This window comes from Methanoregula sp., assembly GCA_026625165.1.
In the GTDB taxonomy this organism is placed as follows: domain Archaea; phylum Halobacteriota; class Methanomicrobia; order Methanomicrobiales; family Methanospirillaceae; genus MVRE01.
The window spans coordinates 171,163-1,093,908 of record CP112999.1; the positions used below are offsets into that span (position 1 = coordinate 171,163).

943 protein-coding genes, 17 tRNA genes, 2 other RNA genes, 6 pseudogenes and 1 CRISPR repeat array (2 of these 969 cut by a window edge) are annotated in these 922,746 nt (G+C 52.3%); of the genes and pseudogenes, 485 read left to right on the forward strand and 483 right to left on the reverse strand.

Features of this window, described 5'->3' with window-relative positions:
- The 3 genes in view from OS112_00915 to OS112_00925 are tightly spaced (each overlapping or abutting the next) and all read right to left on the reverse strand, a layout consistent with a single transcriptional unit that may run on beyond the window.
- On the reverse strand, positions 1-1,030 hold the 5' portion of the coding sequence (locus tag OS112_00915; GenBank protein WAC05218.1) for a thiolase domain-containing protein. Its footprint begins 137 nt before the window's first position; only the first 1,030 of its 1,167 coding nucleotides appear in the window; it begins with the start codon at positions 1,028-1,030; its stop codon lies off the left edge, out of view.
- Complete coding sequence (locus tag OS112_00920) at positions 1,027-2,079, reverse strand: hydroxymethylglutaryl-CoA synthase (GenBank protein WAC05219.1); 1,053 nt, start codon at positions 2,077-2,079, stop codon at positions 1,027-1,029. Before OS112_00920 ends, OS112_00915 begins: the two co-directional genes overlap by 4 nt.
- On the reverse strand, positions 2,073-2,783 hold the full coding sequence (locus tag OS112_00925) for a helix-turn-helix domain-containing protein (GenBank protein ID WAC05220.1): 711 nt from the start codon (positions 2,781-2,783) through the stop codon (positions 2,073-2,075). Before OS112_00925 ends, OS112_00920 begins: the two co-directional genes overlap by 7 nt.
- 124 nt (positions 2,784-2,907) lie before the next feature.
- On the opposite strand from OS112_00925, the gene OS112_00930 reads away from it, so the two are divergent.
- Both OS112_00930 and ribB read left to right on the forward strand, forming a co-directional pair.
- Positions 2,908-3,573: a DUF120 domain-containing protein gene (locus tag OS112_00930; GenBank protein ID WAC05221.1), complete on the forward strand. Its 666-nt coding sequence runs from the start codon at positions 2,908-2,910 to the stop codon at positions 3,571-3,573.
- Entirely contained in the window at positions 3,570-4,244 is a 675-nt protein-coding gene (gene ribB / locus OS112_00935; protein ID WAC05222.1) for a 3,4-dihydroxy-2-butanone-4-phosphate synthase, read from the forward strand. Before OS112_00930 ends, ribB begins: the two co-directional genes overlap by 4 nt.
- 9 nt (positions 4,245-4,253) lie before the next feature.
- Here the strand turns inward: ribB and OS112_00940 are convergent, their stop codons facing one another.
- The 3 genes from OS112_00940 to OS112_00950 form a co-directional block, all read right to left on the reverse strand.
- Positions 4,254-4,415, reverse strand: a complete 162-nt coding sequence (locus tag OS112_00940) for a hypothetical protein (protein WAC05223.1) — start codon at positions 4,413-4,415, stop codon at positions 4,254-4,256.
- A gap of 74 nt (positions 4,416-4,489) precedes the next feature.
- Entirely contained in the window at positions 4,490-5,092 is a 603-nt protein-coding gene (locus OS112_00945; GenBank protein ID WAC05224.1) for a nucleic acid-binding protein, read from the reverse strand.
- Entirely contained in the window at positions 5,089-6,336 is a 1,248-nt protein-coding gene (locus tag OS112_00950) for a nucleotide-binding protein (GenBank protein ID WAC05225.1), read from the reverse strand. The genes OS112_00945 and OS112_00950 overlap by 4 nt, the downstream gene beginning before the upstream one ends.
- A gap of 135 nt (positions 6,337-6,471) precedes the next feature.
- On the opposite strand from OS112_00950, the gene OS112_00955 reads away from it, so the two are divergent.
- Positions 6,472-6,663, forward strand: a complete 192-nt coding sequence (locus OS112_00955; protein WAC05226.1) for a DUF1858 domain-containing protein — start codon at positions 6,472-6,474, stop codon at positions 6,661-6,663.
- A 111-nt stretch (positions 6,664-6,774) separates the two neighbouring features.
- Here the strand turns inward: OS112_00955 and OS112_00960 are convergent, their stop codons facing one another.
- From OS112_00960 to OS112_00980, 5 genes are all read right to left on the reverse strand, one after another.
- Positions 6,775-7,662: an adenosylcobinamide amidohydrolase gene (locus OS112_00960; protein WAC05227.1), complete on the reverse strand. Its 888-nt coding sequence runs from the start codon at positions 7,660-7,662 to the stop codon at positions 6,775-6,777.
- 26 nt (positions 7,663-7,688) lie between these two features.
- Entirely contained in the window at positions 7,689-8,051 is a 363-nt protein-coding gene (locus OS112_00965) for an oxidoreductase (GenBank protein ID WAC05228.1), read from the reverse strand.
- A gap of 198 nt (positions 8,052-8,249) precedes the next feature.
- Positions 8,250-8,894, reverse strand: coding sequence for an orotidine-5'-phosphate decarboxylase (gene pyrF, locus OS112_00970; protein WAC05229.1), 645 nt, complete (start codon positions 8,892-8,894; stop codon positions 8,250-8,252).
- Positions 8,887-9,825 carry a deoxyhypusine synthase gene (locus tag OS112_00975; GenBank protein WAC05230.1) on the reverse strand — a complete coding sequence of 313 codons (939 nt, stop codon included), beginning with the start codon at positions 9,823-9,825 and terminating at the stop codon, positions 8,887-8,889. The genes pyrF and OS112_00975 overlap by 8 nt, the downstream gene beginning before the upstream one ends.
- 53 nt (positions 9,826-9,878) lie before the next feature.
- Positions 9,879-11,099 (reverse strand): tRNA(Ile)(2)-agmatinylcytidine synthase, encoded by a 1,221-nt coding sequence (locus tag OS112_00980; protein ID WAC05231.1) that lies wholly within the window; start codon positions 11,097-11,099, stop codon positions 9,879-9,881.
- 44 nt (positions 11,100-11,143) lie between these two features.
- Between OS112_00980 and OS112_00985 the strand changes: the two genes are divergently transcribed.
- Both OS112_00985 and OS112_00990 read left to right on the forward strand, forming a co-directional pair.
- Positions 11,144-12,088, forward strand: coding sequence for a transcriptional regulator (locus tag OS112_00985; protein ID WAC05232.1), 945 nt, complete (start codon positions 11,144-11,146; stop codon positions 12,086-12,088).
- 81 nt (positions 12,089-12,169) lie between these two features.
- Positions 12,170-13,102 (forward strand): hypothetical protein, encoded by a 933-nt coding sequence (locus OS112_00990; protein WAC05233.1) that lies wholly within the window; start codon positions 12,170-12,172, stop codon positions 13,100-13,102.
- Here OS112_00990 and OS112_00995 read toward each other — a convergent pair.
- The gene (locus tag OS112_00995; GenBank protein WAC05234.1) at positions 13,099-14,001 is read right to left on the reverse strand and encodes a site-specific DNA-methyltransferase; all 903 of its coding nucleotides are present in this window, start codon (positions 13,999-14,001) and stop codon (positions 13,099-13,101) included. The genes OS112_00990 and OS112_00995 overlap by 4 nt on opposite strands.
- A gap of 293 nt (positions 14,002-14,294) precedes the next feature.
- Here OS112_00995 and OS112_01000 point away from each other — a divergent pair, with 293 nt between their 5' ends.
- Positions 14,295-15,188 carry a DDE-type integrase/transposase/recombinase gene (locus OS112_01000; GenBank protein WAC06182.1) on the forward strand — a complete coding sequence of 298 codons (894 nt, stop codon included), beginning with the start codon at positions 14,295-14,297 and terminating at the stop codon, positions 15,186-15,188.
- Between the two features lie 297 nt (positions 15,189-15,485).
- Here the strand turns inward: OS112_01000 and OS112_01005 are convergent, their stop codons facing one another.
- Complete coding sequence (locus tag OS112_01005; GenBank protein WAC05235.1) at positions 15,486-16,145, reverse strand: hypothetical protein; 660 nt, start codon at positions 16,143-16,145, stop codon at positions 15,486-15,488.
- 19 nt (positions 16,146-16,164) lie between these two features.
- Positions 16,165-16,512, reverse strand: a complete 348-nt coding sequence (locus OS112_01010; protein WAC05236.1) for a hypothetical protein — start codon at positions 16,510-16,512, stop codon at positions 16,165-16,167.
- Positions 16,513-16,624: 112 nt separating this feature from the next.
- Between OS112_01010 and thsA (OS112_01015) the strand changes: the two genes are divergently transcribed.
- Entirely contained in the window at positions 16,625-18,283 is a 1,659-nt protein-coding gene (gene thsA, locus OS112_01015; GenBank protein ID WAC05237.1) for a thermosome subunit alpha, read from the forward strand.
- A gap of 89 nt (positions 18,284-18,372) precedes the next feature.
- On the opposite strand, the gene OS112_01020 is transcribed toward thsA (OS112_01015), so the two are convergent.
- On the reverse strand, positions 18,373-19,032 hold the full coding sequence (locus OS112_01020) for a hypothetical protein (GenBank protein ID WAC05238.1): 660 nt from the start codon (positions 19,030-19,032) through the stop codon (positions 18,373-18,375).
- A 218-nt stretch (positions 19,033-19,250) separates the two neighbouring features.
- On the opposite strand from OS112_01020, the gene OS112_01025 reads away from it, so the two are divergent.
- On the forward strand, positions 19,251-19,613 hold the full coding sequence (locus tag OS112_01025) for a hypothetical protein (protein ID WAC05239.1): 363 nt from the start codon (positions 19,251-19,253) through the stop codon (positions 19,611-19,613).
- A gap of 107 nt (positions 19,614-19,720) precedes the next feature.
- On the opposite strand, the gene OS112_01030 is transcribed toward OS112_01025, so the two are convergent.
- From OS112_01030 to OS112_01045, 4 genes are read right to left on the reverse strand one after another with little or no spacing between them, the layout of a single operon-like run.
- Positions 19,721-19,975: a 4Fe-4S binding protein gene (locus OS112_01030; GenBank protein ID WAC05240.1), complete on the reverse strand. Its 255-nt coding sequence runs from the start codon at positions 19,973-19,975 to the stop codon at positions 19,721-19,723.
- Positions 19,972-20,499: a 2-oxoacid:acceptor oxidoreductase family protein gene (locus OS112_01035; protein WAC05241.1), complete on the reverse strand. Its 528-nt coding sequence runs from the start codon at positions 20,497-20,499 to the stop codon at positions 19,972-19,974. Before OS112_01035 ends, OS112_01030 begins: the two co-directional genes overlap by 4 nt.
- Entirely contained in the window at positions 20,492-21,604 is a 1,113-nt protein-coding gene (gene porA, locus OS112_01040; protein WAC05242.1) for a pyruvate ferredoxin oxidoreductase, read from the reverse strand. The genes OS112_01035 and porA (OS112_01040) overlap by 8 nt, the downstream gene beginning before the upstream one ends.
- Positions 21,598-22,479: a thiamine pyrophosphate-dependent enzyme gene (locus OS112_01045; GenBank protein ID WAC06183.1), complete on the reverse strand. Its 882-nt coding sequence runs from the start codon at positions 22,477-22,479 to the stop codon at positions 21,598-21,600. Before OS112_01045 ends, porA (OS112_01040) begins: the two co-directional genes overlap by 7 nt.
- Before the next feature lie 468 nt (positions 22,480-22,947).
- Between OS112_01045 and OS112_01050 the strand changes: the two genes are divergently transcribed.
- Together OS112_01050 and OS112_01055 are read left to right on the forward strand one after the other, a co-directional pair.
- Positions 22,948-23,433: a potassium transporter TrkA gene (locus OS112_01050; protein ID WAC05243.1), complete on the forward strand. Its 486-nt coding sequence runs from the start codon at positions 22,948-22,950 to the stop codon at positions 23,431-23,433.
- On the forward strand, positions 23,433-24,563 hold the full coding sequence (locus OS112_01055; GenBank protein ID WAC05244.1) for a cation:proton antiporter: 1,131 nt from the start codon (positions 23,433-23,435) through the stop codon (positions 24,561-24,563). The genes OS112_01050 and OS112_01055 overlap by 1 nt, the downstream gene beginning before the upstream one ends.
- Before the next feature lie 52 nt (positions 24,564-24,615).
- Here OS112_01055 and OS112_01060 read toward each other — a convergent pair whose 3' ends face one another.
- The 5 genes from OS112_01060 to OS112_01080 all read right to left on the reverse strand — a co-directional run bounded on the left by OS112_01060 (position 24,616) and on the right by OS112_01080 (position 27,510).
- Positions 24,616-25,257, reverse strand: coding sequence for a DUF2284 domain-containing protein (locus tag OS112_01060; GenBank protein WAC05245.1), 642 nt, complete (start codon positions 25,255-25,257; stop codon positions 24,616-24,618).
- Between the two features lie 190 nt (positions 25,258-25,447).
- Positions 25,448-25,870: an FAD synthase gene (locus OS112_01065; GenBank protein WAC05246.1), complete on the reverse strand. Its 423-nt coding sequence runs from the start codon at positions 25,868-25,870 to the stop codon at positions 25,448-25,450.
- On the reverse strand, positions 25,867-26,238 hold the full coding sequence (locus OS112_01070; protein ID WAC05247.1) for a Mov34/MPN/PAD-1 family protein: 372 nt from the start codon (positions 26,236-26,238) through the stop codon (positions 25,867-25,869). The genes OS112_01065 and OS112_01070 overlap by 4 nt, the downstream gene beginning before the upstream one ends.
- A gap of 59 nt (positions 26,239-26,297) precedes the next feature.
- Complete coding sequence (gene budA, locus OS112_01075; GenBank protein WAC05248.1) at positions 26,298-27,107, reverse strand: acetolactate decarboxylase; 810 nt, start codon at positions 27,105-27,107, stop codon at positions 26,298-26,300.
- A 16-nt stretch (positions 27,108-27,123) separates the two neighbouring features.
- Positions 27,124-27,510, reverse strand: coding sequence for a peptidyl-prolyl cis-trans isomerase (locus tag OS112_01080; GenBank protein WAC05249.1), 387 nt, complete (start codon positions 27,508-27,510; stop codon positions 27,124-27,126).
- A 50-nt stretch (positions 27,511-27,560) separates the two neighbouring features.
- Here OS112_01080 and OS112_01085 point away from each other — a divergent pair, with 50 nt between their 5' ends.
- Positions 27,561-28,571 (forward strand): thioredoxin domain-containing protein, encoded by a 1,011-nt coding sequence (locus OS112_01085; GenBank protein WAC05250.1) that lies wholly within the window; start codon positions 27,561-27,563, stop codon positions 28,569-28,571.
- A gap of 300 nt (positions 28,572-28,871) precedes the next feature.
- Here OS112_01085 and OS112_01090 read toward each other — a convergent pair whose 3' ends face one another.
- Positions 28,872-29,420 (reverse strand): hypothetical protein, encoded by a 549-nt coding sequence (locus OS112_01090; protein ID WAC05251.1) that lies wholly within the window; start codon positions 29,418-29,420, stop codon positions 28,872-28,874.
- Positions 29,421-29,639: 219 nt separating this feature from the next.
- On the opposite strand from OS112_01090, the gene OS112_01095 reads away from it, so the two are divergent.
- Entirely contained in the window at positions 29,640-29,969 is a 330-nt protein-coding gene (locus OS112_01095; GenBank protein WAC05252.1) for a hypothetical protein, read from the forward strand.
- 143 nt (positions 29,970-30,112) lie between these two features.
- The gene (locus OS112_01100) at positions 30,113-34,465 is read left to right on the forward strand and encodes a PKD domain-containing protein (protein ID WAC05253.1); all 4,353 of its coding nucleotides are present in this window, start codon (positions 30,113-30,115) and stop codon (positions 34,463-34,465) included.
- Between the two features lie 217 nt (positions 34,466-34,682).
- Here the strand turns inward: OS112_01100 and OS112_01105 are convergent, their stop codons facing one another.
- Together OS112_01105 and OS112_01110 are read right to left on the reverse strand one after the other, a co-directional pair.
- Entirely contained in the window at positions 34,683-35,186 is a 504-nt protein-coding gene (locus OS112_01105; GenBank protein ID WAC05254.1) for a hypothetical protein, read from the reverse strand.
- 480 nt (positions 35,187-35,666) lie between these two features.
- Positions 35,667-37,079: a dihydropteroate synthase-like protein gene (locus OS112_01110; protein ID WAC05255.1), complete on the reverse strand. Its 1,413-nt coding sequence runs from the start codon at positions 37,077-37,079 to the stop codon at positions 35,667-35,669.
- Between the two features lie 41 nt (positions 37,080-37,120).
- On the opposite strand from OS112_01110, the gene OS112_01115 reads away from it, so the two are divergent.
- Genes OS112_01115 through OS112_01135 form a run of 5 tightly spaced genes read left to right on the forward strand, consistent with a single transcriptional unit; the run spans position 37,121 to position 41,800 of the window.
- Entirely contained in the window at positions 37,121-37,798 is a 678-nt protein-coding gene (locus OS112_01115) for a PHP domain-containing protein (GenBank protein WAC05256.1), read from the forward strand.
- Entirely contained in the window at positions 37,795-38,613 is an 819-nt protein-coding gene (gene truA / locus OS112_01120; GenBank protein WAC05257.1) for a tRNA pseudouridine(38-40) synthase TruA, read from the forward strand. Before OS112_01115 ends, truA begins: the two co-directional genes overlap by 4 nt.
- Positions 38,600-39,556 carry an ATP-binding cassette domain-containing protein gene (locus OS112_01125; GenBank protein WAC06184.1) on the forward strand — a complete coding sequence of 319 codons (957 nt, stop codon included), beginning with the start codon at positions 38,600-38,602 and terminating at the stop codon, positions 39,554-39,556. Before truA ends, OS112_01125 begins: the two co-directional genes overlap by 14 nt.
- Entirely contained in the window at positions 39,553-40,278 is a 726-nt protein-coding gene (locus OS112_01130; GenBank protein ID WAC05258.1) for an ABC transporter permease, read from the forward strand. Before OS112_01125 ends, OS112_01130 begins: the two co-directional genes overlap by 4 nt.
- Before the next feature lie 49 nt (positions 40,279-40,327).
- A complete protein-coding gene (locus OS112_01135) occupies positions 40,328-41,800 on the forward strand; it encodes an RNB domain-containing ribonuclease (GenBank protein WAC05259.1) in 1,473 nt (490 codons plus the stop codon).
- Between the two features lie 58 nt (positions 41,801-41,858).
- Here OS112_01135 and OS112_01140 read toward each other — a convergent pair whose 3' ends face one another.
- The 4 genes from OS112_01140 to OS112_01155 all read right to left on the reverse strand — a co-directional run bounded on the left by OS112_01140 (position 41,859) and on the right by OS112_01155 (position 45,670).
- Positions 41,859-42,620, reverse strand: coding sequence for an ABC transporter permease (locus OS112_01140; GenBank protein ID WAC05260.1), 762 nt, complete (start codon positions 42,618-42,620; stop codon positions 41,859-41,861).
- Positions 42,613-43,569 (reverse strand): ATP-binding cassette domain-containing protein, encoded by a 957-nt coding sequence (locus OS112_01145; GenBank protein WAC05261.1) that lies wholly within the window; start codon positions 43,567-43,569, stop codon positions 42,613-42,615. Before OS112_01145 ends, OS112_01140 begins: the two co-directional genes overlap by 8 nt.
- Before the next feature lie 144 nt (positions 43,570-43,713).
- Entirely contained in the window at positions 43,714-44,358 is a 645-nt protein-coding gene (locus OS112_01150; protein WAC05262.1) for a DUF5591 domain-containing protein, read from the reverse strand.
- A gap of 433 nt (positions 44,359-44,791) precedes the next feature.
- Positions 44,792-45,670, reverse strand: coding sequence for a hypothetical protein (locus OS112_01155; GenBank protein ID WAC05263.1), 879 nt, complete (start codon positions 45,668-45,670; stop codon positions 44,792-44,794).
- A gap of 151 nt (positions 45,671-45,821) precedes the next feature.
- On the opposite strand from OS112_01155, the gene OS112_01160 reads away from it, so the two are divergent.
- Positions 45,822-47,315 carry a hypothetical protein gene (locus OS112_01160; GenBank protein ID WAC05264.1) on the forward strand — a complete coding sequence of 498 codons (1,494 nt, stop codon included), beginning with the start codon at positions 45,822-45,824 and terminating at the stop codon, positions 47,313-47,315.
- Positions 47,316-47,337: 22 nt separating this feature from the next.
- On the opposite strand, the gene OS112_01165 is transcribed toward OS112_01160, so the two are convergent.
- A complete protein-coding gene (locus OS112_01165; GenBank protein WAC05265.1) occupies positions 47,338-49,233 on the reverse strand; it encodes a propionyl-CoA synthetase in 1,896 nt (631 codons plus the stop codon).
- On the reverse strand, positions 49,226-49,507 hold the full coding sequence (locus OS112_01170) for a hypothetical protein (GenBank protein ID WAC05266.1): 282 nt from the start codon (positions 49,505-49,507) through the stop codon (positions 49,226-49,228). The genes OS112_01165 and OS112_01170 overlap by 8 nt, the downstream gene beginning before the upstream one ends.
- A gap of 35 nt (positions 49,508-49,542) precedes the next feature.
- On the opposite strand from OS112_01170, the gene OS112_01175 reads away from it, so the two are divergent.
- The 4 genes from OS112_01175 (at position 49,543) to OS112_01190 (ending at position 53,065) form a co-directional block, all read left to right on the forward strand.
- Positions 49,543-50,916, forward strand: a complete 1,374-nt coding sequence (locus tag OS112_01175; GenBank protein WAC05267.1) for a PAS domain S-box protein — start codon at positions 49,543-49,545, stop codon at positions 50,914-50,916.
- A gap of 4 nt (positions 50,917-50,920) precedes the next feature.
- Positions 50,921-51,472 (forward strand): hypothetical protein, encoded by a 552-nt coding sequence (locus OS112_01180; protein WAC05268.1) that lies wholly within the window; start codon positions 50,921-50,923, stop codon positions 51,470-51,472.
- Between the two features lie 219 nt (positions 51,473-51,691).
- A complete protein-coding gene (locus tag OS112_01185; GenBank protein ID WAC05269.1) occupies positions 51,692-52,234 on the forward strand; it encodes a hypothetical protein in 543 nt (180 codons plus the stop codon).
- A 165-nt stretch (positions 52,235-52,399) separates the two neighbouring features.
- Complete coding sequence (locus OS112_01190; GenBank protein WAC05270.1) at positions 52,400-53,065, forward strand: hypothetical protein; 666 nt, start codon at positions 52,400-52,402, stop codon at positions 53,063-53,065.
- 20 nt (positions 53,066-53,085) lie between these two features.
- On the opposite strand, the gene OS112_01195 is transcribed toward OS112_01190, so the two are convergent.
- Positions 53,086-54,300, reverse strand: a complete 1,215-nt coding sequence (locus OS112_01195; GenBank protein ID WAC05271.1) for an NADP-dependent malic enzyme — start codon at positions 54,298-54,300, stop codon at positions 53,086-53,088.
- 181 nt (positions 54,301-54,481) lie between these two features.
- Between OS112_01195 and OS112_01200 the strand changes: the two genes are divergently transcribed.
- Positions 54,482-55,114: a DUF2115 domain-containing protein gene (locus OS112_01200; GenBank protein WAC05272.1), complete on the forward strand. Its 633-nt coding sequence runs from the start codon at positions 54,482-54,484 to the stop codon at positions 55,112-55,114.
- 25 nt (positions 55,115-55,139) lie between these two features.
- Here OS112_01200 and OS112_01205 read toward each other — a convergent pair whose 3' ends face one another.
- The 10 genes from OS112_01205 to OS112_01250 all read right to left on the reverse strand — a co-directional run bounded on the left by OS112_01205 (position 55,140) and on the right by OS112_01250 (position 61,449).
- On the reverse strand, positions 55,140-55,562 hold the full coding sequence (locus OS112_01205; GenBank protein ID WAC05273.1) for an arsenate reductase ArsC: 423 nt from the start codon (positions 55,560-55,562) through the stop codon (positions 55,140-55,142).
- Between the two features lie 85 nt (positions 55,563-55,647).
- Entirely contained in the window at positions 55,648-56,829 is a 1,182-nt protein-coding gene (gene arsB, locus OS112_01210) for an ACR3 family arsenite efflux transporter (GenBank protein WAC05274.1), read from the reverse strand.
- Between the two features lie 47 nt (positions 56,830-56,876).
- Complete coding sequence (locus OS112_01215; protein ID WAC05275.1) at positions 56,877-57,311, reverse strand: C-GCAxxG-C-C family protein; 435 nt, start codon at positions 57,309-57,311, stop codon at positions 56,877-56,879.
- A gap of 96 nt (positions 57,312-57,407) precedes the next feature.
- Complete coding sequence (gene hgcB / locus OS112_01220; GenBank protein WAC05276.1) at positions 57,408-57,857, reverse strand: mercury methylation ferredoxin HgcB; 450 nt, start codon at positions 57,855-57,857, stop codon at positions 57,408-57,410.
- Positions 57,857-58,837, reverse strand: a complete 981-nt coding sequence (gene hgcA, locus OS112_01225) for a mercury methylation corrinoid protein HgcA (GenBank protein ID WAC05277.1) — start codon at positions 58,835-58,837, stop codon at positions 57,857-57,859. Before hgcA ends, hgcB begins: the two co-directional genes overlap by 1 nt.
- 156 nt (positions 58,838-58,993) lie before the next feature.
- The gene (locus OS112_01230; GenBank protein ID WAC05278.1) at positions 58,994-60,085 is read right to left on the reverse strand and encodes a permease; all 1,092 of its coding nucleotides are present in this window, start codon (positions 60,083-60,085) and stop codon (positions 58,994-58,996) included.
- Positions 60,086-60,433, reverse strand: coding sequence for a putative zinc-binding protein (locus OS112_01235; GenBank protein WAC05279.1), 348 nt, complete (start codon positions 60,431-60,433; stop codon positions 60,086-60,088).
- 22 nt (positions 60,434-60,455) lie between these two features.
- A complete protein-coding gene (locus tag OS112_01240; protein WAC05280.1) occupies positions 60,456-60,914 on the reverse strand; it encodes a putative zinc-binding protein in 459 nt (152 codons plus the stop codon).
- Between the two features lies 1 nt (position 60,915).
- Positions 60,916-61,155, reverse strand: a complete 240-nt coding sequence (locus OS112_01245) for a thioredoxin family protein (protein WAC05281.1) — start codon at positions 61,153-61,155, stop codon at positions 60,916-60,918.
- A gap of 30 nt (positions 61,156-61,185) precedes the next feature.
- Positions 61,186-61,449: a hypothetical protein gene (locus OS112_01250; protein WAC05282.1), complete on the reverse strand. Its 264-nt coding sequence runs from the start codon at positions 61,447-61,449 to the stop codon at positions 61,186-61,188.
- A gap of 110 nt (positions 61,450-61,559) precedes the next feature.
- Between OS112_01250 and OS112_01255 the strand changes: the two genes are divergently transcribed.
- Genes OS112_01255 through OS112_01265 form a run of 3 tightly spaced genes read left to right on the forward strand, consistent with a single transcriptional unit; the run spans position 61,560 to position 63,621 of the window.
- Positions 61,560-61,961, forward strand: coding sequence for a metalloregulator ArsR/SmtB family transcription factor (locus OS112_01255; GenBank protein WAC05283.1), 402 nt, complete (start codon positions 61,560-61,562; stop codon positions 61,959-61,961).
- Positions 61,958-62,875 carry an ATP-binding cassette domain-containing protein gene (locus OS112_01260; GenBank protein WAC05284.1) on the forward strand — a complete coding sequence of 306 codons (918 nt, stop codon included), beginning with the start codon at positions 61,958-61,960 and terminating at the stop codon, positions 62,873-62,875. Before OS112_01255 ends, OS112_01260 begins: the two co-directional genes overlap by 4 nt.
- Complete coding sequence (locus OS112_01265; protein WAC05285.1) at positions 62,872-63,621, forward strand: ABC transporter permease; 750 nt, start codon at positions 62,872-62,874, stop codon at positions 63,619-63,621. Before OS112_01260 ends, OS112_01265 begins: the two co-directional genes overlap by 4 nt.
- Positions 63,622-63,729: 108 nt before the next feature.
- On the opposite strand, the gene OS112_01270 is transcribed toward OS112_01265, so the two are convergent.
- The 8 genes from OS112_01270 to trpE form a co-directional block, all read right to left on the reverse strand.
- Complete coding sequence (locus OS112_01270; protein ID WAC05286.1) at positions 63,730-64,230, reverse strand: DUF333 domain-containing protein; 501 nt, start codon at positions 64,228-64,230, stop codon at positions 63,730-63,732.
- Positions 64,231-64,573: 343 nt separating this feature from the next.
- Complete coding sequence (trpA, locus tag OS112_01275) at positions 64,574-65,362, reverse strand: tryptophan synthase subunit alpha (protein WAC05287.1); 789 nt, start codon at positions 65,360-65,362, stop codon at positions 64,574-64,576.
- Positions 65,359-66,534: a tryptophan synthase subunit beta gene (trpB, locus tag OS112_01280; GenBank protein ID WAC05288.1), complete on the reverse strand. Its 1,176-nt coding sequence runs from the start codon at positions 66,532-66,534 to the stop codon at positions 65,359-65,361. The genes trpA and trpB overlap by 4 nt, the downstream gene beginning before the upstream one ends.
- 2 nt (positions 66,535-66,536) lie before the next feature.
- Positions 66,537-67,112: a phosphoribosylanthranilate isomerase gene (locus OS112_01285; GenBank protein ID WAC05289.1), complete on the reverse strand. Its 576-nt coding sequence runs from the start codon at positions 67,110-67,112 to the stop codon at positions 66,537-66,539.
- Positions 67,103-67,858, reverse strand: coding sequence for an indole-3-glycerol phosphate synthase TrpC (locus OS112_01290; protein ID WAC05290.1), 756 nt, complete (start codon positions 67,856-67,858; stop codon positions 67,103-67,105). Before OS112_01290 ends, OS112_01285 begins: the two co-directional genes overlap by 10 nt.
- A complete protein-coding gene (gene trpD, locus OS112_01295; GenBank protein ID WAC05291.1) occupies positions 67,855-68,886 on the reverse strand; it encodes an anthranilate phosphoribosyltransferase in 1,032 nt (343 codons plus the stop codon). The genes OS112_01290 and trpD overlap by 4 nt, the downstream gene beginning before the upstream one ends.
- A gap of 2 nt (positions 68,887-68,888) precedes the next feature.
- On the reverse strand, positions 68,889-69,467 hold the full coding sequence (locus tag OS112_01300; GenBank protein WAC05292.1) for an aminodeoxychorismate/anthranilate synthase component II: 579 nt from the start codon (positions 69,465-69,467) through the stop codon (positions 68,889-68,891).
- The gene (trpE, locus tag OS112_01305) at positions 69,464-70,981 is read right to left on the reverse strand and encodes an anthranilate synthase component I (protein ID WAC05293.1); all 1,518 of its coding nucleotides are present in this window, start codon (positions 70,979-70,981) and stop codon (positions 69,464-69,466) included. The genes OS112_01300 and trpE overlap by 4 nt, the downstream gene beginning before the upstream one ends.
- Positions 70,982-71,505: 524 nt before the next feature.
- On the opposite strand from trpE, the gene OS112_01310 reads away from it, so the two are divergent.
- The 3 genes from OS112_01310 (at position 71,506) to OS112_01320 (ending at position 74,703) form a co-directional block, all read left to right on the forward strand.
- Complete coding sequence (locus OS112_01310; GenBank protein ID WAC05294.1) at positions 71,506-73,245, forward strand: PAS domain S-box protein; 1,740 nt, start codon at positions 71,506-71,508, stop codon at positions 73,243-73,245.
- Between the two features lie 325 nt (positions 73,246-73,570).
- On the forward strand, positions 73,571-73,969 hold the full coding sequence (locus OS112_01315) for a hypothetical protein (protein ID WAC05295.1): 399 nt from the start codon (positions 73,571-73,573) through the stop codon (positions 73,967-73,969).
- A complete protein-coding gene (locus OS112_01320) occupies positions 73,966-74,703 on the forward strand; it encodes a hypothetical protein (protein WAC05296.1) in 738 nt (245 codons plus the stop codon). The genes OS112_01315 and OS112_01320 overlap by 4 nt, the downstream gene beginning before the upstream one ends.
- 94 nt (positions 74,704-74,797) lie before the next feature.
- On the opposite strand, the gene OS112_01325 is transcribed toward OS112_01320, so the two are convergent.
- Positions 74,798-75,172, reverse strand: coding sequence for a hypothetical protein (locus tag OS112_01325; protein ID WAC05297.1), 375 nt, complete (start codon positions 75,170-75,172; stop codon positions 74,798-74,800).
- Between the two features lie 91 nt (positions 75,173-75,263).
- On the opposite strand from OS112_01325, the gene OS112_01330 reads away from it, so the two are divergent.
- The gene (locus OS112_01330; protein ID WAC05298.1) at positions 75,264-75,869 is read left to right on the forward strand and encodes a hypothetical protein; all 606 of its coding nucleotides are present in this window, start codon (positions 75,264-75,266) and stop codon (positions 75,867-75,869) included.
- 49 nt (positions 75,870-75,918) lie between these two features.
- Positions 75,919-76,893: a site-specific DNA-methyltransferase gene (locus OS112_01335; protein WAC05299.1), complete on the forward strand. Its 975-nt coding sequence runs from the start codon at positions 75,919-75,921 to the stop codon at positions 76,891-76,893.
- 44 nt (positions 76,894-76,937) lie between these two features.
- Here OS112_01335 and OS112_01340 read toward each other — a convergent pair whose 3' ends face one another.
- Together OS112_01340 and OS112_01345 are read right to left on the reverse strand one after the other, a co-directional pair.
- The gene (locus OS112_01340) at positions 76,938-77,105 is read right to left on the reverse strand and encodes a DNA-directed RNA polymerase (GenBank protein WAC05300.1); all 168 of its coding nucleotides are present in this window, start codon (positions 77,103-77,105) and stop codon (positions 76,938-76,940) included.
- An 87-nt stretch (positions 77,106-77,192) separates the two neighbouring features.
- A complete protein-coding gene (locus OS112_01345; protein WAC05301.1) occupies positions 77,193-78,314 on the reverse strand; it encodes a TIGR04084 family radical SAM/SPASM domain-containing protein in 1,122 nt (373 codons plus the stop codon).
- A 182-nt stretch (positions 78,315-78,496) separates the two neighbouring features.
- Between OS112_01345 and OS112_01350 the strand changes: the two genes are divergently transcribed.
- The 3 genes from OS112_01350 (at position 78,497) to OS112_01360 (ending at position 81,337) form a co-directional block, all read left to right on the forward strand.
- Positions 78,497-79,252 (forward strand): hypothetical protein, encoded by a 756-nt coding sequence (locus OS112_01350; GenBank protein WAC05302.1) that lies wholly within the window; start codon positions 78,497-78,499, stop codon positions 79,250-79,252.
- 130 nt (positions 79,253-79,382) lie between these two features.
- Positions 79,383-80,744 carry a coenzyme F390 synthetase gene (ftsA, locus tag OS112_01355; protein ID WAC05303.1) on the forward strand — a complete coding sequence of 454 codons (1,362 nt, stop codon included), beginning with the start codon at positions 79,383-79,385 and terminating at the stop codon, positions 80,742-80,744.
- 377 nt (positions 80,745-81,121) lie between these two features.
- Positions 81,122-81,337 carry a hypothetical protein gene (locus OS112_01360; protein WAC05304.1) on the forward strand — a complete coding sequence of 72 codons (216 nt, stop codon included), beginning with the start codon at positions 81,122-81,124 and terminating at the stop codon, positions 81,335-81,337.
- Between the two features lie 168 nt (positions 81,338-81,505).
- Here OS112_01360 and OS112_01365 read toward each other — a convergent pair whose 3' ends face one another.
- The 6 genes from OS112_01365 to OS112_01390 all read right to left on the reverse strand — a co-directional run bounded on the left by OS112_01365 (position 81,506) and on the right by OS112_01390 (position 91,794).
- Positions 81,506-82,381: an MBL fold metallo-hydrolase gene (locus OS112_01365; GenBank protein WAC05305.1), complete on the reverse strand. Its 876-nt coding sequence runs from the start codon at positions 82,379-82,381 to the stop codon at positions 81,506-81,508.
- A gap of 190 nt (positions 82,382-82,571) precedes the next feature.
- Positions 82,572-84,368 carry an ABC transporter ATP-binding protein gene (locus OS112_01370; GenBank protein ID WAC05306.1) on the reverse strand — a complete coding sequence of 599 codons (1,797 nt, stop codon included), beginning with the start codon at positions 84,366-84,368 and terminating at the stop codon, positions 82,572-82,574.
- On the reverse strand, positions 84,365-86,134 hold the full coding sequence (locus OS112_01375) for an ABC transporter ATP-binding protein (protein ID WAC05307.1): 1,770 nt from the start codon (positions 86,132-86,134) through the stop codon (positions 84,365-84,367). Before OS112_01375 ends, OS112_01370 begins: the two co-directional genes overlap by 4 nt.
- Before the next feature lie 177 nt (positions 86,135-86,311).
- Positions 86,312-89,137, reverse strand: coding sequence for a PAS domain S-box protein (locus tag OS112_01380; protein ID WAC05308.1), 2,826 nt, complete (start codon positions 89,135-89,137; stop codon positions 86,312-86,314).
- A gap of 101 nt (positions 89,138-89,238) precedes the next feature.
- Entirely contained in the window at positions 89,239-91,059 is a 1,821-nt protein-coding gene (locus OS112_01385) for a PAS domain S-box protein (protein WAC05309.1), read from the reverse strand.
- Positions 91,060-91,449: 390 nt separating this feature from the next.
- The gene (locus tag OS112_01390) at positions 91,450-91,794 is read right to left on the reverse strand and encodes a hypothetical protein (protein WAC05310.1); all 345 of its coding nucleotides are present in this window, start codon (positions 91,792-91,794) and stop codon (positions 91,450-91,452) included.
- Positions 91,795-92,166: 372 nt separating this feature from the next.
- Here OS112_01390 and OS112_01395 point away from each other — a divergent pair, with 372 nt between their 5' ends.
- Together OS112_01395 and OS112_01400 are read left to right on the forward strand one after the other, a co-directional pair.
- The gene (locus tag OS112_01395; GenBank protein ID WAC05311.1) at positions 92,167-93,939 is read left to right on the forward strand and encodes a PEGA domain-containing protein; all 1,773 of its coding nucleotides are present in this window, start codon (positions 92,167-92,169) and stop codon (positions 93,937-93,939) included.
- A gap of 94 nt (positions 93,940-94,033) precedes the next feature.
- Positions 94,034-94,666, forward strand: a complete 633-nt coding sequence (locus OS112_01400; protein ID WAC05312.1) for a class I SAM-dependent methyltransferase — start codon at positions 94,034-94,036, stop codon at positions 94,664-94,666.
- Between the two features lie 19 nt (positions 94,667-94,685).
- Here the strand turns inward: OS112_01400 and OS112_01405 are convergent, their stop codons facing one another.
- Complete coding sequence (locus tag OS112_01405; GenBank protein WAC05313.1) at positions 94,686-95,297, reverse strand: hypothetical protein; 612 nt, start codon at positions 95,295-95,297, stop codon at positions 94,686-94,688.
- Between the two features lie 109 nt (positions 95,298-95,406).
- On the opposite strand from OS112_01405, the gene OS112_01410 reads away from it, so the two are divergent.
- From OS112_01410 to OS112_01440, 7 genes are all read left to right on the forward strand, one after another.
- Positions 95,407-95,772, forward strand: a complete 366-nt coding sequence (locus tag OS112_01410) for a hypothetical protein (protein WAC05314.1) — start codon at positions 95,407-95,409, stop codon at positions 95,770-95,772.
- 17 nt (positions 95,773-95,789) lie between these two features.
- Positions 95,790-96,272, forward strand: coding sequence for a flavodoxin family protein (locus OS112_01415; protein WAC05315.1), 483 nt, complete (start codon positions 95,790-95,792; stop codon positions 96,270-96,272).
- A gap of 141 nt (positions 96,273-96,413) precedes the next feature.
- Positions 96,414-97,211 (forward strand): EFR1 family ferrodoxin, encoded by a 798-nt coding sequence (locus OS112_01420; GenBank protein ID WAC05316.1) that lies wholly within the window; start codon positions 96,414-96,416, stop codon positions 97,209-97,211.
- Between the two features lie 109 nt (positions 97,212-97,320).
- Complete coding sequence (locus OS112_01425) at positions 97,321-97,899, forward strand: class I SAM-dependent methyltransferase (protein ID WAC05317.1); 579 nt, start codon at positions 97,321-97,323, stop codon at positions 97,897-97,899.
- A gap of 721 nt (positions 97,900-98,620) precedes the next feature.
- The gene (locus OS112_01430) at positions 98,621-98,995 is read left to right on the forward strand and encodes a hypothetical protein (GenBank protein ID WAC05318.1); all 375 of its coding nucleotides are present in this window, start codon (positions 98,621-98,623) and stop codon (positions 98,993-98,995) included.
- Positions 98,995-99,222, forward strand: coding sequence for a hypothetical protein (locus OS112_01435; protein ID WAC05319.1), 228 nt, complete (start codon positions 98,995-98,997; stop codon positions 99,220-99,222). Before OS112_01430 ends, OS112_01435 begins: the two co-directional genes overlap by 1 nt.
- Positions 99,219-99,629, forward strand: coding sequence for a hypothetical protein (locus OS112_01440; GenBank protein ID WAC05320.1), 411 nt, complete (start codon positions 99,219-99,221; stop codon positions 99,627-99,629). The genes OS112_01435 and OS112_01440 overlap by 4 nt, the downstream gene beginning before the upstream one ends.
- A 581-nt stretch (positions 99,630-100,210) precedes the next feature.
- On the opposite strand, the gene OS112_01445 is transcribed toward OS112_01440, so the two are convergent.
- The 4 genes from OS112_01445 to OS112_01460 form a co-directional block, all read right to left on the reverse strand.
- Positions 100,211-100,621: a PIN domain-containing protein gene (locus tag OS112_01445; GenBank protein WAC05321.1), complete on the reverse strand. Its 411-nt coding sequence runs from the start codon at positions 100,619-100,621 to the stop codon at positions 100,211-100,213.
- A 46-nt stretch (positions 100,622-100,667) separates the two neighbouring features.
- On the reverse strand, positions 100,668-100,928 hold the full coding sequence (locus OS112_01450; GenBank protein ID WAC05322.1) for a hypothetical protein: 261 nt from the start codon (positions 100,926-100,928) through the stop codon (positions 100,668-100,670).
- A gap of 156 nt (positions 100,929-101,084) precedes the next feature.
- Complete coding sequence (locus OS112_01455; GenBank protein ID WAC05323.1) at positions 101,085-101,486, reverse strand: shikimate kinase; 402 nt, start codon at positions 101,484-101,486, stop codon at positions 101,085-101,087.
- A gap of 135 nt (positions 101,487-101,621) precedes the next feature.
- Positions 101,622-102,017: a hypothetical protein gene (locus tag OS112_01460; protein ID WAC05324.1), complete on the reverse strand. Its 396-nt coding sequence runs from the start codon at positions 102,015-102,017 to the stop codon at positions 101,622-101,624.
- 36 nt (positions 102,018-102,053) lie between these two features.
- Here OS112_01460 and OS112_01465 point away from each other — a divergent pair, with 36 nt between their 5' ends.
- Positions 102,054-102,194, forward strand: a complete 141-nt coding sequence (locus OS112_01465) for a hypothetical protein (protein ID WAC05325.1) — start codon at positions 102,054-102,056, stop codon at positions 102,192-102,194.
- A 193-nt stretch (positions 102,195-102,387) separates the two neighbouring features.
- On the opposite strand, the gene OS112_01470 is transcribed toward OS112_01465, so the two are convergent.
- Genes OS112_01470 through OS112_01480 form a run of 3 tightly spaced genes read right to left on the reverse strand, consistent with a single transcriptional unit; the run spans position 102,388 to position 104,366 of the window.
- On the reverse strand, positions 102,388-102,828 hold the full coding sequence (locus tag OS112_01470; protein WAC05326.1) for a hypothetical protein: 441 nt from the start codon (positions 102,826-102,828) through the stop codon (positions 102,388-102,390).
- Positions 102,829-102,837: 9 nt separating this feature from the next.
- Positions 102,838-103,227, reverse strand: coding sequence for an HIT family protein (locus tag OS112_01475; GenBank protein WAC05327.1), 390 nt, complete (start codon positions 103,225-103,227; stop codon positions 102,838-102,840).
- Complete coding sequence (locus OS112_01480; protein WAC05328.1) at positions 103,215-104,366, reverse strand: hypothetical protein; 1,152 nt, start codon at positions 104,364-104,366, stop codon at positions 103,215-103,217. The genes OS112_01475 and OS112_01480 overlap by 13 nt, the downstream gene beginning before the upstream one ends.
- 131 nt (positions 104,367-104,497) lie before the next feature.
- On the opposite strand from OS112_01480, the gene OS112_01485 reads away from it, so the two are divergent.
- From OS112_01485 to OS112_01510, 6 genes are read left to right on the forward strand one after another with little or no spacing between them, the layout of a single operon-like run.
- Complete coding sequence (locus tag OS112_01485; GenBank protein WAC05329.1) at positions 104,498-106,993, forward strand: DrmE family protein; 2,496 nt, start codon at positions 104,498-104,500, stop codon at positions 106,991-106,993.
- 7 nt (positions 106,994-107,000) lie between these two features.
- The gene (locus OS112_01490; protein ID WAC05330.1) at positions 107,001-110,429 is read left to right on the forward strand and encodes a helicase-related protein; all 3,429 of its coding nucleotides are present in this window, start codon (positions 107,001-107,003) and stop codon (positions 110,427-110,429) included.
- Entirely contained in the window at positions 110,429-112,258 is a 1,830-nt protein-coding gene (locus OS112_01495; GenBank protein ID WAC05331.1) for a hypothetical protein, read from the forward strand. The genes OS112_01490 and OS112_01495 overlap by 1 nt, the downstream gene beginning before the upstream one ends.
- Positions 112,258-113,142 (forward strand): phospholipase D-like domain-containing protein, encoded by an 885-nt coding sequence (locus OS112_01500; protein WAC05332.1) that lies wholly within the window; start codon positions 112,258-112,260, stop codon positions 113,140-113,142. Before OS112_01495 ends, OS112_01500 begins: the two co-directional genes overlap by 1 nt.
- Before the next feature lie 20 nt (positions 113,143-113,162).
- On the forward strand, positions 113,163-114,317 hold the full coding sequence (locus OS112_01505) for a DNA cytosine methyltransferase (GenBank protein ID WAC05333.1): 1,155 nt from the start codon (positions 113,163-113,165) through the stop codon (positions 114,315-114,317).
- A gap of 10 nt (positions 114,318-114,327) precedes the next feature.
- A complete protein-coding gene (locus tag OS112_01510; protein ID WAC05334.1) occupies positions 114,328-114,735 on the forward strand; it encodes a very short patch repair endonuclease in 408 nt (135 codons plus the stop codon).
- Between the two features lie 13 nt (positions 114,736-114,748).
- On the opposite strand, the gene OS112_01515 is transcribed toward OS112_01510, so the two are convergent.
- Positions 114,749-116,041: a restriction endonuclease gene (locus tag OS112_01515; protein ID WAC05335.1), complete on the reverse strand. Its 1,293-nt coding sequence runs from the start codon at positions 116,039-116,041 to the stop codon at positions 114,749-114,751.
- Positions 116,042-116,390: 349 nt separating this feature from the next.
- On the opposite strand from OS112_01515, the gene OS112_01520 reads away from it, so the two are divergent.
- The 4 genes from OS112_01520 (at position 116,391) to OS112_01535 (ending at position 118,940) form a co-directional block, all read left to right on the forward strand.
- Entirely contained in the window at positions 116,391-116,918 is a 528-nt protein-coding gene (locus OS112_01520; protein ID WAC05336.1) for a hypothetical protein, read from the forward strand.
- Positions 116,919-117,397: 479 nt separating this feature from the next.
- Positions 117,398-117,901: a hypothetical protein gene (locus tag OS112_01525; GenBank protein ID WAC05337.1), complete on the forward strand. Its 504-nt coding sequence runs from the start codon at positions 117,398-117,400 to the stop codon at positions 117,899-117,901.
- Between the two features lie 339 nt (positions 117,902-118,240).
- Positions 118,241-118,393: a hypothetical protein gene (locus OS112_01530; GenBank protein ID WAC05338.1), complete on the forward strand. Its 153-nt coding sequence runs from the start codon at positions 118,241-118,243 to the stop codon at positions 118,391-118,393.
- A complete protein-coding gene (locus tag OS112_01535; GenBank protein WAC05339.1) occupies positions 118,386-118,940 on the forward strand; it encodes a hypothetical protein in 555 nt (184 codons plus the stop codon). The genes OS112_01530 and OS112_01535 overlap by 8 nt, the downstream gene beginning before the upstream one ends.
- Positions 118,941-119,153: 213 nt before the next feature.
- Here the strand turns inward: OS112_01535 and OS112_01540 are convergent, their stop codons facing one another.
- Positions 119,154-119,369 carry a hypothetical protein gene (locus OS112_01540; GenBank protein ID WAC05340.1) on the reverse strand — a complete coding sequence of 72 codons (216 nt, stop codon included), beginning with the start codon at positions 119,367-119,369 and terminating at the stop codon, positions 119,154-119,156.
- Positions 119,353-119,619: a PIN domain-containing protein gene (locus tag OS112_01545; protein WAC05341.1), complete on the reverse strand. Its 267-nt coding sequence runs from the start codon at positions 119,617-119,619 to the stop codon at positions 119,353-119,355. The genes OS112_01540 and OS112_01545 overlap by 17 nt, the downstream gene beginning before the upstream one ends.
- Before the next feature lie 281 nt (positions 119,620-119,900).
- On the opposite strand from OS112_01545, the gene OS112_01550 reads away from it, so the two are divergent.
- The 5 genes from OS112_01550 (at position 119,901) to OS112_01570 (ending at position 121,399) form a co-directional block, all read left to right on the forward strand.
- Positions 119,901-120,146: a hypothetical protein gene (locus OS112_01550; protein ID WAC05342.1), complete on the forward strand. Its 246-nt coding sequence runs from the start codon at positions 119,901-119,903 to the stop codon at positions 120,144-120,146.
- A gap of 39 nt (positions 120,147-120,185) precedes the next feature.
- Positions 120,186-120,431: a hypothetical protein gene (locus OS112_01555; GenBank protein ID WAC05343.1), complete on the forward strand. Its 246-nt coding sequence runs from the start codon at positions 120,186-120,188 to the stop codon at positions 120,429-120,431.
- Positions 120,432-120,515: 84 nt separating this feature from the next.
- The gene (locus tag OS112_01560) at positions 120,516-120,707 is read left to right on the forward strand and encodes a hypothetical protein (GenBank protein WAC05344.1); all 192 of its coding nucleotides are present in this window, start codon (positions 120,516-120,518) and stop codon (positions 120,705-120,707) included.
- A gap of 217 nt (positions 120,708-120,924) precedes the next feature.
- Positions 120,925-121,125 carry a hypothetical protein gene (locus tag OS112_01565; GenBank protein ID WAC05345.1) on the forward strand — a complete coding sequence of 67 codons (201 nt, stop codon included), beginning with the start codon at positions 120,925-120,927 and terminating at the stop codon, positions 121,123-121,125.
- A 1-nt stretch (position 121,126) separates the two neighbouring features.
- Positions 121,127-121,399, forward strand: a complete 273-nt coding sequence (locus OS112_01570) for a type II toxin-antitoxin system RelE/ParE family toxin (protein ID WAC05346.1) — start codon at positions 121,127-121,129, stop codon at positions 121,397-121,399.
- 215 nt (positions 121,400-121,614) lie between these two features.
- Here OS112_01570 and OS112_01575 read toward each other — a convergent pair whose 3' ends face one another.
- The 8 genes from OS112_01575 to OS112_01610 form a co-directional block, all read right to left on the reverse strand.
- Positions 121,615-121,941 (reverse strand): type II toxin-antitoxin system PemK/MazF family toxin, encoded by a 327-nt coding sequence (locus OS112_01575; GenBank protein ID WAC05347.1) that lies wholly within the window; start codon positions 121,939-121,941, stop codon positions 121,615-121,617.
- Positions 121,942-121,944: 3 nt separating this feature from the next.
- Positions 121,945-122,475, reverse strand: coding sequence for a hypothetical protein (locus OS112_01580; protein ID WAC05348.1), 531 nt, complete (start codon positions 122,473-122,475; stop codon positions 121,945-121,947).
- Positions 122,476-122,477: 2 nt separating this feature from the next.
- Positions 122,478-122,804, reverse strand: coding sequence for a transcriptional regulator (locus OS112_01585; protein WAC05349.1), 327 nt, complete (start codon positions 122,802-122,804; stop codon positions 122,478-122,480).
- Between the two features lie 251 nt (positions 122,805-123,055).
- Positions 123,056-123,448, reverse strand: coding sequence for a type II toxin-antitoxin system VapC family toxin (locus OS112_01590; GenBank protein WAC05350.1), 393 nt, complete (start codon positions 123,446-123,448; stop codon positions 123,056-123,058).
- The gene (locus OS112_01595) at positions 123,448-123,675 is read right to left on the reverse strand and encodes an antitoxin (protein WAC05351.1); all 228 of its coding nucleotides are present in this window, start codon (positions 123,673-123,675) and stop codon (positions 123,448-123,450) included. Before OS112_01595 ends, OS112_01590 begins: the two co-directional genes overlap by 1 nt.
- Before the next feature lie 261 nt (positions 123,676-123,936).
- Positions 123,937-124,806: a universal stress protein gene (locus tag OS112_01600; protein ID WAC05352.1), complete on the reverse strand. Its 870-nt coding sequence runs from the start codon at positions 124,804-124,806 to the stop codon at positions 123,937-123,939.
- A gap of 264 nt (positions 124,807-125,070) precedes the next feature.
- Complete coding sequence (locus tag OS112_01605; GenBank protein ID WAC05353.1) at positions 125,071-125,295, reverse strand: hypothetical protein; 225 nt, start codon at positions 125,293-125,295, stop codon at positions 125,071-125,073.
- An 82-nt stretch (positions 125,296-125,377) separates the two neighbouring features.
- Positions 125,378-126,862 (reverse strand): M20/M25/M40 family metallo-hydrolase, encoded by a 1,485-nt coding sequence (locus tag OS112_01610; protein ID WAC05354.1) that lies wholly within the window; start codon positions 126,860-126,862, stop codon positions 125,378-125,380.
- 405 nt (positions 126,863-127,267) lie between these two features.
- Between OS112_01610 and kdpA the strand changes: the two genes are divergently transcribed.
- The 3 genes from kdpA to OS112_01625 are packed head-to-tail and all read left to right on the forward strand — an operon-like array spanning position 127,268 to position 133,732.
- Positions 127,268-129,652, forward strand: coding sequence for a potassium-transporting ATPase subunit KdpA (gene kdpA, locus OS112_01615; GenBank protein WAC05355.1), 2,385 nt, complete (start codon positions 127,268-127,270; stop codon positions 129,650-129,652).
- Complete coding sequence (kdpB, locus tag OS112_01620; protein ID WAC05356.1) at positions 129,645-131,750, forward strand: potassium-transporting ATPase subunit KdpB; 2,106 nt, start codon at positions 129,645-129,647, stop codon at positions 131,748-131,750. Before kdpA ends, kdpB begins: the two co-directional genes overlap by 8 nt.
- Positions 131,751-131,755: 5 nt before the next feature.
- A complete protein-coding gene (locus OS112_01625) occupies positions 131,756-133,732 on the forward strand; it encodes a sensor histidine kinase KdpD (GenBank protein WAC05357.1) in 1,977 nt (658 codons plus the stop codon).
- A 133-nt stretch (positions 133,733-133,865) separates the two neighbouring features.
- Here the strand turns inward: OS112_01625 and OS112_01630 are convergent, their stop codons facing one another.
- The gene (locus OS112_01630; protein ID WAC05358.1) at positions 133,866-135,059 is read right to left on the reverse strand and encodes a radical SAM protein; all 1,194 of its coding nucleotides are present in this window, start codon (positions 135,057-135,059) and stop codon (positions 133,866-133,868) included.
- Between the two features lie 35 nt (positions 135,060-135,094).
- Positions 135,095-135,682: a TetR/AcrR family transcriptional regulator gene (locus tag OS112_01635; protein ID WAC05359.1), complete on the reverse strand. Its 588-nt coding sequence runs from the start codon at positions 135,680-135,682 to the stop codon at positions 135,095-135,097.
- 110 nt (positions 135,683-135,792) lie between these two features.
- On the opposite strand from OS112_01635, the gene OS112_01640 reads away from it, so the two are divergent.
- From OS112_01640 to OS112_01650, 3 genes are read left to right on the forward strand one after another with little or no spacing between them, the layout of a single operon-like run.
- Positions 135,793-137,097, forward strand: a complete 1,305-nt coding sequence (locus OS112_01640) for an S-layer protein (protein WAC05360.1) — start codon at positions 135,793-135,795, stop codon at positions 137,095-137,097.
- Positions 137,079-138,299: an ABC transporter permease gene (locus tag OS112_01645; protein ID WAC05361.1), complete on the forward strand. Its 1,221-nt coding sequence runs from the start codon at positions 137,079-137,081 to the stop codon at positions 138,297-138,299. The genes OS112_01640 and OS112_01645 overlap by 19 nt, the downstream gene beginning before the upstream one ends.
- A 1-nt stretch (position 138,300) precedes the next feature.
- Positions 138,301-138,996: an ABC transporter ATP-binding protein gene (locus OS112_01650; protein ID WAC05362.1), complete on the forward strand. Its 696-nt coding sequence runs from the start codon at positions 138,301-138,303 to the stop codon at positions 138,994-138,996.
- A gap of 128 nt (positions 138,997-139,124) precedes the next feature.
- Here OS112_01650 and thsA (OS112_01655) read toward each other — a convergent pair whose 3' ends face one another.
- Both thsA (OS112_01655) and OS112_01660 read right to left on the reverse strand, forming a co-directional pair.
- Complete coding sequence (gene thsA / locus OS112_01655; protein ID WAC05363.1) at positions 139,125-140,741, reverse strand: thermosome subunit alpha; 1,617 nt, start codon at positions 140,739-140,741, stop codon at positions 139,125-139,127.
- 255 nt (positions 140,742-140,996) lie between these two features.
- Positions 140,997-142,478, reverse strand: a complete 1,482-nt coding sequence (locus OS112_01660) for a DASS family sodium-coupled anion symporter (GenBank protein WAC05364.1) — start codon at positions 142,476-142,478, stop codon at positions 140,997-140,999.
- 202 nt (positions 142,479-142,680) lie between these two features.
- Here OS112_01660 and OS112_01665 point away from each other — a divergent pair, with 202 nt between their 5' ends.
- The 5 genes from OS112_01665 (at position 142,681) to OS112_01685 (ending at position 147,982) form a co-directional block, all read left to right on the forward strand.
- Positions 142,681-144,186: an MFS transporter gene (locus OS112_01665; protein ID WAC05365.1), complete on the forward strand. Its 1,506-nt coding sequence runs from the start codon at positions 142,681-142,683 to the stop codon at positions 144,184-144,186.
- A 202-nt stretch (positions 144,187-144,388) separates the two neighbouring features.
- Positions 144,389-144,961 carry a hypothetical protein gene (locus tag OS112_01670; protein WAC05366.1) on the forward strand — a complete coding sequence of 191 codons (573 nt, stop codon included), beginning with the start codon at positions 144,389-144,391 and terminating at the stop codon, positions 144,959-144,961.
- A gap of 864 nt (positions 144,962-145,825) precedes the next feature.
- Entirely contained in the window at positions 145,826-146,311 is a 486-nt protein-coding gene (locus tag OS112_01675) for a PaaI family thioesterase (protein WAC05367.1), read from the forward strand.
- Positions 146,312-146,596: 285 nt separating this feature from the next.
- A complete protein-coding gene (locus OS112_01680; protein WAC05368.1) occupies positions 146,597-146,797 on the forward strand; it encodes a hypothetical protein in 201 nt (66 codons plus the stop codon).
- Between the two features lie 189 nt (positions 146,798-146,986).
- Complete coding sequence (locus OS112_01685; protein WAC05369.1) at positions 146,987-147,982, forward strand: PEGA domain-containing protein; 996 nt, start codon at positions 146,987-146,989, stop codon at positions 147,980-147,982.
- Positions 147,983-148,120: 138 nt separating this feature from the next.
- Here the strand turns inward: OS112_01685 and OS112_01690 are convergent, their stop codons facing one another.
- The 5 genes from OS112_01690 to htpX all read right to left on the reverse strand — a co-directional run bounded on the left by OS112_01690 (position 148,121) and on the right by htpX (position 153,613).
- Entirely contained in the window at positions 148,121-150,676 is a 2,556-nt protein-coding gene (locus tag OS112_01690) for a calcium-translocating P-type ATPase, PMCA-type (protein WAC05370.1), read from the reverse strand.
- Positions 150,677-150,980: 304 nt separating this feature from the next.
- Complete coding sequence (locus tag OS112_01695) at positions 150,981-152,246, reverse strand: hypothetical protein (GenBank protein ID WAC05371.1); 1,266 nt, start codon at positions 152,244-152,246, stop codon at positions 150,981-150,983.
- A gap of 171 nt (positions 152,247-152,417) precedes the next feature.
- A tRNA-Val gene (locus OS112_01700) sits at positions 152,418-152,491 on the reverse strand.
- 4 nt (positions 152,492-152,495) lie between these two features.
- Positions 152,496-152,566 (reverse strand) — tRNA-Gly (locus OS112_01705).
- Between the two features lie 159 nt (positions 152,567-152,725).
- On the reverse strand, positions 152,726-153,613 hold the full coding sequence (gene htpX / locus OS112_01710) for a zinc metalloprotease HtpX (protein WAC05372.1): 888 nt from the start codon (positions 153,611-153,613) through the stop codon (positions 152,726-152,728).
- A 206-nt stretch (positions 153,614-153,819) separates the two neighbouring features.
- On the opposite strand from htpX, the gene OS112_01715 reads away from it, so the two are divergent.
- Positions 153,820-154,470 carry a DUF1917 domain-containing protein gene (locus OS112_01715; GenBank protein ID WAC05373.1) on the forward strand — a complete coding sequence of 217 codons (651 nt, stop codon included), beginning with the start codon at positions 153,820-153,822 and terminating at the stop codon, positions 154,468-154,470.
- Between the two features lie 33 nt (positions 154,471-154,503).
- Here the strand turns inward: OS112_01715 and OS112_01720 are convergent, their stop codons facing one another.
- Positions 154,504-155,526, reverse strand: a complete 1,023-nt coding sequence (locus OS112_01720; protein WAC05374.1) for a hypothetical protein — start codon at positions 155,524-155,526, stop codon at positions 154,504-154,506.
- Positions 155,527-155,672: 146 nt separating this feature from the next.
- Between OS112_01720 and OS112_01725 the strand changes: the two genes are divergently transcribed.
- Positions 155,673-156,182 (forward strand): hypothetical protein, encoded by a 510-nt coding sequence (locus OS112_01725; GenBank protein ID WAC05375.1) that lies wholly within the window; start codon positions 155,673-155,675, stop codon positions 156,180-156,182.
- 105 nt (positions 156,183-156,287) lie between these two features.
- On the opposite strand, the gene OS112_01730 is transcribed toward OS112_01725, so the two are convergent.
- The 10 genes from OS112_01730 to OS112_01775 form a co-directional block, all read right to left on the reverse strand.
- Positions 156,288-156,434: a 50S ribosomal protein L40e gene (locus tag OS112_01730; protein ID WAC05376.1), complete on the reverse strand. Its 147-nt coding sequence runs from the start codon at positions 156,432-156,434 to the stop codon at positions 156,288-156,290.
- Positions 156,435-156,503: 69 nt separating this feature from the next.
- Positions 156,504-157,046, reverse strand: a complete 543-nt coding sequence (gene rdgB, locus OS112_01735) for an RdgB/HAM1 family non-canonical purine NTP pyrophosphatase (protein WAC05377.1) — start codon at positions 157,044-157,046, stop codon at positions 156,504-156,506.
- Entirely contained in the window at positions 157,043-158,611 is a 1,569-nt protein-coding gene (locus OS112_01740) for a bifunctional N(6)-L-threonylcarbamoyladenine synthase/serine/threonine protein kinase (protein WAC05378.1), read from the reverse strand. Before OS112_01740 ends, rdgB begins: the two co-directional genes overlap by 4 nt.
- Positions 158,612-158,621: 10 nt before the next feature.
- On the reverse strand, positions 158,622-158,804 hold the full coding sequence (locus tag OS112_01745; GenBank protein WAC05379.1) for a 30S ribosomal protein S27ae: 183 nt from the start codon (positions 158,802-158,804) through the stop codon (positions 158,622-158,624).
- A 2-nt stretch (positions 158,805-158,806) separates the two neighbouring features.
- A complete protein-coding gene (locus OS112_01750) occupies positions 158,807-159,106 on the reverse strand; it encodes a 30S ribosomal protein S24e (protein ID WAC05380.1) in 300 nt (99 codons plus the stop codon).
- A 126-nt stretch (positions 159,107-159,232) separates the two neighbouring features.
- Positions 159,233-159,727 (reverse strand): GTP-dependent dephospho-CoA kinase family protein, encoded by a 495-nt coding sequence (locus OS112_01755; GenBank protein WAC05381.1) that lies wholly within the window; start codon positions 159,725-159,727, stop codon positions 159,233-159,235.
- On the reverse strand, positions 159,727-159,933 hold the full coding sequence (locus OS112_01760; GenBank protein WAC05382.1) for a DNA-directed RNA polymerase, subunit E'': 207 nt from the start codon (positions 159,931-159,933) through the stop codon (positions 159,727-159,729). Before OS112_01760 ends, OS112_01755 begins: the two co-directional genes overlap by 1 nt.
- Before the next feature lie 4 nt (positions 159,934-159,937).
- Positions 159,938-160,564, reverse strand: a complete 627-nt coding sequence (locus tag OS112_01765; protein WAC05383.1) for a DNA-directed RNA polymerase — start codon at positions 160,562-160,564, stop codon at positions 159,938-159,940.
- Between the two features lie 9 nt (positions 160,565-160,573).
- On the reverse strand, positions 160,574-160,957 hold the full coding sequence (locus OS112_01770) for a nucleotide-binding protein (protein ID WAC05384.1): 384 nt from the start codon (positions 160,955-160,957) through the stop codon (positions 160,574-160,576).
- A complete protein-coding gene (locus tag OS112_01775) occupies positions 160,954-162,189 on the reverse strand; it encodes a translation initiation factor IF-2 subunit gamma (protein WAC05385.1) in 1,236 nt (411 codons plus the stop codon). Before OS112_01775 ends, OS112_01770 begins: the two co-directional genes overlap by 4 nt.
- A 220-nt stretch (positions 162,190-162,409) precedes the next feature.
- Here OS112_01775 and nikR (OS112_01780) point away from each other — a divergent pair, with 220 nt between their 5' ends.
- Positions 162,410-162,832: a nickel-responsive transcriptional regulator NikR gene (gene nikR / locus OS112_01780; GenBank protein ID WAC05386.1), complete on the forward strand. Its 423-nt coding sequence runs from the start codon at positions 162,410-162,412 to the stop codon at positions 162,830-162,832.
- Here nikR (OS112_01780) and OS112_01785 read toward each other — a convergent pair.
- The 14 genes from OS112_01785 to OS112_01850 form a co-directional block, all read right to left on the reverse strand.
- Positions 162,829-163,122 carry a DUF2098 domain-containing protein gene (locus OS112_01785; protein WAC05387.1) on the reverse strand — a complete coding sequence of 98 codons (294 nt, stop codon included), beginning with the start codon at positions 163,120-163,122 and terminating at the stop codon, positions 162,829-162,831. The two genes, nikR (OS112_01780) and OS112_01785, sit on opposite strands and share 4 nt — an antisense overlap.
- A gap of 58 nt (positions 163,123-163,180) precedes the next feature.
- Positions 163,181-164,203 (reverse strand): histone deacetylase, encoded by a 1,023-nt coding sequence (locus OS112_01790; protein WAC05388.1) that lies wholly within the window; start codon positions 164,201-164,203, stop codon positions 163,181-163,183.
- 109 nt (positions 164,204-164,312) lie between these two features.
- A complete protein-coding gene (locus OS112_01795; GenBank protein ID WAC05389.1) occupies positions 164,313-166,916 on the reverse strand; it encodes an oligosaccharyl transferase, archaeosortase A system-associated in 2,604 nt (867 codons plus the stop codon).
- A gap of 162 nt (positions 166,917-167,078) precedes the next feature.
- Positions 167,079-168,212, reverse strand: coding sequence for a glycosyltransferase (locus OS112_01800; protein WAC05390.1), 1,134 nt, complete (start codon positions 168,210-168,212; stop codon positions 167,079-167,081).
- Positions 168,213-168,275: 63 nt separating this feature from the next.
- Positions 168,276-168,872, reverse strand: a complete 597-nt coding sequence (locus OS112_01805; GenBank protein WAC05391.1) for an acyltransferase — start codon at positions 168,870-168,872, stop codon at positions 168,276-168,278.
- Complete coding sequence (gene glmS / locus OS112_01810; protein WAC05392.1) at positions 168,869-170,608, reverse strand: glutamine--fructose-6-phosphate transaminase (isomerizing); 1,740 nt, start codon at positions 170,606-170,608, stop codon at positions 168,869-168,871. The genes OS112_01805 and glmS overlap by 4 nt, the downstream gene beginning before the upstream one ends.
- 1 nt (position 170,609) lies before the next feature.
- The gene (locus tag OS112_01815; protein WAC05393.1) at positions 170,610-171,764 is read right to left on the reverse strand and encodes a sugar phosphate nucleotidyltransferase; all 1,155 of its coding nucleotides are present in this window, start codon (positions 171,762-171,764) and stop codon (positions 170,610-170,612) included.
- Between the two features lie 7 nt (positions 171,765-171,771).
- A complete protein-coding gene (locus tag OS112_01820; protein WAC05394.1) occupies positions 171,772-172,971 on the reverse strand; it encodes a sugar phosphate nucleotidyltransferase in 1,200 nt (399 codons plus the stop codon).
- 23 nt (positions 172,972-172,994) lie between these two features.
- Complete coding sequence (locus OS112_01825) at positions 172,995-174,245, reverse strand: phosphopentomutase/phosphoglucosamine mutase (protein WAC05395.1); 1,251 nt, start codon at positions 174,243-174,245, stop codon at positions 172,995-172,997.
- A 54-nt stretch (positions 174,246-174,299) separates the two neighbouring features.
- The gene (locus OS112_01830) at positions 174,300-174,905 is read right to left on the reverse strand and encodes a hypothetical protein (GenBank protein WAC05396.1); all 606 of its coding nucleotides are present in this window, start codon (positions 174,903-174,905) and stop codon (positions 174,300-174,302) included.
- Between the two features lie 2 nt (positions 174,906-174,907).
- Positions 174,908-175,516, reverse strand: a complete 609-nt coding sequence (locus tag OS112_01835; protein WAC05397.1) for a cyclase family protein — start codon at positions 175,514-175,516, stop codon at positions 174,908-174,910.
- 7 nt (positions 175,517-175,523) lie between these two features.
- Complete coding sequence (locus OS112_01840) at positions 175,524-176,174, reverse strand: protein-L-isoaspartate(D-aspartate) O-methyltransferase (protein ID WAC05398.1); 651 nt, start codon at positions 176,172-176,174, stop codon at positions 175,524-175,526.
- 11 nt (positions 176,175-176,185) lie between these two features.
- A complete protein-coding gene (locus OS112_01845) occupies positions 176,186-177,301 on the reverse strand; it encodes a SufD family Fe-S cluster assembly protein (GenBank protein WAC05399.1) in 1,116 nt (371 codons plus the stop codon).
- On the reverse strand, positions 177,286-178,017 hold the full coding sequence (locus OS112_01850) for an ABC transporter ATP-binding protein (protein ID WAC05400.1): 732 nt from the start codon (positions 178,015-178,017) through the stop codon (positions 177,286-177,288). The genes OS112_01845 and OS112_01850 overlap by 16 nt, the downstream gene beginning before the upstream one ends.
- Positions 178,018-178,155: 138 nt before the next feature.
- Between OS112_01850 and OS112_01855 the strand changes: the two genes are divergently transcribed.
- On the forward strand, positions 178,156-179,079 hold the full coding sequence (locus tag OS112_01855) for a site-specific DNA-methyltransferase (protein WAC05401.1): 924 nt from the start codon (positions 178,156-178,158) through the stop codon (positions 179,077-179,079).
- Positions 179,080-179,094: 15 nt separating this feature from the next.
- Here the strand turns inward: OS112_01855 and OS112_01860 are convergent, their stop codons facing one another.
- The gene (locus OS112_01860; protein WAC05402.1) at positions 179,095-180,117 is read right to left on the reverse strand and encodes a hypothetical protein; all 1,023 of its coding nucleotides are present in this window, start codon (positions 180,115-180,117) and stop codon (positions 179,095-179,097) included.
- A 41-nt stretch (positions 180,118-180,158) separates the two neighbouring features.
- Positions 180,159-180,938, reverse strand: coding sequence for a TIGR01458 family HAD-type hydrolase (locus tag OS112_01865; GenBank protein WAC05403.1), 780 nt, complete (start codon positions 180,936-180,938; stop codon positions 180,159-180,161).
- Positions 180,939-181,052: 114 nt separating this feature from the next.
- Here OS112_01865 and OS112_01870 point away from each other — a divergent pair, with 114 nt between their 5' ends.
- On the forward strand, positions 181,053-182,162 hold the full coding sequence (locus OS112_01870; GenBank protein ID WAC05404.1) for a ribonuclease H-like domain-containing protein: 1,110 nt from the start codon (positions 181,053-181,055) through the stop codon (positions 182,160-182,162).
- Positions 182,146-184,461, forward strand: a complete 2,316-nt coding sequence (locus tag OS112_01875) for a DEAD/DEAH box helicase (GenBank protein WAC05405.1) — start codon at positions 182,146-182,148, stop codon at positions 184,459-184,461. Before OS112_01870 ends, OS112_01875 begins: the two co-directional genes overlap by 17 nt.
- 13 nt (positions 184,462-184,474) lie before the next feature.
- Here OS112_01875 and OS112_01880 read toward each other — a convergent pair whose 3' ends face one another.
- From OS112_01880 to OS112_01930, 11 genes are all read right to left on the reverse strand, one after another.
- Positions 184,475-184,717: a helix-turn-helix transcriptional regulator gene (locus tag OS112_01880; protein ID WAC05406.1), complete on the reverse strand. Its 243-nt coding sequence runs from the start codon at positions 184,715-184,717 to the stop codon at positions 184,475-184,477.
- Between the two features lie 28 nt (positions 184,718-184,745).
- Complete coding sequence (locus OS112_01885) at positions 184,746-185,090, reverse strand: hypothetical protein (protein ID WAC05407.1); 345 nt, start codon at positions 185,088-185,090, stop codon at positions 184,746-184,748.
- A 159-nt stretch (positions 185,091-185,249) separates the two neighbouring features.
- Positions 185,250-186,902, reverse strand: coding sequence for an O-phosphoserine--tRNA ligase (sepS, locus tag OS112_01890; GenBank protein ID WAC05408.1), 1,653 nt, complete (start codon positions 186,900-186,902; stop codon positions 185,250-185,252).
- On the reverse strand, positions 186,899-187,798 hold the full coding sequence (twy1, locus tag OS112_01895; protein ID WAC05409.1) for a 4-demethylwyosine synthase TYW1: 900 nt from the start codon (positions 187,796-187,798) through the stop codon (positions 186,899-186,901). The genes sepS and twy1 overlap by 4 nt, the downstream gene beginning before the upstream one ends.
- Positions 187,779-189,464, reverse strand: a complete 1,686-nt coding sequence (gene argS, locus OS112_01900) for an arginine--tRNA ligase (protein ID WAC05410.1) — start codon at positions 189,462-189,464, stop codon at positions 187,779-187,781. Before argS ends, twy1 begins: the two co-directional genes overlap by 20 nt.
- Positions 189,464-190,735, reverse strand: a complete 1,272-nt coding sequence (gene prf1, locus OS112_01905) for a peptide chain release factor aRF-1 (GenBank protein ID WAC05411.1) — start codon at positions 190,733-190,735, stop codon at positions 189,464-189,466. The genes argS and prf1 overlap by 1 nt, the downstream gene beginning before the upstream one ends.
- Positions 190,736-190,772: 37 nt before the next feature.
- Complete coding sequence (locus OS112_01910) at positions 190,773-191,645, reverse strand: alpha/beta hydrolase (GenBank protein ID WAC05412.1); 873 nt, start codon at positions 191,643-191,645, stop codon at positions 190,773-190,775.
- Between the two features lie 2 nt (positions 191,646-191,647).
- A complete protein-coding gene (locus OS112_01915; protein ID WAC05413.1) occupies positions 191,648-192,145 on the reverse strand; it encodes an NUDIX hydrolase in 498 nt (165 codons plus the stop codon).
- Entirely contained in the window at positions 192,146-192,811 is a 666-nt protein-coding gene (gene queC, locus OS112_01920) for a 7-cyano-7-deazaguanine synthase QueC (GenBank protein WAC06185.1), read from the reverse strand.
- Positions 192,811-193,419: a radical SAM protein gene (locus tag OS112_01925; GenBank protein WAC05414.1), complete on the reverse strand. Its 609-nt coding sequence runs from the start codon at positions 193,417-193,419 to the stop codon at positions 192,811-192,813. The genes queC and OS112_01925 overlap by 1 nt, the downstream gene beginning before the upstream one ends.
- Entirely contained in the window at positions 193,416-193,820 is a 405-nt protein-coding gene (locus tag OS112_01930; protein ID WAC05415.1) for a 6-carboxytetrahydropterin synthase, read from the reverse strand. Before OS112_01930 ends, OS112_01925 begins: the two co-directional genes overlap by 4 nt.
- Before the next feature lie 164 nt (positions 193,821-193,984).
- Between OS112_01930 and OS112_01935 the strand changes: the two genes are divergently transcribed.
- The 4 genes from OS112_01935 to OS112_01950 all read left to right on the forward strand — a co-directional run bounded on the left by OS112_01935 (position 193,985) and on the right by OS112_01950 (position 197,841).
- The gene (locus tag OS112_01935; protein ID WAC05416.1) at positions 193,985-194,413 is read left to right on the forward strand and encodes a 30S ribosomal protein S12; all 429 of its coding nucleotides are present in this window, start codon (positions 193,985-193,987) and stop codon (positions 194,411-194,413) included.
- Between the two features lie 5 nt (positions 194,414-194,418).
- A complete protein-coding gene (locus tag OS112_01940) occupies positions 194,419-195,009 on the forward strand; it encodes a 30S ribosomal protein S7 (protein ID WAC05417.1) in 591 nt (196 codons plus the stop codon).
- 27 nt (positions 195,010-195,036) lie between these two features.
- Complete coding sequence (locus OS112_01945; GenBank protein ID WAC05418.1) at positions 195,037-197,232, forward strand: elongation factor EF-2; 2,196 nt, start codon at positions 195,037-195,039, stop codon at positions 197,230-197,232.
- A 96-nt stretch (positions 197,233-197,328) separates the two neighbouring features.
- Positions 197,329-197,841 carry a GTP-binding protein gene (locus OS112_01950; protein WAC05419.1) on the forward strand — a complete coding sequence of 171 codons (513 nt, stop codon included), beginning with the start codon at positions 197,329-197,331 and terminating at the stop codon, positions 197,839-197,841.
- Positions 197,842-198,034: 193 nt separating this feature from the next.
- On the opposite strand, the gene OS112_01955 is transcribed toward OS112_01950, so the two are convergent.
- Both OS112_01955 and OS112_01960 read right to left on the reverse strand, forming a co-directional pair.
- On the reverse strand, positions 198,035-198,283 hold the full coding sequence (locus OS112_01955) for a hypothetical protein (protein ID WAC05420.1): 249 nt from the start codon (positions 198,281-198,283) through the stop codon (positions 198,035-198,037).
- An 86-nt stretch (positions 198,284-198,369) separates the two neighbouring features.
- Positions 198,370-198,843 carry a peptidylprolyl isomerase gene (locus tag OS112_01960; GenBank protein WAC06186.1) on the reverse strand — a complete coding sequence of 158 codons (474 nt, stop codon included), beginning with the start codon at positions 198,841-198,843 and terminating at the stop codon, positions 198,370-198,372.
- Between the two features lie 245 nt (positions 198,844-199,088).
- Here OS112_01960 and OS112_01965 point away from each other — a divergent pair, with 245 nt between their 5' ends.
- The 3 genes from OS112_01965 to OS112_01975 all read left to right on the forward strand — a co-directional run bounded on the left by OS112_01965 (position 199,089) and on the right by OS112_01975 (position 201,027).
- Positions 199,089-199,838: a tetratricopeptide repeat protein gene (locus OS112_01965; protein WAC05421.1), complete on the forward strand. Its 750-nt coding sequence runs from the start codon at positions 199,089-199,091 to the stop codon at positions 199,836-199,838.
- A 159-nt stretch (positions 199,839-199,997) separates the two neighbouring features.
- On the forward strand, positions 199,998-200,483 hold the full coding sequence (locus OS112_01970; protein ID WAC05422.1) for a tryptophan-rich sensory protein: 486 nt from the start codon (positions 199,998-200,000) through the stop codon (positions 200,481-200,483).
- Between the two features lie 31 nt (positions 200,484-200,514).
- Positions 200,515-201,027, forward strand: a complete 513-nt coding sequence (locus OS112_01975) for a DUF6125 family protein (protein WAC05423.1) — start codon at positions 200,515-200,517, stop codon at positions 201,025-201,027.
- A 318-nt stretch (positions 201,028-201,345) separates the two neighbouring features.
- Here the strand turns inward: OS112_01975 and OS112_01980 are convergent, their stop codons facing one another.
- Positions 201,346-201,543 (reverse strand): hypothetical protein, encoded by a 198-nt coding sequence (locus OS112_01980; protein WAC05424.1) that lies wholly within the window; start codon positions 201,541-201,543, stop codon positions 201,346-201,348.
- Between the two features lie 138 nt (positions 201,544-201,681).
- Between OS112_01980 and OS112_01985 the strand changes: the two genes are divergently transcribed.
- Positions 201,682-202,167, forward strand: a complete 486-nt coding sequence (locus OS112_01985; GenBank protein WAC05425.1) for a cytidine deaminase — start codon at positions 201,682-201,684, stop codon at positions 202,165-202,167.
- Positions 202,168-202,227: 60 nt separating this feature from the next.
- Here the strand turns inward: OS112_01985 and OS112_01990 are convergent, their stop codons facing one another.
- Positions 202,228-202,728 (reverse strand): hypothetical protein, encoded by a 501-nt coding sequence (locus tag OS112_01990; GenBank protein ID WAC05426.1) that lies wholly within the window; start codon positions 202,726-202,728, stop codon positions 202,228-202,230.
- A gap of 108 nt (positions 202,729-202,836) precedes the next feature.
- Here OS112_01990 and OS112_01995 point away from each other — a divergent pair, with 108 nt between their 5' ends.
- On the forward strand, positions 202,837-203,124 hold the full coding sequence (locus OS112_01995; GenBank protein ID WAC05427.1) for a hypothetical protein: 288 nt from the start codon (positions 202,837-202,839) through the stop codon (positions 203,122-203,124).
- 39 nt (positions 203,125-203,163) lie between these two features.
- Here the strand turns inward: OS112_01995 and OS112_02000 are convergent, their stop codons facing one another.
- Positions 203,164-204,219 carry a hypothetical protein gene (locus tag OS112_02000; protein WAC05428.1) on the reverse strand — a complete coding sequence of 352 codons (1,056 nt, stop codon included), beginning with the start codon at positions 204,217-204,219 and terminating at the stop codon, positions 203,164-203,166.
- Between the two features lie 430 nt (positions 204,220-204,649).
- Between OS112_02000 and OS112_02005 the strand changes: the two genes are divergently transcribed.
- Complete coding sequence (locus tag OS112_02005; protein WAC05429.1) at positions 204,650-205,066, forward strand: hypothetical protein; 417 nt, start codon at positions 204,650-204,652, stop codon at positions 205,064-205,066.
- Positions 205,067-205,179: 113 nt separating this feature from the next.
- Here the strand turns inward: OS112_02005 and OS112_02010 are convergent, their stop codons facing one another.
- Positions 205,180-205,683 carry a DUF6125 family protein gene (locus OS112_02010; GenBank protein ID WAC05430.1) on the reverse strand — a complete coding sequence of 168 codons (504 nt, stop codon included), beginning with the start codon at positions 205,681-205,683 and terminating at the stop codon, positions 205,180-205,182.
- A gap of 105 nt (positions 205,684-205,788) precedes the next feature.
- On the opposite strand from OS112_02010, the gene OS112_02015 reads away from it, so the two are divergent.
- Both OS112_02015 and OS112_02020 read left to right on the forward strand, forming a co-directional pair.
- Positions 205,789-206,067, forward strand: a complete 279-nt coding sequence (locus tag OS112_02015) for a hypothetical protein (GenBank protein WAC05431.1) — start codon at positions 205,789-205,791, stop codon at positions 206,065-206,067.
- Between the two features lie 81 nt (positions 206,068-206,148).
- Complete coding sequence (locus tag OS112_02020; protein ID WAC06187.1) at positions 206,149-206,640, forward strand: DUF2124 domain-containing protein; 492 nt, start codon at positions 206,149-206,151, stop codon at positions 206,638-206,640.
- 557 nt (positions 206,641-207,197) lie between these two features.
- Here the strand turns inward: OS112_02020 and frhB are convergent.
- From frhB to mptA, 5 genes are all read right to left on the reverse strand, one after another.
- Positions 207,198-208,124, reverse strand: a complete 927-nt coding sequence (gene frhB, locus OS112_02025) for a coenzyme F420 hydrogenase subunit beta (protein WAC05432.1) — start codon at positions 208,122-208,124, stop codon at positions 207,198-207,200.
- 10 nt (positions 208,125-208,134) lie between these two features.
- Complete coding sequence (gene frhG / locus OS112_02030; protein WAC06188.1) at positions 208,135-208,896, reverse strand: coenzyme F420 hydrogenase subunit gamma; 762 nt, start codon at positions 208,894-208,896, stop codon at positions 208,135-208,137.
- Between the two features lie 43 nt (positions 208,897-208,939).
- Positions 208,940-209,479, reverse strand: coding sequence for a coenzyme F420-reducing hydrogenase, FrhD protein (gene frhD / locus OS112_02035; protein WAC05433.1), 540 nt, complete (start codon positions 209,477-209,479; stop codon positions 208,940-208,942).
- A 10-nt stretch (positions 209,480-209,489) separates the two neighbouring features.
- Complete coding sequence (gene frhA / locus OS112_02040) at positions 209,490-210,857, reverse strand: coenzyme F420 hydrogenase subunit alpha (GenBank protein ID WAC05434.1); 1,368 nt, start codon at positions 210,855-210,857, stop codon at positions 209,490-209,492.
- A gap of 311 nt (positions 210,858-211,168) precedes the next feature.
- A complete protein-coding gene (gene mptA, locus OS112_02045; GenBank protein ID WAC05435.1) occupies positions 211,169-212,188 on the reverse strand; it encodes a GTP cyclohydrolase MptA in 1,020 nt (339 codons plus the stop codon).
- A gap of 99 nt (positions 212,189-212,287) precedes the next feature.
- Between mptA and ilvC the strand changes: the two are divergent.
- The 3 genes and pseudogenes from ilvC (at position 212,288) to OS112_02060 (ending at position 214,524) form a co-directional block, all read left to right on the forward strand.
- Positions 212,288-213,271: pseudogene (gene ilvC / locus OS112_02050) on the forward strand (ketol-acid reductoisomerase).
- Between the two features lie 176 nt (positions 213,272-213,447).
- Entirely contained in the window at positions 213,448-213,933 is a 486-nt protein-coding gene (locus OS112_02055; protein ID WAC05436.1) for an NAD(P)H-dependent oxidoreductase, read from the forward strand.
- A 108-nt stretch (positions 213,934-214,041) separates the two neighbouring features.
- Positions 214,042-214,524, forward strand: a complete 483-nt coding sequence (locus OS112_02060; GenBank protein ID WAC05437.1) for an ArsR family transcriptional regulator — start codon at positions 214,042-214,044, stop codon at positions 214,522-214,524.
- 194 nt (positions 214,525-214,718) lie between these two features.
- Here the strand turns inward: OS112_02060 and OS112_02065 are convergent, their stop codons facing one another.
- Positions 214,719-215,597, reverse strand: coding sequence for a phosphoribosylformylglycinamidine synthase subunit PurQ (locus tag OS112_02065; protein WAC05438.1), 879 nt, complete (start codon positions 215,595-215,597; stop codon positions 214,719-214,721).
- Between the two features lie 2 nt (positions 215,598-215,599).
- The gene (locus OS112_02070) at positions 215,600-218,542 is read right to left on the reverse strand and encodes an AIR synthase-related protein (GenBank protein WAC05439.1); all 2,943 of its coding nucleotides are present in this window, start codon (positions 218,540-218,542) and stop codon (positions 215,600-215,602) included.
- A gap of 156 nt (positions 218,543-218,698) precedes the next feature.
- Here OS112_02070 and OS112_02075 point away from each other — a divergent pair, with 156 nt between their 5' ends.
- Positions 218,699-219,313 carry a translation initiation factor IF-2 subunit beta gene (locus tag OS112_02075; GenBank protein WAC05440.1) on the forward strand — a complete coding sequence of 205 codons (615 nt, stop codon included), beginning with the start codon at positions 218,699-218,701 and terminating at the stop codon, positions 219,311-219,313.
- Between the two features lie 108 nt (positions 219,314-219,421).
- Here the strand turns inward: OS112_02075 and OS112_02080 are convergent, their stop codons facing one another.
- From OS112_02080 to OS112_02100, 5 genes are all read right to left on the reverse strand, one after another.
- Complete coding sequence (locus OS112_02080) at positions 219,422-219,688, reverse strand: DNA-directed RNA polymerase subunit L (protein ID WAC05441.1); 267 nt, start codon at positions 219,686-219,688, stop codon at positions 219,422-219,424.
- Positions 219,689-219,785: 97 nt separating this feature from the next.
- A complete protein-coding gene (locus OS112_02085) occupies positions 219,786-220,505 on the reverse strand; it encodes an MBL fold metallo-hydrolase (protein ID WAC05442.1) in 720 nt (239 codons plus the stop codon).
- Between the two features lie 2 nt (positions 220,506-220,507).
- Positions 220,508-221,782 (reverse strand): ATP-binding protein, encoded by a 1,275-nt coding sequence (locus tag OS112_02090; protein WAC05443.1) that lies wholly within the window; start codon positions 221,780-221,782, stop codon positions 220,508-220,510.
- Positions 221,783-221,826: 44 nt separating this feature from the next.
- Positions 221,827-222,702: a type II methionyl aminopeptidase gene (gene map / locus OS112_02095; GenBank protein ID WAC06189.1), complete on the reverse strand. Its 876-nt coding sequence runs from the start codon at positions 222,700-222,702 to the stop codon at positions 221,827-221,829.
- Positions 222,702-223,871, reverse strand: a complete 1,170-nt coding sequence (locus OS112_02100) for a Xaa-Pro peptidase family protein (protein WAC05444.1) — start codon at positions 223,869-223,871, stop codon at positions 222,702-222,704. The genes map and OS112_02100 overlap by 1 nt, the downstream gene beginning before the upstream one ends.
- A gap of 18 nt (positions 223,872-223,889) precedes the next feature.
- Between OS112_02100 and OS112_02105 the strand changes: the two genes are divergently transcribed.
- From OS112_02105 to OS112_02135, 7 genes are all read left to right on the forward strand, one after another.
- Positions 223,890-224,147, forward strand: coding sequence for a hypothetical protein (locus tag OS112_02105; GenBank protein ID WAC05445.1), 258 nt, complete (start codon positions 223,890-223,892; stop codon positions 224,145-224,147).
- 19 nt (positions 224,148-224,166) lie between these two features.
- Positions 224,167-224,478 (forward strand): hypothetical protein, encoded by a 312-nt coding sequence (locus OS112_02110; GenBank protein WAC05446.1) that lies wholly within the window; start codon positions 224,167-224,169, stop codon positions 224,476-224,478.
- 144 nt (positions 224,479-224,622) lie between these two features.
- A tRNA-Asn gene (locus OS112_02115) sits at positions 224,623-224,695 on the forward strand.
- Between the two features lie 4 nt (positions 224,696-224,699).
- Positions 224,700-224,774, forward strand: a tRNA-Ile gene (locus OS112_02120).
- Positions 224,775-224,836: 62 nt separating this feature from the next.
- Complete coding sequence (locus tag OS112_02125) at positions 224,837-225,865, forward strand: hypothetical protein (protein WAC05447.1); 1,029 nt, start codon at positions 224,837-224,839, stop codon at positions 225,863-225,865.
- Between the two features lie 95 nt (positions 225,866-225,960).
- An RNA gene (gene ffs, locus OS112_02130) (signal recognition particle sRNA) lies at positions 225,961-226,271 on the forward strand.
- Between the two features lie 11 nt (positions 226,272-226,282).
- Positions 226,283-227,248 carry a malate dehydrogenase gene (locus OS112_02135; protein ID WAC05448.1) on the forward strand — a complete coding sequence of 322 codons (966 nt, stop codon included), beginning with the start codon at positions 226,283-226,285 and terminating at the stop codon, positions 227,246-227,248.
- Positions 227,249-227,308: 60 nt separating this feature from the next.
- On the opposite strand, the gene OS112_02140 is transcribed toward OS112_02135, so the two are convergent.
- Together OS112_02140 and OS112_02145 are read right to left on the reverse strand one after the other, a co-directional pair.
- Positions 227,309-227,566: an elongation factor 1-beta gene (locus tag OS112_02140; protein WAC05449.1), complete on the reverse strand. Its 258-nt coding sequence runs from the start codon at positions 227,564-227,566 to the stop codon at positions 227,309-227,311.
- Positions 227,567-227,570: 4 nt separating this feature from the next.
- Positions 227,571-227,732, reverse strand: a complete 162-nt coding sequence (locus OS112_02145) for a zinc finger domain-containing protein (protein ID WAC05450.1) — start codon at positions 227,730-227,732, stop codon at positions 227,571-227,573.
- A gap of 140 nt (positions 227,733-227,872) precedes the next feature.
- Between OS112_02145 and OS112_02150 the strand changes: the two genes are divergently transcribed.
- A complete protein-coding gene (locus tag OS112_02150) occupies positions 227,873-229,537 on the forward strand; it encodes a phospholipase D-like domain-containing protein (protein WAC05451.1) in 1,665 nt (554 codons plus the stop codon).
- Positions 229,538-229,581: 44 nt separating this feature from the next.
- On the opposite strand, the gene OS112_02155 is transcribed toward OS112_02150, so the two are convergent.
- Together OS112_02155 and OS112_02160 are read right to left on the reverse strand one after the other, a co-directional pair.
- Complete coding sequence (locus OS112_02155; GenBank protein ID WAC05452.1) at positions 229,582-229,899, reverse strand: helix-turn-helix domain-containing protein; 318 nt, start codon at positions 229,897-229,899, stop codon at positions 229,582-229,584.
- Positions 229,896-230,141, reverse strand: coding sequence for a winged helix-turn-helix transcriptional regulator (locus OS112_02160; protein WAC05453.1), 246 nt, complete (start codon positions 230,139-230,141; stop codon positions 229,896-229,898). Before OS112_02160 ends, OS112_02155 begins: the two co-directional genes overlap by 4 nt.
- Before the next feature lie 71 nt (positions 230,142-230,212).
- On the opposite strand from OS112_02160, the gene OS112_02165 reads away from it, so the two are divergent.
- Both OS112_02165 and OS112_02170 read left to right on the forward strand, forming a co-directional pair.
- Complete coding sequence (locus tag OS112_02165) at positions 230,213-230,587, forward strand: hypothetical protein (GenBank protein WAC05454.1); 375 nt, start codon at positions 230,213-230,215, stop codon at positions 230,585-230,587.
- A gap of 99 nt (positions 230,588-230,686) precedes the next feature.
- A complete protein-coding gene (locus OS112_02170) occupies positions 230,687-231,253 on the forward strand; it encodes a hypothetical protein (protein WAC05455.1) in 567 nt (188 codons plus the stop codon).
- Here OS112_02170 and OS112_02175 read toward each other — a convergent pair.
- The 4 genes from OS112_02175 to OS112_02190 all read right to left on the reverse strand — a co-directional run bounded on the left by OS112_02175 (position 231,250) and on the right by OS112_02190 (position 234,815).
- On the reverse strand, positions 231,250-231,822 hold the full coding sequence (locus OS112_02175) for a HEAT repeat domain-containing protein (protein WAC05456.1): 573 nt from the start codon (positions 231,820-231,822) through the stop codon (positions 231,250-231,252). The two genes, OS112_02170 and OS112_02175, sit on opposite strands and share 4 nt — an antisense overlap.
- 104 nt (positions 231,823-231,926) lie before the next feature.
- Positions 231,927-232,766, reverse strand: a complete 840-nt coding sequence (gene nadC / locus OS112_02180; protein WAC05457.1) for a carboxylating nicotinate-nucleotide diphosphorylase — start codon at positions 232,764-232,766, stop codon at positions 231,927-231,929.
- Positions 232,767-232,819: 53 nt separating this feature from the next.
- Positions 232,820-233,578, reverse strand: coding sequence for an aspartate dehydrogenase (gene nadX, locus OS112_02185; GenBank protein ID WAC05458.1), 759 nt, complete (start codon positions 233,576-233,578; stop codon positions 232,820-232,822).
- Positions 233,579-233,717: 139 nt separating this feature from the next.
- Complete coding sequence (locus OS112_02190) at positions 233,718-234,815, reverse strand: acyltransferase family protein (protein ID WAC05459.1); 1,098 nt, start codon at positions 234,813-234,815, stop codon at positions 233,718-233,720.
- Between the two features lie 197 nt (positions 234,816-235,012).
- Between OS112_02190 and OS112_02195 the strand changes: the two genes are divergently transcribed.
- Positions 235,013-236,260, forward strand: a complete 1,248-nt coding sequence (locus OS112_02195; protein ID WAC05460.1) for a tRNA (N(6)-L-threonylcarbamoyladenosine(37)-C(2))-methylthiotransferase — start codon at positions 235,013-235,015, stop codon at positions 236,258-236,260.
- A 184-nt stretch (positions 236,261-236,444) separates the two neighbouring features.
- The gene (locus OS112_02200) at positions 236,445-236,975 is read left to right on the forward strand and encodes a hypothetical protein (GenBank protein ID WAC05461.1); all 531 of its coding nucleotides are present in this window, start codon (positions 236,445-236,447) and stop codon (positions 236,973-236,975) included.
- A gap of 22 nt (positions 236,976-236,997) precedes the next feature.
- Here the strand turns inward: OS112_02200 and OS112_02205 are convergent, their stop codons facing one another.
- Both OS112_02205 and OS112_02210 read right to left on the reverse strand, forming a co-directional pair.
- The gene (locus OS112_02205; protein WAC05462.1) at positions 236,998-237,471 is read right to left on the reverse strand and encodes a hypothetical protein; all 474 of its coding nucleotides are present in this window, start codon (positions 237,469-237,471) and stop codon (positions 236,998-237,000) included.
- Positions 237,472-237,543: 72 nt separating this feature from the next.
- Positions 237,544-237,617, reverse strand: a tRNA-Ile gene (locus tag OS112_02210).
- Positions 237,618-237,751: 134 nt separating this feature from the next.
- Between OS112_02210 and iorA the strand changes: the two genes are divergently transcribed.
- The 3 genes from iorA (at position 237,752) to OS112_02225 (ending at position 241,690) form a co-directional block, all read left to right on the forward strand.
- Positions 237,752-239,521 carry an indolepyruvate ferredoxin oxidoreductase subunit alpha gene (iorA, locus tag OS112_02215; GenBank protein ID WAC05463.1) on the forward strand — a complete coding sequence of 590 codons (1,770 nt, stop codon included), beginning with the start codon at positions 237,752-237,754 and terminating at the stop codon, positions 239,519-239,521.
- Positions 239,518-240,102 carry an indolepyruvate oxidoreductase subunit beta gene (locus OS112_02220; protein WAC05464.1) on the forward strand — a complete coding sequence of 195 codons (585 nt, stop codon included), beginning with the start codon at positions 239,518-239,520 and terminating at the stop codon, positions 240,100-240,102. The genes iorA and OS112_02220 overlap by 4 nt, the downstream gene beginning before the upstream one ends.
- Positions 240,103-240,649: 547 nt before the next feature.
- Positions 240,650-241,690 (forward strand): acyltransferase family protein, encoded by a 1,041-nt coding sequence (locus OS112_02225; protein WAC05465.1) that lies wholly within the window; start codon positions 240,650-240,652, stop codon positions 241,688-241,690.
- 130 nt (positions 241,691-241,820) lie between these two features.
- Here OS112_02225 and OS112_02230 read toward each other — a convergent pair.
- The 3 genes from OS112_02230 to OS112_02240 all read right to left on the reverse strand — a co-directional run bounded on the left by OS112_02230 (position 241,821) and on the right by OS112_02240 (position 243,585).
- Positions 241,821-241,904 (reverse strand) — tRNA-Ser (locus OS112_02230).
- Positions 241,905-241,963: 59 nt separating this feature from the next.
- Positions 241,964-242,899: an RNA-guided pseudouridylation complex pseudouridine synthase subunit Cbf5 gene (locus OS112_02235; GenBank protein WAC05466.1), complete on the reverse strand. Its 936-nt coding sequence runs from the start codon at positions 242,897-242,899 to the stop codon at positions 241,964-241,966.
- Positions 242,899-243,585, reverse strand: a complete 687-nt coding sequence (locus tag OS112_02240) for a uroporphyrinogen-III synthase (GenBank protein WAC05467.1) — start codon at positions 243,583-243,585, stop codon at positions 242,899-242,901. Before OS112_02240 ends, OS112_02235 begins: the two co-directional genes overlap by 1 nt.
- Positions 243,586-243,665: 80 nt before the next feature.
- Between OS112_02240 and OS112_02245 the strand changes: the two genes are divergently transcribed.
- The 4 genes from OS112_02245 to OS112_02260 are packed head-to-tail and all read left to right on the forward strand — an operon-like array spanning position 243,666 to position 247,117.
- The gene (locus OS112_02245) at positions 243,666-244,880 is read left to right on the forward strand and encodes a tripartite tricarboxylate transporter permease (GenBank protein WAC05468.1); all 1,215 of its coding nucleotides are present in this window, start codon (positions 243,666-243,668) and stop codon (positions 244,878-244,880) included.
- Between the two features lie 45 nt (positions 244,881-244,925).
- Positions 244,926-245,783 (forward strand): RNA-processing protein, encoded by an 858-nt coding sequence (locus OS112_02250; GenBank protein ID WAC06124.1) that lies wholly within the window; start codon positions 244,926-244,928, stop codon positions 245,781-245,783.
- Positions 245,780-246,382, forward strand: a complete 603-nt coding sequence (locus tag OS112_02255; protein ID WAC05469.1) for a fibrillarin-like rRNA/tRNA 2'-O-methyltransferase — start codon at positions 245,780-245,782, stop codon at positions 246,380-246,382. Before OS112_02250 ends, OS112_02255 begins: the two co-directional genes overlap by 4 nt.
- A 15-nt stretch (positions 246,383-246,397) precedes the next feature.
- The gene (locus OS112_02260; protein ID WAC05470.1) at positions 246,398-247,117 is read left to right on the forward strand and encodes a DUF1614 domain-containing protein; all 720 of its coding nucleotides are present in this window, start codon (positions 246,398-246,400) and stop codon (positions 247,115-247,117) included.
- 41 nt (positions 247,118-247,158) lie between these two features.
- Here OS112_02260 and OS112_02265 read toward each other — a convergent pair.
- From OS112_02265 to OS112_02275, 3 genes are all read right to left on the reverse strand, one after another.
- A tRNA-Gln gene (locus OS112_02265) sits at positions 247,159-247,231 on the reverse strand.
- Positions 247,232-247,288: 57 nt separating this feature from the next.
- Complete coding sequence (locus OS112_02270) at positions 247,289-248,056, reverse strand: thymidylate synthase (GenBank protein ID WAC05471.1); 768 nt, start codon at positions 248,054-248,056, stop codon at positions 247,289-247,291.
- A gap of 6 nt (positions 248,057-248,062) precedes the next feature.
- Positions 248,063-248,272 carry a hypothetical protein gene (locus OS112_02275; protein ID WAC05472.1) on the reverse strand — a complete coding sequence of 70 codons (210 nt, stop codon included), beginning with the start codon at positions 248,270-248,272 and terminating at the stop codon, positions 248,063-248,065.
- A 1,227-nt stretch (positions 248,273-249,499) separates the two neighbouring features.
- Between OS112_02275 and OS112_02280 the strand changes: the two genes are divergently transcribed.
- The 4 genes from OS112_02280 to OS112_02295 all read left to right on the forward strand — a co-directional run bounded on the left by OS112_02280 (position 249,500) and on the right by OS112_02295 (position 258,958).
- Positions 249,500-252,730, forward strand: a complete 3,231-nt coding sequence (locus tag OS112_02280; protein ID WAC05473.1) for a DUF3821 domain-containing protein — start codon at positions 249,500-249,502, stop codon at positions 252,728-252,730.
- Between the two features lie 183 nt (positions 252,731-252,913).
- Positions 252,914-254,443, forward strand: coding sequence for an AMP phosphorylase (locus OS112_02285; GenBank protein ID WAC05474.1), 1,530 nt, complete (start codon positions 252,914-252,916; stop codon positions 254,441-254,443).
- Positions 254,444-254,483: 40 nt separating this feature from the next.
- Positions 254,484-255,872, forward strand: a complete 1,389-nt coding sequence (locus OS112_02290; protein ID WAC05475.1) for a PEGA domain-containing protein — start codon at positions 254,484-254,486, stop codon at positions 255,870-255,872.
- Between the two features lie 188 nt (positions 255,873-256,060).
- Positions 256,061-258,958: a VWA domain-containing protein gene (locus tag OS112_02295; GenBank protein WAC05476.1), complete on the forward strand. Its 2,898-nt coding sequence runs from the start codon at positions 256,061-256,063 to the stop codon at positions 258,956-258,958.
- A 16-nt stretch (positions 258,959-258,974) separates the two neighbouring features.
- Here the strand turns inward: OS112_02295 and OS112_02300 are convergent.
- A tRNA-Arg gene (locus OS112_02300) sits at positions 258,975-259,046 on the reverse strand.
- A gap of 55 nt (positions 259,047-259,101) precedes the next feature.
- Here OS112_02300 and OS112_02305 point away from each other — a divergent pair.
- Together OS112_02305 and OS112_02310 are read left to right on the forward strand one after the other, a co-directional pair.
- Positions 259,102-259,545 carry a dCTP deaminase gene (locus tag OS112_02305; GenBank protein WAC05477.1) on the forward strand — a complete coding sequence of 148 codons (444 nt, stop codon included), beginning with the start codon at positions 259,102-259,104 and terminating at the stop codon, positions 259,543-259,545.
- Entirely contained in the window at positions 259,542-260,492 is a 951-nt protein-coding gene (locus OS112_02310; protein ID WAC05478.1) for an NrpR regulatory domain-containing protein, read from the forward strand. Before OS112_02305 ends, OS112_02310 begins: the two co-directional genes overlap by 4 nt.
- Here the strand turns inward: OS112_02310 and OS112_02315 are convergent, their stop codons facing one another.
- The gene (locus OS112_02315; GenBank protein WAC05479.1) at positions 260,493-262,682 is read right to left on the reverse strand and encodes a tubulin/FtsZ family protein; all 2,190 of its coding nucleotides are present in this window, start codon (positions 262,680-262,682) and stop codon (positions 260,493-260,495) included.
- Positions 262,683-263,063: 381 nt separating this feature from the next.
- On the opposite strand from OS112_02315, the gene OS112_02320 reads away from it, so the two are divergent.
- Together OS112_02320 and OS112_02325 are read left to right on the forward strand one after the other, a co-directional pair.
- Positions 263,064-264,050, forward strand: coding sequence for a 5,10-methylenetetrahydromethanopterin reductase (locus tag OS112_02320; GenBank protein WAC05480.1), 987 nt, complete (start codon positions 263,064-263,066; stop codon positions 264,048-264,050).
- A gap of 150 nt (positions 264,051-264,200) precedes the next feature.
- Positions 264,201-265,127: a galactose-1-phosphate uridylyltransferase gene (locus OS112_02325; GenBank protein WAC05481.1), complete on the forward strand. Its 927-nt coding sequence runs from the start codon at positions 264,201-264,203 to the stop codon at positions 265,125-265,127.
- 20 nt (positions 265,128-265,147) lie between these two features.
- Here the strand turns inward: OS112_02325 and OS112_02330 are convergent, their stop codons facing one another.
- Positions 265,148-265,987, reverse strand: a complete 840-nt coding sequence (locus OS112_02330; protein ID WAC05482.1) for a F420-dependent methylenetetrahydromethanopterin dehydrogenase — start codon at positions 265,985-265,987, stop codon at positions 265,148-265,150.
- Between the two features lie 206 nt (positions 265,988-266,193).
- On the opposite strand from OS112_02330, the gene OS112_02335 reads away from it, so the two are divergent.
- The 30 genes from OS112_02335 (at position 266,194) to OS112_02480 (ending at position 283,382) form a co-directional block, all read left to right on the forward strand.
- Complete coding sequence (locus OS112_02335; protein WAC05483.1) at positions 266,194-266,598, forward strand: Tfx family DNA-binding protein; 405 nt, start codon at positions 266,194-266,196, stop codon at positions 266,596-266,598.
- Positions 266,599-267,278: 680 nt separating this feature from the next.
- Positions 267,279-268,292 (forward strand): 50S ribosomal protein L3, encoded by a 1,014-nt coding sequence (locus tag OS112_02340; GenBank protein ID WAC05484.1) that lies wholly within the window; start codon positions 267,279-267,281, stop codon positions 268,290-268,292.
- Between the two features lie 4 nt (positions 268,293-268,296).
- Positions 268,297-269,043 carry a 50S ribosomal protein L4 gene (rpl4p, locus tag OS112_02345; GenBank protein ID WAC05485.1) on the forward strand — a complete coding sequence of 249 codons (747 nt, stop codon included), beginning with the start codon at positions 268,297-268,299 and terminating at the stop codon, positions 269,041-269,043.
- Positions 269,044-269,292 (forward strand): 50S ribosomal protein L23, encoded by a 249-nt coding sequence (locus OS112_02350; GenBank protein ID WAC05486.1) that lies wholly within the window; start codon positions 269,044-269,046, stop codon positions 269,290-269,292.
- Between the two features lie 9 nt (positions 269,293-269,301).
- Positions 269,302-270,018: a 50S ribosomal protein L2 gene (locus OS112_02355; GenBank protein ID WAC05487.1), complete on the forward strand. Its 717-nt coding sequence runs from the start codon at positions 269,302-269,304 to the stop codon at positions 270,016-270,018.
- Between the two features lie 5 nt (positions 270,019-270,023).
- The gene (locus OS112_02360; protein ID WAC05488.1) at positions 270,024-270,443 is read left to right on the forward strand and encodes a 30S ribosomal protein S19; all 420 of its coding nucleotides are present in this window, start codon (positions 270,024-270,026) and stop codon (positions 270,441-270,443) included.
- 5 nt (positions 270,444-270,448) lie between these two features.
- Positions 270,449-270,913 carry a 50S ribosomal protein L22 gene (locus OS112_02365; protein WAC05489.1) on the forward strand — a complete coding sequence of 155 codons (465 nt, stop codon included), beginning with the start codon at positions 270,449-270,451 and terminating at the stop codon, positions 270,911-270,913.
- Entirely contained in the window at positions 270,913-271,611 is a 699-nt protein-coding gene (locus OS112_02370) for a 30S ribosomal protein S3 (protein WAC05490.1), read from the forward strand. Before OS112_02365 ends, OS112_02370 begins: the two co-directional genes overlap by 1 nt.
- Entirely contained in the window at positions 271,611-271,814 is a 204-nt protein-coding gene (rpmC, locus tag OS112_02375) for a 50S ribosomal protein L29 (protein ID WAC05491.1), read from the forward strand. Before OS112_02370 ends, rpmC begins: the two co-directional genes overlap by 1 nt.
- On the forward strand, positions 271,811-272,152 hold the full coding sequence (locus OS112_02380; protein ID WAC05492.1) for a ribonuclease P protein subunit: 342 nt from the start codon (positions 271,811-271,813) through the stop codon (positions 272,150-272,152). The genes rpmC and OS112_02380 overlap by 4 nt, the downstream gene beginning before the upstream one ends.
- Entirely contained in the window at positions 272,094-272,420 is a 327-nt protein-coding gene (locus OS112_02385) for a 30S ribosomal protein S17 (GenBank protein ID WAC05493.1), read from the forward strand. Before OS112_02380 ends, OS112_02385 begins: the two co-directional genes overlap by 59 nt.
- Positions 272,417-272,815 carry a 50S ribosomal protein L14 gene (locus tag OS112_02390; GenBank protein ID WAC05494.1) on the forward strand — a complete coding sequence of 133 codons (399 nt, stop codon included), beginning with the start codon at positions 272,417-272,419 and terminating at the stop codon, positions 272,813-272,815. Before OS112_02385 ends, OS112_02390 begins: the two co-directional genes overlap by 4 nt.
- A gap of 10 nt (positions 272,816-272,825) precedes the next feature.
- Positions 272,826-273,191 carry a 50S ribosomal protein L24 gene (gene rplX, locus OS112_02395; protein WAC05495.1) on the forward strand — a complete coding sequence of 122 codons (366 nt, stop codon included), beginning with the start codon at positions 272,826-272,828 and terminating at the stop codon, positions 273,189-273,191.
- On the forward strand, positions 273,192-273,917 hold the full coding sequence (locus OS112_02400) for a 30S ribosomal protein S4e (protein WAC05496.1): 726 nt from the start codon (positions 273,192-273,194) through the stop codon (positions 273,915-273,917).
- Positions 273,918-273,922: 5 nt separating this feature from the next.
- Positions 273,923-274,420: a 50S ribosomal protein L5 gene (locus tag OS112_02405; protein ID WAC06125.1), complete on the forward strand. Its 498-nt coding sequence runs from the start codon at positions 273,923-273,925 to the stop codon at positions 274,418-274,420.
- Positions 274,420-274,575, forward strand: coding sequence for a 30S ribosomal protein S14 (locus OS112_02410; GenBank protein WAC05497.1), 156 nt, complete (start codon positions 274,420-274,422; stop codon positions 274,573-274,575). The genes OS112_02405 and OS112_02410 overlap by 1 nt, the downstream gene beginning before the upstream one ends.
- Positions 274,576-274,587: 12 nt before the next feature.
- Positions 274,588-274,980 carry a 30S ribosomal protein S8 gene (locus OS112_02415; GenBank protein WAC05498.1) on the forward strand — a complete coding sequence of 131 codons (393 nt, stop codon included), beginning with the start codon at positions 274,588-274,590 and terminating at the stop codon, positions 274,978-274,980.
- Between the two features lie 9 nt (positions 274,981-274,989).
- Positions 274,990-275,514, forward strand: a complete 525-nt coding sequence (locus tag OS112_02420) for a 50S ribosomal protein L6 (GenBank protein ID WAC05499.1) — start codon at positions 274,990-274,992, stop codon at positions 275,512-275,514.
- A gap of 5 nt (positions 275,515-275,519) precedes the next feature.
- Positions 275,520-276,281: a 50S ribosomal protein L32e gene (locus OS112_02425; protein WAC05500.1), complete on the forward strand. Its 762-nt coding sequence runs from the start codon at positions 275,520-275,522 to the stop codon at positions 276,279-276,281.
- Positions 276,274-276,726, forward strand: coding sequence for a 50S ribosomal protein L19e (locus OS112_02430; protein WAC05501.1), 453 nt, complete (start codon positions 276,274-276,276; stop codon positions 276,724-276,726). The genes OS112_02425 and OS112_02430 overlap by 8 nt, the downstream gene beginning before the upstream one ends.
- A 1-nt stretch (position 276,727) precedes the next feature.
- Complete coding sequence (locus OS112_02435) at positions 276,728-277,252, forward strand: 50S ribosomal protein L18 (protein WAC05502.1); 525 nt, start codon at positions 276,728-276,730, stop codon at positions 277,250-277,252.
- The gene (locus OS112_02440) at positions 277,253-277,870 is read left to right on the forward strand and encodes a 30S ribosomal protein S5 (GenBank protein WAC05503.1); all 618 of its coding nucleotides are present in this window, start codon (positions 277,253-277,255) and stop codon (positions 277,868-277,870) included. It abuts the gene before it with no gap.
- Entirely contained in the window at positions 277,870-278,331 is a 462-nt protein-coding gene (locus tag OS112_02445) for a 50S ribosomal protein L30 (GenBank protein ID WAC05504.1), read from the forward strand. Before OS112_02440 ends, OS112_02445 begins: the two co-directional genes overlap by 1 nt.
- A 4-nt stretch (positions 278,332-278,335) precedes the next feature.
- Positions 278,336-278,764: an uL15 family ribosomal protein gene (locus tag OS112_02450; GenBank protein ID WAC05505.1), complete on the forward strand. Its 429-nt coding sequence runs from the start codon at positions 278,336-278,338 to the stop codon at positions 278,762-278,764.
- Positions 278,765-278,786: 22 nt separating this feature from the next.
- Entirely contained in the window at positions 278,787-280,220 is a 1,434-nt protein-coding gene (gene secY / locus OS112_02455) for a preprotein translocase subunit SecY (protein ID WAC05506.1), read from the forward strand.
- 16 nt (positions 280,221-280,236) lie between these two features.
- Complete coding sequence (locus OS112_02460; protein ID WAC05507.1) at positions 280,237-280,809, forward strand: adenylate kinase; 573 nt, start codon at positions 280,237-280,239, stop codon at positions 280,807-280,809.
- A gap of 4 nt (positions 280,810-280,813) precedes the next feature.
- The gene (locus tag OS112_02465) at positions 280,814-281,425 is read left to right on the forward strand and encodes an EMC3/TMCO1 family protein (protein ID WAC05508.1); all 612 of its coding nucleotides are present in this window, start codon (positions 280,814-280,816) and stop codon (positions 281,423-281,425) included.
- Positions 281,425-281,970, forward strand: a complete 546-nt coding sequence (locus tag OS112_02470) for an AAA family ATPase (GenBank protein ID WAC05509.1) — start codon at positions 281,425-281,427, stop codon at positions 281,968-281,970. The genes OS112_02465 and OS112_02470 overlap by 1 nt, the downstream gene beginning before the upstream one ends.
- A gap of 95 nt (positions 281,971-282,065) precedes the next feature.
- Positions 282,066-282,488 (forward strand): GNAT family N-acetyltransferase, encoded by a 423-nt coding sequence (locus tag OS112_02475; protein ID WAC05510.1) that lies wholly within the window; start codon positions 282,066-282,068, stop codon positions 282,486-282,488.
- On the forward strand, positions 282,489-283,382 hold the full coding sequence (locus OS112_02480) for a phosphatidylglycerol lysyltransferase domain-containing protein (GenBank protein WAC05511.1): 894 nt from the start codon (positions 282,489-282,491) through the stop codon (positions 283,380-283,382).
- Between the two features lie 153 nt (positions 283,383-283,535).
- Here OS112_02480 and OS112_02485 read toward each other — a convergent pair whose 3' ends face one another.
- The 4 genes from OS112_02485 to OS112_02500 all read right to left on the reverse strand — a co-directional run bounded on the left by OS112_02485 (position 283,536) and on the right by OS112_02500 (position 286,467).
- On the reverse strand, positions 283,536-284,126 hold the full coding sequence (locus OS112_02485; GenBank protein ID WAC05512.1) for a MarC family protein: 591 nt from the start codon (positions 284,124-284,126) through the stop codon (positions 283,536-283,538).
- A gap of 99 nt (positions 284,127-284,225) precedes the next feature.
- Positions 284,226-285,401: an APC family permease gene (locus OS112_02490; GenBank protein WAC05513.1), complete on the reverse strand. Its 1,176-nt coding sequence runs from the start codon at positions 285,399-285,401 to the stop codon at positions 284,226-284,228.
- A gap of 25 nt (positions 285,402-285,426) precedes the next feature.
- Entirely contained in the window at positions 285,427-285,660 is a 234-nt protein-coding gene (locus tag OS112_02495) for a hypothetical protein (GenBank protein ID WAC05514.1), read from the reverse strand.
- 123 nt (positions 285,661-285,783) lie between these two features.
- Positions 285,784-286,467: a molybdopterin-dependent oxidoreductase gene (locus tag OS112_02500; protein WAC05515.1), complete on the reverse strand. Its 684-nt coding sequence runs from the start codon at positions 286,465-286,467 to the stop codon at positions 285,784-285,786.
- 176 nt (positions 286,468-286,643) lie between these two features.
- Between OS112_02500 and OS112_02505 the strand changes: the two are divergent.
- From OS112_02505 to OS112_02520, 4 genes and pseudogenes are all read left to right on the forward strand, one after another.
- Positions 286,644-286,925: pseudogene (locus OS112_02505) on the forward strand (rubredoxin).
- Between the two features lie 24 nt (positions 286,926-286,949).
- A complete protein-coding gene (locus tag OS112_02510; GenBank protein WAC06126.1) occupies positions 286,950-287,177 on the forward strand; it encodes a rubredoxin in 228 nt (75 codons plus the stop codon).
- Between the two features lie 216 nt (positions 287,178-287,393).
- Positions 287,394-288,089, forward strand: a complete 696-nt coding sequence (locus OS112_02515; protein WAC05516.1) for a hypothetical protein — start codon at positions 287,394-287,396, stop codon at positions 288,087-288,089.
- Positions 288,090-288,156: 67 nt separating this feature from the next.
- Complete coding sequence (locus tag OS112_02520; GenBank protein ID WAC05517.1) at positions 288,157-288,789, forward strand: tetratricopeptide repeat protein; 633 nt, start codon at positions 288,157-288,159, stop codon at positions 288,787-288,789.
- Between the two features lie 95 nt (positions 288,790-288,884).
- Here the strand turns inward: OS112_02520 and mtrH are convergent, their stop codons facing one another.
- The 24 genes and pseudogenes from mtrH to OS112_02640 all read right to left on the reverse strand — a co-directional run bounded on the left by mtrH (position 288,885) and on the right by OS112_02640 (position 306,170).
- Complete coding sequence (gene mtrH / locus OS112_02525) at positions 288,885-289,922, reverse strand: tetrahydromethanopterin S-methyltransferase subunit H (GenBank protein WAC05518.1); 1,038 nt, start codon at positions 289,920-289,922, stop codon at positions 288,885-288,887.
- Between the two features lie 17 nt (positions 289,923-289,939).
- Positions 289,940-290,674, reverse strand: a complete 735-nt coding sequence (gene mtrA, locus OS112_02530; GenBank protein ID WAC05519.1) for a tetrahydromethanopterin S-methyltransferase subunit A — start codon at positions 290,672-290,674, stop codon at positions 289,940-289,942.
- A gap of 10 nt (positions 290,675-290,684) precedes the next feature.
- A complete protein-coding gene (locus OS112_02535) occupies positions 290,685-290,885 on the reverse strand; it encodes a tetrahydromethanopterin S-methyltransferase subunit F (protein WAC05520.1) in 201 nt (66 codons plus the stop codon).
- Between the two features lie 5 nt (positions 290,886-290,890).
- Positions 290,891-291,610, reverse strand: a complete 720-nt coding sequence (mtrA, locus tag OS112_02540; protein ID WAC05521.1) for a tetrahydromethanopterin S-methyltransferase subunit A — start codon at positions 291,608-291,610, stop codon at positions 290,891-290,893.
- A 1-nt stretch (position 291,611) separates the two neighbouring features.
- Complete coding sequence (gene mtrB, locus OS112_02545; protein ID WAC05522.1) at positions 291,612-291,905, reverse strand: tetrahydromethanopterin S-methyltransferase subunit B; 294 nt, start codon at positions 291,903-291,905, stop codon at positions 291,612-291,614.
- A 1-nt stretch (position 291,906) separates the two neighbouring features.
- Entirely contained in the window at positions 291,907-292,755 is an 849-nt protein-coding gene (mtrC, locus tag OS112_02550) for a tetrahydromethanopterin S-methyltransferase subunit C (protein WAC05523.1), read from the reverse strand.
- Between the two features lie 9 nt (positions 292,756-292,764).
- Positions 292,765-293,598 (reverse strand): tetrahydromethanopterin S-methyltransferase subunit D, encoded by an 834-nt coding sequence (mtrD, locus tag OS112_02555; GenBank protein ID WAC05524.1) that lies wholly within the window; start codon positions 293,596-293,598, stop codon positions 292,765-292,767.
- Positions 293,595-294,497 (reverse strand): tetrahydromethanopterin S-methyltransferase subunit E, encoded by a 903-nt coding sequence (gene mtrE, locus OS112_02560; protein WAC05525.1) that lies wholly within the window; start codon positions 294,495-294,497, stop codon positions 293,595-293,597. Before mtrE ends, mtrD begins: the two co-directional genes overlap by 4 nt.
- 352 nt (positions 294,498-294,849) lie before the next feature.
- Positions 294,850-295,173 carry a hypothetical protein gene (locus OS112_02565; protein WAC05526.1) on the reverse strand — a complete coding sequence of 108 codons (324 nt, stop codon included), beginning with the start codon at positions 295,171-295,173 and terminating at the stop codon, positions 294,850-294,852.
- Positions 295,174-295,274: 101 nt separating this feature from the next.
- Positions 295,275-296,429, reverse strand: coding sequence for a TIGR04083 family peptide-modifying radical SAM enzyme (locus OS112_02570; protein ID WAC05527.1), 1,155 nt, complete (start codon positions 296,427-296,429; stop codon positions 295,275-295,277).
- Between the two features lie 152 nt (positions 296,430-296,581).
- Positions 296,582-296,919 (reverse strand): annotated as a pseudogene (locus OS112_02575) (cupin domain-containing protein).
- A 74-nt stretch (positions 296,920-296,993) separates the two neighbouring features.
- Complete coding sequence (atwA, locus tag OS112_02580) at positions 296,994-298,595, reverse strand: methyl coenzyme M reductase system, component A2 (protein WAC05528.1); 1,602 nt, start codon at positions 298,593-298,595, stop codon at positions 296,994-296,996.
- Between the two features lie 348 nt (positions 298,596-298,943).
- Complete coding sequence (locus OS112_02585) at positions 298,944-299,660, reverse strand: DUF169 domain-containing protein (GenBank protein WAC05529.1); 717 nt, start codon at positions 299,658-299,660, stop codon at positions 298,944-298,946.
- A 171-nt stretch (positions 299,661-299,831) separates the two neighbouring features.
- A complete protein-coding gene (locus OS112_02590; GenBank protein WAC05530.1) occupies positions 299,832-300,200 on the reverse strand; it encodes a DUF134 domain-containing protein in 369 nt (122 codons plus the stop codon).
- Positions 300,201-300,250: 50 nt separating this feature from the next.
- A complete protein-coding gene (locus tag OS112_02595) occupies positions 300,251-300,574 on the reverse strand; it encodes a hypothetical protein (protein WAC05531.1) in 324 nt (107 codons plus the stop codon).
- Positions 300,575-300,729: 155 nt separating this feature from the next.
- Positions 300,730-300,996 (reverse strand): hypothetical protein, encoded by a 267-nt coding sequence (locus tag OS112_02600; GenBank protein ID WAC05532.1) that lies wholly within the window; start codon positions 300,994-300,996, stop codon positions 300,730-300,732.
- Positions 300,997-301,020: 24 nt separating this feature from the next.
- Complete coding sequence (locus tag OS112_02605) at positions 301,021-301,863, reverse strand: Mrp/NBP35 family ATP-binding protein (protein WAC05533.1); 843 nt, start codon at positions 301,861-301,863, stop codon at positions 301,021-301,023.
- A gap of 132 nt (positions 301,864-301,995) precedes the next feature.
- On the reverse strand, positions 301,996-302,352 hold the full coding sequence (locus tag OS112_02610; protein WAC05534.1) for a NifB/NifX family molybdenum-iron cluster-binding protein: 357 nt from the start codon (positions 302,350-302,352) through the stop codon (positions 301,996-301,998).
- 28 nt (positions 302,353-302,380) lie between these two features.
- Positions 302,381-302,635 (reverse strand): DUF5320 domain-containing protein, encoded by a 255-nt coding sequence (locus OS112_02615; protein ID WAC05535.1) that lies wholly within the window; start codon positions 302,633-302,635, stop codon positions 302,381-302,383.
- A 241-nt stretch (positions 302,636-302,876) separates the two neighbouring features.
- Complete coding sequence (locus OS112_02620; protein ID WAC05536.1) at positions 302,877-303,191, reverse strand: J domain-containing protein; 315 nt, start codon at positions 303,189-303,191, stop codon at positions 302,877-302,879.
- Positions 303,192-303,283: 92 nt separating this feature from the next.
- Positions 303,284-303,898, reverse strand: a complete 615-nt coding sequence (locus tag OS112_02625) for a methyltransferase domain-containing protein (GenBank protein WAC05537.1) — start codon at positions 303,896-303,898, stop codon at positions 303,284-303,286.
- Between the two features lie 35 nt (positions 303,899-303,933).
- Positions 303,934-304,611 carry a class I SAM-dependent methyltransferase gene (locus OS112_02630; protein ID WAC05538.1) on the reverse strand — a complete coding sequence of 226 codons (678 nt, stop codon included), beginning with the start codon at positions 304,609-304,611 and terminating at the stop codon, positions 303,934-303,936.
- Positions 304,612-304,740: 129 nt separating this feature from the next.
- Positions 304,741-305,187, reverse strand: coding sequence for a CGGC domain-containing protein (locus tag OS112_02635; protein ID WAC05539.1), 447 nt, complete (start codon positions 305,185-305,187; stop codon positions 304,741-304,743).
- A complete protein-coding gene (locus tag OS112_02640; GenBank protein WAC05540.1) occupies positions 305,172-306,170 on the reverse strand; it encodes an IS5 family transposase in 999 nt (332 codons plus the stop codon). The genes OS112_02635 and OS112_02640 overlap by 16 nt, the downstream gene beginning before the upstream one ends.
- Positions 306,171-306,475: 305 nt before the next feature.
- Here OS112_02640 and OS112_02645 point away from each other — a divergent pair, with 305 nt between their 5' ends.
- The 3 genes from OS112_02645 to OS112_02655 are packed head-to-tail and all read left to right on the forward strand — an operon-like array spanning position 306,476 to position 308,878.
- Positions 306,476-306,709 carry a FeoA family protein gene (locus OS112_02645; protein WAC05541.1) on the forward strand — a complete coding sequence of 78 codons (234 nt, stop codon included), beginning with the start codon at positions 306,476-306,478 and terminating at the stop codon, positions 306,707-306,709.
- The gene (locus OS112_02650) at positions 306,706-308,421 is read left to right on the forward strand and encodes a ferrous iron transporter B (GenBank protein WAC05542.1); all 1,716 of its coding nucleotides are present in this window, start codon (positions 306,706-306,708) and stop codon (positions 308,419-308,421) included. Before OS112_02645 ends, OS112_02650 begins: the two co-directional genes overlap by 4 nt.
- A gap of 10 nt (positions 308,422-308,431) precedes the next feature.
- Complete coding sequence (locus tag OS112_02655; protein WAC05543.1) at positions 308,432-308,878, forward strand: metal-dependent transcriptional regulator; 447 nt, start codon at positions 308,432-308,434, stop codon at positions 308,876-308,878.
- Positions 308,879-308,983: 105 nt separating this feature from the next.
- On the opposite strand, the gene OS112_02660 is transcribed toward OS112_02655, so the two are convergent.
- The 5 genes from OS112_02660 to OS112_02680 all read right to left on the reverse strand — a co-directional run bounded on the left by OS112_02660 (position 308,984) and on the right by OS112_02680 (position 312,568).
- Complete coding sequence (locus OS112_02660) at positions 308,984-309,946, reverse strand: radical SAM protein (protein ID WAC05544.1); 963 nt, start codon at positions 309,944-309,946, stop codon at positions 308,984-308,986.
- A 90-nt stretch (positions 309,947-310,036) separates the two neighbouring features.
- On the reverse strand, positions 310,037-310,456 hold the full coding sequence (locus OS112_02665) for a DUF134 domain-containing protein (GenBank protein WAC05545.1): 420 nt from the start codon (positions 310,454-310,456) through the stop codon (positions 310,037-310,039).
- On the reverse strand, positions 310,434-311,321 hold the full coding sequence (locus tag OS112_02670; protein WAC05546.1) for an ATP-binding protein: 888 nt from the start codon (positions 311,319-311,321) through the stop codon (positions 310,434-310,436). Before OS112_02670 ends, OS112_02665 begins: the two co-directional genes overlap by 23 nt.
- Positions 311,321-312,172, reverse strand: coding sequence for an ATP-binding protein (locus tag OS112_02675; protein WAC05547.1), 852 nt, complete (start codon positions 312,170-312,172; stop codon positions 311,321-311,323). The genes OS112_02670 and OS112_02675 overlap by 1 nt, the downstream gene beginning before the upstream one ends.
- A gap of 60 nt (positions 312,173-312,232) precedes the next feature.
- Positions 312,233-312,568, reverse strand: coding sequence for a NifB/NifX family molybdenum-iron cluster-binding protein (locus tag OS112_02680; protein ID WAC05548.1), 336 nt, complete (start codon positions 312,566-312,568; stop codon positions 312,233-312,235).
- 160 nt (positions 312,569-312,728) lie between these two features.
- Here OS112_02680 and OS112_02685 point away from each other — a divergent pair, with 160 nt between their 5' ends.
- Positions 312,729-313,583 carry an MBL fold metallo-hydrolase gene (locus tag OS112_02685; GenBank protein ID WAC05549.1) on the forward strand — a complete coding sequence of 285 codons (855 nt, stop codon included), beginning with the start codon at positions 312,729-312,731 and terminating at the stop codon, positions 313,581-313,583.
- A gap of 271 nt (positions 313,584-313,854) precedes the next feature.
- Here the strand turns inward: OS112_02685 and mcrA are convergent, their stop codons facing one another.
- From mcrA to OS112_02760, 15 genes are all read right to left on the reverse strand, one after another.
- Positions 313,855-315,543, reverse strand: coding sequence for a coenzyme-B sulfoethylthiotransferase subunit alpha (mcrA, locus tag OS112_02690; protein ID WAC05550.1), 1,689 nt, complete (start codon positions 315,541-315,543; stop codon positions 313,855-313,857).
- A 2-nt stretch (positions 315,544-315,545) separates the two neighbouring features.
- Positions 315,546-316,313 (reverse strand): coenzyme-B sulfoethylthiotransferase subunit gamma, encoded by a 768-nt coding sequence (mcrG, locus tag OS112_02695; GenBank protein WAC05551.1) that lies wholly within the window; start codon positions 316,311-316,313, stop codon positions 315,546-315,548.
- A gap of 6 nt (positions 316,314-316,319) precedes the next feature.
- The gene (gene mcrC / locus OS112_02700; protein WAC05552.1) at positions 316,320-316,955 is read right to left on the reverse strand and encodes a methyl-coenzyme M reductase I operon protein C; all 636 of its coding nucleotides are present in this window, start codon (positions 316,953-316,955) and stop codon (positions 316,320-316,322) included.
- 2 nt (positions 316,956-316,957) lie between these two features.
- On the reverse strand, positions 316,958-317,428 hold the full coding sequence (gene mcrD / locus OS112_02705) for a methyl-coenzyme M reductase operon protein D (GenBank protein ID WAC05553.1): 471 nt from the start codon (positions 317,426-317,428) through the stop codon (positions 316,958-316,960).
- Between the two features lie 16 nt (positions 317,429-317,444).
- Positions 317,445-318,758 (reverse strand): coenzyme-B sulfoethylthiotransferase subunit beta, encoded by a 1,314-nt coding sequence (gene mcrB / locus OS112_02710; protein WAC05554.1) that lies wholly within the window; start codon positions 318,756-318,758, stop codon positions 317,445-317,447.
- Between the two features lie 467 nt (positions 318,759-319,225).
- On the reverse strand, positions 319,226-320,026 hold the full coding sequence (locus OS112_02715; protein WAC05555.1) for a formylmethanofuran dehydrogenase subunit C: 801 nt from the start codon (positions 320,024-320,026) through the stop codon (positions 319,226-319,228).
- Positions 320,027-320,042: 16 nt separating this feature from the next.
- A complete protein-coding gene (locus OS112_02720) occupies positions 320,043-321,749 on the reverse strand; it encodes a formylmethanofuran dehydrogenase subunit A (GenBank protein WAC05556.1) in 1,707 nt (568 codons plus the stop codon).
- 2 nt (positions 321,750-321,751) lie between these two features.
- Positions 321,752-323,068 carry a formylmethanofuran dehydrogenase subunit B gene (locus tag OS112_02725; protein WAC05557.1) on the reverse strand — a complete coding sequence of 439 codons (1,317 nt, stop codon included), beginning with the start codon at positions 323,066-323,068 and terminating at the stop codon, positions 321,752-321,754.
- A gap of 1 nt (position 323,069) precedes the next feature.
- Positions 323,070-323,468: a molybdopterin dinucleotide-binding protein gene (locus OS112_02730; GenBank protein WAC05558.1), complete on the reverse strand. Its 399-nt coding sequence runs from the start codon at positions 323,466-323,468 to the stop codon at positions 323,070-323,072.
- Positions 323,469-323,482: 14 nt separating this feature from the next.
- Entirely contained in the window at positions 323,483-323,908 is a 426-nt protein-coding gene (locus OS112_02735) for a hydrogenase iron-sulfur subunit (GenBank protein WAC05559.1), read from the reverse strand.
- A complete protein-coding gene (locus OS112_02740; protein ID WAC05560.1) occupies positions 323,908-326,046 on the reverse strand; it encodes a CoB--CoM heterodisulfide reductase iron-sulfur subunit A family protein in 2,139 nt (712 codons plus the stop codon). Before OS112_02740 ends, OS112_02735 begins: the two co-directional genes overlap by 1 nt.
- A gap of 10 nt (positions 326,047-326,056) precedes the next feature.
- Positions 326,057-326,974: a CoB--CoM heterodisulfide reductase subunit B gene (gene hdrB, locus OS112_02745; protein WAC05561.1), complete on the reverse strand. Its 918-nt coding sequence runs from the start codon at positions 326,972-326,974 to the stop codon at positions 326,057-326,059.
- 6 nt (positions 326,975-326,980) lie between these two features.
- Positions 326,981-327,562: a CoB--CoM heterodisulfide reductase subunit C gene (gene hdrC, locus OS112_02750; GenBank protein ID WAC05562.1), complete on the reverse strand. Its 582-nt coding sequence runs from the start codon at positions 327,560-327,562 to the stop codon at positions 326,981-326,983.
- 5 nt (positions 327,563-327,567) lie between these two features.
- Positions 327,568-328,743: a 4Fe-4S binding protein gene (locus OS112_02755; GenBank protein WAC05563.1), complete on the reverse strand. Its 1,176-nt coding sequence runs from the start codon at positions 328,741-328,743 to the stop codon at positions 327,568-327,570.
- Positions 328,744-328,766: 23 nt separating this feature from the next.
- Positions 328,767-329,033 carry a 4Fe-4S binding protein gene (locus tag OS112_02760; protein WAC05564.1) on the reverse strand — a complete coding sequence of 89 codons (267 nt, stop codon included), beginning with the start codon at positions 329,031-329,033 and terminating at the stop codon, positions 328,767-328,769.
- A gap of 269 nt (positions 329,034-329,302) precedes the next feature.
- Between OS112_02760 and fhcD the strand changes: the two genes are divergently transcribed.
- From fhcD to OS112_02810, 10 genes are all read left to right on the forward strand, one after another.
- A complete protein-coding gene (gene fhcD / locus OS112_02765; GenBank protein WAC05565.1) occupies positions 329,303-330,187 on the forward strand; it encodes a formylmethanofuran--tetrahydromethanopterin N-formyltransferase in 885 nt (294 codons plus the stop codon).
- Between the two features lie 324 nt (positions 330,188-330,511).
- Positions 330,512-330,673 carry a hypothetical protein gene (locus OS112_02770; GenBank protein ID WAC05566.1) on the forward strand — a complete coding sequence of 54 codons (162 nt, stop codon included), beginning with the start codon at positions 330,512-330,514 and terminating at the stop codon, positions 330,671-330,673.
- On the forward strand, positions 330,657-331,553 hold the full coding sequence (locus OS112_02775) for a DUF1743 domain-containing protein (GenBank protein WAC05567.1): 897 nt from the start codon (positions 330,657-330,659) through the stop codon (positions 331,551-331,553). The genes OS112_02770 and OS112_02775 overlap by 17 nt, the downstream gene beginning before the upstream one ends.
- Positions 331,535-332,503, forward strand: a complete 969-nt coding sequence (locus OS112_02780) for a radical SAM protein (GenBank protein WAC05568.1) — start codon at positions 331,535-331,537, stop codon at positions 332,501-332,503. Before OS112_02775 ends, OS112_02780 begins: the two co-directional genes overlap by 19 nt.
- On the forward strand, positions 332,500-333,774 hold the full coding sequence (locus OS112_02785) for a thiamine pyrophosphate-dependent enzyme (GenBank protein WAC05569.1): 1,275 nt from the start codon (positions 332,500-332,502) through the stop codon (positions 333,772-333,774). The genes OS112_02780 and OS112_02785 overlap by 4 nt, the downstream gene beginning before the upstream one ends.
- Positions 333,755-334,885: a homocitrate synthase family protein gene (locus OS112_02790; GenBank protein WAC05570.1), complete on the forward strand. Its 1,131-nt coding sequence runs from the start codon at positions 333,755-333,757 to the stop codon at positions 334,883-334,885. The genes OS112_02785 and OS112_02790 overlap by 20 nt, the downstream gene beginning before the upstream one ends.
- The gene (locus tag OS112_02795; GenBank protein WAC05571.1) at positions 334,886-336,097 is read left to right on the forward strand and encodes an aconitase/3-isopropylmalate dehydratase large subunit family protein; all 1,212 of its coding nucleotides are present in this window, start codon (positions 334,886-334,888) and stop codon (positions 336,095-336,097) included.
- Positions 336,097-336,567, forward strand: coding sequence for a 3-isopropylmalate dehydratase (locus OS112_02800; GenBank protein ID WAC05572.1), 471 nt, complete (start codon positions 336,097-336,099; stop codon positions 336,565-336,567). Before OS112_02795 ends, OS112_02800 begins: the two co-directional genes overlap by 1 nt.
- Positions 336,564-337,382 carry a hypothetical protein gene (locus OS112_02805; GenBank protein WAC05573.1) on the forward strand — a complete coding sequence of 273 codons (819 nt, stop codon included), beginning with the start codon at positions 336,564-336,566 and terminating at the stop codon, positions 337,380-337,382. Before OS112_02800 ends, OS112_02805 begins: the two co-directional genes overlap by 4 nt.
- Positions 337,360-338,331 carry an isocitrate/isopropylmalate dehydrogenase family protein gene (locus OS112_02810; protein WAC05574.1) on the forward strand — a complete coding sequence of 324 codons (972 nt, stop codon included), beginning with the start codon at positions 337,360-337,362 and terminating at the stop codon, positions 338,329-338,331. Before OS112_02805 ends, OS112_02810 begins: the two co-directional genes overlap by 23 nt.
- Positions 338,332-338,379: 48 nt before the next feature.
- On the opposite strand, the gene OS112_02815 is transcribed toward OS112_02810, so the two are convergent.
- On the reverse strand, positions 338,380-339,255 hold the full coding sequence (locus tag OS112_02815) for a UbiA family prenyltransferase (protein WAC05575.1): 876 nt from the start codon (positions 339,253-339,255) through the stop codon (positions 338,380-338,382).
- Positions 339,256-339,393: 138 nt separating this feature from the next.
- On the opposite strand from OS112_02815, the gene OS112_02820 reads away from it, so the two are divergent.
- The 4 genes from OS112_02820 to thiE all read left to right on the forward strand — a co-directional run bounded on the left by OS112_02820 (position 339,394) and on the right by thiE (position 342,303).
- Complete coding sequence (locus tag OS112_02820) at positions 339,394-340,482, forward strand: glycosyltransferase (GenBank protein ID WAC05576.1); 1,089 nt, start codon at positions 339,394-339,396, stop codon at positions 340,480-340,482.
- Between the two features lie 56 nt (positions 340,483-340,538).
- A complete protein-coding gene (locus tag OS112_02825; GenBank protein WAC05577.1) occupies positions 340,539-340,757 on the forward strand; it encodes a hypothetical protein in 219 nt (72 codons plus the stop codon).
- A gap of 77 nt (positions 340,758-340,834) precedes the next feature.
- Entirely contained in the window at positions 340,835-341,659 is an 825-nt protein-coding gene (gene thiM, locus OS112_02830; protein WAC05578.1) for a hydroxyethylthiazole kinase, read from the forward strand.
- Positions 341,656-342,303: a thiamine phosphate synthase gene (gene thiE, locus OS112_02835; protein WAC05579.1), complete on the forward strand. Its 648-nt coding sequence runs from the start codon at positions 341,656-341,658 to the stop codon at positions 342,301-342,303. The genes thiM and thiE overlap by 4 nt, the downstream gene beginning before the upstream one ends.
- A 356-nt stretch (positions 342,304-342,659) precedes the next feature.
- On the opposite strand, the gene OS112_02840 is transcribed toward thiE, so the two are convergent.
- On the reverse strand, positions 342,660-342,929 hold the full coding sequence (locus OS112_02840) for a hypothetical protein (GenBank protein ID WAC05580.1): 270 nt from the start codon (positions 342,927-342,929) through the stop codon (positions 342,660-342,662).
- Complete coding sequence (locus OS112_02845) at positions 342,883-343,272, reverse strand: hypothetical protein (protein WAC05581.1); 390 nt, start codon at positions 343,270-343,272, stop codon at positions 342,883-342,885. Before OS112_02845 ends, OS112_02840 begins: the two co-directional genes overlap by 47 nt.
- Positions 343,273-343,458: 186 nt before the next feature.
- On the opposite strand from OS112_02845, the gene OS112_02850 reads away from it, so the two are divergent.
- The 5 genes from OS112_02850 to OS112_02870 all read left to right on the forward strand — a co-directional run bounded on the left by OS112_02850 (position 343,459) and on the right by OS112_02870 (position 346,415).
- Positions 343,459-344,259, forward strand: coding sequence for a hypothetical protein (locus tag OS112_02850; protein ID WAC05582.1), 801 nt, complete (start codon positions 343,459-343,461; stop codon positions 344,257-344,259).
- A 67-nt stretch (positions 344,260-344,326) separates the two neighbouring features.
- Positions 344,327-344,896 (forward strand): DUF308 domain-containing protein, encoded by a 570-nt coding sequence (locus tag OS112_02855; GenBank protein ID WAC05583.1) that lies wholly within the window; start codon positions 344,327-344,329, stop codon positions 344,894-344,896.
- Between the two features lie 103 nt (positions 344,897-344,999).
- A complete protein-coding gene (locus OS112_02860; protein WAC05584.1) occupies positions 345,000-345,284 on the forward strand; it encodes a hypothetical protein in 285 nt (94 codons plus the stop codon).
- A gap of 80 nt (positions 345,285-345,364) precedes the next feature.
- Positions 345,365-345,973, forward strand: coding sequence for a YbhB/YbcL family Raf kinase inhibitor-like protein (locus OS112_02865; protein ID WAC05585.1), 609 nt, complete (start codon positions 345,365-345,367; stop codon positions 345,971-345,973).
- Positions 345,974-346,004: 31 nt separating this feature from the next.
- On the forward strand, positions 346,005-346,415 hold the full coding sequence (locus tag OS112_02870) for an ATP-dependent DNA ligase (protein WAC05586.1): 411 nt from the start codon (positions 346,005-346,007) through the stop codon (positions 346,413-346,415).
- 15 nt (positions 346,416-346,430) lie between these two features.
- On the opposite strand, the gene OS112_02875 is transcribed toward OS112_02870, so the two are convergent.
- Entirely contained in the window at positions 346,431-347,237 is an 807-nt protein-coding gene (locus OS112_02875) for a hypothetical protein (GenBank protein ID WAC05587.1), read from the reverse strand.
- Positions 347,238-347,416: 179 nt separating this feature from the next.
- Between OS112_02875 and OS112_02880 the strand changes: the two genes are divergently transcribed.
- The 9 genes from OS112_02880 to pheT all read left to right on the forward strand — a co-directional run bounded on the left by OS112_02880 (position 347,417) and on the right by pheT (position 359,435).
- A complete protein-coding gene (locus OS112_02880; protein ID WAC05588.1) occupies positions 347,417-347,827 on the forward strand; it encodes a hypothetical protein in 411 nt (136 codons plus the stop codon).
- Positions 347,828-348,081: 254 nt separating this feature from the next.
- A complete protein-coding gene (locus tag OS112_02885) occupies positions 348,082-348,270 on the forward strand; it encodes a hypothetical protein (protein ID WAC05589.1) in 189 nt (62 codons plus the stop codon).
- A gap of 275 nt (positions 348,271-348,545) precedes the next feature.
- Positions 348,546-349,436: a hypothetical protein gene (locus OS112_02890; GenBank protein WAC05590.1), complete on the forward strand. Its 891-nt coding sequence runs from the start codon at positions 348,546-348,548 to the stop codon at positions 349,434-349,436.
- Positions 349,437-349,625: 189 nt separating this feature from the next.
- Entirely contained in the window at positions 349,626-350,465 is an 840-nt protein-coding gene (locus OS112_02895; GenBank protein WAC05591.1) for a deoxyribonuclease IV, read from the forward strand.
- 219 nt (positions 350,466-350,684) lie between these two features.
- The gene (locus OS112_02900; protein WAC05592.1) at positions 350,685-353,993 is read left to right on the forward strand and encodes a PAS domain S-box protein; all 3,309 of its coding nucleotides are present in this window, start codon (positions 350,685-350,687) and stop codon (positions 353,991-353,993) included.
- Positions 353,994-354,079: 86 nt separating this feature from the next.
- Positions 354,080-355,087: a tRNA-intron lyase gene (gene endA, locus OS112_02905; GenBank protein WAC05593.1), complete on the forward strand. Its 1,008-nt coding sequence runs from the start codon at positions 354,080-354,082 to the stop codon at positions 355,085-355,087.
- Positions 355,088-355,096: 9 nt separating this feature from the next.
- Positions 355,097-356,350, forward strand: coding sequence for a tryptophan--tRNA ligase (locus OS112_02910; GenBank protein WAC05594.1), 1,254 nt, complete (start codon positions 355,097-355,099; stop codon positions 356,348-356,350).
- A gap of 5 nt (positions 356,351-356,355) precedes the next feature.
- The gene (locus OS112_02915; GenBank protein WAC05595.1) at positions 356,356-357,795 is read left to right on the forward strand and encodes a phenylalanine--tRNA ligase subunit alpha; all 1,440 of its coding nucleotides are present in this window, start codon (positions 356,356-356,358) and stop codon (positions 357,793-357,795) included.
- Positions 357,795-359,435 carry a phenylalanine--tRNA ligase subunit beta gene (gene pheT / locus OS112_02920; GenBank protein ID WAC05596.1) on the forward strand — a complete coding sequence of 547 codons (1,641 nt, stop codon included), beginning with the start codon at positions 357,795-357,797 and terminating at the stop codon, positions 359,433-359,435. The genes OS112_02915 and pheT overlap by 1 nt, the downstream gene beginning before the upstream one ends.
- Here pheT and hisF read toward each other — a convergent pair.
- Positions 359,392-360,198 (reverse strand): imidazole glycerol phosphate synthase subunit HisF, encoded by an 807-nt coding sequence (gene hisF, locus OS112_02925; protein WAC05597.1) that lies wholly within the window; start codon positions 360,196-360,198, stop codon positions 359,392-359,394. The genes pheT and hisF overlap by 44 nt on opposite strands.
- A gap of 143 nt (positions 360,199-360,341) precedes the next feature.
- On the opposite strand from hisF, the gene OS112_02930 reads away from it, so the two are divergent.
- Positions 360,342-361,568, forward strand: a complete 1,227-nt coding sequence (locus OS112_02930; protein WAC05598.1) for an adenosylhomocysteinase — start codon at positions 360,342-360,344, stop codon at positions 361,566-361,568.
- 109 nt (positions 361,569-361,677) lie between these two features.
- Here the strand turns inward: OS112_02930 and OS112_02935 are convergent, their stop codons facing one another.
- Positions 361,678-362,526: a DNA glycosylase gene (locus tag OS112_02935; protein WAC05599.1), complete on the reverse strand. Its 849-nt coding sequence runs from the start codon at positions 362,524-362,526 to the stop codon at positions 361,678-361,680.
- A 153-nt stretch (positions 362,527-362,679) separates the two neighbouring features.
- Here OS112_02935 and OS112_02940 point away from each other — a divergent pair, with 153 nt between their 5' ends.
- The 3 genes from OS112_02940 to OS112_02950 are packed head-to-tail and all read left to right on the forward strand — an operon-like array spanning position 362,680 to position 364,297.
- Positions 362,680-363,009: a hypothetical protein gene (locus OS112_02940; GenBank protein ID WAC05600.1), complete on the forward strand. Its 330-nt coding sequence runs from the start codon at positions 362,680-362,682 to the stop codon at positions 363,007-363,009.
- A gap of 38 nt (positions 363,010-363,047) precedes the next feature.
- Positions 363,048-363,506 (forward strand): hypothetical protein, encoded by a 459-nt coding sequence (locus OS112_02945; protein ID WAC05601.1) that lies wholly within the window; start codon positions 363,048-363,050, stop codon positions 363,504-363,506.
- A 53-nt stretch (positions 363,507-363,559) separates the two neighbouring features.
- Positions 363,560-364,297 (forward strand): PhzF family phenazine biosynthesis protein, encoded by a 738-nt coding sequence (locus tag OS112_02950; protein ID WAC05602.1) that lies wholly within the window; start codon positions 363,560-363,562, stop codon positions 364,295-364,297.
- A 79-nt stretch (positions 364,298-364,376) separates the two neighbouring features.
- Here the strand turns inward: OS112_02950 and nifB are convergent, their stop codons facing one another.
- Positions 364,377-365,270 carry a nitrogenase cofactor biosynthesis protein NifB gene (gene nifB / locus OS112_02955; protein ID WAC05603.1) on the reverse strand — a complete coding sequence of 298 codons (894 nt, stop codon included), beginning with the start codon at positions 365,268-365,270 and terminating at the stop codon, positions 364,377-364,379.
- Positions 365,271-365,337: 67 nt separating this feature from the next.
- Here nifB and OS112_02960 point away from each other — a divergent pair, with 67 nt between their 5' ends.
- Positions 365,338-367,116: an aldehyde ferredoxin oxidoreductase family protein gene (locus OS112_02960; GenBank protein WAC05604.1), complete on the forward strand. Its 1,779-nt coding sequence runs from the start codon at positions 365,338-365,340 to the stop codon at positions 367,114-367,116.
- A gap of 197 nt (positions 367,117-367,313) precedes the next feature.
- The gene (locus OS112_02965; protein WAC05605.1) at positions 367,314-367,883 is read left to right on the forward strand and encodes an FKBP-type peptidyl-prolyl cis-trans isomerase; all 570 of its coding nucleotides are present in this window, start codon (positions 367,314-367,316) and stop codon (positions 367,881-367,883) included.
- 29 nt (positions 367,884-367,912) lie between these two features.
- On the opposite strand, the gene OS112_02970 is transcribed toward OS112_02965, so the two are convergent.
- The 6 genes from OS112_02970 to OS112_02995 all read right to left on the reverse strand — a co-directional run bounded on the left by OS112_02970 (position 367,913) and on the right by OS112_02995 (position 371,888).
- A tRNA-Val gene (locus OS112_02970) sits at positions 367,913-367,984 on the reverse strand.
- Between the two features lie 132 nt (positions 367,985-368,116).
- Entirely contained in the window at positions 368,117-369,013 is an 897-nt protein-coding gene (gene porB / locus OS112_02975; GenBank protein ID WAC05606.1) for a pyruvate synthase subunit PorB, read from the reverse strand.
- 2 nt (positions 369,014-369,015) lie between these two features.
- Positions 369,016-370,170 (reverse strand): pyruvate synthase subunit PorA, encoded by a 1,155-nt coding sequence (gene porA, locus OS112_02980; protein WAC05607.1) that lies wholly within the window; start codon positions 370,168-370,170, stop codon positions 369,016-369,018.
- Positions 370,171-370,431 (reverse strand): 4Fe-4S binding protein, encoded by a 261-nt coding sequence (locus tag OS112_02985; protein WAC05608.1) that lies wholly within the window; start codon positions 370,429-370,431, stop codon positions 370,171-370,173.
- Positions 370,432-370,974 (reverse strand): pyruvate ferredoxin oxidoreductase subunit gamma, encoded by a 543-nt coding sequence (locus OS112_02990; GenBank protein WAC05609.1) that lies wholly within the window; start codon positions 370,972-370,974, stop codon positions 370,432-370,434.
- Between the two features lie 41 nt (positions 370,975-371,015).
- On the reverse strand, positions 371,016-371,888 hold the full coding sequence (locus OS112_02995) for a methanogenesis marker 12 protein (protein WAC05610.1): 873 nt from the start codon (positions 371,886-371,888) through the stop codon (positions 371,016-371,018).
- Between the two features lie 39 nt (positions 371,889-371,927).
- Here OS112_02995 and OS112_03000 point away from each other — a divergent pair, with 39 nt between their 5' ends.
- The 4 genes from OS112_03000 to mch all read left to right on the forward strand — a co-directional run bounded on the left by OS112_03000 (position 371,928) and on the right by mch (position 376,472).
- Positions 371,928-372,863: an NAD-dependent epimerase/dehydratase family protein gene (locus OS112_03000; GenBank protein WAC06127.1), complete on the forward strand. Its 936-nt coding sequence runs from the start codon at positions 371,928-371,930 to the stop codon at positions 372,861-372,863.
- 12 nt (positions 372,864-372,875) lie between these two features.
- Positions 372,876-374,027 (forward strand): cofactor-independent phosphoglycerate mutase, encoded by a 1,152-nt coding sequence (locus OS112_03005; GenBank protein ID WAC05611.1) that lies wholly within the window; start codon positions 372,876-372,878, stop codon positions 374,025-374,027.
- A 308-nt stretch (positions 374,028-374,335) separates the two neighbouring features.
- The gene (locus OS112_03010) at positions 374,336-375,460 is read left to right on the forward strand and encodes an ORC1-type DNA replication protein (protein ID WAC05612.1); all 1,125 of its coding nucleotides are present in this window, start codon (positions 374,336-374,338) and stop codon (positions 375,458-375,460) included.
- A gap of 67 nt (positions 375,461-375,527) precedes the next feature.
- The gene (mch, locus tag OS112_03015; GenBank protein WAC05613.1) at positions 375,528-376,472 is read left to right on the forward strand and encodes a methenyltetrahydromethanopterin cyclohydrolase; all 945 of its coding nucleotides are present in this window, start codon (positions 375,528-375,530) and stop codon (positions 376,470-376,472) included.
- Between the two features lie 156 nt (positions 376,473-376,628).
- Here the strand turns inward: mch and OS112_03020 are convergent, their stop codons facing one another.
- The 12 genes from OS112_03020 to OS112_03075 all read right to left on the reverse strand — a co-directional run bounded on the left by OS112_03020 (position 376,629) and on the right by OS112_03075 (position 385,919).
- Positions 376,629-377,249 (reverse strand): DUF5803 family protein, encoded by a 621-nt coding sequence (locus OS112_03020; protein ID WAC05614.1) that lies wholly within the window; start codon positions 377,247-377,249, stop codon positions 376,629-376,631.
- Positions 377,186-378,391, reverse strand: coding sequence for a threonine synthase (thrC, locus tag OS112_03025; GenBank protein WAC05615.1), 1,206 nt, complete (start codon positions 378,389-378,391; stop codon positions 377,186-377,188). Before thrC ends, OS112_03020 begins: the two co-directional genes overlap by 64 nt.
- Before the next feature lie 37 nt (positions 378,392-378,428).
- A complete protein-coding gene (locus tag OS112_03030; protein ID WAC05616.1) occupies positions 378,429-379,220 on the reverse strand; it encodes a carbon-nitrogen hydrolase family protein in 792 nt (263 codons plus the stop codon).
- A gap of 61 nt (positions 379,221-379,281) precedes the next feature.
- On the reverse strand, positions 379,282-379,515 hold the full coding sequence (locus tag OS112_03035; GenBank protein ID WAC05617.1) for a hypothetical protein: 234 nt from the start codon (positions 379,513-379,515) through the stop codon (positions 379,282-379,284).
- Between the two features lie 115 nt (positions 379,516-379,630).
- On the reverse strand, positions 379,631-380,083 hold the full coding sequence (ndk, locus tag OS112_03040) for a nucleoside-diphosphate kinase (GenBank protein WAC05618.1): 453 nt from the start codon (positions 380,081-380,083) through the stop codon (positions 379,631-379,633).
- Between the two features lie 6 nt (positions 380,084-380,089).
- The gene (locus OS112_03045) at positions 380,090-380,281 is read right to left on the reverse strand and encodes a 50S ribosomal protein L24e (GenBank protein WAC05619.1); all 192 of its coding nucleotides are present in this window, start codon (positions 380,279-380,281) and stop codon (positions 380,090-380,092) included.
- Between the two features lie 5 nt (positions 380,282-380,286).
- Positions 380,287-380,496, reverse strand: coding sequence for a 30S ribosomal protein S28e (locus OS112_03050; protein WAC05620.1), 210 nt, complete (start codon positions 380,494-380,496; stop codon positions 380,287-380,289).
- A gap of 8 nt (positions 380,497-380,504) precedes the next feature.
- Positions 380,505-380,873: a 50S ribosomal protein L7Ae gene (gene rpl7ae, locus OS112_03055; protein ID WAC05621.1), complete on the reverse strand. Its 369-nt coding sequence runs from the start codon at positions 380,871-380,873 to the stop codon at positions 380,505-380,507.
- A 159-nt stretch (positions 380,874-381,032) separates the two neighbouring features.
- Positions 381,033-383,051, reverse strand: coding sequence for a DUF2298 domain-containing protein (locus OS112_03060; GenBank protein ID WAC05622.1), 2,019 nt, complete (start codon positions 383,049-383,051; stop codon positions 381,033-381,035).
- Positions 383,023-383,994, reverse strand: a complete 972-nt coding sequence (locus OS112_03065; protein ID WAC05623.1) for a lysylphosphatidylglycerol synthase transmembrane domain-containing protein — start codon at positions 383,992-383,994, stop codon at positions 383,023-383,025. The genes OS112_03060 and OS112_03065 overlap by 29 nt, the downstream gene beginning before the upstream one ends.
- Entirely contained in the window at positions 383,978-384,694 is a 717-nt protein-coding gene (locus OS112_03070) for a glycosyltransferase (GenBank protein ID WAC05624.1), read from the reverse strand. Before OS112_03070 ends, OS112_03065 begins: the two co-directional genes overlap by 17 nt.
- Positions 384,687-385,919 carry an NAD(P)/FAD-dependent oxidoreductase gene (locus OS112_03075; protein ID WAC05625.1) on the reverse strand — a complete coding sequence of 411 codons (1,233 nt, stop codon included), beginning with the start codon at positions 385,917-385,919 and terminating at the stop codon, positions 384,687-384,689. The genes OS112_03070 and OS112_03075 overlap by 8 nt, the downstream gene beginning before the upstream one ends.
- Positions 385,920-386,105: 186 nt before the next feature.
- Here OS112_03075 and OS112_03080 point away from each other — a divergent pair, with 186 nt between their 5' ends.
- Both OS112_03080 and OS112_03085 read left to right on the forward strand, forming a co-directional pair.
- The gene (locus tag OS112_03080; GenBank protein ID WAC05626.1) at positions 386,106-387,281 is read left to right on the forward strand and encodes a tubulin/FtsZ family protein; all 1,176 of its coding nucleotides are present in this window, start codon (positions 386,106-386,108) and stop codon (positions 387,279-387,281) included.
- 8 nt (positions 387,282-387,289) lie between these two features.
- The gene (locus OS112_03085) at positions 387,290-388,432 is read left to right on the forward strand and encodes a hypothetical protein (GenBank protein ID WAC05627.1); all 1,143 of its coding nucleotides are present in this window, start codon (positions 387,290-387,292) and stop codon (positions 388,430-388,432) included.
- Positions 388,433-388,983: 551 nt separating this feature from the next.
- Here OS112_03085 and OS112_03090 read toward each other — a convergent pair.
- The 3 genes from OS112_03090 to tuf are packed head-to-tail and all read right to left on the reverse strand — an operon-like array spanning position 388,984 to position 392,233.
- Positions 388,984-390,618: a TIGR03663 family protein gene (locus OS112_03090; protein WAC05628.1), complete on the reverse strand. Its 1,635-nt coding sequence runs from the start codon at positions 390,616-390,618 to the stop codon at positions 388,984-388,986.
- 9 nt (positions 390,619-390,627) lie between these two features.
- Positions 390,628-390,936, reverse strand: a complete 309-nt coding sequence (gene rpsJ / locus OS112_03095) for a 30S ribosomal protein S10 (protein WAC05629.1) — start codon at positions 390,934-390,936, stop codon at positions 390,628-390,630.
- 19 nt (positions 390,937-390,955) lie between these two features.
- Positions 390,956-392,233: a translation elongation factor EF-1 subunit alpha gene (gene tuf / locus OS112_03100; GenBank protein WAC05630.1), complete on the reverse strand. Its 1,278-nt coding sequence runs from the start codon at positions 392,231-392,233 to the stop codon at positions 390,956-390,958.
- 171 nt (positions 392,234-392,404) lie between these two features.
- Here tuf and OS112_03105 point away from each other — a divergent pair, with 171 nt between their 5' ends.
- Positions 392,405-392,701 carry a hypothetical protein gene (locus tag OS112_03105; protein ID WAC05631.1) on the forward strand — a complete coding sequence of 99 codons (297 nt, stop codon included), beginning with the start codon at positions 392,405-392,407 and terminating at the stop codon, positions 392,699-392,701.
- Positions 392,702-392,703: 2 nt separating this feature from the next.
- Here the strand turns inward: OS112_03105 and OS112_03110 are convergent, their stop codons facing one another.
- Genes OS112_03110 through OS112_03120 form a run of 3 tightly spaced genes read right to left on the reverse strand, consistent with a single transcriptional unit; the run spans position 392,704 to position 394,769 of the window.
- Positions 392,704-393,573: a 4Fe-4S binding protein gene (locus tag OS112_03110; protein ID WAC05632.1), complete on the reverse strand. Its 870-nt coding sequence runs from the start codon at positions 393,571-393,573 to the stop codon at positions 392,704-392,706.
- Between the two features lie 54 nt (positions 393,574-393,627).
- Entirely contained in the window at positions 393,628-394,338 is a 711-nt protein-coding gene (gene cobS / locus OS112_03115) for an adenosylcobinamide-GDP ribazoletransferase (protein WAC05633.1), read from the reverse strand.
- Positions 394,335-394,769: a phosphatidylglycerophosphatase A gene (locus OS112_03120; GenBank protein ID WAC05634.1), complete on the reverse strand. Its 435-nt coding sequence runs from the start codon at positions 394,767-394,769 to the stop codon at positions 394,335-394,337. Before OS112_03120 ends, cobS begins: the two co-directional genes overlap by 4 nt.
- A gap of 102 nt (positions 394,770-394,871) precedes the next feature.
- On the opposite strand from OS112_03120, the gene OS112_03125 reads away from it, so the two are divergent.
- The 7 genes and pseudogenes from OS112_03125 to OS112_03155 all read left to right on the forward strand — a co-directional run bounded on the left by OS112_03125 (position 394,872) and on the right by OS112_03155 (position 399,886).
- The gene (locus tag OS112_03125) at positions 394,872-395,882 is read left to right on the forward strand and encodes a TIGR00303 family protein (protein WAC05635.1); all 1,011 of its coding nucleotides are present in this window, start codon (positions 394,872-394,874) and stop codon (positions 395,880-395,882) included.
- 37 nt (positions 395,883-395,919) lie between these two features.
- Positions 395,920-396,483: a GMP synthase subunit A gene (locus OS112_03130; GenBank protein WAC05636.1), complete on the forward strand. Its 564-nt coding sequence runs from the start codon at positions 395,920-395,922 to the stop codon at positions 396,481-396,483.
- Positions 396,484-396,503: 20 nt separating this feature from the next.
- A pseudogene (locus tag OS112_03135) lies at positions 396,504-396,824 on the forward strand (YkgJ family cysteine cluster protein).
- A 51-nt stretch (positions 396,825-396,875) separates the two neighbouring features.
- Positions 396,876-397,046 (forward strand): hypothetical protein, encoded by a 171-nt coding sequence (locus OS112_03140; GenBank protein WAC06190.1) that lies wholly within the window; start codon positions 396,876-396,878, stop codon positions 397,044-397,046.
- Positions 397,039-398,247 carry a TraB/GumN family protein gene (locus OS112_03145; GenBank protein WAC05637.1) on the forward strand — a complete coding sequence of 403 codons (1,209 nt, stop codon included), beginning with the start codon at positions 397,039-397,041 and terminating at the stop codon, positions 398,245-398,247. Before OS112_03140 ends, OS112_03145 begins: the two co-directional genes overlap by 8 nt.
- 115 nt (positions 398,248-398,362) lie before the next feature.
- The gene (locus OS112_03150; protein WAC05638.1) at positions 398,363-399,319 is read left to right on the forward strand and encodes a DUF3821 domain-containing protein; all 957 of its coding nucleotides are present in this window, start codon (positions 398,363-398,365) and stop codon (positions 399,317-399,319) included.
- Between the two features lie 54 nt (positions 399,320-399,373).
- The gene (locus OS112_03155; GenBank protein WAC05639.1) at positions 399,374-399,886 is read left to right on the forward strand and encodes a nitroreductase family protein; all 513 of its coding nucleotides are present in this window, start codon (positions 399,374-399,376) and stop codon (positions 399,884-399,886) included.
- Positions 399,887-400,014: 128 nt separating this feature from the next.
- Here OS112_03155 and OS112_03160 read toward each other — a convergent pair whose 3' ends face one another.
- Both OS112_03160 and OS112_03165 read right to left on the reverse strand, forming a co-directional pair.
- On the reverse strand, positions 400,015-401,214 hold the full coding sequence (locus OS112_03160) for a LamG domain-containing protein (GenBank protein WAC05640.1): 1,200 nt from the start codon (positions 401,212-401,214) through the stop codon (positions 400,015-400,017).
- A gap of 216 nt (positions 401,215-401,430) precedes the next feature.
- Positions 401,431-402,354: a DUF475 domain-containing protein gene (locus tag OS112_03165; GenBank protein WAC05641.1), complete on the reverse strand. Its 924-nt coding sequence runs from the start codon at positions 402,352-402,354 to the stop codon at positions 401,431-401,433.
- A 182-nt stretch (positions 402,355-402,536) separates the two neighbouring features.
- Here OS112_03165 and OS112_03170 point away from each other — a divergent pair, with 182 nt between their 5' ends.
- Positions 402,537-403,823, forward strand: coding sequence for a bifunctional hexulose-6-phosphate synthase/ribonuclease regulator (locus tag OS112_03170; GenBank protein WAC05642.1), 1,287 nt, complete (start codon positions 402,537-402,539; stop codon positions 403,821-403,823).
- 10 nt (positions 403,824-403,833) lie between these two features.
- Here OS112_03170 and OS112_03175 read toward each other — a convergent pair whose 3' ends face one another.
- From OS112_03175 to OS112_03185, 3 genes are read right to left on the reverse strand one after another with little or no spacing between them, the layout of a single operon-like run.
- Positions 403,834-404,268 (reverse strand): ACT domain-containing protein, encoded by a 435-nt coding sequence (locus OS112_03175; GenBank protein WAC05643.1) that lies wholly within the window; start codon positions 404,266-404,268, stop codon positions 403,834-403,836.
- A complete protein-coding gene (locus tag OS112_03180) occupies positions 404,268-405,569 on the reverse strand; it encodes a phenylacetate--CoA ligase (protein WAC05644.1) in 1,302 nt (433 codons plus the stop codon). Before OS112_03180 ends, OS112_03175 begins: the two co-directional genes overlap by 1 nt.
- Positions 405,566-406,858: a phenylacetate--CoA ligase gene (locus OS112_03185; protein ID WAC05645.1), complete on the reverse strand. Its 1,293-nt coding sequence runs from the start codon at positions 406,856-406,858 to the stop codon at positions 405,566-405,568. The genes OS112_03180 and OS112_03185 overlap by 4 nt, the downstream gene beginning before the upstream one ends.
- 536 nt (positions 406,859-407,394) lie before the next feature.
- Here OS112_03185 and cas1 point away from each other — a divergent pair.
- Positions 407,395-408,330 (forward strand): CRISPR-associated endonuclease Cas1, encoded by a 936-nt coding sequence (gene cas1, locus OS112_03190; protein WAC05646.1) that lies wholly within the window; start codon positions 407,395-407,397, stop codon positions 408,328-408,330.
- Here the strand turns inward: cas1 and OS112_03195 are convergent.
- The 5 genes from OS112_03195 to OS112_03215 all read right to left on the reverse strand — a co-directional run bounded on the left by OS112_03195 (position 408,314) and on the right by OS112_03215 (position 415,080).
- The gene (locus OS112_03195) at positions 408,314-408,607 is read right to left on the reverse strand and encodes an acylphosphatase (protein ID WAC05647.1); all 294 of its coding nucleotides are present in this window, start codon (positions 408,605-408,607) and stop codon (positions 408,314-408,316) included. The two genes, cas1 and OS112_03195, sit on opposite strands and share 17 nt — an antisense overlap.
- Entirely contained in the window at positions 408,604-412,167 is a 3,564-nt protein-coding gene (locus OS112_03200) for a hypothetical protein (protein ID WAC05648.1), read from the reverse strand. The genes OS112_03195 and OS112_03200 overlap by 4 nt, the downstream gene beginning before the upstream one ends.
- Before the next feature lie 246 nt (positions 412,168-412,413).
- Complete coding sequence (glmM, locus tag OS112_03205) at positions 412,414-413,781, reverse strand: phosphoglucosamine mutase (protein WAC05649.1); 1,368 nt, start codon at positions 413,779-413,781, stop codon at positions 412,414-412,416.
- A 1-nt stretch (position 413,782) separates the two neighbouring features.
- Positions 413,783-414,229, reverse strand: a complete 447-nt coding sequence (gene mobB, locus OS112_03210) for a molybdopterin-guanine dinucleotide biosynthesis protein B (GenBank protein ID WAC05650.1) — start codon at positions 414,227-414,229, stop codon at positions 413,783-413,785.
- Positions 414,226-415,080 carry a DUF5806 family protein gene (locus OS112_03215; GenBank protein WAC05651.1) on the reverse strand — a complete coding sequence of 285 codons (855 nt, stop codon included), beginning with the start codon at positions 415,078-415,080 and terminating at the stop codon, positions 414,226-414,228. The genes mobB and OS112_03215 overlap by 4 nt, the downstream gene beginning before the upstream one ends.
- 2,314 nt (positions 415,081-417,394) lie before the next feature.
- Here OS112_03215 and OS112_03220 point away from each other — a divergent pair.
- The 23 genes from OS112_03220 (at position 417,395) to OS112_03330 (ending at position 428,184) form a co-directional block, all read left to right on the forward strand.
- Complete coding sequence (locus OS112_03220; protein ID WAC05652.1) at positions 417,395-417,931, forward strand: hypothetical protein; 537 nt, start codon at positions 417,395-417,397, stop codon at positions 417,929-417,931.
- On the forward strand, positions 417,931-418,086 hold the full coding sequence (locus tag OS112_03225; GenBank protein ID WAC05653.1) for a hypothetical protein: 156 nt from the start codon (positions 417,931-417,933) through the stop codon (positions 418,084-418,086). Before OS112_03220 ends, OS112_03225 begins: the two co-directional genes overlap by 1 nt.
- Before the next feature lies 1 nt (position 418,087).
- The gene (locus tag OS112_03230) at positions 418,088-418,219 is read left to right on the forward strand and encodes a hypothetical protein (GenBank protein ID WAC05654.1); all 132 of its coding nucleotides are present in this window, start codon (positions 418,088-418,090) and stop codon (positions 418,217-418,219) included.
- 165 nt (positions 418,220-418,384) lie between these two features.
- Positions 418,385-418,612, forward strand: a complete 228-nt coding sequence (locus OS112_03235; protein WAC05655.1) for a hypothetical protein — start codon at positions 418,385-418,387, stop codon at positions 418,610-418,612.
- A 306-nt stretch (positions 418,613-418,918) separates the two neighbouring features.
- The gene (locus OS112_03240; GenBank protein ID WAC05656.1) at positions 418,919-419,332 is read left to right on the forward strand and encodes a hypothetical protein; all 414 of its coding nucleotides are present in this window, start codon (positions 418,919-418,921) and stop codon (positions 419,330-419,332) included.
- Positions 419,333-419,516: 184 nt separating this feature from the next.
- Positions 419,517-420,077: a hypothetical protein gene (locus OS112_03245; protein ID WAC05657.1), complete on the forward strand. Its 561-nt coding sequence runs from the start codon at positions 419,517-419,519 to the stop codon at positions 420,075-420,077.
- The gene (locus OS112_03250) at positions 420,046-420,483 is read left to right on the forward strand and encodes a hypothetical protein (GenBank protein ID WAC05658.1); all 438 of its coding nucleotides are present in this window, start codon (positions 420,046-420,048) and stop codon (positions 420,481-420,483) included. The genes OS112_03245 and OS112_03250 overlap by 32 nt, the downstream gene beginning before the upstream one ends.
- 88 nt (positions 420,484-420,571) lie before the next feature.
- A complete protein-coding gene (locus tag OS112_03255; protein ID WAC05659.1) occupies positions 420,572-421,123 on the forward strand; it encodes a hypothetical protein in 552 nt (183 codons plus the stop codon).
- A gap of 91 nt (positions 421,124-421,214) precedes the next feature.
- A complete protein-coding gene (locus OS112_03260) occupies positions 421,215-421,445 on the forward strand; it encodes a hypothetical protein (GenBank protein ID WAC05660.1) in 231 nt (76 codons plus the stop codon).
- Between the two features lie 13 nt (positions 421,446-421,458).
- Complete coding sequence (locus tag OS112_03265) at positions 421,459-421,809, forward strand: hypothetical protein (protein ID WAC05661.1); 351 nt, start codon at positions 421,459-421,461, stop codon at positions 421,807-421,809.
- A gap of 15 nt (positions 421,810-421,824) precedes the next feature.
- A complete protein-coding gene (locus tag OS112_03270) occupies positions 421,825-422,142 on the forward strand; it encodes a hypothetical protein (GenBank protein ID WAC05662.1) in 318 nt (105 codons plus the stop codon).
- Positions 422,143-422,145: 3 nt separating this feature from the next.
- Positions 422,146-422,589, forward strand: a complete 444-nt coding sequence (locus tag OS112_03275; protein ID WAC05663.1) for a hypothetical protein — start codon at positions 422,146-422,148, stop codon at positions 422,587-422,589.
- A gap of 120 nt (positions 422,590-422,709) precedes the next feature.
- Complete coding sequence (locus tag OS112_03280) at positions 422,710-423,201, forward strand: hypothetical protein (GenBank protein WAC05664.1); 492 nt, start codon at positions 422,710-422,712, stop codon at positions 423,199-423,201.
- Positions 423,176-423,727, forward strand: coding sequence for a hypothetical protein (locus OS112_03285; GenBank protein WAC05665.1), 552 nt, complete (start codon positions 423,176-423,178; stop codon positions 423,725-423,727). The genes OS112_03280 and OS112_03285 overlap by 26 nt, the downstream gene beginning before the upstream one ends.
- Entirely contained in the window at positions 423,724-424,188 is a 465-nt protein-coding gene (locus OS112_03290) for a hypothetical protein (protein ID WAC05666.1), read from the forward strand. The genes OS112_03285 and OS112_03290 overlap by 4 nt, the downstream gene beginning before the upstream one ends.
- Positions 424,188-424,340, forward strand: coding sequence for a hypothetical protein (locus OS112_03295; protein ID WAC05667.1), 153 nt, complete (start codon positions 424,188-424,190; stop codon positions 424,338-424,340). Before OS112_03290 ends, OS112_03295 begins: the two co-directional genes overlap by 1 nt.
- Positions 424,337-424,642 (forward strand): hypothetical protein, encoded by a 306-nt coding sequence (locus OS112_03300; protein WAC05668.1) that lies wholly within the window; start codon positions 424,337-424,339, stop codon positions 424,640-424,642. Before OS112_03295 ends, OS112_03300 begins: the two co-directional genes overlap by 4 nt.
- A complete protein-coding gene (locus tag OS112_03305; GenBank protein ID WAC05669.1) occupies positions 424,639-424,842 on the forward strand; it encodes a hypothetical protein in 204 nt (67 codons plus the stop codon). Before OS112_03300 ends, OS112_03305 begins: the two co-directional genes overlap by 4 nt.
- Before the next feature lie 252 nt (positions 424,843-425,094).
- Positions 425,095-425,328 carry a hypothetical protein gene (locus OS112_03310; GenBank protein WAC05670.1) on the forward strand — a complete coding sequence of 78 codons (234 nt, stop codon included), beginning with the start codon at positions 425,095-425,097 and terminating at the stop codon, positions 425,326-425,328.
- Positions 425,309-425,635 (forward strand): YkgJ family cysteine cluster protein, encoded by a 327-nt coding sequence (locus OS112_03315; protein WAC05671.1) that lies wholly within the window; start codon positions 425,309-425,311, stop codon positions 425,633-425,635. Before OS112_03310 ends, OS112_03315 begins: the two co-directional genes overlap by 20 nt.
- A 510-nt stretch (positions 425,636-426,145) precedes the next feature.
- Complete coding sequence (locus OS112_03320) at positions 426,146-427,075, forward strand: tyrosine-type recombinase/integrase (GenBank protein WAC05672.1); 930 nt, start codon at positions 426,146-426,148, stop codon at positions 427,073-427,075.
- Positions 427,076-427,239: 164 nt separating this feature from the next.
- Positions 427,240-427,312 (forward strand) — tRNA-Gln (locus OS112_03325).
- A gap of 50 nt (positions 427,313-427,362) precedes the next feature.
- The gene (locus tag OS112_03330) at positions 427,363-428,184 is read left to right on the forward strand and encodes a potassium channel family protein (protein ID WAC05673.1); all 822 of its coding nucleotides are present in this window, start codon (positions 427,363-427,365) and stop codon (positions 428,182-428,184) included.
- A gap of 144 nt (positions 428,185-428,328) precedes the next feature.
- Here the strand turns inward: OS112_03330 and OS112_03335 are convergent, their stop codons facing one another.
- From OS112_03335 to OS112_03405, 15 genes are all read right to left on the reverse strand, one after another.
- The gene (locus OS112_03335; GenBank protein WAC05674.1) at positions 428,329-428,508 is read right to left on the reverse strand and encodes a hypothetical protein; all 180 of its coding nucleotides are present in this window, start codon (positions 428,506-428,508) and stop codon (positions 428,329-428,331) included.
- 331 nt (positions 428,509-428,839) lie between these two features.
- Positions 428,840-430,105: a GntP family permease gene (locus OS112_03340; protein WAC05675.1), complete on the reverse strand. Its 1,266-nt coding sequence runs from the start codon at positions 430,103-430,105 to the stop codon at positions 428,840-428,842.
- A complete protein-coding gene (locus OS112_03345) occupies positions 430,090-430,887 on the reverse strand; it encodes a transposase (GenBank protein ID WAC05676.1) in 798 nt (265 codons plus the stop codon). The genes OS112_03340 and OS112_03345 overlap by 16 nt, the downstream gene beginning before the upstream one ends.
- A gap of 155 nt (positions 430,888-431,042) precedes the next feature.
- Positions 431,043-432,800, reverse strand: coding sequence for a DUF2070 family protein (locus OS112_03350; protein WAC05677.1), 1,758 nt, complete (start codon positions 432,798-432,800; stop codon positions 431,043-431,045).
- On the reverse strand, positions 432,800-433,456 hold the full coding sequence (locus OS112_03355; protein WAC05678.1) for a diphthine--ammonia ligase: 657 nt from the start codon (positions 433,454-433,456) through the stop codon (positions 432,800-432,802). The genes OS112_03350 and OS112_03355 overlap by 1 nt, the downstream gene beginning before the upstream one ends.
- Complete coding sequence (locus tag OS112_03360) at positions 433,453-434,355, reverse strand: carbohydrate kinase family protein (protein WAC05679.1); 903 nt, start codon at positions 434,353-434,355, stop codon at positions 433,453-433,455. The genes OS112_03355 and OS112_03360 overlap by 4 nt, the downstream gene beginning before the upstream one ends.
- Positions 434,352-434,690 carry a DUF555 domain-containing protein gene (locus tag OS112_03365; protein ID WAC05680.1) on the reverse strand — a complete coding sequence of 113 codons (339 nt, stop codon included), beginning with the start codon at positions 434,688-434,690 and terminating at the stop codon, positions 434,352-434,354. The genes OS112_03360 and OS112_03365 overlap by 4 nt, the downstream gene beginning before the upstream one ends.
- An 18-nt stretch (positions 434,691-434,708) precedes the next feature.
- The gene (locus OS112_03370; protein WAC05681.1) at positions 434,709-435,236 is read right to left on the reverse strand and encodes a nitroreductase family protein; all 528 of its coding nucleotides are present in this window, start codon (positions 435,234-435,236) and stop codon (positions 434,709-434,711) included.
- Positions 435,223-435,588 carry a hypothetical protein gene (locus tag OS112_03375; protein ID WAC05682.1) on the reverse strand — a complete coding sequence of 122 codons (366 nt, stop codon included), beginning with the start codon at positions 435,586-435,588 and terminating at the stop codon, positions 435,223-435,225. The genes OS112_03370 and OS112_03375 overlap by 14 nt, the downstream gene beginning before the upstream one ends.
- Before the next feature lie 139 nt (positions 435,589-435,727).
- The gene (locus tag OS112_03380) at positions 435,728-436,063 is read right to left on the reverse strand and encodes a DUF5350 domain-containing protein (GenBank protein ID WAC05683.1); all 336 of its coding nucleotides are present in this window, start codon (positions 436,061-436,063) and stop codon (positions 435,728-435,730) included.
- A 204-nt stretch (positions 436,064-436,267) separates the two neighbouring features.
- The gene (locus OS112_03385; GenBank protein WAC05684.1) at positions 436,268-437,956 is read right to left on the reverse strand and encodes an AMP-binding protein; all 1,689 of its coding nucleotides are present in this window, start codon (positions 437,954-437,956) and stop codon (positions 436,268-436,270) included.
- Positions 437,957-438,128: 172 nt separating this feature from the next.
- Entirely contained in the window at positions 438,129-439,985 is a 1,857-nt protein-coding gene (gene gatE, locus OS112_03390; protein WAC05685.1) for a Glu-tRNA(Gln) amidotransferase subunit GatE, read from the reverse strand.
- Positions 439,975-441,213 (reverse strand): Glu-tRNA(Gln) amidotransferase subunit GatD, encoded by a 1,239-nt coding sequence (gatD, locus tag OS112_03395; protein ID WAC06128.1) that lies wholly within the window; start codon positions 441,211-441,213, stop codon positions 439,975-439,977. The genes gatE and gatD overlap by 11 nt, the downstream gene beginning before the upstream one ends.
- On the reverse strand, positions 441,210-442,691 hold the full coding sequence (gene argH / locus OS112_03400) for an argininosuccinate lyase (protein ID WAC05686.1): 1,482 nt from the start codon (positions 442,689-442,691) through the stop codon (positions 441,210-441,212). Before argH ends, gatD begins: the two co-directional genes overlap by 4 nt.
- A 48-nt stretch (positions 442,692-442,739) precedes the next feature.
- Positions 442,740-443,273: a helix-turn-helix domain-containing protein gene (locus OS112_03405; protein WAC05687.1), complete on the reverse strand. Its 534-nt coding sequence runs from the start codon at positions 443,271-443,273 to the stop codon at positions 442,740-442,742.
- A 201-nt stretch (positions 443,274-443,474) separates the two neighbouring features.
- Here OS112_03405 and OS112_03410 point away from each other — a divergent pair, with 201 nt between their 5' ends.
- The 20 genes and pseudogenes from OS112_03410 (at position 443,475) to OS112_03505 (ending at position 462,081) form a co-directional block, all read left to right on the forward strand.
- Entirely contained in the window at positions 443,475-444,461 is a 987-nt protein-coding gene (locus OS112_03410; protein ID WAC05688.1) for an ABC transporter substrate-binding protein, read from the forward strand.
- 115 nt (positions 444,462-444,576) lie between these two features.
- Complete coding sequence (locus OS112_03415; protein WAC05689.1) at positions 444,577-445,371, forward strand: ABC transporter permease; 795 nt, start codon at positions 444,577-444,579, stop codon at positions 445,369-445,371.
- A 2-nt stretch (positions 445,372-445,373) separates the two neighbouring features.
- On the forward strand, positions 445,374-446,138 hold the full coding sequence (locus tag OS112_03420) for an ABC transporter ATP-binding protein (protein WAC05690.1): 765 nt from the start codon (positions 445,374-445,376) through the stop codon (positions 446,136-446,138).
- A gap of 118 nt (positions 446,139-446,256) precedes the next feature.
- Positions 446,257-446,766: pseudogene (locus tag OS112_03425) on the forward strand (50S ribosomal protein L16).
- A 390-nt stretch (positions 446,767-447,156) separates the two neighbouring features.
- On the forward strand, positions 447,157-448,647 hold the full coding sequence (locus OS112_03430) for an MFS transporter (GenBank protein ID WAC05691.1): 1,491 nt from the start codon (positions 447,157-447,159) through the stop codon (positions 448,645-448,647).
- Positions 448,648-448,694: 47 nt separating this feature from the next.
- Entirely contained in the window at positions 448,695-449,534 is an 840-nt protein-coding gene (locus OS112_03435; protein WAC05692.1) for a fumarate hydratase, read from the forward strand.
- A complete protein-coding gene (locus OS112_03440; GenBank protein ID WAC05693.1) occupies positions 449,531-450,088 on the forward strand; it encodes a FumA C-terminus/TtdB family hydratase beta subunit in 558 nt (185 codons plus the stop codon). The genes OS112_03435 and OS112_03440 overlap by 4 nt, the downstream gene beginning before the upstream one ends.
- 73 nt (positions 450,089-450,161) lie before the next feature.
- Entirely contained in the window at positions 450,162-450,434 is a 273-nt protein-coding gene (locus OS112_03445) for a 4Fe-4S binding protein (protein ID WAC05694.1), read from the forward strand.
- Positions 450,431-451,531, forward strand: coding sequence for a 2-oxoacid:acceptor oxidoreductase subunit alpha (locus OS112_03450; protein WAC05695.1), 1,101 nt, complete (start codon positions 450,431-450,433; stop codon positions 451,529-451,531). The genes OS112_03445 and OS112_03450 overlap by 4 nt, the downstream gene beginning before the upstream one ends.
- Positions 451,528-452,316 (forward strand): thiamine pyrophosphate-dependent enzyme, encoded by a 789-nt coding sequence (locus OS112_03455; protein WAC05696.1) that lies wholly within the window; start codon positions 451,528-451,530, stop codon positions 452,314-452,316. The genes OS112_03450 and OS112_03455 overlap by 4 nt, the downstream gene beginning before the upstream one ends.
- A complete protein-coding gene (locus OS112_03460; protein ID WAC05697.1) occupies positions 452,313-452,867 on the forward strand; it encodes a 2-oxoacid:ferredoxin oxidoreductase subunit gamma in 555 nt (184 codons plus the stop codon). Before OS112_03455 ends, OS112_03460 begins: the two co-directional genes overlap by 4 nt.
- Positions 452,864-453,949 (forward strand): succinate-CoA ligase subunit beta, encoded by a 1,086-nt coding sequence (gene sucC / locus OS112_03465; protein WAC05698.1) that lies wholly within the window; start codon positions 452,864-452,866, stop codon positions 453,947-453,949. Before OS112_03460 ends, sucC begins: the two co-directional genes overlap by 4 nt.
- A complete protein-coding gene (gene sucD, locus OS112_03470; protein WAC05699.1) occupies positions 453,946-454,824 on the forward strand; it encodes a succinate--CoA ligase subunit alpha in 879 nt (292 codons plus the stop codon). The genes sucC and sucD overlap by 4 nt, the downstream gene beginning before the upstream one ends.
- Positions 454,825-454,928: 104 nt before the next feature.
- A complete protein-coding gene (locus OS112_03475) occupies positions 454,929-456,209 on the forward strand; it encodes a hypothetical protein (protein ID WAC05700.1) in 1,281 nt (426 codons plus the stop codon).
- 124 nt (positions 456,210-456,333) lie between these two features.
- Complete coding sequence (locus tag OS112_03480; protein ID WAC05701.1) at positions 456,334-457,686, forward strand: zinc-ribbon domain-containing protein; 1,353 nt, start codon at positions 456,334-456,336, stop codon at positions 457,684-457,686.
- A gap of 121 nt (positions 457,687-457,807) precedes the next feature.
- The gene (locus OS112_03485) at positions 457,808-459,010 is read left to right on the forward strand and encodes a methionine adenosyltransferase (GenBank protein WAC05702.1); all 1,203 of its coding nucleotides are present in this window, start codon (positions 457,808-457,810) and stop codon (positions 459,008-459,010) included.
- A 64-nt stretch (positions 459,011-459,074) separates the two neighbouring features.
- Positions 459,075-459,935 carry an ATP phosphoribosyltransferase gene (gene hisG, locus OS112_03490; protein ID WAC06129.1) on the forward strand — a complete coding sequence of 287 codons (861 nt, stop codon included), beginning with the start codon at positions 459,075-459,077 and terminating at the stop codon, positions 459,933-459,935.
- Between the two features lie 5 nt (positions 459,936-459,940).
- The gene (gene hisA / locus OS112_03495; protein ID WAC05703.1) at positions 459,941-460,651 is read left to right on the forward strand and encodes a 1-(5-phosphoribosyl)-5-[(5-phosphoribosylamino)methylideneamino]imidazole-4-carboxamide isomerase; all 711 of its coding nucleotides are present in this window, start codon (positions 459,941-459,943) and stop codon (positions 460,649-460,651) included.
- A complete protein-coding gene (gene hisB, locus OS112_03500; GenBank protein WAC05704.1) occupies positions 460,648-461,226 on the forward strand; it encodes an imidazoleglycerol-phosphate dehydratase HisB in 579 nt (192 codons plus the stop codon). The genes hisA and hisB overlap by 4 nt, the downstream gene beginning before the upstream one ends.
- A 225-nt stretch (positions 461,227-461,451) precedes the next feature.
- On the forward strand, positions 461,452-462,081 hold the full coding sequence (locus OS112_03505; GenBank protein ID WAC05705.1) for a GNAT family N-acetyltransferase: 630 nt from the start codon (positions 461,452-461,454) through the stop codon (positions 462,079-462,081).
- 77 nt (positions 462,082-462,158) lie between these two features.
- On the opposite strand, the gene OS112_03510 is transcribed toward OS112_03505, so the two are convergent.
- The 3 genes from OS112_03510 to OS112_03520 all read right to left on the reverse strand — a co-directional run bounded on the left by OS112_03510 (position 462,159) and on the right by OS112_03520 (position 464,327).
- Positions 462,159-462,362: a histone family protein gene (locus tag OS112_03510; GenBank protein ID WAC05706.1), complete on the reverse strand. Its 204-nt coding sequence runs from the start codon at positions 462,360-462,362 to the stop codon at positions 462,159-462,161.
- Positions 462,363-462,558: 196 nt separating this feature from the next.
- Positions 462,559-463,326 carry a methanogenesis marker protein Mmp4/MtxX gene (mtxX, locus tag OS112_03515; GenBank protein ID WAC05707.1) on the reverse strand — a complete coding sequence of 256 codons (768 nt, stop codon included), beginning with the start codon at positions 463,324-463,326 and terminating at the stop codon, positions 462,559-462,561.
- Complete coding sequence (locus OS112_03520) at positions 463,311-464,327, reverse strand: methanogenesis marker 2 protein (GenBank protein WAC05708.1); 1,017 nt, start codon at positions 464,325-464,327, stop codon at positions 463,311-463,313. Before OS112_03520 ends, mtxX begins: the two co-directional genes overlap by 16 nt.
- Positions 464,328-464,421: 94 nt before the next feature.
- Here OS112_03520 and OS112_03525 point away from each other — a divergent pair, with 94 nt between their 5' ends.
- On the forward strand, positions 464,422-465,798 hold the full coding sequence (locus OS112_03525; protein WAC05709.1) for a replication factor C large subunit: 1,377 nt from the start codon (positions 464,422-464,424) through the stop codon (positions 465,796-465,798).
- On the opposite strand, the gene OS112_03530 is transcribed toward OS112_03525, so the two are convergent.
- On the reverse strand, positions 465,795-466,202 hold the full coding sequence (locus tag OS112_03530; protein WAC05710.1) for a UPF0146 family protein: 408 nt from the start codon (positions 466,200-466,202) through the stop codon (positions 465,795-465,797). The genes OS112_03525 and OS112_03530 overlap by 4 nt on opposite strands.
- Positions 466,203-466,220: 18 nt before the next feature.
- Between OS112_03530 and OS112_03535 the strand changes: the two genes are divergently transcribed.
- Entirely contained in the window at positions 466,221-466,766 is a 546-nt protein-coding gene (locus tag OS112_03535) for an archaemetzincin family Zn-dependent metalloprotease (GenBank protein ID WAC05711.1), read from the forward strand.
- A 100-nt stretch (positions 466,767-466,866) separates the two neighbouring features.
- Here OS112_03535 and OS112_03540 read toward each other — a convergent pair whose 3' ends face one another.
- On the reverse strand, positions 466,867-467,844 hold the full coding sequence (locus OS112_03540) for a HEAT repeat domain-containing protein (GenBank protein WAC05712.1): 978 nt from the start codon (positions 467,842-467,844) through the stop codon (positions 466,867-466,869).
- Positions 467,841-468,833, reverse strand: coding sequence for a HEAT repeat domain-containing protein (locus OS112_03545; protein ID WAC05713.1), 993 nt, complete (start codon positions 468,831-468,833; stop codon positions 467,841-467,843). Before OS112_03545 ends, OS112_03540 begins: the two co-directional genes overlap by 4 nt.
- Positions 468,834-468,991: 158 nt before the next feature.
- Here OS112_03545 and OS112_03550 point away from each other — a divergent pair, with 158 nt between their 5' ends.
- Positions 468,992-469,975: a histone deacetylase gene (locus tag OS112_03550; protein ID WAC05714.1), complete on the forward strand. Its 984-nt coding sequence runs from the start codon at positions 468,992-468,994 to the stop codon at positions 469,973-469,975.
- 653 nt (positions 469,976-470,628) lie between these two features.
- On the opposite strand, the gene OS112_03555 is transcribed toward OS112_03550, so the two are convergent.
- On the reverse strand, positions 470,629-471,141 hold the full coding sequence (locus OS112_03555) for an RDD family protein (protein ID WAC05715.1): 513 nt from the start codon (positions 471,139-471,141) through the stop codon (positions 470,629-470,631).
- Positions 471,142-471,498: 357 nt separating this feature from the next.
- Here OS112_03555 and OS112_03560 point away from each other — a divergent pair, with 357 nt between their 5' ends.
- The gene (locus OS112_03560) at positions 471,499-472,398 is read left to right on the forward strand and encodes a hypothetical protein (GenBank protein ID WAC05716.1); all 900 of its coding nucleotides are present in this window, start codon (positions 471,499-471,501) and stop codon (positions 472,396-472,398) included.
- Between the two features lie 208 nt (positions 472,399-472,606).
- A complete protein-coding gene (locus OS112_03565; GenBank protein ID WAC05717.1) occupies positions 472,607-472,978 on the forward strand; it encodes a hypothetical protein in 372 nt (123 codons plus the stop codon).
- Here OS112_03565 and OS112_03570 read toward each other — a convergent pair.
- Positions 472,975-473,163 carry a tautomerase family protein gene (locus tag OS112_03570; protein ID WAC05718.1) on the reverse strand — a complete coding sequence of 63 codons (189 nt, stop codon included), beginning with the start codon at positions 473,161-473,163 and terminating at the stop codon, positions 472,975-472,977. The two genes, OS112_03565 and OS112_03570, sit on opposite strands and share 4 nt — an antisense overlap.
- Before the next feature lie 220 nt (positions 473,164-473,383).
- The gene (locus OS112_03575; GenBank protein WAC05719.1) at positions 473,384-474,997 is read right to left on the reverse strand and encodes a putative manganese-dependent inorganic diphosphatase; all 1,614 of its coding nucleotides are present in this window, start codon (positions 474,995-474,997) and stop codon (positions 473,384-473,386) included.
- Positions 474,998-475,315: 318 nt separating this feature from the next.
- Between OS112_03575 and uvrA the strand changes: the two genes are divergently transcribed.
- From uvrA to OS112_03590, 3 genes are all read left to right on the forward strand, one after another.
- Positions 475,316-478,123: an excinuclease ABC subunit UvrA gene (uvrA, locus tag OS112_03580; GenBank protein WAC06130.1), complete on the forward strand. Its 2,808-nt coding sequence runs from the start codon at positions 475,316-475,318 to the stop codon at positions 478,121-478,123.
- On the forward strand, positions 478,120-479,694 hold the full coding sequence (gene uvrC / locus OS112_03585; protein WAC05720.1) for an excinuclease ABC subunit UvrC: 1,575 nt from the start codon (positions 478,120-478,122) through the stop codon (positions 479,692-479,694). Before uvrA ends, uvrC begins: the two co-directional genes overlap by 4 nt.
- A 295-nt stretch (positions 479,695-479,989) precedes the next feature.
- Entirely contained in the window at positions 479,990-480,460 is a 471-nt protein-coding gene (locus tag OS112_03590; protein ID WAC05721.1) for a hypothetical protein, read from the forward strand.
- Positions 480,461-481,400: 940 nt separating this feature from the next.
- On the opposite strand, the gene OS112_03595 is transcribed toward OS112_03590, so the two are convergent.
- The gene (locus OS112_03595) at positions 481,401-481,559 is read right to left on the reverse strand and encodes a type II toxin-antitoxin system HicB family antitoxin (GenBank protein WAC05722.1); all 159 of its coding nucleotides are present in this window, start codon (positions 481,557-481,559) and stop codon (positions 481,401-481,403) included.
- Between the two features lie 262 nt (positions 481,560-481,821).
- Between OS112_03595 and OS112_03600 the strand changes: the two genes are divergently transcribed.
- The 11 genes from OS112_03600 to OS112_03650 all read left to right on the forward strand — a co-directional run bounded on the left by OS112_03600 (position 481,822) and on the right by OS112_03650 (position 496,206).
- On the forward strand, positions 481,822-482,013 hold the full coding sequence (locus OS112_03600) for a hypothetical protein (protein WAC05723.1): 192 nt from the start codon (positions 481,822-481,824) through the stop codon (positions 482,011-482,013).
- Complete coding sequence (locus OS112_03605; protein WAC05724.1) at positions 482,003-482,263, forward strand: type II toxin-antitoxin system RelE/ParE family toxin; 261 nt, start codon at positions 482,003-482,005, stop codon at positions 482,261-482,263. Before OS112_03600 ends, OS112_03605 begins: the two co-directional genes overlap by 11 nt.
- A gap of 256 nt (positions 482,264-482,519) precedes the next feature.
- On the forward strand, positions 482,520-484,700 hold the full coding sequence (gene cas3 / locus OS112_03610; GenBank protein ID WAC05725.1) for a CRISPR-associated helicase Cas3': 2,181 nt from the start codon (positions 482,520-482,522) through the stop codon (positions 484,698-484,700).
- A 6-nt stretch (positions 484,701-484,706) separates the two neighbouring features.
- On the forward strand, positions 484,707-485,372 hold the full coding sequence (gene cas5c, locus OS112_03615; GenBank protein ID WAC05726.1) for a type I-C CRISPR-associated protein Cas5c: 666 nt from the start codon (positions 484,707-484,709) through the stop codon (positions 485,370-485,372).
- Positions 485,369-487,258: a type I-C CRISPR-associated protein Cas8c/Csd1 gene (cas8c, locus tag OS112_03620; GenBank protein ID WAC05727.1), complete on the forward strand. Its 1,890-nt coding sequence runs from the start codon at positions 485,369-485,371 to the stop codon at positions 487,256-487,258. Before cas5c ends, cas8c begins: the two co-directional genes overlap by 4 nt.
- Positions 487,255-488,106 carry a type I-C CRISPR-associated protein Cas7/Csd2 gene (gene cas7c / locus OS112_03625; protein ID WAC05728.1) on the forward strand — a complete coding sequence of 284 codons (852 nt, stop codon included), beginning with the start codon at positions 487,255-487,257 and terminating at the stop codon, positions 488,104-488,106. Before cas8c ends, cas7c begins: the two co-directional genes overlap by 4 nt.
- The gene (gene cas4, locus OS112_03630; protein WAC05729.1) at positions 488,103-488,789 is read left to right on the forward strand and encodes a CRISPR-associated protein Cas4; all 687 of its coding nucleotides are present in this window, start codon (positions 488,103-488,105) and stop codon (positions 488,787-488,789) included. The genes cas7c and cas4 overlap by 4 nt, the downstream gene beginning before the upstream one ends.
- Before the next feature lie 54 nt (positions 488,790-488,843).
- Positions 488,844-489,875 carry a type I-C CRISPR-associated endonuclease Cas1c gene (gene cas1c / locus OS112_03635; protein WAC05730.1) on the forward strand — a complete coding sequence of 344 codons (1,032 nt, stop codon included), beginning with the start codon at positions 488,844-488,846 and terminating at the stop codon, positions 489,873-489,875.
- A gap of 10 nt (positions 489,876-489,885) precedes the next feature.
- On the forward strand, positions 489,886-490,176 hold the full coding sequence (gene cas2, locus OS112_03640; GenBank protein WAC05731.1) for a CRISPR-associated endonuclease Cas2: 291 nt from the start codon (positions 489,886-489,888) through the stop codon (positions 490,174-490,176).
- Between the two features lie 230 nt (positions 490,177-490,406).
- Positions 490,407-495,613: direct repeats of the CRISPR family, unit length 32 nt; unit sequence GTCGCACCCCGTGCGGGTGCGTGGATTGAAAT.
- A gap of 150 nt (positions 495,614-495,763) precedes the next feature.
- Positions 495,764-495,997 carry a type II toxin-antitoxin system HicB family antitoxin gene (locus OS112_03645; protein WAC05732.1) on the forward strand — a complete coding sequence of 78 codons (234 nt, stop codon included), beginning with the start codon at positions 495,764-495,766 and terminating at the stop codon, positions 495,995-495,997.
- The gene (locus OS112_03650; protein ID WAC05733.1) at positions 495,994-496,206 is read left to right on the forward strand and encodes a type II toxin-antitoxin system HicA family toxin; all 213 of its coding nucleotides are present in this window, start codon (positions 495,994-495,996) and stop codon (positions 496,204-496,206) included. Before OS112_03645 ends, OS112_03650 begins: the two co-directional genes overlap by 4 nt.
- A 33-nt stretch (positions 496,207-496,239) precedes the next feature.
- Here the strand turns inward: OS112_03650 and OS112_03655 are convergent, their stop codons facing one another.
- From OS112_03655 to OS112_03670, 4 genes and pseudogenes are all read right to left on the reverse strand, one after another.
- On the reverse strand, positions 496,240-496,710 hold the full coding sequence (locus OS112_03655; GenBank protein WAC05734.1) for a hypothetical protein: 471 nt from the start codon (positions 496,708-496,710) through the stop codon (positions 496,240-496,242).
- Positions 496,707-496,925 (reverse strand): hypothetical protein, encoded by a 219-nt coding sequence (locus tag OS112_03660; GenBank protein ID WAC05735.1) that lies wholly within the window; start codon positions 496,923-496,925, stop codon positions 496,707-496,709. Before OS112_03660 ends, OS112_03655 begins: the two co-directional genes overlap by 4 nt.
- A gap of 66 nt (positions 496,926-496,991) precedes the next feature.
- Positions 496,992-497,141, reverse strand: coding sequence for a hypothetical protein (locus tag OS112_03665; protein ID WAC05736.1), 150 nt, complete (start codon positions 497,139-497,141; stop codon positions 496,992-496,994).
- 108 nt (positions 497,142-497,249) lie between these two features.
- Positions 497,250-497,414: pseudogene (locus OS112_03670) on the reverse strand (YkgJ family cysteine cluster protein).
- 257 nt (positions 497,415-497,671) lie between these two features.
- On the opposite strand from OS112_03670, the gene OS112_03675 reads away from it, so the two are divergent.
- Positions 497,672-498,154 carry a GyrI-like domain-containing protein gene (locus OS112_03675; protein ID WAC05737.1) on the forward strand — a complete coding sequence of 161 codons (483 nt, stop codon included), beginning with the start codon at positions 497,672-497,674 and terminating at the stop codon, positions 498,152-498,154.
- A gap of 168 nt (positions 498,155-498,322) precedes the next feature.
- On the opposite strand, the gene OS112_03680 is transcribed toward OS112_03675, so the two are convergent.
- Both OS112_03680 and OS112_03685 read right to left on the reverse strand, forming a co-directional pair.
- Positions 498,323-498,736: a tellurite resistance TerB family protein gene (locus tag OS112_03680; protein WAC05738.1), complete on the reverse strand. Its 414-nt coding sequence runs from the start codon at positions 498,734-498,736 to the stop codon at positions 498,323-498,325.
- 117 nt (positions 498,737-498,853) lie between these two features.
- Entirely contained in the window at positions 498,854-499,582 is a 729-nt protein-coding gene (locus OS112_03685; GenBank protein ID WAC05739.1) for a hypothetical protein, read from the reverse strand.
- Positions 499,583-499,707: 125 nt separating this feature from the next.
- On the opposite strand from OS112_03685, the gene rbcL reads away from it, so the two are divergent.
- The 5 genes from rbcL to uvrB all read left to right on the forward strand — a co-directional run bounded on the left by rbcL (position 499,708) and on the right by uvrB (position 505,453).
- A complete protein-coding gene (gene rbcL, locus OS112_03690) occupies positions 499,708-501,000 on the forward strand; it encodes a type III ribulose-bisphosphate carboxylase (GenBank protein ID WAC05740.1) in 1,293 nt (430 codons plus the stop codon).
- 15 nt (positions 501,001-501,015) lie between these two features.
- Positions 501,016-501,453, forward strand: coding sequence for a GNAT family N-acetyltransferase (locus tag OS112_03695; protein ID WAC05741.1), 438 nt, complete (start codon positions 501,016-501,018; stop codon positions 501,451-501,453).
- Between the two features lie 80 nt (positions 501,454-501,533).
- On the forward strand, positions 501,534-501,950 hold the full coding sequence (locus OS112_03700; GenBank protein WAC05742.1) for a hypothetical protein: 417 nt from the start codon (positions 501,534-501,536) through the stop codon (positions 501,948-501,950).
- 178 nt (positions 501,951-502,128) lie between these two features.
- Positions 502,129-503,385 (forward strand): hypothetical protein, encoded by a 1,257-nt coding sequence (locus OS112_03705; GenBank protein ID WAC05743.1) that lies wholly within the window; start codon positions 502,129-502,131, stop codon positions 503,383-503,385.
- Between the two features lie 127 nt (positions 503,386-503,512).
- Positions 503,513-505,453, forward strand: a complete 1,941-nt coding sequence (gene uvrB / locus OS112_03710; GenBank protein ID WAC05744.1) for an excinuclease ABC subunit UvrB — start codon at positions 503,513-503,515, stop codon at positions 505,451-505,453.
- A 35-nt stretch (positions 505,454-505,488) separates the two neighbouring features.
- Here the strand turns inward: uvrB and OS112_03715 are convergent, their stop codons facing one another.
- From OS112_03715 to OS112_03730, 4 genes are all read right to left on the reverse strand, one after another.
- On the reverse strand, positions 505,489-506,490 hold the full coding sequence (locus tag OS112_03715; GenBank protein ID WAC05745.1) for a PAS domain S-box protein: 1,002 nt from the start codon (positions 506,488-506,490) through the stop codon (positions 505,489-505,491).
- Positions 506,491-506,636: 146 nt separating this feature from the next.
- Positions 506,637-507,194 (reverse strand): YeeE/YedE thiosulfate transporter family protein, encoded by a 558-nt coding sequence (locus OS112_03720; GenBank protein ID WAC05746.1) that lies wholly within the window; start codon positions 507,192-507,194, stop codon positions 506,637-506,639.
- 16 nt (positions 507,195-507,210) lie between these two features.
- Entirely contained in the window at positions 507,211-507,735 is a 525-nt protein-coding gene (locus tag OS112_03725) for a YeeE/YedE thiosulfate transporter family protein (GenBank protein WAC05747.1), read from the reverse strand.
- 167 nt (positions 507,736-507,902) lie between these two features.
- Entirely contained in the window at positions 507,903-508,769 is an 867-nt protein-coding gene (locus OS112_03730; GenBank protein WAC05748.1) for a nitroreductase family protein, read from the reverse strand.
- A gap of 381 nt (positions 508,770-509,150) precedes the next feature.
- On the opposite strand from OS112_03730, the gene OS112_03735 reads away from it, so the two are divergent.
- The gene (locus OS112_03735; protein WAC05749.1) at positions 509,151-510,401 is read left to right on the forward strand and encodes a hypothetical protein; all 1,251 of its coding nucleotides are present in this window, start codon (positions 509,151-509,153) and stop codon (positions 510,399-510,401) included.
- A 13-nt stretch (positions 510,402-510,414) separates the two neighbouring features.
- Here OS112_03735 and OS112_03740 read toward each other — a convergent pair whose 3' ends face one another.
- The 7 genes from OS112_03740 to OS112_03770 form a co-directional block, all read right to left on the reverse strand.
- Positions 510,415-511,353, reverse strand: a complete 939-nt coding sequence (locus tag OS112_03740) for a transcriptional regulator (protein WAC05750.1) — start codon at positions 511,351-511,353, stop codon at positions 510,415-510,417.
- A 239-nt stretch (positions 511,354-511,592) separates the two neighbouring features.
- Positions 511,593-512,474 (reverse strand): HAMP domain-containing sensor histidine kinase, encoded by an 882-nt coding sequence (locus tag OS112_03745; GenBank protein WAC05751.1) that lies wholly within the window; start codon positions 512,472-512,474, stop codon positions 511,593-511,595.
- Positions 512,475-512,479: 5 nt separating this feature from the next.
- Positions 512,480-513,478, reverse strand: a complete 999-nt coding sequence (locus OS112_03750) for a DUF5667 domain-containing protein (GenBank protein WAC05752.1) — start codon at positions 513,476-513,478, stop codon at positions 512,480-512,482.
- A gap of 275 nt (positions 513,479-513,753) precedes the next feature.
- Positions 513,754-514,683, reverse strand: a complete 930-nt coding sequence (locus tag OS112_03755) for a MarR family transcriptional regulator (protein WAC05753.1) — start codon at positions 514,681-514,683, stop codon at positions 513,754-513,756.
- Positions 514,684-514,761: 78 nt separating this feature from the next.
- Positions 514,762-515,748, reverse strand: a complete 987-nt coding sequence (locus OS112_03760) for a DUF5667 domain-containing protein (protein WAC05754.1) — start codon at positions 515,746-515,748, stop codon at positions 514,762-514,764.
- Positions 515,749-515,988: 240 nt separating this feature from the next.
- Complete coding sequence (locus tag OS112_03765) at positions 515,989-518,427, reverse strand: DNA-directed DNA polymerase (protein WAC06131.1); 2,439 nt, start codon at positions 518,425-518,427, stop codon at positions 515,989-515,991.
- A gap of 37 nt (positions 518,428-518,464) precedes the next feature.
- Positions 518,465-519,331: a lactate dehydrogenase gene (locus OS112_03770; protein ID WAC05755.1), complete on the reverse strand. Its 867-nt coding sequence runs from the start codon at positions 519,329-519,331 to the stop codon at positions 518,465-518,467.
- 51 nt (positions 519,332-519,382) lie between these two features.
- Here OS112_03770 and OS112_03775 point away from each other — a divergent pair, with 51 nt between their 5' ends.
- From OS112_03775 to OS112_03810, 8 genes are all read left to right on the forward strand, one after another.
- Positions 519,383-520,273, forward strand: coding sequence for a dihydroorotate dehydrogenase (locus OS112_03775; protein ID WAC05756.1), 891 nt, complete (start codon positions 519,383-519,385; stop codon positions 520,271-520,273).
- Positions 520,266-521,042 carry a dihydroorotate dehydrogenase electron transfer subunit gene (locus tag OS112_03780; GenBank protein WAC05757.1) on the forward strand — a complete coding sequence of 259 codons (777 nt, stop codon included), beginning with the start codon at positions 520,266-520,268 and terminating at the stop codon, positions 521,040-521,042. The genes OS112_03775 and OS112_03780 overlap by 8 nt, the downstream gene beginning before the upstream one ends.
- Before the next feature lie 377 nt (positions 521,043-521,419).
- On the forward strand, positions 521,420-521,659 hold the full coding sequence (locus tag OS112_03785; GenBank protein ID WAC05758.1) for a hypothetical protein: 240 nt from the start codon (positions 521,420-521,422) through the stop codon (positions 521,657-521,659).
- A gap of 193 nt (positions 521,660-521,852) precedes the next feature.
- Positions 521,853-522,251 carry a hypothetical protein gene (locus tag OS112_03790; protein WAC05759.1) on the forward strand — a complete coding sequence of 133 codons (399 nt, stop codon included), beginning with the start codon at positions 521,853-521,855 and terminating at the stop codon, positions 522,249-522,251.
- Positions 522,248-522,478: a hypothetical protein gene (locus OS112_03795; protein ID WAC05760.1), complete on the forward strand. Its 231-nt coding sequence runs from the start codon at positions 522,248-522,250 to the stop codon at positions 522,476-522,478. The genes OS112_03790 and OS112_03795 overlap by 4 nt, the downstream gene beginning before the upstream one ends.
- The gene (locus OS112_03800; protein ID WAC05761.1) at positions 522,475-523,065 is read left to right on the forward strand and encodes a hypothetical protein; all 591 of its coding nucleotides are present in this window, start codon (positions 522,475-522,477) and stop codon (positions 523,063-523,065) included. The genes OS112_03795 and OS112_03800 overlap by 4 nt, the downstream gene beginning before the upstream one ends.
- Before the next feature lie 721 nt (positions 523,066-523,786).
- Positions 523,787-524,245, forward strand: a complete 459-nt coding sequence (locus tag OS112_03805) for a hypothetical protein (GenBank protein ID WAC05762.1) — start codon at positions 523,787-523,789, stop codon at positions 524,243-524,245.
- Positions 524,242-524,514, forward strand: a complete 273-nt coding sequence (locus OS112_03810) for a hypothetical protein (GenBank protein ID WAC06191.1) — start codon at positions 524,242-524,244, stop codon at positions 524,512-524,514. The genes OS112_03805 and OS112_03810 overlap by 4 nt, the downstream gene beginning before the upstream one ends.
- 350 nt (positions 524,515-524,864) lie before the next feature.
- Here OS112_03810 and OS112_03815 read toward each other — a convergent pair whose 3' ends face one another.
- The 11 genes from OS112_03815 to OS112_03865 form a co-directional block, all read right to left on the reverse strand.
- The gene (locus tag OS112_03815; protein ID WAC05763.1) at positions 524,865-525,077 is read right to left on the reverse strand and encodes a type II toxin-antitoxin system HicB family antitoxin; all 213 of its coding nucleotides are present in this window, start codon (positions 525,075-525,077) and stop codon (positions 524,865-524,867) included.
- Between the two features lie 63 nt (positions 525,078-525,140).
- Positions 525,141-525,329 (reverse strand): type II toxin-antitoxin system HicA family toxin, encoded by a 189-nt coding sequence (locus OS112_03820; protein ID WAC06132.1) that lies wholly within the window; start codon positions 525,327-525,329, stop codon positions 525,141-525,143.
- 170 nt (positions 525,330-525,499) lie between these two features.
- On the reverse strand, positions 525,500-527,335 hold the full coding sequence (locus OS112_03825; protein WAC05764.1) for a threonine--tRNA ligase: 1,836 nt from the start codon (positions 527,333-527,335) through the stop codon (positions 525,500-525,502).
- A 122-nt stretch (positions 527,336-527,457) separates the two neighbouring features.
- The gene (gene dcd, locus OS112_03830) at positions 527,458-528,030 is read right to left on the reverse strand and encodes a dCTP deaminase (protein WAC05765.1); all 573 of its coding nucleotides are present in this window, start codon (positions 528,028-528,030) and stop codon (positions 527,458-527,460) included.
- Between the two features lie 6 nt (positions 528,031-528,036).
- Positions 528,037-528,795: an RNA methyltransferase gene (locus tag OS112_03835; GenBank protein WAC05766.1), complete on the reverse strand. Its 759-nt coding sequence runs from the start codon at positions 528,793-528,795 to the stop codon at positions 528,037-528,039.
- A 7-nt stretch (positions 528,796-528,802) separates the two neighbouring features.
- Positions 528,803-529,489, reverse strand: coding sequence for a phosphoglycerol geranylgeranyltransferase (locus OS112_03840; protein WAC05767.1), 687 nt, complete (start codon positions 529,487-529,489; stop codon positions 528,803-528,805).
- 183 nt (positions 529,490-529,672) lie between these two features.
- Positions 529,673-532,504 (reverse strand): DNA topoisomerase I, encoded by a 2,832-nt coding sequence (locus OS112_03845; protein WAC05768.1) that lies wholly within the window; start codon positions 532,502-532,504, stop codon positions 529,673-529,675.
- A 5-nt stretch (positions 532,505-532,509) separates the two neighbouring features.
- Positions 532,510-533,964, reverse strand: coding sequence for an Asp-tRNA(Asn)/Glu-tRNA(Gln) amidotransferase subunit GatB (gatB, locus tag OS112_03850; protein WAC05769.1), 1,455 nt, complete (start codon positions 533,962-533,964; stop codon positions 532,510-532,512).
- Complete coding sequence (gene gatA / locus OS112_03855; protein ID WAC05770.1) at positions 533,961-535,265, reverse strand: Asp-tRNA(Asn)/Glu-tRNA(Gln) amidotransferase subunit GatA; 1,305 nt, start codon at positions 535,263-535,265, stop codon at positions 533,961-533,963. Before gatA ends, gatB begins: the two co-directional genes overlap by 4 nt.
- The gene (gene gatC / locus OS112_03860; protein WAC05771.1) at positions 535,265-535,534 is read right to left on the reverse strand and encodes an Asp-tRNA(Asn)/Glu-tRNA(Gln) amidotransferase subunit GatC; all 270 of its coding nucleotides are present in this window, start codon (positions 535,532-535,534) and stop codon (positions 535,265-535,267) included. The genes gatA and gatC overlap by 1 nt, the downstream gene beginning before the upstream one ends.
- Positions 535,524-536,528 carry an asparagine synthase C-terminal domain-containing protein gene (locus OS112_03865; GenBank protein WAC05772.1) on the reverse strand — a complete coding sequence of 335 codons (1,005 nt, stop codon included), beginning with the start codon at positions 536,526-536,528 and terminating at the stop codon, positions 535,524-535,526. Before OS112_03865 ends, gatC begins: the two co-directional genes overlap by 11 nt.
- 149 nt (positions 536,529-536,677) lie before the next feature.
- Here OS112_03865 and wecB point away from each other — a divergent pair, with 149 nt between their 5' ends.
- The 3 genes from wecB to OS112_03880 all read left to right on the forward strand — a co-directional run bounded on the left by wecB (position 536,678) and on the right by OS112_03880 (position 539,220).
- Positions 536,678-537,778, forward strand: a complete 1,101-nt coding sequence (wecB, locus tag OS112_03870) for a UDP-N-acetylglucosamine 2-epimerase (non-hydrolyzing) (GenBank protein WAC05773.1) — start codon at positions 536,678-536,680, stop codon at positions 537,776-537,778.
- Positions 537,779-537,987: 209 nt separating this feature from the next.
- A tRNA-Leu gene (locus tag OS112_03875) sits at positions 537,988-538,072 on the forward strand.
- Between the two features lie 962 nt (positions 538,073-539,034).
- The gene (locus tag OS112_03880; GenBank protein WAC05774.1) at positions 539,035-539,220 is read left to right on the forward strand and encodes a hypothetical protein; all 186 of its coding nucleotides are present in this window, start codon (positions 539,035-539,037) and stop codon (positions 539,218-539,220) included.
- 459 nt (positions 539,221-539,679) lie between these two features.
- Here the strand turns inward: OS112_03880 and nikR (OS112_03885) are convergent, their stop codons facing one another.
- From nikR (OS112_03885) to cobN, 5 genes are all read right to left on the reverse strand, one after another.
- Positions 539,680-540,102: a nickel-responsive transcriptional regulator NikR gene (gene nikR / locus OS112_03885; protein WAC05775.1), complete on the reverse strand. Its 423-nt coding sequence runs from the start codon at positions 540,100-540,102 to the stop codon at positions 539,680-539,682.
- Between the two features lie 126 nt (positions 540,103-540,228).
- Entirely contained in the window at positions 540,229-541,329 is a 1,101-nt protein-coding gene (locus OS112_03890) for an ABC transporter substrate-binding protein (protein WAC05776.1), read from the reverse strand.
- Positions 541,326-542,051 (reverse strand): ABC transporter permease, encoded by a 726-nt coding sequence (locus OS112_03895; GenBank protein ID WAC05777.1) that lies wholly within the window; start codon positions 542,049-542,051, stop codon positions 541,326-541,328. Before OS112_03895 ends, OS112_03890 begins: the two co-directional genes overlap by 4 nt.
- Complete coding sequence (locus OS112_03900; protein WAC05778.1) at positions 542,048-543,004, reverse strand: ATP-binding cassette domain-containing protein; 957 nt, start codon at positions 543,002-543,004, stop codon at positions 542,048-542,050. The genes OS112_03895 and OS112_03900 overlap by 4 nt, the downstream gene beginning before the upstream one ends.
- 31 nt (positions 543,005-543,035) lie before the next feature.
- Entirely contained in the window at positions 543,036-546,851 is a 3,816-nt protein-coding gene (cobN, locus tag OS112_03905; GenBank protein ID WAC05779.1) for a cobaltochelatase subunit CobN, read from the reverse strand.
- A gap of 292 nt (positions 546,852-547,143) precedes the next feature.
- Here cobN and OS112_03910 point away from each other — a divergent pair, with 292 nt between their 5' ends.
- From OS112_03910 to OS112_03955, 10 genes are all read left to right on the forward strand, one after another.
- Complete coding sequence (locus OS112_03910; protein ID WAC05780.1) at positions 547,144-549,093, forward strand: putative cobaltochelatase; 1,950 nt, start codon at positions 547,144-547,146, stop codon at positions 549,091-549,093.
- An 82-nt stretch (positions 549,094-549,175) separates the two neighbouring features.
- Complete coding sequence (locus OS112_03915; protein WAC05781.1) at positions 549,176-550,348, forward strand: iron ABC transporter permease; 1,173 nt, start codon at positions 549,176-549,178, stop codon at positions 550,346-550,348.
- Positions 550,349-550,360: 12 nt separating this feature from the next.
- Complete coding sequence (locus OS112_03920) at positions 550,361-551,137, forward strand: ABC transporter ATP-binding protein (protein ID WAC05782.1); 777 nt, start codon at positions 550,361-550,363, stop codon at positions 551,135-551,137.
- A 340-nt stretch (positions 551,138-551,477) separates the two neighbouring features.
- Positions 551,478-551,735, forward strand: a complete 258-nt coding sequence (locus OS112_03925) for a hypothetical protein (protein WAC05783.1) — start codon at positions 551,478-551,480, stop codon at positions 551,733-551,735.
- 43 nt (positions 551,736-551,778) lie between these two features.
- Positions 551,779-552,387, forward strand: coding sequence for a type IV pilin N-terminal domain-containing protein (locus OS112_03930; GenBank protein WAC05784.1), 609 nt, complete (start codon positions 551,779-551,781; stop codon positions 552,385-552,387).
- Positions 552,384-552,983: a type IV pilin N-terminal domain-containing protein gene (locus OS112_03935; GenBank protein ID WAC05785.1), complete on the forward strand. Its 600-nt coding sequence runs from the start codon at positions 552,384-552,386 to the stop codon at positions 552,981-552,983. The genes OS112_03930 and OS112_03935 overlap by 4 nt, the downstream gene beginning before the upstream one ends.
- Before the next feature lie 77 nt (positions 552,984-553,060).
- A complete protein-coding gene (locus OS112_03940; GenBank protein WAC05786.1) occupies positions 553,061-554,011 on the forward strand; it encodes an iron ABC transporter permease in 951 nt (316 codons plus the stop codon).
- The gene (locus OS112_03945; GenBank protein ID WAC05787.1) at positions 554,008-555,300 is read left to right on the forward strand and encodes an ABC transporter ATP-binding protein; all 1,293 of its coding nucleotides are present in this window, start codon (positions 554,008-554,010) and stop codon (positions 555,298-555,300) included. Before OS112_03940 ends, OS112_03945 begins: the two co-directional genes overlap by 4 nt.
- Entirely contained in the window at positions 555,297-555,488 is a 192-nt protein-coding gene (locus OS112_03950) for a hypothetical protein (protein ID WAC05788.1), read from the forward strand. The genes OS112_03945 and OS112_03950 overlap by 4 nt, the downstream gene beginning before the upstream one ends.
- The gene (locus OS112_03955; protein WAC05789.1) at positions 555,489-556,514 is read left to right on the forward strand and encodes a cobalamin-binding protein; all 1,026 of its coding nucleotides are present in this window, start codon (positions 555,489-555,491) and stop codon (positions 556,512-556,514) included.
- Positions 556,515-556,666: 152 nt separating this feature from the next.
- On the opposite strand, the gene nikR (OS112_03960) is transcribed toward OS112_03955, so the two are convergent.
- The 5 genes from nikR (OS112_03960) to OS112_03980 all read right to left on the reverse strand — a co-directional run bounded on the left by nikR (OS112_03960) (position 556,667) and on the right by OS112_03980 (position 562,272).
- Positions 556,667-557,089, reverse strand: coding sequence for a nickel-responsive transcriptional regulator NikR (nikR, locus tag OS112_03960; GenBank protein WAC05790.1), 423 nt, complete (start codon positions 557,087-557,089; stop codon positions 556,667-556,669).
- Between the two features lie 121 nt (positions 557,090-557,210).
- The gene (locus tag OS112_03965) at positions 557,211-558,176 is read right to left on the reverse strand and encodes a hypothetical protein (GenBank protein WAC05791.1); all 966 of its coding nucleotides are present in this window, start codon (positions 558,174-558,176) and stop codon (positions 557,211-557,213) included.
- Positions 558,173-558,616: a type IV pilin N-terminal domain-containing protein gene (locus tag OS112_03970; protein ID WAC05792.1), complete on the reverse strand. Its 444-nt coding sequence runs from the start codon at positions 558,614-558,616 to the stop codon at positions 558,173-558,175. The genes OS112_03965 and OS112_03970 overlap by 4 nt, the downstream gene beginning before the upstream one ends.
- 12 nt (positions 558,617-558,628) lie before the next feature.
- Complete coding sequence (locus tag OS112_03975; protein WAC06133.1) at positions 558,629-560,473, reverse strand: type II secretion system F family protein; 1,845 nt, start codon at positions 560,471-560,473, stop codon at positions 558,629-558,631.
- Between the two features lie 11 nt (positions 560,474-560,484).
- A complete protein-coding gene (locus tag OS112_03980; protein WAC05793.1) occupies positions 560,485-562,272 on the reverse strand; it encodes a type II/IV secretion system ATPase subunit in 1,788 nt (595 codons plus the stop codon).
- A 240-nt stretch (positions 562,273-562,512) separates the two neighbouring features.
- Here OS112_03980 and OS112_03985 point away from each other — a divergent pair, with 240 nt between their 5' ends.
- From OS112_03985 to OS112_03995, 3 genes are all read left to right on the forward strand, one after another.
- Positions 562,513-563,208, forward strand: coding sequence for a type IV pilin N-terminal domain-containing protein (locus tag OS112_03985; GenBank protein ID WAC05794.1), 696 nt, complete (start codon positions 562,513-562,515; stop codon positions 563,206-563,208).
- A gap of 2 nt (positions 563,209-563,210) precedes the next feature.
- Entirely contained in the window at positions 563,211-563,765 is a 555-nt protein-coding gene (locus tag OS112_03990) for a type IV pilin N-terminal domain-containing protein (GenBank protein WAC06134.1), read from the forward strand.
- Between the two features lie 266 nt (positions 563,766-564,031).
- The gene (locus OS112_03995) at positions 564,032-564,751 is read left to right on the forward strand and encodes a hypothetical protein (GenBank protein ID WAC05795.1); all 720 of its coding nucleotides are present in this window, start codon (positions 564,032-564,034) and stop codon (positions 564,749-564,751) included.
- 568 nt (positions 564,752-565,319) lie between these two features.
- Here the strand turns inward: OS112_03995 and OS112_04000 are convergent.
- Positions 565,320-566,726, reverse strand: a complete 1,407-nt coding sequence (locus tag OS112_04000) for a helix-turn-helix domain-containing protein (GenBank protein WAC05796.1) — start codon at positions 566,724-566,726, stop codon at positions 565,320-565,322.
- 129 nt (positions 566,727-566,855) lie between these two features.
- On the opposite strand from OS112_04000, the gene OS112_04005 reads away from it, so the two are divergent.
- Positions 566,856-566,999, forward strand: a complete 144-nt coding sequence (locus OS112_04005) for a hypothetical protein (protein WAC05797.1) — start codon at positions 566,856-566,858, stop codon at positions 566,997-566,999.
- 15 nt (positions 567,000-567,014) lie between these two features.
- Here the strand turns inward: OS112_04005 and OS112_04010 are convergent, their stop codons facing one another.
- From OS112_04010 to OS112_04025, 4 genes are all read right to left on the reverse strand, one after another.
- Positions 567,015-569,312, reverse strand: a complete 2,298-nt coding sequence (locus OS112_04010) for a PAS domain S-box protein (protein ID WAC05798.1) — start codon at positions 569,310-569,312, stop codon at positions 567,015-567,017.
- 565 nt (positions 569,313-569,877) lie between these two features.
- Positions 569,878-571,614: an ATP-binding protein gene (locus tag OS112_04015; GenBank protein ID WAC05799.1), complete on the reverse strand. Its 1,737-nt coding sequence runs from the start codon at positions 571,612-571,614 to the stop codon at positions 569,878-569,880.
- 221 nt (positions 571,615-571,835) lie between these two features.
- Complete coding sequence (locus OS112_04020; GenBank protein ID WAC05800.1) at positions 571,836-572,288, reverse strand: DUF5814 domain-containing protein; 453 nt, start codon at positions 572,286-572,288, stop codon at positions 571,836-571,838.
- Positions 572,285-572,920, reverse strand: a complete 636-nt coding sequence (locus OS112_04025) for a DUF2150 family protein (GenBank protein ID WAC05801.1) — start codon at positions 572,918-572,920, stop codon at positions 572,285-572,287. Before OS112_04025 ends, OS112_04020 begins: the two co-directional genes overlap by 4 nt.
- A 171-nt stretch (positions 572,921-573,091) precedes the next feature.
- Between OS112_04025 and thiI the strand changes: the two genes are divergently transcribed.
- The gene (thiI, locus tag OS112_04030) at positions 573,092-574,264 is read left to right on the forward strand and encodes a tRNA 4-thiouridine(8) synthase ThiI (GenBank protein WAC05802.1); all 1,173 of its coding nucleotides are present in this window, start codon (positions 573,092-573,094) and stop codon (positions 574,262-574,264) included.
- A gap of 73 nt (positions 574,265-574,337) precedes the next feature.
- On the forward strand, positions 574,338-575,279 hold the full coding sequence (locus OS112_04035; GenBank protein WAC05803.1) for a radical SAM protein: 942 nt from the start codon (positions 574,338-574,340) through the stop codon (positions 575,277-575,279).
- 80 nt (positions 575,280-575,359) lie between these two features.
- Here OS112_04035 and OS112_04040 read toward each other — a convergent pair whose 3' ends face one another.
- The 5 genes from OS112_04040 to OS112_04060 all read right to left on the reverse strand — a co-directional run bounded on the left by OS112_04040 (position 575,360) and on the right by OS112_04060 (position 581,903).
- Complete coding sequence (locus OS112_04040; GenBank protein ID WAC05804.1) at positions 575,360-577,576, reverse strand: PAS domain S-box protein; 2,217 nt, start codon at positions 577,574-577,576, stop codon at positions 575,360-575,362.
- Between the two features lie 308 nt (positions 577,577-577,884).
- Entirely contained in the window at positions 577,885-579,363 is a 1,479-nt protein-coding gene (gene pap, locus OS112_04045; protein WAC05805.1) for a polyphosphate:AMP phosphotransferase, read from the reverse strand.
- A 142-nt stretch (positions 579,364-579,505) separates the two neighbouring features.
- Entirely contained in the window at positions 579,506-580,684 is a 1,179-nt protein-coding gene (pscS, locus tag OS112_04050) for an O-phospho-L-seryl-tRNA:Cys-tRNA synthase (protein ID WAC05806.1), read from the reverse strand.
- Positions 580,681-580,875: a hypothetical protein gene (locus tag OS112_04055; GenBank protein ID WAC05807.1), complete on the reverse strand. Its 195-nt coding sequence runs from the start codon at positions 580,873-580,875 to the stop codon at positions 580,681-580,683. The genes pscS and OS112_04055 overlap by 4 nt, the downstream gene beginning before the upstream one ends.
- A gap of 215 nt (positions 580,876-581,090) precedes the next feature.
- The gene (locus OS112_04060) at positions 581,091-581,903 is read right to left on the reverse strand and encodes a hypothetical protein (protein WAC05808.1); all 813 of its coding nucleotides are present in this window, start codon (positions 581,901-581,903) and stop codon (positions 581,091-581,093) included.
- 244 nt (positions 581,904-582,147) lie between these two features.
- Here OS112_04060 and OS112_04065 point away from each other — a divergent pair, with 244 nt between their 5' ends.
- The gene (locus OS112_04065; protein WAC05809.1) at positions 582,148-583,590 is read left to right on the forward strand and encodes a saccharopine dehydrogenase NADP-binding domain-containing protein; all 1,443 of its coding nucleotides are present in this window, start codon (positions 582,148-582,150) and stop codon (positions 583,588-583,590) included.
- A 12-nt stretch (positions 583,591-583,602) separates the two neighbouring features.
- Positions 583,603-584,817 (forward strand): type III PLP-dependent enzyme, encoded by a 1,215-nt coding sequence (locus tag OS112_04070; GenBank protein ID WAC05810.1) that lies wholly within the window; start codon positions 583,603-583,605, stop codon positions 584,815-584,817.
- Positions 584,818-584,902: 85 nt separating this feature from the next.
- On the opposite strand, the gene OS112_04075 is transcribed toward OS112_04070, so the two are convergent.
- Positions 584,903-585,037: a hypothetical protein gene (locus OS112_04075; protein WAC05811.1), complete on the reverse strand. Its 135-nt coding sequence runs from the start codon at positions 585,035-585,037 to the stop codon at positions 584,903-584,905.
- Positions 585,038-585,160: 123 nt separating this feature from the next.
- Between OS112_04075 and OS112_04080 the strand changes: the two genes are divergently transcribed.
- Positions 585,161-587,719 carry a cation-translocating P-type ATPase gene (locus tag OS112_04080; GenBank protein ID WAC05812.1) on the forward strand — a complete coding sequence of 853 codons (2,559 nt, stop codon included), beginning with the start codon at positions 585,161-585,163 and terminating at the stop codon, positions 587,717-587,719.
- 140 nt (positions 587,720-587,859) lie between these two features.
- Here OS112_04080 and OS112_04085 read toward each other — a convergent pair whose 3' ends face one another.
- The 4 genes from OS112_04085 to OS112_04100 all read right to left on the reverse strand — a co-directional run bounded on the left by OS112_04085 (position 587,860) and on the right by OS112_04100 (position 591,544).
- Positions 587,860-588,261, reverse strand: coding sequence for a YkgJ family cysteine cluster protein (locus OS112_04085; protein WAC05813.1), 402 nt, complete (start codon positions 588,259-588,261; stop codon positions 587,860-587,862).
- Between the two features lie 102 nt (positions 588,262-588,363).
- On the reverse strand, positions 588,364-589,857 hold the full coding sequence (locus tag OS112_04090) for an MFS transporter (protein ID WAC05814.1): 1,494 nt from the start codon (positions 589,855-589,857) through the stop codon (positions 588,364-588,366).
- Positions 589,858-590,113: 256 nt separating this feature from the next.
- A complete protein-coding gene (locus OS112_04095) occupies positions 590,114-590,452 on the reverse strand; it encodes a hypothetical protein (protein WAC05815.1) in 339 nt (112 codons plus the stop codon).
- 120 nt (positions 590,453-590,572) lie between these two features.
- Positions 590,573-591,544, reverse strand: a complete 972-nt coding sequence (locus OS112_04100; GenBank protein WAC05816.1) for a HAMP domain-containing sensor histidine kinase — start codon at positions 591,542-591,544, stop codon at positions 590,573-590,575.
- Between the two features lie 65 nt (positions 591,545-591,609).
- Here OS112_04100 and OS112_04105 point away from each other — a divergent pair, with 65 nt between their 5' ends.
- Positions 591,610-592,221, forward strand: coding sequence for a hypothetical protein (locus OS112_04105; GenBank protein WAC05817.1), 612 nt, complete (start codon positions 591,610-591,612; stop codon positions 592,219-592,221).
- 64 nt (positions 592,222-592,285) lie between these two features.
- On the opposite strand, the gene OS112_04110 is transcribed toward OS112_04105, so the two are convergent.
- From OS112_04110 to OS112_04120, 3 genes are all read right to left on the reverse strand, one after another.
- Entirely contained in the window at positions 592,286-593,053 is a 768-nt protein-coding gene (locus OS112_04110; GenBank protein WAC05818.1) for a sulfite exporter TauE/SafE family protein, read from the reverse strand.
- Between the two features lie 29 nt (positions 593,054-593,082).
- Complete coding sequence (locus OS112_04115; GenBank protein WAC05819.1) at positions 593,083-593,646, reverse strand: cysteine hydrolase; 564 nt, start codon at positions 593,644-593,646, stop codon at positions 593,083-593,085.
- Between the two features lie 183 nt (positions 593,647-593,829).
- Entirely contained in the window at positions 593,830-595,002 is a 1,173-nt protein-coding gene (locus OS112_04120; GenBank protein ID WAC05820.1) for a hypothetical protein, read from the reverse strand.
- A gap of 120 nt (positions 595,003-595,122) precedes the next feature.
- Between OS112_04120 and OS112_04125 the strand changes: the two genes are divergently transcribed.
- Entirely contained in the window at positions 595,123-596,181 is a 1,059-nt protein-coding gene (locus OS112_04125; GenBank protein WAC05821.1) for a hypothetical protein, read from the forward strand.
- A 526-nt stretch (positions 596,182-596,707) separates the two neighbouring features.
- On the opposite strand, the gene OS112_04130 is transcribed toward OS112_04125, so the two are convergent.
- Both OS112_04130 and OS112_04135 read right to left on the reverse strand, forming a co-directional pair.
- Positions 596,708-601,768 (reverse strand): PAS domain S-box protein, encoded by a 5,061-nt coding sequence (locus OS112_04130; protein WAC05822.1) that lies wholly within the window; start codon positions 601,766-601,768, stop codon positions 596,708-596,710.
- 36 nt (positions 601,769-601,804) lie between these two features.
- Positions 601,805-603,295: a PAS domain S-box protein gene (locus tag OS112_04135; GenBank protein WAC05823.1), complete on the reverse strand. Its 1,491-nt coding sequence runs from the start codon at positions 603,293-603,295 to the stop codon at positions 601,805-601,807.
- 151 nt (positions 603,296-603,446) lie between these two features.
- On the opposite strand from OS112_04135, the gene OS112_04140 reads away from it, so the two are divergent.
- Both OS112_04140 and OS112_04145 read left to right on the forward strand, forming a co-directional pair.
- Entirely contained in the window at positions 603,447-604,154 is a 708-nt protein-coding gene (locus tag OS112_04140; protein WAC05824.1) for a DUF432 domain-containing protein, read from the forward strand.
- Entirely contained in the window at positions 604,151-605,038 is an 888-nt protein-coding gene (locus OS112_04145; GenBank protein ID WAC05825.1) for a mechanosensitive ion channel family protein, read from the forward strand. Before OS112_04140 ends, OS112_04145 begins: the two co-directional genes overlap by 4 nt.
- Positions 605,039-605,092: 54 nt before the next feature.
- Here the strand turns inward: OS112_04145 and OS112_04150 are convergent, their stop codons facing one another.
- Positions 605,093-605,326 (reverse strand): hypothetical protein, encoded by a 234-nt coding sequence (locus tag OS112_04150; GenBank protein ID WAC05826.1) that lies wholly within the window; start codon positions 605,324-605,326, stop codon positions 605,093-605,095.
- A gap of 101 nt (positions 605,327-605,427) precedes the next feature.
- Between OS112_04150 and OS112_04155 the strand changes: the two genes are divergently transcribed.
- From OS112_04155 to OS112_04165, 3 genes are all read left to right on the forward strand, one after another.
- Positions 605,428-606,186, forward strand: coding sequence for an acyltransferase (locus OS112_04155; GenBank protein ID WAC05827.1), 759 nt, complete (start codon positions 605,428-605,430; stop codon positions 606,184-606,186).
- A gap of 221 nt (positions 606,187-606,407) precedes the next feature.
- Positions 606,408-608,570: a response regulator gene (locus OS112_04160; GenBank protein WAC05828.1), complete on the forward strand. Its 2,163-nt coding sequence runs from the start codon at positions 606,408-606,410 to the stop codon at positions 608,568-608,570.
- A gap of 190 nt (positions 608,571-608,760) precedes the next feature.
- Positions 608,761-609,159, forward strand: a complete 399-nt coding sequence (locus tag OS112_04165; protein ID WAC05829.1) for a hypothetical protein — start codon at positions 608,761-608,763, stop codon at positions 609,157-609,159.
- A gap of 37 nt (positions 609,160-609,196) precedes the next feature.
- On the opposite strand, the gene msrA is transcribed toward OS112_04165, so the two are convergent.
- Positions 609,197-609,733: a peptide-methionine (S)-S-oxide reductase MsrA gene (gene msrA / locus OS112_04170; protein ID WAC05830.1), complete on the reverse strand. Its 537-nt coding sequence runs from the start codon at positions 609,731-609,733 to the stop codon at positions 609,197-609,199.
- Positions 609,734-609,861: 128 nt separating this feature from the next.
- Between msrA and pth2 the strand changes: the two genes are divergently transcribed.
- Positions 609,862-610,224, forward strand: coding sequence for a peptidyl-tRNA hydrolase Pth2 (pth2, locus tag OS112_04175; GenBank protein ID WAC05831.1), 363 nt, complete (start codon positions 609,862-609,864; stop codon positions 610,222-610,224).
- Entirely contained in the window at positions 610,221-611,492 is a 1,272-nt protein-coding gene (gene truD / locus OS112_04180; protein WAC05832.1) for a tRNA pseudouridine(13) synthase TruD, read from the forward strand. The genes pth2 and truD overlap by 4 nt, the downstream gene beginning before the upstream one ends.
- Here the strand turns inward: truD and sppA are convergent.
- Positions 611,489-612,286 (reverse strand): signal peptide peptidase SppA, encoded by a 798-nt coding sequence (gene sppA / locus OS112_04185; protein WAC05833.1) that lies wholly within the window; start codon positions 612,284-612,286, stop codon positions 611,489-611,491. The genes truD and sppA overlap by 4 nt on opposite strands.
- Before the next feature lie 3 nt (positions 612,287-612,289).
- Positions 612,290-612,976, reverse strand: coding sequence for a dihydrofolate reductase family protein (locus OS112_04190; GenBank protein ID WAC05834.1), 687 nt, complete (start codon positions 612,974-612,976; stop codon positions 612,290-612,292).
- Positions 612,977-613,116: 140 nt separating this feature from the next.
- Between OS112_04190 and OS112_04195 the strand changes: the two genes are divergently transcribed.
- Positions 613,117-613,749 (forward strand): CDP-alcohol phosphatidyltransferase family protein, encoded by a 633-nt coding sequence (locus tag OS112_04195; GenBank protein ID WAC05835.1) that lies wholly within the window; start codon positions 613,117-613,119, stop codon positions 613,747-613,749.
- Here the strand turns inward: OS112_04195 and artA are convergent.
- Positions 613,721-614,530 carry an archaeosortase A gene (artA, locus tag OS112_04200; protein ID WAC05836.1) on the reverse strand — a complete coding sequence of 270 codons (810 nt, stop codon included), beginning with the start codon at positions 614,528-614,530 and terminating at the stop codon, positions 613,721-613,723. The two genes, OS112_04195 and artA, sit on opposite strands and share 29 nt — an antisense overlap.
- Before the next feature lie 138 nt (positions 614,531-614,668).
- On the opposite strand from artA, the gene OS112_04205 reads away from it, so the two are divergent.
- Positions 614,669-614,983 carry a transcription factor S gene (locus OS112_04205; GenBank protein ID WAC05837.1) on the forward strand — a complete coding sequence of 105 codons (315 nt, stop codon included), beginning with the start codon at positions 614,669-614,671 and terminating at the stop codon, positions 614,981-614,983.
- 83 nt (positions 614,984-615,066) lie between these two features.
- Here the strand turns inward: OS112_04205 and OS112_04210 are convergent, their stop codons facing one another.
- Positions 615,067-615,249: a hypothetical protein gene (locus tag OS112_04210; GenBank protein WAC05838.1), complete on the reverse strand. Its 183-nt coding sequence runs from the start codon at positions 615,247-615,249 to the stop codon at positions 615,067-615,069.
- Between the two features lie 90 nt (positions 615,250-615,339).
- On the opposite strand from OS112_04210, the gene OS112_04215 reads away from it, so the two are divergent.
- The 4 genes from OS112_04215 to OS112_04230 all read left to right on the forward strand — a co-directional run bounded on the left by OS112_04215 (position 615,340) and on the right by OS112_04230 (position 617,199).
- The gene (locus OS112_04215; GenBank protein ID WAC05839.1) at positions 615,340-615,492 is read left to right on the forward strand and encodes a hypothetical protein; all 153 of its coding nucleotides are present in this window, start codon (positions 615,340-615,342) and stop codon (positions 615,490-615,492) included.
- Positions 615,493-615,567: 75 nt separating this feature from the next.
- Positions 615,568-615,711, forward strand: coding sequence for a hypothetical protein (locus OS112_04220; protein WAC05840.1), 144 nt, complete (start codon positions 615,568-615,570; stop codon positions 615,709-615,711).
- A gap of 367 nt (positions 615,712-616,078) precedes the next feature.
- Positions 616,079-616,639 carry a TATA-box-binding protein gene (locus OS112_04225; GenBank protein WAC05841.1) on the forward strand — a complete coding sequence of 187 codons (561 nt, stop codon included), beginning with the start codon at positions 616,079-616,081 and terminating at the stop codon, positions 616,637-616,639.
- A 185-nt stretch (positions 616,640-616,824) separates the two neighbouring features.
- Positions 616,825-617,199 carry an ArsR family transcriptional regulator gene (locus OS112_04230; GenBank protein ID WAC05842.1) on the forward strand — a complete coding sequence of 125 codons (375 nt, stop codon included), beginning with the start codon at positions 616,825-616,827 and terminating at the stop codon, positions 617,197-617,199.
- On the opposite strand, the gene rpiA is transcribed toward OS112_04230, so the two are convergent.
- On the reverse strand, positions 617,192-617,890 hold the full coding sequence (gene rpiA / locus OS112_04235; GenBank protein ID WAC05843.1) for a ribose-5-phosphate isomerase RpiA: 699 nt from the start codon (positions 617,888-617,890) through the stop codon (positions 617,192-617,194). The genes OS112_04230 and rpiA overlap by 8 nt on opposite strands.
- A gap of 195 nt (positions 617,891-618,085) precedes the next feature.
- On the opposite strand from rpiA, the gene OS112_04240 reads away from it, so the two are divergent.
- The gene (locus OS112_04240; GenBank protein ID WAC05844.1) at positions 618,086-618,496 is read left to right on the forward strand and encodes a rhodanese-like domain-containing protein; all 411 of its coding nucleotides are present in this window, start codon (positions 618,086-618,088) and stop codon (positions 618,494-618,496) included.
- A gap of 16 nt (positions 618,497-618,512) precedes the next feature.
- Here OS112_04240 and surE read toward each other — a convergent pair whose 3' ends face one another.
- The gene (gene surE, locus OS112_04245; protein ID WAC05845.1) at positions 618,513-619,301 is read right to left on the reverse strand and encodes a 5'/3'-nucleotidase SurE; all 789 of its coding nucleotides are present in this window, start codon (positions 619,299-619,301) and stop codon (positions 618,513-618,515) included.
- An 80-nt stretch (positions 619,302-619,381) separates the two neighbouring features.
- On the opposite strand from surE, the gene OS112_04250 reads away from it, so the two are divergent.
- The gene (locus OS112_04250; GenBank protein WAC05846.1) at positions 619,382-620,269 is read left to right on the forward strand and encodes an ATP-grasp domain-containing protein; all 888 of its coding nucleotides are present in this window, start codon (positions 619,382-619,384) and stop codon (positions 620,267-620,269) included.
- Entirely contained in the window at positions 620,266-621,228 is a 963-nt protein-coding gene (locus tag OS112_04255; protein WAC05847.1) for a H4MPT-linked C1 transfer pathway protein, read from the forward strand. Before OS112_04250 ends, OS112_04255 begins: the two co-directional genes overlap by 4 nt.
- A gap of 132 nt (positions 621,229-621,360) precedes the next feature.
- Here OS112_04255 and OS112_04260 read toward each other — a convergent pair whose 3' ends face one another.
- Entirely contained in the window at positions 621,361-621,981 is a 621-nt protein-coding gene (locus OS112_04260; protein WAC05848.1) for a hypothetical protein, read from the reverse strand.
- A gap of 188 nt (positions 621,982-622,169) precedes the next feature.
- Between OS112_04260 and fdhF the strand changes: the two genes are divergently transcribed.
- From fdhF to OS112_04305, 9 genes are all read left to right on the forward strand, one after another.
- On the forward strand, positions 622,170-624,230 hold the full coding sequence (fdhF, locus tag OS112_04265) for a formate dehydrogenase subunit alpha (protein ID WAC05849.1): 2,061 nt from the start codon (positions 622,170-622,172) through the stop codon (positions 624,228-624,230).
- A gap of 2 nt (positions 624,231-624,232) precedes the next feature.
- On the forward strand, positions 624,233-625,486 hold the full coding sequence (locus OS112_04270) for a Coenzyme F420 hydrogenase/dehydrogenase, beta subunit C-terminal domain (protein WAC05850.1): 1,254 nt from the start codon (positions 624,233-624,235) through the stop codon (positions 625,484-625,486).
- A 341-nt stretch (positions 625,487-625,827) separates the two neighbouring features.
- The gene (locus OS112_04275) at positions 625,828-626,721 is read left to right on the forward strand and encodes a formate/nitrite transporter family protein (GenBank protein ID WAC05851.1); all 894 of its coding nucleotides are present in this window, start codon (positions 625,828-625,830) and stop codon (positions 626,719-626,721) included.
- A gap of 23 nt (positions 626,722-626,744) precedes the next feature.
- Positions 626,745-627,248 carry a nucleotide-binding protein gene (locus OS112_04280; GenBank protein ID WAC05852.1) on the forward strand — a complete coding sequence of 168 codons (504 nt, stop codon included), beginning with the start codon at positions 626,745-626,747 and terminating at the stop codon, positions 627,246-627,248.
- Between the two features lie 44 nt (positions 627,249-627,292).
- Positions 627,293-628,129, forward strand: a complete 837-nt coding sequence (locus OS112_04285) for a hypothetical protein (GenBank protein ID WAC05853.1) — start codon at positions 627,293-627,295, stop codon at positions 628,127-628,129.
- Positions 628,130-628,321: 192 nt separating this feature from the next.
- Complete coding sequence (locus OS112_04290) at positions 628,322-629,686, forward strand: hypothetical protein (GenBank protein ID WAC05854.1); 1,365 nt, start codon at positions 628,322-628,324, stop codon at positions 629,684-629,686.
- Between the two features lie 35 nt (positions 629,687-629,721).
- Entirely contained in the window at positions 629,722-632,871 is a 3,150-nt protein-coding gene (locus OS112_04295; protein WAC05855.1) for a PD-(D/E)XK nuclease family protein, read from the forward strand.
- Between the two features lie 2 nt (positions 632,872-632,873).
- Positions 632,874-636,215, forward strand: coding sequence for a UvrD-helicase domain-containing protein (locus OS112_04300; GenBank protein ID WAC05856.1), 3,342 nt, complete (start codon positions 632,874-632,876; stop codon positions 636,213-636,215).
- A 310-nt stretch (positions 636,216-636,525) separates the two neighbouring features.
- Positions 636,526-637,887, forward strand: a complete 1,362-nt coding sequence (locus OS112_04305; protein WAC05857.1) for a DUF2130 domain-containing protein — start codon at positions 636,526-636,528, stop codon at positions 637,885-637,887.
- Between the two features lie 1,154 nt (positions 637,888-639,041).
- On the opposite strand, the gene OS112_04310 is transcribed toward OS112_04305, so the two are convergent.
- The 3 genes from OS112_04310 to OS112_04320 form a co-directional block, all read right to left on the reverse strand.
- Complete coding sequence (locus OS112_04310) at positions 639,042-639,905, reverse strand: PD-(D/E)XK nuclease family protein (GenBank protein ID WAC05858.1); 864 nt, start codon at positions 639,903-639,905, stop codon at positions 639,042-639,044.
- A gap of 276 nt (positions 639,906-640,181) precedes the next feature.
- Positions 640,182-640,670: a hypothetical protein gene (locus OS112_04315; protein WAC05859.1), complete on the reverse strand. Its 489-nt coding sequence runs from the start codon at positions 640,668-640,670 to the stop codon at positions 640,182-640,184.
- Positions 640,671-640,713: 43 nt separating this feature from the next.
- Positions 640,714-641,784 (reverse strand): PDDEXK nuclease domain-containing protein, encoded by a 1,071-nt coding sequence (locus tag OS112_04320; protein WAC05860.1) that lies wholly within the window; start codon positions 641,782-641,784, stop codon positions 640,714-640,716.
- Positions 641,785-641,935: 151 nt separating this feature from the next.
- On the opposite strand from OS112_04320, the gene OS112_04325 reads away from it, so the two are divergent.
- Positions 641,936-642,100, forward strand: coding sequence for a hypothetical protein (locus OS112_04325; protein WAC05861.1), 165 nt, complete (start codon positions 641,936-641,938; stop codon positions 642,098-642,100).
- 96 nt (positions 642,101-642,196) lie between these two features.
- Here OS112_04325 and OS112_04330 read toward each other — a convergent pair whose 3' ends face one another.
- The 4 genes from OS112_04330 to OS112_04345 form a co-directional block, all read right to left on the reverse strand.
- Positions 642,197-642,538: a PIN domain-containing protein gene (locus OS112_04330; GenBank protein ID WAC05862.1), complete on the reverse strand. Its 342-nt coding sequence runs from the start codon at positions 642,536-642,538 to the stop codon at positions 642,197-642,199.
- Positions 642,539-642,551: 13 nt separating this feature from the next.
- On the reverse strand, positions 642,552-642,878 hold the full coding sequence (locus tag OS112_04335; protein ID WAC05863.1) for a hypothetical protein: 327 nt from the start codon (positions 642,876-642,878) through the stop codon (positions 642,552-642,554).
- Positions 642,879-643,124: 246 nt separating this feature from the next.
- Positions 643,125-644,351, reverse strand: coding sequence for a M23 family metallopeptidase (locus tag OS112_04340; protein WAC05864.1), 1,227 nt, complete (start codon positions 644,349-644,351; stop codon positions 643,125-643,127).
- Between the two features lie 122 nt (positions 644,352-644,473).
- Positions 644,474-645,622, reverse strand: a complete 1,149-nt coding sequence (locus tag OS112_04345; protein ID WAC05865.1) for an acyltransferase family protein — start codon at positions 645,620-645,622, stop codon at positions 644,474-644,476.
- A gap of 325 nt (positions 645,623-645,947) precedes the next feature.
- Here OS112_04345 and OS112_04350 point away from each other — a divergent pair, with 325 nt between their 5' ends.
- Together OS112_04350 and OS112_04355 are read left to right on the forward strand one after the other, a co-directional pair.
- Positions 645,948-648,206 (forward strand): cation:dicarboxylase symporter family transporter, encoded by a 2,259-nt coding sequence (locus OS112_04350; protein ID WAC05866.1) that lies wholly within the window; start codon positions 645,948-645,950, stop codon positions 648,204-648,206.
- Positions 648,207-648,470: 264 nt separating this feature from the next.
- Entirely contained in the window at positions 648,471-648,695 is a 225-nt protein-coding gene (locus tag OS112_04355) for a type II toxin-antitoxin system HicB family antitoxin (protein WAC05867.1), read from the forward strand.
- A gap of 344 nt (positions 648,696-649,039) precedes the next feature.
- Here OS112_04355 and OS112_04360 read toward each other — a convergent pair whose 3' ends face one another.
- The 5 genes from OS112_04360 to OS112_04380 form a co-directional block, all read right to left on the reverse strand.
- On the reverse strand, positions 649,040-649,456 hold the full coding sequence (locus OS112_04360; protein WAC05868.1) for a hypothetical protein: 417 nt from the start codon (positions 649,454-649,456) through the stop codon (positions 649,040-649,042).
- Complete coding sequence (locus OS112_04365) at positions 649,453-649,710, reverse strand: hypothetical protein (protein WAC05869.1); 258 nt, start codon at positions 649,708-649,710, stop codon at positions 649,453-649,455. The genes OS112_04360 and OS112_04365 overlap by 4 nt, the downstream gene beginning before the upstream one ends.
- 99 nt (positions 649,711-649,809) lie before the next feature.
- On the reverse strand, positions 649,810-649,998 hold the full coding sequence (locus tag OS112_04370; protein WAC05870.1) for a hypothetical protein: 189 nt from the start codon (positions 649,996-649,998) through the stop codon (positions 649,810-649,812).
- Between the two features lie 263 nt (positions 649,999-650,261).
- A complete protein-coding gene (locus tag OS112_04375) occupies positions 650,262-651,611 on the reverse strand; it encodes a tetratricopeptide repeat protein (protein WAC05871.1) in 1,350 nt (449 codons plus the stop codon).
- Between the two features lie 118 nt (positions 651,612-651,729).
- The gene (locus OS112_04380; GenBank protein ID WAC05872.1) at positions 651,730-652,146 is read right to left on the reverse strand and encodes a hypothetical protein; all 417 of its coding nucleotides are present in this window, start codon (positions 652,144-652,146) and stop codon (positions 651,730-651,732) included.
- 278 nt (positions 652,147-652,424) lie between these two features.
- Between OS112_04380 and OS112_04385 the strand changes: the two genes are divergently transcribed.
- Positions 652,425-653,333: a PIN domain-containing protein gene (locus OS112_04385; protein ID WAC05873.1), complete on the forward strand. Its 909-nt coding sequence runs from the start codon at positions 652,425-652,427 to the stop codon at positions 653,331-653,333.
- Between the two features lie 40 nt (positions 653,334-653,373).
- Here the strand turns inward: OS112_04385 and OS112_04390 are convergent, their stop codons facing one another.
- Positions 653,374-654,831, reverse strand: coding sequence for a hypothetical protein (locus OS112_04390; GenBank protein WAC05874.1), 1,458 nt, complete (start codon positions 654,829-654,831; stop codon positions 653,374-653,376).
- Between the two features lie 835 nt (positions 654,832-655,666).
- Positions 655,667-655,912, reverse strand: a complete 246-nt coding sequence (locus tag OS112_04395) for a DUF2769 domain-containing protein (GenBank protein ID WAC05875.1) — start codon at positions 655,910-655,912, stop codon at positions 655,667-655,669.
- Positions 655,913-656,137: 225 nt separating this feature from the next.
- Between OS112_04395 and OS112_04400 the strand changes: the two genes are divergently transcribed.
- Positions 656,138-657,265: an LON peptidase substrate-binding domain-containing protein gene (locus tag OS112_04400; GenBank protein WAC05876.1), complete on the forward strand. Its 1,128-nt coding sequence runs from the start codon at positions 656,138-656,140 to the stop codon at positions 657,263-657,265.
- A 125-nt stretch (positions 657,266-657,390) separates the two neighbouring features.
- On the opposite strand, the gene OS112_04405 is transcribed toward OS112_04400, so the two are convergent.
- The 6 genes from OS112_04405 to OS112_04430 form a co-directional block, all read right to left on the reverse strand.
- Entirely contained in the window at positions 657,391-659,874 is a 2,484-nt protein-coding gene (locus OS112_04405; protein ID WAC05877.1) for a PAS domain S-box protein, read from the reverse strand.
- Between the two features lie 141 nt (positions 659,875-660,015).
- The gene (locus OS112_04410) at positions 660,016-660,168 is read right to left on the reverse strand and encodes a hypothetical protein (GenBank protein ID WAC05878.1); all 153 of its coding nucleotides are present in this window, start codon (positions 660,166-660,168) and stop codon (positions 660,016-660,018) included.
- A 443-nt stretch (positions 660,169-660,611) separates the two neighbouring features.
- Positions 660,612-660,992: a HEAT repeat domain-containing protein gene (locus OS112_04415; GenBank protein WAC05879.1), complete on the reverse strand. Its 381-nt coding sequence runs from the start codon at positions 660,990-660,992 to the stop codon at positions 660,612-660,614.
- A 707-nt stretch (positions 660,993-661,699) separates the two neighbouring features.
- Complete coding sequence (locus OS112_04420; protein WAC05880.1) at positions 661,700-662,839, reverse strand: PAS domain S-box protein; 1,140 nt, start codon at positions 662,837-662,839, stop codon at positions 661,700-661,702.
- 15 nt (positions 662,840-662,854) lie between these two features.
- Positions 662,855-665,425 (reverse strand): PAS domain S-box protein, encoded by a 2,571-nt coding sequence (locus tag OS112_04425; protein ID WAC05881.1) that lies wholly within the window; start codon positions 665,423-665,425, stop codon positions 662,855-662,857.
- A 450-nt stretch (positions 665,426-665,875) separates the two neighbouring features.
- Positions 665,876-666,967: a Fic family protein gene (locus OS112_04430; GenBank protein ID WAC05882.1), complete on the reverse strand. Its 1,092-nt coding sequence runs from the start codon at positions 666,965-666,967 to the stop codon at positions 665,876-665,878.
- Positions 666,968-667,126: 159 nt separating this feature from the next.
- Between OS112_04430 and OS112_04435 the strand changes: the two genes are divergently transcribed.
- The 4 genes from OS112_04435 (at position 667,127) to OS112_04450 (ending at position 668,962) form a co-directional block, all read left to right on the forward strand.
- Positions 667,127-667,321 (forward strand): type II toxin-antitoxin system Phd/YefM family antitoxin, encoded by a 195-nt coding sequence (locus OS112_04435; GenBank protein WAC05883.1) that lies wholly within the window; start codon positions 667,127-667,129, stop codon positions 667,319-667,321.
- A gap of 78 nt (positions 667,322-667,399) precedes the next feature.
- Positions 667,400-667,654: a type II toxin-antitoxin system RelE/ParE family toxin gene (locus OS112_04440; protein WAC06135.1), complete on the forward strand. Its 255-nt coding sequence runs from the start codon at positions 667,400-667,402 to the stop codon at positions 667,652-667,654.
- Between the two features lie 67 nt (positions 667,655-667,721).
- Entirely contained in the window at positions 667,722-667,934 is a 213-nt protein-coding gene (locus tag OS112_04445) for a hypothetical protein (GenBank protein ID WAC05884.1), read from the forward strand.
- Between the two features lie 167 nt (positions 667,935-668,101).
- Complete coding sequence (locus OS112_04450) at positions 668,102-668,962, forward strand: class I SAM-dependent methyltransferase (protein ID WAC05885.1); 861 nt, start codon at positions 668,102-668,104, stop codon at positions 668,960-668,962.
- A 216-nt stretch (positions 668,963-669,178) separates the two neighbouring features.
- Here the strand turns inward: OS112_04450 and OS112_04455 are convergent, their stop codons facing one another.
- The 3 genes from OS112_04455 to OS112_04465 all read right to left on the reverse strand — a co-directional run bounded on the left by OS112_04455 (position 669,179) and on the right by OS112_04465 (position 670,104).
- Positions 669,179-669,598 carry a PIN domain-containing protein gene (locus OS112_04455; protein ID WAC05886.1) on the reverse strand — a complete coding sequence of 140 codons (420 nt, stop codon included), beginning with the start codon at positions 669,596-669,598 and terminating at the stop codon, positions 669,179-669,181.
- Entirely contained in the window at positions 669,549-669,833 is a 285-nt protein-coding gene (locus tag OS112_04460; protein WAC05887.1) for a hypothetical protein, read from the reverse strand. Before OS112_04460 ends, OS112_04455 begins: the two co-directional genes overlap by 50 nt.
- A gap of 91 nt (positions 669,834-669,924) precedes the next feature.
- Positions 669,925-670,104 (reverse strand): hypothetical protein, encoded by a 180-nt coding sequence (locus OS112_04465; GenBank protein ID WAC05888.1) that lies wholly within the window; start codon positions 670,102-670,104, stop codon positions 669,925-669,927.
- A gap of 29 nt (positions 670,105-670,133) precedes the next feature.
- Here OS112_04465 and OS112_04470 point away from each other — a divergent pair, with 29 nt between their 5' ends.
- Positions 670,134-671,183, forward strand: a complete 1,050-nt coding sequence (locus tag OS112_04470; protein WAC05889.1) for a phospholipase D-like domain-containing protein — start codon at positions 670,134-670,136, stop codon at positions 671,181-671,183.
- Here the strand turns inward: OS112_04470 and OS112_04475 are convergent.
- Both OS112_04475 and OS112_04480 read right to left on the reverse strand, forming a co-directional pair.
- A complete protein-coding gene (locus OS112_04475) occupies positions 671,104-671,652 on the reverse strand; it encodes an HNH endonuclease (protein WAC05890.1) in 549 nt (182 codons plus the stop codon). The two genes, OS112_04470 and OS112_04475, sit on opposite strands and share 80 nt — an antisense overlap.
- Complete coding sequence (locus OS112_04480; GenBank protein ID WAC05891.1) at positions 671,649-671,882, reverse strand: DUF2769 domain-containing protein; 234 nt, start codon at positions 671,880-671,882, stop codon at positions 671,649-671,651. The genes OS112_04475 and OS112_04480 overlap by 4 nt, the downstream gene beginning before the upstream one ends.
- A gap of 250 nt (positions 671,883-672,132) precedes the next feature.
- On the opposite strand from OS112_04480, the gene OS112_04485 reads away from it, so the two are divergent.
- From OS112_04485 to OS112_04500, 4 genes are read left to right on the forward strand one after another with little or no spacing between them, the layout of a single operon-like run.
- Positions 672,133-672,801 carry an alpha/beta hydrolase gene (locus OS112_04485; protein WAC05892.1) on the forward strand — a complete coding sequence of 223 codons (669 nt, stop codon included), beginning with the start codon at positions 672,133-672,135 and terminating at the stop codon, positions 672,799-672,801.
- A gap of 29 nt (positions 672,802-672,830) precedes the next feature.
- On the forward strand, positions 672,831-673,520 hold the full coding sequence (locus tag OS112_04490; GenBank protein WAC05893.1) for an NAD(P)/FAD-dependent oxidoreductase: 690 nt from the start codon (positions 672,831-672,833) through the stop codon (positions 673,518-673,520).
- Between the two features lie 2 nt (positions 673,521-673,522).
- A complete protein-coding gene (locus OS112_04495; GenBank protein WAC05894.1) occupies positions 673,523-673,861 on the forward strand; it encodes a cupin domain-containing protein in 339 nt (112 codons plus the stop codon).
- A 55-nt stretch (positions 673,862-673,916) separates the two neighbouring features.
- Complete coding sequence (locus tag OS112_04500) at positions 673,917-674,591, forward strand: DUF2115 domain-containing protein (GenBank protein ID WAC05895.1); 675 nt, start codon at positions 673,917-673,919, stop codon at positions 674,589-674,591.
- A 504-nt stretch (positions 674,592-675,095) separates the two neighbouring features.
- Here the strand turns inward: OS112_04500 and OS112_04505 are convergent.
- The 6 genes from OS112_04505 to OS112_04530 all read right to left on the reverse strand — a co-directional run bounded on the left by OS112_04505 (position 675,096) and on the right by OS112_04530 (position 680,025).
- Entirely contained in the window at positions 675,096-676,214 is a 1,119-nt protein-coding gene (locus OS112_04505; protein ID WAC05896.1) for a restriction endonuclease, read from the reverse strand.
- A 153-nt stretch (positions 676,215-676,367) separates the two neighbouring features.
- On the reverse strand, positions 676,368-677,282 hold the full coding sequence (locus tag OS112_04510) for a hypothetical protein (GenBank protein ID WAC05897.1): 915 nt from the start codon (positions 677,280-677,282) through the stop codon (positions 676,368-676,370).
- Positions 677,283-677,461: 179 nt separating this feature from the next.
- Positions 677,462-677,896 (reverse strand): hypothetical protein, encoded by a 435-nt coding sequence (locus OS112_04515; protein ID WAC05898.1) that lies wholly within the window; start codon positions 677,894-677,896, stop codon positions 677,462-677,464.
- A gap of 53 nt (positions 677,897-677,949) precedes the next feature.
- On the reverse strand, positions 677,950-678,450 hold the full coding sequence (locus tag OS112_04520; GenBank protein ID WAC05899.1) for a hypothetical protein: 501 nt from the start codon (positions 678,448-678,450) through the stop codon (positions 677,950-677,952).
- A gap of 174 nt (positions 678,451-678,624) precedes the next feature.
- Complete coding sequence (locus OS112_04525; protein ID WAC05900.1) at positions 678,625-679,239, reverse strand: hypothetical protein; 615 nt, start codon at positions 679,237-679,239, stop codon at positions 678,625-678,627.
- Positions 679,240-679,464: 225 nt separating this feature from the next.
- Positions 679,465-680,025, reverse strand: coding sequence for a flavin reductase family protein (locus OS112_04530; GenBank protein ID WAC05901.1), 561 nt, complete (start codon positions 680,023-680,025; stop codon positions 679,465-679,467).
- A 175-nt stretch (positions 680,026-680,200) separates the two neighbouring features.
- Here OS112_04530 and OS112_04535 point away from each other — a divergent pair, with 175 nt between their 5' ends.
- Entirely contained in the window at positions 680,201-681,034 is an 834-nt protein-coding gene (locus OS112_04535; GenBank protein ID WAC05902.1) for a hypothetical protein, read from the forward strand.
- 423 nt (positions 681,035-681,457) lie between these two features.
- Here OS112_04535 and OS112_04540 read toward each other — a convergent pair whose 3' ends face one another.
- The 7 genes from OS112_04540 to OS112_04570 all read right to left on the reverse strand — a co-directional run bounded on the left by OS112_04540 (position 681,458) and on the right by OS112_04570 (position 688,670).
- Complete coding sequence (locus tag OS112_04540) at positions 681,458-681,703, reverse strand: DUF2769 domain-containing protein (protein WAC05903.1); 246 nt, start codon at positions 681,701-681,703, stop codon at positions 681,458-681,460.
- 126 nt (positions 681,704-681,829) lie between these two features.
- Positions 681,830-683,248, reverse strand: coding sequence for an MFS transporter (locus tag OS112_04545; protein WAC05904.1), 1,419 nt, complete (start codon positions 683,246-683,248; stop codon positions 681,830-681,832).
- A 187-nt stretch (positions 683,249-683,435) separates the two neighbouring features.
- Positions 683,436-685,079, reverse strand: a complete 1,644-nt coding sequence (locus OS112_04550) for an adenosylcobalamin-dependent ribonucleoside-diphosphate reductase (GenBank protein WAC05905.1) — start codon at positions 685,077-685,079, stop codon at positions 683,436-683,438.
- Positions 685,080-685,391: 312 nt separating this feature from the next.
- Positions 685,392-685,808 (reverse strand): hypothetical protein, encoded by a 417-nt coding sequence (locus tag OS112_04555; protein WAC05906.1) that lies wholly within the window; start codon positions 685,806-685,808, stop codon positions 685,392-685,394.
- A gap of 94 nt (positions 685,809-685,902) precedes the next feature.
- Positions 685,903-686,697, reverse strand: a complete 795-nt coding sequence (locus OS112_04560) for an energy-coupling factor transporter transmembrane component T (protein WAC05907.1) — start codon at positions 686,695-686,697, stop codon at positions 685,903-685,905.
- The gene (locus OS112_04565) at positions 686,698-688,146 is read right to left on the reverse strand and encodes an energy-coupling factor transporter ATPase (protein ID WAC05908.1); all 1,449 of its coding nucleotides are present in this window, start codon (positions 688,144-688,146) and stop codon (positions 686,698-686,700) included.
- A complete protein-coding gene (locus OS112_04570) occupies positions 688,143-688,670 on the reverse strand; it encodes a hypothetical protein (protein ID WAC05909.1) in 528 nt (175 codons plus the stop codon). The genes OS112_04565 and OS112_04570 overlap by 4 nt, the downstream gene beginning before the upstream one ends.
- Before the next feature lie 417 nt (positions 688,671-689,087).
- On the opposite strand from OS112_04570, the gene OS112_04575 reads away from it, so the two are divergent.
- Both OS112_04575 and OS112_04580 read left to right on the forward strand, forming a co-directional pair.
- Positions 689,088-690,617, forward strand: coding sequence for an AMP-binding protein (locus OS112_04575; protein WAC05910.1), 1,530 nt, complete (start codon positions 689,088-689,090; stop codon positions 690,615-690,617).
- A gap of 19 nt (positions 690,618-690,636) precedes the next feature.
- The gene (locus tag OS112_04580; protein WAC05911.1) at positions 690,637-691,263 is read left to right on the forward strand and encodes a small multi-drug export protein; all 627 of its coding nucleotides are present in this window, start codon (positions 690,637-690,639) and stop codon (positions 691,261-691,263) included.
- Between the two features lie 620 nt (positions 691,264-691,883).
- Here the strand turns inward: OS112_04580 and OS112_04585 are convergent.
- The 3 genes from OS112_04585 to OS112_04595 all read right to left on the reverse strand — a co-directional run bounded on the left by OS112_04585 (position 691,884) and on the right by OS112_04595 (position 694,647).
- Entirely contained in the window at positions 691,884-692,762 is an 879-nt protein-coding gene (locus OS112_04585; protein ID WAC05912.1) for a universal stress protein, read from the reverse strand.
- Positions 692,763-694,069: 1,307 nt separating this feature from the next.
- A complete protein-coding gene (locus tag OS112_04590; GenBank protein ID WAC05913.1) occupies positions 694,070-694,279 on the reverse strand; it encodes a hypothetical protein in 210 nt (69 codons plus the stop codon).
- An 86-nt stretch (positions 694,280-694,365) separates the two neighbouring features.
- Positions 694,366-694,647: a hypothetical protein gene (locus tag OS112_04595; GenBank protein WAC05914.1), complete on the reverse strand. Its 282-nt coding sequence runs from the start codon at positions 694,645-694,647 to the stop codon at positions 694,366-694,368.
- A 189-nt stretch (positions 694,648-694,836) separates the two neighbouring features.
- On the opposite strand from OS112_04595, the gene eif1A reads away from it, so the two are divergent.
- Both eif1A and OS112_04605 read left to right on the forward strand, forming a co-directional pair.
- On the forward strand, positions 694,837-695,175 hold the full coding sequence (gene eif1A / locus OS112_04600) for a translation initiation factor eIF-1A (protein ID WAC05915.1): 339 nt from the start codon (positions 694,837-694,839) through the stop codon (positions 695,173-695,175).
- 35 nt (positions 695,176-695,210) lie between these two features.
- On the forward strand, positions 695,211-695,510 hold the full coding sequence (locus OS112_04605; GenBank protein WAC05916.1) for a hypothetical protein: 300 nt from the start codon (positions 695,211-695,213) through the stop codon (positions 695,508-695,510).
- Positions 695,511-695,692: 182 nt separating this feature from the next.
- On the opposite strand, the gene OS112_04610 is transcribed toward OS112_04605, so the two are convergent.
- Positions 695,693-696,187: a hypothetical protein gene (locus tag OS112_04610; protein WAC05917.1), complete on the reverse strand. Its 495-nt coding sequence runs from the start codon at positions 696,185-696,187 to the stop codon at positions 695,693-695,695.
- On the opposite strand from OS112_04610, the gene OS112_04615 reads away from it, so the two are divergent.
- Positions 696,186-696,473 (forward strand): hypothetical protein, encoded by a 288-nt coding sequence (locus OS112_04615; GenBank protein WAC05918.1) that lies wholly within the window; start codon positions 696,186-696,188, stop codon positions 696,471-696,473. The genes OS112_04610 and OS112_04615 overlap by 2 nt on opposite strands.
- A 350-nt stretch (positions 696,474-696,823) precedes the next feature.
- Here OS112_04615 and OS112_04620 read toward each other — a convergent pair whose 3' ends face one another.
- Positions 696,824-697,936: a hypothetical protein gene (locus OS112_04620; protein WAC05919.1), complete on the reverse strand. Its 1,113-nt coding sequence runs from the start codon at positions 697,934-697,936 to the stop codon at positions 696,824-696,826.
- Positions 697,937-698,692: 756 nt separating this feature from the next.
- On the opposite strand from OS112_04620, the gene OS112_04625 reads away from it, so the two are divergent.
- Both OS112_04625 and OS112_04630 read left to right on the forward strand, forming a co-directional pair.
- Entirely contained in the window at positions 698,693-699,238 is a 546-nt protein-coding gene (locus OS112_04625) for a DUF308 domain-containing protein (GenBank protein WAC05920.1), read from the forward strand.
- Between the two features lie 99 nt (positions 699,239-699,337).
- The gene (locus tag OS112_04630) at positions 699,338-700,483 is read left to right on the forward strand and encodes a geranylgeranyl reductase family protein (protein WAC05921.1); all 1,146 of its coding nucleotides are present in this window, start codon (positions 699,338-699,340) and stop codon (positions 700,481-700,483) included.
- Positions 700,484-700,528: 45 nt separating this feature from the next.
- Here OS112_04630 and OS112_04635 read toward each other — a convergent pair whose 3' ends face one another.
- From OS112_04635 to OS112_04650, 4 genes are all read right to left on the reverse strand, one after another.
- Entirely contained in the window at positions 700,529-701,179 is a 651-nt protein-coding gene (locus tag OS112_04635; protein ID WAC05922.1) for an energy-coupling factor ABC transporter permease, read from the reverse strand.
- A 133-nt stretch (positions 701,180-701,312) separates the two neighbouring features.
- Positions 701,313-702,191: an ATP-binding cassette domain-containing protein gene (locus tag OS112_04640; GenBank protein ID WAC05923.1), complete on the reverse strand. Its 879-nt coding sequence runs from the start codon at positions 702,189-702,191 to the stop codon at positions 701,313-701,315.
- A 4-nt stretch (positions 702,192-702,195) separates the two neighbouring features.
- The gene (locus tag OS112_04645) at positions 702,196-703,011 is read right to left on the reverse strand and encodes a cobalt ABC transporter permease (GenBank protein ID WAC05924.1); all 816 of its coding nucleotides are present in this window, start codon (positions 703,009-703,011) and stop codon (positions 702,196-702,198) included.
- Between the two features lie 9 nt (positions 703,012-703,020).
- Complete coding sequence (locus tag OS112_04650) at positions 703,021-703,497, reverse strand: metal-dependent transcriptional regulator (protein ID WAC05925.1); 477 nt, start codon at positions 703,495-703,497, stop codon at positions 703,021-703,023.
- Between the two features lie 281 nt (positions 703,498-703,778).
- On the opposite strand from OS112_04650, the gene OS112_04655 reads away from it, so the two are divergent.
- From OS112_04655 to OS112_04700, 10 genes are all read left to right on the forward strand, one after another.
- The gene (locus tag OS112_04655; GenBank protein WAC05926.1) at positions 703,779-704,822 is read left to right on the forward strand and encodes a carboxypeptidase-like regulatory domain-containing protein; all 1,044 of its coding nucleotides are present in this window, start codon (positions 703,779-703,781) and stop codon (positions 704,820-704,822) included.
- Positions 704,819-706,117, forward strand: coding sequence for a response regulator (locus OS112_04660; protein ID WAC05927.1), 1,299 nt, complete (start codon positions 704,819-704,821; stop codon positions 706,115-706,117). Before OS112_04655 ends, OS112_04660 begins: the two co-directional genes overlap by 4 nt.
- Positions 706,118-706,287: 170 nt before the next feature.
- The gene (gene cbiM, locus OS112_04665) at positions 706,288-706,944 is read left to right on the forward strand and encodes a cobalt transporter CbiM (GenBank protein WAC05928.1); all 657 of its coding nucleotides are present in this window, start codon (positions 706,288-706,290) and stop codon (positions 706,942-706,944) included.
- A complete protein-coding gene (locus OS112_04670; protein ID WAC05929.1) occupies positions 706,944-707,300 on the forward strand; it encodes a PDGLE domain-containing protein in 357 nt (118 codons plus the stop codon). The genes cbiM and OS112_04670 overlap by 1 nt, the downstream gene beginning before the upstream one ends.
- Positions 707,301-707,334: 34 nt before the next feature.
- The gene (locus OS112_04675; GenBank protein WAC05930.1) at positions 707,335-708,168 is read left to right on the forward strand and encodes an ATP-binding cassette domain-containing protein; all 834 of its coding nucleotides are present in this window, start codon (positions 707,335-707,337) and stop codon (positions 708,166-708,168) included.
- Positions 708,165-708,992: a cobalt ECF transporter T component CbiQ gene (gene cbiQ / locus OS112_04680; GenBank protein ID WAC05931.1), complete on the forward strand. Its 828-nt coding sequence runs from the start codon at positions 708,165-708,167 to the stop codon at positions 708,990-708,992. The genes OS112_04675 and cbiQ (OS112_04680) overlap by 4 nt, the downstream gene beginning before the upstream one ends.
- Positions 708,993-709,030: 38 nt before the next feature.
- Positions 709,031-709,339 carry a hypothetical protein gene (locus OS112_04685; GenBank protein WAC05932.1) on the forward strand — a complete coding sequence of 103 codons (309 nt, stop codon included), beginning with the start codon at positions 709,031-709,033 and terminating at the stop codon, positions 709,337-709,339.
- Between the two features lie 228 nt (positions 709,340-709,567).
- Positions 709,568-711,643 (forward strand): DNA topoisomerase subunit B, encoded by a 2,076-nt coding sequence (locus OS112_04690; protein ID WAC05933.1) that lies wholly within the window; start codon positions 709,568-709,570, stop codon positions 711,641-711,643.
- Positions 711,633-714,143: a DNA gyrase subunit A gene (gene gyrA / locus OS112_04695; GenBank protein ID WAC05934.1), complete on the forward strand. Its 2,511-nt coding sequence runs from the start codon at positions 711,633-711,635 to the stop codon at positions 714,141-714,143. Before OS112_04690 ends, gyrA begins: the two co-directional genes overlap by 11 nt.
- 186 nt (positions 714,144-714,329) lie before the next feature.
- Positions 714,330-714,743, forward strand: a complete 414-nt coding sequence (locus tag OS112_04700) for a secondary thiamine-phosphate synthase enzyme YjbQ (GenBank protein WAC05935.1) — start codon at positions 714,330-714,332, stop codon at positions 714,741-714,743.
- A 45-nt stretch (positions 714,744-714,788) separates the two neighbouring features.
- Here OS112_04700 and OS112_04705 read toward each other — a convergent pair whose 3' ends face one another.
- From OS112_04705 to OS112_04730, 6 genes are all read right to left on the reverse strand, one after another.
- The gene (locus OS112_04705; protein WAC05936.1) at positions 714,789-716,792 is read right to left on the reverse strand and encodes a type B DNA-directed DNA polymerase; all 2,004 of its coding nucleotides are present in this window, start codon (positions 716,790-716,792) and stop codon (positions 714,789-714,791) included.
- On the reverse strand, positions 716,779-717,054 hold the full coding sequence (locus tag OS112_04710; GenBank protein WAC05937.1) for a hypothetical protein: 276 nt from the start codon (positions 717,052-717,054) through the stop codon (positions 716,779-716,781). Before OS112_04710 ends, OS112_04705 begins: the two co-directional genes overlap by 14 nt.
- Positions 717,051-717,575, reverse strand: a complete 525-nt coding sequence (locus tag OS112_04715) for a hypothetical protein (protein ID WAC05938.1) — start codon at positions 717,573-717,575, stop codon at positions 717,051-717,053. Before OS112_04715 ends, OS112_04710 begins: the two co-directional genes overlap by 4 nt.
- Positions 717,576-717,790: 215 nt before the next feature.
- Positions 717,791-718,957: a HAMP domain-containing sensor histidine kinase gene (locus tag OS112_04720; GenBank protein ID WAC05939.1), complete on the reverse strand. Its 1,167-nt coding sequence runs from the start codon at positions 718,955-718,957 to the stop codon at positions 717,791-717,793.
- Positions 718,958-719,252: 295 nt separating this feature from the next.
- Positions 719,253-719,381, reverse strand: a complete 129-nt coding sequence (locus tag OS112_04725; GenBank protein ID WAC05940.1) for a hypothetical protein — start codon at positions 719,379-719,381, stop codon at positions 719,253-719,255.
- 50 nt (positions 719,382-719,431) lie between these two features.
- Entirely contained in the window at positions 719,432-719,986 is a 555-nt protein-coding gene (locus OS112_04730; GenBank protein WAC05941.1) for a DUF2148 domain-containing protein, read from the reverse strand.
- A 125-nt stretch (positions 719,987-720,111) separates the two neighbouring features.
- Here OS112_04730 and OS112_04735 point away from each other — a divergent pair, with 125 nt between their 5' ends.
- Positions 720,112-721,350: an aldo/keto reductase gene (locus tag OS112_04735; GenBank protein WAC06136.1), complete on the forward strand. Its 1,239-nt coding sequence runs from the start codon at positions 720,112-720,114 to the stop codon at positions 721,348-721,350.
- A gap of 219 nt (positions 721,351-721,569) precedes the next feature.
- Here the strand turns inward: OS112_04735 and OS112_04740 are convergent, their stop codons facing one another.
- Positions 721,570-721,791 carry a hypothetical protein gene (locus OS112_04740; protein ID WAC05942.1) on the reverse strand — a complete coding sequence of 74 codons (222 nt, stop codon included), beginning with the start codon at positions 721,789-721,791 and terminating at the stop codon, positions 721,570-721,572.
- A 348-nt stretch (positions 721,792-722,139) separates the two neighbouring features.
- Complete coding sequence (locus tag OS112_04745) at positions 722,140-722,334, reverse strand: hypothetical protein (protein ID WAC05943.1); 195 nt, start codon at positions 722,332-722,334, stop codon at positions 722,140-722,142.
- A 322-nt stretch (positions 722,335-722,656) separates the two neighbouring features.
- Here OS112_04745 and OS112_04750 point away from each other — a divergent pair, with 322 nt between their 5' ends.
- Positions 722,657-723,103 (forward strand): HEAT repeat domain-containing protein, encoded by a 447-nt coding sequence (locus OS112_04750; GenBank protein ID WAC05944.1) that lies wholly within the window; start codon positions 722,657-722,659, stop codon positions 723,101-723,103.
- Between the two features lie 298 nt (positions 723,104-723,401).
- Here the strand turns inward: OS112_04750 and OS112_04755 are convergent, their stop codons facing one another.
- From OS112_04755 to OS112_04770, 4 genes are read right to left on the reverse strand one after another with little or no spacing between them, the layout of a single operon-like run.
- The gene (locus OS112_04755; GenBank protein ID WAC05945.1) at positions 723,402-724,493 is read right to left on the reverse strand and encodes an ABC transporter permease; all 1,092 of its coding nucleotides are present in this window, start codon (positions 724,491-724,493) and stop codon (positions 723,402-723,404) included.
- The gene (locus OS112_04760; protein ID WAC05946.1) at positions 724,490-725,572 is read right to left on the reverse strand and encodes an ATP-binding cassette domain-containing protein; all 1,083 of its coding nucleotides are present in this window, start codon (positions 725,570-725,572) and stop codon (positions 724,490-724,492) included. Before OS112_04760 ends, OS112_04755 begins: the two co-directional genes overlap by 4 nt.
- 11 nt (positions 725,573-725,583) lie before the next feature.
- Positions 725,584-726,039: a MarR family transcriptional regulator gene (locus tag OS112_04765; protein ID WAC05947.1), complete on the reverse strand. Its 456-nt coding sequence runs from the start codon at positions 726,037-726,039 to the stop codon at positions 725,584-725,586.
- A gap of 28 nt (positions 726,040-726,067) precedes the next feature.
- A complete protein-coding gene (locus OS112_04770) occupies positions 726,068-726,316 on the reverse strand; it encodes a hypothetical protein (GenBank protein WAC05948.1) in 249 nt (82 codons plus the stop codon).
- On the opposite strand from OS112_04770, the gene OS112_04775 reads away from it, so the two are divergent.
- Positions 726,301-727,203, forward strand: a complete 903-nt coding sequence (locus OS112_04775) for an alpha/beta hydrolase (protein ID WAC05949.1) — start codon at positions 726,301-726,303, stop codon at positions 727,201-727,203. The two genes, OS112_04770 and OS112_04775, sit on opposite strands and share 16 nt — an antisense overlap.
- A 116-nt stretch (positions 727,204-727,319) precedes the next feature.
- Positions 727,320-728,186: a mechanosensitive ion channel gene (locus OS112_04780; GenBank protein ID WAC05950.1), complete on the forward strand. Its 867-nt coding sequence runs from the start codon at positions 727,320-727,322 to the stop codon at positions 728,184-728,186.
- A gap of 50 nt (positions 728,187-728,236) precedes the next feature.
- On the opposite strand, the gene OS112_04785 is transcribed toward OS112_04780, so the two are convergent.
- Positions 728,237-728,605, reverse strand: a complete 369-nt coding sequence (locus OS112_04785; GenBank protein WAC05951.1) for a response regulator — start codon at positions 728,603-728,605, stop codon at positions 728,237-728,239.
- 229 nt (positions 728,606-728,834) lie between these two features.
- Positions 728,835-729,098 carry a UPF0147 family protein gene (locus OS112_04790; GenBank protein ID WAC05952.1) on the reverse strand — a complete coding sequence of 88 codons (264 nt, stop codon included), beginning with the start codon at positions 729,096-729,098 and terminating at the stop codon, positions 728,835-728,837.
- Positions 729,099-729,176: 78 nt separating this feature from the next.
- On the opposite strand from OS112_04790, the gene OS112_04795 reads away from it, so the two are divergent.
- A complete protein-coding gene (locus OS112_04795; protein ID WAC05953.1) occupies positions 729,177-729,572 on the forward strand; it encodes a hypothetical protein in 396 nt (131 codons plus the stop codon).
- Here OS112_04795 and OS112_04800 read toward each other — a convergent pair.
- Entirely contained in the window at positions 729,563-731,800 is a 2,238-nt protein-coding gene (locus OS112_04800) for a DEAD/DEAH box helicase (protein ID WAC05954.1), read from the reverse strand. The two genes, OS112_04795 and OS112_04800, sit on opposite strands and share 10 nt — an antisense overlap.
- A gap of 3 nt (positions 731,801-731,803) precedes the next feature.
- Positions 731,804-733,519 (reverse strand): glycine--tRNA ligase, encoded by a 1,716-nt coding sequence (glyS, locus tag OS112_04805; protein ID WAC05955.1) that lies wholly within the window; start codon positions 733,517-733,519, stop codon positions 731,804-731,806.
- A 288-nt stretch (positions 733,520-733,807) separates the two neighbouring features.
- On the opposite strand from glyS, the gene OS112_04810 reads away from it, so the two are divergent.
- Positions 733,808-734,416 carry a response regulator receiver protein gene (locus tag OS112_04810; GenBank protein WAC05956.1) on the forward strand — a complete coding sequence of 203 codons (609 nt, stop codon included), beginning with the start codon at positions 733,808-733,810 and terminating at the stop codon, positions 734,414-734,416.
- Positions 734,417-734,853: 437 nt separating this feature from the next.
- Positions 734,854-735,519 carry a metal-dependent hydrolase gene (locus tag OS112_04815; GenBank protein WAC05957.1) on the forward strand — a complete coding sequence of 222 codons (666 nt, stop codon included), beginning with the start codon at positions 734,854-734,856 and terminating at the stop codon, positions 735,517-735,519.
- A gap of 383 nt (positions 735,520-735,902) precedes the next feature.
- On the opposite strand, the gene OS112_04820 is transcribed toward OS112_04815, so the two are convergent.
- Complete coding sequence (locus OS112_04820) at positions 735,903-736,376, reverse strand: hypothetical protein (GenBank protein ID WAC05958.1); 474 nt, start codon at positions 736,374-736,376, stop codon at positions 735,903-735,905.
- Between the two features lie 115 nt (positions 736,377-736,491).
- Here OS112_04820 and OS112_04825 point away from each other — a divergent pair, with 115 nt between their 5' ends.
- Both OS112_04825 and OS112_04830 read left to right on the forward strand, forming a co-directional pair.
- Complete coding sequence (locus OS112_04825; GenBank protein WAC05959.1) at positions 736,492-737,283, forward strand: class III extradiol ring-cleavage dioxygenase; 792 nt, start codon at positions 736,492-736,494, stop codon at positions 737,281-737,283.
- A complete protein-coding gene (locus OS112_04830) occupies positions 737,270-737,545 on the forward strand; it encodes a hypothetical protein (protein ID WAC05960.1) in 276 nt (91 codons plus the stop codon). The genes OS112_04825 and OS112_04830 overlap by 14 nt, the downstream gene beginning before the upstream one ends.
- Before the next feature lie 232 nt (positions 737,546-737,777).
- Here the strand turns inward: OS112_04830 and OS112_04835 are convergent, their stop codons facing one another.
- Together OS112_04835 and OS112_04840 are read right to left on the reverse strand one after the other, a co-directional pair.
- Positions 737,778-737,942, reverse strand: a complete 165-nt coding sequence (locus tag OS112_04835) for a hypothetical protein (protein WAC05961.1) — start codon at positions 737,940-737,942, stop codon at positions 737,778-737,780.
- A gap of 121 nt (positions 737,943-738,063) precedes the next feature.
- On the reverse strand, positions 738,064-738,858 hold the full coding sequence (locus tag OS112_04840) for a hypothetical protein (protein WAC05962.1): 795 nt from the start codon (positions 738,856-738,858) through the stop codon (positions 738,064-738,066).
- A gap of 200 nt (positions 738,859-739,058) precedes the next feature.
- Between OS112_04840 and OS112_04845 the strand changes: the two genes are divergently transcribed.
- Positions 739,059-739,379, forward strand: a complete 321-nt coding sequence (locus OS112_04845) for a hypothetical protein (protein ID WAC05963.1) — start codon at positions 739,059-739,061, stop codon at positions 739,377-739,379.
- Between the two features lie 17 nt (positions 739,380-739,396).
- On the opposite strand, the gene OS112_04850 is transcribed toward OS112_04845, so the two are convergent.
- A complete protein-coding gene (locus OS112_04850) occupies positions 739,397-739,894 on the reverse strand; it encodes a hypothetical protein (protein WAC05964.1) in 498 nt (165 codons plus the stop codon).
- A gap of 249 nt (positions 739,895-740,143) precedes the next feature.
- On the opposite strand from OS112_04850, the gene OS112_04855 reads away from it, so the two are divergent.
- The 5 genes from OS112_04855 to OS112_04875 all read left to right on the forward strand — a co-directional run bounded on the left by OS112_04855 (position 740,144) and on the right by OS112_04875 (position 744,707).
- Positions 740,144-741,097 (forward strand): IS5 family transposase, encoded by a 954-nt coding sequence (locus OS112_04855; protein WAC05965.1) that lies wholly within the window; start codon positions 740,144-740,146, stop codon positions 741,095-741,097.
- A 49-nt stretch (positions 741,098-741,146) separates the two neighbouring features.
- Positions 741,147-741,638 (forward strand): amino acid-binding protein, encoded by a 492-nt coding sequence (locus tag OS112_04860; protein WAC06137.1) that lies wholly within the window; start codon positions 741,147-741,149, stop codon positions 741,636-741,638.
- Positions 741,635-742,621, forward strand: a complete 987-nt coding sequence (locus tag OS112_04865) for a homoserine dehydrogenase (GenBank protein WAC05966.1) — start codon at positions 741,635-741,637, stop codon at positions 742,619-742,621. Before OS112_04860 ends, OS112_04865 begins: the two co-directional genes overlap by 4 nt.
- On the forward strand, positions 742,605-743,717 hold the full coding sequence (locus OS112_04870) for a sugar-specific transcriptional regulator TrmB (GenBank protein ID WAC06138.1): 1,113 nt from the start codon (positions 742,605-742,607) through the stop codon (positions 743,715-743,717). The genes OS112_04865 and OS112_04870 overlap by 17 nt, the downstream gene beginning before the upstream one ends.
- Before the next feature lie 402 nt (positions 743,718-744,119).
- Entirely contained in the window at positions 744,120-744,707 is a 588-nt protein-coding gene (locus tag OS112_04875) for a DUF5698 domain-containing protein (GenBank protein WAC05967.1), read from the forward strand.
- 188 nt (positions 744,708-744,895) lie between these two features.
- On the opposite strand, the gene OS112_04880 is transcribed toward OS112_04875, so the two are convergent.
- Positions 744,896-745,567 (reverse strand): type 1 glutamine amidotransferase, encoded by a 672-nt coding sequence (locus tag OS112_04880; protein WAC05968.1) that lies wholly within the window; start codon positions 745,565-745,567, stop codon positions 744,896-744,898.
- Positions 745,568-745,788: 221 nt separating this feature from the next.
- On the opposite strand from OS112_04880, the gene OS112_04885 reads away from it, so the two are divergent.
- Both OS112_04885 and OS112_04890 read left to right on the forward strand, forming a co-directional pair.
- Positions 745,789-746,499: a 4Fe-4S binding protein gene (locus tag OS112_04885; GenBank protein WAC05969.1), complete on the forward strand. Its 711-nt coding sequence runs from the start codon at positions 745,789-745,791 to the stop codon at positions 746,497-746,499.
- A complete protein-coding gene (locus OS112_04890; protein ID WAC05970.1) occupies positions 746,496-746,831 on the forward strand; it encodes a cupin domain-containing protein in 336 nt (111 codons plus the stop codon). The genes OS112_04885 and OS112_04890 overlap by 4 nt, the downstream gene beginning before the upstream one ends.
- Positions 746,832-746,955: 124 nt before the next feature.
- Here OS112_04890 and OS112_04895 read toward each other — a convergent pair whose 3' ends face one another.
- The 4 genes from OS112_04895 to OS112_04910 all read right to left on the reverse strand — a co-directional run bounded on the left by OS112_04895 (position 746,956) and on the right by OS112_04910 (position 749,386).
- Positions 746,956-747,678: a tetratricopeptide repeat protein gene (locus OS112_04895; GenBank protein WAC05971.1), complete on the reverse strand. Its 723-nt coding sequence runs from the start codon at positions 747,676-747,678 to the stop codon at positions 746,956-746,958.
- Positions 747,679-747,788: 110 nt separating this feature from the next.
- Positions 747,789-747,873: transfer RNA gene (locus OS112_04900), tRNA-Leu, on the reverse strand.
- A 330-nt stretch (positions 747,874-748,203) separates the two neighbouring features.
- The gene (locus OS112_04905; protein WAC05972.1) at positions 748,204-748,389 is read right to left on the reverse strand and encodes a hypothetical protein; all 186 of its coding nucleotides are present in this window, start codon (positions 748,387-748,389) and stop codon (positions 748,204-748,206) included.
- A complete protein-coding gene (locus OS112_04910; protein ID WAC05973.1) occupies positions 748,352-749,386 on the reverse strand; it encodes an AI-2E family transporter in 1,035 nt (344 codons plus the stop codon). The genes OS112_04905 and OS112_04910 overlap by 38 nt, the downstream gene beginning before the upstream one ends.
- A gap of 121 nt (positions 749,387-749,507) precedes the next feature.
- On the opposite strand from OS112_04910, the gene OS112_04915 reads away from it, so the two are divergent.
- The 19 genes from OS112_04915 to OS112_05005 all read left to right on the forward strand — a co-directional run bounded on the left by OS112_04915 (position 749,508) and on the right by OS112_05005 (position 762,099).
- The gene (locus tag OS112_04915; protein WAC05974.1) at positions 749,508-750,980 is read left to right on the forward strand and encodes a TrkH family potassium uptake protein; all 1,473 of its coding nucleotides are present in this window, start codon (positions 749,508-749,510) and stop codon (positions 750,978-750,980) included.
- A 224-nt stretch (positions 750,981-751,204) separates the two neighbouring features.
- Positions 751,205-751,711, forward strand: coding sequence for a hypothetical protein (locus OS112_04920; GenBank protein WAC05975.1), 507 nt, complete (start codon positions 751,205-751,207; stop codon positions 751,709-751,711).
- Positions 751,708-751,953: a DUF2109 domain-containing protein gene (locus OS112_04925; protein WAC05976.1), complete on the forward strand. Its 246-nt coding sequence runs from the start codon at positions 751,708-751,710 to the stop codon at positions 751,951-751,953. The genes OS112_04920 and OS112_04925 overlap by 4 nt, the downstream gene beginning before the upstream one ends.
- Positions 751,946-752,176: a DUF2108 domain-containing protein gene (locus OS112_04930; protein WAC05977.1), complete on the forward strand. Its 231-nt coding sequence runs from the start codon at positions 751,946-751,948 to the stop codon at positions 752,174-752,176. Before OS112_04925 ends, OS112_04930 begins: the two co-directional genes overlap by 8 nt.
- Positions 752,173-752,433 (forward strand): DUF2107 family protein, encoded by a 261-nt coding sequence (locus tag OS112_04935; GenBank protein WAC05978.1) that lies wholly within the window; start codon positions 752,173-752,175, stop codon positions 752,431-752,433. Before OS112_04930 ends, OS112_04935 begins: the two co-directional genes overlap by 4 nt.
- A complete protein-coding gene (locus OS112_04940) occupies positions 752,430-752,876 on the forward strand; it encodes a DUF2106 family protein (GenBank protein ID WAC05979.1) in 447 nt (148 codons plus the stop codon). Before OS112_04935 ends, OS112_04940 begins: the two co-directional genes overlap by 4 nt.
- Complete coding sequence (locus OS112_04945; GenBank protein WAC06139.1) at positions 752,876-753,481, forward strand: DUF2105 family protein; 606 nt, start codon at positions 752,876-752,878, stop codon at positions 753,479-753,481. The genes OS112_04940 and OS112_04945 overlap by 1 nt, the downstream gene beginning before the upstream one ends.
- Entirely contained in the window at positions 753,474-754,130 is a 657-nt protein-coding gene (locus OS112_04950; protein WAC05980.1) for a hypothetical protein, read from the forward strand. Before OS112_04945 ends, OS112_04950 begins: the two co-directional genes overlap by 8 nt.
- Positions 754,127-754,339 (forward strand): hypothetical protein, encoded by a 213-nt coding sequence (locus OS112_04955; protein WAC05981.1) that lies wholly within the window; start codon positions 754,127-754,129, stop codon positions 754,337-754,339. Before OS112_04950 ends, OS112_04955 begins: the two co-directional genes overlap by 4 nt.
- Position 754,340: 1 nt before the next feature.
- Positions 754,341-755,189, forward strand: a complete 849-nt coding sequence (locus tag OS112_04960) for an NADH-quinone oxidoreductase subunit H (protein WAC05982.1) — start codon at positions 754,341-754,343, stop codon at positions 755,187-755,189.
- On the forward strand, positions 755,186-755,428 hold the full coding sequence (locus tag OS112_04965; protein WAC05983.1) for a hypothetical protein: 243 nt from the start codon (positions 755,186-755,188) through the stop codon (positions 755,426-755,428). Before OS112_04960 ends, OS112_04965 begins: the two co-directional genes overlap by 4 nt.
- Positions 755,425-755,811, forward strand: a complete 387-nt coding sequence (locus OS112_04970; protein ID WAC05984.1) for a DUF1959 family protein — start codon at positions 755,425-755,427, stop codon at positions 755,809-755,811. The genes OS112_04965 and OS112_04970 overlap by 4 nt, the downstream gene beginning before the upstream one ends.
- Entirely contained in the window at positions 755,808-756,263 is a 456-nt protein-coding gene (locus OS112_04975) for a hypothetical protein (protein WAC05985.1), read from the forward strand. The genes OS112_04970 and OS112_04975 overlap by 4 nt, the downstream gene beginning before the upstream one ends.
- Positions 756,260-757,345, forward strand: coding sequence for a nickel-dependent hydrogenase large subunit (locus OS112_04980; protein WAC05986.1), 1,086 nt, complete (start codon positions 756,260-756,262; stop codon positions 757,343-757,345). The genes OS112_04975 and OS112_04980 overlap by 4 nt, the downstream gene beginning before the upstream one ends.
- Position 757,346: 1 nt before the next feature.
- Complete coding sequence (locus OS112_04985) at positions 757,347-757,982, forward strand: 4Fe-4S binding protein (protein WAC05987.1); 636 nt, start codon at positions 757,347-757,349, stop codon at positions 757,980-757,982.
- A complete protein-coding gene (locus OS112_04990; GenBank protein WAC05988.1) occupies positions 757,979-758,368 on the forward strand; it encodes a molybdopterin dinucleotide-binding protein in 390 nt (129 codons plus the stop codon). Before OS112_04985 ends, OS112_04990 begins: the two co-directional genes overlap by 4 nt.
- Complete coding sequence (locus OS112_04995; protein ID WAC05989.1) at positions 758,358-759,647, forward strand: formylmethanofuran dehydrogenase subunit B; 1,290 nt, start codon at positions 758,358-758,360, stop codon at positions 759,645-759,647. Before OS112_04990 ends, OS112_04995 begins: the two co-directional genes overlap by 11 nt.
- Entirely contained in the window at positions 759,644-761,344 is a 1,701-nt protein-coding gene (locus OS112_05000; protein ID WAC05990.1) for a formylmethanofuran dehydrogenase subunit A, read from the forward strand. Before OS112_04995 ends, OS112_05000 begins: the two co-directional genes overlap by 4 nt.
- Positions 761,341-762,099, forward strand: coding sequence for a formylmethanofuran dehydrogenase subunit C (locus OS112_05005; protein ID WAC05991.1), 759 nt, complete (start codon positions 761,341-761,343; stop codon positions 762,097-762,099). The genes OS112_05000 and OS112_05005 overlap by 4 nt, the downstream gene beginning before the upstream one ends.
- Before the next feature lie 8 nt (positions 762,100-762,107).
- On the opposite strand, the gene OS112_05010 is transcribed toward OS112_05005, so the two are convergent.
- On the reverse strand, positions 762,108-762,443 hold the full coding sequence (locus tag OS112_05010) for a hypothetical protein (protein ID WAC05992.1): 336 nt from the start codon (positions 762,441-762,443) through the stop codon (positions 762,108-762,110).
- A 203-nt stretch (positions 762,444-762,646) separates the two neighbouring features.
- Between OS112_05010 and OS112_05015 the strand changes: the two genes are divergently transcribed.
- On the forward strand, positions 762,647-763,351 hold the full coding sequence (locus OS112_05015) for a hypothetical protein (GenBank protein ID WAC05993.1): 705 nt from the start codon (positions 762,647-762,649) through the stop codon (positions 763,349-763,351).
- A 492-nt stretch (positions 763,352-763,843) separates the two neighbouring features.
- On the opposite strand, the gene OS112_05020 is transcribed toward OS112_05015, so the two are convergent.
- The 6 genes from OS112_05020 to OS112_05045 form a co-directional block, all read right to left on the reverse strand.
- Positions 763,844-764,269 (reverse strand): hypothetical protein, encoded by a 426-nt coding sequence (locus tag OS112_05020; protein ID WAC05994.1) that lies wholly within the window; start codon positions 764,267-764,269, stop codon positions 763,844-763,846.
- On the reverse strand, positions 764,266-764,511 hold the full coding sequence (locus tag OS112_05025; GenBank protein WAC05995.1) for a hypothetical protein: 246 nt from the start codon (positions 764,509-764,511) through the stop codon (positions 764,266-764,268). Before OS112_05025 ends, OS112_05020 begins: the two co-directional genes overlap by 4 nt.
- Complete coding sequence (locus OS112_05030; GenBank protein WAC05996.1) at positions 764,508-764,990, reverse strand: hypothetical protein; 483 nt, start codon at positions 764,988-764,990, stop codon at positions 764,508-764,510. The genes OS112_05025 and OS112_05030 overlap by 4 nt, the downstream gene beginning before the upstream one ends.
- 208 nt (positions 764,991-765,198) lie before the next feature.
- Entirely contained in the window at positions 765,199-765,447 is a 249-nt protein-coding gene (locus OS112_05035) for a hypothetical protein (protein ID WAC05997.1), read from the reverse strand.
- Between the two features lie 372 nt (positions 765,448-765,819).
- Positions 765,820-766,515 (reverse strand): TIGR00266 family protein, encoded by a 696-nt coding sequence (locus OS112_05040; GenBank protein ID WAC05998.1) that lies wholly within the window; start codon positions 766,513-766,515, stop codon positions 765,820-765,822.
- A gap of 152 nt (positions 766,516-766,667) precedes the next feature.
- Positions 766,668-767,915 carry an NAD(P)/FAD-dependent oxidoreductase gene (locus tag OS112_05045; GenBank protein ID WAC05999.1) on the reverse strand — a complete coding sequence of 416 codons (1,248 nt, stop codon included), beginning with the start codon at positions 767,913-767,915 and terminating at the stop codon, positions 766,668-766,670.
- Positions 767,916-768,033: 118 nt separating this feature from the next.
- Here OS112_05045 and OS112_05050 point away from each other — a divergent pair, with 118 nt between their 5' ends.
- The gene (locus tag OS112_05050) at positions 768,034-768,183 is read left to right on the forward strand and encodes a DNA helicase PriA (GenBank protein WAC06000.1); all 150 of its coding nucleotides are present in this window, start codon (positions 768,034-768,036) and stop codon (positions 768,181-768,183) included.
- Between the two features lie 27 nt (positions 768,184-768,210).
- On the opposite strand, the gene OS112_05055 is transcribed toward OS112_05050, so the two are convergent.
- Positions 768,211-768,477, reverse strand: a complete 267-nt coding sequence (locus OS112_05055; protein ID WAC06001.1) for a DUF1922 domain-containing protein — start codon at positions 768,475-768,477, stop codon at positions 768,211-768,213.
- A gap of 150 nt (positions 768,478-768,627) precedes the next feature.
- On the opposite strand from OS112_05055, the gene OS112_05060 reads away from it, so the two are divergent.
- Positions 768,628-769,380, forward strand: coding sequence for a coenzyme F420-0:L-glutamate ligase (locus OS112_05060; GenBank protein ID WAC06002.1), 753 nt, complete (start codon positions 768,628-768,630; stop codon positions 769,378-769,380).
- Here OS112_05060 and OS112_05065 read toward each other — a convergent pair.
- Positions 769,374-769,532, reverse strand: a complete 159-nt coding sequence (locus OS112_05065; protein ID WAC06003.1) for a preprotein translocase subunit Sec61beta — start codon at positions 769,530-769,532, stop codon at positions 769,374-769,376. The two genes, OS112_05060 and OS112_05065, sit on opposite strands and share 7 nt — an antisense overlap.
- Before the next feature lie 42 nt (positions 769,533-769,574).
- Between OS112_05065 and OS112_05070 the strand changes: the two genes are divergently transcribed.
- From OS112_05070 to OS112_05100, 7 genes are all read left to right on the forward strand, one after another.
- The gene (locus OS112_05070) at positions 769,575-770,618 is read left to right on the forward strand and encodes an amidohydrolase family protein (protein ID WAC06004.1); all 1,044 of its coding nucleotides are present in this window, start codon (positions 769,575-769,577) and stop codon (positions 770,616-770,618) included.
- 38 nt (positions 770,619-770,656) lie between these two features.
- Complete coding sequence (locus tag OS112_05075) at positions 770,657-771,085, forward strand: universal stress protein (protein ID WAC06005.1); 429 nt, start codon at positions 770,657-770,659, stop codon at positions 771,083-771,085.
- 23 nt (positions 771,086-771,108) lie between these two features.
- Positions 771,109-771,936 (forward strand): CBS domain-containing protein, encoded by an 828-nt coding sequence (locus tag OS112_05080; protein ID WAC06006.1) that lies wholly within the window; start codon positions 771,109-771,111, stop codon positions 771,934-771,936.
- Positions 771,937-772,022: 86 nt separating this feature from the next.
- A complete protein-coding gene (gene psmB / locus OS112_05085) occupies positions 772,023-772,664 on the forward strand; it encodes an archaeal proteasome endopeptidase complex subunit beta (GenBank protein ID WAC06007.1) in 642 nt (213 codons plus the stop codon).
- A gap of 22 nt (positions 772,665-772,686) precedes the next feature.
- Positions 772,687-774,606 carry a beta-CASP ribonuclease aCPSF1 gene (locus tag OS112_05090; GenBank protein WAC06008.1) on the forward strand — a complete coding sequence of 640 codons (1,920 nt, stop codon included), beginning with the start codon at positions 772,687-772,689 and terminating at the stop codon, positions 774,604-774,606.
- 1 nt (position 774,607) lies between these two features.
- Entirely contained in the window at positions 774,608-775,732 is a 1,125-nt protein-coding gene (locus OS112_05095; protein ID WAC06009.1) for an MFS transporter, read from the forward strand.
- A gap of 30 nt (positions 775,733-775,762) precedes the next feature.
- Positions 775,763-776,752 (forward strand): tetratricopeptide repeat protein, encoded by a 990-nt coding sequence (locus tag OS112_05100; GenBank protein ID WAC06010.1) that lies wholly within the window; start codon positions 775,763-775,765, stop codon positions 776,750-776,752.
- A 207-nt stretch (positions 776,753-776,959) separates the two neighbouring features.
- On the opposite strand, the gene OS112_05105 is transcribed toward OS112_05100, so the two are convergent.
- The 4 genes from OS112_05105 to OS112_05120 all read right to left on the reverse strand — a co-directional run bounded on the left by OS112_05105 (position 776,960) and on the right by OS112_05120 (position 780,189).
- Positions 776,960-778,132 (reverse strand): M20/M25/M40 family metallo-hydrolase, encoded by a 1,173-nt coding sequence (locus OS112_05105; GenBank protein WAC06011.1) that lies wholly within the window; start codon positions 778,130-778,132, stop codon positions 776,960-776,962.
- A gap of 15 nt (positions 778,133-778,147) precedes the next feature.
- The gene (locus OS112_05110) at positions 778,148-778,660 is read right to left on the reverse strand and encodes a hypothetical protein (protein ID WAC06012.1); all 513 of its coding nucleotides are present in this window, start codon (positions 778,658-778,660) and stop codon (positions 778,148-778,150) included.
- A gap of 64 nt (positions 778,661-778,724) precedes the next feature.
- Positions 778,725-779,603 carry a GTP 3',8-cyclase MoaA gene (gene moaA, locus OS112_05115; GenBank protein WAC06013.1) on the reverse strand — a complete coding sequence of 293 codons (879 nt, stop codon included), beginning with the start codon at positions 779,601-779,603 and terminating at the stop codon, positions 778,725-778,727.
- 4 nt (positions 779,604-779,607) lie between these two features.
- Positions 779,608-780,189, reverse strand: a complete 582-nt coding sequence (locus OS112_05120; protein WAC06014.1) for an RlmE family RNA methyltransferase — start codon at positions 780,187-780,189, stop codon at positions 779,608-779,610.
- A 96-nt stretch (positions 780,190-780,285) separates the two neighbouring features.
- Between OS112_05120 and OS112_05125 the strand changes: the two genes are divergently transcribed.
- The 3 genes from OS112_05125 to OS112_05135 all read left to right on the forward strand — a co-directional run bounded on the left by OS112_05125 (position 780,286) and on the right by OS112_05135 (position 783,495).
- A complete protein-coding gene (locus OS112_05125) occupies positions 780,286-781,029 on the forward strand; it encodes a DNA polymerase sliding clamp (protein WAC06015.1) in 744 nt (247 codons plus the stop codon).
- The gene (gene priL, locus OS112_05130; protein WAC06016.1) at positions 781,029-782,120 is read left to right on the forward strand and encodes a DNA primase regulatory subunit PriL; all 1,092 of its coding nucleotides are present in this window, start codon (positions 781,029-781,031) and stop codon (positions 782,118-782,120) included. The genes OS112_05125 and priL overlap by 1 nt, the downstream gene beginning before the upstream one ends.
- Positions 782,121-782,199: 79 nt before the next feature.
- Complete coding sequence (locus tag OS112_05135) at positions 782,200-783,495, forward strand: site-specific integrase (protein ID WAC06017.1); 1,296 nt, start codon at positions 782,200-782,202, stop codon at positions 783,493-783,495.
- A 5-nt stretch (positions 783,496-783,500) separates the two neighbouring features.
- Here the strand turns inward: OS112_05135 and OS112_05140 are convergent, their stop codons facing one another.
- The gene (locus tag OS112_05140) at positions 783,501-784,043 is read right to left on the reverse strand and encodes a hypothetical protein (protein ID WAC06018.1); all 543 of its coding nucleotides are present in this window, start codon (positions 784,041-784,043) and stop codon (positions 783,501-783,503) included.
- A gap of 548 nt (positions 784,044-784,591) precedes the next feature.
- On the opposite strand from OS112_05140, the gene OS112_05145 reads away from it, so the two are divergent.
- The 9 genes from OS112_05145 (at position 784,592) to OS112_05185 (ending at position 796,890) form a co-directional block, all read left to right on the forward strand.
- Positions 784,592-784,726, forward strand: a complete 135-nt coding sequence (locus tag OS112_05145) for a hypothetical protein (protein ID WAC06019.1) — start codon at positions 784,592-784,594, stop codon at positions 784,724-784,726.
- Positions 784,727-785,394: 668 nt separating this feature from the next.
- Positions 785,395-785,532, forward strand: coding sequence for a hypothetical protein (locus OS112_05150; GenBank protein WAC06020.1), 138 nt, complete (start codon positions 785,395-785,397; stop codon positions 785,530-785,532).
- 253 nt (positions 785,533-785,785) lie between these two features.
- Entirely contained in the window at positions 785,786-786,310 is a 525-nt protein-coding gene (locus OS112_05155) for a hypothetical protein (GenBank protein WAC06021.1), read from the forward strand.
- A 157-nt stretch (positions 786,311-786,467) separates the two neighbouring features.
- Positions 786,468-788,336 carry a DUF5906 domain-containing protein gene (locus tag OS112_05160; GenBank protein WAC06022.1) on the forward strand — a complete coding sequence of 623 codons (1,869 nt, stop codon included), beginning with the start codon at positions 786,468-786,470 and terminating at the stop codon, positions 788,334-788,336.
- Between the two features lie 151 nt (positions 788,337-788,487).
- Entirely contained in the window at positions 788,488-788,655 is a 168-nt protein-coding gene (locus OS112_05165) for a hypothetical protein (protein ID WAC06023.1), read from the forward strand.
- Positions 788,656-788,914: 259 nt separating this feature from the next.
- Complete coding sequence (locus OS112_05170) at positions 788,915-789,211, forward strand: hypothetical protein (GenBank protein ID WAC06024.1); 297 nt, start codon at positions 788,915-788,917, stop codon at positions 789,209-789,211.
- Between the two features lie 190 nt (positions 789,212-789,401).
- Positions 789,402-790,523, forward strand: a complete 1,122-nt coding sequence (locus tag OS112_05175; protein ID WAC06025.1) for a hypothetical protein — start codon at positions 789,402-789,404, stop codon at positions 790,521-790,523.
- Between the two features lie 66 nt (positions 790,524-790,589).
- Positions 790,590-795,218, forward strand: a complete 4,629-nt coding sequence (locus OS112_05180) for a hypothetical protein (protein ID WAC06026.1) — start codon at positions 790,590-790,592, stop codon at positions 795,216-795,218.
- A 1,243-nt stretch (positions 795,219-796,461) separates the two neighbouring features.
- Complete coding sequence (locus tag OS112_05185; GenBank protein WAC06027.1) at positions 796,462-796,890, forward strand: hypothetical protein; 429 nt, start codon at positions 796,462-796,464, stop codon at positions 796,888-796,890.
- A gap of 226 nt (positions 796,891-797,116) precedes the next feature.
- On the opposite strand, the gene OS112_05190 is transcribed toward OS112_05185, so the two are convergent.
- On the reverse strand, positions 797,117-797,293 hold the full coding sequence (locus OS112_05190) for a hypothetical protein (protein ID WAC06028.1): 177 nt from the start codon (positions 797,291-797,293) through the stop codon (positions 797,117-797,119).
- 506 nt (positions 797,294-797,799) lie between these two features.
- On the opposite strand from OS112_05190, the gene OS112_05195 reads away from it, so the two are divergent.
- The 8 genes from OS112_05195 (at position 797,800) to OS112_05230 (ending at position 802,515) form a co-directional block, all read left to right on the forward strand.
- Positions 797,800-798,345 carry a phosphomethylpyrimidine kinase gene (locus tag OS112_05195; protein ID WAC06029.1) on the forward strand — a complete coding sequence of 182 codons (546 nt, stop codon included), beginning with the start codon at positions 797,800-797,802 and terminating at the stop codon, positions 798,343-798,345.
- 21 nt (positions 798,346-798,366) lie between these two features.
- Positions 798,367-798,558 (forward strand): 30S ribosomal protein S17e, encoded by a 192-nt coding sequence (locus tag OS112_05200; GenBank protein WAC06030.1) that lies wholly within the window; start codon positions 798,367-798,369, stop codon positions 798,556-798,558.
- Positions 798,559-798,565: 7 nt separating this feature from the next.
- Complete coding sequence (dapA, locus tag OS112_05205; protein WAC06031.1) at positions 798,566-799,531, forward strand: 4-hydroxy-tetrahydrodipicolinate synthase; 966 nt, start codon at positions 798,566-798,568, stop codon at positions 799,529-799,531.
- A 3-nt stretch (positions 799,532-799,534) separates the two neighbouring features.
- On the forward strand, positions 799,535-800,302 hold the full coding sequence (gene dapB, locus OS112_05210; protein ID WAC06032.1) for a 4-hydroxy-tetrahydrodipicolinate reductase: 768 nt from the start codon (positions 799,535-799,537) through the stop codon (positions 800,300-800,302).
- A gap of 80 nt (positions 800,303-800,382) precedes the next feature.
- Complete coding sequence (locus tag OS112_05215) at positions 800,383-800,556, forward strand: 4Fe-4S binding protein (GenBank protein ID WAC06033.1); 174 nt, start codon at positions 800,383-800,385, stop codon at positions 800,554-800,556.
- A 58-nt stretch (positions 800,557-800,614) separates the two neighbouring features.
- Complete coding sequence (gene asd / locus OS112_05220; GenBank protein ID WAC06034.1) at positions 800,615-801,631, forward strand: aspartate-semialdehyde dehydrogenase; 1,017 nt, start codon at positions 800,615-800,617, stop codon at positions 801,629-801,631.
- A gap of 24 nt (positions 801,632-801,655) precedes the next feature.
- Positions 801,656-801,934, forward strand: coding sequence for a DNA-binding protein Alba (gene albA, locus OS112_05225; protein WAC06035.1), 279 nt, complete (start codon positions 801,656-801,658; stop codon positions 801,932-801,934).
- Between the two features lie 98 nt (positions 801,935-802,032).
- On the forward strand, positions 802,033-802,515 hold the full coding sequence (locus OS112_05230; protein ID WAC06036.1) for a hypothetical protein: 483 nt from the start codon (positions 802,033-802,035) through the stop codon (positions 802,513-802,515).
- 226 nt (positions 802,516-802,741) lie between these two features.
- On the opposite strand, the gene OS112_05235 is transcribed toward OS112_05230, so the two are convergent.
- The 4 genes from OS112_05235 to OS112_05250 all read right to left on the reverse strand — a co-directional run bounded on the left by OS112_05235 (position 802,742) and on the right by OS112_05250 (position 806,712).
- Positions 802,742-803,875 (reverse strand): DUF373 family protein, encoded by a 1,134-nt coding sequence (locus OS112_05235; protein WAC06037.1) that lies wholly within the window; start codon positions 803,873-803,875, stop codon positions 802,742-802,744.
- A gap of 57 nt (positions 803,876-803,932) precedes the next feature.
- Positions 803,933-804,793, reverse strand: a complete 861-nt coding sequence (locus OS112_05240) for a phosphoserine phosphatase (GenBank protein WAC06038.1) — start codon at positions 804,791-804,793, stop codon at positions 803,933-803,935.
- 565 nt (positions 804,794-805,358) lie between these two features.
- Positions 805,359-806,522 carry a cell division protein FtsZ gene (ftsZ, locus tag OS112_05245; protein WAC06039.1) on the reverse strand — a complete coding sequence of 388 codons (1,164 nt, stop codon included), beginning with the start codon at positions 806,520-806,522 and terminating at the stop codon, positions 805,359-805,361.
- A 10-nt stretch (positions 806,523-806,532) separates the two neighbouring features.
- The gene (locus OS112_05250; protein ID WAC06040.1) at positions 806,533-806,712 is read right to left on the reverse strand and encodes a ribbon-helix-helix protein, CopG family; all 180 of its coding nucleotides are present in this window, start codon (positions 806,710-806,712) and stop codon (positions 806,533-806,535) included.
- A 197-nt stretch (positions 806,713-806,909) separates the two neighbouring features.
- On the opposite strand from OS112_05250, the gene OS112_05255 reads away from it, so the two are divergent.
- From OS112_05255 to OS112_05265, 3 genes are all read left to right on the forward strand, one after another.
- Positions 806,910-807,908: a histidinol-phosphate transaminase gene (locus tag OS112_05255; protein WAC06041.1), complete on the forward strand. Its 999-nt coding sequence runs from the start codon at positions 806,910-806,912 to the stop codon at positions 807,906-807,908.
- Positions 807,896-808,513, forward strand: coding sequence for an NTP transferase domain-containing protein (locus OS112_05260; GenBank protein WAC06042.1), 618 nt, complete (start codon positions 807,896-807,898; stop codon positions 808,511-808,513). Before OS112_05255 ends, OS112_05260 begins: the two co-directional genes overlap by 13 nt.
- A gap of 117 nt (positions 808,514-808,630) precedes the next feature.
- A complete protein-coding gene (locus OS112_05265) occupies positions 808,631-809,866 on the forward strand; it encodes a TIGR00300 family protein (GenBank protein ID WAC06043.1) in 1,236 nt (411 codons plus the stop codon).
- Between the two features lie 4 nt (positions 809,867-809,870).
- On the opposite strand, the gene OS112_05270 is transcribed toward OS112_05265, so the two are convergent.
- Positions 809,871-810,860, reverse strand: a complete 990-nt coding sequence (locus OS112_05270) for an archaeosine biosynthesis radical SAM protein RaSEA (protein ID WAC06044.1) — start codon at positions 810,858-810,860, stop codon at positions 809,871-809,873.
- Between the two features lie 28 nt (positions 810,861-810,888).
- Here OS112_05270 and OS112_05275 point away from each other — a divergent pair, with 28 nt between their 5' ends.
- From OS112_05275 to hypE, 5 genes are all read left to right on the forward strand, one after another.
- The gene (locus tag OS112_05275; GenBank protein ID WAC06045.1) at positions 810,889-811,989 is read left to right on the forward strand and encodes a hypothetical protein; all 1,101 of its coding nucleotides are present in this window, start codon (positions 810,889-810,891) and stop codon (positions 811,987-811,989) included.
- Positions 811,990-812,088: 99 nt separating this feature from the next.
- Positions 812,089-812,173 (forward strand) — tRNA-Ser (locus tag OS112_05280).
- A gap of 168 nt (positions 812,174-812,341) precedes the next feature.
- A complete protein-coding gene (gene hypC, locus OS112_05285) occupies positions 812,342-812,566 on the forward strand; it encodes a HypC/HybG/HupF family hydrogenase formation chaperone (protein ID WAC06046.1) in 225 nt (74 codons plus the stop codon).
- A complete protein-coding gene (locus tag OS112_05290; GenBank protein WAC06047.1) occupies positions 812,566-812,907 on the forward strand; it encodes a hydrogenase maturation nickel metallochaperone HypA in 342 nt (113 codons plus the stop codon). The genes hypC and OS112_05290 overlap by 1 nt, the downstream gene beginning before the upstream one ends.
- Positions 812,904-813,899, forward strand: a complete 996-nt coding sequence (gene hypE / locus OS112_05295; protein WAC06048.1) for a hydrogenase expression/formation protein HypE — start codon at positions 812,904-812,906, stop codon at positions 813,897-813,899. The genes OS112_05290 and hypE overlap by 4 nt, the downstream gene beginning before the upstream one ends.
- A 26-nt stretch (positions 813,900-813,925) precedes the next feature.
- On the opposite strand, the gene OS112_05300 is transcribed toward hypE, so the two are convergent.
- From OS112_05300 to OS112_05315, 4 genes are read right to left on the reverse strand one after another with little or no spacing between them, the layout of a single operon-like run.
- On the reverse strand, positions 813,926-814,480 hold the full coding sequence (locus OS112_05300) for a DUF447 family protein (protein ID WAC06049.1): 555 nt from the start codon (positions 814,478-814,480) through the stop codon (positions 813,926-813,928).
- On the reverse strand, positions 814,468-815,274 hold the full coding sequence (locus tag OS112_05305) for a triphosphoribosyl-dephospho-CoA synthase (GenBank protein WAC06140.1): 807 nt from the start codon (positions 815,272-815,274) through the stop codon (positions 814,468-814,470). Before OS112_05305 ends, OS112_05300 begins: the two co-directional genes overlap by 13 nt.
- Positions 815,261-816,400, reverse strand: coding sequence for a methanogenesis marker 9 domain-containing protein (locus OS112_05310; GenBank protein ID WAC06050.1), 1,140 nt, complete (start codon positions 816,398-816,400; stop codon positions 815,261-815,263). The genes OS112_05305 and OS112_05310 overlap by 14 nt, the downstream gene beginning before the upstream one ends.
- A gap of 52 nt (positions 816,401-816,452) precedes the next feature.
- Positions 816,453-816,905, reverse strand: coding sequence for a Holliday junction resolvase (locus OS112_05315; GenBank protein WAC06051.1), 453 nt, complete (start codon positions 816,903-816,905; stop codon positions 816,453-816,455).
- 77 nt (positions 816,906-816,982) lie between these two features.
- Between OS112_05315 and cfbA the strand changes: the two genes are divergently transcribed.
- Genes cfbA through cfbB form a run of 4 tightly spaced genes read left to right on the forward strand, consistent with a single transcriptional unit; the run spans position 816,983 to position 821,048 of the window.
- Positions 816,983-817,384, forward strand: coding sequence for a sirohydrochlorin nickelochelatase (gene cfbA / locus OS112_05320; protein WAC06052.1), 402 nt, complete (start codon positions 816,983-816,985; stop codon positions 817,382-817,384).
- A gap of 8 nt (positions 817,385-817,392) precedes the next feature.
- The gene (gene cfbE, locus OS112_05325; GenBank protein WAC06053.1) at positions 817,393-818,607 is read left to right on the forward strand and encodes a coenzyme F430 synthase; all 1,215 of its coding nucleotides are present in this window, start codon (positions 817,393-817,395) and stop codon (positions 818,605-818,607) included.
- Between the two features lie 3 nt (positions 818,608-818,610).
- Entirely contained in the window at positions 818,611-819,675 is a 1,065-nt protein-coding gene (cfbD, locus tag OS112_05330; GenBank protein WAC06054.1) for a Ni-sirohydrochlorin a,c-diamide reductive cyclase catalytic subunit, read from the forward strand.
- Entirely contained in the window at positions 819,672-821,048 is a 1,377-nt protein-coding gene (cfbB, locus tag OS112_05335; GenBank protein WAC06055.1) for a Ni-sirohydrochlorin a,c-diamide synthase, read from the forward strand. The genes cfbD and cfbB overlap by 4 nt, the downstream gene beginning before the upstream one ends.
- A 106-nt stretch (positions 821,049-821,154) precedes the next feature.
- Here cfbB and OS112_05340 read toward each other — a convergent pair whose 3' ends face one another.
- From OS112_05340 to OS112_05350, 3 genes are all read right to left on the reverse strand, one after another.
- The gene (locus tag OS112_05340) at positions 821,155-821,370 is read right to left on the reverse strand and encodes a hypothetical protein (GenBank protein WAC06056.1); all 216 of its coding nucleotides are present in this window, start codon (positions 821,368-821,370) and stop codon (positions 821,155-821,157) included.
- Positions 821,363-821,605 carry a hypothetical protein gene (locus tag OS112_05345; protein WAC06057.1) on the reverse strand — a complete coding sequence of 81 codons (243 nt, stop codon included), beginning with the start codon at positions 821,603-821,605 and terminating at the stop codon, positions 821,363-821,365. Before OS112_05345 ends, OS112_05340 begins: the two co-directional genes overlap by 8 nt.
- Before the next feature lie 67 nt (positions 821,606-821,672).
- Positions 821,673-822,290, reverse strand: a complete 618-nt coding sequence (locus OS112_05350; GenBank protein ID WAC06058.1) for a PAS domain-containing protein — start codon at positions 822,288-822,290, stop codon at positions 821,673-821,675.
- Between the two features lie 323 nt (positions 822,291-822,613).
- Here OS112_05350 and ilvE point away from each other — a divergent pair, with 323 nt between their 5' ends.
- The 4 genes from ilvE to OS112_05370 all read left to right on the forward strand — a co-directional run bounded on the left by ilvE (position 822,614) and on the right by OS112_05370 (position 825,237).
- Positions 822,614-823,486 carry a branched-chain-amino-acid transaminase gene (gene ilvE, locus OS112_05355; GenBank protein ID WAC06059.1) on the forward strand — a complete coding sequence of 291 codons (873 nt, stop codon included), beginning with the start codon at positions 822,614-822,616 and terminating at the stop codon, positions 823,484-823,486.
- Between the two features lie 58 nt (positions 823,487-823,544).
- A tRNA-Glu gene (locus OS112_05360) sits at positions 823,545-823,619 on the forward strand.
- A gap of 260 nt (positions 823,620-823,879) precedes the next feature.
- On the forward strand, positions 823,880-824,434 hold the full coding sequence (locus tag OS112_05365; GenBank protein WAC06060.1) for a class I SAM-dependent methyltransferase: 555 nt from the start codon (positions 823,880-823,882) through the stop codon (positions 824,432-824,434).
- Between the two features lie 146 nt (positions 824,435-824,580).
- Complete coding sequence (locus OS112_05370; protein ID WAC06061.1) at positions 824,581-825,237, forward strand: VTT domain-containing protein; 657 nt, start codon at positions 824,581-824,583, stop codon at positions 825,235-825,237.
- 51 nt (positions 825,238-825,288) lie between these two features.
- Here the strand turns inward: OS112_05370 and OS112_05375 are convergent, their stop codons facing one another.
- The 10 genes from OS112_05375 to OS112_05420 all read right to left on the reverse strand — a co-directional run bounded on the left by OS112_05375 (position 825,289) and on the right by OS112_05420 (position 838,373).
- Entirely contained in the window at positions 825,289-826,374 is a 1,086-nt protein-coding gene (locus tag OS112_05375) for a GHMP kinase (GenBank protein ID WAC06062.1), read from the reverse strand.
- Between the two features lie 88 nt (positions 826,375-826,462).
- Complete coding sequence (locus OS112_05380) at positions 826,463-826,906, reverse strand: PaaI family thioesterase (protein WAC06063.1); 444 nt, start codon at positions 826,904-826,906, stop codon at positions 826,463-826,465.
- 67 nt (positions 826,907-826,973) lie between these two features.
- Positions 826,974-827,672 (reverse strand): glycosyltransferase, encoded by a 699-nt coding sequence (locus OS112_05385; protein WAC06064.1) that lies wholly within the window; start codon positions 827,670-827,672, stop codon positions 826,974-826,976.
- Positions 827,673-827,734: 62 nt separating this feature from the next.
- Entirely contained in the window at positions 827,735-829,051 is a 1,317-nt protein-coding gene (locus OS112_05390; GenBank protein ID WAC06065.1) for an FAD-dependent oxidoreductase, read from the reverse strand.
- Positions 829,052-829,126: 75 nt separating this feature from the next.
- Entirely contained in the window at positions 829,127-830,632 is a 1,506-nt protein-coding gene (locus OS112_05395) for a sodium:solute symporter family protein (GenBank protein WAC06066.1), read from the reverse strand.
- A gap of 287 nt (positions 830,633-830,919) precedes the next feature.
- Positions 830,920-832,518, reverse strand: a complete 1,599-nt coding sequence (locus OS112_05400; protein ID WAC06067.1) for a PEP-utilizing enzyme — start codon at positions 832,516-832,518, stop codon at positions 830,920-830,922.
- 8 nt (positions 832,519-832,526) lie between these two features.
- Positions 832,527-834,470, reverse strand: a complete 1,944-nt coding sequence (locus tag OS112_05405) for a hypothetical protein (protein WAC06068.1) — start codon at positions 834,468-834,470, stop codon at positions 832,527-832,529.
- A 239-nt stretch (positions 834,471-834,709) separates the two neighbouring features.
- Positions 834,710-835,213: an acetolactate synthase small subunit gene (ilvN, locus tag OS112_05410; GenBank protein WAC06069.1), complete on the reverse strand. Its 504-nt coding sequence runs from the start codon at positions 835,211-835,213 to the stop codon at positions 834,710-834,712.
- Entirely contained in the window at positions 835,210-836,886 is a 1,677-nt protein-coding gene (gene ilvB, locus OS112_05415) for a biosynthetic-type acetolactate synthase large subunit (protein ID WAC06070.1), read from the reverse strand. Before ilvB ends, ilvN begins: the two co-directional genes overlap by 4 nt.
- Positions 836,883-838,373 (reverse strand): 2-isopropylmalate synthase, encoded by a 1,491-nt coding sequence (locus OS112_05420; GenBank protein WAC06071.1) that lies wholly within the window; start codon positions 838,371-838,373, stop codon positions 836,883-836,885. Before OS112_05420 ends, ilvB begins: the two co-directional genes overlap by 4 nt.
- 283 nt (positions 838,374-838,656) lie before the next feature.
- Here OS112_05420 and OS112_05425 point away from each other — a divergent pair, with 283 nt between their 5' ends.
- From OS112_05425 to OS112_05440, 4 genes are all read left to right on the forward strand, one after another.
- Positions 838,657-839,967: a GNAT family N-acetyltransferase gene (locus OS112_05425; protein WAC06072.1), complete on the forward strand. Its 1,311-nt coding sequence runs from the start codon at positions 838,657-838,659 to the stop codon at positions 839,965-839,967.
- Positions 839,968-840,082: 115 nt separating this feature from the next.
- Complete coding sequence (gene ppk1, locus OS112_05430; GenBank protein ID WAC06073.1) at positions 840,083-842,188, forward strand: polyphosphate kinase 1; 2,106 nt, start codon at positions 840,083-840,085, stop codon at positions 842,186-842,188.
- Positions 842,175-843,779 (forward strand): CHAD domain-containing protein, encoded by a 1,605-nt coding sequence (locus OS112_05435; protein ID WAC06074.1) that lies wholly within the window; start codon positions 842,175-842,177, stop codon positions 843,777-843,779. Before ppk1 ends, OS112_05435 begins: the two co-directional genes overlap by 14 nt.
- Positions 843,776-845,284, forward strand: a complete 1,509-nt coding sequence (locus OS112_05440) for a Ppx/GppA phosphatase family protein (protein WAC06075.1) — start codon at positions 843,776-843,778, stop codon at positions 845,282-845,284. Before OS112_05435 ends, OS112_05440 begins: the two co-directional genes overlap by 4 nt.
- A 186-nt stretch (positions 845,285-845,470) precedes the next feature.
- On the opposite strand, the gene OS112_05445 is transcribed toward OS112_05440, so the two are convergent.
- From OS112_05445 to OS112_05480, 8 genes are all read right to left on the reverse strand, one after another.
- The gene (locus tag OS112_05445) at positions 845,471-846,262 is read right to left on the reverse strand and encodes a zinc ribbon domain-containing protein (protein ID WAC06076.1); all 792 of its coding nucleotides are present in this window, start codon (positions 846,260-846,262) and stop codon (positions 845,471-845,473) included.
- A gap of 283 nt (positions 846,263-846,545) precedes the next feature.
- Positions 846,546-847,940: an NAD(P)(+) transhydrogenase (Re/Si-specific) subunit beta gene (locus OS112_05450; GenBank protein WAC06077.1), complete on the reverse strand. Its 1,395-nt coding sequence runs from the start codon at positions 847,938-847,940 to the stop codon at positions 846,546-846,548.
- Position 847,941: 1 nt separating this feature from the next.
- Positions 847,942-848,253, reverse strand: a complete 312-nt coding sequence (locus OS112_05455; GenBank protein WAC06078.1) for an NAD(P) transhydrogenase subunit alpha — start codon at positions 848,251-848,253, stop codon at positions 847,942-847,944.
- Positions 848,250-849,392 carry a Re/Si-specific NAD(P)(+) transhydrogenase subunit alpha gene (locus OS112_05460; protein WAC06079.1) on the reverse strand — a complete coding sequence of 381 codons (1,143 nt, stop codon included), beginning with the start codon at positions 849,390-849,392 and terminating at the stop codon, positions 848,250-848,252. The genes OS112_05455 and OS112_05460 overlap by 4 nt, the downstream gene beginning before the upstream one ends.
- A 72-nt stretch (positions 849,393-849,464) precedes the next feature.
- Positions 849,465-849,608: a hypothetical protein gene (locus tag OS112_05465; protein ID WAC06080.1), complete on the reverse strand. Its 144-nt coding sequence runs from the start codon at positions 849,606-849,608 to the stop codon at positions 849,465-849,467.
- Positions 849,609-849,632: 24 nt separating this feature from the next.
- A complete protein-coding gene (gene arcS, locus OS112_05470; GenBank protein WAC06081.1) occupies positions 849,633-851,285 on the reverse strand; it encodes an archaeosine synthase subunit alpha in 1,653 nt (550 codons plus the stop codon).
- Positions 851,282-852,727, reverse strand: a complete 1,446-nt coding sequence (tgtA, locus tag OS112_05475) for a tRNA guanosine(15) transglycosylase TgtA (GenBank protein ID WAC06082.1) — start codon at positions 852,725-852,727, stop codon at positions 851,282-851,284. Before tgtA ends, arcS begins: the two co-directional genes overlap by 4 nt.
- Positions 852,728-852,843: 116 nt before the next feature.
- Complete coding sequence (locus OS112_05480; GenBank protein ID WAC06083.1) at positions 852,844-853,413, reverse strand: TIGR00296 family protein; 570 nt, start codon at positions 853,411-853,413, stop codon at positions 852,844-852,846.
- 122 nt (positions 853,414-853,535) lie between these two features.
- Between OS112_05480 and rnpB the strand changes: the two genes are divergently transcribed.
- From rnpB to OS112_05555, 15 genes are all read left to right on the forward strand, one after another.
- An RNA gene (gene rnpB / locus OS112_05485) (RNase P RNA component) lies at positions 853,536-853,880 on the forward strand.
- A gap of 95 nt (positions 853,881-853,975) precedes the next feature.
- On the forward strand, positions 853,976-854,644 hold the full coding sequence (locus tag OS112_05490) for an SOS response-associated peptidase (GenBank protein WAC06084.1): 669 nt from the start codon (positions 853,976-853,978) through the stop codon (positions 854,642-854,644).
- 461 nt (positions 854,645-855,105) lie between these two features.
- Complete coding sequence (locus OS112_05495) at positions 855,106-855,612, forward strand: hypothetical protein (GenBank protein WAC06085.1); 507 nt, start codon at positions 855,106-855,108, stop codon at positions 855,610-855,612.
- A gap of 57 nt (positions 855,613-855,669) precedes the next feature.
- Positions 855,670-856,053: a hypothetical protein gene (locus tag OS112_05500; protein ID WAC06086.1), complete on the forward strand. Its 384-nt coding sequence runs from the start codon at positions 855,670-855,672 to the stop codon at positions 856,051-856,053.
- 3 nt (positions 856,054-856,056) lie between these two features.
- A complete protein-coding gene (locus OS112_05505) occupies positions 856,057-856,374 on the forward strand; it encodes a hypothetical protein (protein WAC06087.1) in 318 nt (105 codons plus the stop codon).
- Positions 856,371-856,592 (forward strand): hypothetical protein, encoded by a 222-nt coding sequence (locus OS112_05510; GenBank protein ID WAC06088.1) that lies wholly within the window; start codon positions 856,371-856,373, stop codon positions 856,590-856,592. The genes OS112_05505 and OS112_05510 overlap by 4 nt, the downstream gene beginning before the upstream one ends.
- A 1-nt stretch (position 856,593) precedes the next feature.
- Positions 856,594-856,950, forward strand: coding sequence for a hypothetical protein (locus tag OS112_05515; GenBank protein ID WAC06089.1), 357 nt, complete (start codon positions 856,594-856,596; stop codon positions 856,948-856,950).
- A 46-nt stretch (positions 856,951-856,996) separates the two neighbouring features.
- On the forward strand, positions 856,997-857,209 hold the full coding sequence (locus tag OS112_05520; GenBank protein WAC06090.1) for a hypothetical protein: 213 nt from the start codon (positions 856,997-856,999) through the stop codon (positions 857,207-857,209).
- Between the two features lie 276 nt (positions 857,210-857,485).
- Positions 857,486-858,616 carry a hypothetical protein gene (locus OS112_05525; protein ID WAC06091.1) on the forward strand — a complete coding sequence of 377 codons (1,131 nt, stop codon included), beginning with the start codon at positions 857,486-857,488 and terminating at the stop codon, positions 858,614-858,616.
- Between the two features lie 345 nt (positions 858,617-858,961).
- Entirely contained in the window at positions 858,962-861,466 is a 2,505-nt protein-coding gene (locus OS112_05530) for an MEDS domain-containing protein (GenBank protein WAC06092.1), read from the forward strand.
- 10 nt (positions 861,467-861,476) lie between these two features.
- Positions 861,477-864,677, forward strand: a complete 3,201-nt coding sequence (locus tag OS112_05535) for a PAS domain S-box protein (GenBank protein WAC06093.1) — start codon at positions 861,477-861,479, stop codon at positions 864,675-864,677.
- A gap of 56 nt (positions 864,678-864,733) precedes the next feature.
- On the forward strand, positions 864,734-865,189 hold the full coding sequence (locus tag OS112_05540; protein WAC06094.1) for a response regulator: 456 nt from the start codon (positions 864,734-864,736) through the stop codon (positions 865,187-865,189).
- A 74-nt stretch (positions 865,190-865,263) separates the two neighbouring features.
- A complete protein-coding gene (locus OS112_05545) occupies positions 865,264-867,840 on the forward strand; it encodes a PAS domain S-box protein (protein ID WAC06095.1) in 2,577 nt (858 codons plus the stop codon).
- Between the two features lie 84 nt (positions 867,841-867,924).
- On the forward strand, positions 867,925-868,962 hold the full coding sequence (locus tag OS112_05550) for a hypothetical protein (GenBank protein WAC06096.1): 1,038 nt from the start codon (positions 867,925-867,927) through the stop codon (positions 868,960-868,962).
- Positions 868,963-868,999: 37 nt separating this feature from the next.
- Positions 869,000-869,392, forward strand: a complete 393-nt coding sequence (locus tag OS112_05555) for a thioredoxin family protein (protein WAC06097.1) — start codon at positions 869,000-869,002, stop codon at positions 869,390-869,392.
- Between the two features lie 15 nt (positions 869,393-869,407).
- Here OS112_05555 and OS112_05560 read toward each other — a convergent pair whose 3' ends face one another.
- Positions 869,408-870,619, reverse strand: coding sequence for an NADP-dependent malic enzyme (locus OS112_05560; protein WAC06098.1), 1,212 nt, complete (start codon positions 870,617-870,619; stop codon positions 869,408-869,410).
- A 215-nt stretch (positions 870,620-870,834) separates the two neighbouring features.
- Between OS112_05560 and OS112_05565 the strand changes: the two genes are divergently transcribed.
- Positions 870,835-871,899 carry an AI-2E family transporter gene (locus OS112_05565; GenBank protein WAC06099.1) on the forward strand — a complete coding sequence of 355 codons (1,065 nt, stop codon included), beginning with the start codon at positions 870,835-870,837 and terminating at the stop codon, positions 871,897-871,899.
- 52 nt (positions 871,900-871,951) lie between these two features.
- On the opposite strand, the gene OS112_05570 is transcribed toward OS112_05565, so the two are convergent.
- Positions 871,952-872,023 (reverse strand) — tRNA-Arg (locus OS112_05570).
- 285 nt (positions 872,024-872,308) lie between these two features.
- Positions 872,309-873,436 (reverse strand): response regulator, encoded by a 1,128-nt coding sequence (locus OS112_05575; protein ID WAC06100.1) that lies wholly within the window; start codon positions 873,434-873,436, stop codon positions 872,309-872,311.
- Positions 873,437-873,747: 311 nt separating this feature from the next.
- On the opposite strand from OS112_05575, the gene OS112_05580 reads away from it, so the two are divergent.
- A complete protein-coding gene (locus OS112_05580) occupies positions 873,748-874,617 on the forward strand; it encodes a flavodoxin family protein (GenBank protein ID WAC06101.1) in 870 nt (289 codons plus the stop codon).
- A gap of 40 nt (positions 874,618-874,657) precedes the next feature.
- Here the strand turns inward: OS112_05580 and hypD are convergent, their stop codons facing one another.
- Complete coding sequence (gene hypD, locus OS112_05585; GenBank protein ID WAC06102.1) at positions 874,658-875,683, reverse strand: hydrogenase formation protein HypD; 1,026 nt, start codon at positions 875,681-875,683, stop codon at positions 874,658-874,660.
- 52 nt (positions 875,684-875,735) lie between these two features.
- On the opposite strand from hypD, the gene OS112_05590 reads away from it, so the two are divergent.
- The 5 genes from OS112_05590 (at position 875,736) to OS112_05610 (ending at position 891,608) form a co-directional block, all read left to right on the forward strand.
- Positions 875,736-876,761, forward strand: a complete 1,026-nt coding sequence (locus OS112_05590) for a mechanosensitive ion channel (protein WAC06103.1) — start codon at positions 875,736-875,738, stop codon at positions 876,759-876,761.
- 223 nt (positions 876,762-876,984) lie between these two features.
- Positions 876,985-877,695: a sugar phosphate isomerase/epimerase gene (locus tag OS112_05595; protein ID WAC06104.1), complete on the forward strand. Its 711-nt coding sequence runs from the start codon at positions 876,985-876,987 to the stop codon at positions 877,693-877,695.
- Between the two features lie 116 nt (positions 877,696-877,811).
- Positions 877,812-877,885 (forward strand) — tRNA-Thr (locus OS112_05600).
- Between the two features lie 161 nt (positions 877,886-878,046).
- Positions 878,047-878,211, forward strand: a complete 165-nt coding sequence (locus OS112_05605; GenBank protein ID WAC06105.1) for a hypothetical protein — start codon at positions 878,047-878,049, stop codon at positions 878,209-878,211.
- 341 nt (positions 878,212-878,552) lie between these two features.
- Positions 878,553-891,608: a tetratricopeptide repeat protein gene (locus OS112_05610; GenBank protein ID WAC06106.1), complete on the forward strand. Its 13,056-nt coding sequence runs from the start codon at positions 878,553-878,555 to the stop codon at positions 891,606-891,608.
- Between the two features lie 42 nt (positions 891,609-891,650).
- On the opposite strand, the gene OS112_05615 is transcribed toward OS112_05610, so the two are convergent.
- The 5 genes from OS112_05615 to OS112_05635 all read right to left on the reverse strand — a co-directional run bounded on the left by OS112_05615 (position 891,651) and on the right by OS112_05635 (position 896,906).
- Positions 891,651-892,340 (reverse strand): tetratricopeptide repeat protein, encoded by a 690-nt coding sequence (locus OS112_05615; protein ID WAC06107.1) that lies wholly within the window; start codon positions 892,338-892,340, stop codon positions 891,651-891,653.
- Positions 892,341-892,394: 54 nt separating this feature from the next.
- Complete coding sequence (locus OS112_05620) at positions 892,395-893,363, reverse strand: DNA methyltransferase (GenBank protein WAC06141.1); 969 nt, start codon at positions 893,361-893,363, stop codon at positions 892,395-892,397.
- Positions 893,364-893,436: 73 nt separating this feature from the next.
- Positions 893,437-894,561, reverse strand: coding sequence for a molecular chaperone DnaJ (dnaJ, locus tag OS112_05625; protein ID WAC06108.1), 1,125 nt, complete (start codon positions 894,559-894,561; stop codon positions 893,437-893,439).
- Positions 894,562-894,566: 5 nt separating this feature from the next.
- On the reverse strand, positions 894,567-896,414 hold the full coding sequence (gene dnaK, locus OS112_05630; GenBank protein ID WAC06109.1) for a molecular chaperone DnaK: 1,848 nt from the start codon (positions 896,412-896,414) through the stop codon (positions 894,567-894,569).
- Between the two features lie 3 nt (positions 896,415-896,417).
- Positions 896,418-896,906 (reverse strand): nucleotide exchange factor GrpE, encoded by a 489-nt coding sequence (locus tag OS112_05635; GenBank protein ID WAC06142.1) that lies wholly within the window; start codon positions 896,904-896,906, stop codon positions 896,418-896,420.
- Between the two features lie 362 nt (positions 896,907-897,268).
- Between OS112_05635 and purH the strand changes: the two genes are divergently transcribed.
- From purH to OS112_05650, 3 genes are all read left to right on the forward strand, one after another.
- Positions 897,269-898,753: a bifunctional phosphoribosylaminoimidazolecarboxamide formyltransferase/IMP cyclohydrolase gene (gene purH, locus OS112_05640; protein ID WAC06110.1), complete on the forward strand. Its 1,485-nt coding sequence runs from the start codon at positions 897,269-897,271 to the stop codon at positions 898,751-898,753.
- Positions 898,754-898,885: 132 nt separating this feature from the next.
- Complete coding sequence (locus OS112_05645; GenBank protein WAC06111.1) at positions 898,886-899,542, forward strand: DUF4013 domain-containing protein; 657 nt, start codon at positions 898,886-898,888, stop codon at positions 899,540-899,542.
- A gap of 78 nt (positions 899,543-899,620) precedes the next feature.
- A complete protein-coding gene (locus OS112_05650; GenBank protein WAC06143.1) occupies positions 899,621-900,382 on the forward strand; it encodes a DUF4013 domain-containing protein in 762 nt (253 codons plus the stop codon).
- 67 nt (positions 900,383-900,449) lie between these two features.
- Here the strand turns inward: OS112_05650 and ilvD are convergent, their stop codons facing one another.
- From ilvD to OS112_05685, 7 genes are all read right to left on the reverse strand, one after another.
- Positions 900,450-902,093, reverse strand: a complete 1,644-nt coding sequence (ilvD, locus tag OS112_05655; protein ID WAC06112.1) for a dihydroxy-acid dehydratase — start codon at positions 902,091-902,093, stop codon at positions 900,450-900,452.
- Positions 902,094-902,248: 155 nt separating this feature from the next.
- Positions 902,249-903,577 (reverse strand): cobyrinate a,c-diamide synthase, encoded by a 1,329-nt coding sequence (locus OS112_05660; protein WAC06113.1) that lies wholly within the window; start codon positions 903,575-903,577, stop codon positions 902,249-902,251.
- A gap of 10 nt (positions 903,578-903,587) precedes the next feature.
- On the reverse strand, positions 903,588-904,790 hold the full coding sequence (locus tag OS112_05665) for an ATP-binding cassette domain-containing protein (protein ID WAC06114.1): 1,203 nt from the start codon (positions 904,788-904,790) through the stop codon (positions 903,588-903,590).
- Positions 904,791-904,800: 10 nt separating this feature from the next.
- Positions 904,801-905,589, reverse strand: a complete 789-nt coding sequence (gene cbiQ, locus OS112_05670; protein WAC06115.1) for a cobalt ECF transporter T component CbiQ — start codon at positions 905,587-905,589, stop codon at positions 904,801-904,803.
- A gap of 25 nt (positions 905,590-905,614) precedes the next feature.
- Entirely contained in the window at positions 905,615-905,920 is a 306-nt protein-coding gene (locus OS112_05675) for an energy-coupling factor ABC transporter substrate-binding protein (protein ID WAC06116.1), read from the reverse strand.
- Positions 905,917-906,609, reverse strand: a complete 693-nt coding sequence (locus tag OS112_05680) for an energy-coupling factor ABC transporter permease (GenBank protein ID WAC06117.1) — start codon at positions 906,607-906,609, stop codon at positions 905,917-905,919. Before OS112_05680 ends, OS112_05675 begins: the two co-directional genes overlap by 4 nt.
- Positions 906,610-906,811: 202 nt before the next feature.
- Positions 906,812-908,107, reverse strand: a complete 1,296-nt coding sequence (locus tag OS112_05685) for an S-layer protein (protein ID WAC06118.1) — start codon at positions 908,105-908,107, stop codon at positions 906,812-906,814.
- Positions 908,108-908,334: 227 nt separating this feature from the next.
- Between OS112_05685 and OS112_05690 the strand changes: the two genes are divergently transcribed.
- On the forward strand, positions 908,335-909,081 hold the full coding sequence (locus OS112_05690) for a hypothetical protein (GenBank protein ID WAC06119.1): 747 nt from the start codon (positions 908,335-908,337) through the stop codon (positions 909,079-909,081).
- Positions 909,082-909,499: 418 nt separating this feature from the next.
- Here the strand turns inward: OS112_05690 and OS112_05695 are convergent, their stop codons facing one another.
- Positions 909,500-911,545: a PAS domain S-box protein gene (locus OS112_05695; protein WAC06120.1), complete on the reverse strand. Its 2,046-nt coding sequence runs from the start codon at positions 911,543-911,545 to the stop codon at positions 909,500-909,502.
- 380 nt (positions 911,546-911,925) lie between these two features.
- Between OS112_05695 and OS112_05700 the strand changes: the two genes are divergently transcribed.
- The gene (locus tag OS112_05700) at positions 911,926-912,714 is read left to right on the forward strand and encodes a response regulator (GenBank protein WAC06121.1); all 789 of its coding nucleotides are present in this window, start codon (positions 911,926-911,928) and stop codon (positions 912,712-912,714) included.
- 21 nt (positions 912,715-912,735) lie between these two features.
- On the opposite strand, the gene OS112_05705 is transcribed toward OS112_05700, so the two are convergent.
- Positions 912,736-914,574, reverse strand: a complete 1,839-nt coding sequence (locus OS112_05705) for a PAS domain S-box protein (GenBank protein WAC06122.1) — start codon at positions 914,572-914,574, stop codon at positions 912,736-912,738.
- A 327-nt stretch (positions 914,575-914,901) separates the two neighbouring features.
- Here OS112_05705 and OS112_05710 point away from each other — a divergent pair, with 327 nt between their 5' ends.
- Positions 914,902-915,486, forward strand: a complete 585-nt coding sequence (locus OS112_05710; protein ID WAC06123.1) for a response regulator — start codon at positions 914,902-914,904, stop codon at positions 915,484-915,486.
- Between the two features lie 1,239 nt (positions 915,487-916,725).
- Here the strand turns inward: OS112_05710 and OS112_05715 are convergent.
- Positions 916,726-917,550: a hypothetical protein gene (locus OS112_05715; protein ID WAC03975.1), complete on the reverse strand. Its 825-nt coding sequence runs from the start codon at positions 917,548-917,550 to the stop codon at positions 916,726-916,728.
- A 555-nt stretch (positions 917,551-918,105) separates the two neighbouring features.
- Between OS112_05715 and OS112_05720 the strand changes: the two genes are divergently transcribed.
- Complete coding sequence (locus OS112_05720) at positions 918,106-918,642, forward strand: hypothetical protein (protein WAC03976.1); 537 nt, start codon at positions 918,106-918,108, stop codon at positions 918,640-918,642.
- Between the two features lie 108 nt (positions 918,643-918,750).
- Here the strand turns inward: OS112_05720 and OS112_05725 are convergent.
- Positions 918,751-918,822: transfer RNA gene (locus tag OS112_05725), tRNA-Gly, on the reverse strand.
- Between the two features lie 248 nt (positions 918,823-919,070).
- Here OS112_05725 and OS112_05730 point away from each other — a divergent pair.
- Positions 919,071-919,697 carry a bifunctional precorrin-2 dehydrogenase/sirohydrochlorin ferrochelatase gene (locus OS112_05730; GenBank protein ID WAC03977.1) on the forward strand — a complete coding sequence of 209 codons (627 nt, stop codon included), beginning with the start codon at positions 919,071-919,073 and terminating at the stop codon, positions 919,695-919,697.
- On the forward strand, positions 919,690-920,982 hold the full coding sequence (gene hemA / locus OS112_05735; protein WAC03978.1) for a glutamyl-tRNA reductase: 1,293 nt from the start codon (positions 919,690-919,692) through the stop codon (positions 920,980-920,982). Before OS112_05730 ends, hemA begins: the two co-directional genes overlap by 8 nt.
- Before the next feature lie 56 nt (positions 920,983-921,038).
- Here the strand turns inward: hemA and OS112_05740 are convergent, their stop codons facing one another.
- Complete coding sequence (locus tag OS112_05740) at positions 921,039-921,344, reverse strand: DUF2769 domain-containing protein (protein ID WAC03979.1); 306 nt, start codon at positions 921,342-921,344, stop codon at positions 921,039-921,041.
- 58 nt (positions 921,345-921,402) lie between these two features.
- Here OS112_05740 and OS112_05745 point away from each other — a divergent pair, with 58 nt between their 5' ends.
- Together OS112_05745 and hemB are read left to right on the forward strand one after the other, a co-directional pair.
- A complete protein-coding gene (locus tag OS112_05745; GenBank protein WAC03980.1) occupies positions 921,403-922,140 on the forward strand; it encodes a flavodoxin family protein in 738 nt (245 codons plus the stop codon).
- A gap of 67 nt (positions 922,141-922,207) precedes the next feature.
- A protein-coding gene (hemB, locus tag OS112_05750) for a porphobilinogen synthase (protein WAC06144.1) crosses the window boundary here: on the forward strand, positions 922,208-922,746 show its 5' portion. Its footprint extends 445 nt past the window's final position; only the first 539 of its 984 coding nucleotides appear in the window; it begins with the start codon at positions 922,208-922,210; its stop codon lies off the right edge, out of view.

Genomic DNA, 922,746 nt, shown 5'->3' on the forward strand with positions numbered 1-922,746 from the left:
TGATGCCCGTCGCACCGACCGGATGCCCGCAGGCTTTGAGCCCCCCGCTTGTGTTCACCGGGATCTTCCCGTCGAGTGCTGTTTGGCCATCTGCGGTGAATTTACCTGCCTCCCCTTTCCTGCAGAACCCGAGGTCTTCGATCGCGCAGATCTCAGCGATAGAGAAGCAGTCGTGCACCTCGACAAGGTCTATATCCTTATGCGAGAGCTTCGCCATCTTAAACGCCCGCTGACCTGCGGAAATACTCGCGTCCAGCGTGGAGATATCGCGCCGGTCATGAAGTGTGATCGTATCGCTTGCCTGTGCGCTTGCAAGCACTTTGATCGGGGCGTCAGTAAATTCACGGGCACGTTCGAGTGGTGCGACTATCACGGCGGCAGCTCCGTCTGTTATCGGGGAACAGTCAAACAGGCGCAGCGGTTCAGCAACCATCGTGGATTTCAGGACGGTATCGATCGTGATCTCCTGCTGGAACTGGGCAATCGGATTGCGCGCCCCGTTGTAATGGTTCTTTACCGCAACCATTGCAAGCTGTTCGCGGGTGAGCGGGTATCGGTGCATATAATCGGTCGCGATCATCGCGTAGAGCCCTGGAAAAGTTGCGCCTACAAACCCCTCCCACTCCCGGTCTGCTGCTCCGGTGAGCGTATCGGTGCTGGCACCGGGCTCAACATCGGTCATCTTCTCGACACCTGCGGCTACAACGATGTCTTCCATTCCGCTTGCAACTGCGATTACTGCCTGGCGAAATGCGAGACCTCCCGAAGCGCAGGCAGCCTCGACTCTCGTTGATGGTATATGGTGCGTGGCCAGCCCGGCATAGTCAGCGATAAGCGCACCGATATGCTCCTGCTCGATAAACCTGCCCGCGCTCATGTTACCCACATACATCGCGTCGATCTTTTCACCCGAAAGCTGCGCATCCTCGAGCGCAAGCGCTCCTGCCTCTACAAAAAGGTCGCGGAAGGAACTGCTCCATTTCTCACCAAATGTCGTGCACCCGGCTCCGATTACGGCAACGTCTCTCATGACTGCATCACGATCTTCCCCTTGTGTCTAGCGTACTGGGCGTAATCCAGGTATATAGGATTTTTAAGCAGCGCTTCAACTGAAGGAGCGGCATTCCGGTTGAACGCCTCCCCCTCAATCGCATCAGTCACCTCGATGTCAAATGCATCGCTTCCCGCCCCGGAACCAAACGAGCAGACAAAAATCCTGTCACCGGACTTTACGACATCTAGCGTTGCCGCAAGCCCGATGGGGGACGCTCCCGAATAGGTATTCCCGAGCCGTGACACTACAAGCCCCGGCCTGATCTGTTCAGGTAAAAAACCAAGAACCCTGGCCACCTTCTGGGGGAATTTTGCGTTGGGCTGGTGAAACACCGCATAATCGTAGTCCTTTGCATTTTTATTGAGGTTTTCAAAAAGAAGGCGGGTCGCCCCTTCGACATGTCTGAAATAACCGGGGTCTCCTGTAAACCTCCCTCCATGGCGGGGATAATCCTGCCCTTCACGTCTCCAGAAGTCCGGGGTGTCGGTAGTGTACGAACATGTATGGTTGAGAACTGCGATCGGGTCGTCCATGCCGATAATGAATGCGGCCCCTCCTGCCGCAGCGGTGTATTCCAGCGCATCGCTTGGTGCCCCCTGTGCAACATCGGAACCGATTGCAAGACCATATGTGATCATTTTGCTTGCAGCAAGGCCCATGCAGGTCTGGATGCCTGCAGTCCCTGCCTTGCAAGCAAACTCATAGTCAGCGGCGGTCATATGAGGTGTCGCGCCGATCGCTTCGCCAACCGTACATGCGGTTGGTTTGACTGCGTAGGGATGGGATTCGCTACCCACATATACCGCACCTATCTCTTCCGGATCTATAGCCCGGCGCGCAAGCGCGTTTCGGGCCGCTTCCACGGCAATAGTCGCCGTGTCTTCATCCATATCCGGGACCGACTTTTCAAAAACCCCGAGCCCGCCCGAGATGTCCGAGGCATTTGCGCCCCAGACTCTCGCGATCTCTTCTACCTTGATCCGGTATCTCGGTATATACACACCGTAGGTTATGATGCCTACCATTCTTTATCCCTCAATGTACTCACAATTTTGTCGATTTCCATGCCCGTGCACATGACGGTGATACGGTCACGTTCTGCCATCTTCTCCACGATCGGGTGGACATCAGGGGCATCGATACCCTGGAGGATCACGCACCGGGGCTTGAACGGCGTGACGCGGATTGCCACCATCGGAGACTTACCAGTCGAAACATTGGTAAAGACAAGCGCCCGCTCAGTGCTCCACCCGTAAATGCGGTTGAACTCGTTACTTGAGAACTGGAGGATCGCGTTTAAGCTGTTGATAACGGTGTATCCATGAATCATCTGGTCAGCTGATCCACAGAGCAGGGTGCATCCTATCGCTTCGGCAAACTGCCTGAGCTGTACCGGTAAAGCATACTCATGCATGTCATAGATGACGTCGTCATCAACGCCGGCATACAGCATAGAGGAAAACTGTTCGATATGTCTCCCACCGGATTCTTCATCGGTATCAAGGATTGCATCGACGATCTTGCCGACAATAGCCGTGCCGGGGCTTTTCCTCCTGCCGCTCTCATAATCGCTGATGACAGAGGGGGAGACTCCAAGGCGTTCCGACAGGATGCCCGGAGCGATCTCAAAACTTACGCGCCATTTTTTCAGCGCCTGCCCCGGTGAGTCCGACAGCGTGATCTCCCCTGCCATCTTTTCGGCGAGCTGGCTTCGCATACCGGATTTCATGCTGTATAACAACGATGCATCTGATTAAATAATTAACGAAATCATCTTCGACAGTGAACGAATCACGACGAGAGGCTGTCCGAAGAGCAACTCATAAATAATAAGCATCCCAATTTTGATAGGCATGCTGGAAGCAGGGGATCTCTCTTATTTAAAGGCCATCGCGTTGATGGGCGGTTGCAGGATGCAGGTCTTTGTATCATCCCAGACAATTGCGGATACACTGCATACCAGCCCCCAGACAGCTTCGCGCAGGCTCAAAGCTCTCGAAACACAAGGACTGATCAGCCGTACGATGAGCCCGGAGGGGCAACACATCATTCTCACGAGGCAGGGCGAGGAGGAACTGCGCAGGGAGTATCTGGATTACTGCAGGATATTTTCCGAGGGGAATGGAGCGTATACTCTTATAGGGAGTGTCATCAGCGGACTTGGTGAGGGAAAATATTACATGAGCCTTGCAGGTTACAGGCAGCAGTTTGGATCCCTGTTAGGTTTCGAGCCATACCCCGGGACCCTGAATATCCGCCTTTCCCCGTCGAGCTTACCTGTCCGTAAAAAGGTCGAGGCGCTCAGCTGGATCCGGATCAAGGGATTCTCGTCGGACAGCAGGACCTTCGGGGACGCCCGCTGCCTCCCGTGCAGGATCGGCAGTGTTCCGTGCGCCATCGTACTCCCGGGCAGGACCCATTACCCTGAAGATATCATCGAGGTCATTGCTCCGGTTGCATTGCGGAGGCAGCTTGGAGTGGAGGACAGCGATACCGTTACTGTAGAGGTGGGATCGTGATCGGCGATGCGCTGGCCGCATTGAAGGCAGGAAAATTCATCCTGCTCTATGATTTCGACGACCGTGAGAAAGAGACAGACTTCACGATCCGTGCTGATGCAGTCACCCCTCAGCATATCGTCCAGATGCGCCGTGACGGCGGCGGTCTGATATGCACCGCTGTACACCCCCTCGCTGCTCAACGCCTTGGCCTGCCGTTTGCAAGCGATATCCTGCGTGCGATGGTTGCTGCCGAACGTGAGGGAGATATCCCGTACGACCGGAAGAACCATTCGTCCTTCTCTATCTGGGTGAACCACCGGGGCACTTTTACAGGCATCACCGATCGTGACCGCGCCCTGACAATCACGGCGATAGCCGATCAGGTAAAAAAATCGTTAAATGGCGGGGGATCAAATTTCCACGAGGTCTTCCGGACACCCGGTCATTGTGCACTCCTCCGTGCCGCGGATCACCTTCTTGACCAGCGCAAAGGGCAAACCGAGCTCTCGATCGCACTTGCAGAGATGGCCGGTATTACCCCTGCCGTTACCGTCTGTGAAATGCTGGATGATAAAACCGGTCTCGCTCTCTCAAAAGAGGATGCGGAGCGGTACGCAAAGAAACACGGGCTTGTATTTATTGAAGGACACGAGGTGCTGGAGCGTTGGGATGCCCGGCGCTCCTTATAGGTATCTTTCTTACTTCCTGGCAAGCCGTTTCAGATTCTCTTCCGGCAACATCTTTGCAATGCTTGTCTTGGTAGGGCAGCGTCCCGGCTTCAGCCCCAGTCTCTTTGCTTCATCCTTGAGCACTTTCAAATCAAGATCTTTTAACATTTCACGCAGCTCCTTCTGATCCATATTGTATCGGAGAATGATATGCACTGGTAAAAATAAGGTTTGCTATGATAGCAGGAATAAATAAAAAGGGGAAATTATATTTTAATCTGCGCCAGTGCCTCGTACGCCATCTTCCGGAATGAAACGGGATCAATTGAAGGATAGTGTTCTTTGATCCGGGCCGCATCTGGGGAGGTACCTGCGATAAGCGCTTCAATCCGATCGAGCGTGGATCGTGCTGCATCCAGCACCCAGAGGTCGCGGGTCTCGCGATCGACAACGGTAATTGATTCAACCCGCACCGAGACCGTGTATGCCCCGTCCGGTTTCTGGTAGAGATTAGGTTTTCCAACCACTGCAACAAACGCAGGAGTTTCGATCTTTGCAAGCTGCTGCATTGCCTCGGGCTGGTAGCTGCCCGCCATCACATAAAATGTTCCGGTCGGGTCCACTATGCGCCCGCGGTAGAAAATGTTCTGGTCGCCCTGCCGTTGTTTCTCGGTAAGCGTGCCGATTAAAAAGATTCGGTTACAGCGTTCCCCTGTAGGGAGGAGGACAAAGGTGGGGCTTTTCTCATCATCCCCCTCCCGGAACTGGTACTTGCACTCGCGGAGTTCACTTGAAAAAACCCGTCGCGCAGGTTCACGCTCAAATCCGCCCTCTTTTCTGACTGATGCCGGGGTCCCTCCGTTGCTCATGCAACACCTCCTGCCCGGTTGAGAAGTGCGGTGTGGTCGCCAGGCTCCACCTTCAACCGTTCACAAGCCCTGACAAGCAGGCGGTTGTCGATCTCCCGTCCCTTACAGGCCACATACCTGCCCAGGACTGCGTCCCGCATGCGGAGGAAGACCTCGTCCATGCCCAGAGGATTATTTTCGGCAAGTTCTTTTGCTGCGTCAAGGGTTATGCCCGTGAGAGACTCCACAACATCACGCTGCAGGAGAAGGTTGTAGGTCTTTTTTCCGTCATCCAGCCACCCTTTGATCCTCAGATCATAGACGAATTTCGGCTGGATTTCATGGACCGGGCAGTAGTTCTGCCGCGAAAGCGCACGGTTGCACCCGTCTACCGGGCAGCGCTTGATGAGACCGGAACCAGGAGCCATATGGATGATGGTCCCCCGTATCTCGGCATCTCCACCGCTTACTGCGATATCTCCCTCGTCCTTCATATACGATGCAGTAGTCAGGTTGAGCGAGAGCCTCCCGTTAAACTCATCGACCTGCGCATAATAGATAGTGTAAACGGAACCTACAGCGAGCTTATCTTTGCCTGCTTCTTTCCAGATAATGAACTTGATGGTACCGGACTCATCGCCAAGGACTCCGGACTGGAGCATCCTCTCGTGTGTTGTTTCCCACTCCTGAACGACCTTTGCCCGGACACTGCCGATGCCGGGTTTCAGATCACCGATCTTAAGGATTGACGGAATCAGTGCCTGGTCTTCAATAATCGGTTTGATCGCCGTGCCGGAATGAATCTTCAGGTTTGCGACACCCTTGTATTCATCCACGACTGCGGACTCGATCCGGTACCATGACCCCTCGGCCATCTTCGGGGCATTGGCTTTTGCCCATGCCACGAACCGGATTGCACCGGTACTATCGGCAATGATCCCGCTCTGCGCGATAGCCGGTGAAGGGGGCGAGAGAATTCCCACCACTTTTCCCTCAATGGTCACCCATTCGCCCGGGGCAATTTCAGAGATTGAACATCCTTCTTTTACCCCTGCACTTCCACTGATGCCGGCACTTGTGCCAAAACCCGGAAGGTTCAGTTCCTTTGCCAGCTCATTGGTCACGCTTCGTTCCGCTTCAGCGGGCTGGACACCGAACTCGTCAATGAGCCGGCGCAGTTTTGCTTCGATCTTCTTTTTATCGACGTCCTGTCCTTTCTGGCTGAATCTTACGGAGATTCTTTCTGCTGTTTGGGAAATATCCATATGTTATACATCTCCGGTTATCCATCGTTTCTTATCATGTCTTAATCTTGCGGAGCGTGTGGTGTGAAAGTGAAATTGCAGCATCTTTTTGAGATTATGGTGAGGTTTATGCCTCACGGTGCCGAACTGTAGGATATGGAATTAACAGCAGACAGTACAATCTATGATCTCCTGAAAGCAAAACCCGACGCAGCGGAAGCATTATTCAAGTTTGGGATGGGGTGTGTCGGTTGCGCGATCGCCCGTGGTGAGACCATCCGTGAAGCGGCGGAAGCACACGGAATCCCCCTCCCGGAGCTCCTCAGTGCGATTGGCATAAAAGAATAAATTTACCTTATTCTTTTTGCAGTGCTCCTGTTGTCGCACTGAATCAGAGAGAGAAAAATATCCGGTCTCTCAACGCGTTCGCCGCCTTGCACATAAAAAAAGAGTATTAGTTCAGTGAATCCGTTTTTTAAGGTTAAAACGGTGCACAAGTTCATTTTTCGAAGCTTCAGGGTGGTGCTTCAGGTACTCTGCAACTTCAGGCTCATGGAGGAGCGTGCACCGGCTGCAGTTCCAGACATTTCCACTGTTGGAACTCTCCACCCATTGCCCAAGCGACTCATCTCCGCATGGATACAAGGGGCAGTAACAGAAATCACACCGCTGCCCGGCAAAGTGGCAGGGGTAGTAGGGGCAGTCCTCCGAAGTCCACCCTAACCAGTGCTCCCCTTTTAACCGGCTGAAGATAAAAAAGGACGGGCTGCCAGGAGGCATCCCGTTTTTAATCCTGTTAAGCGCCTGTGGGATGCCGTACAGGACAGCGGAACGGACCCGCTTTCTGGTTTCTGTGAGCCTGCCGGTATCCAAATCCCCCTCGTCCCCCTCGCAAGCTGCGATAATTGTACCGGTGCTGGCAGCGGATGCACCAGGTCCAAATCCCTTCAATGCCTCTGATTTTGCCTCAGTGGCGACACGGATAATTTCCACAAGCCCCTCATCGCTTAATCCATGGCTGCTGAATGCAATGATGGTCACAGGGCTTAAATTTTCACTGGCGCCAGGCAGGATTCCTGTTAAGATAAAAACGGTTATATAGTCATACTGCAGGACGCAGAGGTTTTTAAGGGGGGCTGTTATACTCAGCCCGAGACAGTTCCTGCCAAGGCCGTGACGGGCTGCGATCATCTCGCAATCATTTTCCGGGATTTTGACGTTATGGTTGGGAGAGATGCTGTGAATGAGGATGGTTGAAACAGGGCGAATACGGCCGGAGATCAGCGTGCCTGCGGCGCGAAACGATCCGCGGATAAAAAGTGTAGTATTTTCAATATAGTATCTCATGAAATGCTGTCGGTTCACGCTGCCGGTCAGGCAACCGAATAGCGCACACGGTCTTTGAGTTCCTGTTGTTTTCCGGCGTTCCACCCGGAGACATCCTGCAGGTAACCGGTAACCCTGCTGATCTGGACGACATCATGGGAACCGCATTCCGGGCAGACTGCCTGGTTGCAGAGGGGACAGAACTCGATCCCGGAAATCATCTCGTGGGAGCAGTGGCAGTGGTCAAGCGGGCACATTATGGCAAGATGGGTTTCGCCGCAGTTCGGGCATGGGGCAGAGTCAACAATAAGGTGGCACGTATGGCACTTGTATATACGCTCTTTTTTCGGAATATCTTCAAGTTTTTTGTATTTTTTTGCCAGATCCTTTTGCTCTGCGCTCCAATCCATACTACTACATCGCAGGAGTCATTAATAAACTTTTAGACCGTGCAGTGAATCTAATATCGAATTCGCGGTACAGAAAGGAGCGTGTGTGCAGATCTGGTCGCAAATTGAGGGTTATTTATATATGCAGGAGTTCACGCAGTGTCGTAACAGGTATTTTTTTAGGCATCACCAATCACGAGATTAAAAATATCTCCCCGGTTATGGGCCCTTTTTGCAATTGCGGGAATACTCCTCTGCCACCAGAGCGGGATTGGCGGACTCATAGATTGCCCTGCCTACAATGATGCCATCTGCTATACCGGTGATTGCATGCAGGTCTCCACCCTGTGCACCAGCACCCGGCGCGAAAATCTTCTTTTTTCCGACAACCGCACGCAGCTTTTTAATACGCTCCGGGCGCGTGGCAGGCGCGATGATGCCATCAGCCCCGCATACCAGCGCCACCTGTGCGAGTCGTTCTGCAACACCGCCATGGAAAAATTCGGTGGCTCCGGGATGGCTCATCTCCGCAACAACATAACACTCCCCGCTGTTGTTATGGGCGCTGTCAACACACGCCTGCACCGCGTCCCTTCCCGTGAACGCGTGGCATATAATGGCATAGAATCCTCCGGCAAAGACCTGATCTGCGATGAGACGGTTGGTGTTCGGGATATCTGCGACCTTGAAATCGGCAATCAGCGGCAGTCCGAACTGTTCAAGATCGCGGGCGATCCCCAAACCCACTCTGAGGACAAGCGGGTATCCGATCTTGACCGCATCGATATGGGGCACGCAGGCACGGGTGATGTTGACCGCATGTCCTTTGTCGGTAACGTCCAGTGCGAGGATCAATTCAGCCATGGTGCATTCGCTCCATCACCGCAGCAACAAGCAGCGGCAGCGTGATTGTGGCATCGCCATAGACGGTCATGGTCTTTGCTTCTTCCGTTATCTTGCCCCACGAACGCGCCTCGTCAAGTGTTGCACCCGAAAGCCCCCCGAGATCCGGGCGGTCTCCGGTGAGTTGTACTGCGTAGCTGAACCCGTTGGGCGTCATGAGCATGCTCTGGAGGATGAAATTCTTGGGAACGCCTCCCCCCACTATCATTGCACCTGCTTTTTTTGCGGAAAAACACCGGTCCATCAGCGCCTGCATATCCGCGAACGCATCGACCGTCACATTGTTTGTCTGGGAGAAGAGCCAGTACTGGAGCCCTACCATCGAATCCTGTACAGCGGGGCAATAGACCGGGATTCTTTTTTTTGCCGCGATATTGAGTATCCCGCTCTTTGTACGTGTTCCGATATGACTGAGGAGGCTGGAAATAGAGATGCGGCTCTCCGGCTCCAGCTCTGAGAATGTTTTCTGCATGAACTCCTCGAACTGTCCGAACGCCTCATTGGGGAGGTAGACATCGTAGATCCGGTTGATCTCATCATGCCTGAGTGCAACATCATCACAAAATGCGGTTCCGTGAAAATGCCGGCACCCGATCGCTTCTATGATATCATGGGTGAGGTTTGCGCCTGTTGATACCAGGATATCAATATGCCCCTGGGCGATAAGATCGCTGACGATCCTGCCCATGCCGGCAGGCACCATCGCACCGGCAAGCCCAAAGAACTTCGTTGTGCTTTTTTCCCTGAGCATTGCCTCGTAAATCCCAGCCGCCCGGTAGAGAGCACCCCCGTTATACGCGCCTGCTCTCCCCATCGCATTGACCAGCTCGCCAACGGTCATCCCCGGTATGAGATGCATCTGGGTGACAGGTTCACTGCATTCCTTTCCCATGGGTATCCCTCACTCCTGCATGAAATTTGGCGGTGCAAGCTGATAACATTGTGTCAGTCCGGAACCCCCCGGCATAACGGCTTTGCCAGATGCCTGCGGGCAGTGGGGGGAACTTCATACCATCCTGGTTCCAGCGTCCGTGCTAGGTCCTGTAATTCCCGCTCATTTTTCTTCGCTCCGCACTTTTTACATTTGTACCCCTTTCCTTTGCCATCGCTTGTCATCCGCTTGTTGCATGCGGTGCAGAGCGGCGGGTGTGATATGGCGGCGCGTGCAAGGGACACCATCCTTACCTTCTCCAGATTGATGCTCCCTTTCTTGAAACTCCCGCATGCAATCACCGTATCGCCCGGCACAAGTGCACGTACGATCTGCCTGAAATTTTTTGTGGGCTCGTATGCCATGCACCGTATTACGTTATCTCCGGATTTTATCGTAAATGCAACATGCCCGCCGGCACCTGTATTTGGTGTACCCACAACGACCCCCCTCACGCTGTATGAAATCCCCTCACGCAGTTCTCCGGCATTGCCGTTTATAATATGGGAATCCGTTCCCTGGTTTGTCACCCAGATCTGTTCGAGACCGGGTTTTTCAGAATCAATCATCGACCGGGCTATCATCACCCAGCCCGGGCTTTCGCCCCGGATGCCAAAAAGCACCGGGTCCGGTGTATGCGGTACGCAAACAACAACACCGTTCTCTATATCAACAGTGTCCCACGTATGCGGAAATGTCGCCTCTTCTGCGGCAAAGAGGCTTTCACGATTTACATCGCGGACCGTCCCCCACTGCTCCGGGTGACGGTAAGCCAGGACCTCGTACGTTGCATCAGGTAATTCGCTCGCTACCGCGGCGGTTGCGCCAATCAGACCACGCCGGTTTTTATAACCGCGGTATAGCGCACCTGCCGATTCAAGGATTTCTACTGCCTCATGAATCTCACAAAAATCCCTCACAGCCTTCCAGTAAAATGCAGGGTCAGGAGGAGTTTTTGCAACAACAACTCCGGGATTTGTGTTCTCGCACGCAAAATCGGCCAGGTCCTCAACGGTACTGCAGGCAATATCAAATGCAGTGGCAGGGTTACCTTCAACTCGGAGCGCGATCGCTGCGTTGCCACGGGTCTTATAGGTAACATTCGGGTTGAGCCGGATGAGACGTGCCTCGCGTACTCGCATACCCCGCCTGATCAGGCGCCGGACGAGCACCGCCCCGAGGTATGTAGTGCACATTCCCTGTGGGGAATCCGTATCATCGATCCCGATCAGCATGTCTATATTAATATATGCAGAGGCTCTATCCATTCTTAACTGCTATGACTCAGGACCGGTCGCTCCAGCTGGTGACAAGCGTTATGATCACCGCTGGGTTTGAAGTGTCCGAGCGCTTCTCGCTAAGGCCGCGGAGTTTTGACCTTATTGCCCGTAAAAACGGGACAATGCTTGTCATCAAAGTTGTCTCCCACATCGACAGCGTGAGTGATGACGTGGCATTTGACCTTGAGATCATCGCCCGGCACCTTCGCGGCATCCCGATGATAGTCGGGGAGCGCGCACGTGATGCGGAGCTGGAGCGCGGTGCAGTGTATGTCCGGTATGGCATCTACGCGGTCAGCGTTGCCACGCTCTATGACTTTTTTGTCGAGAAGATCCCCCCGCTCGTTTATGCTTCGCCCGGCGGGCTGTACGTGAACATCGATGGGGAAGTGATCCGGGAAATGCGGGAGCGGCGCGGGATGTCGCTTGGGGATCTCGGGCACCTGCTCGGTGTCTCGCGCAGGACGATCAGCAAGTACGAGAGCGGGATGGGTACGACACTTGATGTGGCGATCAGGATCGAGGAAGTTTTCAATGCCGGGGTTGTTGAATCCATTGACCTTCTCAGGCATGAACCTAAAAAAGAGAAAGAACCGATCGATCCAAAAGAGCACCAGGAACGGTTAACACCCATCGGTTTTCTGGAAGAGATTGGTATGAAGCTCCACACGCTGCGGGGGGCCCCGTTCCAGGCGCTGGTCACTTTTGATGAACATACGATCTTTACCAGCTACGGGACGGCGCAGAAGGTGATCAAGCGCGCTGCACTGATCGGCAACCTCTCCAAGATCGCAAAGAAGCACGCAATGTGCGTGATCACCGATTACTACAAAGAGAAAAAAATCGGGAGAACTCTTTTAATTGGTGAGGACCGTCTTCACCATCTCCGCGACGGATCCGAGCTGATCGATCTCATCGGAGACTCAGGTTCTGATAAGTTGTAGGTTGATCAACCGATCTGTCGGTTGGTGATAACTCGCGGTTGGTAGTGGCGCATATATACTTTAAACATTGAAAAACATCTGATGGCCCAGAAAGTAGATACAAGACAGCCCTACCCGCGTGATAGTGGCAGTCTGTTATCTTCATCTACAATGTACCCAAAACCCACCCCCTTACCAATCGAATCTTTACACACGGCAATAAAATCTGCATTTGAGAGAGCATTAAAAACAAAAAAGGGAAAGCAGAAAAAAATCCCAGACACTCCAGATAAACTCGTTTCATTGTGTTTAAAACATCTGAAAGAGCGAACCGATCCGATAATCGGAACCGATTTTTATACTCACTTAAGGGCGGAAGAAATCTTCGATATGGATGCAATCTCTCACGAAATGCAGAGACAACGGATGCAGATTGGCGTTTTTTATCAGTTCTTAATAATTGCTTTAATGGAAGCATCCCGTCAAAACGGGAATATCCATATTATTCGTGCTTCTGATGGCACAAGAGAAGGGGATGTACTTGCGGATCTAAAACCACCCGGTTGTGAAGTCGGACTACGGTTGTACATGTCCGTAAAAAAATCGGCGGATACCGTTGGTGGGCAGGATGTTGAGGGAGTGGTAAAGAGGTTGGAGAGAGTTGCAAAACAAGAGAAGAATCTAACCTCTCCATATCTCTGTGTTATTGCTATTGCAACACCGCAGAATGGAAGAATACAAAGTTATGATAACAGTCGAAGCGTCAAATACAATCAAGATGGGTATCCATATTCTGAAAATTGTGAAGTTTGGACACCGGGATTCATTTATCCATTTATCTCTGGAAGGAGTGCGATCGAGATATATTCAGAATCGATGAAATTCATCGATGCAAATATGCCATTTAATTCTCTGAAGTATCGTGAAGAATGCAACCGACTTCTAAAAAATAAGTTAATAGAGATGGGAATTTCAAATTCTGAAGGAATGGTCGTTAAGGAAAAATTATTCGAATATGTCGCCCACGAAGATTAGAATCCCTCTTTAATCATCCGTGTTCCATTAAGATTTGCCTCTTTTGATATTCGGTCATACGCCGCTTTGCAATATTCTTCATTGTTATCAATAATGATTGAATTTCTATGGAGGTTGATCGCCGCTATCCCAGTTGTTCCAGATCCCCCGAAAGGATCAATTACAAGGCCGTTATCTGGAGTCAATAACCGAATAAAGAATGCAGGTAATCCGGTCGGGAATACAGCCGGATGTCCATAATTTTTTCCAACTAATGGCAGGTCTATAACATTAGAGGGGAGCACTTTTGTTTTACCAACCCAGTTTCTCAAATCTCTCCCAAAACCGCTTTTGTTCTCGGAGTCGTGCCGTTGAGCACTCTTTCCTTTCAAATTTGCGAGCCGTACTTCAGTCCATCCACCGATAGGTACTTTCACGGCTTCCTGATCCTCGTATGGCTTTTTGTCCTTAGCGAGATGGAAACAGTATTCCCAACCATCTCGTAATCTGGTTGGCCAATACCCCGGCATTGGATTTGTCTTATACCAAATGTAATCGTCAATTGCGTACCAATTTCTTTTTTGGAATCCGATCACGGTTTCCCAGACGTAGCGATGTCTTTGACCGGCTACAATTCTGTCCTTAATATTCAGGACGAAACTACCCTTTGGATTCAGTATGTTAAAGAACGGATCTGAAAAAGTAAACATCCATTCGGCGAACTCATCGGGATGCATACTATCATAATGTTTTTTTCTGGCATCCGCATACGGTGGGGAAGTAATGATGAGATCGGCGGATTCATTGATTTTTGGGAGCTCTTCTCTACTATCTCCGCAGATTATTTTACAATAGATATTCCCCGATAAAGCCTCTTGTATAGCACCGGAACTTTTTATTTTTGCTCTTCTCGTTTTCATATAAAATCCCGGTTACTGTTTATTTTGTCGCTCAATTTTCTCAATCGTGATCTTGACGTAATCCCCTTCTTGGATGCTCTCAATTTCCCGTACTTCTTGGGGTATCGTAATCCGTCCACCTTGAATTACTTTAAGCGTAGCAGAATGTAGTTGTGCCATACAAATCTAAAGTAAGAATACACTTTTAACACATTTAATACTTTCTAAATCAATCGGCATCAAAAGGTTTATAATGTAGTCTAACGTATTATAATGTATAATAACTACATTAAGATACATAAGAAGTGAGTGAAATGATTCGCCAACTCAACAACCCAAGAGAATTAAGAGGACTGGCAATCCTCAGCCAGCCCGATACCGTCATCCAGACGGATAAGAACCAATGGAATGTCCGATCACAGTCAAAGGACTCGTACTATCAGGTTACCCGGTCATTCCAAGATCGAAAAGCCCAGATGAACAACCGAGCAACATGGACTTGCTCTTGCCCGGATTATCAAACCCGTCAATTACCCTGCAAGCATATCCACGCCGTTCAATTCTCCCTGAAACTTGCCGGTGAGATAGAACAGGAAAGCGCAGTTCAACACATCGCAGAAACAGAACAGAAGATCACCTGTCCTTTCTGCAAGAGTGCGAACATCGCAAAGTGGGGGAACCGAAAAACACAATTCGGATCAGTCCAGCGGTTTGCCTGTCATGACTGCAACCATAAGTTTGTTATCGATAAGGGATTCTGCCGGATGAAGAACAGCCCCAAGACGATTACCCTCACTCTTGATCTCTATTTCAAGGGAGTGTCACAGAGAAAGATTGCCGATCACCTGAAGCAGTTTGAAAGTGTCGAAGTAACACAGCCAACGATCCTGAACTGGATTCACAAGTATCTGAAACTACTCTCGAAGTATGCAGAGAAATACAAGGCCGATGTCGGCAACATCTGGCACTCCGATGAGACAACCGTGTTCATCAAGAAAGACGGTCAGAAGAAGTGTTATGAGTGGATATGGAATATCATGGACGCTAAGACCCGGTATCTCCTCGCGTGTCAGGTTACGGAAACCCGGTTCAAAGAGGATGCGCGTAAGCCACTCCGGAAGGCAAAGGAAACCGCAAACAAAGCACCGGACGCGATTGTAACCGATGGACTGCACGCGTACCGGGATGCGATTAAAGCAGAGTTCTAAGGTCTTAATGATCGTATTCTAAATCCACACGTCCGGTTAAAAGACTTTGAAACAAAACCGAATAACAACATCCTTGAGCGGTTAAACGGGACGTTCCGCGAGAGAACGAAAGTTATGCGATCCTTTGACAGCTCCGTTAGCGCGCAGGAGTTTGTCGCAGGGATGCAGACGTACTATAATTACATCAGACCTCATCAGGGAATCGGAGGATTAACCCCGGCGCAAATGGCTAACATTCCGATCAATCTGATGGGGAACAGATGGGAAACAATGATCGGGTTGGCAAGCGAGAAATAACTAAGGAAAATAGTCAATCTTATTTTCAGGTTCGTACTTTTTTAAGTGGTATTCACTGTATTCAGTAATTGAAAAAAGACCGACTATAAATGCCACAATAAAAATAAGGATTGCAACTGGATCAATATCAACTGTGAATCCTTTGTTTAGGATAGCCATGTACCCAAATCCTAAAAGCGCCACTATCATCTGAGCTGCAATCAGTGAGAAAAGAAATGATAAAAATCGCTCTCTATGCTGCTCAATAATCATCTCTCGCTTCTCAAATGGGAAATATTGAGTTATCGGAGTTTTATCTTTTGTTGGATTACCATAAATCCTGATGATAAGGAGTGTTATCATTGTTGATGAAACGGCTAATAATGAGGTTAATATTGTGATTTGGATGTTTAAAGTTAAAAGAACCACAAGATAAGAACCGATCAAAGGAATAGAGATGCAAAAATAACTTGCCCTAACTTTTTCTTTTTTTGATGCTATATCCTCATTTGAAAGTTTATGATACAGTCCAAGTAGAGAAATGTGCTTAGACAAAAAGGGCAGAACATAGAATAAAAGGAGCCCGAAAAAAACAACGATTAAAATTAAGGTTATCCAAGGAGGGATTATGGTTTCCTTAGGAATGGATATATTATCGATTACCTGCGATGGATTATCCATTGAACTCTCTGGATAAGATTTATTCTTTTAGGAGTTGTTGCTGAGATTTAAGCTGTTCAGATTTCCGCCTGTCTAAACGGATCATAATCAATACGAACAAGTTCATTAAAAATATTCCAAGTAAGACGTACTGAAGTAGGATGAATACAATACTTGCTCCACCAACAACAAATGGCAGACCGTTTAGTAATACTTGAATTAAATTACCCCATGACACGGATAACCACTCCTTTTTTTGGTGATGTTTTCCTGCGCTGCCCGCATTGCAATAAATTTTACTATAATCTAAAAAACAAATCATACTCTCGCGCGTCATCATATAAATATTCTGTAATGTTTTAAGATCAATCGGCGCATTATCAACCACGACTTATCACACGCGTTGAAATTTATCGATCAACCTACAACTTATCAGAACCGAGACTCATAATATTTATATAGAACCACAAACCAATTTTAGTGCTAAAAGTGGTGATACTATGTCACAACAGCTTGGAGGCCAACCTATTCTTATCTTAAAAGAGGGCAGTTCACGCACGCGTGGACGCGATGCACAGGGCATGAACATTACTGCTGCTAAGGCAGTAGCGAGTGCCGTGCGCACGACCCTTGGTCCGAAAGGAATGGACAAAATGCTTGTCGATACCATCGGCGATGTCGTTATCACAAACGACGGCGTCACAATTTTAAAAGAGATGGACATCGAGCACCCGGCAGCAAAGATGATGGTCGAAGTTGCAAAGACCCAGGACGATGAAGTCGGCGACGGGACCACCACTGCAGTCGTTATAGCCGGGGAACTCTTAAAGAAGGCAGAAGACCTGCTCGAGCAGGACGTCCACCCGACTATCATCGCTGCCGGTTACCGGCAGGCAGCTGAGAAGGCGCAGGAGTTCCTCAAGGACATTGCAATCGATGTAAAGGCAACCGACAAAGCGATGCTCAAAAAGATCGCAGAGACCGCGATGACCGGCAAGGGTGCCGAGGCATCCAAGGACAATCTCTGTGAACTTGTTGTTAAGGCAGTTACTATGGTTGCTGATGAGGATGGAAGCGTCGACATTGAAAACATCAAGGTCGAAAAAAAGACCGGTGGATCCATCGATGATTCTGAGATTATCGAGGGTGTACTTATTGACAAAGAGCGTGTCCACCCCTCGATGCCAAAGAAGGTCACGAACGCGAAGATCCTGCTGCTTAATGCTGCAGTCGAGTTCAAGAAGACCGAAGTCGACGCTGAAATCAATATCACCAGCCCCGACCAGCTGCAGGCATTCCTCGATGAAGAGGAACGCATGGTCAGAAACATTGTCGACAAGGTTGTCGCAAGCGGTGCAAACGTCCTTTTCTGCCAGAAGGGTATCGATGACATTGCCCAGCACTATCTTGCAAAAGCAGGTATCTTTGCAACACGCCGTGTGAAAAAGAGCGATATGGAGAAGCTCGCCCGCGCAACCGGCGGAAGCCTCGTTTCATCCATCGATGCAATCAGCAAGGATGAACTCGGGAAGGCAGGACTCGTCGAGGAGCGCAAAGTCGGTGGCGAAGAGATGACCTTTGTCGTGCAGTGCAAGAACCCCAAGGCCGTATCCATCATTGTCAAGGGCGGCACAGAGCACGTTGTTGACGAACTCGAGCGGGCAATCCACGATGCACTCCGCGTTGTTGGTGTTGTCTTTGAAGATCACAAGGTTGTTGCCGGCGGCGGTGCACCCGAAACTGAGCTGTCTCTCCGTCTCCGCGAGTATGCCGCCAGCGTCGGTGGACGCGCCCAGCTTGCGATTGAAGCATTTGCAAGTGCGCTCGAAATCATCCCGCGCACGCTCGCAGAGAACGCGGGACTTGACCCGATTGACATGCTTGTCGAGATCAGGGCAGCCCATGAGAAGGGCAAGAAGACCTTCGGTCTGGATGTATTTGCCGGAAAAGCTGCTGATATGAAAGCAGCCGGTGTCGTCGAACCTCTCCGTGTCAAGACTCAGGCAATCTCATCTGCTGCAGAAGCTGCAGTCATGATCCTTCGGATTGACGATGTCATTGCATCGTCCAAGTCACCCGCAGGACCCGAGGGTGGTATGCCCCCCGGTGGAATGGGTGGAATGGGCGGCGGTATGCCCCCCGGCATGGGCGATTATTAAGATAATCCCTCTCAACAATTTTTCCCACGTGCAATTAGTCAAAAAGAAAAATGTTTTTAGCTGGTTTTTAATCCCGTTGCAAAACCAGTTCAGGTTTTAATAAACGGCAACGAGACTTTTTTTGCGATCATGTCCGTGACCCTGCTAAAATTTTCCTGGGGGCAGTACAGGGCGATGGGGCTGATCAGCTCCTTGCTACGGATGTATATTACCCGCTGGCGGGCATAGATCTTTACGCTGCGAACATCCTGCCAAGGAATGAAGTTCTCTTCCTGCGAGACCGCGACAAGGCTTGTACCCGCTGCATTGATTGAGCCGGACATCAGGGACAGTACAAGGGTCCCGCGGCTGATTTTTTTTGCAGGACTACCCGCTTCATACCCGACTCCGGCATTATTTACATAGAACCTGGCGGCAAGCCCTCCGCCCAAGGAACGGGAGACAGCAACCATGACGATGAATGCGATAAATAAAAAGATCACAAAGAGCCCGCCGAACAGCATCAGCACACCGAGGCGGTCACCGGCATTGGAAAAGAGGACCACGATGACGGCGATGACCAGTACAGGCAGGCCGAGAGCAAAGACAAGGTCACGCCACAGGACTGTGTTTTTTACAAGCGGGATAGTGTACTCCCAATGAATCCCCCCCTCACCCCGGCGGATCGCATCATGTTTCAGGGTGCATGCAGTGCAGTGCGGGTGGCCTTCTTTTTCGATCTCCTTCCCGCATTTCGGACATTTCGTCATGGTCTCATCATGATGATATGCTATCCGGATTCCAGTGCATGGTCATATGTCAAAACGGCGATCCTTACTATTAGAATATAAGGATTGTTAACCGTAAAAGGTTTCTTTGAATTAACCATTGTCACCAGAGTTACCGGATGACTACGCTTCGGGGCAGGGGAAAAGAAACCACACCAGAATGCAACAAATTCATAACCCTCCACGTGCACCTACCTCACATGAGTGACCAGTTCATCTTCCTGACCTACCGTACTGATTGCTACCACTGCAAACAGATCGCAGACCAGATCATCAAAGCCGTTCCGTACAAAGCTCAGGTCGCGTGCGATAACTGCGGTGCAACCCGGGTCTTCGTCCCCCGCATTCAGGACGTAAGCAAGCCAGGCACCTTTACAAAAATTGGGTGCTATGATACATGGGAACTTAAAAGCGATGCGAAGTGCCGGAACTGCCATGTGACCGGTCCCCATGATATCGTCATCGGCTGCAGGCATTTCACGGTCCGGTGCCAAAACTGCGGGTTTACCCATTTCTACAAGTTTGATCTTGAGTTTATAGCAAAAGACGAGCTGAAGGTGTGATGATCAGACCGTATGGCCGGGTTGAACAAACAGTGTTTTTAAAAAATTCTGGTAAAAATAAAAAAGGTCCGGATAATTTGTTAACGATTTAAAATTTTTCCGATGAGTTACATATCTTCCCGCAACATCGCAATTGCTTTCTTAGGGCATTCGTTGGCACAGATGCCGCAGCCCTTGCAGAATTTCAGATCCACGTTGAGTTCATCATCGATTGCTGCATCCGGGCAGTACATCCGGCACAGGCCGCATTCATTGCACTTCTCCTTGTCTACGACAGGCTTAAACACCCGCCACGAACCGGTCTCTCCCACAGCGCCTTCTTTGGGTGTGCTTATCGCGAGTCGTTTGCGTTCCGTACTCATGCAGTCATCTCCTGGTATGCAGCTTCGGCAGCCTTGATATTCCGCTCATCGGAAAACATCTCGGCAATCGCTTTCTTTGCCGATCCTGCGGTAATGATGGCAAGTTTTGCCATTGCTCCGAGCACCGGGGTGTTGAGGATTGGGCTTCCTGCGACAACAAGGTTCTCTTTGAGGGCGATACCCGTGAGATCGACATTGTAGGTCATGAACCCCGCAAAGTCGGGCTTGTGGGCGCTGTTGATCACAATCCTGCCGGATTTTTTAAGCCCGTGAAGCACATCGACCGTGTCCATCACACTGGCATCAAGCACGACAACCATATCCGGCTCCCTGATCTGGCTGTACACCTTGATTGGCTTGTCATCGATACGGACAAAGGAGACGACCGGTGCCCCGCGGCGTTCAGCCCCGTAGAACGGAAAGGCAGTTGCATATTTCCCGTCACGGGTTGCAGCGAGGGCGATAAGCCGGGCAGCAGTAACGCCGCCCTGCCCGCCCCGCGAGTGGATGCGGATCTCAAACATTGCCGGTCACCCCGAACCAGAACTCTGTGCCCATCCTGCGGTTTTTCACGAACCCGGCGATGTCATCGTAGGTGACCTCCTGCCCGCCGAGCCCGGCAATGACACTGAAGACATCGATCCTATTCTTGGCCTGTATGGACTTTGCAAGCACTCCGCCAAACCCGAACGAGTAGTCGCGATCGATAACGACAACCTCTCTCCCCCTGAGATCAAGGTCCGGGAAAGGTCGGAACCAGCGCAGCCGCATTGACCCGGCTTTCACCCCCTCATTCCGCAGGTGGTCCACGGCTACCTCTGCCTCCCTGCCCAGTGTGCCCATCGAAACAACGATTACGTCTGCGTCTTCGCACAGGTAGTCCTCGGTAAACCCGTATGTCCTGCCAAATCTCCTCGAAAACTCATCTTCTGTGGCCGCGATCACCTTCATGGAATCCCGCATCGAGCGCTCAATGTCCCACCGGAATTTAAAGTAGTCTTCCGGACCGGTGAGCGTTCCGTACCCGGCAGGGTTTTTCGTGTCGATCGCGTGGGGGAGATGAAGCGGCGGGATGAAATCATTAGGTTCCACAGCATCGAGCGGCTGCATGATATGGGAGAGAAGGAAGCCATCGAGATTGATCATCACCGGCAGCAGGATATCATTATCCTCCGCGATCCTGAATGCCATCAGTGTCGCATCATATGCTTCCTGTACACTCGCGACATAGACCTGCAGCCAGCCTGTATCGCGTTCCTGCATCGCATCGGTATGCTCCGCCCAGATATTCCAGCCCGGCCCGAGCGCACGGTTCACGTTTGCCATGACGATGGGCAGGCGGGCGCCTGCCGCCCAGTTCGTCATCTCGTGCATGTACAGGAGCCCGTGTGAACTCGTGGCGGTAAACGTTCGTACGCCCGTTACACTTGCCCCGATGCACGCCGCCATTGCCGAATGCTCGCTTTCGACCGCGATGTAGCGTGCCGGCAGTTCTCCGGAAGAAACGTACTCTGCGATTTGTTCCACGATCTCTGTCTGGGGCGTGATCGGGTATGCGGCGATAACAACCGGTTTTGCCTGTTTTACCGCAAGTGCCACTGCCTTGTTCCCCGTTGCTACTGTCAGCATACTCCCGCCTCCTCCTGAGCGAGCCGCTGCAGGTTCTTTGCGACCCGTTGTTTGAGGATGCCAAGCGTTTTTGGATCAATGCCTTTGAACCTGCCCTGCGGGGCGAGGTAATCCTCAAGCGGGACTGGTTTTTTTATCGCTGCTTTTGATGGTGCGGTTATCGTGAGATTGCCATACTCACGCTCGTACAATACCCATATCCCGGACTTCACCGCGAGCTTTCCTATCTCGACTGACTTTTCCGTTGAATAGCGCCAGCCGGGGGGGCAGGGAGCAAGCACATGGATGAAAGTCGGCCCGCGGATCGAGAGTGCCTTCTGCACTTTCTTGAAAAGGTCCTGCGGGTATGCGGCGCATGCGGTTGCCTGGTACGGGGGTTCGTGGGCAGCGATAATCGCATCGATATCTTTCTTGACATCAGTCTTGCCTGCGGGGGTTGTTGTTGTCTTTGCGCCCAGCGGAGTCCCGCCCGATCTCTGCATGCCGGTGTTGCCGTACGCCTCGTTATCATAGCAGATGTAGAGAAAATCCGTTCCGCGCTCAAACGCCCCGGAGAGCGCCTGGATCCCGATATCGAGCGTCCCGCCGTCTCCTGCGTAGACGATCACATTGGTCTTTTTGCCCAGGGCGCGGAATGCGCTGCTCATTCCTGAAGCCGATGCAGCCGCGGTGGCAAAAGCCACATTATATACCGGCACATTCATCGCAGTATTCGGGTAGATGCCCTGGATTACACTAGTGCAGCACGCAGGTACCACTAGAACGGTGTCGGGTCCGGCGGCTTTCAGCACATACCGGAGCGAGAGAGAAGCAGAACAGCCGGCGCAGGCGGACGTGCACTTCAGGATGAATTCTTCTTTGGGTATTTCGGGGATAGTATCAGGCTCCTGCAGTTATTGGCGATCTCGGAAAACAGGGTCGCATATCGAGTATTATTTGCAGGTAATGTGCCAAAAAAGTATCATATTGGATCAGCGTGCAGGATAAAATCCAGCCTGCCACTTACCGGCAGAATAAATTGGAAGGTATTCGATGCACCGTGTCCGGTATGAGGAAACCGGGGTCTTAGTGTACCTGAAATCTGATTGGAACAGACACTTTCACAGTGCACGGCAGGGGATTTAAATTCCGGTTTTTATCAATGATGGTATGTGGAGGGAAACCCCCTGATGCTCCGGATGGAGTTGTCATACCAGTCCCTCCCAACCTCTCAACCCTGGATGTGTCTGCTCCCCGGTTTCCGGGACGCTGGCACGCCTCTTTTCTTTTATTTCCTGATCGGTGGCTGCAGCGCCCTTCATAACCCTCAAATATCATCCACACCGATTCACTAATGTTTAGTTATGGCGCTCAGATCGGTGAACCTCCCCGGTGTCGGGACGAAGTATGAATTTGAGACCGAGAAAGGTGACATTGTCGCCATCTTCTTCACCAAGACCGGCACCATCCAGATGTATACCCTCCAGCAGGGATGCCACACTCCAAGTGCCGCTGAAATGACCCCGATGGAGGCGCGACGCCTTGGGAATATCCTGACCGGAGCGATCATCGAAGCGGAATCGGAAAGTGTCGAGATTGCATTCTCAGCCCTTGCAGACCTGCGGATCACTATTCACACGTACATTATCCCGAAACCTGTCGCAGGAAAAACGATCGAAGACCTCCAGATCCGCACCAAGACCGGGGTCACGGTGATCGCTGTCAGCCGCAGGGACAAGAACATCATCAACCCAACCCCGTCATTTGTTTTCGAGACCGGTGATGCAGTCGTCGTGATAGGGGAGACCGACCAGCTCAAGAGGTTCGAGCGGGAAGTCATGGTGGATTAATGGAAGGCATCGTCCTGGCATTATTTGTATGCCTGGTACTTGCTATTATTACGAAATATCTCTCCATCCCTCCAATCCCGTTCTACATTCTCGGGGGCGTGTTGCTCGGAAAAAGCGGGCTTTCGCTGGTGGCCTCCAGCGAGATCAGCCACTTCTTCTCCCAGATGGGTCTGATCTTCCTGCTCTTTTTCATGGGGCTTGAGCTGAAGCTCGACAGAATCGCTCAAAATCCCTCTACTGTCATAACCAGCGGGGTCATCGAACTTACAATCGATATGGGTGTCGGTTTTGTCGCCGCCTACCTGCTCGGTTTCTCGCTTCAGGAATCACTGGTAATCGCATCGGCGTTCTACGTTACCAGCACGGCGCTTGCTATCACATCGCTCATTGAGAACCGGAAGCTGATGATGCGCGAGGCGGATACTATTATCTGGCTGATGGTTTTTGATGATCTGGTACTCATCATTATCCTTGCGATCCTTTCGGTAGGCGACCAGAACATCCTGTTCTTCTTCTTAAAGATAGCAGGGGCTCTTGCACTGATGTATGCAGTTGCTCATTATGGCAAGGAATTTGTTATCAATATCCTCGACCGTTCCGATGAACTCCCGATACTCTTTACCTTCGGGGCCGTCCTTACCACAGCATCATTCTCGATGTATCTGGGCATCCCTGAAACAATGATGGTGATTGCGCTGGGGGCAGCGCTTGCAACAACCGATCCAGATGCCTTCGAGCAGCACGCCCGCCCATTCAAGGATGTTTTCCTCGTGGTTTTTTTTGTCTTTTTCGGAATTACCATCAACCTCTCCGGGGATATGAACTATTTTATCATCGGTATAATCTGCCTGCTTGCCATTGTCAGCAAGTTATTATCGGGTCTCCTGATCGGTATCTTCGTCCATGGTTCGGTGCTCTCGGGTATTGAGATCGGGGGAAATATCATCGGCAGGGGCGAGTTCTCGATCGCGATTGCCGCGCTCTATGGATCTCCCGCAGTCGCCGCCGTGATCGCAGCGATGGTTATTGTCACATCTATTGTTGGGGCATTCACCGCAAAATATACCGGCCGGTTGCGCAAGTGGTTGGCATCTCCGGGCCGGCGGACACCGCACCACCGCGGGCATTAGCAGCCATAAAAACGAAAAAGGAATATTCAGATATTTTTGATATATCGGACGGTTATTCGATCAGCACCAATCCTACTGATACGATATCGCTGTGTATGACCTTGCCGTACTCCATATTGCTGCAGGGGATCGTCTGCAGGTCCCAGCCGGCATTCCTTGCCGTGGCAAACACGTCCATTCCCGCCGCCTCCATGCTCGGGCGAACCATGTCCATGTGACGGCATTTCCTGCGGATACTCTCGTCAACCGTTCCGGCACACTCCTCCGCCACGCACTCCTCGCAGTAGATGCACGGGTACCCCCCGAATGCGAATGCCTTGTAAAACCCATCGTAAAATGCAGTCTTTTCAAGCATATGGACCGTGGTGTTCACCCAAAGGATAAGATCCTTGTAGAAGTGGTGGAAGTCTTCGGGCAGGTCATCACCGGAAAATTTCGCATGTCCCGGGACACCATCAAACCGGACGAGAAGTCCGGTATGGTACTCCTTTACCATCCGCCGCGTGTCGTCCGGCAATGGGGCATACGGGGGGCACCCGAGATGTTTTGCATAGCCCCTGCACCCGTACCGGCACTTGAACCGCACCCATTGCGAGACCACGATATCTGTTGCAGCAACCTGTTGTGCGACTGCTCCCTTTTCTTTTGCAAGGCTTGTGAGTTTTCCTATCTCGGTTTTAATGTCTGGCACCATGAGACACCTGTATGGAGAGGATACGGGCAGAAATTTATAAAGGTTTCTTCAGACCAAAAAAAATATCTAACCTTGTGTTTAAGGAACCGGGCTGACGGTATCCCGGATTTTTCCCGGTCAAAAAATTGCCAAAAAAGCTTTGGGTAATAACCGGTTTGCTTTTATTTGTAAGCCTACCGCCTTTCCCGTCCTAGCTGCCCCGTTTTTCGACGATCCGCTGGACGACAAGGCGGGAGCTGCAGAGCTCGTCATCACCATATTTCCCGATACGGACGATTCTGGCAGAAAGCCCCCGTGCCGCAAGAAGTTCCTGGAGTTTTGATTCATCGAAGTGCTGGTTGAACCCGATCGTGATGATCTCCGGGTGGATCTCCTCAATCGGGCGAAACATGTCAGACTTATCACCGAGAATGGCATGGTCGACGCACCGGAGCGCTGCTACCATCCTGCGTCGTTGCTCTTCGGGGATTATTGGCTGGGGCTTATGCTTGACGTTTGCGTCCCGTGCGATGATGACATAAAGCTCATCACCGAGTTTTTTTGACTGTTCGAGGTAGTAGATGTGCCCGGGGTGGAGGATATCAAACGTGCCCGTGGCGACGACCCGTTTCATGTCACAACCTCCATCCTGCACGGCTGGCCGTTTGCGGCAAAACAGTTCCAGTCCCTTTCAGTGTAGGGGTAGCCGATTATAATGTGGAACCGCCCTGTGCGGGGAAAAAAGCGGACGTCTGCATCCGATGGCCGGAGCACGCCGTTCGGGTGGGAATGACAGCTGCCGGCGATATGGGTGGAAAGCGGCATCATGTCAAATAAAAGGGATGCCGAATTTTCACCAGTCATAGTCCCCGGGAGCAGGGTCACCTCGTCAATAATGCCATCACATTCGGTGAGCAGGGCTACAAACTCATTGGGATGGGCGTCGCGCCCCATCTGGAGGAGGAGGTTGAGAAGGTCCTGCCGGATTCCGCGGATGGTCATGGTGTTACTTAGGATCGTGTGCTGTTCCATAAAAAAACTGTTTAAAAAAAGCGATGGGATTACTGTTCGACCTTTGCAAGTGCGGAACTGAGATCTTTTGTAAGGTCAACACCGGTAAAGGCACCTCTTGTCGGGAGCGACATTGTAAATTCCGGGGTCATGTCATACTCGACCGTAGTGTTTACCGGCACGGTAAAGTCGAGGATATGGCCACCGGTGTGCCGGTCATCGCTGATGAAATGAAGGTGATACCCAACGACATTGAGCCCCTTGAAGAAGACCGGAGTGTAGAACCCAACTACGGTTCCGGTTGCATCCGGGTATGTGTAGACCGACTGGTTCTTTGCCGCATCGGTAAGCGTGGGGTAGGGCTTGTGCTGCGCGGGTATTGCCCGAACTTTCATGGACGGGAATGTGCCATGCATTCTTACTGCATACAGCATGTTCTGCGAGGGCAGCCGGTCACCCATCGTGGAGGAGAACATGGAGAAGTTCATGGGGCGATCTGTGGTCGCCACCATGTCGCGATCAAACCAGGTTACGGTAGCCAGAGGCGTTGTTGCACTGTCTGCGACCGTATATACACCGCCGTCTGCCTTTGCCTGGAACACCTTGCCGTCCAGCACTATCATTTCGCCATCTAGCCTGTCGAACGTTCCGATGCCGAAGTCGCCATGTTTTTTGAGTTCTCCGACCGGCTGGACACCATCGAAAACACCCAGCATCAGCGCGTCAATGGTCGAGACCTGGTAGAGCGTTTCGCGATCCGTTACCGGTATCGTGTTCTTTGGCAGGCTGGTCGCTACGGCTGCGGCAAAGAAGATGATGGCAGCGGCGACCGCGATGCCGAGAAAGAATTTTTTGTCCATACCCGGTTCCCTTTGCTCACTTCTTCCCGGTCACCTTGATGACGTGGAACCCGAACTGGGACTTGACCGGCCCGATGATCTTGCCGGCGTCAGCGGCAAACGCCGCCTGTTCGAACTCGGGCACCATCTGCCCTTTGCCGAACCAGCCCAGGTCCCCCCCATTCTTGCGCGACGGGCAGGAGGAGAACCGTTTTGCAACTGCAAGGAAGTCTTCGCCATCGTTGATGCGTTTCAAGATCCTGTTTGCCTCGTCCTCGGTCTTGACAAGGATGTGGGAAGCACGAACCTGTGTGGTCATATATAGAGATGAGGGATTGATGGAATAAAAGGGTTGATGAAAGGTTTTTGCCGGGAAAATCCCCGATGGTTTTGGATATTTTCCACGAGACTGACAGCAATTCATGGGTATTTTTATCCATGAATCCCTGAGATATAATCAGGGTTTTATTGACTATGGAACCTGACAAAACAGACACTCGCGACGGCAAAGGAGGACAGGAAGGAAAGAGATGCGGGCAACCTGTCTTTGGGAAGATGACTATAGCACTGATCATCGGAATCGTTGCTTTATTGATCATTTTTCTGGCTGTATTTTCATCTGCATCGCCATCAGTGCAAAATCAAGTCGTCTCCCCCGGCACCTGCGGGGACAAGGTACTCCAGTATGTGAACCAGAACCTGGTCCCTCAGGGGAGCCCTGCCACCCTTGTCGAGACTTCAGAAGACCGGGGTCTGTACTGGATAAAGATCCAGTACCAGTCACAGGTGATCACCCTGTTCGCATCAAAGGACTGCAGCCTCTTATTCACCAGTAATTATGATATGAACCAACAGGGCACGCAGGCCGCACAGCAGAAAGCCCCGGTGAAATCCGCCCGTCCCGCTGTGGATCTCTACGTCATGGCATTCTGCCCCTACGGGATCCAGGCAGAGACTGTGATGAAACCCGTTGTCGGCCTGCTGGGATCAAAGGCAGATATCCGGCTGCGTTATATCACGATGGTGACCGGGACAACAGCCGATTCAGTAAATTCCCTGCATGGGCCTACGGAAGCACAGGAAGACCTCCGCCAGATCTGTATCCAGAAATATTATCCTGAAAAACTCTGGACGTACGTTGCACGGTTCAATGAAGCATGTTATCCGGAGTCCGCCAATACAGAAACCCAGAAAGCCTGCTGGATGAATGCGAGTGCAATGGCAGGGATCGACATGGCAAAGATCACTGCCTGTGCATCTGGGCCGGAAGGGATCTCGCTTATGAAAGCGGATGAGGCAGATTCAAATAAGAATGGCGCATCGGGATCACCCACGCTCATCATCAACGGCGTGACATATTCCGGGGCACGCACACCGGAAAGATACAAGCAGGCGATCTGCAACAGTTACGACACCGCACCGGCCGAATGTGACACGACGTTATCAACTACGCAGGCAACAAATGCAGCTGGTGGGTGCGGGTAATTTTTTCCTTATGTTTATTGACAATTTCGAACCGGAAAATATTTTTGGGTAAATGGTAATTTTACACCTAATTTTTCACATAAAATCTTCTACATTCCGATGAATAGTTTTCGTGCTCCGGGGAACTTCGTCGATGGTTCAGCCCCGTCACCCGGTCCCGAATTCCTAAATCACAGTCGAGGGACAACATCGCCAGGTCGCGGGCGATGGTCAGTAAGTACTATCACCTTTAGGTCATTGTATTTCAGGATGACCGAGAATAGGTCAGCGCCCGGGAGGTACGGAGTCCTCTCACTTAAGTTATCTCAGTTCTATTGTTTTTGCTTGATAAATTACCCCCTCAAGATGGTTCTTATCTTTCGGCTGGGACAATGCGTAAAGTGTATATGTACCCGGGGGTAGGTTTGAGGAATTTGTTCGCCAATTATACCACCAAGTATTAGGACCGAATTCTGTATTTCTTACTGATATGACCGTGTCAAAGCTTGAGATATTATCGTTGATGACTTCAGATTCAGGATTATTGAGATTCGCACCTGTTCTTTCACCAATTCCCGGTCCGGTGATCATTAAATAGACTTTGTCAGATACAGTGTTTAAACCATGAATAGAAATAATGTCACCTCTCATAAAAAAATTGTCAACTAATCGGGATTCACCATCATACAGAAAAAAAAAGCGCTCCTTTGGAGTAAATGGATTTAATGGTTGATCATTCACCAACAAAAAAGCAGCGACCAATTTTACAACAAAAAACAATAAAATTATAATAAGTATTATCCCAATTACTGTAAACACTGTTTTCAATGAATATTTTTTTTCTTTTTTATCCGATGGTGTTTCATCCATACTTTCCATTCCATTTTATCACATAAAAATTTTTCATTTAAATGAAATCGAAGGCAAAAAATAACGCATATTTATTTTCAGATAATACGATCAACGGAAAGAACAACCTCAGCATATTTAAATGTTCTCCTCTTCGATATTGTTATGACAACATTTCCTCATGAAGTCACTCACTTCGGTGTAAGTGTTTTGAATTGCGTAAAAGGTAAAGGTGGTTAAATGCGAATCATGGATAACCGGTGTCTTTTCATTTTCCTGCTGGCAGCTATTGTTATAGTTCCAGTTTCTGCACAGATTGATGATACTTTAACAGAACAAAATGCATCATCTGTTATTTTTCCGCAAATGAAAATCACTCCGTCTGATACTCTGAAACATTCCGGAATTGAGCAGCAAGGGCAGCAGAAACAACTCAGTGCACTCACAGAACCACTCGATGTAAAAATCCAATCATCAGATTCAGTTGATATCGAATGGCAGAAACTTATCGGGGGTAACAGCGGAGAAATTTTTTTGATATTCAACAGACTTCCGATGGGGGGTTCATAGCAATTGGAGGAACGGGTTCGAGTAATAATGGGGATGTTATTGGATGGAATCATGGATCTGCAGATGCCTGGATTGTAAAATTCGATGAAGCGGGCAATATCCAATGGCAGAAACTCATCGGGGGTAATGGTTATGATCAGGGCATGACTATCCGGCAGACACCCGATGGATATATATTCACTGGTTTTACGAGTTCTACCAATGATGAATACGCCACTTTGAATCATGGTTCATACGATCTCTGGGTTGTGAAATTGGATACAACCGGGGAGATGCAATGGCAGGATGTTCTAGGAGGGAGTGGCGATGAATGGGGAATGAGCGTCCGCCAGACATTGGACAACGGATACATTGTAACCGGATACACGAATTCCAATGATATCGAAAATATCAATTCGAACAACGGTGGGACGGATGCATGGGTGCTGAAACTGGGAAGTTCCGGAAATATTGAATGGCAGAAATTGTTCGGTGGGGAAAATTATGATGCAGGGCATAGTATCATCCAGACGTCGGATTGGGGATATGTCTTTGCTGGGTATACCGATTCCAGCAACAGCGGGGATGTTGGTAAAAATCATGGATATTTCGACATATGGGTTGTTAAATTGGACGGTTCTGGTGAAATTCTTTGGAAAAAATTATTAGGAGGCAATGGTTCGGAAATAACATATTTCGGAAATGGAATCCAGCAGACAACAGATGGCGGTTTCATCCTACTTGGGTATACAACTTCAAACAACAATGGAGACGTTGGTCATAACCATGGAGGAACCGATCTCTGGGTTGCGAAATTGAGCAATGCCGGAGAATTGCAATGGGAGAAGACACTCGGGGGCGCATCAAACGAATTATCCGGAAGTATCGAACAGATCTCTGATGGGGGGTATATCTTAACTGGAAACACACTCTCCAGCAATACCGGTGATGTTGGCCAGAATAATGGCGATACTGATTATTGGGTCGTGAAATTAGATTCGATCGGAGTTATCCAATGGCAGGATACCTTAGGTGGCAATAATTTAGAACAGGGCAACTGTGTTAAACAGACTTCGGATGGCGGTTACATAATAACAGGATTCTCCAGATCGGCCAATAGTGGGGATATCGGTGAAAATCATGGCTTCGAGGATGCCTGGACAATAAAACTGAGACCTCGCACCATGACTGCACCCGAGGACGTTAAAAGATATGCACCGAACCTGTGGTTCGAAGATTCTGAGAATTACTATCCGATCAATCCATTCTTTTACGTAAACGATTTCGACAAGATTAACGGAGAAAATGGCAAGAACTCATATTTGGCGATGACCAAAGATCAAAAAATAAACAATATTACAGTTCTGTACCATGTGGATGAAAGAATTCCTGATACCAAAGTGTACGAATATTGGTTCTATTATCCATTTAATGACTTTTTAGACCAGCATTACCATGATTGGGAAACGGTCTTTGTCTTCGTTGATAAAACATCAGGATCTGTAAAAAAAGTAGTTGCGTCTTCGCATTCAGATTGGGATCCTAATAACGTTCTTGATAATCCTGGAAAGGATCACTCAGATATTCTGGTTGAATGTGGATCTCATGCGAGTGTAATTGATGGAAATAATAATGGACGTGCAGGATATTTCGAACCGTTTGAAATAAGTAATCCTTATAAATATGTTATCAGGTCGCCCAATCCTGTACCGGAAATAATGCCCTGGGCTTATCAGATCTGGGGTTTCGGAAATCTTAATTTACCTCGCTGGTTGGTCTTGGAATATCCAATCTTGCCTGATACACCTCCGGATCCAACAACTTGGTGGAAACCCGGTATAAAAATTGCAAACAATGATCCCCGTTATAAGTTGAAGGAGATATCCCCGACGTTCATTCATAATTTCGACGGACAGGAAAAATTACCGAATTCTCCATTTCTAGGATCGTTTAATTTAAAAGTCCCTCAGCTGGGAATAGATAGTTATGTCCCAATTGGTGGAAATCAGCCACTTTTTGCTTGGAATACTGTATCTTGGGATAACCCCGAAAAAATTGATACCCCTCTTGAATATGTAATGCAAGGGGCAGTAACATACTTGCATTATTCTCCACATTGGTATGAATATCCGGGTTCGGTGATAGTCATATTCAGTGATCAACAATATGTTACCGCGACAAATGCCAGCGGATTTTTCCTTATCAATAATGTTACACCCGGATACCATGAAGTTGTAGTCAATCGACCCGGATTTTCCCCATACAAACAAAGATTCTTAAATGAAGGGAATTCAAGTCTGGGGGCCGATGAAAAATTATACCTTGTTCCCGAATCAGATTCATTCAGGATTCAGGGATATGTCAGAAATCAGGACGGATCCATCTTATCAAATTATCCTGTAGACGTTTATGATGGAAATAATACTCACTTGTTTACTACACTTACCGAAGAAGACGGTTCTTATTTGGAAACCGTCTCAAAATGGTACAATTATACTGTCGTAGTTGCAGATCAGTCATCGAATGGGACAGTAAAAGTAAATAGTATCGCCGGAAGTGTCGTTTGGGCTAATATCACAATCGGAACGCATTGTTCATGGCCTATACCGAACTTCACCGCCTCTTCGACAAACATCTCCACGTTCGAGACTGTCCAGTTCACCGATACTTCAGAAGCATCCCCAACGAAATGGTACTGGGAATTCGGCGACGGCACGAACTCAACGGAGCAGAACCCGTCGCACATGTACCTGGTGATTGGGAACTACACTGTCAATCTCACGGCATGGAACGATCTGGGGAGTGATACCGAGACAAAGACAGATTACATCACGGTCGGTTACCAGAAACCCATCAATGCAGATTTCAACGCCACCCCCACGACCGGCTCGTACCCGCTGACCGTCCGGTTCACCGACCTGACCAGTTCATCTCCCAACAAATGGTACTGGGAGTTCGGTGACGGGACGAATTCGACAGTCCGGAACCCGGTGCACATATACCAGACCGGCGGGAATTTCACGGTCAACCTTACGGCTTCGAACATCTACGGGAACGACACGGTCACGAAGGAGGATTATATCCGTATCTATCCCACGCCCGTTCCTGTTGCCGGTTTCACGTCCAATTATTCTTATGATGAAAACAAGGCACCCGTAACGGTTCGGTTTGTCGATCAATCGGTTGTCTCCGGGAATGAAACCCGGTGGTTCTGGGATTTCGGCGACGGCACGAATTCGACTGAACAGAACCCGGTCCACAGCTTTGATGTATGGCTGGGATATTACTACGGCGGGTACCAAATATCGCTGACGGTGACCGACAATTATGGGCGGACATCGACATTCTCGGAATATTTCGTCGAGGTCCGGAAAGACTATGAGCTCGATTTTATTGGAGAACCCAGATCCGGTAAATCACCATTGAATGTCACATTCTCAGATACCAGTCCCGACGACCTTGATCCGCGATATTATTTATGGGATTTTGGCGATGGGACTTCGTTCGAATGGATCCTCTGGGATAACCCGGAGGAACCTCCGAAAAACATAACCCATGTTTACAGCGCTCCGGGCAATTATACGGTGACGCTGACAAAAGGGATCGTGGTTCTGGAAACGGAAGTGACTAAGACCCGGGTGGATTATATTATCGTAACTTCGCCGGTTCCTCCGGTTGCAAACTTCTCCGCCAATATCACATCCGGGAAAGTCCCTCTTGCGGTTGCATTTTCTGATTTATCCTCAGGTTCACCGACAGGCTGGAGCTGGACATTCGGCGACGGCGCAGGGTCCTTGGACCGGAACCCGGTCCACGTTTACTCATCGGCGGGCATCTATACTGTCTCGCTGCATGTAACCAACGCTGACGGAAGTGATACCGCTACCAAAGTGAACTATGTCTCTGTCTCATCTCCGGTTCCTCCGGTTGCGGACTTTTCAGCCAATACCACATCCGGTACCGCACCTCTTGCAGTCGCGTTCACGGACACTTCATCCGGGTCACCAACAAGCTGGTCATGGAACTTCGGTGACGGGATAACCACGACCGATCGGAACCCGGTGCATGTATATTCCGCAACCGGGAAATATACCGTCTCGCTGAGCGTAACGAATGCAGACGGTAGCGATACTATTACGAAGCCAGATTACATAACCGTCACTTCTCCGACCCCGACTCCGACACCAACCCCGACACCAGGCACAATTCCGGCGACAATCAGAATCGAACCCGAAACCCTCAACCTGAAAAGCAAAGGTGTTTTTACCGCGTTCATCACCCTGCCTTCGGGATATAACGTGAATAATATCGATGTCGCTTCGCTTGTGTGCGAAGGTGCTCACGCGAAGAGTGGACACGCGACAGGAGGGGGTGAATATATTGCAAAGTTCGAGAGACAGGATCTGGTCGGGATTGTTCCGGGTGATGCGGTTACGTTCACGGTGGTTGGAAACGTGATTGTGAACGGAAATCCAATCGAATTTCGTGGGAGTGATACGATCAGAGTGATTGAATAGGAAACAATGGTAGTAATCGTGATTTTCTGAATGGTATGAGGGATTAATGAAAAGGCAGGGAATCACGCCCCGCCTTTTTTGTTCGACCATTTTAACAATCTCCTGTCAACCCCGGCCAAATCGAAGAACTTCATTCTTCTCCAATCTCATGTCCTCGACATTTGATTAATCGAAGAACCCGGTTCTTCTCTAGGGGCGCGTCCCTTCAGGACTCCCCTTACTTCAGCCCCGGCACCCCGTCCGCCCACTTTTCTACCCGGGAGCGGATCCCCTCATCATTGTATGAGGAGAGTGTCACCCGATCGCGGGCGATACTCAGGAAGTACAGCCCGGCCTTCGGGTCGTTGCACTTCAGGATGACCGAGAAGAGATCGGCAGCAGGGACATGATGTACCTTCCCGCCATGCGCTGCAATGTTTGCCATGTTCGAGATCACGGCGGCAATACCGTTCTGGTAGCCGTCGATGGAGTTGTACATATCCAGCCCGTTTCCGATCCGCTTCCCTTTCGTATTCATGTACACGAATTTTGCCGTGTACATCTCCCGCACCTTCTCGACCGGCGGGTGGTGCTTTTTCGCACTCCTGTAGGACGTGCACCCGAGCGGGTTCTTCAGGACGAGCGACTGGATGACAGCATTGAACGCCATCACGTCCGGAAACGGTTTTTTTAACTGGCGGACAGCACTCTTTGTTCCGGCTCTCTGGTTGAAATGTGCCATATTTTACCTCGTTTGGTATCAGCCACAGTATCGGTCGCGGTTGTTTCTCTCCCGCGATGCCCCATGACCCAGCCGGCGGTGCAGGGTGTTGGGGGAAGCGTATGAGTCCTGATCAAGGAGAATGAGGGGGACTGATAAATCCTTGGTGGTCGGTTGCACGGGGATTGGAGGGGGTCTGGCGGTGTACTTTAATGACCGCGACCCGCTGTCCCTAGGCTGTCTATTCTTTCCGGTATTTCCGGATTTACTGTCATTGAACTATGGCAATACACGGTCATTGTGGTGCCTTGTTTCACGTGGCATGTGGTTGTTCCAATTCGAAAAAAGTTGCCCGACCCCCTCCAACACCCCACGGCTCCGACCCGCTTTTTGCATGGGTGATGGCAGGCTTTTACGACTGTGAATTCGCGGAGTGATGGTGATCCTGATGTCCATATGTGGTAGGGGGGGTCGGGGCCAATATGAGGGTGATCTCCCCCCTCAGAACTCCCCGTCCTGCTCAAAACTCCTGCCATACCGGATCGCAAGCTCCGCCTTGTAGAGCTCCCTTCCAAGGTAGGCCGCATGGTCGAGCAACGTGACATCGCCGTTTTTCATGATGGTGTAAAAAACGTCCTGCCAGCGTTTGCCCCTCAACGCCTTGCCGTTGATGACCGCAACGATGGAATCGCCTTCAATCCCGATCCGGAAATTCCCTTTCGGGTCGTACGTAATCTTGTCCGGCATGGGTTTTGCACTCGCAATCGTATCATATTCAAGGGGGGGTTCGCGCCGCCGGCGTTTCTCCTTGAGCGTGAGCAGATCGATGCCAAGGTCTTTGGGATACGGCCGGTCTTTTGCGAGCACCATCATCTCGGTTGCCCGCCGCATCTCGCTGACTGATCCTTGTGTCTTGTCGGAGTGTTCGCTTGTGAAAATCACCGATGCACCGGCTTCCATGGCAAGCCCTGCAAGCAGCGCATTTGCGCCGATTGAATCTGCATCGAGGAGCTCAACGACATTCCCTGCACCAAAGAAGACCGGATATGATGATTTACCGAACTTTCTGAGTGACGTTGCCAGCCCGGAGCAGACCGGCTGGAGGAGGGGGTCGGCGATGATGCACCGGATGCCGCCCCTCTTTGCGAGCGCGATATTATGGGCAAGCGTGTGATCATCCGGCACCACAACCGCCGCAGCACCGGCTTTTGCGATCTCCTTCCCGATCACCGGGATATTTTTTGACTGGAGAGAGAGCACGATATCGGCCCGGAAAAGCGCCGCCCTGATAAGTACCGGGTCCTGCGTATCAACAGCAAGCGGGCGGTCGATATCGCTGACCGCGCCAAATACCCGTTTCACATCCTGCGGTGTCGCATCAAACCCAAACCCGAGGTCCACGATGTCCGCGCCCGCGGAAAAGAACCGCTCCACATCACTGCGGATATCCTCGCACAGGTGTGCATCCATGATCTCGGCGAGCACTTTTATCCTTGATGTCCCACCGATCTTCAGCCCCCGGATCAGGTAGGTGAAAGTGGCATTCCTCTCCAGGTCTTCGATTATAGAAAATGCCTCTTCTGCTCTCTTTGCCGCAAGGAACTCATCCGCGGGAACTGTGCGCGAGAGCGTGATGGTTTCAAGGAACGGGAGGATGAGGGCAAGGTCTGCCGCGTGCCGGGGGCCACGGTACACGGGCACACCAGTCTCTCTCTCGACCTGCGCAAACGACGCGGTGCACATGCCGGATACGATCGCCATATCATACCTCCCCTTTCCGATAAGGCTGTGGAGATGGTGCGGGGTGAGAAACGATGCGATCTCACCGGTTACAACCACATCTGCACCAAATCCCCGTGCGGCGTTGCGGACAATCGTCTCCGTCGCGGCACCCGTTGGCAGGAGGATGCGCATAAGTTCCCTTAATATCCGAAAGGTAAAAAAGATATGATCTGATGCTAACCTGCGATCTCCACGTGCACACGAACTTCTCCAAAGACGGTGAGAGTAGCGTGGAAGAGATACTGCGGCGTGCGGAGGAGGTCGGGCTCGATGCGATCGCGATCACCGACCATGACACCATTGACGGGGCTAAGAGAGCGCTTGCCTGTTCGTCGCCGGTTCTTGTGATCCCGGGAATTGAAGTCTCCACTAGGCAGGGGCACCTGATCGTCCTGGGGGTTACCGAGATGATCCCTGCCGGGCTCGATGTAGGGGAAACGATAGCAATCGCCCGCCGGCTTGGTGCAGTACTCATACTCCCGCACCCCTACCACATATGGCGCCACGGTGTAGCCCGGAAACGCAAGGCGGGAATGCTGATTGTGGATGCAGTAGAATCTTTCAACAGCCGGTATATTGTAGGCTCCGCGAACCGGAAGGCGGCGCGGATCGCCCGCCGGCTCGGCAAACCCTGCGTCGGCGGAAGCGATGCCCACAACGCCCGGTTTGTCGGATTTGGCAGGACTTTTGTTGATGCGGAACTGACTGTCCCCGCAATCCTCCAGGCTATCCGCGATGGAAACGTCTCGAGCGGGGGCAGGAAGACACCGCTGCGCACGTACACCCGGCAGTCGCTCCGGAACACGTGGAGAAAAATTGCACGGTTCACACGGCGCGTGCGTCTGAAATGAGGCTTGCGTTTCGCGTATCCTATATAGGGACCCGGTTCTTCGGGTCGCAGGTGCAGGCAGATCGCCGCACGGTTGAAGGTGAATTTATTGCCGCCTGCAGGCGTCTTGACCTGTTTATGGATTTCCGCCAGGCCGGTTTTTTATCCGCCGGGCGTACGGACCGGGGTGTGCATGCCAGAGGACAGGTGATCTCGTTTTCAACAAATTATCCCGAACGGGCGATCACGGCACTCAATGCCCAGCTCCCGCCGGACTGCTGGTGTACAGGATATGCGGAAGTGCCGGATGAATTCCACCCGAGATACGACGCCCGCTCGCGCACCTACCGTTACTACTTTGCCGCCACTATGGCTGACAAGGGTGAAGTAGCCCGTGCCGCGCAGCTTTTTACCGGAACCCATAACTTTGCCAATTTCGCCCGCGTGCGTGGCAAAAATCCATTCCGGACGGTACATGCGGCATCTATAGGAGAAGAACGCGGTTTTGTCTGGCTCGAAGTGACCGCTGACAGTTTCCTCTGGCACCAGGTGCGTTGCATGGCGGCTGCTCTCTGGCAGGTCGGAGCAGGAGAAATTGATGGGGGTTCGATTACGGCCCTTCTCGAACAGGAGTCTGCAAAGGCTGTCCCGCCGGCGCCTGCGGAAGGGCTCATTCTCTGGGAAACAGACTGCGGGATTACATTCATTCCGATGACGGTTGATGGCCGGAGTGCAGCTTATCTGGAATATCTTCGCCGGCACCACGCGCTGATGGAGCAGGTGTGCAGAACCCTTGCTGCACGGGAAGAGGCGGGACATGGCGATGAATGCGATTGAGACATATGACCTGACCCGGTATTACGGGACGCTGTGTGCGGTAAACGGGCTAACCCTCTCGGTCGACCGGGAGGTATTCGCCCTGCTCGGCCCCAACGGGTCAGGCAAGACAACGACTGTGCTCATGCTCACCACTCTCCTGCACCCGACCAACGGGTCTGCATCGGTCTGCGGGCACGATATCGTGCGGAACGGGGAGCAGGTGCGCCGTTGCTTAAGCTATGTCCCGCAGGACATGGCCATAGACATCAAACTCACCGGGCGAGAGAACGCACTCCTCTTTGCCCGGTTGTACGGGGTCGCGGACGCAAGCGACCGGGTGGACGAAGTGCTCGGGGTAATGGGGCTTACCGACCGGGCAGACGACCTTGTTAAGACCTACTCCGGCGGCATGCGCCGCCGGCTCGAACTTGCACAGGCGCTTGTCCACGAACCGGCTGTTCTCTTCCTGGATGAGCCCACGCTTGGGCTCGATGTCTCCGCCCGCGCCACGATCTGGGAACATATCAGGGCACTTAAAAAAGATGGCATGACAGTCTTTGTCACTACGCACTACATGGACGAGGCCGACCGGTACTGCGACCGGGTCGGGATCATCAGCCTGGGGTCAATCGTTGCGCTCGGTGCGCCGTCTGCGCTGAAAGCCCGGCTCGGCAAGGATGTGATCACCGCACAGGTCGACGGGGACTTCAAAGACCCGCGTGTCGGGGGAGTCGAGCTCCTTGCACTGGCAAACAACGAGGCAACCTTCTTAGCGGAAAACGGGCGCGAGGCGCTCCCGCTCCTTGCAGACGCATTCACAAAATCAGGGGTGAAAGTGCGCTCGCTTTCCCTCCGTGAACCGACGCTGGACGATGCCTTCCTCCATGCGGTGGGGACACCTAAGGAACCGGCAGGGTTCGACCAGACAAAGTTCCGGACGATGCTGAGGAGGAGAAAATGAGGGGGGTTTTGCATTATATCCAGCGGGATTTCCTGCGCTGGGTACGGGGCAGTGTGGCGGTCTTCTCTGCCCTCGTGATGCCGGCTGCATGGCTGATCTTTGTCGGACTTGCGTTGCCCATCAGGTTCACGGACAACTACCTCGACTTCATCACGCCCGGTATCCTCGTGATGACGATGCTCTCCGCAGGTCTCTCCGGCGGGACGCTGCTGATGTTTGACAAGATCCTCGGCTTTCTCAACAAGTTCCTCGCCCTCCCCTCACCACGGGAAGACATCCTGTATGGCAAGATCCTGTTTGTGAGCCTCCGTGGGCTTATCCAGTCGACAATCATCCTTGTGATCGCCGTGCTCATCGGCGCGACCATCTACAACCCGGTCCAGTACGGGCTGACATACCTGATCCTGTTCCTGTTCGGGATGCTGATCGCTGCGTTTGCCACCACACTTGCCCTTTACCTCGAAGACCACGACTCCTTTGCCGCTGTGAATACGATGATAGCCATGCCGCTTTTTTTCACGTCAAGTGCTCTCATGCCGTACAATGTCATGCCCGGATGGCTGCGCACCCTTGCGTCACTCAACCCGTTGAGCTACGCGATCGATGCAATCCGCGCCGTCAACACGGGTGTCCTGCCGTTCGTACAGATCGCAGCGCTCATTGCCCTGTGTTTCATCGTTACCGTGGTCAGCGTCCATGTGTTCCGCAGGGTGACGGTATAGTCAACTCAAGAGGTATTTAAACCTCAAAACAAATCCCTATCAAACGATCATGAAGAACCACCATAAAGTCGACCTGAGAGCCATCGCATGGCACGCGATGGAGAAGTACGGCTTTGACCCCCTGTTCCCGCAACCCGTGATGGAGGAAGTAAGTGCCCTCCATGAAAAGACGTTTTCAGAGAACCAGCATGACGCAAGCGACCTGCGCCACCTCCTCTGGTCGTCAATCGACAACCATGACTCCATGGACCTTGACCAGATCGAATACTGCGAACGAAAAGAGAACGGGAAGATACATGTCAGGGTCGCAATCGCCGATGTCGATGTCTACATAAAAAAACACTCGGAGACCGACCAGCACGCCGCTCATAACGGGACCTCCGTCTATACCGGCATCCAGACATTCCCGATGCTGCCAGACCGGCTCTCCCGGGACATCACCTCCCTGCTCCCGGATCAGGACCGGATTGCAGTCGTTATCGAATACATGGTTCTTCCTGACGGGAGCTTTGAGCCCGGGGACGTATACCGGGCCCTTGTGTGCAATAAGGCAAAACTTGTCTATGAAGAGGTCGGGGCATGGCTTGAAGGGACGGGCCCCGTCCCGAAAAAGGTACAGGAAATCCCCGGACTGGAAGAACAACTTCACCTGCAGAACGAGGCCTCACAGATCTTACGGAAAAACCGGAGAGAACAGGGAGCGCTTGAATTAGACACCATAGAAGCTGAGCCGGTTGTGGACGGAGACGCGGTCAGGGACCTCATCGTGAAGCGGCAGAACCTGGCGCGATGTGTTATCGAGGAATTTATGGTCGCAGCGAACGGGACCATGGTCGCCACACTGGGAAACGCCGGAGTACCCATGATACAACGGGTCGTGCGTACACCTAAGAACTGGGAAGGCATTGTTCTTGCCGCTGCGACGCATGGTGGGATCCTGCCCGATGAACCGGATGCAAAAGCGCTCGCAAAGTTCCTCATCCGGCAAAAAGAAGCCGACCCGGAACGCTTCCCGGACCTGTCCCTGACCGTAGTCAAACTTCTGGGGCCGGGTGAATACATGATGCTTGAACCCGGTGCACCACCGGCCGGCCATTTCGCCCTCGCTGTCATTGACTATACCCATGCCACCGCCCCGAACCGGCGCTACGTGGACATCATCAACCAGCGGCTGGTAAAATCGATCCTTGATAAACGACCAAGCCCTTACCCAAAAGATGAACTCTCTGACCAGTCCTCATACCTGACCGGCCGGGAGAAAGCAGCCAAGAAAGTCCAGCGTTTTATGCGGAAGGCTGCAGCCGCAGTGCTGCTCCGGCACAGGCTGGGGGAATCATTCGATGCGCTGGTGACCGGTGCCGCAGATAAAGGGACCTATGTCCGGCTCATCACGCCACCTGCAGAGGGGCGAGTCATACGGGGTGAAAAAGGCCTCAGGGTAGGCCAGAAGGTCCGCGTCCGTCTGCTCAAGGCAGACCCGTTCAACGGCTTTATTGACTTTGAACGTAGTGGTGGCAGGTAAGACAGGGACCGGGCAAACAATACATCCCGCCTGCTTTGCCCCCTCTTTTTGGAGACAGTCACTCATTGAATTTGTTGTACAAACGGTTTGCGACGAGCTGGAAGATCAAAATAAAGGTGCACAGCATCGCAATATCGATAAACGGGTTGAAGTGCGTATCTCCCAGATATGCAGCACGGATAAGATCATTCCCGTACGTAAGCGGGGAAAAGAACCCGGCAACCTGCCCGATGGAAGGGATGGACTCTAACGGGATGAAGACGCCGGATATGAATATCAGGGGAAGCCTGACCATGTTCAGCATGGACATGATATCCCCGGGGCTCTCTGTCGGGTATGCTGCAAACAGGGTTCCCATCGTCGCAAAGCAGAAGGAAGTCAGGACGATTCCGGATACAAGCGGAATGATGCTTATGGGAAAAGCCTCAAAGATGAGCAGGCCGGCAATGAGCGGGATGAATCCGATACAGATACTGTAGAAAAAACCACTCATGCTCTCGCCAAGCACTATTGCATGCAGGGAAACGGGTGCAGATACAAGCCGGTCAAATGTCTTCATCCGCCGTTCGATAGGGATTGATACCGGTTCGATAGACGATGATGAGAAGAGGATCGTGATCGCGATAAGCCCCGGGATCATGACAGATGGCTCCGCTGGTTTTCCAACGGCAAATGCAAGGAACATGAAAAGGGGGAAGAGTGCACCTGAGACGATGATATTTGGCTTGAAGTAATAGATCGCAATATCTTTTTTTGCAATTGCCCATGCGGCGTTAAGTTCCGCATAGAGCTGCCCGTGCAGGTGAGCCGGATCAGTCAACGGTGCTCACCCCTTTTGTCCTGATATCAAGTCCTGTCAGTTTGATGAAAACGTCTTCAAGGCTCGGGCCGTATGTGGTCATGCTTAGTACCCTGCAGTTATGGTCCTTTGCATACTCCATCATGGCTGCGATCACTTCGGCCGGGTCTTCCGTAAAAAGCCGGTACTTGTCCCCCTCTTTCCTGACTTCGCTTACCATCGGGATCTGTTTTAACTCATCCAACCGGCGGGGATCTGACGGATCGAATGCCACCTCGATCGACTGGGCGCTCTGGATTGTCTTTTTTAACCGTTCCGGAGAATCTATTGCGGCGATGCGCCCCCGGTTGATGATCGCAACACGATCACAGGTCAGGTTTGCCTCTTCAATATTATGGGTTGTAAGAAATACCGTGACCCCTTTTGCATTGAGATCGCGGATCACTTGCCGTATGATAAGGTTGCTCTGCACGTCAAGTCCGGATGTGGGCTCATCAAGAAACAGGAGCCGGGGATTGTTGATAAGCCCCATGGCAAGGGTGAGCCTGCGCTTCATCCCTTTTGAAAAGCCGTGGACTTTGTCATTTCGTCGCTCCCACAGCCCGAAGAGTTCGAGAAGTTCTTTTCCCCGGACTTCGCGCTCTTTTTTTGCCACGGTGTAGAGTTCGGCAGCAAACATCAGGTTCTGCCATGCGCTGAGATCATCGTAGATGTTCGATGTTTCGTGCACAATACCCATCTGTTTGCGGGCGGCGGTTGTCTCCTCTATGATGTCGTCTCCAAAAATTTTTGCAGTCCCTCCGGTGGGTTTGCTGATCCCGGTCAGGATGCGGATGGTTGTGGTCTTTCCCGCACCGTTAGGACCGAGAAAACCGAAAGTCTCACCCTCTGACACTGAAAAATTAACGTCGTCCAATGCGGTCAGGGTACCAAATTTTTTAAAAATATGGGCGACCTCGATCGCATGCATGGTACCATGGTACTACAGGTATTGGATTTAAAAGATACATTCCGGACTAATCCGGAGAAATATTTTATTAAAAGACCCGGGTGACAGGATACGGCCACCCGGTTTTGTGTTTTAAAAAGGCAATCAATAAGAAGACAATTATCTTCACACCCGGTATTGAGAATTCCGGAACCTGACCAGTTCATCGCAGAACTCTCCCAGGTATTCTTCCATAGAGAGGCTCCCCTCCTCAAAAACGCAGTCTTCTTCTTCGACTATCCTGTTGATCATGTCCCGGGTGGGAAGAATGAGGTCAATTGGCACCCCGGCTTCTTTTGATCCCCGGATAAGTGCCTCACGGAAGATGCCCAGGCAATACCCTATCCTGTACTTGTAGACATGCCGGGTCTTGTCAAGGTATGCCGCGACCCGCTCCGTTTCAATTCTGAGAAAATCCTCAAGGACTTGTTTGTCTTTGCATTTCCCGAGCATGTACCTGTAATGGGCAAACGGGTACATCTCTTCGAGTTCGGCAGGGACAATCCCGCAGGTCCCAAAGACCACAATATGGTACTGCGAAGGGTCAAAGACCTGCGAGATTACCATCCTGATGAGCTGGTGGCTGGGGCTCGCACTGTACGGTTTCCGGACCGCACAGGGCAAAAAGATCGCAATGTCGCGGGGTGTAACGTCATATTTGTCGATGATATACCGGTATGACTTTTCAAACTCCTTTAAGTAAAAAGGCGGACCTGTCAGGAAATCCTTCTGGCCGGTCTTTGACCCCGCCGGGTCCTCATTTTCACCCATGGATATGCATATCTGGTCGGTTCCAGAATAAAAGAAATAACCGTTCGTACCAGCCCCCAAAGGCTGGCGGGGCGTCATATGTCCCTTTGGTTCCGGGTGCTTGTCAATTATCCATTATCCCCGCCGTGAGCGGCAGAGCGATAACCCGGGCGCTGTACTTGGATGTTCGATCCGTCCGCACGCCCCTGTGTCCCCGTCAATATTCTGACCATCGCAATTCCAAAAAAAAAATTCAAAAAGATAATCGCAAACATAAAACAGAGTTTTCCTGTTACAAAGACGTGGAACAACGTCGGGGCAAAAATTGCCCGGAGCATCACGCTGCATTCCTGAAATTACACGCATCTGCCGGATTATTACCGTTCCTTAACCCGGATCAGTAATACGACAGTCCCGTGGAAATATTCCAAGATAAAAAAGAATCGGATGGCAGTCAGCGGTTTACCATCCACTCCCTCAGGCGAAGCCCGTTTACGACAAGGACAAAGCCCCCCAGCAGCGCAAGCACACCCACCACCTCGACCAGAAAAAAGGCCCCGGCAGCGGGCATTTCCATTACAAAAAACGCCAGTATAAAAGAAAGGATGCCGATAACAAGCCGGCTGAAAAATCCCTCAGGGACGGCAGCCCTGCCTTTTGCCACGCGGCTAATGAGGATAATGGCGCTCGCGCACGACCATACAGCAAGGGTGACAAGAATAAAGGTGCTCCAGATAAACGGGGGAAGGTACCATGATACCACGCCAATAGCGAATATGCAAAGACCCTGTCCGATCCCTTCGACCGGTACCAGCCCCTGGGATCGGATCCCAGAATATATTATTCCTGATCCAAGCCCAACGAGCGCAAGAGGTATTGCATAATGGACAATTCCTGAAAAAAATACCAGTGGGTCCAGCAGAATAAAAACTGCCACCGAAAGGCAGGAAAGCCCTATGAGGACCTGGCGTTGCCATGATACCTGCTGTTCCTCAAGAATCGTCCTGGTATTTTCGTCATTTTTGCTCCGGGCATGGTGGATGAGGGTGCTGCAGGTGTGCGCGATCATCAGCAGGAGGGGCGCATCGTCTATGAGGTGCATCAGGGGGTGTGCGGCCGGATCATAACGGTCGAGGTGCACCCGCCATTCAGTCTCCGTCTCATGCACATGGTACTGCCCTTTCCGGTAACTGGCAATTGTCCCGGGGGTTGGAATATTGAGCGAGGACCATTTCCAGCCGGCATCCAGTGGCTCAGTCACCGATTCCTTGTCTGCGACGACCTCCCAGACACCCTGGTGCAATGGCGCGAGAAGATCGTCAAGCCTGGTCATGAAACCCCCCTTAAAACATTAACAGGAATTTGTCCCGCATATATAAATGTGCCCTCATTTCCGCACGAATGGTACAGGAAATTTGAGCCAGAAATCGACCTGTAAAGCATATCTTGTACGACAACCCAGAGATTAGAAGAGAAGTGGCAGCATGGGCGACCTCTACGTGAACAGTGGCGAATCATTTATCCGGACAACCGGCAGGGTCAGTGTGAACCTTGCCCTGTACGACATGATACTCACCACCCGGCACCTGATCCTTGTTGACAACACGTATGCCCGGTTCGAACCGCAGATGATACCGATCCTGACCATATTGTCGGTGACTGCAGGAAAGGTTGCAACTGGCGAGCCGGTCATTACGCTATCTTTTACCGCGACAGGCAGCACCGGAAACCCCGCCCCGATGAACCTCCTCTTCACGCAAGAGCCCGGTGAAAAGAGGAAGCGGGAACGCGACGAGTGGATAAGACTACTCATCGACCATATCGTTTCGGCACGCCAGCAGACTGCCATTGCCACCGCGCCTGCTCACCAGGAACGGGAACGCCTGCCCAAAGGTGCAATCCCGCGCCCGATCGAACCCGCTTTCCCCCATAAAACCCCCGCCGGACCCGACCCGGTTCTATCAGAAATTGTCATCCTCCCCGATGAAGTCGAATCACCGCCCGTTGAAGTGGACATTCCCCTCTCATCACCTGCCAAAACCATTCCGGTTCATGAAGAGGTCCCGGACTCTGTGGAAGCGCAGGAACAAGCCCGGTCAAGAGAAATTCATGAGCCCGCGGCAGTAAAAGCGTCACCGGACTCCGGTAAGGAAAAGAGCAGAATCCCGATCCCGTCCGTTTCGGAAATTAAAGCGCCGCAGGAGCCTTCCGGAGGAGAGCAGGCATCACAGAGTTCTTTTGCCCTTGCCGTGCAGGCAGCAATAAAGTCCCTTGGCGCCCCCCATGGAAGAACTGTGTCCCGGGACACCGGAACCCCGCAGATTACGGTACCGGCAGAACCGGTCATCAGCTTAAAAGAAGAAACCGGGACCGGTGTCACGCCCGCATTGGCGATTGATGAACCCGGGGCAACGAGGCAACAACCCGATACAACAACAGAAACAGGAACGGTACAGCAGGTCCCCGCGCCTCCCCTGCCTCCCCCCGGGCCCCGGCCCGGGTGGCGCACGGCAATTGTGGTCGGTGCACTTGTCATCATTATTCTCGCTGTTGCTGGTGGAACGTTCCTCTTTGCAAAGGACAGGCCGGCAACAAGCGGGATCCCCCAAATACAGGTGGTGACTACGGCTCCTGCGCTTCCGGAAACACCTGCCCCGGTATTGATTCCCGGCAATGGCGTCTGGGTCCGTGTGCAGTACAACGGGAGTTTTATCGGGTATGTCGGCAACCCGGGGTCACTGCAGCACGTAGGTGGTTCCGGTGACCGGTTCTATTACATCCCGAAAAGCGACAGCCTTGTGCAGGCAACGTTCAAGAAGCAGGACAATTCAGGAAGCACTCTTGCCATCGGGATTTACCGGAACGGGGAGATGGTGTTCCATCGCTCAACAAGAGCCCCGGGAGGGGAGGTACAGTTTCTTATCGATCCGATGACCGGAAATCCCCCCGGTATCAATGCCACTTCTGCAATGAAGTGAATTGCTCCTGCGTTCGTGCCCGTTAATGTTTCGGGAAACCTTTGAGTACAAGGCTCTCCTTAATCTCGTCAAGGATGGCCGTGTCATCGATTGTCGCGGGCACATTATACGGCACACCGTCAGCGATCTTCCTGATGGTGCCCCGCAGGATCTTGCCAGACCTCGTCTTGGGTAACCTTTTTACGACAAGCACCTCCTTAAACGAGGCAATTGGGCCGATCCGCTCGCGCACCATCCTGACGAGCTCACGTTCGAGCTCATCGGGTTTGCGCTCCTTTCCCGCCTTGAGAACCACAAATCCGACCGGCACCTCCGCCTTGATCGGGTCGTGAACTCCGCTGACCGCACATTCCGCCACGTCGGGATGGGATGCGAGCACCTCCTCCATCGCGCCGGTCGAGAGCCGGTGACCGGCGACATTGATGATGTCGTCTGTCCTGCCCATGATCCAGAGATAGCCGTCCGCATCGATATATCCGGCATCGGCAGTGAAATAGAAGCCCTCGTAGATCGAGAAATACGTCCTGACAAAGTCCTCATCGGCACAAAAGAGCGTGGTCATGCATCCCGGGGGAAGCGGTGATTTTACCACGATGTTGCCCTGCTGCCCGGGCTCTGCCGGTTTCCCGTCCATGTCCATCACCCCGATATCATAACCCGGTACCGGTTTTGTGCAGGAACCGGGTTTTACCGGGAACAGCCCGAGCCCGGCACAGTTTGCCCCGATTGCCCAGCCGGTCTCAGTCTGCCACCAGTGATCGATGACCGGCACTTTCAGCTGCTGTTCTGCCCAGCGCAGTGTGTCGGGATCACACCGTTCACCGGCTAAAAAGAGCATCCGGAATTTCGAAAGGTCGTACTTTTTTACGTACTTCCCTTCGGGGTCTTCCCTGCGGATTGCCCGGAATGCTGTCGGTGCGCAGAAAAGAACGGAAACGTTGTGCTGTTCGATGACCCGCCAGAACGCACCCGGGTCAGGCGTGCCTATGGACTTGCCCTCGTAAAGGATTGTGGTGCAGCCATAGAACAGCGGGGCGTAGACGATATAGGAATGCCCCACAACCCAGCCGATATCTGACGCAGCCCAGTACACTTCGCCGGGCGACATCCCGTAGATCGCGCTCATGCTCCAGTTCAGGGCAACAAGGTGCCCGCCGTTATCACGGAGTACACCCTTGGGTTTTCCGGTGGTGCCGGAGGTGTACAGGATGTAGAGCGGATCGGTCGCAGCGACAGGAACGCACGGGTGAGGCTCCGAGTCCATGATCTCCGTCCATTCATGGTCCCTCCCTGCGATCAGGTCAACGCGCCCACGGGGGCGCTGGACGATGACGCAGGCATCGGGTTTATGGGTGCACATCCGGATTGCCTCATCAAGGAGCGGTTTGTAGGGGATGATCCGTTTTACCTCGATCCCGCAGGATGTTGAGATTATGATCTTTGGACGTGCATCTTCGATACGGGTGGCGAGCTCCCGCGATGCAAATCCCCCAAAGACGACCGAATGGATTGCACCGAGCCGGGCGCAGGCGAGCATCGCGATCACGGCCTCCGGGACCATGGGCATATATATGATGACCCGGTCGCCTTTCCGTAACCCGAGCCGCACGAGCCCCCCGGCACAACGGGCGACAAGGTCCCGGAGCTCGCGGTAGCTGTATTTTTTAACCGTTTTTGTCACCGGGCTGTCGTAGATAAGTGCGAGCTGGTCCGCCCGCCCGTTTTCGACATGGCGGTCAAGGGCGTTATAACAGGTGTTGACCACCCCGCCTTCAAACCACCGGTAGAATGGCGGGTTATCCGCGTTGAGCACCCGGTCCCATTTTCTTTCCCACCGGACTGCCTGTGCAGCTTCTCCCCAGAATTGTTCCGGCTCTTCGATCGATTGCCGGTAGACTTCATTATACCCTTTACCCATGGAACATGCTCTCCTCAACGCCTTCTTTTAACGAAGGATCGCAGGGCTCATAGATTTTTCTTTGTGTATCCGATACAGTGGGGGGAATCGCCCACCATCCGAAGGCAACGGCCCGGGGAATGCCCGGCACAGAGGCGGCGGAATACGAAAGCGGCATCAAACCGGTCAAAATACCACGGAAAACAAGGGTTTCTATATATACCTCAACAGTGCAATTTCCCATAACCGTATTCAGAAGGTCCAAAGCGTCAGGTCCGGTTTTTTTCACGGACATCTATACGCCGGAATCTCGTGCGGATGAGGGGGAAAATGCCAGGTATAAACAAGGAAACGGGATGTATCGAATCGGCAGTGATTGAAAATGCGCTTGTCATGATCATTGTCCTTCAACGGCACGGGGTTGTTACCGCATGGAACCATGCTGCCGAAAAGATTACCGGGTACACTTCCGATGAAGTGATCGGAAGTTCCGACGTATGGAAACTCCTCTACCCTGATACAAAATACCGCGGCGAGGTCACTAAAAAAATCACAAGCAATCTTGCAGCCCGCAATTATTTTGAAGACCTTGAAACGACGATACGCACAAAATCCGGTGAGAAGCGCATCATAAGGTGGAACACCAATGAGGTAACTGGAAAAGATGGTAAATACCAGATCGTCACCATCGGCCTTGACATCACCCGGACCAGGGAACTGGATGAATTCCGGGAGAGCATAATTGAAAATGCCAACGTCCTGATATCGGTCCTTGACCGGAAAGGCAATGTACTTGTCTGGAACCAGGCGGCAGAGAAAATTACGGGATATTCGCGGGACGAAGTGATCGGGAAGCGGGACATTTGGAAACAGCTGTATCCCGATCCTGATTACCGGCGCACAATCACGACATGGATCAGCAGTATTATCAAAGAACGCAGGGTTTTTGAAAATCTTGATACGACCATCACCACAAAAGCGGGCGAGAAGCGCATTATAAGGTGGAACACACGGGAGATAAATGCAGGTGCACAGGCCCGTGAGATCACGATAGGGCGGGACATCACCAGGCAGCGGGACCTTGACGCGTTCCAGGAGAGCGTGATCGAAAATGCAAACATCCTGATCACGGTTCTGGATGCACAGGGAAATGTCCTTGTCTGGAACAAGGCTGCGGAAGCAATTACCGGGTATACCAAAGGGGAAGTCATTAAAAAACGGGACATCTGGAAGCAGCTGTATCCCGATCCGGAATACCGGCAGGGTATTACCAGGCGGATAACAAAGATCATCAAAGAAGACCGGTACTTCGAGAACTTCGAAACCAAAATTGTCAATAAAAAGGGGATGGAAAGGATCCTCGCGTGGAATACACGGGAGATTGACGGTGGTACGCAGAAACGGGAGATCGCGATTGCACGGGACATCACCGAACAGCGCAAGGCAGAACAGGCCCTCGTTGCCTATATCGGGGAGATGGCGATGCGTCTGAAACAGCCTGTTGAGATCGTAAGGGAGAACCTCGAGGATACGGTGAAGATGATACGGGGAGGAAAACTCAGCGAGGAAGAGATCTGCATTATCCTTGAGACACAAATCAGGAACTCAAGCCAGATCCTGACCAATATTGTCGACTTCCAGCAGGCGATTGCTGAAAAAGACGAACAGATCCCAGAAGCGTACCGGAAGTTTCTGGAAGAGTGATGTAATGCCCGCACTGTTTGTCAAGGAAGAACTGGAAAAAAACAAAATATTTCTGGTCCTTACGTCTCCCGCAAAGATCCGCGAGCGAAACATCGAGATCATCCGCGATGTTTCATCCATGGGCTACCATACGCTGGTGATCACGACAAATTTCCCTTACAGTGTCCTTGCCAAGCTCTACAAAGAGCATGGTATTGACCCGGCACAGGTCTCCTTTGTTGATGCAGTAACCCGGAGTTCTTTGGGAAACGTTGAAAATATCCCCGGGGCAGTCCGGTATGTCAACAACCCGGCTAACCTGACAGACCTTGGCATTGCGGTCACCGAGATGTTAAAAGAATTGTCTACAAGGAACGTCTGCATCCTCTTTGATTCGGTCAGCACCATGCTCATATACCTTTCCTCACCCAATATCTCAAAATTCATACATTTTGTGACCAACAAACTCAGGCTATTGAATATATCAGGAATTTTCCTTGCAGCCGAGAAAGGGCTGGACCCCCAGCTCCTCAGCCAGCTCACGACATTTGTGGATAACATCCTTGATACCGGGTGACAGTAATTAACAGCATGAAACGTAATTAAATTTACAAAGAAATCGTTACATTTATCGGGTTGAGGTACATTGAGGTTTTTTATGAGTATTTCAGGATTTTTTTATCGCGTTTTGCCTTTTTTTTTATTTTTGCTGGTCTCAGTACAGGCTGTATCAGGATGGGATGTGCAGGGTCTGGTAATACAACCCGGCGATGGGCCGGTCTCCCCCGGGACCCCAATGACCGTTACATATAAGGTCCATATCGGGTCGTTTAACAGCCAGAGTACCCTTGACATGTATACCGAACTCTCAAATGCGACATGGGTTGTGACAAAAACCGATATTGTGGAAGATGTCCCTGCGGTTACCTCGCCTCTTGTTACAAAGAGCGGGTCGCGGGTCCGGATCGATGGCTGGACACTGAGTTACGTACGGAGACAGATTGAGCTCAATGTCCAGTTAAAAGGGACCGCTCCTGATGTGTTCCAGACACAGGATAAGACCATCATCAGGGTTCAGGAATGGGACTCCGGCGCCCAGCCCATTTCAGGTACAGGCATTAGCAAAAAATACCAGATATTTGTGCCAACACCGACCCCCGAAACCCCGCCCCCGACGCTGGTGCAGACGCAGGCAGAGGTTACCCCTGAGCAGACGACCACGGTGACATCTGCCACGCCGACACGAAAAGAGACCTACACCCCCGGGCCCGGGCCGGCGCTGGTGTGCGGGGTGCTGGCGCTTTTTGTCGTGTTCGTCGCAGTGAACAGGAAAAAATAAAGAAACCCGGTTTTAATTTTTTTATAGACTGGTGATTTGGCCGTTTTTATTGTAGAGCCGGATATCCCGGAATGGTTTTTCCGGCGTTTTTCCTATCGTCTGGTTTAAAGGCAACCGGTACCAAAAAGGATTAATTATGACATATCTCTCTCACGAGGTGCCGGAATGACTCCATTTTTATCCCGTTTTGCGGTCACCTGCTGGGTTCTTGCCGCGATAACCCTTCTCAGCAGCCCTGTCGGTGCAACACTGGTACTGTCGGATGCAGTTCTTTCTCCTGCAACAATCCCACTGGTACCGGCAATGGACCAGTGGGTGGACGCAAAAATTGCATTCATCCCGTCGGGCGCAACAACGTTTGTGAAGGGGCACTCGCTCCAGATGCAGACAGGGATGATGAATACCACATGGAATATGCAGGTCTATTTAGATGGAATTCCGGCAGCACAACAGTCTGCCGGAGGAAGCGCCATGTTTGTGAACGGCTACCTGCTGTCATACCCCACGGACCGCGACGTCTCAGTCTCGGTCAGCATCGTGGGCAGCGTCCCTGCTGATAATGCCGGCGCCACCATCACGCTGCTCATGGTGCAGGAACTCGACAACAGCGGCATGCCAGTCCCAGGAGGTGTAGTCACTATCAGCCAGCCGGTTGCTGCCCCTGCAGGTAATCCGGTAAATACAGTGCTCCCCGGGACCACCCCCCAACTCGAAAAAACTGCGCCTGTCCCCGTCCCCACACGGGCAGGAGGTTTTTGCCTGGTTGCGGGACTTATCGCGCTTATAAGTACTGCATTGTTCTTTGTTTCCGGTAAGAAAAGGGAAAAATAATTTTTTCCGGCTCCTGTTTTTTAAAGTGTCCGTGCGCACCCGCTAACGACTGCAGCCTCGCGGACGGCCTGTGCCACGGTTTTGACCACGTCCCGGTTCAGGACCCGGGGCAGGATCCGGTCTTTTCGCGGCCGTTTGACATAGTTGGCGATCGCATGGGCTGCCGCCACTTTCATCTCGTCCGAAATCCGTGTGGCGCAGACATCAAGCGCCCCCCTGAATATACCGGGGAATGCAAGGGCATAGTTGATCTGGTTGGGGAATTCACCCCTTCCTGTCCCGACAACCGCCGCACCCGCGAGCAGGGCGTCATGGGGGTGGATCTCAGGTGACGGGTTGGCAAGCGCAAAGATGACCGGGTCGGTGTTCATGGCCCGGACCATCTTTGGCGTGATGATATCGGGCACCGAGACGCCGATGCATACGTCCGCGCCTTCCATTGCATCGGCAAGCGAGCCTTTCCGCCCGTCCTTGTTCGTCTCCTCTGCCATGATGAACTTGTACTTGTTGCCATAGAGCCCCTCGCGGTGCCGGTGTATGATCCCCCGGCTGTCGCAGACGATGATATCGTTGACACGCGGGAAAAGGTCCGGGTTGTACCCGATCCCCGCGAGCATCCGGATGATTGCAAACCCTGCCGCCCCGGAGCCGCTGATTACAATATTTAAGTCCTCGAACCGTTTTTTTGTCACCTTGCATGCGTTCATGAGCGCTGCAAGCACCACAATGGCAGTGCCGTGCTGGTCATCATGCATCACCGGAATGCCGATTCCCTGGAGGGCCTCCTCGAGCTCGAAGCACTTGGGCGCTGCAATATCTTCGAGCGCGATCCCGCCAAAGACCGGTGCGATATTCTTGATCTCGTCTGCAAATTCCGTGTGGTAACTCTCAAAACAGATCGGGAACGCATCGATATCGGCAAGTTTTTTGAAAAGCAGGGCTTTGCCCTCCATGACCGGGATTGCGGCATACCCCCCGATATTTCCAAGTGATAAGACGCGGGAGCCGTCGGTGACGATGGCGATTGTATTTGCCTTCAGGGTATACCGGTAGGCAAGGTTCCTGTCCTGGTGTATCGCCTTGCAGACCGCGCCTACTCCGGGGGTATAGGCAAGTGAAAGATCGCGGCGGCTGACCAGGGGCACCTTGGAGTGGACCTCAATCTTCCCGTGGAATTTTTCATGAAGTTTGAGGGATCCGGTAAAAAGATCTCTCTGGTTTTGCCCGCGCTTCATGCCCCCTTCCTCATTTCTATTGAACGTAATTGAAAGCCATGAATCTTGTTGTTGTGAGATAGCATCACACCAAAATCACAAGAAATCTGGGCGCGGCCATCGTTGCGTTCGCATGAGCCAACAGATGTTTTTAAACATAAACTATGTCTTATTTAAAACGCCAAGTACAGAACGATCATCTGTGGCAGGACGGGACGAAAGGGGAACGGGCGCAGCGCTCATGGAGGAGGTCCCGGAGGATGCTGCACATATCCATGCAATCTCCCTGCAACTCAAAGAAGCGCAGAGCCGGGGCGAACTCGGGGTGGTCATCGCCCGCGAGGTGCTGAGGTATTCCCTCTTTGAGCTGCAGGTAATTGGCGGGCGCCTGAACAACGAGATTGCCCGGCTGCCCTCCCCCTACCGCGAACGGATCCGGCCGTATTTCCTTGACCAGATCTTCGGGACGCACCACCGGATCCTCGCGCTGTTCCGGAACGGCGGCCTTGACCGGCTGAAAGGGCCGATAGAGGACCGGCCGGCCTTTTGCGCATTCTGCGACATGCTGCCTGCAGGGTGTTTTGTCAAGGACGACCGGTCGGAAATATACCCTCATTTTGTACATCCACGGAACCGTCTCTTCTATTACCTCATCGCGGCGTTTGCAATGTTTGTCCTAAATGAGCCCGGCCACCCGGTCGGGATGCCGTTTCCGGGCGGGTTTACCGTGGAAAAACGGGGCAGCGAATACTACTGCCTGATCCGTGACAAAGAAAAGGAAGTCCCGCATTCGATCTGCAACTTCTGCCCGGCAAAGCAGAGCGAGGAAAATTAGGTTTAATGACCATGGACGGGCGCGGTCAGGCCCTCGTCCTGAACATCTCATCGATCCATGCAACGATCTCGTTTCGTACACTGCGGTACCCGGCAAGCACTTCCATATCATTACCGGGGGTCAGATGGGGATCAAAAAATCCCTGGTGGATCGTTGTCCCGGCATTGGGAATGACCGGGCAGATCCGGTGAGCGTTGTCGCAGAGGGTTACCGCGATATCAAATTCCATCCCTGAGACTTCATCAAGAGTCTTTGAATGCTGATGGCTGATGTCGATCCCGATCTCGCGCATGACATCGATCGCACGGGCGCTGACCCGTGCTTTTTTTGTGCCTGCGGAATATACCTCATACCTGTCACCATACTTTGCCTGCAGGTAGCCCTCCGCCATCTGGGAACGGGCGGCGTTTGCCGTACAGATAAAAAGGACCCGGGTTTTCTTTGTCATATGGAACAATCTCCCTTAGTATCTTATTCTCTGTACCAGTCTTTCTGGATATATTCCCATGCTGTCATGAGATCCCGGTTCAGGTTTAAGCAAACCAGCCTCTTGTTCTCAGGCAAATCTTTACCAGCAGGAGCATCGTGGGCACTTCGATCAGCACGCCTACCACTGTCGCAAGGGCAGCCCCGGATGAAAGCCCGAACAGGATTGTTGCGGTCGCGATCGCCACCTCGAAATGGTTCGACGCCCCGATCATCGCGGAGGGCGCTGCATCCTCATAAGTGAGATGAATTCTCTTTGCAAGGACGTAACCCAGTGTGAATATGAGCACGGTCTGGATAAAGAGGGGGATCGCGATCCAGAGGATTGTGAGCGGTTGCGTGAGTATTACCTCTCCCTTGAAGCTGAAGAGGAGGACGAGCGTGACCAGGAGTGCCGTGATGGTGACGGGCGTGAGATAGTGGACAAACTTTTTGTTGAACCATTCCTCACCTTTCGCCCCTATGACCAGTTTTCTCGAGAGGTATCCCGCCACAAGCGGGAAGGCGACATAGATCGCGATGGAAAGGGCGAGTGCCTCCCACGGGACGGGGAGCTGGCCCACTCCGAGCAGGAATCCACCAAGCGGGCCGTAGAGGAAGAGCATGGAAAGCGAGTTGATCGCCACCATCACAAGGGTATGCCCGTCGTTTCCCTTTGCAAGGTATCCCCAGACAAGCACCATGGCGGTGCACGGCGCAATCCCAAGGAGGATGCACCCGGCAAGGTAACTCCGCCAGAGAGGGACTTCCAGCATCTTTACTCCTCCTTCCATCACCACTGTCCCGACACCGTACGTGGCACCGACGGGGAGGTCGAGCGAAAACGGCATCTTTACCAGATCAACCGCGTCCGGGCCGATGAATGCAAGAAAGAGGGTCCCGAGGAAAAAAAGTGCGATCGCGTACATGGTGAAGGGCTTTATCGCCCAGTTGACAAGGAGGGTGAGGCTGACGGGTTTGATGTTTTTACCTGCTTTGAGGACCTCGGCAAAATCGATCTTCACCATGATGGGGTACATCATGAAAAACAGGCAGACCGCAATCGGGATCGAGACGACCGGCGCTTCTCCGATAAAGACGGAGAGGCTGTCGAGGTACTTTGCGGTCTCCGGTGCAAACCGCCCAAGCAGGATGCCAATGCCGATGCAGAGGGCTACCCATACGGTCAGGTACTTCTCGAAGAAACCCAGCCCTTTTGGCTCTTTGGCTCCATTGGATTCAGGCATCATTCTTCCTCCCTCGACACTGATTCCTTTTTTCCTCTCTCCCGTTTGGGTCACAGAATTCTTTCAAGGATTGCAGCTGCGTCCCGCACGAATTCCGGGCACCGGGTTACAAACAGCCCGGTGTCACGTGCCGTTGCAAATTCTTCCGGTCTGCTTAAGTTATACCCGAGTAGTTCCGTGCAGTTGACCGAACCGTGGCGGTTTGCAAACTCCTGCATGAACTGCCGGGTGAGCGCCCGTGTCTTCTCGGTTGCCGCATCGTCGCCCTGATTTACCTTACCGTACCTGAGCCCGATCACCATGATCGCCCCCGACACCGCCCCGCAGATATTGCCGGTCTTTGAAATCCCCGCACCGAATCCGCAGGCGATCTTCTTTGCAGTATCAGGATCAAGGTCCAGGTCTCTTGAAAAGGCGGATACTACTGCTGCGGAGCAGGTGAATCCACTCATGAAACCGGCCAGAGCATCATCGGATTTTGCCATGGTATTTCTCATTTTGATATTATTGTCCCGCCCCTTATCATATTCACTTTGAGGATCGTCAGTTAACTGCTGCTTTTTTTTAGCCCGTCACTGTACTCATTCATCAGGGCATCCCCGTTCTTTCGGGGAGGCACAGCAGGTGCCGTCTTCCCCGCCGCAGCTGCACTCCGTGTCCATATCCTTTCCCCGGAGGGCTGCGCCGATCATTGCCCATGCGCACCCGACACCGCTCTGGACCTCAATTGCCTGTACCGGGCAGTTGAGGGCGCAGGCGCCGCATTCCATGCATGCGGATGGTCTGGCAAGTACTGCCGTATCCGCGCCCTCCTCAAAGACCCCGTGGGGGCAGACCTGCGTGCAGCGTTTGCAGTTGATGCACCGTTCGGGATAGTACCGGAGCGTGTTTTCGGTGTATGAATCGAAGAGTCCCGATGGACTCTTCTCCCCACCGGGGTTCTGGTAACCCGCTCTGAAATCGAAGGTCGGCCGATGCACCCCTTCTCTTCCTCGAACATCGCTACGCTCAGTTCTTCGGAAGTTGAACATTACAGCACCCCGGGCATCCGGCTTATTCCAAGAATTATTCCGGCAATGATTCCAAGGACGGCCATCACGGCCATGGCCGGCACATACCGGAAGATCTCCTTTTTTACACCGGTCCGGGACGTGAAAGTCGTGCATCCGGTAAAATTGAGTGCAAGGTACGCGGTCACTGGGGGCATAACCAGCAGCGGTGTTGCCGCTGCCAGTGCGTTTGCCCAGAACGGCAGTGCAGGAGCGGTCCCGAAGGAAACTGCAAAGGGGATGGCAACGACACCGCCAAGGATCAGCCCTTTAGTTGAAAAGTCCTGTGTCGGGATATATGGCAGGAGTGCGGGGAAGAGCACTGTCCCTGCAAGGACTGCGGATACTGCTGCAAAAGCAGCGACCGGTCCGGCGACAAACCAGAGGAACACTGCCGCAACAACCGTCGGGAGCGCTGCATGGGCAAATTCCACCGGTGTTAAGACAATCCTGTCCCTGAACGGAAACTGCACCCGGCGCATTGCCGGCGTCGCCGTATGCGTTTTCAGGTACTCCGAAAGATCCCTTGCCCGGACCGGGCCGTACTCGACAAGGAATTTTGATCTCCGCATCACTTCCGGCCACGAGATCCCCGGTGCCCCGAGCTGGGGGACGATGATCTTCCGGTGGCTGACCACAGATGCGAGACCTGCAGACTGGATCCGGCTGACAAGCTCATCGGTCCCGAACGTCCCCTTGCCGGCAGCGCACCAGACATTGATCCCTTTTGTGTCAAGTACAAGGATCCACGCATCAACTCCGGCAAGTGCAGACCGGAGGGCATCGAAACTTAGCGTGTAGTTTGCCGATGCAAAGACCGGGGACTCCGGTGACGGGGTCCCGAGCCGGTACAGGCCGGGCTCCACCCGGCGACTCTCCCGCTTCCAGCCCAGACGGGCAAGGAAATGGTCGAGCCGGTTGGCGAAGCTGATGGTGCTGTATGCGGAGCGGATCGGGGACATGTCTCCTGCAGAAGTGGGCGGGCAGCATAGGGATGGTTCCGTTTGCGGCGTGCAGGAGCAGCAACCCGATGGAGGGGTGTTTTTGGTTCCGGCGTTTGGTTCTTTTCCGTCAATTCCTGTCATAGTGTATCCCGGTCCCCAGTTCCTGTCTTTTTATCAACCGACAAAGGATCCATAGATCAGCCCGGCGAGTGTGCAGAAGAACACGATCAGGAGTACATACGCAATGGTCTGCCTCGTGCCCATGAACTTCCGGACGACAAGGATACTCGGCAGGGAGATGACCGGATCGGCAAGGACATACGCAAGAAGCGGGCCCTTTGCCATGCCCAAATCCAGGAACATCTTCGCCATGGGCACCTCCACGAGCGTCGGGAAGTACATGAACGTCCCGAAGAGCACCGCGATTAAGTTTGCGGACACGGTATTCGACCCAAGGTATGTACCGAGAATTCCTTCCGGCAGGAGCGCACTGATTATCCCTGCGGCAAAGATCCCGATAAAGAGGAGGGGGAATATCGTTCGCATGAACGACCAGGTCTCTTCAAGCCAGGCACGCTGCTCATCCCGGGTAAACCACCTCCGCGCCTCGATAACAATGACGAGGATAAGCACAGGGAGCACGAGGAACCGGAGAGGTATCCCTGCCAGTCTGTTCTCCAGAAAGATACTCCAGGTGCCGACAAAGAGGATTGCAACAAGGGTTCCGATGAACAGGATTACATCTCTCTGGCCCGTTGCTGCATCCGGTTCCGTAGTGGGAGCACAGGCACATGCAATAGGAACTGCTGCTGCCGCAGGCGTCGTATCTGCAAAGAGCTTTGAGATGATGAGGCCGATGATGATCGCAAACGTGACCGAGAGAACGATACGGGCGATTGCAAAATCCGCTCCGATCACGCTCCACGTGAACGCGATCGCAAGGATATTGGTGGCCGGGGCTGTGTAGAGAAAAGCAATTGCCGGCCCGATCCCCGCACCTTTCTTCTTGATCCCGGCAAAGAGGGGAAGGATCGTGCAGGAGCAGACGGCAAGGAGAAGGCCGGAGACAACGGCGACCGGGTAAGCCTTGTACAGCGGGGTCTTCTCACCAAGATACTTCGTGATCGCCTCTTTGCGGAGGAGTGCATTCATCGCACCCGCAATAAAGAATGCCGGGACAAGGCAGGTGAGCACGTGCGCCGAGAGGTAGTCGGCAAGCGCAGTTACGCCCCCAAGCAGCCCTTTCAGCACCAGGTCTTCGTACATTTACGTCTCACCCCCGTTCTCCATGACCGCGCATACTACCTGCTCAATCTCATCCAGCCGCACTTCAGCCATTCCGTTCTTCCCGATACCAAGTCCGGTAGCTATGATGTGGACATGGGGTGATAGACCCGCAGCAGCAAGTCTCCTGTTCGCGCAGCAGTCGGTGCATCCGTCAAGGACGATCACGCGGTCCGCATCGATAACTCCGCTCTCCAGTGTCGCAGCGGGCTGCCTGGCATGCATCCAGATATACTGCCCCGGCCTGCGCTGGAGCAGGGTGAGGGCGGCCTGGGTGGTGAGTCTGCCGGTATTCGAGAGACCGGAGCAGGTGACGAGCGCAGAGGTCATTTTTTTATAATCCTGGAATGCATCAGCAGGTCCCGCCGCACCCACAGCCACACCCGTTATCTTTCCGACCGGTTTTTTCCGGCGCTGCAGCCCCCTTCTTCCGGCCTTCGCCTTTCCAGCATGCGGCAACGACCTTCTCAATGTCGTCAGCCGTATAGGTTTTCGACGGCCCCTTGGTGATGCCCAGCCCGGTTATGATAAGATGCTGTCCGGCTGCAACGCCCTGTGCGCCCGCGATCTTCTTAGCGCAGATCATCGGGCAGCCATCGAGGATGACGACTTCGTCAGCGTTCATCGCATTGGCAAGAAGGCTCTCGGAACCGGTGCCGAGCAGCGCGAGGCAGGCGATGTTCCCATAGCCCTCTTCCGTCAGCTGGAGAGCCGCAAGGTTGGTCAGTTGCCCGACATTTGCCTGCCCTGCACAGGGAAAAATGATCCGCTTTGGTTCGTTCTGTCCGCATGAACATGGTATCTCCGTCATTCTATCCCCCCGTAAGCATGGCTTTAATCTCATTCACGTCAGGCACCCGGCCTTCCGCCCGCACCTTGCCATCGATGAAGAGGGCCGGTGTCATCATGATCCCGCGGTTTACGATCTCATCGATATCATCGACCTTGACCACATCCGCAGTGATCTTCAGGTCCTTTACTGCCTGCCCGGCATTGGCAAAAAGCCGTTTGCACTTGGCGCAGCCGGTTCCGATAATTTCGATTTTTGTCATGGTTTCACACTCTGTACGGGATGGCCGGCATTATGTCCCTGCGCCATGGTTATGGAATTCTTCAAGGATGACACGGGCATATTCGTCCTCGACATTCGGAGGGATATAATTGAATACCTTCACCCGTTTCAGCAGCGCCGAACGGATCTCTGCCTCATTCTGCAGCCTCTGTGTCTTTACCTCTGCGATGCATTCGTCGAGCATCGTGAGACCAGTCATGATCCCGTTAATCTGTACCTTTCGGATACGCCGGAGCGAATCTGCCGCACAGCACGGTGTCTTGCCGTTATCCATGTCTCATCTCCTGAATTCAACCTCCGGCTTTTCAATCGGAATTTCAAATTTTGTTGAAATAGGGTGCACAGGGTAGGATTATATACTTTTGCATTTCAGATTAATTTGAAATGACACGACCGGCCCGGTCCTGTTGCGGTCCGCCCGCACGGAAGGGGAAGAAGAAAGAGTCAGTAATCCCCGACTCGATCCAGTCGGATCTCGACCGTATCGGCGGGATTAAGACGCTTGCAGCCCGGCTCCCGAAAGATGCGGATCTCAAAGCGATGAGCCGGGTGTACCGCGCCCTGTCCGATCCCCTGCGCCTGAAAATCCTGTACCTGATCAAAGACCAGCCGCTCTGTGTCTGCGTAATCAAGGAGTTTATCCATATCGCGGACTCAAAGCTCTCCTACCATCTCACCATCCTAAGAGAGGCCGGCCTGATCAAAGGAGAATACCACGGGAACTGGATCATCTACAATATCACGGAAACAGGCAGGGGTTATGTCAGCAACCGGGCAGAATCATGACCGCGATTGAAGCCCTGAGGCTTTTCAAGAATTTTAACGGCGTTAAGGCAGTGAACGATGTCAGCCTCGCAGTCAAAGAAAAAGAGATCTTCGGGTTCTTAGGCCCCAATGGTGCCGGAAAGACCACGACCATCCGGCTGCTCACGGGTGTGCTGACACCTGATTCCGGTACGGCACGCATCGGGGGCATTGACATCCACCGCCACCCGCTGGATGCAAAGATGCTCATGGGGGTCATACCGGAGAGCAGCAACGTCTACGGGGATCTTTCTGCGGAGCAGAACCTGCACCTGACCGGGAAGTTCTACGGCCTGCCCCGGGACGTGCGGTCGCAGAGAATTTCCGAAACCCTCGCCCGGCTGGGGCTGTACGAGCGGCGCACAGATCCAGTCCGCACGTTCTCCAAGGGGATGAAGCAGCGGGTCAGTATCGCCTGCGCAATCATCCACCGCCCGCCAGTCCTCTTCCTTGATGAGCCCACGAGCGGGCTCGACGTGCAGAGCCGGCGGCTCGTGACCGATACGATCCGGCATATGAACCAACAGGGCAGCACGATCTTTCTTACCACCCACAACATCGAAGAAGCAAATTCCCTTTGCGAAACTGTCTGCATCATCAACAGGGGAAATGTTGTTGCGACCGGAAGGCCTGAGCAGCTCAAAAAGACGTTTGACACCACGCAGTCAGTGGAAGTGTCATTTGACCGGAATGTGGGAAAGGAGTTGTTTAAAAACGAAGCGATTGAAAAAGCGGAACCCTTTGGTGACAAATGGCGGCTGTATACCACCAATCCCGATGGCGTTGTCAGGTTTGTCAGCACGCTTGCCGAAAGGGAACACCTGACTATTACCTCCATTGCGACACCCGGGCCGAGCCTTGAGGAGGCATTTGTGAAACTGACGGAGGGGCCATGAAGGAACTGCCGCTGTTCCTCCGGGGCATCCTTGTCATTGCCGAGAAAAACATCAGGATATACTACAACAAGGCACCGGTATTCATCTTCGGGCTCCTCTTCCCGCTGTTCATGTTCCTTGCCTTCTTCATCGGGCGGCACCTCGACCTTGCGGCGTTCTTCCCGGGTTTTCTTGCCATGACCCTCTTTTTCACCGCATCCTCAGTAGGGCCGCTCATCACCCCATGGGAAAAACGGGACAAGACCTACGAGCGGCTGCTTTCATATCCTGTCACGCTGGAGAGCATTATCCTCGGGGATATCGCGGCAGGGGCATTCTTCGGGCTTATCATCACAACGCTGGTGTGGCTTATAAGCAGCGTTTTCCTGCACCTGGCTGTCGGGAACCCCGCAATCCTTCTCGCAGCACTTCTTCTTGGCACGGTCACGTTTGCCGCGCTCGGCACGCTGCTGGCATCACCGGCATCGGATACGCCGTCCAATGTAATGATGCTCTCAAGCCTTGTGCGGTTCCCGCTCATCTTCATCTCCGGTATTTTCATCCCCGTCAGCCAGATGGCCGGTTGGGGGCTTATACTTACTTACATCTCCCCGCTCACGTACCTTGTTGACCTGTTCAATACAGGCCTGACCGGCAGTTCGGCTTTCTCACCTGCAGCCGATTGCGCTGCACTGATAATCGTGATCGCGGTATTCATCCTAGCTGCACGGTTCATCCAGGCCCGGAACCTGGTAAAAGGGTTATAAGAGGGAATTATTCAAAGAATTAAAACTGTTCGCAGGTCGGCCGGCCTCCTGCACTCCGCAGGCCATTGTCACTTTAGCCCGGCAAGGTACCGTAAAAAAGGATGAGTGTTATTTTGCAGCTGCCGTTCCACCGGCCTTACATCCTTCACCACGGAAGAGCGCCCACTCCTCGCAGGAGGTGCCGTTTGTGAATTTGCACATGCCGTACTCGCTGCCATCGGCATTCTTTTTAATCTCGGTCGTGCCGCCAACCTTGCCGCAGTTGACAGAGGCAGGGTTTGCCATCCCGGGCGCCTTAGCGGTTGCCGGGGGCTCAACGCCGGCCTTGCAGCCTTCGCCGCGGAAGAGCGCCCACTCCTCGCAGGACGTACCGTTTGCGAATTTGCACATGCCGTACTCGGCACCAGCCGGGTCTTTTTTGATCTCTAAGGTTCCGCCCTTGTCAACGCAGGAAACTGAGGCCGGGTTAGCCATGCCTGCTTTTGCCGGGGCTGTGGGTTGTGCGCCCGGGGCCGGTACTTGTGAGGACTGCTGTGTGCAGCCGGCGATGAAGATAGCGGCGGCAAGGCAGAGCAGCAGTATAAGGACAATTCCTGTTCTGGTCTGCATGATATTACCATCACCAGTATTGGAAAGAATCTGTTAAAAAGAATAGGTTGACAGTAATTTTTTTGCAGTTATAAAAAAATTATAAAACGGCTCTGTAGAAATGCTTAGAAATCCCAGCTCTTAAAGCTCCTGGGGGTGTTTGCCGTTCACGCAGGGAAGGGCAAACTGGAGAAGATATCCATCAGGATATCTTCGATATGCGACTGTAAAGGAGCACGAGAAGACATCTGTTGGGATGTCTTCGAGTTACATTGCTCCCGCCGCTGCCGCATCCCCCACAATGCGATATCACTGGAACAAGTTAGGGCAATATGGATAATAGAAACGAGGTTTTCTACAGAGCCTATAAAACCTGCTTCATCCGTGCCACATATTCCTTCAGCTCCCGTTCCATCAGTTCAGGCCGGCCTAAGTTACGCCCGACAATCGCAACAATCGCGCTGCCGACAATCACCCCGTCAGCGCCGGCATTGGCGCACACCTTTGCGTGGTCCGGTGTCGATATCCCGAAACCGAGCGCGAGCGGGAGGGACGTGTATTTCCTGGCACGGCCCAAAAGGTCGATCGCCCCGGTCTCAATGCTGTCCCGCACGCCGGTCACGCCGAGCACGGATACGAGGTAGAGATATCCGCGGGATTTTGCTGCAATCTTTTTGATCCGTTCGTCTGAAGTCGTCCGGGTGATAAGAAAGATCGGGTCGATTCCGTACCTGCCGGCAGCGTCGCAGGCCTCATCCGACTCTTCGACCGGCATGTCAGCGATTAAAATTCCGTCAACTCCGGCATCCCGCGCCTCTTTATAGAACCGTTCTATGCCGCGCCGGTACACGATATTGTAGTACGTGAGCAGCACGACCGGGACACCGGAGAACCTGCGGATCTCTTTTACAATCTCAAAGATGACTGACGGTGTCGTGCCAGCCGCAAGCGCCCGGTCGTCCGCTCTCTGTATTTCAGGCCCGTCTGCCACCGGGTCGGAGAACGGGACGCCCAGCTCGAGGATGTCGGTCCCGCCGTCGATGAGCGCCTTTGCGATCCGGATACAGGTGTCCTTGTCCGGGTCTCCGCCAACGGTAAACCCGATGAAAGCAGGTTTCCCCCTCTTTTCAAAGGCACGGGTGATCCTGCTCACAGAATACGCCCCCTCATCTTTGCCACTTCAGCAACGTCCTTGTCCCCGCGCCCGGACAGGTTGATGACGACGATATCGTCCCTTTCAAACCGGTCCGCGTTCTTCATCAAATACGCGACCGCGTGGGCGGACTCGAGCGCCGGGATGATCCCTTCTGTCCGCGAGAGGAACGAGAACGCCTCCAGGACGTCCGAATCGTTGACCGCCGTGTAGGTCACGCGCCGGCTGTCTTTGAGCATTGCATGCTCCGGGCCAACCCCCGGGTAATCGAGGCCGGCGGACACGCTGTGCGTAGGCAGCACCTGCCCGTCCGCATCCTGCAGGAGGTACGAGAGCGCCCCGTGGAGCACTCCCGCCTCTCCTGCGCAGAGCGTTGCCGAATGTTCACCGGTCTCAATTCCCTCTCCTCCTGCTTCGACGCCGATGAGCTCCACATCGTCCTTTAAGAAGGGGGAGAAGATCCCGATCGCGTTCGAGCCGCCGCCAACACACGCTACGATGCAGTCGGGGAGCCGCCCCTCTTTTTTCATCACCTGTTTTTTAGTCTCCCTGCCAATCACCGACTGGAAGTCCCTGACCATGAGGGGGTACGGGTGCGGACCGACAACCGACCCGATCAGGTAATAGGTGTGCTCAACATTTGCCACCCAGTCGCGGAGCGCCTCGTTGATCGCGTCTTTTAAGGTCCGGGTACCCGATTTCACCGGGATAACCTTTGCACCCATCAGCTCCATCCGGAAGACATTAAGCGCCTGCCGCTGCGTATCGACCTCCCCCATGTAGACCTCGACGGGGAGTCCCAGCACAGCTCCGACGATCGCAGTTGCAACACCATGCTGGCCGGCTCCGGTCTCGGCAATCAGCCTTTTTTTGCCCATGTGTTTTGCGAGCAGCGCCTGTCCGAGCGTGTTGTTCAGCTTGTGCGAACCTCCGTGCACGAGGTCCTCCCTTTTGAGGTACATCCTGCACCCGAGCTCCCTGGACGCATTGGCGCAGAACGTCAGCGGGGTCTCCCGCCCGGCATACTCTGAAAGCAGGGAAGAAAGTTCACGGGAAAACGCCCTTGTGGTGCTGACCTTTGCATATGCGCTTTCGAGTTTTAGCAATGCACCCATAAGAGTCTCCGACACGTACTGCCCTCCGTATGTCCCGTACCGTCCTTTCTTTTTCAAAATCACGCACTCCTGCATGCAGCGATAAATGCCCTGACCTTTTCATGGTCCTTGATCCCCGGGGAGATCTCAACACCGGTCGCGACATCGACCGCGTAGGGCCGGACTTTTCGGATCGCATCGGCCACGTTCTGCGGGTCAAGGCCCCCGGCAAGGATGACCGGGACCTTCGAGCGCAGGACGGCTTCACGGGCAGAGGAGAGGTCAAACGCCTTCCCGCCCCCATGGCTCTCATCGATGATGATCGCATCGCAGTCTTCGGGCAGGGGTTCGTTGCGCCCGACTGCCCGGATCACTTTCACCCCGTTGCCATTTGCGAATTCAAACGGGTAAAACACCTGGACAGCATCAGGGCAGATCGCGAGGATCCCGCGGAGTTCTTCTTTAGACCGTGTATGTGTTACGGCAACCGTTGTCGTGAAAGGGCCGGCGGCAGCAAATATCTCTTTTGCACGCTGCAGGGTAACCGATCGCTTTGACCGTGGCGAGCATACGACGACACCGATGGCATCTGCCCCGGCATGGCCGGCAAAACGGGCATCAGCCGGGCTGGTGATCCCGCAGATCTTTATGCGCATACAAATTCCTCCAGTTTTTTTGACGGATGCTGGTGGGACATGATGGAAGACCCAATCAGGAACGCGTCGCAGTACGGCTTTAACTCCCTGACATCATCAGCTGACCGCATACCGCTCTCGGATACCACAAGCCTGCCGGAAGACCTTATTTTGGGCGAGAGCCTGCGCGTGGAGTACCGGTCGATGGCAAGGGTTGCAAGGTTACGGTTATTAATCCCGATGATAGCGGCCCGGGTTGAGAGCGCAAGTTTCGCTTCATCTTCAGTGTGGACCTCAACAAGCGGTTCGATCCCTGCATCAAAGGATTCGTCAACAAACTCCGGGAGCCGGTCCTGCAGCACCGCCGCGATGAGGAGCACGGCGTCCGCCCCCAGCGAACGGGTCTCCTCCAACTGCCTTGCATCGATGATGAAGTCCTTTCTTAGCACCGGCAACGTGACCGCGTCTTTTACCTGTGCGATGTCCCGGGCGGAACCTCCGAACCAGTAGGGCTCTGTCAGGACAGATATTGCCACGCAACCTGCACCGGAAAGTGCGCGTGCCATCATCGCCATGTCCACATTGCGCCTGATCACCCCGCGGCTTGGAGAGGCGCACTTGATCTCGGCGATTACGGCAGTACTGCCGTTCCTGCTGCGGATCGCGCCGGCAAGGCTGGCATGGTCACGCCGGGCCGGGTAAGGAAACGATGCCGGAAACCGTGCGACCCGCTTTTCCGTGCGCCGGATGATCTCGTCGAGGATCATGCCGCCTCCCGGGTCGCCTCGATCAGCGCATCGAGCCTGGCGAGGGCATTTCCGGAATTAATTGACGTTTCAGCAAGCCGGATCCCCTCGTGAAGGTCCTGTGCCTGGCCCCCGAGATAGATTGCCGCGGCAGCGTTTAAGAGGACAATGTCGCGGGCAGCTCCTGCCTCCCCGTCCAGCACGGAGCGCAGGATCCGTGCATTCTCCGCCGCATCCCCGCCGGCGAGGTCGCCCGGCAGGGCCGGTTTTATGCCGAACGCATCGCACGTTATCGTGTAATTCCGTATTGTGCCGGCATTCAGTTCGGATACCAGCGTCTCGCCGGTTGTCGTGATCTCATCGAGACCGGCCCCGTGCACGACCATTGCCCTGGAGAGGCCCAGAAGCCTGAGCACTTCTGCTACCGTGCCGGTAAGGCCAGGGCTGTACACGCCGAGCAGCTGCGCCTGTGCCCCGGCAGGGTTTGATAACGGGCCGAGGATGTTGAAAACCGTCCTGAACCCGGTCTCCTGCCTTGCTGCAGCCACATGCTTCATTGCCGGGTGGTGGGCGGGGGCAAAGAGGAACGCGATCCCCACCTGCCCGACGATCCGTGCCTGTGCTGCCGGGTCGGCGACAAGGCTGACCCCCAGCGCGGCAAGCACATCGGCCGAGCCGCACCGGCTGCTCATCGCCCGGTTGCCGTGCTTGACAATGGGGACACCGGCGCCCGCGGCGACAAATGCAGAGGTGGTGCTGATATTGAAGGTCTGTGCACCGTCCCCGCCGGTCCCGCAGGTGTCGACAAGTGGTTTTTCCGTCACCGGCTTTACCGTAACAGCGCGGGCTCTCATCACGCGGGCAAGCGCGGCGATCTCTTCGGGAGTCTCGCCTTTCATGCGCAGGGCGGCAAGGAATGCTCCTGCCTGCGCCGGTGTTGCGTCCCCGTCCATGATGATGTTCATGGCAGCTGCTGCCTCATCCTGCGCCATGTCCTGTCGTTCCACTAACTTTGCAAGGATATCCTTGAACAGGATCTTCCGGGTCATGATCATGCCACCCCTTTGCCGTCAAGGAAATTCTTAATAAGCCGGTCGCCTTCCGCAGTCAGGATGCTCTCGGGGTGGAACTGGACGCCTGTTATGGGGTACCGCGTGTGCCGCACTCCCATCACGTACCGGTCGTCCATGCTTCTTGCACAGACCTGCAGCTCTCCGGGCAGGGACTCCTCGCTTGCAACGAGCGAGTGGTAGCGGGTTGCAGTAAACGGGCTTTGCACTCCTTCAAAGATGCCCCTGCCGTCATGCTGTATTGCCGAGGTCTTCCCGTGCACCAGCCGCCCTGCCCGCACCACTTCCCCGCCAAAGGCAGTGCAGATCGCCTGGTGTCCAAGGCAGACCCCCAGCGTCGGGACCTTTTTGCTCATTGTGTCAAGCACTTCAGGGCAGACCCCGGAGTCCTGCGGTGTCCCCGGACCCGGGGAGAGGATGATCCGGTCACACCCGGTCGCCTCCAGCCGGTCGAGCGGGGTGTCGCAGGTGAAAACGAAAGGGTTGCCGCCAAGCCGTCCCACCTGCTGGTAGAGGTTGAAGGTGAAGCTGTCGTAGCAGTCGACGATCAGCACTTTCATGGGGCGGCACCTGCCCGTTCGATTGCCCGCAGCATTGCTGCCGCCTTGCTCTCAGTCTCGTTCCACTCGTTTGCAGGCACCGAGTCAGCCACGATCCCGGCCCCGACCTGGATGAATGCACGGCTCCCCTGCAGGATCACGGTCCGGATCGCGATCGCAAATTCAAGGTTTTTGTCAAAACCGATGTACCCGACCGCCCCGGCATAGATCCCGCGGTCCTGTGTCTCCTGCTCTTCGATGATCTGCATCGCACGGATCTTGGGGGCCCCGGACACAGTCCCGGCAGGGAAACAGGACCTGAGTGCATCATAGCAGTCAAGGTTATCTTTTAAGATCCCATGCACTGTCGAGACGATGTGCTGGACATGGGAAAACTTCTCGATCCCCATGAACTCGGAGAGCTCCACGCTCCCGAACCGGCAGACGCGCCCGATGTCGTTTCGCGCAAGGTCCACGAGCATCGTATGCTCGGCCAGCTCTTTTGTGTCCGAAAGGAGGTCGCGGCCAAGAATCTCGTCCTCATCCGCGTTTTTCCCGCGGGGCCGTGTACCTGCTATCGGTACGGTGGTCACCCGCCGGCGCTCGACCCGCACGAGCATCTCCGGGCTTGCACCGATCACCTTCTCGCTGCCAAAATCGAGGTAGTACATGTAGGGGCTCGGGTTGATGGTGCGCAGCGCCGCATAGATCGAGAACGGGTCGCACGAGACCTCGCATTCCACGCGCCGCGAGATGACGGCCTGGAATATGTCACCGGCAGCGATGTGCTCCTTTACCTGTTTTACGGAATGCTCGAATGCCTCTTTAGAAACGGAGGGGATGTAATCCGGGGCTGTTTTTTGTCCCCCCTCCTGCCGGTAGCCCGGTGTTTTTCCTGAAGCGAGCCCTGCGATCTTCGTTTGAAGGGCCCGGATCTTTGCCACGCTCTTGGTGTATTCACCGGCAGGGTCTGAATCATATGTCAGGAACGGGGATGAAAAGATGTACATCTTCTTTTCTGCATGGTCAAAGACAATGCAGTCCTTGCTGAGCATGAACCGGGCATCATGACCGGTGCCGGCGGCCGGCCGGCCGGCTCTTCGTTGCGCATTGACTTTTTCAAAGAGCGAGTACACGCAGTCATATGCAAAGTAGCCGACCATGCCGCCAAAGAACCGGGGGGCTTTTACATTCACGTAATGGAACCGGGACAAAATCGACTTTATCCGGTCGACCGGGGTTGTCCCATCGGGCTCCTTTGCAATCGAAACAAACGGTTCGTTGCCCTGTACGTCCACCGTACCGCCAAGGGTTACAACCAGCTCAGGATCGATGCCGATAAACGAGTAGCGTGCGATCTTCTCGCTGCCCTCCATCGATTCGAGCAGGAACCCGCAGCCGTCCCGTGTGCCCCTGTACACATCGAGGGGCGAGACATCCGGCAGCGGCAGTTGTGCGCACAGCGGGATGACCAGCGGTCTTGGCTGGGTGTCCACAATCAAAATAAATTCATCAATTCCCAGATTGAGGTCCATGTCTTCTTTTGTTAATGCAATATCCAGTCCACCGGCATCACCGCCCGGAGCGTTGCTCGCGCAAACGCAGGGGTATATTTTTCAAACAATCGCCGCCAATGGTTTTTGGCCCGGCTTCCGGGATTATTTATTCAATAGCGGCAACTATCTGGCATAACCGTGTACTTTGTATATATTTATACATTGTTGTAGTTTTTTGTATAACGATGAATAAAATTTTACATAATTCCCGGTAAACCGGCATAAAATGCCAGTGGTAAACCTGTCTCTCAGGGGCCGGTGAAATGGGGAAGATCTACAAAGGATACTGTGCGTGCCTCAAAAGCTTCTGGCCCGGGGTTATCCGGGCGGCAGCCATGACCAGGTGCGGCTGTTATTGCCCCTGGTTGTTACGGGAGTTTTTTATTATCCCCACCGGTTATGGCGCGTTTTGGTTACATTTATCATAATCTGCCGTGCAATACCTCTTTTGCCGAATTGCCGGACCTGCCCGGCGTGAATACCGGGCCCGTGGGTGAAATACCGTGGAGATACGCACAAAGACGATCCTGATCCTCACCCTTACCCTCGTCACCCTCATTATCATCATTGGGATCGCCTCTGAGATCCTCGTCGCGGGAGGATTTGCCCGGGTTGAAGACCAGGCAGCAGCGAAAGACACGAACCGGGCCCTTGCCGCGCTTGCCGATGATATCAATACGCTGGATGCCGTGGCAGTAGACTGGATCTCCCGTGGCCCGGGAGAGAGCTATTTTTCAAAAGGGTCTGCGGGGGGGGTCCCGTCCACCCTTGACGACCAGACTTTTGAGCGGCTTGCCCTCAATTACATTCTCTTCACCGATGCATCGGGCACCGTGGTTGCAGGACGGGGGTACGACCTCGAACAGCACCAGACGATTCCAATCCCCTCTGCCCTTACAGATATGGTCGCCCCCTCATCCCCGTTACGGGACCCGCCGTTCATGGAGAACGGGACCATGGGTATTGTACAGACCCCCTCGGATTCCCTGCTTGTTGCAGTACGGCCCGCCCATGCGCCTGGAGCGACGGGCGTACCCACGGGCTACCTTATCATGGCCCGGAACCTTGACGCCAACGAGGTCTCCCGGCTCTCGGTGATGAGCCAGCTTGACCTTGATATATGGAAATACCGGGCGAACGGACCAAAAGGAGAGATCGATGCCCAGCTCGCCGGCTCTGCACCGGCAGGGGGGCAATTCCTGAACCGGACGGGCCCCGATTCTTTCGAGATGGATGCCCCTGCCCTCCGGCAGATCAGGGACACTGAGACGATCTATGGGTACGCCCTGGTCCGGGATGTGTACGGGCAACCGGCGCTTGTCCTTGCCGCAGAGATCCCCCGTGACATCTCCAAACAGGGGACATCCACGATACTGTATTTCCTCACGCTCCTGTTAATCTCGGGTATCATTGTCGGGATTGTGATGGTAGCGCTTGTCGAACGGACCGTGCTTTCGAGGCTGCTGTCGTTGTCATCCCATGTCTCCACGATTGGCACAGGGAGGGATTTTTCCGCCAGGGTCTCAGTGCCTGGAAATGATGAGATCACGGACCTTGCAACAAATGTCAACAGCATGCTTGGCGAACTTGAACAGTGCCAGCTCGGTCTTCAGGTACGCCTGAGCCAGAGTGAAGAGAATTACCGGCTGTTCTTCAACAGCATCACCGATCCTGTCATCATCTGCCAGTACAGGGAAGGAGAATTTTTGGGCATCATCATTGAAGCAAATGATGCAGTAATCGACGTTTTGGGATATTCACGGGAAGAGTTGTTCACCATGTCACCCGGGGCATTTGTCAAAAACGGAGAACAAAACGCCGCCGTTTCCGGCCGACTCCGGGCAGATGGGTATGCCATATTTGAGTCCGTGTATCTTACGCGGAGCGGCATGACGATCCCCGTTGAAATCAATGCCCACGTCTTTGATTATTTTGGCCAGAAAGCCGTCCTTGCAATAGCGCGGGATATCACAGAGCGTCGTGACATCGAACGGCTTAAAATGGAAGCGTTCCAGCAGATTGAGAAAAATATGCAGCAGTTTGCCATCCTCAATGATCATATCCGGAACCCGCTCCAGGGTATCATTGGCACTGCCGATATGATCGAGCATAAACATTCGGGACGGATCATTGAGCTCGCCCGTGTCATCAATGATATTGTGGACAAGCTGGACAGGGGCTACCTGGAGTCCGAGAAGATCCAGGAATTCTTACGAAAATATTACGGTGTTGACAAAAAATAGGTGTGATATTCCGGTTGTGACATATTTTTTTTGGAATGGAAATACCGCAGCGGGATATCTGCGGTCCAGCCATGAAATTTTCCGGACATTATATTTATCAGCTCGTGCGTAAATACGCATTGTTTGCCCAATAATCCTGATTAGTCCGTTTTACATCCGGATATATAATCGAAACATTTATTTGGGAAAATCGGTGCGTGGTCGACCATGCGTTGGTGTGCGAACGACAGGATACGCAGGATTGCTGTTATTTTCATTATCTTAAGTGTTATCCAGATGGCAGGAACCTATGGGTGGTTCACATCAGGGGTTCCCCTGATTGGGTTTGCAGACGCAAAAAATGATGGGGATAATGGCAACTCCGGCGGCGGATCCGGAGGCGGGAATGCAGGAGGCAACTCCGGCGGCGGATCCGGGGGCGGGAATGCAGGAGGCAACTCCGGAGGGGGCGGAGGAAACTCCGGTGGCAATTCCGGTGGCGGATCCGGAGGCGGGAATGCAGGAGGCAACTCCGGAGGGGGCGGAGGAAACTCCGGTGGCAATTCCGGTGGCGGATCCGGGGGCGGTCAGGGACAAGGACAGGGCCAGGGATCCGGAGGCGGTCAGGGACAAGGACAGGGCCAGGGATCCGGAGGCGGCCAGGGACAAGGACAGGGCCAGGGATCCGGAGGCGGCCAGGGACAAGGACAGGGCCAGGGATCCGGAGGCGGACAGGTACTTGTGATTGACCTGAACACAGCGAGGTCTGCCGGAGAGAAGATCTCAGTCCAGGAAAACACTATCCGCTTCGAACACGGCACGTATACAATAACGGTCAAAACAAAAGACACCCCACGGGAAGACCAGGGGGAGCTGAGCGGAGAAATTGAATCTATTACACTGCAGGGCACACCGGTTAAAGCTCAGTATACCGGCAAAGGTGCAGTGTCCGCATCGTTCGGGGCTGACCTGAAGACCCTTCCTGTAACGGGTGCAACTGTGACCGCATCGCTTATCGAAAAACCTGATGACCAGAGCAGGGCCGCATTCGAGCGTGCAGCTGAAGAGAACGGGTTTGCCGTTGACTCAGTTGCGTATGCCATGAAGGTGGACAAGTCCGGACTTGAAGATGGCAGGGATGTCGGACGGGCGACGGTCACAATGACGGTCTCGCCGGCATGGGTTCTTGAACACGGCGGGTTTTCCGGGATCCAAATTGCCCGGTTTGCCGATGACGGGAGCTCGGAGATCCTTGCCTCGTCTTTTAATGGTATCGATGCCGATTCAAATATGGTCTTTACAGGCACATCACCGCGGGGTCTTTCCATTTTTGCGTTAATCTCGATAAAAGCCCAGGATCAGCCGGTTGCCCCCCAGCCTGTCACGATGCCATCCAAAAGATCTGACGCTTCTGCAACCATGGTATTTATCCCGCCGATCCTTTTATTCGCAGCATTGTTCCTGATCAGGAAGACCTGATATTTTTTATTTTTCCAATTCCCTCATTCTGTTCCGGAGATTAAAGGGAGGATGTTGAATTTATTATACCTGGTTTTTGGGACGGGAACAGGTATCATGCCTCCACCCTCACTCCCCGCCCGCGCAGCTCATCGGATTTCTTCTTTGAGCACTCCTCGCACCGGAATTCCGGCTCCCGGTCCGAAGTCCTGTCATAGTCTCCCGACCGTACGAGCCGGTAACCCCGTGCGACCTTCCCGCAGTCTACGCAGGTGATATTTTCCTTTACCTCCCACTGGGCGGCAAGCGACTGGGACGTAAAAATGAACTGGTCGACCCAGAAAAAGATGAGCCCGCCGACCAGGTTTGCCACAATCGCGGCGACCAGCTGCCCCATGGACACAAGCAGGACACCGACCCCGGCGAGGATGGGGGTGCTCGCCTGCCAGCGCAGGAGGTAGAGCCCGTAGCGTTTGAAATTGACCTGCATACCGGAACATAGGTGCCGGAGATATAAGCGTTGCGCTCGTGCAGGAGGGCTTTATATTTCGCTCACTAATAGGTACGAAGGACTGTAAAACATGCGGTGGTTCGGCGAGCGGTCACTGGGCTGGGTCTTTGTCACGCGGATGATCGGGATCATCTCGTTTTTGATCATTGCCGTCCTTGCAAACATCCTCATGTTTTACGTGTCAAACCCTGTCTACCAGTCCGGTGTCGGGCTCTTAAACGACAACTTCTGGCTCCTGCTCATTATCGGGCTCATCATGTTTGTCGCGGACATCTTCACCGCGTTCCCGTTCCCCCTTGACCTTCCCTCCCCCATCGTCCGTGCAATCGGGAGCGTCTTTATCATCGCGTTCATCCTGCGTGTGTTTGAATGGCTGGATTTTGTTACGGGAAGCAACATTTACCAGTTCTTCTGGTTCCTCTCGTTCATCCTCGTGCCGGTCGTCTTTTTGCTTGTGCTGGCTAACGGCTACTACGATATTATCCGCCGGCTCTTCCGGTCGGGCATGACCAACGGTGCCGGGCCGGCAACGCCCGACCCGACGATCGGCACACCAAGGGCTGCGTCCAACGGGAACGGTGTCAAGTCATGGGAGGAAGTCGGCGTCGAGTTCCGCATGATGGTCTACGATATCCTCCACCGGTTCCGCGAGGAGATCCGCGGCGACCGCAGGTGAGTGGCAGGTGTTTTTTTCCCTTTTGAGCTGACAGGTACATGGGAATACCATGGAACCGGTGAGGGTGCACGGCGGGATCTTTTATAACGGGGACTGCATCTCCGGCGCACAGGCGCACCTCCCGGATGGTTCCGTTGACCTGATCATCACCGACCCGCCATATGGCATCCGGGGCGATACCCTTCACCGGCACTACAACCGGAATGAGCAGTGCGTCATACCCGGTTACGTTGAGGTCCCGCAGGAGGAGTATGCGGACTTTTCAGCCCGCTGGGTGCGGGAGGCGGAACGGGTGCTGCGCCCGGGAGGTTCGCTGTATATCATCTCCGGCTACACGAACCTCTACCATCTCCTGCACGCCCTAAAGGAAACTTCGCTTGCCGAGGTCAACCACATCGTCTGGAAGTACAGCTTCGGGGTCTTTACCCGCCGCAAGTATGTCTCATCCCATTACCACATCCTCTATTACGAAAAACCAGGCGGCAGGCGGACGTTTAATGTGGAGTCCCGGTTTGGCCTGACGGAACGGACTGACGGGGGCCGGTCGCCCAATTCACAGGACCGCGAGGATGTCTGGCCAATCAACCGTGTGTACAAGCCGGGGCAGCAGAAGAACAAAAACGAGCTGCCGGTTGCGTTGCTTGTAAAGATGCTGCAGTACAGCAGCAATGAAGGCGACCTCGTCTGCGATTTTTTCCTTGGCGGGTTTTCGACTGCACAGGCGGCAATCGGGCTTAACCGGCGCATAGTCGGGTTTGAAATTTCAAAAGAGATGTTTGATGCAAAAGTCCGTCAACTCCGGCAACTGGAGCCCGGGTATCTCCTTGGCTCGCTGCGGACGCCGGTCCCCGGGCATATAAAAAACCAGGGAATGCCGTGGACGGCGCGGGAACGCACAGACCTTTCGCTCCGGTACAGGGCGCTGTGCGGACAGGGGCTGTTAAAAAAGACCGTCATTTCCATGCTCTGCGAGGAGTTCGGGCGGGGACGCTGGGCAATTGAAAAAGCGCTCCGGAAACTCTAAAACTTAATTAAAAAAAGGAAAAATTTGTGTAAGATTGTGAACGATTAGAAACGGGGCTTCCTGTGCTTTGGAAGGCAATCCCTACAGTAAACTGGTCTTCCCTCTGTAGGCTTGAAGGGGACTTCACACTCTTTGCCGCAGTCTGAACAGACTGTTTTTGTCATCTCGCGGGGGCCGAAATTCTTCGGGCCGCCAAAACCTCTTCTTTCCATTGTTTTACTCACGCAGGTTTGACGCTGCGAATAAATATCGACCCGCTGGGTATAAATACATCTGCATAGCTTTGCACTTAATGCCATTTACGGGATAATCTCGCAGCCATTGTATTTCTCGTGGGAAAAATCAGCCGGTGACAGAACGCCGCCTGCGACCATCGCCCGCACCTCCGGGAGCGCTCCTGTAAGCGCGTCATGCAGGTTCTCCACGGTGCCGCAGACAAGCTTCTTTCCCTCGCCGGTCCACGGGTGCATGATATGTGCGTACAGGCACCTGCCGCCGCAGAAGTCCCGGATCCGGCACCCCGCGCAGTCCCCCCCGACGTCAATTTTGCGCAGGCCGGCGGGACTGGTTGTGCTGATATGCCCGAGGTAGTACTGCCGCATGCCGACCATGATGGGGCACGGTGCGATGTGCCCGTCGGTCATGATGCTGTAATTCGCATGGCCGGACCCGCAGCGCAGGGGGCTTGCCCGCCCGTTCAGGAGGTCGTCTATCGGGTCGACAAACGGGTACCAGCGCGGCACACGGTGGTGTTCGGCCATCAGGTCCACCCAGCGCCGTACGAGATCGCGGATGCCGGGGTTGTATCGCTCATTTACCCATGATGCAAACTTCCGGCTGGAGAAATCGTCTGCAAAGCCTGCGTCCAGCTGCCAGTGGATGGAAGAAAAGGAATGGTCGGGGTTGTCCCAGAGGCAGGTGACAGCATCGGCAATATCGGTGTCTTGTGTCACCGTCATCCTTGCGATCAGTTCTCCGGAGAACCCTGCTGCACGGATCCGGCGCACGTTTCCCATCACCTTCCGGTACGTCCCGGCCCCGCGGTGTGCATCGGTGAGCTCCTCCCTCCCGTCAAGGGAGACAAGGATGGTTGAGAAACGGTTCACGTACTCCGGTGAAAGCCGGTCGAGCAGGGTCCCGTTGGTCTGGATCATAAACCGCCGGACGGGGGCATTGTCCATGATCGTTTCTACAAGCTCCCGTTTCAGCAGGGGTTCGCCGCCGTAGAATGTGACCGTTGGCGAGGGGTCGTTTTCAAGGAACCGGTACAAGGTGTCGAGGTCATAGTCAAGGTCGGCCGGCAGCCCTTCATCGATGTCAACTGCGTTGCCAGCTCCCGCGATACTCTCGTCAAACGCCCTCGCCCGGCAGTAGGAGCAGCAGAGGTTGCAGTCGTCGGTGAGGATAAGGTGGTAATACAAAAAAACCTATCATTGTTTGTTGTGAAAACCGATAAATATTGCAGCCATAAAATACGGTTGCCCGGACGCGATGCATGTTCTGGCCATCCCAATCTTTTTTTCAATTTGAAGACAGGTGCATAAAAAAAATTCCCGGTTCACGGACAACCATTTATGGGATGGAATTATTATCCTAATGAGAGATGGACCGGATATTATTGGCCATCGTGCTTGTATTTCTTTGTGTCCTGTCTGAATATCCTCTTTTGTTCCCGGTGCAGGAAATACCGATGCCTGCCATTTCCCACCTGGCCGCCCCGGCTCTCAATATGACCCCGTATCCCTCAAATCAGACCGCAGTCCAAACAGCAGTCATAAATCCCGTGCCTGTAACCCTCCCTGCTCCAGCTCCTGTCCCTGCGTGCAGCAAAACCCCTCCCTCAAAGATCCTTAAAGACAGCAGGTTATGGTTCACGGTTACAGTCCCTGAAGACTGGAATGCAACCTCAGCATGGGAAGCGGGGGGCGGCACTTGGCAGGGACTGTATTTTTACACGTACCTCGGGGTTGAAGAATTTGATACGAATCGCAGTATATGGCGGATCAATTCTACAAAAATCTTCATTATGACCTATACCATCACCAGGAACCAGGACCAGGACTACCGGAATTATTATCGCGGGAACTGGGTCCCGGTCCCTGTTGAGTCAACCGAGACAATCAATGGGATCACGTTTGACAGGTTTGAATCAAAAGGGCAGGGGACCGCCGTAGCATACGTCGGAAAAAAGACGAGTGCAAATGGACGGGGGTATGCAACGCTGATCCGGTATTTTGTTTCGCAGGATGAATGCCAGGAAGATATCGAGGAGGTCGTGCACACCTTCAGGTACCTGAGCAGCCGGGAAATCGCCCTTGGGAATGTGACCGCAAATGAGATCTCGCTGTTTTATCCATAATTTTTTTAAAAAAAAAAATTTGGTTTTTTAAATATCCGGTAATAATCGGCAGGAGCAGGAAATAAAACGTTCTGCTCATTGCGGATTTTTGCACACAACCTATAAGCACTCTTTTTCTCAATGTCTGGTAATGGCAACGGGATTATTCTATAATGAGCGTATCGAGGCGATGGAACGAGGCGGGCTCGACGCACTCATCGATGAACGTGTCCGGTACACGGTCCGGTACGCAAACGGGCACTCGCCGTTCTACCGGCACTGGTTCCGGAAGAACCGGATCAATCCTGATAAGATCCGCACCCATGAAGACCTGCTCCGCCTCCCTGTTATCTCTGGCAAAAGCATCCGTGAGAACCAGCCGCCGGTTACCAGAAACTTCGGTTTCCTCTCTTCTGACCTAAAGGACGTGTTCACTATCCAGGAGACAAGCGGGACAAGCGGGACTCCCAAGAGTTTCTTTCTGACATGGGACGACTGGAAAAGGTACGCTGAGAAGTACTCGCGGAGTTTTGTGTCGCAGGGGTTCTCCGGAAACGACCGGGTCGTGGTCTGCGCCAGTTACGGCATGAACGTGGGGGCAAACACGATGACACTGGCGGCGCACCGGATCGGCATGACGATCATCCCGTTTGGCAGATGCGATTTTACCCCCAGGGTGCTCTCCAGTTACCGTCCCACGGCAATCGTGGGCAGCGTGTTCAAGCTGCTCCGGCTCGCACGCCGGCTCAAAGATGAAGGTGTCCGCCCGGCTGGCACGTCAATCGAGAGGCTGGTCGCGGGAGGGGAGAGCTTTGCCGATGAGTCGCGTGCGTACCTTGCGGAGCAGTGGGGTGTACCGGTCTACAATACTTACGGGAGCACGGAAGGGACGATGTGCGGGGAGTGCCAAAAATTATCCGGCCTCCACGTCCCTGAAGACCTCGTCCACCTTGACGTATACGACCCGCAGGTGAAGTCGTTTGTGCCGGACGGCGAGTGCGGGCGGGCAGTGCTCACAACGCTGCTTGAGGAAGGCACGAAGTGCGGCACGCTCCTGATCAATTACGATACCGAGGACACCACGGTCGTGCTCTCCCGGGAACGGTGTGGATGCGGGAGGACGCATATGCGGATCATCAACCCGCAGCGGGAGGCAGAGACATTCTGGTTGTTCGGGAATTCCATGAACCGGGTCGATGTGGAGGCCGGTGTCTTCCAGCCTGAAAACATGCAGTACCTCAACGGCGAGTACGAGGCGTTCCTGTATGACGGCGGATCGGACGATGAGGTGGTGATGCGGGTCAGTGTCGAATGTCCTGACCCGGACCGCTGCGACAGGCATGCGGTTGAAGAATCATTTACGTCGCGGTTTTTAAAATTCAAACCACTTCTTGCACAGCACTTCGCTGATGAGTCCTTCCAAATCATATTCAATTATACTGTTCCGGGAGGTCTTGAACTGCACAAGCTCAGGGGCCGGGCAAAACGGCTCGTTGACCGGCGCTCAGGGTAATCCCCGGGCATGATAAAAAAAATTACCGGTACACCGGGTGCCCGGCAATGCCCGGGATTTTTTCGCTCACCCTGATCGGCAGGCGCCCCGGGCAAAAATTTTACCGCCATAATCGCTGCGCATGGCGCGTGGATTGGATATCCGGCCAGACTGAGTGCGGCACATGATAAAAATACGCGCTTCCTGTTGCCGGTCCGGCATTCCGGGCAAATTGCACGGGTATTGAAACGGCGCGTTTTTGGCCGTTTGATATGCAAAATGACCGTTTTACCCCCTCCAAACCGGAAGTTCCGACGGCTACCGGCGAGAAACCTTTTATAGTATCAGACGGAACATCTCATTATCAAAACTCCCGTCGGGGTTTTGAGGTGTTTTGAATGGGACAGAAAGTTGGAAAGGAAAAAATCACCCGTGAGAAGGGTTACCTGTATTTTGTCGGAAAGGATGGATACGTCTGGGCAGCCCCCATGAAGTCCAACCCGGGCGGCAGGAAGAAGAAGGTCGGCTCCGAGAAAGTTGCAAAGGAAGCCGGCTATATGTACTACATCGGGAAGGACGGGTACGTCGCAAAAGCGAAGATGAAGAACGCATAAACCTTTTTTCCCTTAATCACTTTTGCACCCCTCGCCCCTGTGGCGGGGGAAAACAACAAATCCTGCGGGATTGTACGCGTCCCGTCCGGTTGTCCTGGCATTTTTTTATCGTATCTGCAAAGTCAACGACAGGTTCCACACCTGCGCATTATGCCCGTGGATACCGCATCAGCGGCCAAACAGGTCTTTTCCGTCACGGGCCCGCAGGTTTGCCATAAACGTCCGTGCGAGCAGGGGTGTTACTGCCTGCGGGGGCAAACCCAGGGTCCCGGCGGTTCTCCGGCACAGGTCCATGGGGTCCGGTGTTCCCATGCCCGCTGCCGCGATAACTGCATCATGGATCTTCCGGAGCCATGCAAGGGCGTCGGTCATCCGCTGGTAAGCACAGATCCCCTCACGCGGTTCATCCCAGGATGAGAGCAGGACGTTGACCCCGTCAATATTTTTGAGTCTTTTTATCGACCGCACGGATGCCGGCACATCATCATAGACCGGCAGGTTGCCCGGCACCGGGACTGCATCGCCTGAGAATAGTATCCTCCCGCTTTTCAACAGCAGTGATACCGAACCCGGGGAATGACCGGGAGTATGGAACACCACGAGGTCAAGGAGGTGGTCCCCGTCAAGGTCGAGCACATCGCCGTCTTCAAGCACACGGCCGACGTTTGCCGGCCCACCGACAAGCACGTCAAAGCCCGGGACCGGCCGCTCCCTGTTCTGTAAAGAAACATCTTCGATCCACCGCTGTTCAGCGGCATGGATTGCAACCGTGCAGCCTGTTGCCTGCTGGATTTCCTGCGTCGCCCCGATATGGTCCGGGTGTGCATGGGTCTGGACAATAAGGGATATCTCCGCAGGGTCGCGGCCGGTCGACCTGATGTAGTCAAAGATCACTCTCCCGCATCCTGCGACCCCGGTATCTACGAGCGTGATCGTCCTGCCGCAGATCATGAACACATTGACAAACCTGTCAAGTACGATGCCCGGTGCAACCGGAATTTTAAAAGGCAGCCGGAGGGCGTGGACGTGGGGGGAGACCTGCATGCGGACCCATAAAATATCTGGGAATGGTCAGTTATGAACCCTCTGCACGGTATTGTCGGGGGCGGGGTGCATTGGACCGCCCCCCGTTGTTCCCGAGTATCCTGCAAAATTTTCTTATGCCGGCCCGGGTGGCCGGCCCGGCCGGGGCACAGGGAAAAAAAGGGCGTTTGATTTTTTTAAAAAAAGATTGTCAGGTCCCGACATGCCCGGCAAGTTTTCCCCGGAACTGGCTCATGTACAGCTCGAAGTAGAAACCCTTCCCTGTCATGAGTTCGCGATGGCTCCCGCGTTCGATAATCTCACCCTTGTCAATTACAAGGATCTGGTCCGCGTGCCGGATCGTGGAGAGCCGGTGCGCAATGATAAACGAGGTCCTGCCGCGCTGCAGCTGGAGCAGCCCTTCCTGGATCAGCTTCTCGGTGCGGGTGTCGACGTTGCTTGTGGCTTCGTCAAGGATCAGCATGCGGGGGTTTGCGACAATCGCCCGTGCGATGGTGATCATCTGCCGCTGGCCCTGCGAGAGGTTTGCTCCGCCGTCGGTCAGCAGGGTGTCATAGCCCTGCGGCTGCTGCATGATGAAGTCATGGGCGTTTGCCTGTTTTGCCGCGCTGATGCACTCCCCGTCTGTGGCCCCCTCCCTCGCGTACTTCAGGTTTGCCATGACCGTGTCGGTGAACAGGAACGGCTCCTGCAGCACCTGTGCGATCTGGACCCGGAGGGTGTCCTGCCGGACGGAGCGGATGTCCTGCCCGTCAACCGTGATCGCCCCGTTCTCGATTTCGTAATAACGGGTGAGGATGTTGATGATCGTGCTCTTGCCGGCACCCGTCGGGCCACAGAGCCCGAAGACCTGTCCGGGCTGTGCATGGAATGTGTTTGCATGGAGTACCCTCCGGCCCGGGACATAGCTGAAATCGACCGCGTCGAACGCCACGTCGCCCCTGATGGCAGGCATCGCGGGGGCGGCGGGCAGATCGGCGACTACCGGCTTTTCGTCCATGATCTCAAAGACCCGTGCCGACCCGACGATCGCATTGAGGATCTGGGCGTACATGGAAAATATCTGTGAGAGCGGGCCCATGAGGTTGAACGAGAACCCGATGAACGATACGAGCACGCCGATCTCAAACCTCCCGTTGATCGCCATGATCCCGCCGATGACAAGGAGCAGGATGCTCTGGAGGTTTGAGAACACGTTTGCGACCGGCTGGCTGACAAGCGCCGAGAACTGTGCCCTTTCGCCCGCCTCTGCGACTTCCCGGCTCAGCCTGGAAAACGTAAGGGACGAGGCCTTCTGCCGGCGGCTCGCGATCACGGTCTTTTCCCCGGAGAGCCATTCTTCACAATACCCGTTTATGTCCCCGGTTTTCTGCTGGAGCAGGACGAACGCGGGGCCCGAGACTTTTGTGATCAGCCAGGAGATCCCGACAAGCCCGAGCACGACAAGGTAGGTGAACGCGGTCAGAGCCGGGCTGATCCAGACCATGAGGATTGTCGTGATGATTACGGTCATCACCGACTGCATTGTCTGCAAAAAACCGATGCTCAGGTACTGCTCGATCACCTGGGTGTCGTTGGTGACCCGGCTCATGAGCTCGCCGATGGGGCGCCGGTCAAAGAAGCCCAGCGAGAGGGTATGGATGTGGGAGAAGAGGTCCATCCTCAGGCGGAGCAGGGCGTCCTGCGCAATATCGGCAAGGAGCCGCTGGGAGATTGCTCCGCTGATCCAGAGGATGATGCCGATGGCGGCAATCCCGTAGATCACCCGGTCCAGGGGCGCGGCCGGGCCGGGCCCCGCCGCCATGATCGTGGTGGCGTAGCCCATCAGCAGCGGGAGTGCCGAGAGCATAAGCGAGTACAGGACCATGAGGACGAGCAGGAAGACAAGTTTCCCGGTATGGGGCCTTAAGTAGGCAGAGAACCTCTTTATGGTCGGGTATACCGGCGGCATCTGGCCTGGGTCTCCCACTGGGCGTGCAGCGATCATGGCCCGCCCCCGGTAACGATCCCGCTGCCCAGCTGGGAATCGTAGATCTCCCTGTATTCCGGGCTCTGCGCCAGAAGGTCCTCGTGGCGCCCGGCCGCGATGATCCCGCCGTTCTCAAGGAGGATGATCCGGTCCGCTGCGATGACGGTGCTGATCCGCTGGGCTACGATCAGCTTGGTGACGCCGGGGAACCGCTGGTTCACCGCGTCCTGGATCCGTGCTTCGGTCGCGACGTCGCAGGCGCTTGTGCTGTCGTCAAGGATCAGCACCTTCGGCTTCTGGGCAAGGGTGCGGGCAATGCACAGGCGCTGCCTTTGCCCCCCGGAAAAGTTTGTCCCGTGGCGTGCGACCGCCTCATCGTACCTGCCCGGGATGTTTGCAATAAACGTGTCTGCATCCGCGTCCCGGGCCGCAGCGACCATGTTCCCATCGGACTGGTCGGCCGCCCCAAATAGGATGTTCTCCCTGACCGTTCCGGAGAAGAGGTTGGGCTGCTGGAGGCAGATCCCGACAATTTCGCGGAGCCGGTCCTGCGGGATGTCCCGGACATCGGTCCCGTCAATGGTGACCTGTCCCCGCGTGACATCATAGAACCGGGGGATGAGCTGGACCAGCGTGGACTTCCCCGACCCGGTCGGGCCTAAAAAGCCGACCGTCTCCCCGGGCTCCGCGGTAAAACTTATGTTTTTTAAAACAAGGGGGCCCGGTTTTCCATCGTTCCCGATGTATCCGAACTCCACGTTTTTAAAAACCACCTTCCCGTGCACGGAACCCGCGCCTGGAACAATCGCACCAGGGCGGTCCCGGACCTCTGCCTCCGCGTCGATCACTTCAAAGATCCGGTGGAACGACGGGCGCGAGGCGGATATTGCCGGCAGCACGGCGCCGAGGATCATGAACGGCATGATCAGAAGGAAGAGGTACTGGACGGACGCGGTGACCTGTCCAAGCGAGAACCCGGTGCCGCGGAGGACCTGTGTACCGCCAAGGAAATAGATCGCACCGACAGCGACAATGACCACAAAGATCATCGTGGGGATGAGCAGGGCGATGACGTGCTGGGCTTTTAGGGATGCGGATTTCACTTCGCCGGCAACAGAAGCGAACCGTTCGTTCTCCAGCCGCTGCCGGACAAATGCCTTGACCACCCGGATGCCGGCCATGCTCTCCTGTAGCGCCTGGTTCAGCCCGTCATACTTCTTCTGCCTGAGGGTAAAGAGCGGGACGACGATGAGCAGGTAGTAGGAGAGGAGGATGGTGAAGATGGCGAGGATCACCACCATCAGCCAGACAAGGGATGGGGAACGGTAGGCGATAAGCAGGAAGGAGGTGACCAGCATGACGGGGACGAGCGGGAGGTTGAGGATGCCCTGCTGGATCGCGATCTTTGCGTTCTGGACATCGGTGGTGAGCCGGACCAGCAGGTCGCTTGGCCGGAGCCGGTCAAGGTCCCCGAACGAGAGCGCCTGCACCCGGTCATATGCCCCGGTCCGGAGGTAGTGTGCGGTCTGCTCGGAAAATTTGACCGCGATCGCCGTATTGAGCACCTGGCATACCGCTGTGAGGACTGTGGCAAGGAACATGTAAAAGCCGATGGCGAGGATCGTGTTTGTGTCCTGCGCCATGATCCCGAGGTCGATGAGTTCCTGCGAAAGCGCCGGCACGGCCAGCGTCCCGATCGCCCCGCCCACCGTGAGCAGGAGCGAGAGCAAAAGCCACTTCCAGTGAGTCCTCCAGAGCGAAAAAATCCGCATATAATCGTTCATACAATCTCTCCCCAAAAAACCGGACCTGTATCTGATCGATGCAGGTAAAACACCTTAATGATTCCGCACGGTTCTTGTACCGGCACCGGGGAGGCTCCTTTACAGGCCTAATTGACCGTTTATGTGTACCGCTGGCATGAAAGTCCCGTGCGGGGATTTTTTTTATTCCTTCTGTGATTATTCCTTTTCTTTGACAACGATTGTGAATGCAGTCCCCGCCGTCCGGTCGAGTTCGATCGTCCCGGAGAGCTGCTCCACGAGTGAGATCACGAGCCGCAAGCCCAGCGACTTCGCATTGCGCCAGTCAAAATTATCCGGGATGCCAACACCGTCATCCTTGTAGATAAGGGTGAGGGTGTGATCCTGCCTCTGGATCGCAATGGAGATCTCCCCTTTTCTTCCATCGGGAAATGCATGTTTTAAGGAGTTGGATACCAGTTCGTTGACGATAAGGCCGACAGGAATCGCAGTATTGATATCGACATTGATATCATGAATCCGGATGTTGAGAATGATCCCCTTTTGGCTCATCCCGTAGAACCGGAACAGGCTGTCCCCGAGGAACCGGCAATAATTGTCAAGGTCAATCCCTGCAATATCCGTAGACTGGTACAGTTTTTCATGGACAAGCGCCATTGCCCTGATCCGGTTCTGGCTCTCCTTGATCACCTGGGAGATTTTCTCGTCCTCAATATACCGTGACTGGAGGTTTAAGAGGGAGATGATGATCTGGAGGTTGTTTTTTACCCGGTGGTGGATCTCGCGGAGCAGCAGCACCTTCTCCTCAAGGGAAGCGTTGAGTTTCTCAGTCCGCTCCATGACCCGCTGTTCGAGCGTTTTATTCAGTGAGCGTATCTCCTCTTCCATCAGCTTGCGTTCCGTGATATCCTGGTTTGCGCCGTGGGTTTTGATCGTCCTGCCATTGGCATCTTTCGTGATTCCGAAACGCACGACAATATGCCGGACCACACCGTCCCTGCGGATTATCCGGTGCTCCACCTGCGATGTGAACCCGGGGTCTGTGGCCTCTATGGCTTTCTTCACTTCATCGGCGACTACATGCTGGTCATCCGGGTGGACAAATTCCCGGGCATACACTTCTGCCGGGATCTTATTTCCGCCTTCACGCTCTGCAGTGGTTCCATAGAGAGCGTAGAACCGGTCATCGAAAGTAAAGATCCCTGTCGCAACGTCAAATTCCCAGTTCACCAGGTGTGCAAGGTCCATCGCCTCGGCGAGCTGGACCCGGCTCTCCTTTAGCGCATCTGCGGCCCTTTTGCGATCGGTGATATCCTGCAGCAGGCTCAACAAATACTTGTCGCCTGCCAGATCGATCACATCTGCTGAGACAATCAAAGTGCCGATCTCCCCTGATCTCTTCCGGAATTGTGTCTCATAGTCCCGCACTTTACCTTCCTTACGGAGCAACTGTACAATATGATCTCGGTCTTTTGGATTGCCCCAGACGTTCAGTTCAAGCGTTGTATGGCCAACGACCTCCTCACGCGTGTAGCCGAATAAACGCAGGAAGGCCGGGTTGACATCGATGGTTTTTCCGTCCGAGAGGCGTGTGATGGAAATCGCGATGGGACTGGCTTGAAAGACAGTGAAGAAACGCAACTCGCTCTCCCGCAACTCCTCCTCTGCATGTTTGCGCTTGGTTATATCGATGTGCTGGATGACCGCATTGGTGATCTTTCCGCTGGCGTCTTTTACCGGAAAAATAGTCACATCAAGAATTACAGATGCCTGCCTGTCCAGTACCAGTGTTTTGAGCTTCCGGGTATCATAGGTAATCTGGAAGTTTGCAGGCTGCCCTTTTAAAAAGACGTCTTGGACTATTGGTAAGAAACCCTGTTCTAAAACGAGGTTATCACCTAATACATTGTATTTGCCGACCACATCCGCCGGCGTGATCTTCAAGAGGTCGCAACATGCCTGGTTGATGCGGATGAGTGTGCCTTTCTCATCAGATATCCACATCGGCAGAGGGCTCTGGTCAACCAGGCTGTTTAAAAACGAGAGGGAGTTCTGCAGTTCCAGTTCATCCTTCTTGCGCTCGGTGATGTCGATAATTACGGAAATATATGTCTTTGTGATCAGGAAGACAAGCCCGGCAATTAACCCAAGAATGACAAGACCGGTTATATAGAACAGGAGAAGCGGCCTCTGGATGGGGGCCGACCATCCGCCGGCAGGCATCCCTCCAATCTCCCATGTCCCGGTGCCGACCGGGAATTGCTGGATGACCGCATCCCCGGCAAAGAGCCCGGGGTCGCCATAGAACACCGTCCCGTCATGGTTCTTTACGGCGAGGGTCAGGCTCCCTGTCTGGCCCGAAAGCCCGGCTTCGGCAAGGATAGGGGGCATATCGACAACCATGGAGGAAAACCCCCAGAAGGTGTTGTTGACAAAGAGCGCATCGGTGATGACCAGCCCCAGTCCGCCCTGCCTCAGTTCGTGGGGCCCATGGATTACGATCTTTTTTGTTTCGATAGCAATGTTATTGTATTTCTGCACGTAGGAGCGGTTGTCGGTGAGCAGGTTGTGCCCCGGCACGTTCTCGTTTCCTTTGAGCGGGTACACGTATGTCTGGATACCTCCGGGGGCCACTCCAAAATTGCGGATGCCGGGGGTTGCAGTATAAAGCCCCGCTGCAAAGCTGTCATATGTTCTCGTGAGGGTTTCTTGTGAAGGGTCTGATAGTACATACGCAGAGAGCCCCTCAACGAGCGATACCCGCCGGCTGAGTGCCTGCGAGAGCTGGCTGCCGTATTTCGAGAGGTCAACAGCGACAACGTTGCGTTCTTCAGTAATGAGTTGCTCCTCATACCATGTGCCCGCCATCCACCAGAGCGGCAGGAGCAGGAAGAGGACGATAAACAGGGTAATCAGGAATGCAGTTACCGCAGGATGGCGGGTGTAGAAGCCCTGCAGCCGTTCTTCTATGGTCAGTGAGCCAGCCCGTGGGGATCCATCCGCTCCGGATTCTCTTGGTTCCATCGCTACCTTTCAGATACAGACAACCCTGACGATCCAAAATAATCTTTTTTACAGATAATCTCATGGAACAGTATTTAATATCATAGATGCCGGTTTACGGTTCACTCTTTTTCCTTCACAACAATCGTAAACGCCGTCCCCGCCGTCCGGTCGAGTTCGATTGTGCCGTTAAGCTGCTCCACCAGCCCCATGACCAGCCGGAGCCCGAGTGATTGTTCATGTCTCCTCCAGTCCAGGTCTGCCGGCATCCCGATTCCCGTATCCTTGATCAGGAGCAAAATATTGTCATCTTCCCGGCGTCCTGCAATCGTAATCTCTCCGGTTGTGCCTTGTACAAACGCGTGCTTCAAGGAGTTTGAGATGAGTTCGTTGAGGATAAGGCTGAGGGGAATTGCCGAGGTAACCGGGACCTGTATATTGTTCGTTTCAATGTTCAGCCGGATTTGCTGAGGATCTGCATTATATGTCCTGAAAAGGCTCGTTCCCAAAAATCTGACGATTTCAGACAGTCCAATCCTGGAGATGTTTTCGGAACTGTATATCCTTTCGTGGACATGTGCCATCGCCATGATGCGGTTATGGAACTCTCCCATTGTATCCAGGAACTGCGGGTCTTTGATAGTCCTTGACTGGAGTCTGATGAGACTTAAGATTATCTGGAGGTTGTTATTCACCCGGTGATGGACTTCACGGAGCAGGAGCACTTTCTCTTCAAGCGAAGCGTTAAGCTTCTCGGTGCGTTCCGCAATTCCTTTCTCCAGTTCTTCGTTGAAATGCCTGAGCTGCTCTTCCGCACGTTTAAGCTCTGAAATATCCCGGATGATGGCGATGAGATACATGGAGTTGCCAATGGCAATTGTATCGGCGGTTACCGATGCATTGAACAGCTCACCGGATTTGCGTCGCTCGACTACCTCGTATTGGTGCACCCTGCCATGCTCCTTTAGCTGGTCGACGAAGGCATCCCGGTCTTCTTTTTTCAGCCAGATTCCCAGTTCGCCTGCAGATTTTCCGATCAACTCTTCATGGGAGTACCCGAAGATTGCCGTTGCTGCTTCGTTTACTTCAACAAACCGCCCGGAATCCAGTTCGCTGATCGTGATCGCATCGGGTGCAGAGATGAACGCTTTTGTATATTTTTCCCGGACAATCCGCAACGCTTCTTCCGCCTGCCTGCGCCCGGTGATGTCGCGGACATTGCACTGGATTATATCTGTATGATCAACAGTATAGACGGTACACACAAACTCGACAATAATCTCCTGGCCATTTTTTGCCACCAGCGGCAATTCTTTGTACCCGATGTTTTTTTCCGTCTGGAGGTCCAGGAACGCTTTTTTTACCAGGTCAGCGTCCCTGAAGATCCCGGTATCCAGGAGATTTTTTCCCAGTATTTCCTCAGGGGAGGACCCGATTAAGGTTAGCAGGAACGGATTTGCATTGATGATCTCTCCCGTCTCCGCATCGATGAGCAGTATCCCGTCATTTGCTGTTTCAAAGAGCTTGCGATAGCGTATTTCGGAGTTGCGAAGGGCTTCCTTTGCTGCCTTCAGTCCAACTGCCTGTTTGATTTTATCGACCAGATCGGCGAATTGCTTCTTTGGGTCATCTCCTTTCTGGACATAAAACCGTGCCCCGGTATTTAACGCCTCGATCACCGTGTCCTCGCATCCCTTTCCGGTAAAAATTATGAAAGGTATGTCACCATAGGTTGGAAGGATGCATTTGAGAAAAGCGACGCCGTCATATTCAGGCATGGCGTAATCGGAAACAATTACATCATACCGGGTTTTTTTCAGCTTTTTTACAGCCGTTTTTACTGAGTCTGCTGTATCTACCTCTATCTCACCCGATTTTTCGAGAAACAGCTTATATAAATCCAGTAATACCTGTTCGTCATCTACACAGAGAACTGAGATCATAGGTTTTTTCCGGTACTCGTAATTTCATTATGTTCTCTATTGCCAATCCTCTCTATGAGTAATATCCTGAGAGATAACTGACCTTTTTTGGCAGTTTTAAAGAATACCTTACGCCCGAATCAAAAATAATGAAGAGAGCATGTCTTCTGCCGGGGGTAAATTTCTTTGTGGTGGGGTCAACGGATGAGATAATATGTTTTTTGAAATAGTTTTTTTATTTTTTTAGGTGAATTGGATTCCTGCCGGGTCTTGTATTGGTTGCCTGCGTGCGGTAAATGCCTGCGTAACGCTCCGTAGTTGTGGCATAATCAGAAGAGTGTCCACCCGGTCACATGAAGGTTTGTACGGTCGTCGGGATTCTCCTGTTTATGACGATTAAATAAGAGAAGTTTAAGCATCCTCTTCAAATATGCCCGGAAAGTATTTTTCGAATTTCTGGTCCTTTTTACTGATTAAGTGCTCGTACCCGGCAAGCCCTGCACGCTCGATTAAGAAATTTTTGGCAGCTTCTTCTGACAGCAGGTTAAATACTGACTTTGAGCCCTCCTTCACCGACCATGTGTGGGTATAGTAATAGATCGCGCCGGACTGTGCCATGTGTGCATAGAGGTCTGTGCGGGATGAAGACGGGGAACCTTTGATGGGGAGATTGTGCGGGGATTCATAGAGGCATTCATCAGCAGAAAGGTTCACAACGACTTTTTTTTGTTCGGGCGTCATCAACACGACAGACATGTTCCGGTCACTCCGCTTCGTCCTTTGCCAGTGCGTGATTGCCTATTTGCACCAGGTGCTCATAATATTTGCCACGGGACCTTCCGGTTTGTCCTGTCACACCGGCCAGAAACAGGTGAGGCGGGCGGGACATTCATCCCGTATGCCCGGAATGCGGGATGGCAATTTTTTAAAAAAAGATTGACGGTACTACGGTCACTGTACACTTTCCGGTAAGCAAAAGAAGGATCCTTTCGTCCGGAATGCCCCAGAGTGGACCGGAACTCCCGGTGCAGGAAAATTTGCTGGCCGGGGTCTGGGGCTCTTTCTCAAATCACAAATTTCAGATAGTCTCAGGCCGGAATAGTGTGTTGTTTACAATCCGGAGGAACCATGAGACATCTTGTAATGCTTTTCTGCATCCTGCTTGTCAGTGCATTTGCATTGCCTGCGGCTGCTTCCGTGGGAACAGTCACGACAGAACCGGGATTTATCCATGGCGTGACCATGGAGCCGACGACGGAACCGACCACCGAACCGACAACAAAGGCGCCCACAACCGAACCGACAAGAGAACCGACAAAGGAGCCGACGCCCCCCCCGACTGTTGTAACAACTCCGGCCGGCCCGCAGGTCGGCTGGGTGACGATCGCCTCGACGCCCTCCGGTGCATCCGTCACCCTTGATGGCAAATCCGTGGGTGTCACGCCCGTTGCCGGCCTTGAAGTGGGGGCCGGAACCTCGCATTCCGTGAAGATCTCGATGAGCGGGTACGAGCCGTACCAGACCAGCTTAAGCGTCGGCGCCGGCGAACAGGCGGCTGTTGACGGGACGCTCAAGCCGATCGCCACTCCCGGACCGACCAGAGTGCCTACGGCAGTCCCGACCTCCCCTCTCGGGCCGGTCGGCGCCGACAAGGGCTGGTTCCGGGTGAACTGCAACGTGAACGGGGCGCAGGCATTGCTTGACAATGGCGCTGCAGGTTCCTGCACGATAGCGCAGGGGACATGCAGCATCGAGATCGCAACTACAGGCACACCGGTCAGCTCCTTCACCGTGACAAAATCCGGTTACCAGACCTATACAAACACGGTTACGCGGATGCCGGCAAAAGGTGAGACGGTTGACCTGTACGCGACTCTCAACCCGGTCCCGGTCCCAAGCTACGGGAGCATCCAGGTGGCATCCAGTCCATCCGGTGCAGTCGCGACGCTTGACGGGGGTTCATGGCAGTATACCCCGTGCACGTTCAGCTCGGTGATCGCGGGCTCCAGCCACACCGTGCAGGTCAGCCTGAGCGGTTACCAGCCATATACCACAACGACCTATGTTGGTGGAGGCCAGACGGCCTACGTGAGTATCAGCCTTGTGCCCAACCCCCCGTACCCGAATACCGGGTCGCTCAACGTTGCCACCTCGCCCAAAGGGGCGGACATCTACGTTGACGGCACATACCTGGCGCAAAGCCCCCATGTCATCCCCGGTCTCGCTCCCGGGAGCCATTCGGTGCGGCTGCACAAGGCAGGGTATGACGAGTACATCAATACCTTCACCATCTATGCAGGCCAGCAGACCCCGGTCTCCGTGACCCTGAACCCCCAGTACTCCAGCGTCGGTTCCATCGAGGTGTCATCCGTCCCGGCGGGTTCGTCGCTTTACCTTGACGGGCACTACATGGGCCTGACGCCGTCCGGCGATTATTTTGATCTTACGAGCCTTGTCCCCGGCTACCACACCGTCCTGCTCCGGCACACGAACTACCAGGACTATTCCCAGACGGTATATGTCAGCGGTGGAAAGGTTGTGACCGTGAATGCGGTGCTTACCCAGATCGTTCCCGGGCCGACCCCCTTCGTTAACGGCCAGATCGTGGCGGCATCCGTCCCTGCAGGCGCCGAACTCTTCCTTGACAACGTGTACAAGGGCATCACTCCTGTCACCCTTTCGGACATTCCCGCTGGATCGCACGTCGTCACCATGAAAGAGGCAGGGTACACGGACAATGTCCAGACCGTTACGGTTGTCGGCGGCCAGAGCACCGCGGTTGCCGCAACCCTTTCCGAAGTGGCGCCGACAGCTGCGCCGACAAAGTCACCGGTGAGCCTTGTACCGGTGATCGGTGCGCTCGCGGTACTGGGTGCGGTGCTGTTTGTCAGGCGCCGCTGATCTCATCCTTTTTTTACCGGGAATATACCGGAAATTTTTTTTGCAATCACTGGTGATGTTCTGTGGACAAGGTTATCCTGACAGGTAAGGCAGCATGAAATACGTGGATATGGACAAAATTTACCGGACCGTTCCGCCCGACCAGATCCCGTGGAACAGCCAGGACCCGCCGGACGCCCTTGTGGAGCTTGCAGAAAGCGGGACTCTAAAGCCGTGCCGGACGGTGGACCTCGGGTGCGGTGCCGGCAACTACGCGATATACCTTGCCGGTCTCGGGTTCGATGTGACGGGCGTCGACAGCTCCCAGGCCGCAATATCCCTTGCCCGGAAGAACGCACAGGCGCGGGGGGCGCGGTGCCGGTTCATCGTCGCGGACCTGCTTGGAGACCTGCATGAACTCCGCGAAACGTTTGACTTTGGTTTCGACTGGGAATTCCTGCACCACATCTTCCCGGAAGACCGGGAGACGTACATGAAAAATGTCGCCGGGCTCCTCAGTCCGGGCGCCGTATACTTCTCCGTGTGTTTCAGTGAGGACGACCCCCAGTTCGGCGGCACGGGAAAGTTCCGCCAGACAAGGATGGGGACGACACTGTATTTTTCCTCGGAGCCCGAGCTGCGGGACCTTTTTCTGCCGTACTTTTTTATAAAGGAATTATCCACGATCGGGTTTTCCGGCAGGTACGGGCCCCACCGTGCGGTCCGGGTGCTGGCAGAACGGCGCTGATCTCCCTCCAATAATCCGCCTACACCACGATTATCCTGTCCGGGAACCGGATGGTCACCTCGTCCGAGATCACCTCGGTCTCCAGCGTGAGCGTCTCCTTTAAGCATTTGTATGCAAGCGCACCGCAGTCTGCATTGATCGTGACGGGCTCGCTCTTATCCTGCCTTGCGTCAAGGTCGCCGATGCACTGGCTGAGGGTGTCGCCGCCGTTCAATTCAATTGTGTCCCCCCTGCTGTTGTGCATGCGAAGCGAGATGCAGACATTATGCGCTTTTGTGTCACCGGTATTGATGATCCTTGCCGTCAGGTCCCTGCAGGTCAGGCCGCAGCTGACCAGGTCGCCGGACTCTAAGAGGAAGTCGACCGGTTTTTTTGTTGGTCCCGGTGCTGCCTGGCCATGCGTTGTAACGGCGGCAGGCTGCTGGTTTTGCGATCCGGCAATGCCCAGCGGGGTCGGGACCGGGGATACATCCGGGGGCGGGGAAGGTGTGCCGGGCTTTAGCAGTCCGCCGGCCAGCACTATGGCAACCACCGCAATAACGATTACCGCGCCGGCGATGAGCAGCAGGATTTTTGTATCCGGCACCGGGCTGTCAGGTATCTGCAGTAAGGGAGGGTCTTTTTGTACCATCTATGCTCTTTTATTAGTTTACACAGGGTACCTGATGGATATTCCTGTTTTGCCGGCACACCCGTCCCGGCACAAAACCACAATACCTAAAACAGCAAACCCATCATGTATGAACCAGTGGGTCAAAGACACCGCTGGCCTTGGCTCAGGCCTCTGGCTGGCCGGGTACCTCGCATCGCTCCTGCTCTTCTTCTCCCCGTTTGCGGCCATCATGGGCTGGATACTCCTTGCCGTCTTTTCCCCGGTCACCATCGCGGTCGCGTGGTGGTGGTTCCAGGCACGGGACCTTGCCCTTTCCTATTACGCCAAAGTCGGGGTTGCGTGGACAGCGATCGCTGTCGTGCTCGATTACCTGTTCATCGTCCTGCTCTTCCAGGCCACCTATTACGGCCCGGATGTGTTTGTGTATTATGCCATGACATTTCTGATCCCGGTAGGTGTCGGCTGGTACCTGCGCCGGGTAGCGGGGAAATAAAAGGGGGACTTGTGCCAATGAAATCACTCGTGGTTGTGTTTTCCTATCATCACAAAAATACTGAAAAGGTCGCAAACGCCATCGCAAACGTGCTTGATGCACCCGTAAAAACTCCGCGGCAGGTCAACCCTGAAGAGCTCCGGGAGTACGACCTGGTTGGTTTCGGCTCAGGAATATATGGAGCAACATTCGATCCATCTGTCCTCAAGCTTGCCGACAGGCTGCCGCAGGTCACGGGCAAAAAAGCATTCCTCTTCTCGACGTACGGGGCCCCGGCCTTTGTTGCAAACAGGGAGTTTATTGAGAAAAATCACGAGCAGATCCGAAAAAAACTCCATGTGAAAGGGTACACGGTCATCGGCGAATTCGGGTGTGCCGGGTGGAACACGAACAGTTTCCTGAAATTTTTCGGGGGACTGAACAAGGGCAGGCCTGATGCCCAAGACCTCCGGAATGCAGAAGATTTTGCCCGGGACTTAAAGGAGAAAGTCCAGAAATAAGTGGCAATCACTGGCAAACAGGATAACAAAATCCATAAACCCAAAAGAATAAAAAATGACAGACCGTGCTGCAGATGCGTTACAAGGCAAACCTGAAGTTGGACGCCGGGTTTTGCAGACATGCTTTGTGAGGGAAAAACCATGAAGACCATCATCTATTATTTTACCGGTACCGGGAACTCGCTTGCCGTTGCAAAGAAGATCTGCGGGAGCCTTGGTGACTGCGAACCCGTACCGATCGCTTCATTTGACGTAACAAAAGAGGAGATCGTCCCTCGCGCCGACCGCGTTGGCATTGTCTGCCCGGTCTACTTCCTCGGGCTCCCCACCATCGTGGCCCGGTTTGCTGAAAAGCTCGACCTCTCCCGCTCCGGGTACACGTTTGCCGTTGTCACGTTCGGGGGTTCCGGCGGGTCGGCGGCGCTGCGGCAGCTTGACGGGATCTTAAAAGCGCGACCGGGCCGCGGGCTCGACGCGGGCTTCAAGGTGCACATGCCCGGCAACTACATCCTGATGTACAGTTCCCCGGCCGGGGACAAGCGCAGCAGGATCCTTGCATGGGCTGACGAGCAGGTCGCAGCAATCACAAAGGAGATCGACAATGGCATCATGCAAAAACTGCCGTACTCGCCATTTGCACAACTCTTCCATGCCCTGATGTACCCGCGGTTCGCCCGCACCGTCCATGATTCGGACAGGAAATTTACGGTGACTGGTGCCTGCACCTCCTGCGGGACCTGCGTCGAGATCTGCCCTGCAGGCAATATCGACCTTGTTGATGGCAGGCCGTCCTGGAAACACCACTGCGAACTCTGCTGTGCCTGCATCCACCTCTGCCCGGCAAAAGCAATCGAAGCGGGCCCGGCCACGGCCAGACGGGAGAGCTACCGGAACCCGTCCGTGAGTGTTGCGGAGCTGAAACGAAGTACAAAGAAGTAAGGCCGGCGGGAAGCGCAGGACTGGCAGGCGGCCTGCTGACAAAGGGGATCCTGTGCTGTTAAGTCTCGTGAAGAAATAGTGATAAGCAAACCCGAACCTATGGTGAGGTATGGAGTTCTTTGATGCTGCGTACCGGGGCACACCCCCCTGGGACATCGGCAGGCCCCAGAAGGAGTTCGTTGAGCTGGCCCGGCGGGGAGAAGTGGCGGGATCGGTCCTTGATATCGGGTGCGGGACCGGGGAGCAGGCCCTCTTCTTTGCACAAAGAGGTCATGAGGTGTGGGGGATCGACTCCACCCCCCTCGCTATCCGGAAGGCACAGGAAAAAGCTGCCCTCAGGGACCTCCGGGTGAATTTTCTTGTCATGGACGCAACAGACCTTCCCCGGCTGGACAGGGCGTTTGATACCGTCACCGATTGCGGTTTCTTCCATACCCTTTCCGATGAAGACCGCCCGGTCTTTGCACGCAACCTTGCAGCCGTCCTGAATTCGGCCGGGAACTACTTCATGCTCTGCTTCTCCGACAGGGAGCCCGCCGGGTACGGCCCGCGGAGGATTAAGGATAAGGAGATACGGGACTGCTTTTCTGGCGGGTGGACCATCAGGTACATCAGGCCGGCGGTCTTTGAGAGCCGCACCCGGGCCGAAGGGTCCCGTGCGTGGTTGTCTTCGATATCAAAGAAATGACCGATGGTTGAGGGGGCCGCGGGCAGGGACCGGTCCGCAGGTCTGCTGTGTGATCCCCCGGCACATCATCGCTATCTGCCGCACCTCCCACTCCCGTTAAAAAATCTCCCAGTAAAACCGGATTTATTGCCAGTCAATGCCGCGCTCAGATCGCGGCAGCTTGTTGTCTGACATATCCGGGCCTGATACTGGCTCCGATTGCCCTGTCAGACACAGGATGACTTCCAAATTTTTCACACCGACCACAGAGCATATATCTCCCGGTATCTTTGTTTTATTTAACACACATGACCGAAGATTTCTGCAACAGAACAGCGAGGAGGATCCGGAAGATCGGCTATGCAAAAAAATTATCTGTCCGCATCGCCCGGTCCTGCTATATTTTTATGCTGTTTTTGCGCGGGTTAATGGGACCATTCGGAGTCTCATTTCATGGATTGAATTATCTTTCCTCCGGTTCCGGGAAATTTTTTTCGGGCGCCCGGGCCGGTATGATCTCACCCGTCTCTTTTTCTATACCTCGATGACCGCCGGTCCGGCGGGCTTAATCTCCTGAAACGGCCGAACGGCGTAGCCTGCCGTCCGCCCGGGTCTGGGGCTCATGAGTCACTGCCTAGCCGTGGCTCCGGCCGGGCCGGCACCTGAATTTGTGCAATGCGGAGCGGAGGCTCTCTTTTGCAGGGGAACGGGGGTTGAACAAATTTTAGGAACGGTGATTGATATGGAAAATAATGAGATTGGCAATCAGGATGTGGCCGAGCCGGACCAGGTCGTGTCCGGTACGGCCGGGACCGGACAGGAGAACGAAGAACTCAGGTGGATGAACAGGCATGTACCGCCGGACCATAAAATGGCCGGGCAAAAGACTGAGGTCATCGGTCTGGTAGTGCTGTACAAGAAGCCGGTGAATGCCGGCAGGAGCCAGGATCCCGCGGATTGTGCCGTAAAATCCGGACAGGAACACCTGCCGGAATTTTCCGGAGATCTCATCTTCTCCCTGTACGAGAGGCAGGAGCGGATCGCACAACGGCTGAACAAAAAGATCGAACGGCTCGACCGGAGGATTACGGCGCTTGAAGGGCGGGGGCGGGACTAATGCCCCGGAGGCCGACCAGAACGGAGGAGGGTGTCCCGCTCTTTTTAGTCCCGCACGTGATGATGCAGGGGATCCGGAAGCATGGCGGGGAAGTGGAGTGGGCGGAGGTACGGAAGGCGAGCCATCACTACTACACCGTGAGCATCCGGACGCGGCCGGTGAAGCGGGAGTTCCGGGGCGTATGCCGGGAGCAGGTACCGGCTCCTGCAGAAGGGGAAACGGTATGACGAGGGGGCGGCCGTCAACGACCGGCATTAAGGGAGCGGCAGCTGTTGCCCGGGCAAGGGGGGAGTTCATTCCCTTCAGCCACAGCCCGGAGGGTATCTTCAGCTTCATGATCCGGACCCCGTGCGCCATGATCTTTGTCCGGGTCCAGTACGTCAATGTCCTCCATGTGCCGGTTGCAAAAATCCAGGAGATGCACCGCGACCTGATCCCGGAGCTCCGAGCCCGGTCCGGCCCGGCACCGGCCGAGCTCTGGCCGTACAACAAGCACGGCTCCTACCGGTACTTCCGGGTCGGGAATACCGGGCTGATCGAACTGGACAGCTGCGGGAATGTGCCAGCTGCAGGACGACCGGGCGACCGAACGGAACCGGAAGAAACAGGTGGTTCAAAGGAGGGTGTGGCCTGACCCCCCACTATAGGTTTACCAAAGCCCATTCCGGCAGGGTCGATTTTGTCTCTTGAGGAGACCGGGATCCTATATGACAGTCCTCCAACGGTGGCCTGACTCCGGGCTATCGCCCGGAACCGTGTTTTTGGCCCCAATCCGGGGATAATTCCCCAAAAACCGGGGATAAGTCCCCATTTCCGGCAGGTTTTCAGGCGTATTTTCCAGGAAACAAATATCAATAAACCAGCAGACGATCGGGAGGCAGATCATACCACGGGTGGTGGAAACAGGTTTACCCCACTTTTTCCGGAGGGCCCCGGGAGTGATCCGGAGGGAGCAAACTCTCCTGGAGGACCGCGGTCTCCCGGCACCCTGGTTCTCCGACGGTGGAGATTTCCAAGGCCATAGGCCAGGGCAGGATTTTTGATGTGGATCCGGGGGTAATTGTCTAAAAACCGGGGATAAGTCCCTATTTCCGGCTGGTTTTCAGGTGTATTTTCCAGGAAACAAATATCAAAAAACCAGCTGGCGATCGGGGGTTGGGACGGGCTGGAATATGTGAGATGAGAGAGAAGGAGGGTTTGAAGGGATCGACCCTATCAAATGTATTCAATAAGATCGCTCGTTGTATACACTTTCAATAAATCCTGCTGAAAAAAATGCCGGTCCTCAGTCCAGATGGCATCAAGCCCAAGTGCTAACCCGACTGCGAGAAACGGGGCATCCTTCCCATCGATCGGTTCCATGATATGCATTGCACGGGGATATTCCGGTTCAAAATCTTTGAAAGGAACCAGTATCACCCGGGAAAGCAGGATATCCATGAGAACCGTAAAATCAGGTCCGGACATCTTTGCTTTTTTCATGAGGTACGCGCGATGTTTCAGGAGCTCGGTCCCGATATAATCCGGAGCGTAAAAGGAAAAATGATCGTGCAGGATAATCTTCCGGGACACGGAGTCCTTTAACAGGCCGGCCATGATCCGGTTTGTATCGATGACAAGTTTCAACAAAATCCCCCGCGGGTCATTTGAGTCATGATCCCTGTTGAGAGATTCAGGTTAAATCCGGTTTCCTGCCGGTAGTACGGGAGGCTTTGCTCTTGTAATGTTTCAGGATGCCTGATTTCACTTTCTCATCAAGCGCCATGATATCGTCTTCGGTAAGCTCGCTCTCGGCGGTCATCGAGTTTAAGAGCGCAATTTTTTTCGCGTAGTCCTCGATTGCCCTTCGTGCAATCTCGCTCCACCGGACTTCCTTGTGCGATTTTACGATTTTGTACACATTTTCCGGCAGGGAGAGGGTCATGTTCGGCATCAGTTCACCACACATCTTTATGTGTATCCACATATTTAAGTGGTTTTGTCCATGCGGGACCCGGAGATCCGGGATATTAAAATACCTCCAACCAAAATCTCCCAGGCCCGGGCCCCCTGTTTTCCGGAGGGCCCCGGGACCAAAGTTCGAAGCAGATCACGTCACCGGGAGCACGGAAATAATCTTCCTGACAACATTCTCGAAATCCTCACCCGAACACCCGATGGTGATACCGGCATACTTCTCGTACAGCGGGACCCTCTGATCATACATCTCGCGGAGGTTTTGGCCCGCGACAAGGACAATCCCCCGGGTCGTGATGTTCCTGAGCCTTCTTTCCATCTCCTCAAAGGAGATCTTCAGGTACACGACGACGCCACCATTCTTCAGGTGCTCCATCGCTTTCCTGCTGAACACAACACTGCCGCCCGTAGCAACAACGGCATTGTCAAAATGCCGGGACAGGACCGTCCTCTCTTCAAGGTCCAGGAACGCACGGGGCCCGTCCGTGTCGATAAAATCGAAAATCCTGTTTTCATCCGATCTGGATTTTCTCAAAAGGTTTTTTGCGACAGCCGGAGCAAACGGCCAAGAGAAGAATCAAAGGGATTCTACGAATTGTCGAACCACGAAGTGGTGAGACTGGAGAAGAACTCATCAGAGTTCTCCGAGTAGTGTTAACACAACAAATTCCTAAATAGACCATGCGGCGTAATTCTTACGCCGCAGTCTCACATCTTCGATGTGGGACTTTCTCCGCCTCTTTTGAGGCTGCGATCGGTCGTACTTGGTGTGTTCAACACTATATCCTGCAGGAGCCGCCCGGAATCCTCCTGGACCACGATATCGGTATCGATGAATGTCTTTTTTGGCCTTTGCAAGGATCACTCCCACGGTGCTCTTGCCTGCGCCGGGCATGCCGATGAGGATGATGTTGGTCATGGGTCTCCGGATTTTGTCTCCACCCGTTGATAGTAATTCCTCTTTCTCCCGGTATATATCAAGAGTAATGATGAGGGGTACAATCGGCCGGGAGTTGCACGCTGCAGGATGATCCCCCTGCCCGCAGGGACAGCCGCTATGAGACACGACACATCTTTATAGAAAATGTGGCAACCAATCCACATGGAAAAAACTCCCCAGGCACTGCGGGTGAAACACGACCGCCATATCTGTGAGAAATGTTCAGACACCAACATCGTCATGAAGCCCGATGGCGGGTACCGCTGCAGGCGCTGCGGGTACGACAGCGGGAAAGGGAAGTAAGGGAGAGCGGGTGGCGGGAGCTCATCGATCTGCTCAAAAACAAACGGGATTACCTGACAAATCTTCTCGACGCAGAGATCATCCGGATTGAGGGGGGATAAAAAGTGGATCAACGGAAAAATTGCAGGCCATTACAAGGACCTTGTACAACGCCACGTAGCTGAGTATTCTCTCTGGATCTGGGCGGGGGTAATTATCTATTTGATACTTCATCTGAAGCAACTTTTTTAGCAGTATTGAGTTTTACCTGAATGTCCTCTGTTAATACTGCATGATGAATTTCAATATCCTGTGGCATTCTTCCATTTAATTTTTCATTTTCCCAATATTGAACCATATCCTTTTCAGTAAATATCAATAATTTGCGCTTAACGTTCTGAAGAAGGAGAAGGAAATAAAGATCAGCACGGATTTTATGCAATTTGCCAATAGCCCGCTTGCCTCGTGCAGTAACAGCACTACTAGTGGAAATATTGGCTACAATTGTGTTCTCTTTATTTACTGCATCAAATTTGAAATCGCCTCCAGATGAAAGCTTAAGTTTCTTTGTTTCAAAATCCTCCTTAAAATGGTCTGGCATCCAGTATTTACGGATCCATCTTTCGACTTCGCGTTGTACTGTAGTATCTGCCATAAGTGATTCTCAATCCTCTATTCTGTAATCCTTTTTTGCCGGTATCACACCCCGCACACCACCCCTTGGTTTCTTTACGTCGCCTCTGTATCGTGGGATGACGTGGAGGTGGCAGTGCATTACCGTCTGTCCAGCGGCCTCTCCAATGTTGAACCCAACATTGTAACCGTCCGGTGAGAAGTTGGACTCGACCACGCCTCTGCAATCATGGGCAAGGGCCATGAGAGCATTGCGTTCATCCTCAGTCAGATCGAAGAAATCCTGCACATGCCGGAAGGGGATCACGAGCATGTGACCCTTGCTGACCGGGTACCGGTCATATCGCACGTAGCAGAGATCGTTTCTGATGACGATGTCTGCATCGGCCGGTGAGCAGAAGGGGCAGGTCACAGGCTCCATGCGTCGTACCCCCGAACATTGATGAGGTAATCACATTTTTCCATAAGATGTTCGAGTGCAACATCTTGCCAGCCGGACGGAAGCGTTGTTGTCCCAACCAGCGAGAGGCCGATCTCGCGGTTAAACCGTTTCGGATATTCTAAGCGGAGCAGATCCCATGTCCGGGTAATATCTGCTTTGCGTTGTTCAATGAATTCCGGTGCTGGAATTTTGTCTCTCTTCTTTGCGTTCACTACATCAGAGGACGGCAGCAAGTTCCATAAATCATTGTTCTTCCATACCGAGAACGGGATCATGTGATCGATATGGAGTGACGAAAGTTTTGTGATCGACTTTCCCGACCATACGCAATCGATGAAATTGTTTTTCCGGAACATGACATCAAAGAATGACCGTGCAGCCAGAACATCCCGCTCCGTGATGGGATATGTCCGGAGTTTTTCCAGGACGAACTCGACACTCACCGCCCCTTTGCTTGCAGAGCGGGTGAACTGCGCCCACTGGAAGAGGAGTGAATCATCACCGGTGATGAAGCTGCCGAGGTACTGGAAGACTGCATAGAGATCTTTTGGAAACGAGAAATACCCGAGATTGTGAACCAGCAGCTCCTGGTTTATGGGAACACCTGCCGGAATCCTCCGCACTCCCCCTTCGTCTCTGAAGAGTGAATAGTGCTGCTTGTAAACCGAATACCCCAGATGCTTCATGGGCATGTTTGTTATTGTTGTCTTCAGGTCAGCAACAAGGTCCCTGAAAGCCGGTGATATATCCGGAGGAACAGTTCCGTTCACATAATCGTTATAAAATGCGGAGAAGCCACCGCGTGTATCATAATATTCTGTCACCTTCCGGAACGACTTCCTGAACGCGATCCGGTATTGGGAATGCTCACTCTCGCCATTCTTCTGTGGAATGAATTCCGGTCCCGCTATCAGAGGATAATAATAGAGCAGCCATTTTTCCACCAGCAGCCCGAGGGGAAACGCGACCCGGCCCCCTGCATCGTGTTTCAGGTGGCTGTATTCCTGAGAGATCTCGATTGCGCCACGCAGGAGTGCGAACTTGTACGTGGCGTCCTTGCTATCGCGCTCGATGATGGTGTTTATGGATTTGAAATGGTCGAGGTTGAGCTTATCCATGAATGAAGTGAGTATTGTTTTTGAGATAATTGATTTTTCCTTTTAATAAAAACTAGATATATTTATCGTTATGGCTATGTAAATTACCTGATTGTATAGTCTGGTATGTTATCGATCAAAATCAGGTTCCGATGATTTCAATGGCGGAAAGTGCAGATTTAGTTTCTGATTGGGAAAATTATTTCAGAAACTTAAAAGATAGTGCGATTCTCTGGAGTCTTGATCATGGATACCTCAATTTCAGCGGATTTCCAATATATTTGCATTCAATTGATCGCCAGTCTCTCCTTTTTTTTAAAGCTTCAATTGCAAAAAACAAATCCTCTGTTCTAGTTTACCCATCGGCCAATCTGACAATTACCTCTCTTTTAGCACTTGAGGCTCTCTATTTTCGCCTTCATGAAGAGCGTCTGCCATCGGGAAGAGATTGTCTGATTATTTTCAGTAGCCGCGTTGATTTGCGGAGAGAGATAAAGGAAAATTTCGTTCACCTGAGAGCCAGCGCAATGCCGCTGTATACTGATGCATTTCCTATTGGAAGAATATCCTCTGAAGGCGATTTATTGAAAATCACAAAATCCTCCGGCTTTCCCAAATTGCTAATCTCTCCTGGGCCGGCAGCATTGCCTAACAGCGAGGTATCGAAAAAAATTTTTGGAGCTATTATTGAAGCAACATCAGATTTAACAGAAGAACAGCTGGAAGATTTGGTCAAATGGGCTGAAAAAAATGAAGTGCCTTTCATTTTTACCATATCCCCAGATCCCCCAACAAAATCTGCCATCCTTATGATTGAAAAAGGATATCCTTACTGGGGTTGGGAGCCGCAGTCACTTGCAAAAGACTGCTCTTATGACGAAAAAGATTTCAAAGCCGGACATTTTTACCGCGAACAGCCATTCAGCAAGAATTTCGATGAGCTCCAAAACAAAGCATCAGGATTGAAAAAGATCATTATTCCGGTAAAAGAGGATCAACTTAATAGTCTTCTCATTGAATTGCGGAAAATCTATTTTGAGCTGTCAAAAGCCTCCAACTCAATTGAATCTCCTACGACAAAAGAAATTGCAAAAAGATTTCTTGGTTGCATATATGCACTCGAGGAAATGGCTTCGCCTCTGACTTATGCAGAAATTGAACTTAGGAAACGATGGGGTGTAATTCCTGTTAAAAACCGGATATATGCATTAAAAGGCCTTTGCGAATCTGCGAGATCTGAAAACCAGGTTTTTGCATCTTTTGCGGCTCATTCTGTCGATAAAATTATTGAAGCATATTCATATATGGAAGAAAAAAAGAGCGGCAAACATCTAATAATCCTTCAAATAATCAAAGAAGCCACAGCTTCGGGAAAATCTGTCCTTTTTGTCTCGAAAAATGAAGCGCTCAATGAAGCCCTGAAAAATTATCTTGAAATTGAAAAGGGATTCAATATCACAAACCTTCATAATCAGAAAATTGACTTCATTACTGCAAGCAGACTCGGCAGAGAGTCTTTGACCCCGAATTTTGTTGACACCTGCGTTCTCTATGGATGCCCCAGATATTATCAGCGGGATATTTTTTCATATGCCAAAGCTCGCCGGATAGGAATTATTGCGTATGAATCAGAAATCCCTGCCATCAAATATCTGCAGAACGAGATCGACGTGATGCAGAAATACTTCACGAATTCCGCTAAAATAAAAATTGCAAAAACCATTTTAGGGGCTGTTCCAAAGATCTCCGACGCTCCCCAGAAAAATGAAAGCAATCAGGAAAAAACCAGTTTAATATTCCTTGAGCCGCAGGATGCTGAAATGGGGGGCTTTACACCCGAAGCCATTTTTTCCGATTTCCTCTCACTCGATTTATCTATTGACTTTGATTATGCAAATGAAGCTGAGGCAAAATCTGCTGATCAGAGGCTGAAGGGCGATTCTGATTTTGTTGTTGGGGCAAAAATCCTATTGGAACGCGGCCGCTATATCCTCCTCCATGCGGAAAAACAGGTTCAAATCTATGATCAATCAACGGAGAAGGTCAAAGACCGCGTGGCAAAAAACCTCAGGAGAAATGATCTGCTGATTCTTGTCGAAAATTCTACACGCAAATCGCTGGCTGCATCAATCATCAGCAAAGTTGAGACCCTGCCGTCAATGATGCAGGTAGTGATATTTCAGAAGGCATGGTCGCATTATCTCAAACAAGCGCTTGAAGAAAGCGGGGACAATTTCTATCAAGTAATTGAAAAACTCACTGCACAAGGAGCCAAAGAGCCAAAATCGCCTGCTGCAATCTACCTTTGGATCAATGGAGCTATCATCGGACCGCATGATCTTGAAAATATCCGCCGGATGGGTATTGTTTACAATAAACCATTCCTTGTTGCTCATTTCAATGAGATTGTCGGTGCGGTTAAGAGATTAAGGTCGATTCATCGCAGTCTTTCGCGGCGCTTAAACCGTTTGATCCCTCAAGCAGGAATTGAGGCTGATCAGGGACATTCTGAAAATCCAGCAATTGATGAAGAGCTTGATCTTTATCTTGAGGATTTTGCGAATATCGTATCGATGGAGAGAATTGAATCTGTAGAGATTATTGAAAAAACACCTGCCGGGATGCTTGACAAAATTGTAACGGGATGATGGAATTATGACAACAATTAATGGAGCGGACAATTCTGTCCGTGGAAGATTTGCATCAGCATTACTCACTCGAATAAGAAGGCGTGCTGATGGCTCTGATCATGATCGTGTATTCGATGACAAGCCGTCAAAGAAATTATTTATCGGCAACCTGAGCCCTAAAAAAAGCCTGTCTGCAGTTTCATCAATTTATTCAAAAACGGCTCCTTCATCCGCGGGTTTTGATGTCCTTATCAATAAAGCAGACATTAAGCGTGCTGTCCTCTCAATCAAGGTATCAGCAGCTTTATATTACAAAGTATATCCAACACGAGAAGAACAGCATGAATGTTTTGACCAACAAGAGAGAGGCGTTTTCAGTCGGGGCCTTGATAGCCAGGATGCGGAATTTTCTGGAGAGGAGGGAGATTCCTCTGATTCTGGTTATCACCTTCGGGCTGTGTATAAAAAAATCAAACCGGAACCCGTTCTGATTGAAAAAAGCATTTCAACATTAGTAGGTCCGGATTTTTCTGGCGAAGGTTCGTTCACTGAAGTTGATAAAATCGTCAAAAATGCAAAGGAAGCCTTCGAAGCTGATGCCAGCAGATACCGGCAGAGAGCCCATACGGCAAGAGATGCCGCGGGAAGGGAACGAGAGGAAATGGTTCCCAAAAGCGCTCTTGAGTCTGATGAGTCGTGGAAGTCATATCTAAAGGCGTGGGGGGACAAGATACCCGATCCCAAATGGAAAATGCAGTTAGCATACCGGATTTCGGACTTCAATGCAGAACGCATCAAGCTGACTCTGATCCTTGAGAATGCATGTGAGGAAAATATTGAGCGGAGCGATATTGAAAATTCATTATTTGAAACATTCCTTGCGGCCATTCCGAAAAATTTCACCTTCAAGGATTATATCCTCGATTACCTGAAAGATGATTACAAATATGACGGCAATATTCATGCTGGCGGAATAAACTGCTCCACTGTAACGGAAGGTAATGCGATATTCATCGAGCATATGCCGGTTTTCATTCAAAAAAAATACAAATCAAAAGAGCCGATAAACCCAGAATTTAAAGTGCTGTCAGAAAATCCCATCCCTCTTCTCGAAGCCCTTCATTTAAAGATGAAAAGGGCGGTGGTTGATCTTGAATCTGATTATCAAAGAAGAACCGATCTAACTGCCGAAGGGAAACGGCGCTTCCGGGATGATATTGATCAATTCATTGCTGAGGCAGGCAGGTTCAAGGCAGGCATCGAAGCGCTTAAAAAGAGCAAAGAGGCGATGGAAGCGTTTTCGCTCATGAACGGAGCATTTGCACAATCGAGCAAAGGGTTTTCTTTATGGCACCTATTCCAGATTGTCTTCATTGTTATGGAAATTCCGGACATTTTAGCTGCATCTGGATACGGCAGCTCTGATACTGTGAATGATGTTGATTTAATATACTTCCCCACCGGCGGCGGGAAAACTGAGGCTTATCTCGGTCTTGTAGTCTTCACAATATTTTTCGACCGGCTGCGAGGCAAATGTGACGGAGTATCTGCAATCACCCGCTTTCCGCTTAGGCTGCTCTCGCTGCAGCAGCTGCAGCGGATTGCAGATATTTTCGCCCAAGCAGAAAAATTGCGCAGAAGCCATAAGATAATTAGTTCAAAAGAATACGCACCCTTCAGCACCGGATATTATGTTGGCGAGGCCAACACACCTAACAAATTATATGAGGCCGGCTCGAAATATGGTGAGAGAAAAGATGCGATAAGCCCAATCAATTCCGATCCAGCTCTTCAGGAAAAGTATAAAATAATTTCTCGCTGCCCCTTCTGCGGCAAAGATTCTGTTGCCATACGGGGAGATACTGAATCTCTACGCATTATTCACCAATGCACAAACTCAAGTTGCAGAGAGGAGATTCCGGTTTATATTTCAGATCAGGAAGTCTACAGATATCTTCCAACATTCATAATATCAACTCTTGACAAGCTTGCCTCAGCTGGATCGAGTAAAGAATTTAAGTCAATTTTCGGAAAAGTCACAGGAAAGTGCCCACGCCACGGATATGTATCGGGAGATCACTGCCTATATTGGAAAAAACCATATTTTTTCGATGATCCGAACCTCTGTACGATCGATAGTTATCTGCCAGTTGATTTGCATGATCCAGTTCCTACTCTCATAATTCAGGATGAGATGCATCTTATTCGCGAATCGCTCGGGACCTATGATTCACATTATGAAACATTTCTTGAACATTACATGAAGGAACTCTCTGGTGGAAAACCTGTAAAAATTATTGGGTCCTCAGCAACCATGACTGAATATTGGGAGCAGATTCGCCAGCTCTATATGAAGAGGGGGCATCAGTTCCCGTCAAACAGGTCTTTCTATGCTGAAGAAGATCAAAATGAAACCGCACGGCTGATTGCGGGGGTTATGCCGCATAATAAAACCGTAATTTTTGCTGTCCTTGACGTCATCAAATTCTTCTATAAAGAAATTCAGGAGATGAAAAGGCAGCCGCAAAAAGCATTGGAAATGGATATTGGTTTTTCATCTGAAGAAGAAGTGATCTCAACTCTCAAAGATTATGACTTGGGGTTGAGCTACAATCTTGTCAAACTTGAGGGGGATGCGATCAGCCAGTCAATAAAAACGATGGTCAATGTTGATCTGAAAAGAGACGGAATCCGTGAAATGGCAACAGCTCGGATGACGGGGGATGTCACCTTCAGTGATGTTAAAGAGATTCTTTCAACCGTTGAAAGCGCAGAACCCGACTCCCATCTTGATTTGATTGTTGCCACGAGCATGATCTCTCATGGAGTAGATATTGATAAAATGAATTTCATGGTTTTCCGCGGGATGCCGAGAAATACTGCTGAATATATTCAGGCATACAGCCGAGTTGGAAGGCGCTATCCCGGGATCATATTCGTCGTTTTCAATCCTGCAAGGGAGCGGGATCAAAGCTATTACAAATATTTTGAAAAATACCATGAGTACAAAGACATTCTCGTAGAGCCTGTGCCGCTGAACCGATGGGCAAAATTTGCAATCAACCGGACACTGCCGGGAATTTTTTCTGCCTGTGTAATAAATTTCCTGGATGGCCAAAGCGGAAAAAGCCCGTATATGTCAAATGATTTTCGGAAGGCATTTGACAGCAGAATAATCTCAACGGAGCAGATAACCGATTTCATCCTTTCGTGCTACCAGTGCGCTGGGCAGGATATGGGGCCGTTTTTTGAAGGATATATCTGCCAGAAAATTCAGGATTATATCGATCAAATTCTCAGTCAGGATGAAAATTCTTTTATTCCGTTTTCACTATCTGACAAGCCAATGAGCAGCCTTCGCGATACGGACATCCCCATTGAAATATCCCCTACAAGAGAAAGTTTCGATCCAATGAGAATGGTCAGTGTGCAACATTCAAGGAGCGTGGAATAATGAAGAGAGGAAAAAGCCAAGTCATTTTCCGGTATCTGCCAGAATGCGTCATCGATCATTCAGATACACAGGCAATTGCAAAAATATCTTCTTGGGATGCTGTCAAATCGGAATCAATTAATGAATCCCGCCTTGCATCTGAAGTGCTCAGCCGTATGGAGCGGTTCAGAAAAAGGCGGGGATATCCTCAAAAACCCCATTCCGGCTCTTTTGTTTTTCTGGAGCCGAGCTCAATAGAGGCTGAGCTTTTTCCGCTCACCTTTGTTTGCGAAGGCTGCGGCAAGGCGTATTCATTCGATAAAATTGAAAGGTTCCGCTATCAATTCGAAAAAAGAAGCTACCGCTGCACATGCGGTGGAAATTTGCGTCAGCTTGACATGATAAGTTATCATGGATGCGGGAAGATATCGGGTCTTCAGGTTCGAGCATGCGCAACTCATGGATATGATTTCATAACTCTTGAAACAAACAACAGCAGCCGCACGTCCAACTGGCGCTGGCGGTGCAAGATCTGCGGTGCTGAATCTGGCAAAGTTATGGGATGGTGCAGTGACTGCGATCAGCGGATGGAGACGGCACCATTCAGAAAAAGCCAAGTGTTCTATCCCCATTCAATCTCATTAATCAATACTGCAGGATTCGCAAATCCGAGAGATTACGAAAATCTTGATCTTCTGAAATTATTTATAGCGAATTATCTCGGGATCATTTCTGGGGATGAATTCAATAATTTTCAAAGAACGTCAAAAACGGATTCAAGAAATGCTGACTCTGACCGTGTCAGGCAGGATCTCATACAAAAAGGCGTCCCTAAAGATCTCATCGACACGATTATCGGTACATTGGATGGAACAGACCAGCAGACGAGGCGCGGTGATGCTATTCATCAAGTTGACAGCATCATTACGGGAGACGGCGAAAAGCTTCGGACGCTCGTATCCTCTCTTCAAAGTTTTCGGGATACCATCAAACTCCCCGGAGCAAAAGACATTGACAATGTTTTGCATGAGGCGCGGAGCAGAAATGATCCAAACCTTGATCGAATTCTCCGATTTCCAGATCGTCTCAAACAAGCGGGCATCAGTGAAGCATATGTAGTCAGTGATCTGCCGGTTGTATCCGCGGTTTTTGGGTATTCCCGATCAACGACAAATCCACAGGAATGCACATTGAGGGGTTTTAATCCGGATAAAAAATATGCGGATAAAACTCCGGTATACGTAAACCCGACAGAAACTGAGGGCATTGTCCTGATCTTTGACCGCTGGAGGATTCTCCGCTGGCTTCAGGAGAACAAGATCGTTTCAGATATCCCAGACAAAGACGATGAGAGAGGCCTCAAGCAATGGTTCCTGACGCGGATCCATCAAGAAGACATCCCCATTTATGACGAGATTCCTGATATGCTGGCTGAAACCAAGAATGTGTACACCCTCATTCATACTATGTCGCATGTGCTTGTCAGAAAGGCTGCAGGCCTCGTTGGCATGGATAAGGACTCTCTTGCAGAGATTATTTTCCCGAACGTTCCTGCCATTGCCATTTACACAAACAATTCGCACGATTTCCAGATCGGAGGAATGCACACATTATTTGAAACCGGCATTATCCCATGGATTGATATGGCGATGGAAAGTGTTGAGACTTGCCTGTATGATCCGGTCTGCATTTCATCGGATGCCTCATGCCATGCATGCCTCCATCTCAGCGAGATATCATGCATGCACTTCAACCGCGATCTTGGGCGGCATTATCTGATCGGGAGGAAAGACAGCCGCGGCCGGATGCATGGATATTGGGAGAATGAATTCCTGAGAAGGCTACAATAATGGTCTACGAAATAGCAACCCGTTTGAAGGATCCTGTTGCAGTAAGTAAAGTTGAGAAATTATTGAAATCTATGCAAAAGGGCTCTCTGATAATTCGAGGCACAGATATATTGGATAAATTGGAGCATTCATGTCCAGAAGCGGCAAATCCCGCGATGCTGTATGATCTCATGCACGCAGGAGTGCTCAAAAAAGAATCAGCGGCAGCAAGCATCGAGGATTATCATTTTAAATTTGACTTCAGAAGATTATCATCGATATTTCAGAAAGAAATTTTTGCAGCTGAAGTGATTCGGGATTTTGAGAGAAGAAATATCAGTGAGAATTCTCTTGAAATTTCCTATGCTGCGACAATTCCGCCGAAATTCAGCATCAGCAATTTTGAAATTAAAGAAATTTATCCAAGCCTCATACGGATTATTGCTGCGGCGAATCATAATTTGTGGATAATCAATCCATTTTTTGATGAGTATGGTGCAAAGAAATTGCTTCCATCACTTGTCGGTGCTGCAAAAAATGGGATAACGATTCGGATCCTTGGGCGTGAAATCTGCCGAGGATCCGAACATGAATTCATTAAGCCGATCGAATACATTGCCGCTGAGTTCAGCGATGAGAATCTATCTGAACATCTTGAGATCCGGGATTTTTATCACATGGATAAAAAAGGGAATCAAATCTATGCCCTTCATACAAAAATGATGATTGCTGATGATATGTTTGCATATATCGGTAGCGCAAATCTCACAAAACACAGTTTAAAAAATAATTTTGAAATTGGAGTCATTCTGAAAGGACCTGGAGTAAAGCCACTGGTTGGACTTACTGTTCATGTATGGGACAATTCATCCCATGTTGATTTAGATAAAGTGAAAACCGTTTGAGGATAAATGGATGAATAAACATGGCTGACCTAAAAAATGGTATTTTAGATATTTTTTGCGGGGCGGGCGGTCTCAGCCTTGGATTTCTTTATGAGGGATTTGATATTGTTTATTCCAGCGATATTGATTCACAATCGATTGAAACGATCAGCTGCAACCATAAGAAAATTCAATCAGCAAGAGGGCAGGAGAACTATCATTACTCTGAAGTTGAAGATATCCGCCATCTGGATGCTGAAAAAGTAAAGAGAATTTTTAGAGAGCGCGGCTATCGAGTTCAGGGAATAATTGGAGGCCCGCCATGCCAAGGTTTCTCCAATGCCAACAAACAAACTCGATTTATCGACAATCCAAATAATTCCCTATTCAAGGAATATCTGCGCCTTATAAAAGGTCTTGATCCTGATTTTATCGTTTTTGAAAATGTTGTCGGTTTTTTATCAATGGGAAAAGGGAAAATCAAAGAAGAAATTATTTCTGCGTTAAGTGATTTGGGCTATACTGCCAAAGACAAAGTTATAGATTCAGCATGGTGCAGGGTCCCTCAACACCGCAGGCGTGTTTTCATCGTAGGGATAAAACCTGAAAAAGCAAAAGATGAGTATAGAGATAAGATCAGCTTTCCTGGAAAGACAAAGAAAGATTTCATTACTGTTAAACAAGCAATATCGGATTTGCCGATAATCGGGATGGGGGAGAAGCGGGCAATTCAACGATATGCAAAAAAATCTTCAATAAATGACTACACAAAACAAATGAGAGCGGCGTCAAATCTGAATATTAAATCAAGTGCTGTTCTCAATCATGTTACAACTCAGAGCAATGACCTTGTCCTTCAACGATACAAACACATCCCTCAAGGAGGAAATTGGCAAGATCTGCCAGATTATCTGCTGAAAAACTATGCAGATAAATTCCGCTGCCATTCATACATTTACAGAAGACTTGAAGACAACAAGCCAAGCATTACAGTGAGCAATTTCAGGAAATGCATGTTTATACATCCTACTCAGAACCGTGGACTTTCTATCAGAGAGGCGGCACGTCTGCAGTCATTTCCTGATTGGTATGAATTCAAAGGATCAATGCATGGATCTCAGCAACAGGTTGCTTGTGCAGTGCCACCATTGATGGCAAAATCTGTAGCACAAAAAATTAAGAAAATGCTGAAATGATTCGATTATTATGACTGACTGCTATTCGAAGGAAATCCGAAGCAGAGTAATGTCAAATATTCATTCAAAGAATACACTCCCTGAATTGCAGTTAAGGAAACTTCTTTGGAGCAAGGGGTTCCGTGGGTATAGGATCCATAATAAAAACCTGCCTGGAAAACCGGATATTATTTTTTCGTCGAAAAAGGTGGCTATATTCATAGATGGCTGTTTTTGGCATGGTTGTCCAGATTGTTATGTTAAACCAAAATCGAACAAGAAGTATTGGCTGCCAAAAATTCAACAAAACATTGAACGAGATCTGAAAAACAAAAAATCTTTAGAGTCAATGGGGTGGTTTGTGATCAGGATTTGGGAACATGAATTGAAAATTGATGCCCAATCTGTCTTTAAAAAAATAAGCGAATATCTTCAATAAAAAGTGAGACATTTCATTCAAATAGTAATTCTTCAGGCCGTCGGTTTTTAACTTTGTTCTCGTACTGCGTATCGACATCTGCGAGGAACGATTCAATACTCGGATACCCGTCGTCGTGAACGATTTTCAAGGCAGTTTCGGCAAGTTTTTTTCCATTGATCAGAAGGATCGGGTAACTGTCCTCAATGATCTCTCGCTGTACTGACTCTGAGAAATAACTCGTCGTAACGTACGCACCAACCCAACCTCTCTTTAATCGAGCAACGGTCCGTGCAATATGCGTCCCGCTCGTCGGTGTATCTGGAGATTCGCATTTTGCTTGTCCGAGAAGGATCACCTTAACTTTTCCAAAGCCAAAACCGATATCCAATCGTCCATAAAAATCCGCACCGTGATCGCGACTTCCCGGAGTGATCCACCCCTCCTTGTACATCCCGCCAGTCTCTTTAATATACCGTGCGGTGATTATTGATGCCAATGCTTCAAACCGGCTTTTCTTTGTATAAAACTCATAAATCTTGTTGAGTGCTATCTCTTCTCTGCTATTGGGATTTGGCTGTTGCTCGGCAGTGGTTGCAACAAGCAACTTGGAAACATATCGTCTATTTCTCTCTAACGATTTGGGCCCGTTCTTTATCCAATTCTTCCATGACTCTGGGGCTTTGCTAAGGGTATTTTCAATCGTTATTTCAGGATTTCTTCTGTCATTAATCCAGTCCCATTCAAATTCCTCATGCTCTTTTCCCATATCGAAAATTACAAAATCAAAAGCATAATTGGGAAAGGCCCTTTCTTTTGCTCGGTCATATTGCGTGATCAGTTCGACATTTTGGATAATTCCAAACCCATTGAATTCAACATATCCTTTCGCCTTGTCGTTTCGGCTTACGGCACGATAAAAAAGAAGGGGGATAGCGTGCATCCTCAATTGATTGTCTAACGTTGAATGAATTTTATAGGCATCCAATAGTACTTTGTTTCCCGGTGCTTCGGCGGGATTTTTTCCAGGCTCTTTATTGTCGCCATAATAACGGATATGTCCGTTATCTGGATCGAACGTATCCTGCCAAGGAGTATCATGACTGCCAATCTTGTGCGGGCTGCTTCGTATCAGAATCGCTGGCCTTCTTGATCCCTCAGGAACGCGAATAAATCCTATCGGATTAATGCCGCTATCGAGTTGTGCTAATGCTTGTCCTTGTAGACAGGTTGTGAAAAAATGATTGGGATAACCATCAATCTCAGCAGATTCTGGACTGTAAGGGCGAGCATATCTGAAAACCTCTCCAATTTTTAGCTTTGACATATGAAATCTCCAATCAAACGGAATTTTCTCCAGATTTATCAATTACTCATTGAATCCAGATTATTTTTAACCTTGATAAATTTCTCTAATGGGTTTTTTACGACAAATGGAAATTATCATTCAATCTCGGCATTAAATGTGAATCATAAAAGTCAATTCACTCACTAGAGAACTACAAATATATCTCCAATCTAAAGACCATCATGCAGGAGTCGGGTATTTGAATCGATGTGAAGGATGTAAACTCCAAAAACGTGATATCGAACACAGAATATGCATCCCTCCCCCTACAGGGAAAATACGAGGATGTCTTATATCAAGGGATCCGACAACCGAATTCAGAAAGCCATTGAAAGAATACCGGCAAATTTCAAGTGACCATAAAGGCATTTTGTGGCTGAATGCTCCACCCTGCTGGCTCTGTCAGAAGATCAAGGATTTCATGGGATTTAATGAGAATTCTCAAGACCTGATCAAATTGCGGAAATTTCTCAATTATGAATGCTACTGGACACACCTGCATAAATGCCCCACATTCAAACCAGCAAATAATGATCTTCTGAACCAATTGGATAATGAGAGACAGTACTATCCTTCTTTTCATTATCACACCGCTAAGTATTGTGCGGACCAGTGGTTTGAATTCGAATTCAAGAAATACGGGTTAAAAGACAAAATTATCATCACCCTTGGAAGGGATGTTGAAAGATATTTCAAGCAACGGCCATTGCGACATCCCGATGAAACCAGTACTCGAATCATTACCCTACCCCATCCATCAAGTGCGAACTGTGGAAATGGCTGGTCATGGAACAAGAATTCAGGACAAAAGGAATTAGTCGTCAAAGAGATTGCCCAATTGTTGCAGTTACTCTAAATATAAACCGGAAATTTAACGATCAGGTACAGGACTTGCAGAGAATCGCAAATTATCTGAGACAATAATTCTCACTAAGGAACGTTTCACGTTCCTTCCAACCGGCCACAATAACCGCCCCATTTCCCAATCCAGCCAATAATTTTCATCCGTTTTTCCCAAAAACCGTTTCATAATCAAAGCAGATACTCCCCGACGTCCTATACTAATATGTCCAAAGGAGTTCTGCAGAACCCCGCGGACGAGAAGAATGACGGTGTCATTCTTCGCTGTCAAAGGGGCCCTGGAGACACCAAGCAAAAACGGTTCAAAAACGCCCGGGAACAACGGATGGCGGAGTCATCCTTCACGATTCCCGGGCCGTGTGAACCTGTTTAAAAAACAGAAAAAATGGAGGTTCTGACGATCTCGGAACTCGAAGAATTCTCGCGAATTCTTCTCAACCTCGAGGTCTGAAGACCTCTTCGGAGACAACAAACATGGCAGATTTCGTACAATCAAGCGAAACAAAGAACGCGGTCCGCACCCTTGCGGCCCCGATATCGGACGTGACAACGTTCGATGGTATCGTACAGCAGGTCATCGCCACAAACCCCTTCGGGTGCGTGGACTACATGACCGCAGGAACAAACCACCCGGGGGTTGAGAAGACCCGGGAAGCACACACGGTACGGCTCGTGTACCAGGACACCAACGCAAAGACCACAGGGACCGGTACCCACCGGTTCAACAGCGTGGCCGGCTACACGGCCGGCTCAGCCGTCCTGATGGCGGCAGCCGAACTGACCGCAGCACACACGGGCACACCGGCACATGACCCGGCGGACGACTCGTTCTCCACAACGGTCCGGTGCCACGACCCCAACGGCGAGCTGTACAACGTGACGTTCAGCCGCGACCGGGTCACGGTCCAGTCCTATTCGGACGACGCGATCCTCGCAAAGGTCGAGACCTGGGCGGACACCGTGCCGCAGCTGGCCTGAGAAGGAAGGATCATGGACAACGAAGTTCTGATAACGGCAGCATTCCTCGGTGCAGGATTGCTGGCCTACGTCATCATCCCCGGTCTCCTCGTCATCTGGGACCGGGTACTCGACTACATGGGCGGGTACTGAGAAGAGAACGAAGTGTGAAATCAACCGGGGCAGGGTTAACTCCCTGCTCCTCCGTTTTTATTTTTTTGATGAGTCCAGACCGGGAACGGGTACGGAGTTGACGCGACCGGCCATGACCTATGCGCATCCCGGCAGACCGGCCAACTCGCAACATTTCAAATAGTTCCAGGGAAATATATTGCTGACAGGAAACCAGAGGTGAACAGTATGGCAAAACCCATCGAGATTGGGCTGGTGCTGGAGGGGGATGACGCCCGGAGGTTCCACAAATACATGGAAGACCCGAAGATTACAAAAGAAGGGCGTAAACTCATCCGCGAAGCCATCAAAATCGCAAAGAAAGAAAAACTCTATGCCTGAGCTTACCTATTTTGATTTGGTTTTCAAGCCTCTCGATGCAACTGACGATGTATCTTCTTTTCATTCAACTGAGCAGGAACTGGACGATTTTTTAACAGAAGATGCGCTCAATAACCAGGCGAACCGGCTCTCTGCAACATTTCTTGCCTTCTGGAATGACGACGTGGTTGGATACTTCACATTGATCAACGACAGCATTGTCGCAGAAGCGGTTCATGAGTCGGACCGCGAACCCACCTGGGAATACCGCAAATATCCTGCAATCAAGATCGCCAGGATGGCACGCCACCGCGATTTCGATGGTTATGGTATCGGTACCAGCATGCTCCTCCGGATTTTTATCATCGTCCTGCATGTCTCGCAATTTACCGGCTGCCGTATCATAACGGTTGATTCCAAGCCCGGCGCAGCCGGCTGGTACCAAAAGAAGGGTTTTACCCTCGCACAGATGAAACCGCGTGAAGATACTGTACCACTCTATATGGACTTCCACCGGTTTGTGTCCGAGGAAGAGCAGCGTGTACTAACATCCCTTCACGACTTTTAAAATAATTTTCCTTGTCCTTTGCGTAACAAGCCCACGCCGGTTGTGGGGCGGGACAGGGAAATTGCAAAAAAAGAAAGTTACGCCCGGGACCTCTTCTTCCTGCGTTCCTTAATCCCGGCAATGACCTTGTCAAAATCCTTAGGAAGCCACTGCTTACGCTCTTTTGTATAATCTTTCATCTGCATGGATGGCCTGCCGACTGAACGGATCGGTTCAGTGGTGCGGTTTTTTCATCTTTTGTTTTTTCTGCCGTTCAAGCAATCTTCCCTTTACGGTATCGAGATCGTCAGGCAGCCACTCATGACGCTCTTTGGTATAGTCCCCGGTCCCGGTCTCGTAGCTCTGGATGAACCGTGCCATGTCGACCGGCCCGAGTGTCTTTGTAAGTGCGTGAATACCCTCTTTCCGTATTTCACTGATTGTTTTCATCGGCTGACACCTCCATGAGCCAGTGCACCGGGTTCTCCACCCGGACTGTTATTGCCGGATCTCTCCTGGCAAAACTAATAATCCTATTGTCAGTTGTAAGAAGAATAGCTTTTCCGCTCTGTGCGCATGCAAGATGGAGCGCATCATATAATTTCAGGCCCGATCTCTGGAATTTTGTCACGTGCTGGAATATCGTCTCATCCAATTCGATATACTCGTTAATAAGCGCCAGTTTCTGTTCTACTTTCATCCGCTTCTCGACATCCGGTATCAGGGTAATCTCATCATCGATAGCAACACTCCCGACGAGTTCCCAGTCACGGGTACACCGGTCAAGGATTGATAAGATCGCTTCAGCCTATGAGTGGGTCGTCAGGACCCCGAAGATGAGAAGATTTCATCAGAAATCTTCGCTATCAAGCCGGATTTTTTTATTCTGGAGATCGTCAAATGGCCGGCACAGGCAGCATACATCGAGGTAGATTTTTATGTGTGCCATTCTGGTTGTCTATTCTCCTGCGCTGCCAATAAATGATCGCATCTGTTCTTCTGGACAGATCCCATGTCAAAAAGTATGATCCCCGGTTGATGATAGTATCCGGTGTAGAGTCCCAGTACTATACCACAAGCGAGGTAACCGCCGTTTTTGAGGATACCCTTGCAAAACAGGTCCCGCGTTTCCTCGTGAAATACCAGGGCGTCGTGGACCGTCTTGATACGAAAAAGGTACGGAAAATTAAGGATACGTATCTGGAACTGACAAAAAGAAATGAATAACCGTTTTGCCCGGACGACATTGTCCCTGTAGCCGTCCTGATGGCGGCAGCCGAACTGACCGCAGCACACACGGGCACACCGGCACATGACCCGGGGAACGACTCGTTCTCCACAACGGTCCGGTGCCACGACCCCAACGGCGAGCTGTACAACGTGACGTTCAGCCGCGACCGGGTCACGGTAACGTCCTACTCGGACAGCGAAGACCTTGCGGTCTTCTCGTGCTCCGGGTCTTTCGACCCTACGCAATTCGAAGCCCGATGGCTTCTCCTGTCTCATTTCTGAAGAAATTCGACACAACGCATCCTCGCAAAGGTCGAGACCTGGGCGGACACCGTGCCGGCCCTGGCGTAGGGGAGGTCGGAGATCATGGAAAATGTTGAGGTTCGCAGAGCCGAAACAGGAGAATGTCGAAAGTCATCAGACTTGAGACATGAGAAGACTAAAAAAGTCTTCGAAGAACCCGGTTCTTCGACCGAAGTGCAGATAACACTGATCTTCCTCGGCGCCGGAATCCTGGCGTACGTGGTCATCCCCGGGTTTTCGTATTCCGAACCGTAGGTGAGGACGAGAAGAACGAAGTTCTTCGCTGTCTGGGACAGGGTCCTCGATTACATAGCCGGGTACTAAAAAGAACGAACGGGTTGTTCACATTCGTGTGAAGATCGAGCCATCGGCAGGGGAGAGATCCCCTGCCCCATTTTTTTTAAGGGACAAATTCAGCTGGCCACACAAGCTCCTTTATAGTCTCCAACATAAACACTGGTGTGATACAGGAATGACCGCAATACCCCGGAAATATATCACCGACGCCCGGAACCAGAAGCAGGCGGTAATTGTCGATCTTGAAACCTTCAACCGGATGGAATCCATTATCGAAGATAACGGTCTTGCAAAATTCATGGAGGAAGCAGAAGGGGATGAAACCCTGTCAGTCCACGAAGCCAGAAAATTCTATAAATCATTGAAAAAGGATTGAGATGCCGGCCTGCAAATATAAGAAAATTTTCCTCAAAGACCTGGCATCGTTGCCCAAACGTTATCGCTCCCGGATCGAGCGGCTGGTGTTTGATGAGATCCCGGCCCCGGAGGATATTTTTCTCGATTTTGATATCCACAAGATGAGAGGATATGATTATTACTACCGCATTCGTACGGGAAAATACCGCATCGGATGCAAGGTAACCACAGAGAACGGGATCATCTTTTACCGGGTAAAGAGCCGGGAAGAAATTTACCGGGTCTTTCCTTGAGTCATAAAAAGAACCGCACTTTCCATTCAGGGTGAAATCAACCGGGGCAGGGGAGAGATCCCCTGCTCCATTTTTTTAAAGATCTTTTTGGGGACCCCAAATATTCAGATATAGTACACATGCAGATTTTTCAAACGCGCTCTCACTGATAATCTCCCTGTCCTATCACGAGAAAAACGATACGGAGAGGTGGGTGATGGCTCCTGAAAAAAAGCTTAATCCAGATCCAGCAGGTCCCGTATGAGGGCGACAATTGCCAGCCTCTGCTGTTCACTGATTGCGCCGATCCGGTGCTGGAACCGGTCCCGGTCCAAAGCAACGATCTGGAATACAAGTGCGATACTCTCATCATCAAGGCCGTTGTGGGGTGTCGGTGTAATGGTAAGCGTGTGGGAGAATCTGGCAGTACTGAGCGTTGTCGTACATGGTACAGCAATGGTCAGGCCATTTGCATCTCCTACGATAATCGCGGGGCGGATTCCCCTCTGCTCATGCCCTTTTGCATCTGAGAGATCCACAAGCCAGATATCGCCGTTCTTCATCCATCACTTCTCCAGTGATTTTAAGGATGCACGCTGCCAGATGCCGGTCTCCTTTTTCAGCTCTTCGAGGTCCCCGGGAGTGGGCCGGAACAGGAACTCCTTTGCTTTTGATATTCCGAGAGCGATCTGGGCCTCCGAATAGAAGGGTTTCAACCTCTTGACCTGCCTTAACGCTTCGAGCGGATCGCAGTTCTGCCGTAGTGCGTAATACCCATACGTTGCTCCGACTTCGAGAGGAACGGGCTTTAACCCGAAGATCCTGCCGAGCTCTCCAGCGGTCTCCCTCTCCGCAGAGCTGAGCCGGGATTCCGTGGTTAAATGCTCGAAATCTCCCTGAAATTCAAACAGATCCTGAGTCAGATCCGGAGAATATGGTCCCCGGACATAAATGCTGCAGGGATATCCAAGATTGATGCCCCTGAGTTCAAGAAGACAGACGACTTTTTGTGCAACCAGCCGGTCATCGAACCGTGAGACAGCGAATTCAAAGCCAAGTTCCTTGAAGAAGGCAATTACTTTTTTGTGTTTTTCCATATTCATGCTCCGCAGTGGAGGAACCTGCACAGCCAGGCTTTTGTTCTTTTCCATTCATCCTGTCCTTCGGGCGTGATGATATAGAGTTCGAGTTCTTTACCTTCCGAGGTGATCTTCTCTGAAGTGAGGTAGCCCATGTCTTTTAAGACATTGAGGTTTGCGAATAATACTCCATCATTGATGTCAAGCGCCGCTTTGAGTTCGCGATACGTAGCCCCGTCAAGCCCGAGAGCGGCAAGGCTTGCAAGCAGTTTGAATCGAACGAGGGAGAATACTTTTGAATTGAGCGCTTCGGATTCGTTTAAGATGGAGAGGATGTCATTCTGCATTTTTGGTTCTCTCCTTTTCACAATGATTGGTTACCCGGGTTATTTACTTTACTATTTACTTAAAGTTTAAAGTAAATGAAAGAAGGGGTCGGGGCAGGGGAGAATGTTGAAGGTCATCAGACCTGAAACATGAGAAGAGTTCATCAGTACTCTTCGAACTATCCCCCCCCCTCCTTTTTTTTGGATGAGTCCTTACCGGGAACTCTTCTTCCTGCGGGGCTGCGATTGTTTTAAAAGATACTTCAAGCAGGTCAGTACGAAATAACCCCAAGGCCAGGGACCTTCTCAAAATGCCGGTCACGGGCGATGACCATCGAATCGTGTGCGAGGGCAAAGGCCGCGATCACCTCATCAAAATCTCCGATCCGGACCCCCTGCCGCGCAAGCGTGGCAGAAAGGTACCCAAAGGCATGATACACCGCATCGGTAAACGGCAGCTCCTCCCAGAGGTTTAAAAAAATGAGAGCCTCTTTGATATTTTCCTCAACACAAACCGAATTATACGCCCCGTAATAGAGTTCAAGGATTGAAACGGGAGTCATCGATGGAGAGATGCCCCTGTCCTCAATATCCTTAAGGCATGCCATGGCACACGGATCATGACGGATCAGGTCGATGATAAATGAGGTATCAGCGACCGGCATCAGAAACTGACCTTTCGCAAAGAGCGGGATCGCATCTCTTTTGAAGCACGTTCAATCGAATCAGCAAGATCCGGGTTTGCCCCGATCTCTTCCAGTACTTCGGAGAGTCTCTTTCGTTTTGGATAATGCTCGATAATCACATCCGAAAAGCTCATCTTGTCCCCCCTCTTGAGACTTTTGAGCCGGTCATAGGCCTCATCCGTGATGCTGATCGTCCGGGTCGACATGATTATGTCTGTGTATGTATGTGTATATAATTCCGATCCCGATATGCTCCGGATGGGACCCGCCGGGCCCTGCAGGATCCGGCCGCTTTTTAAAAACCACCCCCATTTATCAGGTCCATTACTCCCAGATGGAGATGAAGTGAGCATGGAAACTGTAACGATCGCCCAAATCCAGAGCGAGGGATATATGGCCCTTGTTGATGCACTCGGACAAAGATGATGCAATCCGGTTTATCCGGAGTTACGATACAGGGCCCTTTGTTATCCGGGCGACCGGACGACAATCACCGGCCGTGTTGCGTTCATGGCCACGTCCTGCACCGTGCTCCCGACAAGGAAATCGTGAAGGCAGCCTTTCCCGAATGAGCTGATGCAGATGACCGACACATCCTCCTCTTCGGCAACCCTGACAATCACTCCGGCAGGGTCGCCGGTCTTCACAATCGCCCTGCACCGGATGCCCTGTGATGCAAGGCTGTCGCGGGCTGCGCCGATCCGGGCCTCCGCCTCCTTTTTTGCCTCTTTTGTCCCGCCGGTTGCCTTGCCCCCCGGTACGACATGGAGGAGGATGACCTCTCCTGCCCCCGCGACCCTGCCGGCAAGGGCTGTTGCATGTCCGGAGAACCGTGAAAAATCTGTCGGGCAGAGGACCCGTGAAAAGAGCCTTGGACAGAACTTTTCATAAGTCCGGCCGGTCAGGGTCTCGGTGATCTTGTGGCGCATGAACAGGACGTTTATACCGCCGGTGCGGCACAGGAGCGTCGACGGGATACTGCCAAGGAGCACCCCTGCCTTCACGCCCTTTACGTGAGCGCTGACAACGACAAGGCCGGCACCCCGCTTCTGTGCCGTTGCCAGTATCCCGTCTGCAATATCGGGCGATACCGTTGTCTCCAGCGACACCCTGATGCCCGGGTTGAGTGTTTTAAGGTAGTGCTGCGCCTCCGCAAGGGTCTTTTCAGCTGCCTGTTTTGCCAGAGTATCGGCGAGATCCGCCCCCATCGGGTAACCGGTCTCTCTGACAACGTGGAGCAGGATGACTTCCCGCACCTGCGGTATACCGGCGATACAATCGAGCATAATCTCTGCACGCTCTGAAAAATCTGTCGGGAAAAGCACCTTCTCAAACATACTTCACCCCGGCAGCAGCACCATCCGGCCTTGCAACAGGTACCATGAAATGCCAACCCCGCTTTCAAACAATACATACGGTTTTCGATATTTAAGGATATCTGGGTGGGGTTTTTTGGTGCGGCACCGGGATAAAAAAAAATTCATTGTTACACTTGTAAAAAATCCCCGCGCCCCGGCTCCGCTCCCACCGGCACGAAAAAATCCTGCCGGTCGTGCGGGACCGGCCCCACTGCCCTCAATATATGATAAAACAAATTTTTTTTAGTCTTCCTCCCTCTCCACGTGCTCCGGCCAGATGTAATCATCAACCGCCGGGTCCTGCAGGTCCTCATACATGTCCCGGAGATCACGGCCGGGATCCTGGTCCGGGTTTTCTGGATCCCACCCGTCATCGTACCTGCCACGCCCTGCATGCTCCTGCCAGTCACGGCCGCCACGGCGCGCCGCACGGCCTTTTCCCGCTCCCCGCATCACCACGCACCTCACCGGCTGTTTATTGTAAAAACAAAAATCAATGATTTTTTTAGGATTAAAAGTTTTTTAATAAGCAGCGGATCGATCCGGGCGCTCACCCTGGAGGCGCGGCCCGCTCCCCCAGCGCCAAAAGAAGCAGTGCCTGTGTGACGATCATGTTCTCAACCTCGATGAGACTGACGCTCTCGTTTGGCCCGTGGATCGCAGACCGTTCATGGTCCTCGCAGCCCCAGAGGACGAACTCTGCGCCCGGGACTGCACGCGACAGCACGTTTAACAGCGGGATCGTACCCCCGCCGCCGATCTCCTGGACCGGCCTGCGGTAGACCGCCTCCAGCACCTTTTTTGCAGCTTCATAGCCTCGCCCGCCGGTCGGGCAGATGAAACCTGATGATGTCCAGATGTCGCCGACCTCCACCTGCACGTGCCACGGGGCAACCGCCCGGAGATGGCCTGTGAGGAGCCGGACCTCCCGCTGCGGGTCAGATCCCGGCGCAATGCGCATGCTGATACGGGCACGGGCCTGCGGGATGAGGATATTTGCAGCATCCCTGACCGAAGGGGCATCGATCCCGATCACCGTGACCGACGGCTTCTGCCAGACTCTGGAGCTGATAGAGCCCGTACCGATCGTGTCAACACCGTCGGCCATGCCGGACAGCTTCCGGTACAGGTCTTCAGGGAATTCAGTTGCGGCCCCGGGATACAAAAAAAGATCGGGAATGGCAACATCGCCGCGTTCATCATGAAGGGTGGCAAGCATCCTGATGAGGGCGACCAGTGCGTCCGGGGCCGGGCCGCCGAACACGCCCGAATGGACCGCGTGACCAAGAGTCCTGACGGTGACGACACAGGAAACATCGCCCCGCAGGGTCGTGCTCAGGACCGGTTTTCCGGCTTCCAGCTTGCCCATATCAGTTATGACGAACAGGTCGCACCGGAACAGTTCCGGGTTCGCCCCGACAAACGCGCCAAGGTGACTCCCTGTCTCCTCCTCGCCCTCGATAATCACTTTTATCCCGACAGGGGGCCTTCCTCCAAGCGCCCTTAATGTCCCGGCGATGGTAATAATCCCCGACTTGTTGTCAGCGGCCCCCCGCCCGTAGAGGCGCCCGTCCCTGATCACCGGTGCCCACGGGCCGGTCTCCCAGCCGTCCTCCTCCCGTGCCGGCTGGACATCGTAATGGGAGTACAGGAGCACCACGGGTGCCCCCGGCGGGGCAGCGATCTCGCCGTACACGGCAGGGTACCCTCCGGGAATCTCGAGCAGGCGGGCGTCCGCCAGTCCATAGCGTCTTAAAAGGTCCACGGTCGCTGCAGCCATCCGGTGCACCGGTTCCGGGGGATAACCCGGGAACGCCACCGATGGTATAGCGACAAGGTCCCTGAAATCTTCGATGATGCCGGGCATGAACGCCCGGACGTTCCTGAACATCTCGCCGATGGCTCCGGGATCCGGGACAGTGGGCTCCATCTCTTCTCCGGATATATATCCGCCCGGGCAGATGAACACTACCGTTTGTGTCCCGCACCCCGTGGACCGGGCAACGTTGTGCACCCCGGCCTTTCCGGGAAACAAGCCCTCCGCACCGGTACGCTTCCCGTGCCAGGTGTTTACAGCCGGGAAATAAAAGTGCCGGTTTTTTTTTAAAAAAAATGCACCGTCACAAAACACAAAAACAGTATGCAATCGTACAAGGCAGGTCTTGTTGCCGGACTGCCGCGGACGGGAAAAAATCTTATTTTTACATATCTCCGAATGGAAAAGTTAATAGACCGGAGATATCCCGTGCCGGACTACCGGGAGACGACGAATAGACCGGGCCGGATCAGATAATTGTTTATTTTGCGATCGCAGAAAAGCTATCAAAGTGCGTATATACTAACAATCTGAACCCTTGTACAGTGAACACTCCTGTCGTGGCAGTCCGGAGTGCATCACGATTGAGGCTGTCAGTGCATGCCTGCAGAACCGGTTAAGTCAATGATGAAAAAGCAGGTACGGCCTGCAATCCTGGTCTTTATACTGCTCACGGTCCTCGTGGGCATCCTCTACCCCCTGGTCATCACCGGTATCGCGCAGATTGCATTTCCGGCACAGGCAAACGGCAACCTCATCGTTCATGACGGGAAGGTTGCCGGTTCGGCATTGATCGGGCAGCCATTCACATCCCCTAAGTACTTCTGGGGCCGCCCGTCTGCTACAACCCCGGTACCTTATAATGCAATGGGCTCATCCGGATCGAACCTCGGGCCCACAAACCCGGCGCTTGCGGATATGGTGAAAGCCCGTGCCGATGCTCTCCGTCAGGCCGATCCGGCAAATACCCAACCGATCCCGGTCGACCTCGTCACCGCATCGGGAAGCGGGCTTGACCCCGATATATCAGTGGCAGCGGCATACTACCAGGTACCCCGCGTCGCCCGGGAGCGCAACCTGAGCGGACAGGACGTAACGGCGCTTGTCAGCCGGTATGCCGAACCCCGCCAGTTCTGGATCTTCGGCGAGCCCCATGTCAATGTCCTTTCGCTCAACCTTGCCCTCGATGACCTGGCCGCGTCCCCGGTCTCCTCCCCGGCCGGGGATACCCCCCTCCCGCAGCCGTCCGACGGTCGTCTTGCAGACTGGGCAGTGCTGGTGCTCTTCTTTGGCATCTTTGTCGTGACCGTCGTCCCACTGGGAAGGTTCATGTGGCGGGTGTTTACCGGGAAGAAGAACCTTCTCTCCCCGCTGATCGATCCCATCGAACGCTGGTTCCTCACGACGGCAGGGCCGGGAGCAGGCGACGAGATGGACTGGAAGATGTTCTCGGTCGCAATGATGGTCTTTTCCGCCATCTGTATCGTGTCTGTATTCCTGCTCCTGGAAGTGCAGCAGTTCCTTTGGCTCAATCCCGCCGGAGCCGGCCCTCTCCCGTGGGACCTCTCGCTCAACACCGCGGTCAGCTTTGCCACCAATACCAACTGGCAGGCGTACGTACCTGAGACCACGGTCAGTTACCTGACGCAGATGCTCGGGCTTGCCGTGCAGAACTTCGTCTCTGCGGCAGTGGGAATGGCAGTCCTTGTCGGCCTCATTTTCGGGCTCTCGCGGAAGTCTGCATCAACGATCGGGAACTTCTGGGTGCTGCTCATCAGGAGCGTCATGATCCTCCTTCCCCTCAGCATAATCATCGCGCTCATCCTCGTCTCGCAGGGGAGCGTCCAGGCGTTCTCCGGCCCCGTCACCGTGCCGCTCCTCGATCCGGTGAAGGATGCCACCGGCGCACTCGTCACGACCCAGACAATCCCGCTCGGGCCCGCTGCGTCGCAGGTAGCGATCAAGATGCTCGGCACCAACGGCGGCGGGTTCTTTTCTGCAAACTCAGCCCACCCGTTCGAGAACCCTTCGCCGTTTTCCAATTTTGTTGAAGTCGTGGCGATCCTCCTGGTCCCTTCAGCGCTCTGCTACACGTTCGGGAAGATGGTCGGGGCGGGACGCAAGGGCATCAGTATCCTTCTTGCCATGACACTCATGTTCATCCCGCTTCTCGGGTTTGCCATCTGGGCGGAACAGGGCGGGAACCCTGCTTTGAGCGGGATGGGGATCGATCAAGGCACGACCGGTATCCAGCCGGGCGGCAACATGGAGGGCAAGGAAGTGCGGTTCGGGGTCATGCCGTCGGCGCTCTTTGCGGTCACAACTACCGTGACGTCCTGCGGGGCGGTAAACTCGATGCACGACTCCTTCACCCCGCTTGGGGGCCTTGTGCCCCTGTTTGGCATGATGCTGGGGGAAGTCGTGTATGGTGGCGTCGGATCCGGCCTGTACGGGATGCTTGTCTTTGTCATCATCGCCATGTTCATCGCCGGCCTCATGGTCGGTCGTACCCCCGAATACCTTGGCAAGAAGATCGAGCCGCACGAGATGAAACTTGCCACCATTATCATCCTCATCCCCATCTTTCTCATTCTCATCGGTATGGCGGCAGCGGTTTCGACCGATGCAGGAAGGTCTGCCGTCCTCAATTCGGGCCCCCACGGGTTTTCCGAGATCATGTACGCGTTTACTTCCCCGTCAGAGAACAACGGGAGCGCCTTTGCAGGCCTGTCTGCGAACAACCTGTTCTATAATATTGCAACTGCCGCCTGCATGTTTATCGGACGGTATGCAGTCGCCATCCTGACACTTGCATTAGCCGGGTCATTTGCTGCAAAGAAGATTGTCCCTGTAAGCGGGGGCACGCTGCGCGAATTCCGCCCGCTCTTCATCATATGGCTTATCTTCGTCGTGCTCATCATCGGGGCGCTCAGTTTCTTCCCGGTACTTGCACTTGGTCCAGTCGTCGAACATCTCATCCGGGTGGCAGGGGGTGTGGCCCATGTCTGACTTCAAACCGGTCCGGGACCCCCACTCCGTCCTGCCGGCCCTCTATCGCAGGGCGGTTATCGACGCGGTATATAAACTAAACCCGCGGTTCATGATCCGCAACCCTGTCATGTTTACTGTCGAGGTCGGAAGCGTGCTCACGACCCTCCTTTTCCTCCAGTCCCTCTCCGGGACCGGTGAGGAGCCGGCAGGGTTCATCGGGGCGATCGCCGCGTGGCTCTGGTTCACGGTGCTCTTTGCCAACTTCGCCGAGGCCCTCGCAGAAGGGAGGGGCAAGGCGCAGGCGGAATCATTACGGAAGATGCGGCAGGACACGCTTGCAAAGAAGCTGTATCCCGGGTACAGGATCGTGAAAGGGAGAGAGCCGGCAGAGCCTGATTATACAATTGTCTCGTCCTCAACGCTGCACAAGACAGATCTCTTCTATGTCAGGGCCGGCGACACCATCCCGGTTGACGGCGAGGTTGTGGAAGGCGTCGCGTCAGTCAACGAGAGCGCGATCACCGGCGAGAGTGCACCGGTCATCCGCGAATCCGGAGGGGACCGGAGTGCAGTTACCGGCGGCACGGTGATCCTCTCCGACTGGCTGATCATCCAGGCAAGCGCAAACCCCGGCGAAGGGTTCCTCGACCACATGATCTGCCTGATTGAAGGCGCAAAGCGGCAGAAGACCCCAAACGAGATCGCGCTCAACATCCTTCTCATCGGGCTGACCTCGGTCTTTATTGTCATATGCGCAACGCTGTACACTTTCTCGCGGTACAGCGTGGAGGCCGCGGGGGCAGGTGTCCCGGTCACGGTCACCGTGCTCGTCGCGCTGTTTGTCTGCCTCGCCCCGACAACGATTGGCGGGCTGCTCTCCGCCATCGGGATCGCCGGCATGGACCGGCTCATCCGCCGGAACGTTATCACTACGTCCGGGAAAGCCATCGAGGCTGCCGGGGACGTTGACGTCCTGCTGCTGGACAAGACGGGCACCATTACGCTCGGGAACCGGCAGGCGGTAGAGCTGATCCCGGTCGACGGGACGGGGATCATGGATCTCGCGGAGACGGCGCAGCTGGCATCCTTCTCGGACGAGACACCGGAAGGGCGCAGTATCGTTGTGCTGATGAAGGAGAAGTACGGGTTGCGGGGCAGGAGCGTCGGGGTATCAGGGTGTGCACCTGAGATGAAGTTCATCCCGTTCTCAAGCCATACGCGGATGAGCGGCGTCGACTTTGGGGACATGCATATCAGGAAAGGGGCAGCAGACGCGGTGTTTGCTCACATCCAGAGATGCGGGCAGTCATCCGTATCGGAGGAACTGAAACATGCAGTCGACGTCATCGCGCAGGCGGGAGGGACGCCGCTCGTCGTGACCAGGAACGGTAAGGCGCTCGGGGTCATCTACTTAAAAGACATCGTCAAGGGCGGGATCAAGGAACGTTTCTCCCAGCTGCGCAGGATGGGGATCAAGACCGTGATGATTACAGGAGACAACCGGCTCACCGCCGCGACGATCGCCGCCGAAGCCGGGGTGGACGATTTCCTTGCGGAAGCAACTCCCGAGAGCAAGCTCCGGCTGATCCGCGAATACCAGGCCGGGGGCCGGATGGTTGCCATGACCGGTGACGGGACAAACGATGCCCCGGCGCTTGCTCAGGCCGATGTTGCTGTTGCCATGAACACCGGTACCCAGCCGGCCCGGGAGGCAGCGAATATGGTCGACCTTGACTCTAATCCCACGAAACTGATCGAGATCGTGGAGATCGGAAAGCAGCTCCTGATGACACGGGGGGCCCTGACCACGTTCTCGATCGCAAACGACATGGCAAAGTACTTCGCCATCATCCCCGTTGCCTTCATGTCAACGTACCCGGCACTCGTGGCGCTCAATATCATGGGCCTCCGGCACGGGATCCTCGCTGCCGTGATCTTCAACGCGCTGATTATAGTCGCTTTAATCCCGCTGGCGCTCCACGGTGTCGCCTACCGCCCCATGACGGCAGAAGAGGCTTTGCGGAAAAACATCGTCATCTATGGCATCGGCGGGCTTATCGCCCCGTTCATCGGAATAAAGGTTATCGATATGCTGCTCTTACTCATGGGTGTGTAGATTGTATGGTCGTCCCTGATCAGCGCCCCGATCCGGATGTCCTCCTTGCCCGCGTGCAGGGCGAGGAGCGGCATAAACGGCGGGGGAAGCTGAAGATATTCCTTGGCTACGTCGCGGGTGTAGGCAAAACATACGGCATGCTGCAGGCGGCGCACCTCCGCAAACAGGAGGGAATCGACGTGAAGCTGGGGTATGTCGAGACCCACGGCAGGCCGGAGACGGAAGAGTTGCTCGAAGGCCTGGATGCGATCCCGCAAAAGATGGTGGAATACCGTAACGTTCAGCTTGCCGAGATGGATATTGATGCAATCCTCTCTGCCAGACCGCAGCTCGTTCTTGTGGATGAACTTGCCCACACCAACGCGCCGGGGTCACGCCACCTGAAGCGGTACCAGGACGTCGAAGAGATCCTTGATGCAGGGATCGACGTCTATACAACGCTCAACATCCAGCACCTTGAGAGCCTTAATGACGTTGTGGCGCAGATCACCGGTGTCACCGTCAAAGAGACCATCCCGGACCGGGTGATTGACGAAGCGTCCGAGATCGAACTGGTCGACCTCCCGCCGCAGGAACTCCTCCAGAGGTTAAAGGAGGGGAAGGTATATGTCCCCGAACTCGCCGCGCAGGCCATCGAGAAATTCTTCAACGAGGGGAACCTGTATGCCCTCCGGGAACTCACGCTCCGCCGGGCTGCCGAACGGATCGACGAACAGATGCTCGCCTACATGGAGATCCGTGCGATCTCCGGGCCATGGGCGGCAAAGGAGAACATCCTTGTCTGCATCGGCCCGAGCCCGCTCTCGGAACGGCTTGTGAGGGTTGCACGGCGGCAGGCGGACCGCATGAACGCCCGCTGGACAGCGATCTATGTCGAGACGCCGTCACACCGCGGGCTCAGGAACGAGGCAAAGGAGCAGGCCTGGCGGTCCCTCCAGCTGGCAGAAAAACTGGGTGCAAAAACGGTTACGGTCTTCGGGCTTAATGTTGCTGACACGACGATCGGGTATGCCCGGAAACATAATATAACGCGGATCATCATCGGGAAAACCCTGCGTCCGCGGTGGCAGGAATTTGTGTTCGGCTCTGTTGTCGACCAGCTGATCCATAACAGCGGCAAAATTGATGTCCATGTCATCAGCAGCAGTGATACCCCTCCAAAGAAAATTGTTGAACTGGAGACCCTCCTTCCTGCAACGCCCCCGCACGGGTTCATCAACAGTTTCGCGCTCATCGCCATTGTAACGGTCATCGGGTGGCTGGTAAAATCGATCATATCCCCGGCGAACCTGATGATGCTGTATGTCCTTGCCGTCGTTGTTGCCGCTTACCGGTGGGGAATGCGCCCGGCAATTTTTACTGCGGTGATCGGGATACTGGCCTTTGACTTTGTTTTCATTCCCCCGTTTTTCACGTTCAGGGTGAGCGATATCGAGTATTTCATCACCTTAACCGGAATGATCAGCGTTGGTGCACTGGTCAGCCTCCTCGTTGCACGGGTGCGCGAACATGCACTTGCTGCTCAGGCCCGCGAGAACGAGACAAGTACATTATACGCACTTTCCCAGGACCTCGCAACTGCAGTGGATACCGGCTCAATCATCGCCGTGGTTGGAAAGCACATCAGCGAGATCTTCGGGTGGGAGAGCACATTTCTTCTCCCGGATGAGACCGGAACCGTTGTCCACCCTGCAGGTTTCGGGATCAGTCTTGAGGCTGATGATATTGCGGTGGCGACCTGGGCATACAAACACGGAACGGTCGCGGGCTATGATACCGACACGCTGCACGGGTCACGGCTCAGGTACATCCCGGTCCAGACATCGCAGGGGACCCTTGGGATCATGGGAGTGAAGCCCGCTGAAGTGGATGGGATCATCACGCCCGAACAGGCACGTATCCTAACGGCATTTGCCAACCAGGCGGCACTAGCGCTTGAACGGGTGAAACTGTCAGGGACTGCCGTACACCACATACCATGATTGCCGTGTGCGGTTTTTTTCCGGTTCATCGCTAAAAAGCAGGAATAGCAAAAAAGAAACCGTGTATACTGGAGCCGGGAAATACCATCCCGGTCCCTTTTTGTTCTCTTTGGCTGTGTACGCACACCGCAATTCAGGGGAGGTCATGCACCCTGAGCAGCGAAGATGTCCATTTTCGGTTTGTCCAGAGGGCGCACCCGCCATCCGTTTCCGTCAGCATTGCGTGGTTCTCCCGTATCCGTCGAAGGAAATCCGACTGCAGGGCTTCTTTTAAGGAGACTTTGGTAAGGTCTGCGTCAGAGAACGGGGCGGCAGGACACGGTTCAAGGCTGCCTGCGGCACTGACATGGACAAACCCTCTTCCCGCCGACAGGCAGCCCCCGAACTTCTCCTCGTCACCGGGAAACCCGATGAAGACCGCAGGCAGCCGGGTATTGAATGCATTGAGGCATTTGGCGAGGTTTTCCCGCTGGGCGCCGGTAAGTACAAGACCTTCTGTCCCGGGTTGGATCGGGACATATTCGACAAATGTAAAGATCCTGCACCCGGAATCGATCATCATCCGGACAAATTTCTCATCGGTCACCAGTGCATGGTTGGACCGGGTCACGGTCACCGAGCACCCGAAAAAAATATGGTGTTCCTCAAGCATCGCGGACGCACGCATCAGCTTGCGGTATACTCCCTCCCCGCGACGGTTATCGGTCTCCTTCTCAAAGCCTTCAAAGCTGAGCACAGGGATGATATTCTTTCGTTCTGCAAGGGCGGCTGTTGTCTTCTCATCAATAAGGAGGCCATTGGAAAATACTGCAAAAATGATTTTGGGGAATTTTTGTGCCAGCGCAAGGATCTCATCCTTCCTGACCAGCGGTTCGCCCCCGGCAAAGACGACAAACGAAACCCCGAGGTCTCCGGCCTGTCCGATGACAGATGCGAGCTGGTCAGGGCTCATCTCAGGTGCCGGCTCCTGGTGCCGGCCTCTCATATAACAGCCTTTACAGGAAAGGTTGCACCGTCTGGTAATGCTCACGATCATGGCTGCAGGGACACAGATGCCCTGCCGGTCGAACCGGCAGCGACGGGCAGCTGCTTCTTTTTGTGAGATTATGGTTCTTGCGGCAAAAAAGAGAAGCGAGGGATCGGCCATTACAATCTTTGCTGCCTGTCTGAGGGTGGCGGTTATCCCGTCATCAAGGACACGGCGGTAATCGTGGCTATCTCTCTTTTTTTCCGGCTGGCTCTTCATGGAGCGGGACGATGGTGACCCTGCTGCAGATCTTAACGGTGCAGCTACGGTCTTATCCGGGATTCCCGCGGACGTTTTCATACTCTTCTCCCCCTCAAATGAGCCTCTCATTAAAATTATTCGTGGACCCGGACCAGGTCGTCGACCGCGTCCAGCCAGACACCTTTTGCCTCTGCCGGGTCCATGCCGAGCATCACGTCAAACATCAGGCCGTTGACGAGCGCATCGCAGGCAACAGCGAGGACTCGTGAATTGACGGACGGGTGGATGAGCCCTTTTTCTTTCTGTGCTTCAATGAACTGCCCGATTACGGCGAGGTCGCCGTTCCGGTCCTCAAGGAGAATCGCGCGGAGGGCCTCGTTGTGCACTGCGACTGCCATGACATCATGGTACATCTCCATGGATTTGTTGATATACGCAAGCAGGGAATCAAAGAGCAGGGAAGCACCCTCCATCATCTCCTGCCCCTCAAACGACCGCTCGAGGATCCCGGCGAGTTCCTGCCGCTGGAATTCAGCGACCGCCGCAAAAAGGTCGGCCTTGCTCTTATAGTACTGGTAGATCGAGGCCTTGGTCACCCCGAGCCGTGCTGCAATATCATCCATCTTCGTGGCGGAAAACCCCTTCTCCATGAAAAGTGCTGAAGCTTGTGCAACGATCTTCTTTTCAATTTCTTCCCGGTACCCGGGATACATTTTTGGCATAGTTCCCTCCTGAACATTATTGTTACTTGAAGTTATTAAAATTACCCAGAGTAAGTTTAATAACCCTTGGTTACTAACATAGTGAGAACAGACCTAAAAACGAGGAGACAATGGTCAATACACAGAAGTTCAGACAGACCCGGCTCGGGGCGTTTGCGACATGGTTTGTGATTGCCGCGTGCTTCATCATCCTGCTGGCCGGCATCCCTGCCGCCCGGGCAGAGGGCGACCAGCCGACCGTGTACATCGAGAGCTACACGGTCACCCCGCAGGTGCTTGCACCCGGTGATCATGGCACGGTTGCGGTTGTCATCAAAAACACTGCCGGCAGTGCGACACTCACGGAACTGACCGGCCAGAGCACCGGCGGAGGGACCGCATCCACGCGGGTCGTCGATATCCCAACCCAGATCGACGCGATCAGCCTCGAAGGGAACGGGATTTCGGTGCTCTCCGAAACGTACCGCCGGTTCGGCTCAATCGGCCCCGGCCAGTCGGCAACCGTCACCTTTGCCATACAGGCGCCAAACAAGGAGGGCATCTATTTCCCCGAAGTGTGGGTGGATATCAATGGCGGCAAGAGCGTCCGGTACCCGGTGCCGGTCAACGTGAATTCAAGGAACCAGGTGATGCGGGCGCCCACGATCGTCGTCGGGAAATCCCTGCCTGACAATATCAACCCGGGCGAAAGTTTCCCGGTTGTGCTCGACCTGAATAATGCCGGAACACTGCGGGCAGGCCAGGTCCTCCTCTCGGTCAACACGAGCTCAAGCTCCATCGGTGTCATGGGTTCCAGCACGATTGTAGTCGGGGACCTCGAAGGCGGGGCATCAAAGACGGTCACCATTGACTTTATAACCGACAAGAAGGCCCCAATAGGCTTGCAGAATATCCTCCTCACCTTCGACTACCAGCTCCCGGACGGGACCACAAAGCGCCAGGCCGAAGCGATCGAAGTATTCTTCAAGGGCAGGGCCGAGCTGGGTTTTGTCTCGGTCGATACCAGCCCCCCGCGGCTGGCCGAGAACACCCCGTTTGACCTGACGATCCGGATCGAGAACACCGGTACCGGCGAGGCAAAGCAGGTCTCGGCAACCATCGACCTGCCGGCTGAAGGTACAAAAGAGGCCTTCATCGGGAAGATCAAGCCGGGGAACGACGCACCGGCCATATTCCTCCTTGAAGGGCTCAAAGGCGGCAACTACCCGTATACCCTGGCCATCACCTACACGGATGACATGGGTGTCCACACGCTCACACGGCAGATGAACATGCGGGTGCCACCGGCTGATAATTCCGGCACCGTCATCTTCGGGCTGGTCATTCTCGTCATCCTCGGGGTTGTCGGGTACCGGTACTGGTACCTGCCCCGGACCAACGGCAACGGCAAATTCCCATGGGACAAAAAGAACTGAAAGTCGCGTTCCTGCTGGCGCTGCGCTCGCTCCAGCGGGGAAGCCGCTCAAGCACGATCTTAACCGTCCTGATCATCGGGATGTGCTTCACCAACATGATCTTCCTCCCCTCCATGTTCAGCGGGATCGGGCAGGGCATCACAAAACAGCTGGTGGACTATGAGACCTCAAACGTCCTCGTCAGCCCCAAATCGGGCGAGCAGTACATCAACGACCTTGATGCTACGCTCGACCTGATCAACGGCATGCCGGGTGTGCAGCGGGCATCCCCCCAGTTCTCGAAGGGGGCGACCTTCAAGTACCGGCAGCGGGTCCTCGGCGTTTCCGTGCGTGCCATCTCTCCCATGGACGAGAAGGAAGTATCCCCGGTATACACGAAGATGGTTGCCGGCAGTTACCTCGGGGAAGGAGATACCGGCGAGATCATTATAGGGAAACCGATGGCCGGTGATGCCACCGTCCGGCAGGAAGACGAATTCCAGCCGTCGCTGGGCGGGGTCCGGGTCGGGGACTCGGTGACGGTCGAGTATGGCAACGGGTATACGAAAGAATACCGGGTCAAAGGGATCTACTACACCGGCTGGAGCCCGGTTGACAACGCCGCGTTTGTGTCCTGGACTGACATGGAACAGGTGGAAGGAAAGGCGCTGGACAGGGCAGATTACATCACCGTGAGAGCGAAACCCGGCTATACCGAGCAGTTCATAAAAAACGAGCTCCTTGCGTATGGCGTTGGCGTGAACGGCAAGGTCCAGACCATGACGGACCTGCTCAGTAAAAGCGTGGGCAAGGTACTCCAGAGTTTCGCCATCATCAACATGGTGTCCTTGATTGTCAGTGTCATCATTACTACGGTCGTGCTCTTCATCGTCATAACCATCAAGACCCTCAACAGCCGCAAGCAGATCGGGATCTTAAAAGCTATCGGCGTGGACAAGGAGGTCATCATGCACAACTACGGCTTCCAGGTGATGATCCTCGGCGTCCTTGGCATCATCCTTGGGATCATCATCACGCTCGCGCTCGCAGCATACATGTCGGTACACCCCATCGTGACTCCCGAATGGTCTGCCTACCTCTATATCACCCCGTGGGACATCCTGATCAATTCCGTGATCCTGTTCTGTGCAGCAGTCGTTGCAGGGTATGTCCCCGCTTACCAGGTCTCCCGCGAGGAGATCCAGTCTGCCATGAGGGCCTGATATGATCGAGATTACCGACCTGCGGAGGATCTACCACATGGGAAATGTGGAGGTAAAAGCCCTTGATGGCGTGACACTCAACATCGAGAAAGGAGAGTTCCTCGGCATCATGGGAGCAAGCGGGAGCGGCAAGACAACGCTGCTCCACATGGTGGGGCTCCTGGACCTCCCCACATCCGGCCGGATCAAGATTGACGGGCTGGATGTCCTGCGCCTGACCGATTACGAGAAGACCATGTTCCGTCTCTACAAGCTCGGCTATGTCTTCCAGGACTATGCACTGGTCCCAGACCTTACCGTGATGGAGAATGTTTCCCTGCCGGCGATGCTCCGGAAAGACCGGAGCGAAGAGCAGGTGAAAAAGGACAGTTACGGGATCCTGCAGAGGATCGGCCTGTGCGACCGGCGGGACCACCTGCCCCGGGAACTCTCCGGCGGCCAGCAGCAGCGCGTCTCGATCGCCCGTGCGATGGTGAACAAGCCCGACATCCTCTTTGCCGACGAGCCGTGCGCCAACCTTGACTCGGAGAACTCGAAAATGGTGCTCGAACTCTTCCACGAGATCAACGAGGAGATGCAGCAGACCATCATCATGGTATCCCACGAGGACTGGCACAAGGACTATTTCCACCGGATCGTCCGGCTCAAGGACGGAAAGATCACGAGCGACGGGACGAACGGGACAAAGGGCGGGTGACTCCGGGAGAGAGTGTCCAAAATGAAATATAAGATATTGTCAAAAATATTTTTTTTAGTTAAGGACTCGCAGTCAACTGTGGATTATTTAAAAAAAAAAATTATGAAAAAAGGGAAACCGGGGATTTCCTAGTATCCGCCCATGCCTCCGGGCGGAGTCGGGGCCTCTTTTGCCTTTGAAGACGCGATGACATCGTCGATCCGCAGGATCATGACCGCTGCATCGGCGGCACTCGAGATCGCCTGCGTCTTTACCCGGAGCGGTTCGACAACCCCGGCTTTGAGCATATCGGCCGGTTTACCCGCAGTGACGTCAAGGCCGTAGGTCGCGTGGCCTTTCTCGTGGGCAGACCTTAGCGCGACGATCATGTCGATCGGGTCAAGCCCGGAGTTTTCCGCAAGCGTCCGGGGGATGACTTCAAAGGCTGACGCAAACCTTTCAATGGCGAGCTGCCTGCGGCCTCCCTGTGTTACGGCGTACTCCCTCAGCCGCATCGAGAGCTCGATCTCGGGCGCCCCGCCCCCGGCAACCATCCTGCCGTCCTCGACAACGTCCTTGACTACCATGAGCCCGTCATGGACGGAACGCTCGAGCTCGTCGACAACGTGCTGCGTCCCGCCATGGATGATGATCGAGACTGCCTTTGGGTTTTTGCACTCAGACACCGTGATCATCTCCTCGCCTGCCACCTTTTTTTCAAGGACAAGCCCCGCACTGCCGATATCCGCTGCTGCGGCCGCGTCGATACTGTTCACAATGGATGCCCCGGTTGCCCGGGACAGGTTCTCCATGTCACTCTTTTTCAACCGGCGGACTGCAAGCACCTTTGCTTTTGCAAGGTAATGCTGGGCAACATCATCGATCCCTTTCTGGCAGAACACGACATTGGCCCCGCTTGCGATAACCTTGTCAACCATCGACCGGACCATGTGGGCTTCCTCGTCAAGGAACGCCTGGGACTGTGACGGGTCCGCGATATTGATCTTCGCGTTCACCTCGGTCTTTTTGAACTCGATTGCAGCATTCAGCAGGAGGATCCGTGCATCCCGTACCTCTTTTGGCATCCCGGGGTGCATGCGCTCCTTGTCAATGACAATGCCGTCGATAATTGTCGAGTCCTCGATTGCACCCCCTACCTTTTTTACCACGCTGATATGGTCGATGTTGACCTTGCCGTCCGGGTCCTGAACAACCGTAACCGCCCTGACCATGAACCCGCAGAACTGGTCCTTGGCAGATTCCGCAAGCCGGCTCGTAAAGGCGGTCTCGGCAATGCTTTTTAACATCGCCTCGTCGTCCGGCCGGATCTCAAGTGCAAGAGCGGAAAGGATCTCCTGCGCCTTCCTTGCTCCCTGCAGGTATCCTTCCGCTATAACGGTCGGGTGGATCTTCTGTAAAAGGAGCTCTTCTGCATTCCGCAGGAGTTCTCCTGCAAGCACGACGGCGGTCGTGGTACCGTCCCCGGTCTCGTCGTCCTGCGTCTTTGCAACCTCAACCATCATCTTTGCGACCGGGTGTTCGATATCCATCTCTTTTAGAATTGTCGCGCCGTCGTTGGTGATCACGATATCGCCGATCCCGTCAATCAGCATCTTGTCCATCCCGTTTGGCCCCAGTGTCGACCGGACCGCGTGGGCAACCGCCTTTGCTGCGGCAAAGTTTCCGGACTGCGCCTCCTGCCCCCGGGTCCGCCTTGCGCCTTCCCGGAGGATCAGGATGGGTTGTCCGCCAAGTTGTTGTGACATGTTTCTCTCTTCCTCCTCTCAATCGCAGGGGCCGGCCGGCTCCTGCCATTTTTACTGATTAATAGCCGGTATGGTTGCATAACGGTATCGGACTTAATAAATTTACTTGCCGCCCGGAGCAGGAAGCAGGTATCGCCCCTCCTTCTTGCCCATGTCCTCTTTTCAGGAGTGAAAAGCAGGGACATGGAACAGTAACCGGATGTGCCAAGCTGCCCCTTGTAAAATCCGCCGTTAGAAACCAGCAGGTACGGTGGTTCAGAACGAGATCCCCATCGCCCACGGGATGAGCGTGATCGTGCTTAAAAGGATCAGGAACAACCCAATCAGGTTCAGGACAAGCCCGGACCTCACCATCTCCCGCACGGTCACGTGCCCGGTACCATAAGCGATCGCATTGGGGGGTGTTGCAACCGGCAGCATAAAACCCAGCGTTGCCACAAGCGAGGAGAGCAGCATAAGCATGAGGGGATTGATCCCGATGCCGGCCCCGAGCACCGCCATGAGCGGGACCATGATCGCAGCATTGGCGGTATTGGAGATCAGTTCGCCGAATAAAAGGAGACCGACCCCGATCAGGGCAACGACAACAACATGCGGGAACGCGGAAAGGAACGAGAGGCTTGATACCAGCATGTGAGCAAACCCGCTTTTAACAAATGCCGACGAGAGGCACAAACCCCCCCCAAAGATCAGCAGGATCCCCCACGGGACTTTTACCGCCGTCTCCCAGTTCATCGTAAATATCCCCTTTTCCCGGTCCACCGGAAGCAAAAAGAGCAGGATTGCGCCCGCAATCGCGATCATGGAATCCGATATTCCGGGAACGATTATGTCGAGGCCGGGTATCGTTACGCCTCCGATTACCTTTGTATTCTCAAAGATCCAGGCAAGGGCGGTTGCAGCAAAGACAAGGAGAGTCCACCGTTCACCGCGGTTCAGTGCGCCAAGGCCCCCGATCTCCTGCCCGATGATCTGCTGTATCCCGGGAATAGTCTCCGGCATTCCCCGGAACGCGATCCCGGTTAACCAGAACCATGCGATGAGAAGGAAGATTGCGGCAAACGGGAACCCGAATTTCAGCCAGGTAAAAAAATCGACCGGCAGTGAACCGGGAAAAAGCGTTTCAGCCTGCGCAACAAAGATGCCGTTTGCCGGTGTGCCGATAATCGTACCAATCCCACCGATCGTTGCGGCATAAGCAACCCCAAGCACGAGGCACACCCGGAATTTCCTGACCCCATCGGGCACTGGTTGTCCCCCTTCTTCCCCGGTCAGCGCGGCGAGAATGGCGACAGCCATGGGGATCATCATCATTGCCGACGCGGTGTTGGAGATCCACATCGAGAGAAAGGCTGTCGCCGCCATGAACCCAAGCACGAGCCGCTTCGGGCTGGTGCCAGAGGTCCGGATAATCTTCAGTGCGATCCGGCGGTGAAGCCCCCAGCGCTGCATGGCGGCCGCGATGATGAACCCGCCAAGGAACAGGAAGATGATCTGGTCGCCGTAGGATGCTGCTGCATCCTTTATTGTCAGTATCCCGAACAGGGGGAACAGGACAAGGGGAAGCAGGGCGGTTGCGGCAAGCGGGACCGGCTCGGTAATCCACCAGAGCACCATGAGGGCAGCAATCGCGGTCGTGTATTTCACAGGTGACGGTATCCCGTACATTTCGACCGGCAGCAGCGTGATCGAACAAAAGAGGATGATGCCGGCGATGATGCATGGTACCTGCCGCATAGAGGATCATTCAGTTTAGGGGTTGCTGTTCATTATACTTTTTTTATAACGGGAGAATTGAACGATTACCGGAATACCACCCGGCACCGAAAATGAAATCTTTATTAAAAACTGCCGGTAAATAACAAACATTCCGGAAAAAATACGGCCTTTTTTTTGGGCCGGCATTCCCGTCCACATCACCGGCGTGCGTGTTTTAACCATGATGGACCCAAAAGAGACCTTAAGCGACGACGATATAACAGAAGGGCTCTCGTATATCATTAAAGACGGGCTCGCCACGCAGGCCATGGTCACGCTGACAAGCGGGATCTTCCTTGTCGCGTTCGGCCTCCAGCTTGGCGCGTCCAATACGGTGATCGGGCTGCTTGCGGCAATCCCGCCGCTTGCCGAGCTGATCCAGATGCCCGCCATCCCGTTTGTGGAAAAGGTCCGCAACCGGCGGCTGGTCTGCGTCGGCGCCTCGATTGTCGCAAGGTTCTTCTGGCTCGTCATCGCCTTTATCCCGTTTCTCTTCGGGCCGGCTGCCGCCGTGCCCGTCCTGGTCGGGGCGCTCGTCCTGTACGGGAGCATCTCTGCCATCTCCCACTGCAGCTGGAACTCGTGGATGCGAGACCTTGTGCCCGAAGAGATACTGGGCAGTTTCTTCTCCCGCCGCATGGCCCTGTCCCTTGCCCTTGGGATCGTCCTGTCATTAGCTGCCGGTGCCCTGATCGATTTCATCCAGAGGAACACGGCATTTCCCCCGGCCACTGCCTACTCGGTCATCTTCCTTGGCGGTTTTGTCGCCGGGCTGTTTGGGATCTGGTATATGTCAAAGATCCCGGAACCGTTGATGAAGGAAACGCCCAAAGTCCCGCTTCTTGACCAGGTCCGGTCTGCTTTTTGCGATGACAACTTCACCCGGTTGATCTCTTTTCTGGGCGCATGGAACTTTGCGGTAAACCTTGCCGCACCGTTTTTTACCGTCTACCTGCTCGTCATGCTCGATTTTGATATCACGGTCGTCATCGCGCTTGCCATCATCAGCCAGGTCGCAAGCGTGCTCTCCTACCACATGTGGGGCAGGCTCTCCGACCGGTTCAGCAACAAGTCTGTCCTGCGGGTCTCGGGACCACTCTTTATGCTCTGCATCCTTGGCTGGACGTTTACGACCATGCCCGCAAGGCACCTGCTGACCGTCCCGCTCCTTGTCGCCCTGCATGTCCTGATGGGAGTCTCGACAGCGGGGGTCACGCTCGCATCGGCAAACATAGGGCTCAAGCTTGCACCCCATGGCGGCGCAACCGCGTACCTTGCCACGATCAACATCACAAACTCCCTTGCCGCCGGCATCGCACCGGTCATCGGCGGGATGTTTGTGGACTCGTTCAAGGCGACCGAACTCTCGCTCACCCTGAACTGGAAAAGCCCACAGACGGCCTTTGCCATCCAGACGCTGGACTTCCAGTACTGGGACTTTTTCTTTTTCTTTGCATTTTTAATCGGGATCTACTCGATCCACCGGCTTGCCTATGTCAGGGAGGCCGGTGAGGTGGAGGACCGGCTTGTCGTCCGCGAGCTGATAGCGCAGGTCAGCCGCGAGATGCGCAACCTCTCCACTGCCGGGGGGCTGCGGTACATGCTCAGGTTCCCGGTGCTCCGGAGCACCGGAACAGCAACGAAGGAAAAAGAGGACGGGGATGACGGGCCCCCGGTGCAGGAATGACCCGGTCGCAAGGGACCAAAACGCACGCCCGCACAGCCCCCGGATTGCACCGGGAGGCACCGTATCACACGGGTTAGCGGATGGTTACGGCACAGGGGAATGGTACCGGCAGCCGGGCGGAAAAATGATGCTACAAAAGCCAACCTTTATCGGTACGGTGCAACATAGACACTTTTTACAAGAAAACCGGGATGCCTGACTCATGACTGCACAAAACAGGAAGCCGTATGGCTGGCGCGGGACGATACATGATCTCCTGTTAGTCCCAAGGCAGGAATGGCGCAACGCACTTGACCGGCATTATGCCGCACGCATGAACCATCCTGCCGATGACCGGGTGTCTGCACTGTGGGAGCAGGCGTTTGACGTATTTAAAAAAGAGCTCAAACAGCTTGTCCAGGTAAAACCGGAGCTTGAGCATTACACAATCATTTTTGAATATGAAGTGCCCCATTCCAGCGCGAGGGGCCCCGACATCGTCATCCTCGGGAGCTCGGTTTTCATCCTCGAATTCGTGGACTGCGACGAGATTTTCCAGGCCCATGTCGACGCGACCTGCGCGTATGCGTCCGATGTCGGGCAGTACCACCGGAAGCCCCTCAAGGCCGAGATCATACCGGTCCTTGTCTGTGCACGGGCAAAGGGCGTGATCCGGCGCGTCGGGGACGTGGTCGTCCTGTCCCCTGACCATATCGGGGATTTTTTAAACGTGCAGGCCGAACTGGAAACTGACCTTCCGATAGATGCCGACGAGTGGCTTTCCGGCCGCACCTGATCAGGCCCCCTTTTTTCACGCCGTCCTGCCTGCTGCCGGCTCTTGTCCCGGGGCAGGTTCTCCCTGCATACCCCCCGCAAAAAACCCATGACCAAAAAAGCCCGGCAATCCCCATATTGCGCCCCGGACTGAGGCAAAAAAAATTGCCGGACGGTTCCTTTTTTTGCGTACAAAGAAATTCCCGTTGTGTGTACTTTGCATGGGTCAGCCCCGGCATCCCCTTCACCGGTGTTGAAGGTGACCGGTTTAAAAAAGATCACCAGTTGGCCACGCGAGAAAAAGTGTGAGAAAAAGTGTTGAGGAGAATGGAGCCGCCACCGTTGGTGGTCAATGGCGGCCCGAGAGTACATGTTTTTTGGCCACAGTCTCTGTAGCAAAAGAAGTATTGTTCTTATGCTGATAAACATTTTTGTTCCCCCCCCTCCCATCCGGACAGCTGCAGTCCCCCACGGCACGACGGGAAATCCAAGGCATAAACAAGGGCCCGCGGGTTAATGGATTTCTTTAAACCTATAGATATATACTGATTGAAATACTAACCATGAGATGATCGACCGTGCCACCGGCAGACAAAAAATCAAGGAAAAAAATCTGTACGCTCTGTTATGGCACCGGTTTTGTCAACCATCCCAAAGGAATGAAAGTGCCCTGCCCGCACGGCTGTTCCGGTTCCTATTCATCACACCGGTAAAGCAGGCAGGGGACAAAAAACATAAGGGGAGTACATGGGCTCTTTTTTTATTTCCGGCGTTTCTTCCCATAACAAAAAAAGCACCCGGGACACCAGTGGGCACCGCGGAATTTCCACCGGTTAAAGTGCCGGGACGATCGATATTTTATCCCGGTTGTGCGATAAAATGCCGGGTGTACCTTGCGGATCCCCGCCATATACAGGATCGCTCCACGCCCTTTTTTATCAGCTACAGAGCATGTACCATTAGTGATGGTATGGACCAGAACAGGAAATTTTTCGAACAGGATGCATATGCTCGCCAGGCCGGCATAGAACTGGTGGAGGTATCCGTCGGCAGTGCAAAGGTAAAGATGGAGGTCTGCGACCGGCACAAAAACAGCCACGGGACCGTCCACGGCGGAGCGATCTTCACGCTCGCAGACACGGCATTTGCACTCGCGTCCAATTCGCACGGGATACCTGCCGCCGCGATCAACGCCCACATCTCGTATATGAAATCCGTAACCTCCGGTACGCTGTTTGCAGAGGCAGAGGAATTCAGCAAAAATGCAAAACTCGGGTCATATATTGTCAGGGTAACCGATGGGAACGGGGAACGGGTTGCCGTTTTCCAGGGAATGGTGTACCGGAAAACCCCACGGGCGCAGGCAGCATAGGGTGCGGATGCCTACACCCGCAGCTGGCATTTGTCTTCAACAGATCCAAAGAAAAAACGGGCGTTCGGGTTATACATCATGCACTTCTCCCCAATACACTCCTTGGGCCCCGTAGGGTGGGAAAGAGAAAACGGACAGATTTTCATAATCATTATTTTTTACCTGATGGTTAATAGATAAGCAATACGCAATGAATCCGGGCCCGGGCACTCACAGCTGCTGATGCCCTTGTTGTAAGCGTCCTGAACGCGGGCCCGGACCCCGCAAACAAAAGAGAATCTGCCCATGAACCGCGAAAGACGGGATTTTTCAATCTTCAAGCATGCCCTCGGGCTGGTCCTGTTACTCGGCGTCGGGATCGCAATCGTCATTGAGACCCTCTATGTCGTGTACTGGGGAACGGATTATATACCATACCTTTTTGTCTGCATCGCCGGGCTCATCCTTGTGACATTCTTCTACGGGTTTTACGACAGCGACATTTAAAAACCCATAACCGGCGGCCGTGGACCGTAGATTGTGAATTAAAGTAACCTGCCCTAAAATATTTTTTTTGATCCGCCATGGCAATACGGGATATTTTGTCCCTTTCCTCCTCTTTCCTCTCAACGGCAATCTGGTGCAAAATGTTATCAATGAACATCTGAAAAGGTCTTATAAACCGGGAGATTACGAATGCACCGCGGGGTTATTGTATCGATATTAATCATATGTGTCATCGTTTCGGGATGCATATCAGACCTGTATATAAAAAAAGATACGGTCCGCGTTACATCAGTACCGTCCCGCGCCGAGGTGTACCTCGACGATGTATATCACGGGACCACGCCCTGCACGATTGAAAATGTGGGGCCCGGGAACCACACGCTCGAATTGCGCTCCCCGGGATACAGGGACTGGTCAACGGGCATTTTGGTTCCTTCAGGAAGCAACCTGGTGAATGCAGAACTTGTCCTGCTGCCAAACGGGCAGCCACCGGCCCGGACCAGCGCCCCGTCACCTTCACCCACCACACCCCCGCCGGCCGTGCCGGCACTGACCACTGCGTTGCCGCCCCCGGATCTCCCAACCCTGATCCCGCAGGGCCCGGACCAGAAGACAGGCGTCACCATCAGGTCCGGGAAGGACTCGATCATCATCGGGAACTCTGTATTGTTTTCCGGCAAATGCACGGCGTGCGATACGGTTGTCCTGACATTATTCGGGCCCGGAAAATATTCCGGGGGTGTTGTCCTGAGCCGTGAGCCGGTGCTGGATAACCACCAGTGGACATATAAATGGAATCCCGGATATTCCATCGCGCCCGGCTCCTATACGATGTACGTGTATGATGCCCAGAGGACCGCATCCAACCGCACCGGAGTTATTGTCCGGGCGGGGGAACTCACGATTACAGCAAATCCTCAATCTTTCATTATCGGCAGCCCGGTTACTTTTGCAGGGACAAGCACCGGGAGTGAAATCGTAATCCTGACGGTGTACGGTCCCGGGCAATACGCAGGCGGACTTGATGTGGCGCACCCGGATGTGTTGTCGGATAACACGTGGAGTTATACATGGAACCCCGGCAATTCCATTCAGCCGGGCACATACACCTTCAATGTCCAGGATGTCCAGAAAATAACTTTAAAGAGTGTAAAAATTATTGCAGACAATCAGGCAACGGGATAGGGCTCCATTACCGTTTTTTTACTTTTTACTCGCGAAGGGGACCGGCACAGGAAGTATTTCCACCGGAATGTAAACCCCCGGGACGGCGTGCCGGCTACGGCCCTTATCAAGCAGGCCGGCTTCCGCTCCTGTCCTTTTTTATTGGAATGAAGCAGGTGCCGGCGGGATCCTCCGGATAATTGCCCCGACGACCAGCACCGAGGCAGCTGCAAGGGAGACCCGTCCCCAGTCGGCAAGGGAGAGCGGAACCGTGTCCATGAACACCCCTCCGAACTGCACGAGGAGGATCTGCATTAACACAATGAGCCCCATTAAGACAAAGAAGACAGGGTTGCCTTTGAAAAACGGCGGCATGACGCAGTTGACCGCCCGGCAGTTAATCCCGTTCCAGACCTGCGCGAATACGAACGCGGTAAAGAAGATGGTCGCCTGCTCAGCAGGGTTGCTGCCGCCAAGGAACCCGGTCTTCATGGCAGCGAGGCCCGCGACGATATAGAACCCGGCCGTGATCAGGATGGCCTGCCACATCGTGCGGGTTATGATCGGGGCACCGCGGGGAACAGGGGGCCGCCGCATGAGCGCGGCATGCGGGGCTTCCGAGCAGAGTGCAAGGGCGGCGACAGAATCCATGATGATGTTGATCCAGAGGATCTGGATAATGGTAAATGGCGGCGGGAAGCCAAGCAGCGGGGCGGCAAAGGTCAGGATGCAGGCGGATATGTTGATGGTGAGCTGGAAGACGAGGAACCGCTGGATGTTCTCAAACAGCGCCCGCCCCCACCATACCGCACTCACGATCGTCGGGAACGAGTCATCGAGCAGGATGATGTCGGACGCCTCGCGGGCAACTTCCGTCCCGGCGATCCCCATCGAAAGGCCGACATCGGCGTGCTTGAGCGCCGGGGCGTCATTGGTCCCGTCACCGGTCACGGCAACGACCTGCCCGTTCTTCTGGAGGGCTTTGACAAGCAGGAGCTTGTCGAGCGGCTCAGCCCGGGCCATCACTTCCAGCCCTGGAGCCACCCGCGCCTGCTCCATCTCGCTGAGCTCCCGGAACTCCCTGCCGGTCAGGGCAAGGCCTGAACGGTGGATCCCCGCCTCCTCTGCAATCGCCCGCGCCGTATCAATGTTATCGCCGGTCACCATGCGGACTACGATGCCGGCGTCGTGGCAGGACATGACCGCGGCAGGGACGTTCTCCCGGAGGGGGTCGCGGATGCCCACGTACCCGTCCCAGACAAGGCAGGACTCGTCATCGGACCCGGTGACCTCCCTGTGGGCGAACGCAAGGGTCCGCATAGCACGGGATGCAAGTTCCCTGACCCCGGAAAGGTCGACGGTACCCTCGCACAGGCCTGCCACGATCTCCGGGGCGCCCTTGACAAGGAGGTACTGCCTGCCGCCGATAGCGACAACCGTTGACATCCGCTTACGGTTGCCGTCGAAGAGGACCTGCCTGCCTGCAGGATACCCGTCCCTCACCATGCGGTAATCGATGCCGTGCTGGCCGAGCCACGCGAGCAGGGCACCTTCGGTCGCACTACCGATGGGGACCGGTCTCCCGTCCCTGGTCCCGAGGTGCGCCGTGCTGTTGAGCGCGGCGTTGAATGCAATCCATTCCCCGGGTTTTTCGGGCGTCGTGCCCGCGGGGAGTACCGGGTTGCCAGACGGGGCCTCTTCGACCGTCATCCGGTTGACGGTCAGCGTCCCTGTCTTGTCCGTGCAGATCGTTGTCGCCGACCCGATCGTCTCGCAGGCGATAAGGCGCCGGACAAGGCTGTTTGCCCGTGTCATCTTCTGCATCGCGATCGAGAGCGAGAGTGCAACGGACATCGGGAGCCCTTCAGGGACGGCAACGACGATGATGACCACCGCCAGCATGAAATAGTCCAGCAGGATGCCGGCGGTGTTCAGGTCGGCACCGGTCAGTTCCCCCAGCAGGATCCCCCGTGTCACAAGCGTTGCTACCACAAGGACGGCCATGAGGTACCCGAACCGGCTGATCATGGTGGCAAGGTCGTGAAGTTTTTGTTCCAGCGGGGTGAGGGTCTTTTCCTGTTCGCCCAGCGATGCCGCGATCTGCCCAATCTCCGTTGCGTCCCCGACTGCGCCGACCAGCATAAAAGCCCGCCCTGCGGTCACAAATGTGCCTTTTCTCGCCGCATCGCGGTCCTTCTTTTCCGCCGGTTCACTCTCCCCGGTAAATGCAGACTCGTCAGCCATCAGGCTGTCGGCCTTAAGGACGTACCCGTCCGCCGGGACCGCATCGCCGGCTTCAAGGATGACGAGGTCTCCGGTCACGACCTCCATTACCGGGACCTGGCAGACGCGCCCTGACCGGATCACCTTGGTCCCCGAAAGGCCACGCTGGGAGCTTAAGGCCTCGAACTCCCTGCTGCTGCGGTACTCGTTGTAAAACGATAGTGTCGTGGAAAGAAGAATGGCGATGACAATACCCAGCGTGTCGACCAGCCCTCCCCCCTGGATTACCGCGACCACTGCCGACAGGATTACTGCGAGGATCAGGATCCGCGTTATCGGCTCGTTGTATTTTGCCAGGTACTGTCTCCACAACGGGTCCCGGCGGGGGGGCGTCAGCTCGTTTCTCCCGTAGGTCTCCCGCAACAACCCGGCCTGGTCATCACTGATACCGGCCGATCCGGCAAGCCGCTCCAGCTCTTCAAAGGGGATCATGGTCTGAACACAACGCGGTTATCAGTATCAGCAACCGGTCCCACGTAAATATACCGTTATTATCCCGGCCGGTTTTTCCCCGTCCGTTTAATGATATGCTCTCGCCCGGCGATCACAAAGTCCTTTGTATGCCCGGCGTGCATGTTCCGGACAGGATATGATGCAACATTGGGCCCGAAAGCATTCTGTGCAACGGACACCTGTGCGGCAGGGGGCCGGCACCGGGCTCGGGGAACCCGGTGAAGGGAATGCAGCAGGAATGATCCGGGCCTGCTGCTGTCACGGAAGTGCCAATGAGAGCAAATCACCGGCGCCGTACTATTATCGCCCCGAAAACCGCGGCACACGCGAGCACAGCAAAAGCCGCTTCAAAACCGGGCGTCTTTTTTGTTGCAGAGGGTGCTGCAGGTGATCCTGAACCGGCATCAGCCGGGATGGGCGGGCTTTTCTCCCACCACTTATCGACTGCGTTCTGGTCGAATGGTTTCGGGTCTGATGGCACACCGCCTTTGCTGCAGGTGGAGTTCTGCCCTGCGCCGACCGTTACAGTCTTTGAATTGCCCATGTCGGAAAACGCGACCTGTCCTTCATAGACATAGATGCCGGAGGTACCGTCTGGGGCAACATCGATTTCAAATGTCGTCCCCTTCGGCGCCCCGCTGGAGTACGGGGTGTAGATGCGGAACTGCTGCCCCTGCTTCTCGGCACGGTACCAGATCCCGCCGATAATGAGGTCCAGCGAGTCCGGGTGATACATGAATTTCGAGCCGGGCTCGACCCGGAGAAGGGTCCTGTCCGTGTACATCAGGTACCCCCAGCCCGGCGAAAGCCAGCCGGTCGTCTCGATCATGTCACGGTCCCGTAAGACAACACCGCCCTCCCGGGGATCGACCACATTCCCGTTCAGCGTGACTTCTCCGCCGAGCACGACGAGCCGGGCCGTGATCTCCTGCGGGGCGGAGGAGCCACCCTCCTTCGCATCGGCAATGGCTTTTGCACAGGATTCAGCCGAATCCATCATGGACGCAAGCTCGCCATCTCCAAGGTCATACCCGATACCGGAGACAAAGATGTAGTAATTAGTCTTGTAGATAATCACCCGCTGGCCGTTATGCACGGTCGAGCCGCTGGATGTACTTGGATACGTATACATAAGCGAGACAGAAGCAGGACCCGGAGGAATATACTCGATCAGGTGACGCGTCTTGTCATTTTTTACCCCCTCTAAAACCGGCAGGATGACCTTCTGCCTGTCCAAGTACTCCCCTTTGGCAGCTTCGGCCGACTCCTTGTGGACATCGAACTGGACTCCTTTTCCTTTCCCCGCATAGGGAATATTTGCATATCCCCCGTACTGGCAGGTCAGGGCATAGTACCCGTTCTGCGGGGCGTCTGAAAGGAAGGCGTCAGTATACGACGGGAGGTTGTATCCTTGGCAGGTACAGTCTTTTTTGGTAAAGACCTGTTCCCCGGCGGCTGCAGCCGGGCATGCAAGCAGGATGAGTGCGGCAACAAGAATACCTGCCATCGCTCCCCCGCTGGTTATAGGGCTTGTCATTCTTCTCTTCATGGTATCTTCTCGCATGAACCGATAGAATCCGATCTGTGCCGGCCATGATAAACGCTTCTTTTCTCTACCGATCGACCAAGCCTTCTGTCATAATCTGCAGGCAGGCAACACAAAAAATTGCAGATTAAAAAAAAGAGGGTGTGGATTATCTGCAGGGAATAAAAAAAATCATGGGCTCGTCGAGATTCGAACTCGAGATCTTCGCCGTGTGAAGGCGACGTCATAGCCAGCTAGACCACGGGCCCACAATGCATCGACCGGGAATCGAACCCGGGCTATAGGCTTGGAAGGCCTAAGTCATGCCTCTAGACCATCGATGCAATGGTGCTTTAGAATTTTGGCGAGCGGGTGTATTAATGATTGCTCTCTGGTAGTTGAGAATCTCTCCCGCACGACTTCCCCTTTCGCAGTAACCGGGGGGCCGCCGGATAACAGGAACTGCTGCAGGTGCAGGGAAATAAAAAAATGAACAGGGGATATCAATATCCCCGGATCTCAGCCTCGACCTGTTCAAGGCTGGCAATCCGCTTCTCAAGCGGCGGGTGCGTGGAGAAGAGCTCCATTAAGGTGCTTTTTCCCGACAATGCAGGTATGATGAAGAAGGCGTTCGCACCTTCCACCTTTGCCTTTGCCTCGGCCGGGACAGAATCCATCCGCCCGCTGATCCTGCTGAGCGCCGATATGAGCGCCCGGGGGTTTTTGGTGATGTAGGCACTGCCGCGGTCTGCGGCGAACTCGCGGTAGCGCGAGAGCGCCATGATCAGCAGGTTTGCCACGAAGTACACGATCATCGCAACAATACCCGCGATGATCCACGCGCCGGCTCCCCCTGAGTCCCGCCTGCCAAACATCGCACCCCACAGGAAGTTCTGCATGATGATCGAAGCGACCATCGCGATGAAGCTTGCGACCGTCATGGTAAGGATGTCGCGGTTCTTCACGTGGGCAAGCTCGTGGGCAAGTACAGCCTCGAGCTCGTCTTTATTGAGCAGCCGCATGATCGAGTCCGTGCAGGCCACAACCGCATGCTTCGGGCTCCTGCCTGTTGCAAACGCGTTTGGCACAGGGCTCTGCATGATCGCAACCTTCGGCTTGGGAATGTCGGCTTCCTTTGCGAGTTTTTCAACCATCCGGTGCAGGTCGGGGAACTCGTCCTCGGCGACCACCCGCGACCCCGTCGTCCAGAGTACCAGCTTGTCAGAGAAGAAATACTGGATGAACGCCATAACAACAGCGATCAGGATCAAAAACGATGTGCCGATCCCAAGCGCCCAGAGCACAGCAAGAAACACAAGGTAGACAATAAAGAGTAAAAACATCGTCAGCCATACCCTGCCGGTCAGACCCCAGTCACGTTTCCAGATCATAATTGGTACTTATTCGATGAGGGCGCTTTTAAAGAATTCGACGACACATCAGGCTGAATCCGGAAAAAAGCGGTTATTACCGCGTTTGAACAATAGCGGGCGGCCGGTTTATCCCCCATGATTTTTTTGGAAGGATGATCACAGATAAATCGAACGGCCGGACAACATCAGAAACTATTTTTTCGGGCAGCACCTGACGACTAAGTATGGCAGAAGTCGATCCCGGGGCGCTCGCGGATGTCGGGTACGGTATTTTCGAGCACCTTTTGAACAAGGGGCTGCGGGTGCAGGAGAAGTACCTGTTTGCGCTTGTGGAGCAGGGGGTCGACTTCCGGCGGGAGTTCGATGAAATTTTCCGGCAGTTCACGGGCGAATACCCGCAGCTCGCAGAGGCGCTGATGACAAAGTTTGACGGGGCCGGTACAATTTACGATATGATCCGGGCCGGTGAAGGGGTCATCCCGTCAAAGACCACCCAGATGTACTGGATCGTCCAGGACGCACCGGAAAGCCAGCCAGAGGCAATCGAGGACGAGAATGCCGGCAAGTGGCTCATCTTTTTGGAGCCGGACCAGGTCGATGGGTTGTGGAAGAAGGTGCGGGACGCGACGGTTGAAGGGTCGCTTGGGATCTCGACCAAGGTCAGCACCGCAAAACCCAACCCCGAGTCCCGGGATAACCGCAAGGTTGTCTATGTCTATACAAAGGACTGGGCGGACGAACCGGATGTGATGCGGGTGCGCACAAAGCTCAAAGAGCTCGGTTTTGTCGACCGCATCGGGTACAAGCGGAACATTGAGACCTTCGCCGGTGAATACGCCAAGAAGGGAAAACGGGTCACGTATTATTCCGCGTGAGAGCAAAGGTCGGGTTTCAACAGACTGGAACGATTATTTTTTCGGGTGACTTTTAAAAAATTCCCACATAAGGTCATTTGCGGAGATGTCTCTGCTGATGTTTCCTACGGCCTCTTTCCACCATCGCTCATCTTTGAGATATTCTCCGCCCGGCCACGTATGCCCGCCATCTCCGATGGTGCAGAGCGTCACATCGGCTCCCCCGGGACAATGCCCGTATGTCCGGCATATCGCGCTCCCGTTCCTGAAGCTCTCAACTGATTCAGGCGAACAGGAATTGGATGTCACCCATCTCCCGATATATTCGGGGACTGAAACACAGTTCCATCCCGGGTCCCCCGGAAGCCTCCCGCCACAGTGGCCCCCTTTATACAGGGCTGCAGGATCTGTAGTCCCGTGAAAGTGGATAACGGGAACCGGGCGGGAAGGATGGCAGTTGTCAAACGCATCCTGCCCGGCAACAGGTGCGATTGCGGCAATCCTGCCGGACAGCTCGCATGCCAGCCGGTACGAGAACAGCGCACCGTTCGAGATGCCCGTGGCGTAGACCCGGTCCTTGTCTATGGAAAACCGTAATTCCATGTCATCCAGCAGCGCCGATATAAATCCGACATCATCGACATTGTTCGTTTCGGCTGAGCCGCAACACCTGCCGGCATTCCATGTCCCTGTGGTTTTGCCCCCGATGGTTTTTCCTATTCCCTGCGGAAAGACTGCGATGAACCCCTCACTGTCGGACGTGGCTGTGATTCCGGACTGTCTCATCATCCCATAGATGTCATCGCCGCCACCGTGGAAGACAATGACAACCGGGACCGGTTCAGATCCGGTATACGACAAAGGGATATGGACGAGGAAGGATCGTTTCAGGCCATTATGCTGCAATGTAAATATACGATCCCCCGCAGCAGGAAGGGAAGTCGGACCTGAAACGACTGGACCTGCGGTATTTTCAGGCAGCGTGCCATTCCGGCTTGTTTCAGGTATGTGCTTTACACAGCCTCCTGAGATCGCGAGGAGCAGGACAAGCAGCAGGACGCATACCGGCAGTCGCATGGATCAACTTGAGCTGTGAGTGTAAAATAATTGATACAAGACAAAAAGAAAAGGTAAACTTGTAACGTATTATTCCAAGTGATTTTCTTTCCTTAAAGAACCCAACAGGGGGACAATTTTTTACTGCAGGAATCCCATGCAGCATTATGGGGGAACTCCAAGGTTACGACCAGTATCCCGTATGGATGGTACTGGTATCCAATCTCCTCTCTATATCGGTTTATGTTATTGGCGCTGTGATTATTTCCCAGATCGGCCTCATCTGGCTTGTCCTGTACGTGCTCTTCATCCTTATCCTCGAAGTCCGCCTGGTGAGGGGACATTGCGTAGACTGTTATTATTATGGCAAAACCTGTGCTTTTGCAAAAGGCCGGTTGAGCTGCATGTTTTTTCCCCGGGGAAAACCGGAACAATTTTACAACCGGACGATCACATGGAAGGATATCGTCCCGGACTTTCTTGTCTTTATTATCCCCGTTCTTGTCGGAACCGGGCTCCTGATCCATGATTTCAGCTGGACCCTCCTCGTGCTGATCATCATTCTTTTCTTCCTTGGATTTGCGGGGAACGCGGTCGTGAGAGGTCAGATCGCCTGCAGGTATTGCAGGCAAAAAAGAATCGGGTGCCCGGCACAGCGGCTGTTTGAAAAAAAATAAGATGCACCCGGACTTTTATTTAAGAAAACCAGGTCGTCCTTAAATAATAATGGCGCCCGTTGAAGATGTTTCGGACAAATAGATAGTGAAAAAAGGGTATCGGGGTTACGCCTTTCTTTCCTTGTTCTTGGGGCGCAGATTCTTGTACCCGCATTTGCGGCACGTTGTCGCACGGATCGCATTGCGTGCGTTGCAGTGCATGCAGATCTTCACGTTGAGTAAGCGGGCTTCTGCCTCGGGAAATTTTGCCATGGTATAAACTCTCCTGCCCTATCATGAATGATGTAAAAGCTCTTAACCGTTTGCGTCAGGGCGGGCGCTTTACTTACGGATAAACCAGTCATGGAACGCGGCGAGCGCCTGTGCCCGGTGCGAGGTCCGGCTCTTTTCCGCAAGCGGGATCTCCGCGAGCGTCTTACCGTCACACTCAAAGATCGGGTCGTACCCGAACCCCCCCATCCCCCTCGGTGTTGTGGTGAGAGTGCCGTGGATTGTGCCGGTGAAGACCCGTATGCCTTCAGCATCGGCAAATGCAATTGCTGTGGTAAAACAGGCGCTCCGGTCCTTCACCCCTTCCATAAGCCTGAGAATACCGGCGTTTCCAATCGTGTCGAGCACGTATGCCGCAAACGGCCCGGGGAACCCGTTGAGCGCATCGATCTCAAACGAGGTATCGTCGACGATTAAGGGCAAACCGATCTCCCCGTACGCGTACCGTGCCTTCCCGCGTGCGATCTCGCCCACGTCCTCGCTCCTGAGCTCAGGGCATTCAAGCGCAACATGCGTCACTTCGACGCTGCCGAAGAAGAACTCCGCCACTTCGTGCGCCTTGTGCGGGTTGCTTGTGACAACCACCAGCTTCACCGGTACCGCCCCCTCAGTTCGATCTCGTGCTCGCGGGCGATGACATCCCCTGCGCCGGCAAATGTCTCCCGGTAACCCTCGCAGAAAGCCGCTTTGAGCGCTGCGGAACCGGCCGTCGTGCTCTCCAGCGTCTGGAACAGCACATGGATGTCCACGCCCCTCTGCTCGACCTCCGTTGTCACCTGTGCCAGCCCGAAATCGATCAGGACGCAGCGCCCGTCTCTCATGATCATGTTGGCCGAGGTCAGGTCTCCGTGCATGATACCCGCGGTGTGCAGTTTACCGACCATCCGCCCGGCCTCTTTTACATTGCGGACAGAAAGGTCATGGGACAGCAGCGTCCCGCACACATTCTCCATGACAATCGTGTCGGGTGTGATGTCACTGATGATCGGGGTTGGCACACCTGCATGCCGGGCTGTTGAGATGAGCCGGGCCTCGGCACGGGTGCGTTCGGCGATGAGCCGGCGGTCGAGTGCCGGCACACGGTACCGCTTGGAGAGACGGCGCTTCTCTGCGCTGGAACCGGAAAACCCGACGACGGCTTCAGCGCCACGGGCTGTGGCGGCAGGACCGGGCTGCCGGGCGCTCCTGCGCTCAGGTGCCTTCCACGTCACATCCACCTCATCGGAGCGGAACGACGGGTTGACCTGCGAAGATTCAAGGGGAAGAACCTGCCCGCTTTCAAGCATCAGTTTTCCCGTGTACGCGATCATCGCGCCGTTGTCGCCGAGGTATCTCTGTTCCGGGACAAAGAACCCTGCCCCCCGGTCCTCGCACATCGTCAGCAGCATCTCCTGGAGGCGCCGGTTTGCACCCACGCCGCCGACAAGGAGCACCTCGTCTTTTCCGGCAAGCGACATCGCCCGCTCGGTCACCTCGACGCACATCGCAAATGCCGTCTCCTGCAACGAGTGGCAGACGTCCTCTAGTGGCGCCGTGCTGTCCTTTGCTGCAGACACCAGCCCGGAAAAGGCAAGGTCCATGCCTTTTACCGTGTATGGAAGTTCGATATACCCCCCCCTGGCCGCGAGTTTTTCAATGAACGGGCCGCCAGGGTGCGGGAGATCCTTAGACCGGGCGAACTTGTCCAGTGCGTTGCCGATCCCGATGTCAAGCGTCTCTCCGAAAATACGGTACCTGCCGTTCAGGTACCCTATCACCTGTGTGTTTGCCCCGCTCGCGTACAGCACAACCGGGTCGCTGCAGCCGGTGGCAAACCTCCCGATCTCCACGTGGGCAACGCAGTGGTTCACACCGGCAAGCGGCACACCCAGGGCAAGCGACAGCGACCGTGCGGCAGTGGCAACCGTGCGCAGGCATGGCCCGAGCCCCGGCCCCTGCGAGAACGCGACCCCGGTGATCCTGCCAGGTTCATGAAGGACTGACGAAATGACGGCGTTCATTGCCGATGCATGGTGCTGGGCTGCCTCGCGGGGGTGGATGCCCCCGTGAGGGGGGGAATACGCATCAGAATAGAGTGCGATACAGTCAGTATCAAAAACTGCGGCACTGAGGTTCCACGCAGTGCCTTCAATCCCAAGAACCTGCCCGAAAATAGGCATTTAAAAAAAATTATTTTTTGAATTCCGTATAACCGCATTTCCCGCAGGCAGTCCGGTCCTTATGGTCTGCCATCATGATACCGGGCCCGCAGCGTGGACAGTATTTCTTTGCGGTGGTGACCTTCGCACCCTCGACCTTAAAGAACGTGCCCCGTCCTTTTGCTTTCGGGGCTTTTGCTTTCTTGTCTGCCATGCCTAAGCCGCCCCTTCCTCTTTTGGCTTGGGCATGCCGCGTGCCATCAGGTGCGCGCGCTCCGTCTTCTTCCTGCCCTCTTCGCTGTCATAAATTCGCGCCTCTCCGGTAAGTTCCATCCTGCCGAAGCTGCCCCTCAACGAGTCCAGCACCACCTGCTGGTCTTTGACGTTGAGGAGTGCGCAGACCTTTCCGATGATCTGCATGCGCGAGGGAGTTGCACCCTCGTACCGGAGCGTGAACCGGACCTCCCGTCGTGATAAAAGTTCATTTCTTTTATCGCTGGTAATCTCAAAATCCATCGATATCCTGTAATTATTGGAAACCGTGTTATATATAATGTGCCCATCGCCGGAAGGAATTCTACGGCGGGCAAGCACAGGGTTTGAGAACAGGAATTTCTGCAGAGCTAAAAAAATACGCTGGTGTTATACTGTATCACTGCGGATGAAGTGGGAGAGCAGTTCCCGTGCGGCCTCTTTTGCCTTCGCATCAACGGTGCGGACCACGACGCCGCGGTGGGGCTGCCCGTAGAGCACGACCACGCCTTCAGGTGCAGCAAGGACAAGCGGGACGACCGCGAGGTCCTCCTCCCCGCTGACATAGACCGTGGCAGGCGGGTGGGCGATTGCGTCGTCGATACCGGCGACCAGTTCATCGGTGATGGTGCCCGGGGGATTTTTCACCCGGATTATCCGGCCGTGACAAGGAGGGGCCTGTGTGCACGGTGAACGCATGGTGTGCCCGTCAATGACTGACACGTCCGGGGCAACCCCGTTTTTCTGGAGGTTATGTGTCACCACATCGCCGACTGCGTACACCGTCCTGCGGGCAAGCAGCGGGAGGGCAGGTGCGATACCCGGATACAATTCGCCAAATGGATCTTTGAAAAAATGGCGTCTTTCTTCAGGCAGTATCAGCATCAGCGAACCTTCAGCGCATACCGGCCCTGGAGTCTGATGTTCATCTTTTTTGCTATATCAGAGTGTTCGGGGTCGATGATGACAAGATACCCTGCCCAGTCATCGCTTAAGTTCGTGGTGCCGCAGACCACGCAGTTCTCCCCGTCTACAACGCGATGGCAGTCGCGGCATACCTTGCCCTGTTTCTTCTTCCCGGGAGGTGGCATACCCTTACTTCTCCCGCGGCCTGCGGGTAGGCCGCTCCTTCTTCTCCGCCGGCTGGCCGCCTTTTTCGAGTGCCTTCTCCTTCTCGAGGTTCATATCCTCCTCGAGCCAGAGTGCAGTGCCGAGGCCGGCCTGCCGCATCGTGAGCCCGATCTTGCTGTCACGGGGCTCGCGCTCGTTTAAGCTTAGCGTCACGACGCGGGCACGGATCGTGTCACCCACGCCTACGAACCGTTTCGATTCCTGGCAGATGAGCCGTGAATTCTTCTCATCAAAATTGATGTATTCATCGGAGATCTGGCTGACGTGCAGCATCGCATCGATCGGGCCAAGTGAAACAAATGCGCCAAAGCTCGTCGTCTCAACGACAACACCCTCGATCACTTCCTGCAGCGCAAGCCGCAGCACCAGCGCCTCGAACTTCACATCGTAGTAGATGCCGCCATCACCGGGCACGATCTCCCCTTCGCCGACTTCCAGCACGCGTGTGACGCAGATAAAGATCCCGATCTCCTTGTCAATGCTCCCCTCCAGATGCTCCTGCAGGACATCCAGAATAACCTTCTCGAGATTTTCGCCGAGACGGTTAGGGGGCACCCGTACCTTATCATCCAACCGGATTTTATTATACATAATAATCCCCTAGCTCTGTATCAGTTCCAGTCTTTTCTGTTTTCTCATAGATATAACACCAGTGCCCTGCGCGAGCAGCGCCTCCCGCAGGCGCCGGTCATTGGTCACGACGAAGCAGCGAGTCTCCCGCGCATACCTGATCACCTGTTCGTCAACGGGACCGTTTGAGGGCCCGGGCGCGTGGACCGTCGTGCACCTCTGTGCAACACCCAGGCCGTACCGCGCTGCCGCCGCATCCCGCCCCCTGCCAGAGGAGATGCCGGCAAGTTCACGCGTTACATTTTCAAGGACGAGCGGTTCGAATGCGCCCACGAGCTGGCGCAGTTCATCGAACAGGTCGATGGAAAACTGTGCCGGCATCATGAGCGCGTTGGCGTCGAGGAGGACCCTCACTCGTTCAGAACGCCCATCCCGATCAGGCGCCAGCGTGCCCCCACCTGCCGGCTGATTGCGAACCGTGCACCCGTTTCCGCACACACCGGCCGTTTTAAGGAGATCTCAACATTCTCTTTCTTTGTGCCGGTCACGACACCCACCGTGACCGCCGTACCTACCGAGAGCATCAGCGGCTCGTTGTGTTTTAACGGTTCGATGGCGAGTTCGCTTGTTGCGCCGACAACTCTCTCCATGAGGGTGACCTGGCACCTGACCTTGTCCCATACCGGCGGGAGCTTCCCGATATGGCCGGCGACCTGCCCTGCAAGTGCATCGCTTTTTGTAAGCGCAGGGTCAAGCCGGGTCCCGATGCCAAGCAGCCCGCCTGGTGTTGCCTCTGTCACACGGGTGGAACCGGCATGGATTGAGGTGATCCGGGTTGTGATTGGCTCCCACCTGATCCGGTTCTCGACCTGCAGCTGCCGCCCGGGCCGGATCTCGATCTCCTCGTCCTCATGGAGGATGCCGCGGATAAGCGAGCCCCCGATTACGCCGCCTTTTACCTCCTTCCAGTTGCAGCCCGGCTTGTTCACGTCAAAGGAACGTGCGACAAGTACCATCGGTTCTGCGTCCGGGTCCCGTGCGGGCTCCGGTATCGCCGCGTCAAGCGCCTGGACAAGAGCGCCCATGTTAATCCCCTTCTGGGCGGAGACAGGGATGACGGGCGCGTTTTCGGCGATGGTGCCTTTGATGAACGCCTTGATCTGCCTGTAATTCTCGATCGCCTCGTTCTGGCTGACCACATCGATCTTGTTCTGGACGACCACGATCCTGTTGATGCCGACAAGTTCCAGCGCCATGAGGTGCTCCTTGGTCTGCGGCTGCGGGCATTTCTCCGATGCAGAGATGACGAGCATCGCCCCGTCCATCAGTGCCGAGCCGGAGAGCATTGTTGCCATCAGGGTTTCGTGCCCCGGCGCGTCGACAAAGGAAATGGACCTGAACGGGGTCCCCCTGCCCCCGCATACCGGGCATGTCTCCCGCGTAGAGTAGGCATCTGCATCCTGGCATGACCCGCACCGGTAGAATGTCGCGTCAGCATACCCCAGACGAATGGAGATGCCGCGTTTAACCTCTTCGCTGTGCCGGTCCGTCCATGTCCCGGTGATCGCGTTGACCAGGGTGGTCTTCCCGTGGTCAACATGGCCCACCACGCCGATATTGACGCTGGGTATTGTCACATCATGCATCCTTGAAATCGAACCTCCTTACTCTATATATAACGATCATACTTATACATAACCAGTGAAGGGGTATTTCGTCGGAATTCGCATGAAAACTGTTTTATTTTGCCCCATCCAGCCGGAATACGCGTAAAGATGTTCTTAAAAAAAATTCATACCCCTTGCTACGAAATTTAAACCGAAATGTTAAAAATAACACAAAGGAACATCAGAGTAAGGACTCCGTATGACCATTGACAGTGAGCTCTCCCGCATCGGCATTTCGTTGCCAAAACATCTCCTTGACCAGTTCGACCAGATTATCAACTACCGCGGCTACTCGTCGCGGTCCGAGGGGATACGGGACGCGATCCGCAGCTATATCCAGTATTACAAATGGATGGCGGACGTCAAGGGTGAGCGGCAGGGAGTCATCACGATGATCTATGACCATGACCAGCGGGGGCTCCTTGTCGTGCTCACCGATGTCCAGCACGAGTTCAAGGGCATCATCCAGGCATCGCTCCACTCCCACGTGACCGAGTCGCGCTGCCTCGAGGTGATCCTGCTCCGGGGTGACGGGACGCAGCTCAAGTCGCTTGCCGAGCGGCTGATGTCCCAGAAAGGGGTGGAATCGGTCAAACTTACAACGATCGGGCTTGAAGACTAACCCCCGCCCTCGCAGCTCTGGTCAATATTCCTGAGAGCGTCCTGCAGTCCGCTGCCAGAGGCAAATTCGCGTTCGCTCTCAATTGTCTTTTTTGCGTCCTCGACAAACGTCTTCCTGACCTTCTCGGTGCCTGTTGCCGGTACCAGCTGGTCAATACGGTAGAGAAGGTGCGTGCTGTCCAGTTCGGCAAAAGTATCCCCCCGTACGGTCTCGATGCGCTGGACAACGCCGGTGGTCCCCGTCCGCGGGTACCTCACCCGCATACCTGCCACGACTTCGCCTGCGTGCATACTTGAACGTACAGTCCGGGATTATTAAAATCCTTTGGCATGGGGGAAATGAAGGATATCAGAAGATCAGTTTTTTGAGCGTGGACACGGTCTTCTGGGTGCTCTCGCGGGGCACAACGTCCCCGGTCTCCTGAACCGGGATATCGGTTGAAAGCGCTGAGAATATCCGGCGGATCGCCTCCCCGTGGGAAGGCCCGTAACCCCCTTCAAGGACAAGGGCGATGGGCGTACTGACCGAAGACCTGAGCAGGGATGTCAGGACACCAAAATCCGGGGGCGCCAGCCGCATCCCGCTTTTCGGGTCATCGGCAAGGGGATCCTGTCCAGCAGATACGATCAGGACGCCCGGCCTGTACTGCCGGATTGCAGGCAGGAATACCTGCTCAAATACATACCGGTAATCGGCAATGGTCCCGCCGGCACGGAGCGGGGCATTGATTGTACAGCCCCTCCCGGGCCCCTCGCCGATCTCGTCGACCCAGCCCGTGCGGGGAAATGTGTTGCCCTGGTGGACTGAACAGAACAGGACGCTGTCGCTTGTATAGAAAATCTTCTGGGTCCCGTTCCCGTGGTGGAGGTCCCAGTCAACGATTGCCACACGTCTGACCCGGTCCAGTGCTGCCGATGCTGCGACAGCGGCGTTATTAAAGAGGCAGAAACCCATTGCCCGGTCGGGTTCGGCATGGTGGCCCGGCGGGCGGACAAGCGCAAAACAGTGCTCGCCGCCAAGGGCGCAGTCCACCGCACCGATCGCGGCGCCGGCAGCATGGGATGCCACCTCAAACGAGCGGGTCGTGACATAGGTGTTATGGTCGATGAAGTGCTGGCCCCCGTGCATGCAGAGCTCACGGATCATGCGAATGTGCGACGGAGAATGGACACGGAGAAGGTCATCAACGGACGCTGGGCGCGGCTCACCGATAATAACCCCCCCGGGGACACCCAGCAGTGCCTCGCGGAGCCGGATGCCGGACTCGTCATGCGTCTCCAGGTCATGCTGGGAGAAGATTGTCCCCGATATCGCCCGGCAACCGGTCATAATATGCTGAATTTCTATTGGCCTGCCTGCTATCTTTAGCATTCGGTTGATGCAAAGAGAAAATCCAGTGAAAATCAATCCAGCCTGAAATGCGGATTAGGGAGGTTGGACTGGGTTTTTTAAAACCGCAAAAAATTTTTAAAAAAAAGGATTAGTTTATGGCAAGTCCCTGCATCACGGCATTTTCAGGCACATCAAATTCCCGCGTCATCCCGGCGATCCGGTATTTGCCGGTTGCCTTGACGTCATAGGGGTTGCCGGTCGTGGAGTAGGGTACGATGAATTCACCATTGATTGACTGCTGACGGTAGGTAAACCGGCGGCCGGTGTTGGAAACGAGGGGAACCTCGATGACACCTGTGCCTTTGATATGGGCTCCCTTTACATACTCAAAGACCTTCACGTATTTGACGTCCGGGATTTTTGTGCCATAAACGTTTGTCGGGGACTCATGGACGAGCCGGTAGTGGCGGAGTGCCGGCACCGTGTCCGTAGGGGTGACGATTACCGGATTCGCAACGGTTGCATGGTAGCCCGGCGTCGCCTTTGCATTATACAGGGCTGCTCTCATATGAGCTTCAGCTGCATCTATCTCGCTGGCGGCGATGATCACCGGGGCGGAAACCGAGGATACCGACGGGTCAACGTACTCGATATAGTAGACTGCCGTCGCATTGGTCAGCGAACCGTCAAAATTGTGGAGACGGGATATCATGGTCTCGTAATAGTGCTGGTTGATGAGGGGTGCGGACATATATTTGGTCGGATCGTTCTGGTTTGGGACTGCATACGTCGTTACGTAAGGTTCAACTCCGCGGGACGTGTTGTACCAAGTCGCCATTGCCCAGAACTTCCCCTGGATCGCTTCATCCATCTCAATATCGGTAATGATGTACCTGATCCCGATAGCATCCGCAATCCCGTTTGCGGTCTCTTCAGACTCAGCCATGAAATATGCGGCGGACCCGGTCGGACCAGCGACCCCCTGCTGGAACGGGTTTGCGTTGGGGATCCGTTTTGCAATGTAGGTGATCATATGCCCGTAGTCCCACCAGGACATGACCCCGTAAGACGAATTCGGGTACTCAAACGTCTTCCTGTCATAGATGGTGAGATAATCCACACCGGTTTCTGGGGTATTGTCTTTCATCCATTCCAGTGATTCGCGCCAGTCCCCGTTCATTCGGATCGCATTGTTGGATGCATTGGCGTAACTATAGGAAGCCGACGTATAGGCAAAAAGTATGGCAAATCCCAGCGCAACGACCATCACACCGAGGTTCAGGTAACTGAATGAGTCAGGCCTCTCCACCTTTTTCTGTACTTTTTTATGCCGTTTCCCTTTTGGTGGCTCCGCTCCTCCTCTGTCTTGTTGGCGGCTGGTGCTTTGATCTGAAGAAATCCGGGCTGCCAGCCGGGCTACTTCGGGCCATCCGCGCTCCATGACAAAATGGATGCAGACGGCAGAGAGGAGCGCGATGTTGATGGCAAGGTAATACTCGTACCTGATATGCTGCCATGTGGAATAGAACATCACCACCGACCAGACCAAAGCAAACACCTGGTGGGGGTGCTCGTCCTTAAGATTATTATATGCCATTACAAGGGCACCGCCGGTAAATAGCAGGAGCCCGTAATTAAAGGCAAACCATGCAAGATCAGTACTCCATCCCCGGGCTTCCTGGACGGTAGTGGTCACAACTGCCTGTCCGAAAAAGGAAATAAAGTTGGACACGAGCAGGTTGTAGATATCAGGGAGGAACAGGAACAGTACTGCGCCAAATGCCACGGCAATGCCAGCGAGCGCCGCGGGATAAAAATATCTTGGTCTCCCTTTGAGGTACCAGATCAATCCATACAGCAGCCATGTCCCTCCAATGAGGCTGAGATATGCATAGACATGACCTATCGTATACAGGCTCAGCCCGAGGCCCGGGTACTGGATCCCGTAGCCAAGGAGCCCGATGATTGCAACCGAGAAGATGATGGAATTGGCAACAGCCAGGTACCCGATCGACCGATCCTGGTAGACATTTATTAACGACTGGACAAGGGTAAAAATCCCGACAATCATCGCAAACAAAATCATTGTCGGCATCGTAAACAGGCCGAGCAGATAGGCAATTCCTGCAATACCAGAGAAAATGACCGTTTTTTTGAATGCCCCGATCTTTTTTAAGTCAATATCCTGCTCCCGCGCTGCAAGGATCGCATAGATGTAGAAAAGGCAGAAAAGGGTGGAAAAAAGCACCTCGGCGATATGGTGGTCCATATACCCGTAAAAGGAACGGTAAAAAATTTGTCCTGAAACAACTGCTGTAAACCCGGAAGCAAGCAAGCCGGTCTTGTAGTCCCCACAGGTCTTCCCGACAAAATACATGATGGGGACAAGTGCAGTTGCCATCAGTGGCGGGACCAGCAGTCCCGTAGCGATAATCTCCGGCCGTGTGGCGGCACCGGTCAAAATGCAGAGAACTGCGATGATCGTCGGGAAGAGCGGGCCCCAGTATATTGTTGAACCCCATGGGTACAGGGTCATGACGTCAAACCAGTTGTATGCAGGAAAGTTGGCAAGGATCTGTTCGACCTGTCTTAGGTTATAGAGCGGGTCGTCGCTGCCTACGACATATAAGATGTCCGTATTCCCGAGGTTGAACATGGGAATCAGGCGCAGCCAGAGTGCAAAAGCCGAAAAAAAGAAAATAATGGCAAAAATGAGATACGTCCGGTAATTTTTATTAACAGGCTCGGTCATCTGATCATCCTAATGAAGTATCATGTTGCTGCCGTGACCACAAATAAATTTGGATAACAACAAGGTAACGACCTGACAGACATATAACTCCGAACAAGACCCTAAAAAAATTTATCAGGTAAATTAAGTATGTATAGGGAGCTGTTTTTTCATAAGAGTGCATCACACAAGACGCTCAAATATCGTCTCAAACTCCCTGGCTTTACCTTTCCAGCTGTGGTGTTCAAGGTCTATGGCAAATGTGGGTTTTTTGTTCATGAGGAATTTGATCTGTTCGATAAATTCGCTTTGGGTCCGGTACAGGAAAATATTGGGGCCGCCGATTTTAATTACATCGGGTATGGGACGCATGACAATGGGTTTTCCGCATGCGGAATATTCAAAAAATTTATTTGGGAGGGCGATGTCTGCCCACTGTGGAGGCGATAAGGGTATGGTGCAGGCGTCCATGCAGGCAATGTACCCGGCAAGCTCACGGTAGGGTTTAGTCCCGGTGAAGATCACGTGGTCCTGTACCTGAAGGTCTGCCGCAAGCTGCCTCAGTTCGGTCATATACGGCGTAAAGAGCGATCCACCGACAACGAGCAGCTTCGTATTCCTGCAATAGCGTATCAGTTCCGGGAGGCTCCTGATGACCTCATCAATTGCATACCAGCGCTCCACGCTCCCGGCAAATCCGATCACAAAATCGTCAGGACGAATACCGAGTCCTGCCCGGAGTCCAGGGTTCTCCCCAGGTATGAAGATGTCGGTATCGACCCCGTTTGTTACAAGATCTGCATCAAACCCGGATTTTTTGAGCTTTTCGACTAGGGAAGGGGAAACAGTCGTAATTACCGTACTATTGCCAAGGTTTCGTTTTGTGATCTCCCAGACGGTTCTGCGGACGACTGACTGCAGAAACCGTATCCTGACATATGCCGCCGCCGAGTCCGGGAACCAGTCCTTTAAGTCAAAAACAACAGGGACCCCGTATTTTTTTGCTGCATGAATGACCGCTGTACCGGCAAGTACCTGGGCCGCGACAACGAGTTCGATCCCCTCGTCCCTGATGATTTTTTTAAAAATATGGAAGTGGTACGGGGCGTTTAACGTGTAATGGAGGACGGGGTTTTCTACGGGAAACTGTGTTGCCTCATGCACGACCAGCCTTGTCTTGCGCTCATTGCCCCTGCTCACGTGAAAATGGGGGACATGCACTTCATGCCGTGTCGCCAGTTCCTCAAAAATATAATGGTGGCGGGAGGGTATCGGGTGATGGATATAATCCTGCGTTGAGACAAGGAGTATTTTCATAATCAAGTAATCCCCGGCACCGGTACGGTACAAGTAAGGCAGAATACCACGAATATTCCCCTGTTATTTTTGATCCATCGCTTTGGGCAGGTCCCGGATCCTTGCTGGCGAGCCTATGGCAAGTTTGCGATCGGGGACGTCTTTTGTCACGACCGCACCTGCTGCAACAAGCGCTCCTTCCCCTATACAGACACCGGGGAGGATGGTAACGTTTGCACCCACAACTGCCCCGTTGGAAAGCACCGGCCCCTGCAGCCCGCCAATGCGGGAGGGGGGATACCTGTCATTGGTAAGGACGGTGTTTGGCCCGATGAATACCTGGTTGCCGATCGTTGTATCCGTTGGCACATAGACAAGGCTCTGGAGGCTGACATCGTTGCCGATGGTAACCCTTCCTTCGATAACAGACGCAGTTCCGATACTGACCCTGTCCCCAATCCGGGTCTTTTCGCGGATGAGCACGTTATGCCCGCAGGAAAAGTCATCACCGATGACGACGTCGCAGTAAATGATGGTGCCCGACCGGATTGTCGCACGGTCCCCGATGGCAGAACCTATAAACCCTGTTCTGGTGATATTGTCGCGGGAGGGAAATCCCAGCGTCACCGGTTCAAAGATCTGCGCACCGGCTCCAATACTATTAATCCCGTACTCAATCATTCAACAGTCACGCTCTTTGCAAGGTTTCTTGGCTTGTCCACGTCACATCCCAGTGCCACCGCGGTATGGTATGCGAGCAGCTGCAGGACGACCAGGCTGGTGAGGATCTGGACAAACCTGTGCGTTTTGGGGACCGGGATAAAGATATCCACGACATCGGCAAGTTCGCTGTCTCCTTCGATACCCAGCGCTATCACCGGTGCACCCCGTGCCTTCATCTCCTTGATATTGGAGACCATCACCCCGTATGTATCGTCGGGCATGCAGATGGCAATCACCGGCGTTTCAGGTGAGAGCAGCGCAAACGGCCCGTGCTTAAGTTCGCCTGCTGCATAGCCCTCGGCATGGATATAGGAGATCTCCTTCATCTTCAATGCGCCTTCAAGGGCAACAGGATAGAATGGGCCGCGCCCGACATAGAAAATGCTGCGGGCCTGTTTGCAGGCAAGGACCGCACCCGAGATGTCCTGTAAGAGTACTTCTTCAATTGCCCGGTGAGCCTGGTGAAAAATTTTTGTGAACTTTTCCCCTGATAGGAGATTTACCATCTGCATCAACACGCCGAGCTGGGCAACAAACGATTTTGTTGCGGCGACGCTGATCTCAGGTCCTGCACGCATGAATATTGTTGCATCGGCGATCCGGCTCACCGAACTGCCCAGCACGTTCGTGATTGCGATTGTCTGGCAGGCATGCGATTTTGCTGTTTTGAGCGCGGTAAGGGTATCGGCGGTTTCCCCGGACTGCGTAATCCCTATCACGAGGCAACTGACGGGGGGTGGGAAATATTTGAATTCAGATGCAAATTCAAGGCGTGCCGGTATCCCGCATGTCTCCTCAAGGAGATACTTGAAAATGAGGCCGGCATGGTAGGACGACCCGCACGCAACTACCGCGACCGATTCAGGTTTTTTCGCAATTCCGGGAAGGGTTTCCTGGTCTATTGCCTGGATGGAGTTGTAAAATGCCTGGGGCTGTTCGTAAATCTCCTTGAGCATGTAATGGGCAAACCCGCCTTTTTTCGTGTCCTCAACCGACCAGTCGATGAGCTCGACGGGACGGCTGACCAGCTCCTTCCCGTGGTATATCTCGAGTTGTTTTGGGGAGAGGCTCGCGATATCACCGTCCTCAAGGAAGATGGCACGCTCGGTATACTCAAGCACCGGGGTCATGTCCGATGCGGCAAAATATTCCCCGTCACCCATGCCAATGACAAGGGGGCTTGCATGCCGTGCTGCGATGATCCGCTGCTCTTCAGGCGAGATCACCAGCAGGGCAAATGAGCCCTGCAGCACCGGGATCACCTGCCGTACCGCGGTGAGCAGGTTGTCAGTATAGTTCTCCTCGATAAGGTGGGCGATCACTTCGGTGTCGGTATCGGAAAGGAACCTGTGCCCCCGTGCCACAAGCTGCCGTTTCAAGTCTGCATAGTTCCCGATGATGCCGTTGTGGACGATCGCGATCCGGTTTTTGCAGTCAGTATGCGGGTGGGCGTTGACATCATTGGGGATGCCGTGTGTTGCCCAGCGCGTGTGCCCGATCCCAACCGTGCCGTTTAAGTGGAGTGCAGACCGGGCGTTTTCCGATATCCTGCCGGCATGTTTGCAAATCTCGATGCCACTCCCGATAGTGGCAATACCGAATGAATCGTAGCCCCGGTATTCGAGTTTTTTTAACCCTTTGACAATAATGGGTGCTGCGTTTTTAAAGCCGATATAGCCGACAATACCACACACTTCAGATCACCAGTGAATCATCGGGGACTGACGAGGAGATGACCCGGTTGCCGTCCTCAACCGTGGTGTTGTTCCCGATGATGCAATTCTTAAACGTTGTAAAGGCGCCGGCCTGCACCCCGTCGCCGAGGATCGCCCCGAACTCCGGTTTTGTGATGGTCCCCTCGATCTCCATGAGCGAAGCGCTCGTGCAGGTGCTCGTGTGATCGGCAAGTATGCACCCTTCACCAAGCACGGCATCAAGTATACGGGAGTGCGACCCGACAGAGCAGTCATCCATGAGCAGCGCGTTGCCGATATAGCAGAACGGTTCTATCCTTGCCCTGGCACCGATGCTGGTATTGGGCATGATGCAGCAGTTCGGCCCGATCTCACAATCGTTGCCGATCACGACCGGCCCGGAGATTACCGTGTTGGGGCCGATGGTTGTACCTTTTCCGATATGGACAGCACCGGTGATGGTCGTGTTCCTGCTGGATACGCCTTCCCGCGAGGGGTCGATGTGCGACAGGAGGCGGGCATTCATCCGGAGCAGGTCCCACGGGTAAATGGCGTCCTGCCAGTCATCAGCAACAACACCATGGAGCTTCTGGTTGTCTTCAAGCATGCAGGAAATTGCATCGGTGATATTATTCTCCAGGATGTACCGGAAAAATGATGGCGAAAGGGAATAGATTCCGGTGCTGACCATGAAACCAGGTGCCCTCTCCGGCTTTTCCACGATATGGGTGACATACCCGTCGGCCAGCTGCACGACGCCAAAGTTCGAGGGATTCGGGTGCTCGTGCACCAGCATTGCATTGTGGACATTCTTGATCTTTGCTACCGAACCCGCATCGATATAGTTATCCCCGGGAAGGACAAGGAAGTCCCCGTTGATCTTCTGTTGTGCGCATGTGAGGGCATGGGCTGTCCCGAGTTGCTTGTCCTGGATAACAACTGTGACCGGCACGTTGAGCGAATTAAGATACCTGGTCACCTGCTCTTTACGGTACCCCACGACAACGATGATGTCCCGGATACCGTTTTTTGTCAGTGCATCAATAACATATTCAATAATCGGCCGGTTTGCGACCGGTATCAATGCCTTTGGCCTGCTGTGAGTGAGCGGGCGCACCCGCTTCCCCTCCCCTGCTGCAAGAATTACTGCCTGCACATTTCACCTACCGTATCCATGAATTTTCCCCAATAAGCCCCTCGATGTAACTGCCGGGGGCAAATTTTGCACCGGTTCCAATCACTGCTCCCACGTTGACCGAGCAGTTGATCCCGAACTGCACGTCATCTCCGATGATGGCACCGAACTTTTTTCTTCTTGAGTCTTTTCCTGCCACCCGTATGGTCGCATGGTCGTGGCGCAGGTTTGCGATTTTGGTACCTGCACCAAAGTTGCATCCGCTGCCGATGATGCTGTCCCCGATATAGTTGAAATGCGGGATTTTTGTGCCAGCCATGATGATCGAATTTTTCAGTTCCGTGCAATGCCCGATATGGCACCCGTCACCGACAGCGGTTGCGCCGCGGAGGTAAGCATGCGGCCCGATCCGGCAGTTGCATCCGATCACGCATGGCCCCTCAATAACGGTGCCGGATTTTACAACAGTGTCTTTTCCAATCACGACCGTCCCGGAGCAACTGACACCAGCCTCGATCTCCCCTTCGTTCCTTGACTCAGCCGATGCAATCAGCATTGCATTTGCATCCAGCATGTCCCAAGGGTGCCCGACATCCATCCATGATGGAAGGGGGTGCGATTTGAGTTTCTTATCCCTGATATAGCCCTCAAATGCATCGGGGAGTTCAAGTTCCCCCCGTGACGAGGGAATGACCTCGTCAATGCGATCAAAGATGTCCGGCTCAAGGATATATGCCCCGGCGTTGATGGTGGTACTCCGTGGGCGGGGTGATTTTTCTTCGAGACCTGTCACAAACCCGCCTTCTGCCATAACGACACCATAGTCCCTGGGGTGATCGGTGGTGCTGGTGCCCATGGTGGGGGCATCGCATGTGCAAAGTGACCTGATGTCTTCTCCTTTTAAAATCATATCGCCGTTTAACAGCAGGAATTTCCCATCGATGGAGTCGCGTGCGGCATTGAGGGCGTCCGCGGTACCCTGCTGGCGCCGCTGGGGTGCATACTTAACCCTAATACCAAAACGGGAACCGTCGCCAAAATGTTTGCGTATCTCCCGTTCCCCGTACCCTACGACGAAAACAAAACCGGTGATGCCGGCATCGCGTGCGGCAAGGACAAGGTGCTCCATCATCGGGCGGTTTGCGAGCGCGAGCATCACTTTCGGACGCTTTGCCGTGAGCGGACGCATCCGCTTTCCCTCCCCCGCTGCGAGCACGACACATTCCATAGCTACAGCTCTGCCTGCAACATTTAAGCAGTTTTTCCCTGCTTTAAGAGAGCACGCCCGCGCAAAAGCATCGCTTTTGCCTCCTGTGGTGTTGTGCCCTCGGCAGTGATCCGGATTTTTGGTTCCGTCCCGCTTGCACGCACCATGCACCATCCATGTTCCCCCGCAATCCGGATCCCATCGGTGGGGCTTGCTGCACCAAGGGCTGTCATGACTTTTTTTGCGGTTTTGCAGGCAAAAGATACACGGAGAATCGGATACGATGGCATCTTACCGATTTCTTCTTCCACATCCCATTCCGAAGCGATCTCGCAGAAGAGGGCTGCTGCAAACGGGCCGTCAGGGCAATAGGACATGCGGGGGAAAATCCATGCACCGGAGGGCTCGCCGCCAAAATCTCCCCAGGACCGGAGTCTCTCTGAGACATATGCATCGCCGACCGGGGTGCGCCTTACATCTGCAACTTCCTCAATCATCATCGAGGCATCCGTCGTAGTGACCACCTGTTTTGCATCGAGGTATTGTGCAAATAGCATAAGCAGGTGATCTCCGGAGATATACCTCCCTTTTTTGTCCCATGCCATCATCCGGTCGGCATCCCCGTCATGTACAACAGCGCACCGCGATCCGGTCGAGCGCACCATCTCTCCAATAAAGGGAAGGTTTTTCTCCAGTGGTTCTGATGGGCGTGAAAAATGTCCCGACGGGTTGCAGTTGAGGGTGACGGTCCTGACACCGAGCAGGGGCAGGAGTTGTGGGGTGAGCATGCACCCTGCCCCGTTCCCGCAGTCAAGGACAACAGGGATCTCCTCCCGGACACTCACCTGTTTTTGGATTGCCTGTATGTGCTGCGATACTGCATCTAATGACTTCAGAGTGCCCTGGTTCTCCCAGTCAGTCCAGTGCTCACGGGCAAGCAGTGTTTCAAGGTCGTCCTGCTGCTGGCGGGTGAAGGATGATCCATCCGGGTTGAAGAGCTTGAGACCGTTGTATTCCTCGGGATTATGGGAGGCGGTGATCATGCATGCCGCGTCTGCGTCCCTTGCAGCATACGCGACCGAGGGCGTCGGGGCGATCCCGCAGTTGTATGCGGTTGCACCCGAACCCAGCAGCCCCGAGATCACGAGGTGGGAAAGGGGGGGGCTTGTCGTCCTTGTATCCATACCCACGATGATTTCATGGGACCGGGCTGCCAGTGCCGATCCGGTTTTTAACGCGATATCAAGAAGTTCCCGGTCAAAGCGCCGCCGGATTCCCGAGGACCCGAAAAGCATACAATATAATGGGAGAAATGGAAGATATCCTTATCCTTTGACCGGGCACTGTTTTCATGTGCCGTACGGGCAGAACCGCTCGATCTTTTCAAGGCTTGCGATCCCTGCAGTGGAAGGCCCCAGTAAAAGGACTGTTGCAGTCTCCCGGTATTTTGAAACGATATCTCCTGTTCCCGGCTCAATGGTGCCTTCACCATTGACAAGGATGATGTCGGCGGACCCCGGGTCCTGGACGATGAACCGGCTCATCTCATGTTCGAGGGAGGGGATTGAACCTGACAAGAACACCTTCCCCGTTCCTGTCCTCATTTTTAAGTCCTGCATACATGCAGCATGACAGGAAGCGGGGCAGGAACGGACGGCACGGGACATGCAGAGAAATGCCGTCACAACATTCAGTATAGCGCATGCCGCCCCGCGTTGTGCCGGGGAATCCAGAGGGGCGCCGAACATGAACTCCACCTTCGTGGTCGCCCTCACAGGATTAAATGTCACAAACTCCCCTGCCCTTCCTCCAAAGCATGCCTCCATGCATGCACCCTTTTCATACTGGCACGGCACGCCATCAGGATTGACCCGCAGGACGACAGGCCCATCTTCGCACCCGCTGTGAAGGAGGATATCCTGTAATTTTTTAACTGCATCAGGAACAATATCCATAGTTACTCCTCCGGTGTTGACAGCACGACACGTGCCGGCGAACCGTCTAAGCCTTTTAAGCGCAGCGGCAGAGCAACCATGTTATAATCGCCTTCGGTTACCCGGGAAAGGTCCAGCAGTTCGATGACGATGCAGCCATGCCCGAGCAGTTCACGGTGCACAGCCCCGTCGCAATGAAATGATTCGATGGAAGGGGAATCGATCCCGACGCATCGTATCCTGCTGCGGGTGACCAGTTGCGCTGCATCGACAGAAAGGCAGGGATAATCTTCGGTGAACCGGTTGGTGCCGGAGAATGATGTTTTGAGAAGGAGGCGCTCCACACCCCCGGCTCTCTCCCGGAGGTGCTCTGCGGTGATTGTGCTGCCTGCACCGCGTACATCCAGCACCCGGCACCTTCCGATCAGGTTGTCCAAAGGAATTGTATCGATCGTATCCCCGGATTTGAGATAGTGGGCAGGGGCGTCGATATGGGTGCCGGTATGCGTGCTCATGTGGAGATCGCTTACCAGGTAGTGTCCCATGTCCTGCTGTCTGAACGTGGGGGGCAGGTCACCGGGATATACCAGCATATCGTTTGCGAGCGGACGAGTTACATCAACAATTTTCATACACTTATCAGTTCTCCCAGCCATGCTCACCGATGAGCGGGACAAACCGGACCCCGCCATGGAACGACTCTGATACCCTGCCCCTGTCTTTCTCCAGCACAACCAGCTCCTGGACACCCCGCCCCCCCACCGGCGCCACGAGCCGTCCGCCATCGGCCATCTGGACGATGAGCGGTGTGGGGACCTGCGGGGTTGCTGCGGTGATGATGATGCCGTCATAGGGAGCATTATCTGGATACCCGAGCGTCCCGTCACCAACAATGATCTCGGCATTGCCAACATTAAGGGCGGCCAGATTTTTCCGCGCGAGACCGGCGACGTCCGGGATCCGTTCGACCGTTGTCACCTTTCGTACCAGTGCGGCAAGTACCGCAGCCTGGTACCCGCTCCCTGCACCGATCTCGAGCACATTATCCTGTGCTGCCGGCCGGATCAGGGCTGTCATCAGCGCAACGATGTATGGCTGGGAGATGGTCTGCCCGTTGCCGATGGGGAGCGGGCAGTCGTCATATGCCGCACGGTCATACGGCGGGGGAATGAATATATGACGGGGGATCTCCCTCATTGCTGCAAGCACGCGGGGTTCGCGGATACCCCGGGCTTCGATCTGGTGTTCCACCATCCGCCTGCGTTCATCATCCCGCCCGAATTGAGCCATTCCAGCCTTTTTTAAAACCCGGATTTTTCTGCCACATCAATCGACGCGTCGATCTGTTTCTGGAGTGCGTCAGGAAGCCCGATGATCTTGACATCGAGGAAGCCACGGATAATGGTTGCGGTGGCTTCGTCTTCGTCAAGGCCCCGGGACATCAGGTACTCGATCTCGTCCCGTGCAAGCTTGCCCACGGCAGCTTCATGGGAGAGCTCGGTTCCGACAACGTTACCCTCAATCTCCGGGACCGCATAGATCCTGCCGTCCTGCAGGATCAGCCCTTTGCATTCGAGATGCCCGCGGGTGCCTGCTGTCTTGCCAAGAATATGCCCGCGGGAGATGATAGTGCCGCCTTTTGTTATAGCACGCGTGATGAGTTCGGCACTTGCACCTTTTCCCTCAAGGATCGCACGGGAGCCGATGTCAAAGAACGATGTTTTGGACGCGATCACGATGCTTGAGAACCGTGCGACGGAGTTCTCTCCCACGAGATTTGCCGTGGGATACATCTGCACCTTCTTTACCGGTTGCATGGAAACATAGTTGGAGAGGAATACCCCGTTCTCTTCAACAACGGAAGCGCTTCGCGGGAAGACTTCGATATCCTCTGACCAGTTGTGGATCATCGTGAAACTGATCTTGGCGTTCTTTTTTACATAGAATTCCGATATGCCATAGTGCGCCCCGCCTTTACCCACATGTGCCCCGCTCGTGCAGCCGGAGATGATATGGAGCTCGGCATCCTCCTCTGCGATGATGATATTATGGACATGCTGGATCTGTTCGCGCCCGAGATACAGGCATGCCTGGATGGGCAGTATGTTGTTTGAGCCTTTATGCGCGATGATCACGTAACCTTTTGGATCTTTTTGTGCAGCAACATACTTCGTGATATCGTCTTTCTCCGGTGGCACGACCTTCCAGTTGTAGTCCTTCAACCAGTCGTACTTTTCCATCGCTTTTTTATATGAAAGGACTTCAATTCCCTCCTGTTCGCATTCAGCATGGACGATGTCCTGGTCCATCTGGAGGTAGCTCCCGCACCGGTTTTTCATGGCAAGGTCAATACCCGACTGTGCAAGCCGTTCCTGATCGACTTTGGAGAGAGGGGTTGGGATCAGTTCTGGCGGCATTCAAGGCACTCCTTGTATCCATGCTGCTTGATGTCTTTTAAGATTTCGCGGGGATTGCCCCGGCACTTGATCATGCCCTCACACATCACATGCCCCTTATCGGTTTCGAGATAGTCGAGGATATACCCGGTATGGGTGATCACGAGCCCGCTCTTCTGGCGTTTGATGACATGTTTCTCCTTCTCAAGGAGCGAGCCGATCGCAGACCCGATCAGCGAGATATTTTCAAGGTCGACCCCGCTCTCCGGCTCATCGAGCATAACAAAGTCCGGGTTCTGGATCATCAGCTGAAGTACTTCGCTGCGCTTGATCTCCCCCCCGGAAAACCCTTTGTTGATGTCGCGTTCCAAAAATTTATCCATATGAACAGATGCCGCGAGCCCGGGAATATCTTCTTTTTTCGTCTTGGAAATTGCGGTGAGGAGCTTGCCAAGTCTGAGCCCGGAGATCGTGGGAGGGCGCTGGAAGAGCATGCCGATACCCCGTTGCGCCCGCTCGTGGGCCCGCATCTTTGTCACGTCCTCGCCTTTAAAAAGTATCTTTCCTTTCGTTATCGTATAACTGGAAAATCCCATGAGGGTCATGAGCAGCGTGGTCTTTCCCGACCCGTTGGGGCCCAGCAGCACATGGGTCTCACCCTCCCCGATATGCAGGTTTATGTCGTGCAGCACCTCTTTTTCGCCGATATTTACGTGAAGGTCTTCGATATACAGCATACAATAATCGTAGATTGTTTGTCGATTGCTGCATTAAACGCTTTTCACCCTGCCATCCCACTGGATCGCGGGGTATATCGTCACCATTTAACTAATCCTGTGCAATAGTACAGATAAAAACGTAAAACTGGTGCGTCAGTGCGTCCGGAGAAAGTGCAGGATAAAACGGGCAAGGCAAGGGTCCGGAAGGGCTCACAGGGTGCCAAGCAGCAGGTGTTGTCCCATGAACCTGCAGAGCTCAAAAAATTTACAAACCGGATTATCTGCGGGAATGCACAGCAGGTGCTTGCCCGGCTCCCTGCCAGGAGTATCGATCTTATCATCACATCCCCGCCCTACAATTTCGGGCATGCCTATGCACAGGACTCACGGAATGATACCTGTGCATGGAATGAATATTTTGCCCAGCTCCTTATGGTATGGCAGGAGTGCGAACGGGTATTGAAACCCGGCGGGCGGATAGCCGTGAACGTCCAGCCGCTTTTTTCTGATTACATCCCCACGCACCACATCATCTCGTCCCAGCTCCAGGGCCTCGGATTGTTATGGAAGGCGGAATTTGTCTGGGAGAAGAACAACTACAATGCAAAATATACAGCGTGGGGGAGCTGGAAGTCGCCATCGATGCCCTATATCAAGTACACATGGGAGTTTATCGAGGTCTTTGACAAGGAGACGCACAAGAAGGGCGGCAGGAGGGAGGATATCGATATCACCGCTGACGAGTTCAAGGAATGGGTGATCGGGAAATGGTCATTCCCGCCGGAGATCAGGATGAAGGACTATGGTCACCCCGCGATGTTTCCCGAAGAACTGCCAAGGCGGCTGATGAAACTCTTCTCGTATAAAAACGACATCGTGCTTGACCCGTTCAACGGGGCAGGGACGACCACACTTGTCGCAGGGAAGCTCGGGCGCCGGTTCATCGGGATCGATATCTCCCGGCAGTACTGCAATACCGCACTTCAGCGCCTCGGAGTGGTATCAAAAGGACATGAGCCATCCGATGACTCTCCCCGGCCGGCGATCCTTGAGCTTGACGGCACGGGCAGTCGCAGCTGATCTGTCAGGCAGCTTTCAGAGCCCCACGGCATGACTCCTTACCCACGCATATGTCCCCACCCGGTCGTACTGGTGTTCGACGATGTAATTATGCACCAGGGCATTCTGTTGTAACCTCCCTGCCAGGGCATTGTAGATCGGGACGCGGAGGTTGTAGGTTTTGATATTGCCGGTGGCTTTGAGGGATTGCAGCTCGTTTTTTAAAGATTCTGCCTGCCCGGAGAGCTCAACGAACCTTTTGTCCGTCAGGATGTAGGTATCATGCAAAAACCGGGTCTGGTCGCAGGCCCCGTAGGCCTTTGACCCGTTGCCAAGCGGGATCACGAGGGGGTCGTCAGGCGTGAGCACGACCCCGCCTGCCAGTCCATCTGGCGGGACACCGACAAAGGAGAAATTGGTGGTTTCGATATAGGCATAACCCGTGCCTTTGTAGTCTGTACCTGTGCAGGCAATGCCGACTGCCATATGGGACTGGTCAGGAAACGAGAGCAGGGCGACACGGTATCCTTCACGCGACAGGAGACCGGCGAGAAGGAGGCTCTTGTCATCGCAGTCACCGGATTTATCGGTGAAGGTCTCGATGGGAAACTTGACCGGGTTTTCGGCGAAAGTCTCATAGCGTATCGACTGGACAAAGACCGATAATAGTTCAACGTATTCATCATCAGTCAGTTCGCTCTGCTGCCGGATCCCCCGGAACCTGGCGAGCAGCTCCTGGTAAAACTCTTCCTGGTTGGGGTCACTTACCATGGACAGGTACGTCCGGGACGACCACTCCTGTTTTGATACGTTCCCATAAACCGTCACTTCCTTGTCTGCCGCTTTTGCACCTGCATAGACCGAGCCGTTCACCGGCATCGTGAAGGTGATTGTGGAGCGTTCAAAGGGGTAGGTATAAACCGGGGCAGCGGGCGACGGTGCGTTTTGCACCGGGGTGATCCGGGGAACAATTACGTTTTCACGGTTTAGAAGGGGGTTAATACACCCGGCAGACACTACAAGGCAGAGCACCACCAGCACCACACAGGCAGCAGTCATGTACAGGCTGAAAAAATTCAGGCATCGGATTAATCTTCGGTTCATAAGAGATCCCTGATGTCTGCAATCGAGCCGATGACATAGTCCGGCCTGACCGGCGCATTAAGAAGCGCCCCCTCGTTAAATTTTCCTGTCCTTACAAGGACCGTTTTCATGCCAATTGCGCGTGCGCCCGCAATATCAGTCAGGATGTCATCGCCGATCATTGCTGCCTCGCAGGGATCAAGACCGATGTCACGGAGCGCCATTTCAAAGAATACCGGTGATGGTTTGCCCATGACGGTTGCAGTTTTTCCGGTCGCATATTCGAGCGCAGCAACAAACGGGCCGGCGGAGAGCATCAGGCCATCGGGGGACATCCAGTACCGGTCTTTTTCAAGTGCAATGATCTCTGCCCCGGCATTTACTGCACGGAACGCCGCATTGAGGCGCTCATAGGAGATCGCATCTCCGGCGTCTCCGACTACAACGTAATCGATGGCGCCCTCCCCGTGTATGTCGCAGGAATTCTCAAAATCCTTATGGACATCGCCTGTCGTGATGAGCATGCAGCGGTGCTTTCCAAGAGCATTCATCCGGGCAATCGCGGCAAACGGCGGCGTAAAAATTGAGGGCTCCGGGATATCAAAACCAAGACGGGCGAGCCGGCCGGATATGGTCTTTTTACAGGATCGTGTTGTGTTGGAGACAAACCTGAACCGGTATTTCCTCTCCGCCAGCAGTCCGATTGCCATGCGTGCCCCGTCGATTACCTGCTCCCCCGTATAGAGGACCCCGTCGAGATCGATGAGAAATCCTTTGACATCCATGCCGGTGACCATTTTATGATCAGGACCCCTTTTTTCCAATGTGAATGTTCGTTGTGTTGTTGTTTGCACCGGAGGCGTATTTAGCGTTGCTTCACTTTCACGCCACGCAGCGGGTGTTTAAACCGCATGTCCCGAACCGGTATTCTGACAATGGCAGCTGTTCATGCCCAGTCCCGGATGGGAGCCCATTGGCAGCAGCGTATGGAGGCGCTGCGGGAGTACGAGGTCATCCGCGACGGGAATATATCAGGGACAAGTCTTTATGGCCGGTATCTCCTCTCTTCTGAATATAACCGGGCCCGGGAGCACCTTGCCCTTCTGTTGAAGACATTCGAGGGGGTCCCGCTATCAAAAGTTTTTGCCGGCAGGGAGCTGGAAAATGAGGAGGGAGTATGTTTCTTGCTTGAGAGCCTGCACCCACTCCCCCCCAAGTCAGTTGATATTGAAAGATTCAGGTCAGCGATCGTTGCGGATCTCACCCTTGTCCACGGGATCGGGGAAGCGAATCAGCGCCGGTTAAAAGCGCGGGGGTACCAGACCCTTTATGACCTTGCACAGACACCAAAGTTCCGGGTGCCGGCCCTGCAGGTGATCGACCATCTGGACGGCGGCAATTCTGAAGAATTGATCAGCCTTATCGGGAGAAGGCATGCGCGGTCCCACCCGCTCGTCCTCGGCGCGGCCTCGTACCATGAGCCGGAGGATTACGTGTTTCTTGATATCGAGACGCTCGGTCTCTTTTCCCGCCCGATCATCCTTTTTGGCATCGGGGTGCTGGAGAAAGGGCAGCTGGTTGTCCGCCAGTACCTGTTGCGCGGTATCGATGAGGAGCAGGCAGCCCTTGCGGCAGCATGCGATCACCTGTCTGGTGAACAGCCGGCCCTTGTAACATTCAACGGGAAATCCTTTGATCTCCCCTACATGCAGGACCGGCTCGCATATTATGGAATGGGCAGCGCCTCCCGCCTCCCCCATTTCGATGTCCTTTTCTTTTCAAGGAGGAGGTGGCGCGACCAGTTCTCCTCGTTACGCCTTAGTGTACTTGAAAAGGAGATATTAGGGATCCGGCGGGAGGAAGACATTCCCGGCCAGATGGTGCCTGAGTTCTACGAGAAATACCTGCAGACACAGAACTGCGGCCCGCTCGTCCCGATCGTTGAGCACAATAAACAGGACGTGGTATCGCTCGCAATGCTCTTCTTCCGGTTACTTGAGGACTATGACGGCTGTTGTTGATCTTGTCGGCTTTCTTTGCCAGAACCCGGTGTACCGGAACCGTGTCGTACACACGAGCGTCACCGGACCGGAACCCCCACAGTACGGAACGTTGTCCTCCCCGCTAAACGACGCGATGGCAGGATACCTTGACCAGAGAGGGATGCGGCTCTATACCCACCAGTGTGATGCCATCAACAACATCCGCAACGGGAAAGACGTCATCATCACTACCCCGACGGCAAGTGGCAAGACGCTTGCGTTTAATATCCCGGTATTTGAACGTCTCGCGGTCGATCCGGACGCGCGGGCGCTCTATCTTTATCCGACAAAAGCGCTTGCAAACGACCAGCTGGCCACTCTGGAACAGATTGCGCGGTTCACCGGGATTTCCGCACGACCTGCGATCTATGACGGGGACACGCCGCAGTCAAAACGGCCGGCAATCCGGGAGCATGCCCGGGTGGTCATCTCCAACCCGCATGAAATTCACCAGCTGCTCCAGTGGCATTCCAGGTGGAGCGATTTTCTTTCGAACGTAGAGTTCATCGTGATCGATGAGGCGCACCGGTACCGGGGAGTATTCGGATCCCATATCGCACTTATGATCCGCAGGCTCATCCGGCTCTGCGATCATTACCGGTCCAGCCCCCGGTTCATCCTTTCGACCGCAACGCTTGCAAACCCGCGTGAGTTTGCCGGGCGGCTGACCGGCCGGGCGTTTGAACTCGTGGACAGGGACGGTTCGCCCCATGGCAGGAAGCATTTTGTTCTCTATAATCCTTTTTATGACGGGATTGGCGAGCGCTCAACCCACCAGGAGACAAAAGACCTGCTGGTCTCGTGTACAAAAGCCGGCCTCCAGACGCTTTGTTTTACCGGCTCCCGGAAAATGGCAGAGCTGATCACCGTCTGGGCACGCGAGGACGCCCGGCTTTTCTCCCCAAAACTTGCCGGCTCGATCGCTTCGTACCGGGCCGGGTACCTCCCGGAAGAACGCAGGGCGCTCGAACGGCAGTTCAAGGAAGGCTCCCTGAAAGGGGTGGTCTCCACAAACGCACTCGAACTCGGAATTGATGTCGGTTCGCTGGACGCCGTTATCATCTCGGGATATCCGGGCACCATGATATCGACCCGGCAGCAGGCCGGGCGTGCCGGGAGAAACGGGGGCGCATCGCTTGCCATCCTTGTCGCGCAGGCAAACCCGCTTGACCAGTATTTCATGAACCATCCCGACAAGTTTTTTAAGCGTTTGCACGAGCATGCGGTTGTGGACACGGATAACCCCTACATTGTCTCGGGGCACATGCTCTGCGCTGCGGCCGAGATCCCGTTACGGGATGAGGCGGGCGGAGAATATTTCGGGAAGGGGTACCTCCGTTTGCGTACAGAACTTGCGGCAAAGAACCTCCTGAAGCAGACCTCGCGCGGCTGGGTATATGCAGGGCGGGGCAGGGCAGCAGGCGCCGTAACTCTCGATGGCATTCCAGCCGAGACGTTCCGGATCATGTGCAACGGGAGGCTGCTTGAGACCAAGGACCGGGCGCAGGCATTCCGCGAAGCTCACAAGGGTGCGATCATGCTGCATCAGGGGCAGAGCTATATCGTGAAGGAAATGGACCTTGAAACGCATACGGTCCGCGTCGTGGAAACCGATGTTGATTATCACACGCAGCCATTAAAGGAGGTCACCCTTGCTATTATCGAAAAACTCGAAACCCGGACGATCAACGATGCCCGATGTGCATTTGGCGAGGTGGAGGTGACTGAGCAGTACACCGCGTACAAGATCAAGCGAGGGGATACAATCATCGGCGTGGAGCCGCTCTCCCTCCCCCCGCTCACGTTCAGGACGATGGCATTCTGGATCATTCCTCCTGCCGCTCTCGAACAGGAAGTTACCGTGGCAGGACTCGACCTTGCCGGGGGACTGCATGGCGCGGAGCATGCAATCATCGCGCTGATGCCCCTCCATGTCCTGTGCGACCGGTGGGACATCGGCGGTTTGTCATCACCGGTGTATGGTGACAGCGGCGAGCCGGTGATCTTTGTCTACGATGCGTATGAAGGGGGGATCGGGCTTGCCGAAAAGGCATTTGAGATCCTCCCAGTCCTCTTCTCCACTTCGCACGAGCTTGTCCGGGACTGCCGGTGCGAGGAAGGGTGTCCGTCCTGCATCTACTCCCCCAAGTGCGGGAATGACAACCAGCCGCTGGATAAAGAGGCGACATTGCGGATTCTCAAAGGCCTGTGCGGGGTGCCGGATGATAGGGCAGGGTGTGCGGCACTGCCATGTGAACCCGGACATGCTGCCCGGTAGCAGCACGGGGAATTTAGTCCACGAGCACAACCCGTTCTTGAGGTGCCTCAGGTTCTGGCAGGCTGTTGTCAAAGAGGAAAAGGTCATCAATACGTGCGTGCAGGGCTACAGCGACATCGTGAGCGAGTTTGAGCGACGGGTTATATTTCCCCTGCTCCAGAAAAACGATTGTCTCTCGCCGGACACCAATTTTTTTTGCAAGGTCGTCCTGCGTCATGGAAAGCCGTGTCCGGTATGCCTTTATCCTTGTCTGCACTGCGGTTTCCTCGCTTCATTATGAATTTTTAGTCTACATCCCCTTTCCGGAATAGATACATCTGGAAGATGCCTGCAGAGAGTGAAAGGATAAGTATAGACGCCAATAGCGCGTTCTGGGTGCTGAGTTTGAGCATGCCAAGGTAATCCAGCCAGAAAAGAGCGAACATGAAGAAAAGGCCGGTCAGCCATGCATAGGATAATCCATATGCCCCGATCTTCTTCGACCTTTCGTCTGATTCCGGACCATCCCCGTATCTCCGGTGACGGGAAGTTCCGGCAATCAGGAAGGTAAATCCTGCACAGATTAAAATTGTGCCGATAATGGTATCTCCCGCATTCAGGAAGATGGATGCGATACCACTGATGACCATCAGCGCTCCGATAATAATCCGAAAAAGATTCCTTGGTTTCATCCGTGTCACGCTTATATGTTATCTATTTCTAACATTCATAGGTATTAATGTTATCTATTTCTAACATCAAATTAAGAATGGCACTTTACTACTTAAATTCGGTTAAAAAATGGAAAATTATTCTTGGATCGTGGAGCGGACTGACAGGAAGACCGGCCCCCGCACATCGACTTTCTTCTTGTTATCGGTGACTGCACGCATCGCGTAATCTTCAATCTTTAAGTTGATATCGCTGGGCAGTTTTGCCATCTTTACCTGGACTGTTGCTGGTCTCCCGCACCGGGCCGCTTCTTCAATACGGGCAGCAGCGAGTGCTGCAACTGCGCTCAGGTAGCTGATGCCGGTTGACACACCCTCTGTCCGAACCTGTTTCCACTTTTCCGCGTCAGGTACGCCAAGGATTGAGCCGTCATGGACAAACACTTCATTGGCGCATGCCGGGCCGCAGAGCTTTGCGTTTGATTCGGTCTCCTCAACGACAACACGGACCTTCCGGTTGCCAAGTTCCCCGTCCCATACATCGAACGAGCATGGGCCCGGGGCAGTTGCATGTGCGGCGGCAACCCGGGCAATGGCAGCTGCAAGCAGTTTTCCCTCAATTGAGGAAGGCTCCTCGCGGAGGTGGACAGCATGGGAGATCTCATGATCGGTGACCGGTTTTGGGAAGAACTGCGGGAAGACGAGCTGCCTCACATCGTCTGCATTATAAGCGATAATGGCAAGCCGCTCGACCCCGAGCCCGAGGTTCATGACCGGGACACCGATCCCATACTCCGCGAGTGCCGAGGGAGAGTACATGCCAAACGTCGCAACCTCAACCCAGCCGTGCACCGGGTGCCGGGCATACACTTCGGTCTGGGTGTCCGGCATATAGTACTTGGACCGTTTCTCATCGGGCTGGAAACGGAAATCGGTGTACCCGAACGCGGACAGGAGCGCTTCGCTGACCGCTTTTCCCTCGTCATTGGTGATGTCCTCTCCCGCAACAATGCATGACGCGGAGTGGTAGGTCATAAGACGGGTCGGGCTTTCGGCCTGCTCGCGCCGGAAACAGCGGTCAACCGAGAAGAGCCGGATGGGCAGCGGTGCCCGTTCCCAGATGGCGCCAAGGGTTAAAAACCAGCCGCTCGTCATGTGGCTGCGCAGGGTGCTGCGCGAGGATTCGGGGGCAAGGGCTTTGAACTCGGGGAAGACCGCATCGAGAATATGGACCACCAGTGCATCGTCGACACCGAGGACCTTTGCGAGCTCGATCGTGAGCTCGTCCCCGTCGATCTCGGACTTCTTGTACGCGTGGAGTGTTTCCCGCAGGTGTTCCTCGGTCTCGGTCGTCATGGGCCGGTACGGCTCACCTACCGGGTGCGCCTTGGCCGGGTCGGTGTCGCCGTGGGCAAGAGGGCTCTGGTGGCTTCTCAACAGGTCATTGATCTCGTCCAGTTGCTTGCGTGAAATCCCCACATTCGGGCGCGGGAGCCCGCCGAGATAAAAGACCCGGTCGAGTACCGCCATCGCTTCGGGCCCGAACTGCCGGTAGATATCCTTTTCCTCAACGATCACAGGGTTCTCCGCCTCATCAAAGCCGAGCGCGAGATAGGTCTCGCGCAACCGGTTGATGGTTGCAAAGACCGGGTGAGCCTGCGCCCGCTTGTAGGCCAGGCACGGGTACCGTCCGGCATGGCCTGAGGGGGTGAGCACCGACGGCCCCTCGTGCCATGCCCCCTCAAAATTCTCATGCGCCTTTCTCTTCCAGTCGTCAGGATTGAACTTCATTGCACTCGCTCCAGGCAGACCACCCTGCTGAGCCGGTTCTCATCTTTTAATTTGTAATCGCATGCTGCTGAAATCTGCTCCGCAAATTTGCGGACACGTTCATGCTCCGGCATATTCTCCCTTTTTAATCGGTTTCTACTGTATCCCAGATACATGTATCCCTTCACCTCAACAAAGGATGCCCCCGAGTCCTGCAGCAGCCCCGCGTATTGTTCCGGGGCAATGTCATTCAAACCACCGACAAGGGTTATCCGCACCGCAGACCGCCGTTTTCCCAGCAGGTGCAGGCTCTCCTGCACCCGTTCCCAGAAATCTCCTATTGGGCGGCACGTTTTCATGTACGTCTCCCTGTCAGGAGCATCAAGCGAGACATACGTCTGGTATGGGTGGCACCTGGCGAGCATCTCCGGGTTCGTGCCATTGCTCACAAGGAATGTCGTGTAACCTTTCTGGTGGAAGAGGTCGATGAGCTCCGGGAGATGACTGTACAACGTGGGCTCTCCGGAAAGGGAGATTGCGACATGTTTTGGATCTAAGGCTTCCTGCCACCGCTCATCAGTCACCGTGTTATCGAGCACTGCGTTATACCCGGCGAGGGCTTTTTTCTGGAGCTTTTGGATGCCCGCAAGAATAACCTCAGGAGAGCACTCCTCTTCTTGAGTAACTTCGTGTTCGAACGAGCGCCAGCAGAAGAGGCAGCGCTGGTTGCAGCGCAGGGTGGGAGTCATCTGGACGCAGCGGTGGCTCGCGATCCCGTAGAACTGGTGCTTGTAGCACATCTCACCTCCGGCAAGCGCCCGCTTGCACCACATGCAGGGCTTGAGCGCTGCAGAAGACTCCGGCGAAAAAAACTGGTAGCCCTGTTTTTTCAGGGCGTCACATGGTGCTGATGGCATCGATCCCAAGTGTCTCAAGGGACTCTTTGAGCGTGTTCTGCGCCGCTTTAACAAGCGTGAGCCGACGGTCCCTGACGGCCCCCTCGCTTTTTAAGACCGGTTCGAAGTGGTAGAACGAGTTGAAGGTGTCAGCGAGTTCGCGGGCATATGTCGCAAGAATGTGCGGACGGAGTTCAGCAACAACCTTTTCGATGACAATGGGGAATTTTGCGATCTGTTTGGCAAGCGCGATCTCCTGTTCTGTCTCAAGCTCGCAGCATTCGGTATATGTGTCCGCCTTCTCAAGAATGCTGCAGGCACGGGCATGGGCATACTGGATGTACGGGCCGCTCTGTCGCTCGAAGTTGAGCGCTTCGTTCCAGTCAAACACCGTGCTTTTTTCGGGTGAGACTTTAACGATATCGTACCGTATCGCCGCGAGCGCTACCGACTTCGCAATCGAATTTCTCATGCCCTCGTCAAGGTCCGGCCTTCGCACGGTCACTTCATCATATGCGCGTTTTGTGACCTCGGTGATCAGGTCGTCGGCAGAAACGAACTTTCCCGCCCGAGTGCTCATCGAGCCTTCGGGGAGCGAGACAAATTCGAAATGGACGATCTCAGGTGCTTTCTCTCCCAAAAGCCTGAGCGTGCACTGGAGTTGTGCCCCAATTAGCTTGTGATCAGCGCCCAGTACATCGATGACCCGGTCGAAGTTGGCTGCCTTCCACGCATGGTAGGCAAGGTCCCGGGCGGCATACACCGAAGTGCCGTCCGTGCGCCGGATCACGTACTTGTTCTCAAACCCGAATTCCGCAAGATCGAGTGCAAGCGTGCCCTCCTCCCGTGCCTGCGGAAGTTTTTTGATCCTGCCAACCATCCGTCTGGTGTCCCCGTTCCGGATGAAATCGCTCTCCCAGACAAACCTGTTATGGGCGACGTTGAGATTTTTTAGGGTAACCGCAAACCCGTCAAGGCAGCGGGACACCTCTTTCCTGAATTTTTTAACCGTTGCAGGATCACCGTTTTCGACCAGTTGCATCAGGCAGTCGACCTGCCCGGTAATGGCGGGATCTTTTTCTATCTCCCGGTTTGCAGCGATGTAGATCCGGGCGATGTGGGCGTCCTCTTTTTCCCAGTCCGCCTGTGCACTGTCGAGGTGGTCAAACCCCCAGATTACAATCGCAATCTGGCGCCCCATGTCGTTCACATAATACTGCACCTCAAGCCGGTACCCTGCCTTCCGGAACGCCCGCGCGAGCGTGTCGCCGATGATTGAGTTCCTGATATGTCCGACGTGGAGCGGCCCGTTCGGGTTTGCGCTTGTGTGCTCAAGGACAACCCGGTCCGGCTTTTTTGCATGCGACCCGTAGCCTTGTTGGGTTGCAGCCTTTAAGATGCCGGCAAGATACGAACCGTCAAAGTAAAAGTTCAGGTACGGCCCGGATGCCTTCACGGTCGAAGATGCAGTCTCCCTGATCTTTTCTGAATATTGGGCAACAAAGTCCTGCGCCCATTTCGCCGGGGGGATCTTCCTGATTTTTGCGACGATGAATGCCTGTGTTGATGAAAGGTCGGCATGCTCCCCGCCGTCCACGAGGCTGACATCCCGGATCCCGGAAGATTCCTGCAGTATTCTGGCAATCGCGTCATACCGCAGTTTAAAGTCGCTCTTCCCGTCTTCCATCACAAACCCGTCCTGTACCTCAGGATCGCTGCAATGCCGCCGAATGCAGAGAAGAGGATCGAACCCTCTTCAAAATCATCTGAAATTATCTCGACTTTCGCGCTGCTCTGGTCGGCAAGTTTTGTCAGTTCGTCAATAATGTCAATCTCTTCCTCAAGCGCAAGTGGCGCCGTGCACTTCGGGCAGGTGCCCGGTGCAATGTCCTTGACTGTTTTTCCCGGCTCCATACTGACGGTCCGTTCATCAGTATGCCCGCAGCTCTGGCATCTTACCTTCAGCCGTGACTTGCGCAGGTTTGCCGAAAGCAGCAGGGTATCGATCGCGCCGATCTCGAGGTTTTTACGGATGCTCTCCTCACCATATGCGGCAAGCCCTGCTTCCTTTACCAGCTCCTTGAGGAACTTGTCCATGAACGCCTTCTCCTTGATCACGGTCATGCCCTTGAGCGCGTCCTTTGCCGAGTCCACAAGCTCTGACAACCCGTCTTCGTTGGTGTACGCAACATCAAACAGACCGATGATCCGTTTCTGGATCTCGTGGTGGAGGAAGGATCCTGCCTCAAACTCTTCCTTGGTGGGACTGGGCCCGCCGATCAGGACGCCCTTGAACCGCTCAAAAAAGTCCTTTTCCGCCAAGAAGATCGCGCTTGAGCGCTCCCCGACTTTTGTGTAAAATTCGTTAATCGCGATCTCACGGAGGCGCCCGAACCGGGCTGCTGACTGGCCGCCTTTGCGCTGTTTGCCGGGGACCGTTGAGGTCGCTCCCCCCATCGGCTCGATCCGGTTGCCGCGTAAAAATCCCCAGTAAGCTTCCCGCCGGTCGAGCACGAGGAGCCCGTACACGGCCTTTTCTTCAAGCATCTGCTTGAGCGGCTCGAGCTCGAACTTCGAGCTGCAGCGGTACATGTAGAGGTTGAGGGGTTCGGGGGGTTCGATGATGGTGCACTGGAGGTCCGTCCGGTCTCCATAGAGCTGGACAGTCCCGCAGAAGACCGCCATGCCGTGTTCCGGGGGCTTCTTGTAGTACTTGAGCCTGGACAGGATTGACGAGATCGCGCTTTGTACATTCGTACGGGTCTGCTTGCTTTTTATGTTGGCGCACTGCCCGAACTCGTCCTTTAACTGCCCGGTCACGTCGTAGATCTGCTTGTCGGGCGGGATATAGAGCGTGATCAGCTCAGTCCCGTCCCCCTGCTGGAGCTCAAGCTTCTCAAGCGTCTTTTTAAACTCGTAGCGCCGGCGCGCCTCATCCATCTCAACCACTTCTGCCATCCGGAAAAGTCCAACCTCTTGTAAAGCTATAACCTATTCACCCGCGGGTGCCATAAATTTGCGCCCATTGCTCTATAATCCGGTCGTCAACATCGCTGCCGATGCCGTGCCCGCTGTTAAATTCCGTGAATGTTCTGGGGTCCTGCGCCAGTTCGTAGAGTCCTTGGCCATCCGAAAATGGTATGATGTTGTCTGTTTTTGAGTGGAATATCCAGACGGGTCTTGGGGAGATCCTGCCGATATAATTGTCCGGATCAATTGATAACAAAAACTTCCGAGCATCGCCGGAGTACTGGTCGCCTGCCATGCCAAACCCTGAAGTCGATACCCCGATATAACCGGCAAACTGAGGGTCGGTAACCGCAGCGACCGAGGCATACCGTCCCCCGTTGCTTGATCCCAATGCGTAGACCGGAACACCAAACCTGTCGGCAAGCATCCCGCGTGCTGTTGAAATGTCACAGACAATGCTGTAGACCTGTGGCCACTGCCCTTTTTCAAACGCCGCAAAGTCTTCCTGCGGGTTGAACGGGTAGCCCGGGGTCTCCGCGCCATTGCCCCGGACATCCACAAAGAGGAACGCGTACCCTGCGGAGGCGTACTGTACCATTCTCTGTTCGTGCCCGGCAATCTTCTCACCTGCTCCCGGCACATATACGATTGCGGCTTTCGGCTGCTTTGGGGCAGCAAGGTACGAGATCACATCACCGGACGGGGTGTGCATCACGATCCGCGTTTTTGTGCAAGTCCCGTTGGAAAAGAGCACTTCTTCGCTTGTGGTAACCGGTGCGCAGGTGACGGATAGGACGCCGTTGTTGTCCACCGAATAGGATGCTTTATGGCCTGTACCGGTACATCCTGCGCAGATACAGAGTGCGATGATACACCCGACAACAAGAACCGGACGCAACGTTACCCCCTCGTGCAATGGTGGACCAGGCAGATCGTCTTCGCATCACAGATCGTCCCGTCCCGTATCATTGCCTCAAGGTCCGCAAGTGCCACATCCACGACTTCGATCACTTCGTCCTCGTCCTTTTCGAACTCACGCGAGGGTGAAAGGTTGCGGGCTTCAAACAAAAAGATCTTCTCGTCGGTAAACCCCGGAGTCGTGTAGATGAACCCCTTTGGCACCACCGTTTCTGCCTTAAAACCGGTCTCCTCGATGAGTTCCCGGTGAGCCGTCTCCAGCGGATCTTCCCCGTCTTCAATCGTTCCGGCAGGTGCCTCGAAAATGTACTGCCCGACCGCGAACCGGTACTGCCGTAAGAGCTTGCAGCGGTCACGGTCGATCGGGAGGACCGCAACTGCATTTCCCGGGTGAATAATTATTTTCTCCCGGTCTGTGCCATTTGGCAGCCGGACCTTTGCCTTCTCTATCCACAGGCGCCTGCCCCTGAATATCTCCATCTACACCTCGTACTCAATGAGATCCGGCACACCGGCGTTGGCGAACGCCTCTTTGCGGAAGTGGCATGAACCGCAGGTCCCGCACGCTTTATCCTGGTTCCGGTAACATGACCATGTATAGTTGTAAGGGACACCCAGGGCAATCCCCAGCCTGAGGATCTCGGTCTTGGTCATTGTGATAAAGGGGGTATTAAGGGCGATGTGGGTCGATTCTTTTGTGCCAAGGTCAATAACCCTCTGGAACGCATCGATGAACTGCGGCCTGCAGTCAGGGTACCCGCTGTAATCGAGCGACTGGACCCCGATAAAAATCGCATCCGCATTCTTTGACTCGGCATAGCTCGTTGCAATGGCGAGCAGGTTCGCGTTCCGGAACGGCACATACGTATTGGGGATGTGCGCCCGTGCCGGGTCAAATCCCTCGACGGCGATTGACGGGTCTGTCAGGCTGCTGGCCCCAAAGCGTGCAAAGTACCTGACATCCACTTCGACAAAGTCCTGTGCGCCGAGCAGTCCGGCGATCTTTTTTGCACACGCCCGCTCTTTCTCCTCCGTCCGCTGCCCGTAGTTTAAGTGCAGGGCGTAAATCTCATATCCTTCGCTCTTTGCGAGGTACGCGAGTGTGGACGAGTCCATCCCCCCCGAGAGCAGGCAGACCGCCTTCATCATTTCAACCCGATAACCTTGTGGAGCTGGAGCTGGAACCGGACCGGGAGATTGTTTGTAAGGATGAACCGTATGATGGGTGCGGTATCCGACCCGTAAACGGGCGAGAAAAAGATCTCGCCTGCGATCCGGTGCGCATCCATGACATTCCATGCATACCGGCAGTCCGCTTCATCATGTACCACAAACTTCACGCTGTCTTCCGCACGGATCTTTTCAAGCAGTTCAAGCCGGCTCTTTTCGCCGGAAGAGGGGCACTTTACATCCATGCAGACCGACGCGTACGGCTGGAAATTTGTAAAATCCACCGTGCCGTTTGTCTCGATTTCGATCTTTGTGCCCCGTTTATGGAGCGAGGCAAGGAGCGGTTCAAGTTCACCTGCCTGGAGGAGGGGCTCGCCACCTGTGATGCAGACATACTGCGGGTTTGTCCGCCAGACCTGCTCGAGTATCACATCCAGGCTCATTACGGTGCCGCCTTCCTGTGCGTATTTTGTATCACACCAGCGGCAGTGGAGGTTGCAGCCTGCGAGCCGAATGAACAGGCAGGGTTTCCCCTGGTTCTTCCCCTCTCCCTGCAGGCTATAAAAAATTTCAGCGATCTTCATTCTGCAATCTCAGCAAAACAGGTCGGCGATTCCCAGACCCGGACCTTTGTCACTTTCGCCGTGACCTTGTGCGCGCGGCAGTACGTGTTGAGGTTGTCCCGGATGAGGGCTGCGAGGAGTTCGCTCGTCGGTTCACCAGGAGTGGTGATTACGCGCTGGAACTTTTTAATGCAGGCAATCATCGGGTCTTTTGCGTTCAGTATGATCTGGTGGTCGTACTTTTCGATGATCTCTTTGATGGTATTATAATCGATCAGGATGCCGGTGGTCGCGTCAGGCTCACCTTCCATCCACACCTCCGCTTTCCAGCGGTGGCCGTGGAGGCTTGCGCACTTCCCCTCGTAGTGGAGCAGCCGGTGGCTCGCATCGAACTGAACCTCTTTGTAAATCGCGACGTTCATCGTATCATATTGGCGGGGCGGCATATTATATTATTATGAGTGCGGGTGAATAGTATACGACAGGCAGGTGGGATGCCACAATTTATAAATCGGTTCCCTGCGCTAGTATATATCTCAGCGTGGATTATCGATAACCACAAAAAAAACATTCATGAGGACATTTAATGGGACAGGGTAAATTTGCAGCCAGGAAATTGGTTCGGGACTCAAATAAGTTCCGGTGGAGCGACAAAAACTACGCCCGCCGGGAACTCAATCTCGATGTGAAATCAGACCCGTGTGAGGGTGCTCCACAGGCGAGAGGAATCGTGCTGGAAAAGATCGGTGTTGAGGCAAAGCAACCGAACTCCGCGATCCGCAAGTGCGTGCGCGTCCAGTTAATCAAGAACGGAAGGCAGGTCACCGCATTTGCCGTTGGCGATGGCGCGATCAACTTCATCGATGAGCACGATGAGGTCGAGATCGAGGGCATTGGCGGTCGCCTCGGCCGGTCGATGGGGGATATCCCCGGAGTCAGGTACGTTGTCACCAAAGTGAACAACGTTTGTCTCCATGAAATGGTCATTGGCAGGAAGGAGAAACCGCGCAGGTGATTGGTATGGCAGAAGCAGAAGCAAAGCAGGTAGCAAAGAAGCTGCTGTTCAACCTGTGGGATGCAAGCGAAGTCACCGTTAACGATCCTGGCCTTGTCAGGTATATCAATCTCACTCCCACTATCATCCCCCAGTCCTGCGGCAAGAACTCCCAGCAGGATTTCAATAAGAGCAATATCATGATCGTCGAGCGGCTCATCAACAAGCTGATGCAGACTGAGAATAACACCGGCAAAAAACAGCTGGCAACCCGCATTGTCCGCGAGGCATTCGATATCGTATATAAAAAGACAAAACAGAACCCGGTTCAGGTGCTTGTCGATGCAATTGCAAACACCGGTCCCCGTGAAGAGACAGTCCGTCTGAAATATGGGGGCATCAATGTCCCGAAATCGGTCGATACCGCTCCCCTCCGCAGGGTTGATTCTGCAATTGGTTTTATCGCTGAAGCGACTCTCAAGGGCTCCAGCTCAAGCAAGAAGCGCGTGAGCGCCGTCCTCGCGGATGAGCTCATCGCCGCTGCAAAGGGCGACGGGAAATGCTATTCGGTGAACAAGAAGGAAGAACGCGAGCGCATTGCAAAGTCCGCCCGGTAAATTTTTAATCTTTTTTGAGGTTGTTTCATGTCACGCGGCAAAAAAACCGTAGAGCGCGTAGTCGAGCTCATGAAGGATCCGAAGCACATTCGGAACATCGGTATCGTGGCGCACATCGACCACGGCAAGACCACACTGTCAGACAACCTGCTTGCAGGAGCAGGGATCATATCAGAAGAGCTGGCAGGCAAGCAGCTTTTCATGGACTCTGACGAAGAGGAACAGGCGAGAGGGATCACCATAGATGCATCGAACGTTTCGATGGTCCATGAATATGAGGGACATGAGTATCTCATCAACATGATCGACACGCCCGGTCACGTCGACTTTGGTGGCGACGTAACCCGGGCGATGCGCGCTGTCGACGGCGCTGTTGTGCTTGTCGATGCGGTTGAAGGGACGATGCCCCAGACCGAGACGGTGCTCCGGCAGGCGCTCAAGGAACAGGTGCGCCCGGTCCTGTTTATCAACAAGGTCGACCGGCTTATCAACGAGCTGAAAGTCGACGAGATGGAGATGCAGATCCGGCTCGGGAAAGTGATCGACAAGGTTAACAAGCTGATCAGGGGTATGAACGAGGACGCGTACAACAACGGCTGGAAGCTCGATGCCGCAAAGGGTACGGTCGCGTTCGGCTCAGCGCTGTACAACTGGGCAGTTTCCGCGCCGTTCATGAAGAAGAGCGGCGTCTCGTTCAAAGACGTATACGAGAAGTGCCGCGAGGGTGACATGAAGTACCTTGCAAAGAAGAGCCCGCTTTCCGAAGTCGTGCTCGACATGGTCGTCCATCACCTCCCCAACCCGCTCGAGGCCCAGCCCCGGCGTATCCGGGTCATCTGGCACGGGGACAAGGAGTCCAAGGAAGGCAAGGCGATGCTCTCCTGCGACCCGACAGGCCCTGTCGGTCTGATGGTCACCGACATCTCCTTTGACCCGCACGCGGGTGAAGTGGCGACCGGGCGTCTCTTCTCAGGGCGGCTTAAGCGCGGCGACGGGTTGTACGTGATGGGCACGGCAAAGAAGGAAAACCGGCTCCAGCAGGTCGGCATCTTCATGGGACCAAAGCGCGTAGAGGTCGAGGAGATCGTTGCCGGCAACATCGCCGCGGTTACCGGCTTAAAAGATGCGATGGTCGGCTCCACTGTGACAACGCTCCTTGATATGACACCGTTTGAGTCGCTCAAGCACTACAGCGAACCGGTGATGACTGTCGCCGTAGAGGCAAAGAACATGAAAGACCTGCCCAAACTCGTCGAGGTGCTCCGGCAGGTGGCAAAGGAAGACCCGACGCTGGGTATTGCGATCAACGAGGAGACCGGTGAGCACCTCATCTCCGGTATGGGCGAGCTCCACCTCGAGATCATCACCGGGCGCATCAAGCGAGACAAGGGCGTCGAGATCGTCACCTCTGAGCCCATTGTTGTGTACCGTGAGACGGTCACGTCAAAGGTGGAGTCTGTCGAGGGCAAATCGCCCAACCGGCACAACCGGTTCTACTTCGACCTCGAACAGCTGCCCGATGCAATCGTCAGCCTTATCAAGAGCGGGGAGGTCTCGATGAACCAGGCGATGCTCGAGCGCCGTGACGTGCTCATGAAGGCCGGCATGGAGAAGGATGAGGCAAAGAACGTCAAGGACATCAAGGGTACCAACATGCTTATTGACATGACCAAAGGAGTCCAGTACCTTAACGAGACGATGGAGCTGATCATCGAAGGTATCCATGAAGCGCTCGCGGGCGGCCCGCTCGCCGATGAGCCGGTCCAGAACCTCAAGATGCGGCTCGTCGATGTCAAGCTTCACGAGGACGCGATCCACCGGGGCCCGGCACAGGTGATCCCGGCAGTCCGCAGCGCCATCAAGGCGGGGCTGCTTATTGCCGGGGACTCACTTCTTGAACCGGTCCAGAAGATCCAGATCACGGTGCCCATGGACCAGATGGGCGCGGCAACCTCCCAGATCCAGGGGCGGCGGGGGCAGGTCTTTGACATGCAGAGCGAGGGTGACACTATCACGGTCGTTGGCAAGGCACCTGTCGCAGAGCTTTTCGGGTTCTCCGGGGATATCCGTTCCGCGACTGAGGGGCGTGCGATGTGGAACACCGAATTCGCCGGTTTTGAGCTTGTACCCAATAACATGGTAAAAGAAGTCGTGCTCTCGATCCGCAAGCGAAAAGGGTTAAAAGAACAGATTCCTACCCCGGCCGATTACCTATCCGCCTGATCCCCCCCGCCATGTTCTCTTTTTTATACGCTTTTAAGGCACATCCCGTTTGCCAACCGAAATTGTAAACATCCCCCGCATGCAATTTTTACCTCAATGAACGGGGACAAACTCAAAATTGTCGTATTCGGGCCGTTTGGGGCAGGAAAAACAACGCTTATTAAGACCCTTGACCCGATGTCAAAGCACGTTGAAGCAGACGGTCTTGGGGGAAGCACGACAATCGCACTTGATTTTGGCAAGGTGGAGGTTGGCGGCAGGCATGTTTACCTGTTCGGGACTCCGGGACAGGAACGGTTCGAGTTTGCCCGCGAAGTTATTTCACGTGGGATGGACGGGGCGATCCTGCTTACGGATGCGACATCGCCGGTCGATGATTTCACCCGGCACCTTTATGACTCGCTTGCGGGGGCAGGGATCCCGTTTGTGGTCTTGGTAAACAAATGCGAGGAGGTGGGGGCGCAACCCGACATTTTCAAAAAGCATTTTTGCGACGTGCCGGTGCACAAAATCTCGGCACGGGACCGCCGCATATCGTTTGATGCGCTCTGCACGTTCGTCACGGTACTCCCTCCCGGACGCGGGCACGTGCATCACGACATCTCATAATTTTGATGTTTTCCGGAGGGTCCCTTTCTTTAAAATCTTGTTTTCCGCATTTTTTTAACCTTCTGGCGGCCTGTCGGATAACAGGAAAAAATACTGAGAAAAAATGATCCGGGACATAGAGCCGGTTGCACCAGAATTGCAGGAAGACGATTCATTATGCACAGTGAGAAGGCTGGTTCGTACGGTACAGGTTTTACTCTACCTGCGGGATACTCCACTTTGCCAGATAAAATAGCCGGCAAGGATTATGAGTGCGCTCGAGCGTAGCAATGACATATGCGACGGTTTCTATGCCAGAGGTCTTTCTTTCAACGATTTCTGCAGCAACCTGTGCACATTGTGTCGGGTAATAGATTAACAGGAACCGGATAATGTAGCTGTTTGCAAAGATCCCGTCAATGACCGCGAATGAAGGGATCATCATGGGCTTTGGTTTCATCATCTTGGGACCGGCGTGCCGGTGCTTATACCCACCATTCCGATTCTATCGATAAAAATGAGCGGAAAAAGTCTGTAAAAGGGGAAAGCTCAGGCCATCACGGCGCGAATGATCGTAACGTTATTGACCGGGCGGTCACCGGGACCGGTCTGCACCTTGCCGATTTTATCGACAATATCCATCCCTTCAACGACCGTCCCGAAGACCGGGTGCTTGGGGTCTAGGAAGTTATTGTCAACGAGGTTGATGAAGAACTGGCTGCCCCCGGTATCGGGCCCGGCGTTGGCCATCGATATGGTGCCGCGGTTGTTCCGGTTGTTATTTGAAAATTCGTCCTTAATCACGTAGCCCGGGCCGCCCCGCCCGGTGCCGGTAGGGTCGCCCCCCTGGATCATGAAGCCGCTGATGACCCGGTGGAAGATGACGCCATTATAGTAGCCTTTCTGCACGAGTGATTCGAAGTTGCCTGCTGTGACCGGCATATCGGGAGCAAGGGCGATGGTTATGTTGCCCATGTTCGTCTCTAGCCGTACCAGTTTCTGGGGTTGTGCTGAAGTTGTCATTGTTGATGCTCCGGTCGGACTGGCGACAGTAGTCTGCTGGACAGGTTGGGTGCACCCAGCGGATAAAAGCATGGCGGTGACAAGGAGGGCGGATATGATGAGTACAGGTCGCAGTGCCATGAATATGAAGTTGGCTTTTTTAGAACATAGAGGTTATGGGCAGGTGGGATGTAATGAGGTCCTGCCTGTATATATCCTCCATGTTTTTTTATCTCACAATATCATGAAATATGGGGGCAGGTCTGGTGGATAGAAACACCCTAAAAAACTATCAGCGCGGGACAGCACTTGCCGGTGTGGGGCGGTATGCGGAAGCGATCGCTTGCTTTGAGAGTGTGCTTGCATCCGGCCCGGACGACCCGGCAACGCTCGTTGCGCTCGGGGCAGCTGTAGACCGGCTGGGGCTGTTTTACGAAGCGGTTGCCTGCTGTGACCGTGCGCTCGCGCTCGATTCCGGCCTGACCGATGCATGGTTCATGAAAGGGCTCGCCCTGTTCCGGCTCGGGAAGTATGATGATGCAGTCCATAGCCTTGATGAAGCCACCTGCAGTGACCCCAGTCATGCCGAGGCATGGTTCATTAAAGGCAACTGCTATTACCAGCAGGGTGAATACGAGAAAGCGGGCAGGTGTTTTTCCGAAACAATCAGGATATGTCCGCGGTATCCCAAGGCGATGTACAACAAAGGGGTTGCCCTCGCCGGTAGAGGCGAATACGCGGAGGCGATTGACTGGTATGACCAGTGCCTTGCCATCAGTCCTGGCGTTGCAACCGTGATGACAAACAAGGCAGTCGCACTTGCAATGACCGGAAGGTACAATGATGCGGAGACCCTGTTGCGTGATGCACTGGAGATTGATCCACTGGACATAACTGCATGGAGCAACCTTGGTCTCTGCCTGAACCGACTCGGGCGGGACCAGGAAGCGATGGGATGTTTTAAAAAGGTGCGGGAGCTTGCAGGCGAGAGGAACCAGAGGGAGATCGTCCGGTGAACATCCAGGTTTTTAAGGGGACCTGCCTGTCGGAAGGATCAAGGATCCGGATCGTCTTCCCCCTTACCCGTAGGGCAGGTCGTTTCTTTTACAAACCGCGGCTTCCAGCACGATCACAACCTTCATTTTCCACAGGCACGACCTCATCTCTGATCCTGTATGGACAAAAAAAATCCTGCAGCCTTTGGCCTGCTGATCATCTGCATCGCAATCCCCCTGCTTGCCGGTGCAATCGGTTCAATCTTTACGATGGAGGCGATCCCGACATGGTATGCCGCGCTCCAGAAACCGTCCTTCACCCCACCCGCATGGATTTTTGGCCCGGTATGGACGTCGCTCTATCTCCTTATGGGAATTGCACTTTTTGTTGTTGTGCGGGACGGAACCTGCACGGTACCGGTACGGCATGCAGTTGCATTATTTGTGGCCCAGATCCTCGCAAACACGGCCTGGTCGTTTTTATTCTTCGGCCTGCGTTCGCCACTTCTCGGGCTCATCGATATTTTCCTCCTCGTTGTCCTGGTCGCAGGAACGATGGTGGCGTTTTACCGGGTTTCACATACAGCTGGCTGGCTGCTTGTCCCGTACCTCTGCTGGGTCAGTTTCGCGACTGTGGTGAATGCTGCAGTGTGGGTGATGAACTGAATCTCTTTCATGATGTATGCAGGTGATGGAAATGAACCTTGATATTTTTGACGGGATGACTGATACAGAAAAACGGCAGTACCTTGAATTCCTTCTCTGGCATTACCGGGTGGTGGACGCGTTCTGGTACATAAATATCTCTGAAACGTATGGAAGTGCCGCCGCTGACAGTTTCAATGAGCGGGTGTGGGGGCGCGTTGCCGCAATGGCGGCAAAGGACATTGTCACCAGGTTTGAGATCACTGAAAAAGGGTTGAAAGGGTTTGTCCGGGCATTGCGCCATTACCCATGGACCCTGCTCGTGGACTACCGGATCAATGAGCGGGAGGACGAGGTGGTGATCACCGTGCCGTCATGCCCGACGCAGGAAGCACGGCTCCGGCGGGGGGATGGGGAGTACAGCTGCAAGGAAATGCACCGGGCGGAATTTACAAGTTTTGCAAAGGTCATTGATGAGCAGATCAATGTTGAATGCATATTTGCCCCGCCGGATCCGCACCCAAGGGACATGTTTTGCACATGGCGGTTTACCCTTGCGCCATGACTTGCTGGAACCGCAGGACACAGAGCAATGGAACCGTCCCATGGGATGATGACATTGTCTTATTTTGAATTTTTTCATTCCTGAATCCACGTGTAAACAGGTTGTAATGGTTATCTATGCCCGTGGCCGGCAGAAGGCAGGGATGTTTGGGGCATATGCCGGCATGTATGTATTCCGGCACAAGACCTGGAAATAAAAATTTTATCTTATCCCGTTCTTTATGCAGGTTCACGGTGTTATTATCCTCGTCACAGGTGCACAGCTCCTGCAATGAGCCCGTTTAAAAGAGGCGGGCGCATATGGAGCCGTACCGCTCGGTCACCGTATGTAGGCAATCCAGAGTATGATGATGGCTCCTAAAATAAAGGCCGGGGCAGACAGGAACAGATACGAGTCAAGGAACGCACGGAATACGATATTGACCGCTGCGAGCAACAGCCCGAGTCCTCCCCCGACCATCACTGCAGTAATCTTTTGCCTCCGTGTGAGTTTTGGGGCAAATTCAAACTCTTTCATCTCTTAGTTCTCACTTCGCGTCATTCGCCTTAATACCCGCTGTTGTTAACATACGGTAATGACAGGAACGGGCCCGGGGTGGACGGCAATGCCGGACCATGCTTCTTTAATACACAAAGTCTGCAATAATTTTGTTGCATGCGGACCAACAGGCACCACTATTTCCTTGACCTGGCACTGCGGTGTGCCCACCAGGGCACCTGCCTGCGGCGAAACTTCGGCGCGATCATCGTGGACGAGTACAACACGATTGTATCCACTGGGTATACCGGTGCCCCCCGCAAGCAGATGGACTGTACGGAACTTAAAAAATGCTGGAGGCAGGATCACAACATCCCTTCGGGGTCAAACTACGAGAGGTGCCGGAGCGTCCACGCCGAGATGAACGCGCTCATCCAGGCAGGCAAACAGGCGCGGGGCTGCACGCTCTACCTTGCAGGTTTTGAAGTGGATACTGACGAGCTGACCCGGATCTGGCCGTGCTTCCTCTGCTCGAAGATGATCGTGAACTCGGGTTTGACCAACGTGATCATGCGGACAGCTAAGGATGCATACCGCGAGATGGACCCTATGGTGCTGTACCAGATGAGGAGCCGGGAAGCACTCGGGGATGATGTAAAATAAAACGGTCTCCAATCCTGCAGATGGTGTGTTTCCTGCCATCCAAGCAGGTCTTTTTTGCCATCAGTCCTTCCGGATCTCGTTATACAGCGAGACCAGCGAGAGGCTGATCAGGTTTGCCGTTGTTGCAGCGTACCACAGGAACATCTGAATCGGAGTAAGTTGGATGATCCAGCCTGACCAGAGCATAACACAGATGATCGTGAAGGTCAGCACGGTGTCAATTGCAAGGAAGACCATCGGCTGGTTCATGACCTTTCCCACCTGCGCAATCGTGCAATACTCATAAAGAGCCGGTCGGTGGATGAGGTCAAGGAGTGCCCGCCCGATATTCATAATGAGATCAGTACCTGCCCATACGATGATGAACCACCCGAAAAAACCAAGGGCGGGCGACGTAGCTGAGCCGATACGGACTGCGGTCACGCCAAAGAGCAGCTTGAAGATGCAGAACGGGATGCCGATGGAAAAGGACAGGAAGAAAGGGCGGATGAAAAATTCCTGGATCCTGTCGGACTCCTGTTCGCATGTACTTCTTTTGGTTTCGCTGGGATTTTGGGCCATGGTGTCTGGATATGATGTGTGCTGTTGCTTTATAATATCAGGGAATTTGTATATCAACCGTCCGGGGGAGCCGGATTGTTTTATTTAAGGAAGAGCGTAACTCTGTTTATGGCATCCCGACTTAGGCCGGACCGCAGGCCCGGTTACCCCAAACCCAAAGCAAAGGCAAAGACCAGCCCGGATAAGGAACGTCAGCAGGAGGATGACCGGCACCACCCGATGGCCCACCCACTCCCCCACCCGAAACACAAGGCCCGGAAAAAGCCTGTACTGCCCCCCCGTCACACGACCCATCCCGAACCGTTGAGCCCGAACCAGGACCCGGGCCCGTTTGCAGACCGGCCGCGGCCGGGAAAGATCACCAAGAAAGCAATCAAAGGCCAGAAGAAGCGCTGAATTTTTTTAAAGTAGGGGGAGGCTTTTCCCCCCATATCATTACACGCTGATATGGATGTCGATTGTTGCCTTCGGGACGGAAGTGCTGGTCTGCCGGACCAGCGAGCCGTCCTTATAGATCGCAACCGCAAGCGGGTCTCCTGACGCTTCCTGCTTTTCCAGAGAGATATCCACGATACCGTCCCGCGCCTGTATCTGGTAGAACTGGTCGCCTGTTGCATTGACCTGCCGCAGGAACCCCCGGGCACCGACAGCGCCGACGAATGTCGCATTGGACTGGACCCGCACCCAGATACCGGACTGCGGGATTGCGATAGCAGGGGGCGGGGTGGGGGCCGGAGTGACCGTGAACACAGGTTGTGGCTGGGTTTCAGGAACCGGGGCGGCTTGAGAAGTAACTGCACCAGCTTGCGGAACGGCGGGGGAAACGGGTGCATGCCCGGCAAACGCTGCCGGGTTCTCGTGAAGGATTACTGCGAACGTGATCATCCCGCCGAAGACTGCAACAATAACCACGAGCAATACTGGGAATGCCCGCAACGGTACATGATCCAGTAGGCTCACAATGCGGGAATTTTTGAGGGGATCTTCCGGGCCTTTGGGCATTCGCTCCATGACCAGGGAAATGCCCACGGGTTTTTGATCCCTGGTGATATCCGGCACTCCTTCCGGGAGGGGACCGGGCTCTGCTGCTGCTCCCGGATCGTGTGGAAGGGTTTCGGCAGGCTTCGGTGCCTGTGCCCGAACTGCCGCGATGTGCTCTTTGAGTTTTGATAGCAGCTGATCGCGTTCCCCTACCTTCTGGATACCCGGGCGCTGGAAAAAGACAAGTTCGCGCATCTGTGCATCCCCGGACGGAAGCAGGATATTCAGCGCGATGGTTGGTTCATGGAACTTGTTCTCGCCTGCGGCAGCCGAGCCGATCGTTTCGAGGCTGATCTCTGCGTGATGGACATGGTCTTTCTCGCTCTCGACCAGCACCAGCCTCATACTGGTAAGCACCACCTCGTTCCTGACACCGTTGACCACAACATCCTGTAGTGTCAGGATAATCGACTCATCACCTGCAAGGGAAAGCCCTTCCTTTGTACCCATCGTTATTCCATACCTGTGTTATGTATTACAATAAAGGTTCACGCGGATATGAGATTTTTTATCTTTATTTGGCCCGCAGACCCTTGGAGGGATTTTTTTCCTGCACTTTCCCTGCTGTTGGGAGTAAGGGTGCCGTATCAATCCTGATGGTACATCAGCCGGCGGTTTATTCCGACGGAGATGGTATGGTCATGGTCCCCGGATCATGCGTGCGCCTGCCAGGTAAAAACGCAATTATCCCTGTGTTGTCCTGCATACATGGGAACGGGTATTAACGGTGGAAATGCATGGGAAAACCTTGTGGATTTCAAAGGGTACGGTGAAAAATACAATAGAGTTGGATAATCCTCTTTTTCCAAAAATTTTTGCGTTAAAAATCTGGCACAATCGTTAATCAGTGGCAAGCTATACGTGATAAGGGAGGAACTTCATGGACAAAATCATCAAGCATATCGGAGCAGCCATTTTTATTGTCGCATTGATCGCCGTTGCCTTTGTTCTTGTACAGGAATCGCTGCAATCCCCGGCAATTGTACCGGTTGTACCAGGCACCGGAGCAGGAAACCCGCTGACCGTCTATTTCTTTTATGGCGAAGAGTGCCCGCACTGCCACATGGTCATGCCGCTGGTCACAAACCTGTCGTCAAAATACCCTGATGCCAACATCCGGATCCTTGAGGTCTGGCACGATCAGGCAAACGCCGATCTATACACCGAGGTCAACCGGCAGCTCAAACGGGCTCCCCCCGGCGTTCCTGAGGTGGTCATCGGGGACATCATCCTTGTCGGCGATCGGGAAATCCCTGAGAAACTGGAACAGCTTATCGTCGAACGGTTAAGCAAGTAAACCGCCAATTTTTTTGGGTTTTTGCAGGACATCTTCGGGGAATTTTCACTCTGGTGACTAACGGTCATATTTTTGTGGAAGAAAAATCCTGTATTGAAAAAAAAGAAGTTTCTTTAACCCTTTGCATGAAGGGTAAACTTCCATGCACAGTATTTTGTCCCCGGCACCGTCTCGGGCGGGCAGGAGACGCATTCGGTCCTGACACGGGGATCGATGGTTTTTGCAAAGATCGTGTATTCCACAAGCCCTACCGGTTTGCAGGGGAACGGTTGCAGCCCTTTTCGTTCCCGGGCAGCCTGCACCCGGCAGCTCTTCATGACAAGGATCAGGGTGTCTTCACCATCGCGCTGTATCTCCTGCTTGTTGATGCGGTGAGAAAGCCGGTGTGCAAGGGCGCGTTCCAGCGCGTCAATACCGCCGAATTCCGGCAGCGAGAGCCGCTTTTTTATCCGTTCCGCCTCAATTTTGGAGAACTGCTCCCAGACATTCTTGTCAAGAGCAATCGCAGCGTCCATCCCGTACGCATCTTCAACGGCAAGGAACCATAGCCCGTCCATTGCATTCCAGTTCTTTGCCGCATCGTCAAGCTCGCGCAGGAGCGTCTCTTGATTGCACATCCTCACTCATCCTCCGGTGCGATGCAGGATTACAAAAACATGACGGGGGCAGCGCACCCCGGCCGTAATACAAAGAACTATGGCGCCACACACCGATGAGATGCTATGGATACCAATACCGTGCTGCAGGTCCTCTCCGTCCTGATCGAAATCATCGTTGCCATCGCAGGAGTACGGCTCGCCACGAAGGGAAAGAAGGTTTACGGCTGGTTTATCTCACTCACGTTTGCCCTGTACGTGGTCTTTGACCTATCCCGGCTCGAACTCCTCCCAAAAAGCGAAGCGGTCATCTCGCCCCTGTTTTTGATCGCCAGCCTCTCGATCCTGTACTCGGTCTGGCTTATCGGGTGCGAAGTCATCCCGAGCCGCAGGTATGACCTGTAATAACAGCGGCACCCACGCTCCTGCAACATGCATCGCCCGGCAACGTTTATCATGCCGGGTACCGGACATTCTCCTGATACCATGACCCAGACAGAAACCCTGCGCGGGGTCCCCGGGATCCTGCGCCCTTTCAAGGAGTACCTCCAGAGCTCCGGCCTTGCGGAAGGCGACCAGATCGTATATTACGGGTGCGTAGGCACCTGTACGCCGTTCGTCGAACTGCTCGCGGTTGCTGTCCGCGGGCTGAAATTCGAACAGGTCTTTGTCCCGTTCCTCAACGAGTCCAAGGCAAAGGTGATCCACAACGTCGATGACGTGGGAATGCAGGTGAGCGAAAAAGCTGCGGTGCTCCGGCCCAAGGCGCTCATCATCATGGGCGGGCTTGCGATGCCCAATGTGCCGGTGACAAAGGAAGAGGTGCAGGACATCATCGGCAGGCACGGCGGTGCGAAGGTTATCGGCGTCTGCTTCATGAACATGTTCGAGAAAGCCGGGTGGCTGACGGCAGTGAAGTTTGACGTGTTCATCGATGCGACAATCGATCCCGTACGCGTCGTAAAAAAATCCCCGTGAACTGGGAGCTGCATCACAATTATCAAAAATTATAATGTTTTTCCGGGATCGAACCGGACTTTTTTTCCGCGCTTAAAATTTTGAGGCTGGAAATTTTTGCATATAAAAATTTTCATGGCCGGATTTTTTTGGCATTGAAATTTTTTTAACAAAAAAAATTTCTCGAGCTCAAATTTTTAAAACCAAATTTTTCGCTTTTGAAAAAAATTGCCCGGAGTTTTTCGCGATAAAATTTTTCAAGCGGCAAAATTTTTTAAGAACAAAAATTATTTTCCGGAAAAAATGGTCGTGCCCGGAAGACTGCCCTTGACGGAGACTCCTGTTTTTCCGTCCGGTTTTTCGAGCCCTCAAGCTAGAAAATTTTGGGGCTCAAAAATTTCAGAGCCCGGAATTTTCTGATTTTAAAATTTTTTACGGCCAAAATTTTTAGCGTTCAAAACTTTTTTGCCGAAAATTTCCGGCCGTAAAACCTTTGGGGAGAAACCCCCAGATCCCCGTTTTTATATCTCTGCAGAATCAATAAAATACCCATTAAAAACGAATTTTCGAAAAAAAATTTAGATATAGGGGTTGCGGAGAGCTTTGCCCACACCGAAGGTCTTGCGGCCTTCGAGCGTCGTCTTGTTCTTCGTGATCTTCTCGTTTGCGAGCTTGGTCACGAGTTCAAGGCCGGGTTTGACCTTCTCGATTGGCTGGGTCTCGAAGCAGCCTGCTGCGACTGCCTTTGCCCAGACACTGTCACCGATCTTGCTGCGCACAAAGACGGTGCTCCATCCATCGGGGCTGCCGACGGAACCGGTGGAGATGTCACCGAGGTTTGCAACATAGTCAAGGCAGACGTGGCAACCGGGCTGTTCGTACTTGTGGGTCACCTTGAGCGGCAGCTGGACGACCTGTCCGCGCTTGCCGTAAACCCAGAACTTGCCTTTCCCGATCTCCATCTTCTTGACGGCCTCCATCTTCATCGCTGCATGGTCTTCGACGAGCTGCAGGATGCTCTGGTACGGGAAGTTCTCCATGCAGAAGATACCCACCGCAAGAGCGATGCTTGCGCCGACATCACGGATACCGATCGGGTACAGCTGTGCCTTGCGGACAGCCTGCATCTGGCATGGGGTGCCCACGATACCGATCTTGTCAAGGCCAAAGCTCCGGGTCGCTTCCTTGATTAAGGAAACGTTCGGGCTGATGTTGTACTTGGTACCGGCAGCGGCAATCATGTCCGCCTTGGTTGTCACGATGGCCGGAATAGGTCTCCATGGCTCGATCATGTCGAAGTTGGAGTTGTCCATCATGCATTTTGACGGGTTCTTTGCCGCAAACTCCTTGTTCGCCGCTACAATCGCTCCGTCGATGATGCCCTCATCAAGTGCAAACGCAAAGAGGGAAGAAACAATACCTCCGTCCTGTGCATGCTTGAGAAGCTCCTTGTCGGTGCTCCGTGCTGAGACGCATGTCTTGTAGTTACCGAGTTCTGTTCCCATTTCAATCACCTCACTGAAGCGCCGCCATTATGGCCTCGTTGATCGCCTCGTACGAACCCACGACATCGAAGCTGAACCAGCTCCGCGGGCACTGGTTGTAGCACGCACCGCACTTGATGCACAGGTCGCGCTGTCCCTGGGGCTTGCCGTACTCATGGGTGATTGCACGGACCGGGCAGGCTGATGCACAGCTGCCGCATCCCATACAGAGACCCTGGTTGATGACTTCGGTCATCAGGTCGCAGAAGCATGCGGTTGTCCCTCTCTGTGCCGCCAGCATGAGCGGGGTTAAGAACTTGGTCGCCAGCTCCTTCTGTTCCTTGGTTCCCTTCAGGAGCAGGTATGCCATGACCGCGACATTCCTGATCATCTGGGGAGTTGGTGCGCATCCGGGGATGTATACGTCGACCTTGATGATATCGCCGATCGGCAGGTATGCCTCATGTGCCGGCTGGTTCTGCTGGCCGCCGCGGCCGAACCGGGTGATGTTGCCGTAACAGGCGCAACCACCGAGTGCTACGACGACTGCTGATTTCTCACGTGTTTCCTTGATTTCTGCAACTGCAAGTTTATCATTAATACAGACTGAACCCTCAACGAACGAGACATCGACCTTCTGGATGTGCCTTGCATCTGCAAGTGTTGGCATGTACTTCAGGTCAACGTACTTGTCGAGGAGCGTTAACAGTCCTGCGTAGTTGTCTGCGAGTGCCACAGTACAACCGGTACACCCACTCAGGTGTGTGTAGCCTACTGTAATCTTATCTGCCACAGGCTTAACCTCCTTTTTCACTTCTGCTGCTTTTTGTGCTACATCAGCTGGTTTCTGCGGAGCCGCAGTTTTTGGCGGTTCCTCGCTGACGTTCTTCTTGAAGACACTTGATAGTAGTCCCATAATTTATCCCTGCCATTTCCAGTACGAACCGTATCGTCCTGGGTATAGCGTTTGAAACTTCATCCGAGAGTCCGATCTCCATCTCGGGATCGGTGACACGCGCCGGCTGGCATCCGACGACCGTGATATCGATGAGATCTTTTATCCGCTGGAGCGGTTCGGTCAGGTCCCATGAATGTGCGTCACGGTAACTGCCGGGGGGAAGGTCTTCCACCTTGAACTTTGCCAAAGTCCCGGGCTTCTCGCCAAAATCCGCAATATCGATGATGATGAGCTTTTTGGTAACTTCCGGATCAAGGAGCGTAAAAATAAAGTGCGGGCCGCCAAGACCCGCATCGATTATTGTTACATTGTCGGGAAGCGAGAGCTTCTGCATCTCCTCAACCACAGCCGGGCCAAATCCGTCATCGGCAAACAGGGGGTTTCCGCACCCTGCGATCACAATCTCGGAATACAGCATTGCGGTGCTCTCACTGGATGAGTTTCTGGGCTACCAGCTTGTTGTCCTCATCGATCACGATCATGTGGGTTGCACATGACACACAGGGGTCATACCCGCGCATGATCACTTCGGCAAGCTGCCAGGGTGCGCCGGTTAAGGCTGCGCTGCAGGTCGCGAAGTTCCACGTGGTTGGGACGAGCATGCTGAAGTACTGGACTTTCCAGTCCTTGACACGGGCAATGTGGACATCAGTCCCGCGCGGGGCCTCGTTGGATGCCCAGCCGAGGGAGCCGTCGCCGGTCGGGATGTGGTCTGCAACGACCTTGCCGTTGGGATCAAGTGCGTCGATGCAGTCGATCATCTCGTAGAAGCAGTCCTGGTACTCCATCTGGCGGGCAACGTTCTGGCCGCAGGTGCCTTTCTCGTCATATTTCTTGTACGTGACGAGACGTGCACGCGGGCCGACTTCGACTGGCTGGCCGTCGTACATCGGGATGCCGGTGCAGGCTTCCATCTGGGGGTTGGTCTTGGTGCCCATCTTGGTGGTGCCGCCGATCGGGTATCGTGGCTCTTCAAGGGTAATGTCCATCTCACCCATATACCAGTCATACGGCCGGGCTTCCTTGAACCGGTTGATGTCCCAGCTGGGGCACTCGTCAAGGCTTGAGCTGCCATAGAACGCATGGGTTGCCAGGTAGCCCTGGTTGTGGAAACCGAGGTCTTTGGGCATCGGAACTTTCATGCCGCCAACGTCCACGGAGTCTCTCTTGTGGTAGCTGCGGATAACCGCAATCATAAACTCTGACTGGGCGTGGGCAAGGGTAAGCCCTTCCTTTGCCAGGTCGTACATCTTGGTCTTGGCCTGCTCGGAGCAGTTCCGGTACATGCCGCCGATGCGTGTGTTGCTCGGGTGGATGCACTCGCCACCGGCAATCTGGCCAATGGTCTGCCCGATCTCACGTATCCGCTGGATCCGCTTTGCAACGGTGCGCACCGGCTCTTCTGCCGTGAACGGGTTGATCTTCGTCTCGGTGCCCGGAATATAGTAATCGGGCAGGAGCAGGATGTTGTGCAGTGCAATGCTGTGGGCACGGTTGGCCAGCTGGACGATGTGACGGAGCATCTTTGCGTCCTTGGGGATCTCGCACTTGATGGATGCTTCCATCGCCTCGGTGCCTGCCAGGTTGTGTGCAACCGGACAGATACCACAGACACGGGACGCGATCTTTGGGACCTGCTCTGGTGTCTTGCCGATGGCAAGTTTTTCAACGCCCCTCACCGGGGTAATGGAACACCAGTTACCCTTCTCGATGATACCTGCGTCGTTAACCTTCAAGACGAGTTTTGAGTGTCCCTCATGTCTTGTGGTTGGGGAAATCTCTACAACTTTCGACAATATTATCGCCTCATGTATGTTGCGTTGTTCACAGTGCTGTACAGAATTTGTATAAGATCTCTCATCTCTAGAGATAATTGACCGTACAAAGTACGTTCATGTTTATGTTATCCAATGTCTGTTATAACCCTTTTTAATCGATCCGGGGGACGCGTATTCCTGATAAAAAGGGTGATATGGAGGACATACATCAAAACAAAATGTTATATAAGTTTATTTAAGGGTTGATTTTTTAATGAAATATATTCAAACACATAAAAAAAGAACATAAAAAAGAATAAAAAATCTTTACCTGTTGGCCCCCCCTCACCTCACTGGTTGTTCTCTGAATTGTGGAACCGCTCACCATTGAGTTCGTCAACCAGTTCGGCGATCGTCGCCCGGCGCTCCGCGTAGGCATCGTGCTGGTGGATGCTCTCCTCATTGGTCTGCTTGATGATGACCATCGAATCACCGGAAAGGTACTCGAACTCGGCGAGCACCTTCTTTGCCATCTCCCGGACACAGTCCTCCACAAACCGTGGATTTTTGTGCGCGGCAAGCACCACATGGCTCTCGTCTCCACGCTTGAGTAGTTCGTAAATCCCTGAACTCATGGACTCTTTTAAGATTCCGATGATCTTTTCCAAGTCTACGTGCTGGTCGTCATCAGTCTCGATGCAGAGGAACCCCCTGCCCCGCTGGTTGTGCGTCGCCATCGGGACCTCGGCAAAGAACCCGTTGACCACGTCCTCGCTGACCCCAAGCGTGTGGAATACGTACATCGCCCGCTCCTTCATGATATTCTGGGCGCATGGGCATGCCGTCATGCCGGTGACTTCCGCACCGATACTTTTCCTGACAATTGGTTCGCGGAATGTGCGGCGGGCGACCGCACGGGCATGTACCTTGACCACCTCATGGCATGTGGTGTGGCTGACCGGTGTCTCGCGCTTGACCATAAACTCGCTGCGCATGAAGACTTCGGTCCGGTCCGCGTACTCATGCCGGTCCAGAAGTCTGCGGGCAACGGCGCTGCAGAGATTCTCAATCTCGTTCACCTCGCCGTCGATCGCCTGCTGGAGCACCTCATCGATGACCTCAAAATTGCGGGAGAGGTTTGCCCCTTTCAGGCTCCCGGGCAGGTCGACAAAAACATCGAATGTGGAGATAAAAATGACCGGCCGTTTCTCATGCCGGGAGACCTCGACAAGTTTCTTGACGTTTTTTACCCCCACCCGGGTCAGGTTGATCCGGACATCGGGTGGGGTTGCCTGTATGTCGGGCAGTTCGCGGGCAAATGAATTCTCAGGCTTATCGTGGGTGCGTGTGGGCGGAATAGGTGATCGCATCCTTGAGGTTATTTCACCAGTATTCGTGTGAACGTGTGCTGTTGAGTCTTTTTCATATAATATTTATGTGCTTTGTTGCTGATATCAAAGGGAAGTGCTATGGTAAAAAAATATTATGAAGCCGATGCTGACATCGGTGCGCTGAAAGGCAGAAAAATTGCCGTGATCGGGTATGGTTCACAGGGGCGCGGGCAGTCATTAAACCTGCGCGACTCCGGGCTCGATGTCGTCATCGGGCTGCGGAAGGGGAAGAGCTGGGATGCAGCGGCAAAAGACGGGATGAAGGTGCTGCCTGTTGCCGAAGCCGTAAAGAGATCGGACGTCATCCAAATCCTTTTACCTGACGAGCACCAGGGAGCGATCTACCGGTCGGAGATCCTGCCGAACCTTTCGGGTAACAAATGCCTGATGTTCTCTCACGGGTTCAACATCCACTTCGGGCAGATTGTCCCTCCGGAAACTGTCGATGTGATCATGGTCGCGCCCAAGGGCCCGGGCGCGATGGTGCGCCGGCAGTACGAGGACGGAAAAGGGGTTCCCGCACTGATCGCCGTCCACCAGGACTATACCGGCAAAGCCCACAAGATTGCGCTCGCGTACGCAAAGGCGATCGGCGCGACCCGTGCGGTTGTTCTCGAGACGACGTTCCGCGAAGAGACCGAGACCGACCTGTTCGGGGAGCAGGCAGTCCTCTGCGGTGGAACGACCTCGCTGGTCAAGGCAGGGTTCGAGACCCTTGTCAATGCCGGGTACTCGCCGGAGATGGCGTACCTCGAAGTGCTCCATGAACTCAAATTAATCGTCGACCTGATCTATGAGGGGGGGCTTACCAACATGCGGAAATACATCAGCAACACCGCACAGTATGGCGACCTCACCAGAGGACCCCGGGTCATCGGCCCGGAAGCTTATGTCGCGATGCAGGAGATTCTTGAGGACATCCAGACGGGGAAGTTTGCACGGGAATGGATGCTTGAGAATATGGTAAACCGCCCGGTCTTTAATGCGCTCACCAAGGCAGATGAGGAGCACCTCATCGAGGATGTCGGGCGCGAGGTACGGGCGATGATGCCCCAGTTCAGAAGGGAGCCTGCCCCAACTACGGCCACAAAGAAAGCCCCTGCGGGTACAAAAAAACCGGTCGTAAAAGCCCGTAAGCGGAAAAAATAATCTTCTATCTTCATTTTTTGCCCGGATGACAGAATTTTTTGTGATATCTTCTGGCATCTTTTTTTATTCGACGTTCCTATAGTACCTGGATGAAAATTTGCATTATCTACCATTCTGAAACCGGCAATACGCGGCACGTAGCGCAGCACCTTGCATCAGCGTGCAGCGATGTGCGGCTTATTGAGGTGTATGACCGTGCAGACTATCTGCCCCTTACCCGGTTTTTAAGCCGGTGTAAAAAGGCGCGGGGTGAAGAGATGACCCCAATCGAACCGGTATCGATCGATGTTGCGGGTTATGATCTTCTTGTTCTGGGTTCTCCGGTCTGGGCATTCAAACCGACGCCGGTGATTCATGCCGCGATCGATTGCCTCAGAGGTTGCGAGGGCAAAGCTGTCATAGGATTTTTCACCCATGGCGGGAGGCCGGGGTCATCCGAGGAAACTTTTACCGCATGGTGCGAAAAGCGCAAAATGCAGGTGAAGGGCACGATGACGATCCATATGAAAGAGATTGAGAATGAAAAAAAGGCAAAAGAGCTCTTCACAATAGTCAGTGCCGCAGTACGCGCGTAAAACCACAATAAGGTGTCATGCCTGTTCCGGCCTTCTGCCGGCAACCCCTGCCGCTGCACATGACCCTGCTGCCAACCTTTTTTGTATCGCAATACTTATATCTCAGGTATGTCCCGGTGTATCATCTACCACTCGCACTCCGGCGCCACCCGCCGCATTGCAAAGAAGTTAAAAGTCGCCTGCGGTGGTGATCTCATCGAAGTGATGCCCCGGAAGAAATACAATGCGCTCACGCTGTATCTGCTTGGTGGGTATCGCGCGTTGAAGGATGCAGAGGACCCCATCGAGCAGAAAAAGATCGATGTTGCCAGGTACGACATGATTGTGCTGGGCTCGCCTGTCTGGGCGGGAAAACCGACGCCCGCAATCAACGCGGCAATTGCCGCCCTTCGCGGGTGTGAAGGCAAAACAGCGATCATCTTTGCGACCTGCAAGAGCAATCCGGGCCAGACGGTTGGCATCCTGCGGAAAAGGCTCGAGACCATGGGCATAAAGGTGATTGGGGTCTTTGTGTTCACGCAAGCTGACCGTAAAGATGGTAAGAAGCTTAACGAGCTGATCGTTTCAGTCAATGCTTCAATGACGGAATAAATCCGTTAGCCATCAACGACGGCCGTACCGGTTATTTTATGCCCGACTGCTATTATGTGAAAAATAGTTTTAAAAAATCCCTCCAAACATAACCTTGTTTTTTTGGTACTCACCTGCGGCAATATGATCACGGGGAACATACTCAGGAAAATTCAAATGAAATGAAGTTTTTCCCAAAGAAAAAACAATATTGTCTAGTCGGAAAAATACCTGGAAATATTTCTGAAAAACTGCATATTCAGCGATTCATGGGGCAGTCCTTTTCCTTCCCGTTTCAGTCGCTCTTTCTCGTATGGCCAGTCATAGAGGCTGGTGAACTCCATGGCCCGCTCCGGGTGGGGCATCAACCCTAAAACTTTTCCATCTTCAGATGTGATGCCGGCAATATCCATAATCGAACCATTGGGATTGGCGGGATATTCACCGTCTGCAGGGGTCAGGTCATCATGGCAGTATTGAAAAGTTATCATATTCTGTTTTTGTAAGCGTTGCAGGATTGCTTTCGAACAGAAAAAATTACCCTCCCCGTGAGCGATCGGGCAGTACATCCGTTCAATCCCCCGGGTCCAGAGATTATCAGAGACCGGTTTTAATGTAACGAACCGGCATTCCAGCACCCCCTTCCGGTTCGGTATCAGGGCGACATCACGGGTATATTTTTTATCAAACGCCGGGACAAGACCGAGGTTTGCGAGGATCTGGAACCCGTTGCAGATTCCTAATACAAGGTTGTCTCCCTCCAGAAATTTTTCCAGGTCATCCCACAGGTTGTTTCGCACCCGGTTCGCATACGCGTTGCCCGCCCCAGTGTCGTCCCCATACGAAAAACCGCCTGGGAAAACCAGTAACCGGTAGTCCGACAACTTTGTTCTTCCTGCGATCAGGTCATTGATATGGACGATATCCGAACCCATGCCGGCCCGGGCGAGCGCTTCCTGCGTCTCCATCTCGGAATTGATCCCGTACCCGCTCATGATGAGGGCCTTTACAACGGTCCTTGCGGGAGTGCCCGTATCCTTTGTTTTCGGCCGACGCTGCGGGTCCTTCTTTTTACTCCCTGTCACGATTGGCATGATCAATACCCCCGGAATGGTGATTTGTAGGCATTTTCCAGTCTGTCCATTGGTGTGTCGATAAGGGTTTTTTGTGCAGCAACCCGAAAAGATGTGCCCCCCGCCGTTCCCAGCAACAGCGCGTCCGTGCCCATGACCTTCTCAAACGCCTTCCTGTTCCCCTCGAAAACCGTGACAACGAACCTGCCCAAGGATTCGGAGAAGAGATAGTAATCCGGACGCATTGCAGAAGTGATGACAAGATCCATGCCGATACGGCCCGCGATCGCGACCTTGGCAAGGGCGACTGCAAGGCCCCCATGGCTGACCGGGTGTGCAGATGCAACAAGCTCCTTCCCGATCGCACCGGTCAACCGCTGGTACCGTGCTTTGGCTTTTTGGGCATCGAGCGCGGGGACCTTATTCCCGATGGCACCGAGGCTTGCGAAATACTCAGACCCGCCCAGTTCTTCCGATGTCTCCCCGATGACATAGATGAGGTCTCCATCGAATTTGGCGTCCATCGATACGGCGGCGGACACATCGGGATGAATGCCGATCGAGGAGATGAGCAGCGTCGGGGGCACGGAGATCTTTACCGGGTTGTTATCGGCATCGAACCCGGAGAAATCATTGAACATGCTGTCTTTGCCGGAGATGAACGGGGTGCCAAACGCAGTGGCAAAATCATAACACCCCTGCGCAGCCTGTTTCAGCTGCCCAAGCCGTCCGGGGTCATCGGACGAGCACCAGCAGAAGTTATCGAGGAGCGCAATTTTGTCCAGCGGGATGCCGAGCGCGACCAGCCCCCGGATGGCCGTGTCAATCCCCGCAGCCGCCATGAGGTACGGGTCGATCTCTGAATACAACGGGAACAATCCCTGCGATAATCCGACCCCCTTCTTTGACCCCAGCACGACCTTTGTCAACGAAGATGCGGTCTGCACCCGCCCTTTGCCCTGGACCGGCCCAAGGACATATCCCCCCTGCACAGTATGGTCGTACTGTGTCGAGATAAATTCCTTTGAGCAGATGTTTTTCCTCTGCAGCATAGACAAAAGCGTCTCGTCCAGCCTGGCCGGGCAAGTGACTGCCGGTTCGGGGTATGTGTTTTTTTTACAGATGGTTTTCAGGTGCTTCTTTGGAAGGCCATCGTGCAGGAACTTTAAGTCCACGTCCATTACAACCCTGCCATGGCACTCGACGACACACCTGCCTGTATCTGTGAATGTTCCAATCACTGTTGCCTCGACATCCCTTCGCTGCATCAGGTTCATGAAGACCGCTAGGTTTTCCTGCGGGATTGCAAGGGTCATGCGTTCCTGGGATTCGGAGATCCAGATCTCCCACGGTGCCATACCGGGATATTTTAACGGTACTTTGTCAAGGGAGACGTGGCAACCATTACATTCCCTTGCCATCTCAGCAACAGAACAGGAAAGGCCGCCAGCCCCGTTATCGGTAATACTATGGTACAGTCCAAGATCCCGCGCCTCCTTGACAATGACATCGGATAACTTCTTCTGCGTGATCGGGTCTCCGATCTGGACGGCGGTCACCGGGCTCCCCGGGTCCAATGCCTCTGAGGAGAACGTGGCTCCATGGATACCGTCCTTGCCGACCCGGCCTCCCGCCATCACTATGAGGTCACCGGGTTTCGCCTGTTTTTCAAAGAGTGTCCTGTGGTGGTATTCAAGCGGCATCACCCCGACCGTGCCGGCAAAGACGAGGGGCTTACCGATGTACCGGTCATTGAAATAACACCATCCCTGGGGTGTGGGGATGCCCGAACAGTTGCCGCCGACACCCACTCCTCTTACCACGCCGTCAAGGATCTGGCGTGGGGAGAGAATGGGATTTACCTTATTTTTACCCCGGAAAAGTCCCGTTTCTTTATCTGGATCCCCCATGCAGTAACCGTAATAATTGATGCAGGGTTTTGCGCCAAGGCCAAACCCGATCGTGTCACGGTTCACCCCGACGATGCCGGTCAGGGCTCCGCCGAACGGGTCAAGGGCTGACGGTGAGTTATGGGTCTCGACCTTATGGGTCACGAGGTGCTTTTCATCAAAGATGATTGCCCCGGAGTTATCCGAAAAAACCGATACACAGATGTCCCTGTCCCCCTTTTCTTTCCTGATTTTATTGGTAGCTGCCTGGATACAGGACTTATAGAGCCCGAGCGGGATGTCATTATCCATTGGTGATGCAAAGATCGTGTGTTTGCAGTGCTCGCTCCATGTCTGGGCGAGCGACTCGAGTTCCACATCTGTAGGATTCCTTCGTTGCCGGGAAAAATAGGTGCGGATCGCGTGAAGCTGGGCGAGGTCAAGTGCAAGCGGGCCTCTCCGCTGTCCTGTCAGTGGATCAATGATCCCCTCTTTCCCGAGCCGTGCAAGGCTCCGGTCATCAAGGTCAAGGCTCACTGTTTCTGCCGTCGGCAGTTCATGCAGGTGGACACGGGGCACGACCGGATCCATGCCCTTGTCACCGTATTCTTGCCGGGTTTTGATATGCACGCGGTTTACGAGGGGATTTGCCAGTACAGCCGCGAGCCTCTGCAGCGAAGAGGATGAAAGGTTCCCGCAGACCAGGTAGAGCTGCGAGGTATAGACTGCATCGTCCTCGCCGAAGGTTATGGAGAAATAATCCCCTATCGTCTGTTTTGCCGTTGTACCGGCATTATCGGTAACGCCCGGGAGAAATCCTACCCCAATCGCATAATCAAAATCTGCTTTTGTCGCGGTATCAATTGTATATTTCTGGACGACCGGATTGGCGAGATGTTCGCCAATCCGGATTAACTCACCATGGGTAAAATCCCGTGAGCTCATTGCAATGGTATAGGTATCGATAAGATGCAGTTTTTTGATGGGAAAACCTAAAGAGCGGATCCTGTCGGTTCTTGATTTTAACCGCGGATCGGATTTATAGCATACTTCTATCCGGTGGATAAAAGAAGTCATGCTCAGGAATTGGACGTAACTTACAAAATAGCTATTGCACCAAGCTGCTGCAGGGGGGAGCTCTGCGCAGGCACCAACCTGTATCCGCAATACCACTTTGAGCTCCATGCAATGCTGGGAAAGCCTTTTTGGTGGTGCCGCCCCTTCATATATACGATGACCGATCCCTATGAAAATCTCCTAAAAAAGGCATATTCGAATATTTCCGAGGTGAGTGTCTCTTCAGAACGGTTTGTTGTTCCCGAAGCCAAGGCCTATATTGAAGGCAAGACAACCGTGCTTGAAAATTTTGTCGAGATTGCCGACAAGATCCGGCGCGACCATGACCACCTGATGAAATTTTTGTTAGGCGAGCTCGGGACCTCAGGTAAGATCGATGGCAACCGTGCAATTTTCAACGGTAAGTTCGAGATCGCATTGGTCAAGGCGATCATCAAGAATTACGTGGACGATTATGTCATCTGCTCCGAGTGCGGCAGGCCGGATACAAAACTGGTCAAGGATGACCGTGTCCAGCTGCTGCGCTGCGATGCGTGCGGCGGTCACCGCCCGGTAAGGAAGCGCAAGGCACGCACCGAGCCGGTGGAAAAGAACCTTGAAGAGGGGGCGATCCTTGACCTTGAAATCCAGTCACTCTCCCGCAGGGGGGACGGGGTCGTGAAGATGGGGCGGTATATCATCTACGTGGCGAATGCAAAACCAGGCCAGCAGGTAAAAGTCAAGATCTCACGGGTCTCCGGTTCGATCGTCTTTACCGAACGGGCGGTTTAAAGTCCCGGAGTGCATCTCTTTTTTTCTCAGGAAAAATAATAAAAAAAACATCCTGAAGAAAAAAATTTTAAACTGAGTTTATGTTGTTATTAAAAAAGGGCCTGTCACTTACTTTCCAAGTCCCTTGATCAGCTTATCGCAGTTCCTGGAGAGCCGCTTGCACGCATCCCGGATGACCACCATGGGATCTTTTTTGCCTTTGGTGGTGACGAGGAGTTCCGGCTCCGAAAACTGGAACTCAATGATATATTTTGCGACGTCAACGGAAGGGTCGCGGAGGATCTCATCGGTGAGGGCGTTCATGAAGGTATGTCCTTCACCCTGAACGAGGAGACGTGCCTTGTTACTCTCCAGCTCGAGTACTTTTACAATCATGCACCTATGTTTGGGGAGCTGAAAACTATTAATGTATGGGTGGGGATGGGGAAGGTGGGCGGTGCAGTCCGTGGCAGGGGAAGTTATCGGCAACTCTTCAGAACGTGAAGGTCTCGAAGTCTCTGCCAACATTGGGAAGATCCCATGAGATCATGTGGCTCACGTGCACGCACCTGAACTCCTGTGGCTTTAAGTCCTGTGCGAGCGTGCAGGCATCAAGGTAGTTCATGTGCTTGTGGATCCTGACATCCGACGGGACGAGGGCATCGATGAGCAGGAGGTCAAGGTCGTATAACAAATCGAGGCTTTTTTTCGGGATATCGGCGTTGGTGTCCGAGGTGAATCCGATCCGCGCCCCGTTACATTCAACGAGCATGCCACATGTGTATGCCGGGGGATGTTTAACCATAAAAGGGGTGATGGAGCACCCGGCAATAGTGAACTGTTCGTACGGGTTGACCGGGTGCTTTTCAAATGAAAGGAACCTGAACACTTCGGCACAGTAGGAGAGCACCGGCGGGGCGGCATACACCGGCGGCACTTCCTGCACACGGTAGAATTCACCGAACCCAATGAAGTGATCGTAGTGCCCATGGGTCCAGATCACCGCATCGATCTTCGGAGAACCGTTGAGGAGGAGCTGCTGCCGGAGGTCGGGGGAAGTGTCGATAAGGATGTAGGCACCGTCATGCTCAAGGAGAAGGGACGTCCGAAGGCGCATCTCTCCTGTCTCACGGGCACGGGTGCACTGGGGGCAGGAGCACCCGACCTTCGGTGTGCCGATCGCATCGCCGGTGCCAAGAAGGGTCAGTTTCATGCTCACAGCCAGTTCATCCGCTGGATTGCATCCCGGTTCTTCACCATCATGATGCCCTTTTCGATATCGGCGCGGTCGATTGCCTCCCTGCGGTCCATAAGCGCCGAGAGTATCGCCTCTTTAATCATCAGGCGAAGGTCGGCGCCGGAGAACCCCTCAGTCTCCTCCGCAAGCTCCGAATAATCGCAGGTGCAGTCGATGGATGCAGTCACCTTCTTTAAGATCTCCCTGCGCATCTCTTCCCCCGGGAGGGAGAACTGCACCACCTCATCAAACCGCCGCCATGCCGCCTGATCAAGCAGCTGGGGGTGGTTGGTTGCAGCGATCAGGAGCACACCGTTTTTCACAAGGCTGATGCGATCGATGTTTTTTAACAGCGAATTCACTGCCCGTTTCATCGCACCGTGGTCATCGGTGACCCGGCTCTTTGCCACAAAGTCGAATTCGTCAATGAACAGGATCGATGGCGAGAGTTTTTTTGCAAGCTCAAAGATGCGGTCGATATTCTTTGAGGTTTCCCCGAGATACTGTGAAGTGACCATCGAGAGCCGGACTTCAAGGACGGGCATATGCAGGGTCCGGGACATCGCAAGGGAAAGCGATGTCTTGCCGGTTCCCGGTGGACCGACAAAGAGGAGTTTGCCTACCTCGTAGATACGGTGCTGGTGCAGAAAGTCCTGGTGCTCAATTGCATGCCGGATCTTCGTTATGATCCGGGTCTGGTCGGAGGTGCAGACCAGGTCGTCCATCTTCTGTTCCACTTCATCAGGTGAACTGACAATCACTAGGTCAAGCGCTGTGCGCAGCTTTTCGTCTTCCGCGATGAGCTTCGAGATCCGGGTATCGAGAAATGCCCGGGTATCTTCAAATAGGGGGTTTGCCTTCCGGACTGCTTCATAAGAGACTCCGACCGAATCGATCTTTTCGAAATAGAACGCAAGCGCGGGGTTTTTTTCGATCAGCGACCTGCCCCCCTGCCGGAGGAACCAGAGGGCTGCGGGTTCCAGCGTTGTAAGTTTTAATCGCTGCCCGAACTCTTCGAAGCTGACAAAGGGGTTGCCCTCCATCTTTGTGTGGGCGTCGGTGATCCCCAACGAGCGTTTGAGCATCCCTTCGCTGACCGAGACCGGGCGCTTGATGCCCGGTGCGCCTGACGAGGTAAAAATTTCCCGGCACATTGGAGTCAGGTCATTGATATCGAGTTCCGGGTGCCGGTTGAAGATATCGGCAGTCAGGACGATTTCCATGACATGTAAGCGGTCAGCATCTCCGGACATGGTTGTAACTATAAATATAATCCCCAAAATGGCATAAGGTTATCTCAACGGGTGGTCACGATGCACCCGTCGCCGGTAACGATCAGGGTGTGTTCGTGCTGGGAGACCAGCGACCCCGGAATGTCCGCAAGGACGGGATATACATGCAGGTGCCCGCTTCTTACCAGCCCGGGGAGTACAATATCGGCTTTTTTGTCCGGCAGCCAGCGCCTTGCAAACGGGAGCCCGCGCCGGTCACGGACATGTTCGATCACCGCCCGTCCGGAAGGAACGCGGACTGGTTTTGTCGAGATCTGCTGGTAGATCTCTTTTCTCGCCCGCTCCCCGACACGCCCGCTCCCGGTGCTTGCGAACGGTTCGATGGCAAATACCATCCCCTCTTCGAGCACGACGCCTCCCGGCACCCTGATGTTGGGGATCGTAGGTGGGCGGTGGATAACGTACCGGTCGAGCCCATGCCCGGTCAGGTTGGAGACGGGGTGGTATCCCCTGCTCTCGATCTCATGCTGGATCGCAGCCCCGACTTCCCCGGCAGGCACACCGGGGCGCACGGCTGCGACTGCATGCTCCAGCGCCTGGAACGATGCCTCGATGAGTTTTGCATGGGAACCGAGATCTACAGTGGTCGCAGTATCGGCGATAAAGCCGTCAATGTGGACGCCAAGATCAAGTTTTGCGACATCGCCCCTGGCAAAGACCCTGTCATCGATGGCCGACGCGGTGTCATGGGCGGCGTCCTCGTTTAAGGAAAGGTTCAGCGGGAATGCGAGGCCTGCGCCTGCTTCAAAAACCCGGGCTTCGACCGACTCGATGACCTCTGCGTAGGAAGCACCGATACGGATACTCCCTGCCCCTTCCCGGAGGATCCGTGCCGCGATCTCCCCCGCCTGCCGGTACATATCAAATGTCGCGTCATCCATCATATCACGAGGTCCCGTGAATATTTTGTAAACCGCGTAAAGCCCTTTTTCGTGACCACCCCGATATCTTCCAACCGCACTCCACCAACATCCGGGTAATACAGCCCGGGTTCAACCGTGATGACATTACCTGCGGTAAGCCGGGTTCCCGAGAGGCCTAGCGACGGGGGTTCATGTACCTCAAGCCCGATTCCATGCCCAAGGTTATGCACAAATCCGGTTGTCGCGCTGCCGTACCCGTGGTCTTTGAAAAAATCGACCACTCTCTGGTGGACGTCCAGACCGGATACTCCCTCGCGGATCTCCCTGACTGCCAGATCCTGGGCCTCACATACCACCGCATGCATATCCAGCACTTTTGCACCGGGTTTCCCTTTCGAAACGGTCCGGGTCATATCGGAGAAATAGCCTGAACGGTCGTCCCGCGGGAATATGTCCAGCACAATTGGCTGGCGGGCTCTCAGCACACCAGTTCCCATGCAGTGTGGGATCGCCGAATCCTCGCCGCAGGACACGATGGTATCCTTTGCACTGCAGCCACATTTGATCAGAAGAGCATGCATCGCAGCTCTCACCCGCTCAGATGTGAGCGGTTTTCCACCGGATACAAGGATGCCTTTTCTCACGGTCGACCCCTTGATTAAGTTTATGCCAAGATCGATTGCCGACCCGGTGACCCGCTGCACTTTTTTTATCGCTCCGATCTCCGCCCGGCTCTTGACAGCCCGCATCGATTGAAGCGCGGTGTCGTCAACAATGAGTTCAACGGATCCCTGCAGTGCCCGGGCGAGCGCGAGGGGAAATTTCGGCGGGACGAGAATTTTTCCCTGCAACTGCCCTGTGATCATCCGTGCCGTCGCCTGCCACGGGTCTTTTTCTGTTTTCAGGATCTCAAACATGCCTGCCTGCGCCCGGGTCATTACTGCTGCTTTGGACTCCAGCACTGCGCGGGGGTGCTCCATCTGGGAGATGATGATGGTGCCGCGCCGCCCCGGTTTTTTAAAATAGATGAACGGGTCGTTTGTCGTAAACCCGGAAAGGTACCTCATGTCAGCGTCTTCAGAAGAGGCGTATATGAGGTAGGCATCGGCACCGCTTATCCTGACTGCATTGTCCAGTGCATCCATTGTACCTGATATGTGCCCTGAAACGTCAAGTACTTTTATCATGGAGGTGACGTATGAGTAATGGATGCTATCACAAAAGAGCAGTTCCGGTGGAAATTCTACCGGCTGGCACTCCAGCTGAACGCGGTCATTTTTTTAGCTGCGCTTACCGTGATGGCCGTATTCATCGCCCCGGAACCGTACCGTATCCTGCTGGTACTGGCGATGACGGCGCTTGTGGCATACCTGGCGATTTCCTTCCGGAAGAAATACCGGGAAACCCAGGCGTGGCTGTATGAACATGCGGACCAGGGAAAAACCAGCGAAAATCCACCATGACCGGAGGTATCTTTTCTGCATGCTTAAGAAAATGAAAGACGAGGTCGAATTATTAAGCCGGCATATTGAAGTGGCACGGGCAGTTGTCGAGTTCCAGCCGATCGGGATCATGAAACTCTCCGAGTTCCTCACCCTCCCTTCCCACCGGATCCGGTATTCCCTGCACGTGCTCGAGCAGATGGGTTATATCCGGGCATCTCCGGACGGGGCGGTTGCGACACCCCAGGCATCGGAGCTGCTTGCACATCTTGACGAGGATCTAAACGACCTCATCGGGTTGTTGAACGATATGAAAAAGACAAATTCAAAATCATTAAAAAAAATGCATTGAGCTGCCGCCATCAATATGTCGGTCCAACTGTCCTAAAACTATTAAACTGACAGTTACGTCCCCTTGTTCAGTCACGTGTCGTTATCAGCCCGATAGCTACCTTTAAAAAGCCCCAAAAAGAATCATATAAGGCACAGCAAGACTGCCGCCATAACTCAGTTGGTAGAGTGGCTGGCTGTTAACCAGCATGTCACAGGTTCGAGTCCTGTTGGCGGCGTTATGGGCCCGTAGCTCAGTCCGGTTAGAGCGCCCGGCTCATAACCGGGCGGTCATGCGTTCGAATCGCATCGGGCCCATTTTTTTTATTATGAATTTTAATTCGCAACCTTTTCAATGACCAAAGTTCAAAGCAAGCATTATGAAGTGCCCGGTCTGCGAGATGGACTGTGTGAAGTCTGCAAAGGACATCCTCGCATCACTCCCGACAATTTTTCTACCCTGTGCAGAGTGCAACGCCCGCGTCCTTGATAAACGTGTCCCTCTTCCTGATCTCTCCTACGGCCTGCCCTGCTCCTGCGGAAAACGGTTCATCGACGAAGTCTTTGCACACATGTATGTCATCATGGTGGAACAGGGAGACCTGAAACCCACAGACCCGCTCATCGCAGTAGGGACGCCGCTTGTCAACCCGGGCTATGCAATGGAACGCCCCCCGTTCCTCCCGGAGAAATCCCTTGTCCTGCTTTCCCCCCGGGTCACCAAACCGGCCGCGGATATTTTGATAAAAGACGTGCCGGAGCTGCGAGGTGTCGTAAAGTCTGACAATTTCACGCCCGGTATTGCCGATCCCGATCTCAACTCGGTTCCAAAAGTGTATGATCTTCTCGCAGGCTGCGATGTCAGGGCGGATGTCTTTCCCTTATGGACCGGCCCGCTTGTAATGTATAAACAACAGTCGCTGATCCATATAGAATTCCCCCGGGGCAACGACCTGAAAATCCGTGCTGTTGAAAAGCGTGTCGGCAAACCGCCTGTTAAGGATTTTGTTGACGCATGTTCCGGCGCCGGGACGCTGGGCCTCACGGCAGCATGCATGGGCGTCCCCCACGTGGTCATGAACGACGCATGGTATGCATCGGCATTCTGGTCAGCGTTCAACCTCGAAGTGAACCGGGACTACCTCAAACTCAACAAGATAAAGATATACGAGCAGTACCAGGATATGCAGAAGCACCCGGTCGCAAAGGAACCTCTAAAAATCGCGGAGACCGAGGGAGAGCAGGTCATTGAAGTCTATCAGGGCGACTTCAGGTTGTTACACAGGGTATTGCCAGCGGGCAGCCCACTGACCGCGATCGATATTTTCGATAAAAATGACAAAGAGAAGATCGACTCGATCCAGAAAGAATGGCTGGAAAAAGTGGGCGGCGAGGTTTTCATCCCTTAAAACCCTTTAAGTTCCCGTAATCCGGTAAAAGTCCATCATTGAAAAAGGGAGCCCCGCAGGTACAAAGCCTTTTTTCCCGCAATTGACAAAGGTATATGGGGACTAGCCCGGGTGGTTCGGCGTCACCTGTAACCTGAAACCGTCGGTATGCCGGGGGCGAAGTTTGACCGAGGCTGCAACGACCTGCTGGAACCGGTATGTCCTGACTGTGAAACCTCGTCCCATGAGGTCGATGGACAGGGATTAAAATTCCGGAGGGAATGGCAACCTGTTGCTGCGGGGACCGGTTCAGGCCCGGAAGGGAGCAGACTTACCGTAGACATCCGGCGCCCATGGGGTAACGGGGCAGAGGATGGATGTGCTGGTGAAAGCAGTAACGTACAGTCGACCGATAACGCGTCCCCATTTACGATTATTATGTCCAAAGTGACCATTGTCGGTGCAACAGGAAATGTCGGGAGTTACGCTGCTCACGCGATATCAATCATCCCGCATGTTCACGAGATCCTGCTGTACGGTCGGGAGGGGCGCGATGCCCTGCTCAAGGGTATCACCCAGGATTTTGTAGATTCGTTTGCAGCACGGGGTACCGATATCCAGATCAACTGGACGACGAATTTAAAGGACGCTGCAGGATCTGATGTGGTCGTAATTTCCACAGGTACGCCCCGCACGCCCGGGCAGGACCGGCTTGACCTTGCCTTAGGCAATGCCAGAATCATTGCGCCGCTTGCCCAGACTATCGGTGTAGTTGCACCGGAATCCAAGATCCTTGTAGTTACCAACCCGGTCGATGTAATGACCTGCGTTGCGCTCAAGTACTCCGGCATGAAGCCCAATCAGGTGTTCGGACTGGGTACGCACCTTGACTCGATGCGCCTGAAATCACTCATTGCATCCTATTTCAAGGTACATGTCAGCGAAGTGCATACCCGCATCATCGGCGAACATGGCGAGAGCATGGTGCCGCTCTGGTCTGCGACAACGATCGGGGGGATCAAGATCTCCAACCTGCCTGCATTCTCGCATCTCCCGGTAAAGGATTTCATTACGTCTGTCAAATGCAGCGGCGAGGCGATCATCAAGAACAAAGGGTCAACGGTCTATGGGCCCGGTGAAGCGATTGCATCTTTAGTAAAAACAGTGCTCGGAGACGAGAACCGCATCCTGACCGTTTCGGCATATATTAAAAGCGAGGTGCATGATATCGGCGATATATGCATCGGTGTACCGGCGCGGGTAAACCGCAGCGGTGTATTCCCGGTGACGATACGTATCGACGAATCCGAGGTCATCGCGTTCCGCGAATCTGTCGAAAAGATACGGACCAGTACCAAGCAGGTTTTTTCTGCACTTGAAGAGGATCCCGGTCTATCCAAGTAAAAATCAGGTATAACAGATAAAAAGTTATAAAAAAATAATAATGCTGGGTTAATAACTACTTTACATCAGGGTAACTTCAATAATCTCTGCCCGCTCGACACCGGCAACTTCTGAAAGCGAACGTTCGATCGCATCGGTTTCGCCACCGGCATCATTGATGACCGCTGCAAGCTTGATTGCTTTTAATCCAAATCCTATCGGTTCTTCCTTGATGTCCTGGATGCCGGGTAGTTTCTCTTTAAGAGCGGTTTTGAGTTTCTCTAAGTCGACCTCGGGTGATTCTGGCATTACCCGTGCGATGACTGCGACGCTGCCCATAACCTTACGGTCCCCCGAATCCGCATTTCAGGCAGATATAGGGGATGCTCTGCTCCCTGCACCGGTAACACCGTCTGATCTCAAAACCACACGCCGGGCACCCGAATTTTGTTGCCCCCTCTTCTGCAAGCGGAGCGTTGCAGGATGTACATTTTTTATTTTCCATGGATATGCTCACCATCGGTTCCTATACTATGTAACCTGATTACCATTAAAAGATTGCATCGGGCCGGCCGTCTCTCTTGAATGGATGCTGCAGGCGGATATCGCCAGTTTATAAAGCCGGCACTTATAAACGGTGTTAATATGCTCCGGCTGGTTGCCTCCCTCTTCCTGTTGTTGTGTGTTGTCCAGTGCGGTGCCGTCCGTATCATCGAGTTTTGTCCTGACCCGTACCTCTACAATGATGCAGATGAATACCTCGTAATATACGGTACCGGATCGCTCGATGGAATTACGGTATCGGATGGTGAAGGCGGGTTTCGATTCCCTCCCGGGACGATCATCAACGGAAAACTCACAATTGCAAGAGATGCAATCGCTTTTTGTAAAACGCATAACAGGATGCCCGATTACGAATGGTACGACTATTCACCTGTGGTCCCCGATGTGATATCGGGCGATAAACTCAGGATGGCTAATTCCCGGGACGAACTTATGGTCTACGACCATGGGACGCTTATCCAGACCGTATCATGGCCAAAGGATATCAAACCCCGCGAGGGACAGGTGCATTACCTTGAAGACGGGGTTTGGGACAAGCGCCCGCTGATGCTCGGGCAGTCCCGGTTTTCAACAAAAACATACAAAAATATTACCGTCACCACGTTTGTCTCTCCTGACAACTCAAACAAAGTATTTTTACAGGCAGTTGCATCTGCAAACCGGACCGTTCATGTCAATGTGTATGAATTCTCAAGCCAGGTAATGGCACATGCACTCAATGGTGCACACGAACGCGGGGCAGATGTCATCATCCTTGTTGAAGGGGGCCCGGTCGGGGGAATCAGTCCTGAGGAGAAAACGGCACTCTGGATGATGAACCAGAGCGGGATCCCTGTCTACCAGATGACCTCGGCTGGTGGAGAGAAAGCACCCTACCGGTTTGACCATGCAAAATATGTGGTCATTGACAACCGTGCTGTCCTTCTCACCAGCGAGAATTTCAAGGCCAGCGGATTTCCCCCGGAAGGGATAAGAGGCAACCGGGGCTGGGGCGTATATCTTGAAGATACAGAGACCGCTCAATATTTTGAAGATGTTTTTCTTTCCGATATCCAAGCCCCCGGTTCGATCCCGATTGCCGGAACACCGGGTGCATCTGAATCTCCCTCTACTGTTCCTTATACCCCCGAATTCTCTCCCCGGCGATTTACGGGTGCAACGGTTACCCCGGTCCTTGCGCCCGATACAAGTTACCTGATCCTTGACCTCCTGAACAGTGCGCAGGAAACGATTGATATCGAGCAGGCCTATATAACAAACGAATCTGCCTTCACCCTGAATCCGTATCTTGCAACTGCCATCAATGCGTCCCGGCGCGGGGTCCACGTAAGGATCCTGCTTGATGCGTATTGGTATAATGTTGAAGACGAGAAAGACAACGACGAGATGGCAGCGCTCATAAACCATATCGGTATCATCGAAAAAATCCCGCTGGAGGCACGGTGCGCCGATCTCGAATCAAACAATCTGGAGAAGGTCCACAATAAGGGAGTGATCGTGGATAACCAGAGCGTGCTTGTTTCCAGCATCAACTGGAACAGCAACTCCCCAAATTTCAACCGGGAAGCCGGGGTCATCATCGAACACCCGGGAGCCGCTCAGTATTTTAAGGAAATATTTGAGGACGACTGGCAACCGGTAAGGTATGCCCCTGTCCGGAATTTCGATTATCTCAAAATCGCTGGGTTAATTGCGGTTTTTGCAGGACTTATCGCACTCTTTTTATGGAGACGACAGAGAATATGAGAGACGGGTCAAATATAAATCATCGGTAAGGAAAAAACCAGAATTTACATCCTGTCAAATTTCTTCTTTGCACATTTGCAGACATCGCAGATATTGATGTCGCTGTCCCCTGTATCAACCGCAATCGCCCAGCGGTCTATGACTGCGCTGATCTCGGAAGAGAACTGCACTTCGCTGCTCCCCCGCTTTCTGCTGACATACTGGGAGATCGCCGCTCTTGTTACTCCCAGCCTTCGTGCAGCCTCACTCTGGGACAGCCCGCGCACATGTATTAACCGGGAAACCATCTCGGCACGCATACTGGGGAGCATCTTGCGCACCAGCGCATCGCAGTGGATGAGCAGGCAGGGTTCGTGGTTCATGCGCAGGCTTTAGGAGTCTCACTGGATTGCCGGGGCCGGTTCTGGTAGATGATCTGCCTTGCATCCCTGAAGTTGAATTTCTCGATGATCATCTGGCGTTCTTTTAATTTTTTCAGGGCATAACGCACCGTGCGGGGGGCAAGGTTACTCTTCTTGACAAGATCCTTGTGCGTCATCGCCCCGCCTGTATCCAGGATTGTGAATACCGTCCTTGATGAGGGTGGCAGTGTTGCGGAATACATGATCGTGTTGTTAACACTGTTAACATATCAATGTATCGCTGATTTATACTTCCAATTGTGAATTGCTATTGATGTTCGAACGTCAGGAACGGCTGGCTCTCCTGATACTGGTTGCTGTGACAATCACCGTGGTTGCCGCTCATATGGCCCTTGAGAATGTGGGGAAGGGTCCTTTTGCCACCCCGTTCACCGAAAAGTCCAGTGACGGGGAACTTGTATACCTGTCGGGAATGGTTGACCATCTTGTTCTTACAAAGAACGGGGGTCACCTGGTTATGCAGGTAGAAAACACATCTGTTTTTATTCCTGGCCAGGTTGCTTCAGGAATGACTGTGCGCAGCGGGGATAATATCTCTGTGAGGGGGATCGTCCAGACTTACCAGGGAAAAAAGGAAGTGGTTGTCCGGTCAGGATCCGACATATCCTTCCTGCAGGAACATTCCTGATTAAAAGGAAATAATCTTTGTCTCATGCGAATAATCATGGTAAAAAGACACATACAACCTTTCAAAACTTTTTTTATCTGAAGATGCAACATTAAGCCTATGAAACAGATTTTTGGGGCTCTTCTTGTGATTGCTGTCATCGGCCTCGTTCTGGTTGCCGGATGCACCAGTACGGCGCCGCAGACATCCCCGGCAACATCATCCGGAGGTACCGGAGCACAGCAGGCAACAACAATCGCAACAACGGCACCGGTTAATGCAGCCACTACTGCAGTCTCTGCGGGAAGGGTTATTATCAATGAGAAGATCAACCTGCCGTCAACAACAGCAAAAAAATATGTTTTAGAGGATTACGGGTTCCAGTATATTTATCCAAAGGACAGCTTTACCATCTCCATTGACTCTGACAAACCGGTGAACGTCCTTGTCATCGATAAGGGAGATGATCTCAAGTTTCCGGTTGTCACCCCGGCATGGAATACGGACTTAAGAAAAGACCAGTGGGATTACAGCCCGGTCATACCTGTATTCAGCCAGAGCAATGTACTGAAAAAAGACATGACATTCACAATAAAAGAAAAGAGCAAGTACATTATTATCATCGACCCGCGGTATAATGGCAGCAATGACGAAGTCCACTTTAATATTAAAGTGACGAAAAATTAATTTTTTAGGGCCTGTTGCGTTGTTATGGGGGGTTGCACCGGCCCACTCTTTTTCAGTATACTGAGTGCCGTTCTCGCAGCAACCCTGACATCCTCATCCTTATCCAAAAGGAGGTTGTTGAGCGGGTTGACTGCCCGGGTGTCACCCAGTCGTCCCAGTGCCCATGCAGCATCCTTTCGGACTCTGGGTTTTGGATCGTTGAGCGTTTCGATCAACGGTCCGACTGCCCGGAGGTCACCGAGTTTTCCCAGCGCCCAAGCGGCCCCGGTCCGCACCCATTTATTCTCGTTTTTCAGCAATGCAATCAGGGGCTCAACCGCCCGTTTATCGCCGAGCTTTCCGAGCGATTTTGCGGCGAGCCACTGGACATCTACATAAGGGTCATTGAGGGCAGCAAGGAGCGGTTCAACCGCGGATTCATCTCCGTGATCCCCGAGCGCTTCCGCAGCTTTCCACCGGGAGTCAAGGTACGGGCTTTTTAATAACGTGATATATGCATTTGCCAGTTGTTTCCTGCGCTCTTTTACCTGTTCCGGGTCCTCCACGAGCTCCGGTTCCTGCTCCCCCATTTATCATCCCCGATAGCCCTCAATTTGCGATGGAGTATTATTAATCTTTCTTACTTCTCTTCAAAATGGCATGATGGCGGGTTTTAATAAAAAAACATGCCGTATTACTTTTTCAATGGCATTATCTCAAGATGTACGGGTATATTTTTCACCGAATGAGTCAATGCACCGATACTGATCACATCGACATCGAGAGCCGCATACTCGACAATTGTGCTGACATCAATGCCACCTGATATCTCAACAATCACATTGTCACGCAGACCTTTCTGTGTCAATGCATCAAGGGAATCCTGTACCTGCCGGGGAGTCATGTTGTCAAACATGATAATATCCGATCCTGATTGCGCTGCCCGCACCGCATCTTCACGGGTTTCCACCTCGACCTCGATTTTGTAACAGCGTGAGCGGGATTGTGCGAGCGCGATCGCCTCATCAAGGCTTACAATCGCAAGATGGTTGTCTTTTATAAGAATACCATCGCTCAGATTTGACCGGTGGGTGTCACCGCCTCCGAGGGATACTGCTTTTTTGTCAAGTTCGCGAAACCCCGGGCAGGTCTTGCGGGTCGCTGCCACCCGGCACGACGAATTTACGCGGTGCACCAGTTCTGCAAATTCTCTTGTTGTAGTGGCGATCCCGCTCATCCGCCCGATAATATTGAGTGCTGTGCGTTCAACAAGCAGGATCTTTTTTGCAGGCCCGTGCAGGGTCATGAGCGTATCCCCGCGGCGAACCAGTGAACCGTCGGGGATAAGCTCGTCCACCCCCACCTCAAAATACCGGAACAGTGCGGATGCCTCGCTGAGTCCGGCAATTACAGCAGGCTGCTCGGCACTGATCCGGGCATTGCATCCGATATCCGGAATGATGGTTTCAGAGGTCACATCACCAAAAGGAGCATCTTCCCGGATTAAATTCAACAGATAATCAATGCTTACCATGGGAATTCAATCCTGAACCACGCAGTCGCTCTCGTTTTGGAAATTCGCGCATATCATGTACCGACAACGATCGGGTCTTCCAGTCCCTGCAACAGCGAGAGGATTGAGAGGGCGGCAAGGTAGCTTGTCGCGGGATTATCAGGGCTTGGCACATTGGTCACCCGGATGCAGCTCTCGCCAAAGTCGCCTTCAAAAATGACTTCGTGGATGTTACGGTCGATGGCGGGATCAACCCAGAGTTCAACGTCTACATCTCTGCCAGCGGCAAGGCTCATGGCAACCGACACATTAACGTTCTTGGGGAACGCCTTGATGCATTCGTGTGCTTTTCCGGAAAAGATGATTCGGCGCTCCTTTGCCTCGACCCCAAGCGATGCGGGGCTTTTTATTGTCCGTAAGAGCAGTTTTTTTACCGGTGAAATCCGTCCCACCTTGAGGTTGTCAAGGCCAAAGATCGCACCGCTGGGAATATAGATCCGTTTACCGTTGTGCCTCGCAGATTCCCGGAGCTCGTCCCTGAATAATGGATCTGCAAGAGCCCCCACGCTCATGATGACAAGGTCTTTTTTATGTTCAAGGACCTCAATTGCATAGTGTCTTACCGCATTCACCGAAGCTGCCTCTACAACGAGATCAAAATCTTTGGAAATAAATGACTCAAAATCCTTATATGCCCGGCCCGTAGTGATCATTTCAAGTTCCTTTGCCCGTTCAAAAAGAGTATCAAAGAGGGCGACGATACTGATTCCATCGGCATGGTTTGCTATTATGTGCCCGATATTGCCACAGCCGATCAGGCCGATCTTGATCATTCTTGGTCTCCGTAAAAATTAAAATTTTTAGGTCATTCTCAATCTTTGGTTCAATATTTGTTTAATTAGGAGGATAGAGCCTTTAAATTCTTCTGTAGCACTGGCATGCCCTTTTATTTTGGATTGAACGCAATTGAAGTCAATTGATTTTTAAATGAGAATATGACCATTTGTTTTCGATGATGAACCAACAATAACCGATTATACAACAGATTCCTATAGCAAACAAAGCTCCCGCGATGTGAATTACTATTACGAAAAGATCTGTCAGGGGTAACAAATCCGAAAGCGGATAAATAATATATTTTAAAATTATTTTATCAATAAAAAGGAAATAAAACATCTGAACAAGAAAAATATGCCATGACGCCTTACCTGCATTTTCGACCATTCGGTATATCCTGGTCTCTGTTTTTTTTGGAAGGAAATACAGGCCAGAAATGGCTAACAACAGGGTCCAAAAGTACGCCGGGGTATGAAACATTCCATTATAGGCATTGAAATCGGTGAAAGAGGAAAGCAGCGGGGTGTAACAAACCATTAAAAGATATGTGAAACTAAAAACACAACCGAAAATTATCCATATGCGGGGGCGTTTTGTTGATGTCACCATCCATACTCCCAGTGCTCCTGCAAACAAGTAAGGAAGGTACAGCACGGAAGAGATGCTCCGCGGGACCCCGAAAATGAACATGAAAAAATCCATGAGCATGCCCAGTACGAATGCAAGGATAATCATCAAATCCGGATTGCGAAGTGCAAAGAGGTAAAGAAGAGGAATTACGATTACACTCTGGAGGATAACTGGAACAAAATATGCTCCCCACCCGGATCCTCCCCAGATGAAATTTGACATGAGCGATAGGAGGTTGAATTGAGAATGAAAAAATACAATAAGAAGTATGATCTGAATCAGCCAATACAGTGCATAGGGTTTCAAGAGTCTTTTAAATCGTCTGGATAATATGGTCAGGTCAAAACATTGTCCGAGAGTACTGGCACCACGTCTTTTATAAGCATACGCTCCAGTAAAGCCGGCGATGAGGATGAGAAGGGGAACAGCATGCCAGATATGGAAGGGAGCTCCTAACAAAAGATAAATACTCTCTTTCCACACGTGGAGAAAAACAACTGCAATTATGGCATATCCCTTAAGTAAATCAATTTGTGTTAGGTGCTCTGGCAGGTGCCCTGTAACTGTCGCCACATTGTCCTTGGTTGATTTTTGTTTTTTCATGGTATTGGCGGCACTTTTGTCATTTCATTATTAACAGATTACTGATATTGTTAGTCAATTGGAATTCTGATCACTGTGTTTATATACGAATCTTGTTGGCGCTCTCATTAATCCTCTCCAGGATTTTTTATAGGCTCATGTGATATCTATAATAAAAGAGATCCCATGTGAGGAATGAAGACATATCAGGAAAATTCATGGTAATATCAGATTTTTTGCATCTAGTCGGAAAACGGGTCTATATAGAGACATACGGGTGCCGGTATAATTTCGGGGACACATCAAAACTGCAGGGAATCCTCAAATATCAGGGCTGCACCCTTGTGCAGTCTGATGAAGATGCTGAAGCAGTGATCATCAACACCTGCACGGTTGTCGCAGCTACCGAACGGCGGATGCTGCGGCGGATGTCGCGGTTCCGGGACCATGACCTCTATGTGACCGGCTGTATGTCCGTCGTCCAGCGGGAAGCAATCCTTGCAGTCTGCACGCCAAAATTTATCTCTCCTGGATCTGTCCACGAAAAGTACTGTAGTCTGGGGACGGTCAGCAGTTGTCCCTCGGGGATTATCCAGATCGCACAAGGGTGTTTTGGACACTGTTCATATTGCATTGCACGGGTCGCCCGCGGACCACTGAAAAGTTTTCCCGAACAAGAGATCCTTGAACGGATCCGTGCATCGGTCACTTCGGGAGCAGCAGAGATCCAGCTGACCGCACAGGACGTGAGTGCTTACGGACAGGACACCGGAACGTCACTGGCGCAGTTGCTAAACGGGATTGACGAAGTTCCCGGTACATATTTCGTACGGGTTGGCATGATGAACCCAGTATCGGTCATCAAAATTCTTGATGACCTTATCGATGCTTTTGCGATCAAAAAAATATTCAGGTTCATTCATGTCCCGGTACAGTCAGGCTCGGATCGCATCCTTGAGGGGATGGGCAGGGAATACACGTGTGAAGACTTTGAGTTCATTATTGCTGCGTTCAGGAAAAAATATCCTGAGATTACAGTGGCTACGGATATGATTGTCGGATTTCCCGGTGAGACTGAAGAGGATTTTTTAAAATCCCTCGAACTCCTTGACAGGGTCCGTCCGGATAAGGTGAATGTTACACGGTTTTCAAAACGCCCTCATACCTGCGATTTTTCTGTAAAGGAAGTGCCCGAATCAATAAAAAAAGCCCGCTCCCGGATCATGAATGCCCGTTCCGAACAGATCTATCATACGAAAAATGGTGCGTTCATTGGCCGGGCAGTCCCATTCATCGTGACGGAACGGATCCGGACAGGTTCAGTCATGGCCCGGACTCCTTCGTATGTAGGCGTTGTCCTGAATGAAGACCTCCCCATCGGGTTTACGGGCCACGCTGTCATCGGGAAGGAACACACGTATTTTTTTTCCGGGGAATATCGCGTGGATCGCACGGGCGACCGATGATCGGGATATTTGCGCCCATAGATAACATCTGCCGGAAAAACATGCCCTAGCACTCCCGATTGTCGCACGTTAAACCCCCCCTGCCCCCCACGTCTGCCAATAACAATCCGCTGTTGCGCGTGCTTATTATCGCCAAATGCCAATGGTACTTATCCTATGAAGATATTTTCAGGGCGGCCATCACATGGACGAGATTGAAACCGGCTTTGAGAAGATTTTGAAAAAAATCGAAGATTTGAAGGGCAAAGAGGCAGGAATCGTTGAAAAAATCAAAAAGAACGATGCAGCGCTTCTTGAACGGATGGCACAATCTGCGGTTCCTGTTGTGAAATCCATCGGCCTTGCGATGCTTGAGAAAGGAAAACAGGACACAAAAGGGGAGATCTACAATCCGAATTATTATCCAAAAAAGATGATTATTTTGGGAAAAACAGATCCTTCACCGTTCCGCCCGGATGATACGACAAAAAAGGTCACCGACCAGTTCTGTGTCCTTTCCGAAGAAGGAAAATTTTACGAGCTGATGTACAGCACGGATGGGTTTTTGACAGATTCATACCTCAACCCGATCGATGCCGGTGAAGCTCTCCAGCACTACGGGTACGATGCCATGTACATGCTCTACCAGGCAATGCATGATTATCTCAGGGGCGAAGAGGCACTCATCGAAGCTCTTCAAAAAACCCTGACTTATGTATTCCCAAACACATCGTAAGAAATCAGATGGTGCTCCCGTATCATTTCCATCTAAAAAGCGGGATCACCGGCTTTAAAAGGTCGTCATCACTTTTTCCAAGAGCTGATAACCTGAATGTCTGGGAATATGCACGCCCCTGTGAATTCTGGTAATCTGCCGTTGCTTTTGCCTCGCTGATCATTTCAGGGAGCGGGTATTCATATTTATCGTCGGCGGCAAGCGCAGGGATATCAAATTCAATGTTGAGCGGGACGATTGCCACATGTATTTTTTCTGCACTATCGTTTCCCTTGTTGGCGACAATAATGTTCTTTGCATTATCTGAAAGGAAGATGCTGATTTCCGGGAGGAATCGCGTGTCCTGCATGATAAAAAACGACATGCCGAGCGCGACTAGTAAAATTGCTGCCATCCCGCTGAAGTAGAGATCATTAAAAACATAGAGATCGACAAAAAAGATAATTGCAAAGAGCAGTGATCCTGCTGCGATGATGAATTTAAATTGCCTGTCCATATCCAATGATTTGGGTTTCTGATCTATATCAAAATAAGGGAAATGAAGCGTGCGAAAAATAAAAAGATAGAATGGGCCCGATGCGATTCGAACGCATGACCTCCCGGTTATCAGCCGGGCGCACCACCGGGCTATGCTACGGGCCCAAAAAAATTCCTTAAATTTACCCTAATTAGTATCCCATCAGAGTTTTTATAGGTTGTGAATTCCCTGTCACGAGCTCGTTAAATACATAGTCACAAAGAATCTCAGGATAAAGTGAAGAGCAGGATCTGGGATCATGGAACGACAATATCTCCTTGGAAATGAAGCGATCGCCCATGCTTGTCTGGAAGCTCCCGTGGATTTTGTCAGCGGGTATCCCGGGACACCCTCGTCAGAGGTGATCGATGTGCTCCGCTCCCGGCAGGAACGTGCGTATTACATCGAGTGGTCGACCAACGAGAAGGTGGCGCTGGAAAACGCCCTTGCCGCAGCATGGTGCGGGCTGCGTGCGCTCTGCACAATGAAGCACGTCGGGCTTAATGTGGCTGCCGATCCCCTGATGACAAGCGCTTACACCGGTGTGACGGGCGGGCTTGTGATCATGAGCGCGGATGATCCGTTTGCCCATAGTTCACAGAATGAACAGGACAGCCGGTGCTATGCCCGTTTCGCACGTGTGCCGTGCCTTGATCCGGCAACAATCCAGGAAGCGCACGATATGGTCCGCGATGCGTTTGCCCTCTCCGAGGAGTTTTCCCTTCCTGTGATATTCCGCCCCACTACGCGCATCTGCCATTCCAAAGGAGATGTTGCGCTTGGCCCGATCGTGGCATCCCAGCGGAAGGGCGAATTCAAAAAAGACCCCAGACAGTATGTGGTTATCCCAGCACATACCCGGATCCTTCATAAAAAACTGAATGAAAAACAGCCTGCAATAAAAAAACGGCTCGTTGAACTTGGATATAATACATATTCAGTGAGGGGGAAGACTGCAGTTATCGCGAGCGGGATCGCCGTAACCTATGTGCAGGAACTCATCCCCGAAGGCATTTCCTTCATGAAGATCGGTGCCTACCCGATCGATGAAAGCTGGCTGTCTGGTTTTGTCCGGCAGCACGACACGGTGCTGGTCATCGAGGAACTCGCACCCGAAATCGAGGAGCAGGTCCTGCAGGTCGCCGGAATTGTAAACGTCCTTGGCAAGAAGAACGGTTACGTTCCCTATGAAGGTGAATTGTCCCTTTCTGCTGTCGCCGCAATCATGGTGAAAGCAGGTTCCATCCCTGCAATTCCTTATCCGGCAGTAAGCCCTGTCCAGGACCTGCCGTTGCGCCCGCCGATCCTCTGTGCGGGCTGTCTCCACCGGGCTGCGTTTTATGCGATCAAGCGTGTTTTTAAGGATGCGGTTTACCCAAGCGATATCGGCTGCTACACATTAGGGCTCCAGCTCGGTGTTGTTGATACCACCATCTGCATGGGAGCTTCGATCACCGTTTCAAGCGGCATCGCACATTCCGGTGAACCCCGTGATATTATCTGTACAATCGGGGACTCCACGTTCCTGCATACAGGCATCCAGGGCCTGATGAACGCGGTCTATAACGGGGCGGACATTACAGTCGTAATCCTTGATAACCGGATTACCGCGATGACCGGGCACCAGCCGAACCCGAATACCGGAGTGACTGCGTGCGGTATCGCGAGCCATCCGGTATCGCTCGATGCAGTCTGTCGCGCCTGCGGGGTAACATTTGTTGAAACTGTTGACCCGTACGACATCACCGGTATGATGAATGTGCTTAAGGAAGCCCAGTCACGCAAAGGAGTGAAGGTGGTCATCGCAAAACAGCAGTGCGTGATCATGGCAAAACGGGGTGGCGTGAAACGGGGTCGATACATGGTGGACGCAGAGATATGCACCGGCTGCGGTACCTGTGTACGGTACGGGTGCCCGGCGATCGAGATGGCCGGCGAGAAAGCGCGGATCACCGACCTGTGCAGCGGGTGCGCAGTATGTGCACAGCTCTGCCCGACAGGGGCGATTGTACGGGAGGGAAAGAAATGAAGAGCAGTTTTGATATCCTGATGGTCGGGATCGGTGGTCAGGGGACGATCCTTGCGTCCAATATCATCGGGCAGGCGTGCCTGCTGGAAAACAGGAGGGTGAAGGGTGCCGAGACCCATGGGATGGCGCAGCGCGGCGGGTCCGTGGAGAGCCATATCAGGATCGACGGGAAGTTCGGGCCGCTTATTGCCCCCGGGCAGGCAGACATCCTGCTCTCCTTTGACCTTCTGGAAGCGCTGCGGTATTCCCATTACCTGAAAGCAGGAGGGACGATGGTGCTCAACCGCCACCTTGTGCTGCCGACATCTGTCTACATGCAGAAGATCGAGGCACCCACAGAAGAGGGTATCATCGCCGCACTCGGCCGGTTCAGGCTTTGCATCCTAGATGCCGACCGGATCGCACAGGAAGCAGGGAGCCCCCTGTCCCAGAATGTCGTGATGCTTGGAGCCGCATCCCGTATGATCCCGCTAAAACCGGAATCGCTGCTCTCTGCCGTGAAAAATCTCGTCCCAAAAAAGACCATTGAGATCAATGCCCGTGCATTTGAGATGGGCAGGGAATCCGGCAGCAGTTGCTGATTGTGCAAATGCAGGGTGCAGTGTCCCGGAAGTGAGAATATACCCGAATGTAACCCGAATGTCGAGCCCGGTTTAAGTTCAACTTCCGGATGGACATCACCGTGTTCAACAAGTGATTTCACGTAAGGAGTATAACCGGGAATCCGGTTGGGTGACCATTTATACCAGACAACAATGACCTGGCTTAGTTTACAACGATAAAGATATGTGTGTTTGTAAAAAAAACACGAAATGATTATGGGATTGATGAAAATTTTCAGGATTTGGCCGAGCAGCATCTTTTTTTAAAAATCTATTTTTATCCACCTAAACGATTATAGCGTAACATCAGTATTGCCTGCCCCAGCATTCCACCTGTCGATACCCTTATTTTATTGACAACTCCATTCCCGCGTAATAACGAGTATGATAAAACAGAAAATGCTTATCAAAATGGATATACCAGACCACAACAAACCTTGTTCGAAAAGTTAACGGTGGCACTATGAAAAAACGGACGCCCGTGAGATCAATACCCACCGAAAAACAAATATCACTGCCAGAACGATTGGTCGAGATCGATCTGCTTAAGGGAATGGCAATAATTGCGGTCGTTCTCCACCATACTTTGTCAGTGAGCATCCTGCTCGCTATCGGCGCTCCATTTTATATCTACCATTCGGTTCCGCTTCTCATTCTTATCGCAGGTTTTACCGGGACATACGCGTATATGCGACGTAATTATACGACAATTAGTCAGTGTTACGATGCTGGACTGTTATACCGGCGGTTCAGGAGGTTAATTATACCCTATGTTATGATTTTTTTGCTGCAGATTGCCATTATCCACATTATTTTCCACAATTCCTTCGATATGGGGTCGCTTGTTTACAGTTTCCTGACCGGGGGTTACGGGTTAGGGGCATACTTCGTGCCAGTTATTATCCAGTCCATCCTCATCGTTCCCATCCTGTATCTCCTGGCACTGCGAAATCCTTATGCCATGCTGGTTGGAGCATTTGTTTTTGATCTTGCCATGGAATACCTCGCTTATATTTCGGTAATCCCGTTAGAATTATACTATGTGCTCTATGCACAGTTTCTTTTTGCAGGAGCTCTGGGTGTCTGGCTTGCATTATCTGCGAGACGCCTGACACTCTGGATCGCTATATTGGGATTTTTTAGTGCTGTTTATATCTGGATTACCTATTATACACAATTATTCACACCGTTTTTTGAGACTAATATTGTCGGGGTGATATCCCAGGCACCCGCGTATTTCTGGACATGTATCCTTGCACTGACAGGTTTAATGTTTCTCCCAAAAAAAGCGGAAACGTGGTTTTACCGGGGCCTCGCAAATGTGGGAAAAGCGTCCTGGCACATTTTTCTGGTACAGATGACATTCTTTTTCCTGTGGCAGCCGCTTGCAGAAAAGGTTCTGTTCCCTTTTTACAATCTTTTTCCAACGGCCATCAGTTTTGTCGGCATTAGTCTGATTGCATTGGTTACTATCACAATCTGTTCAGGAACCGGGTATTTGTGGTATGTGTTCGAATCTTCCTGGACAAATTCCGGTAAACCAAAAAGGAAAACTCCCTCGCAATGATTTTTTTAACATAGTGTGGCCCCGGGTTGCCTGATGTATCTCTGTCGGCCGAGTGAATCGGTAACCTATGTGTTGAGTTATTCCAAATACCGAAAAATGATATCCGGAAATACTAAAAAAAATCTTAAGACGCTGAGGGGGGGAATTGAACCCCCGAGGGGCAAATGCCCCACAGGCTTTCCAGGCCTGCGCCCTACCGCTAGACTACCTCAGCAAAAAGGTATCCTAACTCTTGGTCGTGAATTTTTTTAATGCTATCCTTTATACAGCGTCTCAATCCTGTTTTGTCCGATCATTTTTCTTCTTCCAGCCCCGCGGGTAGGTGCCGGGTTTTAAAAATACTGCGGTAGGGGCGATAACAAGTCCCGGTTTTCCAATACTCCCTTCCGATGAAGAGACAAGAGCTCTGCCAAGGCCGACAAACTCATTTTTGCGGGATAGTACCGCAACCGTATCACCTTTCTTAAAGTTGTCACACCGCATGATACCGACCCCGGCAAGTCTGGCACCATGACATACGGCATCGACTGCACGGTCATGGATCACAACATTCGGAAGGTCCGGTACCGAGGCATCAACGGATAGTATCATCGCACCAAGCGCCCCGTAATCCCCTCCCGCAGCACGCGAACAGGCATCGCTTAGGTCATGAAGTGTGTATGCTTTTTGCTCGTCGAACGGTCCTGAGCGTGTCCGCCGGAGCTCCTGCATGTGCGCCCCGACACCGAGTGCAAGCCCCATGTGGTGGCAGAGTGAACGTATGTACGTGCCCGCATCGCAGTGCACTTTAAAGAGGACGAGCCGTTGTTCATACCCGAGGATACGGATGGAATGAATAGTACGGATCCGCAATGAACGTTTCACTGCGCTCTTTTTTGGCGGGCGCTGGTAGACCTTTCCGGTGAACTCAAGTGCCATTTGATCTGCCTGCTCCGGGGGGACATCGCCGTGGAGCCGCATCAGGCAGATGTATTCCTTGTCATGCATGAGAAGGTGCGGGGCGAGCCGGACGGCATTTCCAAGCATTACAAGCAGCACCCCGGATACCTGTGGGTCGAGGGTCCCGGAGTGGCCGACATTGCACCCGAGCATCCTGCCTACCCATGCAGCCACCTGGTGGCTTGACGGGCCTTTCGGTTTGTCGATGACAATCATGCCGGACCCGCTCCAAATGGCAGGACGCTCCATTCCCTGCCCATCTTCCTGCATCAGTTCTCCTTCTTTTTCAGGTATGAGTTGAATGCCTCAAGCGTACCTTCCAGTGATCCGTCACCGACAACGGCTGGCACCATTCCCTTCATGTGCATTGCTGCTGCCGTGACTTCCCCGATTGCCATGACAAGGAGCCCTTCGCGTGGAGTCCACACTGCCTTTGCATGCGACATGGCGCTCGTGAAGAGCACTGCATCCGCACCATTAAGGGGCAGGGGCTGGCCGGTTGGTTCGAGTGAATAACACCTGAACTCGTGTGCGATCCCTCCGGCAGCTGCAATCGCGCCGAGCAGATCGGGGTTCGGGACGTCAGCACGGGGAATCCCGATATGTTTACCTCCTATCCATGCACCAAGATACGGGACAAAGTCCCGGGAATAAAAACTTGGGAGGGTTTCGCACTCGATCTCATAGCTCCGGAGCTCTTTTGCCGTCTGCGGGCCGATTGCGATCACCCGTGGGAACCGGTTGAGAAGCGGTGCGATAATCTTTGCCGGCAGGGCGCTGGTGAAGAACAGGCAGTCAAAGTCCCCCCGTTCAACCGCTTCGGCAAATGCGGTGACTGCACCCTGCTTCACTTCCGAAACAAGCGGGTGGACACTGTAGCACACATGCCCGTATTTTGCACACCGTGCCGCATCGCTCCCCTCTTTTCCCGCAAGGCGCGTGACCGCGATCTTCATACAAAGGATCATTGCCCCAAATAGGATATGACTGTATCCATTTCGGTTCCTTTATCACTCCTGTACCAAACATCTGATCAATGATTGAGATCCTCGTGGGTGTAGGGTTGGGGGTTGCACTGGGCACCTTGAGCGGGATACTCCCGGGCATCCATGCCAATACGCTCGCGGGAGTCCTTCTGAGCCTGCAGGTCGCCATCCTTCCTGTTATCGGCCCCCTTGCGCTTGCCGCAACAATGTTTGCAGCCCTTATCACCCACACCTTTGTCGATGCCATCCCGACAACCTTTCTCGGGATCCCTGATGCGGACACTGCACTTGCGGTACTCCCCGCCCATGCACTCTGTCTTGAAGGAAACGGAGAAGAGGCCGTGCGCATTGCCGCACTGGGGAGTGCATGCGCGATGATCATCGCTGTGCCGCTGTCGGTGCTCTGTTATTTTTTCCTCCCGGCACTCCAGCCCTTCTTTGACTGGGGGATCGGGTTGATCCTTGTCGCCGTGATCGGGTATATGATCGTGACCAGCGAATCGCCCGGGTGGGCGCTTGCGCTGTTTGGGATATCCGGCATCCTTGGGATATTTACCCTCCACTACGGATTTCTTGGCTGGCATTCCCTTGGTGGCACAAGCGCACTGCTTATGCCCCTTCTCACCGGCCTGTTCGGGATCTCGGTCCTTCTGGTGGCATCGCAGGGTATAATGCCGGCCCAGAAATTCAACGGCATCGCTCTTGAGCCCGGATCCGTGGCCCGGGGTTCAGCGATCGGGACGGTTGCCGGTATCGCGGTAGGCTGGCTGCCCGGGCTCTCAAATGCGACCGCAAACGGGGTGCTGGCATCGGTCATCGGGTATGATAAGGACCGCCGGTCGTATATCCTTGCGACAAGCGCGGCGAACACAGCCAATGCGTTTATCGGGCTTGCAGCGCTCTTTGCCCTCTCAAGGATGCGCAACGGCGTCATGGTGGCGCTCTCCGGGATCCCGCTTCCTCCGGCAAGTGCCTTATTTGTTGCCGGGGTGGTCGCAGCCTGTGCTGCTTATGTGATCACCGTGACCCTTTCGCGTTCTGCACACCGGCTTGGCGGGATTGAGGGGCGGTGGCTGAACAGCGCGGTGATCGTGTTTGTTGCTGCAATATGTCTTTTGTTGACCGGGCCGTTTGGGATTTTTATCCTCCTTCTTGCAACCCTTACAGGGCTGGTGCCGCATATGGTCAATGTCCCGAGGATGTACTGCATGGGAGCGGTGATGCTGCCGGTGATGCTCTATTCGTTTGGGATCGGGGGGATCTGATCGCGCCCCCATTGGTTTATACCTCACACTTGCCAAGATTTTATGATGCAGTCCTGCTGGTTTGGAGATATCGGGGATGGGACATGCAGACCCTGCACCGGGAATGCACAGGCCCTTGCTGAACGTGTCATAACACTTCATACCAGCATGGAACAATACGTCCCTTTTGACTGGAAAGCGGCGCTGGACTGCGGTTTCTGCCGCGACCGTGCCGATTACCTCTCGCAACTGCGCACAGTGTGCATGCTCATCGCCGAGATGAAGATCCGGGAAAAGTACCGGAGCCGGGATACCGAACTGCTCCAGATGACAAGGACGCTGGATGAACTCGACACGGTCATCAACCTGCTCACCGAACGTGTGGTGGAATGGCACCAGATCCGGCAGCCGTCGTTCTCCCGGAAATACCGCAGGACGCCTGCGCCCTCCATTGTCAGGATGATTGCGCGGCGTAGCGGGGGCGGGCTCGGCAGGGTGACGGGCGATATTGAGCGCCTGTCTGAAACCCGCACCGTGCTTGCACGCGAGGTGTCGGCGCGGGCGGACGAGGTCATGCCGAACTGCAGCGCCCTTATCGGGGGGCTGGTTGCCGCCCGGCTCCTCCTGCAGGCAGGTGGCTTGGAGCCGCTGGCACGATTACCGGGAAGTGCGATACAGGTGCTTGGTGCACGGACTGCGCTCTTCTCCCACCTCCGTTCCCATACGCCGGCACCCAAACATGGCATCATATTCCAGCACCGCCGTGTTCATAATGCACCACGGGAGTTACGGGGAAAAGTCGCCCGCGTGCTTGCCGCAAAGCTTGCAATCGCCGCCCGCCTGGATTTTTATCGGGGTGTCACAGACCCCGCATTTCTTGAACAGGCACAGGCGCGCATCGACACTGCCGGTGAGGTACCATGATCTGGATGGACGGGGTCCTTGTTTCGCGGGGGGAGGGGGGTGTCTACGGCGAACGGATGCTTGGCGATGCCCGCATATGGGACCCGTACCGGAGCAAACTCTCCGCGCTCTTCTATCTAGGAAAAGGTATCGAACTCGGAAAGGATATGCGGGTGCTCTACCTCGGCGCCGCCCATGGGACGACCGTCTCCCACGTCGCCGATTACACGGACGTGGTGTATGCTGTCGAATTTGCACCACGCCCGATGCAGGATCTCCTTGAAGTCGCGCGCCGGAGAGCAAATGTGGTGCCGATCATGGCGGATGCTGCACAACCAGACCAGTATGCCCCGCTGCTTGAACAGGTCGACCTCCTGTACCAGGATGTTGCCCAGCCCGATCAGGCGGCAATAGCACTGCGGAACCGAATTTTTTTAAAACCCGGGGGTACACTCCTCATCATGCTCAAAACACGGAGTGTTGATACCCGCAGGGAGCCGGCTCTCGTGTTTGACGATACCGTGTCAAAGCTTGGTCTGGGGGGATTGACCGTTAAGGACAGCACATGGCTTGCACCGTACCATCATGATCATGCCGCGATCATCTGCGTAAAACAATAAATAATACGTGATTTTATGAACGGAATATTCAGGATCTCACCAACCGGCCCTCTGCCCCTCATCACGATCATCCTGCTCATCGGGCTGTTTATCCTTATTATCCCACTGCTTATCCTTGGTCTTGCCGGTGCAGCGTTCAGCAGGCTCGGGTTCTCGTGGATTGAGGCGACTGCCGTCATTCTCCTGATGCTTCTGGGAAGTTTTGTGAATATCCCAATCTGGACGTTTCGCGGTTCCAGGCAAATAACAGACACAGGAACACCAGTCGTGTTTGATGCATTCACCGGCGAACCGGTGCCTGATGACCGGCTGTCAACCGGGCTGTTCCTCAACCTTGGCGGTGCGGTGATCCCGTCTGCCGTTACTTTGTTTTTACTCTATCAGTTCCACCATTTGGCAGGGGAATCGCTGCTCCTGCAGGTGTGTGCTGCAATTATTATTGTCGCAACCATAACCGGGGTTTCAACAAGGGTCATACCCGCGTATGGCATCCGTGCACCGATCCTCATTCCCGCAGTTTCTGCAATTGTATCCGGGATCCTTCTGACTGGCAACATCGGGCTTTCCGCCGCCGTTGTCGCATTTGCAGGAGGTACTATGGGAATACTTGTTGGCGCTACCCTTTCTGCAATCAATGCAATCAGAAAAACCGGCATTCCGTCGGTCAGTATCGGAGGAACCGGGATGTTTTGGGCGGTCTTTTTCTGCGGGCTCCTTGCTGCGCTGATTGCTTAAAAAAGCCGGAACTCTGGAATTTGTGGGATTATAAAAAGGGATAGCCCGGAGCAGATTCGAACTGCTGTCGCGAGATCCAGAGTCTCGCATGATTGACCGCTACACTACCGGGCTTTGTGCCCCTCAATTTTCGTGCTGTTGATTAATTAACCTGACGGACATTTCGCGCCATCATACCGCTGTTGCCCTCTTGCACCCGTTGCAGGCACGGCATACCTCTGCAACCGGCTGGATGAGCGCCCCTTTGCCGCAGAACGGTTCGATGTCGTTTACATCCCTGAGGTAGTAAATATGCGGGACAAGGGAGATATGGGTGTAAGTCCCGCACGGCACCCCGAGATGGCCGGAGATGAATTTCTGGAGCTGGACAAGTGCGTACATGTTGGCGCCCGCGGCGGTGAGCATGTCGTTGCTCCGGAACACCACCCGCATGTGTAGTTTACATGACGATAATACATTATCGTCATGGAGTTTCATGGGCGCCCCGTCACGCAGCACGCACTGGACGAGCTGGAGGCACGGGCAGTCATCGAGCTGCTCATCGATCACCGGGTTCCATGTTAATGCAATTGCCCGCCGGCTATTTTTGGATGTTTTGAGTTTTTCGATAATATAGGCGATCTGGTCAACATGGACGTCTTTTCCCTGGCTTGTGAGCCTTTCCCCCCAGTCAAAGAGACGGCCGTGATAATCATATTCAAACGATGCTTTTGAACCCTGCAGCAGGTCACGGGCATACTGTTCCACGAACCTCTGCTGGAACCGGGAGTGCGGGCTCACCACCGGCTCTGCAAGCGGGGTGTCCACCTGCATTGCTACTTCTTCGAACTCGATGGTTGCCTCGTCATCCTCTGTCCGGAGCACCCACCCCTTCTCGAGGATCATTTTGACTACCTGTTCGTGCGCTTTGCCGATCGAGGGTGCCCGGATCAGTCTCATGCATAATCATGGGAAGGTGGTTGCATGTAAACGTGTTGAAATCAAACAAATAGAAAAAGGCGGTATGAAATTAGTCCTTTTGCCTTTTTCATTAAGCCTTCCATGCTGCTTTGCGGCATGGCACGCCCTGAAGAAATGGTCAGGCATTCCATTCGTAACGCCTTTTTGGCTCTGGCTGACATCCCGAAAAATTCCGATGGTTTCTTCTTTTCCCAAAATCCCGTACCGCGGCAGGTGAAACTGGGGATTTTCCAGCAACTGTCTTTGGGTGATCCATTATCCGGTGTCACCTGCTTTATTGTCGGGCAGGGGGGTCGGAGGGGGTCACGCAGGTACAATCGCAGACCGCTCCACCAGTTCTTCCGGAAGACTCAACCACCCGATTTTTCAGGAAGCACCGGTGATAAAATGCGGTTGAATATTGCTGAACAGGGGGTGTTTGCAGCGGGAGGCAGGCCCCCCTCCCCCACCAAAAAAAGTGGTGCGACCCCCCTTTACCCCCCATGTTTTTTGGCCCTGTTTTTTTTATGGTTTTACGACAGGGAAAGTGGGTGCGTACTCAACCTGACAACCGGGGGGGGTCATGTGGGTACATGCCAATCTCAACGGGGGCAGTCCTGAGAAGAATTCACCGGAATGCACACAGTCAACTATGGGTTTTTCTTTTTTCCTTTATCGGCAACGTCGGAGTGTCATTTAGTCTATATGAGCCGAGGACGGTTGAAAACTGACTGACCGACGACCCCCGACCCCGTCCCCTGTGAGAATGCGAGCACCCCCTTCATGTGCGCCGCTTCGTCAGGGCGCACGGGGGGGAGGGGTTTATCGACGGACGTTCAGAGAATGAGGTACTGAATTTTTCACAGTCAACTGTTTGAAACCATCAGAATTCTTCGTGTTCCCCCCGTATCATGGGGAACCTCCCGATGCTTTTTTTGTAAATGCCGGCTCTTTGGCAGCGAGATAAAAACCACGAGAATAACCTGTATTATCTTAAAAAATGATGAAGACCTCCTCTGTTCCGGTAACTGGCAGGGATGCAACAGAACCTGAAAAATCAAGATCAATAAATCATAAACCAATGGATCTGGCAGTCATGATCCAAAAAAACCGGATGAACACAAAGATACATTAAATAAATTATAATATGCGCGTAACATACCATCATATTGTATTATGTACTACAGGCCGACCAAACCGGACGGCTTCAATTTCACCTGCCTGAAAACAATTTTAATCGCCCCGATCAGGAAAAAGGGCTCATTTTATCGTTGAATTCCCCCGAAAAAACGACCACAAAGGATATATCAGCTCTTTTACAAATATTCAGTCATATTCCGTGTGAAACGGAGTATCGGGCTCGTAGAACGGTTATTCGGCATCTGTCGAATCCCATGTTCGCGGCTTGGAATGTATGATGTAACGAATTGGAGGAAAAAACAAATGACTAAGCGATTAACCATTACACTGGTTGCGCTCGTGTTGTTCGTGCTGCTCGCAGTTATGCCGGCATCGGCAATTGCTGCGAACCCGGCAACAGGACTGTACAACGGTTCCGTTTTACGGCCCTATCCTATGAACCTAACACCCGCTGTCGCAACCGTGTTTATTGGAGAAGACCAGTTGAATGCAACCCCAATCTTCGGGTATTTGAACTCACCAGGAACAGGTGACTATCAGATTTCAACTGTCAAGAACATGAAGATCGGCTGGTGGGCACCAGGTACTTTCAGCTACCCGAACAACCCGTCAGCGGTCATCGATATGGGACCACGGTACGCGAACTTCTACGTGAGCCCCACCGATTTCGGCCCCTATCTTGGAACCTGGTACTGTCTGACTCCAGCCAATATTGCGGATGGTCCGGCATTCGTTGTTGCCGATCCCTCTCAGACAATCGCAGCAATCGACGTTGCGGCGAACAATGGCCAGGGACAGGACATGACCGGCAAGTCAGTTGTCCGTGGAACTGTCCTTACGGTGAAGGTTGACACAAACCTTGCATCATTCACCACAGCCAACACACGCGGCAACAACATTACCGCTATGAACGTAAGCAGCGGTATGACCTACTGGAGAAACTTTACCGGGGTCTTAACACCTATACAGTTCGAAGCTCCATTTACGGCCTTATGCTGGTCACAAAATGGAGGAGCCATCAGAGGTCCGCCAACGGCATATGATACCATTGGAACAGCAGCCTCGATCTGGCAGGTTTCGAATGGGACAACCATAAGGACGACCTTTGGTAACTACTCGGCACCGATACAGACCTGGTACTTCAATAACACTGACCCCGCAATAGGCTCGACATCAGCCAGCTCAGCAACATCCGATGCATATTGCAGTCAAAACATTACCAGTGCGCCAGGAGTTTGTCCATTCGCTGTGACTCCCCCCGCGGTTACTATCCCAGCCAATATCGTACAAACCATACCGGCAGCAGCCACTGATGGTTTCATCACGATCAAGCTGAAGGACGAATCCGGACAGGTACAGTCACGGGTATTTACCAACGCAGTACCCCAGACTGATATCACGATCATCAACCGGTGGGTCAACACCCAGCCATGGTACCTTGGAACCTTTACCGGCAACAACGGACTTGTTGCAATCGGATGGAACACCGGTGCTCTCGATCTGGGAACCGGCATGGCATACTATCCGGCAGGAACCTACACGCTCTGGACCGAGTCCACGCTCAGCCGTATGAAGGACAACTACAAGCTCGGCGGCGCTGACTACACAGGAAAGACCATTTCCGCGTCCGGTACCGTCACACTTGTCTCCGATACGGTAAAGATCGAAGCGAACAAGGAATCGGTCGTCCGCAGCAAGCCATTCTCGGTTACCATCACCGGCAGACCCCTCACAACCTACTGGGTATGGGTGAAGGGCACATCCAGTATGTCCGGCGCATTCGACAACCAGCCGCCGATGTCAGGCCTGTTCCAGACCGCGGTCTACAACGACACGCCCAACGGGCAGAACAACTATCCGCTCGGTCAATACGTGGGCGAGAACTTCGTCAACCGTGTCCTGTGTGCACCGGCTAACCAGCCAGGCAGTGATGTTGCAGCCGATCCAACGATCTACAACCGCACACGCTACTACGTCCTGATCAACACGTCTTCGTCAGGTACACGAACCGTTCAGTTCGAAACCACAAACTGGACCAAGGCACAGACGTACACGATCCGTGTAGAGCGCGACACCTCTGTAGGAAACCAGGGAACCAATCCGTTGGTCAACCCGGTTGCAGCCCAGCGCATCTACAGGTCAGATGAGGTTGATGTAAAGGTCGAGAAGGGTGCAGTTACCATCACTGCAGCCGGTGACCAGAGCTACTACCTCGGAGAAGAGATCAAGTTCTCCGGTACCAACACCGAATCCCAGACGACATTCCTCTTCATCACCGGTCCGAACCTGAACACTCAGGGTTCAAGTTTCACACGCACCGGAGACCAGGACATTCGCAGGACACGTATTGACGGAGTCGCAACTGACGCCAGAGATCAGGTTGCAGGCGACTATATGCAGAGACCCGTCAACGCCGACAACACCTGGGACTGGAAGTGGGGAACCGCCAACTGGGCACTCGATGCAGGAACCTACACGGTCTATGCAGTGAGCGGACCGCACAATGCAAACAACCTTGCAAATGTTGCCTATGGCACGGTCTCGATCATCATCAAGAAACCGTTCGTCTCGGCAACCGCGTCCCAGTCGACAGTCGCACAGGGTGACAAGTTATTCATCACCGGTACGGCTGAGGGCAAGCCGCAGCAGGGCATTGCAATCTGGATCCTCGGAAAGAACTATGCACTACGTGTCACTGAATCAGTGAACTCTGATGCTTCGTTCTCATACGAGGTCACCACCGCAACAACCACGCTCATGGATGCCGGCCAGTACTTCGTTGTCGTCCAGCACCCGATGCAGAACCAGCAGTTCGATATCGACATGTGTCCAGTCGTTGCCCCGGCAGTAAGATCTACACAGGTCTGTAACTTACAGCAGGCTACTACAACTACTGGTCAACAGATCTTCCAGCTTCTCGGAGCAGGAAGCCTGCAGGGCACCGATGCAGCTGAGGCACTCGTCCAGGGAATCAACACCGCGAACGTCGATGATACCTACACGAAACTCGTGTTCCTGGTAGAGGTCCCGAACATCCGGATTGACCCGATCGGCGACAGGCATGTTGGCGACAAGTTCACCATCACCGCAACCACGAACCTTGCAGTCGACGACGAAGTCCAGATGACCGTCGTTTCATCATCATTCAAGCCAACCCAGAAGAGCCAGAGCGGAGAGTTCAGTGGCGCATCAGGTACGGTCAAAGTCACCAAGGGTGACACCGGTCTGAACAAGATCTCATTCGATGTGGACGCATCCACATTCAAACCGGATGAGTACATTGTTACAGCCAACCGTGTCCTCCAGCCGCCCGCAACCGCAACTGCACTGTTCAACGTCCTTGAGGGCGCTGCCCCAACCGCAGTCCCGACAGCCGTTAGCACAACTGCAGCCCCGACTCAGGTCACAACCGCAGCCCCGACCGAAGTGCCGACAGCTGCACCAACCAAGACCCCGACACAGCCCGGGTTTGGTGCACTTGTAGCCCTGATTGGTCTCGGCGCCGTTGCGTTCTTTGTCGTCCGCAGGCACTGAACTAAAAAACCAAACATCTCTTTTTTTTGGATCCCTTTAAACCGAAGGCTTATTGCGCCTTTTTTTGTATCTTGTATCCTCTGTTCCCTCCTGCTTTTAGTTCAGGCAAGAGCATTTAAGGCAAGACCTCAAAATCTCCCGTAAAAGATAGTGTTTATTTCCCGGGACAGGGAGGTAGGATCTGTGGTAAAGTTCAGTGCAAAAGTCCTTGATATTGCAAAACGTGGTGTATTGCTCAACCGGCTCGATGCCCGCAACATTGGTGTTCTCGATGGTGACCGCGTCCAGGTAATCAACCTGGCAAATGGTGTATCAGTTACAGCCTTTGTTGATACAACAATCACTATCGCAGAGCAGGGTACCGTGGGTATTTATCGAATTACCAACGACAAGCTTGGCTTAAAAGATGGTGACGGCGGCATCGAAATACGGGAAGCAGGCAGACCTGCATCCCTTGAGTATATAAAAAAGAAGATGGATGGCAGCAGGCTGACAAAAGAAGAGATGAATGTCATTATAAAAGATGTGGTAAACGATGACATCTCTTCTGCTGAGCTCACCGCGTTCATCACCGCGTCTTATATCAACCCGCTCGACATGGACGAAGTTGAACATCTCACGAGAGCCATGGTGGATACTGGCGAGCAGATCAAATTTGCGTCCAAACCGATAGTGGATAAGCACTCAATAGGTGGAGTACCAGGGAATAAGATCTCACTTTTAGTCGTCCCAATCATTGCAGCAAGCGGGCTTAAGATACCAAAAACCAGTTCCCGTGCAATCACCGGTGCAGGTGGCACTGCCGATCTCATGGAAGTCCTTGCGTTTGTAGAATTCACTGCAAGCGAAGTCCAGCAGATGACAGAGAAGGTAGGAGCCGTGATTGTCTGGGGTGGTGCGACAAATATCGCACCTGCAGATGATCGCATCATCATCCAGGAATATCCATTCAGGATTGATGCACGGGGGCAGATGCTTGCCAGCGTCATGGCAAAGAAGTATGCCGTCGGAGCAAATCTGGTAATAATCGATATTCCCGTTGGCCAGCACACGAAGGTACCTTCCATGCAGGATGGCCGGAAACTTGCCCGGGAGTTTATCGAACTGGGCGAACGGCTCAATATGCGCGTGGAATGCGCTCTCACGTACGGGGATATCCCTGTAGGTTACAGCATCGGCCCGAAACTGGAGGTAATAGAAGCCCTGCGTGTCCTCGAAGGCGCCACGGAACCAAATTCATTTATCCAGAAAAGCGTCTCGCTTGCCGGAATAGCATTAGAAATGTCAGGAAAAGCCGCACAGGGAACCGGGGCATCAATGGCACAGGAGCTCCTCACCAGAGGAAAGGCGCTGGAAAAGTTCAAGAAGATCATCGAGATCCAGGGGGGCGATCCATCCATAAAATCCGGTGACATCACGCCCGGTGAACACCAGTTTGTCATTCACGCCCCAACTTCAGGTTACGTAATTGAGATGAACAACAAGTCCTTAATCACCCTCGCCCGGATAGCAGGAGCTCCCCATGATCGCGGAGCCGGGATACTCCTCCATGCCAAGAAAGGCAAGATGATCAAGACAGGAGAACCATTGTTCACCATCTATGCCGACCGGAGCTGGCGCCTGCAGAAAGCCATTGAAGAAGGGCGAAGGCTGATGCCGGTGCTTGTGGAAGGGATGCTCCTTGACCGTGTCCCGTCAGGCCGGTCATTTTGAACCGATGCGCTCAAATATGAGCAGGGGTGGATATTTACCTATGAATAAGCATCTGTTTCGTTTCCTTTTTGCTCTGCTGTTCGCATTCCTTCTTTGCGGAGCGGTACAGGCAACGATTCTCGAGCTCACCGTGCTCGACAATGTGGATAACACCTCGGTCTCCCATGCTACGGTCTTTGTTGATGGCTCAAACGTTGGAAGGACCAACAACATTGGCCAGTATTATATCACGCGTTCGGAGACCAACGACATCATGCTCCGTGTTTCGATGTCAGGGTTCGATGACTGGTCGAGCGTCGTGAAGAGTAATGTTACGTCCCTTACAGTCAACCTCATCCGGAAGAGCTTAAAGCTCAATGTCAATGTGCATGACAGCGATACGCTCTCGCCGATCCCAGATGCAGAGATAATCATCACTGCAGAGAATACCACATCAGCCCATAAAACGGATGCAAGTGGAACAGCAATGTTCAATGTAATGGGTGCAACCCTCTATGCCATCGAAATCAGGTCCACGAATTATCAGACCCGTACCGGGACCGTCGAGATCAGTTCTTCAGATGTTTCAGTTCAATATGCCCTCATGTCGGGAAACCGTTTCTCGTTTGTCGTAAAGGATCAGGATGATTTCCCAATCGAGAATGCTGAGGTCAGGATTGATAATGTCCTTGCAGGAAAAACAGATCCCCGTGGAATCCTGACAACGAAGGTGGGGCGGGGGAAAACCTATACCATTGAAGTTAAAAAAGACGGGTACCAGCCATATGTCATCACACGGTCGATTTCAGATACAGATGAATTGCTCACTGTGGCGATGTCAAAGGCACCAGTCGGGGCGTTCATTTATGTCGTGGATGAATCAAAATCCCCGGTAAATGATGCGGATGTGTACCTTAATGGCGAACGGGCCGGGTCAACGAACCAGTACGGGCGGTACATGCTCTCCAATGTTGTAGTAGGCAGTTTTACCGTTGAAGTAAGAAAGAACGGTCTTGTGACAACCCAGAAACAGATTAACGTTACCAAACAGGGTGATGAATTTACTCTTGAACTGCCCTTTGAAACGGTTGACCTGAAGGTCTTTGTTCAGGATAAAGATCAAAAGGTGGTCCCTGACGCAGCAATTCTCGTCAATAATGATAAACGGGGAGTCACCGATGATCACGGACAGATTATCACAAAAGTGAAACTGAATTCTGTATATAATGTTTCTGCAGTCAAGGAGGGATACCAGTCACAATCCGTTCAAAAAGAGATCAAACAAAGCAATGAAACGCCAACACTGACACTCACTTTGGAAAAGAACCTTGACTGGGGTTTCATCGGGCTTGTGGTTGCCGGTGCATTGGGTGTGCTGTTGATCTTCGGAATAATCAGGATCGGGCGTTCAAAGAAACGCCATCACATAATAAGAAGGAATGAAATTTAACCGATTTTCAATTTTATCCATTAATTTTTGTTATTATTCAATTTAAGTCTCAAATTTTGCTTTTTTTTTAAAAGAAAATTATATATAGTGGTGAAGTAAATTACTCACTCTGAGTGATGGGTATGTCCGGATGGAAGATACAATTATTGATTATTGGATTCATTCTGCTCATTGGCACTGCATCAGCAGTGATACCAACCAAAATCACCATAACCAGCAGTGCTGATTCGGATAGTCATAATGGGTGGCTCGTTGCCAACGGGGCCGACCAGACAACAATTACCATTAAGGTCGAGAACAATTCCCTCAGTCCTCCCCCTGTGCTGGAACCGGTCAGCCTCGCAAACGTGATTGTATCTGTTGATCCACTCTTTGGATCCCTGACTGATACAAACCTGGTGACAAATCCCTTAGGGGAAGCAACAACAATATTCACGACAAACAAGACTTCCACAGATGCCCTTGAACTAAATGTTACGGCATTCAATGCGGATGGTCAGATATGGGCAATAAAATTGATAAAAATCGATCATGATCAGGCATATTACGTATATTTCAGTTATGAGGACGAGGTGATCATCGATCAGACAACGCCTTTTATTGTCACATTGAGAGACCGGTGGGGAAACCCAGTTGATAATAAGAACCCCAATAAAATCCACACTGCCAGATTTCACATTTATCCACCCCCCGGGGGACTTGGCAACGGCGGGCTGAAAAATGCAACAACAGGATATCTTCCGGAAATTTCTGATATAACTGATATAACCGGTAATATTTCATTAACAGCGAAAGTTGACACGGTTGCCGGCGAGAATAATATCTGGATGGAACGTATTGAAAGCGTACCTGACCAGTATCCTTTCATTGTCGGGATTGCTGAGAGTGTTCCATTCTCCATCGATCAGGTATTTGATCCCACGGCAGTCCCCAATCCCTTTGTCCCGGCAGATAACGATAAAAAATTTACCATAAAATATACCCTTCATGACCAGTTCGGCAACCCGGCGGGAAATCAATCCGTATATATCTACACATCACTAGGGGAGAACCTTGGCAACATCACGACCAATTCGGTTGGAGAAATATGGGTAACGTACGGGCCGAGAAGCACAAGTGTTAACGCAAACATTACTGCAATTGCGCTTGCCAACACATCAGTCAGCTGTTTTAAAACCGTTGAGTTCAGGAGCACTGAACCGATAATGATGCTTGTATCGGCAAATCCTGAGACAATGCCGAGTCTCGATGTAAAGAGTGACATGGTAGCAGATATCAAAGCGAAGGTGATGGATATCAGCGGAAATCCAGTCGCCGGACAAACTGTGACATTTATAATGGGTGCACCAGCCTATGATGGAACCTACAATATTACCGGATTGCCATCCCTGCTGTCAGCAAGTGCCTTAACTGATGCCGATGGATACGGGACGGTACAGTTCGTACCAGGGTCATTTTCAACAGACCCGAGTGCCCTCCACTATAGCGAAACTGCGACAGGCAGTGTAGTAATTACAGCTACGTGGACTCCCCCCAACAGTACAACCCAAACCCAAACGGTGACGGTTTACTGGAAGAACTACCCGTATCTCAGTGTAAAGACATATGTCGTTCCCCAGAGTGTGGCGCTCAACGAAACGTTTGATGTCACCATCGAGCTCTATGGCGACGGCTATAAAATGGTGCAACACCCGATTGATGTGATGCTCACCTTTGACAGGTCCGGGAGCATGGCAGGGACAAAGCTCACCGATGCCAAGACTGCCTCGAAATCCTTTATTGACCAGATGAATGCAACCCGTGATAAAGTTGGGCTCTATGCATATAGTGATACATTTCTCTTGAGAAATTCACTCACAAGTGCGTTTGCCTCTGTAAAAACTAATATTGATGCATTGACCGCAAGTGGTTATACGGGAACCAGGAGAGCACTCAAGGAGTCGATCGATAATGTCATTGCCAACCGCAACCCGGATCCCGAATCTGTACAGGCTGTAATTCTTATGACAGATGGTGAGTATAACTATTATGGATGCCCGCTTGCACGGGGAATAGGGTACACACCAACATATGCTTGGACAAGCACGTATACCAACAGGCACACTTGGATCAACGGATTGGGTGGAACAACCGGAGGTACAGGGAACCCGAATCTGTTCACTCAGCAGAATATGTCAATCTATGCACGAGATAATAACATCAGGGTTTATTCGATCTCGTTTGGGAGCGGAATCACACCGGGTTCGGTTACGTGGAACACTTTAGAGGTCCTCTCTAATGCAACCGGGGCGAAACATTTCCATGCAGCAACCGGTGCTGACCTGCTGGATATGTATACCCTGATCGCCGGGGAGCTGAAAACGTCTGCAGGCGTGAACACCACAATGGAATTGAAATTTGACAATGTGTCCATTAATAACGTTTCTGTTCCCGGAGGCAATGCATTCAACTATACCTATGTTCCTGGAATATCCACCCATATCACCAATAATTCATATGACGGGACCATCGATCAGACTGCTGACTGGATGGACGACCAAAACCTCTACTTTGATATCGGCACTGTGCACCTGGAGGAATATTGGAGGGGAACATTCAGGCTCAGGGCGATTTATGCCCAAGGGGGCAATGTCAATATCTTTGGTGACAACTCCATCATCAGCTTCAATAACAATGAAGCGACCCTGAAAATGCCCCTGACATGGGTGACCATCATCCCAAACCTCACAAACATAGGGATCAATTCCACCACTCTTGACGTGTCCAATCTCCAATCCACAGCTCCCGGAGTCATCAAGGATTTCATCCCGCTCCAGTGGGAGATCAATTATGATGGCAACGAGACGGTGACCGAACGGATCTCATATTCAAATAATGGCGGACTTACATGGGTGCTTTTCGATACAAACTACATCACCAAAGGTACCTTTACTGATTACTCCAGCCTGGACGTCCGTCTGCTGCCTCCCGGTGAATACTGGATCCGGGTGGATGCAAGCGCCCCAGATGCACCCAATGACCGGGAGACCCTTATTGCCCCGGTTACAGTTGGAACTGCCGGGCGTTCCTATATCAAACTCGAATAATTTTTATAAAAACGAGCGGACCCAGCGGGAATCGAACCCGCGTCCTTGGGTCCGAAGCCCAAGAGGATATCCTCTACCCCATGGATCCTTCTGCATCGTTTCTCATCAAAAGTTATTAAGCGTTTTCTCCCATATTCTATTGAATGATCCTCTCCGGTACTGAAATGCGCAACCGCCTTGGGGACAACTGTCTGCAGGGGAATCTGGTGATACGACCCTACAGTGACGATTGCCAGCAACCCGCTTCATATGATCTCCGTGCGAGTGACAATGTCATCCTTCATAAGGGCGCCTGTACACTCGTTTCCAGTCTGGAATGGGTGGAATTATCAGGAGATCTGGCCGGAACGCTCCGTTGCCGGTCATCACTGGGACGGAAGGGCATACTGCTCGGTGCTGGTTTCGTAGACCCCGGCTTTCGGGGGCAGCTGACGTTGTGCCTGACAAATTTAGGAACTGCAGATCTGGAGATTCACCGGAATGAACGTATAGTACAGATGGTCCTTCACGAAGTAAGGGGGGGGACCCGGCTCTACAATGGTCGTTATCAGGACAGCAAAGGAGTTGTGGGGGCGCACCAATCATGATTCGTACCGAGCGGAAATATATCGAGATTCTGAGAATTTTAAAGGAGCACCGGGATCCTGTCGGGGCAAAGCGGCTCTCGGAACTGATGGCGGAACGCGGGTTCATCCTGAGCGACCGTGCGGTTCAGTATTATCTCAGTTATCTCGATACGATGGGTTTTACGGAAAAGATCGGCAACCAGGGCAGGGTACTGACTCCGGCAGGATTCCAGGAGACCGATAATGCACTTGTCGATGACCGCATTGGTTTTATAATCTCAAAGCTCGAGCGTCTGGCATACCGAAGCACATTTGATCCTGTAACCGGGACCGGAGATGTAGCGTACAACCTTTCGGTTGTTCCTGAAGGATCGCTGGACCGCATCCGTGCAGCTTTTGACGAGGTTATAAAAACTGGATGCGGTTTCTTTTCCTCATATCGAATTATCGACCGTGACCCGCGGATTCCTGATGGCTTTGTGGGGCTTATCACAATCTGCAGCATCTCGATGGATGGCGTCTTTCAACGGAACGGAGTCCCGGTAAAGATGGCGTACGGGGGAAGGCTTGAGATTATCCACGGGACACCAAGACGGTTTGTTGACCTGATCGGTTATCGGGGGACAACCATTGATCCGCTCGAACTGTTCATATCTTCAGGACTCACATCGGTCAACAGCTACTGCAGAACAGGGACGGGTATTGCGCTCGCCAACGTGCGCGAAGTTCCTGCATCTTCGCAGAACCAGGTACAGGAGATCATCGGGCAGATGAACAAGTCGGGTTTTATTTTTCCTGTGAAGATGGGAAACCCGGTATTCAACCTTCCGCACAACCCATACCGGCTCTCGATTGTTGCGTTCAGTGGTCTTAACTTCATCGGCAACGTAGTGGAGCAGGGGTTCGAAATCAAAACCGAGATTGGTGCCGGGAATATCCCGTTTGCCAGAGTGATGGAGACGAACTGATCATCTTACCCAGCTGGCATCATCGTCACCAGACCCTTTTTTTCCCTGTTTTTTTGATGATAGCTCGTTTTCCTTTGGCCGTCCGGCAAGTTTGATGTCCGAAACAATGTCATCTTTTTCTCTGGACTCCCGTTCGCGATGAAGGTTTGTATGCAGGAGTGCATCATCCCTGACAACCTGCGGAATATCTTTTAACTTGAATATCTCCTGCTCAAAGATCCCATCTTTTTTTCGGGTGGGAGCCTGCCGGATCCAGTCATCGATACTAACGGTCTGATCGTTTTGCGGGGTTTCTGCACCGGACTCGCGGTCTTTTTGAGAGGTCTTATTCTCAGGAACCTTATTGTCGTGGGATGCCTCATCACCCTTTTTTTGAAGCACGATTTTTTTTGAGTCCTGCTTTTTATGGATCACATGACGTGAACCCGGGACCGGATCAGTTTTTTTTGGAGCCGCCTTATCAGCATCACTTGTCATGGGCTGATTTGAGGCCGCACCTGTTTCCGGTATTTTCCGGAGATGCCGATCCAGTTTTGTGTCCCGTCCTGTTATTGCCATCAACCGCTGCTTCTGCAGTTCCTTCTCAATCTTTTTTCGCTCCTGCTCTTTGAGTCTGGCACGGTCATCCAGAGACACCGGAATTTTATCCGGCAAATGGGGTGATTGCTGGGAAGCAAGTATCTTTTTTACAGGTATTGGCGCTCCTTTATCAGATGCCGGAATGGTGCCTTTAACCGGAGTCATCTCATATGGTTTATTAATGATTAAACGGCGCTGGCGCTGGACGGTTACCGGCTTGGTTTTTATTGGTTCTGGACGAGATCCCTCCACGGAATCCCTTGAATGCAGTGATGGGGGGGAAACTTCCTCAGATTTATCCGGTATTTTGTTTTTAGGAACGGAGATCATCTCGTCCCTGAGAACTGACGACCGGTGAGCCGTACCGGATGAAGCTGCAACAGGCCCTTTGCCGGAATTCTCACTGCTGACCGCAATTTCACCGGGTGACTGTTCCGCTTCAAGGTGTTGATTATACTGGGTGCGGATCTCTTTGATCTCCGAGATACGTGGAATATTTTCAAGCCCGGTCAGCATAATGATGATCGCAACAAATCTGGTGCTGGTCACCGGATAGTCGCCGGATCTCGTCTCAAGTCCGGCAATGCTGCGGTCGATCCATTTACGCACGGTCATATATCCTTTGAGGGAAAGCTCATGGGAGGGTCCCGCGATCAGCACGAGGGCTTTATGTGCGCTGGTCAGATCACAGGGCGTGGAGATCTCATGGTAGATTGCCTGCTTAGCCAGTTCCACGATCCTCGAGGCTCTCTTCTGGTGCTCATCGGCAAAAAAACCGGTCGGACGCAATTTCGAAAGAAAATCCAGGGGGTTTTGGGGGATTTGTTCAACGGCATATCCAATGGTGATAAAACCCATACCCTTCATCGTATTCAGGACTTCACCGGAATCAAGGACCACTTCTGCCAGTTCAATCCCCCCGTCCGCTTTAAATTCCCCTGCCCGGAGTATGAGGCTGATCCTCCTGACAATGGCATCATTGAGCAGGGAGTACATCTTCTGAACCGGGGATAGTACCCGGTCCGGCTTTTTTTTGAACCCCAATCGTGCTGCAAACTCCTCATCCTCATGCGCAAGGGTTTTCTGCTTGGATTTGATCTTTTTGTACCATGTCTCGTTATCAAAGAGGATTATCCCGTCAAGCATGGGAGACAGCATTTCAATATCGTCTGCAGCTTTTGCTGAGCATTGCTCCCCCTCAGAAAGGCATGGCAGCGTGACAAGCCCGAAGATCGGCTCCACCATCGAAGAACGAAGCGCTGCAATAATATGGGATGCAGAGTCAACAATCGCGCCCCCCAGCCCGGCACAGATAAATATTGCATCGGTTTCACCCGTTGCCATTGTCTGGACGCGTGCAGTCACCTCTGCAATGTCAATGGTTGCTGATGTCCCGGTATCCGGAGAGTCCTGCGGACTGGTGATGTCGATGGGAGGGAAATAAATCTTGGACGATTCTGGAAGCCCGGTGAGTTGTGAGAGGCTGTCGGAATCGACGTCGACAGCAAGCGCCTGAACGCACACCACCTTGCTGCTCCGACGGTCTGTGCGGTAGAGCACATCCACAATTCTCCCCCCTGCCCCGCCAAGGCCAATCGCCAGGATCCGCATATCAGACGCCGCTTATGGTACTGGTAAATTTACCCGAATTTCGTGTTAAATTATTGGTTGGTATTAGTTCAATATCTTATAGGATTTGACATCGGGATTTAATGTTTCGATCAGGCCGGAGTCAAAAGGTATTAAAAGGATTACTGCAGCCCGGAACATGAGAAAAATTAATTTTATACGATCGGTCAAATAACCTTCAAACTTCCTATCGAACCATGAAATCTTCCTGCGTTCATCTCCGATACAACGATCGAATTAAAAAATCCGACAAGAAAATCAGGCCTTTTTGTCTGATTTGACCATAATCAAGCGCCACATACAAAATTAAATGATAATTTATTTAAGTGCGTGTACGGTAATACTCCATGAGGTGAACTAGCCTTGTCATATGGAATTGAATTTGTCCCAGGAAATGTCAATGTGAAGCAAGTTGTCAACTTCTGCAAACTTGCAGAGTCTAAGGACATCGACTTCGCATGGATCACAAACCACTACAACAACCGCCACTGCTACCCCACCCTCGCCGCAATCGCGCAGGCAACATCGACCCTGAAGATGGGTCCGGGTATCATGAACTCATTTACCGACACTCCCGCCGCAATGGCATCCTTCTTCTGCACACTCAACGAAATCTCTGACGGGCGTGCAGTCCTCGGTATCGGCCCCGGTGACCTCTCGACGCTCCCGAAGCTTGCGATCAACGCTGAAAAGCCGGTTGCCCGCCTCGAGGAGGCAGTCATACAGATCCGGAAGCTCTGTGCCGGTGAGGAAGTTAAAAAGTCCGGTATGAAGTTCTTCGATTACGATGGTGCCAAGCTTACCGGTGTCAACCTGCCAGGCAAGAAAGGAGTGCCAATTTACATTGGTGCACAGGGACCTAAGGTTCTTGAACTCGCCGGAAAAGTCGGTGACGGTGCACTGATCAACGCATCCAACCCCAAGGACTTCCAGATCGCCATCCCGATCATCAAGAAGGCAAGCGATGCAGCAGGCAAGAAGACCTTTGATGTCGGTGCATACACTGCGATGTCGATCGACCAGAGCGAGAAGAAGGCACGCAATGCTGCAAAGATTGTTGCAGCATTCATCGCAGCCGGCTCCCCGCCGGAACTGCTCACCCGTCATGGTCTTGACCTCAACAATGTCGCAAAGATCAAGGCGGCACTCGGAAAGTTCGACTTCAAGACGGTCGGAGAACTTGTCGGAGACAAGGAGATTGATGCATTCACCATTGCAGGAACTCCTGAAATGGTCAAGGCAAAGTGCGCAGACCTCACCAAGGCCGGCGTCACCCAGATCATCTTCGGTTCACCACTCGGTCCCGACATGACCAACTCCATCCGCCTCCTCGGCAAGTACGTTGTATAATCTTATTGTACAACCTGCCGGATCGGCTGCAGGGCGATACTGCCAATCATGGTAATATCCCCCAATCTTTTTTATTTCTTTGAAAAATTCCAAGGCAATTACATGAAAAATGCTATCTTGATATCGGACGATAACAGAAGATGAGAGGACATGTTTACGGTTCGGGAGATTCCCGTCATGGGAGGGGGAATACTGCAGGAACGAAAAGAACTGTATACCGGGCTCCGGTGCAAAATAAGCCCTGAACGATTAAAACGCCATATCAACCTGTCTGTTCACGTGCCTGCTGATTCTGCCGGTTGCCCGTTCTGCCCCGATCAAGTCCTGGCCGTTACACCTACATTCTCTGATAAAAAACGTGTAATTAAAGGTGAGAGTGTCACCTTCCCCAATCTCTTCCCGTTTGCCCAGTGGCATACCGTTACGGTGATAACTAAGGCCCACACTGTCCTTGAATTCTCGCATCGCCAGATTGCCGATGCTCTCTCAGCACAGATCGAGACCCTCCGGCGTTTCGATGGATACCCAAGCATCAACTGGAATTTTTTACCATCAGCCGGAGCCAGTCTCGTACACCCCCATATGCAGGCACTCTCTGACAGGCGCCCGTCAGCGATTGCAGAACGGTACCTCAGTGCAAGCAAGCGCTACCGCAGCACCCATGGCGAATCGTACTGGGAGGCTGTCAGAAGACAGGAACGAGGTTCGGAAAGGTACCTTTTTGGGGATGAGATCCTCTGGCACGCCCACGCGGTCCCGTTGGGCGAAAAAGAGGTGCGTGGGATCCTCACGTTATCCGAAATCGGCGAACTTGAGAATTATGTCGAAGAGCTGTCAAATGATATTCTCACAGTGATCTCACTTTACGAAAAACTCGGAACACATGCGTTCAACATGGCACTCTTTTTGGATAAAGCGGGTGGGGATCACGGATTTTGTGCATTTTGCTCGTTTATCTCCCGCATCAACCCGAATCCCCTGTCAACAAGCGATTCGGCGTTTATGGAGCGCCTGCACCTGGAGCCGGTGATCCTGACCCTCCCGGAGGATCTTGGCAGGTACTACAGGAATAAATAAAAAAAAGGGTTCGGATTAATTTACTCGAATTTTGCGACGAGTTTGTTCTTGGATACGATCACGCCGTCTTTCTTGTGCGGCTTGCGGATTACGCCATCGCATCCCTTCTCAATCTCGCGGGCTTCATCACAGAGTACTGCTGCAACTTTCATCATCTCGTGCGCACTGGCAACGATCGGGATGTACTTCTCCCATTCCTTGGTCATGAAGCATCCCTTTACATTGACCATTGCGACTGCTGTTGCAATCTCATAGGCAGCGCGTGCTTTTGCAAGTGCGTAAGGGTTGGTGAACTCGCCGTCGACTGCCTTGTCTGTGGTCATGATAATCTTGGGGAGCTCAAGGGCATCGCCCTTCTTACCTGCCTTGACCTGATCGATGACTTTGTCAATTCCCTGCTGAAGCTTGCGGAAGGCACCGGTGAGGGCGAGAACCTTCACAAGGTTGCCGTTGTAGTCTGCCATCTCGACGGGATCGAGGAACTCTCTGCGGGCACCGATCATGGCGTCGGCTTTCATGATGATGTAGCCGAACTTGCTTGCCTTGATGCCCTCCCATTCCTTCTTGGTGGTCACATCATCGGTGATGACGATGCAGGGAATACCTGCTGCGGCAAGCGCCTCGCGTGCACCGGTTGGGCCGGGAAGCACACCATTTGGGGAAACAACAATACAGAAGTCCGGTTTCCATGCCTTCATGTTGGATACGACACGGTCAATATCCTCCGGCTGGAGCTTTGTACCGCTCGTTGCCATGAATGTCTGCATATCTTCACGGTCTGCTCTCTCATCAAGGAGCAGTTCGGCCATTACACCGCTTGCAATATTGCCTAATTTGGCAACTCCGACTTTAACAACCATCGTTTACACCTCGTTTTGTAACACGATATTATGACCGAGTTTCGATATAAAGATTTTGAATTGACCTTTCCTCGTGACGCTTTCGTGAAAAATTAATATTTTTTTGATTTTTAAAAAAAAATTGCACGGATTTTTTGCGGCTTATAAAAAAACTGCATTTTAAAGTTAACAAAAAGTGTTTAAATTTTGCGTGTTGATCAGATAGTATGAAAGACGGGTTACTCACCGAACGGCAGATGGAGGTGTTGAGGTACCGCAAACAGGGATTGACCCAGCAGCAGATCGCCGACATCATTGCTACCTCAAAGGCAAATGTCTGTACAATCGAAAAATCTGCAATGGAAAATATCCGCCGGGCAAAGGAAACACTTGATTTCCTGTACACACTCGACTCGACTCATCTCTGTACAATTCCTTCCGGCACCGATCTCTTTGATGTGCCCATATTGATCTTCTCAGAAGCGGAGAAGATAAATATCAAGGTAAAATACGATACGATATCACTCATCAACCATATGAGGGAGTCCCGCCCGAAAAGCTACAAAGGACGGTCACTTTCGGAAAATATCGATGTGTACATTACCAATACCGGGGATATTTATTTCGGATAAGCAACCCGCAGATATCCGGAAATCAGGGTTGAAGAGATGGGATTATACCCGTTGTTCAACAAGGGGGATTCAACACCTTCCGGTCTGGGTTGCACCATGAGGATATCTTTATAATGTTTTTTATACAATAATTAAGGAAGCCGATATGAAGAAGTCCTATGGGCTGGTGCAGGGGATCTCCTCCTGCATCAGATCCTGACGGCGGGCTTTGGGATCAGGATATCAGATCCCGCACTGCCGGAGGATTTCTTTGATTGGTGAACTCCGTGCATATAATATGGGCGGAAAAGCCGAGAAGGAGTTGTGATCCGTCACAACGGGCTGACAAGGTAGGTCTGACAACAGCGCATGGGTGGACGTCAATAAGACGAGCCTGTTCCTCTGGGTGCCGGCGTGCAAACCCAAAAAGGATGCGTTATCGTCAGGATCTCTTTCGCGAGACAGGAATGCCGGTTTGTCCGGCAGTTCCAGAACCGGGCGAGGTTTAAACATCGTCAGGCATTGGTGGAAGCGCACCATTAGAATGGCTGTGCCACCTGTCTGACAAAAGATCAGGGATCGCCCCGGTTCCGCGTGTTGGCGTCTGTAATGAGCGTAAAAAAATACACTCATTCTCGGAATATTAACAGTTCGTAACGAATTGAGAAAAACCTACACGCATTATAAGGATTGATAAATTCATGCCAAAGATTAACAGACCACGCAGGGGTTCGCTTGCATACAGCCCGAGAACACGTGCAAAGAGCCCGATCCCCAGATACCAGTCATGGCCTGCCTACGATGGTGCGCCTATTCTGCAGGGGTTTGCCGGCTATAAAGTAGGTATGACGCATGTGATCATGGTGGACGACCATAAGGACAGTCCTACTGAGGGCAAAGAGATCATGGTGCCTGTTACCGTGATCGAGGTCCCTGCCATGAAGATCGCAGCAATCCGTGCCTATTCACGGGATACGTATGGAAAGCATGCGCTGACCGAAGTCTGGTCGGAGCAGCTCGACGACGTGCTCGGCCGCCGAATCACCTTGCCAAAGGACTATAACCCCGAAAATGCCAGAAAGGCGCTCACCGATGCAATCGCGGCAGGAAAAGTCGCGGAACTCCATGCTGTCATGTACACCCAGCCGGTCACCCTCACAGGAGTGCCCAAAAAAGTGCCCGACCTCATGGAGATCAAGGTTGCCGGGGGGGCGATCGACAAGCAGTTCGAATTTGTCATGGGCCTGCTCGGAAAAGAGGTGAACCTGACAAATGTTATCCAGATCGGAACATATGCAGATATCACCGCGATCACAACCGGAAAGGGGACGCAGGGTGCAGTAAAGCGCTGGGGCATCATGCTGCGCAAGCGCAAACACTCCCGCGGGAAAAAGGAGCGGCACATCGGCACACTCGGCCCGTGGAACCCGCACCACGTCCGCTGGGAAGTCCCGCAGATGGGGCAGATGGGGTTCCAGCAGCGCACCGAATTCAACAAGCGCATCCTGAAAATCGGGGAGAACGGAAGCGAGATTACACCAGCCGGAGGTTTCCTCCACTATGGTGTGCTCAACAGCCCGTATGTCCTGATCAAGGGGTCCATCCCGGGCCCCGCCAAGAGACTGGTGCGTATCCGTCCCGCAATCCGGCAGGGCGAACATATTGTCCGAATGCCTACGGTCCAGCACGTGAGCGTCCAGAGCAAACAGGGGTGATCACATGAAAGCACAGGTTAAAACCATTGAAGGCGGAGTTTCACGGGATATTGATCTCCCTGTCATGTTCACAGAGGAGTTCCGTCCAGATCTGATTAAAAAAGCGGTCATGGCACTCCAGAGTACCCGCAGACAGCCTCACGGGACATATCCCTATGCAGGTATATGTTCCTCTGCAGTCGGCTGGGGAAGCGGGCGTGGTTCATCGCACGTACCCCGAATCAAGAACGGTTCGCGCGCTGCCAAAGTCCCGCAGGCAAAGGGTGGGCGGGAAGCACACCCGCCGGTTGTTGCAAAAGTGCTCATCAAGCAGATCAACCAGAAGGAAAAACAGAAGGCGTTCCGGTCAGCAATTGCAGCGAGTGTGCAGGAAGAACTCGTCCGCAAACGGGGGCACCTCTTTGAAGGGGCAGTGCCGGTTGTTTTTGAGGACAAGTTCGAGACCCTCAGCCGCACACAGGACGTCATCTCAGCGCTCACCGCAGCCGGTGTGTTCCAGGATGTCGAGCGGGCAAAGGAGAGCAAAAAAGTCCGTGCAGGCAGGGGCAAGATGCGCGGTCGCCGGTACAAGCAGCGCAAGAGCCTGCTCATCGTAACTTCCGGCTCACCCCTGCGTTCCGCACGCAACCTTGCCGGTGTCGATGTCGTAACAATCGACCAACTCAACGTCGAACACCTTGCACCGGGTATGCAGGCAGGAAGGCTCACAGTCTGGACGGAAAGTGCGCTCACAAGGCTGGAGGGGAGATAAATGATCCTCAAGTATCCATTTGTCACGGAAAAGGCAATGGTCCTGCTCGAGAACCAGAGTAAACTCCAGTTCCTTGTCCGCAGGGAAGCGACCAAGACCCAGATCAAGCGCGAGATCGAGAAAGCGTTCGACCAGAAAGTGACCAGCATCCGCACCCTCATGAATACCCATGGGGAGAAAAAAGCGATCGTGAGTTTCGAGAACGAAAAAGCCGCAGAGGAGATCCTCAGCCGGCTCGGTATTATGTAGGTGGGAACCATGGGACATCGTATTACAACTCAGAGCAGAGGCAAAGGAGGGCCGACATACCGTGCACCATCCCACCGGTATAAGGCAGAACTCCGGCATATCGGGGATGGCTCTGCCACGGTGAACGGCTCGGTGATCGATATCGAGCACGATCCGGCGCGCAATGCGCCGATAGCACTCGTCAGGCTCGAAGACGGAAAAAAGACATACATGCTTATCACAGAAGGCATTGGTGTCGGGGCAGCCGTCGCATGGGGTGCGGATGTTGAAGTAAAGAATGGCAACACCCTGCCCCTTGAGAATATCCCGACAGGCTCGTATATCTGCAACATCGAATCCCGGCCAAACGATGGCGGCAAGTTCGTCCGCTCCTCCGGAGTGCAGGCAATCGTTGTCGACAAGACCTCCGACCGTGTCGGCGTCCGGATGCCGAGCGGCAAGACAAAATGGTTCAGTTCCCAGTGCCGGGCGACCATAGGCATTGTTGCAGGCGGGGGACGCGTTGAGAAACCGTTCGTAAAAGCCGGCAACAAGCACCATAAGATGAAAAATACCGCGTCCAACTGGCCCCGCGTTCGCGGGGTTGCAATGAACGTGATCGACCACCCGTTCGGTGGTGGCGGTCACCAGCACACCGGTCGCCCCAAGACGATCGCACGCGGCACATCTCCCGGAAGGACGGTAGGACACGTGGCTGCACGCAGGACAGGTAAGAGCAGGAAGTGATTGGTATGGCAGCACCCAGAAAGACACAGAAAAGGATGCCCCGGCGGCGTGAAGAGTTCACCTACCGCGGGTACAAGATTGACGAGCTGAAAGCGATGGGGTTGACTGAACTCCTTCCTATCATGCCAGCACGTGCACGCCGCAAGGTGGTACGAGGCCTTTCCCGCGGCGAAGAGACGCTCCTTGGAAAGATCCGCGATGGTGACCAGAAGATCCGGACCCACCTCCGCGACATGATCGTCCTGCCGGAGATGGTGGGAAGGACAATCGAGATTTATACCGGCAAGGAATTTGTAAAAGTTGAGTTCCAGCCGGAGTCGGTTTTCCACTACCTTGGTGAGTTTGCACTGACACGAAAGAGGGTTACCCACGGTTCCGCAGGTATCGGAGCAACGAGGGGCAGCAAGTACGTTCCGCTGAAGTGATGGACATGGCACGAATTGCATATTCACAAAAACTGGAGGGCGAAAACTTCGCCCGTGGAAAGGCAAACGAGCTTTCCATATCGCCCAAACATTCGATAGAGATTGCCAGTTACATCAGGCACAAGCGGATAAACGACGCGATCGCGTATCTATCCGATGTCATCGCGCTGAAAAAAGCAATCCCGTTCCGGCGGTTCAACCGGAATGTAGCGCACAAACGCGGACTTCCCGACAAATGGGATGCAGGCAGATACCCGGTCAAGGCATCAAAAGCGTACATCCGGCTGCTTGAATCGGTCAAGAAAAATGCAGAATACCTCGGTCTCGATGCAGAGAAACTCGAGATCGTCCTTGTTACTGCAAACCGCGGGAGGGCTCAGAAAGCCTTCTTCCCCCGTGCCATGGGTCGTGCTACCCCTAAGGTTCGTGAAACCGTCAACATCGAGATTGTGGCAAAAGAGGTGGCGTAATGGCCGTGGAAAGGAAATTTATCGCAGAAGGTGTCCGGAAAGCCCGCGTGGAGAAGTACCTGACCAAGGAACTGAAGCGTGCGGGATACGGCGGCATGGATATTGCCAGGACTCCGCTTGGAACTCAGGTCACGATCTTTGCGGAAAAACCCGGAATCGTGATTGGGAAGGGCGGAAAGCTGGTCCACCAGCTGACCCAGGACCTTGCCCAGAAGTACAATGTCGAATCCCCCCAGATCGAGGTCCAGCAGGTGGCAAACCCATCTTTTAACGCCCAGATCATGGCGGAAAGGCTCGCAAACGCTCTTGAGCGGGGCTGGTACTTCCGCAAAGCGGGAACCAGCATCCTGCGCCGGGTCATGGACTCCGGTGCACTGGGATGCCAGGTCATTATCGCCGGTAAACTTACCGGTGCACGTGCGAGGACCCAGAAGTTCACCGAGGGGTACATCAAGCACTGCGGTGAACCCAGCAACACAATTGTCGAAAAGGGCTACGCGGTTGCGATCAAGAAACTCGGTGTCATCGGCGTGCAGGTCAAGATCGTCCCCGCCGGTGCAAAACTTCCGGACCACTTCGAGGTCATCGAGCAGGAGAAGGCAAAACCGGCACAGAAGGGCGTTGTCCCTAAAGCCGGTAATGATGCAGACGATGAACCTGCTCTCCCCGATGATATCGATCACGTGGAGGGACGGTAATGGCGATATTCAGGGCAAAGGATGTCCAGCAGCTTTCTGATGTCGAACTGCAGGAACAGATGGGAAAGCTCCGCATGGAGCTCGTCCAGCATTACGGCAAGGTGAGCGCCGGGGGAGCAACGGAAAACCCCGGGCATATCCGTGAATTACGCAGGACGATTGCCCGCATGATGACCGAGCAGAACCGCAGGAGAACTGCATGATCTCTGTCCAGAACATCCTGTCCCACGAATTGATCGGGCTTGATGTTCTGGTAGTTGCCGCGAGCAACCCCACTCATATCGGGGTGAACGGAACCATCATCGATGAGACAAAAAATATGCTTGCCATCAGGACAGTGCGGGGGTTCAAACAGATCCCCAAACGGCACAGCATATTCCGCATACACCTTCCCGAAGGCCGGATTGTTGAGATCGATGGATCAGTAATCTCGCTGGCTCCTGAAAAGAGGATCAACCTGCAAATCAAAAGAGGATACCATAATGGCACTAAACATAGGATTGAACGTCCCGGCTCCAAAACAGGAATGCAAGGACGTTAATTGTCCGTTTCACGGCAGTTTACCGGTGCGCGGCCAGGTGATCACCGGTAAAGTCGTGAGCGATCGTATGATGGGAACGGTCGTAGTTGCACGTAACTACCTGCACTACGTCCGGAAATACAAGCGGTACGAAAAACGCAGCTCAAAGATCCATGCGCACAATCCCCCCTGCATTCAGGCAAAGGTTGGCGACATGGTAAAGATTGCTGAATGCCGTCCGCTCTCGAAAAGCACGACCTTTGTCGTTGTGGAGGTCGGGCAGCAATGAAGGCAAAGCAGTCCAAGACTCCCCGCGCACTTGCCACAGGGACGAGACTTGCCTGCGCCGATAATACCGGTGCCAGAACAGTGCAGATCATCTCTGTCTTTGGATACCATGGTGTCCGGCGCCGCCAGCCCAAGATGGGGCTGGGCGATCTCGCGACAGTGAGCGTGCAGAAAGGCACACCCGACATGCGCCGCAAGCTCGTGCGGGCCGTGGTCATACGGCAGAAAAAAGAGATGCGCAGACCAAACGGGCTCCGGGTCTCTTTCGAGGACAACGCTGTCGTAGTAGTCGATGAAAAGAACGAACCAAAGGGAACCGAGATCAAAGGACCAGTCGCACGCGAAGTGGCAGAGCGGTTCCCGAAACTTGGCTCCATGGCCACCATCATCGTATGAGGTAAAAAGCATGGTACGAATTGAAAGCCACCAGCCAAGAAAACAGAGAAAGGCGAGGTACACGGCGGCATCACACGAAAAGACAAAATTTTTAAACGCACCGCTCTCGCCTTCCTTAAAAGAGAGATACGGAAAAAAGACCCTGCGTGTGGTCAAGGGCGATACGGTCAAACTGACCCGTGGGGATTTTACCGGGGACGAGGGGGTTGTTGATCTGGTCGATACCGGAAAAGCAAAACTTGTTGTCCACGGCGTATCTTCAACCAAAGCCGACGGTACTGAAGTGCCCCGGGTAGTCGATGCATCCAAGGTCCAGATCACGAAGCTGAACCTGAATGACAAACGCCGCGAAGAGAAACTGGGGGAGGGAAAATAGATGTCTGACCACCTGAAGCGACTCAATGCCCCGGACTCGTGGCATATTGCAAAAAAGACCAACACGTTCATCACAAAGACGTCCGCGGGTCCGCACAATGCGAACGCGCTGCCGGTAGCGGTCTGGCTCCGGGACCGGATGGGTTTTGCCCGGACGATGAAAGAAGTCAAACAAATACTTGCCCAAAAAGATCTCATTATTAATGGCAAACCATGCAGGGACCCGAAGATGGGAATCGGGATCTTTGACGTAATCGCGTTCCCGAAGATCCAGAAATATTACCGGATCCAGAGGGATGACCACGGACGGCATGCTTCTGTGGAGATCAGCCCTGAAGAGGCAAAAATCCGGCTGAGCAAGATCCGGAACAAGACAATTATTTCCGGGGGGCGTGTCCAGCTCAACCTCAGGTTCGGTGCCAATATCATTGCCGATAACACCTATAAACCCGAAGACACGGTGGTCCTGTCGCTTGAACCCGAAACAAGGTTTAAAATTATTGATCATTTCCCGTTCGCAAAAGGCAACATGGCAATGATCATCGGCGGAAGGCACTCCGGTAAAGTTGCACGGATTGTTGAAATTGTCAAGACTTCGGGCAGCGTCCCGAATAAGGTCATCCTTGAGGACGAAGCGACCAAGAGCCGGTTCGACACCATTCTCCCGTATATCTATATGGTAGGAAGGGAAAAACCCGCAATCACAAACCAGGGTGGTGAACAGTGACCGCAATGCGTGATATCTATGTCGATAAGGTTGTTGTCCACATGGGAGTCGGCGAAAGCGGCGAAAAGCTCGTCAAGGCCGAGGAGATCATGAAGACGATCACCAAACAGACCCCGGTAAGAACCATTGCAAAGAAGACCCAGCCGGCGTTTTCCGTAAGGAAGGGGGCACCGATCGGGTGCAAGGTGACACTGCGCGGAAAGCACGCACAGGAGTTTGTCAGGACGTCGTTGGGTATCATCGAGAGGATCCTGTTTGAGAACCAGTTCGACAAAAGCGGTAACTTCTCGTTTGGTATCGAGGAGCACACGGATTTCCCCGGCATGTCATATGATCCGCAGATCGGCATCTATGGCATGGACATCAACGTTGTCCTTGAGCGGAGGGGCATCCGGATCACCCGCCGGCGCACTGAGCAGAAGAAGCTCCCGGAAAAGCAGCGCGTGAAAAAAGCGGATGCGATTGAATTCCTCAAACATAACTTTCTGGTGGAGGTGCGCTGATGGCAGGAGAGAGAAAAAAGAAATACGGGCGTGGTGCGAGCGAATGCAAGATGTGCGGGCGCAAACAGGGACTTGTGCGCAGGTACCACATCATGTTCTGCAGGCAGTGCTTCCGCGAATGGGCCCCGAAAATGGGCTTTAAGAAAATGAGCTGAGGGTGAAACAACATGACACGTTCAAATCCAACAGCAGACGGGATGTGCACCCTCAAGAACGCCGGGGATACCGGAAAGTCTGAATGCACCATCGAGCCCGCAAGCAAACTTCTGGGCGCCATGCTGCGCATAATGCAGGAATCCGGCTATATAAAAGGTTTCGAATTTGTTGAAGATGGCAGGGGCGGGCAGCTAATCGTGCACCTGACCGGAAAGATCAACAACTGCGGTGCGATCTCACCGCGGTTCTCGGTTCAGCTTGAGGAAATGGAATACTGGGAGAAACAGTACCTGCCGGGTAAAAACTTCGGTATTCTCATGCTCTCCACATCTCGCGGCGTCTTGTCACACGAACAGGCGAGAAAAGAGGGCATCGGCGGGGAACTCCTCGGGTATGTCTATTGAGGTGGGGACATGACAACAGTACGGAAAATCAAGATCCCCGAGGGGGTCAAAGTTCATCTGGACGGCCCCATGCTCAAAGTAACAGGGCCCAAAGGACAACTCGAGCGTAATGTCCGGTTCCCGCAGGTGACCGTAACAAGCGACGGAAAAGAAGTTATTATTGCCACGGAATCAGGGAAGAAGGCGATCATCGCCATGGTCGGCACCTTTGAGGCGCACACCAAGAATATGTGCAAAGGGGTCCTGAACGGATTCGAATACCACATGAAAGTTGTGTACAGCCACTTCCCCATCCAGCTCAAACTGCAGGGCAGCAGACTTGAGATCAACAATTTCCTCGGTGAGAAAAAGGCGCGGTATGCAAAGATCGAGCCCGGAGTTACAGCAAAGGTTGCAAGCGACGAGGTCATCCTGACCGGCATCAACCGTGAGCTGGTCGGCACGACAGCGGCAAACATTGAACATGCCACACACATCCGGGACCGCGACCCGCGTGTGTTCCAGGATGGCATATTTATCGTTCAGAGGGGCTGAATCCAATGGCAGACGAAATTAGGCGACTGATTCAGGTCAGAACCCAAAAAGGTGCGAGGTTCAAGCGCGATGGTTTTGGCAAGAAATCGCAGCTCTCCGATTCGTGGAGAAAGCCCCGCGGGCAGCACAACAAGCAAAGGGAGCAGAAAAAGGCAAAAGGCAACCTCCCTAAGCCCGGATTTGGCAGTCCGGTTGCAGTCCGCGGCATGCACCCGAGCGGTTTCTACGAGGTGCTGGTACATTCCACCGACGACCTTGAAGGACTGGATGCAAAGACACAGGCTGTCCGGATTGCTGCAAAGGTTGGAAACCGCAAACGTGCAGGAATTCAGGAAAAAGCCCTGTCAGCAGGTCTGAAGATCCTCAATGCACGGGAGACCACTTCCTCTTTAAAGAAAACACCGGCCGCACCAGTAAAGGCAAAGGAAGAGAAACCCTCAAAGAAAGAACACGAGAAAACGGCAAAGCCAAAACCCGCCAAAAAAGCAAAAGAGGCTCCCAGGGCAAAGGAAGAGAAGAAAGCACCGGCAAAACCTGATTCAAAAAAGACCGTAAAATCCGGGACGGCAGAAGAGAAGCCAAAGAAGGCAAAAACACCAAAAATCCAGAAAGCAAAGGCTGAAGCCGCGCCAGAGGAAAAACCCAAAAAATCCTCAAAACCAAAGTCTGAGTCTGCAAAAGGGACGAAGACAAAACCCAAGGCTGCGTCAAAACCGGCCACGAAACCTAAGAGAAAGGCCGGCACAGAGGTGAAGGACAATGAGTGATCTTGCCAGTCAGAAGCGTATCGTCGCAGCAGTCCTCAAATGCGGTGTGAACCGGGTCTGGTTTGACCCCGAACGACTCTCCGATATTGAAAACGCCATATCACGCGAAGACCTGCGGGTGCTTGTTAAGGAAGGCGCAATCAAAGCGCGCCAGAAAACAGGTGTGAGCCGCGGCAGGGCACGGGCAAAGATTGCAAAGCGATCTTACGGGCACTGCAAGGGGCCCGGTCGGCGGAAGGGCGCAGCAGGCGCCCGCCATCCCGGCAAGCGGTCATGGATCCAGAAGATCCGCGCAATCAGAAAAGCACTGGTTGCGCTCCGCGAAGCCGGGACCATCGACCCGCACATGTACCGGATTCTCTACCGGAAAGCAGCCGGCGGACAGTACAGGAGTGTCGCACACATGAAAGCGCAAATGGAGATTCTCTCCGGGAGGATGAAGTAACATGGCGACAGGAGCAAGGTATTTTGTCCCCTTCCGCAGGCGGAGGGAGGGCAAGACCGATTACTATCAGCGGACAAAGCTGGTCGTCGCTGATGTGCCCCGGATGGTCGTACGAAAGACCAACCGGCATATCATCATCCAGCTGGTCACTGCCGAGATGGCCGGTGACCGCACGCTGGTCGCGGCAAATTCATCGGAACTTGCAGAATTCGGTTACAGGGGTTCGACATCCAGCACACCGGCAGCATACCTGACCGGGCTGCTCTTCGCGGCAAAGGCACGCAAAGCAAACTATGGAGCAGCGGTGCTGGATATCGGGCTCAACCGCGCAACTCCCGGTGCACGTGTCTTTGCGGCACTCAAAGGGGCGGTTCAGGGCGGGCTGGCAATCCCTCACGGCGAGAAGATCCTGCCCGATGAAGCACGGGTCAAGGGTGCGCATATTGCTGCATACAACAAGAATGCAGGAGATCTCGTAAAGAATGTCGAACAGGTGGCAGACGCCATAAAAAAGGAGCTGGTGTAAATGGCATATGAAAAGGAAGAGTGGCGCCCGGTCACCGGTCTTGGCAAACTCGTAGCCTCGGGGGATATCAAGAGCATCGACTCGGTGCTTGAGAGCGGAAGGCCGATCAAGGAACCCCAGATCGTGGATAAGTTCCTTCCCGATCTCGAGGACGAAGTTCTCGACATCGCTATGATGCAGCGGATGACCGACTCAGGCCGCCGTGTACAGTTCCGTGCGGTTGTCATAGTCGGCAACCGGAACGGGTACATCGGTTTTGGCCAGGGAAAGGATGTCCAAGTCGGCGATGCAATCAAGAAGGCAATCATAAAAGCGAAGATGAATATCGTCAAGGTCAGGCGTGGTTGCGGCAGCTGGGAATGCGGGTGCGATATCACACATTCGATCCCGATGCAGGTTAAAGGGACAGCCGGCAGTGTCCGTGTCACTCTCAAACCGGCACCGCAGGGCATCGGGCTTGTCACCGGTGACGTGAGCAAGAAAGTTCTCGAACTTGCAGGCATCAAGGATGCATGGACATTTGCCCGCGGGCAGACCCGCACAACGATCAACTTTGCAAAAGCAACATTCAACGCACTGAAGCAGACGAATATGACAAGAATCGGGGGGTCCCCGTAATGTACGCGGTCGTACAGGTCCGCGGCGTTGTGAATACCCGCCGTGACATCAAGGATACGCTCAAGATGCTCCGCCTGCACCACATCAACCACTGCGTGCTCGTCTCCGACACTCCTGAAAACCTCGGGATGATCCGGAAGGTCAAGGACTATGTGGCTTATGGCGAAGTTGATGCAGCCACCATCGAGACGCTGCTGCGCACACGCGGGCGCGTGATCGGCGATGCAGCACTGACCGATGATTATATCAAAGCGAATTCAACTTTCAGCGGCATCGGGGAGTTTGCACTGGCGCTCTCGAGCGCCGAGGTACGACTCCGGGACATTCCCGGGCTAAAGCCGGTACTGCGTCTCCATCCCCCGCGAAAAGGCTACAAGACAACGAAGCGCACATTTGTTCAGGGTGGAGCGCTTGGCTATTATGGTCAGGAGATCAACACTCTCCTCTATAAAATGAGGTGAAGGGATGCCAACCAACAAACGTTCAAAATACCGCGGATCGCGGACATGCGGGGGCGGGACACACAAGAACCGCCGCGGTGCGGGCAACCGTGGCGGGCGGGGGCGCGCCGGCATCAACGCCCACCACTTTGTGAAATGGTATCTGGAATTCGATGGCCCGGTATTTGGGAAAGATGGTTTTGTGAACCAGACACAGGTAACCGTTTCCACAATTGATGTCGGGATAATCGACCAGATCGTGCCTTCGCTGCTTGCACAGGGTATTGCCAAAAAGGAAGGGGATGCAGTTGTGATCAATACCGCAGAAATGGGCATCGACAAGGTGCTCGGCAGCGGCAGGGTGACAAAAAAACTCAACATCTCTGCACCGGCATTTTCAGAGCAGGCAAAGGTTAAAATCGAAAAGATGGGCGGCAAGGCGCAGGTAGTCTGACCCCCACATTTTTGGTGAAACAATGGGAGAATTGCTGGATCGATTGGAACCCCTGCTCGCTGCGATGCCCGCAGTCAAGAGCCCGGAGGGGCATGTTCACTTCAAGAACAAGCTGGTGTGGACTCTTGCAGTCCTGATTCTGTATTTTGCGCTCACGAATATCCCGGTGTTCGGTCTCAGTCCCAGTTCGCAGGATGTATTCCTCTACTGGCGGGCGCTGCTTGCCGGTGCGAGTGGTTCGATCGTCCACCTCGGCATCGGACCAATCGTCACGGCATCCATCGTACTCCAGCTCCTGAAAGGTGCAGATATCCTGCATATCGATACGAGCGAGACCCGCGGGCAGGTCATGTATATGGGCCTCCAGAAGATCCTGATCATGGTCATGATCGTGATCGAGGCAGCCCCAAATCTTGTCGGCGGCTTCATGCGCCCTGATCCGACGATCGCACAGACCCTTTTTGGTGGCAACCTGTTTGCGGTCTCACTCCTGATATTTATCCAGATCTGTATCGGCGGTTTCCTTGTTTTTATGCTGGACGAAGTGGTGACGAAATGGGGTATCGGGTCCGGGGTCGGCCTCTTCATCATCGCAGGCATCTCCCAGGCCATCGTGAATGGTTTTATCAACTGGGTGCCGGTGAGTGACCCGTACCCGGTCGGGTTCTTCCCCCGGTTGATCGCGATCGGCATCGACGGGGCTAGCTATCTCCAGTATTTCGGAAAAGATCTCCTTGCCTTTGTCACTACGATTGCCATATTCTTAATCATCGTCTATGTTGAATCGACACGTATCGAGATCCCGCTCGCCCACGCACAGGTGCGCGGTGCGCGTGCCCGGTTCCCGGTGAAACTGATCTATGCCAGCGTTCTGCCGATGATCCTTGTCCGCGTCCTGCAGGCAAACATCCAGATGCTGGGCATGTTCCTTTCCAATATCGGCATCACGGTTCTGGGAAAGTTCAGCGACCAGCAGCCACAAAACGGGATCATGTATTTTCTTGCCCCGGTGAACGGGCCGCAGGACTGGATGTGGTGGATAACCGATCTCGGCCATCCTGCATGGGAGGTCATATTACGTCTTGGCATAGATATCACTTTCATGGTAGTGGGTGGTGCCATCTTTGCACTGTTCTGGATCAAGACTGCCGGGCTTGACTCAAAAGATGTCGCCCGGCAGATCCAGCTTTCAGGGATGTCAATTCCTGGCTACCGCCGCAACACGCAGGTGCTTGAAAAGTATCTCGACCGGTACATCCCCAAGGTTACGATCATCGGCGGAGTATTCATCGGTATCCTCAGTGTGGTTGCAAACCTGTTCGGTGTGATCGGTGCCGTGAGCGGCACCGGGCTGCTGCTTACGGTGAGCATCACGTACCGGCTGTATGAAGAGATCGCCAGCCAGCAGATCATGGAGATGTACCCGTTCATGCGGACATTCTTTGGCAAGGAATAATTGCAGGAAAAAGAGTATGGTCGGAAAAAAGGTCATCATCACCGGAGTACCGGGCGTCGGGAAGACGACGGTTGTCAACGAAGCATTAAAAAAGCTCAAGGGAGAAGGCATCGAATACCAGTCTCTCAATTTCGGGACGTTCATGTTCGAAGTGGCAATGGCAGACGGGACGGTCAAAGACCGTGACCAGATGCGCTCCCTTGACAAAACGGAGCAGAAGCGCCTGCAGCAGAACGCGGCTCAGGCAATCGCAAAAATAAAGGGCAACGTGCTGGTCGATACCCATGCATCGGTCAAGACTCCGAAGGGATATCTTGCCGGGCTCCCAGAATGGGTGCTGCGCGAGATCATGCCCGATCTCATCGTCCTTGTTGAAACCGATGATGACCAGATCCTGATGCGCCGTCTGAATGATGAAACAAGGAGCCGTGACAAAGAAGGCTCAAAAGCGATTGCCGAACACCAGCAGTTCAACCGCGCAATCGCCGCATCCTATGCAATGCTCACCGGCTGTACGATCAAAATAATCACCAACGCGGATTTCCTGCTCGACCATGCCGCCGATGACATGGCAGCTGTTCTCAGGTGAATGGATGGATTTTACAAAGATCTGGGAAAAATACGGTCTCTATATCGCGCTCGGCTTCATGATGCTGATGATGTTCTCATACAGCATACCCGGGCTCCGTGATTACGTCGGGCAGAGCATCGATGTCGTGTTTGCCCCGCTGGTCACGCAGTTCAAGATCCCATTCTTCATCCTAATCGTAATCCTTTCCGCAATTACGGGACTGTACTCCTCGATCATCCAGAAATACACCATTGATTATGAAAAAATGGCAACCTCGCAGGAGCGGATGAAGGAGTTCCAGACGGAATACCGTGAGGCGCAGCTCTCGCAGGACGAAAAACGGATCAAGAAGCTGGAGGCAAAGAAGGACCGGGTCATGAAGGAGCAGCTCGAGTTATCCCAGCAGCAGTTCAAGCCGATGGCATACATCCTCGTCCTGACCGTCCCGATCTTTTTCTGGCTCCTGTACCGTCTGGGCCAGATCCACAGCACCATCATCATGCCCTATGCAGGGCTCCATAACCTCACCGATCCGGCGCTCTGGATCATTCCCGCATGGATCCTGTGGTACATGATCTGTTCCCTGACAGTCAGCCAAGTGATCAGGAAGACCCTCAACATCGGGGGCATCTGATGAGGATCACCGTGAGCGGGCTGCCCGGCAGCGGCACTACCTCGCTCTCACGGTACCTGGCAGAACACCATGGCTTTTCCATGATCTCCGCCGGCGAGGTATTCCGCCAGCTCGCCGTGGAACACAACCTTGAGCTTGCGGAGTTCGGGCGCCTTGCTGAAAAGAATGAATCGTACGACAAGATGATCGATGCCCGCCAGAAAGAGATTGCAGCCCAGAGGGACAACATCATTGTTGAGGGCAGGCTCTCCGGCTGGATGGTCAGCAATGCCGACTTAAAAGTCTGGCTCTTTGCGCCAATCGGGTGCCGGATTAAGAGGATTATTTCCCGCGACCATGTTGCAGATGAAAAGACCGCGGCTGCGATCACCATTGAACGGGAACGGTGCGAGGCAGGGAGGTACCGTTCGTATTATGACATCGACATCAGCGACCTTTCCATCTACCATCTGGTGCTCAATTCCGAACACTGGGGTGTTGAGGAACTCGGGGCAATTGTTGATACAGCGATTTCCGGGCTTTTCAAAAAACCGGCAGAAAAATAATGCCGGTTGACACCCTTGTCATCTGGTTGAAGGTGTGAAAACGGTTGGAATACCTGGTATAATACCGCTCCTGTGTCTATCAGGTTTGTGATACAATGGCACCTACCATTGAAGTAAGGCTGGTGGAGGTATGGGATGCCGGTCAGATCGTTGAGCTGTACCGCGCCGGAGGCTGGTGGAAGGAGGGATACGATCCCAACGGTATTCCCACCCTTATATCCGGGAGTTTCCTGTTTGCTGTTGCAGTGGTTCCGGCAACCGGGTCAGCAGTCGGGATGGGCCGGGTGCTTTCCGACGGGGTTTCGGATGGTTATATCCAGGACGTCATCGTTCTTCCAGCGTACCGGCGGCTCGGTATAGGAAAAAGGATTGTCTCCCTCCTGCTCAGGGAATGCCGGGTACGCGGACTCGGGTGGATCGGGCTTGTAGCAGAACCCGGATCAGAACAGTTTTATCTCCCGCTGGGGTTCAGGCAGATGAAGGGGTATATCCCCCTTCTTTATGACACGGAGACATAGATGCTTGCTCTTGAAGATTTCAAGCCGGTCACGCTCAAAGACCGCACCTTCTTTTCTGACCATTATGCCCGGTACCCCCAGACACACAGCGATAACACGTTCACCAACATGGTATGCTGGAGCCATTATGCCGGGTACAAGTACGCGGTTGTCAACGGCTCCGTAATTTTATCGAGCACGATTGACGGGACAACCCGGTTCCGCCCACCAATCGGCTCCCGTGATCCTGACCTTTTAAAAGATGTGATCAGGCTTGCCTGCAAAGAGGGCGACGATGAACCAATGGTGCTTATCGATCCCGACACATCTGTATGGATACAGGCCCTCTGTCCGGATCTCACCCTCGTTCCTGACCGGAACCATTTCGAGTATGTGTACCATGCCCGGGACTTATCGGAACTCTCCGGTGGCACCTACCTCAGTATCCGGCGGCAGCTCAACAGGTTTAAGAAAAACTGCGCCTATGCGGTTGAAGAGATCACGGCAGAGAACCGGGATGAAGTGAAGGATTTTTTAGAAAAATGGTGCGAATGGAAGGGATGCGAGGACGATCCAGTTCTCGCCCATGAGAAAGAAGCGATCTTTTTTGCAGTTGACTTTTTTTTCGAACTGGGACTTTCCGGTCTGATTATACGGGTCGATAAAAACATCGGGGCGATGTCGTTGTTTGAACCGCTCAATACCGATACGGCACTGGTGCATTTTGAAAAAGGACTGCCCGACTGTGAAGGGATCTACAAGGCAATCAATGCCGAAACCGCAGAAGTGGTCTCAAAAGATTTTACATATATTAACCGGGAAAGCGACCTCGGCGTCCCCGGGCTCCGCGAGGCAAAGATGCGGTATCACCCCCACCACATGGTTGAAGTATTCTCCTTAAAAAAGAGCAGATGATCCAGTCACCGTTATCTGAATAAAATCCTCCCCCCCCTTTTTTAGGTTATTCCATTATTCCCGGGATATTCCGTTTACTGCATGACGGTTTAATCAGGACCCGGGCGGGAAAAAGAATTGTGCCTCCTTCTGCCGGCATATCACCCTATCCGTCTACAACATGAGGGCTTTGATCCCTGCAAAGATGATCTTGACGGCGATCGCAGCAACAAGCATCCCGAGAACCTTGCCCATGATATCGGTTACGACATTCCCAAGGACACGCTGGATATAATCGGCATAGTACAGGATCAGCCATGTTGCAAGGAGCGAAAGGGTGATTGCGATAAAAGGGATGAGAATACCGTAGTCCTTTGAAAGCAGCATCACGGTCGTTATGGCGCCCGGCCCGCAGAGAAGCGGGGTGCCGATCACAACCCCGGCTGCGGTCGTTGAATGGTCCTTGCTCCGCCCGATATCGACCCCAAGCGTCTCCTGCACGCCGAGGATAAAGAGCAGGATGCCCCCTGCGATCTGGAAACTCGGGAGGTTCAACCCAAGGATCTCAAAGATCAGGGTGTTAAAGAGGAGGAACAAGTACATCAGCGCTCCTGCAACAGCAATGGCAATGAATGCCTGCTTATGGATCTCCGCCGGTGTCTGCCCCTTGGTCATTGCCGCAAAGATGGGAACGCTCAAAAGGGGGTCAAGGATGATGAAAAGCGCGGCGAACGCATAGACGATCCCGGCAACAAAATCCGACATTGCACAACCGGAATCAGTATTCGTGGTCTTCGGATAAATGGCTTTTTTCCCGGAAGGGGATATTACAATCCTTCTTTCCTCCCCCGCCAGCCGCTTTTTTTACTTCACAAGGAAAAAGAGGATAAGAATTCCGGCGGTGGAGGCCGCCCCGGCCAATGAAATGATACGGGACGAAAGTTTTGGCACAAGCACCCATGAACAGAAGCAGAAGAAGATATACGGAATAAGCGTTGTGATCACTGAAATGCTTGCCAGTTCATTAAAATGGTTTGAAAAGAGGAGGAGCGTCGCGCTTACCGTACAACCGGTGACGAGTGCCGCAACCGGGGTGCCGCGACGCGAGAGGTCCATTAACAGAGGCACCGAGAACCGTGCTGAAATATTCTGCAGCACCCGCGAAGTCCCGATGATGTATGCATTGAGCGCCGAGAGCATAGCGACGATGCCGATAAACGCGACAAGGGGGCCGGCATATGCAAACAGCACCGATGCGGCCGTGGCAATGGGCGCAGGGGATGCAGCAAGGGTAGCGGAACCGGCACTGCCGATCAGCGCAATGTTAAGGAGCAGGTACACAACGACAACGATGATCATCACCAGCACCAGCGAGCGTGCGATCAGGCGATGGTCTTTGGTCTCCTCGACAGGTATTGCACTGATCTCAAATCCCGTAAACGGCCAGTACACAATGATCACGGCTGAAAAGAATGCCGCAGTGGTCAGCGGGGAGGTCTGGATAAAATTATCAGCCCGCACAAACGGCAGCAGCAGGAGGGCGATGATGACGAGCGGGATGATCTTCATGGTCGTGAGGATATTTTCCGCAAGCGTGGACTGGGAGATCCCGACACTGTTTAAGGTGCAGAAAGCGGCGATGATCCCCATCTCGATCACCAGCACACAGGGTATTCCGAAATAGGTGATGTACTGCCCGATTCCTGCGGCGATCGTGGACACCCCGAATATTGAAGATATGAGATAGAGGATTATGAGCGGTACGGCAATGCGGGAACCAGAAACCGAGGAAAATAAATTGTAAAAACTCCCGGATGTAGTGAAACCGGACGCAACATAAGAAAGGGAGAGCAGCACGCAGGAAGCAGAGACTGCGACAATCAGCCATGCGATCAGGGATGCAGGGCCGGCGATCCCCGCAGCGATTCCCGGCACAACAAAGATTCCGGATCCTATTGTGCCACCGACGCCGAGACTGACAAGCTCAAAGAGGCCGAGGGAACGTTTGTATGCCGGGTGTTTCCCGTTATCGGCTCCCATGAATGTTCCGGTCCCATAAAATTTTTCAGGCTCTTTCCTTTGATGATGTATTCAGGTACACGTGGAGCATGACCATGATAAGGAACGGTCCCCATAACAGCACATGGATTTTGTACGATACTGCCTTATCGAGCAGTCCCAGCGTGAGCGGGGTGATAACCTCATACCGGGTAATCCCCAGCCCGGTCAGGACCAGCAGGATGGAAATTCCGCATAACAGCCATGCGATGACACTACGGTTTCTGACCGAACCGATCACAAGATCCCCCTCCACGGTGTCCTGCCATGTCCCTGCCCGTTCAGGAAATCCCCGCAGGAGGTCACCCTTGCATTTAAGGCGGTTTGCCCGGAGTTCACATGCACCTGTCCCACCTCATATCTTTCATGAAAAAAAACTCCGGTTCAGGTCGCCAGAGTTTGAGTAACCCCGCTGTTCCCAGTATCCCCTGTACCCTGCCTGGTCCGACAATTCGATACGCTCAATCCACCTGATCCATTTGTAACCCCATTTATCTTCTGCAACAAGCTGGAAAGGAAAACCCCGTTCTGCAGGAAGGGTGACATTGTTCATCCGGTATGCCATGATGATGTCGTGAGCCATGAAATAATCGACCGGAAACGAGGTCGTGTATCCATCATGCGCATGGAAGATAACCGTTGTTGCACCGTCACGGACCCCGGCTTCTGTAAGCAGGTCCCGGACAAGGACGCCTTCCCAGAGGATTGTTGCATCCCATCCCTCAACGCAATGGAGGGTTACACGCTTGGTGTAACGGATATGATGATCGATAACGTCCCGGTAGGGAAACGACAGTGGTGTGGTTACCAGCCCGTCCACCGTCAGTACGTACCGGTCTTCGCTGATATACTGGGGGCCTTTAATTGAGTTCTCACGGAAATCATTGATTGAGGATAGTCGCTCCCCCTCGTATGACCTGATCTCGACGGGTATGAGTGCGGTCGCCTGCAAACCCTGATCTGCGGCAGGAAAACCGGAAATATCGATGAGGTAAAGGAGGCCGATGACCATGATTATTGCAACAACAAGTAAGGCTTTCACCGACATTTTAATGCCTTTGTATTCTCATGGAGCAGGGGTGGTTATTAATTATCGGATGATACCGGCCTTTTGATTGTTTTATCCAATCACAATCTCTATTACTGGGGACTCGCCATGTTTCGTACAGGGCCCTTACCCGTAGAAAATCGTGGTTTGATAAGGGCTGATCATGGAGATATGCAATGGTAAAAGTTCAGGCAAAAAAGGCAAAAACCTCGGGGAAAAAGACGGTCCGGCCCAGAGCAAAACCTGTGGCAAAACCGGCAAAACGTGTGCCTGTCCGGGCGGCAGCAAAAAAACCGTCGGCACAAAAGAAAGCCAAATCCGGTGCAGTGAAGGCATCCCGCCGGTATAAATGCAGGGTGTGCGGGTACGTGTACTCCGAGTTGCGGGGCGAACCCCATAACGGGATCCCTGCCGGCACGGCGTTTGAAGACCTTCCTGACACGTACGTCTGTCCTGTCTGCGGTTTTCAGGGAAAAGGCAGGATCGGCACGTGGGGCTTTGAAGAGTGGCGCCCGACGAAATATCTCTGCTCGTTGTGCAATTACATCTATGACGAGGCGCGGGGAGAACCGCACCGCGGGATCAGACCCGGAACAAAATTCGAGGACCTGCCGGATGATTACAGGTGCCCTGTCTGCGCTCTTGATCTAACGATCAGCAAAGGTTTCGGAGATGTTCTCAAGCAGGGTTTTTCACCACTCGATATTTAAAAATCAATAAGAACAGCCTGCATTTCCCTTTTTTATCGGTTAATGTCACTGCCCGTCATCCTCTGCCTCCTTTTTAGGGTTTTATAGAGAGATTCGCTCCTTGAAAAGTCCCACAGGGCGTTCATACCCTGCCAGTATCTAATGGTTCTGGAATGCGTGCAACTTCCAGTCTGGTATATCTATAAACCTGCCGGCAGTTTAATCTGTATCAGGAGTATGAAAATGGCTCTCCGGTACATGCATCCTTCCAGCGGCGGCAGAATGGCGGTCATCATCCTTGTGGCATGCGTGGGATTATGGATGGCAGCACCCCTGTCCGCTGCTTCTGATACAATCGAAGCCTCGATGGGGGAGACGATAAATCTTCATGGTGTCTCTTACAGCAGTGACCATATCTACCTGTTCCTTACCGGCCCAAACCTTCCGGCAAACGGTGTGCCACTCAATGATGTGACCCAGCGTGCCGACCAGGGGGCATTCACCATCGTTGATGTGGACAGCGACCAGACATGGTCTTACCACTGGGACACCTCGCGGCTGAACAGCCGGCTTGATTACGGTACCTACACGGTCTATGTTGTAGCCGACCCGGTGGACAGATCAAGACTGGGCGGGCACCCGTTTTCCACCCTCTCGGTTTACCTGACGAACCCGGGCTTATCCGGCGTCTCGATATCAGGCGGGACATCATACACGCTGCGCCCCACAGAACATATGCAGGTACCGGTTATTACTTCGGTACCATCGACGGCGCTGCCATCACCGGCATCAACTCCTCCCGCCACAAAAGAACCCTCGGGCACCCCTGCACCGTCCCCCACAAAAAAGAGCGGTGCCGGTTCCGGTCTCATGATCATGGAAACCGGGGCACTATTTGCAGTTCTGGCAACATTCTGGCGTATTCGGAGGTGATTATACGTTGTCCCGGAGCTCATCGGGGAAGTATGCAGTATGATAATCTGAAATAGGTAAGTATCGTATGACCGTTAAGGATATTCCCAAACTTCTGGAAAAAGCGTTTCAGGAAATGAAGGTCGGTCGGTATGAGCAGGCCCTGGAATTCTATGACCTCGTGCTTGCCACCGACCCTTTAAACCTGACAGCCCTTGCAAACAAGGGGAAGGCGTACTATTACCTAGGAAGGCACGAGGATGCAATCGCATGGTTTGACCGGGCGCTCGCAGTCAGCCCGGCCAACGCTGCTATCCTGTACGAGAAAGGATATACGCTTCGCAAGATTGAGCGGTATGACGATGCAATCCGGAGTTTTGACCGTGCGCTTGCAATCTTCCCGGACTTTCTGTTTGCCTTAAGCAACAAGGGGTACGCGCTGAACGCGATTGGGATGTACGATGACGCAATCGCCTGTTTTGATCGTGTCCTTGAAATAAGCCCGAACAATATCCGTGCAATGACAGCAAAAGCCATCGCCCTGCGAGGGGTGGGAAAGAACGAAGAAGCCATCGCTTATTTTGACAAGGCACTGGAATTTAACCCCATTAATGCATTCATCTGGCACAATAAGGCGATCGCCCTGCGCAACCTTGGCAGGACAAGGGAAGCGGACGACTGTATCCGTATGGCGGATTACCAGACCGGGACTACGCGCTGAACAATCTGGTATATACTTCCCTTTTGTGATGCATCAGGAAAAACACAGGAACAATATTTTTATCGGGATTGCCCGTTTATAAAAAACCAAAAAAATTAGATGAGTTTAAAGATGGGGTGGCTCTCTGCCTTGCACTCGATACCGAGCTGGCGTGTCGCTTCGAGGATCGTGATATCCGTGTAGGCCTGTGCGGTCATCATCGCCTCGACGTTCTCGATCGGGCCGTACATGATCAGGTCAGCACCGAGAGTGCTTGCGATCATGTTGCAGCCGATATCGGGTGCGGACCATGCAGCCTGGCGGATACCCTCCATGCCGCCCAGGTAGTGGTGCGACATCTGCTGGAGGAGGAGGTCTTTGCCTTTGTAACCCTCTGCGAGTACCGAGGGGGTCTTGCTGGTACCTTTCCAGCGCTTGAGCCAGGTCCACGCAACTGTCATGTTGTGGTATGCACCACCGGTCGGGTAGCCGTGGATTGCCTTGCAGGCAAGGATCTCACGGTATGCACCGCCGGACCCGAGACCGAGCGGGGTTGCCGCGGTGTCAAGGATCGGGCGGGTGATACCGCACTCTTCAGCGATCTGCAGCATTCCCTTTGTCTGGCCGGCTACGCCGCCCTCTACAAGCACTTTCTCCCTGCCTGCGACTGACGGGTCTGCAGGGTTGAATGCAAGAACGATTGCGGAGTTGACATCGCTGTTCTTCAGGGCTTCGACGTTCTCGGGGAGCATCGAACCGTTGATCGAGTTGTAGATCGCACGGTTCGCAAGGCCAACCTCGGTCACGTACTTGCAGGCATGTGCCAGCGCCTTTGGAACGGATGAGTCCATCAGGAACGCGGTCTTGTTGTCGATACTGTCAAACCATGTGAAGTAGCTCTCGAATGCTTCGGGGAATTCCGCAAGGATCTGGATGAAGTGCGGGATCCCGGTCATGTCAGAGAGTTCCTGACAACGGTTCCAGAGTGCCTCGGCTTTTGGTTTGTCGATAACACCCTTATGGTCGTCCTTTACGATCTCATGCTTGTTATAGAAGATCGAGGCGCCCAGTACGGTCGGGTACTCGCCCGGCTGTCCACCAATCTTTGTGCCGTTGAAGTCCCAGACGCTCTGTTCTTTTTCAAATCTGAACATGTTGATTTACACCTCCATTACACCAATACCATCAGTTTCTGCAACAGGAACAGCAGCATCACAAATACGACAAGTCCTGCGACCAGTCCGTACAGTATACCGATATCCCGTCCAATCTTTCTGCCAACACGCTGTGCAATCTCTGCATCCACAAACTCGATTCTCTTCTCGATCTTGTCGAGCCGTTTCTCGATCTCGAGGAACTGCGGGTTTGCACCTGCAGCAGCGACTTCAACACCACCGGCAGCCTCTTTGACCTCGACGACCATCGGTTCGCCGAACGCGCCGGGGTCCCTGGTCTTGAGTTCGTTGATCTTGGCCTTGATAGCGTTGAGGTCTTCAGATTCCATGATGTTGACGACTTCGACCTGCTGCTGGAAGCGCTTGATAGCGTCGTCTTTGAGGTTCTCGATGAAGGGAATAGCACCTTCAGCACCGACGACCCTGCCCTCTTTGACTCCGTTTTTGTGGAGTGCGATCATGGTCTGGCCGGCGAGGTGACCTTTCACCTCAGTACCGCAACAGAGCATGAACCGGATGTTGGGGTTGGCGACGATATTGGCGATGACCTTTTCGAGCCCGAGGTTCTCTGTCTTACAGGAACCGCACATTGCGGCGCCCCCGTCACAGATCCCCTTCTCATCGAGGTGAGATCCCATGGTCACTACGGCGACGGGGCTGTTAGCGTCACCGGAGACAAAGTCTCCCTTGACGAGTGGCCATCCGCTTGCGGGTGATTTCTTGTCTGCCATTTTTTTCACCTCACACAAGTAATGCCGGCACAAGGATCAGGAGCACGGCGACCAGCATTCCAGCTGTGAACCCGACAATTCCGGAAGCGGAAATGCCCGAGTCAAGCTTGTTGGTCCGTGCAAGGATCTGTGCCTTGTAGCGGATGTTCTCAGTCATATTCTCGATTGCGACCATCCTGATGGGTCCTGTAGGTTTTGCTTCTTCTGCCATTTCTCTCACCTCAACCACAGGAATCCGAGCAGGGCGAACGACACGATCAGACCGATCATAAGGCCTTCGATCTTGCCTGCATAGACACCGGCGGCAAACTTGTCGCGGTAGCCGATGTTGGTCACCATCTTCTCGATTATCTTCATACGGGCGGTGATAAGTGCAACCTCACCGGACAGGGCCTGAACTGCCCCGCCTGTCTCCTCTCCCCCTGCAGCAGCCTCTTTGACCTCGACGACCATCGGTTCGCCGAACGCACCGGGGTCCCTGGTCTTGAGTTCGTTGATCTTGGCCTTGATAGCGTTGAGGTCTTCAGATTCCATGATGTTGACGACTTCGACCTGCTGCTGGAAGCGCTTGATAGCGTCGTCTTTGAGGTTCTCGATGAAGGGAATAGCACCTTCAGCACCGACGACCCTGCCCTCTTTGACTCCGTTTTTGTGGAGTGCGATCATGGTCTGGCCGGCGAGGTGACCTTTCACCTCAGTACCGCAACAGAGCATGAACCGGATGTTGGGGTTGGCGACGATATTGGCGATGACCTTTTCGAGCCCGAGGTTCTCTGTCTTACAGGAACCGCACATTGCGGCGCCCCCGTCACAGATCCCCTTCTCATCGAGGTGAGATCCCATGGTCACTACGGCGACGGGGCTGTTAGCGTCACCGGAGACAAAGTCTCCCTTGACGAGTGGCCATCCGCTTGCGGGTGATTTCTTGTCTGCCATATTAACCCACCTTGATCATCTGGAATGCAATGACTCCTGCAATGAGTAGTCCGACCGCAAGACCGTACCAGAACGAGTTCATTGTGCCCGCGATAGGAAGTGCCTGCTCGCGGTTCGGGAACGATGCAAGGTAGTTACCCTCGCCCGAGAGCATGTTGACCAGATCGTCGGTCACGCTCTCAAGCACCGTGACTTTTTCCATGATGGGCGTGAACGATTCGCCTGCGGTGGTGATGATGCCGACAACAGGGTCAGCGACAAGCCCGAATTCCGGAAGTACCAGAATGTATGCCATGTCAGTGTGCCTCCACTTCAGGAATCGGTTTTGCATCAAGCCATGCGGCTGCGTCGCGCTTGGAGAGCTCAATGTACTGCATGTATGTGTATGCCCACCCGACCAGTGCGATAACAAGCGAGATCAGTGCTGATCCGGTAGTTATCAACGCAAAGGACATGATGGCTGCAACGATCATGCTTAAAAATCCGCATTCAGCGGCACACATGAGCATGCGGTCCTGCGTCCAGCCAGGTCCGAGACATGCATTGAACGGGTGCTGGATTGCCAGTGCACCGAGCATGAACGCCACGGCAATCAGGCACCCTCCGATAAAGGTTGCCTGGAAGCTGGGAAGACTGAGGCCAAAGACCATGACCGAACCGGTTGTCAGCGCTGCAAAGGTGAACCCGCCGGTCATTAAGACTGCAAATCCCATAAGGGTGAATGCGCCTACAACTGCAAGCTCTGTCAGCGACTGGACCATCGCCGGAATCTTCATGTTCAGCACGTCGTTTGAGAGGTAGCCGAGGATCAGGCCGATGACTGCTGCGAGCACGAGTGCAACGATTGGGGCTGCGACACCGAACTTGGTCGCAAGCAGCATCGCAATGACACCGGACCCGAACGAGATCATACCCGCCGAGGGAACACCGGTACCGATACCATAGCTGCACAGCACCTTGATCGTGTTGCTGCCCCAGACGAGTGCTGCAATCACGGCAAGTCCGCCGAAGAACGAGAACATCTCGGTATTTGTCACTACGTTTAAGTAGGACAGGTAGAGACAGACAAGGCTGGCAATGATACCTGCCACCATGATCTTGGTGTGCGGGATGCCCCCTGCAATAACTTCAATTTTTACTGTCATTTCTCCACCTCACACCGTAACAATCAGGATCGCGACGAACCCGCAGAGTGCGGTTGCGACAGCAGATGCGACGACTGATCGCGGCCAGCGCTTGAACTTCGGGTCGTGAGGGCCTTCGATTGTTCCGGTGATATTGTAAGCGGTCAGCACCGCGTTCACGAGGAACATACCGACAGCGAATATTCCTGCTGCCGAAATTGCGATCGGCAGGATCTGGGCTTCGGTTGCCCTCATCATCGCGGGCAGTGTTGCCTTGTACAGGTCAAGGAGCATCAGGTAGATGAGCGTACCGCCTGCTCCTCCGAGAATACCGCCGATGACTCCACCGACGAACGAGACGAACGGCAGTCCATGTCCTTCAGTACCCTGTGACTTGAATTCAGGCTGTGTGTCACCGGTGATCGGGTCTACCTTGATCTTGCCAGATGCTGAAGGGATACCCATACCAAAGACGTAGATGAAGTTCACCATCATGCAGGTGATTGCCATCATCAGACCGCCACCGACGCCGCCGGTGATAACTGCAACGGTCGTTCCCAGTTCAGCTGCCCATGCCCCGCCAAAGAGCCCGGCGAGACCTGCACCGGCAGCGAGCATTGCAACACCGGTTGCGATACCGGGAGCCTGCCCCATCGCAGCCGGCGCACCGCCGACCGGGACGAAGTGGGTGCCAAATCCGATCAGGACACCGCCGATCACCATACCGATAAGGGCCATGAGGCCGAGGCCTGGAGCGATCTTCCAGCAGATTCCGAGAATTACGAGCAGCATGACGACACCCACCGCCATTGCGGTCGGGTTCATTGCGCCGCCAGCTGCCGGTTTTGCTGCAACTGCGCTCATGAGGACGCCTCCTTTACCGGTTCTGTGTATGGCCCGTAGGTCTTGCGTGCCCAGACTTCAATGTACCGGTCGATGATCGTAAAGACCAGGATCATCAGGACACCGACAATGATCGCACCCCATCCTCCACCGATCTTCTCAAAGAGGATCGTGCGCCAGAGTTCGAGGAATACGATCAGGCCAAAGCAGACTCCTGATGCGGGTCCGCCCAGTTTTGCCGTGAAGAACCCGTTGTCAATTGAGTTGCGCTCGCCGGCTTCGGCATAGCGGACGATGTTGCCTGATGCTGAGATCGGGACGCCTGCACCAAACTTCTGGTTCTGGTACTGGCGTTCCTTGCCATAGTACGGGTTGCCTGTCGCAGATCCTGCTGCACCGAGTGCAATACCCCATAACAGGCCGAGCAGCGGCAGCGGGAACGGGTGTCCCAGTGCGGCGTTCATCAGGTAACAGAGGGTGACGGTACAGAAGATAGCGATAAATGCATGCGCCATCGTGACCGTGGTCATCGACTTCAAAATGTCAACGTAGACCGGCTGCCCGAATTTCTTCAGGCTTGCCGTCCTGCCGAGATACGCGGTGGTTGCGTACACGCCCTGGACAAAGACTGCGAGGACACAGCCAAGGACGATCGCGAGGACCGCGTTGATCTGCATCGCCATAAATGCCCATGCGAGTCCGGCGCCCAGAGCGCACCAGAGACCGTATGCCGGGGGTTCACCTGCGACCGCCTTATTGAAGATGCGGTGCAGGAAACCCATCTGCGGAGCGAGCTGAACCTGTGAGTTCGGGTCACCTTGTGATCCGATGTTGGATTCAGTATCTTCCGCAGCTCCGGCTACGGTGGCAAGAGCTCCTGTCAATGCAGTAATTCCAATGCCAAATACAATATTCTCCATTTAGCCTCCTCCCTGCGTGCTGAAGAGTGCACGAGAGTATTCAAAATGCAATGCCACGCACATCGAGTTAAAACTCTTTGTGGTCATTCTAAAATTAGTTTGTACTTAATTAAAAGGTTTCGAAACAGAATTCGTCAAATCGCAATTAAATTTGCCCGATTTATAAAAGAAGCAAAAATTGCGGGATTTTAAACAGGTAAATTTACTTTAACTCAAAAAAAGTTGAGTTGATGTTGGACGATCGGGTCCGGGGTGATACCGGTTGCGGTATCGTCGATTTCTGTATATGCAGGGTCAAAAAATACAGGTATCATGGAGATGAAAAAACGGGCCGGATCTCTTCTCTTTTTTATTATTTCCATTCCATCGTATGGCGCCTGCTCCCCTCGCTCTCCTGCAGCTCAACCCGGTTTTTCAATGTGCCCAGCATACATGGTGTTATCAGTTTTCCCGTTAGCACATGGATCTCCTCTCTCTCCCCATCTTCGATGTTTATTTCATAGGTTATGATAAAATCCTCCTGGTTTTTAAGGGCATATGAGAGGATCTGTGAAATTGTTTCAGTTACCTGAGGGTCGATCCCCCTCTTTTTTTGTTTTTTCCGGGCTGGTTTATTTGGTGGTTTTTTCCGGGGAGGTATAAGGAAAATTGTGATTGCTGATGATATTAATCTCATCTCTTTTATTAGCCCGAAGTCAGCGGTTCATCCCAGACACTATTCAGTTGATGGGATTCGGGTGGAATAACCTGCAGCTTATAAAAAAAAGCATCGAAGTTTTATCCCGACACCATCTTGTGCATCAGCGCCGCGACTCCGGGTTTTTTCCCCTTCTTGGTCCGTGACGAAAATGCCATGTCCATCATCGAGGATTCCGACATCTCCCGATCGAGACGGGCAGCAATCTCGTCAAAGATCCTCCGGTAGGCAACACAGTGGGGGTCGACACCTTTGATGATGCCGTCCGTCGGTGCAATGGCATTGTAGGGGCAGCCGCCCCGGCAATATTTTATATGTCGGCATCCCCCGCATGCCGTATCTACGTAATCCTTATAGGAAAACATCAGCTTCCATGCATCGGATCCGGCAAGGTCTTCAGGAGTGGGACGGTCACGGACGTTACCCATGACATATTCCGTCATGCCGACAAACCGGTAACAGGGATAGATGCTGCCATCCGGTCCGACTGCAAAGGTGTTTCCCATGCAGTCTGCAAACGTGCAGACATTGCCCCTCCGGGTGAACACGCACCGGAACAGGTCGTTGATATTCATCACGTCAATCTCCTGCAGGTGTTCCAACGACTTGTCAAGAAGGTATACCAGCAGGTCGCCGTATTCCTCCGGTTCAAGTGCCCACTGGTTTGGATTTTCAGACCGCAGCGACGGCAGAGCGGGGTGCAGTTTCATGGTAAACCCATTTTTTAAAAAAAAGTCAAAGATCGCTTCCCGGGACTTGACCGATGTGGAGGTGAATGTGCAGATGAACCGCACATCAAGGCCGTTTGCCTTTGCAATCTCATAGCCCCGCATGGTCTTCTCGAAATACCCGTTACCTCTCTGGAGGTCATTGATCTCCTTGGGGCCGTCAATGCTGGAGCCGATCGGCACATGGTATTCCGCGAGGACTTTGGCGATCTCAGGAGTCATCTTCCAGAGATTGGACTGCAGCGCAAATTCCGGCTTTAAGTGGGGGAGGCCGTCTGCGAGCAGCGGCAGCGCCTGCCGGTAAAAATCCGCACCGGCAAGGAGCGGTTCACCCCCGTGGAAGGTGAAGGTGACCCGGTCGGTCCGGAAATCCCTGAGCCATGCGACCACTTCCCTGACGGTCTCGATGGTCATGAGGGGCGATCCTTCCTCCGAGCTCCAGCAATAACTGCATCTGGAAGGACAGCCTAACGTCGGGATGAGCATCACATGAAAAGGATTTTTCATTACACAAATCTACCCTTCGTATCCGTATATTTGTTTTCTTTTCTTACCCGTTCTGGGGCAGAAGGCGTAAAAAAAGAGTTTCATGCACCCAAAAATGCACCCGGTATCAGCCAGCACTCCCATATTAAGAAAAAAAGGGACAGGGATACCGGTCAGAGCAGTCTGGTCTCCTCCGTTGGTCCGGGCACCTTGACCACGAGCACCCGGAATACCGCGGCACTCTCGTTGATCCAGCAGTGGGGAATCCGTGCGGGGCTCTCCACAAACATGTCCCTGCCGACGGTCTGCTTCTCATTGCCGATCTCAATGACGCCGGTTCCTTCCAGTACATAGAAGAAGACGTCGACCGGCATGATATGCTTATTTAACGATTCCCCGGGCAAAAGCGTGATGACGACTGCCGTCGCTGCGGTGATTCGTAGATCTTGCGTGCGTCGACATTGTTCGGGTTTGTGCCAGACACAACTTTTAAAACATCCGCAATTTTCATACCGTGACCTCTTTGTGGGATACCTTTGCATACCACAGTATAAAAAAGGATTTCAGGGAGTCTTTTCCCTCGGGTTATACCGTGCTGCCCCGTTCCTCCGGGGTAAGGCTTGCAATGACCTCAGCAGTCTTTCCGATCTGGATAATCTTCCCCCCCCGCATCAGTGCAACCCTGTCACAGATGTCTTCTACAAATTCCATGTCATGCGACACTACGATAAATGTCTCGTCCATCTCGTCGCGGGCGTTCCGGATCGAGTATTTCACGTCCTGTTTGGTGATCGGGTCCATCGTTCCTGTCGGCTCATCGAGTATCACGAGGCGGGGCTCATGGATAAGTACCTGCGCAAGGGCGACCCGGTGCCGCTCGCCGTCAGAGAGTTCACCGGGGAGGCGGTTGAGGATCTCGTGCGCCTTCTCCTGGGTAAACCCCGCCATGCCCAGCGTGACCATGGCTTTTCGCATTGCGAGCTCTTTGGGGAACTCCAGCCCGATCGCATCGGTCAGGTTGTCGAGCACGGTGCGGTGGGGATAGAGGTCATATTCCTGGTGCAGGAGACCGATATACTCCTTTGCCCTGCCGCGCTCATCGACACCGGGCTTTGTCATGTCCACCCAGTCGTCCCCGATAAGGATGTTCATCTCCCCGCTTGTCGGTTCGATGATACCGGCGATCATCCGCGAGAGCGTTGTCTTGCCCGCGCCGCTCTTCCCGATGATGCCGAAGATCTCCTTCTTTGCCACATCGAATGTAACGAGGTTGACTGCCCTGACCACGCCCCGGTCGACCGAGAAGTATCGTTTGCTCACATCGCGGGCGGCAAGTACCTTCTCGCCGAATTGCTGCGGGATCTCGTAATCTTCCTCGTTATGGTTCCTTGTAAATGACCGGATCACGTCCCTTGGAAAACCGATCTTTGCAATCTTCCCGTTCTCCAAGAGAATGGCACGGTGGGTCATGTCCTCGATGACCTGCGAGAAATGGGAAGTCACGACCATCCCCATGCTGTTCTTCTTTGCAGCTTCCGTGAGCATCGCATGCACAAGCCGTGCCGTCTGCGGGTCGAGTGTTCCAGTTGGTTCATCGGCAAACAGCATCGCCGGGTCCTTGGCCAGCTGGCGGGCGAGCACGACCCGCTGTTTCTCGCCGCCGGAGAGGTCGCGGGCGATATGCATCATCCGGTGAGACAGCTTTACCTGGTCGATCAGGTCGGCAGCCCGGGTGATCGCCTTGTCCTGGGGGTAATTGATGTCATCCAGTGCATGGAGCACGTTCTCGATGACCCGGTCGTCGCCGTACAGGGCGAACGTGCGCTGGAACATGATTGCGGTCCGGCGCATCACCCGGGATTTCATCCCGTCGCTGTTCTTGTCCCAGAGGTCAATATCTTCTGCAACAAGCCGGCCGCTGCACCGGGGGCAGGTGCTGCCGGCCCTGCTCTGCACGTCCATATGCCCGCAGGTGTCGCAGGCAGCCATATGGTATACGATCGAACCGGATGTCGGGGGGTCTTCAATGCCCCGGAGCAGGTGCATGAGCACACTCTTGCCCGCGCCGCTCCTGCCGATAATACCGACAATCTCCCCTTCCGGGATCTCAAACGAGATATTGTCAAGGACGGTTGTGCTGCCAAACTTCATGGAGAGGTCTTTTACACTGATGAATGGCGCTGGCAAGAGGATTCCCCGAAACTCACTCACTCGAAGGTTTATTGTGTCTCTCATTCGTTTCCGCGTTCCGGCTGCAGATCTTGCAGACCCCACTTTCCCTGCAGTGGCCAAGATCCCTGCCGATGATCCGCCCCCGTTTCAGAGATCCCGTCCCGTCAAAATTCAGCATGATTTATGTCCTCACCATTCTTGTTATGAATATTTACACATATGCGCATAAAGATTTAATCATTGTGAACCAAAAAGAAGAAGTGAGCGGGGGAGCCTGCTGCATGTGCATCTCCTGGTTGCGATACAGGCACCGGCACTTCAGGCAGTGACCTTCCGCTTTTTGCTTGTATTTCAGGGAAATTTTTATTTTGAGCCCGGGGCACCGATCACGATTTTGAGGGCTGTTGTCATCTCCGGGAGAAGTTCTGCGGGAAGCCCCATCAACATCTCGTCGTCAGCGATCCCGGAGAATTTTCTTGACCCGTCACAACCAAGGGAAAAGTTCGGCCGTCCGGTCAGGTATGTCTGGGTAGTCGCGTCCGAGCATACTGACTGGATACCTGAGAATTCTGCATAGATACGCCCGCCAAGCCGGAAGAGCGAGCTTTGGGCGAGTTTGAGCATGTTCCTCGGGTTTGTCACCATCATCACAACATGGGGTGTGAACGGTGTCTTCTCGAGCGGGGCATACAGGGTTGCATAGGTGTCGCCTGAATTCAGATGGGGGACTTTGTCGATTGTGCGCTTGCAGGCTGCCGCACTGTCAAACTTGCCCAGTTTGAAATAAAATTCGCCGGTCTTTAACGTCGGTGTTATCTCCCGGAGGCCAAGAGACCACGCACCGCCGTTGCACTCGTGTTTTGTGGATGTCGCGTAGAAAATTTTGCCTTCTGTCCTGGCAAGGTTCACCATCGAACAGTGACGGATGGTCTTCTCGAGTTCCTCCATTCCTGCCGGGACCTCTTCTTTTGATGTTGCAAATTTTATTGCAACGGGAGAACCCTTCAGGCCCAGCACTTTTTTAAGCGTCTCGGCTGCGTCTGCATAATTTATCTGTATCTTCATCGGTTCGTTGCTCATATTGCTGCCTCATGGCACCTCATGTTTGGGGAGCCGTATTTACTCATATGAGCAGAACCACTTAAACGTATAGTGTTGGACGCAACAATTTTGAACAGGGGGGCAATATCGATCGCCACGATACCCTGCGACAGCAGCATGAAAAAAATTAAGCTTTTTTCCATGTCTCAGTTATTCTACCGGATGCAGGCACTTCGGGCACCGGCCTTCCGCCGCTTTCTGACAGCCCTCCATCTGGATGCCCTTGCCAAATACGAGCGCTTCGGTTATCTTGCGCCTCGCCTGGTGCAGGTCGCGCCATGCGGTCTTTCGCGAGACCCCGAGTTTTTCGGCTGCCTCTTCCTGTTCCAGTCCTTCAAGGTCGACGAGCCGTAACAGTTCCAGTTCGTCGGGACGCAGCGTGATGCCCCCACTATCCTCCTCCGGACAGCAGCAGGGCTTGTAGCACCGCGATTGTGAACCATTGTTTATGATGCGCCGGATGCGGGGCCTGCCCCGTCGCGGGCACCGGGGAATTTCTAACTCTTCGCTGTCCGTCATGCATCATTCTCCTGTGATCAATCATTCTCTTATCAGTGGAAATAATCTTCTTACTGCCGGATGAATGATTGTGTACGATCAGATCGAGTGGCCTGTTTTTTCCTCGGTTCAGGTCTTCGTGTTATAAGATAGCGCTTGATCATCCGTCTCTGCGGTTTGGTCATGATCAGTTTTTCGATTCTTGCCACGCGGTACGGGCATTTGAGAAACGACCCTTGGGAGAGCCTGCAGAAAAATCCTGATATTATCGGTGCAAAAATTTCATCAAGCTGAAAATAGGTGCGGAACTCCTTCACCGTAATCCATTGTTCCGACCCTCCATGGTGCTCCATGTACTGTTCAAGGAGTACAGGAATCTCACTTTTACGCGACATAATTTCTATCTCCTGATGTTTTTGTTAATTGGGCCGTCGTGAAGCGGATAGTTCCGGGTGATAATCAAAATAATTGCCGATACTGCTGCGTCTCTTTCTTAACGTTCCCCGTCGCGGATCCCCCGGCTTTTTATTCGCCGTTGCTGTGTAATAGTTCACACCCGCAGTTTCAGGAGGTATCGGTACTTTTTCGGATCGGATGGATTTTCACCCTCTTCTCGCGCGATCTTTGCCACGATGAAGGGAAACCTGCCGAACGGCCCGACATTCAGCCGCCGAAGGAATGCAGATATCGTGTTGCTCTGGTAGCGCGTCAGTCCGAACCGGTCGCGAAGTTCGTGCACGGTAATCCACCGTTCATCGGCTGCATTCTCCGCCATGTATGCTTCGAGCAGTTCCGGGATACCGGGATATTTTCTCATGAGGGCAGGTTGTGTGTTTTTTCATCAGGACTCGACTCGTTTGACCAGATTTTCCATTACCGCATCCACAGCTTTCCATGTTGGGGTATCGGCATGGCGGAGGACATATGGGCGTCCCTCGTCACCGGCTTTCACCATTTCCGGATCGAGCGGAATGGAGCCAAGATAGGGTACGCCCAGTTCCTGTGCTGCCTTCTCCCCTCCACCCCTGCCGAAAAGGTCTAAGGTCTCCCCGCAGTGGGGACAGGTCATCCCGCTCATATTCTCGATGATCCCGATTACCGGCAGCTCCAGTTTTTCAATGAATTTCACTGCTTTAACCGCGTCGAGAACTGATACATCCTGTGGAGTGGTAACGATAACAGCGCCCTGGACATTGGGTGCGAGCTGGATAATGGAGAGTGCCTCATCCCCGGTACCAGGAGGGAGATCGACCACGAGATAATCCAGTGATCCCCAGTTCACTTCGTTTAAGAACTGCTGGATTGCAGCCATCTTCATTGGCCCGCGCCAGACAACCGGCGTACTCGTATCCGGAAGAAGAAACGCCATCGACATGACTGCAAGTGTCCCGGTTACGTGGACCGGTTCCATGGTATTTTCCAGGACAGCAGGCCGCTGACCTTCGATACCCAGCATCTTTGGAATGTTGGGGCCATGAATGTCAAGATCGAGAAGTCCGACCTTCCTGCCGTGAGCCGACAAGGCAGAAGCGAGGTTGATAGAAACAGTTGATTTTCCGACGCCTCCTTTACCGCTCAATACAAGGATTACATGTTTTACATCGATCGTTGCTTTCGGGGGAAGCCCTTTTTGCGCATGGGATTCACCCTTCGGGCTGGTGTGTTCATGAGTATTTGTTATCATAATATCCAGTGTCAAAAACGTTTACCGGTGTGAGGCACTCTTTAGACTGTTGCACGAATTTTCAGCCTTGCCCCTCCGTCAAACGGGTAGTGATCATCATCTCTTCAGGAAGATACCTCTGCTATACAGGAGTTATTCCCCACACCCCTGATGATCAGGGCCATGGGTACAACTGCTCTGTCCCTGTGCAATTTTTCCTGCGATAAAATCTTTTATTACGCTCTCGATTAGACCTCGTACTCCAAGGAATACCTTAATATTATTTGTGCAGAACAGGTCCACTGCCTTTGGCCCCATGCCGCCTGCAAGGACGTGCGTGACTTTATGCTCGGCAAGCAGGGCAGGCAGTCTTCCCGGTTCATGCCCGGGGCTTACAAGATTCTCCCGTGAGGTAATCTTTGAATTCTCCACAACGAACAGTGCATATTCTTTACAGTGCCCGAAATGCTCTGACACGAAATCTCCGTCTTTTGCAATTGCAACTTTCATTAAAAAAACCTCGAAAAATATTAAATTCTTATCCTTGGAAACGCCTGCCGCCACCGAATCCAAAGCCACGTCCGCACCTGCAGGGGACTCCCCCGCGCCCGCGACCGTAGACCGGAATATTCTGTATAGAACCCTGCGTTATCGCCGATTCGTTCCCCTCATACGCTTGCTGTAATGGGGCAGCAGGCTCCTGTTCAGGTGCAGTCATTGTCCGGCACCTGCCAAAGCCCCTGCCACTCATCGGACCAGTTCCTTGTGGTCCTTTTCCGTTAAATCCTGGCATTGATATTCTCCTGGCACCTGTTTTGGTACCTTAATTACTCATATGCGCATAAATGCTTAAAAACTTTGGTCAGGGCAATCTCCTGATGACCGGGAGTGCTTTGGAACCTGATGTGATGTTCATGTCTTGAAGGCGAGGAAGCGGAACACCGGTACATGGAGTGACAGGATATACATTACCTCAAACTGAGTGGGGGGGGCGCGACATGGCGCAGGTAACCGGAAATAGTTATAGGGATCATTTATCCTTTGATCGGGTCATCACCAAAATGAGTCGTCCAGAATTCCCTTGAGTCATATTCAGTGCCTTTCCTGATATCTTCTGCACGGAACGACAATTCATAGTTCATGCCGCACTCCACGAGAATATCATAGGCTTCTTTTATGCGGATGAAGGTAACATGGGAAAGATCCGGATCATAATGCGACACATCCGGGTGCCACTCTTTGACCAGTTCATGGAACCGGGCATATATCCCGTTCAGGCTCCTCCTGCCGTTAATGCCAAGCACTTCGGCAGCTTCGGGAATGGTCATTGAGGATCGGACGGTCATCATGGGAGTTTATGCAGACAGGAATGATAAGATCATGGTAGCATCCCCTTTCTCAACTGCTCTCCAGAGAAATCCCCCAAATCCGGATGCACACCCTATGCCGGAAGGGTGACAGAACCGGTGCCGCAAACCAACGGCTTTTTCCCGGTAAGGACACAGAACCCGCGTTCCTGTGCAGCTTTTTTAATGGAGGAGAAGCCAGCCATCCGGAGCTCCCGGGTAACTTCGTCGATGGAATAGAACTGCGCGTGGCGTAAAAATCTCCCCTTTTCCGGCTCCGCATGGTAGTGCCTGAAAATTTCACCGTCCCTTTCGATGAACCCGATAATGATAGTGCCCGATGGGATTAGGACGCGGATGGCCTCCCGCAGGACTTTGGATGGATCATCAAGGAAGCAGATAACCGTCATCATCACGACTGCATCGAATGAGTCATGGCGGTACGGAAGGTGTTCCCCGATTCCGAGAGCACCATTAACCCCCCGGCCCTTTGCCATCCTTACGAGGGGGCGCGAGGGATCGATGCCGTTTTGAATCCCCAGCGGTGCAGCAAAGCGTCCTGATCCAACGCCAATCTCAAGCAGCTGTCCCTTTCGCGGGACTGCCCTTTTCAGCAGCCGTACCTGCGCCCGGTACACGTCTTTATGGGTATCGAACCAACGGTCGTAGTATTCTGCGAAATCTTCAAAGACGCTGCGTTTTGTATTCAATTATACTCCTCCGTGAAGGCAACCGGCTGAATCATTCATTTTGTATGCGGATTTTCCCGTTGTTCTTTATAATGGCCCGTCCCCTTCTTCTGTGCAAGGTATGCCCGTGCAAAAAAATTCTTCGACCGTTTTTCATCCATCCAGATGGTGAATTCAACAGAATCCACGAGCACAAATCCGCTCTTCTCCAGCCAGCCGGTGACCTGCATGGGGGTATGGCAGTACATCATAATCGTCTCATCCGTACCGGTTTGTTCCGGGCTGGCAATGATCTCGGCCGGTTCTTCCGGAGTGCGATCAATGGTAACAAATGCGAACCTGCCGCCCTCGGGTAGGATCCGGGCAACATCATCGAATACAATTTCAAGGTTGGGGAAGAACTGGAAGACGCCGGTGGAAATGACAATATCAATCGATCCGTCACCGAATGGGTACGGGACGACCGTGAGGTCATGGCGGACAAGGCGTTCGGCAAACCCTTTCTTCCGGCAGGCATCCAGCATTCCGTCACTTGAGTCCATCCCGGTGACTCGTAGTCCTGCTCTGAACAGGGGCTCCGATCCAAGGCCGGTACCAATGCCGATATCGAGGACTGTCTGGCCTTGCTGTATATACCTTGACAGAAGGTCAAAGACCAGTGACGGGCCCTGCCAATCGGTTGCGCGGGCAGCTTCATCATAGCCTTCAGCCTGCTCTTGGCCTTTTTTTCCCATATTTATCACGTTTCGTTTCAATCCTGATGTTTCTGCATGAGGATAAATTGTAAATGCCGGATATTAATTACGGGTCTCACCTTTTTATCGTACCGGCCGCTCCAATACCCAAAATGATGAACAGTCTGCTTAATCGTACGCAAGCCGGGTCTTCTCATCGGTGAGCGTTGGTGCAATCAGTTCTTTCCACACTGCCGAATCCCACGAGCCGAGCTTCTGGTGGGTTGTGTAATATTTCTGGGGGATCGGGTGCGTGCCAACAACCACGTCCATCCCGTACTTTTCCTTAATGAACCGGGAAAAATAGGAAATCCGGGGGCACGGAGGGTACCCGACAATAAGGCCGGTGGCAAGGTGGATGACCTCCGCACCATTGTTCTTCATCTCCTGCGGCACGTACTCAACATTCCCCCCGGGGCACCCGTTGCAGGTAGCAAAGCCAACAAGCTCCACATCATTGTCTTTGTATCGCATAAAAGCGCCCTCACGGTTGTACAGAGCCCGCATGCATTTGCCTCCGGCACAGGTCCGGTACCGGTCACAGATGATAATTCCCAGTTTTATGACATTTCCCATGATTCACTGTCCTTAATTGAGATATCCGGATGAACAATCTGGTATTTTACAAGAGAAATATCCTGTGCCAGGTATGGTATTCTGGCTCTGTAGAATTCCTCAATACGAATAAGAACTGAAATTGTTAACATCATTCTTGAGAGGTTATAGAGGATCACTTTAATTTTGATCTCCTTGATCTGGAGTCTGTATTTTCGAGCCTTGAGGGCTTCTCCGAACTTTCTTTTCAGGACGGAGAATACCGTTTCGACCTTATTTCTCTGATGATACTTATCTTCATCGAATGACTGAGCGATTCGTCTTCGGTAATACCCGGAGATTCGTTTCCGTTTTCTGTTTCTGACCGGGATAAGGGAACAGGAGTTGAGGGAGTCCCGGATCAATTCATGGATCTCTTCAGAGTCGTATCCTTTGTCCATGACATAGAGGTCGGATTGTCTGGTTCTGTGAGTTTGTTTCAGGAGTTTTTCAGCGTGAGGGATATCATGGACCGGGTGCTGGGAGATCTTCAGACCGGTGATAATCTGACGATCAGTATCAACGGAGATCGAGGTTTTCAGGAACCGTTTTCTGGTCTTACCGGTTCTCCACGAATAATAATGGCTGGCATAGGAGCTGGTGAACCCGGATGAATCGATAGCAGTACAAGGGATCCTCTCGCCCCAGTCGTAGAACATTTTCATGAGCCGGTTAAGTAACCGGGTGAAAGTGAATGATCGGATCCGTTGACAGAACTTCTGGATAGTCGTGAAATGAGGTACTTCATCGAGGTGAATCTTCTCTCTGAGAGAATCCATGATCTCAGTTAGTTCGATCGTGTCCCGGTAATCTTCAGACAGATATTCTTTCAGGAGAAGGAGAATGAGTAACTGGTGTTGGGTATAGGTTTTTCTTGAGAACTTGGAAGAGAAAAGAGGAATTCTTGAATCTTTGATCAATCCGGATGATATTTCAACAAACCTGATATACCGGTTTGCTGACACTATATCGTCTCCTTACAGGTTGATTGCATAACAAGGTAAGGAGACACCGTACCTTAGCTCTTTCGGTCGTCGGTACAACTCTGTTTTAGATCAGGTTTTCTACAGAGCCGGTATTCTCAACCTTATTAAATTGTGAATTAATTTGGGACTTTGCAGAAATCATCGTTTTTCATATTGTTCCTGTGATAATTTTCAAAAACCTGTTCATCAGGGATCTTTGGTAAGGATCTAAGATCAGGGATATATCCAGACCAATTTAGGAAAATCTAATATAGATTTAGGTTAACCTAATATTTGTTTTCCAAATGCCGATACCAATATGTGATCTTCAGGAAGGTGTCACCGCAACAGTCCGGGAGCTGCAGGGGGGCCTCGTGTTCCAGAGACAAATGCGCACCATGGGAATACGGGAGGAAAAAACTATCCGCATTGTGACGCGGCACCCGTTCGGGGGCCCGGTTGTGGTCGAAATTGACGGCAAGATGACAACGCTCGGTCATGGAATTGCCTCCCGCATTCTGGTGGAGCCGACGCAATGAGAAAGATTGTCCTGATGGGAAACCCCAACGTGGGGAAGAGTGTCGTCTTCACCCGCCTCACCGGTGCTCACGTCATAACCTCAAACTATCCCGGAACAACCGTGGACTTTTCCCAGGCGACGACCTGCATTGACAAAGAACCCGCGTATATCATCGATGCTCCCGGCACTTACTCTCTAGAACCGTCGAACCGGGCAGAAGAGGTGGCATCAGCGATCATGAACGAGGCTGACCTTGTTATCAACGTCGTCGATGCGACCAATCTCGAAAGAAATCTCTCCCTGACACTTGAACTCCTTTCCCGGGGAAAACCTCTCGTTATTGCACTGAACATGTGGGATGAAGCCCACCATACGGGGATTGAGATCGACACGGCTAAACTTCAGGAAATCCTGCACGTGCCGGTGATACCAACTGTTGCGGTAACGGGTGAAGGGATCCATAACCTCGCCGCGCAGTGCACAAAGGCGATCATCCCGCAATCAGCCGTAACCCTCGGAGAAGAAGAACGTTGGGCACGGATAGGGCAGATAACGCATGAGGTGCAGAAGGTTACCCACCGGCACCATACCCTGTCTGACCATATCTCCAACGCGACCATCAGGCCGGTCACGGGAATTCCCATCGCGTGTGCGGTAATCATTTTCTCGTTCTGGTTTGTCGTGCTTTTCGGCGAGATCTGGATCAGCCATGTGACAAATCCCCTTTTTGAATTGTATCGCCCGCTGGTTACCTCGCTTTCCGGCTGGATTGGTACGGGGGTTCTCGGATCAGTCCTTATTGGTGTGCCTGTAGGGGGCCAGATCAATTTTGAACAATCGATGGGAATGCTGACAACCGGTCTTTATATCCCGTTTGGGGTCGTGCTCCCGTTTATCATTGCGTTTTATATCATGGCCGCGTTGCTTGAAGACTCGGGATACCTGCCCCGGCTTGCGACACTGACTGACACGGTCTTTCACAGGCTCGGCATGCACGGATACGGGATTGTCCCGGTCTTTCTCGGGCTCGGGTGCAATGTTCCTGGTGTCCTTGCAACACGAGTCCTCGAGACGAAAAAGCAGCGGTTCATCGCAGCCACGCTCCTTGCAATCGCCGTTCCCTGCATGGCAAAGACTTCGATGATCTTCGGGGTTCTCGGCCAGTTCGGCATCCGGTATGTGCTGATTGTTTTTGCAGCGCTCTTCATTGTGTATGCTATAGTTGGCATAATCCTCAACAGGATGATAAAAGGCGAATGTCCGGAGATATTTCTTGAAATTCCCCCATACCGCTGGCCGCAGTTCGCTATGGTTGCAAAGAAGACCTGGATGCGTCTCGTTGCATTTGTTTTAGAGGCGGTACCGTTCCTCTTCCTTGGTATCCTGTTTGTAAATATCCTGTACTCAACCGGCTTCCTTGTCTGGCTGGGGGACCTCCTTTCCCCGCTCATTGAAGGATGGCTGGGGCTCCCGGGCACCGCTTCCGCTGCGCTTCTGATTGGATTTCTGCGAAAAGACCTTGCAATCGGGATGCTGCTCCCCCTTAACATGACCCCGCAACAGCTTGTGGTTGCGGTCACAACGCTCACAATGTATTTTCCCTGCGCCGGAACGTTTGCGGTTTTATTCCGGGAACTCGGGACAGCCGATTTGGTAAAAGCAATCGGGGTCATGTCAGTTACCGCGTTTCTGGTGGGGGGAATCATGCGGTTCATTCTGATGGGGATATGAGGTGAAGAACATGAGACCAAAAACAATCGAAGAGTACGTGGAGAATATCGACATACTTGAAAAAACAGATGGAACAGCATCTACCGGTGCGCTGGCATCGCGAATGGGGGTCAGACCTCCTTCAGTCACAGAAATGCTGCAAAAACTAAAAAGAGAGGGTTTTATCCATTATGAATCCTATGCCGGGGCAACCCTCACCGGCTCCGGGAAAAAAATTGCACGCGAGTTGATGCAGAAACACCGTATTATTGCGGACCTTCTGGAGATCTTCGGTGTTGAACGGGAAATGGCAGAGGTCGACGCCTGCCAGATCGAGCATCATGTCAGCCCCGAAACATTAAAAACACTGGAAAAATTTGTGGAATTTGTCAGGAATGATCCGGTAACAACCGAATCGATCCGCTGTTTCATGTCATCCTGCCAGCGCAGGAGACCAAAAAATAAGGACCGGAAATAATCCCGGTCTGTACCTTCCGTCATCACTATACACAGAATACTTGTGTCATGCGGTGAAGAACCGGTCGAAGAGTGCGGTGTTGTTCCCGGGGATGGTAACATTCATTCAGGTATGTCCCCTGCCATCAGGTTTCTGGCAAATCGTATAAAAAACCCCACGCGTTCCCCGCTGCGAGGTTACTACTCCCTCCCTTTCAAGCACGACGAGGATTTTTGCCACCTCCCCGCCGCTCAGGCCTGTCGTGCGGACAAGATCCTCAATGGTAGAAGGTCTCCGGCAGATGGTTGAATGGATGAGGTCACCTGCTTCTGTGTTCACCTTCGTTGCTTGAGAAACGGGAAGTATTCTGCTGACAATCCTGATATCCTGGACCCCGAGTAACCCACGGACTCGTTCCAGTTCAGCATCCGGTGCCGCTTGTACCCAACCTTCCGCGGGAGGCCGGTCAACGGTGTTTAACTGGACGCGATCCGGATTGATTCGTTCAATTGCCCTTTTAAGTCCGGCCAGTTCCTCTGCCGTGGTATTCAGGCCGGGGATGACGAACACTTCGAGCCAGAGAGCACCGGAATACGTCTTTTGGAACTCCACAATCCCTGTAATGATCTCCTCTATCCTGAGCGAGGGGTGGGGGCGATGGATTCGCTCAAAGGTCTTCTGGGATACCGATGTCAGGGTCGGGATTACCCGGTCTGCAGAGGCCAGCTCCTCCTGCACATCCCTGTCGGTCAGAAGGCTTCCATTGGTCAGGACGCTCATGGTATATTCCGGGTACTCGTTTTTCACAAAGGTGATGACTCTCCCCAACGACAGGGAGAGTGTAGGTTCACCGGAACCAGCAAGCGTGATCGAATCGAGATACGGACGGGAGGCGAGCACGTTGTGGAGTTCGGTGATTACATCTTCCGCGGGAAAAAAGTCCTGCCGCGTGACGGTATGCAGGGTGGTCGGTCCGCATTCGCAATAGGCACAATTGTACGAACAGGTCTTGAAAGGGATCAGGTCGACACCGAGTGAAAGCCCGAGCCTGCGGGAGAGGACCGGTCCGAAGATATGTCGCGTGGTCATCTGAAGTTCTCCGATGTACTGCCATTCAGATATGTAAAAACAATACCAGATACAGCATTTCTCCTATCATTTACTGTGATCGTTCTTTTCTCAATCCACTGGGCTATCTGGCCAGGTGTTGCTGTCACTGCCATTCGCTTTTATGCAGGCCCCCGCATTCCGACGCGGGCAGATTCCCGATTGCCTGCGCAGGCACCCCCCGATCTCAAGGGATTTGCCATGTATCAGTGCATCCGCGATCTTGCGATGCGCCTCGTGGATGTCCCGCCAGATAGTCTTTCTGGATACTCTGAGAACTGCTGCTGCCTGCTCCTGCTCCATGTCCTGCAGATCGATCAGATCCAGCACCGCTATTTCTTCAGGAAGCAGCAAAACCACTTCTTCCTTTTCGTTTGGATTACACTGTGGCGCATAGCACCGTGGTGATGCATCCCGTTTAAAAGAGCGGTTCATGCGCGGCCGTCCCCGCCGCCGGCAGTATCCTTCTTTATCCCCGGCGGTTTCCATCATGCATAAGTTCCTTCTCTAGGTTAGCTGCCAGTATTTGAATGGCTTGTGCTGCAGGGGATGTACCTGTATGAATCACGGAAACTCCATTTCTCACCGAGTCTATGACTGCGGGATCGAAGGGGATCTTCCCTATCAGGGGAATGCCCTCTTCACGGCACCAGAGTTGTATTGCTTCCGTGAGGGACTGCTCCAGATCGAACCGGTTGATTGCAACAAGGATCTGTGGCCGGAACTGGCGGCAGACTGCCACCACCCGTTTGAGATCATGGAGCCCCGAGACACTTGGCTCAGTGACAATCAGCACAACGTCAACACCACTGATTGTGGAGATCAGCGGACAACCGGTTCCGGGTGGACCATCGATCAGGAAGAGATCAGAATTTTGATTTTGCTCTATTGCAGTCTTTTTCACTGCGTGGACAAGCAGCCCGGAGTTGCCCGCACCCGGTACAAGCTGTGCATGAACGAGATGTCCCCGTTCAGTATCCGAATACTTGATCTCACCTGTCTGTCGGGGCTGCATGGTGACTGCGGCAGCATGGCAGACATAGGTGCAGACAGCACATCCTTCACAGCGAACCAGGTTCACACGGTATGCATCTCCGTTACGTTCAATTGCACTGAACCGGCAGTGCTCCATGCATTCCCCGCACTGCGTGCAGAGGTCGGGATCGATGACCGCGGTTTTCATCCCCATGAACGGTTTCGTGCGGATCAGCTTCGGGCTAAGAAGGAGCTCAAGGTTCGCAGCATCCACGTCACAGTCTGCAAGCACGAGGTTTCCGGGGAGGAGCTCGGCAAGCGCAGCGGTGATCATCGTCTTTCCCGTTCCCCCCTTTCCGCTGATAACTGCAATCCGGATCATCAGTTCTCACCGGCAAGCGTGCTGCATTTGACAAAGAGGGCGAAAAATTCTTTCTGCCACTCCGGTTGTACCCGGCAGAGAAGATCTCCCCTGCTCTGGATGGCGGCGATCTCGCGGTCAAAAGGAATGGTCATCATCACCTCAAGGTCATTATCCGTGCAGAACTCAAGAGTTTCCTCATCCTTTCCATCGCTCCGGTTGATGACGATGCCTGCGGGGACTCCCAGGCGGGCGGCAACATCTACGGCAAGATGAAGGTCATGCAGGCCAAAAGGGGTGGATTCCGTAACAAGGATGCAGGCATCACACCCGTCCAGCGTCTCAACAACCGGGCAGGAAGTGCCCGGAGCAGTATCGCAGATCACAAGGGGATCGCCCGCTGCCAGTTTTTTTGCTGCCCTGATGACCGGAACTGCATGGGGATTTCCTGTGTCCAGCATTCCTGAAATCAGCTTCAGGTTGGCCAGCGGCGTGGTGATTGTTGTGGTTCCAATCCGTTTTGGCTCTTCGTGGATGGCATCGTTCGGGCAGACCAGCGTGCATCCCCCGCAGGAATGGCAAAGCTCGGGAAAGAAGAGGACCCGGCTGCGAAGCACGGTCATCGCGCCATACTGGCAGAACTCCCCGCACAGCCCGCAGTATTGGCAGGTCTTTTGATCGACAACCGGTACCGGCACGGTAATTTCGGTTGTAGTAAAAGGAGCCGGAAAGAAGAGATGGAGGTTGGGCTCCTCAACATCGCAGTCGATGAGCGTAACCTGTCTGGACTGGGAGAGCGTGAAGGCAAGGTTTGCGGCTACCATACTCTTGCCGGTACCGCCTTTACCGCTTGCAACTGCAAGTCTCATCATGTGTCCCGCTGTTTATTCACAGGCAGGATTTCCCGTCCGTGGATTCCTGCCCGCATCTCCCTACCCTGAGCGTACAAGGGAATTTTTCAAAAACTGGTTGAATGCGTCCTTTACCGATCCGCCGGACTGGTATGAGTACATCACAATCCCTGCAGCTGTGAGGACTTCCCGTGTGTTCCCGCCAACCTGCCCGCTGATCAAGGCCTTTACGTCATGCGCGATAAGTATTTGGGCGGCTTTGGGACCAACACCTCCCGCACCATCAGCATACGGGTTCCGGATCACTTCAAAGGATCCGGTCTCGCTTTCAAGAATGATAAAATAAGGTGCACGCCCAAACCTCTCCTCTGAGGGGGAGTCGAGGGTTTCACCTTTTGCTGTAAAACATACTTTCATGCTCTCTGCCTCTGATTATTACTCATATGCGCATAACTCATTTAAATGATCGTATCATTCCCCGATGAATGATGGAAAGGAGTGAAACGAAATTTCCGTTAGTATGCCCCCTGTCACAGGAAAGAGAAATCTCATCTCATCGTATGTGTGATACTTCTCCATGACTCCGCAGCTTTCCCTTACGGTTCTTGCTGATAATACAACATTGACTGACCGGTATTTCATCGGTGAACCCGGTCTTTCGTTCTTCCTTACAACAATGGGAAAAAGGATCCTGTTCGATACCGGGTACTCGGATGCATTCCTTGTCAATGCGGAGAAGATGGGAATCAATCTCCTTGACCTTGATATGGTCGTGCTCTCCCACGGGCACTCTGACCATACCGGGGGGATGTTCCCTCTTATCCGGTATATGGCCCGGGCCGGTAAAAGAAGAGAACGACTAAAAATCCCGTCACTTATCGCTCACCCGCATTGTTTCTGTCCCCGCCAGAAAACCCCTGACCCGGATACCTGGTACGTCCTGCCTGAGCACGAGCTGGCCGGGCATTTTACGGTCATTACATCGACCGGCCCCCTCTGGCTCACCGAGAATCTTGTCTTTTTGGGAGAGATTGAACGCAAACCCGGCTTTGAACAGTTTAACCCCGGGAAACGAAAAATTGTAATGCCGGACGGGAGGAAGAGGACTGACCTGATCCGGGACGATTCCGCGCTGGCGTTTTGCGCGGATGATGGGATCCGTGTCATCACCGGCTGCTCTCATTCGGGGATCGGTAACATTGTTGAGCATGCCCGGTCGGTATGCAACAAGAAAAAGGTTATTGATATCATCGGGGGTCTTCACCTCCTGTCCCCCGGTCGGACCCGGCTCAGAAAGACCGGAGAATACCTGCAGGGCCTTCACCTGAAGTCCCTGCATGCCTGCCATTGCACTTCGCTTGCGTCAAAAATCGCACTTGCGGGATATTGCCCGGTAAAAGAGACAGGGGTGGGAACAAAGATCGAGTGGTAGATCTCCGCTCCGTACCGGGCAATCCCCCTATACCCCGTTTTGTTTTTTTATGCACCCCCCTCCTGCCCCCCTCCGGTTCCCGGGCCCGGCTGGTTCCCGTGTCACTGGGATGAATGCGGGCGCTTGGCAGAAGTAAAGGAATATTCTGACAGAGGCTGGGAACTGGTGACGATGTCTGTTACCGGGAAAAAGAGGTCATCAGTTATCGGGTGTGGCTCCTAAAGGCTGCCGGTCAGCTAATAAAAAAAAGAGATTGGTTGTTGTACTGAACTTACCTTGCGGGTATGATCAGTGAGCGCTCTCCAGCGGGCATGAACTCGCGGATTGCACCCTTTGCGAACTCGCGGCGGATTTCGGAGAAGTCGAACTTCAGCGACGGGTCGGCGAATGTGATCTTCATTAAGGGGGACAGGGTCCATGCATCGCCACGTGCAATGTGGGCTGAGCCCGCGATTGCGGCGTATTCTCCCTGGTGACCGACGTTCATTGCATAGTTCGGGTAGTTCGGTCCACGGAGCTCTCCGAGTAATCCCTCGTCGGGACGGATCGACATCGAGTTTGCGGAACCGCACTGGTCCTGCAGGTCGTAGCCGAAGAAGCCGAGACGTGACCAGCCTTCCTTGTGCATGAGCATGGACAGGTACCAGCCGTTCAGGCCCGCGTTGGAGTTGGCGGTTGCCAGTGCAGTGGAGATACCTGATGCTGCGGCAAGGACGGATGCACGCTGTGAGCCACCGAAGTGGGACTCGAGTGCAGTCGGGAACTCCTCGTACTGTTCCATACCGTAGAGGTTGACCTCGGTTGCAATGTCGTTGACGACTTCCTGTGTCGCCTTTGCCTTGCCGATGCCACCGTGTTTCTTCTTGACGTAGTCCACACCGTAGGAGGTGTAGTCATCAAGGATGTTGTCGGTGTATGCTGCGGTTGCATACTGGGTGAACCCGACACCGCCGGACATGTACGATCCGAGCCAGATCTGGTCGAAGAGCATCGTGCCTGCGGCAACGATCTCAAGGGATGACCTTATCGGGTCGTTGGGGTACTTGCGGTCTGACTGGACCATGTCGGCGAAGTGTCCGAACTTGATGCCACCGGGCTCGTTCGGGCCACGTGCACGGCGTGCGGGCAGGATGTCTGCCATCTGGATAACACCGGCGTGCTTTGCGGCGAATGCAAGGTCAGCGACTGCGGCCTCACCGGCGCACATCTTGTACGCGCCGATAAAGGACATACCGATCTGCATTGCAGACCAGCGTGAGGTGGTCCCACCGTCACAGGTCCTGCTGACAGTTGTCGGGATGTGAATGGCTTGCCACATCGACTTGCCGACTGCTGCCTTCAGCTGTGCGGCCATCTTGGCCGGGAAGAGCTTATCGAGGTTTAAGACAAACTGGGGCTCGATGTCGTCTGCCATCTCGTCATCGCCCGTGAAGACCTTGACGTAACAGTCGTCCACGAGTGACGGGTGAGTCTCGACCATGTGTTCCTGAACGACGGCTGCACCAGGCATCGCGTGGTTCAGAACGTGGAGGTACTCGTTGATGGTCTCAGGGGTGACTTCCTTGCCCAGTCTCTTCTGTAAGGTGCCGTGGGCGAGGTCGAGGCCGACGATGATTGTCCTGCGGATGTCGTCCCACATCTGCTGCATTGCAGCGTTGTTGACGAAGTGCAGGTCATCGCCCTCCACAAAGACTCCCGTGGTGCTGACTTCGTAGGTTGTCAGCTGGCGCTGTCCGAGCGGGATACCGCCGCAGTGGCAGCGCTTGGGGTCGTACGCGGAAATGCCGCGGTCCATCGCGACTTTCTGCCCTGCCTTGACGAACTCCATCTTACGCGGGGACTGCTCAAGACCCTTGCGCTCGTAGACCGTGGACATTGCCTGGGGGTCTGCCGCAAACTTTGTCTTCATTGCCTTGAGGAAGAGCTTCTGGGTCCTCTCGATTTTTGCTGCTTTTGCCATGTTCAGGCCTCCTTTGGCATGAAGCCGTATTTCACCCTTAGCGAGTGGATTCGCTGGATGTACTCAACGTATTCTGGGTCGTCGCGGAATCCCGTGCCTGAGACCGAGTGGTACATGGTCGTGTGCGCCTTGAGCCACTTGTTGTCCATCGGCTTGCCGACCTTGACTTCGGTGTCCAATGGTACGCCGACCTGGTCCTTGATGATCTTCACGGTCCCGGTCTTCTTGTCCATGACAAAGCGCTGGAGCATGTCGAACATCATGCCGTTCTCATCGAGACGGAGAGAGTGTCCGTGCACCGTGCATCCGCGGACGCCGGTAAGTGCCGCATCGTAGAGCTCGGTGTTGACGAGTTCCTTTGCGTACTTCTCGAGGTCGCGCTCACGGCACTCGACAATCTGACGGCCTGAGAGAGTACCCGGGTCAATGCCGCGGAAGCGGTATGACTCGACATAGCTTCTCTGGTAGGGCTGGCAGGGTGCGTTGTACATCGAGTCGGTGAACTGGATGTAGCGGACGCGGTCTCCGGCCTTTGCGCCATCAGTCGGGGTCACAAGCTTGCGGATCGGGCAGTTGGGCTCCCCCTGCTCGGCGAGCGGCGGGTGGCAGGATGGATATGCTGCACCGGGTGCCTTGTGTCCCATGATAAGGACAATGTCCTTGTCAGTGACGTCGCGAATCTTTTCCAGCTTGCGGGCCGGGTCCATCTGCTTTCGCCTGTTCTCGGCGATATGAGTCTGGCCTGGTCCATACTGGGGTTTGTATGCCATATTTTCTCACTCCATTATTTCCTTTTTTTTCAAAAGTCTCATGACAGACGAAATGACTTCCGCCATCTTCTCACGTGTAGGGGTCTGGCCGCGGGTAACGCCGCTTACAATCGCCATCACCATACCTTTCGTACGGATCCGGTCTGCGGGCGGCATCACCACGGCGGTCTTCACTCCCTCCTTTGCGAGGTCCTCGTAATCGATCGGGGCCTGGGAAACGACAACTGCCTTCACATCACAGGCCTGGAGAATAAACCTGACCTTGTGCACCACATGGGAACGAACATTCCCGTGGTGGAGGATGGCGATCTTGTGTTTTTCGATCTGGACGATCTCCTTGTCGGTAAGCCCAAAGTAAGCGCCGATGACGCCACCTGCTATTTTCGGTGCGTCCGGCGGCACGCCACTACCGGCGTTCAGCACCAGCGTACTGATGCTGTATTCGACGCCCTGCTGTCGCAGTCCCGAGGTAATATCGCACACCGGCTTGGTCACGTGGCGGCGTCCGGGAGACATCCCGACCACAATGACATCCGGGTACCGGCACTCGGAGATGGTGCCCCTCTGGGCAATGCCGCCTCCTTTACCCATGCCCATCGCCTCGCGGCAGTCAACAACCTGGGTTACTCGTCCAATCGGCATGATTATTTTATTCCCTGGATGATTACGGGGCTGGAACGGCTTTTTGGATCAGCCATTCCGATGATCATTTTGTCCGCGTCCGGGCCGTACTTGCAGTAATCCGTAAGTGAAGGCTCGGTCTTCATGTACTTCCCTTCCTGGATGCGGAAGGAAAAGTCCGTAAAGACCTCCTCGCACGCGGCACGCAGTGCAGGGATAACCTCGCGGTTCTCAAGTTCGAGTATGATGGTGCCTACATGTACCTGCAGTTCCATCTCCTGGTCCCCGACATGGATCGTCTTTCTCATGGAATGAGCATTAGCGAGTCCTTTGGCGGGGCCATAGGTAACGGTTGCGGGAAGGCGTGGTCCATTGAGGACCATGCGCCGGATCCCGGGATGAGCTACAAGTTTGTTCAGCAGGCGTTCCGTTGTCTCGGGGTTAAGGAACCGCTCAGGAGCAATCCTGCACTGGGGGAACGTGGCTTCGGTCATTCGTATCGGGGAGGGTTTATACACCCTTCGCAATTGTCTGGATCGGTCTCTTGAATGAATCAAGCTGGCCGAAGGTGTCCTGGTAGATCTTCGACGTCTGTTCGGGGCCGAACATCTGGGTACCTGCATCAAGACAGCATGCTGCTACGATACAGGGCATACCGACACCGGCTGCGTGACGGGTAACGACGTGGTTACCATTGAAACCACCGGGGCCGCCGCCACCGTAGATCGAGTGGCTGAAGAACGAGAACCCGACTGCGACACCCATGGTACGACCGAAGTCGGAGCCTGGGAGGCCGGTCTCGTGCTCGAGCAGGTCGTTGAAGTAGAGCAGTGTTGCAGAGACTGCCTGTGCGAACCGCCCGGCACCACAGTTGACCATGGTTGCTGCGAGGGTTCCGGCAGATGCGTATGCGTTCCACATCATCGGGTCCTTGGTCTCGTAGAAGATGTAGCCGCTCTTGCCCTTCTTGCCTGCCTTGATGACCTTGTCCTCAATGGCCTGCTCGACAAGGCTCTGCACGACAGTACCGATGGTACCGGTCTTGCCGTTCTTCTTGACGAGGTCGTAGACGAGGTTATTTGCGTTCAATCCTTGGTATGCGTAGAGCAGGAGCTGGGCACGCTCGAACGGGCCGATTGCCATACCCATCTCGAACTCCCCTGCCTGCTCGAAGGTTGCACAGAGTGCTGCACCCTGCATTGCATTCCGGTGGGTCATCATCGCCGCATGGTTTGCGGGGATGTTCCTCAGTGCATAGCCGAGGCCTTCGTTGTTCTGCGGGATGTTTAAGATCGAGACAACGTTGCCGCCGTCCATGTGCATGGTCTGCGGGTAGGTACCCCAGACTGCGCCCTTGACGTAAGCTCCGTCGAACATGCCGACCTTGTACTGGTCAATCAGTGCATAGGTGGTGGCTGCCGCAACTGCGGTTGATGCCGCATCGTAGGTTGCTGCTGCATCCATACGTGCCGTCGGGACCTCGACCAGGATCATCTTGCCGCCGCCGACCTTGGTGATCTTGGTGTTGTCGCCGTCGGTGACCTGGACCATGTCCTTGATCTTGGCTGAAAGTGCGTCACAGTCTTTGACACAGCTGCAGTTCATGCTGCGGCCGAGAATCTGGTTGGACTTCCCGCCCATCTTTCCGGTCTTTAATGCCTCTTCGATACCGGCGAAGTTAACCGCGACGGTCCTCTTGGTGAGGTCGATGATACCTGCTGTTCCCTTGTTGACCAGCGGGCTGACCTTGTCAAGAGTGACATTGCTCTTTAAGAGCTTACCCTCATCGTCGTAGAGGTCGATTGTGTCTTTATATTTTGCCATATAATTTCCTCCATTTTGTGTTTGACATCGATACAATACTGTCACTGAACGATGGCCTGCACTAACAGGTTCACTGATGATGAATGAAAGTCGCTATTGCACGTCCCCTAAGGTGGGACATGATAAGATACCGTACTACGCCATATAAGCGTTGCTATTTTTATCGAGGTTTTTATAGTATATAAGATAAAAAATAATTACATAAAATGGCGGAATGTTCAAATATAGCATATTGGAAAGAATCTTTTTTTTTACTCGGTATTAACAATACAAAAAAACGTGTTACTTGATGATATATTAACAGATAACATTTCCGAATTTTCGGTGCGCTCTTATTAAAAGTTTGTTTCTGGGGCAGTGTGGGGCCCGGCAGGTTTCCGCTGCCGGGCATAACGGAGATGCCCCGTCCGATAATAATATTGTGGTATTGACAGTTTTGCTGGTTTGCGTGAATTTTTTTTGCTTTTTTAAACCTTCTGGTACAGGTTCCCGTACACAATCTGGCCTTTCCGCTTCTTCTTGCGCTCACCGGTGTCACCGATGAAGTGCGCAAACTTTGCCTTTACGCCATCAACTTCGAGATCCACAATGCCTGCGGGCTTGTAGCCCGGCATCATCACGTCAATAGAGCCCAAGACAATGATCGTCCCGTCGACCAGCTGTCCGCCAAGTTTGCTCTTTGCGTTGCCTTTGATGATTACTTTCCCGCCTTCGGCATGGGTCATGACATGGACATCCACATTCCCGCCAATGACAATCTCACCGCCGAGCATGTACATGCCCACGTCGGCCCCAGCATTGCCCTTGACAATAATTTTGCCGCCTGACATCCCGCGCCAGTCGCCCCGGTAGGCAGCGCCAAGATAGTTGCCGGCATTGCCTTCGATGACGAGCTCGCCGCCCTTCATGGCGGTTCCGGCAAACGCATCGACATTGCCCTTGGCAAGGAGCTTGCCCCCGGTCATCCAGGCGCCGGTGTACTGGTCCGTACTGCCTTCGATGACAAGTTCTCCGGCGCTCATCTTCATGCCGAGATACTTGACCTTTTTTACATCCCCCTTGACAAGGATCCGGGTGTCAGTTGCAGTTGCGCCAGCAGTCCCGCTCACCTCGAAATACTTGCCCAGCGTGGATGTCGTGTTCCCTTCATGCACGTGGAGGTCGGTGATCTGTGCCGCGCTCTTTCCTGCGAATTTGTCCGGTGCAACATTGTCTGCCTCTAAATACAGGGCAGGTTGGTTTTTCATGGTAATGGTAACGGTTTCCATTTCTCCATACCTCCCTTTAAGTTGCATCAACCTCGAGTGCAAACGGGTTCGGGATAAAGTGGTGCCCGAGCGCTTCGTAGTTGGCCTGCGTCATGCTGTAGTACTTGATGAACTTCTCGTTGATGTCGCGCATGACCTGCGGGTTCTCCTTGGACTTGACATTGACCCAGAGCGTGCGCTTGTGGCCGTTAGAGATGATCTCGCCGTTGTTCACGACCTGCACACCGCTCTTGAAGACGGCTGCGCAGCGCGAGAAGGCTTTCTCTATGTCGTCTGGGTTTGCCACGGGTTTGTCCGGGTCGAAGTCGTATACAGCAACGTCTGCATCCATACCGGGCTTTAAGCCACCGCACATGGCGGAGAGACCAAGAGATTTCGCCGGGCCTGCACGGGTCATCTGGGCAAGCTCATAAAGTGAGATCTCCTTGTCGAGGCTGCCGATGCTGGTCTGGGAAAGCACCTTGTCCTTGTGCTTGAAGGCGTTAATCTGTGCCTCACGGGCCTTGGTGGACATCAGCCACTTGATGACACGGGGGTAACGGGTGAACGGTCCTGCGTTCGGGTGGTCGGTGGTGATGTAGCAGCGCATCGGGTCTTTCATCATCAGCGCAATCTCAAGACCTATTGCCCACTGGATCGCACAGACCGAAATGGATGGGCTGTAGATATAGGGCACGACACCGGCTGCGGTCTCGAGCTCCACATCACAGTTCGCCCACTTGAGGTGGTTGAGGCCGGTGAGGTGGTGCTCGAACGGGCCGTCGGCCGTCATCGTGGTGGTTTCGTCCAGCGTTACGTTCCCGGTATCGATGGTGATGTTCTTGTTCTTGTTCACGTAGTCCGTGATCTCCTTTGCCTTGGACTCAAAGTCACCCCAGTTCGTCCCGCCATAAGAGTGGAACTGGGAATGGGTTAGATGCATAACCTGCTCGCGGCCGAATTTGTTCTTTGCCTTAAAGCCAGATGCAAGTTTCAGCGTGTCAAGCGTTGTCTCGTAACAACCGGGATTCCCGAGGTTGTTGGGGTGGATGTGCATGGAGTGCGGTAGCCCGAGATACTCGTTTGCCTCGATCAGTCCCTTGATGATCTCTGCGGGAGTGATGTCGAAATACGGCACCGGGTCGTTTACGGACAGGCAGTTCAGTCCCCATCCCCATGCTTCCGTACCTCCGGGGTTCACGACCTTGATCGCAAATCCTTTCGTTGCACGGAGGAGCCACGCACAGTACGCAGCCGTGTTCTCGACCTCGTGGTTCTTGAGGTACTCCATAACAAACCAGTTGTTGCCAAAGACCGGGAACGCCCCTTCATCGATGATCGGGGTGTCGCGGATCTCCTCGTGCACGTGCCGGGAGAAGAGCGGGGGCATTGCCGCTTCCATCGCGGTAGTATAGCCCATCTTGGCATACTCATAGCCGGTCTTGAACGTCGTCGGGATCGAGGCCCCTCCACCCATCCGCTCCATGCCCTTTGTGGGTGTGCAGCTGAAGAGCTTGTCTTCAGGCCGGTAGATCCTGCCAAGGTTGACCTTTGGCCCGGCAATGTGGGCGTGGATCTCCACGGCACCTGCCATGACGGTCTTGCCCTTGGCATCGATGACCTTTGCACCGGAACCGGCTTTTGCGACAATCTTACCATCCTTGATGGCGACGTCAGCCTTGTCCCCCTTGATGCCCTGGACCGGGTCAAATACGTTTCCGTTCTTGATAATGTATTCTGACATGATTATGCTGCCCCCTTGAGCTGTTTGAGCCGGTCTCGGACCTTGATGAGGAACTGCTCATCGGAGAGCATGCCCTCGGGCGGCTCGACAACCTTGCGGCAGTCGATGGGCACGTTGTCCATGCGATAGCAGTTGCCACCGGTTTCTACGCCATTGAATGACACCGGGACATGCAGTTTTGAAACACCGCTCGTGGGTGTTTGGTGCGGGTCAATACAGACCGAGGGCATGTTCGCGATTGGCTTCACGGCGCTGATTGGGAAGTGGGCGCCAGGATCGCTTCCGATGGTAAACATCGCGTCGATTTCGCCCCGTACCAGCAGGTCAATGGAGCTGGTGTCACCAGGGTTATAGCGTGCAAATCCTCTGGAGAGATCAATTGAGTACGGGAACCCGAACTGCCATGCAAACACTTCGCCGGAGCCGGTAACATTGTAATGCCCCCGCATCGGCATGATTGAGTATTTCGTAAACTCGTTAAGGTGTACTGTAAGGGCAATCGCCTCATCAATATTATGGTTTTTCGACAGCGACTGGGTCACACCCATGCCGAAGAAGATGATCCCGAACCGGCCGCTCTTCATCATTTCTGCAGCTTCACGGATCTTCTCCTTGGGGATCCCTGCGACAGAATCCGGGAGCCATTCGTTGTTGAGTGCAACACGAAGTGCATTAAGGAGTTCGTAGTCGCGTCCCTGCTCGATCTGCAGGTGGACATCTGCCATCTTTGCGGTGTCGGTGACACGTGGGTCTACGACAATCATCTTGCGGCTCATCTGTCCCTTGCCGGTGAAGAATCCGCGTGGGAAGATTGAGTACCGCGACATGTGCCGGGGGTGGGCGTGCGCCGGGTTGCAGCCCCAGAATATGATGCGGTCCGCACGGTTCTTGACTTCACCAAGGGTACATGTCGGAAGGCCGATATCCTGCACTGCGATCAGGGTTGTTCCGTGGCAGACTGCAGCGGTATTGTCACAGCATGCACGGGATATTTCGGCAATCTCGTTGCCGACACTCTGGGCTTCACAGTTGGTGGAGCTCCAGCCGTACATGAGGGGCTTTTTCGCTTTGGCGAGCATCTGTGCGGTATACTCTGCCGCCTCATCATAGCTGATTTCTTTCCATGTCCCGTCAGGCTGGTGAAGTCGCGGGCGGGTGACGCGGTCCTTGGACTGGGAGTGCAGGAACTTCTCGGTGCCGATAACGCACGCGTTGTAGACTTCGAGGAGTTTCTTACCATCATCGGACACAACGACTTCAAGATCATCACAGAGCGTCCCGCAGAAGGGACAGATCACATCAGTTATGGTCTTGGTCATATCATTTCACCCCGCATTGTTTCTGCACCAGTTCGATCCCGAGTAGCACGGGTTCGTTGATGGCGACTTCTACGGTGACCGGGGTACCCTTGAACGTGGGCATGCCGGTGGAGTAGGTGTTGGGGTCAACAATGGAATTCGCCCACGGTCCCATGGGGATGAACCCGATGCCCGGGTGCGGTCCCTGGGATGTTTCCATTGCCTTTACGATTACGCTGCCGTGAGGGCTGGTCACCTTGACATTGGTGTTTTTCCAGGCTCCGAGTCTCTTGAGGTCCGATGGATCGAGCTCGATAATCCCGGCAGCAGTGCGGTAGGCGGGTTTTTCCTTCCCGCCTTCAATTGCCACACCCTGCTGGATGCTGCGACCCGAGATCAGGTTCAGATTAATTGCAGCCACTGTGAACTCCTCCGTTACTTACCAGACTCCGTAATCGGGCTCGGACCGAGCTCTTTTACGGTCTTGACGACGTCAGTAATAACCGTCGCCCATTTTGCACCTTCAGATGCCGAGACAAAGGTCATCCGGAAGCGCCGGTCGTCAAGCCCGATGCTCTTCATCAGGCGCTTCACCATGAACATCCGCTTTGCTCCCTTATAGTTGCCCTCAAGGTAGTGGCAGTCGCCGAAGTGGCATCCTGATACGAGTACACCATCCGCCCCGTCAGCAAATGCCTTTAGCACAAAGAGCTGGTCCAGACGCCCGGTGCACATCACGCGAACGACCCTGACATCGGGCGGGTACTGGATACGGCCGCCTCCGGCAAGGTCAGCGCCGGCATAGGAACACCAGTTGCAGAGAAGACCGATGATCTTGGGTTTCCATTCTGCATCAGCCATTACTGTTCACCTCCGAGGAGGAACGCATCGATCTGAGCCACGATCTGCGGGGTGGCAAAGTGGTTCATCCATATGGCGCCACCGGGGCAGAATCCTCCGCAGGTACCGCAGCCTTTACACTTTGCTTCGGTGACTTCCATCACCGTGCGGCCGTCCTTCTCAACGAGAGCAAGGGCACTGTACGGGCAGAGGTTCACACACATGCCGCACCCGGCGCATTTCTCCTCGATGCACATGGCGAAGTACGGCTCGAGCTCGACTTCTCCCTTGTGGATCGGGATGCTTGCGGCCGATGCAGCGCCTTCCGCGGAAGCCACCGCGTCAGGAATATCCTTTGGTCCCTGGCAGGCACCGGCAAGGAACACACCGGCAGTTGTCGTACCGCAGGGGTTCAGCTTCGGGTGGGCTTCCAAGAGCCAGCCGTCCATCGAACACGAAACACCGAACAGTTTGCGTGTCCTGTTGGTATCTTCAGACGGCTGCACTGCAGCTGCAAGCACCACGAGGTCGACTTCCATGTCAACCGGGCGGTTGAGAAGGGTGTCGTCGGTATACACGTGGAGGTTCTTGGTGACCGGGTCTTCGAGAATGTTTGCCACGCGGCCGCGGATAAACTTCGCCCCCTCGTCCTGGATGCGGTAATAGAACTCTTCATACATCTTGCCGAATGAACGGATATCCATGTAGAAGAGATATGACTGCACACCAGGAATCTTTTCGTAGATCTGGTGGGCGTGCTTGAGTGAGTACATGCAGCAGAATCGTGAACAGTACGGTTTGCCGATGCCTGTGTTGTCACGCGAGCCGGCGCAGAGCACAAATGCCACGCGCTTGGGCGTCTCGCCATCGCTCGGGCGGACAAGGTGACCGGAAGTCGGGCCGGATGCACAGATCAGCCGCTCGAACTCAAGGCTCGTGACGACGTTCTCGAATTTCTTGTATCCCCACTCGGTCTTCTTCTCGATGGGGAAGAGGTCGTACCCGATAGCAAGGACTGCTGTCCCCACCTTGATCTTGACCAGTTCATCCTTCTGTTCGAGATCGATTGCCTTCTTTTCGCCGCATGCTGTTATACAGAGACCGCACTTGATACAGGAGTCAAAGTCAATGGTGTACAGGAGCGGCACTACCTGCGGGTGACTGATATAGATCGCTTTGCGGGGCTTCATGCCCATCTCGAAATCGTTGGGCTTGATAACCGGGCACGGCGCTTCACAGTCACCGCAGCCATTGCAGCCGCCGCCGACAATCCCTCGGGCGTCCGCCTCCGCCATGGTAAGGACACCATGGGCTTTCTTCCGGATGGTCACGTCAAAGTTGCCGATATATCCTTCAACGGCTTCGACCTCGCTGTAGGTCATCAGTTCGATATTGGGGCTTCTCCCGACATCCACCATCTTTGGTGTTAAAATACACTGTGAACAGTCCAGCGTCGGGAAGGTCTTGTCCAGCTGGGACATCTTTCCGCCGATGGTCGGTTTCGATTCAACGAGGTATGTCTTGATCCCTGCTGCGGATAGATCGAGTGCTGCCTGCATACCGGCAACTCCAGCACCGACGACCAATGCCGCGTGTTCAACAGGAACCGTCTTCGGGAACAGGTCCTGCAGGAGCGATGCCTTGGCAACGGCAATCCGCACGGCATCCTTTGCCTTTGCGGTCGCACCTTCGCGGTCGTGCATGTGCACCCACGAGTTCTGTTCGCGAATGTTTGCCATCTCGAACCGGAACGGGTTGAGGCCGCCTTCCTTTGTGGCAGTCCTGAATGTCGGTTCATGGAGACGCGGGGAACATGCAGCAACAACGGTGCCGGTCAGCTTCTGCTCCCTGATTGCCTTCATTATCACTTCCTGCCCGGGCATCGAGCACACGTACTTGTAGTTGTCAACATAGGCGACATTCGGGAGGGTTTTTGCATAGTCCTGCACGGCAGTGATATCCAATGAACCGGCGATGTTGGTACCGCAGTGGCAGATAAATACGCCGATGCGGGGCTGTTCCTTGCTGCCGGTGGTCGGTGCTGCCTTTGCGGGAGCCTGCTTGGGTGCTGGTGCTGCCTGCTTCTTTGCCTCCTGTTTTACCGGGGCTTCCTTCTTTACTTCCATCTTCTTGGACCCTGCTTTCTTCTTTTCAGCCATCTTTCTCACCTCACAGGACCTTCTGCAGGAATGGTTCGCAGCTGATACCATGGAGGTCCAGCCCGAGATCCTGCGGGCTCATTCCCTGTGCCAGTCCCAGAAGCTCTGCATAGTGCAGTACGGGGAGACCATACTTGACACCGAATTTCTCCTCGATCTCGATCTGGCCGCGGTCGAATTGCAGCTGACAGAACGGGCAGATATCGGTAAGGGCGTCCACTTTTACCTCTTTGAGGTTGATCAGCTTCTCATTTGTGATATCCAGCGAGTGCACGATATCGTACCCGCGGACACCGCCACCGGCCCCGCAGCACTGCATCTTGTTCCGGTACTCAACCGGGGTTGCTCCCAGTGCGGCAACCAGTTCTTCCATCCATGTCGGGCGTTCGGTGTTCAGCATGTCCTCTTTTTCAAACTCACGGTCCTTGTGGGGCTTGACAAGGTGGCAGCCGTAATGGACAGCGATACGTGCTCCCTTCAGGGGATTTGTCACGCTGTCGCGTACCTTCTGGACACCGATGAACTTGTCATTATAGAGCAGTTCGGCAGTGTGGTACACATTGATGGTGCCCTTGTATTCCATGTCGATTTCTTTTAAGACCTCATTCACGCCATCCTTCAGGTCCGGGTTGTGCTTGAGCTTGTGGTTGACTTCCCAGATGGACTTGTAGCACCCGTTGCAGAGCAGGGCGATATCAGTCTTCATCTGCTCGGCAAGCACGAGGTTGCGGGCAGCCATGGCATAGAATACATTGAGGTCAATCGAACCGAATGCACCTGGTGCCGGGCAGCAGCTTGCACCCTTGAGAGGTACCAGCTCAACGCCGAGTTTTTTCATAGCTTTGATGGATGCGGATTCGCAGCCGGGGTACCGGTTCGGGGCAATGCAGCCGAGGTAGAATGCGAACTTGTGTTTTGCTTCTGACATGGTATCTTACCCCTCCCGTTCTTTGACGATCCGGTCGGCATTTGCCTTGAGCTTGTAATGGTCAAGGATCTTCTGGATGCCTTTGACATATTCCGGATACATGTGGGTGGTCGGCGGATCACGGGTAAGCCCGAGCCGCTCGCGGGCTGCACGGTTCACATCATTATTAGGCACACCGTGCCCGGATGAATAAATCGCCTGCACGGTCTTGAGGAAGTTTACCGGCACAATGTCTCTCTTGAATGCGAGGTTCCTCATTGCCATTATTACATCTGTGGGTGCGATATCCCGCGGGCAACGGTCTGTACAGCTGTAACAGGTGGTACATAACCAGAGGTCGGGGTCAGTCAGTGCCTCGTTCTCGAGCCCCAGCACTGCCCGCCTCATGAAATGGCGGATCCGGTAAGTGCTGCGGGGAGCGGACGGGCATGAGCCGGTACAGGTGCCACACTGGTAACACATGTGTGCAATGGTGCGTGAGATTCCTTTCACTTTCGGGAGAAATTCAGGATTTGAATCCTCACGATAGTACCGCTGATCACGGAGTTTCTTCTCCAGAGCTTCCGGGTAACCTTTTACTCGTGCCATACTCATCACGCCTTCTCCATTATTTTAATTGAAACCTGTCCGGTCACGTCTTCCTTCACCTTCGATGTCCTCTTGGTGAAGAGCTTCTCCTTAATCTTCTTGAACAGGTCGGTCTCTGTGCCCTTGATGCGAACTCCGGTCCTCTGCATGATAATAATATCCTCGCCCGGGCATGCATTGACGCAGGCGCCGCACAGGATGCAGAAGTCCTTGTTGACCGCGATCGTGGGCTCGATCTTACCCTTCATGTCCGCTGCGGGGACTGTTGACGGGAGGTATATCGCGTTTGCCGGGCAGATCTCGGCACATGTCGAGCAGCCGCCGGGGCATTTTTCTGCATGGAACTCGATGTCGCCCTCGAAGATCTTCTCGACAGTAATGGCCTCAGGCGGGCAGTTCCGCGAGCACCACTGGCAGGTGCAGCAGTTGTCCTGTATGATCTCAACCTTGCCATCCACCTTGTCGGAAATGACCTCGCGCTCGACCGTCATGCATTCCTCGGGGCAGGCCTCGACACAGACCTTGCATGCGTCGCATTTGGTCTCGTCCCAGATAACCTCGCCCTCGATTTTGCCGGTCTCAGCGGTAAATTCCTTGTGCTTCACCACGATTGCAGGACAGAGTGCACCGCACAGGCCGCAGTATGTGCATTTCTCTTTATCGACGGTAAAAGTTGTCTTTGTCTTGATTGCAGTCTGACGGTCCTTTGCCCCTGCAACCGGTTCCTTGTACGTCCCTTCGTAAGCGGGGACTTCCCGGCTGATCGCGTCACGGGGGCAGACCTCTTCGCAGATCGTGCACTTGACACACTTTTCGTTGTCGATCTCTGCTTTCATGTCGTACTGGGGGAAGCCTTCCTTTTCAAGAATCGGGAGCTTCTCCTGTCCGTCAACCTTCAGAGTCAGTGCATTGAACGGGCACATGACTACGCAGACGCCGCAGTACGAGCACTTGACCTCGTCGACATCCACCGGCGCAGCGTAATCAATAGCACCACGCTTTGAAGCACCGACGAGACCGAGCACAATCGCCTCTTCCGGGCATGCATCAACGCAGATGCCACATCCTGTGCACGTCTCTGAATTGAGAATCAGGTTGTTAACGCTCTGCAGGAGGCGCTGCTCCATCACAACGTTGACACCGTCTCGCTTTTTTGAAAACTTTGGAAACAATGTGTTCATGAACTAACCCTCACACTACTCCTCTATTGTACCTTTGCCGGAATCCTGGATTCCCAGGGTCCTGTCAGCCTGATAACATCGTGCGGACAAGCCTGGACGCAGACGCCGCAACCGGCGCAGAGCTCACCTTTGAAATCAAGGACCACAGATTTTCCGTCCTTGACCTTGTAGATCTTCTCCTTCGAAGAAGGTTCCACCGTGTGAAGCTCCAATGCGTCAACAGGGCATGCGACTACACAATTGTTACAGCCAGTACAATTTTCCATGTTGATATGTACTGCAAATGTCATTCTTTTTTCACGCACCAGCTATGATCGATTTTTTAAAAATCGACTATCTGAAGAGTGGTTAAGATTTACAGATAAATGTTCTGAAATTAAGTCAGGAAAATTGGTAAAACCACGATGTTTTTTTAATTTTTAAATTTTAATTTTTTATTCAAGTTAACCCCTTGTTGTGTACTTTTAAACCATTTTTTTGTGCGCTCTTGATCCTGAAATTAATTTAGAAAATTTATTGAATAGTAAGTATGCAACTGTTGTGGTACCGGAGGTTATGTATGGAAATCAACGGCGTTACAATTGACAACACGTATGCAGAAGCGTTCCCAACCTGGATCTGCCGGATCATCATCACGGCAGTCACAACGGAATGGGCACGGAAGGCAGCAACTGAAGCGACAGGCTTTGCGACATCAGCGATCGGCTGTCCGTGCGAGGCAGGCATCGAACAGGAACTTGACGGTGCACAGACCCCGGACGGGCGCCCCGGCGTCTCAATCCTGATCTGTGCCAGCAAGAAAAAACTCAAAGAGCAGGTCGTCGAGAGGCTTGCAGAATGCGTCCTCACTGCACCAACAACTGCAGTTTTCAACGGCATCACAAATTCAGAGGAAAAGATCGCGGTAAAGCTCCATTTCTTTGGCGACGGGTATGAATACCAGAAGGAAGTCGGCGGCAGGAAATGCTGGGTCATCCCGATCATGAACGGCGAATATGTCGGTGAAGAGGAGTTTGGCATCGTCAAGGGGGTTGCGGGAGGCAATTTCTTTGTCATGGGCGAGAACCAGATGGCAGCACTCGTTGCGGCTGATGCAGCAAGCAGTGCGATTGCAAAAGTCCCCGGCACCATCACCAGTTTCCCCGGAGGCATCGTGGCAAGCGGTTCCAAGGTCGGCAGCATAAAATACAAGTTCATGCCTGCATCCACCAACGAGAAGTACTGCCCGACGCTCCGGGAGAAAGTTCCGGACAGCAAGATTCCTGCAGGGGTCAAGGCAGTCTATGAGATCGTCATCGACGGGCTTGACGAGAAGAGTGTTGCCGCGGCAATGGCAGCCGGGATCAGGGCTGCAGTGCATGTCCCGGGCGTGAAGTTCATCTCTGCAGGGAATTTCGGCGGGACTCTCGGGCCGTACAAGATTGAGCTCTACAAGGTGCTCTAATTTTTTTATAAAAAAAGCATAAAAAGCAGCATTTCAGAAAGCATTTAAAATCCATTGCCATCATTATCCTTTCACGTTATCATAACGGGATCAGGTATCAGGCACCATTTGTTGCTGGTTTAATGTTTACACTTCTTAACCTGCTTCCATGGGTTTACTGTTTTCCGGGCAGGGAAGAATAAAACGATCTGAAAAAAACGATCTGAAAAAACGATCTGAAAAAATGAGGAAATTAAAAATCAATTCCCGGTCTTCTTCCACCAATCGATCAGAATAAATACTGTTATTACCGATTATCCTGTTAACGAAACAATCGGTAATAACATGATCACCCTGATACAGGAGGAAGCGGATCGGGAAGCAGCTGCTCTCGATACCGGATCTCCGGACAGGGATGCACGAACGGGTAGGACCGGTACATCTGGTCCGGACCTGTGGGGCAACGAGGGGATCGGGGCGGAGGGGATGCATGGGGGACCTATCTGAACCCTACGTGATCCATTACCCGCAGATCGTAGCTGTGGCGGACACGACCGGTACGCGTGTGGAACTGATCGAGTTCTTTGACTGTGTAGGGGGGGCGAAGTGGTCAGCACACCATTATGCCCAAAGCCCGCTTGTCGGGTCCGTACGGTGTGTCGGCGGGACAATGAGGTACCTGCTCCGGCAGGGCACCGCCGACCTTGCACTGGAAGGGTCGAAGTTCCCGGCAGGGATCTCCTCTGTTGTTGTTGACGACCGGGAGATTGCCGTCACGTATATCGGTATGGGTGGCGGGGGTGTGGGGGCGGCAGCATGCCGTTCCGATGCTAAAGGGGTAATCCGGAACCGGACGGACCCGTCAGGTGGAGGTAAAGTTGCCGGTTCTACGGTCTGGCTCCCCCGGAGGCAACGGCTCCTGATCGGTGTTGACGATACCGATACACCAGAGGCAGGGGCCACATGGACACTTGTCCACAACATTGCAAAAGCGGTTGAGGATGAGCACTCCGTCTACCTCTCGCACACGATCGTCCAGCTCTTTCCCGTACCGTACAGGACAAAGAACTGTGTCAGTCTCGTCGCCGAGTTTGCGACAACAAAACCCGACCGTCTCATCCGGAAATTCCACCAGCTGCTGGAACGGTACACGCTCTCGGATAAGACCGGCATGGCAACTTATTCCGGATTCACCCCGTCAGCGCAACTCCTCGATTTCGGCAGGAAAGTGAAACGGGGCGAAGTACAGCCCGGGCTTTTGGGAAGCATCAGGGATGACCAGCTGAAAGTCATTATTGACGGGAGGGGGATTATCGGTGCGGTTGCTGCCCTGCCGTTCTTTACAAAGTATGAGGAGGCGCTGTTGTTATGCGATGGAAGGAACTGAAAGCACAGGCGCTTGCAACCGGCTCAGCCCGGCTGTCCGGCGAACCCGCAGACCGGTTCATCACCCGGTCGGCAGCGGGACCAGGAGCCGGCGGGGAAGGTTCGGTCTTCTTTTCGATGGGTGGACACCGGGTCCGTCTTTCACTCGACCCGATGAGCGATGTGGAGGTAGTGCACCGCGGCGGGGGTGTCGCCGACCTCTTTATCGGCACGACACAGGTGAGCGGGAGGCTGGAGGAGCCCGGGCTCCATTGCCCGAACCAGGCGTATATCACTGTCACGGGGTCGTGCATCTTCCATTGCAGGTACTGCCCGGTCCCGGACTTACATGGACAGCGCAAGAGCATCGGCGAGATCGTGGCAATGGTGGAGGCGGTGCGTGACCGGGTCAGCGCGATCTCGCTGACAAGCGGTGTCCTGTCCAGCATCGGGGATGAGGAGGAGTACGTGCTCAAAGTAATCCGCCAGCTCCTGCCGTTTGGCCTACCCATCGGCGTATCCATATACCCCACCGATCAGACGCCCGCCCGGCTCCATGAACTTGGTGTCGTTGAGGTGAAATTCAATATCGAGGCTGCGACCGCCCCGCTCTTTGCAAGGATGTGCCCGGACCTTGAATACGACATGATATATGGCGTGCTTGAGGATTCGGTGCAGCTCTTCGGGAAAGGGAAGGTCTTTTCCAACGTGATCATCGGGCTCGGCGAGACCGATGATGAGATGGAACAGTGCATACGGCGGCTCACCGTGCGTGGCATCATCCCCGTACTGCGCCCCTTAAACCCGGTCGCCGGGGTTTCCGCAATGCCCCGCCCGTCCCCGGAACGGCTGAACGCGGTCTTTGCGATGCACGAGCGGGCGCTGGATGCAGCAGAACTTGACACCCGGCAGGTACAGACAATGTGCACCTGCTGCACGGGCTGCGACCTTGTGCCCGGGAGGGATGCATGAAAGGCGCCGAAGCAATCGCGGCAGCTCTCAAAAGCTTTGGGGACCGGTTTTACGCGGTCCCGGGATATCCGGTGACCGGGATCTCGACCGGCGCCGGTGCAGAAATTGTGATCAATGAAAAGGTAGCGCTTGAGTATGCACTGGGCGACTCCCTTGATGGCCGTCGCGCCGCGGTCATCATCAAGAATGTGGGCCTGAATGTCTGCGCCGATCCGCTTATCAACGCGACCACGCAGGGTTTGCTGGCGGGAGTAGTGATCATAGCCGGGGACGACGTGCTCGCCAGAGGATCGCAGAACACCGAGGACTCCCGGTACTTTGGCGAGCTCGCGCAGGTCCCGGTGATCGAACCGGATGCCCGGACCTGCAGTCCTGCAATCGGTGCCGCGTTTGAGGCCTCGGAACGGTTCTCGCGGGTCGCCATCGTCCGGGTCACCTCTCCCCTTATCGAGGGTGAGGTGACTGAAACACACGCAGCACCCCACCAGAGACGGAGCGGGGCCCTTGCTTCACCTGACCTGACAATGCGGGGCAGGGCACAGGCAGCAGACCGTGCTGCTGCGGGGATGTGGCCTTGGTCCCGGCAATCCACCCTTAACCTATGGGGCGGGGGAATTGTGGGTGTGGGGGCAGCTGACGGGGACTCCCACGCAGTGACCGTATACCCCCCCTCAAACGATGCACAGGCCCTTGCACAGACCCGGGAACTCGGCAGACCGTTTGTCAGGGAGCACCGATGGGTGAACCCGCCGGAGGCACCTGAAACTCCTGAGACATTTTCCCGGCGCGGTTTCTGCCGCACGTTCTGCAGGGACTGCCCCTTTAAATCCGTCCCGGGGATCCTGAAGGAACGGAGGATGCCGGTCATCTGCGACATGGGTTGTGCGGTCCTTGCCGGCAACCCCCCTTACAGGATTGGGAAGGCCTGCTATGCGCTGGGTTCATCGGTGGCCGTTGCTGCGAAGAGCACAAAGGTGGCGCTCTTGGGTGATTACGCGCTCCTTCACTCCGGCATCAACGCGCTCATCGATGTGTACGAGAAGGGCCTCCCCCTCCTCTGTATCGTGCTGAAGAATGACCGGATGGGAATGACTGGCGGGCAGCCTGTCTATGACCTTAACCGCTACCTTGCGTGGGCAGACCCGGTCATCTGCCGGGCTGACGAGATCATCCGGTTACGGGAGCATATCGTGCCCCCAAAAAAGCCGGGGGTCCTGATCGTTTCAGGGCAGTGCCCTGAGGGATGCCATCATGAAACCGTGGAATGTTGAGATCTGTGACGTAACCCTGCGGGACGGCGAGCAGACGCCCGGCGTCTCGTTCTCCTGTGAAGAGAAAACTGAGATTGCCCGTATGTTGGACGAGGTCGGGGTCGAGGTGATCGAAGCGGGGTTCCCGTCGGTATCCGAGAATGAGAAGCACTGCGTTAAGACAATTGCCGGCCTCGGTCTTGATTCGCGCATATGCTGCCTTGCCAGGGCGAAACAGTCTGATGTGGACGCGGCGATTGACTGCGGTGTTGCGATGGTCAGCATCTTCATCGCAACCTCCGACCTCCACATGCGGATCAAGTTCAAGGACAAGCCAAAGGAGCAGGTCCTTGCCGACACCCTTCCTCTTATCGATTACGCCCATGATCACGGGCTGGCGGTCCGGTTTGCCGCGGAAGACGCGTCACGGACGGAGCTTGCATTCTTAAAAGAGGTCTACCACCGGGCATCGGAGCACGGCGCGGACCTCCTCTCATTTGCAGACACAGTGGGTTGCTTAACCCCGCTTGAAATGTACCGGGTCATGTCAGACCTTGTTGAAACGGTCAACCGGCCGCTCTGCGCACACTGCCACAATGACATGGGCTGCGCAGTTGCCAATACGATCACTGCGGCAGAGGCCGGCGCTTTCCAGCTGCACACCACAGTCAACGGCATCGGGGAACGGGCCGGTAACGCGGCGCTTGAGGAAGTGCTCATCGCGCTGCGGATGAGCGGCGGCGTGGACCGGTATGACCTTTCACACCTGGTTGCGCTCTCGAAAAAAGTCGAACAGTACTCGGGGATCCGTCTGCCCCGCAACAAGCCGGTAGTCGGCGAACTGGCGTTCTCACACGAGAGCGGGATCCATATCGCGGCGATACTCGATGACCCCCACTCGTACGAGCATTTCTCCCCGGAGCTTATCGGGGGCGAACGACGGTTCATCCTCGGCAAGCATACGGGGAAGAAGGCGCTCGAGCACGTTGTTTCCTCAATGGGGTGCGAACTGACCGAGCCCCAGATCTGCCGGGTGCTGGAGAAGGTCAAAAAGCACTCTGAGGAGAAGTGCATTGTAACCCCTGACGTTCTGAAGAAACTGATCAGGAATGCAAAGGAGGAGAAGGTATAGATGGGTACCCTCTCGGAACGGATCCTTGGTGCACCGGCAGGAGCGTACGTTGACAGGAAGGTTGACCGTGCCTATGTCCACGACGGCACGGGCGTGCTCACGTTTGAAGCCTGGAAGAACATGGGTTCCAAAGGGCTCTCTGATCCCTCGCGCCTTTCGGTGATATTCGACCACATTGTCCCTGCAAACAATTCGATGACAGCAACGCTCCAGCGCGAGCTGCGTGAGTTTGCAAAGGGCTCGTTTCTGCATTTTTCCGATATCGGTGAGGGCATATGTCACCAATGCATGAGCGAGGGTGTCGTCCTGCCCGGCGAAGTGGTAGTCGGAGCCGATTCGCACAGCTGCACTACGGGAGCGTTTGGTGCGTTTGCGACCGGTGTCGGCGCAACAGATATGGCTGCGATCTGGCTGACCGGGGAGACCTGGTTCCGGGTGCCCGAATCGATCGCGGTCCGGCTTGAAGGGGAATTTTTGGGTGCGGCAGAAGCAAAGGACATTGCACTGAAGTACGTGAACCGGCTCGGAATGGACGGGGGCTCGTATAAGGCTCTGGAATTCGTCGGGGATGGTACCGGCGGGCTTTCCATGGACGACCGGCTCGTGCTCTGCAACCTTGCAGTAGAGACAGGGGCAAAAACAGGGATGTTCTATGCCGACAGGATAACCATGGATTACCTTGAACGGTATGGCCTGTCAGCAGCACCACAGGTTCAGGAGACCTGCACATACGTGCAGGAACTGGAAATCGACCTTGCGGATGTTGTCCCCCTTATTGCCCTCCCGCCACGGGTGGATACCGTCCGGCCGGTGCACGACCTTGCCGGCCTCCCTGTAGACCAGGTGTTTGTCGGCACCTGCACCAACGGCAGGTACTCAGACCTTGCACGGTTCGCCCGGGTTGTGAAAGGGAACCGGGTCGCTGTCCGCACCATTGTCGTCCCTGCGTCGCGACAGGTACTCAGCGAAGCAGTGAGGACCGGGGTGCTGACCGATATCATCGATGCAGGATGCACGATCGGGACCCCCGGCTGCGGCCCCTGCCTTGGTGCCCACATGGGCGTTTTGGGCGAAGGAGAGGTCTGTCTCTCAACTGCGAACCGGAACTTTAAAAACCGGATGGGGGTCGGCGGGGAGATCTATCTCGCATCCGTGGCAACTGCAGCGGCAACTGCGCTTGAGGGCGAGATCACCGAACCGGGGGTGCCCTGATGCGGGGTGCCGGGCATGCAGTCCGTCTCGGGGCTGACATTGATACCGATGTTGTCATCGCAGGGCGCTACCTGCGCACAAAGGACCGGAGCATCTGGGCAGCCCATGTCTTCGAGGATCTTGATCCATCCATTGCCCCGAGACTTTCAGGAGCTGTCATAGTTGCCGGCCGGAACTTCGGCTGCGGGTCGTCGCGCGAACAGGCTGCAATTGCACTGAAAGAGGCTGGAGTTGTTGCGGTAGTTGCACCAAGTTTTGCCCGTATTTTTTTCCGCAACGCAATCAATATCGGTCTCCCCCTGATTGAATCTGACCTTTCGTGTCCTGATGGAACCATGGTGCGCTTCGACCTCAATTCGGGTTGGGTGGAATCCGGCGGGAATCGCAGGCCGGTCCCCTTGCTCTCGCCCCGGATGCTTGATATCCTGCATGCCGGGGGTCTTGTGGAGTACTGGAAGGTGAAGCGGTGATCTTTCCAAAGCAGTGCAGGCAGGTCGGCTTTGCATCGACAAAACCCTGCGGCGACAAGGTCTATTTCCTGAGCCAATATCTCGTCCGCCCGGTGGGCGATAGCCACGAGATCCTCGAAGTTGCCCTTGAAACCGGTACAAAAGGCATTATGCGCCGCATTCTCTCCTCAAAGGTCATCGCACATACCCGCGAAGTGTACCGGTATCCCGGGAAGGTGCAGCTCCATGACCGGGCGCGGCTTATCCAGCTCGCGCTTGATTCCGGTCACCGGTGCACGCTCTTTTTTGGGCTTGATGAGCATATGATATTCGTGCTCGACCCGGACCTGTCCGGCCTGTTGCGTGTTCATGTGTATGATGCAGGTCCGCCCCGGCCGTCCCTTTCTTCCTGTGTCCGCGAGCTTGAAGCATGCGGGCTGTTTGGTGAACTGCAGGTTGCCTTCTGCCACCATATCCTCGACCTTGCGCAGGTGAAGGCGGACGTGTATCCCTGCCGTGCAGCAGGATTTACAAAAACCCTTGATGCGGATGCGGTTAAAGGAGGCGAGCGGGTTGCCGGGTGCCTGACCGGTTCGCAGCTGGTAAGCGAGTGTTACGGCACAGATGTTGAACTGCTCAATATCTGCCCGCTTGCAGAGGCAAAAGAGGAGCCGTTCATCGCCCGCTGCTGCCGGTCTGAACGGGAAGGTGTTGGCAGGTACAACGGGAAATACGGTGCGGTCGTGCACTGGGGGGCGTCACCCCGGCAGATCGCAGATTCGGTCAGCGCGCTCGTAAATGGATGGAAGGAGCATGAAAAAAATCGCAGTCGCTGAAGGTGACGGTATCGGGCACGAAGTGATCCCGGTAGCCCGGCAGGTGCTGGAACTGCTCCATCCGGAATATGAGTATTTCAGCGTGGAGATGGGGTACGGCAGGTGGGAGAAGACCGGCTGCCCATGCAATGACCATGAGATCGCGGCGTTAAAAAGTACGGATGCGGTACTGTTCGGGGCAGTGACCACCCCCCCGATGAAGGACTACCAGAGCGTGGTTCTGCGCATCAGGAAAGCTCTCGACCTGTATGCAAACCTCCGCCCGGTGAAGGGCGAGGGTTTTGACATCATGATCGTGCGGGAGAACACGGAGGGGCTCTATTCCGGGATCGAGGAGGCTGACACTGACCGTGCAACAACGCTGCGGGTGGTAACCCGGAAGGGAACGGAACGGATAGCGCGGACAGCGATCCGGCTCACAAAGACCCGGCGGCTCCTGACGATCGGGCACAAGGCGAACGTGATCAAGTCGGACGTCTTTTTCCGCGATATCTGCATCGCAGAAACAATATCCGCAGGTGTCCCTTACAATGAGAAATACATCGACGCCCTCGCGCTGGACATCCTCCAGCACCCTGCTGCATACGATGTCGTCGTGACCACCAACATCTTCGGCGACATCCTTTCTGATGTTGCCTCTTACCTCGTTGGCGGCTTGGGGCTTGTGCCCAGCGCGAATATCGGCGACCGGTATGCCCTTTTCGAGCCTGTGCATGGCAGCGCCCCGGACATTGCAGGGAAAAATATTGCCAACCCCGTTGCGGCGATCCGGAGCGCTGCGATGCTGCTGGACTACTGCGGGGATCATAAGGGCTCAGCGATGATCGAGACAGCAGTACTTCAGACCATTCTTGGCGGCACCAGGACCGCCGATCTCGGGGGTACTGCCGGAACCCGTGAGTTCGGGGATGCTGTCGCAGAGAAAATCAAGGGCCTTACAAAAAAATGACTCTGCTCTTGCTGATGCAGGAGTTTCCTGCAATGCCAAGACACGGGGTTACAGCCGTAGAACCGCAAACACTGCGACCATGGCAAGAGTGATGGCGATGGCGCGACAGTTGATGGCGGGCACAAACATGGGTTCATACCGGGGATCATGCATCGCCCGCCAGACCGGGTGCATGAGCAGCAGCCCGGACGGGATGAACACAAGGAGCCAGTAAAACGGGGGGTGGAAGAGGGCAAACAGTGCCGTGGTGCACAGTGCCGCTGCGAGAAGTACCAGCGTGAGCATAAATGCACGCTTCTTCCCTGCAACAATCACGAAGTTTTTTCGTACAAGCCGGTCCTTTTCAAGGTCCCGGATCTCGTTGAAAATCTCTGCGACTGCACCAAAAATAACCACAAGCACAAAAAAGAGGGCGCCGGTCCAGTCAGGCGACCCGTAGAGCATGTATCCCATTACGGCGTACAGGCCGGGAAACAGCCCGTGATAGGCCAGGTCGGGTCCTGCAATGTTTTTTACCTCGATCCCGACAGAATAGGTGGCAAAGATGAACAGTTCAAGTCCACCAAGAATGATAAGGGGAAGGGGAAGTAGTAACAGACAAATCAGGGATACGACAAGGAGCAGGCCGCAGACCACGTAAGCTGACGTAAGCGGGCAGGTACCGTCCGCCAGCGGGTTGCGGGGGTTGGGTTCATTTGCATCAAGGGTTCTGTCGGAGATGTCATTGAGGACAAAACCGAACGAAGCGGACGTGGCAATAAAAAGCTCAAGCACGATAATTTTCCCGTCAATGGGGGCAAGCGTGAGCAGGGCGCCAAAGAGGCCGGTGAGCAGAAAGAGCGGCCCGTATGCCGTAAACCGGATCAACCGCAGGACAGGGTGGGCGCGGGTGCCTCCCGCACGGGAAAGACTGGTACAGTGCATTTCTCATAATTTTTTGTCGGAAAGCTCTTGAATGTATGGCGACGGGGTCTGAAATGGTCCCGTTTTGCCGGAATCAGCGTCCGCGCCTTTAATGACCCCGGCACCCCACCTTTCACACACGGGAGTTGTGTTCAAATCATGGGAAGTGTCCTGATATCGCCACTGAACTGGGGACTGGGCCATGCAACGCGGGACATTCCCGTCATCCACGAACTGAGGAGACGGGGACATGACGTCACTATTGCTGCATGCGGCAATGCGCTGTCTGCCCTTAAAAGGGAGTTTCCGGACTGCCAATTCCTTGATTTCCCGGATTATCCGGCTCCATACAGCACCGGCAGTCTTTTCCTCCCCAAGTTCTGTGCGTATCTGCCGCTCCTGCTGCGTGCACTTGCGGCAGAGCGGAAAGCTCTTGGCCGCATATTGGATAGAGATAATTACGATCTCATCATCAGCGATAACCGGCTCGGCGTATATTCCGATCGGGTGCCTTCGCTGTTTGTCACCCACCAGCTCCATTTCCACTTCCCCGCGTTGATCTGGCCTGTCGAATTGTTTGCGCTCCTCCTCAACCGGGAGCTGCATTCCCGTTTTGACCGTGTGATCGTACCCGACAACCCGCCGGGCTCCGGATCGCTTGCCGGAAAGCTCTCCCGCCCACTCCTTGCCTCCTCAAGGGACAGAATTTTTTTTGCCGGTATCCTTGCCACAGCCCGCAGGATGGAGGTGGCACAAGACCTTGACTACCTGATCATCATCTCGGGACCTGAGCCCCAGAGGACCATCTTTGAGCAGATCGTCCTCCCCAGTCTTCCGGACATCCCCGGATCCAAAATGGTGTTGCTGGGTAGCCCGGGCGGAAGAACCATGGCATGCCCGGACCCGGACACCACCATCCTGAGCTATGCTGATACTCAAGAGAAGATCGCCCTTCTCAACCGAGCAAAATTCGTGATCTGCCGGTCTGGTTATACTACAATGATGGAGCTTGCTGAAGTGCAGAAAAGGCACGGGCTCTTTGTCCCGACACCAGGCCAGACCGAGCAGGAATATCTCTCGTCCTATTACCAGCAGAAGGGCTGGTTTTTGTCACGGAGCCAGTACCGTCTCGACCTTTCCCGGGATGTTTCAGAGTCGCAGCCGTACACCGGGTTTCCCGTTATGGCTTCAACCGCGCAGAATGTGAAAATCCTGTACACAGAGGTGCTTGCCCAGTATGTCGAATGATGGGGTAATACAGCCGGGGACAACGGCTTTGTGCCGAGCCATGGGAGTGCATGAGAATGGATAATCTGGTGAAGTACGGAGTAATCGCAGTAGTCCTGTTTTATTTAAGCATCACAGCCATCGCTGCCGGAGTATTGTACGGCCTGTATATCCTTGCGCTGGCGTATGTAACCGGGAATTTTGCCAAGGTTCTTGAGTTTCTCCCTCCCGTTGTTACCTTTGCTCTTGCTTACGGGCTCACCGGGCTGGCACTCAAAAAACTGGGTATCATATAAGCCCTTGTAAAATGGTATGTCTTGTATCAATGTGCCGTTACCTTTGATTAATCATGCGTGAATATCTTAGGTTTGAAATGGATTTCAAACCATTAAATCCCGGAACATTTGGAGACCTGCTTGCCGTGCTCAAAGGCAGGCGCCCTCTTGTACATCATATCACCAACTACGTGACAGTCAATGACTGTGCCAACATCACGCTCTGCATCGGTGCAGCACCGGTGATGGCAGAGGCACCGGAGGAGGCATGTGAGATGGTTGCAATGGCAGACGCACTCGTGCTCAACATCGGGACGCTTACAAAGCCGCAGGTCAGTGTCATGCAGGAGGCCGGGAGCAGGGCAAACGAACGGGGGATCCCTGTCATCCTTGACCCCGTCGGTGCAGGGGCGACACGTATGCGGACGGATGCAGCCCGGACACTCCTTGACCGGCTTGATGTCGCGGTGCTGAAAGGAAATGCGGGCGAGATTGGAGTGCTTGCCGGTGCAGGAGGCAGGGTCAGGGGTGTTGATTCGGACGGGTCTGGCGGGGATGCACTTGCAATCGCACGGGCATTTGCAGATGATTCAGGCATCATTGTCGTCGTCAGCGGTGCAACCGATATCGTGACCGATGGCGGGCGAGTGCTGCAGGTCGACAACGGGCATGAGATGATGGGAAGGCTTTCGGGTACCGGCTGTATGGCGGCGTCACTTGCGGGTGCGTTTGCCGCGGTCTCTGATGACTACGTCATCTCATCGGCAGCAGCGCTTGCAGCATTCGGGCTTGCCGGTGAAGCGGCTGCGACCCGGGCTGCCGGGCCATATTCATTCAGGACGGCACTGTTTGACGAGCTTGCCGCAATGAGTCCGGAATACCTTGGAACGGGCGCACGGGTCAGGTCGGCTCAAAAAATATGAATTTCAACCTGTACGTTATCACGGACACCCCGCTTTCCCGTGGGCGTTCTCACGAGGAAATTGCCCGCCTTGCCATTGAGGGGGGGGCTGATGCCGTGCAGCTCCGGGACAAGACATGCAGCTCGAAGGAGATGATCGCATCCGGCAGGCGTGTACGGGAAGTGACCCGGAGGACCGATACCCTGTTCATCGTCAACGACCGGCTGGACGCAGCCATTGCCTGTGGAGCGGACGGGGTGCACCTTGGGCAGGACGACATGTCCGCTGTAGCCGCCAGGCAGATAGCGCCGGCCGGGTTCATCATTGGTGTTTCAGTCAACACCCCGGTGCTGGCAAAAGAAGCAGCGGCTGCCGGTGCAGATTATCTTGCGGTAAGTCCGGTCTTTCCAACCGGTTCAAAACCGGATGCCATCGGTTTCTGTGGCATTGACGGCATTCAAAGGATCCGGGCGGTAACGGAACTCCCGCTGATTGCCATCGGGGGCATCGGTATGCACAATGTTTGTGATGCCATACGGGCAGGAGCTGACGGGGTTGCGGTGATCTCTGCTGTTGTAGGGCAGCCGGATATAAGCGGTGCCGCGCGGGCGTTGAAAGAACAGATCATATCGTGCAAAAAAGGGCTGGTGCACCTTGGCAGGTAACCAGATAGCGCACGGCGTTACAAAAAAACAGGGTGATGGGGTTCCGGTTCACATGTCCGGAACCGTACGCTCATTATCTCCTGAGATGCGTAATGGACGTGCTGGCATTGCGGGATACAGGTTAACAGGGATGCCTGGTTCAGCGTGACGGTTGAGTTTGTCGGAACCATCACCTGTCCGTTTGCGGTGTTCTTCCCGCGGGATTCCCTGACTTTCTTCTTGAAGCTGTCACGGTATCCTTTTGCGGTCTCCCGGAACTGATTGTTGAGCTCCTTGAGCTCTCCGTTTGCGGCTTTTACTGCTTCCCTGTCATGGGAGGCAAATCCGGTCGCAAGTGAAGCGTCCTGCTGCTGGATCTACCCCTCGATATCCTGCGCTGCAGATACATCGATGCCTTTTGCTGTCAGGTTTGCGAGCACGCTGTTGCGGCGGTTCTCATCTCTCTCAAATATGCCCATCCGTGCGGTCTCGCGGCTGACCCATGCGCTGTTCTTCAGCGCCTCGAGTGCTGCAGCATCTGCCCGAATCGATACATTGATGCTCGTGCGCAGGTCGCGTACCGACCCGTTGTTGGCCCGTTTAATACTTCTGGTATCGGCCCTGAACGTTTCTGCCGCAGTCTTCATCTGGCTGCGGGCTTCTCTGACCCCCCTCCACCGTCGTGGCGGACTGGACGCTGTCTGCTGATGATACAAACGCTGTTTTATCTCCGGTGAGCGTCAATGCACCGCTGGCACTGATTTCACCGATGCACTGGATCGCAACGTCCATGCGGGCTTTTCCCAGCTCGGCAAGATATGCGGTTGCAGTTTTGACTGCAGCAATCGCATTCGGGTTCTCGTTTAACTTCACCGGGGCTGCAGGATCCGGCAACCCTCCGGTTGCAGGGGTTGCGCTGACTGCCGGCATGATACTTGCACAGAGCAGGAGAAGGCAGGCCCCCAGCATGGATATCAATTTCGTTTTCATCGTATTCTCCCTTGTTGAGTGGTGCCCTGCGCACGTGTGCACAGTGCATCTGCATAAGGGTTCGCACAGGTGCAGGCATATATTGCCATAATAGTACAGATTATGTCATCGAACCGCGTGGTTCAATCCCTGCACCTGCAATGCATACCATTAATCATATTACCTATCCCGCCCATCCACATCAGTATGAAACCAAAAACCTGCTTCCAGTTCACCCTGATCGCAATCCTTGTGATGGCGGTGCTGGCAGTTCTTCCGGTATCAGGGCTCGCAGCCCAGACGACAACGGTAATGACAACCGCAGCCGCGCAGGCAACGCAACCTTATGTTTCGGCAACCGTATCAGCCCCTGCTATCACTGCCGGTCAGCCAATCACGATCTCCGGTGTTTCCTCCGGTCCTTCAGATGAGGTACAAATCTGGATCTTTGCCGGTAACTATATCAACGTCACCACCGTCCCGGTTAACGCCGACGGGAAGTACTCAAAGACATATGCCACCGCCGGTTTTCCGGCAGCGACATACTATGTCTTTGTGCAGAACCCGGGTGCAGACAACAAGCTCCAGATAACCACCCGTGGTTTTTCGGGAGAGGTTGTCAATGCCAATACCGGCGCGGTCATTTTCAATTTCACCGGTAAAGGCAGCGTTACTGACAAGGCAGCGGTAGAGGCGCTTTCAAACGCACTTGCCCTGCCGGGTGTTGATGATATCTACACAAAGACCCAGTTCTCCATTACTGCTGAGGGGACACCCTCCCCGGAAGCAACAACCACGATGATGCCCGGTTCCGACCGGGACAGCCATGGCTGCATCGGCTCCGCGGGATACACATGGTGCGAGCCAAAGCAGAAGTGCCTGAGGGAATGGGAGGAACCCTGCACAGGAGCATCGCCGACTACTGCCAAATCCTCGCTACCGTTGTTTGTCGCCATTGCAGGGCTCGCCCTTGCATGCTGTATAGCAGCATTGTACCGGAAACAATAATCATCCCTTTTTTTCCTCCCTCTGATGTATCCAAAAACCTATCAGCCCCTGAGCCGATTCCCTTTAGGTGGTACGTGTGGAATGCATGTGTTGTATATTTGACAGAAAGTCCCTTGCCATGAGGGGTATCGTCGCGGTAATCTTCGGCTTGCTTGCAATCCTTACAACGAAATTTGTCCTCGATTTTCTTGTTTATATTTTTGGCTTTTTTGCAATCATCTCAGGTATTATGAATGCCGGTGTCGGCATCTCGTCTGAGAAGACCGAGCTTCCCGGATGGCTCCTGATCACGACCGGTGTTCTCGGGATTATCCTTGGAATCTTTGCGCTGCTCATGCCGCTCATCATCGCCATGACGATCACGATTCTTATCGCGGCATGGGCGCTGATCACCGGCATCTCGGAGCTCGGGCTTGCATTCTCCAGTAAAACCGCCCCGCACCGCGCCCTGCTTGCCCTCTCCGGCATCATCGCCATCGTGTTTGCAATCGTCCTTATCCTGACGCCGGTTTTTGGTGCGTATGCTCTTGTTATCGTGCTTGGAGTCTATGCACTCATCTTTGGGATCATCAGCATTTTTCTCGGACTTTCCATGGGAAAAGCAAAACTCGTGGTGGAAACCCAGACTATTCTGTAACTATTTTTTTTAAGTTTCGCAATTTTTTGCCGGATTTGCCAGAAAAGGCAGATTCGAAAGACTTTTTATGAGTGTTGATTAAAATCAGATTATAGGTGTGAAGATGCAGGAAATCAAAAGCATAGACATCATGTCATGGGCAAAGATCCACGCCCTCTTTGGTATTGTGTTTGGTCTCTTCTACGGGATTATGTTTGCACTGATGGGTGCTGCAGTCGGGCTCTCAAAAGGCATGCCCGGTTTCGAGGCATTCGGGTTCCTTACAATCGTTATATTCCCGATCGTCTTTGCCATCTTTGGGTTTATATGTGGGGCGATCATGGCATTCCTGTACAACTTTTTTGCTGGGAAAATGGGGGGCATCCAGATCGAGCTCGCTCCAAAATAACAACGTATTAAATCTTTTTCTCTCTCAACGGATTGTATTCTCCGTTATGCTTATCGTTTAAGACGCCCCCAATGTCGATCATGAAACTCCGGGTTTATCTTATCCTTATGCTCTGTTTCATATCGGCTCTCCTGCTCTGCGGCTGCACCGAACCAATTCCCTCATCACCATCTCCGGTGCAATCGCAGGCAGTTTTGAAGCCATTGCAAACCATTTCCGTAACCGGGACAGGGAGTTTCTCCGTCCGTGTTGACGGCCTTGTGCCGGGCGCAGTATTACCGGAGGCATACACCTGCATTGGTGCGAGCGAGTCTCCTGCGGTCTCATGGGACAATCCCCCGCAGAGAACAAAAAGTTTTGTCCTTATCCTGGATGATCCGGACACTCCCGCGGGAACGTTCACCCACTGGCTTGTCTATAACATACCCCCTCAGATCCGGCAGATCGATCGGGGACAGCCGAATGCTAAAGTGCTTGCAAACGGTGCCCGGTCCGGCGACAATTCTGCGGGAAACCGGGGATATTTCCCGCCCTGCCCTCCCCCCGGGCCGGCGCACCGGTACGTGTTCACGCTGTATGCCCTCGATAATGAGATTTCAATGCCAACCGCAGGCCGTGACAGCATCGACATGGCGATGGCCGGCCACGTGCTTGGGCAGGCACAGGCAGTCACAACGTTCCGGCGCTGAGGGTCAGGATTATAGGAGCGATATCCTGCATATGAATTCAAAACCAGAATCTGCAATGCTAGGGGTTACCCCGATCCGGTTTGTACTCCATGAGCACTCCGCACGCTACCACCATTTCGACCTGCGGCTGGAAAAGGACGGGGTGCTGAAGAGCTGGGCGGTTCCAAAAGGGCTCCCGGAAAAGCCAAAGGACCGAAGGCTGGCAATTGAGACAGAAGACCATGAACTTTCCTATATCGATTACCAGGGCACGATTCCTGAAGGCGAGTACGGCGCCGGGGAGGTAAAGATTGCAGATGAAGGGACGTACCGGAATGTCGCATGGTCAGAAGACAAGATTGAGGTGGTGCTCTACGGGCAGCGTTTTACAGGGACATATGTGCTCATCAGGTTCAGGAGTGCGGGTAAAGGAGAGTGGATTGTTTTAAAAAAAGAACCATGAGCACCCATGTGAATTTTAGGGTGCCGGACCTTTTTTTAAGTCAAAAACCCACCGGCTCACGTTTGGCGCCACATTACCGCATGAGCGATAGAATAGTGGTAATAGTTGACGTCCTTTGAAATCCTCAAGGAGTTTTGGGATCTGGTGACGCTTTTTAAAGGTATAGAAATGGATCTTACCTCCGCGTTTCACGACAGGGGCGATACAGTCAAGAATTGTATCCATCCCGTAGGGTGTCGGGATTATTGCACGTTCAAAGTCGTCGTGTGGGAACAGAGATGTATCAAAGGCATCCCCCGGAATGGCGCTGATGTTTCCGCACACCTTGTTGAGAGATATGTTATCTAATAGCCACTGGAACGCCACCGGGTTTTTTTCGATGGCGACAACCCTCGCTCCAAATGCAGCAGCGGGTATCACAAACGGTCCAACACCGCAGAACGGGACAAGCACCCGTTCCCCAGACTGTACCTGGTCGGTCACCCGTTTCCGCTCATATGCAAGCCTGCTGGAAAAAAAGGTTTTACCGACATCGAGGCGGTACTCAAAACCGAACTCGCGGTGGAGTGTGACTGTAGTCTCGCCGGCAAGGAACTCATACCGGGCAGTCCGGGCATTTCCGCTGACTTTTGTAACCTTATTGAGCACCGTGTACAGGTTCCTGCGACGGGCAAGAAGTGTTGCGGCGATTGTTTTTTTAAAAGGATCAAGCTCGTGGGGGATGGTGAGGATCGCAACATCCCCGATGACTTCGAACCTGTCGGAGAGTGTACGGAGCAGGTCGGCCGGTACTTTCCCGGCAAGGTCTGATTTAAGCCCCATGGTTACGTGGAATATCTGAATGGTATGGCGATAAATGTAGTGACAGAATGTAAAAGTCCAGTCCGGCGGGTTACAGATCCCCTGCCCCTGCGATATCGCAGGGTTCGGAACCGTGCAGCGCAGACTCGTCTATAAGAAACCCAAATCTATACAAGGGTTCATGCCACACGCTTGATAGAATGACGACGGACACCTACCGCATGCTCCCCGGTAAAACCCCTGCCGAAAAACTCGGGAGCCTTGGGTTTGTTCCCGGAAAGAAGATCGACCTTCGCGAACTCGCTGCAGCTGTCGGAACGTATGGCATCAGTGTCTACCTCTTCTTTAACGAGCAGCTTGCCCGCAACACGTCCCTTGAACTTGTAATCCACCAGTACCGCGACGTTCCAGCGTTCGAGCGCCCCTATGTCCGGGCGGAGGAGTTCCTCCGTTTTGTGCAGGAAAACGACCCCGCGTTCCAGCAGGTCATGCAGGCAGACCCGGTAATGGTGGAAATTATTAACGTCGCCGAGATCTCCGCCAATCCCGCAATCCCGGCACTGGTGTATATCACTGCCCTGATGCCGTACCTGGACGAACTAGGGATATGACCCGGCATACCCTTGATGCAGAGCGATAATTTTTCTGGTTGACGACACCTCATGCATCGTACACTTTTCAGAGATTTAGAAGGGTATGAGATTGGGTAGTATTGCCCTGACAACGGTTGCAGGAACCAAGGAGTCTGTCTCCTGAGACGTAGCACGAGAGCCCGGCTTGGTAATGGCGGCGGGTTTGTGCTGGTGAAACAAAGCTCTTATTACCCTGTATCGTGAGTACTTCGTATTACAATAGGAGCGCAAGTATGGAAGCAATCTTAAAGGTCATAACGTTTTTCATTGCCCTGTTCATGGTCGCAAACGGCATTTATGTCATGTACATGCCGCCGTATGGCGATGAGCCGCAGGGACTTGCGATCATAATGATGGGGATTTTCATCTTCATCGCCGTCCTGTGGATCGGGCGCATGCAGGACAAATCGTGCAATTCCTGACCTGCCTTATTTTTATCTTCCCCCCATCGTTTCATGACGTGACTTAAAGGAGAAAGTGGTCACTTGGCGGGATTGCCAGCAGGAATATAATAAAAATACAGGTTAATTGTGGGTAACCTGCTTGTGACATTTTAATGCATCAAGACAAACTCTTTGCCACCTGCCCTTGCACCCGCAGACCCACGCCCTTTTTATGGTGTTAGGGTGATGTAACGATTCAGGAACCGTGCAGCACTCCAAAAACAGGAGGTTGCGTATCGGGCATGAGGCATTCTATGAGAACAAAGACATTCATATGTGGCGTACTAATCGCAGCGTTCGCCCTCTGCTGTATCATGGCACCTGTAACTGCGGTGATCCTTGAGGTCACCTGCAAAGGAGAGGTATCGACCGTTAATACGGCAAAGAACACGCTCACGATAAAAAACCCCGTGCAGTACGGGTGTGAATATCCCGCGGGAAAGGATCCCGTCTGTTCGTGGACGCCGATGGCCCGGTCCAGCCTTACCGGAACCGTGCCGGATGCTGCAGCTTTTTCCGTGTTTAAAGTTGGAGACACAGCAGTCGCCACGAGCATTGGCGGTGCGGGCGACCAGTGGATAACGCTCGCGAAATTATATGGCTCCCGCCCGAACGAAGAGTTCGTTACTGAACTTATCGGAGACCCCCGAACGGTTAATACACCGTTCATCGGTGATTATGCGATCGTTGCCGAGACGGTACCGGACTGCACCGCATGCACCGGCACCGTCTGTACAGCATCGCAGGCAGAGCTGGCCGTAAAGAGCTCCGGCACTACTGTGGCGGAAAAAACCCTCAAACCCGGCGAATCGCTTGTGTATAACGGCCGGAACGACGGGTCGAGTGTCAACGTGAAATTTATTGCCGGGCAGGCAGCTGCCCAGATCTGTCCCGGTAAAGCCGGCATGACCGGCCCGCAGGCTGTATCGACATACGTGATAGGTATCGTTCCGCCAATCGGCACCGGGCAGGTCAATATCCGGACTGCGACAACAACACGGCCGGACGAAGCCCTGACACCGTTGCCGCCCTCAGCTGCAGGCACAACTGTGCCGGCACCCACAAAATCAGGCGTCCCGTTTCCCGCAGCCGTTATCGGTGCCCTTGCCCTTATTTCAGTGATTTGGACAAGAGCCCGCTCCTGAACCCTTCCCCCCTCCCTTTTTCTCCATCGCTAAAAAAATCTCCCGGTATTTCCCTTGTATATTAGAACATGGGAGAAAACCCTCCCATTGCAGGGGCATGGGTACGCAGAGTGATATGCCACAACTTCCTAATACCCCACAGGATCGTACCTTGATCTTGATGGTAACCCCAAGAAGGCAGGTGGAGTGATGGTAAAAGTCGGCGTCCATGTCTCAATTGCCGGCTCGCTTGACCAGGCAGTTGACCGTGCTGCAGGGCTTGGGTGCGACACCTTCCAGATGTTCTCGCGGAACCCCCGTGGCTGGGAATATAAACCCCTCACTGGCATCGACTGTACTACATTTGCAGAAAAGATCCGGTTATCCCGGTTGATCCCGGTCGATCATATGCCCTACCTCCCAAACCTCGCTTCGCCAAAGGAGGACGTGTATGAAAAATCAGTATCGACATTAACGGCGGAGCTGGCGCGATGCGATTGCCTTGGCATCCCGTATCTTGTCACCCATCTCGGCCATCACCTCGGTGACGGGATCGCGGGCGGGAGGAAGCGGGTGATTGCCGCAATCAATAAAGCGCTCGGATTCAGCGATACCCATGCAATGCTCCTGTTGGAGAACACTGCAGGAGAGAAGAACAGCGTGGGGAGTAGTTTTGAGCACATCCGGTCGATCATGGATGGCATCGAACAAAAAAACCGGATCGGCATCTGTTTTGACACCTGCCATGCATTCGCCGCCGGCTATGAATTGCGGACAAGTGATGGGCTGACGAGTACGCTGGAGCAGTTCGATGATGTGATAGGTTTTGGAAACTTAAAAGCTGTCCACTTAAACGATTGCAAAGGGGAGCGGGGGAGCGGGCTTGACCGACACGAGCATATCGGGATGGGGTCCATTGGCGAGGAAGGCTTCCGCCGCATCCTGTGCCACACAGCGTTCCGTGACCTGCCGTTTATCTGCGAGACACCGGTCGATGAGCGTCGGGGCGATGAAGGAAATATCAGGAAGGTTCGGGAATTATCCCAATAGTCCCTGAAATCTTATCTTTTTTCCTTAATAATTTCTAATAAAAAAATTTACTGCGCATCGCAATACATTATGAGTAGAATATCAGGCACACGAAACCCGATATTATCCCATATTCTGGTGATTTATAATAAAAGCGTACATTTATGGGCTCTTTATCCGATTATATTTCACATACATCCTCACCGGCGCATTGCTGTTTGTGGTGGACGGAACCCCTGCATGATATCGGTGCTTTACATAGATGATGAACCAGCGCTCCTTGACATATCCCGGCGGTTTCTTCAGCGGTCAGGAGATCTTGCTGTCGATGTGACCCCATCTGCCATCAGTGCGCTCGAACTGATCAAAACAAAACCGTTCGATGCCATCGTTTCTGATTACCAGATGCCGGAGATGGACGGGATTGCACTGTTAAAGGAGATACGGTCCCGCAACCCCGACCTGCCGTTCATCCTGTTTACCGGCAAGGGCAGGGAGGAGGTGGTCATCGAAGCGATCAACAACGGAGCGGATTTCTATCTCCAGAAAGGAGGTGATCCCACCTCGCAGTTTGTCGAGCTGGAGCACAAGGTAAAACAGGCAGTGCGGCGGCGGAAGGCAGAGGCCGCGCTTCAGGAGAGCGAGCAGCGGTTCCGGGGGATTGCAGAGCGAAGTTCCGATCTGGTCATGATACTCAATGAACACGGGGTGGTGACCTATGTATCCCCCTCAGTACATGCAATTCTCGGGTACCTCCCTCAGGATGTAATTGGCTATACTTTTGATGAGCAGGTGATGCCAAAGGAAGACGTTGCGAAAATACAACGCAACTTCTCAAAAAACCGCGAGGGAGTTCCGACAGAAAAAATCTCGTTCTCCGTGCGGAAAAAAGACGGGGATTTTGCGGTTCTGGAAGGGCAGGGGATCCCTATCCTTGAAAACGGGACATTTTACGGGATTCAGGTGGTGCTCTACGATATCACCGAGCGCATGCGGGCCGAACAGGCATTAAAAGAGAGCGAAAGCCGGTACCGTGCAATGTTTGAAAATACCGGCACTGCAATGGTCATCATTGAAGAGGACACCACGGTCAGCCTCGCAAATACGGAATTTTTACGGCTGACCGGCTATTCGCAGGAGGATATCGAGAAAAAGAAATCCTGGACCGAATTTGTGGTACAGGATGATCTTGACCGGATGCTTGCTCAGCACAAGCTCCGGCGGGAGGACCCAAAAAGTGCGCTCCGGCACTATGAATTCCGGCTGATATCAAAAACGGGCGATGTACGTACCATCCTTCTCAACATCGACATGATCCCAGGTACAAAAAAGAGCATTGCCTCCCTTATAGATCTGACCGACCGCAGCCAGGTGGAGACCGAACTCAAGGTTAAATCAGATGAAATCTCCACTGCATATGAACAACTGGCCGCGGTGCAGGAGAAGCTCCGGGGAAATATCGACGACCTGACATACAGCCGGCAGGCTCTTGCTGATTCACAGCAGATGCTGCAATCGGTGCTGGACACCATTCCCGTCTGTGTGTTCTGGAAGGATACGAGCCTGAACTACCTTGGATGCAACCAGCAGTTTGCCCGGGATTCGGGTTTTGACTCCGTTGAAGGCGTTGTGGGGAAATCTGACTATGATATGGGGTGGAAGGAGCAGGCAGAACAATACCGGGCTGACGACCGTGCCGTGATTGAAAGTGGCATCCCAAAACTCAATTATGAAGAATCCCAGACGACCCGGGACGGAAAACAGATCTGGCTCCTCACCAGCAAGATCCCCCTGAAAGATACAAAAGGGATTATCCGTGGCGTCCTTGGCACTTATGAGAATATCACTGCGTGGAAGCTTGCAGAGCAGGAAAACCTCAAAAAGAGCGATGAACTGCAGACCGCATATGAGCAGCTCAGTTCCTCAAATGCAGTCCTGCAGGATAATTACCGGTACGCCACCGAAGCAAAGCAGGCAGAAGAAATACAGAAGAACCGGGCGGAACGTTCGATCGAGTTCCAGAAGGCCCTCGTGAACCTAGCCACCATGGATGCACCAACCCTGCGGGATGCAATGAATAACATCACCCGTACGGGTGCCGATGCATTGCATACTGATAGGGCAAGCGTCTGGTTTTTCTCATCGGATGGCAGCCAGCTGGTATGCAATGACCTGTACATTGCCAGCCGGGATCACCATAGTGCCGGCCAGACATTCCTGGAAAGAGATTTTCCCCGGTACTTCGCTGCCTTGCAGGGTAATCGTACTATTGTTGCCGCGGATGCGCAGACCGATGAGAATACCTCGGAACTCACAAAAAATTATCTCGAACCTTCAGGGATCAATTCAGTGCTTAATGTGCCGATCCGGTCAGGACGGCATGTTGTCGGTGTGATCTGTCTTGAACACCTGGGGCAGCCCCGTACATGGGTTGTGGAGGAGCAGGATTTTGCTGCATCGCTTGCCGACTTCACCGTCATTGTGCTTGAAAAAGCGCGGCGGCGCCTTGCAGAGAAGGATCTTCGCAAAAGTGAAAACCGGGCACGCATCACCCAGTTTGCTGTAGAGCATGCGGCTGAGGGAATCTTATGGTTTGACGGGAATGGAAAGGTGGTGTACGCGAATGCCGCCACATGCTTGATGCTCGGTTATGCATCAGAAGAGATTGCACAAATCTCCATTTTTGATATCGACAGTTCCGTTTCCACGGCACGGTGGAATGATTATCTCAGTTCAAAGGTGGCATCCGACTCCCTTCCCTTTGAGACCGCTTATACAAAAAAAGGCGGTGAGCGTTTGCTTGTTGAAGTGACCAGCGACTATTTCGAATATGCCGGGACAATCTTTGTCTGCTCGTTTATCCGTGACATCAGCGACCGCAAGCGCTCTGAAAAAGCACTCATGCTGGCGAACCAGAAACTCAACCTGCTTTCCAGTGTCACCCGGCACGATATCCTTAACAAACTGACCATCGTACTCGGGTATCTCGAACTTTCTAAGATGGTGCGTGACAGGGATAAACTCGAGGATTTTATCAAAAAGATCGATGACACAATTCAGGTGATCCAGGACCAGATCCAGTTCACCCGGGATTACCAGGACCTGGGTGTCCGCGCTCCGGAATGGCAGGAACTAGAAGTTTTGTTTGCCAAGGCCATCTCACAGCTTGACCTTGGGAAGGTCGAGGTGCACACCGACCTTTCGGGCCTTGTTATATTTGCCGATCCGCTTCTCGAGCGGGTGGTGTATAATCTTCTCGACAACGCGCTGCGGTACGGGGAACGTATCACCATGATTCGTGCCTCGTACCGACTGGAGGGTGAGGAGATGGTCTGGGTTGTGGAAGACGATGGTGTAGGGATCCCGGCAAAGGATAAAAACCAGATCTTCAACAAGGGATTTGGCAAACATACCGGGCTGGGGCTCTTTTTAGCCCGGGAGATTCTCGCCATCACTGGGATGGCCATCATGGAGACCGGGTTCCCCGGTAAAGGCGCACGTTTCGAGATCATCGTCCCGCAGGGCGCATTCCGCACCACTGGCGATTAATCATAATCCCGGTACAAAAGATGCCGTTTGGTAACTTCCGAGCCCCCACTTTTCTTAATACCGAGCAGTAACAAATACCCTGAGCAGTGAAAGCAGTATTTGACGGTATCTCGGTGCGTTGCGGGCGGGACGGGCAGGTGCTTTACGAGCAGGGGGGGTTCGGGCGAAGGGAAAAAGACGGTGTGCGGTTTGCCCCGCATGAAGCCTTGTATCTCCTCCACCGGCAAAAGATCGAGGTCGACGGGTATGATTTTGACAGGCTTCTTGGCGTGTTTGCACAACAGGCAAATGTCCTGCGCAGTTATCTTGTATACCGCGACATAAGGGAGCGCGGATATGCAGTCCAGACAGGGCCTCATGACTTCCGTATCTTTAAACGGGGACAGCGGCCCGGAAAAGGAGAGTCAATCTATCTCGTGCGTGTTGTCTCTGAACGCGACCCTATTCTTTTTACCGAGCTAATCCGCGAAGTGACCACTGCCAACAACATGCGCAAGCAGTATGTGCTCGCAGTCGTTGATGATGAGGACGAATTGACATATTATGAAATCAAGATCCAGAACCTTCCTGAAGTATCCCCTCCTGCCATATACCCCCTGGTTACCGGAGTGCCTGCGGGCAAATCCATTATGGTAAAAATTCCCCCCGGATCTGCATTTGAACAGGCATGGTTTGGGAGCCGTCTTGACGATTCACGTGTCATGTTCTCTCAACTTGAGGCATTGTACCTTGCAGGGGAGGGTGTGCTGTCGGTGACTGCAAACGGACTGCAGGTAACTGCAGACAACATCTTTTTACGGGCATGCGAAAGCGACCCCGAATTTGCGTACAAGGCAACGGTCTATACTGACCTGCGTAAAAAGGGGTATGTCCCAAAAACAGGGTACAAGTTCGGGCACCATTTCCGGGTCTATTCCGGGGCTAGGGTGCATTCTGAGATGCTCGTCCACGCGGTGCAGACCGGTGCCGGTCTTCCCATGAGTACCATATCACGGTCGGTGCGGCTTGCCCACAGCGTCAAAAAGAAGATGTTGTTTGGCTGTGTATATACAAGCGGCATTCAGTACGTCGAATTCGCCAGAATCAAACTGTGAGCGCTCTTCATGGCACACGAGATCAATCCCTGGTCGAACAACCAGGCCGTCGATATCGATAAACTCTTCTCCGAGTTTGGCATCGAACCCATTGCTCCCGCACTAGCTGACCTGCCTGAAATCCCGTACTTCATGCGCCGGGGTATCGTCGTCGGACACCGTGATTACGGGCAGATCGCTTCTGCCATAAAATACAGGGCCCCGTTTCATATCCTGACCGGTTTTATGCCGAGCGGACACCCCCATCTCGGCCACCTGATGGTGATGAAGGAGGTTGTCTGGCATGTCCAGCAGGGGGGCAACGGGTACGTGACGGTCGCTGACCGCGAGGCGCATGCTGTCCGCGGGACCTCGTGGGAGAAGTGCGGCGAGTTCGGGAAGGAATACCTCTCTTGCCTGTACGCGCTCGGCTTTGAAGGGACGACCTACTACCAGAGCAAAAACGAACGGCTCAAAGACCTTGCCTTTGAAGCGGCCACAAAAGTCAACTTCTCGGAACTCTCCGCAATCTATGGATTTTCGCCGGAAACCGACCTTGCCCACGCAGAGAGTGTCATCACGCAGGTCGCGGATATCCTCTATCCACAGATCGACCGCGCACCGGCCCCGACGCTTGTGCCTGTTGGTATCGATCAGGATCCACATATCCGGCTGACAAGGGGGGTCGCCCACAAGATGCGGATGTTTACCGTTGAGGAACGGGACGGTTACATCAGCGTACGATCCAAAAACGCGCCTGATGCGCCGCTCGCTGCAGTGCACAAGGCATTTGCAGGCTCGAAAAAATACGAGGGGCACGTGGATATCCGGGGAATGGGATGTGCCGACGTGAGCCGGAAGGTGCGTGAGATCGAGTGTGCACATGGGGGATACGGGTTCTTCACTCCGTCATCAACCTATCACATCTTCATGCCGGGGCTTAATGGAGGAAAGATGTCAAGCAGCATCCCCGACAGCATCATCGGGTTTTTTGAAACAGAGGCAACCGTAAAAAAGAAGGTCATGAGCGGGATCACCGGCGGGAGGATGACATTAGAAGAGCAGAAACGACTCGGGGGGGAGCCGGACAAGTGCTCGCTGTATCTCCTCAACCTCTTCCATATGATAACCGATGATTCCGAACTATTGAAGGTACGGCAGAAATGCATGCAGGGCGATATTACCTGCGGCCAGTGCAAGAAGGAGACAGCGGAGCGGGTTATAGCATTTTTAAAGGATTTCCGTGCGAAGATGGATGTTGCTGCAGAAAAGATCGGGGCGTGAGACGTGTGGAACTGACGCAGAATGAAAAAAGGCTGCTTGGGGCTCTTGCAGAAGAAAAATCCGTCGATGTGCAGGCTCTTGCTGCACAGCTCAATGCGACGCCGGAAGCTGTTGTGCAGTGGGCACTCCTTGGAAAGGATCGTGGCATCACGGATGTCATGAGGGGGGTTACCCGGACACTGGAGTACACTGAGGAAGGTAAACAGTATCTGGAAAAAGGTCTTCCCGAGACGCAGATCCTGAACGTGATTGGCGATGGCACTACGCTTGCCGATCTCCAGAAACATGCCGCGTTCAGGATCGGCTTTGGGCAGCTTAGGAAGAAAGGACTTATCACGGTGACGAAGGGTTCTATTACAAAAAATGCTGGCGCGTCAACCTTTAATGATGAAGCGGCACTGAAAAATCCTCGGGCTGGAGAACCACATACGCAGGAACTGGTGAAACGCGGGCTTCTTAAGGAATGCGAAACAATCCGCAACATCATCTCTATAACCAGAGAAGGCACCTTGTTGGTAAATGCAGGCCTCGACCTGCGGGAAGAAGTCGGGACGCTCACCCGCGACCAGATTATCTCGGGGGGATGGAAGGATCTCAACCTGCGCCGATATGACGTGACAAAGCTCCCGAAGAAGACATACCCTGGTAAGATTCATCCCTACCAGCGGATCATCTCAGAGATGCGGGAGATCCTGCTTGAGATGGGATTCACCGAGCTGTATGGCGGGATCGTCCAGCAGTCCTATTGGAACTTCGATGCCCTCTTCCAGCCGCAGGATCACCCGGCCCGCGAGATGCAGGACACATTCTATCTTGGCGAAACCCGTCCGCTCCCCAAGGGTTACGAGCGGGTGAAAGAGATGCACCTCTCCGGAGGGGAAACCTCATCGAGCGGCTGGGGAGGCACCTGGCGTGAGGATAAGGCAGAGCAGTGCGTGCTCCGCACCCATACTACAAGCATCTCTATACAGTACCTTGCAAAGAACCCGACACCTCCTGTGAAGGCATTCTGCATCGGGCGGGTGTACCGGAGGGAGACTGTGGATCCCACCCACCTTGCCGAGTTCGAGCAGCTCGAGGGGATCGTCATGGACGAGGGCGTCCATTTCGGCAATCTGCTGGGGATCCTCCGCGAGTTTTACCACCGGATGGGATTCATGAGTGTGAGGTTCAAGCCTTCCTACTACCCATATACGGAACCGAGCCTTGATGCGGAGGTATATGTCGAGGGTATCGGCTGGATCGAGATGGGCGGGGCTGGGATCTTCCGCGAGGAGGTCACCGCTCCCTTTGATATCCGTTACCCGGTCCTTGCATGGGGTCTTGGCGTAAGCCGGATCGCCATGCTCCGCCTCGGTCTCAAAGACCTGAGATATCTGCACAGGAGCGACATCGCGTTCCTTAGGGATACCCCCGCCCTGAACCGTACCGGAGGCGACCGGTAATGGCGGTCATCTCGCTTCCGTACCGCTACCTTGAGCGGCTTACCCGAACCGACCGGAAGACGATCCTTGCAAGGATCGCCCTGATCGGGTCTGACATCGAGAGGACCGAAGAAGACCATGCTGATGTTGAGTTCTTCCCCGACCGTCCCGATCTCTTCTCACCGGAAGGGGTAGCGCGGGCTATGCGTGGCTTCCTCTCGATCGAGACCGGCCTGCCGGTCTACCCGATAAGGCAGTCAGGCATATCATTCACCGTGGATCCCGGTCTTGCCAACATCCGCCCTGTCCTTGGGGCAGCAGTTATCCGGAACCTCTCGTTCGATGATGAGTCGATTCTGAGCATTATGGCGCTTCAGGAAGCGCTCCACTGGGCTGTTGGGCGCGGAAGGTCAAAGGTCGCAATCGGTATCCACGACCTTACAAAAGTGCAGGCTCCGTTCCGGTATATTGCGGCTGACCGGAAATTCAGCTTTATCCCGCTCGATTATACCGAACCGATGACAATGGAGGAGATGCTGGAGAAGCACCCGAAAGGCAGAGATTTTGCCCATCTTGTCAACAATCTCCCCCGCTTCCCACTTATCCTCGATGCGAAGGACCAGGTCCTTTCCTTCCCCCCTATCATCAACGGCGAGCTCACTCGGGTTACCACCGCAACGCGGGATATCCTTCTCGACACGACCGGTACTGACCGCCGGGCTGTCATCCGGGCGGTTTCTATCATTTGTACAGCGCTTGCCGAGGCCGGGGGCTCTCTTGAGTCCGTGGTGATCGACGGGCAACCCTGCCCAGACCTCTCCCCCGCGGTTCGCACCATCAGTGTTACAGCCTGCAATAACCTCCTCGGGCTTCGGCTTCCCGCACCTGAAATGGCCGCACTGCTCGAGCGCATGCGGTTTGGCGCCGTCCCGGAGGGCAAGGAAAAGCTCCTCGTCAGCGTACCGTGCTACCGGGGAGATATCATGCACGACTGGGATATCTTTGAGGACGTCGCGATCGCTTACGGGTACGAGAATATCCCGGCACAGCCACCGGCGACCTTCATGGTGGGAAAACCCCATCCCATCCCGGTCCTCGCAGGGCTCGCCCGCGAGATCTTCTGCGGGATGGGATATCTCGAAGTGATGCCTTTCACCCTGACTAACGAGGAAATTCTCTTTGCGCGGATGCGCAGGCAGGAACATGCCGGCGTCCTGCATGTCCTGCACCCGATCAGCACGGAGAACACCGTTGTCCGGACGAACCTTGTCCCATTGCTCCTTGAGATGCTGGCACTGAACCGGCACCGGGAACTTCCCCAGCGGCTCTTTACAGTCGGCGATGTTGTCGAATCTTGTGTTACGTACCCACGGGCTGCCGCGGTCAGTACATATTCGGACGCTGACTTCTCCGAAGCCTATGCCTGCGCGGATGTTATCTGCCGCGAACTCGGGATTACGTATACTGTCAGGGAATCAGTCGATGAAGCCTTTATCGATGGGCGCCGCGCTGAACTGTATGCAGACGACCGGAGTATCGGTTCATTTGGCGAGATTCATCCCGCCGTCCTGAATGCTTTTGAGCTGGAGCAGCCTGTTGCAGCTTTCGAACTTGACCTTAAAGCCGTACCGGGATACCCCGCGCAGCAAGATAGTCCTTGACATCGTGAACCGTGAACTCACCGTAGTGAAAGACGCTTGCCGCAAGGCAGGCGTCAGCTTTTCCAGCGGTAAATCCTTCGTAGAAATGGTCGAGTGTGCCTACGCCCCCGCTCGCGATTACAGGGATACCGGCAGACTCTGATACTGCTGCAGTGACTGCAATGTCAAAGCCCTTTTTTGTCCCGTCTGTTTCCATGCTCGTGAGGAGGATCTCTCCTGCCCCCCGTGCCTCTGCCTCTTTTGCCCAGCTGATCGCATCGATACCGGTCGGTCTGCTACCCCCGTAGATCACGACCTCATACCAGCATGTCCCGCCGTTGGGGAGCGCAACAGGCGTCCCTTCCGGGTTTGGCGTGAAGTTGCGGCGCACATCCATCGCGACAACCATGCACTGGGTGCCAAACGATTCCGCGCCTTTTGTGATCAGGCCGGGGTCGTGGACAGCGCTCGTGTTGACACTCACTTTGTCGGCACCGGCCCGCAGGATCTGCTGGATATCTTCAAGCGTCCGGATACCTCCCCCGACTGTAAGAGGTAAAAAGAGCTGGTCTGCGGCCCGTTTAACCACTTCGACGATCGTACCGCGCTTTTCCTTGGAAGCAGTGATATCAAGGAAGACCACTTCATCGGCGCCCTGTTCATTGTAACGCTCGGCCAGTTCCACCGGGTCGCCGGCATCGCGAAGCTCGAGAAAATGCGTGCCTTTCACCACCCTGCCGTCTTTTAAGTCAAGGCAGGGTATGATCCGCCGTGTAAGCCCCATCTGGTATCAGTCTGGGACTGCCGGGTAATTCTAATTTTCCCTGTTTTTTATGCATGGCGAGTTTTATGTCCGTTGGAGTGCTCATTGATATGGTACGATACTGTTGGGACAGGTTTTGTTCCCGATCCTTTCGCGGTGCTGATATGAGTTCAGGTGCATTGAAGATAGAATGGGCGGCGCAGTTCATGCCGGTGCTTGCCGCCATCAAAAAACAGTTTGTCAAAAAGAAACCCTTTGCCGGCATGACCGTAGGGATGGCACTCCACGTGGAAGCAAAGACGGCAAATCTTGTCTCCACGCTTGCAGCAGGCGGCGCTGAGGTGCATATCACCGGCTGCAACCCGCTCTCAACGCAGGACGATGTCGCAGGGGCGCTCAACCATGTCAGGGGAGTGCACTGTTACGCGAAGCGTGCGTGTTCGGTTGAGGAATATTATGCCGCAATTGACAAAGTGCTGGACGCGTCGCCGACGATCACGGTCGACGACGGGATGGACCTGATCCATTACCTGCATACAAAACGCCGCGACCTTCTGAAAAATATTATCGGAGGATGCGAAGAGACGACCACCGGTATCCACCGGCTCAGGGCGATGGCAGCAGAGAGCAAGCTTGAGTTTCCTGTCATCGCGGTCAATGATACCCCCATGAAACGGTTCTTTGACAACGTGCACGGCACCGGGGAGAGCGCACTCTCGTCTATCATGATCACGACCAACACGCTGATCGCCGGGAAATACGTGGTTGTCGCCGGCTACGGCTACTGCGGGCGGGGGCTTGCTCGCAAGGCGCACGGGCTTGGGGCAAAAGTCATTGTGACCGAAGTTGACCCGCGGCGGGCACTTGAAGCTCACATGGATGGTTTCCTTATAATGCCCATGGACAAAGCCGCGGAGATGGGTGACATTTTCATCACGACAACCGGGAACACCAGCGTGATCGCCGCCCCTCATTTCAAAAAATTAAAAGACGGCGCAATTCTCTCCAATGCCGGGCACTTTAACGTGGAAATCGATATGGGCTGGCTTGTAAGGAATGCTGATAAGGTCATACAGCGCGACGGTATCGAGTCGTTTGTATTCAAAGGCAGGGCCATCCATGTCCTTGCCGAGGGAAGGCTCGTGAACCTTGCCACGCCCAAGGGCATGGGACATCCTGTAGAAGTGATGGACCTGAGTTTCGCACTACAGGCTCTGTGCGCCAGGTATATCGCAGAAAACGGCAGGGACCTTTCCGGCGGTGTTTATGAAGTCCCGCAGGAGATTGACGAGCAGGTTGCGCGCCTCAAACTCTCGTCCCTGGGGCTTACCATCGATGAGATGAGCAGTGAGCAGAAAAACTATCTTTGCAGCTGGGATATTGGAACATAGTCATTTTTTCAATAATACATTTGGCATGAAAAAGGACGGATTTTTATTATCGAACGTACCTGAAAGGCTCTGTCTTGCATTCCCATTTTAATAAAAGGGAAATTTCTCGTCAGCTATCCCGTGCGGCATAGAGATATTCCTGTGCATAGCCGCAGTATTTTCCAAAATGCTTCTGTGCAAACCTGCGGATCGTGTCATATTCCCAGCCGGTAAGCGACGAGTCATTGCTAAGGGTTTTGATATAATTGTCCCGCATTATGCGGCGGATCCAGACATCGACAGGAAACGCCTCGTATTTCTGGAACGCAAAGAGAAGGATGCAGTCCGCAGCTTTAGGCCCGACACCCTGCAGCTTCATCAAAGCCAAACGTGCCGGTTCATAAGAGAGTGAAGCGATGGAATCGTACCATACCCTTTCATCTTCGATATCACATGCGGTATCCAACACATAAGGCGACCGGTATCCCAGTTTGCATTCAGAGAGGTCAGGGGCGCACGCAGATGCAAGTGAAGCGTGATCGGGGAAGGCGTGATAGGTCTTTCCCTCAAATTCGAGCGGTGTACCAAATGATTGTGCAATATTTGCGATCCTCCGTTTGATCATCGGGATGTTCGAATTGGTCGCGCAGATATAGGAGATCAGGCATTCCCATGCTGGCTGGCGCAGGAGGCGAAGGCCCTTGCAATTTGAGATCGCTTCATGTATGAAGGGATCCCGGTCAAAGGATGATGTGATTGCATTCAGGTCCGTGTCAAGTGAAAAATAGTGCCTGATGAAATGGGGCGGTGCGCCCTCATATGTCAGGGCCGTTTTCCCCTGCCGTATTTTGATGACACGGTTCCCGACAACACCATACCACCACCCATCAGGTCGCTGTTCCCACCGGAACGCCTGCCCGCAGGAAAGGGTGAGATCAAGGGAAAACGGCTCATCGTGGGCAAGCGAAATCACCGGCATGGCTGTTTCATTATACACATCGATTTTTACCTATTTAGTGTTCATTGAGCAGCCTTCATCACGTTCGCTTCCAGGATTTTGGAACAATCACGAGCCCGACACCTTCATATTGCAACGAATAGTCTTTTAATATATAAATCATAAGTTCTTTTTATGGAATTGACGGAACAACTCAAAACATTCATTGAAGAGGGACAGGACTGGGAACGCAAACCTACCAGCGTGAAGGGAGTCACCATCATCCGGCTCCCCAAGACCAAGAACCGTGCGGCGTCGCTTGCGATTGATATCAACCCTCTCAACGAACAGGGGCTCCCTATGAAAAAGAAAGGCATAATGCTGATGAACTCAGTGGAGCTCAAAGCATTCCGTGCGACATTCAACAATGAAAAAGTAGACAACCTTATAAAAGCGCTTGAGGATGTTCTTCCGGAACGCAGGATGGCAGCAGCGCCCGCAAAGCCGGATGTCCTGCAGATCTGATGGCACTGACGCGATTATTACACAAATCGACAGGAGGAATGGATATCAGACATCTGGTGGCAGCTTGGTTCATTGGCATGATAATCATCAGTCTTGCGTGTGCAGGATGTCTGGGTGTTAAGACCCCGCCGGTAGCACGCCCGGCAGCACCCGCGGTATTTGTGGATTACTACCGCACCGGGGGGATCGCGGGATTTGATGACCGTCTGGTAATATTTGACAATGGTGCGGCTGTAGTTGCGACAAAAGACGGGAGCAAAGAGATCGTCCTGAACAGTACAGACATGAACAGGATTTCAGACATGTTCATGCAGGCACAGTTCTCAATGCTCCAGAATAATTATCCGGCACCCCGCGGCTCCCTCGAATTGATCCGGTATTCGATCAGCTACCATGGGAAGACCGTGACCACAGAGGATTCCGCTGTTCCCCCTAGTCTTGACCCGGTTCTGGACGAGATGAACCGTATTGTGAAAAATGCAGGGATCAAGGCATAACCTTTTTGACGCTTTAGTCCGTCCCCCTCAAATCCACATGACTGAACCCTGCCATGGCCAGAATCTCCTGTATTGACGCGTTTTCCGATCGTCCGTTCTCAGGAAACCCTGCCGCTGTATGCATCCTTGAAAAAAGAAAGGATGCTGGCTGGATGCAGCGCGTTGCGCGGGAGATGAACCTTCCAGAAACTGCATTCCTTTTCTCCCATGATGAGGGGTACCGGCTGCGCTGGTTCACACCGTGCGTTGAGGTCGATCTCTGCGGGCATGGCACACTTACGAGCGCCCATGCTCTCTGGGAACAGGGGTTCTGCGACCCGGATTGCGCGATAAAGTTCCTGACAAAAAGCGGTACCCTGACCGCAGGGGAAAGGGGCAGCTGGATATGGCTTGATTTTCCTGCTGAACCAGAACGCCCGATGCTTGTTCCCGATGGACTTGAGGAAGCGCTGGGGGTGCAACCCGTATATGTGGGAAAGAACCGGTCCGATTATCTTTGCCAGGTCGAATCCAAAGATATAGTCCGCGCGATTCAGCCGGATTTCAGGATGCTTGCAAAAATCCCGGCACGTGGGATAATCGTGACAAGCCGGGCACACAAACCCGGATATGATTTTGTATCCCGTTTCTTTGCACCGGCGCTTGGTATCGATGAGGATCCTGTGACCGGTTCGGCGCACTGCTGCCTTGCACCGTTCTGGCAGCAGGTCATTAAAAACCGGAAATGGTCGCGTACCAGGCATCAGCGCGGGGTGGGGAAGTCCGCGTGCGTGTTGAAGGCGACCGGGTAAAACTCGGCGGGCATGCGGTCACCGTCTGGAGCGGCGAACTGGCAGTGTAAACACCAAAATAAAACAGGAATAATAAATTTCAGTCTTTTGCGTACACACAGGATTGCACGTCATATCCCAGTTTTCCAATCGCATCGGCACGGCACCGCTGGCAGTGCCTCATCTGTTTGACATATTTTGAACAGGCGTCCTGCATCTTTATCTTCATCTTGGGAGTCGGCGGCGTGATGTCGGCAAACTTGTACTGGGCGATGAGCGGGATGACGTTGAATGTGTATACACCCATTTCACCAACTTTTTTTGCGATTGCAGGAATATGGTCTTCATTGATGCCGGGTATGTAGACGGTATTAATCTTTACAATCATGTGGCGTTCGACTGCCATCTGGATCCCCTTCAACTGCTGGGCGAGCAGCAGCTTTGCCGCTTCAATCCCGGTGTACCGTTTTCCTTTATAGTCCACGAACTGGTAGATCTTTGCCCCGATCTCGGGATCGATGGCGTTGAGGGTGACCGTGATATTTCCCACGTCGTATTTCTGTAGCAGGTCGATTCTCTCAGGAAGGTTCAGGCCATTGGTGCTGATGCACTTGATCACGTTCGGGAACTCCTCATGCAACCTGCGGAGTGTTTCGAAAGTCTCGTCGTTTGCCAGCGGCTCCCCGGGTCCTGCGATACCAATCACCTTGATGTAGTTGTATTTCGCCATCACTTTTTTGACCATCTCGACGGACTCATCGGGGCTGAGCACTTTTGTGGTAACTCCGGGGCGGCTCTCGTTCACGCAGTCAAAGTCCCGGATACAGTAATTGCACTGGATATTGCACTTTGGCGCGACGGGAATATGGCAGCGTCCAAAGGTGTGGCATGCTTTTTCAGAAAAACAGGGGTGCTCCCGGATCTTGCGCATCTGCTCCGGGTCCCACTGGACTTTTTTTCCTGCAACGTCAGCGACCTGAACATCTTCTGCCATAATTAACATCAGACAATGGGCTGTTAATGTATAAATACCGTGCAATAGTGATATTTCCGGTATATCCATGGACGGTTATGCAGGTTTTATTCTGTCGGTTGACCTGACCCACCGGTCAACCAGTGTACAACGTCTTCCCGAAGAGTGGAAACGGAGATATATCGGTGGGCGGGGGGTAGGGGTCAGGATAGTGCTGGACCTCGTTGATCCTCTGATTGACCCGCTTTCTGACAAAAATATCCTGGTCTTTGCCGCAGGACTTCTGACGGGCAGTAAAATGCCGATGGGTTCGAGGTACGATGTCGTGACAAAATCCCCGCTGACCGGCACCCTGTCGACTGCAAACAGCGGCGGCTTTTTTGGAACAGAAATGAAGCGGGCCGGGTTTGATGTCGTCGTTATCGGGGGAAAGTCAAATACTCCTGTATACCTGTGGATCAATGACGGGACCGCAGAAATACGGGACGCATCTGCGCTCTGGGGAAAAACTACGGGTGACACCACAACAGGAATTCAGGGTATGCTGGGCGACCCTGCGGTTCGTGTTGCCTGCATCGGTCCGGCAGGCGAGCATCAATGCCTGATAGCAGCTATCATCAATGAGAGGAGCAGGGCGGCTGCAAGGGGAGGAACCGGTGCGGTCATGGGGTCAAAACTGCTCAAGGCGATTGCGGTGAAGGGCACCGGTGCGGTCATGGCAGCAGACCCCGCGCGGTTTGCGGGTGTCGTAACTTCTATGCGCGAGCGACTGAAAACAGGAGGCCTGACATCAGGCGGGCTCAACAAATACGGTACGGCAGCGCTCCTGCAGCTGATAAACCAGCACAACCTCCTCCCTGTCAACAACCACCAGCAGAACAGCTTTGCTGATTCCGATAAGGTGTCCGGTGAAGAACTGGCACGATCGTTTCTTAAAAATAAAAAAGGGTGCTATTCGTGTCCTGTCGCCTGCGGCAGGGAATGCGAGATTGACGGGCAACTCGGCGGCGGCCCGGAATACGAGACCATCTGGGCGTTCGGGCCGGACTGCGGAGTCTCCGATCTTCGTGCGATCATAAGGGCAAACAACCTGTGCAACGATTACGGGCTGGATACAATATCGACCGGCGTCACAATCGCATGCGCAATGGAATTGTCCGAGAAAGGGTACCTGCCATATACCGTCCGGTATGGGGATAAAGATGCAATTGTCAACCTCGTTCGCATGATCGCATACCGTGCCGGGATTGGAGACGAGCTGGCTGATGGATCGTTCCGGTTTGCCGCCAGGTACGGGCACCCCGAGCTTTCGATGAGCGCAAAAAAACTTGAGGTTCCCGCATATGACCCCCGCGGGTTGCAGGGGCAGGGACTCGAATATGCAACATCTGTCCGTGGTGCATGCCATGTATACGGGAACATGCTCTACCCGGAGTTACTTGGAGTACCGGTGAAACTCGATCCCTTTGTCACGCAGGGAAAAGCGCACTGGACAAAAACCATGCAGGACCTTGCCGCAGCAGTTGACGCATCGGGCATGTGCCTGTTTGGCGGCAGAGCAATTGGTGCAGCTGAGTATGCTGCAATGGTATCCGCGCTGACCGGCTGGACTATGGACGAGCGGGAATTCCTGCAGGTCGGTGAAAGGATATGGAACCTGCAGAAGATCTTCAATCTCAAAGCCGGGTTCGGGCGCGACGACGATACCCTCCCACAACGAATGCTGTCAGAGCCGCTCAAAGACGGCGCGCCGAAAGGGCAGGTATGGCACCGGGATGCGCTTCTGTCGGAATATTATGCGGAACGGGGTTGGGATGAACAAGGATGGCCGACAAAGGAAAAACTAACAGAACTCGGAATTGGGTAAACGGTTTTTTTAATAAATCCTTCGTTTATCGAAAATCCCTGGTATAAAACTCCAATCAATCCATATGATGGGCAAATTCAAGAGCAAACTCCGTCAGGGGATCGTAACAAAGCAAAAACCAGATCCCGTGCCAGTCCCCACGTTCCTGCCCCGCCGGACTGCAAGAGCCTTATTGCACGAATGCATAGATCATGAGGATGAAGAAATCTGAGAAACTGAAAGGAAAGGACAAGACAGAGGCAAAAAAACAGACCTATATCCGCTACGGGATTGCGGCTGCAGCCTGCTGCGCTGTTTTGGCAATTGTTTTGTTCCTTGTTCTCAGTCCAACGGGTGCCAAAACAGGGGATTCCGTTTCAGTACTCTACATCGGTACACTCGAGAACGGGACGGTCTTTGACTCAAACTTAAACAAGACACCGCTTACCTTCACGCTGGGTGCACACACGGTAATCCCCGGCTTTGAGGACGCGGTCATCGGAATGAACAAGGGTGAGGTTAAGACAGTCCACATACCTGTCGACAGGGCATACGGTCAGTACCAAAGCGAGCTTTTAAGTACAGTAAGCCGGTCGTTGTTTCCGGCCGACGCGCCACCTGTTACCGGCATGTATTACTCGGTCAGAAATCCGACAGATAGCTCGGTTAATGTCGTTAAGGTTGTCAATGTCATGCAGGATTCCGTGACAATTGACCAGAACCACATGCTGGCTGGGCAGAACCTGACGTTCATGATCCGCCTTATCGGCATCAACTTAGTAAAATAAGAAATATTTTTTTTAATAACCCCGGTTTATGGGCCCGGCCGGATTCGAACCGGCGACCTCCGCCGTGTAAGGGCGACGTCATACCGCTAGACCACGAGCCCGATAACCTACTAATGTCCCCGTTTGTAAATAATAACATTACTGCTTTTTGTCATGGTATGAGCGATTGAAACTTTAATTTAAAAAAATTAATGGAATAACTTCACGGGAAAACCTGCAAAAAATGGAGGTGATCATTCTTTTTTCAACTTAATCTCAAGACCGAATTTCTCGAAATTTTTATCCGCCATCGCCTGTATGGCGGCGATCTCGGCGTCCTGCCGTTTGGGTTTGAAAAGGTGGCGGAACCTCTTCTGGGCCTTAAGATATTCCTCGACTGGTTTTTTTACAACCTTTTTGGCCTTTGTGACCTTGCCATCGACCATCTCGTAGTTCACCCAGAGCCCGGTCTCGATCGCAAGCTTGGCGACCGCGATCGTCTGCTCGCCCTCAAATCCCCAGCCGGTACAGCAAGGGGCGTGCACCTGAACATAACAGGGCCCTTTGGTGTTGATCGCTTTTTCGACTTTCTGCATCAGGTCGGCAGGATAAGCAATCGATGCCGTTGCGACATAAGGAGCCCCATGGGCTGCAATGATCTGCGGCATATCCTTTTTCGGGCGCTTGTTCCCAAATGAGCAGGAACCGGCAGGGCTTGTCGTTGTGCTTGCATCGTAGGGCGTGGCACCGGAACGCTGGATGCCCGTGTTCATGTACGCTTCGTTATCATAGCAGATGTAGGTGAGGTCATGGCCCCGCTCAAACGCGCCGCTGATGCAGATCATACCGATATCGAACGTTGCACCGTCACCCGCTATGATCACGACTTTCTCGCTCCTCCCCTGCTTTTTCAACGATGCTTCGACACCGGAAGCGACCGCTGATGCGTTCTCGAAGAGCGAGTGGATCCATGGCACCTTCCACGCCGTTTCGGGGTACGGAGTTGAGAACACTTCCATGCACCCGGTGGAGGAGACGACGATGGTATTTGTACCGGCGCCTTTCATGACGAGACGTGCCGCAAGTGCAGCGCCGCATCCCCCGCAGGCCCGGTGCCCGCAGTCGAATAATTCCAGTGACTTGTCGACCATGATTACAGCACCTCCTTACGCAGCCCATAGAATTGGTCGCCAACACCCTTTTCAGCAAGCGCAACTATTTCCTTGATATCTTTTTTACGCACATCCCTTCCGCCAAGTCCGAGGACATAGCCTTTTACCGGGACCGTGGATCCGTAGAGGGCATCCCTGATCTCGAGAACGACTGCTCCTTTTGCGCCAAGCGAGATGTTCTTGTCAAGTACAGCCACACGCTTTGTTCTGGACAGGGCCTGTACAATCTCTTCAGAAGGGAACGGGCGGAAGACGCGGATCCTGAGCAGGCCGACCTTTTTTCCTTCCTCCCTCATCTCATCGATAGAGTCCTTTATTGTCCCGCAGACGGAACCCATCGCAACGATCGCCGTTTCTGCATCATCGAGCCGGTAACTTTCGACTAACGAGCTGTAATCCCTGCCAAACAAGGTTTTAAACTCATTTCCTGCCTTTTTTATTACATCTTTTGCCCTCTTTGCCGCGTTATCGATCTCGTACCGGAACTCGTGATAATAGTCCGGTGTCGCATACATCCCGAAGCTGATCGGGTCGGCGGCATCAAGCCGCTGGTAAGGGGTAAACTTCGGGAGGAATTTGTCCACGTCTTCCTGAGAGAGCATATCGATGGGTTCATAGGTATGGGACAGGATAAAGCCGTCAAAGCAGACGAGTGCGGGTAGCAGGACTGAATGGTCTTCTGCGACACGGTAAGCGATGAAGTGCAGGTCGGTCGCTTCCTGGTTGTCCTCGGCATAGAACTGGAGCCAGCCTGAGTCGCGCAGGGAGATCGAGTCCTGCTGGTCGTTCCAGATCGACAGAGGCGCACCCATCGCCCGGTTTGCAATTGTCATGATGATAGGCAGGCGCATACCGGCAGCATTGAAGCAGACCTCGAACATGAGCGCAAGCCCCTGGGATGTTGTTGCTGAGTAGACCCGGGAGCCTGCTGCACTCGCGCCAACACATGCGGAGAGCGCCGACAATTCATTTTCAACCGTGATGTAATCGGCATCGAGCTTGCAGTTGGCCACCATATCGGCAAGCGCTTCCACGATATGGGTCTGAGGCGTAATCGGGTAAGCGGAAACCACCTGTGGTCGGCAGAGCCGGACCGCTTCTGCCACCGCATGCGACCCCTCGGTAATTTCCATCATCTACTTCTCCTCCTGTTTCATCGTGATCGCTTCCCCGGGGCATTCCTCCGCGCAGAGCCCGCAGCCCTTGCAGTAGGCGTAATCAGGCTGGACAAATCCCTCTTCAGTCTCATGGATGCACCCTTCAGGACAGATAGTCTGGCACATCCCGCATTGTGTGCACTTCTCATGGTCGAAGATCGGTCTGAAAACCCTCCACGAACCGGTCTTATTATCCCGGGCTTTTCCCGGTTTTGCCCGGCATCCGATTGCAAGCGCCATTTATTTTCCCCCCTTTACCGTCTCAAATGCGATCCTGGCCGCCTCAATATTTTTGAGCGCAAGTTCCCTGGGGAACCGGTGGTTAAGCGCATTTTCAAGTGCTGAAAATTTGATTTCACCGCTTGCAGCGGCAAATGCACCCATGAGCGAGGTGTTGGTGATCGGGAGCCCGATCGCCTTGAGAGCGATCGAGGTGGCATCGATCGTGATCAGCTTCACGCCGTCAGGGACCCTGTAATCGGGAGCCTTCTCGGTATTCACGATCACGATCCCTCCCTTCTTGACTCCTAAAAACACGTTCACGTCCTTGATCAGTGTGCTGTCCTGCACAATGATGTAATCCGGTTCATAGACCTGGCTCCTTTTCCGGATTTTTTTGTCATCGAATCGCACAAATGCCTGCACCGGCGCCCCGCGACGTTCGACGCCGAACGCTGGGAATGCCTGTGCAAAGACCCCGCCTTCGAACGCGGCGACGGCAATCAGCTCGGCAGCGGTGACAGAACCCTGCCCGCCCCTGCCATGGATACGCAGTTCTCTCAAGAAAAATCCCCAGTAATCTTACATGATGAATCATTATAAATCTACAGATCCACACTGAGGCCGAGGATCTCCTGAGTCCCACAAAAAACGTCGTGCGCAATCCGTGCAAGCCCCCGGGAAGCGCACCACTCGTCATAAATGGCGATATCCTTTTTTAGCAGCATGCGGATTTCAGGAGCAATAACCGGCGCAAGGGAGCCCGCAAGGGCGATCCGCGCTTTGTGGTTCAGCAGGAGCATCGCCGCACATTCCATTGCGGAGAACATTGCAACCGTCCGAATCCGTTCCTCTACCGGTATGGTGAAGTCCACACCTGCATGCTGGAATGCTTCGTTTGCCGTGCATTCCCCGGCATCAACGCGTCGTATGGCATTGACATCTAGAGCGCCGTGCCGGGTACCGGGTGCAAAGATGCAGGCATCGAGAGCCCCGGTGATTTTCCCGTTTGTTATAAGGAGCGTAACCGTATTTGAACTTACATCGGACACGATCACGTTGTGCCCGAGCAGGTGGCATACTTCATACGCAATGCCGATCTTCTCCGGGCTGGCCTGGTGTGAATACACCCTGAAGCGCGGATCACCGGGTGTTCCACGGTGGATCCCCGGAATGACAACAGTGGGAATGCCGCTCTTTTTAACCTCGTCAAATACGCGGGTCCCCCCGCCAATATGCTTGCCTGCCCCCTCCCGGCTGACAAGCCCCCGGTTGGCCACCCTGTCAATGGATGTGATCTTTGAAAAATTATCCCCCATTGAATAGGAAAGCGCAATCCCCTCGATCTCGTCAGGCGGGCATATGACTGCAAGGTCAGATATCGTAAAAGAAGTCGCCTGTTGCCGCGATATCTTGAACTCTCCCGATGTACCGGCAAAGCGCATCGCGGTCGTGCCATGATCGATCCCGATGAACATAGCAGTAATCCTATAGCATGGATTACATAATAGTTTATGATGTTTGATATCGTGACCGGCGGTGCCGGGTTCATAGGCTCTCATCTTGTTGATACGCTCGTGGCGCGGGGTGACCGTGTTACGGTGATTGATTCGCTCAGTGCGGGGTCCCGAGACAATATCGCGGGTCACCTGAAAAATGACCGGGTAAACCTCGTTGTTGCCGATCTCCTCTCTGATGGATGGCAGGGTGCGTGCAAGGGTGCCGACCGGATCTATCATCTGGCAGCTGACCCTGATGTGAGGCAGAGTGCACTCTCACCAGAAGGTCCGGTTAATAACAATATCCTTGCCACATTCCGGGTCCTCGAAGCAATACGGCTTCATGCGATCCCTGAAATTGTCTTCACATCCACATCGACAGTGTATGGCAATGCAGCGGTTATCCCGACCCCGGAGGACTACGCTCCGCTCGAACCGGTATCGGTCTATGGCGCAAGCAAACTTGCCTGCGAAGCGCTGATCTCTGCATACAGCCATTCGTTCTCCGCAAGGTCGTGGAATTTCCGGTTTGCGAACATCATCGGACCTCGCAGTGGTCATGGGGTGATCCCCGATTTTGTCAAAAAATTGCGTGAGAATCCCCGCGAGCTCGAGATCCTTGGCGACGGGAAGCAGATCAAATCCTATCTTGACGTTGAGGAATGTGTTGCCGCCATGTTGTTTGCCGTTGACCATGCGGGTGCGCAGGTAAATACCCTCAACATCGGGTCAGAAGACTGGATCGATGTGACGACCATCGCCGATATCGTGGCAGGGGAGATGGGATTTACAAAAGTGAGGTACCGTTTTACCGGAGGGGAACGCGGCTGGATCGGGGATGTGCCCCGGATGCAGTTATCCCTTGCACGGATCAAATCGCTGGGTTGGAAACCGAACCATGGTTCTGAGGAAAGCGTGCGGATGGCAGCCAGGGCGGCAGTCGCCGGACAATAGGGCGGGGTGTCCGTGAAGTACATTGTCATTTGCGGGGACGGCATGGCTGACGAACCGCTCGAAGACCTCGGCGGGAATACCCCCCTTGAATATGCCCAAACCCCGAACCTTGACCGGATGGCGCGGGACGGTGCCTGCGGTATTCTCCGTACAATCCCTGACGGGTTTGAAGCGGGCAGTGATATTGCGAACATGTCGATCCTCGGGTATGACCCCGCTACATATTATACGGGCAGGGGGCCTCTCGAAGCAATGAGTATGGGCATCGATCTTGCGCCCGATGATATTGCGTACCGGTGCAACCTTGTCACCATCAATAGCGGGGTGATGCAGGACTTCTCTGCCGGACATATCTCCAGCGCGGAGGGTGCTGCCCTTCTTGCCTCACTTCAGAAGGAAGTTCCCGAGGTGTTCATCAGGTCCGGAGTGAGCTACCGCAACCTTCTCGTTGTCCATCATGGAAAAGGATCTGTCTCAACCCCCCCTCATGATATCGTAGGAAGCCCGGTTGACGGATATCTTGCTGCCGGCACGGATGCCCCGCTCCTTGCACGTTGCATGGAGATAAGCCAAAAAGTGTTTGCCTCGCATCCGGTGAATGCTGCACGGAAAAAGGCAGGCAAACCAGAAGCGACGCAGGTCTGGCCATGGAGCGGGGGGCTTAAACCGGTGTTGCCGTTGTTCATTCAGAAATACGGGAAAAAGGCAGGGATCATATCGGCCGTCGATCTCCTTAAAGGGATTGCACGGTGCGCCGGCATGGAAGTCATCATTGTCCCGGGAGCGACCGGGTATCTTGATACAGATTACGAAGCAAAAGGGCGGTATGCCCTTGAGGCGATCCGGCACCTTGACTTCCTCTATATCCATATAGAAGCACCGGACGAGGCGGGACACCTTGGGAGCATTGAGGAGAAGGTAAAAGCGATCGAGCAGGTTGACAAGGTTGTCGGCATGATACTTGACGGGTTCGATGGCGTGGTCGCTGTGCTGCCCGATCACCCGACGCCGGTCCGGGTAAAGACCCACACCCGTGACCCCGTGCCGTTTGTGGTAAGGGGAAAAGGGAAGGATACAACCCGCCGGTTCACTGAGCGCGAAGCGCAGAACGGAATGTTCGGGACAAAAAACGCACCCGATTTCCTTGCATTCCTGTTCAGCTGAACCGGTATGCCTCAATCACAAAAATCAAAAATCGCCTGACCTGCATCATCCCGGACAGATGGCATCAGTCCCCTGCATCATCACCATTCAGTGGGGGTAACTTTCATCATCTGCCATCCGGTGCAGGTAATGGTACCTAGTTGCTTGCGGGATATAGTGTTAACCCACAATCAGACCGGATCAAATGCGTGATCTTGATATGACACGGCACCAACAAAAATTATAACGATACAAGTCAGCAGGGTGTTACAGTTCCGCGATGACTCACTTTTGGGGCATTGCGAGGCTGAGGCCCCGGGAATGTATGCATGAAGAAGAACCTGCTAATGTGGGACGAGACCCTGTTCCGCGACCCCGAGGTCTTTGAATTCGATTATGTCCCGGAGCAGTTCCAGTTCCGCGAGAACCAGATGCGCGAGCTTGCGTTCCAGATCCGGCCTGGCATGAGGGGGGGACGTCCGCTTAATTCCATCTGCAAAGGGCTCCCCGGCACAGGGAAAACGACCAGTATCCGCAAACTCTTTTCCGAGATCTCTGACGCCACCAAGAAACTGGTCCCGGTCTATGTCAACTGCCAGATCGACAATACCAAGTTTGCAATATTCTCCCAGATCTACCGGAAGCTCACCGGGCACCTCCCCCCGGCATCCGGGACATCGTTTAAGCAGTTGTTCGATGCCATCGCCCGGATCCTGGTAAAAGAAGAGATCGTCCTTTTGGTTGCCCTTGACGATGCCAACTATCTCCTGTATGAAAACGAGATCAACAAGGTGCTCTACACGCTGTTGCGGGCACACGAGGCCTATGAAGGCGTTCGGATCGGAGTGATCGTGATCATCAGTGACCTTGACGTCGACCTTGCCAGGGCGGTCGATGCCCGGGTGACATCGGTGTTCCGCCCTACAGAGATCTATTTTCCGCCGTATGAAGCGGCAGAGATCCGCGAGATCATTGAGGAGAGGGTGATGCAGGGATTATTCCCCGGTGCACTTACGGACGAGATGCTCTCGCTTGTGGTTGAACAGACCCATGAAAGCGGGGACCTGCGTGTCGGCATTGACCTGCTCAAACGGGCAACCATGAGCGCAGAGCGCGCTGCCCGGCGCACTATCGGCAGGGATGATATCTGCGGGGCGTACATGATATCAAAATACCTGCACCTCTCCTTTACTACAAAGACCCTCAGGGACGAGGAGAAAAATATCCTCAAAGCCCTTGCCACAGCAAGCCTGAACGAAAAGGAGATGAATGCAGGGGACGTTCACAAGACAATTTCAGAATCCATCGGGATCGGGTATACCCGGTTTTATGAAGTCATCAAAAAGCTCGATGCGCTGCGCATCATCAACCTTCATTATCGTGAGGGCAAGGGCAGGACACGCCTGATCAGCCTGCGGTATGACCCGCAGAAAGTGCTCGAGTACCTCTCCTGATCCGCAATCATTTGGCAAGGATTATTTATTCGGCAGTCCTCGTGTTATGGTACAGGGGGTAAAGAATATGCTCAGTGTGAACGAACTGGCATTAGAGATTTTCGAAAATCTTGCCGAACTGTCGGAGGAATTCAATGCGGCATACCATGAGCTTGACAATGGTGCACGCATTGTGGATTGTGGTGTGAGCACCCGCGGCGGTTACGCGGCGGGACGTGCATTCACTGAGATCTGCATGGGCGGGCTCGGGGAAGTCAATTTCCGGATGGGGCAAATCAAGGAGTTCCCTCTCCCGTTTATCGATGTCAGCACCGATTTCCCCTCGATCGCGTGCCTCGGGGCGCAGAAAGCCGGCTGGACGATCAAGGTGGGCAACTACTTTGCGATGGGCAGCGGGCCTGCACGGGCGTTATCGCTCAAACCCAAGCACACATTCGAGGTCATTGAGTACGAGGACGACTGCGATGGGGCGGTAATCTGCCTTGAGAGCGACCACCTGCCCAATGGCGAAGTGATGGAGAAGATCGCAGAAGAATGCCATATAGATGTGGGGAATGTCTGCGCGGTTGTCGCCCCGACATCCTCGCTTGTCGGCTCAATACAGGTATCAGGGCGCTGCGTTGAAACCGCCATCTACAAGCTCAACGAGCTTGGGTTTGACACAAAAAAGATCACTGCTGCGATGGGCACGGCACCTGTCCCACCCGTACGGGGGACGAAGCTTGCGATGGGTGTGACTAATGACGCCACCATCTACCACGGGCGGATTATGCTGACCATGAAAGCCCCGGAGATCAAGGATTATCTTGAGAAGATCCCGAGCAGCAAGTCCAAAGGATACGGGAAACCATTCAACGACATCTTCAAGGAGGCGGGTTACGATTTCTACAAGATCGACACCTCGCTGTTCTCACCGGCAGAAGTCGTCATCAATGAGTTGTCCGAGGGCAAAGTATACCATGTCGGCGCAGTCAATACCGATGTGACGCTCAAATCGTTTGGGCTGATATAATTTTTTTATCCTTCTTTAATCCTGTTTCATTTTGCCGGTCAGGTTCTGACCAGCGAAGAATTGTGTTCTTCTTACCCCCAAATGGATAATGTTAAGATAACAAAGTCTGGCAAGAAAAAAGATCGAAAGGAGGCCTTTATTCTTGTTTACTCCTTCTTACTCCTTCTGCCGCATTGTGATAAGAAACGGCACCAGCATTACGATAGCGATCACGACCCAGAAATTGCCAAAAAGATAGAGCAGCGATTCACGGTTTCTATCATAAAACCGGAGGTCAAAATTCATCGTCTTGTTCCACGATACGATGGTTGAGTTATCAGAATTTCCGAAAATTTGTGCTCCCGGGTTCATCCCGGCAAGCAGTGGGTTGCGGACATCGAATTCCTCCGGGAGGGTGACATTGACCTCATATGGGCGTTCGAATGCTGCCTGGAGATGATAGTCCCGCATCGGTGCGGAATACAGGATCGTATAGTTGCCCTTTGAAAATGTGATCGATGAGGTTCCGCTCGTGTTGAACTGGCACGGCGAACAGTTTCCCACAACCCCGATGTTGCCTACTTTCTGGGGGATCCGTTCTCCGAGCACCCCGGACTCAAAAAAATCAAATTTATTCGCATCAACCACATCGACCGAAGCACTGTACAGGCTCCCGTTGGGGAAGACAGAGTACTCTGCGTGGAGCGCTGCGCAGGGGATGACCAGCAGGGCAGTTATAAGTGCAGCGCAGAGAGCAGCGAGGGCAGATCTGCATCGATCTCGGTCGGGGGTTCGCATTGCCTGATCACCGTATCCGGGTCTTTGAGGAGATGGCCGGTGACGACGCAGACGATCCGTTCGGACCGGTCGATCGCACCGCTATTGACGAGTTTTCGCACTCCCGCCACCGATGCGGCGGACGCCGGCTCAACCCCGATCCCCTCCTTTCGCGCAAGGTCGCGCTGCATGCGCAGGATTTCCTCATCGGTCACAGATTCTGCGAGACCGCCGGTCTTGCGTATCGCCGTGAGGGCTTTTTCGGCATTCACCGGTGCCCCAATCCGGATCGCGGTTGCTACGGTTTCGGGGTGAATTTCGGGGATTACTTCCGGCAGTTTATCCCGGATCGCCCGGACAACGGGGCTTGACCCGTACGCCTGGATGCCGGTCATCATCGGAAGTGAATCGATAAACCCCAGATCCTTTAGTTCGAGCAGGCCTTTGTATACCGCTGAGATATTTCCTGCATTGCCGACCGGCAGAACAAACCTGTCCGGGACACCGCCCAGCTGATCAACTGCTTCAAACCCGATTGTCTTCTGGCCTTCGAGCCTATACGGGTTGATAGAGTTGAGGAGGTAGAGCCCGTGTGATAGGCAGAGGTCGTGGACCATCTCAAGTGCACGGTCAAAATTGCCACGGACGGAGATCACGCGTGCACCGTGCATCAGCGCCTGCGCTACCTTGCCGATAGCAACCTTTCCTGCGGGCAGCAGCACAACCGCCGGTATCCCAGCCTTTGCAGCGTACACTGCAAGGCTTGCCGATGTATTTCCGGTACTGGCGCATGCAACACTGCGCTTGTTCAGCTGGAGTGCCATCGATACGCCGACAGTCATCCCCCTATCCTTGAATGAACCTGAAGGGTTCATGCCTTCGTGCTTTGCATAGAGCTGGGAAAGTCCTATCTCTTCGCCGAGACGTTTCAGGTGATACAGGGGTGTTCCCCCTTCCTGCAGGGTGACCGGTTCGATATGCACCGGTAAAAGTTCACGGTATCTCCAGACCGAGAGCGGGCGTTTCTCCCACTCCTTTTTTGATACGGTAATCGTATCCAAATCATAGCTGACAGCGAGAAGGTGACCGCATTTTGTACAATTATAAAGGATCTCGTCAGCTGGAAATGCAGCACCGCAGTTGACGCAAACGAGCCGCTCCATGGAGTATTATTAGTCCGGGTTCTAGATATAGGCGGCGCTAATCCCGCTGGTGCAACCGGTGGTATAACTCTGTCCGCTGATCCTTATGGGAAGGGAACCTGCACCGGGCAGCCTTTACCTTCGCCGTATCAAGATCTGAGAAGAGAAGTTCATCGCCCTCGCCTGCCCGGGCGATGATATTGCCGTCTGGATCTGCAGTCATTGAAGCACCGTCATACACGTCAACCGGTGTTTTTCCTGTGGTGTTGATGCCGATGATATACATTTGGTTTTCTACTGCTCTTGCTGTAATGAAGAGTTCCCAGTGACGGATACGGCTTCCGGGCCAGGCTGACGGCAAAAAAACACCGCAGGCCTCTTTTTTTGCATAGAGGTGGAACAGCGAGGGAAACCTCAGATCGTAACAGATCGCGATGCCAAATTTCATGCCATCAAGTTCGAACACAGCGATATCATCGCCCGCCCTGTAATACCGCTCCTCATGCACCAGCGTGAAGGGATGCATTTTTTCATACAGTGCCCTGACCGATCCATCGGTACCCACCACAAAAGCACTATTGGCAGGGAGCGGATCACCGCGTTTGCGGAAGGAACCCAGGATCGCGATTGAATATTCCGCTGCATATTTTTTCAGACCAGAGACAATTGTGCCGGAAGTATCCTGGATATGGTGGGTCGAACATGGGTCCCATCCGGTCGCGAACTGTTCAGGAAACGCGATGATTCTGGCACCGGCGGCAGCGGCCTGTTGAACGGATGACTCAACTTTTTTTATGGTCTTTTCAGGCTCTTCCCAGCAGCTTGAAACCTGAGCGCTGCAGCATTTCATGAGCATGGATATTGTCCGGTACCGGTGTGATGTTCATCCATCCCGGTGCTGTAACCGCATATCATGTTCCGCCACCCGGCAACGGAAACGCGATCTTCATGTCGTTGATGACGAACTGCACTGCGATAACGATCAGGAGCATTCCAAGAAGCCGGTTAATCGCACGGTCCTCCCGTTGGCCGACCCGGGTCATGAAATAGTCGGAATTTTCTCTCATGATACAGGTCATTGCAATCGGGAGGACTATTGAGAAAATGACGACTACAATCGCAAACGTGATCATGTCCCCTTCCATGAGCGGTACGTGCGGCAGGATTGGTTATAGAATTTATGGTTTAAAAAAAGCCCATGAAGACTCCGGCCTTTAAGGTGGAGAAGGAAAATTTTTAGGGCTTCCGGGTAAAAAGAGGTTAATACTCGTAAATTACGGACTCATCTATCCGTGTATACAAGAACAGTTCTGCTGGTTTGAAATGGATCGCAATCTCACGCGCAGCACTCTCGGGCGAGTCGGATGCATGGATGACATTTCTCCCGATATCGATCCCGAAGTCCCCGCGGATTGTGCCTGGCGCTGCTTCCTGCGGGTTAGTTTTACCGATCAGCGTACGGACGATTGCCACCACGTTCCTGCCCTCCCAGACCATGAGAAAACACGGTCCGCCCATGATATATTTCTTGAGTGACGGGAAGAACGGTTTTTCAAGGTGCTCTTTGTACTGCTCAGTGACACGTTTGTCAGGGAGCACTTCAAACCGGGCGGCTACGAGTTTTAAGCCTTTCGCTTCAAAGCGTGCAACAATTTCTCCGATGAGCCCCCGCTGGACACCGTCCGGTTTGACCATCACGAACGTGCGGTCCATCGTCCATTACTCCTTGCCCAGTGCCTTTTTACCGGCCCGTGTCCACTCAACCCGACGGGGAACCCTGCCAATCCTGTGGTTGTTCTCGCACTTGGAGCTGCAGAAATAAAAGATTGTCCCGTCTTTTTTGACAAACATCTTGCCGGTTCCAGGTTCAAGAGATACCCCGCAGAATGTGCATAAATAGTGTTCAACCATGAAGTTCACCGCCTCGATAGTTTCTTTGCCTCGCGCTCGGTCTCAAGGAGCATTACGATATCACCCTCGCGGATAGGGCCGACCGTATTGCGGGTGATGATGCGCCCCTTGTTGCTGCCATCGAGAATTCGGCACTTTACCTGCATGGCCTCGCCATGCATGCCGGTTGAACCGACAACCTCGATCACTTCTGCTGGCGTTGCATCGTCTGCCATGAATAACCTCAAGCCTTAAGGGCAACCAGCTGCTTTGCCAGATCATCGATGACGTCTTTTGCCTTGCCGGATTTAATGATTGCTGCAGCAGCAGAACCAACGTCAAGGCCGCTTGCAGCGCCGATATCGTTCTGTTTGTTGATAAAAATATACGGAATCTTCTTTTCATCGCACAAGGGGGCGAGGTGCATCACGATCTCTTCGGGTTCAACGTCAGCACCGATCAGGACAAGCTGCGCGATGCTGCGTTCTATGGCTTTTGTTGCCTCATTCGATCCTTTCTTGATCTTTCCGGTATCCCGTGCGACTTCAAGGGCTTCAAGCGCCTTGTTCTGGAGCTCATCAGGAGCCTGGGTTTTTACGTAGCCTTTTGCCATAACTCACCTCATTCAGGAGTGCGTAGTACTCCCTCATTACTCATCAGTCAGTTGATGATGTGCCATATCACTTCGTTAAGAAGGGCAATAAATGTTATTGAAACGGAGATCCTGTCACACAGGTACCACCCCGAATGCCGAAGGTGCAGGAGCGGGACTCTACACGGAAATCCGGTAAATTTCCGTCCCGTGCTGTGAAAATACCTGCTTTAGCCCGGTTGAAGAGATATTGACCTGATACCGTGTCCGCTCAGGCTCCCCGACAATCAGAAGTGTTGCGTCGTATTTTTCCATAAGGGGACGTGTCCGCTCAGGTTGTTCATATATCGCCCTGATGTCATTGATCCTCCCGCTGTACCACCCTGAATCATCGCCGCGCCACATATATTCATGGAATGGCATCCCGATGACTGCCGGTATGCCGGTGAACGATGAGATACGGGAATAATACGTATAATCCCCTCCCTCGGCCTCAACGATACGTTCATCGCCGGGTAATGACCTCAGGTATGCGACAGCCGCAGCATCTCCGGGATGGGTGGTCTTGAGATACTCAAGCCCGTCGAGCGACCTGCTCCCGTAGTTGAGGTCAAGCGGCATAAAAAAAGGGATAATGAACAGGAGCGCCACCGCTGATGTGATAATCGCTGCCCGTGATCCGGAAGAAATCACTGGAATCTTGCCCCATCTGGAGAGTGCCTGTCCTGCCATGGAAAAGCAGGAGATGCCCAGCAGCAGCCATGCAGCGATATAGCATTTAAAGACCGTATTCATCCGGAAATACGTGTCACCCATGTTATCCCTGAGATAGACAAGTTCACAGAACATGATCAGCACAAGGCCGAGAATCGCTAGGATATCGGGAATGACGTGATCTTTTTTCACGAGCAGGCAGACGAGCGGGATCACTGCAATCGCAGCGGCAGGATGCCCCAGAATAACAAATGGGACTGCGGCAAGCAGGCAGTAGGGTTTCCGGATGATATCCTTTGAAAGGAGTGCAAGCAGGATCGCAATGAAGAACCCATGGACGAGCACAAACTGGGCAGGATCTGAAGGTGTCACTACAAGCGCAAAACCACCGGTACTGGTCTTTAACTGGAGGTAAAACGGCACATAGAAGGTAATGGAGAGAGGGGGGACAACAATGAGGAACCGGACGGCATCAGAAAATGATCCAAAGTACCGGTTCTTCCACCAGATGAGGATTCCAAAAAGCACGGTGATCGGTGCGTAGATAAGGACATCCCATGTATTGAACAGCGGCATTGAACCGAGACTGACGGCTGCAAGGAAACAGACTGCCCACCTGGCAGATGAAGAGAGGGCGCTCCACCGTTTCAATGCAAAAATAAGGATAAAAATCAAAAAGATCTGGTTGAATATCCCTATGACATGGGGATGGACATCGCCCCAGATGAACGAAAAAAGCGGATATTCGTTGATGGTATTTGCAATGGTGCGGGTGCTGTCCCAGATGACCTCATTCACACCCTTTCCTTGGATAATCTGGTAAAAAAACGACGGGTTTGGCAATAATAATGTAATTAGCGGCAGCCACCGGAACCGGTCAAGCAGCAGGCCACCGATAGCGTACAGGGTCACTGCGGAGACACCAAGGATCGTAGGAAGGGCGAGGTTGAACGCGATGTTTGACGGCACCGCGCTCACGATCGCTAGGCACCCGAACATCCAGTACCCGAGATAATAATATACATTCATGGTCCCCCCGGCATACCACGGGTCAAGCGGCGGAACCACTGGTTGGCGCATCACCGAAGCGAGAAATGCATGGTCCATGAATTTTTCCGCGTACGAGATCGTGGGGTTGATAAAACGGACCTCAAGCATGATGAAAAAGAAGATGAGGAATACAAGTTCCCAGCGCCACTGTGCTTTGAGATCGTCCACCGAAAAGTCATTCCGATACAGGTGATAGAAGAACAGGATAGCAAATGGGATGAGGGCAAGGATGATGGGGAGCCGGGCGAGCCCGCAATACCAGGAGATTACAGTAAAAAGGAGGAGGGCCGCGGCAAATGATGCGGGGAATGCATACCGGTCAAAGGTTTTTTTTAAAGAAGGATAAACCGCAAGCTGGAGAAATGTGATGATGCAGAGCCAGCTGATAACGGAAAATACCTGGAATTCAGCGTTCAGTTGTGGTCCCCCCGTCAACCCTCGCAGTGAGCGCTTTTTTTATGGTCGGCACAACCCAGTCGCCGAAGAAATAGATCGAGATGATCCCCCCCGCAAGCGTGACAAGGTTTTTAATCAGGTGATCGATAACTGCGATCAGCGTCGCAACTGCGGGTGCAGCACCCGCGAGAATGAATATATTGGCAACGAAAAATTCATAGGTGCCGATCCCTCCCGGAGTGATTGGGACCGCTTTTATCAGATTGCCGATCACGATGGCAAGGACTACCGTGACAAATGGGATGTTTTGTTCAAACATCATCACCACAGCCATGCACACCAGCGCATCAAGGATCCAGATCACCATCGAAGAAAAACCAAGGACAATCACCGATTGTGGGGTAAGCGATGCCCTCCGGATTTCATGGAGCATGGTAAGAACGAATTTTATGTACCGGTTATTGGACCTCAGTGTATTGGCAAAATATAAAAATATAAAAAAAACACCGCAGAGAGCCAGGACAAGGGAGATGATCAGGAAATATGCCGGGTCTGCATCCAGTATAAAAATGAGTGAAATAAGTCCGAGCAGGGCAACCGTGGCGATGTCAAAGACCCGCTCGACAACGATAGAAGATAAGCCATCTGAATAACTGGTCTGGTTTTCATGATTTAAGATAAATATCCTGACAAAATCCCCAAGGCGGGCAGGTATGACAAGGTTTGCAGTCTGGCTGACAAAAATGCACCCGGTTGCAACCCGGACCCTTATGGTATTGTCCATGTACGCGAGAATCGTGTGGTACCGCCACCCACGCAGCCACCACGCAGCAAGGCAGATGATGAGTGCGATGACAAGGTAGAGAGGGACGATGTGGGTCAGAGCATCCAGCAAATCCCCCCATACATTGAAAAGCATATACGCAAGGATGCCAATGGCAATCAGGGTCGGGACCAGAATTGCGCTAACCTTCCGATACATGGATTTGCCACCATAACCTGAGAATAGATGACCCCATCTCAAAGACGTCTTTTACCTTTACGGTCGTCCCTTTTCCGGCACGCCAGCGGACAGGAAATTCCCTGACCCTGAATCCCATCCTCTGCCCCCTCACGAGAAGTTCTGTATCCCAGAACCAGTGCCCTGATCTGATTGAAGGAATGACAGGCAGGATCTTCTGTTTATTGAATGCTTTGAATCCGCACTGGTGATCGTACACAACACTCCCCAGAATAACCCTCACAAGGAAATTGTACGTCCGGCTCGCGATCTCCCTCCATCCCGTTCTGTCGATGTCACTGTCAGTTAGGAGCCGTGAACCTGTGGCAACATCGAATCCCCCGCGGATCGCACCGACAAGGGTGACGAGATGCTGCATATCGGTTGCCAGGTCGACATCGTAATAGCAGACGATCGCTCCCTCCGCTCCGGTGATAGCCCGGTTCAGCGCCCGCCCGCGTCCAAGCCGCTCATCACTGTGGCGGAGGTGTATACGGTGATCCCTTTGTTCGCATGACCGGACATAATCCGGGCTTCCGTCAGTGCTCCCATCTTCTGCGATGATCAATTCGAACTTGTCTGTTATGGCAGATAATGACGCAAGCGATTGCGGTATCGCAATTTCAAGTGCAGCCCGGTCATTAAAGACGGGAATGATCGCGGTCACTTCAATATCAGCCATTGGAAGTCACCTTCATAATCCGATCCGCAACTTCATTGCCCGCTCTGACTGCTCCCTCCATACTCCGCTCCGGATAATTCGGCAGCGAGAACATTCCTGCCATAAAGAACCCGTCCTTCCCGTACTCAGGGATCAATGACCGATATCCGAGGGTATATACTGGACCTGCAAAGCGGTCAACGGCCATCCTTGTCCAGTGGACCTCCTCTTTTTTTACATGGAACCGGTGGCAGAAATCCGCAAGCATCTGCTTGTCGATATTCTGCGGTGGCATCCCGCTGAAATAAGAGGCAAGGTAGACAATATGCTCACCATACCGCTCGCGGGGGACAAAGTTTGTATGGGAAACGACAGCTCCATAGGGTGCAGGATCTTTCATGTTCAGCCAGTAAATCCCATCGGTCACGTCACGTCCAAGACCAATCGTCATGCATGCCGCACCCTGGTACTGGACCGGAGTGACTTTTACCCCTCCAATCTTTGCCAGTTCCTGAGGGGGGATTGTTGAAATAACCGCGTCATACCGGGATCCATTAACCTCCCATGCATCATTTGTGCGATGGATTGTCAAAACCGGCGACGTTCGTAGTATGTGTCCACCGTTCTTCTGAATGGAACCTTCAAGTGCATCGATAAGCTGATGAAACCCCCCGTTGAGATATCCAAGGCGCTCCCCTGACAGTCCACGGTTCGAGCGGATCGCAATACGGCTCATGAGCCATGCCGCTGATACATTCCTGCGGTTTTCACCAAATTTACTATTGAGCAGAGGTTCAAAGAACGAGCTGTAGATATTTTTACCAAGAGTATCTATTACATATTTTTCAGCGGGTATGCTATCAAGAGTGCTGACATCGATCCTTTTTGCTCTCATCGTGAGCCATGCAAGTTTTGCTTTATCAATCAGGGAAAGATAGGGATATTTCAGGATCTCAACCGGCGTATTAAGTGGAAATGCAGCATTACCGGCATAATAACCGCTTGTAGCACCTAACCATTCAAGCCTGTCAAATAATTTTAATTCTTTTAAAAGTTTAAAAAAGGCTATATCACCGGAGAAACAGTGATGATAGAACTGTTCAATCCAGTAATTATCGACCTGGTACGAAGAAAGGCACCCGCCGAGATGGATTTTTTTTTCAAAGAGATTGATCTCATGTTCTCCTGACAACCTCCCTGCAGCGACAAGACCGGTCAACCCGCCTCCGATGATGCAGATTTTCATAATTGGTATCTGTAGTATTTTTTGGCCGAAATGAAAAAGCCTCCTGCCAAATCCCTTCTTTTTTAAAAAATACCTCGTGTACTTATAAGAAAGTTTTTGTACTGCAGAATTAAAGTTCTTTAAACAAAAGGACTTAAAACAAATAACATTCATAATTACGTTCATTCCAGTAGTTGGTGTCTCCGGATGAGAGTGTTTTTCATAGGTTTCGGTCAGGCGGGCGGAAAAATTGTCGATATGTTTATCGAACAGGACAAAAAGCTCGGGACCAACAGCTTCCGTGGGATTGCCGTCAATACAGCTCGCACAGACCTGATGGGGCTCAAACATATCGAGATGCGTGACCGGATTTTGATCGGGCAGACCATGGTGAAAGGCCATGGTGTGGGAACTGATAATGTTACGGGTGCCCGGGTCACCGCTGATGAAATCGACAGCATCGTGACAGCAATCGACACACGGGGCACTCATGATGTCGATGCATTCGTCATCGTCGCAGGGCTTGGAGGGGGAACCGGGTCCGGCGGCTCGCCGGTGCTCGCACGCCATTTGAAAAGGATCTACCGGGAACCCGTCTATGCACTTGGCATCATCCCCGCCCCGGAAGAAGGCCGGCTCTATTCCTATAATGCAGCACGGAGCCTGACAACACTTGTTAATGAGACCGACAATTGCTTCATTTTCGATAACAGTGCATGGAAAAATGAAGGCGAAAGTGTAAAAAGTGCATTCCAGCGCCTGAACAATGAAGTTGTGCGGAGATTCTCTGTTCTCTTCCGTGCCGGTGAAGTAAGTCGCATGGGCGTAGGGGAGATGGTGGTTGACTCAAGCGAGATTATCAATACCCTGCGGGGCGGCGGGATCACATCTGTCGGGTACGCGATCAGTGAAGTGATGAGCAAACACACCAAGAAGAAGAGGGGAATATTCGGGGGACTCAAAGACAAATTCCAGAAAAAGGAGGCAAACGAGGAAGTCCTCCTTGGCGAGGACAAATCGGCAAAAATTGTTGCGCTCGTACGCAGGGCAATGCTTGGAAGACTTACCATGCCCTGCGATTATTCCACTGCTGAACGGGCACTGGTGCTTATTGCAGGCCCGCCCGATCAGATGGATCGCAAAGGTGTTGAGAAAGCAAAGAGCTGGGTTGAGGAAAATATTGCAGGTGTCGAGGTAAGGGGCGGGGACTACCCGGTGAACAGCGAATATGTCGCTGCGGTTGTCATGCTTGCGACAGTAGGAAACGCCCCACGCATCAAGGAGCTTCTCGATATTGCAAAAGAGACAAAGGAAGATGTTATAAAGTCAAAGGAGAAAAAATCGAATATGTTTGATGAGGGTATCGAACCGTTATTTGAGTGAGGGTTGTGATGAAGAGAACCTGTAGAATTCTGTCGGCGAGCTTAATTTTTATTTGTTGTATTTCGATTGTTTCTGCCTATGTGGTTAACAATGTAAACATTGATCCTTCGGGCAGCCTTACGCCCGGTCAAAGGGTGTCAGTGAGTTATGGTGTAAATTTTCCTTTGGTAAGCGGTAAAACATTCGAATCAGCAAATACATTGGATATGTACACAGATCTTGCAAATGCAAAATGGTCTATTATCAAAATCGAGACATATGAAGGTGTAAAACCTATTGAAACCCCGTTATTTAACCAAGGGGGGCCACGGGCGCAAGTCGATGGCTGGCTTCTGAGTTATCCTGACCGAGAATTATCTATACGGGTCACCTTGGATGGTGTTGCACCTGAAGTGGACACTACCCAGAATAAAGCAATTCTTAAGATTAACGAGCTGGACTCCTATGGCAAACCTGTATCGACAACTGGTTATTTAAAAGAGGCAATGATTGTCAATATCGCTGATATCAATAATGCAATCTCTACCGCCGATTCAAATTTACAGGTTTTCAGGACTCATATCGATGAAAAATATGCATTGGAGGTCGATACCTCTCTCGCGGAAGGAAAATATAATGATGCGACGGCGGCCATCAGCAGTGCACGATCCCAACCTACCTCACAATATGCTGCAGCCCTCGCAAGCCTTACCAGTGCTCAGGATCTCATTACCGAGGGAGAAAAGGCTCTCGATAAGGCATGGGCTGAAAAGGCAATTGCCGATGCGCAGATCCCGATTACGAATGTTGATCAGGTCATCAACTATGTAAAGCCAAACATGAGCAGCACCGACTCCCGCCTTTCCCCCATTATATCCAAACGGGAGGTTGCAGCAGGATATCTCTCCAATGCAAATGACGAAATCTTTGCCGGGAATTATGAACGCGCCCGCGAGAAAGCGCAGGAAGCCTATTCCAAAGGGAACGAGTCATATACGGATGCCCTTGACTTGAAAAAGCAGATCAGCGAAGGTTTCAATCCGCTGGGGGCGGTCGGGAAATTATTTGGTTCCGGGACTCTTGTTATCATCATTGGTGTGGTTGCTGTTGTACTTATCGCCGTCGGGGTCATCATTTATCGCAAGCGAACACGCTGGGATGAACTGGGGTAGCCCGCGGAAATTTTTTTAGGTTGAGAACACATATTGCCTCTTTTTTGGTCTGTGATTGGATCAGTAAGATTCAATCGCACAAATGAACCACCACCTCAACGATGATTAATTGGAGTTACGAAATCTATAGTTACGAATTTTTACAGAACCGATGGGAAGCGCACGCTGGAAAAGGGATTGAAAATGTCTGCTCCCAACTTATGATTGGGGGTGACACAACAAACCTCGAAAGCTGGGATATATGGTTATAAAAATATTAAAACGGGCTTTGTATAAATTATTGGAAAATTTATTCTCATGTTCTTGGGGGGTATGGCAATTATTGCCTCTTCCTCTATTGTTAGGGTAATCCCCATCATGCAACAGCCCCTTCAGTAAGTATGTAAAAAGCAGGAATAAAAACAGGATTTTTCACTTCGCTTTAAACGAGAGTTTTTACAAAGTCCAAGTAATAATGTAAAGGGGGGTCTCTATTTAAAGCCAGGATATCCGGGCTTTCTGGAGGCAAGTCCCGATTAATACAGATGCATAAGAACAAAGTCCGATGATATTCACGTGGAGGTATTTTTTGTGAAGACATCGAAGTTCATGCTCCCCATTTTACCGTCCCGGTGAAGATAATAGTCAGGTAACCTGTTCTCATTATCATAAAACGAGAACCAGTAACTCAGTTTATATGTGGATTTTTTGTAACCGTCCAATGATTCATAACTTGCCCCGTCATGCAGGATGATTGTGGGCGGTTTTGACCTTGTCAGAGTCGCCTCGTCCTCTATATCCGCGTAGAACGTGATCTTATCCCAACGATCACCCCGGTAATACCAAGGGAGGGGCCAGTAATTTTTCGACGCCAGCACAATCTTATCGGAATTATCGATAATGTTCATGACCGTTCGCATCTCTTCCGAGTTCTGGACCTGAACAATAGGCTCATTGATATCCACTGGCAAAAATGCAACATGCCAGGTCATTGTAATAAGGAAGATCGTCCCGATAACAGCGAATGCAATCTTCTGCCAGTTGAGCTTGTACACAGCAACAAACGTCATGGGGAGCAGCTGGTGGATGAGCAGCCAGGGAACCTTCTCCCCGACATAGGCATAGAATGCCATGGAAAGGAGCATCCACCAGATACAGAACCGGAAAAATTCATCGGATTTCAGGGATTCCGGATCTTTTGCAGTCAATTGCCGGCGGCTTGTTGCAACAAGTTCCGGAAAAGGAAGCGAGAAAGTCCGGTGAGCGATCCAGTTTTTTACACGCTTCAGGGTCAAGGCAGCGTTCGTGCCGGATATGAGGAATTGCAGGGTCCCAACCATTGCGAGAATAAAGATTGGCAGCTCGTAAAGCATGAGCAGTGGGAGATAGAAGAACCATGGTCCGCCAAGCCGCTGCTGGTTATGCATTGCAGTCCAGTGCTCGATTGCCTTGTACCATCCGGTCGTATTCAGCATGAATTCCTGACCGACAAGGGTACTGATGTGCGTACCGAATGCGGAGTACAGGACACTCATGATTGTGATGACAAGGATCACACTGATTATCAGGTCATTTTTCCAGCCCGGAGGCAGAATGAAACGTTTTTTCCAGACAGCTGAGAAGAAAAATATCCCGAAGATGATGAGGATAACGGGCATCTCTTCCTTACACGAGAGTCCCCCGGCACAAGCAATTGCGGCAATGATGGCAAAACGGGTCTGTCCTCGGTCAAAATAATAGAGCAATGCGACAACGAGAAGGAGGGTAAAAAAAAGCATGAAGATGTCGTGACGCAGGAACCGTGAAAAGTAGACCATATCCGGTGAGACTGCAAGGAACAATGCGGCAACAAGTGTTTGTCTCCGATCGAGATACCCGAGATTGTATATATAGTATACAAGAGGAATGAGCAGGGTTCCAAAGAGGGATGGCAGGAGCCGTGCAACAAGATCGGAATCTCCAAACAGTGCAAACATGCCGGCGGTTATATAATAAAGAAACGGTCCGTGATAACTGGGATCATATACCCATGCCCCTTTTATCAGCAGATCGTACGAGAACCACGCATGGATCGCTTCATCATGATGAAGGAGTTTGAGATCGAGGAAGTAAAACCGGAGGAAAATTGCTAGTAGAAGAATAAGAAGAAAAGTCCGTTCAAAAGTAAATATTTTTTTTATTTTTTCTGAAAAACCAGCGGCCGGCACGCCGCACCTTCAGCTTTCCAGCACAATCTCAATGCCAATATCTTTTGGCACCTGGATACGCATCAACTGACGCAGTGCACGCTCATCTGCATCAATATCAATTAAGCGTTTGTGGACACGCATCTGCCAACGGTCCCATGTCGCTGTACCCTCTCCATCTGGGCTTTTTCTGGTTGGGACAACCAACCGTTTTGTCGGGAGTGGTATCGGACCAGCCAGATTCACACCTGTGCGCTCTGCTATCTCCCTTATTCTGTCACAGACCATCTCTACTTTATTAAAATCTGTTCCTGTCAGGCGTATTCTGGCTTTTTGCATGTTGTATCACCCAAAAAATTTATCTCATCTGTTTTTTGTTGATGGCGATACACATACCGGCGGCAATCGTTGAGCCCATATCACGGATGGCAAACCTGCCGAGCTGGGGCAGCTCTTTGACATTCTCAATCACCATAGGCTTGCTGGGCTTAACCTGGACGATCGCAGCATCACCGGTTTTCAGGAATGTCGGGTTCTCTTCCTTGGTCTGGCCCGATCTGGGATCAAGCTTCTTTTTCAGCTCGACAAAGGTGCAGGCTGTCTGGGTTGTGTGGCAATGGAAGACCGGCGTGTAACCAACCGTGATCGCGCTCGGGTGCTGGAGAACGACAATCTGGGCGGTGAATTCATCAGCAACGGTCGGGGGAGACTCAATCGGCCCACAAACGTCGCCGCGCCGGATGTCGCCTTTGCCGATCCCGCGGACGTTGAACCCGATGTTGTCTCCGGGAACTGCCTGTGGCTGTTCCTCATGGTGCATCTCGATAGATTTGATCTCACCATCTTTGTTTGCCGGCATGAACGCGACTTTCATTCCTTTCTTCATGATGCCGGTCTCGACACGGCCAACCGGCACTGTGCCGATACCGCTGATGCTGTATACGTCCTGGATGGGAACGCGTAGGGGTTTGTCTGTTGGTTTTTCCGGCTCCTTGAATGTGTCAAGTGCAGGGACGAGTGCCGGGCCTTTATACCATGGGGTTTCTGAACCAACGCTCTTGATGTTGACGCCACCAAGTGCACTGATGGGGATAAAAAGAGTTTCTTCCGGTTTGTACCCGACCATTTTTATGAGGTCAGAGAGATCCTTTTTCACTTCATTATACCGCTTCTCATCAAACTTGATCGCGTCCATCTTGTTGATGGCAATGATGATCTGGGTGATGCCCAGCGTCCGTGCAAGGAAGACATGCTCTTTGGTCTGTTCCATGACACCATCAGCAGCAGCAACAACAAGGATAGCTGCATCGGCCTGTGATGCACCGGTGATCATGTTCTTCACAAAGTCCCTGTGTCCTGGACAATCGACGACCGTGAAGTAGTATTTGGGAGTATCAAAACGCTTGTGTGCGATATCGATCGTGATACCTCTCTCACGCTCTTCTTTCAGGTTATCCATAACCCAGGCAAACTCGAAGGTTGCCTTACCCTTCGATTCGGCTTCCTTGCGGTAGCCTTCGATGATGTGTGCCGGTACTGCGCCGGTCTCGAACATCATCCTCCCGACAAGAGTGGACTTGCCGTGGTCGATGTGCCCGATAATTGCGAGATTCATGTGGGGCTTGTCAGATGCCATTATGTTCCTCCAATAAATACTGAAACTGTCAGCTCACAGTCAGTTTATGCGAGTATTACATATAGGAAACTCATCTATATAAAGCATTTTGAGTACGTCAAATCACGACTTACGGGACGAAATTATTGACCGAAACTCCCTTATTAGATGCAACTCAACAATTCTGGTACGATGAAAACGCTAGAATTCCATCGGGATGAAAAGAAAAGCCGTGTCAATGTCGCATGCGCGGACGGGGAAGTATCGGTATACAGCCAGTGTGCTTACTGTAAACACTGCAAAGGGGTATGGGTAGGAAAACGGATGACTCCGTCACCACAGGCGCAGGCATATTCAGACATACGCAGAGGTAAATCTTCTGATGAAAACCTAATGAATGCTGCGATGATGTTCAACACGCTAATAAGGGACGGTTCTGCAATTGAGTGCGATGATGACTCAAACGAGGGATTTCATACCCGATATTAAAATTATTTTTTATTTGCCTGGATATCCTGTAAAATTTCTTTTTTGAATGACTCGTACTGCAGGTCATCCATCTGCTCTGAGAGGAACCTTCCGCTCCATGCCCGTCGGTACACCCAGTTCACGATCTTCTGCACAACAGAGGCGACCTGTGCTTCGGTTTCAACGGCAATCAGTTCTCTGCCGAGGTTCGGGTGTCGCCCCCTCCTCCCTCCTACAAGCACAAGATAATGGCGGTGCTCTGCCTCTATGATGTCAAACGGGCACGAGTGAACACAGACCCCGCACTGGACGCACTTTTTTGGGTCGAGAACTGATATCCCGTTTTTGATCCGGATTGCACGCTCCTTGCAGTACTGGACGCAGGTTCCACAACCGGTACACAGCCCCTCTTTCCGTACCGGCCGGATCCGTCCTATGACCCCTATCTCGTTGAGCATGGGGCTTGTGCAGGCATTGGGGCACCCTGATATTGCAATCCGCATCTTTACCGGCATCTCCTTTCCAAACAGTTTTGCATCGATCTTTTCTGCAAGGGTGATGGTATCGATATTTGCGTACTTGCACCGCTCGGTGCCGGGACATGCGATGATATTGACAATCTCATCGCGTTCTGACCCTATTGGCGTCCCGTTTTTTGACAGTTTTCTCTCTATTTTTGGAAGCGACGCCGGCAGGATATGTGGGATCTCAATGGTCTGCCGGGTTGTGCAGTGAACCCACCCTTTTCCGTATTTTTTTGCTGTATTTGCGATACCACGGAGCTGGTCAACTGAAATTTTACCGGCAGGTAAACGTATCCGGACAGTGCAATAATCCGAATCCCGTTCCGTAATAACCCCCCCTTTCATGTGCACGCCAATATCCAGTTTCATCAATCATTACTTCGGGGACTGTGGTTAAAAAGTATGGCGTTTTGGCAGGGAATTCTAGATAAGCGCCATACAGACGATGACAACAGCGCGGGTGATCTCATTGGAAGCGCCGGCGACATCACCATTGACACCACCAAACAACCGTCCTGAAATTACAAGAAGGATGACTGGACATAATATCATCAGGATCGCTGCTGCCGCCAGTTTTACAGTTCCAACAGGGAGGAGAATAAGGGGAAGGCAGAGCAGTAATGCAATCACGGGGAAGTAAGGCCGGGAAAATGAGTGAAGGTAACTGTGAATACCGTCCTGAAACGGGGTGCCGGCAGTTGTCAGGAATGCCATGGAAAATTTTGCACATACTTCCCCGATCAGGATTGCAGAAATGACCGAAGCCGATACCTGCAGACCGCAAAAAAGCAGGAGCGTGACTGTTACACCAAGTGCGACCCCCCCCGCTCCAACCCGACGGTCAGTGAGTGCCCGAATCCGTTTTTCGCGATCACCGTGTGCCATACAAGCATCCCCGAAGTCAAGGAGGCCGTCGAAGTGATGACACCCTGAAAGGAGCAGGAGCCCGGTGACTGCAACTGCTGCGGCTATCGTTGGATTTGGAATAAAAAACACAACAAGTGAAACAAGCCCCCCGATAACATAGCCGGCAAGAGGGTAGAGATAGGATTGCCGTGCGAAATGCTCAAAATCCTGGGGTTTTCCTAATGGCAGGACGGTAGCAAACTGCAAAAGGGTGATGAACGCTTTCATATGCATTCGCTGTAAAGGCGGGATGTACAGCCGGCAATCAACCCTGCAATCGCATCGTCGAGGAATGGCCCGAGCGTTGAAAGAATGCCGGGTTTCTTCTGATCGTACCGTGTGAATTCAAATCTGGCATAAGTTCCGCCGATGCATTCTGCAATCGCCATGCCGATAATCTCATCGCTCAATAAAAAAACCGGGTCATCCCTTATCTCGGAATCAGCCCGGTTGTGGAAAAGTTCGTCTTCGAGCAGGATTGCCCCGAGGATAAGGGAAGAAACATTGGGATCGCAGAGATATTTTTTTATTTTTTTGTCAAGTTCAACCGCCGCGTCCCCCTTGCTCATACCATGAGAAACATAGAGCACCATACCGGCCGCTACAATATCTTCGATCAAAATGTCCTTATCCCTGAGCCTGCGTTCGATCTCAAACATGGTTTTAGGATGTATTGATTGGTTGAGTATTATTGGTTGTGGATTACACTCCAAACGATACCTTCAAACTCAATGATGATGAGATGATTGTCAGCGAATTGTATGGCATTTGTAACAGAAATCCCCCCTCTCCAGTTCAAAAAGCCGGTTTTTTGTAGTATCCTCGGGAATACCCGGCTGAGTACCGTGCCGGGCATATCCGGTGCAGGTCCAACTCCGGAGAAAACATTGTTTACCCCGGCTCTCGATGCGGAATTGATTGTTCATGGCAGTATTACGAGCATGCCGGCTAAACCCAATACCCCCACTGGTTGCCCGACACCGGCCACCATCACCCGTGCAATGATGGAACTCACTGGCATTAGTCCTCTTTTCATCAATGCCGGACTTGCCCACAATCCAACCGTGCCCTGTCTTGATGTATATGGGGGTGTCGGCGCGGATCCCCGGGAACAGGATGCCATTCCGTGCGCAGAAGCCCTTTACCAGTGTGGCATATGGATTGGAAAATTTTTATCGGGATTAGGAGACCTGCTGGTGCTCGGGGAATGTGTTCCCGGAGGAACAACCACGGCGCTCTGCGTACTCAGGGCGCTTGGATATTCAGCGTCTGTGAGCAGCAGTTTTGTAAAAAATCCATTATCAAAAAAAGAAGAGGTCTCACGGATAGTCATAGACCGGATTAGATCTGCAGGTATTACCGACCCTCTGAATATCATCCGGGCTACCGGAGATCCGATGATGCCTGTGGCTTGTGGTATAGCCCGTTCGTATTCGGGGAACCTGATCCTTGCAGGAGGTACGCAGATGCTTTCAGTTGCCGGGCTTGTCCGTGCAATGGGGGGCCGGGTACCACTTATCGCCACAACCTCCTTTGTACGGGATGACCCGAGCGCCAATGTTATACAGTTGTCAGAAGAGATTGGGGTAAAAATGGTGTATGTCGATCCCGGTTTTGAGGATCTTGGCCACTCCGGGCTCGCACGGTATTGTATCGGCGAGGTTAAGGAAGGGATGGGCGCCGGTGGTGCAATGCTCCTTGCATATCTGATGGGACATTCACCGGTAGAGATCCGGGAAAAGATCTATGAAACCGTGAGCGTGTACAGCTGAAAAGGACTTATCACACAGCATCGCCAACCTGTATGCAATGCACCCCATCTATGTGATCAATAATTTCGGGCAGTTTAATCACCTTATCCACAGGTCTTTAAAGGATCTGGATATTTCGGTCTCGATGGTGCCCAATAACACACCTCCGGCAGATATTGCAGATGGCTGCCGGGGGATTATTCTTGGAGGAGGGCCGGCAATTGAGCGTGCAGGCCTCTGTGCACAATACCTCAACCTTGGTCTTCCCGTGCTCGGGATTTGTCTTGGTTTGCATATTATTGCATCGGCATTTGGTGGAAACGTCAGTCAGGGCTCTTCGGGAGGATATGGTCCGGTTGATGTGGAGATATGTGAGCATAATGATATTCTCAAAGGTTATCCGGAAAAAATCAGGGTCTGGGCATCCCATGCTGATGAAGTGACCTCATGCCCCGCGGATTTTTCCATTCTTGCACGGTCCTCAATCTGCAGGTGCGAGGCAATTGCATTTCAAGAAAAACATATATACGGGCTCCAGTGGCATCCTGAAGTCAGCCATACCACAGATGGCAGAAGAATTTTTAAAAACTTCGATGCAATAACACAGGAGAACGGGGTATAGTGCGTATTAATTCTTCTGATATGGGGATACTCTCAGATCTTTCTAGGGAAATTCGGTCAATCGGATTCCGATGCAAACAGTGCGGCATATGCTGTCGCTGTGTTGAACCTGAATCCAATCTTGTCATGATTTCCCCGGATGAGATCCGATCGATCATGTCAGCAACCGGACTGCCTTGGAATTCCGTGGCGGAGCCCTACCCGGAACTAATCAGTTATCAGAATGGTGCGAGATATACGCTCGGCTGGTGCCTGTCTCGTGAAAACGACAATTGCAGTTTTTTAAAAGACACAATGTGCACAATTTATGAACATAGACCGTGGATCTGCCGCACATATCCGTTTTTTTTAGAAGATAACGTTCTAGGAGTCTCCTGGTGTGAGGGTTTTGGAATGATGATATCAAAGCAAGAAGCTGTTGGGATCGCATGTGACCTTCTTCAGCGCCGAGATGCAGAAGAGGAAGAAGAGTATCAGGTCCGGCAGGTTCTTCAACATGTTCACATCCCTGCAGGTGCATGTGTTGTAATCGACAGCGAAGGTGTCCGGGTGGTCGATGGCTGAGATCAGGATTGTCGGGACAGCGCATGTCTCCCAGAAGAGTGTTGAAGATGTAAAGGCGGCCATTGCTGAGTTCCGGCCGGATGTGGTTGCGGTGGAACTGGACCCCGCACGGTACCAGGCCCTCAAGAAGAGCATGGTCCAACCCTCGGTCTCTGAAGTAATTGAAGCAGGAAATTTCAACCAGCTCCTCGTCCAGTGGATTCTGTCATATCTCCAGCGCAGGATTGGTATGGACGTTGGGGTGGAGCCAGGAGCCGAGATGAAGGCTGCTATCAATGAGGCCGAACAGCGACAGCTGAAAATCGGCCTTATCGACCGAGACATACGGATCACCCTGATGCGGTTCTGGCGCTCGATGTCACTGTGGGAGAAGCTCAAAATGTTTTATGCCCTTTCCGCTTCTGTCGTGGGGGTGCAAGGCGAAGAGATTGATATCGAGTCCTTAAAACAGGATGACGTTATCACGATGGCGCTTGAGGAGTTCCGGAAATTCTCTCCCCATGGAGCTCGGGCGCTGATCGATGAACGGGATGCATACCTTGCCCACCAGCTGCTGGCACTCGATGCACACAACGGGCGTGTGCTTGCAGTGATCGGCGCAGGCCATGTTAAAGGGGTCCGTAACTACCTGAACGAACCCTCGGCTCTCCCTCTGCTATCAGAACTTACAGCAGATATTAAATCGCCACGGTGGGGCCTGATCTTCGGTGTTGCCGTGACGGTCCTGTTTGCAGTACTCCTTATTGCAATTGCATTCTCCGGGGTCGGATTGGGTGTGCTTGTCACCGCTCTCATCTACTGGGTACTCATCCATGGGGTGCTGACCGCAGTCTTCACCCTTGTTGCCGGCGGCCATCCGCTTTCAGCACTCACCGGCTTTGGCGTATCTTGGCTGACTGCATTACATCCACTGGTTGCAGCGGGCTGGTTCTCCGCGATCGTAGAAGCAAAGATCAGGAAACCGGCACCCGGTGATTTCAAAAAGATCTTTGAGGCGGAGACATTCACTGATATGTGGGGTATCCCACTTTTCCGGGTTGTGCTCGTAGCAGCGCTTGCCAATCTCGGGAGTACGCTTGGTACTATTCTCTATTTCATCGTCATTTTTCCAACCCTTGGTATTGATCCGGGAATATTGATTACGCAGGGATTTGGGAATATGTTGCAATGGATAGCAGGGGGTCATCTATTGAACAAATAAATTCACGTTTTTATTTATTGGTCTGACAACCTTATATGATAAGAAAAATAAGATGATGATTATGACCGGAAAAACTGGTTGGATTTTGCTGGCTGTATCTATTACAATCATTTGTATGGCAGTTCCAGTGACAGCTGTGCTTAATAATATTCCCGCGGGGGGAACGGTTTACATTGGCGAGCAGGGACTCGATATAACCGCAGCCGTCCCCCCCCCTAACACGCAGGTGGGATGGTGGAATCCCGGGGCGTCATATCTTACCCAGCCTCCTGATTATTCAATCAATGTCACAGAACCCACAAATTTTTATATATCCCCCAACGAGTTTGGCTCGCGTACTGGCAACTGGTATGCAATGCCGGCAAAGACCTTGGCATTAACCGTAAAAGACCCCCAGATCGGTATCAGAATCGAAGATACGACAATTAATGGGGATATCACGGACAATGGATGGGTATACCGGGGAGACGAAGTCAGGTTCCGGGTTGACAGCAACCTTGCTGATATCGCTGCCAGAACGGGTGCGATAGAACCTACGGTCACCATCAAAGTACAGGGACCCGATGGCGGTACGTATTCTGCACTTGTAAACAAAGCAGGAGTCCTCACTCCTTTGGATGTCCGTGTTACCACAACCCCCTTCTATACTGTGACTGTCTGGGACACCGGGAGCAGCTCATACGCCCCCGGGACCTATACGATCTGGGCCGAATGCAACGCGAACAGGATGAAAGACAATTACAATATTGCTGGAAAAACCGTTAGTAGTTCAAGACCCCTGCGCGTTCAGGAGCAAAATCCTTTAATCGGTGTCAAGGTCACTACAACAAGCCCGACAACCGGTCCGACGACAATGATTACCACGAAAACTACACCAAAACAGACACTGGTTGTGACAACGAAACCAACAACAATGGTACCAACGACCATGACCACCCCTGTCGACACATTTCAATCTCCTGTTATCCCAATCCCATCCCCAACCCGAACGAAAGCAGCGGGTCTTTGCGATTGGTGTGCTGTTATTGCGGGTATTATCGGTTGTGCGCTTTATGGTGCACGGCGACAGTAACCTTTTTTTGCAGTGCCGGAATAATTTATCAATCTGTTTCCCAAATCCTTCACTATGAACGTTGTAACCATGGTTATCAAATCCCGGCACAGCGTCCGGGAGTTCAAGCCCGATTCTGTTGATCAAACTATTATAAGGGACGCAATTGAATGCGCCCGACAAGCCCCGACAGCTATGAACCTCCAGCCATGGTTATTCGGGGTATTGCAGGACAAGGGCATGCTCCGCAAGATCGCTGATCTCACAGACCACGGAAAATTTATTACTAAGGCAGCTGTTTGCTTTGCTGTTTTTGGTGAGAAGAACGTAAAATATTACTTAGAAGACTGCTGCGCAGCAACAGAGAACCTGATTATCGCGTTGCAGGCGTATGGCATCAGTTCCTGCTGGGTTGCAGGTGATAAAAAACCATATGCAGAAGATGTTAGGAAACTGCTCAATGTGCCTGATACTTATACCCTGGTATCACTGGTTCCTGCGGGATTGCCGGCAGAGATATCCGTGGCAAAGAAGAAGGATCTGAAACTGGTGCACTTCAAAGAATCGTTCAAAAAAGATGCATCATAAATTATAATAAATCACTCCCCCCTCTGAATTAATTTCAGATTTTTCTCATATCCACCCCAATTTTTTTCAACTGATATTCAGGGATTCCTCCACAATCTCCAAAAAAAAATCTAAAAATAATATTGAGATCAGGTCGTGTAAGTACTATTGTTGGCCGTGATCTCTGACTGAGTGAGCGCCCTGTTATAGAATGATACTTCACTCATGTCACCGGCATAATAGAATTCGGCGCCGGGATAGTTCTGCTTCCCGATCGTTATTGGGTTATTATCCGGTTTTAAGTTGACCGGAGGCGGGGGTCCGGAGATCAGACCGGCACCGGGAATATCCCCAAGGTAATAATTGATTGGCATTTGGGCCCCTGCGAAATAAATATTCGGCACACCGGAAGCAACGGTAAATGTCACGTAATTCAGGGAGGGGGGACTTCCCCAGCTTACTGGAGCTTGCGTTTCTATATGGTACATCTGTCCCGTATCTTTATCGGACCATTCCATGTAGAGTTTGCCGTTCGTTATGAACATATCATAATTATCATTGGCATCGCCGGTAATTCCCTTCCCGACGATAGAAGTGGCATAGGTAGTAACAGCACCTGTAGTTGGCTTCATCCAGAGTGAAATGCTCATATCTCCTGTAAATGTCAGGTCAGGGTTGTCTGCTCCCAGGATGTAAGCACCGGTCCCGTTGTAATTAAACATCTGTAATCCATTTGGGCCTATAAATGGAGTCACTCCGTAATTTGTGAAAGGGATTGGATAACCTGATGAATTAGTCAGCGACAGATCGGTAGTATTTGTCCAGATGGTCGTTGGTGCAAGCGGGTTTGCGACAACCGAACCGTTCGCGGCAATAGATACCGTCATCTCATTAAGGATGACATTTGCGGTATCGTCAACCATTCTAATTGTCCAGGCGCCACCTTTAAGGGGCAGCAAGTATTTTATCTTCTGATTTGTCTGCATCGTATCGGTTACCCAGTACCCGCCGCCCCGCTGGTCCCTGTAGATATACATCGATTTACCATAGAGATTCCCTGTGCCGGATATATCGGTACCGGAAGTCTTTGCAAATGTCCCGTCAGGTCCGACAATCACAAATGAAACAGAAGGGGACCCTCCAGGAATATTTGGTTGTCCTGAAAGGTAGAATTGTTCTCCGGCTCGGGGAAGAACATCAAAGACCGGCATGGCTGTTGTCGTATCGATGGGGACATAGGCAACACCTGCTGACGCAGCAACAAGCGAGGTCTTCTGTAAGTAGGGGGTAAGGGACCCGGTTACAAGAGCAAAAATAATAGCTCCTAGGGCAACGACCAGAATAATCATTAATATTATAGATTCTATCTCTGAAATTCCGCTGGAATCGGGTCTTATCTCCCTCATACAAATTCCTGATTTTTTATATTACCGCTCGTAACCATTAAGGTTTTTACCACACGATCGTGACACATCCGATTTGAGCAGACAGGGAATCCCATATGCCTAAAAAAATGTCCAATCATTTGATTAAAGACAGAAACATCGCTGTTGGTTTATAAAAAGTTATGCGGTTTCAGATACAGGCAGGTTCCAGATGGATTTCAGGAGGAAGAAGCCGACAACCCCGAATGTAACTATAGGAGAGAACCACGGGGGGATGTGAAACCCGAAGCCATCGAGGACCATGATGCAGCCAAGGAACAGGATAGAGTACATTGCACCGTTTTTTAAGAAGATATATTTTTTTATTGTTTTAATATTCTTCATCGTGAGTTCCCTGACTACAATAGCACCTAGGCCATTGCCAATCAGGATGAGGGGAACGGAGAGGGTGAATGCAAAGGCACCAAGTACACCATCAATGGAGAATGTCGCATCTATCACTTCAAGATAAAAGAGCTTGCTCACATCTGGAAGGCCACTCCCCAACATCTTTTTTTCATGAAGTTCTGCGTTCTGGCGGAACCCGTGGACAATAAAAAATGCTGTTGACCCGATAACCGCCCCGAATGCGAGAAGAGGATTTCTCTCAAGTGATATCCATACAATGAGCGCCAGAAAAATAGAGACTATTGCATAGAACCAGACTCCTTTGGACTCAATAAACCGCTCTCCGCGCAACCCATAGTACTTCTCCTCCAAAAAAATCCAATGGAAGAAGAGAAATATCAAAAAAGTCCCTCCTCCCATAAGGAGAATAGGTGCCGATTGTTCAATCGCGTCGATCATCGCAGGATCGTTTGAGAATGTGGCAAAAAATGAACCCACAGGACCAAGCGAGGGTGTAGCTACCCATACAATAAGCCAGGGCAGAACCCCTCGGACCATAAAGACGGCAAGGAAGAGTCCCCAGAGTAAAAACCATCTCCTCGCCCGTTCTCCCATTGTTGAGAGCACTTCTGCGTTGATGATTGCGTTGTCGATGCTGCTGATCGTTTCAAAAAGACAGAGCCCGCCAATGACCAGAATTATTGATAGGATATCCATGAAGAGTGGAATTTATGTCGGTGTTGGAAATACTTAAAAGATGGGGATTGACCCGCAGGGATAATTGCGGGATAAATATCCCGATTAATTTTTCCCTGCAGAATTTTCGATGTAAAAAATTTTCTAGGTACTTCTATCGTGAAGTAATCCTTATGCCATGGCATCTCATATTCTCTTAAAGTATGAAAAAGCCAATCCTGCAGGTAGCCCTTGATCTCACGGAACTGAACCGGGCACTCCAGATTGCGCAGGAATCAGTGCGGGGCGGGGCTGACTGGATCGAGGCAGGAACACCATTGATTAAAAGCGAGGGAATGAATGCTGTACGGACATTAAAAAACCAATTCCCCGATTATACGATTGTTGCCGATATGAAGATTGCCGATACCGGGAGCCTTGAAGTTGAAATGGCAGCAAAGGCCGGCGCCGGAGTGGTCTGTATTCTAGCCGATGCAGATGATTCGGTGATTGCCGAAGCGGTACGGGCGGCACGTCTTTATGGTGTCAGGCTGATGGCAGACCTCATCAACTCGCATGATCCAGCGCAACGGGCTAGGCAGGTTGAGGCAATGGGCATTGATCTCGTCACGGTGCATGTTGGCATCGATCAACAGATGACAGGAAGGAGTTCCCTTGACCTGTTATCCGACATCACCGGCAAAGTCACGATCCCCGTTGCCGTGGCCGGGGGACTTGATTCAGTTACTGCAGCGCAGGCTGTACAAAACGGGGCATCGATCGTAATTGTAGGGAGTGCGATCTCACGGTCTGCGGATGTGACGGGATCCACTTTTTCGATCCGGGCTTCTATCGACAATCCATCTATCCAGAAAAGGGAAACGGGTTCCCTGGCGGAACGGATCCGGGAACTTTTCCAGAAAGTGTCCTCATCAAATATTAGCGATGCGATGCACCGCAAAGGTGCGATGGAGGGAATTATCTCCATCTGCGGCAATGTGAAGATAGCAGGTCAGGCAGTTACTGTCCAGACATTCTCCGGTGACTGGGCAAAACCTGTCGAAGCCATTGATGTCGCAGCACCGGGAAATATCATCGTAATAAACAACGACAGTGCAACCCACATTGCTCCATGGGGTGAACTGGCTACCCTGAGTTGTATCAAAAAAGGGATCGCAGGAGTTGTCATCGATGGTGCCGTGCGGGATGTGGACGATATCAGGAAAACAGGGTTCCCGGTTTTTGCAAAGGCAATCGTTCCCAATGCCGGTGAACCAAAAGGATTCGGCGAGATAAATGCCGAGATCCGGTGCGCTGGGCAATTCGTCAACCCCGGGGACTGGATTATCGGTGACGAGAGCGGGGTAGTCGTGGTGCCTCAGGAACGCGCTTTTGAAATTGCCCGGCGGGCGCTTGAGGTAAGGAAAAATGAAGAAAGGATAAGGGAGGAGATACAGCGCGGGAGTACGCTCTCGCAGGTTGCAGATTTAATAAAATGGGAAAAGAAATGAGCATATTTTTTTAGTGGAAGACCGAACTCTCGATCAGGGTTGCACCGGTTTTTGAAATCCTTTCAATTGCCTCTTCTACATGGTCTACCCGGAGGATCAGGACCGCGCCATCTTTCCCTGAATAGGCATATGAATATTCGATGTTGATCATTGCATCCCCGAGGATCTTAGCAATCTCGTAGAGCCCACCGGGTTTGTCCTTCATGTGAACGGCAATAACATCGGTGAATGCAACGTTGAACCCGAGCGATGAGAGTTTCTTATGCGCTTTTTCGGGATGGTCGACGAGCGCTCGGACAACCCCGAAACCGCTTGCTTCAGCGATGCTGAACGCAAGGATATTGATCTTCTCCTCCCCCAGTGCATGAGCGATGGCAGCAAGCCTGCCGGGCCGGTTTTCTGAAAACACGGAAATCTGTTTGACCACATATTTTTTTACATCCATTACAACGACCTCCTGTCAACCACTTTCTTTGATTTTCCCTCAAACCTTGGTAATGAACCCGGTTCAACGAGTTCCACGTTTGCATTCACGTTTAAGGCGTTGCGGAGTTTGTGTTCTACTTTTTCACTGATATGCATCAGGTCTGTAATTTTATCTGAGAATGATTCTTTGTTGAGTTCGACCCGCACGAGCATATCGTCGAGCGCTCCTTTGCGGTCGACCACGATCTGGAAGTGCTGCCCGACCTCAGGAATCCCCATGAGGGCATACTCGACCTGCGACGGGAACACATTGATGCCCCTGATGATCAGCATGTCGTCGACACGGCCCTGAATACGGTGGACCCGGGGGTGTGTTCTGCCACAGGGACAGAGATCTTCATCCATGACCGTGATGTCCCCTATCCTGTATCGGATCATGGGCAGCGCCTCTTTCTGCAGGATTGTAACAGTCAGTTCTCCCCGCTCGCCCTGTGGGACCGGTTCCCCGGTATTCGGGTCAACCACCTCGGTGTATGCAATGTCGCTCCAGATATGGAACCCGTTCTGCTCGGTACATTCCGTGAACATCGGGCCTGAAAGTTCACTCGTCCCGTAGATGTCGTAAGCCTTGATCCCAAGCCACTCCTCCATCCGTTCCCGCATCTTCTCAGTCCATGGTTCCGCCCCCAGAATTCCGGTCCGAAGTTTTGTATCCTTCTTGATCGACACCCCCATCTTTTCAGCAACTTCTCCCATGTGAAGGAGGTAGGAGGGAGTGCATGCGATCGCGGTCGAACCCAAGTCCTGCATCAGTTCGATCTGCCGCTCGGTATTGCCAACGCTTGTCGGAAGCACCGTTGCCCCAATCCGTTCAGCCCCGTAGTGAAGCCCGAGGCCACCGGTGAAGAGCCCATACCCGTAGCTGATCTGAATTACATCGCCACGGCCAAGACCCGCTGAAGTGAGTGCGCGGGCGAGCGAAGTCGTCCATGCGTTCAGGTCATTCTCTGTATAGCCTACGACGGTTGGCTTACCGGTTGTCCCTGATGAGACATGATACCTGACCAGTTCTTCCTGAGATGCGGTGAAGAACTTGTTCGGGTAATTGTCCCGCAGGTCTTTCTTGAACATGAATGGAAGCTTCTTTACATCAGACAGTTCTTTTATGTCGTCCGGGTGCACCTTGTGTGCTTTCATTCGTTCATGATAGAACGGGGAGAAGCTGTACAGCCGGTACACGAGCGTTTTTAACAAACGGTACTGCATCTTTTTCAGGTCTGCAACCGGCATCTCCTCAATCCGCGGATCCCAGCATCTCATATGATGTCACCTCGCCGATCAATCACTCGTTTGGCTTTCCCCTCAAAACGGGGAAGTGTCCCTGGTTCGACGATCCTTACAGTTGTCCTTAGCTCGAGTGCATCCCGCAGTTCTTTAACCACTTTCTTCTGTATTCGTGCAAGGTCAGTAAGTTCCCCGCTGAAATAGTCCCGATTGATCTCAACGTCCACGGTCATCTCATCCAAATGATTCACTTTGTCCACATAGACCATAAACTGATTGCCGACTTCAGGGATTTTTAATAATATATGTTCGATCTGGGATGGGAAGACATTGATTCCGCGGATGACCAGCATGTCATCACTCCGCCCGGTGATCCGTGAGATTTTTTGTCCTCGTGTGCAGATACAACCGTCTTCCATTTTCATGGTAACATCACCCGTGCGGTACCGCAGGAGCGGCATTGCCTCTTTCACTAATGGCGTGACAACAAGTTCCCCACGCTCCCCTTCTCCAAGCTGTTCACCGGTCTCCGGATCAATTATCTCGACAAGGTATGCATCGTGCCAAATGTGGAGCCCGTCGCGTTCAGGGCATTCAAACGCGACTCCGGGCCCGAATAGTTCGGAAAGCCCGTATGAGTCATATGCCGTGACCCCAAGGCGCTCTTCCAGAGAACTGCGCATGGTTTCTGACCATGGTTCGGCGCCAAAAATGCCGGTCTTTAAGCTATCAAGCGACTCATGCATCTCTTCGGCCACCTCTGAAAGGTGCATGGCGTAGCTGGGAGTGCAGTGGATCGTGGTGACCCCAAAGTCCCTGATCATCTCAATCTGGCGCCTTGTGTTTCCCGTTGCGCTGGGGATTACCGTCATCCCGATCTTTTCTGCGCCGTAATGGAACCCTAGACCCCCGGTGAACATACCGTAATTGACCATGTTCTGGAAGATGTCGTCTTTTGTAACACCGATCATGGTCATATTTCTGGCGATCAGGTCTGCCCACACTTCAAGGTCGTTGTGCGTATAACCGACAACCGTTGGTTTGCCCGTTGTGCCGGAGGTGGTGTGGATCCGGACAACTTTTTTGAGCGGCACAGCAAAGAACCCAAAAGGGTACCCGCTCCTCAGGTCCTGTTTCTTTGTGAACGGGATCTTTTCAATATCATCCAGCTTCCTGATGTCAGCCGGTCGGACGTGTGCATCATCAAGTCTTTTTTTGTAAAACTCCACTTTTTGTGAATCGCGGATGGTTTTTTTTAAGCGTTTAAACTGGAGAGCTTTGAGTCTCTCTCCTTTGAGAGTCTCGGTTGTTTTGTCCCAGAACATCTGTCACCTCTTGTGTCACGGTAATTCGTATACGGTAAAAAGGATATCATCCGCCCGTGATTCTGCCTGATCACAAGGATTATTTTTCATTATCCTCCATGAGCGAATACCCGCATGTCTGTTTTTTTAAGGCATCAGTACATACTCGTGCGGCAGAGAAAAGCATTGTTATGTTTTAGTATCGCACAGGCAGAGATAAGGGAAAAATCCGACTCCGGATTTCTGCACAACAAAAAACTGAGGCTGATAACCATCAAATCCCCGTTCTCATAGTGTAAGATTTACTTCTGACCTTTTTGGCAGGGTTTGTATATCGCATAATATGGTTTATATTCCTAATCTATCCTGCGCAATTTCCAGGTAATTCCGATAAGGATTGTTGAAAAAAAGATATTTTGCCCTTAAAAGAATCCTGAACCGGTAAAGTGGATTTTTCCTGAAAGTAGGTAAATTTAATCCTGCTTCACCATGAAAACGATGCTTTAATCTGTCCGTAAGATGGTAGTAATTAGATAGAAAACCCGTGTTTTATACAAATGATGCCTCCTAAAATCCCGTGGTTTCTGGTCAGCGGTTTTGGCGCACACATAAAGTCAAGCCCATCAAAACTGATTGTGGTGCAGAAAAACAGGACCCGGGAATTTCCTATTGATTCGATCAACCATCTCCTGATTGTTGGCGGGCATACGCTCCATACATCCGCGATCATCCACCTTTTAAAAAAAGGGGTATACCTTTCGATTTTTGAAGCTGACGGAACCCCAGTGAGCACAATCCGTCCGTATAGCAGCAATAAATTTTCAAAGATGAGGGAGTTGCAGGCTGAGGCACCCCGGCACCGGTACGCGGTTGAACTCGCGGGAGGGTCGATCAAATCGCGCCTGCTCTTTTTACAAAGGCTTGAAGAATCGCGGGGCTTATCCCTGCTCTACAAGGGAGAGAACGAGATTATCCATAAATCGCTCGGGGAACTGGAATACCTCATCAGGCTTGAAGAGATCAGGCGGATTCACCGGCTGACCTCTGATATGTATTACGAGATCCTGTCACGTGCCATCCCGCCGGAACTGGGGTACCGGCGGAGGCGGCTCCAGTCCCAGCAGGACGTCGTGAATGCAATGTTTTCAATCGGATACTCGATGCTCTATGGAAACTGTCTCGTCGCGATCCTTGGAGCTCATTTGGATCCTGATATCGGCATCCTGCATGAAGGTCAGGGAGGGCTCGTATATGACCTGTTCGACCCGCTCAAGGCCCGCATGATTGACGCAACAGTTATCAAGGTCGCTGCAGAAGGGATCAGCCCTGATGATTTTGAAATAAGCGGCAACCGTTGCATACTCTCCGATGAACTTGTACGGAGGTTGATCAACCTGTTCAAAACTTCGATCCAGGTCGGGGAGATCGATGAACAGGTTTGTTCACTGGTACATGCATTACAGGACCATGAAGAGTTCAGAATCCTGTACTGATACGGCCTTCGCCCTTTATAATGGAAAAATCATCGTACTGGTTGAAGGAAACATCATTTGTACTGATATCCCTCACAACGGCACGGGGACACCCATACAGCATGGAGATAAATTTTTCAAGGACCATGGGTTCTCCGGTTGCATATACCTTAACTTTCCCATCCGGCAGGTTCATTACTGCACCCCTGATGTTTAGGTCAATGGCGATCCGCCGTACGCAAGCCCGGAATCCGACACCCTGGACCCTGCCGGAAATGAATATCTGGATCGTTTTCATAAATATCCGCCTTGTAAAAATTTTATAGCGCATGAGAGTTTTTCAAACCCTGAGTCACGCTCAGCCTCATGCCGGATATTTGTTGTTGCATCAACTGCATAATCCATGAGTGTCTGTGCATCCCCCTCATAACCGGCAGAATGCCACAGCATCGCAATATCACAGAGAACTGTCAAACGGCTTGACAGGGGCCGGATTTTAACTGCTTCCCCGACTGCTGCCTGCATGAAATGTTTTGTGGTCTTCTGGTGTACCTGCCCCTTAAGCAGGATGTAAATCGTTGCATAGTACCGGATTCTTTTTATACGGTCAGGATGTGATTGGATTGATTTTTCCAGATCTGCCAGGTATGCAGGATCAATTCCTTCTGCGGCAATATGAGTCGTCAAGTTTTTGATTTTTTCGTAAGTTGGTGAACATTTTATATCAATCTGCCCGTTCGCATTCCGGAGCCTGTCACGGATAATATCATATTCGATTGTCTGCGCAACAGCATTTGCCTTATTGAGAAGTCGAGTATTGTGGAGAGTCTCCCCAAGATTCAGGTAAAGGTGAACAATGCTTTTTTTGACCATATCAGAAATAAAAACAAGACTGATAGATGGTATAATACCTGCGATCCGGTCAAGGAGTATAAGCAATTGTTTGCCATCATTCTTGCCATCAAAAAGGGAGAGGACGGAGAGTAAGATTAACGCTCTCTCATCCGGCTCAGTAATGTGTTCGCATTTTTTTTCAATATGTGCCAGGATCATCTCTGTTTTACGGGTATCGTTCCGGGTCATCAGGAAAATTGCCATCATAGACATGACATAATCTGACGGGTTGTCAATTGCTGATGCCACGCTCAAGGCATCTTCAATATACACCGGGTCCTGGTGGGTTTCATTAAACCTGGCAATTGCATATACAACCTGTTGAAGCGCAGCTGACTTCTGGTCATATTCTACGGCAGGCAACAGATGTACTGCATCTTTTAAGCATTTTTTCGCCAGATCTTCTGAAATGCCCCGGTATGAATCAATGAGGCCGGCAAGGAGAATCACTTTCTGATGGCTGGATGGAACAAGGTGGAGCGATGACCGGACCTCCTGAAGGATCCCGTCTGCTTTTTTCCGGTTATTTTCTCGCAGGCAGATTTCTGCTCCCTGCAGCATCGATAACAACCGGAGAAAGGGATCCTTAATTCCCCTAGCTATCGGAACCATCAGGTCGATTATCATGCTCGTATGAGCCGGGCATTGGATGGAGAGGAGGTGGTTTGCCAGAACCTCGTACGGATCGGTTGATTCCGTCGCAAGACCCTGTGGTCTGATACTGGCGACAATCCGTGACACCATCGCATCGCGTTCAAAAGGATCTTTTATTTCGAGGACATACAAACAAAGTGGGAAAAAAAAACTTTTTTGGAACCGCTGGTGCATAGATTCAAGGATGATGTCGATGAAATACGAAACCCTGATAGACCGGTCATCTTTTTTTCCGTGCATGATCAGGAGTTCGAGACCTCGCTGAAATGGTTGGAATACCTGTGTGAAACCGGTATTTTTAACAGGATAATTGGTATCCAGGATTGCAAGGCACCCCAGTATAACAAAACTATCGGATATATGGTCGACAAGTTCCTTATTGCTTGATATGTCGCCTATTTCCTGTGCGATAATGTATGCTTCTTCCAGCGCGCCCGGATGCCGGGTATCAATCGCATATTTGATCATCCCCTCAGCGATTTTTGCCATAGCAAGGATCTCAATGTCCCGTGAAAGCAGGGAGGCGCTCCATTCGCGCATCCTCCGAAGAAGGTCGAGGTCACCATCATGGACTGCCAGATCGGTTGCCTCATTGATGATCATTGTCAGGGTTGAGGACCGGGTTGTCTCCCCTTCAATAAGGCAAGTAAGGCCGACCGCCCGTTGGAGTGAATCGCGGTTCCGTGTATGCACGCCAAGTCTCGCTACTTCAATGACAATCGATGAGAGCGCCTGCTCTTTTTGCACTGGATCGCTGATATTTCTGGTAAATGAAATCAGGACATCAGGATCGTTTGTTTCAAGAAATCCACGACTGATGAGCATGGATATGCAATCCAGCACCATCCCATCCTTGTGTTTATGAATCTGCATGAGTGCATGCAACGAATCGATGTGCCGGATAATCATTTCAAATGAAAAATGTCTGCAGATATCCTGTGATGCTCTCATAAGAATATCGGGCAGATGTATCCTGTCCGTTCTCTTCTCCAGAAAATCCTTAACGGGGGCGACTTTGCCTGAAATGACAGCCTGCCTGCAGAGAGCAACACAGCATTCTTCAAATAGTCGTTGGTTTTGGCCCCCGGCACCGATCTTCTCTAGTACTTCTATGGATTCCTCCAATCTCTCCATTGAGAGGAGGACATTGGCAATCCTGATATATATCCTTGAGGCTGCAACCGGATCGCAGGACGTTGCAACGAGGGGAATGATTATCATGAGCGGACGTGGGTCTTGGGTATTGTGCGTGATTGTGATTCCGGTTCGCACGAGGTCGCGGGTCGGATACCGGGACCTCTCTTTAAAAATTGTATGGAGATGGAGTGCGGTTGTATAATACCAGAAATCTCCCTCTTTTTCTGCCCGTTTCAGGAGCGTGAGAACGAGCGGGGAGATGGATGCTGGCACTTTTTTGATAAATGTGTTCAGGATTGTTAGTATTGCTGTGTAGTTGTTCCCGCAATCACAGAGGTCGTCTAATAATGCGCAGATGATCTCACTTCTGATCTCTTCAGGTTCATCAGTAAAAAAGTCAATAAATGCACTAATTTCGCCATTTTCATCTCGCAGGAATAGAGAAGACCCCCCCGTGATAACGAATGCGATACAACTTTGTCTCCTAATTTTCTGTTGTATATTGCATGCAACTTTGATGCTTTCAATAAATTTTGAAGGGTTGCGTTCACGAACTGCTATGGTTGCCATAGTTTCGGCCAGGTTTGAAAATTCAACTGACCGTTTTGCAGTGTTACCAATATCCCGGATCATGAGTGAGATAGTATTCAGGAGTTCACAATCCCCCGAATTTCCTGCCCATGCGATGAGTATTGGAATTATGGTTTCAATGATTTCAGACCGGCATTTCCTGATTGTGACACGGTCGAGTATTCTGATACCCTGCCCGACCAGTGCCGGATCTGATGTATTGATCCCGGTTTCGATGAGCCGGCGTACAAGAACCGCATATGCATAAGACTGATGACTTTTTGTTTTGAGCCTGTCAATAAGGGTGAAAATTTCTGTCAGCCATGCCTCATCACGGGTTTTGAGATAGTGCCCGATGATCCGATCCAGGAAGCCAAGTGCGTTTTTATAAGATATTTCCCGGAGCGCCCGGATAATAGCGGGATTGTTTTTTTCGATGGAGGCGTCAAGCAATAATGCATTTATCTGATTTATCAGCCCATCGCGTTTTTTCCTTCCTGTATTGAGGAGAACTGCATCAAGATTCTTTTTAATTACATTAAGGTCCTCTTGTGCTGTAGCACGTTGGAGAGCATGTACCATCGTTTCTGATCGTGAATCCATGAATAAACAACACGGGTTTTTAGGATACACTCAATTCGATAAATTAATTAATAAATTTTTGTATTCGATTTCTTTGATAAATTTATTAAAATTTCAAATTTTTGTCCAATTTAAAAATTAAAGATAGTTTACAAATAAAACCTTCATATTCCCATTAATAAAAGAGATATTCTGATAATAATCAAATTTCAACCATATTGAAATCAATTTTGCCTTCCTGTCCCAGTACTTTGTCATGTCCTGATATTAAGTGCCGGATTCGCGTGCAACAATTGCGGAAATCTCTTTAAAAAATCTCTCTGCATCCTTCTTCTTTTCAGATTCAACAATAATCCGGATCAAAGGCTCAGTCCCGGACGCCCGGATTAATGCCCATGACGGTTCACGGGTAATCTTTAATCCATCGGTATGATCGATGTGGTCGTGTAAAAAGGAGTGTTCGATCTTTACCATTAATTTTCGGGCATGGATAGTCTTGTGTTTCTCCTTGATCATATATCGTTTTGGGAGTTCCTTGACGATCTCCGATAACCGGTTTTTGGTTGTTGCGAGGATTAAGACCATACTGGCAGCAGTCATTGCACCATCACGGCAGAACTGGTGATCGGGAAAAATCAGCCCCCCGTTCCCTTCCCCTCCGAACACCACATCCACCCCCTGTTTAATCAGTGAATGCATGGTGCGTGCAACATGGATGCTCCCCACTCTCGTATAATTGACACTGCAGCCTTCAGGCGATGCAACCGCTTCAACGATCCCGGACGTACTAACCGGGGTGACAATCACTCCTTTGTGGTGTTGGCACAGGTACCGGGCTACAATTGCAAACTCCTGGTTTTCCTCAACATAGTGCCCCTTCTCATCGACGAAAACTGCACGGTCAGCATCACCGTCATGGGCAACACCAAATGCAGCCCCTGAGCTCACCACGAGGGCAGAAAGTGCTGCAAGTCCTTCCGGGGTCGGTTCCGGCATTCGTGCCGGGAAATGACCATCCATAATCCCGTTGACGGTCAGCACCTGGCACCCCAAGGTTTTCAGGATCTCCGGCGTTGTCCTGCAGGCCGGGCCGGAACCCGGATCAACGACAACCAGCATCCCCCTGCCAATAGAGGGCGGGAATTGCCGGACGACTGCTGAAATATACTGGTCAACGAGACCGGGGGCGCTGTGCTCACAACCGGCCTTATCCCATGGCTGCAGGGCAAAAGACCGGCTGAAAATATGCTGTTCCAGCTCGATAGTCTCGAGATCCCCCATTTCGGTGCCGTCGGCCTCGATGATCTTAACCCCGTTATATTCAGGGGGATTATGGGATGCGGTGATCATCGCCCCGCCGTCAAACTTCCCTTTGATGAGATACTGGAGGGCGGGAGTCGGCAACACGCCGCAATCGGTGACATCGCACCCGGTTGCCAGAAGCCCGGCTTTGAGCGCATGGATCAGAGTTTCCCCCGAAGTCCTTGTATCTCTGCCGACAGCAATGGATCCTCTGCGGAGCGTGCCAAGTGCTGTCCCGATATGGAAAACAAGCTCGGGGGTCATATCACGCCCTATCACACCGCGGACCCCGTTGGTCCCGAAGAGACGTTTTTTATTGATTTTGTTTTTCATATCAGCACTCCGCTGTTTTTCTATTATTTTCTTCTTTTGGATAGGTATCAAACCGTTCGAGGGACGCAAGCACTTCCTGAACCGTCGGGTTTGAAGCAACGCAGTTTTCGGTCACGAGATCCCCGATTACAATTTTTGGAAAGCCATAGGTTTTGAACCCCTCGATGACCGCGTATTCAATTCCCTGCTGACTGAACAGGAACAAGAGATCGTTGAGCCTGTTTATCCGGAATGTACCCACCGATTTTTTGTTGTCAACTCCAAATGAAATGGTAGCGCCTGCCTCGAAAAACTGCGTGGTGTCCTTCTTCTTTTCAAGGCCAAACTCATGGTCGCCAAGGTGTTTTACGACGGCGACACGGCCCATTTTTTCCAGTTCGGGTACCAGTTTTTTAATAAACGACGTCTTGCCGGAATTGGATCTTCCAACGACCTGAATTATTCTCATTGCTGAATAGCTCCCGTATCATGTTCGGCTTCGTTTTCCACAGGAAGCAAAGGAGGATCACCATGAGCACTCCCTTCGTCAAGGTCCTTTGTTCTACTACTATTTTTACCGGTCACAATCTCCGGCACATCAGCAGGTTGCTGGGGGGTGTCTGGTACTGATGGTGCTTCTGGCTTGCCAGTACCCGTTTCTTCCTGCATATTGTGTGATAATGGCCGGGACTCTTCAGTGAAAGTCCGTTTTCTCTTTCTACGGATTGCTTTTACAGACAGACGAGCGTCAAGGGCAGCCTGGCGTTTTTCTGGTTTTTCCAGAGAGGCATGGGTGTCCTGATCCTGTTCGGCGACCATAACACGGTTTTTGAGGATGGTTTTTGCCGTTTCGCCAACACTTCTCATGACTTTTGTGATCCTGTCCTCAATATCAATCTCTTCATCGATATCGAGCGTTGTGCCCTCCACTTCAAGCAGAAAACGGGCTACTTCACTTGCTTCAAAGAGCAGGTCATCAAGCTCGTCAGTCGTGAAGAAACCGCACATGGCTCCATAAAAAAAAGTCGCGCTTGCTTTCCTCACTTTTTTCTTGAATGAGTTGCGCGCCTGGTTTACAGCCTGTGGAGAGTAGGTATCTTCCATGAACGGTACAAGTTCGGGCAGGTGCTGTCCGATAAATGTCATTTCCGCCCCCCCGGTTGTCCTGAAATCCGTGCAGAGCCGTGCAAGCGCCCATTCCCGTGCGGTGATATATGTCCGTTTCCTTAAGAACTGGTTTACTTTCCGGTACGTCCCGCCATCAACTTTTTTGAATTTTTTATATTTGTTGATCTCTTCCTGGATCCGAGTCTCATCCATGCGATAAACTCCATAGGCACATTTTAAATCATGAGTTGGATTCGGTATAAAGAGGTAAGAATGTCCCTTTTCATATAGCATTATTTGGTTTATTCATTAAAAAACCACCGTCTGAAGGGTCGTGATCTCATTTGTTAAACGAGAAATTAACCCCAAACCAGCAGATCTGTGTTTGACCCGGAAAATATTATGCAGATAGTCAGGATCTGTGCATCCTGATACAATACTTACCAAGAAAACTCCTGTTTGCAAGAATTCTGGTCATGTATGCCATCAACTTGGGATTTTTTTATTTTCGGATAACCGGATTTCTCTTCAGATTCATATGCAATTTGTGATAAAGAATCTGGACCCTTTTCCATCCATTTAGGAAAAAGGGTTTTTCCTTGTTAGCAATAGAAACAGAAATCCATTTTATCTTATGCACAAAACAATAAATTCTCACATTTCGGGTATGTGAAAAATTCCGTATGCGATCAATTTTATTAGATAGATGGGATTGAACAACGGGAGTAACCTGCACAGCTTATACTGGGGCTTAATTCTCTTCTCGGATTTGTGAAAATTCTGATAATTCTCTTATTCCCCTCCGTATCGATTCCTTAAAAACAATCATGAAGATATTTTTTAAGGGATCATGGATTTACTATCTCCATAAAGATCTTGGGTTGAAATTATTTCTCTTTACTACTGGTGAATAGCGAGTGAGATATCCCTCGCGGTAGGTATTCAACCCGAATCATTGTGGGGATGTTATTGAGCATTTATTGGTGGAATGAGGGATCGTCTTATTATCATTTCATCAGATTGAGAGACAATTTTTATTAAATTTTGATTCTGGTTGGATTTTTTAACTGCATGTTCTTCCTGTCTCGCGAGTCCATGATATTAAACAGGAATGGGTTATCGTAATATTTTGGATCGGAAAGGGATTGATAAAACCGGAAAGATCTCATTGCTTTATGAAAAAGATAGAGATGCCACACAATTGTCAGAATAACGCCTTTTGTGTATAGCATCATATGGTTTATATGTACAAAATTGACGATTTCCAGAACGATTTTTGAAAAATTTCACTCTAAATCAAATATTTTTTAATAATATCCCGAAAAATCCTGTCTATTCTTAAAAAAAACGTGATTAGGCCACTTTTTATTATCTTACTTTTCAATGAAATAGAATTTTTTTGTTCTCGGGGTATCAAAAGAGGTTTGTGCGTCCTAATTATTAGATCTGAAAACTCCTTCCTATTAAGAGCGATTAACCTCATACACTCCACACGAAGCGATCCAACTTCTTCTCCCTGCCGCCACGGGAATTAAGGACGGTACTGGAAATGCTCTTCCATGCATCCAGATTATTTTCATACACTCGTATTTTTTTTATGGGATTTGCCGCCTGGGGATAAGTTTAAGGCTCCCAATGGAATGTAAACGGGAGAAAATTACACTATTTCCGACTTTCTCGTCGGTTTCAACCATGCTCATTAGGAATAATTTTTAAAAAAGTGTTTTAATAAAAAAATTCTTTTTGAAGGTTTTTCTCTTACATCTCCCAAGAAAACAAGGAATATATGATGAAATTTTCTTCCTGTTATTAACCCGGGGTAGGGGTACTTGGCCTAAGGAAATTCCGATTGTATTATCGCTTTTATTGATATGAGTTTGGCTCCGGAGAAAATCTCATTTTAATCAATATTTTTATAACATTTTTATCGGCTATCTCAACAGGAGGTTGTTGCCAAGCAGCAGGGGGATTTTTCAAAGACCCTCTCTCGTACAAAATAAAAAAGGATGGAAAAAAATATGGCTCGTTTTGGGATAATGGGTTGAGATGATGCCAAGAATACTGAACCTGGAGTTTTAATAAAACCAGTCCAGCCACAACATTTTGATAACAATAATGGTCCTTCCAATCCTCCCAATATTAAAATTCATAAACGAGATTGTTCTTCATTTTTTTAACAATCGTATCCAATGTCCTAATTATAAAAAATTCAATTTACCCAGAATCTTCCCATCGATATCTCTGGCATTTTCCGACGTGAAAAAAATCAGGGTAAAAACAGGGGTTTGCGGGCACGAAATAGAGTGGGATCGATGTTGGATATGGTCAAAAGGGAAAAAACCCCTGTTTTGTAATGCCCTTGGTTGGGTGATTGTGTTTACATCCAAGCCGGTTTAACCGGCCGACGAGCATGCGTAAAATATCACAGCCATTTACATGTTCCCTCGCTGTATTGGTTTTGTCGTCAAATGACTATTGGTCGAGAACTCGATAAATTGCGCTTTTTTGGATGAGATGAGGTCGTAAAATGGTCAAACGCGACGTTATCGTGTCGGAAGATGTGTACTGGGCGCTCGTAAACAGGAAATTTGCCGGCCAGTACCGCTCGATCGATGAGGTTCTCCGACCAGTGCTCGGGATGCAGCCAGGCAAACGACCACGACTGAAAAAATACCTGCAGGAGCAAGAATACATGAAAGAAAAACAGTCAGATGGCGATATTGGGGAGGGGAAGTGCCCCGCTCCAGGATTCAGGCTTGCCACGAGAACACGAAGGGGGGCGATTATTCTATCGCTTTTCCGGTTTATAGGGTTTCTCTCTGAGGCAATCTTTCAGAGGGGGGGTATCATGCCCGCTCCGGTAATCTGTCCGCACTGTCACACCGAGAATGTCCGGCGCCGTGAGAGTGTCGGAAAGGACGACCACGGTAAGGTCCTGTACAAATATCCGAAGGTCAAGCAGTGCCGGCAGTGCGGAGTTCAGATAGCTCGGGACCTGCCAGGCCGTGAGATCCCGCCGGACTATGTGGACGGCTGCCGCCAGGCTCACCTCGAGGTGTCGTGATGGTCAGAAAAAATTATTCTGAGATGACCCCCGAGGAGCGTGAGGAAAAAAGGCAATATCAGCGGGACTGGTACAAAAAGAACGGCCGGAAGAAAGGGGGCAAAAAACCCGCTGCAGCCGCACCGACAGGGGGGGGGGCAGGTGCAACCCGCTAAATTGGAAATCAAGCGCCTGAGCGATGGTGTTGACCCGGGAGAGGCATTCTTTTACATCGCTGACAGCCTGCAGGTGATGAACGGGCACCTGAGACGGATCGCTGATGCGTGTGAAAAGGCCGGGGGGATGTGAGATGCTCTGCCGGCATTGTCATTTTTACAAAAAACTGCATGCGAATCATTCCCGGGGTCACTGTACCGTGAAGTTCCATGCCGGGCAGCCGTCCGTGGTCGAGGGGAACGCGGCCGCATGCCTGGACTGGTTCATGCGGCGCGTAGCCTGGATGTGGGGTGAGGCATGACTTCCAAAGGGTATCGGTTTACGAACCGCCGGGTCCGGGATGAGCTAAGTAGGATCCTGAAGCGTGTCGCACCTGGTGATGTTGTGACAACGGAACGCCTCTGTGAGATCGTGAATATAAAGAACCGGAACCGGGATTTTTCCCGGCGCCGGATCGGGTCTCTCCTCAGGGAGCGCGAGGACCTGCATAGGGTCGGTGATGGTATATGGCAGGTGGTACGATGATTGAGATATTCGAGTGCCCTGAACCCTTCATTCCCCTGGTGAGTGGTGGATCTCTCCAGATGGCCGGGGACTTTCGGTTATTGTGCATCCGGCAGCATTGTTCAAAATTTCCTTGTGAAAAGCTCAAAATGTCCGGACAAACTTGTCCGGCTCCTCAGTCCGGACAGCACAATACTACTACTAGCTACGATCACTTGTCCGGACAGAGAGAGAGAGAGAGAGAGAGAGAAAACCATTGTCCGGACATCAATACCGGACAAAATTGTCCGGACAAAATGATATTGGGGTGGGTTTTTGCTCAATGAAATGTGCTACATCCGCATCTCAACATGGGAAAAAAAATTAATTGAGAGGCATAAATTGAACGTCTCACGGTTATTCCGGAGAGCTCTTGCGGACAAAATCAAGGAAATGACACAGGAATACCCCGACAAGGACGTTTACGCATATGCTGCAGCCTGGAATAAGGTATCCTCAGAGGTCTGTTCGATCCTCACGGAAGCTGATTTTGATGTCCTTCGCAAGTCTGATGAACGCAGGCTGGACCTGCAGCGGATGGTAGCTCCGTATCTTTCACCAAAAAGTCTTGAACATTTTGCAATTTTTCTCCAGGGAGCTAAGCTTTCCGATCATATTTTGGTCTCATTTTTCACATTTAATGAATCGCGCGCTGAAAAAAATGAAGCGGACGTATCCTCAAAACACTCAGCAAAGGCTTAATTTTTGACCCTCTCACTCAAATTTTGACCGTGCACGTCCCGAAATCATGTGAAAAAACCTGAAAATGTAGGAAGAATTTACAGGTTTTTGTCACTTTTTTGTCGTTTTGTTCATCATGTTCATTGAACATTATTGATTTTGTCAAACAGATTAATTTAATATACTTGACTTGACAATGTCAAATATGCCACAGGAACGCGGGGGAACCCCCTCTTTTTTGGGACCGTCAAAAAAGAAAAAACACGTCTGTGAATATTGCGGAAGGGACGATTTTCAAAGCCGTCAAGCCTTGTCATATCATAGGTTAAACACTTGTGAAAATCGTCCGCTTGACATCAAGCCGAAACCTACAGCTCCCTCACAGGCAGCCGCGCAGGATCTCCGGGAGCCGGCTGCCCGGACCCTTGCGGATGTGATGAAACAGGCCGCGTTCCCGGTCTTGGCGCCCCCCCCGGAAGCGGCTGCAGCCGACCCGCCGAAACCGTCCACGTCGACACCTGCAGCAGCTCAGAAGCCCTCACCTGGTGAAATGGTCCCGGACCATGGGGAGCTGAGGGAACAGCAGCGATCGAAGGCTCACCCGGCACTCGTCTTCATCCTGCTGCTGCTGATCGGGATCCTTGCCCTGGTCATCCTTTTCTGGGATGTCATCGAGCGCGAAGGTAAGAAATTCCTGAAACGGTTCGACCCGCCCGCGCAGGAGGTGACTGAAGATGGAGGAGAGCAGCAGCACTGGATCAACTGATGAAATCAGCTTTTTAGACGTCGGCTCGAAAGACGTCCCCCATGTAGAGGACCCGAACACAAAGAAGCTCCAGGCGCAGGTCATCCACAAGATCGAGCGGCAGCAGGTCGAGGAGCAGGTCCGGGAGGATCTCGGGGTCGATAAAACCGCGATCGCGCCCGTCCCCAAAGAGGTCCCCTGGCTCATCTTCAGGTTTGGCGCGAAGACCCTGCAGTGCGAGAAATTTAACCTGGACGACGATGAAGCAGCGGCCCTCGCCAAACACTTCACCGTCCTGTGCGAAGCGCTGAAGATCAAGTCCTGGGTATGGTCCGCGATCATCATCCTCTTGGTCATCATCTCGAAGCTCGCACAATGCAAAGACGCGATCCTGAACTTCTTTAAGAAAAAGGAGACCACAGCATGACGCGACAGGACTGGGAAACGGTGATCATTTTGACAATTTGCGGGGCAATCATGTTTTTCATCCAATTCTGGTACAATGGGGGCTTCGCATGAAAATCAAATCCAACGACTGGCTCTTCATCACCGGCAAGGCGAACAGCGGAAAAACGCACTGGGTCCGCGCCCATGCGAAGGTGGTACCTGCAGGCCGGCTCTACATCCTCGATTTCAACCGGAACGATTACCAGGACATGAAGGCAGCCGCCAACGTCTGGGACTACGAAGGCGGCGGGCAGGAAGAGTGTGAAGACTGCATCAACACAATCTACTCGATCGGCAACTGTTTCTCGGTCTTTGATGAAGCGGACAATTACTTCCGGAACAAGACCCCGAGCACGACGAGGTTCTGTACGACAGCCAGGAACAGGGGGATCGGCTCCATGGTCATCGGCAAGCGCCCCATGGCCGTGCACCCGGACTACCGGACCAGGTTCAATTACCTGGTGCTCTTCCAGAACACCTCACCGGACGACATCGAACAGCTCGAGCGGTGGGCTGCGACCGGAGCGGGCAGCCTGGAGATCCTGCGGACCCTGGAACAGGGACAGCACATCATCGTGGATCTCGATCACGGGGTCATAAGCCCCGTCAAGCGGCTTTAATCCCCTTTTTTGTCACGTTTTTGACGGTTTCTTGACATCTTCTCTTATATGTCAAGTACCAAATACCGCCGGTAATAGGGAGGCTCTCTCTATGTCATTCAAACCAAAAGCTCTCGCTCAGGGTGCGGACCTCACGCACCCCCGGGCTACGCCCGGATGGATTCTGGGGGCAATCGTCGCGGTTGCCCTGATTTTCGCAGTGGTCTTCGTTGTGAAATGGGGTATTGTACAGCTCAAGAGCCGGGTCCCGGCCATGACATCGCTTTCCGGAGCGGTAACCGGCAACCAGGCCGGGATGAGTTCCGCGGGCTGGATCTATTAAGGAGTGATCAGAAATGGCAGCAGCAGCCTTCAAAGGTACGGTCTCATTCCGTGGAATCTCGGGAACGCCCTACGTGGAAGCTCTCAGCTTCTCCGATGTGGCAAACGCATTTGCGACATTTGACTCTTCAGGCCTGTCTTTCATCAGCCTGCCCGAACCCGTGTATCTTGTCGATCTCGCAGAGGTCACCGGCGGGACGGACACCACCAAGACGAATCTCTGGGTGAACAACAAGGACACCGGCATCAAGTGGATCAACACCACGGTCCTGAACACGCTCAACAACAGGATCCCGCTTCCCATCCCGATCGGCAACCCGCAGACGCGGGGCGCCGTGATGGTCCAACTCAAGCAGCTTGCGTAACCCGGCGGTGATCGTATGATCCCGCCAGGATACAAAGAAGTTGAAGAGTCTGACCCCTACACGATAACGGTGCCGGGGGAAAAACAATCCCTTTTTCCAGGGATCGATGAGTTCTGGGTCCTTTCGTACGTGATCCGTGTCCGGAGCATGGGGACCGCCTCATACATCGCACTCGGCTCGATTAAAGCAGAGGAGTACCGGCTCACTGGTATTGGCCAGACATTTTCGTATTCATGCAACCCCGGGGAACTCATCAATCTGTCAAAAAAATGGATTGTGAGCGATACTGCAGACGCCGTCATCGAAGTGATCGTCTCGGCCTACAAGAGGTAAATTATGGGCGGATTTAACGTCGTTAACCCATCAGCATCCATATCAGCAATTTCATGGGATGCAGACCTGAAGGTTCCAGGTGGGAAAAAAATTTGTGGAGCTACTGCAAGTGCCGCCGGGGATACGATCGCAAAAACGGAATCATTTAGAACTCAAGTGGCTGGCACATATATGTGTAACATCTTTGTTACTCGTGCCGGAACCTACCGCGTAAAATTCCACAATTACCGTCCAATTGCAGCAGGAGATACAATCTCTGTGATGAAAAATGAAGTCCCCTTTTGGAATAACGCTGGTGCCGGTATTGAAGGGAACACGATCACAGTTTGCGGGGACGTGGCCGCAGACCTGAATGATATATTCAGTTGCAGAATGACACCCATCACCGGTGATTCTGGGAGGATTTTCACCGTTATCCTCTGTAATGCAGACGGACAGGCGGTCTAAATGACCAATGATGCATGGTTTGATAGCCATTGTCAGGAATCAGATGTTCTTTTGGCATGGCCTGAATGTTACAAAAACCCTGCAGGACAGCAACGGATAGGACGGCAGCGTCTATTAACGATGGGATTGTCCGAAAGTGAAATTGTCGTTAATGACGATGGCACTTTCAAGGCGTCATACAACCCGCCCCCGCCTGAACCTGCACCGGTAATTAATCTGTACATTCCAGGCATCACGCAATATGCCGGTGTTCCGATCCCCGGATTTACCCCCGCTCAGTATGCCCAAATTCAAGCGATGGGGGGTAATGCAGAAACCCTTGCAACGAAAGCCGCAATTGCAGGAGCATCTGCAGATGCGATTATCAAAGCACTTAACCAGGGCACTAACCCGACCGAGACGATTGACAGCACTACAATGACGGACAACAGCACGCAAAAAGGAGGGTTAGCCGCCGTGACACCCGCAGGGATCTCCGTACAGGACCTCATCACCAAAGCCGGGGGCTATGGCATATACCTGCTCGCCGGTGTTGCGGTCCTGTTCCTTGTCCTGGTCTTCATGGCAATGAAAGGAGGTATAAAACATGGCAATCGAGCAATGGCAGATTGATAGCCGGAAAGCGGCGGGATGGTCGGACACGGAGATCCAGGCCTGGCTGTCCTCAGCCCAGAACGGGGGCGTTCAGGTAGGATCTCAATTCTGGATGGACACAAATTACACGGGACCGGAGCCCACCCTGGATGTCAAAAGGGCATTTTCAGATGCTCAATATGCATATGACTATGCCCAGGCACAGATGGCTGCAATTCAGCAGCAGATTACGGCAGGAGTGGCAGCTCCAAAAACGGATTTCACGCCAAATGTCCTGGTCAATGGGAAACTGGTCCCGCTCACCGATGTGGTGAAATTTACCGGCACGGGGGATTACCCGGCAGATCCCATCGTGAAGGTAACGGACAAAACGGCTATTGTTGACACAAATACGGCTATTGTTGACACAAATACAACGGTACAGGACCTCATCACGAAAGCCGGGGGCTATGGCATGTACCTGCTCGCCGGTGTTGCGGTCCTGTTCATTGTCCTGGTCTTCGTGGCTTTGCCACGAGGATCCCGCCGCGGGGTGAGGGCATGAAGCTCGGAGCTGAGGGCCTGATCGTGGCGATCGTGGCGATCGTGGTCTTCATCATCGCCCTGCTGTATTTCGGTAAGGATTTCCTGCAAAAAATGGCTCTATCCCTGATGCCAAACAAGGATGCACCCGCTGACAAGCAGACCGGGACCACGGCCGCGGGGGATCCCATCGTTGGGTCTGACGTCAAGTATGTGAACCCGATCATCTGTGCATTATCAGGGAAATTCTGCGATCCGAATGATGGCACCAACAAGAGCACTGACGGGTATATCTACATCAACAAGCCTGGACAAATCACCCAGGTCCTCTGCGACCAACCCGCCGATGCCGTCGCGGAAGCTCAGCGCCTGGTGAACAAATTGAACTCCGGGCAGGATTTCACCAACGCAGAGATCGCATGGGCTCAGAAGTGCGAGCCTACGCTCTACTCGATGATCAAGGACCACGGGAGCGGGGCATAGTGTACGAAGAGCTCATTGTCGGGCTGGTCCTGCTGGATGTAGGGGCGACTCTCGCTGGCAACTGGAGGGTCTGGCAGAAAATTGCAGATCTTGATCGCAGGCTCATCATCCTGGAGACAAAGATCGCATGTGGTGCTGGAGTTCCCGAATGATGGAGGACCCCGCCACCCCAACCTTTTTGGGACTGACGGCGGTCGAGTGGCATGCTGTAGGCTATGGTCTTCTGGAAGGCCTCAAATTCTGGAAGCGGAAGCCGGTAGCATATGCTGACATTGACACCCTGCCCCTTTCTCCAGAATGGAAGGCGGACCTGAAGGCAAAGTATCACTATTACTGGATCGCCTTCGACCTGCCGGAAGACATTGCCCTGGTTGCCCTGGCATTGTATTTTATGATCACGAACCGGGCTCTGGCCTTGAGCCTGGCCGGAAAATTCTTTGGAATCCCTCTATGACATCTGCACGAAACCTTGAGATCAGGCGTGAGCTCCAGAAGCTTGACGCTGAAAACTGGAAAGCATGGCTGGACTACCGCAATGGCTTCATTCACCCTCAGCAAGCCGTCGCAATCTGGGAACGGAACAATCCCAAAAAAGCAGTGCTCATCGATGAGCTGGCGGGGCTTACAAACCAGGGCAACGATCCGCTGGCCTGATTGCACCGTCCCTTTTTCCTTTTTGTATATAGCAACTGGCGGTATATCACCGTCGGTGTAATTTCGCTGCGAAATCTGTCGCAGAATAATCGTTGCACGACAAAAAACGAAATCGCCCGATTTTGCGGTATTTTTTGAGTCCGTGGCAGATCATTTGTTTTTCAAAAAACCATTTCCACTGGAACGGGGCAAAGAATTGATAAAGCTGAGAAATAAATTTAAAAAAGTGGTATTTCCTGTGGAGCGATCGCCATGGTAAGGATCAATCTGAATGAATATGTGAAATTTGTACCTACAGAAGCCGGGAAAAAAGTCCTCCAGATGAATCCTTACTATACCGGATTGGAACCCGAAAACCCCTGTCTTAACGAATATAGAATACCGCTCTGGATCTTCTGTAATTGTTTTGGTCCGTACATGGAAAATGGCGGCAATCTTATCAAAGAAAATACCTTGGTTATAGGCGATGGAAACGAACACGTGTGACCGCTGCGGTCTGTGCTGCAAGTATGTGATAATTCCCCTGGACAAACGCGATCGCTCCTGGAGGGTGAAGGTTAACCTCGAGTGGATGGCAGCCAGGGGAATCCGGATTATCAAGGGCAACCTGGTGATCCCGAGTATATGCCCGCACCTGCAGGTGAATCCCTGCCCGTACTGTGGTGAGGATTATTGTCAAGAAGGACCGGATTGGTGTGACATCTATGCAACCCGCCCGGCCATGTGCCGGATGAGCGGGTGCCGGAAGGACCTGCTGGAGGATCTCGAGCCGGCCGCTGCAGCAGCCAGGTGATTTTGTGGACCCTGCAGATCTGACCCGTGATGAGCTGCTGGTCCTGCTGTATGTTGGTGCGTGTGATCGCCCGGTCCCTTCCCGAGTTCACTTGAATGTGGGGGTCTTCATGCTGAAAAAGTGTCTCGAGCCGGAAAGTGACCCTGCAGCTACTTTGTAGTCACTTTTTCATTTTTTCAGACGAAACCTTTTGAAATTGGCACATTGCGGGCACGATCTGAGGGGTGGGGTATACCTCAGCATCCCCCTTTTTTGGGAATTGGCGGTTTTTCAAACTGAGAAAGTTTATCATGTCCGGTGACCCAAAGAAAAAACATCGGACAAGCCCACCACGCAGCCCCCGGGGTTGATCTCCCGGAGTCTTTTTAGTGCCGTGGCCTTGAGCGTGATGCAGCGGTTCGGTGCAATCCATGGAGCGCAGAGTAGCTGTTCAGCAGGCAAAAATCGATTTGTCGCTAAATGACTATTCTGCGCAAACCTTTAATCAAAAGAGATAATAAAGAATAAACCATGGAAAGCGGTTATTTTTCGGAGTGGCTCAAGAGCTACCGGGATTACCTCCGGATGCGCAATTACTCCGACCGCACACTTGACAGTTACGAACAGGTGATCAAGCATTTCGCGTTTTATGTCTGGTTGCGCCGGCATACTGAAGTGACCAAACTTGTCTTTTACTGGAAAGACCTCCAGAAGGCCCGTCTTGATACCGGTGTCGATGTAAACCCGGTGATGATCACTGATTTTCTTTCATTCTTATCATCGATGCGCACCTACAAACCCAAGACTTTTCACCGTGTTATCTCCACGTTAAGTTCGTTTTACCGTTTTTTATATACGCAGGGTGCTGTTGTGGCAAACCCGATGATCGGGATCGAACGCCCGAGGATAAAACAGCAGGAGGTCAAGTATCTCAAGCACAGCCAGGTGCTACGGCTCATCGACTCCATCCCTGATGAACGGGACAAGCTGATCATACGGACGATTTATGCCACCGGTGTCCGGGTCTCAGAGCTTTGCAACATCAACATCGAGGATATTGACTTTGAGGAGCACACTATCAGGATACGGGGCAAGGGTGACAAGCTCCGTATCGTGTTTGTCGATGATGAGACCCTTGAAGCGATAAAAAATTTTTCCGGTACCCAGATTACCGGCCCCCTCTTTGCAGGGCAGCAGGGCAAAAATATCTCCCCTCGTGCCATCCAGCATATCTTCCGGCACTATGCACCGGTAGGTATCACCCCCCACAAGATCCGGCATAGTTATGCAAGCGAACTGTACAGGCGTTCAAAGAACCTGCGGGTTGTGCAGGAAAACCTCGGCCACACCTCCATCAAAACCACCGAGATATATCTCCACACCGATATCGACGAGCGCCGGCAGGTATACCAGCAGTTCTTCCCGCTCTCCGGCAACAATGAAAAGCCACCGAACATCTGAAATTCTTTTTTATAAACCATATAATGCTATATGAAAACTGGCTGTTTTTTTAATACACTTTTATCGGTAAAAAAACCGGGGCGATGAATATATTTTCTTTTCCGGGAATATGAAGTCCCCCATCGCTTAAATATCGAATCACGCAAATAGTATTGGCACAGCACACCCCCGTAGTGTAGCGGTCAATCATGCAGGACTTTGGATCCGGCGACACCAGTTCGAATCTGGTCGGGGGTATCGTTAACTTTTTCGCAGAACTTTAATAGCAGCGGGTATGAGAAGAGTGCATGCAGGAACGTGTCAGGTTCCGGCTCCGGATCTATATTACCGTGCTTGCCGCAGTCGTCATCTGTGGAACGATCGGCCTGACAGCCGCTGAAGATCTTCACCCGTTTGATGCCTTCTATTTCGTGATTGTGACGATTGCAACGGTAGGGTTTGGCGACATCTCGCCTCAGACTGTACCGGGTAAAATCATCACTCTCGCTGTCATTATTACCGGTGTCGGGTGTTTTGTTGCTCTTGCCGCCAATGTCTTTGAATTTTATATGTCCGAGCGCGAACGCACCGAGCGCCTGCGCAAGATAAACATGCTGGTCGGGGTCTTTTACTCCGAGATCGGGACCGACCTGCTCCGGCGGTTCTCTGCTGCCGATCCCGACCTTGGCGTCATAAAAAACATGCTGGTGGTCTCAACTAACTGGTCAGAAACCGATTTTGTAAACGCCGTATCCACCCTGTCCGGCCACAATGTCAGGCTCGACAGCAGGAACCTCGATCTGCCGGCACTCAACCGGTTCTTATCATCAAACAAGCCGCTCATGGTTGCTATGCTTGAAAACCCATACTTGATCGAACACGATGCTTTTACCGAACTGATGCAGGCGCTTTTCCACCTTACCGAGGAGCTGCGTATCCGTGAACGGCTCATTGAGCTCCCCAAAGCCGATTATGATCACCTTTCAGGCGACGGCAACAGGGTCTACGAACTGCTGATCCGGGAATGGCTGATGTATATGAAGCACTTAAAGACCAACTATCCGTACCTCTTTTCGCTCGCGATGCGTACCAACCCGTTCGATGCGAACGCATCGGTGATCGTCCGGTGAGAAAATTTTAGTGCGAAATGGCAGCAACCAAAAGACCGGTTGTCAGCGGTATCAGAAGTTAGATGCCGCAAAAATTCAGGTACAAATCTCTCTGGATAAACCATAAGTCCATTTTTCACGTTTTAGTTTTGTTCCCGGAATAAATCAGCTTAGTATTCTTGTCCTGAATGAGCTGCCCTGGTGGTGAGCTGTTTTGGCAAGATTGTGTGCATGCACGGTTTTTAAGATCTTGTTGACGACTTTGAGTTGTTCCCGTGTCGGGGGATACTCGGTGTCAGAAACAACAGATTCAACCTGCCTGATAACATCTCCAATATTGGTCATTGGTCAGTTCCCTCCTGAATGGATTTGGAACCTTCGGATCGTCCGGTGATCATGCGCCGCTTCCTGTAATCTGCATCGCAAAAATCCGATGGCTCCTTTTTCTGAATAGTTCTTCATATGATAGTGTGGTTGAAGGAAGCACCATATATAATGCCAAAATCATCACGGTTAATTACAATAACCCTGCAGGGGATTCATTGAACCTGAAGGTTAATCCACAAAAAAAGCCGCGTGGGCTTCCACGCACTGCAGGAAGATCACCCGGTACGGAAATTCAGAATAATTATTTTTTAAAAAAAATTTTTGCATTACAGATGCCCCGAATTATTTCCTACAAAGGCAATCCTATCTCCATTGCAGCAGCCACGACAAACATCATAACACCGAACGCGGCGAGCGGGACCGTGTAGTTCTTAACAACCGTAGCAACATCGTCCCCCGTCGCCCGCTGGACGAGCCAGAAGTACGGGTCGGTGACGTACGACACAATGCATGCGCCGCCACTGATGAGCAGGATGAGCGGGATCGGATGGATGGACGTGGCAATGCCGGTTCCTGCAATGATCTCGCCGGTGATTACCGCAGTCACGACCCGGGAACCCTGGGCTGTCTGGACCAGTGCCGCGAGCAGGAATGGCACGGCAAGCAGCGGGAGGCACGGGATAAGCAGGGAGTACGCCTCCGTTCCCATTGCACTTGCACCGATCACCGCACCGAGTGCTCCCGCCCCGCAGAGGTCAAAGATGATCACGCCCGCGTGTTTTGCGCCAGCGGAAAAAGCGCTTGTCCGGATTGTCGCTGGCGCGAGCGTGAGCGCGGCAATCAGCCCAGCGAACATGACGATCTGGATCAGGATAGATGGCGAGAGCCGGAAGAGCGCGGTGCAGCCTACCATCACAATTCCCATCACGATGAATGGGCACCATGCCTTAAAACGGGACTTTTCCTTTGATACAGGCTGCACTGCCGGTGCAGGCAGTTCACCGGATCCGGATTCTCCAAACCGGTGTCGCATCAGCAGGACAGCTGCGGCAAGCAAAAAAAGCGAGACCGGGATCATGTACAGATCGAAGACAACCGGGGAGATTGCAGCATCGGGAAGTGCTGCAAAGAGCGCGATGATGACCGGCGTCGGGTAGATCAGCGCAAACGATATCAGGCTTCCGAGCGCCGCGGTGTAGAGCAGCCCTTTCCGGTGATTCTTGGAATTTCCCATCCCGTTGATTATGGGCTGCAGGATAACAAATGCCGTGATGCAGCACATCAGCGGGATCGCAAGGATATACCCGGCAAACCCGGAGAGGGCAAACGGCTTTTCTGTAATCGACCTCAGGTCAGAAACGACCTGTTCGATCTGGTGCTGCTCCTGCATCAGCTTTGCGATGACAGCACCTGCGAGGATCACCAGCCCTAACAGTGCAAATATCCTGCCCATACCGTCGATCGCCTGCGAAACAAGGTCATTAAGCGGCATCCCGGATGCAATCCCGAAGAAGAGCGCCCCTGCAAAAAGGATGAGGAACGGCGGAGTACGGTACCTGATTGCAATGACCGAGATGAGGGCGATGGTCAAAAGAAAGATCAGGATGGAGTACATTGCACCTGCTGATCGTGGCACTCCAATACATATAGAAGATTCTCAAAATCCTTCGATGAAAACATGCCATGTCCGGAACAGGCATATACTGGCGCCGTCCTTGTAAGCCTGCGCACCTGCTTTTTTGAAAGCCGGATGCGTTCATGGGTCATCTCGCTGCCTGCCCCGATCGCATCCATCACAAACGAAGCGGTGGCGATATTGAATGCCGCATTCACATCGGCATGCACAACAAACCCGCAGTGCGGGCACTCGAACCGTTTCCGGTACCGCCGGCCGAACCCGCCGCACCTGCTGCACCGTTTGGAGGTGTATGCAGGATTTACATAGATGACGGGGATGCCGGCTTTTTTTGCCTTGCGTTCGACCTGCCGCTGGAGGTGGAAGAACGAGGCATTGTCAAACGAGAATTCAAAATAGTTCGTTGATTCTTTCGTAGGGTCGTGCCGGGGGCTGAAGAGTTTCTCGAATTTGATGCCGGAACCGACCGATTCCGCAAACGAAACGATCTGCCTGCTGATGGTGTGGATCACACCCTTGATGATGCTCCGCTCGCGGCTTTTGAGCTTCTTTAGTTTCCAGAACTTTCCCGATTTTATGAGTTTTGTACAGTTGTTCAGGCAATGGCTGTGAATATATGGTGCATTCTTTCCCAGTTTCATGACCTTCCCGCTCAACGGGTCGGCGGCCACCGCCACATGCCCGGTGGTGTTTAAGTCAACACCGATCCAGCGGGTCCCGGATATCATGGCTGAATGAAATTCGATCACCTTTCCTTTCACGATCGTTCATCCGCTGTACAATAATGCCCTATATTCCGGTAATTCTGTTATTGCTCCCTCCTGTACCTTACAATGAGTAATCAAACGGTTTCCCATAAATACTTTGTTTAAAGAAAAGATTTCTTCGCTTTTTTTTAAAAAAGGAGAGTGCAGCGCTAGACAATTACAATATATGCCACAAGCGAGAGCAGGAATGCCAAAAGGAGCATCGCAAGGGAGAGAGGGGCGACATAGATCAGCATTGCGTTCACCGTGCTTGCGAGCTGTGAGATCCGGTTTGACCCGAAAACGACAATACGGTCGCAGTGCGCCGTACCTGCCGCCACTTCCGCGGGTGCACGGTCAGCAAGGGCAGCACTGACCGCCTGCATGACAAACGGCAGGAACTCCGCAGGTGGCACATGCATTCCCACCGGGTTCTTCCCGGTAATCGTGTTAACTACATGCGAATCGGTAGTCATGATCTCGGCGGCATCCACTCTGGTGAGGACTGCTTCGAGCAGCACCTCCCGCACGCCCTGCGCCATGTTATTGCCATCGATGAGGACATATGCGGTTGTCTGCCCTGCCACATCGATGACAAGCACCTGGATGCCGAGATCCCCAAATCCCTGCTCGCGGGAGAATGGCACGGTCTGGTGGGCGACCCCTATCGCAAACGGCCGGAGCTGTTCGGAAAGACATAACTCCATCGCCGCGTGAGCTGCCTTCATATACTCAGTTGCGGTGAGTGTTGCTGCAAGCACCGGTGACGAGAGGTCGGTCATACAGTTATGCGCATCGACAAACGCAACGTGGGGATACCAGCGGTGCCCTTCTGCCATAATTGCCATGCCGATCGCATAGTCGAGGTCTTCGGTCCGCCGGGGAGAACGCGTGGAGACCAGCAGTATTGCATCCCCAAACCGCTGGACGAGCAGCTGTACCGAACCCGTAGAGATCCTGAAAGAGCGGGTTGCAGTACCGTCGTACTGGAGGTTGCGCTGTGAATCCCTGAGCGCTGCAATCACCTTTAAAATCTCGCTCTCAGAGACGAGGTTGAAATCATGCGTGGCGCATCCATGCGGTACAAGGGTTTCCTCCTCAAAATTATCGTGCAGGATCCGGGGCAGGTTGCCGCCACCGATCTCACCCATGGGGCCGGGGTGCAGATTCGGGACGGTAAAGATGACGCCTTTTCCGTTGCGAAGTTTAAAAAACAGGCTCTCCTGCGGGACAAATATCTCCTCTCCAATCTCGCGGAAGAAGTCCTCCATACCCTTTGACCCGTCTGTAGTATGGGCGATGAATGCGTTGATGAACGCAAGCCCCCGGATCCGGAATGCCCGTTGCAGGGGGCGTTCGATCAGCCAGATCAGGATCGCAAATCCAAGTCCAAAGACGCAGTGGAGCACGAGCGCAAAAATGACAAACCCGCCTGCCGGCGGGAAGAGGAACATGCCGGCAAGGATACCGGTGCCGCTCTGGATGAACGCTGGAAAGAGCATCCGCGGGATCCGGTAGTCGGCGATCGCGACCAGCACAAATAGCCGGAGCCCGAAAACGAACCCAAGCGAGATCGCGTAGAAAAGGAAAACGGGCTCAACCTTGGATATGAATGCGGCAAGCGTGATGATGACCGCAAATACGGTGCAGCTGAGTGCGAGCAGTGCAGACCGGTTCCAGGTCATCGCCTTGCCACTATGCTCGATGAGAGGTTTTGTTACAAGGAACGCAACAAGCGCCGGGAGGGTGAACGCGATGGTCCCAGAGAACGGGATGTTTGAGACCGGCAGGATCACCCATGCACGCACTCCTACGCCATCGATGAGGAGGCCGAGCAGTGCGATAATAACAAGGGAACGTTTCCACGACGGGGCGGTGAACAGGAACCGGGTCAGCTGCCCGAGCTTGACATCACTGCCGATCGCCATCAGGCAAAGCCCCCGAGCAGGAGTTCGCTGCGGCCGCCAGAGGTACGGATTTCCGAGGTTGCCCAGGTGACGGGACGGCCATAGAAAGGTGCATTGAGGGTTAGGCTCTCATATTCCCCGCCCTCTCCGGCAAGGTTGATCCGGTGGCGTGACGCGACTGTTTTGAGCCGTGCAATCAGCCGCTTATCGATATGGGCGCCAAGAAAACTTTCGTCCAGCCCTTCTGCGGCAGTCACGACAATCATCGAATCCATCCGCGATGCGACTTCCTCCAGCAGCAATCCGGTGTCCATCTGCCAGAGCGGGGCAAACACTTCGAGGGATAACTCCTTTGCAATTGAAGTCACCCGCTCATTCTGGTACACGGATGCAACGGCACCGACCACAATCCCTTCGACTGGCAGGCAGGAAAGCCCCTGCAGGAGGTCAGCGAGTTCCTCCTCTTTCCTGCCATGGGTACGGATGTCAACGTACTTCATCCCTGCCACACGTGCGATTACCTGAACTGCATCAAGGTTTGCCGAGTGAAACATGTAGGAATCAGGATTGTCCGGCCTGACCGTTACGAGGAATTCAATATCCTTGTTACTGTCAATCGCCTTCTGGCATGCGAGAATCGAATCCTTGCCTCCGGAAGTGAGTGCTGCCCAGCTCATCCAGATCTCCGCCCGCGTGGTTCTCCAAGACTCCCGAAATGCTGCCGGTACCGCCCCAGCATCGACGCCCAGCCCGGAAGATGGGTCTGGCAGCCGGGGTGCTCGACAACAAACGATGCGGTAACTGTGCCGATCCTGCAGCAGTCAGGCAGAGCATAACCCCTCGCGTACGCGCTGAGAAATCCGGCACGGTAGGAGTCTCCCGCTCCGGTCGGGTCGGCAAGCTGTACCGGTACGACCGGAATAAACGTTTCGTGTCCGTCTTCGTACAGCATGCTCCCGTTCCCGCTCATGGTAAAGACTGCAGTGCTGACCTGCGCAATTAGTGCGTCGCGGCTAATCCCCAGTGTCCTGCACATGTGGCCAACCTCATGCTGGTTTGCAAACAGGATGTCGGTGTTATCAATGATCGAGCCAAGCTGCTCTTTTGTGTACCAGAACACGTCCTGCCCCGGGTCAAAGGACACAAATTCGCTTTTTCCCGCGACCCGGCAGTTGAAGTCCGGATCGGCGGTTGCCATATGGACAAACGGCAGTGCCGGGGCATCTGCAGTGGCAAATGCCTTCGATGCACCCCATTCAAAAAATGTCATCTGGGCGCCGGTATTGTCCGTGAACATGAACGCGGTTGGCGTGTGGGTGTCAGGGACAACAAAGAACTGCTGGCGTACCCCGACATGGTTCAGCCACCGATCGTAGTCAGTACCTGCGAAATCGTCACCAACGCAGGAAACCAGTGTGCAGGGTTCCCCCAGCTTCGCAATTCCTGAGGCAATGTTAGCCGCACCGCCACCAAAAAAGATCCTGCGGTCGGTGATATGCGTGGACGTGTTCGGATCCGGCAGATGGTGCACGGTGGATATATGGTCAATTGCCGTGTGCCCGATGACATGGATCATAGTTCCCGCACGTCCACGAGTTTGAGAGGGACATCCCGCAGCGCCTTTCCCACGACAGATTTTGCGATCTTTTCCGCATGGTCCTTTGACTCTGCACGGAACACTTTCATTTCGAGGGAGAGCCCGACGAGCCCCGTGTCAGCAACGACAATTGCGCTGGAGAGTTCTCCCTCGCAGTGCGGGCAGGAGAGCATCCCCGCCTCGACTTCCACGAACTTTGCTGTAGGGTTGAGCCGTTTGCCCGCTTCGCTGATCGCGATCCCGATTGCATCGTCAAGCGAATTTGCATCCCGAATAATCCACGCTGATTCAAGTGTTACCAGATAATCCGGCATTGTCCTCTCTCCTGACCCTTACCATGCATCCCGGTGGACGTGCTCCGCGACCGGCATCCGTTCCGTCAGGGTGACCGGAACCTGTCCCCTGCCGAGAGCAAGGAGCACAACAGGCCTCGCGTGCTGGGGGAGCCCGAGAATCGCCCTGACTGATTCTTCATCAAACGCTCCCGTCCAGCACGAGTGGAGCTGCCGAGCATGTGCGGCCAGCATCATGTACGTGCATGCGATGGTCGCGTCCTGTACCGCGTACAGGATGCCTCGTTCCCCGTACCTTGACATCGACCGCACATAGTTTGCGCAGACAACGAGGACGGCTGCCGCCTGCCGGATGTGCTCCTGTTCGAAGCTTGCGTCTTTAAGTCCCAGTCTCGCATCCTCATCGGTGACTACCACAACGTCCCATGCCTCAAGGTTTCCGGCGGATGGTGCAGTGGATGCGCAGTCAAGGATGAAAGCGATATCGTCATCTGTAATACTATCGGGGGAATATTCCCGCACCGATGACCTGCTGGTCAGAAACCCCTGGAATTCAGAGGAGTCCATGTTCCGACAGGACCTGCCATGCCTGTTGCGCAGATGTTGTTGAAGCACTGATTGCCGCAGCGATCTTTAACGACGCCTGTTCGGGCTGGTTGCTCTCCACTAAAGAGATCGCCTCATTAAGTGCGTTTATTGACCGCTGGAAATCCTGCTGGCTGGTGCTGTTGTACGCGAACTGTAGTTCGGAACGGACCGCTTCCATTACCATTAGCAGCATCCGCCGCCCGCCCGTACGCTCCGGTTCCGGGAACCCGGGCAAAGAGTTTGCAAGATGGGAAATTACAATCAGTTCTGACTTTGCCCGTTCGCCGAACTGGTAACTTTTTACTGCTGTCGGGAGATCCATATTCACCATAGATACTCACCATAATAGAATGTTTTCATGACAAAAATTTTTCCTGTTTATATGAAAAAGGGGATTATTGAACTTTGGGAGCCTTTGTCACCGGCCCCTCTCTTGAACGAATCCTTCTTTTGGGTGACGGTGCGGTGAATTACCGTGCTGACTTGGCCTTTGCGCCCAGCGCCGAGACCTTAGCGCGCTTCATCCGGCGCCGTATCAGGGGGTTGCCGGTCCTTTCAGGAGCACCGCGGTCTCCGCCACGGCTCCCTCCCCGGCTGCCGCCACTGCGCCTGCCGCCACTGCGCCTGCCGCCACGTCCGCCGAACTGCTGTTCGGCTGCATCGTCAATATTCTTGACTGTTGCTCCCTGCTTGAACCGCTGGTTCGGCCCGGGGGTCTTGAGTTCCGACTCTTTTTTCGGCACGAGCCGGATCTGACCTTTGACCCCTTTTACCTGTGCCCAGATGGTTGTCCCTGTCTTACCCATAATTAAACTCCTTATCTAATTCTGCTGTGCAATTGATAAAGGTTAGGGCACTGTGTTCGGAGCTGTGGAGAGTGAAATGAAAGAAAGGCAGCATCGGGATTTTTTTCACGGGTGCAGCCCGATGCGGTATGTCCCGGCATTATGACGTAATGCCGCACCCGGATCGCGTGTGCTTCCTGTGTGGCTGTTCCGGGTTCGTTCATCTCATCTCTGGTTCCATTCCTCATCATTCCTGTCCTGCCTTTTTATCTCCCGCTCGCGGAGTTCGGTCCTGCGGATCTTTCCTGAGATTGTCTTTGGGAGGGCACTGGTGAATTCGATTGCACGTGGGTACTTATACGGAGCAGTCTCCCGTTTGACATGCTCCTGCAGATCGGTCGCGAGCGATTTGGACGGCTCATAACCGGGTTTGAGTACAACATACGCCTTGACAATCATTCCCCGTATGGGATCCGGTGACCCTACAACTGCTGCTTCCGCCACTGACGGGTGCTCTAACAGGGCACTCTCAACTTCAAATGGCCCGATGCGGTACCCTGACGCCTTGATGACGTCATCGTCCCTGCCGATGAACCAGAAGTTGCCCTCCCTGTCCATAGCCGCCTTGTCATCTGTATAATACCAGCCCTTTACAAAGGACTTCCTGTTTGCCGGTCCGTTGTTAATATATCCGGTAAACAGCCCGACCGGCCGGGGATCAAGCGAGACCGCAATCCTGCCTTCGCGGTCAATGCCCACAAGGTTCCCATGCTTGTCATGGAGCTCGATGTGCCAGCCAGGGGCCGGCCTTCCCATGGAGCCCGGTGGGCATTCCCGTCCCGGTAACGCCCCGATGCAGAGCACAGTCTCGGTCTGGCCGTACCCCTCATAGATTGTGTGGCCGGTCTTTTCTTTCCAGATCCGGATCACCTCGGGGTTCAACGGCTCGCCGGCGCTCACGCAGTGACGGAGCTTTGAGAGGTCATACCTGGACAGGTCGAGGAGGATTAGCATCCGGTAGATCGTGGGCGGACAGCAGAACGTGGTAATCGCGTACTTCTCAATGAGCGGGGGTATCTCTGCTGGATCAAATTTGCCCCGGATATCATAGACAAAGACTGCTGCTCCCGCAATCCACTGTCCGAAGAGGTTTCCCCACGCGCTCTTGGCCCACCCGGTATCGGAGATTGTGAAGTGGAGGTCTGATGGTTTTAAGTCCTGCCAGAGCTGTGCTGTCACGATATGGCCGAGCGGATAACTGTGGTCGTGGAGCACCATTTTGGGGTTGCCGGTGGTTCCGGAGGTGAAGAAGATCACGAGCGGATCCGAAGATTTTGTCATCATTCGGGAGGGCAAATTATCTTCGGCTGGCATTGGTGATGGAAGGGACGCGAGTTCCCCCGGATAACTGATCCAGCCCGGCAGCTCCCCGTCAACTACCATTAACCCGACCTTACCGGACCCCCCTAGCTCAGATTCCTGCACCTTGGGTGCATTCTCAAGGTCAGTAATAACAAGAGAAAACATGCCTGCGCAGAGCCGGTAGGCGATGTCATGGGACGTCAGCATCGTGGGGGCAGGGGTGTAGACAGCCCCAATCTTGGTCAGGGCGACGATAAGTACCCACCAGTCCGTGACTCGCGGGAGCATGATAAATACCCTGTCGCCTTTTTTAATCCCGCTACGGTGCAGGACCCGTGCCGCCATGTCGGATTCATTCTTCAGGTCCCTGAACGTATACCGCTTTTCCTCTCCCTGCCCATTGACCCAGAGGAGGGCGGTTTTCTTTGGTGCCCGCTCCGCCCATGCATCGATTACATCGTAACCGAAGTTGTAGTACTCAGGTACAGTTATGGAAAATCTGCTGTACCGGTCCTCATGATACGGATTGTTTTCCGGAGGGGTGGCAGGCATATATTCCCGTATTGTTGTCTGGATATACTTGAATGTTACAATTGGTTTTGGGTAAGTGCTGAACTATAACAGGTTCAGGATTTGGATATCATACCTAGAATTTATTTTATCTTTATCCATAAAAATAGATTAACAGGTATCTGTTCTGAAAAGATCGATAACCCGGACACTTTTACTTCCCCTTTTTGGCAAGCTCCTGCTCGATCTCCTTTTTTAAAATCTCCGAAACAACCTTCCCGTCCACCGAACCCCGGACCTCCGCCATCACGATTCCCATCAACGGCCCGAGCGCTGCTTTCTGTTTTGCCCGTATAAAGTCCGATTTATCCGCGATGATCTTCTTGATAATGGACTGGAGTTCGTCTCGGGAGATTGCGGGAACGAGTCTATCGAGAGCATCCTTAACACTGCTCCCCGAAGCTACGGAACGGAGCAGATCAGGAATAGCTTCTTTTGCAGCCTTGCCCTGCTGAACCGCATGCCAGATCGCAAGATATGCGTCATCTGGCACATTCCGCATCTCAACACCCTCACGGCGAAGTTCCGTAGATGTGGACAGGAGGGAGAATGCCGCGAGTTTTGGCATTATCCCTTCCTTTATTGCACGTTCGAACAGGGGCAGTCTCTCCGATGAGGCCAGCTGTGCAGCATAGTTTCTGTCTATGCCGAATTCACGTGCATAGCGCTCGGTCTTTGCGGCAAGCAGTTCCGGCACCGCAACCGCAGCCCACCGCTTTTCATCGATAATCACCGGCAGCACATCGGTCTCTGGATACATGCGGGCGGCACCTGGGAGCGGGCGCATGTACGCGGTGCTCCCGGACTCAAGCATCTTCCGCGTCTCCTCTGGTACTGGTTGATCTAATATTGCCATCTTTGCCCGCAGGAGTACCTGCCGTGCGGCACAGCCTGCCTGTTTCTCGTTTGCACCTGCAACAATCACGACACAGTCATGGTCGCCTGCGTTCAACTGCTGCCTGAGGGCTGTTACTTCGTCTGCAGTGATCCCGTATGCCGGCAGTTCATCAGTGTGGAAGATCCCGCCGACCCCACATACCTTCGCGTAATCAGAGATCTCGGAGCCGAGCCGGCGGTCAGGCTGGATCTCTCTCCTGACCAGCCCGGCAAACCCGGGAAGGATAATCGCATCGATCCGCTTCGCTTTTTTGAGGATAGCGGATTTTGTCTCCTTAAAGAGTGCCGTGATATCGGTCACCCTGCTCTCATCAACTGCCGCCCCCCGCTTCTTCAGCTCATTGCGGATGGAAATCAGGTTCTGCTGCCGCTGCACCTCGCGACGGACCGCTTCTGCGATGAGGTCGAGCTCCTGCACGCCCTTGATCTCGACCCTGGCGCCACCGTCAATTGAGATGTTCACGTCCTGCCGGATCGTCCCTATCCCGCGCTTCACCTTTCCTGTGGAGCGCAGAACCATGCCGATGTGCTCTGCGACCTGCTGGACCTCCTCTGGCGTGTGCATGCAGGGAGAGGTCGTGATCTCGATGAGCGGGATCCCGAGCCGGTCAAGCGAAAAGCAGTCATTTTTTACCCGCTGTGCTGCCTCCTCCTCAAGGCAGACGGTCTCAATCCGTCCGCCGCCCGGGAGGTCGCCGTTCGTTGCAACAAGGGCAGTGCGCTGGAACCCGCTCGTATTCGAACCGTCGATAACGAGCTTGCGCATCGTGTGAACCTGTGGGATGGGCGTCATGGAGAACATCTTAGCGATTGTTAGGCAGACCGTGAGCGCCTCGTCGTTGAGAGGCGCCGGGGGCTCCTCGTCGTTCTCCACGAGGCATGTGGTATCGTAGGTATAATACGTGTATTTCCGGTCCCTTTTCATCTCCTCCTGCGCCGCCCGGTCGATCTCGCCCATCTCGCTCTCAGTTGCCCTGAGGAACCTGAAGAATTCTCCGGAATGCTCAGCAGTGTCGCGGAGCAGCGTTGGGCAATGGCAGAAGAGCTTCTCCTGCGTGTTCAGCTGCTGGTGGATCTCGATACCTGCGATAAGCCCGGTCTTCTCAGAGCCCATGGAGGCTCCTCCTGTTGCATTCACCGGCACGGTCAGCCTGCATCAGCGCAGATACTTTCTTTCGGCCGGGCTCCTGTCCAAGCACCCACATCAGCTTTGTGAGAGCCACTTCCGGGAGCATGTCGCCGCCTTCAATCACTCCAATGTTCAACAGGTCGCGGCCGGTATCATAGACCCGGTCGCAGACCCTGCCATTCAGACACTGTGAGGTCATCACAACCACCGTCCCGTCATCGATGAGCGAGCGCAGGGACGGGATGAGGTCCGTGCTGGTGTGCCCGAGCCCGGTACCGGCGATCACAAGGCCACGGTACCCGGAAAATGCATCGAGAATCCCAGGTGACATGCCCGGGTAGAACTGGACAAGCCCGCACTGCTCCTCCAGTTTTTCATGGAGCGCGAGCGTGTGTGCCCCGCGCCGCACCGCCTCGGGAGCAAGGATAACCCTGCGCGAGGGGTAGTCCACAAAACCGATTGGCGGGATGCCGATGCTCCTGAACGCATCCCTGCGAGACGTATGCATCTTGCGCACCCGGGTGCCGCGGTGGATCGCGCACCGGTCATCGCTCATGGTTGCATGCATCACCACCGCCACTTCGCCAAGATCGCTTGTTGCCGCGCTGGCTGCGCAGACCGCGTTCATCGCGTTGTCGCTTGACGGCCGGTCGGCAGACCGCTGCGATCCGACAAAGATGACCGGTACCGGGGTCTCAAGCATGAAGCTGAGCACCGATGCACTGTACGCCATCGTGTCAGTGCCATGGGTGATGATCACTCCCGCCACTCCGGTTTTTATCTCATCATACACAGCACGGGCAAGCACCTGCCAGATTGACGGTGTCATGTTCTCGGACAGGATCGTTGATATCGGCTTTGCCCTGTAATTTGCCACCTGTGCCAGTTCAGGGATTGCAGTGAGGATATCTCGTGCGTCAAACTGGCTGGTGACCGAGCCGGTCCGGTAATCGATGCGGCTTGCAATTGTGCCCCCGGTCGACACGATCGCGAGGTCGGGGAGGCCACTACCGGGTGCCACTTCGGTTTTTTTTGCCGGTGCCGGTTGAGTTCGTTTTACAAAGGTGCAGGATCCCGGCAGAATACCTATATTATACCCGGAATCAAGTTTTACGACAGCCATTTCGTCGCGGCTGGTGATGTATGTGCCGGTCTTTTTCTGTCCCCCGACTTCGCAGCTGACAATGTCCCCCGGAGTGAACTGGGCGGTTATGGTACCAGCCTCCGAGCTTCGGTGATAAGATCGTCTTTTGCCTTTGAGAGTTTTGTGAGCCGCTCGTCGATAAGAGTCGAATCAGTATCAAGTTGTTTTTTGCACTCCTCGATTGCGATCTTCACTGCAAGCGGGGCCGGGCCCCCGGATACCTTGCGCAGGGCGATCGAAGCGTCCACATCCAGCGCCTCCCGGATCTGGTCCTGCGTGAGCCCTTTCTCTACAAACGAGATCCCTGCGTTGAGTTCCCGTGCCGCAGTATCCAGCGTCTCAAGGTTGAGGTACCCTTTCTGCACCGCTCTCCCTACAATATTGTGGGCAGTGCGGAACGCTAAGCTGTAGTTCCGGACAAGCGTATCGGCAAGCTCGGTTGCCGTGGCGAAGTTTTTCCCTGATTCCTCCCGCATCCGTTTGGTATCAAAGGTTGCGCTTGAGAGCATGTCCACGAGCATGCGCAGGCTCTCTTTTGCGTCCCGCATCCCGCGCCAGATATTGGGGGTGAGTTCCTGCAGGTCCCGGTTGTAGCTCATCGGGAGCCCTTTGACCGTCAGGAGCGCACCCGTGTACGCCCCAAAAACCGATCCGGTCTTTGCCCGCATGATCTCTGCGATATCCGGGTTCTTCTTCTGGGGCATGATGGAGGACGTCGAACAGAATGCATCGTCAAGGGTGACGAACCTGACAAACCACGTGCTCCAGATGATCAGGTCCTCGCAGAGCCGGCTCACATTTGCCATCAGGATGGAAAGATCGGCGAGCGTTTCTAAGGCAAAGTCCCGGGTTGCCACTGCATCCATCGTGTTGGTGACCAGCCCTTCGAACCCAAGGAAGCCTGCGGCAAGTTCGCGGTTGATGGGATAGCCGGTGGATGCAAATGCAGCTGCGCCAAGCGGGCTTAAGTTTATCCGGATATATGCTTCCTTTAACCGGTCGAAGTCCCGTGAGAACGCCTGTTCGTACGCGAGAAGGTGGTGGGCGAGCGTGGTCGGCTGGGCGTGCTGCATATGGGTGAAACCGGGCATGACGCTGTCGATATGCTGTGCGGCAAGGGCGACCAGCACCTCCCGCACCTTGAGGAGCGCTGCCATCTGCTTGAGGACATCGTCGCGCAGCTTGATCCGGATGCAGGTGGCGACCTCGTCATTGCGCGAGCGCCCCATGTGCATGCGCCCGCCGGCTTCCGCACCGACTGCTTCGATGAGGAGTGCCTCGATGCCTGCGTGAACGTCCTCGAAACGATCATCAAACACCTCCTCCGGTACCCCTTCATCATAGAGTTCGAGGAGCGCGGGCAGGATCTGTTTCGCGATATCGCGGTCGATGATCTTCTGTTTGTCCAGCATCAGCACATGCGCAATATCCACCAGCACGTCGGCATCGGCAATACACCGATCCGCACGCATCGATGAGAGGAAATGCATCATCTCGCCTGTCCTCTCCCCCGAGAGGCGCCCCAGCCTCACAACATCGGTTCGCATCCGTTCACCATCCGGTATGTACTCTTTTCTTTTTGGTCGGCGGGCTCTTTAAATCCACGCCTTTTTTGCGGCGAGTTCGATAGCCCGCTGCACCGATTCGCGGGGGATGATCGTCGCCACCGGTACATGGACGAGCTGCTCGATGATGCTGCTGACGATCGGGGCACAGACGATCGCGATTGCACCTTCCCGTTCCGCCCGCACTGCTGCGACAATCGCATCTTCCATCGTGTGGACGGGGTATTCGCGTACCCGCATGCGGTGCCCGTCGATATCCGCAACCCGCTCTTCCACGCTCTCCAGCACCGGGCGGGCTGCGATCAGCCCGATGAACTCCTCGTCACTTACATGGTAGAGATGACGCAGGGCGCGGACGATCTCCCTGAGCGTGGAGAGGTTCGGGGAACGTCTTCCATGCAGGAGTTTATAGAGCGAGCTCTGGGAGATCCCGCTCTTTTCCGAGAGCTCGCGCACACTGATCCTGAGCTCATGTTTCAGGAGATTATTGAGCGTCCCGACAAATTCATCATCAGAGATGAGCGCTGCGCGCACGAGCCGGTCGATAGGGTCCACTTGTGCCATATACTGAGTACAATTGTGCCAAATCCTGAAAAATTTTTTTATTATTGTGCCAAAAGTGATCAAAAAGATACCTGGCTCATCGACTTTTTTGTAAAAAAATATTATCCAATTGTGAAGTTTATCTGGGCAAAATATCACAAAAAGAGAAAATAATTGTCCAAATCGGATATTTTTTAATAGTGGCCGCACAACAGTTCCCCCATGAAAAGAATCTCTCTTGCAGTGTTTGCCATTCTGGCAGTCGCACTTGTACTGTTAACCGCCGGCTGCACCCAGCCGCAGACATCCTCCAAAGTGACCGAGATCCGCATCGGGTACCAGCCAAGCACCCACCAGATGGCCGAGATCACCGCCATGAGCAAGGGCTGGTGGCAGCAGGATCTTGCCCCGCTTGGTGTCGTCAATGTTTCCGACAAGGTCTTCCCGAGCGGCCCGCCCGAGATGCAGGCAATGCTTGCAGGTGACCTCGATGTTGCCTACGTTGGTGCAGCCCCGGTCCTCTCCGCGCTCGCCACCGGGCTTGATGCTAAGATCGTTGCAGGTGTCAACTCGCAGGGCTCCGACCTTGTTGTCAGCAACGACCTTGCCTATACGGGCCCGCACAGCCTTTCTATGAAAACGATTGCCACGTTCCCGGCGGGGAGCATCCAGGACACCATCCTCCGGGACTGGCTCAAGAAGAACAACCTCACCCCTGACAAGGATGTCTTCATCAAGGGCATGACCCCGGGCGATGCAGTAACGGCGATTACGGCCGGCAAGGTCGATGCCATCTTCCTGCCGACACCCTCGCCGAGCACGGTCGTGAACCAGGGCAAGGGCAGGATCGTTGTCCATTCCGGTGAGATGTACCCCAACCACACCTGCTGTGTCCTCGTGGTCAGCGGCAAGTTGATCCGCGAGCACCCGGAGATCGTCCGGCAGATCATAAAGACCAACGATCGGGCAGTTGCCTTTAACCAGCAGAACCTTGACGAAGCAGCAGCGATCTATGCCAACAAGACCGGTGCGAACCTGGCAGACGTGAAGGCCTCTCTGAAAGAATGGGACGGCAGCTGGGTTTCGGACCCCAGTATCATCGTCAGCCCGGTCCTTGACTATGCGAAGATCCAGTACGACCTCGGGTACATCAAGAAGCCCCTGACCAAAGAGGAGATCTTCGACCTGAGCTTCTACCAGAAGAGCTAAAACCGCTTCGTCCCCCAACCTTTTTTTGCAGTTACGCACTGGTACTATAAGGATAATCCGCAAGAGCCCGGTTGCGGGGGAGCCGGGCCGCGGTTTATGCATTGATCCAAAGGAGATGACCACCATCGGAAGCATGGTACACAGGATCAGGAAACACTGGCTCGGCGCCCTTGCCATAGTCCTTGCCCTCGTTGTCTGGGAGTGCTATGCCTCGTTTATCGTCAGGAACAGTTTCCTGCTCCCGGGCCCTACAGACGTTTTCCACGCCTTTTTCAGCCTTCTTTCGAAAGGGATCCTCCTTGCCGATTTCGAGGTGAGCCTGTTGCATTTCGCTATCGGCCTTACCGGCGCCCTCCTCATCGGCATCCCGATCGGCATTGCGATGGGATGGAACCGCCAGGCCGACGAGTTCCTCAACCCCCTCATCGAGATCCTCCGGCCGATCCCCCCGCTCGCGTGGATCCCGTTTGCGATTATCTGGTTTGGCTTCACGCCGGTCTCGGCCGGCTTCGTCATCTTTATCGGGGCGGTCTTTCCTATCCTGATTAACACCTATACCGGCTTCCGGGGCGTTCCCCGCATTTTTGTCGAGGCTGGAAGGATGCTCGGGTGCAACAGGACGAAGGACCAGATACGGTACATCGCGTTCCCGGCTGCCCTGCCGTCCGTCGTCTCCGGGATCCGGATCGCGACCGGAGTCGGGTGGATGTGCCTGGTTGCCGCGGAACTCTTTGGCGTCTCCAACAACGGTCTAGGAAAAGACCTCTGGTTTTACTACAACCTCCACCAGATGGATGCCGTGGTGGTGTACATGATCCTCCTCGGCCTGATCGGCCTTGTTATCGACATCGTTTTCCGGTACTATATTGACCGGCACTTTCTGAAGTGGCGGACTGGGGAGGTTGCCTGAGCATGGGCAAGCTCCAGATCCTTAACCTGAACCAGTTCTTCCCGCGGGACGACGGCAGCCGGCTCCATGTGCTGGAAAACTTCAGCCTTGAGGTGCAGGACAAGGAGTTTGTCTGCATTCTCGGCCCGTCTGGCTGCGGGAAGACGACGCTGCTGCGCCTGATTGCGGGCCTTGATGCCGCGGAGTCGGGTGCAATACTCCTTGACGGCGAGGAGATGAGAGGCACGAACCCGAAAGTGGGGATTGTCTTCCAAGAGTACTCACTCTTTCCCTGGCGCAATGTTCTCGACAATGTCGCGTTCGGGCTCGAGATGCAGGGTATGGAACGGGATGAGCGGCACCGGCAGGCTGCCCGGTATCTCGATCTCGTGGGCTTAACCCAGTTTGCGAATAGCTACCCGTCTGAGCTCTCCGGCGGGATGCGCCAGCGGGTCGCGGTTGCCCGGGCGCTCGCCCTCGACCCGGTCGTGCTCCTGATGGACGAGCCGTTCGGGGCCCTCGATGCCCAGACCCGGAACATGCTCCAGCACGAGCTCCTTACGATCTGGGAGAAGACAAAAAAGACGATCATCTTCATCACCCATAGCGTTGATGAAGCGGTCTTTTTGGCAGACCGTATCGTCGTGCTCACCCCCCGGCCCGGCCGGGTCTGCGAGACCATCCCCCTTGAACTGCCGCGACCGCGGGACCGGACAAGCATCGAGTTTGCGAAGTTCCGGCGCCACGTGCTCGACCTGATCAACCTGCCGAAGTGTGAGCTCCAGTAAGGTTTAATACGCCTCATTTCCATTTTATACAAGCAGTTTGTGCAGCGCATTCGCATGATATCTGATTTTTTGCAGATTTTTCATGCCCGCTCATACATTCTTTAAGGAGAAGGACGCGATGGTTAGAAAACCGGGAAAGATGTACAGGAACATTTCAAAGAAAGCCTATACGCGCCGTGAGTATATGGGCGGTGTTCCGGGAAGCAAGATCGTACAGTTCGAGATGGGTAACCTCACGCAGGAGTTTCCGACGCAGATCGATCTGTTGATTGATGAAGCGTGCCAGGTCCGGCACTCGGCGCTGGAAGCCGCACGCATCAGCATCAACCGCAGGCTGATGAAAGACGTTGGCAGGGCAAACTTCCACTTCAAGGTCCGGGTTTATCCCCATCATGTCCTCAGAGAGAACAAACAGGCAACCGGCGCCGGTGCCGACCGTGTTTCGGAAGGGATGCGCCTTGCATTCGGCAAGGCAGTGGGCACCGCTGCACGCGTCGCGTCAAACCAGCGCATCTTCACGGTCTTCTCCACACCGGCATACCTTGAGAAGGTCAAGGACGCGCTCCGCAACGGTGCACACAAGCTCCCGTCCCCGTCCCACATCAAGGTGAGCACCATCAAGGTGAGCGGGAGGATTATTGCGCCCAAGTTTGCTGAAGAGAAGGTTGTCGCGGCACCGGTCGTTGCCGCTGAAGATCCAAAGGAAGCGGAGGCTGCAGCGGCAAAGGGCGGCAAGGAGCCGGTGGCAAAGGGCAAGGATGCAGGTAAAGCCGGCAAGGAGCCTGCAAAGGGTGCTGAAGAGAAGAAAGGCGCAGAACCCGCAAAGGGCGCCAAAGGCAAGAAATAATTTTTTCAATATTCCTTCATTTTTTCATTACCTCTTTAATCACCCGTTTTTCCCAACCATGTTTTTGATTTTGTCCCTGTAATCGATCAGTGGGGATCTGCGACCTGTCCTGTGAAAAACAGGAGAGCACATATCCCGGAAATCCCTACATTAGTCTTATGGGTGCAAACCGTGAATGCGGAGATCCCTGACGCAACTCCTGAAGTCCCTGCGATCTGCCATGTTCCCCCTACGCCGCTGACATCGACGGGAAAACAGGTCGTCATACTTATCGCCGTCCTCGCCGGTTTCCTTACTCCCTTCGACGGCTCCGCAGTCAACATCGCGCTCCCGACTATCGGGGCTGCGTTTCACATGGATGCGATCGCCCTGTCATGGGTGGCCACCACCTACCTTCTTTCCTCCGTCCTCTTCCTTGTACCGTTCGGCAAGATCGCCGACATTTACGGCAGGAAGAAAATTTTTCTGTATGGGATAGCGATCTTTGGGGCAGCATCGCTGGTGATGACCATGGTGCCCTCTGCCGGCTTGCTACTTGCAGTCCGCATCGTGCAGGGGTTCGGGGCGTCCATGATCTTCGGGACTTCGGTTGCGATCTTAACATCTGTCTTCCCCCCCGGAGAACGGGGACGGATGCTTGGCATCTACATCACTGCGGTGTACATGGGCCTGACCCTTGGCCCGTTCCTTGGGGGCATCCTTACCGAAAATTTCGGGTGGCGGAGCATTTTTTTTATCAATGTCCCGATTGCTGTCTTGATAATTCTCCTCGTCCTCACAAAACTTGAAGGAGAGTGGTCCGAATGCAAAGGTGAAACGTTCGACCTTACCGGTTCGGTCCTGTACGGCCTCGCTCTGGTCGCCGTCATGCTAGGGTTCTCAGAGCTGCCATCGGCTGGCGGGGTGATGCTTGTCCTTGTCGGGTTTTTGCTCGCAATCGCGTTCATCCGGTTCGAGCTGCGGCAGGAATGTCCGGTCCTGAACATGCGGCTCTTTTCCGGGAGCAGGGTCTTTTTATTCTCGAACATCGCAGCGCTGATTAACTATAGTGCAACATATGCAGTCTCCTTCCTCCTCTCCCTCGACCTCCAGTATACCAGGGACTTCTCGCCGGAATATGCCGGGATCATCCTGATCGCTGCCCCTCTCGTTCAGGCGGCAGTATCACCCTTTGCGGGCCGGCTCTCGGATAAAATTGAGCCGGGGATCATTGCCTCCGTCGGAATGGCGATCTCTGCGCTCGGCCTGTTCCTGTTAACTTTCCTTAACGAAACGACGCCCCTGTGGTTCATCGTCATGTCACTGGCAGTGCTCGGGCTGGGTTTCGGCATTTTCTCTTCCCCGAATACAAATGCCATCATGAGCGCGGTTGAGAAGAAGTACTACGGGGTCGCATCAGGGATCGTGGGCACGATGCGCCTTTTGGGCCAGATGCTCTCTATGGGGATCGCGACAATGATCTTTGCCATTGTGATCGGCAGGGTCGAGATAACCCCGGAGTACTATCCCGCATTTGCTGTGAGCGTCCATTACACGTTAATCCTGTTCACGGTCTTCTGCGTGATCGGGATTTACGCATCCCTTATCCGAAGAAACCCGGGCAGGAGGGACCAGGTACTGGGAACAGATAAGGGACACCGGCAAATCCGCCGGGGACAATAGACCGGTATCCCAAATCCTTATCACCGCCCCTCCCGAACACTTTTCTGATGAGAAGGGGCAGCGCAGCCTTCCTGCGTAAGCGGATATCGGAGGCCACGGAAGAGGCTGTAAAAGAGGCGGTTATTTTCCTGCCGCCCGATGTGAAGCGTGCGATACAGAGGGCGGCAGCTGCGGAAACAGACCCGGTGGCACAGGGTGAGTTTGCCAATATACAGGAAAACATCGCAGCTGCTGAAGGACTTGCGGTCCCGCTCTGCCAGGACACCGGTGTGCCGGTCATCTACCTTACCCTTCCACCGGATGTACCGCTGACCAAGGACTTGTACGACGCCGTTATTGAGGGTGTCCGCAGGGCGACCAGGTCCGTCCCGCTCCGCCCAAATGTCGTTGACCCTCTTTCCCGGCATAACACTGGTGACAATACCGGTGATGGCATGCCTGCAGTACACGTGAGACCTGGCGACAAGCTTACCGTGACAGTACTTCCCAAAGGGGCGGGCGCCGAGAATGTGTCGCGCATCACAATGCTCCTGCCTTCCCAAAAAGACGAGATCGGGAAGTTTGTTATCGAGACGGTGCTGCTTGCCGGGGGAAAACCCTGTCCGCCGGTAGTGCTCGGGGTCGGGATCGGCGGGACTTTTGATGGCGCGGCGACGCTCGCAAAGGAGGCGCTGCTGCTCCCCATTGATTCGATGACAGAGTATGAGCAGCAGCTCTGCAATGCGGTAAACCGCCTCGGGATCGGCCCTATGGGGCTTGGGGGTAAAACGACAGCTCTCGCCGTCAAGGTCAGGACTGCCGCGTGCCATACAGCATCTCTCCCGGTCGCTGTCAATGTCCAGTGCTGGGCATGCCGCCGGGCCACTGTCGAGGTGAAGAGGACATGAAAAAGCCGGCACAGCTCAAAACCCCGCTTGGCAGTGAAGTGCTCGGGCTCCATGCCGGCGACCATGTCGAGCTCTCCGGGATGGTATACACCGCACGGGACGAAGCGCACCTGCGCATGCAGGAGGAGGGTATCCCCTTTGACCCGGACGGCGCTGCAGTATACCACTGCGGCCCGGTCGTGCAGGATAACCGGATCATCGCAGCAGGGCCTACGACATCGTCGCGGATGAATGCTCTCTCCGGCTTCCTCATCGCAAGGGGTGTACGGGCGCTGATCGGGAAAGGAGGTATGGGCAGCGCGGTGCGTGAGCAGCTCCGGGGAAAGGGAGTGTATCTCGCGTTCACGGGCGGGTGTGCTGCGCTTGCCGCCTCACACATGGCGCTCCGTGGCGTTTATTTTGAAGACCTCGGGATGGCGGAAGCGGTCTGGGCAATTGAGCTTGACAGACTGCCCCTCGTCGTGGGGATCGATGCACAGGGAAACGACATCTTTGATCTCATCCGCGCCCGTGCGGAAAAAGAGTTTGAACGGTATTGCAGGGGCCAGCCCTGAACCAACCATAATGTGTATTACAATAAATAGGTTTTATTCGTCCGGGCTTTCACATTATACGATAGGACGCTCCATGAAGCTCGCCATTGACGAGGCCCGGTGCAAAGGGTGCAACCTGTGTACAAAAGTCTGCCCTTACAAAATCTTTAAGGAAGGAAGAAAACCCAACCGCCGGGGGATCCTGATGCCTGAACTGGACCGTCCCGAACGGTGCGCTAACTGCCGGCTCCAGAAGCTGTACGGGCGCAGGCTCTGCGGCATCTGCGAGCTCACCTGCCCGGATCAGGCCATTCACTGGACAGATGAAGAACCATACGAACCGCACAAGGTGGCGATTGAGTATTGACGCGCACTGAATTCTGGCAGGGTAATACCGCTTCCGCAGAGGGAGCACTTGCGGCTGGCTGCAACTTCTTCGGGGGATACCCGATCACGCCTTCCACGGAAGTTGCCGAGCACATGGCAGTCAGGCTGCCAAAGAAGGGAGGTGTCTTCATCCAGATGGAAGACGAGATCGCAAGCATGGCAGCGATCATCGGCGCTGCATGGACCGGTGCCCGGGCGATGACGGCGACAAGCGGCCCGGGCTTTTCCCTGATGATGGAGAATGTCGGGTTCGCTGTAATGACCGAGACGCCGTGCGTTATCGTCAATATCCAGCGCGGCGGCCCGTCCACCGGCCAGCCCACGATGGCGGCTCAGGGCGACATGATGCAGTGCCGGTTCGGCTCGCATGGCGACTACTCCATCATTGCGCTGTGCCCGTCCAGCGTGCAGGAGATGTACGAACTGACGGCAAAGGCGTTCAACCTTGCCGACTGGTACCGGGTCCCGGTTTTTCTCATGGCTGATGAGATCATCGGTCACATGCGGGAACGGATCACGGTTCCGGACTCAGTTGAACGCGTGCCACGGCGGGAACTTGAAAAGGGCGTGCTGCCATTCCACCCGGAACCGGACCTCGTGCCCGGCTTTGCGACGTTTGGCAAGGGCCACAGGGTCCATGTGACGGGCCTGACGCACGACGAGCGCGGGTATCCCTGCACAACGAACGTGAAACTCCACCACCAGCTGGTACAGCGCCTTGTCGACAAGATTGAAAACGCCCGGCATGACATCGCTGACTTCGACTTCATCAATCCTGACGCAGAACAGGTCTTTGTCGCGTACGGCGCACCCGTCCGCACCGTGCAGCAGGTATTTCACGATCATCCCGATAACAATGTCGGGTTCCTGCGCCTGCGCACCGTCTGGCCGTTCCCCGAATCCGCCCTTGCGCAGTTTAAGAATGCCCGCCGGTTCCTCGTTCCCGAGCTCAACCTTGGCCAGATGGCCCGGGAGATCGAACGGCACGTGAAGGTCCCTGTCATCTCCATCCCTAAGCTGGGGGGCGATCTCCACCTCCCTGAAGAGCTGGTTGCCGCACTGGAGGCAGGCCGATGACCTTTGAGGACTGGTTCCGTACAGATCGGCTGCCCCACATTTACTGTGCCGGCTGCGGGAACGGGACGATCATCAACTGCACGCTCGCGGCAGTCGACCAGATGGGCTGGAACAAGGACAAGACCGTGTTCATCTCGGGCATCGGCTGCTCGTCGCGTGCACCGGGCTATATCCTGACCGATTCCCTGCATACGACCCACGGGCGGGCGCTTGCGTTTGCGACCGGCGTCAAGATGGCAGACAACGGGTTAAACGTCGTCGTGTTTACCGGCGATGGCGACCTTGCGGCGATCGGCGGAAACCACTTTATCCATGCGTGCCGGCGCAATATTGATATAACCGTTGTCTGCATGAACAACCAGATCTACGGCATGACCGGGGGGCAGGGCAGCCCGACAACCCCGCTCAGATGCCTCTCGACGACAACACCGTATGGCTGTTCCGAACAGCCGTTTGACCTGTGCGAGCTTGCAATAGCGGCAGGGGCTAACTTCGTAGCCCGGTGGACATCGTACCATGTAAAGGAGCTTGAAAAAGCAGTCAGAGCCGGCCTCGAGACTCCCGGACTCTCCTTTATCGAGGCCCTCGTGCAATGCCCGACGGCGTTCGGGCGCAGGAACAAGTTCAAGCAGGTCGCCGACCATGTGGAGTACTTAAAGACCCACTCCCTGCTGAAGGTGAAGCGCGATCGGCTCCTGGAGAACGGCGAAGCGGTGCCGCCGGACATGTTTGTTGTCGGGGAACTGGTAAAAAGAAAACGGCCCGCACTGGGGGTTAAGGCATGAGGCACGAGGTCCGGTTCTCAGGATTCGGGGGGCAGGGGATCATCCTGTCGGCAGTTATCGTCGGGCGGGCAGCGGTCATGTACGACAACAAGTTTGCCATCCAGACGCAGGTGTACGGCCCGGAGGCGCGGGGCGGGGCATCGATGAGTGCGGTGATCATCGATGACGAACCGATCCTGTTTCCCAAGGTTGTAAATCCTGACATCTTAGTGATCATGTCGCAGGAAGGGTTCGAGAAGTACGGTGGCGGTGCTCAGGAGAACGCCGTCATGGTGCTGGATTCCTCCCTTGTCCATTCCCGCCCGGCATGCAGGTTTGTCGAGATCCCGGCAACCCGCGAGGCAAAGCAGGCGCTTGGCAGGGACATCGTGGCAAACATCGTGATGCTCGGTGCGCTGGTGAAAACCACCGGGATCGTCAGTGAGACAGCACTGGAGAAGGCAATTCTTGACTCCGTGCCGAAAGGTACCGAGGCTCTGAACACGAAGGCTATGAAAAAGGGCATCGAGCTTGCAGCAGTTGCTCTAAAAGGAGGAGCAAATAACCCATGAAACTGCGCGAATACGAAGCAAAGAAAGTCCTCAGGGAGGCAGGGATCCCTGTCCCTTCAGGGTTCCTGATCCAAACGGCAGAGGAACTCATCCCTCACCTTGACGCACTGGGCGATGCGATCGTTTTAAAGGCACAGGTGGACATTGGCGGCAGGGGAAAGGCCGGAGGTATACTGATGGCCGATAAGAACACGGCCTTCGCAACCGCCCGCGAGCTCTTCAAAAAGCAGATCAAAGGGCTGCCGGTCAAAGAGATCCTCGCTGAGCAGAAGCTGGCAATCCAGAAAGAATATTACCTCTCGATCACGGTAGACCGTTCGTCCAAACAACCGCTCGTCCTGTTCTCGGATGCCGGCGGGGTCGAGATCGAGACTACGGCAAAGGAGAACCCGGAGGCGATCCGGCGTGTCGTTTCCCTCCCGCTGATGCGCGACCTCCCTCCGTTTATGCTCCGCGAACTTGCCGGAAAAGCCCCAAAGGAGGTCATGCCGGTCATCAACAGGCTCTACAGGATCTTCCTTGACAAAGACGCACTACTTGCGGAGATCAACCCGCTGGTCATAACACCGCAGGGCGTGTACGCGGCGGATGCCAAGATCATCGTTGACGACAACGCCCTTGCCCGGCAGGGGATCACGGTGAACCGCGATCTTTCCGAGCGCGAACGCGAGGCGGAGAAGAATGGTTTTTCGTACGTAGAGCTTGAGGGCAATATCGGCGTGATAGGCAATGGCGCCGGCCTCACGATGTCAACCCTTGACTTAATCGAATACTTCGGCGGAAAAGCGGCAAACTTCCTCGATGTTGGTGGTGGTGCGGAGAGCGAGCGGGTTAAAAACGCGGTGCAGCTGGTCGCAAGCGTGCCTTCGGTCAGGGTCATTGTTGTCAACCTGCTGGGCGGGATCACCCGGTGCGACGAGGTTGCCCGGGGGATCATCGCAGCAGGCATCTCCCAGAAGGTGATCGTTCGGCTTGCAGGCACCAACGAAGCGGAGGGGAGAAAACTGCTCGCCGAGAAAGGGTACGAGATGCTGGACACCATGGACCTTGTCGTGAAAAAAGCCGTTGAGGTTGCCGCATGATCTACGGCGATAAAAAGACCGGAGTGCTCGTGCAGGGGGCAACCGGCAAACAGGGCGAGTTCCACATCGGCCTGATGAACGCGTACGCAAAACAGGTTGGCGGCCGGGGCGTTGTTGCCGGTGTTACACCGGGAAAAGGTGGCCAGCAGGTGCATGGCGTTCAGGTCTTTAATACCGTGAAGGAAGCGATGCGTGAGCACGATATCGGGGCTGCGGTCATCTTTGTCCCGGCCGGGGCGGCAGCCGACTCGATCATGGAGGAGGCAGATGCCGGCATCCCAACCATTGTCTGTATCACAGAGCACATCCCGGTCCACGACACCATGAAGGCGGTCGCTTATGCAAAGGTGCAGGGCAGTTCGGTCATAGGCCCAAACTGCCCGGGACTGCTCTCGCCTGGCGAGGTCAAGATGGGAATCATGCCGGCCCAGCTCTTCAGCCGGGGCAGTGTGGGCGTCATCTCCCGGAGCGGGACGCTTACTTACGAAGTTGTCGATGAGCTCACCCGGGCCGGCATCGGGCAGAGCACTGTTGTCGGGATCGGCGGCGATCCTGTCATCGGGCAGACATTTGTCGACGTTCTTGAACGGTTCGAAAAGGATCCGCAGACAAAGGCGGTCGTGCTGATCGGCGAGGTGGGGGGGAACCTCGAGGAGGAGGGTGCGAACGCAACCGATCTCCCGATCGCTGCATACATTGCCGGCAAGTCCGCCCCACCGGACAAGCGGATGGGGCATGCCGGGGCAATTGTCGAAGGTGGCGAAGGCGATGCACGCTCAAAGATTGCCCGGCTCACAAAACTTGGCGTACCTGTTGCATCCCGGCCGTCAGAGATCCCGGATATGGTGCGGGGACTGTTTAAACATCACTGTTGAAATAAAATTCCCTTTTTTATTGCATGCCAGCCCCTCATTATCTTCCAATCCCCCCGGATCTGCATACTCTCGCGTGCGATACGGTGAGCCGGTGCATTGCACCAATGCCATTTATGCGGGATGGCATCAAGGTATCCTGCGAGATTGTCGCGGCGGTAATGGAGTCGCTCAATGCCGAGGCAACCCGGACGCTTGCGCTCAAGGAGAGGACCGGTGAGGACAGACGTGTGCACACCGATGGTCTCGATCGGCACCTTGCCAGGCGGGGTTTTGGAGATCCCGGGGTTGCTGAGACGATTGCCGGGATACTCACAGAGGCAGGTATCACTGAGAAGGCATCGGTCAGGGACTGGTATTCCCGGAAGTTAATCCGTGGAATCCGGCTTTTGTCGGGGTGGACCTGGACTATCGCAACAACGGGACAAAAATCTTTTTTATTGCCGGTTGAAGGTAAAGGGGCGTGTGATGAGGTCCTTGCATGGACCGATCTCTGCCCGGCCTGCCGTAAAGGTTCGCTGATCTTGGTAACCGGGCAGCGGCTCTTTGGAATTCCGGAAACGGATTTTTATGTGTGCAGAGGCTGCGGGGCAAAGTATGTACCGGATGGCGGTCGGTTCCGGCTGGTTGCCATCACCAGAATTGAGGATCCTCTCTGGAAACGGCACCTGAACAAAACATATACAGCGGATGAATGGGCAGCGATTGCAGCTTACGCTGAAACCGGTAAAACCCCGGCGCCCAAAAAGACGTCAGTGAGTCCTAAAACGACAGCACCCGGTACCGGGTCCGCCCCTTTCACCCGAATGAATGACGGGACACTTGGGTTTACCTGCGAAAACCAGACATATTATTTCCGGCCCCTGAGGCTGGATATTTCCCGTGGATCCTCAGGAGACCTTTTTTCAAAGGCAACCGAAAAGGTGCGTGACCTCATCCGGCGTCCCGAATATAACGAGGTCAGGCCGGTTGTGGAAGCACAATACAACGGCTATCTTGACCTCAACTCCGGGGCTTTTATTTCAGAGCTCAAAAGGAACCATAACCCCCTGTACCTGTCATTTCTCAACCCGTACGGCGACAGGGAGTACTGCAGGTTCAGGATCACATGCCCGGAATCTCCGGGCACGAAGGGGGTCTGGATCGTGGTCATTGGGAAAAATCTGCGGGCTGCCGGGATCTGTCGCGAAAGATTTGCACATGTTTTCAATGACCGGGTCGGGTCGATCCTGCCGGCTGCATGCTACCGCGACGGGGACCCGGAATCCTGCCGGACAAACGCGCTGATCTGCAGGAACCGCAAAGATGCCGGCGTCTATGTTTACCCGACGGCGGATGAAAAAGAGATGGGGCTGCTCTCTGCCGCACTCCTGCCCCTGTGCATATGAGATATTACAAGTAATGATATACGACAAGTGCAGAGTTCACGTACCGGATTGGGCCAACCAGAGAATTTTTCTTATGTCATGAGAACATTATAGTTACCTGCCTTTAGTACATTGGAGTACACTGATGAAATGCCCTCACTGTGGAATTGAAGTCCGGGATACTACGGTCATCTGCGGGTACTGCGGGGGAAAAATACCGCAGAGAACAGCGAAATCGCCTGCTGCTCCACAAACCCGGGCAGACCTCGCAGGAAGCATAGGCCCGAAAGGGGGGGCAAAGAAACAACTGCCCGGAGGTGAAGATGAAGGAGAGGACGAAGAGGAAGGAGGGCTCTCTGCGTACTTACAGCCCGGCGAACAGGTGCTGATCGGATCCCTCAACATCTCGGTAAAAAAATTCTTTTTCCATGCATACCTCACCGACCGGCGCATATTCCTGATCGATACCCAGGAAAAGAAGCTCAAGGTGACGGCAAAGGACATCACCCTTGACACAATATCCGGGAGCATCGTGGAATTTTCCGAGGCTTCAGACCCGGTACTGGTCCTCTCGATTCGTTCTGCAGACGATGAGATCAAGACGATGAAACTCGTGTTTGCACAGAACGGTGTCGACAGGTCGTCTGAGATTGATGAGTGGATCACCCTCCTAAACGAGCAGACCCAGCCAAAAAAGCACAAGAAACCAGCTGCAAGGAGCATTCCGGAGCCGGAACCCGAAGAGGAAGAAGTGGAACCCGCGGACAAGCATGTACCGGCACGTGTGACAAAACCGGCACCGGTGCGGCAGGAACTCCACCCCGCAAAAAAACCGGTCAAAGACTATGAACGACAACCCCCGGTAAAGAGGCTCCTGTCAATGTACCAGTCCCCAAAAGAAGTCCCAAAAGAAGTGGAGCCGGAAGAACCTGCACCGCGCCGCCCCGAAACCCGGGCTGTTGAACAACCGGTCCGCAGGGCGTCGCACCAACCGGTCGCCTACCGGGAGATCCCGCCCACAACCCCACCGGTTGCCCAGCCGGTAAAAAAGGTTGAGGTGCATTCCGCAATGAAGAGCGCCATGAAAACGGCGATGCAGCCGCCACGGCAACCGCTTGCCCAGCCGGTGAAGCGGACGGTTCCCGAACTGCAGAAAAAAGTCCGGCCGGAACCTGAACATTTGCCCGCACCGGAACCAAAGGAAGAACCTGCCGTGCAGGAAGAGATTGTGCAGGAGGATGAAGCCGAAAGCCCGGTCTTCTGCCAGAACTGCGGAAAAAAACTGCCGGCCGCAGCAAATTTCTGCCCTGGCTGCGGGTCCAAACTCGGGTATCACAAGCCTGTGCACGAAGCAAAGCCATCTCATGAAAAGAAGTCCCGGAAAACTGAGGACGATCATGATGAGGAAAAACCGGAACGCCCGCCTGCAAAGCATCCGGCAAAAAAAGCTCCCAAGGGAAGTGAAATGACAATCCTGCACAAATTTTTACGGCGTTAAATTAAAATCCCGACTTTTTTCGTAGTAAAAACGACACTCATTAAACCGTGCCAGAAGATAATTGTTATAACATATCCAATCCCTTTATTAGTACGACTGATTAAGAAGCCCGAGGAATCAGATGAAGAGAAATATCAAAGTCGAAGCACTGAACCAGATCCCGCTGGAGAAGCAGCAGGTTGAGGTTGTTGAACGGAAATGTCTCGGCCACCCCGACAGCATCGCCGACGGGATTGCAGAATCAATCAGCAGGGCGCTCTGCAGGGAATATCTCGAGGAATTCGGGGTAGTCCTCCACCACAACACCGACCAGGGTGAAGTGGTTGCCGGGGAGTCCAACCCGAAATTCGGTGGCGGTAAGGTGATCCGCCCGATCTTTATCCTGATCGACGGGCGTGCTACCAAGAAATTCAACAACGTATCGATCGCCGCAGACACGATTGCCGTGGAAGCGACACGGGATTACCTGCGCAGGCATTTCAAGAGCTTAAACCTTGAACGCGATGTCATCATGGACTGCCGGCTCGGCACCGGCTCAACGGATCTCCAGGACGTATTCAAACTCTGCGAGGGAAAAGTGCCCCGGGCAAACGACACCTCGTTCGGTGTCGGACACGCGCCGTTCTCGGATGTTGAAAACATCGTCAAGGGGGTGAGCGATTTTATCGATGATAAACTGCGGGTGAAATATCCTGCAATCGGGCAGGACATCAAGATCATGGGTCTGCGGGACAATGACACCATCACGCTCACCGTTGCCTGTGCCGTGGTCGACAAATACTGCGCAGATATCGGGCAATACAAGGAATACATGGCGCTCCTCAAAAAAGAGATCGGAAGGATCGCCCAGAAGCAGACCAGACGCAAAGTCGTCGTCCATATGAATACAGGCGATGATATCAAAAACGGGAGCATATACCTGACCGTGACCGGGACATCCGCCGAGATGGGTGATGACGGCTCTGTCGGGCGCGGCAACCGGTGCAACGGGCTGATCACGCCGAATCGGCCCATGAGCATGGAAGCGACGAGCGGGAAGAACCCGATCAACCATATCGGCAAGATCTACAACCTCCTCTCGACCCAGATCGCGAACGACTGCGTTGCGAAAGTGGAAGGAATTGAGGAGATGTATATCCGCCTCCTCTCCCAGATCGGCCAGCCTATCGACCGGCCGCTGGTGGCAAGTGTACAGGTGCTGCCGCAGCCGGGTGTCAGGATGCAGGCTATCAAGGGGGAGATCGAGGGCATTGTCGACTGCTGGCTTGAGAACGTGACCGATGTAACCGAGAAGGTAATCCGCGGTGAGCTCAAGACTTTCTGATAAATCACAAAAAAAAGCCGGTACAAAAAAACCGGCTCGTCAGGGTCCGCCCCCTTTTTCCCCCATGGTCCGGCTTGCGATACCTAACAAGGGGAGGATTGCAGGGCCTATCATGGACCTTATGGAAAAAAGCGGGCTCCACCTCCCTGAAGCCGGGAGCGAGCGCCGCCTGATCACAAAGACCCTCGACCCCCATGTCGAGATCCTGTTTGCCCGCCCTGTCGATATCCCTGAATATGTCGCCACAGGAGCGGCCGATCTGGGGATCACCGGCCGTGACATGGTGCTGGAGCGGGGTTCTGATGTAAGGGATCTCCTTGACCTCCAGATCGGCAGGGCGAAACTTGTCCTTGCTGCGCGGGAGGACTCCGGCATCAGTACGGCACGGGACCTTGAAGGCGCCAAGGTTGCCACGGAATTTCCCGTGATAACAAAAGATTTTTTCAAAAAACTCGGGGTTTCGGTGAATATCGTCCTTGTAGGGGGGGCCTGCGAGGCAACACCCCATCTGGGCATCGCCGATGCGATTGTCGATCTTTCCAGTTCAGGGACAACGTTAAAGACCAACCGGCTCCGGGTCATCGCCGATGTCCTTGAGACCAGCACGCACCTCATTGCAAACAAGAACTCCATCAGGGCAAAAAGCGAGAAGATCGATGAGATCATGCTTGCCCTTGAGAGTGTTGTGCGGGCACGCGGGCAGTGCTACCTGATGATGAACGTGAAGCGCTCCTCGCTTGACACGGTGAAAAGCGTGCTGCCCGGCCTTTCCGGCCCGACGGTCATGGACGTTGCATCGACTGAAGACCTCGTTGCTGTGCATGCGGTCGTCAGCGAAGAACGGGTCTATGCGCTCATCAACGCGCTCCGCCGTGCCGGTGCAAAGGATATCCTCGTCATGTCGATCCAACGGATGATCCGCTGAACATTATGAAAATATTGCCTGCAGTTGATATTCTGGATGGGCAGTGCGTCCAGCTGGTGCAGGGCAGGCGCGAGACTGCGACGGGTTACGGTGACCCGCTCCGCTGCGCCGGCCGATGGATTGAAGAAGGGGCGGAAGCGCTCCATGTGGTCAACCTTGACGGTGCGTTTGGCACCGCAACAAAAAATGCCGGCCTGATCCGCGACCTCATCAAAAAGACCGGGGTTGAGATCGAGCTCGGCGGCGGGATCCGGTCAGTGCAGGATGGGGCAGGCTGGCTTTCGACCGGTGTCTCCCGGATCATCATCTCCACCCTTGCCACGCAAAAACCGGAGAGTATCCGGCAGCTTGCCGACGAGTTCGGGAGCGACAGGATCATGGCAGGAGTAGATGCAAAAGGGGGTCAGATCGCAGTTGAAGGCTGGCAGAAGACCGCCGGTGACGTTCTTCTCTGGGCGGGACTCTTCGAATCGCTGGGTGCCGGATCGTTCCTTTACACCAATGTGGACGTGGAAGGGCTCCAGCAGGGTGTCAGGCTCGGGCCGGTCAGGGACCTGATCAAAAGGACAAAACTTCCCGTTGTCGTCGCCGGGGGGGTTTCAACACCGCAGGACGTTGCCGGGCTCCGGGATGCCGGTGCCTGGGGGGCGGTGCTGGGCTCGGCACTCTACAGCAACAGGATCACGTTAAAAGCGGCTATGGAGGTTTGCAGATGAGGAAGGTAGAACTGAACCGATCGACAAAGGAAACGAAAATTATCGTAAAATTCACCATTGATGGCACAGGAAAAGGGAGCATAAAGACGGGCATCCCGTTCTTTGACCACATGCTCCATGCGATGGCAAAGCATGGCGGGTTTGACCTTGCGTGCACGGTGAAAGGCGATCTGAACGTCGACTGCCACCACACGGTGGAAGACACCGGCATCGTCATTGGCGATGCGATAAAACAGGCAATTGGCGACGGAAAAGGGATCCGGCGGTTTGCCCACGCGATCATCCCGATGGATGAATCGATCGCGCAGGTGGCGCTGGACTGCGGGGGCCGGGGATACCTTGTGTACGATGGTGAGTTTAACGGCGCATCAGTCGGCGGCATCCAGAGCGACATCTTCGAGCATTTCTTCTACACCCTCTGCACAAAGGCCGGCATCACCGCCCACATCACGTTCTCCGGGAGAAACGACCACCACCAGTGCGAGGCGGTCTTCAAGGCGTTCGGGATTGCTTTAGCCCAAGCGGTTGCATTAACCGGAAAGAAGGGAGTACCGAGCACGAAGGGAAGACTGTAAGTCAATTCTTTTTTTTTCTGTGCCAGATATTGTTTCATCAGATTCGGGTGTCCCCTGTGGGGAGGAACCGTATCTGGATCATATGTAATCCTCAACACCCCCTCATGTGGGCTATGAAAGAGTTTCTCATCAGGGTATTCTGAAAGCAGGTATCTCCGGTTCATATCCGGCAGTACAAAAACATTCATGATACAGTACTTTACAGATACTGATTTGTGACCGGAGATGATTGAACCCGGAAGTGATTGTATCCGGCTTGCCAAGGAACAGATCAGCCCGGCATCTGTCCTGCTGGCCCGGGCTTTTTTCAATGATCCGAAGCTGACTCACCTGATCCCGGATCCGAAAGAACGGGCGGTACGGGCACAATACCTTTTTGAATTTGAACTGATGTACGGCATGATCTATGGCGATGTAATTGCAACGTCAAAGAACATGGAAGGTGTCGCGGTCTGGATCCCATCCCAAAAGTCTGAGATCACATTCTGGCGGGCATTTCGCTCTGGCGGGTTCAGGTTACAAAAACAGCTGGGAACGGAGATCATGGATCGGCTGATGTCTTTTTCTTCTATGGTAGATTCCCTGCACAACAGGCATGTTCCGGGCAACCATTCCTATCTCTTTTTCATCGGGGTCGACCCGTCGTTTCAAGGGAGAGGATATGCCGGCCGGCTTGTCAGACCGGTGCTGGCACAGCTTGATAAGAAGAAGATGTCCTGTTATCTGAATACCCAGGAACGGAAAAACATCAGCCTGTACGAACATTTCGGGTTCCAGGTAATCGATCAGGTTCCGATGCCCGGCACTGATATCATCTATACGGGTATGATACGACCACCCGGGGAAACAGCCTGAATCGTTCCCGGTGGAAAAAATACCATCTGGACAGTAACGGTTGACCAGATCGCAATAGGGGGAAAAAAGAGTTGATTTTATGACTTTGCTGCAAGATCAACGTCTTCTTTCTTGATCGTCTTTCTGCCGGCGTGTTCTGCCAGCTTGTTGGACTCCTTGGTCAGCTGGGCGATGTATTTCTCTGCCTTCACGACAAGGGCCTCTGCCGCGTCGCTGCCGACCCTCTCTGCTCCGTTCTTCTTTGCAATCCTTACAACTGCGGCGATGGGTAAATCTGCCATGTTTCGTACCTCAAAAAATAAGTATATCGATATATATAAATACTTTCTGTAAAAAAGGCTCAATTTATCCTCCAATGGAGCATCGGAAGGCATGCTGCAACGGTATGCGAAATCGAGCGGCAGAATTTCGCAGAATATTTTTAATTCCGATTAAATAGGACAATTCTTGAAAATAAAGATTTAAACCGGTTTTAATTTAATCCAGCAAAGATGCTGCAAGCAATAGCGCATTGGTGTAATCCGGTGAGGCGCGCGAAGTATCCACGAATATTTTATCGATATTTAGCACAGGCGCGCCATGTCCGTGCCCGTCCCCGAGAAATATGAGTGTCCTGAAGATTAAATTGCCGGAAATGCCATCCGGTGCGATAATTATCCCGCACTCTTCAATCGCGTCCTCGATTAGGATCTCGTAGTGGCGGGCGCCGCTTAGCCGGGCGACCAGTTCTGCGTCAGCCATGCTTGCATCGACCTGCGGGTGCCTGCCGACATCCCCGAACCTACCGCCGGATAGTACCCCGACGTCCTGAGATAGGCCGAAACGCCCGGCAATATCTTTGCCTTTTTTTATCAGTACAAGCTTCTCCTGCACCGTCCATCCCTCGTCCACACCGACCGGGGCAAGCAGGAACTTTTTGCCCGTGGCTGTCTCCAGGAGGGCAATGCGCTCGAGATGGTCGGTACCGGTCTTAAGTTTCAGTGCCCTGAGGGTGGCGTTTGACGGAAGCGTACCCCTGACAGCTGCATCGATTGTGCCTGCCATCAGGTCAGCGACCAGCGCCTCTTCCGGTTCCCCGCACTCAGCGATCGTTACAGGGCCCGCAGCCAATGTTTTGGGGTCAACCGTGGACGGCTGGCAGTAGCAGATGACGCGAATCCTGCCGGCAACGGCCTGTGCACTCGCGATCACTTTTCCTGCGTCGTCACCGATCCCGATACCGATACGTTTCATTTCAGGTGACATGGGAGGTCTTCTGAGAACAGGTGCATGATGCCATTTTTTATAAAGTCAAATACCTGGGTCTCGTCACCCTGGTAGCAGATCCGGAGTGTTTTTGTCGTGTCTACAGTCCCGATCGCCTTTGCATCCATGCCGACCGATGCAAACCGCCGGATGAGTTCGGGCAGGTCCTTCTCTTTTGCTGTCAGCACAAAACCCATACCGGGATACATCCTGACCCACTGTTCAAATGTCATGTTGTTTGCAGCAAGGTCAGGCTTCGGGATACGCCCGAGGTCAACACTTGCCCCCTTCCCGCTCACTTCAAGCAGCATCCCGAGAGTGCCGATGAGGCCGGGGTTGCTGATGTCCTTTCCGGCAGTCACGAGGTGGTCTCTGCCGATCTGCTCGAGCAGGGCGATCTGTGCCCTGACCACTCCCGCAGGTTTCATGGTGACCGAATCCCAGTTGAGCAGGCACGATGGGTGAACCCTGCCAGAAAGGTCGATTGCCATCACTACGAGGTCCCCCTCTTCTGCTGTATGGCTGTAGATGACCGAGTCAAGCCGTGCACACCCTAGGATCGAGACGTCGATCACGCTGTTGGGCGCATCCGGGTGCAGGTGCCCGCCGACGATAGGAACCCCGAACTGGAGCGACGCGTCGTGCATCCCTTTTACCACCTGCTCGTGGATCGTGCTCTCTTTTGTGATAGAAAAGACATCTACCATCGCAAGCGGCCGGCCTCCCATGGCGGCGATGTCATGGATGTTGACCAGTACCGAGCAGTACCCTGCCCAGTAGGGGTCTGCCTCCATCAACCGGCTCCAGATGCCGTCAGCAGCGAGCAAGAGCGCCTCACCGTGGTGCTCGATCACGGCTGCATCCTCCCCAAACGATGCGATGACATGGGGAGCATCGATCTTTAAGGCGTTCACCATCTCGCCGATGGCATGCTTCCTCCGGACACCTTCGTATTCCCTGACCACGTTCGCTATTATCTCGGTGGAGCAGCTCTTTTCCACGACATCACCTGCATACCCGGCATTTCAGGATTGCGTGTATGGTATTGGAGGCTCATCAGACATAATTTATTTGATATACGGTCAACGTGTTGGTATGGACTGGGCTGAGAAATACCGTCCCGTGCGCCTGGCAGACATTGTCGGCAACGCCAGCGCGGTCCAGCAGGTTGCACGGTGGGCACGGGACTGGACGCATAAGTCAAAACCGCTCCTGATCTACGGCAAGCCCGGTATCGGCAAGACATCGTGCGCCACCGCGCTCGCAAACGATATGGGCTGGGAAGTAACAGAGCTGAACGCAAGCGACCAGCGGACGGCTGCGGTTATCGAAAGAATTGCCGGGGGCGGGAGCACTACGGCAAGCCTGACCGGCGCAGCACGGAAACTTATCGTCCTTGACGAGGCAGACAACCTGCAGGGGACTGCGGACCGGGGCGGAGCCCGCGCAATCGTCGAATGCATCAGGTCTGCCCGGCAGCCGATGATCCTGATCGCAAACGACCTCTACGGTATCGCCCCTGAGATCCGGCTCCGGTGTGAACCGGTGCAGTTCAAAGCGCTCCCCGCCAGGTCAATCGCCCCCCATCTCAAGTATATCTGCGCCGCAGAAAAGGTCGAGTGTACGGACGCGGCAGTCCGGCAGATCGCGGAGAGCGCGGAAGGCGACATCAGGTCTTCTGTCAATATGCTCTATGCGGCTGCCATCGGGAGGCAGCGCCTTGATGACACGCATGTGCACACCTCGCAGAAAGACGAGCGGATCTCCATCTTCTCCCTCATCTCCGCCATGGGGTCAAAGACCTCGGACGAAGACCTGCTCCGGCTCTCCCGCGAAGTGGAGGACACACCCGAGACCATCGAGCAGTGGATCGAGGGCAATATCCACCTGCTGGTGGGCGATGCATCCTTGCAGGGAGCGTACCATTATCTTGCACGGGCAGACGAGTACCTCGGGTATACATACCGGCGCCAGTACCACATGCTCTGGCGGTATGCAAATGCCGTGATGCTGCTTGGGGTTGCTGATATGGCGGCAGGAAAGGGGGTTCATTCCCGGATCATGCCGCCGGCACGCTGGCATAAGATGGCGGGTGCAAAAAAGCAAAAGGCGATCCGTTCGGCCCTGCTGAACAAAATTGCGGGGATGATGCAGGTCCCGCAGAATACGCTCCGTGAAGAATACCTTGGCATAATCTCGCAGCTTGTCGAGAACGACCCCGCTGGGTTCACAAGGGCACTTTCGATGGACGCCGAATCGCTCAACTTTTTTTTAAATGACAAGGTACGATCATCAGAAATTGTAAAGAAAGTGGCACTTGAGATCCGGGAAGAGGAAAAACAGAAAGAAAAAGAATCCAAGGCAAAAAAGATCCCCCCGGCTGAACCTCCCGTGCCTGAAGAGCAACCCCCTGAGGCGCAGAAAAACTCTGAAAAGAAACCTCCCTCAGAGCACCAGGCTACCCTTTTTTAGGGAATCCGGCGTGCGTGATACAGGTGGAGCAGCACACCGCAGTCCACCGTATCCCCGCCATTGCCATAGAGTTCAAATCCGAGGTGATACACGAGGAGATCAGCGTTGACGCGCTCTGCAAGTGCGATCATGGGCGGTACCATCTCGATTGCCGGCCGGATCGCATAGATGACCTCTGCGCCCGCGTAGATCCCGGTGTCGGGCTCAAAGATGTCATCTGCAATAATTTCGAGGTCATGGTCTGGCACTATTTTTTTTATATCCGTGCACCGGATGACCTTATTGGCTCCGGCAATGATTCTTGCTGCGGTTGTATTCTGCCCGATCCCGACCTCTACTGCGGAGTTGTAATGCGCGGCGATATATGCCCCTACGCACTTCTCAATATGTTTATGCTCGCCCATTTTAAACAAATTATAGCGATGCATATCCATATTTTTTGGGATTTGGCTGCGCCGGCGGGGTTACAGGTGCCGGTGGGACGCACAATATCTGCCGTGCTCGGGGTGGAATCAGGCATCACCGAGAACCCCGTGCGCATGATGGGCTATGACCATGCGCGAAAGCAGGTCAATGCCCGGGTGCTGCTTGACAGTGTTCAGGCATACAAGCACCGGCATAAAATTTCCGATCCTGTGCTCCTCGTCGTGTCCCAGGACCTCTTCCGGGACGGGCACCGGTTCGTGTTCGGGCTGGCCCGGGAACCAGTCGGCGCAGCGGTGGTATCATGTGCCCGGCTCGGGAATGAATTTTACGGGAAGCCGGCACACGACGATGACCTGATCGACCGGCTTTCCAAGGAAGGGGCGCACGAGCTGGGGCACCTGCTCGGCCTTAACCACTGCGCCGTGCCGGAATGCATCATGTTCCTGCCCAACTCGCTTGACGAACTTGACTGCAAGAAAAAGATGTTCTGTGATGCCTGCAGCCAGGAGCTGGAGAACCGGAAACAGGCATTACCCGGGTAACACAGCGGTAACGTTTTTAAAATAGTAATCCTGCCATTGTCCCGGTAATGGGACAGGAATTCACTTTTTTGATTGAACAATCGGATTAATTAAAAAAAAATCAGATCGGCGGCTCCGGCATTTTTACCGTAATATAGTACGCATGGATGCCGAGCAGGAGGTAGAGCGGGAACAGGATGCTGTAGGTATTGGTCTCGCCCCCGAACTTAAAAAGCCAGACCGTGGCGGTGATATCGATCTGGAAGATCATCACACCCCACCATTTGCCCAGATAACCGTACCCGAGACCGGGAAGCATGAAGTTTAAAAACCCTGCGACCAGCGGGTTTTTTGTCATCTTCGGCCGGCGGGCCAACCCGCGGGGCAGGTGCATCAACTTGATCCGGCACCGGGGCGAGGAGAGAATCGTTTTCCAACGCACCTCAGTGTTCTCATCTGCAAGCGAGCGGATAAGCGCCGGTGTCGCATCGGGATCGCCGATCTCGCCCAGGATCTCGATGACTTTCTGACGGACATTGCTGTCCCGGTCATTGAGGATGTGGGAAAGGGCAGGGATCGCGGATTTTCCCATCATTTTTACCGCTTTCCATTCCTGCATGCCGGCAAAATAGAATGCCTTCTCAGTATCATCCGCGGGCTTCCAGCCAATTTTCGCAAGGGCAAATGCAGCCCCGAACCGGACATATTTGTCATGGTCCTTTAAAGCTTGGACAAGAGGCACGGTTGCGAGTTCATCGCCGATCTCACCTAGCGCGATCGCCGTTTCCCACCGTACTTCGCTGCTCTCGTCCTTAAGCGTCTCGGTGAGGGCTGCCACCGCATCTGGATCACGGATTATGGTGAGCGCTTCGATGATGCCCAGCCGGATGTGCTTGTCCTTCTTCTTCAGTGCCCGGACAAGCGCGTCCATTGCCGGAGTGCCCAGTGATCCAAGCGCCTGTGCAGCGTGCGACTGCACCGTAATATCGTGGAACTGGAGCGCTTTGACAAGGCCCGCAATATCTTTTTTTGCCGCCAGAGCCTCAATATCCGGCTTTTTTTTGGTTAATATGCCAGGAAGGTTGATCGTTTTGTTCACCCCGTCATCTCCGATTCACGTTTTGCCATGAAATAGGTCTGAGTAGCAAACACTGCGGTGACAGGATACGCGAGAATAAATGGCAGGAACGGCCCAAGGTCGAGCTGCGCGAAAACAATGAGAGTCATGTAACTCATGAAGATCAAAAATCCCCACCATTTTCCCATGTAGTTGTAACCGAGCCCGAGGAAGAAGAAGTTCAGCAGCGCTGACCCAAAGGGGCTGGGCCCGCTTTTCGGGCGCTGTGAGAGCCCTACGGGGAGCCGGGTGATGGGGATCCCGCATTTTCGCGATGCAAGCACCGCATTCCACCGGACACTGCTGTCGCTGTCCTGCAATGCGAGGTTGCAGGCTGCCTTTGCATCCGGGCCCCCGATGCTCCCGAGGAGTTCTACCATCCTTGCCCGGGTCGCGGGGTGTTTCTCTTTAAGGAGGGAGATGATGGGGCCGGTGGCTTGTCTGCCGATCTTTTTTGCGCCGTCCCAGTTCTGGTGGGCAAGGAGATAATATGCCTTGTCAGCATCGCTCTCCGGTTTCCAGCCAAGTTGCTCGAGCGCTTTTGCCGCCCCGTAGCGCACGTACCGGTCCATATCCTGGAGCGATTTAACAAGAAGCGGGATGCTGTTCGTATCGCCGATCTCCCCGAGAGCAAGGGCAGCCGCCCATCGGATTTCACTGGTCTCTTCGGACTTTAAGAGGGTAGCGAGCGGGCCGGTCGCACGGGCATCCCTGATGGCGGCAAGCGCCTCTATAGCACCCACCCGGGTGTTGATGCTCCGGTGGTGAAGGGAGGCAAGCAAAACCGGGACCGCTTCCGCCCCAACAGTACCCAGCGCATCAGCGGCACGCCACTGGATATCAAAATTACCATGGTCAAGCAATGAGTTCAGGCCGTTGATATCCCTGGCCTCCCTCATCGCGCTGATATCAGGCTGTCGTATATTGAGAGATCCGAATAACGGCATCAGAAGGCCCCGAGTGTCACTCATTCAATATGGCATGCAGTCAATATTTTAATTTATGGACGGTGTTGAATATAACCTGAAATGTGGGGATCTGCCAAAGGGGCAGTCCCACGCTGTTTTGCCAATAAGAATAAAACGGAATGTTTTATTGTTGACGGGTGGTATCGACTGCTTGATCGACCATGCGCTGCTCTGCGATCACAGGGACGCAGTTCTCTGCCCATGACTGTGCCGGGCACCCCGAGTCCAATAACCGGCTGATAACTGCCTGCAGCGGGCTGGATCCCCGGTGCCCTGTGTATCCCCCGCAGGCATGTCCGATGGAAGATCTCGGACGCATCCATTCTCCTTCTTATATCGCCATGCTGCAGCAACGGTGTTTAGGCACAAACGGTGTGGCATTCCTTGATCCCGACACCTATATCACGCGGCATTCCTTTGATATCGCAAATCTCGCGGCCGGGAGCGCTGTTGCCGCTGCGGACCGTGCCCTTTCCGGTGAGCACTGTTTTGCGCTGGTGCGACCCCCCGGCCATCATGCGGAACATAACCGGGCGATGGGGTTCTGCCTGTTGAACAATGCCGCTGTTGCTGCCGCTGCTGCGTTGAAAAGCTCGGACCGCATTGCGATTGTCGACTGGGACAATCATCATGGCAACGGCACCCAGCACGCATTTTTTTCCAGCAACCAGGTGTTATACTGTTCTGTGCACCAGCGGGATGCTTTCCCCTGCACCGGCAGTATCGGTGAGACCGGGACCGGAGACGGTGCCGGGTTCAACATCAATGCCCCGATTTATGCCGGCGCCGGCATTGCAGATTACACATGCGTCTTTTCTGATGTATTTGTCCCGGCTCTTGTCCGGTTCCGGCCGGAATTGATCATTGTTTCTGCGGGTCAGGACATACTCTTTGATGATCCGCTTGGCATGATGGAAGTCATGCCTCAGCATTTTGAACTCCTCACAAGGATGCTTGCGGTATCTACCGGTGCCCCGATCGCCCTTGTTCTGGAGGGCGGGTACAGCCCGTCCCATGGAAAAGCGGTTGCGGGCATCTTTGCTGGTCTGCGGTCTGAACGCGACACTGGAGATGAGGTACGACAACCGCAGCGAAGCACTCAGGAACTGGTTTCACACCTCAAAAAGATCCACCGGATTGGATGACTGTTTCAGGGAGACGGCAGGACATCGATCTCCATGTGACTGATCCGAAAGTAAATATTTTTCGTCTGGATAATCGGCCAGAGCTCATAGAGGAGAACCGTTACGGGTTCCCACATCGCAGCCCACCCGATGATCAGGAGTGCATCGGCGAAGAGCTAAGCAAGCACCCCGGGGATCCCCGATCAAGTCTGGTGCCTGTGTCACTTATGTTCGCACTCGGAAACTCTCATCAAACAGTGCATCGAGGAGCGCACCTGTCGCCCGGAAGTCCCCCGGCCTCCCGGGGGATTCAGTGGCTTTCTATCGGTTTGAAGGCTCTCATCCGCAAGCATCCTGAAATGATGGCCAATCCGTTTATCAGGTTCACCCTCAGGTTCTGGTTCTTTTATATCCGGCCGGGAGGACATATCAGGATCCTGCTCTGCCATCAGTCCCTCACTATTTTGAACAGGTCACCGGCATTCGATAAATAAAAAAATATAAAATTCGGCTCTGTAGAAAACCTCGTTTCTATTATCCATATTGCCCTAACTTGTTCCAGTGATATCGCATTGTGGGGGATGCGGCAGCGGCGGGGGCGCAAGCATCAGCCGAAGCCCCCAAGAGCGTTAAGAGCTGGGATTTCTAAGCATTTTTACAGAGCCTAAAATTCGTCACTCCTTTTCCTTCACATAAACGATCCCGGCTGGCTCCCGGTAGTCCGTCCTTATAACGATGGTGTTGGAGATCCGGTTGAAGAGCCGGAGCTTGGTTCCGGGCATCCCGAACCAGCCGATCAGGCAGTCGACCGGAAGAAGGATTGCTTTACCCATGCTTTCAATTGCAGCAGATCCGTATTTTATTTTTGTCCCATCCCGTTTTACGACCTTGATGTTCATCACCATTTTACCAAGGGACTGCCCGCAGTACCCTTCCATACTCGTCCAGTAAAAAAAGAAGAACAGGGTCTGGAACCCTACTTCAAATGGGTTCCAGTTTTTATAGTCAAGGATCTGGTGTATGGTCCAGAATGGTTCCAGGGCCCCTCTGATAATATTTAAAAATAAGATGACAAGGATGATATCGATCAGCCATGCCCAGAAACGGGTGCTCCACCTGGCCAGATACAAGGTATTGGCTGGAACCTGTTCGGGAAGACCACCTGCCCCGTTGAATGATTCTGCCATGCTATTATCACCTATTGAACACGTTTATGAATGAATGTTACTCTTGGATATGAGGATGAGTATATTTCCCGGAAATGCCTGTAATGCATCAAGGACCCCCAATCCGGGTAACATCGTTTCTAAAAAAACTATCATAATATTAATAACCGAATTGAGCCATCAGTAGATATGCCGCCATGAGGGTCAGGACTTTTCCTGTAATACCCTTATTATGGACTGGAGATGGTTCCGATTAGTACGAAAATCCAGCAAATAACAAATGGTCAACGAGGAAATACGGCTGTCAGGTATCTCGCAGTGTGTATCGGGATTCTATTGATCTTTCCTTTGGCATCAGCGGGAGGATCCAGCTCGGGGATGTCCTATGCAGAACTGAAACATCCTGCCCCGCCCCCTCCGCTTCTGCCTGGCCAGTCTGCCGGGACGTATCCTGTCGGATTTTTCGGACTGAACTTCAATGTGGATAATGCAAATACCCTGGAACTCGATCTCGGGGCAGCGCAGACCGCGGGTGCTGAAGTCACCCCTCATCCTGACCGGGTTGAAGTATACCAGCACGGTTCACCATCAGTTTTGATCACGTTTTACGGGACAAATTTTGAATTTAAGAACGGGAAAATTGTCGGAAAGGTGACCCGCGCAGATTTTATAACAAGCCCTCTTATCGGGAAGATCGATGCCGGGGAATTGACGGGGACCGTCCGTGTTGACCTGATCGGGCTGACCGGAAAAGGATCCCTGACAAAAACCATTGATGCCAATGTCTCTTCCACTATAAGCGATCTCTTCAAGGCCGAAGCTGAAAGGGAGAACCTCGGTTACAACTCGGCAGCATTTATGATGAACATCACAAAAGTGAACCTCGAACAGACCGGTGCTGCGAACCTGACATTTACAGTTCCCTCCGGATGGGTCATCTCGAACGGCGGGATTGAGAGCGTCCGCATTGCGCGGATCAGTGAGAAGGATCATACTACACAGGTTCTTGACACCCGCTATTTAGGGACGACACCGCAGGATGCCATGAAATTCACGGCTTATTCTCCTGACGGGACCTCTATCTTTAGCATAATTACCACAAAAGCCGTGATGGCAAAAGGGGGGAAGCCTTCTGAAGGGCCACTGATGACGGATATCGGTATGTTCATATGGCTCTCCCAGATGGGGATTACGAACCTGCATCTTGTCGCAGTCGGAGCAATCCTGCTTGCCGGTATCCTGTTTGTCGGCTGGAGCCGGAGGAGAGTCCAGAAATGAATCAGATCTTTCCTGCCAGGAGTGTTAACCAGTGGATATCGACAGTTCCTGTAATTGCCCTCATGGCATGATCTTAATCTCAACAGGTACTCCTTGAACTCAAAGCAGAGGTGGAAAAGATGAGTGACCTTATCTGTTACCTGTCTGTCCATCAAGGGAATACAAAAAAAATTGCTGAAGCGATGGCACAGGCAATCGGTGCGGAACTGTGCGGGCCAAAGGAATTGGCGGAAAAGATCTGTCACAGTCTAACCTGATCGGGTTCGGCTCCGGGATCTATTTCGCAAAACACCATAAGGAGCTGCTCATGGCAATCGCTGCCCTACCGGCCCTTGCCGGAAAGAACGTCTTTGTCTTCTCGACAGCCGGGTCCTGTGCAGCATGGTTCCTCTTCCACCGGGCGATCAAAAAGGAGATGGCTGCAAAAGGTGGAGTTCTTGCCGGAGAGTTCTGCTGCAAAGGGTATGATACGTATGGGCTCTTTGGAAAATTCGGCGGGATCAACAAAGGGCACCCGGATGTGCGTGATATTTGCCGGGCGGTCACCTTTGCAAAAAAGATGGCTGGAATGACCAATTAGTTGGTGTCGGACCGGAGTCTTCCGGCTTTTCCGATGTTCTCCAGTTCATGTTCATCGATCATGATGGTCACAAGCTCGGGCTCGATCTTCAGTGTACTGACAAGCGTATCTGTGAACTCTTTTACGATCCTTGCCTTCTGTTCAACCGACCAGCCTTTTTTCATCTTGAGAATTACAACGGGCATAATGGCACCAGCATATCCGGAATCGTTGGACGCGGGAGTATTTAGGACAATTGATGATGAACTGACCGAGACAGATAACGACGATACGAGATCCCCACCACCCGACCGCCTTATCGGGGTCGGAGGAGGCAAGGCGGTGGAAATGATTTTTTAAAATTCCCCCCTTTTTATTTATTGCCCGTCAACTGTGAATGTTTTTAAATAAACCTGCCATATCTCTTCAGGACGGCCGCAGTTTCTCCCCAAACCACGGGAGGATGTCCTTCTTTCTGGACATCATGTTCTCAAGCAGGACAGGCTGGTCCCGGATTCCCAGCGTTGTGAGGACATGGCTTTCCGCTGCCGCAAAGAGCATGCTCCCGTTTTCGATGACGCTTGTGTACATCCCTATGTAGAAGTCCACACCCTGCTGCACCCGGAGTCTTGCCAGCTCCCGCCGGATCTCATCCGCATGTGCCAGCGGGAACGAGAAGGAAGGGACCATCACCTGTGCAATGATTACGTTTTTGCCAAAGAGTGTGTAACGTTTCGTGTCCCGCATTAAAAGTTCCTCCGTCGTTGAACTGTCAAGGTTCATTCCTTTCTCCAGCAGTTCCTGCCCGAACGCAGCCGGATCGACTCCCGCGATCGGTGCAAGGTATGCCACCGCCTCCAGGTCATCCGGTGTGGTAGTAGACATCTTCAGGACTAATGTATCGGAAAGGATGCCGGCAAGGAGGATACCCGCGATCGCGGGCGACGGAGAGATACCGCCCTCGCGGTATTTCTGGGTGATGATGGTGGAGGTGGACCCGACCGGGTCGTTTAAAAATTTCACCGGTTTCAGGGTCGACATCGCGCCGAGCCGGTGGTGGTCGATGATCTCGAGGATCTCTGCCCCGTCAATCCCGTCCACTGCCTGGACAAACTCGTTGTGGTCGAGCAGGATTACCGGTTTATGCACGTCCGAGAGGAGCGTGGTCCTCGTCACGATGCCGAGGAGATTCCCGTCCCTGTCAACGACGCAGGCGGAACGGAACTTGGAGTTGTACACGGTCTGTTTTGCCTGTGTGATGGTATCGGAAAGCGAGAGCCTCGGGATGTCTGTCTCCATCACCATCCGTACCGGTAGCGACAAGCTAATCATAGTCCCTATACCATATGCATCAAGGTCTGTAGCAAGGAGAGGCACTCCCCGCGCCTCTGCCTCGCGGATTACCTGTGCACTGACCGGTGCGCCGTCCGCAACGATCAGTGCCGCAATGCCGGATGCAATAAGGGCGAGCTGAAGCGGTTTGTTGTCACCGGCCACAGCGATATCCTTGTCAGTAATCTTCTTTCCGGCAACATCAGGCGTGTCGAGTGCAATCAACACCCTGCCCTCAAGTGTTTCCGCTGCACTCACCAGCACCCGTGCGGAGAGTATCCGCGCGAGGGTATCCGGGGGGAGCGGCGCAATTGCAAGCGCACCGATCTTCAGCCGGCGGACGTAGGCACGGGCGAGCCCGTGCTCACCCACAACGCCGACGAGTCTCCCCTCATCATCCGTGATCGGCACGTTCCGGATATCGTGCGTGTCCATGAGTTCCGCAACCTCGACCGTCGGTACATCGAGGGTTACGCTGATCCGTGCAATCTTCAGGTCGGAAACGCGGGGCTCAACACTCTCAATCAGAACAGGGGGATCCATCCCGAATTTACGGAGGGCAAAACAGGTCTCAGAGTTCAGTTCACCACAGCGGGCTGCGACATACACTCCCGGCTCCGCAAGGTTCCTGAATTCCGCGTACGCGATCACGCTCGCGATGCAGTCCGTATCCGGCTGCCGGTGACCGATGATAAGAATCTTTTCCATGGCCAAAATCCTGTCGCTCACTCTTGTCTCCCAGTATTGGGAGCGGGCGGATAAATACTGTAGGAAAGCCTAAAAAAACGGGTTCTGCAGAAATCATCGGTTTTCATAATGTTCCCTGGGGAATCGGTCATTGCAGAGCGGTGATTAACCTGGGAACCTATCAGAATGTTTTTTGCATGTCTGCTTTTTTAAAAATGGCAGACAGGAGAAGATATCCTTGCTGCCAGCCCCTGCCGCAGCCGCAGTCGACCCGGCCGCACCCATGCCCCAAAATAAATCTCTTTAATGTCTGGAAACGATTGGTACAGCGCAACAGCTATGAAAAATATCATCATCAAAGGCGCGCGCCAGCACAACTTAAAAAATATCAGTGTTGAAATCCCTCGCGACAAACTCGTTGTAATCACCGGTGTCTCCGGCTCCGGTAAATCGACGCTTGCGTTCGATACGCTCTATGCAGAGGGGCAGCGGAGGTATGTCGAGTCGCTCTCTACGTATGCACGGCAGTTTTTAGGGCTGATGCACAAGCCGGACGTGGACAGCATCGAAGGGCTCTCGCCCGCGATCTCGATCGAACAGAAAACAACGAGCAAGAACCCCCGCTCGACTGTCGGGACCACCACTGAGATCTACGATTACCTCCGGCTGCTTTTTGCCCGCATCGGGACGCCATACTGCCCGGAACACAATATCCCTATTGCGTCCCAGACGCCGGACCGGATTGCCGACCAGATCGCAGCTGAGCACGCAGGGATGGTTACCATACTCTCGCCGGTTGTCCGGCAGAAGAAGGGCACTTACCAGCAACTCCTCCGTGATCTCAACCGGGAAGGGTACGCCCGCGTCCGGGTTAACAGGGAGATCATCCGCACCGATGAGGAGATCAATTTGGAGCGGTACAAGAAGCAGGACATCGAGATCGTGATCGACCGTTGCGAGACATCCGACCGGTCACGGCTCACCGAGGCTGTGGAAAACGCCCTGAAAAAGTCTGAAGGGCTCGTACTGGTTGTCGGTGAAGAGGGCAACGAGGTGACATACTCCTCACTCATGGCATGCCCGGTCTGCGGGCTCGCATTTGAGGAACTCCAGCCCCGCATGTTCTCGTTCAACAGCCCATTTGGCGCCTGCGGGGAGTGTCATGGTCTGGGTGTAAAGATGGAGTTTGACCCCGACCTGATCATCCCGGACAAGAACCGGTGCATCGCAGACGGGGCCGTTGCCCCGTACCGTAACCCGATGGACGGTTTCCGGGGACAATACCTCGCAACCGTTGCAAAACATTTCGGTTTTGATGTGCTTACCCCGGTAAAAGACCTCACAGAGGTCCAGTATAATGCGCTCATGTTCGGCTCTTGTGAACGGATGAAGTTCTCGATGAGCATGAAGAACGGGGACGCACACTGGTCGCATACGGGTGAATGGGAGGGGCTTCTCCCCCAGACGGCACGGCTCTACAGCCAGACCCAGTCCGAGTACCGGAAGCGCGAGCTCGAGAGCTATATGCGAGTCTTTGACTGCCCGACATGCAGGGGAAAGCGGCTCAAGGAAAAAGTGCTTGCGGTACGGATCAACGGCAGGTCGATTATCGACGTGACCGATCTTTCGGTCAGCGGGTGCATTGCGTTCTTTGAGTCACTCCGCCTCACCGGCAGGGAGCAGGAGATCGCGCACCAGATCATCAAGGAGATCCGGTCCCGGCTTGATTTCCTTGAAAAGGTGGGGCTCGGTTACCTCACACTTTCGCGCAATGCCGGAACGCTGTCAGGTGGTGAGGCGCAGCGTATCCGGCTTGCCACACAGATCGGCTCGAACCTGATGGGTGTTCTGTACGTGCTGGACGAACCCTCTATCGGGCTCCACCAGCGGGACAACCGGAAGCTGATCGGCACCCTGCGTACGCTCCGTGACCTCGGTAACACCCTGATCGTTGTCGAACATGATGAGGACATGATCCGTTCCGCCGACCATGTGATTGACATGGGACCTGGCGCCGGCCTTCACGGCGGGGAAGTCGTTGCGGAAGGAACGCCGCAGCAGATCGAAAAGAACAAAAAGTCCTTAACCGGGCACTATCTCTCCGGTCAAAAACGGATCGAAGTCCCAGCGGAGCGCCGGAAGGCAGAACGGTACCTGACGGTTAAAGGCTGCCGGGAAAACAATCTAAAAAATATCGATGCAAAAATCCCGATCGGCCTTCTCACCGTAGTAACCGGGGTCTCGGGAAGCGGGAAATCGACGCTCATCTACGAAACCCTTTACAAGGGTATGATGCGGGTCCTCCACCAGTCTCGGGAACCTGTCGGCGCACATGACGCAATTACGTTCGATTCGGCGATTGACAAAGTAATCGTGATCGACCAGTCGCCAATCGGCAGGACGCCACGGTCAAACCCCGCGACATATACGAAGGTCTTTGACGAGATCCGAACGGTCTTTGCAGGGACAAAAGAGGCAAAGATGCGGGGATATAAACCGGGCAGGTTCTCTTTTAACCTGCGTGGCGGCCGGTGCGAGGCATGCGAAGGTGACGGCCTGATCCGGATCGAGATGAACTTCCTGCCCGACGTATATATTGAGTGCGAAGAGTGCAAGGGGAAGCGTTACAACCGCGAGACGCTCGATGTGAAGTACAAGGGAAAGTCCATTGCGGATGTGCTTGGTATGAGTGTGGAAGAGGCACTTGTACTGTTTGCAAACATCCCGTCCATCCGGAGCAAGCTGGAGTTGCTCACCCGCGTCGGCCTTGATTACATCAAGCTCGGGCAGAGCGCGACCACTCTTTCAGGTGGCGAAGCGCAGCGGATCAAACTGACCCGCGAGCTTGCAAAGCGTGCGACGGGAAAAACATTGTACCTGCTCGATGAACCGACGACCGGGCTCCACTTTGACGACACGAAAAAGCTGATCAAGGTTCTCGACGACCTTGTCGCCAAGGGCAACACCGTTGTCGTGATCGAGCACAACCTTGACGTGATCAAGTCCGCCGACCATATCATTGATATCGGCCCCGATGGCGGGGATGCAGGCGGGGAGATCATCGCGACAGGTACACCTGAGGAAGTCACCGGTATTTCAAAAAGCTATACCGGGCAATTTTTAAAACCGATACTACAGCTTCCATGATCACCCTCCCCGACATCCCCCATGCCCCCGGCTGCTACCTTTTCTCTGACCAGTCCGGCACGATCATCTATATCGGGAAAGCAAAAGACCTCAGGAAGCGCGTTGCCGGTTACTTTTCAAGGACCGATCATGATACAAAGACCAGGAGCCTCGTTGGGCATACCGCATCGGTCGATTTTGTCGTGACCACCAGCGAAGTCGAGGCATTTATACTTGAGAACAACCTCATCAAGAAACACCTGCCGCGGTACAATATCGATTTAAAGGACGCGAAACGGTTTGCATACATCGGGATCTCACGCGACCCGTTCCCCCGGATCGGGATTGCACGGCGCATCACGAAAGGAGAGGGGACATTCTTCGGGCCGTTTGTCTCTGCTGAAGAGCGCGACCATGTGCTACGGGTCATAAAAAAGGTTTTCTGCCTGCGGTCGTGCCGGAAGCTTCCCAAACGGGCATGCCTCCGGTACCATATGCAGTCATGCAGCGCCCCCTGTATCGGGAAGATCAGCAGGGAGGAGTACCTGATACAGGTCGAGCGGGCGGCCACATTTTTGAAAGGGAGATCGGGCGAGCTGCTCAAATCCCTTCAGGCAGAGATGGAGGAACGGTCGGCAGCACAGGATTTTGAATACGCGCTTGTACTGCGCAACCAGATCGCCGCAATCGGGCACCTCGCAGACCGGCAGCATGTGGAACGCCCCAAAGAGACCGATCAGGACATCATAGCGTACACGGTCGCAGGCGAAACGGTTTTTTTGATGGTTTTTTCTGTGGAAAAGGGGCTTCTTATCGGAAAACAGGAGTACTCCTTTGATTCCCGCAAGGATTTTTTTGAAGAGTTCCTCGTGCAGTTCTATGCGGACCGCACTCCGCCAGCAGAGCTCGTCGTCCCGGTCGGGATCGGTATTGCGCTCACCGAATACCTGTCGCAGAGAAAGGGGTCGCGGGTCCGCGTGACCGTGCCAAGGATTGGCGAGAAGAAGAAGCTGCTCGATCTCGTGTATAAAAATATTGAACATGCGTTCCTCCGTGACGGACTGAAGGTGCCGGGCCTGCAGGCAGCGCTTGATCTCAAAACCCCCCCGTCAGTCATTGAGTGCTTTGACATATCGCACCTATTCGGGACATCGATGACCGGGTCAATGGTGCAGTTCCGGGATGGGAAGCCGGACAAGAAGAATTACCGCAGGTTCAGGATCCGGACGGTTGAGGGAATCGATGATTTTGCCTCCATTGCGGAGGTGGTGAAGCGCAGGTATTTACGGCTGACAGGCGAGGGTGGGGAACTGCCGGACCTTGTCATCATCGATGGCGGGAAGGGGCAGCTCGGTGCTGCACGCGATGTCTTGGTAAGCCTCGGCTGCGACATTCCTGTGATCGCGATCGCAAAACGGGAGGAAGATGTTTACGTCCCCGGGGAAATACTCCCGCGCCGGCTCGATCCCAAAGGAACCGCGCTCCAGTACCTGCAGGAGATCCGGAATGAGGCCCACCGGTTCGCGATCGCGTACCACAAGCTTCTCAGGAGCAAACGGGCGGCGGGCAGGGATGCTCCCCGCCACCGGTGAGGAGGGTGGTTAAAAAGAGCGCGACATTGACAACTGTCCTGTTTGTCTGCTTTCCTGTGTCCGGAATCATTGCCATCGATATCAGGGTGGTAATATTACACAGATCCTGCCATTGTAAAATTCCGGGTTAATATAAAACCGCTCCCCTGCAGGATCTATTGTCTAACCGATCAGCTCAATCATGTTCCTTTCTGTTCAGGCTGTTGAACCGCGCCTATTTTATTAATAGATAAGCAGCAGCGCCCGACAGTTGTACGGGTGAGACACCCCCACGATACAAAAAAGGTGAACGAAGATGAAAGCAACACAACTGATCGCAGGTGCATTCCTCGCCTGCTGTTTAATCGGCATGATGGTGCTGCCGGCCTCGGCGGCATCCGGTGTACAGGGAATGAACGTAAAGGCAGCAAAGATCGATTCGGGCCTGCAGGACGATCTCTGGAAGGCTCATGCGGAGAACCGGCTGGAGACGTTCGACATGCACGTCCGGCACGCAAAGGACATCATCGATGTACTTGAAGCCCACGGGATCAACACAAGCGGGCCGCAGGCAGTGCTTGACCAGTTCGCTGCTATGCGCCCCGAGCTCGAGCAGGCGCTCAACAACCATGACCGCGAAGCGTTAAAGACTGTCAACCAGAAACTGATCGAGCTTACAAAGCAGTTCCTCCGGTCTGTCCGCGACGCGATACGGGCATCGGCCGGTACCGCAACCGCATCGGAATCCGGTATCGCGATCCCGCTTGCCGGTACCGCAGCGATCTGATGGTGAGGTCCGGGAATAATCTGCCACACCTCTTTTTTACGATACCGGTTTTATTCAGATCTTCGCTATTTTGAAAGGGTACATTCAGGCCGGATTACAACACGTACACTGGCAGAATCATACCTCTCTTACTGGGTGATAACGTTGAATTTTATCAGGCAGTCCGTTGTATCGCTCAACAACGAGATCCGGAAATTGTCAGAGGGGCCCGCCGACGATTGAACGTTCCTGTCCGATCCGGCTTTGGGAATATTTCCTGAGCAAAAAAATTCCGGTTTTTTCTCACGCAACCTGACATTTTCCCAATCGTTTTTTTATGGTCAGTCCGATCCCGTTCGAAAACGCCTTTCTCTGCATCCGGACCCCCTGTCCGGTAACACCACCCAGCTCGATCACCTTCAGTGAGCCTGAGGCAATCCGGGCCCGATACGGGCTCCGATTGGTGTCTGACAAGGTGAAAAGAAGTTCGTATCGGGCTCTGTTTCCCAAAGTTCGCGTAAAAGGCTTATTTTGGCAAACGGACGATTTTATAGATCCCCAAAACCTGCATGGAAATTCGGGAATCCGGAAGCCAGCTGATGGATTGGACATTCTGGAAACAATCCTTGTACAGAACGCTTTGGCAGGTCATTTGCGGGCATTTTAATCTCTTCAGATATTGGGTATTTTGGCAAACGGAAGGTTTTAAATGGCACTAATCTATCATGATTTATCATTGCCGGGGAGCCGGAAGGGTCTCTTCTCATTCCCAGATGGCCATCCCGTTTCCGGACGCGAAACCGTCCTTCCGATACCCGGGAAAAAATATTTTTGAAAAAAATTCAGAATCGAAAAAAAAATTTGAAAAAATCGCGAGCAGTGAAAAAAAATTTTCAATTTTTTTTGATCACGGAAAAAAGTTCTGAAAAGTTCAAAGAAATTAAAGCGTTGGGGTGACAGATTACCGGCAGATGGGAATGCCCCGGCGCAGCCGCACGATGATCCAGCCATCGATCACTTCGATGAGGTTTTTGCGGCACTCTTCCAGCGTTTTACCTGTCGCCCAGACACCGGGCAGTTCGGGCACTTCGCCGTAATAGGGCTCCTCGTCCTTGATCACATCGTAGCGTGCATGGGCGAGTGCTTTTTCGATATACTGGAGTATTATATTTTTCCCCTGCGGTTTGCCGTGGCTCCCTTGTACTCAACCGGTTATGTACCTGTCCTCAAATACATTCTGGTACCGGACAAAACCCGAACATAATAGAACACGAATCGAATGCAAGCCGGCGTTGTGCGGCTCTGTGAATGGTTTTTCCGTGGATGAGCACAACTGAATGCATATATCCCGGAAGAAGAGTACATAACACGAGGAGAAAACAATGGAAACTGAAGTCCTGAAAGAGCTGAAACTAATCCGAGCAGACCTGAAATATATCAGGAAACACATGGTCGATCAGGACATGATCCTCGCCCCGGATGAAAAAAACCTCCTTGAAGAATCCCGTCGCGAACTCAGGGAAGGAAAAACCCGTTCGCTTGATGAGATACTGAAGAGCCGGCATGTCACGTGAAATACGGTTCGGTTCGAAGGCGGACCGGTTTTTACAGGATGCGGATCAGAGGATCGTGAAAAGAATTGCCAGAAAAATCGAGGCCCTTGCCAAAAATCCGTTCCCTCGCGGGGCTAAAAAAGTCCTTGGCGAGGAGGGTGTCTTCAGGACAAGGGTGGGAGATTACCGGATTCTTTTCTCACTCGAAAACGATGACCGGACGCTTCTTATCGTGAACATCGACAAACGGTCCCGTGTTTATAAACGATGACATCCAGTCCCGGCCGCGCCTTTTTCAACTCTCCACTGAGAGCAACTATCTCCCCGCCCCCTGCTCTTTCTTTCCCGCCGCACTTCTCTTCTGGATCTCCTCCGGTGACGGGACGGGCCCTTTTGGCAGGGCGATGATTGCCTCGATCACTTTCACGGCGCGGGACGCAAGGTTTAATCTGTAGGGGGATGAAAGGGGATCATCTCAGCAATATCTGGAGTGTTGAATAATTTTGTAATTTAAAGAAGTCGCCCTTATGTATTACGCTCATTCCACAGGAAATCCGGAGAAATCCGACTGGCAGCTCCTCAAGGATCACCTCATCAATGTTGCAACTATTTCTGAAAATTTTGCCAATGATTTTCATGCCGGTGAATTGGCATACACAAGTGGACTACTTCATGATCTTGGAAAATATTCCCCGGAATTCCAGAAACGTCTCGAAGGTGAACGATTTCACGTTGATCACTCGACCGCAGGAGCGATTGAAGCCAGGAAAAAATATCATAAATCGTACGGTCTGATTTTCGCGTATGTAATCTCCGGACATCATGGGGGCCTCTTGAATTTTGGCAGCAGCGAAAGTGGCCTTTATGAGCGTATGCAAAAATCTGATTTACCGGATTATTCTTTTTACAAGCATGAGATCACCATTCCCGATCAAAAAACGTTTCATCTCGCATTGAAACCATTTCCCCAAAAAACCGGCTATTGTATTTCATTTTTCACACGGATGCTTTACTCGTGTCTAGTGGATGCGGACTCGCTCGATACGGAAGAGTTCACCAACCCGGAAAAATCTTCAGTGCGTGGACAGTATGAATCGTTCGAAGCACTTAGTAAAAAATTCGAAACTTTCATGCGGGAAAAAAATTCCGGTGCGGAAAATTCTCTGATTAACCGCGAGCGGAAAAATATTTTCAGCCAGTGTGTTGAGGCCGGCTCGCTGCCACACGGCATTTTCAGCCTGACGGTTCCGACCGGCGGGGGAAAAACCCTCTCTTCAATGGCATTTGCGCTCGAACACCTGAAGAAACATAATCTGAAACGAATCTTCTACGTTATTCCCTATACCAGTATCATCGAACAGAATGCCAAGGTGTTCCGGGACATTTTCGGGAGCCGGAATGTTCTGGAACATCACAGCAATTTTGATCCGGCAACGATTGAAACCGATGATATGGATAGTGGCAAAGAATCTCTCCGGCTTGCAACGGAAAACTGGGACATGCCGGTCGTTGTCACGACCAATGTCCAGTTCTTCGAATCGCTCTTCTCCAACAAACGGTCCCGCTGCCGGAAACTGCACAGCCTGGCAAAGAGCGTGATCATCCTTGACGAAGCTCAGATGCTGCCGACCGGGTACCTGTTACCCTGTCTTGCCGCATTGTCCGAGCTGGTCCGCAACTATGGCTCAACGGTTGTCATTTGTACTGCGACCCAGCCGAAACTGGGCGATCTGCTGGACGAGAGCATCCGGCCCCAGGAGATCATGGACTCGCCGGATAAATTGTATGAATCTTTCAAGCGGGTACGCGTGACTGACCTCCGTTCACTCAGTGATGCTGAACTATCAGCCAGACTGAAAGAGCATCGTCAGGTCTTATGCATTGTGAATACCCGGAATCATGCGAAGAAATTGTATGATGCGCTTGCCGGTTCCGGGAACTGTTTTCACCTTAGCGCAAGGATGTGCCCGGTCCACCGCAGAAAAAAGATTATGGAGATCAAGAATCGTCTCAAAGAGGATAAGGACTGCCGGGTTGTCTCGACGCAATTGATCGAAGCCGGTGTGGATATTGATTTCCCGGTTGTGTATCGCGCGATGACCGGGATCGATTCGATCGCACAGGCTGCCGGCAGGTGCAACCGCGAAGGGAAATTAAATGAGGGCGAGGTTTTCATTTTCAAATCCACGGAGAGTTATGGCAAGGCAACGTCATGGCAGAATCTTGTTGCGGAAATCGGCGAGATGGCCCTGAGTTATTCCGATGATCCGCTCTCGCTCTCAACTGTGACGGACTATTTCCAACGCTTATATCACTACAAGGAAGATGGAGGACTGGATGAGAAAAAAATCTTACAACAACTCGAAGAGCGTTCCGATGAACTTGCATTCCCATTCGTGGATGTCGCGGATAAATTCCGGATAATCGAGGGAGGAACAAAAGACCTGATTATTCCCTATGATGAGAACGCCAGATCGAAGATAACGGATCTTCGTGCAACAGAATTTCCCTGGATGTACATACGGGATCTTCAGGGATATTCGGTCAGTATCTATCCTAATGAATTTCGGGAGATGGAACGCATGAACCTGATTGAGACGATTGCCGACCGGTTTTATGTATTGAGATCCTGTGAGGATTATTCCGATGAAACAGGATTGAAAATCCGGGAGAATGCCGGATATGATGGATCATTGTGGATCATTTAGGAGGTGGTGGATATCGGATTTGGAATCAAACTGAGAGTCTGGGGGGATTATGCCTGCTTCACGCGCCCCGAGATGAAGGTCGAGCGGGTCAGCTATGATGTGATGACCCCTTCGGCTGCCCGGGGAATTCTTGAAGCGATCTATTGGAAGCCCGCGATAGTCTGGGAGATCGACCGGATTCATGTCATGAAGCCGGTGAAGTTCGACAACATCCGCAGGAATGAAGTGCTCGGAAAAATTCCGCTCGCTCCGGTTAAAAGTGCATTTCAGGGGAAGGAGGCCGTTCTCTTCAAGGATGCAAATGACGAGCGGGTCCAGCGGGCCTCCCTTATTCTCCGGGATGTCTGTTATTACATCGAGGCACATTTCAATCTCACCGACAAGGCCCGCCCCGATGATACGGTACAGAAACACTACAATGTCGCCCTCAGGCGAATGCGGAAAGGGCAGTGCTTCCACCACCCGTACTTTGGATGCCGCGAGTTCCCGGTGCAGTTCGAATTCGTTGAGGGAGAGATTCCCAAATCAAAACTGAACGGGAAAAAAGATCTCGGGCTCATGCTCTGGGACATCGATTTTGCCAACAACATGAACCCGGTCTTTTTCCGGGCTGATATGAATGATGGCGTGATCGATGTGCAGAACTGTCTTAAGGGAGGTGTTCACTCGTGATTGTACAATCCCTTGCCCGGTATTATGATATTCTTGCCGGGGATCCCTCCGTGAAAATCCCGAAAACCGGTTACAGCCCGGCAAAAATTTTATTCGCTCTGGTAATTTCGAAGGATGGTGATCTTACCAACATCATTGATCTCAGGAGCGATGGAAAGAAAAAGCAACCGAAGATGATGGAAGTCCCGTACCAGAAATCCCGGGCAGTCTCGATTATCCCGTATTTTGCATGTGATAATGCAAAGTATATATTCGGCCTCGAGAAGGTAAAAGAAGATCCGCGAAAGGGTTTTTCTTCAGAGGAATTCCTTTCAGTTCTGGAAGAAAAGGAAAAAGAAAAGATCGTGATAACGAAACGTTCCCGGGAATGTTTCGAGCAATTCAGGAGATTACATCATTCGCTCCTCGACTCTGTGCCGGATGCCGAAGTTCGATCGTTCCTTACATTCCTTGATACCTGGATCCCGGAAAATTCCCTGAAATATCCCAAGTTTTCCGAATACAAGGAGGAGTTGCTTGCCGGTGGTTTTTTTGTATTTGATGTGGGGGGTATGTATATTCATCAGAATCCGATCATCCGCCAGATATGGGATTCAAATTACGAAAGCTCTTCGGAAGAAGGATCAGAGATTGCTCAGTGTCTGGTCAGCGGCAGAAAGGAAAAGATTGCAACGACGCACCAGAAGATCAAAGGGGTATATGATGCTCAACCTGCAGGTGCATCTCTTGTTAGTTTCAACAATGATGCATTTTGGTCATATGGAAACAACGAAAAAAAGCGATTTTATAATGCCCCGATTAGCGAATCAGCGATGTTCAAGTACACAACAGCGCTGAATTACCTTCTTGAACGTGAGAGTGAGAACAGGGTCCAAATCGGCGATACTTCAACCGTGTTCTGGGCCGAGACCACCAAAAAGACCTGTGAGAATCTTGCCCATTTCCTCATTGATCCTGTTGAGGAGCCGGAAGATACCGGTGGAGATGATATCCAAGCAGAAGGAAAGAAACAGGATCTCCAGGCCCGCCAGCTTGTCAGCGATATTCTCCAGAAAGTCAGGAGCGGGAAGCATCTGGAGGAAAAAGATCTTGGCGTGGATCCTGATAAGACGAATTTCTATATTCTCGGACTGGCACCGAACAACGCCCGGCTTGCCGTCCGTTTCTGGCATGAGGACAGTTTCGGAAATTTCATCACCCGGGTTGCACGCCATCATCTCGATATGGAGATCGAACGGGATGATCACGGGCCGCAATATATCTCCGTGTACCGTTTGTTGAAAGAGACTATTCCCAAGAATTCCAGCGACAAGGCAGCATCCCCCCTTCTCGGGGGACTTCTCATGCGTTCGATCCTTGAGAACACCCCATACCCTGTACCGATGTACAATGCGATCCTGAACCGGGTGAAAGTCGAACGTTCGATCAATTATGCCCGGGCCGGTTTCATCAAAGCCTGCCTGATCCGCCTTGCACGAACCAGAGGAAAACATGAAGAGGATATGATTACCGTGAGTCTGAACGAAGAAAGCCAGAATGTCCCGTACCGTCTTGGAAGATTGTTTGCGGTACTGGAAAAGACGCAGAGCGATACGAACAGGGAGATGAAGAGTACCATCAACAGCAAGTACTTCAGCAGTGCATCGACAACGCCGGCAGTCGTGTTCCCGGTCCTGCTGAAACTTGCCCAGCACCACATTGCTAAATCGGACTGGGGATTCAAGTCAAACCAGTGGATTGAGGATGTCCTGATGGGAGTCGATGCCTTCCCGGCATATCTGAACCTTGAGGAACAGGGGATGTTCATGCTCGGGTACTATCACCAGAGAAAAGCGTTTTTCAAAAAGAAAGAAAGCAGCGAGGAGAAAAAGGAGGTTAAACCATGAGCGAAGCAATCAAGAACCGGTATGAATTCGTATTGTTATTTGATGTCGAGAACGGGAACCCGAATGGCGATCCCGATATGGGAAACATGCCTCGGGTCGATCCCCAGACCGGATACGGTATCGTGACAGATGTCTGTCTCAAGCGGAAGATCCGGGACTATGTCGATATGGTGAGAGAGGGTAAAGAGGGGTATGATATTTACGTAAAGGAAGGTGTTGTGCTTAACGAGCAGCACACGAAAGCGTATGCCGCCCTCGGGAGGAAGCCGGACTCAAAGAAACCCAAGGATGACGAACTGACAAAATTCATGTGCAAGAATTTCTTTGATATCCGTGCATTCGGTGCTGTCATGGCGCTTGAAGTGAACTGCGGTCAGGTACGAGGGCCGGTCCAGCTCACATTCGCCCGGAGCCAGGATCCGATCTTCCAGCAGGAAGTGACGATTACCCGGCAGGCTGTGGCGAATGCCAAGGATGCCGAGAAAGGCCAGACGATGGGAAAGAAACAGATAGTCCCGTACGGTCTGTACCGGGCAGAAGGGTACATCTCCGCACATCTCGCAAAGAAAACCACCGGCTTCTCTGAAGACGATCTCGCCCTTCTCTGGGACAGCCTCGTCAATATGTTCGAGCACGATCACTCGGCAGCCCGGGGAAAACTCTCTGCAAAGAAGCTGATTGTGTTCAAGCATGACAGCGAACTCGGATGCTGCCAGTCTCACGTCCTCTTCGACAAGGTCAAAGTCGAACGGCTCTCAACGGATCTGCCGCCACGCTCGTTCAAGGATTACAAGGTCACCATCTCTAAAGATGTACCGAAGGAAGTCGAAGTCATCGAAAAACTATGAGCGATAAACGCTATACCGATGACGAGCTGCTCTTGTTATCCGGTATCCAGCATTTTTGTTTCTGCAAAAGGCAGTGGGCGCTGATTCATGTCGAGCAGCAATGGCAGGACAACCTCCGCACGCAGGAGGGGCATTTTGTCCACGAACGGGTCGATGATCCGTTCTTCAATGAGTCGCGGGGAGATGTTGTCATCTCCCGGGCATTTCCCCTTGTCTCGTATTCTCTCGGCCTGACCGGAATCGCCGATGTGATTGAGTACACCCGTTCCGATGCCGGTATCCCGATTCCGGATCATGACGGCCGGTGGCTGATGAAACCGGTGGAATACAAACGCGGCAAGCCGAAGATCGATGAGCGCGACGAAGTCCAGCTCTGCGCACAGGTCATGTGCCTTGAGGAGATGTTCGGGATCCGGATCGATGAGGCGGATTTGTATTACAATGAGATCCGCCGGAGGCAGCACCTAAAAATTACCGAGGATTTACGAAGCCTCGTTGTATCACTGGCTGACGAGATGCACGAACTTTTCCGGAACGGTATCACACCGGAAGCCGAGACTGGGAAGAATTGTTCCTTATGTTCTTTAATCGATGTGTGCGTCCCGAAACTGACGAAGAAAAAGACCCCTGTCCGTAATTATATCGGGAGACACGTTCAGGAGGCTTGCGTCCATGACTCCTGAAATTACCCTCTCATATTGGGGGCAACATCAAATTGTCCCCGGGATTTTTACTTTATGAGAAAATTGCTCAACACTCTCTACGTGACAACTCCTGAATCCTATCTTCACCGGGATGGCGAGAATGTTATAATCAAAGTCGGCAGTGAGGAGCGATTCCGGATTCCTGTCCATAACCTTGAAGGGATCGTTTGTTTCGGCTATATGAGTGCGAGTCCTCAACTTATGCGATTGTGCTCGGACAAAAATGTCGGGCTCTCATTCCTCACGCCGTATGGAAAGTTTCTTGGGCGAGTGAATGGCCGGGTCAAGGGCAATGTCCTTTTACGACGAACCCAATATCGTATCGCGGATAATATCGAGGAGTCACTGGATATCGCAAAATGTTTCATCGCGGGAAAGATAGTCAATTGTCGGATTGTTCTTGGACGGAGTATCCGTGACCATGGTGAAGTGATAGGATACGAAAAGATCCGGTGTGCTGATAATCTCCTCATTGAGAACCTGATGAAGATAGATAGCTGCACGACACCCGACACACTCCGGGGCATCGAAGGAAACTGTGCGAAATTCTATTTTGATGTTCTGGACGAGCTGATCCTCAAACAGAAAAATGACTTCTTTATTCGCGAACGGAACCGGCGACCTCCCCGTGACAACATGAATTCCCTGTTATCTTTCCTTTACACCCTTCTTGCACATGATGTCGAATCGGCGCTAGAGACAGTGGGACTTGATCCGTATGTCGGATTCTTCCATACTGACCGGCCCGGGAGGGCAAGTCTCGCGCTCGATATGATGGAAGAACTCCGGCCGTTCATCGCGGACCGGCTCGCGCTCAACCTTGTGAACCTGCAACAGGTATGCGGTGACGATTTCCTGAAAAAGGAAGGAGGCGGGATTCTCCTGACTGATAAGGGACGCAAATCCGTGCTTGCCGCATGGCAGAAGAGAAAACAGGACGAGATCACTCACCCGTACCTCGACGAGAAAATCCCGATCGGGCTCCTTCCCTATGTCCAGAGCCTGCTGATGGCGCGGTATTTGCGCGGTGATATCGACGGTTATCCGCCGTTCTTTATGAACTGAGGTGTTGAATATGATGGTCCTGGTTACCTATGATGTAAATACGGAAACGCCGGAGGGAAGGCGAAGGCTCCGGCAGGTTGCACGCGAATGCGTAAATTACGGGCAAAGGGTTCAGAATTCCGTATTCGAATGTCTTGTCGATCCGGCACAGTTTGCAAAACTTAAACATTCCCTGAACAGTATTATGGATAAGGATCGGGACAGTATCCGGTTCTACTATCTGGGTGCGAATTGGCAGAACCGGGTCGAACATTTAGGTAACAAGACCGGATACGATCCTGAAGGATTATTAGTTGCGTGATTGCCGCGAACCTGAAGCAAACATCCTTTTCCCAAGACCTTCGCAGGAAAGATTGGATTATGCTATTTACATTTTATGCCGGATTCAACAAGTCTGGTGGTCACGGATCATTATCACGAAATATTCCTAGTTGGAAAAATTTTCCAATCCGGGTTCAAATTTTCATTTATTACGGGTTTGATGAATGATTATCCTTTAATTCTATGCGAACATTGATCTGATCATTTGCGGTCGCACCCCGTGCGGGTGCGTGGATTGAAATATCTAAGGATCATATGATCGCTATTAACTGTGCAGTCGCACCCCGTGCGGGTGCGTGGATTGAAATTCCATGTCTTTGCCGAAGTCATTTCAATCCCCGTCGCACCCCGTGCGGGTGCGTGGATTGAAATAAGAAAGCATCGGACTTATTGGGTGGGGAATTGGAGTCGCACCCCGTGCGGGTGCGTGGATTGAAATCGGTGCATACGTGGTATCCGGCATGATCTTACTGTCGCACCCCGTGCGGGTGCGTGGATTGAAATTCAAGTATACATGGGATCGTTCCAAGACGCTCGGGAGTCGCACCCCGTGCGGGTGCGTGGATTGAAATACGGTGATTCGAATGAGTAATGAAGACCCCTACGGTCGCACCCCGTGCGGGTGCGTGGATTGAAATCAGTGGAGCGATCGCGGATTGTTTTATCATAGCGTCGCACCCCGTGCGGGTGCGTGGATTGAAATTGGATGAGATCAAGTGCCTTGATTTACATGATGTCGCACCCCGTGCGGGTGCGTGGATTGAAATCACCCGGAGCGATTGAACGATCCACAGAAGATCAAGTCGCACCCCGTGCGGGTGCGTGGATTGAAATAGCGACAAGGCATGGAGCCGCAACCCGGTGGAGGTCGCACCCCGTGCGGGTGCGTGGATTGAAATATTAATGAAAGATGTGATTGAAATATGACACCCGATCGTCGCACCCCGTGCGGGTGCGTGGATTGAAATATCCCATTTTGGGGGAGCGCCATTCACCCAGTTTGTCGCACCCCGTGCGGGTGCGTGGATTGAAATTTCCACCCGTATTTGCATTTTAGACAGGTGATAGGTCGCACCCCGTGCGGGTGCGTGGATTGAAATTTCGCAGTCTTGCGTTTTGTCCCGCTCGTTTCCGTCGCACCCCGTGCGGGTGCGTGGATTGAAATTGTCGCTGCGTCCTGATCTGCTACAGGATCAAGTCGCACCCCGTGCGGGTGCGTGGATTGAAATGATGCCAGAATGGGCGTGTAGGAGAGAACTTGCATGGAGGTCGCACCCCGTGCGGGTGCGTGGATTGAAATCAAGATACAAAGTGATTGTTGTGGACGAGACCGGTCGCACCCCGTGCGGGTGCGTGGATTGAAATACAGTATACGGCCCTTTGTGATATCCCCGAGTGCGGTCGCACCCCGTGCGGGTGCGTGGATTGAAATTCACCAAGTGCGATTGATTCAGCACGGCAGGATAGTCGCACCCCGTGCGGGTGCGTGGATTGAAATTGGTGGTGCGTTTAATGGTGGACGCGGCGGAAAGTCGCACCCCGTGCGGGTGCGTGGATTGAAATTTCCTGACACGGTGATTTTAAAATGGGGCGAGAAGTCGCACCCCGTGCGGGTGCGTGGATTGAAATAAGAGACATAATCATAAATAATCTTTATCTTTAGTCGCACCCCGTGCGGGTGCGTGGATTGAAATTGGGATATCCTGTTAAAACCGCTTGGCCCGGTCGTCGCACCCCGTGCGGGTGCGTGGATTGAAATTTCTGCAGGTCCGCGAGCTTCAGCAGGATCTCGATGTCGCACCCCGTGCGGGTGCGTGGATTGAAATCGCGCCGGTGTCCACGTGCCCGCAGATTGCGCCACAGTCGCACCCCGTGCGGGTGCGTGGATTGAAATAAACGATTGTTTGAGGAGCGTCCCGACATTTGATAGTCGCACCCCGTGCGGGTGCGTGGATTGAAATCAATGTCGTTGGTAATTCGGTGAGACTCAGTGTGAGTCGCACCCCGTGCGGGTGCGTGGATTGAAATTGGACGCTGGCACCGGCTGTCAGGGCACTGAGCGTCGCACCCCGTGCGGGTGCGTGGATTGAAATTTGGACTAGGTATGCAGTTCCGGCATCTTTGGAAGTCGCACCCCGTGCGGGTGCGTGGATTGAAATGAAAAGAAAAGAGATTAAGATTAACGGGTCGGTCGTCGCACCCCGTGCGGGTGCGTGGATTGAAATAAAATAATTGCCGCATCCCGATCACTACGAGTGAGGTCGCACCCCGTGCGGGTGCGTGGATTGAAATAATCTTATTATTATAATGCAAAAGGTGTTATTACGTCGCACCCCGTGCGGGTGCGTGGATTGAAATCAAATACTATATCCTATATATACCAACACCCCCACGTCGCACCCCGTGCGGGTGCGTGGATTGAAATTTGAAGAGTGCGTATCCAATGACAGCCACGGCCGTCGCACCCCGTGCGGGTGCGTGGATTGAAATAAATAAGAACCCGCATTTGTAATTGCCATTTTAAAGTCGCACCCCGTGCGGGTGCGTGGATTGAAATCCCACACCCCAATTATGCCGCACCCTGTTGCCGAACAGTCGCACCCCGTGCGGGTGCGTGGATTGAAATAACCCGGGCTCACGCATTGCCCAAACAATAACATAACGTCGCACCCCGTGCGGGTGCGTGGATTGAAATCCCTATCGGCTGGTCGTGGTCGCATGAGCGGCGGTGGTCGCACCCCGTGCGGGTGCGTGGATTGAAATATTCAGGCGGCACGAACATACCTGGAATAATGTTGTCGCACCCCGTGCGGGTGCGTGGATTGAAATTTGAGGTCTGAGAGCGTCTTGACGACGAGACCCGCAGTCGCACCCCGTGCGGGTGCGTGGATTGAAATTTTATCGACAAGGAAACCCCGCACAGAACACCGTCGCACCCCGTGCGGGTGCGTGGATTGAAATGTCATAGATCGGTACGTTGGCGGCGTGGCATACGTGTCGCACCCCGTGCGGGTGCGTGGATTGAAATACCAAAAGCCCCGCCCGGCTGTTGCCGATGCAAGTGGTCGCACCCCGTGCGGGTGCGTGGATTGAAATACGTTACCATACGAGACCCGCCCGCCTAATAAAGTCGCACCCCGTGCGGGTGCGTGGATTGAAATGTTGGGCGTTGGCTGATATTATTATGGCTGTATTGTCGCACCCCGTGCGGGTGCGTGGATTGAAATTTTTTTATGTTAGTTGTTGCTATTGGATCTACAGTCGCACCCCGTGCGGGTGCGTGGATTGAAATTACTTTAAGAATTATCACTCGTCAAAAGGTCGTGTAGTCGCACCCCGTGCGGGTGCGTGGATTGAAATTGCCAGCCTTCATAAATTCAATGGCAAGCGCACAGCCCAGTCGCACCCCGTGCGGGTGCGTGGATTGAAATAATATTTATTGCAATCCTTCTTGGCACTCTTTTTGGTGTCGCACCCCGTGCGGGTGCGTGGATTGAAATTGTCACTCTTTTCCAGCCTGCAGCAGCTGGTTCTGTCGCACCCCGTGCGGGTGCGTGGATTGAAATTTGCGTGGCATAAACACTGTTAACAAGGCTTAATGTCGCACCCCGTGCGGGTGCGTGGATTGAAATTTACAATCTTGACTATAGCGATAAATCGATCACAGTCGCACCCCGTGCGGGTGCGTGGATTGAAATAAAAAGAAACCAAAATACAGTGAACATTCCAGGTCGCACCCCGTGCGGGTGCGTGGATTGAAATATCATCTGTCAAGGCTCTCATCGTAAATGTTTCGTCGCACCCCGTGCGGGTGCGTGGATTGAAATCGTTTTTTACCATGTGGTTGCCGTTGCATTTTGTCGCACCCCGTGCGGGTGCGTGGATTGAAATCGTCAATCTCACCCCGAAACCACGCTACGGTCATGTCGCACCCCGTGCGGGTGCGTGGATTGAAATCACGAAAAAGGAAACTACCACCGGATGATACATTGTCGCACCCCGTGCGGGTGCGTGGATTGAAATCTGATTTGTATTCAAAAAAACCATAAATTCCGGTGTCGCACCCCGTGCGGGTGCGTGGATTGAAATATCCCTTTTGCCGACTGTGCCTGATCTGTCAAGTCGCACCCCGTGCGGGTGCGTGGATTGAAATTCCTCCAGAATGGAAAATTAGGATAATTCCTCGTCGCACCCCGTGCGGGTGCGTGGATTGAAATATTTCGAGGGAGCTGCGAAGACGATGGGGGATCACGTCGCACCCCGTGCGGGTGCGTGGATTGAAATGGTTGTAATAGAGATGATCCGGCTGACCACCGTCGCAAGTCGCACCCCGTGCGGGTGCGTGGATTGAAATAGGCGAGGACGGGCGGGACGAACAGGTTGTTATAGTCGCACCCCGTGCGGGTGCGTGGATTGAAATTCACAACCCGCCATAACGGGAAATGCTATTTCACGTCGCACCCCGTGCGGGTGCGTGGATTGAAATCAGGTAGCAGCGGCAAGTGACACACTCCGTGCAGTCGCACCCCGTGCGGGTGCGTGGATTGAAATTGGGGTGTAATGCCCTTAGTCATTGTCGCTTCAATGATGGTCGCACCCCGTGCGGGTGCGTGGATTGAAATCCCATCCTGTCGTTGAGACTGCGTAAAAAAGTGGGTCGCACCCCGTGCGGGTGCGTGGATTGAAATAACAATCTCCGGTCTTTCTGCAACATTCACCAGTCGCACCCCGTGCGGGTGCGTGGATTGAAATATTTTCTCAATGATTAAAAGGATGAGTACCGCAGTCGCACCCCGTGCGGGTGCGTGGATTGAAATCAGAACGTCGATACCGTACCAGAGTGCCATGAAGTCGCACCCCGTGCGGGTGCGTGGATTGAAATAATCTGTATAAACATCGTACCGGACATTAAATCCGCTGCAAGTCGCACCCCGTGCGGGTGCGTGGATTGAAATTTGTGGTGTCCTGCATTGGTGCATATTATATCCTGTCGCACCCCGTGCGGGTGCGTGGATTGAAATTTGATCCGGTTGCAGCACAAGACGCAGCGACAAAGTCGCACCCCGTGCGGGTGCGTGGATTGAAATGGTCTGTGGTGTCGATATAACAACCATCCCATTGGTCGCACCCCGTGCGGGTGCGTGGATTGAAATGTACTCCTTTATTTCAAAGGGGGCTTGCTGAAATGTCGCACCCCGTGCGGGTGCGTGGATTGAAATCAGGAGAACCCGAAAGCAGGAACGATTGATTATAGTCGCACCCCGTGCGGGTGCGTGGATTGAAATACAACCTCCACCGCCGCCGGCAGCGTATATGACAGTCGCACCCCGTGCGGGTGCGTGGATTGAAATATTAATCGCGTTGCTTCTTCTTCAAGGATGACTGGTCGCACCCCGTGCGGGTGCGTGGATTGAAATATCAATCGAACGATAATGGCCCTCATCTTTCAGTCGCACACCTCGCGGTGTATGATTGATACTCATGGTTACTGATTTTTCGGTGTATTAATCAACCTTCGAGCGGCACATCCAAGAGAACAAGGATTGAAATAAATAAGGAGAAAACTGATGAACTCGAAGCGCGTACACAATGGCATGAAGATCGTGGTTCAGCTGGTGCCGGAAGAAACGGGTGGATTCTCTGTTTTCGTTCCCGGCCTGCCCGGCTGCATGTCGCAGGGTGAGACCGAGGAGGAGGCTCTGGCAAATATGAAAGAACTGCTTCCGGAGTACCTCGAAGTCCACACGGCTCGCAACGCCAAATTCCTGCCAAACACCCGCGAGCTCATGATCGAAGCATGAGATTACCGGTGATCTCGGGGCGGGAGATGATCAAGGTCCTGCACCGGAAAGGGTGGATCGTTTCCCGTAAGACCAGACGGGGAAGCCACGTTATCATGCAGAAGGAGGGGGTTATTGATGAACTCAGTGTACCTCTCCATGATGAGTTGAAACCCGGGATCGTCCATCGGTGCATTGCGATAGCGGGATTGACCGGGGACGACTTTTAATTTGAGTGGCACATCCAAGAGAACAAGGATTCCTTATTGGATCCGGTACCCCTTTCCCTCTAGGAATTCCTTCAGCCGATCTTCTGCATCCGGATCAGTCGCAGGGATACCCCGCATGGCCTCATCGTATGCCTCCCATAGCCCGGGATCTTCCGAATGGAGCGCGAACGTTCCGGTGATCGTCCCGATCTGTTCGTCTGGCCCGGAAAAGACCCGCATCACCACGCACCGGAATGACTTGCACTGGGCGGGGCTGTGGCAGTGGATGGTGCATCGTGTGAAATCGCCATCTGGCCGGAGAAACCGGCAGGCGGTGGGGTGCTTGTCGATCCATGCATGATCTGAAAAGAGGTGCCGCTTATCCCCGTCAACTTCAGCGGTGAATGGTGTCCCTGTCGAAACAGAGCAGCACTTAAATCCAAATGGGCTGATCTGCTTCTCGATTACGATGTAATCGCCAATGTGCATACAGCATGACCCGCACTGCCGGCAATGGAATGTCATGTTCGCCCTTTCTCCCTGTCCCACTCAGGTGTCTCGCAGCTTCGCATCCGATACAGCACCATCGGGCTCATCTCATTATATTCGTCTGGCGCAGTGCTTGGGATCGCGTTGTCCCCACCAACAATATCCGCCACGGGGTCGCAACGGGGGCCGGTTCCCCCGTTAGCACAGCGGGTAGCATAGTCAGGGAAATTCCCGTGTCGGGTGGTCCTCATTCACAGGAATATGGAAAAGCCCGGTATTAAAGAAGGACTGTCTGGTTCAAACGGGTGTTGTAAGGTTCACGTCCGCACCGCGTAACCGGCCTTGGAGAGGATGCGGATCATCTCGTCCTGCCATACGGCATCGTTCTCTATGGGGAGTGGATCGATGCACGTTTCCCAGAGCCGGGTGAGCAGCGGGTCTTCTGAGACAAGTGTCCGAATAAACATGACCCTGCCCACCCGCCTGCCCCGCCAATCGAGGATGAGCAGGCGCCAGCAGGAAAAGTCACGGCAGATCTCCGGGCGGGTTCTGTGGATGGTGCAGTACCCTTTTTTGTCTGCCGGGCTTACCCGGAAAAACGGACATGCTTCCGGTTCGCGATCAAAGATGCTTGTATCAGAAAAAAGGGCAATCTTATCGTTGTCGATAACGACTTCGTTCTCCTCGCCCGTGTACTGGTTTGCCAGCAGGAATGCGTAGTTGCCGTGCTCTTCTTTTATCCGGTGGACAAGCCCGAGGTGGCTGCAGCACTCCCCGCACTGGACGCATTCGAATGCCAGATGACTCCTGCCTCCTGTTCATCGTAACTGGTGCGCTGATCGCTTTTAACACATCCGCAGGATAATGGTATTTCCTGCCGTTTTTGAGTTTTTTTTGGCGGAGGGATTCTTATGTATAATTGTACTGACAGTGGGTCAGCCGCACTCATTTTCACCCCCCTCCAGCTCAATGCTTAAACGCTCCGGCGGACAATGTTGTGGTCGCAGACATGGACGAGATCACCATCGTTGACATTCCGGACCAGAGGGTCCTTGGCATAACAAGGAAAGGAAACTACACACTGATTCCGGAACTCCTGATGAAAGTGTACGAATTTGCTGTATTCAACAAGGTCACGATTGCCGGCCCGCCGGTCTTTGTCTGCCATGAGACATCACCGGAATCCGTTAAAGAGGCAAACGAGAAGGGAACGGCAATCATCGAAATTGCGTGGCCGGTTGCCGGCAACGCAAAAGGGAACCGGGAGGTCCGGCTCTATGACCTTCCCGGAAAAAAGATGGCTCAAAGGATTCACCGTGGGCCATACGAGGCATGCGAACCGACGTATCTTTCGCTCTTTGCCTGGATTTTTAAAAAGGGCCTGACGATCGCCGGGCCAATCCGCGAGGTGTATCCAAACGATCCGCGGGAGGTAAAACCAGAAGAGGTCATCACCGAGATCTACGTGCCGGTAAAATGATCGGGACTCACACCGGCCAACCCGATAACGGAAATGTTCCATTTTTTTGGTGTTGATACCAACAAAAAATCATCCATCCCGATAGAAATCCCAATTCTTATCTTAATAATACCGGATTGGAAGCGCTTACTCCTGAAAATGTCGCAGTGTGAAAAAAAGTGGAAGGATTTATGCAAAGATGGAGAAGTCGTTCTTGATCCCGATCGCTTCGATGATCGGCTTCATAGTCGCTTCTGAGACTTTGAACTTGTCCATGTACATCTGGAGGATCTTCTGCTCGCTTCCGGCAAGGACGCCGTCTGCCATTGCAAGGTCGCAGAGGACTGCAAGCGTTGCTACTTTCTGCTTCTCGTCAAGGCAGGCTGCAACAAGGTCAATGACACCCGGGAAAGGATTTTGTCTCATGACCGCGATCGCGGTGTCGACGGCTTTCTTGTCGCCCCGGACGATCTTTGCAAGGTCGCCCATTTCGGTCTCATCAATAACGCCGTCTGCGGCGACAACGGTCAGTGCCGAGAGCACGAGCGCGGATTTCGGGGTCAGCTGTGCAGGTTTTCCGGTTAATTTGTCAAAAATTCCCATATGTTTCACCTGGTTTTCCCGTCATAGTTGGATGTAATGGGACATCACCTTTTCGGGTATGGGGAAAAATTGTTATTATCCTGTTTCCGGGTCCAGAAACGATAAAAGAAAAAATATTCAGGACGGCCGGCGCAGCACGAGGAGCCCTGCGCCGATTGCAGGCAGGACAATGAGCAGATCCAGTGGTACCGGGTGTGTTGTTGCCGGGACCGGTGTTGACGGGGAAGGGATGACCGGTACCGGTGGAGCAGTGATCACAGTCTCTTCTGCCAAAGCGGTTGTCACGGGCGGCAAGGGTGCAGAAGTGACTGCACGTGGAACTGTATCTCCCGTGATGGACACCTTCCTTTCGGGCACTCCAAGTGTTACATATACCGTATCCCCGGGCGACTGCGGGTTTTGTGCTGCAATGGAGAATTTCTTGTCAGCCGTGGCAGACGATGTCCTGAACCCGACGATGGCGACTCCGTCAATATCGGTGGTCACCTGCGCGTAATACCGTGTGTTCGATGTTGTTGACGAGGATGGCGCGACATCGTCAATAATTGTCCGCCCGTTGCCGTTGTAGTACTGGTACGAGCCGATCACATAGGGGCCTTCCGGCGGGTCCTGCACCACGTTCACCAGATTGCTGTTGATGACCGGGGGCTGGTCGCCCGGCTCACCGCTCATCGAAAACGTCCGGGCGACCCAGACATAATACGCGGTGTTCGGCTTGCCGGTGATCGTGACCGTAAACCCACTCCCCCGTGTCAGCGTGTCCTCGGCAGATGCGATGGGGACCATCGCAATAAGTGCAGAACAGACCACTATGATGATAAGAGATCCAAAAATCCGGTGTCTCAAGAGAATGCTCCTGGTGCTCCTTTACCAGACGATTGTTGTTTTTCGCGGGTATTGGATATTGTGGTCTTGTTATCCGCCCCTCACCTTTTTTACCAATCCTGCCCTCAAGTGATACAGGGATCTGTATGGCAATCGACTGGTATAACGAATTTGTGGACCTGAACTATTCGCCTGCAAAAGACGACCTTGTCTGCCTCTTCTATTTCGAACCGGCTGCCGGCATCAGCAGGGAGGAGGCCGTGGGCCGGATCGCGTCTGAGAGCTCGACGGGCACATGGACAACGCTCTTTTCTATGCCGCCGCGGATGAAGAAGCTGCAGGCGACCGCGTTTGATATTGACGGGAACTTTGTCAGGATCGCGTACCCTCTTGCGCTCTGGGAAGAGGGAAATGCCGTCCAGCTCTTAAGCGGGATTGCCGGAAACATCTTCGGGATGAAAGCGGTAAAAAACCTCCGGCTTATCGATGCCACGCTGCCGCCGGCATACCTGAAGCACTTTAAAGGCCCGCACTTCGGAAACGACGGGATCCGGAAGATGATGAATATCCATGGCCGGCCACTGACCGGCGCCGTCCCAAAGCCCAAGATCGGGTTTACCGCAAAGGAGCACGCTGAAATCGGGTACGAGACATGGATGGGCGGGTTCGACTTTGTCAAAGACGACGAGAACTTAACCTCAACCTCGTTCAACCGGTTCGAGGACCGGGTCAACCTGATGACCCGGAAGCGGGAGAAGGCGGAGAATGAGACCGGTGAGAAGAAGTCCGCGTTCCTCAACATCACGGCTGACGTGGATACGATGAAGAAGCGTGCCGATCTCCTTGCGGAATACGGCTGGAACTACGCGATGATCGATGTGGTCGTGGTCGGGACAGCCGGTGTAGCGACCATGCGGGACTACTGTTCGGATCTCGGCCTTGCGATCCACGCCCACCGTGCGATGCACGCGGCGTTCGACCGGAACAAAAAGCACGGGATGACGATGTATTTCCTTGCCAAGATCATGCGCCTGCTCGGCGTTTCGCAGATCCACACGGGAACCGCAGTCGGGAAGCTGGCCGGGACAAGGAAGGAGTCCATGCTGCTTGCCGGCCTTTTGCGGGAGAAGAAGGTGGACGCTGTTGAAAAGCTATGCCTTTTTCAGGACTGGGGGAAGATCAGGAACGCCTTCCCCGTTTCCTCCGGAGGGCTGCACCCCGGCCTTGTGCCGGATGTAATGGACATCTACGGCACCGAGCTCGTGCTGCTGGTCTCCGGCGGCATCCACGGCCACCCCAAAGGCACCCGGGCCGGGGCAAGGGCGACCATGCAGGCGATCGAGGCATGGCAGGAGGATGTCACGCTCGATGAAAAAGCAAAGAAGGCAAAGGAACTCTCACAGGCACTGGAGAAGTGGGGATACTACAAGCCGAAGTGAGTACCGGGTGAAATCATGACACCGGAAGTCCGCGAGCTGAAACACGAAGAATTTCCTCGTGCTGAGAAATTGTGGGAGCAGTACCGGGGCCAGAAAGCGGACCCGGTGCACGAGCGGATCTTCGGCGTCTTTGCGGAGGGGGAACTCGTGGCAACGGCCCGCTACACCCGGCACCTGGACGGAAACGAGATGGACTGCGTCTTTGTCCCTGACAAGTTCCGGGGGAAAGGCTATGCGAGGGATGCCGTGGAAACCCTCATACAAACGTGTGGTTCAGAGACAATTCATATCCATTCGACGATCGTGCTGATCTCCTTTTACAAGACCTTCGGGTTCACCCCGATTCCCGAAGAGCAGCTCCCTAAAAGCATCCGCGAGCGGTTCCTCTTCTGCTTTGGCGAGATGCTGGGCTGCAATGTCTGCCCGATGGTGAGGAAAGGGGATGGGAAGTGATCATGACACCTCTTTTTATCACTTTCACCACACGCAGTGCCTAAGAATATCAATCCATGTGACAAGGTCTTCACCGGTAAATGATGATACTCAACCTCAATCTTGCGCAGCGTCGTGTCCTGTTGCTGCTCCAGCGGGAAGGCCCAAAGGATGCAGAGGTCATTGCCGATCGTCTGCGCATCCCGTTGAGCGAAGCCCGGGAAGCGATCGCAACACTGGCAGAAGAAGATCTGGTCACAACTCCGGACCAGAGTGTTGCTGAACTAACAGAATCGGGGGAGAAGTATAACCTCCTTTGCGATGAGAGTATTGAGGAAGAGCTTGGTCGCCTGAAAGGATGCAGGGCCGGCATTCTCCGGTATATTCAGGAAACGGAACGGCACCTGGTTACCCTGCAATCGCTGTCTGTACATCTCAATTGTCCGGAGGGGGAGATCTCCAAAGCACTGGATGCCCTTGAAGATCTTGGGTATCCGGTACTGGACATCGTATCATAATCACGGGTCCGGATCCGCGATGACAGGAACAGATCACAATCCTAATGATAGGGAAAATCCCTACAGTGCAAACAGAGCCGGTAGTCCGGACTATTGTTATATCCCGGCCGTGCCGGGCTGCATCGGCATCCTGATACTATAAGAAATCCCTGAGATTAGGAATACGGGTTCATGCACCATGGCATCCTTGAGCCAGAGAATGTACGGGTACAGCTTCTCCGAGATCGAAAAGGAGATCCTGTTCCGTAAAAATAATATGGGCTTTGTCCGCCCCGCCAATACGGAAGGCACCGTCTTTTATCTCGACCCTTCCCCATTTTTGAAAACACCGAAGCGGGAGGTGTATGTCGCCCTCTGCCCGCCTCCCCAAAAAGGAGCACTCATCCGGGTATCCGTTTCGGAAACCCGGGAAGAGATATTCAAGGATCATGTCGGGTATTTCCGGCTCCTGATCCACTGCATCACGTCCTTTGAACCCATCGATCCAAACACCCTTATCCGGCACCATTCCCTGCTCCATCCTGATGAAGTAACCGGTTTCTTCAGCCTGCCGTACACCGGGGAGGAGGAGATCGTCAATGAGATTGCCATGTGCTCTGCCCTGTATACGATCTCTTCGCCCCCGCTTCCGGATCAGAAAGGGGGGATCAATGCAGCTGTACTGGGAAGATCAAAACCGTGGGCCGGGTTCAAGCGCAGCATGGACATCATCCCCTCTGAACTGAAACGGGAATCATCAGACTACTTCTACAGGCTCTCCATGCAGGAAGAGGATTATGCAAACCTGAAAAGCCGGGAGATCAGCCTCGCCTTCCTCAATCCGGAACGTGTGCCTATGCACATCCCGCTCGTCCTGGATGTTGAGATCAAAAATCTTTCAAAATACAAAGAAACACTTCAGGTTCAAAAACCGCTGGTAACGGCATTCATGCTCGATGCGCTGCTGATGCAACCGGTATTACCGGATAACCTTCAGGGGTCAATCGTTGACACAATGTACGAGCTGGTCTCTGACGTCAAAGGATCGGGTAGTATCCCCTATACCCAGGATTTCAACACCCTCATACCCCGGCTCGGCGCCTCGTTTGCCCGGTATAACTCACGGTTCAATGTCAGCAGTGACGATATCAGGAAAGGTGTCGACCTGTGGTCTGACATGTTCTACCGGGCGAAAAAGATCGTCTCGACCCAGCATCCCGTTGCCCGGCTGTACCGGCTGAGCGATGCGGCAAGGAGATTGTATGTTGACTTAAACGATGTCTATGGCATCGAAAATCCGATCATGGTTGCAGAGATCCCCGCGCATATCGCAGGAGCAAAAAATCCCGATAAATATGAAGAGGCGATGGAAGACCTCAACCGACAGGGGCTTATCATCCGTCTGAACCATTGCACAATCAAATTACTTGATTTCGGGAAACAGTGTCTGACCTAAAATGGCAGTACATGGCCGATCCTCATTTTCACAACCGCTTTCATCGTTGATTCAGCACCTTTCTTCCACACACTTTCCAGCCGCAAGCCGATCCCTTTTAATATCCTAGTCAGACATCCTAAGCACCGTGACCAAATTCCAGCTCACCTCCACATTCGCACCGGCCGGCTCCCAGCCGGAAGCGATAGCGGAGCTGAAAAAAGGAATGGAGAAGAACGACCGGTTCCTGACACTGCTCGGCGTCACCGGCTCAGGTAAGACATTTACGATGGCAAACGTGATTGCAGCTGTTAACAGGCCGACGTTGGTCATCGCCCACAACAAGACGCTCGCCGCCCAGCTGTACCAGGAGTTCTGCGACTTCTTCCCCAAAAACCGGGTCGAGTATTTCGTCTCGTACTATGATTACTACCAGCCTGAGTCCTACATCCCGGCCAAAGACCAGTATATCGAGAAGGATTCTGCGATCAACCCGAAAATTGAGATGATGCGCCTCTCTTCCACCGCCTCGCTCTCGCACCGGCGCGACGTGATTGTCGTCGCCTCGGTATCCTGCATCTTCGGGCTCGGGAACCCGGAAAACTTCCGGAACATGGGATTTGAACTGGCGGTGGGCCAGAAGGTCTCACGGAACGAAATTATGAGCCGGTTGCTTGACATCCAGTTCGAACGCAACGATATCGACCTCTCGCCCGGCAGGTTCCGTGTCAAGGGCGACACGATTGATATTGTGCCCGGTTACTTTAACGAGATCATCCGGTTCGAGATGTTTGGCGACAGTATCGAGCGGATCCGGGAGGTGGACAAAAATACCGGTGCAAAGAAGGAGGAACTGAAGTACTTCCATGTCTACCCGGCCCGGCACTTCGTGACGCCAGAGAGCGCAAGGAAGACGGCAATCGCCTCGATAAAGGATGAGCTGGATAAAGTACTGCCAACGCTCGGGATGATCGAGGCACACCGGCTCGAACAGAGGACCCGGTTTGATATTGAGATGATTGAAGAGACGGGTTCATGCAAAGGGATCGAGAACTATTCCCGGCACTTCGACGGCAGGAAATCAGGTGAAAAACCGTACTGCCTTCTCGACTATTTCCCCGATGACTTTCTCATGATCATCGATGAGAGCCACCAGACCATCCCCCAGCTCCACGGTATGTACAACGGCGACCTTTCCCGGAAAAAAACACTCGTCGATTACGGGTTCCGGCTCCCGAGTGCGCTGGACAACCGGCCGCTCAGGTTTACAGAGTTTGAGCAGTATATGCAGCAGGTGGTCTTTGTGTCGGCAACACCGGGCCCGTACGAGCTTGCGCAATCGGTGCAGGTTGTCGAACAGATCATACGCCCCACCGGGCTTGTCGACCCGGAGGTGGAGGTGCGCCCCACTGAAGGGCAGACAGATGACGTGATCCGGGAAGTGCACTCAACGATTGCAAGGGGCGACCGGGTGCTGGTGACCACGCTCACCAAAAAACTTGCCGAAGAGTTATCGGAATACCTCGCCGACCGTGGTGTCCGTACCCGGTACCTCCACTCCGAGATCCAGACGCTGGAACGATCCGAGATCATCCGCGAGCTCCGGCTGGGCAAGTTCGATGTGCTCGTCGGCATCAACCTTTTACGGGAAGGGCTTGACATCCCCGAGGTCGGGTTCATCGGGATCCTCGACGCCGACAAGGAAGGGTTTTTACGTGATGCACGGAGCCTGGTCCAGATTATCGGGCGGGCAGCGCGCAACGTCAATTCACGGGTAGTCCTGTATGCCGACACCATGACCGACTCGATGAAGAAGGCCATTTCAGAGACAAAGCGACGGCGGGACCTGCAGATCGCGTACAACCGTGAGCATGATATCGTCCCGCAGACGATCAGAAAACCGGTAAAGGAAAAGGAAGTCGATATCAAAGATACAAAGCATGTGCCCAAGAGCGAGATCCCCAATGTCACGATTGAGCTCGAGAAGCAGATGCGGGACGCAGCGGAGAACCTGGACTTCGAGCGGGCGATCGCGATCAGGGAACAGATAAAAAAGCTCAACGAAAGGCTCAAATCAGCAGGGAAATAATCGTCCACCGTTAAGGAGAAATAAGAGGTAAAATCTTATTTTGTGACCGGATCCGTGCCTGCAACCGGTCCGGGATCTGCTTCGGTCTCTAGTATATCATCCGCCCCGATCCCGTAATATTTCTTGATAATGTTTCTCACTTTGTCGGATTCGATCCAGCCTATATCGATCTGGGTGATGATCCGGTCGATCTCTTTTGCTTGTGCCAGCACTTTATTTGCCACATCCTCGGCAAGCATGCAGGTGAGCCCGACGATGACTGCGAGAGGGTTCCGGATATGATCCCCTAGGATTGCAAACTGCTCGATGTTCTTCTCGATCTGCTTTAATGCAGTGCGCTGTGCCGCCTCCATCTGCTTGCGCTGGGTGATATCCACCATGGTGCAGACCATCTGGTTGTCAGGCAGCATTCCCGCGGCTAGGAGCACCCAGCGGATATCCGATGTTTTTGCGGTAAAGCGCGTCTCGAAATTCTCAACGCCCTCTTCTTTTACCAGGGCAAAGAACCCCTCGCGTTGGGAAGCGTCAACCCACAGCACGGAGAATGGCACGTCACGGATCTCCTGCATGGAATAGCCAAGTATTGATGCAAACCGCTGGTTCGCCTCGATGATGGAGAGGGTATTGGCATCGATCAGCCCGGTGCCGGCTTCTGAGTTGTTGAAGATACCCCGGTACTTTGCCTCGCTTTTCTGGAGGTTCAGGGCAAGGCTTGAGACAACCGCAGCTACACCGATCATAATTATCGCTTTGAACAGGCCGGTTACCAGATCAGGAGTGGAGCCGCCCATAAGAACATAAATCATGAGCAGGTAGATCGCGGTGACAAGAAATGCAAACAGCATCCCCTTCTTCGGGTACCAGTAGGCAGTGATGACGACAGGGATAAAGAACAGTCCCGGGGTTACCTCAGTCATTCCGAAAGACAAACTGAAAATATTGACAAGGATGGAAAGGATGGTGGTATTTACGATAATGAAGAACCAGATGCCGACAAAGCTTTCGTCCCGGATGCCGGGTTCCTTGGTGTTTTCCATCGTGTATCAACCTTTTTTTGAGGCAGGTATTTTTGTCAACAATCAATTTTTTTTAATCCCTAAACTTACTCTCTGTGCCGGTATAAATGCTCACATCATTAAGGTTAATAATATTTGCTTCTGTGGGGAAAAACAATATTCACTGGCTACAACCCTGCATATTCAAGCAGCAGGAGAAATCCTGCCAGGAGGATGACCGCGGGGATGATCACGAGCCACTCGTTGACCTTCAGGAATTCGGGAAGTGTCGTATTTTTAAATTTACCCTGGTGCAGGAAGCGGGAATTGAGGAACGGATAGAAACGGGCAAAAAGTCCGGCACCGATCAGTATCCCGGTAAACCCGCCAGCCAGCGCATCGAGCGCACCTTGTCCTGCTGCCCCGGCAACCGTCCCGGGACAGTAACCCAGCAATGCAAACCCGAGCCCGAAGATAAGACCTCCGTATACGCTCGAACCGATAGAGCCTGTCACTACATGTGGCTGTGCCAGCCCCGCCCGTTTCAACAAATGAAACCCGATCATCCCTACAATGACCGCCGAGAGCATCATCTTTGTGACGGTAAAATCGTTAAGCAGCAGCTGTCCGACGATCACATCGTAATTTGTGACACCGGATTTCTGGAGCAAAAAGCCAAACGCGATGCCGATAATTACCCCGAGCGCGAGCTGGGCGTATGCATTCCGGTGAAGGGTTGTCAGCATATCCTGCCACCACCTCTCATGCCCCGATCACCCGGAAGAGTAACATGGCCGTCAGGATGCCGCTGATAAAAAAGCAGGAAGCCGCGGTGATGCCTGCACACGAGAGCTGCGATGTCCCGGAGATCCCGTGCCCGCTTGTGCAGCCACCTGCCCAGCGTGCTCCAATTTCAAGAAATATACCGCCGATGACAGCGACAAGGACCCTGACGACAGGGTTGGAGCCAAAGGTATCCCCCCAGAGCGCCGGCACCCATACCATCTCAAAGGAACCCGAGAGCATTGCCGAGATAAACGCGCCGATGACGATGCCCGGGACAACCGCAAGCTTCCAGTCAAGTGCAGGGGGAATGGTACGGTAATACTCGTTTTTTTCAACCATATCAGGCTGGAACAACAGGGCAATCAGCCCGCTTATCTTGACATATCCCGTCGAACATCCCAGCCGGCGGTCCGAGAGCAGGAAGCTTATGCACACAAGGACGCCAATTGCGGCACCCGTAATATACGGTGACCATGTCACCTGGGTAAAATACGATAGCATGTCCTATCCTACAAATACCGGAGTATGGTGTGATACAAAAAATGTCCCATTCGTGCAAACGGTATCCGGTGAACAAGGATGTTCCCGCACGATGCCCGCGCCACTTTTCATGGCGGCGGATATGACCGGCAGAACACCGATAAAAAAAGGGTCCGGATATTGTAAAATTACCGCCAGGTGATGTCAGCGGGATTGCGCTCGATCCATTTTTTGAATTTTACCTTCGGATAGCCAAGTGCCAGGGCAGCGTGGATCTCACAGGTATCAGGTATTTTGAGGATCTTTTTAAATTCCGGATTGTGCCGGATGGCAAAGAGAACAAACCCGGAATAGAAAGCCCCGACGCCCAGTGTCTCCGCTGCCAGAAGGGCATTCTGGACGGCAAGGTTTGCATTGATCCCGCCCATACTCGCATGCCTGTCTGAATAGAACAGGACGAGTGCGGAAGCATTGTGGAGGAACACATCCCTCCCCGCATCCTGCACCTCTGAGACCTTCTTTGCTATCACATTGAATGCATGATCCTGCTCGAGCTCCTCTTTTTTGTGGATTTTGCGGAGTTCTGTGATGGTCTGTTTGAGAAATTCAGCTGCATTTTCAGAAATTTCCGTGAGGAGAACGACGTCCTGAATTACAAGATATTTCGTGCTCTGTGAATTGAGAGCTGACGGGGCAAACCGGGCAGCTTCAATAATGCGCTGTATCTCCTTTTCTCGGACCGGACGGCTTGTAAAGTAACGCTGTGACCTCCTGTTCCGTAAAAGTCGCATCAGCTGTTCAAATGACGGTGTCACCCCCTTCTTAATGGTGCGGATCGATCCTTTCGGAAAGTCGCTGTGGGTGAGAGCATCATGCGGGCAGGCCGCGACGCACTGGCCACAGGAGATGCAGAGAGCATCATGCAGGGGGTCCGGAACAGATTTTTCATCTTTCTGGACAAAGACAGCTTCCGGACAGACCTGAACACATATCCCATCGTGTTTGCAGATTGCAGGATCAATCGAGATCGTGACCATGATATACCTCAATTTCATGCATTGCTGTAATAAAATATATGTTCTTTCATCTGGTTGTTTCCTTGCTCTCCCGCGATAATATCTGCAGTTATTGCCCGGCAGGTTATTACGCACCCGTGCCCCTCTTCCAGCCGCAGCTGCTGTTTCAGGTCTTGTATATAAAAAATGGTTTTTCTGCTTTGATCCGGGTCCGGAACTGCAGTCCGGACGATTCGGGACTGACTGAACTGCTGAACGGGAACCGGTGGACAGTTCACAGACAATCGGACGCTCACGACCCTTAAACTGGAAAAAAACAATAGATTATTGCCAGAAATGCGCCAGGTCACCAGTGGCCGGAGAGCGCGGATGGAAAAGTAAAAGAAATGGTTCCATTAAGAAACTGGCAGAATGGTGAAGATGATGGTCAAGGAAAAAACCGGTAGATATGTTACACTCATTGCAGTGATGGCAATTGCTGTCTGCCTGATTATGGTCCAGACCGCAGTTGCGCAACAGGAAACTCTGGCAACTGCACAGCCTCTCAATACAGTCAGCTCCGTCTCAGCCTGCCCTGCGGGCTGCGAGTGCATGACCGAGGCAATGGCAAAGGCAAAGTATGGAACATTCTCTTACTGCAGCAATGCTGCCTGCGGGTACGAACAGGCATCAGTCAGCACACAGGCGACGGCCGGAAAAGCGGCAGTGCCTAAGTACTGCGTCCGTAAGATCGAAGAACAGGCAACTCCTGTCCCGATCTGTCCGGCAGGGTGCGCCTGTCTCCCCGAGGCAGACGCAAAAGAGAAAGGGTATGTCCCATGCGGAGGAGTACAGAAGATCTGCGGGTACCAGTCCCTGACAGGAACGTCAGCGGAAACCAGCACGACCCGGCCGCTGTACTGCTACGGCAAGCCGGTACCATCGGTATGCCCCGCGGGATGCGACTGCATGACAGAAGCGCAGGCAAAGGAGAAATTCGGCACATACGTCCGGTGCTCCAATGCGCCCTGCATGAATGCGCCGGTGGCATCTGCAGCGCAGGTGGCATACTGCTTCAGGAAAGCGGGGGAACCGACAGAAACGCCATCTGTCGGCACGGCCAACTGTGCGTGTTCGTGCAGGAATTCTCCGGACACAGCTGCGGTAAATCTCCCTACCTGTTCCTGCACCTGTACAAAATGTGTCTATGACTATCAGAACAACCGCTGCACCGGGTCTTGCGGGAACACAAATGAAGCGTGCCAGATCAATACGGTCGTGAATAACGCTGATGGAACTATTGCGTATGCAGAGTGCCATTGCAAAAAGCCTGCAGGCAGCATTGTTCCGCAAGCCGTCGCCACGCCGTACGTGATCTCGGCATCGTGCGATCCTGCATCAGGGATCTGCCGCTCCGAAAATGGGGTGGAGTTAGGCAACGTGAGTAAAAATCCCACAGTATCGGAAAAAGCCTTGGGCAGGGATGAGGTCGTTGTTCAGGAGCGCGTGCGGCTGGCAGGGAGCGGTGAGCTTGGCAGCAGTCCGGATGTATCCACAGTCCTACAAAAGGAAATTACAGGAAAAGATCAGGAGCAGGCAGGAGAAGGTAACTCTGCACAGCCATCACCCGACATCATCCGCTCGATTGGAAATATTATCCGCTCGTTCTTCAACTTTGGATCCAGCGGCTGATTTTTTTAATAAATCATTTTTTACCGGCCGGATTTTCATTTCGGACGAGCCGGATTAAGTTTTCCCGCCCTTTGCGTACCTTGACGATATGCCCGTTTTCATGGAGCACGGCAAGTGCCGAGCTCACCGTGGATTTGGGTGCTCCGAGCCGGGCGATGATCTCGGACTGGTAGACCTCGCCGTCGTTCTGCTGCAGAAGCAGGACAATCCGTTCCTCAATGGTTGCAAGATCCGGATCCTGCTGCTGCTGGGCAGGAACGGGTTCCGCGTGGGCCGGCCGCAGGGATTTCCTGCGCCGGATGACAAAGACGGCGATCACGATCCCGGTAGCGGAGATGATGAGGATGGTTGTCGCCGTCTCCAGTAAAGGGAAAGCCGGGGGCGCCAGCACGATCTGTGGCTCTCCCGGTACAAACGAGCGCAGGCCGTACCACGTGAGATCGTCTCGGGAGAGGTCCGGTGGGGGCGTCGCGGCCGTTACCTTGTATCCCTTTGGGAGATGGACTGTCAGTGTTGTCTCCTTGGAGAGGTAAAGGCCTCCAATAAAAGCATCACCGATCGAAAGGTCGCTTCCGGCCTGTGCAAAACCGGTCCAGATAAACGAGTACCGGATCACGCCATATGTGCCTGTCGGGGTTGTCTGAACCGATGTCGCAGTGGAGAAGTTCCTGATCTCCATGGCACGCCCGGTTACAGTCGCGGCGTTGCTGGCAGATTGTTCCATTACCAGCCGTACCTCATCTGCGGGAATGGCGGCAGCATCGGTAATGTCCCGTTCGAATGCACCGACATCCTCTTGGGTGGGGAGAAGCGCCCGGTATTCGACATTCCAGAGCGCCGATCCGTCAGGTGCAGGATCGATTGAATATCTGATCGTATATGCCGGTGCTGCAGCAGCAGGGATGCAGATGCAGAAGAGAATGCTGATCAGAACTATGCCGGCCCGGACCATGGTTCCTCGTTATTGTTAACTTGTCTTTTTATTCCTTAAACAATTGCACGGGTGCTTGTCCCTGTCCGCAGATTACGGTTGTTTAAAATCGACAGGAATGCCTGAAGGCACAACCATGAACCGGGCCGTCTGTGGATCAGAAAGACATCTCGTCGATGAAATGCCCGGAACCGATCGGGCATCCGGAATGATTCCATGAATAGCGGTAATGGTGTCTCTCTCCCATTGCTGCTTTACTTTCAGATAACCCCAGTATGTGAAATTACGGCTGCATGCCTGGGAAATGCCTTGTTTGCATCCTGCATCATCCTGACCTTATCCCCGGGTACGCGAATCTCGAATCTCGCTCCTTTTCCCGGCTCGCCGGTTTCACGGATCATCATTCCGGTAATGGCAAGGATCTCCCGTACGAAAAAAAGGCCAAGACCGGTATGTTTGCCGTAACCCTTTTTAAAAATCCGTTCTTTTTCTTCAGTCGGAATCCCGATCCCGTCGTCCTCGCAGGAAATAACAAGGTTCGGTCCATCCATGCCTGCAGTGAAAACAAGGCGGGTGATCTTCCCGCCATGGCGGATCGCGTTTTCAATAATTGTGTAGAATACCCGGTAAATGAGCCGATCGGCATGGATCTGGACCTTGGGCAGCCGGTTGATGACTGTCATGGTAGACGGGCTTAGCGACATCGATCCCATATCAACGAGCATTCCGGGCTCCTGCCAGACAGGACATTCTGTCCCGATCTCCTGGTAATCCCTTGTAAATCTCATGATTGCAGAGATGCTGTCGGCTGTCAGGAAAAGTTTGTTGAATAATTCCCGTTGGGCCGGGTCATGCAGGGTACTGTTATGGAGGATCCCGATATAGCACTGGAGGGCGGTGAGCTGGTTAAAGACGTCGTGACGCGTGACGGATAAGAGGAGGTTTAATTTGTTGTACCGCTCGGTTATCGTTGCCGGTTCCGGATAGGATCCTGCAACCGGCTCCTGATCGCCATTCTGCCCAACAACCTTCCCTGCTTGGTGCCCTGGAACAGGACACGCTGACCGGGGAGTGCAGTCCGTGCCATGCAGGCTCTCAGGATAAGCGATCTCGTTTTGTCCACGGTTATCTTCGGGCGTCATGAACATCACTTTGCGTTCCCTGTGTTGCCCCCTGTACCGGTTCCTGATGTTGGTGTTGGCTGGGGGGTGACTGATACTACCGGTTTCGTGGTCGGCACCGGGGTAACCGGGGTCGTTAACGCAGGTGTCGGGACAGGTGTTTCTGCCGGGGTTACCTGTGGTGTAACCGGGACCGTTGTCCTGGTGGTCTGGGGTTGGGGAGTTAATGCAGGCGATGGCGCCACATTAGTGACCACCGGCTGAATTGAGGGTGTGACCAGGGATTTTACAGGAACTTTTGTGGGTACAGGTGTTGGAACAGGTGGGGTGGATGTCGAAGTGGCGATGATTGTCGGGATCTGTTGCCCGGTGACGGAAACCGGCCCAGTAATTTTTACTGCCTGAACCACGATCCGGTTGTCCGGCAAAACCTGTTCCTGCATCTCGAACCCGGTCTTTACTGAAAAGGCTGCTTCAAGCGCCGCGTTCTGTGCACGGGCACCTGCAAGACCCGGATGATCTTTTTGTCCACTCAACACCTGGCCCAGCACAAGTTCATCAGCTGCGGCCTTCTCCTGCGCCTTGAGCAGTCCCGGGTCACTTGCAGGGACCGCCGGGACAATGGCTGCCGTAACGGCGATCTTCTCGCGGTACTGCAGGAGCGCGGTTTCTGCCCCGTCCGGCCGGTTATTCCGGAGTTCTGTTGCGGCCTCGGCAATTCTTATGTTTGCATGCTCCAGCTGCTTTTCTATCTTTACCAGAGGTGATGGGGCAAACGACTCATCGAAGTTCTCCAGCGAGATCTTCAGCCCGTATAAGACACTCGACGGTCCGATGCGGACATCGGCAGTACGTGCAGGCACTCCGGTAGCAACCGGTGAAGCGCCGAGTACCGGTTCCGGTGCCACGACAACCACCGGCTGGGTGGAGACGGCTGCGGTTGAGACCGGGCCTGCAGCTGATGCGGAATGGATGGCCGCAAGGCTGATTGCAACAGCGATGATGAAGAGAAATGTAAATCGCATTCCGATCCGGCATGTCCTCCCCATATATTCTGCTCCTTGTCCTGTACCGTTGTTGAACCGGATCTGCAATAAGGATGGCCATTGTCCAGAAAAATTAGATGGTTCGCCGCGCGTTGACCGTGCACTGGAACGTCCCTGATGGTTCTGTTGTTCAAAATAACCGTAAACAGAAGAGATCGTGTTTTTTCTAACCATGGCCTTTCCCATGATGTGCAGACAGGAAAAATATCCGGTGTGCATCAACACACCATCAGTCCTGCTATATTCACCCGGATTCAGGTGCGACGAATGAGATTTTCCCTGCCTTTTTTCACTTTATGGATTAGCCCGCGCTGCCCGAGTTCGTTGAGCGCAGTGCCTACTGTTGATTTGGGCAGCCCGAGTCTCCTGATGATCTCCGGCTGGGAGAGCTCCCCGCCATGCTCTGCGAGCAGGATGAGGATCCTTTCTTCAAGGTCCTTCATCTCAGTACCCGACAGAGAAGGTATCTCCATTTTTGGTGTCCCGGGTTTTTCGCGTCGCCTTTTTACCAGTACGTAGCCGGTGAATGCTGCTGCGGCAAGGATAATCACAAGACCAATAGCAACCGGAATCACCGGGAACGATGCTCTCTCAAGAACAACCCTGGGTTCACCCGCCCCGAAAGAACGGAGGCCGTACCAGACCAGCCCGTTACGAACCTCGTCGGGCGGCGGATCCGCAGATATAACCGAAAAGCCGGGCGGGTACCGCATGACCAGCGTGGCATCCCTTGGAAGGTACAGGCCACCGGCAAACACGTCCCCGGCTGTCAGGCCGTTTCCGGGCTCTGCAAAGCCGGTCCATGCAAACGAGTACAGGACAACGCCGTACCTCCCCGTAGGGGATGTCTGGACCACGGAATCTGCGGAAAAATCCGATACGTCCATGTGCCGCGAGGTCGCGACCGCTGCCTGTGCGGCGGACTTCTCAATCAGTTCGTGGAACTGGGGGAGATAGACGGTCGGCAGGTCGCGGGCATAACCCTCAAAATCCGACACTTCCTTTTCAGATGGCAGGAGCGTGCGGTACTCCACTCCCCAAAGTGCCGATCCGTCTTGTGAGATGGTGATCGTGTACGTGATGGAATAGTCCGGCTCTGCTGCCGCTGTACTACCACAGAGAACGACAGGTACGAGGAGCAGGATAGAGATCACTGCCAGTCTGTGCCACGGCAGTCGTGTCATTGTTCACTCTTGGGTTATCACATTACTGTTGTTCAAAGGATAAGAAAAAATGTGAGGAACAGGTTTTTTAGCCGGGTTTCACTTGTTCCTGCCATTGCCCTGCCCACGGTTCTCATTTCCCGGGCTTCCCGTACTCCCGTTTCCGGAACCGTCGCTGGTTCCGGTGACTTTTACTTTGCTGCCGCCATTGCCAGGGGTATCCGGTTTTCCTTTTCCGGTATCAGATGGTGTGGCTGAAGGGGACGGAGTGCCGGGTGTCCGGGCCGGCTGTGCCGTCGTTTCAGATGGGCTTGCATTCACCCTGTTGCCCTTGCCGTCATCCTTCCCGTTCCCTTCCGCCTGCCGGGTCTTTTGGGTCTGCTGTACCCGGACTGTCTGGTTCTCCCCGGTGTTTGTCGTGTGCTCCTGTTCTGCCACCGTAAGCCGGATAGCTTTTACGATCGTTTTGTTGTTCTTTTCCATGACGCGCTCAAACCGCATCCGGGTTTTTTGTTCGAATTTGCTCTCAAGCGCAAGGCTGTTGTTGTATGCCCGGGCAAGGCCGGTGTTATCCGGGTGGGAGAGCATGAGGCTTTCAAGGACCGCCTTGTGCTTTGTCGCCATCTCCTGTGCATGGAGAAGACCCGTTGCATTGGAAGACGACAACACGGAAAGCCGCATCTGTGTCAGGTTGACCTTCTGCCAGTAGAGATCCAGCGCCCGGTCGGCAGAGTCAGTGTTGTTCAGTATAAGTTCCCTTTTGACCTCCGAGAGCCGGAGCCGTGCATTGTTCAGCTGCTTGTTGAACCGCTCGGTCTCGTTGAAAGTAAGGATCTCGTCAAGATCTTCCATTGCAACTTTAAGCCCATACATGGGGTTGCCGGCACCGATGGAACCGTTATATGGCTCGATGTCGTCAAATATTTCAGCGGTATTTTCAGCAGCATCAGGTACAGTATCCACGAGCGGAGCGGTATCAGGAGCATTCAGGTTGTTTGCGGTGTCTGTTTGCGCTACAGCAGACGCTGCCATGCAGAGCAGTGCAATCACAATAATTCCGGAAAGTATAACCTGTCTGTTTTTCATGCGTATCCCACCTCATGACGGCATGTGCCGTTAGTGGTTTGTTGATTTTTTTGCAGTTAAGGGTCGTGACTGTCCATAAAAAACCTAATGCGCCGCAATAATCCGGATTATTAAAAGACCTGCCCGGACGATGCAGAACCGACAACGGGACACAAAATTGCAGGAAAAAATCCGGCAGGGGAATATAAGGCCGCAGAGCGCCGGCAACCGGCCCGTACGGCGCCGGCGCGCAGGATCCGGCTACCCGAATCCCCAGTCCGCAAGCGTCGTGCGGGAGGGGTCGACATCGGTCCAGTCCCAGCCGAGCGCCTCGATGATCCGGGAGATCGGCTGCCTGATTGTCTTGTCAAGCATCAGCTCCCAGTCAGGCAGGAATTCCTTTGGTACCTGATCGGCATACTCAAAGCAGATCACATCGGTCTTGGGATATTTTCCGGTGACTGCCTTTATGTAGACCCGTTTGGGCTTGCTTCCCTTCCCAAACTCCGTGTGGAGGTACTGGTTTGCGTATTTCGCTCCCCGGACCTGTGCATCATCATTCTCGTAATCGTCAAGGCCTTTCCCGATCCCGCCCGGTATCCCCACCTCGTCAAGGGGATATTTCCCGGCCCGGTATTTTTTGATCACACCTGAAAGGAACTCCTTGACCTCGGGGTATCCTGCACCCGAGAGGATCAGCTCCATCACCTTCATCTGGACGGCCTTTGTGATCTGCGGGGTATCACTCCTGCGGATCTCAAAGCCGACGATATCGATCTCGCTGACGTCTTTTCCCTCTTTCCAGACCAGCTGGCCTGCATACCGCTTCTTTTTGCCTGCCTGGAAAAACCTCGCATAGATCTTTTCGAACTTTATTGAGAAATAATGGGTATCGGCGTTGAGTTCGTTTTTCGCAAACCCGGAGTAGCTCTCGTTCAACTGCCTCTCGATCTCCTTTGCAGTCCTGATAGTCTGTTCACGGTCAAGCGGGGGGAGCTGCACCATGCAGGAGTCCGTGTCCCCGTAGATCACGGTAAATCCCTGCTGCTGGATGACGCGCCGCGTGTGTTCGATGATCGCCCTTCCTACCGATGTCACAGCAGCCCCGATCTCCCGGTCGAAGAGCCGGAACCGGGTATATCCTGAAACGCCATAGTAGGTGTTCATAATCACCTTGAGCACGTTCTGCTGCATGTCGTACATGACATATTGCGGGGAACCAAACGGGAACGTGTTGCGCAGCGCCTTTTTCTCATCCCGCTCTTTGAGCAGTTCGGCGATGATGCTCCTTGTCAGCCCGTCGGGGTGTTTTTTGAACCGTATGCCATTGGGGGCAACGAGTTCACCTCCGGGATCCTTGGTCTCCATTGAGGCATTGATCGTCATCATTGCCATCGGATACAGGGACTTTAAGTCAAGCACTACGACATTTTCCCGCACACCCTTGCTCGGCTCAAAAACGGTTGCCCCCTCAAATTCCTCGGATGCCGCAAACCCTTTGGAGGGCAGGACATATATCCCCGAGGCTTTGCGCAGGATGTAGATATCGATCACGCTGCTGGAATTGAGGGTTTTGTCGAGCGGGCAGCCGACATACCGTGCGATCTCGCGGTAGAACTCGATGATATTGTCCTTCCTGTTGATCGAGACACAGAGCTCGACGTCCTTGAAATTATACTCGACAAGGAGCGCCGGCTGCTTTTTCCAGAGATCGGAGAGCGTGCCGGTATACCTCACTTTCCGCTCGTCCAGTTCCTCCTCGGCAACTGCATCGAGCCGGTACGACTCTTTTTGTGTGGAGTGGATTTTTTTGTACCCGGTCAGCAGGTCAAAGAGCGCCCTGCCCCGCAATGCCCTTCTCTCGGTCATACCGGGCAGGCGTGCGAGGCTTGAGACGGAGAGCCCGAGTTTTTCCATCCTGCCAGTGATATAGGGCATGTCAAAATCGACAAAGTTCCAGCCGGAGAGCACGTCAGGGTCGCGCACCGCGATATATGCAGCAAACGCCCTGAGCATTGCAGTCTCGTCTCCATAGGTGCAGACAGTGTGGGTTCCTTTTTTAAAGCACCCGTTTGAGAGCCCCCCCTGCTTCTCCTTCTCTGCGATGTCAGGCGGCACCGTGCCCCCTGTGGCAAGCAGGAACGTGGTATAATCGTTCTCAAACGAGTCATGGCAGGTGATGCAGGTGATCGCGTCACGCTGGGGGTCGGGAAATCCCCGTTCGTCCTCGCATTCGATATCCATGATGCAGAGCCGGGCAGGAGCGTCCACATCGGACGCCCTGAGGTCATGGTAATCAACGGTAAGTGACGGTGCGGACACTCCTCCAGTCAACCCCGTGTCGATCATGAACCGCGTCGCAAACGGGATGTCCGCCTCAAAGTGCCGGTACCTTTCGCGCACATCGCGCACATCGCCCGGGCGCTGGGTATAGAGCCGGCGAAGCGGTTCGTTACGGATCGAGCGGTATATGGTCTCCGGTTCAAGGGTTGCCTGCGGGGGCAGGGCTTTTTCGGCTGCTTCGGGTTCCGGCACGTAAAAATAGGGTTTAAAACCCGTGACATCGAGGCGGACGGCTTTGTTGTCCGGGCCGCGCCCGAATATATGGATGATCGGCCCGTCAGGAGAATTGCTGTATTCGACCTGGTTGATCGCAAGGGTTATGCCACCAAAAGCATCCAGCGTGCAGGGAGAATTCATGCTGCACGTTGCCGGCTTTGCTGACTGTGCTGCCATATCAGGAGACCGCCTTCCTGCAGAGTTCTCCTACCGATCGGCCTGCCTCGTCCATATGCACCTGCTCCCATGCGTCGAGCCGCCACTCCTCGATATTATGGATGCCCACCCTGCCAATCCGGACGGGAACACCAAGCGAGCACCCGTTTATGCCGTACTCTCCGTCAAGAATGCACGAACAGGTGACCAGTTCCCGGGCGTCTTCCGTGATCATCCGGATCAGGTGGACGATATGCAGTGCCGGACCAAAGACCGTCCCCCCCTTGCCCCTGATGACCTCCATGCTGGCCCCGCGGAGTTCGGTGAGGATCTCGTTGCGCAGCTCTTCGGGAACGTAGTGCGAGAGCATGGAAAAGACCGGGACCTGGTGCTCGCCATGCTCGCCCAGAACGTACGGGAAACCGGTGATCCCGCGCTTTTGCAGGGCGAGCGCGAACCGGGCGCTGTCCAGCTGTCCGCCAAAGCCGATACACCGCTCCCGCGGAATCCCGTTCTTTGCATGGAAGTAATAGTTGTTTATGTCCATCGGGTTGGTGACCGTGATAAGGATACCGGAAAAGCCTTTTGAAAGTGCCGCACATTCCTGGACCGTGGGAAGGTTTGCATCAAGGAGGTCGGCACGGGTCTTGACCGAGGGGTCCCGCGGCAGTCCTGCAGAAAATATGCAGATGTCGGCGTCCCTGATATCGCTTTTATCCGTGCTGATGCGGGTTGCAAGCCCGGTGTGGCGCAGGTCGAGCACCTGTGCGTTTAAGAGGGGTGCTGCGCAGTCATAGAGGACGAGGTCATCCACAATTCCCAGCGATGCGGCAAGGTAGGCGACTTCCCCCCCGACCCGTCCGACGCCCATCACGGCAAGACGCACCATTCGATCTCAATATGGGTATGCTAATAATAAATAACGACCATTTCCTTGTGAATGGTTTTGATCAGGCCGGGCCCGGTGACCGTGGGCGGGGTGGCGCTGAAGAACCACCTGATCCTTGCTGCCGGAGTGCTTGGGACAACCGGGGCATCGCTCTCCCGCATATTATCGCTTGGAGCTGGGGGTGTTGTGACCAAGTCGATTGGCCCGGTTCCCAAAGACGGGCACCCCGGCCCCTGTGTTGCGGTTCTTGATGACGGGCTCCTCAACGCGATGGGGTTGCCGAACCCTTCTAAAGACTTTGCAGAAGAGATTGCACCACTCGCAGGAAAACCCGTAGTCGCGAGCATCTTTGGAGGAAACCCGGAAGAGTTTGCCACCGTTGCGGGATGGTTTGTGGGAAGAGTCGCGGGCTTTGAACTGAACCTCTCCTGCCCCCACGCGGAAGGTTACGGGGCAGCGCTCGGCACCGATCCAAAACTTGTCGAAGAATGTACCCGTTCCGTCAGTTCAACGGGTGTCCCGACATGGGTAAAACTCACCCCGAACGTGACCGATATCACCGCGATCGGGAAGGCAGCGGAACGCGGCGGTGCGAGCGCAATTGTCGCAATTAATACGGTTAAAGCGATGCGGATATCAACCGGGCTGAAACGCCCGGTGCTGGGCAACCGGTATGGCGGGCTATCGGGTCCTGCGATTTTTCCCGTTGCAGTGCGGTGCGTGTACGAGCTTTACGAGGTATGTAAAATCCCCATTATCGGGTGCGGCGGGATTGGAAGCGCAGACAACGTGGTGGAGATGATGATGGCGGGGGCCGGTGCCGTTGAGATAGGCAGTGCAGTGGCAGACAACATCCGTATCTTTTCAGATGTGAGCGCCAGGCTCTATGCAAAGGACGGGTGCGGGGTTGAAGAGATCGTGGGGTGCGCTCATCATGGCTGATAAAAAAGATACCGGGCTTCCAGTCCCGGTGACCATCACACGGATAAAACAGGAATCCCCATCAGTGATCACATTTTTCTTTGACCGTGAGTTCCCGTTTGTCCCGGGACAGTTTGTGATGGCATGGGTGCCCGGGGTGGACGAAATCCCCATGGCCCTGACCTCGGATGCCTCGATATCGGTGCAGAAGGTCGGCGATGCAACATCTGCGATGTTCAAATTATCTGTCGGCGATCAGTTGGGGATCCGCGGCCCGTTTGGCAACGGATTTGTCAGGGGGGAAAAGATGCTGGCGATCGCCGGCGGGATCGGGGCTGCCCCGCTCCTCCCGCTCGCAAGAGCCGACTCTGTCATGACATTTCTGCTCGGCGCCCGCACGGAACCGGAACTCCTCTTTGTCGACCAGCTCGATGAATGCACGGACCTCCAGATCGCGACCGATGACGGTTCGATGGGACTCAAAGGTTTTGTGCCGGCGCTCATCGATGAATTAAATCTTGGCTCGTATGACCGCATTGCTGTCTGCGGGTCTGAAGGCATGATGCGGGCGGTGCTTGCAAAGTTGACCGAGATCGGGATTGAGAACAGGGCCGAGTTCTCCCTCCACCGGTACATGAAATGCGGGATTGGCGTCTGCGGTTCGTGCTGCATTGATCCCTCGGGAATGCGTGTTTGCCGCGACGGCCCGGTATTTTCCGGGGACCTGCTGCTTAAAAGCGAGTTCGGCCATTACCGGAGGGACGCGAGCGGAAGGAAGATCAATATCTGATTTTTTTAACATTGAATATTGCATGGGTGCGGCACCCTTTTTCTTTTTGTACAGAATTTCCTTTTAAGATTGCTAACGCAATCTTCTCATAACCTTCCCTTCGCGTGCGGCGCGAGGAAAGGTTACCGAAAAAATCTCCCTCGAAGATTGCTAACGCACTCTTCTCATAACCTTCCCCTCACCTGCGGTTCGGGAATGGTTACCGTATAACCGTTTTATTGCGCGTCATTGCCGCGCTTTTTTCCGGCTGCTTCCTGTCTGACAAATCCGGGCGCAATACGGGCTGTGATTACCCTGTCAGACACAGAATAACTGCGAAAAGGTTCGCACTGACCACAGAGTTTATAAATGGGCCGGATCAACCGATTGTTATTACAATGATCCGCGAACGAATCGAACGTCTGAAAACATGGGTAAAAGAATCCATTGCAGCCTTTAAGGCAAAAGCAGCCGCTGCCGTGGAGAAGATTGCGTCCCTGTTTTCGGCCGGTCACCAGATCGCTTCGGATCCTGTAGTATCGGAAGGAAATGTACCGGATGTGGGGAAGTGTCTCAGGTTATCGAGCGGCCACGCGCATGCCCCTCTCTTCTCGCTCTATACGTTCTTTAAAAATTGACTGCCGGTCCCGGCGTCCTGATTCGATGACTGGTGTACGTGTCTAGCCTCCCGTCCATCAGCCTGATCGGGCCATAAGGCCACTGCACGAGCGGCGGCTTTAGCCGGACCGGCAGTGTAAGAGTCTGCACAGGAGCGACAGCTCCAGAATTCTGGGATTGAAGGTCGGATAAAAAACAGGACAGGTGATTGATATGGAAATTGAAGTAAAGGATCATCAGGATGTGGCCGAGCCGGACATATTCGCGTCCGGTAGGGCCGGGACCGGACAGGAGAACAGGAACAAGACGGGAATTGCCGGGAAACCGGATACGAACCATCCGCAGAAAAATTGCCGAAATAACCGGGAGATCATCGGCTTGGGAGTTTTGTACAACGGGCCGATGCATGCCGGCACGCTCCCGGATACTTCCCATTGTACCGGAAAAGACTCATCAGAAAATCGGCAGGAGCGTTGCGGTAATCGGATCTTTTCCTGCTATGAGCGGCAGGAGCGGATCGCGGACCGGCTGAACAAGAAGATTGCGCGGCTGGACCACAGGCTGACAAAATTCGAGGAGCGGAGACTCGAAGAGTGGGAGCGGATAGAATGACCGGGGCCAAATCAACGAGAGCAACCGAGATACCGCTCTATCTCGTCCCGCAGGCCGTCACGCGCCTGATCCGGGCGCGTGGCGAAAAGGTGTACCGCATCAGTGTTGTGCGGACGCACTATCATCACTACAACGTCTCGGTCCGGACACGGTTGCTGCCAAAGGAGCTCAGGCCGGTGCGCGAACCCGTGCCGGTTGTCACTGATGAGGCGGAGGGACTGGCATGACGAGAGGAAGGCCGCCGCTTGTCGCGCTTAAGGAAGCGTACCTGATTGCGATGAAGCGCGGGCAGGTCATGCCGGTCTCTGAAGGGAGGTGCGATCATTTCCATTTCATCCTTTTCACAGATGACCGTATCACGTTTGTCAAGGTGAAACGGATGCTCTCGGACATGAGCGATCCAAAGGAGATCCTGTATAACTACGAGCGCGAGATCCGACACCTCGCCCGCGTCCCGTTAAATGCGGTCGACGCCCGCGAGTTCTGGGTACGGTCACCACGCGGGACGTTTCATTTCTTCCTGGTCGGAAAGGAACGGATCTTCAGGCTTCAGGCCGATGGATCGATCATGACAGGGATCGATTATCCGCTGGAGTTGCCACAACAAAAAGAAGCTCCGGCATTTCCGGCGGGAAAAATTCCTGCTGGAACTCCGGCACAGGTACTTGCTGAAGGAAAAGGTCATGCTGCACCTCACGCTGCGGATCAGGTACCAGAAACTCCGGCCGGAAAAGATCCTGCTGGAACTCCGGCACCTGCACTTCCGGTAGCTGAGAAGCACCCTGTTCCGGAACAGGCACCGGCGGCGGGGTGATTATGCCAGATTACCCCCTTGGTTACAGGGCAGGCCAATCATTTGAGTGCCCGATCCTCCCTGAAGGCAGACACCTGTCCCTAGCCAGCTCTCTCCGTCGGAGACTGATTCCACCATCCCCTGAAAACAGGGGTTCTGAAGGGCATCAGGTTGCAAAAAGAGGCGAATTCCGGTACATCGAAAGGGCGATCTGCCAGTATCGGTCTCAGATTGTGCAAACCGGGAACGATACGGGCTCAAAAATGATCGCTAATGGACGCTTTCTGATGAAGGATCGACCACGGGATCGGCCTGCAGGTTGCCGGGAATGGGGGAACGGGGATTTTGGGATCTCACTTCCGGCCCGGATGATCCAGGATCCCTGTAACTGGATCGATGATGGAGACTTCAACCTCCCCCATGATCAACGGGAATACTGTCTCCGTCGGAGAGCCTCTCATCCCACCCTTGAAAAAGTGAGTCTGGACGGGCATCAGGTTGCACAAAAGGGCGAATTACGGTACATGATTATGCAGATACGGGAGTACCGGGCCCGGATTGCCAGAAATCTCTATGGTAAGGTCTCCAAAATGATCGCTAATGGATGCTTTCCAGAAGGCGATTGGCTGCCGGGATGGGCTGCAGATTGTAGAGGAGGAGGGACCCCCTGTTTTTCCGGGGGTCCGGCTGAATATCCGGAAGGACAGATGATCAAAACAAATCGCGGACAAGAGGGAATGTCATGACAAAGATCGTAACAGTGACGGAAGACGAGGCTATGAAGATGGCGCTCGAAGGAAATGAGGTCGTGCTCGGCGGGGTGGAAGTGCATGTACATTTTGTCCGCTACCAGGGAGATCCCGGCATTGTCGTGGAATTTCTGCCACCATTCGGCACGGATACCGTCCCGGACTGGATGGAGGACATCGACAACCGGCTTGCCGAACTCAGTCGTCAAACGGTTATGAAAATGAACGACCACGCGAGAAAACGGCTGCTCCACCTTGTCGAACAGGACGGCGGAAAAGACCGTATGATCTACCGGCTCACCGTGACCTCGCGGATCGCGGACGATGGCTCGCACGTGAACCGGATCGATGATTTCGTGGATCCGGAGTTCATGAAAGTGGATCGCGGCGTTGCCGGACGCGCAACGGACGCCCGGCTGGAGGTCGAGCGGGTGATGGGGGTGAAGGAGTGACAAAATTTTTTGAAGCGCTGACATCAAAAGCGCAGAACGAACTCGTGCGCGATCACGTGATTGAACTAGTTACGGCAGTCGTACGAGTGGTCCCGTACCCTGACCGGCTGGACGACTCGTTCTCCGCGACAATCCGGTGCCATGACGCGAACGGCGAGCTGTACAACGTGACGTTCAGCCGCGACCGGGTCACGGTCCAGTCCTACTCGGACAACGCGATCCTCGCAAAGGTCGAGACCTGGGCGGACACCGTGCCGGCCTTAGCCTGATTCGGAGGAAGGATCATGGAAACCGAAGTGCAGATAACACTCCTGTTCTTGGGACCGAGCATCTCCGGATGCGAGGTGGAGAAGATCGCGGCTGGTCAGCCCCGGAGGGGATGACCATGGAGAACGAAGTTCTTATCACCGCGATCTTCGTGGGTGCAGGATTGCTGGCCTACATCATCATCCCCGGGTTACTCGTAATCTGGGACAGGGTGCTCGACTACATGGGCGGGTTCTAAAAAAAAGAAAATGTGTGAAATCCACTGGGCAGGGGAGAGATCCCCTGCTCTATCTTTCCTGATCCCGGATTACTTTTCAAAACTGATTCTTTAAAAAAACGAAGAGTTCCAGAATTACTGCACCGCAACAAACGCGGCAGAGGCATGAGCTCTTGGGACAGGAAGACCATCTTCAAGTAATCCCTTCACGTGGAGCTCGATGGCCTCATGCATCCGGTGTTCCGTCTCCTCCCGCGTCTTTCCTGATGCAACGCAGCCCGGAAGATCCGGGGAATACGCCGAATAATTCTTTCCTGCTTTTTCTACGATAACCAGAAACCTGTGCATGGATCTAGTACTCCTTTAATTTCTGAAGAATTGAGCACGGCGAAATTCGAAGACGAGAAGAGTTCAGCAGAACTCTTCGATGGTGCCTGCATTGCTGTTCATAGTACCGGGTGCAAGGTCATCAGCCAGATTTCCGGCAATAGTAACCCTCCCCGGCTTGACCGGATGTTTGAATTGGCGATGACTCCCTTTTGTCACGACGAGGTACCATCCATCATCTTCGATCAATGTAATGATCTGGCGGACTTTCAGGATGATACCTCCTTATTGCAGATAGTACTTAAGTTTTGAAAAATGATTAGGTTTCCCTCCCATAACCCCACACCAGGCATCAGCATAACCTGATCAAAGGCAACTATAATTGTCGCCGGGGCAGGGGAGAGATCCCCTGCTCTTTTTTAAAATTTATTTCGAAAAAAAATTCAGATATACCGTGCCTTCTTCGACAACTTCTTTGGAGTATAGAGCGGGCGGAACGGCATGCCTTCAGTATCTTTTCTGACTGCCGCAACCAGTGTATCGGTACTCATCTGTTCCTTGAAGGGTTTGTTGGGCTGTGATTTCTTTCGGACCGTGACGGTGAGTTTCCTGCTTGCGGCTTCCTCGTCTCCCACGACAACCACGTAGGGGACCCAGTCCATGCCGGCCTCGCGGACTTTCTTGCCAACGCTCTCGTCCCGGTCATCTATATCACAACGGATCTGTGCCGCATTGATTGCGTTGCATATTTCTTCTGCAAATGCACCGTGGCGCTCTGCGACGGGCACGACCCGGACCTGCACCGGTGAGAGCCATGTCGGGAGTGCAGGGACTTTTTGAGTAGAGATATTTTCGAGAATGGCGCAGATTACGCGTTCGACACTCCCCGTCGGGGAACAATGGAGGATCGGCGGGTGGACGACCGTGCCGTCCTCCTTGTGGTATTTTATGTTGAACCGTGTCGAGCTCTCTACATCGATCTGGACGGTCGGGTTCTCGATCGGGCGCATCTGGCCGTCGATTGCTGCGAGGTCAATCTTTGCGATCCAGTAATGTACCCTGTCGGAAAGGATCTCAATAAGCATAGGGCAGTCCGATTCTTTCACAATCTTCTTCACCCATGCCTCGTGCTCCGCGTAGAAATCTTTGGTGCACCGGAACGCTGCGACAAGTTTTGTCTCGAAGTCTTTTCCCGTCTGCCAGCCCATCGCGAGCTGTTCTTCAAAGCATTGTAAGGCTTCTGGCATGTCCGTGCATAGCGAGTGCATGTCGGGCATCGTGAACGCACGGAGGCGTTTTAACCCGATCACTTCCCCTTTCTGCTCGTGCCGGAACGAGTACGTGGAGAGCTCGTACATCTTCATGGGCAGGGTGTTGGGCGAGATGTGCATGTCCCGCATGATGGAGAACATTCCAAAGCATGCGGCGAACCTGAGCATCATGTTCCGGTTGTTGGACTTGAACCGGTACTGGCGCTCGCCGAATTTTTCTGCATGCTCATAGATCGCCCGGTCGCCGAGGTCATACATGACCGGCGTCTCGACGGGCGTGCCGCCGTACTCAAGCACCATCCGGAGCACGTAATCGGCAAGCAGGTCACGGACCAGTTTGCCCTTGGGCATCCAGCGCAGGCAGCCCACATCGCTTGCCGGTTCATAATCGACGAGTTCCTTGGCCCGCATCAGGCCGACATGGGCGGGCTCTCCCCCGGTCGGAACCGCGACGCCAAGTTCCTTTTTCACAAGGCAGCCGAAGGGCGAGTCATCGAGAAATTCCCTGTAATCATGCTGCTTTCCGTCCGGGGTGAGGACGAACCAGTCGTGGGTGACTTCTTTCTTATCCTTCTTAACCGCTCCCTCTTCTCCGGGCACAATTGTTTTTGAGAGTTCGGAAAGCGGGTGGCCTTTGCACGAGAGCTTAAAAGACTTGTACCAGCCGAACGGTGCACGCTTCACGGTGAAGCCCTCGGCCTCGAGCTCGGTTTTGAGGGACTTCAGCACCTGCACGGCAAAATCCGGTGATGCAAGGTCGCTGCTGAGGTGGGCATAGGGGTAGATCACGATATTGTCCACATGTACCTGGTCGGCAACCTTGTCGATCTCGGCAACGGCCTGCATCACGACGCCCTCAGGGTCGTCCTCGTCAACCGATTCCACTGCGCAGAACACGGTCAGGGCTTCCTTTACGGAGTCGGAAAGCACCGCATCCTCCTCGGCCATTTTGGTTTTTTTCTTGGCTTCGTATTCTATGTAATCTGAATGGATCAGAAGAAGTCGCATGAATTCATCTCCGGACTGGAATGATTATCCTTAAAAAATGGGTTGTGCTGGTATATATAGTGCTAAACATGGCATTTTGCAGGAAGACTACGAGAAGCCGGGGGCAGGACTTCCGGAGTCCCTCACTGGCTTTTTTTGTCCGGTTTTTTCCTGTTCTTATGGTACCGCGACAGTGTCGCCTGCCGCTGGTCGAGATACTTTGCATCACCTTTTTTATTATACGGGCGCTCCGCCCGCTCGGTGGTGTAGAATACCAGTTGTCCGATCGGCATCCCTGCATGGACTTTCACCGGGCGCGTGTTCACGTTGCACATCTCCAGCGTGATCGTGCCCCGGAACCCGGCATCGATCCAGCCACCTGTCTGGTGGAGGGTGACGCCGAGCCGGGCGATGCTGGACTTGCCTTCAATGGTGGCAACGATATTGTCGGGAAGCCCGATCGTTTCCATGGTCCGGGCAAGAACGAACGCGCCGGGCCGGATCACAAAGGAGTCAGCCGTCATCTCTTCGACACCACAACCAACTGTCTCGCTGTTGTACGGGTCGATGACGGTATCGCCGTTTGCATACCAGACAAAATGGCTGCCAAGCCGGATGTCAATCGAGTTCGGCTGGATGAGCGACGGGTCGAACGGTTCGATAGAAATAAAGCCCCGCTCGATCCGGTCGCGGATCTGCCAGTCCACAAGAATCATGCGGGATCAGGTATGCATTTCATCATCTTTAGAACTATCATCCACACTATTGTCTTTGTTTTTGCCAAGAAGTGCCGGGTCGATGTGCCACTCCGCCCTCCGCAGCAGCCCGTGCAGGGTGCTGGCCTCCCTGATTGTCAGGTTTGAGCGCCCGAGGACCCGCCGGATCATGGTCATCGTGTTATTGCGCTTGAACTCAGGGTGCCCGACCTCATCGAGGAACCGGTCAATGTGCCGGTACAGGTGCCCCATCTCAAACGGAGATGCAAGCTGGTATTCCGGCCGGGGCAGGTTAGAGAGTTCATAGCAGATAACACCCACCGCGTGCGAGAGGTTGAGGATCGGGTAATCTTCCGAGGTCGGGATCGTGCAGATGATGTCGCTCCTTTTCACTTCCTCGTTGTTGAGCCCCCAGTTCTCGCGCCCGAATAAGATCGAGATGCGCCCGTCAAGTATACTGATATGCTCCCGGAGCTCCTTTGGCGTAAAAAACGGCATGCGCATCGGGGTGCAGACCGATTTGCTGACCGCGCCGGTCGTTGCAACCACGATGTTGCTCCGTGCAAACACGTCCTCGATTGTACAGACCTCCGCGTTTTTCAGCACGTCAAGTGCGTGTGCAGCGCGGGCGTCTGCCTCAATTCCGAGCGGGCACGGGTCGATGAGGACAAGACGAAGAAAATTAAAGTTCTTCATCACCCGCGCGGCAAACCCGACATTTCCCTCGTAGAGAGGAGCGACAAGCACGATGTCAATGTCAGGCATAAAAAAATTACTGGACCGCGTCCACGGTCGCTTTCAGGACAGAGGCGCCCTGGTCATACACCGCGTTGCCCACGACAATCGTATCGGCATACTTTGACATCTGCGCCGCTTTCTCGGCAGAATTGATCCCGCCGCCGTAATAGAGGATGGACCTGTCGAGCGCGTCCGATGCCGCCTTCACCAAGTCCGGGTTGCCGTACGTCCCGCTGTATTCGATATACACAATCGGGAAATGGAAATAATGGTCAGCGATGGTCGTATATGCTGCGACCTCTTCGGATTTGAGGTTACAGTTGGATTTTGTCACCCTGCCGACCGATGAGTCCGGGTTGAGCACGATATAGGCTTCCGGCACAATCCGTTCCCATGGCACCTGCTGTTTTTGCTGCTGTACCCATATCCGGTGCTTGCCGACAATCCACTGCACATCGGTAGTATTCATTACGCTAGGTAAAAAGACATAATCGATCCCCTGGACAAGCACAGCTTCCGGGCCTGCCGGTTCCATGACGAGCGGCAGGGAATACGCTTTTACCTGCTTTAAGAGGGCAGACAGGTTTTCCTGCGTCACGTTCAGGGTGCCTGAGAGCATGAGGGCATCGGTCCCGCTTGCAGCGATCGCATCGATATCACCGGGCTTTAACTGTTTGTCAGGATCGAGTTTGGTCACGTGCACCCAGTCTTTCCATTTCATGACAATCACCAGTACTTTTGCTGCGGATCCCAATAAACCGCGCTCATCACCATACAACAAACCCTGTCTGCATGCCGTAAAGGGAAAGGAGGGTCGCTTTGCAGGTTCTGCCAACGGATTGTTATCCGTGATGGATTTTTTCCGGCTTGTTCTAATCCCTTGGAAAAAAGTAAAAGAGTGCGGTCAGATCTGGATGATCGCCCGGTCCTTCATTCTCTGAATGGCTGCCTGGAACCCGTAAATTTTTTCCACCGGTATGCCGGTTCCTGCCGACAGGTTTTTTGCGTCTGCGGCAAGCAGTGCGGACACATCAGCGATTCCCGCCTGTAGCAGCGGCAGGACCATCACTTCCGTGATCCCACTGACCGTCATGAGATCTTTTTTGCTCTTTTCGATCTGGGGGCGGGTGATCTTTTTTGGCACGGGACGTTTGAGTGCAGTACAGACCATCTCGGCATGCCGGTATACCGTGTCAAGACTGATGCCGGACCGGTCGGCAAGGACAACCGGGTGAACCGTGCAGAAATCCTCCGGGGTCAGGATCCGTGCGGCATGGTACTTTTTTATGCTTGCTGCGGGAATTCCGATCTCTTTGAACACCTGCATCGTATGAAACGCCTGTGCTTCTCCTATCACGGATCCTGCCTCCTGCTCGCTGATGCCGGCTTTTTTGAGTTCGGCCCCCTGTGACCGTGCGAGGCCGGCGATATCGGTGATCCCGGCTTCTTTAAGCGATTTCAGGATCGCGGCATAGCTCATGCCCTTCCGGGGGACGAGGTGGTTGCGCAGGAACTTGCGGCATTCAGACCGTTTCTTCAAAATCGCCATCTCCGCTTCCGCATCACGCACCAGAGCACCGGCCTCTGCGGCTGAAATATCGAGTGCGGTTGCCAGCCATTCCGGGGGGCTTTTTACAATGTCTGCCGCGCTGTAGATATGGCGGGCTTCGAGTTTTTCCAGCAGTGCCGGGGTAAGTGAGGGGATCTCTGATAACGATTCCCGGTTGCTGCTGATGTGGTGGCAGAGCGGGCAGCCGATGTCCCATGGGCGGGCACCTTTCCGTACGAGACGGACATGGTTCAGCCTGTGCTTTTTGCATACCTCATCGGTCCGGACAGCCCAGCCCCACTGGGCCACCGGGAGACCGATGTTGAATGTGCACCCGGGATAGCGCGAGCACCCGATGAACTGGGTAGACCCCCGCAGGTGTTTGATCGCGAGCGTCCCGTTACCGCAGACCGGGCATGCACCGAGGTTCATCTCTTCTGCAGTCCGGTTCCGGATATCGTCGCCGATCACCTGTTCATGAGCTTCGAGCTGGTCGAACGCCGCATGGAGCATCTCTCGGGACTCTTTTATCACGTCCTCCCGGGTACGTTTGCTCTCCTTGATCTGCTGCATGTGGGCTTCAAGTGTCTGCGTCATGCCAGGTTTTGTAATCGCATCGGCATGCTGTTCCATCGATTCGGTTACAACCCTGCCGACAAGGGTGGGGTGAAGCGGGCTGCCCTCCACATATTTGCGGGAGACGAGTTTTGCGATCACTTCGTGCCGGGTGCTTTTCGTGCCCAGCCCCAGTTCCTCCATCCGCTGGATCAGCCTGCTCTGGGTATACCGCGCAGGAGGCTGGGTCTGCTTCTCATCGAGCATGACCTTGTTGACCGGCAGATTCTCGCCCACTGAAAATGGCGGCAGCACGGTCTCTTTTGCCTCGGAGAACGGGTACACGGTGTGCCAGCCGGGTCTTGTGAGCTGCCCGCCGGTTGCTGTATACTCCTCACCCCCGGCATCGAACAGGACCCTGAGCGTCTTCCACTGAGCATCGGGCGCCAGTGTTGCGAGGAACCGGCGGAGCACCAGCTCGTAAATTCTGAACGCATCGTCCCCGATCATGTCCCGGTTTGCTGCGCCTGTCGGATGGATGGGGGGGTGATCGGTCGAGAACTTCTTGCCCCGCGTCGGGGTGTCGCGCCGGTGCGCCATGACCCAGTCCACATCCTTCCTGAAGGGGGTGTTCTGGATTGTCCTTAAGATCCCGTTGAGGTCAAGGGACGGGGGATAGACCGTGTTGTCGGTCCTCGGGTATGAGATATACCCGTTCATGTACAGGTCCTCGGCGACCCGCATCGCGTTTGCTGCGGAAAAGTTGAGCCGTGCCGCGGCGACGATGAAGGTTGTGGTGTCAAACGGGGAGGGCGCCCGGTCCTGCTTTGTGCCAACCTTTACATCGGTTACAACAAGCGGTGCCCGTGTCCGGTCGTGCGCCGCCTGTGCTGCAGCCTTTTCCTTAAACCGGCCCTTCGTGTGACGGGCTTCAATGATTTCCTTGTTTTTCTCCGTTTCTAAAGCGAGCTGCCAGTAGGTCTCCGGGACAAACGATTCGATCTCTTTCTCCCGGTCAACGATCATGGCAAGCGTGGGTGTCTGCACCCGCCCGACCGAGAGGATGTTCTGGCCTCCCCTGCGGGCAGAGAGCGAGATGAAACGGGTGAGCGACGCCCCCCACATCAGGTCGATCGACTGGCGTGCCTCTCCGGCGGCGGCAAGTGCAAAATCGAGTTCTGTCGTGTGGGAGAACGCGTGGCTGATCTCCTGCGGCGTGATCGCGGAGAACCTTGCCCGGTCGACCGGGACTTTTAAATTGGCAGCCCGGATCAGTTCGAATGCCTCTTTCCCTATCAGTTCGCCCTCGGTATCAAAATCGGTGGCGATTGTGACCCGGTCTGCCTTCCGTGCGAGTTTCTGGAGAAGGTACACGATCTTCTTCTCGGTCGGAACCTTGATCGTTTTGGCGTCTATCAGGCTCCGTGGGGTGGACTGCTCGCTGCGCCAGTTCTGGTAGCCTGGTTCAAAGTCCACCTCGACGACATGTCCCCGTAACCCGATGGTCACGGTCTCCCCGAAAGTGTATGTCGAGACGCCCACCTCTTTCTTCTCGGTTACTTTTTTTGCACCGGCCAGGATCTGTGCAATGCGGCGCGCCGAAATGTTCTTTTCCGCGACAATGACATGCACGGCACTCACTCCCCCTCTTTTTTGAGAGATCCGACAATAAGCCGGTTCAGCTCACCGGGGTCAGACCGCCCGCGGGTCTTTTTCATCGCCTGCCCGACAAGGAAGTTGAGCGCGCCGTTCTTCCCGTTACGGTAATCCTCGACCGCTTTTTGGTTCTCAGCGATGACTTCGAGGATGATGCCGGCAAGTGCACCCGCATCTCCGGCAGTCTTTTCAAGATTTAACCGCGCTACGATTGCTTCGGGTGGTTCAGAAGGCTCTTTATCGTGGAGCTGGTCGAGCATCACCCGCAGCACTTCAATCCCGCTCTTGTCTGTTATAGTACCATCTTTGAGGAGCCGTATCAGCCGGGTGAAATTCTGGGTATCAACAGAATCAAGGCTCATGTCCCGGTAGTTCAGCTCCCCGATAAGGGTATCGGCAATCCATGTTGCAGCGGGAGCTGCAAGACCATTAGGATCGGCGGCAACGACCTTTTCATAGAAGTTTGCAAGCCGCAGTTCTCCGGTCAGGGTGCGTGCATGGTTGAGCGAACAGCCATACTGTGCCATGAACCGCTCCCTGCGTGCATCGGGAAGCTCTGGGAGGGAGATGCCTGCAACCCATGACTGGACGTGGAGCGGGCGAAGGTCCGGCTCCGGGAAGTACCGGTAGTCATGCTCCTGTTCCTTGGAGCGCGCGGACTGGGTAATACCCCTCGCCTCCAGGAAATGGCGGGTCTCGCGGTCGACTTTTAAGCCCCGGCGGAGCAGGTTCTTCTGCCGTGTGACCTCGAAATTAAGGGCTTTTTCAACGCCCTTGTAAGAGGTGATGTTTTTTACCTCAACGCGCTCGCTGCCCACAATCGAGATGTTGGCATCGACACGGAGCGATCCCTCCTTCTCGCTGTCAAATACCCCGAGATACTCGAGAGTCGCCCGGAGTTTGTTTAGGAATTTACGGGCTTCTTTGGGCGAGCGCATGTCCGGTTCTGATACGATCTCGATGAGAGGGATGCCGGCACGGTTGTAGTCGACAAGCGAATACCGGCCCCGCTCCGCATTGCCCATGTGCACGAGCCTGCCGGGGTCTTCCTCGACATGGATCCGGGTAAGGCGGACGCGCCTCTCCCCCCCTTCGTCCCCTTCGATCTCAAGGTACCCGCCCTCTGCGAGCGGTTTGTCGTACTGGGTGATCTGGTACGCCTTGTCAAGGTCGGGGTAGAAATAGTTCTTGCGCGAGAACTCCGATTCGAAAAGGACGGCGCAGTTGAGCGCTTTGGCCACCCGCATCGCGTACTCGATCGCCTTTTTGTTGAGCACCGGCATCGAGCCGGGGAGCCCGAGGCAGACCGGGCAGGTGTGTGTATTTGGGCCGTCGTTGCGGTAATCAGTGGAGCACCCGCAGAAGAGCTTGCTCTTTGTGTCAAGCTGGCAGTGCACCTCCAGCCCGACAATGACCTGCGTGTGGGGTTCGGTCATAAGCCCACCGCCTGCTCGTATGCATATGCGACATCGATGACACGCTCGTCCTCAAACGGTTTGCCCATGATCTGGAGCCCGACCGGCATTCCTTCGGATTTCCCGCACGGCACGGATATTGCAGGGATGCCGGCAAGGTTTGCCGGTACCGTGAGGATATCGGCTAAGTACATCGAGAGCGGGTCGCTTTTTTCTCCGAGTCTGAACGCGACCGTGGGCATCGTCGGCCCGGCGATCACGTCCACTCCGGAAAAGATCCGGGAAAAATCCTTTCTGATGTTCTCGCGGGCGATCTGCGCTTTCGCATAATACTTACCGTAATATCCCGACGAAAGAGCGAACGTGCCAAGCATGATCCGGCGACGCACTTCAGTGCCAAACCTCGCCCTGCGCACGTCCTGGTACGCGTCGTGCCATGATCTCTTCGTATCTGCGGCCGGGCCGTACCGCACGCCATCGAACCGGGCGAGGTTGGAGCTCGCTTCGCTGGTACAGGTTACATAATAGGCAGCAAGGGCGTACTCCATTGAGGGGATGCTGCAGGGCACGGCTGTTGCGCCGAGTTCTTCGAGCCTGAAGATAGCACGTTTTGTGATTTCTGCGACCCCTTTATCGACTCCCTCCCCGAAATATTCCTGTGGGACACCGATTTTTAAGCCTTTGATATCAGCAGACGGGGTGTGGGTATAGGGCTTTGCATAGGACGTGGTGTCCCGGCGGTCATGCCCGGCGATCACCTGCATGAGCAGCGAGACGTCATGCACGTTCTTTGCCATAGGGCCGATCTGTTCGAGCGAGTTTGCATACGCAATAAGCCCGTACCGCGATACCCTGCCATATGTCGGTTTGAGCCCCACGATGCCGCAGAATGCAGCCGGGCAGCGGATTGACCCGCCGGTATCTGTGCCCAGCGCCATGCGGACCATCCCGGCTGCGACTGCTGCGGCGCTTCCTCCGGATGATCCACCGGGAACGCGGGTTGTATCGCAGGGATTGAGGGTAGGGCCAAAGGCTGAGTTCTCCGTTGTCGTCCCCATGCCAAACTCGTCCATATTGGTCTTGCCTGCAACCGCGGCGCCGGACTGCCTGAGAAGGCCAACAACATGCGCATCATAGGGAGGGATATACCCTTTAAGGATCTTTGAGGCGCAGGTGGTCTCGATCCCCTGTGTGGAAATATTATCCTTTACCGCAACAGCGATGCCGCCGAGTTTTCCATCGCAGTGCGGGGCTTTGTTACAGGTGGTGAGGAACGCATTGTACCGGTCATCGGGTTCAAACGTGATCTCATGCGCCGCCACTACATCACCCGCGGAGCTTTGACAAAACCGTCTTCCTTTGCGGCGGCATTCTTCAGTGCGTCTTCCTGCAGAAGGGAAGGTTCGACAATGTCATCGCGCATCACGTTTGAGAGGTCACAGGCGACCTTCCCGTCCCCCTGCACCCGGTCAAGCACGTCAAAATAGTCAAGTATTTCGTTGAACCGGGCTGTAAAATCCCCCAGTTCTCCGGTATTGATGCCGATGTCGGCAAGCCCTGCGATATGCTGTACTTCTTTTTCAGTGACCATGTTCCACCCTGCTGATGTGGTCTATGTAATCTTGCATGGACGTTTTATAACCATTTTTACGGGCAAGCTTCTGCAGCACCTTCCAGACCCCGCTCCCGTATTGCATTGCTTTCTTCCCGTACCATGCGAGTTCTGCGGGAATATGGCGCTCTGCGACCGTTCTTAAGGGGATCTTCCGCCGGCCCCCCTGCACTTTTTCAGAAGCGGGGATCGCAAGCGCAGCGCGCACCACCCGCATATCAAGGTAGGGCATGGAGAGGTACGTGCCATGGAGTGCGGCAACAGACTGGTCCCGTGCAGCCTGTCCCTCAAGCCCCGCAACATCGCGGGTGAGGTCATCGGAAAGTGCGGTACTTTTTAGGTATCGCTTATATCCCCCGAAGAGTTCGTCTGCTCCCTGTCCGGTGATGATGCGCCCGAATCCCTGCTCTCCTGCCCGGCGGGCGATGAAGTACTGGGTGAGCGCGATGCCCGTGCTGACAGGTTCCTTGTCCGGGATTGTAGATACCACTATAGGAAGAGCATCCTCAATCTCCTGCGGGGTAATCTCCACGTATGTGCAGGAAAGCCCGAGCAGGTCAGCTGCATGCCGGGCCTGCCGGAGGTCGTGGGAACCCGCGAGGCCGACAGCAATGCATTCGCGCCCGGCAAGTTTCGCGATAAGTGATGAGTCAACCCCCCCCGAGAGCGCCGTCACTCCTTCATCGCTGCGAAGGCTGACTGCGGTGATGATCGCCTGTTCCAGCGGCATTTCCGGAAATATCGGGTTGATGATGCCATGTTTCTCTCCATTGCAGAGAATAGTCCCTTTCGGGCAGTCACCCTGCATCATCCCGAAGTGGTCCCGGGCGCGGCAGGTGCCCCAGGAGAGAAAAAACTCCCCCCCGAAACGGGTGATGGCATCGGGATCATCTGATATGATCGCTTCGATTTCCGGTGCTGTTATGCGACGCCCGTCGAGCTCGACCCAGCCTTTGACCTGCAATGGACTCATGAAGACGGATCATTATTGGACGAACTCATTCAAGAGCTCTGCGATTGATCGCGATGCTTAATGGATCTTCGCGTCAGTCCGGAACTCCAAAAAAAATGCGCGACTCTTTAAGAATTGGTTCAGCATACACTAATTATCTGAGCTTTCCCATGCATGCGATCGTCCTTGGCACCCGCCCCGAGATCATCAAGATGTCGCCGGTTATCCGGGCCTGCGAACAGCGGGGCGAGGACTATTTCATCCTCCATACCGGCCAGCATTACTCGTTTGAAATGGACCGGGTCTTCTTTGAAGAACTCGGGCTCCCAAAGCCTTTATTCAACCTCGACGTAGGCTCCGGGAGCCACGCAGTGCAGACCGGGGCGATCCTTGCCGGCGCCGAGAAAGTGTTTCATAAACATAAACCCGGCGTAGTACTTGTGCAGGGCGACACCAACACCGTCCTTGCCGGTGCACTTGCCGCATCAAAAAGCTATGTGAGGGGCGCTGCAGGGCTACCCATCAAGATTGGGCATGTTGAAGCGGGCCTGCGCAGTTTTGACCGCAGGATGCCCGAGGAGATCAACCGGGTCCTCACCGACCACATCTCCGATTTCCTGTTTGCACCTACAAAAACAGCAGAGAATAATCTGGTACTGGAGGGTATCGGAAAGGAGAGGATCTTTGTTGTTGGCAACACTATTGTCGATGCGGTCCGCCAGAACCTTGCAATCGCAAAAAAGAAAATTGATATTGTCAAATCGCTGGGTTTGCAGAAGAACAGGTATTTCCTTGTCACTCTCCACCGGCAGGAGAACGTGGACGACAAACGGCGGCTCGCAGGAATTCTTGAGGGGCTCAATTGCATCAGCGGCGAGCATGGATTACCGCTGATCTTCCCTGTGCACCCCCGCACCGAAAAGATGATCCGCACGTTTAAATTGTCGACCCGCGGGATACAGACCATCAAGCCCCTCGGGTTCCTCGAATTTCTCCAGCTGGAGTCTCAGGCACGGCTTGCGCTGACCGATTCGGGTGGCGTGCAGGAAGAAGCATGTATCCTTGGAGTGCCCTGCGTAACGATCCGCGACTCAACCGAGCGGCCCGAAACGGTCGATGTCGGGGCGAACATTGTCGCGGGATTTGAGACAGATTCTATCGTCAACGCGGCACAGAAGATGCTTGAAGGGAAAAGAAAATGGGCAAACCCGTTCGGTGATGGGAAGACCGGGGAGCGGATTCTCGATATACTTGCACGCAACACCGCGTGAGATGCCCTTAAAAATACTCTTTAAAACGATTCTTTTTATCAGTAACGGATTGAAATATTATAAGGCGCGGGGGTAGCTAAGCCTGGCCAAAGGCGCCGGACTTAAGATATAAAACTACCATGTGGTTCTATATAATCCCCGTTCAGCAATCGGGTTTCAAAAATAAGCCAAATTGATATGTAACGCTTGTGCCATATTATAGTATCGGAGCGAAGGTAGGAAAGCCCGGCCAAACCCGGCAGACTTAAGATCTGCTCTCGCAGGAGTCCGTGGGTTCGAATCCCACCCTTCGCATCTTCTTTCGTGGTTTTGATATTTCTTTTATGATTTTTCGTCCGGCCTCGCTCGAAAGCACAGTAAAAACTGCATTTTCGAGTACATCAGGGTCAATCTCAATCATGATCTTCCCTTTATCTTTTAATTGAGGGATTGACTCTTGTTTTTCCTGAGGGTATTTGTTACCTCCCGTTTCCTTTATTTTTTTAAAAAATTCAGAGATATCGAATGTTAGCCCGTCGATCTTATCACCACGGGCTTTAATCACAATTTCCCGGCTTTGTGCAGTTAATTTCTTATTTTCTTTCCCGTTCGCAATGCTCGCTAACATTTCTCGATATCCTAGATTGCAGGCCGGACAATGGCAGAAGCCCAATTTCTTGTCTCCTCTTGCCAACATAATAACTAAGTAAAAGAATAATGGGAAAGACATCTCAAAGGAATTACATGACGCCCGGATAGCACACCAATTAATTACTTTCTCATTTTCCGCGCTTTCCTTCTTTGATGATACCTTATCTTTCATTTTGCCCTGTCGGGGTTTTCTGGTATTCGCGTTCAGGTTATCAGCATCTTTTGATTCCCTAAAATCCACGTTACATCCTCCGCAAAAATTCGGATCCCCCGGATTTTTAAATCCGCAAATATCGCACTCGATGACCATCAAGGAAACTTGGAGAACGCGGAGTAATATTATTTCTTAATTTTTCAAGGTTTTTCACTCAAATTTGCCGCACGCTCAACCCACCAATCCAATTTTCGTGCCAAATCCCATTAAAAAAAAATGAAATCTCTCCAAAATTTCCGCGCGTACCCTCTTCCAACCCCTTTAACAAAAATCAATTTCTTATTTAAATGCCCCGGCGGTGCAGAGGTGAAAATAACATGGACAACGAGATCATCATCACGGCGTTTTCCTGGACTGAGCCGGAAGGCGAAGTCGGGAAGATCGCGGATGGTCAGGCCCGGAGGGCATGACCATGGAGAACGACGTTCTCATCACCGCGATCTTCGTAGGCGCCGGGCTGCTCGCCTATGTCGTAATCCCGGGCCTGCTCGTTGCTGAGGGTTGCAGACCCGAAACACGAGAAGCCTTCAGGCTTCGCTGCATGTGGGACCGGGTGCTCGGCTATATGAGCAGCTCTGGAAAGAACGAGGAATACTGACGGGGGAGGCAGATCCTCCCTCTTTTGTCCGGCCCTGTTTTCACCTCCCCAACCCCTTTTCCCACCCTCTACCATCGGAGGGAAAATACGCCCGAAATGGGTTCCTTTTCCCGTCTGAACGAGGGGCCAGACACCGGAAAACCCCGTAAAACCGCTCTTTTCTGTTCCTGTGGAAACGAAGGGATTATAGCGCCCCGTTTGCTGAAATAGGGCAGATTTGCACCTCACCTATTGGTCACCAAAGGCCCTTAAATCGAGGTGAATTTTACCCTATAGTTCATCCCATTTGACGGGGGGAAAATCGATTCCAGGCCCTGTTTTGAGGGTTATTTTTTCTGCATCGAATCCCGAAGGGATGAGATTTGAGAAGAACCTGTCAAGGTTCTTCGACTGGATTTGGAAAAACAGGGGGTATGGCGCTTTTTCTAGTCTGATTTTATCACATCTGAAATAGCAGGATTAATCTTCAACAGAGATCGTAGTAAGTTTCACCGACTCGACACCCTTCTGTGACATCAGGCGTTCGGCAAACGCTTTGAGCTGGGTCCCGTCACCATGAATAAGGATTACTTCAAGACAACGGGTATCCGTGACATGCGAGTGCAGGGACGCAGAAATGATCGCTTTAAACTCGTGCTGAATATCGGTGAGGGTAACAAGCAGTCCCCGCTGATCATGATCATAGACCATGGTGACAACCCCCTGGCGTTCACCGTGGACATCGGACATCCATTTATAATAGGTAATATAGGTGCGGATGGCGTCCCGGATGCCTTCTGACCGGGATGAATAGCCGCGAGCGTTGATAATTTCGTCAAACCGGTCGAGAAGGTTTTTTGGGAGAGAGATCCCAATACGGGAAAGTTCAGAGTCAATAATCATGGCATAATCACGATTGGATATTATCCTGATTCCTTTTTAACATTTTGAGAGAATTATCAGAACGTAATATCCGGTAAGAATATCCGGGTCATCATGAACATATCAAATAACAAAAATGCCAGGGGGTCAGGGGTAGATCACCATCGTCCTGTTGGTGCCGGAAACGTACCGCTGCTCATAGTCGTTGAGCATCGAGCGCGGGTGCATGTCCCGGAAATCCTCCGGGTGGAGGAGTTGCGCGGTCCAGACAAGGCCGATATAAGCCCGGGGGCCATACTCAATTTCGTTTGCAAATGCATAGACCCGGTTCTCCCGGACGGCAGGGATCATGTACCACCCCGGCCGCTCTTTCATCGCTGAAACAATCTCCGCAAACGGCCGGGTATTTGTTGAGGAGACAACTTTCATGACATACTGCGGCTGGCGGGCGATCACCCATTCCGGGCTCACCCGCATCGAGGAGGATACGGCATCACCGGCGATATTTATTCCTCCTGTGGCTGTCAGCATCTCATCAGACCCGGATCCATATGCTGCTGCGGTATAGTCCGTGTAGGACTCGAAGTACACAGTCGGATAGTTATCCGAAGGAATAGCGCGGACCTTTGCATCCACCGTAGCGATCGTATCTTCGACCATCCGTGCATAGATCTCTGCCCTGTTGGATGTACCGGTCAGTTTCCCCAGTTCGCGGGCATCGGATGCAAGCGTGGAGAGCCGGTAGCAGTCAAGCGACAGCACGGTGATGTTTGCTGCCGCCAGCTGGTCGAGGTTCCTTGGTTTATAACTCGAATAGGTGAGCAGGATATCCGGGCGGAGCGCGAGGATCTGCTCCACGTTCGGGGTCTGCCAGTTGCCGATATTTTCTGCCTGCGGGATCTTGTCCATGATATACGATACGTTTCGGATCGCTTCGGTGACGCCGACAATCCGGTCGCCGACACCAAACGCGATGAGCATCTCCGCCGCCCCGGCGTTTGCAACAATGATGCGCCGGGGCCGGCAGGGGAGGGTCACCTGCTTCCCGTCGGTCTGGGTGATCGTCACCGGTGTGCAGGCACTGCCCGGGTGCACCGCAGCAGCTGGAGCGGTTGTTGATGATGGTGTCAGCGGAAGAACTGGCGGGACGGCTCCTGCGGGTGATCCGGTCCCCGCCATCGTGCATCCCGCCGCGAATACGGCAATACTACCGATGACAAACAGTATCGTTATCAAATTCAGTTTCATATCGTTATCCTCCTGAAAACCTGCATGCAGGCCGTACTGACAATAATGCCCAGCACTGCCAGGAGCCCGATCTGCATGAGCGGTACCTGGCCCGTGCCCACGGAACGGATCGCATCGATGGCAAAACTTAAGGGATTGACCGCTGCGATCGCCCGGAGCCATGGGGGCATCACGCTGTACGGCATCAGGGCGCTTGACGTGAAGAACAGCGGCATCGAGATCATCGTGTTGACCGCTGCATAGGAATCGTGGTCGCCGGCATAGAGCGCAAGCGTCGTGGCAAGCCCTGACAGGACGATGCCGAAGAGGACCAGGATCAGGTAGATCATCCCGTACTGGAACGGCGCAAGCAACGTCGCCCCGATAAGGATTGCAACGATGAGGATGATCGTTGCCTGGATCACCCCGCGAATCGTGATGAACAAAATCTTTCCCAGAAGGATGCTCTCCCGGGGCGTGGGCAATGCCAGAAACTTGTTGAGGAACCCGAGGATCTTGTCAAACATCAGGAGCGCACCTCCCTGCAGGGACGAGGCGAGCATAGTCATCACGAGGATGCCGGGCGTGATGAAGTCGAGGTAGTTTCCGGTGAACGTGACCGGGAGTGCGAGCCCGACAAAGATCAGCCATGCGGCAGGCATGACAAGCAGGGAAACAACCGCAATTTTTCCCCGGAACCACTTGAGTAAGTCCCGTTCCATGTAGTACCAGACGCTGCTCATTTCCGCCTCCGCAGCATGCTCCTGAACTGGTGGTCGTTGAAACTGCGCGGTTCTTCCTGGCTCCCGACAGCATGAAGGAATACATCGTCGAGCGTCGGCTCCCGGAGCGATAATGCATGGACAGAGAGCCCCTGGTCTGCGAGCGCCTGGGAGATGAGAGGTAAAGCCTCCCTCCCGTTTTCCACGGTGAAGGACACCTCATCATCGTTCCGGCCGACAAACCGGATACCGTCAATCTCCGGTGGCGTGAAGGGGCCGGATATCCTTGCCGTCACCACGTCCTTCATCAGTTGAGATTTCAGGACTGCTGGTGCCCCGAGTGCCATGATTTTCCCAAAGCTGATGATCCCCACCCGGTCACAGTACTGGTCAGCCTCGTCCATGTAGTGGGTGGTGACAAAGATTGTCATGCCTTTTTTCCGCAACATCCCGATATGCCCCCAGATCTTTTTCCGGGCAGCGACATCGAGGCCGATAGTCGGTTCGTCCAGGAAAAGCACCGCCGGCTCGTGCACGAGGGCCTGGGCGAGCTCAAGCCTCCGCCGCATTCCGCCGGAATATGTCTTCGTTAAGTCATCTGCACGGTCGGAAAGTTCCAGGACTGCAAGAACGTCATCCACCCGGTCCTTCGGCCGGGAAACACCGTAGAGCCGGGCAAAGAAGAGGACGTTTTCCCGCCCGGTGAGCTTGATGTCCACCGCCATATCCTGCGGGACATAGCTGAGTGTCTTCCTGACCTCCCCTCCATCCTGCACGATATCGTGCCCGCAGACCATCGCACTCCCGCTCGTCGGATGCAGCAGTGTTGTGAACATAAGCACCGTTGTCGTCTTGCCGGACCCGTTTGGCCCAAGCAGGGCGAAGATCTCGTTATTCACGGAAAGTGTCAGGTGATCTACGGCACACAGGGAACCATAGTATTTGGTGAGATCATTTGTTTCTATCGCGATCATCGCGGTCTCCGGAAAACATCGTGCGCCATCGCTATCCCTTCCGGTGCCGGGCGTGCACGTTTGCCAGGATCTCTTTTAAGGAATCCCCCCATCCCGCCACATCCTCCTGCGTCAGGACATTCACGTTTCCCCCCTGGTAGTCACCTTCATGAACCTGGTCTTCCATCCATGATTCGATCTCAAGGTAGTTGTTTTTGAGATTGTCCAGCACTTCTTCGTCCGCATCCCAGAGTCCGCGCTGTTCTGCCTCAAGAAGGCGGCGGGCTATCTCTTCAAGGGCATAGGGATTATTCTCCTCGAAAAACTGCCGCATCTCCCTGTTGTTGACAAATGTGTCGGCAATGTCATCGAAGATCCAGTCGTCAACTTCCTGCGTGGACGCTTCCCAGCCATAGACCCGGGTCACCCGCTTCATGATATCGGAAGCACCCTTGTACCCGTGCTCTTTCATGCCGTCGATCCATTTCGGGTTTAAGAGTTTGGTCCTGACAACGCGGCGGATCTCGTCGGCAAGGTCACGGACTTCCAGATGCTCAGGCTCCCGGGTGTCACCGTAATAGGGCTTCACCTCATCCCCGGAATAATGGCGGGCGGCAGCCGTCATGCCCCCGTGAGCACCAAAATAGCAGCAGCAGCCGAGCAGGTCGTATTCATCCGTGTGCACCTTGTTGAATGTCACCGCAACGGTTGCAAGGTTTGAGGCCAGCTGTGCGTGGGCGGCGCTCCCTTTAATCTCCTTTCCGTATGCATAGCCGTTTGTGGCAACAAAAATTTCTGCAAGATCTTTTTCATCCTTCCATGCGCTCGCGAGCACGGCGAGGTTGACCCCGCTGGAATAGGTACCGGGCCGGGAACTGAAGATCCGCAGCGTTGCGTCCCGCCATGTCCCCCCGCCTTCCTGCATGCTCTGCTGCGCATGTTTCCGCACAAAATTCTGTTCCACGGGTTCATCGAGTACTGCGACCGTGCAGACTGCCTCATCAAGGAGTTCGTAACAGTTGGCAAAATTGTCCCGGAGGATGCCGGAAGTACGCACGGTGATATCGATCCGGGGGCGCCCGAGTTTCTCAAGCGGGATAATGGAAAATGATTTTACCTGCCCATTTGGAAGCCAGACCGGCTCAATGCCGATCATGGCAAACATCTCGGCATACATCTCGCCGTCAGATGACATGATGTCGCCGGCCATCCAGTAAAAGGCGACATTTTCCGGAATTTTCCCTTCCTCCTTAACATATTTGGCGACCAGCGATTCAGCGAGCCGTTGTCCGACGCGCCATGCTGCACGGGTGGGGACCCGGTGCGGGTCGAGCGAGTAAAAATTCCTGCCGGTCGGGAGGACATCTTCATGCCCCCGCGAGATCAGCCCGGACGGCCCGGCCGGGATGTATCCGGCATTGAACCCGTTAAAGAGCGATTCGATCTCATAGGTCTCATCAAGCCGCCGGTTGATGGCAAGGATCCGGTTCCGTATGGCATCGAGCGCCTGAGTCTGTGCCGATGAGAGCGTGCAGCCAGCCATGACGGCATACTGGGTTTGTGAGCCATCAAGGACCGACCTGATAAAATCCTTCAGCACCGCATCAACCCGTTCGAGGATCGCGCCATAGGACGTGTTGTCCTTATCAGAATACCTGTTCTGGCCGGCAAGAAGCCCGGACAGGTCATACCCCATCACTTCTGCAATCACGCGGCGGGGGGAGCCATCCCCACCATCAAAACGAATGATGGAACTGATGAGATCGACCCGCCTTTCTCCCTGCGGGACATCGCCGAAGATATGCATGCCGGACGGGATCCGGGTGTTGCGGATCTTCGACAGGGTTTCATGCGCCCGGCTCACCACTTCGGCAAGCGGCGTGTCATGGGACAGGTGCAGATCCTTGTCGAGGTTGTTTTTTTCCAGTGTTTCGATGATAAGGTGCTGGAGGGCATGCCCCCGCGCCGGATCATGTTTTGCCGTTTCATACTGGGTAAGAAGGCTGTCAAGGTCCTCAAGGCCTTCGTACAGGCCGCTCCCCGTCATGACGGTCTGCATATGGTCGACAAGGGTCGCGTAGCTCCGCCGTTTTACCAGCGTCCCTTCCGGGGGATTGTCCGCATTGTAGATATACAGGAGAGGTACGGTGCCGGCAGCGATGTCCGGGAAACATTCCTGCGAGAGGCCGAGCCCTTTGCCGGGTAAAAACTCAAGGTTGCCGTGCGTCCCGACATGGACGATGACGTCGACCCCGCAGATCGAACGGATCCAGTAATAAGTCGCAAGGTACTGGTGGGGAGGCGGGCAGTCCGGATCGTGCAGGATCCTGCAGACCTGCCCGTCGCAGCGGGCACCATAGCATCCGCGTTTTGGCTGGACATGGACCGTGGCGTTGCCGAATGAGATTCCGGAGATAACGATCCTGTCATCAAGGACCATTCCCTCCCCGGGAGGCTCCCCCCATGTGTCGGTTACCCGTTTCCGGACAGCAGGAGGGAGCGAGGCGAAATACGGAAGATAGGTCTGCAGGTCCATAAGCGAGAGCGCCCCGCCCTTTGCAACGATATCTCCAACCGTTGTCCACCGGAATTCCGACACCGCTTTCTTCTCCATGATGGTACTGATCAGTTCCCTGCCGTCTTTTGGTGGCGTAACCGAGTACCCGGCCTTCTTCATCTTCTGCATAATCCGTGCAACGCTCTCCATGGAATCGAGATGCGATGCCGCGCCCACATTTGCATCCGCGTTGGCGCAGGGGTTGTTGTTGAAGATGAATGCAACCTTGCGTTCATGGACAGGCTTTTTTGAAAGCGTTATCCACTGTTTCACCCGCAAGGCCACTTTATGACACCGGTCCGGCACCGGTTCACGGGGTTTTTCGCCATCCTCTCTGCTGCTCGTGGCCCCGATGAAGACCGGTTCTATCACCCCCTCGAACTCGGGCATTGCAACAGCCCAGCCGGTGTCGAGCGTGAGCCCGGTCGATTCATGCCATTGTTCTACTGATTTGTACAGGGAGATGACCGGATGGAAAACCGGGACGTTGAGCCTTGTTAAGAGTTCGATTCCTCCTTCTGCCGCAGTCTTTCCCCGGTAGTCGTCCCCCCGCGAAGTGCCGATAAGAAACGGTACCAGCTTGATGATCGCATCGACGCGGGGCACGCCATTTTTCGTAAAATACTCGGAGATAACATATACCATCCCTTTCGCCCCAAGGGTCTCATCCCGGATTGCGTACGTGAAGGCAGGGATGACGTTGAGACCTTCCGCCTCAAGACTCCGTATGAGCATATCCTCAATCGCCGTGTTCGATGAAGCCCAGGTCACGCGGGAGAAGATGATGCCGACAACAGGGGCATTGGTACGTGCACAACCGGCATACCATGCAAGATAGTCATCCACCGATGTAAATGCAGAAGGAGCAGCCGGGTGATAGAGCCCTTCCCACGGGACGGTGACTGGAGGGACAACCGCAACGTCCCTGCCGAACAGTTCCTTTCCGATATACAGGAGCAGGTTCCTGAAATTTTCTTCGCCGTTATTGATGACATAGGCCTGGCAGGTCGTGACAACCTGAGGCCTGACCGTGGAATGTACCCATGAGGATGGGTCGTACCCGAGCGAGATGACCGGCTTTGTTGTTCCAATCGTTTTGATCTCCCGGTTGATGCGCTCCCAGAACAGGTCGGACGTGTGATACAGGAGGATTACGTCAGCGGTCCGCATCGAATCCAGGGCCGCATCCACCTTTTCAGGAGATTCCTCCAGCACCCGGTTCGGGTAGACTACAAGGTCGATACCGGTCGCAGCTGCTGCACGTTTCAGAATCGGGGCATAGGACCCCCACATTATTGCGGTAAGTTTCACGCTTTTCTTCTCCCCTGCAAGGTGCATAGGGTGTCACGGGCCGATGTCATGGTATGCCCGGAGCCCGGAAAACTGTTTTATGAACCCCTCATTTTGCCATAAGATCGTTTTCACATCAGGCAATCCTTATGAGCTCGTGAATATCTCTTCATTGAGTATTAAATATCTTACGAAATTTCATACTTATGTTGTTGAGAAATACAAAAAATAAAATATTTAATACTATGAAGACTTAAAAACTGATTAAAAAAGTTGTAATACAATTTATATTTTTTATACCTGGAGCCTGACGATGCATCACTTCGATGATATATACCCGTTCTCCGCGATTGTTGGCCAGGAACAGATGAAATTCGCCCTCATCCTGAACGCGATCAATCCCCGGATCGGCGGTGTCCTGATCAGGGGAGAGAAAGGGACTGCAAAATCAACCGCAGCCCGCGCCCTCGCCCATCTTCTCCCGGATCGGATGGTTGTCGAAGGCTGCGTCTTTAACTGCGACCCTGCGGATACCAAAGGGCTGTGCCCCGACTGCCGGAAAAAATATCCGGACCTTCTCTCAGCGACTGCCCGGATGCGGGTCATAGAACTACCGATCAGTGCAACAGAAGACAAGGTCGTTGGCAGCCTTGATATCGAGCATGCATTAAAAAAAGGTGAGAGAAAGTATGATCCCGGTATCCTCGCGCAGGCGCACCGCAACATTCTGTACGTGGACGAGGTCAACCTGTTAAACGATCATATTGTCGATGTTCTCCTCGATGCAGCGGCGATGGGGATGAACTTTATCGAACGGGAGGGCGTCTCCTATGCGCACCCGTCGTCCTTCATCCTGATCGGTACGATGAATCCCGAGGAAGGCGAACTGCGTCCCCAGCTTCTCGACCGGTTCGGGTTATGTGTTGATATCGAAGGGATCCATGATGCCGGTATACGGGTCGAGGTCATCCGCCGGCGGCGACACTACGACGACGATCCCGGGGCATTTCTCCGTGCATGGGAATCTCACGAACAGGAACTGCGTGAACGCATCGTACGGGCTCAGGAACTCCTTCCCCGGGTGGTAGTATCCGATGAGATGCTCCACATGATCGCACAGATCTGCATTGACATGGCCGTAGACGGTCACCGTGCCGACATCACCATGATGAAGACCGGGGCAACAATTGCTGCATATAATGGCCGCAATGACGTAAACGAGGACGATATCCGTACTGCTGCAACACTGGTACTCTCCCACCGGATGCGGCGCAAACCGTTTGCCGACCAGCAGATGGATAAGCAGAAGGTGGAACAATCGATCCGGGATGCTCAGAAAGAATACCGGCAGCCCGAACATAATCACGAACATCCCGGGAACCGGAAACCCAAAGAAAATACCATGCCTGACGGTTCGGTGACAACGCAGTTTGCCGAGGGGTCTGCCTTCAGGGTGAACCAGCAGCCCTTTTCACCTTCGCGCCGTATTGACTCCTTCAGGAGGGAAGGAAACGGCCGGAGGAGCACTACCGAATCCCGTGATGGCAAATATATCCGCAGCCGGATTCCGGAGACGGTGGGACCTGACATCGCACTGGATGCTACGATCCGGGCAGCGGCACCCTACCAGAGGGACCGTGCAGGGGAACTTGCGGTCAGGATCGAATCTTCAGATATCCGCGAGAAAGTCCGGGAGCGTAAAACAGGGAACACACTCCTGTTTGTTGTCGACGCAAGCGGGAGCATGGGCGCCCAGCAGCGGATGACCGAGGTCAAAGGGGCTATCCTCTCGCTCCTGATCGATGCATACCAGAAACGGGACCGGGTCGGCCTCGTGGTCTTCCGGGGAACGAGTGCCGAAGTGCTCCTGCCCCCGACATCAAGTGTCGAACTGGCACGGAAATACATGCAGTCACTGCCGGTCGGTGGGAAGACGCCACTTGCTCACGGACTTTCCAAAGGATTTGAGGTACTCAAAAGAGAGCTGATGATCAACCAGCACACGATCCCAAGGATGGTCCTGATATCTGACGGGAAAGCTAACGTGAGCCTGGGTTCCGGATCTCCCCTTGGCGATGCAAGGGAAGTCGCATCTCATATCCGTGATGCCGGGATCTCGTCGCTTGTTATTGATTCCGAGCAGGGATACCTCTCCTTTGGCCTTGCCTATTCCCTCTCAGATGAACTCGGGGCACGGTACCTGAAACTCGAGGACCTCCGGGCAGACCGGATCGCCGGTGTCGTACAAGGGATCGGGATGTAGTACGCCGGGATGAACAAATCCCATTTGCCGTAATACCAGACAACCTGAAAACCAGACAACCTGAAAAAATTCACGAGTGCCCATGTCCCGCTCTCCATTGAAGGATACAGATGATGGCGCAACCGTGCATACCCTGTACAAAGAAGGCAGTGCACGGCGCATCGCGCTCGTTGCCGGACTTACGCTCCTCGTGATTATTGCGGCAATCCTGTCTGCAGGGATCGGCACGGTCACGATCTCACCGGAAGATACAATCCTCGCTGTCGGGCATGCATCTGCCGGCTCAGTCCGGGCATTTCTTCATAATTATATGCCGGCCATTGCCGGATGGTATGATGCCATTCCCATCACCATTCCTGCACCGGGAAACCCGCAGGCTGAAATGATTGTGGTCGGGTTCCGGCTGCCCCGGATTTTCCTTGCCATCCTGACCGGGATGAGCCTTGCCATGGCAGGTGCCGTTATGCAGGGTCTGCTGCGCAACCCGCTCGTGAGCCCGTTCACGCTCGGCCTGTCTTCGGCAGCATCCTTTGGGGCGGCACTTGCCATCGTGATCGGGCCGGGAATCCTCGGCGCGTTGTTATTCATAAGCTATGATCTGTGGATCGTCGCGATGGCGTTTTTGTCCGGCTGGCTCTCCATGCTTCTCATCTACAGCATTTCACGGTCCCGCGGCACGACCCAGTCAACCCTGATCCTTGCCGGTGTCGTGATCGGGTACATCTTCACGGCCGGTGTGATGTCGCTCAAGTACATCACCAACAACGAGAAACTCCGGGAACTGATGGTCTGGCTGATGGGCGGGATGTGGGGGGCCAGCTGGAACGCCGTTATCCTTCTCCTGCCGCTCTGCATCGGATCGTTTATCCTCCTGGAAAGGAAGGCATGGGACTTAAATGCCCTTTCCGCGGGAGATGACGTGGCAAAAAACCTTGGCATCGACGTCGAACGCCTCCGGCTTTCCGGTCTCATGATCTCAACGTTTGCCGCATCCTGCTGTCTTGCGTTTACCGGGGTTATCGGGTTCATCGGCCTGATGGGGCCGCACATCTGCCGCATGATCATCGGCAACGACCACCGCTACCTGATCCCCTGTTCTGCCCTGATGGGCGCGGCAATCCTTCTCATCTCGGATACTGCGGCACGGACGGTCATGAGCCCGGTGGAGATCCCCGTCGGGATCATCATGTACGCCATCGGGGGAATCTTCTTCCTCTTCCTAATCATGAGAGGCCGGGGACGGGGGCTCTATTAGCGGGGCAACATAATGGAGATCGTTATTGATAACCTTTCCAAGGATTACGGGGAAAGAAGGGTACTTGATGCGATCTCGTTCTCTGTCGGAAACGGGGAGATCGTCGCACTTGTCGGGCCCAACGGTTCGGGCAAATCGACCCTTATAAAAACAGTTGCAGGTGTCCACCGGCCGTCCGGGGGAAGCATCAGTATCGATCAGGAAAATATGCAAGACATTGACCCGGTCGATCTTGCGAAGATGATCGGGTACGTGCCCCAGCACTTCACATACACCCTCTACTCTACGGTTTTTGAGACCGTCCTTCTGGGGAGACGGCAGCATATCAGATGGTCGGTGTCTGATGAGGAACTCTCGCGGGTCCAGCAGGCACTTGATGCGCTGGAAATGGGACAGATGGCGGGAAAATATATGGACCAGCTCTCCGGTGGCGAACGGCAGAAAGTCTTCATCGCACGAGCCCTCGCCCAGGACCCGCAGCTGTTCCTGTTTGACGAGCCGACAAGCGCACTGGATGTCAGGTACCAGATCGAGGTCATGGAAACCATGCGGGCGATCACATGGGAACACGGGGTTGCGATGATCATCGCCGTCCATGATCTAAACCTTGCGTACCGGTATGCTGACACCGTTCTCCTGCTGAATAACGGGAAGAAGGTCGGGTACGGGAAACCTGCCGATATCCTGACGCCCGGGTGCATCAGCAGGGTGTACGGTGTCGATTCATTTGTCGTAGAGAATGAATACGGGAAATTTATCGTGCCGTTCCGGGCAAAGACCTCGGATTGAATGGTCCAGGATTATCAGAACCGAATGAAAGGATCGCCGCTGGTTGTCTTCATGCAACACATCCCGCCGGTAATCGCACGGGGAATGCGAATCTCTGCACAATGTTATGATTTTTTTTTAATTTTTTCTTAAAAAATTAAGAAATTTTAAATATCAATAGCACTCTAAACTCTTAGAACTAAAAACAATTTGTCTTAAAACAAATTAACTTGTTTGGTGTTATCATGCATATCATGGAAGGATTCTTTCCCTGCAACCGGATCGCCTGCCGCCGGGTAATTCTCCGGGCAGTTACTAGGAAAAGCGGCCGGATACAGAAGGTGATGGGAGGTAAGCGGAGATGCTAGAGGTAACCGGGGAGAAGCAGGGCCTGATCACAATGGTCTATGATTACGGTAACGGGGGACATCGCCCTGCATTCATCAACATCCAGCATGAGTTCAAGGGGATCATCCGGGCCTCGTTCCAGTCGGAGATGACCGACAACCGCTGTCTTGACGTAATTCTTCTTCGCGGTTACCAAACCCAGTTCAAATCGCTTGAGGATCGGTTACTGTCTGAAAAGGGTGTGGAGTCTGTTGAACTTAAGACGTTATAAATCGGTGGAAAAATTTCACTATAACCAGAAGGATAAGCAAACCATGAATAGTCTTGATAAAACTCTCAATGAAAGTGCAGTCTCGCCCGTTGTCGGCGTGATGCTGATGCTTGTCGTTGTCATCATCATCGCAGCAGTTGTGAGTGCGTTTGCCGGTGGGCTGGGTTCAGGACAGAAAGTGACGCCCAGTGCATCCATCGGTGTCAGGATCGACACAGCGATAGATGACACCATGGGGGGAACTACGACAAAAATGATGTTTGAACATTTAAGCGGCGACCCGGTTCGTTCACAGGATCTAAAAATCATCACCTATTACACGGCACCCAACGGGACGGTGATCAAACACATCCAGGATGCATCAAGTCCAGCTACCCAGTTATACAGCTCTCTACGGTTCACGCGGGTGCCGTTCCTGAACGATCCCAAGATCGGCCGCTCCGGCTACAATACAAGTGTGGATTTTGGAAATTTCACCTGGTCGACAGGTGACATCCTGAGTACCGGCAGTCCTGCAGGAACGAGCGCACTTCTCGGTTTCAATGTCAGCGACACAAGTTATGGGTTCCGGGCTGGGGTTCCGGTGGACGTAAAGATCCTCTATACCCCAAGCAACAAGTACATCTTTGACAAGGAGGTGTTTGTCCGATGAAGCGCCTGGCGGAAAATGCGGTCTCCCCTGTTGTCGGTGTCATGCTGATGCTCGTCATTGTCATCATCATCGCAGCGGTTGTAAGCTCCTTTGCGGGCGGACTAGGCACAAACATCAAAAAAGCTCCGCAGGTTTCAATGGAGGTCACACCGGTAATTCAGGGCATACAGGATCAAAATACCGGCAACTATGTACCAGATTACCCGACGGGATTTACCGCTGACAACGGCCTGCTCTTTGAGCATTCCGGCGGCGATCCTTTCGATCTAAAAGAGATCGAGGTCCAGATCCGGTATACGGATTCAAAGATTAAAATCGGGACAAACGACATCCTGCCATCGCAGAGCTGCAACAGCACGGCAGTGAAGGGATACCTAACGAAGATCGGAGCGGCTGACAGTTTCATCAGTGCGGGTGACAAGTTCATGCTCTATGCAGATAACTGCCGTATCGACAAGTTCGGCAGCCAGATCTCCTGGCAGCCGGAAGGTGCAGCACGGTCGTTTTCAATACCTAAAAATGCCCGGGGCGAGTATATGTTTGTCGATAAAAACAGCGGCAAGGCCATCCAGCAGGGGACATTCATATTTCTCTGATCCCCTGTTTTCCAGGTTTGGGGCAGGAATGACCAGGAGGAACACTGGAGCAGACAGATCCTAAAACAGGAATGATAATGGTTACTGACCGCCGGCTCTGGCTCCTCCTTCTCATTGTTGTTGCAGGGATGAGCATCATCGTCTGCACCCTTACCGGTCCAACCGGCTTTGGCATACCGTCTACCGGCCCCGGTGCTGCCGACATCGTCGGCGGCATCCGGCTCCCCCGGGTTCTCGCCGCATTTTTCACGGGTGCCAGCCTCGCCGTTGCCGGTGCCGCGATGCAGGCGCTCTTTAAGAATCCGATGGCTGATCCCTACATCCTCGGCACCTCATCCGGCGGGGCGCTCGGTGCCTCCCTTGCCATCGTCTTTTTCGGCGGCTTTTTCGTCCCGATCTTCGCATGGGCCGGCGCAGTTGCGGCGATCCTGATCGTCTGGTCGATTGCCGGCCGTAAAGGCGTAATCTCCGTTGAGACCCTGCTTTTAACCGGCATTGCTGTTTCGTTCTTCTTCTCGGCCATCGTCTCGTTCCTGATCGCCGTCTCGGGCCAGAACGTCCACCAGATCATTTTCTGGCTCATGGGCGGGTTCTGGAACGCATCGCCATCCGACGCGATCCTCTCCGCCTGCATCCTCGCACCGGCCGGAGTGCTCCTCTTTTTTATGGGCCGGGACCTCAACGCCCTTTCGCTTGGCGAGGAGACCGCCGCCCACCTCGGTATCGATGCGGCACGGGCCCGCTGGTCGGTGCTTGGTGGCAGCACCCTGCTCGTTGCCGGTGCCGTCTCGATCGCCGGCTCGATCGGGTTTGTCGGCCTTGTCACCCCCCATATCGTCCGGATGCTTCTCGGCCCGGACAACCGCGTAGTCATCCCCGCCTGCGTCCTTGCCGGGGGGATACTCCTCGTCATCTCGGACACCCTCGCCCGCACGTTCTTCTCCGACCTGCCGGTGGGGATCATCACGGCCTTCATCGGGGCGCCGTTCTTCATCTGGCTGATCTACCAGCGGGGAGCGGTTACATGACCGGCCGGCACAGCATCAATGCCGAAAACCTCCACGCGGGGTATGGCATGCAGGAGATCATTAAATCGGTCAGCTGTGCGTTTGCACCGGGATCCTTCACCGGCATCATCGGGCCGAACGGCTCGGGAAAGACCACGCTCCTGCGGGCATTCAGCCGCGTGATACCGTCAAGCGGGATCCTTGAACTGGACGGAAAGGCAGCTTGCGATTATACTCCTGCGGAACTGGGCATGGCGCTTGGTTTTGTCCCGCAGGACGAAGGGCGCCCGTTCTCCTACACGGTGATGCAGGTCGTCCTGATGGCCCGGTATGCCCGGACCAGCAGGTTTGCCGCACTTGCACCGGACGATTATGCCCGGTGCTATCGTGCCCTTGAAGAGACCGGCGTCGCTCACCTTGCCGGGCGATCAATCCGTACCCTGAGCGGCGGGGAATGGCAGCGGGTGCTCATCGCCCGTGCCCTTGCGCAGGACACAAACGTGCTCCTGCTGGATGAGCCGACGTCGCATCTCGACCTCTCCCACCAGTCCGATATCCTTTGTCTGATGCGCCGGCTTGCCGGTTCGGGCGCAACCATCATAGGGGTATTCCATGATCTCAACCTTGCCGCGCTCTACTGCGATCGGCTTATCATGATCCAGCATGGGCAGCTGGTCGCCGACGGCACGCCCGGACAGGTGCTGACACCCCGGAAAATCCGGGAGGTCTACGGGGCCGAGGTGGTCATCTCCTGTCACCCGGCCACCGGCCGGACCTTCCTCATGCCCATAAAAACCGTAAACGGGACAAATTCAGTCCTAAAACACCTGAAAGTGCAGGTGATCTCCGGCGGTGGGAGCGGATCTGACCTCCTGCACTTCCTTGCCGGTAAGGGCCTGTCTCTCTCGGCCGGCATCCTTGCCACTACGGATACCGATTACCTCACGGCAAAAGCGCTGGAGGTCCCCTGCATCCCGGTCCTGCCGTTCTCCCGGATTCCTGCCCATGCGCTGGAGAATCTAAGAGCCATGCTCTCCCGGGCAGACCGCATCATTCTTTCCATTCACCCGGTAGGATCCGGCAACCTGCCGGTCCTTGCGGTTCTCCGGGAGGCGGATCCGGCACGGATCATCATCCACCTGCCGGAAGGCAGGGATTTTCTCTCCTATGATTATGCCAAAGGTGCCGGCGCCGCAGCTCTTGCAGACCTGTGTACTGCCGGTGCACAGTGTACCAGCAGTTATGACGGGATAATCGCGCTCCTGTACCCGGTGTCCCCAGAAACCCACGACCGTGAGCATGATCCATGAACACAAGACAATTATTCATCCCAACATTCTGCTGCATTGACCGTCCGCTCGCTGAGGCGCTTGGCATCCTTGCCGGTCGCACATTGCATGTCGAGATCCTCTCGGACGGCCTTAGCGACCTTCTCCCTGATCCAGCGACTGCCCAAAGTATCAGCTATCTTTCATCTATCATGAACGGAGAGCAGTGAATGAAACTTAAAAACAGAACCCCAAAAGAGTACGGCATAGTCCTGCTGGTCACGGCAATAGCGCTGGTCCTTTGTACAATGCCGGTATCAGCGGTCACCGTAACTGACGATGCCGGTATGGCCATCACGTTCAATGCAACACCCTCGCGTATCGTCTCGCTGTCCCCCTCCAGTACCGAGATCCTTGCCGCCCTCGGCCTGCTTGACCAGGTGGTTGGCGTAACGGATGCCTGTGACTATCCCCCGGAAGTAAAGAACAAGACCCGCATAGGGGGCTACTCGGCCATCAGCATTGAGAAGGTAGCTGCGGCCCGGCCGGACCTTGTGTTCGCATCTGACAAAACGCCGTTGGAGACCGTGGACCGTCTCAAAGAACTCGGCATGAATGTGATGGTGGTCGCCCCGAAAAACATCGACCACGTGATACGGGACATCCGATTAATTGGGGAGATAACCGGTACAAAAACCCGGGCAGATGAATTGGCAGCTGATCTTTCGCGCCGCATTGACGCAACACTCCCCTCGCCCCTGCCGGAGCACCGGCCGACTGTAGCCCACGTGGTCTGGCACAAGCCCCTCTATGTCAGCGGCAACAATACGCTGCAGGACGACGTGATCGTCCATGCCGGCGGCGTAAACGTGTTCTCTGACCGGAGCGGCTGGAGCACAATATCGCTTGAGGAGTTCCTGCTGGCCAATCCCGATATCATCGTCGTAAACGGTGGAGGCGGGATGGATTCGTCAAAGAAAAATGTAATCCTCGAAGAGTTCATGACCAAACCGCAGTACGCATCCCTCTCTGCGGTCAAAAACAACCACGTGTTTGCAGTCGATGCCGACATCATCAGCCGGCCTGGCCCCCGCATCGCGGATGCAGCAGAAGAGGTTGCATCATTGGTTTTCCGTTCCGGTACGCAGAACGTATCCCCGGCTGCAGCATCCACGCCCCCTGCATCTGCTCCCCTGCTGCCAGCGCTTGTTTCTGTCATGATCGGGAGTCTGTACGTAATCCGGAAACGGCCGTGAGGTATAAGTGTCTGGCCGGTAACAGAATATTTTATAGAATTACATTTGGCAGAATGGATTTTTAGGGTAACGAAGTATTTTTTGATAGTCCTTTGGGGAATTTACTGAGTACAAATATAAAAAAGCAGGCACTGCTCCGGATGCTCTGGTCTTCAATCTTCAACCTGAATCGTCGTGAGTTTCACCGACTCAACTCCCTTCAGGGACATGAAACGTTCGGCCAGTGATTTGATCTGCGGGCCTTCCCCGCGGACGAGGACTACCTCAAGACACCGGTCATGGCTCATGTGCGCATGGAGTGCTGTTTTGATAATGGATCTGAACTCGTGCTGGATGTTATTGATCGTCTGGAGAAGGCCACGGTGATCATGCTCGTACACCATCGTAATCACGCCATGGCGATCGCCTTTCACTTCAGACATCCAGGTATAATTCGTGATATATGTGCGGATCGCATCACGAATTCCTTCGGAACGTGACGAGTATCCCCGCTGGTTGATAATCTCATCAAATTTCTCAAGCAGGTGGGTGGGAATGGATATGCCGGTCCGAGAGAGGTCCTGGTCAATGGTCATGGTATCATCAGAGAAGTTAATATTTATCTTAATTGTTTTTTAATATTTTGATATGATTTTAAAAAAATGTAATACTAATTACTATGAATTTAATTTTTTTTTATATTGAAACCACGGGAGCTCAATACGCCGATACATTCACCTGCATGATCTTCCGGGTAATGACAAATGGCAGCCGCCCGTCGATATGTCCGATGCCCGTTTCCCGGTAGAGCGGCGAACTGTTGTCAGCATAATGCCATATATTATTCGGGTAAGTCTGGTTGAGCTGGCGGAACGACTGGTTGACTTTGTTATACAGGTCAACTGCGAATGGCTCTGGTGTGGATTTGTTCACCCGGATCGTGAGGAGGTCGGGTGCGGCCTGATCCGGAATGCCAAATATGGTTTCATTCAATGATGCTGACACAGCAAAGGTCCCGATACCATTGCCACTCGTAAATTGTTCATACGGTGACGGATTGAACGTCACTGCGGAGATCGTGATTGCCGAACAGTTCATCGTTGAATTGAACCACGGCCGGGCAGTCACGTCAATAAAAGAACCTGAAAATTTTTTTACCGGTGCTGCCCGGTTCACCTCGTTCATACTGGCAAACGACAGGGGTGTCGCCATCCCGGCGTTGTCGACCGAACCTTGGGAGAATCCCTTGGTCACGTTCACGTACCCGTAATGCCAGACATATCCCTGGTCCTGCCAGTAATTGCCAACGGGACGGTACGAGAATTTCACCAGCCGGCTCTCCTGCGAATATTCAATCGAGTTGTCGAAGATGATAAGGTTATAAAGTGGGAGCTGCTCTGCATCCACGCGGATCGTACCGGATGACGTGAGGGAGTTGAATATCACGCCGCCACCGCCAAGCGGGACGGTCTCACTGAATGTGATCTCCTGCTTCATCGATACGGCATTGGAAATATCGGCAGAAAACTGCATAAACGCGTGCTCGACCTCGTGCAGGTGGCTGATCTCTGACTCGGCCTTCATGGAAGGAATCGCGACAGCATTCCAGACGGAAAAGATCGTGACCATTACAGCGAGCACCAGCATCGCGGCGATGACCGGGGCAACAGCATCATCTCTCATGCCTGCACCTTCCCGACTTGACCGGAGAATATGACCGCACGCGGGGTTGCGAGTTTAACGGTTTCATTGCCATCCAGTGCGGAGTCCCACGTGATGGTGATGTTGCTCCCGAGATCGAACGTGGTTTTCTGCGGCACGAGGATAAACGGGTGATGGCTGTCATCAACGCGGTACACAATCTCAGTGGCATGATCCGTGGAATTCGCAACGATGACTTTCAGATCAGAAGCCCTGACCCAGTCCCCGCCCTTATGCCAGAGCGTGATGGTCTTCGCAGTCTCATTCGTTACCTTGATGGTAACACTGGGATAACGCTCGGACGGGAGGAAGGACGACACGGTAGTTGAGAAAACGGCGATAAGGATGATGACAAGACCAATCATGAGAATCTCGCCGACAACTTCAGACACTCCCCGGGTATTCCATTCCTGTGAATCCATGAGATGTTCCCTTCAGATGATAACAGTAAACACGACCAGCGCTGCGGCAAGGAGCGCGATGCTGTGCTTGAACCCGCAGAGGATGCTGTTCGAGCTGAACTGCCCTGCCATGATGCCTGAGAAGGTTCCAAGGATGATGCCGATCCGGAACATATCGGTGATATTTCCTGCAAGTTGAAGCGGGATGTTCATGCCGGTAAAGCTTGCAAGGAACGGCACATTCAGCTGGTAGGCTGTATAGAGATAGATGCCAAACGAGAGATAGATGATCATCACGTAGATTATCGTAGCGTTCGCACGTTCCCGTTTGAGCTTGAGGTAGTGCTCAAAATCAGTGATCGCAATCAGGAAAATCTGGCGCAGGTTGTGCGTAATCTCGCTTGCCCGCACGAGAAGGGAGATCGTTCGCTTGACCGAGACAAGCCCGATCCGTTCTTCCATCCTGACGAGCGCCGTGTTCACATAGGCGCCGCTCTCGATGTCCCGTGAAACGAGAGAGAGTTCAGAACTTAAAACCCCCAGCTTCGCGTTCGAGATCCGCTGGATAGCATCATGCAGCGTAATCCCGATATCTTTCATATCGGACAGTTCCCGTAAAAACTCCGGGATATGGGATTCGATGTTCCGCACGTACCAACGCCGCCCCTCGTACGCAGCAGCAACCGGTGTCATGAACCCAATGATAATAAGGCACACAATGGCCTCGGGTGTGTTTTTTGGGAAGAAGGAATCGAACCATCCGGTCATCCAGAAACCGGCAATGATGCCTGCAATCAACACGCCGGCACCGATGCTGTAATCGTATTTCGAAATATACGACCGTAGCGGGTGCCGCAACCGGTTGAGAAGATGGTGGTGCCTCTTTTTTGCTGCCAGCCGTTTGTAGAAACTGGCATCTTTCTCATCTGGTGCGGGTGCCTGATGCGTAGTATGGACCGGGACAGATCCCGCAAAGTCATGCTCGATGGTCTCGCGCCGGCTGATTTCGAGGTTTTCCGGAGGGAGCATGGCAGACAGGAGCCAGATCATGATGATTGCACCCGCCGGGATGCACAGGTACATGAACGGGAGGAGCCAGTCCATCTGGTTATGACTGGTCATTCCCTGCGCCACGATCATGATGATCAGAGCGATCGGGCCGGCAACAAACGCGGAAACATAGACTTCAGCCATGATCTCGATTGTTTTTAACACAAGATCCAGTTCCTGCCGGGCCTGGTCGCGGTAGTACTGCGTCTTAGCCGATATGTAGGAGTTCACGGCACCCCCGCTGTCAGATACGATGGAAAGGTCGTTAAGGAAATCCCGGAGATGAGCTGACGGGGTCGTCCGCTGGAGATCCCTCATGGCTGTGATCAGGTCATCGTTGAACACTTCGACATCGCGGACGATTACACCGAACTCCCGTGAGACCTCACCAAACATTTCCTGCTCTTCATAAATTTTCTGTATCATCTCATAGGGAGGCATCGTCGTCGAGAGAGCCTCCATATACGAGATAGCATAGGGCAAATCCAGCTCGATCCGGGTTTTCCTCCCCCGTGCGATGATGGCCGGGTAATATATCTGGAACAGGTAGAGGCCGGGGATCATGCCGGCAAACACAATCACCCAGAACAGCATGTCGGATGTTGAAACTGAAAGGATCTGGATCTCATAGCCACTGAATGTTAAAAATAGAAAAGAGCCAACAAACAGGAGCACGGAACCAAGGACGTTGATATGGACGTTCTGAAGATAGCGTTCAGCGGTGAACGGGATATGAGCTCCCCGCAGGGTCTGCCGGAGATGACTGCCGTACATTACCAGTTCGTAACGGGACAGCACAGCATCAGCACGGGCAAGTGCGATGGGCATCTGCACTTCATTCACTCCAGATCATGAATCGCGTGTGCAAGATCCTTGATGTCAGGCGGTTCGACTTCAAGTGCCCAGGAGAAGAACTCTTCCCGCTTTTTCAACTGGTGTTCGGTCTCCTCCGGTGTCCAGCCCCGGTGGAATGCAACCTCCTCCAGTACCTGTGACCGGCCGCCGGTCCTGTGGAATGTATCGGTCTGGATGTCCCACTCATAGACCGGGGCCGGTATGATCTCACCGTTATTATTCACCTCAATTTCATGGATAGAAAGGCAGCGGCGGATACGTATGTTCCCCACGGAATAGATTGCCTGCACAACAACAAGATCGAGTGCAGAGAACATTACCGGCGGGACACTGATGGGATCATGGGTGAGGCGGTTGATTGCCTCCTGAACGCTGCCGGCATGGATTGTTGAGAGCGTAGCATGGCCGGTGTTCATCGCCTGGAAGAGGGTCTGGGCCTCTCTGCCCCGCACTTCTCCCACGATAATATACTCCGGGCGCTGCCGCATGGATGCCTTGAGGAGCGAGAAGAGGTCGATGTCACCTTTGACTCCCGGGACATTGATCTCCCGTGTCTGCGTGGGCAGCCAGTTCTTGTGCGGCAGCTGGATCTCACGGGTGTCCTCGAGGGATACAACTTTGGCATTCTGGGGGATGAACAGGGAGACAGCATTCATCGTGGATGTCTTGCCGCTTGCCGTCCCGCCGACAACAAGAAGGCTCTTTTTATGTTCGATGGCGAGCCAGAGGAATGCCAGTATCTCGGAATTGTAGGTGCCCAGCCGGATAAGATCCAGCGGGGTCATCGGATCGGTCCGGAATTTCCGAATGGTAAATGAGCTGCCCTTTGTGGAGACCACATTGCTGTATGTGATCTGGACCCTCGCACCGCACGGGAGTGTCGCGTCCACCATGGGAGTTGAAAGCGAGATCTGCTTGTTGGCTTTCTGGGCGAGTTTTAAGACAAACAGGTTCAGTTCGCCTTCCCGGAAAACGACACTTGTCGGCAGGCTGCCATAGTCGCGGTGGAACACAAAGACCGGCAGGTCGTTCCCGTTGCAGCTCAGGTCCTCAAGGGAGGGATCGTGCATGAGTGCATCAAGCGGCCCGTAACCGGAGAGATCCCGTTTCAGGTAGTAGTGCAGGAGAGAGAGCCGGTCATCGGAAATATCCGGGTCAAACTGGCGGATTACGGGTGTTACCGTTGCAGGATCCAGATGATTCCCTGTGCTGTCTTCCGGTGCATTGAAGATGATGACATCCCGGAGGTAGGAGTATGTCTCACGCAGGATGGTTTTTTCTTTCTGCGAAATGGACGGCTCGACGACCGTATAGGTGAACCCGGCATTTCCTGTCCGTATAATTTTTACGTAAGAGAACGGTGGAGAAACCCAGTACATGTCGAGAACACCGGGAGTGCGTTCTTCCGGGAACTCCGGGTCGGCAGTAACGGCCGGTGAGGCACCATGTGCAGGATCGGGATTACGGGATGCCATCGCATCCCTTGCCGGAGGAACGGCAAATCCCCGGACAGTACCGGAACTGAACCGGACACGCGCGCCACTGGCAACGAGAGCTAATGAGAAAAGAGAGATGATACAGAGCCCGCTCATCAGGATCAGCGGGAGATCAATAAAGAGCACTATATAACCGGAGGTAAGGGCAATAATCAGAATCCCAAGGAGGAGGATATCTCCGCGTCCGGTCTTGTCTCCCATTCTCTCTGCGATCAGGTGAAGATTGAGCAAATGCAGGATATCTCCTTGGATCGACTTTGCCATCCCATCGTTCATGCTGTCTCATCCCACTGGAGAAGTACCTGAGATGTACCTGTTATAGTAATAAAATATTTTCTTTTTGTAGCACATTTTTATTATCATAACAATTTTTTTTGATACTCAACAGGTTTTTTCAATACAATTTCACATCTCAAAATAAAAAATCACAATCTATTTATAGCAATGAGTGCTACGAAATTCTATAATAGTATGAAAATAGGGCCTGTTGCAAGGCACCGTACCAGAGGTAATTAAATGTGCAGTTCAGGAAGATCCAGAGAAGACGCCGTATCTCCGGTTGTCGGCGTTATGTTGATGCTCGTGGTTACCATCATCATCGCTGCAGTTGTGAGTGCATTTACAGGAGGTCTTGCCAAAGGGGAGGACAAAGCACCGACAGCTGTTATTGATGTCAAAATTAAGAATACCGGTGAATGGCGGAACAGCAACATCCAGTTCGATGTAAAATCTGTCAGCGATCCCATCCCGTCGGCTAACGCAAAGATCGTCACCTCCTGGACATCAAGTTCCGGAACAAGGGGCGGAAATACAACAGCAAAAGGTCTGAACACTCCTAACGTTCAGTACACTTCGGGAAACACAAGATATCAGGCACCGCTTGGATATGGTCCGGGCGTACTGAACTGGAAAACCTCTTCACCATTTCCGGTTGAGCAGATGTTTGGAAATTATACTATTACAGCGGGTACTTCAATGAGGGCGTCTCCATACGGGTATACTACGTATAATGCGGGATATGGCGTTGTCACTCCGTATGTCTATAACGATGATCCCACATACTGGGTCACTGCAACAGACACTGATGCGATGATGGCACTGCTTGGTAAAAACTGGAATGATTTGCGAGCTGGAGACATCGTAAAAGTGACAATCATCCATACGCCAACCGGTAAGATGATTTATAGCAAAGATGTCGTTGTGGAGGGATAATGATGAGAATGAACAGTGATCATGCAGTATCTCCAGTAGTCGGAGTCATGCTGATGCTCGTGGTTACGATCATTATCGCTGCTGTTGTCAGTGGATTTGCCGGAGGAATGTCAAAAGGAACCGATAAGACTCCCCAGATGACAGTAAAAGCAAAATTCAGTCAGAGTAACGGAATGGAAATTTATCACATGGGCGGTGATACAATTAATACCCAATCCACCTCCGTGATTGTCCGGCCGACACGGTCCTTTGGAAACTATGACCAGTTAAGCTGGGTTGTCAATAAATCTGTTATCAAAACTGAGAACAAAGACTGGGTAAACCAATCCGTATCAATGACCTATAATCTTGCCCGGACCTTCAAACCCGGAGATACCGCATATATCCTATCAGCAGATCTCCCTCGCGTTCAGGAGAAGACCGGGGGGGTCGCGGATTATACCTCAAACTCGTATGGATTTGGCAGTGTGAAAAGTATTGGTAACTCGTTTATTCTCACACTTATTGATGACAGCGGAAAAAGCATTGCCTCCACTGAAGTGGAAATCCAGCCGTAATTTTTTGGTAGGTAATCCCCGTATGTGATAGAGACCGGATTATGAATGTGTGTAAAAAGGATCGCCTCATGAATTGTTGCACGCCTCTCTCATGAAAATGGTAAAGAGAAAATATCAGGCATCAACGAATTCAAAACCTGAAATGAAAAATAAACGAAAAAATGCAGGAATACCAGCAGCAAGATCCAATAATACTGCCCAGTCCTTTTTATGGTTATTATAAACCCGGGCATGAATGATCGTGTCAGATTTATTGATTCAGAATTATGAGCAAAAGACACAACATAAAACCCTGGTTGCATAAGGCCGCCATTCTTGTTCTTATCCTGGTCTTCATTACTTCATGTGGCTGCATAAAAGTCATAAAGAAAAATCTCAATAACGAAGGACAGGTCGTGAATGCGCCTTCCAAAACTACTGAAACCCCGCTGCAATCACTTACGCAGCCCACTGGAACGTTGGCTGAGATATCATCATTGAACCAGGTGAATTTAACAAGTTCTGTACATACCATTGAACCCGTCTTTCCTGAAGATTCATTCAGGGTTGTGCGTAATCTTTCCCAGAAAAACGGTGAGACCTTCCCGGAAACTTCACGGAACTTAATTCTTAACCGACCCCCTCTTTACAAACTGCATTTTTCCCCCATCTATAATGCGACCGCTGTTCTGGTCGATGTAAAGCACGGACCTCTTGTGATTCATAGTTCTGTCAGCGCGAAACATAGTAGTCCCCGGATCAGTTTCCTTGTCATTACCGTCAGAGACATCGCGAACAATACAATAGTCACAGAAGACGGATATGGAGGAATCTATACGAGCGATCCGGAGAACCAGATCGTCATTTATCGTGAAGGCAGGTATCATGTCAATTTCTATGGAAATCAGGTTGAAGCCGATATTTCGATCGTTACAGGGGATTCGCCAGCATTGACAGGTACTGCCCGGTTACCTTCGACAGATGTACCTGATGAATACCCCTGGTAACCACCTTTTTAAATCATCGATTATATTCTTCATTTTCCCTATAACGGTTTTCAATTCACCTGAATAAGATAAGCCCAAATTGGGCTCCATTTTCCTCTCTCGATGTCCGGGCCAATACCAGAAAACCCCGTAAAACCGTTCTTTTCTGTTCCTGTGGAAACGAAGGGATTATAGCGCCCCGTTTGCTGAAATAGGGTAGATTTGCACCTCACCTATTGGTCACCAAAGGCCCTTAAATCGAGGTGAATTTTACCCTATAGTTCATCCCATTTGACGGGGGGAAAATCGATTCCAGGCCCTGTTTTGAGGGTCGGTTTTTTCGGAGGAGGGTCCTGAAGGGACGAACCCGGGAGAAGAACCTGCAAAGGTTCTTCGACAGGATCCCCTGAAAAATACATGCCGTGGGGCTAATTTTTATCCGGGAAATGTCAGAAAGAGGTTGTGCGCAATTTACGCGCAATACGCGCAATATACGAGGGATGAAATTTGAAACCCGGATGATTTTTAAAAGAGGATTTTTAAAACAGGGGAATTCAACAACCGTCAGAAAATGTCGGGATTGTCGGGATTATGTCGGGCTAATGTCGGGATTGTCGGGATTCTTTTTCACAAGAACATACTCCGTAGCCCTGCCCTTCTTATCCCGTTTTAAGAAAATACCTCTCGTGCAAAGATCATTCAGGTCCCGGAGAGCTGTCCGATCAATTGCACCGGTAAGTTCCCGGTACGCTTTATTCGTGATTACGCCCTGCTCCCTGACATACCGCACGGCCTGAACCTGCCGGTCGGAAAGTCCCAGTGCGAGGAGCCGTTCATCCGTGTAGAAAGTTTTGGCGAAGGTCACGCTGAACCAATCTGGATGTGCAGAAAACTCCGGTTCGGGAATTCCGTGGTTGTGACAGAGGGTGATCATACGGCTTGTTCCCGTGCCCCACTTCTCCAGCAATTCACCGTAATAAAAGACCTGGGCGAGCAGTGTATTCCGTGGCAGTGAACGATGCCCTTCCTGTCGGAGTTCATCGACCGTCATCCCCTCCTGGAGGCCCCCGGGATTCGTAATGACTATACGGTCATCATAGACGCGGATCTGAATCTCGGAGCCGGTCTGGAAATAGTCACGGTGGATGAGCGCGTTGATCACCGCTTCACGCAGGGCTTTGATGGGGTAATCCCAGATCTCGGTTCGCTGCATTGCAGACAGCGGCTCCGTTTTTTCCGGTTTTTCACCGAATTCATACCGGACCTGAATATATTGCTGGAAGAGTTGCACTGCTGCATCGACCTGCGCGAAAAGGTTGCCTTTCAGAATTTTATCATCGATGATGGTAATAGCGTCCTTGAACCTGCCCATATGAATCTGGGCAGAGGTGAACGATGCCTGCGGGTTTTTCCCGAACAACAGTATCGCGCCACGGGTAATTTTGCCGTCCCGGATTAATTCCAGTTTCTGAAGGAGGTTCAGAGCAGATTCATCATCGCGGGCAAAAGGGAGCCGGTTCTTTGCAAGTTCGAGGAAGCGTTTGATTGCTGCGGGATCGATCTGCTCAAGCGTATAGTTGTCAGTAATGCTGTCCCATTGAACACCAAGTTTTGTGATGAAGTAACGCCCGAGCTGCTCTGACGGGATCTCGCGGGTGGTGTTGCCGACCCGCTGAAAATACCTGCCCCGGCATGTGGCAAGGGTTGTACCGGGCTTTACTTCAATAACAAGCACGGGCTGATCCTGGTGCTGCTGGACGGAAACCACTGGCTGGACACGGAGGATCTCGACAATCTGGTTGATGATGACCTGCTGTGCCCGGTCATCGCCGGTCCAGCCGATGATGGTTCCATTATCCCTCACCCCGATAAGGAGTGTCCCGCCTTTGGTATTGACGAATGAGGCAAGTGCTTCAAGGCCGTGGTCGTTCCACTGCTCCTTGAATTCGATATTCTCGCCTTCGCCTTGCCGTATGAGTGCAGCTAGGTTGTCCATCGGTTCTATTCTCCGTGCTTTTATTCCCAATTCCTGATTTCAAGATACGGGTTTGTGCGTTATTGATTTATGCATAATTGCTGGAGAAGAGGAGCCGGTCCGCGCAGCAGGTGCAAGCACGGTGAAGCTGTGCGAAGCATACGGAGCGGGGCGGCGATCTTCTGGCTAATCGGTCGACAGCTCATCAGCATAACGACGGCACGGTATTATTCTCTCAAAGGGGAGTCTGCCATTCTCGGCCATCATTCCATCCCTTTGGAGCTGACCCTTTAATCCATTGCCAAGTTGTCATCCCTTTTCCTTCACGACAATCGTAAACTTCGTCCCCACCGTCCGGTCAAGTTCTATTGTGCCCTGCAGCTGCTCGGTCAGGCTGTTGACGAGCCGCAGCCCAAGTGATTCGGTCTTCTTCCAGTCCAGCGATTCCGGGATGCCGGCACCGTCATCCTGCACGATGATACGGATTGTACCATCATCTTTTTTCCCGGTTACGGCAATTGTGCCCTTCCTGCCAGAAGGAAATGCATACTTGAGCGAGTTTGAGAGGAGCTCGTTGATAATCAGCCCGAGCGGGATCGCACGGTTGATGTCCACCCGTATATCCGAGATGTCAACCGTCAAGCGAACCGTTGCCGGCGTGACACCATAGAAATTGAACAGGTTTGTACCCATGAACCGTACATAATCCGATACATCGATGCTGGAGATATCCTCAGATCGGTAGAGCCGCTCGTGGACGAGCGCCATCGCCTTGATCCGGTTCTGGCTCTCCCTGATCATTGCAAGCGTTGCCGGATCGGTGATCTGGCGGGACTGGAGGTTTAAGAGGCTTGCGACAATCTGGAGGTTATTTTTCACCCGGTGGTGAATCTCCTTTAACAGGATCTCTTTCTCGTGCAGGGACTTATTCAGCGCCTCGGTACGTTCGGCAACCTTCGCTTCCAGTTCCTCGCTGAATTTTTTCAGCCATTCCTCGGCCAGTTTCCGGTCAGTGTTGTCCAGCGTTATGCCCTGATAGTGGGTGACCGTTCCATCCTCATCCCGCCGCACCCATGTCCAGTCATAAACCCAGCGGATATCCCCGGACTTCGTGACGATCCGATATTCCTGGGAGAACTCGCTGCGCCCTTCTTGCGTGTACCGTTCGACTTCAGCACTAATGCGCGGCAGATCGTCTTCAAATATAATGGACGCGTATGCAATCCGGCCGCCGGTAAACTCATCCGGTGTATAGCCGAAACTGCCAATATTGTCAGACACGTATTCCACCGGCCATCCCGGTTCCGCCTTCCAGAGCCAGGCAACCGCAGGACTGTGATTGACGATGAACGACAGTTCTTTCGCGTTCTCATATGCGGCACGCAGTGCCTCCTCTGCCCGTTTGCGCTCGGTGATATCTATCAGAAGAACACCTCTTACTCCTGCCGGTTTATTTTCCCGAATAATTGCATCGGTATAGATGATAACGGGGAACGTGCTCCCGTCTTTTCTCAATGCCGTGTACTCAATACCCCCGGGGATCTCTCCGTTCAAGACTCTCTGCACGTTTTCCCTGGCCCGATCCCGATCTTCGGGAGCGATTACATCAAAGGCATTCAGCCCATTCTCCAAGTCCTCCTTTGAATAGCCAAAGGATTTCAATGCAATTGAGTTGGCGGTTGTAACGATTCCCTGTTCATCAAGTTCAAAAACCGTCTGCGGCAATAACTCAACCAAATCCCGGTATTTTCTCTCACTCCCCCGCAGCGCCTGTTCTTTTTTACTGAGTTCATCATAGTTTTGCCACAGCTCCTCCTTGGTTGCCGCGATCTCCTCATAGGCTGCTTCAAGATCTTCTTCTCTCTTTTTAAGCATCTCCTCTGCCCGTTTGCGCTCGGTAATATCCAGGAGGGAGGCTACGCTCTTTCTCGTTCCTGGAATGACATCGATAGAGAGATAGACAGCGCGGATATCCCCGGATTTTGTGACAAATTGGAACTCGTAGTGGGTGAGTGCCTTCTCCCGGTTCTGCCTGCGCAACCGGTGCTGGGCGAGCATCCGATCCAGGTCCTCTTTGACCACAAATTCGGTCCAGCTCTTTTTTCCCTCTATATCATCTTTGGAAAAGCCACTCAGTTTTGCGAACTCCGCATTGGCGAGGCTGATAATGTTGCTCTCTTCCACGACAACCGTCGCGGTGCCGGTATTCTCAAAGACAGTGCGGTACTTCTCCTCACTCTCGCGGAGTGCCTCGTTTGCCCATGTAATTTCCTCGACACGTTCTTCCACGCGGTGCTCAAGCCCTTCCCGTACCGTTTTGAGTTCGTCTGCGGTTCTCATACGGAGCATGATATCACGGATAATCAGGAACAACCCGATGCAGATGGCGATGTACCCGAATGTCCGGACCACGATCAGCTCCAGATCAAGGGCGGTTTTTAAGCCAAGAAGGGTCGCTGCATGCGATATCCCGAATAAGAAGAAGGCGGTGCCGATGAAGAGCGGGGTTGCCGAGCGTATCTTCACGTACCCGATAATGCTTAAGATCACGATTACGATACAGAGGATGAGATTGAGCAGCGTTATGGGATCAATGAGCAGTTCCATGGGTTGAAATTCCTTCACGGGGCGCTAGGATTGTAAGAAGGGATTGCAAGACCCCGTCGGATAAATGCCCTGCGTTATAGTTAATGGTGGAATACCTGCTTAATAAAAGTTTTGTGCAGGTATTTGACAACGGAAGTGGCGGTTCCAGGTTTTTTTACCGTTCCGGATTATTCCGGCATCTAATCCATGCTATCCGGCCTTCTTATCTTTATGGAAATGCCGAAAATACCTTCACTCCAGCAACCGGGCACGATCTCCTCCATGTCATGACCTCTTAATAGCTGATCGCTGCGATAATGGTACTGCCCAGGCTGCCTGCTCATGGGCAAACATGGCGGTGCCGTCAAACGTGAGGATGATGATGATGCCATCGGACCAGGTTCTCCTCAAGTGAAGTGAACAGTCGTGTGCGGTCGGCCCGCGAGAGGTCGTCGCGGACGCCCGGTAACTCGGGCAAACCTCACGAGACGAGAGGCGCTTCTGTCATGTTCGCGAATCCTCGCCCGCATCGTTTTTATGCAGGACAATTTTTCCGGATTTCCGTGCTGAAGGATTATGGCAGCCCTTACATCCGGGATACTTCCGGTGCACCCGACCCATTGTTATTGGACCGGAACCGGAACATCCCTGCCGGTATCAAGATCTCGAACCGTGCTCCTTTCCCCGGTTCCCCGGTCTCCTTCATCGTGATGCCGGTGAGGCTGAGGATCTCGCGGGAGAAAAAAAGCCCAAAGCCACTCCGTTTCCCGGACCCCCTCCGGAATATCTTCTCCTTTTCCTCCTTTTTGATCCCGGTACCGTTATCCTCGTAGATGATGGTCAGCCCTTCCGGAGTCTGATCATAGTGCAGCCTGATGGAGGTAACTTTCTCTCCATACCGCAGGGAATTTTCGAGCAGGTTTGAAAATACCCGGTCCACCAGCGGGTCCCCGAACACTTCAAGTCCCTCAACCTGAACGGAGTAGATAATGTAATCGTGCCCGAGGTCTTCCTGGTGTTTTGAGAATATGGTTTTAACATCGAGCCACTGCGGCAGGTTCTCCCCGAGTTTCTCATAGTCTTTCGTGAACGCGATCTGGCGGCTGATCGTTGACGCAGCCTTCTCCTGTTCGCGCAATGATTTTACAAGTGACGGTTCACCGACTGCCTCCCTGAGCAGTTCATTGTGCATCACGATGATGGTGAGCTGGTTGAGGATGTCATGGCGGGTGATGCCGGTCAAAAAGTTGATCTTCTTTCGCGCCATTGCAAGCGACTGGTCGGTGAGGTGCTGGTCGGTGATATCGGAAAGCAGGATGACATACCCGTGGCGGACGTTCCGGGCCGGGGTGAGGGGGATGCAGTGGAGATCAATGTAATGAACAGCACCGGCCTGTTCCCGCCTGAGGGTTTGGCGGTGCCCGCTGGCAGCCCCATTCTCATACCGTGGCGGGAGTTCATGGGCTGGCAGGATATCGTGGATTCCCATGCCAATAATATCCCGGTCCGCGTCCCCGAGAATCTGGAGTGCTGCCGGGTTGATCTCGATAACCCTCCCTTGTGCATCAAGCAGTACAATACCGGAGGGTATCTGCCGGAGAGCGGCACCGCATTCGATCGGGCTAAGGTCAAAGAGCCTGAACTGGTCGATGCCGGCAGAGAGGGCGACGACGGAAATCGTACCTGTGATCGGTGCGAGGTTGATGATGTCGAAAGGGTAGACCTGGAACATATATCCGATATGGGTAAAGAGAGGGGGAAACGCTGCAATCAGCAGGCAGGCGAGCTGGCCGCGAAACACCCCGTATACGGACTGGTAGTGCTGGAGGATGAACGCGAACCCGGCCATGATTAACAGCGACCATGAGGTAAAATATATCCAGAATACGGCAATGGAGGCAGAACCGTACGGAAGCGAGAGGGAAAACGGCGTGGGAAGACCGGGTATGACAGCCGGCACTACCGCCGCTGCAATGAGCAGGGCTGCCATGATTAACGGTATGATGAGTAACAACCAGCGGCTGATTGTTCCGCCCTCGGAGTCCTTTCCGGTAAACTGCAGGGAAAACTGCACGAATGCGACCGGGATGATGGCAATCGCCGCATTTTCCACGATGTTCCCGAGTGCCAGGAAAAATGCAGTATTGCTCCAGTACATGGCAGCAGCACTCCAAGACCAGAACGCTGCTGCCGTAAGGATGATGACAAGCGGGACTGCGCCTTTCATTGATGCACGGGTCCTCCAGAAGACCAGCGCAAAGAGCGATGTCATCGCGCCTGAAAGCACGAGCAGGAGGACGACAGGAACGCTTTCCCAGACCATCAGCCGATCATCGCCATCATTTTTTTATTGATTCTCCTATCATATCCGCATTCCCGGTTCCGGGATCTTTTCCCGATCCTTGTACCGTACACGGTGCAGGATGCGTGTTAATATGGTTGATGTTGCACAGGAAGGGTAATAAAATCCCTGCAGGCAGGGCAGGAACAAATGGGCGGTAAATTACCCGTCAGACAGACAGTTCAATAATGATCAGGAACCGTTCATCTCTCGATGAGCCGGATATGGTCACCGGTCTTTTTTGCGAGTTCCTGCCGGCCTTTCAGCCGCGAGATGTCCGAGATCGCTTCAAGGACGTGCACGGTGTCTTCAAGGAAAGAGAGGATGTCTGCGGGGAAGATCTCGATGCCGTATTCGTCTGCCAAAAAAGAGGCGATCTGCCGGTGGTCTAGGCCGTTCTCGCGCAGTTCCAGGACTTTTAGTGCAAACTTTTTTTCCGGGCACCCGCAGAGAGGGGAGTCCCGGCAGTCACAGCGCAGGAAATCATTGAAAAAAGCAAGGAGCTGTTCCCGTACTGCAAAATCAAAAGAATCATAGTTGATGCCAGAGGTGAGCGTCTCGAGCATCGTGCCGTTAAATGCCCGGTCGGATAACCGGTACCCGGCGAGCCGTTCAATCCTTTTTGCGACGCGGAGCCGTGCCCGGTCAGCGATCAATCCTCGTCCCCGACACTCTCGTCGAAGTTCTTGAGCGATGCCATCGCCTCGCTCATCCGCTCGCACTCGATTAACCACTCGTCAAACAGGGTGGGGTTTTCAATATCGTCTTTGACATATTTCCCGCAGCATGCCGCCCCGTCCAGGACGCTGGCGCCGATATTTGCCGCGACATCGAGTGCCTGTTCCATGTCTTTCTCGATTAAGTCTTTGCCTTTTTTCACGAGTGTCTTGATATCTTTGTCATACTTTCCTTCAAGATATTTCCTGCAGGAGGCAAACATCACGAGTTTGGGGAGCTGGAGGATCTCGATGATCTCCCCAAGGTCTTGGTCAGGTGCAGATCCCATCACGATCAGTTCAACCTTGCCGAGATTGTCCAGCGCTTCTTCTTTTGAAAAACGCTTGTTCTGGAACAGCCTGATGATCTTTAACACTTCAAGGGTGATATCAACCGAGAAGCTGTCGAGCACCCGGAACCCTTCGGGCATCTCATCGCTCTTTGGATCGACTTCAAAACTGGACTCTTTGAGTGTCTTTAACCAGTTGTCCCAGCGCTCCTGGTTGTAAAAAATATAAAATAACTTGAGCGGTTCGGGTTCTGGTGCCTTTTTGCTATCCTTTTTTGCCATTTCAGTACACATGTTTCCCTCTCAAATTAAAGTATTTTTGTTACCGGGCTGAACAATGGAAGAGGTTTTTTAAGATAAAGAACTGCCTTTTTTCCTGTTCATTACCACCCAACTGTTATCTTAAACAACAGTCAATGATCTGTGACGAAATCTTTTATGAGGTGCTGATCTGTGAAATGCGTGATGGTGAGGTACGGCGAGCTGTTTTTGAAAAGTGAGCCGGTCAAACGCCATTTTATCGGCCTTCTGATGCGCAATATCAAAAAGGCGCTGGACTCCGAAGGGCTCCCTCATAAATTTGACCTTTTCCGGGGCAGGATGCTGGTGCCGGGCGATGACCCCGAACGGATTGCGTCTGTCGTCTGCCGGGTCTTCGGGGTAGTCGATGTGAGCGTCTGCACCCGGACGACAAACAGCCTTGACGACCTCTGCTCCGCAGCCATTGATACTGCAGAAGGAAACCTGAAACCGGGGATGAGCTTTGCCATTAGGGCAAAACGGCAGGGGGTTTTTGGGTACACCAGCCAGCAGATGGGGGAGGTGATCGGCAGGGTGGTATCCGGCCACATTGCCGGTGCCCGTGTCGACCTCTCGCACCCCGATTATGAAATTTTTATCGAGGCACGGGACTTCGGGGGGTTTGTGTATGACCGGCGGATTGAAGCGCCCGGAGGACTCCCGCTCGGCACGCAGGGCAGGGTCTGCGTCCTGCTCTCATCTGGTATTGATTCGCCTGTTGCATCGTGGCTTTCAATGAAGCGCGGGTGCGAAGTGACGCACCTGCACATGGATGCCGGGCGTTGGGCAGGCCCGGACGTTAAAGAGGCTGCGGTTGAGAACCACCGGCGGCTTTCGCTCTGGTGCCGGGGCTTTGCCCTCCCGATGCTCGTGTTTGACAGCGAACCGCTCTATGATGCGATGGAGGAGCACCGGATCCCGCCCCGTAACCGGTGCGTGATCTGCAAACGGTTCATGATGCGGGCAGGCAGCGTCATTGTCCCAAAGCAGCACGCCCTTGCGCTTGTTACCGGCGACAGCCTCGGGCAGGTCGCCTCCCAGACGCTCCCCAACGTTGTTGTCATTTCGGACGCAGCAACTGTTCCGGTGCTTCGCCCCCTCATCACGTATGACAAGCAGGAAACAATCGACATCGCCCGCCGGATCGGGACGTTCGATGCCCATCCAAAAGATCTTGCGTGCCGGGCAGTCCCGAGAATGCCGGCGACTGCTGCCATGTCTGAAGAGATCCGGGCTTGCGAGGAAAAAATGGATATGGAGTCTCTTGTTGCCTGCGCAGTAAAGGGACCGGAAATTATCATTGCAAAAAACGGGACAATCCTTTGAGACGGGATATCATAACCGGTTTTTAACAACAACCCTTACATCTCTAAAACGAGATTCTCATACAGCGATCCCGATGCCGCCTTCAGAGCATCAGCCCCGATACCTCAGACTGCTCGCAACCGGTGAACTGGAAGACCGGAGAGAGAAAGCATCAGCACTCCTGCAGGAGTGCACGGTCTGCCCCCGCGGGTGCCGGGTGAACCGCTCCGAGGGGGAAACGGGTTTTTGCAAAACAGGTATGCGGGCGCAGGTAACAAGTTTCGGGCCGCATTTCGGCGAGGAGCCGGAACTTGTCGGGCGAAGGGGTTCCGGCACGATCTTTATATCTCACTGTAACCTTGCATGCGAGTATTGCCAGAACTATACCATCAGCCAGTGCGGGCACGGGCAGGAAACAACTCCCGGAGATCTTGGGGCAATGATGCTCTCATTGCAGCGGCAGGGATGCCATAACATCAACATTGTCACGCCTTCGCATGTCGTGCCGCAGATCCTCGATGCCGTAAGCGTCGCTGCAGCACAGGGGCTCCGCATCCCGCTCGTTTATAATTCCGGGGGATATGACTCCGTGGACACGATCAGACTTCTTGACGGGGTAGTTGACATTTACATGCCGGATGCAAAATACGGGAGGGATGAGATTGCCCTTGCGCTCTCCCATGCCCCTGATTATGTACCGGTCATGAAATCGGCCCTAAGGGAGATGCACCGGCAGGTCGGAGACCTCGTGGTTGAGCAGGGTGTTGCGGCAAGGGGGATGATCATCCGCCATCTTGTCCTGCCGGGTAATCTTGCTGACAGCGAAATTGTCCTGAAATTTATTGCAGACGGGATCTCGCGGGATTCGTACGTCAATATCATGGCACAGTACCGTCCCGCGTGGCATGCTGTGCACATTGCAGACCGGCAACCCGCATTCCACAGCCTGAAAAGACCGGTGACGGGCAGGGAGTTCCGTTACGCGATCCAGTGTGCAAAGGATGCCGGATTATATCGCGGGTTTCCTGTTTTATAAAAAATTCCTGCTGGAGTGCTGTGCCGGACTAATAAAACGCCGGTCAATGATTGCAGGACCTGGTCGCTGGATGAGAACGGTTATTTTTCTTTTACAATTATTGTAAACATTGTTCCTTTGGCCCGGTCCAGTCCGATGGTACCCGAGAGCTGCTCTACAAGGGAAATCACCAGCCGGAGTCCCAGCGACGGGGCATTACGCCAGTCAAAACCCTCCGGGATTCCCACCCCGTTATCCTTGTATATGATCGTGAGCTGGCGTTCTGTTTTTTTTATTGAAATTTCAATCTCGCCTTTTCTTCCTTCGGGAAATGCATGTTTTAGTGAGTTTGAGATCAGTTCATTGACCATAAGGCCGATGGGGATGGCGGTGTCAATATTCAAGGTGATGTCCTTCATCTCGATTTTTGCAGTGACCAGGCCCCGGTCAAGGACGTAATAATCAAGGAGGATCGTCACCAGATTGCGGATGTATTCTGAAAGGATGATATGGGAAAGATCTTCGGAACGGTACAGCTTCTCGTGCACCAGTGCCATGACTTTGATCCGGTTCTGGCTTTCCTGGAGCATCTTTTTTACATTCTCATCATCAATCTGCCGTGTCTGGAGGTTTAAGAGGCTGATGACTATCTGGAGGTTATTTTTGACGCGATGATGGATCTCTCGCAGGAGCACGACTTTTTCCTGCAGGGACGCATTGATCTTGGCGGTGCGTTCTGCAATTCCCCGTTCCAGTTCCTCATTGAAGGAGCGGAGCCTGTCCTCGGCTTTTTTACGTTCCGTGACATCCCGGATCGTCTCGATAGCCCCGGTCTTGTTTCCCTTTTCATCATAGAGGGGGCTTGCCTTTCCCCATAAGGTCCTGACTCTCCCGAGCGGCTGTGGCAGGTCTGTTTCCGCAATGATCAGGTCCCCGTATCTCTGGATAATATTGTAATATTTCCGCTCCAGCACCTCGTCTGATTCAAATATAAGGTCGACAAGGATAGGTCTTCTTGTCCCGTAAAAGGGGAGTGCGTATTCATAGTTTCCCTTTCCCACCATATCCTGTGCCTTAACACCGGTCATCTCTTCGATCGCCTTATTCCATGCAACGACCTTTCCCGCCCGATCGATAACGAGCGTCGCATCCGGCAGGTGATCGATGATCTCGGCAAGCTGGTGTTCAGACTCTTTTAATGCCGCCTCGGCCTTCTTCCGGTCCGTAATGTCATGGATGATCGAATAAAAGAGCGGCTTGCCCCTGACGGTGATGGGGCCGGAGAAGATCTCAACGTTCCGGCGTTCCCCGCTGGCAAGGAAGTGATTTGAGAAGAAATGCCGCTCCTTCTCATTTTTTGCAACGGACAGGTCCCGGAGCACTTTTTCTGCGGGGAGCCGGTTGAGATCGAAGATCCGCATGCCGGTCAGCTGTTCGCGGGTGTATCCGTAATAGGTGCAGGCGGCAGAGTTTGCATCGACTATCATCCCGGTATCCGGGTCGATGAGCAGGGAAACGGTGTTGTTATGATAGAACAGTGCGCTGTAGCGCGCCTCGCTCTCTTTTAATGCATCTTCAGCCTGTTTTCGTTCGGTGATGTCTGTCCCGATCGCGACAAAACTGGGCAAAACACCCTGTTCGGAGGGGATCGCACGGGTGTTCCACGAGATTATCCTGAGATCACCTTTTTTTGTGAGGATAACCGATTCGAAATGTTCGAAGTATTTGTTCTCATTGATGATCCTCCTGATGGTACCGGTAATATTTTTCCGGTACAACATGTCGGGATACAGCTGCTTCCAGATGGAGTTTTTTCCCACAACTTCGCCGGCCAAGTACCCGCTGATATCTTCAGCAGCCTTGTTCCAGACCAGGATCGTCCCCTTTGAATCAAGCACCGTCAGCCATACCAATGCATTGGAAATGATATTTTCCTGGAACTGGCTGAGCCTCTGGATCTCAGATTGTTTCCTTTTAAGGTGTATTGAGAGGTACGCAATGATCAGCGCAACCCCCATAAATGTGATAAAACGTTCGACTGCACCAATGATTTCAGAACCATTCAGGGGATTAAAATACACCACCATCAGGACGTAGGACACTCCCAGTAATGCTGAACACAAAACCCCTTTTTTCTGGTACCGGTAGGCGAATATGATGATTGGGAAATAATACAGGTGCATGAAAATTGTGGTTATTCCCCGGGAAACACAGTAATACGTGAAAAAAACCAGCAGCGCTGTTATAGTAAAGAGAAATATCCTCCAGATCCGTTCAGATATTCCGGAAAAACTTAGTTCAGTCCAGTCGAATTTCATCAGCAAACAACGCTCGCATTACGAAACTGTTATGGGTTATTTGTGGGGAAATATGTTAAATACAACGGTGCGCGCCGGTGCAAGCCCCTCCTTATCATAAGATTTCAGGTCTAATATGTAAAAACAGGAATACGGGGGTAGGTCCCTCGGATTATGGTGGGAAACAAACCACGGACGGACATGCAGAGCAAAATGCGTTTATCTTTTAATGACGGGTACCTAAAAGGGAATACGGAATATGGGTAATCCCGCAATGCAGGCAGGCTGGTCCAACTTTAGTACGGATTGCATCTTTAATTAAAAAGGATTTATCGTAACAACCACTCTTCGATATAGTCGGTGACGGTCCGGAGCGTCTTTACCCTCGCGTACTGTTTGTCATCCGATTCGACAACAGTCCACGGGGCAAGCTGGGTACTGGTGCGTGCGAGCATCTCGTCTAACGCCTCCTCGTATTCGTCCCATTTCTTCCGGTTCCTCCAGTCCTCATCGGTAATCTTCCACTGCTTGAGCGGGTCGTTCTGCCGCTGGTTGAAACGGTCAAGCTGCTCATCCTTTGAGATCTCGAGCCAGAACTTCACAAGCCCCCCCCCGCTCCCGACATAGACCTCCTCCATCTCGTTGATCTCGTTATACGCCCGCTTCCATTCATGGGGTTTGCAGAATCCTTCAACACGCTCCACAAGCACCCGGCCGTACCAGCTGCGGTCAAAGACCGTGATATGTCCGTTGTTCGGGAATCTCGTATAAAAACGCCAGAGGTAGTGATGATCAAGTTCTGTCTGGTCGGGGGGCCCAATCGGGACGACATCATAACCCCGGGGGTTCATGTGCCGTACAAGCCGCATTATATTGCCTCCTTTCCCGGCAGCATCCCAACCCTCATACACGATTATGAGGGGGATCTTGCGTTTGTACAGGGAATACTGGAGATCACGGATCTTTTCCTGATACTTCAACAGATCCGCCTGGTATTCAGCCTTTGATAAAGAGACGGGTGCTGCAGACTTTCGTTTGAAACCGGTCTTTTTTGGCTTTATGATATCCTCCTCTTTCTCTTTTTTTCCGTGGGAATTTTTTGAGGGGAGGTGCTTTTCAAGCGTTTTGATGACTGTTGAATAAACTTTTAAGATTGTATGGTTCTTATCGGTCGCTTCCACGATTGTCCATGGTGCATTGGGAAAATCCGTGCCCTGAATGAACTGTTCGATGATGGGCAGGTAATTGTCGTAATGGTGGTGGAAGTCCCAATCCCCGCGGGTGATCATCCACGAAGTCAGGGGATCGTTCTCCCGTTCATTAAGCCGTTTTTTCTGCTCTTCCTTGCTTATATGCAGGAAAAATTTTATGACAATAGCCCCGTCGTCCGAGAGATGCCGTTCGTAACTGTTGATCGATGAGATTGAGCGTTTCATGCCATTCTTCCAGTCGATCCCCGACATCTTTTCTGCAAGGGCCCGGCTGTACCAGCTCCTTGCAAAGATTGCAATCCGTCCCTTGGCGGGTGTCCGCACCTGGAAGCGCCAGAGAAGCGGGCGTGCACGCTCTTCATCATTTGGGGAACCGATCGAGTGCATGGAAAAGCCACGGGGATCGAGGAAATGGATGAGTTCGTTGATGACCATCGTGATCCCGGATGCATTCCACCCCTCGACTACGATGATGGTCGGAATCTTATGGTCGCGAAGGGAACGCTGCAGGACGCCAAGCTGCTGCTGGAGAGGTTCAATGGACTTCTCAAAGGTCTTGTCATCGGTCGTTTTGGTCAGGTCATAATGTTCAAACATGCTTTTGCCCCGCTTGTGTCTGCATGCGCAGAATATGCCGGATTAACCGAATCCTATCTCGCTGCTTGCTGATAAAATCAGTGCAACCGTTCCCGGTAAAAAAAGATGGCAAAAATGAGGTGTTGGGAGTATACAGGAACGGTCAGGTGACCTTCAGCCCGTTCTCCTGTGCAATCCCTATAAACACTGCTGCGACGTACTGTGCCTGCCGCTGTGTCATACCATAGGTATTGTATTTCCAGACGCGTGTTGCGCCGGGAATGATCCCGGTGACGCCTCTCTCTGACAGTGCACCGGAGAAAAAGAACCCGCGTTTTTTATGCGTCTGTGCAACCGTGTCAAACGATGCGGTCGTATCCACACGGGTGAGGGCGTGTTTCCGTGGATATTCTGACAGCACGCGTGTCCCTTCAATGGAACGGAGTGCGTCGATGACAACCGCCGCGTTTTCCAATTCGCGTCCAAAATGCTTCACCCGCTCCTTCACATGGGGGAATGACGCCATCATGCCGACAAGGGTAACGCCCATCAGCGTGCACCCCATCATCTCAGGTTCCTTGATCCCAAATTTCCTGCCGGTCACATCCCCGGCGATCATTGTCGTGCGGAACACTTCTTTGGCACGTTCCGCGGTGCATGCAAGTACTCCGGATGGCGCAGGTGCCGCCATGCTCTTGTGCCCGGAACCGATCACAAAGTCAGCGCCCAGGCTTTTGCCATCTACCGGCATGATCCCGACCGTGTATGCACCGTTATACAGCACGGGGATGTCATACTGGTGCGCGACCTTTGCTATTGCCTGCACTTCATGGACATTGCCGTACTGGTAATCCACATGGTCGATAAAGGCAAGGACGGGGAGCCGCCCGTGCTGCTTACGGACTTCCTCAATCTTGTGCGCTGCAGCGTCCGCTGTCACGATTTGCCGGTCGTCTGCCGGGATCTCGCACGCGATACCCCCCGCCCCCTCCACTGCGAGGAATCCGGTATAATGAGACAGGGATGTGAGCAGGACGGGATCGCCTTTGTGCACGTACGTGTGGGCGACTGCCTGGAACCCCCGGCGTGCACCGGGCACGACACGGGCTGCGTCCATGTTCAGCCATACCGCGATATCCTTATGGAACTCCGCGATCGGCGGTTTGCTGATATAATCCAGACGGTTGGGCTTGCGGCAGTTATCGCAGACCGAGTACCCGTCGCCGTACGCGATCACCGCTTTCATCGCGTCCGCCGTCAGCCTTCCCCCGGCCTGTATCGGGTCGATGTTGATCGCAAGCTCGTCGACCATCCGGGCTTCGATGCCGGCACCGCACCTCATTTCTGCATCTCCTGTTTAAGCGATGCGACCTGCCGTTCGAGGTTGTCCAGGAGGCGCTGCACCTGTGCCTTCTGCTCATCGTCAAACTTGTGGAGCGGAGCGGTCTCCCGTAGCAGGACCCTGAGGTCAGTCAGTGTATACATCGCCTGGAATAACATGTCAGCAGCCCGCCGGGACAATAAAATCACCATATTACTATTGGACTGGTATGAATTAAGTATCCGGTTCAAGGGTTAAGGGGCCTTATTGAAACCCCTTGTATTGAGACGCTCTCATTGGGTTCAATGAGTTCCTCAGATAATCGGGAATATTTCCAGGGTAATAAAAATTTGGGGTAAAAAGACCGGCGATGACTTTGTTTTTTTGGGTACCAGGAAAAAATGGTTGCGTGCGGGGGTGTCCGTTATCAGGTCTTTCTTTCTCCCAACCGTTCGGCAAAGGAGATCTCACTGCTTTTTTTCCGGGAGGGATCCTGACGGGGAGTATCCTTTGGGACGGTATCACCATCCGGGATGAAATCCAGCCGGGTTTCATCACCTGATCCGGGCCGGGTATCTGATGAGGAGTGCCGTTTTCCTGTAAACGCAAACCTGCTGCGGGCCATCAGGGGAGCCCCCTCTCTCCGGCCGGTGTCTTCAGGTATCCCCCGTCGGCCTGCGTCCGCTTCCCCCTCATGCTGTTCGGTAAATACATAAAACTGCAGGAAGGCTTCCGGTTCACGGAACACCGAAGCATCGATCCCCTCAAACACGAGTGTCCGGTCAACCGTGCCGTACCACCCGCCTGCCCGTTCGGTGATGGTGTCGCGGGTTGGCTCAAATATATAGACCCTCTCGATCTCGCCGTGGCGCCCCCAGGCGGTCTCCGAAATACCGGTACCCTCAAACGTGAAGGTCTTGCCGACTGCCCCGTACTGTCCCCCCTCCCGGACCGCAATCTGCTGCCCGCCGTTCTCGTACCGGAATGTCCGTGGCGACTGCCCGAACGAAAACGTCTCTTCGAGCATCCCGTACCGGTCGAACAAAAACCTTCTTACGACCTTCTCCTGCCGTGCAGGGTCGCGTTCCGTCATCATATCCGATGCATGGTCAAAAAGATAGAGACGGCGGAGGATTTTTCTCTCATCCAGTACCCGCACACCGCCGCTGCCATACTGGTAGTACCTGAAGATTGATCCCCGTTTTGTCCCCGCATATTCCGTAATGACCGGATCTGCCATATCAACCACTCACTTTTGTCATCCTCTGGTTTTCTAGCGTTATTTCTTTGTGCAAGAAATAGTTTCTTCTGGCATATCGCACTGCTTCTGACTTTGGACCGGATACGAAGTATGAGAGGTCTCAAGCAATAACTATTCACGGACCCGGTTTTCCTCATCATTTTATCATGTAACATGAACAAAATTAAGCATCAGGTTACGAGAACGGATTGTACGTAACAATAAAAAAACCGGGAGTCTTTTCATGGAATTCAAAAACAAGGTGTTGATCATCGGGTATGGTGCCGTGTCCAAGTGTATGCTCCCAATCTTGCTGCGGCACGTAAACATCCCGCTTGAAATGATCACGATCATCGATTTCAAGGAAAAATCAACGGACCTCAAGGCATGGACCTCGCAGGGGCTCAGGTTTTTCAAGAGGAAAGTGTCTCCTAAAAATCTCGACCGGATACTCTCCGATTACCTTTCACCGGGAGGGCTGCTGATCGACCTTGCATGGAACATTGACTGCTGTGCGATCGTGCAGTGGTGTCATGACCATGACGTCCTGTACGTGAACACCTCGGTTGAAGCATGGGACCCGCAGGGCGAAAGGTTTACGGCGAGCCCGTACGAGAAGTCCCTGTACTTCCGGCAGATGAAGCTCCGCGAGCTCACCAAAGACTGGAAGGATACCACCACATGCGTGGTCGACCATGGCGCCAATCCCGGCCTGATCTCCCATTTTGCCAAGCACGGGCTTGTGGATATTGCAGAACGGATGATTTATGACGGGATCGCACCGGACCCGAATAGGATGAATAATCTGATCCAGGCGGAGGACTTTGCCGGGCTTGCCATGGAGACCGGCATAAAAGTGATCCACTGCTCCGAAAGGGACACCCAGATCTCGCGGTCGCCAAAAAAGGTTGACGAGTTTGTGGGTACATGGTGTATCGAAGGGCTGCTGGAGGAAGGGACCGCCCCGGCAGAGATCGGATGGGGCACTCATGAAAAAGAGCTGCCTGAACAGGCCCATGTACCTCCCGCAGGGCCAAAGAACGGAATCATGCTCGCCCGCATGGGGATCAATACCTGGGTCCGGTCATGGATCCCGCACCAGGAGATCGTGGGGATGGTCATCCGGCACGGGGAGGCATTCGGCATCTCGGACCGGTGGACGGTCTGGAAGGACGGAAAGGCAATCTACCGCCCAACGGTGAATTACGCGTACATGCCCTGCGATGCAACGATTGCGTCACTGCACGAGCTGCGGGGCAGGAATTACGAGCTCCAGCCTAAACTCCGGATCATGAACGACCGGGAGATCGTGAGCGGCTCTGATATTTTAGGCGCTCTTTTAATGGGCCACCCGTACAATTCGTGGTGGACCGGCAGCATCCTCCCGATCGAGGAAGCACGAAGACTTGCACCCGGGCAGAATGCGACCACGATCCAGGTCGCGCTGGGGGTCGTCTCCGCCGTGATGTGGATGATCGGCAACCCGAGGAAAGGTTTCTGCCTCCCGGATGACCTCCCGCACGAATTTGTCCTAAATATTGCAAAACCGTACCTTGGTGAGTTCCTGTCCGGCCCGTCAGACTGGACGCCTGTAAAGAACAGGGTGGTATATTTCAAGGAAAATCCGAAAAATGCTTTTGACCGGACCGATGTCTGGCAATTCAAAAACTTCTTATTTGTGCAATGAGTCACTCATGTAATGGCAATAGCTGCAAAACCAAAAGAAAAGAGATCCAATAGTGAGGGGCATGACAGCGGGGTCCCCCATATTGACCTGGCACGAAAGGAACTGCTGCAGGGTCTTGCAGCGGAGCACGGGACCCCCCTCTTTGTCATAGACCACGAGAAGATCCGGGAGAACTACCACGAGTTCAGGGAGCACATGCCCAATGTGCAGGTCTACTATGCTGTCAAGGCAAACTCGAACCCCGAGATTGTGAAAACGCTTTTTTCCCTGGGCTGCAGTTTTGATGTCGCGTCCATGCCGGAGTTCATGATCGTGTGGGAAAATATCCGGGATATGCCGGACAAGGAACGGCAGGACTGGATCTGGGACAAGATCATCTATGCCAATACGATAAAACCCATCGAGACGCTGGAGTCCCTTGACCAGTACAAGCCGCTGGTCACTTTCGATAACAGCTTTGAGCTTGTAAAGATCAGGGAACATGCCCCACACGCAGGTCTTGTCCTGCGGCTGAGAGTCCCCAATACCGGTTCCATGGTGGAGCTCTCCTCAAAGTTCGGGGCGCACCCCGGGGAAGCAGTCGACCTGATCGTGAAAGCGTTTGAACTCGGTCTTGTTGTGGAAGGTTTAAGCTTCCATGTCGGCAGCCAGTGCACCAATTTCGAGAACTATATCCAGGCCCTGCACCTGTCTGCGGATATTATTAAAGAGACCGAGACCCGTACCGGGCAGAAGATCAGGATCCTGGATATCGGCGGCGGTTTCCCGGTAAAGTACCATCCCGATGTAAAATCCATAAAAACGCTTGCAAGAAAACTGAATGCCGAGATCAAACGGCTGTTCCCTCCGGATATGCAGATCCTTGCCGAGCCCGGGAGGTTCCTTGTCGCCAATACCTGTTCGCTGGTGTCTAAAGTGATCGGCAAGGCATTCCGCGACGGGAAACCCTGCTATTATATCAATGACGGTATCTATCACACGTATTCCGGGCAGATCTTTGACCATGTGAATTACCCGGTGTTGTCGTTTAAGGACGGCAAGACAAGGATATCAGCAGTGTTCGGGCCGACCTGCGACGCTTTTGATACGATCACCCTCTCCGCAGAGCTGCCGGACCTTGAGATCGGCGACCTTGTATATTCTGAAAATATGGGCGCTTATACGATCGCCTCGTCAACATTCTTCAACGGGTTCCCGCCGGCAAAAGTTGTGCATATCAACCGGTGATTCTCCTCACCGGATCCTGTCCTTTTTACCTGGCCATTTACCTTGTATTAAAATGAATGCGGATGACCGGGTGAAAAGGATCATCTCATCGGTCGGGCCCGCATTTTGCCGGCATGTTCCGGACCGGCGTGGTGATAATGTATTCATGCCCGTCCTGCCACCGGTTCATGGGCCGGAACACCGCTTCTATCGCAAACCCTATGAACTTACAATCCGACATAAGTGGAATCATGATCTCCGGATCCGGTTCTCCGGATTATTATCAAATCATGCCCGGTGCCGATGAGTCAGCCGGACCCCTGTGCATGAACTCTTAAAAAACGTCTATGAAAGGAACAGGATAATGCCAGTTCTTGATATCAGTTCAGTTACCGGCCTCTCTGATCAGGAGGCTGAAGAGCGACTCCGTCGCGGGGGATATAATGAGCTGCCCTCTGCGAAAAAACGGGGTTTTCTCCATATTGTCTTTGAAGTGGTCCACGAGCCGATGTTCCTCCTCCTTGTCGCAGGCGGGCTTCTCTATTTTATTCTCGGCGACGTTTCCGAAGGGATGATGCTTTTAAGCTTCGTCATCGTCATCATCGGCATCACTGTCTGGCAGGAACGCAAGACCGAACGGGCTCTCGAGGCTCTCAGGAACCTCTCGAGCCCCCGGGCCCTCGTCATCCGGAACGGGGTGCAGAAACGGGTCCCCGGCCGGGATGTTGTGACCGGCGATTCGGTGATCCTCTCTGAGGGCGATCGTGTGCCGGCGGACGGGATATTGCTCATTTCCAACAATGTGTCGGTTGACGAATCCCTGCTGACGGGAGAATCGGGTCCGGTCAGGAAAATCGCAGGAAGAACGGGTGTCCATGCAGAGCGGCCGGGCGGGGATGACCAGCCCTTTGTATACTCCGGCACACTCGTCGTTTTGGGCCAGGGCCTTGCGCAGATTACCGCAACGGGTGCTGCCACCGAGATGGGGAAGATCGGCACCGTCCTCCAGACAGTCGAACGGGGCGAGACCCGGCTGAAGATGGAGATAGACCGGATTGTCAGGACGATTGCCCTTGCCGGGATCTCGCTGTGTGCGATCATTGTGATCGTGTACGGTCTTACCAGGTTCAACTGGCTCGGGGGATTTTTGGCCGGTATCACGCTTGCCATGGCGATCCTGCCCGAGGAGTTCCCGGTCGTGCTCACAATCTTTCTTGCCCTTGGAGCATGGCGGATCTCCCGGAGAAATGTACTCACCCGGCAGATCCCCGCTATCGAGACACTGGGTTCTGCTACTGTCCTTTGTGTTGACAAGACAGGCACCCTCACAGAGAACCGGATGTCTGTGGCGAAATTACTTGCCGGAGGGCAGACCTGCGGTCATGACACCACGACCTCGAATACTGTTCCGGACAGCTGCCATGAAGTTGCCGAATATGCCATCCTTGCCTGCAAGAAAGACCCGTTCGACCCGATGGAGAAGGCACTTCTCCAGCTCAAAGACGGGGATTTCGGAAAGACCGAGCATATCCATGCGAACTGGAACCTTGTACAGGAATACCCTCTCTCCACGGAGCTCCTTGCCATGTCCAATGTCTGGCGGTCGCCCAGTGGCAACCAGTACATCATCGCTGCAAAAGGAGCACCTGAAGCGATTGCGGATCTCTGTCATCTCGATGCAGCTGCCTTACAGGAACTTTCGGAATCCGTCAACCTGATGGCTGCTGACGGGCTCCGAGTTCTTGGTGTTGCAAAGGCATCGTTCTCGATCTCCGGCCTTCCTGAAGAACAGCACGATTTTGTCTTTGAATTCCTTGGCCTTGCCGGTTTTGCCGACCCGGTCCGCCCGCAGGTCGCTGATGCGGTCAGGGAATGCTATACAGCAGGTATCCGGGTCATCATGATCACCGGGGACTACCCGCTGACTGCACAGAACATCGCCCGGCAGATCGGGCTTGCAGACGGTGCCCGGTACATCACCGGTCCCGAACTGGATGCAATGGATGACAATGAACTGGGAAAGCGGATCAATTCCGTTACGGTCTTTGCCCGGGTCGTTCCCGAGCAGAAACTCCGGATTGTCAATGCCTTAAAGGAGAACGGGGAGGTCGTTGCGATGACCGGCGACGGCGTGAATGATGCGCCGGCACTGAAATCCGCAGACATCGGCATTGCCATGGGCGGCAGGGGGACCGATGTTGCCCGCGAGGCCTCATCTCTTGTCCTGCTGGATGACAATTTCACATCTATTGTTTCAGCAGTCCGGCTGGGCCGGCGGATCTTTGACAACTTAAAAAAAGCGATGGCCTACATATTCTCCATCCATGTTCCCATTGCCGGAATGTCGCTTATCCCCGTCCTCTTTAACATGCCGCTTGTACTCCTTCCGGTCCATATCGTGTTCCTTGAGCTGATCATCGACCCGGCCTGCTCGGTTGTTTTTGAGGCCGAGAAAGAAGAGCGGGGCGTCATGGACCGCCCGCCCCGGAAAAAGGACGAGGGGCTCTTTACCCGGCGCACGCTTGTGCTCAGCCTCCTGCAGGGATTTGTCGTGCTCGCTGTCGTGCTCGCCATTTATCTCATCGCATGTGCACGTGGCCTTTCAGAGGACGAGGTCCGGGCCCTGACCTTCACGACCATCGTTGTTGCCAACCTCTGCCTGATCCTCACCAACCGCTCATGGTCGGAGACAATCATGTCTTCGCTGCGCTCGTACAACAAGGCGCTTTTATGGGTCTTTTCCGGGGCTCTTGTCTGCCTCTTGCTCGTGCTGTACGTTCCGGTACTCCGGGAACTCTTCGGGTTTGGCGTTCTCGATCCCGCCGACCTGGCGCTCTGTGTCTGGGCAGGAGTGGCAAGCATCCTGTGGTTCGAGCTTTACAAAATCCGGCAGCGGGCTGCGGGCGATTTGAGATCACCCTGAGGGCAGTGATCCTGATCCTGGAAATGTGACTGTTCAGGATCATTCATGGTATAATAGGGATAAAAACCAGTCCGTTCCGGTTCTTATTTTACGGGCGTATCAGGCCGGTGTATTCTCCCAGTCCCCAAAAAAGTGCATTGTCACGGCGCTGTGTCCCGGCATGCGGGACAGTTCAGGGCATAGTCACGGACGGGCTCGTTCCAGGGTGTGAAACTGGTGCACACTTTCGGTTTGGCGCCATGAATCCTGCACCATACCTTTCCGTCATCTGCCCGGAAGAAGAACGGGCAGTGTCGCATTTTCCTTCCGTGCCCGTCCACCCAGTAATCGATCCGTGTGACCTGCGGCAGGTCATTGAGACCAATCGCTGTCCCGGTGCAGCGCGATCCATCCCGGAGCCGCACGAGGACATGCCGGAGGATATCGGTGCGGCCGTTTTCTATCCATGGCCGGATATCCTCGACAATTCCCTTCTGGCCCCAGCCCCATTTCTCACAGCACTTCCCGCACTGGAGGCAGTCCTGTCCGTCTGTCAGGGGCAATCACCATGTGACTGTATGCCGGGCTCCATGATAGTCGTTCTTTTTATAATCGCTACGGTCCGGTGAAAGCAGGGGGGATATCCCCCTGCTTGATTTTTTTATTCAGATCATCCCCGTCATCGTGTCGCCCGAATCATCCCCGGAGAGGTAATCGGGATGGATTTCCTGCCGTGCGATACATGCCAGCGCGAGGATCACGATCCCGAAGATAAATGTCCAGAGAAATGCAAGGTCAAAACCGGCAGTCAGCACCTTCAATTGGATCGCCTGGGGTGTGCTCTGGGTAATGCCCCGGTGGGCTGCAATCACTGCCATGCCCTGCACAAAGATCAGGTTTGATATGGCGATCCCCAGAGTCATTGGTGCAAAACGCTCAAGGCTCGTGAGGCTGGAGACCATTCCCTGGTACTTTTTTGAAACAGAGTTCATGATCATATTGGCTATGGGTGTCACAAGGAGGCCAAGACCAAGGCCGATCACAATCAGGCTCAGGATCACAAATTCCGTTGTTGTGTTCACGCGCAGGTGTATCATCATGTAATATCCGGCGGCCAGGATGATCCCGGCGGCAATGCAGAGGGGCCTTCCCCCTGTTTTGTTATAGAGCATGCCGGCACAGATGCCGCCAGCCATCATGGCAAACGACAGGGCTGTCAGGATCAGCCCTGTGGTGGACGTGTCATACCCCTGCACATATTTTAAGTAAAACGGGAGCAGGTAGTTGACCCCTGCAAAGCTAAAAAAGATCAGCGCCATGATCAGGTTTGTCACAAGGAAATTTTTGTTAGAAAAGAGCCGCAATTCAAGCAGGGGGTCTTCCGTTTTGAGTTCATGGCGGACAAACCCCCCGAGCGTTAAGACGGCGATCACAAACCCTCCGACAATACAGGGAGATGTCCAGCCGAATGCGTCACCTTCTGACACAGAGAAAAGCAGGGCTGCAAGCCCGGTGAATATCAGTGCCGCACCGGTACTGTCAAAGCCGGCGATCCTCTGGCTGCTCCCCGGTGCCGGTATGACCTTTGCACCAAGGAGCACGGCAACAATTCCTACGGGGACATTGATGAAAAATATCCAGTGCCATGAGAGAAACTGTGTCAGCGCACCGCCGATAGTCGGGCCGATTGCCATCCCCAGTGCGGCAACGGTCATGATGATGCCCATGGCTTTCCCTTTTTTTTCCATCGGGATGTATGCGGTGACCATGGCGGGAGCAATTGCGGTCATCATCGCTCCGCCGATTGCCTGGAATGCCCGTGAACCGACAAGCATAAGAAACGAATGGAATAGGTCCGGCAGGAGACCACAGGCAAAGGATCCGACAGTAAAAATGACAAAACCCCAAAGGAAAATCTTCCTGAACCCGATCATGTCCGACACTTTCCCGAAAATCAGCACGCAGCCTGCCATCACCAGCAGGTAGGCTGTGGCAACCCAGCTCACGGTACTGGAAGAGATACCAAACGACTCTGAGATGGCGGGCAGCGCGATATTGACAATCGTGCCGTCAAGCGAGGACATAAAAATAGCAAGGGAGATGGAGACGATCAGCAGACTATCCCCGGCAGAAGAACCATTACCGGCAGAATTGTTCATTGATGACTATTGATGCGCCGGTTGCATTAGCACTTTGGTTGTGTAAGAAGGAATCCGGGGCGCAGGGAGCGGTTATAACTTTTTTTTAAAAAACGATCCTTACCTGCCCCTCTACCGGCTAATACTCTCTCCCACATTGTGTGGGAATGGGATAAAGAAATGAGGTAAAACGGCGGGGAGAGACAGGGAGGGGGGAGCACCAGAAAGGGTAACAGAATAATTATTAAAAAAAATCATCGGGTGAATAAGGGGAGTATCAATACGCCTTTGGGAAAGTGTAAGTCTCCTGGCTCATGGCAAGGATCTGATCGATATTGTCAAGGAGGCCGGCGAGATATTTCTGTACCCATTCCTCGTTTTCATATTCCACAAACGGGCGGTACGACCCCTGCACTAACGTATTCTCCTTGTCAAACCGCAGCAGCCCTATCGGGGAACCGCCCTTTTGCACCAGCTGGTTGAGCTCTTCGAGCGGGTGTCTCCGCGAACTGAAAACAAATTTTGTCTCGTCTGGGAAGCCGACGGCAATTGCGACCAGCCAGGCTTTTTTTGCCTCTGCACGCATCTCATCGATCAGGTCGGACGTTTCTCTCATCGTCTCTCTCTGGGTATGGATTGCAATTCATCGCATAAATAATTCTTCAAAAGCATCACGGGCCACAATGGAGGAGAGGTGCGCTTTTTTTAAAAAAAATTTTAAATTAAAAAATTCCGGTTATTGAATTTTTTTAATAACCCGGAAATTGCCACGGGGGATTACGATCTCAAACCGGGCGCCCTTTCCAAAAGTCCCGTTTTCATTGATCGTGATCCCGGTGATGGCGAGGATCTCCCTGCTGAGGAATAAACCAAGGCCGGAGTGTTTCCCGTGGCCTTTGGAAAAGAGCCCGGCCCGGTCTTCAGGGCTGATGCCAACACCATCGTCCTCAAAGATCATGAGAAGTGAACCGTCCTCCTGTTCCTGTGCATCCAGGCTGATGGTTGTCAGATTATCACCTCCATACCTGAGGGCATTTTCAATGAGATTGTAGAATACCTTTACCAGCAGGGGATCGGCAAAGACCTCAAGGTCCTGCCGTTTTACGTCGATGCGGATATTCCCCGGCAGCTGGTCCTTTGAGGCGGTGCTTATGATCTCAGAAACATTCTGCCATAACGGGGATTTTACCCCCATATCCTCGTAGTCCTTTGTGAAACTGATCTGGCGTTCGATAGTATCAGCGATCTTCTGCTCTTTTGCAAAAAATTCCGCAAGCTCTGCCGGCTTATCGACAGCGTCTTCACTCAACTGCAGATACGCTTTGAGTGCCATGAGCTGGTTCCTGATATCGTGCCGGGTGATCCCCGAGAGCAGATTGAGTTTTTTATTTGCTGTCCGGAGCGCATCCTCGCTGCGCCGGAGTTCCACGGTTTTTTCCAGCAGTTCGCGTTTCCTTACAAGCTGGTAATACCGGACCAGAAATGCACTGTCAGCGATGATCAGCACAAGGAGAAATGTCGTGGCAGAAAATGTGAACTGCACATCAGGCGATTGCAGGACCTGCCCGGACCACTGGACTGCAAGCCACCAGTACGGGAGCATGATCGCAGCAAGCAGTACGGCAGCAAAAAGCGCCCGTGCCGCCGGTCCTTCTGACCATTTCTGTACGACAGGCATGCAGGAAAACCTCCGCCCGAGCTCTCCCATTCGTTCAGTGATTTTGGGGGATGACCTCATATAGTATTTGTATGGATATTTAACCGGAGTGCCAGGTGACCACGCAGCCTGCTGTATCCCCGGACACAAAAGGGCGGAAAACTGTTCCTTTATTCCTGTATATCGCGCTCTTTTTCCTGCTTGTCTGTATCAATACCCTTGTCGCAAAGTTCGTGGTCTTCTCCTTTGGGATCGCTCCGGGGGCGTCCTCGTTGTATGTCGTAGTTGCCCTGATGATTGTCTTTACCTTATGGTTTGGCATGTACGGGGCTGCGGCTTCTTACGCGGGCTGTTACATCGGGGCCGGGCTCTTAAGCGGTCTCCCGCCGGATGTCAGCCTGTACTGGTCGCTTGCCGATCTCTGGCAGGTGCTCATCCCGCTCATTGCATTCAGGGCGTTTGCATGTGACCCGGCGCTGAAGACCCGGCGTGACATGGGGGTTCTTGTGGTCTTTGGCATCATTCTCAATAATGCTGCCGGTGCCGTCTGGGGTTCGGTTACTCTTGCGCTTGGTGGAACCATCCTGTGGAGCGAAGTCGGGCCGGTGTTGAATGGCTGGCTTGCGGGAAACCTCGTCGTCTGCATCGTGTTCATCCCTGCGATCCTCCATTTCTTCACGCCAATCATACAGGACCATGAGCTCTATATCAGGCGTTACTGGCATTAGGTGCCCGGAACATTGATGTTGCGATTCGGGTTAAATTAAAAAAATACCGGGGAATTCTCTCCTGTTACAGCCGCACCAGAAGGACAGTCCCTGCAACAAGTCCGATCCCGGCAACCGTCCACCGCAGCAGTTCGGGATTGATGTATCCTGCAAACCGGCCGCCGGCAGCTCCCCCTGCAAGGGCTCCTGCAGCCATCACCGCGGCAACCGGCCAGATGATCATTCCCGAGAAGAGGAAGAAGACAGCTGCGGCGACATTGGACGCAAGTGTGATGCATTGCTTGAGTGCATTTAGCCGGGTCAGGTTATCGGAAATAAAAAGCCCGAGCACGGACAGGATGATGACGCTCTGCCCCGCACCAAAGTACCCGCCATAGACTGCTGTCAGGCTGACCGGCACCAGCGCCTTTGCAGCCCCGTCATCACCGGGCAGGTGCCGGTCCCAGCTGTTACTAATCCAGTCCCGTAGCCGGTTCCGGACTGCCAGCAAAAACGAGGCGAGCAGGATCAAAAACGGGACAAGGGCCCGGAATACCTGGGCGCCGGTTACAAGCAGGAGGACGCCCCCGGCAATCCCGCCGAGGATACCGGCCGGGAGGAAAAGCCGGAGGCGCCTGCCCTGCCCTGCAAGGTCTTTTCTCTGGGCAAGCGAACCCCCGAGGTAGCCCGGGCAGAGTGCCACGGTATTGGTGATATTTGCAGCAACCTCGGGTATCCCGATCGCGATAAGGGCGGGAAAAGAGACCAGTGTACCGCCCCCGGCAAGGGCGTTGATGATCCCTGCCGCGAATGCAGCGAACCCGGCGAGCGCGAGTTCCGTTCCTGTCAGCATGGTTATTTTATCCTCTCACGCTGGCAGCTTCAGAGGACGGATGCAAGGTCCTTTGCTTTCACAATCCTGACCCCGATGTTTGCCATGTCCTCCAGATTGGCATTATGGATCTGGTCATTTCTTGCGCCGACTGCATCTTTTACCAGAGTCACCCGGAAATTATATGCGATCGCATCGAACACGGTGGTCCGGATGCAGTTTGGGGTCTGGATGCCGGTCACGATGAGGTCCGTGATGCCGAGGGTCCGGAGCATGAGGTCGAGTTCCGTCCCGATAAACGCACTCATCCGTGTCTTATGGATGACATACTCACCCGGGGCAGGAGCCAGTTCATCGATTACCGCTGCACCATATGTCCCTTCAACGGCAAAGGGCTGGACCTTAAAAAGTTCCTGCCGTATGATCTCGACATCAGAACCGTCCCTGCGGTGGACCCGCAGGATATGGAAGACGGGGAGGTTTTTTGCCCGGAACAATTCGAGTACTTCCCGGATTGCCGGTATGACAGATGTTGCCTGCGCAACTCTGAGCGGCGCATTGTCACACACAAAATCATTCTGCATATCGATGATGAGAAGGGCAGGTCGTTTCATACCATCACTCTCATAAGACTGATAGAGCGGGGTGGTAATATATGGTGCGTGTCCGCGTACGGTTCATGTGAGGTAACAGACAGGTGAAGATGCCGGAGACCGCGGGGGTCATCCGGACAATTACAGACCAGAAAAGAAGAATCAGGCTGCCGATGGCATGATTCCCCGAGGGAATAAAAAAAATTAAAAGTTCTGGCCCGAACTACCGGGAATGTACCGCTGCACTGGAGTCTGTTCCGGTTCCGGAGCCTGAACAGGTTCGGGAGTCTGTGAAGGGGTAACGACGGGGCCGATCACCGGCATATGGGTATGGTCATCGCTGCCCGGCAGGTAGATGCGATCGCCCTCGTTACCACTGCAGAATGTGACAATGTATTCGGTTAATGTATCAGGACCTGCGTTTTTACAGGTGAATGTCGAAGCTTTATCATCGTCAGCATAGCTGTAGGCAAGTTTGTAATATTTCTTGAACAGCGTCGCTGAGTTCAGGTTATCCGGCCATGTCGTTGGATCACAGTACAGGCCGCCGTTATTGTCTCTGTCCTTGAATTGCCCGTACGGTGGAATGCAGCAGTATTCTTTGTTCTCGCTTCCTGTGGCCACAAAGGAATACTTGCACGCGCTGAAAACCCCGATGGTTCTTCCGTCTTGGGTTTTATTGGCAAGCAGTGCCGCCTCAGCATTTACTACAGCGTTGAGATCCGCACCCCCGCCGGCAGCCGCGCAGTCATACTGGAAATCGGGTCTTCCGACTTTCTTGTATGTGCCCGGCTTAAGTTCAATCTGGATCGGGAGATTATACCCGTCAACGATGCTCATATCATAAAAATCCTGATCACCATACCCGTCGAATGTTATCTCGCCCTTTGTTGCCGGGAACTTGGAACTGATGCCCCCGGCCTGCAGTTTGTCCTTGTTGTCCTGATTACTCAGGGCACCGGCTGTCTCGCACTGGAGGTCATTGTGGTCATCCGAACAACCGGTACGTCCCCAGAACGCCGCCCCCCACCCCTTCTTTACGGTCAGCGAATGTGTACCTGTCGACCCTGATTCAAGCTTGAACCCCCCGCCATCCGGGAGGGCTTCACCGCTGGTGCATGATGAAGTTCCGTTGCACTTTACTTCCGGACAAACAGAAGAGGGACAGCAAAAATCCACGGAGCACTGGCATGGAGCACATATACCTGTAGGATTAGGAGATGCCGCAGGGAATTTTGAAAATGGGCCTATAATAGAGTTGACCCAGACGGGATATGTACAATGGTTCTGGAACGTTATTTTGTGATCTGCTGCAGATGCACCGGGGACAAGGGCAACCGCCGCAAGCACGAGGCAAACAACAAGTAATTCTCTCATTTCTAAAAACCTTACCTGATTGAAAATTGGATACGATGTTCATGAACGTTTCGTTTTTTACCCCATACATAAAAAAATGCCAAAAATGAAATACGGGAAGAGAATAGATCAGTTGTCTTCATGAACCGCACAGGTAATTCTGCCATCGCTCTTCTTATTGTAACCCTCTTTCTTTGCGGGTGCGTGCAGGTAACTATCAACCCCCAGATACCGGGATCTGCTGCACCCACCTCTACTATGACACCTGCGGTTGTGCCGGGTACCCCGGTGCCTTCACCGGCCCAAAGCCCAATAAAAGGTGCGGCGGAAACAACGGGGGCCCCGTCCCCGAAATTCATTATCCCGGTCGGCGACGTGTCCCGGGTCGGTCACCGGACTTTCACGTTCAACTATGCCCCTTACTCGGGCTCCCACGAGTACACCATCCGGGTGCCGGTCAATATGTCGGTGTATTACGGCGCCCGGCAGACAAAGGTTTACCTGCCGCAAAACGCCCAGGACCCTGAAGCAATCAAAGCCTACATCAGCTCTTTTGAATCTGACCCGGCAATGGAGGAGCTCTACGGTAATGTTTTGAGGGAGTTGCGGAATGCACGGTACCGGCACGGGGGATACCTCTCTGACGATGAGTATTTCGAGCTGATCGTCGCGTTCGTCCAGCAGATCCCGTTTGTGGAAAACCCGTCGCCGAAGCGCAGGTATCCCATCGAGGTTATCTATGACAAGGCAGGCGACTCGGACGAAAAGAGCCTGCTTTTGGTAAACCTGCTCGCACGCGAAGGTTATGATGTCGCCCTCATGGTATACGAAGACCTCGGGTACGAGACAACGGGGATCCGGGTTGTCGAGGAGATCCCCGACGCCTCGCTTAAGGTGTTCTCGGACGGGAAGAAGGATTACGTCTTCATCGATGCGGGCGTGCCGCGGTTCATCGGCAGCGTGCCGGATGTTTTCCTGACTGCCGATGACCCGGCGATCTACCCGGTCGGGAATGGTACGAAGAGCTACGGTCCGATCAATTATGTCTGGAAGGTTGTTGCCGATCTGAAAACGATGGTAAAGATTGGAAAGATCACCCGTTCCACGGTGATCAACCCATGGGACAAGTTCGGGACATGTTCGATGATCAAGAACTCCAAGGCATTGCAGAATACCACGTGCTACTGCTGCGACATGTGAGGCGGCTGCCATGCCGTATCAGAAATTTTTTTTGACCCCGGTAATCAATCAGGATAATATGCCAACTTAGCGCCTGAAATCTTCACGTTTTTCACACTTAATCGTTCGTGGGGGCTTTGGCTTACGCCTCGAAGAATTCAGACGAGTTCTTCTCCTGTCTCATCTCTTCGAGATTCGACAATTTAAAGAACCTTGCAGTTCTTCTCCTGTCTCATCTCTTCGAGATTCGACAATTTAAAGAACCTTGCAGTTCTTCTCCTGTCTCATCTCTTCGAGATTCGACAATTTAAAGAACCTTGCAGTTCTTCTCCTGTCTCATCTCTTCGAGATTCGACAATTTAAAGAACCTTGCAGTTCTTCTCCTGTCTCATCTCTTCGAGATTCGACAATTTAAAGAACCTTGCAGTTCTTCTCATGGCCTTCTCGTTGCCGTTTGCTCCGGTTGTCGAAAACAACTATTTTTGAGAAAAACCAGGTTGTATTGAAAGCAGGGTTTTCGACTATATTTCCTGCGTGGCATGTATGATCATTCCGGCACCGGGTTGAATGTCCCATGGGTTTTTCCTTTCTCGTCTGTTTTTCTTTTTATCGTGATTTCAAACCGGGTGCCTTCTCCGGGTTGCTGTTCGATAGTCCCGTCCAGTTGTTCTACCAGACCAATAATAAGCTTAAACCCAAGGGTATCGGTAGTGCGCCAGTCAAAATCCTTCCCAAACCCGACCCCGTTATCGCGATAGCTCAACGTGAGACCTTTTTTATCATCCCTGACGCTGATGGAAATTTCACCTTTCCTCCCCCCGGGGAACGCATGTTTGAGGGAGTTTGAGACCAGTTCGTTGACAATAAGGCCGAATGGAATTGTGGTGTTAATATCTGCAAAAATGTTAGTGGCATCAATGACAAGTCCGATGGTTCTGGGGGGCACCTTAAAGAGGGTAAATAATTGGGTAGTCAGGTATTTTATATACGGTTCCAGTTCTATTTTTGCAAGGTCTTGCGAGGTATAGAGTTTTTCATGGACAAACGCCATCGCCCGTATCCGGTTCTGGCTCTCCTGCATCGCAGCAGCACATACCTCATCTCCGATGCTCCGTGACTGCAGCGAGAGCAGGCTGATGATGATCTGGAAATTGTTCCTGACCCGGTGGTGTACCTCGCGGAGGAGGAACTCTTTTTCATGGAGTGATTTGACGATCTGCTCTTCTGCAGCTTTCCGTCCGGTAATGTCACGGGCGATCCCACGGTATCCCAGGAGGTTCCTGTTCGTATCAAAAAAAGGGACGCCATTTGTTTCGAACACAACACGCTGCCCGTCTTTATGCAGGTTAATGCTTTCCAGTCCTACGATGAACTTTTGACCCGCAACGATCTCCAGAAATATTTTTCCTGTTTTTTCTGCTTCATCAGGCGGCATCAGGTCAAACGGCGTCTTCCCGATGACTTCTTCAGGTTCGTATCCCAGCAGGTCCCTGACTTTCGGGCTGACATAGATAAATTTCCCGTCCTGGTTTACTTCCCAGACAAAGTCGCTGGTCGTTTCAACAAGGGAACGGAAGCGCTCCTCGCTCTCCTTCAGGGCGTCATCGGCCATTCCTTTCAGGATGACCTGCGATGCCGTACTGGCGATATCTTCCAGTAATTTTTCTTCCCATGGTTCGATTTTGTTCTTGCTGAAAAGCGCGATAACACCGATCGGCCGGCCTTCAGCCGAGCTGAGCCGGTACCCTGCAAATGAGACCAGCCCTAACGAACGTGCCCATTCGTGGTCGTGGACACGGGGATCGTTTATGACATCATTGGTGACAAATCCCGGGTGTTCGGCAGTTGCAACACGCCCAATCTTATAGGCACCCATGGGGACCCTGCGGTGACCGCCATCGATATGGGTATACCGCCCGGAACTGGCCATGAGATGGAGGCAGCGGGTGCGGTCCCGGCAGACATGCGGACCTTCTGTCACGGCAGCGTGCTGGCAGCCTTTTTCGCAGAGATCGGAGTCTCTAGTCATCCAGATCCGGGCAAAATCGGCATTGAAAATTTCCACGACCCCTTCAGTGATGAGTTTGAGTTTCTCATTTAGACTCAGAGCGGCAAGAAGTCCCTCTTTTACCGCGCTCAGTTTTGTAATGTGTTCGTTGATCCGCTTGCGCTCGGTGATCTCATCTTCAAGTTCGATGTTTACATGGGCAAGCTCTGCAGTGCGTTCACGGACCCGCATCTCCAGTTCATCATGGGCTTTTTTCAGTGCAGTTTCCTTATCCTTCAGTTCAGTAATGTCCCGTGAAATTCCAAGTATGGAAAAGACGTCCCCGTCCTTATCCAGGAGAGGTACAAAATGGGTATCATACCACCGGTGAGAAGAGGGAAGAGGGATCTCCATCTCAATATGTTGTGTTTTTCCCCTCTCGACAACTTGGTGAATGATGGCACTTATTTTTTCAAAGGTCTCCTGTGGAAACAGCGCCTGTAATAACATTCCGGTCAATTCTCCGGGTGATTTTCCGAACTGATCCGCTCCGAATGAATTCATGTATGAAAACTTCAAATCAGGATTAATGATGAAGATGACATCCTGCGCTGACTCGGCAAGGATACGGTACCGGTATTCACTTTGTGCAAGTGCTTTCTCTACCATCTTACGTTCGGTGATGTCAATAACAATTCCCTCGTAATGGGTGATTTTTCCATCCTTATCCCGGCGGATATGTGTATAGTCATCGATCCAGTATTCCGACCTGTCTTTTCCAAAGATTCTGTAGATTTGCTTGAATTCGTCGATATTATTCTTACTATTGTATTCCACTTCAGCAGCTACCTGCCCAAGATCATCAGGATGAATAATGGAACTGTATAAAACGCTGCCCGATACAAAATCATTAACTGAATACCCGAATTGTGAAATATTTCTGCTTACCATTTCCACCGGCCAGTTCTCTTCAGCCTTCCAGAGAAAAGCAACCGCCGGGCTCGTGTTGATAATCCTGAGCTGCTCTTCCTGCAGGTGGAGCAGTACTTCAATGCGATCCTGGGTGGCTTTCTTTTCGGTGATATCCCTGACCGTTCCCTGGAACCCTACCACGTTGCCATTTTTGTCTTTCCGGACGACTGATGTGATGAGCGTGTTGATAACTGAGCCGTCTTTTTTCCTCAGTTCAATCGGGAAGTCCCTGGTAAATCCCTTCTGCCTGATAATGTCGATATGCCGGGTTCTTTCACCGGGATTCGCATAGAGGTCACGTATGTTGACCTGAAGCAGCTCCTCCCTGCTGCCGTACCCAAAGAGCTCCACCGCCCCATCGTTGAGGTCGACCCATCTGCCGTCAGCTGTAGTGATAAACACGCAGTCACGCGAGGTATTGAAGAATGCACGGTATTTTTCTTCGCTCTCACGTAGCGTAGACTCGGCCTGCTTCAGGTCAGAGATATCGATGAAGCTTTCAAGAAGGTGGGGACGTTCATTAATGGTAATAGGGACAACCGATTTGAGGATTGGGATTTTTTCGCCATGGTGCGTCAGCAAAACTTTCTCAGATTTATCGACCGTCAGTTCCGGATCTGTAATAGGACATGCCCCGATCTCTGCGGGACAGATATAGCGGTGGCAGACCGAACCGACGATCTGGTCCTTCCGGGCCCCAATCATTCTGGCTGCAACTGAATTGAGATCGACAATAGTATGGGTTTCTGGATCGATGATTACCACGCCGGCGATCATCGATTCAAGGATCTCTTTTAACCGCCCCTCGCTCTCTGTCAGACTGATCTCCAGCCGCTTGCGGTCAGTGATATCCCGGTTGCTCACCCGTCTTCCGACAGCGTTCCCTTCAGCATCGTAGACATGCCGGCAGGCATGACCAATCCAGCGCACGGTGCCGTCCCGGTGCATAATCCTGAAATCCTTGGACAATACCTGACGGGTTTCCCATGCGACCCGGTTATGTTCCTGCATTGATGAGAGATCATCAGGATGTACAATTGTTTCCAAAAGGTTCAGATCTGCAAAAAATTCCTCCGGGGTATAACCCGTGATTCGTTCACAGGACGGGGTCATGTAGATGATCTGTTTGTCCTCTGCCTGCCAGTATTCCCAGTCGGAAGTGAAATCTGCTATGGTATGGAACTTTGCTTCACTCTCATAAATCTCCTTTTCAGCGCGTTTTCGTTCGGTAATATCACGCACAAAGACGATAAACTGCCGTTTTTGAGCCTGAAAAGATACGCTTACTTCGACATCAATTATCCCGCCGTCCTTTGTCCGGTGCCGGGTCTCAAACCGGTCTGAGCCTGTTTTAAGAATTTTCTGCATGTGCGCAACCGCAGCGTCTTTGCTCTCGTTTGCATCCTGGTCAGAAATGGATCTTCCCAGCAGTTCCTCGCGGGAAAACCCGGTCATACGGCAGTAATTGTCGTTTACTTCAATCAGCCGGCCCTTGGCATCAACAAGGTTATAGCCGTCCCGGGTTGTCCTGAGGAGGGTTGAGTACCATTCCGCATACTCCCTTGATACCTGCCCGGCCTTTTCGCGATCGGTGATATCAATGCCAATTGCAATATAATTGCCAGGGGTACCTTTGCTGTCTGGCAGGCCGCGGGTATTCCAGAGGAGGGTCTTTTTCGTCCCGTTTTTGGCAACAATTGTAGACTGAAGGTTCTCAAGATAATTGTCACGCTTAATGATCCCCGATATCTTTTCCGTAATTTCCTTACGGTAAATTTTCTCCGGGTAAAGAAGTTTCCAAACAGCGTTTGAACCGGTAACTTCGGCGGCCGCATATCCACTGATCTCTTCAGCAGCCTTGTTCCATTCGAGGATCCGGCCACGTGGATCGATCAACATCAGCCAGACGTTCGCATTTTTAATGATGCTCTCCCGTACATCGGAAAGCCTGCGCATCTCTGAGAGCATGAGCTCGCGATCGGTGATGTCGGTGACCGTCAGGACGACGCGGTGTTCAGGAAGTGCCCCGGCGGACAGGAGAACCGTTCGCGTCTCTCCGGATTTTTGGACTAGGTGCACTTCGAAATTCCGGGCAAATCCTGCGGAACTGATTAAGTCCGAACACCGGATCAGCTCCTGCCGTTCATGCCAGATTGTATCGAGGGGTTGGTTGACCAGCTCGTCTGTCGTATATCCCAGCATGCCGGCACCACGGCGGTTCACCTCCGTAATCATTCGCAGGGGCATATCGACAACGAAGATACCGTCCTCGGAGTTAGCAATAATGGTGTTGCGCTCCAGTTCCCTTTTTTTGAGGGTTTCAGAAAGGTACGAAACTACCGCTGCGATCCCGACAAAGACAACAAACCGGACAAGAGCTCCGGCTATAACCTCCATGTCCGGGAACACAAAAAATGTGACAAGGGCGACGTAGAGCAGCCCGAGCACGGCAGACAGGATTACACCTTTTTTATGGTAATGGTACGCAAGCAGGATGATCGGGAAATAATACAGGTGCATGAAGATGATCGTGATGCCATGCGCGAGACAATAGACCGTAAAGAGAAGAATAAGGACAGAAGTGCTAAGGAGAAGGACCCTCCACCCGTTTTCCGTTAATAAGGATCCGGATTCCCGGGTACCGGTCATACCAGTCATCCTCTCCTTTTGTCATTGGGAACATCATCAGGAAGCTGCATCATGATTGCCCCCCTGACCCGGCCTTTTTGGGATAATGATCTTAAATGTCGTCCCGCCTGACCGGTCAAGTTCGATTGTGCCCTGTAACTGTTCCACAAGGGAGATCACCAGCCTGAGCCCGAGGGATTTGGCATTGCGCCAGTCGAAATCTGCCGGGATACCGGGGCCGGTGTCATGAACTGTCAGCACAAGGGCACTTTCGTCCCGCCTGATGGTAACAGTGAGTTCTCCCTTTTCTCCTTCCGGAAATGCGTGTTTGAGCGAGTTCGAGACGAGTTCATTCATGATCAGGCCTATCGGGATCGCCTGATTGATGTCCACTTTTACGTCCCCTGCATCGAAAGCCAGCCGCACCATCTGCGGGTTTACCCCATAAAACCCGAACAGGTTGTCGATAAGATACCGCAGGTAATCTGCAAGGGCAACCGAGGAAAGATTTTCCGAACGGTAGAGCCGTTCATGCACGAGCGCCATCGCCTTGATACGGTTCTGGCTCTCTTTTAACGCATTCAGCACATTTTCATCGGTGATATAACGCGACTGGAGGGAGAGGAGGCTTGCAATAATCTGCAGGTTGTTCTTTACCCGGTGATGAATCTCCTTTAACAGGATCTCTTTTTCCTTAAGTGAGGCGAGGACTACCTTTTCCATCTGCTTGCGCTCGGTGACATCACGAAAAATGCCGCGGGTGTATGTTGGTTTTCCATTAACAAACCGACAATTTGCATTTCCCTCGACAGAGACCTTTTTGCCATCCTTGCTGATGAAAACAGCATCAATATCGCGAATATTCTCTCCGGACAATACGCGTTTAAAGGCTTCCATGCAATGTGACAGGGAATCCGGATGGACAAAATCCATCAATGATAAGTGAGGGATGTCTTTTTCCGAATAACCAAGCGTTTTTTTCCATGCCTTGTTGACATATTCAATTTTCCCTTCGGGCGTGACGCTCTGTATTAAATCGGTTGCATTATCGATGAAATCCTGATATTTCTCTTCGATTTCCCTCAATGCTTCTTTGGACCGCTTGCGCCCGGTAATATCCCGGACAACAGATAGCACCCGCCTCTTTCCGCCAAACTGGATGACATGTGCATTGACCTCGACAGGGATGATGACCCCGTCTTTTCTTTTGTGTTCTGTTTCAAACAGGGCTGAACCATGGGTTGCAAGCTCCGCTATGATCTGCTTAAGGGGCCGGCTGTGGTAATCCGTGGTAAAGTCAAGCGGGGTGCGGCTGAGGAATTCTTCTTTTGAATACTGCAGCATCCGGCATGCAACCTCATTTACCTCAATGAACCGGCCCGGGCTCCCGTCATCCAGAATTTCATGGATGTGAATCGCGTCGTTTATCTTGTCGAATATCTCGCGGAATTTTTCCTCCCTTTCAGATGCTGCTTTTTCTGCTGCGGGATGTACAGGTACCTGCCTGTTTTTCGTGTTTTCTGCCGGCATTCTCCGAATATCATCCATTGTCTCTTTTCCCCGGCATTTTTTGCTCTTTTTTTACCCCAGATTAATTGTTGAGGATTTTAATGCCATCCATATATATGTATGGGAAACTGATCCTGTTTGTTTATAGTTTCGTCACATTTATGATTCGCCAACCCTGATCTTCTCCATTGTGTTTGGGCGATACGAAGGGGATATTTCCTATACGGATAATTTTGTCACCATACATCTTGAACGGTCTGCAGAGATCCCGCGGTACATCCGTTCGTGCTGCGGGGAGACCGTTGAGAAGATCCTGCCTTCCGGCAGGGGTACCATCATCATCAACCCGGTAGAGCCGGTGAACCTTCCGCTCCCCCTGACCCGCCTGCTCGAGATTGCATTCCCCGCAACTGCCATTCCCCCCCAGTCAGAACAGCAGGTGTTCCTGACATTTCCTGTCGAGATGGGGGTGTTCCTTGAAGCTGGCGGTGACCTCCACGTTCTTGATATCTTCTCAAAGACCCCCACGAAGTATTCGCTCTATGGCTCGCCCGGTGACGGGCAGATCACCCGGTTTTACCAGAGCAGAATTTTTGGAAAAATACCGGTCGTCGACCATTTTTCGGAGGGAGTACTCGCGCTGACGCTTAAAAACACCTCGGCACGGACTATCGAGGTATCACGTGCTGTTTTTGACAGTCACAGCATGCACATCTTCTACGGGGAGTATGTTGCGATGACAGCAGTCATGGAGCTGTATTCACCCATGATTGCCCGGACATCCGTTGATGAGAAGCCCGCGGTTTCGGGCATGAGCCCGTGCATCGAGCTCTACATGGCACGCAGGATCCCGGCTGTGCATGGCAGGGGGCACCTCATGGAGTTTGGTGTGGCATGATTCCGGTCAACGTTTCCGCGCTGGGCGGAATGGATGCACAAAGCATGATCTACCTGATCCAGTCTGATGAGAACCTTGTGGGAACGGCAAGCCCTGTCGAACTTGTTGGGTTTATTCTTGCCATTATCATCGCATATATCGCCGGTATCTTTGCAGCCTATTACCTCAAGCGGCATTTCTCCCACCGTGTAAAAAAAGAACACCTCGATTTCTGGATCAGGGTCGTGCGGATCCTTTTTGTACTGGCTGCAATGGCGATCACCGTTCCCCCCTTCTTTGATGCCGGGCTGATTATAGTGTTCTGGATCCTCATCGGGTCGCTTGCCGTTTTTGCGCTTGCCGGGCAGAAAGTCATTGCAAATGCTGTCGCCGGTGTTGCCCTCATGTATGAGCGCCCGTTTGCCAGAGGCGATTTTATTTGTGTCGGCGAGACGTCCGGCACGGTTGTCTCCATCACCCTGTTTGCCACTATGGTCAGGACGGTTCGCGGAGTAACCGTCCACATCCCGAACGACCAGGTCTACACGACTGCGAGCAGCAACTACTACAGCAATGCAGCCCGCCGGTACGATTACGAAATAAATATCCGGTACCGTGACGACAGCGGACGGGCGGTATCCATCATTAAAGAGGCCCTGGACAGATTTACCTTTGTACTAAAAAACCCGGTACCCGAGGTCTTTGTCAGCGACCTTGCACAGAGCAGCGTTACCATCAAGATCAGGGCCTGGTTCCCTTCGGTATGGGCTAACACGCAGGATGACGTGTCGTCCCTGACCGATCTCCTCCCGCAGCTCAAAACTGCCCTTGAGAGAGCAGGCATCGAAATACCGTTCCCGCAGCGTACGGTATGGTTCGGGAATGAGATGCACCCGAAAAAATAGTGAAAACTGACATGAGAATATGTTTGGGATTTTGGTATTACCGGCCCGGCATATTCATTCGTACCCGTCCCGGTTTATGCCAAAAAAACTGATGCCAAATATTTTCTCGATCCCGTACAGGATGGCAAAAAAGAGCACTGCATAGAGGATAAAGCTGACCAGAAATCTGGGCCATCCACCGATACCGGCTGCAGTTACAATAAGGTTTGAGAGCCAGTCGGCGATGATGATTGCCGCAAGAATTCCGGCAAAAAACACAACCCATTTTTTGACCGTTTTAAAATCCATGTAAATCTATCGGTGCGGAACCTATTAAAAGATTAAAAGGGGACCCCTGCGCAACCACACCGTAGCACAATGCTCATCTCCTATGGGCATGATTACACTGTATGGCAGATCAGACTGACGGGAAAGAGACCGCAAAGTTGCTGGATGAACTCACCGGGATCATAAAGACCGGCCTTGATGCGAAAAAGACCGCATCCGTCCTGTACCGGATAGGGTGCCCGGTGCCCGAGGAATCACTGCTTGAAGAGATCAGGCTTTATGCCGAATACCTCCCGATAGCAAATGAGTACCCCTTCACCGATGAACAGCGGTACCTGCACTTTTTATGGGAAGCAATGGAACGCTCGCCCCTGTGCCTTGCAACAAACTTTGCATTCCCTTTCCGGAGGGTGCTGGCAAAAAAGCTGTTCAGGAAGTGCGGCAAAAACTTCTGCTGCGAGAACGGGGTGAGGTTCAATTTCGGGCAGTTCATTGAATCGGGCGATAATGTGTTCATGAACGCAGGTACGTTCATCGACAGCAAGGGGGGCGTCACCATCGGCAGCTCAGTCGGTATCGGGGAATATGTGCGCATCCTCACCCATACCCACTCCGAGTCCAACCATGAGGAGCGGACGTACGGGCGCGTGTTCATCGGGGATTATGCAAAGATTTACTCCGGTGCTACTATCCTCTACGGGATTAAGATCGGCGACCAGGCGATTGTTGCCGCAGGAGCAGTCGTCACCAAGGACGTACCGGCAAACCATGTCGTTGCCGGCATCCCTGCAGAGGTGATCCGCGAGCGGCATACCGAGGGAAAACGACGGGAGCAGCTGAACCACCGCTGGCTTTTTAAAAGCGCATTCCAGCAGGATTGATTGCCACTGGTGTAAAACCCTCATTTATTTTTACACTTTTTGTATGCGTTCCCTGCCGGAGACGGAAGTTCCGGTTTATATGCAGATACCCTTTTTAAAAAGCAGCACAGGTAATTCATGGGTTCGCCGATAAACAGGCATATAAAAGATTACGATATATCTCTGGATATTAAGGTCATTTCCATGAGCGCTCAAAATTATATCTTTCGGATGGTGAACACATGATCATTTTTGTAAGTGATAACCCGGAACGGGCTGAAGGTCTCCTTACCCACCTCAAACAGAAAGGGTACCTCTATTCGGTTGTTTCGGATGAAAAAAAAGCGCTCGATGCCATCAGGACGGACCGTGCAAACCTGATCCTGATCGATACCGGGTGCGCATCGTTTCATGGCTTTACACTCTGTAAAACAATCAAGGAGGATGAGGCACAAAAGGACCTCCCCGTCCTGCTGCTGACAGATCTCTGTGATGTCAGCGTGCTTCTTGCGGTGCTGGATTCCCGCGCAGATGCTTTTATTCCGAAACCCGCCGACCCGGAGGCCCTGCTCTCTGCCATCGATGACCTTGTGAAGGCGCACGAAGCAGAAAAGCCGCAGCCATCAGTAAGGACGCGGTTTGTAGTGTCCCACGAGGGGTGCGATTACTCGGTCTATGCCGACCGCAGGCAGCTCCTTGAATTCCTGCTTTCCACGTTCGAGATTGCCGTCCGCATCCGCCATGAACAGGAGAGGATGCAGGATGAACTGCAGGGGGCGATAAAGGAACTCAGCGAACGGCTCCTCGCCGTCACAGGTGAACGGGACGCAACGGTAAAGAACCTTCATATGGAGGTTGAGGAGCGGACGAAAACAATCAACAGGCTCAATGCCGCCCTGCAGGCAAAAGACCAGCAGGAAACCCTGTTGCGCACGCAATCCGACAAGTTCCTGCAGGATCTCGCGGAAAAGGGGACGGCGCTCGAGAGCACACGGCGCTTGCTTGAAGAAGAGAGCCGTATGGCTGCTGCCCTCAAAGAACAGGTTGCCGCACTTAACAAAGAGAGAGAGAGCATACAGCAGGAACAAAAAGAGCGACTTGAAGATCTTGCCGTGAATGTTGAACGCCTCAACTCGGAAATTTCCTCAAAGTCGACAGCGCTTGCACAGGAACAACTGGCCAGAAAAGGCCTTGAAGAGCAACTGGTCCTGACAGGCGGGGCATTGAAACAGGAACAGGAAAAGAACCGGGCAATTTCTGAAGAACTCGCATCAGCCGCTTCAGCGCGGGAGGCAGAGGCACTGGGCCGGGTAAAGCTTGAAGAGGATGCACAGAATCTCCGGCGGGAACTGGATGCAAGGGAGAAGGAGTCCCATGATCGGATCAGTCATGTGAGCCAGAGCCTTGCCGACATGCAGTCAGCACTGATCCAGGCACAGGATCGGCTTTCGGACGAAACCGTGGCAAACCGGGAACTCCGGGAACAGGTCGCCATTCTTACGTGTGAACGCGACCGGTTAGCCCAGTCTCACGAGGTATTCTCAGACTCTCAGGGAAAGGCACAGGCAGATCTTGAAGCGCAGTTCCATACCCTTGAGCAGGAGCAGTGCCTCCTTACAGCAGCCGAAACCGAGCGGGAAGAGCTCCGCGCAAAGTATGCAAACGTTCAGCAGTTTCTCGATTCAGCATCACGGGACATCGGCCTGCTGACCGCCGCGTTATCTGAAGAGAAGGAGAAACACAAATCCGCAGAAGACCGTCTGAACGCTGCTGTACGTGAGATGGAAGAGAAAGATCGCGTCATTCATGCTCTCACAAAAGGGCGTACAACCCTCACCGGTGAACCCGGCGGACAAAAGACGCAGTCGGCCGGAGTGATTGAGCTGCCCCCGGCCCCTTCACCACGACAGGAGCAGGCCGGGGATCAAACGCGGAAGCCGGATGATGATATTCCCGGGCCATCTCATGATCCCGCCGGACAACAAGAGCAGGAGCCTCTCCTCCCTTCGCCTTCCGTCAAGTTGCAGCTCCCGGAACCGTCACCGCCGGCCATGCTTCCAGAAACTCCTGCACCGGCCCCTGAAGGAGTGGGGGCAGAGCCACAAAAGTCCCCATCCGTTCCTGATGAAAGGGGGGCCGAACCAAAGACTGCCGAAACAATTCCCACACCACCCCCTCTTCGGCAACCGGCAGACTGGAGCATGAACCGCAACCTCTGGTTTGACATGATCAAATGGGTCCATCACACCGACAAGGTCCCCGAAGACAAGCGCAAGTCCCTTCTTTCAGACTTGATGAAAATGAGCAGGCTCGTGCAGCAGGGCAGGCACCTTACCAACCGGCAGGAGACAGAGATACGCACGCTCCTTGCAAAGATGAAGGCGCTGGGTTACCTTTTCCCGTAAAAATCAAAAACCATCCAAAATTTTTTTTGTGACAACAGGCAAAATCCGCGTTTTTCTCACGGTCGGATTTTCTCCCGGTTGAAAAACGATAACGGCGATAAAAAAATTACCATTGGGATGCCGTTCATCCGTTAAGGAAACCTATTTAGCATGCCATGGGATAATGCACCAATGAGCAAGGAGGCATACCATGACAGAACCATGGTGCAAGGGCATCTCTCCCCGGAATGAAGAGAAGATCAAGCGAGCCCTTGAATCCACGTGCGAACTCTGCAGGGATTACATACCCCTCTCCCTGCTCGAGCTGCATGGTTTTCCTTCAAAAATGAAGGGAAACGATCCACCTCCAAAGGAGCGCGAGCGGCATATCCTTGTCGTCTGCTCCCCCTGCCACCTCCTGATTCATGAAATACCGGTACCGGTTGAAAAACTCAGGGCGCTCATCAGCAGGCGGCCGTTTTCAGTACGAAAGGAAATTCTCCGTGCGCTTGGGTATATTCCCGGACCGTACTTTCCGCCCGAAGACCCTGACATTCCCCAGTCATTTGAAGATGGCCTGAATTCATCATCAGCAGGTTATTACAGATGATGCTGTGTTTTTTAAAAACGATCTGATCACGAAATACTCATGGCGTGTGATTTTTTTGGGTTAAAAGGGTTTTACCGATCCTGCATCCGGACCCTCCTCTTTTTTCATAATATCTCTGGTGGTAATCCTCCGCTCTCCAGAAAATTTTTGCCGGTATGATCTCTGTGACGACCGGATCCTCAAACCGGCCGGAACAGGCTGCCTGCTCCCTTGACGCCTCAGCCGCCGTCTTCTGTTCAGGAGTATTGTAAAAGATTGCCGAGCGGTACTGGCTGCCGGTATCAACGCCCTGGCGGCCGTGAGTTGTCGGGTCATGGATTGTCCAGAACACGTCCAGCAGTTGCGGGTAGGATATAATCCCCGGATCGAATATGACCTCCACGACCTCTGCATGCCTGGTCAGACCGGTGCAGACATCGCGATATGAAGGGTGTTCACGCGTACCACCCATATACCCGACTGCCGTACCGGTGACTCCCGGCACCCCGCGGAACGCAGCTTCGGCTCCCCAGAAACAGCCCGCACCAAATGTCGCTTTCTCCAGATAAGGGAGACGTGTTGGAATTGCCAGCATTGCATGAACCTCTCGTGATTACTATTGGAATACACCCTTGTAAAGCTCGTGATGGTGACTGGAAAATCCCCCGACTGATTTAACCGTGACACTACCTATTTGACAGGGGAGCACCAAGATCATACCCGATGGCAGACGAGCCAATTTTCAGGTACAAGCAGTGCCTGATTGTACGAAACGATATCAAAATGAGCTGCGGCAAGAAGTGCGCACAGGCAGCACACGCGTCCATCGGGGCGTATGAGCATGCCGACAAAAACCTTAAAAAAGCATGGTACAGCGAAGGGCAGAAGAAAGTGGTACTCAGGGCTGACAACGAGCGTACGCTCCATGAACTTAAAGTGATCGCGGAACGCGCTGGTATCTCCTCGTCCCTGATACAGGACGCCGGGATGACCGAAATACCGCAGGGCACCATCACCGCACTCGGCCTTGGGCCGGCAAAGAGTGAAGACCTAGACAGGATTTCCGGAAACCTTTCCCTCCTATGATTAAAAGCCCCTTCCCTCTTGAAAAGGACCTCGGCATGCGCTGGTATGCAAGCGATTCGGGAGGATTCGGGGGAAAGTTACGCCTGAGTGCTGAAGATTTTATTGTCGGGGAACTCCCGCTTCCCCAAATGCCCGGCACCGGGCCGTACCTCATCTGCCGGCTCACCAAAAAAAACTGGGAACACCAGCATGCCATAAAAGAGATTGCAAAACATCTCGGGATCAGCCACCGCAGGATCGGCTGGGCAGGCACCAAGGACCGCCGGGCAGTCACCACACAGCTCATCTCGATCTACAAAGTGGAGCCCGAATCTCTTGAACATGTCAGGCTCAAGGATATCACCCTTGAGGCTGTCGGCCGGCAGAATACCCGGCTCTCGCTTGGTGACCTGCTGGGAAACCGGTTCGATATCATGATCCGTGAGTGCGCAGCTGAGGGTCTGGAAGAGCAGGTCAAAAAAATATCCCACGATACAGAACCGGGCATCCCGAATTATTACGGCCTGCAGCGGTTCGGGGGAATACGCCCGGTCACCCACAAAGTCGGTGAACACATCCTTACCGGCGACTATGAAGGGGCTGTGCTCACGTACATCGGACTGGCATTTCCACTGGAACCGGAGAATGTACGGCTGGTCCGCACCGCATTTTTAACAAACCGCGATCCTCAGGCCGCCCTCCGGGAACTGCCCGTCGCGATGGGATATGAACGGGCGATGCTCCAGCACCTCCATAACCATCCCGGGGATTATGCCGGTGCCCTCCACGTGCTCCCCCCAAAACTCCTCTCGATGTTTGTCTCGGCGTTCCAGTCATACCTGTTCAACGAGGGACTAAGCCACAGGATAGAAGAGGGATTTTCCTTTACTGAGCCCCGCACAGGAGACCGGCTCCTCTTTGCAAACAAAAAAGAGGACATTGTTAATGCCGGGAACGCAGCAACCGCTGCACAGCACATCAGCCGCGGCAGGTGCAGCATCGCGATCTTTATGCCGGGAAAAGAGCAGCCCCGGCCGGTATCGGAGAGCGAACAATACATCACAGGGCTCATGGAAGAACGGCGTATCGGACCAGAACAGTTCCGGCACGCTTCCGTCTTTGTCAAAACAAGGTTCGATGGTGCCCTGCGCCCCATCGCACTACGCACAGAGATACGGGCCAGCACAAAAAATACTGATGTCCGGTTGCAGTTCACGCTGCCACCCGGCCACTATGCGACGACCGTTGCCCGCGAATTCATGAAAGCGGACCCGGTGCAGATGATCTAAAGGAACCCCCTGCTCCCGGCAAGCGCTTTTGCGCCGTCAATTGCATCGTTTAAATTGCCGATCTCGTCCACAATATTGATCCTGACTGCATCGGCACCGCGGATCACCCTGCCGTCCTCGATATCGGCGCGGGCGATCTGCCGTTGCACCAAAACATCGCTGATGAACTCCTCAAAGCTCGCGTCAACAATCCCCTGTGCATAGGAGAACTCATCCTCGGTCAACGGCCGCGATGACGAGCCCATGTCTTTCTTGCTCCCCGACTTGACGATACTGACATTATATCCTTCCTTGCTCATCCACCGCGATATATCGGGGAACGTCCACATCACGCCAACGCCTGCGGTAAAGGTGTCTGGGTCGGCGTAGATTTTGTCGGCATGGGCGCACACGTAGTAGGCGGCGGATGTCGCCATATCGCCCATCGAGACCACGACCGGCTTTTTTGATTTTGCATAATCGAGGTCGCGGATGATCTCCTGCGCTGCTGCAGGCGTGCCGCCAGGGCTGTTCACCCGGAGCACGATCGCCTCCACCATGGGGTCATCCGCAGCATCACGCAGCTCCCTGCCGACCTGCTCGCTTGCGGAAAAATCGTCGCCCGATTTATCACCCGTGACAAGCGTCCCTTCCATCCTGACCACAGTGACTCCTCCCCCATCGGAGTAGGAGAGAAGGAAGATGGCAATAAAGAACCCGATCACCAGGATTATGATGAACAGGACGAGCAGGATCCATGCCGTTGCTGAAGGACGTGGTGCGGGCGAACCATGGTGTTCCGGAAACAGGGCCATAGATTACCCTTCGCGGTACAGCACATCATACTCGGAGACGAGGTTGGTGCCGCACATGTAATGGTTCTTGAGCCTCAGCCGTATCATCTCGTCCTCGGAATTGATATGCATCCCGCCGACAAGCGACGGGGTGTCCGAACCACCGACGATAAAGGGGAGGTGGATCAGCCGGATCTCATCGACGAGCTGGTGATGGAGCATGTGCCAGTTCAGCGTCGGGCCTCCCTCGATCATGAGCCTGTTGACATGAAATTTTTCTTTGAGTATCTTCATTAAAAGCGGGAGTTCGACATGGTGCTTTCCCGCGACTGCCACATGAACGCCCCTGTTCTTTATCGCCGCGACGCGATCTGCCGGTGCCTGATCGCAGACAGCGATCACGCTCGGGGCATCCGGACCAAGAACATTTGCATCCATCGGGATGTCTGCCATGCTGCAGGGGATTACCCGCAGAGGGCTTTTCCCGGGGACGAGCCGTACGGTCAGGAAGGAATTGTCAATCCGGATCGTGTTTGCGCCGACCATGATCGCATCATATGCCGCACGGGTCTCGTGGAGAAGGATCTCGGTCTCGTGCGCCATGTACTTCATCAGGATCTTGCTTGACGCTCCTTTCTTTAGCGTCAGTTTGCCGTCAGCAGTGATCTCTGACATCATCAGGACATGCGGACGGTTCATTGTGTCTGGCATTTCCACTCCACTCTTGTCTATCATTTGTCAGGGCATATAAAGAAGATGACGATGGCCAAGCAGGTGGGATTTTAATTCAGGACGGGATGTTATTTTTTTAGGCAACAATTTTTATGAGGCGCAAACCCATGATTTGAGCTATGAATATTACTGCGTACCGGTCAAGGTTCATAGGCTATCTCGAACCGGTAGCAGACCTGTTTGTGAAGGCCGGGATCACGCCAAACCAGATCTCGCTTCTTGCACTGTTCGCAGGTGTTCTGTGCGCCATCCTTTTCTACCGTGGTGAATTTCTCTGGGGCAGCCTCGCGCTGTTTGTATCAGCGGTCTTTGACCTTGTTGACGGGAGTGTGGCACGAAAGACCGGTGCCCATACCGATTTCGGGGCGGTCTTTGACTGGATCGTTGACAAGTACGTTGACGCCCTCGCCCTGCTGGGCGTCGGGCTCTCGGGTATTGCAATCGTGAGCGGGCTTTTGCCGGTATCTCCAATGGCCGATTACGCGATTGTCGCGTTTGCGATTATCGGTTCGCTCATGAACACCTTCATCAAACCCGTCGTGTATGCAGAGATCGGGTACCGGGAGAAGGTGGGGGGCAAAATCGACGACCCGCTTGAAGGGGTCGGGTTCTTCGGCAGGCCCGAAACCCTTCTGGTCCTGATCCTAGGAGGGGTGTCTGGTTATATCTGGGTATCGGTCATCATCATCGCGGCCTGCACGAACCTCTCGGCAGTCCAGCGGATTATTTACCTCTATAGAACATTGCCCTGACTTCACTGTAATACAACTGGTACAGGTCGTCAGCAAAATTCCCAAGGTCCGGGATGATCCGGAACAACCCGTATGCGATGGCAACCAGCAGCACAAGCGCAAGCAGTTCGGCGATCACGTTGTGCGCCCAGAAGAAACTCTCGTACCCGAACTCGCCGTTGCCCGCGATCTCCGGGTGATACGGGAACCACTGTCCGGTATACGCCATGATCACAAAGACGTTGCGGAGCAGGTTTAAGATGTAGATGGTCGGTGCGACAAGGAGGAATGCAGTTATCTTCTGCCGGAAGCTCGTGGAAACGGCAGAGGCAACCCCCAGCATGATCGCAATGCTCTGGATGCCCGTGCAGGCGAGGATGATCTCGACGCGCAGGTTGTTTCGGGCGATGATGTTCCAGTCGGTGAGCGTGACCGTGTGGCCGAGCGAGTCAAGGATAAAAGCTACCTGCCCGACAACGATCCCGATCAGCCAGTCCCCGACTGCCGGGATATATTCAAACGGGGCATAGATCAAGAACGCAACGGCCGCCGCCCGCGACAGGCTGATGACCCGCCGGTCATCGCGGAGCAGGTATTTGACGGTGATATACAAAAACGGCACCGAGAGTACCGCCATCAGGGGGTACATGAAATTATTTTCAGCGAAATATTCAGGAAGGTTTGCAAAGAGGGAAAGGACAATGAACGTCCAGCCGATGATCGCGGCATACTTCCTGGACCGACCGGGTATCAGGAATGCCAGAAAACCGATGCATGAGATCAGCACCAGATACTCGATCATTAAAGACATATTCTCGTCAAACCAAAAAAAGGATTCTCAAAACCTGCAGGATTAATCAGGTATGTTTGACTCTCGTGCAGTCTGCGTCGTTGGGATCATCCACAGGTTCATCTCCTTTGGGAGCGCATTACTGTAGCAATGTTCTGCCCTGAATGTAAAACCATGCTGATCTCTTCGGGGGGCCAGCTCAAGTGCAGGAAATGCGGCTATATCAGGAAGATCGGCGGGGCTGACCAGATGGTAAAAGAGAGGAAGCGCACCGAGAACGAGATTACCATAGTGGATGATGAGGATGAAAAGATCAAGACCATGCCCACCATCCAGATCAGGTGCCCGAAATGCGATAACAACCTCGCCTTCTGGTGGCTGCGCCAGCTCCGTGCCGCAGATGAGAGCGAGGTCAGGTTCTTCCGGTGCGTCGAATGCAGCCACACCTGGCGGCAATACGATTAATAGAATAATGTGCTTTTCTGATACATGCTAAAAAAATAAAAAATATCCGGCTTTTAACTCAAAATAAAAAAAATCAATTCGGTTTATTCCGGTAAAAACCGTTCGAGGTGACATTCATCACCCGTAAGTTTCTCACCGGGTCTGAGCGCCAGAAGGTTGGGGTGGGCATGGTCGGCACACACGTATGCCGAGCAGCACCCGAACCCCTGGTACCCGATCGCATCTTTCCCGCAGTACTGGCATGTATGGCGTACCATTTCTCCCATCAATCTTTACCTTACCTGTGGACTGGTTACCCGTCCAAGAACAATAAGGTTGTTTTTTAGATTCCGGCATTTTCAGATTCGGGTGATGTAATGGTCATCAAGGGTCCCGCATTGAAAAAGATGTTTGCCGAACTTGCCGGCGGTGAGACAAAACACCGCGAATTCCTGCAGAATTTGCTCACAAAGGACATCAAGGCAATGAACATCGATGCAAAGGAGGATTTCAAGGTCGGCGACCCGTAAAAAACACCAGCCCTTATGCCCGACATGAAACCACTCGACGGACTTGTCGTTGCGATCAAAAAATAGCTCGAAGCAATGTCGATGTATACCCAGCATGCAAACGCCAGCATGGACGCGGCAATAAAAAAACTCTTCACTGACCTCGCCTCAATGGAGCGGGGGCACAAGGCCCGGCTAAAAGACATCTACATCGAGATGGTATTTCCCGGAGTGTGGTAACGCAGTAATTGTTGCCTGTATTACTCCATCTGGTTTGCAGGCAATTTTTCTTCTCTTTTTTTCAGGCAGAGAGCTAATTTTCCGCAATTTTTATTAATCCGATCCGGATCGGTCACATTCGCGAGCGAACGGTTACAAAACGAGCTCATCTGCCATGTGCGGATTATGCTTTTGCCCGATAGCAATACCTTCAGAGATCGAATTTGTCCCGTCTTGTCCAAGACCCGGTCCGGCAGGATCATACAGAGTGTTCTCAAGGCAAAAGAGAAGTGGATCAATCCCGGGGATATCCCGACCCTTAAAGTTTAATGTTAATGCAGTTTATCTAACCCAACTTTTTAAATACTGTTCTGTGGCATTTATAAACATGAAGGTCAGACCAGAAGATTCCCTTAAGATTGAAAATATCGTTGCCTCTGCAAAGGTGACCGATTATCTGGATCTCCCGGAGCTCGCGTCAAAGATCAAGGACGCCGAATACAACAAGAAACGCTTCCCGGGTGTTGTCCTGCGGATGCAGAACCCTAAGATCGCTGCTCTGGTCTTTGGTTCAGGCAAGGTGGTCTTGACCGGTGCAAAGAGTATCGAGAGCCTGAGCAAAGGCCTGGAAATTCTGGGAAAACAGCTTCGTGACTTAAAGATCGACATCCCGAAGAAACTGACGTATAAGATCCAGAATATTGTCACTTCCGCAGACCTTGCCACCGCAATCAACCTCAACAAGATCGCCGTCGGGTTCAACCTGGACCGGATCGAGTACGAACCCGAACAGTTCCCTGGCCTCGTGTACCGGCTCGAGAACCCCAAGGTGGTTGTCCTTCTCTTCGGGTCCGGCAAACTGATCATCACCGGCGGCAAGGAACCGGAGGATGCAAAGAAAGCGGTTGTCAAGATCCTCGCTGACCTGCGCAGCCTTGGCCTGATGTAAACATTTTCCTCATTATTTTCTTTAAAAAACCATTAGTTATATTTAAGTTATAATTTTTTTATCAGACTCATCAGGGTTATTATATTTAAATTATTCTCTCATTGATGAACGATACCATAATATATATATCGCATATTAGATATGGATATCTGGAATTTATAGAAAAAATATTCCGGATGTGTTGTATGCGACAGGAAAATGTGATGTATTTTACGGAAAAGGAAGAAGAGTTTGCAAACCTCCTCATTGAGATCGGCACCAAGAGAAATGTTGCCAAAGTGCTCGTGTTTTTAGCAAACACTCCGGAGGCGACCTCCCGCGCCATCGAGCGGGGCACGGACCTCCGCCAGCCTGAAGTCAGCATTGCAATGCGGTACCTGATGGAACATGCATGGATCACGAGCAGGGAGAGCAAGGCAGAGAGCAAGGGAAGACCGGTCAAGATCTACGAGCTGGCTAAACCGATCAACGACATCATGGACAGCATAGAGAAAGAAAAGAAGAAAGAAGCCAACCACCAGCTCCAGCTCATTCAGAAATTACGCAATTATATCAACTGATTTTTTTTAGGACCCGGCACCTTTTTTCATCGCCTGCGATTACTTTTGTCTTTTTGTAAAAGCCGGTAAAAAGTCCGCTCCCGATGACCCCCGGGATCCCCACAAGGGCGGCTTCTAGTGCTTCCGGGTCACCGATCGCCCCGAAGGCACAGTCAATTTCAAAGTTGCCATTGTCGGTTATGACCGGCCCGTCTTTTTTTATCGCCTCGCGCACGACCGGCACGCCGCCCATTGATTTCAGCTTCGCCATCACCGGAGTGAGGGCAAACGGCAGTACTTCGACAGGGACCGGGGCATTCAGGCAGGGTGTCAGTTTTGATGCATCAACCACGACGATGAACCTGCGGGCGGCGGCAGCCACGCACTTTTCCCGGGTCTGGGCAGCACCCCTGCCCTTGATCAACCGGAATTGCGGGTCGACCTGGTCGGCGCCATCGATTGCGAGGTCGAGAACAGGGTGCTCATCAAGAGTTGTCAGCGGGATGCCGTACACCCGTGCCCGGATGGCAGTCTGGTACGAAGTCGGGACTCCGCTGATCTCAAGACCGGCCGAAATTCGTTCCTGCAGACGCTCCATCGCAAAAAAGACCGTTGAGCCCGTGCCAAGGCCGATAACCATGCCTTTCTTCACAAGGTCCGCGGCTTTATATCCTGCGGCGCGTTTGCCCGCGTTTGCTGCCTGCTTTTCCATCAATCTGATAGATATCGGTGCATGAATAATTAAGCGTGGCGTCCCGGTTCTTTCCGGACGGACTGCGGCCCGGCATGTCTCCAAAGGTACGTGGCATCCGGCAGGAAAAAAACAGGATGCGGCACGCTTCCTCACAGGAACGCGGGAATACCTTCACACAAATGTTTATTGTGCAGGGTTTCCAAGGAGAAGACGATGACAACTGTGAAGGTCCTCTCTTTAATTCTTATCATCATGCTGTCCCTCCTTGCCTGTGGCTGTACCCAGCCTGCAGCTCCCCCATCGGGCAGCAGCACCAGCTATACCGATGTGACACCGGCAGAAGCAAAGACGCTGATCGATACTCATCCCGATCTCGTTATCATCGATGTATCGCCGTATTATGACCGCGGGCACCTGCCCGGTGCAATCAGCATTCCTGTTTCAGCCCTGTCGTCACGGCTTCCTGATCTTGACAGAACACGACCGTACCTTGTCTATTGCCACGGTGATGCCCCGAGCATCCAGGGTGCGACCACGCTCGTCAATGCCGGTTTCTCCCCGGTTTACCGTCTGAAAGGTAACTATGCCGCGTGGGTTTCGGCAGGGTATAAGGTGGAGATGTAAGAGCACCTCCGGCTCATTATTTTTTTTCTGACAAAAGATCTTTGAGTTCCCCGTCTGCAGAAAACGCGGTGCAGTCAAGCGTTATCGGCGTGACTGAAATGTTGCCTTTGCGGATTGCGTGAACATCAGTGCCCTCCTCAGCATCGTCGATAAGCGGCCCGTTGATCCAGTAATACGGGCGTCCGCGGGGATCAAGGCGCTGTTCAACGCCGGTCCTGAACAGTTTGTGTGCAAGGCGCGTGATCTCATAACCGCCTTTGATGGTTGAGGGAATGTTGACGTTGATCACATCAGCGCCCGGGGGAAAACCCTCTTTGAGGACGCGGGACACGACATCGCAAATGACCTTTTTTGCGGGTTCAAAACTCTGGCTGTGGTGCCGGGGATCATCAAACTTTTCCCCCTGGTCCTCGACCTGGAGCGAGAATGCGATCCCTTTGGTGCCCTGGTTGGAGGCTTCCAGGGCTGCACCGACAGTTCCCGAGGTCATGATTGACTCAAAAGAAAGGTTCTCCCCGATGTTCACCCCGCTCACGACCAGCGTCGGGTTTAGTTTTAACGCGTAGAGCCCGATGATGACCGCATCGGTCGGTTTTCCTGCGACCGCATATGCCGGGTTCCCGTTGATCATCACCTTGTTTGCCCGTATCGGTTCGAAGATGGAAATTGACCTGCCGACTGCGCTCTGCTGGGTCGCCGGTGCAACTACGGTCACGTCAGCAATGCCGGACAGCGCTTCGTACGCCGCCCAGATGCCCACCGAGTTGACGCCATCATCGTTGGTCAGCAGGATCGAGTCTCTCATGCTCATCCTCTTTGCACGCACCCTTCAAATAATTCACCGATCCGTCAGTCTCATCACCCTGCCAGTGCTACAGATCAGGGATGAGAGCCCTGCTTGCCGAATACACGGTGTCGCACGACCCCTCCCTTGCCCCGGAGGGCGCGGCGATGCTTGCTGTCCTTTCACAGAGTTTTATCCGCTGCGGGTATGATGTCGTCAGCCCCGGGGCCGGGGATTTCGGGGATGAGATCGCCCGCCTCGCACCGTCCTGCGACGTTGGCCTTGTGATCGCACCCGACCATCTGCTGTCCCGGTATACGATGATCCTTGAACAGCACACCCACAACATCGGGTGTGGCGCCATGAGTGCCGCAGTCTGCGCGAACAAGGTGCACACGGCAAAGATCTTAAGAAGTCACGGCATCCCGGTCCCTGATGAAATGAGCACGGGAAGGCGCGTGGTCAAACCGGTGAACGGGTGCGGTGCGGCCGGTGTCCGGCTGACGGAAGAACCCACCGGACCAAAAGAGTTCGGCCAGAGGTATATCGAGGGCGAACACATTTCCGTCAGCCTTGTCGGGAGCAGGGTGGTGGGGGACGCGTGCATGTATTTCTCGGGTGCGCCGCCGCTCGTGCTCGCCCTGAACCGCCAGTCCATAAATGTGGGGGATGATGGTGTATTCCATTACCTCGGCGGGGAGACACCGGTCGATCACCCGCGTCTTGCGGAGATCGCGGACTGTGCAAAAAAGACTGCCGAAGTCCTCGGCTGCCAGGGCTACTGCGGGGTTGATGTCGTTGTATCTGACCGGGTGTACGTGGTCGACGTCAATGCCCGCATCACAACAAGTCTTGTCGGGATTGCTGCGTGCATGAAAGAAGAGATCGCAGAAATTCTCGTTGCTGCCTCAAAAGGTGAGCCGCCTGCGCAGGTTCACCTGTCCGGCACTGTGAAGTTTGACAAGGCAGGGAAGGTCACGGCTGCATGATCGGGATTGATGTTGGCGGCGCGAACCTGAAGATCGTTGACGGTGACGGTGTCCACATCCATTATTGCCCGCTCTGGACAGGATCGCCGCTCACCAGGCTGCTCGCGCAGTACCGGAAAAAATCCAGCGAGCCGGCAGCAGTTGTCATGAGCGGCGAGCTTGCCGACTGCTTTTCTGGCAAAGCGGAAGGTATCGCATATATCATGCGTGCAGTTCAGGAGGTATTCCCGTCAGCCCTCTTTTACGGGACTGATGCAGCATTCCATGCCGTAGCCGTCCCGCAGCTTGCTGCGGCAAACTGGCTTGCTTCAGCGGATTATTTAAGAGAACAGTACCCGGATTCCGTGCTTGTGGACGTGGGGAGCACTACGACAGATATCATCCCGCTCCCGTGTTTTGCAGACCTTAAAGGGCTGACTGACCTCAGGCGTCTCCAGAAGGGATACCTGCTTTACACCGGCATGCTGCGGACAACGCTGCCTGCCCTTGTGCGCACGTTTGATATTGACGGTACAAAGACACCGGGCAGCTCCGAATATTTTGCCATTTCTGCTGATGCCCACCTCGTGCTCGGGCATATCACGCCGGAGGAGTACTCCTGCGATACTCCTGATAAAAAGGGGAAGACTGAAAATGCGTCCCTGCGCCGGCTCTCCCGGGTGGTCTGCGCGGACTTAGAAGAGATCGGGGAGCAGAATGCAATTGGGATCGCCTCGCAGTTCTGGGACGCGCAGCGGACACTTGTCTGTGACCGGGTGCGTGCTGTCATGAAAGAGTCCGGCGCCTCATCGGTCGTAACAGCCGGCACCGGTGCGGCGCTCTTTGCAAAGGAGCTTTCCGGCACGGATCTTTCAGATGAGATCGGCCCGTTTGCTGACGCTCTGCCTGCGTACGCTGTACGGGAAGTGGCGGCACGGGAAAATGTCCCTGAATCCCGTTCCCGTCGCGCGAAACGGTGAGACAATGAAGCAGAGGCTTATTATGCCTCCACCCTTCCCGCGGGTGTCGGCAAAATGAATCGGGCATGGCTGATTGCAGGAGGTCTGTTTGCCGGCTCACTACTGCTCTCACTCATATTCTGGATGATCGGATTACCGTTCTTTGTCGCCTTCCTCTTCCTTCCGTTTATCCCGTTCCTTTCCCGGAGCTGGCGGCTGAAGCGGTGCCCGCGATGCGGATGGGAAACCACAGGCAGCGAGCGCTTCTGCCCCTTTGATGCGGTCCCCCTCGCTGAGGCTGGTGGCGAGGGAGGAGAGGGCAACAACTGACATCGGGAGCCGGATGCCAAATACGCTGGCTGTGGCAATGGGCGGGAGCGGACGGCGCACAAAATTCCGGACACTCATCCGGTCGATGTAAATTCCAACTTTTTCAAGATATGTGGCAGTCCGCGTGAGGGGCATTGTCCCGGGCAGGGTGACGCAGAGGTCGACGACCGGTGAACCAACCCGTGTCCCCGGATAGAACGGTTCATCGGCAAAGCAGACTTTTTTGCAGTCTTTGCAAAAGAACCGTCTGACAAAAACATGGATCGGGCGGCGCCCCACCCCATCTGCCATTATCGCGAACTGTTTCTTCTTGGTGTCATACCCGGATAATGCACCGCCACACGCCGGGCAGGCACCCCGTTCATCAAAGACCACCCCGTCGCAGGCAGATAGTGCCGTCTGTATGAGATCCGCAATCATGGGCGGGATGCGGGGGCTTTTCACTGGCGGACACCCTCCTCTGGATTTTTCTTATGCGAAAAAGCCGGAATTTCAAGAACCATGAACTCCACTCGCAATGAAGGTATTGAATTTCATCAGGGATGAACCCACCGCTATTCATCAATTTTTCATAAAATTTCAGAATCCTTAAATAATGTTAAGTACAGATGATTGTCGTTCGAGGTTAGAACATGGATATGAAATACGTACCAACAACATGCCCGTACTGCGGTACCGGCTGCGGCTTCAACCTTGTTGTCGTGGACAAGAAGGTTGTCGGCGTCCAGCCATGGCACCGCAATCCCGTCAACGAGGGCAAGCTCTGCCCCAAGGGGAACTACGCGCATGAGTTCATCAACAGTCCTGACCGGCTGACAAAGCCGTTAATCAAGAAAGACGGCAAGTTCGTCGAAGCAAGCTGGGACGAGGCCTACAAGCTGATCGCCGAGAAGTTCAAGAAGTACCAGGGCGAGCAGAGTGCATGCCTTGCTTCTGCACGTGTCTCCAACGAGGAGAACTACTTAATGCAGAAGTTTGCGCGTGCAGTCCTCAAGACCCCCAACATCGACCACTGCGCCCGGCTCTGCCACGCATCGACAGTTGTCGGGCTTGCCGGTGCATTCGGGTCCGGTGCAATGACCCAGTCGATCGCAGACATTGCCGAATCAAAGTGTCTTTTGATTATCGGCAGCAACACGTTTGAGACCCACCCGCTGATCGGGCGCCGCGTGATGCAGGCAAAGGCGAATGGTGCGAAAGTCATCTATGCGGATCCACGGCTCACTCCGACCGGTAAATTCGCAGACCTGTACCTGCCCTTTTACTCGGGCACAGATGTGGCCATCTTCAACTGCTTCATGCAGCAGATCATAAAGAACGGCTGGGAGAACAAGGAGTTCGTCAAGAACCGTACCAAGGATTTCGAGAAGGTCAAAGAGATCGTGATGAAGGACACCTACAGCCCGGCGAATGTCTCGAAGATCTCCGGCATTCCCGAGAAGGACCTCATCACTGCAGCAGAGTGGTTCGGGAAGTCCGGCCAGTCCGCAGTCCTTTACTCGATGGGGATCACCCAGCACACGACCGGCGTAGACAATGTCAAGTCGATTGCAAACCTCCAGATGCTGACCGGAAACCTCGGCAGGCCCGGCACCGGTATCTGCGCACTGCGTGGCCAGAACAACGTGCAGGGCGCCTGCGATATGGGAGCGCTCGCAAACGTGTACTCCGGCTACCAGGCTGTCATCGTCCCCGAGATGAAGAAGAAGATGGAGGACGCGTGGGGATGCACGATTGCCGAGGGCAAGGTCGGTCTTACCGTCACCAAGCTGATCAACACGCTCGCTGACGAACCCGGCAAGGTCAAGTGCGTCTATATCATGGGTGAGAACCCGATGATCTCCGACCCCGATCTCCACCATGTCGAGAAAGCAATGAAGAATGTCGAATTCATGGTCGTGCAGGATATCTTCCTGACCGAGACTGCGCAGTTTGCAAACGTCGTGTTGCCCGCTGCCTGCTATGCCGAGAAAGACGGCACCCAGACCAACACCGAACGCCGCGTCCAGAAGTGGCGCAAAGCCCAGGACCCGCCCGGCGAGGCAAAAGCCGACTGGCAGATCTTCTGCGAGCTGGCAAAGTACATGGGATTCGAGAAACAGTTCCCGTACAAGAGCGCGGAAGAGGTATTCACGGAGATCTCCAAGGTCACCCCGTCCTATGGTGGCATGGACTATGCACGGCTCGAAAAACCCGAAGCCCTCCACTGGCCCTGCCCCACCAAGGAACACCCGGGGACCCCGATCCTTCATAAGGAGAAGTTCACCCACCCGGACGGACTGGGCATCTTCACGCCAATCGAGTTCAAATACCCGGCTGAAGTTCCGGATAAGGACTACCCGCTCATCCTGACCACCGGGCGCTGTATCTGGCAATGGCACACCGGCACGATGACCCGCCGGTCCGAGAACCTCGAGCGCGAGGAGCCCACGGGCTGGGTCGAGATCAACACCGAGGACGCAAAAGCAATGGGCATCAAGGACAAGGAGATGGTCAAGGCAATCACCCGCCGTGGCGAGATCACGGTTGGCGCCCGTGTCACAACGGGGATCAAGAAGGGCGAGGTATTCATCCCGTTCCACTACGTGGAGTGCGCGGCAAACACCCTCACCAACAATGCGCTGGATCCGACTGCAGCCATCCCCGAGTTCAAGGCCTGTGCTGTGAGAATTGAGAAGATCAAGGAGGCCTGACCATGGCAAAGAAAGGCGATATGCTCTACGCGTGGACAAACGACGCAGAGATCAAGAAAAAGGCTGAGCTTGGCGGCGCAGTCACCGGGCTCTGGAAATACGCGCTCGAGTCCAAGATGGTGGACGCTGTCCTTGCCATCACAAAGGGAACAGACCTCTATGACGCACAACCCGTGCTGATCACCGATCCCAAGGATCTTGTGAAAACAGCCGGCTCCCTCCACTGCGGGACGCTCCTCCTCCCCAAGCTCGTCAAGAAATACCTTGACGGGGCTGCTACGAAAAAGATCGGGGTAACTGTCAAGGGATGCGACGCGATGGCGTTCTATGAACTCGCCAAGCGCAAGCAGATCAACCTTGACAATGTCATAATGATCGGGGTCAACTGCGGTGGATCGGTCAGCCCGGTCACCGCCCGTAAGATGATTGCCGACAAATTCGGTGTCGACCCGGACAAGGTGCACAAGGAAGAGATCGACAAGGGCCAGTTCATCATCGAGTACGAGGGAGGCCACAAGGGCATATCCATCGACGAGCTTGAGGAACAGGGCTACGGCCGCAGGTCCAACTGCCGCCGGTGCAAGATGAAAATCCCCCGCCAGGCGGACCTTGCCTGCGGCAACTGGGGTGTCATCGGTGACAAGGCAGGCAAGGCAACCTTTGTCGAGGTCTGCAGCGAGAAGGGTGCAAACCTTGTCAACGGGGCAGTGAAAGCAGGCGTCCTCGCAACCGAGGCACCGAACCCGAAGGGGCTCGAGATGCGCGGAAAGGTCGAGGGCGCGATGATGAAGCTTGGCGACAAGTGGCGCAAGCACGATTTCGAGAGCCTTGGCGAGGGCAAGGACCGGTTAAAGAAGATCATGACCGAGACAAGCCGGTGCATCAAGTGCTACTCCTGTATCGAGGCGTGCCCGATCTGCTACTGTGTGGACTGCACCACGAAGAACCCGGCGTACGTGACCCCCGGCCAGCTGCCGCCGAACTTCATGTTCCACCTCATCCGCTTTGCCCACATTGCGGACAGTTGTGTCAACTGCGGCCAGTGCCAGGAACTCTGCCCTGCCGAGATACCCAACGCATTGTTCATGCACGCCCAGCAGGTCGAACTCGAGAAGATGTTCGGCCATGTGCCGGGCACCGACATGAAACTCCCGCTCCTTGCACTCGTTGAGGAGAAAGCGGAACGCGAACGCCTGCACAACACCGGCAGCGACATGATCTACGAGAACGTGTTCAACCCCGTGCCAAAACACTAAATAACCCTTTTTTTGTATTATTTTTAATTTTGATAGGCAATTTGTAAACTATTCTTCATTTGCGCGCATCTAATCTTCTGGATTTATTTAAATACCACGACATGCCCGAAGACTGTCTGCCGGGATCATTTCGTGATAAAATTTCATTATTTTTTAAAAAATTAATGCAAACTGTTTAACATATTTCTTTACCAGTACACCAAAATATCACAATAAAAGTCCCGTTCACAGAAACAATCCGATAATTATTAATATTCCCATTAAAGATTTTTATTTGGCCTATACACAATTGATTTAATATGTTGCTGGTATAGGTGGACGTTTCAGAGGTGTGTAAAAAAATGGTGTTTCATCCTCCGGTAGCAATCGTCGCTAAGGCTGGCGATGCCGGTAAGTACAAAGTGGGCCTGCCCGCATGGAACATGGTCCTTCGTGGATTCATGTCCGGCGCATATATCGCCATGGGTGGCGCTCTTGCAACCGTGTGCAGCACGGGGATTGCCTATTCGGCAGCACAAATTACTGCCGGAGCCGTTCCAGGTGGTTTCGCATCAGCTGGTATCGCACAGTTGATTCTGGGAGCAGTGTTCCCGGTTGGGCTTATCATCACCGTTCTTACGGGTGCTGAGCTCTTTACGGGCGATGCAATGCTCGCCCCGATGGCTGCATTCATCCACAAGATCAGCTGGATGCAGGTCCTGAACCTGTGGGTCTTTGTCTATATCGGGAACCTGATCGGCTCAATCTTCTGGGCATATCTTATGGCAAACGGTCCGTTTGTATCATTTGACGCAGCAGGAGCCGCCACGGTTACCGCATTTGGTTCACGTGCAATTGCCATCGCAGGCGCAAAGGTAAGTTACGTCGGCATGATGGGCATGTATTCAGCGTTCCTCAAGGCAATCGGCTGCAACTACCTTGTCAACCTCGCCATCCTGCTCGGGATCTGTTCCGATGACATGGTCGGCAAGTTCTTTGGCATCTGGTTCCCGATCATGGCCTTCGTTTCCAGCGGACTGGAACACTCGATCGCCAACATGTACTTCATACCGGCAGGAATCTTCACTCAGGGCTTTATCACTGACCCGACCAAGATCAACGCAGGTATCAACTGGGTTTCGATGTGGACGGCAAACGTCATCCCGGTTACCCTCGGTAACATTGTCGGAGGCCTGTTCTTCGTCGGTGTTCTCTACTGGGTTGCGTTCCAAAAAGAGATCGCAGCACTGAAGTAGATTAACCACAAACACTCTTTTTAATGAAGATTGGAAATGTTGACGTCAAGGTCTCGATCGTATCGATCGCGGTCTTTGTGTTCTTCACGATTTTTCTGGTTGCTGCCTCCGTGTTCAGCCCCGAAGTCAGGTCACAGCTCATCTGGCTGATCCCGGTCCTGTTCATGCTCCTTGTCATCCCCATCGCGCTCAATTATATGAGCCGCAGCCAGTATGCGGATATTGAGCCGATCTATGAGCGTGAGGCAAAGACGGTGCGGGTCAAGCTTATCAATGAGAATATGGTCGGCAAAATTGTGCGGATCGAGGGGGTTGTGGAACGTATCCATTTCCAGTTCTTAAACCGCCCGCAGTATACCGTGGCCGATCGTTCGGGTGATATCTCGGTCAAGATGTTTACCAGCCCTGATGAGGACGTGAAGGTGAACGATGTGGTCGAAGTGCTGGGGCAGGTGATCCGGCGGTATATCGTCACCGGGGACCCGGTCATCAACTGTGTCTCGATCAAAAAAATAAAAAAAGAATAAAAATACATTACAAGACAAAAAACCGCCTTCAGTCAGGTCTGCATATGCCGTTTATAAAACCAAAGGAATCCGGCAGTAATTTGTTCCGGTGGCTTGAACTGTCAGTCCCGGCCCTCTCGTTCGGGGGAGCGTTCATTGCTGTCATCTTCTGGATTACGGATTTCCCTGCGGATTTCCGGATCTCAATTCTCGGGTGCGTGTTCGCTTCATGGGTGCTTGCCTATCTGGCATGGATGCGGGAAAAAAAAGACATTGTTGCGCTGACAACCCCGATATATTCATTCATCTTTCTGGCAGTGCCGACAGACAATTTTTCTGCAGTCATACTAGAACTGCTGTATGCGGCAAGCCTGACCATCCTGCTCGTCCGGCTGAAATACCGGTTCGGCAGATCAGGTGCTGCAGAATCCGACAGGAAAAAACTTGCAGAACCACTCAGGACTTATGTCGAACAGACCCGTGATTCATTTATGGGTACCAGCCCGGAAACAGCGCATCACGCAACCGTAGCATTTGTCCGGTTTGCCGAAGGGGAGTTTAAAGAGTCGTCGCAGAGGTCTGTCGTCGCTGCCGGTCAACCTGGTGATACCGGGCCGGTATCATCGCTGACCCGTGCGTTCATGATCGTTTCAGAGCATGCAATACTTCTCGACCAGTCGCTTCCCCGGCCTGCCACGTACCTTACCTTTTTACCGGAAGATTCCGGTGTGCTCGCAAATCCACTGCTCCCTGCACAGGACGATGATGCGGGATTTTATACGACTCTTGACAATGCCCTGCTCCTGCTCTTCTCTGCTGCATGGAATGCGTCCGTAGCGGATGACCGCCCCCACCTGCTTTCATGCCAGGCGTTTGCCCGGAAACTTATGAGCGGGAAATAAAATCTTTTTAAAAACCCTTATGTATTATTGATTTTCTCTCTGGGGGGTTCTTGAGTCCCGGCTGATCGGAGCGTTGGCCTGGTACGGGAGTGATCATTTTTTGGGGGCATACCGTATTCTAATAACATTTATCCTCACAAAACTCATCATTCGTGTAGAGACTGTTGCATTGTGCAGCAGGGTGTAACCTTCATGGACGCTCCCTCATTTGAAAATCTGCGCAGGTTTTTTGAACGGATAAAAAATATCGGCTTTTTTGAACGGCTCTTTTTCTGGCGGTCGTTTGTCTCGGCAAGCCATGATGCTTATAGCGAGTACCAGCAGCTTAACGGTTCTGTAAAGGATCTCGCAGAAGAGAGCCGGGCAGCGGCCGAACAAAACCGGACCCTTGGCCGCGACCTTGAGACCGTGCGGGCGCAGGTTGGGGTGCTGCAGCAGGAGCTTGCGGCAGAACGGGCGCAGATCAAGGTGATTAACGAGCGGATCTCTGATAAAGAGCGGGAGCGGGCAACGCTGTCGGCCACACTTGCTGAGACACAGGCCAATTCAGAAAAATCAATTCTACAGCTTAAGGCAGAACTTGCGGCAAACCTTGCCAAATGGGATCTACTGAATACGCAATACTTAGAAGCTCGGGAGACAATTAGCCAACACGTACAGAGAGAGGAGGGGCGCCTGCGGGATCATGAACAGAGAATTGCTGGACTCAATTCCTTCCAAAAGCAACTCGAAGATAACATTCAGCGCATCAATCAGGAGCGAGAAGAGGAAATACACCGTATGTATGAAGACATGGAAAAAACATGGCTGAATCATGAAGAAATGGTGGAATCTACCCTTCGGAACATCTGCCGTCAGCATAACATCGAATATTGCGATAAAGAAAAGTTCCCATATTCAGGAAAACCTGATAACTCTGTTGTCATCTGCAACCAGTATGTAATTTTTGATGCCAAGAGTCCGAAGGACTCTGAAAATCTTGAAAATTTCCCATCATACATCAAGAGCCAAGCACAAAATATTAAAAAATACGTCAAGGGCGATGATATTAAGCGAGAAGTCTTTTTAGTAGTCCCCACAAATGCCATCACATCCCTTCCTGAAGTGGTTTACAGGATAGGAGAAGTCAGGGTTTACGTTATAACCTATGACAGCATGGAACCGATAATTCTCGCTTTGAAAAAAATCGAGGAATATACTTTCGCGGAACAACTAAGTCCGGAGGATAGGGAAAATATCTGTCAGGTTATTGGTAAATTTGTACATGCATCCAAACGGAAGATCCAGATCGATACGTTCTTCTCGAAATTATTTATTGAATTGTTAGAAAATTGCGATTCTAGTTTGCCTCAAAACATCCAAGAAAAACTGGATGAAATAGAAAAGTCGGAAATAATGAATCCTCCATCCGAACAGCGGAATAAAATGACTCCTTTGCCCGGGCTTGTGAAGTCAGTAAAAGTATTGGAAAAGGAGGCCGAAGCCCGCGAGATCGATATGACGGCGGTTACAAAAGACAAAATCGAGAAGATCACGCTGAATAAGTTCTTTGAATAATCCTGTTTTTTCATCTGAAAGGTTAATCACCTAGTATGTCAGCACCCCCGGCCCGGAAACCAGCCCCCCGTACGATAATATACGCGGGTACTCCTGAGAACGGGGTTGATTTATTTGTTGGACAGTTTATCGCTGCGTCTGCTGCCGACGCGTTCACTTCATGGCTTGTTCTGCCCACGCGGCGACTCGTACGTGAGGCAGTTCAGAAGATCCGGGATCAGAATATCCCGCTAGTCACATCCCGGATCTGCACTCCTGATGACCTCTGCAGGACGTATTTTGAGGAGCATCGTACGAGTACGCGTTTCATCTCCCCGGCCGAATCGAATCTGCTCCTTCTCCGGATCCTCAACGAAAAAAAAGCGCAAGCCCCTCTCTTTTTTACCGGCAGTTCCCCCTCATCAGGCACCCGGGAGAGTTTCCAGGAATTTATCAATGTCGTCATCCGGAGAAAGATCGCGTATCCTTCATGTCTTTCCGATCTCCAGAGCGAGAAGAGCCGGCAGATCGGGTTAATCACCGCCGCATACCGGGAACACCTTACCCTTTTGGGTCTTGTGGATTCCGACACGATTCTTGAATGGGTGATCGGGCAAATCAAATCTTCCGATGAGAATACATTCGGGAAGGTTTTCGTCTATGGTCTTTATGAGCCGCTACCCCTTGATCAGGATCTTCTTCGTGCCATCCGCGACCATTCAACTGAATTCACCTATGCAATTCCCGGTAATGTCGACCCGGACCAGGTACGGGGCGTCATGCGCTGGCTGGGGACTGAAGGCACAGAGATGATCCCAGAATCGGGACAACAAAACCCGCTGACGGGAATTTTTCGCAGGAATGACAGGATCGATACCGGTGAGAGGATCCGGACCGGAACATTTCCCACACGGTACAGGGAAGTCGCTGCTGTTGCTGAAGAGATCCGCCGGCTCCATGAGAGAAACGTACCGTTTAAGGAAATTGCGGTCACGTTTCCCGAAGCCCGCGAAGCAGTCACACTCATCGGGGAAATTTTCTCAGATTTTGACATTCCGTGGAACACCACGACAAAAAAACGAATCTCCCTTGTCCCCATCGTCTCATTTCTTATCAGTATCAGCGGGGTTGTCGCCGGCCAGTATTCCCGCGAAGACGTCGTGCGGCTGGTTGGCAGTCCCTACTTCAGGTACCGGAAAAGATCTCCTGTCCCCGGTACCCCGCAGGATACGGATCCCGGCGAACTCGACCTTGTCTCCCGTTATGCCCAGATCGAACAGGGGCAGCAGGACTGGTTCGAACGACTGGATCGTCTCCATACGAGGCTGTCAGCCAGTGCGGATGCCGGTGATATTGCGCCGTTTTCCCCAGAATCTGTTGAGCGGGTACACACACGGATCAGACCCCTGTTAGAGGATCTTGCCCGTCTTGAGGGTACAAAAACACTGCAGGAACATACGGAGGTTTACCTTGACCTGCTCTCGGGATGGGGACTGGATGAACCGCCTGCTTCACCGGGACAGGATGAAACGATTAGCCGGGAAGAGGGAGCAGCGCTGGACAAATTTTATGAGTGTCTCCGAAGTCTTGGTGCCACCGCAGGTTTTCTGGCTGGTGAGAAGATAGACTCTCGTGAATTCCAGCAGATCCTCACAATCCTCGCAAAAGACTCGGAGATCCCCCTTACCCGGAATCAGGAAGGGGTCGCCCTTTTAGGGGTGAGGGAATGTGTGCATGAACATTTCACGTATCTCTTCCTTGCAGGCCTGACGGAAGGGGAGATGCCCCGGCTCACCACCCGCATCCCGTTCACCAACACGCTTGAGAACACCCGGCTGGGAACGCGCACGCTGGAAGAGATCCTGCGTGAGGGCCGGTATTATTTTGTTTCGGCGCTCCTTGGCGGTTCATCCGTTTACTTAAGCGCCCCGCTCTCTGACGGGGAACAACCGCTCCTGACATCAGCATTTCTCGAAGTGGTGAAGGCGAGGACAACTGCCGTTCCCTGGGATGTGGGAACAGAGGATTTTGTCCATTCCGGAAAGGAGGAAGCGATCCGTGCGGGGGCTATGATCGCAGGGGATATTACCTGCGCCTCGCTCGATCATCTTCCCGTTGATGTGGAGATCGATGATCTTGCCGGACGCATTAACATGGAAGGCTATTACCGCAGGGGTATTCCAGATTCTCCCTTTGACGGCGTGCTGTCGGGCGATGAAGGGATCTGCGCGGAGCTTTCAAAGCGGTACGGTCCGGAACATGTCTACTCCGCGACCACACTTGAAACGTACGCAGAGTGTCCGTTCCGGTTTTACCTGATGCGGATCACCGGGCTATCCGCACTTCCTGAAGTCGAACCAAACCTCTCTGCAAGCGATCGCGGTATTGCGGTCCACAATGTCCTTACAACATTTTACCGGCGCTGGAAGGCCATGGGAAAAAGGAGGGTGATTCCTTCTGAATTGTCAGATGCAACCACGCTCATGATGGAGATTGCATCAGAAGAACTCATGAAGCAATCATTCCAGAGCCCGCTCTGGGAAGCGACCTGCGTACAGATGCTCGGGAGTAGTACGACCGGCCCCGGGATCTTCCGGCTGTTCCTTGAGAAGGAGGCTGCCGAAGAAGGCTCACCGCTTGTGCCGGCATTTTTTGAACTGGCATTCGGCATGAAATCCCACGACTCTGATGATCCTGAATCGGTACCGAAGCCTGTCGAACTTACCGGGGATGCGGGATCAGAATCCATCCGGATCAAAGGGAGGATCGACCGGATCGATCTTACGCCAGACGGGTTCTTTTCGATCTCCGATTACAAGACCGGTTCACAGCTTGCCAGTACAAAAGATATCGAGGCCGGCACAGCCCTGCAGCTTCCCCTGTATCTCCTTGCCTTCGAGAAGATCTCGGGAAAGACCGGGGTTGCTGCAGGGTATTACCGGATCCGGAGGGAGGTTGACAACAAATTCGTGCTGCTCGATGAGCCGGCACGGGACTTCATCATCTCATCCCGTCCACGGGTTACAAAAGATTTCCGTGAACTTCTCCTCAGATCGCACCGGCAGGCATCGGGGTATATCCGCAGGATCCGGAGCGGAAGTTTTCCGCTTCCTGTTGAAGAGAAGTGCCCGAACCAGTACTGCGAGTTTTCAACCATCTGCCGGTTCGATCCATTCCGCATGTTCTTTACCGGGGAGGAGGCCTGATCATGCCGGCAACCGGGCGGCAGAACGAGGCGATAACGGAACATGACCGGAGCATGGTCGTGACTGCCGGGGCCGGTACCGGCAAGACCTACGTGCTCGTGCAGAAGTATGTCAACCTCATCGAGACCCGGGGTGTGGGTGTTCCGGAAATCCTTGCCCTGACCTTTACGGACAAAGCGGCAGCGGAGATGAAAGAGCGGATCAGAAAAGAGATCTCGCGACGGTCCGGGCCTCTCTGGGAGAAGGCGGCAGACGACTTTATGGTCGCGCCGGTCCAGACATTCCATTCATTCTGTGCGCAGATCCTGCGGGAGTTCCCGCTGGAGACCGGCCTCGATCCCGGGTTTGCAGTGCTGGACGAGGACCTGATGGCTCGCATTCACAGCCGGTCGTACGAGGAACTGATCCACCGGGCCCAGCCGGAGCCGGTCAACAGGGCAACCGTGCAGGTGCTCTCCTGCACCGACCAGTACACGCTCCGCAAAATGCTCTTTTCGATGTACGGGAAGCGGGACCAGTACCTCCGGTTTTTCAAAGCGCTTAAAGAGGATGAATCAGGAGTACTTGCTTTCTGGCAGGAGGATGTGCACCGGTTCCGGGACGCCGAACTTAGATCCCTTGCAACTGATCCGCAGTTTTCATCGGATGTCAGCACGCTCCGAAATTTTGCCGCAGCGTACGAGGGAGTGAATGACAAGGCTGTACAGTACCTTTCCGGGATCCGGTCTTCCCTTGATGAGTTATCCCGGTTCTCCGACGCATCGGCATTCTGCAGTGCTGCCACTGAAATTCTTTCTAACCGGCCTGGCAACGTGGGGAATAAAAAGGTCTGGAGAGGAAACGATCTCGACCAATTCAGAAGAGCCCGCAGGAGCCTTGTTCAGGTTCTTGAACAGAAAGAACCGCTCTTCCGCTTAACCGTTGATCCTGCCGATCCGCTGATCACCGGTTCCCTGCAACTGCTTCACAATCTCTCCTTTGTATTCCCGCGCTATCTTGAGATTGTTGGCGCTAAGAAATCAACGCACGGCGGGCTTGATTTTTCCGACCTGATCCTGTATGCACGGGAACTTTTCACGCAGCATTCCGATATCGTCGCAACGCACTTTGCCCGGCGGTACCGGTACATCCTTGTCGATGAATTCCAGGACACCGACCCGACACAGTTCGATGTCGTGCTCGCGCTTGTCGGCGACCTGCAGCCCACCACGGACTGTCTCTTCATCGTTGGCGATCCCAAGCAGTCCATCTACCTGTTCCGGGATGCGGACGTGACCCGGTTCAAGGCGGCTCAGGAGATCATCGAACGCTCCTGCATGGGAAAGACAGTAGATCTCGACACCAGCTTCCGGAGCACGGGCGAGGTGATCGGGTTTGCCAACATCCTTTTCAGATCGCTCTTTTCGTCAACTGAAAAACCGTGGGAGTTTCCGTACGAGCGGATCCTGACTTCCCCGGGACGGGCGGAACACCACGGGACGATCGAACTGCTGCTGCCACGTTCGGGAGAGACCAGTTCTGAAACGAAACGGAACGAGGCGGAGATTGTGGCCCGGCGGATCCAGTCCCTTGTCTCATCGCGGATCGGGGTGTACGAGGAGCAGGCCGATCACACGTTCATGAAACGAGCGGCACGGTACGGGGATATCGCGCTCCTCCTTGAACAGCGGACGAACCTTCCGCAGTACCTTGCCGCGCTGACCCGGTTCAACATCCCGTACTATGTCCATGGCGGGACGGGCTTTTATGGACGGCAGGAGATCTACGATCTTTACAACCTGCTCGCGTTTTTAGAGAATGAGCATAACGATGTGTGTTTGTTCGGTGTGCTGCGCTCGCCGTACTTCGGGATGTCGGATGCCGAACTCTACTTCCTGTCGCGTGAGCCCGGTGCTTCGTTTATTGAAAAACTCCGGCGCTCTGCCGGAAGGAGTGCGTCTGCCGGACGGGCATTGCGCCTTCTCTCTTCATGGCAGGAGTACGCAGGCCGGACCGGGCTTGTCGTACTGATCCGGAAGATCCTATCAGAATCCGGCGTGTACGCGGTGTACGGGGCGCTGCCGCAGGGTGCGCAGATCCTTGCCAACATCGAGAAGCTGGTCGCGATCGCCCGGCAGCGGGAAGAGGAGGGGCTCTACGGTCTTTCTGATTTCACGGCCGACCTCCGGATCGCGATGGAGGACGAAGAGCGCGAGGGCGAGGCGCCGCTCGATGCGTTATCGGAGCACGCCGTCAACATCATGACCGTCCACGCGGCAAAAGGCCTTGAGTTCCCGATCATCGTTGTCCCGGACATGGGCGTTTCGTTCCGGGACCGGCCGGAGAACATCATGATCGGCGACGACCCCCGGCTGGTCGGGGTTAAGGTTCCTGACCCTGACGACGGGTATGCCCCTGCCGAATCGCCGGTCCTCACCGCGCTGCGCGAGATCCAGCGGCAGAAGGAACGGGCGGAGAAAAAACGGTTGTTGTATGTCGCCCTGACCCGGGCCCGGGACCACCTCATCATGAGCGGGGTTTTACCGGAAGAGCCGCAGGCATCACTGGCCTTTGCCCGGACCCGGATTGAATGGATCTGCTCGGCGTTCAACATCACACCCGACGCAATCACGGCCGGCGGGATTACACTCGATCCTGGCGAAGGGTTCCGGCCTGTTCATCTCAAAATCATAACAGACCCGGCGGCGATTCCTGCGGAGACAGTTGAAGCGAAACCGTCGCTGATTACAGTTCCCGCCGATTGTGCCGGCATGACCGGAGGGCGCGTCCGGATAGAATATATACCAGAACCGGATTCTCACCGGGTGTACACCGTATCCGAGCTGGAGAAGATTGCCGGTGTTCCGGTTCCGGATCACCGGCCGGTCGTAGCGAAGTACCTGCCGAACGTTAACGGGACATTAAAGGGAACCATCATCCACGAAGTACTTCGGGGCCGGGATGCCGCAACTGTGCTGAAAGAATATGGCGAATATTCGGAAAAGCATGTCCGGCAGTGCGAGGATATTGTTGCAAAGTTCCGTTCGTCCGATCTGATGAAGCGGGTGAAGCGGGAGTTCTGCGAGCTGCCGTTTGAGGTTACCGTTGATGGGAAGTGGGTAACGGGGAAAATTGACCGGTTATGTGAACTCTCTGAGGGATCTTGGATTGTGATCGATTATAAGTCGGAGCCGGTTTTACCAGATGAGTATGCTTCTGTGGCGAAGGAGTACGAGGTATCGATGGCAATATACTGTGAGGCTGCCCGGCAAATCATGAAGAAAGCGGAAATCTCCGGGTACTTTTTCTTCATAGAGACCGGGGATTTTTCCGGGCCGAGGTTTCGTAAGTCTAAATCCGGTTAATTCAACGGGATTAAGTCTGGCGAATCCGTACAGCGTTTATCGACCATTTCCCATTCAAACTTCTTCGCGTTATCAAGGTCTTCCCTGCCTGCCCCGGTTCAACAAGAACATTTTGCCCGGGAATTCACGAACACTGAGATATCGGTCATATTTCCGGATGTTTGGTTGGATGGGTAAATAGGACGATCGGCCTCAGGAATCTTTCTCAGTACTGATGGAGCAGTATGAATCTCAATAATTGTGAAATGCAGATTGAATAAATTTTTGTACGAGAAATATTCAATACACTTTTATCATTAGGGGAATTCCAATGAAATCTGAAGTGATTATCTGCCCCAAATGCCGGACAAAGATCCCTTTGACCGAAGCCATAACATCACAAATTCGGGAAGATCTGAAAAAAGAATTCGAATCTGAACTCAAAGAAATCAAGGAAAAAACGGAAAAAGATCTGATTGAAGAAAAAGAAAAAATTGCGAATGAAGCCAAAGAAATGGCCGAATTAAAAGTAAAGATCGACTTGGACGATTTACGGCAACAGATTTCAGAGAAAGATGAAAAATTACAAGCTGCGCATAAGAATGAATTAGAACTTCGGCAAAGAGCCCGGGAACTTGAAGCCAAGGAAAAAGAGATCGATCTTGAAATTTTGAAACGAGTCGATGAAAGCCAAACTCGAATAAAAGAGGAATCTATTCAGAAGTTTCAACTTGAATTAGATGATTTACGACAGCAGGTTTCAGAGAAAGATGAAAAAATTAACGCTGCCCTTAAGAAAGAATTGGAATTCAGACAAAAAGAAAGAAAACTTGACGACCGTAAAAAAGCGATCGAGCTAGAAATTTTAAAACGGATTGATGAAGAGCGAAATACGATTCAGAATGACGCAATAAAAAACTTTCAGGAACAATTCCGATTACAGTTGGCAGAGCGAGAAAGCAAGATCCAAAGCTTGTCTTCTACCGTTGACGAATTACAAAGAAAAATCGCCCAAGGATCGCAACAACTCCAAGGCGAAGTTCTGGAACTAGAACTTGAAGATTTACTTCGGGACCTGTTTCCCTCAGATGTTATTAAACCAATCGCGAAAGGCGCGAGAGGTGCAGACATCCTCCAAAAAATTTTCCATTCCGGTACGTATTGCGGTTCGATCATTTGGGAGACTAAACGGGCCAAGGCGTGGCATAAAGATTGGATTACTAAATTGAAATCCGATCAGAATGATGCAAAAGCAAATACAGCAGTTTTGTATTCCACGGTTTTTCCTAAAGAGATGGAATGTTCTGGCCAAATAGATGGAGTCTGGGTTACCGATCATTCTTCAATGCCCGGATTGGCAACCGCTCTAAGGGTTGCCTTAATTGAGGTAGCTCGGGAAAGGATTGTTTCAACTGGAAGAAATGAAAAAATGGAATTATTGAATAACTACGTAAACAGTCCGGAATTCCAGCAAAAAGTGATAAGTATTGCCGAGAGCATCAAAGCGATGCAGGATGATTTAACAAAAGAAAAACGGGCGATGGAAAAAATCTGGGCAAAACGAGAAAAGCAAATTCAGGGTGTCGTCCTCAACACCGTTCGCATTGTGGGAGATATGCATGGGATTATTGGAAAATCTCTGGAAGAAATCAAAGTGTTCGAGTTGGAAGAAGCATCAGAAAGTGACGAATAGGTAAGTTGTCCAGATTCAGAGGATAGATAATGGGATTTCTGCGTGACTGATTCATCCGATTTTTTATTTCTTGACAGTAACGCGCTTATCAGTTTACCTATTAACGAAAAAATAAAGACAATTATGGCAATGATTGCAGCGATCAGGCCGGCGAGAAGAGCAGCGTCTCGTTTTGAAATTTTTTTCCGTCCCACATGATTCCATATTGTTATTTTTCGTATTAAAATCATGTATAAAAAATTTAAAAAATACTTCAGTTGAAGTTTGCAACAGCGTAAGGAAACCCGGTGGATATTTAGGAGCACGGGGGGTAGATGTATTCCTTTTTCCGGAAAGTTTCATGAGAAGATTGTACAGGAAAAAGATTCCGGAAATTTGGAAAATATTGTCCAACTGCCCGGAATTAATAACCCACTCAATTCCGTGATACTTCTCCTCTGCATTTGCTGAATTTACGTCGGTACCTGTCGAAGTAAAATATTGATCTTACCCCCAAAACAAGTCTTCTTTCCGTTTTTACAGGCTACAGTCCGATCCGGCAGGAGATCGCCTGTCCAAAAGCGTCTAAAAGCGATCTTTTTAGAGGCCATTTTCAGCCGAAATAAGGTAAACGGATGGCAATTTAAGCGTATTCCAAAAACCATGTACCGGAATTCGCTGTTTTGTGCAACCTGATTGGAAAAAACCTGTCCCACCGGCAGGTGAGTGAGCAGGGGCTACCGTCGGAGAGTATCCTAATAAGAAGTATCTCGACTCCTATGCTTCCTGCAGCTGATTTGCCGGGATTGTCCGACAACAACCTGCCATGAAATTTACGTCGATGTCCGTCGGAGACTCCCCCTGATCTTATGCTCAAAACAGGGGTTTTTCCATGTTTCACAGGTTACAGCCCGACCCTACCCGGGATCGTGGCTTGTAACTGTGCTAAATACTGCTTTTTCCGGGCACGCTATATACCGATTCCAGCCAATCGGGGGCTGAACTGCGGATTTCGAGAAAGAATAGTGTCGATTTTGGGTGAAACAGTGTCGGTTAGTCCTCCGTCAGGAGCAATCGGAGCCTGAAACGGGCCCGGTTTCCTTAGGCTCAGAAAGGCTTCTTCACAGATGGCGACAGGGGGATCCTCCATATAGGCCAAGGTAAATAGTGCTCTTTCACATACTTACGACCGCCGACTCCGGACAAACCTCCGCAAACCGGCAGCTCAAACACTCGCGTTGCGAAGGCCTCGCCGGAAAATCCCCGTACTCATAACTCGCGTTCATCGCCGCAAATTCCCGGGGGATCATCTCCTGAACCCCGCGTAACTGTTCATCGAAGAAGGCATAGGGCTTCGTTATGCCGGTCTTCAGGAATACGAGTTCGGTCCCGATCTCATCGGAACTCATCTTGTAATACTCCTTTGCCCACAGCACATACGCCGCCATCTGGAGTTCCGTCTCGTATTCGTCATCGTCCCTGCCGGTCTTCCAGTCGGTGAGGACGAGAGTGCCGTCCGGCTGTTTCCCGACAAAATCCACTTTGACCGTTACCCCGATATCCCCGATGCTGAAATGATCGAACTCCTCGTGCCGCAGGCATTCCCGGCTATTGTAGCCCGGCCATTTTTCAAAGAAAATTTTCAGGCACACTTTTCCGTTCTCATCGATGGCAGCAAAAAATGAATCAGTAATTTTCTCTCCGTTATGGTATTCAGTAAATGTCTCGCCACCCACATTTTTGTAAAGCGAGACTTTTTTCGAAAACGCATTCATTGCTTCTGCCAGGTCCATCGGCTTGTTCTCGCAATGGAGTTGGATCTGCTTGTCGATGATATCGTGAATGAGCTGGCCCTGGACAACAAATTTGGAAGTGAAGTTCTTGAGCCACCGGATTTTTTCAGGATTTACGACTGGTGCGGATTTGACATACGGGGCGATGTATTCAAAATAGTACTGGCGCTGGCACCGGTTCCAGACCCGGTGTTTTGTGAAGGACCAGGAATTTATTTTGAAGAAAAAGTTGTCTAACTCCACCATATGTTTGAGTTGTGGACTGCCACGAAATATCTTCCTCTTTCACTTTGTCTTCAGCCAAATCTGATTATAGTCTGATAAGTTATCAGAGACCTGCACCCCCTTTTTATTCCCAGCTTCTCGCCCATTTTCACATCGGTATCCGAAGTGAGATTTCACCAGTCTGGTTCCCAAAACAGGCCTTCTTTTTCTTCCGGCATACCACACCCCGATCCCCCCTGAGATCGTGCCCGTAATTAGTGCTATTTGATGATTTTTTGGAACCCGCCGGGTGCCGATTCAAGCCAAACAGAGGTCATTTTGGGCATTTCGAAAAATAACCGTGTCGGTTTTTGGCAAAACTGTGCCGGTACCGTAGTCCGGACCCTGTGAAAAGGACAGGCCAGGATCCATTCTACCGTCGGAGACTGCCGTCCGGAAAAGTACTGCTGTCTCCCATGCTTTTTGCAGCTGTATGACCCGGGTTGTCAGACACCTCATATCCCGATCACTGCCAAGCCCTGATCCGGGCATTCTCAAAACAGGGGTTCTTTTCCAAACCTGTATCCTAGGTCGACCGGTCGTTAGATCCTCTGTCCAAACAGGTTTAAACAGGCCGTTTTTAAACCGCACAAACACCATATTCAGTGCAAAAGAAGCGATTATAGCAATAATCCGGGGAACTATGTCCAGAAACCCCCAAAACAGGCCGGTCATGTTTGGATCCGGATCCGGTGTTTTTGGCAATCCGGGCTCAAAATATGGCCGGATTAGTTTCAGCACTCTCATGCTCCTGTGAGGACTCCCTGATCTGATCCATACTTCCGGAATTTCAGGAACGCCCGTGATCCAACCTTCGCATGATCTCTTTTTCCCGTTCAATTTCTGCAACGAGTTCCTGTTCGCTGGGGAGGTAGAGTTTGTACCGCGATGCGAAGAGCTGGCTGCTGTCATTGAGTACCGAGTACCGCACGACCGTTTCGTCTTTTTCCGTGCAGAGAATGATGCCGATCGTCGGATTATCTTCGTTTGTTTTTACCCGGTCCTCGAACAGCCGCACGTACATATCCATCTGTCCGATATCCTGATGTGTCAGCCTTCCCGTTTTGAGATCGATGAGGACGAAACATTTCAGGATAAAGTGATAGAAAACAAGATCGATATAAAACTCCGATGTCTCAGTACTGATCCTGAACTGGCGGCCAACAAACGAGAATCCTTTTCCCAGTTCCAGGAGGAACTGCTGGAGTTTGTCGATCAGCGCCTTCTCAAGATCCCGTTCGAGATACGATAAAGATTCCGGGATTTGCAGGAATTCCAGGACATACGGGTCCCTGATAAAATCCTCCGGGCGCGTGGCAAGCGACTGCGTTGCTTCTTTTGCCTCAGCTATGACAGCATCCCGGCTGCGGCTTTTTAAGAGACGTTCAAAATAAAGTGAATCGATCTGCCGCTCAAGGGCCCGGACACTCCAGTTCTGGCTGATTGCCTCCCCGATGTAATATCCCCGGGCAGCAGGATCCTCCACCCGCATCAGGAGCCGGTAGTGCGACCAGCTCAATCCGCTACACACTGTGTAGCCAATTTTATTAGGAGGGATATCGTCCTCGCGGCATCCACGTGGGAAGACAAGGAAAAACTGCCGGAAGTTCTTGAGGTTCGCGACAGAAAAACCGCGCCCGAATTCACCAGTCAGTCGCCCGGCCAGATCTTCGAGAAGGTGAGTCCCATATCCTGCCCGGCTCCTGCCAGCCTGCTCTTCTTCTACGATCAACCGCCCGATGTTCCAGTACGCTTCGACCATTGCATGGTTGACGGCTTGGTAAGCCCTCTGCCGTGCGTCGTGAATTATCTGCCGGAGCGTATCATACAGGGGATTTGGAACATCGGGGTGGACTGGCATAAGATCATTTCCTCCGGTACTCCGGTGGAACAGATCACGATAATATATGATTACGCGTGCACCGGGAAAGTAAGAACATGCCTGATAATCGTCGTTTCATGAGTGGGTTAAGAGATTGGGGGAGTTGGTGGCGCGATGGGGTAGTGTACCAGTGATTGACCATGCTGTGGTTCCCGGATATTGCCAAGAGCGGCTGCTGGGCATGATCGCCGCCGTGTGTGCGGAGGAGTTTGTGGCGAAGCCATCATACATGGGGTGCCGGACCTGCGATTATACGGATCTGTGCGAGACAGGGGAGAAGGGAGACCGGTCATGAGATTGTATATCCCATACCGAAGACGGGTTCCGGAACATTACCGGAATTTTTCATCTGATAAAAAGATTCTTTGATGAAAATTACGGGTCCTGCAATTCAGGGGCCGAGATAAATGGCGTCCGTAATTTCCTTAAAATGCGGATCGCCGGTCACGACTTTATGGTCGCCGTTCCGTGCCGTGGCAAGGATGATCGAGTCGGCGATCCCGGCAACTTCCCGTTTTTTCAAGTGCCCTGCAGCAACCGCGATATCCTCATCAACCGGCAGGATGGAGCTTCGTGCCCGGATATCGTCAAGACAGGTCCGGATGGTGGCCTCGTCCTGTCCCCCTGAAACAAAGAACCGGACAACTTCTGCAAGGGTGATCGTTGAGGTGAAGAGCGGGGAATCGTTCTCGATCCACTTTTTTGCCGCTTCGTTTCCCCGCCAGTATTCCACCCAGACCCACGTGTCAATGACGTATCCGATGGGAATCCTCCTCCTCGTCCCGGACAAATGACGGAGCGCCCGCAAGAAGCCCGAACGTCGAGGGGCGGTGTTTCTTCCGTTCCTTTATCAGGAACCGGATCGCGTCCTCGTAAGTTTCCGCGTCTGCTTCGGTTTTTACCCGGTCAAGGTCCAGTTTGGTATTCCCCGATACCTGGATCGAGGTCTTCTGCCGGATACCGTGTTTTTTCATGTTTGTCCGTACCGATCCCATCCCGGCCGATGGATTTGTTCCAGGCTTTTTAACCCGCATCCGCCGGGACTTCCCGTGCTTGCTTGCGTTCTGCTGCATACCTGCTATAACTTATAGCGCTATAGATTATAATAATTGGCATGCGGCAATCCCCTTTCCATGTTGTCACGAGTGCAGGAGATAGTCGCGGCGGTGTGTGTGAGGGAATTTCTTGTGAGGCCGTCATACATGGGGTGCCGGACCTGCGATTTTACGGATTTGTGCGAAGCCGGGGAGAAAGAATGAGGGCCGGCTGCCCGAAAAGATCCCGCCCGTTCCTGCAGGGAGAAATGAAAAAAAATGGTATCAGGGGAACCTGACAATCACATTGTTCTCCATGAGCCGGCTCTGCTGGGGCACCGGCTCTTTATCAAAGGTGACAATTTTTGAAAATTCAGACCACATCTGGTTTATCGAATAACCCGGCCTGGAGAGCCGCTCCTCGGCGAGCGTCTGGTTGACTTTTCCAATCACGTTAAACGAGCGGTACACGTGGGGATAGCCTTCGGCACCGAGGAAGGACGCTTTGTCCGTCACGACCTGGAAATGGAGGTGCGGGATGTCGGAGTTGCCGGAATTGCCCATCAGGCCGAGCACCTGGCCTTCTTTCACGCTCTCACCGGGCTTCACCCGGACCGACCCGTTGACCATGTGGGCATAGCAGGCGTATTTTTTGTTCCCGATATCTACGATGACGTAGTTTCCTGCCGCGGTGGCGACCGTTGCCGGCGGGGCGGAGTAGATCGTTTCGATATCCGGCAGGACGTCTGAGGCATCCACGACCGTCCCGCCCGCAACCGCATGGATCTCTTTGCCAAACCCGTAATAGTTCCGGGCAAGGGTCGCATTACCATGAGCAGCCTGCCCGGTTGCCGGGTCCACGAGGATCCAGTCCTGGGCATACCGCTGGGGGACTCTGGGAACGCCGTTCATGGTGATCTGGGCGCGGAAGTGGTGTGTCAGCGGCGAAGTCGTCTCCATCGCAAGCCAGCCCGGGCCCTGCATCGGGGGACCGACGACCACCGGTGCAAGACCTTTTTGTACGGCAACGTCACCGCCGGTTATGGTCAGGGGGGAAAGGCCGGCTGCGGTCCGGTTCAGGGTGAGCCGGTGGGAGAGCCGGTCCGGTACGGCATCAGGGCTGACCACGAACCAGATCGATATTCGGGGGACGGGGACTTTTCCCGTGCCGTTCTGGAGCTCGGCCGGTGTGGGCGGCGGGACACTTGCCGGGTGGTACAGGGCAGATAACAGTTCGCCGTCGGCGGTGTAGATGACTTTTCCGGTGACCGGGTCGATGACCTCGACCTTCTCCGGCGCAAGCGTTATATCATTTGCCGCTTTGAGTTCAAGTTCGTAGGCAAGGTTGACGCCGTCCGTACTCGCGACCGGGATGGGCGGAAACGGAACGGTCATGTTCACAAAGGATGTTTCCGGTGCCTTAGGCTGCTCAGCTGCAGGCTGGATGCATCCTGCAGCAAGGACCAAGGCGATGCCGATAATGAGGATGAGGAGAGAATGCTTCGCGGACATGATGGTAACGATCGATCGTTGGTGTTCCGGAAAATAAAGAGAGACGATTTGAGATCCATATGGCCGGACATCCGGAACGGCCTCCCCGTCAGATTACACCGGAAAGAGGAAAGCCGTACCACTCACAGCACCCGTGATACCCCGGGCATCGCACGGATCAGGTGGGCAAGGGCAAACGAGATGCAGATGGCCAGCGGGAGCACGATGGCAAATTTTGCAAGCTGCGGGAGGGCAATACCCGCGAACACAAGGGAGATGGATATGAGGACGACCGGGTGGAAAACGTACACGGCGTAGGAGTCCCCGGCCATCGCGCCGGTTACCGGCCCCTGCGAGTTGAGATATCGGGAGAAGAGCCAGAGCAGTGAGGTGATGATCATCATGCACGCCATCTGCTCCCAGAGGGCATAGAGCACGGACTGCCACTGGAGCCCGCCCGTGATGAGCGAAATCCCTGCCGGCGAACCGAGGACCGCGGAGACGAAGAACGGCTGGATGGCTATGAGTGCAAGGGCCGCGAGCGTGCATGCCTTCCCCAGACGGTCGGGGATGGTATCGAACCACCGGTTGTGCGCCGCATACAAGCCGACGATGAAGAGGGCGATATACTGCGGGAAGAACGGGATCTGGAAATTGAACAGCCATGTTGACCCGATTGGAACAAAGATACGGACGAGCGCCGTGATGATCCCCAGCAGGAGCCCGAAGGCAGCGATGGCGGCAAAACCCGGGAACGGGTGCGGTTTTTTGTAGCCGGGCTCGTCCGGCCGGTGCAGCCCGGTCCATGCAAGGTACGCAAACGTTGCCACGATTAAGAAAAAGACAAACCACATGGGCCCGAACCCGGGACCGGTTACCGGGTTCAGAATGGTTGCCACGGGCAGGGGAAGCGGTGCGCCAGCTACCGTAAGGATAAGCAGGAGAAGGGGGCTGAGGACAAGCACCCAGAAAAGGAGCGGAATGCCGAGCCGCACCAGCCGGTCACGCGTGAACTTTTCCCGGCCCTTTCTCAGGAGCGAGGACGGGACGAAATACGCCGAGACCAGGGTGAAAAAGCCCATGAAGAACGACTGGTTCAGCGAATCGATGATGGCAAGGACAAGCGGTGTCCCGGGAGCATTGCCCGGGTCCACAAAGAACCAGCTGCCGGGGCCGCCATAGGTGATCGAACAGTGCGTCATGATCACAAGGCAGATCAGGACAATCCGGATATTATCGATAAAAAGGAGTCGCGGGCCGGATTTCTTTCCTGATGGTTGCGCGACAGACATTTACAAAGATTCTTCCGGCTATGCTCATTATCCATGCGATTTGTTCCAGGCCGGGGGGTCTCTGGCAATCATAGCGAGTGAAATGTACTTCCGGCAGAACAACCGGGGCGGTTCTTTGCGGACAGCAATCTCCTCCGGTAACTGTTAAATAATGATGAATATAATATTCGCTTACGCTTGGACCCTGGCCCGAAACCGACGCCGGATATGGTCCCGGGTGCATGGCGCCGTACCGGCTCTCTCCACGGCGGTTGCTGTCGCGCGAGTGTCCGGCGGTCCCGGCCGATCGTGCACCAGCGGCCCGAAGGCCCGGAGAAAAAACAACATGAAACTGCCCCGCCTGAACCTCACGAGCTGGATACTGCTGGGGTTCATCCTCGGGATTTTCACGGGCCTTGTCTTTGGGGACCTCTGCTCGTTCATGAAACCTCTTTCCGAGGCGTTCATCAAGATCTGGCAGATCACGATCCTGCCTTCCGTCGCCCTCTCCCTGATCGTCGGTATCGGGAGCCTGAAGCGGGACACGGCAAAAGCCATCGCACTCAAGGCGTTTTTGGTCATCCTGCTGATCTGGGTCATCGGCGTCGTGGGGTTTTTCTCGTTCCAGCTGGCATTTCCCCCCCGGATAGAAGCCTCCTTCTTCAGCACCCAGGACCTGGCCCAGAAGACCGGTATCGACCTCATCGACCAGTTCATCCCGTCAAATCCCTTCCTCTCCCTGTCAAATGGGATCATCCCGGCAACCGTGCTCTTCTGCCTGTTCCTGGGGTTTGCCCTGATGCTGGACGACGGGAGCGGGCCGGTCCTTTCCATCCTCCGGGCCCTGCTGCGGGCGCTCGACCGCATGACGCACATCATTGCCATGACCTTCCCGGTCGGCATCTTTGTCATCACCGCCGTGATGGCAGGGACCCTGACCTTCGAGGGGTTCCTGGACCTCCAGGTATTCATCATCACCCTTGCCGCTGCCGCCATCCTGCTTGGTCTTGTGGTCATGCCCCTTTTAGTCACCTGCTTTACCACCTTCCATTACCGGGACATCCTTGCCGCCGCCTCAAAGCCCCTGCTCCTCGCCTTCTCGACCGGCACGGAATTCATCACCCTGCCGCTGATCACCGATGGGGTTGAGAAGCTCTTCTCCGGGAAGGCCCGGGAACCTGATACCGCCAACGGAGGGGGGACGGGCCCGGCCGGAGACCCCGGTGTGGACCCTGCCCGGGGCGAGATACGGTCGTACAGCGAGATCCTGGTGCCTGTTGCCTATACTTTCCCGCTGCTGGGCGGCCTCGTCCCCTTCCTTTTCATCCTCTTTGTGGCCTGGCTGTACCATGACCCGCTGAACTTCGTTGAACAGGTGAAACTCATTGTCGTGGGGATCCCGAGCTTCTTTGGATCGTCCAAGATCTCGGTGATCTCGCTCCTGGACCTGATGCACCTCCCTGCCGACGCGTACAACCTGTACATCAGCTCGGGGATCCTCCGGCAGGCCTTCGTGGCCCCCTTAAGCGTCATCTCGATCTTCTCGTTCTCCACGATCACCATTGCCCTCACCACGAACCGGTGCCGGTTCCGGTGGAGGAGGGCGCTCATGTCGCTTTTCATCGTCATCCTGCTGGCAGCCCTCCTCATCGCCGGGCTGCATACGGGCTTCACGTACCTGCTGGCAGGCACCTACCACGGGGGCGACCAGATCTCCCGGATCGAGCTGCCCCCTGATCCGGAGGGAAAACGGCTGGACAGTGTCGTGAACACGACGGTCTACCTGCATAAGGAGGATGTCCCGGCCATCGTTCCTGCGGCCTCCGGCAGAAGCGATGAGGTCCGGCAGATCCGGGAGAGGGGAGTACTCCGTGTCGGGTACAACAGCAACAATGTCCCGTTCGTGTTCTTCAACGACAAGGGCGAACTGGTGGGATACGACGTGGAGATGGCCTACGACCTGGCCCGGACCCTGAATGTCTCCCGGATCGAGTTCGTTCCGATCACGGGGACCAACCTTGCCGAATCCCTCGATAGCGGTTACTGCGACATCATCATGTCTGCGGTCATGGTGAACGGGGAGAGGCTCGATGCGATGAAATTCACCGACCCGACCGTCACCGTCCACTTGGCGTTCGTTGTACCGGACGGGAAGAAGGGGGAGTTTGTGAAGCTGGATGATGTGAAGCAGATGGACGGCCTGAGAGTTGCCGTCTTCAACAACACGGCGATGGTCAAGGTGGCAGGGCAGCTGCTCCCCCGTGCAACCATCGTCCCGATCGACTCGCGCGAGGAGTTCTTCGAAAAGGGCAGGGCGGATGCCCTGATGATTCCCGCCGAGGAAGGGTATACCCTGACCCTGCAGTACCCGTTCTTCGATGTGGCCATCATCGAACCCTACGATTCTTACCTGATGATGTACGGGTACCCGGTAGCCCGTGACAGCAGCGAGTCCTACCTCCTCGCGCTGAATTACTGGATCACGATGGAAAAGGACTACGGGATGCTCCAGAAAAAGTACGATTACTGGGTGCTCGGCAAGATCCCGGGAGCGGTCGGGCCCCGCTGGTCCGTGGTGCGGAACGTGCTGCACTGGGTTGCCTGATCTTTTCATCCCGCAAAGGGACAAATGCGGCCGGGGCGCTGCCCTAAAAAAAGTGACAGTGGTGTACCTGCGTAAGCGTTAGCTCAGGCCCTGGCTCCCGGGCGACCATGTACGAGGGAGGTTGTGGAGAGGGCGTCACACATAGGGTGCCGGACATGTGATTATACGGATTTTTGCGAGGTGGGGGAGAAGGAGTGAAATTTTTTTGCAGCTCCTGGTGTATCAGAGAAAAAATGAATATCTTTACCGCATAAAGGTACATCCATGAAATATACGGTCGTGCTTGAACCCCAGGAGGAAGGAGGTTTTACCGTCCAGTGCGTGGAGATCCCCGGCGCGATCAGCCAGGGTGAGACCCGGAAAGAAGCGCTTGCCAATATAAAAGAAGCAATAGAACTTGTCCTGGAAGTCCAGCGGGAAGAACTCCACAGGAATATCCCTGCAGCCCGGTGGGAGATTTCCAAGGTCGAAGTCGCTGATGTCGCGTAAACTCCCGGTCATCTCCGGCGAGGATATGGTAAAGTATCTCGTAAAACAGGGTTTTACCGTACGACGCCAGACATCAAGTCATATTGTTGTACAGAACGCGTGGCTTTGTTTTTTCCGTACCTCTTCATCGCGAACTTAAAAAAGGCACCCGGAACGCGATCCTGAAACAGGCTGGAATTGCCCTCGACGATTTCAGGAGAAATTACCGGTAATATTCCCTTGAGAGAGTTTACAGACGGTTGCCGTGTATCAGCAACCCGACGAGTTCAGGCCCCGGCTCCATATCATGAACAATTAAAAAAATCAGAATATTTTTTGATGTCCCAACAGCCGCGGTGTGCCGTTCAGCAGAGCGACTCCCCGGTACCCATGATCCTTCCCGTGACATTGTTGGCGGTATCGAGGACGCCGTGGGCGAACAGGTAGACGTGATAGTACCCGAGGATGGCCGATACATTATTCGCGGCATCGAGCGCCGTGTAGAGAACGATGCACGAGAGCACCAGCACCGACGCGAGGCCCGGCTTCTCGTTCTGCCGGAAGAGGTACGGGACCGCAACCATTAACGGCAGCAGGGCGAGGATCCCGAGCACCATGCACGGGACCATGCCGATTGAAGCAAAGCAGGCGGCGGACGTGGAGCTGCACTCCATGAAGTGCTCCTTCTGCACCGAGGCCAGGTAGAGCGTGCACGCTGACGCGAGCGTGGCACAGGAGATCGCGGCCGCAATGAAGATCCAGTATCGTTTGTGGAAGTTCACGTTGTGTCCCCGTGGGTCATGTCATAACCGGGACCGCTCTTTGCCTTTTCATTACAGGTGTGAGGAAGAACCGATCCAAAATTATTTTTTCCGGTTATCAGGCAGACGATCGCAATCAAAGAATGCCTGTGCGTTCTTCTCCAGTTCATATTATCCAGCGGTATCGTATCGTTCGAAGTAACATTCACCGGACGACTTCTTTTCACCGGGTTTGAGTGCGAGAAGGAGGCTGTCAGCGTGTTCACGGCAGACATAGGCACAACAGCACCCGAATGACTGGAACCCGATTGCATCCTTCTCACAGTGTTCACACTTTTGTTTTACTGCTATGGTTATCCTCTATTGAATTTTTTTTATGGATACTCTTTTTGGTCTTTGCGCCCCGGGACCATGCCGATTGCAGCAAAGCATGCGGCGGACGTTGAGTTGCACTCCATGAAATGTTCCTGTATCGAGGCCATGCAGAGCGTGCATGCTGACGCGAGCGTGGCACAGGAGATCGCGGCTCCGATTAAGATCCAGTACCGCTTGTCGAAGTTCATCTCGTCTTAGTTTTCTGCCGGGGCGGTATTGAAGGGGATGGTTGGGGGCCTTGGGTTGATAGAGGAATTGACAGGGAATGGCGTTGTGCGTGGGCTGCCGTATATGCGATTATGGGGATCTGTGCGGGATGGTGGGAAGAGGGGTTTGAGAGGTCAGAACCTGCTTAACCTCTTTGTGCCGGATTGTGCCGGCCCATACCCGGGGAAAAATGTAACGGGGTGTTGACGAAAACCCGGTTATTCCGCAATATCCGCGAACCGGGTCAGCGCCGCATTCTCCGATAGAGTGCCCCAAACACCAGCCCGGTTATTACAAGTCCTTCCTCTACCGGCGATTTCGTCGGAACCGGTGCTTGGCCGGATCCAGCGGTTTCTGTTCCGGAAATATCCGGTGAAGAGACCCCTTCTCCGGGATGAGGAGGATTTGTATAGAGCACATGGACCATCCAGTCGAACTCGCCGGCTTTGTAGTTCTGTTTTCCAATCGTTGAATTATCGATACGGTTTGGATTGGGGAGCACGATGGAGGATGTCCCGGTTTCCGAGGGCGTGTAATAGAGGATGTATATCCCGTGCTCTTTATCTGATATGGAATAGGAATCGGTGAAGATGACGATATAAAAATCACCCCTCACTTCGTGATCCGGAAGACCGATATCGATCCAAGAGGAATCGCGTTCGCATGACTGCCCGGGCATGGTGGTATTGAAAGGAATTTTTTCATACGGGATCACGTCATGGTATAAGGTTGTCAGGTTTTTATCCCAGATCTCGATCCGGACTTTCGCGTCGTTATCCCCGTACCGGCATCCGGCCACCCGCACACCGGTCACGATGATCGTCTTATTGTTTGAATACAATACCGCATGCCCTTTATGTAAAAAGGCCCAGCACCCGGTCAGTTTTCCTGCCGGTTCATATCCCAGTTCGCCGTCATACCGGATGGATTTGTTTCTGAAGACAGGCAGGATTACGGGAGGGGTGGTCAACGGGGTCCTGTTTTGCATCTCACGCTGGACATGAGCGATATTTTCCCTGGCAACTTCAAGCGTGGGATCCAATTCGACTGCCTTTGTAAATGCCTCCAGCGCTTCATCGTTCCTCCCAAGACAGTGCAATGCGAGGCCTTTGATATTCCATGCCCGGGCAAACTGCGGGTCAAGTGCGATTGCTCTCTCGCTTGCATCAAGTGCCGGGGAGCAGTTCCCCTCAAGCATCAGATTATAGGATATTTTCCATTGTACCTCTGCCTCGGATAAGGTCGTTAACGGGGCGCCGGTCTGCAGGTCAAGCTGAACATGGGCGATATTTTGTTTGGCAATTTCAAGCGTGGGATCCAATTCGACTGCCTTTGTAAATGCCTCCAGCGCTTCATCGTTCCTCCCAAGATTGTGTAATGCGGTGCCTTTTGCATTCCATGCCTTGGCAAACTGCGGGTCAAGTGCGATTGCTTTCTCACTTGCATCAAGTGCCAGGTGGTATTTCCCCTCAAGCAACAGATGATAGGATATATTCCATTGTGCCTCTGCCTCGGGTGAGGTGGCACAGGCTGAGGAGATAAGGAGACAGGCAATACAACAACCGAGGAAAAGCAACCGGATGTTCTGACCCATGATTAATACAATAGAAAAGGACTGATTTATTCTTTAGCCCAGGCTGAAGTCCGGAACGCACGCACAGGGCCGGCAGGCAGGGGATACCCGGCCGATCCTGGACCTGCAGCGTGCCGCTTCAGCAGAGCGACTCCCCAGTCCCCGCGATCGTTCCCGTCACATTGCTCACGGTACTCATGGCCGAATGGGCGAAGAAGTAGATGTCGTGATACCCGAAGATGGCCGCAACATTATTCGCGGCATCGAGCGCCGTATAGGCAACGATGCACGAGAGCACCAGCACCGACGCGAGGCCCGGCCTCTCTTCCTGCCCGAAGAGGTACGGGACCGCAACCATGAGCGGGAGCAGGGAGAGTATTCCCAGCACCATGCACGGGACCATGCCGGCTGCGGCAAAACAGGCGGCGGAGGTTGAGTTGCACTCCATGAAATGTTCTTTCTGGAGCAAGGCAAGGTGGAGCGTGGATGCGGACGAGATGGTGGCACAGGAGATCGCGGCCCCGATGAAGATCCAGTACCGCCGGTCGAAGTTCATCTCGTCTTAGTTTTTTGCCGGGTCGGTATTGAAGGGGATGGTTGGGGGGAGGGGAGTGTGATCAATAAGGTTGATTTTGCGGTTGAAAATATCGTCGACATCGTTGATGATATTGCACGATATGAAAACGTTAGCTGGATTCTATCCGAAGTGACAAACTCAATCCATTGATTTTAAACCTTTATAGCCGATTTGTTTAGAGCCTTTAACTCAACTGCAGAATAGTTTTATTGCTTTTAATGGAGTTATTGCATAATTGAACAATGCAAAAAATATTTGTGGATACTGAAAAATTTATTGATCTTTATTGGACATCAAAGGATCTTTCAAAAATAATTGACGATTTTAACAAATTACGACCATATTTAGTTGTTACGGAACAGCAAATTGATGAATTTATTCGGAATAGGGACATTCAATTAGAGAGATTAATTCACCAAATAAAATCATATAAATTTGAAGAGACTTTGGGTCAGAACGCGTTAATTCGTAAATTCCCAAAATTTTCAAAAATCAGAAAATTGCAAGAAGACATTAAAGAATTAAAGAAAGATTTAGTCGAAGAATTTCAAAGAATTCATGATAATCCCAATGATGATATTATATTTCAATTTTTTAATGAACTAACAGTGAAAGATTCTCATGTCATAATAATAAAAAGAACAGAAAATATTATACAAAAAGCACATTCAAGGAAATTGAGGGGTAATCCTCCTACAACTAAAGATAAGTATTCGATAGGAGATGAGATTAATTGGGAATCTCTTTTATCAAAGATAGATGATGATTTAATTATTATTTCAAGCGACACAACATATAAAAATCATCAAACATTTCTTCGTAGAGAATTTCAAACGTTGAAAAAAGGTAAATCATTGGATATCTACGATGAAGTCTCAGAAGCTCTTCATGTAATAAAAGAGAGACCATCTTTAGAATTAAAAGAATTCGAGAAAGAAAAAGGACAAATTAAAGCTGATCAAATAATTCAAAATTTTCAGAATTTAAGGCACTTTGTTGCAGCGTCTACGGGAGGATTTGATTCATCGAATAATATTACTATTGATAATCTTGACAATAAGTTCAAGAATAACATTATTTCGATACTTTCTCCATCTACCTACGATGGCTATCTTTATTCAAAAAAAAATAATATTGAATCTAACACTGATAAGCCAGAAAAATAGTTTAATTTATCAAAATAATTTAATCGTTTGTTCTCAGAGATTATAACCAATTGAAAAAGGTCTTAGCAATAAATTGAAAAAGACCTAATGCTACAGTCGGGAGGAGTCCAGAAATTAGTCCTGTTGCTGTAAGGATTGAGATGGTGATTAAATATTTTTTATATCCAAACTTTCCGAAGATAATTTGCCACTCACTTATCGAATTTAAACGGGTTATTTTGTTTGAGATTTTACTATAATTTACGACATCACTGTTTGTATGAAAAGTTAAATTTTCAATATAAATTAAACGTTCTTTTAGGTTTTTTTGACACGTCCTGATCATGTCGATTATTTTTATCCGATATCGAATTATTGGAGATACTAAAATCCAAGTTAAAATTGCGAATAATGAAATTACAGAAATGAAACCCATTATTTTTGAAAATGGATCTGTTCTCATATGAGCAAAAGCATCAGATGCAATCGCCGCCCAATACATCACGGTTGTGATCAAGAAAAACATGATTGCAATGATCCAAACAGAGTAAAACCAAATCTTTGGGATACTGCTGTTTGTTTCATCATCGAATAGTATCTTTTCACTAAATTTACTCTTAAGACTTAAAAGTCCAATATTTTCAATTGCCGCGAATGCTATACTTAATAAATTTCCAAAAATAAACCATACCAAGATACCATACGGTAGTGAAAAAATTTCAGACCAGAATAAAAAATCAGACATCGAATACAAAATTACTGGATTATTGGTAAATGGCATTGGAATAAAATTCGTCCTAGCGTAAATATTTCCGAACAATGAAATAAACACTCCATATTTAATTAACAAATACATTCCTACGCAAAGAAGACCCACCGTTGTCGCATGAGAAATAATTGAATATGGTGGGGAAAAAATTTGAGATTTAATTTGCCATTCTTCATACACCTTGCAATAATTCGATTTTTTGTAATTATCAGATAATTTTAGGTACAAATGTTCTGGTGATGCTTGCATCCTTAACATTAATAAAAACTTTTTTGAAAAATAAATTAAGACGATGGAAAAAAGGAGATATGCAAAAAATGGGATTACTTCCGATAATTGGGGGTTATTAAATGGAAACAATCGTGGATAAAAATAGAGAATAAAGCTAAGAAGAGTTAAGATTGAAAAAATACACCAAATAATTTTGAAACTGAAAACATAATCGATTATTTTTTCAACAAAAAGTCTATTATCTGTATTTAAGTTTCGACCATTAAGAATTCTAGTGTAATATTTTAATTCATCTGAAATTCTTGATCTAGAAGAATTGGGTAAATATGTAACTACTATTGTTTCACCACATATGATACACGGGTTTTGTTTATCGTGTTTTTTTTCGTTATAAAGAATTTTATCATTCGTATTTTTTTTTGTTTCTATCAGAGGATGAGGAAAAATACAAGTACTTTGAATCATTTCAACTTCGTTTACTGCCCCACAGTAGGGGCAATTAATTTCAGTAGATTCCATGTGCGTATAATCTTAAAATGAAAATTTGGTATAAATAAATATATCTTTTATTTTTTTGACAAAATGTCATTGCTCGAAGATAGATATATGGCGGACGAAAAAATGCTGCTCGATAAATCCTACGAGAAAATTTTACAGAAAAAAGATCCGGAATGAAGGGCAAAAACAGGGGTTCTTTTCATTCAGGCATACTACAACCCGATCCGGCACCCGATCGTGCCCGCAATTAGCGCTAATTACGTCCTTCATTTTACGTCGGAGAAATGGATGAAAAGTGCGAATTATTCCCGCTTTTTGGGGAAGTTGAATGCCGAAGGCATGAGACTGGAGAAGACCGAAGTCTTCGACCATTATGCCCGGAATCCAGGCTCGAATCATGCTTTTGGGCAATCCCCAGATCCGTCCCACCGTCGGAGAGTGGCGTCCATAAAAGTACTGCTGTCTCTTAGGCTTTTTGTAGCTGTCCGGCCCGGGTTGTCAGACATTCGTCCGACACATACCTGAAATTCACGCCGGAGTCCGTCGGAAACAAACCTCGGATAAAGGGGCAGAACAGGGCGTTCCGGCCCTCCAACGTCCTGCAACCCGTTTATGCTCCCGATCGCCCGCCGTAACGTTGCTATATATTGCCTCATGCTCTCCGGCGTGAAAACTGGCACTTTTGTGTGGATTATTCCGCGTTTTTTAAGAATTATGACCTCTGATACCTGGCGGGGTGAGGGAAAAAAGGTACAACGGGGCCCGTTACGGGCCCGGATTTTCCAGGAGGATCTTCGGGGTTATCGAAACGCTCATCAGACGGGGGGGCAGGAAAAAAGTGTGCGGAAGACCGGCCTTATGCCTTGGTGCAGAAGTACGCGAGCTGGAGATGGTATTTTGCGAAGAGCTCGCAGCCCAGGCAGTAGCACCGGACTTCTTTTTTGTCTTCGCACGAGGTCCGGCCGCGTATGCAGAAGAGCTCTTTTGGCTCGCAGTTCTCAAAGTGGTGCGCCCGGTAGGTCGGGCAGATCGTGCAGTACTTCCTGCAGATCTCCCGGTTCTCCTCGGTGTCCTCGGGAACATTTTCACGGCGGGGTATCATAGGGGATGATCTGTGCACTCAGGGATAATAGGTTTCTTCCGGTATTTTTTCCGGTGTGGTACGAAACGAATGTTTATTATTGGATAAACCCTACCGTGAGGTAAACATCGTGGTGTCCCAAAAAGACGGGAATACCGGTTTGTCATTGAAGAAAAATCCCAGATATATCCAGGCATTATGTTTGAAAAGAGAGATTCAGATCTGCATCAGGCCGGGAGAACGGACGTGCACATCGTGCTGCCGCTCTCCGGGGTGGTCATCCTTCCCGGCACCCGCACGAAACTCCAGGTTGACCAAAAGATCGGGAAGATCCTGGAGGCAGAGATAGAGCGTACCGGCACCGCGTACGCGGTCGGGCTGACCGTACAAGAGGAGAACGAAGAGGCCGGACCGACCGAAGATTCCCTGTACAGGACCGGCAACCTCCTGAAGATCGCGTTCGTGCAGCCTGCCGATGACGGCTTTGTGATCGGAGCGCTGGCTGTGCACCGGGTCACTGCCGGACTGTTCAAGGGAAAAGACGGGCTGCTCTGCGCCACGCACCGGCCCGCCCCGGATCTTCTTGACCTCGATGCCGCACAGGAAGCAGCGCTGGTGGCAGAGATCAAGACGGTCGCCCATGAGATCGGCAGCCGGTTCCACGGGTCCGAACAGTTTACCGGGGCCCTTGACCGGATGGACTCGGCCGGTCCGATCATGGGATTTATCGTACCGTTCCTGCCGGTCCCCGTATCAACGAAGCAGGCGCTCCTTGAGATCGATTCCGTCCGGGAACGCACGGCTGCGTTCATCGGACTCCTTGCAAAGATGAAGGAGGACATCAACTTCCGGATCGGGATCGCACAGAAAGTCTCTGATAAGGTCAACAGGTCCAACCGGGAAGCGATGCTCCGGGAACAGTTAAAGGTCATCCAGCAGGAACTCGGTGAGATCGACGGTTCCGGACCAGATGACGGGGGATACCGGGAGAAGATCGAACAGTCAAAGATGCCCGGTGACATTAAGAAAAAAGCCCTTGCCGAAGTGCGGAAACTGGAGACGGGGGGCAGCCAGAACCACGAGAGCCCGGTCATAAGGAACTACCTCGACCTGCTGCTCGAGCTCCCGTGGGAGACAGAAGCGGCACCGGGCATCGATATCGCGGCAGCTCGTCGGATCCTTGACGGCAACCACAACGGGCTGGAAAAAAACGACAAGCCCGACATAGGCAAGAGAAAGGAGCGTGGCAGGCACAAATCCCCGGTACCGGTACCGGTAGGCAAGCAGCACGATCGGGAAATAATACAAATGCATGAAGATGATCGTGATACCGTGCGAGAGGCAGTAGATGGAAAAGAGGAGGACTGCTGCTGAGCTGGTGAGGATGAGTGCCCGCCAGACGTTCTCTGAGAGGAAGTACTTCTCAACTAAACCCCATCCGGTGCCCTGACCATCCCTGTCATCTTCCATACTTATACTCCCTGTATCTCCTTTCCTGTTCACTGTTTTTCTTTTATGACAATCGTAAACGTCGTGCCGGTCGTCTGGTCGAGTTCAATCGTACCCTGCAACTGTTCCACGAGCGAGATCACGAGCCGGAGCCCCAGCGACTTGGCGTTGCGCCAGTCAAAGTCCTGTGGGATACCGACACCGTTGTCCCGCACGATAAGAAAGATATCATTTTTGTCTTTTTTGATATCAATGACAATCTCCCCCTTCCTGTCCCCGGGAAAAGCGTACTTGATCGCATTGGAGATGAGTTCATTGATCATGAGACCCAGAGGGATCGCCGTGTCGATGTTCACCATGATTGCAGGTGCATTGATGGTAAAGCGTATGAGCTGCGGTTTGACACCGTAAAACGAAAAGAGTTCCCTGGCGAGGAACTGGATGTAGTCCTTGAGATCAATTCTTGAGATGTCGCCGGACCGGTAGAGGCGTTCGTGGACAAGCGCCATCGCCCTGATCCGGTTCTGGCTCTCCTTGATCACCTTCAGGACAACCGGGTCGTCGATGGTGCGGCTTTGGAGGTTTAACAGGCTGATGATGATCTGCATGTTATTCTTGACCCGGTGGTGGACTTCCTTAAAGAGAATGTCTTTCTCGTGCAGGGAATTATTCAGCGCCTCGGTACGTTCGGTAACCTTCGATTCCAGTTCCTCGCTGAACTTTTTCAGCCATTCCTCAGCCAGTTTCCGGTTAGTGATGTCCTGATTCGCACCGTGGGTCTTGATAGTCCTGCCGTTTTCGTCTTTCGTAATTCCAAAACGCACGATGATGTGCCGGATCTCACCATTCCTGCGGACAATCCGGTGTTCCAATTCAGATACATAATCAGGATCGGTTGCCTGTATGGCCTTATTCACTTCATCGGCAACTACGTTTATTTCGTCCGGGTGAACAAATTCGCGGGCATACACTTCTGCCGGCATCTGGTACCCGCCCTCCCGTTCTGCCGTTGTGCCATACAGAGCATAAAACCGATCGTTGAAGGTAAAGATGCCTGTCGGAACATCAAATTCCCAGTTCGCTAAGTGTGCCAGGTCCATCGCTTCTGAGAGCTGAATCTGGCTTTTTTTCAGTGCACCTTCTACCTGTTTCTGCTTGGTGATATCCCGGATAATCGCGATGAGGAAGTTCTGCATCCCTATAGACATAATATCGGCATTAACCAGTGCATTGAACAGTTCACCGGATTTCCGTTGCTCTATTACCTCATACTGGATTATCCGCCCATGCTGCTTTATCTGATCAATGAAGGCAGCACGGTCTTCTTTTTTCGGCCAGATACCCAGTTCAAGTGCACTTTTCCCGATCAACTCTTCACGGGAGTACCCGAAGATTGTGGTTGCGGCTTCGTTTACTTCAACGAATCGCCCGGAATCCAGTTCGCTGATCGTGATTGCATCGGGTGCCGAGTGGAATGCTTTTGTATATTTTTCCTGAACAACCCGCAATGTTTCCTCCGCCCGCTTGCGCCTGGTGATATCCAGGAGGGAGGCTGCGCTCTTTTTCGTTCCTGGGATGACATCGATAGAGAGGTAGACAGTGCGGATATCCCCGGATTTTGTGACAAACCGAAACTCGTAGTGGGTGAGTGCCTTCTCCCGGTTCTGCCTGCGCAACCGGTGCTGGGCGAGCATCCGATCCAGATCCCCCTTGACCACAAATTCGGTCCAGCTCTTTTTTCCCTCTATATCGTCTTTGGAAAAACCACTCAGTTTTGCGAACTCCGCATTGGCGAGGCTGATAATGTTGCTCTCTTCCACGACAACCATCGCGGTGCCGGTATTCTCAAAGACAGTGCGGTACTTCTCCTCGCTCTCGCGCAGTTCCTCATGGACCTGCCTTCGCTTCAGATCGGAATATAACCACAGGGAAAGCAGGATGAGGGCAAGGATGATGCTGAACAGGATAACCGCTGTGGCCATGGCTATCTGGGACGAGGCACCGCTTGCTTCAAGAATCTCCGGCAGCGGGGTAGACAGGCCGATTGTCCATGTGTTATTGCCGACCCTGACCGGTGTCCATGCAGCGATCTCAGGGCCTTTTTCCGGTAGCCAGACATAATACCCGACCCCTTCCCGGGCATTGCTGACATCCGCAGTCATCTCCTCATAGTGGCTCGCCCCGCTTTTTTGCTGGAGGGCAAAGATCTGCGCCATGCTCTTGCCCCAGTATTCCTCGGGCAGATCCGCACTCTGGTCAAATACGATATGATCCGGCGCATAAATCCAGGCATCACCGTTTTTCAACAGGCGGATGGGATCGATTAATTTTGTATAAATCTCCTGTTCAATAGCCGGTATGTCCTTTCGGCCAAGCACCACTGTCTGTACGTATACGTATTCCTGAACACCGCGGGCTGCTTCACGGACAACCTCCAGTTCAGTCTGCTGGTAGGAAGATATCGCTGTATCAGTTGCAACCTGGTTCAGGTTGATGATATAAAAGATCCCAAGCCCGACGAAAATGATAAACATCAGAAAAACAAGGATGTATTGGATTCTTACACGTTTGAGTACATCAGGTCGTTTCTTTTGGAATTTATTTTCTGCATTGTCTGTCTCTGTTTTCCTGCCGTTCATTTTCAACCTTCAGATTGTTTGTTGCCTGATCTATCCTTATTCCTTCTTCTTCACGACAATCGTAAAAACCGTCCTGGAACTCCGGTCGAGTTCAATCGTCCCGTCCATCTGGTCGACAAGTGAAGTGACCAGTCGCATGCCAAGTGAGGGGGTGGTTCTCCAGAACGGGTATTTTTTCTTTATTTTCACCTCTTTCGCCCCATAAGATATTAACTGTCCACTCTCTTTCAAAACGATATAAATTATCCCCTGTTCGAGATATGGAAGGAACCGGTATCGCCGCAGAGCTACCATTTCCCGAAATGACCTGGACCTTGTTCGTTGCGATGGCCGGGCTGGTGCTGGCCCGGGTTGTGGACCCGGTGACCGCTCAGCAGGTGGGTGGGATGATTACGGGAATTTGAGGCTGGTTGGGGTCGGAAGTAGCAGACCCCGGTCCCTTTTCAATTCTGATTAATTGTTTGCCGGCGAACCGGTACGAAACTACCTTTTTGTTACCCCACATCACGTAATCGCTTTCAGTAAAGGTTGTGATTCGTCAGCGGCTGGTTCAATCATTAGTTATGAAGTATTATGAAGTGCAAGATCATTCAATAATCGTCAACGCATCAGAATTCGTTAATTATACTCGTTTAGTTCCCCTGAATTTTTCCCAATGCTTCGGCTGCTTTCCCCCGCGTTATTTCATCCTCGTCATTCAATGCCAGCCTGAGTGCGTCGATTGCGGTTTCTGGTTTTATCTCACCGAGCGCCCATGCAGCCCCATGCCGGACCCAGACATGTTTGTCATGCAGGGCTTGGATAAGCGGTTCGACAGCCTTTTCCGCTTTGCGGTGTCCAAGTGCGCCGGCGGCGGTTGAACGGACAATCTCGTCAGGATCGTTAAGTTCCTGAATTAGTTGTTCAACGGATTTTTCTGCAGGAATATCTAACGGTACGGCAGTATCAACTCGGGCAGGTTCAACTTTATTGTGAACCGGTATTTTTGACTTCTTTTTCCTTTTTGAGACCATGATATGTCAACCTCTTGCTGGAACTTCCCTGATATGACGGATATCGAGAAATTGTATGGAAGTTCTCTTTGTAATTTGTGCGGATTTAAACTGTCATATCAGGGCAGAGCATCTGGATATCTATTAAAGGTATATTTAGAGATTTGCAGCTCACAGATCGGCGGAACGGTGATCTGAATGGGATGAAAATATGCCGGATGTGATCCAAGTGGGCCGGGTTGCCGGACTTGTGATCGCACAAGTCCTCGATCCGGTGAAGGCTCAGCAGGTGGTGGGGATTATTTTGGGGATTAGGGTGCGAGACGATCCCCCACCTTATTTAACCCTCGCCGGAGGTACCTGAAATTTGAGGGTCTAAACCCTGAGGGAAATAACCCCAAATTAGGCTCCGTTTTTCACCCCGAAAAGAGGGGCCAGATACCGGAAAACCCCGTAAAACCGCCCTTTTCTGTTCCTGTGGAAACGGAGGGGTTATAGCGCCCTGATTGCCGAAATGCGACAGGATTGCCCTTCAGCGAAGGGGTATTAAAGGGCATAGAATCGAGGCCAATCCGGCCACGTAGTTTTACCCGATCGCGAGGGAGAAACGCGATTTAAGGCCCTGTTTTGAAGGTCGGTTTTTCTGATGAAGATTTGAAAAAATAGGGGAATAGGGGAAACATAAAAAAGAGCCTGCCGGAATATCACCGGAGGTTGTCCCCTATTTTTCAGATTCGATGCACCAGCTGCTCCCTTAACACAAATGTGCGATTAATCAGTTGGTTGTCTTTCATAATAGGAGAACTCTTGAGGGACATATGGATTTTAAGCCCGTGCTTGTTCCGAAGCATTAGGTTCCCCGTCCAGACACTCTTTGTATCCGTTAAAAAGTCCTCTTTTCCGAGTGCAAATTTTGATTCCGGAGATTTGAACTCATTAATGTGCTTCCCTATCACCTCTTCAAGAGAATATCCCAGCATTTTTTCCGCAGCATGATTCAAATAACTGATAAATCCGATATGATCGGTAATGATAACAATGTCATCCATACCATCGAGGGTTGCGGTATACTTGAGGAGATCTTTGTTTTTATTCAACAGTTGTAAATTCAATTGCTCCAATTTACCTTCTGTCTCCTTTATGGCGGTGATATCGTGACAGTAGAGCGCAATCTTTGTCACCATTCCCCGTGAATTAAAAATCGGATACAAGCTGTTTTCAAGCCACCTGTTTTTGATCTGTTCAATAAAATGAGCTGGTTTTCCGGATCGGACCGTTCTCTCCTCTTCAGCCATACGGGCAGTGATTGCTCCTGCTGTAAGGAGATCATTGACAGTCATGTGAACGAGATCGTCAGCCTTCTTTTTGAGTTTTTTTGCCATTGTCTCGTTCGCACCGAGAACGTTCCCGTCATTATCAAGAAGAAGCATCGCATCGGTAGTAGTGTTTAACAGAGCCCGTATCGTACGATCACGTTCTTTTACTTTCTCGTCCATCGAGTGCTTATAAAGTGCCATCTGGATCGTGGTTTTCAATGCCCTTTCTTCGAGCGGTTTGATGAGATATCCAAACGGCTCGGTGATAATTGCCTTTTTAATAGTGGCATCATCCGAATGGGCTGTGAGGTAGACTATCGGTATTCCGTAGCGCGTACGGATCTGGTCTGCAGCCAAAATCCCGTTCATCTCGCCTTTCAGAGTGATATCCATCACGACAATGTCCGGATTAAATTCACCAGCCATCCTGATGGCATCCTCTCCTGTGGCCACCACTTTTGGTACATCATATCCCATTTCAGTCAATCGTGACCGGATTTCTGAACCTGTTACAAATTCGTCCTCGACAACAAGTATTTTCACTTTACCCATAAATCCCCCTTCTTTTCATACCGGGAACGTAATCGTATATCTGGTTCCGCCTTCCCGCTCCAGTTCAATCGATCCACTGATCTGTTCAACCAGACCGTAAATAAGCTGCATTCCCAGCGATTCGGTACGTTCAAACGTGATTCCTTCAGGAATTCCAATACCATCATCGCTATATATAACGATATACCTATCCGCTTTCATCCTCATATCAATCGTGATCAGCCCTTTTCTTCGATTGGGGAATGCATGTTTTAAGGAATTTGAGATCATCTCATTGAGGATCAGACTGCAGGGCACGGCTTTGTTAATATGCAAAAATACATTTTCCAGATTCAACTGCAGACTGATAATATTTGGATCAACCTGATAGGATTCAAACAAATGACCAGTGATTTCCCGTAGATATTCTGAATAATCAATCCGATCGAGATCCGTGGATTGATAGAGTTTCTCGTGCACGAGTGCTATGGATTTGACCCTGTTCTGGCTTTCCCGTAATATGCCTTTTACTGTCTCATCCTTCAGCGTTTTTGCTTGCATGTAGAGGAGACTTGAGATCACCTGCATGTTGTTTTTGACCCGGTGGTGGATCTCTTTTAAGAGCATCTCTTTCTCTTTGAGCGATTTTGAAATCACATCCGCCATCTGTTTGCGTTCCGTTATGTCCCGGAAGATGCCGAGCAGGCACTTTCTGCCCTGCAGGATAATCGGGGCGGAACTGATTTCGACAAAAAAGACGGTGCCGTCTTTCCGTAGTATCGGTATGTTAGAAGACAGGGTTATTTCCCCGCGGATCTGTTTTTCGAACTCTTCGATTGCATATGGCAGATCTGCCGGACGGATTATATCGGCTACCGAAAGGCTGAGCAGTTCCGTTTCAGAATAGCCCGTCTGTTTCAGGATTGCTGCGTTTGCCATCACGAGCCTGCGTGTCTCCTGGTCCGCAACGAGCAACCCGTCTCGTGCAGCATCAACAATAATATGAAATTTCTGCTCTGATTCATGGACTGCTGTCTCAGCTTGCCTGCGTTCAGTGATGTCCCGGACCACCGAAACCATTACCCGTTTTCCTTGGAGAGTTACCACGTGGGTATTGATCTCGACCGGAACGATGATCCCGTCCTTTCGCAGGTGCTCAGCCTCGAAGAATGAACGGCCGGTCGTGGATAATTCCCTCATGATCTCATCGAAAGGCCGGCTGTGGTAGCCGGTGATTATATCAAGGGGCCCGCATTTCAGCATCTCTTCCCGGGTATACTGCAGCATCCGGCAGGCAACTTCGTTTACTTCAATAAATCTTCCGGGCTTCCCGTCCGGTAAAATATTATGGATGTGGATCCCGTCGTTAACCATGTCAAAGATGCTACGGAACCGTTCCTCGCTGGTGCGCAAGGCCTCTTCCGCCAGTTTGCGTTCGGTGATGTCCTGAACCGTACCATGAAACCCGCTGATTTTTCCATCTGAACCACGTTTTACGCCACCAAAGGCATTTACCCATCGTTTGCTGCCATCCGGACGAATGAGTTCCAGTTCAAGGTTGTACGGTTCACCGGTAGCGAGTGCTGTCGTGACCGCACCGCTGAGACGATCCCAGCTGGACGGGGCATAGATACGTGGATGTTCTGCATACGTGGGCGCCGGTAATGAAGAGTCCAAGCCGGCAATATTGTACAATTCCTCGGACCAGAACACTGTATCGTTTTCGATAATCCAGTCCCACGTCCCGATATGTGCAAGCCGGTGCGCTTCTTTCAGTCTCTGCTGTGCAGATACCAGATCCAGTTCTGCCCGTTTGCGTTCGGTGACATCACGAAAAATACCGCGAGTGTATGCTGGTTTTCCATTAATGAACCGACAATTGACATTTCCCTCAACAGAGATCTTTTTGCCATCCTTACTGATGAAAACAGCCTCAATAGTACCGATATTTTCTCCGGATAACAGGCGTTTGAAGGCGACCATGCAATGCAACAGGGAATCCGGATGGATAATATCATTTAACGATAAATGAGGGATGTCTGTTTCGGAATAACCAAGCGTTTTCATCCATGCCTGGTTAACATAAATAATTTTACCTTCAGGCGTGATGCTCTGTATTAAATCGTTTGCATTATCGATAATATCATGATATTTCTGTTCGCTCTCCTGCAACGCCTCTTCTGCCCGTTTGCGTTCGGTGATGTCCCGTCCGATGGCAATTGCCCAATAATTGCCTTCGGATTCGATCTGCCGGATATTCCACAATATGATCCGCTGTTCGCCGGTTTTTGTGGTAATCTTTGTTTCGAGGTTCTCGAAGAACCGGAGTGAGGTGATGATGTCTGTGATCCGTTTCGTTATGCTGCGCCGGTATTCCGCATCCGGATACAGTCGCTTCCACACGTCGCTTCTGCCCATGACTTCGTTCCGTGGATACCCGGTTAGCGTTTCTGCGGCCCTGTTCCAGACCTGGACCTTGCCCCGGGGATCGAGAACGGCAATGAGGTCATTGGCATTATCGATGATTTCCGCTTCAATGCATGCCGGATGATTCGCATTCTTACCAGTCATCGGTTCCCACTTTCCGTTACCTGTCCGAGTGACCATATATCATTCAGGTAAATGAAGGTTTGCCTGATAAAAACAGGATTTACCGAGATCTTAAAAAACCCGGAACAAAGGGCATATTTACTGTTCTGTCACTTTCTGCCCGTAAAACGGTACATCCCTTTCGGGAAAAAAATCTCAAACCGGGCTCCTTTTCCTTTCCTGATGTGCCGGGCTATACCGGAAAACCCCGTAAAACCGCCCTTTTCTGTTCCTGTGGAAACGAAGGGGTTATAGCGCCCTGTTTGCCAAAATACGGCAGATTTGCACCTCACCTGATGGCAGCCAAAGCCCATTGAATCGAGGTGATTTTTACCCCATACTTTTACCCATCTGACGGGAGAAAATCGATTCCAGGCCCTGTTTTGAGGGTCTGTTTTTCCGGACCTGTCGATCAAATCGACACGTTGCCCGGACGTGTCGAAAAAACCAGAAAAAATCGACACATCCCTACGGCTCTGCAAGCAGTTTCAGGAGAGCGGGATGGAGGAATATCTTCTCCCGCCCGGCCTTCCGTGATTCAAGGACGCCGATCTCTTCGAGTTTCTGCAGGTATCCCGCAGCGGTCTGCCGCCGTGCAATCCCGGCATCGACCACAAACGAGATCTTGGAGTAGGGCTGGACAAAGATCAGCTCGATGAGCTCCCGGGAGTAGATCTGGCGGGGGAGATTTTTCCGGCACAGTGTGGTCGTGTCGTCAAGCAGGCGGCGGATCGCACGAACGCGCTCGAACGTCCGGGCCGATGTGTTCTCCACGGCAGCGAGCATGAAGAGCACCCACTCCTCCCACGCCTGTTCTTCGGTCACCGCCCGCAGCAGCCGGTAGTAATCGCTCTTGTGCTCGATGATGTAGCGGCTGAGGTACAGGACGGGGATATCCAGAAGGCCCTGCTCCACAAGATAGAGAATGTTCAGGATGCGCCCGGTCCTCCCGTTCCCGTCCTCGAACGGGTGGATGGCCTCGAACTGGTAATGGATCAGCGCAAGCCGGATGAGGGGATCGAGCGGGCTCTCGTTTTGGGTGCGGATGAAATGCTCAAGATGATCCAGCTTCTCCCGCAGGATCTCCCCGCCGTCCGGTGGCGTGTAGATCACCTCCCCGGTCGTCTTGTTCTCAATCTGCGTGCCCGGGCTCTGGCGGAGCTGCACCTCGTGGTCGAGCAGGACTTCGCACACCTCGCGGAGCAGCCCCACCGAGATGGATTGCCCGGTGAGCTGGTCATATCCCCGCCGCAGAGCTGTCCGGTACCGCAGGACCTCCTTGGTCTGGGGATCGGTTGCTGCCCCGGGAAGGATCGATGCCTGGTAGAGCTTGTCGCCCGTTGTAACGACGTTCTCAATCTCGGAACTTGCCTTTGCTTCCTGGAGCGGGATGGCATTGATCAGGATCGCCTGGTTCGGGATCAGGTTACCGGCCCCTTTCAGTGATGCGAGGGCACGGTGGGCCCCGACACATCTCTTCAGCACGCCCTTTGATTCAAGATCGATGGCAGGCGGAAGCGGCGGGAGATTATTATAGGGGCTTTTTCGATCAAATTTCATGTGCCGGTCCTCCGGGTGGTTTTGTGAATGTTCCGGGGCAGGGAGATCCTCCGGCAGACCGGAACACCGTATCTCTCATCAACACATTGGGTTTTGGCAAAAATATAGTATTCCCCCGACCCTTGCACGAAAAAGCGGTTATATCATCAGGCGAATATAATGGATGATCAGGAATCCTGTATGGCCACCGCCGAACAGTATGTTGTCGATGAGAACGGGAACAAGGTCGCCGTCATCCTCCCGCTCACAGAATATCAGCACCTCAAGGAAGATCTCCATGATCTCGCCATGGTTGCCGAGAGGCGGGACGAAGGCACGATAAGTCTTGCCGAGCTGAAGAAACGCGTGATGTGAGCCGGCGCAATGGAAGCGTATTCGATTGCATTTCTGAAAGGTTCGTAAGAACCTGAAAGACGAGAAGAATTCGGAAGAATTCTTCGCTGTAAAAAGAGCGCTGAAAAAGATCTCCGGAAAATTCCCAAAGAAATTATCCCGCACATTTTTGAGCATATTGAGAATCTTGTGAGTGACCCGGTTCCTCACGATGCATACAAACTTGCCAGTGCAGAAAACCTTTACCGCATCCGCATCGGTGATTATCGCGTGATCTATCAGGTGCTGCACGGAAGCCGCGAAGTTACAGTGATATATATCCGGCACCGGAGCGTCGCGTATCGCGGGTTGTAGGGTATTGTGGTTCCATCCTGCGGTATTTTGTCTTCCGGAAACGACCGATACACGAGATGGTGAGTCCATGAGAAACGACGAATGCATCATCAGGTTCTTAAACAGGGAGGGCAAGGTGCTCCAGACCTTCCAGAGGGACAAAGACGGCTGGTTCCAGACCAGTTCGAAGGGCATTGTGCGGCGGTGCACGGCCGAGCAGACGCTCTCGCACCTCCTGCCGCCGCTTGCCGGGGTCAGCCGGGCAATCGTGAGCGTGGAACGGATCGCACACCGGGAGTGACGCAAAGGAGACAGCCGGGGCCGGTGATCGCATGCCGTCAGGCAACTGCCGGAAACATGACGGGCTCCATAAACATGCAGCGATGGGGGCTGACGGGTTGTTGAGTAACAACCGGCCAAAGATGCGATGAGGAGAATTATCCCATCTCTAAAAAAAAAAATAAAAAAGTGTACTTTAGATCCTCGCGATCAGTTCGCTTTGGGAAAACATTCGTATACCAATCCAGATCAGGCAAGGGTATATTCCGGTTATTACACAACTTAGTAAAAGGAGGTTGTGCATTGGACATCCCACGTATCTTCAACATCGCCGAAAGTGCTCACCGCATCCATAACCCGTTCACACCGGAAAATCTCGCCACTCTCGGCGCAGCGTTGCGCCTGGAACCGGGGACTCGTGTGCTCGACCTCGGCAGCGGTTCGGGCGAGATGCTGTGCACCTGGGCACGCGATTACGGAATCATCGGCGTCGGTATCGACATGAGCCGGTTGTTCACCGGGCAGGCGAAACTCCGCGCTGAAGAACTCGGAGTCGCCGACCGGGTCGGGTTCATCCACGGCGACGCTGTCGGCTACGTCGCCGACGAAAAGGCCGGTGTGGCAGCCTGTCTCGGTGCCACGTGGATCGGCGGGGGAGTCGCCGGCACCATCGGGCTTCTGGCAAAGAGTCTTTGCCCCGGAGGAATCATCCTCATCGGCGAGCCCTACTGGCGGCAGTTACCCCGGACAGAAGACGTTGCCAGGGGATGCGAAGCCAGTTCTGTCTTTGACTTTCTCATGCTCCCGGAACTTCTCGGGTCTTTTGGCGACCTCGGCTACGATGTTGTGGAAATGGTTCTGGCTGACCACGGTGGCTGGGACAGGTACGAAGCGGCCAAGTGGCTCACGATGCGCCGATGGCTCGAAGCAAATCCCGATGACGACTTCGTAAAAGAGGTCAGGGCTAAACTGACTGTGGAACCAAAACGCTACGCCGCGTACACGCGTGAATACCTTGGATGGGGTGTGTTCGCGCTGATGGCGCGGTGATGTGAGGCAGCTGTGATATCCGGCGGATTGTCAACGGCCGGGGCGGCTGAGCTGCACCCAACGGCTCGTCAACGTGTGAGTTCATGTTTAATTACAAAAACACCCATGCAACAACCAGGGAACGTTGAGGCTGTGGGGGGATATATAAAACTCTAATCCAGTAAAGCCCCAAGTTTTTTTTTATTTTCTGCGATCCAAAATTAAAAAAAAACAGTCTCAGGCCGGACCTACAAAAATAACATCGGGAAGCTTCTTAAAATGCGGGTCCCCGGTCAGGACCTTCGCATGATTCAGGTGTGCCGTTGCATAGATGATCGCATCGGCAATGCCCCCCTCTTTCATGCTCCTCCGCACGGCCCCTCCTGCCCGTGCAATATCGAGGTCGACGGGGACCAGGCGGCTCCTGAGCCTGATCTTGGCCACCATAAGGTCCATACGCTCCTTATCGCCGCCATAGGGCCGTTCAAGTTCCACAACCGTCATCATCGACGTGATTTTGTGGTCAGGCCCCTCAATAATTTCACGGACGCGGTCATTGCCCCTCCAGTACTCGACCCATGCCCATGTATCGAGAACGACCGCGATATCAATCCTCTCCGCTGCACCGGTATTCCGCCAGATCGGAAAATACCCCAAAATCCGAAGGGAGATGTTTCTGCCGTTCCATAATCAGGAACATGATCGCCTCATCGTAGGTCCTGAACTGTTTTTCCTCGATGATCTGGTCGAGCCATTGTTTCGTTGATTTAAGGACCTGCACGGGAGCACGCAGATCCTTGGCCGGAACGCCATGCATGAATTTCCGTGCCTTCCCCCGCAAAGGGAGCGTGGTCACCGGTCCGGAGTTACCGGTATGAATTGTTTTTGCCATATCCGTGTTTAATGTATACATTATACAGTATTAACAATATTGGCGAAAGACGCGATCGTTTAACCTTCCAAAAAGATCGTTGAATCCCAGGTTACCGCGACCCCCGGGTCACTTGGCCCCCAGCGTTACGGATTGTCGTTTCAATGGTTGTGAGCAGTTCTTCATCGCAAAGAGCATAATCAAGCAGCTCGAATGTGTTCACCAGTGCAATGGGTTTGAAGACGGCCAGTGGCTTTTTTCCTGCAGTTGCCCCGCCCTTTTCCGGTGGCACTTTATACCTTCATTGCGCATCATATCAGTATGCGGAGTCTTCCCGTCACGTTCGTCTTCCTGTTCCTCGCCCTTATTGCAGCCGGGTGTCTTGGCCTGCACGGGAATACGGCACCCGCAATCCCCGGGCAGGCCAGCGTTACGGAGTCCGCCTCCCCTGCCATTCACACCCTCATCGTAGAACCCGATGACGGAAAGGCAATGGTCCTCTCCACGATTGCCGGGGCTCACGACAACCTCACGCTCACTATCTACGAGATCATCGATCCCGACATCGCCGCCGCCCTTGCTGCAGCGCAGGGGAGGGGCGTTGTGGTCCGTGTGCTCTACAACAATGCATCGTTTACGTCCATGTACAGGACGAACCCGGACAGCGGCGTCATCGTGAACCTCTCCCGGGCCGGGGTTGCAATGAAGCCGGCTTCGCCGGCCTTTACCGTCACCCACCAGAAGACGCTCACCGCTGACGGATCCCGCTCGGTCATCATGACGTTCAACCTGCAGCCGGACTACTTTACCACGACAAGGGACTTCGGGATCGTCACGACCAGCCTGCCCGAAGTCCGGGAGATCGCGGACGTGTTTGATGCAGACTGGAATTACCTGCCCGTCACTCCCGCCGGGCCAACGCTTGTCTGGAGCCCGGTTAATTCCCGTGCAAAGATCCTCCGGGTAATCGGCCATGCAACAAAAACACTCGATGTCTACAACGAAGAGATCACGGACAAGGAATGCATCGATGCGCTCGCGGCGGCGGCGAAACGGGGGGTTGCCGTCCGGGTGATCGCAGCCGATCTCAGGAGCAACGGGAAAAACGATAACGTTCCCGCCCTCGCGACCCTGAATGCCGGCAGTGCACGGGCAAAGACCATCACATCGCTGTACATCCACGCGAAGATGGTACTCGCCGATTACGGGACACCGGAACAGGTCGCGTATCTCGGATCGGAGAATTTCAGCAAAGTCTCGCTCGACCAGAACCGCGAGCTTGGGATCCTGGTTACGGAAAAACCGATCCTGGACCGTCTCGAGTCGGTCTTCTCACAGGACTGGCTCGTTCCCGCAATGCCGGAGACGTAAAGAGCCGCCGGCCACCCCTGCCGGAGTTGCACGACTGATAGACGCGGATCGCATTGTCGGGAATGTCCGGGCCTCCGCAGGATCGCGGGAGAATGTGATCGGTCGTGAGTGGGCCTTGTACTCCGCAGTAGATGCACTCGTCAGGCTTCTCGTGCTCGCGGAGCCATTCGCGGATGGTCGATGACCAGATTATTTTCCCGTTACGGAGCTGGGTAAACCGGCTCATCTGGAATGCCCGCTGGCCGGAAAGTCCGGCAGATTTTGAAAAATGGTGTTGACGCAGACAATACACCGTCAGCTTTTCTATCGTGTCCGCCTTGACACATCGCGGCTTGAGGTCACAGGCCAGCCCCTTCGTGCGGCCTGGTTCCTTTTTGTCTACGTTTAAGCGTCCCGCTGTCGTGGCGATTGCAGGGCAGCTCTTGCGCTCCCGGCTTTCCGCAAAAAAAATTGAAAAAGAAATCTTCACCGTTTGGCGCAGAAGTACCCGACAACAAGCCCGTGCCCGGTAAAGAGCTCGCATGCGGGACAGAAGCACCCCATCGTTTTTGCTTTTGACGGGGCCGATGATATTCCCCGTGCGCAAAATAGCGTGTCGGGCTGGTACCGTGCGAGAATATTGCGCTTGTATGTCGGGCATGCCCCGCAGTATTTTTTGCAGATCTCCTGGTTCCCTAACGTATCTTTGACGGGTTCCATGCCGGCACTCACTATGAAGGAATAGTCTGATGGAGGATAATACGCTTCTTCATGGTACGAATGAAAAATTCACGCCGGTGACTGTCGTAGCGAACCCCTATGTTTTCGGCCAATAGAAGCGTTACAGCCATCAGCACAATCCTGAACACCATACAGGGAATTTTTTTTATACTTTTCACCAGGTAACAGACACTTATAGGATCAAAAAGCAATGCCATATCAGGATTATCAGGTTGTGAGGCGGTTCAATATGGTAACGTACGTTCTGGTCCATGGCGGCAACATGACGACCGATACGTGGAATAAACTTACAAGAGGAAAACCTGTTCATACTCCTGACGGCACGATGGGTGGCATGATCTGGGACCCCGTTGTTCCTTCTCTTACGGCACATAACCACCGCGTCTTTGCGCCGACGCTTCTGGATGAACACAGCAGCAGCCTCACCGGGCATATCGTGCAGGTATGCGAACTGATCACCGGAAATGATTTACGGGATATTATTCCGGTCGGGCACAGTTATGGCGGGATGGTAATAACCGGTGTTGCAGCAAAGATGCCTGACAGGATCCGCCGTCTGGTGTATGTCGATGCCGCATTTCCGGATCCGGGGCAGTCACTCTTTGATCTCATTGTCTCCGGTGGCTGCGACCCCTTGTCATTTGCCGGCCTGGAACCAGCCCCGCCGTACGTGGAAAAGCTGCAGTTTGATGCAGCGAAAATAAAACCCCTCAAAAAAACCTATATCCTCTGCACAAAAAGCGAATTCAAAGGCGTGACCCGGATCGCAAAGGAAAAAATTGACGCCGACACAAAAGGATGGACCTATCTCGAGCTGCCGTCATCCCACGTGCCAATGGCTGACATGCCGGCCGAGGTTGTAAAAATTTTGCTGGACGCCGCAAAAAAAGATAATTAAACGTTCATGCAACGGAGATATGAAGAACGATGACAAACTCTCCGGAAGGTGCAATCCTCCAGCGGGATGGGAGGACGTATGCAGTTGTTACCCGCATCCCGGCGGGCATGGTCACACCGGATGACCTTGAGAAGATTGCCAGGGTCGGGCGGAAGTACCAGGTACCGATGCTGAAGATCACCTCAGGCCAGCGGATCGCGCTCATCGGCATCGAACCAGACAATGTGCAGCATGTGATTCATGAGCTGGGCCCTCTTGCAAAACCCGAGACCGCCCCCTGCGTCAAGTTCGTGCAGGCATGTCTTGGCACCGATATGTGCCGGTACGGGAACCAGAACTCGATCGGCCTTGCCCGTGCCATGGATGGACAGTTCAGGGACCAGACCTTCCCGGCAAAGATCAAGATCGGTGTCTCCGGCTGCCCGCGCTCCTGCGGTGAGAGCCACACCCGGGACATCGGGATCATGGGGACAAACAAGGGCTGGACGGTTTTTTTTGGCGGCAACGGGGGCACCCGGCCGAGGTTTGCAGACCTTATCGCCCGGAACCTCCCGGAGGCAGAAGCGCTTGACTGTGCACAGCGCCTTGCCGAATATTACCGGAGCCGCGCAAAACCCCACGAACGGACGGCCCGGTTCATGGAGCGCATCGGGATCGATACGCTCAAATCCGATCTGCTGACATTACTTCCGTATATACCGGTTGATGAGGTGAAATGAACATGAAAATTATAAAAGTTGCAGACGTTATTTCTGGCCCTAACCCCCACCACGTGGACGCCCGGAAGATCTATGAGTCACCCCATGCGATGGCTGTTGTCATCACCCTGCAACCCGGCGAGTCGCTCAAAAAACACATCACGCCGGTCGATGTATTTTTCTACGTGCTTGAAGGCACCGGCATTATCGAGATCGGGAATGAGCGGGCGAGCTGCACAAAGGATATGCTCATTGAGAGTCCCGCCCGGATCCCGCACCGCTGGACAAACGAGAGCAACGCAGTCTTCCGGGTGCTCGTGGTCAAAGTGCCAAAGCCCGCCGAAGAGACGAAAATTTTGTAGGGTCCGGGAGTGATCCCCAGCCCGGAAAGGATCGAGGAGTCTTTAGGAAACGACCATGCCCGGCATCCGGTCACACGACACAGGGGAGACAGAGAGCGCATTATCAGAGATCGCAGGGAAATGCGGTCTGCTCGGGTCAAAAAAGAGCCGGGGAGATCTCGGCGCAGCCATCGCCGCTGTCGTCCTCGCGTACTCCCCCCGTGACCTGCACCAGATGAGATGGAACTTCTCAGAAAAGATCCGTAATATCGATCCCGTGTACCGCAAACACCTCGAAGAGACCATCACCGGGCACCTGCACGGGACATATCAGAACGTCCGGCTCATGGACCAGCAGGGGGTATTCCTGACAATGCGAGAGCCTGTTGTGGATGGTGTCCCGGAGTACTGGAAAATGGCTGCAGAGAATTGCACGACGGGAGAGGAGGAGGAGGACCGGCTCCGGTTTTTGAAATTTTTGCTTGCCGGGTTCTGCATGTTCGTGCAGGGGCTCCCCGGGCATCCTGTCGGCATGGAATTCCCCGGCGGGGACAAGGTGGATGTGATCGACGGGGTCTGTTACTGCCCGGTCCGGACCAAGGCAAACGATGTCGATGCAGCCCTCTGCCCGTTCTGCCCGGCCCTCCAGACACCGGAGATCGGGTATCTCAGGCCACCAGTCAACGCGAGCGGGCACCGGAAACAGGAGTTCATCAGGAACTGTTACGACTTCCACAACTTCAACGGCTGAAATTTTCCCACCGTCGCGTTGACCTTATTATTGCAGATTTCAGGTCATCATCCGAAAAACAGGGGATGCCGGGGGGCAACTCATAATAGACGCGCCCTGTCCCGATATGATGGGGGTATTACCTTTGAATTCGGGTCACAATATTTCTTTTTCGGTTGCATTGGCCCGGGGTTCGTATGGCATGATTGTCACTTTCGCACTCTGTTTGCATCGCCTTAATACCCAGCGATTCCGGTTACATTCAGATATGATATCTCTCTGGTGCAGCAGGAAAAATTCAATAGCCGGACTCTTAAAAGATACAGAAAATTTCACTTCTGCTTTGGTACCCTGCAAAGGATCGGAGTGTGGGGATTGGAGAGGTGGACAGTGCATCCATATCCATAAAGTGGGAAAATAGAGCGTGGCAACCTGTTAGAGTGTAGTGTTCAAGATGCCGGGCTGGTGTCGTTATGTGTATGATATCGAATGATTTCAGGATAATAGGACATCCTCAAAAACTATTTACCTTCTTGAATCTTTTTCAAATTCTTTTACAATAGCGCCAAAAGATTTTAATACGTGCGAAAAGGTTCCTCCTTTTCGAAGTTCTGTTTTACATTTTGAACAATATTTTCTTGTCTTCATCTTTCCTCCACCACAACGAGGGCAGATTCCTTTATCTTCTTTAGATATGGTACCATTTTGCGATTTTTTGTTCACGCCCCCAGTTTTTTTTTCCGCATTTCTCTTTTGGCTCTCAATTGAATCAAATACTTCATTTATATTAAATTTAAGGAGATGTTTTTTCACTAGTTCATGTAACTTTTCTTTATTCCACAATTCAATAGGGGAATTTTTTGATTGTTCTCTAGCATTTTTTGTGAAGTCAGAAGTCGTAACAAGAATGCAAGAATGGACTCGATAATACCCCATACTACCCAATAAATTTTGAATATCTCTATTTCCAACGGGGTGACCTTCTTGAAACCTTTTACATTGAACAGCTATCCTTTGATTGTTTTTTATTGCGATAATGTCCACACCATAATCTCCTGTTTTTTTAGTTACTTCAGTTTGATATCCCATCTCTTGAAGCAATAATGCAGTAAAATGTTCAAAATCGAAAGGTGACATTTCTGAAAAATTATTAGCCAAACCGATTTTGATTTGTTTTAATTTTTGGATTTCTTCAAGGTTAATCCATTGTTTTTCATAAATTTCAAATCCTTTCTGTCTTTGCGAGAGAATTAACGATATATTATTTTTTGCATCTGCGATCTTTAAGTTGCATTCTTGAATTTCAAGATTTTTTTTATTAAGACGTTCAGATAATTTAGTGATTTCATTATCGATTGTTTTTAGATTATTTTGTAGTATTGTTGTTTCAATTGTATTTTTTGTATGATCGATAGCGTTCGAAAAAAATTTCAGGGGGTTACTTTTGGTATTTGATTGATTAGTGGTGTCGCTTTCCTTTAATTGAATATTCCCTAGTACTTTATTTTTTTTAATTACTTCATTTTTCACTTCGTTTTCAAGACTATTTTTTTGATCCTCCAGCATTAATAAAAATTCTGATAAATCAGATAAACTCTTTTGATATAAATTTAACAAATTTTTACTTTCTGAAAATTCTTCCATTGTGAATCAATGAGGAGTATCTATAATTAATTTTAATGATCATCGATCACATTTTGAATCCATCAATCCAGCAGCATCATCCCACAGACCGGGCAGTAGTGCCACGATGAATCATATGCGAGCAGTCCGGTTCATAGATTTGGTGCAAACATATTAATCTACAATTTTAGTAGCCCATATGCCTGTTCCCTCTATATAGGCAACTCCTACTCCGATTCTAAATCCCTTAATTCCACTTGTATCTAATTCAGGATGGTATATCCCACTCCCACCTGGGGGTATAAGATCCTTATCTTTGGTGGAATAACCCGTCCCGCTAGCCCATGTTGAGATTATTGCTTCTGCTGCCTCCTCATTAGTGCAAAAAGCGTCGGGTGCCTTAAAAACAACATTATCATATTGATAGGAGTCTAAAGGTTGAAAAATTCCCGTACTACTCATCCAATTTGAATGCATTATTGCTAAACTTTGAAGATACAGATCCTGATTTTTAGATATCAATGAGCTTATCAGTTGTGTATCTATTTTCTCACAATTTGGAGGTTTTACAGAATAAAATGTGTAATTTGGGGTTTTTGTTGCAGTAGGATTGTTATATTGTGTCATGTCACTTTTGCATGTCTGCAAACCATTATTTTCGTAGCAAGACGAACCTTGTGGGCATGAACATGGTTTAGGTGTAGGGGTAATTTCTGGGGTGGTCTCCACAGTTGTGATACTCGTTAGACAAGTAGCATTATATCGCCTTCCCCAATATGCACAGTATTCCAGATCTGTAACAATACCCTGATTACACTTCATTACATTGAGAGCAGCATCCCCACAAGGCTCATAGGGATTGGAAGAGGCACCGGGGTATATTGGAGTTCTCTCAAGTGTTGGTGTTTGTGTAACGGTCTGTTGGGATATCTGTATCGGTAAAGTAGTGGTAATTATTTCCGGTGGCGGATATGGAGACATTATTTCTGTTGTTGTAACCTGAGATGCAGTGTGGTTTTGTTGCGTACATCCACTCGAAATTATCACTCCTAAAATTAGAATCCCAATAATTACTGCCCATCCCTTCATATGTCAGAATAATACAGAGAGATTCGATAAAGATTCCTATAAAAAAATGATGTCAGATATAAGTGCTAATAAAAATCAATAAAAATTATTTTATTCTCTTTGCATCAACACACAAACCGTTCAAAACTGCCAACTAATTGCCTACTATAACCTAAACTGGTTAATTTTGAGTCGATATGTTACTTCTTAATGAAATCTCGTGATGCTCCGTGTTTACCGGCAATTACTTTGTATTCCTTCACTATATCCAGTTCGATTGGGATGTGTTTTTTGCAATAAGTTTGACCACGATGATCGAATAAATCAACTTTCCACTCCCCACAAATGCCACACTTAATATCCTTACCAAATTCTTTCCTAAATTTCTCAGCCTGAATTAAGTATTCTCTGTATGTCTCATTACGATTAAGTTCATAAATTTGGTTAAGCCACTCTTTCTCTATGATTTTTCGTTCTTGATCGCGTTGAGGGAGAAAGTCTCGTCTCAAATGCTCGAATTGTGGAACATGGATGTGATTCAATAATTCGAGTTTGGTATCAAATTTTTTCCCACATTCTTCACAAACTAATTCTTTCTTTTTGAAAAATCTAATTAGATCTTTCCAAAGACTCATAATAGTCAAATAGAAGAATTGTTGATTTATATAATAATACTACCTGACAAAAATCACTTGATTTTATCTGCATTATGCCAAAGTTCTCTAATTGTGTCTCCATCTAGTGTCAATCCGGATTTAAAAAGTTTAATAGCAGTGTCTTCCACTACTTTGACGATATAATCGTTTAGTATAATCAACTTCTCAAGATTCCAAATTACATTATCCACATTGCCAGTAAAGGTATTGACGACATCCAAATGACAATCAGGGAAATTTTCAGGAAATGGTAGATTATAGCGCCCACAGATCAAAGATTCAAAGAAAAAACCAGCCATACAAATCATATCATGTTTTTCCGTGTCTGAAAGATATTGTCGAATATCTCCAAATGTAGTGCCCTCACCATTCGGGTATACTATAATAGAGACAACATCACCATCAAAAGCTGTAAGAATAATCGCATGTCCTGCTTCATGAAAACAAACGCGTGCAATTTTTGAATCCTGTTCGAAGATATCTAAAATTTCTGTATTGATATATGTATTAACCAAGAATCGTGGTTTATACATGACAGACAATTACCTATGAGAACAATTTATCACTTTGTATCATCCCACAGATTGTACAATATTTCCATCCTATTACCTGCCAATGCTGTTTGTCATCCTTTGTCAGCATCACATGGCAGCGATGCATGGCTCAAATTAGGAAAATGTTTCTAATTTTAAAAAACAGAAATTCTCTTAAATAAAATCCCCAGTATACACTGAAACTCTGACATCAACCTGATTACCGTAAACCGTAACGTGGTAATCCCCTTCTCCGTTAATGATGATCGTATTCACAGTATTTGATGGGTAGGGATTTCCATAACCGTCCTCTGCAACAATCTGGCCAGTCTTAGGATTCCTCACGGTAATCTTTAAAAACGAGTTTCGGGGGTCATATTGAAGGGGAATCGTCTGGTATTTTATAATGAGTGGCCCTTTGATAACATGAATTTGAAATGCAGAAGAACTGTATTTGGGTGTGTAATGATCTGTAAAGACTGGTGGTGCATCTTCGATAGCTTTTCGCATTACTGGTGACGACACCTCCCCGGATTTCCCTGATAGGTCACGAACCTCGCGCGGTGAGCCCTCAGGGATTGGCGCAGCTTCCTGAACGTAACTCCTATAACCACCGGGTGATCCAGTTGTTTCGGTTGATGATCCTTGACGAAGAGTAGGTGTGGGGGATACTCCCGGTTTGGATTCTATCGGAAGTGCTACACAACCACAAATAATTACCAGTATGATAAGTATCACTGATGAAAAAAGGACTATCGGGATATGACAAGTATAGACTCGCCACTGCATGGGGAATCCTTTTCTATGAGATGCAAAAAAGGTTTCCCCCCTTTAGAATCAGGATGTAGATACTGACCGATACTAATCGTAACCCTATTTTTATAAATTTAAAATTTGTCAATGATACGGGCTTATTCTTACTTTTTTCTGATGGGATCTAAAAGCCACTGATTTTAAAATACACTGTCAACAGTGTGTTGTTTAAAAAAACAATTTTCCGGAAAATACCCGGTATTACTTTTTCCTGTACTTCTTCCCTGCCGAAAATGCCTTTTCGACCTGTTTCCCCACGCCAAAGTAGGCGGCCTGGGCGTACACGATCGGGTTGATCTTTGCGATATCCGGTTTCCCGTCCGTGACACATGATGGGTCGGCATGGATCTCCACCACCTCGCCGATATGAAGCATGTGGCTCCCGCAGTCTACGGACTCAGACAGCCTGCACTCGATGTTGACCGGACACTCCTGTGCCATTGGAGCGGTCTTCAGTTTCCCGTAAAACGACCGGAAGATTCCGGATTTGTCCTCCTGCCCACCGGAGACGAGGCCGCAGTGGTCGGTCTCGATGACCTGTTCTGATGACGGCACGTTCAGGCTGAAGGTCCTGTTCTCCCCGATCCCCTTTGCAGTATACCGCGCCTTGTTGATCGCGACGCAGACCATCGGCGGCGCCATGCAGGCGACTGTTGCCCACGCGGCGGTCATGTAATTCGGCTTGCCCTTCACGTTTGCGCCCACAAGCAGGGTGGGCATGACACTCATGTACGGCATCGGGCCAAGCGTAATCTTTTCCATCCTTTCTCTCTCCAAAATATATGTTGAAGGGGGAGGTGATTAAGGGTATCATTGCAGGGTGAGTCCCCGACAGGGAGGAGGGAGGGGGAGAAAGAGTGCAGGAAAATATTCCTGCAGGATGTAATCTCTAAAATCAATTCAGAAAATTTATTGAGCCCGAAATAAATATCACGATATGTACAAAAAGATCATTTTGCTCGCCATCATACTCCTGATTTCCTGTGTTTTGCCTGTTTGGGCCGATACTGCAACTCCAATCCGCGACGATGGCCAGTTAAAATACAGCATTCTGGGTTCTACAACCACGTCATATAGCCTGAGGCCATGGGGCCATGCAGTATTTTTCCAGAATAATGAACCGATCGTTGTCAATGGTGTCCGGCTGTACGCGTACCGGTACGGTGATCTTGATGGAAATGTCAGGATCGAGATCTGGGACGAGAATTTAAAGACGTTATACAAGGACCAAATTCCCTATGAAAAATTACCGTTGCACCGGGCAATGAGTGATGCCAGTGATGCACGGCAGGTCATATCCTGGCAGAACATCCCGGTCCCGGACCATCTTGTCACAGGCAACTTTTACCTTGTGATTTTTACCGATTCTTACGCCCCAACAGAAAACAAGCACGGGATCTCCATCGGTTACACGAAACCTTCGACCTCATCAACGTCTCACACGGTAAAATCCAATCCCAACAGGATTGACGAACTGGCCCTGAACATGAGAGGAGAGAGTTATCCCCCGACAGAAGTGGACTGGATGATCCGGGTCCTGTACAAGGAGCCTGTCGCAACGACCACCACGCAGCAGACCACACCGGTGAAAGAAACAGTGCAACCAGTAACTACGGTGGTGTCGGTGACAGCACCATCAGAAGCAAATACCGGCTCTTTGGGGAATGTCCCGGCATCCGCGCCTCCGGCCCCGACTCAAACACCGGTCGAAATCCCCGTGCTTGTACTGGCAATTGTAATCAGTGTGTGCATTTTAAAACGTGCAGACTAAGGGCTCTGTAGAAATGCTTAGAAATCCCAGCTCTTAACGCTCTTTGGGGGAATTAATCGTCGCTGGAAAGCGAGGATTGATTGGAGAAACCATATCAATGGTTTCGACCTTTCTGCCGTTCACGCAGGGAAGGGCAAACTGAAGAAGATGTCCATCAGGATATCTTCGATATGCGACTGTAAAGGAGCACGAGAAGACATCTGTTGGGATGTCTTCGAGTTACATTGCTCCCGCCGCTATGGCATCCCCCATGATGCGATAGTAGGATAGGAGGTTTACTTGAATCTGTAGAATAATCATTTTAATCTGCATCACTTTTTTCTTTCCAATTTCAGGAACGGTATTTTAACACAAAATCCGTCGTTGATTTCGTAAAAAGTCAGGGGCAGGAATGGTATCTTACCCAAAAAAAAAATTAAACCTTCACTTGTTAACGCAGAAATACCCGACATTTAACTTGTATTTTGTAAATACCTCGCATGCCGGACAATAGCAGCTGATCGTTTTTACATTTGATGGGGCTGATGATTTTCCACGTGCACAGAACAGCGCATTTGGCAGGGTGTCTGAAAGCCTGTTGCCCTTAAACGTCGGACACGCCCCACAATACTTTTTGCATATCTCCTGGTTCCCTATGGTATCATCCACGGTTTCCACGCTGGTCTTCATGACGAAATAATATAGCGGGGTATTATAATACCCTTCCTCCGGAGGAAAAGACCAAAATCCCACCGGTGCCTGAAGGATGGAGCCCCGGCCGGATGCCGGAGATGCCTTGGGGCGGGCATAAAGGTATCACCCTGCATCCTCGAGATCTTCAAGGGAGCGCCCGGTCATATCAATCCGGGTCAGCCATGTTACCGCAAAGGCGATCACGCAGATGACGCCCATGATGATGACCGTAGCCCGGACACCAAAGGAGGCCTTCATCAACGGGACAAAGATAATCCCGCAGGCTGCACCAACCTTGGCAAGAGATGCCGCAAACCCATGGGCTGTGGCGCGGAGCCGGGTAGGGAAGAGCTCGGCGGGGAGGAGGAACGTCGTGGCATTGGGCCCCCAGTTCATGAGGAGGTTGAAGAGGCCGAACCCGACAAATGCAAGCGCGATGATGGTGGAAGAACCGGACTGGGATGCGGCAAGGACAAACATCCCGGCCGCCATGCCGATAAATCCCGCGAGCTGGAGCCGGATCCTGCCGATCTTTTCAATAAAGAGGATATTGAGGATGAAGCCGATGACAAGGAAGATGTCGAGCACTACCGTATACTCAGTCGAGAAGAAGTCCTGTGCAATGAAATTGAGCCCGGCCGCGGGACTGCCCATGAGGGCTGCAATGAGGATTGGCGTGAATATCCCGACCCCGTAAAAGGCAAAGTCCATCAAAAACCATGGGACGGTGACAAGGATGGTCCGGCGCAGGTTCTGCCGGGAGAAAAGTTCGGTGTAATCGGAAAGGTGGGAATGCCATGCCCTTTTTTCCGGCTCATCTTCCACTGCATCTTTCACCGGGGGCTTAACCACTCCTTTTAACTTGAAATCCGGTATCAGGTGGCGGATGACCCCCATGGCAAGCTTCCATTCCCCCCGCTGGATGTGCCACCGGGCGCTCTCCGGGACGGTCCGGCGCAGCACAAGGATCAGGAGCGCCGGGGCGGCGCCGGCAACAAGCATCCACCGCCATGCCTGTTCAACCGGGTGCATGGCAAGGATGAGGAGCCCGACGGCAGCTGCGGCAAAGATGCCGACAGCCTGGAAGCTGAACGCAGCGATCATCATCCTGCCCCGGATCCGCTTTGGCATGAACTCGCAGACATAGGATGCACAGATCGGGTAGTCCGCACCGATTCCGATGCCAAGGAGGAAACGGAAGAGGATAAGGGACTCTAAGTTCCAGGCAAAGAACGACAGGACTGCAAAGACAATGAAGATGAAGAGATCGGCCAAAAAGACCGTCTTTCTCCCGAAACGGTCGCAGAGCCTGCCGCCGATAAGTGCCCCGAAGATCGCCCCGACAACCGATGCAGCACCGACTGCACCCTGTGCGAGGGGGCTGGCGGAGAACTGGACGATAATAAGCGGCAGGGCGATTGACATCACGAAGAGGTCAAAACCGTCAAGGAAGATCCCCATCGATGAAAGGAACCAGATATGGCCATGCTTCAGCGTGAACGGGGCTTCATCAAGAACATCCGTGAGTGCCCTGCATGACATAAAAATCCCTGGCCGGCGTAAAGCACTATCTGTCGCTGTAAATGATGAAATTTTCCCCTCATTTTTTTGAGGGATAAAAGAGGGCGTGCGGGATATGAAGTTTCAGGATGCGGCAGGTGAGCAGAGACTAAAAAAAACCGGGTGAATTTTTTTTTTAAAGTATGCAGGCAGATTTCATGCTTGCCGGTCACACGTCAACCCGGCACATCCCGCAACCCCGCGAAAGTACCTGGTCTTTTTTACTGTTATACCTGTAGATTGTAACCCCCTTGCATTCAAGGGACCGTGCAAGCAGGAACAGCCGGCAGATCTCATCCACGTCCGCATGTTCCGGCAAATTCACGGTTTTTGAGACGGCGTTGTCGACATGTTTCTGGACCATTGCCTGCATGCGGATATGGTGCTGCGGGGAGATCTCGGTCGCGGTCTTATAGATCTCTTTGATTTTATCCGGGACCGGCGCGGAACCGAGCGTCCCTGTCCGCTTCACCGCAGCAAGGATATCCTTCCCTGATCGGAGGGTTCTGAGGTACTTTTTCAGGAGCGGGTGAATGATAGTGACCGGCCGGTTTCCGATCCGCCGGGTGCCGGCAAGGGAAAAGACCGGTTCGATCCCGCTGCTGGTGCCTGCAATGAGATGGAGGGAGCCTGTGGGAGCAATGGTCAGGACGGTGGCATTGCGCATTTCGCCTGAGTAGATGCTCTTTTTGATTGCAGGAAACGAGCCCTGCTCCTCCCCCAGTTCCCGGGAAGTCTCATGTGCCCTGCGGGAGATGAGGGCCATCGTGCGATCAGCAAAATGGAGTGCTTCTTCTGATTCGTAGGGGATCTCCATGCGGATAAGGGCATCGGCAAGTCCCATGACGCCAAGCCCGATCTTCCGGGTCAACAGCGTCTTTTCCCTCACTTCAGGTAGCGGGAACCGGTTTACATCAATGACCGCATCAAGGAACCGGATCCCCCGGTCGGTAACGGTCTGCACCTGTTCTTCATCCAGTTCGTCCTTTGCGATGCACCGGGAGAGGTTGATGCTTCCCAGGTTGCAGCTCTCAAAAGGCAGGAGCGGCTGCTCCCCGCAGGGATTTGTTGCCTCAATGCTCCCGAGGCCGGGCACCGTATTTTTCCCGTTGATGATATCAAGAAAAAGAACACCGGGATCACCGGACTGCCATGCTGCCGAGCCGAGCGTGCGCCAGAGTTCGAGGGCGTCGATACCGGTTTTTACCGAATTGTCACGGGGGTTCACCAGATCATACTGCGTGCCATGCTGCAGGCAGTGGAAAAAATGCGCATCGAACCCGACGGAAAGGTTGAAATTGGATAGCCCGCCCCGGTTTTTTGCGTTGATGAACTCGATGATATCGGGATGGGAACTGGCAAGCACCGCCATGTTTGCCCCCCGCCGTTTCCCTCCCTGTTTCACGGCACTCGTCGCCTCATCAAAGACGCGGATGAACGGCAGCGGGCCGCTTGCCGCACCGGAGGTCGAGGATACGGGATCACCGGCAGGACGGATCCTGCTGAACGAGAACCCGGTACCGCCGCCGCTCTGGTGGATCAGCGCCATGGTGGCAAGCGTGGAAAAGATCCCCTGGATTGAATCTTCTACCGGTAACACAAAACAGGCAGAGAGCTGGCCGGCGGGTGTCCCGGCATTCATCAGGGTCGGCGAATTGGGGATGAACAATAATTCCTTCATTACATGGAGGAAATCATTTTTCAGCGGGGTACCTACGGCATCTGCCACCCTGCAGAAAAGGGAACCGGGAGTTTCCTGCGGGAGAAGGTACCGGTTTTCCAGCAGGGTTCTGGCCGCAGGCGTCAGGTTCATTGCGCTACCAGAGAACTGTGTTTTGTGTAAATTATATATAAATTAGTGTACCGGGTTCAGCGTTATGTACTGGATTTCTCTTCTCTTACGGATACAGGTTACAGGAGACCTTGTTCTTTTGATCCTGTGAATGCGGGAGAACAAACAGTACCTTTGTTACGGATTGTGAACAGTACTCCCGCACGGCATGGACTCCCTTTGGGCAACAAGGTTCTGGCAACAAGGGCAATGAAAGGATATGCGATAACATGAGCCTGAATTTTACATAAAAAATTGTAATGCGGACCGTCCGGAATCCGCCCGGTCCTGCAATCAACTGATCCTTACGCCGATGCCTTCAAACCAGCGGGATGCAAAATTCCCCGCGTAATCGTACTCGTACCCGATCTCTTTGAAAAAACCCTCAAACTCTTTCTGCGCCTTGGAACTTTCTTTTGCCGTGTTTTTTGTACGGTAAAAATGCGCAAGATAGACAAAACTGGCGCCGTGATCAGGGAAATCCTCCCGCTGTATCGAATCGATCATCGGGTAGTGCCCGAGCACTTCATGCCATTCTGTACAGGAACCCCGCCCCCCGATAATGAGGCATTCGGGCCCAATGACCGGTGCGTCCGGTGCGGATTTTTTGCGGGCAGGCCCCTTCTTTTGTTGCCGGCCGGCACGTTTTTTCCCTTTCAAAGGACGGTCTGCAGCGGGATGACCCGCGGGGCCGGCATCCTCCGGTGCCATAGTGGTAATGAGCCTGCCACATGTATAAAAAATTTATTTATTGGTTCCGGATCCCAAAGCAGGGTTTGAGGCGCCTTTGCCCGGGCAAAAATATTTACATTGCCTGCAGGAGCAGCAGCGCTAAGAAACCGCCCGCAAGGCAGAGAAGCGTGCCCATCACCGCGTAATCGCGTGAGACCAGTGCCATCTCCCGCACGTGGGTCCGTGCGCTGGTGCGGTAGCCCCGCATGTCGATGGTAAGCCCCAGCACGTTGGACCGCAGCAGAGCGTTGGAGACGAGCGGAACAACAATGGGAGCGACACTGCGGATCTTGCCCATAAATCCCGTACCCGGATTGTACCCGCGGGCGAGCTGGGCTTCGTGGATTCGTTTGCCCTCGATCTGGAGGGTCGGGATGAAACGGAGCGCGATGATGAACATGAGGACGTAATCGATCGGCATCCTCATCTTCTCCAGTGAGTGGACAAGGTCGCGGGGCTGGGTAGAGATGATGAAGATCTGGAACCCGTAGATGAGGATCATAAAACGCAGGGAAAGGATAACGCCGATCTCGATTGCACCCCACGTGACCGGCACGCTCCCCCCGGCGAGCGGGAACCCCGGTGGGACGAGGTAGCCGATGATACCCCCGTTGGGCATCGTGATCACGGTGATGATGATGAATACGATGCTCATCATGACGATCAGCCGGGACTGCTGGATCACCTCCGCATAGAGTTTTCCCAGGTACGCGAGGAGGAGGATGGCAAGCACGAGGGCAACCAGGAATACAAGGTTCGTCGAGATGACGCACATCAGGCTTAGGACAACGACAAAGACGATCTTTGTCATTGGATGGAGCCGGTGGAAGAAGCCGTCCTTGTGGACATACGCGAGAATCTCTGTCATTTACGGCACCCCTGCCATGGTATCAGAGATGATCGTCCCCTTCTCCATCGTGATAATCCGGTCCGCACAGGAACGGGCCATCTCCCGGTTGTGGGTGATGATGATGAGGGTATGCTTTTTTCTCTGCAGGTCTTTTAAGATCTCCATCACAAGACGCGCCTCATTCCCGTCAAGCCCGGTCGTCGGCTCGTCAAGGACAATGATCTCCGGCTGCATGGCGATCACGCACGCGATCGCAAGCCGCTGGCGTTCACCGCGCGAGAGCCAGCGGGGGTAGAGGCGTTTTGTGTGAAGGAGTCCGACGTTCTCCAGCGCTGCATCGATGAGATTCTCTCCATCAGCCCGGCCGAGGTTTTTGAGCCCGAATTCGACCTCGTCTTTGACAGTATCGGCAAAGAACATATGGTCGGGGTTTTGGAAGACCAGCCCGACATGGCGTGCGAGCTCTCCCACTGAGCACTGCTTCGTATTCATCCCCCTTATCACGACATCACCGCCCGTGGGCAACAGGAGGTTATTGAAATGCTTGACCAGCGTCGTCTTTCCTGACCCATTCTCCCCGACAATGGCGACAAATTCGCCGGCACGGATCTGCAGGCTGATGCCGTTTAACGCCGGAATGTCACCGTAGAGGTAGGAAAGGTTCTGCACACTGACAACGGGGGGCGACTGCTCTCCCGCACCGGCACCGCCTGCCTGTACCGTATCCCGGATGCCGGAGAAATCCGGGATTATCATCCGGCGTATCCGCTCTTCTTGTAAGACAATGTCCGGGTCACCCGCCGCGCTGATGCGACCGTTCTCCAGCACCACAAGCATGTCGATCATGTCCCGGAAATGCCGGTACTTGTGTTCGACAAGGAGGATGGTCTTGCCCTGCGCTTTCAGGGTTTTGAGGATTCCGGTAATCCGCCGGGTCGCGTGTTCATCAAGCTCCGAAGTCGGCTCATCGAGGATCAGGATCTCGTTTCCCAGCGCTAAGGTTGCGGCAAGCGCAACGCGCTGCTTCTGGCCTCCGGAGAGGTTGTGCGGGGAGCGGTTCCTGAGCTCGTCAAGGTACGTCGCGTTCATAATCGCGGCGAGGCGCTCCTCGATCACTGCGGCATCCAGCCCCCGGTGCTCAAGGGCAGACAGGATCTCCTCTTCGACGGTTGTGAAGATCATCTGCGCCTCGGGGTCGTCAAAGACGATCCCGATCTTCTTTGCCAGTTCGGAAAGGCCGACATAGCCGGCGACGTCCTTTTCCTCCACAAAGACACGGCCCTCTTTTTTACCGCCGTATTCATGCTGGAGGATACCTGCTGCGGCAAGGCAGAGCGTGGTCTTGCCTGCACCTGACGGGCCGGTAACCATGACGCACCGGCCCTTTGGCACGAAAAGCGAGATGCGGTGCAGGGCTTCCTGCACCGTGTGGGGATAGGTGTAGCTGATCTCTTGGAGCCCGATCATTCCTGTCCCCTCGACAGCACCCTGACCGAGGGGAAGTAGAGGATCTGGACGATTACGGCATTGAATATCGCCGTCACCACGACGATTGGCACGAACACGGCAACAAAACTCATCATGTTCCCGTTATACTTGGTAAGGATGGTGCTCCCGACAAAGATGATCGCGATCGCGGCGAACGTAAAGCCGCTTGCAAGCGTACTCAAAAATGTCGTGGCTGTGGGCGCAAGTTTTATTTTTTCCTTAAGCGCCGCATACAGCCCGAAGCACACGAGCGCTCCTACCGGCTCGCTGATGAGGTTTGCCGGGGGAAACATCGAGCTGGAGATCAGCATCGAGAGGATGCCTGCCACAAGGCCGATGCCCAGCGCCTCGTAAACTTTCGGCCTGATGAGGATGATTGCAAGGCAGTAAAATGCAATGATCATGTTCGGGGTCAGCGGTGTATGCAACATCGCAAGGAAATACCGAAGGATCGCACCGATGGCGAGGAGGATGCCGACAATAGCAATATCTTTTGACTTCATTTCAATCACACAAATGCTTTTTTTCTGGTATGGGTTTTCTGGTATGGGGTGTTTCAGGGGTGCAAGGAAAGTGCAACAACAGTTGACTAACTTATACCTTGATGTATAAATGTGTTCATTAATGTATTAAACATTCCCTTTTCCCCCGGCCTCGTTAATCCCAAAATCGTTGGCCTGAAGTATGGTCCTGGAATCTCCGGGCCCAAAGCATAGGGCGTGAGCACCTTTGGTCCCAGTACTATTTACCCTGATAATCCATGTTCAGGTAAAAAAATACCGGAAAAACCCGGGCAGGATTTTTTTTCTATCCCGTTTGTGAGAGCAACCTACAACATTTGCACCGGATAATGCATGCCTATATAGCACAACGTCCAAGTCTGTTGCAGGCGATTGTGCCCCAGCACCGGCGGTGTCCCCTTGTCCAATGTCAGCACCCTCCTTGATGCAAAGAGCGTCCCGTCTGCCAAGGCAGCACTGGTCTGCCCAAGCCGCAACGAGACCTACAGCTATGGCAGGCTCCGATCAGAGATGAACAGGATCGGGCTGGGGCTTTTAAACTGTGGCACAAAGAAAGGCGACCGGGTCTGCATCTACCTTGACAGTTCGCCCGAATACCTGGTCAGTTACTTTGCGATCTGGCGCATCGGTGCGGTGGCGGTGCCGGCCAATATCGTGTACCGCAGCAAGGAACTGCTGCACACGGTCAACGATGCAGGTGCATCCACGATTATCACCTCCGGGGAAGGTGCCGGCGTGGTCGGGAGTATCCGTACCGACGCCCCGACGCTCTCCACCATCATCAGTGCTGGGGGGGGATGCCGGGATTCGGTCGCATGGGAGTCGTTCCCGGAAGCACCGGAGAGCATGCGGGCGGCAAACTGCGCCACCACCGATCTCTGTCAAATCCAGTACACGGCCGGCACGACCGGGACGCCCAAGGGCGCGATGCTGACCCACGGAAACTGGATGACCGCACTGGATGCCGAGCGCGAGGCGCTCCGGATCAGGATGGACGATGTCTACCTTGGCATCTACCCGATGGGACACGTGGGAATTTCCTGGGGGCTCTCGGTCCTCCGGGCAGGGGGGACGTACGTCATGATGGAGCGCTTTGACCTCGGGCAGTACCTTGCGCTTGCGGAGCAGGAGCGGGTGACCGTGCTTGCGGGGATGCCGCCGGTCATCCACTCGCTTGTCCACAGCCAGCCCGGTACGGAACGGCAGCTGGCGACGGCCCGGGTGATCATCTCCGGCGGCGGGCAGCTGCTGCCCGCGGTCTGGGAGGCGTTTGACCGGCGCTACCGTATCCCGGTGGCGAACTCGTACGGGCTCTCGGAGACGATCGTAATCGGATCCGGCACGACCACGCTCCCGGAATTCCCGCACCTGACAAGAGGTTACCAGAGCGTCGGGGTTCCGGTCGGTTACACGGAAGTAAAGATCGTGGACACAAACGATCCCGGGCGGGAACTTCTGCATGGCGAGAACGGCGAGGTTGCGCTCCGTGGCCCCTCCGTCGCGCAGGGATACTGGAACATGCCGGAGGCCACTGCCGAGGTGTTCCTGCCCGACGGCTGGTTCCTGACCGGCGATATCGGGCACCTTGATGCCGACGGGATCCTCTACATCACCGACCGGAAAAAAGACATGATCATCATGTCCGGGTGGAAGATCTACCCGACCGAGGTCGAGAACGTGATCATCCAGCACCCGGGGGTTGCGGATGTGGCTGTCTTTGGCGTCCCGGACGAACGGAAAGGCGAGGTGCCGGTTGCCGCTGTCGTACAAAAACACGGCCAGAAACTGAACGAGACGGATCTCGAATCCTACTGCCGCGAGCACCTTGCCGGGTATAAAATTCCGCGGAGGCTGATGATCGTCGATGCATTGCCCCGGGTGCACGGGTGGAAGCTGCTCCGCCGCACCCTGCGGGAGCAGTTCTCCTGAACCGGGCGGGTGTGCAACCATGGGTACCATGAACAGGCTGCAGGTAGTCCGGAGGTTGCCTTACCGGGCGGTTGCACTCCTCATCCCGTTCTGTGTCCTGTCAATTCATATCGCTGTTATGGCCGCTACGCTCCCTTACAACCAGTTCCTGACCATGATCGGGCTCATGGCCGCTTACATGCTGCCTCCTGCCGGAAAGGAGACCGCCATCCCCGTGGGGATCGCACTGGGCATCCCGTGGTGGTACATGGCACTATCCATTACGATGGTCGACGTTGAGGCCGGTCTTTTTATGGGGCTCAACTTCGACCTTGCATTTAAAATTCCGTTCCTTGGACCCATACTCGTCGGTCTCACAGACAAGACAAAACAGGTCATTGAACATCACCGCTGGATCAGCGGCCTGTATTTCTTTAGCATCGTGCTGATGGTGATGGTGCCGGTATTCGGGAGCGGCGGCATAAGGGGCACAATTGCGGGGAAACTCCTTGGCATGGATACTTTTCTGGTGTTTTTGGGGATTCTTGTGGGAGCACTGATCGGCTGTTTTGGGATCGCTCTCGGGTCAGAAGCAATTCTTGGCCACCTCTGCTCGAACAGCCTTTTGCCTGCAGAGATAAGCGCAATGGTCTGCAACTGGATATAGGACAGGAGGGGCGACGGCCGCAGGATCCTGATGATATTTTTAACCGGCCCGGCAGCCCGGTTGAGGTTAGCTCACCATGCCCGTGGGGGTGACCGGTATTTTATACCCGGCATATTTCCGGAGGCTGCCGGCTTATGGTGAGAAGCGGTATGGTTTACATGACCCATCCGTCGCTTCTGGCAGGATTCGTACCACGGGGCGGATAAAAATACCGGTATTCACAAATCCAATTAAAAACGGATTTTTCGGCTCTGTAGAAATGCTTAGAAATTTCGGCTCCTAACGCTCTTGGGGGAATTAATCGTCGCTGGAAAGCGAGGATTGATTGGAGAAACCATATCAATGGTTTCGACCTTTCTGCCGTTCACGCAGGGAAGGGCAAACTGGAGAAGATATCCATCAGGATATCTTCGATATGCGACTCTAAAGGAGCACGAGAAGACATCTGTTGGGATGTCTTCGAGTTACATTGCCCCCGCCGCTGCCGCATCCCCCAAAATGCGATATCACTGGAACAAGTTGGGGCAATATGGATAATAGAAACAAGGTTTTCTACAGAGCCGATTTTTCATAAAACAGCGGAGGATGTACCCCATACAGGGGTTATCATGGCCATCCCCTCACGCCGTTTTTTTGTCTTTGACAATGAGGACGGGGCGTTGTGCCCTCCGCACAACCGCGCCGGTGGTGCTGCCCATGAACAATGCCTTGAGATCCCGTACCCATCCTTCCCCGTACGGGCTCATGACAATGACGGAGACATCCTCAATGTCGGCCGTGGCGATGATCTCGTCGGGAGCGTATCCCACGTGGACGCGTGAGATTGCATTGAAACCCGCCCGCACAAATTCCCCTCTGAGTCTTTCCAGTTTTTCTTGTGCCGCTTTCACGTGTCCCTCAATCTCCTTTTCTGATTCGCCTTTATCGACCACATGGAACAGGACAACCTCGCCGGAAGCAGGCAGCTCCTGTAACAGTGCGACTGCATCCCCCGCAGGTTTTGAAAAGTCCGTGGGTACAAGCACCCTGGAAAAGATCCTCGCACATGATTTTTCGCCGGTACCTTTGCCGGGGGGGTACCGCATAAGAAGGACGTTTGTCGTTGCCCGGTGTATAACGCTTGCAGAAACACTGCCAAGCAGGATACTCCGGATCGGGTTTTTTCCCCGTGCACCCATCATAATCAGCGAGACGTTTTCATTTTGGGCAGTTTCCAGTATCGCAAGCGGGACGTCGCCCTGGGTTATCACGCTGACAATAACATCAATTTTTGTCTGCACGGTCAGGCCGAGATTCTCAAGAAATGCCTTATTCTCTGCCATGAGTATCCTGGCATTCTCAATCTGCTGGTCGTGAGTAAGGCCTCCTTTTGGAGGATGCGTTGCATCGACGACATGCAAAAGGATCACCTCTTTTAAGCCCGGGATATCCCCCAGGCATGCAAGAAGTTTTTGGGCATCCCCGGAAAAATCTGTTGGCAGCAGCACCTTTTCAAACATACCTCATCTCCCTTTTATTTTTTTACATTTCACTATTGTAAGGATATTGGGCGGGACATGATATAATGTGTACAACCCGGCCTGCGATAAAAACCAATCGTTCCTCCTTTACCGTTGCTTTTGGGGTATATGGCAAAACAGATATACCCTGCCATAATTTGGATCACCGGAATCCGGGCGATGAGCGCGGGAGGCGCTTTAGGATATGTATGGGAATCGCGGGTCCTGGCAAACCCGGGCCTGTATGACCAGCTCGCAGGTTTTGTTTCAGGAATAGCCAAAGATTTATTGTCCGGTCGTGTTTCTGGCACACGGGTATATGGGCAAGTATCTCCGGTTGCGGTTTAAGAGAGGAGTCCGTATCGTAAAACACTTCCTGCATTGTTTACAGGTTGCGACACGGGTCTCTTTGAAATGGTCCTTTGGGGTTCTTGTTATAATGATATTTTCAGCAACACAATCCGGGCAGGTGAAACGGATCACGTACCCGGCTCTCGTTCCTTTAATCTCTGGTCTTAAGGCATTTTTTGTCATAGCTGTATTTTTTCTCGTGGTTTTTCATAACCGGCACAACCACTAAAAAACCGGCCTGGTAATCAGGGCATCTGTACCAAAAAAGGTTTCACAATGATATGAGGGGGCCGCTCTTTCGCGACGGTCCTGAGGTTGGCAGATCTGTTGTTAAAACCGTTTAATGTGTATTTATATAGGCGGTTATTGCGTATAGCATGATCGTAAGAAATCCCCGTTTTTCCTGCAGGAAAGGTTCATTACGGTACAGCCTACTTTTTATTATGCCATCACAGAAAAGTTGTCCGATGAAATTCGGGACTGCCGTTAATACTGAGGGATTGCTGATCGAAATCTCCTGTTGCGGGAAAGAATGTGCATGGTTTTTTGATAACGATTGTGCGATAGTGAGCATCGCAAAAGAATTATGTACTAACCAGAGAAAGAGAACCCCGAAGGGAACGGCGGCCGATTGATTTTTTAAAAATAACAGGGGGATATTATGAATTTCTGCCCGAACTGCAAACGGGAATATACGCATCAGCAGATGAGCGATTACCAGACCGGACGGTGTGCCGTCTCTGGCAGCACGCTTGTGTAAATATCGGATGATGATCTGAACCAGGTACGCAAGGACAATATCCGGAAAAAAGAATAAAACGGATCTGTCGCGTAAAAGCCGGAGATGTTTATTAAAACATCGCCAAGGAGACGGGGGGCGTAAGCCGACCTTCGGGGTTCTGATGAACTCTTCTCTTCCTTAAATCCCGCTTCGCCCGATCATTCCTGTCACGTCATCAGATGCTGCGACCCACCTGGCTTACGTATATTTTGTGCTCCTGCAGGTCAATCCTGTATAACTCGGGATGGTCCAGTAGATCCTGAACAGGAATTCTCATGGTTTCCAATTCTGAAAACGAAAAGATTTCCTCGTTTTCCCGTTTACCCTCCCGCCAGACCAGTGCCACACCAGTTTCGGTTTTTTTACAGTTATAGATATTTTTCATATTATCGTTATTGAGGAACCCGTTATTTGAAACTGACTCATTCTATTCCTGCAACGTGGAACACCCACCGGATCCATATAAACAAGTCATGGTTCCTTTATAAGGTGAAGTTCCGTATCGGTTATCTCGAGTATGATGCCCGTCTTCTTCTCCTTTTTGAGCTGCTGCAGGCTGTCTAAAATCTCCCGTAGCTTCGACTCCTGGTCCCTCCTCGCTATGGAATAAGGCGTCTGCGGGCGGGGGTTTTCGGGAGTGATGGCAAGGAGTTCACAGGTATTGCGCTGGCGGGTGATCTGGAATACGGAAATTTTATCCAGGTCAAGGGAAATGATCCCACTTTGAACCCTGAATTTCACCGTTACGCTCAAGTGACTCCCTCGCTCTACTCTGATGGGCTAGAATTGGCTCGTGAGCTCATACGTCTGCCTGTGCCACCCCGTTCGCCCAACGCCCGTTACCCGCAAACCAGTCCCGCAGCCCTGGCATCCCCGGCAACCGGCATACATACCTTCAACATGTCAGATGCCGTTGATAGCAGCACACACGCAGTTGGTTGAATGAGTGGTTTTCATAAAAAAAATAACGAAGAACCGGACCTTAATGCAGTAAGTCCTGACGGCACTCCCACCGTCCGCGTCCGGTTACCAAAAAAATGGAATAACGAACAGTTCGCCCTTGCCGAAACAATGCTCGGGGCAAATCACATCCGCGTCCGGTGTATCGACGGGGTTACCCGAATGGGCCGGATCAAGGGCAAGATCAAGAAACGGGCATGGATACGGGAAGGCGATACAATCATCGTCACCCCCTGGAGCTTTCAGGACGCGAAATGTGATATCATCTACCGTTATCTTAAGCCCCAGACGGACTGGCTGCGGAAAAACCGGTATATTTAACCGGGAATTTTTTGACAGAAATTGGGAGTACCAAAATGGGACATATCCGGACAGATTCCAAAACACGATACCATCTTGCTTTTCTTATCTGTGATTATCTTCTGAAGAAAAATATCACGCATGCTGATGTAACAGCACGGGATATTGCCACATTTCATCACCTGCCACAAACATCCTGCCGGTCGATCAGTGCACTGCTGAATTTTCTATATACCAGCCACATCAGGAAACCGGGCTTGGGATTTTATATCCTTGGAACGCAGGGCAAAAAAAAGGGCGATTATCCCCACCGGTTTTCCATCGAACTGATTGACGGGGCTAAAGGACTATTATAATTTTTAAGCACCCCAATTTTTTGCGGATGAAATTTCTGGATGAAAACTTTCGGGACTGGATTTTTTTGCTTTTAAAATTTTTTGTACCGGGAATTTTTGCAATTAAAAATTTTTTCAGCCGGTTTTTCCCGACCTTTAATATGCCGGCTGAATGATCCGGGAGAATAAAAAAATCTTCAATATCAGGAGCCCGATTTCCATACTGCCAGCAGGACGAGCATGGCAACCGGAAGCAGGATGTCAAAATACACGACAACACCGGCATTATAGGGCGAGATGTTCTTGTTTTTCCTTATGTCAAGGATGTGCCCTATACCCATGAAAAAGAGCATAAAAGATGATCCAATGACGGTTGCGACCAGAAAATTATCCCGCAGGAAAAATGAGATTACTCCAAGGATGCCAAATGCAGCGTCCGCAGCGGCAACCTCCTTCTGGAACGGGCTGCCGGGCTGCCAGCCGATCTTCCGGGCGATTTTATCGGCAGCAGGCCTGTACCAGTGCATGAAGCCGGCCAAAATGCCCTGGATTCCGACACTGAATAATACGATATACACAAGAACCGTTTCGGGCACACCTGTCTTTTTTAACACAATTTCGCCTGCGGCAAAGAGAAGGGCGATGACCAGTATTATTACTGCATAATTATTCCAGATACGTTCGTTTAAATCCGGCATGGTACCACAGGAATTACCTGCACGTTTCGGGATAAATGTGTTTTTCACAAAAATCTTTTTTCGCTCTGTAGAAATCATCGTTTTTCATAACGTTCTTGGGGGCGTTTGCCATTCCCCGCAGGGAAGGGCAAACTGGAGAAGATGTCCTGATGGACATCTTCGATATGCGACTGTAAAGGAGCACGAGAAGACATCTGTTGGGATGTCTTCGAGTTACATTGCCCCCGCCACTGCGGCACTAAAAAAAAGGTCTGACGACCATTTTTACGAGTCCACCATCCTTTAAGGATAGCAGACATCCCCCCTTGCGATATCCGTCGAAAACCGGTATATCATGGGTCTCTGGTAATGAGGTGAGATCAGGGATTTCTACAGAGCCCCTTTTTTCGCTCTGGCGCCTGTGTCCACCCGAACATGGGAACTATGCCCTTTTTTCATCTTCCCCGCATTACATCCCGCCGTTCTGGTGCTGGTTGCCTGTCCGCAGTTAAACCTGCGAGGGGGATCGCGTTGTTATTGCAGATGATGTGTTTCTCCCAGAATAGAACGGGGCATGCGCATTAGGCCACCATATCGTATGAGAGCACAAACCGGATACCATACGGGCGATGCCCGGAGAAAAGGAGTGTGAAAATTTTAAAAATTCGCTTCACCGGCCTTCGTCGGGTCGTACCGCCCGGCCGGAACCGGGGTCTGGGCGGGTGCAGGGGTGTTGACCGGTAAAACGGAAGGAGTTACCGCAGGGCCCGGCTGAACGTCGGGGATATGGGTGTGCCGGTCCCTGCCCGGCAGATAGATGCGGGTGTCATCGACAGTTTCGCATGTGCCGTTGATCTTCAGGCAGTACGCGTTTGCAAGTGCCTGCGATGCCGAATTCGGCGGCCAGGGAGGCATGCTGTTTTCCGTTCCAAGGTGTGTGGCATAGGTAACTGCATCCGCAAAGCTCATTGGGGGCATCGTCTTCTGGAGATACCCGATGGTGACTCCACCGGTCCGGTCCGTCCCCAGCACGCAGTGGTAATAGATCAGGCGTTTTTTCCCGGAAGGATCGCCTGTGGCCATGAGCGTGCCGATCTCATCGATGAGGTGCGCATAACTGCAGGTGGCGCCGGTGTCGGTGTTGAGGATCTCCTGGCACTGGTCGTCATTGCCGCCATCACAGAACCCTACCGTTGACCATACAAGGCTGCCCTTCTGCCCACCGGGAAGGGTGCCGTCGGTGAGCGGTTCAGAACAACTGCTGTAGCTGCCCCCGAAGTCCCGCTGCTCTATTGCAAAGTAAGCGGGATTGATATCACCGTGGTCGAGAAGACTTATGACAATCACGTGATACTCATCAAGATTGAAATTCTGGAGTCCCGATGCAAGTGCAGCTTTTTTCCCGGGAGTAAAATAGACCGGGGCAAAGGTCTTCTGGTTCTGGATCATCGCGTTGAGCTCGTCATAGGCAAAGCGCCAGTCAGAATGGTTCATGCACGGGCTTGCTTTCGGATCGTTTCCCTTCCCGTTCCGTATGATCAGGGGCGTCGGGCCCCGCACGAGAATATTCCCGTTCGACTCCGAGATATCCACGACCGTGGGGGCGGCAAGCTGCACCCGGTTCTCTTCCTGCAGGTTGAACCGGTTCCAGCAGCAGGTTCCATCAAGGGCGGCGGGTTTTTCATTGCAGGCTGCCACCTCAGCTGCGGCCACGAACCCTGCAAGGAGGATCAGGCAGATGCAGAGGGGTGCAACGCGTCGCGGGTTCATATGATGGCTCCGGTTTTGTTCATATGGGTCAGTTATAATTGATGGGTAATATACCATTAATACACCTGATTCTATGCTTTGTTCTCGTCGATCATTCCAGTAGAATTTTATTTCCAGATTTCGCAATAAAAAGTGCAGAAAAATTTCAACCGGTTTGTGAATTACTCTATTGATTTCTATAATCCAGTGATTGCCCCGCCCAGCGCGGCGCCTCGAAGAACTCATCAGAGTTCTTCTCAAATCAGCCCTTGCTGATGCAACGGTCTATACTCCCTTATCGCGCGGCAGGCCGGTCGGTTTATCTCAAAAATGATAATCTGGTATTTTTCACTTGATTTTAAAAAACCTCTCAAAACATGCCTTATAGCGTAAAACCCGGCGAGGCGTTTTGCACTTAGGTGTATCGTAAATGGGGAATGCCACTGCGGCAGGGGCGAAGACTGAGTGGTCTGTCAGTACCACGAAGATGAGAAGAATTCGTCAGAGTTCTTCGAATTATCAAACCACGAAGTGGTGAGAAACGAGAATATTCAGAAAGAATCTTCGAATTGTCGAACCACGAAGTGGTGAGACTGGAGAAGAACTCATCAGAGTTCTTCGAAGCAGTGTTAACGCATCCAATCCCAAAATAGACCAATATCCACCTCTTTTGAGATTCCGATTGGTCATAATTGTTGTGTCCAGCACTATACAATAAAAGGCAACTTACCGATCATTATATTGTTATTCCTGCCAACAATTGATCGATGTGTTCGTATGTACCGCGGGCAGATGTTTATCCTTAAAGGGATCATTGGAATAATATTCGGGATCATTGCGGTGGCAATACCGGGTTTTACCCTTGGGACGTTATTTACAATCTTCGGGCTGTTCATCATTGCAGCGGGCATCATCGCGTTTCTTTTCGCGGTCACGTCCCACCCAAAAGACTCCTCGCTGTGGTTCTGGCTCTCACTGGGCATCCTTGCGCTTGGCCTGTTGTCCGTGTTATTTCCAGAGATGATCGCGTTATCATTTGCCATCATCATCGCAGGCTGGGCGCTCATCACCGGTATATTTGATCTCGAACACTGCATCACAGGGCGACGGTACTTTTATTATCTTTTCGGGGGCATGTCCGGCACATTTATCGCTCTCCTTGTAGCTCTCCTGTATTTTGTCCCGGCATTGCGGGCTGATTACCTGATGACGACGTTTGGCGTGTTTGTCTTTGTGTTCGGCATCTTTTCACTGGTGATCGGCATGATGATCATCAAAGGAAAGATGCAGGATGCCATCCGGGTTCCCTCCGGTCAGGAGTGAGGTGCGGTACATCCTTCTTTATGCAAGGCGGATGCTGCCCCGCACCACAACCCCGGCAAAGGCATTTTATCAGGATTATTCCTGCGGGTTCCGTGTTTCATGTATGATGTGATTGTTATTGGTGCAGGCCCTGCGGGCAGTGCCGCAGCGCGGATTTGTGCAAAAAGCGGCCTTGATACTCTCTGCATCGAGGAGCACGGCACGGTGGGGTACCCGGTGCAGTGCGCCGGGCTGCTCTCGAATGCCGCCTTTGACGAATGCGGGGTATCGCAGCGCCCCGTGCTCAATACTGTCAGCGGGGCACGTATCGTGTCCGGTTATGGCAGCGAACTGCTCTTTGACGCAAAGACAACAAAAGCCGTTGTTGTCGACCGTTGTATGCTGGACCGGGAAATGGCAGAGCGGGCAGCAGACTGCGGTGCTGAGTTCCGGCTGAAGACCGGCGTGTATGGCGTGAACGGGACTACCGTCCTCACCCGGGGGATCAACGGCCACGAGGAATTTTCAGGAAATCTTCTGGTCGCAGCAGACGGCCCCCGCAGCACCATCGCCCGCCTTCTGGGAATGGAACGCCAGAAGGTCTACCTTGCGGGGATACAGGCGGATATGCCGTACGAATGCAATCCATCGGTTGTGGAGATCTATCCGGATGCATCGCCTGATTTTTTCGGCTGGCTGATCCCTGCAGGCAAGGGCAGGGTCCGTATCGGTCTCTGCACAAAAACACAGGCACCGGAACGGTTTGCCGCATTTGTGAAACGGTTCGGGACAACCTTCACGCATATTGTCACCGGAACGCTGCCGCTCGGCCTGATGCCACGGACATACGGGCACCGGACGTTATTTGTGGGTGATGCTGCCGGGTTTCCGAAGCCAACGTCGGGCGGAGGGATATATACCGGTATCCGCTCTGCGCGGCACGCGGCTGCAGTGGCAGCGGATGCCTGCGAACAGGGGAGGTTTGATGATGCGGTGCTCGCCGGTTACGAGCAGCGGTGGAAGGCAGATATCGGGCGTGAACTCGAGCTGGGGTTCCGGCTCTATGCCATGCGTCAGGAGATGTCTCCGGAAGATATTGACCGGATCCTGAGGGCGCTCAATGACCCGGAGGTCGTTGCCACCATCGTGCAGTACGGCGATATGGACCGCCCCGGAACTCTGGTTAGAAAACTGCTAAAAAAACCCGCGATTCTTGCCTTGGCCGGACCGCTGCTGAAATCCGGTATCCGCTCGCTCGTTGGATGACCGGGAAAAATCCGGTAGCTCCCTGACGGGCCTGGACGCGGGTGCCTATGCATCCCTTCTTTTCAGCAGATCCGGCCGGATATGCACCAGATATGCCACCATGAACCCGGTGATCACCGACTCGATCACGGCAACAGCAAGGTTAATTGCGACGAGAAGTGAGAGCCCGGCAAGGACCTGATCCGCGCTCTGGGTAACCCCCTGGATCCCGGAGATGAGGATAATGGCAACCATGACCCCATTGCCGCAAACAAGCCCGGAAAATGTCGCAGTGGCGGCACAGACAAACGGGCTTTTTACTGCTTTTGAAAACAGGTAATAGAGGGCTCCTGCCACCACCACTTCGGTCACGTTGACAAGCACGTTTGCCCCGATCATGCTCCAGCCGCCATGCCCGATTGCGGCGGCGAGGATATTGATAATGAATACAATGAGGCAGCCGACGGCCGGGCCGGTGAGGATGCCAACCAGCGGGGTCATGCTGAGGTGGACCCCGCCGGCAACCGGTATCTCGAATAAAAAGACCACGAACAACGCTGCGGTGCAGAACCCGGCGAGCGTGACAAGGCGGCCGTCGATCTTTTTTACTGACCGCAGCCAGAGAACCGAACCCCCGATAATCAGGATTGCGGCGATCCACCAGACCGCGACCCAGAACAGTGCCAGTGTCCCGTCTTCAAGATGTATATGTGCCATGATCGTTCACCGGATGCTGTAACTTTGGGGGTTGTTGTATTCTCATCACTCACCATTATCGCAGGAAAATATCAAGGTTATTGAAAAGTTGGGCTTACTCCAATTTTTTTATATCGCGCAGGTCTCCCCCCTTTCATTCACGAAGCTTGGCAATGACTTCGTCCAGCCGGACCGGCTGCCCGCGTGGGCTGATTTCATGCCGGGCGCAGTATTCGAGATATACCCGGACCAGCACCGGAATTTTCAAACCTGCCTCTGCGATAAGGTCCGGGTCATAGAAGATCTCCGCAGGAGCACCTTCGGCAAAAACCGAACCGTTTTTTACCAGGCACACCCGGTCAGCGATCCGTGCGGCAAGGTCGAGGTCATGGGTTGCGATCACAACACTGATGCCATGCCGGTTCTTGAAATCGAGGATGAGCCTCTCGATCATCTCACAGTGAACAGGGTCAAGATCCGAGGTCGGTTCGTCGAGTGCGATAATCCGGGGCTTCATGGCAAGGATACCGGCGATCGAGACCAGCCGTTTCTGTCCCCCGCTCAGATAGTTGGGCAATTTGTGGATGAGATCCGCAGCACCCACCGCTTCAAGCGCGCCCATCGCAGCCGTTTTTGCTTCAGCAACGGACATGCCCATGTTAAGGGGCCCGAACATCACATCATCGATGACGGTCGGGGCAAAGAGCTGGTCTTCAGACCGCTGGAACACGATGCCCACCTCCTTCCAGAGATCTTTGCGTTCTCCGCCGACAATCGACCTGCCATTGACCCAGATATCTCCCTGCGAAGGGGTGAGGAGCCCGTTTAAGTGTTCGATCAACGTGGACTTGCCCGATCCGTTGGGACCGCAGAGCGCGACAATCTCGTTTTTTAACACGGAGAAGCACATGTCGTGGATCCCAACACTCCCGTCAGGGTAGGTATGGCTGGCACAGTCCACATGGATCAGTTCCCGTTCCCGGTCAACGGGCGGGCAGTGGGGGGCAAGGGGATCCCTGCGTATTACCGTCATGTTACTACCCACCTGTGCCTGGAACCATCCACGTGACAATGGCAATCGTGATCGCAAACGCGCAAATGACCCCGTAACCGCACCAGCCGGGTCGCGGGATTCCAGTCCCTGCAACGTACGACCCCTGATATCCGCGTGCATTCATTGCCTTGTTAACCCGTTCCGCCCTTTCGAAGGAACGGATGAACACGAGCGCAAAGATTTCGGCAAACAGCCTTCCCTGCACCCACACGGAACGGATGATCCCGCCGCCCCGGGACCGTACTGCCTTGATCATAGTGCCGGCCATGGCAAGGGTCAGGAACAGAAACCGGTATGCAAGTAAGAAGATCTGGTCAAGGGGAGAGGGAAAAAGGCGGGAGATCATACCTGAGAAGTGCCGGTACCGCGTTGTCATTAAGAAGAACAATGAGAAGGTAACCGATATCATGGCTTTGAGAAGGAGGGTGATCACAAGGATGGCGCCGTTGTCCGATAGTGAAATGGCAACCCCTGCAATCGAAAAAGAGACGAGTGCGGTTCCTGGTTCGCCCCATGCCATGATCCCCACCAGTGAAAGTACAAACACGAGCGGCAGGAGATACCATGCGAACAGTTTTTTTAACGGGAGCCCGGCACTCCAGTATACCAGAAGGACCATGAGGTAGAGTCCTGCACAGACAACGAGGTTACGGGTGAGCGTTACAAGCAGGATCACACATACGAGTGCAGCGAACTTCGTCCATGGGCTCACCTTTGAAAAGAACGAGTCCCCGCGTTCGGCATACGCGGTGATCAGGTCAAGATCCGGAATATGCTGCGAGATCATCGTGGAACTCATACAAAAACCTCATGGAACATCAGGAATGGACGTGTTCCCGGTTCTTTTTTTCGTCCGGTTTTCCTCCCCCATGCACCCGGTATCATGGGTGATTGAACCGCAGGTGCCTTCCTGCGGGTGCCCCATCGTCCGGCAGATCCGGTCAACTGCGTTCTTTGTGACATAGCTCTCGAATCGCGATGCCTCTTTGCATGCCGCTTCCTGTGAAAACCCGTAATGCGTCAGCATGAGGCTGAGGATCCGGTGCCGTTTTACAAAAAATCCGGCATACTGTTTTCCCCGGCTGGAGAGCACGATCCTCTGGTACGGGGCATGAGTAAGAAACCCACGTTCAGTCAGGTCACTGATCGTTTTTGAGATCGTGGAAGCATCAACCGAAAAGTGGGTGGCGAGATCTATAGTCTTTGCTGATCCTCCGCGCTCGTAGATATACTTGAGATATTCGACCTTCCGTGCCGGGAGGTCATGCCCGTTCTCATCAGCCATACAGACTTCAGTTGAACCTGCCAAATCATGAAGGTTTGGAGTGATGCCAACTTTTAAGGCAGCATCGAGTGAATGGGAAAGATTGGGACTTCATTAAGGGAAATAGAGAGCAACCAGCCCTGCAATCTTTTATTAATCTGACCATACATGTTGTGTTGGGCATCTTTGTAAAGGGTTATGCTTAATAGAGATTTGTGTGTATGATACAATCGTTATTTTCAGGAAAAACCTGCATAACAATCGTTATTTTAATATTTTTTTTAACACCCGGATCCGGTGCTATGGCACACAGTGACAATTCCCTTGCCATTGTTGTACAAGATATAAAGACCGGAGAACCTTTGGGAGGAGCTGTGATCTATCTGGATGGGGCGTTTAAAGGGACAACCTCCCCGCAGGAAGCTGGCGGAACCCTGCAATTACATGATATTAAGAACGGGACACACACGATGAGGATTACCCTGATGGGATACAGGGACGAATATATAAAACTTCTCATCCCGGATGAAAAAAAGGTTGAAGTGATGATGAATAAAGGATTTCTGTATTCCCTGAACCGGGATGACCATTATGCTAAAGGAATAAATATTATCTTTATTCCCTCATCGACTACCTTCAACTGCACGGAAAATAAAAAAGTTCCTGTCTCAACCTATACAAAAAATGAAAGCAGGTTCAGAGAAGATGTCCTGCAAATCATAAACCGCACCTTCCTGAACCTTGATCGGATCACATCCCCCTTGGTTCCTCTCCCGGCACAGTACCAGGACAGGTTTAATTTTTATTATTATTACAATCCGAAATTTTTTGCCGATGCGTTTTCAGGTTGTGCCGGAACTGTCCCGGATGCTTACTGGAATGATGTGACTTTTGGGGATATCACGGTCATTCTCTACCCTGCATACTACGGGACGTATTCCAATACTGCCTGCCTGCCTGCCGGGTGTTATAAGGCATCAGGCCCGGGAAGAAGACTCATGAAAACACCGGCCGACAAAGAATTATTGTTCACCCATGAAACCGGCCATGCAGTATTCGGGCTCGTTGATACTTACTGCGGCACCACCTATTATTTCGAGAACTTCCCGCACCCGAATGTCTGGTCGTCATATGACAAATGCAGGGAAGATGCGATGGCTGATAAGCGAAATTCTACAAACTGCAGGCAGATCGAACAAAAATCTCCCATTACCTGCTCAAAGCAGTTCTGGCGCTGGGATCCTGACCCCGATATTATGCAAAATGTATTTTCCGGAACCTTCGGCGCAGCATCTACTCAGCGCATTAGCTATATACTAGACAATGCATGGAGTGGATCGCCATGAGATGGAACACGATTCTTTTTGTTGTCGCATGCCTTGCAGTGCTGTCATTTGCAGTGCCTGTTCATACACAGCCTCTCCACGGATATGAAAAAATACTCGTGATTCAGCTCGATTACGACAATGGAGTCTATCATGAGGAGTCGCAGTATATCCGGTACGGACAGGGCCCAAATCTCAACATCATGTCGGGTAATCTCAGAGCAGTTATCTCGGATGTTAATGATAAAGAAATCAAATCATTTTTTGTCATGGAGCCCGGAATTGCGACAGGGGACTCAATCGGTACCACCGAAGGGGGCATTCCCAACCTTAAAGAATATTTGGAACTGTCCGGTTCCGATGAAATTGTCTTAACCATCCCCTACAAGCCGGATATGCAGGTGTTAAGGCTCTATGATGCACAGGGTAACACCCCCATCATCTCCGTCGACCTCACCGTTTCACCCTCAGTATTCTGCGCAGATTATCCTGCAGATCCCGATTGCATCCAGCTCAATCTGCAATCCCGCAGACCTGCACCGGACACGAATATCCCCGCGTTTTATTTTTCGATTTTTGTCGTTCTCATCGTAATCGCAGCGACAACAGCATTCATTTTTAAGCGAAGAAAAACCGTGTCAGAAATTTTAAGGAAAAAGAGAGTCCTTATTGTTGATGATGAGCCGGATCTCGTTGAACTGGTCAGACTGCTTCTCGAAAAGCAGGGATATCAAAGTATGTCTGCCCCCGGCGGGAAAGAATGCCTGGATCTAATCAGGCAAAAGAAAAATATTCCTGATGTCATTCTCCTTGACATCATGATGAAGCCCATGGATGGCTGGGAAACCCTTGAACAGATAAAAACCAATCCTGAAACAAAGGATATTCCTGTCCTGATGCTCACCGGGAAACAGCTCACTGCCGCAGAGGCGAAACAATACCACGTCTGTATTGAGGATTATATCATGAAACCATTTGAAAAAGTTCAACTTTATTCAGCGATCGAACATGTCCTGATCCGGAAAAAAAATATCAGTGAGAATGTTTCTATTGCCAAAAAGGCAGGGGTTGCGCAGGAGACGTTCTGTGAATATGCAAAACTCTCAAGGCATGTTGATGTGAATAAAAAACTGATTGGTCTCCTTCAGCAGGCCTACGGCATGCAGAGCATAAACGATTTGAAAGACGGTGAAGAGTACAGGATTATCGAACATATGATTATCAATACGAGATACAGTGAAGACCGTCTTGAACAGATACAACGTGAAATTTTTTCAGCATTCACAGCAAAAGGGTATCCGGTCCCTGTCTGGTGATCGGGACCGTGTACAATTTCAAGGAACGATAGCCGATCCGATACTTGTTGCCAAAATCCGGTTAATGTCAAACAATAATAAAAGACCAGACCTGATAACAAATCCAAACATTTTTTAAATACCAAATCTTACAAAAGTATACAATCGTATTACTAATCAATGGTGACTACATGCACATACCTGACGCATTTATACCGATCCCGCAGGGCATTGTATACTGGATCGTTGCCCTGGTCTTTGTTGCACTTGCATTACGGTGGGCAAAGAATGAAATGAGCGAAGAAAAGATCCCGCTGATTGCAGTTCTTGCAGCCGGTATCTTTGCCCTCCAGTCTTTCAACCTTCCCGTCTCCATGGGGACGAGCGGGCATCTTGTCGGAGGCGCACTTGCAGCAATCGTGCTTGGATCACCCTTTGCCGCGGTCTTTATCCTGACACTCGTCCTTATCGTGCAGGGGGTCTTGTTTGGAGACGGCGGGATCACGACCATGGGTGCGAATATCCTGAATATGGGAGTGATCGGGGGCTTTGTCGGTTTCTACACTTTTAAGGGACTGATGGCAGCGACAAAAAATGTGAGCATCGCTGCATTCGTGGCAGCATGGCTTGCCTGCCTTATCCCGGCGCTTGCCTGTGCTGTTGAGATGTATTTAGCCGGCACCTTCCCGCTCAGGGAGGGATTGGTTGCAATGGGGTTATACCATGCGCTGATCGGGGTAATCGAAGGGTTCGTCACTGTCGTTGCTATCCACCTTATTGTTGCAGCCCGCCCGGATATTGTTGATTTTAAGATCGCAGCAAAAGATGCACAAGGAGTGAACGTGTAATGGATAACAAGACCTTCCTCGTAATTGGTATTATTGTTGCACTGCTTATCGGCGTGGTTGCCGTGTTCCTTGCGTCGGGAGATCCCGATGGCCTTGAGAGCACTGCGCTCATCGTGCAGGGGCAAAAAAGCCTTACCGGCGATACACCTCCTGATGCTGAAATCCACGAAGATACGACCGGGAAATTCTCATACGAGTCGCCCATGCCGGATTATTCACTCGGTGAAGGACTTGGGCCATTGGGCGGCATCGTTGCGATAGTTGCCGGAACACTGCTTGCCTTTGCACTTGTGCTGGGCATCTCAAAACTGCTTGTTCTTAAGAAAAAACAGAAAGAAGCGCAGGTAAACCAATAGGACTATAATTTTTTTCACCCAATGTACCTGACACATGCACCTCATTGAAACACGGGATCTCTGTTATTCTTACCCCCATAGCGTCCGGGCACTGGAAGGGATCAATTTTATCGCCCCGCGGAATGCGAGGATTGCGGTTATCGGTTCAAACGGTGCCGGCAAGAGCACGCTTTTCAAGCACTTCAATGGTATCTTTAAACCTACTTCAGGCTCGGTCCTTATCAGGGGAGAACCTATCACAAAACATAATATCCGTGAGGTGCGGAAGTTCGTCGGGATCGTGTTCCAGAATGCTGACGACCAGATCTTTTCCCCCACGGTCGAGCAGGATGTCGCCTTTGGCCCGACCAACCTTGGCCTGGATGAAGAGACGATCCACCACAGGGTGCATGAAGCCTTAAAAATTGTCGGGATAGAGGACCTTGCCGGGCGTGTCCCCCACCACCTGAGCGGCGGGGAGAAAAAGCGTGTCGCCATTGCCGGAGTCATCGCCATGGAACCGGAAGTGCTGGTGCTCGATGAACCGACCGCCGGCCTTGACCCTCAGGGCGTCCACGACCTCATCGGTTTTGTCAACTCTCTCTCAAGGAAATACGGGATGACGGTCATCTTCTCAACCCATGATGTCGCTCTTGTCGCCGAGGTTGCAGACTATATCTACGTCATGAACAAGGGACGGTTTGTCGCGGAAGGTTCAGTGGAGGAAATTTTCATCCAGCCGGACATGCTCAAATCCATGCGTCTTGATGTCCCTGTCCTGCCAAAGCTGATCCAGTCGCTGAAGAAAAATGGCGTTCCCGTTACCATGGCATATACCTACGATGATGCCGAAAAGGTCCTGATACAGGCATTCAAAGGAAAGATATGATCGAAGAGCTTTTCCTAATTGAAAAACAGGCATACCGCGACAGCTTCATACACCGGCTTGATGCACGTGTTAAGATCATACTTGCGTTTGCCGTTATCATCGCTATTGTGGCTGTCCCTTATTCCCCGATGGTCTATACGGTTGGTGCCATCTTTTTTTTATTTTTTATACTTTTATGGGCAGCGTCAAAATTATCCCCGTTCGTTTATGCAAAACGGCTGCTTGCGATTGTCCCGATTTGGGGGATTATTATCTTTTTCCAGATTTTTTTCAAAAACAAGTATTATACAGATTACCATGTCCTTTTCTCCTTGCCGCTGGGTATCAACATCTATACCGAATCCATTGAGTTCGCGTCCATTCTCGCAGTAAAATTTCTTGTCTGTATATCTTTTATCATCCTTCTCTCATCCACAACAAAACTGCAGGACCTCCTGCAGGGAGCAAGCCGTCTCGGACTTCCTGCAGAGATCGCTCTCGCGCTTGGCATGATGATCCGCTACCTCTTTGTTTTCGGGTACATTTTCCGTAAGATCAACCACACGCTGGAAACCCGGTGTTTCGATCCATTCGACCCGGCGCTTCCTTACCGGTACCGGCTACGGCAGCTGGGATACACGATCGGGACAATGTTTATCCGGTCCTATGAACAGGGCGAACGGGTATACACCAGTATGCTCTGCCGGGGGTACGGGAGGGACAGCCATCTTTTTATCACAAAAAAGCCATTAAAACGGAGCGAATGGGTTTTTCTATCCATCAGCCTGTTCCTTGTCGTGTCAATCCCTGTCTCGATCTGGATCACCGCAACCCGTCTTATCTGACCCAAGCTTTTTTTTAAATCCAGCTAATATCATCACTCATGGAGAACAAATTCGGGCGGGGTTTTATCACGACCATCGTGCTGATCGCAAAACATTTCGCAATGCCGCCGGAGCAGGCATGGTTCGGGGTGGCGGATCACCTTGATGGGCTTGTCATGCCCGACCGGTTCAGGGGGACCGAGATTGAGGAGATAGTGACACTGCTGCGGAAAAAAGTGGTCTGGCACCAGCCTGGTACGATGGACAAGGAAGACGCACGCGACGTGATTGCAGTCCTCAACCGCCTTGTCCTCGCGATAGATCGGGAACTGGGCATCAGGGACCCGGATATCGGGACATATCATTAAAACGAAAAAATCAGAATTTTTACCGCACCCGGCAGGTCAGATAATAAATCCGGCGCCGTAAAGAACGCAGCTTTTGAAAAAATGCCGGATTATCCCTGATTTCACACTGTATTTTACGTCGGTGCAACAAGGTTTTATTCTATTAAAACCTATATTTATTGTGAAACGCACAGGTATTTGCGCGGCTTTTTTGAAACAAAGCCAGAATTTTCTTAAAGGAGGTTTTCTTTGAACGATACGTACGATGCGTCCCATATCACTGTACTCGAGGGGCTTGCACCGGTGCGGGAGCGGCCCGCGATGTACATCGGGAGCACCGACACCCGCGGGCTCCACCATATTGTCTATGAAGTAGTGGACAACTCCATTGATGAAGCGCTCGCAGGGTTCTGTACCCTGATCTCGGTCGTGATCAACAGCGACGGTTCGATCACGGTGGATGACAACGGGCGGGGTATACCTGTCGACCGGATGGAAAAGAACGGGAAGTCAGCCCTCGAAGTAGTGCTCACCGTCCTTCATGCCGGTGGCAAGTTCGACAAGGCGACCTACCAGGTTTCCGGGGGCCTGCATGGCGTCGGCGTGTCGGTAGTCAACGCGCTCTCGGCATCGCTTGCTGCGCGTGTCTTCCGCGACGGCAACATCTATGACATGCGGTTTGCACAGGGGAAGCCGGTCTCGCCAATCTCGCAGCGCGAGGAGACGCTTGAAGAACTCCTTTCACGGTACCAGCACTGGTACGGCAGCCCTGCCCCGTTCACGCGTACTGCCCCAAAGGAAAATATTCCCGGTCAGCAGGAAGTCACGAAGATCCCTTCAACATCCGATGAGATCGAACGGCTGAACCGGCGCCGGTTCCTCGCCGAATTCGGGTACCGGATGACCGGGACGAGGATCACGTTCCTTCCCGACAGCACCATCTTCGAGACGATACGGTTCGATTACGATACGCTTGCACACCGGCTCAGGGAGCTGGCGTTTTTAAACGCAGGTGTCACTATCAGGATAAACGATGACCGTTCCGGTGACCGGACCACCTACTGCTACGCGGGAGGGCTATCCGAATTCGTTAAATACTTAAACGAGGGTGCTGACTGCCTCCACCCGGACCCGATCGATATCACGAAGAAAGACGAAGCAAACAAGATCGAGATCGAGGTTGCGATGCAGTACACCACGGGCTATGACGAGAAGATCTACTCGTACGTGAATTCTGTCAATACCCGCGAGGGCGGGACGCATCTCGAAGGGTTCCGCAGCGCGATCACCAAGTCCATCAATGCGATGGCAAAGCGCAACGGCATCATCAAGGAGAACTCCGCGCTCACCATCCGTGGCGAGGATACGCGGGAAGGGCTCACGTCGGTTATCTCCGTAAAAATGGCAAGCCCCCAGTTCGAGGGCCAGACCAAGATGCGCCTTGGCAACAGCAACGTAAAAGGGATCGTGGACTCGCTTGTGTATGCGGCGCTCACCGAATACTTTGACGAAAATCCCAAGGTGCTCCAGATCATCGTGGAAAAAGCGATGTCAGCGGCAAAAGCCCGGGAAGCTGCGCGGAACGCCCGCGAGCTCGCCCGCCGGAAAAGTTCCCTTGAGAGCAGCGGGCTTCCCGGCAAACTCGCCGATTGCTCGGAGCGCGACCCGGCAAAGAGCGAGATCTATATCGTGGAAGGGGACTCAGCCGGGGGCAGTGCAAAACAGGGACGTGACCGCCGGTTCCAGGCGATTCTCCCGCTGCGGGGCAAGATCCTCAATGTGGAGAAAGCCGGCGAACACCAGATCCTCAAGAACGCCGAGATTCAGACGCTCATCTCGGCAATCGGCACCGGCGCCGGCGAGAAATTCGATGCAGAGCGGGCCCGGTACCACCACATCGTGATCATGACCGATGCCGACGTGGACGGTGCGCACATCCGCACGCTGCTCCTGACCTTCTTCTACCGTTACATGCTCAAACTGATCGAGGCAGGATATATCTACATCGCCCAGCCCCCCCTGTTCCGCATCTCGAAGGGGAAGGAAGAGAAGTACGTGTACACAGAAGACGAAATGCAGACGGTCTCGGCTGCCATGGGTGACAAAGGCGTTTCCATCCAGCGCTACAAGGGTCTTGGTGAGATGAACGCCCAGCAGCTCTGGGATACGACAATGAGCCCGGAGCACCGGGTCTTCAAACAGGTCAACATTGAGGACGCAATGGAGGCAAACGAGATCTTCAAGACCCTGATGGGAAAAGATGTGGAGATGCGGAAGAATTTCATCATGCGCCATGCAAAGGAGGTGACCAACCTTGACATCTGATAAGACTCCCCCGGCAAGTGGCCCCCTGACACACCGGGTCGAGCCGATCAGTATCGAGCACGAGATGAAGACCTCGTACATCAACTATGCGATGAGTGTCATCATCGGCCGGGCAATCCCGGACGTCCGGGACGGCCTCAAGCCGGTTCACCGCAAGTCGCTCTTTGCGATGTGGGAGATGGGCAACACCAGCGACAAGCCCACCAAGAAGAGCGCGAGGGTGGTTGGTGAAGTGATGGGTAAGTACCACCCCCACGGGGATGCCTCCATCTACGATACGATCGTCAAGATGGCCCAGCCATTCTCGTACCGGCACATGCTCGTGCAGGGGCAGGGCAACTTCGGTTCCGTGGACGGCGACGCTGCGGCTGCGAGCAGGTACACCGAGGTCAGGCTCTTCCCGTATGCCGAAGCGCTTCTTGAGGATCTCGACAAGGAGACCGTGAAGTTCATCCCTAACTATGACGAGTCGCTGAAGGAACCCACGGTTCTCCCGGCAAAGATCCCGAACCTGCTCGTCAACGGGACGGACGGTATCGCGGTCGGTATGGCCACAAAGATGCCGCCCCATAACCTCCGCGAGGTCTGCGCCGCGGTGACCCGGTATCTTGACAACCCGCAGGTCACCGTCGAAGACCTGATGCAGGTCATGCCGGCCCCCGATTTCCCGACCGGAGGTCTCCTGATGGGCACAGAAGGCGCCCGGAACATATACTCCACCGGGCAGGGCAAACTGGTCGTCCGTGGTGTCGCGAATATCGAAGAGGCTGAGGGAGGAAACCGGGGCGACCGGATCATTGTCACCGAACTCCCGTACCAGGTGAACAAGGCGCAGTGGATCACCACCATCGCCGAGATGGTAAAAGACAAGAAGATCGACGGCATCTCCGACATCCGTGATGAGTCCGACAAGGAGGGCATACGTGTCGTCTTCGAGCTTCGCAAGGGCACGATGTCACCGGTCATCTTAAACAACCTGTACAAGAACACCGCACTTGAATCCAGTTTCTGGGCATCAAACCTTGCGATTGTTGACGGCCAGCCGAAGATCCTCAACCTGCATGCCCTGCTCGGCCACTTCGTCCATCACCGTATCGAGGTGATCCGGCGAAGATCCGGGTTCGATTTGAAAAAGGCACAGGAAAAGGTGCACATCCTTAATGGTCTCTTAGTCGCGCTCTCCAAGATCGATTTGGTCATCGCCGCGATCCGCGCATCGGACACAGTCGATAATGCGCGCAATGCCCTTATTGTGAAATTCGGGCTTGACGAGCCGCAGGCAAACGCGATCCTCCAGATGCAGCTCCGCCGGCTCGCGGCGCTTGAGCAGCAGAAGATCACGGACGAGAAGAAGGGGCTTGAGGCAGAGATCACCCGGCTGACCACCATCCTATCCAGCGAAGCCAATATAAAAGACGAGATCCGGCGCGAAACTGTTGAGATCTCCGCGAAGTTCGGAGATGCACGCAGGACCCGGATCGAGGTTGACACAAGCGACCTCTCCAGCGAGGACCTGATTGAGGACAAAACAGTGCTTGTCTCGCTTACGACGGCAAATTACATCAAGCGTACTGACCTTGACATCTACCGCAACCAGAGGCGCGGCGGGCACGGCATCACCGGCATGGCAACCAAGGAAGAGGACCTTGTCGATTCGGTCTTTGTTGCGGGCATGAAGGACTACCTGCTCTGCTTCACTAATATCGGGCGCGTATACTGGCTCAAGGTCTACCAGATCCCCGAGAGCTCACGGGTTGCAAAAGGCAAACCTATTGTCAACCTGCTAAACTTAAAAGACGAGGTGGTGACGACGGTCATCCCGATCCGCGAATTCCGGCACGACCACTACCTGCTCTTCGCAACAAAATTCGGGCAGGTAATCAAGATCCCACAGGATGAATTCAGTAACCCGAGGTCCGTGGGGACCAATGCGATAAGACTCCGTGAAAACGACCAGCTGGTAAGTGTCATCCAGACTGACGGGACCAAGGAGATTGTGATGACGACGCGGTTCGGGCGAAGCCTCAGGTTCCATGAAGAGACGGTTCGGACTGTGGCACGGACCGCATTGGGCGTAAGGGGCATGAAGCTGCGGGGCGAGGACACCATTGTCGCAGTGACACTCCTTGAAAAAGACCACCTCCTCACGATCTCTGATGTCGGGTTTGGCAAGCGGACGGAGTTTGATGAGTTCCGCGGGCATGGTCGCGGGACCCTCGGCGTGAAAAACATGCTGCTGGAACGCGATGACAATGCTGTGGTCATCGAGTCGCGGGCAGTCTCATCGGGCGATGAGATTGTCGTGATGACTGCATCAGGGGTTGTCATCCGTACCCGGGTCGATGAGATACGGATCATAGGGCGCGGCACCCGGGGTGTCAGGATCATGCGCCTTGATAAGGGCGACCGTGTTGTCGGCGTTGCGCTCGTCCCGGCCGATGAGATCAACGGGGGTGTGGGTTCAAATGCACCAACAGCCGATAAACAAAAGGATTCCTGACTGGGTTTTTAAAACACAATTTTTTTTAATTTTACAGCATCTGTTCACTATATTAAATAAAAAAACATGTGCAACATGGATCTCTGTTCCTGATGTAATACCAGGGATCTTTTAAAAAGCCGGTTTTTAAACAGTAATGGTTTTGTTATTGTGGAGACGAGATACCGGTAAGGTGAATATTTTCTCATGTTCCGTAAAACATTCCATGTGACATCACAGCGCGAAGGGGAGATCATCAACCTCACGCCGGATATTAAACGGGTTGTAAAGGAGAGCAATGTAAAGGAAGGACTCGTCCACCTCTTTGTCAGGCACTCGACAGCCGCACTCACCACGATCGAGTTTGAGCCAGGTGTACTTGCCGATCTCTCCCGTGCCCTGTCGGTGCTCGCTCCAGATGATGCAGAGTATGCCCATAACACCCGCTGGGGCGACGGCAACGGCCGGTCCCATGTGAAAGCGGCACTGGTCGGCCCATCTCTGACAGTGCCGGTAGAGAACGGAGAACCACTCTGCGGGACATGGCAGCAGGTTGTGCTCCTTGAACTGGACGTGAACGCGGGGCGGGAGAGGGAGGTCGTGTGTACGGTGACCGGGTAATGATTACAGGTTTCTAATAACAAAGTAGTATTTCAGACAGGCTGATCATCCCGCTTTTACAGGCAGTTCCATGACCACTTCACCCTGTTTTCCTTCAGGCTTTTTTCGGGCAAACGCATACACGATCTCATCCCAGGCTTTCTCCAGCAGATCCCAGTAGTACGGTACATCGAACGATCCGGCGATCCACGCCGGATCGACCTGGTACTTCCGCGCATCCCGCACGACATAGCTGACTTTTGAGCCCGGTGCGACTGCAACGCCCTCCTTCCGGTATGCATTCACCGCAGCACCTTCGATGCAGCGGTGCGCGTACGTAAGCCTGCTGATCCGCCGGTGGATTGCCAGATCCGGTGCCTGTGCACCGGGGAGTTCCTGCACAGCATGCCGGTAGATCTCCCTGACCTGATCATGGATCCCCCTGAGATCTTCGATCGTTACAGCTCCCGACATCACGGAAAGCATCCTGCGCTGCATGTTCCGTATATATTCCGGGGTGTCGTGCCTGCGGGCTGCGATCCCCCGGACTTTCATGCTCCCGTCCGAAAGCCGGCCGTAATACCGGTTGTACGAGCCGGACCCGTCATTCTGCGGCAGGAATACGATCCAGTTGAAATGTTCGACCTCCGTGAGCAGCCCGGTCTCCTGCCCGACACGGGCTTTCAGCGCACCGACCGGCGACCCCTGCACCCAGAGGCAGTCAACAATCCCGTGCAGCACACAAAACCCCATGGACTCCGCGATATCCTTGGTGCGCATCAGGATGTCGCGGGACCGGCCGGTGATCCCCTCGTGCACCTCGATCCTGCCGAACTTTGCGTTCTTGTAGCCGGTGTACCCGAAGCATGTGACAAGCATCCATTTGAGGATCGAATCGATGCCGGCATACCGGGGGTCCTGCTTTTTTAACTGTTTTGTTGAAACCCGCAGCGCGAGGAGCGGGGCAAGTACTGCCGGCAGGAACCCCTGCCGTTCCGGGTGTCCGATGGTCTCGGGGGAGAGGTTCGACTGGACAATGATGGAAGGGTACAGCGAAGTGAAGTCGATCTCGTCTGCGTTCCCGTAGGCCCCCGGCACCGGCTGGAACATCATCCCCCCTCGATCTGCTTCCTTAAGTTTGGAGAACCTCCGCACTTTCTCCACATCGCTTTTGCGGAACGGGACGGCAATACCCTGCCTGACCGCTTCGTACACCTCGTACCCGGAGATGAGCGTGCCCGGTGTGAACCGCGATGCAAGGTTTGGGGAGAGCCCGGAGAGCCTCGCTGCCATGAGCACCCCCTCAATCCCTCCCTCCCGGTACACGAAGCTCTGTTCCGTGTCGATCAGGATCCTGCCATCCGGTATGAGCGCCGATTCCTTGTGCTCCATCCGGCCGTAACTCCAGTACGACCGTGCGCTCATCGCCCGGTACTTACCGCTCCGGGAAAAAGGCATATCGAACCCGTGCACCCGGGCCTGCCGCTGCAGTTTCGGCATCCATATGTCGGCATCCGGCATGAGGATCACGTCAGGGTCGCACGCGGTGACAAGCAGGAAGAGGTCGGCGAGCAGATCGCGCTGTGTCCCGTGCAGGTGCCCGGTGCGCCCGTCGCAGACAACATCCGCATCGGAACATGCGGATGAACGCACCGGGTCATCGCGGATCCGGATTTCCATTTTGCACAGGTCGCAGGAAATGTCCGGGGAGAAGCGCGACCCGTTCTCCTTGCAGCAGGGGACTATCCCGCGTTCTGCCATGAAGCGCTGGTCGATACGCACGTCCACGTTGAATAGCTGCGCATCATATTGCGTCTGTTGCTCGATCGCTTCTGCTACAGGACGCCCGGCAAAGACTTTGTATCCCTCAAGATCGCCAAAAATCGTCCTGAACGTGCACTCCTCTGCACGGTATTCGCTCTCCAGCGCCGCGATCATCCCGTGGTGCGGGTGCGGGTCGGGCAGGTACAGGTAGAACGGCGGGTCGTATTCATGCCGTATCTTTTTTATTGTACCGTCCTTGTACCACAGGTCAACGCTGCCCCGGTATACCGAATCAAGGATCCACATCGCGCCCTGCCTGCTCCTGCTCTGTCTGTTCCTGCTTTGCCTGCTCCATCTCCTTGATCAGCTCGACAAGCACGGAGAAGACCGCGGCTTCGAGCGGATCGTCGCAGCCGTAGAATGCCTCGCTTGCATGTTTCTGTGCGAGCCGGGCGAGTTTCTCGCCGTACGTCCGGTCTTTTTCTTTGAGCGCCCGTGACGACCGTGCCCATCGGTCAGCGGTGCTCTTCACCCCCTGCCGGATGCTTGCAAAACTCCTGCCCGTCACGACACCTCCAGTGTCCTCTGCGCAGGGGGGAGCGGGCAGCCGGAGCGCAACGACCGGGCGCTGCGGTGCCGGTGGCAGGCGGGATCAACGGATGGCGCACTATGGAAGATGCGGTCTGCCGAGCGCACCAGTGCGGAGAACGGGCGGTCGATGGCGGGCGTGTACAGGATCAGGAGTGCTTCGCGCCCCACGTCCCTGAGTGCGCCGGCAACCGGGAGGATCATCGCCTCCGCCCCGTCAAACATTGTCGGGTCATGTTCGACAAATACGATGGTGTGCCCCGCTTCTTTTAAAATGGTGAAGAGCTGGTGGGCGGTAAACGCCCTTCTCACCTCAAAGTTTGTCGAGGTGCGGTTGATGGAGGAGAGGATGCGCGAGTAGTTGCCACACACAAAGAGGAATAGGAACCGCTGGAGATCCGCGTTGCTGTTGAGGGCTTTGATGATGACATGTTCCGGGGCGATCACCGCATTGAATGTGCCGGACTGTAGTGCAATCCCGTTTGAGATCTCGATCCTCATCGCACCGGATCCCTGCTGTTCTGAGAGGGATAAGCATCAGGCTTGCGCGGGGCGAAAGTGTTGCATTGACAGGCACACCACGCGAGTGAGATGGGGATGCGGGGGATGATCTGATGAAAAAATATGAGCAGATTTGGGGGAAAAAGTCTGGGGAAAAAGAACGGATGATCTCTTTTGCTCCTGTTCAGTTCTCCTGCGCGTCCGGCAGGCTGCCCTTACGGCGATCCTGCCGCTTGCGGGGTGATCCTGTAATTTTCCAATGGTACAGAGATCTCGAACCGCACGCCCGTCCCCGGTTCTCCGGTCTCCCGGATCACGATACCGGTAATCCCGAGGATTTCGCGGGATAAAAACATCCCAAGCCCGGTGTTTTTCCCAAATCCCCGAAGAAAGATGCGTTCCTTGTCTTCCATGGCAATGCCGACGCCATTGTCCGTATACACGATCACCAGTCCTTCCGGTGTTTCGCGGCATGAGAATGCCATGGTCGTGACATGCTTGCCATGCCGGATAGAGTTTTCCATAAGATTGTAGAACACTTTCTCGATAAGAGGATCGGCATAGATCACAAGGCCGGAGAATGCAACTTCAGGGGAGATCCCGCCTGCCTTCAGCGAGTCTGCCGCCCTCCTAATTACGGCACGAACATCCTCCCACTCCGGTGCTTTCACGCCAATGTCCTGGTAAAACCTCGTGAACTCGATCTGTCGCTGGATAGCTTCGGAAATCTCCAGTTCCTTTTCAATATACTCTAGGATCACCGGGTTCTTTCCTGCCTCCTCTTTTGAGATTTCAAGGAACGCGAGCAGCGCCATGAGCTTATTCAGGATGTCGTGCCGTGTCACAGACGAGAGAATGTTGAGTTTCTGGTTTGCCTGCTGCAGCGCCTTGCCGATCTTCCCGCGTTCGATGACATCGTTTTTGAGTATCTCGTTGACCTCGGAGAGTTCGCGGGTCCTGTCGGCAACCCGGCTCTCGAGCGTACGGGCCAGATCCTCCAGTTGTTTCTGCGTGATGCGGCGCTCTGCTACCTCCTGCTCGAGGTTTGCCTGGTTGCTCCGGATCTCCCATATAAGGAGTGCGACGACTGCCATCATCAGGATGAAGACCGCACGGTTCAGGAGATCGGACTGGTTGGTGCGGGCTGTTATTATGCTCCCGACAAGGAGTGCACCGGATATCAGCCAGGCCGTAAAAAAAGGGGAGTACCGGTTGGTGAGCCAGATTGACATGAGGAGCGGGATAAGGTACAGTCCCCAGATGACAAAACCGGCAGGTACAAGGACATCGGCCGCGAGGATGCCGGCGCACAGGCAGAGCATCGCGAGGACCATGAGCCGGTCTTTTTCCTGCTCCGTTCTTCCGAGGTCGATAAATACCATTGCGGTCCCGTCCCCTTTTAACTCAACATAGTAATTCAAAAAATAAGTATCTTGCCAGTTGTTCTTTCCTCTTTGTTTTGTTTTTGATCGAAGGTTCGGCTTACGCCTCCCTTCCCATTATTGAGGTTTAGACAAACCTCTCCGATTTTCCTCGTCAAGGTTTTGATAAACCTCTCCGATTTTCCTCGTCAAGGTTTTGATAAACCTCTCCGATTTTCCTCGTCAAGGTTTTGATAAACCTCTCCGATTCCGAAGCGGTTCCTTTTGAACCACGAGTATGAGAAGGTCAACACCGCTATCCTTCGAGTTTTCTTCTGGTTGCGCCTAGCCTGTCCCGCAGCACTTTTTTAATCTCGTTTTGTTCAGGAATATCATGGTGGGTTTCCATCTCCTGCCGGAACCCCTCGGTACTTATGTACCTCAATGCCTTATCGGTACACCGGTGCTTACGCACCTCAGTGCTTTTAAGACACCTCAGTGCCTTAAAAGCAGATCAAAGAATATGTTTTTTCCTGAAGCCTTGAGGGGTATCCCGTATGCGACGCTGCACCCTGCAAGCCGCCCCTGCGCAAGCGCTGCAACACCGGCGGTGAACATGACCCGGTTGTCCACGTTGTGGATGGATGCAGTTTTGACCGCAGAACCGACCGCGATGCCAAGGTCCGAGATCTTCATGACGCAGTTGAGCCCTTGGTAGAGCGTCTTTGCCTTTTTTGCTTTTGCAACCTTTGCCATTTCAACGCAGGTGGGATACCCGCACCCGCCGCAGTTGATGCCGAGCCCTTTTTTTCCTTCGACCCCGATCAGGATAGTGGCATCGCTTTCTTTTATTTTCTCCCCGTTGATCCGGAAGAAGTCAAGGCCAATTGCCTTTCCTATCCTGATAATCTCATCCCCAAGTTTTGCCTGCTCCTTTCCGGTCAGGACTTCGATCTTAATTGAGTCGCGGCCGACAGCTTTTGGTGCTGTCCGTGCCGCAAGGGCCATCAGGCCCGCGACCGATCTGACTGCATCTGATTCAATGGTCATACCCGTCAGTTTGTATCAGGAAATGAAAAATCTGCGGGTGTGGGGAACTGCAGCTCTCCAAGAATTGAATACCTTGTCCTCCAACATTATGACGGGATATATCGTCTTTCCCTTGTGTGGTGATCATGTTATACCGTACCGTCCCCAAAACCGGCGACAGCCTTTCGGTTCTTGGCTTTGGCTGCATGCGCCTGCCCTCAACAAAGACCGGCGGCGTGGATGAGCAGCGTGCGATACGGCAGATCCGCTCTGCGATAGACAACGGGGTCAACTATATGGACACTGCACCAGTGTATCACCTCGGAAAAAGCGAGCAGGTGCTGGGCAAAGCCCTTGCCGACGGGTACCGGGAAAAAGTCCGGATTGCGACAAAACTCCCCCCATGGTCGGTTCAGACGAGAGCGGATATGGACCGGATCCTTAACTCGCAACTCCGGACTCTCAATACAGATCATATCGATTATTACCTGCTCCACAGCCTCTCAAAAGAGGCTTGGGAGAGACTTAAAAGTCTCGGGGTAATGGAATTCCTCGATACTGCAAAAAAAGACGGGAGGATAAAGAACACGGGCTTTTCCTTCCATGGTGATACAGCAACATTAAAAGAGATCGTGGACGCGTATGACTGGGAATTCTGCCAGATCCAGTATAACTACCTTGACGAGCACAACCAGGCTGGAACCGAGGGGCTGAAGTACGCGGCACAAAAACGCCTTGCGGTCATAATCATGGAGCCGCTGCGGGGAGGGAACCTGGCCGGGCCAGTGCCGGACGAGATACAAAAGATCTGGGGCCGGGCACCTGTGAAGCGTTCACCTGCGGAATGGGGGCTGCGATGGGTGTGGAATCATCCCGAAGTCACAGTCGTCCTTTCAGGTATGAACAACGAAGCTCATATCGAAGAAAACCTTAAAGCTGCAGCATCAGCATTTCCGGACTCTCTCTCCCCTGAAGAATCAGCGCTGATCGCCCGGGTGAGGGACACCTACCGGCAGCTGATGAAGGTCGGCTGCACCGGCTGTGGTTATTGCATGCCCTGCCCGTCCGGAGTCGATATCCCTGGCTGTTTTGCACTTTACAATACCCATTACCTGTTTCCCCATGACCGTACCGCAAAATTCCTGTACATAGGGAGGCATGGAGGGGTTCTCGGGGACAGGTCCTATGCAGGGCTATGCCGGCAGTGCGGGAAATGCGAGAAGATCTGCCCCCAGCACCTGCCTGTCCCTTTGCTCATGAGGCAGGTGTCCCGCGAGATGGAGGGACGGGCCTTATGTCTTAAAATAATGCTAGTCAAGGGCGTGCTCTGGCTCTATGATAGAGCAGAGCGTGTCAGGCGGAAGCTTAAGAAAAAAACGATCTGAAACAATTTTCAGTTGCTTGCCTATTGACCCGGCTCCGGGGACGGGGTACTATCGCATACTCGGTAAACGTTGACCAATTGACCCTGATGGACAAATCAAACAATGTCCTCGTATACAAAATACCGTCTGCGGTGCCAACAACGACGGTGTAACCGGCCCGGCTGCCCCCCCCCTCTTTTTAATGATCCGATTTGATGATTCGATTCTGACCTGAACAGATTACACCAGTGGTATCTGCAGAGAATACCATGCAAGCCCGGCAATACAGATCGCCGAGCATACAAATACAAGGGAGATATTTATTGCTTTTTGTGATCCGGTCATTGCCGACCACTCGCTTTTCTGGGTTTTGAATACAAACCCTAAAAAAAGACCGATCGCAGTTCCCGCCATTGCGCCAAGTGAGATAACCATCAGGATCGCAAATGTATCGTTGATCATGGCGTCCCCCATCCACGTTGCCCATGATCTGATATAAATCAGCCGTCAAATCCGTGTTTTTGATAAAATCATCGCCCCCGCAGGGTTTTAAAGGTTATCTGCAGAGAAATTTCCATCGAAAGACTTGGATTCGGAAAGAGCCGGCTCAGGCACAGTAAGTGGACAGGGGAATCAAAACCCGTAGGGAAATTAACTAGGAATTAAAATCAGGAATAATTTTTCCCGGGTTTCTTTTCATCATGATACCCTTATTCAAATCCTGCTTTCATGAACGAAAAGATAAAAAAGGTCAGGATGCCGGGACAAGGGTTGCGGGACTAATGGTTCTGATTTTTCAGACCAGTAACATCATTTTTTCACGATGAGCTTGTGCTTTTCAACATCAATGCTGTACGACTTCGGCTTGTCCAGCAGGTCGAGCGCGTTGATTTTCATGTCGATGAGTTCTGAGAAATTAAACGAATCGAATTTTTTCTCATCCTTCTCATGCCAGAACACGACAATGCCGTTCTCCATCTTCTTGCTGCTTGCGATCGGATGCATACAGTCCATTCTTGCGAAACCGGATTATCAAACTATCTGATCCGGTTAATCAGGCACCGGGCCGGTTTGAGCAGGTCGGGGAGTGTTCTTTAAACTGCCGTTCTCCGGTTGCAGGCTTGATCTATCATGATTAATTATTAATAATTGGAACACAGACAATAATCTGATGTACTGCCTCAGGGAAATGACCAGAGGTGTCGGGCAGGCACATGCCGTTCTTGGTAAGCGGAAGCCATTTTTCGTCGTATAATTTTTAAACAATTTGCCGGCATAACTGGCAAAACCGGTATAAAATTCTGACGAATATTTCGGTGAAAAGATCATGGATATGTGTATGGAACAATCGGTTGGTGAATGGCCCGGATGCCTGCCTGAAGAAGGCAGGATCTACCATCTCATCAAAAAATCAAGGGGTGAGACGCTCCAAAATGACAGGATCGGGGCGGTCATAGCACTTGGGGAGAGCGGAGACCCCCGGGGGGTGCTCGCCCTTATGGACTGTTGCAGGGATGAAGACCCGGAGATCCGGAGGCATGCGACTGATGCGCTCTTAAAGATCAGGAGTGGTCGTTCGGTGCATGTTCTGATCGAGCGCATGAAGGATAAGAATGAACAGCCGGTAACCCGCCAGTGTGCTGCAGTAGCACTTGCTGTAATCCGGACCTATAGTGCAATTGAAGGGCTTAAGGACCGGTTCTCTGATGCGGATGAGGATCCCTTCATCCGTTCCTATGTTGCCAAAGTGATGGACCAGACCAGAATATGGTGAAAAACCACGGGATATAAACAGGGATACCTACCGTCATAAATTAAAAGAAATTCCCTTTTTCCCGTGATAATAATTTTTATCAGTCAGTGTACTTCAGACAATCCCGGGCATGTAAGTCATCTTTTGATCCATGATATGCCCGCCTGTATTTCACATCAGCACGTTTCCTGACGGAATTATCGGGGATCCTGTAATGGGGATACCCTCTGCAGAGATATGGAATGTGCAATAAATGGCATTTTTAAAAATTTTATTTTAATTTTACCAAAAAAAGTAAAAATTGGTAAACGGGGCTCAATCATTCAAGTGTCCGCCGGTAGGTTGTGATTCCCAGCGTTATTGCAGCTATGGAAAACACAAGGAGTGCGACAAGATCGAATGCCACGACATCCAGACCCTGCCCCCTCAGAATAATGCTCCTCAGTGCGTCCACAGAATAGTACTCGGGATTAATAACCGTTATCCAGCGCAGCCAGTCCGGCATCCCCCGTACCGGGTAAAATGCCCCGGAGGTCATGAAAAGGATCAGGTTAAAAAATGCCGTGATGGATGCGTACTCCTGCTGGTTGGAGAACCGCGAAGCAATGGATACCATGAGGCTGGTCACCCCGAGACTTGCGATAAAGATTACGACAAGGACTAGAAATATGTCCCAGAGGCTCCTGATAATGACTCCGGTTATGAGGACGCCCACAACAAAAATTATCAACCCCGCAAGAAACGCCCTGACAGTACCGCTTGATATCATGCCGAAGATAATGCTGGAACGCTTGACTGGAGTGACCAGATAGCCCTCGTGAATGCCCATCTCGCGGTCCTTGATCAGCGCAATACCGCCGCCCATCATCGTGGTCATGAAGATTGCCATGACGATGACGCCCACACCAAAAAACTGGATGTACTTAATGTCCCCGTAAATTTTATTGACCGCCACCGGGTTTCTCGCGCCGGACTTTGAGAGCACCGCCTGTACACCGGCTTCGACAAGGGAAGGGGTCATATAGTCCGAGCTGTCCACATACAGCCGGACTGCATGGTCGCTGGATATTTCTGAAGGGAACACCACGACACCGGTGACCTGTCCCCCGGCGAGCGCCTTTTTGGCTGCCCCTTCATCTGTATACACCGTGACATCGAAGAGCCGACCCTGGTCTTTTGCCTGCTGGAAATGGCCCAGATCCACAACCGATGATCTATAAAGGGGGGTCTCGGTAAACGGGGGCCCCTCCTGAACAACCGCTATGGGCACGTGGGTGATCGTCCCTCCCATCGCATTGCCAAAGATCACGAGATACATGATGGGCATCAGGAGGGTGAAGATAAGGACAAACGGGTTGCCGAGGAATTTCTTGAAGTCCCGTTTGAAGATTGCAATCGCACCGCGGATCATGGGGTACGCCCCCTGACTGGCAGCCGGGCAGCCCCGTTCCCGCCTTCATCCAGTTTTCTGCCGGTGATATAAATGAAGACATCTTCGAGCGAAGGAGAACGTATCGAGATGGAGGTCATAGGAATAGAGAATTTTTCAAATATTGCGACAATCGCAGGCAATACCCTGCTCCCGTTCTTTGCCGAGATATGAAGGTGTTTTTCCTTTACTTCAACCGAGTTGATCAGGTTTGTCTGCCGTATTGCTGACAGGACCCCCTCGTCAATTGTATCAAACCCAATCTCGATCAGGTCGCCTTCAGGTATCAGGCGTTTGAGGTTCTCAAGATTATCCAGTGCCACGAGGCGCCCCTTGTCCACAAAGGCGATGCGCCGGCAGAGTTTTTCTGCCTCGTCCATGTAATGCGTGGTCAGGATGATCGTCGTGTTCTCCTCGTTGAGCATGGAGATCTGCTGCCAGACCTCCCTCCGTGATTCGGGGTCAAGGCCGATTGTCGGTTCATCAAGGAACAGGATGAGGGGATGGTGGATAAAAGCCCTGACGATCTCAAGCTTCCGCCGCATTCCGCCGGAGAATGTACTGACCTTTGAATGGGCGCGATCTGCAAGGTCTGCCATTTTGAGCAGCTCCCAGATCCTGTCATCGAGGAAACGGTCTTCGACGTTAACGAGTTTTCCGTAAAATTCAAGGTTGTCATACGCGGTGAGTTCGACATCCAGCGTGCTGTTCTGGGGGCAGACCCCGATGATCGCCCTGATCTTTTCAGGGTCCCGGACGATGTCAAACTCGTCTACGCAGGCAGTCCCTGCAGTCGGCTGGAGCAGTGTGGTCAGGATCCGTATCAGGGTGCTCTTTCCTGCCCCGTTGGGGCCGAGCAGACCGAATATTTCTCCCCGCTGTACATCAAAGGTCACGTCGTCGACCGCCCGCACCGTGCGATTACCGTTGAAGACCTTCGTTATATGATCGATCCGGATGATGCTCCTGTTGCCCGGGGTCAGACAGACATTTTCTCCACCTCTATTCCCAATGACAGGGAATGGATTTCCGGTATTCCGGTCTTTTTGCATCGGTGGCATATGGGCAGGGCTCACGGGATCTTCCCAAGGATTGTTCTTAAGGATTCAAGCGAGGAGCAGAGTTCTGCAAGGTCTGGCTCATCGAGATTCGAGAGGAGATTTTTCAGGTCGTTTTTATACAGGGTAACTGATTGCCGCAGGTGCTTTTTTCCCTCATCTGTGATGGAAATGTTGATCACGCGCCGGTCTGTCAGGTCAGGTTGGCGCTCCACCAGTCCGTCCTGGATTAACGTATCGATGAGCGCCGTCATATATGGTTTAGAGATATACAGGCGCCGCCCGATCTCGGACACGGGGAGCGTCCCCGCCTTCATCAGCACGCCCAGAACCCGGTACTGCGCCGCCTGCATGCCGGTGATACCATATCCTGTTTTCATGATGTGCTTATGATAAAACGGCATCAGGGCAAGGAGGTATTCGGCAGCCCGGTCATGGATATCCTGTGTCATGGTATCTTTCCCGTTCAAGATTGGGTTTTATTATTAGTTTTTTTACTTAATTATTTTCATTATGAACTGTTTGGTTATAAAACCATTTACCGGGTGCCCTGCGATGGTTGCCCGCGGGCGAATTTTTCCTGGTAATTTTTTTGATTTTGTACTCTTTACCAAAAAGCGTTGCAGGATAGAATATCGGGTCACCATGTTGCATCCATATACAGACCAGTGCCACAAGCACAGGTGAACCCTTTATTATCCCCCTGTACAATAACCTCACATACGAATACGATGGATCAGCACCCATACGACGGACTCCTTGACGTCATCAGGTCCAATGCACCCGATCTGGCAAAACCGGTATCCGTGATGCGCCGGGAGTACTCTGCATTTTACGAAGAGATGCAGGCAGAGGCAGGCGAACCGCCGTTTTTGGAAAGGGTGATGATCGGTGAAGGTGGCGTGCAGGGTTTCTGGATCTCGGTTGAGGAATCGGTTCCGGACCGCACCGTCCTGTTTTTCCATGGAGGCGGTTTTACCGTCGGTTCCACCCACGACCACCTCGGGCTCTGCATCCGGATCGCACGGGCGGCGAAAGCCCGGGTATTCTCGGTCGATTACAGGCTTGCGCCGGAATATCTCTTTCCCGCTGCAGTCGAGGATGCAGTCGCTGCATATCGCTGGCTCATCTCCCACGGGTACCCCCCGCACCGGATTGTTCCGGTTGGCATCTCGGCAGGCGGGACTCTGGTGCTCGACCTCCTCCTTTCCGCCCGCAACAATGCAATCACCCTCCCGCGGGCAGCTGTGTGCATGTCGCCTGTGATCGATATGCTGTTTGGAGGTAAATCTGTCGGGAAGAACGCGGATATCGATTCGATCACCCCTCCACGCCTTCACAGCATCCGCACAACGTACCTCGCGGGGCATGACCCTGCCGATCCACTTGCATCGCCGGTCCATGCCGATCTTGCCGGGCTCCCGCTGCTGTATATCCAGGCAGGGACACACGAGCTGTTGTTTGACGGGATCGTCACGCTTGTCAAAAAGGCGCGGTGGGCAGGGGTGCCGGTACGGTTTGAGATCTGGCAGCAGATGTTCCACTGCTGGCAGGTGTATGCTGATCATGTGCCCGAAGGTATGGAAGCGATCGACCACATCGGGGCTTTTGTGCAGGATGTACTGAGCAGGTAGCAGCATGACATGTGACCCCCATATCTTTTTATCATGCTCTTTTTTTTAGGAACATGATATCCATAACGCCCCCTCCAGCCTTAGGTTTTTGATGATGCACGCCCAATTTATAATACATGGCTGATCCTCAGTTCCTGATCGGTACGGTGACGATCGGATCCATCCTTGTATTTCTGCTCGCACTGGCGGCTGTCATCTTTGTATCCTACCTGTGCTACAAAGGGACAAAAACCGTCCTTCTGCTCTACACCTCCCGGTCCGTCGCCCGCTGGTCGGCACGCATTGCCGGGTATATTGTTTTCGTGCTCGGGCTCTATATCATCGATCTCACGATACTAGGTTTTGACATCAACGCAACTATCGCTTCACTGGGAATCATCTCCATTGCGCTTGCGTTTGCTTCCCAGCAGATCATCTCCAACCTCCTTGCCGGTATCCTGATGGCGATCAACCGGACTGTCCGGCTTGACGACTGGGTTGAACTGGGCGGCGATCCCACAACCGGCATCGCGCAGGTCAAGGACCTTACCTTCACCAGAACCATCCTCAAAGACCGCGATGGCAGGGTATTTCTTGTCCCGAATGCCAACCTGCTATCTTCAAAGATCGTGAATTACTCCAAGTCAGGATTTATTGAAGTCCCGCTGAATATCACGATCCCGTTTGATATACCTTTTAATGATGCACAGGAAACGATCCTCGCGGTGCTTAAAGACCATGAGGGGGTCCTTGGAAACGGCACAATAACTGAGGCGCCGGGCACTGCCGGTATGAGGTCATCGTTCTTCTTCCAGGGATACACAGGGCAGAAGAAAGCAGATCCTGAAAAGCACAACCCAAGGGTGCTTTTCACCGGCATCGTGCCGCAGGGAAACACCATCAGCATCCGGTTCTGGGTACGGGACATTGTCCGGCGCGAAGAGATCACTTCCGCGATCCTTGCCGGGATTTCCTGCCGGCTGAGTATCAGCGGGAAGCGGTAAGAAAAATTGTGGAGGAAAAAGGGAAAATGTTTGGGCGGGAAAGGATGACTTTAATTGTTTTTCAAAGCACCCTTAACGATGTCGCATAATTCCGTCCTGCGCACCGGCTTCATAAGATACTGGTAAAAGAGGTCCCCGTATTTTGCACGCTCATGCTCTTCAAGGGGCTTTCCGGTGACCATAATAACGGGAATTCCATGGGTTTTTGGATCTGCCTTGATGTTCTCAAGCGTCTCCCACCCGTCCATTGGGGCCATCATGATATCAAGAAGGATAAGGTCAAATTTGCATTGCTGGACTTTTTCAAGGCAGACCTTTCCGTCCGATGCAGTGACTGCCATATGACCGTCGCGTGATAAGAAGATCTTGAAAATGTTGGCAATATCCAGATCATCATCAACAATCAGGATTGAGGACATTAAAAAACCCCTGTTGTATACGGTACGATTTTATTCTCATGATATTATCATCATTCAGCCTTTTAATGGTACTCTTATTTAATCTTTATACCGTAGCCGCAGGAAAATTTCCCCAAGTGTCACTACCATAAAAAAGTTATGCAACAGTCAGGCTGAATGAGGTTTTTTTAAGAACAGAAAACCAGAAGAATTACCGGAAAAAAAGAGTGGACTGGATAAGAGGGGTTTTTTAGTCCAGCGGGATCGTTTCCAGCTGGGAAACCAGTTCCCAGATCCGTGTCCTCGCATGGACCGGCATGTTGGGATCGTTTGAGATCTCGTCTATTTTTGAGATTGCTTCAGCCGCACGCAAGCCCAGTTCCTTGGAATCATTAGTCAGCAACTGCCGGGTCTCATCTGCCACGCGCCGGATATTTCTCGGGATAGTGCTGTCATCCATGATGTGCTGCAGCATCAGGGTACAGTTTTCAATCGTTTTCTGTGGGTTCGGCATCGTGCCACACCTCGTACCTGTAGTTAATATGCAGAACCTCCATATATAGGTTAAATATTGATGCGACGGTGATCGCTTTTGGCAGCAAGAAAAGAAGACGAGATCATGGCAGAATATCTTCTCAAGGGAGGCAAGATGCTCGAAAAGTCCTGCAGGAAGTGCGGCTGCCCGATGTTTGAAGTCAAGGGCAGGACCTTCTGTGTTGTCTGTGCGGAGAGCGAGCGTGCCGTGCAGGAAGGAAAAAAACCGGCGGATGAACCGGCACCTGCCCCCGGACAGAGCCCTTCATGCGTTTGCGGCGAAGATCATGGCGATGAGTCGTGTGAAGGCGGCATGCTTGCCGATGAACTCGCGATGACCATCCTCTCGCTCTGTGAGCGGATACAGAAAGAAGAGGACCCCGATCATATCCTCACCCTGATGAACTCGGTGAAGGCGGGGACTGAAGCGCTCCGGATACTCTGTCAGTTGTAGGAGCGGCGGCAGAGGTCAAAGATCTTCTGCGAGGTCTTTTCTCCTATCCCTTTTATTGCGACCATATCCGCGAGTTCCGCGTTTGCAATTGCCTGCACCGATCCGAAATGCGCGAGGAGAAGGCGTGCGTTTTTTAACCCGATCTCCGGGAACGCTGAGATGACATATTCCTGCTCATCACGCAGCGAGCGGTGGGACTTGTGCGGGTGCATTTTACGCCCGCCCCGCTCGCCCTCCTCGCGTTTTGCGAGAACAAAGATCATCTGTGCGGTATCCTGCTCGTCTTTTGTAAACAGGAGCGATACTCCCATATCAATCGTGAGCGCAGCAAGCACACCCTTGATTGCATTAGGGTGGATATCGCGCTGGGTATAGAGGTCACCGCCCTCGATGATGAGTACCGGGCGGGTGACCGATTCCGCCATCACCTTCACCTGCCCCAGCAGGTCGCGGTTGATCAACGTATCCACAAAGTCCCACGCGGTCTTGCGCTCGACTAAGATCCGGTCGCCGATCACATAATCGCCATGTGCGAGGCGTTCGAGCCGGATTGCAGCGCCCATGCTGCTTAAGACTTCGACAACCCTGGATGAGGTCTCGCGGTCATCAATGATGATCTTCGGGCCCTGCGGCGTGAATGCCTCGATGTTCGACTGCTCCGGTTCCACCGGTTTCTGCGGCAGTGACGCCATCCTGCTCATCGTTCTCATGCTCTTATGCATCTGCCTTTCCTTCTGCTGGCTCACGTAACGGTACACTTCGTCCGCAGTCCCTTTTGTCACGAGCACGACGACCCTGCCTGCACCCGACCTGCCGGTCCTGCCCTTGCGCTGGATGGATCTGATCTCGGAAGGGACTGCCTCGTAGAAGATCACCATATCCGTCGAGGGGACATCAAGGCCTTCCTCTCCCACAGATGTGGCAATCAGGACTTTGAAATCACCCTCCCGGAACCGTCCCAGCGCTGCGATCTGCTTCTTCTGGCTCAGTCCTTTCTCCGCATCCTTAGTGGCCTGACCGACGAACCGTTCGCATGCGATCCCGTTTTTGGTGAGGAAGTCAACAAGAAGCTGCACGGTATCCCGGTACGATGCAAAGAGGATGATCCGGCTGTCAGGGTGCTCTGCAAGCTGCCCGCGTATAAGGTCGAGCGCAATTTCGGGTTTGGGGTGGAGTTCCTGTGTCCATGCGAGAGAGCGCTCGAAAAGGTCACGGAACGAGGGGTCTTTGACAAGGCGCTGGCTCGCCTTGCTGCCTCCCGCACCAGTACCATCAGCGACAAGTTTTGCAATATAGCCTTTGAGCACCTCGCTCCCCTGCGATTCTGCAAGCGTTACCGCGTGCTTTAATTTCATGCACTCGGCGTACACCGAAGCTGCCGAGTATGCCGCCGGATCCCGGTCTGCGATCCGCTGCTGGATCTGGGCGTTGATCGCACCAAGAGCTTTCATGGTGAGCTTCTCCCTTTTAGGGACGGAGAAGTTAAGCGAGGAGAGAATCGCGAGCCGGCCCTCAGTGAGGGCGTTGATCGTTGTGATTGCCGCTTTGAGGTTCGCAGGAAGGTCAATGGTGATGACCTCCACGTCCCGCGCAAAGACATAAGGTCGGACATCTGGGTCGTCCTCGGTGCGGGTCTCGATGTGGGCGATCCCGAGGTTGGCGCAGACCTCCTGCACCTTCTCCTGCGCCCCCCCGGGCGACGCGGTCATTGCAAGGAGGAGCGGTTTGCCGGCAGTTGAGAGGTAGCGCTGTGCAAGGAACACGTACGCGTAATTGCCCACTGCACGGTGGCATTCGTCTACTATGAGAAGTGTCACATCCCGGAGCGTGTACCGTCCGGCAATGAGGTCGTTTTTTACGACCTGCGGGGTTGCAAGGATGACGGTTGCCCTTTCCCAGTCAGCAGTGCGTTCATCAGGGGGTGCTTCTCCGGTAAACATGACAAACGGAGAGGTGGAGGGTACTGCAGGGCTCTTTACCAAAAGGTAACGTTCGAAAAAGCGGAGGTGCTGCTCCACGAGCGGTTTTGTCGGGGCGAGCATCAGCACCTTCCCCTTCTCATTGTAGAGCCGGGATGCAGCGGCTAGCAGCGCGACTGCGGTCTTGCCAAGACCGGTCGGGAGGATCACCATCGTGTTTGCGTCAAGGGCCCGCATCGCGATCGTGAGCTGGTACTCACGCGATTCGATGCTGTCCGGCTTAATAAGGGGATGGGTGATAAAGGGCATGTCTTAAATCGTTGAAAACTGCATGCTCCCGTCAATGAGGGCGCAGATAGTCTCCGGAATTTTCTCAATTTTGATCCGTACCTGTCTCATGGTGTCGCGGTCGCGCACGGTGACGGATTGGTCATCCTTAGTCTGGTAATCGACGGTGATCGCAAAGGGGGTGCCAATCTCGTCCTGCCTGCGGTACCGGCGCCCGATTGCGCCCGAATCATCGTACTCGGCGAGCACGCCCCGGCCTTTAAGCGTCCGGGTGATCTCCGTTGCGATGTTGTCAAGACCATCGCGGTTCATCAGCGGGAAGACCGCCACCTGTACCGGGGCGACACAGGGAGCAAGCCGGAGCACTGTCCGGGCTTCACCGTCCGCAGTGTCCTCATCATATGCCTGTTCGAGCACTGCATAGCACATACGGTCGATGCCGTAACTGGGTTCGATGACGTGGGGAATGACCTCGTCACCCCTGATCTCGATGACCTCGTCCCGGACCTCGAAAAGATCTGGTGGGATATGGATATTCTCGCCATCCACTTCAATATCCGCACCTTTCTCATCCGGTGTGACCTGTGCCAGCGCTTCAAAGACCGCTTTTGCCTTGTTCCTGTACTGCTTGCCAAGGACGCTCATGTTCGGGACGATGCGCCTGCGCTGCACCTTCTTTGGCTGGTCGTACTGGACGAAGACCGTAATCGGAGTGCCGCTGTGCTCACCGTGAGATTTCAGGTCATAGTCGGTCCGGTCAGCGATACCGACGGTCTCGACCCAGCCGAAACGGTCAGAACGCACTTCCGCATCCCAGCAGTCAGCCGCATAATGTGCAAGTTCATCTGGAAGGTGCTGGCGGAACCGGAGACGGTCCGCATTTACCCCGATCTTGATGAGCATCTCATGGGTGAGTGCAAGGTAGTAGGCGACATATTCGTTGGCGATGAGATTTTTATCGACTGCCTGGCGCATGGTCATCGTGACGGCGGGCTCCTTTGCAAGCTGCTGTGCAGAGGTCAAAAGCGGCATGGTATACCCTGCATACCGTGCGAACTGCGGGTGGTCCTTCTCGTCGGGGTCCACGAAGATCTCCGCTTCTGCCTGAGTGAACTCTCTGAGCCGGATCATCCCCTGACGGGGCGAAATCTCGTTGCGGTACGATTTGCCGATCTGGACAGCACCGAACGGGAGGTGGTCCCGGTAAAACCGGAGCAGCCTGCCAAAGTCCACAAACATCCCCTGTGCCGTCTCGGGGCGCAGGTAGCCGGTGCGCTGCGAACCCGGGCCGATGGTGGTCCTGAACATCAGGTTGAAGTTGAACACCTCGACCTTGCTGAGTTTTTCTTCGCATGCCGGGCACGTGCAGGAAGCGATTGCTGCCGCGAGTTCTTCGTTTCCCATGGCTGAGGCCCCCTCAACCCCGCAACCTTCTGCTACATGGTCTGCACGGAGGTATTCCTTACAGTGCGGGCACTGGCACATCTTATCGGAAAAACCCTTGACGTGCCCCGATGCGACAAAGACCGCTTCCTGCCCGATGGTGGGGCACTCGATCTCGTAATACCCCTCGCCGATGACGTAAAAATCCCGCCAGATATCCTCCACCCGCCGCTTCATCATCGCGCCGAGAGGACCGTAATCGATGAACCCTGCAACCGAACCGTAGCATTCGGACGTGGGCCAGATAAACCCGCGGCGTTTTGCAAGATCCATCACTTTTTCAAATACATCGCTCATGGTGATCACAGGACACTCAAAGTTTTCGTCCAATATAGTACGACGACTGGCACAAAAAGGATACTGGAGAAAAACAAAAAACCATGAGGGTCCAGTCTCCAGGTGTGCGAGAGAGCGCTACTCGGGATACACGACGGTTGGTGCGGGCGTAAGCCTGTGAGGGATTTGGCAGTCCATGGAAAAAATCGCAATCCAATTTAAAGAGTTTTTGGTCAAATAGCCAATTACAATAGAATTAAATAGTCAGCCTAATATTGTATATCCTAATCCCAAGAGCGGGGTTCGCAAATGACTGAAGACAAAAAGAAAGCACAGCTCCTGAAATTATTCAGCACGATGTCCGGCAAGACAAAGATCGTCGAGCCGATGAAGAACATCCACGGTACCCTCAGGGACAGCGACGCCATTGAACGTGAGGTCGCACTGGTCATGCGCGAGATCACCGAGCAGGGGATCTTCAAGACATCCTTAAAGCCTATCCAGCTTGCAAAACTCGTCAACATGTTCTACGCGGGGAAAAATGATACCGAGATCGCCCGCGAGCTTGGCGATGAGAAACTGAGCAAGACGGTTGCACGGGCCCGGGTAAGGCTCAAGCTCTTCCGCGAACTCGACTTCAAGATGCCGTTTGACCGCGAGAAGATGGGCGAACTTCTTGATTCCGGAAAGACCATGAAGGAAGTCAGCGACGAGCTTGGCATCAGCCCCTCAACGCTGCGGGAATACCGGCATGTAATAGAGGAACAGGAAGACCCGACCATTGATCCGTACATTGGGCGGATAAAGGATGTCATGGAAGACCGCGACCTGACCGAACAGATGACCAGGGGCGTGACCGCAGACGGGTTTGGCGATTCGATCGACATCACCGAAGCTGAAATGATCGATGTGACCTGAAGGGTCGCACAGGTTTACCCTGTACCAGCATCCACCATCTTTATTAGTGACCCCCCGCACTCGCGGTGCATGAATTTATTCCCGTTGTTGCTGCGTGAACCTCTCAAACATTTCGGGGCCAACACACTCTTTTAGATGCCTGCACCACCGGATACAGGATGTAATATCGTTGTAAACCACAAATCCGCATATTGCACATTTCACTGCAATGTCATTTGAAAAGATCTCGACTCCGTTGCCGCACTGTGGGCATTTTTTGATCGTGAGCGTTGGGGATCTATACGTTTGCGGTATCCGGGCATTGGTTAAGCATGGTGTTCATTTTCCTGTAAAAAGGGTACTGGCGGCAGTAATAACCAGCATGCCGGTGGCGGCATCCCTTTTGTTCCTGCAGAGTGCCACAAAACGTTCATGCTCATGGAATCCTATCTCCTTGTATGCAGATTACGTGGCTGGGGCATTCCTGCATTCTCCTTTCTGGAAGCAAAAAAGTGCTGATCGACCCGTTCATTGATGGCGGGAGCGTTGCGTGGACAAAACCTGATTTTGTGGCCGTTACCCACGGGCACGCCGACCATATGGGCGAGGCGGCCTCGATCAAGCGGCCGACTATAGCAATCACGGAGATCGCCAAATACCTAAAGGCAAAAGGCGTCCCGTCCGAGGGCATGAACATCGGCGGGACGATCGAACTCCGCGGGGTTACATTCACCATGACGCCCGCGATGCACTCCGGCAGGATCGAGCAGACCGGGCAGGGATATGGCGGGGGTACTGCGGCAGGTTTTGTCATAACGATGGACGGGGTATCGGTGTATCATGCCGGGGACACCGGGCTCTTCTCTGACATGAAGCTGATCGGCGAGCTCTACCATCCCGATGTGGCGATCCTTCCCATCGGCGGGAGGTTTACGATGGGCCCCAACGAGGCGATGATGGCGGCAAACTTCATTGGCGCAAAACTGGTCATCCCGATCCACTACGACACATGGGACAAGATCGTGCAGGACCCGGTGGCGTTCAAGAAGGCGGTTGAGCGGACGACCGATATCAAGGTGATGGTGCTGGAACCGGGGGGGACAGTGGAGATTACTCCGAAGTAGCAGGAGTGATATTCGCGCCCAAAAAAAATCCGGTTAAAAGTTGTGGGCGCAAAAAAAAATCCTGAAATTTAATTTTTTTCTTAAAAAATTTCCTGCATAAAAAAATTTGTGAGCAAGAAAATCCTACCGGGAAAAATCCCTGTTAAAGATTTCAACGGCAGGAATATCTCATACCATAGTTTCCTTTGGAACTATGATAGGGAGCCTAAGAACTGAGATCCACTTTCCCCCCTCCGCAGTTGTGTTCTCTCTGACGGTAGCGTGATCCACGGACTGCTCTCGCAGCATGATCCTGGCCCGGAATCCGGGCATAATTCGCGAAAAACCGGGGATAAATCACAATTTTCACCTGTTTCTCCGACGTAAAATCGCGGAAACAAATATTAATAATTGCGGGCACGATCTCCTGGAGGATAGTGGAACAGATTGCCGGAATGAAGAGAACCCCTTTTTTTGCCCTCCGGGTGGGGCTTGTCTCTGACGGGTACCGACGTGGATTTTGGATAGAGGCCCGCCCGGTGTCTGACAACCCGGACCAATTCAACAGTTAGGATCAGCATGAGAACCAGCTCAGCTTTCCCTACAGGATCATATATCTCCTTCTCCGACGGTAGCCTCCGCTCACCAGCCGGGCAAAAGGGAAGATCTTTTCCGATTTGGTTGCACAAAACTGCGAATTCCGGTACATGGTTTTTGAAATACGCGATTATTGTCGTCCGTTTGTCAGATTTCGACTCAAAATACTCTCTAAAATGTGCGCTAATAGCGCCTTTTGCGGGCACGATCTCAGGGGGATTGGGCGGTAGGTCGTGAACACGGAAAAACTGCCGTTTTTCCTGGAAGTTCGGGTCCGTCATTGGTGACGGATCTTCACTTAACGGAAAGAAGTCCTGTTTTGGGAGGTCTGACAGTTGCCCCCAGCGGCAGGTATTTCCCCCCATACTTCAGAGCATCTTTTTGAGAGTAATACCTATGAGCATGGAAACGCTGCCTACAGTCTTTGTCTCTCATGGTGCACCCACCCTAAGTCTGGAAAATGTTCCGGCACGGAAATTTCTGGTAGAACTCGGCACCCGCTACCGGAACGTGAAGGCCGTGCTCTGCATCTCGGCGCACTGGAACACCGCAGCACCGGCTGTTAATAGTGTAGCAATGCCGGAAACGATTCATGATTTTTACGGTTTCCCCTCAGAATTATACCAGATTACGTACCCGGCGCATGGATCGCCCGGACTTGCGGGGCGTGCGGCAGCACTCCTCAACGATGCCGGTCTGAGCGGTGATATTGATACGAGCCGCGGTCTCGACCACGGCGCATGGGTCCCCCTCAGACTTATGTTTCCCACGGCAGATGTCCCGATTGTCCAGCTCTCGATCCAGCGCCACCTTGACCCGGCCCGGCACGTTGCGCTGGGTGAGGCGATCGAACCACTCCGGCACGAAGGGGTGCTCGTGCTAGGCAGCGGAGGCGCTGTCCACCCACTTGGCGATCCCACCGCCTCGCTGGGACCGGGCGCACCGACCGATGCATGGGCGATTGAATTCAACGAATGGCTCATCAAAGCCGTGACGAAGGGAGACCGCGAGGCCCTCATCCACTACCGGACTCTTGCTCCCTATGCAACGCACGCCCACCTGTATCCCGATCACTATATGCCGCTTCTCGCAGCGTTCGGTGCTGCAGGGCCCGGTGTACGGGGCACCGTCCTCCACCAGAGCTGGGACCTGGGCGACCTTGGAATGGGAGCGTATGAGTTTGCCTGACCACCGGTATGCTGGCATTCTGCCAGTTGCGTTCCTCCTCACCGCCTGCCTCTGCCTAGTACTGCTAATCACACCGGTATCAGCGGCTGATTCAGAAATTGAGGCGTACCTGGGGGACACGATCACGATCAGCGGGGTATCATACATCAGTGACCAGGTCTACCTGTTCCTCACGGGTCCGGGCATTCCCGAAAATGGCGTTATGTTGACACAGATCAGCCAGCGGGCGGATCAGGGCCATTTTACTGTCGTTGATGTCTAGGCTGACCAGACATGGTCGATGCGGTGGATCACCTCCCGGCTGCCAACAAGCTTCGATCCGGGAACCTATACCGTGTACATCACAACGGAGCCTGTGGATAAGGCACATCTGGGTGGATCAAGCACGTACAAAACTCTCGAAGTCTGGCTCAAGGACCCGGGCACCTCAGGGGATCATCGAACGCCAGAACATCGTATACGCTCAACCCGGAGAAACTCTCGTCATCATCAAATCAAGTGCCGACACTCGTCTTCACATCTGCTATCCCGACACCAACGCCCCTGCCAACGACCGTGATGATGACGGTTACACCGGCTCCGCAGACGACCGCATCACCTACCCCCACAAAAACTCCCCAGTTGCCCGTAACCGCCCTGCTGGCAGTACTGGTGTGCACAGCGGTTAGCCTGATTATTAGAAGTAACCGGGCAAACCAAATGGAGCTGATTTAGAAAAAATGCATGAATAAAATGTGGGAGTAATTTTAATTTGATATGAAAAATTTAATTTTTTAATCATTAGTTAAATGAAATTGTAGCGGTATCGAAGAGGTCTATTTCGTCATTTCTCATGGGAATGTAAGATTGAATAAACACTGGTTGGTTTTTATCCAATATTTCATTCATTGTGATTTGACTAATTTCTTTTCCGTGGGCTTTTAAATGAAATATAATTGTGTAATTAGAAGGTATTGCATTTCTCGGTTCTAATCCTGTAGATATTCTGACAAAATTCCAATCAGGGTTTGAGGGAGATTCTCCTTCTGGATTTAAACACCTATCAATAGTAATTGTTTTAGAATTTTCATTTTTTCCCTCTGTATGTTCTCTAATAAATGTATTCCATTCTCCGGATGAAATTCCATCAAGTTTTGGTGGATTGGCTTTTAATCCATAACCTTTATCGTTTGCATATTTTGGAAAATATTCTTTCATTATACAATTATTTAATCTGTAAACAAGAACACCCTTTTCCGTTTTCAATGAATTAACCCAAGGATCCGGATGGGAATTTGTGATGTCGGTTTGATTTGATGTAATATTTTGAGTTGGTGTTAGAGTCTGTTCGATAGTTAATGGTACTGTTGTTTGAGTTGACGTGAATATTGCTGTTGTTGGAATAGTTTGTTCTGGGTTTTGAGTCGTTGTTGTGTTGCTTGTGCATCCGCTCATACATGCAAGAGCAATAACTAATATAATCACAATAAAGGGAATTTTTATTCTCATGTTAATTCCACAAAGTGGTGTAATTAGTGAAAGATCTAATATAATTTTCGATATTAATTTTTGATTTATTGAATGAGAAATTTCCATGTAATTTGGCTATCCGTAATCAAAGATTATGGGAAAAAAAGATAATCGTTCCTTTTCTGGCTCTGCACGTCATTAACTCGGAATGATATTTGTGTGGATTGCAGGATCATCCATAAAAATCCGACATGGAAAACCGGGAAATCGGAATCATAATAAAAATATGCAAAATTTTATCGTTTCAAAATATATTATGAATCATCATGGGATTGTTTGATTTCAGTTTAAAATCTCCAACAAAAAAACAGAGGAGACGGCAGACTATCCGAAATAATCAAAGAAAAGGGAAGGCTGCTGAAGATCAGGCAATGATGCGAGATAACATGATGGGTTATGAAACAGAGAGGACTGGCAGAGGCCATGATTATAGAAGAAGGAAGCGGAATCCTTTTACTGGACGAGTGACCAAATCCGAAGTCGTTGAAGTTAAATCAGGAAATGCAAAATTATCCCCTCTGCAAAAGAAGACTAAGAAGAAAAAAAGTAATTATCGAGTGGTTAGGGAAAATCCACCTTTTTATTAATTTTTTTTGAATATTGATTAAAACCAAGGATCCTTGGGTTTTCGACCCTTTTTTTGTCTAGGCTTCCTATTAAAACCATCGACATTTCCTATCCATCGATTAAATTCGTTTCTGTTGAATCCCATATCATTTCGACCCTTTTTTTGTTTAAACGGTCTATTGGAATCATCGAAATTTCCAATCCAATGATCAAATTCGCGTCTGTTGAATCCCATATCATTTCGAAGAGGTCTGTCTGTATTGTTGTACCCTTCTTCGTTACAAGGACCATCAAATACTTGATGCTCAAAATGATGTGTTTCTCGATTTAATTTTGCCATTCTTATTTCGTGTTCGCGATCTTCCCTTCTGTGTCGTTCAATTCTATCAGCCTCAGTTTCGTATTTACGGGGATTAATAGCGCGATCGATTTGAATTAAACTCCAACGAGCAATTTTTATACTAATTTCTATGATCTTTAAAATTAAACGATAACTCCAACGAGCAACTGTTTTACAATTTTCTTTGAATGTCATAGACCTTTAACCGTTCATGTGTATTGTCAAATAATAAAACAATCTGAAATAGTAATTCTCTTTATCAATTATTTGGCTCCAAACATCCATGCACCGGGAAGACCGGGGACATGAAGAGGATAAAATCATCCGGAAAAATCGGCTCTGTAGAAAACCTGATCTAAAACAGAGTTGTACCGACGACCGAAAGAGCTAAGGTACGGTGTCTCCTTACCTTGTTATGCAATCAACCTGTAAGGAGACGATATAGTGTCAGCAAACCGGTATATCAGGTTTGTTGAAATATCATCCGGATTGATCAAAGATTCAAGAATTCCTCTTTTCTCTTCCAAGTTCTCAAGAAAAACCTATACCCAACACCAGTTACTCATTCTCCTTCTCCTGAAAGAATATCTGTCTGAAGATTACCGGGACACGATCGAACTAACTGAGATCATGGATTCTCTCAGAGAGAAGATTCACCTCGATGAAGTACCTCATTTCACGACTATCCAGAAGTTCTGTCAACGGATCCGATCATTCACTTTCACCCGGTTACTTAACCGGCTCATGAAAATGTTCTACGACTGGGGCGAGAGGATCCCTTGTACTGCTATCGATTCATCCGGGTTCACCAGCTCCTATGCCAGCCATTATTATTCGTGGAGAACCGGTAAGACCAGAAAACGGTTCCTGAAAACCTCGATCTCCGTTGATACTGATCGTCAGATTATCACCGGTCTGAAGATCTCCCAGCACCCGGTCCATGATATCCCTCACGCTGAAAAACTCCTGAAACAAACTCACAGAACCAGACAATCCGACCTCTATGTCATGGACAAAGGATACGACTCTGAAGAGATCCATGAATTGATCCGGGACTCCCTCAACTCCTGTTCCCTTATCCCGGTCAGAAACAGAAAACGGAAACGAATCTCCGGGTATTACCGAAGACGAATCGCTCAGTCATTCGATGAAGATAAGTATCATCAGAGAAATAAGGTCGAAACGGTATTCTCCGTCCTGAAAAGAAAGTTCGGAGAAGCCCTCAAGGCTCGAAAATACAGACTCCAGATCAAGGAGATCAAAATTAAAGTGATCCTCTATAACCTCTCAAGAATGATGTTAACAATTTCAGTTCTTATTCGTATTGAGGAATTCTACAGAGCCGTTTTTTTAATTTTTTTAATAATTCCGGAATATGAAATAAAAGGCTTATCTTGAAAGCGGTTTTAAAGTATGTATTTATCAGGTGATCGTGTTGCAGGTCTCCATGAAGCTCGAGATGAAGGATGCGCCAGGGCAGCTCGTTGCAGCCCTCAAGCCCATATCTGAAGTTGGCGGGAATATCATCGCGGTCATCCACCAGCGTGACCCGGACCCGGCCGATGACACCTTAAACGTCCAGATCGTGCTCGAACTCCCGGAAGGCAGGCTCAGGGACCTTGTATCACTCCTTAAAAAGCAGGGTGTCCATATCCAGCGGATTGGTGAAGAACGGCTCTTATACCGGCGCACTGTTATCTTAATCGGGCACCTGATGCACACGGACCTTTCCGATACAATCGACCGGATCGACTCGACAGGTTTTGCGGAGGTAAGCGCGCTCTCGATGAGCATGCCGGCGGTCAGTGAACGCTCCTCCTCGCGGCTCACGATCAAGTCGATCACCCGGGACGATATGGAAAAAGCGGTCTCGATCCTGCGTACTGTAGCAGCAGAAAAAGATCTCCTCCTGATCGAACCGCTGGAGGAGATCGCATGAAGATCGCAATAATCGGCATGGGTTCGGTCGGCAGGGGTGTCCTTGAAATGATCGCCGCAAAAGACCTCGGCATCACCGTAACCGGGATCGCAGACTCGCACAGCGGGGTCATCGATTCAAAGGGAATTAACCCTGCGGGAGTTTTAAAAACCAAAAAAAAGACCGGGCTGTGCGGCGATACAAAAATTTCTGCTGCCGATGTAATAAAAAAGGCGGACTATGACGCGCTTGTCGAAGTCACTCCGACCAATGCAGAGACGGGTGAACCCGGGTTAGGGTATATCAGGCAGGCGATTAAGCGTAAAAAACATGTGGTCACCTCCAACAAGGGGCCGATCGCGCTTGCATATAAGGAACTCCGGAATCTTGCAAATGCAAACGGTGTCGCGCTCCGTCACGAGGCGACCGTTGGCGGCGCGATCCCTGTCTTCCACACGCTTGAGCACGGCCTTGCGGGTAACGAGATCCTAGCAATCTTCGGCGTGCTTAACGGCACCTGTAACTACATACTCACCCGGATGGCAGATGAGGGGCTCACGTACGAGCAGGCACTCCTTGAGGCGCGGGAGATGGGGTATGCCGAGGCTGACCCGACGTACGATGTACAGGGAATCGATGCGGCAATCAAGCTGGTAATCCTCGCAAATACAATCTGGGGCAACGGCGTTAAACTCAAGGACGTCAACCGGACCGGTATTGACCTGCTCACCCCGGACGCATTGCGCCTTGCCGAAGAGGAGAACTGCACCATCCGATTGATCGCCGAAGCGATCCCGAAGAAAGGGCTGCTCCGGGTCTCCCCGAGGATCATCGGGAAGAACCACCCGCTTGTTGTTGACGGGACCCTCAATGCAATCACCCTTGAGACCGATATGGCAAAGGAGATCACGCTGATCGGCAAGGGCGCCGGCTCTCATGAGACTACCAGCGCGATCATCGGCGACCTGCTCTTCATCCGCGACTGTTATGTCCAGCGTGCTTGAACACCGGCGGGAATATCTCCGCCTGATGCGGCAATTCACGCTCGACAGCGGGACATTTACTGTTACCGATATCCAGCAGGCAGCAAAAATCCCGCGGAGCACTGCACAGGACTGGATCATAAGGCTCGTGCAGGAAGGGTGTGTCATTATCAGGGCGGAAAAACGGGGACGGAGTGCGGCCCGGTATGCCGCGATCAGCGCCATGCCCGCATCCACCTGCCGGCGCATTTTTACTACGATTGATGGCAACAAGGTGGAGATCTACCATGACTGCATGAGCGGGGCATGCGCAGCGTTCTGCGGGTTCCACCATGCACTTGCCGGGGGAGTCATCACCTCTGTCGAACGGGATGGTACGCTCCTGCGGGAATGTGCCCGGATCGGCAGCCGGGATGTCGACGTCGGGCTCTCGCCTCTTGCCGCGGTGGGGGTGAACGGGGTCTCAAGGGAAGGGGACTATATCATCCAGCACATTCATTCAATTGGCGGCCCAGCCTACTCGCTCTCGGACATGATGGCACGCGCCGACGGAGTCTGCCGGGTCGAGTCGCAGCATGAGGGGATCATGGTGCAGGGACGTGTGTGGACACGGGCGCTCACCCATGTCGCGATCGGGGTCGATGATACAGACTCAAAAACGGGCGGTGCGACCTTTGCACTGGCGCTCGCGCTACTTGCCCATGTGAGCAGGATGCGGGGGGTGCTGCCTATCGCCCATCATGTTGCAATGCTCAACCAGAATGTCTTTTCCAAGACTGCAGGCAACTCGGCGAGCTTCATCGAGATCGCTGTCGAACCAAAAAAGTATACAGAACTCATCGAACGCTCCAAAAAATTTGTTGCCGGCGAATCGCTCTCCCCGGAATGGGGCATTGCGGTCAAGCCCGGTTTCACCGTCCCCACGGGCTTGCGGGAGTACGGCAGGCTTGTCCGGGAACAGGTCATCTCCCGGCCCATGGCGGAAGCAACCGCGGAGCAGTATGGAGTCGTCCTGCATGGTGGAAACGGGGTGATCGGGGCTCTTGGTGCCGTCGCACTCTGCCGGCTGCCCCACGAGATCCTGCTCGATCCGGCAAAACCCATACCTCTCACCTGACTTCCATGCAGCCGGATACCGGCAACAGCCGGTGTATCCAGATTCCTGCCTGAAAATAATCCGTTTTTCCCGGATGCCTTTTATTAAAAAACACAGGCTCTATAGAAATCATCGATTTTTATAATGTTCTCGGGGGCGTTTGCCGTTCCTGGTGAGAAGGGCAAACTGAAGAAGATGTCCTTTGGACATCTTCGAGTAACATTGCCCCCGCCACTGCGGCACAGCGAAAATATTTTCGATATTTTCTCGAATCTGTCCTGCCTTGGAGCACGACAGATGTCCCCCGCTTGCGATATCCGCGGAAAACCGGTTTAACTTGGATTTTTATTACAGATGTGAAATCAGGGATTTCTCTAAAGCCAAAAAAACACAACAATCAAAACAGTCCGGCCCCTATAACTGATGGCAGCAGCGCGACACCCGAACATGATCCCCGGAGACTTTCTTTTCCCACTCATCATCTTTTGCGCCAAGGTTGTTGAGACAAGCCTTGACACGATCCGCATGGTCTATGTCACCAAAGGGCACCCGAACCTTGCGGCAGGGATCGGGGTGGTCAAGATCGGGATCTGGCTGGTCTCAACCGGGCTTGTGCTCACAAATTTTACCAACATCCCCGGCATCCTTGCTTATATCGCAGGTTACGGAGTCGGGACGCTGATTGGCATGAATATCGAGGAACGGATCAGCATCGGTAATGTGCTTGTACGTATCATCACATCAAAAGACCCGGAATCCCTGATCGCCCACCTGTCCGGCATCGGTTTCGGTATTACCCGTGTCAATGCCGCGGGTTCGTTCACCCCATCCGTTGCCGTGCTCCTCATGGTGGTCCCGAGGACCGAGCTCGACCGGCTCCTTGCGGCTCTTAAAAAGGATTATCCTGACCTCCTGTTCACGGTCGAGGATATCCGGAAGATGAGCGAGCAGGGCACGATCTTTTTTGGCAAACGTCGGGGCGGCCTGCGACGGTTTTTGGGAATGGACTAAAAGGGGGCAAGAAATCCTGGTACTATGGAAATGATGGTCTGGCAAGGATTTCCTAAAAACCCCAAAAAAACGGGTTTGCTCCGCATCTACCGGTCATGAACCGGTTTGTGTCATCTGGCACAGGTGTCTTATTTGACGAGGCGTACGGAGGAGACATTTCCTTATGTGCCTGTTCCAGGTACAAAATATCAAACGGCCTTTTTTCCGAATAAAAATTCCTCTGCAACATACCTGCAAAACCGGTTGCTTTCAGCAAGATGCCGCTTTGAATCCCGCAGGATCTTTTGACGACGGGATGCACGGAGATCCTTTGTCCAGTCTGCAATCAGGGCATCGGTCATCTCAAGATGGAACTGGAGGCCGGTCGCAGACTTCAACCGGAATGCCTGGTTTTTCACACGGTCACCGGTGCACAGCAGTCTCCCACCATACGGGATATCAAAGGTCTCATTATGCATCTGGAAAACATACAAGGAGTCCGGAAATGTGGAAAATATCCCGTCCGCTTCCGGCACCCGGTTGACCGGATACCAGCCGGTCTCGTTCATGAACCGGTACACTTTTGCACCATGAGCCGCTGCTATCAGCTGGGCGCCAAGGCATAGGCCCAGCACCGGGACCCGTTTTTTCACTGCCTGCCGGATCAGCGCCTTCTCCTGTGCCAGATAACGGAACTCTGCTTCATCGTTTACGCTCATCGGGCCGCCAAGGAAGACAAGGTGGGTGGCATCGGGAGGAATCACTTCGTTAGTCTCCCAGAGGTCCTGGTATTCAAACGGAACGTTGAACTCACCGAAAACCTGCTCGAGATAGCCGAGCGGTTCGGAAGGGGTGTGCCGGAATACGATGACTTGGATCATAATTACTCGGGCTCATTATGTGGATTGAGGAGTATTTATGCCTGAAAAAAGATAAAGTGAACAGTTTGTAGAGGAACACGCGCCATGCGGGAATTTTTTTCAAATACTTGTAAGTTCAGGAGGAATGGAATCTGGTCGTTTCCGGAAGCCCCCAAATCATTGGGTTGATCTATGTCCTTATAGCATTCCCGGTCATTGCCGGTCTATGGTATAAAGGGAAGATGACGCGAAAAATCGTGTTTCTCTTCCTTTTTATTTCTGCAGGTTTAGGTTTTCTCATATTCTCACCGATGGTGCCGTACCAGATCCAGCAGGCAGTCACTGGCGGGGGACCGGGGCCCGGTACCCCGCTTCCTCTCGTAACCGTTCTTGTCGTGATCTTCATGGTGCTGACGTTAGTCTCGGGGAGGATCTTCTGCGGGCAGCTCTGCCCGATTGGAGCAGTACAGGAACTCATCTATACCGATCCGAAGCAGAAGACCAATACCGCACAGAAACAGGTCATCATTGTGTTCCGGTTAATATACTTCACCATATTGCTTATCGCCGGTCTTCTCTTCTCGGTCTCCCTGATACACTTCTTTGGGATCAAAGAGTTCTTTTACCTTGATCTCAATGCACCGTTCTTTTCGGTCTTTGTCATCCTGATCGCCATCTCACTCTTCTTCTACCGCCCGTTCTGCCGGCTCTTCTGCCCGTTTGGCGTCCTGTTGTCGCTTGCTGCGGCAAAGAGCCTGTTCAAGATCCGCCGCACACCGGCATGCATCGAGTGCGGCAGATGCGAACAGGTGTGCCCTGCTGCCGAAGCGGGTGCGGATGATGGAAAGATGGAGTGCTACCTCTGCGGCAGGTGTACCCGGGCCTGTCCCACCAAAGGGGCTCTGGAATACTCACGGGAGACCATGTCCCGGGTCAAAAAGGATGAACAATGACTGAAAAGAAGCAGGAAGAGTTAAAAGAGAAGGTGCTTGATCCAAACACCCTGATCTCATACCAGGACGGTTCGGTGGTCAGCCGGATGCTTGTGTACAAACCTCAGGGCACCATCACGCTCTTTGCGTTTGATGCCGGGGAAGGACTATCAGAGCACAAGGCGCCGTATGACGCGATCGCCACAATCACCGAAGGTGAAGCCCTCATAACAATCGCCGGCAGGGAATTCCATTGTACGGCAGGGCAGATGATCATCATGCCGGCTGACATCCCGCACGCGGTCACTGCGGTGCGGCGCTTCAAGATGATGCTTACGATGATCCATGCGTGATCTGTAATGCAAAGATACTGCATTCTTCAATAATTATTAAAAAATTACATTCTATTCAGAGCATCCTGATTTCATGAAAGATTCAGGAGCTTATTGACAATATCCTTCCTTCTAAGTTTTCCCGTCACTTTTTCCTCATCTGTTTCATTATCCCTTTGAGATCCTGCATGCCGTTGTACGCTTTCAGATGACCGGGATTGATTTTTATGGCTTTTTCAAAACACGCATACGCATCGGGGACTTTCTTAAGCCCGACAAACGAGATCCCCTTATAATACCATGCATCGGCATTGTCGGGTTTGATTGCCAGTGCATGGTCAAAGGATTCAATCGCGCCAGAGAATGCTCCCAGTTTTCCCAAAGCCCTCCCCTTGTTATACCATGCATCGGAGTGACCGGGATCGATATCCAGCACCTTGTCAAAACACTCCACGGCTTTTTGGAACTCGCCTATCGATCCATGGGTGACCGCCTTGTCATACCATGCGTCAGCCCCGAGAATATCCTTTGCTAATGCGGTATCAAAGGCATGTAATGCATCACCGTGTTTCCCTAGCGCTTTTAATATAACGCCTTTCTTATGCCATGTGTCTGCCCGTCCGGGATCGAGTTCAAGTGCCCTTGTAAAATTTTCAAGGGCTTCCCTGTCCCTGCCCATATTTTGTAACGCGAGCCCTTTTCCTGCATATGCGTGTGCGGCATGTGCATCTTTAAGAAGGGCTTTGTCAAACCACATGATCGCCGAGGTAAAGTCCCCCCGGCTGATGCAGGCGTCACCCTTTGCCAGAAGAGCCGGCACATCTTCCGGTGCATCCCTCTTTTTCTCCCTCCTGTCAAACAAAACCATGGCGGGTCAGGTTGTAGTCTCTGGCACAGGTTCTTAATCCTTTTTACCAGTCCATGTCCTGAAGAAGATAAGGGGGTATGCTGCCGTCATTATCCAGCACAGATACGGAATGCGAGGGACCGGATTCGAACCGGCGAACACCTTCGTGACTGGACCCTAAATCCAGCGCCTTTGACCGGGCTCGGCAACCCTCGCGTCCTCATAGTGTTTGAAGGGTGGCGATAATAGATTATCGTTTCCGGTGTTAGAGAATAAGTCGGGTTGCATCCCGGCCCGTGCCAGGGCCTGAGGATCCTGTCAGTCAGGAGCGGCAGAACCGGACGATAAGGAGAGTGAGACGATTGTCTGCAGCAAATACCCGCGCGGTCGCGCGGTTGGTGCCCCCCTCGCATTTCCTGCCGAGATGCATCGCAGGGAATGTATATTTTTATAATGACAAGGATGATGAACGTCAGTACAATAAGCCAAAGGGTGCCTAGGATATTTTGGGGGTCTGCAGAATCAATAAAAAATTAACGAATGCGATTAGATCGGGCTTTTACCGGTGTCGCCAAATACAAGGCCGCCCGGTTTTACAATGTCCCTGACTGATCGTGCCAGGCTATCCATTTTTTCCGGTACCCTCCAACAGGAAAAAGAGATAATCATTTCCTTTTTTAAAAATGATTTATCATCATACAGGGCCATGCTCTTCTCCTGCTCTTCCTGCATCCTTTCGCTCCTCAATAAGTATCTTGTATCCATTGAACAGGAGCACGATAAAGACCGGACCAAGGACAAACCCTGCCATCCCCATCGTGATCAAACCGCCAAAGAACCCGATCAGCATCAGGAGGGGGTGTAACCTTACCCGACGCCCCATAAGAACCGGGCGCACATAAATCTCGGGGAGTGCAGATACACCGATGTAACCAAAAAAGAAGAGGATGAGCACGCCATTGATATCACCAATCGAGAGGGCATACGTGCCAAGGAAGATAAAGACGATTGACGACCCCAGTACCGGGATCAGTTCGCAGAAGGCGCATAAAAATGAGTAGAAGAGCACGTTCCCGTACCCGAGGAACCAGAAAAAGGGGATTGCAATAACAAAAGTAAGGGCTGCAATCCCGATATGGACTACATAGATCGCATAGAGTGTATCGACAATCCCGTCACTCATCTTCTGCACACGTATCCGTATATTCTCCGGAACCCCTGCCATGATGCGCTTTTTGAGGGTCTCCCCGTGGAGGAGAAGCACATAAAGCGATGCAAAGAAAACAATGACCTTCAGGGCAATTGTCGTGATGTCGGAAAAGATCATGGTCCAGTACCGGAAAAAGATCGATTTTGCCTGCTCAAGCCATGTTGACACCTGAATCCGTTCCACAGGAATCCCGAAAACCCGGGGATCGGTTGACGGATTTTTTACCCAGTTTTCAATAGTACCAACAATTTCCTGCAGCGTACTGCTGTTGTCTGAGAGAATTGTGATAGAAAGAAGGGCTGTCGCCACGAGCGCGACGAATATAAAAATCGTTATAAGTGCGGCGGAGAAGTAGCGGTTGATATACTTCCTGAAATAGGTATGGAGGGGAAAAATAACCACTGCAATGGATATGGCAAACACCAGCACATCGAGCAGTTTCCAGAAAATGATCAGGGTGGCAGCCAGTATCGCCAACATGATCACAAAGGGGACCAGATCGGCCCGGAACTGACCCATGGATGATCATAGGTGGTCAATGCACCAATTAAAATGTATGTCGGGGGCTCTTCAACCGGAATAATATAACAAGCCAAACGATACTCATAACAGGTGGGGCGAACAAACCCATTTTTTGTACATGAAGCGGATCGAACACCTTGCCGCGATCGCCCATGACATGGGCATGGTCTTTGAATTTTTGGGGTTCGCGTCCCTTCTCCCGTTCGTCGTGCTCATCATCTTCTCTGAATGGGATATGCTCATCCCGATGGCATCGGCGCCTGTGGCATTCATTGTGTTCGGCTACCTGCTATCCCGCATTCACCGGACAGAATATACTCCCCCGCTCTCGGTCACCCTTGTTGCAGTCGCACTCTCGTGGTTTGCCATTGCGCTTGTCGGTGCACTCCCGTTTGTCTTCGGGCTCCATATATCATATACCGACAGCGTGTTTGAGGCGATGTCCGGATGGACCGGTTCCGGTTTTACAATGCTCACAGCCCTTGACACAACGCCCAATACCCTGCTTTTCTGGAGATCGTTTACCCAGTGGATTGGCGGGATCGGGATTATTGCATTCGGCATCTCGCTGCGCAGGAAAACACGGGTCACCCTCTTCCGCCTCTACCGCTCCGAAGGCAGGTCTGAGGAACTGATGCCCAATGTGGTTTCGACAGGGCGGCGAATGTGGGTGATCTACCTCTTTTTAACATCCGTTTTCACGGGGCTCATTATGCTCTCCGGCATTCCCCTCTGGGACTCGCTCAACCTTGTGATGGTCGCCATTGCCACCGGGGGATTTTCGATCCATGATGCAGGCATTTCATACTATAATAACCCGTTGCTGGAACTGCTCCTGATCCCTGTCATGCTGGCCGGTGCAATGCCATTTAAGATTTATTTCCTGATGTACCATGGAAAAATCTCCGCAATGTTCAAGAACCAAATCGTCAGGGTCCTCCTGCTTATTGCAGTCATAGGCTCGGCAATCACCTCCCTTGACCTCTATATCTTCAACAATCTTCCTTTAGGGCAGGCATTCCGCGAAGGTACATTCTGTGCGATATCAGGGTTTACGACTACGGGTTTACAGAATTCAAACCCCCATCTCTGGGCGACCATCCCTATCTCGGTCGTAACGATGATGATGCTGATCGGTGGCGCTTCCGGCAGTACTGCAGGGGGCATCAAGGTGAACCGTGTAGTGCTTGCATACGAAGGAGTGAAATGGTGGTTCAAACGCTTCTTTGTCTCAAACAAGGTCATCATCCCCTTCAAGTATGAAGGGCGGACCCTTTCAAAAGAGATCTCCGAACTTGAAATCTCAAAAAATATGCTGGTGATCGTGCTCTATGTCCTCACCATCTTCCTCTCCACGATCCTCCTCATGCACCTCTATATCACCTCGTTCCGGCTGGACGAGGTGGTCTTTGAGCAGGTTTCTGCCCTTTCCAATGTCGGGCTGGGTGTCGGCTACATAACCGCATTGAGCCCATTTGCCGTCAAATGGGTGTTTATTTTTCTGATGTGGTTGGGACGGCTTGAGATTGTGCCGGTCATTATCCTTGCCATGGGACTAATCCGGGGGTTTGAAGCAACGATTATAAAATAATCTGATGATTATTTTCACGAGTCTGCCATATTTTAATCGATGGGAGACCCACCCCTTGGGATATCTGTGGAAATCCGGTTAAGATGTATTCCTGTTATTGATGTAAGATCAGGGATTTTTACAGAACCTGTAATTCGTTAAATAAGGATTTTTGCACATAACACAACCTTTATCCTGTATCCATCCTGAGCTTCACTGGTAATCAGTTGGTTACGGGACGTCCCATGCTCGATGAGCCCACCCGCATTCTTATCGCCGCTGCCATTTGCTGGATGAACTTCATGGTGGTGGATCTTATTTTCAAATTACCGGAGAGCGGAGGTGTCAGCGGTGCAACAGCGATTGCACAGGAAATAGAGAAAGGGGGCGGGGCGCTCAATGGCGGGTATATGATGGGTAACATCGTCAGCTCGCCGGACGCTTCAGCCGGGACACTACTTGCAAGCTGTGGGGTGTACTGTGCGGGGTTGTTTGGCGGGCTCTTTGCTGCAGTTCTCGTCTATTTCGGCAACCGGATTTGTTACGATCCCGGCTATGCCGGAACAACGGGGTGCATCACCGCGACCATCATTGTATATGCTGCAACACAGGCCGGGTTTGCCGCATCGGATTTTATTGCCGGCATGGTGATTGCAATCCTGACGATACAGGGCATCTCATACGTGCACGCAAGCAGGCTCATCGCCCGGCTCTGGAAGGTGCGCTGCAGGTGGCTGAGGGGATGCAAATGATCGCTATCTACGTCTGCGCTGTCATTGCAGTATATGCAGCCCTGCGGATCATACTCCAGAGAAACACGATGCGTAAGCTCCCGTTCCTCAATGCTGTGTCATTTGCGGTAACCGGGATCATCGCCCTGCTGCTCCCGCACCCGATCACCATTGCCGCAGCTGCGGCGTATTTTGTCGGGTCTACCTTAGAGTCCAATGCAATCGCCAGTACATGGGCAGGAGGGATCAAAAAAGATGAATGAGCTTGTCATGGTCGCCTGCACTGCCCTTGTGTTCATCGGGACGGCAGCGGCGATACTTGAGCGGGATCCCTTCAGCAAACTCATCTCACTCTCCATCATGATCTCAGGAATATTCCCGTTCATTATCGACCGGGGTTTGCTTGACGTGGCTATTGCCACAGCCCTGATCGCACCCCTCTCCACCATTTTTATCCTCATGGTCTGCCGGAGGATACCGGCATGATGGTCGCAGGGTATGCACCGGAGTTTTTGATCGGCCTTTCGATCCTTGTCATCGGGACAATTGCCGCGGCATTCCCCCGTCCCAGAGATTATCTTACCCGGCTCATCAATCTCGAGATACCCGGCTGGGGGCTTTTACTTGTCATGCTCTCGTACAACGAGGCACTCGCGCTATTTACATTCGGGGCAATTTCAGTGCTTTCGACATTCATCTACGTCAGAGTGATGCAGAAAAAAGAAGGGGGCATCCGTGGATGATCATCCGCCGTATCTCCCACTACCTCTGCAACTATGAAAACATCGTGCCCCTTTTTGCATATGCCTGCGCCCTGATTCTTTTTACAGGTATACTACTCCTCCCGATCCAGTACAACTCCGCCCAGCTCTATCCAAAGACTATCGACCCGAACAGTCCGCTTGACCCATATGACCGGGGCGGTCCTCCCTTCACTCAGGTTGAGATTGGTGCCCAGTATCCCGATTATTCCCCGACTGCGGGTCTGGTAACATCATACCTTACCCCGTTCTCTCTCTTCCTTTCCCAGGTTACTTTACACCTTGGCACCACAATCGTTGCCCACCCGGGCGGCATCATCGACGAAATCCTGTATAACACCCGGGGTCTTGACACGGTAGTTGAGGCAACTATCCTCCTCATCGCGTTCGCTGTCGCATCATACCTGTACAGGAAGGGGTCGTGATGTGGGGGCAGTACAGCTACGGGCTCCTTGTTGTGCTTGCGGGTGGAGTGATCGCCTTCCTTGCACTTGCAACTGAAGGGGATGACCTGCACAAACTGCTCCTGATCGACCTTGTTGAAATCACCTCGCTCGCTGTAATCGCGCTCCTTGGGACTGACCTTGCAGAAGCACTCATCCTGCCGGGTCTTACTGTCGGGATCGCAGAACTGCTGGCGCTTTCACAGATCTACTGTACCAAGGAGCGGATCGGAGCAAATCCGGTACAGGGGCTCAATATTGAAGTGATTGCAAAGGCGGACGCACCTCTCATCATCTCGATCATCCTTGTAGTATACGGGCTCATCCTGTCCGGTTTCACCGGTGGTGGTGTTGCGGGGCTCGGGCTTGTCTTCTTCTTCATGTCCAGAGGCTACAAAGAAGATCTCAATATGCTTGAGATGGCAAGCGGGATCTCGTGGGCAGTCTGGATCTTTGCATTTTTTGTCTTTATGTTTTTGCCGCAGTACTGGTATGTCGCGCTCATGTGTGCGGCCGTGGGGATCGTGCTCAAGGTGACCGTGAAGATGTCCCTTGTCGGGACGATGTGGGGGAAGGGCGATGAGTAACCTTGCCGGTATCCCGTACTACATCCTTGAATTCGGCGATGAGCTTGTCTATTTCACTCCGTATACGATCACGCTCTTTTTACTCGCGCTCACGTTCACCATTTTTGTTATTGTCAGCAGGCCCGAACAGCAGGTGGATATCGCCTTTGGCGGGGACGCATATACGACAAAGGAGATAATGGTAAGCGAGATGCGGTTCCGCAGGTTCATGGCGATTGCCTGCGGGCTGGCTTCCATGGGCGCGATGGTGACCGGGGACATCTTCAATTTCACGCTCTTTACCGCGATGGTCGGCATCACCAATGTCGGCATTGTTGCAGCGGTGAAAAGCCCGCATGTCCAGAACGCGGCGTTCCAGTACGGGCTTGTCGCGCTCACCGCAACGGTCCCGCTTTTCGGTGGCGCAGCGGTCTATGCGGCGGCAACCGGGAGCCTCTCGATGATCGAGCTCGCAAAGGGAACACTACCGGCGGTGCCGTTTGTCGCAAAGGCATTCCTCGTCCTCGGCGTTATCGGGGAAGGGATGGCACCGTTCTATGCCGCAAAGGCTGAGATGTTCCGGGCACCGGGGGCCCCTTATGTGATCATGTGCTCGCTGTCATCGCTGCTCATCTTTTTGCGGGTGATTGAGGTCGTGATGCTTGGATGAGGAACACAAAAAAGAATACTGTATTCAGGTTCATGGCCACGGGGCTTATTGCGGTAATTCTTGCATTTGCTCTCTATTCTCTCGACCGGATACCGCTCTGGGCATTTGCCGCAGTACTGGTGCTCGCGTTCCCGCCGCTGGTAATCTCTCTTTTTTTATGGTGGATGGCAGGCAAAGGAAAGGAGGACATCCCTTTTATCGGGTACTGATATGATCGCCGAACTTGTGCTTGCAACGGTCTTTGGCCTGCTCCTCCTTGGCATACACCGCAAGCTCATCGCCCGGATCCAGCGGCGCCCGGGCCCGCCGGTCTGGCAGGAGATCCTTCACATGCTGAAGTTCTCGTTCAAGAGCACATGGATTCCGGTGACGGCGAGTGCGACACTATTTGCAGGGGTTGTCCTTATCGCGATTGGGATCTGGACTGCAGCGTTCTTTGTCGTGTTCACGGGCGGGAGCATTCTTGTCGTCTTTGCCATCTATATGCTCCATAAGATCGTGGAGCACGGGTTCGGGCTCTCGTCCGGCTCCCCGTACGGGAAGTTCGGTGGCGTGAGATCGGTGATATCAGCAGCGTCCGAGATCCCGCTCTTTGTTTCGGTGGCAGCGATCGCGATCTTTACCAGATCCTTTAACTTAAGTGATATTGTCCTCTACCAGCAGGTTCATGGCCCGCTCCTGTTCCTTGCATTTCCTGCCGCCGTTGCCATGTATCTCGTCATACTCTCCAAGATGCCGTCCGGTCCGTTCTCCATTGTGGAATCAAAAGAGCTGGTCAGCGGTTACAAGACAGAGCATTTCGGGGCATGGCGGGCTGGTTTAGAGGTCTGCAACGGGCTGAAGACAACGGTCCTGTTTGCCACCTTCCTTTTCGTCTTTATCGGGCAGCTTCCGGTGCTGTGGATGGTAGCAGGTATGCTGCTCCTTGTGGTCTCACTCTCGTTTGCCTGTGCGCTCACACCCATGCTGTCGCCATTTGATTCAGTCACGGTGCAGTCCATAGTCACATGCCTGATGCTCGGGTATGTGGCGGTTCTATATACCGGGGTGATTGCATGATCCGCGAGGTCATCCTTGCCGGTGGCATTATCTATGTCCTTATCAACGCTATTCAGGTGATCCAGAGGCCATCGGTTGTAATGGAAGGTGTCCTTGTCGGGTTTACCCTCTCGTTTGCCACTGCATTCTACCTGACGCGGCGGGAACACGAACTCCACATAGCGGAAGCAGCCGCACTCTGGGCTGCCGTCCTTCTTTTTGCGGTCTATGGTTTCCTGAAAATGGGGGGTGTGATATGACCCGGTGGCTCCATGAACAGGATCTTGTTGCACAGAAATACCGCATTCTTATCGCACAGCAGCATGACCACCTTGTCCATACAGTTGCATCCGATCTCGGTATCAGCGTGCAGGAACTCAGGAAATACCTGATTGAACATATCGACATGATCCTTTTAGAGAACCTTCCTGCCCGCTATGAAGCTGCAAGAGCCGCCGATGAAGGTGATCCCGTTGCACAGGGGCTGAACCGGCGCATCCTTTCAACCGGCATCCCGCTCGTTCCCAAACACCGGATGGATGAAATTTTCCAATTAACAAAAGAACGCATTGAAACGGGCAGTCCCGTTTCCGACGCAGTTGCCGCAGGAAAGGCAATGATCCGCGAGGTGATCCGGGAATGAACCTCCTCCAGCGCATTAAGGATCTTGTCCGTTCACGTTCCATCCATGTCAGTTATGTCGATGTGGGATCCTGCAACGGCTGCGATATCGAGGTGCTGGCATGCCTTGCACCGCGCTATGATATCGAGCAGTACGGTATCTATGTCCATAACAACCCACGGGAAGCCGACGTGCTACTCGTAGTAGGGGCATTTACCCCGGGCTGGGAGGAGAAACTCGGGAGCGTGTGGGACAAGATCCCGGAGCCGAAGGCTGCAATTGCGATCGGCAACTGCCCGATCTCCGGGTGCGTCTTTGGCCGGAGGGGGTCGTATGTCGATCCTCCGGTGAGCAAACATATTCCCATTGCTGCGGAAGTGCCTGGCTGTCCGCCTCGGCCAACCGAGATCCTTGCTGCAATCCTTTCCCTCCGCGACACGGTCTTTAAAGGCTGGGAGGCGAGGCAGAGATGAAGCGGACAGTCGATGTCAACATTCCCCTTGGGCCCATCCATCCCTGTTTCAAGGAACCGGCGCGGTTGAAGTGTGAGACAAGGGGCGAGCGGGTGATTGGAGCAGAGGTCGAGCTCGGGTATATGAAAAAAGGGATCGAGCGGATCATGAAGGGGAGACCATGGCAGGAAGTGATGTTCCTTGCCGAGCGGGTCTGCGGAATCTGCTCGGTGATCCATAACATGGTCTTTATTGAAGCAGTCGAGAGGATCAGCGGCATCGATGTCCCTCCCCGTGCAGCTTACCTCCGGGTCATTGCAAACGAACTCGACCGGATGCAGAGCCATATGCTGGCGAACTTTTCTTACTGCTACACGATCGAGCATGAAACGCTGGCCATGTACCTTCTGGACATACGGGAGCAGGTAATGGACGAACTCGAGCGCCTGACAGGTGCCCGGGTCACCTGCGCATATATTGTGCCCGGGGGGGTCCGGTGCGACATCAGCAAGGAAGATATCGTCACGCTGTCTGCCTCGCTTGACAAAATTGAAGACGACCTCCACCGGTATGCAAAGATGTTTGAGACCGGCCCGATGATTGCCCTGCGGAGCAGAGGGATCGGGATCCTTACAAAGGAGGCAGCCCAGGAGGCACATGCGGTCGGGCCGACGGCCCGGGCAAGCGGGATCGCCGCGGACAGGCGGACTGAGCACCCGACGTACCAGAAACTTGGTTTCGTGCCGGTCGTACGGTATGACTGTGACAATTATGCACGGATTATGGTCAGGTTCGATGAACTGTCTGCAAGCATCGGACTTATCCGCCAATGTCTCGCAGGACTAAAGCCCGGAATAATCCGGGGCGGTGGGAAATGTACAGCAGGGGAAATACGGTACAGCGGTGAAGCGCCAAGAGGAGAACTCACGTACATCATCACCACTGATGATTTCGGCAGGATACAGGAAATTCAGATCCAGACCCCCTCCATCATGAACGTTGAGGCATGCTGCCATTATATGATCATCGGCGTTGATTCAATAGCAGATGTGACTTCGACGTTTGTCTCTGCAGATCCCTGTATCGCCTGCACGGAGCGCTAGCATGGCAGCATCAGTATTCTGGTATCTCCGGGAGTTCGCGCGGCTGGAGTGGATAAAAAAATTCCTTTTTGCAAAGACCGTCTCCCTGGCAACCCCGGCGCACTTCCGGGGGTTCCCGGAACCAACGGGAAAGGCATGCCAGCACGCGCTCTATTGTATGATGGTATGTCCTGCACCCGGCGCGATCGAAGTCGTCCATAAGGATGACGGCTGGGTCCCGAGGATCAATCACGGCCACTGTATAAGGTGCGGGCTGTGTGTTGAAGCATGCCCTAATGGCGTGCTGCGGAGCGGGAGGGTGCTGGAGACGATGTTGGATCAGGGGACTTCACTTGTGTTCTCGTTCCGGATTGCCATTGATAATGACCGGTGCATGGGTTGCGGGAACTGTTGCACTGCATGTCCGGTCAACAAGCTCATCGATGCGCAGATGGGTTCCGGGGGTCACTCCTCAAACGATGAGGTCATTATGCGGGTACAGGGCGGTGAAGTGCTGGTCCTCCATGAGGAAAAGTGCACGGGCTGCAAGACCTGCGAACAGAGCTGCCCCAACGATGCAATCCGGATCGCCCGCATCCTTGAGGCAACACAACAGCTTATTCCGGTCTCCCCGGTCAAAACGGAGGACGGGCAATGAAGTTTCTCATGAACACCGGACGAACCGTACCTCAGGGTGAATCGGTGGAACGAAAAGACAGCCCCGAATATGAAAAGGCGACATCGGTCTGCATGATCCACCCGGTGGATATGATGGTCCTTGGCATCGAAGATGGCGCCCGGGTATGTGTGAAAAACAAATCCGGTGAAGTGGTGCTTGTGGCTGTCTCGTCTGAAGCCATTGAACAGGGCACGATCTTTGTCCCGCTTGGGCCATACGCCAACCATATCATAGATAGTGAGACGCACTGCACCGGCATGCCGGATTTCAAATCGATGACTGTCGACATTGAACCCGGCGACACACCGGTAATGACGGTGTCTGAGCTCATCGAAAAACTCGGCGGGGTGCGGTATGCTCATTAAAGATGTGGTCTGCCCATTCTGCGGTTGCCTCTGTGATGACCTCGATGTCGAAGTGGAGGGTGACAGGATAATACGGGTCGACAATGCCTGTACGCTCGGCTCAAGTACCATGGTCGGAGACCACCGGCTGAAAAATCCGATCCGGCGGAATGGAACCCGCTGGGAAGACACGACGTATGATGCAGCGATTGAAGAAGCAGCGCAGATCCTGCTCGATGCCGACCGGCCGGTCCTCTATGGGTGGAGCAGCACGCATGGAGAGGCGCAGAGTCTTGGTGTGCACCTTGCAGAATTGATCGGCGGTGTTATCGACAGCACAACCTCGGTCTGCCACGGCCCGTCAATCCTTGCGATACAGGAAGTGGGGCATCCTGGCTGCACTCTCGGGCAGGTGAAAAACCGGGCTGATCTTATCATCTACTGGGCATCCAACCCTATCGACGCCCACCCGCGCCACATGAGCCGGTACACGACCTATGCGACCGGTTTCTTTGTACAGGATGCACAGCATGACCGCAAAGTGATTGTCGTTGACACGCGCCGCACCCAGTCAGCAGATGTTGCAGATGAGTTTCTCAAAATAAAGCCGGGCGGGGATTATGCAGTCCTTTTGGCCCTCAGGGCAATTGTCCGGGGGCGGGCGGATGTCGTACCGGCAGAGGTTGCAGGTGTTTCCCGCGTACAACTGATCCGGGTTGCAGAAATGTGCAAAGCCGCAAAGTTCGGCGCAATCTTCTTTGGCCTCGGTCTTACCATGACAGCGGGCAAGAACAAGAATGTGCGCAATGCGATCGAACTTACCGACGAACTGAACCGCCATACCAAGTTCATCATCAGCCCTATGCGGGGGCACTGGAACGTGTACGGCAGTAACGAAGTCTTTACCTGGATGACCGGATACCCGTACGCAATCGATTTTTCCCGCGGGATTGCATTTTACAACCCCGGCGAGACTACCGTCATCGATATCCTGAGCCGGGGCGAATGCGACGCCTGCCTTGTAGTAGCAAGCGATCCTGCCGCACATTTTCCCCGCTCCTGTGTTGAACATCTCGCAAAGATCCCGGTTATCCAGATCGACCCCCATCCCAATGCAACGACCCATATCTGCAGGCTCCAGATCCCGGGATCGGTTGCAGGCATTGATGCAGCTGGAACCGCGTACCGGATGGACGGGGTTCCGATACGGATGAAGTCCATCATCAACACAGGCATCCCGAACGATACCGAGATTCTCCAGAAACTGTACAACCGCGTCCGGGAGGCAAGGGGGGAATGACCGAACTGATCATTAAAAATGCATGTGTCTTTGACCCGATGCAAAACATCCACGGCGATATCATGGACATTGCCATCCGTGACGGGCGGGTTGTAGAATCGGTCCGGAACAGTGCTGATGTGATCGATGCAGAAGGTTTTCTCACCCTGCCCGGGGGGATCGATTCGCACTCCCATGTCTGCGGCACCAAGGTGAACTTTGGCAGGTACATGAGCCCGGAGGATATGCGGGCGGGGAGGACGGCCCGGCGTGGGAAGATGCATGTCACCTCCGGCTATTATGTCCCCACCACGTACGGGAACAGCTACCGGTACAGCGCAATGGGGTATACCACCGTCCTTGAAGGGGCGATGGCGCCGCTTGAGGCACGGCACACCCATGAGGAATTTACCGCGACACCTCACCAGGACATGCTCGCAAACACGCTCTTTGACGGGAACTGGTCGATCATGGAGGCGGTGGCAAAAAAGGATGAACAACGGGCGGCTGCGATCGTTGCATGGACGCTTGCTGCAGTGAAGGGATTTGCCATCAAGCTGACAAACCCGGGTGGAACAGAAGCATGGGGGTGGGGTGAAGACATCACGGGTATCCGTGATACCGTACCTAACTTCAACGTGACTCCGGCAGATATTATCACAACGATGATGAAGGCAAATGAACTCCTCCGACTTCCTCACTCGGTCCACATTCACTGCAACAATCTTGGAAGGCCCGGGAATTTCCGGACCACGCTGGAAACGTTTGATCTTGTCCCGGATCTTAACCCGAACCGACAGACCCTGTATGCAACTCATGTACAGTTCCATGCATATGGCGGGACGACGTGGAGGGATATCAACTCAAAAGCCTCAGAGATTGCACAGGCGGTGAACGCAAAACCGCAGATTGTCATGGACATGGGACAGATCATGTTTGGCAGGACGATGACCATGACCGCTGACGGGCCGATGGAGTTCAACCTCCACTGCCTGCACCATAACAAATGGAGCAACCATGACGTGGAGCTGGAGACCGGCTCCGGCATTATTCCGGTACTCTACTCAAAAAAGAGCCTTGTGAACTGCGTGATGTGGGCGATCGGGCTTGAACTCGCGCTTTTTACCAAAAACCCGTACCAGTGCCTGCTCGCCACCGACAATCCGAACGGAGCCCCGTTTGTCAAATACCCCGAGATTATCGGCCTGCTGATGAGCAAACGGTACCGGGATGAGGAATTTTCCACGCTGCATGAGGGTACCGAACAGCGAACGTCAATTGCTGCAATCGACCGCGAAATGGACTGGAATGAGATTGCCATCATGACCCGTGCCGGGCAGGCAAAGGCGCTGGGTATCGCTCTGCAGGGCAAAGGGCACCTTATGCCCGGCGCGGAAGCTGATGTTGCTATTTACCCCATCAAGTGCCGCGAAGTCGACCCTGCAACCGAATACCGAAAGGTCGTCGAGGGGTTCCAGAAGACCCGGTATACGATCAAGCGCGGGAGAGTGGTCGCCCGCGATGGCGATGTGATTGTTGAGGGGGCAAACAGCACATTCTGGGTAAACCCCTCGGTCCCGGATGAACACAATATGGCACATGATAAAGAGTTTGTGAAAAAATTCGAGGAGTACTACACGGTGCAAATGGGGAACTACCCGGTGCAGGACGTGTATCTCCCGCGCGGCAGGTGCATTGGGACGGAGGCAGACCTGTGAAGGTGATCCTCGAGACCAAGGCGCGTAAAAAACCGTTCCTCCCAATTGAAGCCGAATCGATCATTCCGAGAAACTTCCTCAACGGTACAGAACTGACCGTATTTGAAGGAAACAAGGAGCGCAGGCTCTCTGACATATTCCGGATCTTTGTGGAAGGGACTTCAGTTACGCCGGAGAAGATTGAGATTGTTTTAAAGGGCGACACCTCGCGGATCAAACGGGTCGGGGAATACATGGATGCCGGAAAGATCACGATTGCCGGGGATATCGGGATGCATTGCGGGAATTTCATGAGCGGGGGCGATATTGAGGTTCTTGGCAATGCGGATGCATGGCTCGGGCGTGAGATGCGGGGGGGGAATATCCTGTGCCGGGGCAATGCCGGGCATTACTGTGCTTCCGGCTATCGCGGGGAGAAGACCGGTATGCGGGGCGGACGTGTCGAGGTGCTCGGCAATGCCGGTGACTGCTGCGCGGAATACCTGACCGGTGGCGAGGTACATATACACGGGAGCTGCGGAGACATGGCGGGCGTCGAGATGAAGGGAGGGCAGTTTATCGTTGAAGGCAATGCCACGCGCCCGTGCGGGAATATGAAGGACGGTACATGCATGATCTTCGGGACGGTTCACGAAATGCTTCCAACCTTTGAGATGATCGGAACCCGCGTGATGACCGACCGGAAGGTCACCATGACGGTGTATAAAGGCGATATCGCAAACCGGGGAAAGGGGACACTGATGATCCAAAAATAAAACAGAACCTATCGGAGTTCGGCGATCTCCCTGTCGATCCAGTCCTGGATAACCAGTTTCATCTGCTGGTGCGTGATACCACGGACGGAGCGCACCCGGATCTCTACTTCAAGAAGGTCGAGGATCGGCGTAACAATCTTAAAATAGTCACCTGTACTGTTCAATCCCCCTGATTTTTTTATCTGGAGAATGACAAGTTCGTTTAAGTGCTCAAACTCACCGGTAGCATCGACGATCGCTTCAAGGGTCATTCCTCCGGACCAGTTGAGATCACCGTCACTGGTTTTTTTACTGTCTGACTTGTCCGGTCCGCACCCGTTCCCCCTCTTATCAGGATCTTCCATTGGGTTTCCTGGTCCCTGAGCAGGTATTCGTTTTCCTTCTCATGAGGTTATCGTATTTTTTTGATTTGCGCAAAAGAGCACCCCGATGCCTGCCTGTCTGTTTTTGGATACAAAAAAAAATATTACCTCAATATTTATCCCCTCCTGCGTGACTTCTTTAACTACAGAAAAATCAAACAACCCCTGCATTAAAAGGAACCTGCATGTCGAATGCTGCACTCCTGATCATCGAAGGGCTCTGGTGGACGCCGGAGCAGAGGCCAAAGCGCCCGTCTGTACTTCCGTTTATGGAGGGGCTGGAGGGTTACAAGGGCGATTTCAATATCTATTACTCAAACTTTTACGAAAAAACCGGATTCAAGCGTGCCCTGATCGATGACCTGACCAACACCCGGGAAAACCGGCTCTTCCTCTATGTTGCGGCCCATGGTACCGGAAAGTGGATAGGCGGGCTGAAAGCGAAGACCGGTATGAAGATACCCTCGATGTTTGCTGCGGTAAAAAATGCTGCAAACTATTCCAATATTGAAGGGGTGCTTATCGGTTCCTGCAACGTGGGCAACAATATTGGCGACTTCATCAGCACGACAAAAGAATCGCATATCAGCTGGATATTCGGATATACCTGCAATATCGGCTGGATGGCAAGCACCCTTATTGATGTATCCATCTTCGAACACTTAATGAAATTAAAAAGGAAAGACCTCGCGAGCCGGAAAAAAATTGTCGATGCTTTTGTCAAAGCCCTGCGCAGGTTCAATGGCGATGCGGTCTTATGCAAGGAAAAGGGTGAGACCGTCCTCCTTAAAGACGCGATCTCGCTTGTGGTCCAGCCCCGGCGACCGGGGAGCAAGGCGCGGGACGAGACCGCAAACCTGATCGAAAAGGTCGGCTGGATAAAAAAATAATCAGGGGATTTTTTAATAAAAATTTTAATTTTAATTTTTTTCTGAAAAGTTTTTGGAGTTCCATTTTTTTCCTATTTCTAATTTTTATAAAGAATTTACCGGATCCAGGAAGAGCCTGAAACGCCGGCATGGTCAACATAGGGTTTTTTCCCAGTTAAGCGAGGGGGCATAAATAATGACGGATCCTGAACATCTAGGAAAAACAGGGGTTTTTCCATGTTCATGTAGTATAGTCCGACCCGGCAACTGATCCTGCCTGTAATTAGGCCTATTTGGTCTTTTTTCCGGCTTCAATCCTGCCCCGGATACAGAGAAAAATCGACGAATCGAAGAGTTCCTGAAACATTATTCCTGTGTTTTGCCGAATTAGTCCTGAAAATACCCTCCGGACAGGTCATAGGGAGATCACTCACCGACGAGAACCGATCTTATCTCTCCTCCGAGACCGATCACTCCCCAAAAAGGAGTGGTGATAGTGAACCTGATCATCAGCTATTGCGCCGGGGTAGTTCCTGCCCCTCCTGTAGTCACTTCACTAATGGGTATGGCAGGCCCCTTTTCCGGCAGACGTATCGGGGTACCGTCCCGGTCAATCTCCCCCAAACCGGAACTCCCGACCCGGAAGTACCGCCATGAATTTTGCTTGGTGTACACCCAGAGCTCGCAGAGGATGGATTCCGAAACAGGAAACGAGCGGAGCATGATGATCCATTCCTGCAACTCCGCCGCGATCTCTTCCTTTGTGCACCGGATTTTACAGACTCTTTTTACCCGGACAAAAACCAGATGAACGGAAGTCCGTATCATCATATCGCACGCGCTCTCTGTATCAGGACAAAACTTCATGACATCTCCTCTCGCCTTCGCAATCAGAAGTGCTTCGTCCAGCGCTTTTGTTACCGGCCGTCCTCTCGTCATGCGCGCTCACCTTCATCAGCTCCACAAACCCGCGCCGATGTTGTGGCACCATCCATCCTCTGTTTCAGTTCCCGCTTCACCGGCCGCGTCCGGATGCTGACAGAGTAGAAGTGATGATTCGTCTTCCGTGCCTCCATCCATTCCACTTCCCTGCCATACTTCCGGACTCCTTGCATCATCACGTGCGGGACAAGGAAAAGCGGGATACCCTCCTCGGTCCTTGTCGGCCGCCGTGGCATCACGACCGCCCCCGCTCTTCAAGTAATGTTATTCTCCGGTCGAGCCGCTTGATCTTCTTTGAAAGGAACTCCGTAATCCGGTCCTGCCGTTCAGCGAGGATGAGGATGCTCATTCCCGGTTTGTCCGGAGTCGTACCGGTCTCTTCATCAGGGGACGTCCCCGATGGTTTTTGCCACACCTTAGTCCGGGGCTTGATCCCCCAGCCGATGATCTCGGTCTTGCGCTCAGCAAGATAGGGATCTGGCGGTACATGGCTCCTTGCCCATTCCAGTTCTTCGTTCTCCTGTCCGGTCCCGGCCATACCGGACGCAATCTGGTCCGGCGCGGCCACATCCTTATTCGAAGGTCGGCTTATTCCTCCCTTCGTGTCGTCAAGGTTTCGATAAACCTCTTCCGATTTCGAAGGTTCGGCTGATGCCTCCCTTCTCATCACCAAGGCGCAGCTGCACCTCTCTGACACCCTTTTTTCAATGGTTTCCATGATGGTTATCTCTGAAATTTTTTGTATTCCTCTTCCGTTACCTAAGCCGGGAGGTTCCGGTCCCGGTCCCGGTCATGAATTATCAAAATAGCCGGCCGTACGATCACGGAGCCTTCCGGAGCCGGGGCTGTTTTTGCACAACGAAATCCCATTCTACGAACGGGACCTGCGGTATACCAGCACCACGGCTAGCCTTGGGCACCGTGCTCTAGAGAGCCGGCGACCGTCGTTGTATTGTAAAAGAGAGCAGTTGCAGCGAGGTACGGGCGCCCAAAAAATTTTTCCCGTACCCGCGTTCCAGCAGATTCTCAACAGATGGGATCGCGATTGGCCCCATCAGCCCGCGCAGGAACAGCATAAAAATATAGCAGAACCGGGCGATGCGGACTGCAGTCTTTGGTGCATATCCAATCTTCCCGAGCCTTCTCGCTGTTCTGTTGCAGAAATCTTCGGTCATTTGTGATTATCCGATCAATGACAGGTTGGTATATAATATTTATGTAACCTGCCGGTTCAATCAACCCGGATCCAGTAAATTTTGGGGAATCCGGGCTTGAACCGGGGCCGGATTCGTCAGACAATGAGCACCGCGATCCGGGCGCGGCATTGACTGGCAATAAATCCGGTTTTACAGGGAGGTTTTTTAAAAATAGAAAAATGGTGCCGCACTGAGTCTTAAGCAGCAGAAAAAATTATGGTAGCAAGTATCATTGGTCAATACCTTTGGGCTTTAGTCCCAGAAAACGCACTACAAAGAAAGATTAGCTCTTCGAATGAGAAAATTATTTTTTAAAACGATTATTTCAAAAAATAAAATTATTTTTTTATCTTATTTCCCCGATGTCTCTTTTGGCTTGGGCAGGAAGGGGATGATCGCCGATGCGATCTTCGCGATATCCATGGACTGGAGTATGACCTTTCCGGGCCCGGTCAGCGTAGTCACAAAGAGCCCCTCTCCGCCAAATATTATTGATGTGACCCCGCCTGCAAGCGCGATATCATAGCTGACCGTGCTGTCAAACCCGACCACAAGCCCGGTCTGGACCTTGACCATCTCACCCTCTTTTAAGTCCAGTTCGATAATATCCCCGCAGCAATGGAGAAAGACTATACCTGTACCCGTAAGCATCTGGAGGATGAAGCCTTCGCCGCCGAAGAGCCCGCTCCTGATCTTTTTTATAAGGGCGATATCGAGGTTTACACTCTCCTCGCATGCCAGAAACGAGTCGCGCTGGGCAATGAATTCATTACCGTTCCCTAATTTAACCGGAAAAATTTTCCCAGGGACATTTCCTGCAAATGAGACAAACCCGCCCGTATCAACCGGAGAAAATTTGGTCAGGAACAGGCTTTCACCGCTCAGAACGCGTTTGAGCCCTGATACAATCCCTCCTTTGAGCTGGGACTCCATCTGCATGTTCCCGCTCATGTTTACCATGGCACCAGCTTCGGCAAACAGCCCTTCGCCTGCAGGAAGATCAATTTTTACCATCTGGAGGTTATCTCCGAAAATTTCGTATTTCATCACATTCCCAATCATGCGTGCAGCATATAAATACAAATGCATTGTGTGAGGGCACGGTGTCAAAAAGAGTGCTTTACTTTCGATGCTCCCGGCCAAGGAGAACATCGGGACGTTCAGACCAGATGACCAGAAATTTTAAGGTTATCTGTTTTTTATAAAGAAGAACATTTTTTCCTGATGCTCTGTGCTGCAAGCATACCTGTTGAATATGCAGACTGGATATTATAACCGCCGGTGTCGCCATCAATATCGAGAACCTCACCGGCAAAATACAGGTTTTTTACGATCCGGGACTCCATGGTTTTCTGGTTTACCTCTTCACGCGTGACACCCCCCCTTGTTGCCATCGCTACAGACAAGTCTCCGAGAGCGCCAACCGTCAGGGGGAATCCGGTAAGACTGCCCAATAACGATGAGCGGAGCGGTGCGGAAAGATGGGCACAGGTAAGTTCATTGGGAATATTGGTAATTTCTAGGATTTTTTTAATCAGGCGGTCCGGTATCTGATAATGCGATAAAACCGATTTAACCCGGCGTGTCCCATGTGCATCTGCCAGTTCATTGAACGCATGAGATAATCCATCATGATCTGCAGGATTTATAAATGAAAGCCGGACAATATCCCCGGGCCGGATATCCCGCGAACGGTCGAGGATCCCTGGCCCGGATATGCCGGTGTGTGTAAAAAGAACATCGCCGGTATGGTGGAATAAGTTTTTTCCATGTCTCCAGACAGAAAAATGCATTGAGGGAAATGATATTCCCGAGAGGTCAGAAAACGGGAAGTCATAAATAAGTAAGGGTGTAAGTGCAGGGGCGATTTCCCTTATGGTATGCCCCATGCTTGCAGCAAAACAGTACCCGTCGCCCGAAGATCCCGTTACCGGATAGGATGCACCACCCGTTGCTATTACAAGGCAGGTGGTATGGCAGATACGCCGGGGTGTCGTAACGACAAAAACTCCTTCATTTTTTTGGATCTTCTGTACAGGTTCCCCGCAGCAAACAGGAATTTTTTGTTTTTCGCATTCTGAGATGAGTATTGAAAGCACATCTGAAGATTTCCGGGTTGCAGGAAACACCTTACCGTCTTCGCGTATCTCCATTTCAAGTCCGCGTCCTCGAAAGAATCTTATGATGTCGCGGTTGGTGAAGGCAAGAAGGGCAGGTTTTAAAAACGACCCTGCATTCCCGTAATGGGAGAAAAATTTCCGTATCTCCCCATCATGGGTGATGTTGCATTGCCCGGATCCGGTAAGGAGGAGTTTTCTTCCGGGCGCCTGCATCTTCTCGAGGACCAGAACATGGAGATCCTGTTCTGCTGCATGGATTGCACAGAAGAGTCCGGCCGGCCCTGCTCCTATAACTGCGACATCGGCCCGGTCCATTCTTTTCTGCATTGATTATTTTCTGTACTGCATCAGTCATCAACTCTCACCATATTTTTTTAATGGGACAACCCGCTGGACAACCTGTTTCCACAACGCTTATCAGGGAGCATTCAGTACAAAGGAGCATATGCAGAGGCATGCATGCGGGTTTGAAGAGCAGATCTATTGCCGGCGCTGCAAGATACCTCTGGAATATGACGCGTTCCGCGGCCTCTTCTGTCCGCGGTGCCGCCGCCCTGTCACAATGATCTGTCCAAGATGCGGGCAGCGGTGGTAAAAATTAAAATTTCAAAGAATAAAAGAATCAGACTTTTTTCCGGACCCAGGTGGCATACTGCCGGCGCAGGTCCTCCATTTCTTCAGGTGTGAGGTCCTTGCGTTTCATCGAATGAAGGTACTGTTCAAGCTGACGAACGATATGTTCTGCTTCGATATAATCCTCCACTTCGAGATACGCTGGAACGCGACTGACTTCATAAGCCTGTCCGCAGACCGGGCAGAGTTTCCAGCGCTGGAACCGGTCCACGTACGTAAATGTCCGGCAACCGGGGCACCGGATTATAACAAACATGGTCAAGTGGTAATCGGTAACCTCATTATAAAAATATTTCGTTGAAAAACAGTGGACCGGTGAAGGGAGCATTACCAGATAAGATCCCAGTATCGCACGGGAAAGGAACGAAACACCTTTATTGTGTGTTCATCTGAATATGATGGTGCTATGGAAGAAATTACCGTGATCGGTGTCCACGGGCTGCCGATCATTCACAAGGGCGATGACATCCCTGCACTCATCTGCAGCCGGCAGGCAATTTATGACGGGGACATTCTTTGCATCGCATCGACCATTTATTCAAAATCAAAAGGTTATACCCGGCCCCTTTCTGATATCAGCCCATCGGACCGGGCAGAGAGCCTCGCAAAACTCAATGGGGAGGACCCCCGCTTTGTACAGGCAGTCCTCGATGCATCTGCTGATATCATCATGGAGCACCCGTTCATCCTATCAGAGCTGAATTCCGGGCATATCGGGGTGCGTGCGGGTGTCGACCAAAGCAATATCGAGGATGGGATGGTAATCTTCCTTCCGGCGGATCCGATGAAAGCGGCCGACGAAGTCCGTTTGGAGATTAATAAAATATCCGGTAAAGATATTGGTGTTATTATTACGGATACCTGCGGCAGATCATTCCGGCGCGGGCAGACCGGCAACGCCATAGGTTGGAGCGGGATGCATGCCATCCGCGACTTCCGTGGGGACGTTGACCTGTTCGGTCATGTGTTGAAGATAACGGAAGAAGCGGTCGTGGATGAGATCGCAGGGTTTGCAAATTTTGTCATGGGTGAGAGCAATAACGGTGTTCCGGCAGTAATCTTCCGCAATTGCCCGCAGTGGAGCGGGCATGATAACCTTTACTTTACAAAGGATGAGGATATCACGCGAAAGCTCTTAAAAAAAGAGATGTGTCAGTAGACAATGTTGAGGATTAAAATGAACAAGCCAATGGCAGCAGATGCCACCATGACGACCACAGGACTGATGTGCACTGCCCGACGGTCCTCGCTGTCGTAATAATTCACGAGCCCCGCAGAGGACATCAGTCTTCCACCCTGTTTCTTTGCCATGCATATCTATTTCATTTTTCGATATATAAAAGAGAGTCAGGAATGAACATGGAACGCCCGCTGGTCATTTCCGGAAAGGCATTCATCGGGGATGAGTTGACCCTTATGCCGGTAGATATCGTTATCGAACAGGGAATCATCACCGCAATCGAGGAGAATGACAAATCTTCTGATGTCTGGATCTGTCCGGCGCTCTTTGACGCCCATACACACCTTGGCGACACCATTGCAATGGACTGTGCACACTCCGGCAACCTTGTTGAACTTGTCACACCTCCATCCGGCCTGAAGCACCGGTTGCTTTCTGCCGCTTCTTATCACGGCCTTGTCCATGCAATGCGTTCCAGTATTGGCGGGATGATCAGGCGGGGAACTGCGGGTTGTGCGGATTTCCGCGAGGGCGGTCCTGAAGGTGTGAAAGCGTTGCGGGAGGCATTCACGGGACAGAATTTCCGGTGTATGATATTCGGGAGGGATGGTGGCGAGTATATTTCTGACGGACTAGGCATCAGCAGTGCACGTGACGTTCAGGGAATCGAACAACTCGTTGCAAAAGCCCGTAAGGAAAATAAAAAAATTGCATTCCATGCAGGTGAAAAAGATTCCGGTGATGTTGAAGCAGCGCTGTCGTTTAATCCGGACCTCATCATCCATGGGACACACGCAACCCGCCAACAGCTCCGGGAATGTGCAGAACGCAGGATACCGATCGCCATATGTCCGCGATCAAACTGGACACTGGGTGTCACCATCTCCCCGAATCTCCCGCCGGTTTCGCTTATGCTTGAGCTCGGATGCCAGGTATTCCTTGGGACCGATAATGTGATGTTTACAGAACCCGATATGCTCACTGAGATGGCATTTGTCCGCACCATCTACCGGATTGAGCCTGCCGAAGTGATGAGGATGGCTGTGGCTGGTTCAAGTCTGTGCGGTGATCCGTTTTTCATAAGGGTTGGCGCGCGGGCTAACCTGTTTTCCCTTGATCCCCGGTACTCAAACCTGCGCTTCTCAAAAAATCCTATTGAAAGTATTGTAAAACGGGCTGAATCCTGTAACATCGGGACAAATGTTTTTAATTCATAAATCCAATTAAAAAGCCATGTTTGTTCCGGGTGGTGCATGTGTTCTCTAATATCCTTGCTGCAATCGATGGCTCCAAAGCAAGCGAACAGGCATTTGCCTGTGCAGTCGAGGAGGCCGGTCTTCATGGTGCAAAACTCCATGTCGTATATGTGGTGGAAACTGGGCTTTTTTCCTCCCTCCCCACGGATAACACGGTTGAGATCATGTTCACTGTTCTGGAAAAAGAGGGAGAGGACGTTTTAAAAAGAGCAAAAACCTATGCTCATGACAAAGGCATAGTTGTTACTACGCACCTAAGGCAGGGTCATGCAGGCAATGAGATCATCACCCTTGCCGAACAACAGAAAGCGGATCTTATTCTGGTCGGTTCACATGGTAAAAGCAAAACGGACCGGCTCTTGCTTGGCAGTGTCAGCAACTATGTCGTCACACATGGCATAATCACGACCCTGGTGGTGAGATCATAACAGAAGTACAAGTCAAAGACTACATGACATCCGATGTTGTGCATGTAGAAATCCCGGGCAACCGGGACGATGTCTTAAAAATTCTCAAAAGGACAGGAATATCCGGCGTCCCGGTGCTGAAAAGCAAGAAACTTGTCGGCATCATCACCCGGAAGGACCTTTTGCAGAAGCCTGAGGAGACCCAGCTCGGGCTGCTGATGACAACAAAACCGGTCACAATCTCCCCGGATGCAGAGATCAGCGAGGCTGCCCGCCTGCTGGTCACCCGCAAGATCCGCCGTCTTCCGGTCGTGGAAAATGGTAAACTTGTTGGCCTTCTTTCCGTTGCCGACATGATCCATGCAATCGCCCAGATGAAGATTAAGGAAGAAATCAAGGACGTATATATGAGCCAGACCTTCGCCCTCTGGGAAGAGACCCCGCTGCCGGTTGTCGGCAGGGTGATGGAGATTTCCGGTGTGGATGCAATCCCGATCCTTGATGCGGAGAGCAGGTTGCAGGGCATAATTTCAGAGCGGGATCTCATAAGGAACTCAACCATTGAAGACTCAGTCGGTGTGAGCGACTTTTCCAATGGCACAGATGATGATGAATGGACCTGGGAGAGTATCCGGGACATGCATACTTTAAGTTACAGCATCTCAAAGGTGCAGTTGCCTGACCGTCCTGTAAAGACTGCAATGGTAAAAAACGTTGTTGCGGTTCCGCAGAATGCAGAGGTGAGTGAATGTGCATTAAAGATGCGCAGGGCGCGGGTTGACCAGTTGCCGGTGATTAATGGCGACAAACGACTTGTTGCGATGCTGTACGACCGCGAACTCTTAAAGGCCCTCTGCAGATCTGCAGAATAACAACCTTTAAATTTTTAAATATCATTTTATTGACAAAGCGCTTTTAGATAATTTTATAGCGTTTATTAACTTTTTAGGGTGCTAATATGCCTGAACAGTACCAGGAGTCTATGAAGGGGACAACCACCGTCGGACTGGTCTTTTCCGACGGTGTTATCCTTGCCACGGAGAAACGGGCGACCATGGGATACATGATCGCAAGTAAAAAAGCAAAGAAGGTGTACCAGGTCGCCGACCGCATCGGCATGACAACCGCGGGTGGTGTGGGTGATGCCCAGCAGCTTGCACGGATCCTCACCGTGGAATGCAGTTTGTTCCAGATCCGGAGATCACGCCCGATCACGGTGGGAGCTGCATCGACGCTGCTGTCCAACTATCTCAACCAGAACCGTTACTTCCCGTATTATGTCCAGCTCCTGGTCGGAGGCGTGGATGAACACGGACCCGGTGTATATTCTGTTGATGCACTTGGCGGGTCGACAAAAGAAGAAGAGATCGTTTCAACCGGCTCGGGTTCGCCCATGGCATATGGGGTGCTCGAAGACCGTTTCAAATCAAAAATGACCGAGGATGAGGCAATTGATCTTGCCATCCGGGCATTAAAAGCCGCCATGAAGCGGGATGCCGGTTCCGGGGAAGGTGTCCATGTGGTCGTGATAACAAAAGACCGATACCAGGAGCTGGACGAGGCAACCCTTAAAAAATACCTCGCCAAAACCCCTGCATAACTTTTTTTAGGACGTTAATTCTATGCTCATTGAAGAACGGTTAAAGGAACTCAAAGAGAAGATCAACGAGAAAATCCCCCGTGGGATTACAATTTCACAGGTGGAGTTTGAAGGGCCGGAGCTCGTCATTTACACAGATGATCCCAAACGGTTTGCTGATGAAGCAGACTTAATAAAGATCCTCGCCCGTGACCTGCGAAAACGCATCGTCATCCGCCCCACAATCCTTGAAGACCCTGAAAAGGCGGCATCCGAAGTACGGGCAGTGGTACCTGAAACTGCCGGTATCACGGATATCTTTTTTGATCCTGATACCGGAGAAGTGCTTATTGAAGCGGAAAAACCCGGCGTCGTTATCGGCAAGAACGGTGCGACATTACGTGAGATCACAAAACACATCGGGTGGACTCCCAAGGTTGTCAGGACACCTCCAATTGAGAGCTCGACGGTCAAACAGATCCGGCAATACCTCAGATCTGTCAATGAAGACCGCAAACTGTTCTTAAGAACCATTGGCCGGAGGATCCACCGGGATATTGCGACCAAGGATGAAACCGGTAAAGAAGCAATTAAGAAAAACCAGTGGGCGCGGGTCACCATGCTTGGCTGCTGCCGGGAAGTCGGAAGAGCGGCATTCCTGTTAAGTACTCCTGCAAGCCGCGTACTGATTGACTGCGGCGAGAAGCCGGACAATACAAACGGCACCCCTTACCTGTATATCCCCGAGATCCATCCGCTCTCATCGCTGGATGCCGTCGTGCTCACCCATGCGCATCTTGACCACTGCGCACTCATCCCCCTTCTATATAAATACGGGTATGAAGGGCCTGTATATTCCACTCCCCCTACACGGGATCTTTCAGCGATGCTCCAGCTCGATTATCTTGATGTCATCAACAAAGAAGACCGGAAAATCCCGTATAGTTCAAACGAAGTAAAGGAGTACATCAAACACTCCATCACGCTCAATTACGGCAGTGTCACCGATATTGCCCCGGACATGAAACTCACGTTCCATAATGCAGGGCATATCCTTGGCTCCGCTATTGCCCATTTCCATGTTGGCGACGGGATGTACAATATAGCATTTACCGGTGATTTCAACTACAGCAAGAGCCGTCTTTTCAATCCCGCCATCAGCCAGTTCCCGCGGCTTGAAGCCCTGTTCATGGAGAGCACCTACGGGGGCTCCAATGACTTCCAGCCTGCGAGGTCAGATGCGGAGATCAAACTGTACGAGACCATCAACACCGTCCTTTCACGGGGCGGGAAAGTCATCATCCCCGCGTTTGCAGTCGGGCGTTCGCAGGAAGTCATGCTCGCTCTGGAAGAAGGAATGCGCCTTGAAAAGATACCGAAAGTGAAAATCTACCTTGATGGCATGATCCGTGAAGCGACTGCTATCCACACGACATATCCTGAATATTTAAACAACGACCTGCGCAACCAGATATTCCGTGAAGGTATGAACCCGTTCCTTGCAGAATGCTTCCAGCAGGTTGACTCTTCAGATCTCCGGGAGAAAGTGATGAATGGCGACCCCTGTGTTATCATCTCCACGAGCGGGATGCTGAACGGGGGACCGGTGATGGAGTACCTGACCAACCTTGCGCAGGACGCAAAGAATGCACTTGTCTTTGTGGGTTACCAGGCAGATGGGACACAGGGGAGGCGGATCCAGAAAGGGTGGCGTGAAGTCCCGCTGGGCAGGAAGGGCACGATCACGATCAACCTTGAAGTCATGACAATTGACGGGTTCTCAGGTCATTCTGATCGCCGGCAGCTCATGAATTTTGTCGGACAGATCCAGCCCAAACCCGAAAAGATCTTCTGCATTCACGGCGATGAAAACAATACCATTGACCTTGCGAGTTCCATTTACAAGCGGTACCACATTGAGACACATTCCCCGATGAATCTCGAAACATACCGCATGGTCTGAGATGAGAGACCGCATCCCTCTCTGTTTTTGCGCTTTTGCTGTAATGGCACTCTCCAATGCAATCGTGCCTATCCTGCCCAGTACAGGGGATGGGGCGGCAATGCAGGGTGCGGTATATGCTGCTTACTTTATCGGGGCTTTTATCGCTACACTCCCCGGCGGTCTCATTGCAGACCGTCTGGGTCCTGTAAAACTGATCCGATCCGGAATTATACTCTCTGCATTATCCGGGCTTCTGCTTTTGATAGCGACAGGTGTATTTTTTATAATCCTTTTCAGGTTCTTAGAAGGGATCGCAGCCGGGATATTTATTGCATCAGCGCTTGCATGGATCAATGAACAGACCGATCATGTATCCATGTCCGGATTCTTTATGGCAAGCCTGAATGCCGGCCTGATTTGCGGGCTTGTCGTGACCGGATTGCTGGTGTCGTACTTTAATTTCGGGAAAGCAGGAATTGCCTTCTTCTTTTGCATGTGTCTAATTGGCAGCATTCTGGTTTTTCTAACACGGACTGTAAATCTCTTGCATCGGGATCGGGAAGTCAGTCCGGAAGAGCCGTCTTATACAAGCATTCTGTGCCTCGCCATGAAGTACCGCTGGCTCTGGTTATCTGCAATCATCCTGACGGGTGCAACCGGTGTCGTGACTTCCCTGTACCCGGGTTTTTCCGGGGACACCCCGCAGATGACTGCTTTGTATATTTCTGTCATGAATGTCGGTACAATTGCAGCAGTGATCATTGCTTCCCGGTTTGCACTCCCCCCAATCCCCACAATCAGGTTCGGTGCGGTTATCATGGCAGTATCAGTCTTCGCCTGCTATTTCACGCATTGGGGTTTTGTCTTTGTGGGTGCGTCAGCCGGTTGTGTGATGATTGCACAGATGGCATTTTTATCCGGTTCTGAGATCCGTCAGGGGAAGATCATGGGCCTATATACAACTGCAAGTTATGCCGGGATGTCATCTCTACCGTTTATTGCAGGGTTTGTGGCAGAGAAAAGTTCCTATTTTTCGGCATTTGTGTTCACTGTTTTTTCAGTACTTTTTGTTGCTCTCACGATTGGCTGGTGCAGGTGTTATGCCGGAAAGCCTCCAATTATCCCTGCGACGGGAAAGCAATAGATTCAAGTCTGATTACGGTAAAATTCGTGCATGCACAAGCAGCTGGCCCAAAAAATTCTAATCATCACTATTGCGTTGCTCTTCCTTGTTCCCGCAGTAATGGCGGAAGATGCTATTGACTGGTACATGCGGGGGGAAAATTCAGCAACTATCGGAAAATATGAAGATGCGATAACCTATTACGATCACGCAATTGCAATGGACCAGAAGTATGCTTCAGCATTATCAGGCAAAGCATATTCCTTAAACCAGATAGGAAATTATACGGGAGCACTCGATTTTTCACAAAGGGCTCTTGCTGTCAGGCAGGATAATCGTGCATTGAATGCAAGAGCAAACGCACTTTTCAAACTTCAGCGGTATGATGAAGCGGTGGCTGCCTATGACACATTATTTAAGGTGCAGACAAATCTCCCGGAACCCTACTGTAACCAGGGTATCGCATACGAACAGATAAATGAGTCCGAAAAGGCAATTGTTGCGTTTGATTCCTGTGCCCGGCTTGACCCTTCGGACATATTCCCCTGGTTCAGAAAAGGCAAGGCTCTTTTGTCCTTGGGAAAACCGGAGGAAGCACTTGACGCATTTAACCGTTGTACCCAGATAACGATTTCAGATGCAGAAGTCTGGAATTACAAAGGCGTTGCTTTTCTCCAGACAGGGAAATACCAGGATGCAGTGAATTGTTTCAAGAGCGCACTGAGTATCGATCCCACGTATAGTGAAGCGAAAAAGAATATGGATCTTGCAATGAACCGGGCGCAGGTATACCAGGTCAGTGGATCGCCACTGCCAACAACTAAACCTGTCGGAGTGACAACGAGTGTTGAACCTTTACCTGTTGTCACGGGGACTGATCTGGAGCCAACAGTACCTGCAACTACGGCAATAACAACAGCAATTCCTGAACAAACAGATGCAGTACCTCAAACAAAGACAACATATTCCCCGCTTCCGGCATGGGTAATAATTGCAGGCCTTATCATTGCCATCATGGTTCTTGGCCCGCAGAAACGATAATTAAAATTTTAAAATTACATTTAAAATTCCTTCCTTAAGTCCGGATTTATAGTAAACATTGCGGGAAAGAAAAAAAAACTCTTAAAGACTTTTTTTAAAATGATTATGTAAAAAAATTGATATGAACCGGTCTGGGTTACACCGCTTAAACCAACATATTTTTGCATTTTTTTGTATCGGAAACCTTCACCGTATACATATCCCTCATTAGCCAGAGGCATATTCCTGCATAATCTTCTGGTATACCCTTGAGGCTTTTTCCAACGAGTCGATTGTGACGTGTTCATTTGCTGCATGCAGGAACTGCATCTCACCCGGGCCATATTCGACAACACGGTATCCGGCGGCTCTTAAATGGCGGGCATCACTTGCCGCCCACTGGATGATGGGAAATACCCCGCCACCATAAATATCATTCACAGCGCCACATGTGACCGAAACAAGCCTGCTCCCCGTGGGGGTAATCGATGGTTCATGCGTTACCTCACTTGTTATTGTCCCATGAGGGGCATGACGCCGGATATCCTCGAGGAGGCCCGGAATTGAACATCCCCATGGCACCCGGATTTCAATGTCAAGATCACAGCGCTGTGACACAATATTGGATTTTTCTCCTCCTTTTATGGTGCCGGGATTAAACATCAGTTTTGTCAGAACGTCAGTTGCGTGGTCTAGCCCGAATTCTTCACCCAGCACATGGGAGGAACGTGTGATAATTTCCTGCATATCATTGGTCAGCGGGTAATGCCTGCCGTTGAGTATTTTAAAGTAATCGAGGAGTGCGCATGCTTCCATGATGGCACTGATGCCAACCGCAGGATAAAGGGAACCATGGGCGGGAGTTCCCAAAAAACGTAATTCCAGCCGGACGAGCCCTTTCTGGCCGATGTTGGGGTGTCGGACCGGTGTCGGTTCGGCAATCAGGCAATCGGAGGGAGCAATCAGGTGGTGTGCAAGAAGATAACGGATTCCTGATCCGCCTCCTGTCTCCTCATCGCAGACAAAGGCAAGCTGTGCTGGTATTTCACATCCCGATTCCCTGAAATCACGGCTCGCAGCAAGAAGGGCTGCGCACCCGCCTTTCATGTCAGTGGTTCCCCTGCCCCAAACCGAACCCCCTATTACCGTGCCGGAAAACGGAGGGATGTTCCACCCCTCATCAAGTGCAGGTACCACATCCACATGACCGCAGAACAACAGGTTGGCAGAGGTCTTTTCCGTAACAAGGTTGCACCTGCCATCCCCCTGATCGGTAACCTCAGAGGCAATACCCCAACCCTCAAGCAGTGAACGGATATATTCAATAACGTCCCGCGTAGTTCCCGGGGGGTTTTCACTACGGATTTTCACAAGATCGGAACAAATACGGGCAACATCCATAAAAAAATACACTCCCTATGTTGCGGCAGCCCGGTTGATAAAAGCATCAAAAAGGGTCGCAACTGAAGCATCCGCATAAAGGCTTTTTAAGAATTCGGGTTCGAAAAATTCATCGATCATGATAAGGAACATATCAGCCGGGATTTCACTCCTGCTGTCAGGATCCATGACGATCCGGAAGCTGCGGTAACCCGCAGGATCCTCTTCATCGTAGATCATCTGCCAGAGCGACGGGAGGCTGGAGAATTTGTCAGGATGCTCGCATTTGAGCCAGTTCACAAATGCCGGAAACTTTGCCCTATCCCCTTTCTTCTCTTCATCGATACGCCAGCGGAGATATTCTCCACCCATGATGATCTTTGGTGACTGGTAATTGTAAGCGTAGATGCTTGCAGTATAATCGATATGGGCGAGGGAATCAACAAAATAGAAATTGAGAACCTTGTGAAACATCCCAATGTCATGGAGGATCAATGATTTTTCATAAAGGTGGGAAAGGACGGTGGTGTAATCGTTGTCAGCATGCATGCCTCTTAATAGGGTTAAGTATTGTAAAAACGTTACCGTAACAGGATTTGTTTGCGGCTTTTTCCTACCGGTAGAACGGCTCCCTTTTATTGACCGCTTCACGGAAGAGCGCTTCGAGTTCCACTCCTTTTTTCCCCCTGATATCAACATGGTTGTCTGTGCGCAGCAGACAGGGCTTGAGTTTGCCATCTGAGGTAACCCGGAGCCGGTTGCAGAATGCGCAGAACTCGGTATTGTGGAGAGGGCGGACAACCTCGACCTCAGCACCGTCAAGGCAGTACTTTTTGCGGTGGTGCATCCTGCGGGTAAGTATCTGGGTTGCACGCGCCGCAATTGACCCCTCCAGCCCGTTCATATCCCCGTGGTTGCCGCAATCATTAAACTTCATCAGTTCGATCAACTGGAGGATCAGGTTGCGGTTACCCCGAACATACGCCATGAAATCATCAACTTCATGATCATTGATCCCTTTCAGTACGACCATATTCAGTTTAACCGGGGTAAGCCCGGCATCCTGTGCTGCTGCAATCCCTTCAAGGGCATCAGAGAGCCGGTCGGTGCCGGTGATCTTTTTGTAGGTTTCCGGATCCAGACTGTCAAGACTGATATTTACTCTTGAAAGACCTGCATATTTGAGGTCATAGGCATAATCTGCAAGCAGAGTCCCGTTTGTTGTCATCGATGACTCCATACCTTCCGGCACAGAACCGATGATCTCTGCAAGATCCGGCCGGAGTGTTGGCTCTCCACCGGTAAACTTTACGCTCCGGATCCCAAATCCTGCCGCAACACGGAGGATTTCGGCAATTTCGTGTGCAGCGAGTTGCTGCTGTGGGGATCTTTCCCCCTCGGCATGGCAGTAAATACAGGAAAGGTTGCACCTTGAGGTGAGACTGATGCGAAGGTTACTTACAGGTCGGTTGTAGAGGTCTTTTAATATCAAGAAATCAGCCTGTGAAATTTTTTGCGACAATATAGAGTTCTGTACTCCCTTTGCGGGTGGACTTGGTCATGAAGGTCTTTACGGAATAAAAATGTTGTCTGATCTGATTCAGGAGGTCAGAAAAATCTGTTCCCTGAAATGATTTCACAACAAAATTCCCTCCGGTTTTTAATGTATTGCACGCGAAATGCAGTGCGTCTTCCCCAAGAGCGATCGCACGTGCCTGGTCGTAACTTTTATGCCCGGAAAGTTTTGGGGCAGCATCGCAGACTACAATATTCACAACACCAAGGAGGGATTTCACCTGATCCTGCACTGCGGGATCCGCGAGATCCCCCTCGATTGTCTCTACATTATCGAGTGGAGGGATCGGTACCAGATCAATGCCAAGCACCCTGCCGTCCGTAAGCGTCCGCTCTACCTGTAACCAGCTCCCCGGAGCTGCGCCAAGATCCACAATGTTGTCAGATCTCCGTATAATATCGAACCGCCGTTGTATCTCCAGCAGTTTGTATGCAGCACGCGACCGGTATCCCTCGCTTTTTGCTTTATGGTATATCTTATCGTGCCCCCAGTGCGAACCCATTGATGCAACCTCGTAAATTGATTAGAGTCAAACCCAAAACGCTATAATTAAAGTATGACGATATACTGTATAAGACAGTTTGTCAAGGGGTAAGCGATGTTAAAAGCAACGATTGATGCAGACGTTTTCAGGGAAGCAATCGATGTGATCTCGGCTCTTGTACCTGAATGCCGGTTGCATACGACTGATAGCGGTATCTCGACAAGGGCGGTTGATACTGCGAATGTAGCGATGATCTCACTTGAGTTAAAAAAAGAGGCGTTTGACTCCTTTAAGGCAAGCAAGAGTCAGATCGGGATTGACATCTCAAAGATGAAAAATATTTTCAACATGATGGGGAAAGGGGATCTCATCAGCCTTGAGCTTCCCGAAAACGCCCAGAAAATGCAGGTGAGTGTCCACGGGTATCACTACTCCATAACGCTGCTTGATACAAACACCATCCGGAAGGATCCCAATCCCCCGACAATCAACCTTCCGGGAAAACTTACCATTTCGGGAGAAGACCTGAATAATGCGATCAAGGCAGCGGCAGTAATTTCTGATAAGATTGCAATCGGGATCAACCCCAAGGATGAGACCTTCTATATGATTGCCGAAGGGGATACTGACACTATCCGCAGGGAGTTCTCCAAGGATGAACTGAAATCGCTCACACCGAACGAAGCACGCTCACTTTTCTCGCTTGATTATTTAAAAGATATGGGAAAAGTAATGAGCAGGGCACCGGAAGTAGAGATCTTTTTAGGGCTCGATCATCCGGTTCGCTTCTCGTTTGACATCGCAAATGGGAACGGCCATGTTGAATACCTGCTTGCCCCAAGAATTGAGGCTGACTGATGGGATATACTCCCACGGTCAGGGAACTTTCCTATTTTCCGTTTTTAAAAAAATCACAGGATTTTACAAGAACAAAATATTCTTCCCTTGACGCGCTTCTTGCCGGGGACCATGGTGATCACCTGATACGTTCAGCCATTGAACGCATCAGGGACGCGCTCTCGCAAAAACGTACTTTTGGAGAGGGGACCACTGACAGTCCCGAAGAGATGATGGCATCTTACGCACTTGCGCGTGTCATAGTATCCTGTATCAAAGATCGGCAGATGATCGACCGGCTGACGCGTTATGAAGCGGAACGGGCGTACTATTATTTAAGAAATGAAGGGACGGATGAAAATTCATGGAATTTAAATTTTAACAGGACGGAATCCGGCTTTTCGCGTCTTTTTCTGTATATTGCAGAAGAACTTGGCATCTCCATACGATGCGGCTGGCTATCGCTGGTTGACTATGTTGAACTGGTATCGCCCATCCGTGAAGACAGGTTCCGGCTGGTGAACCGAATCATCGACAAAGGAAAAGTGCAGGTTCATGATGACGAAATGTATGAACTTGTACGCGAACGGCTCCGGGTTATTCTCCGCCGCGATCTTCCTCACCATGTGCCACAACCGTTCTGCGAACGGCTGGCACCCCGTCTGGCGGAGATCCAGAAGGCTTACCAGGAGCACATGCTCCAGAACTTCGGCGCAATTGAAGAGAGTGCATTTCCCCCCTGCATCCAGTCCCTGATACAGGCAATCACTTCGGGAGCCAACCTTACGCACCCCGGTCGTTTCTCCCTCACGTCGTTTCTTCATAATATCGGTATGGAAAAATCACAGATCGCCCAGTTGTTTTCCCGCGCCCCGGATTTTGATGCGGATAAAACGATGTATCAGGTCGGGCATATTACCGGTGGGGGCGGGACTGAATACACAGCCCCATCATGTGCTGCAATGCGTACTACAGGACTGTGCGTCCGCCCTGATACACTCTGTGAAAAGATCAATCATCCGCTCAGTTATTACATATCCAGGAAGAAGAGATCAAAACCAGCACTAAAAGAAAAACTGGAAGAAAAAAATAATCAGATGAAAAAAAACTAGGCGATTTGCTTGTTTAGAAAATAACAAAATGGGCTATACTGTTAAATATTTGTAAAACCCAGTCTTATCCATGAAATCCATGAAAGAGATCATCGCAGACCCCGCGCTCTTCCGAAACGAAACCCCCAAGAAAATCGAGCAATACCTTATCGACCAGATCGATAAGGGGATTATCACAAGTGATGATAATGTCCTGATAAGCAAATACATAAAGGCTCGCGCGGCCAGTTCCGCAACCCCACACACCATTCATGGGATCGCGGTGATACTTGTCAAGATGCGCCGTTACATACCAATAGAGTACCGGAAAATAACCATAGAAAAATTACAGGAAGGTATCACTGCACTTAATACCAGCAAAATATCGGACAGTTCAAAGGTTCATCCTGGAAGAACATACAAACCCAACACCCGAATTAATTACATTAACGAACTTAAAGGGTTCCTAAAATGGTCTTCTGAAAAAGGTTTTAATAAACTGAAAGTCTCCGATATCGAAAGCATCAAAGCACCCAAAGCGGATAGTCAGACATTCGGACCGCAGGATATCCTAAAAAAAGAGGAGATTGAAGCGGTTATCAGAGCATGTGATAATGTCAGGGATATGGCGTTTATATCCGCGCTGTATGATGGGGGGTTCCGTGCTATTGAACTTTCAACAATGGAATGGGGGGATCTTCACTGGTCAGAGTCCGAGGAGCATAAGGAGCGCTTCATTGTGGTTGCTCATACAAACAAAAAGACCGGCACTCCTCGCCGGGTCATGCTCACCAGATCCGGTGCGTTTCTAAACGATTGGAAAAATCAATACCGATCATATACCGGTGCAGAACCAGAGGGCGAGAACGTTATATTTGTAAGCCGCGACGGTAAACCCTGGTCATATAATACCGGTCACAAGTTGATCCTGAAGCTGAGAAAAAAGGTAAAGGAGCAGGGGATAGACCTCGATAAAAAACTAAAACTGCACCAGTTCCGACGGGCAAATATCACACACGAATCCGACGACAAAAGACCCATCAGCCACATCTGCAAAGAAAAATGGGGCAAGAGTTACTCCCCGATGATACTGAGATATAATCAGCCAGGGGATGAGGCAATTGATGACAGCAAGTGTGAGGTCTCCGGAGTCCCGACAAAAAGGAAATACGTCAAGCGCGAGAAGGTACTCGAGCCGGTTGTATGCCCGAATCCCAAATGTGGTTTCGTTAATAAGCCTCTGAATGATTATTGCGCCAGGTGCGGCGCTGCATTAAGCGAGGAGGCCAGACGGCAACACGAGGCAAAAATAAAAATTATTGATAAAACAATTACAGAATCGGATGAAAAACTTAAAGAGGAAATCGTAAGAGAAGTTTTGAAACGGTTGAAGTAAAATATTTAAATATCTTTCTTTTGTTTGGATCTTGAAAGTTTCATTCTACAAGCATTACTACAAAACCTTGCACCGGCGCGTTTATTCAACGGCTTGTGACATACTTGGCATTGTTCGTAAATTATTGGCGCTGTTATTTCTTTTCCCTCCTTATTTTTCCTGCGTTCATAAAGTGCCATTAAACGACATCGATGAGAGCAATATTTTTTTAATCCTCTCCGAGATTTATCAACAACCCCTATACACTGTGAATATTGACAGGGTTGTGGTGGTGGTTGGGTGCCGTCTACCTCTTTAATAAAATAATTCTTTGGAATATTAGGTAGAATTTTTTGAGGGATTCTTGATTTATCAAACTCCAAATATAAATTCAATCTTTTTTCTTCCAATGCTCTAACCGTTTCTTTTACCACATCATCCCGTTCTTGAGATGTGCTCTTATCAAAATCTTTTATAAATTCTGGATCGAGTAGGTGTCCGTGTTCCCTCAAACATTTTAAAACAGCCTGCTTATCCTTGCTTAAAAGTAAAAGTTTTGTTTTGGACATTTTAAATTCTCTTGTTCGGGATAATCACACATTATATCTGTATTTTATGTATTTAAGCATACCCCCGCTTAATCCCCTTATCATACAACAGGAGGTTGTGATAATGAGAACAAAATGTGCAGAAAATCCAAAAATTAAAATTTCAATCACATTATCGTATAGAACCAATGTATTAGCCGTTCGGTATGGGATACCTCGGTCTGCAATTTGTGAGTCTGCTTTGGAAGCTGAGATTTGCCGGTTAGAGGCCGAACATGCCAGGAAAATGTTGAGTGTTGCTGAAAAAGAAATTATCGGTGCGCCCGTCAAGACAGCACCGATAGTCACCCCACATGGAGGGACGGGATGATCTCTCCTTCTGAGCAGATTACTCTTTCGAAAGAGGAATTTCGTAGCCTCGATCTCTTCCATCAGGCCGCAGCCGTCGTCCTCGAACGACATGGGAAAATCCTAATCGAGAAAGAACAGTCACCAACACAGGGGGGCGCATCATGAGCCTTAAAGAGATAATCTGTTGGCATCTCGAGGCTCTTGCAAATGGGGATCGAATGGAAAAGGTCGGTGTGTTGCGATCTGACATTGACGCACTCGATCCGGATCTGCGGTGCAAGGCTGATGATCTCGTAAATCGCGGTTCGCTGATTGTGGTTGACGACGCACCAACACCGGGGGCGTTGGGATGAGAGAAGATGCACCCGGCAAGCCACCCGCACCGGCGGTGAAAACTTGAAAGAAGGAGGTGCCGCCGGTCGGGAAACCGGCAGCGAACTGGCTGTGCGGGGAAGAAAAAACTCTTCCACTCAGTCATCTGTTTTCCCTGTTAAAAAACCGAAGGTTTGTTATTGTGCATCTCGGAAAACTGACGATCTGCGAGTGTTTTTCCCGGAAATAAGAAGGAATCTGAAGACTCGCGGGGTATGCGCCGAAACCGATCTCCCTACCGGCCGATTCCGGGCAGATGGTCTTAGGGCGCTGCGAGTGTTCGCCGCGAGTCATTCCCTTGGGTTCAAGATTATTTTAGAGCGCGGGGTCTGGGCGGTGGTGCCGATATGAACGCCCAATCACGATGTAGCCGTTGCGGGACCCCAATTCCTAACTTGAAGAATTCGTTTTGCGTTCGCTGTCAAGATGTGTTCCGGAGCCGACCCCCAGCAACTGATCGGCTGTATCCGATTGCCCGACCGGTGAGGGGCACTATAAAAAATGAGATCGTCTCTTATTCCTGCCCGACATGTAGGCGAGAGATCGGCGAGGTTCTACCCACCGGCACGTGTCCGGGACAGACGATCAGCACGATAACGAAATGCGCCTGTCGAACCCCCGTTGAGATTCGTATCGCGGGAGTGCGTTTATGACCAGCAATCAGTTGATCGCATGGCTCGCCGTGCTTGCCTTCGGAATCGGGATCGTCCTCTATGCAGCATATCGAAAAAGGCGGTATCAGATCGAACGTGGTAACACGATCATCGGCGGGGGTGTTCGACGGTGACTCAATGGAAGTCACGGTGGCGATTTTTCAGCGACAAGGCTGCCGGACTGGTCGGGGGTTATCTCCGTGGTGTGCCACAGACACCCGGAGAGATCCACGGTTTTGTAACACAGGTGGAAAATTTACCGCAAGGTGCAAAGGCGTGGGTATGGATGCGTTTACGGCTCTCTGTCTCTCGTGCAGAATATCGCGGGCTGACTCGGATTCGTGATGAGATCCGCACGGAAAAAGCGCAGATGGTGAGGTGGAGACATTGACCCGTACGCAAGAGTGCCGGTCAAAGCTGGCATGGATTGAAACAAATTGCCCGCTGGATCGTACCTCTATTATCCCGATCAAAAAAGCGGCTGAGTTCTGCGATAAGCATGTTGAAATTTCAACACTAAGCACCGATGCAATTCAGCCGCTCATTAAGGTCAGGGACGAGATTGTACAGGAGAGGGCTCTTACAGCACTTAAAACAATGATTGATTCGGGAAAGAAACCCACAAAAACCATTGTTAAAAAGATTATAATCGAATCAATACGAGGTCCTCGCAGGGAAGAATTAGTACATCGGGGGGAGACGATAACCGAGGAGAAATGGAGAGAAGTTGTTACCCCTACTCCACACGACGTAATTCTCCGAGGGAAAATTACCGAGCGCCAAAAATATATTGAGCAGTTGAAGGAATGGATTGCGAAGTGTGAGAATGATATTGCCGAATACCAGAAGGGTATCAAAAAAACTGAAGAGGAAATTCTTCGACTGCAAGATGAGTTGGCAGGTGAATTATGATCTCGCTTTCGACTTATCGACAGTGCCCTTGGTGCGGCGGTGCGTATTGTGAAATCGTCGAAAAAGAAACCGTTTTGGTTGGCGGGCGGTTCTCCGATCACGTGCTGCGATTACGATGCACGAAATGTCTTCGGTCTTGGAGTGAGGGGGACAAGGTATGACCGATGCGCTCGATAATCTCATCTACTCCTATATCGGTAAATCAGGACGGGCAGAGATTCACGAAAAGGCAAGTATGATTGAGGCAACTTTAGACAGGCAGAAAATTAAAGGCGATGAGCGAATAGCCCGTGCGATTGTGTTATCCACCTCATATTATCTCAAAGATAAAGCGCCATACCTGAAATTGTATAACAAACATTGCGATCCCGCCCTCGATAATGATGAGATTATTTATGTCTATTCAAAAGCCAAGGATATTAAAGAAACCATACTTGCCGCCGAGAGCATCGGGGTTGGTCCCGCATCTGTTGACTACCGTGCGATTGCTGATAAGTTCATCAACCTTGGAATATTCCTGTCTTTCAATAACGAGATATACCGATACCAGGATGGAATATTCAAGCCCGATGGTGGACGGTTAAAGGCAGAGATTACCGCAGAGCTTAGGGAATGTGGTATTGGTGCGGATGACCGGGTTGTAACTGCATGCGAACAGTGCCTGCATTATGTCAAGTATCACAATCCATTCCCGGAATTTCCTTTCAATCCAGCACCAGATTTGATTCCCTGCCGAAATACGGTACTGAAAATTAATTTTGAGACGGGGGAGGTCACTCCATTGGAGCACTCCCCGAAGTATCGGTTTGATTATAAACTGAATGTGGCCTATGATCCGAATGCTCCGATAGAAAAAATAAAGGAATATCTGGACTCCCTCGGGGTTGATACTCAGCTCCTACTCCAGATCCCGGCACATGCAGTATTGTCAGGTCTTGGTAGGGTTTACAAAAAAGGGTACTTCCTTTGTGGCGATAAGGATAGCGGGAAAAGCACATACATCAATCTGATTACTCGTTATTTTATCGGAACGGGTACATATTCGGCGGTATCACTTCAGGGACTACTTTATGATCGTTTCTCTACATCACAGCTCGTTGGAAAAATAATGAATGCTTATGCTGATCTAAGCGATCAGAAAATAGGTGATATTGGAAAATTTAAAGCGCTGACCGGCGGTGATGCAGTCAATGTAGAAAAGAAACACCAGGATAGTTTTCCATTCGTAAACCGTGCCTTAATGCTATTCTCCGCGAACGCATACCCGAAGATCGAGTCGGTGGACCCTGTCTTTTTTGACCGTTGGAATGCTGCCGAATTTGAAAAGAAGTTTAAAGTAGATCCCGAATTTGAGATGAGAACGTTTACCGATGAAAACGTATCTGGTCTTTTGCTCCTTGTCATAAAAAGAATTACAGAAATTATTAAGGATGGGATCATCGTCACCGAGAGTATTAAGGATCGATGGCTCTCCAGTGCATCCAGTGCATTCTATTATGTACATACCTGTCTTGATAGGACTCCGAATGCGATTATTATCAAGAAGGATCTCTATGCTGCATACGTGTCATTCTGCAATGAAGGAGGACTTGATGTTCAGGCCCAGCGGTATCTTACGGAAGTTATCAAAAAGGTGGGATCTGAATCTTACCCCAAAGTGAATGGCAGGCAGGAGCATTGCTATACCGGATTCACGATCAAAGGATCTGAGCCAAAGTATCCTGATAAAGAAGCAAAACAGGATAAAATTGACAAAGACCCTGAAAATATGCAGGATATGCAGGATAATTTTAATTACACGCGTACAAGCAAGGGGGTATACCCCCATATAGACACAGAGATTCCACATGCGCGTGTAAGTTCTGTTTTGCCTGCATATCCTGCATGTGAGCAGCAGGGCAACCAATATGCAGGGAAGTCCCGCGCTGAGCTAACCGAAATCCTTTCACAATGTGGAAAAAGCCAGATTCCAAACCCGGTAGAATTCAAAGCAGCATGGGATGCAGCAGGAGCGGGATCACCATGACCTGCTGGTTTGTTCACAGTGTACGGCTCGGGCTCTACCAATGCACCTGCCATGATTCCCGGCAGTGTCACAAAGGCAAGAACTCACTTGTCTGTCAGTTAAGCCCGAGATGTTTTCAGTATCATGATCGGCACGTGCAGGAGATGAGACCATGACCCGGGACTTCACCATGGCGGGCGTCAAGGATCCGGCCAAGCGGATGCAAAAATTAAACGAGCGCCGGCAGCACATCGAGGACACGATATCGGAATTAAAAGACCGGCACTACCTTATCGAGCACGAGATCGCAGAACTTCAACGGGGGATGAAGGAAATATGACCCCCGATCTCATCTGCCCGGTTGCCGGCAAAGCATGCCGGCACGCAAGCCGATCACTTCTGGTAAAAACCGCGTGCGATGTTAAGACCCGACATCTCGTCAGACTGGAGGAACACGGCCTACTGTGGTGCAATGATCAGAACGAATACATCTCTAAAATTTCATTCTGTCTACATCACCAGCCAGCCGCAAGGACCGGAGGGAGCGGGATAAAAATAATATCCGGTGAAACCAAGCAGTCAGTGATTGAGGTGTGGTTATGAGTACTCCAAAAATAAGCACGCTCACACAAGAACAAATAGAAAAGCAAAGGAAGAAAAATCGAGATTACCAGAGAGAATATCGCAAACGACCAGAAGTACTGAGAAAGAGACGGGAGTATATGCGTGAACGCAACCGCCGCCTTAAAAAAATTCCACCAGAAAGGTATAGGAAACCACGTTTAGCATATAAAACCGATTTCCGAGACTTCCTAGAGAAAGACCAAACAGATGAACACATTGATTTCTACCCCAAACGAGATCCCAATACGAAATTAGAGGATCGTCCTGCATAATCCACAACCAACAATCCACAATATATCTTCCTCTTTTCCTGGTGTCCACAGCAAATGGTAATTATATTTGATAACAACCCGCAAAAACGATGCGAAAAAATGCCTCAATATGAGGCACATAGTTAATTGGTGAACAGGGAACAAGGGCAATCTTCGGGTTTTAAAAGAGAAACCCCCAACACAAGACGCAATGGCAGTAAAAACCGGAAAATATATTCATCATGCGGTCACCGTAACCGATGATCCCATTCAATGTATTGGAGGGAATAGCATTTGTGTCTTCGGTGCCTTTGGGTCTGGTAAGACCACGCTTCAAGGTATTTTAGAAGAACAATCGTTACATATTCTTCCACCATACAATCGAGAGACAGCGTACTATCAATGGAACATGGCAAAGGACGATTGTATAAAAAATCCTGTAAAGGTCATCCAAACAACCGTGCTACGAATTGCAAGAGAGTGGGAAAATTATAACTCTCTTATTCCGGGCAGGTTGAGCCGATATTGGAAGGGGCGTGACTTAAAACCGATTTATATTCACATGAAAAAAAATAGTAGTTTTCTCTTCTCAATCAACGGCGCATCATACACCCCGCCCGATAAATACGTCAAATATTATACAAACGTTTCGAGTCTCATTAAGAACCTCGTGCCCGGTGCGATCAATGTTGCTTACCCACCCGAAAGTCATACAATGTCTTTAAGGCTAGTGAAAGAATTGGAGACAAGAAGGCTAGATCCTGATAAACTAAATAGGAAAACACGAGGACTGGCGATCCTTGACCTTTATAAGCGATATGGAAAATATAGTAGCCCGCAGTATTGGTTATTTGATTTACTGACGGCGTTACCAAGAGAGAAAAACATTGATGAACCAATCCTCGTATCAGTTGACGAGGCCCACAATTATTTTCCCGCCCGTGCATCTGGTTTGACATGGCATTTGATTGAATGTTTTTCAAATGTCCTGGTGGATTATCGAAAAAATAATATCTCTTTTTTATGCAGCAGCCATAGCGCGATGTACCTTGATTATCGGATTCTCGGTAGAGTGCAATATTTGTATTTACTGAAAGGTGCGGATGTCGGGAAAAACCTCACAATGATAAACCCCGGACTGATCGCAAAGCTGAGTAAAGGAGAATTTTTGGTCGAAGAGGTACGGCAGCAATTCGGATCGGCGGTGTTTCCTCCAATCCCCGGACGGCAGCCGTTAGTATTCTGTCGAAACTATCCGAAATTGGATGTTATTGAAAACGAGGGCGAGACAGAAGAAATGGAAACAACCAATGGGGAGATGGCGTATGCTTAGGATACTCACCGTCGGTTTTAAAACTCAGTCGAATAATCACCATTTAGGTAATGGAGATAAAGTACCATGGCAGAACCCGTAATAGAACCAAAACCATATGTTTGGGCAGGACAGCAGGAAGTTCTGGATGCACAAGGCAATGTGATTGGATACCGGGTATTACCCGGTTCGGTTGCCGGGGAAGTCCCCGCAGGTTCGTATGTAGATCCCGCAACAATGGGGTATTTCTTAGGTGCGGGAGGCCGGGGGGGACTACCCCCGGGCGCACGAATGGAGAGGTATTATGAGTCCCGTGGGGGTTTCTATGTGAATACTCCCGTATATGCGCCCGGAACATTCAAGCCAATCCCAGAGGGCGCAACATTCCGGGAGGTTGTAACAGTAGGACCCCCTGCTGTAAGCGCATCGTATCATGTAGATGAGGCAGCAGGGAAAAACATCTACAACCCGTATTCCCCGTACGTATATGACGATCAGGGGAGGCGGCAGGCCAATCCCCAATGGTATGCAGCGGAATCGATGACGCGGGGAGAGAATGAAGGGAAAAATCCATTCTCGGCCGGAAGTGCGGAATACTCCGCGTATGAAAACCAAAAATCAGAGTTCCAGCAAAGGAAAGCGCAAATAAACACCCCCGGTTACGACCCGATGATGCAGTCCGATTATGCGATGACGGATGCAGCACGGAGACAAAGGTTAGCCGGCGGATCGGTGATGAAGTACCGGACGGACGAAGGTCTGGCATACGCAGGGACACGCGGGGAGACAAGGGAGGTCTGGGCGCGTGGCGGGCAGTTGCGCGACGTAATGGGGTTGAATCCCTATAAAGGCGGGACTCCCGAATGGGAGGATTACCAGAACAAGATGATCGCCCGGCAGAATAAGATCGATTGGGTAACGCCAGCGTGGGAACTAAGGCCGGGGTATACCAAGCAGGAACCGGGTGGAGAGTTCCGGCAGTTTGAAGATCCGTTTGATATCGCGCAATATGCAGAGGGCAAGCGGCAGGGTGCAAAGAGCTGGAAAGACCAGCTCTACTACTCTTATGTTCGGGACCAGTTCGCCGGGCAGAACACCATTGAGAGGATGTCATGGGAGCATCACTATAAACTTGATACCGGAATAGCACAACCCCCAAACACCTATGAGAACGCCGGGGATTATGCGCTGGTGTTCCTGAAAGGTTCGCAGGAAGTGTATAAGGGACAGCTCGGATTAGTAAATCCCGGAGTTAAGGACATGCTCGGGCTTGTCCCACCAGAAGGGAGTCAGGGGTATACGTGGAGCCAGGCACGGAGAAACGAGCTCATTTCCCGGACTGATGCCGCAACGGGATTGCCCCTACCTTTCACATCCCGGAACGCACCGATCCCCCAATGGGACTTTAGCCCGGCAATCGAGAAAGTCCGGCAGTCCACAAAAGAGTGGGGGCCGTATGGTGCGTTAGCAGGCGGTCCGTATTACAAAGGCGCGAAGTCGTCAATGGGTGCGGCAGCAGCACCAACGCCATCAGCAATTGATACGGCAAGCCCGATGTGGATGTTCGCACCGGAAACGATTACCGGCGCGGCAAAGAGTGACCAGTTCTTCACACAACTTACAAAAGAACAGGCGGATGTGGAGCAGTTATTCGCATATGGTAAGCAGAAAGGACTGTTCACAGCAAAGGGCGAGATCGACACTACGACTAAGGAAGGCGCGGAGTTTTACACCAGTTACCAGAAAGAATATGGGGAATACCAGACGGTTCTTTCAGGTGGGTTAAAGTCCGGTCTCGTAACAATGGAAGGCGACCAGATTAAAGGCAGGTATCCGAAACTATCGGATGTCGGTATTGCACAAGGAGAGTATGTCAAAGGGCAAATTCAGACGGGGCAACAGCTCGGAGAAATGGGGAAAGCCGAGTTGCCGAAAGCAAGCTGGTTGGGCGTAATTCCGGTATTCGGCGGAATGATTGAAGCCGGTGCCGGGCTGGTCGGGTATACCCCGCCAAGGGATATCCCCGGGTACGAAACCCCAATAATGTTTGTCCCGGAAGGGGGGGCAACAAAACTAACAAAAGATTGGTTCACTCCAACATACGCCCCGGGTGCAACACTGTATGAATCGAAAGGCGGGGTTATATCCGGTGATCAACCGACAACAAAGTTTGATGATTGGTGGGCTGGTGCAAACAAACCATATCGTGAATTTTTCGAGGCGAGAACACCAGAACCATTCACATCGGCGGAAATTTACGCCGGTGCAGAAAGAAAATCAGGACTTTTCAAGAGTTACGGCCCCCTTGTCGATATGGGGGTGGTCTCGAAAGATACACCCGGTATAAAGGGACTGGCAAACATCGCCGAGCAGTATTATGGGCGTGTTCGCAAGTATCCGTTAGAGGGTGTTGTAGCAGCAGGAGCAACCGTCTTGACGATTGGAGGGATAGATGTTCTCGGAGCAGCCGGTACAGCCGCAGTACCATCAATAGTCGAAGCTGCGCCGGTTTGGGGTCCGCGTGTAGCAGCGACCGGGAGCGCGTTGTTTTCTGCCGGAAAAATCGCCATTGGTGGATTGTATGTTGCATCTAAAGGAGCCCAAGCAACCAACAACTTCGATTTTGGGAATTTAACCGAAGAAGAATTTACAACAAATCTCGGGGAGATGGGGCCGGAACTTACCGGCGTTGTTGTCGGTGCCGGGACATACGGAACCGCAAAGGCAGCAGTCGCAAAAGCCCCCGCCGCAATTTCCAAAGGTGCCGGGTGGTTCGGAACGAAGATGGTAGCGGCAAAGGGGAACTTCTACGAAGCCTTTACCGGCAAACCAAGCGCAATACTGGAGACGGTTAAAATCCGGCAGATGTATGTTGAGGAAAACCCATTGGCACCAAGCGGGCGTGCGGTAAGGATTGAGCAGACAGCAATTGAACAACAATATGCAAGATCGTGGTATAAACCGTCCTTCATGGAGCCAAAAGAGGTTGGCAAACCATCGATTATAAAGACAACAACCATCGGCGATATTGAATCGTATGGGTATGCCCTGACTGGTGAAGCACCGAAGATCGGTGAAATGTTCGCACAGGAATATGAGGTCAGTAGGGCATCAAAAGGCATCCCGACAAAAACAGGCAAAATAATAATCGGCACAGATTTCATATTCGAACCCGGGCAAAAATACCTTTTAGAAGGTACGAGGTCGTTATCCAACAAACAGTTCAAGAGTACCGGCGGGATCTCCGAGTACCCAATATGGGAAGAGATAACACCAATCACCGGGGAGAAAGTAACGTATGGCGGATTCTTCGAGCAGAAAATAACCGCACCGGAATCTATCTTCAAAGGCTATTCGATGAAAAAGATATTCGGAGGTACGGTTGAAGAAGGATTCACGTTACGGAACGTCTTTGAAAAAGGAGAGATATCAACACCACAAGAGCAGATTGGGTCGATGCGGATCAAACCCATCCGTGATATCTCACCGTTCATTCTCGGAATTGAAAAACAGGTAACCGTTCCGGGCGGTTCCAAACAGATGATGTATGTTGGAGAAGAAGTCTGGCCGATGGAACCGCAGGGAATATTCAAGGAATCCATTACCAGAACCTTCACCGAAGATATGTTCATGGGCAAGAAAGGAGCGAAAGGGCAACCCACCTATCGATTAGACCTTGGAAGAATGAAGGCAACGGAAATGCGGGAAGGCCCGGGAATTACCGGGGAATGGGATCAGCCGATATCCAGTACATCGAAACGAATAAACGATATGCTCGGGACGAGAACCGGCAAGGGAGGCAAGGTTCAGGTCGGCGGGTTACAAACCGATATTCAAGGCATGTGGGACCGGATGGTGATCGCCAAGGATCTTGGGGTGGAGATATCCAGAAAAGCACCATCAAAGGGGGGATCTGGAGGTGCAACCAGAGGAAGAGCGCCAAGCGGCCCGGCATGGATGCAAACGCCATTATCAGACACATTCAGTAAGACAAGCGGGCGGGCGGTTGTTGCCCGGGAGCAGGCAAGAACTACAACCGCAGCAAAAGACGCGCAATTCAATAATTTAATTAAATCAATGGGATATGGAACGAGGGGAGGTGGCAGCGCGAAGTTAAAATCAACCGAAAGCGAGTTAAGGTCGTTCTCATACTCCCCCCAAAGAATGAAGATGATTGAAGAAGAGGATGTCTATATCTCAAACGCGGCGAGGAGCATTATCCGGCAGGCAACCGGCATGAGACAAGAGAAGCGGCAGGACATCGGTCAAATGGGTAGAAACGTGTTCTCTGCCGTAAACATCAACCAAAGATATTCCATTGATCAGAAATCAAACCAGGCAAACCTCTCAATCCCATTACAGGCAATATTACCCCGGTCGAAACAAGGTATAACCCAAGTACAGAGATTGGGGCAGACATCAGTACAAAAACAGGGACAACGACAGACACAGCAGCAAATGATCAAACAGGTTCAGAAACAAATGGGGTTCCAACAGATGAGACCGCCCACATGGAAACCAACCCCGCCAACAAAACTCCCACCCGGAATTCCATTAGGCGGAGGTCTTGGTGGTTGGGGTGGCGCACCCCGTCGTAGTGGGCGCAGTTACTATGCATATGGGGAGGTCTTCAGTGTGCCGGATATACTGGGGGGATTCGGCAGGAGAGGCGGTAAACGAAAGAAAAAGGGAGGTCTTTTCGATGACTTCCTATGATTTCGGAGATGTGGAATACTGTCTCGCCGTGCTGCAAAAACACGCCCGGAGGAAAATCCCCATCCCGCCGTCGCTCCTGATTACCATATCGACAATCATTGGTGATGATCTACGGCTGAATTTATATTTTCATCACAGGATTTTGCGATATCCATCGATTCGTAAGGCTTTATCAGAGATCCCGCCTGTCGATGTTGAACCCGCACAAGATGATGAGCTAACAGCCACAGAAAGCACCTTGGCCGCAAGACCAGCAGAAGTTTTATCCCCCCCCCCACGCAGATGTCCCCCTACCGGAGATGTACCGATGACCACGATAATCAGATCCACTGTGGCAACTCTCTTCATGTTTTTGGTAATTATAAATAATCATGGCCTGCCAGCAACCTTTGATGAAATGACAATTACAACGTGGTTGGGTAATATTGGTCCTAGTTTCACCGGCGTACTTATAGGTGTTTTACTGTGCAACCATTTCTGGCCGCACTCCTCGCTCGATGATTTGGTTGAACGATTCAGGCACCGGGATAACCCCCCGGCACCAGACAGCGAAAATCCATACTGCGTGGGATGCCGAAGATGAACCCGAAGCGCAACCCCGACGGAATACGGGGACGACCCCGGGTGCGTAAACAGGATCGATCCTTTGATCCCACTGGTTACAGGTGTCATTATTGCCATATAAAATGCGATACCGGGCGCACACTTGAAATCCACGCGTTTTTCTGCTCGAAAAAACACACTGTACCGGCGACAGTGTGAAGAAATATCTTTTTATGAAATCGAAAATCAAAACCCATCAGGAATTACAAAAGTTCTACCGTGACTTAGGAGGATTGCCCACGATCCGTTTACCCCACGATCCTGATCTCTATCAATTACACGGGCGACAAATTCCAAGAGTGGAATGTTACTATGAGTGACCAGGTTCACGAGCTCGGTATTGATGCGTGGCTCCTTTGTAGGTATGCAGCAGGCGTGTTCATCATCATTGCGCTGGTCCCGAAATGAGCGTTAAAAAACATTTTAAATCCCTGGTTAAACTCTGCATAGAGTGTGATGGGAATCCGGTTACGATTGCGATCCGGCTTAGTAAAAGGCAGGTTCTTGATCTGCTCGACCATTACCTACCGGATGATCCGGTACAGGCAAAATAACCTTCTTTACATCCGCTTCTGTTAATCGCCCCTTTTTGAGATGTTTGCCCGTTATCGGGTGCTTTCCCGATTCTAACGATTTTGAGATGGATGATATGGCTCTTGCTTTCTCAACCTCACCAACAGCATGTTATACGCAGGAAGAATCTCTTATTGAGTTTAATAAACAACGAGAGAAAACAATATCCCAGAAAATGAGGGAAGCAGATCATCTCGTTATTATTGAATCAAAAAGAGCAAAAGAACGTTTAATAACCTCAACTGGTGGATCAAATCCTCAGCCTGTGCCAATATTGGCACACCCTGAAGAAAAGGGGAAAACCCGCGATAAGGTTGCCGATAAAATAGGGATGAAACACTCCACATTTGTTAAGGCAAGTACTATCTGGAATAAGGCAAAAAAGGGCATTTGCAGGCACGATAATGGGGTGGGGGTAAAAGATACCCCCTACTTGTCTTTTTCTAAGCGGGATATTGTAGTGATAAGAACAACAGTATTCCTATTGATCTGGTAATATCATTTTACAGACCGGGCAGTACTGCCAGGGAATTGTTAACCATCTTTGCACTTTGCCGGTTGTCTGTTTGATATGGCAGCGGTGCATGGCTCCATGACCATTCGGGCATTGTTTACTTTTGGACTTCACATTTCAATATAGTATACTATCCTAAATAGAAAAACCTTTTTACGGGGAGATTTAGATAGTGGTGTTGTTGTGAGATATACAATAAGATTACCTATTAAGCGATTTGCTTGTTTACCAGATAACCGGCACCGGAAAGCGCGAGAATGAATACAAGAATAGCGGTGAGGTATGCGGTGCCGGCTTCCATGAACATCGGGAGTAATCCAAGAAGGATGATCAGGATGCAGAAACAGATCACGCTGATTATGACATCAAGAATTCGTGCGTCCATTATATATATTGTATATCCCTTATACCGATAAATCAGTATCCTCTGTATGACCCAGCCATAAAAAATGAGATCAGGAAGGTTCAGAACAGATATTGAGTTGCACGCAATGCCGGAACAATAGGGTATTTCCGATTTTGCTTATCCCGGATATGCACATTTTCTGTTTCCGGCTATTTAACAGGAATTTTAAAAAAAGGCTCTGTAGAAATCATCGATTTGCATTACTTTCGTGGGGGGTATTTGCCGTTTCCGAGGAAAGGGCAAACTTGAGAAGATATCCATCAGGATATCTTTGAGTTACATTGCCCCCGCCACTGTGGCACAGCGAAAATATCTTCGATATTTTCTCGAATCTGTCCTCCCCCCGCGCATGACAGATATCCCCCTTGCGATCTCTCTTGAAAACCGGTCCATCTTGGGTCTCTGGTAATGATGTGAGATCAGGGATTTCTACAGAGCCAAAAAAGCGTATCCTTATCAGTGTTCGTGAACCACACAATCTGAAAATGAAAAGTCCTGAACAGGAACGGCAGGAGGTAATTATCCGGCTTGCAGAAGCGGTTAATTTATTGTCGGCATCAATGGATATTCGCTTCATTCCATCTTTTGGTGTGAATATTGCATATGCAATCAGGGGTGCCCGGGACGGGTATGATGTTGCAGCAGTACAAGGCGGTCTCCATCAGGAAGGGGGGATAATTCATTCCTCTGGATCATGCGCGTTTGGCACCGATGAACCGATTACCCGTGTTGTTCTTACGATAACCAAGTTCGATCCTGCGATGCGCAGCGCTTCAGTAATCGCATATCATGCGGATTTTCTCGAAGCTCTTGAGGATATGTTCATCGAGTGTTGCAGGATTGATGTCATGCGGGCAGCACCTCAGACGAGCACAATGGACTGGGGGATTGCATCATGCTGCTCTGATGGCGTCCCTGAGGTAATCTATGATAAAGGGACTGATGAAAAGGAAGGAGGGATCTACCTCATCGGGGAAGATGCAGTCGAAGTAGCCAATAATATTATTATCCTGTCGCATCGCATACAATAAAGGAAACTAAGAGGAATGTTCATGGGAATCAAACCATCGTATATCAAGACCCTCGGTCTTGAATTGCTGGCAAAAAACAGGGAAAAGTTTTCCAGCAATTATGAAGAGAACAAACAGGCACTGGCCACTTCTGCATCAATTGAGAGCAAACGCGTCAGGAACCGGATTGCCGGGTTTATCACAAGAAAAATAAATACCAAGAGACACCAATAAACGCTTTATGTTCGAAGGTGTCCTTCCAGCAATCATTACCCCTTTTAAAAGAAACTCTGCCATGGACCTCGACACTCGTGGTCTTGTGGGCAACCTTGAGTTTCTCCTTTCTCAGGGCATACATGGGGTTGTGCCCTGCGGGTCGACTGGTGAATCAGCCACCCTCTCATTCGAGGAGCATGAGAAGGTAATCGAGATCACCATTGATAAGGTGAATGGTAAGATACCTGTTCTCGCAGGCACCGGTTCAAACAACACAGCCGAGGCTGTACGGCTCACGAAGGCTGCGAAGGACAGCGGTGCGGACGGAGTACTCGTCATCAGCCCGTATTACAACAAGCCCAACCGGGCCGGCCTCATCAAACACTACACAAAACTTGCCGATCTCGATATTCCTGTTGTTATGTATAATGTTCCGGGCAGAACCGGGCAGAACCTTGAACCCGATCTTGTCGCTGAACTTGCCCGGCACCCCAACATTGTGGCAATTAAAGAAGCAAGCGGAAATATCAGCCAGATCTCGCGGATCATTGAGGATACGCAAGACGAGGACTTTGCTGTTATCTCCGGTGATGACAATATGACACTGCCGATCATGGCACTTGGGGGAACCGGAGTAATTTCTGTAGCAGCAAATGTTGATCCAAAGCGCATGGTCATAATGTGCGAGGCAATGAAAAAAGGCGATTTAAAAAAGGCACTAGCAGTCCACTATGCACTTTCACCACTGTTGAGGGCGATGTTCATTGACACCAACCCGATTCCGGTCAAAAAGGCGGTCGAACTGATTGGCATGGCCGGTGGACCGGTACGTCTGCCGCTGGATGACCTGGATGAGAAAAAGACTGCACAGCTTCAGGCAGTGCTCACCTCGTCCGGTGTCAGGGCAGTTAAACCTGCGGCGCAAAAAACCGCCCCTGCAAAGAACCCTGGTTCCAAAAAGAAAAAAAATTTTAAAAAAGGAAGGCGTTAAGGGATGGATCGGGTCGTCGTATGCGGCGCGTCAGGCCGCATGGGGCAGACTATCGGGAGGATGGTATCTGAAACAGCAGACCTGAAAATCGTTGGCGGGGTCGACCTCAAAGCCGGTACTTTTTTTGGCGAGGAACAGGTTGAGTCAAAAGATATTGGTCTGCTGCTTGAAAAGAAAAAACCGGATGTTCTGATCGATTTCACGGTTGCCGGTGCGGCAGTTGAAAATGTCAGGATTGCAGCACGTTATAATATTGCACTTGTGGTCGGCACCACAGGATTCACTCCTGAACAGAGGAAGGTCATGACTGACGCTGTCACAGGACACTCCCCCGCGGTTATCTCAAGCAACTTCTCGGTTGGTGTCAATATCTTCTGGCAGGTGCTGCGCGATGCGGCACGACTCCTGAAGGACTATGATATCGAGGTTATCGAGGGGCATCACCGGAATAAAAAGGATGCTCCGAGCGGCACCGCAAAGACAATCCTCCAGATCCTTGATGAGGAAGTGGGGGCCCGTCAGAAGATGTATGGCCGGGAAGGCATGACCGAGCGCAAAAACGAGATCGGGGTCCATGTCGTTCGTGGCGGCGATATCGTGGGAGACCATGCTGTATTATTCTCGAAGAACTTTGAAACCATCACCCTCTCGCACCGGGCGTATGATCGCGCTGTCTTTGCCAGCGGTGCATTGCTTGCCGCCCGCTGGGTTGTCGGTAAAAAGCCCGGTATATATGGCATGAACGATGTGCTCAACCTTAATAAGAGATAATCGTCGTGCACATATCGAAACCCTTTTTTTGTATTTTGTAAAACATATAGGCTGAAACATATAGTTTGGAGTGAACAATTTTGGTTGCAGTCGTTGATAAGGAAAAGTGTACCGGTTGTGAAACCTGCGTGAATGAATGTCCGGCATCGGCAATCTCGATGGAAAACGAGAAGGCAAAAGTCGACAAGGACATGTGTGTTGATTGCCAGACCTGTGTTGACGTCTGCCCATCAGAAGCTATCCATATGGAATAAAAATGGAATAAAAATCAAACGGTTTAATTACTTTTACGTTTATCACTTCTTTTTATCTATGATCAATGTAGGAGTGCTCGGTGCTACGGGTGCGGTAGGTCAGCGTTTTGTCGAGCTGCTGGCAGATCACCCATGGTTCAAGTTAACAACGCTTACTGCTTCAGAACGGAGTGCGGGAAAACCTTACGGGGAGGTTGTGAACTGGCGTCTCGACACGCCGTTTCCGGACAAGATCGCGAGACTTAAAGTCAGTCCTACATCACCAAAAAGAGCAAAAGATGTAGATCTGGTCTTTTCCGCCCTTCCCGCGGAGATTGCAACTGATGTGGAACTGGAGTTTGCAGATGCCGGGATCGGAGTCTGCAGCAACGCGAGTTCCCACCGGATGGAGCCCGATATTCCGCTTGTCGTTCCCGAAGTGAACCCGGATCATCTCGGACTGATAGATGTTCAGCGCGATAAGGGGCGTGACGGTTTTATCGTGACCAACCCGAATTGTTCCACTATCATGATGGTAATGGCGCTCGCCCCTCTCCGTGCCTACAAATTTACCGATGTCCGTGTGGCAACAATGCAGGCAATATCCGGTGCAGGTTTTGCCGGTGTTGCCGCAATGGCGATCTATGATAACGTAATCCCATATATCGGTAAGGAAGAAGAGAAAATGGAGACCGAATCCTTAAAGATCATGGGAGCACTTAAAGGGAAAAAAGTCATAAACGCACCGTTTTCTGTCAGTGCAAGTTGTCACCGCGTGCCGGTCATCGATGGGCATACGATGGCAGTCTGGGTTGACATTAATCAGCCGGTGGACGAGCTCAAAAAGGCGTATTATAATTATAAACCACCGATCAAAGGGCTCCCGACACAACCTGAGAAATCTGTGATGTATCTTGAGGAGAACGACCGGCCTCAACCACGTCTCGACCGGATGCGGGGCAAAGGCATGACCGTTTCTGTTGGACGGTTGCGCGAGGGAATACGGTTTATCACAATGGGACACAATACAATTCGTGGTGCTGCCGGTGCGAGCGTACTGAATGCAGAACTGATATCAAATAAAAAGTATCTCTAAAACCCTTTCACAGGAGATGAACCTATGGAACTGAAAGAAAATACAGTGTTCGTTGGAAACAAGCCAGTCATGAACTACGTACTTGCAGTGGTGACACAGTTTAACAATGGGGCAAATCAGGTGGCAATTAAAGCGCGGGGAAAAGCCATTTCACGGGCTGTGGATACTGCAGAGATCGCGCTGAACCGTTTTCTGGATGGTGTTACAAAAAAAGAGATACAGATATCAACCGAGGTCATTGATACTGAATCCGGAAAGACCAATGTATCGAGCATCGAGATTGTGCTTACCAATAACAAATAATTTTAATTAATAAAATGTTCTTTAAATAAAATCCAAACTTTCTTTAATTTCAGAAAGACAAAAAAGATTTAAAGCGAACAGGACAGATGCATTAAGGCATGAGAGCACAGGCTATCGCTATACTTTTTATTATACTTCTGAGTATTGCAATACCTGTGAGTGCAGCGGATGAAAAGCGATACGGGTATATTACGGTGCAGGACGTCACTGTGCAGCTCCGGAATGACACAGCCGTAATCAATATGAATTACAACGTTGATGAGGGGACAAGGATCATCTTTTTTTTACTGGGTAAACAGGATTTGAAAAATAAACTGTACTATATCCTGAATTATGATGGTGCCCAGATGCGGCGGGTCAATCTTTCCAGTGCAGAATTTTACGTTGATGGTGCAGCTTATTCCTATGGAAAGGGAATTTACTGGTATCCCACTCACACATTTAACGTAGTAATTCCATCGCTCACGGTTCAATCTCCGCAGATCACAAGAACCTTTTTTATGACAAATTCATTCCCTGATGGAATCGGATATTTCGATACAGAGCCTGCTGTAAGTGTTCAAGAGGAGCCTGTTTCTTAAAATGTTTGATATAACCGGTACAAAAAATTGTTTTTATGTCAGAAAATAATTATCCCCGGGATTTTGAACGAGGGAAAATTATCCAATTTTTCTATTCTCATCGGGAATGACACTTTTAAAGCGTAGAATAAGAAAATACATAAAAAAATCAAATAATTATTTTAATAAAATTTTCAATTAATTTTTTTCAGGCCCTTTGCGGACCATTTTTTAGCCTTGTCGTTATTCAGAGCACTTCGATGATTTCCTGGTGTCTCTGCTCTGCAAGTTTTTTATTAACAAAATGCTGGACGATGACACCAATGATGGCTGAAGAAAGCCCGATAATGGTGGAGTAGAGAATGTAACTGCCTGCATCGTTCATAGTGAGCGGGAAGTCCGGTACACCACTTACCGTGATGAGGTAAACACTGGCGCCATAGAGTATGAGCCCAAGCGCTGTTATAAAGAAGGGAAAGACGATTACCTTTCCCATCTGCTCCCGTTCGTTTAAATAGACATCAATAATGATCCCAACAGAAACAATGATGCCGGCGATGATCAGCCACTCTACAGAACCATAGATAAACGTCATGAGATAGAGCAGAATTCCAAGGCTCCCGTCAGATGAATAAAATTTCAGGACAGTAATAAATCCCATGACAAATCCAACCACTACAAGGAGTATTGTCGTGGTGTATGTAACAAATGAGAACCTTCCACGGGTGAGTGATACCCGTAATGCATCAATAGTACCATGCACGACCTCATCGATCCCGAATCCTCTATAGAGAAGATAACTTCCGATGACGCCTACAACTATGATGGTTGCAGTGCCCGGATATCCCAGAAGATACGCAGATGCATAGAGCAGCATTGCGAGGCCAAGAGGGACCAGTACTATCCGTGAAATTTTTGGATCATCGAGCAATTTTCTTAAAATATAATAGGTTCCTTCGAGGTTGGGCATCTGGTTGACAATTACACGGCGGATGCTGCTGACTGGAATTTTCGACTGTATGATCGGGATGACATACTCGTCCTCAGCCCCGTCAGATACGAGAATACAATTCGTGGCTTGTGTCTCTTTGACAACCTGTTCTAAAGTTGCAGCAATCTTCCGGTCCCCCTCTATCATGTGCATATGGTTTCCGGAAATGACTGCGACCTGTGCATCCTCCCCTTTTGCCGTGAGATCGTCAAAGATTTTTACCGCATAAAAAATTGCATTGAGATCAGAGTCCTCCGGGTCAGCGAGTGCAAGGGTATTGGCCGCTTTAAGGCAGGCTGCCCTGCCGACGCACGGGCTCTCGACAGAAGCCTTGTACCCAATGTCATCATCACGATCGACACTGAGGACTAATGTACGTCCCTGCACCATTGTACCTAAACACTCAATTGCAAATCTATTAAATGATTCCTGATTTTAAAAAAAAAATTATATGAGTTTTGACCGCTGGAGCAGCAGGATATCGTCTGTGGTGAGTTTCTCCCCGGCCCTGAAATTCTTGAACAGGTGTTCAGCTTCTTTTCTCACAGCCTTCTGTTCCTTGGTGACCTTGACCTTCTTGGTTTTCTTGCGTAGACCGGAAATGACTTTGTCATAATCTCTCAACTCTTTCTGGCATGCAATGAAAAATTTATGTTCGGAATCCGCAGACTCCTGTGCCTCAACAAAACTCTTATGTGCCGCATCTGCCGCTTCCCGGGACTTGTCAGCTTTACGGTAGGATTCGACCATGAGGTCGTGATGCTTTTGGGCAAGCTCTGCGATCTCTGTGACTTTTGCATGAAGGTCCGATGCCTGCTTACGGAGATCACGTGCCGCTGCCACCTTTGTACGCATCTCCTTATTCTGCTCGAGCTCTGCTTCCTGCTCTTTTACTTGCCCCCGCATCTGCTTGATCTTCTCGATCAGCTCTCGCTCCTTTTCAGTGGAAAAGACCTGCGTCTGTTGCATCATTTCGAGGTGTTCGATCTGTTTCTGGACCTCCTTTATTCCCCGGCTTTTAGGGCTTCCATGCTCTTTTTTAAATACCTCAATCTCTTCAAAAAGAGTATTTGCCTGTTCATTGAGCTCGTTGCGCTGAACCTTTTGCTCAATGACTTCCTGGTTGTATTTATCACGGAGATCCTTGTTTTTCTGTGCTTCGTCCACAAACTCACGAGTCTGGTTGTTTAACGTGTTGCGTTCACGTGCAGACTTGCTTGCCGCAGCATTGAGCTCGTTGCGCAAGTTTTTGTGCTGTTCAGACTCTGCGAGTGTTTTTTTTCGCTTTTCAATCAGGTCGTTTATCATGCATCAGTCCTCCAAAAATCCTGGCAGGGAGGATGTTATTGATGTGGATAAGGCACTAAATACGGCAGAGCAGTCGTTCTCCGGTACGATTACAGGAATACCCTGAATGCAGTATACAGGGTAAAAAACATCAGAAGAAGGTCTTATAATGTAATTATGATAAGATTCAGGACAATCGTCCTTGTTCAACACTCTGTTCATGATGTTCAACTCCCGGTACCAGGGCGCATAAATGTTTTTGTGCACCCCACATCCTCCCAGTGAAGGATAAATGAAATGTACTACAATTAAAAGACTGGAATTTACTTAAGCATTTCGTAGAAACCGACATGAACCAGGCAGGATTGATGCTTTAGAATGGATTTCTTATGCTATATTCCCAATATTTTTTAATAACCGCTGATCATTAAAGACTACAGAAAAAGGAGGTTTGAACCTGATTAGATCAGGTACACCTTCTTGGTATATCTGTTAACTGCTGATTATTTTACCAACATTTCCCTGCAGTTTAGGGGGAATGCTATCATGGAAATTTTTAAGGTGAACGTGATTGTGCGTGGTGCGATCAACCAACCCATTCAAGCAGACCGCCACCGCTTGACTGGTCGCGGGACTTGCTGCGGGCCTGGGGCATTTCAACTGCCTTGGGGTTTGCCCGCTTGTTCTCAATGTCCTGAATTACAGTCTTATATGACTGCCGTGTGCCGAGGATCTGGGCACTCTTGACACCGGTCATGATTGCAAGGACGCGGATTTTTCCCTCCATATCGTTCCTGACCCGGGCCCCCCAGATCACATCTGCATGCGGATCAAGCTCGTACGTGAGTGAGGTCGCAACTTCTTCTGCGTCCTGCAGGGTAAGGTCAGTACCTCCTGTGATGTGTATCAGGCTGCCGGTTGCGCCGCGATAGTCGATATCGAGCATCGGGTTGCTTAAGCATTCGCGGACAACGCTTTCTGCCTTGTTCTGCTGCTTGCTCTCTCCTACAAGCATGACAGCGACGCCACCCTTGCTCATGATTGCCCGGACATCAGCGTAGTCAATGTTGATCAGTGAGGGTTCGGTTATCGTTTCTGAGATTCCCTTGACCGTCTCACCGATAAGCTGGTCCATAACCGAGAATGCCTGGCCCAGCGGGAGGTTCGGGACAAAGTTCTTGAGCCGGTTGTTGTCAAGGACAATCACGGAGTCTGCTGCCGTAGCGAGTGCTTCGAGTCCTTCCTCAGCACGGATAAGGCGTGCTTTCTCAACCTGGAACGGATAACTGACCATTCCTACGACAATTGCCCCCTGTTCCTTTGCGATCTGGGCAACAACAGGTGCGGAACCAGTTCCGGTACCGCCACCCATACCAGCGGTAATGAAGCAGAGGTCAGCCGATTCAAGAAGGGCTTCAAGTGTCGGGCGTGCCATTTCTGCAGCGCGTTTTCCGACATCCGGATATCCGCCGGCCCCCAGGCCTTTTGTCAGGGATTTGCCGATAAGGACGCGTTTATCCGCTTGGACCATATCCAGGTGCTGCTTGTCCGTATTGATAGCAATCGTCTCAGCACCGGCCACACCCATATGGTGGATCCGGTTCACTGTGTTGTTGCCGGCACCTCCGCAGCCGATGATAACAATCCTTGGCTGGCCGACAAAGTCGTCTTCCATCGCATTGGAGCCGGGCTTGTTAATTTCTTTTTCAAGCTCGGCGTTTTTTAGCGCATCGTTAATAATACTCTGCATGTCTACCCTCTCATACCTTGAATGAAACCTGGTCACTGTCTTTTAAGACACGGCTGGCACGTTTTTCCACAAGTTCACGAACGGCTGCCCTGACTGCCTCTGAGACGTTGGGGAATTCTCCCGCGTCCACCATGTGCTGGAGGAGGCTGATCTGCTGTTCCGGAAGCCGGAGTGTGATCCGTTGCATCATCGTATCTCACATTTCTGACATATGTCAGTCATTTGTCATTCATATGTCAGACAAAGAGAACTCTTGTGTCTGACTTAACCAGATGAATCAAAATATCACATAAATGTATAAAAACTTTCTTCTTTGCATGCAATCCATCCACAAAACGCATTTATGGGTTCCGATGCAACAAACTGGGTAATTATCGGGTTTTGTTCATGGCAGATTTATACCAAAAAAAAGTAGTGCATGGGGGGTGCGGGAAGCAGCAGCATGAAAAAACCCGGAAAACTGTGCTGGATTTCAGCGCGAGTACAAATCCCTTTCCACCAAAAATTCTGTGGACATGCGACCCATTTTATATAAACCATTATCCCGATGATGCATATTTTGCACTTAAAGAGATCATCGCCCGAACTTTCAACCGGCACATCGATGAGATCTGTGTCGGCAACGGTTCGATTGAACTCATACGTGTCTTTTGTCATGTGGCATTTAAAGAGTCCAGGACATTTTACACCGAAACCCCGACATTCGGGGAATATGAGTATTCGGCATATCTTGCCAGCGGAAAAAAAGTTACAGACAGGACGGATGCGGATATCTGTTTTATCTGTAACCCGAACAATCCCACCGGAACCCTGAAGAAAAAAGATTCAATGGTTATGCTCCTTTGTGAGACTGAATTACATAACGGCATTTTATGTGCTGATGAAGCCTTCATCGAGCTTGCAGATCCGGCACAAAGTATTGTTGATCTAAGAAACGATCATCTTATTGTCCTGCGATCTCTGACAAAAAGCTTCTCAGTTCCCGGTATCCGTTTCGGGTACGGGTTCGGGAATCCTGATCTTATCGCCCGGATTGAAGCAATGCGCCCTCCCTGGAGCGTAAATGCATACGCCGAAGCCTTTGCCATTCAGGCATTTCTCCATTACCATGAACTTGAAAACTCCCGGAAATATATAAAACGTGAACGGGACTGGATGTATGAACATCTTCTGGCTCTTGGTCTGAATCCCATGCCATCATCGGTAAATTTTCTGCTTGTCGATACTGCCCATCCGGTACAGGAATTATGTGAAAAGCTGCAAAAAGCAGATATACTTGTGCGGGACTGCACATCGTTTGGGCTCCCCACAACAATCCGTGTCGCTGTCCGCACCCGCGATGAAAACAGGTCCCTTCTGGAGGCTCTTGCAACATGCTTGCACTGATAATGGCAGGAGGTAAAGGCAGCCGTTTGAACCTTGGTGAAAAACCTCTTGTGACAGTCGCAGGGCGACCTATGATTGCGTATGTTATCCGGGCATTTGAGATGTATGGCTGTAATATCGTTGCAGTTGTTTCGGAGAAAACCCCTATGACGCAGAACTGGTGCAGGGTCTCAGGCATTGATCTTTTTTGTGCGAAGGGAAACGGATATGTAAAAGATATGGTAGATGCTGTATCTGCCCTAGGAGAGAAGCAACCGGTTTTTATATCAGTATCTGATATCCCCTGCCTGCATGCCGGCATTCTTGAGAAAATCCATGCAGCTTATGAAAAGTCCGGGAAAGAGTCCTGTTCAAGCTGGGTGCCGGTATCCCTCGTCAGGAACCACCGTGATGTGCTGTATAAAGAGAAGATCAATGGTATTGAAGCATGCCCCTGCGGTGTCAATATCCTCCGCGGCGATCTGATTGCACAACCTCAGGACGAATTTTCATTATTGCTCGATGAACCACGGCTCGCGTATAATGTGAATACACGGACAGATCTCGCGTTTGCAGACATGTATTTGAAAGATCCCTCGCATGCGATCGGGTTTCCCCGTACCTGATCAGCTGACTATAAAAATGGTCAGGAATCCCGTAGCGTGTCCCGGTACCGAAAATATCCTCAAATTATCCAGATTTAACAGAACGCATATTAAGTTGCATCCCCCATATCAGTATATATGGTAGTTTCGCAGGAGATCGAGCTCTCTGGTCATATCATCGATTCGGGTATCATGACCCAGGTCTTTGACCGGGTTATGGATATGGGCGGAAACTTCGAAATCCTCGTTTTTGATGTTGGAAAAGAGAAGACCGACCCGAGTTACGCACGCCTTAAGATCGCTGCGGCTAACCGCGAAAAACTAAGGTTCATCCTCTCGGAACTCCACCGGTTTGGTGCTCGTCCCCTTGAAGTGAAGGATGTGCATGTGGTTTTAGCTGAGCGCGACCGTGTAGGTCCAAAAGGGTTCTACCTGACAACAAACCATCCGACGGAGATAAAATTTAACGGGGAATGGATCCCTGTTGAATTCATAGAGATGGACTGCCTGATTGTTATGGATAAACAGGCAAAAAGATCCCTGTGTACCCCGCTGGCAAAGATCAAAAAAGGTGATCTTGTTGTTGTGGGAGAACAGGGTGTCAAGGTCCAGTATCCCGAGCGCCCCCGTGAGCAGAGCAACTTTGAATTTATGCATGGTACAGTCTCATCAGAGCGCCCCAGTGTCACCCTGATCGCAAAAATTGCCAAAGAGATTATTGATGTTCATAAGAAAGGCGGCAGGATCGTGCTTGTCGGCGGACCCGCGATCATCCATACAGGTGCAGCAAAGGCAGTTGCCGAGATGGTACGAAAAGGGTATATCAATATCCTTTTTGCCGGTAATGCACTCGCAACCCACGATATCGAGTACAACCTTTTCGGGACATCGCTGGGTATGGATATTTCGACCGGAAAACCCGTGATGGACGGACATAAGCACCACATCTATGCTATTAATGAGATCATGCGGGCGGGATCTATCAGGAATGCGGTGGAGAAAGGAGTGATATCCGGGGGGATCATGTATGAATGCGTGAAAAACAATGTTCCTTTTGTACTTGCCGGCTCAATCAGAGATGACGGACCCCTTCCCGATGTGATCACTGATGCGATGGCTGCTCAGGAAGCGATGCGCCGCCAGCTGGACGGGTGCAGCATGGTGCTGATGGTAGCGACGCTTCTGCATTCAGTAGCAGTCGGGAACTGCCTTCCCTCCAGTGTCAAGACGATATGCGTGGACATTAACCCTGCCTCGCTAACCAAGCTGATGGACCGCGGGACAATGCAGGCAATCGGCATCGTCAGTGATGCCGGGACATTCTTCCCCTTACTTGCAAAACAGATCGAGATGCAGGAAGGCGCAAAAAAATAACCATTCAGCCGGTCAATGGCATGCAGAACGGTTTCTCCAATTCGAGAATAAACTGCCATTCTTCTTTACATGTACATTCCGTTTCCAGAAGCGATGTAATCAGGTCCCTATCTGCCGTGAGGGAATAATCCCTTATACCTTTTATTAACCCGTCATCGCATGTACCGCAATTGTGGGGGCCCCGCTGCTTCCCGCCACCGACGGGATCACAGGTAAGGTGCACTGGAGAGTCCTGCAGGATCTCAAGGACACTCCAGAGATATGGGGGGCGGTATGCCCCGCGCTTCCAGTACCACTCCAGATCGGTCCGGTTCTGAACTGTGCATGGATTTAGGGATATCAGATCTGCATAACGTGTTGCGGCCGGAATTGAGGTTTTCATATCATCAATTGCCTCCTTTTCGGTCAGAAAGAGCGGTTTAAACAAGAGATAAGCTTTTACACCAGCACCTGACTCCCGTGCACGTCCCGCGGCATCAGAAAAATCAGAAAAACGAAACCCTTTTCTGATGCATTTTTCCCGGATCCCGTCATCTGATGTCTCGAGCCCGATCGCGCAGAACAGGGGAGTTTTCCAGCTGCCATTGTCGATTTCTGAGAGAAACAGTGCAACAGATTCTTCATGTACAAATTCAGGGCGGGTCTCTGCAATAACAACCTTGCCGTGAAATGCAGATGCAATCCGCTTCCTGGCACCTGGGGGAATTTCACGGGAGTCAAAAAAACTTCCCGAAGTAAATATTTTTACCATCTGGTAACCATCAGGTTTGTGATGTTCCAGTATCCATGCGAGTTGGGAGAGGATGTTTTTTTCATATGATTCCGGGGATAACTCACCAGAGTACCGTTCGTGCCGGTAGCTGCACATCAGGCACTGGTTCCAGCTGCATCCCGCTGTCTTAAAAATAATCGTGAGGCATTGGAGAATCGTGCCTTCAAACCGCTCTTTTCCACTCCAGCAGGCGAGCGGGCGGTTTAAAAAATCAGAAATCATTAACACTATAGTAGTAGACCTTAGGATAATGAATAAGTTCGTCCTGCCGGTGCTGGGACTTCTTTTTTTATCCGGTATCGTCTCTGCATACCAGATTGATATATCTGCACCCGAGACGCTCGCGCTGGGAAAACCTCTTATCGTCACCGGGACTACGACCTTTGGAATCGGCACCCCAATCGACGTGGTACTTTATTATCAGCTCACAACAGCTACGGAGATTAAACGTAAAATCGCCTATGTTCAGTCTGACAGGACCTTCCGTGTCATTTTCGATACAACGACCCTCAAAAAAGGGACATATAAAATTGAAGTGCCCGCGGATGCCCGGGGGGATTCAGTCACAACGCGTCTGGTGGAACTCGTTGACAGGACTGATGAAATTCAGCTTAGTTCACGACAGCAACAGCAATTTAATGGAAAACTCAGTCTTGCCGGTACGATAAAGGGAAACCAGAACTCCGGTATCCAGATAGAAGTGACGGCACCTGACGGGACACGGGTATTTGGGCCACAATATATCAGCACAGATTTTCAGGGATACTTTTCTGTTGAAGTGCCTATCACCCAGACTGGTATATATGATGCGAGTTTTACAGATGCGAATGGATTTGTCGGTACAATAAGCATATCAGTAACCGGGGAAGCTGCGATCCCATCGCCAACAGTGACCGGCATACCTGAAACAATATCGACCGAGCAAAAAGTTATTTCTGCCCATTCTCCTGCATCAAGGGATAACCCTGCTTATTTTGAAGTGAAATCCGGCTCCGGTACCATGAGTATATACACTTCGTCCCGTATTGACTGGGTGGTAGAATATATCGATGATCGCGGAACCCTGCATACCATCAATGAAAACGGTGCTCTGAATCCTGAAGAAATTATCATACAGGCACGGGGAAAGCCTATCTATGTGAAGGTATACCCATACAAATACTCTGACAGCGGGGAGGTCTTCCTGTATGGAGAGAATGCCCAGTCGGTGAGAGTCAGCCCCACCATCCCGGCAGGGTTCGGGGCCGGGTCTCTCTCCGGCACTATACCACCGGAGACACAAAAATCTCCCATGATGCTATTTCTGGGGATAATATCTCTTATGGTTATTACCGGTTTGAGAAATTCTTGATATCTTATATCCCTAAAAAATCTAATCCCATTAAGTTATTTTGAGCGATCCTTCCAAAGAAGCATTTTTTACATAAAAGACCAAATGGGTATGTTACGTGCCGGGGTAGTCTAGTCCGGGAAGGCGTTGGTCTTGAAAACCAATGGTGCCCTGCACCTCAAGAGTTCAAATCTCTTCCCCGGCGTCACCATTTTATATTTTACCGTCTTAAATGAACAATTTAAAATTATTATGATTATTGTCAAAAGGGTGTCATGGATTTTTAAAAATTCTGAAAGGGCCTTTGCATTGCATCACTGTTTTTATGTGGTTGAAGCTCCCACATTATACGTCAGATATTTGAGGGTCATCGATGTGTGTGGCAGTTCCCGCTGAAGTACTGGAGATTAAAGAGGGGAATATCGGGATCGTGGACTATGGAGACCTTAAGCAGGAAGTCCGGCTCGATCTTGTCGATGTAAAAGTCGGCGAATATGTTCTTGTCCATGTTGGTTTTGCTATCCAGCGGCTCTCCCGCGAAGAGGGGCTGGAAACCCGGGAAGTGTTCCGTCAGGTGTACGCTGCACTGGAGGAGTGATGCACGAGTACAGCATCGCGTATGACCTCTATGCAACAGCACGCAAAGCCGCAATTGAAAACCATGCGGACCGTGTTAATAAAGTATGCGTGGATGTCGGAAAGATGGCGATGGTAAACCCCGATCAGGTGATCTTCCTTTTTGATGCAATCAGGGAAGATGACCCACTTTTTGACCAAACGGTGCTTGAATGCAAGGATGTGGCACCGGAGACGAAATGTTCCTGCGGATATAAAGGAAATGAAATTTTTGTCTGCCCAAAATGCGGGGCGCTGCCAGAACTGATCAAGGGAAGGGAGATCCTGGTCACAAACATCGAGATCGAGGTCGATGATGCATGAAGGTCACACTGATGCATGGAGCCGGCGGGGAAGCAATGGGGGAACTGCTTCGGACGCTCACGAAGTTTTCCCATAATAATGCCGGCGGGATTGGGCTCGAGGCGCTTGATGACGGGGCAGTGATCCCGTTCAACGGGCAAAATCTTGTTTTTACAACGGATTCCCATGTTGTCCGCCCGATCTTTTTTCCGGGCGGGGACATTGGCAGGATATCCGTGTGCGGGACAATTAACGATCTTGCGATGATGGGCGGGCGCCCGATCGCGCTCTCCTGCGGCATGATCATAGAAGAAGGTTTTGATGTTTCAGATCTCGCACGGATCGTTGCGTCCATGGATGAAGCGCTCGGGGAAGCGGGTGCAAACCTCGTAACAGGCGATACGAAGGTGATGGAGAGGGGAGCTCTTGACGGGATTACAATTAATACTGCAGGGATTGGTGTTGCGGATACTGTTATACGAGACAATGGCCTGCAGCCCGGTGACAGAATCATCGTTTCCGGCACACTGGGAGATCACGGTATTGCTATCATGGTGCACCGCGAAGGATTTGATCTCGGTGAGCAGATAAAATCAGATGTGGCACCTCTCTGGGGTATGGTAGACAAGGCACTTGCCTCCGGGACAATTCACGCGATGAAGGATCCCACAAGGGGCGGGTTTGCAAGCGCGATTAACGAGATGGCAAGGAAAAGCAACGTGTGTGTCCGGATCCGGGAAGAACATCTCCCGATCCGGAAAAGCGTACAGAGTGCCGCCGGCATGCTCGGCATTGACCCGCTCGAAGTTGCCAACGAGGGAAAGGTTGTTATGGGCGTTCCGTCTTCGGACGTGGATGCAGTTCTTGCTGCCCTTCGTTCACACAAATACGGCAGGGATGCTATGGTTGTGGGTAACGTGACAAAAGGCGCCCACGTAATCATGGAGACATCAATCGGGGGTGAACGTTTTATTGAGCCCCCCCTTGGAGACCCGGTTCCAAGAGTCTGCTAAAAATATTTATTCATCAGTCGTTTTTCTTATCTGATATAATTCATTAATAGATCGAGGGCTTCCCATTCGCGTTTCCCGCCGCACTTCCGGACAATCCCGGCATGATAATCGATCAGTCGTTTTATTGACGGGTCCCGGTTGATCGCATACCGCGTCGCATGGACCGTTGCCTCAATAATGCTGTTGAACCCACGGTTTACCGGCCGGACTGTGGGTGATATAATCTCTTCGTGCAATGGTGACAGGAGAGCAGTTAACGATTCAGTGCCCCGGTGCTCGATCGTAACATCGAATGCCTGCCATGCATCAGCATGTGCAAGCCTGTGCATCTCCCTCCCGTTGACCAAAACCGAAAGAAACGCAGTCTGCGCAAGATCAGAAAATGCAGTGGTGACATATAAAACCGGATCCTGGACTATATTGGCTACCACCCACCCTTCGCTCTCAATATTGCGCGCAGTATGGCTGCCGGAGAAAAGCACCATGGAAAACCGGCCGCCCCGAAAGAAGACCCCCATCGGTGCGGCATTGAACCGGGTGCTCGCGATTACTTCGTTAATTCCTTCGTTCAGGAGTCCCATTTCCAGCCCTCACCCAGCGCGATGTATATGGCGGCGATGATGATGTCTGCAGTTGAACCCGGGTTAATCCCCTGTTCAATGCATTCGGCATCGAAACTCTCCAACGAGGCCTTACCGTCGAGGACGTCCCGGGCTCGCCGGACCACGCGCTGCGCAACTTCAATACCATGCTCCTTTATGATGAAGGTATCCGGTTCTGAAGCTAGCAAAATAAGAAATGCCTTCACAATGGCTTTGCGTCCATTGCCGTACGATTTCAGGAGATCCGCCCCGCGCCGTGTCAGTCGGAACCCGGTCACCCATTCGCGGGCAACCATGTCGTTTGCTGCAGAATGCTGCATCACATCCAGGAGGGTCATATCACGGTCACGCAGCATCTGCAGCGACCGGGGGTCATGAACGTCCAGTTCGTCAGTTTTATACATCCGTACGCTGGTCATCTGGAATGCCTTGTAGAACGCTACTGCATCAGACACATCGGTCTTTGCGACTGCGTCCTGTGCACCTGCAATATCCCCCCCATACACGAGCGGGATGAGCAGGATGAATGCACCGAAATGGGTGTTGCCGCCTTCATGGCAGTTTGTGGCCTGAACGGCATGCCGGATAATCTCCCCGATCCTCCCGGCTCCCCGCTCTGCCTCTTCAAGTGCAGGCCGGGAAAAAATTGTAGAAGCGAGGAAATGTTCAAGGAGGGTCTGTTCATAATCATGGCAGCGGTCGACGTTTCCGGGTTTGGGATACGCGCAGACTTCCAGCATCATCGCAAGCTGCGCCCGTTCAACCCGCGTCATCATGTGGCATGTCATAAAACACACGGCCCATTATCGTATCAGAGAGCTCACGTTTCAGGCGCATATACTCTTTGCTTGTGAGCCCTTCCTGCTTGATTGTCATGTCACGGAACATGCAGGGTGAGGACGTCTTACAGCACCACACAAGGCTGCCAAAACAGGTATGCTGCCCGGAATTCAGCGGGCTATTTTTTACTGCTTCAGTCTTAATTTTCAAAAACTCTTCTTTGGAGATCCCGATCCGTTTCAGTGTCGGGATTAGGGGGCAATCCTTAACCGGCATGCAGCAGAACGTGAGCGCCCGTATATCCCCGCCACGGCATAGCTGCTTGGGGGAGTTGTACCAGCCCTGTTCATCCGAGTACCGTGTAATGGCGGCATCGATCCCTGCAAGCGTCCGCTCATCCGATTTCCGGGCAAGCGATACAAGGTCGGCCCCGTGAGAAAACATCTCCTTTGCGGTATCAAAGGTATTAATAGAGTTGTTTGCAATCAGCATCAGGGGGCAGCTGTTACGGATCTGCCGGAGTTTTGCATGGCCGGCATCCATCAGGTCGATATGGAGGATATCGGCTCCGGCACTCCAGAGTTTGCGGGCAAGCAGCCGGTCATCAGCTGCGACCCCTGCCCGTATCTTGACAGACACGGTGACATGCGCTGACCTGAGGGCTTTGACGACTTCTGTGAGTTTTTTTGGGTTGTGCAGGTAATGTTCCCCACAGCCAGCCTCAACCATTGCCCTCTGCCGGCAGTGCGCATCGATCTCATAGACAACCTTGTCCCCGAGTAATTCCGCGATGGTCTTATAGGATTCAGGGGCACTACCTCTGAGATTTAACCCGAAAACCACATCGCTCCCTTTCATGTTTTTAATCTGGGTGCCGAGTTCCTCAACGGGATCATCGTACAGGAATTCTTTACGGTCTCCGGATGCAACGACTGCATGTGCAGCAGCGAGAGTCCGCTCATCAATGGAATACCCACCAATGAATCCAGCCCCGATATGGGGAGCGAGGGCAAGCACATAACCGGTATCAACGATGCCAGCCATTGATGCAACAGCGATCGGTGTCCGGACCACCTTGTCATTGATGATAAGGCCGAACCTGTTGAAGGATTCCATCATGGATTCATATCATTTGATTCACAACAGAGAAATTACTTTGCATTAATGAGGGTTATAACCGATCAAGGTAATAACCGTCGCGGGATTTGGGAAGGGGGACATTTTGCCGGGCTTCCTCAAGACTGATCCCGGGTTTGTCCCTGAAATACCCTGTTACGGCTGCCCAAGGAATGAGGTATGCCTCGCTTGCTTTGCCTGCACCAAACCTGAATTCGATGGCAAGGAACCCGGTCCGCCCGGTCCTTTTTAAAAAATCAGAAATTGCATCGATCTGGTGGATACCTTTTTTATCCGAGTGGAAATGCTGTGAAAAATAAATTTTTTTATCAAGGATTGATTTACATTCGATAGCAAGGTAATAGGAAGGGTTGAGCGAATCTACAAGGACGTCAACATACTGGCTGGAAAATTTGTGCTGTTTCAGGCGATAGGCAAAACCCTGGAAATGGTGGGTTTTGAAAAACCGGTTGAGACAATGGACGATCTCACGTTCAAAGTCACTCATCGATCTCCTATTGATCCTCTCTTTAAAAAAAACATTTGGTAAGAATTTTTAAGGATAATAGTAATACTATTTGTTATATGGGTATGATGGGAATGTTACTCGTTGGGCACGGGAGCTCGATGCCCTATAACAAGGAACTTGTAGAAGCCACAGGAAAGATGATCGCCGCACAGACTCAGGATTTTGTGGTCAAATGCGGTTTTATGAACATGAATAATCCATCGATTAAGGAATCCCTTGAATCTTTCCGTCATGAAAAGATCGATGCGCTGGTTGTTGTGCCCCTTTTTCTTGCAAAAGGCGTGCATATCGAAAAAGATATACCGGGCGAGATTGGATTTAAGGAGGGACAGAAAAAAGGGATATTTGTCTTGAACGGAAAATCCATACCGCTCGTTTATGCCGAACCGATCGGCAGTGACCCGCTGCTTGCAAGCCTGATGGTTAAAAATGCACAGAAAGCCCTGCAATACATCTGATTTCTTGTATGAACATGCTGGTACTTGATACCATACACGGCGGTGATATCATTGGCAGGGAATTTGCTACCCGAGGTCACAATGTCGATGTGGTGGACGTGTACCGGAACCAGAGCGCAGTGGATGTACCTTCAGCACTTGTCCGAACATATGACCTCGTGATTGCACCGGTCCATCTGGATCCTGGTCATCCCCTTTTAAAAAATCAGGTCTCACCGGTTATCTCCCACCACGAAGCGGTGCACCTGTTGCTTGATGGACAGGTTCCGCAGCCGATGGTTGAGATCACCGGGGCACGGGGTAAGACGACAACTGCGTTTGCCCTTGCGCATGTGATGCAGGGCACTGGTATCCTCCATACGTCCGCAGGAACAATTCAATACCCCGACAAAACATTGCTCGCAAAAAAGAGTATCACCCCCGCATCGGTAATCGCTGTTGCACGTAAAGCACTTGAGATCCGAGGGTGGCTTATCGTAGAAGAATCGCTTGGGGTTACCGGAGCCGGTTCGCTTGCGATAATAACCTCTACAGAAGACTATCACTGTGCTGCCGGAAAAAAAAGCGCTTTTGCAGAAAAGCTCAAATCGGTAAAAAATTGTAACTGTGTACTGCTTGCCGGGCCTCTTGAAAAAGGAACTGACGTGATGGTCAATGTCGGGGATATTGCTCAATGCCGGGGAACCGAATGCCATATCGATACCGGAAAACGGAAGGGGACTTTTGAAAACCAGCTGCTCCTGCTTGATGCTTACCGCACTCCCCTTATGCTCGCAGGGGCTGCCGCCTGCCTTATGGGTATCGATCCGGCGCCACTCTCAACATTTCAGCCGGTTGACGGAAGGATGACTATACGGTATGACGGTACCAGTACGATTATCGACAATTCGAACAGTGGCACAAATACCACAACTACCCTTGAGGCAGCAACATACGCCCGTGCAATTTCTGGCGGGGAGAACCTTACTCTTGTGATAGGACTTGAACCAGATGATGGTGCAGTCTGTGACGGATTTTCAGACGCCAATATCCTTGAAGCAATATATGTGGTCAATCCATCCAGTCTCATTGTCGTGGGGGATGTACTTGCCGGTGCACAAGGTTCAGAATTGGCCGATTCCCTGAAATTTACCCGTGTCTCTACCCTTGAAAAAGGGCGGGAGGTTGCCGTCAGAATGACCAAGAATGGCAGCATCGTGCTCGCAGTCAAAACATGGAGATGAAATATGAAATTCATGCATCCCCGCCCCAGCTCAATCGTTGCCGCGCTCTATACCGCACGCGACCTCGCAGTTGATGTCTCAATCCTCCACGGTCCTTCCGGATGCTCGTTCAAGCACGCACGACTGCTTGAAGAAGATGGCATGCGGGTGCTGACTACATCGCTTGCCGATAACGAGTTCATATTCGGCGGGCAGAAACCTCTCGAAGACGTCCTGCGGTTTGCAGAAACACGTTTCTCACCACATCGCATTGCCGTAATCGGCACCTGTGTTGCGATGATCATCGGTGAAGATCTTACATCTGCTGTTGAGAATGCCGGTATTTCAACGCCAACAATTGCCGTTGATATCCATGCAGGGTACCCTGAGAATATTGCCGGTGTGATTGCGACCCTGGAATCGGCAATGGCGGCAGGATGGATCAGTGGCGAGGAACTTTCGCGCCAGCGATACTTGCTTGAAATGGCAAACGAAGTTGAGCGTGTGCGCGGGGCAGCAAGCGTATCCTATATCGAACCATCGCGCGGGGATATGAAGCATGTTGCCGCACAGCGTCTCATTGAATGCGCACGCAGCGGGCAGAAGGGCGTAGCAATCCTGAATGCCAAGAAGGAAACGGCATACATGTTTGCCGATGAACTGATTGCACTCCACGATGCCTGTCCTGATGCTGACATCACATATATAGCAAATCTCGCCGATCGCGGACTCCCCAAGGTGCGGGCGGATGCAAAAAAAATCCGTGACGGACTGGCTGCACGAAATGTCGACTGCGAAATTATCGGGGCACTGGACGAATATGGGGCAAACGGGGAACTTCTCGGAAAACGGATTCGTGAACTTACCCCGGCATTCGCCCTCCTGTGCGGGGTACCGCACGCGATAGCCCCTGAATATACAGAGGGAATCGAGTGCTTCTCAATCACCAACGGGCCACGGCAGGTGGAACCGCTCAGGGCGATCGGGCACAGTCATGTGATTGTCGAGATCGATCTCCATCCCAAGACACTCGGCGTCAGGGAGATTGTACAAAGCGAGTTCGGGGCCGTGCTCCGGAGCCTTGCATGAAGGCAATCCTTATCACCGGTGACCGTTCAGGTAGCGGAAAGACGAGTATCACACTTGCCCTTGCCGCGCTCCTTTCAAAAAAAAACTGTGTGCAGACCTTTAAAGTGGGAATGGATTACATCGATCCTTCCTACCTTGCGGCAGCATCCGGGCGCCCGTGCCGGAATCTCGACAGTTTCACGCTCAATAAACGCCAGATACGACAGATCTTCAGCTATGGTTGCCGCGGCGCCGATATCGCACTTGTGGAAGGAGTAAGAGGGCTTTATGAAGGGGCAGAGGCGATGAGCGATATCGGCAGCACAGCATCGATTGCAAAAACCCTGGCACTCCCGGTTATTCTTGTTGTCTCCGCACAAAGCATCACCCGGAGTGCTGCGGCTATTGTCCGGGGGTTTGGGGTTTTTGACCCCGATATTAATATTGCCGGTGTAATCCTGAACAATGTAAAGGGGGGGTCCCATACAAAAAAGGCCTCAATTGCCATAGAACATTACTGCGGGATTCCGGTGATAGGTGCCATACCCCGCATGGAAGAGATGCACCTGACCATGAGGCATCTTGGACTTATTCCCTATCGGGAAGGTTTGGCCCAAAGCGACTTTGAATCACGGGTAGCAGTAATCACTGAAACGATCGGCACTTATGTTGATCTCGGCCAGCTGCAATCACTCATGAAGGATATCACACCCACCCCCATGAAAAAAACTCCGTTTGACAAAAATCCCGTACGGGACGTGCGGATTGGGGTTGCACTTGACGAAGCGTTTAACTTTTATTATGCCGATCTCTTTGACATTCTTCCTGCTCTGGGTGCAGATATCGTCCCTTTCAGTCCCATCCATGACCGGCTTCCGGAGGCAGATGGCTACATCATAGGTGGGGGTTACCCGGAACTCTTTCTCAAAGAGCTGGAAGCAAACGACCGGCTTCGGGAAGCGATACGGGAAGTGTCAAACAATGACATTCCGGTATATGCTGAATGCGGGGGCCTTATGTACCTGACCAAACGGATGACTCTCAAGAAAGGCTGGCAGGGGGCAGAACAAGATTCCTCGGTTGAAATGTGCGGGGTATTTTGTGGAGAAACGAGTATGCCGGAAAAAAGGATAGTAAGCTATGTTGCAGGAATTAGTTCTTCGGATAGTCCGGTTGGTCGTGCATCGTTCCGCGGGCATGAGTTCCATTATTCTGATGTCACGCTGGAACCATCCACCCGGTATGCCTACCGTCTCTCGCGGGGAATCGGAATTCGGGACAATCTTGATGGTGCAATAACGCACCGTACGCTGGGGAGTTACACACATCTACACCCTCTGGCAAGCAGAGGGATGTTACAGCATTTTGTTAACAACTGCCGGGACAAGATCTAAATCCAGTGGGGAAAATCTTCGTCCTTAACAAAATTTTAGATCCATATCAAGCTTTTTAAAAATAAACCTGGGAAAGCCATGGGAATTTTTTTTGTTTGGTAACCTGTCAGGATTTTGTCGTGGTTCCATCTCTTTCAAAATCCACAATTTTATCAACAAACGCTGACATCTGGGATAGAATTACCGGATCCAACCCTTTTTCTACACAGAGAAAGATCCCGGATACATCCGAGAGCTTTAGTTTGTTGACGACAAAATGGAGAAACTTGGACGCTGTGGCGGCAGGAATGTGGATAAGGAGCATGCTCACCGAATCAAACATGATGCATTTTTTCACCGGGAATCTGTTTGAGCAACTCGGTGATTGCGATCCCGAGATCGGTGAGGTTTGCAGGGTTATTGACAAATTTTACCCGGGAATTCGGTTCACATACCCCGCCTGAATACTGGGTTACGGCATCAATTACAAAAAATTTCTCCTGATCGATCCCTTCCTTTGCATAGGTCTTTGCAAGGATTTGATACGGCTGGTTCATGGTGATGATGGGGGGGTACATCCCCGCTCAACAATATTTTTTATGACAGATATATTCATGGCATTGATCATTTCGGGTGGAGCGAGCATCAGGTAAAGGAAGCTGTCATCCTGTATATCGATTTTGACGGCACCTGCCACAATTTCACTTCCCGATAAAAAAATTGTCTGAATTCATCAGGTATTTCTTCGCGTTCTTTTGAAACCTTTTCTGCAAGTTCCTCAAGGTTGACGACCATCTTCTCAATATTATATGCCTGGATCTGGATCTGCATCCGGATATCCTCATCATCATATTCCCCGTCTTTTACGTGTGCTGCAATTATCTGGAGATTGTTTTTTGTAATTTCAAGGGGTTTGTTTATCCTCATGACAGATTCACTCATATAAGCAATAAGGGCAATTTTCCTGTCTTCTGCTTTTTTCTGGTCCCTGATATCAACAAAACTCTCAATAAGGTAGTCCTTTCCTTTCATCGGAGCTCTTGCAACCGTTTTTAAAATCGGCACCGTCTCCCCTTTTGCATTGATGAGGATGCGCTTGGTGTTTTCGATGGTTTTGTGAAGATCAGTAATCGGGCACTGACCGCAGTGTGCCGGACAGACAAAATCATGGCATACATGATCTACCAGTTTTTCTTTAGGGATACCTATCATAGCCTCTGCAATCGGGTTTGCATCCATGATTGTATGGGTTTCTGGATCCACAATCAGGATCCCGGTCTGAATTTTTTCAATACCATCCTGAAAACATCATCAGAGGTTTTATCCTCTTTTCCCAATGAGCCTGATATCAAACCTTTCTTTTTCATGTCCCACCAACCTGATGATACCAGTATTATATAAACCGCACTAAATATTTCCCGTTCTGTCGACTGATGGAGTCTAATTCTGCACCTCTATTAGGTGATTGAGAAAGTCCCTGTGCCAGAAAATTGCAAAAAAAAATAGTACAAAATTTTTTCCTTTCTCTCATTCAGATCAACCCGGATAAAGAAAACTACAAAACAACAGACACCCCACCTTAACCTATGATAATATACATCGATGGGAAATACCTCCCCGATGATCAGGCAAAGATCTCGGTGTTTGACCATGGGTTCCTGTACGGTGACGGGGTGTTTGAGGGTATCAGAGCCTATAACGGCCGGGTGTTCCGGTTAAAGGAACATCTTGACCGGCTGTATGATTCGGCAAAGACAATCGACCTGCATCCCCCGCTCTCAAAGGATGAGATCGCGGAGGTCATCTGCGAGGTACTACGGAAGAATAAGCTGGAAAATGCCTATATACGCCCGATCATCAGCAGGGGTGTCGGCGATCTCGGGCTTGATCCCCGCAAATGCCCGAAACCATCGGTCATCGTTATCGCGACCAGCTGGGGCGCAATGTACGGCGACCTCTATAATAAAGGATTAAAGGCAATCACGGTTTCAGTCCGGCGGAACCCGGCAGAAGCGCTTCCTCCGAATGTAAAAAGCCTCAATTACCTTAACAACATCCTCGCAAAGATCGAGGCGAATTACAAGGGTGGCGACGAAGCGATCTTCTTTGATACCAACGGGTATGTATCTGAAGGTTCCGGGGATAACCTGTACGTTGTGAAGAATGGGGAGATCTTCACCCCGTCTACGCTCAACAACCTGCGCGGGATAACCCGGATAGTACTTCTGGAGATCGCAAAGTCAATGGGAATCACGGTTAAAGAGCAGAACCTCGGCTATTTCGATCTTTATTCCGCAGACGAGATGATCTGCACGGGTACGGCGGCTGAAGTCGCACCGATCACTTGGGTAGACGGGCGTATCATTGGCAATGGCACACCCGGGCCGGTCACCCGGCAGCTGATGGCGGCGTTTAAGACCGTCACAGAAAAAGAAGGCACCCCGATCCATAAAAAATAAAAACAACAGTATCTCCCAAATCTTTTTATTCGGTGCAATGCAACTAGTAAAAACGTCTGCTGCTATAGTGTAGTCCGGCCAATCATGCGGGCCTTTCACGCCCGCGACTGGGGTTCGAATCCCCATAGCAGCACTTTTCAGGTCGGTTGGAATTTAATTATGGATTGTTCCTGCGTTTTTCAATTCTTTCCACCAGTAACTACTCTATTCTTTTATAAGGTGCACGATTTTCGCCGGTCAAATTGATGAACTCTATCCGCTCTCTAAAATAACAGGACAACTTAATTGAATATGCCGGATAATCTCTATCCGTCAGGACATCTGATGACCGATTTTAGGGCCGCATGGGATCAAGAGTATGGATCCCGCGGTCAGTTGTGGGGAGGAAACACATTGTCCCCACCGGATATTCCGGCTGGTTCCCGGGTACTTGAGATCGGGTGCGGGAGCGGAAAGACGGTCGGTGCACTCATGAATCGTTCTTGTGATATTACAGCAATCGATTTTTCAAAAAAAGCAGTCCGGATGAGTCACCGGATCGTAACCAGGCATCACACCGGAGATGCTCTTGTTGCCGATGCACGTTTCCTTCCCTTTATTAATGATACGTTTGACATTATTGTTGCCATCCATGTCATCGGCCATATGCAGATGGAAGATCGCCAGATAATCGCTATAGAATCTGCACGTGTCCTTAAACCTGGCGGAAACCTGTTTTTTTCAGAATTTTCTGTCAATGACATGCGCAAGGGGTCCGGGAAAGAGGTGGAAGAAGCCACGTATCTTCGGGGTGGCGGGATTATTACCCATTATTTTACAGAACCGGAAATTAAGGCTCTTTATTGTACACTCTCCCATCAATCCATCATTACCCGCTACTGGAAAATGCGGGTGAAAGGCAGGGACCTGTTGCGAGCTGAAATTGTTGCGATATTTTCTAAACCTTAAATTTTTTTTGGATGCTGAAATTTCACTCCTTTATTGTCTGATAAATTATCAGATGGTATTTTTCCGGTATCGGAATACCTTTCGGATCAAAGAAAACCTGTTGTACTCATGTTCATATAGAAATCATTCCAACCTTAAGGGCAGGCATGCTGCTATCCATACTTGAATTTTTTATTCATATTGACCAGAACCTTTACTCTGTAATCCAGCAATACGGGATGTGGACATATCTAATACTCTTTTTAATCATCTTCCTTGAAACGGGTTTTGTGATTACACCTTTTTTGCCCGGAGATTCCCTGCTCTTTGTGGCCGGTGCATGTGTTGCGAGCGGCCTTCTGGAGATTCAGTGGCTGCTTGCCGCTTTCATACTCGGAGCGGTTCTTGGGGATACCGTAAACTACTGGATCGGCAACTTCATCGGTTTGAAGGTTCTCCAGTTAAGGTTCCCGAATATTATGAAAAAGGAGTATATCGACCGCACATATGGTTTTTACGAACGGTATGGGGGCATGACAATCTTTGTCGCCCGTTTTGTGCCGCTCATACGCACATTCGCGCCATTCCTTGCCGGAGTCGGCTCGATGGATTACCGCAGGTTTCTCATCTATAATGTGATTGGCGGCGTAGTGTGGTCGGTGGGTGTGGTGCTTGCAGGGTATTTTTTCGGCACCCTGCCCATTGTCAAGCAAAACCTCAACCTCTTAATTTATCTCGTGATACTTGTGACGGCAGCGACCATTATTGTGATAATTGCCGGGCTTGTATCCGCGTACCGGAACCCGCCTACAAAACCTGGATAAAAATAAATCAACAGCATCAACACAAAAATTAAAAAAGCCTCAATAAAAAAATCATTTTCCTTTTGTCCTGGTGATGGTAAGTCCCTTATTATCCACCCTGGTGCTGATTGCAACCGAAAGTCCCATGGGTTTTATCAGTTTCTCAAGAGCCTTTCGATCCTTTTTTGTAACCACTGCAATCGACGGGCCCACCGAGCTCATACCAACAAATTCGAGACCTGCTTCGCGCAACAGGCTCATGTAATGGTAAATCCCGTAACTATGGTGCTCCACCTCAGCCCGTTTGGATCCCCGAAACTCAATCTCCCAGATGATATCGCCAATCTTTTGTAAGTCTCCCCGCTCGAGCGCCGGGATAAGATCCATGAGGAACAGATACGCTTTGAGCTCACGGTCCCGGTAATCAAGGGTCCGGGCTTTATTCATAAGCAGGTCAAACTCCTTGGTACCTGCAGATGAAATATCCGTAGGCGGGATAACGATATGCACGTGCCTGCCCTCTGCAAACGGATGGTGGTAGACAAGTGCCAGTTCATCGCCCATCACCGCCATGCCACCATGGGTGCTTACTGCGGGACCCACGCCGGTCTCAAACCCGAACGCGATGGTTCCGTCAGCGGTCTCTTCCACATAGTTATGGCCGATCAGTGTGCGCAACTGGCTGTTGGTGAGCGGTGAGCCAACCGCTTCATTGAGCGCTGTGGCAACGGCGATCATCACTGTGCTCGTCGACCCGAGACCTACATGTTTGTGCTGGTGATCGGTCGCCCGTATACGGAACCCTCCCTTGTATCCTGTTGCTCTTTTAAAGACTTCCACAAAATTTCGGATGATTGGTCCACGGTCGTAATCAATCGTGAGACCGGTTTTGGTGCATTCTGCTACAGCCATGCAATAACACTGGATAGCAAACCCGATCCCGCCACCTCCCGGATGGTCAGGAGCAAACCGGTTCATGTCTAGCACGGTCAGGTGGATGCGGGCTGGAGCAACGACGGTTATAGTCCCTTTGGATGGCTTGAGAGCGTACTTCTTTTTCTCGTATCCAAGGGTTTTGATGATTGTTCCCGGTTGGAAAGTTTTAAACTCGTATTCCACAAGATCAAGGTCTCCGCCGCGTATCTTCATGGTTGCCATAGGTACCTCATAGTATACAGACTGGTTAAAGATTTTCTGGTTTGTTACAATCTCTAAAATGTGTTTTTTTAAAAGTTGTTATCGGATTTCATGAGGACGTCCTGATAGCCACGCCGTCAAATTCCGCGACGGGGCTATCTCCTTCATAGACCATGACTCGGAACGTGGAATATCTTCCATTCTCTGCAACCAGTTCCGCGATCGCTTCGAGATCCCCTCTTGCCGGTGCGATATACTGGATGTGAATTGAGACTGCGACACGATGAACCGTCCCGGCATTTGCTGCCATCCCAAAAGCATGGTCAGCAAGAGAGAAAACTGCCCCGCCGTGAATAACTCCATTTGGATTGTTCTTTTTTACAGAAGGCATGAACACGCGGGCATACCCATCCCGTGCTTCAATTACTTCCAGCTCCAGCAGCCGGGCAAATTCACTCTCATCAAAGACGGCGATACGTTCCTGCACTTTACCTGGTATGGATGTGTGGCTTGTGTGCAGGATTTCTTTTTTTGGATCTGAATACCTCACCATATAAAGAAAAGATTTTTTTATTTATCGACTCGGAACCGTGGTTTGAGAGATCCCAATAATGTGTTCATCATTTGTAATCCTTTTGCGAGTAGCTATACTTCTTTACCTCGCCCCCATGGGCAACAATATAGATCCACTCATAGAGGGATTTGAGTGAGCCGTACTGCTGGTACCGGCGCATGGAAAACCCGACTTTCATTGCGCCGTCAAATTTCAGTCTGCCCTGCTTCTTCATGCGGAGCGCTATTTCGAGATCATCGCCTGCATCAATGCACCGGTACATACCTGCACGGATAACCGCATCTTTTGAAAAAGCGGTATTGCACCCAAGGGTGTAATAGAAGATTTTCGTATAATATCCAATACGGGAAAAGGTGTTTGCAAATAAAAGCGAAAACGAATTTTTCATACTCTCTTCAATGGGGTACACCGGGCCGTAGAGCAGGACAACTGATTTATCTTCAAACCCTTTGTTGATCGTTTCTATCCATGTTGGTGGGATGATGCAGTCCGCATCGGTTGTAGCGACAATATCCCCTGTTGCTGCCATGATGCCGTCATTACGTGCTCCCCCTACTTTCCTGCTTGTCTGGACAAAGACCTTGTCCGCATATTTCCCTGCGATCTCGCGGGTCCTGTCTTTGGAACCCCCGTCAACAACAATGACCTCATACTCGCTTCTTGGCACGGTCTGGTGGCGGAGCGAGACCAGGCACTGGGCGATGTTCTCCTCCTCATTGAATGTTGGAATAACGACCGAGATCATATTAAACTCCTGTATGGTTTTTGATGGTTGCGGATATTAAGGATAATGCCAGGGCAGATTTGTCAGGTGGCGGGGCTCTCCTTTATAAAATCTATCACCCTGCGTATGCACCCATCCATATTCAGGTACTCGAACTCTGCAAACCTTCCGACAAGCGGAATACCGGCTGACATACAGTAGTCTTTTACAATCCGGATATTTTTCTGGTAATCAAGGTCATATACAACATAAGCGAACGGCTGTCGCATCACATGCGACCGGATAATGCGGTCTTTGGTGATTATCCCCATCTTTTCGAGTGTTTCCGTCACTTCCAAGATAAGATCCGCATCAGGGATATGCGAGACTTCATCGCCGGACTGGTGGGTGATCTCGGCAAGGATCGAGCTGCAGCCTTCCGGGGCAGCATGCGGGCTGTAAGTCGAGGGAAACGAGATCCTGTTTGTCCTGCCCAGCGTGATCTCAGGGACATAGAGCCACGAGATTGGGGGGACTTCCCCTTTTACTTCAAGCGCGATGCACACAAGCGAATTGTATACGAGATCGCTGCATGCCTGCCGGACATCCAGGGGGACATTTGACAGGCAGGGCAGGAGGTGCTGGACCGGAATTGTTGAGATGCAGCGATCTGCTTTTACTACGTTGCTGCCATCACTGATGGTAAACCGGGAACCATTCTTCCGGATTGAGTTGACAAAAAAGCCAGTCCGGATACGGTTTTCAATCGGCCCGGCTATAGCATGGATAAGCGCTTCGATACCGCCATCCAGCGGATAGGAGAAGACAGCCTGATGGGAATAACCCTCTGTCGGAATCCCTATCGCAGATTTGATCACATCTTCAACCGGTGGGCGGGGGATCCGCCCGTCAACCCAGTGCTGGGACATCCGGTCCGTCGGGTATTTCCAAATCTTCTCATTATACGGCACCATGTAGCACTCGGCAATGCCCCTGCCGAATGTGTAATAAATCCACTCCTTAAAATTTGACGGGTGTGGCATGGATCCTGTTTCAAAGGCGATCTGTGCTTTTACAAATTCATTGATACAGAAGAACCGGTCCTCGGGAGGAAGGTCAGAAAGGCCATTCTCGAAAGGGTACTTCACATATCGTCCCTTGTAAAAAATTCTGGTATTCCGGTTGTTGCGCTCTTCATTGCCCGCAATCATCCGGCGCATGAAGCCAAGCACTTCCTCATCCCGGGAGAAGATGATATGGGATCCGCCAGTATCAAACGTGAACCCATTTTCCTGTACCGAACGACACAGCCCGCCAGATTTTTGCTCCGCTTCAAGCACGATAACATCGTCGCCACGTTCATGGAGGAGCCGGGCAAGCGTAAGTCCTGAAAGGCCTCCTCCCAGAATTGCTGTCGTCACTATAAAAATAAGTTGGAGGTGAAGGGTATTTAGTGTTCACTCTTGTATTGAACGACAGGTAACAGATTAAAAAATTTATTTCTGGATATACCATCCGGTCATTGTCTCGTCAAGCACTTTCTCATCGGTCTTCTCTGTTACCATGCTGACAATAACCATCGCTGCTACCGATATGATAAAAGCAAAAAATGAGAAGTGCATTGGCAGAGGTGCAATCTTAAAGTAGGAGATGCCGCCAAAGACCAGCGATGCGACAAGGCCAAGCGCCATGGATGCGAGCGCTCCTTTCCGTGTTGCACCACGCCAGTAGAGCCCGGCAAGCAGCGGGACGGAAAACGTGGCAAACATGATGCCGATACCTGCCCAGATAAGCCAGACCAGCATGTCGGGCGGGTTGAGTGCAAGCAGCAGGGTGACAACACCGGCAAGGATGACGGATATCTGGCTGACGAGCAGCACCTGCTTATCCGGTGCATCAGGCCTGAGAATTTTCTTGTAGATGTCCCATGAAAAATAAGTGCCAATCGTAAGCATGAGACGGTCAGTGGTGGACATGACTGCAGCTAGCACGATGACAGCAAAGATGCCCCATAAAAACATGCTCGGCAATGCGTACTGGACCCCGTGCACAAAGATGAAGTCAGATGCATTCGGGATTTTGGGGAGCGTAATCATACCCTCTTTGACAAGGACGATACCTGCAAATCCTGCGAACTTTAATAAAAACATAATTGCCCCGTACACGACAAAAGCGATCAAGGGTGCCCATTTGAAGTATTTCACGTCTTTTGCACTGAGAATATTGTTGATGACATGGGGGGCACAGGCAAGCCCGACCGTGAGAAGGAGGAAAAAGGATACTATGTATGCCGGAGTAAATACCGCCCCGGCGCCCGTCACCCATGGATCCACATTTGTCGGGTTCACTACCGCCATCACTTCATTGATATGGGTGAACCCCCCTGCAGCCATGATGACGATGGGCGCCATGAGGACCACACCGATGATCAGCATCAGCCCCTGCACAAGGGTTGTCCACGCGACTGCATAGAGGCCCCCGATAACCGTGTAAATTGTCACAATCGCAGCCCCGATAAGCAGTGCCATCCAGTGAGGCAGTCCGAAAAGCCACATAAGTACGATGCTGATCGCAGTGTATTGTCCTGCGAGATAGATCAGTGATACGACAATGCCTGAGATAGCAGACAAGCCGCGGAGCTCTTTCTGGCTCTCAAACCGGTGAGCAAGATAGTCCTGCACCGTAAGGTACCCGGAGCTCTTGGCGACATTGTGCATCTTCACTCCAAAAAAAATGATACAGAACCCAATCGAAAGGGGGACGGCAAGCTGCTCCCAGATCGTCGGCCATGCAAATTTAAACCCGAGTCCGGAGACTCCAAGGAGCGACATCCCGGAACAGACCGACCCCATCATGAGCATTAAAAAGACCCAGAATCCGAGTGATCGCCCGGCGACAACATAATCGGACATGGAATGGATCTTCTTGGATGCCCATATGCCAATCCCAATCATTACGATGCAATAAAAAATCACAAGACTTACTGCAACGGGATCGATCATGCCGGGGCCTCCTTAAAAGAAAGACCCCAAAGGATCAGGGCGATCACGATGATGAGGACAGCGCCTCCTACACTTACGACTGTCAACAAGGGCAGGCCGAACATAATATCGGTAATAGTGTGCAGTGTGCTGACATATAACGCATTTGAAATTTACCGAGGGAGTTAAAAAATTATTACCTGAAAAAATGATAAATTTATACAATAATTCTATCAAAGACATCGGTCATACAGGCATTATAGTATATCTCCTGTTCAAGAGGGGATTATCAGTAATTATCAATAAAATTATATGTCCGTCATTGTCTGCCACTGGCGGACTTTTGCGATAAGTTCATCAGGACGTTTTGTGTTGATCCTGACACGACCGCGGTATACCGAGCCCGTATTTCCATCAATGGATATAATGTCACCTTCGCGCAGGGTTACAGATCCGATAGTGCAACGGTGACGCACCGGATCTATGGACAGCGTGATGCAGTTGACGATACAGACCTTGCCCAGTTGTCGTGCAACCACTGCAGCATGGGATGTCCTCGCCCCGCGGGCAGTGAGAATCCCGGCCGATTTGTCAATACCGGCAATATCATCAGGCGAAGCAGTCTCCCGTACAAGAATGACCGGCCCGGCATCGGCATCTTTTTCTGCACGGACACTGGACAACGCAATAGTTCCCTGAGCAACTCCTCCGGATGCAGAAATGCCTTTACCAACCGGGGGCTCTTCGGCCTGGACTGTCTGTATTCCTATAGATGTGAGATCGATGGATATGAGACGATCGAGCGCTTCAGAAGGGGAGATGAGCCCCTCTTCACAGAGATCCACGGCAATCTGCAGGGCAGCAAGCGGTGCACGCTTCCCGGTCCGGCTCTGCAACAGGTACAGCTTCCTTTCCTGCACCGTGAACTCAAGGTCCTGCAGGTCACGGAAATGAGTCTCGAGCCGGTTTCCGGTCTGGAGGAGCTCCTGGAATACATCCGGCATCACCTGAATGATATCCATCTGGGTCATCGCTTCCCGGTCTCCGGATACCACATCCTCACCCTGTGCACCAAACCGGAAGTCCACGAGCATCTCCCTGTTCCCGGTCCACGGATTTCTTGTAAAAGCAACCCCGGCCCCGGATGAGGCACCCATGTTGCCAAAGACCATCGCCTGGACGGTGACCGCAGTGCCTGTTCCGTCGTGCACTCTCATCGAGCTGCGGAACGCTTTGGCCTTCGGGCTTGCCCATGAACGGATAACACTCATGGTACACTGGACCAGTTGACGGTTGACGTCCCAGAGGCATTCCTGCTGGTCAGGCACAGTATAAACCTGTTCGTAAATCGTGCAGAGCGTCTTTAAGCTCTGGTAGTCAAGTTCACGTTCATCGGCCACCCCCTCTTTTTTGATCATTTCTTTTAAGGGTGTCGAGTAGCGCGTTGGAGGATGTGCAAAGATGCTTGTACCGTAATTCTCCAGAAAACGGCGGTAAGAATCGTAAACAAATCTCGGGTTGCCTGTATATGCGAGCAATCCGCGGACTGTGACCGGTGTGAGACCGACATTGAGGATCGTGTCCATGATCCCCGGCATCGAGACCGGGGCCCCGGAGCGCACTGAAACAAGGAGCGGGCGGCGTGCACCGCCAAACGTGGTGCCGGTCGCCCGTTCTATATGTGCCATTCCCTGCTGGAGAAGTTGGGGGACTTCTTCGCCAAGGACTTCTGCATTTTTAAAATATGACTGGCAGATATCGACCGGGAGCGCAAAGCCTGCGGGTACCGGGATGCCTAGGGCCGCCATGTCAGCAAGTCCCGCGGCTTTATTACCGTATTCTGCTGCAGGAACAACATTCTGCTGCCCGGGCCCGAACAGCGCGAGTCGTGCAAGTGAATCTGACATACTACGCGTTACCGATTCATTCCTTCGAGTATTGTGTCATGCATGATATAGACGGATTTCATCAGGGAATTGGTCGACTCCTCGATAATACGGGCGATCTCAAAATATACACGCAGCTCCTTGTAATCGGTGCTCTCAAAGATGATCGCCTTTTCGGTGAGGCGGAGCGCTTCATCGCATTCATGCTCAAGAGAGATAACGCGGTTTACTGCTGTCAGGAATTCCTGCATTTCCTCACGGCTGTAATCCTTGCGGATTCCTTGTGCCGCGATAAGCACCTTCAGGTACTCCTGCCCAGCCTTGACTGCCAGTTCAGCCATCGAAGCAAGTTTCCGGTTCACCGATTTTGAACTTGTGATTGACGGGAGCAGGGTTGTAAAGAAACATGCTTCTTCCAGTTCATCAAGCGCATCATCAGCAGCATCGATGAGCAGGAGGAAAAACTCGGCCTCCTCGATCCTTCTGGACAGGGCACGCACCTGCATGACGAGCTGGTCAGCCCGGCTCTCCCACTCTTTTGCCCGCTTTGCACTGCGTACAACAAAATCCGGATCGCCGGACCGCTGGATATGGAGGAGGGAATCGCGGACTGCTGTCCCGACTTCGATTAAAAGTGATGCATGGTCTATGCAGATCTCCACAAGCCCTTCGTGTGCTGAACGGAAATAGCGGAGCAGCTCTGCTTTGATCTCATCCTGTATGAGCAGGCGTGGGTTGTTTGCGAGGAAGCCGGTGGTTGCGGTCTTTAGCACCCACTTGAGATACTCAATACTGCGGTCCCGCCCGAGAAGCTGGTGGAGGGGCTCTCCATACCGGAGCGGGACTCTGGCTGCCAGTTCCAGTGCACCGTAAATGAGCTTGTCCCCGCCAAGCCTTAGAAATCCCATGTGCCCAACTTCCTTATCGGCAGCCCAACGCAGTACCGAGATACAGTCCTTGTTGAGCAGGAAATTGCGCAGCTGTTTGCGTGCACGGTTCCAGTCGATCAGAAAGACTATGCGGGAGCCGAGATGGGAGAGAAAACCGGCAAGGTCGGCATCGTTTGCAGCAGTATAGGTCCCGACCGAGAGATGGTACACCTTCTTCTCAAACTGCCCGGTGCCCCGGCGGGAAAGGGTGTCCTGCCAGCGCACCTGCCAGCCTTCAAAGAGGCTCTGGAAGAACTCAAGGCGCTGCATATGGATATCGGTATATACAACCGAGACCGTTTTTTCCTCCACGTTCACGACAAGCACATGCGCATCGGTTACCCCGATATCGTTCTGGATCAGGAGTTTGTTCCCCGTGCGGGTTGCTGTTGTACCAAGGCCCGGGTGATCGAACCGGAGCGGTGAAGTCCGGTTGACACCTGCCATGAATGCACGGACAAGCACATCGTCACCGGCACCGAGCATGTAAGTCATAGCACCATCGATGGTTTCTTTTGATAGTTCGGTCTGCAGCTGGTTGAGGGCGCGGTGGAGGTCCATGACAAGAAGGTGGAGACTGTCTTGCGATCCCGCATCCCCCGATGTAATCGTGGTGATTAGGGTTGATGAGATGGTGCCCTCAGGTTCTTCATGGAGCGTTGCAAGCAGGGAATCCTTTCTTTTAATAAAACTCTGCGCTTCGTCGCGCCCGTGCGCAGTAAAGGGGGCGATCATCTCCTCCATGCAGTCCCATATAGCCGAGAGGATATCAGTCAAAAAGGGGACAGAATACAATTCCCCATCGATTCGTTGCGCACCCAGTACCACGGTGTCATACTGCTCGGATTCTATACCCGCAGTTTCGCGCTCTGTCCGCATCGTGGGCAAGGCACGTTCAGGATGGTCTGCCCTTTCCTGTGCTGTCTGGAGGAGAGTGAAGAAATATTTGATCCGGTCATTTGCCAAAAGCGCCCGGTTCACGAGCACCGGCAGGAGAAGCCCGTCTTCACCAAGTTCCTGAATGATAATCCGTTTCTCGGTCATCTGTCCCAATCCTGTATTGCACTTTTTTTCGGATGGTTTTAAATTACCTGCATGGTGTTGATAAACATTGGGAGTAAGGGGACCTACAAAATAGTTTTGTAGGAATTTTACGCACAGGATGAATCTGGCAATGATTTAGGCATAATTAATACATTTATTGGTGTATTACCAGTCTTTTTGGTTTGACTTGAGTACCATAAAAAAGATCAATTCGGTATTTATTTAAAAAATCTTTGGGATTATTTTGTACTTGCTATGGTCTTTGATCCCCGCAAAATTCCAATCCGTCCTGTCCTGACAAGCTCCTTTACCCCGAATTGACGGAGCAGCTTTTCAAGCGCATCGATCTTACCGGTATCTCCAGTAACCTGCAGGATTAGCGATTTTGCGCCGACATCGACGATCTGGGCGCGGAAGATCTGGGCGATCTGCATGATCTCAGCCCTGCCTGCGCCCGGCTCTGCATTCACCTTGATGAGTGCGAGTTCGCGTTCCACCCGCTCGTTTTCCGTCAGGTCAGTAACCTTGATTACATCGATCAGCTTGTTGAGCTGTTTCATCACCTGCTCGACCTTTTCATCGTCACCGATAACGACAATGGTGATCCGGCTCGTACCCGGTTCCTCGCAGGTGCCCACTGCCAAGCTCTCGATATTGAACCCGCGGCGGGAGAATAGACCGGTAACCCGGGAGAGAACGCCCGCTTTGTTCTCAACAAATACTGCCAGTGTATGCGGCTTCATGTCGGTTCATGCCCCCCAATCATCTCATTGATCGCAGCACCTGCCGGGACCATGGGGAAGACGTTCTCCTCCCTCTCGATTCGAAAGTCCATCACAAACGGGCCGTTGCAGTCAAGAGCCGCCCTGAGCGCCGGGAGCACATCATCGCAGGACTCTACCTTGATCCCTTCAATGCCATACGCGTTTGCAATCTTCACAAACTCGACCGGCGGAAGTTCTGTGAACGAATACCTGCGGTCATAGAAGAGCTCCTGCCACTGCCGGACCATCCCAAGGTACATGTTGTTGAGGATGGCGATCTTGACCGGTATGTTGTTGGCTGCAACCGTCCCCATCTCCTGGATGTTCATCTGGATGCTCCCATCACCTGCAACATCGAATACGGGCAGGTCCGGTCTTGCAAAATGCGCCCCGATTGCTGCGGGGAACCCATAGCCCATAGTACCAAGACCGCCGCTCGTGATCCAGGTCCGTGGATTTTTGAAATTATACCATTGGGCAGTCCACATCTGGTTCTGGCCCACTTCGCTGACGATAATGGCATCGCCTTTAAGAAGTTCGCTCATCTGCTGGATGATAAACTGGGGGCGGAGCCTGCCATCTTTTTTGTATTTGAGCGGGTGGTGCTGCTTCCAGTGCTTTATCCGTTTTATCCACGAATCTTTTGCGCCGGTCTTCTTAATCGACGCAAGCATATCTTTTATCACAGATTTTGTATCTCCGACTATCGGGACATCAACGCGCTTGTTCTTGCCGATCTCGGCCGGGTCAATATCGATGTGGATGATCTTTGCGTTCGGTGCAAACTTTTCGGCTTTCCCGGTGACCCGGTCGTCAAACCGGACGCCGATTGCCAGCAGCAAGTCAGACTCGGTGATGGCGAAATTTGCGTACTCCGTACCGTGCATGCCCAGCATCCCGAGGTTAAGCGGGTGATCTCCCGGGATACACCCGATACCCATCAGGGTTGTTGTTACCGGAATGGTAAGGACATTGGCAAGTCCGAGTAGTTCTGCAGATGCGTTTGAGCTTATGACGCCACCGCCGGCATAGATGACCGGACGTTCAGCGGCAGCGATCATCTCGATTGCTTTGTCGATCTGGCGTTTGTGCCCCTTATAGGTCGGGTTGTATCCCCGCAGGTTTACGGTTTCGGGATACTCCACTTTTTCAACAATACCGGTGCTGACATCTTTTGGAATGTCGATCAGCACAGGCCCCGGGCGTCCAGTGCCGGCTATAAAGAATGCTTCCTTCACGACCCGTGCAACGTCCCTGCAGTCCTTGAGAAGGTAGTTGTGCTTGGTGACCGGCATGGTAATGCCGGTGATGTCGGATTCCTGGAATGCATCGTTTCCCAGCAGACTTGTCGGGACCTGCCCGGTAATTGCAACGACCGGCACTGAGTCCATATATGCTGTAGCAATGCCGGTGACAAGGTTGCACGCCCCGGGCCCGGAGGTCGCAAGGCATACCCCGACCTTCCCGCTCGCCCGGGCGTACCCGTCAGCAGCATGCGCTGCCGCTTGCTCGTGCCGCATAAGCAGGTGTTTGAGCGTTGAGTTGTATAGCTCATCATAGATTGGCAGAACCACGCCGCCGGGGTAGCCGAATAAGATATCGACACCCTCGCGTTGCAGTGATTCAACGAGGATTTTCGCCCCGGTTTTCATGTTCTTCCCTCAAGTAGTCTGTTCATTCCGGCGATCATCGCTTCGACACTTGCCATGATGATGTCGGTGCGTGCGCCTCTTGAAGTAATTATCTTCCCGTCTTTACTTAATCTTACTGTCACTTCAACCAGTGCATCGGTCCCGCCGCTGATTGCATCGACATGATATTCTTCGAGCCGGATATCTGCAACATCCCCGATAGATTTTCGGAGCACCTGCATTGCCGCATCTACCGGGCCATCGCCGGTGGCTGCACCGGTCATCTCTTTCCCATTGACTTCCAGCGTGACCGACGCAGTCGGGATCATGTTGCTCCCCGATACAGCGGTAAATTGCCGCATCCTGATCACCGGTTTGCATTCGATGGCAAGGACAGCATCGGCTATTGCCATCAGGTCTGAATCCGAGACCCGTTTGCCCCGGTCCCCAAGGTCCTTGATCCGTTTAACGATCTCCCTGAGCTGGCTGGCATCGGTAGAATAATTCATTTCGTTGAGCGCCGCCTCCACGGATGCAGATCCCGAGTGTTTGCCCAGCACAATCCGGCGCTTCCTTCCGATCATCTCCGGCTTGATGGACTCATAGGTCGAAGGCTCCCGTATCACACCATGTGCATGGATTCCACTCTCGTGGGTAAATGCCATTTCACCGACGATTGCCTTGTTTACCGGAAGCGGGACACCGGTCAAACGGGAAACCAACAGGGCAAGGTGGTAGAGCTCCTCTTTTTTAATGCGGGTTTTATACTCGTAGAGGATCTCCAGTGACATGACCAGCTCCTCAAACGGTGTGTTGCCCGCACGTTCCCCCAGACCGTTGACGGTAGTGTGAGCACAACTGGCACCATTTTTTAAGCCGGCAATCGTATTTGTCATCGCAAACCCGAGGTCATCATGGCAGTGGATCGAAAGAGGAGCAATCTTTGCAAGTGGAGGGATGAACGCTGCAACTTTTTCCGGGGTAAGGAGACCCACCGTATCGCAGAAGCAGAGCCGGTCAGCACCCCGTTCAACCCCTTGCGCAAACAGTGTACGCAGGAACATCTGGTCAGCCCGCGACGCATCTTCACCCGAGAGTTCGACAATGAGCCCCCGTTCTTTTGCGTACTCGACTGCGCTGTATGCCATTGAAACGACCTGCTCGCGGGTCTTTCGCATCTTTTTTGCGATGTGCAGGTCGCTGACCGGGACAACGAGATGGACAGAATCCGCCCCAAAGTCCGCAGCATGGTCAATGTCCTCGTTTAACGCACGGACATAGGTACAGATCTCGGCACTCAGCCCGGCATCGGCAATCAAACGGATTGCTGCCCGTTCACCTTCAGACGCAGCTGCAGAACCGACCTCGATGACATCGACACCAATATCGGCAAGCTTTGATGCGATCTCAAGTTTCTGTTCAGGGTTTAACGAAACGCCGGGAGTCTGCTCCCCGTCACGTAACGTGGTATCTAAAAAGCGGATATTATCGACGAATAAAACACTCACTCATGGTTGGCACCATGAAATCATATAGGGAGTCACAGAATATAAATACGGCAGGTAAAGCCCGAAATGATATCTGGAGTAAATGCGGGCTTTTAAAGTGCGGGAATGCAGGAAGAGCTTGGTGTGGTAATCGCTATAAATATCAATCCTTCATCATGACGTAATCAACCGATCTGGTTCTTAAACAATAACAACTGAGAAAGAGAAAGGACAAGATCACGAATCAACCGGGTTTTTTGTCAATTATTCCCTGAGTGATAATCAAAAAGGAGAGAGTGTATCGATGGATTACGAGAAAGTCCTGATCCCTACGGACTGGTCGGATTATGCGGATGAAGCGGTCCGGCGTGCAGCCGAAATACCGGGAATCTCCGAAGTGACTCTCCTCCATGTTGCACCCATCCGGGAACAGGAGAGAACTGGCAATAATAATCATGGTGCCCCTGATGCCGGTACTGCAGCGGATCTTTTAAAAAGGGACCGGGCATTTCTTGAGGCCAAGGGAATCAGGACAAAGGTCACCATCGAGCCGTCACATCATCATCAGATTGCGCGGACGATCCTTGAAGTCGCACAGGCTCAGGGCATCATGCTTATTGCAATGGGTGCACGCGGTACAAACCGGATCCGCGAAGCACTTCTTGGAAGCGTTTCCCATGAAGTGATCAGGAATGCCCGGACTCATATCCTCCTCATGCACCCGGCTCCACCGCTGATATTTGGTCACCCCCCTCCGTCACCTTCATTACCTCTCTGCGAAAAAGTAATCTGCCCGGTCGATCTCTCCAAACCATCAGATGAGACCGTGCGCAGTCTTGTCCGGTGTGTCCACCGCCCCAAAGTCATCCTGCTCCACGTGATCCGGTCCGTGGAATCTGCCCGGCACCGGGACAGTCTTCACCAGCGGGCGATGATACGGCTCACTGAATTCCAGCAGGAGCTCGGGCTGCAGGGTATCACGAGTGAATTGATGGTACGGACCGGTGATCCGGTTCTCATTACCTGCATGACTGCGGAACGTGAGAATGCCACGGTTATCCTGCTCTCCCGGTACGGGCGGTTTGACTATACAAAAAACATCCCGATCGGTTCCACTGCCGAAGCGATCGCGATGCGGGCGACACGGCCCGTCCTGATCCGGTACCCGCAGATCAGACTTGACATTTTTGTGCGAGAACTTGCCGGCGAAGAGTTTTACCTTGCAGAAAAAGTCTGGGTGCACTACCACCAGCAGAAAGGTGACGTTTCAACCGACCGGATCTTTGCGGTCTTTGTTGAAGGGACGATTGCCGGTGTTGCCCGGTGCCGGCGTCACCCGGATGGCAACGAAGTTGACGGTGTGTTTATCCTGCACGAATTCCGGGACAGGGGATATGCCCGCAAACTGATGCAGGATTTAATCCTGCATTGCGGCAGTGAAGTCCTGTACATGCATTCCACACTCGAACTTGTCTCTTTTTACCGGACATTCGGTTTTGTCCCAATACCGGAGCAGGAACTTCCGCCAACGATACGGGAGCGGTTTAATTTTGCGCTCGGGAACATGCAGGGTTCGGATGTCTGCCCGATGAAGCGGGTGCCCGAAAGCCTGTAAAAGAAGACCGGAACGCGAACGCGGGATGATGATACATGGATATATAAAAGGAGCAATCTACTTTTAACGAAAAATTCTTTTGACCAATCAAATCCCATCTGTTACGAGCGAACTTATGACTGCCGGACCCCCAAATGCTGATTTTTCTGACCCGACCCAATTCATCAACCGCGAACTGGGCTGGCTCGCGTTCAACCGGCAAGTGCTTAGCGAAGCGCAGGACCAGTCCCACCCCCTGCTCGAACGGGTAAAATTCCATGCAATTTTTGCAAACAACCTTGACGAATTTTTCATGATCCGTATCGCAGGACTCAAGCGTCAGCTTGAAAATGGTGTGCTTGAAGCGCCCCCGGATGGCATGACACCTGCCCAGCAGCTTGCTGCAATCCGTGCCGCACTCACCCCCACGCTCGAAGAACAGGCGGCATGCTGGAGAGAAGAGCTCATCCCTCAACTGGCAGCGTCCGGTATCCATATTCATACATATGGAACGCTCAACCCTGAACAGCAGGCTTTGGTGCGCCAGCATTTCATTGACAATATCTTTCCTGTTCTCACCCCGCTTGCCTTTGACGTGTCGCACCCGTTCCCGTTCATCTCCAACCTCTCCCTCAACCTCGCCATCATAATCAAGGATCAGAACCGGGAGTATTTCGCCCGTATCAAGGTCCCGACACGACTTTTTCCCCGGCTCCTGCGAATCCCCGTGACAGATGATCCCGGCCGCGATGACGATTCAAATGTGCATTTTATCCTGCTCGAAGAGGTAATCGCTGCAAACCTTGACCTGCTCTTCCCCGGCCTTGAAGTGGTCGCTGCATACCCGTTCCGGATTACCCGGGATGCAGACCTTGAGATTGAGGAGGATGAGGCGTCCGACCTGCTGACTGCGGTCGAGGAGGTGATGGAGCAGCGCCGGACCGGCAGGCCGGTTCGGATCGAAGTCCACCGGTCCATGCCTGACCGGATTTGCATGATGCTCGAGAACAAACTGGGCATCTCGTCACCCATGCTCTACCGCCTGGACCACCCTGTCGGAATGGCTGATATGATGCAGATGCTCTCCCTTGACCGGCAGGACCTCAAGGACACCCCCTTTGTCCCGTCTGTCCCGCCAGAAATTGCCGAGGGCAGGGATATTTTTACTGCAATTCAACACAACGACGTCCTGCTATTCTGTCCCTACGACAGTTTCTCTCCGGTCATAAACTTCATCCGGCAGGCAGCGCACGACCCCGATGTGCTCGCAATCAAGATTACCCTGTACCGGGTCGGCGCAAACTCCCCAGTTGTTGCTGCCCTCATGGAAGCCCGGGAGAACGGAAAGGCGGTTGCCGCCCTCATTGAACTCAAGGCGCGGTTTGACGAGGAGAATAATATCGTCTGGGCACGCCAGCTGGAGCGTGCAGGTGTCCATGTCGTGTACGGGATTGTCGGGCTTAAGGTACATGCAAAACTCTGCATGGTTGTACGGCGTGAAAAAGAGGGTATCCGCCGTTACCTGCACCTTGGGACGGGCAACTACAATGCCACATCCAGCAGGATTTACACGGATTTTGGGATTTTTACCTGCGACCGTGAGATCGGAGCGGATATCGCAGACCTCTTCAATTTCCTGACTGGATATGCCCGCATCGAGCAGTATCGCAGGCTCCTTGTTGCACCGGTCTCTATGCGAATGTCGATCCTGGAGCGCATCGAACGGGAGGTTGTCCGGCACAAAACTGGTGGTGACGGCAGGATTATCTTCAAGATGAACGCACTGGTTGACCGGGAATGCATCACTGCCCTGTACCGGGCATCACAGGCCGGTGTCAGGGTTGAACTACAGGTAAGGGGGATTTGCTGCCTGCGCCCGGGGCTTAAAGGAATCTCGGAGAATATCCGGGTGACCACGATTGTCGGCAGGTTCCTTGAACATGCCCGGCTGTATTATTTTCATAATGGGGGAGAGCGCGAGGTGCTGCTTGGGAGTGCTGACCTGATGCCAAGAAACCTTGACCGGCGAGTGGAGATCCTTTTCCCGGTAAAAGACCCTGCGATTAAGTCTGCACTGCTTGATACCATTCTTGACCGCCAGCTCCATGATACAGAGAAACTCCGGGTGATGGAAAGCGATGGCACCTATATCCGGGATTTTAGGAATTTTGATGGTGGACCGTTCAATGCACAGAGCTGGTTTATAATCCACAGGGGGGAATGGCACCGTGGCAGCACATGAACGCTTCCTCTGCAGGTTCGCAGCAAAACGCCTTGTTCCCCGCGTGAGGGCATTTGTCCGGGAAATTGACGGGGTCAGGGAGGGCACCAATCCCGACCATGTGCACGGGATGCGTGTCGCGTCACGGCGGCTGCGGAGTGCCCTGCCCCTTTTCTCATCCTGTTTTATAGAAAAAAAGTACCGGCGCTGGATGAAAGGGATAAAAGCGATAACCAGCGCGCTGGGCAGTGTGCGGGACACCGATGTCCAGATCCTGTTCCTTGAATCATATGCAAAGGAACATCCTCCGTTATTCAGGGACGGTTCCGGTATTACCTCACTTATCAAACTTCTCCGCCAGCAACGGGCACGCCAACAGGAAGATGTACTTGCGGCACTCGACATGCTGGTCACGGACAACACAGCCGGGGAGATCACAAATGCACTCCGCGAACTATCACTTCGTAAAAAACCGGAAAAGAAGGTTATGGAGATTCCATCCGATTTGTACCAGGCGGCAGCGGGACATATCGGATCGGTTCTGGACGCGATGCTTTCCTATGATGCGGAGCTGCAAAATCCTGATGATGCAAAAGGACATCACAAGGCACGGATTGCGGCCAAGAAGCTCCGGTATACCCTGGAAATCTACCGCCCTATTTATCCGAACCGGCTGAAATCATCTATACAGCACATCAAAAAGCTGCAGGAATCTTTAGGAATGCTCCATGACTGCGATATCTGGGCGCAGTTCCTCACCCTTGTTGTTGCAGACCGGCACCGGGCCTTGTCCGGACATGAGAATTTTGGGACGCATCCTTCCGCCACATTTGTTTTTGTTGCTGGCAGTTCTCCTGTCGAACCCGATGTCGTCCGACTGCTCCTTGACCGGAAACAACAGCGCGATATAATCTACCGGGAACTTGTTTCTACATGGGAGGACTGCAAAGCCCGGAATATCTGGGGCCGCCTGCGCACTGAGATAAACTCCGCAGCAGAGACAACCCCTGCACCGGAACTTCTACTGCAAGAAAATACAAAAGAATATTCTCTTGAATCTGTGCATGCCCTTGCAGGATCATTTCCACAAGGATATGAGCATGCAAAACAGGTCACCCGTCTTGCCCTGATGCTCTTTGATGAGCTGGCCCCGCTTCATAGTTATTCCGGTAATGAGCGTTTCCTCCTTGAATGCGGAGGGCTTCTCCATGATATCGGATGGGTATTCGGGCAACAGGGCCATCATACCCGGAGTTTTTCCATGATAGTGGATGATCACACCCTCCCGCTCTCTGACAGGGAACGCACAATTGTTGCTTTAATCGCCCGGTACCACCGCAAATCAGTCCCCGGTGCAAAGGATGAAGTGTTTATGTCTTTAAAACCCAAAGACAAAAGAATAGTCCGCACTTGTACTGCCCTGCTCCGTGTAGCCGATGGCCTTGATTATACCCATACCGACCGGATCTCCTCGCTTGCATGCACGATCTCTTCCGATGCGGTGACCTGCAGGTTAGTGCACGAAGGGGATGTCGTTGTAGAAACGGCAAGGGCGATCCAGAAAAGCAACCTCTTTATCAAGGTCTTCTCACGCAGGCTTGTGTTTGAATGAAGGCAGCCGTTAAGGGCACGGAAGGCCATGTTGTAGGTTTTGTCGATATCGGCACCAACTCAGTCCGGCTTCTTGTCGTCAGGTTCAACCCGAACCATTCCTTTTCGATACTCACCAAAAAGAAACAGCAGGTGCAGCTTGGAGAGGGCGAGTTTGAGAATGAGGAACTCAGGCCAGAAGCGATTGACCGGGCGGTTGTTGTCTGCAAAACATTTGTTGAACTTGCCCGGACATTTGCCTGCGAGGAATTTGTCGCAGTGGCAACGTCAGCGACCCGTGAGGCGGCAAACCAGAACGAGCTGTTGAGCCGTCTCCGCAGGGAAGCACACCTTGATGTCCGCGTTATCTCCGGGCGCGAGGAAGCACGATTGACCTATCTGGGTGTTGCGACCGGGGTCAACCTCGGCGAAAGACTGGCGCTCTTTATCGATATCGGTGGAGGGAGCACCGAACTGATCCTGGGAAACAAGCAGGACTATACCTACCTTGAGAGCTTAAAACTCGGCTCCATACGGCTGACCAACCAATACATCTCCCCATCAGATACAGGGCCGGTATCCCAGGGACAATATAAAAAACTTCAGCATCATGTAAAAAACCAGATCATTCATATCGTGAAGAAGGTCAAGTCAGAGAAACCCGATATTGCATTCGGGAGTTCCGGCACGATTATGAACCTCGCCGAGATCGCACACCGGGCCCTGCACAAGAATTCCGAAAATTCCAATGGCATCCTTACCCACCGGGACTTAAAGAAGGTGATCGAAATGCTCTGCGCACTCCCGGTAAGCCAGCGGCAGCATGTCCCCGGAATGAACCCGGGGCGGGCGGATATCATTATTGCCGGGGCAGCAATCATCGATACCCTGATGAAGGAACTTGGCCTTCTTAGCATTAAGACAACGACACGGGGGTTGCAGGATGGTCTCCTTGCGGATTACCTGTCCCGGATGCATGAGTTTCCTCTGTTCGGTGAACTCTCGCCGCGCCAGCACAGCGTCCTGCAGCTGGGCCGGTCCTGCGGGATTAATGAAGCTCATGCCCGGACGGTGACGATGCTTGCGCTGGGGCTCTTTGACTCCGCAAAAAAACAGAAACTGCATAATTATAGCGAGGCCGAACGTGAACTTCTTGAATATGCAACATTTCTGCATGATGTCGGGTCGTTCATCTCCTACACGAATCACCATACCCACTCATACTATATCATCCGGAATGCAGATCTGCTGGGTTTTAATGAGCGGGAGGTCCTGATCATTGCAAACATCGCACGATTCCACCGGAAGAAAGTGCCAGGGAAGAATACACCGGAGTTGCTTGAAATCGAACCGGCAGAACGCGAAGTGGTGCGGGTCCTCTCAATGTTCCTGCGCCTCGCAGAAAGCCTTGACCTCAGCCATGCGGCTCTCGTGCAGGGGGTAAGGTTTGTCAAAGTGGAACAAGACACCGCATACCTTGAAATCGTTGTGCGGGGCGACTGCCAGCTCGAAATCTGGGGGGGTTGAGGGCGGCCAGGCAGCATTTTTCAAGATTTCCTTAAAACACCTTGTGCTGGAACTGCGCAGGAAAGAACCAGAGGCGAATGGCTCATCACTATCTTCGTCATGGTAATTAACGAAACATATGGCATAAAAATTGGACAACATAAGAATTCTCGATAAAACAATTTTAAATTGAATTTTTTTAGATCTTCAATCCCCGACAAGTATCTGCGTATTTACTGTCACCCCGTTGCCTGCCATCTCCACATTATACCGGCCTTTCTCCCGGACCATGAACTCGTTTTTGGTTTGCTGGTCATACTCCTTGTTGAACCCCTTCGCTGCGACAACAGTTCCGGAAACAGCGTCCAGAATCCGTACCTCAAACCAGGAATTCGGGTCCGGGTAGACCGCATACACGATATGTTCAGTTGAAAGGCCAATGTCGACAAGTTTGGATCTGTTTACCATAACCGGAATAATAGTAAACTTGATAAAGAGGGGCGGGCGGGTGAGATCAACAGGGAATAACTCTTTCTGGCCGAAGTTGTATGTAAGGTTGCGGTTATACAATTCCTCATATGTCTCTTCAAACCGTTCATCTGTAACAATTTTTTGGGTTTGGATGGTCGTTACCGGCAGGGGGGTCATTGTCGGCGGGGGCGTCGGCAGTGTAGTCGGAGACAGGGTATGAGCCGGCTGTTGTATCAGGGGAGAAAATCCTGCTTTTATAACCTGCATCCCGAAAAAACAGAAAACTGCAACTACGGCGATTATGACAATGACTCCAAAAATAATTCCGGCATTTTTAGGCAGGGGTTTTTTGCCTGCTGACGGAGGCAATGGTGGTTGAACAACCGGAATTTCGGGTGGAGGCGGAGGGGGTGGCTGGTCCCCGGGCAATTTTGCCCCGATCTCATAAATATCCTGCGCTGCTCCGCAATATTCACAGAATTTCTGGATTTCCGAGATCTCTTTTCCGCACGTGGGACAAAACGGCATAAAATACCATCAACGGGATGATTTATAAGAATTGGGAATCTCAAAAAAACGGGATTAAAATCTGGTTTAAACAATGCCTTTTTCCTGGAGCATCCAATCGATTGCGTCTGCCGCATTTTTTGCGTCCCTTGCAAGGATAACGGTGCCGACCCGGTACCAATGCCAACCCCGCCCGACCGCTCCCTGCCCTGGCCGGCGGGATCGTCTCTGTCGTATGTTTTGATACCCTAAAAGCGTGGCCGCTGAAGGGCCGATAGGCCAACAAAAGCGGGCTGCCGGATCGCTATGAGACTAATAACTTCTTGAGTGCCTGCACGAGTTTCCCGACAGTCTCCTGCGCATCGCCGTAGAGCATCCGCGTGTTATCCCGGTAGAACAGGTCGTTCTCGATCCCGGCAAAGCCCTTTCCCTGACCGCGCTTAAGGACGATGACGTTCTTCGCCTGTTCGACGTCAAGGATAGGCATGCCGAAGAGCGGGCTGCCCTGCCGGTGCGCAGCCGGGTTGACAACGTCATTGGCCCCGATAACAAGGACTACGTCTGTGCCCGGAAACTCCGGGTTCACTTCGTCCCGGTCGAAAAGGTAATCGTAAGCGACCCCGGCTTCGGCAAGCAGGACGTTCATGTGCCCGGGCATTCGCCCTGCGACCGGATGGATAGCGAACTTCACCTGGATGTTCCTGCTTTCTAGCAGGTCGGCCAGCTCCTTGACCTTCTGCTGGGCCTGGGCGACCGCCATACCATAGCCGGGAGCGATGATTACCTTGTTCGCGTAAGCGAGCATGACAGCGACGTCGTCTGCCTCGACCGGGTTCATGCTGCCCTGGACCTGCGTTTCTCTTTCTTCTGTAGCGCCAAACGCACCGAAAAAGACATTTGAGAGCGACCGGTTCATCGCCCTCGCCATCTGGAGCGTGAGCAGCGAACCCGCAGCGCCGACAATGACACCTGCGACGATCATTGCATAGTTGGGGGATGCAAATGAGAAACCGTCAAGGGCAACAGCAAGCCCTGTGAAGGCATTGTACATCGAGATCACAACGGGCATGTCAGCCCCGCCAATCGGGAGTGTCATCAGCAGCCCAAACCCAAGCGAGAGTATAAAGAACAGCGGAAGATACATCGCAACGGTGAGCGGGATCCAGGATTGGGGGCAGAGGATGAGTATACCGGACACGATAGCGAGGGCCAGGGCTGTCAAGTTGACCGCCTGCTGACCCACGAACGTGATTGGCCGCGACGGCATCCAGCCCTGGAGCTTCAGGAAGGCGACGAGGCTCCCCGAAAACGAAACGGCTCCGATGAGTCCGCCAACGACCGCGAGGGAACCGGTGGTGGTTGTAAAGGTGCCAAGGAGCACGACAGCCGAGATCCCGGCCGCCGCGCCGCCACCCATGCCATTGTAAAACGCGACCATCTGGGGCATGTCGGTCATCGAGACTCGCTTTGCTGCTACGTAACCAAAGCCACCACCAATGACAATTGCGATTATCATCAGGGCGAAGTTGGTGAGGTCCGGGGTTAAGAACGTGACGAAGGTTGCGATCAGCATCGCGACACCTGCCCAGACAATCCCGCTCCGTGCAGTAAGAGGGTGACTCATCCGTTGCAGGCCGATGATGAAGAAGAAGATTGTCGCAATGTAGACCGGCTCGATTGCAAAAGAGAGGTCGACCATCTCACGCCCCCTTGCCGGGCTTCTTCCCGCTCTTGTCGAACATCTGAAGGATCCGCTCTGTGACAACATAGCCACCGGTAACGTTCGCCGCCCCGAGGATGACCGCGATAAACCCGATGATCTGCTCCAGAGGCGTCGTGGCAAGACCGAGCGCGACCATCGCGCCGACAAGCACGATCCCATGGATGAAATTCGAGCCGCTCATCAGTGGCGTGTGCAGGATGACCGGGACCCGGCTGATGACGACATAGCCGGTGAACCCGGCAAGCATCGCGATGTAGATCGCAATCCAGAACGCATTCAAATCGCTCATTGTCCCCCTCCGCTCAGGAGCTCACGTGTCGGCCCGTGGCGCACCTCGCCTGCATGGACCAGAAGGGTCGCGGTCAGGATCTCGTCAGTGTATTCCCTGACGAGCGCCCCATCCATGTCGACAAGGAGCGTAAGGAACGACTGGAGGTTCTTCGCATACATCTGGCTTGAGTGGAACGGAACCTGGGCCGGGAGGTTCTGAGGCCCCATGATTGTGACGCCATGTTCATGGACTGTCCTGCCGGGCCGGGTTAGTTCACAGTTGCCGCCCGATTCGGCAGCCAGATCGACAATGACTGCGCCTGGCCGCATTGCAGCGACGGTCTCACTGGTAATAAGGAGTGGGGCTTTCCGGCCGGGAATATTGGCCGTCGTGATGACAATATCAGCACGCGCCACGGCAGCGGAGACCATCTGTTGTTCTTTTGCTTTCTCCTCAGGCGTGAGCTCGCGGGCATAGCCCCCCTGCCCCTCGGCATTGATCTCGAGCTCGAGAAACCTGGCACCGAGGCTTCGGACCTGTTCGCCAGCGGCATGTCGGACGTCATAGGCTTCAACAACAGCACCAAGCCGCTTTGCCGTGGCGATCGCCATGAGGCCTGCGACGCCAGCGCCAAGGATGAGCACCGTAGCCGGTCGTATCGTACCTGCGGCTGTCGTCAACATCGGGAGGAACTTCGGGCAGTTCCCGGCGCCCAGGATAGCCGCCATGTATCCGCCGGCCGTTGCCTGTGAACTGAGCACATCCATGCTCTGGGCTCTTGTAATCCGTGGAACAAGTTCGAGGGCAAAGGCTGTGATTTTCCGGTCGCGCATATGGGCGACGGCCTCAAGATTGCGCGAGGCGTTCATAATTCCGATTATTATCGTCCCCTCAGAAAGCTGATCGATGTCGGCGACTGTAGGGGGCTGGATGCACAGGACGATCCGGGCGCCATCCAGCAGGCCGGTCCGGCTGGATGCAACCTTTGCACCGGCAGCCGTGAACAGATCGTCCGGGTAGTACGCGTTCATCCCCGCATCATGCTCGATCCAAACCTCGTAACCTGACTTCGTGAGTTTCTGGACGACCTCTGGTACAACCGCGACGCGCTGTTCCCCAGGTACATGCTCCTTTGGAACGGCGACCACTATCGGCATTGCTACCGGGGGTTTTAAACCGGTCGGGATTAATCCCTTTTCCGCCTTTGCGATGACGGGGGTAATGGTAATTCACACCACCCCGCTCTCATCTTTCATGAACATGGCGAATTGTCCGGTCTTGCCGGGTTGGCCGACATGAGATATCCTGACAAATATCTGGCAGACCGTATCTGCTGGTTTTTGAGTCTTCTCAATAAAAAACAACCCCGTCACTCCTCGGATGTGGTACGCGATGTATCATACAGATTGAATCTGAAGCTTTTTTACCTTACGCACCCTGACTGCAACACCCCGGTGTGACCGGCGCATCTCGTCACCGGACATCGCCGCTTTTCCCGTTGCCCATGCACGGGGGCCGGTGACCAGAACCTCGTCGCCTTCGCGGATGGCAGGGTCCGCAGATACAACACCCGGTACCAGCACATCTCCTTCAGGGATAAAGTCGTCAATTATGACCCGGCAGCCTGAAGGGATAAGGTTCCAGCCCTCAAATGTCGGGCGGAGCAAGCCCGTCGCAATATCAACCGAGAAGCACTGCACATTGTTTTTCATGAAAAATATCTCCGGAAACCGGCCACGCACGGAAAAACCGCGGGTGTCAAGGTCAATGCCGAACTGGTACGAGCACATGCCGTGCAGACGGTCATCTTTTATACGCCGCTCCCCGGAAAGAGCCTGATGGAGTCTTTCAAGGGCAGCGTCATCAGCCGGGCGGTCTCTGCACGAATATTCCATCTCGATAGCGCACGCTTCTGCAGCCATCTCTGCAACTATGAGTGCCCCGCCATCAAGATGCGCAATGATGCGGCGGTACCGGTTACGTTCAAAATAACGCCCGATGACACCGGCAATGACTGCGCATTCCTCAGCGTCCCAGTACCCTGTGACAGGGACATCGTAATGTCCCGCCGGGTATACGGTCTCCAGTTCGCGGGGGACAAGCCCCAGTGGGGAGGTGACGATCAGTTCGTGCGCCCGGTGTGCGACTGCTGCCTGGAACCTATGGTGGCTCCGCGACAGGGAATAGGGTTTTTTTGCCGAACATGGGAGCAGGACGCAAACATCGGATTTTGGCGGGAGGTACCGGGTTGTAACGCGTTCTGCAAACCTGCGGATCTCAGGACGGTTCATCGATTCCCCGGAGTTCACCAGCATCACGCTGCCACGGCCAATTGGTGCATATGGTTCCATAAAGCCATACCGGGCATCGAGATGCCTCAGGATCGAGACGTGGGGGGCATGCATCCGGCATCTTGATTCCACGAGTTCGCGCAGCTGACCCTGTTCAATAAAACGGGTAACGAGCGCGATCTCGCGTAAAAGCGCCTGTCGGTTATGCAGTTTTAAGGAGCCGGTTCTGCACCCCTCGCATGAGCAGATTCCAGAATTCATTATGGTTTTGGTAAACTCACCTTCCAGGGTGCAAAAAATTCCCTGCGCTGCCTTGAGGTCGACTGCCCGGAAGTCAAAGAGGTCAAAGCCTGAGTATGTGAGGATGTGAACGTTTGACGGAAGCGCGGTCCCGGGTGCGTACCATGTCGTATCCGGGGGAGTCTTACTTTTAAGCGCCTCAAGCCAGTCCACATAGTTGCGGGGGTTTGAGAACGCTGTGTGCCAGTTTGCGACCATGACGCATTCCTCGCTTTTTGCCGGATTATCAATGAGCGGATGAATCGTGACCGGCTGGTCCCCGGACTGCACGGAATATTCACGCACAAAACCTTCGGGACTAAAAAGAGGGACGTTGGTGTGCTTCATCGATAAAAGCGACGGGAAAAATTCTGTTGTGTCAAGGACTGCCGGTGTTTTTACGGGTGTACCATCAATGGTTGCAATGCCAATGCGTGCAAGACCATCCCGTTTCCTGATCTCAGTACGCACTGTTGTCATTCGCGCACCTCAATATCGGAGAGTTCCTGCCGGACAATTGCATGCCACTGTTTATTGCATGAAACTACGAAACGGGTGCCGGGATGGCTGTTTGCAAGGGCGCGAATCCCTTTGCATCCCTGCCTGACCATTGATTCATCCCAGTCCGGTATCTCGCTCTGCCCTATCGGGAATGTCTCTTTGAGCTCTTTTGGGTACGGGCCGAAGGGGGGCTTGAAGAGGAGAAGATCGGAAAATCCGTCCCGCATGTTACCGTCAAACGCAATGAGGACATCCCTCCCGAGCCTTAGCCTTGAAAGGCTATTCTGGTACCGGACAACTTCTGTGCGCCCGCAGCTCTCGGCTCCCCGGTAAAAGAACCTTCGCTTGGTTGCGCGGTCAAAAGTCTCCAGTATCCCGTTGTATCTGAGGAGTTCGCGGTATCCCGACAGGAGCTGGGGGTGCCCCCGACCGTGCTCGTCCACGAGTTCCCAGAGCGTGCCATCGGCAATCGCCTGCCGGATACGGGCGATCTCGGCAAGCGTGACGTGCAGGTTATGGATCGCGAGCAGGCGCTCCCTGTCCCCTGATTTGCGGAGTTCTTCTGCAGAATTGCTCCTGCAGACATTGCACGCACACGGGAGTTCAACAAGTTCGTCAACCTTGTAGCTGCCGTGGGAAGTAAGGTATCTCCCTTCTTTTGCATAGAGCGCGTACGCAGCAGAGTCAAACAGGTCGCAGCCCATTGCTACCGCAAGCGCAAACATTGCAGGGTGCCCTGCGCCAAAGAGATGGACGCAGGCATTGCGCGGGAGCGACTGTTTTGCCGCCATCACGACTTGTACAAGCTCGCGGTACCGGTACCCCTCCATGAGCGGCACTACGGCACCGATCGGGCAGAAAGAAAAGCCCAGACCGCCAACGTCCCGCCCGGCCTGTTCGCGGAGATCCGGATAAATGCCGCCCTGCACCGGCCCTGCGATGGGAGCGTCATTGCCAAAGGTCGCCTTTGCTTCCCGCAACCGCTCCATGGTGATCGCCAGCTCAAGTTCTGCTGTTGCACGGTTGGCAGACGGGGGCGTAGGAATATCGAGCGGCACCCAGATGTCACTCTGTATATCGCGCTGGAACTCAAGCGTTTCAAGGTTTGATACTGACACTTCTCCATACACCGAGAGCTGGAACGAGCCGGAATCGGTCATGATAACACCGTCAAAATCAAGAACCCGGTGCAGTCCATCTGCGAGCGCCTGCTCCCGGTACTGCATGCTCTGGCTGAAGATGTAGGCGTTGGTGATGATCGCTTCGACTCCCATCCTTTTCATCTCAGCCGGGGTAACAAGCGGGAGGTGTGGGTTGATAACGGGCAGAAGTGCGGGGGTCTTTATGATTTTTTTTCCGACAGCAAGCTTTCCACATCTCCCCGCGATATCGCTGTCAAGGCTCTCGAATTGTATTGTCATGTTCCTTCCCTCCCCATAATTCCCTTGATCTATGTATGATCGGGTTAAACAGTTGCCGTACCCAACGGTCACCTGATTTCCCACCTTTTTTACAAATGACTCATTTCATTCCGGATTTACTGCACATGTTCCAGGTGGAAGACCTGCCCTTCGAACGTCAGGACTTCGACCGAGTTCTTCTTCCAGCATGTGGATGGCAGGCCTGCCTTCCGGCACGTTTGGTCAAGGAACGTTGTGCTGTCCCAGCTCCAGTCTGTAGCCACCTGAGGGAGCAGGAGCCCGCTTGTGCCCATACCCTTCACAATCAACCCGTGTTTTCCAACGATGACTGCGGCCGGACGGTCAGCCGGTGCGCAGGTCAGCGGTTCCGGAACGGTGAGAACTGTAACCTCCAGTTCCATGTCGGAGAGCTCGGGTGCGGACACCTGCAGGAACCGGGGATCCTCGAGTGCTGCTGCAACTGCGGCCTGCTGTATCGCGTCACTGAGAGTCAGGTACGGATAGGGAAAGCCGATGCAACCCCTCAGTTCGCCGTGTTTTGTCAATGTCACAAAGACCCCCCGTTTCTTGGAAAAGACCGGTGTCAGCTCAAATGAAGATTCTTTTCTCCCTGCTACAGCATGCACGAGCGCCCCTCGGGCAATCCGTGTCGCGAGCCTTCCCTCCTCTTCAGTCAGAAGTTCCATCAGTTGATCCCCGCTCTTTAAAAAGACTGTGTCTGTTCAGACAATTAAAGTGCCGGATAATCCACAACAATCCGCTCAAACCAGCGCTGCCCTTATCTTATCAAGCCGCGAATAATATGAACGAGAGGGAGAGCGCAGCCAACGGTGGCGTTCACTCGCTACTGAGGAAAGTCCCCCCACCCGCCGAGCACGCAGCCGTACCCAAGTACGGGTGGCGAGAGTCACGGCAATGGCACAGAAACGATACGGCCTGCCCTGAGCAATGATGCGGCCGAGCCTTAAAATCAGGCGAAGGAGCGCATTCATGCGCAAGTAATCCGCTGAGCGCTGAAGGGCAGGATACGGTGAAACGGCGAACCCCTGCGGGTGCAAGTCAGAACAGGGCAGACGGATTGCTCGGCGTCCGCCCGGGTATGACGCATAGCTGAATGCTGCGATGAACAGAAGGAGGCTTACTCCTCCCACTCACTTCTTATATACAATAGTCTGCCGCATTCTGTTTTTAGTATAAATTTTTAGCACAATATTGATATTTCAACAACGCTTCCCTGAGAATTGTACCATGTGCGGCCGTTACTCGCTCATTGCTATCGATGATCTTGGTACCCGTTTTCGCATTACCGACCCGTCATTTGGCTTCCGCTCGCACTTCAATATTACTCCGGGCAGCATGGTGCCGGTGATTGCCCGGCGCGAACGCACCGAAGCGGTGTTGATGGAATGGGGGCTTATCCCGCACTGGGTTAAGGAACGAAACAAGGCAAAACCGCTTATCAATGCACGGGCAGAAACGCTAAATGAAAAACCGTCTTTTAAAAACCTGCTCTCACAGAACCGGTGCCTCGTCCCGGCGTCCGGTTTTTATGAATGGAAAAAAGACGGGGCAAGAAAAACACCGTTTTACATCCGTCTGCGGGACAGCACGCTCTTTGCATTCGCCGGTCTGTATGATATGTGGGTCACCCCGGCCGGTGAAGGGTTTGCAAGCTATACAATCATTACTACAGAGCCAAACGGTCTGATAGCGCCAGTCCATAACCGGATGCCGGTAATTCTCAATCGTGAGAATGAGTCCCGATGGCTCTCAAACGGACCCTTAAGTGCATCAGACCTTGCAACAATCCTCACACCGTACCCGCCCGGTGAGATGGAGATGTATCCTGTCGCACCTTTCGTAAACAATCCTAAGGCTGATGATGAGCGGTTGATCGAGCGGGTGAGAGGATTGTAAAGGATTTTTTTAGTACCACGAGTATACAGGAAACAATCCCTGCCTCAGTTTTTTTTATTTTCCTGCTTATAACCCCTCCTGACGGGATGTCAGATGGTCCTTCTCTTTTTAAAAGGGATTTGAACCTACAGGAAGCCATGCCATTTCACGTTTGAATCTGTTTTTGATATCCGCAAGCGATGGAGAAGGTTGTATCTGTTCCCCGTTGTCCAGATACATTTCAACAAGGCCTTTTTGTTTCGGCCTCACGTGAGTCTGATGATCTGCATCCTGCTATGGAGATTTCTTTCTGACTCTTGCCGGTTATTGAAAATTGGTTGGGGCGGCAGGATGATTCCTCTGTTTTTTGGATATGCAGACAATCCACTGGAAATCGTAACGGAACCTTAAAAAAAAGGAGCGGAAACTGAAAAAAATAGAGATCAGTAAGATATATTACTTTTCAGAAAGGTCTATTCACTATGTCTGAAATCAGGTTATCCATCAGGAAGCGTGCGTTTCCAAGCCGGGGCCGGGTGCGTCTCAATGTCGCACACCTGCCTGTCCTGGGAATACTTGAAGGGGATCACGTTGATCTCATCAATGAAGACAACAATAAAACCATTACAACCACCGTTATCGCCGATACGATGGTACAGGAAGGGCAGATCCGTGTGAGTGATGAGGATCTTAAGGCGCTTGGTCTCAAAGAAGGCGGAGGAGTACTTGTAAGAAAGACCCAACCCCTTGAAGAAAAGATCAAAAAGGCAGCAGCAGATGCCGGCAAATCGTTCTCAAAGGGTGTGAGTAAACTTGATAACACGGTCAAAAAAACCGCAGGTGAGGTAAAGACCGGGGCGGCAAAAGCTGCCGACACTGTTAAAAAGGAGACCAGAAAAGCGTCCGATAAAGTCGGAAGTGTTGCAGTAAAAGCCGTAAAAGGTGTGAAAAAAACCGTCAATAAGGCAACAGGATCCGATGACCTGTAACAAAGCAGGTTTTTGCACAAAAAAAGGGATGAAAAATTCAGTGATGTGGAGAAAACAATGGCACAGGAAGCAGTAATCACCGACACAGTCCTCATGGGAATCCTCGTCATTCTCGGTATGGTGATTTTATATCTCATTATCCGCGAGATACGGATCATGAAGACATCCAACCGCAAAATTGAACTGGAACTGGAGAAAGACAAACTCAAACTCCTCCAGCAGCATGAAGCATCAAAGGGTTTCTCGTTTACCCGGTTCTCCGCAGACCAGACAGCGGCAATCAGACAGGTGGAAGACGAGAACGCTAACCTTGATACGAATATCTCTGCAAAGGAAAAACTCCTTGAAACCCGGTTAACACGGCTTGAAAATCTTGTAAAAGACAGAAAACTGGATAACCTCCTCAATAATGTAGGGGAACAGGAAAAGAAGGTGAAGTAAACGATGTACCCGGTTATCAACCAGAACCAGTACCAGAAAATTACAGGGGATGCGTTCTGGGATCAGTACTCACACATTTCCGGGATTATCGAATCCCGAATCCCGACGTTCGATAAATCGCTTGACGCATATTTCGACCAGAACTTTGCCGCCATAATCGAGGAATGGGATCTTGTGACCGATAGCGATCTCCTCCGGCTTGAAAACCGGCTTGCACGCGTGAGCAGCGAGATCAGCAGCCTCTCTGCAGGAAGAATAACTGTCGAAGCGCGGGCAAAAAAGCTTAATGACCTGATCTCAACACTGGAGAAATCGCAATGATTGGCGTGAACACGTACCTCAATGCCTATGTGGATCGCCGGATGAAATATATCGTTGATGAATGGGACCTCTCCACACGGGGTGACCTCTCTGATTTCACGAACCGGCTCGATGCAATGGAACAGGAGATTCCCCGGCTGAAAGCCTTTGAGCATGCAGCATCGGACAAACTGACTGAGCTTGAGACCCGTGCCAGAAAACTCAAAATGGTGATCTGATATGGACCTGCTGGAATTTTTCATTCTCATCGCCATCCTTTGTATCGCTATATTTCTGGTGTATTATTATTTCAGGGGTGCAAAAGGTGATATCTCGCTTGCCCGTCCGGTTGAGAGCCGGATTGATGAATATCTTGATCGCAGGTTCCAGAGCATGGTCGAAGAATGGCAGCTGGTCTCCCACCCAAAACTACAGAAGTTCAAGGAACAGCGGTACAAGGAGATTGAACTGGATGAAGCGCGTCTTGCGGAATTAAAGAACTACGAGTCCGGGATGCAGACCACGCTGGCATCGCTGGAGGCACGACTTGACACTGTGGAAAAAGAACTGGCCCGGAAAGGAAATATTAAAAAATAAGGATTCCCCGGATCGCTTCCGTGAGCTGAGAAAAGAGATAACTGTTTTGCGCAAGCAGGGGGAACCGCCTGTTAAGGATCCCCACAGCTTCGCGCAGTACATGTGCGATCTCTGCACTACCCCGCACCCGGTCTCCGGGCTCCGCCAGTGCGTCCTCTGCGGGCGCTGGGCATGCGATAAATGCTGGAAGGATGAGTATTACACCTGCAAGTCCTGTTCCGGGCTCCTGAAAATCCACACGATGAAGGATAGTGACTGACAAATCCTCACCTGTTTTTTCCCTATAGTCCCTGGTGAACCAGCGTTATATCTTTTTTGAAACAATTCCAAATTTTTTCTGCTGTGCTCAATACAGGATCAACGCGGAAACCTGAAAAAATGCCAATATAGATGAGGCCGGGGTTATATGAAACGGGCATAATTCCTGATCCAACAATGTTAGATTTGAATAAACGCGAATGATTTTACACTACGATAAAAAATACTATCGTTTATTGCTCCATATACCAAGAATATTAAATCTTATATCTGTCTGGTGAAACCGTTGACTACCGGCACAATGAAAACAAAAATCCCCGGTGACAGTCCCTTCACGCAGGTTCTCAGGGATGAATTATCGGCTGTGCAAAAGAACCGAGCTGACCTGATGGCCCCGCAAGGTCACCTTGGAATACACCTTTTCACCCTTCTTGTATGTGTTCTTGTAAACGTAATCTTTTTTCTGGTACGAACCGATTATTTCGGGCTTTTTATTGCGGCCAGCTTCTACCTCAACATGTACTATTTTATCACCCTGATAATTCCGACAAACTTCAGGAAGACCACCCTCCCGGCAGCAGACCTCTCACGTTTCCATGCATGGCTTAAAGAGATCGGCATAAAATCAGGTACATCGCAGTTTACCCGGTTATTCATAAACTCTCTTTTCATCAACAGCCGGGCTTTGTCGCTCGGGATCGGGCTGATCTTTTCCATCGATATCGCGTTTACTCTGATTCATTATTTTCAGGGATTACCGCTGCGTACAACGCTCATTGTCATCACCCAGTGTGCCATCATCGTCATCTTCTACCTGCTGGTCTGGAAGATGGAACCTTTCTCTGTTACGTATGTGAAAAAAGTAGAGAGTGTGAGAAGCAGTCTTCACAGGCAGAAACTGCCGCCCCGGCTGGTTACTGCCATGTTCATGTTCGGCTTCCTGATCGCTATATTCCTGTTTCTGACTACCATGATCTTTCTTCCGGGGGTAACCCTGAACGCTTTTTTGAACCAGTCACAGCTCAGTGAACTCGGGCACCTCTTCAGCCTTCTTGCAGTCCTTGCGATCAGCCAGTATTTCATCATCAGGTACATCCACGGCATCACAAGCAGGGCAATGGCAGAAAGGCTCTTTGACTTCAAGGAAAATTCCTTAAAAGAACTTTTTCAGGTAGAGAATGCATCCCGGTCCGGGAGTCTGGAACCTGATGATAATCCCGTCGACACAAGTACACTCCTGCTGGAATCAAAGATCTTCATTGTCAAGCGGAATTCTCTTGGAGGAGCATTCCCGGTCTTTATCGTTGACCTTGACTTCTCGGTAATGATGGATAGTACAACCCTGACCGCTATCAGGGGATATATCGTTGAGGGAAAACACGAACCGGATGGAAAACCCAATGAGTAAGCTTTTTTAATAACACACTGTTGACTGTGTGTAAAAATTAAAAAATCCACATTGAATCCAGTGTTTGGATAATTATGCATAAAAATTCCCGCTAAAAAATTTTAATCCATCAGATTCTTTTTAAATTTGTTTTGCTCTAAAATACGTCGCGGCAAACCGCATCTTCGTAATACCATTCCCAAATCCTGAGCAAAAATAAAGTATCCTGACAGCGTTTCATGTCTTATACGTAAGATTGTTTCCGAAAATGACGTGGATAAGTAGTCATTAGTGTGACCCGGATCGAAGAGAAAAGAATCATGATAAACACACCGTTTTTCGGGTAACAGGTAAGATGGAGAAACAATGGCAACCACCCATACCCCGATAAAAAGAATTTCCGATATTAAACCCGGCGATCATCTCTGTTGTATCTATTCAACCGAGGAAGAGCACCGGGCCGTTATTACGCAATTCCTTCGTGCGGGACTGGAACAGAACGAAAAGGTCTTTTATATTGTGGATGTTCGAACCAGAGATGTGGTAATCAACTATTTAAAAATTGACGGTGTCGATGTCGATTATTACCTGAACAAAGGACAATTCACCATCCTTACGATTGCTGATGCTTACATGAAGGACGGGGTTTTCGATCCCGACAGGATGATCGCGCTTCTCGCATCTGAAACCCGGAAAGCACTTGATCAAGGGTTTAGTGCTCTCAGGGTCACCGGTGAGATGTCGTGGGCACTCCGGAGCTTACCCGGCTCCGAACGGTTGATTGAGTACGAGAACAAACTCAACACATTTATCCCGGGCAGCAGGTGCCTTGCCATCTGCCAGTATGACAGGCGCCGGTTCGATGCCGGGATCCTGCTGGATATTTTCCTGACGCACCCGTTTGCGTTTATCGGTGCAGATCTCTATGATAATTTTTACTATACTCCTCCTGAGGATATCCTGAAACCTGACCGGCAGAAGACGACCCTGAACCGCTGGATCAAAAATATCAAGGATCATAATGCAACAGAGGAGGCGTTGCGTGACAGTGAGGAGAAATTCCGAACCCTCTTTGAAAATATGCTGGAGGGGTTTGCCTACTGTCGTATGCTCTATGATAAAGAAGGCCGCCCGGCAGATTTTGTCTATCTCAACGTTAATCCTGCTTTTGGACGGATTTCCGGGACAAAAATGGTCACAGGCAAACCTGTCACCGAAGTATTCCCCGGGATCAAAGAAGCATACCCGTCCCTGTTTGAGATCTATGGCAGGGTTGCATTGACAGGTAAACCCGAAACATTTGATCTTGATTTCAAACCTTCTGGCAAATGGTTGCATATCTCAGTATATTCCCCGGCAAAAGAGTATTTTGTTGCAGTTTTTGAAGATATTACCAAACGAAAACAGGCAGAAATGGAGCTGGAATCTGCACAGCAGAAACTGAAAGAGGCGCATCGCCTTGCACACATCGGGATATGGGACTGGCTTATAGAAAATGATACAGTGACCTGGTCCGAAGAATTGTATAATATTGCCGGAAGGGACCTCTCATTACCTGCGCCAACTTATGCAGAGCACCCGCATGTCTACACTCCCACCAGCTGGGATCGTCTCAGCAGTGCGGTCACGAGAGCACTCACTTCCGGTGAACCGTACAACCTTGAACTGGAACTCATTCGCCCGGATGGCAGCAAACGATGGGTGAATGCCTTCGGTGGCGTGACACGCAATCCTGATGGAAAAATCATCGGGCTTCATGGCACTGTTCAGGACATTACCGAACGAAAATACGTAGAGGAATCACTCAAAGAGAGTGAATTAAAGTTCCGTATGATCGTGGACTGGACTTATGACTGGGAGTACTGGGTCGACCCGGACCGGAAATTTGTCTACATATCACCATCGGTTGAGCGTATCACCGGTTATCGCGCAGAAGAGTTCATGGCAGACCCGGATCTCATCGACCGGATTGTGCATCCGGATGACCGCAAGTCATGGGATGCACATGTCCGGATCTATTTTGCGACTATCAATTCTGGTCCGGCTGAGATCGAGTTCCGGATAATCCACAAGGACGGTTCGGAGCGCTGGATCAGCCATCGCTGCCGTTCTATCTGTTTTGATGACGGCAACTGCATTGGCAGGAGAGTATCCAACCGTGATTTCACTGATTATAAGTTGATGGAGGCAGAGATCCGCTCCCTCAATGCAGCCCTCGAACAAAGGGTTGAACAACGTACTGCCCAGTTGAATGCATCCCTTGAAGACAAGATCGTGCTGCTCCGGGAAGTCCACCACCGGGTCAAGAACAACCTTCAGATCATCATCTCGCTCTTAAATCTCCAGTCACGGTATATTGAGGACGAGAAGACACTGCAAGTAATAAAGGAAAGCCAGAACCGTGTCCGGGCGATGGCCCTTGTCCATGAAAAACTGTACCAGTCCACGGATATTGCAGAGATTGACCTTGACAATTATATCCGGTTTCTGGGAGACAGCCTGTTCAGGTTCTATGGTATGACCGGAACCGGGATCAATTTCATCACCCGGATTCAGGACATCAATGTCGGCATCAACACCGCGATCCCTCTCGGCCTAATTGTCAATGAACTGGTGTCAAACTCCTTAAAACACGCTTTTCCCGACAAGAGGAGAGGGGAGATCTCTATAACTATCCGGCGGGAGAATGACCTGCTTCACCTTGTGTACAAGGACAATGGAGTTGGCATCCCACCGGATTTTGATTGGCGCACTGCCAAATCCCTGGGCTTGCGGCTTATTATCTCGCTTGTTGAACAGCTGCAGGGCACAATTGAACTTGACCGGACTGAAGGGACAAAATTTACAATTATCGTGAAGGAGAAGGAGTAGTCGGTAACCGATGGTTGTTGTATCTGATGAGAAGGATCCCGCACAAACCAATCCGGTGAGAGGTATAGTTCCAAGGAGACCTCTCTTTACCTCACTGACCATGATCTTTGGCAGCGGTGCTGCCCTTATTGGTATGCTTGGGATTTTCGGTTTGATTTCAGGAATCTCCCTGTTATCCAGTTTTTTCCCGGGTTACAAATCTATTGCCTTCTCCGCCTGTATTATCTGGATCATCTTTGGATTTGTGCTGGCAATCCACGCGGAGATACATTTGCGGGGCAGCGTGCGGACATGTGTGGCGGCCATTATTGCCCTTATAGCAATCCTTTCAGCACTTGAATTCCCCCTCAATATTTTAGGAAAACATTTCATAGTCGAGATATGGGCTGTCCGGATCGCAGATGCAATTTCTGCCCAGTCAACGTCATATATCTCCCCGGTTGCTGTAGCACTTCTAATTCCCGCCGCAATTGCGTTGTTCTTTTTGCTGTACGCATATGGTCCGTCAAAAGAGGAGAAACGGGCCCGTGATATTGTAGGAATCCTGGGGCTAACCATCTCTCTTGTGAGCTTTATTTATGTCCTGAGTTATCTTTACCATGTCCCGTTCCTGTATGATACCCCCCTCATCCCAATTTCTTTCCCATCTACAATCGCCACGCTGTGCATCGGGGCAGGGCTCGTTACCGGTGCCGGTCCACGGGCAATCCCTCTTAAGCATTTCACCGGACCGACAACACGCGCCCGGCTCCTCCGCTTCTTTCTCCCGCTTACTCTGGTCATTGTTCTTGTCCAGACATTCCTGATGGTTACAGTTACCTCATATTTCGATATCAATAACGCAATCCTGCTCTCCGCGAGTGTGGTTGTTTTCTCTATTGTTACAATGTTTGTGGTCGCGAGAGTATCAGGAGGTGTAAGTTATGCAATTGACCGTGCGGAGCGGGAATTGCAAGACTCAAATGTATTTCTCAGCAGCCTTATCGACCAGAGCCCGACACCCACATGGATCTCCGATGAAAAGGGAACTCTTATCCGTATTAACAAGGCATGTTGCGAGTTACTGAATATCACCGAGGATGATGTGGTCGGGAAATATAACATACTCAGCGACAATATCGTAAAGGAACAAGGTTTCTTGCCGCTTGTACTGGAGATCTTTGACAAAGGACAGATCGCCCGGTTCCGGATCTCATATGATACCCGGATGCTCAAAACGCTTCAACTGGACAATCGGGCATCAGTAATCCTCGATGTAACGATATTTCCTATAAAAGATACACGGGGGAAGATCACTAATGCAGTTATCCAACATCTGAACGTCACCGATCGCGTGCGAGCTGAAAAAGCGCTGCGGGAGAGCGAAGATCTGTTCCGCCTCAGTTTTGAACTTGCAAGCATCGGAAAGTCATTGACCTCACCTGACGGGATGTTAAAAAAAGTCAATCGAGCATTTTGCGACATGCTGGGTTATTCGGAGAGTGAACTGCAGGCCAAGGGATTTGCCGAAATTACCTACCCGGATGACCTTGATGAGAGTATCGAGTGTGTCCGCAGCCTCCTTGCCGACGAGCGCCAGACCTACCGGATGGATAAGCGATACATACGGAAAGATGGCACCCTTATCTGGACTGATGTCAGCACGATGCTGCTGAAGGATAGTTTGGGTAAACCACTTAATTTTGTGACGGATATTGTAAATATCACCGAACGCAAACGGGCAGAAGAAGCACTCCGCGAGACCAACGCATACCTCCGGAACCTGCTGGATTATGCCAATGCCCCTATCATTGTATGGGATCCGCAGTTCCGGATAACCCGGTTCAACCATGCTTTCGAACGTCTGACCGGCAGGACCGAATCGGAAGTTATCGGCCAGCACCTCCAAATTCTCTTCCCTGATGTCAGCAGAAACACCTCACTTGACCAGATAAAAAAGACCCTTGCAGGCGAGCGGTGGGAAGTCGTTGAAATACCGATCCTCCATGTTTCCAGTGAGACCCGGACCGTGCTCTGGAACTCGGCAAACATTATCGATCTTGATGGAAAAATTATTTCGACCATCGCTCAGGGAACCGATATCACCGAGCGCAAGCGGGCAGAAGATGCCCTGCGGGAGAGTGAGACCTCCTACCGGGTGCTTGCCGGGAATTTACCGGGTATCGTGTACCGCATCCTCCTGCGGGAAGATAACCGGATGATATTTTTCAATGATCAGCTCCTAGAATTATCAGGATATTTTCCTGAGGAGCTGACAAAGGGGAATATCTGTTCCATCGAACCCTACATTCATCCGGATGATCTCCCCCGGGTTCTTGCAGCGATCAATAAGGCTTTGGATGAAACTGCTGTTTTTATTGTCGAATACCGGTTCCGGCACCGTGACGGGGGTTGGCGGTACTTCGTCGAACGGGGACGGGTAGTTACCGATCAGGATGCGGTCCCGCTGTATATTGATGGGGTGATCCATGATATCAGCGAGAGCAAAGAAGCCCAAGCCCAGCGCGAACTTCTCATCAAAGAGCTCGAGCAGAAGAACGCCGAACTGGAACGCTTCACCTATACCGTTTCGCATGACCTCAAAAGCCCGCTTATCACAATCAAAGGGTTTGCAGGGCTTATTGAGAATGATGCCCTGAAAGGTGACCCGCTCCAGTTAAAAAAAGATATCCATCGTATCAACGCTGCTGCTGACACCATGCAGGAACTCCTTTCCGACATCCTCGAACTTGCACGGGTTGGAAGAGTCATAGCACCACCGGAAAAAATCCCGTTTGGCACCATCGTTCATGAAGCGGTGGACCTCCTTGCCGGGCCGCTTGCCGAACGGGGTGTTTCAGTTGAAATCGCCCCCGATCTTCCTGTTGTGAATGTCGACCATGCCCGCATAAGAGAGGTCATGGTCAACCTCATTGAAAACGCTGTCAAGTTCTCCGGTGACCGGCCTGACCCGGTCATCAGGATTGGTGTTGACACAACAGGGGATACTCCAGTCTTTTTTGTCAGGGACAACGGTATCGGGATCGATCCCCGGTTTCTTGAACGGATCTTCAATTTGTTTGAGAGGCTTGATCCCTCTATGAAGGGTACGGGGATCGGCCTGACCATCGTACGCCGGATCATCGAAGTGAATGGGGGAAAGATCTGGGCGGAATCGGAAGGATTGGGTAAGGGAACCACCATCCGGTTCACGCTACCGGTGGTCGTATAAGGAATTACAGTAATACATAAACATTAAGACAGAAGAGAATTATCAGTGATATTCATATGGTGACACTGAAAGGAGAGCCTCTCGTCATCCTGCTTGTTGAAGACAATGAAGCCCACGCCGAACTGGTCATGCGGAGCATGCGGGATCAGCGGGTGGCAAACATCATATATCATGTCCTTGATGGGCAGCAGGCGCTCGACTTCCTCCTCCACAAAGGAGATTATGCAAACACCGAAAAGAAGAGCCCTCGCCCGAACCTTGTCCTCCTTGACCTCCGCCTTCCCAAGGTTGACGGGCTTGAAGTCTTAAAAACAATCAAGGAATCACCTGATTTAAAACGGATCCCGGTCGTTGTTCTCACAAGCTCGGATGCCGAAACTGATATCGCCCGCTCGTATGATTACCATGCAAACAGTTACGTTGTCAAACCGCTCGAATTCAAGACGTTCACCAAACTTATGGAAGATCTCGGGTTTTACTGGCTGGGCTGGAACGCCCCGCCAATCAGCTAAAAATGTATGGCAGGCACTATAAAAAAAAGGATCGGGACAGCCCTGATATATCCAATAAAAAATCCCCTTACCGTGTGCTGCTAATCGAGGATGAGGATGCACATGCAGAACTCATCTGCCACAGTTTTTCACAATACCCGGAAAAATTCCATCTTTTTCATGCAGCTACCCTGCAGGATGCAAAGCGGCAGGTTGCGCAGGAACCCTTTGACCTGATCATCGCCGACTGGCTCCTCCCCAACGGGAAAGGGATCGATATCCAGCCTGCTGACAAAGATGCGATCACTATCCCGGTCATCATCATGACCAGCCATGGCAACGAGGAACTTGCCGCACAGATGTTCAAAGCAGGCGCAGTGGATTACATCGTAAAATCCGAACCTGCATTCAAGGACCTTCCCCGTATTACCGAGCGGGCGATTAGGGAATGGGAGAACATCAAAGAACGAAAAACTGCAGAAAAAAACCTCAGGGAGAGCGAGGAGCACTACCGGGGAGTGTTTGAAAATACCGGTACTGCAACCGTCATTATTGAAGAGGACACTACAATCAGTCTCGCCAACGATGAATTCTGTCGGCTTTGTGGCTGGAGAAAGGAAGAGATCGAAGGAAAAAGAAAGTGGACCGAATTTGTGGTGCCCGAAGATCTCGATCGGATGCTCACCCAGCACCGGCTCCGTCGCGAACTTGGGCAAAAGGCCCTAAAACACTATGAATTCCGTTTTGTTACAAAGTCCCGCAAGATCCGGGATATTTATCTCACTGTTGGTTTGATCCGCGGCACAAAACGAAGCGTCGCGTCTCTGATGGACATCACCGAACGGAAACAGGCGATTGACGAAATATTTCACATGGCACAAGAGTGGAAGCGTACCTTCGATGCCACGAACGACGCCATATGGATTCTCGACAGAGACCAGACGGTGATGCGCTCCAACAAAACGGCAGAACGGTTCTTTGGGCGACCATCCGGTGAGATTATCGGCAGCTATTGTTTTGAGATTGTGCATGGAACAAAACAACCGATATCTGAGTGTCCTTTCCTGAGAGTAAAAAAGAGCCTGCATCGTGAAACAATGGACCTGCAGGTTGGCAGGAAATGGTTTGAGATCAGTGTAGATCCTATCCTTGATGAAGCTGGTGAATTTTCTGGAGCCGTTCATATCGTCAGCGACATTACAGAACGCAAAAAAGTGCAGGAAGCTTTGCGGGAGAGCGAGGCACGGTATCGGAACGTTGTTGATGCACAGACGGAATTCATCTGTCGTTTCCGTCCTGATGGTTCCCATGTGTTTGCCAATAAAGCTTATTGCAGATATTTTGGTTTAAACTGCGAAGAAATCATCGGGAAAAAATTTTCTGCCAGTATTCATCCTGATGATAAGGAAAGATTCAGGAAACTTTTTGTCTCGTTAACTGCAGCAAATCCGGTCGCAGAAATAGAACATCGCATCATCCTTCCGGATGGCAGCATCTGCTGGATGTACTGGATCGACCGGGCGATCTTTGATGAAAAAGGACATATAATGGAATACCAGTCAGTTGGACGGGACATCACCGAACGCAAGCGGGCGGAGGAAGCGCTCACGGAGAGCGAGAAGCGGTTACAACTTACTCTTGATGCGACCAATGATGGTCTCTGGGACTGGGACATCCCCTCAGGGAATGCAATATTCAGCCCGCGATGGTACACGATGCTGGGATATGAAAACGGCGAGATGCCGGCGAATTACTCCACTTTTAAATCACTTGTCCACCCGGATGACCTGGTCCTGACAGAAGCAAAGATCCAGGAACATATACAAAAAAGAGACGACGGCTACTCAATTGAACTCCGCATGCGCACAAAAACCGGGGACTGGAAATGGATCCTGACACGGGGACAGGTCGTTTCACGGGATGCTGACGGGAATGCACTCCGGATGGTAGGCACCCACACCGATATCACCGACCGTAAAATGATGGAGGAGGAGATCCGCTCCCTCAATGCAGCCCTCGAACAACGGATAGAGCAACGTACGGCACAGCTCACCTCATCAATTGAAGATAAGGAAGTCCTCCTCAGGGAAGTCCACCACCGGGTGAAGAACAACCTCCAGATCATCATCTCCCTCCTAAACCTCCAGTCGAGGTACTTAACCGATGAGAAGACGCTTGCCGCGATCAAGGAGAGCCAGAACCGTGTCAGGGCAATGGCGCTCGTCCATGAAAAACTGTACCAGTCTGCAGACATCTCGAAGATAAACCTTGATGAATATGTCCGGTTCCTCGGAAACAGCCTGTTCCAGTTCTATGGCATGAAAGGAAAAGGTATCACGTTTACGACAGCCATCCCGGAGATTACGCTCGATATCAACACAGCAATACCAATCGGGCTGATCACAAACGAACTGGTCTCAAATTCCTTAAAGTATGCATTCCCTGACAGAAGGAAAGGGGAGATCTCCATCACAATTCATCGCAAAGATCGCCAGCTCACCATCCTGTTTAAAGATAACGGGGTCGGACTCCCTGAGGACTTTGACTGGCGCACCGCCAAATCGCTGGGGTTACGACTCGTAATCTCACTCGTTGAGCAGCTGCAGGGCACAATTGAACTTGACCGTACAACAGGAATGAAATTTACGATTGTGGTCAAGGAGAAGGAGTAGGATAAAAACCAAAAATCTGCATTGTAAATTCAGTTACCTGCTCCTTTGATATGATAAAAAAAATAATACCCTGATCAGATCACCATGACTTCTCTCATCCATTCTCCGGCACGGTATTGTGTCTTCATATTTCTCGTTATATTGGTTATTATCGGACCGGTCACCGCACTTACACTCAACGCGGGCGAAGCCCGTTCTTCAACCCCTTCTATCGCCAAAGGTGACCCGGTTTATGTCCGTGGAATCGCCACCGGACGCCCGCAGCAGGGGCTCCAGATATGGCTCATCGGCAATAATTATGCACAGGTCACGACAACTTCTGTTGCTTCGGACAGTTCGTTTGAATACGAACTCACATCCTCCGATACCCGGAACCTTGATCCCGGGCAGTACTTTGTCCTCATCCAGCACCCTATGATGAACGGGCAGTTCGATATTATCTATAATGCTGCTACCGGGCAGGTGATCAACCGGCAGCAGGGTAATGGCATGGCGATCTTCACCCTCACCGGTGCGGGAAGTCTCCAGTCATCGGATGCTGCTTCCGCACTTATCAGCGCTGTTAACAGCCAGAATGTCGATGACATGTTTTCAACGGTCACATTTTTTATCAGTGAACCCGGTGCGTTCATCGATTTCGTCGGTGAACACGCCGTTGGAGAAAAGTTCACCATTACCGGAACAACTAATCTTGCCGTTGGTGACGAACTCATGGTAGAGGTATATTCTTCATCGTTTGCCCCTACCGGAAAAGGTCAGCCGAATGAATTCTCAGGCAAATCAGGGATCGTAAAAGTGCAGACCGGCTCAGGTAGTAGCAACCGCTGGTCATTCGATATCGATGCGTCCGCATTCCGTCCTGACGAATATATCGTAAATGTCCGGGCAATAAACCAGCAGGCAACCGGCACCACAACATTTACGATCGTCCCATACCGGATAAAGACAACAGTACTCACCACAATTCCTATGGCACCCACAACGCTTCCAGGTACGGTTACCACATTGGCTTCGATACCCTCCTCCACAACGAAAGCAACTCCCCTCCCGGTCTGGATCACCGGTGCCGCGCTTACAGCGGCGCTCCTTATTGCACAAATCCCCGGCCGCAACAAAGTATAAGAACCGCATCCGCTCCACTGTCAAGCAGGGTATTTTCATGGAACCCGAGACCGTGCCGGAGGTAAATGACCTTCTCTGGGAGACAATCGTGGAGAACGCGGCAATACCGGTCGTCGTGATGTTTTTTTCCCCGACCTGCGTATTCTGTCACCAGATGGAACCATACTTCAGGAACTATGCAGAGGAATACAAGGATATGGTGCTCTTTGTCCGGCTCAACATCACAACAAACCCATGGACAGCAGAACGCTATGGTGTCAAGAGTACCCCGACATTCAAGTTTTTCTGTGATAAAAAACCAGTTCAGGAGATGGTTGGCTCGGTCTATCCCGCGCTATTAAAACGGGCGGTCGATGAAGTGCTTGTGCATGGTAAGGAATGTGCAAAGAACTCCACAACAATTGATTACGAAATCACCGGGTATGGATAAGGAATAAAATCTGTTTTAAAGCCTCCGGCTGCACCCGCACTGTACAGCAGCTTCCCTGACTGCGAGCGCGACCCTTTTGGTGACTTCCTTGTCAAGGATATTGGGCATTATCCTGTCCCGGCGAGGTTTTGTGACATACCCCGCAATGGCATGTGCCGCGGCGACCTTCATCTCATCGGTGATTCGGGTTGCACATGCGTCCAGCGCCCCACGGAAGATGCCGGGAAATGCAAGTACGTTGTTGATCTGGTTTGGAAAATCGCTCCTGCCAGTCCCCACTACTGCTGCACCCGCGTGCCGTGCTTTATCCGGCATAATCTCCGGCACCGGGTTTGCCATTGCAAAGATGATTGGGTCCGGGTTCATCTTTTTGATCATCTCTTCGGAAAGGATATCCGGACCTGAAACCCCGATGAAGACATCCGCGCCCTTCATTGCATCCGCAAGAGACCCTTCCCTTCCCGCATGGTTGGTCTCATCTGCGAGGATGAACTTATACTTGTTGCTGTAGAGTCCTTCGCGTCCCCGGTGGATGATGCCTTTTGTGTCGCAGACGACAATGTCATGCACCATCGTGCACACATTAGGATCGTACCCGATGCATTTCAAAAGCCGTGTGATCGCATATCCTGCTGCTCCCGCACCGCAGACAACGATATTAAGGTCCTCGTATTTCCTCCCGGTAACCCGGCAGGCATTGATCAGGGCTGCAAGCACGACGACAGCAGTCCCGTGCTGGTCATCGTGCATGACCGGAATCCCGATGTCCTGCAGCGCATCCTCGACCTCAAAGCATTTCGGGGCGGCAATGTCTTCAAGGTTGATGCCGCCAAAGACCGGCGCGATATTCTTTACCTGATCGACAAAATCGGTCTCATAGCTCTCAAAGCAGATGGGGAATGCATCGACCCCCGCAAATTCCTTGAACAGGATCGCTTTTCCTTCCATGACGGGGATTGCCGCATACCCGCCGATATTGCCAAGGCCAAGCACTGCCGAACCATCTGTCACAATCGCGATGGTGTTTGCCTTGAGCGTATACTTATACGCTAGATTTCTGTCTTGTGCAATTTCCCGGCAGACAGCGGCAACACCCGGAGTGTATGCTAAGGACAGGTCATGCCGGGTCTTGAGGGGAACCTTTGACCGGATCTCAAGTTTGCCATGGTGTTGTGCATGAAGTGTCAGTGCGTCCCGGTTAATCTCACCGCTTGGTTGTACCAGCATGCCCTGTGCCTCTTCTTATATCGTGTGAAGGAGATGGGAGGCAATGAAGTTTATTGTTAGAACAGGAATGAAAGGTTAAAAAGTTATGAAAGAACCGTGACCGCCCTCACGTTGTCGAGTGTGATGATAATTCCCCCCCATATGAGAGTCGCCGCGAAGCAAAATGGCAGAAGGGTTGGAAAGATTTGTATCTTTGCATGATCAGATACCGTTCCATGGTATTTTTTCAAAAAGGAGCGGCATTTATTCAACCCCTGCTCATCATCGCACTTCTCTTCATCATTGTTATGGGCATCAAAACAACCGGGTTTATCATCAACCTGCTGCTTGTCTCAATCATCCTGACCCTGCTCGGACTTCCCGCAATTGAATGGCTTAAAAAGAAAGGCTTCCCCAATATTGTATCAGTGACAATTGTCACCGGCATAGCAGGAATTTTTATCCTCTTCCTGATCGTGGTTGCCGCTTTTTCCTTTCATGTGCTGGTGGCTGACCTTCCGATATACCAGGCAGAGCTCAATGAGAGAATTGCCGGGATATCGTCATTTTTAGGCAATGTCGGCATCCAGAAAAATATGGTTATTCCATCATCAATTAACCTGGGAGCAATTGCATCGGTAATCATGTCGTCAGTTCTGAATATTGGCGATACCATCATGACCCTCTTTATTATTGCGGTAACGACTTTTTTTATGCTCCTTGAAGCGCCGCACCTCAAAACCCGGATGGAAAAAATTTTTACAAACGAGAAAGAAAAACTCGCGCAACTGTCCAACATGAGCAAATACATCATTGACTTTGTTGTTGTGCGGACAGAGACCAACATCGTCCACGGCGTACTCTTTGGCGGCTTCCTTTCCATTATGGGGGTCCATGCCGCTTTATTATGGGGTATCCTGACATTTGTCCTCTGTTTTATCCCGTATATCGGGCTTATTATTGCTGCGATTCCGGCCATTTTCTTTGCATGGCTCCAGTTCGGCACATGGGGGGCGGCAGCTGTTATCGCTGCAGTCTGCGTGCTCAACCTTATCGTCGAAAACCCGGTCTTTTCCTACTTTGCCTCCCGTAAATTCGAGATGCCCGCGGTCATCGTGCTTTTATCGGTCATATTCTGGGGGTGGCTGCTGGGTATTACCGGCATGCTTTTTGCAATTCCGATCACGCTGATGCTCCTGATCGTGTTTGAGTGCAGCGATGACTTTCGCTGGGTAAACGAGTTGCTCGGGGTCAGCCACCTCTTTGAAGACCCGGGGCAGCACGAGAATAAAAAGGAATAATTTTCTTTTCTTACATGGATTTTTTATGTAGAATTCCAGCGAAAAAAATCAACGCCTCGGCCGGGATTTGAACCCGGGTCAAAAGCTCCGGAGGCTTCTAGGATGTCCACTACCCTACCGAGGCAGATATCCCGCATGCCAGCATGAAGTCAGAACATTTAGGGAACAAATTTTTAAGACTTGGGCATCGCGTCTTTCTCTTATTATACTGTTTAAACTGCGATCCGGTTCCATGCTCATGTGCTAACGAACGGTTCCATATCATTAACACCACACAGGGTAATAAAGCTCTCGGACGGTGAATCCCATAATCTGTGCAGTTCAATTGAGAAAGGTTCAGGTCACTAATAAAATATCTGTGCTGTACGGATGAATAATCCCGGATAAAACAGGTAGGACCGGTGCCAGATTACACCTGCTCCCGCAATACAAACACGCGGCTTATAATCCTGTTGTCTTTGATGACCGGGGAACTTTTTAATGATGTCCGGATCTTCAAGCCATGTTTGTTTTTAATAATCAGGTTTCCTGTCCAGACACCCTTTGAATCCATGATAAATGTTTCTTTTTCCAGCATAAATTTCGATTCAGGTGCCTTGAACTGGCTGATATGCTGGCCTTGTGCATTGGCGAGCGAAGATCCCAGCATTTTTTCACCGGCACGGTTCAGGTAACTTATGGTTCCGGTATGGTCAGTGATGATGACGCTGTCGTCCATTCCATCCACGGCTGCCGTAAATTTGAGCAGCTCTTCTTTCTCCTGGAGAATCTGTGCATTCACCTGCGCAAGATCGCGCTCCGCATCCTTCATCGCGGTAATATCATGGCAATAGATCGCTACCTTTGCCACGGATCCTTTTGCATCGAATACCGGGTGCAGGTTGTTTTCAAACCACCTGCCCTTAAGTTCTTCAACGAAATGCGCCGGTGTCCCGGCCCGTACGCGGCGCTCCTCTTCAGCCAGCCGAAGAGAGATTGATCCATTTGATAGGAGGTCATTGAAAGGCGTATTGACCAGATCCAAAGCCTTCCGGTTGAGGCGTTGCGCCATCGGCTCGTTTGCGGCAAGGATGTTCCCGTCATTATCCAGAAGCAGCATCGCATCATGTGTGGTGTTGATAAGGGCATCAATGGTGCTGTCGCGCTCCCTGATCTTCTCATTGATGGAATGTTTATACAGCGCCATTTCGATAACCGAGTGTACCTCCCTGTCGTTGAAGGGTTTTAATACATACCCGTAGGGTTCGGTGACCTTCGCCCGTTCGATGAGTTCGTTATCAGCATACGCGGTCAGGTAGATGACAGGTATGTCAAAGAGGGTACGGATCTGGCCGGCAGCTTCAATGCCGTCCATATCACCGGCTAGATGGATATCCATGAGCACAAGGTCAGGCAGGGTCTCGCGGATGTTTTCCAGGGCCGCCTCACCGGACACTGCAATGCCGGATATAAGGTACCCGAGTTTTTTTAATGTCTCCCCTATATCTTCTGCTACAATCCGCTCGTCTTCAACAATGAATATGGCTGGTTTTTTCATTTGGCACCCATTGATTACGGTTTTTTGGATTTTTTGATATATTTTCTCATTCTGCAGATTGGAGCCCTGCATTCCTGGCATGCTGTTAATTTTGGCCGATAACCAGTCTTAACCCCGGAGAACTTGAAGTTTTCCAGTCAAAGCATCAGGAGGTAAATTCAATCACCATTACCGTCACTGTAATTGGAATTAATTTCTCCTACTTGAGAAATAACTCTTAATCATTTTGGACATAAAAATCCTTTTTTAAAAAACCTGCTGCATATGATTTTAAGACCAGTGACACCGGAACTGATTACCGGGATATGGATATGGAGCTGGTTTTTTCCCGTGAGATTTCAACCCATTCGGGCAGCTATACAATCATTATCGAAAAAGAGGACTTCTCTGTTGTGTACCCGGGGATGATACGGTATACGCTCTCACTTCTTGACGGAAAAAAAATCTTCGCGGTATTCCGCACAAACACGTACGAGTACTCACCGACGGTCATCTACCGGGCAGAGAAAGTAATCTTTGAACGGGCGCAGGAATGGGAGCAGGATCTTGTATCAGACCCGGAACGTTTTCTAAAAATTCATGCCACTGTGCCGCCCATTACACCATTATGTCAAACTACTGATGTTGTGGTGCTCCAGGGCAGCCCGCGTGCCGATGGGAACTGCAGTATTATAGTTGGCTTTGTGGTTGCAGCAGCAAAGGAGATCCACAAAACAGTTCAGGTTATTTACCCCCATGATATGAATATCCATTCCTGTATCGGGTGCTACCAGTGTTATAACACCGGTACCTGCACCTTTGACGATGATATGGGAGATATTATCAACGCTTTCCAGCACGCGTCCCTGATTATTGTCTGTTCCCCGGTATACACCAACTCGGTGCCAGGCGCACTCAAGCTCCTCATTGACAGGTGCCAGGCATACCATGCACAACTTACCATTTCTAAGCACGTACAGGCAAAAAAGAAGGGATTGATCTTTTCTGTTGCCGGAAGAAAAGGCAGATCGCATTTTGCTTGCGTGATTAATGTAGTAGCACCCTTTTTTAGAAATATCGGCATTCAGCCCTCTGGAGAACTCCTGATTGATGGGGTTGACGAGCTCCAGGATATACGAAAAAACAGGGGTTTGGAACACGATGTCAGGCGCATGGTTCATACATGCCTGATGGAGATGTAATCATCCGGCACAATTAAGTAAAAAGCGGGTGAGTGGTATTTCATCCATGTTTCTTATGATAGAGATGCCAGATCTTGCAGGCGCCTTCATGACTCACCATGCACGGGCCGACCGGAGTCCGTGGCGTGCAGGCTGTTCCAAACATCTTACAGTCTGATGGTTGGGCAATACCACGGAGCACTTTGTCACAGATGCAAGAGGGATGTTTTCCGACATGCTTAAACACAATCCCAAACTTCTTTTTCGCATCATATTGCCCGAACTCCTTTTTAACCTGTAGCCCTGATCCCGGGATTACCGGAAACCCGCGCCACTCCACATCAGATGGTTCAAAGACTTTATACATCACGCTTTTTGCCTTGGTATTGCCTTCCCGGGTGACAGCGCGGGGATATGCGTTATCCACCCGGCTTGTCCCTTCCTGTACCTGGCGGACAAGCATGAGAAGCCCTAGCAGGATATCTTCCGGTTCAAAACCGGCAACAACCTGCGGCACCGGGAACTTCTCATAGTCTGCATATCCAGTGACCGTACAGACATGCCCGGGCAGCATGAACCCATTCAGCTTTGCCTCGCCCTGTTCCAGCAACCACTTCATCGCTGGTGGGACGATCCGGTGACAGGAAAGGATCGAAAAATTTTTTGGCGGCTTTGTAAGGATAGTTGCCGCTACTGTGGGAGCAGTTGTCTCAAATCCCACTGATATAAATACGACCTCCTTGTCAGTCTTCTGTGCAATCTCGACTGCCTTATGAACGCCCTGCACCACCCGCACATCGCCACCGCACGATTCAAGCGAGCCTTTTGTCCCCGGTACCCGGAGCAGGTCCCCGTACGTCGTGACAATGCACCCTTTTTCCACCAATTCCAGTGCAGCATCGATCTCACCCTGTGGCGTGATACAGACCGGGCACCCCGGCCCCATGACGATCTTTAGCTGTTTAGGGAGCACGGACCGGAGCCCTGCTCGTGCAATTGCCGCCTCATGAGTCCCGCAGATATGCATGAAACATAGGTCGCGGTCAGTGATATCATCAAGCGTCTGTAAAATCGTTCTCTCCGCCATGAAATCCTATAGATATATAGAACCCGGCCACATAAGCTGTACGCATATGGACATGGGATATTTTTATGCAGCAGTCACCGTACTTTTTGGTGTCCTGCTCGCAATTATTGCACGCCTGATCGTCAGCTGGCTTAAAACCAAAGCGGACACGACCAATACCCGTTGGGATGATATCATAATTGCCGCGATCGGAAAACCCCTGCAGGTCACAATCATAGCGGTCGCGGTCTACATTGCCCTCAAGAATTTTGGTATCGTGCCTGACCAGTACCAGTGGCTGCTTGATGACCGGTTCATTAATACGTTTTATATTATCATTGGAGCATGGGTGCTCTCATCATTTCTTCATGATATTATCATTATATATGGCCATGCATTTGCTGAAAAATCGGAAAGTGACTGGGATGACCGGCTCATCGAACTGCTTGAGCTTGTTGCAAAATATGTAATCTGGTTTGCTGCGATCATCCTCATACTCGCAACCTTTAAAGTGGACATCACCCCGTTTCTCGCAGGTGCCGGTATCGCTGGTCTCGCCATTGCGCTCGCCGCACAGGACGTCATCTCAAACTTTTTTGGCGGGGCAATCATCGCCGTTGATAAACCGTTCAAGGTAAACGACCGGATAAAGATCGACGCGTATATAGGAGACGTTGTCAGCATTGGTCCTCGCAGCACCCGCATCAGGACACTAGACTACCAGATCGTTACGATTCCCAACAACAAGATCACCACCAACATCATCGTGAACTATGCGATGCCGGACCAGAAACTGCGCATAACCATCCCGGTGAGCGTTGCATACGGCAGCGATATTAAGAAGGTGAAAGCGGTCCTTCTCGAAATTGCACACGATGTGATCGGGAAAACCCAATACCTGCTCTCAGATCCTGCCCCCAACGTCTTCTTCCTTGAATTCGGGGATTCGGGTTTGAAGTTTGTCCTCTATGTCTGGGCAAAGGCTTTCAATCTCCCGGATCAGATAAAGGACGCCGTCAATTCCCAGATCGCCGAACGGTTCGCTGCAGACGGTATCGAGATCCCGTTCCCGCAGGTTGAAGTGAAATTAAAAGGGTAATTTTTTTAAAAAAAAAAAGATATCCGGAATATAAATTCCGGATTTTTAATCCATAAATTCCCGGACGGTTTGCACCAATATTTCCTAATTACGGTCAAAAAAGCATCTTTTTTTATCATAAAATTGCCAGGAAAGAGATTTATTTTTTCATTCCGGGATTGCTTATATTTGATTCATTTTCAACCCAACGGCTATAATTACCCCGGACTACACCATCTTTTATATGTTCGGCGTTTCAACCTTCTGCCTCCATGACCGGTCACTTGAATCAGCACTTGACCAGATCAGTGCAATTTCAGATTTTATAGAGGTAATGGACGAAGGGTTCCATTATCTGAAGAGTGCCGAACCCCTGCAGAGTTATTCTGTAAAATTTTCCGTTCACTCCCCCTGCCGTGGGACAAATATTGCAAGCCTTCTCGAACAGATCCGCAGGGCGAGTGTTGAGGTAATGGGGGAATGTTTTACCATCGCAGCGGAAGTAAATGCCGGCGTAGTCGTCCATCCCGGATATTTTGCATGGGTGGAGGAACGGGAAAAAGCGGAGAACCAGTGTAAAAAGTCAATATCTGAACTCACACACCTTTCTGCTGAACACGGAGTCCCGTTTTATATCGAGAACATGGGGGATTGGGAATATTTCCTGCTCAAGACACCCGGTGAACTGCCACTCATCGGAAATGCCCGGTTTGCACTGGACGTGGGGCACGCCCACCAGAACCATTGCCTTGAAGAGTTCCTCTCAGTTACTGCCCAGCACTTCCACCTTCATGATAATGACGGGAAAAGCGATACTCATGCAACAGTCGGTGACGGCACTATCGATTTTGGTCCGGTGATGAAAATAGTAAAAAAGTCTGGGATCCGTCCCGTAATTGAGGTTGCAACGTATGATGGCGTGCTCAAAAGCATCGAACGGTTAAAAGCATTTTAAATGGGATACTGTTATCATCATTTATTTTGGTCTAACCCGGTTAAGTGAAAACAACATGGGCCTTTGAGGTTCCGCAACGTTTTATAACGAATACCCCCAACGTATCTAGGCAATCTGCCTATGTGACACAGCCCGGCAGTGTGCCTCCTTGGTAAGGAGGAAGTCCCGAGTTCAAATCTCGGCATAGGCTTGCATTGTTTTTTTTAAAAATTTTTAACATGCCTTTAATTTTTTTATTTCTTTCTATATTTTCAGAATTGGGGCTTATTTTGAATATATTTGTAAAATGATTTTTAAAAATGCACATGAATATTATATATGTGCGAATGAATAGTAATAGATTGTTTATTTATGCTGAACATAGAATCGGGGCGTGATGTGTTCATCATCTGGCTCTCATTATGCGCCGGGGCAATTGTCCAGTACTTCACCAACAGTCTTACTATCCTCATCATTCTCATATCCATCGTGTGCGCACTCACTGGATTATTCATCTACCGGAAGGTAGGAAAATAAAAGAAAATTCCTCACATAAAATTTTTATCGCCCTGATTACTGAACTAAAATTCCCAGCATGACTTATCTGCTTTCATACAGGTCGGACTCAAAAAGCCCTTTGTGTAATTCTTATAAAAATGGACATAAAAATATTTCGAGGATGATCCGATAAAATAACCGGTATTCCCGCAGGGAGTTCCAGGTAATGTCCGTATAATAATATTATTCTTCATTCCAGTAGAGTTGTACAATACCAGAAAGGGTATAACCGTTTTTGTAAAAACGTATATAAACACAAAAACCGGGCGAAAAGACCAGACTACCATGCCAGCGATACACAGGAAAAGGGAGACCGTTTCATGAGCAGGACTGATGCAGAACGCCTTTTACGACAGGGCATCGAGCTCTACGATCTCGGGCGGTTTGCGGAGGCGATCATCACCTTTGACCGGGCACTCGAACTGTTCCCAAAACTTGCAAAAGCGAATTATTTCAAGGGGATCGCTCTTTATGATCTCGGCCATTTTGAAGAAGCGATTGCCGCATACGAGCAGGCAATCCGTATCGAGCCTTCTGAAGCCAGTGCATGGTACAACAAAGCGGCAACACTCGCGCAACTCGGGAGAACCGAGGAAGCGCTTGAAGCCTGCGAACGGCTCCTTTCGATCAAATTCGATAATGCCGAAGCATGGATCCTCAAGGGAATCTCGCTGTACGAACTTGGCAGGTTCAAGGATGCGATCTCCGCCTATGACCATGCGCTCGCCATCGATCCGCACCATGCCAAGGTGCACTACAATAAAGGGATCGCACTTGCTGACCTTAGCCGGCACCATGAGGCAATCATTGCCTATGACAAAGCGATCGAGAACATACCGACCTATGCCAAGGCATTCTATAACAAAGGCACATCCCTGTATGAGATTGGAAAATATGATGATGCCCTCGCTGCTTTTGAACGGGTGCTCGCGCTCGATCCCTCTGATATCTGGGTCTGGTATTTCAAATGCTACATCTTTGCCAAACAGGAACGGTATGAAGAAGCAGTTGACGCCGCGGAGCGGTTCATAAAAACGGAACCGGAGCACGCGGATATCTGGGTCATACTTGGTATTTCCTTATACAAACTCGGGCGTCCTCAGGACGCGATACCGGCATTTGACCGTGCACTGGAAAAAAACCCGCAAATCACCGATGCATGGTTGTATAAAGGCCTTGCAGCCAATGAACTTCACCACGAGCAAGACGCTATTGCCTCCTTAAACAAGGCTCTCGCGATCAGCCCGGCAAATGCGCAGGCATATTACCAACGAGGACTCGCCCACCAGAACTTGCGCGAGTTCCGGGAGGCGGCCGATGATTTCGACCGCTCCCTTTCCTTTGAGTCAGAAAACCCTGACACGCTCCTCAATAAAGGAGTTGTGTGTATCCACCTTCACCGGTACGAAGACGCGCTGGACGCGCTGAACCGGTCGATTGCTAAACAACCGGCGGTTGCACGCGCAATGTACCTTAAGGGAGTGACCCTCACCAAACTCGGGAGGCACCGCGAAGCGGTCGATGCATTTGAAAGCACGATTAAACAGGATCCCGCATGTGCGAATGCGATGTACAGGCAGGGTGTCTGTTACGCAAGCTTCGGCCGGTTTTCCGATGCAATCGCAGCCTTTGACCGGGCTGTTGCGATCAATCCTTCCTTTGCCCTTGCAGTATACCACAAGGGGTTTGCCCTTGCCCGGCTCGGAAAATACGATGATGCAATCGGGGAATATGAGCGTACAATTGCCTTGGACCCCGGGTATGCACCTGCCTACCACCAGAAAGGGACCATCCTTATAAAACTGAACCGGTACCAGGAAGCAATTGCTGCGTTTGACAAGAGCATCGGGATAAAACCGGGTTTTGCACAGGCATATTTTGACAAGGGTATGGCGCTGATGAAACTCGAACGGTACGGGGATGCAATTCTTGCATTCGATTCGGCGCTGGAGATAAACAACAATTATGTTGCAGCTCATTTCAACCGCGGCCGTGCATTACTTGAACTCAACGAATATGAAGATGCTGTCCATGCGTTTGACAGCACATTGGGAATTGACCCGTCATTTTCTCCTGCGATCGCAAACAAAGGCAGGGCATTCATGCAGATGGAGCGGTATTCCGATGCGGTGGAAGTGTACGATGCATTGCTTGCCATAACACCCCAGAACCCGGCAGCTCTTTATGAAAAAGGGATCGCACTTGCCAGACTCGGCAGGTCAGAAGAAGCAGTAACTGTACTTGACGCCGCTCTTGAACAGAACCCGGCCCTTACTGATGGATGGGTATACAAGGGTATCGCTCTTTCAAAAATGGGGTTGCTGGAAGAGGCGATCGCTGCTTTTGATACCTCAATCCGGATCAATCCCTCCCTCTTCGATCCCGCCATCCGCAGGAGTATCGCATTGTATGAGCTTGGCCGGTTTGAAGAAGCCATAGAGGGGTTCAACCACGCGCTCGAAACCAACCCTAATAACGCGCGGGCCTGGTGCTTCAAAGGTATTTCCCAGCTTGGGCTGGACCGGTTTGAGGATGCTATACGGTCATTTGACCGGGCTATTGAAAATGACCGGCGGTGTGCCCGTGCGTATTACGAGAAGGGCAATGCTCTGTCCCAGCTCAACCGGCAGCTCGAAGCTGTCATCGCATATGAGAAGGCGCTGGAGATTAAACCGTCGCATGCATCTGCCCATTACCGTAAAGGGGTCGCCCTCGCCCAGAAAGACCGGTATGACGAGGCAATACATGCATTTGAAAGTGCTCTTGCGATCGACCCGAAGAACGCGGATGGTTATTACTACCTCGGCATCGCGCTTGCAGGGCGCGACCGTTATGACGACGCAATACTGGCTTTTGAAAATTGTCTCGCCCTGTCCCCGGGCAATGTATCTGCATATTACTACAAAGGGATTGCCCATATCCAGTGTAACCAGTACGAACAGGCGGTTGATAATTTTGAAAAGACCATCGAGTCCGAACCAGATAACCCGCTCGCAAATTATTACCTTGGTGTTGCTCTCCTTCAGAGTGAAAAATTCAAAGATTCCATCGCAGCCTTCACGAGGGCCATCGATCTTGATCCCTCCCTCTCCGATGCATGGATGTACCGTGGCATCGCATTCTTCTCAATTGAGCAGTACGAGGACGCAATCTCCTCGCTTGACAAAAGCCTTGCCGTCCACCCCTCTTCAGTTGAAGCATTGATGTGCAGGGGCAATTCGCTTTTCAGAATTTCCCGGTTTTTGGAAGCATCCGAGACATTTGAAAAGGTGCTCACCATCAGCCCGACGCTGGTTGATGCATGGATGCAGAGAGGCAATGCCCTGTACAAACTCGGACGCAAACAGGATGCCCTGATCGCGTTCACAAAAGCGCTGGAAGTTAATCCTGACCGTGCAGACGGTTGGACAAACAAGGGACATGCACTCTATGATATCGGAAAGCTGCAGGATGCGCTGGGGGCGTACAACAAAGCGCTTGACCTCAATCCATCGCTCGGTGATGTATGGATGCGCAGGGGCGATGCACTCAACGAACTCGGGAAAACAAAAGAAGCCATTTCCTCGTTCCAGAAATCCTTAAACATTGAACCAAACCAGACTGACGGTTGGATCAAGAAGGGAAAATCCCTGTTTGAACTCGGGCGTTACCAGGATGCCATTGATGCGCTTGACAATGCGATCGCCCTTGACCAGCGCAGTATCGAAGCATTCTACCAGAAAGGGCTGGCACTTGAAAAGATCAACCGCAACGATGAAGCGATTATGGTCTTTGACCTCCTTCTGGAGATCAATCCGGGATTCAACGATGCCCAGTTCCATAAGGGAGTCGTGCTCTCAAAACTGGGTCGCCACAAGGATGCCATCCTGTCATTTGACCGGATCATACAGCTGACTCCGGCCTTTGCACCGGCATGGTACCTCCGGGGGAGGTCACTTGTCGAGACAGGCCGGTTCCAGGATGCACTGGACTCGTTTGACAAGACACTCGCGATCGAACCGGCTTATAACGAAGTCCATTATTACCGGGGGTTCGCGCTCATTAAACTCGGAAGGTATGCTGAAGCAATCGAAGCTCTTGACACAAACCTCGCAAAAGACACGAGTAATGCATCAGGATATTATTACAAGGGCATTGCACTTGCTAAAGTCCACAGGTATGACGAAGCACTTGCAGCATTTGACCGGACATTACTCAATGACCCGTACAACCCTCTTGCCCATTATCACCGGGGCAGGGCGCTCGCCGAACTCGGGCGGCACACTGATGCAATCGAAGCTTTTGGGGAAACTCTTGCACTCAAGCCAAAATACACCGACGCCCGTATGCGTATGGGCATCTCCCTGTATTATCTGGGAAAATTCAGGGAAGCAATCAGCGAATTTGATACAGTCCTTTCTGAAAATCCTAACAATTTCCACGCCCATTACTACAAAGGACGGTCACTATCCGACCTCGGAAAATTTGCAGATGCACTTGATGCCTATGAACATGCAATTGAGATCGATTCCCGCTTCACCGATGCATTATATCATAAAGGGCTGGCACTGATATCACTCGTCCAGTTCGATGAAGCAGTCGTGGCATTTGACCAGGCAATTGAACTTGACCCGCATTACGCCCTGGCCCAGTTCAATCGGGGTATTGCGCTTGTCCGCAAGGGAAACCATCAGCCCGCACTCGACTCGTTTATGAAGGCAACGGCACTGATGCCAAAATACGCCCCGGCATTTTACGAAAGGGGCCTCGCACAAGCTCTTCTCGGCCTTAACAATGATGCTGCGGAATCGTTTGACCGCGCTCTCGAAATCGATGCCAGCCTCACCGACGCAGCTCTTCATAAAGGACTTGCACTTTTTGAACTGGGGCGGTATGAAGATTCACTTATCGCATTTGAACAGGCAATCTCGGTCAACAAGAATTTTGCGCTCGCATGGTACTACAAGGGGCGCGCACTTGCAGCACTGGGGCGGGACGATGATGCAGTCCGGGCATTCGATACCTCGCTTGAACATGATAACACAAATGCGCAGGCTTTTTACGACCGGGGAATTGCCCAGATTACCCTTGGTAAATTCACAGATTCAATCGAATCGTTTGACAGAGTCCTGGAATTTATTCCCAATTACTCGCCTGCATTCTTCCACAAAGGACTTGCTCTCACAAAAAGCGGAATGCACGAGGAAGCCGTACTTGCTTTCTCGATCGCGATAGAGATCAACCCCAAAGACAGTACAGCCCATTTCCAGAAGGGTATGGCACTCGCACAGACCGGTGACCATACGGGAGCTCTGGAATCCTTTGATGCGGCTCTTGCAATCAGCCCGGATAAAGGCGATGTACTGTACGAAAAAGGACTGTCATTTGCCGAGCTGGGGCGGCACACTGATGCAGTCAGTGCTTTTGATTCAGTCCTGCAGATCGAACCCGGCAATATTAACGCCCTATACCACCGCGGGTTATCGCTTGCGGAACTGGGATCCTATGCTGACGCGGTCGATGCCCTCTCCCGGACTTTAGACAGTAATCCGAAACTGGCAAACGGGTGGGTGATAAAAGGGATCTGCCTCTTCTCCTTAGAGAGGCACCAGGACGCCCTGCTTGCCTATGCCGCTGCAATCGAACTGGAACCGTCAAACCCGCACACATGGTATTATCGCGGGAGAGCGCTCCTTGCGCTCGGCAACAGCTCGGAAGCGATCGATGCATTTGACCACGCGATCTCCCTGCAGCCGGATTTCGGTGAAGCCCATTACCAAAAGGGGCTTGCCCTGTTTAAGCTGGAGAAATTCGATGATGCAAAAGAAGCGTTTGAAGCGACCCTGGCCCTCATCCCGGACTATCCTGATGCACTTATCCAGATGGGAAGATCGTGCGCAAAAAAAGGAAGTTATGCCGAATCAGTACAGGTCTTTGACCGGGTCCTTTTGTCAGACCCGGTAAACATCATTGCTTTATATGGAAAGGCGCGGGCGCTTGACCATCTCGGTGAGTACGACAAGGCTGTGGCCGCTTATACACGGGTTGTAAAAGCCCGGCCTGAATGCGACCGTGCCCTGTATTACAAGGGATGTGCACTTGCACGGATGGGAAAACATCCGCCTGCAATCGATACTTTCCGTCGGGCCCTTGATATTAACCCATCATACCGGGAATCGTGGTTTGAACAGGGCAGATCCCTTTTTACCCTTCAACGGTATGACGAGGCAGCCTCATCCTTTGATCAGGCGCTGGCAATCAATCCTGACGATACAGAATCATCAGTACAGAAAGGGCGCTCCCTTTTCCGTCTTGAACGATTTGAAGAAGCGATTGCTGCTTTTGATCAGGTGCTTACTGTGCGGCATTCGGATGAAGCCTCACTATACGGGAAAGGCAGGGCGCTTGCACAGGTTGGCAGGTACAAAGAAGCGATTGCTGTTTTTGATCAGCTGATTGCAGTTGATCCTGATTGCACACCTGCATATTTCCATAAGGGATCGGTCATGGTGGAAATCGGTGAATACCGGTCTTCCCTTGAGGTTTTGGAGCAGGCAATTTTACGAAAACCACAAGACTCCTATGCACTCTATGCAAAGGGTTTGGCACTTGCCCATCTCAACCAGTACAAAGAGGCAATAGCTGCATTTGATATTGCGATCAGGTACAACCCGCATATGGCGCATGCATGGTTTGACCGGGGAACCGCTTTTGCAGAGATTGGCAACGATGATGAAGCGCTCGTCTCATTTGATCGTGCGATTGTCCTGAATCCCAACTACACGAGCGCTTTTTACGACATGGGGCTTGTACTCATGCGCCAGTCCCGGTTTGCTGATGCTGTCAGGGCATTTGACAGTGCGCTTGCGATTGATAAAAATTTTGTACAGGCATCTTTTGACAAGGGACTGGCTCTTATTGCGCAAAAAAAGTATGAAGCTGCAATTACCGCATTTGACCGTGTGATCGAGATCACCCCGGAGAATGCACGGGCATGGTTTGAAAAGGGCAAAGCTCTCGCATGTACGACAGAATATTATAATGCGCTTGACGCGTTTGACCATGCAATCACAATCGACCCTTCTTATGCCGGGGCCCTGTTTGAAAAAGGCAGGAGCCTGTCTGCACTCGCCCGGTACCACGATGCAATTCCTGTATTTGACCAGTGTATTTCCCTTGAACCAAAATACTCCGGTGCATTCTATGAAAAAGGGCTGGCGCTATCAAGTATCCAAAGGTATGACGACGCGGTAAGTGCATATGATCGGGCACTTGTCCTTGCCCCGTCAGACACCCGGGTTCTTCTTGAAAAGGGACATGCATTGTACAAGCTCCGCAGGTTTGATGATGTTGTTGATACATGTGACCGTGCAGTTGCTGTTACACCGGATAACTCCGGTGTGCTCAGTCTTAAAGGACGGGCACTTGTCCGGCTGGGCAGATTTGAAGATGCGGTAATCGCAATTGAACAAGCACTGGAACAGGAAGGTGCAAGTGCCCTGCTCTGGGGGTGTAAAGGATATTCCCTCTACCGTTTGCAGCGTTACAAGGAGTCTGTCGAATCATTTGCAAAAGCATTAAAAAGGGAACCATCCCATATTTTCTCTCTCTACTACCGTGGAAAATCATATTTCAGGCTCGGCCGTTACAACGAAGCGCTCGGCATGATTGACCGGTTGCTTGCGCAGGATAACCGGCACACGGACGGTTGGTATTATAAGGGCATGGTGCTCGTGCTCCTGTCACGCTACACCGAGGCCCTGCCTGCACTGGACACTGCGCTTGACCTTGACGCAACCTGTGCCCCGGCATGGTACCAGAAGGCTATCATATTCAATACCCTTGGCCGGTATGATGAAGCGGTACAGGCGGCAGAATCTGCTATAAAATATTTCCCCGCCCTGCCCGGGTGTGCATACCAGAAAGGGTTTGCGCTGTCACGACTCGGGCACCACAAAGAAGCAATCGATGCCTTTGAAGCCGAACTTGTTGTCAGTCCCGATGATGTTGATGTCCTCTACAGGAAAGGTAAATCATTGCATGCCCTCGGGCAGCACCGGGATGCGGTTCCGGTACTGGAACATGCCCTTGCAATAGACCAGAACCAGGCATCGGCAGCATATCTCCTCGGAGAATCACTGTCTTTTCTGGACCGGCATGAAGAAGCAATCGTCGCATTCGACCGTGCTGTTGTACTTGACCGTTCATGTGCGAGAGCTTCGTTTGGCAAAGGCAGGGTACTCTTTACCCTTGAACGCTGGGATGATGCACTGGCAGCTTTTGACGATGCAATTGCCGCTACTCCGTCATTTGGCGAGCCGGCATTTTATAAAGGACTCGCACTTGCATGCCTTAACCGTCATAAAGAGGCTATTAAGGCGTTTGAGTACGTGCTGGGACTTGACGAGAACGATGCCCCTGCATATTATCATCTCGGTCTTTCCTTTGCTGCACTGGGCAGGCATGAAAAGGCAATCAGTTCATTTTCGCATGCACTCACGATTGACCCCTCACTTAGTGATGCTGCATATCATTCGGGAATTGCCTATATGAACCTCGGTAAGTACAGCAATGCGCTTGCTGCGTTTGAGCATGTTCTCGGGCAGATTCCGGCACATGCCCCCCTTCTGTTTAATAAAGGAAAAGCACTTGCAAAACTTTCCCGGCTCGAAGAATCGTTAAAGGATCTCGATGCGGCGCTCCTTTTGGAAAACAATGATGCGCAGGTATGGACACTGCAGGGGAGCGTGCGCTTTGAACTCGGAATGTTCTCGCAATCACTGGAATCTTTTGACCGTGCGATTGTACTGGAGCCTGAAAACATCCATGCATGGTACTTTAAAGGCAAGGCGCTCTTCGAGCTGGGCAGGATAGCGGAATCTATCCCCTGCTTTGAGAAAGTGATCGGGCTGGATCCGGCATGTGCCATGGCATGGATCCGGAAAGGGGCTGCAAATGCAAGTCTTAAGGATTATCAAGCAGCAATCGAAATGCTGCAAACCGGCCTCCGGCTCAAACCCCGATATGCGAACGGGTGGTATGACCTTGGGGTTGCATACGCAGAACTTGAACAGTTTGAAGCGGCGGTAACGGCATATGATCATGCACTCAGGATTAACCCGAACTTTACAAATGCCTGCTATGACCGGGGGCTTGCTCTTGAACACCTCAGGAGGTTTGATGAGGCGGTTGGAGCGTTTGACGCAACCGTCCGGATTGATCCGGCTTTTGCCGATGCATATTATCACAAAGGCATGTGCCTTGCAGAGCTCAACAGGAAATCTGATGCAGTTGCTGCATTTGATGCAGTGATTGCCATTGATCCCAACCCGGCAGGAACCTATTTCCGGAAAGGGACTGCACTGCTTGACCTTGGGAAATATGGCGATGCAGTCCGGGCATTTGACCTCGCACTTAAACGCGATCCTTCAATGACTTCGGCTCACCTGAAGCGGGGTTATGCACTGACCACCCTTGGCCAGTATGAGGAGGCAGTCGCAGCATATGACAGCACAATCATGCTCGATCCCGATTCCTATACTGCCCATGAACAGAGGGGGATTGCGCTTGTCCGGATTGGTAACTTTGAACAAGCAGTCGTTTCACTGGAAAAAGCACGTTCACTCGATGCAACAGACAAAGAACTCCATTTCGAACTTGGCATGACATACCTGTCACTTGGCAGGTACAATGACTCAATCGGGGCATTTGACCGTGTAATTGAACAGGATTCCGTCTATGCTGATGCGCATTTCAACAAGGCGCTCGCACTGGAGCATCTGGGAAAGGATACCGGGGCTATCGTGGAATTTGATGCGTTTCTCAAGCTTAATCCATCATCTGCGGAAGCATGGTATCACAAAGCCCAGGCATTTATCCGGCTTGGGCGTGATGGGGATGCTGTTGCAGCATTTGAACAGACGCATCTTCTTGACCCCTCCAATGCCGACGCCCTGTACTGCGGGGGGGCTGCTCTAACCCGGCTTGGGCGGGATGATGAAGCGCTTATACTCCTCAATAAAGCGCTCGCAATCCAGCCGGATCTCGCAGATGCTGTCCTTGAAAAATCAAAAGCACTGGCCCGGCTTGGTCGTCACAAGGAGGCAGTCGAGGCATTCAGGTGCGCTTCCACCCTTATCCCGGATAACGCTGATGCATACTATCGTGAAGGGCTCTCCCAAAGCATGATCGGACAATATCACGACGCAATCAGTGCATTTGACCGTTCGCTTGCACTCATTCCTTCAAATGCACCAGCTCATTACGAGAAAGGACTGGCACTGTACCGGCTCGGACGATATGAGGATGCACTGCTCTCATTTGATGCCGCAATCAGCCAAAAATCCGACTATGGTGCTGCATATCTTGGAAAAGGCAGGGCCTTTGTCGCTTTGGACCGATACGATGAAGCAGTCGATGCCTATAGTCATGCAGCAGATCACCTTTCCGACGATGCCGAAGTATTTTTTGAAAAAGGGATAGCACTGCAAAAAACCAGTAAATACGAGGAAGCGATCCGTGCATTTTCACAGGTGCTTAAGATTGATCCCGGTCACACCGGAGCACTTTACGAGGCAGGTACGACCTGTGTCGCCCTGCGCCGGTATTCGGATGCCGTACAACTTTTTGACCGGCTGCTTGCCATTACACAGGAAAATGCTGACGTATTTTATGAAAGAGGGATTGCACTTTCACGGTTAAAACGGCATGAAGACGCGATCTCTTCGTTTGAACAGGCGATCAGGATCAGGCCTGATCATTTCGATGCTCTCTATCACCGTGCCCGGTCGGCTGCATTGCTCGGACAGTCGGACGACGCTGTCCTCGCATACGATGATGTATTGAAGGTAGAACCGGCACATGCACCCTCGCTCCACCAGAAAGGAGTGGAACTTGTCCGGCTTGGACAGCACCAGGAGGCGATAAAATCATTCGACCGTGCGCTTGATGCAGATCCCCAGTTTGCAGATGCCCACTTTGACAAGGGCAGGGCACTGCTGGCGCTGGGTATGTTCCGGGAAGCGGTCAAAACATTTGACCGGGCAATTGCCCTTGACAAGAGCAACGCTGGCATCCATTTCCATAATGGTATCGCACTCCAGTCTCTGGGAAGGAACGAGGATGCAATCATTGCGTTTAATAAGGCTATCGATCTCGATGCCGGTAATGCAGATGCCCATTTCCACCGTGGGGTGTGCCTCACGGCAACCGGGCGCCACAAGGATGCGGTCGAAGCATTTGACGAGGCATTACACCTGTCGCCAAAGTCTATCGGGATCTGGATCGTACGGGGGGCGGCACTTGCATCACTGGGAAAGAACAATGACGCAATCGAATCATTTGTCAAAGCCATTGAGCTCGATCCTGCGAATGCTGATGCATGGTTCCAGAAAGGTATCACGTTCTTTTCCATGGCGAATTATGACGATGCGATCGAGGCATTTAACAAGGCAATCGAGACCCGGCCGGATAATGCACTGGCATACCATTACAAGGGGCAGTCCCTTTCCCGGATCGGGATGTTTAAGGAAGCGGTTATATCCTTTAACAATGCCCTTGCAGTCCAGCCGGGTTTTGTAGAGGCACTGGAGCAAAAAGGCAGGGCACTCATCAGGCTCGGCGAATATAAGGAATCAGTTGAGAGCCTCAACATTGCGCTCAAAGTCAGGCCGAATGTCGCGTCTCTCTGGACGACAAAAGGGATTGCCCTATCGAAGCTTGGAAATTATTCAGAAGCTGTTGCCTGCTACAACAAGGCACTGGGTATCAATACAAAAGACCCGGGGGCATATTATCACCGCGGCGTCTCATACTTCCATCTTGGCAGGTACCAGGACGCAATAAAAAGCCTTGATGCAGCACTCCTCCAGAAACCCGACTGTGCCGAGGCATTTTACCATAAAGGAAGGGCGCTGTCCGGTCTCTCAATGCACCAGGAAGCAATCAGCGCATATGCTACAGCGATCAGTACAAAAAACCAGTATCCGGAAGCGTTTCTGTTCAGGGGAATCGCCCAGAACAACCTTGGCAGATTTGAAGAAGCGATTGACTCATTCAACCATGCAACAGCCATCAATGCTTCCTGCACACCTGCCTACCTCTATAAAGGGATCTCCTTTGCCCGCCTTAACCGGTTCACGGAAGCCATAGAATCATATGACAAGGCGCTGTCCCTTGACCCGGACCTTCCTGATGTATATTACCATAAAGGGGTTGCACTGGAGCACTGCGGAAGATCCGACGAGGCACTCAAAGCATATGACAATGCAGTCTCCCTCAATACCGGATTTGCTGCCGCCCACCATCACAGAGGTGTTGTTCTCGTGCAGATGCGACGCTTTGATGAGGCGATCTCAGCATTTGATGCGGCACTTGCTATCCAGCCGGAGTTCCCGGAAGTATTTTTTGAGAAAGGTAAAGCCCTTGCACTGAGCGGTGCTCCCGTTGATGCTATCGCTGCTTTTGATCAGGCCCTCGCAGCGCATCCCGGCTTTTCAGACGCGATCTTTGAGAAAGGAAAGGCTTTGTTTGAGACCGGAAACTTTGAGAACGCCATCGCTGCTTTTGACCGTGCACTCGAGAATCAGCCCGACTGCCACCAGGCATTATTCATGAAAGGGCGTGCAAATTTTGAACTTGGCAGGTTTGAAGACGCAATCACATGCTACACTCATGCCCTTGAGATCAGCCCCCGGTCTGCAAAAGTGCATTTTTTCAAGGGTGTGGCATACGCGGCAGGGGAACAGCACAAGGAAGCGGTCCAGTCCTATGACCGGGCGCTCGAACTGGATCCCGCATACGCAGCAGCCTTCAGTCACAAGGGAGTCTCGCTTGCCGAACTCGGAATGTCAAGGGATGCAATCGACGCGTTCGACCGGGCGCTTGAACATGACCGGACATATGCAGACGCGTACCTTGGCAAAGGTAATGTGTACTATGATATCGGCCGATCCGGTGATGCACTCATAAATTATGAGAAAGCACTGGAACTGTCCCCCGAGAATGCAGTTGCATGGACCCGGAAAGGAATGGCGCTTGCCGACCTCCATAAATATGAGGATGCCATTACATCATACGACCGGGCACTCACGCTTGACCCTTCATTTGCCATTGCATACTTCACCAAGGGAAGCGCACTCGACGAACTTGGCAGGTTCCGTGAATCGGCATCTGCCTATGAAGCGATGATCGGCATCCAGCCGGACTTTATTGACGCATGGATACGCAAAGGGCGGGCACTCAAGCGTGAAGGAATCTATCAGGACGCGCTCGCCTCCTTCAAACATGCTCTCGAGCTTGACCCCTCACAGAGGAGTATCTGGAATGATATCGGGGATATTTTAGAAAAACTCGGGAAACATGAGGAGGCGCGGATCTGCTATTCAAAAGCCGCATGAGAGGTCTCACATCTTAAAAAGTAAAGGATAATAAAAAATGAATTATCTCCTCCTTTTATGAGCATATATCCACCAGCCAGAACCAGCACAAATAAGGAAAAGAAGGACAAGCCATTGGCCGTATTTTACATAAAATGGCTTTTGTGATTCAGCAAGTATTCTTGCATTTTTAATATTGCCTTCAAGGTATGGATAACCTGGATCAAGTTCCCCGACCCGTTCAAATGCCAGAATACCTTCACTGCATCTCCCCATCCCGCATAATGCATATCCTTTATTGAACCATGCTTCGGCATTTTCAGGATCAAGTGCAACTGCCTTTTCAAATGCTGCCAGTTGTTCATTATAATACGCATCAGCCTTTTTTGCATCATGGAACTGGTCCTCATACATAAATCCCAGGCTGTAAAGGATCTGCCCCCGGTTTATCCACCCTTTAACATAGGAGGGATTTATCTGAAGCGAATTGTTGGATGCAGCCAGTGCCAAGGGATAGTCGTGAGCCCGGTTGAGGGCATCAGCCTTGCCATCCCAAGCTTCAAAATACCCGGGCTCCCTTTGGATTGCCTGTTCAAACGATCCCACTGCCTGTGAATAATTCCCGTATGCAAGCAGGGAAACTCCCTGATCATAGAACCCAACTGCTTCACCAGAGTAAGCAGTCGCGGGAAAGATTATGACAATTGCGGACAGGATGATCAAAAGAATTCCCGTGGGGTTATAATTGTTCATGTCAACCTCGAATAAAATTCGAACCGGTATTTGATAAACATAACAGCGTTGTTTTTACTCAAGCACAAGAATTTTCCGTGTCAGGCTCTTGTGCACCCGCTGCTCATGACGCTGTACCACATCCATATACCGGGACGCAATACCGCTGATGTCCTGGTGGGTGACAACAACAGCACGCCTCCTTTGTTTCAGCACCCTGTGCAGTTCTTCAAGCGCGTCATTATAGAGCTGCTCCATCGTGTTTTCTTTTTTAATGGAAACTGACTGGCCGTACGGGAAGTCTGTAACAACGGCGTCAACCGATGAATCGCGCAGGGGCAGGCAGGTTGCATCCCCAACCAGCAGATCACATTCCGGCACATTCTGCCGGCTGCCATCAATCATCAGCGGATCGCAATCACTTCCGACTGCTTCGATGCCCAGTATTTTCGCCTCGATCAGGGTGCCACCCGTGCCGCAGAAAGGGTCAAGGAGGAGATCTCCTTTCTGTGCACAGGATATATTGACGAGCGCCCGCGCCATGCGTGGCATCATCACACCTGGATGGAAAAATGCCCGTTTGCCGGGATTTCGCTTGTCGTAGCGTCCACGGCCAATAGAAAAGAGGAGCCTGCCAAAATAACACTTGTCTTCGGATAGGATTGCCCGGAACTCCTCTTTGGGATTTTTTAAGTCTACGGGTCCGTTGATCATCGTCCCGATGAGCTTTTCAAACTCCCGCTGGGAGCATTGCTGAACAAGCGTTGTATTACCGGCATGTATCTTCCTTACACGTCCGGAAAACGTCGGTTCTGTCTTTATGGCACAGTCACTCAGCAACCGCCGGAATGAGTCGATATCGGGGGCGCATTCACCGAGATATTCACAAACACCATGAGACATGGCGAGCCGGTGGGCGGCATGAGGATTTGGGCACTCTGCCACAGCTACCTGAGCCCGATGGTCAAGAACTGTGCCAACACATTCGAGTTCTGCAAAAGGGAGCGTGGGGTTTTCCCCGGAGAGCTCGAAAATCAGCTTCATCATTTAAGGATAGAACATGAAAATGGAAATAGATTGATGTAAGTAAAAATTTTTAAAAATGAGTGAAATTTAATCACTTCTTCTCTTTTTTCTTCCCTATGAAGCCGGAAAAGAAACCTTTTTTTCCACCATGTTTACCTTCAATGGCAAGGATCTTCTCGTAGAGTTCCTTCTCTTCATTGCCAGGATGTCTGGGCGTGACAATTTTTACCCGTACAAGCAGGTCTCCGGGATGCCCGCGCCGTTTAACCCCCTCGCCCGGCACTTTCAGCGCGGTATTATACTGGACACCGGCGGGCACGTTCAGTTCGATATGGCGCCTGTCCATGGTCTCGATCTCAATTGTGGTACCCATTACTGCCTGTGCAGGCGAGATCTCGATGATGGTCTCGAGCGTGTCCCCTTCCCTCGTGAACCGTTCATGGGGCTGGACATACACTTCGATGAACAGGTCACCGTTCCGGGCACCGAAATCCCCTGCTTCGCCATATCCCTCCATCCGCAGGCGCATGCCGCTTTCTATGCCGGCAGGAATATGGATAGTCACTTTCCGTTTGGCCCTTGTATGGCCGGAACCCCGGCAGTCCCTGCATAACTTCTCCGGGGTTTTCCCCTTTCCGCCGCACTGGGTACAGGTGGTCATACGGATAAACTGCCCGAAGGGTGACTGGGACGCCTGGCGCATCTGGCCGTTCCCGCCACACCGTGGGCATGTGTTCTGTTTTTTAGTCTCGCTCCCCGACCCGGCGCACGAGGGACACGGTTCAGTGTGCATCACCTCGATATCCCGGTCAGTCCCCGCAACCGCATCCTCGAGAGGGATGGAAATACGTGTCAGGAGGTCTGCACCCGTTTGCGGACCAGACCGCCGGTAACCGCCGCCGAAGAAATCAAAGATATCACCGAACCCTGAGAAGTCGGTGGAGAACCCTCCGCCAAATCCGCCGCCCCCGGTGTACGAACCTTTCGAGGCATTGGTATAGGTCTCGTGTCCCATATTGTCATACTGTGCCCGCTTCTGGGTATCCGAAAGTACACTGTAAGCTTCGTTGATCTGCTTGAACTTTTCTTCAGCCCCGTGGTCTTTGCAGACATCCGGATGGTACTTGCGGGCAAGGTTGCGGTACGCCTTCTTGACTTCCTTGTCATCGGCATTCCGGGGTACGCCAAGGATGTCGTAGTAATCGGAAGAGCCCATCAGGGTCACTCGTCTTTGACCTTGTAATCTGCGTTGACGACGTTGTCATCCTGTTTCTTTTCTGCCTCACTGGAACCGGATGCACCTGTCTGCTGCTGCGCTGCCTGCTCTGCCTGCGCTTTCTGGTAGAGTTTGGTCGTGGCAGCGTAGACAACTTCAGTGAGTGATTCCATCGATTTTTTTATCTCCTCAAGGTTGTCATCCGCAAGCGCCTTTTTGACTGCAGCTGCCCCTTCCTCAATCTTTGTCTTATCTGCAGGCTCGATCTTGTCACCGCTCTCTTTTAACATCTTTTCTGCTGCAAAGACTGCCATGTCCGCCTGGTTATGCAGTTCGATCTCTTCCCGTTTCTTCTTGTCTTCGGCTTCGAATTTTTTGGCGTCCTCGGTCGCACGCTTGATATCGTCTTCAGAGAGCTTCCGGTCCCCTTTGATGGAGATCGCCTGCTGGTTGCCACTGCCAAGGTCTTTTGCAGAGACGTGAATGATACCGTTGGAATCAATATCAAAGGTTACATCAATCTGGGGAATACCCCTCGGTGCCGGTGGTATGCCGGTGAGCTGGAACCTGCCGAGTGTGAAGTTGTCCTTTGCAAGCGCACGCTCCCCCTGCACAACATGGATCTCAACACTGGTCTGCCCGTCTGCTGCAGTCGAAAATATCTGGCTTTTCCTTGTAGGGATTGTGGTATTACGTTCAATGAGCTTGGTCGCAATGCCACCCAGAGTTTCGATTCCGAGAGTGAGTGGCGTTACATCGAGCAACACGATATCCTTAGTCTCGCCTGTCAGCACTGCACCCTGTATCCCCGCCCCGAGCGCAACACATTCATCAGGGTTAATTCCCTTATCCGGCTCTTTTCCCAATATCTTTTTGACCGTATCCTGTACGAGAGGGGTCCGGGTCGATCCCCCGACAAGCAGTACATGATTGATATCCTTTGGTTCAAGTTTTGCATCAGAGAGGGCCTGCTTAACCGGGCCGACTGTAGATTCAATAAGATCTCCGATAAGCTGCTCGAGTTTCGAGCGCGTTAAGTCGATGTTTAAAAATTTCGGACCACTGGAATCGGTCGTGATATACGGGAGATTGATATTGGTGGACTGGCGTGACGAAAGCTCGATCTTTGCGTTTTCGGAGGCATCGCGCAGCCGCTGCATCGCAAAGGGGTCGTTCTTTAAGTCAATGCCCTCTTTTTTCTTAAACTCCTCGACAAGATAATCCGTCACTCGTTTGTCAAAGTCGTCGCCTCCGAGGTGGTTGTTGCCTGCTGTTGATTTGACTTCAAAAACCCCGTCACCCAGCGTAAGGATAGAGACATCGAATGTACCGCCGCCAAGATCATAGACAAGAACTGTTACATCCGCCTCTTTGTCAATGCCGTATGCAAGAGCGCTTGCGGTTGGCTCATTAATGATCCGCAGGACGTCAAGTCCGGCAATCTTCCCGGCATCTTTTGTTGCTGTCCGCTGGGAGTCATTGAAATATGCAGGGACGGTAATAACGGCTTTTGAGATCTTCTCACCCAGATATGCTTCGGCATCGATCTTCATTTTCTGCAGGATCATTGCCGAGATTTCCTGTGGAGAATACTCCTTGTCATCGATCCTGATCTTCTCGGTTGTCCCCATTTTTCGCTTGATAGACTGGATCGTGCGTTTCGGGTTGGTGACTGCCTGGCGTTTCGCAAGGCTTCCTACGAGGCGTTCCCCGTCCTTTGTAAATGCAACAACTGACGGGGTTGTACGCCCTCCTTCTGAATTTGGGATGACGATCGCCTTTCCGGCTTCCATAATAGACATACAGGAAAATGTCGTGCCCAGATCAATTCCCAGAACTTTTTCCTTTGCCATAATTTAGTCCTCACAATTTTTTTTGTTTCCTTTTCCTTTTGATACTGCGACTTTTGCAAACCTTATTATTCTGTCATGCATGCGGTACCCACGGGCAATTTCATCGATCACGACACCTTCCTCGCAATCCGATGGAACGTGTGCAATCGCTTCATGCTCCGCAGGATCAAATTTTTTTGTCAGTACGTCAATAGGGGTTATGCCGTGGCGCTGCAGTACTGCAGAGCAGAGCTCCTGTATCCTAGCAAGGCCTTCACGCAGTGAGGCATCATCCGCCTTGGCAGCACGGTCGAGATTATCCAAAACCTCCAGCATGTCAACAGCGAAACGTTCGTTTGCAAATTGCAGGATGGTTTCGCGTTCTCGTGCAGACCGTTTCCTGAAGTTGTCAAAATCTGCAGCAAGCCTCAGGTACCGATCGTTCAGTTCATCGTACTGCTTTTTCTGCTCGTCAAGCCCGGATGGTTCTGGTGCCGGTTGCCCGGGCGCCATTTCCGTACCTGCAGGAGCTTCTGCCTGTTCTGGAGCGTCGTTGTAATCATCCAACATGCTACATCCCATTTGATGTTCTATTATCTATTGTATTGTAGTTCTATATAAATATTCACTCACTAACAATAGAACAAGACTCAATTCACCCTTATTTTAAATAAAGAGAACAGAATTTGCCGATAATTGATGTTTAAATCAAAATTTGCGATTTTAGATCACCACTGATTTTTTAGAATACGGGATTTTTTTATTTTTTTAAATTTTCATTGTATGTTCAAAAATCGGATAAGAGGCCTGTTCTGGCATTTTTACTCCAGGCCAACTCCATACCTTTTTTTCCCCGCTTTGCATAATAATTGTCCATGAAGTGGGCACTGCTTTCAGTATGGGACAAAACGGGAATTATCGAACTGGCAAGGGCACTTACAGAGTCCAGGTTCAGCATTATGAGTTCCGGGGGGACGGGGAAAGAGCTGGCAAATGCCGGCATAAAATTTACTGAAGTGTCAAATTACACCGGATTTCCCGAAATGATGGACGGGCGTGTTAAAACGCTCCATCCAAAAGTTCACGGCGGCCTTCTGGGACGCAGGCATATCGATGATGCTGTAATGGCAAAGCATGGGATCAACCGGATAGACCTGCTGGTCGTAAACCTCTATCCTTTTGAGGTAAAGTCCGGACAGGCAATGGAACTTGAAAAACTCATTGAATTTATCGATATCGGAGGGCCGGCAATGATCCGTGCTGCCGCGAAAAATTATAAGGATGTGGCTGTTGTTGTCGATCCATCAGATTACCCGTTGATTGCCCGTGTGCTGAAACAGGGAGATATACCTGCAGACTTCAGACTCTCCCTTGCAAAAAAGGCATTTGCCCGGACTGCAGCTTATGATGCTGCCATCAGCAATTATCTCTACAGGATTGATACGGATTTCCCTGAAATTCTTACCGTCCAGTTCACGAATGGCAGGGTGCTCCGCTATGGTGAGAACCCTCACCAGAAAGCAGCCGTGTACGGAAAGACAGGTATTGCCGGTACCGAACCTTTACAGGGCAAACAGATGTCATATAACAATTACCTTGACCTGAATGCTGCAACCGCATTATCCCGGGAATTTAATGAAACTGCAGCAGTCATTGTCAAACACAATAACCCGTGTGGTGTTGCAACCGGGGAATCTTTGCTTGATGCATATATCACAGCACGCGAAGTAGATCCCGAATCTGCCTACGGTTCCGTGGTTGTCTGTAACCGTGAAATAGATCCGGCTGTTGCCGCAGAACTTTCAAGAACTTTTGTTGAGGTAGTCGCTGCACCCTCGTTTTCTACAGAAGCTCTTGCGATCTTAAAGAAGAAAGAGAACATGCGGGTACTTTTAGTTCCCTTAAAAGTTGATGCCGATGAAATCCGGACAATCAATGGAGGGGCACTTGTCCAGCGGACCCCGCCCCACCAGGAGCACTGGAAGGTGATCACTGACCGTGATCCTACGGCAGATGAGTTTTTGGCACTCCAGTTTGCTTGGAAGGTCTGCAAACACACACGGAGCAACACGATCATCTTTGCTGACAAGCGCAGGACGCTGGGTATCGGGGCAGGGCAGATGAGCCGGGTCGATGCGGCGAAGATCGCAATCCAGAAAGCCTGCGCCCCGCTCACCGGGTCCGCAATCGCTTCCGACGCGTTCCTCCCGTTCCCGGACACGCTTGAAGTCGCGGCAAAAGCCGGTGCAACGGCCCTTGTCCAGCCAGGTGGATCTATCCGTGATGATGAAGTGATCGCTGCTGCAAACCGGCTACACATGGCAATGATTTTTACGGGCGTACGGCACTTCAGACATTGATATACTCTTTCTATTTTCAGTTTGAGACATTTTTAGCCGATATATTTATATTCTGCGAAGTTGTTAGCTTCCTTAAATCGTTTGTGGCTGGATCAGTCACGGATGATTATAACCTAAGACCGGTGAATGTTCATGGATTATGGTGGTATGGTAGGTGAGTCCTTTGCCTATGCAAAGGACGGTGTCTGGGAAAAGTGGAACAAATGGCTGATGCTGATCATCGCCACTATACTGCTGGGTATCCCTCTTGCAGGATACTGCCTGAAGGTACTTCGCGGCGAAAAGCCCGCCCCGGAAGTCACAGACTGGGGGACACTTTTTGTTGACGGTATCAAGGCAATCATTGTCGTGCTCATTTATGCGATTCCGATCATTATAGTTGAAGTCCTGATGATCGGCGGTATGGCTGCGGGTGCGATGTCTGGCGATCCAAACGCGATGATGGCAGCAATCGGTGCGATGTTAATCGGGCTTCTTATCGTCGTTATACTCGCAATCATCATTGCCATCTTTGAAATTATCGGAATTATCCGTTTTGCCCGCACCGGAAGCATCGGCGAGGCGTTTAATTTTGGCGCAATTCTCGCAACAATCGCGAAGATTGGCTGGGTTACCTACATCATCGCCCTCATCGTCTACGTAATTGTAGCCGTAATCTTCGGTATCGTCGTAACAATCCTGATGATGATCCCGATCCTCGGATTCATACTCTATCTTTGCCTGATCCCACCCTGGGCATTGCTCGCTGCACGGTACTTCTGCCTTATTTACGACACCGCAGGCGCGTAATCTCAATATATCTTTTTTTATTCCAAAAGTATCAACCATTATTTTTTATGGCAGGCGCGTCTATCAATTTTGGAACAGGTGATCGTCATGGATTATGGTTCAATACTTATCGATTCATTTTCTTATGCAAAAGACGCGGTCTGGTGTAATGCAAAACGTTGGTTCCTGCTACTAGTATGCCTTATCATCTTTCCATTTATTCTAGGGTACATAGTCAGGATTTATCGTGGTGCCAAACCGGCACCGGAACTGGAACAGTGGGGTAGTATGTTTGTTGACGGGTTGAAACTCTTCGTTATCCAGATCATTTACGCAGCACCGGTACTACTTCTGATCATTGCTGCATTCCTTCCATTTTTCTCAACCCTCTTTGCCTCCGGACTGCTTACGGAAAACACTACTACGATGTCCGAAGCCCAATTGGAACAGTTTTTTGGATCCAATCCGGAGATTCTGTCTGCACTGGGCATGATGATTATTTTCCTCGCTCTTGCAGTCATCCTTGCTATTGTAATCGGCATATTCTCGTTCATCGGGTCAGTCCGGTTTGCCCGCACCGGATCCATAGCTGAAGGGTTCAATTTCGGCGCAATTCTTGCCACAATACGGAAGATTGGCTGGATCAATTACCTGCTCGCCCTGATCGTTATCGGAGTAACCGGCATGGTGTATGGATTTTTAATGAATTTTGTCATGATGATTCCTTTCATAGGCTTCATCATCTGGTTCATATTATATCCCCCATTCATCCTTTTTGGGGGCAGGTACGCTTCACTTGTGTATGATGAAGGGGAACGGGAAGTTATCGTGCAATCAAACCTGTCCGGGCAGACACATTGATAAAACAAATATCTTTTTACAGGACAGTATCGTTACCAAAAAAATTGTCTGGCGATAGTATTTTTTATTACCGCTGCACCGCACCGGTATCTGCCTGTTCAACGGTCTTTGCATACCGTGCAAGCACGCCTTTGAGCGGTTTTATTGGAGGCTTCCAGTTCTTCTTTCGTTTCTGGATCTCCTTTGCATCAACACGCAGGTCAATTTTTTTCTTATTGAGATCGACTTCAATCTGATCGCCATCCTGCACAAAAGCGATCGGTCCGCCGATAGCAGCCTCTGGTGCAACATGCCCGATGCATGGCCCACGGGTGCCTCCGGAAAAACGCCCATCGGTTACGAGCACGACTTTTTTATATCCCAGGCCCATCAGCGCCGATGTGGGGGAGAGCATTTCCGGCATCCCGGGGCCGCCCCGTGGTCCCTCATACCGGATAACGATCACATCGCTTTCCCGGATCTTGCGGGCGAGAATCGCTTTCATCGCAGGTTGTTCGCCATCAAAGACCCGCGCCGGTCCCGTATGTTTCCACATTGCCTCAGGCACCGCTGCACATTTCACTACAGCACCATCAGGAGCCAGTGAGCCTTTGAGAATCTTCAGCCCGCCAGCTGCATGTACAGGTTTTGCAATACTCCGTATCACCGACTCATTTTTTATGATGGCCGCCCGGGCAATCTGACGAGTTGTTTTTCCGGTTACCGTGGGGCAATCATCAATGTACTTTTCAAGCTGCCCAAATACTGCCGGGATGCCTCCTGCCCGGTATAGTGTCTGCATTGAATGCGGGCCGGATGGCTGCATATCACAGATATGGGGCACCTTGTCTGCAAGCGTGTTAAAGTCTTCAAGTGTCAGGGGGATACCGGCTTCGGTTGCGATTGCCATGAGATGAAGGACGGTATTTGTTGATCCCCCAAGCGCCATGTCAACCCTTATTGCGTTCCTCAGGCTCTTTTTTGAAATAATATCGCACGGTCTGATATCCTCATTCACAAGGGCAAGAACCGCTTCACCGCTCTCGCGGGCGATGCGGAGTTTTGCCGCATCAACAGCAGGGATGGCAGCACACCCGGAAAGCGACATCCCCATCGCCTCGGTCATGCAAGCCATCGTATTTGCTGTATATAATCCCTGGCAGCTCCCGCATCCGGGCATGGCGGCGCACTCCAGCGTGCAGAGCGCCTCTTCTGTCATCGTGCCCGCCGCTACTCGTCCCACACCTTCAAAGACATCGATGAGCGAGAGCTCCTTACCTTCCTGGTACCCGGAAAGCATCGGGCCACCGGTGAGAACAACTGTCGGGATATTGCACCGGGCTGCTGCCATCAGCATGCCGGGTACAATCTTGTCGCATGTACCGACACAGACCATCCCGTCGAACCGGTGAGCATCCACCATCAGCTCGATTGAGTCAGCGATATTCTCACGTGAGGGTAATGATGAACGCATCCCTTCGTGCCCCATGGCAATACCATCGCAGATCCCGATGGTGCCAAATTCAAACGGCACTCCACCCGCGGCCGCAATCCCTTCCCTGACTTTCTCAGCGAGCTGCCGGAGGTGGACATGCCCGGGAACAATAGTGTTGTATGCATTGGCAATCCCGATAAACGGCTGGCCCATTTCGCGATCGGTCACACCCAAAGAGCGGAGCAGCGAGCGGTTTGGTGCCCGCGAATAACCGGATTTGATTTCGTCACTGCGCATAGCTCACCTTTTTTTGCTGTCTTTACCCGGTATATATGTATCCGCTCGTATAAAACCAGCACGAGTTTTTTTTTAAAAATTATTAAAAAGAGTGCGACAAAAATTCTATAAAATAATCAGGACCAAACAAAAACAACAGGATGCCCGACTTATTGTCAGGCAGTCTCCCACTTCTTCATATTGTCTAATAAATTTTTGATAAAAACACCTGAGAAATAAGCATGAGTATAAGTTCCGATTGTATTGTTGTTAACAAGCCCGTCGTTTCCATCTGCAATACCTTTTCCCCTGACAAGCCGGAACGCGTACCGGGCATCAGGTTGGGCAACTATTTTTGAGTAATGGAACTCGTGTCCGAACAGGGGCAGACCGGGTTTGAGAAATGATCGTCCTCCAATGCTCTCTCCCTGCACGTACCCGAGCGCCTGCAGCTTTTTTGTCATCTCTGTGGTAGCTGATAATGCCCCGCACAACGGGTAAGTCTGATCTGACACTATCTCGTCTGTAAGGTACATAAGACCGCCACATTCTCCATAGATTGGCATACCCGCATCTGCAGCTTTTCTGATATCCAGCCGGCAGGGGGATGAGCTCAGCCCTGAAAGGTGCAGCTCAGGATATCCCCCTCCAATATACAACCCCTGCACATCGGGTAACTTGTCACAAAGTGGTGAGAAAAACACCAGATCGGCACCGGCAAAGCGGAGCCGGTCAAGGTTGTCCATATAATAAAAACAGAATGCCGGGTCCCATGCCACCCCGATTTTCACAAGAGGAGATCGGTTTTTAATTTTACGTGGCTCATCAAAAAAAGGTGGTGCATCCCGGGCAGTCTTCAGCATAGCATCAAGATCACAATTTTCACTGATGACTGTACCTATTTCGGACCGGGCGCCGGTTTCGTGCGCCATCTCAAGCCCGAGGTGCCGGCTTTTCAGGACGATCTGCTCTTTTATCGGGATCCAGCCAAAAGCCGGTACAGAAAGGGAGGACGCGATCATCTGACGGTGCCGGTCACTTCCAATCCTGTTGAAGATAACGCCCGCAATACTCAATGATGGATGAAATGTTGAAAAACCATGGATCAGCGCCTGTGCACTTCTCGACATCCCTTTGGCGTCAACTACAAGGACAACAGGCGCGTCAAGTATTGAGGCCACATGGGCGGTGCTTGAACGTTCGGTCCCATCAATCCCGTCATATAATCCCATGACACCTTCAATAACTGCAATGTCAGCACCCGCGGTTGCGCGCAGGAAGGTGTCCTGTATCCCTTCCTCTCCCATCATGAACGGATCAAGATTGCGGGATGTCCGTCCGCATATCTTCGTGTGGTGCGTTGGATCGATGAAATCCGGACCAACTTTGAATGGCTGAACCTGCAATCCCCGTGCAACTAATGCAGCCATGACACCGGTCGCGACGGTTGTCTTCCCGCAGCCGCTATGCGTCCCTGCAATCACAATTCGTGGTATCTTTATCATAGTTGCCTTGTCATGGTTGCTGCTGAAATTCATCGGTTTTCTGAACAATTCCCTTGGTCAGTGGTTTAACTGCGATCTGCATACCGCTTTCTTTTCCATAGGATTCTACCCGTTTATACACTCGATCAACCATGCTTTCTGTCGTCATAATTAGGGTATCCTCTCCCAAAAGTGCCTTAAGAATGCATTTGTCAATGACTCCATAGGTAAAATCAAGCCGTATATTTTCATAAAATGCCATTTGTTTCGCACGGGTTCCCATTGCTCCGACAGATAATTTTGGTTTAGAGGTAAACCATGCCGCCAATGATTCCTGATTATCCTTATCGACATTGCAGATCGTTATCACTCCAGGGCTGACCGGGCTGCAGGTTTTCTGGAACAAAGTTTCGATGATATGCATCATGTCCAGCACCGTCCGGGGTTTCTTTTGAGGCATTGGAAAACCACGTATTTTCAGCTCGGTATATAGTTCAAGGAGGGTGGGCAGGGAAAGATGCGCCTTTCGCACGCATTCCGGATTGCCAAATGCCACTTCGGGAATATCTTCCCGCAGGATTTTTCCCTCAAGCATCAGTATGGCACGATCAGCCCACGGGTAGACAAGTTCGACATCATGAGTGGATATAATGATTGTTTTTCCTCCGTGATGCAGTTCATCCAGCAGTTCCATTATATCTTCCGAACCGGAGGGATCCAGGCCGGTTGTAGGTTCGTCAAACACAAGCACGTCGGGATCCATCGCAAGCACCCCGGCAATTGCCACTCGCTTCTTTTCCCCGCCCGAAAGCTGATAGGGGGGACGACGTTCAAATCCTTCCAGCCCGACATGGTGCAGGGCTAAAGTGACTGCTTCCTTAACTTCGCGTTCATGATAACCGAGATTGGTCGGCCCGAATGCAACATCCTGGTAAACCGTAGGTGCAATGATCTGCCGGTCCGGGTTCTGGAGAACAAAACCGACACGTTTGCGCAGAATCCGCAAGGATGATTTATCATACCGGATTGGTTCATTGTCAAAGAGCAATATTCCTGAGTCGGGGCGGATCATCCCGTTAAGCATCGCGAGGAGTGTTGATTTACCTGCACCGTTGGGTCCGACAAGTGCGATCTTCTCCCTTTTTTTAACATGAAAACTGATCCCGCAGATCGCCTCCATGCCACGGGGGTAACGATACCGGATATCCCGTGCTTCAAGGATGATGCTGCTCATGCTATACGTCCTATATCAGGGTGATATCCCTTGAAAAAATCACAACCGCCAATGATAATGAAAAAAAAACAATAACGGCAATCAGCGGTATACGCTCAACTGGCCGGGTCTCTCCCAGCAGTGCAAATTTCCCGTCATAACAGCGTGCATCCATGGCCCGTATCAGGTCTTCTCCTGCGTCCCAGCTCGCAATGAATGCAGCACCGCACATGGATGCAAAAGAGTGGATGGATTCACGCCATGTTGAATAGCCAAGGCGCATCACCTGCGCATTGTGGATCTGCCGTACCTGGTTAATAAGAATGAAGATGGTCCGGTAGATTATCATGGCAAGATCGATCACAAAATCCGGGACCCTGCACCTCCTCATCACGATGAAGAGATCGGTCATGGGAGTGGTGAGCGCAATGAAACAGACTGCTGACATACCCCCAATCACACGACAGAGGATAAAAAAACCATCATTGATACTCCCGCGGCTGACGGATAGCGAGAGATATGGCAGGGGGCTCCAACTCCAGTACACATGGTCCCCGCCCGAGATCAGAACGATGACAGCAGCACTAAAGATGGCAAACCATAACGGGACAATGAATAGTTCCGCATAGGTCTTCAAATCAACCTTTGCAAGCAGGATCACTGCAGCGGATAACATGAGAGCGATGATGAGCGGGGCAGGATATCCTGATGAAATCAGACAGAGAAAGATCCCCAGAAGACCGGCTGCCAGCTTGACAGAGGTGTTTACTTCCCGGAGGCCGTTTTTCTGGGCGATATCTTCCAGCAGCTCATCAAACATGGATCTATATCTTCCGCTGTGCCGATTAGGCTTTCTTCTTCTGCCCCATCCAGAAACCAAATACCCCGCCCACAAAAATACCCCCGACAGCGGCCTGCAGGGCAAACAGGCAGGCTTCGATCTCCCCGCTTGGCGGCTCCCACTGGGGGATTAGGGGGGCGAAATCATCAACGGATTTTCCGGATAATTCTGCGATAAGTCCCGAACCCACGTTATCTGAACCGGCAAATTCTGCGCCTTTTATGACTGAACTTGTATACAGGAACAGAAGGCAGAATGCGATGATCGCACCTGCAGTGAGGATCTCCAGCATGTACCGGTGTGCCATCATGCATCTCCCCGTGCAGCATTGATCTGGGCGTCAGAGAAGATCTTCAGCCGCACCAATATGTCGGGTTTGAGGGCTATGATGTACTTGAAGACCAGTGCAAGGACGATCCCTTCGACGATCGCAAGCGGCACCTGTGTCACCGCAAATATCCCCATGAACAAAACAAACGAGCTGCCAACACCGCCAATCTCAGCGGGATACGCAAGCGCAAGCTCAAGGGAGGTTGTCACATACGTAAACATATCGGCAAGTGCAGTTGCGAGAAAAACCGTCAGGTATATATTGACCGTTGTATCCCTGAGCGCCCGGTATACGATATAGCCGACAACCGGGCCGACAATGCCCATCGAGAAAATATTTGCGCCGAGCACCGAGAGCCCGCCATGAGCCAGAAAGAGGCTCTGGAACAGTAGCACAATAGCGCATATCACCGAGGTGATCCATGGCCCGAAACAGATTGCGGAGAGACCGGTCCCTGTCGGGTGGGAGCAGCTCCCGGTAACAGATGGAAGTTTCAACGATGATAAAATAAAAATAAATCCACCGGTTACTCCCAGCAGGGGGAGCGCCTCACGATCTTCATCCATGACTTTTTTCAGATTATGAACACCAAATGCAAGGCAGGGCAGGGCGATAAGCCACCACACGATGCACCATTGCCAGGGCAGGAAACCTTCCATGATATGCATAAATTTCAACTCAACTTAATTTGTTTTAATGTAATTTTTTTTTAGTTAACTAGGTTATCTCATGAGTATTTATATTTTATTTTCAGTTTGATTTTTGGGTTCATTTTGTAACTGGCAACATATAAAAATCAGAGAGCAGTAAAAAAGAAAAAAATAATTTGATTATACTTGGATCAATTATCCTGGAAAATTGTAGTGAAGTTCAAATACCCTTTTTCCTGAATTTATATACCGCATACACAATCCCGATTATTACAGCGATAATGACACTCACCATGATTGGGTTTGATAAAAGAGCCGAAATCCCGGTCTGTGCCGTGACGTTAACCCGAACCTTCATGGTATCGGATATGTACGAGTTATCGAGTGCATCGCGGTAACGGATTTCAGAGTCAAGGCCATATTCCTTGACAGTTGCAGCACGGTCAACGCTCATCTCGTACGATGCTGTCACGGATTCACCGGGCTTGATCTCCCCCAGATATGCAATATCATCATTGCTGGTGAACGGGTTCACCGCGCTGATCCGCCCCTGGGCAGAATATACGGCTGTATCGCCGGTATTTTTATACTCCACAGAGATTACTTTCTTGTTCCCCGGGTTCATCTCGGCGGGTGCAGAGATGATTGCAAAATCGATTTTTCCGCTGACAGGTACCCCGATGGTGTCGCTGCGTGAAGTAACTGTATCGCCGTCTTTGTTCACGTAGACCACCGCAACGTCGACAGGATATATGGAACGCTCTGCATCTTTTGCCACCGATACTTTGTACCTGCAATCCACGGTGGAACCCGAAGGGAAATCGCCGACATATACGCTGCTGTCGGTAGGAATGACAGGGCTGTTACCGTTGCGGATGACCTTTATAACCGCTTTTGTTCCGTCCTCGTAGCCGGTATTTTTTATCTTTAAATTCAGGTAGCCTTCGGTTCCCACGTTGAGATGATCGGATTGCGCCGACAATACATCAATGGAGATGTCGGGCTTAATTTTAATTATGAGGGGCACGTTTGCATTGGTTGCCTTGTAGTAATATTGGATTGCATCGGTCCCGTATTGTTCAGCGTACTGCAGGTAGGTATACCTGATATCGACAGGAAGGGTGTATGTTCCCGACCGGGCATCCGACAAAATCTTAATATTAAAGCTGCTCGTCACCGTATTTCCACCTTTAAGATCACCAACCATCTGGGGATCCGATTTGACGATGAGCGGGGCATCCCCCGCCGACAATGACACCATAAGAAGTTTGGCGGTGTTGGGAAGGTCATCACGGTCAATAAAGCCGGACTGGATCATCTTGAATTCGTTCAGCCCGCTGTTCTCAATGACAATGGTAAGGGTAGCGTCGGAACCGGGGGAGAACTCGTTAGTACCTGAGATATATGCCGAGAGTTGGGGGCTCCCTGACATATACTTGGTCCCTGCCGATACGTGAGTCATCAATAAGGCACAAAATACCGCAAAGATGATAATCCACTTACCTGCAATTTTCATTTTAACCTCATTATAATGAATATCGCAAAATTGTTTGATGTAGTAGTTGATAGGATGATCGTTTGGTACTGTGGTATTTGAAAATTTTTCTTTATCGCTCATCTGAAACGTGAATAAAATAATGTCTAATCATGCATACTTTCAAATTATTAGAAAGATTGTGACAAAAAGAAAATGTGCGAAAACGGGTGAATAAACATAAATATCGTGATTTGTAATAACGTGTAATGAAAAACCTGAAAGCAAAAATACTTATTATTTTCATGGTCTGTTCCCTGTGTATCGCGGGCTGCGTTGCACCTCCGAAACCCGGTTCTTCATCATCACCCCCGGGTTCATCTCAATCTGGTGACGGGCAAGGTGTTGGGACAAGTACAACAACCGCAATGTACGTAACTCAGGCTACTCCATTCCAGACTGAAACAACCATGGGTCAAGGATATAACATATTCACTCCGGCGCCAACATATGTCGCTGATTTGTATTGTCCAATTTATACCACAACAGAAGTATACGCATACAACACAACTGCATTTAATTATAATCTGACAACTCCACCGATGTATATCACATTTTCTGTCATCCCGACAAATATAACCAAAACCAAAGTTATTTCATCCCGTTCTGGAACAAAAGAAGATATTACAATTGAATGGTCTGATTATAGTCCCGTTTCCTGGTTTGAAGTAACAATACGGAACAAACAGAGTGGTGTAATTTATGAACAGAGTGGGTTTGGTAAAAGCTACGGGATATACTTAAATCGAACTTTGAAAACTCTAAAACGAGATGATTTTCTGATTGAATTGAAAGGTAATGATATTACCGCGACCACGAATGTATGGGTAAAACCCGAAGGTAATTTTGATAACCCACAAGATTTGTATAATGACAGATGTGTTTATTTTGAGGGGCAACCTCGGGATTCTCTATCCTATGCCACTGCAACCCCCACCCCTTCTTATCCAGGATAACCTTTTTAGATGATTGCTTAATATTATCCATTACCAAGAATTAGAAATTTAATCGGATTAAAAAATTCACGAATAAAAAAAGTCTGCATTAATATCAATGGATTCTGGTCCTTTTGTCAAAGAGATTCTGATGAAATATCACGGGGTTGTCCCGGGTAAATTCCCGCTCTGCCTCAAAGAACCGGAATTCAGGTATAATTACCGTAACAGTGATCTATTCGATAGATTTATCTTTCAGTTGAAAACATGATGCCGGGTGAATGTTATAGAGGAATCCCCATTTATTAATCCCTAGATCATCTCCTGTTTTAATCATGTCAAAAAATTGCGTTTTTAAAAATGAAAAATAACGGGCAGATTAGGTTATTTATACCATTTTTTCACTTATATATCACAAAGAGCAAAAGTCTTGTTTTATTCAGAATTTCTCCGGAAACACAATCTCAAACCGTGCCCCCTTCTCACTTGTAACCTTCATCTCTCCTCCAATCTGACGCACAAGGACATTGACAAGCTGCATTCCCAGGGTTGCCGTACTCCTGGAGTCATAATCTGCGGGCAATCCCGCACCGTCATCTGCAACTATGAGCGTAAACTTGTGGTCAGTGCCGAGGTGCAGATCCAGCGAGATCGTACCTGCAGATCTGTCTTTGAAGGCGTATTTGAGAGAGTTTGTCATCAGCTCATTGATAATCAGACCGCAGGGGATAGCTGTATCAAGGTTGACACTGACATTATCGACATTCACCCTGACATCGACGGCCGTATTGATGGAATACGAATCCATGAGGTCAGAAACAAGACTTTTGATATAATCAGCTGTATTGATGAACTCAAGGCTCTTGGACTGGTAAAGTTTCTCATGAACCAGCGACATGGTTTTCACACGACGCTGGCTCTCGTTGAGTTTCTCAATGGCAACCGGGTCATTGATATAATTCGATTGCAACTGGAGGAAACCGGAGATGACCTGCATGTTGTTCTTTACCCGGTGGTGGACCTCTTTAATGATTACCTCTTTTTCCCGGAGTGATGCCTCGAGCCTGTTTGCATATCTCCTCCGTTCAGTGATGTCGAGGTGGATACCGACCCATGAGATTACCCGTCCTTGTTCATCATAAAGGGGGGAACCGCGTGAAAGGATAAATTGTTCCTTTCCGGCACGATCGATTATGCGGTATTCGTAATCCCAGATACAACCGGTCTGCACACACTGCTTCCAGTCTGATATTGTGCGCTCCCGATCAGCCGGGGGAATACGTTGCACCCATCCAAATGAGCTGCACTCGGGAAGAGTAAGCCCAAGCAGGTCAAGGAATGAATCAGAAAGGAATGTGAAACTGCCCTGGGAATCACACATCCAGACTCCATAGGGGATTAGTTCACCTACCATGCGATATCGTTTCTCACTCTCCATGACTGCAACCTCTGCCTGTTTACGGTCAGTGATATCCCGTACCATACTCATAATGGCACTACCGCCCCGGTACTGGATAGAGCGGCTGCTCACTTCAATTGGGATCAGGCGACCATCCCTGCTCCGGTGAACAGTCTCAAAAATCGTGGTGACAGGGTCGTGAATGTTCTTGATCAGGTTTGCCTGCATATGGGAATATGCCAAATCGTCAAGATCTTTAAATGTTAATGTAACAATTTCTTCGCGGGTATACCCCAATCTGTCACATGCAATCTGGTTTGCCTCAAAAATTCTGCCGTCAAGGTCATGGATGAAAATTGCATCACTTGCGGAATCAAACAGGGTCCGGTACCGTATTTCCGATTCATCGATGATATCCTTCATCCGTTTCCGTTCTGTAATATCGAGAACAGAACAGACCACGAGGGACTCGGTGCCAATGGATGCAGTAAACAGCGCCCAGAGGATTTTTTCATCTTTTCGGGAGAATACTATTTCGGTATCAGTGATCTGGTGCTCTGATTTTAACCGTGAGATGAACCCTTCGCGCTCCTGAGCATCGGGCCAGATCTTCGAGATTGATGTATTATGTAGTTCATCGGGTTCATACCCAAACAGATGTGCGGCTCTCTTGTTGATCTCCTTGATCAGACCGGTTTCCAGATCAAAGGTGAATATTCCTGCCTGTGAATTTGTAAAGATCTCACGGAATATTTTATCTTGCTTGAGGCTGTCTGCCATGGAGGAGATGACAACACCAATTGTGACAAAGATATAGAACCATGCGACACTGGTGGCAAACAACCTGATATCGTGAGGGCCGTAAAAATACACAAGCCCAAGGTAAATCCATCCCAGAACGATCGTGAAATATATGGCAAAACGCGGGTGAAGCCGTGCAAGCAGGACAATTGGGAGAATATACAAGTAAGGAAAAATCTCCAAAATTCCGCTGGACAAAGAAAAAAATGTTACGACGATTATCTCGCATGTAAAAAGAACAATCATGTAGAGCCAGAAAAGTTTCCACCATGATATATTTTTCATGATAACACCTGAACTTCGGGACCAGAGCAGGTCCGGAACCTTTCGTTCCTTTCGCAGCTCACGGGTAAAATGGTACCTGATAACCCGATATTCTTTATGGTGATATCTGCAGGAGCAGATTTATTAAATATACCTGTTCGTGCCTGAAATCAGAGAACGCGCTAAAAGTTTCGAACTCCGGTACCCGATGATGACAGGACGTGAACACCCGAGGATTTTTAAAAAATAAAGATTAAAAAGGGAATCCTCTTCATCACAGATGGATTCCGGATCTGTCCGCTGATATTTGAAAAATATAAATAGGTTCTCATCGTTATACCTGATATCGTAAACCGGGACACTTCAAAATGTTTGAATAAACCCGTGCCGGGATGATTGTTATGCAGCCAAAAAAAATACTGATTGTCGAGGATGAGGGTGTTGTCGCACTTTCATTGCAGGCAGTACTGAACAAGATGGGGTATATGGTTGTGGGTATTGCCATCACCGGCAATGAAGCGATCAGGATGACAACCGAGCTGCGTCCTGATGTTATCCTCATGGATATTCATATCAAGGGGGATAAGGACGGTATCCAGACAACTGAGAAGATCAATGAAGTTTCCGATGTCCCGGTCATTTACCTAACCGCGTATGCCGATGACGAAACCGTAAACCGGGCATTAAAGACCCGGTCCCACAGTTATCTTGTAAAACCCTACAATCCCCGTGAACTCTATTCCAATATTGAGTTTGCAATTTACAAGCGGCGGTTAAAAGACCGGATCGGAACATACAGGGAAAATCTCGAACTGCTGCTCACCAAGGTTCCTGATACCGGGATTATCATTGATATGAATAGTAAAGTTGTGTACCTCAACTCGGTTGCAGAAACGCTGACCGGATGGAAAAGCGATGAGCTCATCGGGAGGAACGTTTTTGATATCTTAAATATCAGTGTTTCCCAGGTGGACGATATCATTGATGACACCCTTTCCCGGATGCTCTCACTTGGCGCTATAAACTACCTTCCTCCCGTTGCCACTATCCAGACCAAAGGAGGAAAGACACGGAGGGTTGACCTGAAAACGGGACTTGTCAAAGACGACTCCGGTGAACATAAATTCATCGTTCTCCTGTTAAAGGAACATGCGGCGGGTAACGTGGATCAGATATCCTTAAAAAAATAATTCTGTTAGTCTGTATAAGCACTACTTTTTTGAATTTCCCGATCCGATATCATAATATTTTTTAAGAAACGTCCGGATCTTTTCCGACTCAAGCCAGCCGCGGTCCAGTAAGTTGATGATCCGGTCAATTTCAAGCGCCTGTTTTAAGATCTTATCTTTATTTGAGCACGCTCCCATCTCCACAAGCATCATAATGACTGTCAGGGGATTCCTGATATGGTCATTGAGAACTGCAAACTGCTGGAGGTTGTTCTCGATCTGCTCGTAGGTCTCCTTCTGGATCCTTTCAATCTCCTTGCGTTCGGTGGTGTCTCGCCCTACGGACTGGTACTCGGTAACAAGACCGTTACGGTCAAAGAAAGCGCGGTTGTTCCAGTGCTGCCACCGCTCTGAACCATCCGGCATGATAATACGGTGCTCGATAGAGGCAACCGGATTTTCGACGCTGAGGGACTCAAAATGCTCCCTGATTTTTGCCCGGTCATCCGGGTGCACTGATGGCCTGAAAATATACCCGATGGTGTCTGCAGCTTTTTTATTGAAATAGGTCAGGAATGCCTCATTTGCAAACACGACGGTCTGATCAGTCCTGAACCGGTAAATCAGTTCTGTCTGGTCCTGGACAACTGCCCTGAACCGCTGCTCACTTTCCTGCAGGGCTTCTTCTGCATGAATACGCTCGGTAATATCCAGCATAACACCGATCAGTCCTGCGATAGTCCCGTCAGGGTTATTGAACGTTGCCCGTTTGAAGATCACATCGCGGATGGACCGGTCTCCGTGCAAAAACTTGGCCTGGTAAACCTGGATCCCACGGTTTTTCAACAGGAATGCATCCTTCATCTGGGAAATTTCGGCCAGATCCTTTGGCAGGAGTTCTGCATCTGTTTTATGGACAATCTCTTTTCTGGAAAAACCGGTATAGGACTCAAAGGCATTGTTGCACCCGATATAGAAGCCCTCGGGATCCTTGTAGAAAATCGGGCTGGGGATTGTATCGATCAACTGCTGGAGGAACTGGAGCTGCTGGTTGAGGGACTCTGTCCGTTCACGTACCCTTTTTTCCAGTTCCTCATTCATCTTTTTTAATAACTCTTCTGCCTGGCGTCGTTCCGTGATATCGTACCGCGCGCCCTGAATATAACGCGGATTGCCCGAAGCATCTGCAATTGTCTGGACAAGTTCAAGAATCCACCGTACTGATCCGTCTTTGCGAACAATCCGGTAATCCCGTGAACCTGAATAGCCGGAGACTGCCCTGATCTTCTGGTTCTGTTCCCGCACCGCGCGTGCGTCTTCAGTATGGATGATGCTTTCCCATGAGGGGGTTTGCGCCTTGAATTCCTCTTCGGAAAACCCGGTTATGGATGTTGTTGCCCCATGTAAAAATACAGGGGAGAAATCGAGATTGAGCCGGAATGCAATGCCAAGGAAGTTCTGGACAAAACCGCGGTACCGTTCCTCGCTCTCCTTTAATTTTTTATTCAGGGCGTGTTTATAGATGGCAATCTCGATCGAAGTGCGGAGCTCCCGTTCATCATAGGGTTTGAGGATGTACCCGTAAGGTGCCGTAACCTTGGCACGCTCGACAATCTGAGCGTCGGCAAAAGCTGTCAGAAAGATGATAGGTATGTCATACAACGGGCCGATCTTTTCCGCGGCTTCAATACCGTTCATCGGTCCTGCAAGGAAAATATCCATCAGGATAAGATCGGGGCGGTGTTCACCTGCTTCTTTTATCGCAGCTTCTCCGGTAATAGCGATAGCCGGAACATCATACCCGAAATGGAGGAGCGCTTCCCGCATATCCTCGCCGACAATCCGTTCATCCTCAACAATGAGGATCGATCGCTTCTCCATTAATTATCTCCTTTTAGTCCCTGCTGTCATCTTTTTTAAGAATCAAAACCTGATCCCAAAAAAGACTTTCAAGGTTTTATTCGTGGAACGATGAATCGTACTCATCATTATTATATAGCAGTTTGCCTTCTTTGACAGGATCTTTTAAATTATACTTCGGATGGGACATTCATAATTTAATTGTCTTAAATTTTAAAAATTACCTTTTGGGAGAGGAGCCACAGACTGTATATGCCGGTAATGTAAACAATAATTTAAAGCCTTACCCCGTAACGCCCTTAAAAAATCCTTTAAATATGAACAGAGAAAAAGTCAGAGAGAGTGTGTATGCCCAAAATCCTCGTTGTGGACGACAACCCTGACCTTGTCGAACTATTTGATATTGTCCTCACCCGCAAGGGTCATATAGTGACGAAGGCCGGGGGAGGCTCGCAATGCCTTGAAATTTTAAAAACATCAATTCCGGACCTCATACTACTCGATATCATGATGGAACCGATGGATGGGTGGGAAACTTTAAAACGGATCAAAAACAATGCCCGGACAAAACCTGTTCCGGTTATCATGCTCACCGGAAAACCACCCACATGGGATGAGATACTCTCACATATGGACGATATCGAGGACTATACCATTAAACCCGTGACTATGGAAGGTCTGACATCCATGGTCCGGAATTTTTTCCGGGACCAGGAATCGATAGCCCTCGAACTCGCAAAAGCTGAATCTGCCGGTGCCGATGCATCGTTTCTTGAAGAATACCGGAACCTGAAGCGTTCAATCACTTCCGGGAAAACCATGCAGAAGATCATTGGTCACCAGAAAGATACAATCGATAAAGTGCTTGCAGAAAAGGATGAACGGTTACGCTTCCTGCAAAACAAGTACCACGTCAGCGAACCCGCATCGTAAACCGGGCAATACTACGTCTGACTTTCTTAGATAACGTGTGTGCTTTCCCTGGGTTTCTGTTTCCTTTTTAAAAAACCGGGGCGTGAAAATCTCCGGTAAAAATTTTTTTCGCCAAAAAACCGGCTGAAAAGTTTCAATCACAAAATATTTTAATTGAAAAAATCACGCGTAAAAAAATCAAAAATTTGAAAAAAAATTTAATTGCTAAAAATTATCGCCGCAAAAAATCCCGTTCAAAATGGTTCAACGGCAGGAATATCCCCCACTATAGTTTCCTGTAGAACTGGTATTATGAGCCTGAGAACTGAGGCACATTTTCAACACTTTGCATAAGGGAACTCTCCGACGGTAGCATGATCCGGAGATTGTCCCGGAAGCACGGTCCGGGCCCGGATTCCGGGCATAATTCGCGAAAAAGCGGTAATAATTCGCACTTTTCCACCATTTCTCCGACGTAAAATTCAGGACGCAAATAGCGCTAATTGCGGGCACGATCTCGGGCCGGATCGGACTATAGCCCGTGAAAACAGAAAGAACCCCTATTTTGGGGGTAAGATCCGTATTTTTCCATCGACGGACTCCGACGTGGATTTTGGGTATAGGTCAGGCAAGTGTCTGACAACCCATATGTACGGGGAGCTGAGAAAAGCCTGGGAGAGAGCAGTACTTTTCCGGACTGCACTCTCCGACGGTGGCATTATCTGGGGGGTGTCCCTGATACATCATCCGGCCCCGGATTCCGGGCATAATTCGCGAAAAAGCGGTAATAATTCGCACTTTTTCACCATTTCTCCGACGTAAAAGTCAGGACGTAAATAGCGCTAATTGCGGGCACGATCTCAGCCCGGATCGGGTTGTACTACCCAGAAGGGAAAGGAACCCCTTTTTTCCCCTTATTCCGGAGATTCTCAGCGTCAGACACCGACGAAGATTTTGGGGGTAAGTATATAAATGGGGGTACGAGGGGGTGGGGACGCAGTTATCTGCAATGATTGCATAAAAATTTTTACCGGAAAAAATCCGGTGGAGTTTGTTAAAAAAATTTGAGTATGAATTTTTCTCTAAAAATTCTTTCGCACGGAAATTTTTTCGTTCTGCTTTAGATGAATCGGTCTTCAACCCGAGCCATGCACCGCTGCCATGTGAAGCTGATAAAGGATACAAAGCAGCGGTGGCAGACAATAGGATGGCAGTATTACCCGGTCTGTGGGCTGATGCAAAAAGTTACTGAAAATATCGTTACGTAACAATAATATAGCAAACTTTACGATTCTGTGATTGTGGGTCATAAAAACTGATGACGGTTCTGCCTAATTTTGAAAATGTGTAGCTCAAAGTCTGACCAGCGGGAAGTTGGCCGATAGTCGTTGGCGCGTTTCCAGATTCGGATGCTATTGTATACCAAAATGTATCTTCGTTTCTCCATTCTACCATTGTTCCAACCTTGATATTCACGGTTTCAGGGATACAGCTAGCGCCTTTAATCCTGATATACGATATGGGGGGGGCGGTTGGGGTTGGTGGAATTAATGTCAGAGTTGGATTTAAATTTGGATTTACATTGAAATAAACAAATGGGCCATTAGATCCTTTCCCGCTAGGGCCACCAAAATTAAATCTTACTTTTGAACCTTGACTAGTTTGAGGGATATTCACATAGATTGTAGGTGTTTTCGATTGCATTGGATCCAAATCGCAACCGGGCTTATAATATAGTCCAAAGTCAAACGACTTTCCTTTAACAGGATATTGCTGACCGGTATTATCAATTATCAAAAAATCTTCTTCGAGAATTTGTATCTTTTTATCTATCTGTAAGTTCTGCACCTTTAATTGGACATAAAATTCTTTATTATTCCCCTCAGTCCGATCACCATCCCATGATTTGAGTACAGTTAGTTGTAAGTTTTCATCCATTGCGGGTTCGTTGATATGATAAGTTTTTACAGATGGAGTTGGCGGGGGTGTTAACGGTGGAGTTGGGGGAGATATTGAGGATGGAGAGATACAGCCCGATACAATAAGGAGGAAAATTACAGGAAGCACAAAAAAATGAATTTTCATAATTCTATCTTGATATTTTATACAAATAATTATTTTGTATTGAGATTACTTTCACCCTTCACTCACTTTTCGTTAACACCCTCAATTTTTTATTACTTACACATTATGGACGGTCAGTATATCTCCTGACAAGTGTCCTGCCATCACTTATGGATCTACATGAGCATTCGGCTTGGAAGCTTGGCACGATCAAGGTGACCGGTAAAAGTGGAAGGTCCAAAATACGGAGCGAAAGTGGTGATGGATATAAGGGATGCAAAATAATTTTGTTAAAACTATCACGCTATAAGAACTGGTCTTCAACGCTATTGCATGGAAGGAAGGTTATTGGTTCTTCGGCTGCTCACGGGATTTATCGAAAGATGTGAGAAGGCCGAAAAAAGATAAACGTCCCTATATTTGGCTTTGTACAACAATACACCGGCCAGACCGGGGATACGGAGAAAATAAAATCATTCGGAAAAATCCGGCATTAAAATTTATAACCTGAAAAAGAATAATTAAAAGGATTATCATAAAAATTGTTGATAAAATTGAATGAAATGAAGTGAACAAATGGAACCCTCTGTTGAATCAAAAATACAACGAGATGATGAAGAAAAGCGAATTCAACTTTTAATTCAAATTGGAAGAGAATCTCACGAGAATCATTATAAAAAAGTGAGTAATGCAATAACAACATCTGGGTTTATAATAACCGTTAATGGGATTATTATTTTAGCGATTATAAATCTTATACAATTTACTATTGACAAAAATAATTTATTTCTTCACCCAAAAGGGCTTTTATTAATTTCAATAATTTCGTTGTTTTTATCAATGCTATCAATTTTCTGCTCTATTTCTTTCATTCATATGATAAATCCCGTTCCTCATGATTTGAGTTCTTTCTCTAATTTATTAAAACCAATACCATATGATGACTTATTAAAGTTGGAATATGAGACTTTATTTAAAATATCACAAACAAATTATGAAAAATTTAATGAATATCGTGATAAGTTTTATCAATGGGCGCTAATTTTTCTTGGAGGTTCTATTGGCTCTTTAGGGAGTTTAATCATTATAATTAATTTATTCAATATAATCTAAAAATCGATAACAAATTTCTATGGTAATAAGTTCTATTCATTATTCATTACTCGGCTGTTATAATCGACAATTCAAAAGAGTGTAAGCGTCTTGAACCTCAAAACAGAATGCGCCGACCGGGACTCGAACCCGGGTTTAGGCGTTGGCAACGCCTAGTGATAACCACTACACTATCGGCGCAGGATGCGCTTTTGCGCTTTTATTGGTGGGAATTCAAAGAATAAAAGTATATCGTAATCCGGAAACAAAGCACCCACGATTTGACACAAGCGAGGTAAAAACTGACCTGGTTGTTAACGGATTGTCAATAGATTGTCAACGGTTCGGCTCACGGCATCCCGATTGTTTTCTGATAAATTTTTCCGGCGGATTTTTCCGGCGGATAATCCAACACCTTAAAGTAACGCAATTGCGAATCTAAGTACCTGATGATCCCTCTCTTTGTCGATCTCAGGGCAAAACATGTCGTGATCTTTGGAGGGGGCGAGGTTGCCGGCCGCAAAGCAGCTTATTTTGCGCATGAAGCAGATGTGGCCGTATTCAGCAGGTCATTTTCAAAAAAGATTGCCGCACTTCCGGTTAAACGCAAGAACATTGATGTGGCAGATGCGTCCGATAAAGAACTCGGTGATATCGTAAAGGGTGCCGATATCTGCATTGCAGCGCTTTCCGATACTGGACAGAACAACAGGATCGGCAGGATCTGCAGGCAAAAAAAAATATTGTTCAACAACGCGGATGGAGAATCCGGGGACATCATTATCCCTTCGGTAATCAGGGGCAAACAGTACCAGATTGCCATAAGTACCGACGGGAAAAGCCCGGCCGTCACCCGGTTTATCCGGGAAGACCTTGAAACACGATGGGCAAATCTGGATGCGATGATTAAATTGCAGGAGCAACTAAGGAAAAGACTGAAAAAAATCGAGCCTTCCCAAAACCGACGCAGTGAAATCCTCAAGGAAGTGCTGGACGATCATGATGTGTGGGACGCACTTTCGCGATCGAAGAAAGAGGCCGAACAGCTCGTGAACCGGAGATACCTCAATGAATGACTTTTTGAAGGCGCCAATTGCAGTTGCCGGGATCAGCCACCATACCGCAAATGTGACGGCACTTGAGGAATTCCGGTTTCCTGATGAGCGCGGTTTTCTCACAATGGCCGCAGACCGGTTCAAGGGAGTGGCCATCCTCCAGACCTGCAACCGCGTGGAAGTGCTTGTCGAAGGCGAAGCGGTAGCGCTCTCAGACTTTCTGGAGGAGCACAACCGGTCCGGGTTCTTTGCACTGGAAGGAGTCGAGGCAATCCGGCACCTCCTGCTGCTTGCATCCGGCATAGACTCGATGATTGTGGGCGAAGACCAGATCATCGGACAGTTAAAAAAAATGCTTGCAGATGCACAGGAGGCAAAGACCATCAGCAGCCTCCTTGAACTCTGCATCAACAAAGCGGTGCATGTCGGGATTGAAGTCCGCAGGCGCACCGAGATCAACCGTGGGGCCGTTTCGGTCGGATCGGCAGCGGTCCTGCTCGCCGAATCCCAGATCGGGAGCCTTGAGGGAAAACACATCCTTGTGGTCGGCAGCGGGGAGATGGGCTTATTAGTAGCCCAGGCACTCGCAGCAAAACACCTCACGGCAATGTACGTGGCGAACCGGACATTCGGCCGGGCAAAGATCCTTGCCGAAAAGATCGGGGGAAAGGCAGTCCGGTTCCGCGAACTTTACCATTACATCTCGCTTTCCGATGTAGTCATCTCATGCACTTCTGCACCCCACCCCGTCATCCACTGCGAACAACTAAAAGAAGCCATGAAGGAACGGTGCTGGCCCGTAGAGGGGCATCCCCGCCCGCTCATCCTCATCGACATTGCCCAGCCGCGGGATGTAGAGCCGGGCGCGGAGAATATTGACGGCGTTCGGCTCTTTTCCATTGACAACCTGCGTGTCATCAACGAGCAGACCATGAGTAACCGGAAAGCAGAGGCAGAACGGGCGCGGCAGTTCATTGACGATGAACTCTCCATCTTCCTCCGCCAGCTGAACCGGAAAACCGCCGACGATATCCTTGCTGCACTCCACACGTGGGCAAAAGCGGTCAGGACCCGGGAAAGGGACAAAGCGGTTGCGCGACTGGGGACTTCAGATGAGCGGATCGCAGAGGTTATCGATGATCTCACGCACGTCCTCTCAAAGAAACTGTTAACGGACGCGACATTCGCCATACGCGCAAGTGCCGAGGCAGGAGATCTCGAAGCGGCAGAGGCGCTCCTCAAGGCAATCACCCATGGGGAGCGGTTCTCCTGCAAACGCCCTGCACCAGAGAAACGCCATAAATGATTAATTTTTCAACCATGTCAGGAAAAAAATAAGATCCGGCGGGAATGAGAGGAGGGTTATTTATGAGGGGATGATGATGTCCTCTGATCCTGTTCGGATCCCCGTATGCAATAGTATCCTTTCTGTAGTCCAAGGGTGAATTTCACCGGGCACATCGGGCAGATGCATGCCTTTTTCTCGAACGTACAAACCGGACTGCGCCCGGTGATGCAATAGAACACCTCGCCTTTCTCGCGCATGCACTCGTTATATGTCGGGCAAACGCCGCACGCACAGCGATCTTTTTGTCCGGCAATTGTTACCGCCCGCCGCACCCCGTCCATCGCCGCAATGTTCTTTGAGAATTCCTCAAACTTGTCCATGCACCACCCGACTTGTTGTGGAATAAGTAAATAATCAAAAATAGGGATATTTTAATGCATGCCTGCCCCAATTGTCGGACGAAAGTTTGGTATCCATGCGATCCCTCCAATCACCAGAGAGCAATGCAGGACGATCAAAGTCCTCGGCATATCAGGGTCGAGCCGCCAGCAGCCCGGCATGAGCAAATCCGAACGGCTCCTCTTGCGTGCCCTTGAACAATACAAGGAGTATGGATGTGAAACAACCTTTATCCGGTTAAAAGACCTCATCATCCATGACTGCGAGGGGAATTATTCAGAGAACCCGGCGTATTGCACCTACCCCTGCCAGAGCTCGATGAAGTATGATGATGACCAGATGCAGATTGTGTACGATGCAATCTTAAAAAACGATATCCTGATCCTCGCCACACCAATCAGGTGGAATAACCATTCGGCATTAATCCAGAAATTTGTTGAACGGATGAATACAATCGAGAACCAGTATGCCTGGTATGGAGTCCAGATGATAAAAAACAAAGTCGCCGGGCTCATCATCATCGGGCATGTCGATGGTGTCCAGCATGTAGCCGGGAATCTCCTGAATTTTTTTTCATGGCTCGGGTTCCATATCCCCGAGGATGCGATCGCTTCGTGGGTGGGCGAGAATGATGAGGATACCACCAAGGACTGGGGGCTTATCGAGCAGAACAAATATACTCAGGAAGACCTTGCGAACCTGATCACCGGGGCTTTGCTGCTCGCGTACCAGTTGAAAAATGCCTGTGCCGACGAAAGATCCGGCCACGAATTGTAAACAATAAATAGCATTGCTCCTTAAGAATGGTAACAGAAGAATCATTTTTGGGGTTGGTGACGTCATGGTGTTTCCTGCACGACGGATGAGAAGGTCAAGGTCTCGGACAGTCCAGCCGATGCTGCAACAGGGCCGGCTTGCAAAAACGGATCTGATCGTCCCCATCTTTGTGGACGAAACGCTGTCCAAAAACAAACCGATAGCCTCGATGCCAGGACAGGTACGGTATTCTCCTGACGGGATCTCCCGTGTCGCAGAGAAACTCTGGGATGCCGGGCTCCGGTCTGTCCTAATATTTGGCATCCCGGAAAAAAAGGATCCGGAAGCAAGCAGCGCGTACGATGACAAAGGGGTTGTCCAGCAGGCTGTCCGCAGGATCAAAAAAGCGGTCCCGGACATGGCTGTCATCACTGATGTCTGCGCCTGTGAATACACAGACCATGGGCACTGCGGGATTGTTGGAGAATCACGGTACGGTACCGACCTGCTCAACGATCCCTCGCTTGAGCTGATGAACCGGATAGCGGTCAGTCATGCAAATGCGGGAGCTGATATCGTTGCCCCCTCGTGCATGCTCGACGGGATGGTAGGCTCGATACGGTCGGC

Coding starts and splice junctions, on each gene's coding strand:
- OS112_02410 (WAC05497.1), top strand. CDS start 274,420: ATGGCAGGAGAGAGAAAAAAGAAATACGGGCGTGGTGCGAGCGAATGC.
- OS112_04535 (WAC05902.1), top strand. CDS start 680,201: ATGTACAAAAAGATCATTTTGCTCGCCATCATACTCCTGATTTCCTGT.
- OS112_05450 (WAC06077.1), bottom strand. CDS start 847,940: ATGGTCGACCTCTCTTTTGCAATCGAGCCGGTCTACATTGCGACAATC.
- OS112_02995 (WAC05610.1), bottom strand. CDS start 371,888: ATGTTCATCGGGATCGATCATGGCACGACCGCGATGCGCTTTGCCGGT.
- OS112_01690 (WAC05370.1), bottom strand. CDS start 150,676: ATGATCCCCTTTGAAGAGCTGGAGCGGCTTGCCGGATCGGCCGGTATC.
- OS112_04940 (WAC05979.1), top strand. CDS start 752,430: ATGATCATCCGCCGTATCTCCCACTACCTCTGCAACTATGAAAACATC.
- OS112_05595 (WAC06104.1), top strand. CDS start 876,985: ATGTTCGGCGTTTCAACCTTCTGCCTCCATGACCGGTCACTTGAATCA.
- mcrB (WAC05554.1), bottom strand. CDS start 318,758: ATGGCAAAATATAAAGACACAATCGACCTCTACGACGATGAGGGTAAG.
- OS112_04965 (WAC05983.1), top strand. CDS start 755,186: ATGATCCGCGAGGTCATCCTTGCCGGTGGCATTATCTATGTCCTTATC.
- OS112_02930 (WAC05598.1), top strand. CDS start 360,342: ATGAGTTCAGGTGCATTGAAGATAGAATGGGCGGCGCAGTTCATGCCG.
- OS112_01665 (WAC05365.1), top strand. CDS start 142,681: ATGATGGACCCAAAAGAGACCTTAAGCGACGACGATATAACAGAAGGG.
- OS112_02100 (WAC05444.1), bottom strand. CDS start 223,871: ATGATAAAAGTACTTGACGTTTCAGGGCACATATCAGGTACAATGGAT.
- OS112_02935 (WAC05599.1), bottom strand. CDS start 362,526: ATGCCGGTGATTTCGCTTGCCCACGATGAGCCGTTTTCCCTTGATCTC.
- OS112_01065 (WAC05246.1), bottom strand. CDS start 25,870: ATGAAACGGGTCGTCGCCACGGGCACGTTTGATATCCTCCACCCCGGG.
- OS112_04580 (WAC05911.1), top strand. CDS start 690,637: ATGGGTACCATGAACAGGCTGCAGGTAGTCCGGAGGTTGCCTTACCGG.
- OS112_04145 (WAC05825.1), top strand. CDS start 604,151: ATGATTCCGGTCAACGTTTCCGCGCTGGGCGGAATGGATGCACAAAGC.
- OS112_05645 (WAC06111.1), top strand. CDS start 898,886: ATGGATTATGGTGGTATGGTAGGTGAGTCCTTTGCCTATGCAAAGGAC.
- OS112_03130 (WAC05636.1), top strand. CDS start 395,920: ATGCACCCCATCTATGTGATCAATAATTTCGGGCAGTTTAATCACCTT.
- OS112_04480 (WAC05891.1), bottom strand. CDS start 671,882: ATGGAACCCGTCAAAGATACGTTAGGGAACCAGGAGATCTGCAAAAAA.
- OS112_02720 (WAC05556.1), bottom strand. CDS start 321,749: ATGTCAGAATACATTATCAAGAACGGAAACGTATTTGACCCGGTCCAG.
- OS112_01365 (WAC05305.1), bottom strand. CDS start 82,381: ATGCAGGTCTCCCCCCACGTCCACGCCCTCCGGCTGCCTTTTAAAATT.
- OS112_01425 (WAC05317.1), top strand. CDS start 97,321: ATGGAGTTCTTTGATGCTGCGTACCGGGGCACACCCCCCTGGGACATC.
- OS112_03560 (WAC05716.1), top strand. CDS start 471,499: ATGTCCTATGCAGAACTGAAACATCCTGCCCCGCCCCCTCCGCTTCTG.
- OS112_02660 (WAC05544.1), bottom strand. CDS start 309,946: ATGACCACGCGACATATCTTCGGACCGGTCCTCTCCCGCAGGCTCGGG.
- OS112_05195 (WAC06029.1), top strand. CDS start 797,800: ATGAAAAGTCCTGAACAGGAACGGCAGGAGGTAATTATCCGGCTTGCA.
- OS112_02010 (WAC05430.1), bottom strand. CDS start 205,683: ATGTGCAATCAAGAGACGCTCCTGCGCGAGCTTGACGATGCGGCAAAG.
- OS112_02360 (WAC05488.1), top strand. CDS start 270,024: ATGGCAGCACCCAGAAAGACACAGAAAAGGATGCCCCGGCGGCGTGAA.
- OS112_02870 (WAC05586.1), top strand. CDS start 346,005: ATGAATTCAAAACCAGAATCTGCAATGCTAGGGGTTACCCCGATCCGG.
- OS112_01685 (WAC05369.1), top strand. CDS start 146,987: ATGCACCGCGGGGTTATTGTATCGATATTAATCATATGTGTCATCGTT.
- OS112_02165 (WAC05454.1), top strand. CDS start 230,213: ATGTTCGAACGTCAGGAACGGCTGGCTCTCCTGATACTGGTTGCTGTG.
- OS112_04530 (WAC05901.1), bottom strand. CDS start 680,025: ATGGAAAAGATTACGCTTGGCCCGATGCCGTACATGAGTGTCATGCCC.
- OS112_02665 (WAC05545.1), bottom strand. CDS start 310,456: ATGATGGAAACCGCCGGGGATAAAGAAGGATACTGCCGGCGGCGGGGA.
- OS112_01160 (WAC05264.1), top strand. CDS start 45,822: ATGGGCGACCTCTACGTGAACAGTGGCGAATCATTTATCCGGACAACC.
- OS112_01805 (WAC05391.1), bottom strand. CDS start 168,872: ATGATTGAGTACGGGATTAATAGTATTGGAGCCGGTGCGCAGATCTTT.
- OS112_04125 (WAC05821.1), top strand. CDS start 595,123: ATGAACCGCACAGGTAATTCTGCCATCGCTCTTCTTATTGTAACCCTC.
- OS112_03195 (WAC05647.1), bottom strand. CDS start 408,607: ATGAAAACGATCCAGATATTCATTTCCGGCAGGGTCCAGGGTGTCGGA.
- OS112_04845 (WAC05963.1), top strand. CDS start 739,059: ATGGGATTGTTTGATTTCAGTTTAAAATCTCCAACAAAAAAACAGAGG.
- OS112_05065 (WAC06003.1), bottom strand. CDS start 769,532: ATGGCAAAGAAACAGGGTGGAAGACTGATGTCCTCTGCGGGGCTCGTG.
- ilvB (WAC06070.1), bottom strand. CDS start 836,886: ATGAAAACCGGGGCGAAAATCCTCGTTGAATCACTGCAACGCGAGGGT.
- secY (WAC05506.1), top strand. CDS start 278,787: ATGGGAGAATTGCTGGATCGATTGGAACCCCTGCTCGCTGCGATGCCC.
- fdhF (WAC05849.1), top strand. CDS start 622,170: ATGGATATGAAATACGTACCAACAACATGCCCGTACTGCGGTACCGGC.
- OS112_03250 (WAC05658.1), top strand. CDS start 420,046: ATGGAGGAGAGCAGCAGCACTGGATCAACTGATGAAATCAGCTTTTTA.
- cfbE (WAC06053.1), top strand. CDS start 817,393: ATGAACATGCTGGTACTTGATACCATACACGGCGGTGATATCATTGGC.
- OS112_03510 (WAC05706.1), bottom strand. CDS start 462,362: ATGGCAGATTTACCCATCGCCGCAGTTGTAAGGATTGCAAAGAAGAAC.
- OS112_04970 (WAC05984.1), top strand. CDS start 755,425: ATGACCCGGTGGCTCCATGAACAGGATCTTGTTGCACAGAAATACCGC.
- OS112_03965 (WAC05791.1), bottom strand. CDS start 558,176: ATGAGAGATGATGCTGTTGCCCCGGTCATCGCCGCGATGCTGGTGCTC.
- OS112_01830 (WAC05396.1), bottom strand. CDS start 174,905: ATGGATATTGTTCCTGATGCAGTTAAAAAATTACAGGATATCCTCCTT.
- OS112_01270 (WAC05286.1), bottom strand. CDS start 64,230: ATGCAGACCAGAACAGGAATTGTCCTTATACTGCTGCTCTGCCTTGCC.
- OS112_05010 (WAC05992.1), bottom strand. CDS start 762,443: ATGGAAGATCCTGATAAGAGGGGGAACGGGTGCGGACCGGACAAGTCA.
- thsA (WAC05237.1), top strand. CDS start 16,625: ATGTCACAACAGCTTGGAGGCCAACCTATTCTTATCTTAAAAGAGGGC.
- OS112_04985 (WAC05987.1), top strand. CDS start 757,347: ATGGCAGCATCAGTATTCTGGTATCTCCGGGAGTTCGCGCGGCTGGAG.
- OS112_04995 (WAC05989.1), top strand. CDS start 758,358: ATGCTCATTAAAGATGTGGTCTGCCCATTCTGCGGTTGCCTCTGTGAT.
- OS112_01150 (WAC05262.1), bottom strand. CDS start 44,358: ATGGGTGAAAATGAGGACCCGGCGGGGTCAAAGACCGGCCAGAAGGAT.
- OS112_05030 (WAC05996.1), bottom strand. CDS start 764,990: ATGGAAACCATTGAAAAAAGGGTGTCAGAGAGGTGCAGCTGCGCCTTG.
- OS112_04635 (WAC05922.1), bottom strand. CDS start 701,179: ATGGCACATATACATCTTGAAGACGGGACACTGGCACTGTTCTGGGTC.
- OS112_01865 (WAC05403.1), bottom strand. CDS start 180,938: ATGGTCACCGGCATGGATGTCAAAGGATTTCTCATCGATCTCGACGGG.
- OS112_02400 (WAC05496.1), top strand. CDS start 273,192: ATGTCTGACCACCTGAAGCGACTCAATGCCCCGGACTCGTGGCATATT.
- OS112_04240 (WAC05844.1), top strand. CDS start 618,086: ATGACAACTGTGAAGGTCCTCTCTTTAATTCTTATCATCATGCTGTCC.
- OS112_02415 (WAC05498.1), top strand. CDS start 274,588: ATGACACGTTCAAATCCAACAGCAGACGGGATGTGCACCCTCAAGAAC.
- OS112_04285 (WAC05853.1), top strand. CDS start 627,293: ATGCCGTTTATAAAACCAAAGGAATCCGGCAGTAATTTGTTCCGGTGG.
- OS112_01760 (WAC05382.1), bottom strand. CDS start 159,933: ATGCCACCTCCCGGGAAGAAGAAACAGGGCAAGGTATGCCGCGACTGC.
- OS112_03485 (WAC05702.1), top strand. CDS start 457,808: ATGAAGAGAAATATCAAAGTCGAAGCACTGAACCAGATCCCGCTGGAG.
- OS112_03940 (WAC05786.1), top strand. CDS start 553,061: ATGGTTACTGACCGCCGGCTCTGGCTCCTCCTTCTCATTGTTGTTGCA.
- OS112_04650 (WAC05925.1), bottom strand. CDS start 703,497: ATGGCTGATGAGAACGGGCATGACCTCCCGGCACGGAAGGTCGAATAT.
- OS112_03715 (WAC05745.1), bottom strand. CDS start 506,490: ATGGAAAACACCAAGGAACCCGGCATCCGGGACGAAAGCTTTGTCGGC.
- OS112_04685 (WAC05932.1), top strand. CDS start 709,031: ATGGAGAACAAATTCGGGCGGGGTTTTATCACGACCATCGTGCTGATC.
- OS112_01035 (WAC05241.1), bottom strand. CDS start 20,499: ATGTTTGAGATCCGCATCCACTCGCGGGGCGGGCAGGGCGGCGTTACT.
- OS112_03780 (WAC05757.1), top strand. CDS start 520,266: ATGGCTGATAAAAAAGATACCGGGCTTCCAGTCCCGGTGACCATCACA.
- OS112_02610 (WAC05534.1), bottom strand. CDS start 302,352: ATGAAAGTTGCAATTGCAAAAGACGGAGATTTCGTGTCAGAGCATTTC.
- OS112_01465 (WAC05325.1), top strand. CDS start 102,054: ATGGAAAAAACTCCCCAGGCACTGCGGGTGAAACACGACCGCCATATC.
- OS112_02245 (WAC05468.1), top strand. CDS start 243,666: ATGATTGAGATCCTCGTGGGTGTAGGGTTGGGGGTTGCACTGGGCACC.
- ndk (WAC05618.1), bottom strand. CDS start 380,083: ATGGACCGCACGTTCGTGATGGTCAAACCGGACGGTGTCCAGCGGGGG.
- OS112_02125 (WAC05447.1), top strand. CDS start 224,837: ATGAAGTGCCCGGTCTGCGAGATGGACTGTGTGAAGTCTGCAAAGGAC.
- frhB (WAC05432.1), bottom strand. CDS start 208,124: ATGGGAACAGAACTCGGTAACTACAAGACATGCGTCTCAGCACGGAGC.
- OS112_04335 (WAC05863.1), bottom strand. CDS start 642,878: ATGCAGCAGAACGCAAGCAAGCACGGGAAGTCCCGGCGGATGCGGGTT.
- hisA (WAC05703.1), top strand. CDS start 459,941: ATGAAAATATTGCCTGCAGTTGATATTCTGGATGGGCAGTGCGTCCAG.
- OS112_02340 (WAC05484.1), top strand. CDS start 267,279: ATGCCAAAGATTAACAGACCACGCAGGGGTTCGCTTGCATACAGCCCG.
- OS112_05665 (WAC06114.1), bottom strand. CDS start 904,790: ATGAGCAGCATCATCCTTGAAGCACGGGATATCCGGTATCGTTACCCC.
- OS112_03020 (WAC05614.1), bottom strand. CDS start 377,249: ATGCGAACCCCCGACCGAGATCGATGCAGATCTGCCCTCGCTGCTCTC.
- mtrA (WAC05519.1), bottom strand. CDS start 290,674: ATGGCAGACAAGAAATCACCCGCAAGCGGATGGCCACTCGTCAAGGGA.
- OS112_02405 (WAC06125.1), top strand. CDS start 273,923: ATGCGTGATATCTATGTCGATAAGGTTGTTGTCCACATGGGAGTCGGC.
- hdrB (WAC05561.1), bottom strand. CDS start 326,974: ATGTCAGAAGCAAAACACAAGTTCGCATTCTACCTCGGCTGCATTGCC.
- thiE (WAC05579.1), top strand. CDS start 341,656: ATGAATTTCAACCTGTACGTTATCACGGACACCCCGCTTTCCCGTGGG.
- OS112_03505 (WAC05705.1), top strand. CDS start 461,452: ATGATTGAACCCGGAAGTGATTGTATCCGGCTTGCCAAGGAACAGATC.
- OS112_04490 (WAC05893.1), top strand. CDS start 672,831: ATGACAAACTCTCCGGAAGGTGCAATCCTCCAGCGGGATGGGAGGACG.
- OS112_05695 (WAC06120.1), bottom strand. CDS start 911,545: ATGAAAAATATATCATGGTGGAAACTTTTCTGGCTCTACATGATTGTT.
- OS112_01405 (WAC05313.1), bottom strand. CDS start 95,297: ATGGTACAAAAAGACCCTCCCTTACTGCAGATACCTGACAGCCCGGTG.
- OS112_05400 (WAC06067.1), bottom strand. CDS start 832,518: ATGTCAGATTCACTTGCACGACTCGCGCTGTTCGGGCCCGGGCAGCAG.
- OS112_04560 (WAC05907.1), bottom strand. CDS start 686,697: ATGACAGAGATTCTCGCGTATGTCCACAAGGACGGCTTCTTCCACCGG.
- hypD (WAC06102.1), bottom strand. CDS start 875,683: ATGGCGGAGAGAACGATTTTACAGACGCTTGATGATATCACTGACCGC.
- OS112_04755 (WAC05945.1), bottom strand. CDS start 724,493: ATGATCCGCGGTGCGATTGCAATCTTCAAACGGGACTTCAAGAAATTC.
- OS112_05565 (WAC06099.1), top strand. CDS start 870,835: ATGGTATTTTTTCAAAAAGGAGCGGCATTTATTCAACCCCTGCTCATC.
- OS112_03185 (WAC05645.1), bottom strand. CDS start 406,858: ATGTTCTGGGACAAAACAACCGAGACTCTCAAAGGAGAGAGACTCAAA.
- OS112_05560 (WAC06098.1), bottom strand. CDS start 870,619: ATGCTGGTACAACCAAGCGGTGAGATTAACCGGGACGCACTGACACTT.
- OS112_03800 (WAC05761.1), top strand. CDS start 522,475: ATGACGAGAGGAAGGCCGCCGCTTGTCGCGCTTAAGGAAGCGTACCTG.
- OS112_03275 (WAC05663.1), top strand. CDS start 422,146: ATGGGCGGATTTAACGTCGTTAACCCATCAGCATCCATATCAGCAATT.
- OS112_03935 (WAC05785.1), top strand. CDS start 552,384: ATGAAGCGCCTGGCGGAAAATGCGGTCTCCCCTGTTGTCGGTGTCATG.
- OS112_05740 (WAC03979.1), bottom strand. CDS start 921,344: ATGGACAAGTTTGAGGAATTCTCAAAGAACATTGCGGCGATGGACGGG.
- OS112_04905 (WAC05972.1), bottom strand. CDS start 748,389: ATGCAGGAAGAGCAGGAGAAGAGCATGGCCCTGTATGATGATAAATCA.
- OS112_03785 (WAC05758.1), top strand. CDS start 521,420: ATGATCCGCGAACGAATCGAACGTCTGAAAACATGGGTAAAAGAATCC.
- pap (WAC05805.1), bottom strand. CDS start 579,363: ATGTTTGAACATTATGACCTGACCAAAACGACCGATGACAAGACCTTT.
- thsA (WAC05363.1), bottom strand. CDS start 140,741: ATGTCACAACAACTTGGCGGACAACCCATCCTGATCCTCCGGGAAGGC.
- OS112_05590 (WAC06103.1), top strand. CDS start 875,736: ATGGGATATTTTTATGCAGCAGTCACCGTACTTTTTGGTGTCCTGCTC.
- OS112_05015 (WAC05993.1), top strand. CDS start 762,647: ATGTCGAATGCTGCACTCCTGATCATCGAAGGGCTCTGGTGGACGCCG.
- OS112_03750 (WAC05752.1), bottom strand. CDS start 513,478: ATGCGATTTACATTTCTCTTCATCATCGCTGTTGCAATCAGCCTTGCG.
- OS112_05060 (WAC06002.1), top strand. CDS start 768,628: ATGGAAGAAATTACCGTGATCGGTGTCCACGGGCTGCCGATCATTCAC.
- dcd (WAC05765.1), bottom strand. CDS start 528,030: ATGATTCTTGTGGACTGGCAGATCCGCGACCGGATCGAGCGGGGCTTT.
- OS112_01555 (WAC05343.1), top strand. CDS start 120,186: ATGGCGGCAGCCGAACTGACCGCAGCACACACGGGCACACCGGCACAT.
- OS112_03360 (WAC05679.1), bottom strand. CDS start 434,355: ATGATCCATGTCATCGGGCACACGGCAATTGACCATATATCCACCGTG.
- OS112_03085 (WAC05627.1), top strand. CDS start 387,290: ATGAAGAGAACCTGTAGAATTCTGTCGGCGAGCTTAATTTTTATTTGT.
- OS112_04955 (WAC05981.1), top strand. CDS start 754,127: ATGAGGAACACAAAAAAGAATACTGTATTCAGGTTCATGGCCACGGGG.
- OS112_03725 (WAC05747.1), bottom strand. CDS start 507,735: ATGCTATCGTATTTTACCCAGGTGACATGGTCACCGTATATTACGGGT.
- OS112_01080 (WAC05249.1), bottom strand. CDS start 27,510: ATGAATTGCTGTCAGTCTCGTGGAAAATATCCAAAACCATCGGGGATT.
- OS112_05175 (WAC06025.1), top strand. CDS start 789,402: ATGGCAGTAAAAACCGGAAAATATATTCATCATGCGGTCACCGTAACC.
- OS112_03975 (WAC06133.1), bottom strand. CDS start 560,473: ATGCCCATCGCACTTGCCCGTGCTGATGCTGTGCTGTCCCGTTACGAA.
- OS112_01625 (WAC05357.1), top strand. CDS start 131,756: ATGGTCGTCCCTGATCAGCGCCCCGATCCGGATGTCCTCCTTGCCCGC.
- OS112_01430 (WAC05318.1), top strand. CDS start 98,621: ATGGAAAATAATGAGATTGGCAATCAGGATGTGGCCGAGCCGGACCAG.
- OS112_01190 (WAC05270.1), top strand. CDS start 52,400: ATGACTCCATTTTTATCCCGTTTTGCGGTCACCTGCTGGGTTCTTGCC.
- OS112_01570 (WAC05346.1), top strand. CDS start 121,127: ATGCCGGCCTGCAAATATAAGAAAATTTTCCTCAAAGACCTGGCATCG.
- argS (WAC05410.1), bottom strand. CDS start 189,464: ATGGAAGACGGGAAGAGCGACTTTAAACTGCGGTATGACGCGATTGCC.
- OS112_05605 (WAC06105.1), top strand. CDS start 878,047: ATGCTGAACATAGAATCGGGGCGTGATGTGTTCATCATCTGGCTCTCA.
- OS112_02195 (WAC05460.1), top strand. CDS start 235,013: ATGGTAATATCAGATTTTTTGCATCTAGTCGGAAAACGGGTCTATATA.
- OS112_04100 (WAC05816.1), bottom strand. CDS start 591,544: ATGGGAGAGCTCGGGCGGAGGTTTTCCTGCATGCCTGTCGTACAGAAA.
- OS112_01715 (WAC05373.1), top strand. CDS start 153,820: ATGGCAGAAGTCGATCCCGGGGCGCTCGCGGATGTCGGGTACGGTATT.
- prf1 (WAC05411.1), bottom strand. CDS start 190,735: ATGGCAGAAGTGGTTGAGATGGATGAGGCGCGCCGGCGCTACGAGTTT.
- OS112_03370 (WAC05681.1), bottom strand. CDS start 435,236: ATGGACTCCTCTGAATTCCAGGGGTTTCTGACCAGCAGGTCATCGGTG.
- OS112_03680 (WAC05738.1), bottom strand. CDS start 498,736: ATGGGAATTTTTGACAAATTAACCGGAAAACCTGCACAGCTGACCCCG.
- OS112_03530 (WAC05710.1), bottom strand. CDS start 466,202: ATGGGCGAGCATAAACATATTGAGAAGTGCGTAGGGGCATATATCGCC.
- OS112_04310 (WAC05858.1), bottom strand. CDS start 639,905: ATGGTGGAGTTAGACAACTTTTTCTTCAAAATAAATTCCTGGTCCTTC.
- OS112_01930 (WAC05415.1), bottom strand. CDS start 193,820: ATGAACGTCGCGATTTACAAAGAGGTTCAGTTCGATGCGAGCCACCGG.
- OS112_03310 (WAC05670.1), top strand. CDS start 425,095: ATGGTAAGGATCAATCTGAATGAATATGTGAAATTTGTACCTACAGAA.
- OS112_05685 (WAC06118.1), bottom strand. CDS start 908,107: ATGAAAATTGCAGGTAAGTGGATTATCATCTTTGCGGTATTTTGTGCC.
- OS112_04345 (WAC05865.1), bottom strand. CDS start 645,622: ATGTCTGTCGCGCAACCATCAGGAAAGAAATCCGGCCCGCGACTCCTT.
- OS112_05020 (WAC05994.1), bottom strand. CDS start 764,269: ATGACGAGAGGACGGCCGGTAACAAAAGCGCTGGACGAAGCACTTCTG.
- rpsJ (WAC05629.1), bottom strand. CDS start 390,936: ATGCAAAAAGCCAGAATACGCCTGACAGGAACAGATTTTAATAAAGTA.
- OS112_02715 (WAC05555.1), bottom strand. CDS start 320,026: ATGGAAACCGTTACCATTACCATGAAAAACCAACCTGCCCTGTATTTA.
- cas4 (WAC05729.1), top strand. CDS start 488,103: ATGAGCGATAAACGCTATACCGATGACGAGCTGCTCTTGTTATCCGGT.
- OS112_02845 (WAC05581.1), bottom strand. CDS start 343,272: ATGAAAACGAAATTGATATCCATGCTGGGGGCCTGCCTTCTCCTGCTC.
- OS112_02220 (WAC05464.1), top strand. CDS start 239,518: ATGAAGAGCAGTTTTGATATCCTGATGGTCGGGATCGGTGGTCAGGGG.
- OS112_02080 (WAC05441.1), bottom strand. CDS start 219,688: ATGATTGTAAAAGTACTCGAGCTGGAGAGTAACAAGGCACGTCTCCTC.
- OS112_02900 (WAC05592.1), top strand. CDS start 350,685: ATGATATCGGTGCTTTACATAGATGATGAACCAGCGCTCCTTGACATA.
- OS112_02235 (WAC05466.1), bottom strand. CDS start 242,899: ATGCAGGAAGATGGGCAGGGAATGGAGCGTCCTGCCATTTGGAGCGGG.
- dapA (WAC06031.1), top strand. CDS start 798,566: ATGTTCGAAGGTGTCCTTCCAGCAATCATTACCCCTTTTAAAAGAAAC.
- dapB (WAC06032.1), top strand. CDS start 799,535: ATGGATCGGGTCGTCGTATGCGGCGCGTCAGGCCGCATGGGGCAGACT.
- trpD (WAC05291.1), bottom strand. CDS start 68,886: ATGACCCGGAAGATCCTGTTCAAGGATATCCTTGCAAAGTTAGTGGAA.
- OS112_01415 (WAC05315.1), top strand. CDS start 95,790: ATGAAATCACTCGTGGTTGTGTTTTCCTATCATCACAAAAATACTGAA.
- OS112_05495 (WAC06085.1), top strand. CDS start 855,106: ATGTCTGAAATCAGGTTATCCATCAGGAAGCGTGCGTTTCCAAGCCGG.
- OS112_03105 (WAC05631.1), top strand. CDS start 392,405: ATGAAAACGCTAGAATTCCATCGGGATGAAAAGAAAAGCCGTGTCAAT.
- OS112_05440 (WAC06075.1), top strand. CDS start 843,776: ATGAAGGCAGCCGTTAAGGGCACGGAAGGCCATGTTGTAGGTTTTGTC.
- OS112_03555 (WAC05715.1), bottom strand. CDS start 471,141: ATGGCAGAATCATTCAACGGGGCAGGTGGTCTTCCCGAACAGGTTCCA.
- OS112_04375 (WAC05871.1), bottom strand. CDS start 651,611: ATGGGTCAGAACATCCGGTTGCTTTTCCTCGGTTGTTGTATTGCCTGT.
- OS112_05555 (WAC06097.1), top strand. CDS start 869,000: ATGGAACCCGAGACCGTGCCGGAGGTAAATGACCTTCTCTGGGAGACA.
- iorA (WAC05463.1), top strand. CDS start 237,752: ATGGAACGACAATATCTCCTTGGAAATGAAGCGATCGCCCATGCTTGT.
- OS112_03840 (WAC05767.1), bottom strand. CDS start 529,489: ATGAAATGGAAAGACTGGGTGCACGTGACCAAACTCGATCCTGACAAA.
- ilvD (WAC06112.1), bottom strand. CDS start 902,093: ATGCGCAGTGACGAAATCAAATCCGGTTATTCGCGGGCACCAAACCGC.
- OS112_01775 (WAC05385.1), bottom strand. CDS start 162,189: ATGCATGATGTGACAATACCCAGCGTCAATATCGGCGTGGTGGGCCAT.
- OS112_05690 (WAC06119.1), top strand. CDS start 908,335: ATGAAAAACCTGAAAGCAAAAATACTTATTATTTTCATGGTCTGTTCC.
- OS112_05405 (WAC06068.1), bottom strand. CDS start 834,470: ATGACCGAGAAACGGATTATCATTCAGGAACTTGGTGAAGACGGGCTT.
- OS112_05660 (WAC06113.1), bottom strand. CDS start 903,577: ATGATAAAGATACCACGAATTGTGATTGCAGGGACGCATAGCGGCTGC.
- hdrC (WAC05562.1), bottom strand. CDS start 327,562: ATGGCACGAGTAAAAGGTTACCCGGAAGCTCTGGAGAAGAAACTCCGT.
- OS112_02440 (WAC05503.1), top strand. CDS start 277,253: ATGGCATATGAAAAGGAAGAGTGGCGCCCGGTCACCGGTCTTGGCAAA.
- OS112_01335 (WAC05299.1), top strand. CDS start 75,919: ATGGAACCGGTGAGGGTGCACGGCGGGATCTTTTATAACGGGGACTGC.
- OS112_04945 (WAC06139.1), top strand. CDS start 752,876: ATGTGGGGGCAGTACAGCTACGGGCTCCTTGTTGTGCTTGCGGGTGGA.
- OS112_04920 (WAC05975.1), top strand. CDS start 751,205: ATGCTCGATGAGCCCACCCGCATTCTTATCGCCGCTGCCATTTGCTGG.
- OS112_01535 (WAC05339.1), top strand. CDS start 118,386: ATGCCTGAGCTTACCTATTTTGATTTGGTTTTCAAGCCTCTCGATGCA.
- OS112_04150 (WAC05826.1), bottom strand. CDS start 605,326: ATGGATTTTAAAACGGTCAAAAAATGGGTTGTGTTTTTTGCCGGAATT.
- OS112_05080 (WAC06006.1), top strand. CDS start 771,109: ATGACATCCGATGTTGTGCATGTAGAAATCCCGGGCAACCGGGACGAT.
- OS112_02145 (WAC05450.1), bottom strand. CDS start 227,732: ATGGAAAATAAAAAATGTACATCCTGCAACGCTCCGCTTGCAGAAGAG.
- OS112_01885 (WAC05407.1), bottom strand. CDS start 185,090: ATGGTCATCAGTGGTATCGCATCCATCTTCCTGAATGCGGGAGATACC.
- OS112_01950 (WAC05419.1), top strand. CDS start 197,329: ATGAACGGGGACAAACTCAAAATTGTCGTATTCGGGCCGTTTGGGGCA.
- OS112_04885 (WAC05969.1), top strand. CDS start 745,789: ATGACGCGAAAAATCGTGTTTCTCTTCCTTTTTATTTCTGCAGGTTTA.
- OS112_02490 (WAC05513.1), bottom strand. CDS start 285,401: ATGGGAGCCGATAACGGGAAACACCCGGCATACAAACGTTCCCTCGGC.
- OS112_02085 (WAC05442.1), bottom strand. CDS start 220,505: ATGAAACTGACCCTTCTTGGCACCGGCGATGCGATCGGCACACCGAAG.
- OS112_02670 (WAC05546.1), bottom strand. CDS start 311,321: ATGATCCGGATTGCAGTTATCAGCGGAAAGGGGGGAACGGGAAAGACG.
- OS112_05540 (WAC06094.1), top strand. CDS start 864,734: ATGGTGACACTGAAAGGAGAGCCTCTCGTCATCCTGCTTGTTGAAGAC.
- hisB (WAC05704.1), top strand. CDS start 460,648: ATGAGGAAGGTAGAACTGAACCGATCGACAAAGGAAACGAAAATTATC.
- OS112_04065 (WAC05809.1), top strand. CDS start 582,148: ATGGAATTCAAAAACAAGGTGTTGATCATCGGGTATGGTGCCGTGTCC.
- OS112_02090 (WAC05443.1), bottom strand. CDS start 221,782: ATGTCCGGAGATGCTGACCGCTTACATGTCATGGAAATCGTCCTGACT.
- OS112_01390 (WAC05310.1), bottom strand. CDS start 91,794: ATGTCTGTCGTGTTGATGACGCCCGAACAAAAAAAAGTCGTTGTGAAC.
- tuf (WAC05630.1), bottom strand. CDS start 392,233: ATGGCATCTGACAAGCCCCACATGAATCTCGCAATTATCGGGCACATC.
- OS112_01135 (WAC05259.1), top strand. CDS start 40,328: ATGAAGAACCACCATAAAGTCGACCTGAGAGCCATCGCATGGCACGCG.
- OS112_03245 (WAC05657.1), top strand. CDS start 419,517: ATGCCACAGGAACGCGGGGGAACCCCCTCTTTTTTGGGACCGTCAAAA.
- OS112_03825 (WAC05764.1), bottom strand. CDS start 527,335: ATGCGACTTCTTCTGATCCATTCAGATTACATAGAATACGAAGCCAAG.
- sucD (WAC05699.1), top strand. CDS start 453,946: ATGATCTACGGCGATAAAAAGACCGGAGTGCTCGTGCAGGGGGCAACC.
- OS112_04720 (WAC05939.1), bottom strand. CDS start 718,957: ATGGTATTTATCGACCTCGGAAGAACGGAGCAGGAAAAAGACCGGCTC.
- OS112_03440 (WAC05693.1), top strand. CDS start 449,531: ATGAAAAAGCCGGCACAGCTCAAAACCCCGCTTGGCAGTGAAGTGCTC.
- OS112_03480 (WAC05701.1), top strand. CDS start 456,334: ATGAAATGCCCTCACTGTGGAATTGAAGTCCGGGATACTACGGTCATC.
- OS112_01290 (WAC05290.1), bottom strand. CDS start 67,858: ATGATCCTCGACGAGATCATCCGGCGCACGGAAAAGCGGGTCGCACGG.
- OS112_03420 (WAC05690.1), top strand. CDS start 445,374: ATGGGCAAGCTCCAGATCCTTAACCTGAACCAGTTCTTCCCGCGGGAC.
- purH (WAC06110.1), top strand. CDS start 897,269: ATGAAGTGGGCACTGCTTTCAGTATGGGACAAAACGGGAATTATCGAA.
- mcrC (WAC05552.1), bottom strand. CDS start 316,955: ATGCCGATTGGACGAGTAACCCAGGTTGTTGACTGCCGCGAGGCGATG.
- OS112_01350 (WAC05302.1), top strand. CDS start 78,497: ATGGACCGGATATTATTGGCCATCGTGCTTGTATTTCTTTGTGTCCTG.
- OS112_04915 (WAC05974.1), top strand. CDS start 749,508: ATGAAGCGGATCGAACACCTTGCCGCGATCGCCCATGACATGGGCATG.
- OS112_02160 (WAC05453.1), bottom strand. CDS start 230,141: ATGTATTCCGCAACACTGCCACCCTCATCAAGGACGGTATTCACAATC.
- psmB (WAC06007.1), top strand. CDS start 772,023: ATGCCTGAACAGTACCAGGAGTCTATGAAGGGGACAACCACCGTCGGA.
- OS112_03075 (WAC05625.1), bottom strand. CDS start 385,919: ATGAAAATCTGCATCATCGGAGGCGGGTTGACCGGTCTTGTCGCTGCA.
- OS112_05730 (WAC03977.1), top strand. CDS start 919,071: ATGATCCCTCTCTTTGTCGATCTCAGGGCAAAACATGTCGTGATCTTT.
- OS112_02480 (WAC05511.1), top strand. CDS start 282,489: ATGCTTGCTCTTGAAGATTTCAAGCCGGTCACGCTCAAAGACCGCACC.
- OS112_04930 (WAC05977.1), top strand. CDS start 751,946: ATGAATGAGCTTGTCATGGTCGCCTGCACTGCCCTTGTGTTCATCGGG.
- OS112_04460 (WAC05887.1), bottom strand. CDS start 669,833: ATGGCAAAAACAATTCATACCGGTAACTCCGGACCGGTGACCACGCTC.
- OS112_04390 (WAC05874.1), bottom strand. CDS start 654,831: ATGGAATCTACTGAAATTAATTGCCCCTACTGTGGGGCAGTAAACGAA.
- OS112_04090 (WAC05814.1), bottom strand. CDS start 589,857: ATGAACAATTCTGCCGGTAATGGTTCTTCTGCCGGGGATAGTCTGCTG.
- OS112_04555 (WAC05906.1), bottom strand. CDS start 685,808: ATGGCACCGGAGGATGCCGGCCCCGCGGGTCATCCCGCTGCAGACCGT.
- OS112_04545 (WAC05904.1), bottom strand. CDS start 683,248: ATGTCATGCAGGGCACTCACGGATGTTCTTGATGAAGCCCCGTTCACG.
- OS112_02255 (WAC05469.1), top strand. CDS start 245,780: ATGATCTGGATGGACGGGGTCCTTGTTTCGCGGGGGGAGGGGGGTGTC.
- mtrC (WAC05523.1), bottom strand. CDS start 292,755: ATGACAGTAAAAATTGAAGTTATTGCAGGGGGCATCCCGCACACCAAG.
- OS112_04215 (WAC05839.1), top strand. CDS start 615,340: ATGGTCATCAAGGGTCCCGCATTGAAAAAGATGTTTGCCGAACTTGCC.
- mtrA (WAC05521.1), bottom strand. CDS start 291,610: ATGGCAGACAAGAAATCACCCGCAAGCGGATGGCCACTCGTCAAGGGA.
- OS112_04000 (WAC05796.1), bottom strand. CDS start 566,726: ATGGACAACCTAGCTGCACTCATACGGCAAGGCGAAGGCGAGAATATC.
- OS112_04700 (WAC05935.1), top strand. CDS start 714,330: ATGTTCCGTAAAACATTCCATGTGACATCACAGCGCGAAGGGGAGATC.
- OS112_04800 (WAC05954.1), bottom strand. CDS start 731,800: ATGCCCTTTATCACCCATCCCCTTATTAAGCCGGACAGCATCGAATCG.
- OS112_01440 (WAC05320.1), top strand. CDS start 99,219: ATGACGAGGGGGCGGCCGTCAACGACCGGCATTAAGGGAGCGGCAGCT.
- OS112_00930 (WAC05221.1), top strand. CDS start 2,908: ATGCTGGAAGCAGGGGATCTCTCTTATTTAAAGGCCATCGCGTTGATG.
- OS112_01470 (WAC05326.1), bottom strand. CDS start 102,828: ATGGCAGATACTACAGTACAACGCGAAGTCGAAAGATGGATCCGTAAA.
- OS112_04230 (WAC05842.1), top strand. CDS start 616,825: ATGCGACAGGAAAATGTGATGTATTTTACGGAAAAGGAAGAAGAGTTT.
- sucC (WAC05698.1), top strand. CDS start 452,864: ATGAAACTGCGCGAATACGAAGCAAAGAAAGTCCTCAGGGAGGCAGGG.
- OS112_04670 (WAC05929.1), top strand. CDS start 706,944: ATGGATAACAAGACCTTCCTCGTAATTGGTATTATTGTTGCACTGCTT.
- OS112_04565 (WAC05908.1), bottom strand. CDS start 688,146: ATGATCGGGCTCCAAGAGATCAGCTACACCTATCCCCACACGGTGCAG.
- OS112_04315 (WAC05859.1), bottom strand. CDS start 640,670: ATGAGAGTGCTGAAACTAATCCGGCCATATTTTGAGCCCGGATTGCCA.
- mcrG (WAC05551.1), bottom strand. CDS start 316,313: ATGGCATACAAACCCCAGTATGGACCAGGCCAGACTCATATCGCCGAG.
- OS112_04470 (WAC05889.1), top strand. CDS start 670,134: ATGCGGAGTCTTCCCGTCACGTTCGTCTTCCTGTTCCTCGCCCTTATT.
- OS112_01360 (WAC05304.1), top strand. CDS start 81,122: ATGGGACAGAAAGTTGGAAAGGAAAAAATCACCCGTGAGAAGGGTTAC.
- OS112_03790 (WAC05759.1), top strand. CDS start 521,853: ATGGAAATTGAAGTAAAGGATCATCAGGATGTGGCCGAGCCGGACATA.
- OS112_03805 (WAC05762.1), top strand. CDS start 523,787: ATGACAAAGATCGTAACAGTGACGGAAGACGAGGCTATGAAGATGGCG.
- OS112_04195 (WAC05835.1), top strand. CDS start 613,117: ATGAATATTACTGCGTACCGGTCAAGGTTCATAGGCTATCTCGAACCG.
- OS112_04295 (WAC05855.1), top strand. CDS start 629,722: ATGTCAGCACCCCCGGCCCGGAAACCAGCCCCCCGTACGATAATATAC.
- OS112_04130 (WAC05822.1), bottom strand. CDS start 601,768: ATGACCGGTACCCGGGAATCCGGATCCTTATTAACGGAAAACGGGTGG.
- budA (WAC05248.1), bottom strand. CDS start 27,107: ATGGACAAAAAATTCTTTCTCGGCATCGCGGTCGCCGCTGCCATCATC.
- OS112_03955 (WAC05789.1), top strand. CDS start 555,489: ATGAAACTTAAAAACAGAACCCCAAAAGAGTACGGCATAGTCCTGCTG.
- OS112_00960 (WAC05227.1), bottom strand. CDS start 7,662: ATGAGATACTATATTGAAAATACTACACTTTTTATCCGCGGATCGTTT.
- OS112_01995 (WAC05427.1), top strand. CDS start 202,837: ATGGCATCCCGACTTAGGCCGGACCGCAGGCCCGGTTACCCCAAACCC.
- nikR (WAC05386.1), top strand. CDS start 162,410: ATGACCATTGACAGTGAGCTCTCCCGCATCGGCATTTCGTTGCCAAAA.
- OS112_02485 (WAC05512.1), bottom strand. CDS start 284,126: ATGTCGGATTTTGTTGCCGGGATCGTCTATGCGTTCGCCGCGCTTTTC.
- OS112_03160 (WAC05640.1), bottom strand. CDS start 401,214: ATGATTATTCTGGTCGTTGCCCTAGGAGCTATTATTTTTGCTCTTGTA.
- frhD (WAC05433.1), bottom strand. CDS start 209,479: ATGCTGTATTCCGAGATTGTGATCGCAGGGTGCGGAAACCCCCTGTTT.
- OS112_05135 (WAC06017.1), top strand. CDS start 782,200: ATGAAAGAGATCATCGCAGACCCCGCGCTCTTCCGAAACGAAACCCCC.
- OS112_01725 (WAC05375.1), top strand. CDS start 155,673: ATGGGGGAACTCCAAGGTTACGACCAGTATCCCGTATGGATGGTACTG.
- OS112_03235 (WAC05655.1), top strand. CDS start 418,385: ATGACTTCCAAAGGGTATCGGTTTACGAACCGCCGGGTCCGGGATGAG.
- OS112_02135 (WAC05448.1), top strand. CDS start 226,283: ATGTCCAAAGTGACCATTGTCGGTGCAACAGGAAATGTCGGGAGTTAC.
- OS112_05580 (WAC06101.1), top strand. CDS start 873,748: ATGGAGCTGGTTTTTTCCCGTGAGATTTCAACCCATTCGGGCAGCTAT.
- OS112_01600 (WAC05352.1), bottom strand. CDS start 124,806: ATGTTTGAGAAGGTGCTTTTCCCGACAGATTTTTCAGAGCGTGCAGAG.
- OS112_01955 (WAC05420.1), bottom strand. CDS start 198,283: ATGATGAAACCAAAGCCCATGATGATCCCTTCATTCGCGGTCATTGAC.
- OS112_01420 (WAC05316.1), top strand. CDS start 96,414: ATGAAGACCATCATCTATTATTTTACCGGTACCGGGAACTCGCTTGCC.
- OS112_05170 (WAC06024.1), top strand. CDS start 788,915: ATGAGTACTCCAAAAATAAGCACGCTCACACAAGAACAAATAGAAAAG.
- OS112_03760 (WAC05754.1), bottom strand. CDS start 515,748: ATGAAAAACAGACAGGTTATACTTTCCGGAATTATTGTGATTGCACTG.
- OS112_01380 (WAC05308.1), bottom strand. CDS start 89,137: ATGGAACCAAGAGAATCCGGAGCGGATGGATCCCCACGGGCTGGCTCA.
- mtrB (WAC05522.1), bottom strand. CDS start 291,905: ATGGCATACATTCTGGTACTTCCGGAATTCGGGCTTGTCGCTGACCCT.
- OS112_04135 (WAC05823.1), bottom strand. CDS start 603,295: ATGGATGATATTCGGAGAATGCCGGCAGAAAACACGAAAAACAGGCAG.
- OS112_02420 (WAC05499.1), top strand. CDS start 274,990: ATGACAACAGTACGGAAAATCAAGATCCCCGAGGGGGTCAAAGTTCAT.
- OS112_05510 (WAC06088.1), top strand. CDS start 856,371: ATGATTGGCGTGAACACGTACCTCAATGCCTATGTGGATCGCCGGATG.
- OS112_02175 (WAC05456.1), bottom strand. CDS start 231,822: ATGGGGGAGCAGGAACCGGAGCTCGTGGAGGACCCGGAACAGGTAAAA.
- OS112_04210 (WAC05838.1), bottom strand. CDS start 615,249: ATGGGAGAAATGGTACGCCATACATGCCAGTACTGCGGGAAAGATGCG.
- OS112_03170 (WAC05642.1), top strand. CDS start 402,537: ATGAAAAAGCCAATCCTGCAGGTAGCCCTTGATCTCACGGAACTGAAC.
- OS112_02170 (WAC05455.1), top strand. CDS start 230,687: ATGAAACAGATTTTTGGGGCTCTTCTTGTGATTGCTGTCATCGGCCTC.
- OS112_05145 (WAC06019.1), top strand. CDS start 784,592: ATGGAAAAGGTCGGTGTGTTGCGATCTGACATTGACGCACTCGATCCG.
- OS112_04370 (WAC05870.1), bottom strand. CDS start 649,998: ATGAACTTCGACAAGCGGTACTGGATCTTAATCGGAGCCGCGATCTCC.
- OS112_04605 (WAC05916.1), top strand. CDS start 695,211: ATGGGACATATCCGGACAGATTCCAAAACACGATACCATCTTGCTTTT.
- OS112_01565 (WAC05345.1), top strand. CDS start 120,925: ATGACCGCAATACCCCGGAAATATATCACCGACGCCCGGAACCAGAAG.
- OS112_02565 (WAC05526.1), bottom strand. CDS start 295,173: ATGAGATTAATATCATCAGCAATCACAATTTTCCTTATACCTCCCCGG.
- OS112_02850 (WAC05582.1), top strand. CDS start 343,459: ATGAAACCAAAAACCTGCTTCCAGTTCACCCTGATCGCAATCCTTGTG.
- OS112_01025 (WAC05239.1), top strand. CDS start 19,251: ATGAGTGACCAGTTCATCTTCCTGACCTACCGTACTGATTGCTACCAC.
- OS112_02620 (WAC05536.1), bottom strand. CDS start 303,191: ATGATGACCGTCCGATCCTCAATGACCATTCCCGAAGCTGCCGAAGTG.
- OS112_03255 (WAC05659.1), top strand. CDS start 420,572: ATGAAAATCAAATCCAACGACTGGCTCTTCATCACCGGCAAGGCGAAC.
- OS112_04875 (WAC05967.1), top strand. CDS start 744,120: ATGGCAGCAGCGCGACACCCGAACATGATCCCCGGAGACTTTCTTTTC.
- OS112_03065 (WAC05623.1), bottom strand. CDS start 383,994: ATGTATCGGAAGGTTAGCGCAATTCTGGTCCCGACCCTGATTGCCATT.
- OS112_05635 (WAC06142.1), bottom strand. CDS start 896,906: ATGGCGCCCGGGCAACCGGCACCAGAACCATCCGGGCTTGACGAGCAG.
- OS112_03405 (WAC05687.1), bottom strand. CDS start 443,273: ATGGCACAAGTGGACCCTATCGACCGGCTCGTGCGCGCAGCGCTCATC.
- OS112_03455 (WAC05696.1), top strand. CDS start 451,528: ATGACCTTTGAGGACTGGTTCCGTACAGATCGGCTGCCCCACATTTAC.
- map (WAC06189.1), bottom strand. CDS start 222,702: ATGGATGACGCGACATTTGATATGTACCGGCAGGCGGGGGAGATCGCG.
- OS112_05235 (WAC06037.1), bottom strand. CDS start 803,875: ATGGTGCAGGGACGTACATTAGTCCTCAGTGTCGATCGTGATGATGAC.
- OS112_05345 (WAC06057.1), bottom strand. CDS start 821,605: ATGTACCCCCCCATCATCACCATGAACCAGCCGTATCAAATCCTTGCA.
- OS112_05055 (WAC06001.1), bottom strand. CDS start 768,477: ATGTTTGTTATAATCCGGTGCCCCGGTTGCCGGACATTTACGTACGTG.
- cas2 (WAC05731.1), top strand. CDS start 489,886: ATGATGGTCCTGGTTACCTATGATGTAAATACGGAAACGCCGGAGGGA.
- OS112_00975 (WAC05230.1), bottom strand. CDS start 9,825: ATGGGAAAGGAATGCAGTGAACCTGTCACCCAGATGCATCTCATACCG.
- OS112_02425 (WAC05500.1), top strand. CDS start 275,520: ATGGCAGACGAAATTAGGCGACTGATTCAGGTCAGAACCCAAAAAGGT.
- OS112_05165 (WAC06023.1), top strand. CDS start 788,488: ATGACCCGGGACTTCACCATGGCGGGCGTCAAGGATCCGGCCAAGCGG.
- OS112_04430 (WAC05882.1), bottom strand. CDS start 666,967: ATGAAATTTGATCGAAAAAGCCCCTATAATAATCTCCCGCCGCTTCCG.
- kdpB (WAC05356.1), top strand. CDS start 129,645: ATGTCTGACTTCAAACCGGTCCGGGACCCCCACTCCGTCCTGCCGGCC.
- OS112_05505 (WAC06087.1), top strand. CDS start 856,057: ATGTACCCGGTTATCAACCAGAACCAGTACCAGAAAATTACAGGGGAT.
- OS112_04035 (WAC05803.1), top strand. CDS start 574,338: ATGCCGCCTTCAGAGCATCAGCCCCGATACCTCAGACTGCTCGCAACC.
- OS112_01970 (WAC05422.1), top strand. CDS start 199,998: ATGGACAAAAAAAATCCTGCAGCCTTTGGCCTGCTGATCATCTGCATC.
- OS112_02645 (WAC05541.1), top strand. CDS start 306,476: ATGCCGATACCAATATGTGATCTTCAGGAAGGTGTCACCGCAACAGTC.
- rpmC (WAC05491.1), top strand. CDS start 271,611: ATGGCGATATTCAGGGCAAAGGATGTCCAGCAGCTTTCTGATGTCGAA.
- OS112_01165 (WAC05265.1), bottom strand. CDS start 49,233: ATGGGTAAAGGGTATAATGAAGTCTACCGGCAATCGATCGAAGAGCCG.
- OS112_01925 (WAC05414.1), bottom strand. CDS start 193,419: ATGAAGATCGCTGAAATTTTTTATAGCCTGCAGGGAGAGGGGAAGAAC.
- OS112_02910 (WAC05594.1), top strand. CDS start 355,097: ATGGCACACGAGATCAATCCCTGGTCGAACAACCAGGCCGTCGATATC.
- OS112_04250 (WAC05846.1), top strand. CDS start 619,382: ATGAGAGCCCTGCTTGCCGAATACACGGTGTCGCACGACCCCTCCCTT.
- OS112_04895 (WAC05971.1), bottom strand. CDS start 747,678: ATGGTTTTGTTTGACAGGAGGGAGAAAAAGAGGGATGCACCGGAAGAT.
- OS112_03665 (WAC05736.1), bottom strand. CDS start 497,141: ATGTTTATTCGGACACTTGTCTCAGAAGACCCGCTGCTCACCCGGCTC.
- OS112_02895 (WAC05591.1), top strand. CDS start 349,626: ATGGTAAAAGTCGGCGTCCATGTCTCAATTGCCGGCTCGCTTGACCAG.
- OS112_04080 (WAC05812.1), top strand. CDS start 585,161: ATGCCAGTTCTTGATATCAGTTCAGTTACCGGCCTCTCTGATCAGGAG.
- OS112_05455 (WAC06078.1), bottom strand. CDS start 848,253: ATGAGCGATTTGAATGCGTTCTGGATTGCGATCTACATCGCGATGCTT.
- OS112_02780 (WAC05568.1), top strand. CDS start 331,535: ATGCGATGGAAGGAACTGAAAGCACAGGCGCTTGCAACCGGCTCAGCC.
- OS112_04655 (WAC05926.1), top strand. CDS start 703,779: ATGGCACACAGTGACAATTCCCTTGCCATTGTTGTACAAGATATAAAG.
- ftsZ (WAC06039.1), bottom strand. CDS start 806,522: ATGCAGAGTATTATTAACGATGCGCTAAAAAACGCCGAGCTTGAAAAA.
- OS112_02985 (WAC05608.1), bottom strand. CDS start 370,431: ATGGCGCTTGCAATCGGATGCCGGGCAAAACCGGGAAAAGCCCGGGAT.
- OS112_02815 (WAC05575.1), bottom strand. CDS start 339,255: ATGCACTGTACCAGTCTTTCCCGTGCGGGAGGCACCCGCGCCCACCCT.
- OS112_01525 (WAC05337.1), top strand. CDS start 117,398: ATGGCAGATTTCGTACAATCAAGCGAAACAAAGAACGCGGTCCGCACC.
- priL (WAC06016.1), top strand. CDS start 781,029: ATGGGATATACTCCCACGGTCAGGGAACTTTCCTATTTTCCGTTTTTA.
- OS112_03215 (WAC05651.1), bottom strand. CDS start 415,080: ATGGATGAGACTCGGATCCAGGAAGAGATCAACAAATATAAAAAATTC.
- OS112_02860 (WAC05584.1), top strand. CDS start 345,000: ATGCAGGAAATCAAAAGCATAGACATCATGTCATGGGCAAAGATCCAC.
- OS112_03070 (WAC05624.1), bottom strand. CDS start 384,694: ATGGCTGATATTGAAGTGACCGCGATCATTCCCGTCTTTAATGACCGG.
- truD (WAC05832.1), top strand. CDS start 610,221: ATGATTAAAAGCCCCTTCCCTCTTGAAAAGGACCTCGGCATGCGCTGG.
- mtxX (WAC05707.1), bottom strand. CDS start 463,326: ATGTCACCTGAAATGAAACGTATCGGTATCGGGATCGGTGACGACGCA.
- OS112_02190 (WAC05459.1), bottom strand. CDS start 234,815: ATGAAAAAACAAAAATCAACCAAGGACAATGTGGCGACAGTTACAGGG.
- OS112_04405 (WAC05877.1), bottom strand. CDS start 659,874: ATGTTTATCATTTTCGTCGGGCTTGGGATCTTTTATATCATCAACCTG.
- OS112_02290 (WAC05475.1), top strand. CDS start 254,484: ATGAATAAGCATCTGTTTCGTTTCCTTTTTGCTCTGCTGTTCGCATTC.
- OS112_03720 (WAC05746.1), bottom strand. CDS start 507,194: ATGCTGACAACCCTTCACCGGAATGCATACGCCCAGCTCGCGCTCGGG.
- OS112_03035 (WAC05617.1), bottom strand. CDS start 379,515: ATGGAAGGGGACATGATCACGTTTGCGATTGTAGTCGTCATTTTCTCA.
- OS112_03550 (WAC05714.1), top strand. CDS start 468,992: ATGCGCTGCTCTGCGATCACAGGGACGCAGTTCTCTGCCCATGACTGT.
- OS112_05720 (WAC03976.1), top strand. CDS start 918,106: ATGGAACCCTCTGTTGAATCAAAAATACAACGAGATGATGAAGAAAAG.
- OS112_01940 (WAC05417.1), top strand. CDS start 194,419: ATGGCAGAAGCAGAAGCAAAGCAGGTAGCAAAGAAGCTGCTGTTCAAC.
- OS112_01680 (WAC05368.1), top strand. CDS start 146,597: ATGAACCGCGAAAGACGGGATTTTTCAATCTTCAAGCATGCCCTCGGG.
- OS112_02785 (WAC05569.1), top strand. CDS start 332,500: ATGAAAGGCGCCGAAGCAATCGCGGCAGCTCTCAAAAGCTTTGGGGAC.
- OS112_05500 (WAC06086.1), top strand. CDS start 855,670: ATGGCACAGGAAGCAGTAATCACCGACACAGTCCTCATGGGAATCCTC.
- OS112_04785 (WAC05951.1), bottom strand. CDS start 728,605: ATGTCCTCAATCCTGATTGTTGATGATGATCTGGATATTGCCAACATT.
- OS112_01300 (WAC05292.1), bottom strand. CDS start 69,467: ATGAAAGTGCTGATCGTCGACTGCTACGACAGCTTCACCTTCAACCTC.
- OS112_05715 (WAC03975.1), bottom strand. CDS start 917,550: ATGAAAATTCATTTTTTTGTGCTTCCTGTAATTTTCCTCCTTATTGTA.
- OS112_04705 (WAC05936.1), bottom strand. CDS start 716,792: ATGTGGATCCTTGATTCGGTATACCGGGGCAGCGTTGACCTGTGGTAC.
- OS112_03000 (WAC06127.1), top strand. CDS start 371,928: ATGTTTGATATCGTGACCGGCGGTGCCGGGTTCATAGGCTCTCATCTT.
- pscS (WAC05806.1), bottom strand. CDS start 580,684: ATGAGGTGCGGTGCCGGCATCGAAGCCCGGATGGTCGACGAGCTTGCG.
- OS112_02840 (WAC05580.1), bottom strand. CDS start 342,929: ATGAAGACTGCGGCAGAAACGTTCAGGGCCGATACCAGAAGTATTAAA.
- OS112_05425 (WAC06072.1), top strand. CDS start 838,657: ATGGATTACGAGAAAGTCCTGATCCCTACGGACTGGTCGGATTATGCG.
- OS112_02270 (WAC05471.1), bottom strand. CDS start 248,056: ATGAGACTGATCCGGGCACCCTCGATCGGCAAAGCGCACGAACAGGTA.
- OS112_01115 (WAC05256.1), top strand. CDS start 37,121: ATGCTAACCTGCGATCTCCACGTGCACACGAACTTCTCCAAAGACGGT.
- mtrE (WAC05525.1), bottom strand. CDS start 294,497: ATGGAGAATATTGTATTTGGCATTGGAATTACTGCATTGACAGGAGCT.
- mptA (WAC05435.1), bottom strand. CDS start 212,188: ATGCGATCACCTATTCCGCCCACACGCACCCACGATAAGCCTGAGAAT.
- OS112_01840 (WAC05398.1), bottom strand. CDS start 176,174: ATGGCTCAATTCGGGCGGGATGATGAACGCAGGCGGATGGTGGAACAC.
- OS112_02965 (WAC05605.1), top strand. CDS start 367,314: ATGAAGAAATCTGAGAAACTGAAAGGAAAGGACAAGACAGAGGCAAAA.
- OS112_01635 (WAC05359.1), bottom strand. CDS start 135,682: ATGCCAAAAATGTATCCCGGGTACCGGGAAGAAATTGAAAAGAAGATC.
- OS112_05270 (WAC06044.1), bottom strand. CDS start 810,860: ATGATTTCTGATTTTTTAAACCGCCCGCTCGCCTGCTGGAGTGGAAAA.
- OS112_05095 (WAC06009.1), top strand. CDS start 774,608: ATGAGAGACCGCATCCCTCTCTGTTTTTGCGCTTTTGCTGTAATGGCA.
- OS112_02465 (WAC05508.1), top strand. CDS start 280,814: ATGGATTTTACAAAGATCTGGGAAAAATACGGTCTCTATATCGCGCTC.
- OS112_02110 (WAC05446.1), top strand. CDS start 224,167: ATGCTTAAGAAAATGAAAGACGAGGTCGAATTATTAAGCCGGCATATT.
- OS112_00965 (WAC05228.1), bottom strand. CDS start 8,051: ATGGATTGGAGCGCAGAGCAAAAGGATCTGGCAAAAAAATACAAAAAA.
- OS112_02150 (WAC05451.1), top strand. CDS start 227,873: ATGCTCCGGCTGGTTGCCTCCCTCTTCCTGTTGTTGTGTGTTGTCCAG.
- OS112_02735 (WAC05559.1), bottom strand. CDS start 323,908: ATGGCTGATGCAGAATGGAAACCCAAGATCATCGGTCTTCTCTGCAAC.
- OS112_02305 (WAC05477.1), top strand. CDS start 259,102: ATGATCCTCTCCGGTACTGAAATGCGCAACCGCCTTGGGGACAACTGT.
- OS112_00940 (WAC05223.1), bottom strand. CDS start 4,415: ATGGATCAGAAGGAGCTGCGTGAAATGTTAAAAGATCTTGATTTGAAA.
- queC (WAC06185.1), bottom strand. CDS start 192,811: ATGAAGGCGGTCTGCCTGCTCTCGGGGGGGATGGACTCGTCCACACTC.
- OS112_02885 (WAC05589.1), top strand. CDS start 348,082: ATGGAAGCAATCTTAAAGGTCATAACGTTTTTCATTGCCCTGTTCATG.
- OS112_02875 (WAC05587.1), bottom strand. CDS start 347,237: ATGGGGCTTAAATCAGACCTTGCCGGGAAAGTACCGGCCGACCTGCTC.
- OS112_04275 (WAC05851.1), top strand. CDS start 625,828: ATGGTGTTTCATCCTCCGGTAGCAATCGTCGCTAAGGCTGGCGATGCC.
- OS112_01215 (WAC05275.1), bottom strand. CDS start 57,311: ATGGCAAAATCCGATGATGCTCTGGCCGGTTTCATGAGTGGATTCACC.
- OS112_01185 (WAC05269.1), top strand. CDS start 51,692: ATGACCGTTACATATAAGGTCCATATCGGGTCGTTTAACAGCCAGAGT.
- OS112_03945 (WAC05787.1), top strand. CDS start 554,008: ATGACCGGCCGGCACAGCATCAATGCCGAAAACCTCCACGCGGGGTAT.
- OS112_03600 (WAC05723.1), top strand. CDS start 481,822: ATGGAAACTGAAGTCCTGAAAGAGCTGAAACTAATCCGAGCAGACCTG.
- OS112_03200 (WAC05648.1), bottom strand. CDS start 412,167: ATGGATTCACGATCAGAAACGATGGTACATGCTCTCCAACGTGCTACA.
- OS112_03380 (WAC05683.1), bottom strand. CDS start 436,063: ATGGGTAAGACAGGGACAACCATCTGGGCACAGGTAAAAGGGGTCAAA.
- fhcD (WAC05565.1), top strand. CDS start 329,303: ATGGAAATCAACGGCGTTACAATTGACAACACGTATGCAGAAGCGTTC.
- OS112_02945 (WAC05601.1), top strand. CDS start 363,048: ATGGATATCAGACATCTGGTGGCAGCTTGGTTCATTGGCATGATAATC.
- OS112_03920 (WAC05782.1), top strand. CDS start 550,361: ATGGAGATCGTTATTGATAACCTTTCCAAGGATTACGGGGAAAGAAGG.
- truA (WAC05257.1), top strand. CDS start 37,795: ATGAGGCTTGCGTTTCGCGTATCCTATATAGGGACCCGGTTCTTCGGG.
- OS112_01875 (WAC05405.1), top strand. CDS start 182,146: ATGACGGCTGTTGTTGATCTTGTCGGCTTTCTTTGCCAGAACCCGGTG.
- OS112_04960 (WAC05982.1), top strand. CDS start 754,341: ATGATCGCCGAACTTGTGCTTGCAACGGTCTTTGGCCTGCTCCTCCTT.
- OS112_03735 (WAC05749.1), top strand. CDS start 509,151: ATGATGGTCAAGGAAAAAACCGGTAGATATGTTACACTCATTGCAGTG.
- cas1 (WAC05646.1), top strand. CDS start 407,395: ATGATGCCTCCTAAAATCCCGTGGTTTCTGGTCAGCGGTTTTGGCGCA.
- OS112_02800 (WAC05572.1), top strand. CDS start 336,097: ATGCGGGGTGCCGGGCATGCAGTCCGTCTCGGGGCTGACATTGATACC.
- OS112_03745 (WAC05751.1), bottom strand. CDS start 512,474: ATGACGCCCGAAGATAACCGTGGACAAAACGAGATCGCTTATCCTGAG.
- OS112_03795 (WAC05760.1), top strand. CDS start 522,248: ATGACCGGGGCCAAATCAACGAGAGCAACCGAGATACCGCTCTATCTC.
- OS112_01510 (WAC05334.1), top strand. CDS start 114,328: ATGACTGACTGCTATTCGAAGGAAATCCGAAGCAGAGTAATGTCAAAT.
- OS112_05575 (WAC06100.1), bottom strand. CDS start 873,436: ATGAAAAAACCAGCCATATTCATTGTTGAAGACGAGCGGATTGTAGCA.
- OS112_03260 (WAC05660.1), top strand. CDS start 421,215: ATGTCATTCAAACCAAAAGCTCTCGCTCAGGGTGCGGACCTCACGCAC.
- OS112_02940 (WAC05600.1), top strand. CDS start 362,680: ATGGAATTGACGGAACAACTCAAAACATTCATTGAAGAGGGACAGGAC.
- OS112_03650 (WAC05733.1), top strand. CDS start 495,994: ATGAGATTACCGGTGATCTCGGGGCGGGAGATGATCAAGGTCCTGCAC.
- OS112_01105 (WAC05254.1), bottom strand. CDS start 35,186: ATGGCACATTTCAACCAGAGAGCCGGAACAAAGAGTGCTGTCCGCCAG.
- nikR (WAC05790.1), bottom strand. CDS start 557,089: ATGACCATTGACCAGGACCTCTCTCGGACCGGCATATCCATTCCCACC.
- OS112_03010 (WAC05612.1), top strand. CDS start 374,336: ATGAAGAAGAACCTGCTAATGTGGGACGAGACCCTGTTCCGCGACCCC.
- OS112_03980 (WAC05793.1), bottom strand. CDS start 562,272: ATGAACGATGGGATGGCAAAGTCGATCCAAGGAGATATCCTGCATTTG.
- OS112_05185 (WAC06027.1), top strand. CDS start 796,462: ATGGATGATATGGCTCTTGCTTTCTCAACCTCACCAACAGCATGTTAT.
- mobB (WAC05650.1), bottom strand. CDS start 414,229: ATGAGAATAATTCAGGTCGTTGGAAGATCCAATTCCGGCAAGACGTCG.
- OS112_04810 (WAC05956.1), top strand. CDS start 733,808: ATGACTGAAGACAAAAAGAAAGCACAGCTCCTGAAATTATTCAGCACG.
- OS112_05035 (WAC05997.1), bottom strand. CDS start 765,447: ATGACCGAAGATTTCTGCAACAGAACAGCGAGAAGGCTCGGGAAGATT.
- OS112_04570 (WAC05909.1), bottom strand. CDS start 688,670: ATGAAGTCAAAAGATATTGCTATTGTCGGCATCCTCCTCGCCATCGGT.
- OS112_01330 (WAC05298.1), top strand. CDS start 75,264: ATGCGGTGGTTCGGCGAGCGGTCACTGGGCTGGGTCTTTGTCACGCGG.
- OS112_01180 (WAC05268.1), top strand. CDS start 50,921: ATGCCCGCACTGTTTGTCAAGGAAGAACTGGAAAAAAACAAAATATTT.
- gatB (WAC05769.1), bottom strand. CDS start 533,964: ATGACCGAACCCCACACGCAGGTCATTGTCGGGCTGGAGGTGCACTGC.
- OS112_01260 (WAC05284.1), top strand. CDS start 61,958: ATGACCGCGATTGAAGCCCTGAGGCTTTTCAAGAATTTTAACGGCGTT.
- OS112_04220 (WAC05840.1), top strand. CDS start 615,568: ATGTCGATGTATACCCAGCATGCAAACGCCAGCATGGACGCGGCAATA.
- OS112_02810 (WAC05574.1), top strand. CDS start 337,360: ATGAAAAAAATCGCAGTCGCTGAAGGTGACGGTATCGGGCACGAAGTG.
- OS112_01820 (WAC05394.1), bottom strand. CDS start 172,971: ATGGAATGTGTCGTGCTCGCAGCGGGGGAGGGAAAGCGGATGCGTCCG.
- OS112_02370 (WAC05490.1), top strand. CDS start 270,913: ATGGCCGTGGAAAGGAAATTTATCGCAGAAGGTGTCCGGAAAGCCCGC.
- sppA (WAC05833.1), bottom strand. CDS start 612,286: ATGGCCCTGTTTCCGGAACACCATGGTTCGCCCGCACCACGTCCTTCA.
- OS112_02500 (WAC05515.1), bottom strand. CDS start 286,467: ATGTCGGTGAAAGCCTTACTTGTTGTTGCAATAATCATGGTCATCGGC.
- nadC (WAC05457.1), bottom strand. CDS start 232,766: ATGGTAAGCATTGATTATCTGTTGAATTTAATCCGGGAAGATGCTCCT.
- OS112_04645 (WAC05924.1), bottom strand. CDS start 703,011: ATGAGTTCCACGATGATCTCGCAGCATATTCCGGATCTTGACCTGATC.
- OS112_02315 (WAC05479.1), bottom strand. CDS start 262,682: ATGCGGATCCTGGCGATTGGCCTTGGCGGGGCAGGGGGGAGAATTGTG.
- OS112_03355 (WAC05678.1), bottom strand. CDS start 433,456: ATGAGCTGGGCAGCACTCACTTCCGGAGGCAAGGATTCGATTCTCGCA.
- OS112_04825 (WAC05959.1), top strand. CDS start 736,492: ATGAGCATGGAAACGCTGCCTACAGTCTTTGTCTCTCATGGTGCACCC.
- OS112_02015 (WAC05431.1), top strand. CDS start 205,789: ATGGATACCAATACCGTGCTGCAGGTCCTCTCCGTCCTGATCGAAATC.
- OS112_02060 (WAC05437.1), top strand. CDS start 214,042: ATGTCCCGGTGTATCATCTACCACTCGCACTCCGGCGCCACCCGCCGC.
- OS112_02740 (WAC05560.1), bottom strand. CDS start 326,046: ATGGCTGAAAAGAAGAAAGCAGGGTCCAAGAAGATGGAAGTAAAGAAG.
- OS112_04870 (WAC06138.1), top strand. CDS start 742,605: ATGTCCAGCGTGCTTGAACACCGGCGGGAATATCTCCGCCTGATGCGG.
- OS112_01020 (WAC05238.1), bottom strand. CDS start 19,032: ATGACGAAATGTCCGAAATGCGGGAAGGAGATCGAAAAAGAAGGCCAC.
- OS112_03305 (WAC05669.1), top strand. CDS start 424,639: ATGACATCTGCACGAAACCTTGAGATCAGGCGTGAGCTCCAGAAGCTT.
- OS112_04820 (WAC05958.1), bottom strand. CDS start 736,376: ATGACGGACCCGAACTTCCAGGAAAAACGGCAGTTTTTCCGTGTTCAC.
- OS112_03880 (WAC05774.1), top strand. CDS start 539,035: ATGGAGAACGACGTTCTCATCACCGCGATCTTCGTAGGCGCCGGGCTG.
- OS112_03890 (WAC05776.1), bottom strand. CDS start 541,329: ATGAAACTGAATTTGATAACGATACTGTTTGTCATCGGTAGTATTGCC.
- OS112_05140 (WAC06018.1), bottom strand. CDS start 784,043: ATGTCCAAAACAAAACTTTTACTTTTAAGCAAGGATAAGCAGGCTGTT.
- OS112_02790 (WAC05570.1), top strand. CDS start 333,755: ATGAAACCGTGGAATGTTGAGATCTGTGACGTAACCCTGCGGGACGGC.
- OS112_01980 (WAC05424.1), bottom strand. CDS start 201,543: ATGAAAGAGTTTGAATTTGCCCCAAAACTCACACGGAGGCAAAAGATT.
- OS112_04485 (WAC05892.1), top strand. CDS start 672,133: ATGGTAACGTACGTTCTGGTCCATGGCGGCAACATGACGACCGATACG.
- OS112_05305 (WAC06140.1), bottom strand. CDS start 815,274: ATGACGCGGGTTGAACGGGCGCAGCTTGCGATGATGCTGGAAGTCTGC.
- OS112_02635 (WAC05539.1), bottom strand. CDS start 305,187: ATGGGAAATGTCATAAAACTGGGAATTATCATCTGTGACCGGTACCGG.
- OS112_01100 (WAC05253.1), top strand. CDS start 30,113: ATGACTATCCGGCAGACACCCGATGGATATATATTCACTGGTTTTACG.
- OS112_02435 (WAC05502.1), top strand. CDS start 276,728: ATGGCGACAGGAGCAAGGTATTTTGTCCCCTTCCGCAGGCGGAGGGAG.
- OS112_05110 (WAC06012.1), bottom strand. CDS start 778,660: ATGCATGCTGACAACGATTACACCACCGTCCTTTCCCACCTTTATGAA.
- OS112_05380 (WAC06063.1), bottom strand. CDS start 826,906: ATGGTGAGGTATTCAGATCCAAAAAAAGAAATCCTGCACACAAGCCAC.
- OS112_02630 (WAC05538.1), bottom strand. CDS start 304,611: ATGGGAAAAAAAGGCCAAGAGCAGGCTGAAGGCTATGATGAAGCTGCC.
- OS112_01745 (WAC05379.1), bottom strand. CDS start 158,804: ATGGCAGACAAGAAAGCAAAAGCCCCGAAAGCAAAAGGACGGGGCACG.
- OS112_04550 (WAC05905.1), bottom strand. CDS start 685,079: ATGAACCTGACGCCTGCGGCCAGAACCCTGCTGGAAAACCGGTACCTT.
- OS112_02515 (WAC05516.1), top strand. CDS start 287,394: ATGAAAATGGCTCTCCGGTACATGCATCCTTCCAGCGGCGGCAGAATG.
- OS112_01580 (WAC05348.1), bottom strand. CDS start 122,475: ATGGAAAAACACAAAAAAGTAATTGCCTTCTTCAAGGAACTTGGCTTT.
- hisF (WAC05597.1), bottom strand. CDS start 360,198: ATGGGGCTTACACGGCGGATCATACCCTGCCTTGACTTAAAAGACGGC.
- OS112_02650 (WAC05542.1), top strand. CDS start 306,706: ATGAGAAAGATTGTCCTGATGGGAAACCCCAACGTGGGGAAGAGTGTC.
- OS112_03930 (WAC05784.1), top strand. CDS start 551,779: ATGAATAGTCTTGATAAAACTCTCAATGAAAGTGCAGTCTCGCCCGTT.
- cbiQ (WAC06115.1), bottom strand. CDS start 905,589: ATGTTTGATGAGCTGCTGGAAGATATCGCCCAGAAAAACGGCCTCCGG.
- OS112_01870 (WAC05404.1), top strand. CDS start 181,053: ATGTCCCGAACCGGTATTCTGACAATGGCAGCTGTTCATGCCCAGTCC.
- OS112_03590 (WAC05721.1), top strand. CDS start 479,990: ATGAAAGCAACACAACTGATCGCAGGTGCATTCCTCGCCTGCTGTTTA.
- OS112_03225 (WAC05653.1), top strand. CDS start 417,931: ATGGTCAGAAAAAATTATTCTGAGATGACCCCCGAGGAGCGTGAGGAA.
- OS112_04255 (WAC05847.1), top strand. CDS start 620,266: ATGATCGGGATTGATGTTGGCGGCGCGAACCTGAAGATCGTTGACGGT.
- OS112_05340 (WAC06056.1), bottom strand. CDS start 821,370: ATGTTTGATTCGGTGAGCATGCTCCTTATCCACATTCCTGCCGCCACA.
- OS112_03655 (WAC05734.1), bottom strand. CDS start 496,710: ATGACATTCCATTGCCGGCAGTGCGGGTCATGCTGTATGCACATTGGC.
- OS112_04925 (WAC05976.1), top strand. CDS start 751,708: ATGATCGCTATCTACGTCTGCGCTGTCATTGCAGTATATGCAGCCCTG.
- OS112_01050 (WAC05243.1), top strand. CDS start 22,948: ATGGCGCTCAGATCGGTGAACCTCCCCGGTGTCGGGACGAAGTATGAA.
- OS112_04640 (WAC05923.1), bottom strand. CDS start 702,191: ATGACGGTAATACGCAGGGATCCCCTTGCCCCCCACTGCCCGCCCGTT.
- hgcA (WAC05277.1), bottom strand. CDS start 58,837: ATGTCCCCGATCCGCTCCGCATACAGCACCATCAGCTTCGCCAACCGG.
- OS112_03910 (WAC05780.1), top strand. CDS start 547,144: ATGCATCACTTCGATGATATATACCCGTTCTCCGCGATTGTTGGCCAG.
- OS112_04740 (WAC05942.1), bottom strand. CDS start 721,791: ATGATCAACGATACATTTGCGATCCTGATGGTTATCTCACTTGGCGCA.
- thiM (WAC05578.1), top strand. CDS start 340,835: ATGGATTTCAAACCATTAAATCCCGGAACATTTGGAGACCTGCTTGCC.
- OS112_04340 (WAC05864.1), bottom strand. CDS start 644,351: ATGTCCGCGAAGCATTCTCTCCTCATCCTCATTATCGGCATCGCCTTG.
- OS112_03125 (WAC05635.1), top strand. CDS start 394,872: ATGGCATTTGTAACAGAAATCCCCCCTCTCCAGTTCAAAAAGCCGGTT.
- OS112_01395 (WAC05311.1), top strand. CDS start 92,167: ATGAGACATCTTGTAATGCTTTTCTGCATCCTGCTTGTCAGTGCATTT.
- kdpA (WAC05355.1), top strand. CDS start 127,268: ATGATGAAAAAGCAGGTACGGCCTGCAATCCTGGTCTTTATACTGCTC.
- OS112_05290 (WAC06047.1), top strand. CDS start 812,566: ATGCACGAGTACAGCATCGCGTATGACCTCTATGCAACAGCACGCAAA.
- OS112_05000 (WAC05990.1), top strand. CDS start 759,644: ATGACCGAACTGATCATTAAAAATGCATGTGTCTTTGACCCGATGCAA.
- OS112_03435 (WAC05692.1), top strand. CDS start 448,695: ATGAGAAGGGGCAGCGCAGCCTTCCTGCGTAAGCGGATATCGGAGGCC.
- OS112_02570 (WAC05527.1), bottom strand. CDS start 296,429: ATGAAAAATCCTTTTCATGTGATGCTCATCCCGACGTTAGGCTGTCCT.
- gatE (WAC05685.1), bottom strand. CDS start 439,985: ATGGGCTCTGAGAAGACCGGGCTTATCGCAGGTATCGAGATCCACCAG.
- OS112_02390 (WAC05494.1), top strand. CDS start 272,417: ATGAAGGCAAAGCAGTCCAAGACTCCCCGCGCACTTGCCACAGGGACG.
- OS112_01985 (WAC05425.1), top strand. CDS start 201,682: ATGCGGACCAACAGGCACCACTATTTCCTTGACCTGGCACTGCGGTGT.
- OS112_05535 (WAC06093.1), top strand. CDS start 861,477: ATGGTTGTTGTATCTGATGAGAAGGATCCCGCACAAACCAATCCGGTG.
- cbiM (WAC05928.1), top strand. CDS start 706,288: ATGCACATACCTGACGCATTTATACCGATCCCGCAGGGCATTGTATAC.
- OS112_03350 (WAC05677.1), bottom strand. CDS start 432,800: ATGGCGATCGGCAGTGATGTCAAGCTCGGGCAGCTGACCCGGTTCCTG.
- gatC (WAC05771.1), bottom strand. CDS start 535,534: ATGGTCACTGAAAAAGAAGTACAGCATATCGCAGGGCTTGCCGACATC.
- OS112_03900 (WAC05778.1), bottom strand. CDS start 543,004: ATGATCGCGATAGAAACAAATGATCTCACCAAATACTATGGTTCCCTG.
- OS112_03110 (WAC05632.1), bottom strand. CDS start 393,573: ATGAAACTGGATATTGGCGTGCACATGAAAGGGGGGGTTATTACGGAA.
- OS112_03335 (WAC05674.1), bottom strand. CDS start 428,508: ATGACCAATATTGGAGATGTTATCAGGCAGGTTGAATCTGTTGTTTCT.
- OS112_01475 (WAC05327.1), bottom strand. CDS start 103,227: ATGGAGCCTGTGACCTGCCCCTTCTGCTCACCGGCCGATGCAGACATC.
- OS112_05190 (WAC06028.1), bottom strand. CDS start 797,293: ATGGACGCACGAATTCTTGATGTCATAATCAGCGTGATCTGTTTCTGC.
- dnaK (WAC06109.1), bottom strand. CDS start 896,414: ATGGCAAAGGAAAAAGTTCTGGGAATTGATCTGGGCACGACATTTTCC.
- OS112_02755 (WAC05563.1), bottom strand. CDS start 328,743: ATGAACACATTGTTTCCAAAGTTTTCAAAAAAGCGAGACGGTGTCAAC.
- OS112_01670 (WAC05366.1), top strand. CDS start 144,389: ATGACTGCACAAAACAGGAAGCCGTATGGCTGGCGCGGGACGATACAT.
- OS112_03995 (WAC05795.1), top strand. CDS start 564,032: ATGAGCAAAAGACACAACATAAAACCCTGGTTGCATAAGGCCGCCATT.
- pyrF (WAC05229.1), bottom strand. CDS start 8,894: ATGGCTGAATTGATCCTCGCACTGGACGTTACCGACAAAGGACATGCG.
- surE (WAC05845.1), bottom strand. CDS start 619,301: ATGAGAGACTCGATCCTGCTGACCAACGATGATGGCGTCAACTCGGTG.
- OS112_04165 (WAC05829.1), top strand. CDS start 608,761: ATGACAGAACCATGGTGCAAGGGCATCTCTCCCCGGAATGAAGAGAAG.
- mtrD (WAC05524.1), bottom strand. CDS start 293,598: ATGAGCGCAGTTGCAGCAAAACCGGCAGCTGGCGGCGCAATGAACCCG.
- OS112_03315 (WAC05671.1), top strand. CDS start 425,309: ATGGAAACGAACACGTGTGACCGCTGCGGTCTGTGCTGCAAGTATGTG.
- OS112_01085 (WAC05250.1), top strand. CDS start 27,561: ATGGAACCTGACAAAACAGACACTCGCGACGGCAAAGGAGGACAGGAA.
- OS112_05300 (WAC06049.1), bottom strand. CDS start 814,480: ATGGGACTCCTGAACGAAGGAATTAACGAAGTAATCGCGAGCACCCGG.
- OS112_02960 (WAC05604.1), top strand. CDS start 365,338: ATGGACGGTTATGCAGGTTTTATTCTGTCGGTTGACCTGACCCACCGG.
- OS112_05150 (WAC06020.1), top strand. CDS start 785,395: ATGACCAGCAATCAGTTGATCGCATGGCTCGCCGTGCTTGCCTTCGGA.
- OS112_03410 (WAC05688.1), top strand. CDS start 443,475: ATGAAAAGAATCTCTCTTGCAGTGTTTGCCATTCTGGCAGTCGCACTT.
- OS112_00985 (WAC05232.1), top strand. CDS start 11,144: ATGACTCAGGACCGGTCGCTCCAGCTGGTGACAAGCGTTATGATCACC.
- OS112_03570 (WAC05718.1), bottom strand. CDS start 473,163: ATGCCCGTTGTAATTCTCAAGATGAAAAAAGGCTGGTCGGTTGAACAG.
- OS112_03730 (WAC05748.1), bottom strand. CDS start 508,769: ATGAAATTGAGGTATATCATGGTCACGATCTCGATTGATCCTGCAATC.
- OS112_00990 (WAC05233.1), top strand. CDS start 12,170: ATGGCCCAGAAAGTAGATACAAGACAGCCCTACCCGCGTGATAGTGGC.
- OS112_03415 (WAC05689.1), top strand. CDS start 444,577: ATGACCACCATCGGAAGCATGGTACACAGGATCAGGAAACACTGGCTC.
- OS112_03915 (WAC05781.1), top strand. CDS start 549,176: ATGTCCCGCTCTCCATTGAAGGATACAGATGATGGCGCAACCGTGCAT.
- OS112_02880 (WAC05588.1), top strand. CDS start 347,417: ATGACGACGGACACCTACCGCATGCTCCCCGGTAAAACCCCTGCCGAA.
- OS112_01975 (WAC05423.1), top strand. CDS start 200,515: ATGAACCTTGATATTTTTGACGGGATGACTGATACAGAAAAACGGCAG.
- OS112_02595 (WAC05531.1), bottom strand. CDS start 300,574: ATGTCGCGTAAAAGTGAGATTCCTGTACTCCTTGAACAGTACATGGAG.
- OS112_03155 (WAC05639.1), top strand. CDS start 399,374: ATGAACGTTGTAACCATGGTTATCAAATCCCGGCACAGCGTCCGGGAG.
- htpX (WAC05372.1), bottom strand. CDS start 153,613: ATGATCTGGAAACGTGACTGGGGTCTGACCGGCAGGGTATGGCTGACG.
- OS112_04775 (WAC05949.1), top strand. CDS start 726,301: ATGGATCAGCACCCATACGACGGACTCCTTGACGTCATCAGGTCCAAT.
- OS112_02355 (WAC05487.1), top strand. CDS start 269,302: ATGGGACATCGTATTACAACTCAGAGCAGAGGCAAAGGAGGGCCGACA.
- OS112_01755 (WAC05381.1), bottom strand. CDS start 159,727: ATGCTGATACTGCCTGAAGAAAGACGCCATTTTTTCAAAGATCCATTT.
- thrC (WAC05615.1), bottom strand. CDS start 378,391: ATGGAGCGGCTCGTTTGCGTCAACTGCGGTGCTGCATTTCCAGCTGAC.
- OS112_01765 (WAC05383.1), bottom strand. CDS start 160,564: ATGTATAATAAAATCCGGTTGGATGATAAGGTACGGGTGCCCCCTAAC.
- OS112_03460 (WAC05697.1), top strand. CDS start 452,313: ATGAGGCACGAGGTCCGGTTCTCAGGATTCGGGGGGCAGGGGATCATC.
- OS112_05120 (WAC06014.1), bottom strand. CDS start 780,189: ATGGGTTCGCACTGGGGGCACGATAAGATATACCATAAAGCAAAAAGC.
- OS112_05105 (WAC06011.1), bottom strand. CDS start 778,132: ATGGATGTTGCCCGTATTTGTTCCGATCTTGTGAAAATCCGTAGTGAA.
- OS112_05490 (WAC06084.1), top strand. CDS start 853,976: ATGTGCGGCCGTTACTCGCTCATTGCTATCGATGATCTTGGTACCCGT.
- OS112_03140 (WAC06190.1), top strand. CDS start 396,876: ATGATGATATCAAAGCAAGAAGCTGTTGGGATCGCATGTGACCTTCTT.
- OS112_02825 (WAC05577.1), top strand. CDS start 340,539: ATGGATAATCTGGTGAAGTACGGAGTAATCGCAGTAGTCCTGTTTTAT.
- OS112_03285 (WAC05665.1), top strand. CDS start 423,176: ATGGCAATCGAGCAATGGCAGATTGATAGCCGGAAAGCGGCGGGATGG.
- OS112_04910 (WAC05973.1), bottom strand. CDS start 749,386: ATGGGTCAGTTCCGGGCCGATCTGGTCCCCTTTGTGATCATGTTGGCG.
- OS112_03175 (WAC05643.1), bottom strand. CDS start 404,268: ATGGATGTAAAAAAATATGTGGTCAAACAGATTTCCGTGTTTTCAGAA.
- OS112_01915 (WAC05413.1), bottom strand. CDS start 192,145: ATGGAGATATTCAGGGGCAGGCGCCTGTGGATAGAGAAGGCAAAGGTC.
- OS112_00955 (WAC05226.1), top strand. CDS start 6,472: ATGGAATTAACAGCAGACAGTACAATCTATGATCTCCTGAAAGCAAAA.
- OS112_01325 (WAC05297.1), bottom strand. CDS start 75,172: ATGCAGGTCAATTTCAAACGCTACGGGCTCTACCTCCTGCGCTGGCAG.
- OS112_02200 (WAC05461.1), top strand. CDS start 236,445: ATGGACGAGATTGAAACCGGCTTTGAGAAGATTTTGAAAAAAATCGAA.
- OS112_05240 (WAC06038.1), bottom strand. CDS start 804,793: ATGATAAACGACCTGATTGAAAAGCGAAAAAAAACACTCGCAGAGTCT.
- OS112_01490 (WAC05330.1), top strand. CDS start 107,001: ATGACAACAATTAATGGAGCGGACAATTCTGTCCGTGGAAGATTTGCA.
- OS112_01410 (WAC05314.1), top strand. CDS start 95,407: ATGAACCAGTGGGTCAAAGACACCGCTGGCCTTGGCTCAGGCCTCTGG.
- OS112_05680 (WAC06117.1), bottom strand. CDS start 906,609: ATGCATATCATGGAAGGTTTCCTGCCCTGGCAATGGTGCATCGTGTGG.
- asd (WAC06034.1), top strand. CDS start 800,615: ATGATCAATGTAGGAGTGCTCGGTGCTACGGGTGCGGTAGGTCAGCGT.
- OS112_02770 (WAC05566.1), top strand. CDS start 330,512: ATGATCACCCTGATACAGGAGGAAGCGGATCGGGAAGCAGCTGCTCTC.
- OS112_01595 (WAC05351.1), bottom strand. CDS start 123,675: ATGTCGACCCGGACGATCAGCATCACGGATGAGGCCTATGACCGGCTC.
- OS112_05090 (WAC06008.1), top strand. CDS start 772,687: ATGCTCATTGAAGAACGGTTAAAGGAACTCAAAGAGAAGATCAACGAG.
- nikR (WAC05775.1), bottom strand. CDS start 540,102: ATGATTATTGACTCTGAACTTTCCCGTATTGGGATCTCTCTCCCAAAA.
- OS112_01825 (WAC05395.1), bottom strand. CDS start 174,245: ATGCTTTTCGGGTCCTCGGGAATCCGGCGGCGCTTTGACCGGGAACTT.
- OS112_05255 (WAC06041.1), top strand. CDS start 806,910: ATGGCAGATTTATACCAAAAAAAAGTAGTGCATGGGGGGTGCGGGAAG.
- OS112_01515 (WAC05335.1), bottom strand. CDS start 116,041: ATGTCAAAGCTAAAAATTGGAGAGGTTTTCAGATATGCTCGCCCTTAC.
- OS112_01480 (WAC05328.1), bottom strand. CDS start 104,366: ATGGATAAGCTCAACCTCGACCATTTCAAATCCATAAACACCATCATC.
- OS112_02075 (WAC05440.1), top strand. CDS start 218,699: ATGACCGATCCCTATGAAAATCTCCTAAAAAAGGCATATTCGAATATT.
- OS112_00920 (WAC05219.1), bottom strand. CDS start 2,079: ATGGTAGGCATCATAACCTACGGTGTGTATATACCGAGATACCGGATC.
- OS112_04155 (WAC05827.1), top strand. CDS start 605,428: ATGGCAGATCAGACTGACGGGAAAGAGACCGCAAAGTTGCTGGATGAA.
- OS112_03815 (WAC05763.1), bottom strand. CDS start 525,077: ATGCACAGGTTTCTGGTTATCGTAGAAAAAGCAGGAAAGAATTATTCG.
- OS112_03895 (WAC05777.1), bottom strand. CDS start 542,051: ATGAGCAGCGTCTGGTACTACATGGAACGGGACTTACTCAAGTGGTTC.
- OS112_03605 (WAC05724.1), top strand. CDS start 482,003: ATGTCACGTGAAATACGGTTCGGTTCGAAGGCGGACCGGTTTTTACAG.
- OS112_01130 (WAC05258.1), top strand. CDS start 39,553: ATGAGGGGGGTTTTGCATTATATCCAGCGGGATTTCCTGCGCTGGGTA.
- OS112_04025 (WAC05801.1), bottom strand. CDS start 572,920: ATGGCAAAAAAGGATAGCAAAAAGGCACCAGAACCCGAACCGCTCAAG.
- OS112_01095 (WAC05252.1), top strand. CDS start 29,640: ATGCGAATCATGGATAACCGGTGTCTTTTCATTTTCCTGCTGGCAGCT.
- OS112_02250 (WAC06124.1), top strand. CDS start 244,926: ATGCAGTCCTGCTGGTTTGGAGATATCGGGGATGGGACATGCAGACCC.
- OS112_05040 (WAC05998.1), bottom strand. CDS start 766,515: ATGAAATACGAAATTTTCGGAGATAACCTCCAGATGGTAAAAATTGAT.
- OS112_01110 (WAC05255.1), bottom strand. CDS start 37,079: ATGCGCATCCTCCTGCCAACGGGTGCCGCGACGGAGACGATTGTCCGC.
- ftsA (WAC05303.1), top strand. CDS start 79,383: ATGGCAACGGGATTATTCTATAATGAGCGTATCGAGGCGATGGAACGA.
- OS112_01030 (WAC05240.1), bottom strand. CDS start 19,975: ATGAGTACGGAACGCAAACGACTCGCGATAAGCACACCCAAAGAAGGC.
- OS112_04815 (WAC05957.1), top strand. CDS start 734,854: ATGCAGATTACGTGGCTGGGGCATTCCTGCATTCTCCTTTCTGGAAGC.
- OS112_03120 (WAC05634.1), bottom strand. CDS start 394,769: ATGTTTGAGATCGAACGCAGGCTCAGGGATAAGGACATTTTGATCGAA.
- OS112_04585 (WAC05912.1), bottom strand. CDS start 692,762: ATGTTTGAAAAGGTGCTGCTGCCAACAGATTTTTCCGGGGATGCCCAA.
- OS112_03535 (WAC05711.1), top strand. CDS start 466,221: ATGCATATCCATATTTTTTGGGATTTGGCTGCGCCGGCGGGGTTACAG.
- OS112_04415 (WAC05879.1), bottom strand. CDS start 660,992: ATGGTCTCAAAAAGGAAAAAGAAGTCAAAAATACCGGTTCACAATAAA.
- OS112_02470 (WAC05509.1), top strand. CDS start 281,425: ATGAGGATCACCGTGAGCGGGCTGCCCGGCAGCGGCACTACCTCGCTC.
- OS112_02760 (WAC05564.1), bottom strand. CDS start 329,033: ATGACATTTGCAGTACATATCAACATGGAAAATTGTACTGGCTGTAAC.
- glmM (WAC05649.1), bottom strand. CDS start 413,781: ATGAAAAACAAAATCAATAAAAAACGTCTCTTCGGGACCAACGGGGTC.
- OS112_04115 (WAC05819.1), bottom strand. CDS start 593,646: ATGAAACGACCTGCCCTTCTCATCATCGATATGCAGAATGATTTTGTG.
- OS112_01650 (WAC05362.1), top strand. CDS start 138,301: ATGATCGAGATTACCGACCTGCGGAGGATCTACCACATGGGAAATGTG.
- OS112_00995 (WAC05234.1), bottom strand. CDS start 14,001: ATGAAAACGAGAAGAGCAAAAATAAAAAGTTCCGGTGCTATACAAGAG.
- OS112_03525 (WAC05709.1), top strand. CDS start 464,422: ATGGACTGGGCTGAGAAATACCGTCCCGTGCGCCTGGCAGACATTGTC.
- OS112_03835 (WAC05766.1), bottom strand. CDS start 528,795: ATGCCTGACATTGACATCGTGCTTGTCGCTCCTCTCTACGAGGGAAAT.
- OS112_01785 (WAC05387.1), bottom strand. CDS start 163,122: ATGCACGCAGGCGAAGTCGTGGCAGGTATGCGGGTGAGGTACCCGCGG.
- OS112_02585 (WAC05529.1), bottom strand. CDS start 299,660: ATGAGCAACGAACCGATGAAGATACAGATAAATTATGCAGACGCAGCC.
- arcS (WAC06081.1), bottom strand. CDS start 851,285: ATGACAACAGTGCGTACTGAGATCAGGAAACGGGATGGTCTTGCACGC.
- arsB (WAC05274.1), bottom strand. CDS start 56,829: ATGATGCCTGAATCCAATGGAGCCAAAGAGCCAAAAGGGCTGGGTTTC.
- mcrD (WAC05553.1), bottom strand. CDS start 317,428: ATGACCGAAGCCACGTTCCCCCAGTGCAGGATTGCTCCTGAGCGGTTC.
- OS112_02475 (WAC05510.1), top strand. CDS start 282,066: ATGGCACCTACCATTGAAGTAAGGCTGGTGGAGGTATGGGATGCCGGT.
- OS112_04280 (WAC05852.1), top strand. CDS start 626,745: ATGAAGATTGGAAATGTTGACGTCAAGGTCTCGATCGTATCGATCGCG.
- OS112_01545 (WAC05341.1), bottom strand. CDS start 119,619: ATGAAAGTAGAACAGAAACTGGCGCTTATTAACGAGTATATCGAATTG.
- OS112_04505 (WAC05896.1), bottom strand. CDS start 676,214: ATGGAAGAATTTTCAGAAAGTAAAAATTTGTTAAATTTATATCAAAAG.
- OS112_04625 (WAC05920.1), top strand. CDS start 698,693: ATGTACCGCGGGCAGATGTTTATCCTTAAAGGGATCATTGGAATAATA.
- OS112_05675 (WAC06116.1), bottom strand. CDS start 905,920: ATGATGGCACACCGGTACATGCTGGAGATCCTCACTGCAGGTGCGATC.
- OS112_05070 (WAC06004.1), top strand. CDS start 769,575: ATGAACATGGAACGCCCGCTGGTCATTTCCGGAAAGGCATTCATCGGG.
- OS112_01205 (WAC05273.1), bottom strand. CDS start 55,562: ATGACAAAGAAAACCCGGGTCCTTTTTATCTGTACGGCAAACGCCGCC.
- OS112_04205 (WAC05837.1), top strand. CDS start 614,669: ATGTTCTGCCCTGAATGTAAAACCATGCTGATCTCTTCGGGGGGCCAG.
- trpE (WAC05293.1), bottom strand. CDS start 70,981: ATGGACCTCAATCTGGGAATTGATGAATTTATTTTGATTGTGGACACC.
- OS112_01945 (WAC05418.1), top strand. CDS start 195,037: ATGTCACGCGGCAAAAAAACCGTAGAGCGCGTAGTCGAGCTCATGAAG.
- OS112_01385 (WAC05309.1), bottom strand. CDS start 91,059: ATGATCTCAGTTCTCTGTGTAGATGACGAACAGGTATTACTGGATTTA.
- OS112_05045 (WAC05999.1), bottom strand. CDS start 767,915: ATGCAGAAAAGAATGGACCGGGCCGATGTCGCAGTTATAGGAGCAGGG.
- OS112_04040 (WAC05804.1), bottom strand. CDS start 577,576: ATGAAATTCGACTGGACTGAACTAAGTTTTTCCGGAATATCTGAACGG.
- OS112_02065 (WAC05438.1), bottom strand. CDS start 215,597: ATGCCAATCGTGACAGGGAGTAAAAAGAAGGACCCGCAGCGTCGGCCG.
- OS112_01800 (WAC05390.1), bottom strand. CDS start 168,212: ATGAAAATACTCCTTGTCTCAACGCAGGATTATATCCATCACCCGATA.
- OS112_02590 (WAC05530.1), bottom strand. CDS start 300,200: ATGACGGACAGCGAAGAGTTAGAAATTCCCCGGTGCCCGCGACGGGGC.
- cfbA (WAC06052.1), top strand. CDS start 816,983: ATGGGTATGATGGGAATGTTACTCGTTGGGCACGGGAGCTCGATGCCC.
- OS112_01795 (WAC05389.1), bottom strand. CDS start 166,916: ATGACCGAGCCTGTTAATAAAAATTACCGGACGTATCTCATTTTTGCC.
- OS112_01550 (WAC05342.1), top strand. CDS start 119,901: ATGATCGCATCTGTTCTTCTGGACAGATCCCATGTCAAAAAGTATGAT.
- OS112_01660 (WAC05364.1), bottom strand. CDS start 142,478: ATGCGGCAGGTACCATGCATCATCGCCGGCATCATCCTCTTTTGTTCG.
- OS112_03080 (WAC05626.1), top strand. CDS start 386,106: ATGAGAGTGTTTTTCATAGGTTTCGGTCAGGCGGGCGGAAAAATTGTC.
- OS112_00925 (WAC05220.1), bottom strand. CDS start 2,783: ATGAAATCCGGTATGCGAAGCCAGCTCGCCGAAAAGATGGCAGGGGAG.
- mtrH (WAC05518.1), bottom strand. CDS start 289,922: ATGTTCAGATTTGAAAAAGAACAGAGCGTCTGGGACTTCAACGGCACA.
- OS112_04425 (WAC05881.1), bottom strand. CDS start 665,425: ATGGTCACTCGGACAGGTAACGGAAAGTGGGAACCGATGACTGGTAAG.
- porB (WAC05606.1), bottom strand. CDS start 369,013: ATGGTCGACAAGTCACTGGAATTATTCGACTGCGGGCACCGGGCCTGC.
- OS112_04225 (WAC05841.1), top strand. CDS start 616,079: ATGAAGGTCAGACCAGAAGATTCCCTTAAGATTGAAAATATCGTTGCC.
- OS112_01175 (WAC05267.1), top strand. CDS start 49,543: ATGCCAGGTATAAACAAGGAAACGGGATGTATCGAATCGGCAGTGATT.
- OS112_04495 (WAC05894.1), top strand. CDS start 673,523: ATGAAAATTATAAAAGTTGCAGACGTTATTTCTGGCCCTAACCCCCAC.
- OS112_05745 (WAC03980.1), top strand. CDS start 921,403: ATGCCTGCCCCAATTGTCGGACGAAAGTTTGGTATCCATGCGATCCCT.
- OS112_03180 (WAC05644.1), bottom strand. CDS start 405,569: ATGAGATGCTGGGATCCGCGGATTGAGGAGATGCCGGTTGCAGACCTG.
- hisG (WAC06129.1), top strand. CDS start 459,075: ATGGTCCGGCTTGCGATACCTAACAAGGGGAGGATTGCAGGGCCTATC.
- OS112_03865 (WAC05772.1), bottom strand. CDS start 536,528: ATGAGTCCATTGCAGGTCAAAGGCTGGGTCGAGCTCGACGGGCGTCGC.
- OS112_04935 (WAC05978.1), top strand. CDS start 752,173: ATGATGGTCGCAGGGTATGCACCGGAGTTTTTGATCGGCCTTTCGATC.
- OS112_04015 (WAC05799.1), bottom strand. CDS start 571,614: ATGGTCTGGGAAAGCGTTCCTGTCGTCCTCCTGCTCGTGCTTTCAGGC.
- OS112_04660 (WAC05927.1), top strand. CDS start 704,819: ATGAGATGGAACACGATTCTTTTTGTTGTCGCATGCCTTGCAGTGCTG.
- OS112_02140 (WAC05449.1), bottom strand. CDS start 227,566: ATGGGCAGCGTCGCAGTCATCGCACGGGTAATGCCAGAATCACCCGAG.
- OS112_01730 (WAC05376.1), bottom strand. CDS start 156,434: ATGGCAAAATTTCCCGAGGCAGAAGCCCGCTTACTCAACGTGAAGATC.
- OS112_01530 (WAC05338.1), top strand. CDS start 118,241: ATGGCAAAACCCATCGAGATTGGGCTGGTGCTGGAGGGGGATGACGCC.
- OS112_04525 (WAC05900.1), bottom strand. CDS start 679,239: ATGCAGTGGCGAGTCTATACTTGTCATATCCCGATAGTCCTTTTTTCA.
- OS112_03695 (WAC05741.1), top strand. CDS start 501,016: ATGACACCGGAAGTCCGCGAGCTGAAACACGAAGAATTTCCTCGTGCT.
- OS112_02655 (WAC05543.1), top strand. CDS start 308,432: ATGAGACCAAAAACAATCGAAGAGTACGTGGAGAATATCGACATACTT.
- OS112_04830 (WAC05960.1), top strand. CDS start 737,270: ATGAGTTTGCCTGACCACCGGTATGCTGGCATTCTGCCAGTTGCGTTC.
- mch (WAC05613.1), top strand. CDS start 375,528: ATGCTCAGTGTGAACGAACTGGCATTAGAGATTTTCGAAAATCTTGCC.
- OS112_04355 (WAC05867.1), top strand. CDS start 648,471: ATGAAATATACGGTCGTGCTTGAACCCCAGGAGGAAGGAGGTTTTACC.
- OS112_01960 (WAC06186.1), bottom strand. CDS start 198,843: ATGACAACTTCAGCACAACCCCAGAAACTGGTACGGCTAGAGACGAAC.
- OS112_02240 (WAC05467.1), bottom strand. CDS start 243,585: ATGAAGATCGCGGTCACGCGCCTTGCGGGAAAAGAGGGGAGCGATGCG.
- OS112_04850 (WAC05964.1), bottom strand. CDS start 739,894: ATGACATTCAAAGAAAATTGTAAAACAGTTGCTCGTTGGAGTTATCGT.
- OS112_01240 (WAC05280.1), bottom strand. CDS start 60,914: ATGACGGAGATACCATGTTCATGCGGACAGAACGAACCAAAGCGGATC.
- OS112_05050 (WAC06000.1), top strand. CDS start 768,034: ATGCAGAGGCATGCATGCGGGTTTGAAGAGCAGATCTATTGCCGGCGC.
- OS112_03765 (WAC06131.1), bottom strand. CDS start 518,427: ATGAATTCTCCCTGCACGCTGGATGCTTTTGGTGGCATAACCCTTGCG.
- OS112_02450 (WAC05505.1), top strand. CDS start 278,336: ATGCCAACCAACAAACGTTCAAAATACCGCGGATCGCGGACATGCGGG.
- OS112_04975 (WAC05985.1), top strand. CDS start 755,808: ATGAACCTCCTCCAGCGCATTAAGGATCTTGTCCGTTCACGTTCCATC.
- OS112_01005 (WAC05235.1), bottom strand. CDS start 16,145: ATGGATAATCCATCGCAGGTAATCGATAATATATCCATTCCTAAGGAA.
- OS112_04990 (WAC05988.1), top strand. CDS start 757,979: ATGAAGTTTCTCATGAACACCGGACGAACCGTACCTCAGGGTGAATCG.
- OS112_04095 (WAC05815.1), bottom strand. CDS start 590,452: ATGAGAGAAACGTCCGACCTGATCGATGAGATGCGTGCAGAGGCAAAA.
- cfbB (WAC06055.1), top strand. CDS start 819,672: ATGAAGGCAATCCTTATCACCGGTGACCGTTCAGGTAGCGGAAAGACG.
- dnaJ (WAC06108.1), bottom strand. CDS start 894,561: ATGGGCTCTTCCGATTACTACGACATCCTTGGCGTACCCCGGAATGCC.
- OS112_01235 (WAC05279.1), bottom strand. CDS start 60,433: ATGACCTCTGCGCTCGTCACCTGCTCCGGTCTCTCGAATACCGGCAGA.
- OS112_04675 (WAC05930.1), top strand. CDS start 707,335: ATGCACCTCATTGAAACACGGGATCTCTGTTATTCTTACCCCCATAGC.
- OS112_04350 (WAC05866.1), top strand. CDS start 645,948: ATGAAACTGCCCCGCCTGAACCTCACGAGCTGGATACTGCTGGGGTTC.
- OS112_05315 (WAC06051.1), bottom strand. CDS start 816,905: ATGAGTGACTTTGAACGTGAGATCGTCCATTGTCTCAACCGGTTTTTC.
- OS112_05550 (WAC06096.1), top strand. CDS start 867,925: ATGACTTCTCTCATCCATTCTCCGGCACGGTATTGTGTCTTCATATTT.
- OS112_01630 (WAC05358.1), bottom strand. CDS start 135,059: ATGAAAACGTCCGCGGGAATCCCGGATAAGACCGTAGCTGCACCGTTA.
- OS112_01560 (WAC05344.1), top strand. CDS start 120,516: ATGGAAAATGTTGAGGTTCGCAGAGCCGAAACAGGAGAATGTCGAAAG.
- OS112_04305 (WAC05857.1), top strand. CDS start 636,526: ATGAAATCTGAAGTGATTATCTGCCCCAAATGCCGGACAAAGATCCCT.
- OS112_01850 (WAC05400.1), bottom strand. CDS start 178,017: ATGCTGTATATCGAAGACCTTCACGTAAATATCGGCGAAAAAGAGGTG.
- OS112_02775 (WAC05567.1), top strand. CDS start 330,657: ATGGGGGACCTATCTGAACCCTACGTGATCCATTACCCGCAGATCGTA.
- OS112_00950 (WAC05225.1), bottom strand. CDS start 6,336: ATGGATATTTCCCAAACAGCAGAAAGAATCTCCGTAAGATTCAGCCAG.
- albA (WAC06035.1), top strand. CDS start 801,656: ATGGAACTGAAAGAAAATACAGTGTTCGTTGGAAACAAGCCAGTCATG.
- OS112_04860 (WAC06137.1), top strand. CDS start 741,147: ATGAAGCTCGAGATGAAGGATGCGCCAGGGCAGCTCGTTGCAGCCCTC.
- OS112_02055 (WAC05436.1), top strand. CDS start 213,448: ATGAAAATTTGCATTATCTACCATTCTGAAACCGGCAATACGCGGCAC.
- tgtA (WAC06082.1), bottom strand. CDS start 852,727: ATGACAATACAATTCGAGAGCCTTGACAGCGATATCGCGGGGAGATGT.
- OS112_02380 (WAC05492.1), top strand. CDS start 271,811: ATGATCTCTGTCCAGAACATCCTGTCCCACGAATTGATCGGGCTTGAT.
- OS112_04840 (WAC05962.1), bottom strand. CDS start 738,858: ATGGAAATTTCTCATTCAATAAATCAAAAATTAATATCGAAAATTATA.
- OS112_04760 (WAC05946.1), bottom strand. CDS start 725,572: ATGCCACCGATGCAAAAAGACCGGAATACCGGAAATCCATTCCCTGTC.
- OS112_03770 (WAC05755.1), bottom strand. CDS start 519,331: ATGGTGCGTCTTGCCGTGATGGGCGTCGGACGGGTCGGGGGGGAAGTC.
- OS112_04290 (WAC05854.1), top strand. CDS start 628,322: ATGGACGCTCCCTCATTTGAAAATCTGCGCAGGTTTTTTGAACGGATA.
- rpl4p (WAC05485.1), top strand. CDS start 268,297: ATGAAAGCACAGGTTAAAACCATTGAAGGCGGAGTTTCACGGGATATT.
- OS112_04780 (WAC05950.1), top strand. CDS start 727,320: ATGGCTGATCCTCAGTTCCTGATCGGTACGGTGACGATCGGATCCATC.
- cas7c (WAC05728.1), top strand. CDS start 487,255: ATGAGCGAAGCAATCAAGAACCGGTATGAATTCGTATTGTTATTTGAT.
- artA (WAC05836.1), bottom strand. CDS start 614,530: ATGATCGAGTATCTGGTGCTGATCTCATGCATCGGTTTTCTGGCATTC.
- OS112_05515 (WAC06089.1), top strand. CDS start 856,594: ATGGACCTGCTGGAATTTTTCATTCTCATCGCCATCCTTTGTATCGCT.
- OS112_03445 (WAC05694.1), top strand. CDS start 450,162: ATGAAGCTCGCCATTGACGAGGCCCGGTGCAAAGGGTGCAACCTGTGT.
- OS112_05620 (WAC06141.1), bottom strand. CDS start 893,363: ATGAAGCTGATTTTCGAGCTCTCCGGGGAAAACCCCACGCTCCCTTTT.
- twy1 (WAC05409.1), bottom strand. CDS start 187,798: ATGCCATCAGCACCATGTGACGCCCTGAAAAAACAGGGCTACCAGTTT.
- OS112_01145 (WAC05261.1), bottom strand. CDS start 43,569: ATGCATGCGATCGAGGTCGCCCATATTTTTAAAAAATTTGGTACCCTG.
- msrA (WAC05830.1), bottom strand. CDS start 609,733: ATGCTGGCAATTCCAACACGTCTCCCTTATCTGGAGAAAGCGACATTT.
- cas1c (WAC05730.1), top strand. CDS start 488,844: ATGAGAAAATTGCTCAACACTCTCTACGTGACAACTCCTGAATCCTAT.
- OS112_04750 (WAC05944.1), top strand. CDS start 722,657: ATGGATATGTGTATGGAACAATCGGTTGGTGAATGGCCCGGATGCCTG.
- OS112_04190 (WAC05834.1), bottom strand. CDS start 612,976: ATGCCAGACACAATGAACCGTCCGCATGTCCTGATGATGTCAGAGATC.
- OS112_03330 (WAC05673.1), top strand. CDS start 427,363: ATGCAGGAACGTGTCAGGTTCCGGCTCCGGATCTATATTACCGTGCTT.
- hypE (WAC06048.1), top strand. CDS start 812,904: ATGAAGGTCACACTGATGCATGGAGCCGGCGGGGAAGCAATGGGGGAA.
- OS112_03775 (WAC05756.1), top strand. CDS start 519,383: ATGGTTTTGATCAGGCCGGGCCCGGTGACCGTGGGCGGGGTGGCGCTG.
- OS112_03705 (WAC05743.1), top strand. CDS start 502,129: ATGGCATCCTTGAGCCAGAGAATGTACGGGTACAGCTTCTCCGAGATC.
- OS112_04880 (WAC05968.1), bottom strand. CDS start 745,567: ATGATCCAAGTCATCGTATTCCGGCACACCCCTTCCGAACCGCTCGGC.
- OS112_01790 (WAC05388.1), bottom strand. CDS start 164,203: ATGCTAAAGATAGCAGGCAGGCCAATAGAAATTCAGCATATTATGACC.
- OS112_05610 (WAC06106.1), top strand. CDS start 878,553: ATGAGCAGGACTGATGCAGAACGCCTTTTACGACAGGGCATCGAGCTC.
- mcrA (WAC05550.1), bottom strand. CDS start 315,543: ATGGCAAAAGCAGCAAAAATCGAGAGGACCCAGAAGCTCTTCCTCAAG.
- OS112_01435 (WAC05319.1), top strand. CDS start 98,995: ATGCCCCGGAGGCCGACCAGAACGGAGGAGGGTGTCCCGCTCTTTTTA.
- cobS (WAC05633.1), bottom strand. CDS start 394,338: ATGAAAGCGTTCATCACCCTTTTGCAGTTTGCTACCGTCCTGCCATTA.
- rpiA (WAC05843.1), bottom strand. CDS start 617,890: ATGGAAAAGCAGGCAGCAAACGCGGGCAAACGCGCCGCAGGATATAAA.
- OS112_01575 (WAC05347.1), bottom strand. CDS start 121,941: ATGAAGAACGGCGATATCTGGCTTGTGGATCTCTCAGATGCAAAAGGG.
- OS112_05310 (WAC06050.1), bottom strand. CDS start 816,400: ATGATGGAATCCTTCAACAGGTTCGGCCTTATCATCAATGACAAGGTG.
- OS112_03300 (WAC05668.1), top strand. CDS start 424,337: ATGATGGAGGACCCCGCCACCCCAACCTTTTTGGGACTGACGGCGGTC.
- OS112_03755 (WAC05753.1), bottom strand. CDS start 514,683: ATGACACGACTGCCGTGGCACAGACTGGCAGTGATCTCTATCCTGCTC.
- OS112_01125 (WAC06184.1), top strand. CDS start 38,600: ATGAATGCGATTGAGACATATGACCTGACCCGGTATTACGGGACGCTG.
- OS112_03270 (WAC05662.1), top strand. CDS start 421,825: ATGATCCCGCCAGGATACAAAGAAGTTGAAGAGTCTGACCCCTACACG.
- OS112_03700 (WAC05742.1), top strand. CDS start 501,534: ATGATGATACTCAACCTCAATCTTGCGCAGCGTCGTGTCCTGTTGCTG.
- OS112_01400 (WAC05312.1), top strand. CDS start 94,034: ATGAAATACGTGGATATGGACAAAATTTACCGGACCGTTCCGCCCGAC.
- OS112_05125 (WAC06015.1), top strand. CDS start 780,286: ATGTTAAAAGCAACGATTGATGCAGACGTTTTCAGGGAAGCAATCGAT.
- OS112_05710 (WAC06123.1), top strand. CDS start 914,902: ATGCCCAAAATCCTCGTTGTGGACGACAACCCTGACCTTGTCGAACTA.
- OS112_04615 (WAC05918.1), top strand. CDS start 696,186: ATGGTACCACAGGAATTACCTGCACGTTTCGGGATAAATGTGTTTTTC.
- OS112_04735 (WAC06136.1), top strand. CDS start 720,112: ATGTTATACCGTACCGTCCCCAAAACCGGCGACAGCCTTTCGGTTCTT.
- OS112_02520 (WAC05517.1), top strand. CDS start 288,157: ATGACCGTTAAGGATATTCCCAAACTTCTGGAAAAAGCGTTTCAGGAA.
- OS112_02725 (WAC05557.1), bottom strand. CDS start 323,068: ATGACCAAGACCATAACTGATGTGATCTGTCCCTTCTGCGGGACGCTC.
- cfbD (WAC06054.1), top strand. CDS start 818,611: ATGAAATTCATGCATCCCCGCCCCAGCTCAATCGTTGCCGCGCTCTAT.
- OS112_01860 (WAC05402.1), bottom strand. CDS start 180,117: ATGACTGCTGCCTGTGTGGTGCTGGTGGTGCTCTGCCTTGTAGTGTCT.
- OS112_04300 (WAC05856.1), top strand. CDS start 632,874: ATGCCGGCAACCGGGCGGCAGAACGAGGCGATAACGGAACATGACCGG.
- OS112_01645 (WAC05361.1), top strand. CDS start 137,079: ATGGGACAAAAAGAACTGAAAGTCGCGTTCCTGCTGGCGCTGCGCTCG.
- OS112_03375 (WAC05682.1), bottom strand. CDS start 435,588: ATGGTGAATATGGATCTCCCGACAGCAGTAAAAAGTTACCAGTTCGGC.
- OS112_02890 (WAC05590.1), top strand. CDS start 348,546: ATGAGAACAAAGACATTCATATGTGGCGTACTAATCGCAGCGTTCGCC.
- nifB (WAC05603.1), bottom strand. CDS start 365,270: ATGGCAGAAGATGTTCAGGTCGCTGACGTTGCAGGAAAAAAAGTCCAG.
- OS112_01155 (WAC05263.1), bottom strand. CDS start 45,670: ATGACCAGGCTTGACGATCTTCTCGCGCCATTGCACCAGGGTGTCTGG.
- pth2 (WAC05831.1), top strand. CDS start 609,862: ATGGCAGACGAGCCAATTTTCAGGTACAAGCAGTGCCTGATTGTACGA.
- OS112_05200 (WAC06030.1), top strand. CDS start 798,367: ATGGGAATCAAACCATCGTATATCAAGACCCTCGGTCTTGAATTGCTG.
- OS112_03150 (WAC05638.1), top strand. CDS start 398,363: ATGGCAGTTCCAGTGACAGCTGTGCTTAATAATATTCCCGCGGGGGGA.
- argH (WAC05686.1), bottom strand. CDS start 442,691: ATGCGAACCGATGTTGTGAGGCTGGGGCGCCTCTCGGGGGAGAGGACA.
- OS112_01720 (WAC05374.1), bottom strand. CDS start 155,526: ATGCGACTGCCGGTATGCGTCCTGCTGCTTGTCCTGCTCCTCGCGATC.
- OS112_02205 (WAC05462.1), bottom strand. CDS start 237,471: ATGGACAGGCAATTTAAATTCATCATCGCAGCAGGATCACTGCTCTTT.
- OS112_02005 (WAC05429.1), top strand. CDS start 204,650: ATGGACAAAATCATCAAGCATATCGGAGCAGCCATTTTTATTGTCGCA.
- OS112_02310 (WAC05478.1), top strand. CDS start 259,542: ATGATTCGTACCGAGCGGAAATATATCGAGATTCTGAGAATTTTAAAG.
- OS112_01495 (WAC05331.1), top strand. CDS start 110,429: ATGAAGAGAGGAAAAAGCCAAGTCATTTTCCGGTATCTGCCAGAATGC.
- OS112_01485 (WAC05329.1), top strand. CDS start 104,498: ATGATTTCAATGGCGGAAAGTGCAGATTTAGTTTCTGATTGGGAAAAT.
- OS112_03030 (WAC05616.1), bottom strand. CDS start 379,220: ATGAAATGCTGCAGCGCTCAGGTTTCAAGCTGCTGGGAAGAGCCTGAA.
- OS112_02350 (WAC05486.1), top strand. CDS start 269,044: ATGATCCTCAAGTATCCATTTGTCACGGAAAAGGCAATGGTCCTGCTC.
- ilvN (WAC06069.1), bottom strand. CDS start 835,213: ATGAAGCCGCATACACTGGCAGTATTTGTTGAGAACAAAGCGGGCGTT.
- OS112_04075 (WAC05811.1), bottom strand. CDS start 585,037: ATGTCGGATTGTAAGTTCATAGGGTTTGCGATAGAAGCGGTGTTCCGG.
- OS112_05370 (WAC06061.1), top strand. CDS start 824,581: ATGCTGCTATCCATACTTGAATTTTTTATTCATATTGACCAGAACCTT.
- eif1A (WAC05915.1), top strand. CDS start 694,837: ATGAGTGGTTTTCATAAAAAAAATAACGAAGAACCGGACCTTAATGCA.
- OS112_02325 (WAC05481.1), top strand. CDS start 264,201: ATGTTTACGGTTCGGGAGATTCCCGTCATGGGAGGGGGAATACTGCAG.
- OS112_04120 (WAC05820.1), bottom strand. CDS start 595,002: ATGAGAGAATTACTTGTTGTTTGCCTCGTGCTTGCGGCGGTTGCCCTT.
- OS112_02385 (WAC05493.1), top strand. CDS start 272,094: ATGGCACTAAACATAGGATTGAACGTCCCGGCTCCAAAACAGGAATGC.
- OS112_03990 (WAC06134.1), top strand. CDS start 563,211: ATGAGAATGAACAGTGATCATGCAGTATCTCCAGTAGTCGGAGTCATG.
- OS112_04420 (WAC05880.1), bottom strand. CDS start 662,839: ATGGGTAAAGTGAAAATACTTGTTGTCGAGGACGAATTTGTAACAGGT.
- uvrA (WAC06130.1), top strand. CDS start 475,316: ATGAAAAATATCATCATCAAAGGCGCGCGCCAGCACAACTTAAAAAAT.
- OS112_05700 (WAC06121.1), top strand. CDS start 911,926: ATGCAGCCAAAAAAAATACTGATTGTCGAGGATGAGGGTGTTGTCGCA.
- OS112_04500 (WAC05895.1), top strand. CDS start 673,917: ATGCCCGGCATCCGGTCACACGACACAGGGGAGACAGAGAGCGCATTA.
- sepS (WAC05408.1), bottom strand. CDS start 186,902: ATGAAGTTCAATCCTGACGACTGGAAGAGAAAGGCGCATGAGAATTTT.
- OS112_05265 (WAC06043.1), top strand. CDS start 808,631: ATGGTAGTTTCGCAGGAGATCGAGCTCTCTGGTCATATCATCGATTCG.
- OS112_01340 (WAC05300.1), bottom strand. CDS start 77,105: ATGGAAAGAAGAGGTTTTGGCGGCCCGAAGAATTTCGGCCCCCGCGAG.
- cbiQ (WAC05931.1), top strand. CDS start 708,165: ATGATCGAAGAGCTTTTCCTAATTGAAAAACAGGCATACCGCGACAGC.
- OS112_01450 (WAC05322.1), bottom strand. CDS start 100,928: ATGCCGAACATGACCCTCTCCCTGCCGGAAAATGTGTACAAAATCGTA.
- OS112_05395 (WAC06066.1), bottom strand. CDS start 830,632: ATGATCGATCCCGTTGCAGTAAGTCTTGTGATTTTTTATTGCATCGTA.
- OS112_02680 (WAC05548.1), bottom strand. CDS start 312,568: ATGAAAGTATGTTTTACAGCAAAAGGTGAAACCCTCGACTCCCCCTCA.
- OS112_05375 (WAC06062.1), bottom strand. CDS start 826,374: ATGGCAACCATGAAGATACGCGGCGGAGACCTTGATCTTGTGGAATAC.
- OS112_02600 (WAC05532.1), bottom strand. CDS start 300,996: ATGAGAAAATATCCCGGTATCCCGGAACTGCTCGAAGCATACATGGCG.
- cas3 (WAC05725.1), top strand. CDS start 482,520: ATGTATTACGCTCATTCCACAGGAAATCCGGAGAAATCCGACTGGCAG.
- OS112_05230 (WAC06036.1), top strand. CDS start 802,033: ATGAGAGCACAGGCTATCGCTATACTTTTTATTATACTTCTGAGTATT.
- OS112_02155 (WAC05452.1), bottom strand. CDS start 229,899: ATGAACCACGAACCCTGCCTGCTCATCCACTGCGATGCGCTGGTGCGC.
- OS112_01370 (WAC05306.1), bottom strand. CDS start 84,368: ATGATCGCTGCACGCCCAGTGGGAGACCCAGGCCAGATGCCGCCGGTA.
- OS112_02685 (WAC05549.1), top strand. CDS start 312,729: ATGACTCCGCAGCTTTCCCTTACGGTTCTTGCTGATAATACAACATTG.
- OS112_04745 (WAC05943.1), bottom strand. CDS start 722,334: ATGCATCCGATCGCAAGCAGCAAGAAGATGGAGAACGGCATTGTCGTG.
- ppk1 (WAC06073.1), top strand. CDS start 840,083: ATGACTGCCGGACCCCCAAATGCTGATTTTTCTGACCCGACCCAATTC.
- OS112_05160 (WAC06022.1), top strand. CDS start 786,468: ATGACCGATGCGCTCGATAATCTCATCTACTCCTATATCGGTAAATCA.
- OS112_04515 (WAC05898.1), bottom strand. CDS start 677,896: ATGAGTCTTTGGAAAGATCTAATTAGATTTTTCAAAAAGAAAGAATTA.
- OS112_04320 (WAC05860.1), bottom strand. CDS start 641,784: ATGCCAGTCCACCCCGATGTTCCAAATCCCCTGTATGATACGCTCCGG.
- OS112_02000 (WAC05428.1), bottom strand. CDS start 204,219: ATGGGTACAAAGGAAGGGCTTTCCCTTGCAGGTGATGAGTCGATTATC.
- OS112_03240 (WAC05656.1), top strand. CDS start 418,919: ATGTGCTACATCCGCATCTCAACATGGGAAAAAAAATTAATTGAGAGG.
- glyS (WAC05955.1), bottom strand. CDS start 733,519: ATGAGCGATGTATTTGAAAAAGTGATGGATCTTGCAAAACGCCGCGGG.
- uvrC (WAC05720.1), top strand. CDS start 478,120: ATGATCACCCTCCCCGACATCCCCCATGCCCCCGGCTGCTACCTTTTC.
- OS112_04980 (WAC05986.1), top strand. CDS start 756,260: ATGAAGCGGACAGTCGATGTCAACATTCCCCTTGGGCCCATCCATCCC.
- pheT (WAC05596.1), top strand. CDS start 357,795: ATGGCGGTCATCTCGCTTCCGTACCGCTACCTTGAGCGGCTTACCCGA.
- OS112_05460 (WAC06079.1), bottom strand. CDS start 849,392: ATGCCGATAGTGGTCGCCGTTCCAAAGGAGCATGTACCTGGGGAACAG.
- OS112_04010 (WAC05798.1), bottom strand. CDS start 569,312: ATGGAACTGCTCATTGATCCCATAACGCTGCTCAATCTCATCCTCTGT.
- OS112_03925 (WAC05783.1), top strand. CDS start 551,478: ATGCTAGAGGTAACCGGGGAGAAGCAGGGCCTGATCACAATGGTCTAT.
- OS112_01055 (WAC05244.1), top strand. CDS start 23,433: ATGGAAGGCATCGTCCTGGCATTATTTGTATGCCTGGTACTTGCTATT.
- OS112_04950 (WAC05980.1), top strand. CDS start 753,474: ATGAGTAACCTTGCCGGTATCCCGTACTACATCCTTGAATTCGGCGAT.
- OS112_03475 (WAC05700.1), top strand. CDS start 454,929: ATGCCATTTATGCGGGATGGCATCAAGGTATCCTGCGAGATTGTCGCG.
- hgcB (WAC05276.1), bottom strand. CDS start 57,857: ATGTTCAACTTCCGAAGAACTGAGCGTAGCGATGTTCGAGGAAGAGAA.
- OS112_03740 (WAC05750.1), bottom strand. CDS start 511,353: ATGGTCCGGGCCGGCATAGTTCTGATCAGCATTCTCTTCTGCATCTGC.
- OS112_04630 (WAC05921.1), top strand. CDS start 699,338: ATGTATGATGTGATTGTTATTGGTGCAGGCCCTGCGGGCAGTGCCGCA.
- wecB (WAC05773.1), top strand. CDS start 536,678: ATGCATGCGATCGTCCTTGGCACCCGCCCCGAGATCATCAAGATGTCG.
- OS112_02335 (WAC05483.1), top strand. CDS start 266,194: ATGAAAGACGGGTTACTCACCGAACGGCAGATGGAGGTGTTGAGGTAC.
- porA (WAC05242.1), bottom strand. CDS start 21,604: ATGCTGACAGTAGCAACGGGGAACAAGGCAGTGGCACTTGCGGTAAAA.
- OS112_02365 (WAC05489.1), top strand. CDS start 270,449: ATGGCACGAATTGCATATTCACAAAAACTGGAGGGCGAAAACTTCGCC.
- OS112_03265 (WAC05661.1), top strand. CDS start 421,459: ATGGCAGCAGCAGCCTTCAAAGGTACGGTCTCATTCCGTGGAATCTCG.
- OS112_05260 (WAC06042.1), top strand. CDS start 807,896: ATGCTTGCACTGATAATGGCAGGAGGTAAAGGCAGCCGTTTGAACCTT.
- OS112_03575 (WAC05719.1), bottom strand. CDS start 474,997: ATGGAAAAGATTCTTATCATCGGTCACCGGCAGCCGGATACGGACTGC.
- OS112_04890 (WAC05970.1), top strand. CDS start 746,496: ATGACTGAAAAGAAGCAGGAAGAGTTAAAAGAGAAGGTGCTTGATCCA.
- OS112_04520 (WAC05899.1), bottom strand. CDS start 678,450: ATGTATAAACCACGATTCTTGGTTAATACATATATCAATACAGAAATT.
- OS112_01195 (WAC05271.1), bottom strand. CDS start 54,300: ATGAAGCGCGGGCAAAACCAGAGAGATCTTTTTACCGGATCCCTCAAA.
- rpl7ae (WAC05621.1), bottom strand. CDS start 380,873: ATGGCAAAAGGCTACGTAAAAACCCAGGCTCCTGATGAGCTCCAGAAC.
- OS112_04510 (WAC05897.1), bottom strand. CDS start 677,282: ATGAAGGGATGGGCAGTAATTATTGGGATTCTAATTTTAGGAGTGATA.
- OS112_04445 (WAC05884.1), top strand. CDS start 667,722: ATGAGAAACGACGAATGCATCATCAGGTTCTTAAACAGGGAGGGCAAG.
- OS112_01835 (WAC05397.1), bottom strand. CDS start 175,516: ATGAAAATTGTTGATGTAACTCGTCCGCTCGCAAACGATATGCTGGTA.
- OS112_04060 (WAC05808.1), bottom strand. CDS start 581,903: ATGGCAGATCCGGTCATTACGGAATATGCGGGGACAAAACGGGGATCA.
- OS112_03340 (WAC05675.1), bottom strand. CDS start 430,105: ATGTACTCCATCCTGATCTTTCTTTTGACCATCGCCCTCATCTCGGTC.
- OS112_03365 (WAC05680.1), bottom strand. CDS start 434,690: ATGCCGGATTATCTGGTAACACTTGAATCAGCGTGGATTATTCGGGAT.
- OS112_03545 (WAC05713.1), bottom strand. CDS start 468,833: ATGAGTGACACTCGGGGCCTTCTGATGCCGTTATTCGGATCTCTCAAT.
- OS112_03280 (WAC05664.1), top strand. CDS start 422,710: ATGGGATTGTCCGAAAGTGAAATTGTCGTTAATGACGATGGCACTTTC.
- OS112_01640 (WAC05360.1), top strand. CDS start 135,793: ATGGTCAATACACAGAAGTTCAGACAGACCCGGCTCGGGGCGTTTGCG.
- rplX (WAC05495.1), top strand. CDS start 272,826: ATGGTACGAATTGAAAGCCACCAGCCAAGAAAACAGAGAAAGGCGAGG.
- OS112_02795 (WAC05571.1), top strand. CDS start 334,886: ATGGGTACCCTCTCGGAACGGATCCTTGGTGCACCGGCAGGAGCGTAC.
- OS112_03145 (WAC05637.1), top strand. CDS start 397,039: ATGGCTGAGATCAGGATTGTCGGGACAGCGCATGTCTCCCAGAAGAGT.
- OS112_00980 (WAC05231.1), bottom strand. CDS start 11,099: ATGCTGATCGGGATCGATGATACGGATTCCCCACAGGGAATGTGCACT.
- OS112_01170 (WAC05266.1), bottom strand. CDS start 49,507: ATGTCCGTGAAAAAAACCGGACCTGACGCTTTGGACCTTCTGAATACG.
- OS112_04790 (WAC05952.1), bottom strand. CDS start 729,098: ATGCCGAACCCACAGAAAACGATTGAAAACTGTACCCTGATGCTGCAG.
- OS112_01285 (WAC05289.1), bottom strand. CDS start 67,112: ATGCGCATAAAGATCTGCGGGATCACCAGCCCGGCTGATGCCCGTTTT.
- OS112_05705 (WAC06122.1), bottom strand. CDS start 914,574: ATGGAGAAGCGATCGATCCTCATTGTTGAGGATGAACGGATTGTCGGC.
- OS112_01750 (WAC05380.1), bottom strand. CDS start 159,106: ATGGATTTTGAGATTACCAGCGATAAAAGAAATGAACTTTTATCACGA.
- OS112_03660 (WAC05735.1), bottom strand. CDS start 496,925: ATGAGGACCACCCGACACGGGAATTTCCCTGACTATGCTACCCGCTGT.
- OS112_02675 (WAC05547.1), bottom strand. CDS start 312,172: ATGATGAGACTTGCAGTTGCAAGCGGTAAAGGCGGTACCGGCAAGAGT.
- hemA (WAC03978.1), top strand. CDS start 919,690: ATGAATGACTTTTTGAAGGCGCCAATTGCAGTTGCCGGGATCAGCCAC.
- OS112_02820 (WAC05576.1), top strand. CDS start 339,394: ATGGGAAGTGTCCTGATATCGCCACTGAACTGGGGACTGGGCCATGCA.
- OS112_05480 (WAC06083.1), bottom strand. CDS start 853,413: ATGGAACTTCTGACTGAAGAGGAGGGAAGGCTCGCGACACGGATTGCC.
- OS112_04070 (WAC05810.1), top strand. CDS start 583,603: ATGGCAATAGCTGCAAAACCAAAAGAAAAGAGATCCAATAGTGAGGGG.
- OS112_04620 (WAC05919.1), bottom strand. CDS start 697,936: ATGAACCCGCGACGCGTTGCACCCCTCTGCATCTGCCTGATCCTCCTT.
- OS112_01990 (WAC05426.1), bottom strand. CDS start 202,728: ATGGCCCAAAATCCCAGCGAAACCAAAAGAAGTACATGCGAACAGGAG.
- OS112_03290 (WAC05666.1), top strand. CDS start 423,724: ATGAAGCTCGGAGCTGAGGGCCTGATCGTGGCGATCGTGGCGATCGTG.
- OS112_05615 (WAC06107.1), bottom strand. CDS start 892,340: ATGAACAATTATAACCCCACGGGAATTCTTTTGATCATCCTGTCCGCA.
- OS112_01585 (WAC05349.1), bottom strand. CDS start 122,804: ATGCAGAATGACATCCTCTCCATCTTAAACGAATCCGAAGCGCTCAAT.
- OS112_04730 (WAC05941.1), bottom strand. CDS start 719,986: ATGACCATTGAATCAGATGCAGTCAGATCGGTCGCGGGCCTGATGGCC.
- ilvE (WAC06059.1), top strand. CDS start 822,614: ATGATAATATACATCGATGGGAAATACCTCCCCGATGATCAGGCAAAG.
- OS112_02865 (WAC05585.1), top strand. CDS start 345,365: ATGAAACTCCGGGTTTATCTTATCCTTATGCTCTGTTTCATATCGGCT.
- OS112_02330 (WAC05482.1), bottom strand. CDS start 265,987: ATGGTTGTTAAAGTCGGAGTTGCCAAATTAGGCAATATTGCAAGCGGT.
- OS112_04540 (WAC05903.1), bottom strand. CDS start 681,703: ATGAAGACCAGCGTGGAAACCGTGGATGATACCATAGGGAACCAGGAG.
- OS112_05530 (WAC06092.1), top strand. CDS start 858,962: ATGGCAACCACCCATACCCCGATAAAAAGAATTTCCGATATTAAACCC.
- OS112_05180 (WAC06026.1), top strand. CDS start 790,590: ATGGCAGAACCCGTAATAGAACCAAAACCATATGTTTGGGCAGGACAG.
- OS112_04055 (WAC05807.1), bottom strand. CDS start 580,875: ATGGTGATTTTATTGTCCCGGCGGGCTGCTGACATGTTATTCCAGGCG.
- OS112_01845 (WAC05399.1), bottom strand. CDS start 177,301: ATGCCGCCAGAACTGATCCCAACCCCTCTCTCCAAAGTCGATCAGGAA.
- OS112_00945 (WAC05224.1), bottom strand. CDS start 5,092: ATGAGCAACGGAGGGACCCCGGCATCAGTCAGAAAAGAGGGCGGATTT.
- OS112_03645 (WAC05732.1), top strand. CDS start 495,764: ATGAACTCGAAGCGCGTACACAATGGCATGAAGATCGTGGTTCAGCTG.
- OS112_01375 (WAC05307.1), bottom strand. CDS start 86,134: ATGAACGATTATATGCGGATTTTTTCGCTCTGGAGGACTCACTGGAAG.
- OS112_04365 (WAC05869.1), bottom strand. CDS start 649,710: ATGTCTGCCGTGAACACGCTGACAGCCTCCTTCTCGCACTCAAACCCG.
- OS112_03385 (WAC05684.1), bottom strand. CDS start 437,956: ATGCCTGCCACCCCTCCGGAAAACAATCCGTATCATGAGGACCGGTAC.
- nadX (WAC05458.1), bottom strand. CDS start 233,578: ATGATCAAGATCGGCCTGATCGGCTGTGGCAATATCGGGCACATAATA.
- OS112_03970 (WAC05792.1), bottom strand. CDS start 558,616: ATGGATTCACAGGAATGGAATACCCGGGGAGTGTCTGAAGTTGTCGGC.
- OS112_03050 (WAC05620.1), bottom strand. CDS start 380,496: ATGGCAGACGATGCAACGCCAGCAGAAGTGATCGAGGTTGTCGGTTCA.
- OS112_04395 (WAC05875.1), bottom strand. CDS start 655,912: ATGATACCCCGCCGTGAAAATGTTCCCGAGGACACCGAGGAGAACCGG.
- OS112_02430 (WAC05501.1), top strand. CDS start 276,274: ATGAGTGATCTTGCCAGTCAGAAGCGTATCGTCGCAGCAGTCCTCAAA.
- OS112_04590 (WAC05913.1), bottom strand. CDS start 694,279: ATGAAAAATATCTATAACTGTAAAAAAACCGAAACTGGTGTGGCACTG.
- OS112_03320 (WAC05672.1), top strand. CDS start 426,146: ATGGAAAGCGGTTATTTTTCGGAGTGGCTCAAGAGCTACCGGGATTAC.
- porA (WAC05607.1), bottom strand. CDS start 370,170: ATGATGGAAATTACCGAGGGGTCGCATGCGGTGGCAGAAGCGGTCCGG.
- OS112_02280 (WAC05473.1), top strand. CDS start 249,500: ATGACTAAGCGATTAACCATTACACTGGTTGCGCTCGTGTTGTTCGTG.
- OS112_05275 (WAC06045.1), top strand. CDS start 810,889: ATGAATAAGTTCGTCCTGCCGGTGCTGGGACTTCTTTTTTTATCCGGT.
- OS112_04270 (WAC05850.1), top strand. CDS start 624,233: ATGGCAAAGAAAGGCGATATGCTCTACGCGTGGACAAACGACGCAGAG.
- OS112_01255 (WAC05283.1), top strand. CDS start 61,560: ATGACACGACCGGCCCGGTCCTGTTGCGGTCCGCCCGCACGGAAGGGG.
- OS112_03165 (WAC05641.1), bottom strand. CDS start 402,354: ATGGATATCCTATCAATAATTCTGGTCATTGGCGGGCTCTGTCTTTTT.
- OS112_02445 (WAC05504.1), top strand. CDS start 277,870: ATGTACGCGGTCGTACAGGTCCGCGGCGTTGTGAATACCCGCCGTGAC.
- OS112_02105 (WAC05445.1), top strand. CDS start 223,890: ATGGATGCTATCACAAAAGAGCAGTTCCGGTGGAAATTCTACCGGCTG.
- OS112_05385 (WAC06064.1), bottom strand. CDS start 827,672: ATGATCTCGGTCGTTATTCCAACATTCAATGAGGAGGAGAACATCGCC.
- OS112_02535 (WAC05520.1), bottom strand. CDS start 290,885: ATGGCAGAAGAAGCAAAACCTACAGGACCCATCAGGATGGTCGCAATC.
- OS112_02070 (WAC05439.1), bottom strand. CDS start 218,542: ATGACTTCTTTTATCCACCGGATAGAAGTATGCTATAAATCCGATCCG.
- OS112_02260 (WAC05470.1), top strand. CDS start 246,398: ATGAACGGAATATTCAGGATCTCACCAACCGGCCCTCTGCCCCTCATC.
- OS112_02950 (WAC05602.1), top strand. CDS start 363,560: ATGGCCAGAATCTCCTGTATTGACGCGTTTTCCGATCGTCCGTTCTCA.
- OS112_04435 (WAC05883.1), top strand. CDS start 667,127: ATGGATGATCAGGAATCCTGTATGGCCACCGCCGAACAGTATGTTGTC.
- OS112_01000 (WAC06182.1), top strand. CDS start 14,295: ATGATTCGCCAACTCAACAACCCAAGAGAATTAAGAGGACTGGCAATC.
- OS112_05250 (WAC06040.1), bottom strand. CDS start 806,712: ATGATGCAACGGATCACACTCCGGCTTCCGGAACAGCAGATCAGCCTC.
- OS112_03985 (WAC05794.1), top strand. CDS start 562,513: ATGTGCAGTTCAGGAAGATCCAGAGAAGACGCCGTATCTCCGGTTGTC.
- OS112_01245 (WAC05281.1), bottom strand. CDS start 61,155: ATGACAAAAATCGAAATTATCGGAACCGGCTGCGCCAAGTGCAAACGG.
- OS112_01265 (WAC05285.1), top strand. CDS start 62,872: ATGAAGGAACTGCCGCTGTTCCTCCGGGGCATCCTTGTCATTGCCGAG.
- OS112_04770 (WAC05948.1), bottom strand. CDS start 726,316: ATGGGTGCTGATCCATCGTATTCGTATGTGAGGTTATTGTACAGGGGG.
- OS112_01505 (WAC05333.1), top strand. CDS start 113,163: ATGGCTGACCTAAAAAATGGTATTTTAGATATTTTTTGCGGGGCGGGC.
- OS112_05445 (WAC06076.1), bottom strand. CDS start 846,262: ATGCCGTTTTGTCCCACGTGCGGAAAAGAGATCTCGGAAATCCAGAAA.
- OS112_03220 (WAC05652.1), top strand. CDS start 417,395: ATGGTCAAACGCGACGTTATCGTGTCGGAAGATGTGTACTGGGCGCTC.
- OS112_01500 (WAC05332.1), top strand. CDS start 112,258: ATGGTCTACGAAATAGCAACCCGTTTGAAGGATCCTGTTGCAGTAAGT.
- rbcL (WAC05740.1), top strand. CDS start 499,708: ATGGCAATCGACTGGTATAACGAATTTGTGGACCTGAACTATTCGCCT.
- OS112_01060 (WAC05245.1), bottom strand. CDS start 25,257: ATGGTGCCAGACATTAAAACCGAGATAGGAAAACTCACAAGCCTTGCA.
- OS112_02020 (WAC06187.1), top strand. CDS start 206,149: ATGACCCAGACAGAAACCCTGCGCGGGGTCCCCGGGATCCTGCGCCCT.
- OS112_02605 (WAC05533.1), bottom strand. CDS start 301,863: ATGATAACAAATACTCATGAACACACCAGCCCGAAGGGTGAATCCCAT.
- OS112_01090 (WAC05251.1), bottom strand. CDS start 29,420: ATGGATGAAACACCATCGGATAAAAAAGAAAAAAAATATTCATTGAAA.
- OS112_01230 (WAC05278.1), bottom strand. CDS start 60,085: ATGTACGAAGACCTGGTGCTGAAAGGGCTGCTTGGGGGCGTAACTGCG.
- OS112_04610 (WAC05917.1), bottom strand. CDS start 696,187: ATGCCGGATTTAAACGAACGTATCTGGAATAATTATGCAGTAATAATA.
- OS112_02615 (WAC05535.1), bottom strand. CDS start 302,635: ATGCCAGGATTTAACGGAAAAGGACCACAAGGAACTGGTCCGATGAGT.
- OS112_03045 (WAC05619.1), bottom strand. CDS start 380,281: ATGGTTGAACACTATTTATGCACATTCTGCGGGGTATCTCTTGAACCT.
- OS112_04865 (WAC05966.1), top strand. CDS start 741,635: ATGAAGATCGCAATAATCGGCATGGGTTCGGTCGGCAGGGGTGTCCTT.
- OS112_01695 (WAC05371.1), bottom strand. CDS start 152,246: ATGAAGAGAAGAATGACAAGCCCTATAACCAGCGGGGGAGCGATGGCA.
- OS112_01070 (WAC05247.1), bottom strand. CDS start 26,238: ATGACCATCCGCGGAATCCGGCAGGACCTTCTCAACCTCCTCCTCCAG.
- hypC (WAC06046.1), top strand. CDS start 812,342: ATGTGTGTGGCAGTTCCCGCTGAAGTACTGGAGATTAAAGAGGGGAAT.
- OS112_01540 (WAC05340.1), bottom strand. CDS start 119,369: ATGAAAACAATCAGTGAAATACGGAAAGAGGGTATTCACGCACTTACA.
- OS112_03950 (WAC05788.1), top strand. CDS start 555,297: ATGAACACAAGACAATTATTCATCCCAACATTCTGCTGCATTGACCGT.
- OS112_01935 (WAC05416.1), top strand. CDS start 193,985: ATGGGACAGGGTAAATTTGCAGCCAGGAAATTGGTTCGGGACTCAAAT.
- OS112_01590 (WAC05350.1), bottom strand. CDS start 123,448: ATGCCGGTCGCTGATACCTCATTTATCATCGACCTGATCCGTCATGAT.
- OS112_01740 (WAC05378.1), bottom strand. CDS start 158,611: ATGCCTATTTTCGGGCAGGTTCTTGGGATTGAAGGCACTGCGTGGAAC.
- OS112_04160 (WAC05828.1), top strand. CDS start 606,408: ATGATCATTTTTGTAAGTGATAACCCGGAACGGGCTGAAGGTCTCCTT.
- OS112_04380 (WAC05872.1), bottom strand. CDS start 652,146: ATGAACTTCGACCGGCGGTACTGGATCTTCATCGGGGCCGCGATCTCC.
- OS112_04110 (WAC05818.1), bottom strand. CDS start 593,053: ATGCTGACAGGAACGGAACTCGCGCTCGCCGGGTTCGCTGCATTCGCG.
- OS112_04715 (WAC05938.1), bottom strand. CDS start 717,575: ATGAGGATCGAGATCTCAAACGGGATTGCACTACAGTCCGGCACATTC.
- OS112_01250 (WAC05282.1), bottom strand. CDS start 61,449: ATGGATAACGGCAAGACACCGTGCTGTGCGGCAGATTCGCTCCGGCGT.
- OS112_02460 (WAC05507.1), top strand. CDS start 280,237: ATGGTCGGAAAAAAGGTCATCATCACCGGAGTACCGGGCGTCGGGAAG.
- OS112_05100 (WAC06010.1), top strand. CDS start 775,763: ATGCACAAGCAGCTGGCCCAAAAAATTCTAATCATCACTATTGCGTTG.